822 protein-coding genes, 15 pseudogenes, 5 riboswitches and 3 other annotated features (2 of these 845 only partly in view) are annotated in these 922,746 nt (G+C 30.8%); of the genes and pseudogenes, 626 read left to right on the top strand and 211 right to left on the bottom strand.

Annotated features, from left to right (window positions below):
• Both A7L45_RS06485 and A7L45_RS06490 read right to left on the bottom strand, forming a co-directional pair.
• Positions 1 to 1,149, bottom strand: partial view of a DUF445 domain-containing protein gene (locus A7L45_RS06485; protein ID WP_071612020.1) — the 5' portion only. 225 nt of this gene lie to the left of the window's left edge; the window shows 1,149 of its 1,374 coding nt (coding positions 1–1,149); it begins with the start codon at positions 1,147 to 1,149; its stop codon lies beyond the left edge, outside the window.
• Entirely contained in the window at positions 1,146 to 2,345 is a 1,200-nt protein-coding gene (locus A7L45_RS06490) for a DUF445 domain-containing protein (protein ID WP_071612021.1), read from the bottom strand. The genes A7L45_RS06485 and A7L45_RS06490 overlap by 4 nt, the downstream gene beginning before the upstream one ends.
• A gap of 255 nt (positions 2,346 to 2,600) precedes the next feature.
• On the opposite strand from A7L45_RS06490, the gene A7L45_RS06495 reads away from it, so the two are divergent.
• On the top strand, positions 2,601 to 4,835 hold the full coding sequence (locus tag A7L45_RS06495) for an SPFH domain-containing protein (protein WP_071612022.1): 2,235 nt from the start codon (positions 2,601 to 2,603) through the stop codon (positions 4,833 to 4,835).
• Positions 4,836 to 5,280: 445 nt separating this feature from the next.
• Here A7L45_RS06495 and A7L45_RS06500 read toward each other — a convergent pair whose 3' ends face one another.
• Positions 5,281 to 5,706 carry a hypothetical protein gene (locus A7L45_RS06500; protein ID WP_071612023.1) on the bottom strand — a complete coding sequence of 142 codons (426 nt, stop codon included), beginning with the start codon at positions 5,704 to 5,706 and terminating at the stop codon, positions 5,281 to 5,283.
• A gap of 348 nt (positions 5,707 to 6,054) precedes the next feature.
• Here A7L45_RS06500 and clcA point away from each other — a divergent pair, with 348 nt between their 5' ends.
• The 6 genes from clcA to A7L45_RS06530 all read left to right on the top strand — a co-directional run bounded on the left by clcA (position 6,055) and on the right by A7L45_RS06530 (position 13,978).
• On the top strand, positions 6,055 to 7,641 hold the full coding sequence (gene clcA, locus A7L45_RS06505) for a H(+)/Cl(-) exchange transporter ClcA (RefSeq protein ID WP_071612024.1): 1,587 nt from the start codon (positions 6,055 to 6,057) through the stop codon (positions 7,639 to 7,641).
• Positions 7,642 to 7,659: 18 nt separating this feature from the next.
• Positions 7,660 to 8,283 carry a GGDEF domain-containing protein gene (locus tag A7L45_RS06510; protein ID WP_224616739.1) on the top strand — a complete coding sequence of 208 codons (624 nt, stop codon included), beginning with the start codon at positions 7,660 to 7,662 and terminating at the stop codon, positions 8,281 to 8,283.
• Between the two features lie 53 nt (positions 8,284 to 8,336).
• Positions 8,337 to 8,394: a sequence feature (sodium ion sensor (DUF1646 type); this cis-regulatory element may regulate processes involved in with the transportation of sodium ions), on the top strand.
• Positions 8,395 to 8,558: 164 nt separating this feature from the next.
• Positions 8,559 to 9,752, top strand: coding sequence for a Na+/H+ antiporter NhaA (gene nhaA / locus A7L45_RS06515; protein ID WP_071612026.1), 1,194 nt, complete (start codon positions 8,559 to 8,561; stop codon positions 9,750 to 9,752).
• Positions 9,753 to 9,938: 186 nt separating this feature from the next.
• The gene (locus A7L45_RS06520) at positions 9,939 to 10,418 is read left to right on the top strand and encodes an NADH-quinone oxidoreductase subunit NuoE family protein (RefSeq protein WP_373687541.1); all 480 of its coding nucleotides are present in this window, start codon (positions 9,939 to 9,941) and stop codon (positions 10,416 to 10,418) included.
• A 1-nt stretch (position 10,419) separates the two neighbouring features.
• Positions 10,420 to 12,294, top strand: a complete 1,875-nt coding sequence (nuoF, locus tag A7L45_RS06525; RefSeq protein WP_071612028.1) for an NADH-quinone oxidoreductase subunit NuoF — start codon at positions 10,420 to 10,422, stop codon at positions 12,292 to 12,294.
• Positions 12,295 to 12,298: 4 nt separating this feature from the next.
• A complete protein-coding gene (locus A7L45_RS06530; protein ID WP_071614888.1) occupies positions 12,299 to 13,978 on the top strand; it encodes a [FeFe] hydrogenase, group A in 1,680 nt (559 codons plus the stop codon).
• Positions 13,979 to 14,070: 92 nt separating this feature from the next.
• On the opposite strand, the gene A7L45_RS06535 is transcribed toward A7L45_RS06530, so the two are convergent.
• Complete coding sequence (locus tag A7L45_RS06535) at positions 14,071 to 14,649, bottom strand: NUDIX hydrolase (protein WP_071612029.1); 579 nt, start codon at positions 14,647 to 14,649, stop codon at positions 14,071 to 14,073.
• Between the two features lie 258 nt (positions 14,650 to 14,907).
• Between A7L45_RS06535 and A7L45_RS06540 the strand changes: the two genes are divergently transcribed.
• Positions 14,908 to 15,300, top strand: a complete 393-nt coding sequence (locus A7L45_RS06540; protein WP_071612030.1) for a hypothetical protein — start codon at positions 14,908 to 14,910, stop codon at positions 15,298 to 15,300.
• A 142-nt stretch (positions 15,301 to 15,442) separates the two neighbouring features.
• Here A7L45_RS06540 and A7L45_RS06545 read toward each other — a convergent pair whose 3' ends face one another.
• Positions 15,443 to 15,775, bottom strand: coding sequence for a helix-turn-helix domain-containing protein (locus tag A7L45_RS06545; protein ID WP_071612031.1), 333 nt, complete (start codon positions 15,773 to 15,775; stop codon positions 15,443 to 15,445).
• A gap of 262 nt (positions 15,776 to 16,037) precedes the next feature.
• On the opposite strand from A7L45_RS06545, the gene A7L45_RS06550 reads away from it, so the two are divergent.
• From A7L45_RS06550 to A7L45_RS06560, 3 genes are all read left to right on the top strand, one after another.
• Entirely contained in the window at positions 16,038 to 16,955 is a 918-nt protein-coding gene (locus tag A7L45_RS06550; protein WP_071612032.1) for a VgrG-related protein, read from the top strand.
• A gap of 216 nt (positions 16,956 to 17,171) precedes the next feature.
• Positions 17,172 to 20,324 carry an insulinase family protein gene (locus A7L45_RS06555; protein ID WP_169829571.1) on the top strand — a complete coding sequence of 1,051 codons (3,153 nt, stop codon included), beginning with the start codon at positions 17,172 to 17,174 and terminating at the stop codon, positions 20,322 to 20,324.
• Between the two features lie 92 nt (positions 20,325 to 20,416).
• On the top strand, positions 20,417 to 23,668 hold the full coding sequence (locus A7L45_RS06560; RefSeq protein ID WP_071612033.1) for a DEAD/DEAH box helicase: 3,252 nt from the start codon (positions 20,417 to 20,419) through the stop codon (positions 23,666 to 23,668).
• 128 nt (positions 23,669 to 23,796) lie between these two features.
• Here A7L45_RS06560 and A7L45_RS06565 read toward each other — a convergent pair whose 3' ends face one another.
• On the bottom strand, positions 23,797 to 24,492 hold the full coding sequence (locus A7L45_RS06565; RefSeq protein WP_071612034.1) for a tetratricopeptide repeat protein: 696 nt from the start codon (positions 24,490 to 24,492) through the stop codon (positions 23,797 to 23,799).
• Positions 24,493 to 24,699: 207 nt separating this feature from the next.
• Here A7L45_RS06565 and A7L45_RS06570 point away from each other — a divergent pair, with 207 nt between their 5' ends.
• A complete protein-coding gene (locus A7L45_RS06570) occupies positions 24,700 to 25,806 on the top strand; it encodes a DEAD/DEAH box helicase (RefSeq protein WP_071612035.1) in 1,107 nt (368 codons plus the stop codon).
• 66 nt (positions 25,807 to 25,872) lie between these two features.
• Here A7L45_RS06570 and A7L45_RS06575 read toward each other — a convergent pair whose 3' ends face one another.
• Positions 25,873 to 27,117, bottom strand: a complete 1,245-nt coding sequence (locus tag A7L45_RS06575) for an HlyC/CorC family transporter (protein WP_071612036.1) — start codon at positions 27,115 to 27,117, stop codon at positions 25,873 to 25,875.
• Positions 27,118 to 27,457: 340 nt separating this feature from the next.
• Between A7L45_RS06575 and A7L45_RS06580 the strand changes: the two genes are divergently transcribed.
• From A7L45_RS06580 to A7L45_RS06640, 13 genes are all read left to right on the top strand, one after another.
• Positions 27,458 to 28,363, top strand: coding sequence for a DUF2156 domain-containing protein (locus A7L45_RS06580; protein WP_253198717.1), 906 nt, complete (start codon positions 27,458 to 27,460; stop codon positions 28,361 to 28,363).
• Positions 28,364 to 28,494: 131 nt separating this feature from the next.
• Positions 28,495 to 29,022 (top strand): GNAT family N-acetyltransferase, encoded by a 528-nt coding sequence (locus A7L45_RS06585; RefSeq protein ID WP_071612038.1) that lies wholly within the window; start codon positions 28,495 to 28,497, stop codon positions 29,020 to 29,022.
• Positions 29,023 to 29,460: 438 nt separating this feature from the next.
• Positions 29,461 to 30,462 (top strand): LacI family DNA-binding transcriptional regulator, encoded by a 1,002-nt coding sequence (locus A7L45_RS06590; RefSeq protein WP_071612039.1) that lies wholly within the window; start codon positions 29,461 to 29,463, stop codon positions 30,460 to 30,462.
• A 239-nt stretch (positions 30,463 to 30,701) separates the two neighbouring features.
• Positions 30,702 to 31,994, top strand: a complete 1,293-nt coding sequence (locus A7L45_RS06595; RefSeq protein WP_071612040.1) for an ABC transporter substrate-binding protein — start codon at positions 30,702 to 30,704, stop codon at positions 31,992 to 31,994.
• 35 nt (positions 31,995 to 32,029) lie between these two features.
• Positions 32,030 to 32,926, top strand: a complete 897-nt coding sequence (locus tag A7L45_RS06600) for a carbohydrate ABC transporter permease (RefSeq protein ID WP_236900472.1) — start codon at positions 32,030 to 32,032, stop codon at positions 32,924 to 32,926.
• A gap of 1 nt (position 32,927) precedes the next feature.
• Positions 32,928 to 33,782 (top strand): carbohydrate ABC transporter permease, encoded by an 855-nt coding sequence (locus A7L45_RS06605; RefSeq protein WP_071612041.1) that lies wholly within the window; start codon positions 32,928 to 32,930, stop codon positions 33,780 to 33,782.
• 38 nt (positions 33,783 to 33,820) lie between these two features.
• A complete protein-coding gene (locus A7L45_RS06610) occupies positions 33,821 to 35,014 on the top strand; it encodes an AGE family epimerase/isomerase (RefSeq protein ID WP_071612042.1) in 1,194 nt (397 codons plus the stop codon).
• Entirely contained in the window at positions 34,995 to 36,170 is a 1,176-nt protein-coding gene (locus tag A7L45_RS06615; protein WP_071612043.1) for a glycoside hydrolase family 130 protein, read from the top strand. The genes A7L45_RS06610 and A7L45_RS06615 overlap by 20 nt, the downstream gene beginning before the upstream one ends.
• Positions 36,163 to 37,182 (top strand): glycoside hydrolase family 130 protein, encoded by a 1,020-nt coding sequence (locus tag A7L45_RS06620; protein WP_071612044.1) that lies wholly within the window; start codon positions 36,163 to 36,165, stop codon positions 37,180 to 37,182. Before A7L45_RS06615 ends, A7L45_RS06620 begins: the two co-directional genes overlap by 8 nt.
• 136 nt (positions 37,183 to 37,318) lie before the next feature.
• Positions 37,319 to 37,972, top strand: coding sequence for an SGNH/GDSL hydrolase family protein (locus A7L45_RS06625; RefSeq protein WP_071612045.1), 654 nt, complete (start codon positions 37,319 to 37,321; stop codon positions 37,970 to 37,972).
• Positions 37,969 to 38,403 (top strand): hypothetical protein, encoded by a 435-nt coding sequence (locus A7L45_RS06630; RefSeq protein ID WP_151553338.1) that lies wholly within the window; start codon positions 37,969 to 37,971, stop codon positions 38,401 to 38,403. Before A7L45_RS06625 ends, A7L45_RS06630 begins: the two co-directional genes overlap by 4 nt.
• A gap of 13 nt (positions 38,404 to 38,416) precedes the next feature.
• The gene (locus tag A7L45_RS06635) at positions 38,417 to 39,454 is read left to right on the top strand and encodes an SGNH/GDSL hydrolase family protein (RefSeq protein ID WP_071612047.1); all 1,038 of its coding nucleotides are present in this window, start codon (positions 38,417 to 38,419) and stop codon (positions 39,452 to 39,454) included.
• Between the two features lie 82 nt (positions 39,455 to 39,536).
• Complete coding sequence (locus A7L45_RS06640; protein WP_071612048.1) at positions 39,537 to 40,877, top strand: GH1 family beta-glucosidase; 1,341 nt, start codon at positions 39,537 to 39,539, stop codon at positions 40,875 to 40,877.
• A 50-nt stretch (positions 40,878 to 40,927) separates the two neighbouring features.
• Here the strand turns inward: A7L45_RS06640 and A7L45_RS23120 are convergent, their stop codons facing one another.
• On the bottom strand, positions 40,928 to 41,092 hold the full coding sequence (locus A7L45_RS23120) for a hypothetical protein (RefSeq protein WP_153882445.1): 165 nt from the start codon (positions 41,090 to 41,092) through the stop codon (positions 40,928 to 40,930).
• A 253-nt stretch (positions 41,093 to 41,345) separates the two neighbouring features.
• Between A7L45_RS23120 and A7L45_RS06645 the strand changes: the two genes are divergently transcribed.
• Positions 41,346 to 41,762 carry a mannose/fructose/sorbose PTS transporter subunit IIA gene (locus tag A7L45_RS06645; RefSeq protein ID WP_071612049.1) on the top strand — a complete coding sequence of 139 codons (417 nt, stop codon included), beginning with the start codon at positions 41,346 to 41,348 and terminating at the stop codon, positions 41,760 to 41,762.
• 135 nt (positions 41,763 to 41,897) lie between these two features.
• Entirely contained in the window at positions 41,898 to 43,340 is a 1,443-nt protein-coding gene (locus A7L45_RS06650) for an MDR family MFS transporter (protein ID WP_071612050.1), read from the top strand.
• A 63-nt stretch (positions 43,341 to 43,403) separates the two neighbouring features.
• Here A7L45_RS06650 and A7L45_RS06655 read toward each other — a convergent pair whose 3' ends face one another.
• The gene (locus tag A7L45_RS06655; protein ID WP_071612051.1) at positions 43,404 to 44,498 is read right to left on the bottom strand and encodes an AI-2E family transporter; all 1,095 of its coding nucleotides are present in this window, start codon (positions 44,496 to 44,498) and stop codon (positions 43,404 to 43,406) included.
• 521 nt (positions 44,499 to 45,019) lie between these two features.
• Here A7L45_RS06655 and A7L45_RS06660 point away from each other — a divergent pair.
• Together A7L45_RS06660 and A7L45_RS06665 are read left to right on the top strand one after the other, a co-directional pair.
• Positions 45,020 to 45,637, top strand: coding sequence for a 50S ribosomal protein L25 (locus A7L45_RS06660; protein WP_071612052.1), 618 nt, complete (start codon positions 45,020 to 45,022; stop codon positions 45,635 to 45,637).
• A 123-nt stretch (positions 45,638 to 45,760) separates the two neighbouring features.
• Positions 45,761 to 46,048 carry a hypothetical protein gene (locus tag A7L45_RS06665; RefSeq protein ID WP_071612053.1) on the top strand — a complete coding sequence of 96 codons (288 nt, stop codon included), beginning with the start codon at positions 45,761 to 45,763 and terminating at the stop codon, positions 46,046 to 46,048.
• A gap of 99 nt (positions 46,049 to 46,147) precedes the next feature.
• On the opposite strand, the gene A7L45_RS06670 is transcribed toward A7L45_RS06665, so the two are convergent.
• Positions 46,148 to 46,579 (bottom strand): hypothetical protein, encoded by a 432-nt coding sequence (locus tag A7L45_RS06670; RefSeq protein WP_224616737.1) that lies wholly within the window; start codon positions 46,577 to 46,579, stop codon positions 46,148 to 46,150.
• A gap of 402 nt (positions 46,580 to 46,981) precedes the next feature.
• Here A7L45_RS06670 and glpK point away from each other — a divergent pair, with 402 nt between their 5' ends.
• From glpK to A7L45_RS06705, 7 genes are all read left to right on the top strand, one after another.
• Positions 46,982 to 48,472, top strand: a complete 1,491-nt coding sequence (gene glpK / locus A7L45_RS06675; protein ID WP_071612054.1) for a glycerol kinase GlpK — start codon at positions 46,982 to 46,984, stop codon at positions 48,470 to 48,472.
• Between the two features lie 61 nt (positions 48,473 to 48,533).
• Positions 48,534 to 48,644, top strand: a riboswitch (TPP riboswitch).
• A 118-nt stretch (positions 48,645 to 48,762) separates the two neighbouring features.
• Positions 48,763 to 49,239 (top strand): energy coupling factor transporter S component ThiW, encoded by a 477-nt coding sequence (gene thiW, locus A7L45_RS06680; RefSeq protein ID WP_071612055.1) that lies wholly within the window; start codon positions 48,763 to 48,765, stop codon positions 49,237 to 49,239.
• Positions 49,240 to 49,284: 45 nt separating this feature from the next.
• The gene (gene thiD, locus A7L45_RS06685) at positions 49,285 to 50,109 is read left to right on the top strand and encodes a bifunctional hydroxymethylpyrimidine kinase/phosphomethylpyrimidine kinase (protein ID WP_071612056.1); all 825 of its coding nucleotides are present in this window, start codon (positions 49,285 to 49,287) and stop codon (positions 50,107 to 50,109) included.
• Positions 50,102 to 51,316, top strand: coding sequence for a putative hydroxymethylpyrimidine transporter CytX (gene cytX / locus A7L45_RS06690; protein WP_071612057.1), 1,215 nt, complete (start codon positions 50,102 to 50,104; stop codon positions 51,314 to 51,316). Before thiD ends, cytX begins: the two co-directional genes overlap by 8 nt.
• Entirely contained in the window at positions 51,295 to 52,131 is an 837-nt protein-coding gene (thiM, locus tag A7L45_RS06695; RefSeq protein WP_071612058.1) for a hydroxyethylthiazole kinase, read from the top strand. Before cytX ends, thiM begins: the two co-directional genes overlap by 22 nt.
• Complete coding sequence (gene thiE / locus A7L45_RS06700; protein WP_071612059.1) at positions 52,121 to 52,744, top strand: thiamine phosphate synthase; 624 nt, start codon at positions 52,121 to 52,123, stop codon at positions 52,742 to 52,744. The genes thiM and thiE overlap by 11 nt, the downstream gene beginning before the upstream one ends.
• Positions 52,745 to 52,975: 231 nt before the next feature.
• A complete protein-coding gene (locus tag A7L45_RS06705) occupies positions 52,976 to 54,199 on the top strand; it encodes a 6-phosphofructokinase (protein WP_071612060.1) in 1,224 nt (407 codons plus the stop codon).
• Positions 54,200 to 54,211: 12 nt separating this feature from the next.
• On the opposite strand, the gene A7L45_RS06710 is transcribed toward A7L45_RS06705, so the two are convergent.
• Complete coding sequence (locus A7L45_RS06710; RefSeq protein ID WP_071612061.1) at positions 54,212 to 55,426, bottom strand: alanyl-tRNA editing protein; 1,215 nt, start codon at positions 55,424 to 55,426, stop codon at positions 54,212 to 54,214.
• A 270-nt stretch (positions 55,427 to 55,696) separates the two neighbouring features.
• Here A7L45_RS06710 and A7L45_RS06715 point away from each other — a divergent pair, with 270 nt between their 5' ends.
• The 26 genes from A7L45_RS06715 (at position 55,697) to A7L45_RS06840 (ending at position 85,711) form a co-directional block, all read left to right on the top strand.
• Entirely contained in the window at positions 55,697 to 56,671 is a 975-nt protein-coding gene (locus A7L45_RS06715) for a CPBP family intramembrane glutamic endopeptidase (protein WP_071612062.1), read from the top strand.
• A 21-nt stretch (positions 56,672 to 56,692) separates the two neighbouring features.
• Positions 56,693 to 57,685 (top strand): adenosine deaminase, encoded by a 993-nt coding sequence (add, locus tag A7L45_RS06720; RefSeq protein ID WP_071612063.1) that lies wholly within the window; start codon positions 56,693 to 56,695, stop codon positions 57,683 to 57,685.
• A gap of 151 nt (positions 57,686 to 57,836) precedes the next feature.
• A complete protein-coding gene (locus A7L45_RS06725; protein ID WP_152751281.1) occupies positions 57,837 to 58,412 on the top strand; it encodes a rhomboid family intramembrane serine protease in 576 nt (191 codons plus the stop codon).
• A 272-nt stretch (positions 58,413 to 58,684) separates the two neighbouring features.
• On the top strand, positions 58,685 to 60,091 hold the full coding sequence (uxaC, locus tag A7L45_RS06730; RefSeq protein WP_071612064.1) for a glucuronate isomerase: 1,407 nt from the start codon (positions 58,685 to 58,687) through the stop codon (positions 60,089 to 60,091).
• A gap of 197 nt (positions 60,092 to 60,288) precedes the next feature.
• On the top strand, positions 60,289 to 61,290 hold the full coding sequence (locus A7L45_RS06735) for a LacI family DNA-binding transcriptional regulator (protein ID WP_071612065.1): 1,002 nt from the start codon (positions 60,289 to 60,291) through the stop codon (positions 61,288 to 61,290).
• 96 nt (positions 61,291 to 61,386) lie between these two features.
• The gene (locus A7L45_RS06740; RefSeq protein WP_071612066.1) at positions 61,387 to 63,003 is read left to right on the top strand and encodes a mannitol dehydrogenase family protein; all 1,617 of its coding nucleotides are present in this window, start codon (positions 61,387 to 61,389) and stop codon (positions 63,001 to 63,003) included.
• A gap of 89 nt (positions 63,004 to 63,092) precedes the next feature.
• Complete coding sequence (locus A7L45_RS06745) at positions 63,093 to 63,737, top strand: bifunctional 4-hydroxy-2-oxoglutarate aldolase/2-dehydro-3-deoxy-phosphogluconate aldolase (RefSeq protein WP_071612067.1); 645 nt, start codon at positions 63,093 to 63,095, stop codon at positions 63,735 to 63,737.
• A 107-nt stretch (positions 63,738 to 63,844) separates the two neighbouring features.
• Positions 63,845 to 64,867 carry a sugar kinase gene (locus A7L45_RS06750; RefSeq protein WP_071612068.1) on the top strand — a complete coding sequence of 341 codons (1,023 nt, stop codon included), beginning with the start codon at positions 63,845 to 63,847 and terminating at the stop codon, positions 64,865 to 64,867.
• Positions 64,868 to 64,869: 2 nt separating this feature from the next.
• Positions 64,870 to 65,817 (top strand): sugar kinase, encoded by a 948-nt coding sequence (locus A7L45_RS06755; protein WP_071612069.1) that lies wholly within the window; start codon positions 64,870 to 64,872, stop codon positions 65,815 to 65,817.
• A 12-nt stretch (positions 65,818 to 65,829) separates the two neighbouring features.
• Positions 65,830 to 67,278, top strand: a complete 1,449-nt coding sequence (locus A7L45_RS06760) for a tagaturonate reductase (protein WP_071612070.1) — start codon at positions 65,830 to 65,832, stop codon at positions 67,276 to 67,278.
• 118 nt (positions 67,279 to 67,396) lie between these two features.
• Positions 67,397 to 68,884: a UxaA family hydrolase gene (locus A7L45_RS06765; protein ID WP_071612071.1), complete on the top strand. Its 1,488-nt coding sequence runs from the start codon at positions 67,397 to 67,399 to the stop codon at positions 68,882 to 68,884.
• A 118-nt stretch (positions 68,885 to 69,002) separates the two neighbouring features.
• Complete coding sequence (locus tag A7L45_RS06770) at positions 69,003 to 69,452, top strand: NanQ anomerase/TabA/YiaL family protein (RefSeq protein WP_071612072.1); 450 nt, start codon at positions 69,003 to 69,005, stop codon at positions 69,450 to 69,452.
• A 459-nt stretch (positions 69,453 to 69,911) separates the two neighbouring features.
• A complete protein-coding gene (locus A7L45_RS06775) occupies positions 69,912 to 71,252 on the top strand; it encodes a glycoside-pentoside-hexuronide (GPH):cation symporter (protein ID WP_071612073.1) in 1,341 nt (446 codons plus the stop codon).
• 81 nt (positions 71,253 to 71,333) lie between these two features.
• Entirely contained in the window at positions 71,334 to 71,759 is a 426-nt protein-coding gene (locus tag A7L45_RS06780; protein ID WP_071612074.1) for an HIT family protein, read from the top strand.
• 159 nt (positions 71,760 to 71,918) lie between these two features.
• Positions 71,919 to 72,905, top strand: coding sequence for a LacI family DNA-binding transcriptional regulator (locus A7L45_RS06785; protein WP_071612075.1), 987 nt, complete (start codon positions 71,919 to 71,921; stop codon positions 72,903 to 72,905).
• 65 nt (positions 72,906 to 72,970) lie between these two features.
• Positions 72,971 to 73,801: a 5-dehydro-4-deoxy-D-glucuronate isomerase gene (gene kduI, locus A7L45_RS06790; RefSeq protein ID WP_071612076.1), complete on the top strand. Its 831-nt coding sequence runs from the start codon at positions 72,971 to 72,973 to the stop codon at positions 73,799 to 73,801.
• A gap of 449 nt (positions 73,802 to 74,250) precedes the next feature.
• Positions 74,251 to 75,243 (top strand): NADH:flavin oxidoreductase, encoded by a 993-nt coding sequence (locus A7L45_RS06795; RefSeq protein WP_071612077.1) that lies wholly within the window; start codon positions 74,251 to 74,253, stop codon positions 75,241 to 75,243.
• A 171-nt stretch (positions 75,244 to 75,414) separates the two neighbouring features.
• Positions 75,415 to 75,711: a hypothetical protein gene (locus A7L45_RS06800; protein WP_166520649.1), complete on the top strand. Its 297-nt coding sequence runs from the start codon at positions 75,415 to 75,417 to the stop codon at positions 75,709 to 75,711.
• 218 nt (positions 75,712 to 75,929) lie between these two features.
• Entirely contained in the window at positions 75,930 to 78,542 is a 2,613-nt protein-coding gene (gene clpB / locus A7L45_RS06805) for an ATP-dependent chaperone ClpB (RefSeq protein ID WP_071612079.1), read from the top strand.
• A 312-nt stretch (positions 78,543 to 78,854) separates the two neighbouring features.
• Complete coding sequence (gene bioD, locus A7L45_RS06810) at positions 78,855 to 79,580, top strand: dethiobiotin synthase (protein WP_071612080.1); 726 nt, start codon at positions 78,855 to 78,857, stop codon at positions 79,578 to 79,580.
• Positions 79,581 to 79,601: 21 nt separating this feature from the next.
• Positions 79,602 to 80,960 (top strand): adenosylmethionine--8-amino-7-oxononanoate transaminase, encoded by a 1,359-nt coding sequence (bioA, locus tag A7L45_RS06815; RefSeq protein ID WP_071612081.1) that lies wholly within the window; start codon positions 79,602 to 79,604, stop codon positions 80,958 to 80,960.
• A gap of 184 nt (positions 80,961 to 81,144) precedes the next feature.
• Positions 81,145 to 81,972 (top strand): Cof-type HAD-IIB family hydrolase, encoded by an 828-nt coding sequence (locus A7L45_RS06820; RefSeq protein ID WP_071612082.1) that lies wholly within the window; start codon positions 81,145 to 81,147, stop codon positions 81,970 to 81,972.
• A 165-nt stretch (positions 81,973 to 82,137) separates the two neighbouring features.
• Positions 82,138 to 83,556 carry an NADP-dependent phosphogluconate dehydrogenase gene (gndA, locus tag A7L45_RS06825; protein ID WP_071612083.1) on the top strand — a complete coding sequence of 473 codons (1,419 nt, stop codon included), beginning with the start codon at positions 82,138 to 82,140 and terminating at the stop codon, positions 83,554 to 83,556.
• Positions 83,557 to 83,767: 211 nt separating this feature from the next.
• On the top strand, positions 83,768 to 84,094 hold the full coding sequence (locus A7L45_RS06830; protein WP_071614893.1) for a GntR family transcriptional regulator: 327 nt from the start codon (positions 83,768 to 83,770) through the stop codon (positions 84,092 to 84,094).
• 1 nt (position 84,095) lies between these two features.
• Complete coding sequence (locus A7L45_RS06835; protein ID WP_071612084.1) at positions 84,096 to 84,971, top strand: ATP-binding cassette domain-containing protein; 876 nt, start codon at positions 84,096 to 84,098, stop codon at positions 84,969 to 84,971.
• On the top strand, positions 84,971 to 85,711 hold the full coding sequence (locus A7L45_RS06840; RefSeq protein WP_071612085.1) for a hypothetical protein: 741 nt from the start codon (positions 84,971 to 84,973) through the stop codon (positions 85,709 to 85,711). The genes A7L45_RS06835 and A7L45_RS06840 overlap by 1 nt, the downstream gene beginning before the upstream one ends.
• A gap of 49 nt (positions 85,712 to 85,760) precedes the next feature.
• On the opposite strand, the gene A7L45_RS06845 is transcribed toward A7L45_RS06840, so the two are convergent.
• Together A7L45_RS06845 and A7L45_RS06850 are read right to left on the bottom strand one after the other, a co-directional pair.
• Positions 85,761 to 86,531 (bottom strand): ABC transporter permease, encoded by a 771-nt coding sequence (locus A7L45_RS06845; RefSeq protein ID WP_071612086.1) that lies wholly within the window; start codon positions 86,529 to 86,531, stop codon positions 85,761 to 85,763.
• Positions 86,532 to 86,533: 2 nt separating this feature from the next.
• A complete protein-coding gene (locus tag A7L45_RS06850; protein ID WP_071612087.1) occupies positions 86,534 to 87,163 on the bottom strand; it encodes an ABC transporter ATP-binding protein in 630 nt (209 codons plus the stop codon).
• A gap of 250 nt (positions 87,164 to 87,413) precedes the next feature.
• Between A7L45_RS06850 and A7L45_RS06855 the strand changes: the two genes are divergently transcribed.
• The 10 genes and pseudogenes from A7L45_RS06855 to A7L45_RS06895 all read left to right on the top strand — a co-directional run bounded on the left by A7L45_RS06855 (position 87,414) and on the right by A7L45_RS06895 (position 93,824).
• Positions 87,414 to 88,520 (top strand): alanine racemase, encoded by a 1,107-nt coding sequence (locus tag A7L45_RS06855; protein WP_071612088.1) that lies wholly within the window; start codon positions 87,414 to 87,416, stop codon positions 88,518 to 88,520.
• 89 nt (positions 88,521 to 88,609) lie between these two features.
• Positions 88,610 to 88,701, top strand: a riboswitch (NiCo riboswitch).
• Between the two features lie 2 nt (positions 88,702 to 88,703).
• The gene (locus A7L45_RS23720) at positions 88,704 to 88,874 is read left to right on the top strand and encodes a hypothetical protein (RefSeq protein WP_169829572.1); all 171 of its coding nucleotides are present in this window, start codon (positions 88,704 to 88,706) and stop codon (positions 88,872 to 88,874) included.
• A gap of 4 nt (positions 88,875 to 88,878) precedes the next feature.
• Entirely contained in the window at positions 88,879 to 89,247 is a 369-nt protein-coding gene (locus A7L45_RS06865) for a zinc ribbon domain-containing protein (protein ID WP_071612090.1), read from the top strand.
• 4 nt (positions 89,248 to 89,251) lie between these two features.
• Positions 89,252 to 89,971 (top strand): protein kinase family protein, encoded by a 720-nt coding sequence (locus tag A7L45_RS06870; protein WP_071612091.1) that lies wholly within the window; start codon positions 89,252 to 89,254, stop codon positions 89,969 to 89,971.
• Positions 89,972 to 90,025: 54 nt separating this feature from the next.
• Entirely contained in the window at positions 90,026 to 90,436 is a 411-nt protein-coding gene (locus A7L45_RS06875) for a hypothetical protein (RefSeq protein WP_071612092.1), read from the top strand.
• Between the two features lie 53 nt (positions 90,437 to 90,489).
• Entirely contained in the window at positions 90,490 to 91,656 is a 1,167-nt protein-coding gene (locus A7L45_RS06880; protein ID WP_071612093.1) for an AI-2E family transporter, read from the top strand.
• Between the two features lie 132 nt (positions 91,657 to 91,788).
• Positions 91,789 to 92,541 (top strand): NYN domain-containing protein, encoded by a 753-nt coding sequence (locus A7L45_RS06885; RefSeq protein ID WP_071612094.1) that lies wholly within the window; start codon positions 91,789 to 91,791, stop codon positions 92,539 to 92,541.
• 173 nt (positions 92,542 to 92,714) lie between these two features.
• On the top strand, positions 92,715 to 93,491 hold the full coding sequence (gene ygiD, locus A7L45_RS06890) for a 4,5-DOPA-extradiol-dioxygenase (RefSeq protein WP_071612095.1): 777 nt from the start codon (positions 92,715 to 92,717) through the stop codon (positions 93,489 to 93,491).
• A gap of 68 nt (positions 93,492 to 93,559) precedes the next feature.
• A pseudogene (locus A7L45_RS24200) lies at positions 93,560 to 93,667 on the top strand (transporter); the annotation flags it as partial.
• Positions 93,654 to 93,824: a cation transporter dimerization domain-containing protein gene (locus A7L45_RS06895; RefSeq protein WP_084647373.1), complete on the top strand. Its 171-nt coding sequence runs from the start codon at positions 93,654 to 93,656 to the stop codon at positions 93,822 to 93,824. The pseudogene A7L45_RS24200 and the gene A7L45_RS06895, both read left to right, overlap by 14 nt.
• 32 nt (positions 93,825 to 93,856) lie before the next feature.
• On the opposite strand, the gene A7L45_RS06900 is transcribed toward A7L45_RS06895, so the two are convergent.
• Complete coding sequence (locus A7L45_RS06900; protein ID WP_071612096.1) at positions 93,857 to 94,501, bottom strand: helix-turn-helix transcriptional regulator; 645 nt, start codon at positions 94,499 to 94,501, stop codon at positions 93,857 to 93,859.
• Between the two features lie 149 nt (positions 94,502 to 94,650).
• On the opposite strand from A7L45_RS06900, the gene A7L45_RS06905 reads away from it, so the two are divergent.
• The 13 genes from A7L45_RS06905 (at position 94,651) to A7L45_RS06965 (ending at position 108,553) form a co-directional block, all read left to right on the top strand.
• Complete coding sequence (locus A7L45_RS06905; RefSeq protein WP_071612097.1) at positions 94,651 to 95,277, top strand: HD-GYP domain-containing protein; 627 nt, start codon at positions 94,651 to 94,653, stop codon at positions 95,275 to 95,277.
• 69 nt (positions 95,278 to 95,346) lie between these two features.
• Positions 95,347 to 95,778 (top strand): flavodoxin, encoded by a 432-nt coding sequence (locus A7L45_RS06910; protein WP_071612098.1) that lies wholly within the window; start codon positions 95,347 to 95,349, stop codon positions 95,776 to 95,778.
• Between the two features lie 34 nt (positions 95,779 to 95,812).
• Positions 95,813 to 96,424, top strand: a complete 612-nt coding sequence (locus tag A7L45_RS06915; protein ID WP_071612099.1) for a DUF3793 family protein — start codon at positions 95,813 to 95,815, stop codon at positions 96,422 to 96,424.
• A gap of 395 nt (positions 96,425 to 96,819) precedes the next feature.
• The gene (locus tag A7L45_RS06920; protein ID WP_071612100.1) at positions 96,820 to 98,133 is read left to right on the top strand and encodes an aspartate kinase; all 1,314 of its coding nucleotides are present in this window, start codon (positions 96,820 to 96,822) and stop codon (positions 98,131 to 98,133) included.
• 40 nt (positions 98,134 to 98,173) lie between these two features.
• Complete coding sequence (locus tag A7L45_RS06925) at positions 98,174 to 99,463, top strand: homoserine dehydrogenase (protein ID WP_071612101.1); 1,290 nt, start codon at positions 98,174 to 98,176, stop codon at positions 99,461 to 99,463.
• 70 nt (positions 99,464 to 99,533) lie between these two features.
• Entirely contained in the window at positions 99,534 to 100,700 is a 1,167-nt protein-coding gene (locus A7L45_RS06930) for a M20 family metallopeptidase (protein WP_071612102.1), read from the top strand.
• A 206-nt stretch (positions 100,701 to 100,906) separates the two neighbouring features.
• Positions 100,907 to 103,702 carry a sigma-54-dependent transcriptional regulator gene (locus A7L45_RS06935; RefSeq protein ID WP_071612103.1) on the top strand — a complete coding sequence of 932 codons (2,796 nt, stop codon included), beginning with the start codon at positions 100,907 to 100,909 and terminating at the stop codon, positions 103,700 to 103,702.
• Between the two features lie 244 nt (positions 103,703 to 103,946).
• Entirely contained in the window at positions 103,947 to 104,420 is a 474-nt protein-coding gene (locus tag A7L45_RS06940; protein ID WP_071612104.1) for a mannose/fructose/sorbose PTS transporter subunit IIB, read from the top strand.
• Positions 104,421 to 104,549: 129 nt separating this feature from the next.
• Entirely contained in the window at positions 104,550 to 105,527 is a 978-nt protein-coding gene (locus tag A7L45_RS06945) for a mannose/fructose/sorbose PTS transporter subunit IIA (protein WP_071612105.1), read from the top strand.
• A gap of 45 nt (positions 105,528 to 105,572) precedes the next feature.
• Positions 105,573 to 106,379 carry a PTS mannose/fructose/sorbose transporter subunit IIC gene (locus A7L45_RS06950; RefSeq protein ID WP_071612106.1) on the top strand — a complete coding sequence of 269 codons (807 nt, stop codon included), beginning with the start codon at positions 105,573 to 105,575 and terminating at the stop codon, positions 106,377 to 106,379.
• A 19-nt stretch (positions 106,380 to 106,398) separates the two neighbouring features.
• On the top strand, positions 106,399 to 107,310 hold the full coding sequence (locus A7L45_RS06955; RefSeq protein ID WP_071612107.1) for a PTS system mannose/fructose/sorbose family transporter subunit IID: 912 nt from the start codon (positions 106,399 to 106,401) through the stop codon (positions 107,308 to 107,310).
• Between the two features lie 182 nt (positions 107,311 to 107,492).
• Complete coding sequence (locus A7L45_RS06960; protein ID WP_071612108.1) at positions 107,493 to 107,867, top strand: DUF956 family protein; 375 nt, start codon at positions 107,493 to 107,495, stop codon at positions 107,865 to 107,867.
• Between the two features lie 206 nt (positions 107,868 to 108,073).
• A complete protein-coding gene (locus A7L45_RS06965; protein ID WP_071612109.1) occupies positions 108,074 to 108,553 on the top strand; it encodes a hypothetical protein in 480 nt (159 codons plus the stop codon).
• 171 nt (positions 108,554 to 108,724) lie between these two features.
• Here A7L45_RS06965 and A7L45_RS06970 read toward each other — a convergent pair whose 3' ends face one another.
• The gene (locus A7L45_RS06970) at positions 108,725 to 111,106 is read right to left on the bottom strand and encodes a homocysteine S-methyltransferase family protein (RefSeq protein WP_071612110.1); all 2,382 of its coding nucleotides are present in this window, start codon (positions 111,104 to 111,106) and stop codon (positions 108,725 to 108,727) included.
• Positions 111,087 to 111,749, bottom strand: a complete 663-nt coding sequence (locus tag A7L45_RS06975) for a vitamin B12 dependent-methionine synthase activation domain-containing protein (protein ID WP_071612111.1) — start codon at positions 111,747 to 111,749, stop codon at positions 111,087 to 111,089. The genes A7L45_RS06970 and A7L45_RS06975 overlap by 20 nt, the downstream gene beginning before the upstream one ends.
• A 146-nt stretch (positions 111,750 to 111,895) precedes the next feature.
• Positions 111,896 to 112,002, top strand: a riboswitch (SAM riboswitch).
• 142 nt (positions 112,003 to 112,144) lie between these two features.
• On the opposite strand from A7L45_RS06975, the gene A7L45_RS06980 reads away from it, so the two are divergent.
• From A7L45_RS06980 to A7L45_RS06990, 3 genes are all read left to right on the top strand, one after another.
• Positions 112,145 to 113,362, top strand: a complete 1,218-nt coding sequence (locus A7L45_RS06980) for a cofactor-independent phosphoglycerate mutase (RefSeq protein ID WP_071612112.1) — start codon at positions 112,145 to 112,147, stop codon at positions 113,360 to 113,362.
• Between the two features lie 40 nt (positions 113,363 to 113,402).
• Complete coding sequence (thrC, locus tag A7L45_RS06985; RefSeq protein ID WP_071612113.1) at positions 113,403 to 114,893, top strand: threonine synthase; 1,491 nt, start codon at positions 113,403 to 113,405, stop codon at positions 114,891 to 114,893.
• An 84-nt stretch (positions 114,894 to 114,977) separates the two neighbouring features.
• Positions 114,978 to 116,267, top strand: coding sequence for a homoserine dehydrogenase (locus tag A7L45_RS06990; protein ID WP_071612114.1), 1,290 nt, complete (start codon positions 114,978 to 114,980; stop codon positions 116,265 to 116,267).
• 72 nt (positions 116,268 to 116,339) lie between these two features.
• Here A7L45_RS06990 and A7L45_RS06995 read toward each other — a convergent pair whose 3' ends face one another.
• From A7L45_RS06995 to A7L45_RS07020, 6 genes are all read right to left on the bottom strand, one after another.
• Complete coding sequence (locus tag A7L45_RS06995; protein WP_084647374.1) at positions 116,340 to 117,368, bottom strand: glycosyltransferase family 2 protein; 1,029 nt, start codon at positions 117,366 to 117,368, stop codon at positions 116,340 to 116,342.
• A gap of 223 nt (positions 117,369 to 117,591) precedes the next feature.
• Positions 117,592 to 118,698 (bottom strand): hypothetical protein, encoded by a 1,107-nt coding sequence (locus A7L45_RS24205; RefSeq protein ID WP_338132997.1) that lies wholly within the window; start codon positions 118,696 to 118,698, stop codon positions 117,592 to 117,594.
• Between the two features lie 206 nt (positions 118,699 to 118,904).
• On the bottom strand, positions 118,905 to 119,990 hold the full coding sequence (locus A7L45_RS07005) for a tetratricopeptide repeat-containing glycosyltransferase (protein WP_071612115.1): 1,086 nt from the start codon (positions 119,988 to 119,990) through the stop codon (positions 118,905 to 118,907).
• Between the two features lie 320 nt (positions 119,991 to 120,310).
• The gene (locus tag A7L45_RS07010; protein WP_071614895.1) at positions 120,311 to 122,404 is read right to left on the bottom strand and encodes a glycosyltransferase family 39 protein; all 2,094 of its coding nucleotides are present in this window, start codon (positions 122,402 to 122,404) and stop codon (positions 120,311 to 120,313) included.
• Between the two features lie 249 nt (positions 122,405 to 122,653).
• Positions 122,654 to 124,048: a HAMP domain-containing sensor histidine kinase gene (locus A7L45_RS07015; protein ID WP_372445161.1), complete on the bottom strand. Its 1,395-nt coding sequence runs from the start codon at positions 124,046 to 124,048 to the stop codon at positions 122,654 to 122,656.
• Entirely contained in the window at positions 124,042 to 124,737 is a 696-nt protein-coding gene (locus A7L45_RS07020; RefSeq protein WP_372445159.1) for a response regulator transcription factor, read from the bottom strand. Before A7L45_RS07020 ends, A7L45_RS07015 begins: the two co-directional genes overlap by 7 nt.
• 357 nt (positions 124,738 to 125,094) lie before the next feature.
• Between A7L45_RS07020 and A7L45_RS07025 the strand changes: the two genes are divergently transcribed.
• Both A7L45_RS07025 and A7L45_RS07030 read left to right on the top strand, forming a co-directional pair.
• Positions 125,095 to 126,423, top strand: a complete 1,329-nt coding sequence (locus tag A7L45_RS07025; protein WP_071612118.1) for an MATE family efflux transporter — start codon at positions 125,095 to 125,097, stop codon at positions 126,421 to 126,423.
• 60 nt (positions 126,424 to 126,483) lie between these two features.
• The gene (locus A7L45_RS07030) at positions 126,484 to 127,089 is read left to right on the top strand and encodes a DedA family protein (protein WP_071612119.1); all 606 of its coding nucleotides are present in this window, start codon (positions 126,484 to 126,486) and stop codon (positions 127,087 to 127,089) included.
• 77 nt (positions 127,090 to 127,166) lie between these two features.
• Here the strand turns inward: A7L45_RS07030 and A7L45_RS07035 are convergent, their stop codons facing one another.
• On the bottom strand, positions 127,167 to 127,898 hold the full coding sequence (locus A7L45_RS07035; protein WP_071612120.1) for a bactofilin family protein: 732 nt from the start codon (positions 127,896 to 127,898) through the stop codon (positions 127,167 to 127,169).
• Positions 127,899 to 127,931: 33 nt separating this feature from the next.
• Positions 127,932 to 128,552, bottom strand: a complete 621-nt coding sequence (locus A7L45_RS07040) for a YhbD family protein (protein WP_071612121.1) — start codon at positions 128,550 to 128,552, stop codon at positions 127,932 to 127,934.
• Positions 128,553 to 128,759: 207 nt separating this feature from the next.
• Here A7L45_RS07040 and A7L45_RS07045 point away from each other — a divergent pair, with 207 nt between their 5' ends.
• Positions 128,760 to 130,019, top strand: coding sequence for a dicarboxylate/amino acid:cation symporter (locus A7L45_RS07045; RefSeq protein ID WP_071612122.1), 1,260 nt, complete (start codon positions 128,760 to 128,762; stop codon positions 130,017 to 130,019).
• Positions 130,020 to 130,123: 104 nt separating this feature from the next.
• Here the strand turns inward: A7L45_RS07045 and A7L45_RS07050 are convergent, their stop codons facing one another.
• Positions 130,124 to 130,681, bottom strand: coding sequence for a helix-turn-helix domain-containing protein (locus tag A7L45_RS07050; protein WP_071612123.1), 558 nt, complete (start codon positions 130,679 to 130,681; stop codon positions 130,124 to 130,126).
• A 232-nt stretch (positions 130,682 to 130,913) separates the two neighbouring features.
• Between A7L45_RS07050 and A7L45_RS07055 the strand changes: the two genes are divergently transcribed.
• From A7L45_RS07055 to A7L45_RS07080, 6 genes are all read left to right on the top strand, one after another.
• Complete coding sequence (locus tag A7L45_RS07055) at positions 130,914 to 131,318, top strand: ferritin family protein (protein WP_071612124.1); 405 nt, start codon at positions 130,914 to 130,916, stop codon at positions 131,316 to 131,318.
• 212 nt (positions 131,319 to 131,530) lie between these two features.
• Positions 131,531 to 132,151: a DNA-3-methyladenine glycosylase gene (locus A7L45_RS07060; protein WP_071612125.1), complete on the top strand. Its 621-nt coding sequence runs from the start codon at positions 131,531 to 131,533 to the stop codon at positions 132,149 to 132,151.
• 32 nt (positions 132,152 to 132,183) lie between these two features.
• Entirely contained in the window at positions 132,184 to 132,492 is a 309-nt protein-coding gene (locus A7L45_RS07065) for a hypothetical protein (RefSeq protein ID WP_071612126.1), read from the top strand.
• A gap of 360 nt (positions 132,493 to 132,852) precedes the next feature.
• Positions 132,853 to 133,311 carry a PH domain-containing protein gene (locus tag A7L45_RS07070; protein ID WP_071612127.1) on the top strand — a complete coding sequence of 153 codons (459 nt, stop codon included), beginning with the start codon at positions 132,853 to 132,855 and terminating at the stop codon, positions 133,309 to 133,311.
• A complete protein-coding gene (locus tag A7L45_RS07075) occupies positions 133,308 to 134,738 on the top strand; it encodes a PH domain-containing protein (RefSeq protein ID WP_071612128.1) in 1,431 nt (476 codons plus the stop codon). Before A7L45_RS07070 ends, A7L45_RS07075 begins: the two co-directional genes overlap by 4 nt.
• Before the next feature lie 163 nt (positions 134,739 to 134,901).
• Positions 134,902 to 136,296, top strand: coding sequence for a L,D-transpeptidase family protein (locus A7L45_RS07080; protein WP_071614896.1), 1,395 nt, complete (start codon positions 134,902 to 134,904; stop codon positions 136,294 to 136,296).
• Between the two features lie 222 nt (positions 136,297 to 136,518).
• Here the strand turns inward: A7L45_RS07080 and A7L45_RS07085 are convergent, their stop codons facing one another.
• The gene (locus tag A7L45_RS07085) at positions 136,519 to 136,983 is read right to left on the bottom strand and encodes a hypothetical protein (RefSeq protein ID WP_071612129.1); all 465 of its coding nucleotides are present in this window, start codon (positions 136,981 to 136,983) and stop codon (positions 136,519 to 136,521) included.
• Between the two features lie 183 nt (positions 136,984 to 137,166).
• Here A7L45_RS07085 and A7L45_RS07090 point away from each other — a divergent pair, with 183 nt between their 5' ends.
• The 4 genes from A7L45_RS07090 to A7L45_RS07105 all read left to right on the top strand — a co-directional run bounded on the left by A7L45_RS07090 (position 137,167) and on the right by A7L45_RS07105 (position 140,890).
• The gene (locus A7L45_RS07090; RefSeq protein ID WP_071612130.1) at positions 137,167 to 137,973 is read left to right on the top strand and encodes a CsxC family protein; all 807 of its coding nucleotides are present in this window, start codon (positions 137,167 to 137,169) and stop codon (positions 137,971 to 137,973) included.
• 174 nt (positions 137,974 to 138,147) lie between these two features.
• Positions 138,148 to 138,927 (top strand): CsxC family protein, encoded by a 780-nt coding sequence (locus tag A7L45_RS07095; RefSeq protein ID WP_071612131.1) that lies wholly within the window; start codon positions 138,148 to 138,150, stop codon positions 138,925 to 138,927.
• Between the two features lie 105 nt (positions 138,928 to 139,032).
• Positions 139,033 to 140,394 (top strand): DUF7852 domain-containing protein, encoded by a 1,362-nt coding sequence (locus tag A7L45_RS07100; protein WP_071612132.1) that lies wholly within the window; start codon positions 139,033 to 139,035, stop codon positions 140,392 to 140,394.
• Between the two features lie 232 nt (positions 140,395 to 140,626).
• Positions 140,627 to 140,890, top strand: coding sequence for a hypothetical protein (locus tag A7L45_RS07105; RefSeq protein ID WP_071612133.1), 264 nt, complete (start codon positions 140,627 to 140,629; stop codon positions 140,888 to 140,890).
• 114 nt (positions 140,891 to 141,004) lie between these two features.
• On the opposite strand, the gene A7L45_RS07110 is transcribed toward A7L45_RS07105, so the two are convergent.
• Genes A7L45_RS07110 through A7L45_RS07120 form a run of 3 tightly spaced genes read right to left on the bottom strand, consistent with a single transcriptional unit; the run spans position 141,005 to position 143,430 of the window.
• Complete coding sequence (locus tag A7L45_RS07110) at positions 141,005 to 142,018, bottom strand: ABC transporter permease (protein ID WP_071612134.1); 1,014 nt, start codon at positions 142,016 to 142,018, stop codon at positions 141,005 to 141,007.
• Entirely contained in the window at positions 142,015 to 142,755 is a 741-nt protein-coding gene (locus A7L45_RS07115) for an ABC transporter ATP-binding protein (RefSeq protein ID WP_071612135.1), read from the bottom strand. Before A7L45_RS07115 ends, A7L45_RS07110 begins: the two co-directional genes overlap by 4 nt.
• Positions 142,756 to 143,430, bottom strand: a complete 675-nt coding sequence (locus A7L45_RS07120; RefSeq protein ID WP_224616729.1) for a TetR/AcrR family transcriptional regulator — start codon at positions 143,428 to 143,430, stop codon at positions 142,756 to 142,758. It lies immediately after the preceding gene.
• A gap of 362 nt (positions 143,431 to 143,792) precedes the next feature.
• Here A7L45_RS07120 and A7L45_RS07125 point away from each other — a divergent pair, with 362 nt between their 5' ends.
• Positions 143,793 to 146,255, top strand: coding sequence for a sodium-translocating pyrophosphatase (locus A7L45_RS07125; RefSeq protein ID WP_071612137.1), 2,463 nt, complete (start codon positions 143,793 to 143,795; stop codon positions 146,253 to 146,255).
• A gap of 85 nt (positions 146,256 to 146,340) precedes the next feature.
• Here the strand turns inward: A7L45_RS07125 and A7L45_RS07130 are convergent, their stop codons facing one another.
• The 3 genes from A7L45_RS07130 to A7L45_RS07140 all read right to left on the bottom strand — a co-directional run bounded on the left by A7L45_RS07130 (position 146,341) and on the right by A7L45_RS07140 (position 149,750).
• Positions 146,341 to 147,792 carry a HAMP domain-containing sensor histidine kinase gene (locus A7L45_RS07130; protein WP_071612138.1) on the bottom strand — a complete coding sequence of 484 codons (1,452 nt, stop codon included), beginning with the start codon at positions 147,790 to 147,792 and terminating at the stop codon, positions 146,341 to 146,343.
• Complete coding sequence (locus A7L45_RS07135) at positions 147,789 to 148,496, bottom strand: response regulator transcription factor (RefSeq protein ID WP_071612139.1); 708 nt, start codon at positions 148,494 to 148,496, stop codon at positions 147,789 to 147,791. Before A7L45_RS07135 ends, A7L45_RS07130 begins: the two co-directional genes overlap by 4 nt.
• Positions 148,497 to 148,634: 138 nt before the next feature.
• Complete coding sequence (locus tag A7L45_RS07140) at positions 148,635 to 149,750, bottom strand: LolA family protein (RefSeq protein ID WP_151553335.1); 1,116 nt, start codon at positions 149,748 to 149,750, stop codon at positions 148,635 to 148,637.
• Positions 149,751 to 150,158: 408 nt separating this feature from the next.
• Here A7L45_RS07140 and A7L45_RS07145 point away from each other — a divergent pair, with 408 nt between their 5' ends.
• The 6 genes from A7L45_RS07145 (at position 150,159) to A7L45_RS07170 (ending at position 156,289) form a co-directional block, all read left to right on the top strand.
• The gene (locus tag A7L45_RS07145; protein WP_071612140.1) at positions 150,159 to 150,839 is read left to right on the top strand and encodes a response regulator transcription factor; all 681 of its coding nucleotides are present in this window, start codon (positions 150,159 to 150,161) and stop codon (positions 150,837 to 150,839) included.
• 1 nt (position 150,840) lies between these two features.
• Entirely contained in the window at positions 150,841 to 152,253 is a 1,413-nt protein-coding gene (locus A7L45_RS07150) for a sensor histidine kinase (protein WP_071612141.1), read from the top strand.
• 36 nt (positions 152,254 to 152,289) lie between these two features.
• Complete coding sequence (locus tag A7L45_RS07155) at positions 152,290 to 153,150, top strand: DUF3919 family protein (protein ID WP_084647376.1); 861 nt, start codon at positions 152,290 to 152,292, stop codon at positions 153,148 to 153,150.
• A 26-nt stretch (positions 153,151 to 153,176) separates the two neighbouring features.
• A complete protein-coding gene (locus A7L45_RS07160) occupies positions 153,177 to 154,211 on the top strand; it encodes an ABC transporter substrate-binding protein (protein WP_071612142.1) in 1,035 nt (344 codons plus the stop codon).
• Positions 154,212 to 154,272: 61 nt separating this feature from the next.
• A complete protein-coding gene (gene pgtP, locus A7L45_RS07165) occupies positions 154,273 to 155,622 on the top strand; it encodes an MFS transporter (protein ID WP_071612143.1) in 1,350 nt (449 codons plus the stop codon).
• Between the two features lie 181 nt (positions 155,623 to 155,803).
• A complete protein-coding gene (locus tag A7L45_RS07170; protein ID WP_071612144.1) occupies positions 155,804 to 156,289 on the top strand; it encodes a hypothetical protein in 486 nt (161 codons plus the stop codon).
• 47 nt (positions 156,290 to 156,336) lie between these two features.
• Here A7L45_RS07170 and A7L45_RS07175 read toward each other — a convergent pair whose 3' ends face one another.
• Complete coding sequence (locus tag A7L45_RS07175) at positions 156,337 to 156,912, bottom strand: C40 family peptidase (protein ID WP_071612145.1); 576 nt, start codon at positions 156,910 to 156,912, stop codon at positions 156,337 to 156,339.
• Positions 156,913 to 157,194: 282 nt separating this feature from the next.
• On the opposite strand from A7L45_RS07175, the gene A7L45_RS07180 reads away from it, so the two are divergent.
• Positions 157,195 to 158,655, top strand: a complete 1,461-nt coding sequence (locus A7L45_RS07180) for a sensor histidine kinase (RefSeq protein WP_071612146.1) — start codon at positions 157,195 to 157,197, stop codon at positions 158,653 to 158,655.
• 62 nt (positions 158,656 to 158,717) lie between these two features.
• Here the strand turns inward: A7L45_RS07180 and A7L45_RS07185 are convergent, their stop codons facing one another.
• Positions 158,718 to 161,453, bottom strand: coding sequence for a peptidoglycan D,D-transpeptidase FtsI family protein (locus A7L45_RS07185; protein ID WP_071612147.1), 2,736 nt, complete (start codon positions 161,451 to 161,453; stop codon positions 158,718 to 158,720).
• Positions 161,454 to 161,810: 357 nt separating this feature from the next.
• Here A7L45_RS07185 and pknB point away from each other — a divergent pair, with 357 nt between their 5' ends.
• The 8 genes from pknB to A7L45_RS07225 all read left to right on the top strand — a co-directional run bounded on the left by pknB (position 161,811) and on the right by A7L45_RS07225 (position 170,737).
• The gene (gene pknB, locus A7L45_RS07190) at positions 161,811 to 163,307 is read left to right on the top strand and encodes a Stk1 family PASTA domain-containing Ser/Thr kinase (protein ID WP_071612148.1); all 1,497 of its coding nucleotides are present in this window, start codon (positions 161,811 to 161,813) and stop codon (positions 163,305 to 163,307) included.
• 256 nt (positions 163,308 to 163,563) lie between these two features.
• Positions 163,564 to 164,256: a YjbE family putative metal transport protein gene (locus tag A7L45_RS07195; protein ID WP_071612149.1), complete on the top strand. Its 693-nt coding sequence runs from the start codon at positions 163,564 to 163,566 to the stop codon at positions 164,254 to 164,256.
• Between the two features lie 114 nt (positions 164,257 to 164,370).
• Positions 164,371 to 164,748: an HIT family protein gene (locus tag A7L45_RS07200; protein WP_071612150.1), complete on the top strand. Its 378-nt coding sequence runs from the start codon at positions 164,371 to 164,373 to the stop codon at positions 164,746 to 164,748.
• A 224-nt stretch (positions 164,749 to 164,972) separates the two neighbouring features.
• Positions 164,973 to 166,040 (top strand): mannonate dehydratase, encoded by a 1,068-nt coding sequence (uxuA, locus tag A7L45_RS07205; RefSeq protein ID WP_071612151.1) that lies wholly within the window; start codon positions 164,973 to 164,975, stop codon positions 166,038 to 166,040.
• Between the two features lie 226 nt (positions 166,041 to 166,266).
• A complete protein-coding gene (locus tag A7L45_RS07210) occupies positions 166,267 to 166,941 on the top strand; it encodes a response regulator transcription factor (protein WP_071612152.1) in 675 nt (224 codons plus the stop codon).
• Positions 166,938 to 167,963, top strand: coding sequence for a sensor histidine kinase (locus A7L45_RS07215; RefSeq protein WP_071612153.1), 1,026 nt, complete (start codon positions 166,938 to 166,940; stop codon positions 167,961 to 167,963). Before A7L45_RS07210 ends, A7L45_RS07215 begins: the two co-directional genes overlap by 4 nt.
• Positions 167,964 to 168,056: 93 nt before the next feature.
• Complete coding sequence (locus A7L45_RS07220) at positions 168,057 to 168,851, top strand: ABC transporter ATP-binding protein (protein WP_071612154.1); 795 nt, start codon at positions 168,057 to 168,059, stop codon at positions 168,849 to 168,851.
• On the top strand, positions 168,848 to 170,737 hold the full coding sequence (locus A7L45_RS07225) for an FtsX-like permease family protein (protein WP_071612155.1): 1,890 nt from the start codon (positions 168,848 to 168,850) through the stop codon (positions 170,735 to 170,737). Before A7L45_RS07220 ends, A7L45_RS07225 begins: the two co-directional genes overlap by 4 nt.
• Before the next feature lie 136 nt (positions 170,738 to 170,873).
• Here the strand turns inward: A7L45_RS07225 and A7L45_RS07230 are convergent, their stop codons facing one another.
• Genes A7L45_RS07230 through A7L45_RS07240 form a run of 3 tightly spaced genes read right to left on the bottom strand, consistent with a single transcriptional unit; the run spans position 170,874 to position 173,087 of the window.
• A complete protein-coding gene (locus A7L45_RS07230; RefSeq protein ID WP_071612156.1) occupies positions 170,874 to 171,599 on the bottom strand; it encodes an ABC transporter permease in 726 nt (241 codons plus the stop codon).
• Between the two features lie 4 nt (positions 171,600 to 171,603).
• Positions 171,604 to 172,359 (bottom strand): ABC transporter permease, encoded by a 756-nt coding sequence (locus A7L45_RS07235; protein ID WP_071612157.1) that lies wholly within the window; start codon positions 172,357 to 172,359, stop codon positions 171,604 to 171,606.
• Positions 172,360 to 172,361: 2 nt separating this feature from the next.
• Positions 172,362 to 173,087: an ABC transporter ATP-binding protein gene (locus tag A7L45_RS07240; protein ID WP_071612158.1), complete on the bottom strand. Its 726-nt coding sequence runs from the start codon at positions 173,085 to 173,087 to the stop codon at positions 172,362 to 172,364.
• Positions 173,088 to 173,238: 151 nt separating this feature from the next.
• Between A7L45_RS07240 and A7L45_RS07245 the strand changes: the two genes are divergently transcribed.
• Both A7L45_RS07245 and A7L45_RS07250 read left to right on the top strand, forming a co-directional pair.
• Entirely contained in the window at positions 173,239 to 173,943 is a 705-nt protein-coding gene (locus A7L45_RS07245) for a response regulator (RefSeq protein WP_071612159.1), read from the top strand.
• A 16-nt stretch (positions 173,944 to 173,959) separates the two neighbouring features.
• Positions 173,960 to 175,369: a sensor histidine kinase gene (locus A7L45_RS07250; protein WP_071612160.1), complete on the top strand. Its 1,410-nt coding sequence runs from the start codon at positions 173,960 to 173,962 to the stop codon at positions 175,367 to 175,369.
• Here the strand turns inward: A7L45_RS07250 and A7L45_RS07255 are convergent.
• On the bottom strand, positions 175,347 to 175,898 hold the full coding sequence (locus A7L45_RS07255; RefSeq protein WP_071612161.1) for a TetR/AcrR family transcriptional regulator: 552 nt from the start codon (positions 175,896 to 175,898) through the stop codon (positions 175,347 to 175,349). The two genes, A7L45_RS07250 and A7L45_RS07255, sit on opposite strands and share 23 nt — an antisense overlap.
• Positions 175,899 to 175,908: 10 nt before the next feature.
• Positions 175,909 to 177,105, bottom strand: a complete 1,197-nt coding sequence (locus tag A7L45_RS07260; RefSeq protein WP_071612162.1) for an MFS transporter — start codon at positions 177,103 to 177,105, stop codon at positions 175,909 to 175,911.
• 271 nt (positions 177,106 to 177,376) lie between these two features.
• Here A7L45_RS07260 and A7L45_RS07265 point away from each other — a divergent pair, with 271 nt between their 5' ends.
• From A7L45_RS07265 to A7L45_RS07275, 3 genes are all read left to right on the top strand, one after another.
• Positions 177,377 to 177,562, top strand: a complete 186-nt coding sequence (locus A7L45_RS07265; protein ID WP_071612163.1) for a hypothetical protein — start codon at positions 177,377 to 177,379, stop codon at positions 177,560 to 177,562.
• A gap of 235 nt (positions 177,563 to 177,797) precedes the next feature.
• Entirely contained in the window at positions 177,798 to 178,112 is a 315-nt protein-coding gene (locus A7L45_RS07270) for a hypothetical protein (protein ID WP_071612164.1), read from the top strand.
• Positions 178,113 to 178,292: 180 nt separating this feature from the next.
• Entirely contained in the window at positions 178,293 to 178,760 is a 468-nt protein-coding gene (locus A7L45_RS07275) for a hypothetical protein (protein ID WP_071612165.1), read from the top strand.
• A gap of 54 nt (positions 178,761 to 178,814) precedes the next feature.
• On the opposite strand, the gene A7L45_RS07280 is transcribed toward A7L45_RS07275, so the two are convergent.
• A complete protein-coding gene (locus A7L45_RS07280; protein WP_071612166.1) occupies positions 178,815 to 179,642 on the bottom strand; it encodes a hypothetical protein in 828 nt (275 codons plus the stop codon).
• Positions 179,643 to 180,008: 366 nt separating this feature from the next.
• On the opposite strand from A7L45_RS07280, the gene A7L45_RS07285 reads away from it, so the two are divergent.
• From A7L45_RS07285 to A7L45_RS23135, 9 genes are all read left to right on the top strand, one after another.
• Positions 180,009 to 180,635 carry a class I SAM-dependent methyltransferase gene (locus tag A7L45_RS07285; RefSeq protein WP_071612167.1) on the top strand — a complete coding sequence of 209 codons (627 nt, stop codon included), beginning with the start codon at positions 180,009 to 180,011 and terminating at the stop codon, positions 180,633 to 180,635.
• A gap of 191 nt (positions 180,636 to 180,826) precedes the next feature.
• Positions 180,827 to 181,054, top strand: coding sequence for a helix-turn-helix transcriptional regulator (locus A7L45_RS07290; RefSeq protein ID WP_071612168.1), 228 nt, complete (start codon positions 180,827 to 180,829; stop codon positions 181,052 to 181,054).
• Positions 181,035 to 181,739 carry a DUF3169 family protein gene (locus A7L45_RS07295; protein WP_071612169.1) on the top strand — a complete coding sequence of 235 codons (705 nt, stop codon included), beginning with the start codon at positions 181,035 to 181,037 and terminating at the stop codon, positions 181,737 to 181,739. The genes A7L45_RS07290 and A7L45_RS07295 overlap by 20 nt, the downstream gene beginning before the upstream one ends.
• Before the next feature lie 127 nt (positions 181,740 to 181,866).
• On the top strand, positions 181,867 to 182,313 hold the full coding sequence (locus tag A7L45_RS07300) for a MarR family winged helix-turn-helix transcriptional regulator (protein ID WP_071612170.1): 447 nt from the start codon (positions 181,867 to 181,869) through the stop codon (positions 182,311 to 182,313).
• A 20-nt stretch (positions 182,314 to 182,333) separates the two neighbouring features.
• The gene (locus A7L45_RS07305; RefSeq protein ID WP_071612171.1) at positions 182,334 to 183,131 is read left to right on the top strand and encodes a nitroreductase family protein; all 798 of its coding nucleotides are present in this window, start codon (positions 182,334 to 182,336) and stop codon (positions 183,129 to 183,131) included.
• 300 nt (positions 183,132 to 183,431) lie between these two features.
• Positions 183,432 to 183,584, top strand: coding sequence for a hypothetical protein (locus A7L45_RS23130; RefSeq protein WP_153882446.1), 153 nt, complete (start codon positions 183,432 to 183,434; stop codon positions 183,582 to 183,584).
• Between the two features lie 122 nt (positions 183,585 to 183,706).
• Complete coding sequence (locus tag A7L45_RS07310; RefSeq protein WP_309245252.1) at positions 183,707 to 185,650, top strand: sigma-54-dependent Fis family transcriptional regulator; 1,944 nt, start codon at positions 183,707 to 183,709, stop codon at positions 185,648 to 185,650.
• Positions 185,651 to 185,884: 234 nt separating this feature from the next.
• Positions 185,885 to 188,506: a bifunctional acetaldehyde-CoA/alcohol dehydrogenase gene (gene adhE / locus A7L45_RS07315; RefSeq protein ID WP_071612172.1), complete on the top strand. Its 2,622-nt coding sequence runs from the start codon at positions 185,885 to 185,887 to the stop codon at positions 188,504 to 188,506.
• Positions 188,507 to 188,600: 94 nt separating this feature from the next.
• Positions 188,601 to 188,759, top strand: a complete 159-nt coding sequence (locus tag A7L45_RS23135) for a hypothetical protein (RefSeq protein WP_153882447.1) — start codon at positions 188,601 to 188,603, stop codon at positions 188,757 to 188,759.
• A gap of 387 nt (positions 188,760 to 189,146) precedes the next feature.
• Here A7L45_RS23135 and A7L45_RS07320 read toward each other — a convergent pair whose 3' ends face one another.
• The gene (locus tag A7L45_RS07320; protein WP_071612173.1) at positions 189,147 to 191,156 is read right to left on the bottom strand and encodes a methyl-accepting chemotaxis protein; all 2,010 of its coding nucleotides are present in this window, start codon (positions 191,154 to 191,156) and stop codon (positions 189,147 to 189,149) included.
• Between the two features lie 160 nt (positions 191,157 to 191,316).
• Entirely contained in the window at positions 191,317 to 192,564 is a 1,248-nt protein-coding gene (locus A7L45_RS07325; protein WP_224616725.1) for an HD-GYP domain-containing protein, read from the bottom strand.
• A gap of 350 nt (positions 192,565 to 192,914) precedes the next feature.
• Between A7L45_RS07325 and A7L45_RS07330 the strand changes: the two genes are divergently transcribed.
• Positions 192,915 to 193,583, top strand: a complete 669-nt coding sequence (locus tag A7L45_RS07330) for a FadR/GntR family transcriptional regulator (RefSeq protein WP_071612175.1) — start codon at positions 192,915 to 192,917, stop codon at positions 193,581 to 193,583.
• 116 nt (positions 193,584 to 193,699) lie between these two features.
• Here the strand turns inward: A7L45_RS07330 and A7L45_RS07335 are convergent, their stop codons facing one another.
• Entirely contained in the window at positions 193,700 to 194,638 is a 939-nt protein-coding gene (locus A7L45_RS07335) for a cobalamin-dependent protein (protein ID WP_071612176.1), read from the bottom strand.
• 230 nt (positions 194,639 to 194,868) lie between these two features.
• Between A7L45_RS07335 and A7L45_RS07340 the strand changes: the two genes are divergently transcribed.
• The 9 genes from A7L45_RS07340 to A7L45_RS07380 all read left to right on the top strand — a co-directional run bounded on the left by A7L45_RS07340 (position 194,869) and on the right by A7L45_RS07380 (position 205,542).
• A complete protein-coding gene (locus A7L45_RS07340) occupies positions 194,869 to 196,641 on the top strand; it encodes a methyl-accepting chemotaxis protein (protein WP_084647379.1) in 1,773 nt (590 codons plus the stop codon).
• 311 nt (positions 196,642 to 196,952) lie between these two features.
• Positions 196,953 to 198,671, top strand: coding sequence for a dihydroxy-acid dehydratase (ilvD, locus tag A7L45_RS07345; RefSeq protein WP_071612177.1), 1,719 nt, complete (start codon positions 196,953 to 196,955; stop codon positions 198,669 to 198,671).
• 45 nt (positions 198,672 to 198,716) lie between these two features.
• Positions 198,717 to 199,664, top strand: a complete 948-nt coding sequence (locus A7L45_RS07350) for a sugar kinase (RefSeq protein ID WP_071612178.1) — start codon at positions 198,717 to 198,719, stop codon at positions 199,662 to 199,664.
• Positions 199,665 to 199,715: 51 nt separating this feature from the next.
• Positions 199,716 to 201,035: a gluconate transporter gene (gene gntT, locus A7L45_RS07355; RefSeq protein WP_071612179.1), complete on the top strand. Its 1,320-nt coding sequence runs from the start codon at positions 199,716 to 199,718 to the stop codon at positions 201,033 to 201,035.
• 226 nt (positions 201,036 to 201,261) lie between these two features.
• Positions 201,262 to 201,720 carry an AraC family transcriptional regulator gene (locus A7L45_RS07360; RefSeq protein WP_071612180.1) on the top strand — a complete coding sequence of 153 codons (459 nt, stop codon included), beginning with the start codon at positions 201,262 to 201,264 and terminating at the stop codon, positions 201,718 to 201,720.
• A gap of 529 nt (positions 201,721 to 202,249) precedes the next feature.
• On the top strand, positions 202,250 to 203,224 hold the full coding sequence (locus A7L45_RS07365; protein ID WP_071612181.1) for a LytTR family transcriptional regulator DNA-binding domain-containing protein: 975 nt from the start codon (positions 202,250 to 202,252) through the stop codon (positions 203,222 to 203,224).
• Between the two features lie 68 nt (positions 203,225 to 203,292).
• Entirely contained in the window at positions 203,293 to 204,036 is a 744-nt protein-coding gene (locus A7L45_RS07370) for an ABC transporter permease (protein ID WP_071612182.1), read from the top strand.
• Positions 204,033 to 204,992, top strand: coding sequence for an alpha/beta fold hydrolase (locus tag A7L45_RS07375; protein ID WP_071612183.1), 960 nt, complete (start codon positions 204,033 to 204,035; stop codon positions 204,990 to 204,992). The genes A7L45_RS07370 and A7L45_RS07375 overlap by 4 nt, the downstream gene beginning before the upstream one ends.
• A 142-nt stretch (positions 204,993 to 205,134) precedes the next feature.
• Positions 205,135 to 205,542 carry a GNAT family N-acetyltransferase gene (locus tag A7L45_RS07380; protein ID WP_071612184.1) on the top strand — a complete coding sequence of 136 codons (408 nt, stop codon included), beginning with the start codon at positions 205,135 to 205,137 and terminating at the stop codon, positions 205,540 to 205,542.
• A gap of 91 nt (positions 205,543 to 205,633) precedes the next feature.
• Here the strand turns inward: A7L45_RS07380 and A7L45_RS07385 are convergent, their stop codons facing one another.
• Positions 205,634 to 206,482, bottom strand: a complete 849-nt coding sequence (locus A7L45_RS07385; RefSeq protein WP_071612185.1) for a C1 family peptidase — start codon at positions 206,480 to 206,482, stop codon at positions 205,634 to 205,636.
• A 525-nt stretch (positions 206,483 to 207,007) separates the two neighbouring features.
• Here A7L45_RS07385 and A7L45_RS07390 point away from each other — a divergent pair.
• The 5 genes from A7L45_RS07390 to A7L45_RS07405 all read left to right on the top strand — a co-directional run bounded on the left by A7L45_RS07390 (position 207,008) and on the right by A7L45_RS07405 (position 211,253).
• Positions 207,008 to 207,289, top strand: coding sequence for a ribosomal protein L7/L12 (locus A7L45_RS07390; RefSeq protein ID WP_071612186.1), 282 nt, complete (start codon positions 207,008 to 207,010; stop codon positions 207,287 to 207,289).
• Between the two features lie 70 nt (positions 207,290 to 207,359).
• Positions 207,360 to 207,671 carry a hypothetical protein gene (locus A7L45_RS07395; RefSeq protein WP_071612187.1) on the top strand — a complete coding sequence of 104 codons (312 nt, stop codon included), beginning with the start codon at positions 207,360 to 207,362 and terminating at the stop codon, positions 207,669 to 207,671.
• A 127-nt stretch (positions 207,672 to 207,798) separates the two neighbouring features.
• A complete protein-coding gene (locus tag A7L45_RS07400; protein WP_071612188.1) occupies positions 207,799 to 208,221 on the top strand; it encodes a VOC family protein in 423 nt (140 codons plus the stop codon).
• A 357-nt stretch (positions 208,222 to 208,578) separates the two neighbouring features.
• Complete coding sequence (locus A7L45_RS23465) at positions 208,579 to 208,725, top strand: hypothetical protein (protein WP_207647763.1); 147 nt, start codon at positions 208,579 to 208,581, stop codon at positions 208,723 to 208,725.
• Between the two features lie 197 nt (positions 208,726 to 208,922).
• The gene (locus A7L45_RS07405; protein WP_084647380.1) at positions 208,923 to 211,253 is read left to right on the top strand and encodes an endo-1,4-beta-xylanase; all 2,331 of its coding nucleotides are present in this window, start codon (positions 208,923 to 208,925) and stop codon (positions 211,251 to 211,253) included.
• Between the two features lie 84 nt (positions 211,254 to 211,337).
• Here A7L45_RS07405 and A7L45_RS07410 read toward each other — a convergent pair whose 3' ends face one another.
• The 6 genes from A7L45_RS07410 to pfkB all read right to left on the bottom strand — a co-directional run bounded on the left by A7L45_RS07410 (position 211,338) and on the right by pfkB (position 217,118).
• Complete coding sequence (locus A7L45_RS07410) at positions 211,338 to 211,466, bottom strand: aspartyl-phosphate phosphatase Spo0E family protein (protein ID WP_084647381.1); 129 nt, start codon at positions 211,464 to 211,466, stop codon at positions 211,338 to 211,340.
• Positions 211,467 to 211,652: 186 nt separating this feature from the next.
• Positions 211,653 to 212,465 carry an alpha/beta fold hydrolase gene (locus tag A7L45_RS07415; protein WP_071612190.1) on the bottom strand — a complete coding sequence of 271 codons (813 nt, stop codon included), beginning with the start codon at positions 212,463 to 212,465 and terminating at the stop codon, positions 211,653 to 211,655.
• An 80-nt stretch (positions 212,466 to 212,545) separates the two neighbouring features.
• Positions 212,546 to 213,403 carry a cation diffusion facilitator family transporter gene (locus tag A7L45_RS07420; protein WP_071612191.1) on the bottom strand — a complete coding sequence of 286 codons (858 nt, stop codon included), beginning with the start codon at positions 213,401 to 213,403 and terminating at the stop codon, positions 212,546 to 212,548.
• 48 nt (positions 213,404 to 213,451) lie between these two features.
• Entirely contained in the window at positions 213,452 to 214,018 is a 567-nt protein-coding gene (locus A7L45_RS07425) for a hypothetical protein (RefSeq protein ID WP_071612192.1), read from the bottom strand.
• 249 nt (positions 214,019 to 214,267) lie between these two features.
• The gene (locus A7L45_RS07430; RefSeq protein WP_071612193.1) at positions 214,268 to 216,136 is read right to left on the bottom strand and encodes a PTS fructose transporter subunit IIABC; all 1,869 of its coding nucleotides are present in this window, start codon (positions 216,134 to 216,136) and stop codon (positions 214,268 to 214,270) included.
• Between the two features lie 67 nt (positions 216,137 to 216,203).
• A complete protein-coding gene (pfkB, locus tag A7L45_RS07435) occupies positions 216,204 to 217,118 on the bottom strand; it encodes a 1-phosphofructokinase (protein WP_071612194.1) in 915 nt (304 codons plus the stop codon).
• A gap of 445 nt (positions 217,119 to 217,563) precedes the next feature.
• Between pfkB and A7L45_RS07440 the strand changes: the two genes are divergently transcribed.
• Positions 217,564 to 218,592, top strand: coding sequence for a C40 family peptidase (locus A7L45_RS07440; protein ID WP_071612195.1), 1,029 nt, complete (start codon positions 217,564 to 217,566; stop codon positions 218,590 to 218,592).
• An 87-nt stretch (positions 218,593 to 218,679) separates the two neighbouring features.
• Complete coding sequence (locus A7L45_RS07445) at positions 218,680 to 220,038, top strand: MATE family efflux transporter (protein WP_084647382.1); 1,359 nt, start codon at positions 218,680 to 218,682, stop codon at positions 220,036 to 220,038.
• A 310-nt stretch (positions 220,039 to 220,348) separates the two neighbouring features.
• Here the strand turns inward: A7L45_RS07445 and A7L45_RS07450 are convergent.
• Positions 220,349 to 220,867: pseudogene (locus tag A7L45_RS07450) on the bottom strand (transposase); the annotation flags it as partial.
• A gap of 447 nt (positions 220,868 to 221,314) precedes the next feature.
• Between A7L45_RS07450 and A7L45_RS07460 the strand changes: the two are divergent.
• The 3 genes from A7L45_RS07460 to A7L45_RS07470 all read left to right on the top strand — a co-directional run bounded on the left by A7L45_RS07460 (position 221,315) and on the right by A7L45_RS07470 (position 226,139).
• Positions 221,315 to 223,027 (top strand): methyl-accepting chemotaxis protein, encoded by a 1,713-nt coding sequence (locus A7L45_RS07460; RefSeq protein WP_071612196.1) that lies wholly within the window; start codon positions 221,315 to 221,317, stop codon positions 223,025 to 223,027.
• 170 nt (positions 223,028 to 223,197) lie between these two features.
• Entirely contained in the window at positions 223,198 to 223,896 is a 699-nt protein-coding gene (locus A7L45_RS07465) for an ABC transporter ATP-binding protein (RefSeq protein WP_071612197.1), read from the top strand.
• The gene (locus tag A7L45_RS07470) at positions 223,896 to 226,139 is read left to right on the top strand and encodes an ABC transporter permease (protein ID WP_071612198.1); all 2,244 of its coding nucleotides are present in this window, start codon (positions 223,896 to 223,898) and stop codon (positions 226,137 to 226,139) included. Before A7L45_RS07465 ends, A7L45_RS07470 begins: the two co-directional genes overlap by 1 nt.
• A gap of 18 nt (positions 226,140 to 226,157) precedes the next feature.
• Here the strand turns inward: A7L45_RS07470 and A7L45_RS07475 are convergent, their stop codons facing one another.
• The 3 genes from A7L45_RS07475 to A7L45_RS07485 are packed head-to-tail and all read right to left on the bottom strand — an operon-like array spanning position 226,158 to position 228,461.
• On the bottom strand, positions 226,158 to 226,604 hold the full coding sequence (locus A7L45_RS07475) for a hypothetical protein (RefSeq protein WP_071612199.1): 447 nt from the start codon (positions 226,602 to 226,604) through the stop codon (positions 226,158 to 226,160).
• 22 nt (positions 226,605 to 226,626) lie between these two features.
• Complete coding sequence (locus A7L45_RS07480; RefSeq protein WP_071612200.1) at positions 226,627 to 227,283, bottom strand: response regulator transcription factor; 657 nt, start codon at positions 227,281 to 227,283, stop codon at positions 226,627 to 226,629.
• A 41-nt stretch (positions 227,284 to 227,324) separates the two neighbouring features.
• On the bottom strand, positions 227,325 to 228,461 hold the full coding sequence (locus tag A7L45_RS07485) for a sensor histidine kinase (RefSeq protein WP_071612201.1): 1,137 nt from the start codon (positions 228,459 to 228,461) through the stop codon (positions 227,325 to 227,327).
• A gap of 163 nt (positions 228,462 to 228,624) precedes the next feature.
• Here A7L45_RS07485 and A7L45_RS07490 point away from each other — a divergent pair, with 163 nt between their 5' ends.
• From A7L45_RS07490 to A7L45_RS07505, 4 genes are read left to right on the top strand one after another with little or no spacing between them, the layout of a single operon-like run.
• Positions 228,625 to 229,557, top strand: a complete 933-nt coding sequence (locus tag A7L45_RS07490) for an ABC transporter ATP-binding protein (RefSeq protein WP_071612202.1) — start codon at positions 228,625 to 228,627, stop codon at positions 229,555 to 229,557.
• A 19-nt stretch (positions 229,558 to 229,576) separates the two neighbouring features.
• Positions 229,577 to 230,818: an ABC transporter permease gene (locus tag A7L45_RS07495; protein ID WP_071612203.1), complete on the top strand. Its 1,242-nt coding sequence runs from the start codon at positions 229,577 to 229,579 to the stop codon at positions 230,816 to 230,818.
• A 20-nt stretch (positions 230,819 to 230,838) separates the two neighbouring features.
• On the top strand, positions 230,839 to 232,023 hold the full coding sequence (locus A7L45_RS07500; RefSeq protein WP_071612204.1) for an ABC transporter permease: 1,185 nt from the start codon (positions 230,839 to 230,841) through the stop codon (positions 232,021 to 232,023).
• 20 nt (positions 232,024 to 232,043) lie between these two features.
• Entirely contained in the window at positions 232,044 to 232,229 is a 186-nt protein-coding gene (locus A7L45_RS07505; protein ID WP_071612205.1) for a hypothetical protein, read from the top strand.
• Between the two features lie 207 nt (positions 232,230 to 232,436).
• Here A7L45_RS07505 and A7L45_RS07510 read toward each other — a convergent pair whose 3' ends face one another.
• Positions 232,437 to 233,114: an epoxyqueuosine reductase gene (locus tag A7L45_RS07510; protein ID WP_071612206.1), complete on the bottom strand. Its 678-nt coding sequence runs from the start codon at positions 233,112 to 233,114 to the stop codon at positions 232,437 to 232,439.
• A gap of 517 nt (positions 233,115 to 233,631) precedes the next feature.
• Here A7L45_RS07510 and A7L45_RS07515 point away from each other — a divergent pair.
• Positions 233,632 to 234,414, top strand: coding sequence for an EFR1 family ferrodoxin (locus tag A7L45_RS07515; RefSeq protein WP_071612207.1), 783 nt, complete (start codon positions 233,632 to 233,634; stop codon positions 234,412 to 234,414).
• A gap of 117 nt (positions 234,415 to 234,531) precedes the next feature.
• Here A7L45_RS07515 and A7L45_RS07520 read toward each other — a convergent pair whose 3' ends face one another.
• On the bottom strand, positions 234,532 to 235,737 hold the full coding sequence (locus A7L45_RS07520; RefSeq protein WP_071612208.1) for an alpha/beta hydrolase family protein: 1,206 nt from the start codon (positions 235,735 to 235,737) through the stop codon (positions 234,532 to 234,534).
• A gap of 278 nt (positions 235,738 to 236,015) precedes the next feature.
• On the opposite strand from A7L45_RS07520, the gene A7L45_RS07525 reads away from it, so the two are divergent.
• Positions 236,016 to 236,603 carry a TetR/AcrR family transcriptional regulator gene (locus A7L45_RS07525; protein ID WP_224616724.1) on the top strand — a complete coding sequence of 196 codons (588 nt, stop codon included), beginning with the start codon at positions 236,016 to 236,018 and terminating at the stop codon, positions 236,601 to 236,603.
• A gap of 130 nt (positions 236,604 to 236,733) precedes the next feature.
• On the opposite strand, the gene A7L45_RS07530 is transcribed toward A7L45_RS07525, so the two are convergent.
• Complete coding sequence (locus A7L45_RS07530) at positions 236,734 to 237,009, bottom strand: CD3324 family protein (RefSeq protein ID WP_071612209.1); 276 nt, start codon at positions 237,007 to 237,009, stop codon at positions 236,734 to 236,736.
• Positions 237,010 to 237,412: 403 nt separating this feature from the next.
• Between A7L45_RS07530 and A7L45_RS07535 the strand changes: the two genes are divergently transcribed.
• Both A7L45_RS07535 and A7L45_RS07540 read left to right on the top strand, forming a co-directional pair.
• Positions 237,413 to 240,142: a peptidoglycan D,D-transpeptidase FtsI family protein gene (locus A7L45_RS07535; protein WP_151553331.1), complete on the top strand. Its 2,730-nt coding sequence runs from the start codon at positions 237,413 to 237,415 to the stop codon at positions 240,140 to 240,142.
• Between the two features lie 231 nt (positions 240,143 to 240,373).
• Positions 240,374 to 240,925 (top strand): hypothetical protein, encoded by a 552-nt coding sequence (locus tag A7L45_RS07540; protein ID WP_071612211.1) that lies wholly within the window; start codon positions 240,374 to 240,376, stop codon positions 240,923 to 240,925.
• A 107-nt stretch (positions 240,926 to 241,032) separates the two neighbouring features.
• Here A7L45_RS07540 and A7L45_RS07545 read toward each other — a convergent pair whose 3' ends face one another.
• The gene (locus A7L45_RS07545) at positions 241,033 to 242,769 is read right to left on the bottom strand and encodes a methyl-accepting chemotaxis protein (RefSeq protein ID WP_071612212.1); all 1,737 of its coding nucleotides are present in this window, start codon (positions 242,767 to 242,769) and stop codon (positions 241,033 to 241,035) included.
• Between the two features lie 401 nt (positions 242,770 to 243,170).
• On the opposite strand from A7L45_RS07545, the gene A7L45_RS07550 reads away from it, so the two are divergent.
• The 5 genes from A7L45_RS07550 (at position 243,171) to A7L45_RS07570 (ending at position 248,424) form a co-directional block, all read left to right on the top strand.
• Complete coding sequence (locus A7L45_RS07550) at positions 243,171 to 243,599, top strand: hypothetical protein (RefSeq protein WP_071612213.1); 429 nt, start codon at positions 243,171 to 243,173, stop codon at positions 243,597 to 243,599.
• Between the two features lie 112 nt (positions 243,600 to 243,711).
• Positions 243,712 to 244,692: an ABC transporter ATP-binding protein gene (locus A7L45_RS07555; RefSeq protein WP_071612214.1), complete on the top strand. Its 981-nt coding sequence runs from the start codon at positions 243,712 to 243,714 to the stop codon at positions 244,690 to 244,692.
• Positions 244,689 to 246,203, top strand: coding sequence for an ABC transporter permease/substrate-binding protein (locus tag A7L45_RS07560; RefSeq protein WP_071612215.1), 1,515 nt, complete (start codon positions 244,689 to 244,691; stop codon positions 246,201 to 246,203). The genes A7L45_RS07555 and A7L45_RS07560 overlap by 4 nt, the downstream gene beginning before the upstream one ends.
• Before the next feature lie 83 nt (positions 246,204 to 246,286).
• The gene (locus tag A7L45_RS07565; RefSeq protein ID WP_071612216.1) at positions 246,287 to 247,231 is read left to right on the top strand and encodes a flavodoxin domain-containing protein; all 945 of its coding nucleotides are present in this window, start codon (positions 246,287 to 246,289) and stop codon (positions 247,229 to 247,231) included.
• Positions 247,232 to 247,350: 119 nt separating this feature from the next.
• Positions 247,351 to 248,424 (top strand): 4Fe-4S binding protein, encoded by a 1,074-nt coding sequence (locus A7L45_RS07570; protein WP_071612217.1) that lies wholly within the window; start codon positions 247,351 to 247,353, stop codon positions 248,422 to 248,424.
• Between the two features lie 126 nt (positions 248,425 to 248,550).
• On the opposite strand, the gene A7L45_RS23140 is transcribed toward A7L45_RS07570, so the two are convergent.
• The 6 genes from A7L45_RS23140 to A7L45_RS07595 all read right to left on the bottom strand — a co-directional run bounded on the left by A7L45_RS23140 (position 248,551) and on the right by A7L45_RS07595 (position 251,899).
• Positions 248,551 to 249,126: a hypothetical protein gene (locus A7L45_RS23140; protein ID WP_071612218.1), complete on the bottom strand. Its 576-nt coding sequence runs from the start codon at positions 249,124 to 249,126 to the stop codon at positions 248,551 to 248,553.
• 263 nt (positions 249,127 to 249,389) lie between these two features.
• On the bottom strand, positions 249,390 to 249,530 hold the full coding sequence (locus A7L45_RS23145; RefSeq protein ID WP_169829574.1) for a hypothetical protein: 141 nt from the start codon (positions 249,528 to 249,530) through the stop codon (positions 249,390 to 249,392).
• Positions 249,531 to 249,553: 23 nt separating this feature from the next.
• Positions 249,554 to 250,021: an HTH domain-containing protein gene (locus A7L45_RS07580; RefSeq protein WP_372445155.1), complete on the bottom strand. Its 468-nt coding sequence runs from the start codon at positions 250,019 to 250,021 to the stop codon at positions 249,554 to 249,556.
• A 64-nt stretch (positions 250,022 to 250,085) separates the two neighbouring features.
• On the bottom strand, positions 250,086 to 250,640 hold the full coding sequence (locus A7L45_RS07585) for a hypothetical protein (protein ID WP_071612219.1): 555 nt from the start codon (positions 250,638 to 250,640) through the stop codon (positions 250,086 to 250,088).
• A gap of 120 nt (positions 250,641 to 250,760) precedes the next feature.
• Complete coding sequence (locus A7L45_RS07590; RefSeq protein WP_071612220.1) at positions 250,761 to 251,129, bottom strand: hypothetical protein; 369 nt, start codon at positions 251,127 to 251,129, stop codon at positions 250,761 to 250,763.
• Between the two features lie 203 nt (positions 251,130 to 251,332).
• The gene (locus A7L45_RS07595; protein WP_151553330.1) at positions 251,333 to 251,899 is read right to left on the bottom strand and encodes a DUF4256 domain-containing protein; all 567 of its coding nucleotides are present in this window, start codon (positions 251,897 to 251,899) and stop codon (positions 251,333 to 251,335) included.
• 422 nt (positions 251,900 to 252,321) lie between these two features.
• Here A7L45_RS07595 and A7L45_RS07600 point away from each other — a divergent pair, with 422 nt between their 5' ends.
• Positions 252,322 to 252,507 carry an LITAF-like zinc ribbon domain-containing protein gene (locus A7L45_RS07600; RefSeq protein WP_084647386.1) on the top strand — a complete coding sequence of 62 codons (186 nt, stop codon included), beginning with the start codon at positions 252,322 to 252,324 and terminating at the stop codon, positions 252,505 to 252,507.
• On the top strand, positions 252,507 to 252,887 hold the full coding sequence (locus tag A7L45_RS07605) for a DUF2085 domain-containing protein (protein WP_071612222.1): 381 nt from the start codon (positions 252,507 to 252,509) through the stop codon (positions 252,885 to 252,887). The genes A7L45_RS07600 and A7L45_RS07605 overlap by 1 nt, the downstream gene beginning before the upstream one ends.
• A 130-nt stretch (positions 252,888 to 253,017) precedes the next feature.
• Here A7L45_RS07605 and A7L45_RS23730 read toward each other — a convergent pair.
• Positions 253,018 to 253,203: pseudogene (locus A7L45_RS23730) on the bottom strand (alpha/beta hydrolase); the annotation flags it as partial.
• Positions 253,204 to 253,489: 286 nt separating this feature from the next.
• On the opposite strand from A7L45_RS23730, the gene A7L45_RS23475 reads away from it, so the two are divergent.
• Together A7L45_RS23475 and A7L45_RS07620 are read left to right on the top strand one after the other, a co-directional pair.
• Positions 253,490 to 253,777: a glycine zipper domain-containing protein gene (locus A7L45_RS23475; RefSeq protein WP_071612223.1), complete on the top strand. Its 288-nt coding sequence runs from the start codon at positions 253,490 to 253,492 to the stop codon at positions 253,775 to 253,777.
• A 330-nt stretch (positions 253,778 to 254,107) separates the two neighbouring features.
• Positions 254,108 to 254,449 carry a hypothetical protein gene (locus A7L45_RS07620; protein ID WP_071612224.1) on the top strand — a complete coding sequence of 114 codons (342 nt, stop codon included), beginning with the start codon at positions 254,108 to 254,110 and terminating at the stop codon, positions 254,447 to 254,449.
• 137 nt (positions 254,450 to 254,586) lie between these two features.
• On the opposite strand, the gene A7L45_RS07625 is transcribed toward A7L45_RS07620, so the two are convergent.
• The 3 genes from A7L45_RS07625 to A7L45_RS07635 all read right to left on the bottom strand — a co-directional run bounded on the left by A7L45_RS07625 (position 254,587) and on the right by A7L45_RS07635 (position 256,587).
• Entirely contained in the window at positions 254,587 to 254,775 is a 189-nt protein-coding gene (locus A7L45_RS07625; RefSeq protein WP_071612225.1) for a hypothetical protein, read from the bottom strand.
• A 299-nt stretch (positions 254,776 to 255,074) separates the two neighbouring features.
• A complete protein-coding gene (locus tag A7L45_RS07630) occupies positions 255,075 to 255,791 on the bottom strand; it encodes a flavodoxin family protein (protein ID WP_071612226.1) in 717 nt (238 codons plus the stop codon).
• Positions 255,792 to 256,068: 277 nt separating this feature from the next.
• Positions 256,069 to 256,587 (bottom strand): hypothetical protein, encoded by a 519-nt coding sequence (locus A7L45_RS07635; RefSeq protein WP_071612227.1) that lies wholly within the window; start codon positions 256,585 to 256,587, stop codon positions 256,069 to 256,071.
• A gap of 191 nt (positions 256,588 to 256,778) precedes the next feature.
• Here A7L45_RS07635 and A7L45_RS07640 point away from each other — a divergent pair, with 191 nt between their 5' ends.
• From A7L45_RS07640 to A7L45_RS07650, 3 genes are all read left to right on the top strand, one after another.
• The gene (locus A7L45_RS07640; RefSeq protein ID WP_071612228.1) at positions 256,779 to 257,444 is read left to right on the top strand and encodes a response regulator transcription factor; all 666 of its coding nucleotides are present in this window, start codon (positions 256,779 to 256,781) and stop codon (positions 257,442 to 257,444) included.
• A 12-nt stretch (positions 257,445 to 257,456) separates the two neighbouring features.
• On the top strand, positions 257,457 to 258,830 hold the full coding sequence (locus A7L45_RS07645) for a HAMP domain-containing sensor histidine kinase (protein WP_071612229.1): 1,374 nt from the start codon (positions 257,457 to 257,459) through the stop codon (positions 258,828 to 258,830).
• A 106-nt stretch (positions 258,831 to 258,936) separates the two neighbouring features.
• Positions 258,937 to 259,404: a hypothetical protein gene (locus A7L45_RS07650; RefSeq protein WP_071612230.1), complete on the top strand. Its 468-nt coding sequence runs from the start codon at positions 258,937 to 258,939 to the stop codon at positions 259,402 to 259,404.
• 205 nt (positions 259,405 to 259,609) lie between these two features.
• Here A7L45_RS07650 and A7L45_RS07655 read toward each other — a convergent pair whose 3' ends face one another.
• The 8 genes from A7L45_RS07655 to A7L45_RS07675 form a co-directional block, all read right to left on the bottom strand.
• On the bottom strand, positions 259,610 to 260,446 hold the full coding sequence (locus tag A7L45_RS07655) for a methyl-accepting chemotaxis protein (protein ID WP_071612231.1): 837 nt from the start codon (positions 260,444 to 260,446) through the stop codon (positions 259,610 to 259,612).
• Positions 260,447 to 260,618: 172 nt separating this feature from the next.
• Complete coding sequence (locus tag A7L45_RS07660) at positions 260,619 to 260,897, bottom strand: hypothetical protein (RefSeq protein ID WP_071612232.1); 279 nt, start codon at positions 260,895 to 260,897, stop codon at positions 260,619 to 260,621.
• A 404-nt stretch (positions 260,898 to 261,301) separates the two neighbouring features.
• A complete protein-coding gene (locus A7L45_RS22515) occupies positions 261,302 to 261,613 on the bottom strand; it encodes an EFR1 family ferrodoxin (RefSeq protein WP_084647387.1) in 312 nt (103 codons plus the stop codon).
• Positions 261,610 to 261,834, bottom strand: a complete 225-nt coding sequence (locus A7L45_RS22520; protein ID WP_084647388.1) for a hypothetical protein — start codon at positions 261,832 to 261,834, stop codon at positions 261,610 to 261,612. Before A7L45_RS22520 ends, A7L45_RS22515 begins: the two co-directional genes overlap by 4 nt.
• Positions 261,798 to 262,091: a flavodoxin family protein gene (locus tag A7L45_RS22525; RefSeq protein WP_084647389.1), complete on the bottom strand. Its 294-nt coding sequence runs from the start codon at positions 262,089 to 262,091 to the stop codon at positions 261,798 to 261,800. The genes A7L45_RS22520 and A7L45_RS22525 overlap by 37 nt, the downstream gene beginning before the upstream one ends.
• Positions 262,092 to 262,128: 37 nt before the next feature.
• Positions 262,129 to 262,647 carry a methyltransferase family protein gene (locus tag A7L45_RS07670; RefSeq protein ID WP_071612233.1) on the bottom strand — a complete coding sequence of 173 codons (519 nt, stop codon included), beginning with the start codon at positions 262,645 to 262,647 and terminating at the stop codon, positions 262,129 to 262,131.
• A gap of 167 nt (positions 262,648 to 262,814) precedes the next feature.
• Positions 262,815 to 262,958: a hypothetical protein gene (locus A7L45_RS23150; RefSeq protein ID WP_169829576.1), complete on the bottom strand. Its 144-nt coding sequence runs from the start codon at positions 262,956 to 262,958 to the stop codon at positions 262,815 to 262,817.
• Between the two features lie 2 nt (positions 262,959 to 262,960).
• Positions 262,961 to 263,182 carry a helix-turn-helix transcriptional regulator gene (locus tag A7L45_RS07675; RefSeq protein ID WP_439711244.1) on the bottom strand — a complete coding sequence of 74 codons (222 nt, stop codon included), beginning with the start codon at positions 263,180 to 263,182 and terminating at the stop codon, positions 262,961 to 262,963.
• A gap of 190 nt (positions 263,183 to 263,372) precedes the next feature.
• Here A7L45_RS07675 and A7L45_RS07680 point away from each other — a divergent pair, with 190 nt between their 5' ends.
• The 4 genes from A7L45_RS07680 to A7L45_RS07695 all read left to right on the top strand — a co-directional run bounded on the left by A7L45_RS07680 (position 263,373) and on the right by A7L45_RS07695 (position 267,833).
• Positions 263,373 to 264,152 carry an ABC transporter ATP-binding protein gene (locus tag A7L45_RS07680; protein WP_071612234.1) on the top strand — a complete coding sequence of 260 codons (780 nt, stop codon included), beginning with the start codon at positions 263,373 to 263,375 and terminating at the stop codon, positions 264,150 to 264,152.
• Entirely contained in the window at positions 264,127 to 266,070 is a 1,944-nt protein-coding gene (locus A7L45_RS07685; RefSeq protein WP_071612235.1) for an FtsX-like permease family protein, read from the top strand. The genes A7L45_RS07680 and A7L45_RS07685 overlap by 26 nt, the downstream gene beginning before the upstream one ends.
• 78 nt (positions 266,071 to 266,148) lie before the next feature.
• Positions 266,149 to 266,820 carry a response regulator transcription factor gene (locus A7L45_RS07690; RefSeq protein ID WP_071612236.1) on the top strand — a complete coding sequence of 224 codons (672 nt, stop codon included), beginning with the start codon at positions 266,149 to 266,151 and terminating at the stop codon, positions 266,818 to 266,820.
• Entirely contained in the window at positions 266,817 to 267,833 is a 1,017-nt protein-coding gene (locus A7L45_RS07695) for a sensor histidine kinase (RefSeq protein ID WP_071612237.1), read from the top strand. Before A7L45_RS07690 ends, A7L45_RS07695 begins: the two co-directional genes overlap by 4 nt.
• 188 nt (positions 267,834 to 268,021) lie before the next feature.
• Here the strand turns inward: A7L45_RS07695 and A7L45_RS07700 are convergent, their stop codons facing one another.
• Positions 268,022 to 268,468 (bottom strand): DUF6773 family protein, encoded by a 447-nt coding sequence (locus A7L45_RS07700; protein ID WP_071612238.1) that lies wholly within the window; start codon positions 268,466 to 268,468, stop codon positions 268,022 to 268,024.
• A complete protein-coding gene (locus tag A7L45_RS07705; RefSeq protein ID WP_071612239.1) occupies positions 268,461 to 268,670 on the bottom strand; it encodes a helix-turn-helix transcriptional regulator in 210 nt (69 codons plus the stop codon). The genes A7L45_RS07700 and A7L45_RS07705 overlap by 8 nt, the downstream gene beginning before the upstream one ends.
• A gap of 139 nt (positions 268,671 to 268,809) precedes the next feature.
• Here A7L45_RS07705 and A7L45_RS07710 point away from each other — a divergent pair, with 139 nt between their 5' ends.
• Complete coding sequence (locus A7L45_RS07710) at positions 268,810 to 269,697, top strand: hypothetical protein (protein ID WP_071612240.1); 888 nt, start codon at positions 268,810 to 268,812, stop codon at positions 269,695 to 269,697.
• 264 nt (positions 269,698 to 269,961) lie between these two features.
• Here the strand turns inward: A7L45_RS07710 and A7L45_RS07715 are convergent, their stop codons facing one another.
• Complete coding sequence (locus tag A7L45_RS07715) at positions 269,962 to 270,978, bottom strand: sugar phosphate isomerase/epimerase family protein (protein ID WP_084647577.1); 1,017 nt, start codon at positions 270,976 to 270,978, stop codon at positions 269,962 to 269,964.
• Positions 270,979 to 271,139: 161 nt separating this feature from the next.
• Between A7L45_RS07715 and A7L45_RS07720 the strand changes: the two genes are divergently transcribed.
• On the top strand, positions 271,140 to 271,703 hold the full coding sequence (locus tag A7L45_RS07720) for a TetR/AcrR family transcriptional regulator (RefSeq protein WP_071612241.1): 564 nt from the start codon (positions 271,140 to 271,142) through the stop codon (positions 271,701 to 271,703).
• Positions 271,704 to 272,322: 619 nt separating this feature from the next.
• Positions 272,323 to 272,802 (top strand): phospholipase D-like domain-containing protein, encoded by a 480-nt coding sequence (locus tag A7L45_RS07725; RefSeq protein ID WP_071612242.1) that lies wholly within the window; start codon positions 272,323 to 272,325, stop codon positions 272,800 to 272,802.
• Positions 272,803 to 272,996: 194 nt separating this feature from the next.
• Here A7L45_RS07725 and A7L45_RS07730 read toward each other — a convergent pair whose 3' ends face one another.
• Positions 272,997 to 273,329 (bottom strand): hypothetical protein, encoded by a 333-nt coding sequence (locus A7L45_RS07730; protein ID WP_151553327.1) that lies wholly within the window; start codon positions 273,327 to 273,329, stop codon positions 272,997 to 272,999.
• A gap of 78 nt (positions 273,330 to 273,407) precedes the next feature.
• Positions 273,408 to 273,728 carry a DUF3784 domain-containing protein gene (locus tag A7L45_RS07735; RefSeq protein WP_071612244.1) on the bottom strand — a complete coding sequence of 107 codons (321 nt, stop codon included), beginning with the start codon at positions 273,726 to 273,728 and terminating at the stop codon, positions 273,408 to 273,410.
• 461 nt (positions 273,729 to 274,189) lie between these two features.
• Between A7L45_RS07735 and A7L45_RS07740 the strand changes: the two genes are divergently transcribed.
• The 5 genes from A7L45_RS07740 (at position 274,190) to A7L45_RS07760 (ending at position 278,884) form a co-directional block, all read left to right on the top strand.
• Positions 274,190 to 274,381: a hypothetical protein gene (locus tag A7L45_RS07740; RefSeq protein WP_071612245.1), complete on the top strand. Its 192-nt coding sequence runs from the start codon at positions 274,190 to 274,192 to the stop codon at positions 274,379 to 274,381.
• A 518-nt stretch (positions 274,382 to 274,899) separates the two neighbouring features.
• Positions 274,900 to 276,246, top strand: coding sequence for an FIST signal transduction protein (locus tag A7L45_RS07745; protein WP_071614907.1), 1,347 nt, complete (start codon positions 274,900 to 274,902; stop codon positions 276,244 to 276,246).
• Positions 276,247 to 276,287: 41 nt separating this feature from the next.
• Positions 276,288 to 277,730 (top strand): PAS domain-containing sensor histidine kinase, encoded by a 1,443-nt coding sequence (locus A7L45_RS07750; RefSeq protein ID WP_084647390.1) that lies wholly within the window; start codon positions 276,288 to 276,290, stop codon positions 277,728 to 277,730.
• 187 nt (positions 277,731 to 277,917) lie between these two features.
• A complete protein-coding gene (locus tag A7L45_RS07755) occupies positions 277,918 to 278,502 on the top strand; it encodes a nitroreductase family protein (protein ID WP_071612246.1) in 585 nt (194 codons plus the stop codon).
• 112 nt (positions 278,503 to 278,614) lie between these two features.
• On the top strand, positions 278,615 to 278,884 hold the full coding sequence (locus A7L45_RS07760; protein ID WP_071612247.1) for a DEAD/DEAH box helicase family protein: 270 nt from the start codon (positions 278,615 to 278,617) through the stop codon (positions 278,882 to 278,884).
• Positions 278,885 to 279,165: 281 nt separating this feature from the next.
• Here the strand turns inward: A7L45_RS07760 and A7L45_RS07765 are convergent, their stop codons facing one another.
• Positions 279,166 to 279,519, bottom strand: a complete 354-nt coding sequence (locus A7L45_RS07765) for a hypothetical protein (RefSeq protein ID WP_071612248.1) — start codon at positions 279,517 to 279,519, stop codon at positions 279,166 to 279,168.
• A 620-nt stretch (positions 279,520 to 280,139) separates the two neighbouring features.
• On the opposite strand from A7L45_RS07765, the gene A7L45_RS07770 reads away from it, so the two are divergent.
• Both A7L45_RS07770 and A7L45_RS07775 read left to right on the top strand, forming a co-directional pair.
• On the top strand, positions 280,140 to 280,652 hold the full coding sequence (locus tag A7L45_RS07770; protein WP_071612249.1) for a flavin reductase family protein: 513 nt from the start codon (positions 280,140 to 280,142) through the stop codon (positions 280,650 to 280,652).
• Between the two features lie 39 nt (positions 280,653 to 280,691).
• On the top strand, positions 280,692 to 281,195 hold the full coding sequence (locus A7L45_RS07775; protein WP_071612250.1) for a nitroreductase family protein: 504 nt from the start codon (positions 280,692 to 280,694) through the stop codon (positions 281,193 to 281,195).
• 372 nt (positions 281,196 to 281,567) lie between these two features.
• Here the strand turns inward: A7L45_RS07775 and A7L45_RS07780 are convergent, their stop codons facing one another.
• From A7L45_RS07780 to A7L45_RS07790, 3 genes are all read right to left on the bottom strand, one after another.
• A complete protein-coding gene (locus A7L45_RS07780; protein ID WP_071612251.1) occupies positions 281,568 to 282,248 on the bottom strand; it encodes a fructose-6-phosphate aldolase in 681 nt (226 codons plus the stop codon).
• A gap of 131 nt (positions 282,249 to 282,379) precedes the next feature.
• A complete protein-coding gene (locus A7L45_RS07785) occupies positions 282,380 to 283,204 on the bottom strand; it encodes a [formate-C-acetyltransferase]-activating enzyme (RefSeq protein WP_071612252.1) in 825 nt (274 codons plus the stop codon).
• An 11-nt stretch (positions 283,205 to 283,215) separates the two neighbouring features.
• Positions 283,216 to 285,516: a formate C-acetyltransferase gene (locus A7L45_RS07790; RefSeq protein WP_071612253.1), complete on the bottom strand. Its 2,301-nt coding sequence runs from the start codon at positions 285,514 to 285,516 to the stop codon at positions 283,216 to 283,218.
• Between the two features lie 195 nt (positions 285,517 to 285,711).
• On the opposite strand from A7L45_RS07790, the gene A7L45_RS07795 reads away from it, so the two are divergent.
• The 4 genes from A7L45_RS07795 (at position 285,712) to A7L45_RS07810 (ending at position 291,080) form a co-directional block, all read left to right on the top strand.
• Positions 285,712 to 286,473, top strand: coding sequence for a DeoR/GlpR family DNA-binding transcription regulator (locus A7L45_RS07795; RefSeq protein ID WP_071612254.1), 762 nt, complete (start codon positions 285,712 to 285,714; stop codon positions 286,471 to 286,473).
• Between the two features lie 265 nt (positions 286,474 to 286,738).
• Entirely contained in the window at positions 286,739 to 287,095 is a 357-nt protein-coding gene (locus A7L45_RS07800) for a phospholipase D-like domain-containing protein (protein WP_071612255.1), read from the top strand.
• 171 nt (positions 287,096 to 287,266) lie between these two features.
• The gene (locus A7L45_RS07805) at positions 287,267 to 288,313 is read left to right on the top strand and encodes a PDDEXK nuclease domain-containing protein (RefSeq protein WP_071612256.1); all 1,047 of its coding nucleotides are present in this window, start codon (positions 287,267 to 287,269) and stop codon (positions 288,311 to 288,313) included.
• Positions 288,314 to 288,581: 268 nt separating this feature from the next.
• Complete coding sequence (locus A7L45_RS07810) at positions 288,582 to 291,080, top strand: DEAD/DEAH box helicase family protein (protein WP_071612257.1); 2,499 nt, start codon at positions 288,582 to 288,584, stop codon at positions 291,078 to 291,080.
• 47 nt (positions 291,081 to 291,127) lie between these two features.
• On the opposite strand, the gene A7L45_RS07815 is transcribed toward A7L45_RS07810, so the two are convergent.
• Positions 291,128 to 291,439: a nucleoside triphosphate pyrophosphohydrolase gene (locus A7L45_RS07815; RefSeq protein ID WP_071612258.1), complete on the bottom strand. Its 312-nt coding sequence runs from the start codon at positions 291,437 to 291,439 to the stop codon at positions 291,128 to 291,130.
• A 422-nt stretch (positions 291,440 to 291,861) separates the two neighbouring features.
• Between A7L45_RS07815 and A7L45_RS07820 the strand changes: the two genes are divergently transcribed.
• The 11 genes from A7L45_RS07820 to tnpB all read left to right on the top strand — a co-directional run bounded on the left by A7L45_RS07820 (position 291,862) and on the right by tnpB (position 307,429).
• On the top strand, positions 291,862 to 292,998 hold the full coding sequence (locus A7L45_RS07820; protein ID WP_071612259.1) for a hypothetical protein: 1,137 nt from the start codon (positions 291,862 to 291,864) through the stop codon (positions 292,996 to 292,998).
• The gene (locus tag A7L45_RS07825; protein ID WP_071612260.1) at positions 292,995 to 293,489 is read left to right on the top strand and encodes a three component ABC system middle component; all 495 of its coding nucleotides are present in this window, start codon (positions 292,995 to 292,997) and stop codon (positions 293,487 to 293,489) included. Before A7L45_RS07820 ends, A7L45_RS07825 begins: the two co-directional genes overlap by 4 nt.
• A gap of 283 nt (positions 293,490 to 293,772) precedes the next feature.
• A complete protein-coding gene (locus tag A7L45_RS07830; protein ID WP_084647391.1) occupies positions 293,773 to 295,449 on the top strand; it encodes a DUF3732 domain-containing protein in 1,677 nt (558 codons plus the stop codon).
• Between the two features lie 241 nt (positions 295,450 to 295,690).
• The gene (locus A7L45_RS07835; protein ID WP_071612262.1) at positions 295,691 to 299,224 is read left to right on the top strand and encodes a hypothetical protein; all 3,534 of its coding nucleotides are present in this window, start codon (positions 295,691 to 295,693) and stop codon (positions 299,222 to 299,224) included.
• A 7-nt stretch (positions 299,225 to 299,231) separates the two neighbouring features.
• Positions 299,232 to 302,072 (top strand): amidohydrolase family protein, encoded by a 2,841-nt coding sequence (locus tag A7L45_RS07840; RefSeq protein WP_236900473.1) that lies wholly within the window; start codon positions 299,232 to 299,234, stop codon positions 302,070 to 302,072.
• Between the two features lie 892 nt (positions 302,073 to 302,964).
• The gene (locus tag A7L45_RS07845; protein WP_071612264.1) at positions 302,965 to 303,189 is read left to right on the top strand and encodes a hypothetical protein; all 225 of its coding nucleotides are present in this window, start codon (positions 302,965 to 302,967) and stop codon (positions 303,187 to 303,189) included.
• Between the two features lie 45 nt (positions 303,190 to 303,234).
• Positions 303,235 to 303,408 (top strand): hypothetical protein, encoded by a 174-nt coding sequence (locus A7L45_RS23155; RefSeq protein WP_169829577.1) that lies wholly within the window; start codon positions 303,235 to 303,237, stop codon positions 303,406 to 303,408.
• A gap of 551 nt (positions 303,409 to 303,959) precedes the next feature.
• Positions 303,960 to 304,877, top strand: coding sequence for a toll/interleukin-1 receptor domain-containing protein (locus A7L45_RS07850; RefSeq protein ID WP_071612265.1), 918 nt, complete (start codon positions 303,960 to 303,962; stop codon positions 304,875 to 304,877).
• A gap of 140 nt (positions 304,878 to 305,017) precedes the next feature.
• The gene (locus A7L45_RS07855) at positions 305,018 to 306,076 is read left to right on the top strand and encodes a zinc ribbon-containing protein (protein WP_071612266.1); all 1,059 of its coding nucleotides are present in this window, start codon (positions 305,018 to 305,020) and stop codon (positions 306,074 to 306,076) included.
• Between the two features lie 649 nt (positions 306,077 to 306,725).
• Positions 306,726 to 306,935 (top strand): IS66 family insertion sequence element accessory protein TnpA, encoded by a 210-nt coding sequence (tnpA, locus tag A7L45_RS23740; RefSeq protein ID WP_224616721.1) that lies wholly within the window; start codon positions 306,726 to 306,728, stop codon positions 306,933 to 306,935.
• Between the two features lie 122 nt (positions 306,936 to 307,057).
• The gene (tnpB, locus tag A7L45_RS07865; RefSeq protein ID WP_071612267.1) at positions 307,058 to 307,429 is read left to right on the top strand and encodes an IS66 family insertion sequence element accessory protein TnpB; all 372 of its coding nucleotides are present in this window, start codon (positions 307,058 to 307,060) and stop codon (positions 307,427 to 307,429) included.
• A 235-nt stretch (positions 307,430 to 307,664) separates the two neighbouring features.
• Here tnpB and A7L45_RS24260 read toward each other — a convergent pair.
• Positions 307,665 to 309,226, bottom strand: a protein-coding gene (locus A7L45_RS24260) for an IS3 family transposase (protein WP_396022434.1) whose coding sequence is annotated in 2 segments (ribosomal slippage) — positions 307,665 to 308,569 and positions 308,569 to 309,226 — 1,563 coding nt in all. Because the reading frame shifts where the segments join, the coding sequence is not laid out codon by codon here.
• A gap of 67 nt (positions 309,227 to 309,293) precedes the next feature.
• Here A7L45_RS24260 and A7L45_RS07880 point away from each other — a divergent pair.
• Positions 309,294 to 310,133, top strand: a pseudogene (locus A7L45_RS07880) (IS66 family transposase); the annotation flags it as partial.
• A gap of 89 nt (positions 310,134 to 310,222) precedes the next feature.
• Here the strand turns inward: A7L45_RS07880 and A7L45_RS07885 are convergent.
• The 4 genes from A7L45_RS07885 to A7L45_RS24265 form a co-directional block, all read right to left on the bottom strand.
• Positions 310,223 to 311,203, bottom strand: a complete 981-nt coding sequence (locus A7L45_RS07885; protein ID WP_071612269.1) for a tyrosine-type recombinase/integrase — start codon at positions 311,201 to 311,203, stop codon at positions 310,223 to 310,225.
• Positions 311,200 to 311,385: a site-specific integrase gene (locus A7L45_RS23480; protein WP_170288009.1), complete on the bottom strand. Its 186-nt coding sequence runs from the start codon at positions 311,383 to 311,385 to the stop codon at positions 311,200 to 311,202. The genes A7L45_RS07885 and A7L45_RS23480 overlap by 4 nt, the downstream gene beginning before the upstream one ends.
• A gap of 72 nt (positions 311,386 to 311,457) precedes the next feature.
• Positions 311,458 to 311,835 (bottom strand): tyrosine-type recombinase/integrase, encoded by a 378-nt coding sequence (locus A7L45_RS07890; RefSeq protein WP_169829579.1) that lies wholly within the window; start codon positions 311,833 to 311,835, stop codon positions 311,458 to 311,460.
• Between the two features lie 5 nt (positions 311,836 to 311,840).
• Positions 311,841 to 312,122 carry a tyrosine-type recombinase/integrase gene (locus A7L45_RS24265; RefSeq protein WP_420912639.1) on the bottom strand — a complete coding sequence of 94 codons (282 nt, stop codon included), beginning with the start codon at positions 312,120 to 312,122 and terminating at the stop codon, positions 311,841 to 311,843.
• Here A7L45_RS24265 and A7L45_RS07900 point away from each other — a divergent pair.
• The 13 genes from A7L45_RS07900 (at position 312,014) to A7L45_RS07960 (ending at position 332,639) form a co-directional block, all read left to right on the top strand.
• Positions 312,014 to 313,063 carry a recombinase family protein gene (locus A7L45_RS07900; protein ID WP_071612271.1) on the top strand — a complete coding sequence of 350 codons (1,050 nt, stop codon included), beginning with the start codon at positions 312,014 to 312,016 and terminating at the stop codon, positions 313,061 to 313,063. The genes A7L45_RS24265 and A7L45_RS07900 overlap by 109 nt on opposite strands.
• A gap of 579 nt (positions 313,064 to 313,642) precedes the next feature.
• Positions 313,643 to 315,145, top strand: coding sequence for an MBL fold metallo-hydrolase (locus A7L45_RS07905; protein ID WP_224616718.1), 1,503 nt, complete (start codon positions 313,643 to 313,645; stop codon positions 315,143 to 315,145).
• Positions 315,146 to 315,247: 102 nt separating this feature from the next.
• A complete protein-coding gene (locus A7L45_RS07910) occupies positions 315,248 to 316,657 on the top strand; it encodes a hypothetical protein (protein WP_071612272.1) in 1,410 nt (469 codons plus the stop codon).
• 1,176 nt (positions 316,658 to 317,833) lie between these two features.
• Positions 317,834 to 318,043, top strand: coding sequence for a hypothetical protein (locus A7L45_RS23485; protein WP_207647764.1), 210 nt, complete (start codon positions 317,834 to 317,836; stop codon positions 318,041 to 318,043).
• A 67-nt stretch (positions 318,044 to 318,110) separates the two neighbouring features.
• Positions 318,111 to 319,643, top strand: a complete 1,533-nt coding sequence (locus A7L45_RS07920; RefSeq protein ID WP_071612273.1) for a type I restriction-modification system subunit M — start codon at positions 318,111 to 318,113, stop codon at positions 319,641 to 319,643.
• A complete protein-coding gene (locus tag A7L45_RS07925) occupies positions 319,633 to 320,904 on the top strand; it encodes a restriction endonuclease subunit S (protein ID WP_071612274.1) in 1,272 nt (423 codons plus the stop codon). The genes A7L45_RS07920 and A7L45_RS07925 overlap by 11 nt, the downstream gene beginning before the upstream one ends.
• A gap of 26 nt (positions 320,905 to 320,930) precedes the next feature.
• Complete coding sequence (locus A7L45_RS07930) at positions 320,931 to 324,149, top strand: type I restriction endonuclease subunit R (protein ID WP_151553323.1); 3,219 nt, start codon at positions 320,931 to 320,933, stop codon at positions 324,147 to 324,149.
• On the top strand, positions 324,142 to 325,191 hold the full coding sequence (locus A7L45_RS07935; protein WP_071612275.1) for a hypothetical protein: 1,050 nt from the start codon (positions 324,142 to 324,144) through the stop codon (positions 325,189 to 325,191). The genes A7L45_RS07930 and A7L45_RS07935 overlap by 8 nt, the downstream gene beginning before the upstream one ends.
• A gap of 402 nt (positions 325,192 to 325,593) precedes the next feature.
• The gene (locus tag A7L45_RS07940) at positions 325,594 to 326,976 is read left to right on the top strand and encodes an HRDC domain-containing protein (protein WP_071612276.1); all 1,383 of its coding nucleotides are present in this window, start codon (positions 325,594 to 325,596) and stop codon (positions 326,974 to 326,976) included.
• A 383-nt stretch (positions 326,977 to 327,359) separates the two neighbouring features.
• Positions 327,360 to 328,703 carry a C40 family peptidase gene (locus tag A7L45_RS07945; RefSeq protein WP_071612277.1) on the top strand — a complete coding sequence of 448 codons (1,344 nt, stop codon included), beginning with the start codon at positions 327,360 to 327,362 and terminating at the stop codon, positions 328,701 to 328,703.
• 521 nt (positions 328,704 to 329,224) lie between these two features.
• A complete protein-coding gene (gene murQ, locus A7L45_RS07950) occupies positions 329,225 to 330,130 on the top strand; it encodes an N-acetylmuramic acid 6-phosphate etherase (protein WP_071612278.1) in 906 nt (301 codons plus the stop codon).
• A 12-nt stretch (positions 330,131 to 330,142) separates the two neighbouring features.
• Entirely contained in the window at positions 330,143 to 331,504 is a 1,362-nt protein-coding gene (locus tag A7L45_RS07955) for a PTS transporter subunit EIIC (protein ID WP_071612279.1), read from the top strand.
• Between the two features lie 55 nt (positions 331,505 to 331,559).
• Positions 331,560 to 332,639 carry a DUF871 domain-containing protein gene (locus tag A7L45_RS07960; protein WP_071612280.1) on the top strand — a complete coding sequence of 360 codons (1,080 nt, stop codon included), beginning with the start codon at positions 331,560 to 331,562 and terminating at the stop codon, positions 332,637 to 332,639.
• Between the two features lie 109 nt (positions 332,640 to 332,748).
• Here A7L45_RS07960 and A7L45_RS07965 read toward each other — a convergent pair whose 3' ends face one another.
• Both A7L45_RS07965 and A7L45_RS07970 read right to left on the bottom strand, forming a co-directional pair.
• A complete protein-coding gene (locus A7L45_RS07965; RefSeq protein WP_071612281.1) occupies positions 332,749 to 333,174 on the bottom strand; it encodes a DUF2935 domain-containing protein in 426 nt (141 codons plus the stop codon).
• A gap of 249 nt (positions 333,175 to 333,423) precedes the next feature.
• Complete coding sequence (locus A7L45_RS07970; protein WP_071612282.1) at positions 333,424 to 333,822, bottom strand: hypothetical protein; 399 nt, start codon at positions 333,820 to 333,822, stop codon at positions 333,424 to 333,426.
• A gap of 260 nt (positions 333,823 to 334,082) precedes the next feature.
• Between A7L45_RS07970 and iadA the strand changes: the two genes are divergently transcribed.
• From iadA to A7L45_RS07985, 3 genes are all read left to right on the top strand, one after another.
• Positions 334,083 to 335,258 (top strand): beta-aspartyl-peptidase, encoded by a 1,176-nt coding sequence (iadA, locus tag A7L45_RS07975; RefSeq protein WP_071612283.1) that lies wholly within the window; start codon positions 334,083 to 334,085, stop codon positions 335,256 to 335,258.
• A 262-nt stretch (positions 335,259 to 335,520) separates the two neighbouring features.
• Positions 335,521 to 336,888, top strand: a complete 1,368-nt coding sequence (locus A7L45_RS24165) for a tetratricopeptide repeat protein (protein WP_071612284.1) — start codon at positions 335,521 to 335,523, stop codon at positions 336,886 to 336,888.
• 223 nt (positions 336,889 to 337,111) lie between these two features.
• On the top strand, positions 337,112 to 337,303 hold the full coding sequence (locus A7L45_RS07985) for a hypothetical protein (RefSeq protein WP_071612285.1): 192 nt from the start codon (positions 337,112 to 337,114) through the stop codon (positions 337,301 to 337,303).
• 52 nt (positions 337,304 to 337,355) lie between these two features.
• On the opposite strand, the gene A7L45_RS07990 is transcribed toward A7L45_RS07985, so the two are convergent.
• The gene (locus A7L45_RS07990; protein WP_071612286.1) at positions 337,356 to 338,012 is read right to left on the bottom strand and encodes a hypothetical protein; all 657 of its coding nucleotides are present in this window, start codon (positions 338,010 to 338,012) and stop codon (positions 337,356 to 337,358) included.
• A gap of 199 nt (positions 338,013 to 338,211) precedes the next feature.
• Here A7L45_RS07990 and A7L45_RS07995 point away from each other — a divergent pair, with 199 nt between their 5' ends.
• The 5 genes from A7L45_RS07995 (at position 338,212) to A7L45_RS08015 (ending at position 340,757) form a co-directional block, all read left to right on the top strand.
• Positions 338,212 to 338,460: a hypothetical protein gene (locus tag A7L45_RS07995; protein ID WP_071612287.1), complete on the top strand. Its 249-nt coding sequence runs from the start codon at positions 338,212 to 338,214 to the stop codon at positions 338,458 to 338,460.
• A 50-nt stretch (positions 338,461 to 338,510) separates the two neighbouring features.
• Entirely contained in the window at positions 338,511 to 339,560 is a 1,050-nt protein-coding gene (locus A7L45_RS08000; RefSeq protein WP_071612288.1) for a DnaD domain-containing protein, read from the top strand.
• 56 nt (positions 339,561 to 339,616) lie between these two features.
• Positions 339,617 to 340,150 (top strand): sigma-70 family RNA polymerase sigma factor, encoded by a 534-nt coding sequence (locus A7L45_RS08005; protein ID WP_071612289.1) that lies wholly within the window; start codon positions 339,617 to 339,619, stop codon positions 340,148 to 340,150.
• A gap of 82 nt (positions 340,151 to 340,232) precedes the next feature.
• Positions 340,233 to 340,460, top strand: coding sequence for a DUF1659 domain-containing protein (locus A7L45_RS08010; RefSeq protein ID WP_071612290.1), 228 nt, complete (start codon positions 340,233 to 340,235; stop codon positions 340,458 to 340,460).
• A gap of 63 nt (positions 340,461 to 340,523) precedes the next feature.
• The gene (locus A7L45_RS08015; RefSeq protein ID WP_071612291.1) at positions 340,524 to 340,757 is read left to right on the top strand and encodes a DUF2922 domain-containing protein; all 234 of its coding nucleotides are present in this window, start codon (positions 340,524 to 340,526) and stop codon (positions 340,755 to 340,757) included.
• Between the two features lie 149 nt (positions 340,758 to 340,906).
• On the opposite strand, the gene A7L45_RS24210 is transcribed toward A7L45_RS08015, so the two are convergent.
• The 3 genes from A7L45_RS24210 to A7L45_RS08025 form a co-directional block, all read right to left on the bottom strand.
• Positions 340,907 to 341,116 (bottom strand): hypothetical protein, encoded by a 210-nt coding sequence (locus A7L45_RS24210; RefSeq protein ID WP_308167632.1) that lies wholly within the window; start codon positions 341,114 to 341,116, stop codon positions 340,907 to 340,909.
• 101 nt (positions 341,117 to 341,217) lie between these two features.
• Positions 341,218 to 341,871 carry an Rpn family recombination-promoting nuclease/putative transposase gene (locus A7L45_RS08020; protein ID WP_308167631.1) on the bottom strand — a complete coding sequence of 218 codons (654 nt, stop codon included), beginning with the start codon at positions 341,869 to 341,871 and terminating at the stop codon, positions 341,218 to 341,220.
• Between the two features lie 198 nt (positions 341,872 to 342,069).
• A complete protein-coding gene (locus A7L45_RS08025) occupies positions 342,070 to 342,432 on the bottom strand; it encodes a DUF2651 family protein (RefSeq protein ID WP_071612292.1) in 363 nt (120 codons plus the stop codon).
• 209 nt (positions 342,433 to 342,641) lie between these two features.
• Here A7L45_RS08025 and A7L45_RS08030 point away from each other — a divergent pair, with 209 nt between their 5' ends.
• From A7L45_RS08030 to A7L45_RS08075, 11 genes are all read left to right on the top strand, one after another.
• A complete protein-coding gene (locus tag A7L45_RS08030) occupies positions 342,642 to 342,935 on the top strand; it encodes a helix-turn-helix transcriptional regulator (protein WP_071612293.1) in 294 nt (97 codons plus the stop codon).
• Positions 342,936 to 343,111: 176 nt separating this feature from the next.
• Positions 343,112 to 343,687 (top strand): GGDEF domain-containing protein, encoded by a 576-nt coding sequence (locus A7L45_RS08035; RefSeq protein WP_071612294.1) that lies wholly within the window; start codon positions 343,112 to 343,114, stop codon positions 343,685 to 343,687.
• Positions 343,688 to 343,926: 239 nt separating this feature from the next.
• Complete coding sequence (locus tag A7L45_RS08040; protein ID WP_071612295.1) at positions 343,927 to 344,556, top strand: EcsC family protein; 630 nt, start codon at positions 343,927 to 343,929, stop codon at positions 344,554 to 344,556.
• Between the two features lie 158 nt (positions 344,557 to 344,714).
• A complete protein-coding gene (locus A7L45_RS08045; protein ID WP_071612296.1) occupies positions 344,715 to 345,086 on the top strand; it encodes a DUF2085 domain-containing protein in 372 nt (123 codons plus the stop codon).
• Positions 345,087 to 345,889: 803 nt separating this feature from the next.
• Positions 345,890 to 346,036 carry a hypothetical protein gene (locus A7L45_RS23160; RefSeq protein WP_169829580.1) on the top strand — a complete coding sequence of 49 codons (147 nt, stop codon included), beginning with the start codon at positions 345,890 to 345,892 and terminating at the stop codon, positions 346,034 to 346,036.
• Positions 345,991 to 346,248 carry a hypothetical protein gene (locus A7L45_RS08050; protein ID WP_071612297.1) on the top strand — a complete coding sequence of 86 codons (258 nt, stop codon included), beginning with the start codon at positions 345,991 to 345,993 and terminating at the stop codon, positions 346,246 to 346,248. The genes A7L45_RS23160 and A7L45_RS08050 overlap by 46 nt, the downstream gene beginning before the upstream one ends.
• A 68-nt stretch (positions 346,249 to 346,316) precedes the next feature.
• Positions 346,317 to 348,200, top strand: a complete 1,884-nt coding sequence (locus tag A7L45_RS08055; RefSeq protein WP_071612298.1) for a dynamin family protein — start codon at positions 346,317 to 346,319, stop codon at positions 348,198 to 348,200.
• A 38-nt stretch (positions 348,201 to 348,238) separates the two neighbouring features.
• The gene (locus A7L45_RS08060; RefSeq protein WP_071612299.1) at positions 348,239 to 350,041 is read left to right on the top strand and encodes a dynamin family protein; all 1,803 of its coding nucleotides are present in this window, start codon (positions 348,239 to 348,241) and stop codon (positions 350,039 to 350,041) included.
• A 1-nt stretch (position 350,042) separates the two neighbouring features.
• Positions 350,043 to 350,453, top strand: coding sequence for a hypothetical protein (locus A7L45_RS08065; protein ID WP_071612300.1), 411 nt, complete (start codon positions 350,043 to 350,045; stop codon positions 350,451 to 350,453).
• A 143-nt stretch (positions 350,454 to 350,596) separates the two neighbouring features.
• Positions 350,597 to 354,976 carry a dynamin family protein gene (locus A7L45_RS08070; RefSeq protein ID WP_071612301.1) on the top strand — a complete coding sequence of 1,460 codons (4,380 nt, stop codon included), beginning with the start codon at positions 350,597 to 350,599 and terminating at the stop codon, positions 354,974 to 354,976.
• Positions 354,977 to 355,026: 50 nt separating this feature from the next.
• The gene (locus A7L45_RS08075; protein ID WP_071612302.1) at positions 355,027 to 355,455 is read left to right on the top strand and encodes a zinc ribbon domain-containing protein; all 429 of its coding nucleotides are present in this window, start codon (positions 355,027 to 355,029) and stop codon (positions 355,453 to 355,455) included.
• A gap of 138 nt (positions 355,456 to 355,593) precedes the next feature.
• Here the strand turns inward: A7L45_RS08075 and A7L45_RS08080 are convergent, their stop codons facing one another.
• The 3 genes from A7L45_RS08080 to citC form a co-directional block, all read right to left on the bottom strand.
• Positions 355,594 to 355,800, bottom strand: a complete 207-nt coding sequence (locus A7L45_RS08080) for a hypothetical protein (protein ID WP_071612303.1) — start codon at positions 355,798 to 355,800, stop codon at positions 355,594 to 355,596.
• Between the two features lie 149 nt (positions 355,801 to 355,949).
• The gene (gene citX, locus A7L45_RS08085) at positions 355,950 to 356,462 is read right to left on the bottom strand and encodes a citrate lyase holo-[acyl-carrier protein] synthase (RefSeq protein WP_071612304.1); all 513 of its coding nucleotides are present in this window, start codon (positions 356,460 to 356,462) and stop codon (positions 355,950 to 355,952) included.
• 7 nt (positions 356,463 to 356,469) lie between these two features.
• Positions 356,470 to 357,513, bottom strand: a complete 1,044-nt coding sequence (citC, locus tag A7L45_RS08090; RefSeq protein ID WP_071612305.1) for a [citrate (pro-3S)-lyase] ligase — start codon at positions 357,511 to 357,513, stop codon at positions 356,470 to 356,472.
• A 277-nt stretch (positions 357,514 to 357,790) separates the two neighbouring features.
• Between citC and A7L45_RS08095 the strand changes: the two genes are divergently transcribed.
• From A7L45_RS08095 to A7L45_RS08135, 9 genes are read left to right on the top strand one after another with little or no spacing between them, the layout of a single operon-like run.
• Positions 357,791 to 358,759, top strand: a complete 969-nt coding sequence (locus tag A7L45_RS08095) for a GntR family transcriptional regulator (protein ID WP_071612306.1) — start codon at positions 357,791 to 357,793, stop codon at positions 358,757 to 358,759.
• Between the two features lie 33 nt (positions 358,760 to 358,792).
• Positions 358,793 to 359,224 (top strand): methylaspartate mutase subunit S, encoded by a 432-nt coding sequence (gene glmS, locus A7L45_RS08100; RefSeq protein WP_071612307.1) that lies wholly within the window; start codon positions 358,793 to 358,795, stop codon positions 359,222 to 359,224.
• Positions 359,225 to 360,619 (top strand): methylaspartate mutase accessory protein GlmL, encoded by a 1,395-nt coding sequence (gene glmL / locus A7L45_RS08105; protein ID WP_071612308.1) that lies wholly within the window; start codon positions 359,225 to 359,227, stop codon positions 360,617 to 360,619.
• Between the two features lie 17 nt (positions 360,620 to 360,636).
• Complete coding sequence (locus A7L45_RS08110; protein WP_071612309.1) at positions 360,637 to 362,094, top strand: methylaspartate mutase subunit E; 1,458 nt, start codon at positions 360,637 to 360,639, stop codon at positions 362,092 to 362,094.
• Positions 362,095 to 362,138: 44 nt separating this feature from the next.
• A complete protein-coding gene (locus A7L45_RS08115; protein ID WP_071612310.1) occupies positions 362,139 to 363,395 on the top strand; it encodes a methylaspartate ammonia-lyase in 1,257 nt (418 codons plus the stop codon).
• A 25-nt stretch (positions 363,396 to 363,420) separates the two neighbouring features.
• A complete protein-coding gene (citD, locus tag A7L45_RS08120) occupies positions 363,421 to 363,684 on the top strand; it encodes a citrate lyase acyl carrier protein (protein WP_071612311.1) in 264 nt (87 codons plus the stop codon).
• A 12-nt stretch (positions 363,685 to 363,696) separates the two neighbouring features.
• Positions 363,697 to 364,569, top strand: coding sequence for an HpcH/HpaI aldolase/citrate lyase family protein (locus A7L45_RS08125; protein ID WP_071612312.1), 873 nt, complete (start codon positions 363,697 to 363,699; stop codon positions 364,567 to 364,569).
• A gap of 50 nt (positions 364,570 to 364,619) precedes the next feature.
• Positions 364,620 to 366,158: a citrate lyase subunit alpha gene (gene citF / locus A7L45_RS08130; protein WP_071612313.1), complete on the top strand. Its 1,539-nt coding sequence runs from the start codon at positions 364,620 to 364,622 to the stop codon at positions 366,156 to 366,158.
• A 42-nt stretch (positions 366,159 to 366,200) separates the two neighbouring features.
• Positions 366,201 to 367,484, top strand: coding sequence for a cation:dicarboxylate symporter family transporter (locus tag A7L45_RS08135; protein ID WP_071612314.1), 1,284 nt, complete (start codon positions 366,201 to 366,203; stop codon positions 367,482 to 367,484).
• Positions 367,485 to 367,602: 118 nt separating this feature from the next.
• Here A7L45_RS08135 and A7L45_RS08140 read toward each other — a convergent pair whose 3' ends face one another.
• Positions 367,603 to 370,581: an ATP-binding protein gene (locus A7L45_RS08140; RefSeq protein WP_071612315.1), complete on the bottom strand. Its 2,979-nt coding sequence runs from the start codon at positions 370,579 to 370,581 to the stop codon at positions 367,603 to 367,605.
• 365 nt (positions 370,582 to 370,946) lie between these two features.
• On the opposite strand from A7L45_RS08140, the gene hutH reads away from it, so the two are divergent.
• From hutH to hepT, 12 genes are all read left to right on the top strand, one after another.
• Complete coding sequence (gene hutH / locus A7L45_RS08145; RefSeq protein WP_071612316.1) at positions 370,947 to 372,476, top strand: histidine ammonia-lyase; 1,530 nt, start codon at positions 370,947 to 370,949, stop codon at positions 372,474 to 372,476.
• Between the two features lie 100 nt (positions 372,477 to 372,576).
• A complete protein-coding gene (locus A7L45_RS08150; protein WP_071612317.1) occupies positions 372,577 to 374,082 on the top strand; it encodes an amino acid permease in 1,506 nt (501 codons plus the stop codon).
• 91 nt (positions 374,083 to 374,173) lie between these two features.
• Entirely contained in the window at positions 374,174 to 374,806 is a 633-nt protein-coding gene (locus A7L45_RS08155; RefSeq protein ID WP_071612318.1) for a HutD/Ves family protein, read from the top strand.
• A gap of 95 nt (positions 374,807 to 374,901) precedes the next feature.
• Positions 374,902 to 376,929: a urocanate hydratase gene (locus A7L45_RS08160; RefSeq protein ID WP_071612319.1), complete on the top strand. Its 2,028-nt coding sequence runs from the start codon at positions 374,902 to 374,904 to the stop codon at positions 376,927 to 376,929.
• A gap of 22 nt (positions 376,930 to 376,951) precedes the next feature.
• Entirely contained in the window at positions 376,952 to 378,205 is a 1,254-nt protein-coding gene (hutI, locus tag A7L45_RS08165; RefSeq protein WP_071612320.1) for an imidazolonepropionase, read from the top strand.
• Positions 378,206 to 378,235: 30 nt separating this feature from the next.
• Positions 378,236 to 379,132, top strand: coding sequence for a glutamate formimidoyltransferase (gene ftcD, locus A7L45_RS08170; protein ID WP_071612321.1), 897 nt, complete (start codon positions 378,236 to 378,238; stop codon positions 379,130 to 379,132).
• Positions 379,133 to 379,202: 70 nt separating this feature from the next.
• Positions 379,203 to 379,823 (top strand): cyclodeaminase/cyclohydrolase family protein, encoded by a 621-nt coding sequence (locus A7L45_RS08175; RefSeq protein WP_071612322.1) that lies wholly within the window; start codon positions 379,203 to 379,205, stop codon positions 379,821 to 379,823.
• 134 nt (positions 379,824 to 379,957) lie between these two features.
• Positions 379,958 to 380,980 (top strand): formimidoylglutamase, encoded by a 1,023-nt coding sequence (gene hutG, locus A7L45_RS08180; RefSeq protein WP_071612323.1) that lies wholly within the window; start codon positions 379,958 to 379,960, stop codon positions 380,978 to 380,980.
• A 220-nt stretch (positions 380,981 to 381,200) separates the two neighbouring features.
• Positions 381,201 to 381,950 carry an MBL fold metallo-hydrolase gene (locus A7L45_RS08185; RefSeq protein ID WP_071612324.1) on the top strand — a complete coding sequence of 250 codons (750 nt, stop codon included), beginning with the start codon at positions 381,201 to 381,203 and terminating at the stop codon, positions 381,948 to 381,950.
• A 48-nt stretch (positions 381,951 to 381,998) separates the two neighbouring features.
• Positions 381,999 to 383,162, top strand: a complete 1,164-nt coding sequence (locus A7L45_RS08190) for an iron-containing alcohol dehydrogenase (protein WP_071612325.1) — start codon at positions 381,999 to 382,001, stop codon at positions 383,160 to 383,162.
• A 326-nt stretch (positions 383,163 to 383,488) separates the two neighbouring features.
• Positions 383,489 to 383,905, top strand: coding sequence for a type VII toxin-antitoxin system MntA family adenylyltransferase antitoxin (mntA, locus tag A7L45_RS08195; RefSeq protein ID WP_420912637.1), 417 nt, complete (start codon positions 383,489 to 383,491; stop codon positions 383,903 to 383,905).
• Positions 383,898 to 384,305: a type VII toxin-antitoxin system HepT family RNase toxin gene (gene hepT, locus A7L45_RS08200; RefSeq protein ID WP_071612327.1), complete on the top strand. Its 408-nt coding sequence runs from the start codon at positions 383,898 to 383,900 to the stop codon at positions 384,303 to 384,305. Before mntA ends, hepT begins: the two co-directional genes overlap by 8 nt.
• 155 nt (positions 384,306 to 384,460) lie before the next feature.
• On the opposite strand, the gene A7L45_RS08205 is transcribed toward hepT, so the two are convergent.
• Positions 384,461 to 384,958, bottom strand: a complete 498-nt coding sequence (locus A7L45_RS08205) for a cupin domain-containing protein (RefSeq protein WP_071612328.1) — start codon at positions 384,956 to 384,958, stop codon at positions 384,461 to 384,463.
• A gap of 438 nt (positions 384,959 to 385,396) precedes the next feature.
• On the opposite strand from A7L45_RS08205, the gene A7L45_RS08210 reads away from it, so the two are divergent.
• The 4 genes from A7L45_RS08210 to A7L45_RS08225 all read left to right on the top strand — a co-directional run bounded on the left by A7L45_RS08210 (position 385,397) and on the right by A7L45_RS08225 (position 390,759).
• Positions 385,397 to 386,197, top strand: a complete 801-nt coding sequence (locus tag A7L45_RS08210; protein ID WP_071612329.1) for a serine hydrolase — start codon at positions 385,397 to 385,399, stop codon at positions 386,195 to 386,197.
• A complete protein-coding gene (locus A7L45_RS08215; RefSeq protein ID WP_071612330.1) occupies positions 386,178 to 387,266 on the top strand; it encodes a dipeptide epimerase in 1,089 nt (362 codons plus the stop codon). The genes A7L45_RS08210 and A7L45_RS08215 overlap by 20 nt, the downstream gene beginning before the upstream one ends.
• A 144-nt stretch (positions 387,267 to 387,410) precedes the next feature.
• Positions 387,411 to 387,695: a hypothetical protein gene (locus A7L45_RS08220; protein ID WP_071612331.1), complete on the top strand. Its 285-nt coding sequence runs from the start codon at positions 387,411 to 387,413 to the stop codon at positions 387,693 to 387,695.
• A 334-nt stretch (positions 387,696 to 388,029) separates the two neighbouring features.
• Positions 388,030 to 390,759 (top strand): AAA domain-containing protein, encoded by a 2,730-nt coding sequence (locus A7L45_RS08225; protein ID WP_071612332.1) that lies wholly within the window; start codon positions 388,030 to 388,032, stop codon positions 390,757 to 390,759.
• Positions 390,760 to 390,852: 93 nt separating this feature from the next.
• Here A7L45_RS08225 and A7L45_RS08230 read toward each other — a convergent pair whose 3' ends face one another.
• Both A7L45_RS08230 and A7L45_RS08235 read right to left on the bottom strand, forming a co-directional pair.
• Positions 390,853 to 391,239, bottom strand: a complete 387-nt coding sequence (locus A7L45_RS08230) for a thioesterase family protein (protein ID WP_071612333.1) — start codon at positions 391,237 to 391,239, stop codon at positions 390,853 to 390,855.
• Between the two features lie 239 nt (positions 391,240 to 391,478).
• On the bottom strand, positions 391,479 to 392,024 hold the full coding sequence (locus A7L45_RS08235) for a glutathione peroxidase (protein ID WP_071612334.1): 546 nt from the start codon (positions 392,022 to 392,024) through the stop codon (positions 391,479 to 391,481).
• Positions 392,025 to 392,740: 716 nt separating this feature from the next.
• Between A7L45_RS08235 and A7L45_RS08240 the strand changes: the two genes are divergently transcribed.
• The 6 genes from A7L45_RS08240 to A7L45_RS08265 all read left to right on the top strand — a co-directional run bounded on the left by A7L45_RS08240 (position 392,741) and on the right by A7L45_RS08265 (position 395,372).
• Positions 392,741 to 393,058, top strand: coding sequence for a hypothetical protein (locus A7L45_RS08240; protein WP_151553319.1), 318 nt, complete (start codon positions 392,741 to 392,743; stop codon positions 393,056 to 393,058).
• A gap of 168 nt (positions 393,059 to 393,226) precedes the next feature.
• A complete protein-coding gene (locus tag A7L45_RS08245) occupies positions 393,227 to 393,568 on the top strand; it encodes a hypothetical protein (RefSeq protein WP_071612336.1) in 342 nt (113 codons plus the stop codon).
• A gap of 5 nt (positions 393,569 to 393,573) precedes the next feature.
• Entirely contained in the window at positions 393,574 to 393,996 is a 423-nt protein-coding gene (locus A7L45_RS08250; protein WP_071612337.1) for a CPBP family intramembrane glutamic endopeptidase, read from the top strand.
• A 50-nt stretch (positions 393,997 to 394,046) separates the two neighbouring features.
• Positions 394,047 to 394,262, top strand: a complete 216-nt coding sequence (locus A7L45_RS08255) for a hypothetical protein (RefSeq protein WP_071612338.1) — start codon at positions 394,047 to 394,049, stop codon at positions 394,260 to 394,262.
• A gap of 262 nt (positions 394,263 to 394,524) precedes the next feature.
• Positions 394,525 to 394,959 (top strand): stage III sporulation protein AH, encoded by a 435-nt coding sequence (locus A7L45_RS08260; protein ID WP_071612339.1) that lies wholly within the window; start codon positions 394,525 to 394,527, stop codon positions 394,957 to 394,959.
• A gap of 68 nt (positions 394,960 to 395,027) precedes the next feature.
• Positions 395,028 to 395,372 carry a DUF6054 family protein gene (locus A7L45_RS08265; protein WP_071612340.1) on the top strand — a complete coding sequence of 115 codons (345 nt, stop codon included), beginning with the start codon at positions 395,028 to 395,030 and terminating at the stop codon, positions 395,370 to 395,372.
• A gap of 116 nt (positions 395,373 to 395,488) precedes the next feature.
• Here the strand turns inward: A7L45_RS08265 and A7L45_RS08270 are convergent, their stop codons facing one another.
• Both A7L45_RS08270 and A7L45_RS08275 read right to left on the bottom strand, forming a co-directional pair.
• Positions 395,489 to 396,112 (bottom strand): hypothetical protein, encoded by a 624-nt coding sequence (locus A7L45_RS08270; protein ID WP_071612341.1) that lies wholly within the window; start codon positions 396,110 to 396,112, stop codon positions 395,489 to 395,491.
• On the bottom strand, positions 396,112 to 396,336 hold the full coding sequence (locus tag A7L45_RS08275) for a helix-turn-helix transcriptional regulator (protein WP_071612342.1): 225 nt from the start codon (positions 396,334 to 396,336) through the stop codon (positions 396,112 to 396,114). Before A7L45_RS08275 ends, A7L45_RS08270 begins: the two co-directional genes overlap by 1 nt.
• 273 nt (positions 396,337 to 396,609) lie before the next feature.
• Between A7L45_RS08275 and A7L45_RS08280 the strand changes: the two genes are divergently transcribed.
• From A7L45_RS08280 to A7L45_RS08320, 12 genes and pseudogenes are all read left to right on the top strand, one after another.
• Complete coding sequence (locus A7L45_RS08280; RefSeq protein ID WP_071612343.1) at positions 396,610 to 396,999, top strand: hypothetical protein; 390 nt, start codon at positions 396,610 to 396,612, stop codon at positions 396,997 to 396,999.
• A gap of 51 nt (positions 397,000 to 397,050) precedes the next feature.
• Positions 397,051 to 397,455 (top strand): VOC family protein, encoded by a 405-nt coding sequence (locus A7L45_RS08285; RefSeq protein ID WP_071612344.1) that lies wholly within the window; start codon positions 397,051 to 397,053, stop codon positions 397,453 to 397,455.
• Positions 397,456 to 397,836: 381 nt separating this feature from the next.
• Positions 397,837 to 398,706 carry a methionyl aminopeptidase gene (locus A7L45_RS08290; RefSeq protein ID WP_071612345.1) on the top strand — a complete coding sequence of 290 codons (870 nt, stop codon included), beginning with the start codon at positions 397,837 to 397,839 and terminating at the stop codon, positions 398,704 to 398,706.
• A 194-nt stretch (positions 398,707 to 398,900) separates the two neighbouring features.
• Positions 398,901 to 399,872 (top strand): MerR family transcriptional regulator, encoded by a 972-nt coding sequence (locus A7L45_RS08295; protein ID WP_071612346.1) that lies wholly within the window; start codon positions 398,901 to 398,903, stop codon positions 399,870 to 399,872.
• Positions 399,873 to 400,119: 247 nt separating this feature from the next.
• A complete protein-coding gene (locus tag A7L45_RS08300) occupies positions 400,120 to 400,611 on the top strand; it encodes a GNAT family N-acetyltransferase (protein ID WP_084647398.1) in 492 nt (163 codons plus the stop codon).
• A 161-nt stretch (positions 400,612 to 400,772) separates the two neighbouring features.
• The gene (locus A7L45_RS23165) at positions 400,773 to 400,946 is read left to right on the top strand and encodes a hypothetical protein (protein WP_169829582.1); all 174 of its coding nucleotides are present in this window, start codon (positions 400,773 to 400,775) and stop codon (positions 400,944 to 400,946) included.
• Positions 400,947 to 401,008: 62 nt separating this feature from the next.
• Entirely contained in the window at positions 401,009 to 401,530 is a 522-nt protein-coding gene (locus tag A7L45_RS08305) for a GNAT family N-acetyltransferase (protein ID WP_071612347.1), read from the top strand.
• 139 nt (positions 401,531 to 401,669) lie between these two features.
• Complete coding sequence (locus A7L45_RS24270) at positions 401,670 to 401,786, top strand: hypothetical protein (RefSeq protein ID WP_373687525.1); 117 nt, start codon at positions 401,670 to 401,672, stop codon at positions 401,784 to 401,786.
• A gap of 157 nt (positions 401,787 to 401,943) precedes the next feature.
• Entirely contained in the window at positions 401,944 to 402,897 is a 954-nt protein-coding gene (gene fmt / locus A7L45_RS08315; RefSeq protein ID WP_071612348.1) for a methionyl-tRNA formyltransferase, read from the top strand.
• Between the two features lie 2 nt (positions 402,898 to 402,899).
• Positions 402,900 to 403,046 (top strand): hypothetical protein, encoded by a 147-nt coding sequence (locus tag A7L45_RS23490; RefSeq protein ID WP_170288008.1) that lies wholly within the window; start codon positions 402,900 to 402,902, stop codon positions 403,044 to 403,046.
• Positions 403,047 to 403,164: 118 nt separating this feature from the next.
• Positions 403,165 to 403,269: pseudogene (locus A7L45_RS22805) on the top strand (methionine aminopeptidase); the annotation flags it as partial.
• Positions 403,270 to 403,292: 23 nt separating this feature from the next.
• On the top strand, positions 403,293 to 403,976 hold the full coding sequence (locus A7L45_RS08320) for a hypothetical protein (RefSeq protein WP_151553318.1): 684 nt from the start codon (positions 403,293 to 403,295) through the stop codon (positions 403,974 to 403,976).
• A 143-nt stretch (positions 403,977 to 404,119) separates the two neighbouring features.
• Here the strand turns inward: A7L45_RS08320 and A7L45_RS08325 are convergent.
• A pseudogene (locus A7L45_RS08325) lies at positions 404,120 to 405,076 on the bottom strand (methyl-accepting chemotaxis protein).
• Between the two features lie 174 nt (positions 405,077 to 405,250).
• On the bottom strand, positions 405,251 to 405,799 hold the full coding sequence (locus tag A7L45_RS08330; RefSeq protein ID WP_071612350.1) for a DUF6144 family protein: 549 nt from the start codon (positions 405,797 to 405,799) through the stop codon (positions 405,251 to 405,253).
• Between the two features lie 636 nt (positions 405,800 to 406,435).
• Here A7L45_RS08330 and A7L45_RS08335 point away from each other — a divergent pair.
• From A7L45_RS08335 to A7L45_RS08350, 5 genes are all read left to right on the top strand, one after another.
• Positions 406,436 to 406,840 (top strand): SRPBCC family protein, encoded by a 405-nt coding sequence (locus tag A7L45_RS08335; protein WP_071612351.1) that lies wholly within the window; start codon positions 406,436 to 406,438, stop codon positions 406,838 to 406,840.
• A 61-nt stretch (positions 406,841 to 406,901) separates the two neighbouring features.
• On the top strand, positions 406,902 to 407,672 hold the full coding sequence (locus tag A7L45_RS08340; protein WP_071612352.1) for a GNAT family N-acetyltransferase: 771 nt from the start codon (positions 406,902 to 406,904) through the stop codon (positions 407,670 to 407,672).
• A 186-nt stretch (positions 407,673 to 407,858) separates the two neighbouring features.
• Positions 407,859 to 408,035 carry a hypothetical protein gene (locus A7L45_RS23495; RefSeq protein WP_207647765.1) on the top strand — a complete coding sequence of 59 codons (177 nt, stop codon included), beginning with the start codon at positions 407,859 to 407,861 and terminating at the stop codon, positions 408,033 to 408,035.
• A complete protein-coding gene (locus A7L45_RS08345; RefSeq protein ID WP_071612353.1) occupies positions 408,026 to 408,814 on the top strand; it encodes a hypothetical protein in 789 nt (262 codons plus the stop codon). Before A7L45_RS23495 ends, A7L45_RS08345 begins: the two co-directional genes overlap by 10 nt.
• Before the next feature lie 200 nt (positions 408,815 to 409,014).
• Positions 409,015 to 409,305, top strand: coding sequence for a hypothetical protein (locus A7L45_RS08350; protein WP_071612354.1), 291 nt, complete (start codon positions 409,015 to 409,017; stop codon positions 409,303 to 409,305).
• A gap of 280 nt (positions 409,306 to 409,585) precedes the next feature.
• Here the strand turns inward: A7L45_RS08350 and A7L45_RS08355 are convergent, their stop codons facing one another.
• The 8 genes from A7L45_RS08355 to A7L45_RS08390 form a co-directional block, all read right to left on the bottom strand.
• Complete coding sequence (locus A7L45_RS08355; RefSeq protein WP_071612355.1) at positions 409,586 to 410,257, bottom strand: NAD(P)H-dependent oxidoreductase; 672 nt, start codon at positions 410,255 to 410,257, stop codon at positions 409,586 to 409,588.
• 18 nt (positions 410,258 to 410,275) lie between these two features.
• Positions 410,276 to 410,812 carry an NAD(P)H-dependent oxidoreductase gene (locus A7L45_RS08360; RefSeq protein WP_071612356.1) on the bottom strand — a complete coding sequence of 179 codons (537 nt, stop codon included), beginning with the start codon at positions 410,810 to 410,812 and terminating at the stop codon, positions 410,276 to 410,278.
• Positions 410,813 to 410,997: 185 nt separating this feature from the next.
• A complete protein-coding gene (locus A7L45_RS08365; RefSeq protein WP_071612357.1) occupies positions 410,998 to 411,516 on the bottom strand; it encodes a PadR family transcriptional regulator in 519 nt (172 codons plus the stop codon).
• A gap of 307 nt (positions 411,517 to 411,823) precedes the next feature.
• Positions 411,824 to 412,630 (bottom strand): hypothetical protein, encoded by an 807-nt coding sequence (locus A7L45_RS08370; protein ID WP_071612358.1) that lies wholly within the window; start codon positions 412,628 to 412,630, stop codon positions 411,824 to 411,826.
• Between the two features lie 239 nt (positions 412,631 to 412,869).
• Entirely contained in the window at positions 412,870 to 413,679 is an 810-nt protein-coding gene (locus A7L45_RS08375; RefSeq protein ID WP_071612359.1) for a hypothetical protein, read from the bottom strand.
• 20 nt (positions 413,680 to 413,699) lie between these two features.
• Positions 413,700 to 414,512 (bottom strand): hypothetical protein, encoded by an 813-nt coding sequence (locus A7L45_RS08380; protein ID WP_071612360.1) that lies wholly within the window; start codon positions 414,510 to 414,512, stop codon positions 413,700 to 413,702.
• Between the two features lie 8 nt (positions 414,513 to 414,520).
• Positions 414,521 to 415,321 (bottom strand): hypothetical protein, encoded by an 801-nt coding sequence (locus A7L45_RS08385; protein ID WP_170288006.1) that lies wholly within the window; start codon positions 415,319 to 415,321, stop codon positions 414,521 to 414,523.
• A 29-nt stretch (positions 415,322 to 415,350) separates the two neighbouring features.
• The gene (locus tag A7L45_RS08390) at positions 415,351 to 416,031 is read right to left on the bottom strand and encodes an ABC transporter ATP-binding protein (RefSeq protein ID WP_224616997.1); all 681 of its coding nucleotides are present in this window, start codon (positions 416,029 to 416,031) and stop codon (positions 415,351 to 415,353) included.
• A 421-nt stretch (positions 416,032 to 416,452) separates the two neighbouring features.
• On the opposite strand from A7L45_RS08390, the gene A7L45_RS08395 reads away from it, so the two are divergent.
• Positions 416,453 to 416,914, top strand: a complete 462-nt coding sequence (locus tag A7L45_RS08395) for a hypothetical protein (RefSeq protein ID WP_071612363.1) — start codon at positions 416,453 to 416,455, stop codon at positions 416,912 to 416,914.
• A 123-nt stretch (positions 416,915 to 417,037) separates the two neighbouring features.
• Here the strand turns inward: A7L45_RS08395 and A7L45_RS08400 are convergent, their stop codons facing one another.
• A complete protein-coding gene (locus tag A7L45_RS08400; protein ID WP_071612364.1) occupies positions 417,038 to 417,250 on the bottom strand; it encodes a nitroreductase family protein in 213 nt (70 codons plus the stop codon).
• A gap of 107 nt (positions 417,251 to 417,357) precedes the next feature.
• Between A7L45_RS08400 and A7L45_RS08405 the strand changes: the two genes are divergently transcribed.
• The 5 genes from A7L45_RS08405 (at position 417,358) to A7L45_RS08425 (ending at position 421,803) form a co-directional block, all read left to right on the top strand.
• Positions 417,358 to 418,542 carry a tetratricopeptide repeat protein gene (locus tag A7L45_RS08405; protein WP_071612365.1) on the top strand — a complete coding sequence of 395 codons (1,185 nt, stop codon included), beginning with the start codon at positions 417,358 to 417,360 and terminating at the stop codon, positions 418,540 to 418,542.
• A 24-nt stretch (positions 418,543 to 418,566) separates the two neighbouring features.
• Entirely contained in the window at positions 418,567 to 419,250 is a 684-nt protein-coding gene (locus tag A7L45_RS08410) for a response regulator transcription factor (RefSeq protein ID WP_071612366.1), read from the top strand.
• A 10-nt stretch (positions 419,251 to 419,260) separates the two neighbouring features.
• Complete coding sequence (locus A7L45_RS08415) at positions 419,261 to 420,646, top strand: HAMP domain-containing sensor histidine kinase (protein ID WP_169829583.1); 1,386 nt, start codon at positions 419,261 to 419,263, stop codon at positions 420,644 to 420,646.
• 148 nt (positions 420,647 to 420,794) lie between these two features.
• Positions 420,795 to 421,457 carry a hypothetical protein gene (locus tag A7L45_RS08420; RefSeq protein ID WP_071612367.1) on the top strand — a complete coding sequence of 221 codons (663 nt, stop codon included), beginning with the start codon at positions 420,795 to 420,797 and terminating at the stop codon, positions 421,455 to 421,457.
• Between the two features lie 109 nt (positions 421,458 to 421,566).
• On the top strand, positions 421,567 to 421,803 hold the full coding sequence (locus A7L45_RS08425; protein ID WP_071612368.1) for a hypothetical protein: 237 nt from the start codon (positions 421,567 to 421,569) through the stop codon (positions 421,801 to 421,803).
• A 78-nt stretch (positions 421,804 to 421,881) separates the two neighbouring features.
• Here A7L45_RS08425 and A7L45_RS08430 read toward each other — a convergent pair whose 3' ends face one another.
• The 3 genes from A7L45_RS08430 to A7L45_RS08440 form a co-directional block, all read right to left on the bottom strand.
• Entirely contained in the window at positions 421,882 to 422,502 is a 621-nt protein-coding gene (locus A7L45_RS08430; RefSeq protein WP_071614914.1) for a DUF2238 domain-containing protein, read from the bottom strand.
• Positions 422,503 to 422,631: 129 nt separating this feature from the next.
• The gene (locus A7L45_RS08435) at positions 422,632 to 423,390 is read right to left on the bottom strand and encodes an alpha/beta hydrolase (protein ID WP_071612369.1); all 759 of its coding nucleotides are present in this window, start codon (positions 423,388 to 423,390) and stop codon (positions 422,632 to 422,634) included.
• A gap of 26 nt (positions 423,391 to 423,416) precedes the next feature.
• Positions 423,417 to 423,998 carry a TetR/AcrR family transcriptional regulator gene (locus A7L45_RS08440; protein WP_071612370.1) on the bottom strand — a complete coding sequence of 194 codons (582 nt, stop codon included), beginning with the start codon at positions 423,996 to 423,998 and terminating at the stop codon, positions 423,417 to 423,419.
• A 323-nt stretch (positions 423,999 to 424,321) separates the two neighbouring features.
• On the opposite strand from A7L45_RS08440, the gene A7L45_RS08445 reads away from it, so the two are divergent.
• Positions 424,322 to 424,918, top strand: coding sequence for a hypothetical protein (locus A7L45_RS08445; RefSeq protein ID WP_071612371.1), 597 nt, complete (start codon positions 424,322 to 424,324; stop codon positions 424,916 to 424,918).
• An 83-nt stretch (positions 424,919 to 425,001) separates the two neighbouring features.
• Here the strand turns inward: A7L45_RS08445 and A7L45_RS08450 are convergent, their stop codons facing one another.
• Positions 425,002 to 425,583, bottom strand: a complete 582-nt coding sequence (locus tag A7L45_RS08450) for a transcription elongation factor GreAB (protein WP_236900474.1) — start codon at positions 425,581 to 425,583, stop codon at positions 425,002 to 425,004.
• A 240-nt stretch (positions 425,584 to 425,823) separates the two neighbouring features.
• On the opposite strand from A7L45_RS08450, the gene A7L45_RS08455 reads away from it, so the two are divergent.
• Positions 425,824 to 426,411 (top strand): sugar O-acetyltransferase, encoded by a 588-nt coding sequence (locus A7L45_RS08455; RefSeq protein WP_071612373.1) that lies wholly within the window; start codon positions 425,824 to 425,826, stop codon positions 426,409 to 426,411.
• A 304-nt stretch (positions 426,412 to 426,715) separates the two neighbouring features.
• On the opposite strand, the gene A7L45_RS08460 is transcribed toward A7L45_RS08455, so the two are convergent.
• Positions 426,716 to 427,354 carry an oxygen-binding di-iron domain-containing protein gene (locus A7L45_RS08460; protein ID WP_071612374.1) on the bottom strand — a complete coding sequence of 213 codons (639 nt, stop codon included), beginning with the start codon at positions 427,352 to 427,354 and terminating at the stop codon, positions 426,716 to 426,718.
• A 96-nt stretch (positions 427,355 to 427,450) separates the two neighbouring features.
• Positions 427,451 to 427,762: a cupin domain-containing protein gene (locus tag A7L45_RS08465; RefSeq protein ID WP_071612375.1), complete on the bottom strand. Its 312-nt coding sequence runs from the start codon at positions 427,760 to 427,762 to the stop codon at positions 427,451 to 427,453.
• Positions 427,763 to 427,901: 139 nt separating this feature from the next.
• Here A7L45_RS08465 and A7L45_RS08470 point away from each other — a divergent pair, with 139 nt between their 5' ends.
• The gene (locus tag A7L45_RS08470; protein WP_071612376.1) at positions 427,902 to 428,237 is read left to right on the top strand and encodes a winged helix-turn-helix transcriptional regulator; all 336 of its coding nucleotides are present in this window, start codon (positions 427,902 to 427,904) and stop codon (positions 428,235 to 428,237) included.
• A gap of 355 nt (positions 428,238 to 428,592) precedes the next feature.
• Here the strand turns inward: A7L45_RS08470 and A7L45_RS08475 are convergent, their stop codons facing one another.
• The 6 genes from A7L45_RS08475 to A7L45_RS08500 all read right to left on the bottom strand — a co-directional run bounded on the left by A7L45_RS08475 (position 428,593) and on the right by A7L45_RS08500 (position 435,802).
• Positions 428,593 to 429,225, bottom strand: coding sequence for a redox-sensing transcriptional repressor Rex (locus A7L45_RS08475; protein WP_071612377.1), 633 nt, complete (start codon positions 429,223 to 429,225; stop codon positions 428,593 to 428,595).
• A gap of 102 nt (positions 429,226 to 429,327) precedes the next feature.
• A complete protein-coding gene (adhE, locus tag A7L45_RS08480; RefSeq protein ID WP_071612378.1) occupies positions 429,328 to 431,916 on the bottom strand; it encodes a bifunctional acetaldehyde-CoA/alcohol dehydrogenase in 2,589 nt (862 codons plus the stop codon).
• 501 nt (positions 431,917 to 432,417) lie between these two features.
• Positions 432,418 to 433,119: an ABC transporter permease gene (locus tag A7L45_RS08485; protein WP_071612379.1), complete on the bottom strand. Its 702-nt coding sequence runs from the start codon at positions 433,117 to 433,119 to the stop codon at positions 432,418 to 432,420.
• A complete protein-coding gene (locus tag A7L45_RS08490; RefSeq protein WP_071612380.1) occupies positions 433,112 to 434,035 on the bottom strand; it encodes an ABC transporter ATP-binding protein in 924 nt (307 codons plus the stop codon). Before A7L45_RS08490 ends, A7L45_RS08485 begins: the two co-directional genes overlap by 8 nt.
• A 133-nt stretch (positions 434,036 to 434,168) precedes the next feature.
• Entirely contained in the window at positions 434,169 to 435,104 is a 936-nt protein-coding gene (locus A7L45_RS08495; protein WP_071612381.1) for a sensor histidine kinase, read from the bottom strand.
• Positions 435,101 to 435,802, bottom strand: coding sequence for a response regulator transcription factor (locus A7L45_RS08500; protein ID WP_071612382.1), 702 nt, complete (start codon positions 435,800 to 435,802; stop codon positions 435,101 to 435,103). Before A7L45_RS08500 ends, A7L45_RS08495 begins: the two co-directional genes overlap by 4 nt.
• A 269-nt stretch (positions 435,803 to 436,071) precedes the next feature.
• Between A7L45_RS08500 and A7L45_RS23170 the strand changes: the two genes are divergently transcribed.
• Both A7L45_RS23170 and A7L45_RS08505 read left to right on the top strand, forming a co-directional pair.
• Positions 436,072 to 436,224 (top strand): hypothetical protein, encoded by a 153-nt coding sequence (locus A7L45_RS23170; RefSeq protein ID WP_153882455.1) that lies wholly within the window; start codon positions 436,072 to 436,074, stop codon positions 436,222 to 436,224.
• A complete protein-coding gene (locus A7L45_RS08505) occupies positions 436,221 to 437,543 on the top strand; it encodes a S41 family peptidase (protein ID WP_071612383.1) in 1,323 nt (440 codons plus the stop codon). Before A7L45_RS23170 ends, A7L45_RS08505 begins: the two co-directional genes overlap by 4 nt.
• 162 nt (positions 437,544 to 437,705) lie before the next feature.
• Here A7L45_RS08505 and A7L45_RS08510 read toward each other — a convergent pair whose 3' ends face one another.
• Positions 437,706 to 438,254: a PadR family transcriptional regulator gene (locus A7L45_RS08510; RefSeq protein ID WP_071612384.1), complete on the bottom strand. Its 549-nt coding sequence runs from the start codon at positions 438,252 to 438,254 to the stop codon at positions 437,706 to 437,708.
• Positions 438,255 to 438,440: 186 nt separating this feature from the next.
• Here A7L45_RS08510 and A7L45_RS08515 point away from each other — a divergent pair, with 186 nt between their 5' ends.
• From A7L45_RS08515 to A7L45_RS08575, 13 genes are all read left to right on the top strand, one after another.
• Positions 438,441 to 439,712 carry an L-lactate MFS transporter gene (locus A7L45_RS08515; RefSeq protein WP_071612385.1) on the top strand — a complete coding sequence of 424 codons (1,272 nt, stop codon included), beginning with the start codon at positions 438,441 to 438,443 and terminating at the stop codon, positions 439,710 to 439,712.
• Positions 439,713 to 439,773: 61 nt separating this feature from the next.
• The gene (locus A7L45_RS08520) at positions 439,774 to 441,726 is read left to right on the top strand and encodes an oxidoreductase (protein ID WP_071612386.1); all 1,953 of its coding nucleotides are present in this window, start codon (positions 439,774 to 439,776) and stop codon (positions 441,724 to 441,726) included.
• 303 nt (positions 441,727 to 442,029) lie between these two features.
• The gene (locus A7L45_RS08525) at positions 442,030 to 443,724 is read left to right on the top strand and encodes an N-acetylmuramoyl-L-alanine amidase (RefSeq protein ID WP_071612387.1); all 1,695 of its coding nucleotides are present in this window, start codon (positions 442,030 to 442,032) and stop codon (positions 443,722 to 443,724) included.
• Between the two features lie 219 nt (positions 443,725 to 443,943).
• The gene (locus A7L45_RS08530; protein ID WP_170288005.1) at positions 443,944 to 446,076 is read left to right on the top strand and encodes a DEAD/DEAH box helicase; all 2,133 of its coding nucleotides are present in this window, start codon (positions 443,944 to 443,946) and stop codon (positions 446,074 to 446,076) included.
• Positions 446,057 to 448,270, top strand: coding sequence for an ATP-dependent helicase (locus A7L45_RS08535; protein WP_084647401.1), 2,214 nt, complete (start codon positions 446,057 to 446,059; stop codon positions 448,268 to 448,270). The genes A7L45_RS08530 and A7L45_RS08535 overlap by 20 nt, the downstream gene beginning before the upstream one ends.
• A complete protein-coding gene (locus tag A7L45_RS08540; RefSeq protein WP_071612389.1) occupies positions 448,271 to 449,011 on the top strand; it encodes a PD-(D/E)XK nuclease family protein in 741 nt (246 codons plus the stop codon).
• Between the two features lie 171 nt (positions 449,012 to 449,182).
• Positions 449,183 to 451,138 carry an SEC-C metal-binding domain-containing protein gene (locus tag A7L45_RS08545; RefSeq protein ID WP_071612390.1) on the top strand — a complete coding sequence of 652 codons (1,956 nt, stop codon included), beginning with the start codon at positions 449,183 to 449,185 and terminating at the stop codon, positions 451,136 to 451,138.
• Between the two features lie 392 nt (positions 451,139 to 451,530).
• Positions 451,531 to 452,241 (top strand): ABC transporter ATP-binding protein, encoded by a 711-nt coding sequence (locus A7L45_RS08550; protein WP_071612391.1) that lies wholly within the window; start codon positions 451,531 to 451,533, stop codon positions 452,239 to 452,241.
• Positions 452,234 to 453,841 carry a hypothetical protein gene (locus A7L45_RS08555; RefSeq protein ID WP_071612392.1) on the top strand — a complete coding sequence of 536 codons (1,608 nt, stop codon included), beginning with the start codon at positions 452,234 to 452,236 and terminating at the stop codon, positions 453,839 to 453,841. The genes A7L45_RS08550 and A7L45_RS08555 overlap by 8 nt, the downstream gene beginning before the upstream one ends.
• Before the next feature lie 656 nt (positions 453,842 to 454,497).
• Positions 454,498 to 455,643: a sugar ABC transporter substrate-binding protein gene (locus tag A7L45_RS08560; protein ID WP_071612393.1), complete on the top strand. Its 1,146-nt coding sequence runs from the start codon at positions 454,498 to 454,500 to the stop codon at positions 455,641 to 455,643.
• A gap of 107 nt (positions 455,644 to 455,750) precedes the next feature.
• Entirely contained in the window at positions 455,751 to 456,719 is a 969-nt protein-coding gene (locus tag A7L45_RS08565; protein WP_084647402.1) for an ABC transporter permease, read from the top strand.
• An 11-nt stretch (positions 456,720 to 456,730) separates the two neighbouring features.
• On the top strand, positions 456,731 to 458,227 hold the full coding sequence (locus tag A7L45_RS08570) for a sugar ABC transporter ATP-binding protein (protein ID WP_071612394.1): 1,497 nt from the start codon (positions 456,731 to 456,733) through the stop codon (positions 458,225 to 458,227).
• A 12-nt stretch (positions 458,228 to 458,239) separates the two neighbouring features.
• On the top strand, positions 458,240 to 459,232 hold the full coding sequence (locus A7L45_RS08575; protein ID WP_308167620.1) for an ABC transporter permease: 993 nt from the start codon (positions 458,240 to 458,242) through the stop codon (positions 459,230 to 459,232).
• A gap of 98 nt (positions 459,233 to 459,330) precedes the next feature.
• Here A7L45_RS08575 and asnB read toward each other — a convergent pair whose 3' ends face one another.
• The 4 genes from asnB to A7L45_RS08595 form a co-directional block, all read right to left on the bottom strand.
• Complete coding sequence (gene asnB, locus A7L45_RS08580) at positions 459,331 to 460,920, bottom strand: asparagine synthase B (protein ID WP_071612395.1); 1,590 nt, start codon at positions 460,918 to 460,920, stop codon at positions 459,331 to 459,333.
• A gap of 134 nt (positions 460,921 to 461,054) precedes the next feature.
• Positions 461,055 to 461,309 (bottom strand) — a binding site (T-box leader).
• Between the two features lie 115 nt (positions 461,310 to 461,424).
• Positions 461,425 to 462,267 carry a carbohydrate ABC transporter permease gene (locus A7L45_RS08585; RefSeq protein ID WP_071612396.1) on the bottom strand — a complete coding sequence of 281 codons (843 nt, stop codon included), beginning with the start codon at positions 462,265 to 462,267 and terminating at the stop codon, positions 461,425 to 461,427.
• A 3-nt stretch (positions 462,268 to 462,270) separates the two neighbouring features.
• Positions 462,271 to 463,137 carry a carbohydrate ABC transporter permease gene (locus A7L45_RS08590; RefSeq protein ID WP_071612397.1) on the bottom strand — a complete coding sequence of 289 codons (867 nt, stop codon included), beginning with the start codon at positions 463,135 to 463,137 and terminating at the stop codon, positions 462,271 to 462,273.
• Positions 463,138 to 463,249: 112 nt separating this feature from the next.
• Positions 463,250 to 464,563, bottom strand: coding sequence for an ABC transporter substrate-binding protein (locus A7L45_RS08595; RefSeq protein WP_071612398.1), 1,314 nt, complete (start codon positions 464,561 to 464,563; stop codon positions 463,250 to 463,252).
• 337 nt (positions 464,564 to 464,900) lie between these two features.
• Here A7L45_RS08595 and A7L45_RS08600 point away from each other — a divergent pair, with 337 nt between their 5' ends.
• The gene (locus A7L45_RS08600; protein WP_071612399.1) at positions 464,901 to 466,100 is read left to right on the top strand and encodes a MerR family transcriptional regulator; all 1,200 of its coding nucleotides are present in this window, start codon (positions 464,901 to 464,903) and stop codon (positions 466,098 to 466,100) included.
• A gap of 193 nt (positions 466,101 to 466,293) precedes the next feature.
• Here the strand turns inward: A7L45_RS08600 and A7L45_RS08605 are convergent, their stop codons facing one another.
• Entirely contained in the window at positions 466,294 to 467,085 is a 792-nt protein-coding gene (locus A7L45_RS08605; protein WP_071612400.1) for a flavodoxin family protein, read from the bottom strand.
• Between the two features lie 190 nt (positions 467,086 to 467,275).
• Between A7L45_RS08605 and A7L45_RS08610 the strand changes: the two genes are divergently transcribed.
• From A7L45_RS08610 to A7L45_RS08700, 17 genes are all read left to right on the top strand, one after another.
• Positions 467,276 to 467,950, top strand: a complete 675-nt coding sequence (locus tag A7L45_RS08610; protein ID WP_071612401.1) for a response regulator transcription factor — start codon at positions 467,276 to 467,278, stop codon at positions 467,948 to 467,950.
• A 146-nt stretch (positions 467,951 to 468,096) separates the two neighbouring features.
• Entirely contained in the window at positions 468,097 to 468,966 is an 870-nt protein-coding gene (locus A7L45_RS08615) for a sensor histidine kinase (RefSeq protein WP_224616993.1), read from the top strand.
• A 109-nt stretch (positions 468,967 to 469,075) separates the two neighbouring features.
• Positions 469,076 to 469,849, top strand: coding sequence for an ABC transporter ATP-binding protein (locus tag A7L45_RS08620; RefSeq protein WP_071612403.1), 774 nt, complete (start codon positions 469,076 to 469,078; stop codon positions 469,847 to 469,849).
• Positions 469,836 to 471,737, top strand: coding sequence for an FtsX-like permease family protein (locus tag A7L45_RS08625; RefSeq protein WP_071612404.1), 1,902 nt, complete (start codon positions 469,836 to 469,838; stop codon positions 471,735 to 471,737). The genes A7L45_RS08620 and A7L45_RS08625 overlap by 14 nt, the downstream gene beginning before the upstream one ends.
• A 196-nt stretch (positions 471,738 to 471,933) precedes the next feature.
• Positions 471,934 to 472,917, top strand: a complete 984-nt coding sequence (locus tag A7L45_RS08630; protein ID WP_151553316.1) for an aromatic acid exporter family protein — start codon at positions 471,934 to 471,936, stop codon at positions 472,915 to 472,917.
• Between the two features lie 361 nt (positions 472,918 to 473,278).
• A complete protein-coding gene (locus A7L45_RS22535; protein ID WP_084647403.1) occupies positions 473,279 to 475,483 on the top strand; it encodes an SGNH/GDSL hydrolase family protein in 2,205 nt (734 codons plus the stop codon).
• Between the two features lie 18 nt (positions 475,484 to 475,501).
• Positions 475,502 to 478,624 carry a rhamnogalacturonan lyase family protein gene (locus A7L45_RS24170; protein WP_071612405.1) on the top strand — a complete coding sequence of 1,041 codons (3,123 nt, stop codon included), beginning with the start codon at positions 475,502 to 475,504 and terminating at the stop codon, positions 478,622 to 478,624.
• Positions 478,625 to 478,784: 160 nt separating this feature from the next.
• Entirely contained in the window at positions 478,785 to 481,145 is a 2,361-nt protein-coding gene (locus A7L45_RS08655; RefSeq protein WP_071612406.1) for an AraC family transcriptional regulator, read from the top strand.
• 229 nt (positions 481,146 to 481,374) lie between these two features.
• Entirely contained in the window at positions 481,375 to 482,349 is a 975-nt protein-coding gene (locus A7L45_RS08660) for an ABC transporter permease (RefSeq protein WP_071612407.1), read from the top strand.
• A gap of 16 nt (positions 482,350 to 482,365) precedes the next feature.
• Positions 482,366 to 483,244 carry a carbohydrate ABC transporter permease gene (locus tag A7L45_RS08665; protein ID WP_071612408.1) on the top strand — a complete coding sequence of 293 codons (879 nt, stop codon included), beginning with the start codon at positions 482,366 to 482,368 and terminating at the stop codon, positions 483,242 to 483,244.
• Between the two features lie 72 nt (positions 483,245 to 483,316).
• Entirely contained in the window at positions 483,317 to 484,927 is a 1,611-nt protein-coding gene (locus A7L45_RS08670) for an extracellular solute-binding protein (protein ID WP_071612409.1), read from the top strand.
• A gap of 111 nt (positions 484,928 to 485,038) precedes the next feature.
• A complete protein-coding gene (locus A7L45_RS08675; protein ID WP_071612410.1) occupies positions 485,039 to 486,061 on the top strand; it encodes a glycoside hydrolase family 88/105 protein in 1,023 nt (340 codons plus the stop codon).
• An 18-nt stretch (positions 486,062 to 486,079) separates the two neighbouring features.
• On the top strand, positions 486,080 to 488,269 hold the full coding sequence (gnpA, locus tag A7L45_RS08680; protein WP_071612411.1) for a 1,3-beta-galactosyl-N-acetylhexosamine phosphorylase: 2,190 nt from the start codon (positions 486,080 to 486,082) through the stop codon (positions 488,267 to 488,269).
• A gap of 53 nt (positions 488,270 to 488,322) precedes the next feature.
• Positions 488,323 to 489,942 carry a rhamnogalacturonan acetylesterase gene (locus A7L45_RS08685; RefSeq protein WP_071612412.1) on the top strand — a complete coding sequence of 540 codons (1,620 nt, stop codon included), beginning with the start codon at positions 488,323 to 488,325 and terminating at the stop codon, positions 489,940 to 489,942.
• A 345-nt stretch (positions 489,943 to 490,287) separates the two neighbouring features.
• The gene (locus A7L45_RS08690; protein ID WP_071612413.1) at positions 490,288 to 491,073 is read left to right on the top strand and encodes a transporter substrate-binding domain-containing protein; all 786 of its coding nucleotides are present in this window, start codon (positions 490,288 to 490,290) and stop codon (positions 491,071 to 491,073) included.
• 94 nt (positions 491,074 to 491,167) lie between these two features.
• A complete protein-coding gene (locus A7L45_RS08695; RefSeq protein ID WP_071612414.1) occupies positions 491,168 to 491,818 on the top strand; it encodes an amino acid ABC transporter permease in 651 nt (216 codons plus the stop codon).
• Positions 491,815 to 492,537, top strand: a complete 723-nt coding sequence (locus A7L45_RS08700) for an amino acid ABC transporter ATP-binding protein (protein ID WP_071612415.1) — start codon at positions 491,815 to 491,817, stop codon at positions 492,535 to 492,537. The genes A7L45_RS08695 and A7L45_RS08700 overlap by 4 nt, the downstream gene beginning before the upstream one ends.
• Positions 492,538 to 492,696: 159 nt before the next feature.
• Here A7L45_RS08700 and A7L45_RS22540 read toward each other — a convergent pair whose 3' ends face one another.
• From A7L45_RS22540 to A7L45_RS08735, 8 genes are all read right to left on the bottom strand, one after another.
• Positions 492,697 to 493,527: an HAD-IIA family hydrolase gene (locus tag A7L45_RS22540; protein ID WP_084647405.1), complete on the bottom strand. Its 831-nt coding sequence runs from the start codon at positions 493,525 to 493,527 to the stop codon at positions 492,697 to 492,699.
• A gap of 45 nt (positions 493,528 to 493,572) precedes the next feature.
• On the bottom strand, positions 493,573 to 494,931 hold the full coding sequence (locus tag A7L45_RS22545) for a sn-glycerol-1-phosphate dehydrogenase (RefSeq protein ID WP_084647406.1): 1,359 nt from the start codon (positions 494,929 to 494,931) through the stop codon (positions 493,573 to 493,575).
• 40 nt (positions 494,932 to 494,971) lie between these two features.
• Complete coding sequence (locus A7L45_RS08710) at positions 494,972 to 496,018, bottom strand: glycerol-3-phosphate dehydrogenase (protein ID WP_071612416.1); 1,047 nt, start codon at positions 496,016 to 496,018, stop codon at positions 494,972 to 494,974.
• Positions 496,019 to 496,119: 101 nt separating this feature from the next.
• Complete coding sequence (locus A7L45_RS08715) at positions 496,120 to 497,400, bottom strand: PTS galactitol transporter subunit IIC (protein ID WP_071612417.1); 1,281 nt, start codon at positions 497,398 to 497,400, stop codon at positions 496,120 to 496,122.
• A 45-nt stretch (positions 497,401 to 497,445) separates the two neighbouring features.
• Positions 497,446 to 497,733, bottom strand: a complete 288-nt coding sequence (locus tag A7L45_RS08720) for a PTS sugar transporter subunit IIB (protein WP_071612418.1) — start codon at positions 497,731 to 497,733, stop codon at positions 497,446 to 497,448.
• Between the two features lie 29 nt (positions 497,734 to 497,762).
• Entirely contained in the window at positions 497,763 to 498,239 is a 477-nt protein-coding gene (locus A7L45_RS08725) for a PTS sugar transporter subunit IIA (protein ID WP_071612419.1), read from the bottom strand.
• A gap of 178 nt (positions 498,240 to 498,417) precedes the next feature.
• Positions 498,418 to 501,360, bottom strand: a complete 2,943-nt coding sequence (locus A7L45_RS08730) for a sigma 54-interacting transcriptional regulator (RefSeq protein ID WP_071612420.1) — start codon at positions 501,358 to 501,360, stop codon at positions 498,418 to 498,420.
• An 89-nt stretch (positions 501,361 to 501,449) separates the two neighbouring features.
• Positions 501,450 to 502,256, bottom strand: coding sequence for a helix-turn-helix domain-containing protein (locus A7L45_RS08735; RefSeq protein WP_071614920.1), 807 nt, complete (start codon positions 502,254 to 502,256; stop codon positions 501,450 to 501,452).
• Positions 502,257 to 502,700: 444 nt separating this feature from the next.
• Between A7L45_RS08735 and A7L45_RS08740 the strand changes: the two genes are divergently transcribed.
• The 3 genes from A7L45_RS08740 (at position 502,701) to A7L45_RS08750 (ending at position 506,261) form a co-directional block, all read left to right on the top strand.
• Positions 502,701 to 503,348 (top strand): glycoside hydrolase family 11 protein, encoded by a 648-nt coding sequence (locus A7L45_RS08740; protein ID WP_071612421.1) that lies wholly within the window; start codon positions 502,701 to 502,703, stop codon positions 503,346 to 503,348.
• A gap of 98 nt (positions 503,349 to 503,446) precedes the next feature.
• Entirely contained in the window at positions 503,447 to 504,979 is a 1,533-nt protein-coding gene (locus tag A7L45_RS08745; RefSeq protein WP_071612422.1) for a glycoside hydrolase family 43 protein, read from the top strand.
• Between the two features lie 223 nt (positions 504,980 to 505,202).
• Positions 505,203 to 506,261, top strand: coding sequence for an alpha/beta hydrolase (locus A7L45_RS08750; protein ID WP_224616991.1), 1,059 nt, complete (start codon positions 505,203 to 505,205; stop codon positions 506,259 to 506,261).
• Positions 506,262 to 506,273: 12 nt separating this feature from the next.
• Here the strand turns inward: A7L45_RS08750 and A7L45_RS08755 are convergent, their stop codons facing one another.
• Complete coding sequence (locus tag A7L45_RS08755) at positions 506,274 to 507,077, bottom strand: helix-turn-helix transcriptional regulator (protein WP_071612424.1); 804 nt, start codon at positions 507,075 to 507,077, stop codon at positions 506,274 to 506,276.
• A 162-nt stretch (positions 507,078 to 507,239) separates the two neighbouring features.
• Between A7L45_RS08755 and A7L45_RS08760 the strand changes: the two genes are divergently transcribed.
• Positions 507,240 to 509,054 carry a family 43 glycosylhydrolase gene (locus A7L45_RS08760; RefSeq protein WP_071612425.1) on the top strand — a complete coding sequence of 605 codons (1,815 nt, stop codon included), beginning with the start codon at positions 507,240 to 507,242 and terminating at the stop codon, positions 509,052 to 509,054.
• Between the two features lie 101 nt (positions 509,055 to 509,155).
• On the opposite strand, the gene A7L45_RS08765 is transcribed toward A7L45_RS08760, so the two are convergent.
• The gene (locus tag A7L45_RS08765) at positions 509,156 to 511,405 is read right to left on the bottom strand and encodes a beta-L-arabinofuranosidase domain-containing protein (RefSeq protein ID WP_224616989.1); all 2,250 of its coding nucleotides are present in this window, start codon (positions 511,403 to 511,405) and stop codon (positions 509,156 to 509,158) included.
• A 111-nt stretch (positions 511,406 to 511,516) separates the two neighbouring features.
• Between A7L45_RS08765 and A7L45_RS08770 the strand changes: the two genes are divergently transcribed.
• The 17 genes from A7L45_RS08770 to A7L45_RS08855 all read left to right on the top strand — a co-directional run bounded on the left by A7L45_RS08770 (position 511,517) and on the right by A7L45_RS08855 (position 538,084).
• Positions 511,517 to 512,371, top strand: coding sequence for an AraC family transcriptional regulator (locus A7L45_RS08770; protein ID WP_071612426.1), 855 nt, complete (start codon positions 511,517 to 511,519; stop codon positions 512,369 to 512,371).
• 179 nt (positions 512,372 to 512,550) lie between these two features.
• Positions 512,551 to 514,293: an SGNH/GDSL hydrolase family protein gene (locus tag A7L45_RS08780; protein WP_224616987.1), complete on the top strand. Its 1,743-nt coding sequence runs from the start codon at positions 512,551 to 512,553 to the stop codon at positions 514,291 to 514,293.
• 64 nt (positions 514,294 to 514,357) lie between these two features.
• Positions 514,358 to 517,273, top strand: coding sequence for a glycosyl hydrolase 115 family protein (locus A7L45_RS08785; RefSeq protein ID WP_236900475.1), 2,916 nt, complete (start codon positions 514,358 to 514,360; stop codon positions 517,271 to 517,273).
• Complete coding sequence (locus tag A7L45_RS08790) at positions 517,270 to 518,805, top strand: glycoside hydrolase family 43 protein (RefSeq protein ID WP_071612429.1); 1,536 nt, start codon at positions 517,270 to 517,272, stop codon at positions 518,803 to 518,805. The genes A7L45_RS08785 and A7L45_RS08790 overlap by 4 nt, the downstream gene beginning before the upstream one ends.
• A gap of 20 nt (positions 518,806 to 518,825) precedes the next feature.
• Positions 518,826 to 520,334: a GH39 family glycosyl hydrolase gene (locus A7L45_RS08795; RefSeq protein ID WP_071612430.1), complete on the top strand. Its 1,509-nt coding sequence runs from the start codon at positions 518,826 to 518,828 to the stop codon at positions 520,332 to 520,334.
• A 110-nt stretch (positions 520,335 to 520,444) separates the two neighbouring features.
• Positions 520,445 to 521,608, top strand: coding sequence for a glycoside hydrolase family 27 protein (locus tag A7L45_RS08800; RefSeq protein ID WP_071612431.1), 1,164 nt, complete (start codon positions 520,445 to 520,447; stop codon positions 521,606 to 521,608).
• A complete protein-coding gene (locus A7L45_RS08805) occupies positions 521,609 to 521,812 on the top strand; it encodes a hypothetical protein (protein WP_071612432.1) in 204 nt (67 codons plus the stop codon).
• A gap of 193 nt (positions 521,813 to 522,005) precedes the next feature.
• Complete coding sequence (locus A7L45_RS08810) at positions 522,006 to 523,577, top strand: response regulator transcription factor (protein WP_071612433.1); 1,572 nt, start codon at positions 522,006 to 522,008, stop codon at positions 523,575 to 523,577.
• A gap of 41 nt (positions 523,578 to 523,618) precedes the next feature.
• On the top strand, positions 523,619 to 525,436 hold the full coding sequence (locus A7L45_RS08815) for a sensor histidine kinase (RefSeq protein ID WP_071614923.1): 1,818 nt from the start codon (positions 523,619 to 523,621) through the stop codon (positions 525,434 to 525,436).
• 46 nt (positions 525,437 to 525,482) lie between these two features.
• A complete protein-coding gene (locus A7L45_RS08820; RefSeq protein ID WP_071612434.1) occupies positions 525,483 to 527,093 on the top strand; it encodes a response regulator in 1,611 nt (536 codons plus the stop codon).
• 146 nt (positions 527,094 to 527,239) lie between these two features.
• Entirely contained in the window at positions 527,240 to 528,928 is a 1,689-nt protein-coding gene (locus A7L45_RS08825; protein ID WP_071612435.1) for a type 2 periplasmic-binding domain-containing protein, read from the top strand.
• Between the two features lie 182 nt (positions 528,929 to 529,110).
• Positions 529,111 to 530,010: an ABC transporter permease gene (locus A7L45_RS08830; protein ID WP_369700396.1), complete on the top strand. Its 900-nt coding sequence runs from the start codon at positions 529,111 to 529,113 to the stop codon at positions 530,008 to 530,010.
• Positions 530,011 to 530,023: 13 nt separating this feature from the next.
• On the top strand, positions 530,024 to 530,932 hold the full coding sequence (locus A7L45_RS08835; RefSeq protein WP_071612437.1) for a carbohydrate ABC transporter permease: 909 nt from the start codon (positions 530,024 to 530,026) through the stop codon (positions 530,930 to 530,932).
• An 85-nt stretch (positions 530,933 to 531,017) separates the two neighbouring features.
• The gene (locus A7L45_RS08840) at positions 531,018 to 532,583 is read left to right on the top strand and encodes a glycoside hydrolase family 43 protein (protein ID WP_071612438.1); all 1,566 of its coding nucleotides are present in this window, start codon (positions 531,018 to 531,020) and stop codon (positions 532,581 to 532,583) included.
• Positions 532,576 to 533,751 (top strand): family 8 glycosyl hydrolase, encoded by a 1,176-nt coding sequence (locus A7L45_RS08845; RefSeq protein ID WP_207647766.1) that lies wholly within the window; start codon positions 532,576 to 532,578, stop codon positions 533,749 to 533,751. Before A7L45_RS08840 ends, A7L45_RS08845 begins: the two co-directional genes overlap by 8 nt.
• Before the next feature lie 69 nt (positions 533,752 to 533,820).
• Complete coding sequence (locus tag A7L45_RS08850; protein ID WP_071612440.1) at positions 533,821 to 535,857, top strand: alpha-glucuronidase family glycosyl hydrolase; 2,037 nt, start codon at positions 533,821 to 533,823, stop codon at positions 535,855 to 535,857.
• A gap of 52 nt (positions 535,858 to 535,909) precedes the next feature.
• Positions 535,910 to 538,084: a glycoside hydrolase family 3 C-terminal domain-containing protein gene (locus A7L45_RS08855; protein ID WP_071612441.1), complete on the top strand. Its 2,175-nt coding sequence runs from the start codon at positions 535,910 to 535,912 to the stop codon at positions 538,082 to 538,084.
• A 20-nt stretch (positions 538,085 to 538,104) separates the two neighbouring features.
• Here A7L45_RS08855 and A7L45_RS08860 read toward each other — a convergent pair whose 3' ends face one another.
• On the bottom strand, positions 538,105 to 539,136 hold the full coding sequence (locus A7L45_RS08860; RefSeq protein WP_071612442.1) for a sensor histidine kinase: 1,032 nt from the start codon (positions 539,134 to 539,136) through the stop codon (positions 538,105 to 538,107).
• The gene (locus tag A7L45_RS08865) at positions 539,133 to 539,807 is read right to left on the bottom strand and encodes a response regulator transcription factor (RefSeq protein ID WP_071612443.1); all 675 of its coding nucleotides are present in this window, start codon (positions 539,805 to 539,807) and stop codon (positions 539,133 to 539,135) included. Before A7L45_RS08865 ends, A7L45_RS08860 begins: the two co-directional genes overlap by 4 nt.
• A gap of 146 nt (positions 539,808 to 539,953) precedes the next feature.
• On the opposite strand from A7L45_RS08865, the gene A7L45_RS08870 reads away from it, so the two are divergent.
• The 5 genes from A7L45_RS08870 to A7L45_RS08890 all read left to right on the top strand — a co-directional run bounded on the left by A7L45_RS08870 (position 539,954) and on the right by A7L45_RS08890 (position 544,976).
• Positions 539,954 to 541,189, top strand: a complete 1,236-nt coding sequence (locus tag A7L45_RS08870; RefSeq protein ID WP_071612444.1) for an ABC transporter ATP-binding protein/permease — start codon at positions 539,954 to 539,956, stop codon at positions 541,187 to 541,189.
• 70 nt (positions 541,190 to 541,259) lie between these two features.
• Entirely contained in the window at positions 541,260 to 543,011 is a 1,752-nt protein-coding gene (dnaK, locus tag A7L45_RS08875) for a molecular chaperone DnaK (protein ID WP_071612445.1), read from the top strand.
• 40 nt (positions 543,012 to 543,051) lie between these two features.
• Positions 543,052 to 543,870: a DUF5685 family protein gene (locus A7L45_RS08880; protein WP_071612446.1), complete on the top strand. Its 819-nt coding sequence runs from the start codon at positions 543,052 to 543,054 to the stop codon at positions 543,868 to 543,870.
• The gene (locus A7L45_RS24055) at positions 543,870 to 544,535 is read left to right on the top strand and encodes a DnaJ domain-containing protein (RefSeq protein WP_071612447.1); all 666 of its coding nucleotides are present in this window, start codon (positions 543,870 to 543,872) and stop codon (positions 544,533 to 544,535) included. The genes A7L45_RS08880 and A7L45_RS24055 overlap by 1 nt, the downstream gene beginning before the upstream one ends.
• Positions 544,536 to 544,565: 30 nt before the next feature.
• Entirely contained in the window at positions 544,566 to 544,976 is a 411-nt protein-coding gene (locus A7L45_RS08890) for a BRcat domain-containing protein (RefSeq protein ID WP_071612448.1), read from the top strand.
• 179 nt (positions 544,977 to 545,155) lie between these two features.
• Here A7L45_RS08890 and A7L45_RS08895 read toward each other — a convergent pair whose 3' ends face one another.
• The 3 genes from A7L45_RS08895 to A7L45_RS08905 form a co-directional block, all read right to left on the bottom strand.
• On the bottom strand, positions 545,156 to 546,532 hold the full coding sequence (locus tag A7L45_RS08895) for an amino acid permease (RefSeq protein WP_071612449.1): 1,377 nt from the start codon (positions 546,530 to 546,532) through the stop codon (positions 545,156 to 545,158).
• A gap of 321 nt (positions 546,533 to 546,853) precedes the next feature.
• Positions 546,854 to 547,504, bottom strand: a complete 651-nt coding sequence (locus A7L45_RS08900; protein WP_071612450.1) for a cell wall hydrolase — start codon at positions 547,502 to 547,504, stop codon at positions 546,854 to 546,856.
• Positions 547,502 to 547,630, bottom strand: a riboswitch (cyclic di-AMP (ydaO/yuaA leader). (Overlaps the previous gene by 3 nt.)
• A 456-nt stretch (positions 547,631 to 548,086) precedes the next feature.
• Positions 548,087 to 548,926: a polysaccharide deacetylase family protein gene (locus A7L45_RS08905; RefSeq protein ID WP_216101669.1), complete on the bottom strand. Its 840-nt coding sequence runs from the start codon at positions 548,924 to 548,926 to the stop codon at positions 548,087 to 548,089.
• A 352-nt stretch (positions 548,927 to 549,278) separates the two neighbouring features.
• Here A7L45_RS08905 and A7L45_RS08910 point away from each other — a divergent pair, with 352 nt between their 5' ends.
• The 6 genes from A7L45_RS08910 to A7L45_RS08935 all read left to right on the top strand — a co-directional run bounded on the left by A7L45_RS08910 (position 549,279) and on the right by A7L45_RS08935 (position 559,917).
• The gene (locus A7L45_RS08910) at positions 549,279 to 550,811 is read left to right on the top strand and encodes a hypothetical protein (protein WP_084647410.1); all 1,533 of its coding nucleotides are present in this window, start codon (positions 549,279 to 549,281) and stop codon (positions 550,809 to 550,811) included.
• 1 nt (position 550,812) lies between these two features.
• Positions 550,813 to 551,523, top strand: a complete 711-nt coding sequence (locus tag A7L45_RS08915; protein WP_071612451.1) for a DUF6063 family protein — start codon at positions 550,813 to 550,815, stop codon at positions 551,521 to 551,523.
• Positions 551,523 to 555,938: a coiled-coil domain-containing protein gene (locus A7L45_RS08920; RefSeq protein ID WP_071612452.1), complete on the top strand. Its 4,416-nt coding sequence runs from the start codon at positions 551,523 to 551,525 to the stop codon at positions 555,936 to 555,938. The genes A7L45_RS08915 and A7L45_RS08920 overlap by 1 nt, the downstream gene beginning before the upstream one ends.
• A gap of 170 nt (positions 555,939 to 556,108) precedes the next feature.
• Positions 556,109 to 558,091, top strand: a complete 1,983-nt coding sequence (tkt, locus tag A7L45_RS08925) for a transketolase (RefSeq protein WP_071612453.1) — start codon at positions 556,109 to 556,111, stop codon at positions 558,089 to 558,091.
• A gap of 291 nt (positions 558,092 to 558,382) precedes the next feature.
• On the top strand, positions 558,383 to 559,639 hold the full coding sequence (locus A7L45_RS08930; protein ID WP_071612454.1) for a DNA polymerase Y family protein: 1,257 nt from the start codon (positions 558,383 to 558,385) through the stop codon (positions 559,637 to 559,639).
• A gap of 14 nt (positions 559,640 to 559,653) precedes the next feature.
• A complete protein-coding gene (locus tag A7L45_RS08935; protein WP_071612455.1) occupies positions 559,654 to 559,917 on the top strand; it encodes a hypothetical protein in 264 nt (87 codons plus the stop codon).
• Positions 559,918 to 560,046: 129 nt separating this feature from the next.
• Here the strand turns inward: A7L45_RS08935 and A7L45_RS08940 are convergent, their stop codons facing one another.
• Both A7L45_RS08940 and A7L45_RS08945 read right to left on the bottom strand, forming a co-directional pair.
• Positions 560,047 to 561,444, bottom strand: a complete 1,398-nt coding sequence (locus A7L45_RS08940) for a sensor histidine kinase (RefSeq protein ID WP_071612456.1) — start codon at positions 561,442 to 561,444, stop codon at positions 560,047 to 560,049.
• A 688-nt stretch (positions 561,445 to 562,132) separates the two neighbouring features.
• Positions 562,133 to 563,935: a peptidoglycan D,D-transpeptidase FtsI family protein gene (locus A7L45_RS08945; RefSeq protein WP_084647411.1), complete on the bottom strand. Its 1,803-nt coding sequence runs from the start codon at positions 563,933 to 563,935 to the stop codon at positions 562,133 to 562,135.
• Positions 563,936 to 564,188: 253 nt separating this feature from the next.
• Between A7L45_RS08945 and A7L45_RS08950 the strand changes: the two genes are divergently transcribed.
• From A7L45_RS08950 to A7L45_RS08960, 3 genes are all read left to right on the top strand, one after another.
• Positions 564,189 to 564,656, top strand: a complete 468-nt coding sequence (locus A7L45_RS08950; protein WP_071612458.1) for an S-ribosylhomocysteine lyase — start codon at positions 564,189 to 564,191, stop codon at positions 564,654 to 564,656.
• 148 nt (positions 564,657 to 564,804) lie between these two features.
• Complete coding sequence (locus A7L45_RS08955; protein ID WP_071612459.1) at positions 564,805 to 565,878, top strand: putative NPN-dependent ornithine cyclodeaminase; 1,074 nt, start codon at positions 564,805 to 564,807, stop codon at positions 565,876 to 565,878.
• Positions 565,879 to 565,924: 46 nt separating this feature from the next.
• The gene (locus A7L45_RS08960) at positions 565,925 to 567,010 is read left to right on the top strand and encodes a putative NPN-dependent ornithine cyclodeaminase (RefSeq protein ID WP_071612460.1); all 1,086 of its coding nucleotides are present in this window, start codon (positions 565,925 to 565,927) and stop codon (positions 567,008 to 567,010) included.
• A gap of 87 nt (positions 567,011 to 567,097) precedes the next feature.
• On the opposite strand, the gene A7L45_RS08965 is transcribed toward A7L45_RS08960, so the two are convergent.
• Both A7L45_RS08965 and A7L45_RS08970 read right to left on the bottom strand, forming a co-directional pair.
• Positions 567,098 to 567,529 (bottom strand): Rrf2 family transcriptional regulator, encoded by a 432-nt coding sequence (locus tag A7L45_RS08965; RefSeq protein WP_071612461.1) that lies wholly within the window; start codon positions 567,527 to 567,529, stop codon positions 567,098 to 567,100.
• 67 nt (positions 567,530 to 567,596) lie between these two features.
• The gene (locus A7L45_RS08970; protein WP_071612462.1) at positions 567,597 to 568,223 is read right to left on the bottom strand and encodes a DsbA family protein; all 627 of its coding nucleotides are present in this window, start codon (positions 568,221 to 568,223) and stop codon (positions 567,597 to 567,599) included.
• A 505-nt stretch (positions 568,224 to 568,728) separates the two neighbouring features.
• Between A7L45_RS08970 and A7L45_RS23175 the strand changes: the two genes are divergently transcribed.
• Complete coding sequence (locus tag A7L45_RS23175; protein WP_169829584.1) at positions 568,729 to 568,896, top strand: hypothetical protein; 168 nt, start codon at positions 568,729 to 568,731, stop codon at positions 568,894 to 568,896.
• A 241-nt stretch (positions 568,897 to 569,137) separates the two neighbouring features.
• On the opposite strand, the gene A7L45_RS08975 is transcribed toward A7L45_RS23175, so the two are convergent.
• Entirely contained in the window at positions 569,138 to 569,311 is a 174-nt protein-coding gene (locus tag A7L45_RS08975) for an aspartyl-phosphate phosphatase Spo0E family protein (protein WP_084647413.1), read from the bottom strand.
• Positions 569,312 to 569,595: 284 nt separating this feature from the next.
• Here A7L45_RS08975 and A7L45_RS08980 point away from each other — a divergent pair, with 284 nt between their 5' ends.
• Positions 569,596 to 571,332: a pectate lyase family protein gene (locus tag A7L45_RS08980; protein ID WP_071612463.1), complete on the top strand. Its 1,737-nt coding sequence runs from the start codon at positions 569,596 to 569,598 to the stop codon at positions 571,330 to 571,332.
• A gap of 76 nt (positions 571,333 to 571,408) precedes the next feature.
• On the opposite strand, the gene A7L45_RS23505 is transcribed toward A7L45_RS08980, so the two are convergent.
• Positions 571,409 to 571,570 (bottom strand): hypothetical protein, encoded by a 162-nt coding sequence (locus A7L45_RS23505; RefSeq protein ID WP_207647767.1) that lies wholly within the window; start codon positions 571,568 to 571,570, stop codon positions 571,409 to 571,411.
• Between the two features lie 37 nt (positions 571,571 to 571,607).
• Between A7L45_RS23505 and A7L45_RS23180 the strand changes: the two genes are divergently transcribed.
• The 18 genes from A7L45_RS23180 to A7L45_RS09065 all read left to right on the top strand — a co-directional run bounded on the left by A7L45_RS23180 (position 571,608) and on the right by A7L45_RS09065 (position 592,057).
• Positions 571,608 to 571,763, top strand: coding sequence for a hypothetical protein (locus tag A7L45_RS23180; RefSeq protein ID WP_169829586.1), 156 nt, complete (start codon positions 571,608 to 571,610; stop codon positions 571,761 to 571,763).
• A 358-nt stretch (positions 571,764 to 572,121) separates the two neighbouring features.
• Complete coding sequence (locus A7L45_RS08985; RefSeq protein ID WP_071612464.1) at positions 572,122 to 573,720, top strand: MBL fold metallo-hydrolase RNA specificity domain-containing protein; 1,599 nt, start codon at positions 572,122 to 572,124, stop codon at positions 573,718 to 573,720.
• Positions 573,721 to 574,200: 480 nt separating this feature from the next.
• The gene (gene ltrA, locus A7L45_RS08990) at positions 574,201 to 575,067 is read left to right on the top strand and encodes a group II intron reverse transcriptase/maturase (RefSeq protein ID WP_084647414.1); all 867 of its coding nucleotides are present in this window, start codon (positions 574,201 to 574,203) and stop codon (positions 575,065 to 575,067) included.
• A gap of 507 nt (positions 575,068 to 575,574) precedes the next feature.
• Entirely contained in the window at positions 575,575 to 576,819 is a 1,245-nt protein-coding gene (gene ltrA / locus A7L45_RS08995; RefSeq protein ID WP_071612465.1) for a group II intron reverse transcriptase/maturase, read from the top strand.
• A 118-nt stretch (positions 576,820 to 576,937) separates the two neighbouring features.
• On the top strand, positions 576,938 to 577,483 hold the full coding sequence (locus A7L45_RS09000; RefSeq protein WP_084647582.1) for a group II intron maturase-specific domain-containing protein: 546 nt from the start codon (positions 576,938 to 576,940) through the stop codon (positions 577,481 to 577,483).
• Positions 577,484 to 577,688: 205 nt separating this feature from the next.
• Positions 577,689 to 579,494 (top strand): oligoendopeptidase F, encoded by a 1,806-nt coding sequence (gene pepF / locus A7L45_RS09005; RefSeq protein ID WP_071612467.1) that lies wholly within the window; start codon positions 577,689 to 577,691, stop codon positions 579,492 to 579,494.
• An 85-nt stretch (positions 579,495 to 579,579) separates the two neighbouring features.
• Complete coding sequence (yaaA, locus tag A7L45_RS09010) at positions 579,580 to 580,344, top strand: peroxide stress protein YaaA (protein WP_071612468.1); 765 nt, start codon at positions 579,580 to 579,582, stop codon at positions 580,342 to 580,344.
• A 171-nt stretch (positions 580,345 to 580,515) separates the two neighbouring features.
• Entirely contained in the window at positions 580,516 to 581,430 is a 915-nt protein-coding gene (locus A7L45_RS09015) for an ABC transporter ATP-binding protein (RefSeq protein ID WP_071614926.1), read from the top strand.
• A 7-nt stretch (positions 581,431 to 581,437) separates the two neighbouring features.
• Complete coding sequence (locus tag A7L45_RS09020; protein ID WP_071612469.1) at positions 581,438 to 582,274, top strand: ABC transporter permease; 837 nt, start codon at positions 581,438 to 581,440, stop codon at positions 582,272 to 582,274.
• A 231-nt stretch (positions 582,275 to 582,505) separates the two neighbouring features.
• A complete protein-coding gene (locus A7L45_RS09025) occupies positions 582,506 to 583,066 on the top strand; it encodes a beta-class carbonic anhydrase (RefSeq protein WP_071612470.1) in 561 nt (186 codons plus the stop codon).
• Positions 583,067 to 583,095: 29 nt separating this feature from the next.
• On the top strand, positions 583,096 to 584,031 hold the full coding sequence (locus A7L45_RS09030; RefSeq protein ID WP_071612471.1) for a sugar-binding transcriptional regulator: 936 nt from the start codon (positions 583,096 to 583,098) through the stop codon (positions 584,029 to 584,031).
• Positions 584,032 to 584,126: 95 nt separating this feature from the next.
• The gene (locus A7L45_RS09035) at positions 584,127 to 584,525 is read left to right on the top strand and encodes a cytidine deaminase (protein ID WP_071612472.1); all 399 of its coding nucleotides are present in this window, start codon (positions 584,127 to 584,129) and stop codon (positions 584,523 to 584,525) included.
• A 280-nt stretch (positions 584,526 to 584,805) separates the two neighbouring features.
• Positions 584,806 to 585,447 (top strand): deoxyribose-phosphate aldolase, encoded by a 642-nt coding sequence (gene deoC, locus A7L45_RS09040; protein ID WP_071612473.1) that lies wholly within the window; start codon positions 584,806 to 584,808, stop codon positions 585,445 to 585,447.
• 111 nt (positions 585,448 to 585,558) lie between these two features.
• On the top strand, positions 585,559 to 586,734 hold the full coding sequence (locus A7L45_RS09045) for a NupC/NupG family nucleoside CNT transporter (protein ID WP_071612474.1): 1,176 nt from the start codon (positions 585,559 to 585,561) through the stop codon (positions 586,732 to 586,734).
• Between the two features lie 23 nt (positions 586,735 to 586,757).
• On the top strand, positions 586,758 to 587,939 hold the full coding sequence (gene deoB, locus A7L45_RS09050) for a phosphopentomutase (protein WP_071612475.1): 1,182 nt from the start codon (positions 586,758 to 586,760) through the stop codon (positions 587,937 to 587,939).
• Positions 587,940 to 587,955: 16 nt separating this feature from the next.
• Complete coding sequence (locus A7L45_RS09055; protein WP_071612476.1) at positions 587,956 to 589,257, top strand: pyrimidine-nucleoside phosphorylase; 1,302 nt, start codon at positions 587,956 to 587,958, stop codon at positions 589,255 to 589,257.
• A complete protein-coding gene (locus A7L45_RS09060; RefSeq protein ID WP_224616983.1) occupies positions 589,257 to 589,760 on the top strand; it encodes a DUF1097 domain-containing protein in 504 nt (167 codons plus the stop codon). Before A7L45_RS09055 ends, A7L45_RS09060 begins: the two co-directional genes overlap by 1 nt.
• 302 nt (positions 589,761 to 590,062) lie before the next feature.
• Positions 590,063 to 592,057, top strand: coding sequence for a methyl-accepting chemotaxis protein (locus A7L45_RS09065; RefSeq protein ID WP_151553659.1), 1,995 nt, complete (start codon positions 590,063 to 590,065; stop codon positions 592,055 to 592,057).
• A 111-nt stretch (positions 592,058 to 592,168) separates the two neighbouring features.
• On the opposite strand, the gene A7L45_RS09070 is transcribed toward A7L45_RS09065, so the two are convergent.
• On the bottom strand, positions 592,169 to 592,963 hold the full coding sequence (locus A7L45_RS09070; protein ID WP_071612478.1) for a lantibiotic ABC transporter permease: 795 nt from the start codon (positions 592,961 to 592,963) through the stop codon (positions 592,169 to 592,171).
• A gap of 294 nt (positions 592,964 to 593,257) precedes the next feature.
• On the opposite strand from A7L45_RS09070, the gene A7L45_RS09075 reads away from it, so the two are divergent.
• Entirely contained in the window at positions 593,258 to 593,995 is a 738-nt protein-coding gene (locus A7L45_RS09075; RefSeq protein WP_084647415.1) for an alpha/beta fold hydrolase, read from the top strand.
• 108 nt (positions 593,996 to 594,103) lie between these two features.
• Here the strand turns inward: A7L45_RS09075 and brnQ are convergent, their stop codons facing one another.
• The gene (gene brnQ, locus A7L45_RS09080; protein ID WP_071612479.1) at positions 594,104 to 595,417 is read right to left on the bottom strand and encodes a branched-chain amino acid transport system II carrier protein; all 1,314 of its coding nucleotides are present in this window, start codon (positions 595,415 to 595,417) and stop codon (positions 594,104 to 594,106) included.
• Positions 595,418 to 595,680: 263 nt separating this feature from the next.
• Between brnQ and A7L45_RS09085 the strand changes: the two genes are divergently transcribed.
• From A7L45_RS09085 to A7L45_RS09095, 3 genes are all read left to right on the top strand, one after another.
• Positions 595,681 to 596,841: a hypothetical protein gene (locus tag A7L45_RS09085; protein ID WP_071612480.1), complete on the top strand. Its 1,161-nt coding sequence runs from the start codon at positions 595,681 to 595,683 to the stop codon at positions 596,839 to 596,841.
• 251 nt (positions 596,842 to 597,092) lie between these two features.
• Positions 597,093 to 597,968, top strand: coding sequence for a response regulator (locus A7L45_RS09090; RefSeq protein ID WP_071612481.1), 876 nt, complete (start codon positions 597,093 to 597,095; stop codon positions 597,966 to 597,968).
• Positions 597,950 to 598,417, top strand: a complete 468-nt coding sequence (locus A7L45_RS09095; RefSeq protein WP_071612482.1) for a chemotaxis protein CheX — start codon at positions 597,950 to 597,952, stop codon at positions 598,415 to 598,417. The genes A7L45_RS09090 and A7L45_RS09095 overlap by 19 nt, the downstream gene beginning before the upstream one ends.
• Positions 598,418 to 598,504: 87 nt before the next feature.
• Here A7L45_RS09095 and A7L45_RS09100 read toward each other — a convergent pair whose 3' ends face one another.
• Positions 598,505 to 599,611: a DUF362 domain-containing protein gene (locus A7L45_RS09100; protein ID WP_071612483.1), complete on the bottom strand. Its 1,107-nt coding sequence runs from the start codon at positions 599,609 to 599,611 to the stop codon at positions 598,505 to 598,507.
• Positions 599,612 to 599,796: 185 nt separating this feature from the next.
• Entirely contained in the window at positions 599,797 to 599,994 is a 198-nt protein-coding gene (locus A7L45_RS09105) for a small, acid-soluble spore protein, alpha/beta type (protein ID WP_071612484.1), read from the bottom strand.
• 179 nt (positions 599,995 to 600,173) lie between these two features.
• Here A7L45_RS09105 and A7L45_RS09110 point away from each other — a divergent pair, with 179 nt between their 5' ends.
• From A7L45_RS09110 to A7L45_RS09130, 5 genes are all read left to right on the top strand, one after another.
• The gene (locus A7L45_RS09110; protein ID WP_071612485.1) at positions 600,174 to 600,815 is read left to right on the top strand and encodes a hypothetical protein; all 642 of its coding nucleotides are present in this window, start codon (positions 600,174 to 600,176) and stop codon (positions 600,813 to 600,815) included.
• A 150-nt stretch (positions 600,816 to 600,965) separates the two neighbouring features.
• A complete protein-coding gene (locus A7L45_RS09115; RefSeq protein WP_071612486.1) occupies positions 600,966 to 602,036 on the top strand; it encodes a BMP family ABC transporter substrate-binding protein in 1,071 nt (356 codons plus the stop codon).
• Positions 602,037 to 602,147: 111 nt separating this feature from the next.
• Positions 602,148 to 603,683, top strand: coding sequence for an ABC transporter ATP-binding protein (locus A7L45_RS09120; RefSeq protein WP_071612487.1), 1,536 nt, complete (start codon positions 602,148 to 602,150; stop codon positions 603,681 to 603,683).
• Complete coding sequence (locus A7L45_RS09125) at positions 603,673 to 604,803, top strand: ABC transporter permease (protein WP_071612488.1); 1,131 nt, start codon at positions 603,673 to 603,675, stop codon at positions 604,801 to 604,803. Before A7L45_RS09120 ends, A7L45_RS09125 begins: the two co-directional genes overlap by 11 nt.
• Entirely contained in the window at positions 604,793 to 605,725 is a 933-nt protein-coding gene (locus tag A7L45_RS09130; protein WP_071612489.1) for an ABC transporter permease, read from the top strand. Before A7L45_RS09125 ends, A7L45_RS09130 begins: the two co-directional genes overlap by 11 nt.
• A gap of 163 nt (positions 605,726 to 605,888) precedes the next feature.
• Here the strand turns inward: A7L45_RS09130 and A7L45_RS09135 are convergent, their stop codons facing one another.
• Positions 605,889 to 606,908: a LacI family DNA-binding transcriptional regulator gene (locus tag A7L45_RS09135; protein ID WP_071612490.1), complete on the bottom strand. Its 1,020-nt coding sequence runs from the start codon at positions 606,906 to 606,908 to the stop codon at positions 605,889 to 605,891.
• A gap of 323 nt (positions 606,909 to 607,231) precedes the next feature.
• On the opposite strand from A7L45_RS09135, the gene A7L45_RS09140 reads away from it, so the two are divergent.
• The 3 genes from A7L45_RS09140 to A7L45_RS09150 all read left to right on the top strand — a co-directional run bounded on the left by A7L45_RS09140 (position 607,232) and on the right by A7L45_RS09150 (position 614,072).
• Positions 607,232 to 609,727 carry a glycoside hydrolase family 31 protein gene (locus A7L45_RS09140; protein WP_071612491.1) on the top strand — a complete coding sequence of 832 codons (2,496 nt, stop codon included), beginning with the start codon at positions 607,232 to 607,234 and terminating at the stop codon, positions 609,725 to 609,727.
• Positions 609,728 to 609,877: 150 nt separating this feature from the next.
• The gene (locus tag A7L45_RS09145) at positions 609,878 to 612,385 is read left to right on the top strand and encodes a glycoside hydrolase family 31 protein (RefSeq protein ID WP_071612492.1); all 2,508 of its coding nucleotides are present in this window, start codon (positions 609,878 to 609,880) and stop codon (positions 612,383 to 612,385) included.
• 181 nt (positions 612,386 to 612,566) lie between these two features.
• The gene (locus A7L45_RS09150; protein ID WP_071612493.1) at positions 612,567 to 614,072 is read left to right on the top strand and encodes an MFS transporter; all 1,506 of its coding nucleotides are present in this window, start codon (positions 612,567 to 612,569) and stop codon (positions 614,070 to 614,072) included.
• A 106-nt stretch (positions 614,073 to 614,178) separates the two neighbouring features.
• On the opposite strand, the gene A7L45_RS09155 is transcribed toward A7L45_RS09150, so the two are convergent.
• Complete coding sequence (locus tag A7L45_RS09155) at positions 614,179 to 615,180, bottom strand: YhdH/YhfP family quinone oxidoreductase (protein WP_071612494.1); 1,002 nt, start codon at positions 615,178 to 615,180, stop codon at positions 614,179 to 614,181.
• 177 nt (positions 615,181 to 615,357) lie between these two features.
• Between A7L45_RS09155 and A7L45_RS09160 the strand changes: the two genes are divergently transcribed.
• On the top strand, positions 615,358 to 615,786 hold the full coding sequence (locus tag A7L45_RS09160; RefSeq protein ID WP_071612495.1) for a MarR family winged helix-turn-helix transcriptional regulator: 429 nt from the start codon (positions 615,358 to 615,360) through the stop codon (positions 615,784 to 615,786).
• 71 nt (positions 615,787 to 615,857) lie between these two features.
• Here A7L45_RS09160 and ulaG read toward each other — a convergent pair whose 3' ends face one another.
• Genes ulaG through A7L45_RS09185 form a run of 5 tightly spaced genes read right to left on the bottom strand, consistent with a single transcriptional unit; the run spans position 615,858 to position 620,322 of the window.
• Complete coding sequence (gene ulaG / locus A7L45_RS09165) at positions 615,858 to 616,922, bottom strand: L-ascorbate 6-phosphate lactonase (RefSeq protein WP_071612496.1); 1,065 nt, start codon at positions 616,920 to 616,922, stop codon at positions 615,858 to 615,860.
• Positions 616,923 to 616,948: 26 nt separating this feature from the next.
• Positions 616,949 to 617,242, bottom strand: coding sequence for a PTS sugar transporter subunit IIB (locus A7L45_RS09170; RefSeq protein WP_071612497.1), 294 nt, complete (start codon positions 617,240 to 617,242; stop codon positions 616,949 to 616,951).
• 27 nt (positions 617,243 to 617,269) lie between these two features.
• Positions 617,270 to 618,736 carry a PTS ascorbate transporter subunit IIC gene (locus A7L45_RS09175; protein ID WP_224616981.1) on the bottom strand — a complete coding sequence of 489 codons (1,467 nt, stop codon included), beginning with the start codon at positions 618,734 to 618,736 and terminating at the stop codon, positions 617,270 to 617,272.
• Between the two features lie 23 nt (positions 618,737 to 618,759).
• A complete protein-coding gene (locus A7L45_RS09180; protein ID WP_084647583.1) occupies positions 618,760 to 619,308 on the bottom strand; it encodes a PTS sugar transporter subunit IIA in 549 nt (182 codons plus the stop codon).
• A gap of 30 nt (positions 619,309 to 619,338) precedes the next feature.
• The gene (locus A7L45_RS09185; RefSeq protein WP_071612498.1) at positions 619,339 to 620,322 is read right to left on the bottom strand and encodes a sugar-binding transcriptional regulator; all 984 of its coding nucleotides are present in this window, start codon (positions 620,320 to 620,322) and stop codon (positions 619,339 to 619,341) included.
• Between the two features lie 320 nt (positions 620,323 to 620,642).
• Between A7L45_RS09185 and A7L45_RS09190 the strand changes: the two genes are divergently transcribed.
• From A7L45_RS09190 to A7L45_RS09285, 20 genes are all read left to right on the top strand, one after another.
• Positions 620,643 to 621,521 carry an L-ribulose-5-phosphate 3-epimerase gene (locus A7L45_RS09190; protein WP_071612499.1) on the top strand — a complete coding sequence of 293 codons (879 nt, stop codon included), beginning with the start codon at positions 620,643 to 620,645 and terminating at the stop codon, positions 621,519 to 621,521.
• A complete protein-coding gene (gene araD, locus A7L45_RS09195; RefSeq protein WP_071612500.1) occupies positions 621,505 to 622,194 on the top strand; it encodes an L-ribulose-5-phosphate 4-epimerase in 690 nt (229 codons plus the stop codon). The genes A7L45_RS09190 and araD overlap by 17 nt, the downstream gene beginning before the upstream one ends.
• A 28-nt stretch (positions 622,195 to 622,222) precedes the next feature.
• Positions 622,223 to 623,272, top strand: coding sequence for a hypothetical protein (locus A7L45_RS09200; protein ID WP_071614930.1), 1,050 nt, complete (start codon positions 622,223 to 622,225; stop codon positions 623,270 to 623,272).
• 40 nt (positions 623,273 to 623,312) lie between these two features.
• Entirely contained in the window at positions 623,313 to 624,944 is a 1,632-nt protein-coding gene (locus A7L45_RS09205) for a bifunctional metallophosphatase/5'-nucleotidase (RefSeq protein ID WP_224616977.1), read from the top strand.
• Between the two features lie 130 nt (positions 624,945 to 625,074).
• A complete protein-coding gene (locus A7L45_RS09210) occupies positions 625,075 to 625,935 on the top strand; it encodes a hypothetical protein (protein ID WP_071612501.1) in 861 nt (286 codons plus the stop codon).
• A 474-nt stretch (positions 625,936 to 626,409) separates the two neighbouring features.
• Positions 626,410 to 627,630 carry a ComEC/Rec2 family competence protein gene (locus A7L45_RS09215; RefSeq protein WP_071612502.1) on the top strand — a complete coding sequence of 407 codons (1,221 nt, stop codon included), beginning with the start codon at positions 626,410 to 626,412 and terminating at the stop codon, positions 627,628 to 627,630.
• On the top strand, positions 627,631 to 627,843 hold the full coding sequence (locus A7L45_RS09220) for a DUF3006 domain-containing protein (protein ID WP_071612503.1): 213 nt from the start codon (positions 627,631 to 627,633) through the stop codon (positions 627,841 to 627,843). It begins immediately after the preceding gene.
• Between the two features lie 403 nt (positions 627,844 to 628,246).
• Positions 628,247 to 629,092 (top strand): class II fructose-bisphosphate aldolase, encoded by an 846-nt coding sequence (locus A7L45_RS09225; RefSeq protein WP_071612504.1) that lies wholly within the window; start codon positions 628,247 to 628,249, stop codon positions 629,090 to 629,092.
• Between the two features lie 11 nt (positions 629,093 to 629,103).
• A complete protein-coding gene (iolC, locus tag A7L45_RS09230) occupies positions 629,104 to 630,120 on the top strand; it encodes a 5-dehydro-2-deoxygluconokinase (protein WP_071612505.1) in 1,017 nt (338 codons plus the stop codon).
• Between the two features lie 25 nt (positions 630,121 to 630,145).
• Positions 630,146 to 630,934, top strand: coding sequence for a 5-deoxy-glucuronate isomerase (locus tag A7L45_RS09235; protein WP_071612506.1), 789 nt, complete (start codon positions 630,146 to 630,148; stop codon positions 630,932 to 630,934).
• 35 nt (positions 630,935 to 630,969) lie between these two features.
• Positions 630,970 to 632,904, top strand: coding sequence for a 3D-(3,5/4)-trihydroxycyclohexane-1,2-dione acylhydrolase (decyclizing) (gene iolD / locus A7L45_RS09240; protein ID WP_071612507.1), 1,935 nt, complete (start codon positions 630,970 to 630,972; stop codon positions 632,902 to 632,904).
• Between the two features lie 19 nt (positions 632,905 to 632,923).
• Entirely contained in the window at positions 632,924 to 633,937 is a 1,014-nt protein-coding gene (iolG, locus tag A7L45_RS09245; RefSeq protein WP_071614932.1) for an inositol 2-dehydrogenase, read from the top strand.
• 18 nt (positions 633,938 to 633,955) lie between these two features.
• A complete protein-coding gene (gene iolE / locus A7L45_RS09250; protein WP_071612508.1) occupies positions 633,956 to 634,852 on the top strand; it encodes a myo-inosose-2 dehydratase in 897 nt (298 codons plus the stop codon).
• Between the two features lie 280 nt (positions 634,853 to 635,132).
• Entirely contained in the window at positions 635,133 to 635,888 is a 756-nt protein-coding gene (locus A7L45_RS09255) for a DeoR/GlpR family DNA-binding transcription regulator (protein ID WP_071612509.1), read from the top strand.
• Between the two features lie 586 nt (positions 635,889 to 636,474).
• Complete coding sequence (locus A7L45_RS09260; protein WP_071612510.1) at positions 636,475 to 637,893, top strand: sugar porter family MFS transporter; 1,419 nt, start codon at positions 636,475 to 636,477, stop codon at positions 637,891 to 637,893.
• 249 nt (positions 637,894 to 638,142) lie between these two features.
• Entirely contained in the window at positions 638,143 to 638,634 is a 492-nt protein-coding gene (locus A7L45_RS09265; RefSeq protein ID WP_071612511.1) for a PTS sugar transporter subunit IIA, read from the top strand.
• A gap of 415 nt (positions 638,635 to 639,049) precedes the next feature.
• Positions 639,050 to 640,198, top strand: coding sequence for an iron-containing alcohol dehydrogenase (locus A7L45_RS09270; RefSeq protein WP_071612512.1), 1,149 nt, complete (start codon positions 639,050 to 639,052; stop codon positions 640,196 to 640,198).
• A gap of 89 nt (positions 640,199 to 640,287) precedes the next feature.
• The gene (locus A7L45_RS09275; protein ID WP_071612513.1) at positions 640,288 to 641,427 is read left to right on the top strand and encodes an acyl-CoA dehydrogenase family protein; all 1,140 of its coding nucleotides are present in this window, start codon (positions 640,288 to 640,290) and stop codon (positions 641,425 to 641,427) included.
• A 47-nt stretch (positions 641,428 to 641,474) separates the two neighbouring features.
• Positions 641,475 to 642,251 (top strand): enoyl-CoA hydratase-related protein, encoded by a 777-nt coding sequence (locus A7L45_RS09280; RefSeq protein ID WP_071612514.1) that lies wholly within the window; start codon positions 641,475 to 641,477, stop codon positions 642,249 to 642,251.
• 45 nt (positions 642,252 to 642,296) lie between these two features.
• A complete protein-coding gene (locus A7L45_RS09285) occupies positions 642,297 to 643,877 on the top strand; it encodes an acyl CoA:acetate/3-ketoacid CoA transferase (RefSeq protein WP_071612515.1) in 1,581 nt (526 codons plus the stop codon).
• 47 nt (positions 643,878 to 643,924) lie between these two features.
• Here the strand turns inward: A7L45_RS09285 and A7L45_RS09290 are convergent, their stop codons facing one another.
• Positions 643,925 to 644,575, bottom strand: a complete 651-nt coding sequence (locus tag A7L45_RS09290) for a hypothetical protein (protein ID WP_071612516.1) — start codon at positions 644,573 to 644,575, stop codon at positions 643,925 to 643,927.
• A gap of 270 nt (positions 644,576 to 644,845) precedes the next feature.
• On the opposite strand from A7L45_RS09290, the gene A7L45_RS09295 reads away from it, so the two are divergent.
• The 9 genes from A7L45_RS09295 (at position 644,846) to A7L45_RS09330 (ending at position 653,560) form a co-directional block, all read left to right on the top strand.
• Positions 644,846 to 645,655: an undecaprenyl-diphosphate phosphatase gene (locus A7L45_RS09295; RefSeq protein WP_071612517.1), complete on the top strand. Its 810-nt coding sequence runs from the start codon at positions 644,846 to 644,848 to the stop codon at positions 645,653 to 645,655.
• A 193-nt stretch (positions 645,656 to 645,848) separates the two neighbouring features.
• On the top strand, positions 645,849 to 646,850 hold the full coding sequence (locus A7L45_RS09300) for a phosphodiester glycosidase family protein (protein ID WP_071612518.1): 1,002 nt from the start codon (positions 645,849 to 645,851) through the stop codon (positions 646,848 to 646,850).
• A 17-nt stretch (positions 646,851 to 646,867) separates the two neighbouring features.
• On the top strand, positions 646,868 to 647,884 hold the full coding sequence (locus A7L45_RS09305; RefSeq protein ID WP_071612519.1) for a hypothetical protein: 1,017 nt from the start codon (positions 646,868 to 646,870) through the stop codon (positions 647,882 to 647,884).
• 118 nt (positions 647,885 to 648,002) lie between these two features.
• Entirely contained in the window at positions 648,003 to 649,106 is a 1,104-nt protein-coding gene (locus A7L45_RS09310) for a serine hydrolase domain-containing protein (RefSeq protein WP_071612520.1), read from the top strand.
• 31 nt (positions 649,107 to 649,137) lie between these two features.
• On the top strand, positions 649,138 to 649,671 hold the full coding sequence (locus A7L45_RS09315) for a DUF4352 domain-containing protein (protein ID WP_071612521.1): 534 nt from the start codon (positions 649,138 to 649,140) through the stop codon (positions 649,669 to 649,671).
• A gap of 90 nt (positions 649,672 to 649,761) precedes the next feature.
• Positions 649,762 to 649,911, top strand: coding sequence for a hypothetical protein (locus A7L45_RS23185; RefSeq protein ID WP_169829587.1), 150 nt, complete (start codon positions 649,762 to 649,764; stop codon positions 649,909 to 649,911).
• The gene (gene dltD / locus A7L45_RS09320) at positions 649,908 to 651,119 is read left to right on the top strand and encodes a D-alanyl-lipoteichoic acid biosynthesis protein DltD (protein WP_084647417.1); all 1,212 of its coding nucleotides are present in this window, start codon (positions 649,908 to 649,910) and stop codon (positions 651,117 to 651,119) included. Before A7L45_RS23185 ends, dltD (A7L45_RS09320) begins: the two co-directional genes overlap by 4 nt.
• Before the next feature lie 247 nt (positions 651,120 to 651,366).
• The gene (locus A7L45_RS09325; protein ID WP_084647418.1) at positions 651,367 to 652,341 is read left to right on the top strand and encodes a leucine-rich repeat domain-containing protein; all 975 of its coding nucleotides are present in this window, start codon (positions 651,367 to 651,369) and stop codon (positions 652,339 to 652,341) included.
• A gap of 361 nt (positions 652,342 to 652,702) precedes the next feature.
• On the top strand, positions 652,703 to 653,560 hold the full coding sequence (locus tag A7L45_RS09330; protein WP_071612524.1) for a polysaccharide deacetylase family protein: 858 nt from the start codon (positions 652,703 to 652,705) through the stop codon (positions 653,558 to 653,560).
• A gap of 208 nt (positions 653,561 to 653,768) precedes the next feature.
• Here A7L45_RS09330 and dltD (A7L45_RS09335) read toward each other — a convergent pair whose 3' ends face one another.
• From dltD (A7L45_RS09335) to dltA, 4 genes are read right to left on the bottom strand one after another with little or no spacing between them, the layout of a single operon-like run.
• Positions 653,769 to 654,968: a D-alanyl-lipoteichoic acid biosynthesis protein DltD gene (dltD, locus tag A7L45_RS09335; RefSeq protein WP_071612525.1), complete on the bottom strand. Its 1,200-nt coding sequence runs from the start codon at positions 654,966 to 654,968 to the stop codon at positions 653,769 to 653,771.
• Positions 654,965 to 655,207, bottom strand: a complete 243-nt coding sequence (gene dltC / locus A7L45_RS09340; protein ID WP_071612526.1) for a D-alanine--poly(phosphoribitol) ligase subunit DltC — start codon at positions 655,205 to 655,207, stop codon at positions 654,965 to 654,967. Before dltC ends, dltD (A7L45_RS09335) begins: the two co-directional genes overlap by 4 nt.
• A gap of 14 nt (positions 655,208 to 655,221) precedes the next feature.
• Positions 655,222 to 656,367, bottom strand: a complete 1,146-nt coding sequence (gene dltB / locus A7L45_RS09345; RefSeq protein ID WP_071612527.1) for a D-alanyl-lipoteichoic acid biosynthesis protein DltB — start codon at positions 656,365 to 656,367, stop codon at positions 655,222 to 655,224.
• Positions 656,368 to 657,843: a D-alanine--poly(phosphoribitol) ligase subunit DltA gene (gene dltA, locus A7L45_RS09350; protein ID WP_071612528.1), complete on the bottom strand. Its 1,476-nt coding sequence runs from the start codon at positions 657,841 to 657,843 to the stop codon at positions 656,368 to 656,370. It abuts the gene before it with no gap.
• 371 nt (positions 657,844 to 658,214) lie between these two features.
• Between dltA and A7L45_RS09355 the strand changes: the two genes are divergently transcribed.
• Positions 658,215 to 658,721 (top strand): hypothetical protein, encoded by a 507-nt coding sequence (locus A7L45_RS09355; RefSeq protein WP_071612529.1) that lies wholly within the window; start codon positions 658,215 to 658,217, stop codon positions 658,719 to 658,721.
• Positions 658,722 to 658,833: 112 nt separating this feature from the next.
• Here A7L45_RS09355 and A7L45_RS09360 read toward each other — a convergent pair whose 3' ends face one another.
• The 3 genes from A7L45_RS09360 to A7L45_RS09370 form a co-directional block, all read right to left on the bottom strand.
• On the bottom strand, positions 658,834 to 660,135 hold the full coding sequence (locus tag A7L45_RS09360) for a cytidylate kinase family protein (RefSeq protein WP_071612530.1): 1,302 nt from the start codon (positions 660,133 to 660,135) through the stop codon (positions 658,834 to 658,836).
• 41 nt (positions 660,136 to 660,176) lie between these two features.
• Positions 660,177 to 660,593: a MarR family winged helix-turn-helix transcriptional regulator gene (locus tag A7L45_RS09365; protein ID WP_071612531.1), complete on the bottom strand. Its 417-nt coding sequence runs from the start codon at positions 660,591 to 660,593 to the stop codon at positions 660,177 to 660,179.
• A 241-nt stretch (positions 660,594 to 660,834) separates the two neighbouring features.
• Positions 660,835 to 662,823, bottom strand: a complete 1,989-nt coding sequence (locus A7L45_RS09370; RefSeq protein WP_071612532.1) for a methyl-accepting chemotaxis protein — start codon at positions 662,821 to 662,823, stop codon at positions 660,835 to 660,837.
• 375 nt (positions 662,824 to 663,198) lie between these two features.
• Here A7L45_RS09370 and A7L45_RS09375 point away from each other — a divergent pair, with 375 nt between their 5' ends.
• Positions 663,199 to 663,927: an ABC transporter ATP-binding protein gene (locus A7L45_RS09375; protein ID WP_071612533.1), complete on the top strand. Its 729-nt coding sequence runs from the start codon at positions 663,199 to 663,201 to the stop codon at positions 663,925 to 663,927.
• Positions 663,920 to 665,104 (top strand): ABC transporter permease, encoded by a 1,185-nt coding sequence (locus A7L45_RS09380; RefSeq protein ID WP_071612534.1) that lies wholly within the window; start codon positions 663,920 to 663,922, stop codon positions 665,102 to 665,104. Before A7L45_RS09375 ends, A7L45_RS09380 begins: the two co-directional genes overlap by 8 nt.
• Before the next feature lie 29 nt (positions 665,105 to 665,133).
• On the opposite strand, the gene putP is transcribed toward A7L45_RS09380, so the two are convergent.
• The 3 genes from putP to A7L45_RS09395 all read right to left on the bottom strand — a co-directional run bounded on the left by putP (position 665,134) and on the right by A7L45_RS09395 (position 668,366).
• The gene (gene putP / locus A7L45_RS09385; RefSeq protein ID WP_071612535.1) at positions 665,134 to 666,618 is read right to left on the bottom strand and encodes a sodium/proline symporter PutP; all 1,485 of its coding nucleotides are present in this window, start codon (positions 666,616 to 666,618) and stop codon (positions 665,134 to 665,136) included.
• A gap of 157 nt (positions 666,619 to 666,775) precedes the next feature.
• Complete coding sequence (locus A7L45_RS09390) at positions 666,776 to 667,402, bottom strand: ankyrin repeat domain-containing protein (RefSeq protein WP_071612536.1); 627 nt, start codon at positions 667,400 to 667,402, stop codon at positions 666,776 to 666,778.
• Between the two features lie 103 nt (positions 667,403 to 667,505).
• Positions 667,506 to 668,366 (bottom strand): AraC family transcriptional regulator, encoded by an 861-nt coding sequence (locus A7L45_RS09395; RefSeq protein ID WP_207647768.1) that lies wholly within the window; start codon positions 668,364 to 668,366, stop codon positions 667,506 to 667,508.
• 197 nt (positions 668,367 to 668,563) lie between these two features.
• Between A7L45_RS09395 and A7L45_RS09400 the strand changes: the two genes are divergently transcribed.
• From A7L45_RS09400 to A7L45_RS09410, 3 genes are all read left to right on the top strand, one after another.
• On the top strand, positions 668,564 to 670,309 hold the full coding sequence (locus A7L45_RS09400) for an ABC transporter ATP-binding protein (RefSeq protein ID WP_084647419.1): 1,746 nt from the start codon (positions 668,564 to 668,566) through the stop codon (positions 670,307 to 670,309).
• A gap of 1 nt (position 670,310) precedes the next feature.
• Positions 670,311 to 672,095 (top strand): ABC transporter ATP-binding protein, encoded by a 1,785-nt coding sequence (locus tag A7L45_RS09405; RefSeq protein WP_071612538.1) that lies wholly within the window; start codon positions 670,311 to 670,313, stop codon positions 672,093 to 672,095.
• Between the two features lie 375 nt (positions 672,096 to 672,470).
• Complete coding sequence (locus tag A7L45_RS09410; RefSeq protein ID WP_071612539.1) at positions 672,471 to 673,460, top strand: 3-oxoacyl-[acyl-carrier-protein] synthase III C-terminal domain-containing protein; 990 nt, start codon at positions 672,471 to 672,473, stop codon at positions 673,458 to 673,460.
• Positions 673,461 to 673,489: 29 nt separating this feature from the next.
• Here A7L45_RS09410 and A7L45_RS09415 read toward each other — a convergent pair whose 3' ends face one another.
• Together A7L45_RS09415 and A7L45_RS09420 are read right to left on the bottom strand one after the other, a co-directional pair.
• The gene (locus A7L45_RS09415; protein WP_071612540.1) at positions 673,490 to 673,858 is read right to left on the bottom strand and encodes a thioredoxin domain-containing protein; all 369 of its coding nucleotides are present in this window, start codon (positions 673,856 to 673,858) and stop codon (positions 673,490 to 673,492) included.
• Positions 673,859 to 673,973: 115 nt separating this feature from the next.
• A complete protein-coding gene (locus tag A7L45_RS09420) occupies positions 673,974 to 674,786 on the bottom strand; it encodes a flagellin N-terminal helical domain-containing protein (RefSeq protein WP_071612541.1) in 813 nt (270 codons plus the stop codon).
• Positions 674,787 to 675,230: 444 nt separating this feature from the next.
• On the opposite strand from A7L45_RS09420, the gene A7L45_RS09425 reads away from it, so the two are divergent.
• The 22 genes from A7L45_RS09425 (at position 675,231) to A7L45_RS09540 (ending at position 703,407) form a co-directional block, all read left to right on the top strand.
• Positions 675,231 to 675,668, top strand: a complete 438-nt coding sequence (locus A7L45_RS09425; RefSeq protein WP_071612542.1) for a hypothetical protein — start codon at positions 675,231 to 675,233, stop codon at positions 675,666 to 675,668.
• Between the two features lie 24 nt (positions 675,669 to 675,692).
• Complete coding sequence (locus A7L45_RS09430; RefSeq protein WP_071612543.1) at positions 675,693 to 676,325, top strand: DUF1292 domain-containing protein; 633 nt, start codon at positions 675,693 to 675,695, stop codon at positions 676,323 to 676,325.
• 47 nt (positions 676,326 to 676,372) lie between these two features.
• Positions 676,373 to 677,032, top strand: a complete 660-nt coding sequence (locus tag A7L45_RS09435) for a PspA/IM30 family protein (protein ID WP_071612544.1) — start codon at positions 676,373 to 676,375, stop codon at positions 677,030 to 677,032.
• Between the two features lie 223 nt (positions 677,033 to 677,255).
• The gene (locus A7L45_RS09440; RefSeq protein ID WP_071612545.1) at positions 677,256 to 677,762 is read left to right on the top strand and encodes a nitroreductase family protein; all 507 of its coding nucleotides are present in this window, start codon (positions 677,256 to 677,258) and stop codon (positions 677,760 to 677,762) included.
• A 1,127-nt stretch (positions 677,763 to 678,889) separates the two neighbouring features.
• Positions 678,890 to 681,916 (top strand): beta-galactosidase, LacZ type, encoded by a 3,027-nt coding sequence (lacZ, locus tag A7L45_RS09445; protein WP_071612546.1) that lies wholly within the window; start codon positions 678,890 to 678,892, stop codon positions 681,914 to 681,916.
• A gap of 245 nt (positions 681,917 to 682,161) precedes the next feature.
• Positions 682,162 to 682,947 (top strand): ABC transporter ATP-binding protein, encoded by a 786-nt coding sequence (locus A7L45_RS09450; RefSeq protein ID WP_373687527.1) that lies wholly within the window; start codon positions 682,162 to 682,164, stop codon positions 682,945 to 682,947.
• A 2-nt stretch (positions 682,948 to 682,949) separates the two neighbouring features.
• Positions 682,950 to 684,611 carry a hypothetical protein gene (locus A7L45_RS09455; protein WP_071612548.1) on the top strand — a complete coding sequence of 554 codons (1,662 nt, stop codon included), beginning with the start codon at positions 682,950 to 682,952 and terminating at the stop codon, positions 684,609 to 684,611.
• Between the two features lie 121 nt (positions 684,612 to 684,732).
• Complete coding sequence (locus A7L45_RS09460) at positions 684,733 to 685,371, top strand: ATP-dependent Clp protease proteolytic subunit (protein WP_071612549.1); 639 nt, start codon at positions 684,733 to 684,735, stop codon at positions 685,369 to 685,371.
• 128 nt (positions 685,372 to 685,499) lie between these two features.
• Entirely contained in the window at positions 685,500 to 685,886 is a 387-nt protein-coding gene (gloA2, locus tag A7L45_RS09465; protein WP_071614934.1) for an SMU1112c/YaeR family gloxylase I-like metalloprotein, read from the top strand.
• Positions 685,887 to 686,175: 289 nt separating this feature from the next.
• Positions 686,176 to 686,901 (top strand): LytR/AlgR family response regulator transcription factor, encoded by a 726-nt coding sequence (locus tag A7L45_RS09470; protein ID WP_071612550.1) that lies wholly within the window; start codon positions 686,176 to 686,178, stop codon positions 686,899 to 686,901.
• A gap of 34 nt (positions 686,902 to 686,935) precedes the next feature.
• The gene (locus A7L45_RS09475) at positions 686,936 to 688,246 is read left to right on the top strand and encodes a sensor histidine kinase (protein ID WP_084647420.1); all 1,311 of its coding nucleotides are present in this window, start codon (positions 686,936 to 686,938) and stop codon (positions 688,244 to 688,246) included.
• A 631-nt stretch (positions 688,247 to 688,877) separates the two neighbouring features.
• Positions 688,878 to 689,231: a response regulator gene (locus A7L45_RS09480; RefSeq protein ID WP_071612551.1), complete on the top strand. Its 354-nt coding sequence runs from the start codon at positions 688,878 to 688,880 to the stop codon at positions 689,229 to 689,231.
• Between the two features lie 63 nt (positions 689,232 to 689,294).
• Positions 689,295 to 691,670, top strand: coding sequence for a methyl-accepting chemotaxis protein (locus A7L45_RS09495; RefSeq protein ID WP_076605248.1), 2,376 nt, complete (start codon positions 689,295 to 689,297; stop codon positions 691,668 to 691,670).
• A 46-nt stretch (positions 691,671 to 691,716) separates the two neighbouring features.
• Positions 691,717 to 693,825, top strand: coding sequence for a chemotaxis protein CheA (locus A7L45_RS09500; RefSeq protein WP_071612552.1), 2,109 nt, complete (start codon positions 691,717 to 691,719; stop codon positions 693,823 to 693,825).
• 23 nt (positions 693,826 to 693,848) lie between these two features.
• The gene (locus A7L45_RS09505; RefSeq protein WP_071612553.1) at positions 693,849 to 694,343 is read left to right on the top strand and encodes a chemotaxis protein CheW; all 495 of its coding nucleotides are present in this window, start codon (positions 693,849 to 693,851) and stop codon (positions 694,341 to 694,343) included.
• Positions 694,344 to 694,357: 14 nt separating this feature from the next.
• Entirely contained in the window at positions 694,358 to 696,580 is a 2,223-nt protein-coding gene (locus A7L45_RS09510; protein ID WP_071612554.1) for a methyl-accepting chemotaxis protein, read from the top strand.
• Positions 696,581 to 696,650: 70 nt separating this feature from the next.
• Entirely contained in the window at positions 696,651 to 697,463 is an 813-nt protein-coding gene (locus tag A7L45_RS09515; protein WP_071612555.1) for a CheR family methyltransferase, read from the top strand.
• 6 nt (positions 697,464 to 697,469) lie between these two features.
• Complete coding sequence (locus A7L45_RS09520; RefSeq protein WP_071612556.1) at positions 697,470 to 698,507, top strand: protein-glutamate methylesterase/protein-glutamine glutaminase; 1,038 nt, start codon at positions 697,470 to 697,472, stop codon at positions 698,505 to 698,507.
• A 109-nt stretch (positions 698,508 to 698,616) separates the two neighbouring features.
• Positions 698,617 to 698,852, top strand: a binding site (T-box leader).
• A gap of 62 nt (positions 698,853 to 698,914) precedes the next feature.
• A complete protein-coding gene (ilvB, locus tag A7L45_RS09525) occupies positions 698,915 to 700,525 on the top strand; it encodes a biosynthetic-type acetolactate synthase large subunit (protein WP_071612557.1) in 1,611 nt (536 codons plus the stop codon).
• Positions 700,526 to 700,540: 15 nt separating this feature from the next.
• Entirely contained in the window at positions 700,541 to 701,029 is a 489-nt protein-coding gene (gene ilvN / locus A7L45_RS09530; RefSeq protein WP_071612558.1) for an acetolactate synthase small subunit, read from the top strand.
• A gap of 58 nt (positions 701,030 to 701,087) precedes the next feature.
• Positions 701,088 to 702,437, top strand: a complete 1,350-nt coding sequence (locus tag A7L45_RS09535) for a citrate/2-methylcitrate synthase (RefSeq protein ID WP_071612559.1) — start codon at positions 701,088 to 701,090, stop codon at positions 702,435 to 702,437.
• 145 nt (positions 702,438 to 702,582) lie between these two features.
• Positions 702,583 to 703,407, top strand: a complete 825-nt coding sequence (locus tag A7L45_RS09540) for a metallophosphoesterase (protein WP_071612560.1) — start codon at positions 702,583 to 702,585, stop codon at positions 703,405 to 703,407.
• A gap of 117 nt (positions 703,408 to 703,524) precedes the next feature.
• Here A7L45_RS09540 and A7L45_RS09545 read toward each other — a convergent pair whose 3' ends face one another.
• Positions 703,525 to 704,010, bottom strand: a complete 486-nt coding sequence (locus A7L45_RS09545; RefSeq protein ID WP_071612561.1) for a ferritin family protein — start codon at positions 704,008 to 704,010, stop codon at positions 703,525 to 703,527.
• 498 nt (positions 704,011 to 704,508) lie between these two features.
• Between A7L45_RS09545 and speE the strand changes: the two genes are divergently transcribed.
• Together speE and A7L45_RS09555 are read left to right on the top strand one after the other, a co-directional pair.
• Positions 704,509 to 705,381, top strand: coding sequence for a polyamine aminopropyltransferase (gene speE / locus A7L45_RS09550; RefSeq protein ID WP_071612562.1), 873 nt, complete (start codon positions 704,509 to 704,511; stop codon positions 705,379 to 705,381).
• Between the two features lie 66 nt (positions 705,382 to 705,447).
• Complete coding sequence (locus A7L45_RS09555) at positions 705,448 to 706,839, top strand: amino acid permease (protein WP_071612563.1); 1,392 nt, start codon at positions 705,448 to 705,450, stop codon at positions 706,837 to 706,839.
• A 53-nt stretch (positions 706,840 to 706,892) separates the two neighbouring features.
• Here the strand turns inward: A7L45_RS09555 and A7L45_RS09560 are convergent, their stop codons facing one another.
• Complete coding sequence (locus A7L45_RS09560) at positions 706,893 to 707,795, bottom strand: 3'-5' exoribonuclease YhaM family protein (RefSeq protein ID WP_071612564.1); 903 nt, start codon at positions 707,793 to 707,795, stop codon at positions 706,893 to 706,895.
• Positions 707,796 to 708,019: 224 nt separating this feature from the next.
• On the opposite strand from A7L45_RS09560, the gene A7L45_RS09565 reads away from it, so the two are divergent.
• From A7L45_RS09565 to nifJ, 5 genes are all read left to right on the top strand, one after another.
• Positions 708,020 to 709,684, top strand: a complete 1,665-nt coding sequence (locus A7L45_RS09565; RefSeq protein WP_071612565.1) for a ribonuclease J — start codon at positions 708,020 to 708,022, stop codon at positions 709,682 to 709,684.
• A 149-nt stretch (positions 709,685 to 709,833) separates the two neighbouring features.
• Positions 709,834 to 710,025, top strand: a complete 192-nt coding sequence (locus A7L45_RS09570; RefSeq protein WP_071612566.1) for a hypothetical protein — start codon at positions 709,834 to 709,836, stop codon at positions 710,023 to 710,025.
• 215 nt (positions 710,026 to 710,240) lie between these two features.
• Entirely contained in the window at positions 710,241 to 711,128 is an 888-nt protein-coding gene (gene thrB / locus A7L45_RS09575; protein ID WP_071612567.1) for a homoserine kinase, read from the top strand.
• Between the two features lie 112 nt (positions 711,129 to 711,240).
• Positions 711,241 to 712,344: a LegC family aminotransferase gene (locus A7L45_RS09580; RefSeq protein WP_071612568.1), complete on the top strand. Its 1,104-nt coding sequence runs from the start codon at positions 711,241 to 711,243 to the stop codon at positions 712,342 to 712,344.
• Between the two features lie 335 nt (positions 712,345 to 712,679).
• Positions 712,680 to 716,204, top strand: coding sequence for a pyruvate:ferredoxin (flavodoxin) oxidoreductase (nifJ, locus tag A7L45_RS09585; RefSeq protein WP_071612569.1), 3,525 nt, complete (start codon positions 712,680 to 712,682; stop codon positions 716,202 to 716,204).
• Positions 716,205 to 716,300: 96 nt separating this feature from the next.
• Here the strand turns inward: nifJ and A7L45_RS09590 are convergent, their stop codons facing one another.
• The gene (locus tag A7L45_RS09590) at positions 716,301 to 717,581 is read right to left on the bottom strand and encodes a cation:dicarboxylate symporter family transporter (protein WP_071612570.1); all 1,281 of its coding nucleotides are present in this window, start codon (positions 717,579 to 717,581) and stop codon (positions 716,301 to 716,303) included.
• Positions 717,582 to 718,337: 756 nt separating this feature from the next.
• On the opposite strand from A7L45_RS09590, the gene A7L45_RS09595 reads away from it, so the two are divergent.
• Complete coding sequence (locus A7L45_RS09595) at positions 718,338 to 719,285, top strand: sensor histidine kinase (RefSeq protein ID WP_071612571.1); 948 nt, start codon at positions 718,338 to 718,340, stop codon at positions 719,283 to 719,285.
• A 56-nt stretch (positions 719,286 to 719,341) separates the two neighbouring features.
• Here A7L45_RS09595 and A7L45_RS09600 read toward each other — a convergent pair whose 3' ends face one another.
• Complete coding sequence (locus A7L45_RS09600; RefSeq protein ID WP_071612572.1) at positions 719,342 to 720,643, bottom strand: pyrimidine-nucleoside phosphorylase; 1,302 nt, start codon at positions 720,641 to 720,643, stop codon at positions 719,342 to 719,344.
• Between the two features lie 51 nt (positions 720,644 to 720,694).
• A complete protein-coding gene (locus A7L45_RS09605; protein WP_071612573.1) occupies positions 720,695 to 721,876 on the bottom strand; it encodes a NupC/NupG family nucleoside CNT transporter in 1,182 nt (393 codons plus the stop codon).
• A 252-nt stretch (positions 721,877 to 722,128) separates the two neighbouring features.
• Between A7L45_RS09605 and A7L45_RS09610 the strand changes: the two genes are divergently transcribed.
• From A7L45_RS09610 to A7L45_RS09835, 45 genes are all read left to right on the top strand, one after another.
• Positions 722,129 to 724,567, top strand: coding sequence for a glycoside hydrolase family 94 protein (locus A7L45_RS09610; RefSeq protein ID WP_071612574.1), 2,439 nt, complete (start codon positions 722,129 to 722,131; stop codon positions 724,565 to 724,567).
• Positions 724,568 to 724,960: 393 nt separating this feature from the next.
• Positions 724,961 to 725,998 (top strand): LacI family DNA-binding transcriptional regulator, encoded by a 1,038-nt coding sequence (locus A7L45_RS09615; protein ID WP_071612575.1) that lies wholly within the window; start codon positions 724,961 to 724,963, stop codon positions 725,996 to 725,998.
• A gap of 132 nt (positions 725,999 to 726,130) precedes the next feature.
• Positions 726,131 to 727,489: an ABC transporter substrate-binding protein gene (locus tag A7L45_RS09620; protein WP_071612576.1), complete on the top strand. Its 1,359-nt coding sequence runs from the start codon at positions 726,131 to 726,133 to the stop codon at positions 727,487 to 727,489.
• Positions 727,490 to 727,576: 87 nt separating this feature from the next.
• A complete protein-coding gene (locus A7L45_RS09625) occupies positions 727,577 to 728,476 on the top strand; it encodes a carbohydrate ABC transporter permease (protein WP_071612577.1) in 900 nt (299 codons plus the stop codon).
• Positions 728,477 to 728,486: 10 nt separating this feature from the next.
• Entirely contained in the window at positions 728,487 to 729,347 is an 861-nt protein-coding gene (locus tag A7L45_RS09630) for a carbohydrate ABC transporter permease (RefSeq protein ID WP_071612578.1), read from the top strand.
• 303 nt (positions 729,348 to 729,650) lie between these two features.
• Positions 729,651 to 730,697: an FAD:protein FMN transferase gene (locus A7L45_RS09635; RefSeq protein ID WP_071612579.1), complete on the top strand. Its 1,047-nt coding sequence runs from the start codon at positions 729,651 to 729,653 to the stop codon at positions 730,695 to 730,697.
• Positions 730,698 to 730,710: 13 nt separating this feature from the next.
• Entirely contained in the window at positions 730,711 to 731,934 is a 1,224-nt protein-coding gene (locus tag A7L45_RS09640; RefSeq protein WP_071614937.1) for a 4Fe-4S binding protein, read from the top strand.
• A 251-nt stretch (positions 731,935 to 732,185) separates the two neighbouring features.
• On the top strand, positions 732,186 to 734,354 hold the full coding sequence (locus A7L45_RS09645) for a transcriptional regulator (RefSeq protein ID WP_071612580.1): 2,169 nt from the start codon (positions 732,186 to 732,188) through the stop codon (positions 734,352 to 734,354).
• A gap of 109 nt (positions 734,355 to 734,463) precedes the next feature.
• Positions 734,464 to 734,889 carry a membrane-associated protease 1 gene (locus tag A7L45_RS09650; RefSeq protein ID WP_071612581.1) on the top strand — a complete coding sequence of 142 codons (426 nt, stop codon included), beginning with the start codon at positions 734,464 to 734,466 and terminating at the stop codon, positions 734,887 to 734,889.
• 140 nt (positions 734,890 to 735,029) lie between these two features.
• Complete coding sequence (locus tag A7L45_RS09655; protein WP_071612582.1) at positions 735,030 to 735,455, top strand: membrane-associated protease 1; 426 nt, start codon at positions 735,030 to 735,032, stop codon at positions 735,453 to 735,455.
• Positions 735,456 to 735,576: 121 nt separating this feature from the next.
• Complete coding sequence (locus A7L45_RS09660) at positions 735,577 to 736,011, top strand: J domain-containing protein (protein ID WP_071612583.1); 435 nt, start codon at positions 735,577 to 735,579, stop codon at positions 736,009 to 736,011.
• A 20-nt stretch (positions 736,012 to 736,031) separates the two neighbouring features.
• On the top strand, positions 736,032 to 736,604 hold the full coding sequence (locus A7L45_RS09665; RefSeq protein WP_084647421.1) for an FHA domain-containing protein: 573 nt from the start codon (positions 736,032 to 736,034) through the stop codon (positions 736,602 to 736,604).
• Positions 736,605 to 736,618: 14 nt separating this feature from the next.
• Complete coding sequence (locus tag A7L45_RS09670) at positions 736,619 to 737,122, top strand: FHA domain-containing protein (RefSeq protein ID WP_071612584.1); 504 nt, start codon at positions 736,619 to 736,621, stop codon at positions 737,120 to 737,122.
• Between the two features lie 12 nt (positions 737,123 to 737,134).
• Positions 737,135 to 737,980 carry a PP2C family protein-serine/threonine phosphatase gene (locus tag A7L45_RS09675; protein ID WP_071612585.1) on the top strand — a complete coding sequence of 282 codons (846 nt, stop codon included), beginning with the start codon at positions 737,135 to 737,137 and terminating at the stop codon, positions 737,978 to 737,980.
• Between the two features lie 20 nt (positions 737,981 to 738,000).
• Positions 738,001 to 739,785: a PP2C family protein-serine/threonine phosphatase gene (locus tag A7L45_RS09680; protein ID WP_071612586.1), complete on the top strand. Its 1,785-nt coding sequence runs from the start codon at positions 738,001 to 738,003 to the stop codon at positions 739,783 to 739,785.
• 9 nt (positions 739,786 to 739,794) lie between these two features.
• Positions 739,795 to 741,069, top strand: coding sequence for a normocyte-binding protein (locus tag A7L45_RS09685; protein WP_071612587.1), 1,275 nt, complete (start codon positions 739,795 to 739,797; stop codon positions 741,067 to 741,069).
• Entirely contained in the window at positions 741,066 to 741,761 is a 696-nt protein-coding gene (locus tag A7L45_RS09690) for a hypothetical protein (RefSeq protein ID WP_071612588.1), read from the top strand. The genes A7L45_RS09685 and A7L45_RS09690 overlap by 4 nt, the downstream gene beginning before the upstream one ends.
• A 21-nt stretch (positions 741,762 to 741,782) precedes the next feature.
• Positions 741,783 to 744,359 (top strand): Hsp70 family protein, encoded by a 2,577-nt coding sequence (locus A7L45_RS09695; RefSeq protein WP_071612589.1) that lies wholly within the window; start codon positions 741,783 to 741,785, stop codon positions 744,357 to 744,359.
• 18 nt (positions 744,360 to 744,377) lie between these two features.
• On the top strand, positions 744,378 to 745,160 hold the full coding sequence (locus A7L45_RS09700) for a hypothetical protein (protein WP_071612590.1): 783 nt from the start codon (positions 744,378 to 744,380) through the stop codon (positions 745,158 to 745,160).
• Positions 745,161 to 745,203: 43 nt separating this feature from the next.
• Complete coding sequence (locus A7L45_RS09705; protein WP_071612591.1) at positions 745,204 to 746,643, top strand: hypothetical protein; 1,440 nt, start codon at positions 745,204 to 745,206, stop codon at positions 746,641 to 746,643.
• A gap of 48 nt (positions 746,644 to 746,691) precedes the next feature.
• A complete protein-coding gene (locus A7L45_RS09710; RefSeq protein ID WP_071612592.1) occupies positions 746,692 to 747,318 on the top strand; it encodes a hypothetical protein in 627 nt (208 codons plus the stop codon).
• Positions 747,319 to 747,330: 12 nt separating this feature from the next.
• Positions 747,331 to 748,770, top strand: coding sequence for a phage baseplate assembly protein V (locus A7L45_RS09715; RefSeq protein ID WP_071612593.1), 1,440 nt, complete (start codon positions 747,331 to 747,333; stop codon positions 748,768 to 748,770).
• A gap of 46 nt (positions 748,771 to 748,816) precedes the next feature.
• A complete protein-coding gene (locus tag A7L45_RS09720) occupies positions 748,817 to 749,920 on the top strand; it encodes a pentapeptide repeat-containing protein (protein ID WP_071612594.1) in 1,104 nt (367 codons plus the stop codon).
• On the top strand, positions 749,917 to 750,435 hold the full coding sequence (locus A7L45_RS09725) for a hypothetical protein (RefSeq protein WP_071612595.1): 519 nt from the start codon (positions 749,917 to 749,919) through the stop codon (positions 750,433 to 750,435). The genes A7L45_RS09720 and A7L45_RS09725 overlap by 4 nt, the downstream gene beginning before the upstream one ends.
• Positions 750,436 to 751,191 (top strand): DUF4280 domain-containing protein, encoded by a 756-nt coding sequence (locus A7L45_RS09730; RefSeq protein WP_071612596.1) that lies wholly within the window; start codon positions 750,436 to 750,438, stop codon positions 751,189 to 751,191. It abuts the gene before it with no gap.
• Between the two features lie 17 nt (positions 751,192 to 751,208).
• Positions 751,209 to 758,576, top strand: a complete 7,368-nt coding sequence (locus tag A7L45_RS09735) for an RHS repeat-associated core domain-containing protein (protein WP_071612597.1) — start codon at positions 751,209 to 751,211, stop codon at positions 758,574 to 758,576.
• Between the two features lie 45 nt (positions 758,577 to 758,621).
• Positions 758,622 to 759,098 (top strand): DUF6985 domain-containing protein, encoded by a 477-nt coding sequence (locus A7L45_RS09740; protein WP_071612598.1) that lies wholly within the window; start codon positions 758,622 to 758,624, stop codon positions 759,096 to 759,098.
• Positions 759,099 to 759,257: 159 nt separating this feature from the next.
• Positions 759,258 to 759,680 carry a hypothetical protein gene (locus tag A7L45_RS09745; protein WP_071612599.1) on the top strand — a complete coding sequence of 141 codons (423 nt, stop codon included), beginning with the start codon at positions 759,258 to 759,260 and terminating at the stop codon, positions 759,678 to 759,680.
• A 143-nt stretch (positions 759,681 to 759,823) separates the two neighbouring features.
• Positions 759,824 to 760,453 carry a hypothetical protein gene (locus A7L45_RS09750; protein ID WP_071612600.1) on the top strand — a complete coding sequence of 210 codons (630 nt, stop codon included), beginning with the start codon at positions 759,824 to 759,826 and terminating at the stop codon, positions 760,451 to 760,453.
• A 407-nt stretch (positions 760,454 to 760,860) separates the two neighbouring features.
• Positions 760,861 to 761,070 (top strand): RHS repeat domain-containing protein, encoded by a 210-nt coding sequence (locus A7L45_RS24345; RefSeq protein ID WP_236900483.1) that lies wholly within the window; start codon positions 760,861 to 760,863, stop codon positions 761,068 to 761,070.
• Positions 761,057 to 763,153: an RHS repeat domain-containing protein gene (locus tag A7L45_RS09765; protein ID WP_071612601.1), complete on the top strand. Its 2,097-nt coding sequence runs from the start codon at positions 761,057 to 761,059 to the stop codon at positions 763,151 to 763,153. Before A7L45_RS24345 ends, A7L45_RS09765 begins: the two co-directional genes overlap by 14 nt.
• Positions 763,154 to 763,423: 270 nt before the next feature.
• Positions 763,424 to 763,936: an RHS repeat domain-containing protein gene (locus A7L45_RS09770; RefSeq protein WP_071612602.1), complete on the top strand. Its 513-nt coding sequence runs from the start codon at positions 763,424 to 763,426 to the stop codon at positions 763,934 to 763,936.
• Positions 763,937 to 764,029: 93 nt separating this feature from the next.
• Complete coding sequence (locus tag A7L45_RS23770; protein WP_479415228.1) at positions 764,030 to 764,761, top strand: RHS repeat-associated core domain-containing protein; 732 nt, start codon at positions 764,030 to 764,032, stop codon at positions 764,759 to 764,761.
• Positions 764,762 to 764,781: 20 nt separating this feature from the next.
• Positions 764,782 to 765,075 carry a tetratricopeptide repeat protein gene (locus tag A7L45_RS09780; protein ID WP_071612603.1) on the top strand — a complete coding sequence of 98 codons (294 nt, stop codon included), beginning with the start codon at positions 764,782 to 764,784 and terminating at the stop codon, positions 765,073 to 765,075.
• A gap of 42 nt (positions 765,076 to 765,117) precedes the next feature.
• Positions 765,118 to 766,257 carry a tetratricopeptide repeat protein gene (locus A7L45_RS09785; protein ID WP_071612604.1) on the top strand — a complete coding sequence of 380 codons (1,140 nt, stop codon included), beginning with the start codon at positions 765,118 to 765,120 and terminating at the stop codon, positions 766,255 to 766,257.
• A gap of 371 nt (positions 766,258 to 766,628) precedes the next feature.
• A complete protein-coding gene (locus tag A7L45_RS22440; protein ID WP_076605249.1) occupies positions 766,629 to 768,293 on the top strand; it encodes an RHS repeat domain-containing protein in 1,665 nt (554 codons plus the stop codon).
• A 6-nt stretch (positions 768,294 to 768,299) separates the two neighbouring features.
• Complete coding sequence (locus A7L45_RS23775; protein ID WP_076605250.1) at positions 768,300 to 768,995, top strand: RHS repeat-associated core domain-containing protein; 696 nt, start codon at positions 768,300 to 768,302, stop codon at positions 768,993 to 768,995.
• Positions 768,996 to 768,999: 4 nt separating this feature from the next.
• Positions 769,000 to 769,494: a hypothetical protein gene (locus tag A7L45_RS09800; RefSeq protein WP_071612605.1), complete on the top strand. Its 495-nt coding sequence runs from the start codon at positions 769,000 to 769,002 to the stop codon at positions 769,492 to 769,494.
• 167 nt (positions 769,495 to 769,661) lie between these two features.
• Positions 769,662 to 769,787: a hypothetical protein gene (locus A7L45_RS24060; protein WP_257786568.1), complete on the top strand. Its 126-nt coding sequence runs from the start codon at positions 769,662 to 769,664 to the stop codon at positions 769,785 to 769,787.
• Positions 769,788 to 769,861: 74 nt separating this feature from the next.
• On the top strand, positions 769,862 to 770,038 hold the full coding sequence (locus tag A7L45_RS23510; RefSeq protein ID WP_084647422.1) for a hypothetical protein: 177 nt from the start codon (positions 769,862 to 769,864) through the stop codon (positions 770,036 to 770,038).
• Positions 770,039 to 770,042: 4 nt separating this feature from the next.
• Positions 770,043 to 771,008 (top strand): RHS repeat-associated core domain-containing protein, encoded by a 966-nt coding sequence (locus tag A7L45_RS22555; RefSeq protein ID WP_472844457.1) that lies wholly within the window; start codon positions 770,043 to 770,045, stop codon positions 771,006 to 771,008.
• Positions 771,009 to 771,023: 15 nt separating this feature from the next.
• Positions 771,024 to 771,386, top strand: a complete 363-nt coding sequence (locus A7L45_RS09815) for a DUF7716 domain-containing protein (protein ID WP_071612606.1) — start codon at positions 771,024 to 771,026, stop codon at positions 771,384 to 771,386.
• Between the two features lie 475 nt (positions 771,387 to 771,861).
• Complete coding sequence (locus A7L45_RS23780; RefSeq protein ID WP_224616975.1) at positions 771,862 to 772,017, top strand: hypothetical protein; 156 nt, start codon at positions 771,862 to 771,864, stop codon at positions 772,015 to 772,017.
• 203 nt (positions 772,018 to 772,220) lie between these two features.
• The gene (locus A7L45_RS22565) at positions 772,221 to 772,550 is read left to right on the top strand and encodes an HNH/ENDO VII family nuclease (protein ID WP_071612607.1); all 330 of its coding nucleotides are present in this window, start codon (positions 772,221 to 772,223) and stop codon (positions 772,548 to 772,550) included.
• A gap of 19 nt (positions 772,551 to 772,569) precedes the next feature.
• The gene (locus A7L45_RS09835; protein WP_071612608.1) at positions 772,570 to 773,001 is read left to right on the top strand and encodes an SMI1/KNR4 family protein; all 432 of its coding nucleotides are present in this window, start codon (positions 772,570 to 772,572) and stop codon (positions 772,999 to 773,001) included.
• Positions 773,002 to 773,033: 32 nt separating this feature from the next.
• Here the strand turns inward: A7L45_RS09835 and A7L45_RS09840 are convergent, their stop codons facing one another.
• On the bottom strand, positions 773,034 to 773,945 hold the full coding sequence (locus A7L45_RS09840; protein WP_071612609.1) for an IS3 family transposase: 912 nt from the start codon (positions 773,943 to 773,945) through the stop codon (positions 773,034 to 773,036).
• Positions 773,942 to 774,112 (bottom strand): hypothetical protein, encoded by a 171-nt coding sequence (locus A7L45_RS23790; protein ID WP_236900476.1) that lies wholly within the window; start codon positions 774,110 to 774,112, stop codon positions 773,942 to 773,944. Before A7L45_RS23790 ends, A7L45_RS09840 begins: the two co-directional genes overlap by 4 nt.
• Before the next feature lie 189 nt (positions 774,113 to 774,301).
• Between A7L45_RS23790 and A7L45_RS09850 the strand changes: the two genes are divergently transcribed.
• The 21 genes and pseudogenes from A7L45_RS09850 to A7L45_RS09950 all read left to right on the top strand — a co-directional run bounded on the left by A7L45_RS09850 (position 774,302) and on the right by A7L45_RS09950 (position 789,299).
• Positions 774,302 to 774,622 (top strand): RHS repeat domain-containing protein, encoded by a 321-nt coding sequence (locus A7L45_RS09850; RefSeq protein WP_071612611.1) that lies wholly within the window; start codon positions 774,302 to 774,304, stop codon positions 774,620 to 774,622.
• Between the two features lie 165 nt (positions 774,623 to 774,787).
• Positions 774,788 to 775,564 (top strand): RHS repeat-associated core domain-containing protein, encoded by a 777-nt coding sequence (locus A7L45_RS22570; protein WP_084647425.1) that lies wholly within the window; start codon positions 774,788 to 774,790, stop codon positions 775,562 to 775,564.
• Between the two features lie 14 nt (positions 775,565 to 775,578).
• Positions 775,579 to 776,001 carry an Imm44 family immunity protein gene (locus A7L45_RS09865; RefSeq protein WP_071612612.1) on the top strand — a complete coding sequence of 141 codons (423 nt, stop codon included), beginning with the start codon at positions 775,579 to 775,581 and terminating at the stop codon, positions 775,999 to 776,001.
• Positions 776,002 to 776,542: 541 nt separating this feature from the next.
• Complete coding sequence (locus A7L45_RS23795; RefSeq protein ID WP_224616973.1) at positions 776,543 to 776,671, top strand: RHS repeat protein; 129 nt, start codon at positions 776,543 to 776,545, stop codon at positions 776,669 to 776,671.
• Between the two features lie 343 nt (positions 776,672 to 777,014).
• Positions 777,015 to 777,152, top strand: coding sequence for a hypothetical protein (locus A7L45_RS23805; RefSeq protein WP_224616971.1), 138 nt, complete (start codon positions 777,015 to 777,017; stop codon positions 777,150 to 777,152).
• Positions 777,153 to 777,603: 451 nt separating this feature from the next.
• Positions 777,604 to 779,955 carry an RHS repeat-associated core domain-containing protein gene (locus A7L45_RS23815; protein ID WP_071612613.1) on the top strand — a complete coding sequence of 784 codons (2,352 nt, stop codon included), beginning with the start codon at positions 777,604 to 777,606 and terminating at the stop codon, positions 779,953 to 779,955.
• A gap of 41 nt (positions 779,956 to 779,996) precedes the next feature.
• Positions 779,997 to 780,470, top strand: a complete 474-nt coding sequence (locus tag A7L45_RS09890; RefSeq protein ID WP_071612614.1) for a DUF6985 domain-containing protein — start codon at positions 779,997 to 779,999, stop codon at positions 780,468 to 780,470.
• Between the two features lie 114 nt (positions 780,471 to 780,584).
• Positions 780,585 to 780,719, top strand: a complete 135-nt coding sequence (locus A7L45_RS24065) for a hypothetical protein (protein ID WP_257786569.1) — start codon at positions 780,585 to 780,587, stop codon at positions 780,717 to 780,719.
• Positions 780,720 to 780,742: 23 nt separating this feature from the next.
• Positions 780,743 to 782,341, top strand: a pseudogene (locus tag A7L45_RS23820) (RHS repeat-associated core domain-containing protein); the annotation flags it as partial.
• Positions 782,342 to 782,363: 22 nt separating this feature from the next.
• Positions 782,364 to 782,717 carry a hypothetical protein gene (locus A7L45_RS09900; RefSeq protein ID WP_071612615.1) on the top strand — a complete coding sequence of 118 codons (354 nt, stop codon included), beginning with the start codon at positions 782,364 to 782,366 and terminating at the stop codon, positions 782,715 to 782,717.
• A 546-nt stretch (positions 782,718 to 783,263) separates the two neighbouring features.
• Positions 783,264 to 783,764 (top strand): annotated as a pseudogene (locus tag A7L45_RS24350) (RHS repeat-associated core domain-containing protein); the annotation flags it as partial.
• Between the two features lie 210 nt (positions 783,765 to 783,974).
• Positions 783,975 to 784,211, top strand: a complete 237-nt coding sequence (locus A7L45_RS24355) for a DNA/RNA non-specific endonuclease (RefSeq protein WP_472844456.1) — start codon at positions 783,975 to 783,977, stop codon at positions 784,209 to 784,211.
• Between the two features lie 97 nt (positions 784,212 to 784,308).
• Positions 784,309 to 784,896 carry a hypothetical protein gene (locus A7L45_RS09915; protein ID WP_071612616.1) on the top strand — a complete coding sequence of 196 codons (588 nt, stop codon included), beginning with the start codon at positions 784,309 to 784,311 and terminating at the stop codon, positions 784,894 to 784,896.
• Positions 784,897 to 785,489: 593 nt separating this feature from the next.
• Positions 785,490 to 786,263: an RHS repeat-associated core domain-containing protein gene (locus A7L45_RS09920; RefSeq protein WP_071612617.1), complete on the top strand. Its 774-nt coding sequence runs from the start codon at positions 785,490 to 785,492 to the stop codon at positions 786,261 to 786,263.
• 43 nt (positions 786,264 to 786,306) lie between these two features.
• Positions 786,307 to 786,462, top strand: a complete 156-nt coding sequence (locus tag A7L45_RS23830) for a hypothetical protein (protein ID WP_224616967.1) — start codon at positions 786,307 to 786,309, stop codon at positions 786,460 to 786,462.
• 18 nt (positions 786,463 to 786,480) lie between these two features.
• Positions 786,481 to 786,774 (top strand): hypothetical protein, encoded by a 294-nt coding sequence (locus tag A7L45_RS09930; RefSeq protein WP_071612619.1) that lies wholly within the window; start codon positions 786,481 to 786,483, stop codon positions 786,772 to 786,774.
• A 71-nt stretch (positions 786,775 to 786,845) separates the two neighbouring features.
• A complete protein-coding gene (locus A7L45_RS09935) occupies positions 786,846 to 787,328 on the top strand; it encodes a hypothetical protein (RefSeq protein WP_071612620.1) in 483 nt (160 codons plus the stop codon).
• 512 nt (positions 787,329 to 787,840) lie between these two features.
• Positions 787,841 to 787,954 (top strand): annotated as a pseudogene (locus A7L45_RS23835) (RHS repeat-associated core domain-containing protein); the annotation flags it as partial.
• A gap of 36 nt (positions 787,955 to 787,990) precedes the next feature.
• Positions 787,991 to 788,152 (top strand): hypothetical protein, encoded by a 162-nt coding sequence (locus tag A7L45_RS23840; protein WP_236900477.1) that lies wholly within the window; start codon positions 787,991 to 787,993, stop codon positions 788,150 to 788,152.
• A 205-nt stretch (positions 788,153 to 788,357) separates the two neighbouring features.
• A complete protein-coding gene (locus A7L45_RS09945) occupies positions 788,358 to 788,711 on the top strand; it encodes a hypothetical protein (protein ID WP_071612621.1) in 354 nt (117 codons plus the stop codon).
• Between the two features lie 387 nt (positions 788,712 to 789,098).
• Positions 789,099 to 789,299: pseudogene (locus A7L45_RS09950) on the top strand (YvrJ family protein).
• A 289-nt stretch (positions 789,300 to 789,588) separates the two neighbouring features.
• Here the strand turns inward: A7L45_RS09950 and A7L45_RS09955 are convergent.
• Positions 789,589 to 790,743 carry a hypothetical protein gene (locus A7L45_RS09955; protein ID WP_071612622.1) on the bottom strand — a complete coding sequence of 385 codons (1,155 nt, stop codon included), beginning with the start codon at positions 790,741 to 790,743 and terminating at the stop codon, positions 789,589 to 789,591.
• Positions 790,744 to 791,558: 815 nt separating this feature from the next.
• Here A7L45_RS09955 and A7L45_RS09960 point away from each other — a divergent pair.
• The 21 genes from A7L45_RS09960 to A7L45_RS10060 all read left to right on the top strand — a co-directional run bounded on the left by A7L45_RS09960 (position 791,559) and on the right by A7L45_RS10060 (position 809,492).
• Positions 791,559 to 792,200 carry a hypothetical protein gene (locus A7L45_RS09960; protein WP_071612623.1) on the top strand — a complete coding sequence of 214 codons (642 nt, stop codon included), beginning with the start codon at positions 791,559 to 791,561 and terminating at the stop codon, positions 792,198 to 792,200.
• A 119-nt stretch (positions 792,201 to 792,319) separates the two neighbouring features.
• The gene (locus A7L45_RS09965; RefSeq protein ID WP_071612624.1) at positions 792,320 to 792,904 is read left to right on the top strand and encodes a hypothetical protein; all 585 of its coding nucleotides are present in this window, start codon (positions 792,320 to 792,322) and stop codon (positions 792,902 to 792,904) included.
• 248 nt (positions 792,905 to 793,152) lie between these two features.
• A complete protein-coding gene (locus A7L45_RS09970) occupies positions 793,153 to 793,386 on the top strand; it encodes a hypothetical protein (protein WP_071612625.1) in 234 nt (77 codons plus the stop codon).
• A gap of 1,157 nt (positions 793,387 to 794,543) precedes the next feature.
• A complete protein-coding gene (locus A7L45_RS09975) occupies positions 794,544 to 795,116 on the top strand; it encodes a DUF5104 domain-containing protein (RefSeq protein ID WP_071612626.1) in 573 nt (190 codons plus the stop codon).
• 202 nt (positions 795,117 to 795,318) lie between these two features.
• Complete coding sequence (locus A7L45_RS09980; protein WP_071612627.1) at positions 795,319 to 795,882, top strand: DUF5104 domain-containing protein; 564 nt, start codon at positions 795,319 to 795,321, stop codon at positions 795,880 to 795,882.
• Positions 795,883 to 796,104: 222 nt separating this feature from the next.
• Entirely contained in the window at positions 796,105 to 796,668 is a 564-nt protein-coding gene (locus A7L45_RS09985) for a DUF5104 domain-containing protein (protein WP_071612628.1), read from the top strand.
• Positions 796,669 to 796,891: 223 nt separating this feature from the next.
• Positions 796,892 to 797,446, top strand: coding sequence for a DUF5104 domain-containing protein (locus tag A7L45_RS09990; protein ID WP_071612629.1), 555 nt, complete (start codon positions 796,892 to 796,894; stop codon positions 797,444 to 797,446).
• A gap of 269 nt (positions 797,447 to 797,715) precedes the next feature.
• On the top strand, positions 797,716 to 798,480 hold the full coding sequence (locus tag A7L45_RS09995; RefSeq protein WP_071612630.1) for a hypothetical protein: 765 nt from the start codon (positions 797,716 to 797,718) through the stop codon (positions 798,478 to 798,480).
• Between the two features lie 277 nt (positions 798,481 to 798,757).
• Complete coding sequence (locus A7L45_RS10000; RefSeq protein ID WP_071612631.1) at positions 798,758 to 799,279, top strand: hypothetical protein; 522 nt, start codon at positions 798,758 to 798,760, stop codon at positions 799,277 to 799,279.
• Positions 799,276 to 800,454, top strand: a complete 1,179-nt coding sequence (locus tag A7L45_RS10005) for a phage tail protein (protein WP_071612632.1) — start codon at positions 799,276 to 799,278, stop codon at positions 800,452 to 800,454. Before A7L45_RS10000 ends, A7L45_RS10005 begins: the two co-directional genes overlap by 4 nt.
• 45 nt (positions 800,455 to 800,499) lie before the next feature.
• On the top strand, positions 800,500 to 801,099 hold the full coding sequence (locus A7L45_RS10010; protein WP_071612633.1) for a hypothetical protein: 600 nt from the start codon (positions 800,500 to 800,502) through the stop codon (positions 801,097 to 801,099).
• 13 nt (positions 801,100 to 801,112) lie between these two features.
• Positions 801,113 to 801,643, top strand: coding sequence for a hypothetical protein (locus A7L45_RS10015; protein WP_071612634.1), 531 nt, complete (start codon positions 801,113 to 801,115; stop codon positions 801,641 to 801,643).
• 18 nt (positions 801,644 to 801,661) lie between these two features.
• Complete coding sequence (locus A7L45_RS10020; protein WP_071612635.1) at positions 801,662 to 802,054, top strand: DUF4280 domain-containing protein; 393 nt, start codon at positions 801,662 to 801,664, stop codon at positions 802,052 to 802,054.
• Between the two features lie 57 nt (positions 802,055 to 802,111).
• A complete protein-coding gene (locus A7L45_RS24215) occupies positions 802,112 to 804,586 on the top strand; it encodes a hypothetical protein (protein ID WP_071612636.1) in 2,475 nt (824 codons plus the stop codon).
• Between the two features lie 20 nt (positions 804,587 to 804,606).
• The gene (locus A7L45_RS10030) at positions 804,607 to 804,885 is read left to right on the top strand and encodes an HNH/ENDO VII family nuclease (protein WP_071612637.1); all 279 of its coding nucleotides are present in this window, start codon (positions 804,607 to 804,609) and stop codon (positions 804,883 to 804,885) included.
• A gap of 28 nt (positions 804,886 to 804,913) precedes the next feature.
• A complete protein-coding gene (locus A7L45_RS10035) occupies positions 804,914 to 805,354 on the top strand; it encodes an SMI1/KNR4 family protein (RefSeq protein WP_071612638.1) in 441 nt (146 codons plus the stop codon).
• A 287-nt stretch (positions 805,355 to 805,641) separates the two neighbouring features.
• Positions 805,642 to 806,826, top strand: coding sequence for a suppressor of fused domain protein (locus tag A7L45_RS10040; protein WP_071612639.1), 1,185 nt, complete (start codon positions 805,642 to 805,644; stop codon positions 806,824 to 806,826).
• A gap of 433 nt (positions 806,827 to 807,259) precedes the next feature.
• The gene (locus A7L45_RS22840; protein ID WP_187350239.1) at positions 807,260 to 807,514 is read left to right on the top strand and encodes a hypothetical protein; all 255 of its coding nucleotides are present in this window, start codon (positions 807,260 to 807,262) and stop codon (positions 807,512 to 807,514) included.
• 143 nt (positions 807,515 to 807,657) lie between these two features.
• Positions 807,658 to 808,359: a hypothetical protein gene (locus A7L45_RS10050; protein ID WP_071612641.1), complete on the top strand. Its 702-nt coding sequence runs from the start codon at positions 807,658 to 807,660 to the stop codon at positions 808,357 to 808,359.
• 398 nt (positions 808,360 to 808,757) lie between these two features.
• The gene (locus tag A7L45_RS10055; protein ID WP_071612642.1) at positions 808,758 to 808,949 is read left to right on the top strand and encodes a PAAR-like protein; all 192 of its coding nucleotides are present in this window, start codon (positions 808,758 to 808,760) and stop codon (positions 808,947 to 808,949) included.
• Positions 808,950 to 809,267: 318 nt separating this feature from the next.
• Entirely contained in the window at positions 809,268 to 809,492 is a 225-nt protein-coding gene (locus tag A7L45_RS10060) for an alpha/beta-type small acid-soluble spore protein (RefSeq protein ID WP_071612643.1), read from the top strand.
• Positions 809,493 to 809,548: 56 nt separating this feature from the next.
• Here A7L45_RS10060 and A7L45_RS10065 read toward each other — a convergent pair whose 3' ends face one another.
• Positions 809,549 to 810,505: an asparagine synthetase A gene (locus A7L45_RS10065; RefSeq protein ID WP_071612644.1), complete on the bottom strand. Its 957-nt coding sequence runs from the start codon at positions 810,503 to 810,505 to the stop codon at positions 809,549 to 809,551.
• A 267-nt stretch (positions 810,506 to 810,772) separates the two neighbouring features.
• On the opposite strand from A7L45_RS10065, the gene A7L45_RS10070 reads away from it, so the two are divergent.
• Both A7L45_RS10070 and A7L45_RS10075 read left to right on the top strand, forming a co-directional pair.
• The gene (locus A7L45_RS10070) at positions 810,773 to 811,237 is read left to right on the top strand and encodes an Lrp/AsnC ligand binding domain-containing protein (RefSeq protein WP_071612645.1); all 465 of its coding nucleotides are present in this window, start codon (positions 810,773 to 810,775) and stop codon (positions 811,235 to 811,237) included.
• A 113-nt stretch (positions 811,238 to 811,350) separates the two neighbouring features.
• Positions 811,351 to 811,737: a thioesterase family protein gene (locus A7L45_RS10075; RefSeq protein WP_071612646.1), complete on the top strand. Its 387-nt coding sequence runs from the start codon at positions 811,351 to 811,353 to the stop codon at positions 811,735 to 811,737.
• Positions 811,738 to 811,917: 180 nt separating this feature from the next.
• On the opposite strand, the gene A7L45_RS10080 is transcribed toward A7L45_RS10075, so the two are convergent.
• Complete coding sequence (locus A7L45_RS10080) at positions 811,918 to 813,018, bottom strand: DNA alkylation repair protein (RefSeq protein WP_071612647.1); 1,101 nt, start codon at positions 813,016 to 813,018, stop codon at positions 811,918 to 811,920.
• A 156-nt stretch (positions 813,019 to 813,174) separates the two neighbouring features.
• Here A7L45_RS10080 and A7L45_RS10085 point away from each other — a divergent pair, with 156 nt between their 5' ends.
• From A7L45_RS10085 to A7L45_RS10110, 6 genes are read left to right on the top strand one after another with little or no spacing between them, the layout of a single operon-like run.
• A complete protein-coding gene (locus tag A7L45_RS10085) occupies positions 813,175 to 813,381 on the top strand; it encodes a DUF1657 domain-containing protein (RefSeq protein ID WP_071612648.1) in 207 nt (68 codons plus the stop codon).
• A gap of 13 nt (positions 813,382 to 813,394) precedes the next feature.
• Positions 813,395 to 814,255, top strand: coding sequence for a DUF421 domain-containing protein (locus A7L45_RS10090; protein ID WP_071612649.1), 861 nt, complete (start codon positions 813,395 to 813,397; stop codon positions 814,253 to 814,255).
• An 11-nt stretch (positions 814,256 to 814,266) separates the two neighbouring features.
• Entirely contained in the window at positions 814,267 to 814,746 is a 480-nt protein-coding gene (spoVAC, locus tag A7L45_RS10095) for a stage V sporulation protein AC (protein ID WP_071612650.1), read from the top strand.
• Positions 814,747 to 815,748 carry a stage V sporulation protein AD gene (spoVAD, locus tag A7L45_RS10100; RefSeq protein WP_071612651.1) on the top strand — a complete coding sequence of 334 codons (1,002 nt, stop codon included), beginning with the start codon at positions 814,747 to 814,749 and terminating at the stop codon, positions 815,746 to 815,748.
• Between the two features lie 22 nt (positions 815,749 to 815,770).
• Positions 815,771 to 816,124 carry a stage V sporulation protein AE gene (gene spoVAE, locus A7L45_RS10105; protein WP_071612652.1) on the top strand — a complete coding sequence of 118 codons (354 nt, stop codon included), beginning with the start codon at positions 815,771 to 815,773 and terminating at the stop codon, positions 816,122 to 816,124.
• A 45-nt stretch (positions 816,125 to 816,169) separates the two neighbouring features.
• A complete protein-coding gene (locus A7L45_RS10110) occupies positions 816,170 to 816,367 on the top strand; it encodes a DUF1657 domain-containing protein (RefSeq protein ID WP_071612653.1) in 198 nt (65 codons plus the stop codon).
• Between the two features lie 90 nt (positions 816,368 to 816,457).
• On the opposite strand, the pseudogene A7L45_RS10115 reads toward A7L45_RS10110, so the two are convergent.
• Positions 816,458 to 818,849, bottom strand: a pseudogene (locus A7L45_RS10115) (GxGYxYP domain-containing protein).
• A gap of 187 nt (positions 818,850 to 819,036) precedes the next feature.
• Here A7L45_RS10115 and A7L45_RS10120 point away from each other — a divergent pair.
• On the top strand, positions 819,037 to 819,507 hold the full coding sequence (locus A7L45_RS10120) for a methylated-DNA--[protein]-cysteine S-methyltransferase (RefSeq protein WP_071614939.1): 471 nt from the start codon (positions 819,037 to 819,039) through the stop codon (positions 819,505 to 819,507).
• 202 nt (positions 819,508 to 819,709) lie between these two features.
• Positions 819,710 to 820,405, top strand: a complete 696-nt coding sequence (locus tag A7L45_RS10125; protein ID WP_071612654.1) for a hypothetical protein — start codon at positions 819,710 to 819,712, stop codon at positions 820,403 to 820,405.
• Between the two features lie 89 nt (positions 820,406 to 820,494).
• On the opposite strand, the gene greA is transcribed toward A7L45_RS10125, so the two are convergent.
• Entirely contained in the window at positions 820,495 to 820,962 is a 468-nt protein-coding gene (gene greA / locus A7L45_RS10130) for a transcription elongation factor GreA (RefSeq protein ID WP_071612655.1), read from the bottom strand.
• A gap of 255 nt (positions 820,963 to 821,217) precedes the next feature.
• Between greA and A7L45_RS10135 the strand changes: the two are divergent.
• The 4 genes and pseudogenes from A7L45_RS10135 to A7L45_RS10150 all read left to right on the top strand — a co-directional run.
• A pseudogene (locus A7L45_RS10135) lies at positions 821,218 to 821,760 on the top strand (glutathione peroxidase); the annotation flags it as partial.
• A gap of 446 nt (positions 821,761 to 822,206) precedes the next feature.
• On the top strand, positions 822,207 to 823,367 hold the full coding sequence (locus A7L45_RS10140; protein ID WP_071612656.1) for a CDP-glycerol glycerophosphotransferase family protein: 1,161 nt from the start codon (positions 822,207 to 822,209) through the stop codon (positions 823,365 to 823,367).
• Positions 823,368 to 823,396: 29 nt separating this feature from the next.
• Positions 823,397 to 823,801 carry a glycerol-3-phosphate cytidylyltransferase gene (tagD, locus tag A7L45_RS10145; RefSeq protein WP_071612657.1) on the top strand — a complete coding sequence of 135 codons (405 nt, stop codon included), beginning with the start codon at positions 823,397 to 823,399 and terminating at the stop codon, positions 823,799 to 823,801.
• A 61-nt stretch (positions 823,802 to 823,862) separates the two neighbouring features.
• The gene (locus A7L45_RS10150) at positions 823,863 to 824,849 is read left to right on the top strand and encodes a glycosyltransferase family 2 protein (RefSeq protein ID WP_236900478.1); all 987 of its coding nucleotides are present in this window, start codon (positions 823,863 to 823,865) and stop codon (positions 824,847 to 824,849) included.
• 88 nt (positions 824,850 to 824,937) lie between these two features.
• Here A7L45_RS10150 and A7L45_RS10155 read toward each other — a convergent pair whose 3' ends face one another.
• Entirely contained in the window at positions 824,938 to 826,056 is a 1,119-nt protein-coding gene (locus A7L45_RS10155) for an NADH-dependent flavin oxidoreductase (protein ID WP_071612659.1), read from the bottom strand.
• Positions 826,057 to 826,387: 331 nt separating this feature from the next.
• Here A7L45_RS10155 and A7L45_RS10160 point away from each other — a divergent pair, with 331 nt between their 5' ends.
• From A7L45_RS10160 to A7L45_RS10210, 11 genes are all read left to right on the top strand, one after another.
• Complete coding sequence (locus A7L45_RS10160) at positions 826,388 to 827,743, top strand: MATE family efflux transporter (protein WP_071612660.1); 1,356 nt, start codon at positions 826,388 to 826,390, stop codon at positions 827,741 to 827,743.
• A 114-nt stretch (positions 827,744 to 827,857) separates the two neighbouring features.
• Complete coding sequence (locus A7L45_RS10165) at positions 827,858 to 828,421, top strand: TetR/AcrR family transcriptional regulator (RefSeq protein WP_071612661.1); 564 nt, start codon at positions 827,858 to 827,860, stop codon at positions 828,419 to 828,421.
• Between the two features lie 49 nt (positions 828,422 to 828,470).
• Positions 828,471 to 830,858 (top strand): endopeptidase La, encoded by a 2,388-nt coding sequence (gene lon, locus A7L45_RS10170; protein ID WP_071612662.1) that lies wholly within the window; start codon positions 828,471 to 828,473, stop codon positions 830,856 to 830,858.
• A gap of 454 nt (positions 830,859 to 831,312) precedes the next feature.
• Positions 831,313 to 832,179: a group II intron reverse transcriptase/maturase gene (ltrA, locus tag A7L45_RS10175; RefSeq protein ID WP_084647430.1), complete on the top strand. Its 867-nt coding sequence runs from the start codon at positions 831,313 to 831,315 to the stop codon at positions 832,177 to 832,179.
• A 507-nt stretch (positions 832,180 to 832,686) separates the two neighbouring features.
• A complete protein-coding gene (ltrA, locus tag A7L45_RS10180; RefSeq protein ID WP_071612465.1) occupies positions 832,687 to 833,931 on the top strand; it encodes a group II intron reverse transcriptase/maturase in 1,245 nt (414 codons plus the stop codon).
• Between the two features lie 118 nt (positions 833,932 to 834,049).
• A complete protein-coding gene (locus A7L45_RS10185; RefSeq protein WP_084647586.1) occupies positions 834,050 to 834,595 on the top strand; it encodes a group II intron maturase-specific domain-containing protein in 546 nt (181 codons plus the stop codon).
• Between the two features lie 257 nt (positions 834,596 to 834,852).
• Positions 834,853 to 834,945, top strand: a riboswitch (glycine riboswitch).
• Between the two features lie 63 nt (positions 834,946 to 835,008).
• Entirely contained in the window at positions 835,009 to 835,278 is a 270-nt protein-coding gene (locus tag A7L45_RS10190; protein WP_071612664.1) for an ACT domain-containing protein, read from the top strand.
• A 28-nt stretch (positions 835,279 to 835,306) separates the two neighbouring features.
• Entirely contained in the window at positions 835,307 to 836,644 is a 1,338-nt protein-coding gene (locus tag A7L45_RS10195; RefSeq protein ID WP_071614940.1) for a PFL family protein, read from the top strand.
• 189 nt (positions 836,645 to 836,833) lie between these two features.
• Positions 836,834 to 838,303: a spore germination protein gene (locus A7L45_RS10200; RefSeq protein WP_071612665.1), complete on the top strand. Its 1,470-nt coding sequence runs from the start codon at positions 836,834 to 836,836 to the stop codon at positions 838,301 to 838,303.
• Positions 838,304 to 838,305: 2 nt separating this feature from the next.
• Entirely contained in the window at positions 838,306 to 839,394 is a 1,089-nt protein-coding gene (locus A7L45_RS10205; RefSeq protein WP_071612666.1) for a GerAB/ArcD/ProY family transporter, read from the top strand.
• Entirely contained in the window at positions 839,387 to 840,520 is a 1,134-nt protein-coding gene (locus A7L45_RS10210) for a Ger(x)C family spore germination protein (RefSeq protein WP_071612667.1), read from the top strand. The genes A7L45_RS10205 and A7L45_RS10210 overlap by 8 nt, the downstream gene beginning before the upstream one ends.
• Before the next feature lie 89 nt (positions 840,521 to 840,609).
• On the opposite strand, the gene A7L45_RS10215 is transcribed toward A7L45_RS10210, so the two are convergent.
• Positions 840,610 to 840,936: a hypothetical protein gene (locus A7L45_RS10215; protein ID WP_071612668.1), complete on the bottom strand. Its 327-nt coding sequence runs from the start codon at positions 840,934 to 840,936 to the stop codon at positions 840,610 to 840,612.
• Positions 840,937 to 841,135: 199 nt separating this feature from the next.
• Here A7L45_RS10215 and A7L45_RS10220 point away from each other — a divergent pair, with 199 nt between their 5' ends.
• The 16 genes from A7L45_RS10220 to A7L45_RS10290 all read left to right on the top strand — a co-directional run bounded on the left by A7L45_RS10220 (position 841,136) and on the right by A7L45_RS10290 (position 853,385).
• The gene (locus A7L45_RS10220) at positions 841,136 to 841,648 is read left to right on the top strand and encodes an RNA polymerase sigma factor (RefSeq protein ID WP_071612669.1); all 513 of its coding nucleotides are present in this window, start codon (positions 841,136 to 841,138) and stop codon (positions 841,646 to 841,648) included.
• The gene (locus A7L45_RS10225) at positions 841,645 to 842,094 is read left to right on the top strand and encodes a hypothetical protein (protein WP_151553960.1); all 450 of its coding nucleotides are present in this window, start codon (positions 841,645 to 841,647) and stop codon (positions 842,092 to 842,094) included. The genes A7L45_RS10220 and A7L45_RS10225 overlap by 4 nt, the downstream gene beginning before the upstream one ends.
• On the top strand, positions 842,075 to 842,599 hold the full coding sequence (locus A7L45_RS10230; protein WP_071612671.1) for a hypothetical protein: 525 nt from the start codon (positions 842,075 to 842,077) through the stop codon (positions 842,597 to 842,599). The genes A7L45_RS10225 and A7L45_RS10230 overlap by 20 nt, the downstream gene beginning before the upstream one ends.
• Positions 842,592 to 842,897, top strand: a complete 306-nt coding sequence (locus tag A7L45_RS10235) for a LiaI-LiaF-like domain-containing protein (protein ID WP_071612672.1) — start codon at positions 842,592 to 842,594, stop codon at positions 842,895 to 842,897. Before A7L45_RS10230 ends, A7L45_RS10235 begins: the two co-directional genes overlap by 8 nt.
• Positions 842,898 to 843,046: 149 nt before the next feature.
• The gene (locus tag A7L45_RS10240) at positions 843,047 to 843,772 is read left to right on the top strand and encodes a spore coat protein (protein WP_071612673.1); all 726 of its coding nucleotides are present in this window, start codon (positions 843,047 to 843,049) and stop codon (positions 843,770 to 843,772) included.
• A gap of 34 nt (positions 843,773 to 843,806) precedes the next feature.
• Complete coding sequence (locus A7L45_RS10245; RefSeq protein WP_071612674.1) at positions 843,807 to 844,313, top strand: amidase domain-containing protein; 507 nt, start codon at positions 843,807 to 843,809, stop codon at positions 844,311 to 844,313.
• A 127-nt stretch (positions 844,314 to 844,440) separates the two neighbouring features.
• Positions 844,441 to 844,809, top strand: coding sequence for a response regulator (locus A7L45_RS10250; protein WP_084647431.1), 369 nt, complete (start codon positions 844,441 to 844,443; stop codon positions 844,807 to 844,809).
• Between the two features lie 16 nt (positions 844,810 to 844,825).
• Entirely contained in the window at positions 844,826 to 845,698 is an 873-nt protein-coding gene (locus A7L45_RS10255) for a hypothetical protein (protein WP_071612675.1), read from the top strand.
• Between the two features lie 155 nt (positions 845,699 to 845,853).
• The gene (locus tag A7L45_RS23195; protein ID WP_153882461.1) at positions 845,854 to 846,000 is read left to right on the top strand and encodes a hypothetical protein; all 147 of its coding nucleotides are present in this window, start codon (positions 845,854 to 845,856) and stop codon (positions 845,998 to 846,000) included.
• A 104-nt stretch (positions 846,001 to 846,104) separates the two neighbouring features.
• Positions 846,105 to 846,653, top strand: a complete 549-nt coding sequence (locus A7L45_RS10260) for a ParB N-terminal domain-containing protein (RefSeq protein WP_071612676.1) — start codon at positions 846,105 to 846,107, stop codon at positions 846,651 to 846,653.
• A gap of 404 nt (positions 846,654 to 847,057) precedes the next feature.
• A complete protein-coding gene (locus A7L45_RS10265) occupies positions 847,058 to 848,203 on the top strand; it encodes an ABC transporter substrate-binding protein (RefSeq protein ID WP_071612677.1) in 1,146 nt (381 codons plus the stop codon).
• A gap of 98 nt (positions 848,204 to 848,301) precedes the next feature.
• On the top strand, positions 848,302 to 849,180 hold the full coding sequence (locus tag A7L45_RS10270; RefSeq protein WP_071612678.1) for a branched-chain amino acid ABC transporter permease: 879 nt from the start codon (positions 848,302 to 848,304) through the stop codon (positions 849,178 to 849,180).
• Positions 849,181 to 849,189: 9 nt separating this feature from the next.
• Entirely contained in the window at positions 849,190 to 850,155 is a 966-nt protein-coding gene (locus A7L45_RS10275; RefSeq protein WP_071612679.1) for a branched-chain amino acid ABC transporter permease, read from the top strand.
• Positions 850,133 to 850,906, top strand: coding sequence for an ABC transporter ATP-binding protein (locus A7L45_RS10280; RefSeq protein ID WP_071612680.1), 774 nt, complete (start codon positions 850,133 to 850,135; stop codon positions 850,904 to 850,906). Before A7L45_RS10275 ends, A7L45_RS10280 begins: the two co-directional genes overlap by 23 nt.
• Complete coding sequence (locus tag A7L45_RS10285) at positions 850,899 to 851,603, top strand: ABC transporter ATP-binding protein (protein ID WP_071612681.1); 705 nt, start codon at positions 850,899 to 850,901, stop codon at positions 851,601 to 851,603. Before A7L45_RS10280 ends, A7L45_RS10285 begins: the two co-directional genes overlap by 8 nt.
• 210 nt (positions 851,604 to 851,813) lie before the next feature.
• Complete coding sequence (locus A7L45_RS10290) at positions 851,814 to 853,385, top strand: TFIIB-type zinc finger domain-containing protein (RefSeq protein WP_071612682.1); 1,572 nt, start codon at positions 851,814 to 851,816, stop codon at positions 853,383 to 853,385.
• Between the two features lie 69 nt (positions 853,386 to 853,454).
• Here A7L45_RS10290 and msrB read toward each other — a convergent pair whose 3' ends face one another.
• Complete coding sequence (gene msrB, locus A7L45_RS10295) at positions 853,455 to 853,910, bottom strand: peptide-methionine (R)-S-oxide reductase MsrB (protein WP_071612683.1); 456 nt, start codon at positions 853,908 to 853,910, stop codon at positions 853,455 to 853,457.
• A 339-nt stretch (positions 853,911 to 854,249) separates the two neighbouring features.
• Here msrB and A7L45_RS10300 point away from each other — a divergent pair, with 339 nt between their 5' ends.
• Complete coding sequence (locus A7L45_RS10300; protein ID WP_071612684.1) at positions 854,250 to 855,416, top strand: amidohydrolase; 1,167 nt, start codon at positions 854,250 to 854,252, stop codon at positions 855,414 to 855,416.
• Between the two features lie 98 nt (positions 855,417 to 855,514).
• Here A7L45_RS10300 and A7L45_RS24275 read toward each other — a convergent pair.
• The 5 genes and pseudogenes from A7L45_RS24275 to gdhA form a co-directional block, all read right to left on the bottom strand.
• Positions 855,515 to 855,643, bottom strand: a pseudogene (locus A7L45_RS24275) (methionine biosynthesis PLP-dependent protein); the annotation flags it as partial.
• Positions 855,644 to 855,648: 5 nt separating this feature from the next.
• Positions 855,649 to 856,392, bottom strand: coding sequence for an amino acid ABC transporter ATP-binding protein (locus tag A7L45_RS10310; RefSeq protein ID WP_071612685.1), 744 nt, complete (start codon positions 856,390 to 856,392; stop codon positions 855,649 to 855,651).
• Positions 856,393 to 856,405: 13 nt separating this feature from the next.
• The gene (locus A7L45_RS10315; RefSeq protein WP_071612686.1) at positions 856,406 to 857,089 is read right to left on the bottom strand and encodes an amino acid ABC transporter permease; all 684 of its coding nucleotides are present in this window, start codon (positions 857,087 to 857,089) and stop codon (positions 856,406 to 856,408) included.
• Positions 857,090 to 857,101: 12 nt separating this feature from the next.
• On the bottom strand, positions 857,102 to 857,893 hold the full coding sequence (locus tag A7L45_RS10320) for an amino acid ABC transporter substrate-binding protein (protein WP_071612687.1): 792 nt from the start codon (positions 857,891 to 857,893) through the stop codon (positions 857,102 to 857,104).
• Between the two features lie 198 nt (positions 857,894 to 858,091).
• Entirely contained in the window at positions 858,092 to 859,429 is a 1,338-nt protein-coding gene (gdhA, locus tag A7L45_RS10325) for an NADP-specific glutamate dehydrogenase (protein ID WP_071612688.1), read from the bottom strand.
• A gap of 673 nt (positions 859,430 to 860,102) precedes the next feature.
• On the opposite strand from gdhA, the gene A7L45_RS10330 reads away from it, so the two are divergent.
• The 11 genes and pseudogenes from A7L45_RS10330 to A7L45_RS10390 all read left to right on the top strand — a co-directional run bounded on the left by A7L45_RS10330 (position 860,103) and on the right by A7L45_RS10390 (position 870,259).
• Positions 860,103 to 861,338: an ammonium transporter gene (locus A7L45_RS10330; protein WP_071612689.1), complete on the top strand. Its 1,236-nt coding sequence runs from the start codon at positions 860,103 to 860,105 to the stop codon at positions 861,336 to 861,338.
• A 22-nt stretch (positions 861,339 to 861,360) separates the two neighbouring features.
• Positions 861,361 to 861,723: a P-II family nitrogen regulator gene (locus A7L45_RS10335; protein ID WP_071612690.1), complete on the top strand. Its 363-nt coding sequence runs from the start codon at positions 861,361 to 861,363 to the stop codon at positions 861,721 to 861,723.
• Positions 861,724 to 861,785: 62 nt separating this feature from the next.
• Positions 861,786 to 862,314 (top strand): annotated as a pseudogene (locus A7L45_RS10345) (hypothetical protein); the annotation flags it as partial.
• 32 nt (positions 862,315 to 862,346) lie between these two features.
• Positions 862,347 to 862,709 (top strand): P-II family nitrogen regulator, encoded by a 363-nt coding sequence (locus A7L45_RS10350; RefSeq protein WP_071612693.1) that lies wholly within the window; start codon positions 862,347 to 862,349, stop codon positions 862,707 to 862,709.
• A 35-nt stretch (positions 862,710 to 862,744) separates the two neighbouring features.
• Complete coding sequence (locus A7L45_RS10355) at positions 862,745 to 863,647, top strand: fumarylacetoacetate hydrolase family protein (protein ID WP_071612694.1); 903 nt, start codon at positions 862,745 to 862,747, stop codon at positions 863,645 to 863,647.
• Positions 863,648 to 864,362: 715 nt separating this feature from the next.
• The gene (locus tag A7L45_RS10365) at positions 864,363 to 865,040 is read left to right on the top strand and encodes an amino acid ABC transporter permease (RefSeq protein ID WP_071612696.1); all 678 of its coding nucleotides are present in this window, start codon (positions 864,363 to 864,365) and stop codon (positions 865,038 to 865,040) included.
• Positions 865,009 to 865,686: an amino acid ABC transporter permease gene (locus tag A7L45_RS10370; protein ID WP_071612697.1), complete on the top strand. Its 678-nt coding sequence runs from the start codon at positions 865,009 to 865,011 to the stop codon at positions 865,684 to 865,686. The genes A7L45_RS10365 and A7L45_RS10370 overlap by 32 nt, the downstream gene beginning before the upstream one ends.
• An 11-nt stretch (positions 865,687 to 865,697) precedes the next feature.
• A complete protein-coding gene (locus A7L45_RS10375; protein WP_071612698.1) occupies positions 865,698 to 866,444 on the top strand; it encodes an amino acid ABC transporter ATP-binding protein in 747 nt (248 codons plus the stop codon).
• A gap of 39 nt (positions 866,445 to 866,483) precedes the next feature.
• A complete protein-coding gene (locus A7L45_RS10380) occupies positions 866,484 to 867,353 on the top strand; it encodes a cysteine ABC transporter substrate-binding protein (protein ID WP_071612699.1) in 870 nt (289 codons plus the stop codon).
• Between the two features lie 102 nt (positions 867,354 to 867,455).
• A pseudogene (locus A7L45_RS10385) lies at positions 867,456 to 867,791 on the top strand (pyridoxal-phosphate dependent enzyme); the annotation flags it as partial.
• A 434-nt stretch (positions 867,792 to 868,225) separates the two neighbouring features.
• Complete coding sequence (locus A7L45_RS10390; protein WP_071612701.1) at positions 868,226 to 870,259, top strand: alpha-amylase family glycosyl hydrolase; 2,034 nt, start codon at positions 868,226 to 868,228, stop codon at positions 870,257 to 870,259.
• Positions 870,260 to 870,481: 222 nt separating this feature from the next.
• Here the strand turns inward: A7L45_RS10390 and A7L45_RS10395 are convergent, their stop codons facing one another.
• The 3 genes from A7L45_RS10395 to A7L45_RS10405 form a co-directional block, all read right to left on the bottom strand.
• Positions 870,482 to 871,915, bottom strand: a complete 1,434-nt coding sequence (locus A7L45_RS10395) for a glutamate synthase subunit beta (RefSeq protein WP_071612702.1) — start codon at positions 871,913 to 871,915, stop codon at positions 870,482 to 870,484.
• Between the two features lie 90 nt (positions 871,916 to 872,005).
• Positions 872,006 to 876,526: a glutamate synthase large subunit gene (gene gltB / locus A7L45_RS10400; RefSeq protein ID WP_071612703.1), complete on the bottom strand. Its 4,521-nt coding sequence runs from the start codon at positions 876,524 to 876,526 to the stop codon at positions 872,006 to 872,008.
• Between the two features lie 259 nt (positions 876,527 to 876,785).
• Positions 876,786 to 877,502 carry an SGNH/GDSL hydrolase family protein gene (locus A7L45_RS10405; protein WP_071612704.1) on the bottom strand — a complete coding sequence of 239 codons (717 nt, stop codon included), beginning with the start codon at positions 877,500 to 877,502 and terminating at the stop codon, positions 876,786 to 876,788.
• A 524-nt stretch (positions 877,503 to 878,026) separates the two neighbouring features.
• Between A7L45_RS10405 and A7L45_RS10410 the strand changes: the two genes are divergently transcribed.
• From A7L45_RS10410 to A7L45_RS10470, 13 genes are all read left to right on the top strand, one after another.
• Positions 878,027 to 879,070: an aliphatic sulfonate ABC transporter substrate-binding protein gene (locus A7L45_RS10410; RefSeq protein WP_071612705.1), complete on the top strand. Its 1,044-nt coding sequence runs from the start codon at positions 878,027 to 878,029 to the stop codon at positions 879,068 to 879,070.
• A gap of 14 nt (positions 879,071 to 879,084) precedes the next feature.
• Positions 879,085 to 879,924: an ABC transporter ATP-binding protein gene (locus A7L45_RS10415; RefSeq protein ID WP_071612706.1), complete on the top strand. Its 840-nt coding sequence runs from the start codon at positions 879,085 to 879,087 to the stop codon at positions 879,922 to 879,924.
• Entirely contained in the window at positions 879,854 to 880,630 is a 777-nt protein-coding gene (locus tag A7L45_RS10420) for an ABC transporter permease (protein ID WP_151553966.1), read from the top strand. The genes A7L45_RS10415 and A7L45_RS10420 overlap by 71 nt, the downstream gene beginning before the upstream one ends.
• Positions 880,631 to 880,658: 28 nt before the next feature.
• Positions 880,659 to 881,255 (top strand): adenylyl-sulfate kinase, encoded by a 597-nt coding sequence (gene cysC / locus A7L45_RS10425; protein ID WP_071612708.1) that lies wholly within the window; start codon positions 880,659 to 880,661, stop codon positions 881,253 to 881,255.
• A 47-nt stretch (positions 881,256 to 881,302) separates the two neighbouring features.
• Positions 881,303 to 882,982, top strand: coding sequence for an adenylyl-sulfate reductase subunit alpha (locus A7L45_RS10430; protein ID WP_071612709.1), 1,680 nt, complete (start codon positions 881,303 to 881,305; stop codon positions 882,980 to 882,982).
• The gene (locus A7L45_RS10435) at positions 882,972 to 883,286 is read left to right on the top strand and encodes a 4Fe-4S dicluster domain-containing protein (RefSeq protein WP_071612710.1); all 315 of its coding nucleotides are present in this window, start codon (positions 882,972 to 882,974) and stop codon (positions 883,284 to 883,286) included. Before A7L45_RS10430 ends, A7L45_RS10435 begins: the two co-directional genes overlap by 11 nt.
• Positions 883,287 to 883,298: 12 nt before the next feature.
• On the top strand, positions 883,299 to 884,099 hold the full coding sequence (gene cysD / locus A7L45_RS10440) for a sulfate adenylyltransferase subunit CysD (protein ID WP_071612711.1): 801 nt from the start codon (positions 883,299 to 883,301) through the stop codon (positions 884,097 to 884,099).
• An 18-nt stretch (positions 884,100 to 884,117) separates the two neighbouring features.
• On the top strand, positions 884,118 to 885,827 hold the full coding sequence (locus A7L45_RS10445; RefSeq protein ID WP_071612712.1) for a sulfate adenylyltransferase subunit 1: 1,710 nt from the start codon (positions 884,118 to 884,120) through the stop codon (positions 885,825 to 885,827).
• A gap of 118 nt (positions 885,828 to 885,945) precedes the next feature.
• The gene (locus A7L45_RS10450) at positions 885,946 to 887,646 is read left to right on the top strand and encodes an ABC-ATPase domain-containing protein (RefSeq protein WP_071612713.1); all 1,701 of its coding nucleotides are present in this window, start codon (positions 885,946 to 885,948) and stop codon (positions 887,644 to 887,646) included.
• A gap of 58 nt (positions 887,647 to 887,704) precedes the next feature.
• The gene (locus A7L45_RS10455; RefSeq protein ID WP_071612714.1) at positions 887,705 to 888,733 is read left to right on the top strand and encodes a threonine aldolase family protein; all 1,029 of its coding nucleotides are present in this window, start codon (positions 887,705 to 887,707) and stop codon (positions 888,731 to 888,733) included.
• A 170-nt stretch (positions 888,734 to 888,903) separates the two neighbouring features.
• Entirely contained in the window at positions 888,904 to 892,332 is a 3,429-nt protein-coding gene (locus tag A7L45_RS10460) for a pyruvate carboxylase (RefSeq protein WP_151553963.1), read from the top strand.
• A 460-nt stretch (positions 892,333 to 892,792) separates the two neighbouring features.
• Positions 892,793 to 894,214 carry a glycoside-pentoside-hexuronide (GPH):cation symporter gene (locus A7L45_RS10465; protein ID WP_224616962.1) on the top strand — a complete coding sequence of 474 codons (1,422 nt, stop codon included), beginning with the start codon at positions 892,793 to 892,795 and terminating at the stop codon, positions 894,212 to 894,214.
• Positions 894,215 to 894,377: 163 nt separating this feature from the next.
• Complete coding sequence (locus tag A7L45_RS10470) at positions 894,378 to 895,394, top strand: LacI family DNA-binding transcriptional regulator (RefSeq protein WP_071612716.1); 1,017 nt, start codon at positions 894,378 to 894,380, stop codon at positions 895,392 to 895,394.
• A gap of 123 nt (positions 895,395 to 895,517) precedes the next feature.
• Here A7L45_RS10470 and ppx read toward each other — a convergent pair whose 3' ends face one another.
• Positions 895,518 to 897,020, bottom strand: a complete 1,503-nt coding sequence (gene ppx / locus A7L45_RS10475) for an exopolyphosphatase (RefSeq protein ID WP_071612717.1) — start codon at positions 897,018 to 897,020, stop codon at positions 895,518 to 895,520.
• A 226-nt stretch (positions 897,021 to 897,246) separates the two neighbouring features.
• Between ppx and A7L45_RS10480 the strand changes: the two genes are divergently transcribed.
• Positions 897,247 to 898,788, top strand: a complete 1,542-nt coding sequence (locus A7L45_RS10480; protein WP_071612718.1) for a Ppx/GppA phosphatase family protein — start codon at positions 897,247 to 897,249, stop codon at positions 898,786 to 898,788.
• 14 nt (positions 898,789 to 898,802) lie between these two features.
• Positions 898,803 to 900,935 (top strand): RNA degradosome polyphosphate kinase, encoded by a 2,133-nt coding sequence (locus A7L45_RS10485; protein WP_071612719.1) that lies wholly within the window; start codon positions 898,803 to 898,805, stop codon positions 900,933 to 900,935.
• A 48-nt stretch (positions 900,936 to 900,983) separates the two neighbouring features.
• On the opposite strand, the gene A7L45_RS10490 is transcribed toward A7L45_RS10485, so the two are convergent.
• Positions 900,984 to 901,184 carry a DUF1450 domain-containing protein gene (locus A7L45_RS10490; protein ID WP_071612720.1) on the bottom strand — a complete coding sequence of 67 codons (201 nt, stop codon included), beginning with the start codon at positions 901,182 to 901,184 and terminating at the stop codon, positions 900,984 to 900,986.
• A gap of 230 nt (positions 901,185 to 901,414) precedes the next feature.
• On the opposite strand from A7L45_RS10490, the gene A7L45_RS10495 reads away from it, so the two are divergent.
• From A7L45_RS10495 to larE, 5 genes are all read left to right on the top strand, one after another.
• Positions 901,415 to 902,656, top strand: coding sequence for an EAL domain-containing protein (locus A7L45_RS10495; protein WP_169829589.1), 1,242 nt, complete (start codon positions 901,415 to 901,417; stop codon positions 902,654 to 902,656).
• Between the two features lie 193 nt (positions 902,657 to 902,849).
• A complete protein-coding gene (locus A7L45_RS23200; RefSeq protein WP_162523150.1) occupies positions 902,850 to 902,990 on the top strand; it encodes a hypothetical protein in 141 nt (46 codons plus the stop codon).
• A gap of 60 nt (positions 902,991 to 903,050) precedes the next feature.
• On the top strand, positions 903,051 to 903,308 hold the full coding sequence (locus A7L45_RS10500; RefSeq protein ID WP_071612721.1) for a hypothetical protein: 258 nt from the start codon (positions 903,051 to 903,053) through the stop codon (positions 903,306 to 903,308).
• 129 nt (positions 903,309 to 903,437) lie between these two features.
• Positions 903,438 to 904,595, top strand: a complete 1,158-nt coding sequence (locus A7L45_RS10505; protein ID WP_071612722.1) for an SNIPE associated domain-containing protein — start codon at positions 903,438 to 903,440, stop codon at positions 904,593 to 904,595.
• 214 nt (positions 904,596 to 904,809) lie between these two features.
• Positions 904,810 to 905,649 carry an ATP-dependent sacrificial sulfur transferase LarE gene (gene larE, locus A7L45_RS10510; protein ID WP_071612723.1) on the top strand — a complete coding sequence of 280 codons (840 nt, stop codon included), beginning with the start codon at positions 904,810 to 904,812 and terminating at the stop codon, positions 905,647 to 905,649.
• 70 nt (positions 905,650 to 905,719) lie between these two features.
• Here the strand turns inward: larE and A7L45_RS10515 are convergent, their stop codons facing one another.
• Positions 905,720 to 907,018 carry a lactate racemase domain-containing protein gene (locus A7L45_RS10515; protein ID WP_071612724.1) on the bottom strand — a complete coding sequence of 433 codons (1,299 nt, stop codon included), beginning with the start codon at positions 907,016 to 907,018 and terminating at the stop codon, positions 905,720 to 905,722.
• Between the two features lie 263 nt (positions 907,019 to 907,281).
• Between A7L45_RS10515 and A7L45_RS10520 the strand changes: the two genes are divergently transcribed.
• From A7L45_RS10520 to A7L45_RS10550, 7 genes are all read left to right on the top strand, one after another.
• Positions 907,282 to 908,454 carry a pyridoxal phosphate-dependent aminotransferase gene (locus A7L45_RS10520; protein WP_071612725.1) on the top strand — a complete coding sequence of 391 codons (1,173 nt, stop codon included), beginning with the start codon at positions 907,282 to 907,284 and terminating at the stop codon, positions 908,452 to 908,454.
• 265 nt (positions 908,455 to 908,719) lie between these two features.
• On the top strand, positions 908,720 to 909,805 hold the full coding sequence (locus A7L45_RS10525) for a Gfo/Idh/MocA family protein (RefSeq protein ID WP_071612726.1): 1,086 nt from the start codon (positions 908,720 to 908,722) through the stop codon (positions 909,803 to 909,805).
• Between the two features lie 22 nt (positions 909,806 to 909,827).
• Entirely contained in the window at positions 909,828 to 910,571 is a 744-nt protein-coding gene (locus A7L45_RS10530; RefSeq protein ID WP_071612727.1) for a sugar phosphate isomerase/epimerase family protein, read from the top strand.
• A gap of 25 nt (positions 910,572 to 910,596) precedes the next feature.
• Positions 910,597 to 911,520, top strand: a complete 924-nt coding sequence (locus A7L45_RS10535) for a sugar phosphate isomerase/epimerase family protein (protein ID WP_071612728.1) — start codon at positions 910,597 to 910,599, stop codon at positions 911,518 to 911,520.
• Between the two features lie 21 nt (positions 911,521 to 911,541).
• Complete coding sequence (locus A7L45_RS10540; protein WP_071612729.1) at positions 911,542 to 912,576, top strand: Gfo/Idh/MocA family protein; 1,035 nt, start codon at positions 911,542 to 911,544, stop codon at positions 912,574 to 912,576.
• Positions 912,577 to 912,627: 51 nt separating this feature from the next.
• On the top strand, positions 912,628 to 913,497 hold the full coding sequence (locus tag A7L45_RS10545) for an AraC family transcriptional regulator (protein WP_071612730.1): 870 nt from the start codon (positions 912,628 to 912,630) through the stop codon (positions 913,495 to 913,497).
• Positions 913,498 to 913,623: 126 nt separating this feature from the next.
• On the top strand, positions 913,624 to 914,556 hold the full coding sequence (locus A7L45_RS10550; protein WP_071612731.1) for an AEC family transporter: 933 nt from the start codon (positions 913,624 to 913,626) through the stop codon (positions 914,554 to 914,556).
• A 17-nt stretch (positions 914,557 to 914,573) separates the two neighbouring features.
• On the opposite strand, the gene A7L45_RS10555 is transcribed toward A7L45_RS10550, so the two are convergent.
• The 4 genes from A7L45_RS10555 to A7L45_RS10570 form a co-directional block, all read right to left on the bottom strand.
• Positions 914,574 to 915,425 carry a polysaccharide deacetylase family protein gene (locus A7L45_RS10555; protein ID WP_084647433.1) on the bottom strand — a complete coding sequence of 284 codons (852 nt, stop codon included), beginning with the start codon at positions 915,423 to 915,425 and terminating at the stop codon, positions 914,574 to 914,576.
• A 140-nt stretch (positions 915,426 to 915,565) separates the two neighbouring features.
• Positions 915,566 to 917,020 carry a hypothetical protein gene (locus tag A7L45_RS10560; RefSeq protein WP_071612733.1) on the bottom strand — a complete coding sequence of 485 codons (1,455 nt, stop codon included), beginning with the start codon at positions 917,018 to 917,020 and terminating at the stop codon, positions 915,566 to 915,568.
• An 11-nt stretch (positions 917,021 to 917,031) separates the two neighbouring features.
• Positions 917,032 to 918,519: an MBOAT family O-acyltransferase gene (locus A7L45_RS10565; protein ID WP_071612734.1), complete on the bottom strand. Its 1,488-nt coding sequence runs from the start codon at positions 918,517 to 918,519 to the stop codon at positions 917,032 to 917,034.
• Positions 918,520 to 918,686: 167 nt separating this feature from the next.
• Positions 918,687 to 919,163: a DsrE/DsrF/DrsH-like family protein gene (locus A7L45_RS10570; protein WP_071612735.1), complete on the bottom strand. Its 477-nt coding sequence runs from the start codon at positions 919,161 to 919,163 to the stop codon at positions 918,687 to 918,689.
• Between the two features lie 157 nt (positions 919,164 to 919,320).
• Between A7L45_RS10570 and A7L45_RS10575 the strand changes: the two genes are divergently transcribed.
• Positions 919,321 to 919,653: a hypothetical protein gene (locus tag A7L45_RS10575; protein WP_071612736.1), complete on the top strand. Its 333-nt coding sequence runs from the start codon at positions 919,321 to 919,323 to the stop codon at positions 919,651 to 919,653.
• Positions 919,654 to 919,719: 66 nt separating this feature from the next.
• Here A7L45_RS10575 and A7L45_RS10580 read toward each other — a convergent pair whose 3' ends face one another.
• Entirely contained in the window at positions 919,720 to 920,547 is an 828-nt protein-coding gene (locus tag A7L45_RS10580; RefSeq protein WP_071612737.1) for an AraC family transcriptional regulator, read from the bottom strand.
• A gap of 346 nt (positions 920,548 to 920,893) precedes the next feature.
• On the opposite strand from A7L45_RS10580, the gene A7L45_RS10585 reads away from it, so the two are divergent.
• Complete coding sequence (locus A7L45_RS10585; protein ID WP_071612738.1) at positions 920,894 to 922,177, top strand: ABC transporter substrate-binding protein; 1,284 nt, start codon at positions 920,894 to 920,896, stop codon at positions 922,175 to 922,177.
• Between the two features lie 94 nt (positions 922,178 to 922,271).
• Positions 922,272 to 922,746, top strand: the 5' portion of a protein-coding gene (locus A7L45_RS10590; RefSeq protein WP_071614943.1) for a carbohydrate ABC transporter permease. 458 nt of this gene lie beyond the right edge of the window; 475 of the gene's 933 nt are visible here — the first part of the coding sequence; the start codon lies at positions 922,272 to 922,274; its stop codon lies beyond the right edge, outside the window.

Here is a 922,746-nt window from a genome sequence, read left to right on the forward strand (position 1 = left end):
TATTGATTTTTTAATAAAATCATCCATAGTTTTTTTATTATTACTGTCATTTTTTATATTGTTAAAGCTTTTCTGTAATTCAGTTCTTATCCATGAAATTATAGATATAACATCTTGTTTCGCTAACAAACCTTTTTCGAATTTATCAGAGTCATTTAGATAATTATTGTTTAAATAAACTTGTTTTTCAGAAATAATCGCTATAACATTTTGTATAATTATATTTAAATAACCCTTTAGTGAGATTTCTTTAATTATTCTTATCTTCCATTCATTTATGCCAAGTTTAACATAGTCGTCTGTATTCGCTTTTTCAAGTAATTGTTTTATTTGCTCAATTATTTCTAATCTTAATACATCATCTTCATCTTTTAAATTTATAAGAAGGTTATTAGCTTGTTTAAGAATTGATCTTGTTATATCGGAAGTATTTATTGCATTAACGGATTCTAAAATACCTATGATTTTTTTCATAAAAACATTGTTAGATTCTTTTTTTAATATTTCATTGGCAAAGACATTTAAAATCTCAATTGCTTCTTCACGATTTATATATTCAATTACATTGTCTAATATTATGTTAAATATTTCTTTGAATTCGTCACTTTGTACTCCAAATGTGATAGCTTTATCTATATAAACCGATATTTCTATGGGTTCAATTTTTTGTTTTAGATTGCTTTCTAAAGATAAAGCCAATTTTAGGCTATCTATATTGACTAGTTTTTCTATGAAAAAGTCTATTAGTTTTTCATATAATTGACTTTTTATTTTTATATTTTTATCAATAAATTCAATTAATCTATCAGCTATATTAATTTCTTCTATTTTATTTTTTAATATTTTTTCACTTAACAATTCATTTTGAACCATGTTAGCTACGGCATTTACTATAATTATTCTATTCTTAGATATTATAGCGGTATGAGACGCGATTATAGGTATCTTTCCTACTAAAAATGGTTCCTTAAATAACGCAGTTATAGCAAACCAATCAGCAATAGCACCAACAAGTGCTGCTTCAATTATAAAACTTAACATTTCCAAATATTCAGTACTTCCAAAATTTATTTTAACAAGATTAATTATTATAACTAATGATATTAGTAAGGCAACTGATAAATCTGCTATTTTTTTATTTTTCATCATATATAAACTCCTATACTGTACTTGATAATATATATTATGATACCAACTACTCCACCCACAAGGGAACCGTTAATTCGTATAAGCTGTAAGTCATTCCCGGCATTTGATTCTATTAGTTCAATTAGCATAGTATCTGAGTATTTGCTAAGATTCTCTTTTACTATTTTTCCAACGTTTTTATGTTTAGCATCTATAAATTTATATATTAGGTCTTTTAAAAATAAGTCAACTCTTTTTTGTGTATCAAGATTATCATCTAAATCATTTATCCAATTATCTATGATAAAAAAAGGCTTATTGTATAAATCCTCATTGTTAAGAATTTTATTACCTGCATTTTCAAAAATCAAATTAATGTATTCATTAACTTTGATGGTTTTTAAAAAATCAAGTTTCCAATTTTCAATTTTCAACTTGTAATCACTATTATTTTTAAAATCATCTAACTTATCATAAATCCATTTATCAAAGAGTAATCTATTATCATTATCAGGTTTCTTCATATCATCTAGGAAATTTTTGATCTTTTCTTGAATACCAATTGCTAAATTATTATTTCCTTTAAATCTATCAACAAATTTTTTTCGCTTACTCTCACCCTCATATGAAGCGCGTGCATCAATTATGAAATTAATAAGTATATCTTTAAAATCATCCCTTTGAGAATACAGTATTAATTCATCTAGGATAAAATCATAAAATTTATCCTTATACTCAGTTTTAAAAGAAACTTCTATAATTGAACTAATTAATTTATGTAAATCAGTCCTTTTAAAAAAATTTAGAATTAATTCCGAAGTGATTTTAAAAAGCTCATTTTTATTTATTTTTTTAACATTATCTTTTATCATTATTTTAAAAATATTTTTTATGTTTCCAATCTCATCATTATTCTTTACTAATTCAATAACTAGTCTTGAAGTGTCATATTTATTAAGTAATTTTTTTAATATATTCTTAGATAGTAATTCTTCACTTACCATATTTGATAGACCATCGAAAATCTTTTGTTTATTTTTAGGGATAGTTTTTTTTAGTAGTTTGTTAATACCCCACCAATCAGCAAATCCACCAATCATAGAAGCACAACTTCCACTAGACACAAGGCCTCCTATAAAATTATTATGAAATGGATAACTAATTATATAAATGCTAGAAGCTAAAATTAAAATTAATGCTGCTTTATAACGATTCACTTTGAGACCTACTTTCTTTACATTATTTATTTTTAAAATAATTAATTACATTCATATTAGAGCTATTATTAAATGTTAATCCATATAATTTAGCATACCACCATTAATAGAAAAGGACAATTCCTTGTTAACAAGAACTTTAGGATGTTATGCTTTTAATATTTTTTGAATACTATTTTAAAAATACCAACATATAGTACAATAGTATGTTAATATCAGTTATAGAATAAAATATAAATTATAAGGGGGGAAATTATGATTCCGTACACATTATTAATTATAGCAGGTATAGTAATAGTAGTACTAATTTTAATTATTTATGGAATAGGGGCTACAAGCATAGGATCAGATGAAGTAGGTATTGTCGAGAAATGGTGGAGTTCAGGTGGTTCAGTGCCAGCTGATGGCCTTATAGCACTTAAAGGAGAAGCAGGTTACCAACCAGAAGTACTAAGGGCTGGTATTCATTTCAAAACACCTTTCAAGTATAAGGTTAAAAAGGTTAGGCTTGTAACTATACCACAAGGACAAATAGCTTATGTATTTTCAAGGTCTGGAGAAAGTTTAGGAGAGGGCCAAACTTTAGGTAAAGTTATACCAGAAAGCAAGTCATTCCAAGACGTTGTAGGATTTTTAAATAATGGTGGACAAAAAGGACCACAAAGGCAAATTCTTCGTGAGGGTACTTATGCATTTAACTTAGCACAATTTATTATAATTACTAAGGATAAAGTACATTCAATATTTACTTCAAAAGCTGAAACAGCTCAAATAGAGACAATGAGAAGTGACTTAGCTAAGGATAGTGGGTTTAATCCTGTAATTATATCAAGTTCAAAAGTTTCTGAGTCATATACCCAGCAGGATGATGGTAGTGAAATAGAAAATAGCGTTAATAAAAACACAGCTAAAAGGTCAACTAGCCGTGATACTATAGGTATTGTAACTATTAATGAGGGTCCAACACCTGATAATGGAGCAATTATAGCACCTATTGTTGGTGATGGTATAAATAATGAGTTCTATCACAACAATTTTCAAGAACCAGAGAAATTTTTAGCTGCAGATGGTAGAAAAGGTAAACAAATGCAAGTACTTACTGATGGAGTTTATTTCATTAATAGAATGTTTGCAACTGTTGATATAGTACCTAAAAGCATAATAGATATTGGATATGTAGGGGTAGTGGTAAGCTACTTTGGTGATAAAGGTGAAGATGTTTCTGGAAAAGGGTATTCTCATGGAGAACTTGTAGAACAAGGTAAAAAAGGTATTTGGAGAGATTCTATGATGCCAGGAAAGTATGCATTTAATACTTATGCTGGTAAAGTGGTTCCAGTTCCTACTACCAATGTAATACTTAAGTGGATTAGTGGTCAAACTGGTGTGCATAAATTAGATGATAATTTAAAAGAAATCAGTTTGATAACAAAGGATGCTTTCGAGCCTAATTTACCACTAACCGTAGTATTTAACATTGATTATAGAAAAGCATCATCAGTTATACAAAGGTTTGGGGATATAAAAATGCTTATAGAGCAATCTCTCGATCCAATGGTAGCTGGGTATTTTAAAAACATTGGGCAAACTAAAACTCTTATAGAACTTGTTCAAGATAGAAGTCAAATTCAACAACAAGCAGCAGACGAAATGACAGGTAAATTTAAATTATATGATTTAGAACTACAAGAAGTATTAATTGGAACACCAGCTGCTTCTTCTAGCGATACAAGAATTGAAAAAATTCTTGCACAGTTAAGAGATAGACAAGTAGCTATGGAAGAAATTAAGACAAATGAGGCTAAACAAAAATCTGCTGAAAAGCAAAGAGAACTAAACGAGGCAGAGGCAAAAGCAATGGCGCAGTCAGCTCTTACACAATCAAGTATTGATATAGAAGTTGCTGATAATAAGGGTAAATCTGAATTAAGACTTGCAGAACAGTTAGCATTTAAAACTCAGAAACTTGCAGAAGCCGACAAATACAAGAGAACTCAAGAAGCGGATGCTGAAAGGTATACAAGGGAAGCACAAGCAGCAGCAGGGGCGAAGACTATTGAACTAACAGCTGAGGCTAATGCGAAGCAGGTAGAACTTCAAGCAAAAGCAGAATCATTTAAGCTTGAAACAGTTGGAAAGGCAACAGCATTAAATATTAAAGCAGTTGCAGATGCGACTGCTGAGCAAGAAACAAAGGTAGGAATTGCAAAGGGAGCTGCAGCTAAGGCTTTAGTTGAGGCATATGGCGGCCCTGATTTACAAGTTAGGCAAAGTGTTATGATAGCATTTGCAGAGGCGTTAAAAATAAGTAAGTCACCATTAGTGCCACAAACTATAATAATGGGTGGAGCTGATGGAAAAACACCTAACGCAATGGAAGGTATAATGAGTATGGTACTTGCAAATATGGCAAGTGAAAAAGGTTCTATAATACCCAAAAGTATTGAGAACATTGATGGTAAAGAGATAATCAAAACACAAAGTAAATAGTATACAAACAAAATCCAGTAGAATAATATAAATTATTTTACTGGATTTTCTATTAAGAAATTTTTTCTTCTTCTTTTTTATCTCTTTTAGCTTTTCTTTCATTAATTCTATACCAGGCGTTTGCATTTTTGATTCCCAATTTTTTAGGATCTTTTACTAAATAGGTTAACGTCCTCAATAAGAGCACTAATTACATTTATAATACATTTCATAAAAAACATAATACCTATAACAATACAAAATCTGAAATATTGCAATTAAGGTTAATCCGATTATGCAGAAAAAAGTAAAAGTTATTTTAAAAAATGGAAATTAATTTGAAAAGTAATAAGATTAGTGTTATCTTTCTAAATGATATTCATTCATAGAAATGAATAAATATTTGGGCATGCTTTCAATAATGATTAAAGATTATTACATCATAATAATGTGTATAATAAATGAATTAGAGCTTTATATATGACTTTGTTAAATAGTTGTATTGGGTTCTATTTGTTTTAGTATGATCATCAGATTCTTCATTAATATTGTGTTGATTAAATTCAATTAAAAATTTGTAAAACTTACGTAAAGCTACTTTTTTATATGTTATGGTGTTTTTTTTATACATTTTTATATAATGCAAATAAAAGTTATATTGACTAAAACTTTCTTTACTTAATATGGAAAATATGTGCGTATTTTTTGAAAAATACCAATTAATATATTGTTCCACATCTTTAATATATGCATCAATTGTAAATTTTCTTTTGTATTTTTCTCTTAAAAAGCACTTAAAGTAATAAATAATTATACGACAATCAGATTTGCTTTGAAAGGAGTTTTTCTCAATTGCATTTAAAACCTCAGTAACATTATACTTAACAAACATTGAATGTTCTTCTCCTCTCTTTTTATATTTGTTCTGTCTTATTTTTTTTATTAAAATGGTGACTAGAACATAATAAAATGGCGATTTCGACACAAAGGCGTATATTAATGGCTAGTAGCACTGCATTTCCATTTAATTGCAAACTGGATTGGTACTACAATTACCATAACATATATATATAACAACGCATATATACAATGACATATATATATAACAACACATATATACAATAACACATATATGATGTTATATGTTATTATATATATAGTGTCATAATTTAATCAAACACTTTATAGAGTCTGAAGATATAAATAATAATTGGTTTTATCTAGCAATGGAGGCAGAGAAATGGAATCAAAAAACAAACACAATACCTATAATTCCTTGTTCAACTGGCGTAGTCTTAGATTAAAGCTCGTGGTTGAAGGAATAGGGGTAGGTATTATTACAGGTTTATTAATTGTACTGTATCGTTATACACTTGAAAAAGCAGGATTTTTTGTAAATTATGTTTATAAAACTATATCTATAAACCCAGTACTTATTTTACCATGGATTTGTGTTTTAATACTTATAGGATATATTGTAGGACTAATGGTTAAACATGAGCCCATGATTACTGGAAGTGGAATCCCTCAAGTGGAAGGAGTTTTACTTAGAAAGCTTGATATGACCTGGTGGAGAGTTATAATTGGTAAATTTTTTGGAGGAGTTCTTTCAATAGGATCAGGTCTTTCTTTAGGCAGGGAAGGCCCATCGGTTCAATTAGGGGCAGCCGTTGGTCAAGGGTTTAGTAAGGTCTTTAAAAGAATAAAGATTGAAGAAAAATATCTCATGACAAGTGGAGCTAGTGCAGGACTGTCAGCTGCATTTAATGCACCACTCGCTGGTGCATTATTTGCCTTAGAAGAGGTTCATAAAAATTTTTCGCCTTTAATTTTACTGTCTGCATTATCTGCGGCATTATCAGCTGATTTTGTAGCAAGCAGCTTTTTGGGATTAAAACCAATTTTCGTAATTAAAAATTTATCTATATTGCCACTTAAATTTTATTTTTATTTGATTATACTAGGTATTATTGTTGGGGTTTTAGGGGTTTTATTTAATAAAATTCTTTTGAAAACTCAAGATTTATATGTAACTCAAACATGGCTCCCAAAAGAAATGAGAATGGTAGTACCATTATTAATTTCAGTCATAATTGGAATTCTATTACCACAAGCATTAGGAGGGGGTCACGAACTAATAACTTCATTATTTACAGGAAACCCATCTTTAACAATTTTAGTAATTCTAGTTTTTGTAAAATTCTTATTCACTATGCTAAGTTTTGGGTCGGGTGCGCCAGGAGGAATATTTCTTCCACTTCTTGCTATTGGAGCTTTAATAGGAAATGTTTATGGGATAACACTTGTACATTTTGCACATTTTAATAGTATGTATATTAATAACTTTATAATACTTGCAATGGCAGGATATTTCACAGCTGTAGTTAGAGCGCCTATAACTGGAATTATTCTACTTACTGAAATGACAGGTTCTTTTAGTCAATTACTTTCTTTATCTGTTGTATCTATTGTTGCATATATTGTGGCGGATATTTTGGCATCAAAACCTATTTATGAATCGTTACTAGAAAAATTTCTACATAATCAAGGAGAAAAGATATCCTTCGGTAATAAGAGAAACAAGGCTATACTAGAGTTTGTTGTTTGTATGGGATCAGATTTAGATGGAAAACAAATTAGAGATGTCATATGGCCATCTCATTGCTTGTTAGTAACAGTTAAGCGGGGAGAACATGAGATAATACCAAAAGGATCTACCGTTATTTTTCCAGGCGATTATTTGATTGTACTTACCAATGAGGATAGAGTCGCCAAAATGAATGATGCGCTTACAATAATGACAGCAAGTTGTGAGGTATTAAAATAAGGATTTTAAGGAGAATTTATGATGGATAAAACACTAATTTCTATAGATGAAATAACATCAAGAGTTAAAGATTTAATTAAAAATAATGAAGGACCTTTTAGTGTAGTTACATGCGATATTGATAATCTAAATAATATTAATAAAATTCATGGGGATGATATAGGCGATGAAGTAATTAATAAAGTTATTTCTATATTTAGTAATAATTTATCTGATACAGATTTAATAAATAGAAGTGGTGATGAATTTACTTTGTTACTTGTAAAAAAAGGCGCAGAGAGAAGTTTTATGGACTTAGAAGAAATAAGAAGATATTTATCAGATAATACCTTCGATTTAAAAAGTTTAACTAAAACAGAAAACATTAATATTACTCTAAGCTTTGGAGTTGCTAGTTATCCACGTGATTCTAAAAATGTTATAGATCTTCTTAGAGTTGCGGATAGCGGTCTTTTTAGAGCTAAAAAAGAGGGGAGAAATAGAATTTGTCTATCAGAGGCAGAAAGTATGGTACTGAAATCAAGTTATTTTACTAAAACTCAACTTGATAGGTTATCAGAACTTTCTAAGGCAAATGATAAAACCGAAGCATTTCTTTTAAGGGAAGCATTGGATGGTTTATTTAAAAAATATAACAAATAAATTAATGGACATAATTTGAATATTGAGTTAACATGTAATATATAGTTGTTATCGGTTGGACAAACTAGTCTAAGTTTGATTCCAAGAAATTTGTTTCTGGGGTGGGAAACTCTTATTTGAGTTTCCCGCTTTTTGTTTTTTGATTTTTATAACACAATATGAAACAAGCTACAATATAAAGACATTAAATTAATAGGTGGTTGAAAAAGTTAGGTGGGAATATTAATTTGTATTTTGACCTAAAATAAGAAATATAAATGGAGAGGAATGATAATATGAATTTAAAAAAAAATAACAAGATTACTAGTCCAATTATAAGCTTTTTTAAAAATGAATCTGCCAGTGGTATAATTCTGATGGTCTTTGCTGTAATTGCATTAATAGTGGCTAATTCTGGAATTGCCTCTAGCTATGATAAGTTTCTCCATAGTTACATAACTATCGGATACAAAGATTTTTCATTATCAATGTCCATTCTACATTGGATAAATGATGGATTAATGGCTATATTTTTCTTTGTAGTTGGTATGGAAATAAAAAGGGAGCTAGTTGTAGGAGAACTTAAGTCTATAAATAAAACTATATTGCCTGTGGGCGCGGCTATTGGTGGAATGATAATCCCAGCTATTATCTATTCAATATTTAATTATAATCAGCCTACTAGTTTAGGCTGGGGAATTCCTATGGCAACTGATATTGCTTTTGCACTTGGAGTACTTTCTTTAGTAGGAAGCAAGCGAGCACCGAAGGGAATAATTACTTTTCTTACAGCACTCGCAATAGTTGATGATTTAGGTGCTATTATTGTAATTGCTATTTTCTACACTAACCAAATTTCACTCACTGCACTTTTGGTGTCTTTAGTAGGGATAATAACACTTATATTAATGAATAAATTTAAGGTTAAGTATGTATCGCTTTTTATATTTTTAGGTATTATATTATGGACAAGTCTCTTAAAATCAGGTATACATTCTACTATTGCTGGTGTATTACTTGCTATGACTATACCAGTTAAGAAAGATAAATTAGAATTTAAAAGTTCTATGTTATATAAGCTTGAGCATATGATAACGCCTTGGTCTAGTTTTGTAATTATGCCTATATTTGCATTAGCAAACGCAGGTGTGGTTTTTAGTTTTAACAGTTTCTCAAAAATTTTAGTAGAACCAGTTGGACTTGGAATTATTTTTGGACTATTTTTGGGGAAACAAATAGGAATATTTGGAGCATCATATTTATTAATACATTTTAAAATTGCTAAGCTCCCATCGAAGGTAACTTTAAAACATATATATGGTGCAAGTTTACTTGGTGGTATTGGATTTACAATGTCATTATTTGTATCCTCATTATCTTTTCCAGGAGGAGAGCTATTATCTATGGCTAAAATAAGTGTAATATCTGCCTCTATGATATCAGCAATTGCGGGTATTTTAGTTTTTAAATCTATAAAAATTCATAATTGAAAAATTAGTATGTATTTTATCACACTTCAACCTAATAGGCTGAGGTGTTTTTAATTAGGTGACTTGTCATTATATTCTAACATAGGATATAATGTACAAAAAAATAATAATTATGATTGTTGTAATATTGCGAAAATTATTATAAAATGTAGTTGAGATAAAATAATAATGTGCCTAGGGGGAAGAATGATGAGTTCACAAATTGATTTTAGTAAATTAGATAATATACTCCAAAATCACGAAAATAAACCTAGTAATATTATTGCAATATTACAAGACACGCAGGAAATATATAGGTATTTACCTAAAGAGGTATTTGCATATTTTTCAGAAAAGCTTGGAATGAGTATGGCCAAAATATATGGTGTGGCAACTTTTTATGATAACTTCTCTTTAGAACCAAAAGGTACGTATGTTATAAAAATATGTGATGGCACAGCATGTCATGTAAGAAAGTCTGTTCCTATTTTAGACAAAATGCGAGCAGAGCTAGGATTGTCAGAAAAGAAGACTACAACGGATAATTTGAGGTTTACAGTGGAAACGGTTTCTTGCCTTGGCGCCTGTGGGCTTGCACCTGCTATAACTATTAATGATAAAGTACATGGTGCTATGACTCCACAAAAAGCAATGGAACTTTTAAACGCACTTAAGGAGGAAGAATAATATGCTTCTTAGTAGAAATGATTTAATTAGTATCAGAAATGAATATGCTGATAGTTTTAATAGGCAACATAAAAAGATCCTTATATGCGCAGGTACTGGTTGTATTGCAGGTGGTGCACTTGAAATTTATGATGAATTTGTAAAGATTATGAAGGGTAAAGGGATAGATTGTGAGTTAGGTCTCCAAAAGGAACCACATGATGATTCAGTTGGAATTAAAAAGAGTGGATGTCATGGATTTTGCGAAATGGGACCGCTTGTAAGGATTGAGCCATGGGGGTATTTATATATAAAAGTAAAACGAGAGGATTGCGCCGAAATACTCGAAAAAACTATTCTTAATAATGAGTGTGTTGAGAGGCTTGCATACACTAAAAACGGGAAAATATATAAAAAGCAAGAGGAAATTCCTTTTTATAAGAGTCAAACAAGACTAGCACTTGAACATTGTGGACATATTGATGCAACTTCTATAGAAGAATATATTGCTATAGGAGGATATGCAGCACTTGAGAAAGCTTTATTTGATATGGATGAAGAAAGTATCATTAAAGAAATAGAGGAATCTAATTTAAGAGGACGTGGAGGCGGCGGATTTCCTACAGGCCGTAAGTGGTCACAGGTAAAAAAACAGAAAACCGATATAAAGTATATTGTATGTAATGGTGATGAAGGCGATCCGGGTGCATTTATGGATAGAAGTCTTATGGAGGGAGATCCACATAGAGTACTTGAAGGAATGATGATTGCGGCTATCGCGTGTGGGTCTCATGAAGGATATATTTATGTGCGAGCTGAGTATCCTCTTGCTGTAAATAGACTTAAAAATGCTATTATTCAAGCAAGAAGTTACGGTGTTTTAGGCGATAATATTCTCGGTACAAGCTTTAGCTTTAATATTAAAATAAACAAAGGGGCAGGCGCTTTCGTTTGTGGGGAGGGTAGTGCACTTACGGCTTCGATTGAAGGAAAAAGAGGCATGCCAAGGGTAAAACCTCCAAGGACAGTTGAGCAAGGACTTTTTGCTAAACCAACAGTACTTAATAATGTAGAAACATTCGCTAATGTTCCTTTAATTATTAATAAAGGTGCGAAATGGTATAAATCTATAGGGCCTGAAAATAGTCCTGGTACTAAGGCGTTTGCTTTAACTGGAAATATAGAAAACACGGGGCTTATTGAGGTTCCGATGGGGTCAACATTAAGAGAAATAATATTTGGAATAGGTGGAGGAATTAAGGGTGGCAAGAAATTTAAGGCTGTCCAGATAGGTGGTCCATCAGGGGGATGCCTTATAACATCAGATCTTGATTTAAGACTTGATTTTGATTCATTAAAAAAAGTGGGAGCAATGATAGGCTCAGGTGGACTTGTGGTTATGGATGAGGATACATGCATGGTTGAGGTTGCAAAATTTTTTATGACATTCACTCAAAATGAATCTTGTGGAAAATGTATTCCTTGTCGTGAGGGGACTAAAAGAATGCTTGAAATTCTCCAGGGAATTACTTCAGGCAAGGGCAAACCATCAGATATTGACATGTTACTCGAACTTGCAGATACCATATCACAAACAGCATTATGTGGGCTTGGAAAAACAGCTGCATTACCAGTTGTTAGTACTATTAAAAATTTCAGATCTGAGTATGAAACACACATAAATCAAAAGAAATGTCCATCAAAAACTTGCGTTGGGCTTAAGACTATATTTATTGATAAAGAACTTTGCAGGGGTTGTTCGAAGTGCTCAAGGATTTGCCCAGTTAATGCAATTTCAGGCAAAATAAAGTCAATCTATACAATTGACAAAGATAAGTGCATTAAGTGTGGTGCCTGTGTTGAAGCTTGCACATTTAAAGCTATAAAGGAGGATTAAGATGATGACTGGTCAATTTATGCTTATAGATGATATTCCTGTAGAGATAAATGGAGAAAAAAACATTCTTGAGTTAGTTAGGAAAGCAGGTATTGATTTGCCCACCTTATGTTATTATTCAGAGCTTTCAGTGTATGGTGCCTGTCGTATGTGCATGGTAGAAAACAAATGGGGAGGAATGGAAGCTGCCTGCTCTACTCCTCCAAAGGCTAATATGGAGATTTATACAAATACCCCGAAGCTTCGTAAATATAAAAAAATGATACTTGAATTGCTATTAGCGGCGCATTGTAGAGATTGTACTACATGTGAGAAAAGTGGTCAGTGCAAATTGCAAGAACTTGCTAAACAGTTTGGGATAACAAAAGTAAGATTCAGTAACACTTCAGTTAAGAGTAAAATAGATGACTCTTCAGTATGTATAGTGCGCGATAAAAGTAAGTGTATTTTATGTGGTGATTGTGTACGTATGTGTGAGGAAGTGCAAAATGTTGGAGCTATTGATTTTGTTAATAGAGGTTCAAAAATGACTGTAGGCACTGCCTTTGATGTACCGCTTGCCCAGACTAATTGCGTTGGGTGCGGACAGTGCGCAGCAGTGTGTCCTACTGGCGCAATTATTGTGAAAAATGATACTCAGAGGCTTTGGAAAGATATTAGTGATATAGAAACATTAGTCGTGGTTCAGATTGCCCCTGCAGTACGTGCAGGAATTAGCGAGGAGTTAGGTATAAAAAATGATGTAAATGTTATGGGTAAAATTGTAAGCAGTCTTAGGAAAATGGGTGTTGATGAAGTTTTTGATACATCGACCGGAGCTGATCTTACAGTACTTGAGGAGACAAAAGAATTCCTTTCAAGAATTGAAAAGAATGAAAAATTACCATTATTTACATCGTGTTGTCCTGCTTGGGTAAATTATGTTGAAAATAATTATCCTAGTTTAATTAAAAACATTTCTACATGTCGTTCACCTATGCAGATGTTTGCATCTGTAATTAAAGAGCAGTATAAGGAATCTAATAAGAAAATTGTACATGTAGCAATAATGCCTTGCACAGCAAAAAAATTTGAATCACAAAGAGATGAATTTATAGAGAATGGGGTTAATAGTGTAGATTATGTAATAACTACGCAAGAGCTTATTAAAATGATAAAAGAGTCAGGTATTGTTTTTTCTGAGGTATTGCCTGAAGCAGTTGATATGCCATTTGGTGTCAGTAGTGGAGCCGGCGTTATATTTGGAGTAACAGGTGGGGTAACTGAGGCTGTTATACGCCGTGTAATAGAGGATAAATCACCTTCTGCATTACGTGATCTTGCTTTCGCTAGAGTAAGGGGGATGGAGGGAGTTAAAGAAACAAGTATTACAGTTGGTGGACGTTTAATAAATGTAGCTGTTGTAAGTGGACTTAAAAATGCTGATGAACTTGTGAAAAAAATACAGGCAGGCGAGGCTCAATATGATTTTGTTGAAGTTATGGCGTGTCCGGGCGGATGTATTGGTGGTGCAGGACAACCATTTGTAAAATCAAAGGGAAAATTAAAACGTGGTGCTTTGTTATATGAAGCAGACAGAATGAATGTTATAAGGCGATCAGAGGAAAATCCTTTGATGGATACATTGTATAAAGGTTTGTTAAAAGATAAGGTTCACAAGTTATTACATGTAGAATATAAATAAAAAATAAATCCATCAGAATAAATAATGGTCTGGTGGATTTGTTTTATTATAAACACCTCATGAGAAAAGAATAAATTGTACTTTAGATCCAACTAAGCGATAAAGTTTTGTATTGAAAGAAAAGCCTTAATGTCTATTTTTTTATCAGAATCAATTAAAACTTTAGCTTCTGCCTTGGATAAAAGTATAACCTCAATATCTTCATCAGGTTCTAGATAATCTTTTGATATTTTACCTTGGCAAGTACAATACACTAGTGCAGCGGATTCATCTGTCATACCAGTTGAAATGTAAGCCTGTGATTTTGTTTTAGAATAATCAATTTGGATCAAATCAAGTCCAGTTTCTTCCTTTAGTTCTCGAGCAACAGTAGTTTTAAAATCCTCACCAGGATCAATAAGCCCAGCAGGAATTTCATAAACATAATCATTAAGAGGGACCCTAAATTGTTTTATAATTACTAACTTATTTTCAACAGTGTGGGTCGCTATTATTATTACGGCGTCTATAGCGCATTCTGCTTTATTAAAATATATATTTTTTAATGTATCTATGTTTTTTCTAGAAGCTATTGACCAATTTTTGCATTCCCCGTTTTTGTTAATATATTGGGCATCGTAGAGTTTTAAATATTGTGTATCTGCTAGTGTTGTAATATTTTTCATACTCATTATTTCATATCCTATCATATTTTATTTTATTAATGTTAAGTTCTTATTCATATCTATACATAAATTAATAGTAGCACTTTAAAATGGAAATAACAATGGAACATAAATGTGAAATGATGCTATAAAAGTGAAATTGTTTAATTAATGGTTTTAATAATTAATAGAAAATAAAATTAGGATTTGTTATAATATTTACGGAAAATAAAATTATAATGAATAATATAAAAGTATATATAAAAGTTATGGAGGTAAAATAATATGTTTTATTTTGTTGGAGATGTGGAAGAAAATGTAATGAATGTAAATAACATTTACGAGGTACCATTTTTAGAAGAAGCTATATATAATATGTCATTAGATAAAATGATTAATGAATATGAAAACATAAAAAAGTGGTTCATGATTAATAAGATGGCTAATAATTTTAAAAGAAAGGGTGTTGCGGGGGAAGAGTTGGAGTTTTTTCTTATAGATAATATTCCTTACGCGGAGTTAGATTATACTCATGACGTTCTAAATAATAGAATCAAACAGAAAATGGGGTTACAATTTGAAGAATATGAGCACTTTTTAAAATTAAAATTAAGTGGGACATGCTCTAGAATTTTGTTCAATATTAAGGTGGAAAGTATTTTAAAAGAATGGAGTTAGATTAGAAAATTTATATTTTTAATTAATATAAATTGTTGAATATTATTACATATGAAAAAAGATAAAAAAAATATACTAATATCCTACGTATGTAGTTAGTATATTTTTTTTTATGTTATGAAACATAGGTAATTAATACCATTCACCTTGCCAAATGTGGTATTAATAATTTTATAAGGCTTTCAATTACTTTGATTTCTTTTTCTGAACATTTATCAATTAATGAATGTAACTCATCGTTATTAGTATTAACATTTAACTGTTCAAAAATTAAGTAATCTATCGAAACATGTAAACATTCAGTAATGTTTATTAATGTGTTAATGCTCATTCGTCTTTCGCCTCTTTCAATTTGCCCTAGAAAGTATGGTGAAAGATTTAAGAGCTCCGATAATTTTTCCCTTGTCATATCAAACTTTTCTCGTTCAATCCTTATTCTAGTTCCAACTTTTACATAATTGATTTCATTTTGCACATTATTCACCCTTCATAATTCTACAAATTACTTAACAATTTAACATTACATGAAAAACTTCAATATATAAATAAGCACATTGCCTACAAATTATGTTTTATGTTATTCTTAATAAGAAATTAATAAATAATACTTTCATTTATAATAATATGTGTAAAAAAAATATTATTATTCTAAAATATTTAATTGCAAGAATAAAGTTTAATTTAAAGTATACGATAATAAGCATATATACAAAATTTATTTAAAATGGGTGATAGTCATGGCATTATCTTCAGATATTATTTTTAATAACATGTTGAACCAATATAAATTACAAACAAAAGCAAATAATATAGGTTCGCATACAAGCACAAGTAGTGTTAATAAGGAAATAGAAAATCAGAAAATCATGTTTCAAACAATGCTTATTCAAATGATGGATAATTCCGGAACCTCAATGATGACACAACTAATGTCTAGTGCTATATCAAATCAAAATTCCTATAGCATAAATGATTCATTAAATTCATGGAGTGATTTTAATGCTAAAATGAGAGATGCCACAAAATCATTATCAAATGATAATAATTCTGATGGATTGGGGCTTACATCGGCTAAATATGAATCTAATCTTAATCCAGCAGCAATAAGCAATACATTAGGCGATTATGGTGGAAAATCTTATGGAGCATGGCAATTTTCGTCGAAGACAGGTTCTTTAGATTCATTTATAAGTTCACTAAAAATAAAGGATAAAGAAATTTATTCAAGGTTAACAGAGGCCAAAGCTAAAGATGGTAATGAATTTGGGAAAAACTTTGATCAAACGTGGACAAGTATTGCATTATGTAATAAAGATAAATTTTTAAAATTACAGCAAAACAGTATAAAAGGAAATTATTACGATGTAGCAGCAGCAGAATTAAAGCAAAAGTATGGTTTTGATATAAGCAAGAAAAGTTATGCTTTAAAAGAAAGTCTACTATCTACAGTGGTTCAACACGGAGTTACAGGTACTTTATCAGTGTTCTCAAAACTTAATTTGAAAAATAGTGATAAGAGTATTATAAATGATTTATATAATGAACGCCAAAAGGTTGATGTTTATTTTAGAGATAGTTCACAGGCTGTAAAGCAAAGCGTATACAATAGATTTACAAGAGAAAAGCAGGATATGCTTAATATATTAAATGCATAATTTATTTACGTTTTGAGTGAGTAAAAATATAATGAAATCTAGTAGATGTTAAGGTCTGCTGGATTTTTTTTATAAAAATATTGAGAAAAAACCTAACAATATCAATAATATAGTATATATACCAATTATTGTCTTGAATATAAAAATATAAATAAAACATACTATTTATAACATTAAAATTGTTTTATGAAGATTTTATATTTGAGGGGGAACAAAATGAAGAAATTTACCAAAAGAACAGCTATATTGCTTGCAACAGCATTATTTACTAATATATTCAGTAATGTCGCACTAAGTGCGCAAGTCATACCAGGTATGCAAGTCGCACTAAGTGCGCAAGTCATGCCAGGTGTACAAACCACATTAGGAAAACAAATTGTACAAGATACGCAAGGGTCACAGTTAAAAATCAGTAACACTGAACCTAAAATTAGTAAAAATACAGAAATCGAAGTTGGTGATAATATATCAGGGTTTACTCTTGAATCTAAAAAATGGATTTCAGATATACAGTCTACCTCTATGATATTTAAGCATAATAAAAGTGGAGCCAAATTAGTTTATTTACAAAATGATGATGAAAATAAGGTGTTCTCCATAAGCTTTAGAACACCAGTTAATGATAACACTGGCGTTAATCACATTATTGAACATTCGGTTTTATGTGGTTCAAAGGATTATCCCGTTAAAGATCCATTTTTAATTATGACTAAGCAATCACTAAGCACATTTTTAAATGCTTTTACAGGTCCAGATTTTACAATGTATCCAGTAGCTAGTAAGAATGATAAAGATTTTAATAATTTAATGAGTGTATATCTAGATGCAGTGTTTTGTCCTAATATAATTAAGGATCCCAAAATACTTAAACAAGAAGGCTGGCATTATGAGGTTAATAGTAAGACTGGTGAGCTAAATTATAATGGAATTGTATATAATGAGATGAAAGGTAGTTATTCTTCACCTCAGGTATTATTATCTAATACTATTAATCAATCGCTTTTTAATGATAATTCATACAAATTTGAATCAGGTGGCAATCCTGATAATATACCTGATTTAACTTATGAAAAATTTATAAAGACTTATCAAAAATATTATGTTCCATCAAATAGCTCTATATATTTATATGGAAAATTAGATATTTATAATTCATTAAAATTTATGAATGATAAGTATCTTAGTAAAGCAAAAAAGGTAAATGTAGATAGTAAAATTAAATTAGAAAATAAATATATGAAAAAAGTTGAAAAAACAGCGCTATATCCAGTAGCGAAGACAGCAAGTACGTCAAATATGACTTATTTATCAGCTAACTATTTGATTGATAAAATTCCGAGTGCGCAGGATGTATTAGGATTTCAAATACTGCAAGAAATACTTTTAAATACTAAATCATCCTCTCTAAGGAAAACACTGCACGATAACGGCATTGGAGCAAATGTTTATGCAAGTTTTAATCCATCAACACTGCAACCAACTTTTAGCATAATTGCAACTAATGCAAATGAATCACAAAAGCATCAATTTAAAAATCTAGTGGACGATGCATTAAAGCAAGTTGTGAAAGATGGATTTGATAAAGAAACTGTAAATTCGGTATTAAGTGCTTTAGAATTAAGTTTGCGAACTCAAAACTCAGATGCAAATAGAGGAATGAATTACATGCTAACCGCTTTGAACTCCTGGAATTATGATATTAATCCAACAGAGTATTTGGAAATTACACCTTCTCTAAAAAAAATAAAATCACAATTAAATGATAAGTATTTTGAAAAACTAGTACAAAAATATTTATTAGATAATGAACATAATTCATTGGTTGTGTTAAAGCCATCAAGTGGATTAAATGAGATCAAAGAAGAAGTGTTAAAGAAGAAGTTAGCTGTTTACAAAAAATCACTATCACAAACTCAATTGACATCAATTAAAAAAGATACAGAGGAGTTAAAAAAGTGGCAGGGGACAGTGGACACAAAAGAAAAATTATCAAAACTACCAACGCTGACCCGCAAAGATATAAAACTAAAAGAAGAAGAAATTCCAACAATAGAAAAAATAGAGCAAGGAACAAAAGTATTAAGCCATCCAATATTTACTAATGGCATATCTTATTATAATTTATATTTTGATAGCTCAAATGTGCCTCAAAATAAGGTGTTATATTTAAAATTACTAGCTAGCATTTTAGGAAATGTTAATACGCAAAAATACAATCCTATGCAGATATCAAATAAAATGATGAAGTATACTGGTGGAATGGTGTTTAATTCAACAGCATTTAGGAGTAATGCGAGTAGTGATGAATATGCGCCCAAAATTAGTATTTGTGCAAGCTCACTTAATAGTACATTGCCAGAAGCTTTGGATCTTTTAAGTGAAATAATGAATCATAGTGTGTTTAATGATAAGCCCCGTATGAAGGCTTTAATTAAAACGTTGAGAGTAAATTATGAGTCGATGTTTGTTAATCAAGGAAACACTCTGGCAATAAATCGTACATTGTCTTATTTATCTAATAGTGGTAAATATAAAGATTTGAATAGTATTCCATATTATGATTTTATTTGTGATTTAGATGATAACTATGAATCACGGTTTGATGAAATGGTAACAAATTTAAGTGATGTTAGTAATATTGTATTTAATAAGAAAGGATTAGTTGTAAGTTACACAGGAGACGAGAAAAATTATGAAAAATTCATTTATAATTTTAATAAATTTAAAGAAACAATTAATGATAAGAAATTTACTAAGCAAATCTACAAATTTGATTTTTCAAATAAAAATGAAGCCTTTGTAATTCCATCTCAGGTTCAATATGTGGTTAAGGCTGGAAATTTTACAAAGTCAGGGTATACCTATAATGGACATATGAAGGTTCTTGAAAATATTTTAAATAGTGATTATTTATGGAAGGAACTTAGAGTAAAAGGTGGTGCTTATGGTGGCTCCATTAATTTTACGAAAGATGAGATATTATTTTATTCTTATCGTGACCCAAACTTAAAGGAGACATTAGATACCTTTGAGGGAGTAGTAAAATTTTTAAAAGAATTTAGTGCAGATGATAAGGAAATGACTAATTATATAATAGGAACTATAGGAAATATGGATTATTTGAAAGGCCCTTATGTTAAAGGCATATTAGGTGATAATATGTATTTCTCAGGAACTACTCAAAAGGACATTCAAAAAATACGCGACGAGGTTTTAGCAACTAAAGCCAGCGATATAAGAGAATTAGCTGGTCTTCTAGATGTAGTAATAAAACAGAATTTACATTGCGTTGTAGGAAGTGAAACTAAAATAAATAATAACAAAAACTTATTTGATAAAATCATAGTTCCTATTAAAAAACCTAAGTAGTCCTTTAGAAAAGAACATAGAATGAAGATTTTATGTTCTTTTCGAATTTATGGTATAATTAGAGGATTATAAAATTTATTTAGGGAGAAAATATGTTGAATGAAGATATGATATTACAAATATTCAATGAAGGAACAAGTGGTAAAAATGGAGCTAAAGGGCAAAGGGTCCTTAGCAATGATTTAGTTTCATCGATAGATATTACAAATGAAGATAAACTAATATGTATCGATGGTAATGTGATTTCAGAGAAACTTTTTAATGAATACCACACAAAAATCGAAATGGATGCAGGCAGAAGAAGTATATTTTCTACTTTCTGTAGCTGTGCTGATTTTGAAAATAATGAGTTTAAAAAAGAAAATTATTGTTGTAAACATTTAGTTGCAACATTCTATAAAGCATTAGATGATTTAGCAAGGAACCCTCTTTTAAGAGAAGATGATGTAGAGAAACCAAGTATATATAAGAGTAAAAGCAATATATTATCTATGCTTTTAGGGGATGAAAAACAAAAGGATGAGACTAAAATAGAAGTCTATATAAATAAAAATCAGTGGACCAGCGACCTTACAGCGGAATTTAAGATAGGGTTAAGTTCTATGACTTCAAATAATCTTTATGTTTTAAAGGACATTAACCATTTTATATTAGCATGTTATAATAATATTCCTATAAGTTATAGTAAAAATTTCACATTTAATGTTAAAAATCAAAAATTAAGTACTAAGGATAAAAGGCTTATTGATTTTATTGAAATGTTAAAAACTATAGAGGGAGAACAAAGAAGTGCACGTAGAAGTGAAGAAAGATATGTAGATGGAAAAAACATAAAAATACCTCAGTACTTAACAAGAGAATTTTTTGAAGTTATAACTAAGCATAGGGTTTATCTAAATGATGGCTTTTTTTATAGACCTATTGATACAGAAATTTTATATGAATCTCCACCATTAGATTTTGATTTGAAATTAATTAAAGACACTTATGTACTAAAGTCATCAAGTGGAATGCCAGTTCCTTTAGGATCCAAGAATGATGTCTTTTTGTATGGAAGCATTATATATCTTCCAGATTATGAATTTTGTTATAAAATAAATCCATATCTACAAATTTTTAATGAGGCAAAGGTTGTAACTATGGAGAGTGCTCAGGAAGAGACTATATTAAGACGGTTAATTCCAAATCTAAATTCTTTATCACCGAGCGTTGTTTTATCGAAGGCTATTAAAGATAAAATTATAATGGCCAAATGTGAAATTAGTTTCTATTTTGATCAGGTAGGAAAAGATATTACCCTAACATTAAGGGTTAAGTATGGAACATTTGAGTTTAATATTTTTGAGGATTGTGATGAAAAGATAATATATAGGGATTCTAAAAAAGAGACTCAGGTTATAACTGTTTTAAAGAACTTGGGATTTGAGGAAATAAAGAACAAATTTTATTTCTTAAAAGGAGAAGACTATATATTCAAATTTTTTAAGAGCGATATAGGTGTACTTCAAGAAATGGGGGAAGTATATTATTCTCAAAATTTTAAGGGTATAAAATCATTAGGGACCAAAGCAATAAGTGGAAATATTAAAAGTGGAAAATATAATTACTTCGAAATGGATTTTAAAATAGGCGATATAGAGCCAAAAGAAACTACTAATATATTACGTGCATTTAGAAATAACATCAAATATTATAAGCTTAAAAATGGTGAGTATCTTGATTTGGAGGAGTTAGAACTTAATAAATTCTTAAAGCTATTAGATGTTATTACGCCACCTAACAGCTTTGACAACCATATTGAAATATCAAAAGGCAAAGGTGTTTTTTTAGATAGTTATTTAGAAGATAATAATATTAGGTATATAAAAGGCAAAAAAGAGCTAGAAGAAGTACATGATAAACTTAAGAATATTGAAAAACTAAATTTCAAAGAGCCAGATGATTTAAAAGGTACATTAAGAAAATATCAAAAGATTGGGTACAATTGGTTTAAAACATTAGATTATTTAGGATTTGGTGGAATACTCGGAGATGAAATGGGTCTTGGTAAAACTATCCAAGCGATTGCTTTTATATTATCAAATAAGGGAAGTAAGAGTTTAATTGTAGCACCAACTTCGCTTATATATAATTGGATTAGTGAGTTTGAAAAGTTTGCGCCTACATTAAAGGTGGCTGCAATTAGTGGACCTAAGGATGAGAGAGTCGAGATAATTAAAAATATAGAGAAATTTGATGTTATTATAACCACATATAATTTATTAAAAAGAGATTTAGAAAACTACGCGACATTAAAGTTCGATTATTGCATAATAGATGAAGCACAAAATATTAAAAATCCACATTCTCAAAATGCGATAGCAATTAAGGAAATAGTAGCAAAGACAAAATTTGCACTGTCGGGTACGCCAATAGAAAATTCAGTTATGGATTTATGGTCTATATTTGATTTTATAATGCCAGGATACTTATACGATGAAAAAATGTTTAGTGTAAGATATCATAAGAAACTTAAGGCAAATCCAGAGGTGCTAGAGGACTTAAATAGGCTTATAAAACCTTTTATTTTAAGAAGGCGAAAGAAAGATGTTTTGAAGGAATTACCTGATAAAATAGAAAAGACATTAATGGTTAATTTAGAGCATCAGCAGAAAAAAGTCTATAAGACCTATGCAAATCATGCAATGGAGCTTATTAAAAACAAGGTAAAAAACGATGAGTTTAAAAATAGTAAAATAGAGATACTCTCTTATATTACAAAGTTAAGACAATTATGTTTAGACCCAGCTGTATTATTAAATGATTATAGTGGGGGTAGCGCAAAAATAGAAGCTCTTGTAGAACATCTTCATAAGTGTGTAGATGAGCAGCATAAAGTACTTGTTTTTTCTCAATTCACATCTGTGCTTAAGAATATACAAAAGAGGCTTAGGGTGGAGGGAATTACTTTTAGCTATTTGGATGGTTCTATTCCGTCTAAAAAGAGGATGGATTTGGTAGAAACTTTTAATGATGGAGAAGATCTCGTATTCTTAATAAGTTTAAAGGCTGGAGGAACGGGACTAAATTTAACTTCAGCAGATGTAGTAATCCATTTTGATCCTTGGTGGAACCCAGCTGTGGAAGAACAAGCTACTGATAGAGCTCATAGAATAGGACAAAAAAATGTGGTGAGTGTTATAAAAATTATAGCCAAAGGGACAATTGAGGAAAAAATTCTGTTACTTCAAGAAGAAAAGAAAAAACTCATATCAGAGCTTATGGGAGAGGAAATGGCTAGCGGTGAAGGGTTCGCAACGCTAAGTGATGATGAAATATATGGCTTATTTGAGATGAAGGAATGATTTTAAATGTATTGTATAATGGTAAATACGTATAATGCTCACAATAGACTGAGATGAGATTATGGTTGTAAACAATGATGTAAAAGAATCAAACAAATTGCTCCTGCTTATTAAGTAGGAGCAATTTGTTATGTAATCTCTAAATACATATTTTTCAATACGGTATAATGACATTTATACCATTCATTTTTAGGTTCTATTTCATATGCTTTTTCTGCAAATAATAAAGCACTTACGCTATTTTCCATAACTACGCACACTTCAGAAGCTCCAAAATAGGCAATGCTCTTAGTATTGTCAAGGTAGATGGCTCTATTATAGAGTTTAAGGGCCTCTTCTTTATTTGATAGTGAGAGTAGCACGCTAGCTTTACCACATAGAGCGTCGTAAAAATCAGGGCTTAATTTAAGGCAAATATTAAAGCAATCTAATGCTTCTTTTAATCTATTGAGAATAGCTAAGAACTCTCCTTTTTTTAAATAGATGAGAGCATTTTGATTATCGCCTTCAAGAAGTTCTTCACAATAGTAAACGCATTTATCAAAGTCTCCTGTTAAATCACTTATATCAATTAATTTCCAGTAAGCGTTTGGGTCACTTGGAACTAATTTAAGATATTCTTTTATACATTTTTCAGCCTCATCAGCTTCATATAGTTCTAGGAAAGCGTCAGCTTTAACAAAATACGCTAGAGAATATTTATTATCTAGTAAAATTGCCTTATTATAATTTCTAAATGCCTTTTCAATCTCTCCATCGTTAAAAAGACCTTTGCCTTTTTCTATATATTGTTTAACTAAAGCTTCATCACTTATTAGTTTCATTAAAATGCTCCTCTCAATTGTAATATCACATTATAATTATTGACACAAAATAAAACAGTATACATAAACATTGTTCATCTATTAATAAAATACTTTTTATTATAATTAATGTCTGTTATAATTAAATGGTTTGTATAAATAGGTTTATACAAATAAAATGTATAAAAAAACAATAAAAATAATTTTGAAATAGAAAGGTAAATAAAAATGATAAAGTTTAAAAAATTAGGGATTAATGATGATATTTTAAGTGCGATAAAAATTCAAGGAATAACTGAGCCAACTCCTATTCAAGAGAAGAGTATTCAATTAATAAAGGATGGCAAGGATGTTATAGCAGAGGCACAAACAGGAACGGGAAAGACACTTGCATTTTTGCTGCCAATGTTTGATAATATGTCAGCGGATATTGATACAATACAAGGATTAATAGTTACACCTACAAGAGAACTTGCTATTCAGATAACTGAGGAAGCGAAGAAAATTGCCGGAGCTAAAAATTTAAATATTTTAGCAGCTTATGGTGGTAAAGATATTGGTGCGCAACTCAAAAAACTAAAGGGAAATATCCATCTTGTCATTGCAACACCAGGAAGGTTACTCGATCACCTTAGACGTGGTACTGTGAATCTTGATAAACTTAGGACAGTAGTGTTAGATGAAGCAGATCAGATGCTTCTTATGGGGTTTAAAAATGATATTGAGAACATTTTAATGGAGACACCTAAAAATAGGCAGACTTTATGTTTCTCAGCAACTATGAGCTCAGATGTTAAAAAAATGGCATATAAGTATATGAATGATCCTATAGAAGTAATTATTAAAAAAGAAGAGGCGACGCTTAAGAACATTAAGCAATTTTTAATAGAGACTACAGACAGAAAAAAACAAGAAGATTTATGTAAGGTAATTGACGCGGATAATCCTTTTATGGCTATCATATTCTGTAGAACGAAAAGAAGAGTTGATGATCTTGAGGTAGCTCTTTATAAAAAGGGGTATAATTGCAAGAAGCTTCATTCTGATATAACACAAGCAAAGAGAGAAAAAATAATGAGAGACTTTAAAAAATGCGATATACAATATTTGATTGCCACAGATGTTGCTGCTAGAGGCCTTGATATAAATGGAGTAGATCATGTGTATAATTACGATATGCCAGAAACTGCTGAGAGTTATATTCACCGTATTGGTAGAACTGGTAGAGCTGGCGAGGATGGATATACATATTTATTTTCAGCACCAAAGGACAAATTTCTTTTAGATGCAATAGAAAGAAAATTAAAAAGTCCAATTCCTAGAAAAATATTGTAGTATGTAATTAAATGACCTAATAGAACACCTAAAGCTAATTTTAATAATTAACTTTAGGTGTTCTATTTAAGTTATAATTTTTAGTTTTACTATACGATTTTTACTTGTATCTTGCACAATAAATTTTGTATCATTATAATTTATTGTTTCACCTGTTTTTGGAAGCCGTCCAAGTAATCCTGTAACAAAACCTCCTATAGAGTCGAAATCATCTGATTCAATCCTTAATCCTATCATTTCATTAACCATACTTATTTTAGTATCTCCAGCTACAATAAACTCATCTTCTTTAATAACTACTATTTTGTCGGTATCATCGTCATATTCATCATCTATATCTCCAACAATTTCTTCTACCAAATCTTCAAATGTAACAAGTCCAGCAGTACCACCATATTCATCGAGTATAATTGATATAGGAATTCGTTTTAAACGCATGTCTGCAAATAAATCAGCAGTACTTTTGAATTCATAGGTAAAGTAGGGTGTGCGCATATGTTTCTCTATTTTAAATTCTTCTTTCCCATCTTCAAAGAAAATCAAATCCTTAATATATAAAACTCCAATAACATTATCAACAGTATCTTCATATATAGGAAGTCTTGAGAATTGTTCTTTTCTGAAAACATTTATAAGTTCCCCATAAGTTGAGTTAGAGCTCGCAACAATCATATCAGTTCGTGGAGTCATAACATCTTTTGCTTGTGAATCTCTAAAGTCGAATACGTTATAAATCATTTGTTTTTCTTCGCCTTCAAGCATGCCTTCTTCATGACTTACGCTAACCATAGTTTTTAACTCTTCTTCGGTAATAAAGGGCCTACTTTTGTTAACCTCGCCACCGAGTATTTTGATTATTGTATTTGTTATATAAATTAAGACTGTAATAAGTGGATTTAAAATGAAAGTAATTAGACTTAACGGCTTAGCAATTTTTAAAGCAACTTTTTCAGAGTTTTGTGCAGCTAATGACTTTGGTGTTATTTCTGCAAAAATCAATACAAGAATTGTCATTACAATAGTTGCAATGGCTACTCCAGAGTCTTTGAAATGTGTAATTGCCAGCGAGGTTGCTAGTGAAGAAGCTCCAATATTTGCTATGTTATTTCCTACTAGAATACCGCCTAAAAGTTTACTTGGGTTTTCAAGTAATTTATTAACTATGTTAGCACCTTTGATTTTCGATTCTACCATATTTCTTAACCTTATTTTACTTAAGGTCATTAATGCAGTTTCAGAAGCAGAAAAAAAGGCTGAAGATAATAATAAAATTATTAAACATATAATTTGCCATGTACCATCGGGGACCATAATATATTTCACTCTCCTTAAGAATTAGCATAAAAAAATTACATCATAAACTAAAGAAAATAAAAAAAGGTTATGTTTTCTATGTATCAATATGCTATCATATCATTATACTATATATCAGTATACTATATATTAATGTAAACATAAAAGGAATGGCAAATTATGGTTTGATAAGTAGTTAATATATATAAATATAGATTACAAACATAAGGTATGCTTTTGGAAACTAAAGTTCTTAAAAGTATCTACTTGCAAAAAATGAGTTTACGGTCTAAAATGATATAAGAATAAACTAAGATGACAACATTTATGGTTTACACTAAGTGGAAAGGTTGAGATTATGATTTTTAAAAGACTTACGATTGAAGATAAGGAAATATTTGAAAAATATATTTATCCATATAAATTTTTGAGCTGTGAATATTCTTTTACAACTTTATATATATGGAGAGAGGCTTGCGATATTTGTTTTACTGTTTATAAAGATGCTTTAATAATAAAAAAAATGGATTTTGAGGGAAGATACTATTTTATGCAACCTTTGGGATATAACAAAGAAAATCTTAAAGAGTTAATAGATGTGCTAATGGATTATAAAAAAGAAAATAACATGGAATTTGTATTTAAAGATCTTGATGAAAGTTTTATGGAAGAGATAAAAGATATATATGGGGATGTACGGGGTATCTGTATTAAAGAGGATAGAGATAACTTTGATTATTTGTATGAAGCAGAAAAACTTACAAAACTTTCTGGTAAGAAACTTCACGGAAAAAAAAATCATTATAATTCGTTTATAAAAAATTATAATTATGAAGTTAAAGATATTGAAGAGACGCAGGTAATAAAAGATGTTGTCATGGCTGCGGAAAAATGGTATGAGGCGAATAACAATGATCGTATGCTTAATTTTGAACTTCAAGGAATAAAGGATATTCTAGAAAATATCGAAATTGTAAACACAAAGGGTATAGCTGTTTATGTAGATGAGAAAATTGTAGCTTTTAGTTTAGGAGAAAAATTGAATGATGATCTAGCTGTAATTCACATAGAAAAAGCAGATACTAGTTATAGTGGTGTGTACAGCTTTATTAACAAGGCATTTGTTGATAGAAGTTTTAGTGATGTAAAAATAATAAATAGAGAACAGGATCTTGGAATTGAAGGTCTTAGAAAATCTAAATTATCATATCATCCATTTAAATTAGAAAAAAAATATATTTTTAGTTCTAGTAATATTTTATAGATTTAAAGAGAGTACTTTAATAATTGATTTTTAAAATAGACTAGCGCTTAGCTAGTCTATTTTTTTGAATAAGTCTTATGTTTATAATTAAAATAAAGTGAAGGCAAGGTGAAATAGTGAAGAATTTGTTGATGGGGAAAAAAGTGAATCTTACGTCTATAAACGAAGAAGACATGCTAGAAATTCAAAAATGGCACAATGATGTATCATTCATGCGTAATTATGATGTAGTAAGTGCAACTCCTAAAAATTTTGAAGATGTACTCGAGACAATTAATGATGTAAGAAGGAGTAATACAGCTTATATTTTTGCTGTTAAAATACTTGAAATGCAAAAAATCATTGGAGTTACAGGATTTGAAAATATATCTTGGAATAATGGTACTGCTTTAATATACATAGGACTTGGTGAAAGTGGAAATAGGGGGCAAGGGTATGGAAAAGAAGCGCTTAAATTAACTATAGAGTTTGGATTTGAGGAATTAAATTTTCATCGAATATATCTTACGGTGCTTGAATATAATGAAGCTGCAATAAAACTATATGAGAAATTAGGATTTAAAAGAGAAGGTGTTTATAGGGAGTTTATTCACAGAGATGGTAGACGATATGATATGTATTTATATGGACTACTAAGACCTGAGTGGGAAGAGTCATAAAAATAAGAGCAGATATAAAAACACAGTTGAGGAAATAGAAATCTACTGTGTTTTTGTATTTAAAGTTTTTTATAATTTGAATTGTTTAGTTTTTGATTCTAGTTTATTTACTGGTGGATAAAATATTAAGTAAAGTAATTGATTAAATATTTTAAATTTCATATGTATTTAATCAAATAAAGCCTGAATAAGACCTAAAATCACTATACAGTTTCATTAACGAGTTTTTAAAATGTTTACAAAAAAAACAATAAGATAGATGCTTTATTTATTACAAAAACTTTGTAAAGTAATATTTATCAAAAACTATTGATTTGTTAAGTTAAAAACGTATATAATAGTATGTGTTATGAATTATAATTATTTGGATACATAATTTGATTAAATATAATATTTTTTAAGTATAAACATAATTATTGTAGAAGGAGCGAAGACACTATGGCGAAAAAAGTTACAATGCAGGATGTTGCAAATAAAGTTGGAGTTTCAAAGGTCACAGTATCTAAGGCGTTAAGAGGAAATAGGGATATTAGTGAAAGTATGAAGGAGAAAATAAGGCACGCAGCAGTAGAAACTGGGTATGTTTTTAATTCAAAGGGTAATTTGACAATGAATGATGATCCAAAGTGTATAGGAATTATTTCAGCAGAAAGATATTATGGACAAGAAGATTATTTTTACATAGATTTATATAGATTATTATCAAGCTATTTGGAAAAGATACATTATACTTGTATGTTTCATATATTGACTTTTAATAATGAAAAAAATGGAATAATACCTATTATGGTAGAGGACAAAACCGTTGACGGTGTAATTATACTTGGACAACTTTCAAAGGAATATGTTAAAAAAATCGTGAAGCAAAATATTCCGTTAGTGTTTTTAGATTTTTATTATGATAAAGTTGACGTAGATAGTATTAATACTGATAATTTTTTTGGAACTTATGAAATTACCAATATGCTAATTGAAAAAGGGCATACCAAAATAGCATTTGTAGGCAATTTAAATCTAACTAGTAGCATTCAAGATAGATTTTTAGGATATTATAAATCTATCTTGGAGTATAGGTTACAGTTTAAAGATAGTTGGATTATTAATGATAGAACTGATGATAGTATGTGGCTTGATATTATTCTGCCTGATGATATGCCAACAGCTTTCGTATGCAATTGTGATAAAACTGCATTGATATTGATACAAAAGCTTGAAAAATGTGGATATAAAATACCGGAGGATTATTCTGTAGTGGGATTTGATGATTCGATACATGCTATGCAATCAAATCCAACTATCTCAACGGTGAGAGTTGATTTAGATGAGATGGCTAGAGTTGCTATAAAAATGATTTCAAAAAAAATAAATGATGTAAAAACTCAATATGGAAGAGTTATGATTAAAGGTAATCTTATAATTAGAGATTCTACAAAAAAATAAAGCATATATAAGTTTTTGACTCAAACTAAAAGTTTGGGCTTTTTTTTTGGAAAAAACTTTTATCGTTAAGTTACAAGAAAATTATAAAAGAACCAGGTGAGGCCTTAAATCAAGGGGCTGATGTAAATATCATAAATTTAAAACTTATAAAAATTTTAGTTGACATTGTGTAAACGTTGACTTAAAATATAATTGTAACGCAACAATAACGTTACTTAATATACTTAAGGGGGATGAATATGAAAAAGGTAATTAGTTCAGTTTTGCTAGCAATGATGTCAATTGCTGTATTAGCAGGTTGCGGTAAGCAAGCAGCTACAACTTCAGCTAAAAAAGATGTAATTTTGACCGTATTAACCAACAGAACAGACATTGTAAGCACAGATTTGAAAAAATTTGGTGATGAGTATAAGACCAAAACAGGGGTAACTATTAAATGGGAAGGTATCACAGACTATGACGGAGATGTAAAGGTTCGTTTGAATTCAAAAAAATATGGGGATGTACTTTTAATACCAAATGGAATTGCAAATACAGAGTTATCACAGTTTTTTGAGCCACTTGGTAAAAATACAGATGCTAAATTAAAAGGTTACAATTATACTGATGATAAAGCAGTTAAAAATTCAGATGGAACATATACTACTTATGGATTAAGTTATGGAATGGGCGCTAGTGGAGTAGTTTACAATAAAGCGGCGTTTAAAAAAGCAGGTATAGTAAAATTCCCAACAACTGTAACTGAATTATATGCTGCAGCTGCAAAGCTTAAGAGAGCAGGAATTATTCCATTAGCAACTAATTTTAAAGATAAATGGCCACTGCAAGAATGGGATAATTTGGCGATTCCTATGTCTGGTAATGGAAGTTATTATAATACTATATATAAAGAAACAGCACCATTTTCAGCAGACAAGCCAAATGGTAAATCACTTAACATGCTTTACAAGTTTGTATTCAGTGGATGGGTAGAACCCGATCTTACTACTACAAATTGGGAACAGTCTAAAACTGATCTTGGACAAGGCAAAATTGGTATGATGTTCCTTGGTACATGGGCAATACCACAAATACAAACAGCTGCAGCAAATAAAGGTGATATTGGATTCTCAGCAATACCTCTTGACGATTCAGGAAAACTTAGTGCAATTACATCACCAGATTGGCGTTTAGCAGTTAGTAAAGCAAGTGAAAATAAAACTGAAGCAGCCGATTTCTTATTTGCATTTGTAAATTCTACTTATGCTAATGATAATGGATTTATCCCAATACAAAAGGGTAAAGAATCTACTAATCCAATCATAAAAGAATTTACTACATCAACTAAACTTTTATATATAGCTCCAGGACCAAATGGAGACGAGAGTGATAAGAAAGATAAAATTGCTAATAAAGCAGCTATAGATTTTTATGGCGGTCTTTATGTTCAAAAGGTTGCTATAGAAGCTAAAAAGAGCAAGGCTGATTTTGACAAAACGATTACAGAGTTAAACACTAATTGGGCTAATGCAAAGAAAACGCTTAAATATTAAATATGGGGAGGGATTTCCCTCCCTATTTTTAAAATATGAATAAAGGGTGTGGGGAGATGTTTGGAAAGCTCAGTTATAAAAAACAGGAGAAGGTTGTAGTATTTCTTTTCTTATTTATTCCGTTACTTTTTTTAATTATATTTACATTTTTGCCTGCTATAAATATGATTTATTACAGTTTTATAGATTGGAATGGATATAGTGTTAATAAAACATGGGTTGGTTTTGCTAATTATATAGAAATATTTAAAAATCCTAATTATTTTCTAGCTTTAAAAAATAGTATCTACTATTTTTTCGGTGGTTTCATTCAATTATTTATTGCATTTTATTTTGCTGTTATAATAAATGGAAAATTAAAAGGAAAAAGTATATACAAAGCTATATTGTTTTTCCCTTATCTACTTAATGGGGTAGCAATTTCTTTGATATTTATTTTCTTTCTTAGACCAGATGGAACATTAGATACGATATTAAACATGCTAGGGATGGGACAATTTATACATCTGTGGCTTGGAAATGAAAAAATTATAAACTATTCATTATCAACAGTTTCTATATGGAGATATGTTGGCTTTAATTTCATAATATTCTTAGGTGCTATACAATCTATATCTGGAGAAGTAATGGAAGCTGCAGATTTAGATGGAGCTACTGAATGGCAAAAGGTGAAATATATAGTACTTCCAAGTGTTAAAAAAATTATAGAACTGAATTTAATCCTAGCTGTATCTGGAGCAATAAGTGTATTTGAGATTCCATATATAATGACGGGTGGAGCAAATGGAAGTAACACTTTTGTCATTCAAACAGTAAACACTGCTTTTAAATTTCAGCAGGTAGGACTTGGATCTGCAATGGCTGTGATTGTTCTTATAATTGTAGCAATAGCAACAATTTTTGAAAAAGTATTTTTTAAGGAGGCAGATTAATATGCAAAAAGAAAACTATAAATCTAAAAAATATAGTCATGTTATATTGACTATAATCAAGTATTTTTCTTTAATATTGGCAGTTATTGTTGTTGTAGCACCAGTACTTGTAATATTATTTGCCGCTTTTAAAACGCGTACTGAGTTCAATGTTTCAGGGAAATTAGATTTACCTAATAGTTTCTTGTATTTTGATAATTTTAAAACTGCTTTTACGGATGGCGGAATGATTACAGGGCTTAAAAACACTGTTATTATTATGGCAATTTCATTAGTGGGCACAATTATTTTTGGAGCAATGGTTGCTTATGTATTAGATAGATTTGAGTTTTTTGGTAAAAAATTAGTTTTTGGAGCATATCTTATGGCAATGCTTATACCGATGGTAACAACTCAAGTTGCAACTTTTAAAATAGTGAATTTTTTAGGACTATTTGGTACAATTTGGGCTCCAATAGCACTTTATCTTGGAGCAGATGTAATGAGTTTGTATATTATGCTTCTTTTTATGGAGTCAATACATGTAAGTCTTGATGAATCGGCGAAACTTGAAGGAGCTTCTTATCCCTATATATTTTTTAGAATTATACTTCCAAATTTAAAGCCTGCGATTGCTACAGTTGCGATTATTCGTGGAGTTACAATATATAATGATTTCTATATTCCATTTCTTTATATGCCGGACCAGAAGCTTCAAACTTTATCAACTTCACTTTATAAGTTTATTGGACCTTATGGGGGACAGTGGAATGTAATATGTGCGGGTGTCATTCTAATTATTATTCCGACTCTTGTTGCATTTTTAACATTACAAAAATATATATACAATGGTTTTGTAAATGGTTCAGTTAAGTAGGTATAAAACTAAAAAAACTTTAGATGGGAGATATTTTTATGTTAGATTTATTGAAAGAAGTTAAAAAAGAATTGGATGAACGTATTTTTCCGTTCTGGAGTAATTTAGCCGATTATGAAAATGGTGGTTTCTATGGATATGTGGGCTATGAAGGCATAATTAATAAAAATTCAGAAAAAGGAGTTATTTTAAATACAAGGATTTTATGGTTTTTTTCTGCAATATATTGTTTGCAAAAGAAACCAGAGGCGTTAAGGCTTGCAAATCATGCATATGAATTTATGGAAACAAAGCTTTTTGATGATGAATATGAAGGTTTATATTGGATGGTAGATTTTAAAGGAGTGCCAACAGATAATAGAAAACATATATACAATCAGGCATTTGGAATATATGGGCTATGCCAGTATTATAAGGCAACTGGGAAAGAAGAAGTCCTTAATAAAGCAAAAAAATTATTCGCGTTAATAGAAAATAAATGTGAAAATTCAAATGGTTATTTAGAAGAATTTGATAGGTTATGGAATGAAAAAGAAAATGAGATGCTTAGTGAAAATAATGTAATATCTGATAGAACAATGAACACACATTTGCACATATTAGAAGCTTATACGCTTCTTTACGAAGTATCAAAAGATAATAATGTGGCTAAAAGGTTATATTATATTTTGGATTTAATAAAAAATAAAATATATTCGCCTAAAAAACATAGTTTAAAGGTATTTTTTGACAAAGATTGGAGTGAAACGGTTGACATACAATCTTATGGGCACGATATTGAAGGCAGTTGGTTAATCGATAGAGCGGCAGAGATATTAGAGGATAAGAAACTAATAGAAAGTACACATGAGTACACATTGGAAATTGCTGAAAATATTTACAAAAATGCATATTCTACCTTAGGCGTAATTAACGAGACGGTAGATGGAATTACAGATGCTGGGAGAGTGTGGTGGGTTCAAGCTGAGACAATCGTTGGGTTTTATAATGCTTACGAAAAGACAAAGGATATAAAGTATTTAAATGCAGCAAATGATCTTTGTAAATATATTAAGAAATTTGTTGTTGATAAAAAAGAAAATAGTGAATGGTATTGGAAACTTGCAAAGGATAATAGTCCTATTATTAATATGCCTATTGTTGAACCGTGGAAATGTCCATATCATAATGGAAGAATGTGTATAGAAATTATTGAAAGGATGTGGAAGAGCCATGAAGAAGAAATATCTTAGAGAACTTGAGAAATATAATAAACTCATTAGCAGAGTAAATGTAGTATCCGATGAGTACAATGGGATTTACAAAAGGTATTGTTACCCTGTATTAACTAGAAAACATGTACCACTTAGTTGGAGATATGACTTAAATGAAGAGTCCAACCCAAATTTTATTGAGACTCTAGGAATTGATGCCGTATTTAACCCAGGTGCAATAGAATTAAGTGGTAAATTTTATTTAGTAACAAGAATGGAAGGTAGTGACCGTAAATCATTTTTTGCAATAGCAAGGAGTGATAACGGTATAGATAATTTTAAATTTATAAATTACCCTGTAGTAATTCCAGATACAAACCCATATGAAACAAATTTATACGATATGAGACTCACTAAACATGAAGATGGTTTCATTTATGGTATATTTTGTTCGGAAAGAAAAGATCCAAGTGTAGAAAAAGGTGATCTTTCTTCCGCAATTGCAGAGGCTGGAATAGTTAGAACAAAAGATTTAAAAACTTGGGAAAGAATGCCCAATCTTAAAACGACCTCACCTCAGCAGAGAAATGTGGTTTTGCATCCTGAATTTGTAAATGGTAAATACCTATTATACACTCGTCCTATGGATGGATTTATAGATACCGGAAGTGAAAGTGGAATATGTTTTGGTTATAGTGATACCATGGAAAATGCCATAATTAAAAAAGAAACGGTACTAAGTCCGAGAAAGTATCATACCATTACAGAATCAAAAAATGGAGCTGGTTGTGTTCCAATAAAAACTAAGAAAGGTTGGATTCACATTGCTCATGGAGTGAGGAATACGGCTGTAGGGCTTAGATATGTTATTTATTTATTTGTAACAGATTTACTTAATCCTGAAAAAGTAATTGCAGCTCCAGGTGGATATTTAATTGCACCTTTTGGTGAAGAACGCGTTGGAGATGTATCTAATGTAGTATTTACAAATGGAGTTATCGCAAGAAGAAATGGTGATGTGTTTATATATTATGCATCTTGTGATACGAGGATTCATGTGGCAACAACTACTGTTGACCTGTTACTAGAATATGCGTATGCAACTCCATCAGATCCTTTGCGTTCTTATGATTGTGTACAGCAACGTATTGAACTTATTAAAAGAAACATAGAAGGAGGAGTAGAAAATGAGTAAAGTTAAAATTGTTGGAGAGGTTATCAAAAACATGCCATGGCAGGATAAACCAGCACTTTATGATGGGGTTGTATGGAGACACGAGGGGAACCCTATTATAGCTTGGAATCCAACCCCAAAGACTGCTCGTGTTTATAATAGTTCAGTAGTACCATATGGTGATGGTTTTATAGGGATATTTAGAGCAGACCATAAGCATGGTAAACCACAATTGCATATAGGTCGTAGTTTAGATGGCTTAAAATGGGATATTGAAAATGAAGAAATTCATTGGAAGGATGAGTTAGGCATTTTATATGAGCCATCATATTCTTATGATCCAAGACTTGTGAAAATAGAGGATACTTATTATATTATATGGTGCTCAGATTTTGCAGGTGCATCGCTTGCAATAGGAAAAACAAAAGATTTTAAAAATTTTACTAGACTTGAAAATCCATTCATCCCATTCAATAGAAATGGTGTGCTATTTCCAAGGAAGATAAATGATAAGTTTATGTTACTTAGTAGACCAAGTGACAGTGGACATACACCATTTGGAGATATCTTCATAAGTGAAAGTCCAGATCTAGTTCATTGGGGAAGACATAGAAGAGTTATGTCGAAGGGTGGAGCTGGATGGTGGCAAGCAACTAAGATAGGAGCTGGAGCTGTACCAATAGAGACTACAGAAGGATGGCTATTATTTTATCATGGTGTTTCAGGAACCTGCAACGGGTTTGTTTACAGTTTTGGAGCTGTAATACTTGATATAAATAATCCTTCTAAGGTTCTGTATAGAACAAGGGACTATATTCTTACACCTGAGAAAGAATATGAAACCACAGGTTTTGTTCCAAATGTTGCCTTTCCTTGTGCTACATTGCATGATGCAGAAACTGGAAGAATTGCTATATACTATGGAGCGGCGGATACTTATCTCGCAGTTGCATATTGTGATGTTGATGAGCTTGTACAATATATAAAAGCTAATTCTGAATTAGCACCTGGGGATGCAGAGGAATATAGATAGTTTTGTTACAATATAATAATTTATTACAAATCCTTAAATCGCATTAACTTGAGATTTAGGGATTTTTTTAAAAAATATGAAGGAACAATATTATGGAATACTATAAGTAAAATTTTATTAAAAAGGGATGTTTATAATGGAATTAGAAGTATTTAAGTATCGTAGGGATCTTAAAAGAACCATTGAAGCTATTAAGAGAGAAAAATTGACTATAGGATTTATAGGCGGATCAATAACCGATTCAAGAGGTAGAAATAGATGGCCGGAACCTGTAACAGCATGGTTTGTGGATAAGTTTCCAAATGTTAAAATAATTATTGAGAATGCAGCAATCGGTGGTACAGGAAGTGAACTAGGCGTATTTAGAGTGAAAAGAGATATAATAGAAAGAAATTGTGACCTCATTTTTGTTGAGTTTGCTGTAAATGATAATGATTTGCCTAAAGAGAAAACTATGAGAACTAGGGAAGGACTTTTAAGAAAACTATTGGCATCGGGGAAGAGTGATTTAGTTTTAACATACACATTTTGTATGGAGATGTATGAAGAAATGATAAATAGCAAGGTCCCATCGACAATCAATGAATTTGAAATTTTAGCAAATCATTATGATATAAGTTCTGTATGGATGGGACTTTATGCACTAGATGAAGTAATGCGAGGGCTTATACGAATGGAGGAATGGGTTCCAGATGGACTTCACCCAGACCTTCGTGGGAGTTATTCATATGGACAAAGTATAATTAAATTTTTAGAAAAAAATTGGTTACTAAAGCTAAAATTAGTATGAGTAATTTAGAATATATAATCCCCAGGTCTTACAATGAAAATAACTGGGAAAAGTCTTATTTGCTTCCGCTTTCAAAGGTGAAGCTAAAAGGTCCTTGGACAATTAGAAGATGTACAACAATTCAATGGATGGACCAAATTCTTGACACTTCTGTTAGTGGGGCAGAATTATTATTTTTATTTAATGGAAGAGGTCTTGTACTTGGGTTTGATTTTGGCAAAAAATCAGCGGATTTTGAGTACCTTTTAGATGATGGAGAATGGGTAAAAATAAGGTGGGATTGCCCTGACTGGTGTGGAAATTATGGATGGTATAGAGTCCTCTATATAGGAGATGATTTTGATAATATAGAACATAAATTTGAGCTTAAAGTTATAAATAGTAGTCGTGGAACTAATTTTAGATTAGCTATGATTGGAGTAGTATTATAATTAGGGGGAGAAAATGAGTGAGTTTATAACATATGAATCAAAATGTAGTGATAAGGCGGGAGTTAGGTATATAGGAAGATTTGATTTTAGTGACGCAAGGGGACCTAAATTTGCATGGCCTGCAAGTACCATTTATGCAAAGTTTTATGGAAGCAGTGTTTCTACAAAAATTAGATCACTTGGTGATAATTATTTTATTATAATTATAGATGGAGAAGTTGTTATTAATTCTTTGAAATTAAGTGAAGGGGAAGAAAAAATATTTTTACTTGCATCAGAACTGATTTTAGGTGAACACGAAGTAAGTATTATAGTGCGTACGGAGTTTTATCTGGGAACTGCTCAATTTTTAGGATTTGATTTTGATAAAGGTAAGATACTGACACCGGCTACCCCTTTAAATCGAAGAATAGAAATTGTTGGAGACTCTATAAGCTGTGGATTTGGGAATGAAGCAGAGAATAGAGAAATAGAATACAGCCCTAAATATGATAACTCATATTTATCTTATGGATCTATAGCCGCAAGGGACCTTGAGGCAGAATATATAATTGTTGCACGTTCAGGATTTGGACTAATTAGAAGTTATGATGGAAATAAATTAAACGTGCTTCCGGAAATTTACCCGCGTATTCTTCCGGATAAAGATGATACATGGCAGTTTGAAAGCTTTATACCTCAAGTTGTAGTAATAAATCTTGGAACTAATGATTTTAGCTCAGGATTTATTCCAAATAGAGAAGAGTTTACTGTGGCGTATATTAAATTAGTAAACAAAGTTCACAAAAATTACAAGGAGGCAAAAATAATTTGCGCTATAGGCCCTATAATAGATGGAAATGCACTTACGGTAACAAGAGATTATATAAAAAATGATGTTGTTAATAAGCTAAATAAAGATAATGAAATTAATAATAAATGGTTATATTTTCTTGAATTTGATCATCAGGTAGAAAGTGATGGTTACGGTATTAATGGTCACCCTAGCTTAAAGACGCATGAGAAAATGGGTAGATCTCTAGCAGATTTTATTCGTAAAATTTTAAAATAGTAAAGCTATTTATTAAATTATAATTGTGATACTATGTTAAAATAATACAGGAATGTGATATATTTAATTAGGGGGTATTGAGATGAATAAATTCGAAGATGATTTTATACTTGGAACGGCTACGGCAGCATACCAAATAGAGGGAGGAGTTAATGAAGGTGGAAGAATGCCATCGATTTGGGATACCTTTTCAAAGAAAGAAGAGAATGTTTTTATGGGTCATACTGGAGATATAGCTTGTGACCATTACCATAGGGTTAAGGAAGATGTGAAGATTTTAGATAATATAGGAGTAGATTCATATAGATTTTCTATTTCGTGGTCTAGAATATTTCCGTGTAAGGATGAGTTTAACCCAGAGGGGGTAAAATTTTATAAAAATTTAATAAATGAATTAAAAGATAAAAAGATTGCTCCGGCAATTACATTATATCATTGGGATTTACCACAATGGGCTCAGGATTTAGGGGGTTGGGAAAATAGGGATTGCATATATTGGTTTGAGGATTATTGCACAAGAATATTTGAGGAATTTGGACAGGATGTTTCTATGTGGATAACACATAATGAACCCTTTTGTGCATCTATACTTGGAAACTATTTAGGAATGCATGCACCGGGAAATAAAGATTTAAAAAAGGCATTAATAGTTGCGCATCATTTATTACTATCTCATGGCATTGTAGTAAGGGCATTTAAAAAGTTTAAATTTGAAAATAGTAAAATAGGAATAACTTTGAATTTATCACCAACATATGCAGTATCAATGAAGAAGGAAGATGTAATAGCTGCAAAAATTAGTGATGGATACAATAATAGATGGTTTTTAGATCCATTACTTAAGGGTCATTATCCAGAAGACATGGTTGATTTATATGAGAAAGAGGTTGGAGTACTAGATTTCATTCTAGAGGGAGATTTAAATATTATATCTACTGATATGGATTTTTTAGGAATAAATTATTACACTAGAAGTATAGTGGAATATGATGGACATTCGCAGTTGAAATTTCGAGGAGTAGATGGTGAAAAAGAAAAAACTGCGATGGGATGGGAGAATAGCCCAGAGTCAATGCATGATCTACTTACAAGAATTAAGCAAGAATATACAAAACTGCCACTTTACATTACTGAAAATGGAGCTGCCTATGATGATGTAGTAACAGGAGATAATAAGATTCACGATATAGATAGAATAAATTTTATTAAAGTACATCTTAAAGTGATTCAAGAATTTATTAAGGAAGGCGGAAATCTAAAGGGTTATTATTTATGGTCTTTCATGGATAATTTTGAATGGTCATATGGATATTCAAAACGTTTTGGAATGGTGTATGTAAATTATAATACTCAGGAAAGAATCATGAAAGATAGTGCAATTTGGTATAAAAAAATTATTAAGGCCCGTAGTTTAGAAGTTTAGTCCATAATAATTAAGACAAGCAACCATGCCTATCTTAATTATTATAAAAATTATTTTCTCTTTTTTATTTCTTCCTCAGGAATATTGCTATTAATATTGACCATGTTAGGTATAATAGGTATGTTTATCAAACTACTATTTATAGGAAAATTTGAAAAATTACTACCATTTAATTGATTGTTCAACTTTTTTTTGTTTTTATTATTTTTACTCATAATTACCCACCTTCCAAATGAAAAAGCTATATTTAACATACGTTACATTTAGTTTACCCACTTTAGTGCAAAATATAAATGATAATACATTAACTGGTGAATTTTATTATTTGCATTTAATACAAATACATCATTGAATAGTGTATTAATAAAAGAGTATTATAATAAGTAGTGATTTGTCTTAAGATATGGATTTTAATATATAAATATATAAAAGAGAAAGTATAAAGTACTTGAATTGGAGGGCTAATTGATGATAGCTATAATACTCGCAACACATGGTAAGGTTTCCGAAGAAATATTAAAATTAACAGAATCGATTTTAGGAAAGCAAAGGAACGTTGCTACAATAACTTACTTGCCAGGAGAAGGCGCAGATGACTTGATGAAAAAATATGAGGATGTTATAAAGTCTTTGCGGTGTCAAGCAGGTGTTCTTTTTATGGTAGATTTGTTTGGTGGTAGCCCTTTCAATGCAGCTAGTAGGATAGCAGCAAAGGGAAAAAACATGGATATTATAACCGGAGCAAATATTCCTATGTTACTGGGGGTATTTTCAGCTAGAGAAGATTCGACTGTAGATGAACTTGCTGCAATAGCGATAAGTACTGGTCAGCTCGGAATAAAATCGTTAAAAGAAACTTTGAAAAATAGCAAAGAGAATGAATAATTCAAAATTTTATATAAGGTGTTTAAATTTGGGTACAAGTATTCATGTTTTGATGGTAAAATGGTATTTGTCTTCTATTATTATTTAGATCAAATATTGAGGATAATTATCATATTAAGGGAAGTGACATAAGGAATGAAATCAAAAAACAGAGGTATAGTAATTGCATTAATGGTGGCGATGTTTCTTGCAGCTGTAGAGGGTACAGTTGTAACTACGGCAATACCCACTATAGTAAAAGATTTAAATGGGTTTGAACTTATAAGCTGGGTTTTTTCTGCTTATTTATTGACATCTGCAATTTCTACACCGATATATGGAAAATTATCAGATTTATATGGAAGGAAAAATGTTCTATCAATTGGAATTGCAATTTTTATAGTCGGAAGCTGTCTTTGTGGAATATCACAAAGTATGTATCAGCTTATAGCGTCTCGTGGCATTCAAGGACTAGGAGCAGGAGCGATATTTACCATTACATATACTATAGTTGGTGATATTTTCACTGCTAAAGAAAGTACAAGGATTCAAGGAGGGATAAGTACAGTATGGGGAATAGCAAGTTTAGCTGGACCTTTTTTAGGAGGTTTTTTGATAGAAAATATTTCTTGGAACTGGATTTTTTTTATAAACTTACCTTTTGGGATAATATCTATAGTACTTTTGCAAAAGAATTTAATTGAAACTGTTGAAAGGAAGAAACACAAAATAGATTATGTAGGTACATTATTATTTTCATTCGCAATCATAACTTTTTTACTAGGAAGTTTATCTGGTGGTAAAATGAAAACAGTAATATCAATAGCTGTTACAATTGTGTTGTTAGTTTTATTCTATTATGTGGAAAAAAAGGCGGAAGAACCTATTATACCTTTTGATATTTTTACAAAGACTAGTAATATAGTAAATGCTATAAGTTTTTTAGCATCAGGTATTTTAATTGGCGCTGAGGTTTATATGCCTTTATATATGCAAAATGTTTTGGGATTTGGACCTACAATCTCTGGAATATCTATGGCGCCGATGTCTATATCGTGGCTCTTATCATCATTCGTTTTGAGCAAAGCTATTCCTAAGTATGGTAAGAAAATAGTGGTTGGGACAGCTAATCTTATTTTGCTTATTAGTTGTGTGTTTTTAGCTACTTTAAGTATTGAATCTCCATTACAATTAGTTGTAGTTTATGGTTTTATCATGGGATTTGGTTTTGGAGGAGCATTTACTACATTAACAATAGTGGTGCAAGAGTCTGTAGGATATAATAAAAGAGGGGCAGCGACAGCAGTGAATTCGCTAGTGCGAACATTAGGACAAACTATTGCAGTAAGCGTTTTTGGAACCATATTAAATATGTATATAGTTAAATATTTTAATAATCTAGGAATAAGTGGTATAAAGCCAAGCAATTTATATTCTAGTTCAATTTCGAGTAACAGTCTAAGTATACTTCAAGTAAAGTTATCTTTAAATTCAGGGCTTCATGAGGTATTTGTAGCAATGATCATAATCGCGATAGTGTCACTTGCACTTTCTTTTATGTTTGATGCAAAATCAAAAAAAAATTTATGTAAGGTATAAGATAACTAATAAGACACTTGCGAGGTGATTTACTTTGCAAGTGTCTTATTATACTTAGTGTATTTATTTGTTTTTAACTTGTTTATCCATGAAATTTTCTAGTAGAGTCTTAATTAATGCAATAGCTGGAACACCAAGTAACATTCCTATAATTCCGAATAACCCTCCGCCAAGAACTATTCCAAGGATTATAAGTAGAGGACTAAGACCGACCTTATCGCCAATGATTTTTGGTTGGATGAACCATCCATCAATGTTGCTAAGGGTTACAATAAAGAGCATTATTTCTATAGATTTAACTGGATTAAAGAATAGTGTTATTATAACAGCAGGAGCCATTCCTATAATGTTTCCAAAGTATGGAATCATATTTGTTATTCCAATTACTAAGCTAAAAGGCAAGGCATAAGGTATACCTAATATAATAAATCCAATAAATGATATAATTGCAAAAATAATAGAGTCAATTGTTTTACCAACGAAATACTTTTTAAATATAGTATTAACTATTTTTAAAAAATCAATTATGGTAATAGCGATATGTTCACTTGAAATAGAGTAAATAAATTTTTGAAGATATAAAATAATAGATTCTTTATCCATTAGAAAATAAACAGATATTACTATACCAGACACTAATTTCATAAATAAAGAACTTAAACCCACTAGGTTATCAAGAATAAGTTGTAAACCTGGGGCAAAATATTTTGATATATCGTTATTAAAAGTATTAAGGTACTTATTCAAGTAAGATGTTATATCAAATTTGTTTAATAACTGATTTTGAGATATAAAAAGAGTAGACCATTTATATGATTTATCTGCAAATTTAGGGATATTATTAAATAAATCTACGGCACTGCTAATAATATTTGGGGCAAGTAAAGTTGTTATTAAAATTATAATGCCTACTAATAATGTATAAATTATTCCTATACTATAGAGTCTTTTTATCTTCACTTTTTTCTCAAGGTACACCATAAGTGGATTTAGTAAATAAGCTATAACGAACCCCCAGATAAAGTAGCTCATTAATGAAAAAATTTTATGAAGTATTGAACCTACATTTTCAATGTTATTTACTATTCTGTAAAGAAGAAAAGTAATTATAATTATGGGGACAAACTCTATATAAGGTATTTTTTTATATTTAATCACTGTAATTCCTCCAATCAATATTTATATATACAAGTATAACAGTAAATAATGAACATATGGATGTATTGTGTATTTTAACAATTAAAGCTAGGAAGTTAACTTATTTAATTATACCCATTTTAAATTGATTTATTAAGAAAATTAGTTTATAATGACACTTAAAAAGATGTTAGAGGGACTGACAACTTCTGTTGCTAATATATGATATAATGTGCTATAATATAATTATGTTTTAATTACTAATGTTACCTTTTGGGTAGTGATGCTGGTTTTTTTTATTTATTTGTATAAATGATATGTACAATATAGAAATTCAACAAATGTATTTACGAAGGCAGCAGAGTATTTATGTTGTCTTTTAATGTTTACAATTACATATATTAAATTTTTAGGTACTGTTAATTAAAAAAATCACGTCATTTTAAAGTTTAACACAAATACTATTGGAAATTATTATTGGTAACATATGTATATAAAATAATAAACAGAAAGGCTTTATAAGCCAAGAGGAGCGAATTATTATGGAACAGGTTATTTTGAATGCACTTGAAAGAACTACAAGCAATAAAAAATTTAATGAAGATGGTTTTATAGCAGGAGTAATGTATGGAGATGGTTCTACAGATGCAACTTCTGTAAAATTTGAATTAGTACCATTAAGAAAAATTCTTGTAAAACATGGTTCTAATGCAAAAGTTGTAGTTAAATACGGAGAAGAAGAAAAAACTGGATTTATAAAAGAAATTCAAAGACATCCAGTAACTGCTAAAATCACACACATAGACGTTCAACTTGTATCTAAAGATCATGAAATTAAATTACAACTACCTATTTCTTATAAGGGTGAAGAGAATTTAAGTTCACAACGTCTTCAATTACAAGTTCAAAAATCAGAAATAGATGTGTTTGGTAAGATGGCTATAATGCCAGATTCACTAAGTGTTGATGTATCACAAATGGCACTTGGAGATTCAATTACAATAAAGAATTTTGATTTAAATAAAGAAATAAGAGTTACTGATAAAGAAGATGAAGTTTACGCATCTATAACACAAATGAAGGAAGAGGTTGAAGAAGTAGTTGAAGAAGTAGTTGCAACTCCTGAAGCAGCAGCTGCTGAACCAGAAGTTAAGGCATAATAAAATAGAAATTATTTAAATATAAAAGGGTGAACCAAAAAAGGTTCATCCTTTTATATTATTGTGGATAAATTTAGAAAAAACAAAAAAAATTTAAGAGAACTGATATGAGGAGGTAAAAGAATGGCAAATATATTGAGATATTCAAAAAAACAATTAGATAGAACACTGAAAGAATTTGGAAAAAAAGAAAATGTAGGATCCAATGACACAGGCGAGTGGATAAGATTAATTAATGATTTTATATATGAATTTGAACTTAAATCTGAGGTTAATGAAGGAGATAAACTTTCAATAACAACTAATAAAGAAGAACAAATTGTTATTGAAAAAATGATGTATGCATTAGAAGGTTCAAAAACTTCTTTGACTTACATCTTCGATGGTAATATTACTTACATAGAAGAATAAAACCTGTTGAAAAAGGTAAGGGAAGCCAAAATAAATTTGACTCCCCTAAAAGTGATGAATATTAAACATACTTCAATAAATAATAAAGAAAACGCTTTATTATTTACTAGTTCCTTTATTCGAAGCTGATTGAGCGTTTAATTTTTTTGTTTCTTCTAAAACAGAATCACTAGTACTACTAGACATATTAGATGCGTCTGACATGTTAGACATACCTGCCATACTTGAGCTTGAAGCACCGCTAGTGCCTTTATTTGAAGCTGATTGAGCATTTAGTTTTTTTGTTTCTTCTAAAACAGAATCACTAGTACTACTAGACATATTAGATACGTCTGACATGTTAGACATACCTGACATACTAGAACTTGAAGCACCGCTAGTGCCTTTATTTGAAGCTGATTGATTATTTAATTGTATTGTCTCTTGTAAATTAGCATCACTAGTACTGTTAGTCATACCAGCACTTGAACCTCCGTTTGTAGCTGATTGTTTATTTAATTTTTTAGTCTCTTCTAAACTATATTTATCCATAAAAATCTCCTTTCAAATATAAAAATTACACTGTACATATTCAGTGCATTATATATATTACCCACTTTTTTATAAAATATAGTAGAAATTATTTACAAAAATCATGGATGTTTTTTCTTATTATGAATAAAAAACACATTAGTTTAATAAAATTTAGTACATTAGTATTATGCAATGCTATAAATATCGAAAAAAGGTAAAAAAACAAAGAAAAATTGTGAAAATTATAACTAATATTGCAAAAGCTATAATAATAAGTTATACTTTAATTAATGATATATGATATTTGGCAGAGATAATGAGCCGCGTTATTATAAGGTATTATGCTTTATTTTGGCGCTTTTTTTGTGTATTAATTTGTAAACGATTCAATAAAACTAATAAAAAAGGAGTTTTGCTAACATGGCTAAATATATAATGGCACTTGATCAAGGAACAACAAGTTCAAGATGTATTCTATTCAATGAAAAGGGGCTTATTGTAACATCGGCTCAAAAGGAATTTACTCAGATATTCCCAAAAGCAGCTTGGGTAGAACATGATCCAATGGAAATATGGTCAACTCAAATTAGTGTTGCAACTGAGGCAATGGCTAAAGTTAATGCGAGTGCCGCAGACATTGCAGCAATAGGTATTACAAATCAAAGAGAAACTACTGTAGTTTGGGATAAGAGGACAGGAGTTCCAGTATATAATGCGATTGTATGGCAATGTAGAAGGACAGCGCAGTATTGTGATGAATTAACGGAAAAGGGCTTTGATAAAGTAGTTAGAGCTAAAACTGGATTAATTTTGGATGCATATTTTTCTGGAACAAAAATTAAATGGATATTAGACAATGTGGAAGGTGCTAGAGCAAAAGCCGAAGCTGGTAATTTATTATTTGGTAACATAGATACATGGTTAATTTGGAATTTAACCGGAGGAAAAACATATGTAACAGATTATTCTAATGCATCAAGAACAATGCTATTTAACATTCATGAATTAAAGTGGGATGACGAATTACTCGAAACATTAAACATACCAAAATCAATGCTTCCAGAGGTTAAACCATCTAGTTATGTTTATGGACATACGGATAGTTCGTTGTTTGGTGGTGAAATTCCTATAGCTGGAGCTGCTGGCGACCAACAAGCAGCACTGTTTGGACAAACTTGTTATAATTCAGGAACAGCAAAAAATACATATGGAACTGGATGCTTTATGCTTATGAATACTGGAGATAAAGCAATTGAATCTAAGCAGGGACTACTTACAACTATTGCTTGGGGAATAGATGGAAAAGTAGAGTATGCACTTGAAGGCAGTGTATTTATAGCAGGAGCAGCTATACAATGGTTAAGAGATGAACTTCAAATGATTGATAATGCTTCTGATTGCGAAGAATATGCAATGTCTGTAGAGGATACAAATGGAGTATATGTAGTCCCAGCTTTTGTAGGCCTTGGTGCACCATACTGGGATCCTTATGCAAGAGGAACAATTGTAGGACTTACAAGGGGATCAAAAAAGGCGCATTTAATAAGAGCAACTCTTGAAGCACTTGCATACCAAACCCATGATGTTTTAAAAGCTATGCAACAAGATTCTGGAATTAGACTCACTGAACTTAAAGTTGATGGAGGAGCTTGTAATAATAATTTCTTGATGCAGTTTCAATCAGATATTTTAAACGTTCAAGTGGATAGACCAGAAGTTACTGAAACTACAGCACTTGGTGCAGCTTATCTTGCTGGGCTTGCAGTAGGATATTGGAAAAGCAAGGAAGAAGTTGCAAAGCATTGGGCGATTTCAAGAAGTTTCAAACCTAGTATGACAGAGGAACATAGGAAAGAATTACTTCATGGATGGCATATAGCTGTTAAGAGATCGGGGATAAGACTTGAATAGAAATTTAATTGTTAATAATAATTTCTTATGTTATTATTAGATGTATGAAATAAAAAAGAATAAAATAGCACAGGGGAGTTGGATATGCCAACTGAGAACAAGAATCGAAATTCTTTGACCCTATGACCTGAACTGGATAATGCCAGCGTAGGAAGTTGTTTATTGGTGTATTATATATGAATTATTATATATCACGTTAATTTAACACAAATCCTTTGGATTTGTGTTTTTTTAGTTATGCAGCGACCCGGGAGATTATTTAATTATATAAGAGAAGGAAGTGGCAATGCATGAAGACTAAAAAGTTAACTATTTCATCACTTTTAATAGCTATTGGCGTAATAGCTGGCAATATCATATTTATACCGGTAGGAGTAGCAAAATGCTTTCCGGTGCAGGCTACGATTAATGTTATATCAGCTGTATTATTAGGCCCTGGATATGGCGTAGCCATAGCCTTTTGTATATCTTTACTAAGAAATGTTTTAGGAACAGGTTCACTTTTAGCATTCCCTGGAAGTATGATCGGAGTACTTTTAGCTGGAATATTATATAGAAAAACTAAAATGAATCTACTCGCAGTAGTCGGAGAGATATTTGGAACAGGAATCATTGGGGGAATATTAGCATTTCCTATTGCAAATATTATAATGGGCAAAAAAGTGGGTGCATTATTCTTTGTAGCACCATTTTTAATAAGTACTATTGGAGGAAGCCTAATTGCATTTTTCATTCTTAGAGTACCTAGATTTAAAAAAACTTGTTAATTTAAGTAAAGAAGTTAAAAAAGGATAAAATAGGAGGAAAATAATATGAAAAAAGTTTTAACTATAGCAGGCTCTGACAGCTGTGGAGGTGCAGGAGTTCAGGCAGATATAAAAAGTTTAAGTGCAAACGGCGTATATGCAATGAGTGTCATTACAGCCATAACGGCGCAGAATACTATGGGCGTTTTTGAAGTTCGGGATCTAGATGCAGAAATCATTAAGGCACAAATTGATGCTATTTTTACAGATATAATTTTAGACGCAGTTAAAATTGGTATGGTGTCTAAAATTTCTACAATTGATGCGATAAGTGAAAAATTAGAATTATATAAACCTAAAAACATAGTACTTGATCCTGTAATGATATCAAAAAGCGGTTATTCACTGTTAAAGCCAGAGTCAAAATCAGCTTTAATTAAAAAACTTATACCACTCGCATCACTTATTACACCTAATGTACCAGAAGCTGAAGAAATACTTCGTGAAGTCAATTTAGAGTTTCCAGATATAGAAACTATAGAAGATATGGAAAAAGCAGCTAAGGAAATGTATAAGATGGGATGCAAAAATATACTTCTAAAAGGTGGGCATATGAAGGGTAAAGCGGTAGATGTATTTTATGATGGAGAGGAAATTACGCGTTTTACGTCTGAGAGGATAAATACAAAAAATACTCATGGCACGGGATGCACTTTGTCATCTGCTATTGCTGCAAATTTGGCATTGGGTTTTAGTATGAAGGAATCAATAAAAAAATCAAAACAATATATAACAACTGCTATAGAACACTCTTTGGATATTGGGCATGGAGTTGGACCAACAAACCATTTCTATGAATTATATAAAAAAGCGGGGATGGCAAATGATTAAGGATAAAGAAAAATTAGGCTTTTGGACGTTTGTATTTTTGTGGTTTGGGGCTGCAGTATCTATTGCTGAAATAATGACAGGTGGATTAATTGCACCTTTAGGATTTAAAGTTGGAATAATAGTAATACTTCTAGGTCACTTGATTGGAACAGGAATATTAATACTCGGTGGAATCATTGGATCTCGTGAAAAAGTGCCAGCAATGACTTCAACTAATATTTCTTTTGGGGTATATAGTACATATTTGTTTTCAATTTTAAATATACTTCAGCTAATAGGTTGGACTGCAATTATGATTAAGGTAGCCGCGAGGTCTGTAAACTTAATATCACAAAGCCTATGGGACGTAAATAATGTTTTAGTATATATAATTCTTATAGGTGTATTAACAATATTGTGGCTCTATTTTGGAAATGCAGGCATGAAAAAATTGAATATTACAGCGGTATCATTACTCTTTATACTTACATTGGTGCTTGGATCAATAATATTTAAAGATAAAACACTTCTAACAAAAGCAGCGACCGGTGGAATTTCATTTGGAGGAGCATTAGAACTTAGTATAGTTATGCCTCTTTCATGGCTACCTTTAATTGCAGATTATACTAGATTTGCAAGGAGTGAAAAGGGAGGGGCCTATGGAAGTTTTATAGGTTATTTTATTGGAAGTTCATGGATGTTTATTATAGGTCTTGGGGCTGCTATTGTTTCAAATAATTCAGATCCTTCGGTTATGATGCTTGCAGCTAATTTAGGAATAGCGGCTCTTGGAATAGTAGTGTTATCCACAGTAACTACTACATTTTTAGATGTGTACTCGGCAGGAGTTTCATTTCTAAACATAGTGCCAAAACTTGGTGAAAAAAAGATTGGTATCATTATGACGGTTATTGGGACAATTATAGCAATTATAATTCCTATGGAAAACTATGAAAATTTTTTATACGCTATAGGGTCAGTATTTGCACCATTATTTGCGGTTTTAATTACAGATTATTTTATAATAAAGAAAAACACAAAAGTAAAATCTGATGTACTTATAAATTGGGGAGCAATTTTTGTGTGGATTATAGGAATAATGCTTTATTATTGGTTTATAAAACTTGATTTTGTACTAGGAGCTACAATGCCTGATATGGTTATTACAGGATTTATATATTTAATAAGTTGGAGGATGATGTCAAAATGGAAATTAACAATAAAATAATTAAATTATTAGATGATTTAAGAGAAAGGACTCCTTTAGTTCACCAGATAACGAATTATGTTACTGTTAATGATTGTGCTAATATTACACTAGCTATTGGTGGTTCTCCTGTTATGGCAGATGATATTAATGAAGTCCTCGAGATGGTATCACTTTCATCTTCACTTGTTATAAATATAGGAACGCTAAATAGTAGAAGTGTAGAGTCTATGATAAAGGCAGGAAAAAGGGCAAATGAGTTAAAGATCCCTGTCATCCTAGATCCTGTTGGAGCAGGGGCAACATCTTATAGAACAGAAGTATGTAAAAGGATTATAAGCGAGGTCAGATTAGCAGTAATAAGAGGGAATTTGTCTGAAATAAAAACAATATACGGTATTGATACTATTACAAGAGGGGTGGATGCTTCTGAGAGCTTTGATGTAAGCGGTGACGAATTTACAAAAACGAAAGAAATGGCAAGGAAATTTGCTGTTAAATTTGTAACAGTTGTAGCTATAACAGGCGAGGTAGACATTATAACAGATGGTAAAATTCTTTACACCACATCAAATGGTCATAAAATGATGTCTAGGGTTACAGGCACTGGGTGTATGTGCACTGCAGTCATTGGTTGTTATTTAGGGGCAGGAGAAAACAATTTAATAGCTGCCCTTGCAGGAGTCGTTTCAATGGGAATAGCAGGTGAAACAGCATATGAAAGGTTAGATAAAAAGATCGAAGGTTCAGGAACTTTTAGGATGAAAATGATTGATGTTATGTACAATTTATGCGAGGTAGAAATAAATAAAAGGAGCAAGATAAATGAAGAATAAAATAAATTACAATCTTTATCTTCTTACAGATAGAGAAATGCTTGTGGATACAGATATATATACTGCAGTGGAAGAGTCAATAAAAGGTGGAGCTACATTAGTTCAACTTAGAGAAAAGGACATAAGCACTTTAGAATTTTATAATATTGCATCAAGGATTAAAAAAGTTACTGACAAATATAATGTACCACTGATTATAAATGATAGAATAGATATTGCTTTAGCTATAGATGCTGCAGGTGTTCATTTAGGTCAAAGCGATATGCCAGCAAGCATTGCGCGAAGTATAATAGGAAATAATAAGATAATTGGAATTTCTACATCAACAGTTGAGGAAGCGAGAGAGGCAGAAAAAGAAGGCGCAGATTATGTTGGCGTTGGTGCAATGTTTCCTACAACTACTAAAGAGGATGCAAGTGCTGTTTCTGTGCACTGCTTAAAAGAAATAAAAGACAATATCTCTATTCCTGTAGTTGCTATTGGTGGAATTACACATAAGAATGTTGATTTATTAAAGGAGGCAAATATTGATGGAGTAGCTGTAATTTCAGATATTCTTGCGAAAAAATGTATAAAAGAAGCAACAGAGAAAATAGTAGTAGCAATGAAATAAAGATAAAGAAAATTAAATAAAGGATCAAAATATATGAAGCCTAATATGATAAATAATCTATTAGGCTTTTATATTGCATTTATATATATGATTAATGTAATAAAATACAAATGTACTATAATATATATATTGTAACAAGTACAATATATTGTTATTTAAAATAAAATACCAATATATTGTAGAATAATTTTAAGAGAGTACTGGCATAAAACTATAAGGGGAGGCAAAAATATGATAATTGAAGGTAAAGTTTTAATTGCACAAGGTGGTGGACCAACAGCTGTTATTAATCAATCTCTAGTTGGTGCAGTTTTAGAAGCAAGAAAATTTGCGCAGGTAACAAAAGTCTATGGTGCTATAAATGGAGTAAATGGGATAGTTAATGAAAATTTTCATGATCTTAGCCGTGAGACAACTCATAATTTAGAGCAGGTTGCAATGACTCCATCATCTGCACTTTTATCTACAAGAGATAAACCAGATGAGGAATATTGTAAGGAAATATTTAAGGTACTTAAAGCTCATGAAATAAGATATTTTTTTTATATTGGAGGAAATGATTCATCAGATGCAGTTAGGATAGTAAATCAGCAAGCTATAATTTCAAATTATGAACTTCGAGCAATTCATATACCAAAAACTATAGACAATGATCTCATGATTAATGACCATACTCCTGGATATGGATCTGCAGCTAAATATATTACCAATGCATTTATTGGAGCTAATCTTGATAATAGAGCGTTACCAGGAATTTATATAGGGGTAGTAATGGGACGTCATGCAGGTTTTTTGACGGCCGCCGCAGCCCTTGCTAAAAAGTACGAAGATGACGGACCGCATTTAATATATGTACCTGAAAGAGTTTTTAAGATAGAACAATTTTTAAATGATGTAAAAAATGTTTATGATAAATATGGAAGATGTGTAATTGCTGTTTCAGAAGGTATTCAGGATGAAAAAGGAGTACCAATAATCGCAAATCTCATGGAAAGAGTAGAAAAAGATGATCATGGAAATATACAACTTTCTGGAACAGGGGCATTAGGTGACCTTTTAGGTAAGTACATTAGGAATAATTTAAATATTAAAAGAGTTAGATCAGATACATTCGGATATCCTCAAAGGTGTTTTATGGGATGTGTCTCAGATGTAGATAGAAACGAGGCTCGAGAAGTAGGAGAAAAAGCTGCACAGTATGCACTTTGGGATAATGTTGGTGGTTCAATTACTATTCATAGAACAGGACATTACTCTGTAGATTATAGACTTACTCCACTAGAACTAGTAGCAGGTAAGACAAAGGTAATGCCTGATAAATTTATTAATAGTGCATGTAATAATGTTACTGAAGCATTTATAAATTATGCTAGGCCATTATTAGGGTCAGAAATGCATTATGCACACAGACTTCGCGCATCTAAAGTACCAAAAATTTTAAATAAAAAAGATTAAGGTAGATAATAATTAATAATGGGAGTGAAGTATACTTTCTTTAATTTTACTTAAGGCGTAATCAAGCGTGGAATCTAAATTATTATTATTTTTTCCACCACCTTGTGCAGAAAATTCACTTCCACCACCCTTACCATCTATAAGAGTTATTGCATCCTTTAAAAGAGAATCCATTCTTATAATTTTCAAGTCTTTTGAACACATGAATAAGAGGTTTGCTTTATCTTGAAGTTTTATCCCAAATAAAACTATAACTTTGGGCGAGGTTACTAATTTTGTCGCTAACATGGTAGCATATTTGAGGTCCATTTTATCATAAATAAATTTAAGCACCCTAACACCAGCTATTTTTTCAGCTTCTTTTAACATGTTTTCAACTTCATATGTAGCAACTGTTGCACTTAGTGCTCTGACCTTCGTAAGCGACTTATTAAGCTCACCTGTAAGAGTCTCAACTTTAGATATAATCGTGTCATTGCTGCAGGATAAGAGTTTAGACATTTTTTCAATAGCTTCAAATTTAAAAATATAATCAGAAACTGCTCTTTTTCCACATATAAATTCAATTCTTATCCCGGTTTTATATTTTTCAAAATTTATAACTTTAATTAATTGAACCTCAATGGTGGAATTTGGATATATGCCTAGACATGGAAAAACATCAATATCACCAATTTTCACAATTCTAATTTTTTCACCGGATTTTACTGGGAGTTTTTTTAGTGATAATTTTTTTAGTTCTGAGTTTATTAAATATAGAACTTCTACTTTAATATTTTCAAGAACTATACCGTTAGCCAGTTTCTCACAATCTTTAATTTCTTGGGCGCAAATACCTTTATCAAGATCAATAGTTGAAGAAGTTAAGCCAAGTTTAAAACCAATAGTAGGTAGATTAAATAAATTAGAAATACATGCGGAGAGTATATGTTGGCCTAAATGTTGCTGCATATAATCATATCGCAAACCAAAGTTTATAGTACATTTAACCTTATGAATTTTCAAAGGTTTCACTTCTAATACATGATATATTTTATTGTTTTCTTCGTATACACAGGTGACTAAAGATCCATTTATATGTCCTGTATCACTTGGCTGGCCAGTACTTTTGGGGTAGAAATACGTTTCATTTAATTCAACATGATATTTGTTTTCTTTTTTTATTATATCTATTATTTCAGTTGTGAATTCTGTTTTATATTGATCTTCATAGTATAACTTTTCCAAACTTAAACATCTCCTTTTGACAGTTATATAGTACTTTAATCTATATTGTAACATAAAAAAAATATGGTATACAAAATAATAATTAGGTTATCTAAATTTGAGAGAACATTTTTGGAGTACTTAGATATTAGATTACATTTTAAAATGGATAGAAATTTTTGTTAGTTATAATTTGATTATTATTGGTGATTGGCATATCATATATATTGGAGTAATAAAATTAGATAAGGGAATCAATATTAAGAAAATTATAGAGCTGAGGAGAATCTTATGAAAAACAAAAAAATATTATTAGCTAATAGCTTATTATTATTGGCATTATTGTTATTTATCATAGTGCCATTTTGGGCGATTAAAATATTTAAATTAGTTCGTCCTATAAGCGAAAATGTTTCATTACTTCTTTCAGGTAGTGCTAGTGTTATAGTTCTTGGCGGAATTGCTTTATTATACTGTATAATTACTAAAAGAAAGTTTAAAAATGTAATGGTAATAAAGAAAATATCTATAAAACAAGCTTATCTAACTATGTTTGTAGCGTTTGGTACTTACATTTTTGCTATGGGTATTAATGCTATAACAATTAAGTTATTTCCATTTGCAATAAAAGATGGTACACAGATATCGAATCTATTAGGTGGTAGTACAATGTTACTGGGATTATTAGTTGTAGTTTTAGTTCCAGCATTTTTCGAGGAAATATTCTTTCGAGGGATTTTTTTAGATGCTTATGATGGGGTAAATAAAAAAATAAAATATTTTATAATAACATCGATATTCGCAGCTTTTCATGGAAATGTAATGCAAATTATGTACGTTATGTTTTTAGGATTTATTTTACTAATGGTTAGGGAGTATACAGGATCGATAGTCGGCAGTATGACACTTCATGCAGCGAATAACGCAATATCATTTATTTTAAGTAAGGTACTAATGAATTATATGAGAAGTGGGATTGAAGGTAGCGCTTTAAAATCAGCACAGGAAGCTAATGTTACCTTAGTGGCAGTATTGATTCAAGCCACAGTAGCATTTTTAATTGGGGGAGCAATAATATATACAAACCTAAGAAAACTTAAAGAGTATAAGGATACTGAAAGTAGGGCTAAAAGAGTAGGGCAAGAAGAAAATAATGAATATTTAAAATATGTGGTAAAAGATGAGAAAAATTTAAATTTAACAAAATATATACCACTAGCCATATACTTTGTTTCTATGGTTGTGATTGTTGTAAATAAATATTAGATGATTAAGAAAGGGGATAATATGAAATATAAAGATTTACCAAAAATTGATTTGCATTGTCATTTAGATGGCAGTGTTAGGCCGGAAACAATAATTGACATAGCAAGAAGCGAGGATATAAAAATTCCGTGTTATGATGTTTATAATATCACAAAAGAATTGACTGCTCCAGAGGAATGCAAGTCCCTGGATGAATATTTAAAAAGATTTGTAATTCCTAATTTAGTAATGCAATCAAAAGAAAGTTTGAGAAGAATTACATTTGAACTTCTTGAGGATTGTGCTAAAGAAAACATAAAATATATCGAAGTTAGGTTTGCGCCACTACTTCATGTAAACAAGGGATTAACTATAAGTGATGTAATAGAAAGTGTAATATCTGGAATTAAAGACGCAGAAGAGAGATATGATATAAAGGGAAATGTAATACTTTGTTGCATGAGATTCATGTCTGCAGATAAAGCAGTTGAAGTTGTGGAGGCGGGAGCAAAGTATATATCCAAAGGTGTAGTTGCTATAGATTTGTGTGGAGCTGAAGATTATGAATTTTGCAAAAAATTCATAGAGCCTGTAGCACTAGCTAGAAAATATGGATATAGAATAACTATTCATGCAGGTGAAACAGGAATAGGTAAAAATGTGCTCGAGGCAGTGGAGCTCTTGGGAGCAGAAAGAATTGGACATGGAGTATTTATTAAAGATTGTATTGAGGCTTACAATATTGTAAAAGATAAAAAAATAACTCTTGAAATGTGCTTAACAAGTAATATTCAAACTAAGGCTGTTGATGAAGTATGTAACCACCCAATTTATAATTTTTATAATGATGGAATAAAAGTAACAGTAAACACTGACAATAGGACTGTATCAAACACAAACATGACTAAGGAATGTCAAGTTTTATTTACTGAATTTAACATTACTTTTAATGATTATAAACAGATATACCTTAATAGTGTAAATGCAGCTTTTGTTGACTTAGAAACAAAGGAAGTCTTAAGAAGTTATATTTAACGACATTTCAGAAGGGAAATCTCACATTTCTATAAGTTGAAATTAATTACCTTATCAGAAATAAAATTTAAGTTGGAATATAAATATCCTTCTGAAGTCGTTAATGCATCTCCGAAGGAGAGGATTTAGGTATGAAAAATGGAGGATAAAAATGTTTGCGAAACTAAAGAAAATACAGTATAATTCGCCAGTTATATTAACTTTTACGGGATTAGCACTTATAAGCTATTTATTAAGTTATTTAACAAATGGAATGCTTAATAAAGTGATATTTTCAAATTACAGAACTTCTTTTTTGGACCCAATGCAATATATAAGATTATTTTCTTATATATTGGGTCATGCTAATTGGGATCACTTTTCTGGTAATTTTATAATAATCTTAATAATAGGACCAATGCTCGAAGAAAAGTATGGTTCAAAAGTTTTGGTGCAGTTAATACTCGTAACAGCCCTAGTTACAGGTTTAATAAATACAATTTTCTCAAATGATGCACTACTAGGGGCGAGCGGTATTGTTTATATGTTTATTATTTTAAGTTCATTTACAAATGCACAGAAGGGCAAAATTCCATTAACTTTAATTATTGTGTTTTTTGTATTCATTGGTAGAGAGATTTTTGCAGGAACTTTTTCTCAGGATAATATATCTCAATTTGCACATATTATAGGTGGAATATGTGGAGCGCTATTTGCATTTAAAATTGATCATAAAAAACATGTATAAAAATAAAGGGAATAATTTAATTTATTAGATATTATCTATAATTATAGATAATATCTAATAATGTTTCGTGGAAAGAATTTAAATGGGACAGATAAAGGTACAAAGCATACTTAAAAACAGCTAAAAACTAAACCACAATAAAGAGTTATTAAAAAAAAGATAACGATTTCACTATTGCATTATGAAAAAAATTAGATTATAATAAAGTCAGAAAGTTAGTTATTGTTAACGTGAACAAAAAATAAAATTTAATTAGGGAAAAGGTGAAGTATATGAAAAAATTTATGGATGAAAACTTTTTATTATCTAATGACACAGCGATAAGTTTGTATAATGATTATGCAAAAGATATGCCTATTATTGATTACCATTGTCATCTAAGTCCAAAAGAAATATATGATAACAAAAGATTTAAAAATATAACTGAAGCTTGGCTATACGGAGATCATTATAAATGGAGAGCTATGAGAAGTAATGGTATAGATGAAAAATACATTACTGGAAATGGTAGCGATCTTGAAAAATTTATGGCGTGGGCTCAGACATTACCAATGGCTATAGGTAATCCTCTTTACCATTGGACACACTTAGAACTTCAAAGATATTTTGGAATACATGAAGTTCTAAACGAAAAGACAGCTCCAGCTATTTGGGAAAAGGTAAATATATTACTTAATGGAGAAGGATTTGGTGCAAGAGATTTGATCCAAAAGTCAAATGTTAAAGCAATATGCACAACTGATGATCCAATAGATTCACTAGAGTATCATATAAAACTTAAAGAGGATAAGGAATTTACTGTAAAGGTTTTACCAGCATTTAGGCCTGATAAGGGACTTCAAATAAATAAAGATGCGTTCCTTCCATGGGTTAAAAAACTTGAAGAAGTATCTAAAATAAATATTGAAAGCTATGGTGAGTTCTTAAAAGCTCTAGAATCAAGAGTGAGATTTTTTAATGAAGTTGGATGTAAAATATCAGATCATGCAATGGATAGCATAACATATATGGAAGCTTCAAAAGAAGAAGTATCTAATATATTTTCGAAGATACTAAAGGGAGAGACTGCAAGTCCTGATGAAGAAAGTAAATACAGAACATTTACTCTACAATTTTTAGGTAAATTATATTCGCAGCTTAAATGGACAATGCAGCTTCATCTTGCAGCGCAAAGAAATAATAATACAAAAATGCTTAAACAGCTAGGACCAGATACTGGATTTGATTCTATAAACGATGAGCAAGTTGCTTATCCTTTATCAAGATTATTAGATTCATTAGAAAGCAGTAACTCGCTTCCAAAAACAATACTATACACTTTAAATCCTAAAGACAATTATGTTTTAAGTACGATGCTTGGTAATTTCCAAGGAACTGAAGTTCCAGGAAAAATACAATTTGGCGCAGCTTGGTGGTTCTTAGATAATAAAGAGGGCATGATAGAACAAATGAAGGTGCTTGCTAATACTGGATTATTAAGCCGTTTCGTAGGAATGTTAACTGATTCAAGAAGTTTCTTATCTTATACAAGACATGAATACTTTAGAAGAATATTATGCAATTTAATTGGTGAATGGGTTGAAAATGGAGAATTCCCAGATGATAAAGAACTTTTAGGAAATATTGTTCAAGGAATATGTTATAACAATGCAAAACAATATTTTGGAATAGATTGTTAATTCAAATAAAAGATTGTTCTTTGTTAGCTATTTTTTAAATAAAAAAGACTACAGGGATATATGACATAAGGTTAGTGCAACTTATATACAGTGAATATGGGAAGCGTTATAAGCAATTGAGTGAATAATAAATGTTGAGTTAAATCGTTTCCTATATTCTTTTTTATAAGTATATATAGGGCATAGGGGTGTTAATAATGGAAGTTACAATAAAAGACATAGCTAAAATTGCTAATGTTTCACATACTACTGTTTCAAGAGCGTTAAATAACAGTCCTTTTATAAGTGATCTGACTAAGGCTAAAATAATGACAATAGCAAAAGAACTTAATTATGTACCTAATTATAGTGCTAAAAGTTTGGTTTTAAATAGATCATATAACATAGGACTTATTTTTACAACCATTAGTGAAGCAACTTCATCAAGGTTCTTTTATGAAACTATAAGTGGTGTTAATAGTGCTATAAAGGGAAGTTATAATCTAGTCGTTAGAGGAATTGATGATTATAGAGATTTTACTTCGGTTAATAGCAAAAGATTTGACGGTATAATACTTATGAGTCAAAGTAATAGTGATAATTCTTTTATATACTATTTAATGGAGAAAAAAATACCATTGGTAGTGCTTAATAGGTATATAGATGAAAGCTCTATAGTGAATATATTATCATCAGACAAAAAGGGTGTATATGAAGCTGTAAATTATCTAATACAAAATGGGCATAAAGATATAGCTATAATTGAAGGTAAAAAGGGATTTAATTCTACTACAGAAAGAAAAAATGGATTTTTAGATGCATTAATTAAAAATAAAATACAAATAAATAGCAAATATATAGTTGAAGGAAATTATACTATTGGAAGTGGATATGACGCTATGAAAAAGTTACTTTCTTTAAGTGAAATTCCAACAGCGGTATTTTGCTCAAATGATGAAATGGCAATTGGGGCAATGAAGGCAACGGTCGAAGCAGGACTTAATGTACCAAATGATATTTCAATTATGGGGTTTGATGGAATGCAGCTAGGTGATTATTTAACACCAGCGTTAACTACTGTTAGAAGACCTATTATTGAAATAAGTAAGATAGGCGCAGAAAAGCTTTTATCTATTATAGAAAATAATACTGATGATGGTGAAAAAATATACATTAGTACAGAACTAATTAAAAGGGACTCTGTTGCTAAATTAACATAATAGCATTTAAGATAAAATCGAATTTAATATATGTTGTTAGTTATCATAAACAAATATTACTTTAAAATGACTTAGTAGATATGAGGAGGTAAGAAATTGAAACTTGATCAAAATGGATTAAAGAATTTTGAATTTTGGGAAGAGCATGCTTTTGAATTACCTAAGTACGACATAGGTAAGATGATAAAACATACTAAAGAAAAGCCTGAATGGTTACATTTTGGAGCAGGAAATATATTTCGTGCTTTCCCGGCTGTGATTTGTCAAGAATTATTGAATAAAGGTATATTAAATACCGGCATAATAGTTGCTGAAGGATATGATTATGAAATAATTGAAAAAAGTTATAAAAAATTCGAGAATCTAAGCATTTTAGTAACTTTAAAAGCTGATGGAACACTAGAAAAAAAAGTAATTGGAAGCATTGCAGAATCGTTATGTGTAGATAGAAATAATTTAAATGACTTTAATAGATTAAAAGAAATATTTAGAGCTAAAACCTTAAAAATGGTTTCATTTACAATTACAGAAAAAGGATATAGCTTAAAAAATGGTAATGGAGAATTTTTAAAAGATGTTGATAACGATTTTAAAAATGAACCTACAAAAGCTACGAGTTATATTGGAAAGCTTACAGCATTATGTTACGAAAGGTTTAAAAATGGAAGGTTGCCATTGACATTAGCAAGCATGGATAATTGTTCGCATAATGGTACAAAACTTGAAAATGCTATAACTACATTTGCAAAATATTGGACAGAAAATGAGATGGTAGAAGCTGAATTTTTAACTTATGTAACACAAAATTTATCTTATCCTTGGAGCATGATAGATAAAATAACCCCAAGACCTGCAGAATCAGTTATAAAAATGTTAAGTGAGATTGGGATCGAGGATACAGAAGTAATTATGACTTCGAAAAATACATATATTGCGCCATTTGTTAATGCGGAGCAACCACAGTATTTAGTTATCGAAGATAATTTTAAAAATGGTCGTCTTCCACTTGATAAAGCCGGTGTTATCTATGCAGATAAAGAAACTGTTGATAAAGTAGAAAAAATGAAAGTTTGTACTTGTTTAAATCCTCTTCATACGGCGCTTGCTATTTATGGATGTTTATTATCTTATAATAAAATATCAGATGAGATGAAAGATAATGAACTTGTAACATTAATAGAGAATATAGGATACGTAGAAGGGTTGCCAGTTGTTGTGGACCCAGGTATTATGTCTCCTAAAGACTTTATAGATGAGGTGATGAAGGTACGGCTTCCAAATCCATTTATGCCAGATACGCCACAAAGAATTGTTTGTGATACTTCACAAAAATTAGGTGTACGGTTTGGTGAGACAATTAAGGCTTATATTAATAATACTGATTTAGATGTTAAAAATCTAACATTTATACCACTTGCTATAGCAGGATGGTGTCGTTATCTAATGGCTATAGATGACGCAGGCAATAGTTTTGAATTAAGTCCTGACCCTATGCTAAAATCATTAACAAATATAATAAAAAACATTAAAATGAGTGAAACTAAAAATGTTCATGAGTATTTACCATTAATTTTATGTAATGAATCAATTTTTGGTGTCAATTTGTATGAAGTAGGACTAGGAGCAAGAATTGAAGATTACTTTAAAGAATTAATTAATGGCGAAGGTGCTGTTCGCCTTACATTAAAAAAATATTGTAACTCTAAAATCTAGAATATTGGAATTTTTAATAAAAATTGCTCTAGGTATGTTATAATATGGTGAGATATTATATTCAAAATATAAAATAAGAGGTGTAAATTATGGAAAGAATAAAAATAGTACAAAAATTAACAGAATATGGAATAGTGGCAGTTATTAGAGCAAACTCTAAAGAAGAAGGCGTAAAAATTGTAGATGCTGTTACAAAAGGCGGAATTAATGCAATTGAAGTTACAATGACAGTACCAGGTGCAATAGACGTAATTAAAGAATTAACTGAAATATATAAAGATAATGCAGAAGTACTTATTGGAGCAGGAACAGTACTAGATCCTGAAACTGCAAGAGCATGTATTTTAGCTGGAGCAAAATATATAGTAAGTCCAAGCTTAAATCCAGAAACTATAAAATTGTGTAATAGATATAGAGTTGCTGTTATGCCAGGAATTATGACAGTAAAAGAAGCTATCGAAGCACTAGAACTTGGAGTTGAAATAGTAAAAGTATTCCCAGGAAATGTTTTTGGACCACAAATAATAAGTTCTCTAAAGGGACCATTACCACAAGCTAACTTTATGCCAACAGGTGGAGTATCACTTGATAATGTTAAAGATTGGATAAAAGCAGGAGCGGTAGCAGTAGGAACTGGTGGAGATTTAACTCGTGGGGCTAAAACAGGAGATTATAAATTAGTAACTGAAACTGCTGTTAAATTTGTTGAAGCAGTTAAAAAAGCAAGAGCGTAGAAATCATTAGGTTACATATGAATAAAGAAAATATAGATAGTAAATAAATATGATATTAACTACATGGCATACCTAGGGTATGCCATGAATTTATAGGAGGCAATAATATGGGAAAATTTATAACATTCGGTGAAATAATGCTTAGACTTGCACCAGCTGGTTTTGAAAGATTTGCACAAGCAAAAGAATTTGGAGCAGTTTATGGTGGTGGAGAAGCAAATGTTGCTGTTTCACTTGCAAACTATGGTAAGGACGCATACTTTGTAACAAAACTACCAAAACATGAAATAGGTCAAGCAGCAGTAAATGAACTTAGAAAATATGGCGTAAATTCTAGTATGATTGTACGAGGTGGAGATAGAGTAGGCATTTATTATTGTGAAAAAGGAGCATCTCAAAGACCTTCTAAAGTAATTTACGATAGAGCTTATTCAGCTATTGCAGAAGCAAAAAGAGAAGATTTTAATTGGAAAGAAATATTTAATAATGCAGAATGGTTCCATTTTACAGGAATAACACCTGCTTTATCTGATGAATGTGCAGCTATAACACTAGATGCAGTAAAAGCAGCAAAAGAAGCTGGAGTTATGGTAAGTTGTGATTTGAATTTTAGAAAAAAACTTTGGAGCAGTGAAAAAGCTGGTAAAGTAATGGGAGAAATAGTTAAGTACTGTGATGTAGTTATAGCAAATGAAGAAGATGCAGAAAAAGTCTTTGGAATTAGTGCAGAAGGAACAGATATAACTGGTGGAACAATAAACGGTGAAGGTTATAAAGAAGTTGCAAGAAAACTTACAGATAGATTTAACTTAAAGTATGTTGCAATTACTCTTCGTGAAAGTTTTTCGGCTTCAGATAATGGTTGGTCTGCAATGTTATATAACGGAAAAGATTTTTATAGTTCAAAGAAATATAGAATGCATATAGTGGACAGAGTTGGTGGTGGAGATTCATTTGGTGCTGGTCTTATATATGGTTTAACATCAGGTTTAACAAATCAAGATGCTCTTGAATATGCAGTTGCGGCTTCTTGCCTTAAGCACACTGTAGAAGGAGATTTCAATCTTGTATCAAAAGATGAAGTAGAAACACTTATGAACGGTGATGCTTCTGGAAGGGTGCAAAGATAAATATGGATGTAATTACTTTTGGAGAGTCTATGGTCTTATTTGGTCCAGATTCTTCGGGGCCATTAAGATATGTTCAGAATTTCAATAAATCTATAGCAGGTGCTGAGTCCAATGTTGCAATAGCACTTGCAAAACTTGGACATCAGGTTGGTTGGTTTTCAAAACTTGGAGACGATGAATTCGGAAGGTACATTCAAACTACAATAAGAGGCGAAGGCGTAGATGTGTCCAAAGTAATTTTTGAGCCTGGTAAAAATACAGGCATATTATTTAAGGAAAGATTTATGCATTCTAATCCTAATGTATATTATTATAGAAAAGGGTCGGCAGCGAGTACATTGAGGCCTGAGGAATTAGATGCAGCATATATTAAAAACACAAAAATACTTCATATTACGGGTATAACACCTGCACTTTCAGAGAGTTGCAAAAAAACTTTATTTAAGGCTATAGAAATTGCAAAAAGTAATAATGTTTTGGTGTCTTTTGACCCTAATATTAGACTTAAATTATGGAACAAGGAAGAGGCAGTCCCAGTTTTACTTGAAATTGCAAAACACTCAGATATAATCTTCCCAGGTATTGATGAAGGAGAAATGCTCCTTGGGCTTACAAAACCTGAAGATATTGCACTAGCTTTTATGAAGATGGGATGTAAAATTGTAGCTGTAAAACTTGGAAAAGAAGGGTGCTATGTAACCGATTCAGTAAATAAACTATACGTAAATTCATATATATGTGAAAACCCACAGGATACTGTTGGAGCTGGGGATGGTTTTTCTGCAGGTTTTCTTTCAGGTATGTTAAATAAATTAGATTTAAGAGCATGCGCAGAATATGCAAACGGAGTTGGAGCCATGGCGGTCCTCGTAAAGGGAGATATGGAAGGTTATCCAAATAATGAACAACTTATGGCATTTATTGGAAAGACTAAAACAATCGAAAGATAGGGAGGAATAAGAATGAATTTAAATAAAGAGACATATAAGGAATATAAACAGTATCCTGAAAGAGTGCTTCAATTTGGAGAAGGAAATTTTTTAAGAGCTTTTGTTGATTGGCAAATTGATAAAATGAATAAAGAGGCAGGATTTAATGGTAGTGTAGTAGTAGTTCAACCTATTGAAAATGGTTTGGTAGATAAATTAAACGATCAAGATGGTTTATATACTTTATACTTACAAGGCATGAACGACGGTAAAGCAATTGCAGAGCATTCAGTAATTAATAGCATAAGCCGTGGTATAAATCCTTATACACAGCATGATGAATATATGAAGATTGCTGAAAATAAAGATTTAAGATTTGTATTTTCAAATACAACAGAAGCAGGAATCGCATATGATGAAAAGGATAAGCTAGAAGATATTCCTCAAAAAAGTTTCCCCGGAAAATTAACAGCACTTTTATATAATAGATTTAAATTTTTTAACGGACAAAAGGATAAGGGATTAATAATGATTCCTTGTGAACTAATTGATAGAAACGGTGATAAACTTAAAGAAATAATTCTTAAGTATGCTAAACTTTGGAATTTAGAAGGAGAGTTTGCTCTTTGGATAAATGAAGCTAATACTTTTTGTTCAACACTTGTTGATAGAATAGTTCCAGGTTACCCAAGAGATACTATAAAAGAGATAACAGAGGAACTTGGATACGTGGATAATTTAGTTGTTGTTGGAGAGCATTTTCACCTTTTCATTATAGAAGGACCAAAATGGATTGAAAATGAGTTTCCAGCAAGCAAAGCGGGACTTAATGTTATGTTCGTTAAAGCTATGGCCCCATATAGAACAAGAAAGGTAAGAATACTCAATGGATCACATACATCACTCGTACCAGTATCATATCTTTATGGTTTAAATACAGTTGCAGAATCTGTTGACCATGAAGTAATTGGTAAATTTATTCGCGATACAATTTATGAAGAAATAATTTCTACATTAGATCTTCCTAAGGAAGAGTTGTCATATTATGCAAAAGTTGTTCTTGAAAGATTTATGAATCCTTTTGTTAAACATTATTTAATGAGTATCTCTTTAAATTCAATGTCTAAATATGAAACAAGAGATTTACCTTCATTATTACAATTTGTAAAAGTAAAGAATGAATTACCAAAAAGATTAGTATTTTCTTTAGCTGCGCTTATGGAATTTTATAAAGGCAAAAGAGGAGAAGAAATAATCAAACTATCTGATGATGTTGATGTTTTAGAACTTTATAAAACTCAGTGGGATAAATGTGATGGAAGTGAAGTAGCGTTAAGAAAGCTTGTAACTACAATACTTGCATACAAGAAAGTTTGGAAAATGGACTTAAATGAAGTTAAGGGCTTAACAGAAGCAGTAACACATAATTTATTAAACATTGAAAAAATTGGAATTAAAGAAGCTATTAAAGAAGTTCTTTAAAGACATTAAAAAAATAAAATCCCCTACTTTAATTAGTGGGGGATAAATACTATCTCCATCTAAAGTCGTTAATATTACAGCTGCGAAGATGATATCTTATGAAAGTGAGGAAATGCTTATGAAAAATGTAATACAGATAAATGAAAATGATAATATAGTAGTTGTGCTAAAAGATTTATCAAAGGGTGAAGTTATATCCATAAGTAATAAAGAAGTAACATTAAAAGAAGACGTTAAGAGAGGACATAAGATAGCTACCCAGGATATTAGTTTGGGTGGAAATATTATAAAATATGGATTTCCTATAGGGCATTCAATTGTTGATGTTTTTAAGGGCGAATGGGTTCATACTCATAATATAAAAACAAACTTGGATGGAATAAAGGAATATACCTTTAACCAAAAGCTTATAGAAAATAGTTATAAAAATAGAAATTTGACTTTTAATGGCTATAAAAGAGAAAATGGGAATGTAGGCATTAGAAATGAGCTTTGGATAGTTCCGACTGTTGGTTGCGTAAATGGTATAGCTGATAGAATTATTGATAGATTTAAAGAAATGGTAGGTAATTTATCTATAGATAACGTTTTAGTATTAAAACATAATTATGGTTGCTCACAACTTGGTGAGGATCATATAAGTACAAGGACAATACTTGGTGATGCAGTTAAACATCCCAATAATGGTGGAGTTTTAGTATTAGGACTTGGATGCGAAAATAATACTATGGTAGATTTTAAAAAATCTTTGGGTAAGTTTAATGAAAAAAGAGTAAAGTTTTTGATTTCTCAAGAAGTTTCTGATGAAATACAAGAAGGCGCCAATATGCTTGTAGAACTTTATGAAAATATGAGGACCGATAAGCGTGAAGTCTGTAGTTTATCTGAACTTAAAATAGGTTTAAAATGTGGAGGGTCTGATGGATTTTCAGGTATAACTGGTAACCCCCTTGTAGGGAAATTTTCTGATTTTCTTGTAGCTCAAGGTGGAACCACAGTTCTTACAGAAGTGCCTGAAATGTTTGGAGCGGAAACTCTTCTAATGGCTAGATCAAAAAATGAAGAGGTATTTAATAAAACTGTTCATTTAATTAATGATTTTAAAGAATATTTTATGAAGTATGATCAACCGGTATATGAGAATCCTTCACCAGGAAATAAAGCGGGGGGAATAACTACTCTTGAAGATAAATCTTTAGGTTGTACACAAAAAGCAGGTACTGCTACTGTGGTAGATGTTCTTAAATATGGTGAGACATTAAAAGAAAAAGGACTTAATCTATTAAGTGCTCCAGGTAATGACTTAGTGGCCGCTTCTGCCCTAGCATCAGCTGGTTGTCAAATGGTCCTTTTCACAACAGGTAGAGGAACTCCATTTGGAAGTTTTGTACCTACAATGAAGATTTCAACAAATACTCAAATATTTGAATTAAAACCTCATTGGATTGATTTCAATGCTGGAAGTCTAACTCAAAATATGACTTTAGATGATTTGAATGAAGAATTTATAGTATATATAATTAAAGTAGCTAGTGGAGAACTTGTAAATAATGAAAAGAATAATTTTAGAGAACTCGCTATTTTTAAGAGTGGAGTTACATTATAAGTCTCCATAATTACCGTTATTGTCGCCTGATATTATGATGATAATAACGGGATTAGTTTTTTGTTATTAATGTTATTAGATATAAGTAATTAAAAAAATAAATTTGGAGGAGTAATAAATGATAATTAATAAATTAAGTAATGCGGAGCAATATTATGGTATATCACAAAGAATTGAAGCGGGATTAAAATATCTTAAAAATACAGATTTAGAAAAGCTTGAGATAGGTAAATATGAAATTGATGGAAAAAATATTATTGCGGTAGTTTCTGAATATGAAACAAAAGACATTGAGAAGGGCAAATGGGAAGCACACAAAAAACATATTGATATACAATTCGTAGTTTCAGGAAAAGAAAAAATAGGATATGCTTATATTAATGAAATGAAAGAAAGTAGTGAATATGATGAAGAAAAAGATGTTGTTTTCCTTAAAGGTGAAGGAGATATGTTATTGGTAAATGAAGGTACATTCGCTATATTTGCACCAGAAGATGTCCATATGCCAACAATTAATGCTGGAAATAGAAATCATGTAAAAAAAGTAGTTGTAAAAATTTTAGTGTAGATTTTAATTAAATATTGCAAATATCAAGATAAGAACTATGATATTTGTAATATTTACTAAATGGAATCTAGAATATTAAGTTTGATTGTTAAAAAAACTACAATTTGAAAATAATTATGTTAACGATAACAATTTGTATTGATTTTTAAAAAGAATAAGGTTATAATTAAAAATAAGTAATTGTTAACGTTAACAAAAAGTGCGTTTAATCTTGAAAAAGGAGGTAAAACATACAAATTATCGTAAATCAGTCAAACTTATATCATTAAACTAATATTGTAATAAATATAAAAAAATGGTTTAAGTGTGTGCTTATGTAAAAAGATGTTAACGTGTGCAAAAGTAATTTAAGAATAACCTTTATTGTTATATTTCGTGAATACAAATCATAACTAAAGAAACAATAATTGAAATGAACTTTTCAAAGAATACAATTTTAATTAACAGAAGGAGCATAAAATGAAAAAATTAACTTTTAAAGAAAAAATTTCATATGGATTTGGTGACATGGGAAATGGATTTATGTTTGACATGGGGCAATTGTATCTACTTAAGTTTTTTACAGATATTGCAGGAATTCCAGCAGCTGTTGCAGGAGGCATCTTTTTATTCACAAAATTATTTGATGCAATAGTTGATCCACTAGCTGGAACTTTTATTGATTCAAGAAAAGGAAAACCTGGCGCAGGAAAGTATAGACAAATTATGCTTTTAGCCAGTATAATACTTGCAATTATATCAGTATTTGTATTTTTAGCGCCTGATTTTTCACTTAAAGGTAAAATAATATACGCATATGGATCATATATGGCTTGGGGCGTTGCATACTCATTTACAAATATTCCTTATGGAACACTTGCGGCTACTATGACCCAAGATCCTCAAGAAAGAACATCGCTTGCATCTTTTAGGCAATTAGGTAGTACTATGGCTTTGCTAATATCAACTGTAGTTGTAGTACCTCTTGTTGCAAAATTTAACAATCCAAACTTAGGATGGCCAGTTGCCATTGGTATTATGGCACTGTTTGGCATAGGTTCATTTTATGTAACATTTAGAAACTGTAGAGAAAATATACCAGTAGCTAAAGTAGAAACTCAAAAAATAGATTTTAAAGATATAGTAAAAACAATATTTACAAATAGACCATTACTTGTACTAATTTTAATGACAATATTCTCAATTTCAGCATTTAACCTTAGATCAGCAATGTTATTATATTTTTGCCAGTATAATCTTGGTAACAAGGGATTAATGGCTTATGTAGGATTTGTTGCTATAGGTTGTTCATTACTAGGTGTTGTGGCTATGCCCATATTATCAAAGAGATTTGGTAAGAAAAATACAGTTATAATCGGGTTTGCAATAAGTATTATTGCTGATTTATTAAACTTTATTATTCCACTACATTTAGTTACATTTATAATACTTCAAAGTATTGCATATTTCGGACTAAGTATTCCTAATGGAATGACTTGGGCATTAGTTTCTGATGCTATTGATTATGGTGAATGGAAAACTGGAGAAAAAAGAGGAGCTATAACTTATTCCGTATTTAATTTTTCAAGAAAAATAGCTCAGTCAGTAGCTGGATTCGCCGCTGGAATTGGTTTATCATTAACAGGATATATACCAAAGGTAGCACAAACGGCAGGTGCATTATTTGGTATAAAGGGATTACTTCTATTGTATCCAGCTTTTGCTCTTGGAATTGCAATACTTGTAATCAGTACATTATATAATTTAACAGATAAAAAATATCTTGAAATAGCAAGTGACCTTAGAAAAAGAAACTCATAAAACAAATAGATGAAAACTATTACAAAGTATGGATTTAATGTTACAATTATATTAAGATGTTTAAAAAAGGGGAGATTTAATATGAACTTTGATAATGATTGTTTTTATTGTGTTAAGGACGCGCGACTTACAAATTTAATGATTGAGGTATGTAAGCTTGATGCTTCAACATTATATTTATTTAAAGAACAGACTTATAAGGGCAGATGTGTTGTAGCATATAATGGTCATAAAAGTGAACTTTTCAATTTAACTGACGAGGAACGCTCAAAATTCATGGGTGATGTGTCAAGAGTAGCGGGAGCTTTAAACAAGGCATTTTCACCTGATAAAATTAACTATGGCGCTTATGCTGATACCATGACGCATCTTCATTTCCATATAGTTCCTAAATATAAAGGTGGACCTTCTTTTGGAGGAACATTTGAAATGTCACCGAGTGACAAAGTGCTTCTTAAAGATGAAGAGTATAATTTATTAATAAGTAAAATCAAAGAAAATTTATAGATTACAGTATATAAATAGAAAACTTTATTTAGAAAAAACAGGCCCTTTGGGGCCTGTTTTTTTGAGCTTAAATATTGTAATACATATTAACTAATGGTATAGTGTACATAAGCCGTTAACGTTAACGGGAAATAATGATTTAATGGTTAGGAGGAAAATATGGTAGGCATAAAGGATATAGCAATAGAATGTAATGTTTCTGCAACTACTGTATCCAGGGCATTAAATAATAGCAAAGAGATATCTAAAAAAACAAGGGAGCTTATACTAAAGACTTGTGAAGAAAAGGGATACATACCTAATTCAGCGGCTAGAAGTCTTATTCTAAATAAGACTAATATGATTGGTCTTTTAATACCAGATATAACTAATCAATATTATGCATATGTGAGTAAAGGGGTTAGTTCGTATTTAGAAAAAATAGGTTATGGACTTGTGCTCTGTAATAGTGATAGGAATAAAGATAATGAAAATAGGTATATTGATTTTTTAGCACAGAAAAGAGTTGATGGGATAATACTTATTCCTGTAAAGCCTAAAGCAAGTGATTATAAAAAAATTATAGCAAATGTTCCTCTAGTAATGGCAGACAATTATGTAAAGGATTTAGAAGTAAGTTATGTGGGTAATGATAATTATGTTGGTGCTAGAAAGATAGTTTCTCATATGTTAAGGCAAGGGTATAGAAAGATTGGAGTAATACTTGGTGATGAATCATCTACTGCAAGCAATGAGAGATTAAAGGGCTATAAAGATATATTAACTGAGAACAATATAGAAATTAGTAATGATATTTTATTAAACAGTAGTGCAAATTTTGAAGATGGGTTTAAACTAGCGCAGATCCTTATAAATAAAAAGGTGGATGCTATTTTTACTATAAATGATTCTGTAGCAATGGGAGTTATGAAGTATGCTCACATGAATAATATTTTAATACCAAAAGACATTGGTATCGCAGGGTATGACGATATTGAGCAAGCGTCAATGTTAACGGTTCCGCTAACAACAGTTCATCAAAAAAAGTTTGAACTTGGCCAAATAGCAGCAAAAATATTAATCGAAGAAATTAATAATCATAAGACTCTAAAACAAACAATTATATTAAAGCCAGAGCTTGTTATAAGAAAATCGTGTAATGAATAAACTAGAAATAATTAAATTGGTAGTCTAAGTAATAAAACATAAAATTAATATTAGGAGGAATTGTAATGGAAATTAGATATGCAAGTCATGATGAAGATGCAAAAAGCTATGATACTACACAATTAAGGAAACATTTTTTAATCGAGGATTTATTTGTGCCGGGTGAAATAAAGATGGTTTATAGCCATATAGATAGAATAATAGTAGCTGGTATAGTGCCAACAAATAAGGCTCTTGTTTTAGAAGGAAGTAAAGCTTTAGGTTGTGATTATTTTCTTCAAAGACGTGAACTTGGAGTAATTAATATCGGGGGAGCTGGAACAGTAACTTTAGATGGTGAAAAACATGAACTAGGAGGTAGAGATGGACTTTATGTTGGACTAGGAATTAAAGAAATTAGTTTTACAAGTGTCGACGCTAAAAATCCAGCTAAATTTTATATGAATAGTGCCACAGCACATAAAAACTATCCTACAGTAGAAATTAGTTTAGAAAAGGCTAATAAAGTCCAAGCTGGTAGTGATGAAGAATGTAATAAAAGAGTAATAAACCAATATGTTCATCCAGCAGTTTGCAAAAGCTGTCAATTAGTTATGGGAATGACAATACTTAATCCAGGTAGTGTATGGAATACAATGCCTTGTCATACTCATGATAGACGTATGGAAGTATATTTATATTTCGATATGGATGCAGATAATGTTGTGTTCCATCTCATGGGGACTCCACAAGAGACTAGACATATTGTTATGAAAAATGAACAAGCAGTTATATCACCAAGCTGGTCTATACATTCAGGTGTTGGAACAAAAAATTATACTTTTATTTGGGGTATGGTTGGAGAAAACCAGGAATTTACAGATATGGATGCGGTTTTAACTAAAGATATAAAATAAAAAATTTATTGATTGAAATTCAACCTTACATTGAAAAAGATGAGAACAGCAGCATTTATTTAAGAAATTTAAATAACATGTATGATATTTATGATATTTATGATATTTATAAGACTGAGTCCTATCATTTAATGGTAAAGTTATAAATTTAGAAAGATTGGATCCAAGAAGTTATGATAAATAAACTGAAATAAAGACTTTGTTTACTATGTTTAGTTAAGTAGTTTTATAGATAGAATATAAATTAAAACTAAATCCCTATAATTACTTAGGTTTAAGTAATTATAGGGATTATATGTTTTTGAAGTATGGCCATAATAATTTATAAAAATGTGAATAAATTAGTAACTTTATAAGATCGCATAGAATTTAAGAAGGATAAGGATTATAGTAAAATAATATAGATTAATAAAAAATACAAAAATAATAAACTATAGGGAGGTTATAAAATGTCATATTTGCTCAAGTCTTTAGAAAATTGTAAGTTAACATTAAACAATAGATTGGTTATGCCACCAATGGCTACGTCGAAATCAGACCAGAATGGAAAGGTAAGTAAAGATATATTAGATTATTATGATGAAAAATCTAGAGGTGGATATATATCCCTTATTATTATTGAACATAGTTTTATAACACTCGCAGGAAAGGCTAGTGAAAGACAACTTTCTATTGCAGAGGATACTACAATTGAAAGGTTAAAAGAATTATCTAACATTATTCATAAAAATGGATCTAAAACAGTAATGCAAATTAATCATGCTGGAAGTTCAACAAATAAAGAAATTACAGGGCTTAATCCAGTAGGTCCATCAGCTATTATAAATCCAAATTCAAGTATTGTACCAGATGAACTTTCAATAAATGAAATTAAAAATATAATCTTAGAATTTAAAAATGCTGCAAGGCGTGTTAAGGAATCTGGATTTGATGGTGTAGAAATTCATTCTGCACATGGATATCTTCTAAACCAATTTTTCTCTCCTTTAACTAACAAGAGAAATGACGAATATGGTGGAGGGTTATTAGGTCGAATTAAAATTCATTTAGATATTATTAAAGCAGTACGCGATGTTGTTGGGGATGATTTCCCAATTCTTCTAAGACTCGGTGCTAGCGATAATATTGAGGGTGGTATTACAATCGAAGATAGCAAAATTGCTGCGGTAGCTTTTGAGAAGGCAGGTGTAGATATTCTTGATATTTCTGGAGGCTTTTGTAGATTTATTATTCCAGGTAATACTAGTCAAGGGTATTTTTCACCGTTATCGGAATCTATAAAGGAAGTTGTATCTATTCCAGTTCTACTTACTGGGGGAATTACAAAGGTAGAAGCTGCCGAAAATCTTTTGTCTTCTGAAAAAGCTGATCTTATTGGTGTAGCTAGGGCTATATATAAGGATTCTAAGTGGGCCCAAAAGGCGATAGAAAGCTTTAAATAGAAATTTTAAAACAAACAAATTAGTCTCTCGTGTATAAATAACGGTTATTTAAGCTAAATTATGGTATAATATAAGGTGAATAGAAATAGTGCATGTATGGATAAAATAAACGAGAAACTTTTATTTGTATGTTTCCTGGATGCTTAAGAAGGAAGGAAATTAAAGATGATAATGCTTCAGAAAATATATAAACTTTGTGAATGTTTTGAAAAACAAGATAGAAAAACAGGTATTATGAAATTAATAAATAAGGGCTATAGTGAGAGTACCTCAATTAAATATTATAATATATGGAGAAGGCATTATATGGATTCGAATAGTAAAGATCTTATGGTTTCAGGCATTTACATAGAAACTCGCAGAGAAAGAAAACTTCTAGAAGAGTGTACATTCTTGGAACGTCAAAGATATCTTGAAGCACTAAGTAAAGAGCAACTTATTAAGATAACACAAGCAGTTCTTAAATAATATAAAAGAATATCTATGAAATATTAAAACTATAACAGATAATTCTTAAAATAGACTAAGATATGGTCACTATAGTAACTTGAAGCATCTACCCAGGAGATGATAACATCGACCCAGGAGATGATTAGGTTACTATGGTGATTAATTTATACCTTAAAATATACTGAAAAAATTCCATAATATGGTAATAATTTAATAGAAAAGGGAGGATTATATACATGGATGTAGAGAAATTAACAGTAAAGGTTCAACAATCATTAAATGGGGCTCAATCAATAGCTGTAAAAAATAACCATCAACAGGTAGATACAATTCATTTATTTGCAGCACTCATAGCTCAAGAGGATGGACTCATTCCTAATATATTTAGTAAAATGGGAGTGGATATAACTAGTTTAAATAATGAGATTAAAAATGAACTTGGCAGAATGCCAAAAGTTACAGGGAGTGGTGCTGATAGTGGCTCTGTATACGCTACAAGAAGACTTGATGAGGTTTTTGTACGCGCTGAAGATGAAGCTAAAAAATTTAAAGATACATTTATAAGTGTTGAGCATGTGATGCTTGGACTTATGGATGTAAAAACTAAAGAGATAGTAGATATATTAAAAAAATTCAATATAACTAAAGATGCTTTTTTAAGTGTGCTCTCTAGCGTTCGTGGAAATCAAAGAGTAGATAATGTTGATCCAGAAGGTACTTATGAGGCATTAGTGAAATATGGATCAAATCTTGTGGAGCAAGCTAAAAAGCATAAATTAGATCCAGTAATCGGACGTGATGAGGAAATTAGGAGGGTTATAAGAATACTTTCTAGAAGAACTAAAAATAATCCAGTGCTTATAGGAGAACCAGGGGTTGGTAAAACTGCTATAGTTGAGGGACTTGCTCAAAGAATTGTAAAGGGAGATGTACCAGAAGGTCTTAAGAATAAGATAATATTTTCTTTAGACATGGGGGCTCTTATTGCTGGTGCTAAATTTAAAGGTGAATTTGAAGAAAGACTCAAAGCAGTTCTTAAAGAAGTAGAAACTAGTGAAGGAAAAATAATTTTATTTATAGATGAAATTCATAACATTGTTGGGGCAGGTAAATCAGAGGGATCTATGGATGCTGGAAATATGATAAAACCATTACTTGCAAGAGGAAGTCTTCATTGTATTGGAGCTACTACTTTTGATGAATACAGAAAGTATCTAGAAAAAGATAAGGCTCTAGAGAGAAGATTTCAACCAGTAACAATAGAGGAACCTACAGTTGAAGATTCTGTATCGATACTTAGAGGTCTTAAAGAGAAATTTGAAATATACCACGGCATAAGGATTCATGATTCTGCGATTGTTGCAGCAGCAAGACTATCAGATAGATATATAACAGCAAGATTTCTACCAGATAAGGCAATTGATCTTATAGATGAAGCTTGTGCAATGATAAGAACTGATATTGATAGTATGCCAACTGAAATGGATATGATTAAACGTAAGCTATTTCAATTAGAGATTGAGAAAAAGGCATTATCTAAAGAAAAGGATGATGCATCAAAGAAAAGACTTATAACACTTGAGAAAGAGTTAAGTAATTTAAAAGATAAAGACAATGAAATGACAGCAAAATATGAAAAAGAAAAATCTAAGATAGTTGAAATTAGAAATTTAAAAGCGGAGCTCGATGTTTCCAGAGGTGATATAGAAAAATCTGAAAGAGAGTATGATTTAAATAAGGTAGCAGAACTTAAATATGGAGTAATTCCAAAGTTAGAAGCCCAGATAAAAGAGAAAGAAGCAGACATTCATCAAAATAATGAAACTGCTATGCTTAAAGAAGAGGTAACAGAAAAGGAAATATCACAAATAGTATCAAAGTGGACGGGTATACCTGTAACAAATCTTGAAGAAGGTGAACGAGAAAAACTCCTAAGACTTGAAGATGATTTAACAAAGAGAGTAATTGGCCAAAAGGAAGCTGTAACTGCTGTTTCAAATGCAGTAATAAGGGCAAGAGCTGGTATGAAAGATCCGAAAAGACCTATTGGTTCATTCATATTTCTTGGACCTACTGGTGTCGGGAAAACTCAGCTTGCTAAAACACTAGCCGAAATTCTATTTGAAAGTAGTGATAATATAATAAGAATAGATATGTCAGAGTATATGGAGAAATATTCTGTGTCAAGACTCATAGGAGCTCCACCAGGTTATGTGGGTTACGAGGAGGGTGGGCAGCTTACTGAGGCTGTTAGGCGTAAACCTTATAGCGTAGTATTGTTTGATGAAATAGAAAAAGCTCACGAAGATGTGTTTAATATATTTCTTCAGATATTAGACGATGGACGATTAACCGATAATCAGGGCAAAATAATTAATTTTAAAAACTGTATAATAATCATGACTTCAAATATTGGAAGCAACTATCTCTTAGAAAACAAGGAAAGTGGCGGAATTGAGAAAGGTATTCGTGATAGGGTTATGAACGAGCTCAAGTCCAAGTTTAAACCAGAATTTCTAAATAGGTTGGATGACATTATATTGTTTAAACCTTTAGAAACGAGGGAAATAGAAGGAATAGTTGATATATTCCTTGCAGATATTCAAAATAGGCTTAAGGATAAGAATATAACTATGAAAGTAACTACAGCTGCTAAAAAGCTTATGGCAGATGAAGGGTACGATCCAGTATATGGAGCACGACCACTAAAGAGATATATTGAAAATGTTTTGGAAACTTCTATTTCGAAGAAGATTATTAGGGGAGACATAAATGATGGTTCTGTCATTGGTGTAGATGCTAAAGAAGATCAAATTGTTATAGAAAAAATAAGTAACTCAATAAAATAATATTTTGATTACTACGTAAGTAGAAATTAGATAGAAAGCCTCAATCTTTAGAAAACATTAAAAATGAAGATTGAGGCATTTTTTATACTTAAAATAGCTCTCAATTGTAAACTAAAACAATTAATTTAGTTTACAATTGAGAGCTATTGCTTTATTATATAGTATATACCAATTGTATTGAGGAATATATCTATACATTAGTTATAATTTATATCTCGGAAAAAATAATTACAAGAGAGGGGTATTGTATGAGAGTATTTGTTAAGAGTATGGAGAAAAAGGTAAACGAGTTAAATTTGGAGGTTATAAAAAATGTCTAAGGGAGTATTTATAGTTGGAACAGATACTGATGTGGGAAAAACTATTGTAACTGCTGGAATTATGCATGTTCTGCGAAGTAATGGATATAATGCTACTTATTTTAAGGCAGCACTTAGTGGGGCTATTGAAGAAGGCAATGAACTTATTCCTGGTGATACTAAGATTGCTTGTGATGTGAGTAATTTGGAAGAAGTTTATGAAAATATAACGCCTTATGTTTATAAGAATGCAGTATCCCCTCATCTTGCAGCTAAAATTGAGAATAAGCCTATTCAAATAGACTTAATAAGACAAAAATACAATTATTTAAAGGATAAATATGATTATGTTATTGCAGAAGGTAGTGGAGGAATAGTATGTCCATTGATAGATGATGAAAGAGGAATATATACTCTTGAAAATCTTATAAAGGATTTAAATATGAGTGTTGTTATTGTGGCAAGAGCTGGTGTGGGAACAATTAACCATACGGTAATTACAGTAGAATATATAAAATCATTAGGGATTAAAATCAAAGGGATTATAATAAATAATTATATAGATAATCTTCTCTGTAATGACAATATTCAAATGATAGAAAAGCTTACTAAAGTGCCTGTTATAGGCAAGCTTAAACATATTGTAAACCTAAATGAGAACATGATACGAGCTATAAGAATTAATGCAGAAAAGGCTTTTAGTATTAAGACTTTAGAAGGATGTATGGATCAATTATAAAGTGAAGGGTGAGGTAAATAAATGAATAGTTATGTAGAAAAGGATTTGAAATATATATGGCATCCATGTTCACAAATGAAGGATTATGAGGAGCTTAATCCAATAGTTATTGAAAAAGGCGAAGGGGTTTGGCTTTATGATATTGATGGAAAAAGATATTTAGATTGTATATCATCTTGGTGGACGAACACTCTGGGACATAGCAATAAGAGAATTAACGAGGCTATAAAAAAGCAGATAGATAACATTGAACATGTCATATTTGCAAATTTCTCAAACAAGCCGGCTATAGAACTTGCGGAAAAGCTTGTTGATATAACGCCAGAAAGACTTAAAAAAGTGTTCTTTTCTGATAATGGATCCTCAGCGGTAGAAATAGCTTTAAAGATGAGTTTTCACTATAACATGCAAAAGGGAAATACTAAAAAGAAAAGGTTCGTAGCACTAAGCGATGCATATCATGGAGAGACATTAGGTGCGTTGTCTGTTTGTGATATTGATGAGTTTAACGAAGTATACAAGCCTCTACTTTTAGATACATTTAGAGTTCAAGGACCAGATTGTTATAGGTGTAAATACGGTTTTAATAGGGAGAGTTGTAATGCAGAGTGTTTTGAGGAGATGGAAAAGTGCTTAACTCAAAATCATATGGATATAAGTGCAGTAATAGTTGAACCTATGGTTCAAGGTGCTGCGGGTATGAAGATTTATTCACCAATTTATTTAAAGAAGCTCCGATATTTTTGTGATATATATGATATACACATTATTGCAGATGAAATTGCAATGGGCTTTGGTAGAACTGGAAAAATGTTTGCCTGTAACCATGCGGATATAAGTCCAGACTTTATGTGTCTCTCAAAAGGGATTTCGGCTGGATATATGCCTATGTCGGTAGTTATGACTACAGAAGATATTTATGATTGTTTTTATGGAGATTATAAAGAACGGAAAACATTTATACATAGTCATACTTATTCAGGAAATGCTATGGGGTGTGCAATAGCACTCGAGAGCTTAAAGATATTTGAGGAAGACAATATTATAAAAAAGAACGTAGAAAAAGGTGAGCTTATAAAAAAACTTACGCTAGAAAAGGCAGAAAGTTTAAAGCATGTAGGTGAGGTAAGAAGTATAGGGATGATAACAGCTATTGAAATAGTAAAAAACAGGGATACGAAAGAAAGTTATCCATTTGAAATGAGAGTAGGATATGAGATTTACAAGATTGCTCTTAAAAAGGGGTTAGTACTAAGACCAATAGGAAATGTACTTTATTTTATTCCGCCGTATATTATAAATAATAATGAGATAGAATTTATGGTGAATACTTGCGTTGAAAGTATAGAAGAATATTATAAGAAAGAGTGTAAGGAGTAAAAGGAGATGTAGTGAGTGAATATATTTATTTTTTGATTTCTTTGAAATATTACAGGAAAATCTGTGGAATTTATGAATATTAAAAAGTTAATGTTGAAATTAAACCTATAAAGGTAGATAATTAGATATAATATGATTTTTTATATCATTTAAATATTAGCAAGTACTAAAGGAGAAAGTATATATGATTAAATACAAATGGTGTGTATGCGATATGGATGGAACATTATTAAATTCAGATAATGTTATTTCAAAGGATAATGAAGTAGCACTAAAAAAACTCCAGAAGATGGGGGTAGAAGTAATTATTGCATCTGGAAGACTGGATCTTATGGTAAAGACATATATAAAGCAGTTAAATTTAAAAGGACCTGTCATATCTTGTAATGGTGGACTAGTTAGGAATATTGAAACAGGCGAAGTTTTATATTCGAAGGTAATGGATAAAACTGCTGTAAAAGAGGTTACAACTTACTGTAATAAAAATGAAATAGAGTTTATTATATACACTGCTGATTTGGTGTATTCTACTAAAAACAATTTGGTAGTCAAAAGATATGCGGACCGTAATAAAATTTTATTACAAGATGAACAGATACCTATAAAATATGTAGATGATAAAGTGATGGCAAATATTAATGATATAGAGGCTTTTAAAGTTTTGTTAGTTTGTGAAAAACATGAGGACATTATATTACTACAAAAGCATTTTTCAAAATATGATAATCTTACAGTAGTAAGTTCTGCAACAGGGCTTTTAGATATTATGGCATCAGATATCTCTAAGGGTAAAGCTTTAGAAATATTGTCGAAAAAATTAAATGTAAACTTAGATGAAATTATGGTTTTTGGAGATAACTACAATGATATAGAAATGTTTAAATGTGCAGGAATGCCTATAGCTATGGAAAATGCAGTAGAGGATGTAAAACTTGCGGCAAAATACATAACTAAATCTAATAATGACTCTGGAATAGCTTATGCCATAAACAATTACATATTAAAAGAATAAATTAAGATAATAATACGGACTAAAACAAACGCATTGTACTTAAAAGGTATGGTGTGTTTTTGTTTATAGTTTATTATATGGTATATTATATTATAATAGAAGTTGAATGTCATATGGCATATACTATGATTTGAGCAGAGATTTTTTTAAAAGGAGGAGTTTTAAATGAAAAAACAACAATTTGGAGTTTTAGGTATAGCTGTCATGGGCAAAAACCTGGCATTAAATGTTGAGAGCAGAGGAATATCTGTTTGTGTATATTCAAGAAATAGAAATACCATAGATGAATTTTTAATAGAGGCAAAAGGGAAAAATATAAAGGGTGCATATTCTATTGAGGAATTCGTAAATTCTTTAGAAACTCCAAGAAAAATATTAATTATGATTAAAGCAGGATTACCTGTTGATGAAACTATAGATAAATTAATACCTTATATATCAAAGGGTGATATATTAATTGATGGCGGTAATTCGTATTTTATGGATACAATACGTAGGAGCAAAAAACTTGAAGAGTTAGGGTTTAAGTTTATAGGAACTGGAGTTTCAGGTGGAGAAGAAGGAGCTTTAAAAGGACCAGCAATTATGCCTGGGGGAGAACAGGATGCTTATAAAATAGTTGAACCTATATTCACGGCTATATCTGCAAAGGTAGATGGAGAGGCTTGCTGCACTTATATTGGAACAAATGGGGCAGGACATTATGTGAAAATGGTTCACAATGGTATAGAATATGGGGATATGCAACTTATTTGTGAGGCTTATGCACTCCTAAAAGGGGTAGTGGGGCTAACAAACGATGAAATTCATGACGTTTTTGAGCAGTGGAACAAAGGAGAACTTAATAGCTATCTAATAGAAATAACTAGTGAAATATTTTCACAAAAGGATAATGAGACTGGGGAGTATATTGTTGATATTATTCTTGATAAGGCAGGGCAGAAGGGAACAGGCAAATGGACTAGTCAAAGTGCTTTGGACCTTGCAGTTCCTATACCTTCAATCACAGAGGCAGTTTTTGCACGCTGTATGTCATCATTAAAGGATGAAAGAATTTATGCAAGTAGTCTTTTAAAAGGACCAGATGTTAAATTTAAAGGGGATAAAAAAGATTTTATAGAAGCTGTAAGAAGGGCCCTTTATACAAGCAAAATATGTTCATATGCGCAAGGATTTGCACTTATGAGGGTTGCATCAAAAGAGTATAATTGGGATCTTAAATATGGGAAAATAGCTAAAATATTTAGAGGGGGTTGTATAATTCGTGCACAATTCCTTAACAAGATAAATGAAGCATATGAAAATGATGAAAATCTTAATAACTTAATGTTAGATTCATATTTTAATAATATCATTAATAGTTATCAAAAAGACTTACGATATGTAATATCAACAGCAGTAAATTTGGGAGTACCAGTACCATCATTTTCAAGTGCCTTAACATACTATGACAGTTATAGAAGTGCAAATCTTCCAGCAAACTTGCTTCAGGCGCAGAGAGATTATTTTGGAGCTCATACATTTGAAAGAGTAGATAAGGAAGGAACGTTTCATCATGAATGGGTAAGCAAAACAAAGAAATAGTAAATTTATAAAATGAATAAACATATTAATAGATAAGTTGTTCTAGAAAAAGATAAAGGCTAGTTTGAATATTAAACTGCTTTTTATCTTTTTTTATTTTTACATCTATTGACAATGAAGTTAATTGGTTATATAGTTAATTATATAAGTAACTAACAAATTAAGTGATGGAGGTGTTAATTTGAATTTTAATAATGATGTGCCTATATATATGCAGATTGCTGAAACTATTGAGGATAACATTCTTAAAGGTATTTTCCAGGAAGAAACTGCTATTCCATCTACAACAGAAATATCTGTTAAGTATAAAATAAATCCCGCTACTGTAGCTAAAGGATTTAATTTACTTGTAGATGAGGGGATTATATATAAAAAGAGGGGTGTAGGTATGTTTGTTGTAACTGGCAGCAAAGAAAAATTAATGGAGAAGAGAAAAGAAGATTTTTATGAAAATTATATAGTATCTTTAATTGAAGAAGCAAAGAAATTAAATATTTCAAGTAGTGATATTATTAAAATGATCGAAGGGGGGATTTAATGTGGGTACAATAAAGCTTTTAAATGTAAGTAAAAGATATGGGGATACTTTTGCATTAGATAATATATCATTAACTATAGAAGAAAACAAAATATATGGATTACTCGGAAGAAATGGAGCTGGAAAGACAACTCTTTTAAATATTATAAATAACAGGATTTTTGCAGATAAGGGTGTTATTTCTATAGATGGTAAAACTTTATCACATGATAAAAATGCTTTAGGTAATACATATTTTATGACAGAACAAAATCTATATCCACAAGCTATGAAAGTAAAAGAGCTATTTAAGTGGAGTAAAGAATTTTATCCAAACTTTGATATGACATATGCATTAGAACTTTCTAAAAAGTTTGAATTAAATATAAATAAAAGGATTAGGGAATTATCAACTGGGTACGCTTCTATTTGCAAAATTATAAATACAATGGCATCAGGCGCAGAAATCTTAATGTTCGATGAGCCAGTTCTGGGATTAGATGCTAATCACAGAGAACTGTTTTATAAAGAACTTATGGAAGGTTATATAGAGAAGCCTAAAACTATTATATTATCTACTCATATTATAGAAGAAGTATCACATTTATTAGAAAGGATAGTTATTATTAAGGATTGGAAAATAATTAATGATGAAAATGTTGAAGAATTACTAACTAAATGCTATAGCGTATCTGGATTAAATAAGAATATAGATGAGTATATTAAAGATAAAAATTGTTTAAGTGTAGATAAAATGGCATCTTATAAGTCAGCAGTTATAATGGGGAATAATGATGGGATAGAAAAGGAAGAAATAAAAAAATTAGGTCTAGAAGTTTCAAAGGTTGAACTCCAAAAACTATTTATAGATTTGACGAATAAGGGGGAAATAAAATAATGAATAGCTTTAAACTTGCTAAATACAATATTAAAAGTAGTCTTAAATCAATAATAATTTTTTACTGTATTTTCATAGCTGTACTATTTACAACTATAAATAGTACAGGAATCAGTATTAGTGGAATTGAATTTTCATCCATGATATTTCTATTTGTTATGGGGTTAAACTTGTTTAAAGAAAATTTTTATTTTAGTCAAGCTAACAATATACCTAGAACAGATTATTTTAAATCTTTAGTTATAACTATTCTACCAATAGCTTTAGGTATGTCTATAATAGATGTGATATTAAATATAATATATAATATATTTTTGGGTGGCCCAACAATTTATGATATGGCTTATGGTAACTTTCCACATGGGTATAATTATGAAAGTATACCAGTATGGATACAAAATAATAGCATAGGAACATTAGTTGGAACAGATACATTCCTATTTGCTCTTTATATCCTTGCATTTGCAATAGGATTATTAATTACTATGATATTTTATAAGTGTAACAAAACAATGAAAATCCTAATATTTTTAAGCCCTATAGCTATTGAAGCTATAGGGGGAAGTGTTATATACAATTTTCCAGAGTTTGGAGAGAAATCAGGGATTTTTATTGACAATATATTGGGGATAAGTACAAAAAACTCATATATTTGTGTTATAACATTTATATTTTTATTCATAATAACAATGTGTTTTGTTTATATAATTATTAGAAGAGTTGTGGTTAAAAAAGCTTAAAACAATAAAAGCTGTGAAATTAAGTTTCGCAGCTTATACTATATAAGGTTTATATAAATTGTTTTTTAGAATTATACAAAGACCTATAACCTAAGTTTAATGATAGAAAAACGGTTGTACAGACAGAACAACAAATTGCAATCATAATGGCTATTTGGTACATAATTGCTGTAGTAGGTAATGTACCAGAGAGCATTTGTCCAGTCATCATTCCGGGTAAAAAGATTATACCCATTCCAAGCATTGAGTTTATTGTAGGAATTAATGCTGTTTCGAAAGCATTATTAGCAAATGGCTTCAATATATTTTTTGGTTCCACACCTAAATTTAGCAAAGTATTAATTTTATTCTTTTCTTTGCTTATATCATCCATGAAGGTTTTTATCGCAATATTTACTCCAGTCATAGCGTTACCAATAATCATACCAGCGAGTGGTATAGTGTATTGGGGGTTAAATATGGATTTACCAACAACTACTGTGACAAAGAAGAGTAAAACAAAAAGTCCAGAAAATGCTAAAGAAACCCCAATTGCAATTTTAAAATTATTGTTTAAGTCTTCTCTACTTTTAATTACTCGATGTATAGAAAATATTATCATAATTATTAAAAAAACTACAGTAAATAAGGGATTGGGATTACTAAAGACATATTGAAGTATGTAACCAACAATTATAAGTTGAATCGTCATTCTTAAACTCGCGACTAAAAGAAGTTTTGTTTGAGTAACTTTTGATTTTTTCATAATTAAAAGTACTATAATTAATAGTAGATAAATAAGTAGAAAGTTGGAAATACTTAGTTTTACAATGCCTTCCATATTTACATCTCCTTAATTATTTCAATTTTATTTTCGCAAAATTCTTCAACAATAGTTTTATTGTGGCTTACAATTACAATTTCAATATTTTTAGTCTTGCAGAAATCAATTATATTTTTCATTACCCTATGCCCAGTTATTTCATCTAAAGCTGATGTTGGCTCATCTAGCAATATAACTTTTGGACATAATGATAAAAAAATTGATATATAAACTCGTTGACGTTCTCCACCTGAAAGGGTATAGGCTGGTTGGTTAAGAGAAACATTTACGCAACAGAGCCGAGTTATGTAATCTATGTAATCACTGCTTGGCATAGTTTTTTGTCTTAATGAATAAAAAGTTTTGAAATTGTCTATTATGCTCTCGTTAAAAAGAAAAGGTTCTTGAGAAACTAGGCTTACTTCGCGGCGTAAATTAATGGGTTCATATGTGTCAATTGAAAGCCCTTTATATAATAATTCACCAGAATCTCCATTAATAGATTGGTTTAATAACTTTAAAAATGTACTTTTGCCAGAGCCGCTATCCCCAACAATAAAGTTAATTTTGCCTTTTTTTATTTTTATATTATTGTAAGTTAGATTGGTATTGTATATAAGGTTACTGGCCTCAAATAATAGTTCATTCATTATAATTCCTTCTTTATTGGTGTTTATTTTTTTCATTTAAGTCTATTATAACATTTAATGAATAGCTTATAAATTAATACACAATAGTCTCGGTTTTTTAAATCTTATAGTAACAATTGATTAAATTAAATATATAGTGAAATTTGACCATTAAAATGCAATAAAAGGTTAATTTTATAAGATTATTTAAAAAAAATTTATTATGGGTTATACTATTAAGTAAAGAAAAATATTTTAAGGGAGAACAGGTATGAATAAAAAAGCTTATTCAGATATTACATATCCAATACTTGAAATAAACCTAAAAAAAGTATATGAAAATGTGGAAAGCATTGTAGAGTTATGTAACAATCAAGGCATAAGTGTTGCTGGAGTGGTTAAGGGGTTTAATGCAATACCTGAGGTATCTATGCAATTTGTAAATGCAGGGTGTACATATATAGCAAGTTCAAGAATGGATCAAATAATTAAATTAAAGGAATATGGGTTAAATAAACCCTTTATGATGCTTAGAATTCCAATGTTTAGTGAAATAAAAAAACTAGTTGAATTTGCACAGGTTAGTTTAAATTCTGAAATGGAAACACTTAATATGATCCAAAAGGAATGTGAATTGCAAGGGAAAAAGCATAAGGTAATTTTAATGATTGACCTTGGCGATTTAAGAGAAGGTGTATATGACCAAGATGAAATTATTAACTTAGCAATGCACGTAGAAAACCATCTTAAAAATGTTGAATTGTATGGGATTGGAACAAACCTAGGGTGTTATGGAGCTATAGTTCCAACAATTGAAAATTTAGGAAGGCTCTGCAGTATTGCTGAAATAATTGAAAGTAAAATAAAAAGAAGACTTGATATAATTTCTGGAGGTGCTACAAGTTCGCTACCGTTAATAATAGATGGTAAAATGCCTAAGAGGATAAATAATTTAAGAGTAGGAGAAGGAATACTAGTGGCAGAGGATTTAGAAAAATTCTGGGGATATGATATGAAGCATATGCATAAGGATACCTTTGTACTAAAGGCACAGATTGTTGAAATAAAAGATAAACCTACACATCCTATTGGAGAAGTATTTATTGATGCTTTTGGGAGTAAACCAACTTATGAGGATAATGGTATAAGGAAAAGAGCCCTGCTTGCAGTGGGAAAACAGGATTTTGGATTACATGATAAGCTAATTCCACAAAAACAAGGTGTTAAAATTATAGGAAGCAGTTCTGATCACTTAATTGTAGACATTGAAGATTGTGATATAGAACCTAAATTAGGGGATATACTTGGCTTTTTAATGTATTACCCACCAATGATGTATTTAACTGAAAATCCTAGCATCCCAAAGGTTTTTATATAAAAACCTTTGGGATAGCAAATGATATATATTGACACGAAAAAATATATATGGTAATCTTAAAAAAATCTCTTTGCACTGCATACAAATCTACAGTACAAACTGAGCAGGCGATGAACTTTAAAAAAGTTCGTGGGGCTGGGCCTAAAAGGCAACAGGATGGTTATATACCTGTGGGACAGTTTATTGTTCTACGGTTTTTTTATACCCATTTCTAGAACATATCTGAAGATTGAAAGGCAAAAGAGTTACAAGCGATTCAGAATATCAAAGGAAGATAATGATAATTTTTCAACTATTGTGGGTACAATAAAAGATGGTAGACAAATTTATGATAATATAAGAAAAGGGGTATGAAAATATGAGTTCTTCATCAAGTTCATCTAACGGCAATCGTTATAGAAGAGGAAATAATGGAAGTAATCACTATCAGAAAAAAGGGTTTTTAGGAAACTTATTTAACATGAGTGGTTCGAGAAGTAGATCTAACCGCAACTATAATAACAATAATAATTATGAAAATAATAATTTACCTATTAATAATCAACCTATGGGAAATCAAAATGGTATAATTTGTAGGAAGTGTAATGCTCAAATACCAACGGGTTCAAAATTTTGTTTAGAATGTGGAGAAAAGGTTAATAATGTATTATTTTGCAAGGACTGCGGGGAGAAACTACCTTCAAATGCTAAGTTTTGCCTTAAATGTGGAAAAGGAATAAACGAGTAGAAACATGTGGCCACTTAGTCGCAAAAAATATTTTGGGAAACAGGTTGGGAAATATATCATTGAAAAACCAATTGGTGAAGGAAGATATGGAGTGTGTTTTCTCGCAAAAACAGATATTTACGATAAGGTCGTTATTAAAAAATTTAAAAAGAGCATTTTTAAAAGAAAGCTAGATAGTAATGTGTATGAAGCGGTTATATTATCAAAACTTAGCGATAATGGAATCCCAGAGTTTTTAGGAGTTATAAATCAAAAAGGCTTTTATGCATTTGTTTTGGAATTTAAAAATGGATTCACTGTAGAGGATCTTCTTTTTAAATATAAGTACAAATTTACTAATAAAGAATTTTTTGATATAGGGTTTAAATTGATTAAGCTTATAACATATATTCATGGAAATGGTGTAGTTCATAGGGATATAAGAATACCAAATGTTTTGATAGATAAAGGAGAAATATATCTTATTGACTTTGGCTTGGCAAGATGGGCAGATAACAATAAATATCCCTATGATTTAGATTTTTCTTATTTAGGTGAGTTTTTACTATATTTACTTTACTCTTCATTTGAAACAAAAGAAAAGCATAAAAAATTACCTTGGTATAAGGAATTAAATCTGACAAATAAACAAAAGTTGTTTTTAAAAAAATTATTAGGACTTGAGAAAGTCTATAAAAATATTGAGGATATTAAAATGGATTTTTCAAATGTGTTTGGAGTTTAAACTATTATTAAACAAATGTTAATATTTATGAGATTTACAAGGGGGAATTATATTATGCAAACAAGAGTGCTATTTGGATTTTTAGGTTGGGTAACAGTTATATGTTTTGGTATAGCAATTTCAAATTATTTCGTGAAGTTTATTAACAAAAAATATATTAGTAAACTTGGAAAAGAAAAAAAGCCAATGGTAGATTTATATAGAAAGTTAATGAAAATAGTTATTAAATATCATAAGATAGCAGGTACAATAGCAATATTTACTGTACTTACTCATTTTATCATTGCTTTTTCTGCAGGTCGTATTAGTATAACTGGAATAGTTGCAGCATCGTTTATGGTCATCATATTCTTGTTAGGTGTATATGGTGCTTTTATAAATAAAAATCGAAAAGGTATGTGGCTTAAAGTTCACCGCACTATGGCATTTGTATTATTATTAGCTATAGTTATTCATATTATATAAATATTACTCAAATAACATAACTTTAAAAAATAATTACTGAGGAGAATATAAATTTGAAAGACAAGTTAGATAAAAAGTATCTTGAATGCGTATTATATGTTGTGCTAGGGGCAACCCTAATATTTATAAGTTATAATGTAGTATTTAATTTCAAAGTATTATTTACAACTACCATTGGTATAATAAATGCTATAGCTTCAATTATATCGCCACTTATTGTTGGTTGCATAATTGCTTATCTACTATATCCGTTATCAAAGATTATAAATACTTTTTTAGTTAAGTCACTAAAACTCAAATATAAGCCACATTTGATAAGTATTCTGCTAACATATTTAGTAGTGATTTTATTAATTGTTATACTTATTTATAGTATGTATGCAATGATTGGTGGACAAATTAGTAGCAATCAAACCTTATCGGTTATGTTTGCAACTATAACTGATTATATAAAACGATATAATGAATTTTTTGATTATATTAACAGGAAAATTACGCAGAGTGGTCTTTCTCTTGATCTAAAAGGTTATTTATCTCAAGCTATAACGCAAGTATATTCCTATTTATCGGTCTCTATAAATAGCATTATTATGCTATTTGCAGGTATAGGCAATATTCTTGTGAATAGTTTTATTGGCTTATTCATTTCCTTTTATTTGTTAAAGGACCATGATTTTTTTAAGAAACTTTATATAAATTCTGTGGGACTTATAATGAGAGAAAGAAGGTTTAACAGCCTTAATAAAACTATATTTGAAATTAATGATATTATATCTAGCTTTATAAGAGGGCAATTGCTTGATGGGTTAATAGTTGGCTTAATTAGCAGTATTGGACTATCAGTTATAGGACTTGATTTTGCTTTTCTTATAGGGTTAACAGCAGGTATTGCCAATATTATACCTTATGTTGGTCCACTAATTGGTTGTATTCCAGCAATTATTATTGGTCTTCTTAGTCCAAATCCAATTATGGCTGTTTGGGCAGTTCTTCTACTGCTTGCAGTTCAGCAACTTGATAGTGCTGTTATATCACCAAAAGTTGTAGGAGACAGTATGGGACTTCATCCAATATTCGTAATTATGGCAATAACCATAGGGGGTTCAATAGCAGGTATAATGGGAATGCTTTTATCTGTACCTATTGCTGGTATAATAAAATTATTTATAATGAAGATTATAACAAGGCATTCAGAGGTTAAAAACATGGAAGGTAAGTAGATACAAGATACATATGTGTATTTTAGAAACAAAGAAGGAATATTTAGAATCTTGTAGAATCTTATATTATAATGCACTAATTAATAGAGTTGCACTATAATAAGTTAAAGAGATTAATGTAAAGGAGAAAAAATGGAGAAAGATAAGAAAATTGCAGTTTTGATTGATGCTGATAATGTGTCTGATAAATATATAAAGTATATCATTGATGAAATCTCGAATCATGGTACACCCACGTATAAAAGAATTTATGGAGATTGGACTAAACCTCAACTAGCTTCATGGAAAAATGTATTGCTTAATTATTCTATAAGCCCAATACAACAATATAGCTATACTACAGGTAAAAATTCAACGGATGCAGCACTTATAATAGATGCTATGGACATACTCTATTCAAATAATGTTGATGGATTTTGTATAGTATCTAGTGATAGTGATTTTACTAAATTGGCAGCTAGGCTTCGGGAAGCTGGTATGTATGTTATTGGTATGGGAGAAAAGAAGACTCCTACGCCGTTCATCTCTGCTTGCGAGAAGTTTAAGTATCTTGAAGTATTAGCATCGATGGCACCAAAACATACTGAGGTACCTATTACTAAGGGAACACAAGCTCAAGAAGATTTAAAGGGTGGTATGATAAGCTCTATTAAGTTAGTAGAAGCTATTAAAACCATTATAACTGAGATTTCAGATGAAGATGGTTGGGCATTCTTAGGGGAATTAGGTAGTACTCTTAATAAAAGGTATCCAGACTTTGATACTAGAAATTATGGGTATACAAAACTTACACCGTTTGTTGCATCTCTAAATATTTTTGAGATTAGGTCAACGAAAACTAGTAATCCAAGTATAAGTCTTAAATACATCAGAAATAAAGAGTAATATTTTTATATAATTGAATTGTTAAGAGGGAGTAGTTATAACAATAAAGTCAACATACTGGTGTATATAACACCTGGCTTTATGACCTTAAAGGTAACGAGACTTTTAACATAATTCTATTGAATTATGTTAAGGGTCTCGTTTTTTATTATACAAATAGGGGGTAATTTATAATGAACAAAAAAATGCCAGTATTATTTATTGGTCACGGTAGTCCTATGAATGCAGTATTAAATAATGAATATACAGAGGCTATACGTCAATTAACTCAAAATATACCTAGGCCTGAAGCTATTTTAGTAATCTCGGCCCATTGGGAGACTGAGGGTACATTTATTACATCATCAGATGAACCTGAGCAAATTTATGATTTTTATGGTTTTCCAGATGAACTGTATAATATTAAATATAATCCTACTGGATCTAAAAAATATGCACAGATTGTAGCTGAGGAACTTAAGGATTCTCATGTAATACTAACAGAAAAATGGGGATTGGACCATGGTGCTTGGGCTGTACTATCGCATTTGTATCCTAAGGCTGATATACCAGTGTTTCAAATGAGTCTGAATAAATTAGGGGATGAACAGTATCATTATGATCTTGGTAGAAAACTTTCGAAACTTCGTGAAAAAGGAATTTTAATTATAGGAAGTGGAGATATTGTGCATAATTTAGGAATAATGGACTATGATATGGATGCAACTCCATTTGAATGGGCGACTGAATTTGATAATTATATTTGTGATGCTATTTTAAATAGAAAGCATGATAAAATTATAAATTATCAAAAAATAGGGAAAAGTGCCAAGTTATCTGTACCTACAAAGGAACACTATTTACCATTACTCTATATAGCTGGAATACAGGATGAAGAAGATGAAGTTAATTTTATATATAAGGGTATACAACATAGTTCTATGTCTATGACAAGTATAAAAATAGGATGAAAATAAGGAAAAAAAATAGACAATAATATCATTTTGTGAAATAGTATATAAATCTAGGAGTGTAAAACATGGAAGAAAAATATAATAATTTAAAAATTGCAGAAAGAGGCGCTCGTATAAGTATTCTTGCTTATATAGTACTCTCTGCATTAAAGCTAGGAATTGGATATTTTTCTTGATATAATAGTTGTAGTTAGCGCAGACTTAAGTGTAGTTGAAGGCCGCAATATCACGGAAGAAATTGAAGGTAAATTGGGAAGTGAGCTTAATATTACTGAAGCAGTGGTCCATGTAGAACCTGAAATTAAATCAGATCAAAATGGTGTAGAATGAAATCCGCACCATTTTTTTAATTGAGAGGATAATTAATGTTTCCTTTTTCTAAATCCATTAGGAGAGACACCCAGATATTTTTTGAAAGTGGTGCAAAAGTGACTTTGACTATTAAATCCGGATTTAAAAGAAATCATTTCTAGTGGATAAGAAGTGTTGTCTAAGAAATCTTTTGCTGCATTAGTTCTACATATATTTATGTACTCGCAAAATTTGAATCCAGTACTCTCTTTAAAAAGATAACACAAATAGTTGCTACTGATATGAACATGGTTTGCAACTTTTTCTAGAGTTATCTTTTTTTCAATATTTGAGTGAATGTAGCTCAAAGCATGTTCTATGATTTTATTCTCAGATATTGGTTTACTCTTATGCAAAATTTCAATGTAGCTTTTAATTATTTGTTCTCCTACGGAAATTAAGTCATCTTTCATATGATGAGTATCCATAAGCTTAAGATTTTGATAACATAAATCCTCCAGGTTTATTGAAGGGTTATTGCAAAAATAGGTGTATATAAAGATATTAATTGAATAGAGTAATTTTTTTAATTCATTTGTGTTATTGGATGAAGATAAAAAAACAGTTATCTTGTTTGTGTATATGTTAATTGAAGTTTCTAAGTTGTTATTTCCGATGTTTAAAGCAAGATCTGTGTGATTGAGTAAATTTTTCATAACATCTCCTTAATATTTTTAAAAAACATAGTAATAATGTTAAATAAATCTAATATAAAACTATTATAATATAAATAAGAACGATAATCAATATCAATACAGAACAATGTAAAATGAATTTTAGAAAAATGCGACTTAGGAGATATGAAATGCTTGGAAAATTATTATCTTTTTTTAGAAATAAAGAAGTATATCATGACATAATTGAAAGCTTAGTCGCAGCTCTTGAAGCCAAAGATGCTTATACGAGTGGTCATTCACAAAGAGTTTCAGATATGGCATATAAACTTTCAAAAGGTCTAGGAATAAGAGGGGTTGAACTTCAAAACATAGATATATCAGCTCACCTGCATGATATAGGGAAGATAGGAGTTCCAGATAAAATTTTAAATAAGAATGGAAAATTATTGCCTCATGAGTGGGAATATATAAAAATGCATCCTAAAATAGGTTTTGATATTTTAAACAAATCAAAGGGATTAAAGTCTATAAGCGAAAATGTTCTCTATCATCATGAGAGATGGGACGGTAAAGGATACCCAAAAGGACTATCTGGAATTGATATACCGCTCGGGTCAAGAGTAATTGCAGTATGTGATTCTATTGATGCTATGACATCTGTAAGACCTTATAGACAGGCTATGGGGTTTGAAGAGTGTATTAAAGAAATTACTATTAATTCGGGATTAATGTTTGATCCTGTGATAGTCCAATATATTGAAGAAAATATAGATACAGTAAGAAGATTTTTAAAGCCTAAAAACACTATATTCTAGACAGTGTTTATATAGATGAGCAATAGTTATATGGATGTACATAAAATTATATATGAGGAGGAAAAGAATATGAAAAATGTAGTAGTTATTTATTGGAGTGGAACAGGAAATACAGAGGCTATGGCTGAGGGTATCGTGGATGGTGTAAAAAAAGTTGAAGATGTTAATGTTAAATTAATTAATGTATTTGATGCAAAAGTGGAGGATGTAATAAATGCAGATGCTGTGGCTTTGGGATGCCCATCTATGGGATCAGAGCAACTTGAGGAAGGAGAAATGGAACCATTTATCGAATCAATTGCGAGTATCGTAACAGGTAAAAGTACAATACTATTTGGTTCTTACGGATGGGGTAGTGGAGAATGGATGGATAGTTGGCAAGAAAGAATGGAAGGGTATGGTGCAAAGCTTATAGCAGATGGACTTATAATTAATAATGATGCTGATAAAGAAGGCATTGAAAAGTGCAGGGAAATCGGTGAACTTTTAGCAAAAGGGTAAGAAAAATTTAAAATAAAATTAATGGAGGATGTTTATGGGATTAGAAGAGTTAAAAGGATTACTCTCTATTGTAAATGAGTATGATGATTTGGAGTATTTATTTTCAGTAATAATACGAAATGCAGCACCAACTATAACAAAACATAAGACATCCTCTTTAATTAATTTTAGTAATAGTAATAGAAACTTAAACAACATATGGGAAAAATATAAAAATGAAGTGAAAGAAAAACTAGATATTGATTACTTTGAATTAAAAAAGGATACAACAAATACATTTGTATTATTTTATAATAAAGAAAAAATGGAGGCAAGTATAAAAGATAATAAAAGCATGTTATTTCTAAAAAGGTTTGGATACACGGAAAACATGAATATAAAACAGTGTTTAATATTATTAGGGAAAAGATTCCAAAAAATATGTCCTCATGAGATTGGAATATTTTTGGGATATCCGCTTGAGGATGTAGTATCTTTTGTTGACTGTCCAAATGAGAAGTGCAAGATGGTTGGTTATTGGAAGGTATATCATGATATTGAAAAAGCTGAAATTATCTTTAATAAATATAATGAGATAAAAGCTACTATTATAAAATTAATGATAAAAGGTATGAAACCAACTGAATTACTAAAACAAGCACAATAAATTGGTGAATATGGTATCCAGTAAATATATATAATGTTATAATCGAATAAATGAAAAAGCTGTGAAGTGTTACTTCGCAGCTTTTTCTGTTAAAGTAAAGGGTGATTTAGCCTTAAATTATTAATAAACATCAGTTTTTTAAATAATAATTTGAAATTAAAATCGAACAAACCAATAAAAACAGAATATTTCGCCAAAAGACATAAAAATCATGTGACATTTTAGAAAAAACGAGTATAATTAATTCAATACTAATTTACGATGTTAATATAGTTATAAAATAAGTTCAAGTATATTATATGCTGATGAACTTTTTTATAAAAGGTAATATAGGGTTGCCTTCTATAAGTTGTAATTCATGACTTTTTAAATTAAGACAGTAGGGGGTAAAAATTATGCAAGTTAAAGTTTCAAAATTTGGTGGGAGTTCATTATGTGATAGCGGACAATTTCAAAAAGTAAAAGACATTGTTTTATCAGATGATATGAGGTGTTATATTGTACCTTCAGCTCCAGGTAAGAGAAGTAAAAGTGATTATAAAATTACAGATCTTTTGTATTTGTGTCACGAGCATGTTGAAAAATCATTGCCATTTGATGAATTATTCAAATTAATTGAAGAAAGATATATTAGTTTGTGTAGTGAATTAAAGCTTTCCATTAATATGTTAGAATATTTAAAGATCCTTAAGAAAAAAATAATTGATGGTGCTTCAGAAGACTATGTTGCAAGCAGGGGAGAATATCTAAATGCATTAATGCTTGCTGAGTATTTGGGGTATGAATTTGTTGATGCCGCTGAGCTTATTGTTTTTACAAAAGATGGACGATTAGATGAAAAAGCAACATACGCTGCTATAGAAATTAGACTATCAAAAGTTAAGAAAGCGGTAATTCCGGGATTTTATGGCGCGTCTGGTGATGGAAAGATAAGAACCTTTTCAAGAGGCGGTTCTGACATTACTGGGGCAATAATTGCTAAGGGGGTAGGGGCAGTAGTTTATGAAAATTGGACTGATGTGTCAGGTTTCTTAATGGCGGATCCAAGTATTGTTAATAACCCTAAACCTATTAAAGAGGTAACATATAAAGAACTTAGGGAACTATCTTATATGGGTGCACATGTTTTTCATGAAGAAGCAGTTTTCCCTGTTAAGAATGAGGGGATTCCAATAAATATAAAAAATACTAATAAGCCAGAAGAAAAGGGAACCTTTATTTTAAATGATAAAATAGAAGTAAAATCCGGTAATATTACAGGTATAGCAGGAAAAAAAGATTTTACAGTAATTGCTATAGAAAAGACGCTTATGGATAAAGATATAGGTTATTGTAGAAGGGTTCTTACAGTTCTTGAAAGTAATTGTGTAGCATTTGAGCATATGCCATCAGGGATAGATTCCATTTCACTAGTAATTGATGATTCTGAACTGGAAAACAAAACTGATAAAATATTAGAAGAAATTGAAAAACAGTGTAATCCAGATTCAATAATAGTACATCCTAATATGGCATTGATAGCAGTTGTTGGAGAGGGAATGATAAAGACCAGGGGGGTATCTGCCAGAGTATTTAGTTCATTAGAAAAAGATAATATAAATATTAGAATGATAAACCAAGGGTCCAGTGAGATGAGCATAATTGTTGGCGTAGAAAACGAAGATTTTGAAAGTGCAATAAGGGCAGTGTATAAGGCATTCGAAAATTAAAGCATTGGATGAGGAAGTTATATTTAAGGAGGAAATTAATATGGAAAAGGTAAAAATAGCAATTTTAGGTTTTGGAAATGTTGGAACAGGTGTGTGGAAGATACTACAAGAAAATCGGAAAGAAATAATGAAACGATCAAATTATGATATAGAGGTAGCTAAAATACTAGTAAGTGACATAAATAAGAAGAGAGAAATTGAATTGCCTAAGGGAGTATTAACAAATAATATTGATGATATTATTAATGATGATAGTATAAAAATTGTAGTTGAACTTATTGGTGGACGTGGCCAGGCTAAGGAATATATGATAAGAGCTATGAAAGCTAAAAAACATATTGTAACTGCAAATAAATTAGTTGTTGCAAATTGGGGCGAAGAGTTATTTAAAATAGCAGAAGAAGAAAATGTTCTGTTTTATTATGAGGCAAGTGTGGCTGGTGGAATACCAATAATACGAGAAATTAATGAGAGCCTTACAGCTAATAGAATTGAGCAGATAATTGGAATTATAAATGGAACAACTAATTATATATTAAGTAAAATGACAAACGACGGAATTAGTTTTGATGAGGCATTAAAAGAGGCTCAAGATAAGGGATATGCTGAGGCTGATCCAACATCTGATGTTGATGGTTTTGACGCTGTATATAAGCTTGCTATAATGGCTTCGCTAGCATTTGGAACTAAGGTTGATCATGATTGTATTTATAGGGAAGGTATAAGGAATATAAGCGCTGTGGATATAGAATATGCGCAAAAGTTCGGTTATACAATAAAACTTTTAGCAATAGCAAAGGAAGAAAATAATAAGTTAGAGCTTAGAGTTCATCCAACATTAATACCATCAAACCACCCAATGGCAAATGTAAATGATGTATTTAATGCGATCTTAATAAAAGGAAATGCAGTTGGAGAATTAATGTTGTACGGAAAAGGAGCAGGAGATTTGCCAACTGGTAGTGCAGTTGTAGGTGATATAATATCTATACTTCGAAATAACGTAAAACCTTCTGACTTAAAGGCTATTAGTGGCGAGGAAGATTTTAAAGAAGTTAAAAACTCGGATGAAAACGAATCAGAATTTTATATAAGGCTTAATGTTAAAGATAGGGCCGGAGTTTTAGGAGATACAGCGAAAATATTTGGGAAAAATAATGTTAGCATCACATCTCTTACTCAAGATGTAGTTCATAAAGAGTATGTATTATTAGCATTTATTACACATAAAAGTTCAGAAAGAAATATAAGAGAGTCACTTAAGAAAATAAAAGAACTAGAAAATGTTAATGAAATAGAAAGCATAATAAGAATAGAATCATTTAATTAATATAATAAGATGAACAATACAAAACAACTAACTATTTGTTAGTTGTTTTTGTAAAAAGGAGTATAAATAAATGAAAGATCAAATTATTAAGCAAGTTAATAGTATAAAAGAAAAACTATGGGAAATAAATGATTTCATTTATTATAATCCAGAACTAGGAAATGAAGAATTTAATGCTGTTTACAAATTAACATCTTTATTATCTGAATATTCGTTTAAAATCGAAGTTGGAATAGCAAATAGAAAAACTGCATTTAAAGCAGTATATGACAGTAATAAAAAAGGTCCAACTATTGCCTTTTTATGTGAGTATGATGCACTGCCAGAAATAGGGCATGGGTGTGGTCACGATATGATTGGCGTAATTGGTATTGGTGCGGCGATAGGTTTAAGTAAGGTATTAGAGGAAGTAGGTGGTAAAATAGAGGTTTATGGAACTCCTGCTGAGGAAACAAATGGTGCGAAAAGTGACATGGCAAAGCAAGGGGTATTTGACAATGTTGATGTTGCTATGATAATACATCCATATGGTAAAACATGTAAAAGTGGTCCGTCACTTGCAATGGAGGCACTACAGTTTGAATTTACTGGGAGGTCTAGTCATGCATCAAGTTCGCCTGAAGAAGGAATTAATGCTTTGGATGCCGTTATATTAATGTTTAATGGCGTAAATGCTATAAGGCAACATGTAACATCTGATGTACGGATCCATGGGATTATAAGTGAAGGGGGCATTGCTGCAAACATAGTACCAGGTAGAGCAGTTGCAAAATTTTATGTAAGGGCTCTTAAGAAAAGTTACTTAAGGGAAGTAATTCAAAAGGTGAAAAATATTGCGAGTGGAGCAGCACTTATGACTGGGGCAACTCTTGAAATTAGTTTATATGAATCGCCATTTGATGATATGAACACAAATGAAAACCTGTCTGATACATTTAATGATAATTTGAGAAGTCTTGGTATAACAGATATTAACCCACCAGAGAATATTGGATCTTTAGATATGGGGAATGTAAGCTATATTGTGCCGTCAATTCATCCGCTACTTGGAATAGGTAATCCAAACTTAATTTTACATACAAAGGAAATGGCTAAAGCGACAATAACAAATCAGGCACATAATGCTTTAATTATAGGGGCGACAGCGCTAGCTCTAACAGGATATGATGTTATTACGAATAGAGATTTGCTTTCAAAGATAAAAGAAGAGTTTATTCAGAGTACAACCAAGCTATAAAGAAATTTATACTTAATAATTTAAATTGACACTTTTTAGCATTGAAATTAAAATATTGATGCTAAGAAGCTTTTTTTTACACTTAAAACTTGAATATGTATTTCAATACAGTTTATAATAAAGAAAGTGTATTAAATGTATTAAGTGTATTAATCTTATTAATCTTATTAATCTTATTAATCTTATTAATCTTTGGGGGTGGTAATTTGAAGAGAAGCGAAAAAGTCTATGAGTATATTGCTGGAAAAACAGAAAAGTTTAATCGTGAAAACTTAGAGGAAAAAATCGGTTTTAGCGCAACTGAAATATCTCAGAGTTTAGATATTTTAAGAAATAACGTAAGTATGGAACTAAATGAATTGCTTAGGCGAGATAGAATAATAAAAATAAAATCTAGACCTGTGTTATACGTTGATAATGCTTGTTTAGAAAGAATATTGAATAAAAAGTTGCCAGTTGGGCCATTAGAAGTAAAAAATTTAAATGAATTATTCCTTAAAAAAAATGAAACTAGTAAGGAAGAATGTCCTTTTGATAAACTTATTGGAGCAAAAACTAGTCTTAAAAATCAAATTGAACAGGCAAAAGCTGCAATACTTTATCCTCCAAATGGTTTGCACACATTAATTGTTGGTCAAACAGGAGTTGGCAAAACCTTGTTTGCAAATATGATGTACAAACAAGCAAAGTATTCGAAAAAATTGGATGAAAAATCACCGTTTATAGTATTTAATTGTGCTGATTATTATAATAATCCTCAACTTTTAATATCACATCTGTTTGGACATATTAAAGGAGCATACACCGGTGCTGATAGCGAAAAGGCTGGGATTGTTGAAAAAGCAGATACAGGTATATTATTTCTAGATGAAATACACAGATTACCACCAGAAGGGCAGGAAATGTTGTTTTATTTTATGGATACAGGTATGTTTAATAGATTAGGTGAGACAGAGAGAAACAGAAAATCCTGCGTTTTAATAATTGGAGCAACTACGGAGGATCCCAATTCATCACTACTAAAGACATTTGTAAGAAGAATACCAATAATTATAACTATTCCTAACTTTGATAAAAGGACAGCAAGTGATAAAGTTGATTTTATCAAATTTTTATTAGCCAATGAGGCACATAGAGTAAACAAAGTAATAAAAATTGAAGACGAAGCAGTAAAGGCGATTATTGGAAGCACATCTTATGGAAATATTGGTCAGATGAAATCAAATATTCAACTTATTTGCGCTAAGGGTTTTTTAAATAGTATCAATAATAAGGATTTTATAGAAATAGATTTTAAATCGCTGCCTTCAGATATTAAAAGTGGATTATTTTATCTAAGCGGCAAACGTAAAGAAATGGAAGAAATATCTGGATATTTAGATTCCAAGCTAATAGTTACTCCAGAAGGTCACAGTGTATTAATTGAAAAAGATCCTTATGATCCACCTTTTAATTTATACAAGATAATAGAAGATAAGGCAGCAATACTTAAAAAAGGAGGTGCAGATGAGGAATATATAAACAATTTTATTACAACTGATATTAATGTGCACATTAAATCCTTTTATAACAAGGTTAAAAGTGATGAGGATGGTAGAAGTAAAATATTAAAAATAGTAGATGAAGACATTCTTGAATTTTCGGAAGAAATAATGGATATGATTGAGAAAAAGCTTGATAAAACACTAACTGATAGATTTTTATATGCATTAAGTCTACATTTAAGTTCATTTTTAAACAGATTAAGTAATCATCAAAATCTTAAGTACAAAAATATAGAGGGCATAATAGATGATAAACGTACAGAATTTAATATTGCAGTAGACGTAAAGGGAATGGTCGAAAAAAAATATAATGTGGTTGTTCCAAAGATTGAAGTAATATATCTTACATTGTTAATCAGTTCTATTACGGAAGAACAAACAAATCAGCATGTGGCAATAATTGTAGCAGCACATGGAAGCAGCACAGCAAGTAGTATGGTTAACGTGGCAAGGCAGCTTCTAGGGGAGGCTGTAATCGAAGCAATAGATATGCCACTCGAAGTTAGTCCTACTAAAACGTTAGATGAAGTTATTGAAAAGGTTAGGGAAATAGATATGGGTAAGGGTGTCCTATTACTTGTGGATATGGGTTCACTTGTTAACTTTGAGTCTATAATAATGGAAAAAACAGATATAAAGGTTAAGACACTAGATATGGTTACTACCTCATTAGTATTAGAAGCCATAAGGAAAGCAACTATTTTAGATATGAACTTAGATGCCTTATATAATTCTCTAAAGCAATTTAGAGGATATTCAAAGATTGAGGAAGAAGAAAAAGGTATTAATAAAGACGATGCAAATAAGAAAAGGGCAATAATAACAATATGCGCAACTGGCGAGGGGACTGCAGTAAAGCTAAAAGAACTTGTGGAGAACATTGTTAGAAGTACAGATGAAAAAGAAATTGAAATTTTTCCGATAAGCATAAAAGACATAGAAAAGGAAATAATAAAAATAAAAAACAACCATACTATTATAGCTTCTGTTGGCATAATAAATCCTAAAATAGAAGCGACCTTTATCTCTCTTGAAGAGCTAATTAGCGGTAACGGTGAAAACATTTTAATGAGTATAATACAGAAAAAAAACTTTAAAATTGAAAAAGGCCATGAAAATACAGTAGTTAAGGATTTATGCGAAGACAGTTTAAATCAATTTTTAACTTATTTAAATCCTTCTAAAATAATAAGTCTATTGTATCAATTTGTAAATCTTTTAGAAGAAAACACAAAAGTAAGCTTTAACAATGCAACCAAAATAAGAATAATGGTGCATGTAGGTTGTGCACTAGAGAGAATGGTAATAAAGGACGGGTTAAAGTATAAGAGAGAAAAAGTTAAGCTAAATGAACACTTGATAGAGATTATTACAGAGGCGACTAAAGTATTTAGAGATGCAATAAACATAAGTTTAACTGAAGATGAAATATTATTTTTAGTAGAAATGATAGAATAGAAGATAATATACTGATACACTTCTCTTTTGATACACTTTTTTATAGGCGAAAAACTAAAGTTAGTATTGAAATTAAAAAAGAAGTGTATTAATATAAAAAAAATAAAAAAAATTTGAAATAAAAAATGGCTATTTTAAAAGAGTTAACACAAATATAATAAATAATACACTATTTTGGCACAACAGTTGCTATATGAATAGTAAGACAACTTAGGTGAAAGTGTTGATAAGGAGATGATTTATAATGAATATAGTGCTTGCAAGAATTGATGACAGATTAATACATGGTCAAGTAGCAACAATTTGGTCGAAAGCCACAAAATGTCAAAGAATAATTGTATGTAATGATGATGTAACGATGGACTCAATCAGAAAGACACTTTTGGAACAAGTTGCACCTCCAGGAATTAAATCAAGTGTTGTAGGAATTGATGAAGCAATAAGAGCTTATAATATTCCCAAATACAAAAATGATAGAGTGCTATTTTTATTCACTAATCCAACTGATGTTGTAAGAATGGTTGAAGGCGGAGTAGCCATAAAGAGTGTAAATATTGGTGGTATGTCATTTCAAGCAGGAAAGAAACAAATAACTAGTGTAGTATCAGTAGATGAAACTGATATTAAAGCTTTCAAAGAATTAAATGAAAGAGGCATTGAATTAGAAATAAGAAAAATTTCTTCAGATTCAAAAGTAGATTTAATGTCAAAACTATAAGATTTAATGGGTTTTAGTTGTAATCGTTACGATTGCTTGTAATGAACTACAATAATTTTGGTTACAGGTTTTTTTAAAAACTTTTATATAAATTTTACTGTAACAAATAAAAAATAGGAGGTATAAAAGATGGTAGGAATAATTCTTGCTAGTCACGGAGAATTTGCTAAAGGCATCTTGCAATCTGGTTCGATGATTTTCGGAGAACAAGAAAACGTGCAAGCAGTTACGTTGATGCCTAGTGAAGGACCTGATGATCTTAAAGCAAAAATGAAAGACGCAATCGCATCCTTTGACAACCAAGATGAGGTTTTAATACTAGTTGATCTTTGGGGCGGTACACCATTCAACCAAGCGAATAGTCTATTTGAAGAACACAAAGACAAATGGGCGATCGTAGCTGGTATGAATCTACCGATGGTGATTGAAGCTTATTCTTCACGTTCTTCAATGGAATCTGCACAGGAAATTGCAGCTTTTATCTTAAAGTCAGCTAAAGAAGGCATTAAAGTTAAGCCTGAAGAATTAGAACCAGCAGATAATGGTAAATCTTCGCAAGCAAACGCAGGAGTTTCTAATGCAGGTGCACCTGGATCATTCGAATATGTTTTAGCTCGTATTGACTCTCGTTTACTTCATGGACAAATAGCCACTGCTTGGTCAAAAGATGTTCTACCTACACGAATTATTGTAGTATCAGATGCAGTAGCCAAAGATGAACTTCGTAGTAAATTGATAACGCAAGCTGCTCCTCCAGGTGTTAAAGCTCATGTTGTTCCAGTTAGTCAAATGATTAAACTTGCAAAAAATGATAAACAATTTGGCGGACAACGTGCATTGCTTCTTTTTGAAAATCCACAAGATGTACTTCGTGCAGTAGAAGGTGGAGTACCACTTAAGACAATCAATATTGGCTCTATGGCTCATGCTATAGGTAAAGTTCAACCAAACAAAGTACTTGCTTTTAATCAAGATGATATTGATACCTTCAAGAAGCTTAAACAAGCTGGACTTACTTTTGATGTTCGTAAAGTTCCAAATGATTCAAAGGGAAATATGGACGAAATTCTTAGAAAAGCACAAGCAGAATTAAATAAACTGAAATAATTTAACTATTTAACTATTTTAAATGAAAAAGGGGGATTAATAATCATGGATATAAATATAATCCAAATGATATTAGTCGTTATCGTGGCATTTCTAGCTGGTATGGAAGGTGTCTTGGATGCATTTGATTTCCATCAACCAGTAATTGCATGTACGTTAATCGGCTTAGTTACAGGTAACTTATTACCATGCCTAATTTTAGGTGGTAGTCTTCAAATGATTGCTTTAGGTTGGGCAAACATAGGTGCTGCCGTAGCACCAGATGCAGCACTTGCATCTGTTGCATCCGCAATTATTTTAGTTCTTGGTGGACAAGGCGTAGCAGGAGTTCCAGCAGCTATCGCTATTGCGGTTCCACTAGCAGTTGCAGGTCTATTATTAACAATTCTTTGTCGTACAATTGCTACAGCGTTTGCACATTTTATGGATGCTGCTGCTAAAGAAGGAAATATCGGAAAAGTTGAAATGTGGCATATAATTGCTATTTGCATGCAGGGTTTACGTAATGCAATCCCAGCAGCCTTGATTTTAGCAGTTGGTGCTGGTCCGATTAAGACAGCACTTGAACTTATGCCTACATGGCTCACAGGTGGACTCGCAATCGGTGGTGGAATGGTCGTAGCTGTTGGTTATGCAATGGTAATCAACATGATGGCTACAAAAGAAGTATGGCCATTCTTTGCAATTGGTTTTGTACTTGCAACTATTTCACAAATTACACTTATCGGACTAGGAGCAATCGGTGTATGTGTGGCTCTTATTTACTTAAAGCTTACTAAACAAGGTGGCTCAGGTAATGGTGGAAGCTCAAATACTGGTGATCCATTAGGCGATATTATTGACACTTACTAAGAAAGGGGGGAATACTAAAATGGTAAATAAATTAAAATTAACAAAAAAAGATCGTATTTCTGTTTGGTGGCATTCAACTTTCATTCAAGGTTCTTGGAACTACGAAAGAATGCAAAACGGTGGCTGGGCATATGCATTAATACCCGCAATCAAAAAATTATATAAGACTAAAGAAGATCGTGCAGCTGCACTAAAACGTCACTTGGAGTTCTTTAACACTCATCCATATGTGGCTTCACCAATCATTGGTGTAACATTAGCATTAGAAGAAGACCGTGCAAATGGTTTACCAATTGATGACATAACTATTCAAGGTGTTAAAATTGGTATGATGGGACCTTTAGCTGGTATTGGTGATCCGGTGTTCTGGTTTACTGTTAGACCGATTTTAGGGGCATTAGCTGGTTCTCTTGCTATGGCTGGTAACATACTTGGACCAATTATCTTTTTCGTAGTTTGGAATGCCATCCGTATGTCATTTACATGGTATACACAAGAGTTTGGTTACAAAGCAGGTTCTAAAATTACTGATGATGTATCAGGTAATTTACTACAAGATGTTACAAAAGGAGCATCCATACTTGGTATGTTCATTTTGGGATCATTAGTTAACAGATGGGTAACTGTTGTATTTACACCTATAGTATCAACAGTTAAGTTAGCTAATGGTGCTTTCATTGATTGGAGCAAAATACCTGCTGGAGCAGAAGGTATTAAACAAGCTCTTTTGCAACAAAAAGGCGGTTTGTCATTAACTCCTGATAAGGTTACTACACTACAAAATAACTTGGATTCTTTGATTCCTGGACTTGCAGGATTAGGATTGACATTACTTTGTATGTGGTTGCTTAAGAAGAAAGTATCTCCAATTACAATTATTTTTGGACTGTTCGCAGTGGGTATTGTTTTCCACTTAATCGGTTTAATGTAATTTTTTTACTCAACCTGGGCTTTTGGCCTGGGTTTTTTTATTACTAAAACTATTTTGATGGTTGTGATTTGTAGTACTTGATTATTTCATCTTAAGAATGTATATTATATATTATAGTCAAGAGGTAAAAAGATTAATTAATAGAAACAAATGTGTGCATAAATAGAAAAGAGGTAGATCGTATGATTCAATCACTCAATACAAAGGTGGATCTAGTAATTGAGGCAACATGGCTTACAGGCTCTACAGATTATGGGAAAATTATGATCGGCGACAAAGGGTTTGAGTTTTATAGTTCTCGTGATTCTCGCAAAAATGTTCAAATTCCTTGGGAAGAAGTTGATAAGGTCATTGCGTCCGTAATGCTAAAGGGAAAGTGGATTCCACGATATGCGATTAAAAATAAGAAAAATGTTAACTATATTTTTTCTTCTAAAGATCCCAAAAGAGTGCTTCGTGCTATTCGAAAATATGTTGACCCAAATAATATGGTTAATTCGTTAAGTTTTTTTGATGTTGTAAAGCGAGCGGTTAAATCGAGATTCAAGAAGAGTTGATAAACTAAAGTATAACATGTTAATTAACACCATAATTAGCATGTTATTTTTTATTGGTAATGCTATATTTATCTTCATAAGATTATGTGCTATTTGATATGATAATCGATATACTATAGTAATAATCTGTATTTAAAAATATAGAAAATATGTTATAATTTTAGTGGTGTTAGTGATGAAAAATGGATTTTTTGGAGGGGATATGAATGGATACTATAATAAAAATAACCCTTATTATGGATATTATTGCTTTTTTAATGATGTCCAGAGAATTATATACAGTAAGCCAACATGGAAAACTTATTATAAACACAAACAAAAATAGAATTTGGGCTACCATTTGGTCTATCCTTTGGGCTGTGATGATTATCTCATGGTGCATATTAGGGTATCTTCATTATATGGATAACACTTATGATAATATTTTAATGGACATATTTTGGATTGAAATCTCAATTTATAATATAATAAGGGGTTCACATAGTTCAGAAATAAGAGAAAACGGGATATATGGCTCTGGAAACTTTTATAAATGGTCTAAAGTTAAAAGTTATAGTTGGATATTACCAACTACTATTCAATTTAAAGTCAGTACATTTTTCAAAACCAATTACAGTTTTGAGTTTACTATAAAAGAAGAATTAAAATCAAAAGTAAATGAAACAGTACAAAAGCACGTTATTTAAAGCTGAATTACGATGGATAATCCCATGAACTTTATCCAGAGCGACTTGAAATAAGAAGAGTAGAAACATTGAAATTTTATATTAGCAAAAGATTAGAATTTATTAATGAAATTTCACGTTTCAAACTCTTATTTCAAGTTACGTCAGATAAAGGTCATAGGGGTAGCACCATCATTCACATTCGAATAATTTTCTGGCAAATTTCACAGTTTGTGTTGCGTCTTTTGCATAATAATCTGCGCCAATCATTTTAGCATACTCTTCATTTAAAACTGCGCCTCCAACAAGAACAGTGCAATCAAGGTTATTGTCACGAAGCGCCTTTATTGTTTCACCCATGCTTCTAACAGTGGTGGTCATAAGTGCACTTAAACCAACTAATTTAATATTACCATTACGTACTGCGTCTACAACAACATCCTCGTGTACATCTTTTCCAAGATCTATTACATCAAATCCATAATTTTCGAGTAGAATTTTAACTATATTTTTACCAATATCGTGAATGTCTCCACGGACAGTTGCAAGAACGATTGTACCTTTACTAATTTTTTTCTCAGTACTTGCCATCATTCTTTCTTTAATTATCTGGAAAGATTTTTTTACTGTATCTGCAGATTGTAACAATTGGGGAAGAAATATTTCTCCACTTTCATATTTTTGGCCTACAATATCAAGTGAGGGGATTAAATAGTTATTTACAACTTCCATTTCAGTCATAGTTTTTAGGAGCTCTTTTGTTATTTTTGAAGCTTCTTCCTTCATACCATCAATAATGATGCTCTTTAAATCTTTATTTGTAGTAATTTCTTTACTTGTCTGTTTTCCCTCATAGGTTGAGTAAATATCTATATATTTTTTTGATGCTATGTCATTATTCCATAAAACATTAAATGCATTAATCGTGGACATCATATCCTCAGATAGAGGATTGAGTATTGGAGCATCAAGTCCAGCAGTTAAGGCAGCAGCAAGGAAGGTTCTATTTAATATTCCCCTACGAGGTAAACCAAAGGATACATTACTTACACCAAGAGTAGTTTTAACGCCTAGTGTGTTTTTAACAAGCTGCACGGCTCTAATAGTTTCTTTAACCTCGCTTTGTTGAGCAGAGGCAGTTAAAACAAGACAATCTATAATAATATCTGATTTATCTATTCCGTATTCGGCTGCTCTTTTAACAATTTTTTGAGCTACCTTAAGTCTACCTTCAGCTGTAGAGGGAATTCCATCCTCATCAATGGTAAGTCCAATTACACATGCACCATATTTTTTAACTATTGGAAATACTGATTCCATTGTTTCATCTTTACCATTAACAGAATTTATTAGTGGTTTCCCGTTATAGATTCTAACTGCTGCTTCAATTACATCAGGCCGTACACTATCAATTTGAAGTGGAAGATTAACAATGCTTTGTAGCTCTTTAATAGTTTCAACCATAACTGCGAGCTCGTCAATTTCCGGAAGTCCTACATTAACATCTAGTATATCTGCTCCTGCATCTCTTTGATTTATGCCTTCTTGTAGTATATAGTCCAAATTATTATTTTTTAATGCTTCTTTAAGCTTTTTTTTGCCTGTAGGATTTATTCGCTCGCCAATAACTCTTATATCTTCTCCAAGTACTACTGTTAAGGAAGGCGAACTAACAGCTGTAAATTTTTTAACATCATGTTTTACAGGTTTCAAATCTTTTAACATATCAGATATATCTTTTATGTGCTGACTTGTGGTTCCACAGCAACCACCTAATATTGTAACACCCATCTCTGCCATGATTTTTGCGTACTGTGCAAACTCATGTGCGTTAACATCATAAAATGCTTCTCCGTTTTTAAGTTTAGGAAGACCAGCATTAGGTTGAACTATAACTGGTATACTTGAGTACTTAAGTATTTCTGTAATTATTGGAAGCATTTCATTTGGTCCGAGAGAGCAATTTACGCCAAGTGCATCTACTCCAAGGCTTTGAATTACATTAACCATAGTTATTGGGTCCGTACCAGTTAATGTTCTTCCATTATCCTGATAAGACATTGTACATATAACTGGCAGACTACTATTTTCCTTTGCTGCAAGAATGGCGGCTTTGGCCTCATAAATATCTGACATTGTCTCGATTATTATTATATCTGCACCTTCTCTTGCACCAATTATAATTTGCTCAGCAAAAGTATCATAGGCATCATTAAATGATAATGTTCCAAGTGGCTCCATCAATTGACCTATGGGCCCAATATCAAGTGCAACAAGTTTATCTTTAGCAGCACTTCTTGCTATCCTTACAGCACTTCCAACAATATCTTCCACACTGTATAATGTATTTTTAAGTTTATATCTATTTGCACCAAAAGTATTGGTGGTTATGACATCACTACCTACACCTAGGTATTCTAAATGTATTTTTTCTATGATTTCTGGGTGCAATACATTATAACTTTCGGGTAATTCACCCCTTTTAATTCCATATTTTTGGAGCATTGTTCCCATAGCACCATCAAATAATAAAAAATCATTAAAATTTATTTTTTTATTCACAACATCCACCATCCTTTCTGAATTCACAACCTACATTTTTACAACTTGCGCATCCAGTACGCTTTTTTAAATTTTTAGTCTTACTAAGGCCTATAAGTGCGGTTACAGATTTCCTTGGAAGCATTATACTATTTTCAGTAATAGATAGTCCTATTTTTTTATATGCATCCAATACATTTAGTATTTCGACTCCATTATCAATAGCGAAGTCTCCATAACCTGGACTATATCTAGTTGTAATATATAGGTCTTCTTTTAATGAATTTTTCATGATTTCATCTTGGAGATCATCACAAACATACTCTATTGCTGTGCTTGCGCAGGCATCCATAATTACACCCTTTGTTATATCAAATCTTGAGTAGTAGGCTAGTCTGCTATCCACAGCCGTTCCGAGAGTCGCAGCCATAACGACGCACTTGTCAGAGTTTATTAGAAGATCTTTTATATCATTATCTTTTAAAACTAAAGTGCTACCTAATAGAAAAAGAAAACCATTTTTTCTTTCAATATCAAAAATTTCATATACTGAACTAGCTTCGCTTATATCAATTATTTCTCTTGTGCATTCATCAATTAAATTTGTCATATTTTTATCTATCTTTTGGTTTTTATATCCCAAATATCTTAAAACTTCATTTTTATCGATTTCCATAGTAGCCTCCACTTAGTTTTATACTAGAATAAGGTATAAATACGATAATTGCAAATATTATATTTATTAATAACATTAAATAGGCCTAGGTTTGCATTGACATTTATATCTGTATGAGTTACAATAAAAAAAATAATTTAATAAATTTCTTATTTAGAGAGGTGGAGGGACTGGCCCTATGAAACCCGACAACCGACATTTTTTTGATGTAATGGTGTCAATTCCTGCAGAACATAGTTCTGAATAATAAGAAATCAGTTTTTTATGTATAGTAATACAGAAAACTGCTTTCTTACTTGAAGGCAGTTTTTTTAATAGGATTAAAATAAAAAAAATTATTAGAAAATTTGAATAATTAAAAAGATTTATACAATAAGCAATAAAGGAGTGTTAATATGAAGTATATCGTAGTACTCGGTGATGGAATGGCAGATTATCCAGTTAAGGAACTAGATAATAAAACACCTCTTCAATATGCAAAGACGCCTGCTATGGACTATATGGCAAAGCATGGTTTGCAAGGCTTAGTTAAAACCGTTCCAAATGGTATGCCAGCAGGAAGCGATACAGCAAATATGACTGTTTTTGGATATGATACAGCTGTGTATTATAGTGGTCGTTCACCTTTCGAGGCAGCAAGTATGGGAATCACAATGTTAGATACAGACGTTACATTTAGATGCAATTTGGTAACAGTGTCGGAAGGCGGGCCATATGAGGAAAAGATTATGCTTGATCATAGTTCGGATGAAATTACAACGGACGAGGCAAGGGTATTAATAAAAGATTTAAGTGAGTATTTAGAGACTGAGTCTATTAAGTTTTATCCAGGGATTAGTTATAGGCATTTAATAATATGGGACAAGGGGCCTTATTCATGGACACTTACACCACCTCACGATATACTAGGTCAAAAGGTAAAAGACTATATGCCGAAAGGGATAGGTAGCGAGATATTCGATTCAATGACAAAGAAAAGCAATAAATTTTTATCAAATCACGATATAAATAAAAAGAGAGTTGCAAGAGGGCTTAAACCAGCCAATTCAATATGGATTTGGGGAGAAGGAAAAAAACCACTCTTATCTAGCTTTTATAAAAAATATAATTTAAAAGGTTCTGTAATTTCAGCAGTTGATTTAGTAAAAGGAATTGGTATGTGTGCAGGAATGGATGTTATTGAGGTAGAAGGTGCCACTGGAAATATTCATACTAACTTTAAGGGGAAAGCAAAAGCAGCTCTTGAAGAATTGAAAAAGGGAAATGATTTTGTTTATGTTCATATTGAGGCTCCTGATGAATGTGGACATAGGTGTGAAATAGAAAATAAATATAAAGCTATAGAGTTTATAGATAACCAGATAGTACAGGTTATTAAAGATGAGATGGAGAAATTAGGTGAAGATTATAAAATGATAATACTTCCAGATCATCCAACACCTCTATCTCTTAGGACACATACAAGTGATCCTGTGCCATTTTTAATATACCAAAGCAATGATGAAAAAGAAAGTGGAAGTGACACTTATAATGAATTTACGGCGAAAGAGACAGGTTTGTATTTTCCAGAAGGATATAAGTTAATGGATTATTTTATAAAAGGCGGAAAATAAGAGAAATTAATATAAAAGATGAAATAGGAGGAATAATATTATGAAGCAAATATATTATAAGAGTACTCGTGGAAATGAAAAACTAGTGAAATCAGCAGAAGCTATTGCAAGAGGTCTTAGCGAAGATGGTGGTCTTTTTGTACCAACATCAATACCAAAACTTAATATAAGCCTTGAAGAATTGAGGGAAATGGATTATAAAAAATTAGCATTTACTATAATGAAGGAATTTTTAACTGATTATGATGAAAAAGATTTATTAGAGTCTATAGAAAAGGCATATGATGAAAAATTTGATACACCAGTTATTGCACCACTAGTAAAACATGGAGAAAATTATTTTCTAGAATTATATCATGGACCAACTTTAGCATTTAAAGATATGGCTTTATCAATATTACCTTATTTATTAAAAAATGCAGTAAAGAAATTAAACATAAATAAAGAAATGGTTATTCTTACTGCAACATCTGGGGATACAGGTAAAGCTGCACTTGAGGGTTTTGCAAATGTAGATGGTACAAAAATAATAGTATTTTTCCCACAAGAGGGTGTAAGCGAAATTCAAAAAAGGCAGATGCTAACGCAATCAGGGGATAATACCTCTGTCATAGGAATTGAGGGGAATTTTGACGACGCTCAAAATGGCGTTAAGAAGATGCTTACAGATGATAGTCTAATTAAGAGATTAGATGATAATAATAAAATGTTTTCATCAGCTAATTCAATAAATATAGGAAGGTTAATACCTCAGGTTGTCTATTATTTTTATGCATATACTCAGCTTTGTAACAAGGGTGAAATAAAAGCAGGCGAAGAGATAAATTTCTGTGTTCCTACTGGAAATTTTGGTAACATATTAGCAGGATATTATGCAAAGAAAATGGGACTTCCAATTAAAAAACTAATTTGTGCTTCAAATGAGAATAAAGTTTTATTTGATTTTATAAATACTGGTACATACGATAGGGTGCGTGATTTTGTAATTACAATGTCTCCTTCAATGGATATATTAATTTCAAGTAACCTTGAAAGACTTTTATATGCTATTAGTGGAGAAAATACATCAAAGATAAAAGATCTTATGGACAAGCTTAAAAAAGATGGTAAATATGAGATTGATGATAATATGAAAGGAGAGTTAAAGGACTTCTACGGGGGTTATGCAAGCGAAGAAGATACTGCAAAAGCAATAACTGCGGTTTATAAAACTACTAATTACGTAATTGATACTCATACTGCAGTCTCTTATGCGGTTTATAAGAAATATTTAGTAGAAACGAAGGATACTACAAAGACAGTTATCGTGTCTACAGCAAGTCCATATAAGTTTACGCCTGATGTTATGAAATCAATAGATTCAAAATACATTGGTTTAAATGATTTTAAATTAATTAAAGAACTTAGTAAATTAACAAAAGAGGATATTCCAGTGGGTATAAAGGATTTAGAAACAAGACCTATACTTCATAAAACTGTTTGCGAAAAAAATGAAATGCAAATACAAATTGAAAAGATTCTTAATATTTAAGGAGAGATTTTCAATATTATAATAAATCAAAAAGTGCAATGATTAATGGTACTTATATAATGGTTTAGGAAAGGAGAGTTCAACATGGAAAAGGTCAAAATAGCAATTTTAGGTTTTGGTAATGTAGGTACGGGTGTGTGGAAAATATTGCTGGAGAATAAAAAAGAAATAATGAAACGTTCAAATTATGAAATAGAGGTAACCAAAATACTTGTAAAAGATATAAATAAAAAGAGAGATATTGCAGTAGCTCCTGGAATATTAACAAATAATATTGATGATATTATTAACGATGAGAGTATAAAGATAGTTGTTGAACTTATTGGTGGATGTAGCGAGGCTAAGGACTATATGATACGTGCAATGAAATCCAAAAAACATATTGTAACTGCTAATAAATTAGCAATTGCAAACTGGAGCAAGGAATTATTTAAAATAGCAGACACCGAAAATGTATTATTTTATTATGAGGCAAGTGTAGCTGGTGGAATTCCAATAATACGTGAAATTAATGAGAGCCTCACAGCAAATAGGATTGAGCAGATAGTAGGAATTATAAATGGAACAACTAATTATATATTAAGCAAAATGACTTTAGATGGAAGTAGTTTCGATGAAGCATTAAAAGAGGCTCAAGATAAGGGCTATGCGGAAGCTGATCCAACTTCTGATGTTGATGGTTATGATGCTGTATATAAGCTTGCCATAATGTCTTCACTAGCCTTTGGAACAGAAGTGGATCATGATTGTATTTATAGAGAAGGAATAAGAAATATAAGTGCTGTAGATATAGAGTACGCTAAAAAATTCGGATATACTATAAAACTTTTAGCAATAGCAAAGGAGATAAATAACAAGTTAGAGCTAAGAGTACATCCAACCCTAATTCCGTCAACTCATCCTATGGCAAATGTAAATGATGTTTATAACTCAATAATGATAAAAGGTAATGCAGTTGGAGAGTTAATGCTATACGGAAAAGGAGCAGGTGATCTGCCAACAGGAAGTGCAGTTGTAGGGGATATAATATCAATACTTCGAAATAATATAAAGCCAGTTGATCTAACAGAGACATCATGCACGGTTGAATTTAAAGAAGTGAAGAAAGCTCGTGAAAATGAATCTGAATTTTATATCAGACTCGATTTTAAGGATAAGGAAGGTGTTTTAGGAGATACAGCAAATATATTTGGAGAAAATAATGTTAGCATTGTATCAATTACTCAAGATGTAGAGCGTGGTGATCATTCCTCGCTTGCATTTATTACACATAAAAGTGAAGAAAAGAACATAAGAAATTCACTTAATAAAATAATACAATTAGATAGCGTAAATAATGTGGAAAGTATAATAAGGATAGAATCATTTAATTAATATTAAATTAACAAAGTCCTCCTGTAAATGAAATATCATTTACAGGAGGACTTTTTGTAATATGAGGTTTATCTAATTACCTATTGATTCGCCTTTTGAAGTGATTTTTAAATCGTATATTTCAGGTGATCTATTTCCTTTAAAAGTTACACTATTTTTAAGTTCATTATAGCTTACAGTGTTTGCTACTATATATAAAGGCCTATTTTTACTCTCCTCAGAAATTCTTGCAATATATTGTCCCATAATAGCCATAAAGCAAAACATTAGGCCAAACATCATTAAGCTAATTGAAAGAATTAATCCTAAGTTTAATATAGCGTTTTCATTAATCATCGAGGTTACAATAGTATCAATTAATAAAATAGTACCTATTAATCCAGTAAATGCTCCAAAGTAGCCAGCAAATATTAATGGTTTATAAGAAAAGGAAGTTATTCCATCAAAAGCTAATGTAAACATTTTTTTAAGAGAATATTTTGTTTCACCAGCAAATCTTTCTTTACGTACAAATTCTACAAAGGTTTGTTTATATCCAATCCAACTAACTAAACCTCTTATATATCTGTTCTTTTCTGGCATTGAGTTTAGAGCATCGCATACTTTTCTGTCGATAAGTCTAAAATCTCCAGTATCAACTGGAATATCTATACTCGTCATGCTTTTAAGTAATCTGTAGTAAGCAGTAGATGTAAATTTTTTAAAAAATGTTTCGCCAACTCTTTTGACTCTTTTGCCATATACTACATCGTAACCTTCCTTCCACTTTGATATCATGTCGATTATAGATTCAGGAGGATCTTGAAGATCGGCATCTATTACAATAACAGCATCACCTATTGCTTGATTCATTCCAGCAGTTATGGCAGCTTGATGTCCAAAATTTCTTGAAAAATTTATAAGCTTTATATTCTTATCTGCCCTGCATATATTTTCTGTTTTATTTCTTGTTGCATCGCGACTTCCATCATTAACAAATAAAATTTCATATTTTCCTTTAGTACTATCCATAACAGATTTTAATCTTTTGTAACTCTCTTCTATAACTATTTCTTCATTATACAAAGGTACTATTACTGAATAAATAATTCCATTACTCATTACTATCATTCCCTTCAAATCAATTTGTTTTAATCAATTTCCAACGTTCTCTATAATTAAAAGTATAAGGAGAAATTGTAGCATCAGTATCAAATCAATATGTGAACTTTATGTGATAATTCATATAAGTATTGTTTATTCTTAAATAAAAAGGCTGCCTATGATAGGCAGCCAATTAAGCTAATGAGATAATTTGATGTTTGTTAAAACCAACTTAACATTGTTAAACAATTCTGAAAATAGATACGGTTCCAATAGGTCCAACTAGACCTACCAATACTATACTAATAGGACCATCTGAGTTGTTAACAAATCTGAAAGTCTCTCCTGCTGTTGCTGCATAAACCCTATTAGAGCCAGTTATTAATGGATTTGTTGCTGTAACAGATATACCGGCAACAATACCACGTAGGGAGGATACTAAATCAACTTCTATAGAGACTGTTCCAGGATTTGGAGTAACAGCGATTTTCCAGTCGATTACATATACACCTGTTGTATTAACTGTAAATACACCTGTTGCTGAATTATAACTTAAATCAGGTCCAACAATAGCTACACTATCGTAAATAATAGTGCCTCCAACTGGAATCGATAATCTATTTGTTGTGATGACGCCATTTGCATAGGAATTAAAACTTGGACCAGTAGCTCCAGTTGAACCAGTTGAACCAGTAGCGCCGGTTGCACCAGTAGCACCAGTAGCACCAGTAGCACCAGTAGCACCAGTAGCACCAGTAGCACCAGTAGCACCAGTAGCACCAGTAGCACCAGTAGCACCAGTAGCGCCGGTAGCACCAGTAGGACCAGTAGGACCAGTAGGACCAGTAGGACCAGTAGGACCAGTAGGACCAGTAGGACCAGTAGGGCCGGTTGGGCCAGTAGCACCAGTAGGACCGGTTGGGCCAGTGGGACCAGTAGGGCCGGTTGGGCCAGTAGCACCAGTAGGGCCGGTTGGGCCAGTAGGACCAGTAGCACCGGTAGGGCCGGTTGGGCCAGTAGGACCAGTAGCACCAGTAGGACCGGTTGGGCCAGTAGGACCAGTAGCACCAGTAGGACCAGTTCGTCCAGTAGGACCAGTTTCACCAGTAGGACCAGTAGGACCAGTAGGGCCAGTTCGTCCAGTAGGGCCAGTAGGTCCAGTTGGGCCAGTAGGTCCAGTTGGTCCAACTATACATTTCACACAATCGGGATGGCAAGGATCGCAAGGGTCGCAACATTTGTGTTTGTCACAGCCATCGTGTTTGTCACAGCAATTGTGTTTGTCATCAGAATGTTTTTTTTCTTTAATAAAATAGTCATAAGTTTCATCTTCTTTATTTTTACTCAATATATACACCTTCCTTATTATTAATACTCTATTTATTTAAAATTCTTGTAATTTCTTTTATTTAGAATGCTTGTACTTTTTATTTAAAGCTTGTACTTTCTTTATATAGTATGCAGATATCTTGTTTTGTGTTAAACATATATATTAAAAAATATAGATTAGATTATAATCTATATTTTTATATAATATAAGTGAAATAAATATATTTATAAACTTTCTAAATATATTTTATGATTGTTTAATAACCTTTCATCATTAGGCGCAAGCTTAATCGCAAGCTCTGAGAATTCTATTGCCTTATCTATCATATTTAAATTATAGCATCCTAAAGCTGCCAAATCATAAGGAGTATAGTCCCAAGCATTTGCATCGTTAGCAAAGGTAAATGATTTTTCCTTGATTTTTAATGCCTCAGTTGCATAATAATAAACACTAGACCAATCCGCCTCTCTGTAAGCTAGTAAAGACAGGTCTATATATGGCTCCCTCGATAAAATAGATTCACTTATTGCTTTGTGAAACCACTTTTTACCATTTAAAAATTCTCCCTTTTCACAATATGATTTTCCAATAAATCTCATGGAAGAGGATCTTTCATCTTCCCAATTTGATGTTGGTAGTGCTAAATACTTTTTTAAGGTTGAAATACAATCGTCCCAACTACTTTCAAACATATATTCGCGGCCAAGATAATATAGGTTTCTACTACTGTTAGGGTTTTCTTCCATAGCCAATTTTAATAATGGAAGATTTAAACTTCTGTTTTTCGATCTATCTGGATAATGATTGTACACCAGGCCTTTAATATAGACTTCTTTTTCCTCTTTATCACCTATATATTCTAAAATTTCATGTGTTGGATATATCCATTTATATCCGTGTCTTGCATGAATTCTTGACCAGGTATATTGTACGGCTGGTGAGCCATCTGCATTAAAGCTCCAATTATACAGATATGAACCTCTTGTGGTTTCTTTTTTCCATGAATTTTCTAGACAATCTCTCCAACCATCCTCTATAACATCATCAAGATCAGAGGATACACAAATATCTATATCGCCAGGAATAAATTTTAAACATTCATTTCTTGAGTAATCAAATCGAAATGGAGTAGCAATAAGCGAATAAACAATAGCACCTCTTTCTTTTAGCTTGTTAATTGTATTATCGGTAGAACCTGTATCTACAACTACAACAATGTCAGCACTTTCAACATGATCCATCCAACGATCAACAAATTTCTCCTCGTTTTTACAGATTGCATATACACAAATTTTATATTTATTACTCATGTAAAAACCTCCAATTAAACAATTAGTTATAATACATTCCATTATATGATTATAAATAATTAGCGGTGACATAGCATTGCTCATAATACATTACACTTATTCTCAAAACTAAAAAACAACCAACAAATTGTTGATTGTTTTTTAGTTACTTTGATCATTAAGTAAATGAATTCTAAATGAGTAAAGCAAATCGATTATAACTATAAAATACATTGATGTACCCTCATCTTTCTTGCTCCTTTAAATTTTTTAGTAAAAGTAGATTCTATATATTTTCATACAGAATCTGCTTTTTAAAATAAGGCTAATTATAATTAATATTATTTTGTAGTATCAGCACCTTTTAAATCATATAATGCTTCAGATGTTTGACGTCCAAATTTTTGAGGCATTGAATTCGATGTTTTTGTAGTAGTTGTTACTGCAGCTTTGCTAGTTGTTGTTTTAGTAGTTGTGGTATCTTTCCATTTACTCTCTGGAACTAGTGTGCCAGCCTTTTTAGCCCATGTCATAATATCGCTAGTTGAGCCACCACCGCCACCTTGGCCTCCAATCATTACATATCTAACTCCTCCACTTTTAACTAGTGCTTTAAACTGAGCAAGTGTTATTGCTTTATCAGTTCCAAAGAAGCCCCAAGTCATTACAGATTCGCCAGTTTTAATTATTATATCTGATGCAACACCGCTAGCTGATGAAGTTACAAGGATATATTTTTCAGTTGTTTTATTAGCTAGTAAGAATTTTGTTAACTTATCATTACTAGAATCACTTAAAGAACCCATACCTGTATTTTCACTTTTACTGCTAGAAATTAAACTTAGTCCAGCAGCTGGGAATGTTCCTGATTCAGCTCCAAATAAAGTAGTTGCAGACCAAACAGTAGGGGTTATTAGTAGCCCTATTAAAGCAGTGCCAACTAATATCTTCGAAAGCTTCAAATTATTATTTTTCTTTAACTTAAGAATAATAAGCATTATTGAAGATGCAAAACATAAAATAGATAAAGCTATCATTAAAATCTTAGTAATACTAGAAGTACTGTAGAAGTAAGATAAAACAAATAACTGAAGTGCTCCATCTACAATAAGTGTTACTGGTAAGATCCAAGATTTCCATCCGCATTCTGCAAGCAGTTCCCACATAGAAACAATTCCGATTCCTGCGAGCGCCGCAATTGGTGCAGCAAGCATAGTTAAGTAATAAGGATGAAATAAACCTGTTGTGAAACTGAAATATATAAATTCAGGGATTAACCACATTGACCATAATAGTAAATCTAATTTTCTCTTGTTATTAAAAGCAGGCTTGAATTTTTCTTTTAATATTGCTGCGAGGAATCCAAGTACTGCAATAGGGAATAACCATATTATTTGATCAGACATACCAGTAGTAACAAACAATCTTGTAACGCTTGATACTGCGCTACCACCCATACTGCTGTTACCACCACCAGATTTTCCACCTGTTGGCATTTTACCACCACTTGGCATTCCACTAGGTCTAGTTCCTGTAGGGGGAGTACCACCTTGAGCGTTTGTATTACTAGCTGTAGGGCTTGTCTTGCTTCCTTGGGTTATTTTAACTTGAGTTTTAGCTCTACCGCCACCCATGGTAGTACTGCTTCCAATTCCAAGTCGTTCAAGTCCATTATGCCCAATTATAAGTTCTAGTTCTGAGTTATTTGTACTACTTCCAACATAAGGCCTATTTGCAGCAGGTATTAAATCTACTACTATTGCCCATGAGAATGAAACAACAAGTAATACAAGGGTTCCACATATAAGATGAATTATTCTCTTTTTAAGAGAAATTGCACTTGATAGGAGGTAAACTAAGTATATAGCTGGTACAACCATATAAGCTTGAAGCATTTTTATGTTAAAACCAACACCTACAATAGCTAAACTTATTAGAAGATATTTAAATTTTCCTTTCTCGGCAGCTATAGAAATAAACCAACATGCGATTAGAAGAGTTAAAACTAGTAAGTTATCGCAAGTATTATTTCTACTTACGGCAACAAATATTGGGGTTGTTGCAAGAAATAATGCTGAGAGAAGACCAGCCGCACGTCCGAAAGATCTCTTAACAATTTTGTATATTACAAAAACTGAGATTACTCCTGCAATAGCCTGTGGAAGAAGAATACTCCAGCCACTATATCCAAAGATTTTAGCAGATATTGCTTGAAGCCAAAAACCTAGAGGCGGTTTATCAATGGTCACAAAGCTCGCTGGGTCAAAAGATACGAAAAAGAAATTTTTCAAACTCATAGTCATACTTTTTACACCAGAGGCATAATATAGATTTGAATATCCCTCTATGCTTAGATTAGCAAAATTTAAGATTGCGGATAATATTAATATTAATGACAGTAAAATATTTTCTTTAGTAAGTTTTATTTTTTTCATTTTAATTTGCTCCTTTTTAGAATGGTTTGACCATAAAATAGGCCTTTCCATAATTAGTTTTAGTGTATACTTTTATCCCCCCATTTTATTTCAAATACAGATATATTATTTCTAAGTGGACTACTTGCTTCTCTATAAATAAGATTATAATCATAAATTGTAGTAGTAGTATCAAATAATTATGTGAGCTTTATGTGATTATAAATTACATAAGAAAAAGCAATCAACATGTCTGCTGATTGCTTTTATTTACAGAGGATATTTAATTGAAAAACTAACACCGACATCTCTATTTGTGACTTCTATCTCTCCATTATAATAATTTATAATTTTTTTGCAAATGGCAAGACCAAGTCCAAATTTGCCAGTCTTATCTTTGTAGAAATTGTCAAAAATGTGAGACAGATGTTCTTCAGGGATATTGGGGCCATCGTTATAGATCTCAACTACTGCAAAAATACCTTCCTTTTTTAGTGTTACACATATTTTTTCCTTAGCGTATCTAAGGCTATTATCTAATATGTTTTCAATAGAAACTTGAACTTTATCTGCATTCCCAGTAATAATTGCTTCTTCAATGTTTAAATCCCATTGTATATTACTATTAACTACTTCAAATCTATTTGTAATATGGTAAAGCAAGCGTTGCATATTAATTTCAATATTTTCAAAGTTGTTTTCTAAAACATAATCAAGAGTATTCAAATATAACATTTGTTTAACTTTCTTTTCGAGCCTTAGAGCTTCATCTCTTATTATCTGTGCATTTTGCTCCACTGATTCCACATATACACCATCAATTATTGCCTCAGCATGACTCATAATTACCATAATTGGTGTTTTTAAATCGTGAGATATGCTTTGTAGAAACAGTTTCTCTTCTTCATCCCCACGTTTTAATTCTTTTCGCATCATATTCATAGAGTTTGCGAGTCTTCCAATTTCGTCCTCATTTTTAACATTGATAGGCTCTTCCCAATCTTTATGGGATATTCTAATAGTATAATTTTCAAGCTCTTTAAGTGGTTTTGAAATATAGGTTGCAACCAGTTTAGCACAAAGAAAACCAATAGCTATAAATAAGACCCCTATTCCAAGCATCGTGTAAAGCAAGACACTATCTTGTTTTTCGGGCACATAACTTATCAAATATGATCTTCCAGAGGTCCCATATTTAATTGAACTTATAAAGAAAATAAATTTAGTATTATTGTATGATTCTTTAACTTTTTTTTCATAAAGGGTGCCTGGTGTAATGTAACCTGCCATCCACATTTTAATGTTCTTCTCATTAAGTCTAAAGGGTGACTTAACGTTACCCGGAGAACCTGGTGGTGCTCCGTGGGCTTTATTTACATTTATAATTTCAGCTTTATTATTTTTATCTACAGTTACAATATAATAATCGTTATCCTTAAGAGTTTTTATTCCGTCATATCTATTAGGTTGGGTAAAATTATTAGTTTTCAATAAATAAGCATGAGATACTTTTAAATCTTGAGTTATACCTTTTTCAGTTATAGTTCTAAAGGCAACAAGGTAAAAGATTGAAATACTAAAAATTATTATAAGTATTATTGCTGTAAAGGTTGTCCATATTCTCATGGTTAATGATTTAAATTTATAATTAAATTTTTTCATGATTTGTAAACTAATTTATAGCCATATCCATACACGGTCTCTATTGTGAATTTATCTATTTTTTTTCTAAGGCGCCTTATAACGTCATCAACAACTCTATCTGAGCCAAAGTAATCATCGCCCCATACATTATCTAATATCTGTTCTCTAGACACCAAATTATTTTTATTTTCAATAAAATAATAAAGTAGCTCAAATTCTTTTTTAGTTAAAACAATCTCGTCGCTCCCTATAAAAACAGTTCTTTGTTTCTTGCTAATACAATATCCTGCCATGTTTAAGTCATCACTTATTGATGTAACATCTGCCTTATTTGTGCCAGAAATTCTCTCTAAAAGTTTATTAGTTCTAATAATAAGTTCTCTAGGTAAAAATGGTTTTGACAAATAATCATCGCTACCAAGCTCAAGGCCAACCACACGATCAAGTTCCTCATTTCTTGCAGACATAAAAATAACAGGAGTATTTTTATTAAAGGCCTTAATAGCTTTAATAATTTCATAGCCATCAATATCTGGAAGCATTATATCTAATATCCAAAGATCGGGCATATCTTTAATTCTTGCTATTGCAGGATTACCAGTAGAAAAAGTAGTTACTTCGTACCCTTCACGTTCCAAGTATTTTTCAAGTAAAAGATTTAAATTTATTTCATCTTCAACAAGATATATTATTTTTGACAAGTGTATCATCCCCCGATTTAATAGGTGCTAAGACCTATAATTTACAAAACAACTAAATAAACACCATATAATACCTTATATTTTATATTCTATCATACAATTCTCAAAACATTTCTGATTATTTATGTAAAGATTATGTGTTTTATGAAATAATAAACTGAATTTTGATTGCTAGACAAGTGTATAAATACAAGTTTGTTTTGTGATTAGACATATTAATATGTAGAGTTACAGAGTATAATGGAGATTATTACTCCTGAGTGAATGTTGTACTTTTCTCAAAGAAAATCTGAGATAGCCACAAAAAAAGACTCTTCTAAAATTATTTAATTTAATTTACTTTAAAAGATTGGATGTGTTTTTAAATTGATTACAGATATGACGAAAGGAAATATACCAAAACATTTAGTTGGATTTGCAATACCTTTAATACTTGGAAACCTTTTTCAACTTAGTTATAATGCAGCAGACTCTATTATAGTGGGGCGGTATGTTGGCACAAATGCATTAGCGGCAGTCGGTACGGCTAATCCTATTATGAACATTGCAATGTTTTTTATTATAGGGATTTGTATGGGTGCTTCTGTATTAATGAGTGAATATTTTGGACAAGGTGATAAGAAAAAGCTTAAACGTGAAATATCTACAACGTTTATAGCTGGTTTTATTTTTACAGTAATTATTATAATTGGTTGTATTATTTTGACTAGGCCAATTCTCTTAATGATAAATACTCCAATTGAAATATTAGGGGATGCAACAAGTTACTTAAGAATAATATTTTGTGGATTAGTATTTACCTTTTTATATAATGTTTATGCTGCAACTCTTCGTAGTATGGGAGATTCAAAAACACCATTATTATTTTTAATAATATCTTCAGTCTTAAATGTAGTTATGGATATTATTTTTGTAGTGTATTTGCATATGGGGGTTAATGGAGCAGCAATAGCGACGGTTACTGCAGAAGTGATTGCGAGTGTTCTTTGTATTTCATATGCTTATAGAAAATTCCCAATACTTAGATTTTCAAGAAAAGAGCTTATTATAGATAGAGCTTTACTTAAAATTACAATTAACTATAGTTGGGTTACAGCTATGCAACAGACATGCCTTTATGTTGGGAAAGTATTTGTTCAAGGAGCAGTTAATCCTCTAGGCGTAGAATCTATTGCTACCTTTAATGCAGTAAACCGTGTAGATGATTTTGCTTTTGCACCAGAACAAAGCATTAGTAACGGAATGACTACCTTTCTCGCTCAGAATAGAGGAGCTAAAAAAAATGAACGTATAAAGCAAGGCTTTTGGTATGGAATGAAGATTGAGTCTTTATATTGGCTTTTGCTTCTAGTGGTAATATACTTTGGAGCGCCACATATAATGAATTTATTTGTTCCAGAGAAGAATTCGAAGGTAGTAGAACTAGGAGTAACGTATCTTGAAATGATGGCATTTTTCTATTTGCTTCCAAGTTGGACAAACGGAATACAAGGATATTTCAGGGGTATGGGTGATTTAAAAGTTACATTAAGGTCAACATTTATACAAATGGTTGGAAGAGTATCATTTACATATTTATTGGCTCCTAAATATGGTATTGTAGGGGTTGCCCTAGCCTGCCTTGCTGGATGGATTATTATGCTGGCATATGAAGTTCCGCTTTGCATTAAACACAGGAAAAACTATAGATTCTAAAATAATTACTATCAAAAGATTTATATTTGTAACAAGTTTTTGAATTTACGGGAGGTAAATATGGTAGAAAGTTTAATTAACATGGTAATTTTAGTTATGGGTAAATTGGGGTATTTAGGTGTTTTTGTATTTATGGCTCTTGAAAGCGCATGCATTCCAATACCTAGTGAGGCAATACTTCCTTTTGGTGGTTATTTAAGCTATATAGGAAGATTGAGCATAATCCCAACAATAATTATAGGAACGCTTGGAGGGACATTTGGTTCAATCTTAGCTTATTATTTAGGAAAATTAGGTGGAAGGCCTTTAGTTGAGAAATATGCATCTTTTTTACATTTATCAAAATCAAGTTTAGATAAAAGTGATGCATACTTTAAAAAATATGGTGAGAAAATTGTATTTTATTCAAGGTTACTTCCTATAGTAAGAACTTTTATTTCACTCCCCGCAGGGATAAGTAATATGGACTTTAAAAAGTTCACAGTGTATACCTTTTTTGGTTCATTAATTTGGAGTACTTTACTTGGGTTTACTGGCTATTACATGGGTGCGAACTGGATTATAATTAGGCCGTGGTTTCATTATGCAGATATTGTTGTGGTAGTCGTAATAGTAGGACTTATAGGATACAAATTAATGACAATAAAAAAAGTGAAAAAATTGTAAAATAATATTATGACTTAAAACATTTCCATATAAGTACCGAACGCAAGCGACTTATATAAAAATGTTTTAAGTTATTTTTATATCTTCTTTTGATCTTTAACTATAGAGGAGTCTGAAATGTTAATCTCATCTTTATACTCTATGAGACCAATATTACAACCTGTACCTATTGTAATATTATTTCCTCTTACTATATTAACATTTGTGTTTTGAAGATAGATATCATCTCCTTCTATTAGATCTGTAGTTAATTCAGCTTTGGTATTGAAAATTTTGTCAATTGCTTTTCTAAATATAGAGTTGTTCATAGGATTAACTCTTATGTCAATATGCTCGCCCCCAATTTCTTTAACAAAACAGTTACCACCCAGTCTAATAGTTATTTGTCCCGCATTTAATAATTCTTGTATTTTAAAACCACCATTAGCATTAAAACATTCTGCTTCACAATTTTTTCCTATAATTACTGAGCCTGATATATTAACCTCTTGTGCGTATAGGTTTCCGTCTATATGAGTTGACCCGCTTATGCTTACGTTCTCACTTTTAAGATTACCTATGACATGAGTTGATCCACTTATCTTAATGTCTTTTACTTCTACATTACCTTCAACTTTTGAAGAACCACTAATTTTTATAGTTTCTGCTTTTAGGTTACCTATAACTTTTGAGGAACCACTACTTTTAAAGTAAACACAGTCTAAATCACCAGTGATTTTCCCAGATCCGCTTATAAATACATCATTATATTTTCCTCCACCTGAGATTCCTGATCCTGACATTTTTAAATTATTATTCATATTTTCCATGTTAAATCCCTCCTTAAATTTATTAATGAATTGTTACATCTTAATTTTAAGTTCTTCAATGCACGATGAAATATTAAGTCCTAATATTATTTTTGAATACTTGTCTATATAAAATTCATTTGGCTTTGTTATTAAAAAACATAACGTGATTCCAAATTTGCGTATAAAAATCACCTCGCAATTTTTCCCATCCAACAATGTATAATTCTCTTCTAAAGTCTCTAACATAAGTTTACTTTCATCTATTGATACATTCCCTGATAATAAGCTTTTTTCTAATAATAAAATATATAAGATTTTTTGAAAAGAAAATATTTTTATCTCTCCATAGATATTTTTATATGTTGTTAATGTTTGCCTTGTAACAATGTTCTTGGTTAATAAATCATCTTCACTTAAAAATACATCTGCTAATTGTGGTGAAAACATTTGTGCCAGGTCATCTAATGATATGCCATCCTTCATATTTAAAATCTTTTCTATCCTGTCTAATATTTTTAACCTTGGAAAGTAGGTTTCTTGACCAGTATAGCTGGATTTTTTTATAAACCATTCTTCAGGTATAAGGTTCTTTCTTTTCCATCTATATAACTGTCCATAGGAAACATTAGTGACCTCGAGTAATTCTTTTTTTGTTATTAAATCCTCGTCCATATTTGATCTCCTTTTGTAATTATATATAATACTATTTTTTCTAATATATGCAGTGTAACATAACATTGTTACGTTGTAAATAGAAAACTAAATTTAAATTCCCCACAATTATTTATTTAATAGTAACCCTATTTTATAAATTTTAATGTAAAATAGATATGAAATCCATTATAATATAGACTAAAATTTAATATGAGGGAGTTACAGATGAAGAAGTTATTCAAAAACTATAAATCAACAATTATTCTTTTAGGGTCAGTTATACTTGGAGGGATTATAGGGATCGTAATGGGCCCAAAATCTTCTGTATTAGAACCTTTTGGAAAATTATTTATAAATCTAATGTTTATGATTTTGGTCCCATTAGTATTTTTTAGTGTTTCCTCTGCTATGGCAAATATTAGTGGAATGAAAAGACTAGGTAAAATTATGGGAAGTATAGTGTTAGTATTTTTATCTACAGCACTTATTGCGGCGATTATTGGAACCATAGCTACCCTTATTATGAAGCCAACGAGTGGTCTTCATATAGATATGTTTAAAAGTTTAATGAAGAGTGCTGTGGGAACTCAAACTATTGAAAAAGTTTCATTTTTAGATCAACTTGTGAATACATTTACTGTTTCAGATTTTGTTGATTTACTCTCAAGAAAGAATATGTTACAACTTGTTGTATTTTCAATTATTTTTGGAATTTCAGTTTCTCTTTCTGGAGAAAAAGCAAAATCGCTTGCGAGGTTACTTGAGGCCGGTTCGATTACAATGATGAACGTTGTTAAAATCATAATGTATTATGCACCTATTGGTTTAGGGTGTTATTTTGCTTCGATGGTAGGCCAACTTGGCGGTCAAATTCTAAATGGATATTTAAAAATATTTGTATTATATTTAATCATTTCTGTAATTTATTATTTTGGATTTTTTAGTCTGTATGCTTTTGTTGCAGCTGGTAAAAATGGTGTAAGAATATTTTGGGAAAATGCTGTTACACCTTCAGTCACAGCGTTAGCAACTTGCTCTAGTGCGGCTTGTATACCAGCTAACTTAGAAACTGTAAAAAAAATTGGTGTGCCGTATGATATTGCAGAGACTGTAATTCCACTTGGTGCAAACATGCATAAGGATGGGTCTGTATTTGGTGGGGTTATGAAAATTACACTTTTAATGGGCTTATTTGGTAAGGATATGACTAGTGTTAGCTCAATACTTGGTATTATAGGTGTTTCACTTCTAGTAGGGGCGGTTATGGGTGCTATTCCTAGTGGTGGAATGATTGGTGAAATGTTAATATTAAGTGTATATGGTTTGCCACCAGAGGTTCTTCCAATTATTGCAGTTGTTAGTGTAATTATAGATGCACCAGCAACGCTACTTAATTCTACAGGAAACACGGTATGTTCTATGCTTGTTACTAGACTAGTAGAAGGTAAGAACTGGTTGAAACATAATAAAAAAATTGCTAGTTAAACGAGTATATAAATAAGATATTGAATTATTATATAATTCATATAAATATGAAAATGGAGCCTCGCGTGAGATAAATTCCACAGCGGAGCTCTCTTTTTTAATTATTAATCAATTTTACAAATTGGTAATAGCGTTGGAGGAGTTAGCGCTATAATAATTTTAGCTGGGGTATCATCAACATTTTGACAAAGATGAGGGTAGGTACTATCTAGGTGAATACTATCTCCTACTTCTAGGGTGGATGAGAAATCACCTTGTGTTATTTTAACTTTCCCTATTAGCACAGTAATAAATTCTTCGCCATCATGGGTATGAGTGCTATTACCTGCTTGATAACCGGAAGGAAGATTAACCATTAATACTTGTAATTGACGACCAAAAGCTGCTGATAATACCTCTACTTCGGGGCCCTGTGCTAACTTTATTTTTGGCCTAAAATCTTTCCTTACTAGCTCCGGTTTAAACAATTGATCTTCTACAAAATTTTTTATTGGAATGTTAAGTGCAAAAGAAATTTTTTTAAGACTTTCTAATGAAAGTGAAACTTTATCATTTTCAACTTGGCTGATGAATCCACAGGATAATCCAGTTTCCTTAGCTAATTTGGAAATGTTCATATTTATTTGTTGCCTGTAATTTCTAATTTTATTTCCGATAGACATTATATAACACTCCTTAAATAGTTTAGTGATACAAAATATTATTTATTATTACTAAAAAATGTTGACACAGATAAAAACATTTGGTAATATTAAATAAATGTTAGTAGTACTAATATATTATTATCTACAGCAAAATGCAAGCTAAAATAATGTAGATTTAATATAAACAAGTTTAGTAAGGTAAAAATAATTACATTAATCAAATGAAATTATTAAATCAGGAGGTTATTATATGAGTATTTATGGAGTAACAAAAGGCACAAAATTTGAAGAACAAGTAGATAAAAATGGAAAGGGTGAAGAACAAGGCGCAGGAATGTATGCAGGTTTAGCATTCCTTGCTAAGGAAAGAGGTCTTGATGAATTATCAGAAGTCCTTCTAAAAATAGCAGTAGACGAAATGCGCCATGCAGGTATATATGCAGTTCTTAATGGTCACACCAACCAAGATATTTTTGAATTTTTAAAAAAGATTGCACCAGCTGAAAGTAATGCTTTTGTAAAATTAAACCAGTTTGCAAGTCAGGTACGGGAAATCGGACTTGAAGATGCTGCAAAACAAATAGAATCAATTGCAATGGATGAACGCCATCATGGAGAGTTACTTGTAAAGCTAGTTGATAAAGAGTCTAAATAACAATTATATTATAATAAACATAGGCATACTAAAACCATAAGATTTATGTTATGGAAGTGGTATGTCTATTATTTTACCAATTATTAAGTAGAAGATAGATGCTTGCCAGCTTTATATACTTTCTAATATATGAGATAATAGACTTAAAGCATGAAAGTTATCACTAGGATAGTAAAGGTTATGGTAGATATATTTATTAGGAGGGGTTTGTTATAAAACTTACTAGAGAATTTTATGCTAGAGAGACTTTGCAGGTTGCGAGAGAACTACTGGGAAAAATACTTGTGCATGAAATTAATGGAGCAAAACTTATGGGAAAGATAGTTGAAACAGAAGCGTATATTGGGTCAATTGATAAGGCTTGCCATGCTTATGGAGGAAAACATACACCTAGAGTTGAAACTTTATACGGCATGCCTGGCATAGCATATGTATATTTTATTTATGGAATGTACCATTGCTTTAATGTAATAACAAAGGAAGAAGGGTTTCCAGAAGGGGTTTTAATAAGAGCTATTGAGCCAATAGGTGACCTTGATGAAATGGCAAAATTAAGATTTAAGAAAGATTATAATGAATTAACAAAAGTTCAAATTAAAAATTTAACCACAGGTCCATCTAAGTTATGCATAGCTATGAATATAAATAAAGAAAATAACCAGCAAGATTTGTGTACAAGTGAATTATATATTGAAGAGTCAATGGATAAAGAAAAAATACAAATTATAGAAGATAAGAGAATTGGTATTAATTATGCAGAGGAAGCAGTAGACTTTTTATGGAGATTTTATATAAAAGACAATATTTGTGTATCTGTTAAACATAGAGTTTGACAGTATAATAAGACTGAAGGGAAGTAATGAAAATGAGCTTTTTATTTAATGATAAAGAAAAAAATGGAGTAGAAGAAATTAAGTTTGGGAAAAAACTTAATAAAAATAGAGTAATTACAAGGGCAGTGACCTTAAAAATATTAGATACAGCAATTATATACAATGACGAGGAAGATTATTATGATACATTAGCTACGTGCGCTAATGAGAATAATATAATAGAGACAATTAGTATAGAAGGGTTTGAAATACATGAAAATGTTATAGAACTTAAAGGTGCATATATTGACTATGAACAAGATTCAGATATAAACTCTACTGGAACAATATATTATTTATAATTTGATGTGAAATTATATTTAAAAAACAGTATGAATTAAGGGAAGCCATTATTATATGGCTTCCCTTATAGGTTCTATTATTATCAACGTAAGTTATATATATTAAAGCAAAGGGGGCTCTGCTTTAACTTCTATTCTATATTTAAATAATAATACATATTTGTGTCAGTTTGGTGGCAAATATGTGGAATATTTATTAAGTCTTATATAATTAATGTTAAATGTGATTAGTAAATTTAAGGTTAACACGAGGATGAATTTTTGCGTTATTATTTTTGGTTTATATTGCCACTAATATAACTAAATATAGTACAATAGACACTAGAGAATGAATAAGCAAATAATTTTATGGAGGTTATTATGAAAAAAATTTCACCATTTTCAAAAAAAATGTGGACAATTGATGGATTAGTTATTACAAGTGTATTTTTAATAATTGCAGTGGCTTTAAGCATATTTTTAGGGTTTGATTCAGTATGGAAGTATATATTAATATTAAGTGTATATGTAATAGCAATTGTAATATTTATAAATTCACTATTTATGCCAAAATATAAGTATGAAAAATTTAGTTATGATATGGATGAAGAAAAGATTATCTTGAAATATGGCGTATTAACAGAAATAAATGTAATTATTCCAATGAGTAGAGTTCAGTATGTAGATACAGAGCAAGGAATAATATTAAAAAAATATAAGCTAATAAATTTAACTGTACACACTGCTGGTGGAGCTTATAAAATCCCATATTTAGAAAGCGATATAGGAAATGAACTTCAGTTAAGTATTACAAAAACTGTTCAGGAGAGAAGTATATGAGAGAACTAAAACACCAACATAAATTTATAATATTTTCTGAACTTTTTCAATTTATAAAAAACAGCATAGTTCCACTTGTCATATTTTTAGTATCCTTAGGTTCTAAAATTCCTAAAAAGTATGGCGGAGATTACACAGAAGTTATAGTGATAATTGCTTTTTTTGTTATAGTTAGCGCTTTAGCTATATTTAAATGGAAGAGAAATGTATATAACGTTCAGGATGAGGGCATGTACATGAAATACGGTATTTTTGAAATTCATGAGAGAACCGTTCCTTTTTCACAAGTACATACTGCAGATATATCGTCATCATTAATTCAGCGTGTTTTTAATGTCTGCAAGCTTGAGATAGATACTGCGGGGGGAGATAAAAAGTCTGAAATATCTATTTTCTCATCTAAGCAGGAAGCACTAAGAATTAAAAGTATTATATTTAAGGTTAAAGAAAATGAAAATCAAGATGAAATTGTAGAAGAAAAAAACATAAAAAAGCTCACTTCTTCTTTAAAAGATTTATTTGTTATGGCGACATTCTCTACCCGTATTTTAGCCGGATTTTTTATAATTTTTGCATTTTATTCTAAGATAGATGATATGTTGCCAAAGGAATTTAAGAAAAGAGCTCAAGGGTATACTGATAATGTAATGAAGGGAGTTAATGGTGTTAATATAATTAAATATGTAGTAATATTAATTTTTATTATTTTGTTTATTTCCTGGGTTATATCTATTGGTTTAACTATAATAAAATATTATAAATTTACAGTTATACGCGAAGACGATAATATTAAATTATCATATGGGTTATTTAATAAGAAGGAAGTAACTATTCCGGTGAAACGAATTCAAAGTTTAATAATAGTTGAGGGAATTATTAAAAAGTCATTAGGGTACTTTTCATTAAATGTTGAAACCATAGGTTATGGAAAGGATAAGGGTGAGAGTACAATGATTTGTCCTATTGCTAAAAGAACAGTGCTTGATAAGTTTTTTGTGGATATTTTACCTGAAATGAATATAAGTTATGAACTAGAGAAGTCTCCTAGAAAAGCTTTAAAGGGATTTCTTTTATTTAGATTAGTACCTGAGTTTATAGTAATGTCTTTAGTAGCATATTTTGCACCTTATGGGTACTATATATTTTTATTAATTCCTATATTGGTAATCTTATACTATACAAGATTTATCGATAATGGACTGTATTGTAGTGATAAGTTTATTGTTATGAGATATAGAAAACTTGCAAGAGAAACTATCATAATGCAAAAGAAGTCTGTACAGTCGATGGAAAAAATACAAAATATATTCCAAAAGAAAAAAGCCGTTGCAAAATGTAAAGTAACAATAGCAGGGGATGTAGTGGGTAATTCGTATACTGTTGGATATATGAATGAAGATTTTATAAAAGATCATGGTAGATTTTGAAATTAAATTAATATAAGGTAAAAAATGTATATAAAATGACAAGTATTTTATAAAAATACTTTTCGGGTACATATTTTTACCTTTCATGTCATAATTGTATACATATAAGTTGAAAAGAATTATAATATAGTGAAATGCTTATTAAAGGAGGTGCATCATGGCAATGCAAACAACAGTACACAAAAAACATAAAAAATATAGGAAAACTATTAAAGTAGGTATAGTAACTTTACCTATTTTAATAGTTATATATTTGGGCGTATCAATGTATTTTAGCAATCATTTTTATTATGGCTTTGCAATTAATGGCATTGATGCTTCATGTAAAACTGTAGAGGAAGTTGATACAGAAATGTTAACGAAATCCAAAACATATACATTGGATTTGAAAGAACGAAATGGTGTGAAAGAACAGATTAACGCTAATGAGATTGGCTTAAAATATGATGTAAAGGATAAAATTCAAGCTTTAAAAGAAAGTCAGAATTCATTTACGTGGATTTTTTCGTTTTTTAGTCCCAAAACTTCTGAAATGAATGGCATAGTTAAATATGACGATAAACTATTAAAAGAATGTTTTGATAAGCTTGCAGTTTCTGATAGCAAGAAAATAATTGAGCCTAAAGATGCTAGCTTTAAATATTCGGATAAGGGTTATGTTATTGTAAAGGAAGTTAAAGGAAATAAAGTAAATGACAAGCAGTTGTATGCAAATTTAGTAAGTGCAATTGTTAAGGGAGAAACAACAGTAGATTTGGAGGCGAAAAATTATTACATCAATCCCAAATATACATCAACATCTCAAAAGGTTAAAAATGCTAAAATTTTACTTAATAAGTATACAACTTCGAAGATTACGTATACCTTTGCTGGAGGAGAAGAAGTTTTAGACGGTTCTACAATACATAACTTTCTTGGAGTTGACAAAAACCTCGAAATCACATTTGATAAAGATAAAATGAACAATTATGTAAATAAAGTTGATAATAACTATAATACATATGGCAAGCAAAGAGATTTCGCTACGTCTCTCAAGACAACGGTAAAGGTAAGTGGAGGCGATTATGGTTGGTTGGTTAATCGTTCAGGGGAGGTCAATGATCTAATTTTAGCTATAAAAGGTGGACAAACTATAAAAAAAGAGCCACATTACACACAAACGGCTGCATCTCATGATATTAATGACATCGGCAGTACTTATGTTGAAATTAATTTGAAAAAACAGCATTTATGGTTTTATAAAAATGGCTCTCTTGTTGTACAAGGAGATGTTGTTACTGGTGGTGTTAGCGATCATCATGAAACACCTAAAGGAGTTTATGCATTAAAATATAAGGAGAAAAATGCAACATTAAAGGGTGAGGGTTATAGTCAGCCTGTCGATGTTTTTATGCCATTTAATGGTGGAATTGGAATACACGATTTAGCTTCTAGACATTCATTTGGCGGAAGTGTATATTTGACAAATGGTTCTCATGGTTGTATAAATTGTCCACCTATTTTAGCAAAAACGATATATAACAATATTGATGCTAATACTCCAGTTATATGTTACTAGAATTAATTAACAAAATGGATTAGATTCTTAAAAATAAAGGTACAGAGTTGTAATAAACTCTGTACCTTTATTTTTTTTCTTTACATACAGGCAACAGCAATCATTTACTGATGGAGTAGTTTTACAAAATGAGTATGATTGCCATTGATATCATATATTCGTAGGCCTGAATTTTTAACAAAATAATATAATTAATCAAAAAAGTCAGTTTTGGATTTAAATTTATAAGCATGACCAATTTGAATAAGTATAGGGGGACTGGATATTACAAGGGTTTTCATCTAACTCAGACAATTCCTTTTTATCATCATGTTTCTTTTCACAATCGTACTTATCTTTATCTATAGGTTTATTATCATGTTTCCTTTCACAAATGCAATTATCTTTATCCGTAGGTTTATTATCAGATTTCTTTTCACAATCGTAATTATCTTTATCAGTAGGTTTATCATCATGTTTCTTTTCACAAATGCAATTATCTTTATCCGTAGGTTTATTATCATGTTTCTTTTTACAATCGTAATTATCTTTATCCGTGGGTTTATTATCAGGTTTCTTTTCACAATCGTAATTATCTTTGTCAGTAGGTTTATCATCATTTTTCATTTCATAATTACACTGGTCTTCACAATCATTTTTATCTTCACACCACTCTTCAGGATGGTAATTTATTTTAATATTAGGCATAACATCACGCTCCTTAGATTTATTTAATATATAATACGTAACTTAATAAAAAATGATACTAACATGTTCTTGATTAAATTTCATAATCAAAGTATTACAATAAGTAAATATACGGTAACGATTGCTTTGCTTATAACATATTATGTAAAAGGTCTTAAGACCCGAAAAAAGGAGGATTTACTTATGGAAAAGAATCAAACTACGCACCCTTGCGATAATTGCGGTGAAATTATTAGTTCCAAAACATTACCTTTAAGTAGTGGAGTTACAATTATACCAAGTGGTATTAGTGGACCTCTAGTCGCTAAAATCCCTGTAATAATAGGCGAAACAGAGATTCAAATAGATATTGAGGCTGAGTTTAATTTGAACGAACCATTTTATGAAATTAAAAGAATAAAGAAAAATGTATATTTAACTCAATGTAAATTACTACCTAGATCTGGAGTAGTTGCTGCAGATGGCACTCTCATTTCCGGAAAATTATTTATAAGTGGATTTGTAAGAAAAAATATAGAATATGCAACAGCTGACTGCATAGGGGATAAAGTTGTAAGTGGTAGAATAGCACACACAACAATTGATGTCCCATTTACAGCTGTTACAGAACTTGAATATTCAGTGCCACCAGTAATTAGTGTTCGTGGAGTTCAAACTGAGATAGATTTATTAAGTAGTTGTGGGTGTAATGACTGCACGGGAACTATTATGGGGAAATCAGGATGTGAACAATATTTTGAAGATAGTATAACTTTTACTGAAACCCCATACTGTGAGTTAGTAGGAGTAAGAATTATTGAAGACGATATAAATGCAGATCCTATAAAATGTCATCCAGATTCAAAAGTACAACTTTACAATAAGATAATAGAAAAAATGGTATTATATGTTAAAATTAAAGTATTACAAGTGCAACAGGTAAATATTCCACTTACTCATACAGTTAAACCAGATTGCACTACAACTCAGTATTCCGATTACGAAAAGTAAATATATAAACATTTAGGTATAGCCGTGCATCTAAAGAAGATATTATTCTTTGAATGCACGGTTATTTATTATAGCAGATATATTATATATTTAATGATATTTAAGTAACGCTTATTCTATTTTCTACATAGTATGTAGAAGGTCATAAGACCTCAATAAAAGGAGGAATTACCTTTGGAAAAAAATCAAGTTGTATACCCTTGCGATAATTGTGGTAAAATTATTACTTCACAAACATTACCTTTAAGTAGTGGAACTACTATTACACCAGTTGGTATAAGAGGCCCTCTAGTAGCTAAAATACCTGTAGTACTCGGCGAAAGAGAGATTCAAATAGATGTTGAAGCTGTGTTTAAATTAAACGAGCCATTTTTTGAAATTAAAAGAATAAAGAAAAATGTATATTTAACTCAATGTAAATTGCTACCTAGATCTGGCGTAATTGCTGCAGATGGAACTCTAGTATCCGGAAAATTATTTATAGGTGGATTCGTAAGAAAAAATATAGAATACGCTACCGCTGACTGTGTAGAAAAAGAAATTGTAAGTGGTAGAATCGCTCATACAACAATAGATGTACCATTTACAGCTGTAACAGAAGTTGTATATACAGTACCACCAGTAGTTAAGGTTCGCGGAGTCCAAAAAGAAATAGATTTATTAAGTAGTTGTGGATGTAATGACTGTACGGGCACAATTATGGGGAAATCAGGATGTGAACAATATCTTGAAGATAATATAACTTTTACTGAAAGCCCATACTGTGAATTAGAAGGAATAAGGATTTTTGAAGACGATATTAATACAGATCCTTTATACCATAAAACTAATTCAAAAGTACAACTTTATAATAAAGTAGTAGAAAAAATGGTTGTATATATTAGAGTCAAAGTATTACAATTACAGCAGGTAAATATTCCGGTTGTTCACCGTTGCGATGATGACGACGAGTAAAGAGCCCTTATAAACACTTAATAATAACCGTTTTTCTAAAAAAATATTATTCTTTAGAAAGACGGTTATTTAAATATAATCAATATAATAAAGGAGCATTCTTCAATGAAATCAGACAATAACAATGACAAATTGGGAATGATAAAGTTGCTTATTATTTTGAACATGTTACAACAACCCAATTGTATTATAAATTTTAATAAAACATCAAAGAAAAACTCAAGAAATATTAAACATAAAAATAAAAAATTAGATAATTTAATTGTAAAAAAAAATGCGAAAGATAAAATTAATTCAGAATTAATACTACCTATAGAGCAAGTAATCGTTGAAGAGGATTCAGAATTAATACTACCTATAGAGCAAGTAATTATTGAGGAGGATTTAGAATTAATACTACCTATAGAGCAAGTAATTATTGAAGAGGATTTAGAATTAATACTACCTATACAAGAAGTAACTATTAAAGAGGATTCGAAATTTATAACTCCTATTTGTGATAGATTAAGTAATGAAAAAATCTTTATTATTTCAAAACTAATACAACGATTATATTATAGTGAATTGAGAAATAAAACATTGCAAAACTGTTTAATAGATATTAAGCGTGAAAATAATGTTGCAGCAAATAAGTCAAGTTTGATTAGAAATTCAAAAGATAAATTGGAGACAACATACATACTTCCATCGCAAGAAGTAATTATTAAAGATGATAATGAATGTATAAAGAAAAAAGACGATAGTGATATCACTATCAATGATGTTTATAAAATTCATGAGAATATAAATAATGATTACTGTGAAACTTTAATATCAACACTACCAATCATAATAGCCCAAAAAAATATAGATATTCCTATTGAATCAACATTTAGATTGGAAAATGCTGCATTAGATATAAAAAATATGAAGAAGGACGTATATTTAACTAGTAGTAAGTTACTACCTATGTTTGAAAAAGATGATATTTTTCCATCATTGAATGGAAAACTTTTTTTAGAGGGTTTTGTTAGAAATAAAATAGACTTTTCTATAGCAAAAGGTGTTTATGATAACATAATTAATCTAGATACTGAATGCGTTATAATTTATATCCCATTTAAATGTACCACTTTAATCAACTGTAGGGTTCGCCCAGTTTTCTCAAAAGGAAAGGGTCTAGATTATATACCCATTTATATATCATCAGATTGTTTAAATATCAATAATGATTTTAATGAATATTTAAACGAAAAAAATGCTCAATGTAGTGAGTATATTAATTGCGATATTACACCTATAAATTGTAATATAGAAAGGGTAAAAATTTATGAAACATATACACTGGTTGATAGAAAACCTTTTATTAAAAAATTTCCTTTTGAAATGAATTTTAATACTATTAAAGAGAATATAATATTAAATCTTTCATTAACATTGATTCAAAAACAAGATATATCAATTAATCATAGTAAGAATTCTAGGTGATAACATATAAAATGACAAGGAAACATAGACAAATAAGCAAAAATGTGTTATATTTGTACAATGCAATATAACTTTGTCGATTTTTAAAATAATTAGTAAATAAACTAACAAGTAGATATTTTGGTGATATTTATACAAAATTTAATTTTGAAAATCGGATATTAGTAATATAAATAATAGATAAGTTGTAGTTGTATTATTATGAATCAAATTAAAAGGGGACCTATTAATTATGGAAAATAACAACAGTCAAGTTCAAAATGGCGATATTAATAATCAACCAATGACATTTAAGGACTGGATACTTACTGATTTATTGCTACTAATACCTATAGCAAATTTAGTGTTAATGTTCGTTTGGGCATTTGGTAAAGATGTAAATAAAAGCAAAAAAGCGTTCTTTCAAGCACAGCTAATTATGTGTGCAATAGGATTGGTAATATATATTATATTTTTTGCTACTATAATAGCTTCTATAATGAATAGAGGTTATTAAATAGCAATTCTAACTGTTATAATAATAGGACTATGATTACTTTAAATAAATAATAGTAAGCCCACATCTTATGGTAAGGTGTGGGTTATTTTATGCTTATGATAAATTATGAATTTATGCCTTCCTATACTTTTTAAGAGCTATGGTGTTTAATATAAGAAATAGTAATGCATAGCCTATAAGAATTAGTACATCATATCTAACGTCTATTAGACTCTTTCCCCTTAGCATAACATCCTTTAATGCTTCTGCACCATAAGTCATAGGGAATACTTTTGATAATATCTTTGCCCAGACCGGTGAGTTTCTCAAATCAAATATACCACTAAACATAATTTGTGGAACTATTACTATAGGGATAAATTGAAATAATTGAAATTCATTACGTGCAAAGGCAGATAAGAGAGTTCCAAGTGCTAAAGATCCTGAGGCAAGTACCAAATTTATTACAAGCACTGCCCAAAAGCTACCTACCATGGGCACGTTAAGGCCATATACACTAAAAATCTGAAGTATTATAGTCTGAATGGCTACAAAGGATCCAAACCCTAGGAAATATCCTAAAACTATCTCCCACCTTTTTAGGGGAGTGGCAAGAATTCTATCAAGTGTTCCGCTTATTCTTTCTCTCAAAAATGCAACACCTGCTATTAAAAATACGAAAAAGAAGATAAAGAAACCCATAAGGATTGGAGCCATGGAATCAAAGGCTCCCATATCCATAGAACCATGTAAAAAACTAATTTCAGGCTTTTGAGTAGTACTATTTAAAGAAAGCTTGTTTAGCGTGTTAATAACAAGGCTGGTTATAGATGGGTCAGCGCCATCTAGTGTAACCTTTGGTTTATTGCCAATAAAAACAATATAGGCATCTGTACTTTTATCATTCAAATTTTTCAATGCGAGTTCTTCGTTAGAAACTTTATTAACATTGGCAAAGGTTTGTAGTTTTTCTACATAAATAGGTGGTGCTGAAATAAGATCAATATTTGGGGTTGTGGTTGCGGAGCTGAGAATAGCACTTAAAAGATACATTACAAAAACTGGAGCAACAAACATTAGAGCGATAGATCTTTTGTCACCGCGAAGTTGTTTTATTAATCTTTTAGCAATCGATAATACTCTCATAGGTGATTCACCGTCCCTTCTTTTCCATAATAGAGAAATGCGCCTTCAACCGTGCTTTCTCCAGATTTTTCTTTTAATTCATCAGGGGTGCCAATTGCAATTAGCCCACCGTTTCTAATTAGAGCAAGCCTATCACAATGTTCAGCTTCATCCATAACATGGGTAGTTATAATTATTGTCACTTCTTCTTTTCTTAAGCGCTCAAATTCATTCCAAAATTGGAGCCTAAGAACTGGATCAATTCCTACGGTAGGTTCATCAAGAATAAGTAGTTCTGGTTTGTGAACTAAGGCTATAGCAAGGGATAATCTTCTTTTCATTCCACCAGAAAAATTCTTAACTAGTTTTTTACATTCATCACGAAGAAGAACCAATTCTAAAACCTCAATTGCTCTTTGTTTTGCAAATTTGCCCTTGAGGCCATATAAGGATGCAAAAAATAATATATTATCAAGAGCGGTTAAGTCTTCATATAGTGCGTCACTCTGAGCCATATATCCAATTCTTGAAACTACAGCTAGTGATGGCATTTTAGTATCAAGTACGCATACAGAGCCATTTGTAGGTTCACTCATTCCAACAATAGATTTTATCAAAGTTGTTTTACCAGAACCAGATGGTCCAAGGAGGCCAAGTATCTCTCCTTTCTTTACATCCAAATTAATATTTTCGAGTACAACAAATTTTCCGAATTGTTGCCTATAATTTTCTATTTTAATAATATTTTCATTATTCATTTATTCCTCGCTCCTTTTTACTCCTATTCCATTTATTAAAATATCCACTATTTTTTCTATATCTTTTTCATCTCCATCAGTCGTAAATACCTCTGGAAATAAATTACTTAATATAGAATAACCTGCAAGCAAACTAATTAAGCTCCTTGTCATAAGCCTGGGTTCAATTTCTCTTAAATTTCCTTTTTCTATATTGCTTTTAAAAAAGTTATCAACTATAGGCATAAGTTTCGGTGCAATTTCCTTTTGAAGGGGTTCTAATAATTCTGGATGGTAAAACGATTCAATCATAACAGTTTTTACCAGAGGTCCATTTCTCTTAATCAAAGCCATTCTATCCATCATTATATTTTTCAATACTACATTTATGGACTCATTTTTTTTATTATCCATAATTTTTTCCATGGATTTAAACATAAGAGGCCTAAAAAATTTTACTATTAGGGGCATTAGTAAACCAACTAATAAATCTTTTTTAGTTTTAAAATATCTAAAAATTGTCCCCTCAGATATGTTTGCCTCTTTTGCGATATCACTAGTTCGACCTCCCTCGAAGCCCTTTTCAGAAAAAATCTTTGTTGCAGCATCTAAAATATCCCATTGCCTTTTTGATATTTCATCTTCCGGTAGGGTTTCATCAAACAAGTAACTATATAATTTTTTATCATCTGTCACTAATACCAACTCCTTATAAGTTATCATTCTAAAAACAATGAATGAGTGACTACTCACTTTTTATTATAACGCTAAAATGCACTTTGTCAATTTAAAAATAATTCTTTACTTTATTTTACATTTATGACATAATATAAATTGGGAATTGTTTTTATTTGTATTTATTAGAATATAATTAAACTTACAAAAGGAGGATAATTATTCAAAAAAAGTTAAAAAAAGTTGAGTATTATTATTCAAAGTGGTAGTATGTACTTGTATTATCCTAAATTCTTCATTAAATTATATTAGTTTCTGAATGTAACTTATTCAATCTGGAACTTAGGTACCACTTAATTTATAATTTTAGGGAGGTAGTGTTTATGAATACTAACAAAACTGACAAAATTGTAAAGGTTTCAATTCTAAGTAGTGTAATTTTAGCTTCATTATCACCGGTTATTGCATATGCAGATGAATCGAATTTGAAGATTCCAGAGTTATCATCTAGTCAAAATGGAACACTTATGATGGGACTCGTAATTTGTCTTTTGGGTATGGCATTTGGTTTTTATCAATTTTTAAGGGTAAAGAAAATTAGAGCACATAAATCAATGCTTGATGTTTCCGCTATTATATTTGAAACATGCAAAACTTACTTAATTCAGCAAGGTAAATTTATTGCAATCTTATTTCTTCTTATAGGTAGTATTATTGCATTTTACTTTGGTTACTTGCAAGGAACTAGCTTTGGTGGCGTATTATTAGTGCTTGGCTGGACTATTGTTGGTATACTCGGGTCTTATGGTGTTGCTTGGTATGGCATAAGGATGAATACGTTTGCAAATAGTAGAATGGCATTTGCTTCATTAAAGGGTAAACCTTTAAACCTTGTAAATATTCCTCTTGATGCAGGTATGAGCATTGGAGTACTTTTAATTTGTGTCGAACTCTTTATGATGCTTGTAATATTAATTTTTGTTCCACGTAGCCTTGCAGGTGCAAGCTTTATCGGATTTGCAATTGGTGAGTCATTGGGAGCAAGTGCATTACGTATTGCCGGTGGTATTTTTACAAAAATTGCCGACATTGGATCAGATCTTATGAAAATTGCTTTCAAGATTAAGGAAGATGACCCTAGAAATCCAGGAGTTATTGCAGATTGTACTGGAGATAATGCAGGAGATAGTGTTGGCCCTACTGCTGATGGATTTGAGACTTATGGAGTAACAGGAGTTGCTTTAATCTCATTTATTGTTCTTGCGGTTGGTATGGCATTTCCAGAGGCTGATAGATTAATACTTCAGTCTACACTTCTTACATGGATTTTTACAATGCGTATATTGATGGTTGTTACGTCAATTGCAGCATTTTATATAAATAGAGCTTATAGTGATATGAAATACAGTAATACAGATGATCTTGATTTTGAACAACCTCTAACAAATCTTATTTGGATTTCATCAATACTATCAATAATTGTTATTTTTGTAGTTAGTTACTTAATTCTTGGACCTGGTACTCAGGTTGCATTAACCGCAAATTCTAATAGTATTTGGTATGTACTAGCTATAATTATTAGTTGTGGTACTTTGGGAGGAGCACTTATTCCTGAGGTTACTAAAATATTTACTAGTGGTAAATCAAAACATGTACAAGAAGTTGTTACAGCATCAAGAGAAGGCGGAGCTTCATTAAACATTCTTTCAGGACTTGTTGCTGGTAACTTCAGTGCATTCTGGCAGGGGATGGTATTTGTACTATTAATGTTTGTAGCATATATTGCAAGTACACTCGGCTTAAAAGATATAATGATATACCCTTCAGTTTTTGCGTTTGGTTTAGTTGCTTTTGGATTACTAAGTATGGGTCCAGTTACTATTGCAGTAGATAGTTATGGCCCAGTAACTGATAACGCACAATCAATTTATGAACTATCACTTATTGAAACTATTCCTAATATTTCGAAAGAAATAGAAAGAGATTTTGGTTTCAAACCAGATTTTGAAAAAGCAAAATATTACCTTGAAGCTAATGATGGTGCAGGAAATACATTCAAAGCAACTGCAAAACCTGTACTTATTGGTACAGCTGTTGTTGGAGCCACTACAATGATTTTTTCGCTTATTCTAGTTATTCAAGATGTATTAAAGGTTAAACCTGAAACTATCCTTAATGTACTTAACCCCTACACTTTATTTGGATTTATGTGTGGTGGTGCGATAATCTATTGGTTTACAGGGGCATCTACTCAGGCAGTTTCTACAGGTGCCTATAGGGCGGTAGAATTTATCAAGAAAAATATAGAATTGGATGAGGATGCAGATCAAAGGGCATCTACAGAAAAATCTAAGGAAGTTGTTAAAATTTGTACTCAATATGCACAGAAGGGAATGTTTAATATATTTGTTGCGATATTCTCATTTGCACTAGCATTTGCATTTTTCTCAGCTCCTAGAGGTAATAACACTGAGCCAGTAGCATTCTTTGTTGCTTACCTTATATCTATAGCAGTTTTTGGTTTATATCAGGCTATATTTATGGCAAATGCAGGTGGATGTTGGGATAATGCTAAAAAGGTTGTTGAAGTTGATTTAGATGAGAAAGGTACTCCGCTTCATGATGCTTGTGTTATTGGTGACACAGTTGGAGACCCTTTCAAAGATACTTCATCAGTAGCATTAAATCCGATAATCAAATTTACGACATTATTTGGAATGCTTGCTATGGAAATTGCTATATCAGAAAGATTCAGAGCTGTAGCTCCATACATTGGAGCAATATTCTTTATAATCGCGATTATATTTGTATGGCGTTCATTCTATGGAATGAGAATTAAAAATTAATGTTAGTTTAAATTTACAAAGGACCAGATTTTATTTTGAATCTGGTCCTTTGTATTTTATGTTGTTTGCTATTCTACGTTATTTATTAGATTGATTTTTGTGGAATCCAGCAAGCAAAAACTGTACTATTATCCTCTGAAAATATTCTTACTTCACCTTTATGCTTCTTTATTACTAAATTAACAATACTAAGGCCTAGGCCCACACCATTACTTGTCTTTTTACTCCTAGAGTCATCACACTGGTAAAAAGGCAAAAATACTTTATCCTTATCCTCTTTTGGAATGATTACTCCATCATTTTTAATTAAAAGTACAAAGCCCTCACTTTTTATAAGATTTAGTTCCTCGATATCCTTACGTCCAAGCCTCTCTGCAAGTTTCGCATCTCTAATTGAAAAAGCACCCATGTAGATATTCCCGCTTTTAGGAGTGTATCTTAGAGCATTTGACATCAAATTGTCTACTACTCTTGTCATTTGGTTTACATCTACCTTATATTTACCCTGAAGGCTTATTTCACATATAAGCTTAATTTCATTCTTTTCGCAATCTTCATCATAGCCTGAGAAGAGCATTTCAAAGAGTTCATAACCATCAACTTCTACAAAATTCATTTTATAATCTGTTGTTAGTAGGTTATACATAAGGAGGTCATCTATCATTTTTTGCATATAAACACTTTTATTTAATATAACTAAAGCTTTATTTTTAATTTTTTTAATATCAGAACCTTTTTCATTAATAATAGCTTCTGAGTAAGCTCTTACAGATGTTAACGGAGTTTTAAGGTCATGTGATATTGCAGAAATCATATATTCTTTTGTTTTTTGATCTGCTTCTATAGTTTTTCTTTTTTCTTCTATGTCTTTTTCCATGATATTAAAATTAGTAATAATTTCGCCTATTTCATCCTTATTTTCGTACTTAACTGTATTTCCATATCCGGTGGCAAAATTATGCATTCCTTCTACTAATAGTTTTATTGGCTTATTAAATTTTCTGTTAAGTAGCAATATAACAGATGTATAGATTATAATAAGTACGAATATAAAACATATTATTGCAATTATTGTTTTATTGTTTACATCCTTAACAAAAATATTTCTTGCAATAGTAATCTTATAAAATCCTATTAATGTACTATCCTTAAATACTGGTTTTTTTAAAGTATAGGCCTTATACCCAGTAACTACCTTGTATAAATCAGAATACAATTCTTGTGTTTGAGTATATAGCATGCTGCTTTCATTAGAAGGATATATTTTTTCTCCTACATCTGTATATAATTCTATAAGTACTAAATTTTTATCTTTATTTATTACAAAGCTCTTATCTTTTAAGGAATTTGTATTATATAATTCAGGACTTTGTATTTTATCTTCATAGACTTTAAATTTGCTCATAATGAGTAAATAATCTTTTAAATCATTATTTTTATTATAATCTACGAGAACGTTAAACAATAAGACCGCTGTTATTATTGGAGCTAACATTATAATTAAATGAGATAAGCTAAGCCATTTTTTAAGTTTCATATATTTAGCTCTCCTATAAATTTATAACCTGTCCCCCATACTGTCTGAATAAAAGTAGGCTTTTTTATATTATCATTTATCTTCTCTCTAAGAGATTTAATATGAACGGTAACAGTGTTATTACCATTCACATCAACATTATTCCATATATGATGATAAAGATCTCCTTTTGAGAATATCTTATTGGGGTTTTGAGCCATCAGAGCCAAAATGTCGAATTCTTTTGAAGTTAAGGATAGTTCATAGCCGTTGAGTAATACTCTATTTTCTTCTAGGATTATTGTTAGCCCGTCTTTAAATTGGAGTATTTTATCTAGCTGAATATAATTTTCTTTTTTTCTGCCTCTTCTTAAATGCGCTTCAATTCTAGCGGATATTTCCATAAGGCTAAAGGGCTTTGTCATATAGTCATCCGCCCCTGATCTTAGCCCTTTTACTTTATCTAACTCTGTTTGTTTTGCACTAACAATTATTATTGGTACTTCTTCATTTAACCATCTTATATTTTTACATAATGTAAATCCGTCCATCTCTGGAAGCATAACATCGACCATAACTAGCTGAAACTCTTCCTTTTTAAAATCCTCTAGGCCTTCTTTACCGGTTGATGCCCAAAATACTTCATAACTTTCCTTTGTCAAATGTTCTTTCATTATACTAGCAATCGCTTCGTCGTCCTCAACTATTAATATTTTTTCCTTCATGTACTATTCCTCCATAAAATGCTTATATGCACAATATTATACCATGATATACTTATTTTAAGACTGTATAAATTTTTTGTTGAAATTCATTAATAAAAAAACATTACATGTGCAAATCCTGCACATGTAATGTTTTTTCTAATTTGTAACTGCTAAAGCTTCCACTAACTTTTTAGCATCTTCCATAGTAACTTTTGGGTTTCCAACAAGTATACTATAATTAAGATCATTCTCACTCCATGAAATGCACTTAATATCTTTCATTTCTGATCCTTTTTTACCTCTAATAGTTATTTTATCTTCACCTGGAATTTTTAAGTTTTCATCAACACTATCAATTACTTTAGTACCATTTATTACTGTAGTTAATGTAAAAGCTAGAGCCCCATCTTTTTCGTAAATCTGGTTTATTTCTTTGTGTTTGCTTTTTTCAATATTTAAATACTTAACCTCTTTTAACTTGTAGGTTGAATTTTCTTTTAAAGTTAATAAAGGTTTTCCTGTTATTTTAGCAGCTTTTTTTAAATCTATAGTAGTTTCATTATTTTTTGCAGCATCATCCATATTTTCAACTTTAACATCTGAGGGAAGCTTTTGGACAAATATGCTATCATCAATTTTAGGTGAAAAATTTAGTTTTGAATACTCCACAATAGATTTGTTATTTCCACTATCAGAAGAAAGTTTAACTAAAAACCAATTGGATTTTTCTATCCAATACTCTTGATCTCCTATAATACTGTTCTTTTCTTTTGCCACTGCTGAAATATGATAGGTTTTAAAGTTTCCCACAGTTTCTTCACCTTTAAAGGTTAACTGATGGGTCTTACTTATATGTCCCAATTGATTAATTAACTGATCCTTATAGTTTGTATTTGAAGCTAGAGCTAACTCAGATCCTATTTTCATACTAAAAGCTTTTTTATCTTTAGCTGTATAGGATATAAGTTTGTCCCCATCGTTTGTGGTTACAACTTTTCCAGAAGTTTTATCTTCTGTTTCTATACGTGTCTTTATTTTACCACTGGAGTTATCAGTCCATTGTTTAAATAACATACTTTCTTTTAACTTCTGATTTTCGTAGCTATCCATTTTAAATTCTGCATAATAAGACTTTGATTTTTCATTTGCTTTCATTACATTTGTTATTACCTCTTCGGGTATTATTACATCCCCTTTAGTACTGCAACCTGTAAATAAAGAGGCTACAACAGATAATCCAATTAATGTAGTAATAATTTTTTTCTTAATCATAATAATTCTCCCCCTGTTTTTATCAGTAAATTAACTTCATATATCTATTAGCCATGTGCACAAATCCTGGTAGATACTGATGTATTGTTCTTCTTACAATTATTATTATATATGATTATTATATCTTATTATGAAACTTAATAAATTCTTTATAATTAAAAATTAGGTCTTGCACAATAGAGTGAAAAATCAATATTTTATACGAGGTGTATCATTGAATATAGTGGTATACTTTATTTATAAGGTACGGTATAATAATATTTTTTAAATAGTCATCTTCTTAAATGCCTAAATTTCAACTCACCAAAATATTTACAAATATTTAAAATACAACTGAAAAATGCATTAAATATAGAGATTTTGTAATACATTATCAAGAGTATTATATATAAGAAGGAGCTGTTTAAAATGAAAATTTTACTTATAGATGACGAAGAAAGCATTCTAAATTTAGTCCGTATGAATCTAGTACTAGAAGGTTTTGATGTAATAACTAGTTCTACTGGTAATAATGGAATCATGGCTTTTCAAGATGAAAATCCAGACCTAGTGTTACTTGATTTAATGCTACCTGATTTAGATGGTTATGAAGTTATGAAGAAAATACAACAGATTAATAGGGAAATTCCCATTATTCTTCTTACTGCAAAAGGTCAACTTAATGATAAACTGCTAGGGTTACAGTTAGGGGCGGATGATTATATTACAAAACCCTTTGATAGTAGGGAAATTATACTGCGAATACGTGCAATTTCAAGGCGGATAAATCAATCGAAGCGCCATAATGAAAATTCTGAAAACGAAATAGAAAAAGGTTTCATCAAGTTACTGAAAGCTGAAAGAAAGATTTTTATAGATTCCATTGAAGTACAATTTACTTTTCGAGAATTTGAAACTTTAAATCTTTTAATGCAAAATATTAATAAGGTTTTTTCTAGAACCGAGTTACTAAAAAAACTTTGGGGTTATGATTATGAGGGAAACACAAGGGCTGTTGATATTCATATAGAACGAATTCGTAAAAAACTTAAAAATCATGGAAATGCTATTCAAACTATTTATGGTGCTGGATATAGATTAGAGGTATGAAATGAAAATTGGTATAAAAAATAAAATTGTGATTATGAATATAGCAGTCTTACTTCCGGTTTTACTTATCGTTTGCTTCATTACCATTGGTAATCTTTATGGAAATATAATAAAAAGTACTATTACAATGCTAAAACAAGAGAGTTACAACAGCCAATTAAATATAATTACATATTTAGATAACGAAAAAAACATAGGCTTGCCAGAACTTCTTAAGAATATGAGCCCTTTTATAGCTAAAAATTTGTCCGATCATTATAAATTCAGAATTCAATTATACAACAAGGATGGACTAGTAGGGGATTCCGAAGAGTACCCTATAATTTTAGAGAATAAAGATGTTGATTATGCACTTTCAGGAACTAAATCCTATATTATGAAAAAAATTGAAAACAAGCAATATATTTTATTTTCTAGCCCGCTTTATTTCGAAGGAGAAACTATTGGTTGCTTTCGGTATATTTATCCCCTAGATAAAGAAATAGGTTTAGTTGAAAATACAAGTGTAACCATGCTTTTGGTAGGCATACTAGCGCTGTTTCTTTCTATTTTTTTAAGTAATGCATTTTCTGGAAAAATTGTTAGTCCTATTGTATCTTTAAAAATAGCCTCCCAAAAGGTTGCAAATGGAGATTTTACAAATACTATAGAAATTGATACCACGGATGAAATCAAGGATTTAGCAGACTCCTTTAATCTTATGTCTACCAATATAAGCAAATCTATTTTAAAATTAAAAGATGAAAAAGCAAATCAAAAAAGATTTTTAGATAACGTTACTCATGAATTAAAAACCCCCATAACCTCAATCATTGGATATGCAGATTTACTTCCTAGAGTAAAGACAGAAAAGGATAAAACACAATGTCTCGATTATATTCAAAAGGGTGGACATCGTCTGCTTTGCCTTGTAGAAGAATTGTTAAATCTCTCTAAATTAAATAAGGAAGATTTTCAAATGGAAGTTGCGCAAACGAATCTTAAATGTATAATAGAGGAAAGTTTGTTGATTTTAAGACCGAGATTAGAGAAATACAATATTTTTATAGAGTCACTTTTATTTGATCATTCCATTTGGATAGATAAACAAAAAACGGAACAAGTATTTTTAAATATATTTGACAATGCAATTAAATATAGTGATTGTACTTCCATTGTTATAAAAATGTTATCAAGGCATGGATATCTAATTGTTTCTATAGCAGACAACGGTGGAGGTATACCAAAGGAACATCTGAAAAAGGTTTTTGAACCTTTTTATACTGCAAATAAAAGACTACAAAATCAATATGGCGGTATGGGTCTTGGACTTGCAATTTGCAAGGAAATTATGAAAAAGCAACAAGGGGATATTTCCATAAGTAGTGACAAGGGAACAAAGGTGGAATTGCTTTTTAAATTGTTACAAAATTGATTCAATTCTGATGCAATCCTGAAAACGTTTTTTGCTATGATAAGGAGGAGGAGAAAAATAAGTATTTTAAAGAAACATAAAAAATTATTTATTGTTTATTTTGTTTTTATGCTATTGCTCGGAATCATAATATTTTGGCAATATGAAAAAAATTATGATCATGTAGTACTTATTCAAGATAGAGAACAAGTTTTAAAAGCTATAAGTACATCCACACCTGTAAAGTTAGAAGTTTATAGTAACAGTTGGGGTAAAATCATTATTTCTGAGAGTAATGTTATTCGAAGTATATGGAATATTATAGACGAAATGTCTAAGAGTAGTCCTTTGCAAGAAAGTCAAAATACATATACGAATGATGAAATAAGTGGCACTATTTTTTATCTGAATGGTAAAAAAACTACTTTTACTTTAGGAAGTTACTTGAAAATCGGTGCTATTATTTATGGAAATGCTAAAGACAAGCCTTATGTAGATCAGCTTAAAAATTATTTGGATGAAATTTTATGTTCTGCGCAAAATCTAAGCAATCTTATTAATGAACGAAATAAGGTTACTGTAGTAGATATTAATAATAATATACAAAAATGTGGTCGTGATGATAAGACATTTATTCGTAATAAAATACTAAAATGTTCTAAGATTAAGGATAATGCTTCCCTAGAAAAAGCAATCAATACAAAGGGAAAAGTGCTATACCACATAAAAACCTATTTAGAAAAAGAAAGTAATTCTATTCCAAATACAAGAGATACATTCTATGCAATTATAAATATTGACGTATATGAAAATGGGTATATTGTTATTCAAGATTTTAGTAATGATGTAGTAAATGCAATTTATATGAAAGGAAATTTAGTAGAGGTATGCAAAAACATCAGTAAAACTGGTATTTAATTTTTAAATATTCTGGAGGTACCTTAATGAAAGCTTACAAATTTACTATGTTTATTTTTCTCTTGATTTGCTCAATATCGTTAACTGCATGCAATAAAAACAGGAGTGATTATCCTAGCCTGCAAGGAAAAAAACTTTTGGTTTACGTAGCCTTTCATGAAGACGAGGCTAAACCATTACTAGAAGGTTTTAAACAAAAAACTGGTTGTGAGTATTCCCTTTTGAGGTTTCCTACAGGGGAAGCTTTAGCCCGGGCAATTGAGGAAAAAGCAGCTCCTAAGGCAGATGTTTTTTTAGGTGGAACCGTAGATGCCCATGAGTATATGAAAAAAGAAGGCATAATTGAAAAATATATTTCTACAAATGCCAGTTCTATTCCTGAAAGATATAAAGATGAAGATGGGTATTGGACAGGACTTTATATAGAAGCCTTATCTATTGGTATCAATAAAGAAAGATGGGACGCCGAGTTTAAATCAAAGGGAATAAAGCTGCCGGAAAGTTTTCAAGATCTGTTAAATCCCGCTTTTAAAGGTGAAATTATTATTCCTAACCCAAAAACCTCAGGCACAGGATACACTTTTGTTTCTTACCTTGTACAATCAATGGGAAAGGAAAAAGCCTTAGAATATCTAGGTAAGCTCAACCATAATGTAGCTCAAGTTACTACAAATGGTCTTACTCCAGCAGAAAAGGTAGGTATTGGTGAATATTTAATTGCTGTTAATTTTATAAATCAACAGCTTATCGTTAAAAAATCTGGATTTAATATACAATATAAGATTCCTAAAGATGTAGGATGGACACTTTGCGCAGTCTCTAAGATTAAAAATGGTCCGGATTCTAAGGCTGCAAATGCTTTTATAGATTATTGCTTAACGGCGCAAGCCGGTAATGCTCTGAAAAATTTTTCTATGGCTATGTCTACAAGAGAAGATGTGTCATTGCCAGAGGGAGGACAAAATTTAAGTAATCTTATAGGTAGTGATAAATACGATTTTAAAAAAGCGGGCATTGATAAAGAAGAAATGTTAGATGCCCTTGAAAGGATTAAACCGTAAATTTATATATAGATTAATATATTTAAATTAAAAAATATAAAATGAAAGGTCGATGAAATGAATGGAGAATTTATTTAATTTTTTAAAACCCGCTCCAGCTATTGAAAGATTGCCAAAAGAAAAAATTGATCCAGTTTACAAAAAGTTTCGGTTACAAGTATTTATAAGTATTTATATTGGTTATATGGGTTATTACTTTGTTAGGAGTAATTTTTCACTAGCTAAGATGTACTTAATTCATGAAGGATTTACAAAAACACAACTTGGATTTGTTGCCTCTGCGCTAGGACTTGCTTATGGTATTAGTAAATTTGTTATGGGTAACGTATCAGATAGATCCAATGCAAGGTACTTTCTAGGCATCGGTTTAATTTTGTCTGGTATTACAAATCTATTTTTACCACTTACAACAAGTCTTACAGTAATGTTTATGTTAATGCTTATAAATGGATGGGTTCAAGGTATGGGTTGGCCACCATGTGGAAGGATCATGACTCATTGGTTCTCAGATAAAGAGCGTGGCGTTAAAATGTCGATTTGGAATACCGCACATAATGTGGGTGGTGGATTTATAGCTGTTATTGCGCTTCTTGGTGTTCAAATATTTGGAAATTGGAAAGGGATTTTTTATTTACCAGCTATTATTGCAATTGTAATTGGAACACTTTATATGATTTTTGCAAAAGATACACCTCAATCTGTAGGTCTTCCTCCTATTGAAGAATATAAAAATGATTACCCCGCTGTAAAAGTAAAAGACAGAGAAAAGGAAATGACTGCAAAGGAAATACTGTTTAAATATGTATTCAATAATAAATATTTATGGTATATCGCTCTAGCAAACGGATTTGTATATATGGTGAGGTATGGCATTATTAATTGGGCTCCATTATACTTACAAGAAGTAAAAGGTTTTAATGTTAAAGAGTCGGCAATTGCATTTTCTTTATTTGAATATGCTGCAATTCCGGGTACTATACTTATAGGATGGATTAGTGATAAAATATTCCATGGTCGTCGTGCACCAGTAGGTGTAGCTTGTATGGTAGGTGTTACGGCTGGTGTGTTCATATATTGGCAATCTTCAAGTGTTTTAGCAATAAACATTACTTTAGCTTGCATAGGTGCCTTAATATATGGACCTGTTATGCTTATTGGAGTAAGTGCCTTAGATCTAGTGCCTAAAAAGGCTGCTGGAACTGCTGCTGGATTTACAGGACTCTTCGGTTATCTTATTGGGCAAGTTTCAGCTGAAATTGTAATGGGAATAGTTGTAGATAAATACAAATGGGATGGAGGATTCATGCTTCTTATGGTTTCTGCAGTACTTGCTATTGTATTTCTTTCCCTTACTTGGAATGTACATGATAGGTCAAAACCGGATTCTGAAGAGATTAAATATGTAAACTAAATAGATATTAAGCATAGAAAATTTTTTTATAGGCCTCCTATGGTATAGGGGGCTTATATTTGTGCACAGGGGCATGGCAATTTGCAATAAAAAGTATTTATTTCATTAATTATATGTAATAATGTCAATAGTTAACGCAAATTTAAAAAATATTATAATAAGTATTAAGGAGGCAATGTTAATGGTTACATATATAGGGGTATTGTTTTTATTTACATCTATGGGGTTAGGTATACCTGCTATTTTTATTTATGCTTTTACTGTAGATATAATTAATTGGTTTTCTAATAGAAAAACAAGGACTTCTAAGCCAAAACGCAAAATATTTAAAAATAAACAAAAATCAAAGTTAAAATTAACTGATAAGATTTTTGGATTACTTATTCTAATAGCAATATGTATATTACCAATATGGAGTTTACGTATGGTTACGCCTTATTGGTTAGATGTACCTAGTATAATCACAAAAGACTACAGTGTAGATGAGGGTGCTGTAACTGTTTATGCTGCAAAACCTACAAGTAGGAAAACTTGGGGTTACGATTCTATAACTGTAAATGGAAATGATTATCCAATAGTAGATGATAGTAAGGTTAAGACGGGTATGAATGTAAAGATAAAATATTTACCCCATACTAAATTAATAATGAAATTGTGGTATGAATAACAAAGTAATGATTGCTTAGCTAATGAAGAATCCATTTGATATAGTACTTATTTTAATATCCTCTTACCTATAACAAATTTTTCTTTGTAATATCCCGTTAATTCAGAGATTTTTATAACGTCACCGGATTTTGGAGAATGTATAAACTTATTGCTGCCAATATATATTCCAACGTGAGATACTTGGTATGGTAGATCTGGATTTGTTCTAAAAAAGACCAAATCTCCATTCTTAAGATCATTTATATTAATAGAAATACCTTCATTTACTTGTTCCATAGTAGTTCTAGGTAAATTTATACCAAAATGTTTATAGGTATATGCTACAAAACCAGAACAATCAAATCCACCACTCATATATTTTCCAAAAGCATCAGATATTGCAGGTGTAGTGCCACCCCATAAGTAATGCATTCCTAGAAAAGTATCAGAATAGGCTTTTAAATCATTCCCAGTTATTGATGAACTGTATTGTTGCCCGTTTGTTATATATTTAGCTTTATTTAAGGGAGTTTTAAAATTTGAGAAAATAGTAAAAATCATATATATTAGAGATAAAAATATAAGCATTAAAGTTAAAAACCAGGGGTTTATTGAATTTTGTTTATAATAAGTTTTTCTCATATAAGCTCCCATCGTTTATTATTTTAAATTATCATATAGTAACTTATTGTAGCATTTCTAATAATATACTAAATATTTAGAAAAATTAGTATGAAAATAAATTTGATTTTATTTTAACAAAAATACACCAATATGTAAGACATTGTGGTATATTGATTAGGAAGAATTAAGTTTTATGTAATAATATGTATAAAAATAAGGCGTTTTATGATAACTATACTAAAATAAACTGATTTTCGATTTGATTGTAGTACAAGCTTTTCAGAAGAGAGGATAATTGTTATGAATAAGACAGATTATAGGAGTAAAAAGGTTATGTTGCTGGGATGTTTTTCAGCAGCTTGTTTATCATTAATTATAATCTTATTTAGTACATACAGTATGAATAAAGTACGTATAGAATCTGATTTTATTTCACAAAGAATACTTCCAAGTAAAATATTTACATTGGAGATTTTGACATCATTAATTAATCAAGAAACAGGAATCAGAGCCTATATTATTTCAGAAAATAAAGTTTTTTTAGAACCGTATTATTCAGAAAGCATAGGAATTCAAAAATATTATAATTCTCTAAATAAATTAAAAGAGGTAGGACTAAACAATGACACTATTAACCGAATTGATAAGCAAAGACAATATATTCAAAGGTTTTTTTATCAGCAAATTTTATTAGTAGAGTCTGGGGAGTCAGATCAGGCAAAATTAAACTTAACTAAGGGTAAAAAGTTAGTAGATGAATTTAGGGTAACTGATAATATTTTACTTAACGATATTAACTCACAGATAAATAGTTCCAGTAACAAAGTTATAAAAACTCAAAGGATCCATAAATATTTACTGGCTTTTTTAGGTGTTATACTTATTGCATGTAATTGTATATTTATTAATTGTATTTGGAATTGTATGCATAAACAAATTAAGAAAAAAGATGAAGTAAATGAAGACTTACAAAAGGTACTAACTAGTCAAGAGGAGTATATTACAAGTATATCTCATGAACTTAAAACACCGCTAAATGTTATATTGTCTGCGGCTCAATTGTTGGATATGTATAGTGACAGTGGGTTACTATATGAAAATAAAAAGTCAACGATCAAACATATAGACTCCATAAAGCAAAATGCATATAGATTGTCTAAATTCATCAATAACATTATTGATTTATCTAGAATTGAATCTGGAATCTTTAAGTTAAATTTATCTAATAACAATATAGTGGAAATTGTAGAAGATATGGTAATAGCGGTTACTGAGTTTACAAAAAGTCGAGGACTAAATATTATTTTTGATACAGATGTAGAAGAAAAGATTATTGCTTGTGATCCAGAAAAGGTAGATAAAGTAGTATTAAATATTATATCAAATGCGATAAAATTTTCAAGCGATGGTGGTCAAATATTTGTAAATATTAAAAATGACATTGAATTTGTTGAAATATCTGTGGAAGATAATGGAATTGGAATTGACACAAAATATTTCAATTCAATATTTAATAAATATAGCCAGATAGATAAATCATTATCAAGAAATGCCGAAGGTACAGGTGTTGGATTAACTTTAGTTAAGTCGATTGTAGAATTAGCTGGTGGTAGTATAAATGTTGAAAGTGAACTTGGTATAGGAAGTAAGTTTACGGTTAGATTTCCTTCAAAACAAGTACTTAATGAAAAAATTCAATCTAATAATGCAATGAGAAATGAAAAGCAAAATGTTAAAGTAGAATTTTCAGATGTTTATTAATAAAATATGTGTTTTTAATAAATATAATTCGGCAAAAATAAAGAGAGCCAATTAGGCTCTCTTTATTTAATTCGTTTTAATTTTATGTCATAATGATTTTGATACTCTTTCATTCGAGGATCGTTTTTAAAATAACTCTCATACATACCTCTAGCAACTTTTGCAGCATCAGCACCGTAACCACCATCAAAAATAACTACAGATATTGCGATTTTAGGATTGTCAGCAGGTGCATAACCTACATACCAAGCATAATCGCCTCTACCAATTTTATTTTGTATACTAGATTCAGTAAACTGTGCTGTACCTGTTTTACCACCTGTAGGTATAGGAAAATCACCAAGTGCTGCATATGCTGTACCATCAGTGCCGCCACCTGCACCTGTAACGCCATTCATGCCTTGCATAACTAGGGATCTAGTTTCAGCACTCATATTAGCTTTATCTATTACAACAGGTTTCGTTTGAGATATTAATTTTCCATTAGAATCTTTTATATTATCAACTAAATGAACCTTATATCTTGTTCCACCATTGGCAAGGGTTGCTATATAATTTGCCATCTGAAGAGGTGTGAAATTGTCCATACCTTGACCAATTGATGCAATAAACATATTGTATGGCAAACTCAAAGAACCGTGACCTGTTTGCACTGACTGATAGTATACTTCAGTTACGACTGTATTTATATTAACATCAGTAAATTTTTGTTTTTTGTACGTAGGATCGGCAGCAATTAATTGCTTAAATAAACCCACATAATTTTTTTTAGAGAAAGTTCCATTTTTTACAGAATCCCTTATATAATTTTTAATTTGTGTTTTAATTTCTGAAAGTTTTTTCCCATCAGAAACAATATTAGTATCTTCATCTCTATCGTATAAATCGATTGGTGGGAATTTTGATCCATCTGAGGATGAAACTCCATTAGTTAAATCTTGTTCAATACTTAAAAGATATTGTGATGCTGATAAGTTTTTTTGTGACACAGTATTATATACTTGCCCAAAATTCTCACTTATTTCTATTCCGGTACCAGGACTCGTTGAATTAGGATTAGCACCTAGGCCAAACATCCATGCATATTTAGCTAAGACATCATCACCAAATTTTTCTCTTAATTTCTGGCCTACATTCATAAAAAATGGGTTACTAGATTTTCTTATGGCACTAACTACATTTACAATGCCATTTCGACCATCTGTTGTAAAGGGATTCCAATTTGGACCTCCTATTTTATCTTCACCACCCATATCATAGCCGCCTTCATCATCGTAAGTTGAATCAGCATTTATAACTCCAGCTTCGAGACCAGCAATTGCAGTCATTGGTTTAAATGTGGAACCAGAAGGAATAAGTGACATAGTTGCATAGTTATATAAGTACTTTGGATAATAATCAAATTTATCCTTTCTAAGGGTTGTATTTCCTTTTATACTTTTGTCTATTGGAAACATATAATCAGTTAAAGATGATATCCCATCAGCTTTTGCCATCTTTTCATAATCTGGATTAAAATATTTTTGTGATTGAGCTTCAGTTAAACCTTGCGTTGTAGAAAAATCATTTGGATTATAACCCGGAAGACTTACAAGGGCTAGTAATCCACCAGTATTAATGTCTATGGCAACAGCTGCTGCTCTTGTAGCATTTGATACATCTAGGTCGCCACCTGAAGTTCCTGCAGCTTGTAATGTCTTCATTTGAGTGCTTAATGCATTTTCTGTGGCATATTGCATATTTGCATCTAATGTAAGTTGAACATTTTTACCTGGAACTGCTTTTTTATTATGAGCAGTATTTTTGATTATTGCTACAGAATCATCATTTATATCTTTTTCTCCGTTAACGCCTTTAAGGTTACCCTCCATTGCAGCTTCAATTCCAGAAGTTCCAACATAATCTACACTTGTGTCATAACCCTTTTCTGCGTACTTTGATTTATCAGCAGAGTTTATTTTGCTTATATATCCTAGAACTGATGAAGCAAGTTGGCCGTAAGGATATTCCCTCATAGGCTGATTTTCTACTTTAAAACCTTGTAGGTCTGAGAGGCTTTGCTCGAATATAAGCGATGTATTCAGTTTCATATTAGTTGCTACATTAATTGATTTATAATCAGAAAAAAAGTTCATGCTGATACCGTCTTCTATAATTAAATATCTTCTTATTACATCTGGAGTTGCATTTATATTCAAACTTGCAAGTCCACTTTTTACCTTATATTTATCAAGGAGTTTGTTATAAATTTGTTCTGGAGTTAGTTTTAAAAGCTCATTATTAAGAGCAGTTTTTTCAGAGGGATTTAACTCTTCTTCTTTTTTACCCTCAAATTTTGCCTTTAATATAGTTAATTGAAGGTTTCTATCCTTTAAAAATCTTAAAAGCAGGGTTTGATTTCCCTTAGCATCATTTGAAGGGAATTCAAATCTGTACGGATTAATCTTTAATGCAAAATTGTCTGTCTGAACTTCTTTATTATCATCTAAAATTTTAAATACTTTTTGTAATGTTGTAAATAGTTGTTTGTTATCCTTAGTTGTATCAGTTGTACTTGTATACGTAAGGTTATAACCTAGTGTTTCAGTCGCAAGTTTTATTCCATTTTTGTCTGTTATGAGGCCTCTTGGTGCAGCTACTGTTACAAGCTTTGCAGAATTAATAGTTTCAGCCTGCGCCTTGTAATAATCACCTTTTAATACTTGTAAATAATATAACTTTGCACCTAGTGCTAGAAATATTGCTAGCATAATTATAGAAAGAATATTATACCTATTAAATTTCTTCTTTTTTTTCATTTCATCACCATTTTAAACTTTCATTTTTTTTTACACAATAAAATTATTAGTATCTGTCAGCATTCTCAAAAAACAATCTAAATGGTGACTTTGTGAAGCATCGTAATTCATACACATTTTAAATATACGTCTAGATATAAGCTTTGTCAATTACATTAATGAGTTAATTACATCCTAAATTATCGGACGTTAGATTTTTCATATGATTAGATAAATTATACCACTAAAATTCATATATCTTATACCTATCATACATGATTCGACAAAATAAATCCATAATTACATTCTGTCTCATTCATTTTTCATAAGTTATGATATAATATATAGGGTAATATTCTTCGTAGGGGGAAAAAACATATGATAGGGACATTTCTTTTAAATAGATATGAGTTATTAGAGAACATCGGCGAGGGGGGCATGGGAACTGTTTATAAAGCAAAGTGTCATGTGCTAAATAGATTTGTCGCTGTAAAGATATTAAAATCAGAGTTAAGCAATGATGATGAGTTTGTTTCAAGGTTTAAAATGGAAGCTACCTCAATTGCGAAATTATCACATCCAAACATAGTGAATGTTCATGACGTTTGCTCTGAAAATGATGTTAATTTTATAGTTATGGAATATGTTGATGGAAAAACATTAAAGCAAATAATAAAGGAAAATGGAAGAATTACATCCAAGGAGACTTTAGATATAGTTTTTCAGGTAGCAAAAGCTCTCCAGTGTGCACATACGAGCGGTATAATTCATCGCGATATAAAGCCGGATAATATAATGATAACCAAGGAGGAAATGGTTAAGGTTATGGATTTTGGAATAGCTAAAGTTGCAGATGCAAGAACTGTAACCAATTCTAATAAGGTAATGGGAACGGCACATTATTTTTCTCCAGAGCAAGCAAAAGGAAATTTTGTTGACTGCAGATCAGACATATATTCATTAGGCATTGTAATGTATGAAATGGTGACAGGGAAAGTACCTTATGATGCAGAAAGTGCTATCACAATAGCTATGTTGCATATCCAGGGGGTGATTATTGCTCCAAAAGATGTTATTATCAATATACCGGAAAATATAAACCAAGTAATTTTAAGGGCCATGCAAAAGGAAACTATTGAAAGGTACCAAACTGCGAATGAAATGGCAGAGATTATAGGTGCTATTAAAGAAAATCCTAATTATAAAGTTATAGTAAATAGTGAAATAGATGGTGCTACAAAAATTATGGACACAGTAGTAGCTTCCAATATAAGAGATGATTTAACAACAGTTATGAGTAAGGAAGAAATTTTTGATAAAACAGTTTTTGGAAAACCATTAGCTGAGGAAACAATACTAAAAAAAGAAAGTGAAGTAATACCTATAAAGAAGAAGATTAGTAGGAATAAAAAGGTTATTATAATTATAATGTCAATTATTTTGATTGTTAGTATTGTCGCTTTAGGAAAATCTTTAGCTAATGGTAATGTGATTGAGGATAAGGCGACTATTAATACGAAAGCTACAGTTGTGAAAACTATTGTTCCAAAAGTACAAGTATTTGAAAAGAAATTTGTACCCTCACTTATTGGGAAAACTCAAGATAGTGCAAGACAAGTAGCCGTTAGCAATGGTTTTTTGCTGGGTGATATAACAAGTAATTATAGTGATAGTATTGATAAGGGGTTAGTTATTAGTCAGTCGCCGGTGGTAAATACAGCTTATGAAAAAGGTGGTAAAATAAGTATAGTTTTAAGCCTAGGTAAAGACAAAGTTCAAGCTACACCGCCACAAACAAAGGTGGTAAAAGACATGAAAAAAATTGAACAGATACATGGAAAGAGCCCTAAGGGGAAACATTCTAAAAACAAATAGAACCTTATTAGTGATATGTTTGCGTTAAAATGAATAAACTTAATAAGTAAATATAATAAGAAGGCATATAGTTATGGTAGTGATATGAATGGCATATACCTAAAATCATTGTAATATAGCTAGATATAAGGTATATTATAGAAAGAGTGTAAAGTTTAGAAGTGATTTAGAAAACATAAAAAATAGTTATTAAAGTTTGTGTTAAGTGATGAATTTTAATGCCAAGTGAAAGAAGGAGATACAAACGGAGACTTTAATGGTTTTTATAATAGGAGTACTGCAAATTACAATACTTGATTTAACATTATCAGGTGATAATATAGGTGTTATAGCACTTGCAACAAAAAATCTATCACCTAAATTTGCGAAAAAAGCTAGTTTTATAGGAATAGCAGGAGCTATAGGATTAAGAGTGTTATTTGCCTGTGTCATTACTCAAATAATGGCTATACAGTGGTTGCCGATTAAATTAGTTGGTGGACTTGTTTTAGTAAAAATAACATGGGACTTTATTAAGCCTCAGACTAAAGAAGTAGAGTGTGATGTAAAAAAAGCAGATAAATTTTGGGGAGCTGTAGCGGTAATTATTATTGCCGATATTAGTATGAGTCTTGATAATGTAATAGCAATAGCAAGTACAGCAGATGGCAATGTTTTATTAATTGTTATCGGTATTTTGATAAACATACCAATAATTTTTTACGGAAGTCGATTTGTTGCAAACTTAATGAAAGATCACCCTATTGTTATATTCCTAGGTGGTGCAATACTCGCTCACACTTCATTTAAAATGATACTTGAGGATAATATAACAATAAAATATTTAGGCCTTTCAAATACAGTTTCAGTGATAATTCCATGGGTTTTTGCCATTGGTATATTGTTGTATGGATACTTAGTAATAAAAAGAGCGGAAAAAGAAAAAACAGCTTTTGGACATAATACATAAGAACCAATATTAAAAAAACTGTACTTAATAGTACAGTTTTTTTGTTATAGAATTAAACTGTCATGGAAAATAGAACCTAAAATGATAACATAATATTAAAAGGAGACGATAACGATGTCGGAATGTATATTTTGCAATATCAATGAATCAGAAATAATAGTAGAAAATAGGTATGCAGTTGCAATACTTGATCATTTCCCAGTAAATAATGGTCATTGTTTAATAATAACAAAAAGGCATTTTGCTAACTTTTTTGAGGCAACAGAGGAAGAAATTAAAGCAATATACAAATTACTGCATGAGGTAAAAGAGATGTTTGATATTCAATATGAACCAGCTGGATATAATATAGGTATTAATGTAGGAACATACGCGGGGCAAACTATAAACCATTTGCATGTGCACTTGATTCCTAGATACATAGGTGATGTGGATGATCCAAGAGGTGGAGTAAGAAATTTAAAGGAGTCGTTGGTTGAGTATGATGGATAGAAATTAATATTATTTCTAAATCTTGACTACTCCTTATTGTTATGCTAGTATACAAGTATACTGATTCGAAATTTTTATATCATTAGAAATATTTACTACCTATAGGTGATTTATTTATCAAATATAGGTTAGTATTGATTATGTGAAAACGTAAACATATAAGTATAAGTATAAGTAGTGTAAAAAAAATTTACACTACCGTAAAGAAAGAGGGGAATATTAATATGAAAATGACACTAAGATGGTTTGGAAGTAAATATGACAGTGTAACTTTAAAACAAATAAGACAAATTCCTGGTTGCGTAGGTGTTATAACAACACTATATGACACTAAGCCTGGAGAAATTTGGAGTACAGAGGCAATTAAAGAAATGAAAAGGGAAGTAGAAGCTGCAGGCCTTGAGGTTAGTGGTATTGAAAGTGTAAATATTCATGATGATATTAAGATTGGACTTCCAACAAGAGATTTGTATATAGCAAACTATATTAAGACTCTTGAAAACTTAGCAAATGAGGGTATAGATTTAGTTTGTTACAATTTTATGCCTGTATTTGACTGGACGAGATCTAATCTTGCAAAGATGAGAGCAGATGGTTCCACAGTTCTTTCTTATGATCAGGAGCTTATTGATAAAATAGATCCAACTAAAATGTTTGAACAAATAGATTCTAATTCTAATGGATTCATAATGCCTGGGTGGGAACCAGAAAGGCTTGCAAGAGTAAAAGAATTATTTGAACTCTACAAAGATGTAAATGAAGAAAAATTATTTGAAAACCTTGTGTACTTTCTTAAGAAAATTATGCCAACTTGTGAGAAGCTAGGAATGAAGATGGCTATTCATCAAGATGACCCAGCATGGTCTGTATATGGACTACCAAGAGTTATAAACAATAAGAAAAACATTCAAAGGATGTTAGATGCAGTTCCAGTTATGAATAATGGACTAACATTGTGTACAGGTTCTTTAGGATCTAACCCTGATAATGACATTCCTGATATGATTAGAAGTTTCAAAGGAAGAATTCATTTTGCTCACTTAAGAAATATTAAACACCTTGCACCAGGTAAGTTTGATGAAGCAGCACATTTATCATCTGATGGATCATTAGATATGTTTGAAATTATGAAAGCACTTTATGATATTGGTATGGAAGGGCCTATAAGGCCAGATCATGGAAGAATGATTTGGGATGAAGTTGCAATGCCTGGGTACGGATTGTATGACAGAGCACTAGGAGCAACATACTTAAATGGATTATGGGAAGCAATAGATAAATCATCTAAGTAATGAATAAGCAAAGAGTAGCATCTTAATTAATTAGGATGTTACTCTTTTATAATTACATAATTATTATGATATTACTATAAGTCACACACTTTAAAACACAGCAAATCATGGTATATAATGGTATAATTAACTAAAGATTGATGCATAATTGTAGATTAAACGCAAATTATTCATAATTTGAGAGGTGAATGTTTCAGATTTAAAAGTGGAATTAGGAGAGTGAATTATGTATAAGATAATGACAATTGAGGATGATAAATCATTGTGCATTAACATGAATGAAAGTCTTATAAAATGGGGCTTTATGACCTCTATTATAGATGATTTTGAGGACATAACTGCAGAGTTTGCTAGCATGAAGCCTGATTTAGTGATTATGGATGTAAACTTACCTTATTTTGATGGATTTTACTGGTGTGGAAAAATTAGAGAAATATCAAAAGTTCCTATAATATTTGTTTCTTCAAGGGACACTAATATGGATATTATTATGGCAATGAATACAGGCGGCGATGATTATATAACCAAGCCATTTTCTATGGATATTTTAATTGCTAAGATAAATGCTTTGCTTAGACGAACTTATTCTTATGGTGAGCAACCCTCTGATTTAGTAGAATGTGATGGAGTAATACTCAATTTAGTGGATAACACGATTCAGTATAAAGAAGAGAAAATTGACCTTACCAAAAATGAATTTAAAGTAATGCTTCTACTTATGAAAAATAGGGGTAAGACCATATCTAGAGAGAGGATAATGAGGGGGATATGGGATGATGATAATTTTATTAATGATAACACTCTCACAGTAAATATTAACAGGCTTCGCATGAAAGTTAGCGATATGGGACTAAAGGATTATATAGTTACAAAGAAAGGGTATGGGTACATGATTTTATGAATATAATCGCATACATTAAAAATTCAAGCTTAAAAATATTATATTTCATATGTATCTTCTTCACCATAAATCTAATCCTTTTAAGTAGTAGTCCTATAGATGCACAGTTTAACGATATTATATATATGGATTTTCTACTGCTTTTTATATCATTAATATTTGTATTTATTGATTATAGAAGATGGAAATATAGTTACAAAGGTATTTACGAGGCTATACGCATGGAAAAAATCGTAGATGATAGCCTGCCTCATAATAGTTACTATTTCGAAGCTCAGCTTATAAAAGACGTCGTTAGGTTTAAAAATGACGAATCAGACAAGAAAGTTAACGACATAAAATCAGCCTTTGAGGAAATGAATGATTACATAATAAAGTGGGTTCATGAAATAAAAATACCTATTTCGGTATGTGAGCTTATAACTGGCAAAATAGATGACACAGATGTGGCAGAACAGCTTATTGTTGAATACACCCGAATAAATTTTTTTATTAATCAGGTGCTTTATACAAGTAGAGCATCTAGCTACTCAGAGGACTTACAAATAAATGAAATTAGTATTGAAAATATGATAAAAAAAGTTGTTAAAAGAAATGCTACTCTTTTCATATCAAGAAATATAAATTTAGAACTAGGTAATATACATTATGATGTTTTGTCCGATGAAAAATGGCTTTCTTATATTCTTGACCAACTTATCAATAATGCATGCAAATATGTGACTAGGGGCGGTAAAATAAACATTTATGCTAAAGAAGATTTTAAATCTATTAATCTCTATGTTAAAGATAATGGTATTGGAGTTCAAGAAAAAGACATAAATAGAATATTTGATAGAGGTTTTACAGGAGAAAATGGGAGAGCGTTATCAAAATCTACAGGTATGGGTTTATACTTATCTAAAAAGATGGCTCATAAATTAAATCATGATATATATGTTAAATCTGAGGAGGGAAATGGTACGGAGTTCGCTATATGTTTTTATAAATTATCAGATTACTCCAAGGTTACAAAAATGTAATATTAAATAACAAATGTAACTTAAATTCGATGGTTGGCCATGTGGTTAATAGGTAGAATAAAGGTAAGCTTTTATTTTATGAGGAGGGTTTTTATGAGTTACGTTATTGAAACTAAAGATTTAAAGAAAATTTATGGTTTAAAAGGTATGGGCTTGGCTGTTTTAGATGGAGTTAATTTGAAAGTGGAAAAGGGTGAATTCCTTGGAATAATGGGACCTTCTGGTGCAGGAAAAACAACTCTTTTAAATATTATATCAACCATTGATGAACCTACTAGCGGAAGTTATTTTTTTGAAGGAAAAGATATGAAGAAAATTAAGGGAAAGGAACTAGCTAATTTCAGAAAAAACAAGATTAGCTTTATATTTCAGGATTTTAATTTATTAGATACAATGTCTGCCCAAGATAATATAGCTCTTCCTCTTGCCCTTAGCAAGGTAAATCATACTGAAATAATAAAAAGGGTAAATGAAGTAGCGGGCTTTTTAGGATTAAAAGATCATCTTGACAAATATCCGTATCAACTCTCAGGAGGCCAAAAGCAGAGAACAGCTGCCGCAAGAGCTCTTATAACTTCGCCCTCAGTTATCTTTGCGGACGAGCCAACAGGTGCATTAGATTCAAGATCATCAGCAGAACTTCTGCAGTGTCTTACTCAGCTAAATGAGGAAACTAAAACTACTATAATAATGGTGACTCATGATGCTTTTGCTGCAAGTTATTGCAGACGAATAATGTTTATAAAAGATGGAAAGATTCATGCAAAACTCGACAAAAATGGAGGCAGAAAAGAGTTTTTCCAAAGAATTATGGACATGGGTGCATCAATGAATGGTGCAATAGATTATTACGCACAAAAGGAAGAAAATAGAGGTGACTCTAAATGAATTCCTTCAGCATAGCTTTCGATAATTTCAAAAGGAATATAAAAGTTTACAGCCTTTATATAATGTCTATGATATTTTCTGTGATTGTTTTTTATAATTTTGTAGCACTAAAATATAATCCGGATTTTCAAAAGGCTAATGAAACTAGTTCCTATATTAAAAGCACCTCAATTGCGGTTTCTTATTTACTCCTATTATTTATTATATTTTTCATTTGGTTTTCTAGTTCCTTTTTCTTAAAGCAAAGAAAAAGGGAAATTGGTATTTATGCTTTTATGGGAGTATCAAATAGTCAAATAGCGCTTATTTACTCCATAGAGCTTATTTTTATGGGAATAACTGCAACAGCTGTTGGACTAATACTGGGAGTTGTATTCTGCAAACTCTTTCTAATGATGCTAGCTAAAGTTGCAATACTTAATATGAAAATAGGTTTTTTCATATCTATTAAAGCAATAATTCAAACTACATTAGCATTTTTTATAATTTTCTTTGTAAATTCAGTTTTAGGTTATATAAATATAGTCAGAAGTAAGTTGATAGACTTGATTAATGCATCCAAAAGAGAAGAAAGACTTCCCAAAGTTAATTATGTAAAGGGATTGTTATCTCTAATATGTATATCTGTAGGATATTACTTTGCATTGCATGCCCGTGGTGAGAAATTTGAAGCAAATTTTCTTATTGCTATTATATTTGTAATACTCGGTACCTACTGGTTTTTTGGATCTGTCTACTCCATAATAATGAAATTTATAATAAACCGGAAGAAAATATTGTACAATGGAGTAAATATAGTAAGCATGTCCAACATTGCCTTTAGAATAAAAAATAATTATAGAACTCTAGCAGCAGTTGCCATATTAGCTACAATTACTTTAACCTCTTATGGAACTGTAGCCTCTCTTAGGTATTTTGTTCAAATAAGAGATGCTATACAAAAACCTTATGAAATTTCTTATATGTCATCAGATGATAAAGTAAAGCAGCAGGTAAGAGACAAGTTAGCATCATCAAAAAAAGATATAATCCTTGAAGAGAGTACAGAAGTCATTATTATAAAACCTCATATTTATGCAGAAATGAATTTACAACTTGGGGAATATGTGGCTTTAAAATATTCGGATTTTATAAAAATTAGTTCTGATCTAAAAGTAAAAGATTTAAAGAATTTTAAAAAAGAAAAATTACCTAAAGGCGAAATTTTATATGTATCACCACCTAGCGTTGTAATGAGTCTTTATGATTATAAAAATGTAAAAGCGAATATTAATAATAAAGATTACACTATAAAAAATACACTTAAAACTCCAATTTTGGGGAGTAGTATACCCCTTTGTCTAATATTAAATGATGAAGACTATGATTTGCTTAAGCCCACTTCCAAAATATATGAATTTAATGGTATAAAAATAAATAACACAGACAATATAAAATTACTAGAAAAGGAGTTAATTACAATTAAACCTATTAAGAATTCTTTACATGTAAATGTCAGTAAAGATAAGTCTTCTTACAGTGTTTTTGGGATAGTTTATTTCCTTGGAGCTTTTCTCTCACTTGTTTTCATAATTGCTACAGGAAGCATTATTTATTTTAAACTTATATCGGAAGCTTACTTAGATAAGGATAAATATGTTTTATTAAAGAGGCTTGGAATGACGAATAAGGAGATTTTTAGAGCTACTACAAGGCAAATAGGAATATCATATCTACTGCCTTTAGTTGTAGGTATAATTCATAGCTGCGTAGCAATGTCTGTTTTAAGCAAACTGATTGATTATAACATACTAACGCCAGCTATAAGCAGTATAATTACTTTTATTGTAGTATATGTAGGCTATTTTATTGCTACTACAAGGAAGTATATGAAGATAGTTATGTAAATTATAAGCAGCCACAAGGTAAGTATATCCATTCTTTTTTATTGGATTGAAATATACTGTCTTATGGCTGTTCATTTTACGTGTAAATCGTTGCTTTATCCTTACTCAATATTTACAAAAAATGTTATGATTAAAATTAGTTGGAAGTTTCCTTCTTTCTAAATATTTTTAACTCGATAAATAATACAATAAAACAAACCAGTGGTACCAATATTAAAATTGAATTACTAAATTGGACTAGAACATTCTCTACACCAAAGAAAAATCCCTTATAGATATAACAAGCGGGTATAAATAAAGATGCCTTTGTGCCCTGTACTAAAAATGATAAAAAAGTGAACATTACTCCAAATCCAACAGGTAATATAAAATTTTTGAAGGTCATACTCAAAAGATGTTGAATACAGATCAAAGGGAATGTACATATTAGCCCTATAATTGGGCCTGTAAATACATAGGATTTTATAGGCTCATTGGGTATAAGTAAGGGTTTAAATACAGTGATTATAATAATGTAACAAACAACATTTAACAAAACTATAATTGAGGTTGTAATTATTTTACCAATAAACAACTTATTTAAATCTATTGGTGTTGTTTTTAAACAAATTATACTGTTATTTTTATATTCTATTCTCCACGAAAGAGATACTATTAAGCAGATAACTAAGGGCAATAGCAACCCACCGTACAAAATAGAACTTTGATTATAAAGAGCATCCCACATATTATCTACTTTTACTTTTCCAGTATAGACATTAATCAATCCAATTGCGACCATAACTAGCGGCATCATAAATGCAATGATTAATGCTTTTAAACTTCTGATTTTTAGCAACTCATTTTTAATAATCTTTAACATTAGTTTATACCTCCTTTATATCTTGATGCTTAAAATATGCTATTCCAATAGCTGTAAATAAAAGCATATAGATAATAGACCATAATATATCTTGATTTAGAAGATTTGGATCTGAAAAAGGTGTATTATGCATAAAGTGTAAATATGGATTGAATTTTATTATAGAAGGATTTCTTAAAAAAAGAAAAGATCCACATATAGCTACTACGTTAACAGTAATTAAAAGCCCTATATCTTTTATAATGCTAAATAAAAATATCTGTACACTTATAAACCCTAAAGAAGTTAGTATTTGTAATAGTACATATCGAGTCATTAGCTCTATATCCAGATTATTAGAAAGATTGTATATTTTCGCAAGGGCCACTAGTAAAAATGCTTCAACCACAATTACTAAAACAGTAAATAATAATACCATTATCCATTTAGCTAAATAGTAGTTTACTCTTTTTAATGGACTTACAAATAAATGAGTTAAACAATTATTCTTTAGATCAATGTAAAATATGGATATACTAATTAGTATGATAAATAACAGAAGTAGTAATGGCCATATTAATGCCAGATGATTTTCTATTATTAAAGCATAAAATCCATCATTAATAACTTTACTATATTTGGATAATACATAGCTTTTTCTGAAATATAAGTCCATATTAAGCATTAAACAAGAAATTACTATAGGTGCTAATAGCACATATATAATGAAACTATTTTTATATTTCATTAATTCTACCTTTATAGTTTTAGTTAAATTCATAATTACATATCTCCTGTCAAATTTATAAATATTTCTTCAAGATTAAGACACGATTTATGCTCACTTTTTAATTTAGATAATGATCCCTCATATAGAAGTTTGCCTTTGTTTATAATGCCAACATCATCTACTATAAGTTCCATTTCACTTAAAATATGTGAGCTAATAAATATGGTTTTATTATGATCTTTTGCAAGAGATATTAATAGATTCCTTATTTCTCTTATGCCCATTGGGTCTAATCCATTAGTTGGCTCATCTAAAATCAGAAAATCGGGATCGCCTATTAACGCCTGGGCTATTCCCAATCTTTGTTTCATGCCTAATGAAAAGTTATTTATTTTTTTATTCTTAGCTTCGGATAAATTTAGTAACTTTAGCACTTCAACTATTTTATTTGAATTTACTCCTTTAAGTTCTGCCCATATTTTCAAATTGTCATATGCGGATAAATGACCATAGTACGACGGAGATTCAACTATAGCGCCTATTCTTTTTAAAATTTTTATTCTGTTTTCTTGAATGTCATCGCCAAATAACTTTACAGTTCCACTTGTTGCTTTTATTAATCCAAGTATCATTCTTATTGTTGTAGATTTACCAGCTCCATTAGGACCTAAAAATCCGTAGATGGTCCCCTCTTTTACATTTAAGTTAATATTGTCTACCACCTTAATATTTTTATATTTTTTACTTAAGTTATCGATCTTTAAAACATATTTATCCATGAAAATTCCTCCCTTACAATTTGTTATAATATAACTATATAATACGCACCTTATCTCTAGTTAATTTAAACCTTAACTAAACCTTAAATATATTCTTGGGTTGATTTTAGAATTTTAAGAAGGTGTATTATATATAGGTGGGGGTGATACTTTGGACATAACTAATAATAAAATTCTTATAATTGATGACGAGGATGCATTATTAATTTTACTTACTGCAGTATTAAGGAAAGAAGGCTTTACTAATGTAAAATCAATAAATGATAGTGTGAATTCAATCCATTTGTGTAGAACATATAAACCTGATTTAATACTTTTAGATATAATGATGCCTAATTTAGATGGGTTTTCTGTTTTAAAAGAAATACGTAAATTTTGTATGTGCCCAATAATATTTTTATCAGCTAAATCAGAAGAAATAGATAAACTATTGGGACTTGGGATCGGTGGCGATGATTATGTAACTAAACCTTTTTCTCCTAAGGAAGTTGCCTTTAGAATTAAAGCGCACTTAAGAAGAATTGAACTTACTAAGCAATCATTTATGAAAGAAGATTATATCTTTGAGACTAAGGATTTCAAAGTTGATTTGAAAAAAGGCGAGATAGAAAAAGATGGTGAAATTTATTTATTAAGAGCAAAGGAGCTTAAATTACTAAAGTTCCTAATTCAAAATTCAAATATAATATTATCAAAAGAACAAATAGTTCAAGGGGTTTGGGAGGATACATTTACGGGTTATGACAATACAATTATGGTACATATAAGAAAGTTAAGAGAAAAGTTAGAGATATTGCCATCTAACCCTAAATATATAATTACAGTAAAAGGCGTAGGTTACAAATTTATTTTATAGAGAGGTATTGAATTAAATGAAACATGAAAAACCACAATTAACGAAGATATCCAATATTTTTATTAAAAGTTTATTAATACTACTTATTATACTTTTTATTTTTAATATGTTTTTAATTGCCAGCTTATTTAATCACGCTCGCTTTGAGTCAAATCCTTTAGGCTCTGCTGAAATATTGAACCAGTATATTGAATTAAATGGTTCTGTACCAGTTTTAAATGATAAAGGAAAGAAGATTGCCTCTAAAAATAATTTGTGGATTCAAATAGTAGACAATAATTTAAAAGAAATCTATGAATTTAATAAACCGGTAGATGTGATTACTAAATATACACCTATAGATTTTGTTCATGCGTATAAATATGATATTAAAAGCAGCACGGTTTTTATATGTGAAAAAAAATTTACTAAATCTAAGTACTCATATTTTATTGGATTTCCTACTAATGTAGTGGCCAAATATAATATTGAATATAACCCAACTAAAGTTAAAAGCTTTTTAACCAAAAATATAGTATATCTAATAGCTGCCAATATCGTAATTATTATTTGTTTTTCATATTTCTATTTTGCTAAAAAAATAGGTAATCCTTTACAAAATATCATTGATAATATAGATACTCTTGTAAAAGGAAATTATAGTACTGTCTTAAAAGAAAAAGGATTATATAAAAATATTTTTAGAAATCTAAACACTTTATCTGTTACGTTACTCGAAAACATAAAGGAAAAGGAATTATTAGATAAGTTAAGAGAAGATTGGATTTCTTCTATAGGACATGACATGAAAACTCCTTTATCTTCTATTAAAGGATTTTCAGAAATATTAATGGATAAAGACTATTCATTTTCTAAAAAAGAGGTAAAAGAATATACAACTATAATTTATGAAAAATCTTTATACATGGAATCTCTTATAAATGATTTGAATTTTAGTTATAAATTAAAAAATGATTGCATAGTACTAAAATTAGAAAAAACTAATATTGTTGAGTTTACGCAAAATATTATTAATGAATTGTTATTAAGCCCTGAGTTTATATCTAGACAAATAAATTTTAATAGTACGAGTCCTTATATATTATTAAATATTGATAATCACCTGATTAAAAGAGCCCTTTTCAATTTCATTATAAATTTTCTTACATATAATGATAGTAGTGTTAGAGTATCAGTAGATATAATAGGAAGTAATAATCTTATAAAGGTTGTTATTAAAGACAATGGAAAAGGAATACAGAAAGAAGATATTCCTTATATATTTCAAAGGTACTATAGGGGAACTAATACAACTACTAATTCTAAAGGTTCAGGATTAGGAATGGCTATTGCGAGTGACATAATTAAGCTTCACAATGGTTATAGCAATATCGAAAGCGAAATATCCGTGGGCACTACTCTAACTATATCTTTAAAATACCATTAAGTAATATTGTAATCGTCTCATTCATTGCATCTTTAATTGTCATATTATTTTTGCTTAAAAATTTGTAATCTAGAAATGTGTTACTAACACTCTCTAAGATGGAACTGATAAGATTTAGATTAATATCATTCCTTAAAACTCCGGATTCCATAGACTCTTTTAGTGTTGTTTCTATAAGTTTCAATTTGAAATCCTTTAGATCTTGGAGTTTATCCCATTCATCATAATAAAACTTATGTGCTTCATCTAGTATATTAATGGGAAGTTTATATTTATGATAAGAAAAAATTATTGAATTCAATTTATCTTCTAAAGAACCACCTTTTTTTATGGCCTCAATAGTGTAATTTTTATCACTTTCTATTATTTCTTTAAAATATTCAAATATAATATCATCTTTACTTTTAAAATGTTTATATATAGTTTTTTTACTCATTTTAAGTTCTGAAGCAATTTCATCCATAGTAAATTTTTTTAACCCATATGTCTGTATCTTTTGGGCAGCAATTTTCATTATTATTTCTTTCATTTTATCCTCACTATCCTAAATTTATTTTCTTAAAAGAGCCTCGATTAGTTTTTTTAACAGTAAATAGACCCATTATACATACCGCTATTATTAAAAATAGAGCAATGTTTTTGTAATTACTCCATAAGAGACCGGTGATAACCGAACCTACAAAAGATCCAATATATTGAAAACTATTTATTATTCCATTTGCCGCGCCTCTATAGCTATTTTCTGCAATATCATTAGCTGCAGAAGGTATTACCGTAGCTAGTAAAATATATCCTGTCATAAATAATATACTTCCTATCAATATAAAGTAAAATGATTGATTCTTAAAATAAAAACATATACCTATGGCACTTAAAATGAAGGCCAGCATAATTAAGTTTGAACTGGAGCCTTTTTCAACATATATAATAGATTTCTTCATAAATATTATAGCGATAATTACTGCAGGCATAAAAATTTTCCACATGCCACTAGTACCAGTGATTTTTTCAAGATATATGGGGACTATATAAAATACTGATACCATTATATAATTATTTAAAAATCCTGCTAAATTAAGTGCTAGAAATTTTTTATTTTTCAATAAAACTTTTATTCCTTCTCCTATCTTAATTTGATTTTCTGGTATTGCACAAGAACTTTCATCATGAGTGTCTTTTAAGAAAAACAATATGATAAACCATACTAAGGAAATTAAGAGCGCACATACTAGAAACATTTGCCTTACTGATATATAGTTATTAATCAAAGGCCCTAAAGCAAAGGCTGATGCTGCAAAAAAACCAACAATCATTCCTAAAATACTTAAAGCTCGAGGTCTTTTTTTATTATCAACACTACAAATAAGCCATGAATATCCAGAGGCAAGTATAGCTCCACTTCCCTGCAAAGCTCTAGCGAAAATAAGCATATATATACTTTTAGCAAAAAAGGCAATAACCAGACCTATTATTACCTGCAAAAGTCCTATTAAAATAACACGTTTATTTCCAATTTTATCACTCCATATGCCAAAAGGGATTTGGAAGATAGCTTGTGTTAGTCCGAAAATACCAAGGGCTACCCCAGCCAAAGTAGCATTACTGTAGCTTAAAGTTCTACTGTAGGTTGAAATAAAGGGCATAACTATGGTCATTGCCATTTGTCTAATTCCTAAAGCTAAACTTATCGTAATTAGAAATAATAATTCATTTCGAGTAAATATTTTATTATTCATACTAACACATCGCCTTTCAAATTGGAAACTATAAAAACTAAAATAGTTTCCTGATTGAAAGTATAGTTCAAATTTATAATATTGTCAATAAAGACTAATTATGGATAACACTGCTGTTGAGTTATTTACATTAGCTAAATATATCAAGAAAAATATAACTAAATTTCAAAATTATATAAAAATGTGTAAACGTTTAGAGGTTTTCGCATATATTTATAGAATAGTATCATCAGCCTATTCTTTTAAATAACTTAATAAGGAGATAATGTAAATGGGAAATCATATAAAAGTAGACAAAACGATAGCGGATACATTAAAGAAATTAGAGTTAAGCGTAAGTGAATATGAGCATTATGATGGAAAAATAAATAAGGAACCTGTAGAAAATAAAACAGGGATTGCCGTATATGATTATAGAGATATATTAAAAACTATGGAAAACAATTTAAAACAATAATAAAAAAATGAAATATAAAATACATTAGAAAATTGTTTTAAAGCTTCCACTTATAAAAGTTGGAAGCTTAAATTTTATACATGTACTTGTTTTATACTACTAGTAGTCTATCGTCATAAGATATCTCTCCAATAATATATTGGTAACATAATCAATCATTGATTAATAGTATATAATAGTTGTTAATTTTACTAGAGGTTAGAAAATATAATTGAAAGTAGGAGGGGTAGCGGGTATGAGTTTATTTGAGGACATAGGGAATAATGTTGTAGAAGATATTGAGTTTGTGGAAATCACAGACGAAGATAGAAATATTATAAGAAAAGCAAGGTTTATAATATTAGATACAGCAATTATATATAACGAGGAAGAGGACTTTTATTATACATTGGCTACATGCATTAATGAAAATAAAGAAATAGAAACTATAAGTATAGAGAGCTTTGGTATACAGGAAAATGTACTAGAGTTTAAGGGTGCATATATTGATTATGAGGAATATGAGCAAAATTCAAAAATAAATTACACTGGAAGAATATATTGTTTGTAATCCACTATATTTTTTTGCCGTTTTTTAGGTATGATGCTTAAATAGGTACAATATTATACATTTGATAATATTGTTTTTTATGGTAAACTTTAAGTAAGTGAAAAATAGATAGGAAATTTAAGGATATAAATTGTTGCAACTTGCCATGTGGGTGGCACTTTTTTATAAGGAGATTAAACCATGAAAACCAAAGCAATTGTTTTAAAACAAATATCGTTGCTCCTCGTGGCGTTAATTGGAGCTATTTTTATAAATGGTTGCGATTTAACAACAAAGCAACAAGTGAAAAGCGTTATTAGCAATATTAAAGAATCACCTGAAGTTATAGCTGTAAGAAAAACTCCTATTGAAAAGGGCGTAATACTAGGTGATCTTATTGATACTGGTATAACAGATACGGTTTGGGAAATATATGATCCAGCTGAAAATGGTAATAAATATGTCACCATTAGTGGAAATGTTCTTTATAATAAGAAACTTGTGGTAGTGAAAATTCAATATCAAATGTATGATGATGGGAAAATTAAATTTAAGGCCATGACTTATAATGATATTCCACAAGATGCTGCTAACACTGCTGCTAACACTGCTGCTATGTTTAGTTATCTTAAAAAAGAATATGAAGCCAAAGGCAAAATTGCAAAATAGTTTATAATGATACAGATGCCACTTGCCATGTGGGTGGCACCTAAAGGTTTCTTTTTATTTAGTATAAATACTTTGTTCATTATTATTAAGTGCAGTGTACCCCACAGTTATTGTGTTATTTGCATTCATTAAAATGTATATACTAGGAGTATCACTATTACCATATAAAATGGAGCCATAATTACCTTGTTCACCTGACATACTTGATGAATACCAATAAATTTTGTTTTTAACTTTATAAGTGATTTGCACGCCTGCGATATTTATAGTATTTTTATTATTGTTTTTGTCGATCCAAGTCCCACTTAAATTTGCTAAAACATTTGAATATGGACCATTGGTTTTCGAGAAGTTTAGAATATCTCCTTTTGATATATGATTTGTTCCATTTAGGTATTTAATAAGAGCTTTATCATCGTTAAGCCAAACTACTTCATATCCCTTATTTGCAAATGGCTTATACCCATTTGTTACCTTTATCTTATCATCTAACCTCATAAATATTTTATGTGCTGGTATATATATTATGCTAAACTCGGGCTCATCCTTTGTCTCCCTTATTATGAATGAATTTTGTGCATGGGTAAAATTAGATTGAAATTGTATGTTACTTATACTTTTATAAATCCCAAAGGTGTTCATTGTTATCAAAAGCAGTAAAATACCGAGATATGTCCATCTAACTTTTTCATTTTTAAAATATACTAATAATGCTAATGCTAGTATAATGTAATTCAAGATATTGTACATATAATCATGCACTAGGTATAATCCCTTACTTTTAATTGCATACTCAAAAAATGATCTTAGCAATATTAAAACAATTATAATAAATATTATTATAATTTGGTGCTTTCTTAACTTTTCTAAAATACTTTTCATATTTTCATCTCTTTTCGTAAATTATATAACCATACTATAAAAAACCTATTTGTGATTATATGTTACATTATACACTTACCGTAAATTTATACCAATGAAAAAGATTCAGATACCCCTACCATGTGGGTGGCACCTAAGATTGTCTATGTTAAACAGTTAAGAAATAGACAAATAATAACAAAAAAAAGTATTGTTTTTATCAAGTAATTATATTAAGCTTATGTGATTTATATTAAAAATTGTAATGTTAACAAAAATAGATTATAATATATTAACATACAATTGATTATCATTATCAGTATAAGTTTAAAGTTAATGGATGCCACGTGGGTGGCACCAAAAGAAAATTAAGAAAGGTGGAAAATTATGAGTGAAATTGCAAAAAGATTAAATCAATGTAGAAAGCCAACTGGTGATATAGGAAAAGCAATAGCAAAAGACATGAATATAGCACATTTTGAACTAACTAATTGGGGATTTGAGAAAATAAATATTAAAAAAAATGATGTTATATTAGATATAGGTTGCGGTGGAGGTAGAACAGTAAATAGAATGGCTTCAATAGCAACAGATGGCAAAACATTTGGTATAGATTATTCAACCGATTGTGTAAAATGGTCAAAAGATTATAATGAAAAATTTATAAAAGATGGTAGCGTAGAAATTCTTCATGCAAGTGTAGAAAAAATTCCATTTGAAAATAATAAATTTGATGTTATAACCGCAGTAGAAACTATTTACTTCTGGCCTAATCTTATTGAAAATTTTAAAGAGGTAAAAAGAGTTTTAAAAACATCAGGTAAACTTATTATAATATGTGAAATGTATTCTAGTGAAAGATTTAAAGAAAGAAATGATGAATTCGTTGCAATATCTGATATGGAAATACATACGCCTGAAGAATTGAGACTAATATTAGAAAAAGCAGGGTACAATAATATAAAAATAGATTTAATGGAAGATAGAAATTGGTTATGCTGTGTATGTGAATAGTAGAGTCATTAATTAGGATATTAGAAAAGCGGGTGTGATAATTCACATCCGTTTTTCTATTGAATTATAACTTAAAGTATAATGACAATTATAATTATAAATATGACAAATATTATTATAATAATGACAACTATAATTGACAAAACTTCAGAAATAGATTATAGTAATAATATAAGGAAGGAGGATTCGTTATGGAATTAAGAAACAGAGTAAAAGAGCTAAGGGCAAGATATAACCTTAGCCAAGGAGACCTTGGAAAACTAGCAGATGCGTCAAGACAAACCATAAGTCTTATAGAAAGAGGAGATTATTCCCCATCTATATTGCTGGTTTTAAAAATAGCAAAAATACTAAAAGTTAGTGTTGAAGATATATTTTATTTAGAGGGGGTAGATGAAAATGAAGATAAAAAGGTATAAAAAGTTTATAATAGTAATGTTAATATCCGGGCTTATAGGTGGAATGTTAGGTGGATTTTCTGAAAAAATATCAAAATTAGACTTGTCTTTTGGTGGAAATATGAGTAATTTAATTTCCAAAGTTTTATTTGTAATAAGTATAATCATTATAATATATTTAATAATAAATACAATTTATATAAAATCAAACTATATGAAAGTGGACTTAGACAATGTACCTAAAGTCATTAGTAGAAAGGTATCTAATGTTATTCTACTTTCTACTGTACTATCAATAATAGGTTTAATAGGGTATGCAGTAGTTATAAATAAGAGTTTTGATAAGGGTTCATTCTATTTAATTATAGTTCCTACAATTATTCTAATTATAGCGGCGTTTGTACTAATGACCACTATGAAATATTCTAATTATTTAAATCCAAATAGAAAAATGTATTTATATGAAAATGAAGCAGAAAAGAAACACTTTGATAAGTTAGACGATGGAGAGAAATGGGTGATTTATAATTGTAGTTATACAACATTTAATAAAATGCAAAAGGTATATGCTGCTATTCTTGTACTAATTATGGTGTTATCAATGTTTATAAATGTTCCAATTGTAGCATGTATAATGATTGGATCAATATGGATAATCCAGAATTTAATATACTCGTTTGAAGCAAGAAAATATGAAAAGATGTAGCTGAAAAATGGAAGTTTTCTAGTAAAATAGGACGCAACTTGCCACGTGTGTGGCACCAATAAACTTGACATAAATTCAACTTCACTATATTATATGTATATACATATATAGTACTGGAGTTGAATTTATGTGTAGCCTAATTTCATATGATAACAAATATTCGAAAAGTTGTACTTGTGGGAACTTAAGAAAAACCACTCGTACAATAACTCAATTTTATGACAAAATGCTTCAACCAACTGGACTTCGGAGTACTCAATGTTTGTTACTTATGGATATTTATTACAATCAAAATATTTCTGTTACGAATCTTAGTAATATTTTACTAATGGACCAAAGTACTGTAACAAGAAATGTTGAGTTACTTAGAAAGAATGGTTATATTGACATTAAGAAAGAAGAGCAGGACTCTAGAAAAAAGTGCATAACTATAACTGATAAGGGATTAAAAACTCTTGATTTGTCTGTACCAATATTTGCGAGCGCACAAAGCACAATTGAAGATGGTATTGGTAAAGAAAGAATAAAAGAGTTATTAAAAACATTAAAGGATATTGAAAAATTAGTGAAATAAATTTAGAGGGGATGAGCAAAATGGATCTTATAACTGTAAATGAAGAAAAATGTATTAAATGCGGACAATGTATTAAGGAATGCCCATCATTTGTTTTGAAAATGGGAGAAAAGGGCCCAGAAGAAGTAGCAAATACTAGTTGTATTGCCTGTGGACATTGTGTTGCTGTATGCCCAACTGAAGCTATAGATAATAAAAAAACACCACTTAAAGAGCAAATTGATTCAAAAGATTTTCCTAAATTAAATGCAGAGCAAGCTGAGCATTTTCTAAGGGCGCGTCGTTCTATAAGAAGTTACAAAGACAAATCTGTATCAAGAGAAGAATTAACAAAATTAGTTGATATTGCAAGGCTCGCTCCGACTGGAAGCAATAGTCAAGGTATATCATTTGTTGTAGTTGAGGACAGAAAAGTAGTTGAAAAAGCTGTCGAACTTACTATTCGAATGATAGAAAAATCTCCATTAAAAGATGGATTAAAAGGATTAATTAGGTTGTACAGGGAAGACGGAGTTGATGGAATTTTGCGTGGTGCTCCAAACTTAATTATGACTACTGCTGACAAAGGGTTTTCAAACGCTAGGGCTAATTCTATTTCTTCTTTGACTTATCTAGAATTATTTGCTCCTTCACTAGGAATTGGAACTTGTTGGGCAGGTTATTTTGAATACTGTGCAGGCATTAAGGGCTCACCGATGCTTAAATTGTTTAATATACCAGAAGGAAAAACGATAACAGCTGCTGTTATGGTTGGATATCCTAAGTATACATATAAGAAGTTAGTGGATAGAAATCCATTAGAGGTAACTTATATCTAATATTATAAAAATCGAGTAGCCAGTCTAATATAGCTGTCTACTCGATTTTTTTATTTTCTTTAAAAAATTTTGCAATAAAGTAGACTAAAAATAATTAAATATTTGACAAAAATGTATAAAAAATATATGATTGTCTATAATTTATGCTAATAAAAAAATAGTTTTTTAAAAAGATTGACATAATAGTTATAATATAGTTATATTATAAGATAAAGATTTACATAAATTTAAATATTATGAATATTAACAAATGATTTAGTCTAGTATAAGATACTGCCATTATATAAAAGGTGAGGTTAAATGTATATGAAAAAATTAAAAATAATAGTTGCAATAGATAAAAGTGAATTAATTAAAAGTAATAAAAGGATAATTGCTTGTGGTAAGAACTTCGGAAATGTTTTGGGTTCATCATTTGGTATTAAAAGCGTTGGCGTAAGAATAGGTAAATAATTAATATATCTTCAATATCTTCAATATCTTCAATAAATCAAAAAGTTTTGTTAACTTGTCGATAATCACAGTATATAGCTTTAAAAAGTAATATACTTGTACTATGCGAGGGGGTATTAAAATTGGAGATTGAAATCGGGAAAGAAATTTTAACACCAGAAGTTTTAAAAAATCAATTAGATGTAATTAAAAGATCCCATGCGCGATCAGTAGAGTATGGCATTGAAAAAGGAACAATATTTCCTCGAAAAATGCTAAAACTAGAAGGACGAAAAGATAATATTAGTAAAAATAGAAAGCTTTTAAATGCAGCTTCTAGGTTTATGGTAACCTTATATGAATTTCTAAAGGGATCAGGTTTCTTTATAGTTTTACTTGATAATGAATGTCGCATTCTAAAAATAATAGGCGATGAAGATGTAGTAGAGGAAGCATTAAGTTTAAATATGGTAGTTGGCGCTTATATGTCAGAAAGTAGTATAGGAACAACTGCAATGGGTATTGCTATAAAGGAACAAAATCCTATTCAAATTTCTGAAAAAGAACATTTTATTGCAGCATATCAAAGATGGACTTGCTCTGCAGCACCAATTCATGATGTAGATGGAACTATAATTGGATTACTTAATTTAACTGGTGGTAGGGAAAAAGTTCAAAAACATACCTTGGGCCTTATAGTTTCGGCTGTGAAATGCATTGAAAATCAAATAAATGTTGAATATATAAATAATAGACTGCTAGAAACTTATCGATATATGAATACAGTAGTGGATTCTATTTATTTGGGCATTTATGTTATAAATAAAGAGGGGATTTTAAAAACCATTAATAAAGAAGCTTGTAGTATTTTACGTATTAAAGAAGAAGATATAATTGGTAAAAAAGTAGATACTATCCTGCCAGATTGGATAAATATATTTGAAAAGATTATAAAAGGAAATGTTTATAATAATATAGAGGTAACTCTAAGCAATGAAACTACAAAAACTAGATACAATGTATCTGCAAATCCAATAGAAATTGATAACGAAGTTAAAGGCTTGGTTGTTGTGTTTACTGCAATAAAAAAGGTAATTAAATCTGTGAATAAATATAGTAGTGGTAGAGCAATTTACAATTTTGAGGATATTGTTGGTGATAGCCTAGAAATTAAAAAAGTAATAGAATATGCAAAAATAATAAGTTCTTCCCCATCTACTGTTCTTATTCAAGGTGAAAGCGGAACTGGGAAAGAACTTTTGGCTCAATCTATACATAATTACGGAGATAGAAGCAATAAAACATTTATAGCTATTAATTGCGGAGCTATCTCTAAAAATCTTATAGAAAGTGAATTATTTGGTTATGAGGAGGGTTCTTTTACAGGAGCTAGAAGGGGAGGCTGTGCAGGTAAGTTTGAACTTTCAAGTGGTGGAACGCTTTTCTTAGATGAGATAGGTGAGATGCCGCTTGATATGCAAGTTAATCTTTTAAGGGTTCTGCAAGAAGGTTATATAACTAGAGTCGGAGGAGATAAAATAATTCCTGTGGATGTAAGAATTATAGCTGCAACATATAAGGATTTAAAAAAAGAAGTTGAAAAAGGAAGATTTAGAGAGGACTTATACTATAGGTTAAGCGTTATTCCAATAAAAATCCCATCACTTATAGAAAGAAAAGGAGATTTACCGATTCTTATTGATCATCTTTTGAAGATAAAAGCCAATAAATTAAACAAGAAACTTACAATTATGAGCGCAGGTATATATGAAAAAATGTTAAATTATAATTGGCCAGGAAACATAAGGGAATTAGAAAATTGCATTGAAAATATAGTGAATTTGAATGGTGAAAGTACAATGGTTTTTGGTGATGATGAAAAAAACAAATCTATAAATAATGACTGTTTAAATAAAGTATTAAGTTTAGAAAATAAAAAGATTTATACCTTAGCAGAACTCGAAAAGAATGAAATAATAAAAGCAATGGATCAAAATGAGTGTAATATGACCAAAACAGCAAAAGATTTAGGAATAACTAGAGCAACTTTGTATTCTAAAATAAAAAGGTACAATATAACTAGATGAAGTCCAAATAACATAACCATACTAAATAATGGAGTGTATTAAAATTATACAATGTTTAAAATTCATACACTAAAATAAGGGGAATAGTATAAAGAATATACAACACCACCTAAGTAAATTTGATTATGCCAATGAAAACGTTATATATAAATAGTTGGCATGATTTTTGCTCTATATAAGTTTATAGTTGAGTAAAATATTTAAAGCAACTAAATTTACGAATGAGGTGGTCTTATGAAAGTGGTAAATAATGAAGTTCCGGAGAAGACAACTACCCAAAGGGTTACAAATGCGCAGGAATTAGATATAAGAATGGCTCAGGTTAGAGCAGCGCAAAAGGAGTATTCAACTTTCACACAAGAACAGGTAGACCAAATATTTAAAGCCGCATCTATGGCAGCAAATGACCAAAGAATTCCACTAGCCAAAATAGCTGTTGAAGAAACAGGAATGGGACTTGTAGAAGATAAAGTTATAAAAAATCATTTTGCTTCTGAATATATATATAATTGTTATAAAGATTCACAAACTGTTGGAGTTTTCGAAAATGATGAAGCCGGTGGTATATCTAAAATTTATGAACCAATTGGAGTACTAGCTGCAGTTGTACCAACTACAAATCCAACATCTACAGGAATATTCAAAGCCCTTATAGCTTTAAAAACCAGAAATGGAATCGTTTTCTCTCCGCATCCAGGAGCTAAAAAATGTACCATTGCAGCAATTAAAGTAGTTAGGGATGCAGCAGTAGCAGCAGGTGCACCAAAAGATATAATTGCATGGGTAGACGAGCCTTCCATAGAACTTTCAGGGCTTGTTATGAAATCAGCAGATTTAATACTTGCAACGGGTGGGCCAGGAATGGTTCAAGCTGCTTATTCATCAGGAAAACCAGCTGTTGGCGTTGGCTCAGGAAATACACCAGCAATTATTGATGACACAGCTGATATTAAAATGGCTGTAAGTTCAATTTTACTTTCTAAGAATTTTGATTATGGAACAATATGCGCGTCTGAGCAGACTGTAATCGTTATGGAGAGTATTTATGATGAAGTTAGAAAAGAATTTATTAAAAGAGGAGCTTATTTTCTTACACCAGATGAAACAGAAAAAATAAGAAAAGTAATATTAGTTGATGGTAGATTAAATCCGAAGCAGGTAGGTAGATCGGCTTCAACAATAGCTTTCCTTGGAGGAATTAAACTTCCTGAAGAAACAAAAGTTCTTATAGGTGAAATTGAATCCGTAGAACTTGAAGAAGAATTTTCACATGAAAAATTATCTACGGTACTTGGTATGTATAAGGTTAAAACTTTTGAGGAAGCACTAGCTAAAGCGGAAAGACTTGTTGTACTTGGAGGCTATGGTCACAGCAGCGTATTATGGACTCATAGAACTAAGTCTAAAGATAGAATAGCCAAGTTTAGTTCACTTATGAGAACAGGAAGAATTATGATTAACATGCCATCCTCTCAAGGTGGAATAGGTGATATATTCAACTTTAAGACTACTCCTTCATTAACACTTGGTTGTGGATCATGGGGTGGGAATTCTGTTTCAGAAAATGTTGGAATTAAACAGCTATTGAATATTAAGAATTTAGCGCAGAGGAGAGAAAATATGCTTTGGTTTAAAGTTCCATCAAGAGTTTATTTTAAATATGGTTGCATTGAGAAAGCGATTCAAGAATTAAAGGTATTAGGCAAAAAGAAAGTATTTATAGTGACTGATCAGATTCTTGTTGATCTTGGAATTGTGCATAGAGCCACAAAAGTTTTAACAGAACTTGGAATAGAGTTTAAGGTGTTCTCAGATGTGTTACCAGATCCAACCCTTGCTACAGCAAGAGCAGGTGTTGAACAATTAAATGGATTTAAACCAGATACAATTATGTCAATTGGTGGAGGATCACCAATTGATGCAGCTAAAATCATGTGGGTATTATATGAACACCCAGAAGTCAAATTTGAAGATTTAGCTATGAGATTTATGGACATTAGAAAAAGAGTTTATACATTCCCTGTACTGGGCTCAAAATGTTATATGGTTGCAGTGCCAACTACAGCAGGTACTGGATCAGAAGTCACTCCATTTGCAGTAATTACTGATGAAAAAACAGGAGCTAAATATCCTTTAGCTGATTATGAATTACTTCCCAATATGGCTATAATAGATGCAGAGCTTATGACGAATATGCCAAGAGGATTAACTGCAGCTTCAGGTATAGATGCTTTAACTCATGGGTTAGAATCTTATGTATCAGTTATGGCTTCACCATTTAGTGATGGATTAGCACTAGAAGCTATAAAAGAAATATTTAAGAATTTACCACTTGCATATAATGAAGGTCAAACAAACATAAAAGCAAGAGAAGGAATGGCTCATGCTTCAGCAATGGCTGGTATGGCGTTTGGTAATGCATTTCTAGGAGTTTGTCATTCAATGGCACATAAATTAGGATCAAAACATCATGTACCACATGGCGTCGCTAATGCATTATTAATTAATGAAGTTATAAAATATAATGCTGTAGATAACCCAAGAAAACAAGGTACTTTCCCACAATATGAATATCCGAATGCTAAGAGAAAATATGCAATGGTTTCAGAAGCGCTAAACTTAGGCGGAAGCACGGATGACGAAAAGGTAGACTTACTAATTAAAGCTATTCAAGTATTAAAAGATCAAGTTAACATTCCTAAATCAATAAGTGCAGCAGGGGTTAAAAAGGAAGATTTTTATGCAACACTCGATGAAATGTGTGAACTAGCGTTTGATGATCAGTGTACAGGTGCTAATCCAAGATACCCATTAATTAAAGAAATTAAGGCAATGTATATTAAAGTGTTTGAATAAAATATTAATCAATAAAAGAAAAATTTAAAGTAGATATTTAAGAGTTATATCATATGAAAAGATAACATTGTACCTGAGAGGATGGCGTATATGAATGAATGTTTATATAGAAAATATGTCAAATGAGCAAATGAAAGACAAATTCATGGAAGTCAAAATTGAAAACCTTATAAGGCTTGATGCTGAAAAACAACTTGAAAAACAACTTAAAAGGATCAAAACAATGCCGAAAGTTGCAGAAGTTCCATTATAGGAGCTTAAAATATATATAATACTATATCATAGCAGCTAATTTATAGGTATAACTATAAATTGGCTGCTTAATTAATATTTTCTCTTAATAATTATTTTTGCTGCCACTCGTTTATCCGGTGGTGTTTTTGGGTTTATATCCATCCAATACAGCCTTAGAGTTATTTATTAGGGTATTTAAAAAAAATAAAGGAAGAACGTCTACTCTTAATCTCCGCTACAATAAAAACAACTAAAGGTATTATAACTTCATGTTATGTTCAAAAATACAGTGAAGAATTAATAAGTCTAAATCCTTAAATAATATCTTCAAGGATTTAGACTTATTATGTTGAAAAATTTATTCTAATTATAACAACAATTTTATGTTGGATTTAATTACACAAGTTTATAACTTAAATTGTGAGATTTCTAATTCTAAGACATCCACGAGAGTTTTCATATTTTCTGCAGTATTACTAAATTCATTCATGGTTGCTGTTATTTCTTCTGTTGTTGCGGAAACTTCCTCTGTACTTGCACAAGACTCTTCACTTACCGCAGCAATGCTTTGCATTTTATCAACTATGTCATCCTTTTGAATGTTAGTTTCTGCTATAGAAGAAGAAATTTCATCTGCTCCGACTTTAAGATTGCTTATAGACTCGGAAATCTTATTAAATATTGATTTAGTTTCTATTACTGCATTTGTCTGATTCTCTACTACATCTTTAGAAGCTTCCATTGTCAAAACTGCTTGTACTGATTTTTCTTTAACCTTTAAAATCAATTCTTGAATTTGCTTTGTGGAAGCTGCAGACTGCTCTGCTAGTTTTCTTATTTCATCTGCGACCACTGAGAAACCTTTGCCAGCTTCTCCTGCCCTAGCTGCTTCTATAGCAGCATTTAAAGCTAAAAGATTAGTTTGTGATGCAATACTATTTATAGTTTCAGTTATAGCTCCAATATTTTCACTTACTGTATTCATTTCCTCAATAACAACTGTAACCTTTTGAGCTGAGGCATTTGCTTCTTCGGTTTTCTCTATAAGTATATTCACCACATTTAAGCCGTTTTCACTTAAGTCGTTAGTCTTTTTAGATACCGTATCTATCTTAATAGCTAATGTTTTTATATTGTCAATACTATTACCTAGTTTTCGAACAGAGTCTGCACCAGTGGCAATATCTTGAGCTTGATCTGAGCTACCATTTGCAACTTGATCAATAGTTAAGGATACTTCCTCTACTGCCACTGCAGTTTCACTAGACATCTTATTTATTTCTTCAGATGATGTTGAAATAGTATCAGCCGTATCTTTAACCTTCTTAATAAGATTAGATATATTAGTAATCATAATATTAAAATGGTTTCCTAATTCACCAAATTCATCTTTAGATTTTATATCTACATGTACTGATAAATCACCCTCAGAAGCCTTGCTAAATATATGCTCCAATTTATCAAGCTTTGCGGTTATGGACTTACTTAATATTATGGACACAAATATGGCTATTATACCTAATATTAGGATAATTAGAAGGGTAATATTTTTTAAAACATTTGTATCATTTAATAATTCAGTCGTAGGCATATACGCTATAATTTTCCAGCCTGTTAATGCATTAGTTGTATAAACGCAATAATTATTTATTCCTTTGTAAATAAGGTTTTCTACACCTTCTTTATTTACTTTAACATTATTCCAATAAGATAACGACTTTACTTCATTCCCTCCGAGTAAAGTTTTATCAGGATTAGCAATCATTACTCCTTGTGTGCTTATCACAGAGGCATACCCATTATTACCTATTTTAATTGAAGATAGGCTATTTGCCATAGAGGTTAGATTAATATCTGTAGAAACTACACCTATTACTTGTCCGTTTTGTTCTACGGCTTTTGCAATTGAAAACATCATTAGTCCATTACTAGCACCTCTATAAGGTTCTGTGAAAATTACTTTCCCTTTATTTGCTACCGCTTCGGTATACCATGGCCTAGTGGTTGGGTCATACCCTTTAGAAAGTTTATGAAAAGGATATTCCAGCATATTTTTATTAGAACTTGCAAAATACACATTAATTAAGTCTTTTCTACTGTCCTTAACAGATTGTAATGCCCCTAAAGCATAAGGTTTAAATTCAGGGTGTTGTTGCAATGATTTTAAATCAATATTGGCGGCTAACATATCCACATACCCCTGTATGCCAACTAAATAGTTAGTAATTCCTCTGTTAACTTCTACCAATGTTTGCGCAGAAGTTAATTTAACTTTAGATTCTAAAATAGCGTGAGATTTATTGTAAGTAATTATTCCGAGTAAACTTATGGGTGCTAAACATAGAATGACGAGTACTACTAATAATCTAACCTTTAAACTTCTTAAGTTAATCCGTTTTCTTTTAATATTCTTCATATGTGTCCTCCTCTTTTGTTATTCGACATTTTTTCCTTTTTAAAAGTATATTTTACCACTAATAGTTTCCAATATTCAAGATTTATTTGTTTTAATTTTGAAAAATATCCAGTAGTGCTAAAATAAACAATTTTCTATAATATATGTATAATAAAATGATTTATATATTGCGTTTATTCTCATGGATTATTGATGAAAACCGTGTTTCATAAAAATTTAATGCTTTTGATTGTTTTATTTTTACTTGTGTATTTATAACATCATAGTTATCGAATAGTAATTCAACAATACGTTTATCCAATAAATATTTATTTGCTTGCTTTTTTATAACTGTATAAATTTCATTTTTATCCATACCTTTTCTATAAGGTCTATCTTCGGATATGGCTGTAAATATATCTGCAACAGCCATTATTCTAGAACCGGTACCAATTTCTTCACTAGTAAGATGAAATGGGTATCCACTACCATCTAATTTTTCATGATGATAAGCTGCCCACTCAGCTATTCGTTGCAAACCACCAATAGAATTTAACGTTCTAAATGTATGATAAGTATGACACCTTATAATTGCAAATTCATCAACTGTTAATTTGCCTGGCTTCTCAAGAATACTGTTTGGTATTATTAATTTACCTATATCATGAAAATTCCCTGCTATCCTCATTGACTTTACATCTAATTCTGCAAGTCCAAACAATTCAGATAATTTTACTGCACATTCTGATACACCAGATGTATGAGTAGCCGTAAATCTAGATTTAAAATCTATTAGATCACGATATAAATTTGATATTAATGATATATCTTCTAGTTCTATTTGCATGGTTTTAAACTGCCCGTTGATTAATAACAATGAATATAAATTAGGAGAAGTTAAATCTAACCAAAATTCCTCTCTTTTAGATAAATCAAGAAAATAAGTTACTATGTTCTTATGTATAACTGTACCTGATAATTTTTTTATTGTTGTTACTATATCGTTAACCTGGTGTAAGATATATTTATTCCTATTTATTAATCTCTCAACATAATCAGATAACAAAATGATTTGAGAAGAAAAAATTACTGGGTTTTCTATATCATCATCCCAATCATTCCAATTCCTATGATGGTTTCTTACTATCTTTGAAATTTTTCTTAACCATGGTATTTGTTCTAATAATAATTCCCCTCTTATAGTATGAATATTTTCATCTATTTCCTTAAAATTATGAATAGCTATTTTTTCTTCTACAGATACTGCACCAATATCATGTAATAATGCAGCAGTAAAAATATTTTCTGTAATTTCGGATCCTAAATTGGCTGTTTTTGATAACTCAAGTGCAATAAATGCTGTTCTATGTTGATGTTGGGCAACCAAGGGATTTGCTAAATCGGCTACTTCTGATAAAGATAATAGCAAATTACCTAAGTTTACGGCTAATTGACTCTTAATAAAATCATCTCCTTGATTTTGAAACTATTATAGTATCGTTGTCTCATTATTTATCATAAATTCATTAGTGTTCCAATTAATATTACAAGAAAAGCAGAATTTGGTCAATTGGTTATATCTTAAAATACTGCAAGAGTTTAGTGATGATTTGGAGGCAATAAGTGTATCTATCAAAGAAGTAGATTCTATTATTACAATGAATTAGTGTTTATATAGATAACACATGATATAATACTATTAATGTAAAATAAAATAATAATGCATTTATTATTAGATATTGATAAATTCAAATTAATGATATATAGGAGAATTAAGAGATGAAGGATACAAGAACTAGTGATAGAGTTTTTAATGTAATACAAGAAAAAATTATTAGTGGAGAATATAAACCAGGAATGAAAATTATGTCGGAACTTAAACTTGCTGAGGAGTTGCAAGTAAGTAGAGTATCTGTTAGAGAAGCTATAGAAAAAATGTCAGCAGTTAATATTGTCAGTAAAAGGAGAGGTGGAGGTACCTTTGTTAATGATTTAAAGCCATCTGTTTATTTAAATAGTTTAATACCTATGATTACCCTAGGGCAGGACAATTACAATGACATATTAGAGTTTAGATTAATCATAGAGTCAGAAGCATCAGGGCTTTGCGCCCAGAGATGTAGCGATGATTTAGTAAATGAAATAGAGGAATGTTATAACAATATGATAAAGTATCAAGATGATTTTGAAAAATTTACTGAAGAAGATTTAAATTTTCATATGAAAATTGTGGAAGGAAGCAATAGTCCCTTGATTATAAAAGTAAACGAAATATTGAAGAATCTTTTAAGGGCCCATCAAAAGCTATTGTACAATAACTTAGGACCTTCTGGAGGGCTTAGTGAGCATAAACTCATATTAGAGGCTATAAAAAATAGAGATTCGCAGCTTGCAAAGTTATTTGCAAAAAGACATATAGAACGAACAATAAGAGACATAAAAAAATAGATATTAATAAAAAATGTTAATATAATATTTGCCCTATAGAATAGACGATTTAAAATTGTCGATTCTATAGGGCATTTTTATGTTTAATAGACAGATGGGGCTGCAACGATTTGAGGTTATTCTAAAACATTATTTATCATAAATTCATTAGCAATTTTAACAGCCTCATCCGCATTAGAAGAATATCCATCGGCTCCAACAGACTTCCACAAGTTTTTATCCCTATTGAATAGTCGCCCACCTACTATTATTTTAATATCGCTAAAATCTTTTAAATTCCTTATAGCTGTAATTAAACATTGCACTGACTCAAGATAATTAGGCATTGTACAGGATATTGCAACTATATTAGCTTTACGGTCTTTTATAGCCTTTATCACACTCTGCGATGGAACGTCACAGCCAAGAAAATAAGTATTCCACCCATCAATTTCAAAAAAATCTGTAACCATACGTATGCCAATATTATGTGAATCACCAGATGTACTTAAAGATATAAGGGAATGACCATTTTTCTCAGAGGTATGAAAATAAGGGAAAAGCTGTGACATTATAAATTGTGTAGAGCACGAAAAATAATGTTCTTGATAAATATCTATAATATTCATATCCCATTGCTGTCCAATTTCTATAAGAGATCTTTCAAATACGTCGTTATATATTTTTTTTATATCAATCATATCATTAGTAACTGCATTTAAAATCATCTCACTTGCTTTTTGCGATTTACCATTAATTAAAGCCTTAAAATATGAGTTTTTTAATAGAAGCATTTCAGGTTCTATGAAACACTTGGATAATTGTATTGAATCTCTCAGTATAAGATCTTCATTGTAGTTCTTTATTTCTGATCTTCCAAGTAAGTAATCGAGAGAAACATTAAAAAAGTCTGCTATTTTTTGCAGTGTTTCCTCATCAGGAAAGCGCTTGCCCTGTTCATAATTCGCTATAGTTGTTTGAGCTAAACCAAGCATTTCAGCTAAAGATCTTTGAAGCAAATTACTTTCTATACGAAGTTTTTTTAGTCTATTATAAAAGTGTTTAACGTTACTCACCTACCATTCACTTATATATTAACATAAAATACTGTAAAATTGAATTATTAAAATAATTTGTAACTTTAGGAGAATTATGTTTACAAAACCACAAAATGAGTAGTACAATACTGATACAACACTATTTGAAATAAAATTCATTGCAATATTATGAAGAATTGTTGATTTTATTGAAGTTTAAATAAATTTAAATCTAGAATAAGGCGATAAATCTAAAAAGGGGGGAATGTATGTATAAAAGAATTTTGAAAAATATATTAGGGAAAAAGAAGGGAAGTGTTATTATCAAATTTTTTGTGAATCTAGAGGTAAAGAAAAAGCTTATATTAGTATTTTCAGTGATTTGTATATTTATAGTTTTAATAGGAGCAAAGGGGATAATAAGTTCATCAAAGATAAATGAGGGTTCTAAGTCTATATATAGTAACAATTTAACAGCTATTAATGATTTGCAAGAAATTAAAGGAAATATCAATGAAATGAGAGGGAATATGCTTACAATTATTTTTGAAAGAGATATGTTGAAATTAGATGGGCAAGTAAGGAATATAAATAATATATTCAATATAAACATAAAAGTGCAAAAGGAATATGAAAGTATACCTTCAGCATCAATAGAAGAGGGTAAAACTTATGATGACTTTAAAAATGAGTTAGCAAAATATAGGGAAGGAAAGGTTGAGATAATAGAACTTGCAAAATCTAATAACTATGGAATGGCGGTTAAGATTTTTAATTCTACAATGGCACAAACAAGAATTACTATGTTTGAAAAATTACAGAAATGTATAGAAATAAATCAGAGATCAGCTGCGCAAGCAAATTTAGATAATATAGCTCAGTTTAATAAGGTTAGATACACAATAGTAAGTTATACAGCGATTGCATTTTTTATTATAATTCTTATGGGGTATATATTAAGTAAAAATATAATGAATCCATTAAATAAGATAAAGGAGTTAGCAGATAGGCTATCTTCTTACGATTTCTCAACACCAATTAATATTACAAGGAAAGATGAATTTGGACAAACAGTTGTAGCTTTAAATACTGCACAAGAAAATGTAACTACTTTGATAAAAGTAGTTATGGGGAATGCACAGGATTTAAGCGCATCATCAGAAGAACTCTCAGCTACGGTTCAAGAATTGTCTTCAAAATCTATAATTATAGATGAAGCAGTAGAAACTATCGCTGCGGGTATGCAAGAGACTAGTGCTTCCTCAGAGGAAATAAGTGCATCAGTTGAAGAAGTAGATTCTAGTATTAATATATTATCCTCAAAGGCTATGGAGGGAAGTAACAATTCATATCAATTTAAAAAAAGAGCTACTAAAGTTGAGGATAATAGTCAAAAGGCAATTAATGAAACTCAAAAACTATATGCAGAAAAACAAAAAAATATGGAGAAAGCAATTGAAGGTGGAAAAGTAGTAGATAGCATAAAAGTTATGGCAGATACTATCGGAAATATAGCTTCGCAAACCAATCTTCTTGCATTAAATGCTGCAATAGAAGCAGCAAGAGCAGGGGAACAAGGTAAAGGATTTGCAGTGGTAGCAGATGAGGTAAGAAAACTTGCAGAGCAGTCAGCACAAGCTGTAATAAATATTCAAGATACTATTGTTGAGGTTCAAGGAGCATTCAAAAGTAGTATTGATACAGGGTGTGATTTATTAGAATTTATAAACACACATGTTAATGAACAATTTAGTGCATATGCAGAAACAGGAAAGCAGTATTATAATGATTCAGATTTTGTAAGTAAAATGTCTGAGGAAATAGCAGCTATGTCTGAAGAAATTACAGCAACGGTTGGGCAAGTAAGTCAAGCAGTTCAAAATATGGCTGAGTCTTCACAAAGTTCAAGTGAAGAAGTAAGTAGAATAAAAGAGGGTATGAATGAGACGTCGCAGGCTATAGGGCAAGTGGCATTAACAGCACAAGGGCAAGCAGAACTTGCTCAAAAATTAAATGAAATAGTTCAACAATTTAAGATTTAAATAAAAAATAGATATTAATAAAAATCATTGTTAATATAATATTTGTCCTATAGAATAGACAATTTAAAATTGCCTATTCTATAGGGCATTTTTATTTTTAATAAAATTATAAGCACATAAATATAATTATTTAATATAAAAAAAGTCTTGACATAAAACCGTTTACTGATTAATATATAGACATAAGTTGTAGGACAACTATAAACGTATAAATCGAAAAAAGTTAAATAATTTTTATATATAGCAGTTAAAGGGTTACAATTGAAAATTTGTGTCATACAACTACAAAATATAATATGAGGTGATTATAAATGTTAAAGAGTCAAAAATTAAGAGAAATAGCTCCAGAAATAGATTCATTAAGATTAGGTTCAGGTTGGTCAGTGGATGAACTTTCTAAACCACAAATTATTGTAGAAAGTAGTTATGGTCAAAGTCATCCAGGAAGTGCGCATTTAGATATATTAGTTGAGGAAGTTTGTAGTGGAATTAATAACAAAGGTGGAAAACCGGCTAAATATTTTGTAACAGATATATGCGATGGAGAATCACAAGGACATGATGGAATAAACTATTCTCTTCCTTCTAGAGAAATTATGACAGATATGATAGAGATACATGTACAAGCAACACCTTTTGATGCAGGAGTATTTATTACAAGTTGTGATAAGGCAGTGCCAGCACATCTTATGGCTATTGCAAGACTCGATATGCCATCAATTTTGGTACCAGGTGGGATTATGAATGCCGGTCCTGATATGCTTACCTTAGAACAAATAGGAACATATAGTGCACAATATGAAAGAGGAGAGATAACAGAAGAAAAATTTACATATTACAAACATAATGCGTGTCCAAGTTGTGGTGCTTGTTCATTTATGGGTACCGCATCAACAATGCAAGTAATGTCAGAAGCATTAGGAATAGCAATGCCAGGAACTGCATTAGTGCCAGTTACATTAGAGCAATTAAAAATTAATGCAAAGGTTGCAGGTGAACATGTTCTTAAGCTAATAGACATGAACATAAAACCATCTGAAATAATGACTAAAGAAGCTTTTGAAAATGCTATCATGGTGCATGCAGCAATAGCAGGTTCAAGTAATGCATTAATTCATATTCCAGCTATCGCACATGAACTTGGAATTGAAATTAACCCTGAATTATTTGATGAAATTCATAAAAAAATTCCATTCATATTAAATATAAGACCAAGTGGCTTTTATCCTGGATCATATTTTTGGTATGCAGGTGGCGTTCCAGCAATAATGGAAGAAATAAAGGAATTCCTACATTTAGATGTGATTACTGTAACTGGAAAAACTTTAGGTGAGAATTTAGAGGACTTAAAAAGCAATGGTTATTATGAGAATTGTAATAAATACTTAGAAGCAATAGGTGTAAGCAAAGAAGATATTATAAAAACTAAAGAAAATCCAATTCAAGCTCAGGGAGCAATTGCAATACTCAAAGGAAATTTAGCACCAGGTGGCGCAGTAGTAAAACATTCAGCAATATCTAAAAAGCTAATGAAAGTTACTTTAAAAGCTAGAGTTTTTAATTGTGAGGAAGATGCTATAAAAGCGGTATTAACAAAAGAGATTAAGCCTGGAGATGCAGTGTTTATAAGATATGAAGGCCCAAGAGGATCTGGAATGCCAGAAATGTTTTATACAACAGAAGCCATCGCATCCGATCCCCAGTTAGTTGAATCTATAGCTTTAATTACTGATGGTAGATTTTCAGGAGCAACTAGAGGACCAGCTATTGGTCATGTTTCACCCGAGGCAAGTGAAGGTGGACCTATCGCACTAGTCGAGGAAAATGATCTTATAAGGATTGATATAGTTGCTCGTCAGCTTAGCATTATAGGAGTAAAAGGACAAGAAAAAACTGAAAGCGAAATTCAAGAAATCTTAGAAATAAGGAAAAAGAGTTGGGTAAGGCCAGCAAGAAAATATACAAAAGGAATACTCGGTATATACACTAAATGTGCAGTAGCTGCAATGAAGGGTGGATATATGGAATAGATTTATATTGATACCATATGTCATGAATATATAGGAGGCTGTATTATGGATGTAGTTACTTTTGGAGAATCTATGGTTTTATTTGGCCCGGATTCCTCCGGCCCATTAAGATACGTTCAAAACTTTAATAAATCAATTGCAGGCGCAGAATCGAATGTTTCCATAGCGCTTGCAAAATTAGGACATAAAGTTGGTTGGTTCTCGAAACTTGGAGATGACGAATTTGGAAGGTACATACAGTCCACAATTCGAGGTGAAGGTGTAGATGTATCAAGAGTTATTTTTGAGCCTGGAAAAAATACAGGCATATTATTTAAAGAAAGGTTTATGCATTCTAATCCAAATGTTTATTACTATAGGAAAGGTTCAGCAGCTAGTGATTTGAAGGCAGAGGAATTAGATGAGTCGTATATTAAAGATGCAAAGATACTTCACATTACTGGAATTACACCTGCACTTTCTGAAAGTTGCAGAAAAACATTATTCAAAGCAATAGAAGTCGCAAAAGCAAATAAGGTACTAGTTTCTTTTGATCCTAATATTAGACTTAAATTATGGACAAAAGAAGAGGCAATACCAGTTATGCTTGAAATTGCTAAACTATCAGATATAATTTTTCCCGGTATAGATGAGGGAGAAATGCTACTTGGATTTACAAAGCCTAATGATATTGCAGATAGCTTTATAAAGATGGGGTGTAGTGTTGTAGCGGTTAAACTTGGAGAAGAAGGTTGTTACATAGCAGATAAAGACAGAGGTTTATATGTAAATGCATATAAACTGGAAAATCCTCAAGATACAGTAGGCGCAGGAGATGGGTTTGCTGCGGGGTTCCTTTCTGGAATGTTAAAGAAATTAGATCTTAAAGAATGTGGAGAATATGCAAATGGAGTTGGCGCTATGGCAGTCCTTGTAAAAGGTGATATGGAAGGGTATCCAAATTACGAACAACTAATGGCATTTATCGGGGAAAAGAAAACGATTTCGAGATAGGAATAAGTTTATAAATTTTGGTCACTACAAAAATAAGAGGGGGATTTTATTATGCCGTTGTTAATTGTTGTTTTCGGAGTTGCATTATTATTAGTTCTTATGATAGCTTTTAAATTAAATGGTTTCTTGTCATTAATTATTGTAGCATTATCAGTAGGTATTATGGAAGGTATGCCACTTCCAAGTGTTGTTCTTTCAATAACGAAGGGCGTTGGTGGAACACTCGGTTCTCTAGCACTAGTACTTGGTTTTGGTGCTATGCTTGGCAAGCTTATGGCAGATAGTGGTGGAGCTCAAAGAATAGCTCTTACACTAATTGATAAGTTTGGGAAAAAACATATACAATTAGCAGTTATATTAACTGGGTTTATTGTTGGAATTGCTTTATTTTATGAAATAGGGTTTGTACTTTTACTCCCACTTGTGTTTTCAATAGCAGCAGCTGCTGATATTCCACTTTTATACATAGGAGTTCCAATGGCCGCAGCATTATCTGCGACTCATGGATTTTTGCCACCACATCCGGGACCTACAGCTATAGCTGCTATTTATAAAGCTGATTTAGGCAAAACCTTAATTTATGGTATTGTGTGTGCTGTGCCAGCAGTAATTTTTGCGGGTCCTGTACTTACAAAATTCTTAAAACATATGGAACATGATATACCAAAAGGTTTATATAATCCTAAGACGTTTACAGATAAAGAAATGCCTAGTTTTGGCATAAGTGTGTTTACAGCTTTAGTGCCAGTAATACTTATGGCAGCAAGAGCTATTGCTACTATTAATTTACCAAAAACTTCACCTATTTTAAATTACACTAATTTTTTAGGGGATCCGGTAATAGCACTTCTTATAGCAGTACTCTTAGCTATATTCACTTTTGGATTAAATAATGGTAAAAAGATGCCAGAGGTTATGAAAACTGTAACCGAATCAATAGCTGCAATATCTATGATTTTATTAATAATAGGTGGCGGTGGAGCATTTAAACAGGTCTTAGTAGATAGCGGAGTTGCAGATTATGTTGCTCAAATCATGAAAGGATCAACCATTTCACCATTAGTACTTGCATGGTCAATAGCAGCAATACTTAGAATAGCACTAGGATCTGCAACTGTAGCTGGACTTACAGCAGCAGGTATTGTTGGACCATTAGTTGTAGCAACAGGTGCTAGTCCTGAACTTATGGTACTCGCAACTGGAGCAGGAAGTTTAATATTCTCACATGTTAATGATCCTGGATTTTGGATGTTTAAAGAATATTTCAATTTATCAATACCAGAAACGTTGAAATCCTGGTCAGTACTTGAAACCATAATATCTGTGGTCGGTTTAGTTATGGTTTTATTATTAAGTATGGTAGTGCATTAGAATTTAATTAAGTAAATAACATCAACATCTAATAACTTATTGAAACCAATGACTTGTAGGTAGTTAAATTTGAGTTAAAATGCTGTTAAATTTAATTAAATTTAACAATAAAATGAAATCTATTAACTATACCCTTTTGAAATATTTGATAATATTGTTTTTTATGGTAAACTTTAATTTGGGTGTCACATTTTTAAATTATTTAGATAAAAGGGGGAGTAAAATTATGGCATATAAATTAAACAAAATAACAATAAGAACAGATAATTCAAAAGAAGGAATAAATAATATTGGTGATATTTGGAATGATATTACAAGTGGAAAACTACCTATTATTTTTGATAGTGAACATATATTTCAACAGGGTATTTCTCCAATTTCAAAATATAGTAATTATTCCAGTGATGAAAATGGAGATTATGATCTAACTATAATGGCTGTAACAGCGGACTTTTTTCAAAAAATGGATGATAAAGTAAGTAAAGGCTCTTATAAAAAATACGATGAAAAAGATGAAAACGGAGAAATAGGTGTTTGTACGAGAAAAGCATGGGAAAAGGTATGGTCTGAGCAAAAATCGGGCGATATACACAGAACCTTTACAGCAGATTTTGAGAGCACTGTTCCAGGTGAATATACGAAAGATGGCAAAGTGCATTGCTATTTATATGTTGCAATTCAGTAGTTATTTTAAATAGTAACTCAGTAAATGATCGCTTTATTATGGCGAGAATTTAATGAGAATTTAATTAAGTAAATAAGATCAATATCTAACAATTTACTCAAATCACTGACTTGTAGCTAATTAAATTTAAGTTAGAAATGATTCTAAATCTAATTAAATTTAATTAAATTTAACAATAAAATAAAATTTCTTGAATATACGCTTTTGAAATAATTGATCATTCCCCAGTAAATAATGGTCATTAGTTTTATATAAAATTGATTACAAAAGAACAAATGAAAAAGTTATGAATTTCTCATAGCTTTTTTATTTTCATTAAATCATCACTGCGATGCTGAAATATTAATTACTATTGATATTATATGGTTATTATGATAGAAAAAATATTGTGAAGCCAAGAGAGGAATTGTAAGGAATAGAAAAGGTGATTTCTATTGCTCATGAAAAAGGATTATCTAAATAAAATAGAGAAATAATTAGCCCGAAACTATGCTATAATTGTTATCAAAAAGGTTGAAGGATGATTTATATGCTTAAAATTAAAGGTTTGTATAAAGAGAAAAAGAATAATATTTTGAAAGGCATAGATATTAATATAGATAAAGGAAACTCTGTAAGTATAGAATGTAGCAATGAGATAAGTGATTTGTTGGTAAATTTGATATTAGGAAAAGAAATACCAGGAAAAGGTGAGATTTTTATAGATGGTATTAAAAATTCAGAGTATATTAAAAAAAACATGGCTAGCATAGGAGTTGTGCTCAGAGAAGATGCTCTTTATGAAAATATGACGATAGAGAGTTATATGAAGTTTTTTGCTGATATTTTTGGAAACAAGGTTAATTATAAAGAAATATTGATGGGTCTGGCACTTTTGGACATTGCCAATACTAAAATTAGTAAGTTAAGTTATTCACAAAAAAGACGTGTAAGCTTTGCTAGAGAAAGATTAAAGCAGCCTAAATTGTTAATATTTCAGGAGCCAATTCTTAATATGGACCTGGATGGAGCCATATCAATAATTGAAAACATAGATGATTTATGTTCTAGTGGAACTGCTGTGTTAATCACTTCCGTGCTTTTTAAAGATACGATAATGATCGGCCAAAAAGCGTATCGGTTAGATGCAGGTGGATTGGTATCATTAAGTAATAACAGAGAAGAGTATGGCTGCCAGAAAGAGGAAGTGCATAAGGGGGTGGATGGCATCCCTATAGAAAAATTGGTCAGTACAAACGAAGTATATAAAATTGAGAAGATACCGGTTAAGATTGATGATAAAATTCTGCTGTTTGATCCGATAGAGATTGATTATATTGAGAGTGACAAGGGAATTAGCAATATATATATTAGTGGAGAAAAGTTTCCTTGTACTATTTCTCTTACTGATTTGGAAGAAAGATTAAAATACTTTGGATTTTTCAGATGTCATAGATCGTATATAGTAAATTTACAAAGAGTACGAGAAATAATTACTTGGACAAGGAATAGTTACAGTCATTAATTTGTAAAAGCGCAGAAAGGAGCAAACACTAGAAAGCATATTTTAAATCTAACAGGGAGAGAATTATAATGGAATTTACAAGAAGAATTAATGTATTGTTTAAAAAGGAAATAAAGAGTTTAGTAAAAAATTGGAATATTTTATTAATGTGCTTATTGCCGGTTCTATTTAGTTTTATATACACTAATGTATTTCGTGGCGGAGTAACAAGTGATGGCATTGGTAAATACGAAATACTATATATGTGCTTAGGTATGAATATTGTACTTATAGCTGGATTTATGATAGCTATGTTGATTGCGGAAGAAAAAGAAAAAAACACACTTAGAACCCTTATGCTTTCAGGAGTGTCACCTTTAGAATTTTTAATAGGAAAAGTTGTTATAACATTTGTGGTATCAGAAATTCTAAATATACTTATATTTTATATAGTTGGAATGGATTCTGTGTACTTAGGAGAATTTATATTGTTAACGTCTTTAGTTGCAATTAGCATGATAGAAATTGGGGCGGTAGTAGGCATTATTGTTACTAACCAAATGTCAGCAGGAACAGTCGGTATGCCTATATTTATGTTTTTTTTAATGGTGCCATTATTTTCGAGCTTCAGTAAAAAGATAGAACTAATAGCAAGGTTTTTGCCTAATTATAATATGAACCTAATGTTTCAAAAGATGTTTAGTGGGGGAGAGCTTGGAGCGGGAGAAGCCAAGAATATAGCAGTAATCTTAATCTGGATAATAATTTCTGGAGTTACATTTGTATGTACTTATAATAAAGTTGGATTAGATAAATGGAGGAACATTAGATGAGAAAGGCACTAAGAATAACAAGAAAAGTATTACTATGGATTATTGGTATTATTGTTGGATTAGTAATTATATCAGCAGTAACGCATAATGTCTTGAAATCAATTGAAAAAAACAAATATAAAAGTGGCCAAACAATAAATGTGGACGGTAAAAATATGCAAGCTTATGTGACTGGCTCAGGAAAAAAAACAATAGTGTTACTAAGCGGTTTAGGAACTGCATCACCAATTACGGATTTTATGCCTTTGGCAGAAAGATTAAGCTCAGATTATAAAGTCGTAATCCTTGAATGTTTTGGATACGGTTTTAGTGACACTACAAAAGAGGAACGTTCTAATGCAAACATTGTAAAGGAAATAAGGACGGCACTTAAAGAATTGAAAATTAATGGACCATATATATTAATGCCACACTCTATATCGGGCATATATTCGATGTACTATGCAATAAATTACCCGAAAGAAGTGGAGGCAATTATTGGAATTGACGAGTCTACACCGAATCAAACAAAAATCAATAAAGATGCTAATATGTCGCCTTATTTGACCTTACTTAACACGTTTGGAATTGTAAGGGATACTACATACCTTTTGTCAAGTGTTGATGATGGTATGAACAAAAACAATTATTATTCTGCGAAGCAAGTTAAAATAAAAAAAATGGCAACAACTTGGAATAGCGCAAATGTCTCTGTGATAAATGAATTTAATATGGTAAATACAAATACAAAAGAACTATATGACGTGAGATATCCAAAAAAATTACCTGTTTTATCCTTCTTATCAAAAGAGTCCGTAGACAGTAATAAAGAGTGGTTGCCACTTCATGAAGACGTAATTTCAAACTCGGATATTCAAAAGAATCAAGTTCTTAGTGGGAAGCATTATTTATATTGGACAAACGCAGATAAAATCGCCAAAATATCGAAAGAGTTTATTTCTACATACGTAAAATAACGTATTCATCAAATACACTAATATTAGAGCAGGATATGATATTAACATGGAATATAATGGTGCAATTAAGTCGAAAATTGTTGTGTGATAGTATTTTAGCGTGCAATAAAGTTTATTTATATAATCGGAGGTTTCAATAGACATGGATATAACATACAGCGCTCCATCAGCGATAGAATATATTTCTTTGAGATTAAAAACTGGAATGGGAACGAAAGATTTATCAAAAACAGAGATTGCATTGAAACATTCATTGTTTATTGTTTCTTTATGGGATAATGATAAGTTAATTGGTTTTGGAAGAATTGTTGGTGATCAAGGGATAACTTATGTTGTTTCTGATATTATGGTAGATCCTAATTATCAACGCAAAGGTTTAGGGAAAGTGATTATGAGAGAAATAGATTCCTATTTAAACAAAAACACAGATGAAAATGCATATGTATGTTTGATTGCCAATAAACCAGCAGATAAGCTATACTATCAATTTGATTTTGAGTATGTAGATCCGAAGTCCTGCGGCATGAAAAGAAAGCAGATTAAAGAGTAAGATTAGCATCAACTATTTATCAAAAAAACAAAGTGAAAGTAACACAATACTAATTGAGTTACTTTCACTTTGTTGCTATACTAACAATAATTTACAAAGCATCAGTCATTGTATATGCTTCTATATTTTGACTCTTTATTAAATCATAACTAATCCATCCATAACCATTAATTCCCCAATCTGTACCCCATGAATTTATTATTTTAACTGCTCTTTTAGTGTCATCATAGCCAATTACACATAATGCATGACCACCTCTACTTGTACCATAAACTTGATCATAAATTGGATTGCTAGCATTCAATTTATCAAAATCTGGATATACTGATATACCGATAACTACAGGGTTACCATTTGCAAGTTGTGCCTTTATTGCACTATAATTACCATCTGGAAGCTCACTCCAGCTTTCTGCTTTATATTTTGCTGCATTAGCTTTTTGTTTAGCTGTAGGTGTAGTTTTCCATGCATATTCGCTTCCATCATAAGGCATATCAGCTAATGTAGTGCAGCCTTGTGTCTGTAAAATGTTAAATGCATCGGAAAAATTAGCCCCACCACCATCTGCTGAATTATCTGCATGTATTTGACTATATATATATGCTGGACTGAATATATTAGAAATTGTATTTAAAGACCATTTCCACTCTTGACCCTCCTGATAAGTCTTATCTGCATAACCGGTTGCCCATGAAACGCAGCTTCCTAAACTTCCTTGATTATCTACTTTAGGAAATTGACTTGTTAGGTCAACTTTTGTAGGTAATTGTATTTTACTATCTGAATCCTCTAACATTTTAATTCCTGGTATTTTTTCATGTAAGTGATTTAACCCTGTTGGATGCAAAATAGCTGCATATGAATTTTGAGTTTGAATTAAAGATCCTAAAACTACAAGTGAACATGCTAAGATTTTGATACTAATTTTGTTGAATTTCATTTTTATACCCCCAATTTGTTTTTTTTTAGGACTTCCATATCAATACTGATGATTAACCTCTATACTACTTAGACAATAGTAACTACTTTATACTCCCACCCCCATTCAATATACAAAGTTTATATGCCTATAAAACATTTAAACTTTCATGGAATAAAAGTAATTATATACCAAATTTTAACAGTTGTATATATAAATATATAATAAAAATTATACTTACTTATTAATAACACATCATCCTAATATAATACAGTTGCAAAAGGAAATTGAGACTATATTATATAGAAAAATAGCTGCTTAAGACAGAAAATGTACGTTTCACGCAGTTTGGATTGTTTTTTTTGTTAAAACTAGTACACTTTCAATAAAGGGGTATGGGTACAGAACTTCTAGATTGGTTAAATTAAGTTTTGAATTTGCTCATGGAGCTGGAGGTAAAAGCTTTAGAATTCAATAAAATCGCATTAAACTAGAAATACAATTATAAAGATATTCCCTTAAATAAATACAAGTAGGAGATGAATCATGAATTATACAGTTGGTTTTGGCCTTATGGCCATAGGATTACTTTTAGGCATAAGTGCTAGTATTAGTCAGATACGAAATGATATTAAACGTATAAATACAAATGTAAATAGAATTGCTAAACAAGTTGTAGTGCCTGATACAGTAACGGATGAATTGAAGGGTCTTCTTTTAGAAGGTGAAAGAATTAAAGCAATCAAAAAATATAGAGAGGTTACTGGATTCGGATTAGTTGAAGCTAAAGAATATGTCGATTCACTAAAGGAAACGGAATTAAAATAGGTACATAAATACTTTTTTTATATTGTGTTGGAATAGTTAAATATTATTAAATAGAAAGGACTGAAATAATATGAACTTTATTGCAGACTTATTAAGTGTTGTGGTATCCACAGTTTTATCGACTATTATTTTTAGCGTAATATTAGATGCTTTAAATAAAAGTGTGTTAAAATTATTTGTGCCTTTACAGAATTCAATAAATAATGTAAAGGAAAAAGGGTTATTAAAAGTTGTTATATTTGTTATTGGTATTCTTATATGCGTTACAATTAAAGATTTTTTAAAATTAAATTACATAGGCCTTGGAATACTAATGGTTTTTTTTAGCAGTTTGACTGATATTATGTTTAGTACAAGAATGAAAAAAAATCATAATTCATAATGCTATATTTAAAAGATAAATACCATTTAAGTTTTTGGACATATCTTATTATGACAGTACGAGCATTGACTATAGTAAAATAAAAATAATATTATTTTTATTTTGTAAAGAAAGTGAGGTAGATAAAATGATACAATCTGTTGTACACATTGCGTTAGTAGTTAAAGACTATGATGAAGCCATTGAATTTTACACAAAGAAACTTCATTTTACATTAATAGAAGATACATACCAACCAGAACAAGATAAACGTTGGGTGGTAGTGTCTCCACCAAGTTCATCAGGAACCACAATATTACTTGCAAGAGCTTCCAAACCAGAACAACTATCGTTTATTGGAAATCAGGCAGGAGGACGAGTTTTCCTATTTCTTGGAACAGATGATCTTTGGAGAGACTATAATGAAATGATAGCAAAAGGTATAGAATTCGTTAGAGAACCTAAAGAACAATCATATGGTACAGTTGCAGTATTCAAAGATTTATACGGAAACTTATGGGATTTGGTTCAGTTTAAAGAAAACCATCCAATTGCTAAAAGAGTAAAATAAGTACAATTGAGTAGTAAAGCAAATGAGTGGGATGAGAAACCATTTAAAGAGACTATAACACTATTTATGTACATGGTAGGGTGATACTTACTACGATGGGTTAAGTGCCACAATGATGCTGAACTTTAGCTTTATGAAAACTAAAGGCACGTATATAGGGGGCAGTGATTTGATAAGCAGGAGTGTTTTAATTAGAGTATGTATATATATTGCAATGACATTTATTATGATTTTTTTTAGAACCAAAGGCTAGTAATGTTTTACTTGGTATTTTATATTTGTTATTTTACAGTGTAGCAACATTGGTGTTAGTTAGTTGGAGAACATTTAATTGTATATGGGTATGTGATGAATGTAATGAACGATTCAAAATTTCATTGTGGGATAGTATCAAAAGTTTTTCTGTTTTTAGTCTCAAAAACAAATTATATCATAGAAAAATATATTGCCATAAATGTAATAAAAAAATGTGGTGTAGGTGTATTTTTCAAGAGTAAATATTAAAATTACAATATTGATTTATGTTGTCGAAAGTAACCTCATAACTAAATAACCCTAGTTCATGTTATATATTTTTCAAATAATCTTTCACAATTATTTGAAAAATCTAAAATACCTCTTGAATTTCATAATATTTACAGTTATCATTATTAATGGGTATAATTGTAAATATTAAAAATTCAAATTAAAGAGGGGAAGAAATGATGAAAGTAAAAAGTAAATTTTTAAAATCTTTTAGTTTTACAATGTCATTACTTATGGCTACGGGAATAGGAGGAATAGGTGTACCAACAGCTTTTGCGGATCCAATGCAATATCCTAATATGGTTTCTAATCGTAATTTTGAAAACGATGCCATTGTCGGCTTAGCGGAAAACAAAACAACAGCGAATACACCAACAGTTCAATTAAACATTCAAAATAATATACCAAATCTTTCAGAAGTATTCAAAGATTATTTTCCAATAGGAACGGTTGTGTATCCAGCTAGTATACTAGGTAGTAATAGTCAAACTGACCAGCTTATAAAAAAGCATTTTAATACTATTGTAGCTGGGAATGACATGAAGCCAGATGCACTTCAGCCAACAGAAGGAAAATTTACTTATACTAAAGCAGATAAAATTGTAGATTATGCAATAGAAAACAAAATGGCTATGAGAGGGCATACATTGGTTTGGCATAGTCAAATACCAGATTGGTTTTTTCAGGATCCAAAGGATTCGACTAAACTTTGCTCAAAAGATTTACTGCTTAAAAGGTTGGAAACACATATAAACACGGTGTTAACCCATTTTAAAGACAAGTACGGAGCAAATAATCCTATAAAGTGCTGGGATGTAGTTAATGAAGTTATTGATAATTCTGGTACTTATAGAGATTCGAAATGGTATCAAATAGCAGGCGCTGATTATATTGAAAAAGCATTTGAGATTGCGCACAAAGCTGACCCAACAATGAAGCTATATATAAATGATTATGGTATAGAAGGAAATACTGCAAAAACTCAAAAGATGTATGATATAGTAAAAGACCTAAAAGCTAAAGGTGTTCCAGTTGATGGCATCGGTATGCAAATGCATATTAATACCAATACCTCGGTAGACTCTATAAAGGCTTCTATAGAGAAGTTTGCATCTCTAGGAGTTGACATTCAAGTAACAGAGCTTGATTTAGAAATTTTAGGAACCATAAATCAAGAGGGCTACTTAAAGCAAGCAAAATTATATAAACAGGTGTTTGACTTATTAAAGAGTAAAAAGAATAACATTAGTACTGTTATGATCTGGGGTATAACGGATGCAGATTCATGGCGTTCAGATTATCAACCATTGTTATTTGATAGTAAGTTTCAAGCTAAACCTGCTTACTGGGCAATAGTGGATCCAAGTAAAGTAAAGCCTAGTAGACAATCTTTATCAAGTGCTAAAGGAACTCCATTAATCGGGCCTAATATTGATAAATTATGGATTATGGGACAGACAGATCATGCTAACACATTTTATAAAGGCATGGATGGAGCTACCGCAAATGTTAAAACTTTATGGGATGAAAACAACCTGTACATATATGCACAGGTCACAGATGCAACTCCAAAAGCGAAAGATAGTATAGAGATTTTTGTGGATAAAAATGATGGTAAAACTACAAATTGTAATACCGGTTATAAACACTACAAAATGAGTCGTAATAACTCTGAAAGCTCGAGCATAACACATTATGTTCAAAATGGTGCTAATGGATACACTGTGCAAGCAATTATCCCTTTAAGTGATATAAATCCTAAGATTGGAAGTACAATAGGCTACGATATTAGGGTTAATGATGATAAAGGAAAAGGAAGTATAGATTCAATAGCAGAACTTAACGACTATTCTAACAGTCAAGATATAAGTACTGCATATTATGGCAATTTGACTTTGAATAAACCATCACAAGCAGTTAGTACTGTATATGGTACACCTATAATAGACGGTAAAATAGATGATATTTGGAATAAAACTAATGTAATAAACACTAATAAGTGGGTAAATGGAACTTCAGGTGCAACGGCAAAAGTTAGAACTATGTGGGATAATAATAATCTTTATGTACTTTCCGAAGTTACTGATGATGTTTTGAATAAATCTAGTGCTAATGCGTATGAACAAGATTCAGTAGAAATTTTCTTAGATCAAAATGATCATAAGACATCATCTTATGAAAAGGATGATTCTCAAATGAGGGTTAACTTTGATAATGAGCAAAGTTTTGGAGGTGCAAAACCTGATGGTTTTAAATCTGCAACAAGTAGAACTCAAGCAGGCTATATAGTAGAAGAAGTGATACCACTTACTGCTATTAAACCAGCAGACGGTTCAACACTTGGCTTTGATGTTCAAGTAAACAATGCCGATTCTAAGGGAAAAAGAATTAGTGTAGCAGCTTGGTGTGATGATTCGGGCAGTTCATTCGAGAATACATCAAAATTTGGTAACATCATGCTTAAGGATACAAGGACTATAACCAAATTATCTGCTATTGCAAAGTAAGCTCCGTATTGGCAAATATTCCAGTGAATGTTCATGAGCTTGGGGGCGGTGCATCTTCAAGTAAAAAAGGCAGCAATGCCTTTTTTATTTGTTTTCAAAATGATAATGAGAAACAATAAGCTTGTCCAATTCTTGACTGACGAGTATTGTACTTTCATTTAAAGGTCCTTTTTCATTTATAAGTTTTATTAGTTCATCCCTTAATTCTTCCATAATATACCTCTTTCTTAAAAATAAGTTTTTTTAAACGACATTTACCATGATATTACAACTTTCACACTTTAGCAATATAAAACATAAAAGTTGTAATATTGAGAAAATTCAAAAAACAAAATGAAAGTAACACAATAGCAATTGAGCTACTTTCATTTTGAGATTATTTAACATTGCAAACACGGTTTATTCTTCTATGAATTTAACCAACTCTTTGTTGAATTTGTCACGTTCATCATAGAACGTAGCATGACCACTATATTTAAAAGGTATAAGTTTTGAATTTTTAATACATTGGTTTTGTAATTCACCAAGCTTAAAAGGAACAACTTTGTCATGTATACCATGAACAATTAAAGTAGGAACATTTATTTTTCCTAAATCAGAAGATAAATCTTCCCTTATCCAAGTTTTAGCAATAGCTGCAGTTGCCCATCCTGCTGCTTGTAGTCCCAATTGAAAGAACCAATCGGAGAAGGCACATGTTATATGCTGAAAGAAAAAAATATCGCCGAAATCTCGTAGCATCTTAGGACGATCATTATATGTTCCCTGGATTATATTATCAATGACTGCTTTTGGTGCCCCATAAGGATTAGTTGGAGTTTGTATAAGATAAGGAGCAGCTGCGTCGATAAGAACTAGTTTAGATACCCCATATTCGCAGTGCCTAGCCATGTATCTAATAGCAATCGATCCTCCTGTGGAGTGTCCTGCAAGTGTGAAATTATTTAATTTAAGTGCAGCTACTATCATTCTAACATCATCTGATAATCGATTGTAGTCATAACCTGTGAACGGTTTATCTGATTCACCAAACCCTCTCGTGTCTATACCTATACATCTGTATCCCATTTGGGGAAGCAAATCAAATTGATATTCAAACAAGTTATGACTTCCAGGCCAACCATGGAGAAATAAGATTGTCTCCTTGCCTTCTGGGTTAAGATCCTCTACATAAATCTTTACGTCGTTTTCTACTTTAATATAATACCCCAAGTAAATACCTCCATTAATAATTCATTCATTATCAAGGTATTCTTTTAGACGTAGTTATGTGATTTTATTTGATCTTTTTTTTATGAGTTTTCTGGTTCTATATGAATCAATACATAGGATCCTCCAGGAAAAATGTCTTTTATTTCTTCTTCAACTTTATCAGAGAGGTTATGGGCATCAACTAGTGAGGTATTTTCAACAACATGCACATTTACATTAATTTCTCGTGTAGGACCACTTTTCCTTGTTTTTAAACTATGATATTTAGTAATTTCTAGATGAGAGTCAAGTATGTTTAATATCTTTAAAATATCGTCATCTGGAAGCTTAGAGTCCACTAAATCATTTAAAGATTTTTTGATTAAGTCTACAGAAGTCTTAATTATTAGGAGTGCAACAAATATAGCAGTAAGTGGATCAATAATTGGTATATTCGTTATTTTTAATAATACAAGCCCAAGAAATACTCCAATAGAAGTGTATACATCTGTTAGAAGATGCATGCCATCAGCCTCTAGGGCAATAGAATCCGTTTTTTTTGCTGTTTTTAATAAAATCATTGAAATAAAAAAGTTAACTACAGCAGCGAGTAGCATTACTAATATGCCTGCACCTACATTCTCTACAGTTCCGCCTTCAAAAATCCTTTTTATGGCTTGATAGATAATGAGTGCGGCAGCAAGTAAAATTAATATAGCCTCAACGAAACCAGACACATTTTCATACTTGCCATGTCCAAAGGGATGACCATCGTCCTCAGCTTTTGATGCTACCTTAATGGAGAAAAAAGCAATAAGGCTTGCTAAAAGATCTATAGAAGAATGGATTGCTTCAGAAATAACACTAACGGAGCCCATTAATACTCCAACTACTATTTTAAAAAATATTAACGCAGTATTAGAAACTATAGATAATGCTGCGGTTTTTTGTTTATCCATTTTTATTCAGTCCTTTCAAAATAATTTCAATGATAATGAAGAATGATATTATTCAATAGGAATATCTGTATCTATATCTTTTTCTTCGATTGTAATGGGTAAAGTTGGTGTTGAGCTTTCTAAGTAATCATCATTTTCATAAATGTCATCTGCAGTATTAATTTCACTTTTTTTGTTTATAAATTCTGAATTATTTTTAAAAGTTACTCGTTGAATAAAAAACATAAATTTTGATTTTTTATTTTCTGAATTGTTAATTAAATCTAAATTATTTGGTATTACTCTATTTTCATTCTTAATATTTATTGGGTTGATTTTAGATGTTTTAATTATATTTTCATTAGAATATGGTCGCTGTAAGAGTTTTAAAATGACGAGAAATTTTGCCATAGTTAATTTATCGCAGATTGGAATTACAGATTCTGTACTTATCTTATCCTTTGAACTTTTTTCTGTAGATAAGTTATTTGGGTATCTATTTTCTTGTTTGATATTTGCTGAGTTTTTTTTAGATGTTTTATTAATATTAATAAAACAAGATGGTTGTTGTAACATGTTAAAAATAAAAAAATTCTTTATAAGCCTTAATTTGTCACGGTTATCGTCTGTTTTCATTCATAAATGCTCCTTTAATATAAAGTTTGGTATAAGAAATAAAATAGAGTAGACTAGCATAATTATTAGTTACTTTATTTCAGGTACTTAGACCTTATATATGATATGTTGAAAATAAAGGAGTGTTACATTATGTATACTTAATATATAAAGATAGGCCCCCTAATCATCATATTTTAATATTAACTACTTGAGTTAATATTATCCATGATGCTTAGGGGGCCTATTAGTCATTAACTTTTAACTATTTTAAATATCTTTTGGTTTTTTTAAAATTCCTAGTATTAAGCAGGTAACGAAAGCTCCTATCAAAATCGATAGTAAATAAAGTAATGGACTTCCTTTAACTAAAGCAACTACAAATATACCGCCATGTGGAACTGGCATTCCTATATTAAAAAATAATGAAAGTCCACCAGCTACGGCTGATCCTATTGCAGCTGCGGGAATTACTCTTACTGGATCTGCTGCTGCAAAAGGTATGGCTCCTTCTGTTACAAAACAAGCACCCATTATATAACAACTAAGACCAGTCTCTCTTTCCTGCTTTGTAAATCTATTTTTAAAGAATGAAGTAGCAAGTGCAATCCCTAGGGGTGCAGACATACCACCAGCCATTACAGCTGCATGTGGATAATAATTTCCTGAACTTATCATAGCAATCCCAAATGCAAACGCAGCCTTGTTTATTGGTCCACCCATATCAATTGCCATCATTCCACCTAATATAATACCTAGTAGAACTTTGTTACCTGTGCCCATTCCACCTAACCAATGTTGAAGAAAAAGGTTAATTTGAAGAACTGGTCCATCTACACAAATGTACATTATAGCACCGGTAATAAAAATGCCTAGAAGTGGATATATAAGCACTGGTTTTATACTCTCAAGAGCTTCTGGCAATTTTGAAAAAGTCTTCTTAAGAAGTAGTACTACATAACCACCAAGAAATCCTGCAATAATTCCACCAAGAAATCCTGCATTACTTTGATATGCTAAAAAACCACCTACCATTGCAGGAGCAAAACCTGGTCTGTCTGCAATACTCATACCTATAAAACCAGCAAGTACTGGTACCATAAGTGCAAAAGCATTCTTGCCTCCAACTACTGAAAGAAGGTTAGACAAATATAACAAGTTTGGATTTGAACTCTTTTCGAATATAAATGATAAAGCTATTAATATTCCTCCACCAACAATGAAAGGAAGCATATTTGAAATACCGCTCATAAGATGTTTATAAATTCCTGTTTTTTCACTTCCAGTAGAAGCTTTATTACCACCAGCATTATTATAAACAGGCGCTTCACCATTTAATGCCTGATTTATAAGTTCTTCTGGTTTTTTTATTCCTTGAACCACCGGAACTATAACTACTTTTTTGCCGTTAAACCTTGCCATTTCAACTTGTTTATCAGCAGCTACGATTATGCCTGAAGCTCTTTCTATTTCATCATCGGTTAATCTATTTTTAACTCCTGTAGCACCGTTGGTTTCAACTTTTATGTCTACTCCCATTTCTTTAGCCTTATTTTTCAAGGCGTCAGCTGCCATATAAGTATGTGCTATACCTGTAGGACATGCTGTTACTGCGAGTACTAAACCTTTTAAGCCGGTTACCTCTACTATTTCTTCTTCCTGGGCACTCTCTTCTTCTAATTTTTCAGCCTCTTGACTATCGATTAAACTTAAAACTTCTTCAGGTGTTTTAACAATGAAAAGTTTCTTTTTAAAATCTTCATTCATAAGAAGAGTAGATAACCTTGAAAGTGTTTCCAAATGTGTATTATTAGCACCCTCAGTTGCTGCAATCATAAAAAATATGTTTGCAGGAGCATCATCTAAGGAATCAAAATCAATTCCAGCTGTAGAACGTCCAAAAGCTAAGGCTGGAGTTTTTACAGCCGCAACTTTTGCATGAGGGATAGCTATACCCTCACCAATTCCAGTTGAGAAGTCTGCTTCTCTTTTTAAGATTGCTTTTTTATATTCTTCCTTATCATTTAACATTCCCGCACTATCAAGTTTATTTACTAATTCATCAATTACATCTGCCTTACTATTAGATTTTAGATCTAGAATAATAGTATTTTTCTTTAAAAGTTCTGTTATTTTCATATTTTTCCTCCTGTGATAAATACAAGCTTAGTTAGTTTATATGAACAGGTCAATTAATAACTAGATATTAATCTAATTTATTTACAATTACCTGCGCTAAATAATGCTCAATATCTTCTTTTTTACATAAATCTTTTGAAAATGCTGTGGCACTTCCAGATGTAGCTCCCCATCTAAATGCTTCAATTAGATCTTTCGACTGTGAATACTTAGCTAAAAATCCTGCAATAACTGAATCTCCTGCACCAACTGAATTCTGTACTTTTCCTTTTGCTGGTGTTGCATGATAAACTCCACTTTCACAAATTAGAAGAGCGCCTCTTTCAGCCATAGATATAATTACATTCTGTGCTCCCATAACAATAAGTTTCTTTGCATATTTAATAATTTCATCTGTATCTGTAAGTTCTTTATTAAATATTTCACCTAGTTCATGATTATTAGGTTTTATTAAAAATGGCTTATTCTGAAGCGTTGCAACCAAAGCATCACCTGTAGTATCAACTACAACTTTTACATTATTAGAAGCACACTTTTTTTGAAGTCTGGCATATATGTCCCTTGGAACAGACTTCTGAACATTTCCTGATAACACTAGATAATCATTTGAAGTTAAACCTTCTACTATTGTAAATAGCTTATTTAAGTCTTCGTCTTTTATAACTGGACCGGCTCCATTGATTTCCGTCTCTTCTTTCGAGTTGAGTTTAACGTTTATTCTTGTATCACCACTTATCTCAATAAAGTCAGTTTCAACACCTTGAGACTCCAATGAATCAATTATAAATTTTCCAGTAAAACCTCCAACAAAACCCAAAGCCTTAGTTTTTATTCCAAAATTATTTAAAACTCTTGATACATTTATCCCTTTTCCGCCAGCAAATTTTTCTTCACTGTCAACTCTATTAATTGATCCTGCTTTAAAATCATCTACGGTTATAACATAATCTATAGCCGGATTAAAAGTTACTGTGTATATCATCTTTTAGTCACTACCTTTTGTATTTATTTTTAACGTCTATATATACATGATAATATAAAATCAGTTCTTAAACAACATATATGTTCATATTCGATCATGTTTTATTTACGTTTCAATAGAAAACGATCACATACGGTCATATTTTTTACGATTTATTAGATTTTAACCATATTTTAACAAAAATTGAAATTTATTTTTTTCATAACATCACCAAGTTTTTCTAGATCTTTTAGAACTATAATTATTAATGCAATTCTTGAATGAAGGTGTAAAAAGAAAAAACTGATAGCGAAAAGGTAAAGATTAATATTTTTAGAAAATTTAATACATTAATATGATATAATTTACATATATATAAAATTTGTTATAAATACTTTAAAGTTATATAATTAATAAATCATTTTGTAGGAATTAGGAAGAGAAAATTACATATAGGGGGAGAGAAATGAACAAGAAAATAGGGGTAGCCATAATGGCGCTTGTTGTAACTATGAGCGTTGGGTTTACTAGCGTATACGCAGATCCTGCGTCAGATAAGATAAAGGTTCAGCAGATTCAAACTAAAAAAAATGATCTTGTAATTAAAGTAGAGATTACAGACAATCAAATTGAAGCAATTATAGCTAAAATGAAAATTAATGAAAATAATATAGCAAAAATACAAAAGGATATAAAACAAGACCAAATGAATATTTTAGATATTGAGGGTAATATCAAAGCAGAACAGATACTTTTTAATAAAAGAATGCGAGCAATGTATATGGGTGGGTCATCAAGCTTTATAGAAGTTATCCTAGCTTCAAAGGGGATAAATGATTTTATATCCAGAGTAGAAAATGTAAAAATGATATCAAAATTTGATCAAAATGTTATTGGTGATTTAAAAACAAATGAGGCTGAAATTAATTTAAAAAAGGTAGCACTAGATACGAAAAGTACAAAGTTACTATCTTTAAGAGTTGACAATAAAAAGAAATTAGCTACTTTAACAAAACAAAAAACAGATCAAATTATATTGGTAGCACAATTAAATGCTGAGGAAAATCAATATGGTGCACAAATGGTAACAGACCAAGCTGGTATAGCAAAAGAAGTAGCTCTAGAGAAAAAAACAAATGAGGCTATATTTTCTTCTAATCCAGTTTTAGCATATGCTTCAGATTTTCTTGGTATTCCTTATGTATGGGGGGGAACAAGTCCTAAAGGCTTCGACTGTTCAGGTTTTACACAATATGTATTTGGACATTTTGGAGTGAACTTACCAAGGGTTTCAGAGGATCAACAAAATGTAGGAACACTTGTATCTAGAGCTGATCTTAGGCCTGGAGATTTGGTATTTTTCGGAACTCCTGCTCATCATGTAGGAATATATATTGGGAATGGTAACATGATAAATGCACCTCATACAGGGGCTGTAATTAGAGTTCAAACACTTAATAGCGATTTTACTTATGGACGTAGAGTTACTCCGTAAAAGAGAGTGGCAAGGTAAGTACTATAAGATCCTATATGCATAATTAAAGGATGGAATTAAACAGAATATTAACGGAGGGCAATCTTTATGATACGAGACTTAACAAAGGGCAGTCCAGCTAAAATTATTTTAGTTTTCACACTGCCGTTACTTATAGGTAATATTTTTCAGCAATTTTATAGCTTAGCAGATACTCTGATTGTGGGACGTACAATGGGAATTAATGCTCTAGCAACAGTAGGCTGTACAGGGAGCATTATGTTTCTTATACTTGGTTTTTCACAAGGATTAACTGCTGGATTTTCCATAATCACAGCTACCTGTTTTGGAGCTGGAGATAAACAGGGGGTAAGACATAGTTATGTAGCAAGTATTGTGCTAAGTTTATTAATCACAATGGTGCTTACAATTGTAAGCGTAATATTTGCACGACCAATTTTAGAGATAATGCATACACCACCAGAAATAATAGAAGGTGCTTATAATTTTATAATTATAATTTTCTGGGGCATTATAGTGTCAATGTTATTTAACTTGTTTTCTAATGTTATGAGAGCTTTGGGAGACAGCCGAACACCCCTAATATTTTTAGTTATTGCTAGTGTTTTAAATATAATTTTAGATTTCGTATTTATTTTAAGCTTCAATATGGGGGTTGCAGGAGCTGCCTGGGCAACTACAATATCTCAAGGAATTTCTGCTATATTATGCTTTAGCCATATCATGAGAAATATGCCTATTTTAAAACTACACAGGAGTGATTGGCATTTAACAAAAAAAATCATATGGGAGCATTTAAGAATGGGTCTTCCTATGGCATTTCAGGCTTCTATTATAGCAATTGGTGCAATTACTGTTCAATTTGCACTAAATAATTTAGGCGAACTATCCGTAGCGGCATACACTGCAGCACAAAAAATTGATACACTAGCAATTCAACCTATGATGTCATTTGGTATTACAATGGCCACATTTGTAGCCCAAAATTATGGCGCAGGTAAAATAGACAGAATCCGTATTGGTATAAAGCAATGTAGTATCATATCAGTAGGTTTTAGTATTATTGTTGGTCTGTTCAATATTTTAGCTGGTCGTTTTATGATATTACTTTTTGTAGGGGATAATCAACCCAAAGTAGTATCTCTTGCACAAACCTATTTAAACATAAATGGAGCAATGTACTTTGTGTTAGCGCTACTTTTTATTTACAGATATAGTCTTCAAGGATTAGGACAGAGTCTTGCTCCTACTTTAGCGGGAGTTATGGAACTAATTATGCGAATCTTTGCTGCTATTATTTTATCAAAATACTTAGGTTTTACAGGTGTCTCCATGGCAAGTCCTCTTGCATGGATTGGTTCTTGTATACCTTTAGCAATAGCTTACTATATAACTCATAAAAAATTGTATGGATTAAATAAGCCCATTTGTATAACCGAAGGATAATTTTATCTGGGATTACTGTCCATCCGATGGAGTCCCAAAACTCTTCTAAGTCAAAGGTGCTACTTTCGGTAAATATAAAACCTGTATTAATTATTATTTCAACTTCCATCTAACTCACCTCAGATTAGTCAATTTTATTTCTAATTGTGACTGTTGTCTTGTGAACTACCACCACTTATAGAAGTGGATGGCTTCTTGGTCAATACTACTACTGTAGCAAGTTCGTCTCTTCCGGAGCCGTGTGCGTCTCTTGCAGAGACGTATCCAAGCTATCAAGGTCATTCCAACTTCTCTAACAATATATCTTTTATTATATTGCTAGTTTTAGTAAATTTTTGCTCGCATTTATATCTCTATCCATTATCATCCCACATACTGGGCATATATAAGTTCTACAAGATAAGTCTTTAGTTTGACTTGATTGATTACCACAATCAGAACATAACTGACTACTTGCATAGGTTGATGGTGCTACTTTTATTTTAGCTTTTTTTCTATTATTGCTACCTTTTTGTTTTCTTGATAAATCCTTTTGAAGTTTAGTTAACCTTTTAGCTGATTTCTTTAGGTATTTAGGATTATGAAAAAACTCACCATTGCTTGTTATTGCAAACTCTTTAATTCCCAGATCTACCCCTATCTTACTATCTGTTTTAGGCAATTGAATATTTTCAGCGTCAACTAAAATAGATATATAATATTTTCCACTTGGAACTTATGATATAGTGCAAGATTTAATTAACACATTGAATTCTCTATGCTGCTTTATTTTTATCATAGACTTTAATTTAGGGACTTTGATATGCTTATTTTCAATATACACAGTGCCATTTATGTCCTCTAAAAATGGAGTCACTTTTTTGCAAGTACCTAACCCATCAGCTGTTATATGTATATCAATGGAGCGTCGGTCTTCTTTATTTGGATGCCTTTTAATAAAGTTTTTTCTTTCAAGTATATCAATTATTCTAGTTAAAGTAGACTGATCTTTACTCGAAACTTCAGCTAAATTTTTTTACTCTCACTATATAAAGCAATGAAGTGTTAGTTTAAATCAATTAGCTCCAAAGTATTATCCTCATGTAACGGCTATAATGAACACACTTCAGACTTGCTTTTACAAAATTGCAACTGTTTTACATAATAGTAAAAAACATATGGGTTAAGAATATAATTTAACACTCGATAGAATAAAGGGGAATAAAATTATATTACAACACAGTGCTATATAATCATGTAAAATTAAATATAAAAAAGTTAGCAGGGGGAATTAAAAATGTTAAAGAAAATGAAAATATCGCAAAAACTATTTGCAACTAGTATAATAAGTGCTGTATTTCTACTTAGTGTTGGTGTCCTTGGTCTTAGGAGCATGAGCACTATTAATAATAATGGTAATTTTATTTACGAAAATAGTTTAATTAGGCTAGAAAAGATATATACGGTCCAAGGTAACAGCTACAAAGAAAAGATAGATTTAGAACATGTGCTAAATGTTAAGTTTAAAGATGAAATGGCTCATATGAAAGAGGACATGAGTAAAATATTAATTGAGAATACTAAACTCTTTACTGAGTACGAGAAGATACCTTTTGATAATGACAAGGAGAAGCAAAACTATAACAAATTGAAAGCTTCATTACCAGCATACTATGAGTCATTAAATAAGGTAGTAAGGTTAGCTGAAAGTGGTAACTACGCAGAAGCTACAAGAGTTTACAAAAATGAGTATGGTTTACTTAGAACACCTTTAAAAGATGGTTTATCAACAATAATAAAAGAGAATACAACCTCAGCCGAAAATAAATGGAATATAAATAAGTCTGTATTTAGTAATTCCTTTAGATTGTTAAATGTGATAATGATAGTAGGGGTAATAATAAGTTTCGCATTAGGTATAATTTTGGCGATATGGCTTGTAAAGAGAATACATGTTGTTGTGAAGTTTGCTGATAATCTAAAAGATGGAGATTTAACACAACAAATGAAGATTACTGAAGGTGATGAATTAGGGAAAATGTCTACTTCTTTAAACGAAGCTGGAGAAAATATAAAAATGTTAATTACACAAATAATGACGGATGCCTCGAGTATCAGTGCTACTAGTGAGGAACTATCCGCAACTACAGAAGAGATATCATCGAAGATGGAAATTGTTAAGGAATCAATAATGCAGATTTCAAGTGGGTCACAGCAACTAAGTACTACTACAGAAGAAGTAAATGCGACAGCAGAAAATATTTCACAAAATGCATTACAAGTAGCAAAAAAGGCAAGCGATGGGACTAAGTCGGCAAAGGAAATAGATAAAAGAGCTACTGAAATTAAAGTAAATGCAAATGAAAGTTATAAAATAGCTAATGAGGTATATGATATTAAGCAGCAAAACATAATTAAAGCAATAGAGGAAGGTAATGTTGTCCAAGAGGTAAAGAGAATGGCAGAGGCAATAGGAGATATTGCGGCTCAAACTAATCTTCTTGCTTTAAATGCAGCTATAGAAGCGGCTAGGGCTGGGGAACAAGGTAAAGGATTTGCAGTTGTAGCTGACGAAGTTAGAACGCTTGCAGAGCAATCAACCGAAACTGTTAAAAACATCCAAGAAGTAACAGAGCGGGTAGAAAAGGCTTTTCAAAACCTTTCGGGCAATGCAAATGAGGTACTTGAATATATTGAAACTCAAGTTAAACCAGATTATGAAATGTTAATAAATGTTGGTAAGCAGTATGGAGAAGATGCTTCTTTCTATAATGGATTATCTAAAGATATTATGACTTCAATGGATGATGTAACAGAAACCATTTCAGAAGTTAAAAATGCAATTGAAAACGTATCTTCAATTGCGCAGGAATCGTCAGCTAGTTCGCAGGAAATACTAGGGAGTATAAGTGAAACTAATTCAGCAATTCACGAGGTTGCTCAGGCTGCTCAGAGCCAAGCTGAACTTGCTGAAAAACTTAATGAAATGATTCAAAAATTTAAAATATAATCTAGATTGTACATAATATATTTTGTCTCAAAATAGAGAGTAATTTCTATTTTGAGGCAATTTTTTTGATTGGGGTTATTTTAGCAGCAATACTAAACAATTAGGGTATAATATATTTAGTGAGGCTCGGAATAATTATTTGTTTATAAAGAATACAAGGAGGCAAATATATGTTTATTAAAGTAGAAAATTTAAAAAAGAGTTATACGACTGGAGAGATAAGAACTGAGGTGTTAAAGGGTGTAGGAATGGTTCTGGATACTGGAGAGATTGGTGTAATACTCGGGCCATCTGGTTCTGGTAAATCAACTTTACTTAATATCATAGGTGGAATAGATAGATGTGATTCTGGCCTAGTAAAGGTGGAGAATACAGTAGTTACGGAGCTCTCGGATAATAAACTTACAGACTACAGACGGGATAAGATAGGCTTTATATTTCAATTTTATAATCTTATACCTAACCTAACAGTAGGCGAAAATATTGAAGTAGTTTCAAACATTAGTAGGTCTCCACTTGAAATTGATGAGGTACTAAGTTCAGTTGGAATGCTGGATAAGAAGTATAGATTTCCAAAGGAATTGAGTGGTGGAGAGCAGCAGAGAGTCTCAATAGCAAGAGCGGTAGTTAAAAATCCTAAGCTTTTATTATGTGACGAGCCTACAGGAGCCCTAGACTTTATAACTTCAAGAGAAATATTAAAACTTTTGCAAAAAATTAATAAGGACTTTGGAACAACCATACTTATGATAACTCATAATACAGCTATAAGTGCAATGGCGAATAGGGTTTACAAAGTACGTGGCGGGGAAATCGTAGAGTGCCAAATCAATGAAACTACAATGCCTGCAGAAAGGATTGAGTGGTAATGGTTATTAATAAAAAAATAAAGAGAACCATGATGGAGAATAAGTCACAATATTTTGGATCCTTAGCACTCATTATTATAAGTTGTCTTTTATTTACCATGTTTAAATTACTCTCAGGGAACCTAACAAATATAACTTCAACTTTTGGGAAAAATTACAAACAAGAAGATTCAAGCTTTATGGCGGATAAGAAACTAAGTAATATATCAGAAATAGAATCAAAATTCAACATGAAAATGGAAGAGGGTAACACCTTTGATTATCCGGTTACTAAGGACAAAGTAATAAGAATATTTTCAGAGAATTCAAAGGTAAATATACCTGCAATAATAAAGGGTAAAGCCTTAAGTGGCAATGATATTCTCATTGACCCAGCCTATGCAAAAGCAAATAAGTTAGAAGTCGGAGATAGCTTTAAAGTTTATGATAAGAGTTTTAAGATAGCTGGTTTTATGTCGCTTCCGAGTTATATATATCCACTTAAAGAAGCCAGTGACATATTAACTGATCCTAATAACTTTGGAATTGCAGTAATGTCAAAAGTAGATTTAAGTGTTATGAAAAAAGGAAATGTTTTTTACTCGATTAGGTTTAATGGGGATAGAAGAGATATAGAAAAAAGAACAACTGCGTTTAAAGATTATTTGAATAATGAAGATATTACAATTATTAGCTGGATGGATGCTTGGGCAAATTCAAGAATAACCTTTGTAACAACAAAGATAAGTGGTATTAATCAGATAAGTTCTTCTATGCCTGTGGCTATACTTTTACTTACATGCATATTAACGGGAATTGTTATGTGGAGAATGATTAAGAGAGAAGCTGTAATCATTGGAACTCTTTATGCCTTTGGTTACAAGAAAAAGCAAATTCAAAATCACTATTTAAGATATCCCATAATAATTGCTTTAACTGGAGGAATAATTGGGACTATACTTGGTATCCTTGCTTTAAAGCCTATGATAAATGTTATGGTATCGTATTTTAATATGCCGGTTGGTACTGTAAACTTTGATATAAAGTATTTGCTTACAAGTATACTTATGCCTGTTGTTTTTCTAAGCGCTGCAGGATATCTTGTGGTTAACAAATCTCTTAAGAGTTCTCCACTAGAACTTATGCGCGGTGGGAAAGAGAATAATAAGGTTGGATTTATAGAGAAAAATTTAAAGCTAGATAAACTAAGATTTTCTACCAAGTTTAAGGTAAGAGAGCAGCTTAGAAGTATACCAAGGAGTGTATTTCTATTGCTTGGAGTTTCACTTGCAACTGTATTACTACTCTTTGGATTCGCAGCAAAGAGTTCCTTAGAGAGTTTAATGAAGGATGGTTTTGATGCATCCTTTAAATATAATTATAGCTATGTTTTTAATTCTATTAAGAAGGGTAATCCAACGGGTGGCGAGGCTTTTTCGGAGTCGCCATTCACACTAAAGTCAGATAGTAAAATCAATATAGTAGCATATGGAGTAAGTCCAAGTTCAAAATATGTTGTCTTTAAAGATAAATCAGGTAAAATATTAAGTACAGATAAAAGTATTATTACTAGTTCACTTGCAGACAAACTTAAGGTGAATCCTGGTGATACTATTAAAGTTATTAATACACTTGATTCTAAGTTGTACAGCATTACTGTGGATAGCATTGCTAAGTCTTATGTTGGAAACTACATTTATATCCCAATGCCAAAGTTTAATAAAATGATGAGTTATCCATCTGGTAGTTATATGGGACTATGGAGTAATTCAAAACTTAATATCCCTGAAAACCAATTATTAACTACTGTAACTAAAGCTGATATAAAAAATGCATTTAATGCAATGACAGCGCCAATCCAAACAATGGTAGGTACTATGGCCTTTATGTCCTTTCTTATTGGACTCATAGTCATATATGTTGTAACTTCAATGATTATAGACGAGAATAAGGAAAACATATCTCTTATGAAAGTTTTAGGGTATAGGAAGAAAGAAGTATATTCAATGATTTTGAATAGTTCAGCTGTTTTAGTAATACTAGGTTATATTTTAGGAGTACCAATCCTTCTAGCATTATTAGGGGCAATGTTTAAATCTTTAACTAAGGAGATGAGCCTATCACTTCCAGTAACAATAAGTTATAGTTATCTTATTATTGGGTTTGTGATTATTTATATTACTTATGAATTATCAAAGGCTTTAAGTAAGAAAAAGCTTAACAAGATTTCTATGACAGAGGTTTTAAAGTCTAGATTAGAGTAATAAACAAGTTGGGGTGTTCTATTTACTACCGTCTATTTTTTTATAAAAACTCGTAATAATTGAATATCCAAGTATTAATGGGAATACCCATATAAAGCTTTGATTACTAGTTAATAAAATACCAATAGGATATGCTAATATATTTCGTACTAATTGATTACTACTATAGTATATGAAAACAGCAAGTGAAAAATACAATGAGGGAAGCCCAAGTAATAAGAATTTAGGGACATTCATTATCCATGTTCCTTCTTTTTTTATTTCATGGATTAAATGTTCTAAACCCAGGAGCAAACCTATTGCTCCATAAAAAATAATCATTAAAATATTTTGAAGATAAGGATGAGTATTATAGGTTTCCTGTGCATTTCTATTAATACCATCAAGAAGGTGCTGCCCACTAAATACAATAAAAAGTATTATTAGGATTATAAAAAAATACTTTAACCAAGATTTATCTTTCATAACATCCCTCCATATTTTAAAGTTAAAATACTTTCTGCAAATAAATCACAAGCTCCGTTCTGTTATTTACCTGCAGTTTTTCTAGTATTTTAGACACATAATTTTTCACAGTGCCTTCAGTAACAAATAAAGCTTCACTTATAGATTTGTTGCTTTTCCCATCAATTATATGTTTTGCCACGTCGAATTCACGGGGAGTTAATATTTGTAGCAATTTCTCTTTTTCATCATTTTTCTTTTGGGCAGAATTTTCAATGGGTCTAGAGTTTAAAGCTTTAACAACTTTTTCAGTGATTTTGGGATTTAAAAAGATACTTCCTTCTAAAGCAGCTTTAATAGAATTTATTATTTCTTTTGAACCGGAATCTTTAAGAATGTACCCGTCAGCGCCATATTTTAGTCCCTGAAAAATATAATCGTCTTCGTCGAATGTAGTTAATATAATAACCTTTATGTTTGGGTGATTTTCTTTAACAAATTTTGTTGCCTCTATGCCATCCATAATGGGCATCCTTATGTCCATTAATATTACTTGTGGAGAAAGTTTTTTTAGTAGCTCAATTAATTGTTTGCCATTATAAGCTTCACCTATACAATTTATTTCCTCGTTCAAACTTAAAATTCTTTTTAAGCCTTCCCGTACAATTTCTTGATCATCTACAATAACTAAATCAATCATCAATTTCACTTCCTATCTATAATTTAAAATACTTTTTATATCTACAATATATTTTCAGGGATTTTGCCTTCTATTGTAAAGCCAACTAGATCCTCAGACTTAAAGATGATTTCACCATTAAGCAAATGCACTCTTTCTTCCATACCCATAATACCATTAGAACGTATTATTTTTTTGCAACCTACACCATTATTTTCTATTTTGAAAATGATGCTATTTGATGATTTACTAATATGAATACTAAAGGATGTAGCATTGCCATGTTTTATCCCGTTAGTAATTGCTTCTCTTAAAGTTTTATAAATACAAGTTTTAATCCCACTACTTACCTTCTCTACGTTTTCATCAAAATCTAAATTAAACTCATATTTGTCTGTTTGTTTAAATTTAAGAAAAATTTGATTAATATCCTTTCTTAGGCTAAGGGTACTATTTTCTTTAAGTACACTAACTGCTCCCCTTAAACTTTTCATGCACTCTTTAGAAAGAGAATAACAGTCTTGCATAGCTATTTTAGCCTTTTCTGGGTTTATAGTAGCAATATTTTCTGCATATTCTAAATTCATACTTAAGGCTACAAGTGAATGACCCATGGAATCGTGAAGCTCTTGGGCAATTCTAGTCCTTTCTTTTGTAATAGTAAGGTCCTCTATTTTTTTTGAATATTGTATTAATGTTAAATTAGTTTTCTCAAGCTCCTCATTAAGCTTTTCTTTTTTAACTTTTTCTATAATTATATTTTTAATTAAAAAACAAACTATAAGGTTTATAGCATAATTCCGCAATATGATTTCAAAATTATAAAACAATATGTTTGAATATAATATTGCACTTAAAAAAACAAAGCTAACAAAATTAATAATAAACAAGCTTTTATAAATTTTTTTGATAGGTATAATCAGTTCTACGGTCAAAAGAGAACTGTATGTTATAGTATCAGTTTTAGTTTTATAGGCAAGGTAACATATTATTAGATTGCTTAAAATATAAGAAATATATTTTACAAACTCATTAGAATTTATTCTAACATAATCATTTATAGCTAAAAAAACAATTAAGAATATAGTAATTATTTGAAATTGACTTTGTAGTGTACTGTTAAAAAGCGTTATGATAACAATAATTTGTAAAATTTTCAAGGCTAGAAATCTATTTTTTCCAGATAAAAGAAAATCCATAATGCATACCTTCAATCATATTTTTCTTTATTATATCATAGTTCCGTATATCCGTAGATAAACTCATGACTAAAGTACTATACCATATGATTACTTTAGTAGATATTCAAAAGACCTTATAAAAAGTACAATATGAGCATAGTAAGAAATAGGGGGCAAAGAAATGCTTGAATTAATAAATTTAACAAAAAAATATGGTGAATTTACAGCAATTGATAATATTTCTTTTAAAGTAGAACAAGGTGAAATATTTGGGCTTTTGGGACCAAATGGAGCAGGGAAATCCACTATTGTTTCTATGATAAGTACGGTTAGTCCACCTACAAGAGGTGACATAAGAGTTGATAACAAATCATTAAGAGAAAAACCTATGGAAATAAAAAAGATAATGGGAATAGTACCTCAGGATATAGCTTTATACGAAGCCTTGAGTGCAAAAGATAATCTAGAGTTCTTTGGATGTTTATATGGCTTAAAAGGAAAAAAACTAAAAGACAGAACGTCTGAGGTGCTAGATATTATAGAACTAAAAGATAAGAAAGACCAAGCAGTTTCGGAATTTTCAGGAGGAATGAAGAGAAGAGTTAATATTGGTATTGCATTAATGAACAACCCAAAGCTTTTAATATTAGATGAACCAACAGTTGGAATAGATCCACAGTCTAGAAATCATATTCTTGAAACAATAAAAAGATTAAATAAAGAGAGAGGCATGACAGTAATTTATACTAGTCATTATATGGAAGAGGTTGAGTATCTTTGCAAAAGAGTTGCTATTGTAGATCATGGAAAGCTAATAGCGCTAGGAACTAAAGAGGAGCTAAAGGAAAAGCTTAAAGTAAAAGATACGTTAACAATTACTTACAGCAAAGCGGATAAGGATTCTTTAGAAAAAGTTAAAAATATTGCTGGAACAGAAGAAGTTAGAATTAACAAAAATGAAATAGCTATGTTAGTAAATCCAAATGAAAAAAATATTATAGATATTGTTGAGGATATAAGAAATCTCGGAATAAAATTAACTGGTTTCAAATACGACGAAGTAAACTTAGAAAGTATTTTTCTTAAGGTAACAGGAAAATCTTTAAGAGAATAATAAGGAAGGTGACAAATCCATGAATAAACTAGTCTATTTGTTTTTACTAGACACTAAGCTGTTATTAAAATCTAAGGTATTTTATTTTAAATTGGTATTATTTCCAATTGTACTTGTGTTAATAATTGGATCGCTTAATAGTAGTCAAGTTACACTAAAAGCATTTAATGTAGGATATTACAGCGATGATTCATCATTTCAAAGTTTAAACCTTTCCAATATTTTAAGGGATGATGTATTAAAAAGTAAGGATGTAAAGGGAGTAATAAATTTAAAATCGGTGAAAAGTTATGCGGAAGGTAAAAAATTAGTAAGTAATGGAACTTACGTAGCTTTAGTTTATGTGCCAAAAGATTTTACTAAAAACTATATAAATAATTCTAAGATAAACATTTCTGTTATAGGAGATAACAACAAATTAGATGATGTTTCAATAGTGAAAACCATTTTAAATAGTTTTGATAAAAATATTTCTATAAAGAGAGTTGAGCAAAATGAGGTTATAGAGGATATGGCTTTAAATAAATCAAAGGTAAGGGCAGTAGATGTAAATAAGTTGATTAGTAATATACAAAATACAAGTGCTAATTCTTCTGAAATCTCAAAGATAGCTACAAGAAAGAATGCAAAACCTATAGATGTGATGCAATATATGCTTATTGGAATGGTAGTAATGTTCTCCATTCTAACAGCCTTTGAATTAGCACATAGCATAGTTAATGATAAGTTAAATAACACCATGAATAGGATAAAATCCACACCTACAGCAAATTTCCAATATGTGTTTGGTAAAGTAATTGGAGTTGTATTTGCAATAATGGTTCAGATGATCACAGTAATTACAATAGGTGGAATTGTTTTTAGAGAGAGCTTCGGAAATATATTTTACATTTTATTAGTAACAGCAGTTTATGCTTTAACTATTGGAATGATTGTATTTTGTGCGGGGATAACAGCAAAAAATCATATGGAAATTTCAACTTTTGCTACACCAATTTTGTGGGGATTCAGTTTCCTTGGTGGAAGCCTTATAAATAAAAGTAATTTTCCAAATAACCTCCAAATGATCCAGAAGATAATACCAAACGGAAAAGCAATAAACTGCTATTTAGCAATTTGTGAAGGTAAGGGAATAGGAGATATTTATATGGATCTTGTAGAGCTTTTAGCAATAGCTGCAGTGTTTTTGATAATGGCTTTAATACTACTTAATAAAGGGAAAAATAATCTTTTAGTAAAAGATAATACATCTAAAGGATAATTTTGAAAGGAGAGAAAACTATGCAGATATTAATTATGATAAAAAACCAACTAAAACTTCTTTTTAATAATAGAATGTCAATTTTCATTATGATTGCAGCACCGATATTACTTACTTGGTTATTTTCAATTTCAATTAGTAATAGTAGTAAAACAAATGTATATTTAGCGGATAATGATAAGAGTAAAGCATCTAAGCAGTTAATAGCTATGATAGAAAAGCACGAAGATTTAAGTGTAACTATACTAGCGGAAAAGGATATAAAAAATAAAATTGATAATGGTGATATTAATAATGGCGCAGTAATAGATGCGGGATTTGAAAGAAGCTTAAAAAATGGCAAAGCATTAAACGATGTTAAACTTATTGAAAATTATGATAATCCTGATGGACAAAATCTTTCTATCACTATTTTATCTGAAGAAAATGCTTTACAAAAGATTACTATAGATTCAAAAAATATTTCGAATGTTCTTAAGGTTAATAATGATGAAATATCAAAAAAACTTATTAACAAAGTAAACAGTGATAATAGTATATCAAGCTTTTATAAAGAGATAAACACAAGTCAAAAAACAGAAGATAAGACTACTGAAAGATTAATTGGGTTTTTAGTAATGTTTATATGGTTTGTTGTAGTTCAAGGTTTTAGAACTTTAATAGAAGAAAGAGAAAATAACACTTTTAATAGAATAAAAGGGATGCCAACAAGTTACTTGAAATATTTGATAAGCAAAATCATAGCTACTTATATACTAGGGCTTACAGTTATAGCAGCAATACTTTTAGTGGGGAAATATGCTTTAAAGGCAAGTATAGTTAATAATATTTTTCCAGAGGCATCTATATTTGCAATATACCTGTTTGCTGTGGTTGGAATAATAATGATATTTGTTCCTTTTGTAAAAAAACATCAGACATTTACTATATTGGGGTCAGTACTAATGGTAATAACCGGTATGCTTGGAGGAAGCTTTTTTTCTATGGATGAACTAACAGCCCCAAAACCACTTCAAATTATATCAAGATGCATGCCTGAAAATTGGGGGATAAAGGCACTAAAAGATGTGATTTTTAACAATTCACCTCTAAGTTTAGAAATAAATAGTATAGTAATATTACTTTCTATTGGCATATTAGGGCTATTAGTATCAACAATATTAACAAATATTAATATGAAAGCTGAAAAAAGCTTTTTAAAATAACAAAAACAGGAGTGATTACTATGAATCTAAAATTGATAATGTTGATAGCAGCAGTGATTTTAGGAATAATATTAAATGTGTTTATAGGAAAAATAGCAGTGTTTCTATTTAAAAAGGATGGTACTTTATCAAGATTACCTATAAGGGTTGTTGGAATAATGCTAATCATTAATGGTATACCAGCAATATTTGATATTTTGAAATAATTTATCTTTGAGAGCAATAAGTTATAGAAAAACACAAATATATTAAACAACAGATATTAAAGACTGCATTTTAGGATGATTATGTAACTCAATTGGAATTGTATTATATTCAGAATATCAATACACACTTAATAAAGTAAACTCATATCTAATATAATGATATGGGTTTACTTGTAACGACATATTCGAAGGTGGTGAATTAATTAATCAACCTTTCCTACACTCATTTTGTTTATCAATATTATTGTCTATATACTTTTGCGTCCATGGACAATTTACTAAACATTTTAAGCAGCCATTACAGTGGTAAACATTAACTATAGAATCTCTATTCATACCTGGTTCCCATGTAGAACCATGGATAGCACCCGTAGGACATATATCCTTACATACAGTACATTCTCCACATTTAGGCATTATTATTGACCGATTTTCAATAGGTAACGGTGCATTTGTCAAAATGGTACACATACACAACGCACTTCCGTATTGTTTGGTAACTAACAAATTACTTTTCCCAATCCAGCCTAATCCAGCCAATATGGCAATCTTTTTATGTGGAAGTGGAGTGGTTTTCGTAGTTTCATCATAAAATCCATTTAGTAGATTTTTTTCTGATTGTGCAAAGGCTTTGTATCCTTTTGTAATAATGAAATCAGCCGTCCAGTCTGCAAGTTCATTAACAAGGTGTTCTTTTCCCCCGAACTCAGAATGGTCTGCTATGTTTCCTTTTGATAGACGAAAAATATAACCTTCGCTTAGAACTATTCCTATCAAAATAGCAACGCTGTAACCTCTATTTTCTTTTACCGAGAGCATTGATATATCAACTGTCTTGATAAAATTAACACCACGACGATTTAAGGCAGAAATTAACTCACTCATTATATGCTCCTCCTAAATATAAAGTGATGATAGATACTGTATATCCCAGGTTAACTTTTGCATGGAATTCCTCCTTCCTATTAGAAATTAATAGGAAAGATAACAGGTGGATTGTTACAAACTTTTTTCATCATAAGTCCTCCTAATTTAATATATTTTCTACTAAAATTGTACCATTAGAGAATATAAAGCTAAACCTTAAAGACAGTTAATAAAAAAAAATGAGCCAATACAATAAGAAAACGGATAGAGGTCCCTGGTCCCCATTCCTTTTTATTGCTTAGTTAATTAGTAGTTTATAGGATGAAAACATATTTGTCGAGAAAATGCGAATAATTATTCGATTTACTATTGACATTATGTACAGCGCTCTTTATAATATGAAATGCGAATGATCATTCACAATTTATATTAAAAGGGAAATGATAATAATGATGTATTTAGTTTTTAAAAATTACCACTTTAAAAATTATCGTAAAGTGGAAATGTCAAATTATTAATGGGGGGAATTTTTATTATGAAAAATACTATCTTTTATTTCACTGGAACAGGAAATTCATTAAAAGTAGCTCAAGACTTAGCTATAAAATTAGGTGATTCAACTATTGTTTCGATTACTAGTTTTTTGAAAAAAAATGGAGAAATTCTAATTTCATCTGAGAGAATTGGAATTGTTTATCCAGTATATATGTGGGGGATTCCTAAAATAGTATCTAAATTTATAAAGGTAATTTCACATAAGAATAAAGATAAGTTCTTTTTTGCAGTAGCAACTAATGGAGGAAAAGTAGCTGGTTCCTTATTAGTATTGTCTAATAAACTATCATCAAGGGGATTTAAGCTTTCGTTAGGTTTTTCACTGAAACTGCCTTCAAATTTTACACCTAAACATAGTGCAGATTCTATTAAAGATCAGAAGTCTTTATTTATAGTTGCAGAAAAAAAATTAAGTGAAATTGCTTTATTAATAAAAAATAATGAGATTGCTAAAATAGAACGAGGTACATTTAAGGAGTGTATTCTAAAGACAAGTATTTTTTATAGAATTATTTCACCATTTATTCCTAAACTGGATAAGATTTTTGTGGTTGATAAAAATTGTATTTCATGTGGGCTATGTGAAAAAATATGCCCAGTTCAAAATGTTATATTGAAAAATGGCAAACCTATCTGGACACATAATTGTGAAATGTGCTTTAGGTGTTTAAGCTATTGTCCAAAAGATGCGATACAATTTGGCAAAGGTACTATAGGAAAAAAACGATATAAAAACCCCTTTATTAAAGTTAATGACTTTTAAGATAACATTTTATGACTTATAAGGAAAGGCTACTAAGTGGATTCTATATCCATAATTTAGCCTTTCCTTAATTTGTAGTTAAGGAAATTAACCTAGCTTGTAGAATGACTAATTATCTTAGATGTTTTTAAGAATTGTTTCAATCCAACTAAAAATACGCTCATTTCCAATCAGTTTAGCTCCAACCTGGCAGTGAAATTCAGCTCCTTCTTCAGAGGTAAACATCATGTAGTCTTTTTTACATAGAAGGTTTTCATACAAAGGTTTTGCTTGTCCTCCAAGTAATCCATCATTTTCGGCATCGAGAACCAGCGTAGGGCACTTGATTTTTTCTGCTATTCCTTTTAGATAGAATTTATCACCCTTTAAAACCAATTCAGCTGGATTGTCAGCTCCAAATACATACATTCCATGTGAAATAGCCCATCTCGATTTTGAATTAGTCTTCATTTCATCATACAAAGATTTATTAAGTTTATCAGGATTAGAATGTGCAAAGTTTACAAGTTCTTCTCTTGTGGTATCTGTACCATGTACATAACCTCCTAAAAAATCATATACTCCTCCATTTGCAATGCAGGCTGCAATACGGTGTTCAAAAGCAGCAGCTCTTGGAGCAAGATAACCGCCTAGGCTTTCTCCCCATAAAACAATTTTATCTGGGTCTGTTTCTGACCTTGAAATCAAATAGTCTACAACGGGGATAACTACTTTCTCATAATCGTGTCTGAAAAATAAGTTCTGTTTTCTAGCAACCTCACCCTGTCCTGGTCCCTCAATAGTTAAACAATTCATTCCATGTTCCAGTGCTGTCATGGCTAATCCATAGAATTCTTCCTTTGTACCATCAAAACCAGTCATAGCAATTAATACAGGTTTTGGCTCATTTGAATTTTCTAATCTGTAATAGTGACCTGGAAGTGTTGTACCCTCATATTGAATTTCTACTCTTTCAATAAATGGAGTATTAAGCTTCATAACATACGAAAAACATTCAAGACTTAACTCATATAGTTCATTTATTTTAGAATCATTTGGATTTTCGTGCATATAGAATTCAGCTGTTCTGTAATAGTTAGAGGCTCTAAGATAGGCTTTTTTAGCGCTAACCATATGCTCTTTTAAGTAGCAGTCATCAGCAATTTTATGAAGCCTTTGTGCTGTATTGCTCCATTCATCACACCAGTTTTTATAATCTCCTTCTTTTATTCTTTCAGCAGTAGAAATAACTTCTCCGATGTCAGAAGCTCCAAAAGTTGATTCTCCAAGTAATCTTATTAGTTGAAATGCAAATTGGTCGTCATTAAAAATTAAATTTTTCATTTTCTTTCTCCTTTATAGTCAAAAGTCGAATAACTATTCGCTTTATTGATTATAGTCTTGCATTAAATCATTGTCAATAAAAAACGAACAATCATTCACTTTCTATTGACAAAAAAAATTTATACTATAAAATGATAACTATACTAAACTAATTATTTGATTAATACTTGTTATTGAAAAGGAATCGCTAATTAATAATTAAATAACTTAACACAATAAACAGTACTAGTACGAAAGGAATGAAAATATTTGTGGAAAACAGGAGAAATTCTAGAAATTTGAAACAAACCAGAGCTTTTAATACAAAAGAAAAAATATCAGAGACCGCTTATAAGCTCTTCTGCGAAAAGGGGTATTACAAAACTACTTCTATTCAAATTGCAAAAACTGCTGGTGTTTCAATAGGTTGTTTTTATTCTTATTTTAAGAATAAGGATGTAGTATTTTTGGAAATATTAGATTTATATAATAGGGACTTTTTACAAGTAACTAATCAAATATCAGACATGTTAGAGCAGTATAAAAAAGATAAAAAAGGGTGGCTATTTTCTATCATAAATAAGTTGATAGATATTCACGAAGCCTCAAAAGATCTTAATAAAGAACTTAGTACGCTCTACAATTCAAATTCCACAGTAGCTTCTGTACTTGATGAGCAACATAATAAAATAAAACGATTTATTATTGATTTTTTGAAAAAGTACAAAAGCGATGTTAAAGTAGATGACATAGATGCAGCAGCTATTATTGCATATGATATTATTGATTCGATTGTAAATAGAATTGTTTTTGATAAAAAAGATATAGAGCCTGATAGAATATTGCAAGCTGGAATTGAAGCATTAAATAAGTATTTATTTGAATAATAGCATGAATTAATTTAATATATTTTCTACTAAAATTGTACCATTTGAGAATATAAAGCTAAACCTTAAAGACAGTTAATAAAAAAAATGTGCCAATACAGTAAAAAAGCTGCATTGGCTCATTTTATAGTTAATCAATATTTTTTTGCTGCCTTATTATCCTTTGTATACTTTTCAAGGATAAAAAATATTTTTTAGATAAATCTTGGGAACTATGACCCGCAAAATAGTCTTCATAAATCTGTGTATTGCGTGTATATAATTCTTGGCGGATAGATGTCCCCGCTCCCCATTCCTTTTTATTGCTTGATTTTCTTGGAATATAAATAAATTCACCATCTACATATTCCTGCACCTTTTCAATCAAATCATTAGGTAGTATATAAATTACTTTGTTATAGCTCATTTTTGCCCTCCTAAAGGTTTTGTTTCTATTAGGAATAGCAAAGGCTATAGTTTTAATTGCTTGTTGCAATAGCCTTTGCTATGCAACAATAACGATTGGATTAAGCATATACTTCAAACCTCCTTTTACATGATCTTGCAAATTATAATATCATACTTATATTACCACAAATTCCAACACTAGCTATTTAATAAATAGAAAATTACACTAAGTTTAACTTTGAAGCTTTTTATGTAAAAGGCATTATAATCTTTTTATGCTAAAAAATTGCTGTTTCATGCCACATTTATTGTAATTAATTCAAATTTAATGTAAGCTAGGAGTATAAGAACAAATTACTTAATAATAGGTTTGTTGTTAATTAATTAATTTGTAAATAAAAAGTATAGTGAGGAAGAACGAAATGGGAAAAAAGAAGGAATTTAATAGGTATAATATTCTTTATATAATTATGCTAGCTATATTTTTAGCAATAGGTGCAAAGTTATATTATTTACAAATTTTCAAAGGAGATTATTACAAAGCGGAGGCTGAAACTGTTAATTCTGCAAAGCTTGTAACAGTAGCGGCACCAAGAGGACTCATAACAGATAAAAACGGAATAAAACTTGCGACTGAAGTACCGGGTTATAACCTTACATATACAAGTACAACTGATAAAAGTAAGGATAACAAACAACTATTTACAACACTACAAAAAGTATTTAAAATTTTAGATGATAATAAAGAAGTTCAGACAGACAGTTTTGAATTAAAGATTAATCCATACAGATTTGAATTTACTTCAAGAGACGCTAAAGTAAAACAAGCCATGTTGTTAATGTTTTTAAAAAATAGGCACTTCCAAGATAATATATTAAAAGTAAATTTTAAAAACAGAAAAGAAGGAGAATTAAGCAACTCTGAGAAAACTATGCTTAATAATGAGCTTTTAAAATTAACCCCAGAACAAATATATAATAGACTTCTTGCTGATTATAAGGTAAAAGATGGAATCGAAAGTTTGAATATAAAAGCAACTCCAGATGTAATAAGAAGATACTTAATTGTAAAAGACAGCATCAAAATGAACTTTTATTCTGCTAATAAATCAATTAATGTAGCAACTAATATAAAGAAAGATACTTCACTTATATTTGAGCAAAGTCTCTCAGAATTGCAAGGTTTTAAAGTGGAAAATCAGCCTATGAGGGAATACCCTTATGACCAACTTGCATCATCAGTACTAGGATATATTAGCAAAATAAACCCTGCTGATAAAGCGAAGTACGAAGCAAAGGATTATGACACAACTGTAGATTATGTTGGAACTGCTGGAATTGAAGCCGTAATGGAGAGTAGTCTTAAAGGGACTAATGGAGAAAAAGATACAAATGATGATTCTGTAGCAATAATTAAAAATACCGCTCATACTAAAAAAGCGGTTCCCGGAAAAAATCTTCAACTTACATTAGATGCAAATTTGCAATATGCTACAGAAACCTCTTTAAATAGTGTAATGAAGAGATTACAAATTCAAGGAATATCTGGTTCTGATAGTATGGATGTATCAAATGCTACAAGAGGTGCAGCTGTTGTCCTAGATATTAATAATGGTGGAGTACTATCACTTGTAAGTCTACCAGGTTATAATCCAAATGATTTTTCTACAACGCAAGGCTTAACTGAGGCTCAATCACAAAAATATTTTAATCCAGATTATGAAAAAATGGCAAACGCTGATGGGATAAAAGATTTAACCGATTATATGTTTCCAATAGACAAAAGTATAAAGGGAAATACAACCATTAGAATGGATAAATTTGATTATTATCCAAAGTACCTATATAACTATGCAACTATGTCACTTATTCCTTCTGGTTCCACATTTAAACCAATGACTGCAATTGCTGGGCTTGAAACTGGAGTTATAGATGCTAATTCCACCTATGATGATAGAGGTGGATATGATATGACGGGCAAAGGTGGAAGTGAAGGTAGTAAATATTGGAACTCTTTCTCATCAGATGGTACACTCGGTGTCGTAGATGTAGTAAGTGCAATAAGCAGATCCAGTAACCCATTTTTTATGAATGTAGGTCAGAAATTAAGAGAAAAATTTGGTGATGATGTTTTAGCTAAATATGCATGGATGTTTGGCCTAGGAGCTAATCCTGCATCAACGAGTCCTGGTACTGGAATAGAATTAAATGAAAATTTTGGACAGGTATATAATACAACATCTATGAAAAGTTTGTCAGCATCACAAGCTATTTATACTATTGAGGAAGATTTAACTAATGGATTAGGGGGCACATTTCCTCAGATAGATTTATATGATAGGGATGGAGATAATCTTATTGTTTATGATGGAAAAAAACTTTCAGAGATAAAAGTTCAAATTAAAAATTATATAAAGGACTCTGTAAAAAATGGAACTTTTTCAAAGAATAATTATAATGGATTATTCAAACAATTAATTGCTACAGATCCTAAGTATAAAGGAAAGAACTTCACTGATTCTAATTTACAATCGATTATAAATGATATTAGCAAACGAGCAGTTCAGGAAGGTCATGGGTCTTTGAGTTTACCGCACAATATATTTAATGCATCTATTGGACAAGGTATGGATAGTTTCACTCCTCTTCAGATGGCAAATTATATAGCAACCATTGCCAATGGTGGGACAAGATATAAAGTTCATTTAGTTGATAACATAAAAGATTCCAATGGAAAATTAATATCTAAAACGAAACCTGTTATAATGGATAAAGCTTCTATGAGTGCCGAAACTAGAGATCTAGTTATGCAAGGCATGAATAATGCTACAAGTGCAGAGGGTGGAGCAGACGGTACAGCGAAAAAAGCACTTGAAGGTTTTCCTATACCTACAGGTGGTAAAACAGGTACAGCTCAATTTACAAAACCTGAAGTACAAAGTGAAATTGGTAGAGGTGATTATGCGTGGTATGTTGGTTATGCACCTGCTGACAATCCTAAAATCGCAATATCTGTGGTTATTTTTGATGGTGGTTACGGTGCTGATGCTGCAAAAGTCGCTAGAGGTATATATGAGGGTTATTTTAAAAATGATCCTCGAATGAAACAGTATCAAAATCAGTATGACATAAAATTAAAAAAGATTAATTAAATATAGTAACTCCCACATCATTAGATATGGGGGTTACTTGCTATTAATTATGTTAAAAGTGCTAAGTATTCGTGAGCATGCCGTACTTTTTTACAAGTTATTCACCATAATCGTTTATATTAGTATCTGATAACTATTGAAGGTATAGACTATAAAATTAACTTTAAAAACATTTACAGAGAAAAGAATAAAAGAGTTTTTGAGGCATATAAATAGTTTGAGGTGATAATCATGGGGGATTTATACGTTGAAGCATTCGATCCTAAAAGAAAAAAGTATTATTTTAATAACTGTCACGAAAATTTCTGTTATAAAACTAGGCATGGTATCTGCTCATTAGATTTAACAGAAGGTGAAATAAAGTCGATTCCAATTGAAGTACATCCAATGAAAGATAATGTTAATTATTGCAGAGATATTTATAAGTCTATAATAAAAAATAGACAACAATATCCTGTATATATTAGTAGCAATAAGTGCGATCACTATACAGTTAAGGATGGTCAGTATAGGACATGCATTGCAAGCAAAAAAGGACTAAAATTAAGGGCACAGGTATCTCAAAATGATAAGATTTGTAGTGTGTGTTATAGGGAGAATAGTATTAAAAACTCAATAAATGATATAGAAAATAGGGGAAAGAAAAATACTTTTAGAAAAACTATATTTCATAAAATATTAAAAAAAGAGCTTCAAAGTAATTTTAAGTATAGCCTAGATAAATGGAAAAAGGATTTGAGTGATTATGAATTAGAGAAAGAAAGAGACTTTAGAGAATTCTAAGAATAATAATTATAAGAAACTTTTTATATGAAAAATATAATAGTAAAAGGGTTTTCAGATACAATTAAAAACCACCTGAAGCTCAAATGGTTTTTAATTGTTATTTATTAAACCTTATACTTATCTAAAAAGTGTTTAAGTTTATCTGAAGATTTTGTAAGATTACTAATGGATAGAGCTATTTCTTGGATAGAAGAAACTTGATCTTCTGTTGAAGCTGCGACTTCTTCACTTGCAGCAGCATTTTGCTCGATAACATTAGAAATGTTATTTATTGCTTTTTCAAGAGAAATTGAATTCTTATCAATAATCTGAGTTTTATTTGAAACCTCTATAATTTTAGTACTTACCTTGGAAGTTGAGTCTTTTATTTTCCAAAAAATATTTTCTGTGTTTTTTATAGATTCAGTTTGTTCCTCCATAGATAAATGAAATTTTTCCATTTTTGAAACAGTTTCATTTATTCCATTTTGAATTGCTTTAATTAATTCTTGGATTTTACTAGTTGAGCTGCTAGATGACTCAGCCAATTTTTTTATTTCATCAGCCACAACAGCAAAACCTTTACCTGATTCGCCAGCTCTTGCAGCTTCTATGGAAGCATTTAAGGCTAACAAATTTGTCTGAGAAGAAATACCATTAATAATTTCAACAAATTCTACTATTTTAGCTGATTCTAATGAAAGATTTAATATTGATGATGAAACCTCTTGAGTTGTTGTTTTGCTATCTAGCATTTTACTATTTTGAAATTTAATACTTGAAATACCTTGTGTAACTATTTTATCTGTTTCTGTAGCTAAGTCTTTCATATAAGTAGTAGCTTCAGTGACCTTATTTAAATCGCTAGTTACACTAACTACCATATCGTTACTTTGTTGAGCTAATGCAGACTGTTTAGTTGCACCATTCGCAACGTCCAAAATTGTTTCTGATATTTGTTGTGAAGTTTTAGCGGTTTCATCGGAATTTTTAAGAATATCATTTGATGAAGAAGCAACTAAGTAGCTCATATTTTTTGTTTCTAAAATTAAAGTTTTAATATTAATTATAAACTTGTTAAATCGGACAGTTAGAATTCCTAATTCGTCATTAGAAAAAACAGTTCCCTGGATGGTAAGATCTCCATCTTCTGCTTTCTGCATAAGAACTTGAAATTGTTTTATAAACTTCTCTATGTTTTTATAAGTCCGTAATGTCATTAGTGTAAGTAAAACAATTAGACAAATGCTAATAATACTAATTATAAATAAATATAATTCTAATTGTTTACTATTGTTTTTAGATGCCAAATTGATAGTCGCTATCTGGGTAGTTGATTTATCCATTATTGTTTTAACTAAAGTATCCATATCATTAGTTGGAGGTTTATCCATTCCATTAACTAATGTATCAACAATTTTGTAGCTTTCTTTATTTGTTTTGTCATAGCTTTTCAATGCTGTAGTATAGTTAATTTGAAGTTGGTCAAGTTCGGTTGAAACCTTATCAACTAGAGGCGTATCTATTCCTAGTGAACCCATTGATGCCTTTAATCTCGCTAATCCTAATAATACCTCACTGTTATAGCTCGTAAATTGAGCAAGGTACGTATCATATTTAGATTGATCGGAACCTCTTAATAATAAATCCTTCCATGCTTGTATTTGTTTTTTATATGTTACTTGAATATTTCTAGAGTTATCAACTAAAGCAATATATTTATTTACTGTAGCTACATCATTTCTACCCTGACTCGCTGTACTATTTAATGAATTAAAAGTAAAAGCTCCCATCCCGATTATAAATATTAACATAAAAATTATTAAAAGTAATAAATTACCTTTAATGCCGCTGTTCTTCATAACTTCACCCCTATTATTATACTTTTTCTTTTGTTGTTAATATCTTTTCATTACGATCCATTATTGCATATAATAATCCTCCTTAGGTTTCTTTTTCTAATTCACCAATCCGTTTAAAAAGGGTATGCCTTACTTATTTACAATTTCGTTATAAAATATATATTTTATCATACCATAATTGCCATAAATTGAGTATACTTATATCTAAGTAACCTTTAACGTTATATAGGTTAACTTATAAAAATTTATTTTGGGAATATCAAAAAATTCAAAAAAAGTTCACACATTTTTTTATATTTTTTGATATTATATAATAATTAACTATATTTTTGAATAATACTAAAGAGAGCTACACAAAGTATAATTTACCTTACAATAATTTATCATTTAGGAGGCTGAGAATGAAAAAAAATCAAAAGAGAGTCAGTGTATTTAAACTAGTCCATACTTGTATTAAAGAAAATGAGGAGTTATATATTAAATCGGAATTACCAGAAAAAGATTTAGTGAAGTTAATAAAAGTATTGCAAACTAAAGCTGTCAGTATTGAAAAGACTTTTGATTTATGCCCAAGTGAAATGATGAATATATTACTTCAGTATGATGGTATTAGAGCATTTCCAAACGATAAAGATTTACAAGAATTGTATAACAAGAATGAGGAATATTTTAACTTTATAAAAATAGATTTATATAGTGTATGGAAAAATGGTATTGTTATAGATGATAAAGATTTGGTTGATATCAAATATATTAATCCAAATGCTTTACAAATGATAAATGATTATATTAAAAATGAACCTAAAATTCTTAGCAAACAAACAAGTTAGTTTATATTATTAAAAAGAGTTTAATAAGGGTAGTTATGAGGTTTACTATTAAATTGGTGCTTCATAACTATTTTTTTGATGGTTTTAATAGAATAATAAAGGAGTAAACTATATGATTAAATTTGATAATGTATCAAAGATTTACCCTAGTGGTAATGTAGCAGTTAATTCTTTAAGTCTTGAAATTAAAAAAGGAGAATTTTTTGTGATTATAGGACCAAGTGGATGTGGAAAAACTACAACACTTAAAATGATAAACCGGTTGATAAATTTAAGTGATGGTACAATTTATATAAATGAAAAGAAGATAAGTGAATATAATATTCATGAATTACGATGGGGCATAGGGTATGTACTTCAACAAATTGGACTCTTTCCTCACATGACAATTGAAGAAAATATAGCTATTGTACCAGAACTTAAAAAGTGGGATAAACGTAAGATTAAGGATAGAATCACAACTCTTTTGGAAAGCGTTGGTCTTAAGCCTGATAAATATCGTCATAGAAAGCCAAGTGAACTTTCTGGTGGGGAGCAGCAAAGAATAGGAGTAATTCGGGCACTAGCAGCTGATCCAGCTATTCTTTTGATGGATGAACCTTTTAGTGCATTAGACCCAATTAGTCGTAAAAAATTGCAACAAGATATTGTTAACCTACAAAAGAAGATTAAAAAAACTATTGTTTTTGTAACTCATGATATGCAAGAAGCATTAGCTCTTGGTGATAGGATTTGTGTAATGAAAGATGGCGAAATTGTTCAGTGTGATACACCAACAAATATTTTGAAAAACCCTAAAAATGATTTTGTTAAGAACTTTTTTAAGTCGGGTAATGTTTATAACACTTCTATATTTAGTAAGCCTTATCAAGTAAAGGATATGCTAGATGCTGGATTTTGTGACTCTTACAAATCAGGCGATGTTAATTTAAGTATTATTGATACTGAATCTATAGAGAACTTACTTAAGCGATTGGAAAATGAGAAAGACGTCCCAGTAAATCATTTGGGAGAAATTATTGGAACTATAAATCATGAGCACTTAATTAAATTTATCTCTCAAAAACTTGAAAAGGGTGGTGAAATCTCATGAATACACTAATTTCAACACTAATGCAGCGTAGGCAGCAATTAGGTACGGCACTTCTTGAACATATGCAGATTTCGTTTATAGCTATATTTATCGCTGTAATTATTGCAGTCCCACTTGGTATATATATAACAAGACATAAGCACCTAGCAGGACCGTTACTACAGATAGCGTCTATTTTTCAGACAATACCATCTCTTGCTATTCTTGGAATACTTATTCCACTTGTAGGAATTGGACAAGTACCAGCTGTTATAGCCCTAGTTATATATGCTATTTTGCCTATACTTAGAAATACATATACCGGAATAAAAGAGATTGATCCTATATTAATTGAGGCAGCAGAAGGTATGGGGATGAATAGACGTAAGCAACTTTTTAAGGTTCAATTACCACTTGCAATGCCTGTTATTATGGCGGGGGTAAGGACATCAATGGTACTCGTTATTGGAACGGCAACACTTGCAGCTTTAATTGGCGCTGGTGGACTTGGAGAGCTGATTCTTCTTGGAATTGATCGTAATGACAATAACTTGATCCTAGTTGGAGCAATTGCAGCAGCACTTCTTGCAATTATTTTTGATGTTTTACTGAGCTTTTTAGAAAGAGTTTCTTTGAAAAAATCAATGATAGCTATAGCGTTAGGTAGTATTATTATTGCATCCATTGTTATTGCTCCATATTTTTTTGCACAAAAGAAAGAAATTACTATTGCAGGTAAACTTGGTTCAGAGCCTGAAATACTAATTAATATGTACAAACTAATGATTGAAGATGAAACAAATCTTACTGTAAAGTTAAAACCTGGAATGGGTAAAACTAGCTTCCTTTTTAATGCTCTTAAATCAGGAGATATTGATATATATCCAGAATTTACAGGTACAGCACTTGAAACATTTGTAAAAGAGAAAGCAAAAAGCCATATTCCAAATCAGGTATACGCGCAGGCACGTATTGGAATGGATAAAAAATTTAGTATGGAACTTCTAGAACCTATGAAGTACAATAATACTTATGCTATTGCAGTACCAGCTAGCTTTGCAAAAGAACACAACATTAATAATATATCAGATTTAAAAAATGTGCAGGATAAAATTAAAGCAGGATTTACACTTGAGTTTACTGACAGGGAAGATGGGTATAAAGGTATTAAGAAGACTTATGGAGTGAATTTTGATAATATAAAAACTATGGAACCTAAACTGCGTTATACCGCCATAAAAGCTGGTGATATTAACTTGGTGGATGCTTATTCTACAGATAGTGAACTTTCACAATATAATATGAAAGTATTAAAAGATGATAAACAATTTTTCCCGCCATATCAAGGTGCACCACTTATGCTTAAGAAAACACTCCAGATTTATCCAGAGCTTAGTAAGCCATTGAATAAATTAGCGGGCAAGATTACAGAGAATGAAATGAGTAATATGAATTATGAGGTTAATGTAAAAGGTGAATCAGCCTTAGAAGTTGCAAAAGAGTACCTTAAAAAAGAAGGCTTATTAAAATAGCATATTATAACTAGCGTATAATATAATAAAGATAGATGTAAAAACAAATATCTAGGAAATAAGCAAGTTAATGGAGGGTAATTATGTTAAATACATTAATAATTTATGAAGGTAGGTATGGTACTTCAAAAAAGACAGCAGAGATTGTAGCTTATATACTTGGTAATACTAAATTATGTACTGTAGAAAAAGCTCCAAAAAACTTAGAATATTATCAAAATATTATTTTTGTTTTTGGATTTTATGCTTATGATACTGCAAAAATGATTAAATCTTATGTGGATGTACTTAAAGAGCAGATTAGTATTAAAAAAATAGGTATTATAGGTGTAGGAATATCTAATTTTGATTTTCCAAAACAATTAATGGATTTTGCAACATTATTAAAACGAACTGAAGATATTTCTGAGTTTGTAGAAGGGGAATTACGCCTTAACAAGCTCTCACAAGAAGATTATAATTCAATTAAAATGTTTAGTGAAAAATTAGGTATGCCAGTTAAAGAGTGTGGAAATTTTAAAACAGAAAATGTAATAGCGGTGGCTGAAAAATTTATGAAAATCATGAAAACACCTAGTTTAAAAATGCCTAATAATTTACTTGCGAAAGAAATCGAAAAGTTTATAATAAATCATAATACTTGTGCATTAGCAACAGGAATAGGCACATTCGTAAGATGTACACCAATAGAGTATCAATATTATAAGGGTAACTTTTATATAATTACAGAGGGCGGAATGAAATTCAAAGGAATTCTTCAAAATAAAACTGTATCTATGAGTATAGCTGATAACTATAAAAGCATGAAAGATTTAAAAGGGTTACAGATATCAGGGTTAGCTATAATAGTACCCTCATTTAGTGAAGAATATTTTGAAGTATTTAAATCAAAAGGGATTGAATTAAGTGCATTAGAAAAATTACCTATAGAGTTATATCTAATTAAGGTTATACCACAAAAATTTGAGTTCCTAAATGCCGACTTTAAGAAAAATAACTTTAACTCTAAACAAGTGCTTACATGTTAAAGTATGCTACCCTTTGATGTAATAACACGTACAATGCAACCTTTAGAAAAAAAGGATATGGGATACAAAAAAATAATGCTTAAGTTAATTTCATTGATATTTAAGGGGGTTAAAAATTGATGAAATCTAATAAAAATATTGAATTTAGAATTCTAAAGGCTATTCTCTGGATATATATAATCTTATGTATTTTAATAGCTGGATTAAATTATGGATATGCAAGTAGAGCCACACCCAAAGTAGCATCATTTATAACGTGGCTCTGGCAATTTTATGAAAACTGGGTAAAAACTTTATTCATAATTATTGGTAGTTTCCTTACAATTAGAATTATTGGAACTTCTAAAAGGTCAGTAATGAGAAAAAGAAACCTAATTGGATTTATAGTTTCTGCACTAATCGTACATATTACTGTTCCTATACTCCTTAATAACAAAGAATTATATTTCTTTGCCATGCCATTGCCGTGGACAACGATACCATTACAGCTACTATTTCCAAAATCGTCTTTTTATCTTAGTAGCTATCCAATTTGGGGAGAAGCTGGTATATCAGCTGCGCTTATATTTTATGTCTGTGTCAGCAGTGTTGTTTTAGTAGGAACCTTATTATTTGGCAGGAGATTGCAATGTTCAACCCTATGTTTGTTTAATGGGTTTGCTTCGGAAGTATTTGATCCGGTAATTCCTCTAATTGGGAAAAATAAAAAAATAAATCCAATAGTAATTAAAATTTTTTCAGTTTTAAGATGGTTGTTTCTATTGATTTCAGTGTTTTTTACTGTTTGGTGGATTTTGTTATTATTAGGAACACCAATATCAGGAAATTTCCAGATGATTAGTAAAATTGAAAATTATAAGTATCTCACTACGGAACTGATGATAGCAATGTTTTTTTGGGTGGCTTTTATTGGTAGAGGTTATTGTTATTATTGTCCATTAGGAACAGTCTTATCTTTCCTTGGAAAAATAGCTGGTCAACGAATTATTACAAGTAAGTCAAAATGTATACAATGTGGCCAATGCAATTTAGCATGCCCAATGTCGATTGATATTAAGGCCAATGCTCAAAGCGGTGATGATGTAATAAATATTCGTTGTGTTGGCTGTGGGCACTGTGTAGATGCTTGCCCAGTTAAAACATTGGGTTATTCAACCAGATTTTCAAATTGGATATTAAATAAGATAAAATAAGAAATTTCTTATTTTATGTTGTCAAAATTAAAAAAAGAGTAATATGTAAATTATATTACTCTTTTTTGGTACAATATACGTATTTGTTTACTTTGTGGATATAGATCATTACATTAAGCAGTATCTTTATTTACTAATTTGTATATTCTCCAAGTTTGTTTGAATTTTTTGCTGTATTGTATCAGCCTGCACTTGAGTAATTACTTTACTTTTAACTAATGAGTTTAATCCATTAATTACATTAGTGTTATTTGTTGTCTCAGTTTGGTTTGTTGAATTTGTTGTGCCTGTTCCTGTTACTGTTCCTGTTCCTGTTGTATCTTTTGTACCTGGTGTCCTTGTTGATTCTGTTGTACCTGTGGATCCTGTTGCTCCTGGTGTTCCCGTTGTTCCTGTATTAGGTGTTGCTACATTACTATTATTTGTGACTGAACCTTGTGACATATTCTTTGTTATTGCTGAAAGTACCTTTTTCGATTGGGTATTTGTTATTGTTTTTGCAGTAACTAGTTCCTTAAGAGTATTAGAATAAAGTTTTTTCATTGATGCTGTTGACATAGATTGGTTAGATTTATTAATTTGGTTGCTTCTATTAGTATTATTCATTGGCGCTTTAGTAGAGTTACTCATATTACAGCCAGTAAATAGTAAAATAGTCATACTAACACTAATTAATGTTAAAGAAATTTTTGTATTTTTCATTTTTATCCATCCTCCATGTAAATTTTTTTATTACTTAATTATGATTAGGATAAATGTATGGAAATATACTTTAAATGAAAAAATAAAGCTCAAAGGTAAATCTAATTGATATTGGGGTTGCTTGTGACGAAATAGAATAAAATTGTGTCATAAATAATAAATAGAGATAATTACTACAAATAATAAAAATGAAATTACTATTAAATAATATATTACAAGTTCATCATAAAATATATATTCATAATGTATAAGAAACGCTTTGATTATAGAGCTGGTATATCTTTGGCGTTTACATCAAATTTAATACAATTATGATTATATCCTGCTTTAGTAACGATATTAAGGATAGCGGCCTCATTATTAATATCTTTTAATCTTATATCAACTGTATCTGTTTGCTCCATAAAGCCTACCCATAGTATAAGAATTAATTAGGTAATCTTTTAAATAAATAATGCAAAAATAGAACTGCTACTGATAACTTATATTTTTTCTCAATGGAAATGGACTTTGTATCATCCATAAAATTTTGAACATCCTCTAACTCAAGTTTTGCATATATCGCTAAAGTTTCGTATTTGATTTCAAACTCACTTATTAATACATCGATTACTCCTTTAATTCTATCGTCTTCATTTATCATCAATATCCCATCAGATAGCATATAAATCATGTTTGATAAATATGCAGGCTCGGGAATATTTGAATTATTTTTTCCATCCATAAAATCTTTTAACCATACATAATCTATTCCAGTTATTTTACTCAAAGATTTTAATTCGATTTTAAAATTTTTAATCATATTTTGTATGTCTCCCCTAATAATACAATCAGTCTGATTTATATTTTTACTTACACTTTGTCTTACAATATCTATATCCATATCCATATCCATATATATTCACCTTTACTTCCATAAAATTTTAAATGTTTTTCAATATTTGATTGTATATATTCAGCTATAGAGCTGGTATATCTTTGGTGTTTACATCAAATTTAATACAATTACGATTATATCCTGCTTTAGTAACGATATTAAGGATAGCTGCCTCATTATTAATATCTTTTAATCGTATATCAACTGTATCTGTTTGCTCCGTAGTACCAATCGCGGTTATTTTATATTCTGTCATATAATCCTCTAATAATACATGTATATTATGAAGAGAGTTAAGTGAAGTTTTTTGAAGAGAAAAAATGACACTATCATTATTAACAATTGATTTATAAGTTTCTAAATTCTTATTTGAGACTAAATTGACATGTAACAATCCTTTACTGTCTAGGTAGCTGCCAGCATAATCATCAGGAAATGACTTATTAGTTGGTGATATTTTAAAGCTAGCAGTCAATTTTTTGGAAGAACTTATACTCTTATCATATACAGTTTGAGATTGGATATGAGGGGATACCTTAGGTAACTCGGAACTTTTTGAAGGTTTAGAGCTACAGCTAGAAAAACTTAAAATTAATACTGAACTAACCAAAGTAACTAACAATATTCTTTTTATCATTAAGTTGAAATCCTCCCTTCATTATTCTTATTTCCTAATATTGATATACACTTAAAACAAGCACCACAATATCATTAGATATAGGGGTACTTGTCTTGAACTTTTATTCTGTTCATAACTTTAATTTATTGCATATTTTTTTGTTTTAGTTCTGATAATCATGCCAATTATAAGTCCAATTAATGCAGGAAAAAAAGCAAAAAATAAACTTAGTATTTCAAATGTGCTAAATACTGCAAATGGAATTATTATGCCGAGCAGACCAACAAATACAGGATAACACCAAAATAAATAACCTTTTTTTATACTAATGATAAGGGAAACAATTAGAGTTGTTAAAGGCATTACAATGTAAAAATTAAGCATACAATAACCCATTTCATCACCCTTAGACAGAAATACTCCAAAAATATAAATTGCCCCAAAAATCAAGGCAGAAATTCCATAACATATTATTGAGATTTTTTTCGATGAATTAATATTGTTCATGGTTACACCTCCTTAAAACAAAATATAATGTTACATCAACATTAAATATAATTTTGATATAACATTATATATTGGATTATACCATAATTACCATAAATTTATCACATTTACAATTTCTTTATAATGGATTGTTGAGGTTTTATAAAAGCTTCGTCTACGTAACATGCAACAAGGAACACCTAACTTCGTTGTTTGTTCAAAATTTAGATCCTGATGGAGCAACGAACCCCCCTGCCTCCATAGTAAGATTCCACACCATTATGATAAACGAAGACATTGCCATAGCGGAAATCAGCAAATATGGCACCACCGAGTTTTCTAATCTCAGAAGGTGTTTTCAACCAGCTCGATGTTTTCGTATCGAAATTTCCAAGTTTCTGCAGATCTCGATATTGGGTTTCCGTTAAAAGCTCGATGCCCATGGTAGCCGCCATACCAATAGCGCTATTTTCCGGTTTATGTTCTTTCCTTGACTCCAGTGCTTCACGGTCGTAACAAATATGTCTACGGCCTTTAGGACTTTCCGCTGAGCAATCATAAAAAATGTATTTGCCCGTCTTATTATCATGACCAACAACATCTGGTTCACCGCCAGTTAATTCCATTTCGTTGAGTGACCACAGTTTTTCAGTATTAGCCTCCAGCTTCGCTTCTAATTTAGCCCATTCAATAGATTTATGGCGGTTCATATTTTTCTCAAAACGGGATTTCAATGCTCTGAGTAGTTCTTCACGTTGTTCTGGTGACAACTCCCTTTTTTTATATTCCAAAATGAAACCTCCTCGTAATTAAGTTTTTATATTATTTATTATCTCTCTAAAATACTATAATACAACATATAAAATATTATATCTCAGAGGTTTCTTATCATCAATAATCGTTATATGTTAACAATTACCTTTATATATAAAAAATTAGGATAGAGATTTAGCTATATGACCCTATACCAACCTGCATTATATGTAAGGGGGTTCAGCTAAAACATGATAAGGAGGTGAAGAAAAATATAGATGTTCATCGTTCATCTTATCTTATCCGTTGGCGTTTATTCCAAAAGATATAAGTAATTGCATAGGCAGCCTCATTGACAAATTATTAGGAAAAAAATTGAATTGATTTGAGAATTATAAAGGTTTTTTTTACTAGATGTAGAATAGTTTATACAAGATGCAATTTTAAGGGGGAACTTGTCGTGGCGTGTCCTAATTGTGGGAGTGAAAATATTCAAGTAGTATCTCAATCAAAGGGTTTTGGGGCAGGGAGAGGATGCTGTGGATTCATAATCTTTGGGTGGGTAGGTTTATTATGCGGACTTTGCGGTATGGGAAAAAGCAAAATAAAAAGAGTTTGTACTAATTGTGGACATGTATTGAATTGATGAAATTCATTGATTATCCAAATTATATTAAAAAGACATGGCTATTTCTTTACAAGCTAGGAGCTGCAGGTGGATGTCATCAGATGCCTGAAAGAAGTTTTCGCTTTTTTGATATGCAATTTCCAGTATGCGCAAGGTGTACTGGTATTTATTTGGGCCAAATTATTGCAATACCATTCTTTTTAACAAATACAGTTTTAAAATTATATATTTGTTTTTTATTTTTGGTTATTATGTTATGTGATTGGTTAATTCAATTTTTTAAAATTAAGGAATCCACAAATTTCAGAAGATTTATTACTGGTAATATTGCTGGTATAGGACTTATGGGCTTATATTTTAATATATTTAAATTTTTATTGGCATTGATACGTTTATAGGATTTTTGCTCTGCTTCGCCAGGGCGTTGAAAATGAAATGATAGAAAAGGGATATGCTGGTATGAAGACTGTCATTCAGTATAAAAAACCAATTGGTGGTGATACTGCCATTTTACTTTTAAAGGTAAGATACTTCTTTACAGAGTAAGGACGAATTCAATCTCATACCGTTTTTAATTCTTGGACATACAATTATCATAGGCTTAATATCACCATTTTTTATGATTTGATCAGCTTTAGTGTTTATGCCCATTTCAAACATTATATTTTCGTCGCCACTTCTTCCATGTAGAAAATATAATACAGGCAGAGGAGTTGAACGTAACTATTGAAATTGAAAATACGAATAGTGCTCTTTGAAAATTGAATAATACGGTATTGAAAAATCGAAATATACCACGTTTTACAAATAAAAGATAATTATACATATAAAAACATGTTATAATTACTATTAGTTAAGACGACATCGTACAATAATGTACATCAAAGATAATTTATATAATAGGGGTATATTATGAGAAAATATGAATATAAATTTGAAAAAATAGATATGTAGTAAAATATGCAGTAACCTAAATAAGGTTGGAGAAAGTTGGTCAAATATGGATAATAATAACAATTCTAAAGATGATAAAAATCAAAACAACCAAAATTCTTATCTTGGTGCTGGAATTGGAATCGGATTACCACTTGGAGCTGGATTAGGGGTGTTATTTAATAATATAGCTATTGGAGCTGGATTGGGTATGCTTATTGGAATAGTTACTGGTGAACTAATGGACAAAAATACAAAGGGTGTAAAAAGAGACTTAATTAAGGTAGGTGTAGTGTGTACTATAGGTGTGATTCTTATATTATTGACACCTAAAGTTATTGGTTATTTATTCTAAATTAGCGGTTATTATATAAACATATCATTTATTTTTTATTGGCATGTTTATATATACTACTTGATATAAAAATATTGCATATTTCTAAATCTATTGATGGATTTATTGTCCTTATATTTGCTATTTGTGCTTATATATATAGACGTATTAGAAGAAAATCATTAGGTTAATAGCTAAATAGTGCTATACTGATTTTTTGCATTGAGCAATATAGGTGGACAAATCTACTTATATTTTTTTTAGTTTACGCTGCAACACTATTATGAGGGTAGAATAATATTATAAATTAATTATACAATATATATTATTATAAAAGAAGGGGGATTTATCATGGATACTTTGGATTTTATGTTTTTGATTTTCTTATTATTAGTCCTTTTCTTGTTATGTTTAATTGGAACTAGTTACTATCTTAATATATTCAAATGTATTAATGGTCTTAAAATTAAGCAGATTAATAAGAAATACACCATAGTTAATGAAAGAGAATGTTTAAAATTTTATGGAAAAAAACTTTTTATACTAGGATTTATAGACCTTATATATTGCTTAATAATTATTTTCTTTAACAATTTATTTAATATCGGCACGTGGGTTAGTATAGTGAGTATGGTTATTGTAAGTCGTTTATTTGATGATTCGTATAACGATTTTTTAAATAAAAATAATTAATATCTTTGAGATTAAATAGAATGTTACCTGTACTCTCAATTTTAATAGTTTTTTCAAGTAGAAAAAGTTAGTTATCATTTCTTGGTTGTTATCTAATTAGTAACAATATATATTTATCCTGCGAAATATTCTTATATTTATACAAAGTGATATATTTTTAATATTATAAAAATTGTAACTACGAAGTAACCACTGTTACATAACATATGTTGTACTTTTATTTTCTTGTTTTCTTTATAAAATCTTAATCCAATAAATAATTGTTGAGAACCTGTACATATTAACATAAGTGGTATTAATATTTTAAAATCTACAAAATCTAACAAACCAACTATATCCTCTTATTTTCCACTTTTTAGTCTCCCTTATTGATAAATATTTCTGCATCATTTTTTACCAATCCGTCATAAAATATAAAGATTGTGAATAAAACCATTAGATTTATCAATCTAAAATATTATTCAATTTTTCACTCTTTTGATTTCAATAATCATACATTACCTCCAACATAATTATTAAAATAAGTTCGTACCTGATTACAACTATTCATCTATAGCACAATTACGATTGTTGTAGCATTAAAGAATAAAACGACTTATTTGCAAACAGGATTTTGATCCAAATATTACCAAGGTGTTTTTCCTTGTAACCAACCTTTTTCTCTCCAATATTCTTTATCTTTATGACCATCCGAATAGCTACTCATAAGACTTCTAAATATCCTAAACAATATTTTTGTTTTTAACGGGATATAAACTTTTTTATTTTTCATTGAGTTATAAAAACCATATGATTTCTCGACCAAACGCTTCTCATATTTACTTTGTTTTTTGAGTGGCATTTCATTCCAATTTTTTGCCCGTAGAGTTAAACCACATTTATATACCTTTGGAATTCCCCAGTATCTTAAGCTTCTTTCTATTGGCTTTATCACATATTTTGTGCCTATACCAGCCGTTGTAGATATTACAAGAGCAGTCTTAGAAAACATTTTTTGTAATGGTCTATGACTCATAAAAATACACCCGAAATGATCAAGAAAAACTTTAACTTGTCCGCTTTCAGCTAACGAATAAACAGGGGAAGCTATAATGATACCATCGGAAAGTTTCATTGCTTCCAAAATAGGATGAGTATATTTAATATGAGGGCAACTTTCACCTCCAAAACTTCCTTTGTCAAAACATTGAAAACACCCACAACAAAATAACGGTAAGTCTTTTGGTAAATAAAAATTAAAAAAATCATTATTTTCAAGAGAATTCAACTTTGTTTTTACTATTTCTATGGTTCTTTCTGTATTACCACTCCTTTGGCTTCCATGTATTACGCATATTTTCACATTATTCACTTCCTCACCAAATATAATAATAGCCTTTAATTCGTATTAAAATACAGTTCCGACTAACAATATATATAATCATACCATAATTACCATAAATTTAGAACTATTACAATTTTTTTATAATAAGAAATAGTCTCAATCTGAATCTTACTCAATTGGTACTTGGATTACAATCGCTTTAATTTTTATAAAATAACAGTACAAAAGATAAAAAGTCTAGCGTAATTGCTAGGCTTTTTATGGCTGATTAATCTAGAACTGAGTTTAATTTCTATTATTTGCTTAATGAACTTATTAATGTATCTAAATCAGAACTTAATTTTTGTAATATTGGTGTTTCACTTGTTTGTAGTGAAGCTATATTATTAAGGTCGCTTACTAAAGCCGCATAATTTTTGTTGGTTACATCAGTTTTAGCGATTTTTTTATCAGCAACTAATTTTACAGTAATACCTTTTAATGAAGTTTTGTCAGCTTTGATAACAGCTCGCTCAGCTTTTAAAGCGTCCTTTTTAGCTTTTAAAGTTTTGTTAGTCTTATCTTGGGCTATTAATGTTTTAACTTGAACAAGTTTCCCTTTTATAGCAGCTTTAATTGTCTGATTAGTTTTATTGTTAGTCTTAATAGTTTGTTTTTCTAATTTTATTTGACTTGCATAAGGGACTCTAGCAGGATCTTTTTGAGTTGTAGCTGCTGCCTTAGTATCTGATTTAGTTGTTAATGTTTGAGCACTTACACCAAGTGGTATTAACATTGATAGGGCTAATGCGCCTAATATGTGTTTTTTTATCATAATATTTATTCCTCCAATATTTAATATATTTGTTTATAAGATTAATTATATACTCAAAATATGGTATAACAGTTAAATGATTATGTGAAATTGTGTGAATCATACACATATTATACGTGATTAGTATTTAAAAGGTTTTATTTGGTATACTTGTAGAAGGTAATTGATTAAAAGGAGATGTTTATAAAGCTATGAGTTATAAAATATATCTGGTAGAGGACGAAGAAAACTTAAACGATATATTGAAATCTTATCTTCAAAATGAGGGCTTACAGGTTACCACTTTTCTAAATGGACAATCCGCAAGAAATGCCATAGATAACGACGTTGACTTATGGGTGCTAGATATTACGCTTCCTGATATAGATGGATTTCAGCTACTAAAAGAAATAAAGGAAAAAAATAAAGATGTTCCTGTCATATTTATATCCGCAAGAGATCAAGATATTGATAGAATTATTGGCCTTGAAATGGGCAGTGATGATTATCTCGCAAAGCCATTTATGCCAAGAGAACTTGTTATAAGAGTACAAAAATTGTTAAATAGAGTTTATAACAATGATAAGGTTAAGCAAGTTTTAATTATTGAAGGTTATACTATTGATATAGATAGGAGATTAGTAAAGTTTAATGATGAAGTAGTATCTATGACCTCAGGGGAATTCGATCTGTTACTACTTTTAATAAATAAGAAAGGTGGAGCAGTCACAAGGGCGCAGATAATTAACGACCTATGGGGAGATAACTATTTTGGAAGTGACAGAGTAGTTGATGATTTGGTCAGGAGACTTAGAAAGAAAATTCCTGAATTAAAGGTAGAGACCATATATGGACATGGATACAGGTTATCCTGTTAGAAAGGACTTATTATGAAGAAGCTAAAGAATCGCCCCTTGGCTACACAAATATGGATTATATTCACATTAGTAATTATAATTGTGTTTGTTTTATTATCAGTATATTTTTCATTAACAATAAGATCGTTCTTTACCAATGAGATATATATAACTATTGAAGCGTCTCAAGAGAAATTAATCCAAAAGAGTACAGGTAGATATGACCTTAATGAAGAGGAGAATACGGCTACAGTAAGTAATGACATCCGTGCTGTAAAACACATGAGATTAAATTATAATAAATCTGAAACAAATATAGTGAAAATACAAAAAATTATACCAGATAATATTGAAGCGGAGTATTTCCTTAAGAAATTAAAAAAACAAGTGAAGAGCCAAACTAACACCACTCAAAGATATGCTCAAAGCACAAGTTCTGGCAGAATACTATATGTAATGAGAGCAACTGGGATCAATAAAAAAGGGAATTTCGAAATATCCTATATGTGGGATACATACAGAAATTCTTTGTATACGAGTTTAATAGGTAGGCTATTTTCTGTAATGATTATTGCATTAATCATATGTCTTATAGGCGCAAAATATATGGCTCAAAAGCTGGTGTTACCTCTAAGGGAATTGCAAGGCAGGGTAAAAAAAATAGGTATAAGACAGTGGCATGAAAGTATTGACATAGACAGAAATGATGAAATTGGGGAACTCTCGAAATCCATTGAGGAGATGAGAAAAGAACTCGTTAAGCAGGATGAATATGAACAGACGATGCTACAGAAGACGTCCCACGATTTAAAGACACCTTTAATGGTAATAAGGAGCTATGCGCATGCCGTAGAAGACGGAATTTACCCAAAGGGAGATTTGAAAAGTACAATGAAAGTTATTGATTATGAAACCCAAAAAATGCAAAAGAGGGTAAATGGTCTACTTTATTTAACCAAAATCAAGTATATGTCCAAGTATAAGAATGAATTTAAAAAAACAAACATCAAGGATTTAGCCGAAGGAATTATTGAAAGCTTTTTTTATAACAAGAAAGGTATTAAATTTGAGATTGAAATTGAAGATATTAGGGTAATCGGCGACGAAGAGCAATGGACTGTTGTTTTTGAAAATATAATAGAAAATGGATTAAGATATGCAAAAACCCTAATTAGGATAAATATATATGAAGACGATAAACAGCAGTACATTTCTATATATAATGATGGTGAAAAAATTCCTGATGATAGGCTTGAAAATATATTTTGGGCTTTTAACAAGGGCAATGAAGGCAATTTTGGTTTGGGTCTGGATATTGTAAAAAGAATAGTAAGTATGTACAATGGCAGTATAAAGGCTCAGAATGAAGATAGTGGTGTGTCTTTTATAGTGATCATTATGAAATAAAAATATGTTTACCTTCCTTTTAATTGGAAATTATGTTATAAATAACATATAAAAGAAATATTATATTATATAAAATCTTTTAAATTACAATAAAAGGGAGACGTATATGTTTGATAAAGTAAAAAAAACCAGTAAAAAAAATATAATATTAAGTATAGGAATTATACTATGCCTATGTATTGTAAGTTCCTATGGTTACACCAAATTTACACCTCGATGGTTTTCAAGTACAGATACGTATGCAGTAGTAAAGGAAGGATTTTTGACAAGGCAAGGATATACCAATGAATTGTCTAAACATATGTCACCGCAAGTTTTTAAAAGGATAAATATATATCAATATGGAGACTTAAATAGAAAAAAACCTTATAAAATAGATTTCACTTTAAAGGAAGATTCAAGAAGATATAAAAATGGTGTAGTCTATGTCAAAATGATTTATTCACTTAAAATAATGGATTTGCAAAATATACAAATAGGTCCAAAGAGTGGTTCACATGGTATTACAAATACATTTACTGTTAAAAATAAAAATGGTGTATGGTATATTATAGATAATTGGGAAGATTTATAAAATTAAAATACTATAGTTATCATAGATTGGATATAAGAAATTAAACTATGGTTTAAGTATATTTTTATGATACCATTTATCCACAAAATTCATCTCCTTATCATCAATCTAAAGCAAAATGTTTTTATATTAATCGATAGTAAGTAACCCATGAGAATAATATCTCATGGATTAATGATATCTTACTTCTTTGTGCTCCTAAAAATTAAATTTTTCCAGATATATTTTCCATCAATTGAGCTGTTGAATTTAATTCCTCGAGGGATGCGGCTATTTCTTGAAGTGTTGCTACTTGACCCTCAAATATACTAGTAGATTTACTTATTTTTTCATTTATGTTTTTTATAGAAGCACCAATGTTCTTCAATACATCATCTACCTTTTTAACTGATTCACTTGTTGATGTTGACAATTTTCTAATCTCTGTTGCGACTACTTTAAATCCTCTTCCGGCTTCCCCAGCTCTTGCAGCTTCAATTGCAGCATTTAACCCTAACATATTTGTTTTAGATGATATTGTTTGAATAAATTTAAGAATTTCATCTGTATTCTTTGAGTTATCATTAGCCTCTTGGACTTTTGAAGATATATCATCATTCATGGTAACTACATTCTGTACTCCTGCTGAAAGATCATTAATAGCAATTGATATTTGACTAAGTGCTGAGGATAAAGTTTGAGAAATATTTATTAATTCATTTGTTTTTATTAAACTTTTACCCATAACAACGCATCCATCAACTTTATTATGTTCATTATGAATAGGAATTGCATATGATCTAAATGGAATACCATATACCTCTTTTGGCACATTTTTAATAAGTATTTTATCATTTTTCATAGCCAGAAGAATTGCTCCCCCTTCAGGAACTTTATCACCTTCCCCTGATCTCAAATTCAAGTTTGAATTATACTGTACTTTTAAAAATGTTTCTGTATCTGTTATGGCAAAAGATACATCATCGTCAAAAAAACATGGCAAATAAGTTAACACATTAATAAACGAATTTAATAGTTCATTATCACAAATCGTTTTTTGCATTTGCATTTCGCTCCTTTTCTTTATATAACTAGCATATATTTTATTCGGTCAATAGGTAATTATACTATAATTACCATGATTTTCATATGGCGAATAAAAATATGAGCTGCTATATAGATGCTAAAAGATGAAAAACATTTTATATATTCAACTTTTTCTAAATCAAATATATCTATTTGCTATGAATACGAGCCTCTGATTCTTTACTCCATTTTACACCATAAATTTTTTCAAAGAAGGTTGGTCTATATAATATACGTTCTAAAAAGAAATAAGGGATGTAGTATGAAATAACATACATTATAAAACCAAGCCCTTCAATAGAAAAACCTACACCTTCTATTATTTCTCCACCAAAGAAAAACCAAATCATGTATACAATTACACCAATGATTCTCCATTTTTTTAATTCTTTCTTATCAATTATGATAAATTCATCAAAATTACTCATCTTTTGTACCCCCTCTGTAATTAAATATTATTTTAAATAAATTAAACAATAATATAAGTAGTTTAACACATCATTGTGTCGGAATAAAAGAATGTTACGTCGTAATAAATTGCTTCTGAACAAATTTATTTGATTAAAATTTTTTTTGTATAAGAGAATTAAAAACAAGTAACCAGAAGCAAAAACAATTAATAAATGCTACTTAATACAAATAATTGATATTGGTATGTAACATTTCGTCCATCACTTATTCCTAGATATTAACAATTAAAAACTTCTGAAATCAACCAACGTTAATGCTTAACGTTGTAAATTCACATAATGATGGTGGTACCCCATTAATCTAATCGGTTGTTCAATTTATAACATTTAGTATTAAAAACCATTTTAGATATGGAGAGTTATTATTTCTTAGCCTGATTTAAAATATCTGAAATATTGACATTAGGGTGATGATATCTTTTACGAGTTGGTGTTTTCTTTCCATATTGAATAGCTTCTTGAGGACACCACTGCAAACAAGCCAAGCACTGTTCACATTTACTATTCCATATTTGATTTCCACTATTCATATCAATATTGCAAACAGGACAAATCTTTTGGCATATACCACATTTATTACATTTTTCATCAATCCAAAAATTCTTATCCATTTTAGCAATATTCTTAGATGAATGGTTGTAAATTAAATTTGAAAATAATAAGTTTACAATCATGTTGTTATTTTCTTTTTTACCCTGCTTGTTAGTTTAATATATTCAGCAATGATTTTAACTTTTTTATCCCAATTATCAAACAATTCCTTTTGCTTTTCTTCGGGAAATGAACCATATTTCGGCACATAATTACCAGGCATATTTACGGTGAATCCTGCCGAAAGCTTTCCTTTACAACTTTCTATTACTTTTTCAAGTATGTTGATTGCAACACCAGGCATACCACCATGTGTCGCAATTGCATAAACGTATTTATCATTAATATCTTAAAATTTTTAATGAATCTTTCAATAATGAGAGGTATCCCCCACATATAAACTGGAAATATTATTACTACAACTTTGGCATCAGTTTTAATAATATCATGCCCTATTACATAAGGAATGGAAATAAGAACGCCCTCTATTTCTTTTGCAATATCTTTAGCTACTGTCAACGAATTTCCAGTACCTGCAAAACAATATACATTTGGTTTCATTCCAATACTCCTCTCTTTTAATAATATAGGAATCTATCTAAATATAACGTTTCACTTTATTCATATATTTTATATACAGTTCTCCAAATTCCTTAATACACCATCTTTCTTCTGAAAGAATAATCCAATGCGCTGATATTTGAAAACATATTAATAGCACAAGTAGTATCCATGATTGAGTTAGAAATACACACCCTAAGAAATAAATAAAATATGCAATGTACATAGGGTTTCGGGATACTCGATATAACCCATTTAAATTTATTCCGCTCATTTTAGGCTTAGCATAATTTATTATAGATATCCCATATAAAATAATTCCTAAACTATAGGTTATTAGACCTATGTAAAACCACTGAGAGTCTACCCTGATTTTAAGTAATAACAAATATAGTAAAATAAGGGTAGTTGAAATTTGATAAACCCAATATGCTACTTTTTCTCTTCCAATTACTGGAGCAAATAAACCTGCACGTTTAAGTGCTTCTTTATTTACTATACTTAAAAGCCCATACCTAATAAGTATAATTGGCACTACTGTCAAAACTGCATTCATTTTATCCCACCTTCTATATCTTTAATTTATAACTACTTCCAACCATTACATGTGGTCATTCGATTATACCTCATATTAATTTAACCTTTTTATATTTATTAATTGTGACGTAATAGTCTACGATTACGTAGTTAAAAAAGGTTATTTAACAAGCCTTTTTTCTGTGTTTAAGAATAAAGTCCATAATAAATGTTCCAATCAAAGCGAAAAATACATAGCCTAACGGAATAACCAAACAATATTTTTCTTGTCATATTCCATATAATCCATAAACATATGCCTACTTCACTTATAATTTTTATATCATTCACACTTAATCATCCTCCTCAATAAATTCAAAGACATCATCAATTTTCTTGTCAAAATAGTTAGCAATTTTAAAAGTTAATTTTAAAGATGGATTAAATGTTCCTCTTTCTATTTCAAGGATGGTTCCTCTCGAAACACCAATTGCTTCAGCTAATTCCTCTTGGGTTATTTCTTTTTCAGCTCTTAAAACTTTAATTTTAGTTTTAAACATTTTTGTCTTAGCCAAATATTAATGCACCTCCTTGTTAATCTATCCGATATAATTATACTCATATTAACACCTTTTCTTATCTTAACATAACAAAAATGTAATGTTAATGAAATATACTTCGATGGTCGTTGCAAATATTATTGTATATAATAATATTATCAAATGTCGTTAAAACAATTAATTTAAAATAAAGGGGGAATTATGAATGAAAAATATATTAAGTGTAGAAAAAATTGAAAAGTATTATGGAAATAAAGATAATGTCACAAAGGCTATAGACAGTATCGGTTTTAAAGTAGATGAAGGTGAGTTTGTTGGGATAATGGGACCTTCAGGAAGTGGTAAAACGACATTGCTTAATTGTATATCAACTATTGATAATGTCACTACAGGGAAAATAATAATAAATAATAGTGATATTACTAGGTTGAAATCAAAGGCATTAGATAAGTTTAGACAAAATGAGTTAGGTTTTATATTTCAAGATTTTAACCTACTAGACACTCTTACTTCTTATGAAAATATAGCCTTAGCATTAACAATAAAAGGGGAGAAAAGTTCAGAAATAGATGGGAAAATAAAATCAGTAGCAAAATATTTAGACATTGAACCAGAACTAAATAAATATCCTTATCAAATGTCAGGTGGACAAAAACAAAGAGTTGCTTCTGCAAGAGCAATAGTAACAGATCCATCCTTAGTACTTGCTGATGAACCAACAGGGGCTCTTGATTCTAAAACAGCTAGATTATTACTTGAAAAATTAGAAAGTCTAAACAAAGATTTAAAGACCACGATACTTATGGTTACCCATGATGCTTTTACAGCAAGCTATGCTCATAGAATTCTTTTTATTAAAGATGGAAAAATCTTTAGTGAGGTAGTAAGGGGTAAGGATACTAGAAAAGAATTCTTTAATAAAATTATAGAGGTTATAACTCTACTTGGAGGTGATGATAATGTATTCCAAAATAGCTGTAGGTAATGTAAAGAAGAGTTTTAAGGACTATGCTATATATTTTTTAACACTAACTTTAGCAGTTTGTATATTTTATAGTTTCAACTCAATTGGGTCACAAAAGGCACTTATACAAATGAAATCTGTATCTAAATTAATGAAAGTTATGTCTTATGTGTCAGTATTTATATCTATAATATTAGGTAGTTTAATATTATATGCAAATAATTTCTTGATAAAAAAACGTAAAAAAGAATTAGGAATATACATGACACTCGGTATGGGAAAAAGAAAAATATCTTTAATATTAGTAATGGAGACTTTTCTAGTTGGAGTTATATCTTTAATTAGTGGACTTATACTAGGAATTGGAGCATCACAAGGATTAGCCACCTTTGCATTAAAGTTATTTGATGTACCGATTAATGAATATAATTTTACAGTTTCAACAGGTTCAATAGGTAAAACTGTATTATACTTTGGAATAATGTTTTTACTTGTTATGATATTTAATGTATTTGTTATATCTAAATACAAGATAATCGATTTATTAACAGCAGGTAAAAAAAATCAAGATGTTAAATTCAAAAATTCTACTATATATTTAATAGCATTTATTTTATGCGTAGGATCACTTGGGTTTGCATATAAATCAATACTAAAAGTAGGTTTCAATGTACTAGACCCTATGGTCTTAATATCAATAGCTTTTGGAATATTAGGTACAGTGTTATTTTTCTTTAGCTTATCTGGACTTATATTATATGTAGTAAAGAAAAATAAAAAGGTTTATTTTAAAGGGTTAAATATATTTGTAATAAAACAGATAAATAGTAAAGTTAATACAAACTTCATATCAATGTCTTTAATTTGCTTAATGTTATTCTTCACAATAGTAAGTTTATCTATGGGAATAGGATTTAAAACAGTTATGGATGCAGGAATTAAAAATGCAACGCCCTTTGATGCCAGCATATCAGTAAGAAAAAATGATGGAGGCTACAATATAGAAGATGTTCTAAAGAAAATTAATTTTAAAATAAGTAAAAATGAAAAATCCGTAGTTCATAATGAATATCTTATAGGTATGAACGCTAGTGATTTTTTAACAACAGGAGATTTTAAAACGGACAAGGTAGTTTTTGTTAAACTATCTGATTATAATAAAATTTTAAAATTTAAGAATGAAAAAGAAGTAAATTTAACTAGGGATGAAGTTTTAATTTTATCCAATACTGATAAGTTTATGAAACCAATAAATGAAAAAATAAAAAAGAGTAATAAAATTAACATTAAAGGTAAAGAATACCTAATAAAAAACACTGAAGTTATAGAAGAAAATCTTCAAACTTCTTATTTTGTAAGTAGTTTTTTTACAATAGTTATAAATGATGAGTTTTTATCAGGTTACAAAATTAGTAACTCAGTACTTAATGTAAATTATTTAAATAAAAATAGAGAAAAATATAATAAAAAATATCAAATACGTCAGGATTATGGTAAAGGTGGTACGATAATCGGTATCTCAAAGGATGGGGCTCATTCAGAAAAAATGGTAACAACAAATCTATTAATATTTATCGTAATATATTTAGGTATTGTATTTTTAATAACTAGCATGGCAGTACTTGCTCTTCAACAATTATCAGAAGCTAGTGACAGTGTAGAAAGATATAAAGCTTTAAGGAGACTTGGTGCAAACGAAAAAATGATAAATAAAACAATTTTTGTTCAAACATTGATATATTTTAGTCTTCCAGTTAGTCTTGCATTAATTCATTCAGTGGTTGGAATTAAGGTAACTAGCAATTTAATAAATAGCTTACAAGAAACAAATATTAACTTTTCAGCATTAGTAGCAGCTTTAATATTTATTGTAATTTATGCAGGATACTTCTATACAACATATGTAGGATATAAAAATATTGTTAGGAATAACTTATAAAGAGCTCTATTTTATAAAACTTAGAATATGTTATGATATTAGGGTACAGAATAAAATAAGTAGGGTGGGATAGTCCATATGAAAAAAATTATTATTATTGAAGATGATGAAGTTATAAGAGAAGAATTACAAAATTTTTTAAAAAGATATGGATATGAAGTAAAAGCTCCTATGAATTTTAATAATATAATACAATATGTTGAAGATGAGAATGCAGAACTTATATTATTAGATATTAATCTTCCAGTGTTTGATGGTTATTATATATGTAGAGAAATACGAAAAACTTCAAGGGTTCCAATTATAATAGTTACAAGTAGAGATAGTGATTTAGATGAATTAATGAGTATGAATTTAGGCGCAGATGATTTTATAACAAAGCCTTATAATATAGAAATATTATTAGCAAGGATAACTAATATTTTAAGAAGAATAGGTGAAAGTTCAAAAACTAATAATATATTAAGTTATAAAGATTTTAATTTAAATCTTTCAAATGCAACTGTTATTTATAAGGATAAGTGCCTAGAATTAACGAAAAATGAGGTTAAGATACTCTCTTACTTAATAAACAATAAGGGGAATATAGTAAAACGAGATTCGCTTATGGAATATCTATGGAAATCAGATTATTTTGTAGATGATAGTACCTTAACTGTTAATATTAATAGATTAAGAAAAAAACTTGAAGAGATAGGCATAGAAAATACAATAGAAACAAGAAGAGGGCTCGGGTATATAATGTCATGAGTATAGGTGAATTTATTAAAGAAAAAATGGTGGTAATAATATCTAACATGCTGCTATTTATCATATTAGCAGCTATAATGATGATTATTATTAAAGTTAATTTCATTATAATTTTATTTATTTTTTTTATTTGGTTTTTGCCATTAATTTCTTATATGGCTTTAGAGTTTATAAAATTTAAAAATTATTATGATGAAATTAATAACCTATTAGAAAATTTAGATAAGAAATATCTACTTCCAGTGGTAATAAAGGAAGCAAACTTTATACAGGCGAAAAAGTTAAATTCTATACTTAAAGAGATAAGCCGCGATATGCACGAAAATGTAAAATATTATAAGGATATACAGGTAGAATATAGAGAATACATAGAGACCTGGGTACATGAAATTAAAACACCAATAGCGTCTACAAAGCTAATAATTGAAAATAATCGAGATGAAGTAACTAATAAAATAGACTTCCAGATGGATAGAATTGAAGGGTTTGTAGAACAGGTGCTTTATTATTCTCGAAGTGATGATGTTAGTAAAGACTATATTATAAAACAAATTAATCTTGATAATGTAGTAAGGAATGTAGTTAAAAGAAATTATAGAGATTTTATTCATAAGAAAATAAAATTAGATATAAAAGATATAAATGAAATTGTATATAGTGATAAGAAATGGATTGAATTTATTATTAATCAGATAATAGGAAACTCTATAAAGTACTCAAGTAGTAAAGAGCCAATGATAAGTATATATTCAATTAAGAAAGCTAATTCAGTAATGTTAACCATAGAGGATAATGGTGTAGGTATAATAGATAAAGATATAAATAGGGTATTTGAAAAAGGATTTACTGGTGAAAACGGAAGAAAGTTTAGTAAAAGTACAGGAATGGGATTGTATTTATGTGAAAAACTATGTTCAAAACTGGGTTTAAAAATTACTATTGATTCCGAGGCTAATAAAGGAACTAAAGTTACATTAATATTTCCTTTGTCTAGTATGGTAAATTTGGTATAATTATATATTATTAGTTGGTATTGTAAGATATAACGGATTAAAGAAGGGACGTTTATGAAAAAAATAATTGGAATTGATACAATTGAAAGAGTAAATATTAATGGAATTAATCAATGTATTTCAATCGTTATTGGTTTGTTAAATGGGTCAGTCTAAATATCTAAGTACTTTAAGACGAACTTAGATATTTAATCCTCACCACCATCACTTTTATGTCTAGATATATTACCGAAAGCTATAATAGCTAAAAAAACCAAGATACATAAGGTGATTACTATAATTGCTGTCCAAATGTTTGAAAAAATCGGAGCACTCACTTTGAAAAAGAAGGTTATGATAATTCCTAAAATCAGCATAAAAACAGATGCGATAATCATCCCTATTGTATAATTAGAAGTTTTATTTTCACTACTAACACCAATATATGATCCTGCCCATATTGTCTTAACAAGATAATATCCCATGCAAATAGTAATAATTACCAGAACATTAATAGGGTAAGACAGCCATCTAATTCCAAAACCATGAAGTCCGATATCTATAAAAAGTAGATAGAACATTGCCATAAAACAGTTATTCCCGATTTTGTTTCTTTTTTGGATTTGCATTTCATCAAGCTTATCATTTTTATTCATTATTATCATCCTCCCCAAAAATTTGGTCCAATGTTTTGCCAAGTACTTTGCATATATCTCTACACAACTGGATTGATGGATTATAACCACCATTTTCTATTGCATTTATCGTTTGTCTCGTCACTCCAACGGCTTCTGCTACTTCTTTTTGTGACATATCTTTACCAGCCCTCGTGGACTTAAATCTTAAATTTTTACTCACATCATCCACCTCTTAACAAAGAGTATTAAAGTATAAACATAACAAGATGATAAGTAGTGTTAAGATATTATAATTAAATGACTACAGAAAGTACATACATAAAATATAAAAAGCAGTAGTACGATAGGAGTGTGAAAAAGTGCTAAACAAAATAATTGGAGCTTTAATCTTTATTATTTTTTTAATGGCAGCAGTTTTTATTTATTTTTCTTATAGTATCCAAAGTGATAATAAAAATTCAACGAATTCTCCAGTCTCTGTAGCAGTAGCTGAACCAGCAGAAAATGTTATTACAAGCGGAACAAGTAAAGAACCTATTGTAATAACGCTAGAGAACTTTTATTGGGATGGCACCCGGTATATTGGTTCATTTAAAGTCACTAATAACACAGATTATATAATTCGTCAATTTACAATTAATGTAGATTACATGTATAGATATAAGGGGATGGAGGATGGTGGAGGGAGTACATATGCATTTTGTGCTGGGCTAGTACAACCTAAGAAAACTGATCACCTAACTGCATTTTTTCCAAAAGAAAGCAAGGTCGAAGATGTTGGAAGTCGTAAATTAACAAGTATGGGTACAACAGATTTTATTGTAAATAATAATGGGGTAGACCAACATATGGATCTAGATGAACTAAAAAAAATGGTAAATAGTAACGTTAATAATCAAGGTAATAAAATTAATAAAAAAAAGGTTACAGAAGAAGCTGCTAAAGCACAGCCACCCCAAAATAACAAAATAGATAATCAAAGTATTAAAATTACACAAGAGGAAGCAATAAGATTACTTAATAAAAGGCCCAAAGGCAATGGTATTATAAAAATTACTTACGAGATATTTTCACAAGACGAAACAACTATGAAACTACCGCCAAATGAAAAATATTTTATATTTTTACCGACTTTTCATGAAAGTGATGGACAACCATCAAATGGTGATACCTTATATTGTGTTGATAAGTATAATGGTAAAATGTATACATATTCTTCTACTGGTGAATTAAAAATTATTAAATAAGGTGAGTAATACTCGGTTGTTGAATTAATACTATCTTACTATGTAGTTATTACGGTAACAGTAGATAATTGCTTGTAAATGATTTAAAGTCGGTGGCGAAAAGTGGTGTACATATAAGAATATTAACAGGGAATTATCTTAATATCACTTAACCTGAAGTGAGAGAAATCTGAATTTGTGGTTGAAAATATAAAAAGAGTTCATATGTCGTCTATGTGAACTCTTTCAATTTAATCATCATTTTCTGAAAATGGTTCGATATCATTATCTTCCTGTATTTCGATTTTTTTTGTCACCAAAATTCTCCTGCATATATTTTGCACTAACCTGGAGACTCTTAATTGGATCATTATCTACCCAATTTTTATGAGTTTCTAATATAACCCCTTCTACTCCGTTTTTTATAGCAATTCCTGAGAGTGTATCCAGATCCATATTTCCATGTCCTAATTCAGTAGCATTTTCTTCTAGTATTGGTGTCATATAAGGACCTGATTTGGTACAACCGCGGTCATTTATATGCCATAATTTCATTCGACTACCAAGTTTTTTCATTAAAGCTGGAACATTAGCACCGCCATCGGTCATCCAGTAACTATCAAATTCGAAATTGACATATGCAGGATCTGTTTCCTCAATTAAAACGTCGTAAGCTGTTTTTTCAGAGGTTACCTTTTGCAGTTCACAATTATGATTATGATACAAAAGACGTATTCCTTTTTTTGAAAGAGCTTTTCCAGCCTGATCCAGGTGTTTGGCAAGTTTTTCCACGTCATCTAAACTACTATAATCAAATTTGTACATACCAGTAATAACTACAGTATTTGTCCCAAAATTTTTCGCTTCATCGGCTATCGCTTTTGGATCATTCTCAATGCTCCCTAGATCACTGTGTAAGCTTATGACCTTTAGTCCACTTTCTTTAATCAAATTTGGCCAATCAAGCTTGCCACCATTGCCAATAGGCATCCCTGAGAACTTTGTCATTAGTTTTACAAGCATAGAAGACCTGTGAATCATAAAATCATTTAATTCGATAGATTCATAACCTGCGTTATTGATATCAAGTAATGTATGTAAAGCATTATTATAATTACTACACATTGTTCCTATCATAATCTGTTGAACTGCAGTCGTAATATGTTCAGAATTATTTTTATCATTGCTTCTTACAACATCGTTTTGTTTTGCGTTTTGCTCCGTTTTGTGTGATTTCACAATTTTATTAATTCGGACATTTTCTTTGATTTCATAACCAGCAATAAGTATTATCACGAACATAATGCACACAATGATTACTGTTAATATTTTTTTTATATTTTTTTTCATTTTCACATCTCCTTTTCATTGATTTATTTCATGACTACGTTATAATAATATCAACATCTGTATATTTTGCAACCGACAGATGTTTTGAAAATGTCGAATATAATGGAGGATCTATGTTAGAAAAAAATAATGGCAACCAGAGGGTTATGTTAACAAAACGCTTGATTCGTGAGGCTTTATTAAAAATATTAAAGACACGTAATATTAATAAAATATCCATACGGGAATTATGCCAAGTTGCAGGAATTAATCGTACTACATTCTATAATCACTATGGAAGTCAATATGATGTATTAAATGAAATTGCTGAGACGTACATACAAAACACTTCATTTACCGTTATAAATGATATTGCGGCAGGCAAAAATATCGATGAATGTCTGACTCGGGTTCTACAATACATGAAAGACAACCTTGAATTTGCAAAACTTGTATTAGATTTAGATAATTATGACCTAATCACCCACATCACAATCTCACTACCGCAGTTTGATCATATGGTCATTAAACACTTACCAGAAAATCTTGATTTGGAGGAAAAGAAGGCGATTGCTTCGTATGTTCAGTATGGAGCAGTAAGACTTATTAAAGAATGGATTCTCTCAGATTGCTTGAAGTCACCGGAAAAAGAAGCAAAATTAATTTTATATATTGCTGGAAGAGTAATTGGTAATTGATAATCGCACATATGTTTTTTTATTTATTCGATATGATAAAATGATTTCAACAGAAACTCGAGAAAAAGCAGTGTGTTATACGACTGGATTGTATAGAGGGAAATACCATCCCTCATAATAGGGGGATTAGGCATTATTTGGATTCCATCATTTTTTAATTTACCAAAGATTTTCGATGCATTAGAAACCATAATTTCAACCTCCTCTTTTTAAATCATCTCCTGGGTCGCTGTAACAGATTTGAAGAAGATGCATTAACGACTTCAGAAGGAGATTTAGAATTATACTTAAGTTTTCTATTTGTTATAGTATGTAACTTTCTTATATAATTAGGAGACTTTCTTTCTGAAATGTCGTTAAAATTAATTACTATATTCTTCAATCTTTCCAAAAACTCCATGGCATTTATACCTTGGTCCAATAGAAATATGGCTGCGGCAATGTTTTTAAACTCATATAAATATTATAGAATTTGCTTAAATAAACTGTTGTTAAAATTCAGATTAGAATAGTGTAAAATCTTATAAGAACCTAATAAGATTTTAATTAAGTAAATAATATTAATTGCTAATAACTGACTGAAATCACTGAAGTGTAGGAAGTTAAATTTAAGTTAAAAATGCGAAGAAATCTAATTAAATTTAAAAGATTTCATTCCATCTTAAATTATGATTCAAACTGCTCCACAGGGGACAAGGATTATTTATTACCTAAATTAGCATCCTCATTAAAAAATGCAAAGACTCTAGATATGGCGGTAGGATTTTTAATGGAATCAGGAGTGAAATTACTTATAAATGATTTAAAACTGGTGTCGCAAAGTGGTGTACGGATAAGGATATTAACAGGGAATCATCTTAATATCACTCAACCTCAAGCTTTATATTTAGTAAAGGAAGCACTAGGGGATAAGGTGGATTTAAGGTTTTATAATATTAAGAATAAATCCTTTCACCCTAAGTCATACATATTTGAATACGAAGAGGATGGAGATGTTTTTATAGGATATTCTAATATGTCCAATTCTGCATTAACTAGTGGTATTGAATGGAATTATAGAATAAATCATCTCCTTCAGAGCTGCAGAATAAGAACTTAGAGGATTTTAGACATTTTAAGGATGTTTTTGAAGACTTATTTTTAAATCATTCTATAATTATTGACGATGATGAGCTTAGGCGTTATTCATAATTATGGAAAAGGACAAAATTCTTAATGTTTTTATTTTAGGTTACATACAAAATAACAAATGAAACAGCTATTAATTACCTCATAGCTGTTTCACTTGTTTTCTTATAAGTATTTTTTTATATCCTCAACTGTTTCTAAATCAAATATATCTGTTGCTATTTTATCAATAACACCCTCCGGTAAAGATCTAATCTTATCTGTATAATAATCAGAAAGACCATTGAATGTATTATCCACTAACTCATTCATATTATATATTTCATTGCTATTAGTTGTATTTTTAATCCAGCCTTTTAATAATAATTTTTCCTCAGAAGTGAGGTCATTAAAATTAATTACTATATTTTTCAATCTTTCCAAAAACTCCATGGCATTTATATCTTGGTCTAATAGAAATATGGCTGCGGCAATGTTTTTAAATTCATGTTCACTCACCTAAGTATATCAAATTTTGGACTGAAATAATATATATTATAATTTAGGTACTTGACATAGCAACATAGCGAATGGTCATTACACTCCACCGTTATATTTTTTCTGTGCCTTAAATATCATAACTAAGCCCCAAACAAAGAATATCCCAAAGCATATCCAACCATACGATGCCTTTGATACGAAATCAATAATAACCCATAGTATCATTCCTATTCCAATGAGAATACACGATTTACCCACTTTTTCTGTATAAGATTTTTTGTCTTTTTCAGCAACTATTGTATAATGATAATCATGTATTAGCGTTATCTGTTCTTTTTTCCAAATACGCCATCCTATAGAAATAAAATACAATCCTACAGGTAATAATATAATCATCATAACTATTAATTCAGACATATAATCATCCCCTTAGTCCAATATAAATAATTTGAAATTCTTAGTTAAATACAGTTATTCATCTATCGTAATTTTAAGTAGATGAAAAATATTTTACTATTGTGTTTGTATTTAATTATACAACATAGCAATGTAATTATTCGAATATTTAACAAAATTAAATATAAATAGCTTCCCTAATTTTAAAATCCTTTAATTTTGTATCAGAATGAGATGTGTGTGACTGAACTAATAAAGGAATCTACAAATTTCAGAAGATTTGTTACTGGTAATATTGCGGGTATAGGACTTATGGGTTTATATTTCACTAATATATTAAAGAAAGATCTGAAAAATTAGATTAATAAATATAATGACGAAATCCTCCATAGATATTGATATGTAGGATTTATGTTATAATAACGGAGATTATATGAATAAATGTCTAGTGATTTCTCAATATAGAGAGGACGGTTGATTTTATGAAAGAAAGAAATAAGTACTTGAAATATGCAGCTATCTTATTAATGGGTATTGCAATATTATTGCCAGCATTTAATGTATCATTTATTAAACAAGGAAATTATATAGATAAAGCATTCTTTTTTACGGCTTTATTAGGATATATTATTTTAATAATTGCAATAGTTTCAGGATACATAAAAAACGCTTGAAAAAATAAAATATAGGTAATTAATATTACTAAAATTACAATTAAGGGAACCTTACATGGTTCCTTTAAAAATTTCAACTTATCATAATCGACGTAACGATAGTATAAGGCTCATTTCAAAACCTAAATTAATTATATCGTACCAAAACACCTATGTTTAATAGTTGATTTTGGTAGTTATATCCATTCCACATTTAAAGAAGTGGGCTTTCTTCATAAAATTGTAAATAATAATACTCATAAGACCAAGTATTAAAACTGGATTTTTTAGTGGTAGAAATAATGATAGTGATAAATATAATAGTAGAAAAGCCTTAGGTTTCTGTACCAGTAGGGATCACTTTGTATACAAGAGTAAATTTTTTATGAAAATTAAGTAAATTATAGGGAATATATGCTATAATAATATATATTTTAGTAAAAAAGTCTAATATTAGTAAGATGTGGCTTTTGAATGATGTTGGTAAATTTAATTCTAAAGCTTAACTATGCGAATATAAAGAAAGGGAATGATTATTGGTGGCTGGTAAAATAAGAGAAATGATAAATCAGATTATTCAAGAACGTTCTAAAGGCAATCCTGCTATTAGAGAAATGACTATATCTAAATTAATTCTGAAAGGACTTAATCCTAACAAATTTGATAGTCACTCAGCTGATGATCCGGAAATTGTCCGAAAACTTCTTAAAATCGCTAAACAATTGAATGTAAGAAAGATGGAAGATAACGATATGAATATAAAATCCGTGTTTTCAACAAAACCTTTAGAAAAAGAGATTGTATTGGATATTAGAAGTCAGTTAAATAATTGTAATGCAAAGATATTAATATTCTTCACTTCTTCTAATTTTGACCAAGACAAGTTAAGTAATCTGCTGCAAGAAGCTTTTGTGGATTGCATAGTAGTTGGATGTTCTACTGCTGGTGAAATAGTAAGTGGTGAGTTGTTGAAAAATTCTGTTGTAGCAATGGCTATTAATTCAAATATTATTTCTGATGCAAAAGTGGAAGTAATTGAACATATGAAAGAAAATCTAAGCTTAGAAGCGGCATTTACTTCCTTTGAGAAATACTTTAATGAGAGTTTATATACAATGGATGCAACAAAATTTGTTGGTATTGTTTTAATTGATGGTGTAAGTAGGAAAGAAGAAAAAATCATGGATTTAATCGGTAATAGAACTAACGTTTTTTTTGTTGGTGGGTCTGCAGGGGATGATTTTAAATATTTTGAAACGCATGTTTGTGCAAATGGAAAGGCATATGCTGATTCAGCAGTTCTTATAATGTTGAAAATAAACGACAATGCTGAATTCAGTATTATTAAAACACAAAGTTTCAAAGCTTTGGATCATACATTTACTGCAAATAATGTTAATGAAGAAACTAGAGAAGTCATCGAATTTAATAATAAGCCTGCTATCTTGGAATATGCAGAGGCAGTAGGGGCAGCTTCAATTGAAGATGCTACAAAATACTTTAAGACCAATCCAGTTGGTTTATTAGTTGGAGATAATGATATGTTCATAAGAAGTCCCCAACAAATAAAGGGAACCAGTATGTTATTTTATTGCAATATACTTAAAGGTATGGAAGTCAGATTGATGCAGTGTACAAATATAGTTGAAGATACAAGGAACGCTATTGAAAATAAAATAAAAGAATTTGGAAGAATAGATGGTCTCATAAATTTTAATTGTGTAGAGCGGACACTTGAATTGGAGAGAAACGATCTTGAAAAGCAGTATGGTGAAATATTTAGTGATATTCCGACCATAGGTTTCTCCACTTATGGTGAAGAATTTATTGGACATATAAATCAGACAGCTACTATGCTTGTTTTCAAATTAAAAGCAAATATATAACTTGATTTCTATTAAAATATTTTGAAATGGAGCCATAAATAATGGATAATTTAAGTGAAAATGAATGTGAATATAAAAAAGCTCTTAATGAAATGAAGAAATCTAATGAAGAATTGATAAAAGTGAATAGTGATTTGGAAAACAAGGTTCTAGAGCAAGCACAACAGCTAGAAGAGATAACTGCTGACCTAAAGGAATTCAATGTTATGCTAGAAGAGGAAATTACTGAGCGCACAAAAACTGAAGAAGCCGCAAAGGAAAGAGAAAGACAATTTCGGTATACTATAGAGGAAGCTCCATTACCTATAATGTTATATAATGAGGATGGAGAAATAAAAAAAATAAATAGAACATGGACTGGTATTACAGGATATACAATTAAAGATACTCCAACAATAGCTGAATTTGCAAGAATATCAGATGTATTTATAGATGGGTTAGAGGGTACTACTGTAAGCAGACTGTCTAATATGGGAAAAAAACAAAATGATGGCGAATACTCTATAAGAACAAGGAATGGAAGTATTCTAATTTGGGATGTTTATTCAGCAAATACTAGGCAATTGCAGGATGGGCGCAAATTGTTAATGATAGTAGCTATAGATATAACTGAAAGAAAACATATGGAAGAATTACAAAAAAATATTGATGATGAAAGAGAAAGGCTATATGAGATTAAGGAGTATGATAGAATTAAAACAGAATTTTTTTCGAATATTTCTCATGAGTTAAGGACTCCGATTAATGTTATTTTTTCGGCACTACAGGTACATGAACTTAAACTAAAAGACTATGTATGCCCAAATGCATCCACAGATATATACAAATACACAAAGATAATGAAACAAAATTGCTTTCGTATTTTAAGACTAATTAATAATTTAATTGATATAACAAAAATAGATTCAGGCTATTTAGATATAAATAAAATTAATACTAACATAATCAGTCTCGTAGAAGATGTAAGTGTTTCTGTAGTTGATTATATAGGAAATAAAGGATTATCATTAACATTTGATACAGAGATAGAGGAAAAAAATATTGCATGTGATCCAGAAAAAATTGAGAGAATTATTTTAAATCTATTATCAAATGCAGTAAAATTTACTCCTTATGGTGGCAATGTTATGGTTAATATAGAGGACGGTATTGAAAATATTTGCATAAGGGTAAAAGATACCGGAAGAGGTATTCCAGCAGAGAAACTAAATTCCATATTTGATCGTTTTGTGCAAGTTGACAAATCTCTTTCAAGAGATCATGAGGGAAGTGGAATAGGGCTTTCGCTTGTGAAATGCCTAGTAGAACTACATGGTGGAACAATATCGGTGAAAAGTAAGGAGGGATATGGTACTGAATTTATTATATATATTCCATGTAAATTAGTAGGTGATGAGGGTCCAGAGGATATTTCATATTGTGGCATTAAAAGTGATAGTTGTGTTGAAAAAACTAGTATAGAATTCTCAGATATATATAACTGAGAACGGAGATGGATATAGAAAAGCTAACCTGTAAAAACTTTTACAGGTTAGCTTTTTATAAAGAAATTAAAATATCTAAAAAACTTTTGTTCTCTTTAGAAATCATCGTTTGAAGCTAATTTGCGGTATAATAGTAATATATTGATTTATAGTTATATACTTTTGGTTTTATGATAGGAGAAAAATTATGATAAATAATGAAGTGATCGACTGTATCCGTTCGCGGAGAAGTACACGTAAATTCAAGGAGAAACAGATTAAAGAAGAAGAGCTAAAAGCCCTATTGGAGGCCGCTACATGGGCGCCAAGTGGAGGCAATAATCAAAGCTGGCTGTTTACTGCAATCCAGAACAAAGAAACTCTTTTACGGATCAACGAATTGCTAAGGCAAGGATTTAAACGTTGGGTTCCTGATGACGATTATCCAGGTAAGCTGGGTGTCAAAGCTGTAGCAGAAAAAAAAGATTGCCATTTTTTCTATCATGCACCTACACTTATTATTGCTTCTAATAAGCCTAATTATGAAAATGCTATGGCAGACTGTTCACTTGCATTAGAAAACCTTTTTTTAGCGGCGAATTCTATAGGATTGGGGACTTGCTATATTAATCAGTTACACTGGCTACGAAATGATGCCGAATTTCGTGAATTTCTTTTTGAATTAGGAATTCCCAAAGAGCATACTATCTGCTCTTCAGCTGTGGTTGGATATATTGATAAACCATCAATTGCACTCTCACGAAAGGAAGGTACTATTAATATTATAAAATAGAAGTCTTAGGTCATGAGAAGGTTAAATGCTTCAGCCTAGGGGTGCACAAGTTGAAGCACTATATTAACAACTAAGGAAATGTAGAGAAGAAGTCTTACATAAAGGATTAGTTGTGGCAGAAGCGGGCATAGGTAAAACTTATCTGGCGGCTTTTGATTCGCTGGATTTTAATAGAAATCTATTTGTAGCTCATAAAGAAGAAATATTAAATCAAGCAGAGTTATCTTTTAAAAATATTAGGTCCAATATTAAAACTGGATTTTTTAGTGGTGAAAATAAGGATAGTAATTGCGAGATATTATTTGCTACAGTACAAACATTGGGTCAAAAACAGTACCTATGCGATAAGTATTTTAAAAAGGATGCGTTTGATTATAATTAATAGTTCTTGTTTTATTATTGAGTATACTTCATTGCATTCTGTGAGAATGGAAAATGTTCTTATATCAATAGGACATAGGCAATAAATCAAAAAAAGTTGCTCGCGTTATATTGACGTGAGCAACTTTTTCTCATGTTATATTGATTAGACCATAAAATAATATAAGTAAAGAAATTAATTAACATATAACAATTTACAATTAATTAAAACGCATATTATACATTCAGAATATCAATATACACTTAAAGTAATTAACACCATTGAAATCCCAGGGATTCCTATTATTCAACTTTTCTAAGGTTTTTAGATATTTCTATAATTCTACTATCATTATACGACACTTTCATACTTATACTATTTACATCTATTTGAAGTCTGTCAATTTTGTCATCAATAATCGTTATATGTTCAGAATTACCTTTATATCCATCCAAAAGAGCATCACTGGTAGGGATAAGTTTTCCGTCTATCTTTACACCTAATTTTTTAACGTCATTCTCAATTGCATCAAGCCTTTTGGTGTTTTCTTTAATCTCAGTTTTTATATCATTAACCTCAGTTTTTATATCTTTAAACCCCTCTTGCATTTCTGAATACATTTTGGTCATAAATTCAAACATTTTATCATCACTCATATTAGCACCTCGCTTTTATATTATATCATTCTAAATTGCAATTGAATATCTTTTTTTAGATCAGTTATTTTCTATTAACTAATCCATATTATATATTTTATTGTTATTAGTTGTATTTTTAATCCAGCCTTTTAATAATAATTTTTCCTCAGAAGTTAGGTTGTTAAATCATCTCCTGGGTCGCTGTAACAGATTTGAAGAAGATGCATTAACGACTTCAGAAGGAAATTTAGAATTATACTTAAGCTTTCTATTTGTTATAGTATTTGAATATATTCTCGTTAAAATGTAGATTAAAATCTTATAAAAACCTAATAAGATTTTAATTAAGTAAATAATATTGATAGCTAATAACTGACTGAAATCACTGAAGTATAGGGAGTTAAATTTAAGTTAAAAGTGCTATGAAATCTAATTAAATTTAAATAGTTTTATTCCATCTTAGTGAGAAAGGGGTGTCTTTAAATCAACAAGTTACTATGATACTATGTAGATAGTGCTTAAACATCATATAGATAACACAATAACTATGGGATATACTGCACTTGAAAATAATAAACAGAGTGTTTATATAGATAGTTCACACTAATTTACATTTTGAAAGGGGATATATTTAAAATATGAATAAATTTAAAGAAATTAAACCTGAAGAATTTAATAAAAGTCCGTTTCAAATTATAGGTAAAGATTGGATGCTCATTACAGCAGAGAAAGATAATAAGGTAAATACTATGACTGCTGCTTGGGGTGGTTTTGGTTTTATTTTTAATAAAAATGTAGTTTATATTGTAATAAGACCGGAACGTTATACTAAACAATTTGTAGATAATTCCGATACATTTTCTCTAACATTCTTTGATGAAAATTTTAAAAAACAATTAAGTTATCTTGGAACTGTTTCTGGTAGGGATGAGGATAAGATTTCTAAAACTAATTTAACAATTAAACATTCAGATAATACACCTTACTTTGAAGAAGCAAATACTGCAATTATATGCAGGAAGTTGTATGTACAAGATATGAATCGTGAATCCTTTATAGCAAATGAAGTGGATATAGAAAAAATGTATCCTGATAAAAATTTCCATACATTATACATCGCAGAAGTAGAAAAAATCCTTATTAGAGAATAACAATATAAATACTTAAAAAAATATCAAGGAGGATTATAAATGGAATTTTTAGATTTAGTTGAAAAAAGATATAGCGTTAGAGAGTACAAAGATGAGGTCGTAGAGGACGAAAAACTTAAAAAAATACTTAAAGCGGCATTACTTGCCCCAACAGCACATAACAAACAAGCCTTCAAAATAGTTGTAATTAATACTAAAGAACACCAGGAAGAATTAAAAAAGATATATCCTAGCCCCTATTTTATTCAAGCTCCAATTATACTTGGTATTTTCTCAATTCCAGGAGAAAGTTGGGTAAGAAAAGATGGTAAAAATTATGCTGATGTAGACGCAGCGATTGTAATGGATCATATTGTAATGGAAGCCACAGCTTTGGGACTTGGAACATGTTGGATTGCCAACTTTAATTCAATTGCAGCTAGTGAAATTATTGGGCTTGGTGAGGGATATGAACCAATTGTATTTACACCTATCGGTTATGCTGAGCCAAAAGATCTAAAAAAGATTAGAAAGACTTTAGAAGAAATAGTTGTTTACTTATAAGTCTGGCTAAGTGGACATAAGGTAAAAATATCAACTGATGCAGGTGGAAACTCTTTTGTTACAATTTATAATTGAATTTCATTTTGTAAATAGCAACTACTTTTATACTATTAGCAATGTAAATTCCATATAAAAATAAATATAGGATTCTTAGTTCTATTTATGCGTCCAACATAAGTGTAATCTAAAACAAAATATATCGAAGATATATTACGGGAACAGTGTTAAATTTTAAGTGCTATTAGTTTTATTGTAAGGAATATTGGATATAGAAAAGCTAACCTGTAAAAACTTTTACAGGTTAGCTTTTTATAAAGAAATTATTTTACAGTGTTTTTTCTAAATAACGATGTATTCCCTCTTAAACTTTAGCTATTTTACGTCTATTGTTGTTTTTCCTATGCCATATACACTTTCCCAATCATTTACGAATTGATTAACACTCCAATCAGTAAGAGGATGTGCAAGCATTGCATCTAATATCTCTGGATTTACAGTTACAGAGTGACCACCTACAAGAGCCACATTATGTACTTGTTGAACGTTTTTAAAAGAAGCAGCTAAAACTTTAGCATCTATATCATATTGATCAAATAATTGAACGATTTGAGCCACAACAGAAACTCCATCACCACTAATATTATCTATTCTATTAACATAAGGAGCAACAAAGGAAGCTCCAGCCACTGCTGCAATAAGAGCTTGCTGGGCTGTGAAAATTGCTGTAGCAGTTGTTTTTATACCCTTTTGTTTAAGTATTTTTATTGCTTTTATTCCTTCTGGTATAACAGGAATCTTAACATAAAGATTTCCACCAATTACACTATTTAAATACTCAGCTTCTTGGACCATTTTTTCAGCAGTTAGGCTAACCGCTTGCACATGAAGCATTGACTCAGCACCTATAATTTTTCTTATACCTTTTAAAATAACTAAAAAATTTTTGTTTTCTTTAGAAATAATTGTTGGATTAGTAGTAACTCCCGCCATAGGGTAGAAATTGTAAGCCTTTTCTATAGCCTCTAAATTTGCAGTATCTATTATATATAACATATACATTTCTCCTTTATTTTATAATTTGATTTTATAATTTGATTTAAGCATTTTACGATTCCATCTTTTGACTCTGAAAACTTTAGTCCATAACTTTTAATTTTATTAGTACATAGTCTATATCTCTATAATTACAAACCACCAACTACCACATTAAGATCATTATTTCTCATTTCATTTGCTATCTTTTCTATTGATTCGGGGGTAGGAATGTCTATATTATTAAGTTTATAATCTAAATTTAACAATTTATATTTATTACTTCCATACTGATGAAAAGGTAAAAGGTGAATTTCAGTAAGATTTAAACTTTTAACAAAGGCAATTATCTCTTTTATATTTTCATCATCTGCTGTATACCCTGGTATTAGAGGCACTCTAGGTATAATTTTTTTATGCATTTTCACCAAGGTTTTAATATTATTCTTTATTAGATTTATATCTGACCCCAGTATTAGTTTAGCTTTCTCTTTATTCATTATTTTAAGATCAAATAAGATTAAATCTAAATAGGTTGCTAGTTCAATGAGATTTTGGGTACTACCCTGTCCACTAGTTTCAATTGCAGTATTTATACCTAGACTTTTCAGCTGCTTAAGTAACTCTATTGCAAAGGCGCTTTGAGATAAAACTTCACCACCTGAAAGGGTTACCCCTCCTTTAGAAGTACGGTAGAAAATCATATCCTTCTGAACCTCTGTAACAACTTCCTCTACGGTCATATATTTACCAAATTGAGTAATTGCACCTGTTGGGCATTCATCTACATCGAAGCTACAGTGCTGGCAGTGGATGCATTTACTTTCCATTTTCACTGTTTGAGGCTGGAAGCTTATAGATTCAGGGTTACTACACCAAGGGCATTTAAGAGGACATCCCTTAAAAAATACAATTGTTCTAATTCCTGAGCCATCATGCAAGGAATATCTTTGAATATTTAGTATTAATGCTTTCATCTAATCACTTCCTATAAATTATGCTGGGTTCTTCTTATGATATCATCTTGAATTTCACGGCTTAGTTCTATAAAGAAAGCACTATAACCCGCTACTCGTATAACAAGGCCCTTATAATCATTTGGACTTGCCTGAGCGCTTTTCAAAGTTTCAACGGAAACCACGTTAAATTGTATATGCTGTATTTTTAGCTTCATAAAGGCATATAGAAAATCACATAATTTATGGATACCTTCCTCGCCCTCTAGAGTTTTAGGACTAAACTTAACATTTAATAGACTTCCATTTGTTGTTAAGTAGTTATCTAACTTGCTTACGCTTTTTAGTACTGCAGTAGGCCCAAGCACATCTCGACCAACCATAGGGGATAATCCGCCATCTGCAAGCTGTTCTCCGGATTTACGTCCATCAGGAGTAGCACCTACAGATTTTCCAAGGGGAATATGAGCTGATACTGTGTAAGAGCCAGGTACAAAGGTTCCACCTCTAGGCGTTATATGTTGCTCTACAGTTTTTGAGTAGTATCTAAGAATATCAGAACTAAGATTATCTACTTCATCATTATCATTTCCGAATTTATCATATTTATTAATCAAGCGAACCCTAAGTTTTTCATGCTCTACGCCTTGAAAATTACTATCTAAAGCATCTACTAGATCCTTTAAAGAAATTCTTTTCTCTTCGAATACAATCTTTTTTAGAGCATAAAGAGAATCGCTCAAATTTGCTATACCAATACATTGTACACCGGAAAAATTGTATTTTGCGCCACCATAGGTTACATCTTTTCCAGTCGCTAAGCAATTATCAATAAAACATGAAAGTAAGGGAATAGGTGCAAATTCTTTATGGGAAGTATCTACTATATTTGAGCCTTCTACCATAAGCTTCACATATTTATTGATATTTGTTTTTATATTTTGAATTATTTCATCGAAGGTAATATTTTCATCGTTTTTATTTTCTCTTAAGGAAATCTCCATTATCTTTAGTAAGTTAAAAAGTGCTATATCATGTAGGCCGTAAGTTTTTCCAGGAAGTGAAAGTTCAACACAACCAACCACAGAATAATCCCTTGAATCCTCTAAACTAACACCTCTGTTTAAAAATCCTGGAACTATTACTTCATCGTTAAATATTTGAGGTATTCCTGTACCAAGTCTTATTGTTTCAGCAGTTTTCTTTAAAAAAGCTAGCTCTATAAGTTCATTTACACGTACACCCAAATTTGGTTGGGGAAGTCGGATATCTTGATAGGTATCTAGGGCAAGATAAGATAAACTATTAACTGCAGAGCGTCCGCTTTGTGTAAGTCCTCCAAGGGTTATAGTATAACCAGTTGGGAAACCAGCAAAGTAGGTAGCACTATTACTACTTCTAATTAAAACTACATCATTAGTTTTAATCCATAAACAGGTTAAAGTTTCTCTTAGAATTTCCTTAGTTATTCCATTCTTAAGGTCATTTTCATAAAAATGGTACATATATTTATCAAAACCACCAAGAGACAAGGAACTAGCATTTGATTCATATTGTAGAATCACAGATAAAAACCATAATAGTTGACAAGCCTCATAAAAGTTTTCAGGTTTTTCTGAAGAAATTTTTGTTGAAATTCTGGCAATTTCTAAAAGTTCAGCTTGTCTTATCTTGTTAGGTTCTCCATCAGCACTTAGTTTTGCTAGAGCCGCATATCTTAAAATATGTGTTTGAGAAGCTTTTAGTGTAATTATCGAAGCTTGATAGAAGTCGTTACCTGGGTGTTCTTTAGATAGTAATAATGTTTCATTTACTATCTGACCTAAACCACTGTTTAATAATTTCTCAAAATTAGGAATTATATGTCCTTGACCTTTATCAGTTTGATTGAGTTTAAAAATATCTAAATCGGAAGGAACCCGAACTTCAGGAGTAAGTCTTTTGTTTATATAGTCTTTTAAGGATTTACCTACCCAATAAGGATAAAGAACTTCTCTATAAATCTTCTTATCATCATCTGATATAAAAAAGGGGTCTTGCGGTCTACTTTCTAATGTATCAAGTTCATCATTAATCCAGTAGGGATCCATTTCAGGAGAAATGATCCCACTCCTAGGTTTTGTTGTTCTATTACCAACTATAAGTTCTTCTTCTCTTATAGATATTTGAACATTGCCCAGTATGTGGGCGGTTGCTTTTGCCCGCCTAATAAGTGAACTTTGGCCTTCTGTTTCTTTATAGCTTTCTGTATATAGCAGGGCCCTTTCAAGAGATACTTCTCTTTTATTTTCAAAAAGTTGGTTTTTAAGTTTTTGAATTCTATCACTAGTCAAAGCATACCTCCATTTTTATTTTTAAAATTGTTGTTTATTGTTTTGTCTTAAAAGGATTATTATTTGTTATTGTTGTGTATTGTTTGTTCTTATTGTATAATTAAATTAAGAAAAATTCAATACTTAATTTAAAATTTAAAAAAATATTTAAGGCATAATATATGTGTACATTCTAAAGGGTAAGGTGGAGAGGATATGTTTGTGGAGGAAAGAGTAGAAAAGATTATTAAACTATTAAATGAAAATCAAAAGGTAGTTGTAAAGGAACTAAGCAAAAAGTTCAATGTAACAGAGGATTGCATAAGAAAAGATTTAAAAGCCTTAGAAAAACAAGGAATAATTAAAAGAACTTATGGAGGCGGAGTATTAAGTAGGAAGTCTGCTCCACATAATGATATTTTAATTAGGAAGAATATTAATTTAGAGGAAAAATTAAAAATTGCAGAAAAGGCTTTTGAACTTATACAGCCAAGTGAAACGATTTTTTTGGATATATCATCCACAAATATGCTAATTGCTGAGAAAATTGCAAAAGGCAATAAAAAACTATTAGTTATAACTAATATGATTGATATTTTTAGAACTTTTTCAAAATGTGATCATGTAGAAGTAATAGGGACTGGCGGAGTGTTTGACAAAGAATTAAATGGATTTGTAGGATCAACAGCTATTGAGAATATATCTAGGCACAAAGTAAATCGAGCCTTTATAGGTAGCTGTGGAGTGAATATGTTTGACAAAAGTATTACAACTTTTGATGTGGAAGATGGTAATACAAAAAAAGCTATTATTTGCTCAGGAAAAAAAGTTTATCTAGTTATGGAAAGTAAGAAATTTTATTATGATGGGACATATAAATTTGCAGATATATATGATATAGATGCAATTATTGTAGATGAAAAGCCAGATGAGAAAATTTGTAGAGAACTAGAAAAAATAAACGTAGACTTAATTTAAATTAGACAAAAAAGCCATTAGAGAAGGTGTAATAGTATTTATTGCGCCTTCTTCAGGAGTTTGTGGAAAAATCAAAAATTTGCATAGTGAGATTAAAAGAACCTATTATTAAGGTAGAAACTCACCTAAACAGTAAAAAATAAAATTGATTTTAAAAATATAAAAGTGGCAATGGTTGAGTTACAAATTAGTAAACACGCCCTTAGTGGTATATGGTTAAACAACTATTAAGTATAAGGGGATTAGAAAGAGGGATGCGTGAAGTATGATGGATAAAGTTGATATTGTTACTAAAGATATAATAACTAGTGATTCCATCCAATTTAAAGAGGCCACGCTAGATTATGATTCAAACTGCTCTACAGGAGATATGGATTATTTATTACCTAAATTAGCGGCCTCATTAAGAAAAGCAAAGACTATAGATATGGCGGTAGGATTTTTAATGGAATCAGGAGTGAAATTGCTTATAAATGATTTAAAGCAGGTGGCGCAAAGTGGTGTACGTATAAGAATATTAACAGGAAATTATCTTAATATAACTCAACCTCAAGCTTTATTTTTAGTAAAGGAAGCACTAGGGGATAATGATATGATTAAAAGACTTAGACAGAAAGCATAAAAGAATTCGGTGTTAAAATGGAACAGGACCATGTCGGCTTGCCTGTTTTATAAAGAAGAGTATAATTCTAAGTAAATGTGCAATAAAACAAAAAAAATAATATATAGAACTATTTAGTCAGGTGATTAACAATCTGATTTGTATTGATATCTAAATTAAGGAAGTGGTACTATGAGTAACCTTATTAATACTGAAAATTTAAAGCTTTTATATAAAGAAATAAGTAAGGCAATTGGTGATAGTAAAAAAAATGTAGTTATGGCGGTAAATTCTGAAATGGTAATTTTATATTGGAATATAGGTAAAATTATTAAAACAGAAATATTGCAAAGTGCAAAAGCTGAGTATGGTAAATCAGTAATTAGCGATTTAAGCAAAGAGTTAACTAAAGATTATGGCAAAGGATATAGTCAAAGAAATTTATTTAATATGGTAAGATTCTTTGAAGTTTTTTCTAATCAACAAACTTTGCAGACACTGTCTGCAAAATTGTCATGGTCTCATTTTGTGAAATTGTTCTATATAGAAGATGCTCTAAAAAGAGAATTCTATATAACTATGTGTAATAATGAACATTGGAGTGTAAGAACATTAACGGATAGAATAAACTCTATGCTATACGAAAGAACCGCAATATCTAAAAAGCCAGAACTAACAATTGTAAATGATTTAAAACAACTAAGTGAGGAAAATAAGATGACAACAGATTTGTTTTTCCGAGATCCTTATGTATTAGATTTTTTAGAGTTACATGATACATATTCTGAAAAAGATATTGAAAATGCAATACTTACTGAGCTCGAAAAATTTATTTTAGAAATGGGAAGAGATTTTGCATTTCTAGGTAGACAAGTAAGAATAACTATAGGCAATAAGGATTATTTTATTGATTTGTTGTTTTACCATAGGAAATTGAGACGACTGGTGTTAATAGAATTAAAATTAGGAGAATTTTTACCGGAACATAAGGGTCAGGTAGAATTATATCTAAGGTGGCTTCAAAAAAATGAGATGAATGAGGGAGAAAACTCACCAGTGGCTATAATTCTATGTGCAAGTAAAAGTGATGAAGAAATAGAATTACTTGAAGTTGATAAAAGTGGAATACATGTTGCACAATATTTAACACAGCTACCGCCTAAAGAATTATTTCAAGAAAAATTACATAAGGCTATAGAAAGAGCCAAAGAAAAATTTGAGGCAAATACGTTAGAATAATTAAACTCAGGACGATGCTTTCATTAAAAGCAAAGTTTAGAATATATAGAATGAATTTTTGCAAAGGCACTTACAAAAATGTAGGTGTTTTTTGTACCTAATTGCTAAAGCACGTGCAATAGTAGTTTGTATAGAAAATGATTATATGATTTTTGATAAGTAAGTAAATATATACTATAATAAGTATATATTAGTAAATACGCCATTAGTGGCATATGGTAAAACAACTATTAAGTAGAAAGGCATTTGAAGGAGGCATTAGTGTGGTATGTTGGATAAAGTTGATATTGTTACTAAAGATATAATAACTAGTGATTCCATCCAATTTAAAGGGGCCATGCTAGATTATGATTCAAACTGCTCTACAGGAGATAAAGATTATTTATTGCCGAAATTAGCGGCCTCATTAAGAAAAGCAAAGACTATAGATATGGCGGTAGGATTTTTAATGGAATCAGGAGTGAAATTACTTATAAATGATTTAAAGCTGGTGGCGCAAAGTGGTGTACGTATAAGAATATTAACAGGAAATTATCTTAATATCACTCAACCTCAAGCTTTATATTTAGTAAAGGAAGCACTAGGGGATAAGGTAGATTTAAGGTTTTATAATATTAAGAATAAATCCTTTCACCCTAAGTCATACATATTTGAATATGAAGGGGATGGAGATGTTTTTATAGGATCTTCTAATATGTCTAATTCTGCATTAACTAGTGGTATTGAATGGAATTATAGAATAAATAAGAATAAGAACTTAGAGGATTTTACATATTTTAAGAATGTTTTTGAAGACTTATTTTTAAATCATTCGATAATTATTGACGATGCTGAGCTGAGGCGTTATTCATCAGTATGGAAAAGGCCTAAAATCTTTAATACTTTAGAAGAAGTAGAAGATAACAAAGAGGAATATGGTTTAGTAATTCCACTGTATGAACCTAGGGGCGCACAAATTGAAGCACTGTATGAACTAAGGAAATGTAGAGAAGACGGTTTAGATAAAGGATTAGTTGTGGCTGCAACGGGCATAGGTAAAACTTATCTTGCTGCTTTTGATTCGCTTGATTTTAATACAATTCTATTTGTAGCTCATAGAGAAGAAATATTAAACCAAGCAGAGGTATCTTTTAAAAACATTAGGCCTAACATTAAGACTGGATTTTTTAACGGTGGAAATAAGGATAGTAATAAAGAGGTATTGTTTGCTACAGTACAAACTCTGGGGCAAAAACAGTACCTATGTGATGAGTATTTTAAAAAGGATGCGTTTGATTATATTATAATAGATGAATTTCACCATGCAGCAGCAGGTAATTATTCAAATATATTAGAATATTTCACGCCAAAGTTTCTTCTAGGACTTACTGCAACTCCAGAGAGATTGGATAATAAAGATGTATTTGCTCTTTGTGATTATAATATTGTATATGAAGTAAGATTAAAAGGAGCTATAGACAAGGGATGGCTTGTTCCTTTTAGATACTATGGAGTTTTTGATGAGACTGATTATACAAAGATATCTTTTAAAAATGGTAAGTATGATGAAACAGAACTTGAAAAAGCCTTAATGATTAATAAACGTTCAAATTTAATCTTAAAACATTATGAAAAATATAATAGTAAAAGAGCTTTAGGTTTCTGCAGTAGTAGAAGGCACGCCTTATACATGAGTAAATATTTTAATGAAAATGGGATTAAAGCCTGTGCTGTAATTAGTGGTGAGCAAAATGAGTTTTCTATGGAAAGACGTGTTGCAGTGGATAAACTTAAAACAGGGAAATTAAATATTATATTCTCTGTAGATATGTTTAATGAAGGATTAGATATTCCTCAAATTGATATAATTTTACTATTAAGGCCAACGGAATCCCCTACTATTTTTCTGCAACAATTAGGACGTGGGTTAAGAAAATATAAGGACAAGAAGTATGTGAACGTATTAGATTTTATAGGCAATTATAAAAAAGCTAACTTAATTCCATTTTTTCTAAGTGGAAATTTGAAGGATACTGCAGGGAAAGCGAAACTTGGTAGATTACCTAAAGAAGAAGAATATCCCGATGATTGTATAGTAGATTTTGATTTTCAAGTAATTGATATATTCAAGAAGATGATGATAGAGCAAAAGAATATATTTGATCTAGTGGTGGAGGATTTTAATAGAATAAAAGAAGATTTGAAAACTAGACCAAGCAGATTTCAAATGTATACATACATGGATGATGATCTTTACAATGTAATAAGATCCAGAGGAGAATTAAATATATTTAATGATTATTTAGGTTTTCTAAATAAGATCAATGAAGTTTCAGAAGGAGAAAAAATGCTTTTAAATACTAAAGCTTATGGATTTCTAAATACTATTGAGAAAACGACCATGACTAAGACTTATAAGATGCCATTACTCTTAGCATTCTATAATGATGGTAATATTGATTTGAAGATAGATGAAGAAACGATTTTTAAAAGCTTTAGAGAATTCTATGATAAACCTTCAAATTCAGTGGATCTTTTGCGACATAAATCAACTAAAGAATATAAAGATTTTGAGAAGAAGGATTATTTAAGAATAGCAGAAAATCCAATAAAAGCATTTTTAAATTCTGCAGAGGATTTCTTTTATAGAGATGAATCATATTTTTGTTTGAATGATGAGTTAGGACAATTTATTAAGAATCCTGAATTTATAACTCATTTTAAAGATATTATTGATTATAGAACTAGAAGATTTTATAAGGAAAGGCTTGAGAAGTTAGAAAAATAAATACAAAAACAAAGCCCTTTATAGAGAAAAACTATGAAGGGCTTTGTCTATTCATAAACTTTTTCAAGAACTATGCCTTTTTCAAAGCTGCCTCTTTCTTCTTTCTTTTCATTTTTTTTGTTAATTAGATCTTCTTCGGAATATCCAAGAGCATTTGCAAGACCAAATAAAACTTCCATAACATCAGCAAGTTCTTCTAGATTTTTAGCTTCTAGGTATTCAGATACTTCCTCATTTAGTTTACGTTCAAGTAAGGGCAAAACTTCTTCCTTTTTAGCATAGTGAACATCAAAGTTCTTACCTGCGGCTTTTATGATTTCAGGGATTTTGTCGCGTACTAGTTTGTTGTAAGTTTTCATGTGGGGCCTCCTTGGGTTATGATATGGGTTTATTATAACATGAGAGGGGCATAAGGATAGTGTAGAAATTACAATTATGTTTACGGCATACACATCAGATGGATGGAGGTAATCGAAATAGTGGATGAAAATAATAGAAGCATTATAGGTAAAACAAGGTTTAAATGATAAAATCTGTAGTATAATGAAAGTGGATTAGCATGAAATAAGGACGGGAACTACAATTATTGCTTTTAAAGGTAAAATATTAAATTAATGGTTTTATAGGATTGTAATAATGTCTATAATAATTAGTTCTAAAAATGTAAGTTAATGAGATTTGGTTTTTAATTACTGTAGTGTAGTGACCAGTTTCTAATTTGTAATACTTTATATTCAAAAATATTATAATAAATATTCCATATTAAATTTGAGGTGAGTTTATGGCAACAAATGATAATACTCTAAAAACGATAGGGTTCATATATCAAACTTATATTGGACTAATAAAGTGTCTAGAAATGAAAGAAAATGATAAAGTAATTATAGAAAATTTAGGTGACGTAACTTTAATTTCAGCTAAAGGTAATTCTGTTCAAATAGAAGTTAAACATCATCTAGAACCTATAGGTATTTCTGATCGTAGTGATGAGATTTGGAACACTGTTTGGAATTGGTATAATAATTTTAATGAATATAAAAAAGTAGATGAATTTATTTTATTCACTACAGGTAGTTTATCTAGTACATCTGTATTTCAAGATTGGGAAATAAAAAATATAAGCCAAAAATATAATACGTTCAAAAGTATTGGAATAGAAATAAGAGATAAAGAGGACGGTTTCCGAAAATCATATGATAAGATATTTAACAATGAACATGAAATTAATAAATTGAAAAGTGTTTTAAATAGATTTAAGATTCTTTCAAAGCAGCAAACAATAAAAACTATTGTTTGCAAGTATGAGTCGACTACATTTAAGTTTCTTGCAGAAAAAAGTAAAATGGAACAATTTGTTTCTTTTCTAATAGGAATATTATTGACGATTCCTATTAAGTCTGAATGTTGGGCAATTTCCTATGAAGAGTTCGATGCCATTTTTAAAGAATATTCTAAGAGATTTGCTGTAGAAAGCAATATGCCTATTCCTACTGAATTTGAAAATTATGAAGTAACTCATGGTGAAAGTGATAATATAAAGTGTAAAAGATTTGTTGAAGAAATTAACATTATTAATTTAAAAGATGAAGTTGCCGATGCAATTAACGATTATTGTAGGACATACAAGACTATAATAGGTTATTTTGATTCTAATATAGTTAAAGTAAAAGATTTAAGGGATTATAAAGTAGATTTAACTAAAATACTAAATTCTAAAAGAAAAAGTTACAAACTAAAATGCCAAAATGATGATAATCTTTTACTGCTAAAGTCTCAAGAGATGTATTTTGACTCCATAGCATTGGACGCTAAAAATTTTAATGGAGTTAGTAATAATAGGAGTTTTTTTCAGAATGGAGTTATGCATATTATTGTGGATGAGGGGGATTTAACTTGGTACGTAGGTGAGAAAAAATGAGTATAACACATATTGAAACACTAGTTTATAATCCTATTTTTCTAAGTAAAGTTATTCAAAGTTTTATGACTGGATATGGAAAGGATGTTGATATAAAAACTATTTTTTATGTTTTACCTATTGTTATGTATAAGGATTCTAGAGAGATACTAAATAGTGCAAGGTCTAATAGTACACTTTATTCCACATTTAGTAAGGATAATGACTTTGATAATTATGGACTTAAGTTAAATACTAAGTTTTGCTTAAATCAGATAACAGGTATATTTGATGATTATATAGAAATTACTAAGCAATCTATTATAGTTTTATCGAATCAACATAAGATTCTTTTCAATGGGAAGGTAAGTCTATTAGAAAAATTTGAATTTAAGAAATCGCCTAATTTAATTCGTGAATATTTTAAAGCTGCATATTATTTGGGAATAATTTTAAATAAAATAGAGGTAATAGAATTCGAGGATTTTTTGGAAATCAAATTGGAAGTGTAGGTGAAATATTATAGAAAGTTATATAGAATCAATAATTTTATTAAATGAAGAAAATGATAAAAAGTATGTTGACTTCAAAGAGGGAATTAACATAATTACTGGTGAATCCAAAACAGGTAAAAGTGCATTAGTAGAAATCATTGACTACTGTCTATGCAGTTCTCGATGTACAATTCCAAAAGGAAAGATTACTGATTTTGCTACACTATTCTCACTAATTATTGTTATTAAGTCTAATAGATATATAATTGCAAGAAAGAGTATTTTTATTGAAAGAAAAAAGATGTATTTTTCTCATATAGCTGACAGTGTTACACATGAGTCAATAAATAAATTTTTCTTTGATGAAGAAATATTTTGTGATTTTAAAACAGTACAAAAACAAATTGAAAAAGTCCTGGGGCTAAATGTTACTAATTTTAAAGAAGATGCTGATGAAACAAAAGAAAAAGCTTCTTTGAGGCATATGACATCATATATGTTTCAACACCAAAATTTAATGGCTAGCAAATTTGCACTTTTTTATAGATTTGATGATTATCAAAAGAAAAAGGATGTCATTCAACAGTTTCCAATTTTTGCAGGAATGGTTGGGCAGGAATATTACTCCACACTTATGTTACTCTCTGGATATAAAAAAGAATTGAAAAAAAATTTAGCTAATAAGATAAGCAATGAAAAAATTAAAGAAGATATGCGAAGTAATTTATTGAGTAAATTTAAAGATTATTATGCACTAATTGGACAAGCACTAAATAACGATCTAACCTTAGAACAATTAATACAATTAGCAAATGAGTTGCCAACAATTAATGATGATACTTATGCATCTGATCAAATAGTAATCAGATATAACCAATTAAAACAAGAAGTTGAAGAATTAAATGATAAAAAAGTTATATTAGAAAGTAGAATTTCTAAATTAGGATTAGCAGAAAAAAATAGCAAAGGTTACATATCATCATTAGAAATTTTGCATCAAAAATCAGATTTGTCCATGGATAATGTTAATAATTATATTTGTCCATTATGTAATGGAGAATGTAACGATATAAATAAAATATCGAAAAAAGTTCAAGAAGCAACATCATGGATATCTAATGAAATGAGTCTAATTGGACTGAGTACTAATCATTTTTCCGAAGAAAAAAGAAAGCTGATAGAACAAAAGGAGGAAATTACTAAGGAGATTAAAAAATTGTGGGCTAAGATTAAAACTATTGAAAGAGAATATTTATCTAATAACAATACATTTGGATTAGAAAATAAATTAACTTATAGTAAAATTGAAATCCGTATATATATTGAAACAATTAATAAAGGGCTTTTTTATTCAATTGATGAAGAAATTATTGAAATTCAAGAGAAAATTGATAGCTGCAATAAAATATTAGGTGAGTTTAATCTAGAAATGCTAAAAGAATCAGCAAAAAGAAGCATAGATAATAATATGAATCGTTTAAAAGAACAACTAGACTTTGAAGAGGAATTTAAAAAGTATAAGCTTTCTTTCAATTTAGATCAATTTGAGCTTGCTTTATTCGGTAAATATGAAGGTGAAAAAGTTACTTTAAGCGAAATGGGAAGTGGAGCAAATTGGGTATCGTGTCATATTGCACTTTTTCTTAGTCTTCTTCGTTATTTTGCAGCACAAGGAAATATATCACCTATGCCATTAATAATGTTTTTTGATCAACCAAGCCAAGTATATTTTCCTCAGGTTTCTTCAATTGACAATAAGAAAGCTAGCATTGAGTCTGAAAAAGATAAGCATGCTGTAACAAAAATGTATAAAGTTATGTTTGATGAAATTGAAGAAATTTATAAAGATACAGGAATTAAACCTCAATTGATAGTAGTAGATCACGTTAATTCAGCAACAATGCAAGGGGAAATTGAAAAGGCTAATTTTGTGAAATACACTAGAAGGGTTTGGAGAGGCAATGAAGCTTTAATCTAGTTTATGGCAAAGTAACAACAAAAATCTGATAATAAGGTGAGATGGTATTAATCAGTAGTGAAAACAGCTATTATTATTATTATTAATACTGATAAAACTAAGATAGCAAGTGACAATAAAGTAAGACAATTTATATCAATGAATTCAAAGGTGTACAGAGTGAGACTTTATATTAACTGAAAGATGTAGAATAGAAAATAGAATGATATTTAGAATATAGACATATGAAGGGCGGATTTATATGGAGAATAATAAAGTTAAAATCGGTGCTAGGATACTGAGTGATGCTTCACTCGAAAAATTATTACCTACAAATAAAAAAATTACGGAACAGATTGAGGTAATAAGAGAGGTAGCGAGGGTACATAATAAAGCAAAAACTAACGAAAAGAAAGATGGGCAATTAGATAGGGAATTTGAAAGACATTTTAATAATATTTTTTCTATACTTGGAGGTAGAGGATCAGGTAAGACCTCTGTTCTTCTTACAATGAAATATAAAATAACAGAAAATAATTCTGATAAGGACATTATTTTGCCATTGATTGTACCAGAAATAATGGGACAAACAAGTGATGTGCTAGGATGGATTTTAGGCTCTATTGGAGATGCGATAGATGAAATTGAAAAAAATTTTTATGATAAAAGCATATATCTAAAAGAAAAAGAATTTAAAGGTTATTTTGAAAGCTGTAGAAAAAAACAAGATAATCCTTTAAGAGAAAAATATAATGAATTATTAAAACAGTACGGGTATACAAAACCAGATTACAGAACGATTTTAATTAAGCAGTTTGTAGGGTTGAATGAGTATATTGAAAATGCAAGAAATATGATGGATTCAGATCAGAAGTTGGTAGTGAAATTTGAAGAGCTATTAGAAGAAATTTTCAAGATAAAGAAAAAAGATAATGAGTCAAAGCATGGTATGGATAACCAACCACTCTTGTTTGTATTTTTTGACGATGTAGATTTAAGTACAGATCGGTGTGCAGAGGTTCTAAGTGTTGCATTAAGATATCTTTCTAATTCTAATGTGGTAGTTTTTGTTGCTGGAAACTATATGACTTTTTCAGAGGTTTTGACAATTGATGCTTTGAAAAAGGATGGGATATTGTATGATGACATGATGAAGAGTAGCTTTTTTACAGGTGAATTTGATTCTAATAAAACAGCGTTAGAAATTAGAACAGAGTTAACTCAAGATTACTTAAAAAAAGTTATGCCTCCTGCCTTTAGGTACTATATACCACTAATAGATGATAAGGCAAAAGCTGAATTTGTATATTCCACAGAAGAGGATACAAGTAAAAAGGGCGATAATTATAGTCAAAATAAAGAAAATTATGAAAATTTTTGTGAGTTAATATCAATGAACTTTATTCCAAAAGGGGAAAATAATTTTTTAATGCATAAAGATAGTGTAATATATTCTTATTTTAAAATTTTTGATAATACGCAAAGAGGGATGATGAATATATATTATTTTCTTCATTCAATGTTTAAAGAATCACAAGTTAATAGTGGAAATTATAAGGAAAAAGAGTTCTGTCTTCAATTAGATAGGTTTTTAAATACAATTATGCAGTCTTCTTCAATATTGAGTAAATATGAAAACAATATAAGAAAGATAATTAGCATTAAGGAATCATGTGAAGCCACATATATAGATTATGAATATCTTAAGTATTTATTGGAATCTAGGACTATTAATGAAAGTAGTCATTATAATATTGCTAAAAAAATAGAAGAAGATAATCAAGTATTTGTGGAAGAGATGTTAACTATATGTATATTAGCCTGCTTTGTGGAAAATATTATTGTGTTGCAAGAAAAAAGATTTCAGAGTAAAAGTAAGAGAACTTTACATGGTGAGGATATGTTTATTATGATACTAGAAAAAATTAATAGTAAATTTGCTATTTGTCCTAAGCTGAATGATTTTTCAGAAAATTTATATTTGTATACATTATTATCTAATTCTATCACGAATCGAAATATGAGCAAGATTGAAGATACAGGAAAGAAAAATTATTTTTTAAGTATGTATTTTAGAAAATTAATTGATTTAGATGAAATAGAAAATAGGAATAAGTACCTATGTTTATTTGAAAAAGCATTTAAGCAAGATAAAAAATGGGTGGAAGATAAAATTGATATAATATTAAATCATGGAAAAGAAGAAATTTTAATAATAAAAGAATCTTTTGAACGAAATTATAAAGAAATCATAAATATGATTCCATACGAAGCGGTTGTGAAGGGAATTAAAAACAGTGCTTTGGAAGAATTTAATTTAGTGAAAAACACAGAAAATATTAAAAAATATTTAGAAAATCAATTAAATGAAAAATTTATAGAGGGAAAAATAAGTAATAATGAAATTATAGAACTAAAAAATAAGTTTGAGGATCTTTACCTAGAATTTCACCAACATCTGCGTTTAAATAAAGATATTGAATATAAAGAAAAAATCATCAAAGATTTTAAAGAACAAAATAATGATGAATACTTAAATAATGTTATCCGATGTAACTTACCAATGATAGAAGAGGCAAGGGAACAGACTCTCGAAAGAATTGAAGAGTTAAAAGTAGAAATTGCAAGACCTAGAAGAAAGAAAATGTGGGAAAATGCATTAAAAAGAGGTCAAATTCAGTATGTATCATTTGAAGGGAATAAAATGGGAGGAAACGATAAGAAAGATAATCTTTGCACGTTTACTGTCAACAATGTAGAAATAATTAAAAAATATAAATTATTTCTAGATACTTTGAAAATATATGGAAGTTTAGTAAAAGTAAAAGAGCTTACACCAACAATTACAAGCTTTACAAAGGTATATTTTAAAGAAGTTGAGGAATTGAAAATTCTAGAAGAGTATCTTATTGATGAAATTGAAGCAATTATTGAATTATATAATAAAATACTGAAATATGGAGAAACGAAAACGGAGTTAGACGCATTGTTAGTTAAGCGGGGGAATATGGATATAGGAGTAAAAGAGGAAAATATAAAAAAATCTGATACATATATGAATCATAAAACAGAATTAGAAATAGATAAGTGGGAGAACAGCAAAGAATTTTATAATTATGCGATTAAAAAACTAAGTGTAATAATTTATAAAAATGAAAAGAAAAATATTATTGGTGAGAAACTCGATATAGCTGAGGTGAAAATATTACCTTTAATTGAAGAGTTTTATCAAGGCAAAATAAATGAGATGCGTATTTTATTTGATTCATTTAAGAATAAAGTTGTTAAAAAATCTGATGTATTTCAATCGCTATATTATATATTACAGCAAACGATAGATAGTGATATTAATGAGAATATTAGTGCAATTTTAGATAACAATCTAGTTACGGTTGATTTGAAAATATTGGAAGACATTATTGAGAAATTAATTATTGAAAATGAAGAGATTGCTGAAATAAAAGAAAGAAAATCTAGACAGCCTTTACAAGTAGTTAGATACAATGTTATAGAGATTATGAAAAATATTAAAATAATTCAATCAGTTCCAAGAGTTTTTATTAGTGAGGATATATATGAAAAGCTTCAATTGGAAATAGCTCAGGAAAAAATCAGCGATATTTTTATAAACTATATTAGAGTAGATGGGTTACTTGAAATAATAAGAAGAGAAGATGATTTTTATGAGGAGTTTAAAGAAATTCGAATGGAGCTGTTTAAAACTAAAGACAATGGGTTTAAAAGTTTTTTAAATATAAAAACAAGAGGTCAGGAACAGGTACAATTATATGTTTAGACATAAAATGGATTTAACTTTGAAAGTATGTATCTTACCTTTTACAGAATATGAGTTTTATAGGGTGGATCATATTGAAAAATTATCTAAAAAAATAGTAATTAAAGAGTATAGAGAATATTTTAATGACAGCCTTTTAAAATGTATGTATAATATAATACATAAAAAGCAAAGGGTAGAAAATCTAGATGAAATAATTTTGTTATTTGATAAGTTTTATCCTAAAGTAGAATTGAATAATAGTCATAACAATATAACAGAATACTATTTAAATTTACTTTCTAAGATTACAAAGTCATTTATATCCCACAGAAATGGGAGAATTGCATTAAAGTATTGGGAGAGTTCAGGAGAAGAAGATTTTATAGGACCCTACAAAGGAATTAATAAAATTGCGCTTTGGAACTCATTAAATAGAATATTTACGACTGATTTGTTGGTCGTAAAATATCTCCTCGACAATGGAATGAAAGATGAGGTTTATCTAAATGGATACTATTCTAGTATCATGATTGAGGATTTACAGCTTGAGCAAGTTTTAAAAAAGGGTGTCGCAGAGACCCATATACATAAGGGAGCGGCTATTAATTTTTATATAAGTTGGCAATACCTTATGACATTAACAAATAAAACTTATAAAAGTTATAAAGAGGAATTATTTATTGATGAGGTTATTGGTAAAAGCTACGGCTTGGAATATTATGTAATATCGATGGCGATTGTAAGAGTAATCATGACTACTTTCATTATAGATAATGAAAGTAGTCATGATTATGAATTCTTAAATTATCTTAAATCATATCATGAAGACGACTCTAAACTGAAATTTTTAATGTATATGATGTATAAGTTTAATAGCGTAGAGTCAGAAATGGCTGATAGCAATCAAGGTAAAAGTCATACAAAGAAAAGTATTCAAGATAGAGCTATATTTGAATTGGTAAGAGACATAGAACAGGGAAAAGAAATTATTAAGGAAAAATACAGATTTTTTGATTTATGGGATAGGTTGAAAGAGAAGCTAGGAATAAAGCAAGGAGAAGATTTAGAAAAAAATATCATTGAAAAGGATATTTTAAATCAGTTACTTGGTGTAAGGACAGTGAATACAGCTACAGAAAATATATTTTTATTTAAGAGCATGAGATATATTGAAGAAAATGACCAAGATTGTTTTTTTAGTAAAATATTTTGGCAGTATATAAGAATAAAAAACGAAGTGTTTCAATTAAAGGTACAGGGTAATTTAGTTAGAGGGCTGATAAATTTTCAGAGCTATTATAAACGGTCATCAACAAAAAATATTAAAGGATATACTGATAAAGAATATTGGAAATTAATAATGAAAAATCAAATGCAAAATTTGCATTTAAAGAAACTTGAACTTAGAGCTTCGCCAGGTGGAGGTGGGAGTAAAGAAGAAATTACAGGTTCAATTAAAAAAACTATTACAAATTTTTTTCAGGCATACTTGGATATCATAGAGGAAGATTATGTTTTAACAGAAGATACTAAAAGTGGGGAAAAAATTTACAAAGAAGTCCCAATAGTAGGCTTGGTATTTCATATGCTTAAAGTACCAGATGAAAATGGACATGAAAAGTGTTGGATAAGATATGGCGGTAAAGAAGCTACGGAACTTTATTTTAGAGATTTGCAGGATCAATATAGACGACAAGTTCAAGCAATAAATGAAATACGTGAAAAATTTGTAGGATTGTCAGAATATATTTTAGGAATTGATGCAGCAAGCATAGAAAATAATACAGAACCATGGGTATTTGCACCTATTTATGATGAGGCAAGAGATAGTAAAACACATAAAATGATATATAGTAATTCAAGTAGATTACCTAGAATAAAGAATCTTGGATTTACTTTTCATGTAGGAGAAGACTTCAGACATTTGGTGACAGGCATAAGAAGAGTAGATGAAGTAGTTGAGCACTTCAAATTTCATGCAGGTGACAGAATTGGACACGGTATTGCATTGGGTTTGGATGTAGATAAATGGGTTCTAAACAACAAAATAGTAATACTACCTAGAGGGGAATATCTAGAGAATCTCTTATGGATATGGGGATTATATAAGGATGGTAAGTATTCGACATGTTTTGATATGGGGTATCTACAGCAGGAAATAATGAAATTTGCTGAAAAGATATATATTCAAATGGAAGGCATTAATACATATGCTCTTTGGAAAGCATATAGAAATAAATTTAAGGTATTTAAGGTTTTACAAAGATTTTTGGATTGTTATGATGATAAGTGGAGTAAACAGGAATGTCATAACCATTTATTTTGTAGTGTAGTTCAAAATACTGAAACGAGAATATGGAATGAAGAGAAGCTTACACACGCACAACATTGCAAATGTTATATAGAAAGAATGTTAGAACCCGTACAGATAGAAATTAAGTTGCAAGATTTAGAAATGATGAAGCATGTACAAAAAATAGTTGCTAGTAAAGTAAGTAGAGAAGGTATTATTGTCGAAACAAATCCTTCTTCTAATGTTGCTATTGGAGAAATTGAAAGTATATTTCATCATTATATACATAATCTAAATCATGTAGGGATGAATAAAGATGAAAATCCTGAGAATTCAGTCATGATTAGTATAAATTCTGATGACCCTTCTGTATTTAATACGAATGTAAGCAATGAGTTTGCCTATGTTTTTTATTCCTTACAAGAAAAAGGATACTCTAGGGAGGTTGCTCTCTTATGGATTGATAAAGTTAGAAAATATGGTATGGAATCAAGTTTTATAGATGATAGAGGATTAAGAACAGAGGAGCGAATTGAAGAAATCAAGGGAATTATTAATAAATTAAAGAACTAGCATTTTAAGGTAAAGGATTTATGTGGTAATTTTCAAACATCAGAGGAAATCCAGATACTATTATATTATTTTACTTGAAATAATAGACGTAGTAGAATATAAAGAATACTTTAAAAAAAGAGTTTACTGGCGATGAAGTATGCAACAGATTTAGATAAGGAGCTAAATACCGAACATAACCTTCTAATTTACTATACAAACTCTGGATGTAACAATAATTGTAAGTTAAAAGAATAATCTTTTCTGATAAAAAATGCCAAACTACAGGTATAGACAATTGGTAAAATTACCATACACATTATGAATGAAAATGAACTGAATAAGGATGAATAAGTTTTGATGCACTAGAAAAAGCAGTTTATAAATAAATTAGATGAACTTGAAGATGTAACAGTTATTAATACAAGTAAAAAAATACTATTATAAGTGGTTTACAAAAAAAAGGGGATGACGAGCAAGACGAGATTAATAGTCAATAGTGTAAGTATATAAATATACCTTCGAAAGATTAACTTTATTAAAATTAATTTTGGAAGCACAAATGAAATTATATAAATATTACCTAAAAGAATAGCTTAGATACAGTAATAAAGCTTTACTTGAGATATTAAAAGAAAAACTAGAAATAGGTTATGATTATATTGTTCAATATGAAAAAGAGAATGATAAGAAACCTACAACAATATCAGAGGAATATCAGGAATACATAGATTTTTATAAGTGTGATAAAATAAATACTTTTATACTTGATCTAATTCCAAAATCAAATAGTAAACCTGAAAATGAGGAATTAGAGGATGAAGAAAGTATAGAAGATGAAATAGATAATGGATTTAATTCGATAAATAATATTAATGCAGAAGTTACATACATTCATAACTATATAACAATCATGGAATTTTATTATACAAAAGATCTAATTACTTATTTTCACATGAGTTTAAAAACTAAACCATTTGTTATTCTCTCAGGGATTTCAGACACTGGAAAGAGTAAAATAGTAGAGCTATTTGCACAGGTAGTTGGCGCTAATAGAGATAACAAAAGATTTCAGCTAATTCCTGTTAGAACAGATTGTTCAGATGTAATAGATTTACTAGGCTACAGAAATATTTAAAATAATTTTGTTCCAGGTATTATTATTGAGGCCGCATACGAGGACATGAAGAATATAGATAAACCTTATTTCACATGTCTTGATGAAATGAACTTGGCAAAGGTGGAGTATTATTTCAGCGATGTTTTATCATCCATGGAAACAAGAAATATTAAAGATGATGAAATTATCACTCAAAGATTATTAAGTAGAGCTCAGTTTGGAAAAGAAATACGGTGATGTTTATATTCCACAGAACCTATATATAATTAGAACTGTAAATATGGACGAGACTACATTCCCTTTTAGTAAAAAAATACTAAATAGAGCAAATACTATAGAATTTAATAAGGTGGATTAAGAATACAGCTTTGAGGAACAAGTGAAAGTAACACAATTACCATTAATTATAGCATATTTAATTATTCCTGCATTCAATATGTCTGGACTTTATTAATATACTATAATAAGTAAAAAAAGGGTGGGATTTTCTGAGTAATCCAGATACAGCAGCAGGAATATACAAATGTAATACTAAAGGTTGTACAAATTAGGTTGTGCATGTCAGAAAAACTTTTGGACATTGGTTAAAAAAATTAAGAAAATGTGAAAAATAAAGCAATAAATCAAAGATATGTGAAATTAATCATAACTTTTAGTTATTTTTTGACCTATAATAAAATATAAGGTGCTTAATAAGAACATATAAAACTTTCTTGTTTTTTATGTCCAATACAAATTATAATTTGTGTAGATTTAATAAATAATAAATTATTAGGAGAATGCAGAATATGAGTAACTTAGATTTCAGAAAAAAAAGGGCTATAGAAAACTTGCTTGGAATGGGTTCTGGGTACGTGCTTACTTTAAGCAAGGATGAAGTAAAAGAATGTATAGCTGATGTTAGCGATGTTGATTTAAATACTACCGCATATTATGAATTGTCTTCTGCAAAGATAGTTCGTAAATTTTGTAATGAACAAGATGATTATGTAGTTGCAGAATTACTACAGATTTTTTTAGATGTATATAAAGAAGACTCTAAAGAGGATGATAATTGCAAAAAAGTTCAATCTATAGTAAATGGTTTAAAAAATAAAAATAAACTAGAAAAAATTTCATATATAGCTCTTGAAAAAGAGGAAAACAATTTGAATGACACTAGTGTAATATTAAGTAAAGATAACCTGTACTCACCATCTAAGAATGTGAGTAAAATTTTTATAAGTCATTCTTCATCGGATGCTCCTTTTGGTAGCGCAATTGTTAAATTATTAAGAAATTTGGGACTAAAAAAAGTTCAAATAGTGTTTACCAGTGAAGTTAAATATGGTATACCACTGGATTTGAATATTTTTGACTATTTAAAGAAACAAATCACAGATGGGGTATATATCCTCTATTTGTTGTCGGATAATTATTATGAAAGTATTGCTTGTTTAAATGAGATGGGTGCAGCGTGGGTTGTTCAAAATCAATATACAATTGTAGCCGTACCAGGTTTTCAATTTAGTAATCCCAAATTATCTAAAGGAGCAATAGACCCAAAACAAATAGGGTTTATTTTGGATGACCAGTTTCGTATTTTAGAGTTTCGAGATAATATTTTAGCACAATTTGGTTTAAAAGTTGATGAAATGGATTGGATTGATTATTTAAAAGAATATAATACAACAATAAGTAATTTACATATAAATGAATTGATTTAGATAATTCATAAAACTGGTGAAGAGCTCAGAAAAGGTACTTATATTTGTACTACATATGAACAAAAAGTTTTGTTAGATTATACTACTGATGTATAATAAATTATTAGTAGATTTAATAAATATGAAGGAGAAATTATTTTATGTTAAGTATTGAATATGACGGATATGTTAAACTGTTAAATGGATTAATAACATCTATAGATTCTATTGAGTATAATGATAAAATAAAGATAGATGAAATTGTTAGAAAGCTACAAATGTATATTAAAAGATGCTTCGGGTTTTCAAGTACATATATAATTGATGTTATAAGAATTGATTTTTCTAGACTGGGTCAATTAGATGCTTGGGAAAATGGTTGTGGGAGCCTCAAAAACCTAATAAATGTTATCATAGAGGATTTAGAATTATATAATACTATATCAGTAACAGGAAAAAAATCGAAAGATAAGGAGGCATTAGTAGGCAATGTTAATTCAATGCCACAAATTAAAAATGTGAGTAAGATTTTTATAAGTCATTCTTCAGTAGATGCACATTTTGGCAGGGCAATTGTTAAATTACTAAGAGGCCTAGGATTAAAAAGGAATCAAATAGTGTTTACCAGTGATCCACAGTATGGTATACCACTGAATACAAATATTTTTGACTATTTAAAAAAACAAATCAAAGATGGTGTCTATATTCTATATTTATTGTCAGACAATTATTATGAAAGTGTTGCTTGTTTAAACGAGATGGGTGCAGCATGGGTTGCTCAAAGCCAATGTACAATTATGGCTGTACCCGATTTCGAATATAGTAATCCTAAATTTTCTAAAGGCGTAATAGACCCAAAACAAATGGGAGTTGTTTTGGATGATGAATTTCGAATTGTAGAGCTTAAAAATAATATTTTAGTTCAGTTTGGTTTGAAAGTTGATGAAATGGATTGGATGGATATATATATAGAATATATTAAAACAATAAAAGCTTTGTGTAATGTTAGCAAGTTCTCGAATAATATGGATAGACCTATAAGTCAGATAATTTATAAAACTGGTGAAAAACCCGGAAAAGGTACTTATAATTGTACTAAATGTGGACAAGCAATTTTTTTAGAGGATACTACTGATAATTTACCACCATGTCCTAAGTGTAGGTCTACTCAATATAGGGTTAACATAAATATAAAAATAAACAGTGATTTATACTTGTAGTAAATGAATAATCGAGTAGGCGCTTAATAATTAATTTGTTTAGCGACCTCACACCACTTATTCCCACTTTATTATTATCCCGACTTCTTAACAAAACTACAGTTGAAATGTATTATTATGAGTAAAAATTCGGGATAGCATTTTTTAGAAAGGAAGGTGATTTCCAGTTACATTACTATGGGGTCTGGACAGACACCTAAAATAAGGGAGTGAAGCGGTAGCTTGGCAAAATGAGACATTCGATATGAATTTAGAGTAGAAGAATTTGGGTTGAAAAGCTCCAAGATGTATACCTGATTACATTGTTAAAGTGGAACGTAGTGATTGGATTATGCTTATTAGGTGATATAAATAAAAAACATCACTCAATATTATAAGGTAAACTAATGTTTTAAGATGACTCAAATCGATGAAGGTTAATTTTATATATGATAACTGTAAGTACATACTATAAAGCAAATGGTGGAATTGAAGGAAGTAAGAGGTTCTAAATTTAACCGAATTTCAAACAAGCATGGAGAAGGCGCATATCAAGCCTTCTTTTTTTATTTATTAAATTTATACAAGTAAGCGATGGAACAAACACCGTAATGTAAATTAACCTCCCATTTGATATACTTTTATAAAGTAGTCGATGGGAGGTTTTATTTTGAGATCCACAGCTGAAGATCAGCTTCTCTGGGAGCAAATAATTAATGAAAGAACTAAAAGCGGAATGTCAGTTTCAAAATGGTGTAAATACAATGAAATTAGTAAAGGTAAATATCATTATTGGAATCATAAAATAAGTAAAAAGCAAAATCCGAATAACGAAATGACATTTGCTGAAATCACTCCAATCATTTCAAATGCCGATTAGGCAATACTAGCTTCAGATAAGTTGGATGATTTTCAGATATTTTTCAAGAGTATACAGGTAACAATTCCAAGCAATTTCAATCAGACTCCTTTAGCAGGACTAATGAAAGTCCTGAATGAACTATGATAAAGCATATAGCCGATGAGGCTGAACATATCTATATTGCGCTTGGTGCAACAGATTCCCGTAAACAACACAATGGACTTTCTGCATTGGTTTCATTGAAATTCAAACTTGATCCTTACTCCTGTAAAAGTGTTTTCTTATTTTGTAATAAACGACATAATTCACTCAGGGCATTACGCTGGGATCGAAATGGCTTTATTCTAGTTACAAAATTTCTTTCTGATGATATGAAATTTCAGTGGCCAAAAAATCAAGGGGAAATAAGAGATATAACAAAACGTCAAATGGAATGGCTTTTGGAGGGGCTACAAATTGATCAAAAAAAGGTACATAGAGAAAACATTAATACTGAAAATATGAGCTTTTAATATCAGCCTAAAGCTAGTGAAATAGGCGTTCTTCTGGTATAATATAAGTAGTAGATTAACCAGAAGGGAGCCTTTAAAATGCAGTTTTTAAATGAAAAAGATCAATGTATTAGACAACTCGAAAATGAAAATAGAACGCTGCAGGAAAAGGTGGATTTACTGGAACGTAATGTTGAAGTTCTCACTCAAGTGAACTGCTCCCTGTCAAGTAGACAGTCGAAATAATAAAAATTACTCAGACGGCTAACGCCCTAAATTCCAGAGGACTAAGGCTGTTTAACTTTTTCTGTAATCTTTTAGTATTGTAGAAAGTAAGGTATTTATCAATTGCATTAGAGAGTTCATCATATGAACTATATTTGTGTAAGTAGTACTCTTCACACTTAAGAATGCCCCAAAAGCCTTCCATAGGACCGTTGTCGATACATTTTCCAACTCGTGACATACTTTGTGTCATTCCTGCAGCATCCAGTTTTTCCTTAAATTCATTGGAGGTATATTGGTAACCTCGATCACTATGAATCATTGGGCTTTCGCCAGGAGAGGCATTTAGGACTATATCTAAATTTTTAAACACAAGGCGGTTATTGTTAGAATGTCCAAATACATATCCTACAATAGAGTTGTCATATAGATCCAATATGGCACTTAGATAGGCTTTACTGGAATTACCGTACTTGAATTCAGTAACATCTGTAAGCCACTTTTGATTTAATTTATCAGCGGTGAATTTTCGATTCAAAATGTTCTCTGTAACTTGCTGTGGATTAGATTTGACGTAACGTTTCTTTTTTCTACGGATAACAGCTTGTAACCCTGAGAGCCTCATAAGTCTATAAATACGTTTATAGTTATAATTTTTCTTTAGCTTCCTATTCAAGTTCATGGTTATTCTTCTATAACCGTAAATTCCATTTACTTTATTATAAATCTTAATAATTTCTTTCATCAATATCTTATTTTCAGACTCTAAAACAGATCCTTCATGCGTTAACCACTTATAGTATGAAGACCGTGGAATCATTGCTAATTTACATAACAAAGAGATAGAAAATTTTTCTTTTTTATGAAGTTGTGAAATTATAATATACTTGTCCAATTGCCTTGTATGCCTTAAGTATGACTCCTTTCGAGTTCCTCCAATTTTTTTAGAAAAGCATTTTCCGCCCTCAATCTCTCATTTTCTACTTTTAATTTCTTCATTGAAAGTTTTGCTCTATCCTCAAGAGTTAGTTCCTCTTCAGGCTTTTTTCTGCCTCGCCTATCCTTTAATGCATTTTCACTACCGCCTTCATATTTCTTAACCCACTGATATACTTGCTCGTAGGATACGTTATAAGCATCAGCAGTTTGCTTATAGTCGTTATTTTGAGCAATACAATAATATACAATTTCAATTCTTTCTTTCAAAGAAGTAACTCTTCCATTTGTCATAGATTGGCTCATTCCCTTCGGTGTTGCCTTTATTTCTCTATGATCATTATACTTCTTTGTCCATCTTTGAAGTACCGATATGTTCGATATTTTATATTTATTTACAACTTCTCTCTGTGAAAATTCTCCTGATAAGTAGTCTTTTACAGCCAGTTTCTTTAGCTCCTTTGAATATCTTTTGAATGATTCCGATTCTTTTAATCTATCTATTCCATATTTACTATAGTTGTATCTCCAATTATATAAAGTTACTCTATTAATCTTATATTTTTTAGCAATCTCCTTCATTGTTCCAATTCCATTATCATACTCATTTAAAATTACATACTTTTCTTCTGTTGTATATTTAGTTCTTCTAGACATAAAAATACTCCCCTTTCTAGTAACAGATTTTTATTATTTAATCTGTCTACTTTATTGGGAGCATATCAAAGCGGTGTTACATGCAGCAAAACAGCGGTTTGAAGCATCAAGTGAGAAAACACCTCCGATATATGGGCAATGTTTCCTTTTTGGTGAACTAATTGATGGAATTTTTGATGAAACTGAAAATAAAGTTATAAATATTAAAGAACATAAGAGACCTATAAGGACAAAAGGTGACAGAGAAAAATTGATTAAAGCACTGCCACATGAGGTAATTGAATGTATACTTAATTCCGAAGAATCTATGTGTGGAATCTGCGGCAGTGAGCTTGATATAATTGAAAAGAAAAAAGTAAGATCTGAAATGGAATATATTCCAGCAAAACTAATAATGAAGGACTACGTCCAATATGTATATAAATGTGTTGATTGTGGAAAAAATGATACTAATCCATATGATTCAATAATTTGCGCACCTGTACCAGCAACTGTGCTAATGCACTCTTTCGCGTCGCCTTCATGTGTGGCATGGGTAATGTATAAAAAGTATATGATGTCAGTACCGCTGTATCGCCAGGAAAAAGACTTTAAAAGAATGGGCGTTGAGCTTAAGAGGGACATGACTGCAAACTGGGTAATACGCAGCTCTGAATATTGGCTGAATCCTATATATGAGAAGATGCACGAGCAATTGCTAAAATGCAGTGTTATCATGAGTGATGAAACAAGCTGGCAGGTAAATCACGAGGATGGAAAAAAGGCATCAAGCAAATCTTACATTTGGATACATAGAAGTGGCAACTGTGAAGGTCCTCCCATAATTTTATATAAATATACTAGTAGCCGTTCAGGTGATCATGCAAAGAAGTTCCTTGAAGGTTTTCGTAGTTATCACGTAAGTGATTATGCCGACATTTTATATTTTGCACTGGAACAATAGTTCTTGCAACACCTCCAGTACATAAATATAATAAATGTCGGCATTTCTTCAAGTTAATCCATAAAGCTTCTTAATAATTTCCTCGTCATCTTGATATTTAAATATCTCATTTGTAAATTAGAGTTATTAGAATTAATCAACGATGTTTCAAGTTGAGAATGTCCAAGCCATTGACTTACAAGGGGTAGTGGCATTCCTGCTTGATACAGATGCATTGCTCTAACCTGGCGAAAAAGATGTGGATGCAAATGTGGAATCTGTGGATTTTTAGCTTTAGCTAAATTTTCATATACATTCAGGAATCTTGCTACATTATCTGCTGACATTTGAAAATAAATACCACATCTTGTTATATAGAATAGAAATTTTTTATTGTCTTTTTCCTGATGAAATATGGATGAGTACCTTTTAAACATAGCAATTACTTCTTTAGAAATAGGTATTACTATAAACTTTCTTCCTTTTCCAACAATATTTATACAGCCAGTTTCACCTTGAATCTGTACATCGCCAAACTTTAAATCTAACATTTCTTGATTGCGACAACCACTGTCGTAAAGAAGTGCTATATAAAACTGATCTCTTACACCTGATATTTTTAAAATATTAGGGAGTTCTAAAATAAGCTTTACATCATCTACGGAAAGCATACCACTTATAAATCTCTCAGGAACTGGTGTTTTCTCTATTTGTTGAATCTTTGCATAAGTTTCATATGCTATTATATTTTCACCAATAAGATATTTACAGAATGCTCGTATGCTTATTAGTCGTAGATTTCTTGTTGTATAACTATTTATCCTATCGGATTTTAACCAATCTAAAAATTCAAGTATATTATTCACATTAAAGTCTTCTGTTCTTAACTCATAAAGGGCGATACTTTTTTTGCATTTTAAAAAGAGAATAAAAAGGTTTAAAGTATCTCTATAAGAATTAACTGTATTAGGACTTTTTGCTCTTATTTTAGGAAGGTATAGTGTAAGAAAAGATTTAATTTTTTTAAATAACTCTGGGTCCTTAATTTTCTTCATAAAACAACCTCCGGATAGATACAAGAAAATCTTTCCCAGTCAACGCCGGAACTTTTTGCTAACCTTTCTGGTAAAAAATGTATGTAATGCAATGCCGAGGTGAATTTTGTATGCCCCATATATGCACTAAGATATGAAACCATAGCCATAACATCTTTGCCTTCATTAATCCAACGCATCATTGTTCTTGTAGCATAATTGTTACGAAAATAGTATGGCCTAGGATTACCGTGTTTTACAAGGCCGCTGTTGCGTCAGCAAATCCGAAACTGGTTTCTCATCCAATATGTTGGGAAGCTACTTCCATCAGACTTTTCGAAGAAATATGTTCTTGGTTTCTTAAAAGAATCATATCTGCAACAAAGACTTATCAGGTCCTTAGACATTAGAATCCTTCTGTCTTTTTTTCTCTTTGACTGCCTTATATAGATTTCTCCTGTTTGCAAATTTACATCCTCAAATAGAAGTTTAAGGGGCTCTGATGGACGCATTCCACAGCAATACATCATCCTAAATAGAACTGGAACAATAAATTCTCTTTCAGGCGATTTGAAATGTGGATGTAGCGTATCAAAAGCTTCAAATAGCTTCTGTAATTCGGCATCTGTAAAAATGTATGGTGTATAGTGCACCCCTTTTACAGAATACTCTTCACCAGGAACAAAAGTATCTTTTCCAATGGCAGCCTGATACTTTGTGAATTTTCTAATTTGTGAAATAGCGTAATTATGAGTCGTATTTGTTTTGAAATGTTTTTGTTTAAGCAATGCCCAAGCATTTGCGCAATGGTTGTAATCGGTACTCCTTCTTTTGCCATCCAGCTTCCAAAGCTTCTTCTTAAACTATGAAAAGGAAGCTGAGCTAGTAAGGAGAATCTATAACGAATATCTCCAAGGTAAGAGTTATCAAAAAATAGCAGATGGACTTGTAAGGGATGGAATACCAATTATTACAGGAAATAATAAGTGGTGGGATTCTACGATTACTGGAATGCTAACAAATGAAAAATATTGTGGGACTATTCTACAGCAAAAAACTGTAACTATATATTATTTATCACATAAAGGAGTTAAAAATAATGGGATAGATGCTCAATATAGAATAGAAGATAATCATGAAGCTATAATTTCAAAAGAAGTATTTGAAAGGGTTCAAAATGAAAAGGAACGCAGGGCTTTAATGGTGGGAAATCTTGTAGGGGATAGAAAGAAATACTCTAGTAAATATCCTTTTAGTAGTAAGATAATTTGTGGAGACTGCGGAAGTATATTTAGAAGAAGAACTTGGAACAGTACAAATTCTTCAAAGAAAATAGTATGGCAATGTAAAACTTATATACAGAAAGGTAAGGATGTTTGTACTGCAAAGTCTGTTGACGAAAAAATATTAGAAAAAGCTTTTATAGATGTATTCAATAGACTTAAAGTTGATAATGAAGGATTTATTGGAACGCTAAGTAAAAATATAGAGAAGGAACTATCTCAAAGAGCCGAGAATACTGATTTAATTATAATTGAAAATGAGATTGAAGCTTCTAAAGAAGAATTAAAGGGGCTTGTAAAACTTCAAATTAAAGGGCAAATGGATGAAGAAGTTTATAATGAAGAATATGTAAGACTTTCAGGTGAACTTGAAAAGTTAAGACAGGAGAAGGGTAAGTCCGAAAAAGGTAATTTGAGTATTGAGCAATATAAGCAGAGAGTAATTGAAATCATAAAAGTTATAAATGAGCAGGAAGGCTTACTCTCAGAATTTGATGAAAATATATTTAATGCGTTGGTTGAGAAGATAGAAATTCTTCAGCCAACGCATTTTGTTTTTGTGTTGAAGAATGGGATGAGGGTGGAAGAAAAAATATAAAGTATCTGTAAGGGGCAACGAACTTCATACAGAGTTTGATGTTGGATTGTCTGTAGCCTTAACAAATAAGGTAATTATAAAATCACCTAAGCATTTTAATTTTGTATTTGAGAGTGGTATTGAGATGTAGGTGGAGATATAGTACTTTAAAAAGCTTAATATATAAAAATATAATAAATAATATGCTGCTTTATCAAAAAAAGATTACTGAAGAAAGATAGCTGACTTTAAGATTGTTATACAAAAGATATATAACACACATCTCGTACCCTCAATTGCGAAATCTTGATTCTATAAGAAGTTAAAGGCACATTGAAATTTTAAATAATTTTACACTAGCATGTAATTTCAACGGTTTCAGGTCAAGGGTGCGAAACGTGGGATATAAAATGTTGAAGTCTTGATTATAGTCCGTATATGTAGAAACTTGGAATCAAATGAAGTATAATAATGGTAAAGTAATTAATTTGTAAGTAGAATTTTTATACCTAAGATTCTTAATATTATAGGTGAGAGACATAGAGCTAAGACATAAACAGCATAGGAATGTGAAAGTTTGTTATAAAAGGGGGATATTTAGTGGGGAATTATATAATGGAAAAAATACAGCCGTTTGCTGACGACAACAGAAGAATATTTGCCAAGCTTTATATTGACAGTAGTTGGTTTGAAGAATTATCATTACATTTACCCAATGATTTGTTATTTGAAGCATTTCAATCAGGTATAGATATGATTATGGAATCAGGTGAACTTGAATACTTAATTGATTTAGTTGAAGATATTATTTCAGATATACCATTTTTCCCTTTTGAGTTAAACTTTTCGCTGATAAATGAAGGTGTGGTTGAATTAGATAGTATTTTCAGTGAATCTAATGAAAAAAATAAAAATAATACTTATAAACCTTATTTTTATGAGTTCTCTGGTTATTGCGAATCTTGGAGTGATTTAAAAAAATTACTTTTATATTATAGAAAAAGTGATTATGGATATTTTACATGTTTTTTAGACTTCTCAGAAGAATCTAATTATGATAATATGATAGCTGTTGTTGATGGTAATGTTCTATTTAGTGCTAGTCCCATTGAAGAAAAATCAGGGAAATTAGTGGTTGTACATAATTCTTCTAAGATTGATCCTAAGTTTATGCCTATACTTGATGATAGCATTTATAAATGTGTAACTAACCCTGTTAATGAATCTAGAAAAAATATTCTTAAGGATGCAATAGATAGTTTGAAAATGTCATTTGAACCTAAAAATGCAATAATCTATAATGTAGGACAAGGAAACAATGTTTCCATAGAATTGAAGGGGGAAAAACATGTATTTTTTGATATTGGATTAACAAAGTCTGGATTAGAACGAAATCAATCTGAAACGAAAGCAGCTATTAAGGAATTTAATAAAATAAATCCAGAGATTGTTATATTATCACATTGGGATATGGATCATATATTAGGAGTAGCTTATGCTAACAATAGTATTTATGATGCTGTGTGGATAGTTCCTGATCTATGGGGATTAATGAAATATACATATAAAAGAAAAGGCGTTTTAAAATTCAAATATGTTTCTGATTCAGCAAAACGACTATTAAAATATTTGGATTTCAAAAATGCTGGAAAATTATTTATTATTGATGAAAGTTGGACAAATAGCTGTATATATAGTAGTAAAAATGAAAATATGTGTATATGGACTGGGAGCAGACAAAATGCTAACGGGATAAATGGAGCAAAAGAACCTTATAATATTAACGAAGCTAATAATTTCGGATTAATTATGACTTTTAGAAATAAGAAGAAACTTCTTCTGTCAGGAGATTGTGAATACAGTATTATGCCTAGTGATATTTGGGAAGAAGAATATGAGTATTTATTAGCCTCTCATCATTGTTCTAAGATGAGCAAAATACCTCTAGCTAAAGCAGCATCTAATAAAAAAGCAATTTTGTCATATGGAGTGGCAAATAATTATGGACATCCTAATAAGCAACATATACGAGAGTTGTCTAATATTGGTTATGAAATTAACACAACATTAGGTCATAGACATATCCGATGTAATTTAAAATAGTTATGTAATTTCTTTATATTTTTTGTTGTGAATTAGTATAAAGAAGGTGTAATACTCAGTTAGAATCTTATTTATGATAGTTAAAAACTAAGGGGTGATAAAGTGATTCGTAAAAAGATAAGTAATGATTTTAAAAGCAATAATGTTATCCAAGATATAGATGTAATAAAAGGCTATTTTGAAAAAAAGAATGCAATTTGTAGTGTAAATGATGATTTGACTTATCAATATTTATATACCGACAAGCTTAGAGACAAGGAAATATCTATATCATGTAGTTTTAGTATGAAAGAAATACAAGCACAGATTGAGCTTACTGTTGATGTTAATGAAGAGGATTCTATTTACGAAGTAGATGGGCTATTAGATAGAATATTTGCAGATATAATGAAAATATTATTTGGGGGAGAGAATAGATATGTTATTAGAGTTTATGGTAGATATTATCTTAATAAACCTCTTGATTTAAACGATACATTTAAGTGGAAAAATAACATAAATTTGATTTCTTATACTGTTCAAAATAGGGATTCAGTATATAACGTAGATGATGTAACTGTATGCCCTAAAGAACAGGTTTTATATTGTGATATTGAAGTTAATTCATATAATTTGTCAGCTGCACGATCTATGGCGTATAATTTGTTTTTAGAATTTATATCTTTACTATCTGTATTATTAGATTTGGGAATTGAACCATACACAACAAAAGAAAACATCTTATTATTGGATGAAAAAACAGATTATAATAAGTATAATTTCTCAGGAACTATTGGAAGCAATGGGATTGATGATACTGAATTAAACCTATTAGTTTTTGATAATATGAATGGCTTAATAGCAATTAATGAAAAGGGAGAAATGGTTCTAAATAATTATTTAAATATAAGTGCGAATAATGTTGTTATCACTCAGACATCATATAATGAAGTATTAGAAAGAATTTTTAAAGATAGAGAATTTAAAAAGCAAAAAAAACAATACAAACGTGAATCTATAAGTAATGAAATAATTTTTTATAATTCATCCCCAGAAATTGTTTCCGAACACTGTAGCTTTTTTAGAAAAGTGGTTATTTTTGAAAAAGAACATGATAAACAATATAATTACTTCTACAATGCGTGTAAACTTTATAATTATGCCCACTGTGGAGGTGCAAATAATCCCACAGCTATGATATCGTATTTTATCGCGTCTATCGAAGCGTTATCAAAATCAGAAAACACAGAGAGCTACCTTAAAGAAGTTAATAGTGATATGGATAAGTTCACTAGGTTTTGCAAAAAATATTCTTTAACAAGTGATTTTGATGACAAATTTATAAAATACATATATGGGAAAATTAGATCTGGACATTTTCATTCTGGGGAATCTCATTTTTTTGAATATGATTGTAATTTTAATCTATGTTTTGATAATGACTTTTTTAAAATGAGAGATATATTTTTAAGGGCAAGGAATGAGTTAAGAAAAGTTATTATTAATTGGATAAGATTAAATATATTACAATGATATGATTAAACCACAATAAGCAGGAATCTGTTTCCAGTACACAATATATAGTGCTTATATTCTTTGTTAAACAACTATATATTATGTGTTTTTGATGAGTTTCTAAAATTTGCATAGTTTCTTTCTAAAATATACTTCTGCAAAGGCTCCATGAGGTTCTTGTGGTATCATTTTTATCTACTCAAGGTACCATGGGAAATGTGAGAATTGATGTAACTCAATATAGCAGATGGCTTGTCTCAACCCACGGAGTGTACAAAACGAATATAACTGAATAACGTGGTAATTTATATTTCTTTTAAGCAATCAAGGCACGTTGAGTGCGTTTCGAGGATAGAGAGTAAATAGGCTGGTACCAAAGGGTTTAGAGTTTTGGTAGAAATTGAAGTGTGTTTTATGTTCCCTCAGGCGAGAGTTTGGGGGGATTTTCAATTTAGGGGGTCATCCTAGGGATTAGAATTTGATGGTGTTTTGCGTTAAAGTATAGGTATTGCAAGATTGTATAGGAAAGTGGAGAAAACGCCCCCTCAAAATTTGGAAATAGGTTATTTTGATTTGTAGAAAAATAGAGTATGAGTAGTATAATTGTGATTGTGTTGGTTTATACTGGTGCAATTAATTAGTTAATATAATTGTAATCTTATTAAAGTGTCAGGCAATTTAGTAAGGAATATTTTCAAAGTGTGTTGGCATAGAACAGATAAGTATTATTGATATATAAAGTTCAATCTTGATATAAAATATTGTAATTTCTTATTGTAAGAAAACACCAAAACGCTAATTGACTAAGACAATTTTATGAGTTAGAATAATACAATTGACTAAGACAATAAATAGGAACTCTAAAGGGTAGTGATGGAATTGGTAGGTTTAGAATACATTCTTGAACTTTATAATATGCAACATATAGAATTGGTTCAGAGGTTATAAATAAAAAAACAAAACATAAATATGTGGATGAAAGGAAAACGAAATATTCCTAAAAAATATTTACCTGTTCTTGAAGAAATATTTAATGTTGGTGCCTAAAGAATTTGATGAAATAGAAAAAGTAAAAATACAGAAAAAAATTAAATAGAGACTTACACCTACCATCAAAATTCATAAAAATATTTTAAACAATGGAGCTCGAAACTTTAAAGAAGGACCAGTTTATGATAAGAAGAAATAAATATAATGGAAAGAACCATTGTAAAAGCTGGACTTACTCAAAGATTCAAAGATTATTTACAATTGGTTGATAAACATGATTTTATAGGCAGTTATAGAATTATTGTTGAACTTCTTGAACAAGCAGTAGCAGAAATAATGCTACACAAAATACTTCAAGGTTTAGTACACTATTTAAATGTTTTACGTGGAGATATTACAATAGAGGAAGGCTAAGGAGGGTTTGAGTCAGCACTTTTTGAAGTGCTAGATGATCATAATTATTAAGAAGGAGAGCGGTAAAATGGAAAGTACAGCAAATATTGGATTTGAAGAAATGCTGTGGAAAGCAGCAGATAAACTAAGAGGGAGTATGGATGCAGCTGAATATAAGCATGTGGTACTAGGATTAATATTCCTTAGGTATATATCAGATAAATTTGAAACAAAATATAATGACCTCGTTGCTGAGGGAGAAGGTTTTGAAGAAGAACTGGATGAATATTTGGCTGAAAATATCTTTTGGGTGCCCAAAGAAGCCAGATGGATCTTTATAAAAAACAAAGCTAAAGATACTAAAATTGGTCAAATAATTGATGACGCCATGATATTAATAGAAAAAGAAAATAAAACTCTTAAAAATGTATTAGAAAAGAGATATGCAAGACCAGAGATTGATAAAAGAAGACTTGGCGAACTAATTGATGAGATTTCAAAAATTCAAATGCATAATAATAATAATAATAATAAAGAAACTGATTTGATTGGACGTGTATACGAATATTTCTTAGGAAAATTTGCAGATGCTGAAGGAAAAGGTGGCGGCGAGTTTTATACTCCTACATCAGTAGTTAAAACACTTGTAGGCATGATAGAACCTTTTAGAGGTCGTGTATATGACCCTTGTTGTGGTTCTGGTGGTATGTTTGTTCAAAGTGAAAAGTTTGTTGAAGAAAATCAAGGCAAGTTAACAGATATTGCTATTTATGGACAAGAACTCAATGCAACTACATGGAAACTTTGTAAAATGAATTTAGCTATTCGTGGACTTGAATGTAATATAGGTGCAAGTCATGATGATACATTCCACAATGACCTACATAAAAACCTGAAAGCAGATTATATTTTAGCAAATCCACCGTTTAATATAAGCGATTGGGGTGGTGAACAATTAACTGATGATGTGCGATGGGCTTATGGTATTCCCCCAGCTGGAAACGCTAACTATGCGTGGCTTCAACATATAATTTATCACTTATCACCAAATGGTGTAGCTGGGATTGTCCTTGCAAACGGTTCATTAAGTTCGAACACTTCAAACGAAGGTGAAATTAGAAAGAATTTGCTTGAAGCCGATTTAGTAGATTGTATAGTAACTATGCCAGATAAGCTGTTCTATTCTACAGGAATTCCAGTATCATTATGGATTTTAAATAGAAATAAAAAAGGTGATAAAAAACGCAGAAACCGTGGAAGTGAAATTTTGTTTATAGATGCAAGGCAACTTGGAGAAATGATCGATAGAAGACATAGAGAGTTATCTAATGAAGATATAAATAAAGTCTCAGAGATATACCATAATTGGAGAAATATTGACGGAAATTATGAAGATGTAAAAGGCTTATGTAATTCAGCGAAATTAGATAAGGTAAAAGAATATGAATATGTCTTAATTCCTGGAAGGTATGTTGGGATAGAAGAAGTTGAAGATGATGGAATTCCATTTGAGGATAAGATGGAAAATATGACTGTAGAACTGGCTGAATTATTTGCAAAGTCAGGGCATTTAGAAGAAGAGATTAGAAAGAATCTAGGGGGTCTTGGATATGAGTTTTAGCCAATTTAAAAAAGAAAGGTTATGTAATATAAGTGAGGTAATTACTAGAGGAGTAACCCCTTCATATACTGAAGAAGAAGGAGTAATTGTAATTAATCAAAAATGCATCAGAGATAATAGAGTTGATTTAAGTCTAGGAAGGTTAACTGATGTAAAAAAGAAAAAAATTCCGGATCATAAATATCTAAATAGATATGATATTTTAATAAATTCCACTGGAGTTGGGACACTTGGTAGAGTAGCTCAAATTAAGGAAATAAATCAGCCTATAACTGTTGATTCTCATGTTACTATAGTTCGTCCAAATAATATTGTTGATCCTAGATTTCTGGGGTACAATTTATTTATGCAACAGTCAAATATTGAGAGATTAGCAGAAGGTTCAACTGGACAAACTGAATTATCTAGAGTTAGGCTTGGAGAAATAATTGAGGTAGTACTGCCTCCACTTAATGAACAAAAAGCCATTGTACACATACTCTCAACCCTAGATAAAAAAGTTGAAGTTAACAATCAAATTAATAAAACGCTTGAAGTTATGGCACAGGGCATCTTCAAACAATGGTTTGTAGATTTCGAATTCCCTAACGAGAATGGAGAGCCTTATAAATCTAGCGGTGGTGAAATGGTTGCAAGTGAACTTGGGATGATTCCTAAGGCATGGGAAGTTAAATCACTTGAAGAATCGTGTGATGAGATAGTAAGAGGGTTTACTTCGAAGTATATTGAAAAAGGAAAGATCAAAAATTTAAATCAAAAAGTAAATAAAGGAGAATTTTTAGAAAAACAATACTTTAAATATTTAAGGGAAGATATCGAAATACCTGAAAATAAATATGCAAGGAAATATGATATTTTATTAAATTCATTGGGGCAAGGAACTTTAGGCAGGATACATTTTTATGTTGAAGGTGAACAGAATATCGTTGTGGACCAACACATAACTATTATAAGACCTAATAACGAAATTGCAAAAGATTCATATGTATATCAATTGCTTATAACCTCTGCTTATAAAGGTATAGTTGATAATCTTATTACAGGATTCACAGGCATGTTGATGCTTAATATTTCTAAAGTGAGAGAATTAAAAATGGCCTTACCACAATTAGACTTGCAGGAAAATTACAATATAATAGTAAAATCCTTGTATGATGAAAAAGCTCTTTTTTTGAAAGAAAATGAAATATTAAAAAATATTAGAGATGCTCTTCTCTCTAGACTTATGTCAGGTGAGACAAGAATAATGATAGATAATTAATGGTTACAAAAAAGGGGGATATGCCATTGAGATTATTACAAACATTCACAGAGGATCTACTTGAAGAAGCTGCCATAGAGATTTTAAGCGAACTTGGATATGAGCATAAATTTGGGCCAGATATTGACCATGATGGAGAGTCGTTAGAACGTAATGACTATAAAGATGTTATTCTTGAAAATAGGGTAAGAGAAGCACTTTATAGAATTAATAAAGACATTCCAATAGAGGCTCTTGAAGATGCATTTAGACAATTGATTACTTTTAATAGTCCTTCTTTAGTTGAAAATAATCACTATTTGCATAGATTACTTACAGAGGGAATAGAAGTTTCTTTTAAAGAGAAAGAACTTATTAGAACCAAGAGAGTTTTTATTATAGATTTTGAAGATAAAAGTAATAATAATTTTTTAGTGGTGAACCAATTGGCCATAGAAGGTAATGAAAATAGAAGACCTGACATTATTTTGTTTATCAACGGGTTACCACTTGTTATAGTTGAATTAAAATCATCATCAGATGAAAATGTTGGAATAGAGAGTGCTTATAATCAGATACAAACTTATAAAAAAGATATTGAAAGTTTATTTAATTACAATGCTTTTTGTATCATTTCGGATGGTATCAATGCTAAAGCAGGAACACTTACATCTAATCTTGAGCGTTATATGAATTGGAGAAGTGAAGATGGGGTGAATATTGCACCTTTAACAATGCCTCAGTATGAAACTCTATTTAGAGGAATTCTAGTAAAGACAAGAATATTAGATATTGTTTTTAACTTCATTCTTTTTCAAGAATCTAAATCGGATGATTATAATAAAAAAGGTGAAAAAATAGGAGATAAGAAAACAGTCATTAAAATTTTCGCAGCTTACCAGCAATATTTTGCTGTTGAAAAAGCCGTACAAAAAACCAAATTAGCAATTGCTGAAAAAGGAGACCGGAAAATAGGGGTTATTTGGCACACTCAAGGTTCAGGTAAAAGCTTTTCAATGGTATTTTATACGGCAAGGCTTGTAAAAGAATTGAATAATCCGACTATAATTGTCATTACTGATAGAAATGATTTAGATGATCAGCTCTATACAACTTTTGTTAAATCAAAAGAAATACTTCGACAAGAACCAAAACAAGCTAATATTAGAAAACTTACAGTAGAACAAAAGTTAGCCCAGACAAAGGATAATTCAAAAGAAGTTAATGGGCTTTATGATCTTTTAAATGAGAGAGAATCTGGGGGCATTATTTTTACAACTATTCAAAAGTTTAAGCCAAAAGCAGGCGAAATGCCAGTTTTGACGGCTAGAAAAAATGTGATTATTATCGCTGATGAAGCCCATAGAAGTCAGTATGGATTAGATGCTAAAACGGATATGAAAACAGGTGATATAAAATTTGGTTATGCAAAGTATATGAGGGATGCTCTACCTAATGCATCTTATATTGGATTTACGGGTATACCTATTGAATTCGAGGACAAGTCCACACCAGCAGTATTTGGGGATTACATAGATATATATGATATGACAAGAGCTGTTGAAGATAAGGCGACGGTTAAGATATATTATGAAAATAGGATCATTAAACTTGAGGCAGATGAAGATATTTTAAAAGAGATAGATGATGAATTTGAAGAAATTACTGAAGGACAAGAAGAGTTTGATAAGGAGAAAAATAAAGCGAAATGGTCTTGTATTGAAGCTATTGTGGGATCCCCAAATCGTATAAAAAAATTAGCAGAAGATCTTGTGAATCATTATGAAACTAAGGCAGAGGTTATGGATGGTAAGGCTATGGTTGTTTGTATGAGTAGAAAGATTTGTGTGGATTTATATGATGCAATTACGGCCATAAGACCTGATTGGCATAGTGAGGATCTGGATAAAGGAAAAATAAAAGTTGTTATGACAGGTAGTGCAGCTGATAAAGAGAAAATTCAAAAGCACGTAGCTGGCAAACAAAGAAGAGATACCCTAGCTAATCGTATGAAAGATAATAATGATGAATTAAAAATTGTTATTGTGCGTGATATGTGGCTTACTGGTTTTGACGTACCATCAATGCATACCATGTATATTGATAAGCCTATGAAAGGACACAACTTAATGCAGGCTATAGCAAGAGTTAATCGTGTTTTTAAAGATAAAGAAGGCGGTGTAGTAGTTGACTACATCGGTATATTAGAGAGTTTAAAAAGAGCACTTAATGAATATACAGATAGCGATAAGAAAGGTACTGGTATAGATACATCAGCAGCAATTGCTATTATGCTTGAAAAACTTGAAGTATTAAGAGGAATGTTTCATGGGTTAGATTACTCAGATTATATGGGGAAATCCCAAGTAAAACGTATTAGAGCTATTACGGCTGGAATGGATTTTGTATTATCTAAAAATGAAAAAGAACAAAAGGATTTCAAACAATTTGCAACAGAGTTAGGGAAAGCGCATGGATTATGTGCTGCTTCTGAAGACGGCAAAGCTATTGCGCTTGAAGTCAGCTATTTTAAGTCAGTGAAAGCAAGTTTGGTTAAATTAGATATAAAAGGGGAGACCCCTTTTTCTAGAACAAAAATAGAACAAAGAATTAATCAAATGTTAGAAAGAACGATTATTTCAGAAGAAGTTATCGATGTATTTGAAGCAATGGGAATGACAAGACCGGATATATCTATTTTATCAGAAGAATTTTTAGAAGAGGTTAAATCACTAAAAACGAAAAATCTTGCCCTTGAAATGCTTAAGAAACTTCTTGAAGGTGAGATTAAGACTATGGAAAGAAGCAATTTAGTTAAATCTGAACTATTTTCGGAAAAATTAAAAAGGGCACTGAATAAATATAGAAATCAGGCAATTACAAATGCAGAAGTAATTGAAGAACTCATTCGTATGGCTAAAGAAATAAAAGTAATGCATCAAGAAGAAAAAAAACTTGGATTAAATAAAGAGGAGATAGCGTTTTATTACGCATTATCTAAAGAAGAAATAGTAAGAGAACTAATGGATGATGATACACTTAAAAAAATAGCTCAACAACTTACAGATGCAATTAGAAGAAATATTACAATAGATTTTAATGTAAGAACACAGTCACAAGCCACTATGCGAACAATAATTAGAAGACTTCTTAAAAAATATGATTATCCACCAGAACAAGCAAAAGAAGCTCTTAAGGTTGTTATGAAGCAAGTAGAATTAATGTGTAGTAGCGAAGCGCAGTTAGTTGGTGATAACAATGAGTGAAAATGCAAATTTGAGTTATGATGATTTAGAACCATTTAATGCATATGTTGATGAGGAAGGTTTAATAGACATACAAGGAATTAAATTCAAGCCAAGTCAAATATTATATACGATGGATGAGATAGCATATAAAGGAGCTTATGAGGAATATAAAAGTACTATGTTTCAAGAAAATGTTAGTACTATTTATTCAGAGTTTCCTTCTCATATTGCTGTAAGTTTTAGGAAACTTTACAATGGAAATAATATAGCTGCAAGAGAGCGGTTGGATTTTATAATTGACTGTTCAGAATCAATTATAAATTTCTTGTTCTTTTTAATTATTAGTGAGTTAAGATCTAGAAGAGTCAACATCAATGGTTTACAATATAGAAATACAGATGATATTCAAAATCCTGATTATAAAAAAATTAAATCAAAGGATTTTTTTACAGATACATTTAAACTTAAAATAAGAATACTTCAATCACTAATTGAAAGCAGCTATCTAGAAAATAATAACTGCCATTCAAAGCAGTTAAATTCCAATGTTTTAGACGCGCTAATTGAACTAAACCAAGTAAGAAATGATGTAAGTCATTCAGGGACAATGTCTAGTGAGCAGTATGAGACAAAGTTTCAATTTGCATATGATTTATTGAATACAATACTACCAGATTTAATGTTTTTAAAGGATTGTAAAATACTTAAGTTCATTAAATATGAAAATGATAACGTGCTTTGTACTGCTTATGAAGGTGATTCTTCCGTTCAAAAAACTACGGCTTTTAAATTGGATAATCACAATTTAACTAACGTTTTACGATTTGGGAATGATATACTATTTGTGAGATGGGATGATTTATTTATTAAATTAACACCTTACTTACATTTCAAAACTGAATATGAAGGACATGATTCTATAATTTGTACTTTTAAAAGATTATCTGGAGGTAATTTTATTTTTGAACATTCAAAAACTAAATCAGAAATAAAATTTGATGAATTAAAAGGGACTTTTGATATAGAAAGAAATGATGTTACTAGTATTATTAATGCATAGTGATTACAAAACAATGAATTTATAATTATTGTTTTAATAGAGAGGATAGATGGGTATGGCAGATATAAAATTTGAAATTAAACAAACTGTAGGGGTTATATCAGAATCTGCAACTTGGGTTTGCTGTATTGCAATCAGTATTTCCTTCTATAGGGGGAAGTTCAATAATTGAAAATATATATTCCACAAATACCACAGTATTCTGAAAAAAAAGATAGATACTCGTTGAGCTAAAAGATTGTGCTTGGTGGGTATTTTTACTTTTTTCTACAAATTTGAAGGATAATAGTAGGTTCTTGTAGAAATATGATTATATGATATTTTAGATGTATTAATTTAATAGTGTCTCTAGTATTTATAATAAAAAGGTTAAAGAATTGACAAAAGTATGAGGGGGGTAACATGGGATTTCTTTCGGATTTATTCAATATTGAAAGCTCACAATTTAAAACAATTTCAAAGCCAACAGCTATTAAAGAGTTTTCAACGGAAAATGGTAATTTAAAAGTATTAAATGAATTGTTATTAAGATTAAATAGTAATAACAAAAGACAATTAGTAAATAAAGAGATAATTGCAATTAAGATGGGGTTGAAAGGTGAAAGCACCGTCGATTTCGAACTTAGAAATTGTACATTTCCTTTTTTGTATTTACATGATATAAGAATTGAATATGATGATTTAGTTGTTCAAATTGATTACTTGGTAATAACAAAAAAGTATATTTGTGTAATGGAAACAAAGCAGCTTCTTGGTGATGTAAATATAAATAAAGATGGAGAATTTATTAGAGCATACAAAAGTAAGAGCGGTTATGAAAATAAAACTGGTATGTATAGCCCAATTGAGCAGAACAAGAAGCATGTTAATTTAATTAAAAAAATTCTTAAGGATGTTTTTGATGCTGATAAGGTACCAGTAAAATCAATTGTTGTAATGGCCAATCCAGCAGCAATTATAAGGAAAACGTATGCCTCAAAAGAAATACAAAATCAAATAATTAGAGCCGAGAAATTATCTGATTATTTTTTGACCCTAAATAATGACTTACCTTATACTGTTTTAAAAGAAGCGACTGCATTTAAAATTGCTAATTATTTAAAAGAAAAGCACACACCTATAAATATTGATTATCAAGGTAAGTTTGGCTTATTAGAAAAAGATTTTATTGCAGAGTCCAACTCAACTAAAGAAAATATTAAGAAAGAGCTAAAAATCTTGGATAGCAAAGTTAGGCTGCCAGAAGAATTAATAGTTCAGAAAATAGATATTGTTCCTGAATTAAGTGAAAGTGATAAACAGATGACAGAAGATTTAAAAGTATATAGGAATCAAAAGGCTAAAGAAGAGGGTTATAAGGGCTTTCAATATCATTGTGTATTTTCTGCAAGTACAATAGGTAATATAGTAGAAATCAAACCACAAACTATTGAGCAGTTGTTTCAAGTTAGAGGGTTAGCTCAGTTGAAGATTAATAAATATGGTAATGATATTTTAAAGATTACAAGAAAAAAAATTGATAATGACCCACATTTAATTAAAGAAATGAAAAGTGCCCCAATTATTGAAAATAAGGAAGATGAATTAAGAAATAAATTAAAACAATTCAGATCTGAAATTTCAGCGAAAGAAAGTATAAGACCTTATCTTGTATTTAGTAATCAACAAATGGAAGAAGTATTGAATGCTAAACCTATAACCAAAGATCAACTTTCTCATGTAAGTGGGTTTGGTGAAATAAAAGTTGAAAAATATGCTGATGGAATTGTTAATATATTTAAATAGAAGTTTCTACTTTGCCACAGTTATTGTAGGTTCCTTAAAAAATAAAGAGCAACTTGAAATAAATCTAAAATATCTAGGTCAATGAATGAAACAAGTGCGGTATCTAGAACTGTAGGGTTACTTCCTAGTATAGTAGGAATTGAAATGAATATTAATTTTTACTGAATTAAGATAATTAAACTAGTGGGATAAAATAAGTGCTATAGAAGTTAAGAAAAAGGTTATGCCTTATTGAATTTAATAGTTCAGTAAGGCCTTTAAAATCACTTGAAAGTTATGCATATATATAAAGTTATTGGAAAATTTGACGATATAGAAAGTAATAGCAAAATGAATATAGGTATGCACAAACATATATTTAAAATGAATTTTGGAGGCAAATAATGAAAAAAAGATTAGCGTTAGCAACAATTTTATTGACTCTAGCAAGTTCTCATAGTGTATTTGCTGATAGTGGTGTAATAAATGCAAGTTCATTAAACTTGAGACAGAAACCATCACTTTCATCCTCAATTTTATCTTTTATCCCCATAAATACGAAGATAAGCACTTTGGGTAAAAGTGGTAATTTTTATAAAGTAACCTATAAAGGGAAAACTGGCTATGTAGATAGCTCATATGTAAAACTAGTACAAGCTACTAAGGTGGTACCAATTAAAGTAGCTAGTACAACCCAAATAGGGGTAGGCAGTACTAAAGTATGGTATTTAAACGTACGTAAAACAGCGACTACAGGGAATAATATTATTGGTTCAATTAATCCAAGCAATAATATAAGTTTATATGGAACTCAAAATGGTTATTATAAAATTAAATATAATAACACATGGGGATACATTGCCAAATCATACGTAAGTACGTCTGCAACTTCAGCAGTGGTTAAAATACCGGTGGCATCTAGTACATTAGCTAGTACAACCAAAACTGGGGTAGGCAGTACAAAAGTATGGTATTTAAATGTACGTAAAACAGCAGCTACAGGGAATAATATTATTGGTTCAATTAATCCAACTAATAATATAAGTTTATATGGAACCCAAAATGGTTATTATAAAATTAAATATAATAACACGTGGGGATACATTGCCAAATCATACGTAACTACGTCTGCAACTCCAGCAGTTGTTACAATACCGGTGGTATCTAGTACAACCAAAACAGGGGTAGGCAGTACTAAGGTATGGTGCTTAAATGTACGTAAAACACCAGCTACAGGGAATAATATTATTGGTATGATTAATCCAACAAATAATATAAATTTATATGGAACTCAAAATGGTTATTATAAAATCAAATATAATAACACCTGGGGATACATTGACAAATCATACGTAATTACTTCAAAAGTTACAACACCAGTAGTAAGTACAGCTTCTCAAAAAAAATCTATCATAGCAAATGCAAATAAATTAATTGGAATACCTTATATATGGGGTGGTACAACAACTAGTGGTTTTGATTGTTCAGGGCTTGTACAGTATATTTATAAGAGTATCGGTGTTAATTTACCTAGAACAACTTATCAGCAAGTAGGAGAAGGTAGTGCTGTTAGCATAAATAATCTCGAAGTAGGAGACTTAGTTTTTTTTATAGGTAATGCGCATGTAGGAATATATGTTGGAAATAACAAATTTATAGAATCTCAAAAAAGTGGTACACTTGTACATATAGAAAACCTAAGTGGTTATTGGAGAACGTCGTTTGTAACAGGAAGAAGAATATTTTAAAAATTAAGATAAAATAGATAAAACAGTAACGCAAAAGCCTATATAGCCTTATTTTTGAGGATTTTAGTTTTAAATGTTATTATATATGGTAATATAATAAATATATATAACTATAAAAAAACAAATTGATAGGGATGGGATTGAAATTTATACTAAAGTTAGTAGTAGATAATTTTAAATTATTTTTAATTAAACTTTTTGCCAACTAGGGCAACATAACGGAAAACTGACAATAAAAAAATAGTAAAAGGGATTTCCAAACTAAACTGGGGATCCCTTAAAACATATATTCATAAATACATAACAAGTAAAATAGTAGAACTATTTGCACAAGAGAGCAAAAAGAATGTTCGAATAAGAGAAATACACAAATTATATTGTGTATTTTTCTTGTTTTTTGCTGTTGATTATTCTTAATAATGGAATAAAATAAAATATTTTACAAAATAACTTGAAGCTTAATTCCAAAAATGTTAATATAAGGTTATAAAAGGGAAATGTCGATAAATATAGGAGATAATATGGATAATTTAAAATTAAAAAAACTAATCACAGAAAGTAGAAATGAAAATACCATGAACATAGATACGGTTTCAACTTTAGAAATGGTGAAAATAATAAATAATGAAGATAAAAAGGTAGCAGGGGCTGTGGAAAAGGAACTTCCTAAAATAGCAATAGCCATAGATAGCATAGCCCAAAGAATGCATAAAGGTGGGAGGTTAATTTACATAGGGGCAGGAACGTCAGGAAGACTTGGTATTTTAGATGCATCGGAATGTCCACCTACCTTTGGGATACCAGAAGAACTGGTACAAGGGATTATAGCCGGAGGAAAGGAAGCAATCTTTAGAGCAATAGAAGGAGCTGAAGATTCTAAGCAGTTCGCAGAATCAGATTTAAAAAGTAAAGGACTAACCCAGAATGATACCGTAGTAGGAATTGCAGCATCAGGCAGAACGCCATATGTAATAGGGGGACTTGAGTATGCAAATGAAATAGGAGCATTAACCATTTCAGTTACTTGTAATGCTAATTCGCCAGTTTCTGCGGTAGCAAAAATATCAATAGCACCAGTAGTTGGAGCAGAAGTTGTAACAGGTTCCACAAGACTTAAGTCAGGAACGGCTCAAAAGCTGGTATTAAACATGTTATCAACAGGAGCTATGATAAAGCTAGGCAAAGTATATGGTAATCTTATGGTAGATGTAAAATCAACTAATGAAAAATTAACACAGAGGGCTAAATTGATAGTATGCGAGGCAACAGGCATAGATATTGAAGAAGCAACGGAAGTATTAAGCATAACGGATTTTGATGTAAAGCTTGCAATATTTATGATATTATCAAAACTTAATAAAGAACAGGCAAAAATCAGATTAGATTTAAATAAAGGATATATAGCAAAAGCGTTAAAAAATAATTAGGGGGAAATTATTATGACAAATAGAGATATAGCTAAAAATTTAGTTGACTTAGTTGGGGGCAAAAGTAATATAATATCTGTTATAAATTGTATGACACGTTGTAGGCTTAAACTTAAAGATTCTTTAAAGGCAAGAATAGGAGAAATAAAAAAATCAGAAGGAGTTCTTGGGATAGTTGAGACTGATGGGGAGTTACAAGTTATTTATGGTCCGGGTAAGGTAAATAAGATAACTGAGGAAGTAAAGAAAATAATTGAAAAAAGTGTACTTTTAGGTGAAGATGCAGTAGCTGAAACTAAGGGGAGATTAAAACAAAAGAATAATACTAAATTTAAGAATATGCTTAAGAGATTGGGAAGTATTTTTATTCCATTGATACCGTTATTTGTAGCATGCGGACTGATTCTTGCGGTGAATAATATAGCAGGGGTTTATTTTGGAGTTGAATATAAAACTACAACTGCAGCTAAAATAATAGGACTTATAGGTAATGGTGTATTCTCAATATTATCAATTTTAGTTGGTGTAAATACAGCTAAGGAATTTGGTTCACAAATGCCAATGATGGGCGGAGTGTTAGGTGGTATTCTATCATCAGCAGAACTTGCAAAGATAACTCTTTTTGGCAAAGCATTAACCCCAGGACGTGGAGGAATTATTTCAGTAATAATAGTAGTAGTTTTAGCTTGTTTTATTGAAAGGACTTGTAGAAAATTTGTACCAGATGTATTAGATTTATTCGTTACACCACTTCTTACACTAACGATTTCAGTTTTAGCGGCATTATGCATACTTCAACCAATTGGAGGGTTTATTTCTTATAGTATAGGAATAGTTGTAGCAAAAACAATAGCGTCAAATAATATGGTTGTTTCAGTTATTTCGGGAGGGATATCAGGAGCGTTATTCTTACCACTAGTTATGACAGGAATGCATCAAGCATTAACTCCAATACATGCAGATTTAATAGCTAATGTAGGATTTACAGTATTACTTCCAGTACTCGCAACAGCTGGAATGTCGCAGGTAGGGGCTACTATAGCAGTATTAAGAAAAACAAAGAATGAGAGACTTAAGAAAGTAGCTAGGAATGGATTAGTACCAGGATTTTTAGGAATAGGGGAACCATTAATATATGGGGTAACATTACCACTTGGAAAGCCATTTCTTGGAGCTTGCCTTGGAGCAGGAGCAGGCGGAGCGGTTATGGCAATGTTTAAGGTTGGAGCCGTTGCAATAGGCGTATCGGGACTCCCACTCGCATTATTAATTGCAAATGGGAAGATTGGATTATTCTTAATAGGTGTAGTGGTATCGTATATAGGTGGATATTTCTTTACTAGTATATTGGGTTTTGAAGATCCGGTGGATTAATAATTTAGAAGAGACCTTCATGGGTCTCTTTTGATAATTTTAAGGAGAGGTTTTTATGAGTTACGGTATTTCAATTTATTTTGGGCTAGATAATACAAATCAGGAGAATATAAGATTACTAAAGGAGGCTCATAAGCTTAAATTCATTAGAATATTTACCTCATTTCAGATACCGGAGGCAGATTATAGTATTTTAAAGACTGAGGCACAAGAGTTTTTCAAGTTAGCTAAAGAATATGATATGGATATAATAAGTGATATATCTCCTAATACTTTTAAACTTTTAGATTTGCATGATATGGATTTGAGTGGACTTAGCGATATGGGGGTTAAGACTATAAGAATAGATTTTGGGTATAGTGAAGAAGAAATATCTAAGATGACTAATAACCCTTATGGAATTAAAATTCAGTTAAATGCATCAACAGTAACTGAAGAATTTTTCGAAAAATTAGATATATATTTACCTAACTATAAAAATGTTGATGCACTGCATAATTTTTATCCTAGAGTGGGGACAGGTATTTCAGAAGAATGTATGAAAGAGAAAAATGCTATATTAAGTAAAAGGAGAATTATGGTTTCAGCTTTTGTACAATCTAATAATAAAAGGAGAGGTCCGCTATTTGATGGATTACCAACACTCGAGGATCATAGAGGACTCCAGGTACGGGAAGCTGCAAATCATCTGTTTGCCCTTGGAAATCAATCTGTATTTATAGGAGATTCACTTCCTAGTAAGGCGGAGTTAGAAGATTTATCTGGATTAAGCTCTGATGTAGTAGAGCTTTTTATTGAATTAAAAGAAAAAGATAATATAACTTTAAGATTATTAAGTGAAACTTATACCCAAAGGCAAGATGAGGCTCGGGATGTCATAAGAGCTAGCGAAAGCAGATTACTTCTTAATGAAGACAAAATAAAGCCATTAAATACAATTGATAAAAAGTATGGAGATATTACTATAGATAACTATAATTACAAAAGATATATGGGTGAATTACAAATATTAAAAGTGGATCAAAAAGGCGATTATAGGACAAATGTCGTAGCATCTGTTTTAAAAAAGAATATTTATCTATTAAAATATATAAAGGGTGGAAAAAAATTTCACTTTAATATAATAAATAACTAAAATTTAATAGGATAGAATAAAGTAAATTTGCTGTAGAATTTTATTAGTAGTATAAGGGATTTCTAGAAATAGAAATCCCTTAAAACATATCTAGATTACGGCTTATTTATCATATTTGTTGTTTTAAATCTGTAAATAATTCAAACATAAAATTCTGCTCATTAATAATATGCTTAACTAATTCTTGCCAAGCATCATTTTCCTTTCCAAAAGCCAGCAATTGAGGATAAAAGGATAGAGCATGAGTATCATGAAGTAAAAATTCATCTATAACTTTTTTAACAGCTAAAATATGAGTGTTATACAACTTAGGATTACTTACTACAACTTTCTTTAAATATATTATGTTATTATATAGTCCTAAAAACATTTTGTGAATATCATCGAGCTGATCCTCTGCAACTTTAGGTAGATTTATTTTAGAAAGGTTAGCTACGTTCTTAAGAAAATTTGGATGATCACTTGAAATATGACTCCACAATTGGAGTTCATTAAAAACACAAGAGAACTGATTAATATGAGTATGGCAATACATGACTTCCCTCCTGATAAATAGTATACAATATATAATATGTATATTATTTATAATGGTGCACCTTAATTTGTCTTTAATGAATTATTTTAAATTTGTATCATTACTATATAGTATAAGAGCGGCTTTATCCCTTTGATATCTAGGGTTAAAGCCGCTTTAGTAGTTTCTATTATCTCTACTGTATACCTTATAGGGACCAGTGCAAGCACAAACACCTTCTTTCTAAGAGTCTTTAAATAGAAGCCTTTTTTATATAAAAAATAAAGGTAAGAATGGGAAAAATGAATACTGATTCTGGTTATAATAAGGGTTATAATTTTGATGTTGATAACCTTGATTAAACCCTTCATTAAAACCCTGTTGATAAGCGTTCATATGATTATAGTCATTACCTTCATTATATGGATTAAAGTTGTATGCATCTCTTTCCATAGTTTGATCAGGCACTTGTTCTGGTTGATTTTGCTGATGAGGAATTTGCGGGTCATATGTTACTGGAGTGTAGATTTCATTCATCATTGGATAATCCCATTTTGGCTCTAATTGAGATTGGTTGGGTTGAGTTTGATCTTCATTAGACATTTGAAGCTGGTCTGGCATATCTTGATTTTCCATATTCTTATCGTATTTCATTTCTCTATAAAACATTGGAAACCTCCATTAATTTTACTATCCTAATATAATATGTACTATTTAAAGATGGGTTACAGTAAGAGGTTAAACTGATTTAATTAGTGTTTTATAATTTATTTATCAGTATAAGTTACTCAGCTATGAGAACGAAAAGATTCATAAAAAAAACAAAAAAGGGAAATAATAATATTTAGTATGGTAGAAATGTTATAATTGTTACTTTTTATTACATTTATAATATCCGATTTTATACATAAAACTGGAGGAGAGAGTTTATGATTATAATAATTAAAAACGGTGAGGTTTATGCACCTGAATACATAGGAAAAATGGATATAGTTATTGCTGGAGGTAAAATTGAAGCTATTGCTAAGAGTGTGTCCGTACCACAAGATTTTGCGAAGGTAAGAGTAATTGATGCAGAAGGTAAACTAGTATTTCCAGGTTTTATTGATGCCCATGTGCATATTACAGGAGGTGGAGGTGAAGGCGGTTTTAAGACTAGAACTCCTGAAATTCAACTTTCTGATATTATAGCTGGTGGAATTACAACCGTGGTAGGTTGCTTAGGCACTGATGGGGTATGTAGAGATATGAATGGACTTCTTGCTAAGGCAAGAGCATTAGACGAGGAAGGCATTAGCACCTATATTTACTCAGGATCCTATCAAATACCTGTAAATACAATTACTAATAGTTGTAGATCTGACATTATGCTTATAGATAAGATTATCGGAGTAGGGGAGATAGCTATTTCAGACCACAGGTCATCACAACCGACTTATGAGGATTTTATTAAGGTAGTAGCAGAGGCTAGATTAGGTGGGCTGCTCTCAGGTAAAGCCGGAATTGTGAATGTACATCTTGGGTATGGAGAACGAAGGTTACAATATTTAGTAAAAATGGTCAAGGAAACTGAAATACCAATTAAACAGGTTATACCAACTCATATTAATAGAAGTATTAATTTGTTTGATGCAGGAATAGAATTTGCCAAATTGGGTGGAATTATTGATATGACTACTAGCTCTGATCCAGACCATCTAGAGGAAGATGAAGTTAAGGCAAGCAGAGCTCTTAAGATGGCATTAGAAAGAGGAATACCAGTAGAACAAATTCAGTTTACTTCTGATGGGCAAGGAAGTATGCCTATTTTTAATAAAAAGAGAGAACTTATAGGACTCGGAATTGGATCTACTAAGTCTTTGTATATAGAGGTTAGAGATGCAGTTCTAAAGGACGGTGTAGACCTTGAAGTTGCACTAAAAGTAATTACTTCAAATGTAGCAACTAATTTAAAACTATATAATAAAGGAGTTGTGCAGGAAGGTAGGGATGCTGACCTTGTATTAGTTAACAAAAATGACCTAAGTATAGAAACTGTATTTGCTAAAGGGGTAGAATTGGTGTCTAAGGGACAGGTATTAGTTAAAGGAACATTTGAAAAATAGATTAAGGAATAAAAATGATGGTACATTGTTTTGAATAGTTTCTAAATCAAACATAGTTATAACCTTCTTTTATTTTCTATATTTTCACATAGAGTATAACATATTTTGATAGGCTTAAATATTATTAATTATGTTTGTTATGTAATTATGGTATACTTGGTAAGATATTTTAGATGAGTATGAAATGCTAAAATAGAAAATGTGGATAACTTTAGATAGATATTTAAAATATACTAAAGAATAGAGAGAAAAGGTGATATAAATGAAAGATTATTATGAAATATTAGAACTAACCGCGCTGGCTTCAAACGAAGATATAAAAAAGGCTTACTTTAAGAGCGTGAGAAAATATCCGCCGGATAGATTTGAAGTAGAATTTATGAATATTAGAAAAGCTTATGAAATTTTAAGTAATGAAAAAACTAGAAAGCAGTATGATTCAATAAATAATTTAGATTCTGATGTGAAAGAAAATTATAGCTTAGCAAGAACCTATATGGAAGAAGAAGAATTAAACAAAGCAATTAAAATTCTTCAAAAGATGCAGAAAGAAGATTCGAAATCTCTAATAGTAAAAGTATTGCTAGCAGAAGTCTATTTAAAAAATAGTAACAGTGGTAAAGCTTTGACAGTATATGAAGAATTAACTTTGGAGGAACCGGAAAACTCAGCATTTGCAGGATATCTAGCTAATGCTTATTTAAACAGAGGTTGGCATAAAAAGGCTATTTTAGCCTACAATAAGGCAATAGAACTTGATAGTGACAATATTTCCTTGTGGCTTGGCTTAAGTGAAGCTTATGTAGAAAGTAATGAATATTTTAATGCTAGAAATGTTTTAGAAAAGGCCTTAGAGGTAGTCACTGATATAAAGGATAACACAACAATATATCTGGAGCTAATAACTATTGATATGAACTTTGAAATGTTTTCCTCAATACATAAACCTATAGATAAGTTGGCAGAGCTTGCAATAAATAATGATGAAATAAAAGAGAATATAACCTCAACATTATCTGAACTAGCATCTTATTTAATGCAAATGGAAAAAATGGAAGATGCTAAAAAGATAATAGAGAAGGCAGCAAAGATTTTACCAGAAGATGAAGATGTATTACGGATTAAAAATGAAATTGAAAACTATATGATATATATAGATGATTTTCATAAACTGGAAGCAAATAAAAAAATAAACCATGAGGTTGTGTCTCTTATTTCTTTCAATGTACTTCCAAATAATGAATTAGGAATGCACGATGAAGAAGAAAAAGAAGCAATGAATTATTTTCAGGAGTATACCGTATTATATAATTATGATATCTATAAATCTTCTATTAAAAAACTAGAAAAGGATTATCCTCATTTATACGCTTTGAAGGTAGAGTTCTTTAATAAGTTAACAAATAACATTGAAAGAAAAAAGATGCAAGTGGAGTATAAAAAACACTTGGGTAATTATAAACATATAATAAACAAATTTTTTGATGAAGATGATAATGAAGAAAACGAAGAGAGCTTGAAAGATTATGAGCCACAGGAACCTATAGTACGAGAGGAATCTAAAGTTGGTAGAAATGATCTTTGTCCTTGTGGAAGTGGTAAGAAATATAAGAAATGCTGTGGGAAATAATGACTTTTATCAGAGTATAGATAAAGTAACCAAGGCTTAGTGATAGCAAGGTATAGGAACTATTGAAGTATATATTTTTATATATTTCAGTAGCTTTTTTGTCGTTAAGTCTAAGTTTATTAAAAGAGATAAGGCAAGCTCTTACGTGGAATATACACAAAACAATTACGAGGGGTTCATTGATGGGTTAAAGGAGCAAATTGTCACATCACATAATAACTTAATGGGAAAAAGGGTAGTTGTATCTTTTGATAATGTGTATTTATCTAAAATAACTAAAGATAGACAAGGAAATTATGATGCTGAACTCCATAAGATAATATGCAGAAATAAAACTAATAGGGAAATATCGGTGAATGATATAGAGGATATAGTCATTATAGATGAGTGGCATAGTTTAGTTTCAGGATTTTAAGATGATAAAATAGAGAATTGCGAGATGATTCTAGATAAGAAGCTATGACTAGTTAATACTGGCATAGCTTTTTCTCCTTCGATATGTTTCCATTGTTTAAATCTATTAGCATTATATAAAGATTTGCTCTTAAAGATTTAGGTGGTTTACTAAAGAAAAGGTCAAATTCATTTTCACTCCCAACAGCTACAGATATTTTCGTATCTGGTGTAAGATCAATACAAGCTATTTGGCCATAAATATTATAAATTGTTTGAGAGGTAACATGAGGTTTGATTTGAATATACCAGTTAGAATACTCCCAGTTAGTAATTTCAAGCATTAAATTGGCAGGTCCATTAATGGTTTTATTTAAACTCCATTCAAAATCACGGGTATATAAATCGGATAGAATAACCTTGAAAAAATTCTTTTCTTTTTCTACAGTTTGGGTCTGTTTTTTTTCTGTAGAGATCCCTTCTGTTTTAGCATCTATGTGTCCAGCGGCTAGCATTAAATCATTATATGTAACTCCGTTGCATGCACCACTAGCAAATTTACTAATTGTATCCGGCGACGGAGGTGATTTTACTAACTTTCGAAGTAATCTTGAGATATGAGCTGCACTTATATTTATTGTATTTGCATATTGGTTAATTGAGCGATCACCTTTAGCTTTTTCTAATAATATAGCAAATGTAACTAGATCAAAATTGCTGTAGTCAGTCATTTAATCACCTCCTTCGTTAAATATTATATCATTTTTCATTGTTTATAGTCAATATAAAATGGAAAATAATATAATTATTGTAAAAATAGTATTGTAAATATATGCTGCCCGTGATATATTAATTACAGATAATGTAATTAATTGTAAACAATGAAATTAAATATAAAAAATACAATTAAATTAGGAGGGGAAGATTTATATGGGATTAAATAAATTTGCATTAAAAAATTTAATGGATGAACGATTTAATAGTAGTTATACAAAGCTTTCTAGGGCTATAGGAGTAGATGTAGCACATGTGTATAGAGTTCTTGCTAAGAATAATACTCCAGGGATTAAGTTTTTTAATGGGATAATTAAGTGGTGTACAGATAATCAGTTAGATTATAGAGAATATATTTTTTTACCTAAACCATTAACTGTAGTTAATAAAATAGCGAAAGTGTAGTAAACAAAAACAGACAAAAATCAATTTTAAAAATCATAGGGGGAATAATAATGGCTAAATATAGACAGATTTATACGGAATTTTGGAGTGATAGTTTTGTACTTGAACTAGTTCCAGAAGAAAAGTTTTTTTATTTATATCTTCTAACAAATACAAAATCAACACAGAGCGGAATATTCGAAATATCTCCCAAATTCATTTCAATAGAAACGGGATATGACAAAGTGATTGTGGCTGAGATGCTTAAAAAGTTTTGTGATTATAAAAAAATTCTATACGACGAAACTACAAATGAAATTATGATATTAAATTGGATAAAATATAATGTTCCAGATAATAAAAATGCAGTTGTTGGCATCCAACGACAATTGTTGAAAATCAAGAATAAAGCATTTCTTGAAATATTATATGAAATATGTAAAGTTGCGTCTTTAGATGTAGATAACATTTTCAAAGATATTATTGTAAACGTTACGCCAACTGATAAAAACAATCTAAGCCCTATGCATTTAGATTCTTCAGAGGAACAAAGTAATAACATAATTATTAAGCCCCTTAGTATCCCCCTGGAAGGGGCTACCAAGCATGTGCCAAGTAATAGAATAAAGAATAAAGAAGAAGGAGTAATAAATAAAGAACAAAGAATAATAAATAAAGAAGAAGTAGAAGAAGTAGAGGCGACAACTAAAGAATCGTTAGTAACTAACTCAGAAAATCCTGCTGCTACGGCGGTTGGTATAAAAAGTATAATTAAAATATTCGAAGAAAATATACATGCTATCACACCACTAGTGTATGAAAAAATAATGAGTTTTACAAAATACGTAAGTGATGAAGTCATAATTATGGCTATAACAGAGGCCGTTAATTATAATGCAAAAAACATCAAATATATCTCGAGTGTTATCAATAGCTGGATAAGCGAAGGCATAAAAACTGCTAAGGAGGTTGTTACCTATCAGAAACAATGGAATAGGAATAACAGTAGTAGCAGCATTAATAGTGGATCGCACTCTGCGAAAAGTGGTAGCTTTTGTGACTACGAACAGAGAACATATGATTTTGATCTTTTAGAAAAACAATTACTTGGGATAGATTAATAAATTATTATATTTAATAAACGTTAAATAAAAAATTAGAAGGTGGTGCTTTAATTATGGAAAAGCTAGTTGAAAAGGCTAAAAACGGTGACAACGGAGCTACAGAACTTATAATTGGAAAGTTTAAATACCTTATATTCAAAGAATCATCAAAATATCATATTCCAGGCTATACTAATGAAGACCTAATTCAACACGGGTATTTGTCAGTAATAAAAGCTATAGCCCTATATAAACTAGGCAGCAATAGCTTTAACGGGTATTGCATTAATGCTATAAAAATGAACTTTAAAGCACTTTTAAAAGGAGAAATAAAACATTTCCGTGAAGTCCCAAATAGTAATATGGTAGATTTTGATGCAGAGGAGCATTATGAATTTACCTTAGAGGATGAAGTGATAGCCTATAATGAGGTTGAAAAATTATATGTTGCTCTTAATACCCTTGAACCTTTTGAACGTTATATATTAGAGCGATTTTATATTATGGGACACTCTCTTACAGAGATAGCTTGCACCACTGATAAAAGTTATTATAAGTATTCAAGGATTAAGAAAAAAGCTCTAGAAAAATTAAAGGCAATTATGTAGATATATATTTTTAAAAAACCGCACAAATAAAACAAACATCATATATATTAAGTGAAAACAAAATAAAAAGGAGTGATTAAACATGGCAGTTATATCAACAAAGGTATCAAGTGTTTTAAAACTTACAATGAAAACAGGTATAGACATCAATGGCAAAGATGAATTTGCAACAAAAAGCCTAGGTAATGTAAAAGTTAATGCAGTTGATGCGGATATTTTCGCAGTAGGACAAGCTATATCTAAGATCAAAACTTATCCATTGGTTGGGATCGATAGACAAGATCAGTATAGCCTAGTTACAGAAAAGTAAGTTTAAATAAGAAGCTTAAAATCTAAAAACCAAAATTAAACAATTTGAAGGAGGAAAAATTATATGAATAAATTAGTTATGAGATTTTTAACTACTATTGAGGGTAAGTATTTTACGTTAAGTGTGGATGATATTAAAGCTGATGATAAGGGACCTACTATAACAGAAGCTGAGGTAAATGCCCTTATGGATTTAGTTATCGCCAAAAACATCTTTTTATCAACTAGTGGTGACTTAACTGGCAAGAAAGATGCTAAAATAGTTACTACTGACACAAATACTATTAAAGTTGCTTAAATAACAGTAATGTAATTCCAAAATCCACTAAAAATCCGGTAAATCATAAAAACATTATGATTACCGGATTTTTTTGTCTTTCCATGTCTTATGATTTTTAACTCTTAATACGCATCTGATGTTCCATCTTCGCCTTGCTATTAAATAAGCTAATTAACTACTTCTTTCTTAATATTTTCTACTTCTTCTATTGTTAAATCAGTACTCTCTACAATTATATCGATAGATACACCTTTTCGTAAAAGCTTCTTAGCTATTTCTATAGCTTTTTTAATTTCACCTTCTTCCCTACCTTCTTCTCTGCCTTCTTCCCTACCTTCTTCCTTGTAGTGCAATCTTCTAATCTCGTCTATACTCAATTTAAATGCACCTCCATTTTCTTTTTTATATTCTTCATATTGCTTTTCTATCGCTGGATCTTTAATTAAAAATAAATATTCTAAAAAATCTACTAATGCTTTTATTTGGTCAATATTCTTAACTTATCGTAACCCTTTAATTCTTCTGCTAATTTTATCTTTGCCTTTATTATATCTTCATCGCGGGCACCTGTTTCTAGTAAACGTTTTGCCATTTTAAAAACTAATTTCAATGGATTGTTGTTATTAATTTTTTCAAGCTTTATTTTTTCTACATCAATAGTTCTAAAGTTATATATTAGTATTTCATTTTTTATCTCCGGTAATTTATAAACATATCGTTTATCTTTTCCTTGCTCACCTTTATAAGTATATATTGCTGCAGCAACTATTTCTGATTCATCGTTATTTTTATATCTAAATTTATCCCATATTCTATAAAAATATCTGAACATTCTTTCTCCAAAAACTTTATAACCACTACTATAACTTTGTACTTCTACATGTATAAATAAGATCTTACTTCCTTTATCTTTTAATCTTACCTTTATTATTTTGTCAGATATTACCTTTTCACTACTATCCTTGTCAAATATATCTTTCTGTATTTCTAGTAGTTCCTTATCTAAGGATTCTGTTCCTAATTCCCAAGATATTTTATCAAATATCTCCGGAAAAAGTAATTCTACTACTTCAACTTCGAATGCCTCTAAAATAGACTTGCACGCTGCATCAAAATCATGTTTCTTTATCAAGATTTATTCACTTCCTTGCAATTCTGTATGTCGTTAATTAATTTTATTATATCACATTAAATTTTCCTTTACACTACTTTTGAAGCAGTAAAATATTGTCGTGAAACTACATTTTTCACAACAAAAAAACTACCAAAAGTATATCTCTATAAATTTCAGTATTAAGGGAAGTCAAAGCTTCCCTTATTTAAATAAATATTATGTAATAATTTTTTTTCTGCGTTTAAGAATGAAATCCGCAATAAATGTCCCAATCAATCCAATAAGCGTATAAATAAAACAATATGGTAAGCAAGAGGAATTAAAATATGCCAATGCGGTTAAAGTTGGAATTAAATAACATACAAAGATGATACTTAAAACAATTACCTTTTTCTTAATTAGTAATTGCAGGACTATTGAGGCTATTAATGTAAATACTGGATACCCTAATATATACATCCCAAGTAAAGTCATTTCTAAATCACTACTACCTTTTACCATTATGAAGACTATAAGTAAACCTGAAAATAAAATAATAAATATTCCTAATATGATATTAATAATTTTTTTATTTTTCATAATACTTCCCCTTATTTAAGTTTATTAGGGCACAGTATTTAACTATTATGTCCTTATTAAATTATATAGTAAAACAATATAATCATTCAAGTATTTACACAATTATACATGAATGTGGTCATATGTGTGCAAAAGGAATTACAAAAGTCAAAAGTAAATTATTTTAAAATATTTTAGAGGAAGATGGAAAGAGAGGTATTAAGTTTAATGTGTATGACTATCTTAAAAGGACCTGGTATATGTATGGTGGAGATGAAACAAGAGTAAAGGTTAAATTTGATAAACGCTGCTATAAGGTAGTAAATGAAAAGAGTTTAATTGAGGGAAGTCTAATTGATGAAAATGAAGATTATTTTGTTTATGAGTTTGTTTGTAATGGTACATATGGAATAAAGCTATGGATTATGGGTTTTGGTGCAGATGCAGAAGTTATAGAACCAGTGGAGTTTAGAGAAGAAATTATAGATAGTATAAGGAAAATGAATAAGGTTTATAGTATATAGGCGAGGGTAAAAATAATGAAGGGTCACATCATTTGATGTGGCTCTTTTTTGCTCGCTTTTAGGAGAATTGAGAGAATAAAAGTTTATTTTTAATAAATAGGGGGGAAGGGTAATTTTAATAGTTGGCTAATTATATAATTATATTATTAGATAACCAATATGGGGGGCGAAAGATTATGAACTACAAAGAACTTGGGAAAGAAAGGCTTATTGAAATAATAGAGGAAAAAGAAAAGCTTATCGAAGAATTTAAAAGTTTAAAAATTAAATTGCAATATAATGCATGCATGGATGATGTCACTGGAGTATTAAACAGAATAGCTGGTTTGGAGATTTTAGAGAAAACTATTTTGGAGTCAGCGCGGCAAGAAGAAAACTTTATAATATGTTTTGCTGATATTGATGATTTTAAAAAAGTAAATGATGTTGTGGGGCACATCGAAGGGGATAAAATCTTAGAAGAAGTTGGTAGTATTCTTAGAGCAAATATTAGAAAAACTGATACTGTTTTTAGGATAGGGGGTGACGAGTTCATAATTATTTTTCCCGATACAACATTACAGGTGGCAAAGACCATATGTTCAAGAGTATGCATGGATATTTATGAACTTAAGGAAATGTATAATAGTAATTATAAGATAGGTCTAAGCTGTGGGTTGTCTCAATATAACTTTAACAGCAAAATATCAGCTAGTGAGTTAATAAGAATGGCAGATGAGGGGATGTATGCTAATAAGAGAGGGAAGAGATAATAAAAAGGCATATATGAAACTAAAGGATTCATATGTTAATCAAAAGATGTATGAGAAAAAAATATAAAATGTTATAAACTTGTATAATTATAAAAGAAATTTAAAAATAATGTTTAAAAACTAAAGATATTATATAAAAGGACGATAAAAAAGAAGACTAATGTTTTAACAAAAGTTAAAAATTAAAAGTGATTTTAAGATTAATTGTAAAACATATGACAACTAGGGGGGGATATAAAATGAGTGAATTAGTAAAAACCAATAAAATGATGAATGTATTGGATTGGGCTTATGATAAGGCATTAAATGGGTTGCCGGGAACATCATCAGCAGTGGAGTTAGCAGATTCATATTTAGCTAAAAATGGTGGTGATGTAGTAAAGGCATGTGATAACCTAATAAGCTGGCAAGTAGGAAAGTGTGCAACATCAGGGTTTATAACAGGATTAGGGGGAATAATAACCTTGCCAATTGCAGTGCCAGCTAACGTATCTAGTGTAATATACGTTCAAATGAGGATGATAGCATCAATAGCTTACATATGTGGATATAATATAAATGACGATACAGTAAAGAGCTTAGTATATATGTGTTTAACTGGTAATGCCGCTGTAGAGATTGGAAAAGATGTTGGGATAAAAATAGGTGCTAAACTGTCACAATCAGCTATAAAAAAAATATCTTTTGAGACAATAAAGAAAATTAATCAAGCAGTAGGATTTAGACTTATAACAAAGGCTGGACAAAGCGGGTTAGTAAATTTAAGCAAAGCGATTCCCTTTATTGGAGGTATTATAGGGGGGGGAGTTGATTTAGCTTCAACTAGGGTTATAGGAAAAATATCCAAGGAAGTTTTTTCAAATAATTAAGAATTTCATTCATCACTTGCATACAAAACCAAATATCAGTACAAACTAGATAACTTTAAAACTTTCTCTAATTTGTTCTTGTCAAATCAATGTTATTATACTATTAAATAGTATAATAACTTATTTCATGTAATTTTAACTAGGAGATGAAGGGACTTGTGTTTAGTAAACTAGATGTTAATACGCTTTGGAAAAGTTGGGGTAAAAAACCATATTGTAACAAAAAATCAGAACGAGCCCCCCATATTAATGATTTTTGTTTTCCAATATGTTGGAGATGCTTTTCCTTAAGTCTAGGACTTATTATTACATATTTAACTTTAGGTATTATAGAATATATGACTACTATACAATATTCTATCGTATTTTTAATTATATCTTTGATAGGTTGTACTCCTACCATAATAGATGGAGCACTCCAAAATTATTGTGGGATAAAAAGCACTAATTTTAGAAGATGCATTACAGGTTTAGTCAGTGGTGTTTCATTAGCATTTGTAGTCCGTGTATTGCTTGATTTAAATAATTAAAGGAGGAATATAGATGGGAGTATTAGTTGTGATTTTTCTTATTGCGGGTATTTATTTTTTTTGTTCAAAAGCGAAGAGTTAGTTTTCTAACAATATAACATATTAGTTTACACACAAAGAGTGTAAAAACCACTGTTAAAGGTGAAGATGCAGACTTACACATCTATAATAAAGTTTAGCTTAAATAACTCTGAACTTGTAAACATGTGAAAACCCACGACATTATTTTATCGTGGGTTTTCATTGATAGCTTGAGGAGGGGCGAACCTATGTCCGAAAGCCATAACCCCTAGACATCAAGGACTCAGCAATAAATAGAAAAATAATTTTAGTAATCATATGATACTTACGATCTTTTTCGTATTTTCTAAAAATCTGCTTTTAATAAATCATTCAACCTCTTCGATGCTGTGTTTTTTACTTCTTACACAAATATGAGCTATATCGTCACAAGTAATCAAAGTAATTTTAGATACTTCTTTAATCTATCTATTTTAATGTTAGGTACTATGGATAAAATTTTTAATAAAGATGGACTAAAATGCCAAGAATATATTGTAAAATCTAGCATAATAAAGATATGCTAGATTTTTATTTGTATTTAAATTAAAAGTGGAAGTGTTAATTTAAGTGTAAATAAGAAAAAATACCATAAAGTATATATTATCAGATAGTTCGACAAAATATTACATGAATATTTTGTTATAATGTCTATGATTGAGTGGAAAAAAATAATAACCATTAATAAAATTTCCTTTAAATAAAGGGTATTAGGCTTACAACATCAAGGGGGCTATAAAGAAGTGAACAGTTTTGGAAGTATGACAGTAGAGGCGTGTATGAAAAATTATATACAAGAAAACAAATTGAAAGATGATGATGTAATTAAGGGAGTTAGAGAAAAGTGGTTTTCACTCCTGAGGGTGATAAAACTTATGATATTAAATTAAAGGTAGATACAATCTTTAAATGGAAAGATAAAAGAGTAGGTGCAATATCTTTGTTAAAATTAAATAAATCAGAGATCAAACACTTAAGAGCATTATTACAAGATAATTTGAAGATATATAATGAAGTACTTATGGATGAAGAAAATGACATTGTGCCTAACAAGAAGTTAATAGAACTTAAAAATATAATTGACAGAATTAGTAAATTGTAGAGATAAAGGTGAAATGGATTAAAAATAATATATTTATATTTTAGCCACACAGAGAGGACGAGAATAACATGGCAGGTTTTGACTTATCAATTTTTGAAAATAAAAGACTACATTTAGAAAGTAAGTTAAGCAAGATATCCGAAATAGCTTTGAGCTTAGGGATAGATAAGACAGTACTGGCTATACAAAAGTCAATTACTGAACTCAATGATGATACATTTAAAATAGTAGTAGTAGGAGAGTTTTCTAGGGGTAAATCTACATTTATAAATGCGCTGCTTGGCAAGAAAATTTTACCAGCATCAACTAAGCCAACAACAACAATTCTAAATAAAATTTATTTTAGTGAGTCTCCTAAATATAGAATGGTATTTAGAGATAAAAAGGAGAATTATAGAGATATTACTGAGGAAGAATTTAAAAAAATTATTGCACCTAAAGAACCTATTATAGGTGATGAACAATCAGAATATGATTATCAAAATAATCTTCGAAAAATAAGTGATATTGCTTTTGCTGAAATAGGGTATCCAACTAAAATATGTAAAGGTGGAGTTGAAATTGTGGATACTCCAGGGACAAATGACTTGGATGCAGCAAGAGAAGAAATCACATACAAGTTTATACCAGAATCTGATGTTGCTATTGTGCTTTTATCAGCATGCCAAATATTAACTGAATCAGAAATGAGCTTCATTAAAGATAGAATTATAAAATCAGATATCCAAAAAATATACTATGTTATTAATTTTAAAGATAGGATGCAAGAGAAAGCAAATGAAACTAAGGTGCTTGAATATGCAAGAAAACATTTAGAGTCTGTTAGTTCTAATCCTAGAATTTTTATGGTATCTGCTAAGGGTGCCTTAAATTATAGAAGAGCGCATAATAATGAAGATGTAAAAGGGGTTATTCCTAATACTATTGAATCAACTGGGTTCATTGAACTTGAAGAAAATATATCTGAATTTTTAACAAACGAGCGTGGATCTGTAAAATTATCTAAGTTTATAGAAAGAGGTATTAGGATAAGTACTGAGTTAAAAAACAGTTCAATAGCTATTTCCTTAGGAACCTTAAACATAGGACTCGATGAATTGGAACAAAAGATTAAGAAGTTGAGACCTGAAGTGCAAAGAGTAAAAACTATTTGTAATGATTCTATTAGTGGACTTAGAAGTATACTTATGAGTTCTGGACTAGAAACTCAAGGTGAGTTACGAAAAGGACTTGAGAGAATAGCAAATTCGGCTGGAAGTACTGTGCGAAATTATCAAGGGACGCTTAGCAACGAGGAGATAGCAAAAGCCATTGAAAATGTGGTTGCACCAATGCAGACGGAAATACAGTCCAGAATAAGCAAGAAACAGCAAGATTTAATAAGTGATGAAGTTGAAAGGGTTAACAGAAAACTAGGATATGAATGGGAGGCTATTAACAACTCAATTATTGATGAATTAACTTTCCAGTCAGTTGATAAATCCCTGGATTTAGAGAATTTGCAGAGTGTAGATGAAGATATGAGTTACATAAAAAGTGGGGCAGGTGCATTAGGGATAGTTGCATTTGTTGGCGCTATACATTTAGCAGTATTTGCTCTTCCAGTAGCTTTCTTTGGTGGTAAATATATATTCTCATATTTCCAAAATAAGAAGAGGGAAAGAATACTTGAAAAAGCAAGGGAACAGGTTGATAGTAGATATCGTGATATTATCCCCGAACTTATAAAATCATTTGATGAGCAGTGGAAGAATTCTTTAAGTACCGTAATTAATAACCTTAAAACTGAATTAGACAGAAAGTATGTTGGAATTGAGCAGCAATTAAATTCTATTTTAAATGATAGAAGTAGTGAAAAAATGAAAGTTGATGAAATAAGGAAAGATTTACTTAAGCAGGATAAATTATTAGGGGATATAATAAATGATTTAAATGGATTACTGGCTGGCTAGCTAATATAAACAGTAAGATGGTGAAAGGAATTTAAATAATGAAAACATTCGATGAATTAAAGGAAGAAATGGAATTAAGCATCAAGGAACTAATAAATGAAATACTGATTCATATTCCTGAAAGTATGCAAAAAAAATATTCTGAAGATTTACTTGAGGATTTGCAGAATGAATTTTATACTGTTGTGGTATTAGGTGAGTTTAAAAGAGGAAAATCGACATTTGTAAACTCGCTATTAGGTGAGAACTTGTTGCCAGTTGATGTTACGCCTACAACTGCTACAATAAACGCTATGCTTTGGAATGAAGAAAGACAAATGTCTGTTTATAATATGGATGGTACAGTGGAGAAATTAGAACTTAACAACCAATATCTAAAAAAATATGTTGCGGGTACAGACTTTGATCCTAATACAATTCAGTATATAAAAGTAGGTATGCCTTCAGAAATTTTAAAAAACAATGTGGTTTTAGTAGATACACCAGGTGTTGATGATTTGAATCAGCAGAGAGTAGATGTTACATATAAATTTATTCCAAGAGCTGATGCAGTGCTATTTTTACTTGATGCTACAAGTCCTGTAAGGAGAACTGAAAAAGAATTTATTGAAGATAACCTTCTAAGCAAGGGGATTGATAAAATAATGTTTATTGCTAATTTCATAGACCAGATAGATGAGGACGAACTCGAAGAGGTAGTTGATGATATATCAGACAGACTTAAAAATGCATTAGGAGGTAGAGAGGTACAATTATTTGGAATATCTGCAAGGAATGCATTAGAGGCAAGGATTAATGGAGATGAATTACTTCTTGAACAATCAGGTATTTTACTGGTAGAAGATGCTATGACTAAACTAATTGATTCTGGAGCACAAACTGAAGAAAAAATTAGTCGTTATAAAAAGAGATTTATTATGATATTAAATGCAAGTGAGCGTGAATTAGAGTCTTTAATTCTAATAGAAAGTGCTAGTGTAGATGAACTTCAATCTGGACTTGAAAACATATCAAAAATGATAAAAGAAGAAGAAAGACGAAAAGAAGCCTTGGGCGAATATGTAAGAAGACAGGAATATGAAATGATTGCAATAGTAAGAAAGTCTGTAAATCATTTTGGAGAAAATCTTAGAAATGATATTTTGGAAAAGGTTGAAGAGTTTAAGGGCGTTGATTTTAAGGAGTTTATAGAAAAATATTTACCTAGGATGATAAAAAGAGGTGTTAATGGATGGATTGAACAAAATATGGGTGGAATAAGTAAGATGCTTCAGATGCTTGAAAGAGAACTTGCACTTGGACTTTCAAAACATTTTAATGCATCATTTACTAAATTTAATCTTGATATAGGTTTTGTTGAGGTAGATAAAACAAAATTATATTCGTTTCAAATTAAAGCTGAAGATATATCACGTACGCCTATAACAGCTGGAGTAATCGCAGCATCTCTTGGGACAGTTGGGGCTCTAATGGTAGGTTCTGTTTTACTGCCTTTTGTTGGAATGGCTGGATATCCGTTTATATCAAAAAAAATGATGCAGGGTAAACTTGCTGCTGCTAAGGTTAAACTTCTGCCAGAGCTTAATATTGCTTTAGATACTGTAGTAGAAAATTTTTCTTCTGGTCTGGATGATTTAGTTTTAAGTAAAACAAAAGAAATTAAGAATGCCTGTAGTGAAACCTACGATAAATTAATAAATTCTAAACTGTTAGTTATTCAAAGAGAAATTAAAGAAAAACAAAATTTAAGTTTTAATTCAAAAGGGCGAATTGACACTTTTAATAAATCAATAGACAATATTAACAAATTAAGAAAAATTATTAATGAAGGCGGTATGTAATATGAGTGGTATGTTTAATGTATTCGATAATGTTTTTGGAGGTCACGATGTAACCTCGAATGGACAACAAATATCTCATTCAGAAGATAATATTTTTGGTGGAGAGGATACATATTCTGGTGGTCATCAGGTAGAACATACGGAGAGTAATGTTCAAGGTGGACAAGACATGTATTCTGATGGACATAATATTGGACATACAGAGTCTAATTTATTTGGTGGTCACGATATGTATGACCATGGAAGTAATATTGGTCATACAGAGAGCAACATATTCGGAGGAGAAGACCTATATGTAGATGGTCATATGGCAGCTCAAACTCAGCAACTTGGAAATGGAGCTTCTATTTTAAGCTCTGCAGATCCACTTGCACACGTAAACTCCTATGAAATGCCATCGCTAAATTTATAGGGGAAGATCACATGAAAATAATTATAATGTTAGTAGTTATTTCAGCAGAGGGAGATCCAGAAGGTAAGGAAATCTCATCATACTATTACTACAAAAGATAGACAAGTTAGTTACAAAATTTAGTAATGTTAGGAGCTTTGCTAATGAAAGCAAATGATGAATCTAATAATTTAGTTTCTTATAAGAATAAACAAATAGTAAAACAAGTAAAAAAAAGTTCGTGGCATATGATCGAATCACCTAATAATATTATGAGCTTTTTTTTAGGAAGAGTAGCTAAAGAAATACAAATGTTTCAAGAACTTAATAAAAATGCTCGAGATATTAATGAGCTTTCAAAAGATTCAGCAGTACCATTTACAGTAGTTATAATGGGAGAGTTTAAAACAGGAAAATCCACTTTTATTAATGCACTGTTAGGTGAAGACTGTTTGAAGTCTGATGTTACGCCTGCAACGGCTGTAGTAACAAGGTTAGTATATAGCGAGAAGAAAACATTGAAAGCTTATTCTGATAACGAACAGTATAAGGAATATTCTATTAAAATGTTAGAGCGGTTATCATCGGAGAGTGATCCTGAAGGAAAAAAACTTCGTGCTAACATCCATCATTTGGACGTTGGTCTTCCAAATCCTATTCTTAAAGATCTAATAATCGTAGATACTCCTGGATTAAATGCAAATCCTATTCATACCGAGGCAACAAAGCAATTTGTAAATCGTGCTGATTTAGTTCTTTGGGTTTTTTCCTATGCAAAGGCTGGTTCTAGAACTGAATTATCTGAGATAAAGAATTTAGGTGAAAAATTGCGTCCTATGGGCATAGTTAATAGGATTGATGAAATTGATCCAGAAGAAGAGGATATTGATGAAATATTGGAAGATTTAAAAAAAAGGATGGGAGCGGATGTAAGCTATATTGTTGGTATTTCTGCATTTGAAGCAAGAGAGGCACAAAAGAGTAATGATCCTGTAAGATTAAAAAATAGTAAATGGGAAGAGTTTGATAAAATTTTTAAAAATGAGCTAATTGGGAATTGTGAATTCAAAAAATATAAAAGCAATCTTCTAAAGCTAAAGGACTGTTTAAAGGAGTTATATGCATCCATTATATCTAAGGAAGATGAATACAAGAAGCTTTTCGATAATTATAACACTATAAATAATGAAATAGAAAACCTTAAGAAAAGGCAGGAATATTTCAATGAATATATGCAAAACTGGAGTCCAGAGCAAAATGTTAGTTTGATTGGATTGACTGTCAGACTTTTTAATTTGCCAGGAGAAATAGAAAACGCTACACAGATAAATTTAATAAAAAAAAGCATAGAGAAAGCAGATGTTGTGTTAATAGAGGAAGCTAAAGAAATTTATAACTTAGAAAAAAAATTAGATGTAGATATAAAAAACAACATAAAAGAAAGTAACACGACGATAATAGAGTCACAAATTGACAGTATAAAAAGCAGAAATAGTTCATTGAAAACACGTATAAGCAAGAATGAAAAAGAAATAATACAATTTTTAAAAAACGGTCGTGAGGCCATAAATAAAAACATTAAAAGTATTTCTGATATTTTATGTGATTTAGAAAAAGAGAAGAGTGAAGTAATTTTATTGAGGAAAAAAACTAATTGGATTGTAGAATATGGAGACATTTTAAAGAATAATATAATTGCAGAAATTAATCAAGGTCTTATATATGTATATAATAATATTGAATTAGATGGGACAACTATGCCTGATACTATCGGTATAAATGGACTAATGAATAAAATTGATTTTTTATTAGTAGCAATTTCAAATAAATTGGGCGATGATATTGATATAATCAAAACCAATGAATTTATATTAAATGATAGTACAGTGCCCCTAAATGTATATTGTAATGGTGCAAAAACAAATTGTGAAGTAAGTAAAGAAAAATATTTTACTCGAACAAATATATTTGAAAATAATTTTAATAATAACGAAAGTAAAAAAACATATACATTTAAAAATGGTAATAGATGCAAAATAACTTGGAAAGATAGCAAAATGGTTGGTGATATACAATGCATTTTCAATGATGGTAATACCTATAATGCTACATTGGAAAATAATAACTTAATAGGTTCAGGGTTATATTTATTTGAAAATGATTATAGCTATTCTGGTTCTTTTATAAATTTTGAGTTTAATGGAAGAGGTACTCTTGATTATAAAGATGGAGATATATATGTTGGTGAATTTTTAAATGATAAGCTCCATGGTGCTGGAACTTATACATTTGCAGATGATTCTGAGTATAAGGGAGATTTTAAAAACAATCTGATTAATGGTCAAGGAATTTTTACTAATATAAACGGAGACAAGTATGAAGGAAAATTTAATGGCATAGAAGATTGTGTAGGTAAAATATACTATACTAATGGAGAATGTTATAACGGCGATATTAAATTTTTAATAAAACATGGGAAAGGTGAGTTAAGGTACGAATCTGGAGAAACATATCAAGGAGAATTTCAAAACGATAAAGTTCATGGTCATGGAACATATTACTTTAATAATGGTACTAAATTTATAGGGGAATTTATTGACACTATTAGAATTGGAATTTTACACCTCAATAATGGTAATAAAATAATTTCTAAATGGAATGGAAATGTGGCGGAAACACAAGCAACTATTCAGTACCCTAGTGGTGATCAATTTAAAGGCCAAGTTACATTAGATAAAAGAAATGGACAGGGTGTCTTTATTAGATGCAATGGAGATAAATATGAAGGGCTTTGGAAAGATGATATTTTACTTGGAAGTACTAAATATATATTGAATAATGGGGATACATATATCGGAGAACTTAAAAATAATAGTGTTGTTGGTAATGGTACTCTTACGTTTAGTAATGGAGATAAATACAATGGAAATATATCTAATGGAATAGCTAAAGGAAAGGGTCAGTTAATTACAAAAGTAGGAAAAGTATATAATGGAGATTTTGTTAATGGAAGCATTAATGGTTTAGGAGTTGAAATAAGTCCTCAAGAGTATAAATATAATGGAAATTTTAAAGATGGTAAAAAATTTGGACAAGGACATCTAATATATGAAAATAAAAGAGAGTATATTGGCAACTTTGACAATAATGCTATAAATATTTATCAAGGAATATTTATTTTTGTATTTGAAAATGGTAATATATTTGAAGGTGAATATTTAACAGAAAAGCAGATTGTTATGGGAACATATAAGTTTACAAATGATAATGCATATCGTGGAAATTTGATTGGAAATAAAGTTGTAGGATATGGTACATATAAATTTGAAAATGGTGAAGTTTATAGTGGGGATTTTGAAGACGGTTTATTTAGTGGAAATGGTGAACTTCTTAAAATTAACGGAGATAAATATATAGGACAATTTAAAAACAATAAAAAGAATGGTAAAATTAATTTGATACGTAATAACGGAGATAAAATAAATGCTATATGGAAGGAAGACATATTAGTAGGTAATGTTGTGATAGATTACATTAATGGAGATCAATATCAGGGGCCGTTGATTGATCTAAAAAAACAAGGCTTGGGGTCATATTCTCTAAGTAATGGGGATAAGTATTATGGTGATTTTAACAATGATTTAATGAATGGTGATGGAACTTTAACTAAAGTAAATGGGGATATATATATAGGTAAATTTTTTAATGATAAACTTGCTGGGAAAGTAAAAATTAATTATTGTACTGGTAATAATTATATCGGTGAATATAATCAAGGTAAGAGTGGCAAAGGTATCTATAATATACTTAACATGGGTGAATATGAAGGGATATGGATTAATGACAGAACGTGTAAAAATGCTGTATATAGATTTTTAAATGGCAATATTTTTTATGGAGATATATTTGATAATAAGATGTATGAATTCGGTAAACTGGTTTATAATAATGGAACGCAGTACCAAGGTGAATTTAAAGAAAATATGTATAATGGGGTAGGAAAATTATACTTTTTAAGTAAGGATATTTATGAAGGTGAATTTTACAATAATAAGATGCATGGGCAAGGAAATTACACATATAACAATGGAGAAAAGTGTATAGGATTGTTTGAAAATGATAGTTTCATAAAAGGAATATATAATTTTATAAATGGCAATCAGTATTCAGGAGAATTGCTAAAAAGTAAGATGAACGGAGTAGGAACTTTAAAATATGTAGATGGTGCTGTTTATGTAGGTCAATTTAAGGATGGACTTCAAAATGGACAAGGTAATTTTAAAAATGCCAAAGGTAATGAATTCAATGGCGAGTTTAAAAATGGAAAATTGAACGGAAAAGTCACAGTTTATTATATAAACGGAGATAATTATGATGGCACATTTAGATATGGTAAAAAACATGGATTAGGAATTTATAAATATTCTAATGGTGATTTATATCAGTGTGAATTTTTAGAAGGTGTTCTTGCTAATAAAATAAAAATACTAGAGAAAGTAATGACTAAGAAGGTAGGTTTATTCGATTTTAAAAAATGGTTCTAACATATAAAAGTATAGCTACATATGTTTACTAAAAAATGGGGGAGATTTATATGGCTTTTAAAGATAGTTTTTCAAAAATAACCAAATCTTTAAGTGATGGTGCTTCTAATGTTGTACAAAAATCAAATGATTTAATAGAAATATCCAAGCTAAATGCTGAAATTGATATTATAGAAAAAAAGAAAGAAATTATTTATTTGGGGATAGGTAAGTTAGTGTATAACAGTTACATAACTAAAGTGGAATTAAAAGAAGAGATTAAAAATAAATGTGATGATTTAATTGAATATGATGAAGAAATAAAAAAAATTAGAGAGCAAATATTTAATGTGAAGAAAATTAAAAAGTGTTCTAATTGTGGAATTAAGATAGATATTGACACTAGTTTTTGTCCTAATTGTGGAAATAAGCAGGAATTGGTAAAAAGTAATAATTCTGCTGAATTTAGTGATTCTATTGAGGATGATGATACATTATAAGGTAAATAATTGGATTTACTCAATTATTTAATTAAATATTATTAAATAAAATTTAGCGTTGTGTGATAAGGGATGTGCCTAATAAGACACATCCCTTATAGCATATCTAGATTTAGTAATAGTTTACAATATAACTAACTAGAAGTTTTCAGTATATTCTTCTGGTAAAAGTGTTAATTTATATCCTTCTGATTGGCGATCTACGCAAGATAACATGTAAATACTAACAATGTTTTTTCCATATATGAATATTTTTGCTGTATCGCCCTTAGATATTGACAGGTTTAATCCACTTCCATGGTGATAATTAAAATCTTTTTTGCATGCTACAATTGAATCTACCATAGGCTAATGCTCCTTTTTTGTTTAGTGTAGTACATATAAGTTAATACCAAAATTTAATATACTTTTTTACATCCAAAGGTGTTCTTGCTATAGTACTGACCATCATGTACATCTTAAATTTATTATACCATAAATTGTAAAATTATTGTTTATATAGTTGCAAATTTTTTCGTATATTCTGAAAATCTGCTTTTAATAAATCCTTCAACATCTTCTATGCTGTGTTTTTGACTTCTTACACAAATATGAGCTATATCGTCACAAATATAGCATTTTCTCATTTCTAACCCAAAATTTCTTCTACTAATACTTCTACCATTTTCATCATATACATCTAGGTCTACACATCTTCCTAAAATGTGGTTATCCTCTAAATTAAGTGTAGTTAATTTGATATCTCTTGCTCCATTATTAATACACATGATTACAATTAAGCCTTCTGCAGTTGTAATGATTTTTTTAAAGATAATAGAATTAGAAAACAGTTCACAGATTATTTTGTACATAATCCTAGTTATTTCATGTGAATAATAATTGTTTTTATTAATTCCTGGATAATTAACTCTAATAACCAGTAGTGGGATTTTATATTGCTTCACTAGTTCTTCTTGATATTTAATTCGTATTTCTCTTGCGAGCATTATATCTTCTGCTGTATACATATCATAGTTAATGTGGAGAATCGCTGATTCTTATTTTCTCCACTATCTCCTTTCCTACTAGAGTATTTAAAAATTTCCATGTGGAAATTGGTACTATATGTTCAATATGGTTTATTTGGTCTTCCTTAATTAACTTCCTGACATTTGAAGCACTGATAATGGCGCCCATAATAGCTTTCCTTTTTATTTCTACAACTTTGGTTCCATAGGTGGGTAGTATTTGTTTTAATGCTTCATTATAAGCGTTTGTAACTTTACAATAAGGTTCTTCTCCTATAAATCTTTTAGTTATATTTAGAGCTTTACAAAAATATCTTCCGAAAATTGATGCATCTAATGTAGTATATGCCTTTAGTATTACATCTTCTTTTCTTAAAAAATAGGATGGGAACGTAGCCTGTGAAATAATATATTCTCCACCTTTAATCACCCGCACATTATTTAAATGGGAAACACCTTCTTTAACCATAGAATATCTATAGATAAATGGAAAAGAGGATTTATCTTCTTCAACTATAAATACTAGCACTTCTGCGCTTTGCCGTGCGGCCTCTTCTATTAAATACATATGTCCCAAGGTGAAGGGATTACAATTCATAACTATTGCTGACCTTTGAATATTTGAAGTTATATTGTATTCTTTTTTTATGTTTTCTAAATATTCTTCTATATAATATATTCCACTTTCAAGCAGGGCTACATTCTCTATCTTATGTACAAGCTTGTATCCAAGGGATATAAATATATCAGTATTTTTTACCTTAGTGAATATAAAACTATGATAAATACCTTCCTTAAAAAGTTTATCCGTTAGTGCTTCTAGCAATATAGTGCATACCCCTTCTCCTCTTAAATCATTTGAAATTGCAAAACATTTGAACACGTTTTTTGACTTAGAGCAAGTGGCTTTAATATCTTCATTTTGTCTAATAACTATAGTATAATCGACGTTGTCATCAAGTAGTAGGTCAAATGTTTGTAAAAAATCTTTAACTTCTTTTAACTTATATTCATCCTTTAAATTAATTATTTCAACATTATAACCATACATGAAAAGCCCCCTTATGAAAGTTTTACCATATCTATACAAATAGTTTATTCTTTATCCTAAATTATGTAAAGAAAAATCACTGGAAATTAATTTTTACTTAAATGGAAAAAATAGTATAAAACTAAGGATAAGCTAGGTAATCATGCCTAATTGAGCTAAAGGAATAAAAATAACATTAATGCCTATAAAACAACAATTGAATTGGATTAGTCCATATGGTAATATAAGTAAGAAGTGGAGTAGTCCAATAATAAAACACGGATTAGGAGAGATTTTTATGGACATTGAAATAATTAAAAATAATGGAGTACTACTTCATATCCAAGTTAAAATGCAAATTATGGATGCGATTAAAAAAGGAACCCTAAGGGTTGGAACAAAATTACCTACAGAGAGAGAATTGTCCCAACAGTTAAATGTAAGTAGAAACACTGTAAGTGCTGCGTATAAAGCATTGGAGCAAGATGGAGTTTTGAAATCATATCAAGGAAAAGGAACGTTTGTAGTTGAAGAAGCTACATGCTGGGAGAGCCTAGATGTGAAAAAAAAGATTATAAAATTTATTGACTTAGGACTAGAGGAAGCTTTAGAAATAGGAATGGAACCGGAAGTGTTTTTAGATTTAGTAATACAAAGGGTAGTTGAGAAAAAACAGTTAATGGAGAAAGTAGTAGCAATATACGTAGAGTGCAATATAGAACAAGCTAAAATGTTTAGTGAGCAACTTAGTAACAATAGTAATATGAATGTAATGCATATGACCATAAGTGAATTAGAAAAGATGGACAATGGTACGAAGGATAAGATTGGAAAGGCTGAGTTTATAATAACCACATTCAATCACGTTAATGAAGTTACAAGTTTAACTGTTGGCCTTAATAAAGAAATTCTAGGAGTTGCTATAAAACCTAATTTAGAACCAATAGTTAAGATTGCTAGATATGGCGAGCATACAAAGTTTGCATTTGTATGTATATCTGAACAATTTATGTTTAAAGTGAAAAGTGCGTTAGAAAAAGCGGGATTATCTGAAATTGATATAGAATACTCAAATACCACTGATTATAATGAACTTAAGGATATAATTCAAAAATCAGATGTGATGATAGTATCACCTGGAAGATTTACGGATGTAAATAATATTAATTCTAGTAATAAGGAGATAATACAATTTTTATATAGTTTAGATGAGGGATCAGTAAAAGCACTTAAGTCGAGGATTATTGAGATAGAGTTTAAAAAATAATGTTTTAAAAAATTATTTAGGAGGTTTTTTAAAATGACTAAAAAGACTTTAGTTCTAGGAGTAATAGGATCAGATTGTCACGCAGTTGGCAATAAAATTTTAGATTATGCTTTAACGGAAGCTGGATTTAATGTTATAAATATAGGGGTACTTTCTCCACAAGAGGATTTTATTAATGCAGCTGTTGAAACTAATGCAGATGCTATAATAGTATCCTCGCTTTACGGACAAGGAGAAATCGATTGCAGAGGTATAAGAGAAAAATGTGATGAAGCAGGTTTGAAGGGTATATTGCTTCTTGTAGGTGGGAATATAGTTGTAGGAAAACAAAATTGGCAACAAGTAACCAAGAGATTTCGTGCAATGGGATTTGATAGGATATATCCACCAGGTACTAGCATTGAGACAACAATACATGATTTAAGAGAGGATTTAGGAATTACGACATTATTAGGAGTGATATAAGTGGATGCTTATTTACTCATAGATTTTGGAAGTACCTATACAAAACTAACTGTTGTAGATCTCGAAAAGGAAGAGGTAATTGCTACAGCTAAAGATATAACCACAATAGAGGAGAATATAATGATAGGCTTTGAAAAAGCCTATTTAAAAATAGAAGAAAAGTTAATTGGAAAAAATGTAAATTTCATTAAAAAATTAGCATGTTCCTCAGCGGCAGGAGGACTTAAAATGGTAGCTATTGGGCTCGTGCCAGAGTTAACTGCAGAGGCTGCCAAAAGAGCTGCACTTGGAGCTGGAGCAAGAGTATTAAAAGTATATAGCTATGAATTAACTTTAGATGAAATAAATGAAATTAAAAATTCAAATTTAGATATAATACTTCTTGCAGGTGGAACTAATGGTGGCAACAAAGAGTGCATTATACACAATGCAAAAATGTTAGCTGAAAATGGAGTTAGATTACCAATAGTTGTAGCTGGAAATAAGGTAACAAGCGATGAGATAAGACAAATATTTACTAAAGCTAAAATGTATTTTACAATTACGCAAAATGTAATGCCATCGCTAAATAAACTAAATGTAGAGCCAGCAAGAGAAGAAATTAGAAAAGTATTTATGGAAAAAATAATTGACGCTAAGGGGCTCGGAAATGCAGAAGAATTGATAAAAGGTATATTAATGCCAACGCCAGCAGCTGTGCTAAAGGCTGCAAGGATACTTAGTGATGGCAGTGATGAGGAAAGTGGGTTAGGGGATTTAATAGTAATTGATATTGGTGGCGCAACAACAGATATACATTCTATATCAGAGGGGGAACCTACGAAGGGTGGAGTTACCACAAGGGGCCTTGAGGAACCTTTTGCTAAGAGAACGGTTGAAGGCGATCTTGGAATGAGATATTCTGCAATTTCACTAAGAGAGGCAGCTGGTAGCAGGAAGATGAGAAAGTATCTTTGTGACCCTGAGAGAAAAATTGATATTGATGCAAATTGCAAATATAGAGTAGAACACATAAAGATGGTTCCGACTACTAAGGAGGAAATACATTTTGATGAGGCTATGGCTAAAGTTGCAACAGAGTTATCAATGGAGAGACATGTAGGTACTATTGAAAGCACACACACACCAATGGGAGCCATGTATACTCAAATAGGTAAAGATCTTATGGAAGTGAAATATATGATAGGGACAGGTGGAGTGTTAATACACAGTGAGAATCCGAAAGATATTTTAAAAGCAGGAGCTTTTAATGAAGAAAATCCAATGTATTTAAAACCACGTAAAGCAATCTATTTGATTGATAAAACTTATATATTATCTGCAATGGGCCTATTATCCGAATATTATCCGGATAAAGCAGTTAGAATTATGAAAAAATATTTAGTAAAAGTATAAGCAGGGGGGTAATATCATTGGAAATAAGAAATAAGAAGTGGACAACCGATGAGTTCTTTGAGGTTAGAAAAGAAGTATTAGAGCAATGGCCAACAGGTAAAGAGGTAGATTTAAAAGAAGCTGTAGAATACAATAAGAAAATTCCAGATCACAAAAATTTTGCAAAAAAGCTAAGGAAGGCTAAAGAAGCAGGTATAACACTTGCACAGCCAAGAGCAGGTGTTGCATTAATTGATAAGCATATTGAATTATTAAGATATTTAGAAATTGAGGGTGGAGCAGATTTATTACCAACAACAATAGATAGTTATACAAGACTTAATAGATATGATGAATGTGAGATTGGAATAAAAGAGAGTATAAAGGCAGGACGATCACTATTAAATGGATTCCCAGCAGTTAATCATGGAGTTAAGGGATGCAGACAAGTTTTTGAATCAATAAATGTTCCATTAGAATCAAGACATGGAACTCCAGATGCAAGATTATTAGCTGAAATAACACATGCATCGGGTTGGACTTCAAATGAAGGTGGATGCATATCGTACAATATTCCATATGCCAAAAATGCACCTTTAACAAAGTCAATTTTGGACTGGCAATATTGTGATAGACTTGTTGGATTTTATGAAGAACAAGGAATACCAATAAATAGAGAGCCTTTTGGACCCTTAACAGGAACACTAGTTCCTCCTAGTACATCAAATGCAGTTGCAATAATCGAAGCTTTACTTGCTGCTGAGCAAGGAGTTAAAAACATTACAGTTGGATATGGTCAGTGCGGAAATTTAATACAAGATATAGCAGCTATAAGAGCCTTAGAGCAGCAATGCGATGAATACTTAAAGGCTAATGGCTATAAAGATGTATATTTAACAACAGTGTTACATGAGTGGATGGGTGGATTCCCAGAAGATGAAGCAAAAGCTTTTGGAGTTATATCTACAGGGGCAGGAACTGCAGCACTTGCGGGAGCAACAAAAGTAATAGTTAAAACTCCACATGAAGCTGTAGGTATTCCTACTAAAGAAGCTAATGGTGAGGGTATAAGGACTACGAAGATGACTTTAAACTTATTGCGTGGCCAAAAGATGCATATGTCCCAAGATTTAAAAACAGAGATGGAAATAATAAAAGCTGAAACAAAGTGTATGTTAGATAAGGTATATGAAATTGGAAAAGGTGACTTAGCTATAGGTGTAGTTAAGGGATTTGAAATGGGAGTTATTGATATACCATTTGCACCAAGTAAATATAATGCTGGTAAAATGATGCCTGCAAGAGACAACGATGGATCAATAAGATATCTAAATTTTGGGAATCTTCCATTTTCAAAGGAATTAATAGATTTAAATATGAAAAAACTTGAAGAGAGAGCAAAATTTGAAAAGAGAAAAGTGAGCTTTCAAATGACTATAGATGATGTATTCGCAGTAGGAAATGGAGAACTTATAGGAAGACCAGCAAAAGTATAGGAATAATTTGTTATTTAAAAATTTTATAAGGAGAGGTGTATGTTATGAAAATTATTGATGTGGTATGTTCAACAGGAAGAACAGGATTTTATTTTGATGACCAAAGATCTATAAAAAGTGGTGCAGAACATGATGGCTTTTCATATGTAGGTGAAGCAGTAACAGAAGGATTTAAATCTATTAGGCAAGCAGGAGAGTCAATATCAGTAATGATTATACTTGAAGATGGCCAGGTGGCTTATGGAGATTGTGCAGCAGTACAATATTCTGGTGCTGGTGGAAGGGATCCATTATTCCTCTCAAAAGATTTTATACCAATTATTGAAAAAGAAATAACACCGAAATTAATAGGTAGAGAATTAGAAAGCTTTAAAATGCTCGCAGAAGAGTTTGATCACATGTTAGTAAATGGTAAAAGACTTCATACAGCAATAAGGTACGGGATAACTCAGGCTATTCTTGATGCTGTTGCAAAATCTAAAAAGGTAACAATGGCAGAAATCGTACGTGAGGAATACAATACTGGCGTAGAAATCAAGAGAATTCCCATTTTTACACAATCAGGCGATGATAGATATAATAGTGTAGATAAAATGATAATAAAGGGTGCAGATGTAATGCCTCATGCATTAATAAACAACGTAAAAGAGAAATTAGGACTTAAGGGCGAAAAATTATTAGCTTATGTTGAGTGGTTAAGTAATAGAGTGCTAAGTTTAAGAACTGATGAGAATTATAATCCAATATTCCACATTGACGTATATGGAACAATAGGAATTGCGTTTAATAATGATATAAAAGCTATGGCAGATTATATATCAACACTTGAAGAAGCTGCAAAACCATTCCATTTAAGAATCGAAGGACCAATGGATGTTGAGCACAGAGAAAGACAAGTTGAATCATTAGCAGATTTAACGGCAGAACTTGATAATAGAAAAATTAATGTAGAATTAGTTGCAGATGAATGGTGTAACACATATGAAGACGTAGTATTATTTGCGGATAAGAAAGCAGGTCATATGCTTCAAATAAAAACACCGGATTTAGGTGGAGTTAACAATATAATCGAATCAATACTATACTGCAAAAAACAGGGTCGTGGAGCATACTGTGGTGGAACATGTAATGAGACTAATAGATCTGCAGAAGTATGCACAAACATAGCTATTGCTTGTGGAGCAGACCAATGTTTAGCAAAACCAGGAATGGGTGTAGATGAAGGGTACATGATAGTTAATAACGAAATGAATAGGGTTGTAGCTTTAGTTAATAGAAAAAATAAGGTAACTTATAAATAATTTAATTTTTGCGTGAGGTGATGCCATGAAAATTAATAAACCATCCAAAGCGGGAACAATGGAATCTAATGATATATATATTATGCTTATGCCAAATCATAAGGGTGGCATTGAAATAAAGCTTCAAAGTATTGTTATGAAACAATTTGGGGATGAAATAAAAAGAGTAATACTAGAGACACTTAATGAAATTGGAGTAGAAGATGTTATAGTAACTGCTCTAGATAAGGGTGCATTAAACTATACAATAAAGGCTAGAATTGAAACTGCTACAAAAAGAGCTCAGTAAGAGGTGATTTATATGAAAAAATTCAGAAGAACTATGCTTTTTATGCCAGGAAATAATTCAGGGATGCTTCAGAATGCAGGAATTCTAGGTGCTGATTCAATTATATTAGATTTAGAGGATGCTGTTAGTTTAACAGAAAAAGATAGTGCTAGAATTTTGGTTAAAGAAGCAATAAAGAATGTAGATTACAATAATGTGGAAGTAGTAGTAAGGGTAAATCCATTTACTACTGAATATGCACAAAAGGATATTGATGTAATTGCAAGAGTTAAACCGGATGCATTAATGATACCAAAAGCTACAGAAGAAGAGCTTGAGGCTATAGATGAAATACTTACAAAAATAGAAACAAATGAGGGTTTTGAAAATGGAAGTATAAAGTTAATTCCTATTGTGGAAACTGCCTATGGAGTTGAAAATGTATATAATATAATAAAATCTTCCAAAAGGGTAGTAGCTGTTTTACTTGGAGGAGAGGACTTAACCTCAGATTTAGGTATAAAAAGAACTAAAGAAGGAGAAGAAATCTTCTATGCAAGAAATCGAGTAGCAATTGCTTGTAAGGCTATGAAGATAGATTCTATTGATACCCCATTTACAGATACAAACGATTTTGAGGGACTAGTAAAAGACACAGTTAGAGCTAAAAGCTTGGGACTCACAGGTAAAGCTGCAATAAATCCAAGACAAATTGATCTTATTCATTCTGTATTTGCTCCAACAAAAGAAGAAATAAAACACGCCAAAAGAGTCCTCACGGCTATGATAGAAGCAGAACAAGATGGTAAAGGAGTATTTTCCTTAGATGGGAAAATGGTAGATGCACCAGTTATAAATAGAGCTAAAAACACAGTAGAATTAGCAAAGCTTTTAGGTGTTATGTAAAAGCATAGGTAAAATCTATTTTAGTGGATTAGCTAATTGAGGTGATAATAATGAAAAATATATTAGGCAGAGAGATACCAGAATATATAGAAGGCTATGGAAAAGTAATCCCATTTGAAGGTGCATTTAAAAATGCAGGCACCAAACTTAAGAAAGAAGTAAAACTAAACTCTGTAATGCCAGATAATGAAAAGGTATTACCTGACATGGATAGTGTTTTTGATAAGGTTTCGCTTAAGGATGGGATGACTATTTCATTCCATCATCATTTAAGAAATGGCGATAATGTATTGAATTTAGTGGTGGATGCAATTGCTAAAAGAGGAATAAAAAACATTACTTTAGCTGCAAGCGCTCTGTTCCCCAATAATTTTCCTTTAATTGAGCATATAAAAAACGGCGTAATTACTAAAATAGTGACTAATTATATGTCAGGTCCAATAGCAGAAGAAATTTCAAGGGGAATATTAAAAACACCAGTTATAATGCACACCCATGGTGGACGTGCTAGAGCAATAGAAAGTGGAGATTTACATATAGATGTGGCTTTCATTGCAGCACCAACAGCGGATAACTATGGAAACATCAATGGATTATATGGGGAATCTGCCTGCGGAGCCTTAGGATATGCAGTAGCAGATGCCCAGTGTGCAGATATGGTTGTAGCAGTTACTGATAATTTAGTTCCATACCCAGCTTGCCCAATAGAAATAAGTCAAATATATGTAGACTATATTGTAAAAGTAGATTCCATCGGTGATCCAGACGGAATAGTATCAGGTACTACGAAAATCACTAAGGATCCAGTGGGACTTAAAATAGCTAAAATGGCGAGTGAGGTTATGGTGGCGAGCGGGCTTGTTAAAAATGAAATGTCATTTCAAACAGGGGCAGGTGGTATTTCTTTAGCTGTAGCTGCGGAGCTAAGAAAATATATGAAGGAGAATGCTATAGTTGGAAGTTTTGCATCAGGTGGAATAACTGGATACCTTGTAGATATGTTTGAAGAAGGGTTATTTAGATCTTTATTTGATGTACAGTGTTTTGATATGCAAGCAATTAAGTCTTATGTAAGTACTTATAAACATCAAAGAATGTCTGCATCCATGTACGCAAATTCAGATAACAAAGGTGCAGTTGTAAACAAACTAGATATAGTTATATTAGGTGCTACGGAAATAGACACAAATTTTAATGTTAATGTAACCACGGGCTCCGATGGAACTATCATGGGTGGTTCTGGAGGCCATAGTGATACAGCAGCAGGGGCTAAACTCACAATAATTGTAACACAATTAACTAAGGCAAGGCTTCCAATTATAAAGGATAATATAACTACGATAACTACTCCCGGAGAGAGTATTGATGTTATTGTAACAGAAAGAGGAATAGCAGTTAATCCAAAACGGACAGACATAATAGAGAAATTAAAGAATACTAACCTTCCTATAAGGAAAATTGGTGAGTTAAAAGATATAGCTGAGAAAATAACAGGTAAACCGGAGGCAATTGAATTTTCAGATGAAATAGTTGCAGTTATAGAATATAGAGATGGTTCTGTAATTGATGTGGTTCGAAAGCCACTATAGAAGGTAATTCAAAAACCAATTTAGCAAGAGGGGGCAATGTTTATGAAGAAAATAAAATTGACATTAGCTGTGCAAATTGTTATCGGTCTGATTTTAGGAGTTATAGTAGGAGCTATATTTTATGGTAATCCAACATTAGTAGTTGTACTTAAACCAATGGGGGATGTCTTTTTAAGGTTAATTAAAATGATAGTTGTACCAATTGTCTTCTGCTCATTAGTTGTAGGTGTAGCAGGTGTGGGAGATGGAAAGGAAGTTGGAAAAATTGGTATTAAAACAATTGTATATTTTGAAGTTATTACTACAATTGCAATTTTTCTCGGTTTAATAATAGGTAATGTAGTTCATCCAGGAACCGGCATAGATATGCATTCACTTGTGAAGACAAGTATTTCGAGTTATGCAGGGAGTGCAGCAACGGCTAAGACTCATGGGTTGATAGATACCATTGTAAATATTGTGCCAACTAATATTATGGAGTCATTAGGCAAAGGGGATATGCTTCCAATCATTTTCTTTTCAGTTATGTTTGGTTTAGGAATTGGGGCAGTTGGAGAAAAAGGCAAACCAGTTCTCCACTTCTTTGAAGGGGCAGCTCAATCAATGTTCTGGGTAACCAATCAAATAATGAAGGTGGCACCAATCGGTGTATTTGGATTAATAGGTATAACAGTCTCAAAATTTGGTCTTTCTGCGTTAATTCCACTTGGCAAATTAGCTATAACAGTTTATGGTGCTATGATATTGTTTGTAATCGTTGTCTTAGGGTTAGTAGCTAAAATGGTGCATATAAATATATTTTCTTTTATAAAACTTTTAAAGGATGAACTAATTTTGGCATTTAGTACTGCTAGTTCTGAAACAGTTTTACCAAGAATCATGCAAAAAATGGAGAAGTTTGGTTGTCCAAAGGCAATAGCATCCTTTGTTATACCAACAGGATATTCTTTTAATCTAGATGGATCCACTTTATATGAAGCAATAGCAGCACTTTTTATTGCTCAATTATATGGAATACACTTACCACTGCTTACGCAAATTAATTTGGTGATTGTATTAGCAATCACTTCAAAAGGAATAGCAGGGGTTCCTGGAGTATCATTTGTAGTGCTTATGGCAACATTAGGATCTGTTGGTATTCCAGTAGAAGGGTTAGCATTTATAGCAGGTATAGATCGTATATTAGATATGGCAAGAACAGCAGTAAATGTAGTTGGTAATTCACTTGCTTGTGTGGTTGTATCTAAATGGGAACATCAATATAATGCTAAAAAAGGAAAGGAATATGTAGAAAAATTGAAAGAAGTAGCAGTAAGTAGTTTATAATATTTAGTGGCTGGGCTATTTAACATTAGAATCAAGTAACCCCATATCTAAGGATATGGGGTTACTTGATTCTAATGTTTGGGACTAATCTTGGGCATTAGAATAATAGATTCTACCCTTAAAGAATATTATCTTTATTCATTAAGGTGTTTAGCAAATCTATTTCATAGTTGTCCTTTGAGGAAGTCAAAAATTTAATGCTATTTTCACAATAGAATTGTAAAGTTTCATGCAAGTATATATTAAAAATTTTATTTAAATTATCATTATTTTTCATTTCATTTTTAATTTGAGCTTTTACCATATATACGATTCCAATTTCATGAGGATTTTTTAGCAATCTTGAATGTAAATCTGAATTTTTTAGATATTCTAAAGCACTTTCATAATTTCCTTCATCAATTATTATTTTAGACATAAAGGATTCTACAATAGACTTTTCCCACATTAAATCGAATTGTTTATATATATCCATAGCCCTTTGAAAATACATTTTTGCCTTAGAATACGCTCCCATATTAAAACATGTTTCACCAGCATTTATACTAAAAATAGAAAGACTGGTAAGTATATTTTTTTCTTCACATATTTTTATTGCTTTTTTAAAAAATTCTAAAGCTTCCTGAAATTTCATGTTTTGTCTTCTTATATCTCCTATATAGTTATAAGCGGCGGCTATACTTAAAGCATATTTATCAGCTAAACTTTTAGTTACATTAAAAACATTTATAGATTCATTAAAGAGTTTCTCTGCTTCGTTATATTTTCCCTGCATTTTTTTATATAGTGCTTTAAATCGTAAAAATACACCTATTTCCATATGATAATTACAATCTGCTGCTTTATCTAAACCCATATTTACATACTTTATCATTCCATCAATATTATTGGTCTGTATACAATAATATATCATCTGCTTATATCCTTCTATAGAGTAATCTGAATCATCAATTTCATTAGCTTTTTCTATCATTTCACTTATGAACTTAACACCTTTTTCATAATCTCCTTCACGTATAAGATATCTTCCTTTTTCTATTTTCTTTATGCTTTTAATTGTTTTGCTATTAGTAAAATATAAGTTATTATAAAAATTAACATCTTTAGAATATAGAACTGGATAAAGTTCATGGCTAAAATTCAAATATACATTTAAACTTTTTATACTATATTTCAATGTTAATATATTATTATTTGCATTTGAAAAATGATAAACAAGTTTATTGTAAATGGTTACATCTTGCTTGCTATTTGTTAAACTTTTTTCTATAATATATCCTATCTTATTATGAAGAATTCTTCTTCTCGCCAGGGACAGATTAATATAAATGAATTCTCTTAACTTCTGATGCGTAAACATAAAACTTAGTACATTATTGGTAGTAACTTCTTTTAATATGAATTTGTTTTCAAGTTCTTCTATTGAATCAATTATTTTAAGTTCGTCTTCTCCTGTAAGTTCATGTAAAATGTATAAAGGAATTTCATCAAAAAATAAAGATGAGATTCGTAAAATAGTTTTACATTCTTCTGAAATATCTAAAAACCTACTTTTCATTATATCTTTCATTTTAGAAGACATAATATTTATATCACTATTAAACTTTATAGTATTAATATATTCTGTTAAAAAAAATGCATTTCCTTCAGTTTCATTGTATATTTTATTTAATATCTCTTTATTAAAGTTGTTTTTGGGAAGAACAATTTTAATAAAATTTTCTACTTCAACATTATTAAATCTTAACAAATCAAGCCTTAAAATTTTATTATGATTATTTGCTGAGACTAGGAATTTATCTATTTCAATATTGTATTCATTTCTATAGGTCATGAAACACAAAATATTAGTATTACAATGTAAAATCATACTGCTTAAAATCCTTAAACTACCATTATCAATCCACTGTATATCTTCAAAAATAAGTATTACTTTTTTTGTTTCTGCTATTTTAGTAAGTATATTAGTTATTATATTACTAATTAATTCATATTTTAACGTGTATTCATTATCTGAAATTTTAATGCTTTGTTCTATATTGCTTAATTTATTAAAACCTGAAAAACAATTTTCAATAATATTTTCCCATAAACTTGGAATTTTTATTTTTTTACATTTCATAATTTGAGATAGTTTAGATAATATAACAGTCCATGGCTTTAAAATGCAATCTTTTTCAAATTGAAAACAATAAGTTTCTAAAACATAAGTTGTATCCACATCTACTATTTCTATAAATTTATCTTTAAGTCGTGTTTTACCTATACCGGCTTCACCTACCAAAAGCACGGATTTTAAACATCCATTTTTCTTGAAATCATTGTAAGTATTTTGTAATATTCTCAATTCATTATATCTGCCATAGAAAAATTCATCAGTGTTTTTATTAATTCCCCTTGTATTCATAATATCTACTATTTCATTAACTACGTTTAATATTTTATCGTTAGGAGAAATGGATAGTTCGTCTTTAAATAATATCTTAATTTTATTGTATGCTTCAATTGCTATGGTATATTTGCCTTGTTTTTTATAACTTTCAAGTAAATATACATAAGCATTTTCATTAAATTCATCTATTTTTATTAATAACTTTGAATATTTTTCAACAATATTATAATTATTATTTTGGAATTCCTTTTCTATTTTTTTATTTAATCTATCTCTATATATACATTGCAAATTTTCACGCATTTCTAATATCCAAATTTCAAAATTTTCCGCATTTTTAGGGCAAAATCCTTGTAGAAATTCTCCTTTAAAAACATCTATTTCATTTTCATCGCTCATAAACTTATATATATCCACATCTATTTCTATATTTGGATTGAGCATAATTATTGATTTTTGAGGGGACACCAATACCGAAACATTAGAGCATTTATTTATTTTATAGATAGCATTTCTTAGATTCTTTTTGGCATAACCTTCTTCTTGATTAGCCCAAAAAAGTTCTGAAATATGTTCTCTGTTATCTTGCTTATTTAGTAGTAAATAACAAAATAGACCTTGAGCTTTACTGTAAGGGAAAAATATTTCCTCCTTATTGACAGTTAAGTTGAAATTACCAAACATTTTACAATATATATAATCCATCAAATCACTCCCATATAATTCCACGAACTTTCTTATACAAAGTATACTACAATTTGAATGAAATCCAAAATATAATTCCGAATTAATAGATGTAATATAGACGTAATGGTAAAATGTTATAGAAATGGAAGAACGGAAAGGGAGAATATGATTAGGTCAAGGATATAAATGCATTTAAATGTGAAAAACTTTAATGAGCTACTAAGGTGCAGTATATATTTTCAGATTTAAGTATATTTTGTTAAAAATTTATAATAGACACTTATTTGACGCTTTGATGTTAAAATTAAACATAAGTATTTATAAAAACAAAACAAAATGAAGATAACGTTTACACAATCTATAAATTTTAGGGGGTAAGAGAAATGAAAGAAATATTTTTGACAGGGAATGATTTAACTTTAGAGGAAATGGTAAGTATAGCTAGAAGAGGTTGTAAGGTTTCAATAAAAGAAAGTGCTCTAGAAAGAGTTAAAAAATCAAGAGCGATAATTGATGATATAGTTAAAAATGAAAAGGCTGTTTATGGTGTAACTACAGGTTTTGGCGAATTTTGTAATGTGAGTATTTCTAAAGAAGATTGTAGAATGCTTCAAAGAAATTTGATCTGTTCACATGCTTGTGGATATGGTACTAAATTCTCAAATGACGTTGTACGAGCTATAATGCTTTTAAGAGCTAATGCACTATCAAAAGGATTTTCAGGAATAAGACCAAATACTTTACAAACACTGGTTGAAATGATTAATAAAGGAGTTTATCCAATAATTCCTGAAAAAGGATCTTTGGGGGCATCAGGAGATTTAGCTCCACTTGCACATATGGTTTTACCTATGATTGGCGAAGGGGAAGCAGAGTATAAAGGAGAAATATTACCAGGCAGCATTGCTATGGAAAGAGCAGGAATTACCATAATAGAACTTGATGCAAAAGAAGGATTAGCACTTATAAATGGCACTCAAGTTTTAACTGCAACAGGAGCTTTAGCTACTTATGATGCCATAAAGTTATTAAAAGTTAGTGATATAGCGGCAGCTTTGTCAATGGAAGCTTTAAGAGGGATTACAGATGCTTTTGATCCAAGGATTCATGTACTAAGACCACATCCAGGACAACTAGCAACAGCAAGAAATATATTAAAACTAGTTGAAGGCAGTACTTATGTAACAAGACAAGGCGAAATAAGAGTGCAGGATGCTTACTCATTAAGATGTATACCACAAATTCATGGTGCAAGCAAGGATGCCATAAATTATGTAAAAGCTCAAGTTGAAATGGAAATAAATTCAGTTACAGATAATCCTATAGTAACAGAAGAAGGGGATGTAATTTCAGGAGGTAATTTTCACGGAGAACCTATGGCGTTAAGTTTTGACTTCTTAGGAATTGGATCAGCTGAAATCGCTAGCGTATCTGAAAGAAGATTAGAAAGATTAATCAACCCTCAATTGAATGATTTGCCAGCGTTCTTAGCTAAACATGGTGGATTAAACTCAGGATTTATGATTACCCAATATGCAGCAGCAGCTTTAGTATCTGAAAATAAAATACTAGCTCATCCTGCATCAGTAGACTCAATACCTTCATCAGCTAATCAAGAAGACTTAGTTAGTATGGGAACAATAGCAGCAAGAAAGGCTAGAGACATAGTTGATAATGCAACTAGAGTAGTTTCAACAGAAATATTAGCTGCATGTCAAGCTATAGATTTCAGAAAAGGTGCTGGATTTAAACTTGGCATGGCAACCCAAGAAGCTTACAATTTAGTTAGGAAATCTGTAGACTTTATTGAGTACGATATAGTTATGTATAAAGATTTAGATAGAGTTACTGAACTTGTTAAGAGCGGAAAATTATTAGAAGCAGTAGAAAAAATAGTTGAAATAGAATATTAATATAACATAAAGTAGAAAAGTGGGTGTCACAGAATAGAAATTATTTTCTGTCTTGGAGATTACAAATAACTTTGTGTAAACAAAATAAAGGGAGGCTTTTATGAGTAATAATGTAGTAGAGGATACAAGTGAAAGTGGGTTAAAACGATCTCTAAAACCAAGACATATGAACATGATTGCTATAGGGGGTGCAATCGGAACAGGTCTATTCTTTACTTGTGGTAACGCCGTTAGTTCTTCAGGGCCTGGTGGTGCAATTGTAGCATACGGTATCATGGGTATTCTTGTGTTTTTCTTAATGACATCACTGGGAGAAATGGCAACATTGATACCAAGTGCTGGTTCATTTGAAACCTACGCATCAAGATTTATCGATCCGGCGCTGGGATTTGCATTAGGCTGGAACTATTGGTTTAACTGGGCTATCACCGTAGCGGCAGAATTGGTTGCAGCTGGACTTGTTATTAAATTTTGGTTACCTAGTACTCAAACAACATTTTGGAGTATAGGATTCTTGATTATTTTAGTAAGTTTAAATCTCATGTCTGCAAGAGCATATGGTGAAGGTGAATTTTGGTTTGCAAGTATTAAGGTAGTAACAATTATTGTATTTCTTATTGTTGGTGTACTTATTATATTTGGAATCATGGGAGGCCATTCAATAGGTTTTAGTAATTGGGTGATAAATGATGGCAAAGGTCATGCTGCACCATTTGTTGGAGGTGGAGTAGCAATATTATCAGGCTTTTTAGTAGCAGGATTTTCTTTCGCAGGTACAGAGGTGGTCGGTCTTGCAGCTGGTGAATCAGAAAACCCAGAAAAGGATGTACCAAAAGCAATAAATACAGTTTTTTGGAGAATACTTATATTCTACATTGGTGCAATTGCTGTTATTAGTTTTATTATTCCTTTTACTGATCACAATCTATTGAAAAATAGTGTATCAGATGTAGCATTTAGCCCATTTACTATGGTATTCCAAAGATCTGGTATCGCAGCTGCTGCTTCCATAATGAATGCAGTTATATTAACTTCTGTTCTTTCCTGTGGTAACTCAGGACTTTATGCAGGATCTCGCATGATATACGCTATGGCTAAAGAAGGAAAAGCTCCAAAATGCTTTGGAAAATTAAATAAGAGAGGTGTTCCAACAAATGCACTTATTCTTACCGCAGCTGTTGCATCAACAGCTTTCCTTGCATCGCTTGTTGGTGATGGTAAGATATACTATATACTTTACAACTTATCTGGAATCACAATTTTTATAGCATGGTTGGGAATAGCAGTTTGTCACTACAGATTCAGAAAAGCTTATGTTGCTCAAGGTAGAAAAATTGAAGACTTAAAATATAAAGCAGTGCTTTATCCATTTGGTCCTATATTTGCACTGATACTTTGTGTTGTTGTTTTATTTGGTGCTAATATATGGGTTTTCAAAGCTGCAACTTTCAGCTGGTTTGACTTTATAACTAACTATGGAATTATTCTTGTAGTTATAGGTTTTTACCTTGGATACAAGAAAGTAAACAAAACAAAGATAGTCCCTCTCATGGAATGTGATTTTGAGCTTAGAGACTGCGAGAAATCAAATAATAAGAAATTGTAATAAACAAATAAACTAATTCCTTAAGATATTACATGAAAATGTAACACTTCTTAAGGAATTTTATCTTAAGAAGTAGCAGGAGGATTTATAAATGCCTTACAATATTGAAATAATTAAAAAAGAGCAATATAAAACAAGTAAATGGTCTGGGGGTACAACAACTGAGCTTTGTATTTATCCTAGGGATTCACTATATGTTGATCGTAATTTTAAATGGAGGCTAAGTTCTGCAAAGGTTGAAGTAGAAGAATCTATATTTACATCTTTACCAGGAATAGCTAGGATCATTATGATTATTGAAGGAGAAATACTTCTTAAACATAAAGGACATTATAATGCTGTGCTAAAAAGATTTGAACAGGATAATTTTAGTGGAGAGTGGACAACAACAAGTTTTGGTAAGGTAATAGATTTTAATTTAATGATGGCACAAGATTATAATGGAAAATTAGAATCAATTTTTTTTAATAAAGGTGAGACTAAAGATATAATATTATACAGCAATGTGAATGCTTCTTTAAAGTGTTCTCAAATAACAGAAGCTTTTTATGTAGTGAAAGGTGATGTGAAAATAGTTACAGGAACAAAGAAACCAATAAATCTTAATAAAGGTGATTTAGCATTAGTAACTACAATAGAGAAAGAAAATAATTCGGAACTTAAAATTTATAGTAGTCAGGAAGAAGCGAGTATTATAAGAGCTTCAATATTCCTAACTACTTAAATTATTTTAGATGATAAACTTAAAAAATAGATGTTTTAATGACGATTCTTTACTAAAATGTAAGTAAAATAAAATATAGAAAGGAAGGATAATAAATGATTAGCAACATGAATATTAAAGAGGCTATGACAATTTCTTTAGATGATTATTTGCCTAATATGCCTGAATTTGTTAGGGGTATAAGAAGAGCTCCAGATAGAGGCTTCCATCTTTCAAAATCTCAGACAGAAATATCACTTAAGAATGCACTTCGTTATATTCCAGAGAAATATCATGAAGTGCTTATACCAGAATTTATGAATGAGCTTACTACAAGAGGCAGAATATATGGATACAGATTTCGGCCCGAAGGAAGAATATATGGAAAATCAATAGATGAATATGAAGGGAAATGTGCAGAAGGTAAAGCTTTTCAGGTTATGATTGATAATAATCTTGATTCCGATGTGGCGTTATATCCTTATGAGCTTGTTACTTACGGTGAAACAGGAAGTGTATGCCAAAATTGGATGCAATATAGACTTATAAAGAAATATCTAGAAATAATGACTCAAGATCAAACTTTGGTTTTAGAATCAGGACATCCTCTTGGACTTTTCAAATCAAAACCTGATGCACCAAGAGTAATAATTACAAATTCACTGATGATAGGCATGTTTGATAATCAAAAGGATTGGGAAATAGCAGAGGAAATGGGTGTTGCAAATTATGGACAAATGACTGCAGGTGGATGGATGTATATAGGACCTCAGGGCATAGTTCATGGTACTTACAATACTTTATTAAATGCAGGCAGAATGAAGCTTGGTATTCCCAATGATGGTGACTTAAGAGGGCATATATTTGTAACATCAGGTTTGGGTGGTATGAGTGGTGCTCAGCCAAAAGCAATTGAAATAGCAAATAGTGTGGGGATTGTAGCTGAGGTTGATGAATCAAGAATTCAAACAAGACTTAATCAAGGATGGGTTATGAGGCAATCATCAGATCTTGATGAGGTATTTGAAATTGCCGAGGAGTATTTGAAAAAGAAAGAGCCAATGTCAATTGGATATCATGGAAATATAGTTGATTTGCTAGAGTATATAGTGAAAAACAACAAAAGTATTGACTTGTTATCTGACCAAACATCCTGTCATGCGGCTTATGAAGGTGGTTATTGTCCTAAGGGAGTAACATTTGAGGAAAGAACAGAGCTTCTTGCTAAGGATAGGGACACCTTTTGTAAATTAGTTGATAAGAGTTTAAGACGTCACTTTGAACTTATAAAAACATTGGTTGAAAGAGGAACATATTTCTTTGATTATGGTAACTCATTTATGAAAGCAATTTATGATGCTGGGGTTAAGGAAATATCAAAAAATGGAGTAGATGAAAAGGATGGCTTTATATTTCCATCTTACGTAGAGGATATAATGGGACCTCAGCTATTCGATTATGGATATGGACCATTTAGATGGGTATGTTTAAGTGGAAAGAATGAAGACTTAATTAAAACAGACCATGCTGCAATGAGCTGTATAGATCCAAATAGAAGATATCAGGATAGAGATAACTATAATTGGATAAGGGATGCAGAAAAAAATAATCTTGTGGTTGGTACCAAAGCAAGAATACTTTATCAGGATGCTACAGGAAGAGTAAATATAGCTCTTAAGTTCAATGAAATGGTAAGAAAAGGAGAGATAGGAATTGTTATGATGGGTAGAGATCATCATGATGTAAGTGGTACTGATTCACCATTTAGAGAAACTTCTAATATAAAAGATGGAAGTAACGTTATGGCAGATATGGCTGTGCAATGTTTTGCAGGAAATGCAGCAAGGGGTATGAGTCTTGTAGCACTTCATAACGGAGGTGGTGTTGGAATTGGGAAATCTATAAATGGAGGATTTGGTCTTGTACTTGACGGAAGTTATAGAGTAGATGAGATAATTAAATCTGCGCTTTCCTGGGATGTTATGAGTGGAGTTGCAAGACGTTCTTGGGCAAGAAATGAGCATTCAATAGAAACAGCCATAGAATTTAATAATACACATAGGGGAACAGACCATGTTACTATTCCATATTTAACAAATGAAAAACTTGTAGCGGATACTGTTAGTAAGCATTTTGATAAGTAATATATTTGAGAGGGATGTATTTATGATAAAAAAAGATTTACTTATAATAAATGCCGCAGAGCTTGTTACTTGTAGCGGGTTCAAAGCAAAATACGGTGAGGAAATGAAAAACATTCATACCATTAAAAATGGGGCCGTTGTTATTGAAGGTGGCATAATTAAAGCTGTTAATACTACAGAAGAAATATTGAAAACTTATAATGAAGAAGATTTTGAAGTTATAGACGCATCTAATAAATGTGTGCTTCCAGGATTTGTAGACTCTCACACTCATTTTATATTTGGTGGCTACAGGGCAGACGAATTTGCTTGGAGACTCAGGGGAGATAGCTATATGGATATAATGGAGAGAGGCGGTGGAATACAAAACACAGTAAAAGCAACAAGGGATGCTTCATTTGAGGAACTTTATAATGTTGGGTTTGAAAGGCTTAATGACATGATTAAGCTTGGAGTAACAACTGTTGAAGGTAAAAGTGGCTATGGTCTTGATTTAGATACGGAAATAAAGCAGCTTAAGGTTATGAAGAAACTTAATGAAGAACATGTTATGGACCTCGCAATTACATTTTTAGGTGCTCATTCAATTCCACCTGAATACAAAGGGAAAAATAATGAGTACATTGACTTTATTATAGATAATGTTCTCCCTGTTGTTAAAGATGAGAATCTCGCAGAGTTTTGTGATGTTTTTTGTGAAGACAAGGTTTTTTCTGTAGAGGAATCACGAAAACTTCTTTTAAAAGCAAAAGAAATGGGTTTTAAACTTAAACTTCATGCAGATGAAATTGTCACTCTTGGAGGTTCAGAGCTTGCAGCAGAGGTGGGGGCAATATCTGCTGATCATTTATTACATGCTTCAGACGAGGGAATAAAGGCAATGGCTGCGAAAAAAGTAATTTCGACTCTCCTTCCATGTACTGCATTTTGCTTAAAAGAGCCATATGCAAGAGCAAGGGAGATGATTGATAGTGGATGCGGCGTAGCACTGGCATCAGACTTTAATCCAGGGAGTTGTTTTACATATTCAATCCCTTTGGTATTCGCAGTGGCAGCTATATATATGAAGATGAGTATGGAAGAGGCTATAACGGCGCTTACAATAAATGGTGCTGCCGCAGTCGGTAGAGCAGATTCCATTGGAAGCATAGACCCTGGTAAGAAGGGTGACATTGTTATTTTGAAATATCCTTCTTATAATTTTATACCATATAATACGGGTATAAACATTGTGGAGAAAGTAATTAAAGATGGGAATGTAGTTGTTAATATATAATTAATCCTAAATAGCAAAGGAGATAATAATATGGCAAAATTAGTAGAATGTGTTCCAAATTTTAGTGAAGGTATAAATAAGAAAATAATTGAAAGTATAGTTGATGAAGTGAGAAATGCAGAAAATGTAAAATTACTTGATTACTCTTCTGATAAAGACCATAACAGGACAGTTGTTACATTTGTTGCTGCACCTGAAGACGCTAAAAAGGCGGCTTTTCAGCTAATTAAAAGAGCATCAGAGCTTATAGATATGAGGACTCAAAAAGGTGCTCATCCAAGAATGGGAGCAACAGATGTTGTTCCATTTATTCCAATTCAAGATGTTACCACAGAGGAATGTGTCTTGATGGCTAAAGAGCTTGCAAAGAAGGTTGGAGAAGAATTAAATATACCTGTTTATCTTTATGAAGATGCAGCTACTTGCAAATCACGAACAAATCTTGCTAATATTAGAAAAGGTCAATATGAAGGATTCTTTGAAAAAATAAAACTTCCAGAATGGAAACCTGATTTTGGACCATGTGAAATGAATGAAAAAAGTGGGTGCACTGTTATAGGTGCTAGATTTCCACTTGTAGCATACAATGTGAACTTAGGTACAGATAATATGGAAATTGCAACTGCTATTGCTAAAAAGGTAAGATTTATAGGAGGCGGGCTTAGATTTGTAAAGGCCATGGGCGTTAAACTTAGCGAAAGAAATATAGTTCAAATTTCTATGAATCTTGTAAATTATGAAAAGACTGCTGTATACAGAGCACATGAAATGGTTAAAATGGAAGCTCAGCGTTATGGAGTAGCCGTTGTTGGTAGTGAAGTTATTGGATTGGTTCCTATGAAAGCATTAATAGACTGTGCTGAATATTATCTTCAAATAGAAAACTTTGATATAAGTCAAATACTTGAAAAGAAACTTTCAGAATAAGGAATTAACAGGATTATTTTAGGCGCCTATTCATATTATGTCTAAAATATAGAGGGAGGAGAACATTATTATGTTATTAGTTGATAAAAGTGTTAGAGAATTCATTGATCAAACTTCTCAAAATTGTCCTGTCCCAGGAGGGGGAAGTATTGCGGCACTATCAGGTGCATCTGCGGCAGCTCTTGTTTCAATGGTTGCAAGTTTAACCATTGGCAAAAAGGGTTATGACGATAGTGAAGTTATGATGAAAGAAGTTTATGAACAAGCAAATAAATATAAAGAAAAGTTTATAGAATATATTGATGCAGATTCAGAATCTTTTCATGGTGTAATGGATGCCTTCAAATTACCAAAAAACAATGATGAAGAAAAAGCTACAAGAAAAGAAATTATCCAAAATGCATTAAAGTATGCATCAGAGACCCCATACAAAATAGCAGAAAGTGCATATAGACTTATGGAATATTCAGAAATAGCAGTAGAACATGGAAATAAAAATGCAGTAACAGATGCTGCTGTGTCAGCTATGATGGCAAGAAGTGCAGTTCTATCAGCTCTTTACAATGTGAAAATAAATTTAGCCTCAATAAATGATAGTGAGTTTGTAGCTACATTTGAAAAAAAAGTATCAGCTCTTGAAACAAATGTAGTTGAGCGAGAAAAACGCATACTTAGTAAAGTAGTTATATAATAGGGCTACAACCCAAGGTAAATCATCATTTGCCTTGGGTTGTTTTTTAATATGTTTAGCAGATTGAACATTATATTCAAAATATAATGATGATAGCTATGTATTTTTATAAATAATTTGGGAGGCTAATTATTATGTTTGATAAAAATTATAAAATAACAAATGAAGGGGTTTGGCAGGGACGAACTGATAGTGAAAGCAATTATGATGCTTTTAGATGGCATCAATGTGTAAAGATAATAGATTTAAAGAGAGATGATTTAATTCTCTATACAGGAAAACTAGGATTCGCTTTTATTGGTTTTTGTTGTGATGAAGGCGTAAGGCGTAATGGAGGTAGGACAGGAGCAGCTAATGGTCCCAAAAGCATAAGAAAAGAATTATCCAATTTGCCATGTGATTTTTCAAAGGAAGTAAAACTTTTTGATGTAGGAGATATATGCTGTGAGGACTGTACTCTTGAAGAAAGTCAAGATCTATTATCGAAAGCAATCAAAAAGGTTTTGAGCTTAAATCTTTTCCCTATTGTTTTGGGTGGTGGTCACGAAGTCGCTTTTGGAAATTATATGGGTACATTAGATTACTTATCACAAAGGAGCAAAAAGCCCAATATCGGGATAATAAATTTTGATGCCCACTTTGATTTGAGACCTTGTACACAAGTAACCAGCTCCGGAACAATGTTTAGACAAATTGCAGATATTTGTATAAAGAGAGAACTTGAATATTCTTATCTATGTATTGGAGTTCAAAAACACAGTAACACTATAGACCTTTTTAAAACAGCTGATACACTTGGAGTTAAATATATGCTTGCAAAGGATATTATAGATAATGACAATTGGAAGCTGATGGAAGATATAGATGACTTTATAAAATTAAAAGATTATCTATATGTAACTATATGCTCCGATGTATTTTCTACAGCTTTTGCACCAGGAGTAAGTTCATCACAGCCACTTGGGTTAGATCCGGAACGTGTATTAAAGTTTCTTAAATACATTTTAAGGTCAAATAAGGTAGTAAGTTTTGATATAGCTGAGGTATCACCAAGATTTGATCAAGATGATGTTACAGCGAATTTGGCCGCTGTATTAATTTTTTCTGTTGTCAATACCATTTGTGGAATAAATAGGTTGTCGGCTTCTTCTTATTGATAGTGGGGGATATTTAAGTTAAAGCTATTGACATTAAGATTGAAAGAATGTATATTGTAAATAAGAAGTTAATTGTATGAAATTGAATTTTGCACAATTAATGTAAAATATGATAGAATAGTAATTGCTTTATTAACATATTTATTAATAGTAGGTGTTAATACTGAAATAATTACATTAAAGAGTTACTAATTATTAGATATTAAAAGGAGAGAGTAAAATGAAAATTATAGCTTTAAAATTTTATAAAAATGGCGAGATGAGGGAGGCGTTTGCACTAGGCGGCTCTATGAAGAAGGAAGATGTTGACCAAAATAAAGTATACCCAGCTAGTTTACAGAATTATTTAATAGATACAGGAAAAGAACTTATTTTAGTAGATACAGGACTTCCAGTTGAAACAGCACCTTTTGAACGAACTCCAAATCAAATGTTATACATGGGAGATAAAATTGCTGATTTTGCAGCCGCTCTAAAAAATGTTGGATATAAACCTTCTGATATTGATAAAGTTGTAATTACTCATAAACATCCTGATCATTCTGGAGAGCTGAGATTATTTAATGACTCTAAAATTTATATATCCGAAACTGAAGCAAATGATATGAAATTGGATTCAAAGAATATAATTAAAGTTAATTTTAAGGATGGTAAATATAAAAACTTTGACAGTAGTCAGATAATAGCTGATGGGATTATAATGTTACCTGCCCCTGGTCATACTAATGGAAATTCCATAGTTGTTGTAGAAGATAATGCATTGTATTACATGATTCATGGGGATATAACATACACAGATGAGGCCTTAAGAAGAAATGAACTCTCGGTTGTATTCGAGGATAAAGACTTAGCCGCTAAAAGTTTATCAAAGGTTAGAGAATTTATTAAGCAAAATGATACAGTTTATTTATCAACTCATACTCCTGAAGGTGTCAATTCTTTGGAGAAAAAATTGGTTATGAAATTATAATAAGTTAATTATAAATAAATCTAATTTTAAAATAAAGGGGATTAAAAAATGTTAAATTTTAATTATTCAATACAGACAGAAATATTTTTTGGAAAAAATAAAATAAATAAACTTGCAGAAAACGTAAAGAAGTATGGCTCAAAAGTTTTGCTAGTTTACGGTGGTGGTAGCATAAAGAAAAGCGGATTATATGGTAAAATCACAGATATATTTAACAAAAATGAAATAAAATTCTTTGAGTTATCAGGTGTAGAGCCTAACCCAAGAATATCAAGTGTAAAAAAAGGGATTGAAATATGCAGAGAAAATAAAGTAGACCTTATACTTGCGGTAGGTGGAGGAAGTGTAATTGACTGCTCAAAGGTAATAGCAGCTGGCTATTATTATGATGGTGATGCATGGGACATTGTACTTGATCCAAGAAAAATAAGTAAAGTTCTCCCAATTGCAACTATATTAACATTAGCGGCGACTGGTTCTGAAATGGATGCAGGAGCAGTAATTACAAATCTAGAAACTAGTGAAAAATTAGGCACTGGTAATAAAGATATGGCACCTAAGTTTTCAATATTAGACCCTACCTATACATTTTCAGTGCCTGCAAATCAAACAGCAGCAGGTACAGCTGATATCATGAGCCATATTTTTGAAGTGTACTTTAGTAATACAAATGAAGCTTTTATGCAAAATAGAATGGCAGAAGCACTTCTTAAAACTTGTATAAAATATGGAGAAATAGCAATGTCTGACCCTACAAATTATGAAGCAAGATCTAATTTAATGTGGACATCAAGTCTTGCTATAAATGGTTTATTAAGTTATGGAAAAGAAACAGAGTGGAGTGTTCATGGAATGGAGCATGAGTTAAGTGCATTTTATGATATTACTCATGGAGTTGGGCTTGCAATTTTAACACCACATTGGATGGAGTACGCGCTAAATGATAATACAGTAAACAAGTTTGTTGAATATGGAGTTAATGTTTGGGGACTTGATGCTAGTTGTGACAAATATGAAATAGCTCATAATGCTATTAAAAAAACAAGAGAGCACTTTGCATCATTAGGAATACCTTCCACATTAAGAGAAGTTGGAATTAAGGAAGAAAAACTAGAAGAAATGGCAAAACAAGCTACTGTACGTGGAAAACTTGGAAGCTTCAAACCTTTAGATGCACAGGATGTACTAAATATATATAAAGCTGCTTTTTAGAAAACATTTTCAATAAGGGTAATTTTACGAAATTTAATTAATAACAAATAAGTATAATCAAAGAACTCGCTGTAAAGCGGGTTCTTTGATTTGTAGCAAAGTCACGTTGTAAAAGGATTGCGATCAATTTGCTTTGCTAATGGAAACAAGAAATATAAAAGATGACGAAATTATCACTCAAAGATTGTTAAGCAGAGCTGAATTTGGATATTTATAAAATAGAAATTAACTATAATAGCGGAAAGAACCACTCTTAGATTAACATACACATCATAGTATATTCATTGAAAATTTGATATAATGTTACTATAATTATTATAAAGGATGTGAAAGTTTTGGAACTAAAGGATACAGATATTGATATTATAAAAGAATTTTTAATTGAAAAAATAAAACCATTTCTTATATATATATTTGGGTCATATGCAAAAGGGACCTCACACTCAAATAGTGATATTGATATAGCATTTTTAAGTGATGGAGCTTTTAGTGAATATGAAATATTTATGAATGCACAAGAATTAGCATGTTTGCTTAATAGAGAAATTGATCTTGTAGACTTAAAAAAGTCATCTACAGTATTTAAAGCTCAAGTAGTTGGGACAGGAAAAACAATTTTTTGTAATAATGATACGAGAAGAATGTATTTTGAAATGTATACATTCAAAGAATATGCCTTATTAAATGAAGAACGAGCAGTTATATTAGAGAATATAAAGAAGAGAGGAAATATATATGGGTAATGATGTGATTTATAATAAGGTTGAAATTATTGAGAGATGTTTAATAAGAATTAATGAAGTATATGATAACAATACTGATAACCTAAAGGATTATACGAAACAAGATTCTATAATATTAAATATTCAAAGAGTCTGTGAAGCGTGTATAGATTTAGCAATGCACATTGTTTCTGAAAAAAAGTTAGGCATACCACAGAATAGTAGAGATGCTTTTGAGGTTTTGTGTAGTAATGGTTTAATTAACAGTAACTTAATGAATAAGTTAAAAGCTATGGTTGGATTTAGAAACATAGCAGTACATAACTATCAAGCTATTAATTTGAAAATTGTGCAAGAGATTATAGAAAAACATTTAAGTGATGTTAGCGAGTTTTCTAAGATTATTATGAAGAAAATATAAAAGGTATTTAGTTACGACAATGTATAAAAGAATATAGAATTGTAACCAGAAAATTCAGTGGATCAAAGTAATAATGTAATTGTTATGACTGATGAATTTGTTGTAAACACAATTATTAGGCCCCCCGATATCCCATTAGGTAGGGCCAGCAATATCTATTTTGTAAGCTTAATTATTATCTCTTTATGTTGTGGGTACTTATTTAATAGACCTGCTCTTTCAAATATTTCAAAGTCTTTAAAGTCAAATCCAGGGGATACCATACAGCCAACAAGAGAGTAACCTGAGCTATTCATAGCAGAACCAAAGATATAATTCTTAGGTACTAGAAATTGGGGAACCTCTCCATTTTTTGCATTAAGACCTAGTTGTCTAGTAATAAGTTCTCCATTTGGACTTATCATATATATTGAAAGCGGAGAACCTGCATGATAGTACCACATTTCATCTGATTTTAATCTATGAAAACTTGAAATTTCTCCATCTCTTAATAAAAAATAAATGCTAGTCCAAAGTATTCTTTCACCCTCAAATTTTGTTCTTAATTCATTTGAACTAATGTTTTCACATGAGTCAAAGCTACTTTTGTAAAAACCACCTTCAGGATGAGGTTCCATATTTAATGAGTTAATAAAGTATTGTGATGAGTACATAATTTATCTCCTTTATAAAAATATATTGTATATAGATTATATTGCTACTTCATACAGCAAAATAAATAATCATAACTACATATTCAGTTTATCATTTTAGCAAAGAAATTAATAGGGAGATTCGAATCCTTATAAATGAAATGGGGAAATAGTTACTGAGCTTTGTTTAAACTCTAAGGAAGAATATAAGTATGGATACTATAAAGTGGCTCGGGAAAAGACCTCAATTGTTAATCTACACAAAATAATTAATAATTGAAGATTAATTTGGGATTAAGTCGCAATTTAAGGTACAATATAGAGTATAAATATAATCAAGAACACTATTGGTATTGAAAAAGATACTCATATAATAACGAATGTTATTGGAAAGAGCGGGTTCGAAGTATACTTGCAATTTATAGGAACATTCTATAAGGATATAGGTGGTGATTAAAAATGCTCAAAAATATTCTTCTAAATTATTTAAGTGATGCTAAATTGAAATATTCAATTTACATTAAGGAACTAAATCAGGGCAAGATTTGTGAAATAAATCAATTTAAAATAGTACCCTCAGCTTCCATAATAAAACTTTTTATCATGGGGTCAACTTTAGAAAAAGTATCCACTGGGACCTTATCTTTAAAAGATAGGATAACTATAAATAAAAAAGAAAAAGTTCCATTTAGTATCTTAACTCTTCTTGACGATGATAATTCATATACTATAAATGATTTAATTTTATTAATGATTATACAAAGTGACAATACAGCAACTAACAAACTCATTGATATCATAGGTTTCGGTTCTATTAATGCTTTCATAAAAAAGCATAATTTTAACAGCTCTACGCTGCAAAGAAAGATGATGGACAATGAATCTAGACTTAAGGGCATTGACAATTTATGCAATATTTCTGATTGCGCTCTATTCCTAGAACTTATCTATAATGGTAAACTAATTAATGAAGAATATAGTAAACTCATGGTAAGTATATTAACTCACCAGTTAGACGATTCAATGATGAAGATTAATTTACCTACTAATATTACTATAGCCCATAAAACTGGAGATTTAGACTTTTCAAAACATGATGTTGGTATTGTATATACATCTAAAACCGATTATATTTTTTCTATGTTTACCTGGGAAGCTATCAGTGATAATTACGCAAAAAACTTAATAGGCAATATTTCTCAAATAACTTATGATTATTTTATGAATGGAGGAGAATATTTTGAAAATCACCGATATTGAAATAGGATATATTTCTGTGCCTTTAAAAACACCCTTTAAAACTGCAATAAGAACAGTAACTTCTGTAGAAGATATTATAGTTATGATTAAAACAGATTCAATTAGCGTTGGCTATGGCGAGGCTCCACCTACTGGTGTAATAACTGGCGACACTAGAGGCGCTATCGCGTCTGCTATTAATGATCATATTAAAAAAGCAATTATAGGTATGGACATAGAAAATTTTGAAGAAATCATGATCAAGTTAAACAAGTGTATTGTTAAAAATACTAGTGCCAAAGCCGCTATAGATATGGCTCTTTATGATCTTTATGGACAATTATATAAAGCACCCTTATATAAGTTACTTGGCGGTTATAGAAATGAACTTATAACTGATATAACTATAAGTGTAAATGACCAAGAGGTGATGGCTAAAGATAGTCTCCACGCAATTGGACTTGGCTATAAAACACTAAAAATAAAAGTAGGTACCGATTCGGCCACAGATATAAAAAGGTTAAAAGCTATAAGAGACATTGTTGGTCCAAACGTGAATATCAGAATTGATGCAAATCAAGGCTGGAAACCTAAAGAAGCCGTTTTGACACTTAGAAAAATGGAGGATGCTGGACTAGATATTGAATTTGTTGAACAACCCGTTAAGGCCCATGATATAGAAGGTTTAAAGTTTGTTACTGATAATATTTCTATACCAGTTATGGCCGATGAGAGTGTTTTTTCTCCTATGGATGCTCTTAAAATCATGCAGATTCGTGCGGCTGATCTCATCAATATAAAGCTTATGAAGACCGGTGGAATTTACAATGCATTAAAGATATGTTCAATAGCCCAGGTTTATGGAGTTGAATGTATGATGGGCTGCATGTTAGAAGCAAAAATCAGTGTTACAGCAGCTGCACATCTTGCAGCAGCCAAAAGCATTATTACAAAAATAGATTTAGATGGTCCAATACTCTGTAGCACTGATCCCATAATAGGCGGTTCGATTTTTAATGAAAGCCTAATAAAGTTTTCAAATGCACCTGGCCTTGGGATTAGTGGAATATTGGGGATTAATTGTTCATAAAAACCCCTGGGGTAGTGAATGATGCAGCCATTATTACAGTATGAAAAGTATAATTAATTATTATAAAGGATGTGAAGTTTTGGAACTAAAGGATACAGATATTGATATTATAAAAGAATTTTTAATTAGTAGGGGGTGAGTGTTATGGATGCTATAATGGAATTTATATTTGACATGCTAATTAAGTTATTAACAGGTAAAAAACCAAAACGTAAGTTAATAGAGAGTATAAATAGTACTAAAGGATATAATAAAGATAATCATTTTGATAAAACAGTAAATAGGTATAGCAAACATTCAATATCAACTGAAAGTAAGAATAGAGAAACAAAAGTAATCACGGAGACATTAGGATTTGATACTAAAAGTGGAATGGTTGGGTATACTGAAAATGGTTCAGGAAGGTTAATAATATTAAATAATAAATAGAAATTGAGTGGGGGAACATTGAAGTATTCATCATGCATAAAATAAGAACTCTTGTAAGAAACGGGTATTCATTTTAAAAGATGGATGCCCTATTTTTATAGAATGTCTCTTGAATAACTGATTCAATTATATCACAGAGTATTTATTCTATAATGTGGAAATAGTTACTGAACTTTGTGTAAAATATAAGGAAGAGTATAGCTGAATTCACGACTGTGTTATAATAAGTTTATCTAAGGTGGATGTATCTAACAAGTGTTTAAAATAATGGGATTGATATTTTAATTCTATACAGCCTGAAAATACGAAAAAGAGAAAGAGGAGAACAATAATATTGAATATTGAAGAAAATCTCATCCTTATAAAGGGTGAGGATAAGACAGAGAAGGTTATTACTTGTGTAAATAATAATGGTAAGTGTTTAGTTACATTTGATAATAATAAAACATATACATATAGCAGTAATAATGTTAAGTGGTTTAGAAATCCTATTGAGATTAATGCAGAAACTACAATAATATATGAAAACAATGGACCTATATCAGGTGTTGTTAAAATATTTAAGTTTGAAGAGCACATTAGAGTATGCTTTAAATCTGGATACAAAAAGCTTTTTAATATATCGGATATATTAATGGAAAAAACTAGTCTAAATAATAAAATTTCAAATAATTATTTTGAGTATTTAAAGAAACTAGCAGCAAATGTTAGTATTACATTAGATGATGAAAGTAGTTTTTTGAGTAAGCAGTATAATAAAATAAAAATTATTAGTCCTAGAAGTGTTTTATCATCCTATTTAAAAGTACAAGCTCTTAAAAAAAGAAAAATCACCAATGAAATAATATTTCCGTTTGGATTTAATATTAGTCAAAAAAGTGCAACTGAAAAGGCTTTAAGTAATCAAATAAGTGTTATTGAGGGCCCTCCTGGAACTGGTAAAACTCAAACAATATTAAATATTATAGCGAATGCTATTATTAATAATGAAACTGTTGCAGTTGTTTCTAACAATAATTCAGCCACTGCAAATGTACTAGAAAAACTCCAAAAATATGATGTAGGTTTTATATCAGCATATTTAGGGAATAAAGAGAATAAAGATGAATTTTTTGAAAGTCAAAAGGATTCATATCCTGATATGAAAGAGTGGAAAATAGAAAATGAGAAGTTAGAAATATTGAAAAGTAGTTTAATGACTTCCAAGCAAAGACTGGATGATATGCTCCATGAACAAAATAAATTAGCTACATTAAAAGAAGAGTTTTCTGAGTTAGACCTTGAGGTAGAGTATTTCAACAAATATTATGATGAAAATAAATATAGGATACAACCTTATAGGTCTATCTACAAGCTAGATTCAAATGATGTAATGTCGATACTCGCAAAGTATGAAATCATTTTAGGAAAGTATGGATTATTTAAATTAAGACATAAAATTATAAATATAATTCGGTATGGTATCATAAGCTTTAAATTTTATAAAAACTCTAATGAAGCTATAGTGGATTATTTAAAAAAAGTCTATTATGAATTAAAATCGAGTGAACTAAGTAGAACTATCGATTTATTATCAAATAAACTAGAAAAGAATAATTTTGAAGATCTAATGCGTCAATACAGTGAAGACTCTATGCAGGTTCTTAAATCTAATTTGGCTAGAAAGTTTACATCAAAAGGTAATAGAACTATATTTACAAAAGATATTTTATGGAAAAACATTGAGGGTTTTCTAAAGGAATATCCAGTAATACTTAGTACTACACATTCTCTAAGAAGCTGTGTAAGTGAAAACTATTTGTTTGATTACGTTATTGTTGATGAAGCTTCTCAGGTTGATATAGTAACTGGTTCACTAGCTTTATCTTGTGCAAAAAATGTTGTTATTGTTGGAGATTTAAAACAATTACCTAATGTTGTGACAGATGAAGTTAAAAATAAAAGCGATATAATTTTTAAACAATATAACTTAAATGAAGCCTTCAATTATGCTCAAAATAGTTTATTATCCTCAATAACAAAATTATATAGTGATGTTCCAAAGACTTTACTTCGAGAACACTATAGATGTCATCCTAAAATAATAGGATTCTGTAACAAGAAATTTTATAACAATGAATTAATTATATTAACGAATGAGAGTGTTGGGGATAAGCCACTTGTAGTATATAAAACATCTAAGGGAAATCATGCAAGAGGAAATTTTAATCAAAGACAAATAGATGTAATACTTGATGAAGTAATTCCAAAATTAAATTTAGAGAAATCTTCTAAAGAGATTGGTGTTATTTCACCATATAGATTGCAAGTAGATGAACTAAAGAAGCTAATTAAAACTGATAATATTGAAGTGGATACAGTACATAAATATCAAGGTAGAGAAAAAGATACTATTATTTTGACTACTGTTGCAAATCAGATAAATGATTTTATAGATGATCCTAATCTTATAAATGTTGCAGTATCAAGGGCAGAAAGTAAATTGATTCTTATAGTTTCTGATAGTGATATAGCAAGTGATAATACTAATATAGGTGATTTAATTAAATATATACAATATAATAATTTTGAAATTATTAATAGCAATATATCTTCAGTATTTGATTTTCTTTATAGCAATTATTCTAAAAAATTATTAGAAATATTAAATAAGAACAAGAGGGTTTCTGAATTTGCATCAGAAAATTTAATGAATATGGTAATTGAAAAAGTATTATGTCAGGAGAAGTTTAAATTCCTTGATGTAGTATTACACCAACCACTTAAAATGTTAATTAAGGATACATCTAAGCTAACAGAGATAGAACACAAATTTGTTAAAAACATTTTAACGCATACAGATTTTATTATCTTTAATAAGTTAGATAAAATGCCAGTGCTAGTGGTGGAAGTGGATGGTTATGCGTTTCATGCTAATAATAAAGTACAATTAGAACGCGATAAAATGAAGGATGAGATACTAACCAAATATAATATACCTATTTTGAGAATAAGTACAAATGGAAGTGGCGAAGAGTTAAAATTAAGTAACAAACTTTCTGAGGTGTTAAAAATCAAATTTTGAGGTAAAAGCCGATGACACCGTGAAAATCATAGTTAAGGAAATACAATTTAAAGGAAAGGACATTATTTACACGGTAACTGTTTCAATTCATTATTAATCTTTACTTAAAAAATTTCCTAAGTTAATTATATGTTGTTCATATATTCCAAAGCCTATTTTACATTTTTCATTGAAAGCTTCTACAGTATAACTAAGCTTTCTGCCTTCAATAGCTACCAATGTCGCTTTTACGGTAACTTTCGTGTTAATAGAAGTTGGATTTATATGTTCAACATTAATTTTGGTTCCAACGGATCTATAATTCTGAGGCATATTATCCACTACTATATGATTAGCTGTATCTTCTATAAATCTAATCATGCTAGGGGTAGAAAGTGTAGTGACACCTTTATTTCCAATAAAGTCTGCTGTATCTTCTGATTTCACTATATATTCATTAACTAATGTTTCTCCAATCTTAAAAAGAGCATTAAAGTCCATTTGATAATCATCCTTTCATTTGTGTTATTAAGTTATTATATAAAAATCCATAAATTATTATAACATATCTTTCATGAACGAAAAATTAGCTAAGTAGTTTTAAACCAATGTGGTAAAATTTCTTTAAAACATATAAATCGAGTCATGTGATAAATAGACGAAGCAAAGAAAGAAATCAACAATATAGTGGATCCCTTTCATGCCAGCATCCAACTGTCACTCTTAATCATTCGGTTTATTTAAAGTAAATTTTGAATTTGTGTTTCAATACTCATTGGTTCAATAGGAGATTCAAATCTTCCTACAACATTTCCTTGTCTATCTATTAAGAATTTAGTAAAATTCCATTTGATTGAATCATCTAATAAATATTCAGGAAAATTTTCTTTTAGAACTGAAGAGATCATTTTGCCGCTTGGATCATTCATGTCAAATCCTTCAAATGCTAATTGGCTAGTTAAATATTTAAATAAAGGATGGATGTTATTACCTCTAACCTGAACCTTTTCTGATAGTGGGAAAGTTACTCCAAAATTTATTTCACAAAACTGTTTTACCTCTTGATTGTTTGCAGGTTCTTGCTTAGCAAATTCATTAGATGGAAAACCAAGTATTTCAAAGCCTTCAGCATTATGTTTCTCATAGAGTTTTTGTAGATCTTTGTATTGTGGGGTAAAACCGCATTTACTTGCAGTATTTACAATTAATAACACCTTGCCTTTAAATTGATTAAGTGTTTCATCCTCGCCATCAATAGTTTTAAACTTAAAGTCATAAATTGTCATAATATAAAATCCTCCTTTATATGCTTATCTAATTAATATGGTTGCTATCTCGGTTGAACTTATTCAATTACATAAAATTAAATTGAATGAAATCTATTTCTATTTAAAGATATCATTTTAGTTACATAATGTCAAGTATCAGTCTTAATAATAGGTAATATCCTCAAAGTGAAATTAACACAACTAAAGTAAGTAACCCCATATCATCGTTAGATATGGGGTTACTTACGATGAAATATTCAAAAAGTAAGAATTATTTCTTTTTAAGTAAATCATAAATCTTCTTAATATATATATTAATGCTAACTAAAGATACTGTAATAACTCCAAGAAAAAAACTTTGCCAATCATATTCATTCATTATCTTCCTCCTACCCATATAATTCTACAAATCCGTTTAAAAACATATATAATCATACCATTATTTACATAAATTAAATATAGATACATTTTAATCTACATAGATTTCTGTATATCTACAAAGATATTCCGTTTGTGCAATAAAACTTACGTTTAACGTCATTCGGATTATCATATAAGTTTATATATGATAACATAAAATACATAGTTTGGTGACATGAAATAATGCCAACAAAAGGTATAGTTTTTATGTTACTAGCCTCTGAAATTTGTCTATGTCAGGGAGCTGGAATTACGGACTTAATTATATAAATAAAGGGATTAGTTGTTTAAAACAGACTTTACATGATTCTAAAATGATAATAAAAGGAGATGGAAATGAAAATGTGGAACTTATAAGCTCAATGTTTAAATTTTTAGTACCATTTTTAATGGTTTTCTTTTCTGTTCAAATTATTCTATATGTTGTTGATGATAAATTTAATATATTTACCCCACTTCAGAAATTCATTAAGAAAAGTAGTAAAGAAAATTTGATACGTATATTTGTTTTTATTATATCACTTGGTTTATTCCTACTTATCGGTAATTATATTACTCCTAATGATTTCGAGTTTGGAATTTTAGCTGGTGGTTACTACGGAATAGTATTCACAATATTACCAAGACATTAAAAAATAACATATGATATAGATTGATAACATGATGCATTGTTTTGTTACGATTATATAAGTTGCGAGGCGGATATGAATATGTGGCATATAGTATTTAGTACATAAGTATATGATATCAAAAAATATTATTTTTATAGTTTATGAAAATTAGTGTGGGGGTATCAATATATGGACAACTTGTTTGAAAAAATAAAGGTAAAAAAAGTTTTATTGTTTAATATACTTGCAATTATATTAACTTTTTTATTATTACAAATACCAGTTATAAACAATATATATTTAAAAGATAAGTACGTAGCTGAAATTATGCTAAGTATTATATTGTTAGTTTTTGTTGGTCTAATGGTATTCAGAGGTAACAACACAATGAAAACAGATTTAGTTAGTTGCATTAAAAGAATAAGTTATAAAAAAATAGCCAGATTATACATATTAAATATAGGTCTTTACATTGGAGTAGGTCTTATTTTATTAGTAGGTACACATGCAACCGCTAAAGTCCAACTTTAATCTATTTGATATCTGGTGTAACAACAGCACCAATAATTGAAGAATTGTTTTTTAGAGGGTTATTGTTGAATAAATTGAAGTTTAAGACAGGTATCAGATTTGCAATCTTAATATCTGCGACAATATTTGCAATACTTCACTTTGATTTAAATTTTATAGGTAGGTTTTTTATGGGTGTGTTAAGTGCATTATTATATATAGAAACCAAGAATATTGTAAACTGTATTATTTTTCATATGTTATGTAATTTTAGCATTTTCCTATTTGTTGTTCTATCGCAATATGTTCATATACCTATGTCCAATTCAGATGGTACACCACAACCTTTAATAATAGTTGTATTTTATTCATCTATAGTCATATCTATTGTAATGAACATTAAATATATAAAAAATAATTTACCAAGGAAAAGAAGTATATCATTATAATTAATAACAAAGATTCAAATATAATATAGTTGAAATGGAGGTAAATATTAATGATTATAAATTGTTTAAATTGTAATATAGAAATGAAAGAGGCGGGTATCAATGTTGGTGCAAATCCTTTTGTACTTCAAAAGGGAATAAACGGAGTAAAAAAAATATTTTCTGAGGGGTCAAGACTAAGAGCATTTGTGTGTACTAAATGTGGGAGGGTTGAATTTATAGCAGAGAAGCCAGAAATTTTTAAAGATGATGTTTCAGTAAAGTAATAATTATGCTAAAAAACAACACATTTATATTGGTGAAATCCATATAGATTTAGACTGCTATTACAATGTTAATTTTGTTAATTGTCATGTTATTACCTCAAAAGAGAACCCGTTGAAGTGGTGGAGATTGATGTAGAGTAATAGATATATTCGTCTAACCTTACTTAAGACATTCTTTAATCTTCACAAATATACTTCATTTTAGAATTCATGGTATAATTAAACAAATATTTTATGACGAAGTTACAAGGTAGGGGAATGTATGTTTATAGAAACTAATCCAAAAGAAAAAATTTATAGAGATTTAATAGATTTAGCTTTCGAAGTTTGTAATGAATTTGTATTAGTGTTAAGGAGTGATATGGATATAAATACTAATATTAATCACGTTTTAGAAAAATTACAACCTTCTTTAAAAGAAGTAAAAGAGCAATTTGAATGGCCAGGTACAATATACCGTGGCGATAAACCAGCATTAGTATATTATTATAGTACTGATAATTATGCTAAAGAAATATTAAAGCAAGTATCAAATTCACTATATGATTGGGTTCAGCCAGACTTACCAGAGGATTTGTCTTTTATGAAAAATAATGAGCCGTGGCTAATTAACACTTCACATGAATACGAAAGATATATATTAACAGAGGATAGAGAAGAAATTGATAAGATTGCAAAAATCGCAGATCCTAAATAATAAACATTCAATAGATATTTTATAACACAATCGTATAAAAAAAGAACTAATCTTAGGGAGGATTTAGCATGGCAAAGTATGAAAAGACTATTAGTGGTCAATTTGAGGAAGTACTTCATCAGTTGGAAAACGATATTGGTAGCAGTGGCATAACTATGAATTTAGTGGATGAAAGCGACTACACTTATGGAGACACCAATATAGCGGTTAGGGTATATGATAAATATTTTATGAGGAACGGCAATAGAGCAAGTTTAAGCCTTACTGTGGTAGGTAAGGGGAGTAACATTTTTATTTCTGCAATCGGTGCTGGTGGAGGAAAAGGTATTATTTTTAACTTCAGTCTCGGTGCTGAAGATGACATGGTGGCGGTAGTAGAAAGAAGTGTAGAAGGAATGAATAACTCTTATTGAGTTATTCATTTGCAACTTTCTTAAGCATGAGTTGTAACTGTAACCTATATTGTAACAGGCAACCATCTAATTGATGTATTTGGAATATATTAATATTATTTAACTATTCTAATGAACTAATTAAGACGTCTATAAATAATATATGTTATTCCTAATAACATGAATATTACATATATTACTGTGAGAACATTAGATATTTTCTTTAACTCTTTTTTCTCTTTTTTATAATCATCTCGACTAAGTATTTTGTTCCTATTAGGAAAAAAAGGTACGGCTAATGGTAGAATAAGAAAATTTATTAATAATATTAACACATCATATCTAATAATTCCTGTAGGGTTAGCAAACAATTTGAATTCAAATAACATACTAATTGTAGTTAATACACTTATAATTATTGACAGTGTAGTTAAGAATTCTCCGATTTTTTTATTTTCTTTGAAAGAAACGCTAAATCCCTTTAATTCAAGATAATATAATAATAATGTTAAAAGACTTAAACCCTCTATACCAAAGAAAATCACATTAATACTAATAACACCACTACCGGAAACTAGTTTATAAAGAGAATATCCCATTAAAGTCAATATTGTTATTATAACGGAAACTCTGATTGCTTTATTCATTGCGTATTGATGTAATTCATCATCGTCTACAGTTAATGTCATAAAAAAACAAGCTATTATAAAAGTGGCAAACACAACATGTGCAGACAAAAATATATTCCCTAAATTATTCATTATTTATCCTCCTCAACGATCTCAAAAACTTCATTAATGCTTTTATTAAAGTAATTTGCTATAGAAAAAGTCAGTTTTAGAGAGGGATTAAAAGTTCCACGTTCTATTTCTAAAATAGTACTTCTATTTACTCCTAAATCTATAGCCAAGTCTTCTTGTGTTAAATTTCTTTCAGCTCTAAGAACTTTTATCTTTGTATTAAATAACTTTTTTCTTTTTACCATAATACGCCTCCTTATAAATTTATTATATTATCAATGTTGTATATAGTCAACAAAAAGTTGATTATAATTATTATAATAGTATATATAGTTATCAATTAAAGGTCTTAGCCTATTAAATTTGCTATGAGAATAAGGGCCTTAATTGTTGGACTATTAGTTATTTACGAAATAATCAAAAGTAATTTATTATAAATATGGTATGATTAGTTGGTAATGCATAAAAATACATAATAAAATTTCTTATGTATTATTGAAATCAGAAGGGGTGTGGGAATGAACTATTTTTATGGAACTGTATTTATAGAAATGATTGTTGGAATTTTTTATATTTATAAGATAGGAACGGTTATAAAATTATTTCAAAAGGAGAGAAAAAAGATTTATCTAGTATTGATAATTATATTAGTTCCGCTAGGCGGTTGGCTTTTTTATAATGTTACGTTACCTAAAATTAAGGATATAAAGTATGCTTTGAATGGAAAGTTGTTAGTATACGAGGGGACAGCACAAAAAACGTATATGGCTGGATCTAATTCATTTATTTTAGATGGTAAAGAATATCAATATAATCCTTGGAAATTTAAACCTATAGAAAAAAGCAGATATAAGCTTTATTATTTACCTACTAGTAAATTTGTTGTGAAATATGAAAAAGAACAATAAATTTAGCGACTAGTTACTTGTATTAATATTTCATTATTTGAGGAGGATTTTATGAGCATAAAAATGGTGCACCATGTCTGTATTCAAACAGAAAAATATGAGGAATCATTTCAATTTTACACTAAGGTTTTAGAATTTAAATTAGTTACAGAAACAGCAGATTTCCATAAAAGAGCTTTTAATACATGGTTAAGACTGGGAACATTTATGATTGAATTACAGACGGGTAAAAATGGCGATAAATTAAAGAAGTGGAGTTCATTAGACCAAGGAATAGTTCATATGTGTTTTTTAGTGGATAATGTTCAAGAAGAGTTTGATAGGATAAAAAAATTAGGCTATACCAATTTTAAGATTAAAAATGGAGAAGAAATATATAAAGTTGAGGGCGGATATTTATTTAAAATTAAGGCACCTGAAGGTACTGAAATTGAAATAAGAGATACACAGATATAAAAATCTAAATTGGTATGGGGAGTTTTTATTATTTGATTTCAGTTTTTAGTAATAAATAAGATAGATTAAAGATAAGCCACCTAATGTCGCTAATTGGTAGTGGTTCTAAAGAAACTGCGTTAGTTAATAAGCGTATCCCAACTCGAAACAAAATTCAAATGCAACTTATAGTTGGCAAAAATGTTATGCTTAATTGGTAGTAATATGATTGTCTTATCAGTAAACTTATTTAGGGGTGGTTTAAAATGACTTTCCTGCAACAAGTGCATTAAGTGTTTTTTTCATGGCGGAATTATTAAATAATAGATTAACTGGATGTTATTTTTAGTTAAATCATCACCTTCGGTGCTGCAATCTTAATATAGAGAGGAAGAATGTATAATGAATTTATGTAGAAATGATAAATGCTGGTGTGGAAGTGGAATAAAATATAAGAATTGCCATTTGAATTTTGATAAAAAGTTAAAAACCTTGAAGAATCAAGGCTGCATAGTTCCAACAAGAAATCTTATTAAAAATAAAGATCAAATTGAAGGAATCAGAAAAAGTGCTAAAATTAATAATGGTCTTTTAGATTTAATTAGTGAAAATATTAAAGAAGGAATGACTACAGAAGAAATTAATAGACTAGCTCATGAATATACAATATATCATGGTGGAATTCCGGCAACTCTTAATTATGATGGATTTCCCAAAAGTATTTGTACATCAATTAATGATGAAGTGTGTCATGGAATACCAAGCGAAGATATAGTACTAAAAAATGGTGATATTATAAATGTTGATGCAACTACTATACTTAATGAATATTATTCAGATGCGTCAAGAATGTTTATGATTGGACAAGTAAGTGATGAAGCTAGAAAGATAGTAGAAACAGCTAAGGAATGTTTGTATAAAGGAATAGAAGCAGTGAAACCTTGGAGTTTTTTAGGTGACATAGGCGCAGCGGTACAAGAATATGCAGAAAGTAATGGATACTCAGTAGTTAGGGATTTTGGAGGGCATGGGGTTGGACTAGATATTCATGAGGAGCCATTTGTTTTTCATTTTGGAACTAAAGGAACAGATATGATTTTGGCGCCGGGAATGGTATTTACGATTGAACCAATGATAAATGGCGGTAGCCATGAAATATTTATAGATGAGGATAATGGATGGACAGCATTTACTGCGGATGGATCACTTTCAGCACAATGGGAGCATACAATTCTTGTAACCGAAGACGGAATGGAAATAATATCGAAATAACAATGATTCTTTAAAATAGTATAAAATTTTTTAATGTTTTGTTGTAAATAAAGATTATATCAAAAGTCCAATTCATGAATTATGTAAAAGATAACTTTCATTTATAATGCAAAAAGCCTTGACTTGTACCCTACGGACACCGTTATACTAAATTTAAAGGTTAGCTAACTTTTAAGTTTACGGAGGTGCTATTAATGAATATTAAAGTTGTATCGGAAAAAACCGGATTGACCAAAAGAGCAATAAAATATTATGAAAGTGAGGGATTAATTAGTCCCTTAAAAAATAATGATAATAACTATAGGGAATATACAGATAATGATATTGTAAAACTTAATTTGATTGGTGCACTAAGAATTATAGACATACCAATATGTGAAATAAAGAGGTTAGTATCGGGGGATAAAGGGCTACAGGACATTATGAATGATACTCTAGTAAAAGTTACTGAAACTATAAACAATTTAGAAAAAACTAAACTTATTCTTAGCAATCTTATTAATAAAGAGACCAAGGATTACTATAGTGTTGGTGAACAAGTCATAAGACTAAAAGAAACTTTAGAGCTTTCCTTAGCTGAAAAAAAGGAGTTTGTGTCAAACGCATTGATTAGAATTTTTCCTGGCAATTTCGGTGAGATTTTTGTGAGTAGCTTTAAACCTTTTTTAAACATTACTATAGACAATAATGAAAAGAAAGAAGCATGGTTAAGGCTTGTAGAGGTTTTGGATAACTTGGATGAATTAGATGATAATGATGAATTAGCTAAAGGTATAAGCAGTATAGGCAATGATAAAATTCAATTTTTAAATGAAAAGCGTCAAAATGATATGATAAATCTTTTAAGTGGAGATATGGCAACAAGAGAAGAATATAAACAAAATATTATTTCAATGATAAAATTAATAAATGAAACTGGAGAAGACGAAAAGAATTTTACCGAAGCTTTAATTAAATCTTATGATATGCTTAATAGTATTGGAGTACCTGGAAAAACTTTTTATTTATATTTAGAAATATTAAATGAGGATTACAAACGATATACAGAAATCGATAAGGAAATATATATAGAAGCAATTGATGAAATCAAAAATGAATTAAGTGAGAAGATTAAAGATAAATTAGGGTTAAGTCTGGGAGAGTTTTTTGAAAATCTGAAAAAGTAAACAAGTAAACATAATAATTAATCTATAGTCTATTATTAAGATGATTACAATTAACCCATATCGATTATTAGGATATGGGTTTTTAACATATTGATGCTCTGAATGTAACATAATTAAGTTATATTCAAATTGAATCTAGGTGGCATTCTTTAATCTTCATAAATATACTTCATTTTAGAATTTATGGTATAATTAAACAAATATTTCGTGGTTAAGGTTAAATACATTAATTCTAGGGGGTAACTATATGATAAATAACTTTAAAGTATTGAGGGGAGATGTTGAAACTGCTATTAGTATAATGAAAGAGGTAACAAAATGGGGTCGTTCAGTTGGATTAAATGTTTGGAAAGACGAGCATCTTACAAGAGAAAAGTTATTGGTGGGTATCAATGAAGATGCCTTCTATATAGGAAAAGTTTCAGCTGATAATGCTTGTTGTATGATATTACAATGGGATGATGTTCTGTTTTGGCCCAAGGCAAAGGAGAACGAAGCAGGATATATACATAAGTTATGTGTTAGAAGAGAATATTCAGGAATAGGACTATCGCAAAAAATGGTGGAATTTGCTATAGCAGAATGTAGAAAAAGAAATATTGGTTATTTAAGATTAGATACAGGGTTTAATAAGAAAAAGTTATGCAATCTATACGAAAGTTTAGGTTTTAAATTTGTTGAAAAAATCCTATTAGATAATAGAGGTGAATTTGCTCTGTTTGAGATGAAAATACAATAGTTTGAAAAGGCAATGAAAAAGGTATATTTAGTGAGTATTTTTCTTTGGAATATTCATAGATTGAGTCACAATGGTATAGTACTGTGAATTCGTATATAAAGTAAATGCATAGAAGGATGGTGAAATATTGTAAACATTTTTTTATTGCTGACCATACTTAAGTGGTAAAAGACATTATAAACTATTTAAATTCTAATAAAATCCAAGGAAATGCATATGATGAAAAAGTTACAGATAAAGGTGGCTCAGTTATTAGTATTCAGTCTGCGGTGCGAGATAAAGTTACTAAATTTCCGGACGGTTCAACTGATAGAGTGAAACTCTATATTTTATGACGGATTGGTAATCAAGTGGGTAATAGAGAACACTCAATTAAAGATTAGAAGGGGATAAAATAATGGATGTGAAAATAAGAAAAGCAACTTTGAAAGATGTAAATGTGATTAGTAATATATATGCTTTAAGTTGGAAGTATGCCTATAAAGGTATTGTGCCACAAAAATATTTAGATGTATTGAAATGTAATTTTTGGGTATCGTCTTTTCGAAATTGGATAAATAATAATATATTAACGGCACAACTTATCAGTGAAAATGAAACACCAGTAGGCTGTGTTGCTTACGGTAAAGCAAGAGATGTTAACTTTGCTAATTGGGGAGAAATAGTTTCTATTTATTTACTTCCAGACCATTTCAGAAAAGGTTACGGGCAAAAATTATTACAGACAGCTATAATTGATATGAAACTAAATGGATATGAAAATTGTTACTTATGGGTGTTAAAAGAAAATATTAAAGCAAGGGATTTTTATGAATTTAATGGGTTTATTTGTAATAATGATGAATGTACTTGTGAAATTATGAAGAGACAATTAGTTGATGTGCGATATATTTTAACATTAAATAATCATACGAACTAATCATACCAAATTAGCATGATTAGTTCATAGCTTTCTTATACCGCGTCATAATGGTATAGAACTGTGAATCCGTATATAAAGTAAATACTTAGAAGTATGGTGAAATATCGAACGTAACTGTCTCATGTAAATAAACTATATTCGTCACGTTAGTAACTTTGCTAAATTTTACAATAGTTCACTAGAGCTTTTAAGAGAAAAAGAAATACGTGAATATCTACATTATTATATCATGGAAAAAAAATTAAGTGTATAAGAGTATCTTTTTAAGCTCACAGGAATAGACATAAATATTTGTTCTTGCTGCGGTAAGGGCAAAATACGCTTATTTTTAGAGAATAATAGGTATTTTATTGTGTAACTAATGAATAACTACAAAATATATTTTGTAGTATCAAAGGGAGGTATCAATAATGAAAATAGTTTTTATGGGAACTCCTGATTTTGCAGTTCCCTCATTGAAGAAAATGATAGAGAAATATAATGTAAGTGCGATTGTAACACAACCTGATAAGCCAAGTGGAAGAGGGAAAAAGGTAGCAATTTCACCAATCAAAGAGGTCGGACTATCGAATCAAATTCCAATTTTTCAGCCCGAAAAAATAAAAACAGATTCTGTAATTATTGATAAATTAAAAGAATTAAAACCTGATTTTATTATTGTTGTAGCATATGGTCAAATCATAACTAAGCATATACTTGACATACCAAGACTCGGATGTATTTGTCTACATGCATCTCTCCTCCCAATGTATAGGGGGTCAGCACCAATAAATTGGAGTTTAATAAATGGGGAAATAACAACTGGAAATACAACTATACTAATGGATACTGGTATAGATACGGGTGATATGCTTATGAGAAGTGAGGTTGACATATCTGAATCTATGACAGCAGGAGAATTGTACAACTTATTAAAAATAAACGGTGCTGAACTGTTAGATGAAACAATAAATGGAATTATCACAGGAAAAATTTGTGGGGTAAAACAACAGAGTGATGGAAGTTCTTATGTACAGATGTTAAACAAGCAAATGGCAAAGATTAATTGGAATGACAGTAGTATTAACATACATAATTTAATAAGAGGATTGAGTTATTGGCCATATAAAAATATAAACTCATGGCCAACTGCTCATACTTATTATAAAGATATTCCAATTAAAATATTCAAATCCAAGTCATTAGAGGCAAATATTATTAAACCACCTGGTTATATCATAGATGCAAATAATGAGGGAATTACAGTCGCCACCAATAACGGTATTCTGATTATAGAAATATTACAGTTTCCAGGGGGGAAACCTCTTGAGGTAAAAGAATTTTTAAAAGGAAATAAAATAGAAAAGGGCATTGTATTATCATAATTTTGAATAGTCTATATAGGACTACATTAGATGCAACTGCATGTGTTTACAAGACATCAATAGGAGCAATAAATAAAGGATATAAAGCAATAGTTTTGGAGGATGCACTAGTAACCTCTAATATGGGGAGAATGCCAAAAATATTATAGGGATATAGTAACAAAGGAATATTATTAACTACAGTTCAAAATTTTATGTCATAATTGTAAAATGTAATTGTACGGCAATAAGTCGCTAATTGGTAGTGTTTCTAAAGAAACTGCGTTAATATTTATAGATGAGAATAATGGATGGACAGCATTTACTACCGATAGATCACTTTCAGCACAATGGGAGCATACAATTCTTGTAACCCAAGACGGAATGGAATAATATCGATGAATAGAGGGAAAGGTATGGGAAAGAGTTTTATAAAAGAAAACTTAAATGGCAGTGAACTCAATGAGTTATTATTATTTGTTGGTAGGAAAAGCAATAAACTGTCTTTATCAAGGAGCCATTTGGGTAAACTTACACAAGAAGAATTTAATCAAATGCAGTTGGAAGATAAATCATTAATTCTTGCAGAACATAAACAAAGCTGGCTCGACTACAGTGAAAACATTAATGGGTATAGAGACCTAATAGATGATTGCTGTAACAAAGAAATGGATGCGGAAAAATATTTAAATCATCATTTTGAAGAAGAACTAGCGTATTTTACTTCATTAGGATATGAAGCGTTCCAATTAGAAGGTGAGGAATTCCAAGATGAAAAATATGAGAATTTTAATGCAAGGACAGCAGATTTTTTATACACTAAGTTTACACGAGTGACTCCTGTATCTAGAGGACCCGTGTTTGAAATGTGTTATTTTATACTAGGTGATATTTTTAGAAACTTAATGTCAAATATGAGTAAGTTATTTGTATATCCCCATCAAATTGAAGGTACTGAATTTGATGACTTAGCCTTCTATAAAGAAGAAAAAACAATATTAGCAATTTGTGCTCATGAACATTTTGCATATATGAATTTAGAAGATGACGAATATGAAGAATTGAAAAAATTAAACATTTTACATGGAGTAAAAGAATAACAAACTTCTACGATATGTAAAAGAAAATTTATATTTTTAGTTCTATTCAAGTATGTCAATAAAGTAAACCAATATCTAGTGATATGTGTTTACTTTATTGACTTTTGCATTTTCAATCTTAATAAAAAAACACTATTTTCTTATTATATATCCTGTGCTATTTTATTTAATTCTTCTGACATAGATGTTAGTTCTTCAACACTTGCTGTAATTTATTCACTAGCTGCGGCTTGTTCCTGACTTGAAGCCAATGAACTTTCACTTCTTTCACTTGCTTCATTAACTTTTAATTTTATACTATCAGTTAACTTTTTGATTTTAGGAACTGTACTCTTAGATTGTTCAGATAATTTTCTTATTTCTTGTGCAACTACGCCAAACCCTCTGCCGGCATCTCCAGCTCTTGCTGCTTCTATAGCTGCATTTAGACCAAGCATTTTTGTTTCATCTGCAATTTCTTTAATAAATGAAGATACTTCATTTATTTCTTCCGACAGAATAATTATATCTTTAATCTCATTATGTAGTTCAATTTCATTGGTATGTATGTTAGCTGCTGATGCTGCCAATTCCTCAATAGCTGATGCCATTCCGGTAAGACCATTTTCAAGATTTTCTGACATGTTACGTAGATTTGACGCATTTTCTTTAGGTGTAATTATTGCGAAACATCCTACAACTTCGTTTGAATTATCTGCATCAAACATTGGATAACTTGCTCCAAGGGTAGGTATTCCATATACTGAAGCATCTAGTTCCTTTATAATAGCTTTTTTTAATTTTATCGTTTTTAATGAAAGAGACTCTTCTAGAAGAATGTTATCAACTTGTAAGGAAGCTATGTCAAATTTTTTAGAAGATTGCTTACTTACTATTTTTTGTAAATCCGTTATAATCATAGTAGATCCTTCTGGAAACATCTCAGCTACAATTGGTGCAAAATCGGAGAATGCACTAGCTACAGGATGTAATCTCGGAAATATCATAGAAAAAACTCCAACAACCTCACCAGTATCATTCATCAAAGGAGTTGCAACAGTTTTTAATCTTGTACCATAAATAGAACGTGGGATATTAGCCGTTATCGTTTTTTTTATCATTCGCAATACAAGGGTTTAAAAATTATGTTAATAGAAATAAAGTAATGGAGAAAAAGATAGATATTATTTTAAATAAATTAGAAAATAAAAAAGACAATTAATATTTAAAGTTACATAATTTTTTTCTGTTTCATCGCAAGTAACCCCATATCACATTAGACATGGGGCATTCGCCTATTTCCAAATAGAATCACGAGGAATGATTTTCATAAGACATATATCGTCACCCATTTTTATACTTTTTAATAATTCTACATCGACTTCACAGGCAAAAGCTTTTTCGAAAAGAACTTTACTGTACCCTACAGTGCATTGACACCATGTATCCGTATTTAAGTTATTCACATCGGCAAGCATCGGACAAGGGCAAAACGGAAATTGTAGATAGAGTTCCCCCTTTGTGTAAGATAGTCCAGCTGCATTTGCTTTATCTTGGTTTGCAAATTCTTCTAAATTAGACGATAATGCAACCAGTTCTTGAACTAACGCTAATTTTTCATCCATCCCATATCCACATTGACAGTTCATTCTAATCTGCTTAACGGTAGACCTATCAAAGTTGATTTCTAGTCTGTTCATGGTGGATTTCACCCATGTCGTATTATCTTCTGATGAAGATAGTTCGTGTTCTCCATATACAATTTTTGTTGCCATTTTATCGTCACTCGCATTTTTTACGGCACCAAAAATTACTTGCTCTTGTATTTTTCTAATATCATACATATTAAAACCTCATTTTCTAAATTTTTTGTGAGCTGTGGTTAAGGTATGCTGTCTTTTTACCACACTTCTTACAATATTTAATTGCAGGTGCTGGGGATAGATACTGTATATCTCAGGTTAACTTTTGCATGAAAATTTATCTTTTCTATTAGTAATTAATAGGAAAGATAACGGGTGGATTGTCACAAAAATTTTTCATTATAAGTCCTCCTATTATAGTATTTTTTCTACTTAAAGTGTACCAGCTGAGAATACAAAGCTAAACCTTAAAGACAGTTAATAAAAAATAATGAGCCAGTACAGTAACAAAACTGCATTGGCTCATCTCGAAAATTAAGCACTACTTTTTGTTCCCTAATTATCCTTTGTATACTTTTTAAGGACAAAAATATTTTTCAGATAAATCTTTTTAATTATGACCCGCCAAATAGTCTTCATAAATATGTGTATTTCGTTTATATAATTCTTGTCGGGTAGAGGTTTTGGCTCCCCATTAAAAAGAATTGTAAATATACATAATTTATGGTAATTATGTTATGATTGAATATATATTATTAGTCGAAATTGTAATCAGCTGCGAACTAATGGTTATCATAAAATCTTACCGATAAATAATAATTTGAAAGGCGGGATAGAATGGCAATCGCAAATGCAAAAGTAACTTTAAAGGAAGATATAAAAACGGTTTGGAAAATAGTAACTTCTCTTGAGAATTATGCATGGAGAAGTGATTTGAGAGAAATTCAGGTTTTAGAAGCAGGAAAAAAATTTATAGAATATACAAAAGAAGGATATGCTACAACTTTCACAATAACTACGTTTGAACCTATGAAACGGTATGAGTTTGATATGGATAATAACAACATGTGTGGGCATTGGACGGGATTATTTTCAAAGACAGATAATAAGACAGAGATAAATTTTACGGAAAATATAACTCCAAAGAAGTGGATAATGAAACCTTTTGTAGGAATATATTTAAAGAAACAGCAGGCTGCTTATATTTTAGATTTAAGAAAAGCAATTGATGAAAAACAATGACTTGTGATGAAATTATTTTGGAATTGAAGTCCATAAGTTCTGAGAAATAGAAAGGAGATTTATGTGTAAAATTAACGATTTCGCACTTATTATTGAAAAGAACCTAATCAATTTATGTATTAAAGCTGCAAATATATCGTGTGGAGAAGTTGTAAAACAAGATTACTATTCATGGGCTAAGAATTCATATCTGGAAGGGTATAATAAAGTTTTTGATATGAATATTCCATTAGCTGATATTAAAGAAGTAATCATGCTATTACGTAAAAATATAGAACTTGAAATAGCTCCAAAACACTTATTAATAAATTCATATACCCAAGCAATAATTTTGGAAGATTATTTAAAGAGTCTCAATTTTAATATGTTTTATCAACAGTCTGGGATGGCTATTGACTTAGCTTCATTCAAATTTGAAAACAATGACAACATAGGTGAAATTAGAACTATAAAAAGTGCTAGTGAGCTTGAAAAGTGGATATTAATAACTGAAGAAGCATTCAAAAAGAAAAGAAATTCGCATATGTATAAAATGTTTCTAAGCGAAAATGATATTAGATTCTACGGATGTTATTACAAAGATAAAATTGTGGCTACTCTAATGCTTTATATTAAAGATGCAATTGCAGGGATTCATTTAGTCGGTACAGCTAATGAATTTAGGGGGAAAGGGTTTGGAACGTTGATTACAATGACGGCGTTAAGAGATGCTAAGGACTTGGGTTGTAAGTATAGTGTTTTACAAGCCTCGGATATGGGCAAAAGTGTATATAAGAGTATTGGATTTAAGGAATATTGTAAGATAAGACACTGGGAGTATAATAGGTTGTAAATTCATATGGATACATTTGGAGTATCTAAAAGAAGGGGGAGTTTTATGAACATTTATTTCATAAGACATTGTCAAAAATAAAGCTTTTTTATTTGTAGAGGAGAAAATTAAAACAATGAATTATTTTACTAAAGAATAGTATGTATTGTGCAAAAAAACCAAAGAAATCATATGGTTAAGTTGAATATGAATCATATGGAACTTAAAAAGTCATCAATAGAATTTTTAAGATATATTCCAATAGCTAAAATTATTTATATAAATGGTGATATTGATTATTTAAGGTCAATTAAAAATAAAATCAGGTTAATTACTAAAGACTCAATTAGTGTAAGTTATTCAGCAAATTGCTGTTGGAGATAGCTATAGAGTTTCTCATTCTAAAATTAATTGGTTATTACTTATTAGGTAGTTTTAGGTTTAACTTTAACAAAATTGCATTACCAGTTGGATTTATTGCTTATTTGGTGTTTTTTAGACCGAAGATTAATAAACCTGTTAAAAAAGCATTAGCATCTTTAGGCTTGTTTGTATTTATTTGTGGGTTATTAATTCCTGTTATTCAAAAATCTTATTTTGAAAGACAAAGAGTAGTAAATGCCTCTAGTAATAATATATTTACAATTAATTTAAAGAGAGATCATAATGCAATAAAGCATAAGCTAGGTATTAATGAATCTACAAAGATAGAAGATTTTGTTGCCAGCTTTGAGAAATCAGGAGCAATAAAGGAATTAAGATATGAGTTCCTAACTAATGATAATAAAGGTATTGTTTTATATAATGTAAACTTTTCATCTGATAAAAATCAGTATATTATAAATACAACTAAAGTTAGTGAATGGGTACAGTATGATAGATTAATCACTGAGGAACAATTCTTTTACGCTCTGAAATATTTAGATTTAAAGAAAGTAAAACCCAAGGTGGAATATCCATACTATTCTATTAGATGCAGTGGGGATTGCACAAGTTCAAGTTGGAACGCACAAGATTCTAATAACTTTTTAATTACGGATAAGGGTATTAATAAGCTTAATAACAAAGACTTGCCTGTTAACGGATATACTTTTTGGATTTATGGTAACACAACTTCCTATGGTGATAGTTACAAATCATATATTCTTCCTATTCCTAAGTAATATATAACATCATATAATTAAAAATATCATTACTCTAAGTTAAAATGATGATTATAATTGTATCTTTCTTTATAATTATGCTTGGTACTAATATTATCCATAATTATGATATCAATGAGTTCAATATATATACTTGGGGGTAATTAGTACTTAGTTATATTATATTCTTACATAAATCTTGTGTAATTAGGCGGAACTCAATGGAATTAAAATATGATGAAACAATTTACATTATTTCAGGAACGTGCGGGGTTGGAAAATCTTCTGTAGCACATAAATTAGCCCGAAAGTACGTATTGAGTGCCCATATAAATGCGGACAAATTATATCACATGGTTGTAGGTGGACAGATTGCGCCTTGGAAGGACGATGGTATTTACATAAAACTTTTGTGGATTAAAATAAATAGTATAGTTGAAAATTTCATTATAAATGGTTTTGTAACTGTTATAGATATAACAATAAATCGACAAATGAAAAGTGAGGGGTAATATGAAAAACACAAAAACATGTTCCAAATGTAATTCAAAGAATATTATAAGAATACCGGGTAAATTTGGAGGATTTGGCTCGGGTAACAATATTTCGTGGGGAATTTCAGGCTATGAATGCAGATCGTTTTGATGTTGAAGAATATTATAAGTGTAATTGAGTTGATTTCTTTTATTAGTTTATAGTAGGAGCAACTAAATCATTTATAATTATGTAGTTGGAAAGGGTTAACAGTTCTAATATTTCAAAAATTGTTAACCTTCATACTTAATGAAACATTTAAGTCAGGTAAGGCTTTTTATACAAGTCATTCTTAGATAACCCATTTTTCTTTGCAGTATTTATCCAATTTGATTTTCCGATTTTCCTAAATAAACATATTGGAAAGTTTGGTGATGCATATTTATTTTCAACAAGTGTCTCAATGTTGTTTTCAATATCCTTATTAATTTCGTAAAGTGAAGAGTATACTTTTGAGCATAGCCTTTGCATGAACTTTATGTCTTTTGTTGCGCCTACTATCTCTCCCATACCTATTGAAGCAGCGAATCTCCAATTTAAATTCAATCTAACACAAAAGTTTTTTAACACTCGAATAGCTTCATCATTTATTGTAGGTTCGGGAAACCCGCAATTTATAATGGCGTATACTCGTACATTTTTAGGTGATTTATTATTGTTTTTGAAGTACATATAATAATCTTCTAAAAATCTCATTAATACACCAGGTAGAGAAAAAACATATAGAGGGAAGGCAAAAACGATGACATCTGCATGGGACATTGTTTTAAAATCCTCTTCAATTTTGCCAGAATGAATACTTGAGGTAACATGAATATAAAATTTATTATAATTGTTTTCATTCATATCTTCATCCAGTCTGTTAAGAAAAAGGAGTGAATTTGATCCTTTTCCTTTGGGACTTCCATTAATAAAACAAATATTTTTCATAATAATAAACCTCTCCTTCTACAATATCTGATTTATAATATTTTCATTATCTTTATCTGAAACGGATAGTAAAACTTTATCAAAGCTTTTAGTATACTTACCACTGGTTAAAGTAATAAATGTGTCTTTTTCTTCTTTTGTTAAGTCATCACTATAGCCTATCAATACTTGCTTTGGGTATTTCTCATATCTTTTAGGATGAGCTGTGGTACCATTCTTTTTTTCAAAGAAAGGTAAAACAGTTGGGATAAATCTATCTATGACATTTTTTATATTAGAGCTATATTGTCCAAAAACTACTGGAGTAAGATAAATAGCTAAATCTGAATTAACATATGCTTTATTAATGTTATTTAATGAATCATCAATAACACATTCTCCAGGAGTTTTTATCCAGCATCCAAAACACCCTATGCAGTTTTTTACGTTATCTCTATTAATTTCAAACAATTTTATTTTAATATTTTTTTGTAAAAATAGGTTCATCAATGATCTCTGTAAAGCTTCACTATTTTCAGTTTTAAGATCACTATCACAAATAAGTATAGCTTTCATTGTTAAAATCAACTCCTTTTATTATTTTATCCTATAGGATATAACATTAGTTACATCAATAGTTGTAACCGGTCTTTATATGTTTACTATGATAATAAAATATATAGGGGGTGCCACCACATAGCCATCAAGCTACACAATACCTAATAACGGTTAGTTCTCCTTAAATGATGTACTTTTCTATATTAGAGTTCTTTATTTAAATTATTAATATTATTTTTGTACCAATTTATAATATAATCATAAAGATCTAATCCAAAATTCAGAGTACAAAGTTCAAAGTTATTAGCATGATTAGTTAGCATTTTCCTAACTTGTAATAAATTGATTTTTAATTTAGTTAAATCCTCTATGTAATTGCCTATTGAACTAATAATCTCTTCATTGGACAGGTTATCGAAGAAAAAAATTTTAGATAAAGCGCTTGCAGCACTAGTTTTGGAGGTCTCTATTGGAGCTCTAAGCCATGTCATAAATTCTTCTTTTCCTTGTTCTGCTATGTAATATACTTTTTTTAATTTTCCATTTTCTACGATTTCGTCAAAACATATTAATTTTTTTTGTTCTAATCTTTTTAAAGAAGGATAAATGCTACCAAAGCTAGCATCCATAAAATTTGAGGTACTGATGCTCATCTTCTGCTTTATATCGTAACCTGTCATGTTCTCCGTCATAAGAAAACCAAGTATTATAAATTTAGTCATTTAAGTTAGCTCCTTTTATACATTACACATAATATCATGATGATATATATCGTAACGATATATAATCTTATAATGATATTGTACATATTTATACTTGTTTTGTAAATGTTTTTTTTATTTCAATATAATTACAAGGATAAGACACATCTTCTTATATTACAATACTTTCAGTAAACTAGTCCAAAACAAAAAATACCCCTTCCATCAGGGGTAACAATTATTACGGTGTTTCTGATTAAATTTATCAACATTCACCTACACAAACCTTTCGCATAATTTGTTGTACCAGTATAATGTTACCATAAAGTTACAAACTTAATCTAAATTTTCTAAGGAATAGTTTATATGTTCCAAAACATAATACTATCCAAAGTACAATCCAATATAGAAAAACTTTTATGAAAGTATAATTTCTACCAAATATACAAGGTCCAAGCATTTGAATCGGACTAATACGATAATAAATACTATTTCCATCGCCTATAAACATAAGTAATTGTCCAATAAATAGATATACAATCCAAGGGATACTTTGAGCTGCAAATACATTCTTAAATATATTTGATGTTATAAGACATGAAACAGCTATAACCATGGAAATAACACTAAAAAATATCATTATAATAAATATATAAACAAATGGATTGCTTACATATAGATTTAAAGAAATGTTGGGTAATTGGTCACCTATTTGTGGTTTCGGTGGCAAAGAATATGTACTTGTAAAAATACTGTACAAAAATGCAACTAATTGAAATACTAAAGTAACTATAAATGCTACAAAAGATACAGCTATAGTTTTATATTTAATAAATTCTTTATGAGTTATTCTTGAAAGTGAAAATTGAAAAAAAACTGTTTTGTAATCTAAAAATAATGAATCACCAAATATAAATATAATTACTAAAGGAAAAATCAAAGGCATGTAACTATGCATAGGAAAGCATAAAGTTTTAAGATAATTAATAAAAAAATTATTTTGATCTATAGTAGTGTACCCTATGTTATAAATAATTGATATATGAATAAAAGCCGCCATGAAAACTATAAAAGCTAATAATGTCTGCCATCTACAAATTCTCCTAAATTCTATTTTAACAAATCGTTTAACCATATTATATACTCCTTAATTTTCTAATTTTTTGAAATTTTATAATCACTATGTGCTACAAATATAAGTGAAATAGCTATGTTTATTAAAGAATACTTTTCAACAGACTTTTTATGACTCTATCTGTAGTATAGATTTTATATAGTCTGAGGTAATGGAGTCTACTGAAAACTTTTCATCAATATACCTTACAATGTTTTCAAACATATATTGTAGAGTAATAAACATCTAACACCATAAAGTTACAAACTTAATCTAAATTTTCGCAAAAATAGTTTATATGTTCCAAAACATAATACTATCCAAAGTACAATCCAATATAGAAAAACTTTTATAAAAGTATAATATTGATCAAATATACAAGGTCCAAGCATCTGAATAGGACTAATACGATAATAAATACTATTTCCATCGCCTATAAACATAAGTAATTGTCCAATAAATAGATATACAATCCAAGGGATACTTTGAGCAGCAAATACATTCTTAAATATATTTGCTGTTATAAGACACGAAACAGCTATAACCATAGAAATAACACTAAAAAATACCATTATAATAAATATATAAACAAATGGATTACTTACATATAAACCTATGGAAACGTTAGGTAATGCTTCACCTATGTAAACTGGTTTTATATGCAAGTAATATGGACTTGTAAAAATACTGTACAAAAATGCAGCTAGTTGAAATACTAAAGTAACTATAAACGCTACAAAAGATACAGCTATAGTTTTATATTTAATAAATTCTTTATGAGTTATTCTTGAAAGTGAAAATTGAAAAAAACCTGTTTTGTAATCTAAAAATAACGAGTCACCAAATATGAATATAATTACTAAAGGGAAAATTAAAGGCATGAAACTATGCATAGGAAAGCATAAAGCTTTAAGATAATTAATAAAAAAATTATTTTGACCTATAGTAGAGTACCCTGCGTTATCAATAATTGATATATGAATAAAAGCCGCCATGAAAACTATAAAAGCTAATAATGTCTGCCATCTACAAATTCTCCTAAATTCTATTTTAACAAATCGTTTAACCATATTATATACTCCTTAATTTTCTAATTTTTTGAAACTGTATAATCACTATGTGTTACAAATATAAGCGAAATAGCTATGTTTATTAAAAATAATGCAATATTCATTTCAATATTTTTGAGGTATGATTCAATATTTGTAGCTATATCTATTGTTGATGGATAATTTATTGGTGATAATACTCTAGGGATTATTCCCTGCATGTATAATACTCCAAGCATTATACATAGGATTAATATTACTACATAACTATTTGCATACTTATTGAAAATTAAGTTTATTGTTTGAAATAATGTTGTTATAGCAATAAATCCTGTGAGTAAAACACAAAAAATGATAAACTCCATTTTATGAGGATTAATGCTTGAAGCAAAAATTTTAGGATAATATAAATAAGTATATGTACTCCATTTATTAAAAGCTGGAAAAGCTATGTGTGATAAAATTTTAGTTATAACCATTAACAGTATAGTGAAAATAAAAGTTATTAATATTAAAGATAATACTTTAGCAGTCCACCATCTTAATTTTGAGCCAGCTCTTGTCAGTAAAAACACATCGAAACCACCAATTATACTTGTGCTAGATTGAACTAACAAAAGTAAAATACCAATTAACAATATCCATTGAAATAGATTTGGCAGATAAAAAATTTTATCAATTCCTCCGCATACTTTTAAAATCCCATCTGTGCTTGTAGCATCCACTTTCCCTATGTTTTTAGCATCTATTAGTATATATATTTGTAGGAATATATTTAGGAATAACAGTACTAATATATAAGCATTCCTTTTTTTATAACATGAATATAGTTCGTTTACAATTAATCGTTTCATTAATTATCCTAACCTTTCCTAGATAAATTCATAGTTCTAATCCTAAAACAACCTATAGTAAAAAGTAATAATAAGATTACACCTGAAAATTTCATCGAATAAATTACCGTAAAACTTTGAATTGTCAAATCTGGCTTACCTGAAGATAAAGCCCTATAATGCACGAAAGGATAATGCCCAGATAATATTCCTTGAGTAATAGGTGAGAAAAATCTCTTAGATTGATCATCAAAAACAGCAATAACTCCTTGCATCACAAGTAAACCTACTCCTATAAAACTATAGAATGAATTATTAAATATCAAAGATATTATTAATATGAAAAGTCCTAATGTACTTAATGTTATAATAAATAATCCATATTGAATCCCTAAAGTAGTAATCATGTTATTTCCTGATTTAATTGAGTATGTTACTACATCATAGTAGTTTTTTTCATTAAACGGTAATTTGTATATGAATGAAATAATAATTATATTAACTATACAACATAAAAACAACAAATTTGATGTTATAAATACAATTGCAACTTTTGATATAAAGTATGTTATCCTATTAGATATTCTGGATAAGAAAAACTCTATGTAGCCACTTTCACAATCTCTTGTGAATATATCACCAATTAAATAACAGTAAATTATGGGGATAACTAAAATCATCACTAATGGGTATGAAAAGTAAATAAATAGATAGTCCCAAAAAACTAATGGCGCTCCTTTAGGCAGACAGCCTCCTGGAGCAATATATTTTAAGAGTATGCTTAAAACAAACAACATAACAAAAGTATAAATCCATTTTTTATAATTCAAAGAAAAATAGTGTTTAATCATGCACGTAATCATTTCACACCATCATTATTATCTAAATCTCTTAATATAGTTAAACTACCACCATCGATTTTATATATGCTATCACACAATTCATCAATTTCCTCTTTTCTATGTGATACAATAATAAAACTTGAGCCTTTACTTTTCATATTATTAACAATGTTTGAAAATATTTCTACCCCATTTGAATCTAATCCATTAGTAGGCTCATCAAAAAGTACAAGTACTGGGTTTTCCATTATAGCTTGTGCAATTCCTAATCTTTGCCTCATACCTAAAGAGTATTTTCCAACAGACTTTTTATTGTTATTATCTAACCCAACTAGCTTAATAACTGATCTTATATCATCATCATTAATAACATTACGAATAGACGCCAACATATGTAAATTTGTATAACCAGTAAAATGCGGCAAAAATATAGGGGTTTCAATCAGAGCCCCTACATTTGTTGGTAGTCCCCCTAAAAGTCCTGGTAAAACTTTGTTCCCATCAACAATAACTTCGCCTTCATTAGGATAGATAAGCCCCATTATTATTCTTAGTAATGTTGTTTTTCCACAGCCATTAGTTCCGATGATTCCAACTACTTCCCCTTTATTTATACTCAAATTAATATTTTTTAATATTTCTATTCCTTTAAATTTTTTAGAAACTCCCGTTAAAGATAATATTTTTTTATTTTCCAATATTCTCATCCTCTTTTCTATATAATTTATTTTTTTAACTGGAACCGTAACACATTAGATATTGAATAGTATTTGTTTCTGATTTTATTATATAGTTTGTTGTCCCAATTTTTTCATTAGGTTACAATTATACGCCCATGGAGTTGCGGATCCCGATTATGAGAAGGGTTGTCCATTTATCTATATTAGATTAACCAAAGGTACAATAAAATACAATAGAAAAAACATGAATGATCATTTTGTGGACATGAAAAGTCAATTCAATCCTAAATATGGTAAAATAATTCTTAATTTATGGTAATTGTGCTATAGTTAAATATATAGTGTTAGTAAGAAATTGGAGGAAAAATTGAAATGAATGTAATTGTAGAAAATCATGAAGTTTACAAAGAAGGGTTTGGAATAAAAAAGGGGTGTATATATGTTTAATAAAGTGAAGCAATATATTAAAAAAAATATAATACTAAGTATAGGAATTATACTATGCCTAGGCATTATGAGTACTTATGCATACACTAAGATTATGCCTGGATGGTTTTCACAGTCAGATACTTATAATGTAGTAAAGGAAACATTTCTAACTAATAAGGGGTATTCTAATGAGTTATCAAAACATGTATCACCACAAGTATTTAAAAGAACAAATATATATAGTGGTTATGGTGACTTAAACACTAAAAAAACTTACAAAGTAGATTTTACTTTAAAAGAAAAATCACAAACTAAATTTAAAAATACAGTTTATGTTAAAATGAACTATTCAGTGAAGATAATGGATTTACAGGGAAATATTTTAGGAGGTTCAGAGCATGTACCAATTACATTTACTATTAAGTATATAAAAGGTGAATGGTACATTACAGAAAAAGAAGAATCTGCATAAACAGGAATATCTGAGTGGGAGAGAAATGCCTAAAATGTATAAATAATACTAATACATTTTATGGCTTTTTTTAGCTTTACGCAAGGGGATACTTTTACAAAGGATATTTATTTTTTTATGATTTCATGTAACTACTATATTAAAGTAGACTGTTTTATTTATATCATAACGCTTGCAATGTAATTGACTTGGAACAGAATCAGAGCTTGCATAACCTACTGGAAGAAGTGCTACTGGAATAATATAATCTGGCAAAGCAAATGGTTCTCTGATAGTATCATTAAAATTTCCTACAAAAGTACTACCTAAGCCTAATTCGGCGACTTCAAGCATCATGTGAGTTTTATTTCTATGTAACTATTTAATTACAAATAAGGGGTACAATAAAAATATAGGTAGGAAAAAACAATTGTTCAAGATATATATATAAAGGGGTGTTTGTTATGAATAAAAGGTCTATATTAATGGTTACTTTAGTAATGTCTTTAATGTTTATGGGAGGTTGTACTGTATCAAGTCCGGTTGAATTAATACAACCGCCTAAACTTTTAGATTCACAGCTTAAAAAGGATGATATAAGCTCAATAGCAAAACAGTTATTACCAGACAAATCAAAGCTAGTGGCTATATCAAAGATATCTACTGGAAATCCTGTTATTAGTGTGGATGTTGATAATGATAAAAAAGATGAGATCATAGCATTCTTTGATCTCCCAGAATCTTTTGAAAAGGGATTTGTAGTAATTAAAGAAAAAAATGGTAAATGGAATAAAATATATGAGTATAAAAGTGAAGGAAGTAAAATAGTAAATAGTGAATTTCTAGTTATTAATGGTAAAAAAGCTTTATTATTTGGAAATCTAATCTCAACTCATGCAGGAGTTGCATATAACTTATTTACATTTGATAATGATAATATTAGAAAAGTTAATTTAGGGACGTGGAATAAGATGGAGGTATTGAAGACATCCTTAGAAACTGATAAAAAGGAATTTGTATTTGCAGGATGGAAATTATATGCTCCAGATAATACCTATGTAATCGACCTAATTAGATTTGATGGCGAAAAAGTTACCTATGCTAAAGATTTATATAAAGAATACTTCAAAAACGTAGTTAAATATTATAAAGGTATAATAAAAGAAAATAGCCTAGATGTATCACAGTGGTACTTTTTAGCCGATTCACAAGTGAAAGCAAATATGTATAATGATGCTCTTATATCTATACAGAAAGGTATTGATGTTAATAATGATAAAAATAAAACATTTGACGCATTTTCGGATACAGAGTTTTATTTATTAAAGGCACAATCTTTAAATGGACTTAAAAAATATGATGAATCAAAGACTGTTTCAGAGGAGTCAGCGGTAAAACAGATCAATAAACTAGGAAAAAACACGAAGGTTAAAGATGATAAAAATGATTTTAATTATATGAATGATGAAAAAGTTTTAGCTGATATTTATTTAGAAACTGCAAAGTCATATTATAACCTAAAACAAGTTGATAAAGGTATGCAATATTATCAGAAATACTTGGAAATAATTAAAACCCTTGAGAAGAAGGGTTATTTTAAAGATAGCATTGTAAACGACAATGTAGAGCAACTACAGAAAATAAAATAATTGTTGGGGCATGGTGGTAGATTAATGAATGAAAAGGTTCTTGTTGTTGAAGATGAAAAACACATTAGAGATTTTATAACTTTAAATTTATCATTAAGTAAGTTTAAAGTTATGGAAGCATCTTCAGGTGAAGATGGGTTAATTAAATATGAAGCTGAAAAACCTGATGTAGTAATTCTTGATATAATGTTACCTAATATTGATGGTTATGAGGTATGTAAAAGGTTAAGAGAAAAGGGTTATGATTGCTGTATAATAATGCTAACGGCAAAAGGACAAGATATGGATAAAATAACAGGGCTTGATATTGGTGCGGATGATTACATGGTTAAGCCATTTAATCCTATGGAACTTATTTCGAGGATAAATGCTAATTTAAGAAAAATAAAAAGAAATGACATTAATCTGGATATTCTTATATACGACCAATTAAAACTTGATAAAATATCAAAAAAAATTTATAGAAATGAATTGGAGATAGAATTCACTTTCAGAGAGTTTTGTCTTATAGAGGTATTGATGGGAAATATAAATAAAGCACTTTCAAGGGAAAAGCTCCTAGATTTAGCTTGGGGAGAGGATTTCTTTGGTGAAATAAAGACTGTTGATGTTCATGTAAGGAGAATAAGAGAAAAAATAGAAGATAATCCATCGAAGCCTGTTTATATAAAAACGGTTTGGGGAGTGGGGTATAGGTTTGGGAAATGAGAGGATGCGTGTGAGGAGTATTAAGACAAGGCTTACAGTAAGTTACTTAATACTTATAATTTTGATTGTACTTATATTTGAGGGCATTCTTATGATTAGTGTAAAAAAGTATTATAATAATACCATTGAAAATACATTAAAAAATCAAGCGGAGATATCAAGTGATTTTTACAAGAAGTACCTTGCTGATACAAATATTTTAAAGGCATCTAATGACATAATAGATAATTTTTCTTATTTAACAAACTCACAGATCCAGATTGTAAATACAAATGGAATAGTAATTAACGATAATAAGGGCGTATCATCTGGAATAAGAATACAATCACCAGATATTGATGAAGCACTAAATGGAGATATATCAATTTTTAAAGGCACATATAAAGAAAGTATAATGGTAGTTTCAAAAAGTTTAATATCAAATGGTAGAACGGTTGGAGTTATACGGCTTATAACATCAATGGCAAAGGTAAATAAACTTCTTACAAGAATATACTTTGTACTCGCATTAATAGGAGTTATTGTTATTTTAGCCACAGCAAAACTAAGCATAATTATGTCTAAAACGATTATAGAACCATTAAAAACTGTAACAAATGCAGCTAATGAAATGGCTAAAGGAAAATTTTCAATAAGAGTAGATAAAAAATATAATGACGAAGTAGGTATAATGGCTGATACCTTAAACTATCTGTCTGAGGAAATATTAAAAAATGAAAAATTGAAAAATGAATTCATATCATCAATATCGCATGAACTTAGAACACCATTAACATCTATAAAAGGCTGGGCATTAACATTAAAAAGAAAAGAATTTACAGATGAGGTTAAAAAAACGGAAGCACTTAATATTATAGTTGAGGAAAGCGAAAGATTATCATTGATGGTAGAAGATCTTTTAGACTTGTCAAGATTTCAAGCTGGCAGAATTACTCTTCACATAGATAAAATTGATATAAGCCAAATTTTAAAAAATATAATTATGGAGTTTCAGCCAAGAGCACAGAAAAGTGGAATTACGTTAATTTACAATGCTGAAGAAACTGTATTTATTGATGGTGACAAAAACAGACTGAAACAAGTTTTTATTAATATATTAGATAATGCTTTAAAGTTTTCAAGTAGAGGGGGAGCAGTTTATATAGGTCAGGTTGAGAAAAAGGAAAGTCTAACAATAACCATAAGTGATAAAGGCATAGGTATAAGCGAAGAAGATTTAAAAAGCATTACCAAAAAGTTTTACAAAGGAAACTCTAAAAAATCAGGAAGTGGGTTGGGACTTGCAATATCAAATGAAATAATAAACTTGCATAAAGGAGATCTAGTGGTTAGTAGTGATTATGGAAATGGAACTAAAGTAGAAGTAAAGTTGCCACGAAATAGGCAGAACAGATAATCTGATTTTGTATAAGCAAAATAAAAGGTGCTTTTATTAGCACTAATTAAGGTAAATCAGTTGTGAAATATTACAATAAAGTTTACAGATTTAGTTTCACATTGACATATATATATATAAAATGTATCCTATGTAGAGAAGGCTTTTTATGATTAAAAAAGGAACGCTATTTATAATAATTTCAATTATAAGTGTTAGCATGTATGGATGTTCGAATAAACAGGCAACAGCTGATAAGCAAGCAACGGTTGAGAAACAGGCAACGGCTGAGAAACAAGCACCAGCTGAGAAACAGGCACCAACTGAGAAACAAGTAATAGCTGAGAAACAGGCAACAACTGAGAAGCAATCAACAACTGAGAAACAATCACCAACTAAGAAACAAGTAACAACTAGCCCAAACAATAAAACAACAGCTTCAAAAGAATCTAAAAACAAAACAGTAGTTAAGGAAGGTTTTTATGGTGAGTGGATAATTAAGAGTAATCCAGTAGGTTCGTCTGTAACTGCTTATAGTAGTGAGGATGTAAAAAATATAGTTGGGAAAAAAATTACTTATTCAAAGGCAAAAGCTAGTTATGGAACTAATATATGTACAAGTCCAGTTTATAAAAAAACGAGTATTTCTAAATCAAATTTCGAAGGCGGTTATCGTGTTAATTTTAGCAGATTAAATATTGCAAATTTTCCTCTTAAGTATGTTGTTGTAGATGGCTTAAGTGGTATAGGCAATCAGTTTTATGTAAAAGATGCTAATACACTTCTATTATTTAGTGGTGGATATTTTTTTGAACTAGACAGATTAAATTAGATTGATTAAATATTGTTATACTAAGGGTATTTATATTTGGGACTTTATCACTAAATGATAAAGCTCTTATTTTTTGATCAAGGTAAGTTATGTGAAAGGAGGAATAGCAGTGAATCATATTATTAGCATGATATTATTTGTATTATTCGGCATCCTTATACTTATAGAATATTTCAAAGACAAGAAAACATATAGATTAATAACAATAATCCCCATACTATTCGCAATCTTTTTTCAGCAACAATCATCAAATAGTATTAGTAATCCATTATTAAACATTTTAATAGGAATATTAACTTTCATTGGATTTTTTATTTTTTACTTAATCTTAAAAGATAAAAAATAAGAAGTAAAGGGTTATAATGGTAACTTTAATTGGATTTTTTTTCATAGTACTAATCATAGTCTTTTCAATGTCAGCCTATCACTTTATTTTTTTCAAGAAATTATCATGTAGATTGCTCATCGATATTAATGATATTATTGATCCACAAAGTGCTAAAAACATATCCCATTGTGTATCCCAAACATCACCTTGTGTGCCTAGAAATGCATCAGCCGCACTACCAGTTGCCTCAGCTACCCCCCATTCTATCAATTCATATGAGGCACTAATTGAAAGACAAATACTTATAATAATGAAAGATAGTAATTTACTACGCTTTAATGTGGACTGCCTTAATAATATCTCTCTGACAAGTATGGCAGGTATAAAGCCCTGTGCAAAATGTCCCAATCGATCATAATAATTCCTAGAAAGATGAAACGTGTCCCTTATCCAATTAAAAATTGGCATTTTTTCATATGTATAGTGCCCACCGATAATTAAAATAATCATGTGTACTAATATCAAAAAATAGGTTAAATTGGTTAATCGAAATCGACTATACGTAAAAATAATAACCACTAACCCGATTATGGCTGGGAGAACTTCTAAAAACCATATAAACAAATCCTTTGGGTTTATAACCGACCAAATCAGTGCGGCAGAAAATATTAATAATAATGTAGCATGGAATGTTTCAATTTTATTATAACCAAGCATATTTTTCACTATAGTCCTCTCTTTCTCTTTTACCAATCTGATGTAACTTTTAAGAAGATTATACCACTAGCTATTATTTTTACAAACCTATAACGTCACAAAATATCTTCAAGTTATTTACCTCACTCTTTAGTGGTTAAAAAATTCTTCTGCTTTCTCCACCCATTCTTCTGGATGGTAATCACTTATTTCTGAATGATAATATCCTTTCAATTCAACTATTTTACACTTTTCCATATAAGACTGGAATAATTTTGATGATTGTTTAATACATTTCATTTCCTTACTTCCATACCAGTAAATGGTATCTGCCTGACTGTCTTTTAAGCTTTCTTTCAATTTGTATTGATAATAGGTATCTAAAATCTGAATTAGATTTTCAATTTTCATAGATGTAGTATCTCTCAAATACAACTCTGCGATCTCTTTAGGGTATTGCATGCGTTTAGGAAGTCTCTTTAGTGCCCATTTACCAAATGATTTGGAAAACATCCATTTGCCACATAGTTTAACTACAAAAATACTAAATTTCGAAAGAAATGGCTGAGGAATACAAAGTCCACTTTCTACAATCGCTTTTTTTGCAATATCCCGTCTTCTTGATAGAAGTTCTATTGTAATCTGACCACCAAGAGATACTCCGCTGACTGCAAAAAGTTTACCATCGCAGTTTTTGTCAATATACTCAATTAACTGGTCTACAATTTTTTCTGTAGAAATATAAGGAACATTTCCTTCTTCACCATGTCCATCAATCACTGGTAATATTACATGATATTTATTTTGCAATAATCTAGCTTCTCGTAAATAAAGCCAATAGGATCTACCTGCACCATGAATTAGCATTATGTGTGGTGAACTTTTATCTCCATATTCATAAAATTTCATAATTTTGCTTCCTTTCTTGATTTATTTTAAAATATTTCATCCAACATATTTTCTATCATTCTATGAACGATTTTCTCAATACCTGTTTCGACTAAAATATCCTTATTTTCTACTACGAGATTCATAACCTGAATCCAGTTAAGAATCGCATCCAGATCATACTTATCTTTTTTTTCATTTACATAGCGTAAATTTTTCTCCATTTGCATTTTTGCATCTGATATTTTATTCAAACAATCACTGGGAAGTCTAGTAAGGAATGTCTGTATATCCTCTCTTTTCAGGAAGCGATACACATTATCTTCATCCTTCAAAATCATACCAGAGTATAATTTTCTCAAATCTTCCCGATCTAGATACCCCTTTATTTGAATAATTTCTTCCACCTTCTGATTGATTCTTTCTTGATAAGCATTAGCTAGCCCATATACCAGCATCTCCTTCGAATCAAAAAAATTGTAGAATGTGCCTTGTGCAATTCCTACTTTCTTCGTAATTTGTTCGATGCTCATTTTTCTCATTCCATATTGCTTTATTAGTTCCAAACCCATATCCATAATTTGTTCTCTTATTTCTTGGCGCTTTTCTTGTGAGTATATTTTTGGCATCTTCTCATCTCCTTTTAAAATGAATATTTTATTCGTTTATTCATTTATTTAATATTATACACCTTATTTATCTTTTTACCAGTTTTTGTGGATTAAAAGATAGTTTAATCCACTATATAGATTTCAAATTATAACTTTTACATTTTGGATTAATCCTTGTTTAAATATAAATTTGTTTATGATTTCATAAAATCTGTTTGTGTCGGAAAATGTATGTTTCATGTGTTTTATATTGTTTCTTTTTATAAAAGTAATATACTTTGCAGTGTAAGCATCAAAATCTTTAGCTTGTACTGACGGGAGAATTGGAGGATGTAATAATTATGATGAATAGTAAGATTGAAATTAGTAAACAGTCAACTAAAAATATAGAAGAGTTTTTGGATGTAATTATGCTTAAAATTGAACTACCATTAGATGAAAAAGTGGATTTAAAGGAGAAAAATAAGGCGAAGTTGATAACTATCATACAAGAACTTGTTTCCAATGGTCATAAAGAAAAAGAGGCTTTTAAAATTGCTATCGATAGATTTGCTGAATTTAACGATTTACACAGTGAGACAGTTAATTTTAATAAAGAAAGTAAAACTTTTAAAAACTTTAAGAACATTTCATTATTAGCATATATATTACTGTTTGGATCATTGCGAAGTATATTTATAGTTAAACAATCTGTTCGTTTTTATATAATAGTTTCTTTAATAGGCGGAATTCTATTGGTAATAAAAAACAATGCTATTACTATTGAAAAATATAAAAATTTAATAAGAATTTTTGATGGTTCTATAATATTATTAATAATATTGTTTTATCAGAATGGTACATTTTCACTTCTAATAAAAGATTTATTAACCTTACTAACAATTATATTGTATATATCTTGGTATTTTAAATTACTATTTAATAGAAAGCTAATTTAATTTATCAACTTTCTATTTTATTGTTATTTTAATTATTAGATAATAAAAAAACAAATAAATTTGTAATTACATACTAAATTAAGTTACTTTGACGTTGCGTTCTTTAAAATCGTTTCAAAAATTCGGGAGTACACATCTTTAATATTCGCTTGATTTTCAATATCATTGTATAAACCGTATCCCCAGGTATTCAATTTAGCCCCAGTATACAAAATGCCTGTTGCATATGTTTGGTCAGTAACCGTAGGTGCATTGTCGTAAGTGAGGTCTTCCATTACGAATGGAACGTAACTTTTTTCAGTTTGAATAAAAAAGAACGGTATTTTAGATTTTTTGTAAATAGAGGCATATTTCCCTTGTGAGGCTTCTGATAAGTTATTTTTAGTAATGAAGATTGTATCATATTGTGAACTAAAGAGGTTCTTTTCTAAATCAGAAAATTTTATTTTGACGAAAGTGACTTGTTTTTCACGTACGTTAGGTGGCTCACCAATAACTCCAATGTTTAACGTCCTCCCATTATACGGATTCGTTTTTTCTGATTGTGGCTGTGGTTGTGACTTACTACAGGCTGTAAAAGCACCGAATATTGTAATTACACTAAGTATTGTAACTAATAAAGAATAGCGTCGTATTCTTTTCATATTTAAAAGTACCCCCTTCATATAATTTACTTATTAATGATAGATTTAAATTTTTTCTGATATTAGTTTGTGTAAATTTATAATTGTATCTTCATTCAATTATATAATATAGCAATATAATTATTCGAGTATTTAACATAATTACATATAAATTGATTCCGTGATTTTAAATTTTTACTCGTTGTAAAAATGCTTTATATTAAAAATTATGGTATTATATAGTATATTAAATAAATAGTGAAATTTGAAAGGAATGAGATAATGAATTTTAAAGAAATTATGAAACAAAATAAAGGATATTGTTCAAAGCACACAGATATGCCGTCAGAATTACAACAAAAGGCGAAAGAATTATGTTGGAAATATAATCAGACTGGACCATCTGAGGGAGAAAAAAGAAGTTGTATTTTAAAAGAATTATTTGGAACTTATCATCCGCTAACATTTATTGAACCATCATTTCGTTGTGATTATGGTTTCAATATACATACCCATGGACTTACTGTGATTAACTATAATTGTGTGATACTGGATACATCGCCAGTCCATATTGGTGCAAATTCATTTATAGCTCCTGGGGTTTGTTTAGCGTGTTCAGGACATGCTGTTCTTCCAATACAAAGAGCAGAAGGAATTGGAACTTCAAAACCGATTACAATAGAAGATGATGTATGGATTGGTGCCAATGTTACTGTATGTGGTGGAGTTACTATCGGAAAAGGTAGCATTATTGGAGCGGGAAGTGTGGTAAATAAAGATATTCCAGCAGGGGTAATTGCAGTAGGTAATCCTTGCAGAGTATTGCGAGAGATTACAAAAGAAGACGTAATTAACTTATCCGCTGAGTAAGACAAATTCCACTTTGTGGAATTAATGTAACATAACGTGTTACTCTTTACTTTGAATGTATTATAAAAGTTAAGTAAAATAATATAGCATATAACGCAGACAATTTAAATTGTCTACTTTATAGGCTATTGTGTTGTTTTCACATTATTTTCTTGTTAAATAAAAGTATTCTGGGATACCTTTAAAATAATAGAAGGAACTTTTAGTTCACATTACCATACTATAATATAAAAATTAGAAAGTGGTGATAAGAGGGTATTTATGCCCATATGGCCTATTAAATAACCAATTTTGATTGAATTTTTTATTGGAACTTAAGACATTGACCGTGACCTACAGCTGCAAACTTTGGATTTAATTCAGATAAAGTCTGCTGGACCTTTGCTCTTTGTTCTGTGCTTGGTATCTGCTCCAATGTGATATTGTCTACTTCTTTCTGCCAGTTTCCATTTATTACTTCACCATTAAATTTACCCATACCGAATATTAAATCACTGCTGAAGAATATTCCACGATTGTTCTCCATAAGAAGAATACCTTCCCATAGATGCATTTCTGATGGGTAACTAAAAAATTCAAGTTCATAGTCACTGCTAATCAATTTTTCACCAGGCTTTTTAATTATTACTTCATCTGCGATCCCAAATCCAATTAGCTGTCTTGCTGTGATTTCTGAACAAATTGTCTTTGCTTCTGGAAAAGTCTTTAACAGCAAAGATAATCCACCGCATTCGTCTGATTCAAAATGTGAAACAAAAATATATTTTAATTTTTTGTCGACTAGAATTTCTTTCAATTGTGGTATTAGATTTTCTGTTTGTTGTATGCTACCAGTATGAACTAAAACTGGTTCATCTGTTAACAAAAGATATTGATGAAATGAAAGGTTAATAGGCGAAATATAACTGTTGAATTGGTATAAATCATTATAAATAATAGGCATAGTATTATCTCCTTTTATGTATTTAAATTAGCATATCCTGAATAAGTTAAAAAGCTCTGCTAGTTATTTTAATCTTTTATTCTAATACTCATAATATTACATTTTTACAATAGTGTTTTTTACTTGTAAAATAACTAATTTATTGTGTCCATTGTTTGTAAATCCATGGCTTTCTCCATTTGGGGATAAGATTACATCATTCGCTTTAATTGAAATGTCTTCTCCATTTACAGTTATTATCCCTTCGCCAGTAACTACATAGAATATTTCATCTAAATTTGTATGCTTATGAGGGGTCATTGTTTCATCTGGCTCGTAGAATAAAATACCTGAATCCATTGTACCTTCTGTGAATAATGATTTCCTCATAGTTTTTTCTGTAATAGCATTAACGTTTAATATCTTCATAAATAAATTTCCTCCTATGTTTTCTTAAGTCATAGCTTTATACTATAATAGTTACTAACTCTTTACAAGAAGGCACTATTATGTAATAGACTAACTAGACTGTAAGTATTAAATTTATATGTGATAGGAGGGAACAAAAATGGCCTGTGGTAAATTATGTCCAATTGAAGAAACTGTTAATCTTATTAGCCACAAGTGGAAGGTTCTTATTTTAAGAAACTTAAATGACGGTGGAACACAAAGATTCACTGAACTTGCTAATGGAATTAATGGGATAAGTGAAAAGATGTTAACACAACAACTTCGACAAATGGAAACTGATGATTTGATTATTAGAAATGTATACCCTGAGGTTCCACCTAAAGTTGAGTATTCTCTATCAGAACTGGGAGCTAGTTTAAAGCCGGTTTTAGATTCTATGAATATCTGGGGCTTGAGCTATATAAAAGCTAATAAACACATTTATAAAGAGTAGAGTAAAATACGTATACTTTTGACAATGGGAAAAAGGATGGTTTAACATATGGTTAAGAAAACAGTTATAATATGCGACCAATGTATAGAATGTCCTTTATGCAGCAAAATGAGGTTACTAAAGAATTACTGAGTTACTTTACTCACAAGTAACCCCATATCTAATGATATGGGGTTTAATATATTTAAATTATGGTAATTATGGTATAATTATATACAATATGGACTACAAGGCAGCACTCAAAATCGTTTTGTTTCTTGTTTTAAATGGAAGAAATGCTGTTTCTATTAGTAAGCTATTAATAAATAGTAGTAATACAATACAAATTTAAAAAGGCTACGCTATCAGAGGGTTTTTAAATACTGGCATTCATTAAACAACTAAGTGTTAACAAGCTATCGGTTAAATTGACATTTTCTAAAATTATGTCTTTTGGTACCTTTAAATCCACAGGTGTAATATTACATATACATTTAACTCCGTTTTCTACCATAATGTCAGTAACCTTTTGTGCATAATTCTTTGATACACAAACTACCCCGATGTCTGTTGGTATTGTCTTTAAGAAACTTACTAATTTGTTTATGTGTAATACTTTGATATTTTGAATTGTTAATCCTATAAGTTCTGGATTAACATCAAAAATACCAACTAATTTTAAATTTAATTGTTTATATCTAGTATAATTAACAGTAGCTTTTCCAATATTATTTGCTCCTATTATTATCATATTGTGTTTTTTAAAAAGTCCCAATATACCATTAATTTCAATTAGTAATTCTTTAACATTATACCCTATTCTCTGTGTCCCGAAATCTCCAAAATAATTTAGGTCTCGTCTTATTTGACTAGAGGTAAACCCAATTATCTCACCAAATTTTCTTGAGGATATTGTAACAACATTATTAAGAACGAGTTTATTTAAATAGGTATGGTATTTAGTCATTCGCCTAATAACCAGCATTGGTATATTTTTTTGATTTTCCACAATGTTAACTCTCCTTTGCTACAATAATAATTTAAATTTAAGAGATTTTAGTGTTTTATTAGAAAGAAGCATCTTAATTAAACAAGCTAAACGGTAAAATATTTACTTAATTTTATTAAATGAATTTATTAATATCTGTTTTATCTCACTTATCATTGGATATCTAGGATTAGCGCTAGTACATTGATCATCAAACGCTTTCTCTGACATATCATCCAATGTTAAATAGAAATCTTTTTCTTTAACTCCTGTATCTTTTATAGTCAATGGAATATTTAATTCTTTTTTAAGATCAGTAATTGATTTTATTAATAAACCTACTTTTTCATCATCTGTATTTCCACCAAGATTTAAATAATTAGAAATAGCAGCATATCTTTCTTTTGAATCTGGGTATTTATTTTGTGGGAATGAAGTTTGTCTTACTGGAATATCTACTGCATTAAATTTAATTACTTCCTCAATCAATACAGCAATAGCAATACCATGAGGCATATGGTGTTGTGCTCCTAATTTGTGTGCCATTGAATGACATATTCCTAAAAATGCATTTCCAAATGCCATGCCTGCTATTGTTGATGCATGTGCCATTTTCTCTCTAGCAACTATATTGGTAGTTCCTTCGCTATATGCTGCTGGTAAATATTCAAATATCATTTTTATAGCTTGAAGAGCTAATCCATCTGTATAATCCGTAGCCATGACAGATACGTAGGCTTCAATAGCATGACTTAATGCATCTATTCCGGTAGCTGCAGTTAGACCTTTCGGCATATTCATCATAAATTCTGCATCTACAATTGCCATATTAGGTGTTAATTCATAATCCGAAAGTGGATATTTCATTCCTGTTTTCTCATCTGTTATAACTGCAAAGGGTGTTACTTCTGAACCAGTACCTGCAGTTGTTGGTATGGCTACTAATATAGCTTTAATTCCAAGCTTTGGAAAATGGTGTATTCTTTTTCTTATATCCATGAATTTCATTGCTAGCTCATCAAATTTTTCTTCTGGATGCTCATATAACACTTGCATGATTTTGGCTGCATCCATAGCTGATCCTCCACCGATTGTTATTATGGTATCGGGCTCAAATTCAAGCATTTCTTTGGCACCTTGATAAGCGCATTCAAGTGTAGGATCAGACTTAACATCTGAAAACACCTTGAAACTTATATCGATTTTTTCAAGTACTTTTGTTATTTTATCTGCATAACCTAATTCACAAAGCATTTTATCAGTTACAATAAATGCTCTCTTCTTGCCCATATCCTTTAATTCCTTAAGTGCAGATTCTAAGCATCCATATTTGAAGTATATTTTTTCTGGAACTTTAAACCAAAGCATATTTTCCCTTCTCTCTGCTACTGTTTTTATATTTAACAAATGTTTAGGTCCTACATTTTCTGACACTGAATTTCCTCCCCAAAATCCACAGCCTAGGGTAAATGAAGGTGCTATTTTAAAATTAAATAAATCACCACTAGCTCCCTGAGCTGAAGGCATATTTATAAAAGTTCTTACAGTTTTCATTTTAGAACTGAATTTTTCTACTTTCTCTTTTTCCCTCAAAGAATCTACATACAATGAAGATGTATGTCCCATACCACCTAATTCAATGAGTCTTTCTGCTTTTTCTAAAGCTTCATCAAAACTTTTTACTTTATACATAGCTAATACTGTTGATAGTTTTTCACGTGAAAATAGTTCATCTAGTTCAACTGATTTAACTTCGCCTATAAGAACTTTTGTCCATTCCGGTACATTAACATCTGCTAACTTGGCTATGTTACACGCAGACTTTCCAACTATATTTGGATTAATCTTATCATTTTTAAACATAATATTTTTGACCTTATCTATTTCATCCTGAGTTAACATGTAAGCTCCTCTTTTAATAAGTTCATTTTTAACTTTAGTGTATATTGAATCTAACACTATTATAGATTGTTCTGAAGCACATATTGTACCATTATCATATGTTTTGGATAGTATTATTGAACTTACAGCCATTTTTATATCTGCACTTTCATCAATTATAGCTGGTGTATTTCCTGGTCCAACACCAATAGCTGGTTTTCCTGATGAATAAGCCGATTTAACCATACCTGGGCCTCCTGTAGCAAGTACCACATCAGCTTCACTCATAAGTATTTTTGAAAGCTCGATAGATGGGTTGTCTATCCAATCTATTATTCCCTCAGGGGCTCCGGCCTTAACTGCAGCATCCAAAAGTAATTTCGCTGTTGCTATTGTTGATTTTTTTGATCTTGGATGAGGAGAAAAAATTATTCCATTTCTCGTTTTCAAAGAGATTAATGACTTGAAAATCACTGTAGATGTTGGGTTCGTAGTTGGCACTATAGCTGCTATAACACCAATTGGTTCTGCAATTTTTGTTATACCATAAGTTTCATCTCTTTCGATAACACCACATGTTTTTTCATCTTTATATTTATTGTAGATATATTCTGCTGCAAAATGATTCTTAATTACCTTATCTTCTACTAATCCCATACCACTTTCTTCCACTGCCATTTTAGCAAGGGATATTCTAGCATCTAAGGCTGCCATTGCTACTTTTTTAAAAATTTCATCTACTTGAGCCTGGGTATAAGTTGAAAATTTTACTTGAGCTTCTTTTACACTTTTTAGTTTCTTATTTAATTCTTCTACGTTGGTTAATTTCATATATAAACACTCCTTTTTAAATTTATATTATTTCAAATCGGATTATATTGATAATAAATTAACACATGTGTGTATTGAATTTAAAAATAAAATAATATTATATAACAATTATATAAAAATATTAGTAATTAAACTTTAATTACTTAGTAGTAATGGTAATGTTAGGAATTATAACTTATTTAAGTTCTAGGTTATTATAGATCAGCACAATATGTTTGTCAAATGTTTAACAATGAATTTATATGATAGTTACGTTTACATCTATATTTATTTTACTTAAATTAGAGGTTAGTTGAAAATACTAAGTAAAGTAATATAGCCTATAAAGCAGGCAATTTACATTGTCTACTTTATAGGCTATTGTATTATTCGGTTTATATTTAATTAAAGGGCTCTAATTAAAAAACAAATTACTTGTTAATTACTATATATTTATAATAACAAGTAATTGTGATATTAGTGTCCAATATTTATGTGAAAAATATGTGAATTTAAGCACTTCTAAGGAGTGGTCACATCTACTTTTTCTATATCTTTTATGGATAAATAAGCTACAAAAACGCCTATAATAGCAAGAATGATAGGAACTATGATTATAGAACTTAATGTATCGCCATTAGATCCACTATTTAATAAACTCACAACTATTATTGAAGTTATTATTGTGGCAGATCCTGATTTGTTTCTCATACCTATATATAGTGGAATTAAACTTACAAAGGAAAATGTTGCCGAATACACAAAAATATTAATTAAATTTTTCACTAAAATATCTTGAGTTAAAGGAATTTGAATAAAATTTGCAAATATATTTAGAAGATATATACTGAATATCAAGAATATATTTGATAAAATCATAGTTGTAAAAGCAAATATAACCACAATAGCTAACTTTGCTGCCATAATCTTTTTTCTTTTTATTGGATAGCTAAACATAATATTTATTGTTTTGCATTTGTATTCACCAATTATTAATTTAGAAATAAGAGCCGCTGCAAAAATTGAGAAAGTAGCTCTTACTATAGTACCTGTATATAGAAAAACATCACTATAATTTCTGAACATATTTTCCTTAGTGTTAAATTTTAAAGAATATACACCTAGAAGCAAAACGGCTAGTATAATTAAATTTATAATCATAACTGTTTTTACATTTTTATTAAGTTTAAATTTCTTGATTTCTAATTTAATTAATTTAAGCATTTATATTACCTCCATTTAAAAGCTTTAAGAAATAATCTTCTAAAGAACTTTTTTTCTTATTTATAGATTCAATTTCAATACCTTTTAAAATTAATGCTTTTGAAATATCTTTTTGAGCTAACTTCAAGTCATATATTCTTATAAATGTATTGTCTACAATCTTAAAGTTAGAAATTTTTAAATCATTTTCTAAAATATAAGAAGCTTTTATAAAGTCTTTAGTATTAATTTCTACATACTCTGTATGATCTGTTCTGATGCTTTCCATTGAGACCTCTTTTATTAATATGCCATTAGTTATTATCCCTATAGTATCTGCTATTTGTTCAATTTCGCTCAAAATATGACTAGATATTAAAATGGTAATACCATATTCTTTGCTTAACATTTTTAATAAATTTCTAATCTGTTTGATACCTATTGGATCAAGCCCATTAATAGGCTCATCTAATATTAAAAACTCCGGTTTTGTTATAATTGCCCTTGCAATTCCTAGTCTTTGTTTCATTCCTAGAGAAAAATTCTTAACTGGCTTATCATCTATACCACTTAAATTTACTAGTTCTAATGCCCTATTGATAGCACTTTTATCGTAATATCCCATATATTCACAATGGAGCTCTAGATTCTCTCTACCAGTGAGTTTATCGTAAAACACAGGATACTCAATGATGCTTCCTATCCGTTTCAAAATTTCATAAGCTTTAAAATTTAGTTTCTCACCAAAAATTTCAATTTCCCCAATGCTTGGTTTAACAAGATTTATAATCATCTTCATAATTGTAGTCTTACCAGCTCCATTGGGCCCTAAAAACCCGTATATTTCTCCTTTTTTGATATTCATATTTACATTAGTTACAACCTCATTGTCTATAAATTTTTTCGATAAATTTATAGTTCTTAATATATAATCCATGGTTCATCCCCCTTTTTTTATCTACTATAGTTCTATTGTATGGTATAGACTTATCTTTTTTATTAACCAATTCTTACAAAAATCTTAAGTTGAAAAGCAAAATACTTTTTATTTTGCATCTTATTAATATAAACTAATAAGTTATTCTCTTTAATTGAAAAATAAAGCTAGTTTTTTCATAAGGTTTGCTTTCTAGTGATATCTTCCCACCTAATTTCTCAACAAGCCTTTTGGTTATTGTAAGTCCTAATCCACTTCCTTGATATAATTTATTTCTTGAATCTTCAAGGGTGTACATCCTTTCAAATACCCTGTCAACATTAATTTCTTCAATTCCTTTACCTTTGTCGCAAATTTCTACATAAGAACAGTTATCATCATAAGTTAATTTCAATCCTAAGTATTTACCATCACTCCCATATTTAATTGCATTAGAAATTAAATTGTTCATTATTCTATGAATGGCATCTAAATTACCAAGTACATAAATGTTGGTACTAGGAATATCTATACTTACTTCATAACCTTTTGAAGTCAAATTTTCATAAAATTCTAGTATGCTTTTTCTGCAAATTTCGTTTATATTGACCCTTGATATAGTTATATCCTTATCACCTGATTCAAGCTTAGCCAAATCAAAGAACTCATTGATAAGATCAATTACTTCAAGAGCTTTGGTATAAACATTAGAAAGCAATAGGTCCCTTTCATCCTTACTAATATTGTTGTCTAATTTTATTGTCTCGATATATCCTAATACTACTGTGAGTGGAGTTTTTAAATCATGAGAAATGTTTGATAACATTTTGCTTATAGATATTTCCTTTTTTCTATAGTCAGCCAATATTTTTTGATTAAAATCTAAAAGATTATTAATCTCTACAAGTATTTTTTTAAGCTCTTTATCCTCAGTTTCAACTAGGAGCTTTTCATTAGTATTCTCATTTATAATTTTGTTTAACTTGTTTTGAATATATTTTAAAGTATTATTTCTCTTCTTTTCAACATTAGTCTTAAAAAGTATTATACAAATTAGAATAAAGATAATTATTATTAATAAAGTAATCACTCATTAACCTCCAACTTGTAACCAATACCCCATAAAGTCTTTATGTATTGTGGATTTGAAGGGTTATCCTCTATCTTTTCTCTTAGTCTTCGCATATGGACATTAATTACATTCTCATCTCCACAGTAATTATCTTTCCAAACAAAGCTGTAAATTTGAGCCTTAGTAAATACTCTATTTGGATTCTGGATAAACAATTTTAAAATATCAAATTCCTTAGAAGTTAGCGAAATAACCTGGTTATTTTTAACAACAGAAAAATTTTTTATATTTATAGTAAGTTTTCCAACTTTAAATATCAGTGATTCATCTTTCTTGTCACTATTAGAATATTTTGTGGATCTTCTTATAGCGGCTTTAATTCTTGCAGAGAATTCTATCATAGAAAAGGGCTTAGAAATATAATCATCCGCTCCTAACCCGAGTCCCACTGCTTTATCTACATCACTATCCTTGGCAGACATAATTAATATTGGTACTGAACTTTTTTCTCGAATTATCTTCATAGTTTCTATACCGTTTAATTTAGGCATCATTAAATCAAGAACAATTAAATCAAAAACATGACTTAGATATTTAACAATCGCTTCTTCACCATCAAAGGCTGTTGTTACGATAAACCCATCCTTTATCAAGTAATTCTTAACCATTTCGCTAATGGCAATATCATCTTCAACAATCAAAATTTTATTATTCATAATCATTAAGCCTCTTTTCATAGATATTTAAATTTTTGTACTAATGCAATAATTATACTATTTTACTGTAGATTAAACATAACAAATAAGCAAGCGATAAATAGTAATAGAAAGACATAAAAGTGGATATAGCATACATAGGTTAGAAGAAATTTATTATAAACGTTATATGTATTACTAGTAAAATATGACGAGTTTGTGGTAGAATAACCAGTATATTACAATATAAATATAGACCGTGAACGAGAATATTATGTTAATTAATACAAATGGATATAACTATTATAAAAGCAATGAAAGGTAATACGATTGGCTCTGGTTGTTATTATGATGGAATAGCTTTTAAGCAAAGATCAGTAGCTGCCTCAAGTGAAATTATTACTTGTGAAATGCCTAGAGTGGTGAAAAGGAGAAGAGTATGAGAAAAAAAAAGCTTAAGGTTCTTGGAAGAATATTAGGGTGTGTAATTGCTTTGCTAGGTGTGGTATTAATATACGTATATAATAGTTATCCTATATGTACATATGTCCCTAAACCCTATAATTCTGCTGGAAATGTGGTATTGGATAAAAAGATGACTAATTTAGAGGTGAAAATGGATGTGGAAAAGATGATAGATATAATGGAAAACACACATCCCATTTTTTTAGAAAAACAAACCGAAAGATATAAAGAAGCAAAAGAAAAATTTTTAAAAGAGACAAATAAAAGTATGGTCGTAGGTGAATTCCAACGTGCTGTTAGTAGATATTTAGTATCAATAGAAGATGGGCATACACAACTTTATTGGAAAGAGGATCAGTACTTAAATATTAACTGGAGATATTTAAATGGTAATTTGGTTATGTTTTCAGATGATGGTAAACAAATAGATAAAGTAGTAACGAAAATTAATGGAGTACAAATAAATAAGGTTATGGATACAATTAAGGATCTTTTTCCGGCTGAAAATTATGTAGCTGAAAATATTAATAATGCAAAGTATTCAAAGGGAAAGATGGTATTAACGTACTCGGGTGTTGATTGCTCAAAAGATATATTATTAACGGAAAAAGGTAAGGATGGAGAAGAAAATGTTAAAGTAGAATTTAACAAAGTGAAAGATAATGATACAGATTATGAAATTTCAAGCAGAAAAATTGATGGTAAAACAATATATGTAAAGCTAGGCGTTTGTGAAGTTAATAAAGATTTAAATAATGTTGTAGAAGATTTAAGTCAAGCTGTTAGTAATGGTATAAAAAATGTAATAATAGATGTTAGAAACAACCCAGGTGGAAATTCAAAGGCATGTGATATGTTATTAGATTCACTTAAAATGAAGCCTGGACGTTATGGATCTATAATAAGATTTTCTTCATTAGCACAAGAAAGGCATGGTTTTCTAAGGAAAAGCGGATATGTATCTTTTAAGAGCAGTAATGATGTGGTGAAAAACAAAGATATAAAATTATATGTTATTACAAATGAAAAAACTTTTAGCTCAGCTCAAATGTTAGCTACATGGGTTAAGGATGGAAAACTAGGTACTATAGTTGGACAACCAAGCAGTAATATGCCATCTTCATTTGGAGATGTATTAGGATTTCAATTAGATAATTCAAAATTACAAGGGCAAATTTCATTCAAGAAATGGATAAGACCAGATAAAACAAAAGAGGCTGAAAGAGTATTAGAACCAGATATTTATGTGGATTATTCAGAAGACGCATTAAGTATGATTTTGGATAAAATCAAATAAAGGGAAAAAAGATAAGATTCATATTATAAATGTTTTTTTAATTAGTGGTTTTATCATATTTCGTAACAAGTAACCCTACATAATTTAATGTGGGGTCACTTGTATTAATAATGTGAATGTAACAAGTGAGTTACATTCACATTGATGCTATTGCTTATTTCCTTATATTTCATTACCGTTTTTACAATAATTAATACAATTTTCCAACCATTTAATAGTAGACTCTTCTCGTATAATAGCTCCGTCTAGAACAAGATAATCTCCAAAAACATCACTATTAAGAGGTGGAACGCTATCATAAGGTTCCTTTTGCTCGTATAAAAAGGTAAGCCTTTCATTATGCTTAAGTAATTGATGTTCCAATAAATCGATTCTAGTGTTTACATCTAAATTACTTGAAAAATACATTCTAAGCCTAAAAATATTTTTGGGGGTTTGTTCCATAGGGACATCCTTTTTCAACCATTTTAAAAATTCGTTTTTACCTTTTTCTGTGATATCATAAATTTTTTTTTCTAATACGTCCCCACTAATTTCAATATCATAAACTATAAGTTTTTCTTCGACTAATTTTTTTAATTCAGGATATATCTGACTGAGTTTTGCACTCCAAAACTCAGCTAATTGAAAATTAAATTCTTTTCCTATGTCATAACCAGTTATAGGTTTTCTATTTATTAATCCTAAAATTGCATATTTAAGGGTCCTCATTAATACACCTCTTCCTTTTACCTATTTATTATAACATGGTTTTTGTAAATTACAATTTAAGTTGATTAGTACGATTATATAACATGATACATATAAACATTTATATATATTATATTATATAACTACGTTGACACGTTAGGCGTATTGTGATAATATTAACAAAACGAGATAAGGGGGGAGAATACTATGGAATTGACAAAAAAAAGATGGGGTATTTTGATTGCAAGTTGTTTTATTAATTTATGCATTGGTTCAATGTATGCTTGGAGTGTATTTGCAGGTCCTATGGCAAAATACTTGAGCCAACTTACTGGTACCACTTTAACTGCTGGCGCTCTTGCAATCGTATTCACAGTTACAAATTCAGTAGGACCTATTACCATGATTACAGGCGGAAGAATTAATGACACCTTTGGACCTAAAAAAGTTATCTTTGTTGGTGGCTTGCTTTTTGGTGGAGGTATGATATTATCGGGTTTCGCCACCGGATTAGGCTTTTTAGTATTTGCGTATGGTATTGTAACTGGTCTTGGGATTGGAATGGTTTATGGATGTACAATCAGTAATTCAATTAAACTTTTTCCAGACAAGCGTGGATTTGTTGGAGGCATTACAACTGCATGTTATGGTTTTAGTGCAGTAATAGTACCACCAGTCGCAAATATATTAATCAGTAATTTAGGAGTAACAGCAGCCTTTAAGATAATAGGTGCTACATTCCTAATTATTGTATGTGTTTGCTCATTCTTTATTGATAAATGTCCAGCAGGATTTATTCCTGAAGGATGGACACCACCAGCTTCTCAAGGAAATAAGTTAAATCAAAATAGTAAAGATTGGAAGGGAATGCTTAAAAGTCCTATTTTCTATCCAATGGCTTTGATATTGTTATGTGGTGCATTCTATGGGTTAATGTGTTCGGCTCTAGCTTCTCCTATAGCACAAGGCATGATTGGAATGTCAGTTGCTGCTGCAACTACTGTAGTTTCTATTTTAGCATTATTTAGTACAGGTGGTCGTGTTATTGCAGGTTATGCCTCTGATAAAATTGGTAGAATCAATACACTTACTGTTGCTTTTGTTCTTGCTATAATTGGACTTATATGTATGTATTTTTCAGGACAAGGAGATGTTACAAGATTTTATATAGGTATTATAATTGTTGGAGTATCCTTTGGCGCATTCATGGCTGTTTTCCCGGGGCTTACTGCAGATCAATTTGGTACTAAGCACAATAGTGTTAATTATGGAATAATGTTTATTGGTTTTGCAATATCAGGTTATTTTGGACCAACAGTAATGAAAAATGTATATGCTGCGGATCATAGTTATCGAAGAGCATTTTTAATAGCTGCTGTTCTCTGTGTTATAGGTTTTGTAATAACTTTTGTTTATCGTTATGTATATAAAAAGTTAACTGCAATTAATATTAGTGATAGTATGACGTTGAAAAATTAATAATTTAACAAATATATGCTTGTTAAAAAATAATAATTAATGAATAAAGGAGAATAAAAGTATGCAAAGAAAGTATCCAAACCTATGTAAACCAATCAAAATTGGAAATGTTAATTTCAGAAACAGAATGTTTTCAGCTCCAATGGGAGGAACAGATATAACAGCTGATTGCACTATTGGACCTGCTTCAACAGCTTTTTATGAATTAAGAGCTAAGGGGGGCGCGGCATCGGTTACTGTCAGTGAATGTGTGGTTCATCCAGAAACAGAAGGTTCCCATATGTTTCATTTAGATTTGGAAACAGTAGGTTCACTTGCAAGCTTTACTTATACTGCAGATGCTATTCGCCGTCATGGTGCAATTGCTAGTGTAGAATTATCTCATTCAGGACAATATGCTGGAACTTATTTAACTGACAAGAATAAAAAACAAGGACTATCTCAATGGGGACCAAGTGCTGCGATTCGTCCGGATGGTCTTCCAGTAAAAGAACTTACTCAAGAATTAATTGATGACATAGTAGCAGCTTATGGAAATACTGCTGGACTCGCTAAAAGAGCAGGTTTTGAAATGGTTATGATTCATGGTGGACATGGATGGTTAATTAATCAATTCTTGTCTCCTTATTTTAATAAGAGAACAGACAAATACGGCGGCTGTCTAGAAAACAGAGTACGTTTTGCACAGGAGGTTATTGATAGTGTCCGAAAGGCAGTTGGGGTAGGTTTCCCAATCGAGTTTAGAATGAGCGGTTCTGAATTATTTGAGGGCGGTTATGATTTAAATGACGGCGTTGAAATCGCTAAATTAATAGAATCAAAAATAGATTTGCTTCATGTATCAGCAGGAACTTACCAAAGAGGATTTGGAATAACGCATCCTTCTATGTTTTTACCACATGGATCTAATGTTTACCTTGCAGCAGAAATTAAAAAGCATGTAAGTGTTCCCGTTGCAACGATTGGTGGTTTAAATGACCCAGAAATGATGGAAGAAATCATAGCTAGTGGTAAGGCAGATGTTGTTGAAATGGCTCGTGCACTTTTAGCTGACCATGAACTTCCGAAAAAAATTGTGACAAATAAAGATAAGGATATTGTAAAATGTTTAAGATGCTTTACATGTATGGCAGAACGTGCTATGACATCTACAAGGCGTTGCACTGTTAATCCATTAATTGGACGTGAACTAGGTGGATCAGAAGTTATTCCTTCTCCTCATCCAGGTAAAGTTCTAGTAGCAGGTGGTGGACCGGGTGGACTTGAAGCTGCTATCACTGCTGCAAAACGTGGGCATAAGGTAATTCTTTGTGAGAAATCTGACGAGTTAGGTGGAATACTTAAGGGAGAACAAGCAATCCCATTTAAGTACGAAATGTATGAGTTAGGTGTAACTCTTGGAAAATTAGCAAAGGATGCTGGCGTTGAAATTCGATTGAATACAACTGTTACAAAAGAATATGTTAATAAAGAAAATGTTGATGCATTAATTATAGCAGTTGGTTCAGAACCACTTGTACCGCCAATACCAGGTTTACATGGTGATAATGTAGTTGTTGTTAATGACTATTATTTAGAGAAGGACAAGGTTAAGAGTGAAGTGGTAGTTCTTGGAGGAGGTCTTGCTGGATGTGAAGCAGCAATACATCTTGCACAAGAAGGTAAGACTGTACATCTAGTAGAAATGAGAGCAGAACTTGCTCCAGATGCAAATATTAGGCATCGTCCTATTTTACTTGGGGAAATAGAAAAAAATAATAAGATTTATGTTCATATGGAATATAAGGGATTAAGTGTAACACGAGAAGGTGTTGTCTGTGCTGATGTAGCTTGCGTGGAACATCTAGTTCCAGGTACTACAATAATTTGTGCACTTGGACAGAGAGCAAGAAGAGATGTGGCAGAAGACTTAATTGACTGTGCACCTTTTGTTAGAGAAATTGGTGATTGTGTAAAAGCATCTACCATAACAACTGCAATATATCAAGGATATCATGCTGCCCTTGATATATAGGTATGAGGTCTAATTCATGAATAAGTAACATTTTAAGTAATGCAAAAATAAACCCTCAGACTGGATTTCTCTTAAGAAGGAAAATCCAGTCTGAGGGTTTTTAGTGTCATGAAATGCTAAAAATGCCAGATCAATTCAATTATTTGTAAAAGCCGAATTACTTCATATGGAAGTCATTAAAAAAATAAAAGTATTGAGATGAAAATAAATGTATAGTATAATTAATTTGGAAATAGAACAATAATTTACATACTTATTTAAAATTATACAAATGGTCAAATATTAAAACACAGGAGATGTAACATGAAAAAGATTTTTAAAGCATTTATAATTATGATTTTAGCTTTCGTTGTGTGTATACCTATGCAAACAATGGTACAAGCTAGTACATTTACCAGTATGAGTTCTAAAAAAGATGTGGTAGCTACTAAGCCATGGGCAGTGAGTTTTAATAAGGCTTTAAGCCTTACAACGGTAAATACCACGAATATTAAGGTGGTTGATGAGAATAATAATAACATAGATATTACAGTTGTCCTAACTAATAACAATAAAACTGTAGTAGCTCAACCTGTTAAAAATTATGAAGCTGGAAAGACTTACACGTTGATAGTAACAGACAATGTTAAGTCTAGCGACGGAAAAGTTCTTCCGAGTGAAGTAAGAATGGATTTTACAACCAAAAGTTTACCTACTAAACCAAGTGAGTTTACGGTATGTATTGACCCAGCTCAATACTATAGTACAACAACTAGTAACAGTGGTGTCAAAGCTAAGGATATAAATCTAAGTACAGCATTAAAACTAGGTACAATATTAAAAGCAAGAGGATTTAATGTAGTATATACAAGAGATAGCGATGCAGTATCTTGGACTCAAAGTGGTGAGGATGATGCAAAAGCACTAATTGCTAAAAATGCTAATGCTGATGTGTTTTTAAGTATAAACATGAATTCGTATACTCCAGATTCTGCTGCGAATGGGATTGAAACATATTACACAACTGACAAAAGTGCGAATAAGTTACTCGCGTCTTCGCTGCAAGCTGAACTAATAACAGCAACAAAAGCTAAGGATAGGGGAATACAAGTAGTAGATAGTACAAGTAATTTTGCAGTATTAAATAAGACAAGCTGTCCTGCGATAGTTGCAGAGTTAGGATTTATAACTAATCCATCTGAGGAAATATTATTAGAAAGTCAGCAGTATCAAAATAATGCTACAAAGGCAATCGCTAATGGGTTAATGAGTTATGCTGGATTTGCAAATACTGATACTACTTACGATAATACTTCAACAGTAAGTTCAGCTGCAGATATACTTGTTAATGTACGCGCAGGTGATAAATATACTCTCCCTGAAACTACAAATGTTACTATGAGTAATAATACTAAGAAAACACTTGGAGTAACATGGCCTAATAATGTATTCAATATAGTTGATGCAGGTACTTACAGCTATTATGGAACTATAAACGGGACTAGTATAAAAGTAAAAGCTATAATTACTGTAGGAGCTGCAACTACACCAATTATAATAACTACACCAACTACAGAATTGCAATCTACGGTAATCGGAGAAAAGTTATTTATATATTTGACTCCATCAGCCAACATTGTTAGTACACTAAAGGCAGCAGTAAAATTGCATGATGGAGTAACAATAAACAATTGTGTTTATTTTTCAAGCGAGGCAATGAGAAGAATAAGTGTACCAGTACCTATAGGGGTATGTAACACACATCAATATTTAAATTATTTAAATAATAATAAATGGTCAAAAACAAAAGATATTAAAAAGCTTGCACCTGGAAGCCTTTGCTTTACAACAAATGATGGTACCGGATATCCTACACATACTTTTGTATTTATGGGATGGGTTAATGACGGAGATTACACTATTGCATATGTTGCAGATAATCAAGGACAGGCTGTACACACACGAAGTATGTTAGCAAAGGGTGATACAGATGCTTTCGCTTTCTTTATGTCCAAATAAATATAAAGATCGCCATGACTCTTGTGACTTTAGTCATTAGCAAATTTACTTCATTTATAAAGAGCATTTAATACATTTATGAATCACCTTTATATACATACATATATAGGTGGTTCATTTTTTATATAGTAAATGCTAAAGAATATGAATTACATCATTTTTTATTGTATAATTAAGGCAAAGTAGAAAAGCTAAATATAAGTTAGCTATTTTGATAAAATGATTATAAATAAAAATCATAAAAATAATGGAACGTATGGAGTTGATATTATGAACTATACACAGGCCCAAGATAAATTGAATGAAGATAAGTTTAGTCACAAATGTATCTTAGTTAAAGGGGATTCGGCAAGTGGCAAAACAACTCTTGCAACTAATAAATACAAGCATCTGATAAAAAATGAAAACATTAAAAGTTCAAATATATTATGTTTATTTATGAATAAATATCAAAATATAACATGGACCAAAGAGATGGTTTTTAATACCGCTGGTGAGATTAGAAAAAGCTCTTATTATGGATTTATTAGGAGGGAACTATCGCTTTATTGGCCTTATGTAGTAGAGAATTGCACGGAAATAAAAATTAATATATTAAAGCCTGAGTTTGCATCTTTTGATGCTACCAATTATGCTATGAAAGCCTTAGTAGAACATTTTAGAAAAGCTAAGGGATATTTTCAAGATATAACATCAACTTCTTCAAAAATAGCATCAGATTTAATTTCTAACATTAATAATGCTGCATTATCATTAGTGCCTTTTGATGAAATAGGAACTAGACTTTATAATTCATTAGAGGTAAATGATTTCTTAATTAAAGAAACATATAATCAATTAGACGAAGTAACTATGTATTATATTTCAAAATTATTACGTAATGGTGTTGTAGATTATGGACTATCATTTTATTTATATAATAATTATTTACTTCATGATCCAAGATATAATAGTATAAATAATATAAAATATCTTATAGTAGATGATATAGATGAATCATCGCCTGCAGAGCAAGAATTGATATTTAAGATCATTAATAATGTGGACAGAGCGTATTTATTTTATAATCCTAAAGGTGGTTTGTGTAGTTATTATGGAGCCAATACTGATTATTTGAAGAGTAAATTAACTATTGGACATCACGAGATTATTTTAGATGATCATTTTTGCTGTGATGATGATTTTATTAATCTTTCTAGAATAATAGATAACAGGTCTCACAATCTCTTTATGGAGGATAAAATAAATGAAAATGTCCCAACCTTTATAGATATGACATCAGAGTTAAGATCGGAAATGGTCCAAAAGATAATGTTAAAAGTTGAAGAACTCTTAAATAAGGGACTTAAACCAAGGGATATAGCAATAATATGTCCTTTTAATGATTTCATTATTTCCTATGAGCTTTTGAAAAAAGCTAAGGAATTAAATATATCGGTTATGGAGACTTCTAAAAAGGATAGGTTTATAGACAATGAATATTTACACCCTTTAATAGTACTCGCGGTATTGTGTAATGATTATAAAAGTATCTTTTTAACAAACGAAGATTATAAAAACTTTTTCTCATTTATGCTAAGGCTAGATGTTATTCGAGGCTCTTTGCTATATCCTTTTGTAACTGAAAGTGGCCTTCAAGATATTAGTCTCGATATTGAAGAGAGAGTAGGTAGCGAGGCAGTAGGTAAATATAATGAATTAAAAGAGTGGATAGAAAATTATAAAATTAATTTAATAGATCACAAGGGTTCCCTTGGCGAGTTTTTCAGAAAAGCATTTTCAGAGGTTCTTGTAAGGTTACCAAAAGTTAAAGAACATATAGAGGACTATATAAGTTTATATGAAAGCTGCGAAGGTTTTATAAATACTTTAGATAAATTAGAATTTAAAGGTAAATCTTCAGAGGAGAGGTTTATAGAATTTATTAGGGGACAGGGAAGTGGATTTTACTCCATGAATGAGATTCAGGAAATGTTATTACAAGATAATAGTATAGTTTTAACATCTCCTTATACTTATTTGACCTCTAATTTAAGCAGTAAAGTTCAGATATGGACGGATATTAACAGTAATATGTGGGCTCCTAGAAATGCCCATGAATTATCAAATTCTTATGTATTAAAGAGTAATCGAAATAGTGATGACATGTATACCGAAAGGGAAGAAAATAATAATGTTTATGGAATTCTAATGTCTGTGGTTAATTGTTTATTAAGAAAATGTAGAGGTGAATTATACATATATGGTAGTGAATATTCTCTAAGTGGGTTCCAGCAAGAAAGTAAAATTGCAGATATTCTTATAGAAATATTGAGTGAAAGAGGTGAAACCATTGATAAAGGAGATAAATGATGAAGTTAAAAAAATAGTTTATAGGGATGATCAATTGCCTATAATGTTGTATCGAGGAGGAACTATGGCAGTACCAGCAGTTCCAGGTGCGGGAAAGACTTTCATAATATGTAATCTAGTATGTGAAATTATAAAGGATAAGGTCCATAAACCTGGTAAAATACTTATAGTAACTTTTATGAATAGTGCAGTTAACAATTTTAAACATAGAATCTCTATGGTGTTACAAAATAAGGGTATAAATGCAACGAATGATTATGAAGTCATGACTATCCACAGTTTAGCACTGAAAATTTTAAAAGATCGACCAGATGTAATGGGGGTTAATGAGGAATTTAAAATATTGGATGATGTTAATAAAAGTTTATATTTAAATAATTGTATATCAATGTGGCGAAGAAAAGGCGGAGAGGCAGTATTTAAGAGTATGATATCTGATAAATCCTTAAATAAATACACAGGGAAACAAGATAAGTGGTGGAATGATTTTTTTACAACAGTTGATACGACTATTGGTGAACTTAAGATAAATGACATTTCTCCTGAAAAATTAAAGGAAGATATAAAATCATTAGATCAAAATAATATCTTAGTGCATATATCTGAAATTTATGATACTTACAGTAAAATTTTAAAAAGTGAGGGGTATATAGATTACAATGATTTGCTAATTCTTGCGTATAAACTTTTAAAAACTGATGACACAGTTAGGGAAAAGGTGCAAAAAAAATATACCTTTGTCTTTGAGGATGAATGCCAAGACTCTAATTTAATTCAAGGAAAAATACTAAGTTTAATTTCAGAGAAAAGTGGTAATTTAGTAAGAGTTGGGGATGTTAATCAAAGTATAACAGGAACATTTACAGCGTCTGACCCTGAATATTTTAGGGAGTTTTGTGGCAAGGCAAATAATGCATTCAAAATGTTTATGGCGGGGCGTAGTACAAATCATATAATTGATTTAGCAAATGAACTAGTTGAGTTTACAAACAATAAGCATGGAGAAGAAAATTGTAGAAATGCATTAGTAAATCAAAGAATTAAAAATTTGGATGATAAGCTTGAAACCAGCCAAGATAACTATGGTATAAGCACTATGATTTGTAATTCAAGAGAAGAAGAAACTAAAAAGGCAGTTCGCGTGGCTATAAAATTTAAAGAAAAATTTCCTGGGAAAACATGCGCAATATTAGTTCCTTTTAATAATCAAGTTAGAGAAATAGCAGATATTCTTAGATTTTATAATATCGAATGTGATGAGTTATCAAATAAATCAGATAAAAAAATTAAAGTTACGAGGACACTAGGATATATACTGCAATTTATTTCAAGACCACAAGATAGTGTTTTATTTAAAGATTTAATTAAGAATGTTTTCTGCGAGGAACAAAATGAAGAAAGTGAAAAATTATTCCATTTTATTTGTGGTTATGATGTTGAAAAGCTGATGTACCCAAGTCGCGGCAAAATAAATGAACTGGACATTCCAGGAGAAATATTAAACTCTAAGGTGTATAAACAATTTATAAGTTCCATGGATTTAATTAAAACAATCTTTGAATATCCTCAGACACATTTTGATAGATTAATTTTATATATTAGCGATGTTCTAAATTTTACGCTTGAAAACAGAGCAATGGCAGAGGCAGTTGCGTCTTATGTTAGATTTGCGTCTATTGATAATAGTGAATTTTCTTTAGGCTATGTAGCAGAGCAATTGCTAGATGAAAAGAATGGTATACTCGATCATATCTCAGGTATAATATACGACTTAGAGGGGTATGAACCATCCCCTGATAGAGTAACAATATCAACTTGTCATAAAGCTAAAGGGCTAGAATGGGATTGTGTATTAATATTAAATATTACATCTTATCAATATCCTTATATGACAAATGATAAATTTAAAGACTATTATTATTTAAAGGATGAATTTAAAAACCCGACAGTTCTCTGCAAAGCCCAAATCGCCAAAATTCTAGGTAATAATATTTGTGAAGATCCATTAAAAGAAGCTAAAATACAAATAATAAATGAAAAAATAAGGCTTTTATATGTAGGGATAACAAGGGCTAAGGAATATTTAATTTTAATGGCAACCCGATCTAATGAAGGTAAATGGAATGAAGACAAACCATCAAAGTATTTTTATGTTCTTCAAGATTACATAAATAGCCAAAGGGGTGTTTTATAAATGTTAGACATTAGAAAATTGAATCATGTCTATTATAGTCAAAATCTTTTAAATACTTTCCATAAATGTCCTCTTAAATTTAAAATAAAATATTTAGATAATATTAGATGGAAAAAAGATTCAATAGATGATGAGGATTATTATAAGAATATGAACATGGGACTGGATTTTCATCTCATAGCCCAAAGATATTTTTCAAATATTCCTTTGGTTATAAATGAGAGTAATACTGAATTACTCCACTTTACAAAGTCGCTTCAAGAAAAATTCACTATTATAGATGAAAATATATATTTGCCAGAGTATGAAATTAAAATGAGAAAAGATAATATTAGGATTCAAGCAAAGTATGATTTAATAATTATTAAGCCAAATAATAAAATAGAAATATGGGACTGGAAGACAGAAAACAGAAAACTTGATTATAGTGAAGTAAGCAAAAGAATGCAAGCTATTGTTTATATGTATATAGTAGGAGAAAGGTCATTAGAAATATTTGATAGAGAGATACCATTTGAAAATATAAGTATGAGTTTTTGGCAACCTCAGTTTAAAGAGAATGTCATCACTATTAATTATTCAAAGAGTAAGCATAAAATATATGAAGAAAAAATTATAGAGATAATACGTCGGCTTACTAATTATGATTTTACTTTAGATTTCAATATTGAATTGTATAGAAAGAAATGCAGGTATTGTGAATTCGCAGGGGATACCCAGGTATGTGATGCTTTTATTTAGTGCTTCATAAATGTGGATGAGTAAGTATGAAATATTAAAATAGAGTCAAATATATTGTTAAGTGGATTAAAGAAACTTTGTAACATTTTATAATATAAAGATTTTAGTGTATTATCTTATAATATATATAATATTATTATTAAATTTAAGAAAAAGAAATGGAGATACGATTTGAAAGGTAAATGTTATTACTGCAACGAGAAATTATCAGAAAGAACCGTTAAAAAACATGTTAAAGGCTGTAAAGTTAGGAAAGAAAAGATAGGAAAGTCTATCGCGAGTTCTAAAAAAACTAAGGGTCAATATATTTTGTCTATACTTCCACAGTATGGATCAAAAGAATATAGTTTGTATATAGCTATAGATATAGATTTAACTTTAAAGAATCTGGATAGTTTTTTAAGAGATATTTGGTTAGAATGTTGTGGACACTTAAGTAGTTTTATTATTGATGACATAAACTATGACTCTTCAATAGAGGATGAATTTGAACTTTTTCCTCAAACCGAAACAATGGATTTTAAATTAAGACAGGTAATTTCTGTAGGTGATAAATTTAAATATGACTATGATTTTGGTTCTACGACTGCATTAAAACTTGAAGTTATAGATGAGTATGTGGTAGGGGAGAATTATAGTCAAATAGAAATATTATCTAGAAATGATGAAATACAAAATTTTTGTGCAAATTGTAATCAAAAGGCAAAGTATTTTGATTATGAAGAAGAAAAGTATTATTGTGGGGATTGTATAGATGAAGACGGTGATATGGTAGATGAATTTGAATATACCAATTCTCCTAGAGATGGAGTTTGTGGATATGTAGGAGACAGAGATACAGAAAAGCAGTACTTGCCAGGAAATAAATTTAAGATTAAGAAAACTAAAACAAAAGGTCGAAAGGATATAGTCCCATTTATAGAGAATGATGAATTGGAAATAGATGATTTTAAAGGGGACTTTGCATCTTTTTTAGATATTGCAATGGATGATATGAATTCAGAAGTTGGGTATAAAGCAAAAAAATTATTAAATAGATTAAAAAGAGGGCAGTTTACACATGATTTAAGAAAATTATTAGAATGTGAGATAAAAGATGAATTATTAAAAACAACATCTATGCTAAATATTACGAGGGTATCTAAGTTTAATAAAGGCCAACTAATAGAAAAACTTTTAGAGGTATATGAAGAGAAGATAACAAAGGCACTATATTTAATTGATAGTGAAAGATATGAATTTTTAAAAAGGATAATGGAAAATCAGGGACATATATCTTTTGAAGATGATAAGTTCACATCAAATCCAGAATATTTTTTAGAATGTGGATTTGTTTTTGCAACGATGAGAGAAGACGGTATATATTTAATAATGCCAAATGAAACAATAAATGCTATAAAATCCATAGATAATGTAGAGTATAGAAAAATATTAGCTAAAAACACAGAAATAATAAAGTTGATGTGTGGAATGACCTATAACTATGGGGTACTATTTATGGGTGATTTTATAAAGATGCTTAATAATTATATTGACTATTCTTTAGATGAAACTGATATTTACGCAGTAGTTGTAAGTGGTGCAGATTATTGTGATGGGTATATGCTGCAAGGGAATATAGCTAGTAGTATAATGGTTCCTCTAGAAGAAGCTATAAATATTATTAATACAAGAGATAATATTTCAAGCGATAGGGATTTCTGTATTATAAAAAAGGCTGAGCTACTTGAAGCTGCTAGTGAGGAATATTTAATTGAAAATAAAATAGGTATGAGATTAAAAAAATATTTGGAGAATAATTGGGAAATAGAAGAAACACAAATTGAAATGATTATAATTAATTTATATGATGATATTCAAGAAAATGAAAGAGAAGAGGTATTAGATAACATTATAGGCGCATTGGGAGATATAAGTGAAAATGATCTTCAAAAACTTTTAGTAGAAATAAATAGTTTTATAAATAACACTAGACTTTGGAGACTAAAAGGATATACTTTTAATGAATTAAATTCAGAAGATAATAATAATTCTACTCCGAAGATAGGAAGAAATGATCTTTGTATTTGTGGAAGCGGTAAAAAATATAAAAAATGTTGTGGATCTAAGGTTATTCAGTTATTTTAATAATCTTTCACTATGGCAAGGATGTATTTGTTAGAAAAGGTCTAGGTAATCTAAGGGTTACTTAAGCATATGTAGACGTTTTTAGAGTTAGAGGATAAGTATTTATCTTCTAGCTCTATTTTTCTAAGTTAATATATTATGGGTGGACACTTTAATTTCCAGTATTAACAATTCATCTTAATTAGTGATAATTATAAAGAATTTATTAAGTTTAATAAAAAGGTAGAATATCCATATATAATATAAATTGGAATAACAATAATATTGAAATGTCATCTAAGCATTACGCGGATCTAAAGTAGATATTAAAATCGATTAAAGGAATTAGAGTAGGTGAGACGGAATATAGTTAAGTATGAAGTGAAAAGTAATTGATGAGGAGGGGAAATAAAATGAAATTATTAATTGAAAATTTAGAAAAAAGTTATGGAGAGAAACAGGTGCTTAAAAAGGCATCCTTTACTTTTGAAAAAGGGAAGATATATGGACTATTAGGACGAAATGGAGCAGGAAAAACAACTCTTTTTAATTGCATTAGTGGGGAAACTAAATATGAAAGTGGTAGTGTTAGTATTATCTGTGAGGGACAAGCAGCAAAGGAGATAGATTATAGAAAGGTAGGGTATGTTTTTTCAGATCCCGTGATACCAGAGTTTTTAACTGGATATGAATTTTTAAAATTTTATATTGATATTAATAAGGACAAAATTGAAAATTTGCTTACAATAGATGAATATTTCGATATTATAAAGATTAAGAATGAAGACAGATATCGGTTGATGAAGGGATATTCACATGGAATGAAAAACAAAATGCAGATGGTTTGTCTATTAATAACTCAACCACCCGTAATTTTACTAGATGAACCTTTGACTTCTTTTGATGTAGTGGTGGCCCTGGAAATTAAGAATTTATTAAAAAAAATGAAAAGTGAGCATATTATTATTTTTTCTACTCATATTCTTCAATTAGCTACAGATTTATGCGATGAAATATTAGTTCTAAATAATTGCATTTTAGAAGAAGTGGATAGTGAGATTCTAAAAAGTGCTGAATTTGAAGAGAAGATTATGGAGATTTTGAAGGAGGGGGGGAATGATTAGTACATTTATTAATAGTTTTAAGGTATCTTTTGCAGAGCAAGCTAATACTTTTATTTATTTTCTTAAAAGGATACCTCTTCTGGGAAAAAAAATTCCTGATAATTTATATGAAAAAACTCACGCTAAACTAATTATAGGGGTAATACGTGAAATTTTAGGAGTATTCGGAGGATTCATTGGGAAAACCATATATTTAGGTATAATGATTATTTTGCCTTCCTATTTAATCACGAAAGATATAACAAAGATGCAACCTATTTTCATACATATACTTTTCTTTTTAAGTTTAGTTTTAGGACCAATTATAAAAAGTATAATTTTTGATGAAGACAATAAAGATGCATTTAACATGATAACCTTAATGAAGGCTGATGCGAGAGAATACTATTTGTCAAAGATAGTATATAGAAATATAACAGATTTTATATACTTTGTAATTCCAGTAATCATTATAGGCTTAATAATAGGATTTTCGCCACTAAAAGCTATAGTGCTAGTTGCGGAAATAACAGCTTTGAAATTAATTGGCGAAGGTTTACAGCTCAATATATATGATAAGAAAGAAGTTTTGATTAAAAAGAAAGCAATATTTATATCCGTAGTAGTAATTGGCGGGCTTTTTCTTGCTTATGCATTACCATGTTTTGGACATGCAATTAATTTTAGTCCAATATTATTTAATGTTTATGTTGTAATTATTCTATTAGGACTAGGAGTAGTATCATTTATATACCTATGGAAATATATAAAATATACGCTAATTGCAAAAGCTTTATTAACTAAGGATAAATTATTTAATGTAGAAGCTATTAGAAAGGGCGCTACTTTTTCAACAGTAAAATTGGATGAAAAGAGAATGAGCAAGGAAGAATTAAATACAAAAAAATATGACAAAAAGAAAGGATATGAATATTTAAATTCATTATTTTTTCTTCGTTTTAGAAGAATAATGGTTAAACCTATAAAGCAAAGAGTTGTATTCATATGTATTATATTTTTAATTGGATTGTATTTGGTATTTTTTATGCCAAATAAAAGGACAATGCTAGTGACTGAAATTAAAAAAAGTATCCCAATATTAATATTTATAATGTACACCATGTCAACGGGGGAAAGAATTTGTAAGGCCATGTTTTATAATTGTGATGTTAGTTTATTAAGATATGGTTATTACCGAGAGGGTAGTGTGATTTTATCTAATTTTACATCTAGGCTTAAGAGGGTAGTTAGCCTTAATCTGATACCTGCTTTAACTTTATGTGCTGCTATAGTTTGTATTATAGTGGCCAGTGGATACAGTTACGAGCTTATTAGCATGATGCCATTATTTTTGTGTATACTCTGTTTAGCTTGTTTCTTCTCTATACATCATTTGTTTATGTATTACGTGTTGCAGCCTTATACAGCAGAGTTAACGGTAAAAAGTCCGTTATTTAAATTCGTAAATATGGTTATGTATCTTGCTTGCTATGCATGTCTTCAAATTCATACCCCTCCATATTATTTTACTGCAGGTATTATTATAACAACTCTTGTATATATGGGGATTGCATTGGTTTTAACCTATAGAGTGGCTCCAAGAACTTTTAAGTTAAAATAGAGATTCCTATTTCTTCTTCACACTAGTTTAAGACATAAGTTATCACAAAAAATATTGGAATGGTGTTGCATCAGTTAAATCATCTCCTGGGTCGCTGAAATATTAACAACTTTGGAAGCCGATTTAGACTGCCACCAAAGCAATTTTTTTAGGCTAGACAACTGCCACTTATAGAAGTTGGAAGACTTGAAGCTTCCAAAATGTTGTTAAAACTAGAAAGGAGCTATCTCATAATAAAATTTTGAGATAGCTCCTTTCTAGGATATTTATATAAATTATAAAAATTACATATGATAAAAAAATATTTTATTTATAATGTGGTATATAATGGGAACTATAGCAATAAATTATATGAATTAGTACGTATATATTTAATATTTATATTGACAGTTATTGTAATAAATACTATTATTACTCTTATTAAGAGTGATTATTTAAAGGGGGCGACCAAAATAATAATTAAATACATGTCGGAGTTGATTTTGGAACAGTAATAGGGATGGCTATTAATTTAAAAGATGGGAAGTTGTTACTTCTTCATGTAAAGCATTACAAAATACATTATAATCGATTGTATTCCAAGATAATTTGTACAAGTTTATTAAAAAAATGAGTTATGCCTCAATTCAAAATATTTTTAAAAGGAGAAAATGGGTATGAAAAAGAATAAGTTTTTACTAATAATCCTTGCTTTGGCAACAACTATGTCATTTACGGCCTGTGGCAATTCTACTTCAAAAGAATCAGCAAGCACTAAGCAAATCAAAATTGGAGTATCTATTTGGAGTTCTACAGATGTGCTAGGTAGTCAAAGCAAAAAAATGCTTGATGCCGCAGGTAAAGCACTCAATGTTAAACTGGTATATGTTGATCAGGGTCATGAGTCTGCAGCTGTTACCGACAGTATTAATACCTTGGCTGCTGCCGGTTGCGATGGTATCATCATCTGCAACTCTGCTGATTCTGAGATGACCTCCGCTATCAACACATGTAATGCAGCTCATATCTATTTGGCCCAGTTCTACCGCACCATCAATAAAATCGCTAGTCCCCAAGTATATTCTTTGGCTAAGACGGCTCCATATTATATCGGAGCAGTACATGAGGATGAAGTCACTAATGGCTATAATCTTGCTAACATGTTAATCAAAAAGGGTGATCGGCATATTGACTTAGAGGGCTGGGTTGCGGGAGATGCAACTTTTATTAGTAGATGGCAGGGCTATAAAAAGGCTGTTGCCGAGTGGAACTCAGCTCACGCTAGCGACAAGGTAATTATGTCCGCTCCACAGTACGCTGGTACTACAGCCGAGCAAGGAGCCGCCGTTGCCAATTCCTTTATGAACTCCGATTCTAAAATGGACGCTTTAATTGTTGCCGGAGGTGGCGGTGACCCATTGGTTGGTTCCGTAGGCGCTATAAAGAGTGCTGGTAAGACAGGTAAGATTGATGTTGTCTCTACCGACTTCCTACCTGATCTTGGTACACAGCTTACTACAGGAGGCATGACTGGTGAGTCTGGCGGTCACTACGCCGATCCTTTGTATGCTTTTATGATGGTCTACAACGCAGCTAAGGGTAACTATAAGAAACCCGCCAACAGCTTCGATGAGATTGTGAATCCATATATTTATGTTGCCTCAGCAGCAGAATATAATGCCTATGCCAAATACTTCGTAACTGAGCTTCCATATAACGAAAAAGAGCTTAAGGCTATGGCGAATGATACCTTACCTAAGCTTAAACAACAAGCAGCTGCTATATCAGTAAAAGATGTTCAGACACGTCACAGTGTCAAATAATACTGCATCATTTTGGCAATATTTTAACTACACGTATTGAGTATAGACAAAATAATATTTCAGGGCCAGCGATATGTCACTGGTCCTGTTAAAAAGAGGGTGATCAAATGAGTTCAAGAGAAATGACGCAAAAGTTAAAATCAAATAAGTTTATCAGCAATTATTTTGGCACTATTTTGTTGCTGTTACTTGTTTTACTTTTCTGGTCTATTTTTAAAATCCTAGCACCTAACAATTTCGGCTCGCCAGCGAAGATGTTATCCTACCTTCAGTCCAGCATTATTTACGCGGTTGGCGGATGCGGTTTATATTTTATTGTTGTCATGGGTCTGTTTGACTTTAGCATTGGCGCAAACATTGTTTTTTCAGCCGTCTTGGGCTGCTTATTTGCTCAGAAATTTGGTTATGCGGGGCTTATTATCGCACCTATTATCTGTGGAACGCTTATTGGATTGCTTAACGGCATCGTCTATATTAAACTCCATATACCCTCTATAATCGTAACAGTTGGTCTGGCATTGATTTACGAAAGTCTGAGTGTTTTTGCAACTCAGGGTCAGGAACAGATACTGAAATCGTCAAATACTGCTTTTGGTTCGTATCCTAACAACGTTATCCTGGCTTTGTGCGCATTTTTTATTGCCGCGCTGATTATCAAATACACAAAGATTGGTACATACACAAACGCAATCGGAGGCAATGAATATGTGGCCAAGAACATGGGTGTCGACGTAAACAAATATAAGGTTATTGCATTTTTGTTATGTGGCTTCTTTGTCGGCATCATGAGTATTCTAACGATCAGCTATGGTTCATCCATGACTGCTGCGACCAATATGTCATCTATGGGTAGAAACTTTACGCCTCTGATGGGAACATTTTTCGCCCTAGCGTTCAAAAAATATGGTAGACCAATTACTGCTATTGTAATTGGTGAATTTATTATTTCGTTGATCTTTAACGGATTTGTTGCGATAGGTGCTCCAAGTACCATTCAAAATGTAGTAACTGGTGCTGCACTTCTTCTCATCGTAATGTTAACGACAAATCATGCTAAAGACATTGTTGTAAAGTGAGGTGAATGAAAATGAAAGAAGAAATTTTAAAAGCAGAAAACATTGACAAATCGTTCGGCGTTACTCATGCGGTCAATAATATTACATTATCTTTCGCAAAGGGTGAGATCCATGGACTTATCGGTGAGAATGGCTCAGGTAAATCGACTTTTACGTCGATGCTTACAGGCATATGTTCAATCGACAGTGGTAAATTCATTCTCGAAGACAAGGAACTTAAGGTAAAAAATCAGGTTGAGGCTAACCATAAAGGTGTCTCAATCATTGTTCAGGAGACGGGTACCCTTCCAGGTCTAACTGTAACTGAAAACATTTTTCTTGGAAATGAAGATAGATTTATAAAATTTGGCATTAAGAACACAGTTGCTATGGACCGTGAAGCTCAAGCATTACTTAATAAATATGGTTTTAACCGTATCAAAGCTACTATGCTGATTGATAACTACAACTTTGAGACTCGAAAGCTTGTTGAAATCGTCAAAGCAACTTATTTTGATCCTAAAGTAGTTGTTTTCGATGAAACTACTACTTCACTCGGCCATGAAGGACGTACTGATCTTTACAAGCAGATGAATCGCATCAAGGACGAGGGGCACACTGTCATCTTTATTTCCCACGATCTTGCGGAGGTAATCGAGCATACAGATGTCATTTCCGTGTTACGTGACGGCGAATTGATCGAGACTGTAAAGAGTAGTGATGTAAGCGAAGATGACCTTAAACGGCTGATGGTTGGTAGAATACTTGACGGCCGTTATTACCGTACGGATTACGGCGAAGCTGTTTCCGATGAAGTTGTTTTATCCGTGAAGAATGTTACTGTACCTAAACAACTTAAAAATATAAACTTCGAGCTCCATAAGGGAGAGATACTTGGAATAGGTGGACTCAGCGAATGTGGTATGCACGAAGTAGGTAAGGCTGTTTTCGGTGCTTCTTACGACCGGTCAGGAGATGTAACGATGGCAGACGGAACTCATATCAATTCCATCACAGCCGCAATAAAACATAGTATCGCCTATGCCTCTAAGGATAGAGACAACGAATCTCTCGTTGTTAATGATACTATTTGCGATAACATATGCTTGCCATCCATGGATGACCTTAAAGTAAAGCATATCTTACTAAGTAAAACGCTCAGTCAATTTGCCAATAAGTATGCAAAAATTATCAGTATAAAAATGGTAGACGTCAACCAGTTCGTCTCAGATCTATCGGGCGGCAACAAACAGAAGGTAGTTTTAGCAAGGTGGATTGGCAAGAATTCTGATGTTATCGTGCTTGATAGCCCAACCCGTGGCATTGACGTCAAGGTTAAAGCTGATATCTACGCTCTTATGAGTGAAATGAAAAAGCAAGGCAAATCTATCATATTAATATCTGAAGAGATTCTAGAATTGCTTGGGATGAGCGACCGAGTTCTTGTCATGAGGAACGGTGCAATCAGCGGTGAATTCATGAGGGATACGGCACTTACTGAAGAACACTTAATAACGAAGATGATTTAGGGGGTGAAAAATGTGATAGAATTAAAAAATTCTGAATTAAAAAATAAAGAGAAAAAGAACTTTCATTTTATATTTAGTGAATTTATGAATAAGCCTTTAACTCGTACGGTGCTACCATTGGTTGGACTCCTAGTTCTAACTGTCCTATTTACAATTTTAACAGACGGCAGGCTCATTCAACCTTTCAACATCGAACTCTTGCTCAGCCAGACATACATGCTCATGATTGCTTCAACTGGTGTGTTCCTAATTATGACAATGGGTTGCTTAGACTTTTCCCAGGGCTCAATGCTTGCCATCGCATCCATTGTGGTTTGCTATTTGTCCAAGTATAATCTGTTTTTGGCAATCATAGGTGGCATCGCTACAGGCGCAGCAATCGGTGCAATCAACGGTTTTTTTCTCGTGAAACGAAAAATAATGTCCTTCATCGTCACCATATGCACAATGTTCCTGTTCCGTGGCTTTTGTGCCTATCTGACGACGAATTCACCTGTTTATGCCGTGAACAACATTTCTACGTACCACACGATGACCGTAGAATTGACACTAACAATCGTTATCTTGCTACTTGTGTTCCTACTCTTCCATTTCACAAAGCTGGGTAGTAACCTTAAGGCAATCGGCGCAGGCGAGACGGGATCCAGATTTGCAGGGATAAAAGTTGGTAAGACCAAGTGGCTGATTTATATCGCCGCTGGAGCAATTACCGGATTTGCTGCGTTCATCAACGTAATAAATGTTGGTTCGGTAACTTCCACCAGCGGCAATATGATGGAAACGCAAATTTTGATTGCGCTTGTTCTGGGAGGTTTGCCTATCTCCGGCGGTGCAAAGGTACGTTTCATTAACCTTATTGTGGGTGTTCTGACATACAAGATTCTCTCTGTTGGTCTTGTCATGATTGGGCTTACTACTTCGATGCAACAGCTGATTGAAGGTATTGTCTTCCTGATTGTCGTGGCACTCTTCAGCGACAGAAAGTCCATTCAGGTAATCAAGTAACGGAACAAATTGTGATTAATTTGTTTTGCTAAACAGAAATACCCTTATATCATATTTGTGATATAAGGGTATTTTTAATACTATTTTTAGATTTTTGATTATTTTCCACTGGCACCATAATTTGATAACATTCTGGCACTAGGATCGTTTACGTTACAGCCTTCCCATTCTTTGTTTGGCATCCAAAAGTCTACTATCATTTCTGATTGTAATGGATAATATTTTTCAAACAATTCTCTGTATAACAATGATTCTTTTGTGAATGGTTTAGAATTATATTTATATTTGTTAGATAGTTTTTCAAATTCTTCATCAGTATAGCAATCCTTGGCATATTCTTTTAAATAGTCTACCATAGAATGACCTACAGCATCGCTAAATGCTGCTTTTTCACGATATAAAATATTATCTGGTAGATAATCACCCTCAAACGAATGTCTCAAAAGGTATTTACCCATGTTGTATTTGTTTAATTTCTTTTCAGGGTCTATTGACATAACATACTTTACAAAATCTAAATCCCCAAATGGTACCCTTGCTTCTAGAGAATTTGAGCTGATGCAACGGTCTGCACGAAGTACATCGTACATATGAAGCTCCCTTATTCTCTTTTGGGATTCCTTTTGAAATTCCTCTGCATTTGGAGCAAAATCAGTATATTTATATCCAAATAACTCATCAGAAATTTCACCGGTTAAAAGTACTCTGACATCAGAAATCTCGTGTATTTTCTTGCAAATCAAATACATTCCCATACTTGCTCTTATAGTTGTAATATCGTAGGTTCCAAGGAGTTTAATAACCTGTTCAAGTGATCCAAGAACTTCTTCTTTTGTCATATATATAGTGGTGTGATCACTATGAATGTAATCTGCAACTTCCTTAGCATATTTAAGGTCAATTGCATCTTCAGTCATACCTATGGCAAAGGTTTTAATTGGTTTACCAGGATACATTTTTTGAGCAATTGAACATACAAGGGAGCTGTCCAGGCCTCCACTTAACAAGAAACCTACAGGAGCATCAGCATCCATACGTTTTTCTATGGCAGTTACAAATTTATCATGAATTTTGCTGCAGATAACTTCTACGTCATCATTGCAATAAGCACCCTTAGTTTCTGCGATATCGCAGTAGCATGTAAATTTACCATCAGCATAATAATGGCCTGGCGGAAATGACATGATTTTGTACGTAAGACCAATTAAATTTTTGGCTTCACTTGCAAAGATGATTTTACCTGATTCGGAATAACCATAAAAGAGAGGACGGATTCCAATTGGATCTCTTGCTGCAATGAAAGTGTCCTTTTTTCCATCGTATATGATAATTGCGAACTCTGCATCTAATTTTGAAAACATATCTATCCCATATTCATAATACATTGGAAGTAATATTTCGCAATCACTATTAGAAATAAATTTATGTCCTTTTTCTATTAGGTCTTTCTTAATTTCACGGAAACCGAAAATTTCACCGTTACAGATGGATGCATCTGTATTTCTTGTGTATGGCTGCATTCCGCTAAAACTTAAATCCATAATAGAAAGTCTTTGAAACCCTAAAATACCAGACGGTAAAGTAAGAATCTCTGTCATATCTGGCCCTCTAGATTCGGTTCTTTGCAGAGCCTCTGCAAATTTATCATGTTTCATATCTGTTCCTGTATAACACATAATTGTACACATATTAATTTCCTCCTTTTAGTCAGAACATGGGGTAATTAAACCCGCTCGCTCCGCTCACAAATTACCCGTTAAAGTCCATTTAGGACTTTAACCTCCTTAATTTTAAATACAAAAAAAAGCCCTCATCCTATAAAAAATAGGACGAAAGACTTATACTTCCGCGGTACCACCTAAATTAGCTTAAAAAGCTCACTTTAATCAGTACGGAATTAATATAAATTCGATACTGTCCAAGATGTAACGGTTTGGCTCCGTCCAATACTACTCTTAATAAATTTCGTTTGGAAGCTCCGGGATGTTCTTCACCATTTGATTAGTATCAGTCGCTCACCACCACTGATTCGCTTTGACTATTTCATAATAACTACTCTTCCCATCAAGGCTTTTATATTGATTATATGAATTTTGTTTTTGAATTCCTTTCATTTTACTTCGTATTTTATAATTCGTCAATAGTTTTATGAAATATTTCTTTAAATGAAATTCATTTTTTGAAATATTATATTATCCTTTTAAAGATCCACTAAGCATACATTGTATAAAATTCTTCTGAAAAAAGAGAAATAATACAAGTACTGGAACTAATGCCATAACAGCTCCAACCATAATAGCACCATAATCTACTATATTTCCACCAGCCCGCATTAATGCTAAAACTAGCGGGATAGTAAAAGAATCTTTAGTATTTAGAACAATCAATGGCCATAAATAATTACCCCATTGTTGAACAAATGATAAAATAGCTAAAGAAGTAAATGCTGGTTTCATAGTTGGTACGACAATCTGAAAAAACATCCTGAAATCATTAGCTCCGTCGATTCTTGCGGATTCAATAAGTTCATCCGGGAACGCCATAAGGTTCTGACGCATTAAGAATACTCCGAAGATACTAGCAAGCGCCGGCAAAATAACCGCTGATGGACTGCTAATTAAATTCATTGCTGAAAGTTGCATAAAAAGTGGTACTAATGTAACTTGCTGCGGTATGAACATGGAGCATACACAAATAAAGAAAAGAACGTCTCTTCCTTTAAATTTATATTTAGAAAATGCAAAGGCAGCCATTGAATCAATTATACAGACTAAAATCGTATATACCGTGGCAATAAAAATACTATTAAACAAATTTCTCCAAATATTAGAGAATGCCATAAGGTTGATGTAATTTTTAATAGAGTTCGTTCCTATAACAAATGATTTAGAACTCTGGAAAATTTGTGTGTTTGTATGAGATGATGCTATGATAGTCCATACAAATGGAAAGAAGCATACTATAGCAACAATTGTTAATATAACATAAACAAGTCCTGACCCTTTTACTCTTTTAGATTTTTTTATTTCAGCCATAACTTAATCTCCTTTCGTCACTTTCATCTGAATAAAGGTTAAAATAGCAATCATAACCGCAAGAATATATGCCCCAGCAGATGAAACCCCATAGTTAAATGAAACAAATCCTGTATTGTATAAATATTGAACAATTGTTAAAGTTCCATCAACAGGCCCGCCTCTAGTAATTAAGTTTGTCTCTGTGAATAATTGAAGTACCCCGTTTACTGATAAAACTACTGAAAACAGTAACACTGGTTTTACCCCTGGTAATGTTATCGAAAAAAACTGTTTTATTTTAGTAGCTCCATCGATAGAGGCTGCCTCATATAAATCAGCAGCTATATTTTGTAGTCCACTTAAGATGATAATGGCGTTATAACCTGTCCATCTCCAGGTTAATGCAGTAATAATTACAATCTTTGATAACCATGCTACATTCATCCATTCAACGGATGATCCACCTAGCATACTAATTAAACTATTAATTAAACCATCTTTACTATTACTAAAGAAGAGTAAAAATACAATAGAATAACTTACGGTATCTATAAGTACGGGCATAAATACAAACATTCTAAAAAAACCTTTGAATTTCAAGTGCTTGCTATTTAAAAAATTTGCTATTACAAGTGCAAGCATAGTTTGAATCGGAACTTGAATAATCAAAATTGTAAATGTATTTTTAATTGCCTTTAGAAAAGTAGGATCCGTTAAAACAAATTTAAAGTTAGATAATCCAACAGGAACGAATTCTCCACCTCTGTATTTTGTAAAACTAATCGCAAGTGAATAAATGATTGGATATACCATAAAAGTTAAAAATATAATTAGAAATGGCGCTAAGAACATCCATGGTATTATCTTTCTTTTGGTGTTTTCTTTCAAAAGACTCACCTTCCTTTCTTATTATGGAAGTCTTAAAAATAAAAGCTTCATACCTATGTTATGGTACAAAGCTTTCATTACATATTAATGAAAGTTTTATGGCTTATTAAAGCTATTTAGCATCTATTGTATTCTGGGCAGCTTTTGTTGCTGCATCTAAAGCAGTTTTAGGATCCATTTTGTTAGCTAATATATTACCAGCAGCAGTTTTTAAACCAGCTGAAACATCTGTAAAGTAAGGACCCCAAGTAGTTGCTTTAGCACCAGTTAATTTCGAGAAAATAGTACCAACTGATACTCCACCATAATATTCATTTTTAGATTTAAAAAATTCTGTTTTATATGCAGGTTTGTAGGAAGGAAACTCACCAAATTTCATGTTTATATCATTACCTTCGTTAGTTTTCATTGCATATGATAAGAACTCTTTTGCCAAAGGTAAATTTACAGTTTTAGCAGAAACAGCTAGTATAGAACCTCCAGCATTAGCATAAGAGTTTCCTCCTTCTTCAAAAGCAGGCATTTTAATAATACCCCATTTACCAGAAGTAGTTGCACATGAATTTTTCATTGTTCCCATGAACCAAGCTGGATAAGCGAATGCTACTAATTTATTATCATTAATTGATTTAATCCTATCATCCCATGCATTGGGAATATCCATAGCAACTTTTGCATTCACCATTTTATTAATTAAATTTGAGGCTTTAATCATTTGCTCAGATGCTAAGTTTACTTTACCATCCTTGTCATAATATTGTCCTCCTAATTGATTTAGATAAATCATAAATTCATCTTGACAAGTAGAACCATTAAAATTATATGCTTCTAAATAATAATTACCTTTTGTTTTTATTTTTTTTCCTGCCTCAATATATTTATCCCAAGTTGTTAATGTGGAAACATCAATTCCGGCAGCTTTAAATACATCAGTTCTATAGTACAGGGCAACTGGCCCGATATCCCAGGGAATCGAATAGTATTTACCGTCCTTTGCTTTACATGTTTCTAATGCAAAATCTACCCAATTTGCAGCATCAGTGTTAACAATATCACTTATATCAGCAAATGACTTTAATCCATAATTGTTATAAAATGCAGGTATATCACGATTTTGAGTTTGGAAAATATCAGGTACACCACTACCTGAAGCAAGTGTAGGTTTAAGTTTTGAATAATCACTATCTGCATAATCAATAATAACCTTGCCGCTGCCTTTATGTGTTACGTTGAAAGCTTTTGCAATCGTTGTCAAATTATCCGCTGCATTGTTCCATGATGCGATGTGTATGTCTTTACCTGTGCTTTTAGTACTTTCCTGCGTTGTAGTAGAAACTGTTGATTTACTATCTTTTTTACCACATGCAGACAGACTAGTAAGCATAATTCCAGTTATTAGAAGACAAAATATTTTTTTTATTCTCATCGTTTACAGCCCTCTTTCTTTTTACTTTTTATCTTAACAGAAATAAATTATTAACATTATATACCACACTAATAGTATATTAATAGACTGCCTTAATATGTTAAATCATATAATTATATTTTTCACTTAGGCTCTTACATCTTATTATATGGAGTGAATTAAATTATTTTGTCTAACTAAATTAGATGTTCATAAAAAAATTATAAAAAAGTGTTGACCCTAACACAGTGTCATAGTGTAATATAAAAATAGAGCTTAAGTATATTGACAAAAACTCATAGCCGGCGGAGTGTCTGGCAGTATTGATAGCTTTAAAATCAAAGTTGGAGGTGCAGCAATGAAAACAATAAAACAAGTTTCGGATTTGACAGGAATAAGTGTGCGCATGCTACATTACTACGATAAAATAGGATTGTTAAAACCAAGTAATTTCACAGACTCAGGTTACAGACTTTATGACGATGAAGCTCTTGAAACCTTGCAACAAATTTTATTTTTTAAGGAACTTGATATACCTTTGAAAGAAGTTAAAGAAATCATGGCTAGTGCCCACTTTGATAAAATGCAATCACTAAAAAGTCATGAAAAGTTGCTTATTTTAAAACGTAACAGATTAAATGGTTTAATAGAGCTTGTAAATAAAACATTAAGAGGAGAAAACACAATGAGTTTTAAAGAATTTGATATGAGTGAATATTATAATGCACTAGAGGGTTTTAAAACTAAGCACAAAGATATTATAATTAAAAGTTGGGGTAATATAGATAAATATGATGAATTTATTGAAACATGTAAATCTAAAGAAACTGAAATTGCTAAAATGGCTATAAAAGAATATGGAAGTATAAAAAAATATGTTGAATCTATGAAGAAAAATTTTAATAGTGATGCAATGACTAAAGCAGACCAAATTGATGATTTTAAAAAAGATTGTCTTTATGATAGACATCCTAAATTAAAAGAGCTATATAAAAAACTTACAGAAGGCTTAAGTAAAAATCCTTCTTCAGTTGAAATTCAAGATATTGCGGGTGAAATAACGGGTATAGCTAAAAGAGATTATGAAGTTTTTAAAAATGAACTTGGAGATTATTATTGGAACATTATGGTGAAACTTTTGTTGGAATTTCCTAAGGGCTTAGAAAAAAACTATGATGGAAGGGGCATGTCATGGATAGAATCAATGGATAAAAAATATGGAGAGGGTTCGTCTAAATTTATGGGAAAAGCTTTAAAAATTTATTTGGGAGATTATGAGCCTAAAATAGAAACACTATATAAAAAACTTGGATCTGACTTAAGTAAAGACACTACTTCAAAAGAGATTCAACAAATTGTTTCTGAAATAGTAAATGAGAACCGAAAAATGAATGAATATTTAAAATTTGATGAGGGAGAAAATCATTGGGGTTATACAGCAGAACTTTATTTGTCAAATCCTATGTATATAAAAGTAATGGACAAGAAATATGGTGGAAGTGGTGCATCTAAATTTATTGGGGAAGCTTTAAAATTTTATGCTGAAAATAATAAGTAATGGATAAAAGTATTATTTATTCTCAATTAGATACCAATATATGAAGTTAAGTATTTATTATATATATTAAATTTGAATGAGGGTATAGAGCATGAAAAATGACGTGAATTTTGGTTTCACGTCATTTTATTTTTCTCTTAATCATTCTGGGTACTGGAAAGAATACATCCATTTACCCCAGGGGTAACGGTTATTATTTCTTGTAAGTTACTTTTGTCTTTTTAGCTATTTTCTTCGAAATGGAATATATGATATTCCCCAAAACATGTTTGTATAATGGAAGGGGTATTTCCGTTGCATAGGAAACATCAACTAGTCCAGTCTTTTTCCAATACTCATTGTCATAAAATTCACCCTCAGTTCCAGAATGGCTCATCCCACGAAAAATATTATAAACTAACAAACTCACAAATGTTGGAGAATATAATTTTCCACAAGAGACATTCATATAGAATTTTTTAGCAATTGTTTTGACCTTTTTAACTACTTTTGGGGAAGGATTATATCCTCCGTAGCTATTAGATATAACTGGAAGTTCATATCCATGATTAAATCCCCAGCACATAAAAGTTTCTCGTAAGTATTTTGTGCATTTTTTAGCGCCACTCCCACCTGCAGTTGATATTGCTAACATTTTATTTTTGAAAAATTTTGGTCTATGAGTGTTAAAAGCTAAATGATCTATAAAATTCTTCATCAATGCAGTCACATGATTGGCATAGCAAGGGCTCGCAATAATTGTGGCATCATTTTCTTCGATTTTATCAATAAATTTTTGTACTTCCAAGTGATGAGGACAACTTTTATTTCCTCTAATTAAACATGAACTACATCCGATACAAAAGGGGAGATTTATTTCTGCCAAATGTATCTCGTCAAACACTATTTTATTATGTGAAATTTCTTGCATATGTTTTTTTATTATTTCCACAAGTGTCCATGTGTTTCCTTTATGTGCACTACCATTAACAATTAGTATCTTCAATTAGCATTACCTCCAATACATCCATTTACCCCAGGGGTAACAGTTATATCCAATTAAAGATTATTATAGTATAATTAGTATGAAATGTACATTATATCTGAAGTATTAATTACAAATGCAACTGTTACTTGTAGCCAAGTAAGAACTGCAGCAGTCATGATATTTTGCAAAACTACTTAGGGGGGATGTTATGTATAAAATATTAGTAATTGAAGATGAAGAGAAAATCAGGGATATAATAAAAAAATCCCTTGGCAAGTGGGGGTTTGAGGCTTATGCAGTTGATAACTTCAATAATGTATTTGAAGAATTCGCTAGGATAAATCCGGGACTTGTCCTTATGGATGTAAATCTGCCTGCTTTTGATGGCTTTTATTGGTGTAATAAGATTAGAAGCATTTCTAAGGTGCCAGTTATATTTTTATCTTCTAGAAGTACAAATATGGATGTTATTATGGCTGTGAATATGGGCGCGGATGATTACATTACAAAACCTTTTTCAATGGATATACTTATGGCAAAAATAAATGCAATTTTACGTAGAACCTATTCTTATGGAGATACAAGTATGGATACCATTGATTATAAAGGAGTTGTGATATCACTAAAAGATAACATGTTATATTTCAATGAAAAATCAATTGAACTAACTAAAAATGAATTTAAAATACTATACATATTAATGGAAAAACATGAGAACATAGTGAGTAGAGAGGATATAATGCAAGAACTTTGGCAGGATGAAAATTTCATCGATGACAATACACTAACAGTTAATATAAATAGACTCCGAAAAAAGCTAAAGGAAATTGGTCTTATAGATTTTATTAAGACTATTATAAATCAAGGATATGTTATTAAATGAGGTTTACTAAATATTTAAAGGAAAACCTTAGGCTCTTAGTATTTTATTTTATTCTCATGGGTTTTATTTTATTAACTATATGTTTTGACAGACAAAACCGAGTACTTACTTCTAATGTTCTTTATATTATATTCGTTTCTTTTTTTATGTTAATAATTTATATCAGTATAGATTATTATGTACAATTCCAACATATTAAAAAGCTTTTATTTGTAAAAGATTCAGAGGATAAAACTCCTATTTTACCTAGTCCGATGGATTATAGAGATGAAATATATGCTCAGATAATTCAGATGATTTATGAAGATTTCATGAAAATGGCAAGGGTCACGGAAACAGATTTCAAAGAAAATGCAGAGTTTATGACTGCTTGGGTTCATGAAATTAAAACGCCAATTACCACCTCAAAGTTACTGCTTGAGAGTGAGGAGAAAGGCTGCGATTCATTAAAGGAAGAAATTGAAAAGATTGATGATTATGTTGAAAAGGTGCTTTGCTATTCTAGAAGTAATAGTTTTTCACAGGATTATATTCTTTCAGAAGTAAGTATTAATAAATTAATTAAAGAAAGCATTAAAAAACATTCAATTATATTTATAAAAAAACACATTAAATTAATAAATAAAGTCCCTGAAACACTTATTATAGATACTGATAAAAAATGGTTGCTTTTCATAATTGATCAGCTCCTATCAAATTCATTAAAATATACAAGTAATGGTGGAAGTATAATATTTAAACATACTGAAGCCGAAAAAGAAGTTTTATTAATAGTAGAGGATACTGGAATAGGTATTAAAAGTGAAGATATAAATAGATTGTTTAAAAAGTCATTTACAGGGTTTAATGGAAGAAACGAAAACTTGAAAGCTAGTGGAATGGGTTTGTACCTTTCACAAAAGATTGCTAAAAAACTTGGTCATTATATTACCCTGGAGTCAGAATATGGTAAAGGTACCAAAGTAATTATTCATTTTTTGAAATGGGATAATTATTATGATGTTACAAAAATGTAAGTTGAAAGAGCAAAATGTAAGCCGAAGCAATGGCGGTATATTTTGCTTTTTTGTATACTAAGAGTGTAAAACATATTCAAAATAAATTAATATTACGGGGGTCTTTATAATGACAGAAGTGTTAAAAATAGAAAATCTAAGAAAAGTTTACGGATCAAAATTTGGAGGTGTAAAATATACAGCACTTGATAATATAAATTTGAAAGTAGAAAATGGTGAATTTGTAGCAATAATGGGACCATCTGGTTCAGGAAAAACAACTTTTTTAAATGTAATATCAACTATTGATAAACCAACTTCAGGAAGTGTTTTAATAAGCGGTGATGACATAACCAAGCTAAAGGAGCCAAATTTGTCTAAGTTTAGAAGGGAAAAACTAGGGTTTATTTTTCAAGACTTTAATTTACTTGATACTATGACGCTAAAGGAAAATATTGTACTTCCCTTGGCTTTATCGAAAACTCCTTATAAGACTATAAAGACAAAGTTACAAGAAATAAGTATTAAGCTTGGAATTAATGATATATTAAACAAATATCCTTATGAGGTATCGGGCGGACAAAAGCAAAGAGCAGCTGCTGCAAGGGCAATGATTACGCAACCTTCTATGGTACTTGCTGATGAACCTACAGGAGCTCTAGATTCTAAAGCTTCCAAAGAATTACTAGGCTGCCTCGAAAATTTAAATGATAAAAATAAAGCTACAATTATTATGGTTACTCATGATGCCTTTGCAGCATCTTATTGTAAGCGAATTATATTTATTAAAGATGGTAAACTATTTAATGAAATTTATAAAGGGGATAAATCAAGGAAGGATTTCTATCAGAATATATTAAAGATTCTTTCAGTCATAGGAGGAGATACAGATGACCTTAATTAGTATGGCTGTAAACAATATAAAGAAAAATTTTAAAAATTACTGGACATTTTTTCTAAGCTCTAGTTTCAGCGTTTTTGTATTATATCTTTTTATGTCTATTGTATATAATGAAGATGTAAAAGCCAAACTAGGAAACATGAAAAGCATTATGATTGTATTTATCATAGCAGCATATATGATTGCAGCTTTCTCAGCATTTTTTATATGGTATTCTAATTCTTTCCTTATAAAGTCAAGGAAAAAAGAATTCGCAACTTATATGTTACTAGGCATGTCTAAAAAGCAGGTAGTAAAATTAAATATTATAGAAAATCTTATAACTATAGCCTTTGCCTTTTGCAGCGGAATTATTTTAGGATTGATTTTCAATAAATTTTTTATAATGCTATTATATGTAATGATAAGAGTTACAGGTGATGTGTCTTTTCAGATTAGTTTGGAAGCTTTAAAATTTTGTTCGATAGTATTTGGAGCTATGTTTATAATAATTAGTATTCACGGTTCTAAGCTTATATACAGGGATAACCTTATAGATCTTTTTAATTCATCAAAAAAAGCTGAAAAAGGTTTAAAAGTATCCCATTTAACCATGATAATTAGCATTCTTTCTATAGTTTTCTTAGGCTATGGATATTATATTGCTATTAGAAATCTTGCTGCTAATATTTTGCTAACTCCCATAGTAGTATTGTTAGTTGTTATCGGAACTATATTATTTTTTACAAGCTTTACTTCTTTAATTATTTATATTAGTAAAAAGAATGAAAAAAGTCTCTTTAAAGGAACAAAACTTATATATATTTCACAGCTTTACTATAGATATAAAGGTAATGTAGGTACCCTAAGTGTAATAGCAATTACTACTAGTGTAGCACTTTGCGCATCGATTTTCTGCTTTGGTTTTTTTAATAAAGTTGAAGAAAATTCAAGAAATATGAGACCATTTTCTATAGAATATGCAAATGGTACTAATAATACAGATAAAATATTTGAGAATACTATTAAAAATCACAAAGAAATTTCAGTTGTATATAAAGACAATATGGAATTTTTCAAGGTAAAAACTAAAGATTTCTTGCTTGGCAATCATGAATTTTTAGTTCTAAACGAGAGTAAATTTAATGAAATTAATAGTCATGAAAAATCGGACATGAAAATAAATTTAAAAAATGATATGGATTGTAATTTCGTTCAAGTAGCCAATTTTGTTTCAGATAAAAGTGTAATTGGTAAAGAGGTTAAATTATCTGGCGGAGGTAGTGACTATAATCTAAAAATAACCGATACTTATAAGAAAAGCTTTATGGCAATTGATGACTCTAAACCAACTTTAATTGTTAAGGATAGTGTCTACTCTCAAATTAAAAGTACAATTTCTAAAGAGAATACCTATAAAGTAACGGGATATATGCTTAATAATGATTTCCTTTCAGAAAATTTTATTAAGGATTTAAAAATTGTAATACCGCAAGAAACTAAACTTTTAACCTTCTATGAAAATTTTATGGATGGCATAAAAATGATGGGCATATTGGCCTTTATTGGATTATTCATTGGTTTGATATTTGTTACAGCTACAGGAGGTATTATATATTTTAAAATGTGTATGGAAGCTTCGGAGGATAAAAACAAATTCATAATTCTTAAAAATATAGGGGCTAGCAAAGCTGAAATAACAAAAGCTATCTCAAAGGAACTCATGATTTTATTTGGAATACCCTTCGTTGTGGCAACTATAAATACTTTTGCTGCTTCAATTCCAATTGGAAAAATGGTTGCAGTTAATATTACTAAAGAGTTTATTATTATAATTTTGGTTTATGCAGTGCTTTATAGTATATATTATTTAATAACTTTAAAAGCCTATATTAAAATTGTAAGTAACTAGAAGTTAACTTAAATTCGAATCTTACAAAATGCAAAATTATAAAGCATATATCATTCCTAATAGTGGAGTGATATATGCTTTTTAATTTTATGAGAAGAAGTAAAAATCAATTAAATAGAATTTCAGTGATATAATAAGACTATAATCGCTAGACTACAAGGACTAAGAGTGAAGTGGAAAGGAGAAAAATTAAGGAATGATGAAAAACTTTCAAATAAAAACTGTACAATCAAAAACATTTAAGATAGCATTATCTGCCACTATAGCAATTACTCTATCAAATTATATAGGATTAGAATTTGGAGTAACTTCAGGTATAATTGCGATATTAAGCATTCAAGATACTAAGAAAGAGGCACTATTAGTTGCAGGTAAAAGAATAATATCATCCACTGTGGCTATACTCTTATCTTTTACGTTATATGCACTACTTGGAAATAATCCTATGATATTTGGACTGTTTTTACTTATATTTATACCGTTAACCAATATTTCAAAAACCACCGAGGGGATGGTTATTGGTGCAGTATTATCAACACATCTTTTAATAAGTACAAATATTAATATTTTGTGGATTATAAATGAAGCAAAGTTAACTATAATAGGCATTGGTGTTGCAATGATATTTAATTTATATACTGCTTCTTTAGAGGAAGATTTTGAAAAAAATAAGGCGAAGATAGAAGAACAATATAGATTGATTTTATCAGATATGTCTGCTAGCTTAGTCACCCAAGCGGTGCCGATTTATGAACAAAATGTACTTTTAACAGTTGAAAAACTAATTGTAAACACTAAATTAATGGCACAAAGAATAAATAATAATAATTTGTTTAAAAGCAAGGATTATTATGGAAGTTATATCGATATGAGAATGCTACAATTAGATGCTATAAAAAGAATGAAAAGGCATTTTTCCAGAGTTTATATGACCTATGAACAAACTACAATATTGGCAGAGTTCACAAATGATGTTGCAGTAAATATTCATGAAGACAATGATTGTATTGGACTTATTAATAAGCTAGAACTACTTAGAAAAAATTATGGGGCCATGGAACTACCAAAGGACAGAAATGAATTCGAAGCTAGAGCATTATTATTTCAATTTTTAAATGATTTAGGAGATTTTTTAATTATTAAAAAGGAATTTAAAGAGCTTTTTAGAAATATATATTGATACATAGATGTAAATAGTAGATTGAATAACAACTATAAATATAAGGTACAAAACACGCAAAAACTTCTAGTTATTACTACGATCTCAGAGGTCGTAATATAGATTGGAAGTTTTTGTTTTATTACAGGCAAAATAGTGAACTGGAATGTTGATATACAAAGAGTTTTAGCAATTGTAATGTATAATTGTGACAAAAATGATAGCTTTAATCAAAAGTAAACATTTACAAAATTGGCGAATAGTATGTATAATTCAGAGAGGATACGAAAAGACAAATTGTATACAACACTTACGTAAGTGATTTCATATAATATCAAAGATCTATTTATTATCAAAATCTTAATAAAGGGATGTGAAGAAAATGATTCAATCAAGAGGTAGATCTAAAAAATTATTTTCAATAATTATTATTGTAATTTTTATTGCAACAAGTTTATTTGTTAGTCCCCAGAAAGTATATGCCTCAAGCAATATTGCTATGGGTAAAACATCGACATCTGATAGTGAACTTTTAGGGCATGGTGCATCAAATGGTAATGATGGCAAGCAGTCAACATATTGGAGTGCTGCGGATACAAGTGACAATCATTACTGGACGGTGGATTTGGGAGGACTTTATGAGCTTAAAGAAACTGAAGTGAAGTGGCAAAAAAATACTGTTTACAAGTATAGAGTGGAAACGTCTACAGACAATCTGCATTGGACTTTAAGGATAGATAAAAGCAATAATACCAGTACTATCCAAAAACAAAAGGATATTTTTAATGGCCTTGCAAGGTATGTGAAAATTATTATTTTAGATGTTCCATCTAATGATTATGCAAGCATTTGTGATTTTAAAGTATCAGGCAGTGCATTCAAAAATAATTCACCCACTATGGTTTATATTGCTGGGGATTCAACTGCGCAGACCTATGGTACAAGCTTTGCGCCACAAACAGGATGGGGGCAATGTATTGAAAAATATTTTAGTAGAGAGGTGATGTTTGATAACAGAGCTATAGGTGAAAGAAGCTCAAAATCATTTATTCTTGAGGGCAGGCTGGATGCTATTTTAAGCGTAATTAGGCCAAAAGATTACCTATTTATCCAATTTGGTCATAATGATGCGTCGTATATTCCCGCTCGTCATACAGATCCATATACTACTTATAAGGATTATCTTAAACAATATATTACAAAATCCCGTGATATGGGAGCGATTCCTATATTGATTACGCCTGTAGCAAGGCTTAATTACAAAAATGGAGTATTTGTAAATGATTTTCCGGATTATGTGATTGCAATGAAGCAGGTAGCAATTGAAACAAACACACCAATAATTGATATGATGAACACTTGCATCGATTATTATACCTCAGTTGGATATGACACTGTATTTCCTAATTATTTAGTATCATCCAATGGAACAGATTATACTCATTTTACGCAAGCTGGAGCAAATATGATTGCAAGTATGACTACGCAAAAAATTAAAGCGCTTAATATACCAATTTCAAAATATGTTAAAAATTTGAATCCAAATGAAAAACAAATAAATTACAAGTTTGATTTTGGAAGCGTGGCAGAGCCAGGTTATACAAATGTCAGTGCATCACTAGAATACAATCCATCTGTGGGTTATGGTTTTAATACTCCGGTAAATATGAAAAATGTTACAGCAGCTGGTAGCGGGGCAGGAAGTGATGCAGTTCAGTTCCTAACTTTTGGCACAAAAAGTTCAAATACATTTAATGTAGATCTACCAAATGGACTTTATGAGGTTGCGGTGACGTTAGGGGATACCTCAAGAACAAGTGTAGCAGCAGAGGGTGTTTATCAAGTAATGAATATGACAGGTAACGGTGCTACTGATAAATTTCAGATTCCTATTACAGATGGTCAGTTAAATATACTTGTGACGGAAGGTAAGGCAGGCAAAGCATTTACGTTAAGTGCACTTGAAATTAGAAAGATATCAGATAAGTCAAAAACAGATAAGACTATATACATTAGTGGAGATTCTACCGTATGTAACTATTATCCAATTGGTACTAGTTTGCAGTGTGGTTGGGGGCAGATGTTGCCACAATTCCTAAGTAATAAGGAATATCAAATTAGAGATATGGCTACAGGTGGACAGTTTGCAAGAGGATTTCGCGATGATGGACAATTTGAATCTATAATGAAATATATAAAAAAAGGAGACTGCTTTATATTAGAATTTGGTATTAATGATTCAAAATATGAGACAGAAGCGGAATTTAAAGAAATTATGCGTGATATGATTAAACAGGTGAAAGATAAAGGTGCAAAGGTAGTACTCGTAACTTCACAAGGAAAGGCAACTGATTTTGATTTAAATAATGTACACTCTGCTGTAGACAAATGGTATAGACATTCAACAGTCGCTTTGGCTGATGAGGAAAAAGTTCCATTAATAGATCTTAATGTTTTAAGCTCGAAGTATTATACAGCAATAGGTCAAGAAGCTACAGCTAAGCTTTTTATGAGTGATAGTTTACATCCTAATCGCGCAGGAGCTATAAAACTTGCTAGTATTGTAGCATCGGAGCTTAAAAAATAAAACACTAGGGGGCAATAAATGTTTAGAAAAAAAATTAATTCAATTAGCTTTTTAATTTTATTTTTCTTCATTTTCAGTATTTTTCCAATGGAAAGTGTGCATGCGGCTAGTTCACTTTCAGTTCCAGAGGCGTTAACTGTAGTTCCAGCAGTGCCATCAAAAGTTATAGTAGACAAAGCGGGTTGGTCTGTAGTCCAATTAACAAGTAGCTCTACTAGTTTGGCAATAGGATGTAATGTATATAGATCTGATGCTAAAGATGGTACTTATGCATTATTAGGAAAGGCTACAAAGGCCAATAATGATTACCATTATAAAGATACAAATTTAACTGCACATAAGGACTATTTTTATAAGTTCGCTGCATTTAATTATATTGGAGAATCACAAAAAACAGCAGCAGTTAAAGTAACTACAAAGAAGGTTATTCATAAACCATCTACTCCAATAGGACTCAAATTAAATTCTATGGTAGCAAGTAATGGAATATATAAAGTGAGAATTGACTGGACATACACTTATGGTGCTACTAGTTACAATGTGTATAGATCTACTAGTGAACGTGGTACTTTCACTAAGATAGGTACCTCAACTAATGGATTATATATAGATAGTAATGTAGGCGCTGCAAATGCAATGTATTATTATAAAGTGTCAGCTGTGAATATTAGTGGCGAATCAACATTATCAGAGGTTATAGCTGCAAAGCTTACAGCTACATTTAGAGCGGTTCCAACAGGACTTTCAGTTAATAGTCAGGCAGCTATTAATTTAAATTGGGCAACAGTAACTGGTTCAACTGGTTACAATGTTTACAGAGCGGCAAAGGTGGATTATGCTTACCGTAAAATAGGAACTTCTACAAATGTAACTTATAAGGATACAAAAGCAGCTGTAGGGGTTGAGTATCTTTATAAAGTATCTTCAATAGATGAAAATGGAGAGTCATTAAAATCTACTGAAGTTACAGGAAAATTAGCAGATAGCAGTGTAACTATTTTAACTGAAGCAGTAAAAGACTTAGAGTATAAATATGAAAGCAAGGATAAGTTAAAACTTACATGGGATGCTTTAAAGAATGCAACATCTTATAATATATACAAATCATTATACAAAGATATGAAATATACCTATGTTGGCAGTACAAATAAAGATAAGTATGTTGATGAAAAAAGTGTAGACAGCGCAACTTATTATTATAAGGTGGTAGCAGTAAATGCGGGAGGAGAATCTTCTAAGGTTAATCCATTAACTGTAGGGGCTAAGGTTGTCTTAAAACGTCAAATGGAAAACATTGATCGCGGAATAAATGCGGTAAAAGCAGCTAATGGAGTCCTAGTTAGTTGGCGTTTACTTGGCACAGAAGCACAAAATTTAGAATTTGATGTATATAGAGATAATGTTAAAATAAATAGTAAACCCATAAAATCAAGCACAAATTATTTAGATGCAAAAGGAACTACAACTTCAAAATATTATGTTCGTACTATAGGTGGAAAATCAAAAGAATCACAATCGGAAACGGTAACTGCCTGGGAAAATAACTATAAGGAGCTCCCAATTAGAAAACCAGCAGCAGGGATTAATAAAGCGGGTGAAATCTATGATTATACAGCAAATGATGCTAGTGTTGCTGATTTAGACGGCGATGGCAAGTATGAAATAGTTCTAAATTGGGCACCAACTAATGCTAAGGATAATTCGCAGGCAGGATATACTGGTAACACTTATATTGATGCTTACAAATTAGATGGAACTTTTATGTGGAGGATAGACTTAGGGAAAAATATAAGATCAGGGGCTCATTACACTGACATAATGGTCTATGACTTTGATGGGGATGGTAAAGCTGAACTTACTACTCGGACAGCAGATGGTACAATAGATGGAGAAGGTAATATAATTGGTGATGAAGATAAAGATTATAGTAATGCAAAGGGTTATATATTAGATGGACCAGAATATCACACGATGTTTGAGGGCGCAACAGGCAAGGCTTTAGATACCCAGGCATATGAACCCCAAAGAGGAGCTTTTGCTACTGATATTAATGAATGGGGCGATACCTATGGAAATCGTGGAGATCGTTTTATAGCAAGTGTAGCCTACTTAGATGGAAAAACACCAAGTGTAGTAATGCAACGTGGTTATTATACTAGAATGGCAATAGTTGCTTATGGTTTTAAGAATGGAAAATTTGTTAAGCAATGGACTTTCGATAGTCAGTTTGATGAAGTAGATCCAAATGGTCTTAAGTACACGGAGTATAGAGGTCAAGGAAATCACAATGTTAGTGTCGGTGACGTTGACGCAGATGGTATGGATGAGATTATTACAGGAGCTGCTGTTATAAATCAAGATGGTAAGGCTCTTTATACTACAAAACTTGGACATGGTGACGCTATGCATTTTGGTGATTTAGATCCTACTAATCCAGGACTTGAGATATATCAAGTTCAAGAAGAAAAAGGCTCACCTTATGGAATGGATATAAGAGATGCTGGGACTGGAAAAATTCTCTTCGGCGTTAAATCAGGAATTGATACAGGAAGAGGACTTTCGGCAGATATTGATCCAAATTATATAGGTGAAGAAATTTGGGCAGTAGATGGCGCATGGAATAGCAGTACAGGTGGACTTTATACTGTTAAGGGAGAAAAAATATCTGAGGGGATACCATCATCAAACTTTGCTATATGGTGGGATGGAGATTTACAAAGAGAATTACTTGATCATAATTGGAATGGATATGGTGGCCCTGCAAGTCCAGGAACTATTAGTAAATGGGATTATGTTAATAAAAAATCTGTAAACATATTAACTGCGACGGGTACTAATTCTAATAATGGAACAAAAGGTAATCCTTGTTTGCAGGCGGATTTGTTTGGTGATTGGAGAGAAGAAGTAATTTGGAGAACGGAGGATAGTAGTGCTTTAAGAATTTATGCTACTAGTGATGTAACGGAAACTAAATTACCTACTTTAATGCATGATCCTATTTATAGACTTGGAGTTGCGTTTCAAAATACAGGTTACAATCAACCACCACATACAAGTTATTATTTAGGAAGTGGAATGACAACTCCACCACAACCGAATATAACAATGGCACGTGGAGGCACGGAAGTTAAAATAAAATAACCTATTAAATAGCGTATTGATTAATAAAAAAATCAGTATGCTATTTTAATTTTGTGTAAGAGGATTTATGGAGTAGTATGCAGGAATTTGGGCTAGTAATAATATGGGTTTAAGTGGTATAATTAGTACGTTATGTAAGTTACGTTTTAGGGGGATATTTATGAAAAAAATATCAGTAAATAGATTTCCAATGATTGTGAAGTTTTTTTTTGCATTTACTCTTTTTTTAGTGATTCCGTTAATTATTACAGGAATTATTTTCAATTATACCATGATTAGTTACTCGGAAAATGAAATTGGTAGTACAGCTGAAATTAATTTGAAAACGGTTAACAACATAAGTGTTTTATTTAGTACCAGCATATTAAAAGACGTAGCGAGAATATCACAAAGCGATGTACTTAATAATTTAAGTACTGTAAAAAATTATAATAGCATTAAATCGGATGCTAATAATGTAGTAAAAGTAACTCAGGTTTATACATTATTAAATGAGATTCTAGCATCAAATTATAGAATAACTACAATTTATGTTTATATTGATGGAGCGGATTATATTATCACGTCTAATCGCGGAACTGTGGAGATGAGCAAATTTAACGATGTCCAATGGATTAAACCCTATAAGGAAGCTAGGTCTATAAATTTGGAACCACATTGGATAGGAAATAGAATAATTTCAGATAGAAATCCTAAAACTGATGTATTACAAAATGAAAATTCTAATACGGCCCCTGTTATATCCTATGTATATCCTTTGGCACCTATAAACTCTAAAGTGGATGGAGCAATAGTTGTTAACATGTATGAAGATGAGCTCAGTAAATTAATAAATAATAGGGACCTTTCAGGAGATGGTTATATTTATATAACAGATACTAAAGGAAATATAATTTCACATAAAAATAAGTCCTTAGTAAGAACTAATATTTCTAGCACAAAGTATGTTAAAAATATATTAAGTTTTGATAAAGTAAGTGGGTATATGATTGATAATGTGGATAATGAAAAAAAAGTTATTACATATTATAAGTCACAATTTAATGATTGGATTTATGTAGGAATTTATCCTCTTGCAAACCTTATGGAAAAGGCAAATAAGTTATCAACCAAAATCATTTTAATTATTATTTTTATTATAGTTTTAGGCCTAGGATTTTGTTATATAGTTGCAAAAAGACTTTATAACCCTCTTAATAAGTTAGTTCAAGACGTTAAAGCAAGAAATAAATGGACTGATTTAAAAGAAGATGAAATGAAACTTCTTTCTAATGCTTTTAGCGCCATGGCAAGAGAAGAGGATACAATGTATGGGATATTAGAGAATAATAAGAAAGACTTAAAACAGGGGTATATTTTAGATTTACTTAAAGGAAACTTACAGAAATATATTAACTCTGAAAATCAAGTTGAATATGATTTTTTCTATGAAAATTTTATTTGTGCAATAATTGCAATCGATAGATTTGATGAATTTTTGGCGAAATATCCACAGGAGCAACAATACTATTTGAAAATGTTAATTATTAATGTGTGTGAAGGAGTAATCAACAAAACTTATGCAAATGCAAGTGTGTTATTTGATGTTAGTAAAATTGCAGTAATTATTAATATGGAGGTTTTTAGCAAAGATGGAACCTATAAAATAGTAGAAGAATTATTTAAAGAAGTGCAAGGTGAAATATTAAAAGTAATGGACAATACGATTTCGGTTGGAATAGGGGAATGTCATAGTGAAAAAACAGGAATAACATTATCATATTTTGAGGCTAACGAAGCGATAAAACGTAAAATTTTATACGGTTATGGAAGTGTGATTAAATGGAAATCCTCTTTAAGGAAGGACTACAAATATTTTTATCCGTATAATATTGAAAAACATATTTTTAACTACTTAAATGCAGGATCTATGGTGGATATCGATAAGGAAGTTAAAACTATGATTGAAGAAATAAAAGCTATGGAAGAGATATCCTATGATAATATTACACAAATTTTTAATCAGCTTGTAGGTAGTACAATAAAATATCTTGTAGATGATAATACTAATATAAGTTATATTTATGGAAGCGGCTATAATATTTATCAGAAATTATCTTCAAAGGAGACACTAGAGGATATAGGGTTGTTACTACAAGATTTTTATTCTCGTATAATTTTATATAAAAAGAAATCTACAAATGAGAGTCTAGAATATATGGATATAATAGAAGGATATATTAAGAGTAATTATCATAAGGATATAGATTTTGAAGGTATGGCTAGATATATTGGTATAAGCTACTCTTATATAAGAAAGATATTCAAAGAAAATACAGGAAAAACAATTATAGAATATACCAATAGATTAAGGATAAATGAAGCCAAAATACATTTAAGGGATACAGATAAAAGTTTGCCAGAAATAGCTTCATGTATAGGATATAACAATGATCAAAGCCTGTCTAGATTTTTCAAAAAGTATGAGGGTATAACTCCAGGAGAGTATAGAACATTAAATATCAAGAACTGTGCTAAATAATAGAAGCTACTATCAGTATAACTTTTGATGGTAGCTTTTATTATTGTCTTTTATTTATTTTATTTTAATGTAAATTAGTAAATTTAAATAAGGAAAGTCTTCAAAATAAAGGCTTTGAGGATGTTATCAAAAATAAAGCCTATTGGCAAAAATGATTATATACAAGTATTGTAAAAGTGGATAAGATATAGATGTAAACGATTTATATTCTTAAAAGGGAGTGAACCTCATGGGAAACACCAGTACACCTACACCTAGTAACTTTGGTATTTTAGATGTTTCTAAAATCACTAAGAAAAAGAAAAAAGGAATTTTATACTATGTTAAAAAAGATTTCTTTTTATATTTGCTATTATTCATACCTGTTACATATTTTGTAATTTTTAAATATGTGCCAATGTATCAAATAATAGTAGCGTTTAAGGATTACGATGTAATCAATGGAATAAATGGTAGCAGATGGATCGGATTGGATGCATTTAAAGAAGTTTTTAAAATGGCGGATTTCTATAAGGTTTTAAGAAATACATTATCGCTTAATGTATTGGATTTAATTTTAGGTTTTCCAGCACCTATAATCCTTGCTATATTATTAAATGAAATAAGGATAAAGTGGTTTAAGAAGGTATCTCAGACTATACTTTATTTACCACATTTTCTTTCTTGGGTTATTATAGGTGGTATGGCTTATCAGCTACTATCTCCTACAGGCATGGTTAATATATTAACTAAATCATTAGGGGCAACGGCAGTACCTTTTCTTATTGAAAAATGGCATTGGTTAGGAACCTATTGTGTAATTGGGGTATGGCAAGGGGTAGGTTGGGGAACGATAATCTACTTGGCATCAATAACGAGTGTTAACTCAGAATTGTATGAAGCAGCTATGATTGATGGAGCTGGTAGATTAAAAAAAATATGGTATATAACTCTACCTGCGATTAAGCCAACCATAATTATGATGCTTATCTTAGCTGTTGGAAATGTAATGAAAATAGGTTTTGATCGTCCATTTGTATTAGGTAATCCTTTGGTAATGGATTTTTCAGATGTTATAAGTACCTTTGTTTATAGGGTTGGACTTCAATCCGTTAGATATAATATAGCAGCGGCCGTAGGTTTATTCCAATCAGTTATAGGATTAGTTCTAATACTATTTGTAGATAGGTTGGCTAAAAAATTCGGTGAACAAGGGATTATGTAAGAAAGGAGTTGAAAATATGAATACAAAGTTATTAGATAAAATTTTAGATATAATAGTATTTTTGTTTATAAGTATTGTAGTTTTACTATGCCTAGTGCCATTAATTCATGTTGCAGCAGTATCATTTAGTAGCTCTCAGGCTGTTGTAGCGCAAAAAGTTACGCTTTTGCCAGTAGATTTTACTATGGAGTCATACAAGCAAATTTTCAATGATAAATCAATGATTACATCACTTTTCTTTACCATAAAAATGACGGTGATATATACTGTATTAAGTATGGTACTCACCATATGTGCAGCATATCCATTGACAAAAAGCTCTTTGAAGGGCAGAGATTTTTTCTTTTTATTAATTATAATCACAATGTATTTTTCAGGTGGTATAATACCAGATTATATTCTTGTTAAGGATTTAAGTTTGTTAAATAGCATGTGGGGGCTTATTCTCCCAGGAGCAATAAGTGTATTTAATCTCATAATACTTAAAACCTTTTTTCAGAACTCAATACCTAATAGTCTTGAGGAATCAGCAAAGCTAGATGGATGTACAGAGATAGGCATACTTTTTAAGATTGTACTTCCACTTTCAATGCCAATAATTGCAACCTTAAGCTTATTTTATGCTGTGGGTAGATGGAATGGATTTCAAGATGCACTTTTCTATATAACAAAGCCAGAATTATACCCACTTCAATTAAAGCTTTATCAATTAGTAAGTGCTACTTCTTCAAATGGAGCCCTTGCGGCAGAGGGAGTTGGAGCAGCGGTGCAACTAGCACCAGATGTTTTAAAAGCTTCTGTAGTAATGTTTGCAACAGTTCCTATATTACTAATATATCCGTGGCTTCAAAGGTACTTTGTATCAGGTGTAATGATTGGTGCTGTAAAAGAATGATAGTTTACTGCTAAAATAATATGCAGTCTCTATATAGTTTCAAATTTTAGATTATAAGGGGGAGAATTAAAAATGAACAAAAAACTTCTGAAAATCGTCAGTGTGGCTATGCTAACGACTGTTATTGTAAGTAGCCTTGCGGGGTGTGGCTCATCAAAAGAATCAGCAGATTCAACAAGTGATTCTTCAGTTGCCGTGGATGCACCTTATAAAAAGCAAGTGGAAATTAAAATTCCAATATATGATAGAGGTATCCAAGGTCAAGCGGCTGTAGATAACAATCATTGGACTAAATACGTTAATGATACCTTTGGGAAGAAATATAACGTAAAAGTTACTTATGTTACAATCCCAAGGACTACGGATGTAGACAAGTTTAATATGCTTCTTGCATCCGGTGATGCTCCAGATATAATTTTTAGTTATGACTATACAACGGCGTCAAGTTTTTACACAAGGGGTGCTTTCCAAGAAGTAACTAAAGCTGAACTTGATAAATATGCACCAAATCTCGAAAAAACACTTGGAGCAGATGTTTTGAAATATGGAGTGTTTGATGGTAAGCAAATGTTAATACCAGCTAAAAGGCCACTTGTAGGTGGCATATCTAGTGTTATAAGACAAGATTGGCTAGATAAATTGGGTATGAAAGTTCCTACAAATAGAGATGAGTACTATGCAGTTCTTAAAGCATTTAAAGAAAAAGATCCTGGTAAAGTAGGATCTAATAATGTTATACCACAGGGATTATCGAGTATGTCTGCTGCTGGTTCTGGAAATATAAATTATGCATTTAGACCAGCTAATGTTTCGGCTGAAGAATTTGCAATGTATTCTGATGTAGTTATTCCATCGTTATCATGGAAGCCAACAGAGGATACATTAAAATGGGACAATAAACTTTTTAATGAAGGGCTTATAAGTCCTGAGTTTGTACTAGATAAAGATGGTACAAAATTGCAAGCAGATATAAGTAATGGTAAGGTTGGAGTATTTCTTATGCCTTTAAAAACTCCTCCAGTTTTACAAACACTTGTAAAAAATGTACCTACAGCAAAATTTACTGTACTTCCTGCAAGTGCACTTTTACCAGCTGGTCAAGCACCACAAGGTTTCGCATACGCACCATATGGTATGCTTAGTGGTATAAATAAAAAGTGTGAGCATCCTGATGCAGTCCTAAAATACATGGATTGGATGAGTAAAAGCGAAAATTTATTTGTACTTCAAAATGGTGTGGCAGGTAAAAACTATAATTTAAAGGGTGGACTTCCAGTAGAAGTAGCTAATTATGCTGGAGAGGATAAACTTAATTTTAGCTCTAACAAGGATATGTGGGCTCTTGTTACTGAACAAAAGGAATTTGGTAGTTTAGATAAAAATTTAAAGATGGATGCAATTGCTAAAGGAGCACCTGGCTTTGAAAAATTGTATATCGATGGTTATAAAGAAACATTAATAGGTGCGAAATCAAACTTTATGTTTAATAAACCTGTAACTTCTTTAACAAAAAATTCAAAAACACTTGGAAGTAAGTGGGAAGAAGCTTCTGCCAAAATAGTTATGGGTAAAGTAAGTGAATTCGATGCTTTATATGCAAAATATAGTAAAGATTATTTAACAAGTGGATACCAAGAAATTATTAATGAAAGAAAATCAATATACGAAGGGATGAAAAAGTAAAATAATAAAAATATAGACCTGTGATAAAGTAATTTGTTACAGGGCTATATTTATAATATAGTGTAATTCAAAAAATTCACAAGGGATATATGAAGAAAGGAAGTAATTTTAATGAAGAGATTAGAATATGATGAAGAAAAAATAAAAGAACTTATAGACAAGGTTGTAAAAAGAACCATGAGAATGGACTTTACTTGGGATTGGCCTTGTGGAGTTGCCTTTTATGGTATATGTAAGGCTTGGGAGGTCACTAAAAATCAAGAATATATCGATTATCTTGTCAAATGGGTAGATGAATATATTGAAATAGGACTGCCTGAATTTACGGTTAATGTAGTTGCTATGGGACACACTTTAATAACTTTGTTTGAGGCTACAGGGGATCAGAAATATATGGATTTGGCTATAGAAAAGGCTGAATATTTAAGAAAGGATGCAACTAGGTTTGGGGAAGGGGTTTTTCAACATACAGTTTCGCCAGGCAATGATTTTCCAGAGCAAGCCTGGGCAGATACTTTGTTTATGGCAGCATATTTTCTTCTTAGAATGGGTAAAAAGTTAGATAATAAAGAATATGTTGAGGATGCCTTAAATCAATACTATTGGCATGAAGAATTTTTACAAGATAATAAAACTGATCTATTTTTTCATGGATGGGATAATATTAACCAAAGCCATATGTCAGGAATTCATTGGGCACGTGCAAATGCTTGGGCAGCATATACTATGGCAGAAGCAACCACACTTATAAATTATTTGTATCCGGCTTTTATGGGCATAAGTGGTTCGTTAAGAGATCAACTAAGTGCTTTAGTTAGGTTACAGTCAGAAGAAGGTTTATGGAACACAATATTAGATGATGAAAGTTCATATTTAGAAACTTCAGCTTCTGCTGGAATTGCTGCAAGTCTTGTAATTGTTGGGCATCCTCTTCAAAGAAAGTATGTTCAAAAGGCGTTAGAGGGAATAATGTATAATATTTCAGAAGATGGATCAGTTATGAATGTTTCTGCAGGTACTGCAGTAATGATAGATACACAGGGTTATAAGAAAGTTCCTAAAAAGAGGGTTCAAGGCTGGGGACAGGGGTTAACTTTGGCTTTTCTTGCAGCAATCTTGAAGTATGAACAATAATCTAGAGGGCGTGATAGTATGAGTGAAAAAATATTAAATAATGGTGGATTTACATTGCCAGGAGAAGCTGGTTTTGAAGATTTAACTTTGAAGCTGGCAGAAAAATGGGGAGCAGATGTAATTAGGGATAGTGATGGAACTCAATTATCAGATAAAATAATAACTTCGGGTTATGATATTTATTCCACCATTTGTTTAGTTCGCGGTTCCAATGAGTGGGCTAAATTAAATATGGATAAACTTCAACAATGTTATCTAAGGAGTTATCCACTAATTGCTAAGGGTGATACGGTTAAGATAGATATTTTACAAGGTTTTTTTAAAGAACAATTTTTGATAAATATTAAAGATAACCCAAAAGAGTTTTGGCAAGTTTTTGATAGAACTACTGGATTGGAAATAGAAATTTCTAATTGGGAGTTAGACATAAACACGGGAACAGTTTTGGTGAGAAACACAAAAAAATGGCATAAATACACGGTCAATTTTCTTGTGTATAGAATTTGGGAAGAAATATCCGCATACAACCATATAACAAATAGTTGGGGGAATAGGGAGCATGAATTACCTATAGAGCCTATGTACAAAGAGACTCAAGATCATATTCTTAAATATTTAGATCAATGGCTTATAGATCATAAGCATACAAAAGTAGTACGATTCACATCTATGTTTTATAATTTTTGGTGGCTATGGGGCAGTGATCCTAATTTGAAGTTTATCGTAAATGATTGGGGCGCCTATGATTTCACAGTAAATCCTTTATCTATGAAACTCTTTGAAAAAGAAAAAGGTTATAAAATGACTTCAGAGGATTTTGTAAATAAAGGTTTATACAATAACTCATATTTACCACCTTCTGAAAAATATAGAGATTGGATGGATTTTATAAATAAATTCGTGATTGAGTTTGGTAAAAAGTGTATTGATTTAGTTCATAAACATGGAAAAAAAGCCTATGTATTTTATAATGACCATTGGATAGGAATGGAACCTACCTTAGATAGTTTTAAAGAGTTTGGCTTCGATGGAATAATTGATGGCGTGTTTAGTGGATTTGAAACAAGAAAAGTTTCAGGAACTAAAGGTGTTGAAATAAGAGAATTAAGACTTCACCCCTATTTCTTTCCAACAGGAGTAAATGGAGTTGGAACTTTTATAGAAGGAGGAGACCCATCGCTAGAATGTAAAACTTATTGGTTAGATATAAGGAGAGCTCTGCTTCGTGATTGCGTAGATAGAATTGGTTTTGGTGGATACCTGCATTTAGTTGATGATCATCCTGCATTTGTTGATTATGTTCAAGAATTAGCAGAAGAGTTTAGGGAAATTAGGGAATTGCATAAAGAGGGCAAACCTTATTCTTCTAAATTTAAGGTAGCTATTTTATCTGCTTGGGGAAATATGCGGGCGTGGGGTTGTCGTGGTCACTTTAATCATGGAAATTATTATAATGAAATTATGGAATCTATCTCAGGATTGCCTGTAGAAGTAGAGTTTATTAGCTTTAAAGATATTATTGATAAAGGTATTTCCGGTGATATTAAAGTAATAATTAATGCTGGACAACTTGATGATGCTTGGAGTGGTGGTTGGAACTGGAGTAATGAGAAAGTTATTGAAATCCTTACAGAGTGGGTTTCAAAGGGAGGTGGTCTTATTGGTGTTGGAGAACCTTCTGCGGTAAAATATAGTGGTCAATACTTTCAAATGTGCCATGTATTTGGTGTGGAGAGAGAAGTCGGTTTAACGGTATGTTTTGATAAATATGTATATAAAAAGGTTGAAGAAACTCACTTTATTCTTAAGGATATTCAGGGAAAATTAGATTTTGGGAAAGAAATTGATAATATATATGTAATAGACAAAAATATACAGGTTATTGAAGATAAAAATCAATCAATTCAAATAGCTACAAATACTTTTGGAAAAGGTAGGAGTGTATATTTCTCTGGGCATAAGTATACCCCTGAAAATATAAGAATATTATTAAGAGCAATATACTGGGCAGCTGATGAAGAGGAAAAAATTGGATTCTGGATTTGTAGCAACGTAAATACAGAATGTGCTTACTATCCTAAAATCAATAAATTAGCAGTTATTAATATTACGGGTAAAGCTGAAGAAACCACAGTGTATGATTGTAAGGGGAATGAAATTGCGGTTTCTTTAAAACCGTATGGAATAAAAATAATAGATTTAGGATAATAACTAGGCGTCTTTAAAGAGACGCCTAAATGTTAAAAGAGGAGTGAAAAACCGTGTTTTTTAAAAAGTTTATATTCGGCGCAGCTTCAGAATTTGAAGGCTTTATAAATATATTTAAGGATACCTTATATGCTGAGGAAACTGGTTATGGTTTTGTTACTGAAAAGCTAAAAGAAAAAAATGAATTGCTTCAGATTCCAGAGATCGGAAGTGCCTTTGACATTGATCCTGAGTTAACTAGGCAAAATATTACTAATATTATTATGGAGCAAAATGGACAACTAAATGACTTAATTAGCGGCTTTTGTTCTAGCGATAAGCCTGATGTACCACTATGCTTTAAAGTGAAAGTTCCTCATAGTGGAAATTATAATATAAAATTAGTTATGGGAAATAATAATTCAGATATGATTATATCAGTCTTTTCTCAAAGAAGAAGATGTGTTTTTAAAAATGTAATAGTTAAAGCTGGAGAACTTCTAGAACATAATTTTACGGCTAATGTTTGTGACATAATACCAAGAGGAAAAACTGAAATTTATCGGGATGATAGTATTGATATCACTATAATTGGCCAGAATGCATGCATGAATTTAGTAACTCTTGAGGAAGCTCCTCAGACACCAACAATCTATGTTGCAGGAGATTCCACTTTAACGGATCAAGGGACAATTTATCCCTATAATCCTTTAACTAGTTATTGTGGGTGGGCCCAAATTTTACCCCTTTTTTTGAGTCAAGGTATTGCTGTATCAAATCATTCTCATTCAGGGCTTACTACAGAAAGCTTTAGACGGGAAGGCCACTTAAGTATTGTAGAGAATAATATAAAACCAAAGGATTTATTTATTATGCAATTTGGCCATAATGATCAAAAGGACAAAACTTTGGATGCTTTTGGTGGATATGCTAATAATTTAAGACGATATATAGATGAGGTAAGAGAAAAAGGTGCTTGCCCAGTTATTGTAACTCCAGTTAGTAGAAATATTTGGAATGGTATAGATTGTGGGTTTAATGATATGTTTAAAGATTATGCTGATGCCTGCATTTTAGTTGCAAAGGAAAAAGGAGTGCCGTTAATAGACTTACATGAAAGAAGCGTTGACTTTATTTTAAAGCATGGTCAAAAAAACTCTTCTAAATACTTTGTTCCTAAGGATTATACACATAACAATGATTTTGGAGCTTTTGAAATGGCTAAATTAGTAGTTGAAGAGATTAAAAAAGTTAATATAAAACCTTTAGTTAAATACTTAATTGATATACCAGAAGATAAAATACAAATAGAACAATTGAAAAGTTGGGTAGAGCCTAGCGATAAAGAGATTAAAGCTGATGTTAAGCAGTGGACAAAGGCAAATAGTTGGGCAGAGGAAATTGATGTTAACAACTATATTGATATATTTATAGCGAAGAAAAATAGTTCTAAGGTTGAACTTTTAGATATGATACTTAAAGATTTAAAATATCCACCTACCAATGTTTATAATGATATATTTGAAGATGTATTTGGAGATGAGTGGTACGCAGGAATAGTTCAAGCTGCTTGTAATTATGGCCTAATTACTAATGAAAATAAAAACTTAGGTCCTAAAGAACAAATTTCCATTGAAGAAGTTAAGGTTATAGCCAAAAGAGCATATAAACTAAAAACTAGAACGTGTGTATAATAAAATATAGAGATAAGCTAACACTTATTCATATTTATTAGATAACAGAAAATATAAAAAGAAAGGGATATATCTCATTTGATATATCTTTTTCTTTTTTGTTTTTTTATATACTTACAGTTAAGAAACAAAGTATATTTATATTATTTTATGAAAGCGATAGAATTTAGATTTAGTAATAATATGAATAATGAAGAATTTATCATAATAAATTGCATAAAACACTATGATATAGCAAAAAAATTTAAAAAAGTGAATAAATAGCTATTGCATCTTGCAATATTTTTTAGTATTATAAATACTATGAATTATATTTATGTAAAGCAAATATAAAGGGGGAAAAAAATGAAGAAAATGATATTAAAAGTATTGATTATAGCGACAGTTACAATGGGGCTCGCTGGGTGCGGGAGTACTAGTACATCTCAAAATAAGGATTCGAATAAAAAGTTTACTAAAACATATGTTATTTCAACTGATGCAACATATGCTCCTTTCGAGTATGAAAAGGATAGTAAGTACATCGGGATAGATATTGATTTGTTAGCTTCTATTGCAAAATTAGAAGGGTTTAAATATGAATTAAAAGCTATGGATTTTAAGGGAATAATTCCAGCTCTCCAAGCAAATCAGGTTGATGGTGCAATCGCAGGCATGGGAATTACAGATGTGCGAAAAAAAGTTTTAGATATGTCAGAGGGCTACTTTGAATCGGGACTTTCAGCAGTTGGGAAAAAGGGGAATGATAAAATAAAATCTGAAGCGGATTTCAAAGGTAAGATTTTTGCTGTTAAAAAAGGAACACTTGGAGCAACATATGCTGAAGGTAATAAAGATAAATTAGGAGCAACAGTTAAGTATTTTAATGATACAGCTTCTATGATGCAGGAAGTTAAGAATGGTAATGCAGATGTTACTTTTGAAGATTACCCTGTAATTGCATATATGATTTCAGTTGATCCAAATTCAGGTTTAAAAATTATTGGTAATAAGTTAACAACACAAAATTATGCCTTCGCAGTTAAAAAAGGAAGCAATACAGAATTAATAACTGCTTTTAATGATGGATTAAAAAAATTAAAAGCGAATGGCGAATATGACAAAATAGTACAAAAATACATTAAAAAATAAAGTGAATTTGTATACTTCAAAGGGAGTACAAATCTCCTTTTGAAGTTATTATAACAATGTATGATGATTCAATACCACAAAGGAGGTAAAACAAATGGACATATTAACATTATTTAAACAAAGTCTACCTGCACTTTTATCGGGATTTTATGTGACATTGCAAATAACAATAATATCATTAGTAATAGCAACTATTCTTGGCTTAAGTTTTGGAATGCTCGCAATAAGCAGAAATAAAGTACTAAAATTTGTGGCTACTGCCTATGTTGATATATTTAGAGGAACGCCACTTATAGTACAGGCCTTCTTTATTTATTTTGGTCTTCCAGCTGGTCTTGATATAAAGATACCAGCCTTTGTTGCAGGAGTACTTTGTATCAGTTTAAATGCTGGTGCCTATATGGTAGAAATTTTTAGAGCGGGAATTATGGCTGTAGATAAAGGTCAAATGGAGGCAGCTAGAAGTTTAGGATTACCTTATGGGAAAACTATGAAACTAGTCATATTGCCACAGGCCGTAAGGAATATGATCCCAGCAATTATTAATCAGTTTATTATTTCTTTAAAGGATACTTCTCTTTTATCTGTAATTGGAATTAGAGAACTTACCCAGAGTGGTGAAATAATTATCGCAGCTAATTTTCGTTCTCTTGAAACGTGGAGTTTCGTTGCAATATTTTACTTTGTTGTAATTATGGCACTAACCTATGCAGCTAGGTCTGTGGAAAGGAGACTTAAAATATGATTCAAGTTAAAGGGCTAAAAAAAGTATATAATGATTTAGAGGTTTTAAAAGGTATAGATTTTAATATAAGAAAAGGTGAGGTTGTTTGCTTAATAGGACCTTCAGGATCTGGCAAAAGTACAGTGCTTAGATGTCTTAATAGACTTGAAGAAATAGATGGAGGAACCGTTTTAGTTGATGGTGAAGATGTTGCTCATAATAAATTGGATGTAAATATTCTTAGACAAAAATTAGGAATGGTATTTCAATCTTTTAATTTATTTCCTCACCTTACAGTAATTCAAAATATTACTTTAGCACCAATTAATTTAAAAAAATCATCTAAGCCCGAAGCAATAAAAAGGGCATTGGAGCTCCTAGAAAAAGTAGGTTTAAGTGAAAAGGCTGATGTTTATCCAGATAAACTCTCAGGAGGACAAAAGCAAAGGGTCGCTATAGCTCGCGCACTAGCTATGGGACCGGAAATAATGTTATTTGATGAGCCTACATCTGCGCTTGATCCTGAGATGGTTGGAGAAGTGCTTCAGGTTATGAAGGACCTAGCAATTGAAGGTATGACTATGATTGTAGTAACTCATGAAATGGGATTCGCAAGAGAGGTAGCTAATAGAGTATTGTTCATGTCAGATGGATATTTAGTCGAAGAAGGAAAGCCGGAAGATATTTTCGATAATCCTAAAAATGTAAGAACTAAAGAGTTTTTAAGTAAGGTACTATAATTAAAAAGCTGATTTTAGTATATTTAAATATAGGTACAGAATATAAACAGGTCATATACTCTAATCTACAGAGCATATGACCTGTTTATAACTTAAATTAAATATGGTACTTGACTCATGATATAATTGAATTTGTCTAATATCATAACCAAATCATTTTCAACTATAAATTTCTTCTAATACGTTTTTTACAGCACCTAATGAATCAAAAATAAGTGAAGGTTGTATTTCAGATTTAAGTAAATCTTCTAGTTTTGCTTCACCCGATAAAACAAGGATAGTTACAGAAGCATTATCTTTACCAATAGCTATATCTGTATAAAGTCTATCTCCTACAAATGCGATTTCTTCTTCGTGAAATCCAGTATCTTTAAGAACATATTTTAGTGTATGATGGGTCGGTTTACCAAAGTATTCTGGAACCACCCCAGTAGATGCTGTAATCATAGAACATATTGATCCACAGTCGGGTATAAACCCATCTTCAGTTGGACAATTAAAATCAGGATTTACACCTAAAAAGAGAGCTCCGTTTCTTATGAATTCACAAGCCTTTGATACATTTTCATATACGAGTGAGGTATCAAAACCTACGACAACAACATCTGCGTCTTCGGTAACTACATTAATGTTTGCAGCCCTAAAATCTTCTTTTAAATAATCAGTACCTAAAACAAATACTTTTTTTTCTGGAATATTTTCTTTTATATAATTAATAATTACATTATTAGAAATAAGCATTTTATCATCACTCAAATTATAGCCCATTTTTTTAATTCTCTTTATATAAACTTGTGCATTTTTAGAGGAGTTATTTGTAAAAAATTTAAATTTGATATTGTTTTTTTCTAGTTCCTCCAAAAAATTGATAGAACCTTCGAGTATTTTATCCCCTAAATAAACAGTTCCATCAAGATCAAGAATAAAACATTTTACTCTTTTTAAAACATCTTTTGAACTCTCTTTTGAATCAATAGTTCTACCTAACATGTCTTAGTATCTCCTTTCAAATATAATGTTAAAGTAGTCTCTAACTTATTTATAATAAATATTTGTTATATAATCTGAAGCTTCGTCAAGTTTGCCAACATCTTCAAGAAGTTGCATAATACCATATCTATTACGCATATCTTTAGCAGCAATAAAACTTTTTCTGAAAAGTTCTTTACTAAGTCCTAATTCTTTAGGATCCCAAACTGCACCTGCTTTTTTCAAAGTCTTAATTATTTCCGTAGGTTCTGGTACGCAAGACTCACATACTTTCTTTATATCATCCCAATTGGATCTTATTTTTTCCATACTAGTTTTTCTTTCTTCTTCATTAAAATTAATACTACCTTGCTTAAATTCAATAATGTTTGGTGCACTTATAGTAAATACATCCATTATATTTTGTTTCCAGGTGTTTTTATCAAGATGTACATAGTCACCTTTTTTAAAAATTTCATCAATATCTAAATCCTTTGCAAATTTAAATGCATAAGCTACAACTCCTACACCTACACCTACTGTATTACCATGGAGCCATTTTGTATTATCACCATTATTCATAAACATCATTTCATAACAATGTGATAAATAGTGCTCTCCACCAGATGCGGGTCTTGATGCTCCTACCATTCCAATAGCAATCCCGGATAAAATCAATGCCTCAGTTATGTTTTGTACAGTGCTTGCATCTCTACTTGTTACACCAGCTGCAGCTTCTTCACACTTTTTTAAAGTACTAAGGACTAATTTTTCAACTTCAGGGCAAAAGTATTCTTTGTTTATAATCTTTGCAACATGCCAATCTGCAAGAGCAGTATATTTACCTAAGATATCTCCGAGGCCAGCTTGAAGCATAAGCATAGGGGCCTCTTTCATAATATCAATGTCACAAACAATTGCCAGTGGGTATACTCCATCATAAGTAACTTTTACACCATCACATATTAGTGGAGATACTACCGAGGCATAACCATCCATTGATGGTGCTGTTCCCACTATGACATAGGGAATACCAAGCTTGCATCCCAAAAACCTTGAAATATCATTGATTGTCCCAGATCCTACTGCAATAACAAGGTCTGTTTCTACTGGTATTTCGAGAACTAATCTTCCAAGAGTTAATTCATTTGGATGTAAATGTTTCTCATTAAATATATATTTACTAACTTTAAATTTTTCCTTTAATAATTCTTCTACTTTTTTTCCTGCGACTTCATAAGTATGAGTGTCTTCTATAATAAACACTTGCATGCCTTCATAATTTTTGATTACAGTTGGTAAATTATTTATAACACCACTTCCAACTTTTATAGTTTCTATCCCTACACTATGGTTCTTACCACATGAACACATGTAATTAAGACCAGTCATCTCTTCTATACTTAGAGTTACTAAATTTTCCATATATTTCTCCTCCTTGAAATTAATTTGATTATTTATTTTTTTATATTTTCTCAGTCTCGAAAGCCTTCCATGGAATATCAACTGCAGCCGCACCAGAATTTATTATATTATCAACATGCATTAATAGTGGGAAATCACTAAGTTTCACAATTCCTCTTTTAGCAAGTACGCGGACACCACGTGCAGTGCGAGTAGCAATAACTATTGATTCAAGGGTGACCCCTTTTAATTGCTTAATAGATTCTTCAATTGAGAGCCCTTGTCCAAGTAGAGTTCCGACTTTACGGGTACGTCCGCCAAATACGGTTACATAAAGGTCACCAGCAGATAAAATAATATTTTCTTCACCACCACCAACTATCTCAAGTAGATGTTTCATTTCCTTTACGCTTTGCCCGAAAAGCCCAGCTTGTGAATTATAATGCTCGTGGCCTAAACCGTCTGCTCCAATAGTGAGTCCAATAGCTAGCGATACACCAAGTGCATAAGCGTTTTTGAGGGCTACTGCACATTCAACGCCTACAACATCTGTAGATAGGCTGATATGGTAGTATGGAGATTCAAACAAACTTTTAAGCGTTCTAAGGATATCTATGTCATAACCACAAAATGTAACAACTGAATTATCTTTGTCAGCTAGTTCATAACTAGTACATGGACCACCTATAGCATTAATAGAAAGTTTCTTATTCAAAATAAGCTTGCTTTGAAAGTATTGTGGATAAGTAATCATACTGCCGTCTTCTAGATCAATCATTCCTTTTGTTATTGAAAGAAGGGGAATGTTTTCAGGGATTATAGGCAATATATTGTCTGAAAACCAGTCAACACCAAAACTACTAACTCCACAAATTACAACGTCTGCACCATCTAGTGCCTTATTTACATCTTCAATTTGATAGTATTCAATACCTGTACTGGGTAATTGACGTTTTAATAAAGTATGAAAACCTGTAGTTTTTGCTGTTTCAATAACATCTCTATCTAGTGGTGTACCAACTACTCTTACTTTATTACCATTTTGCGTTGCAGGAAAAGACAAAGCACATGCCATCTGTCCAGCCCCAACAATTGTTATAATTTTCATAATATTACCTCCCGATTATTTAATAATGAACTTAATTTTTTTATATTTAAATGCTAAAGAGTGCTGCTTAGCACTCTTTAATTTTAGAAAATCTTATCTAATTAGAATATAAATCCACCTGTAAATACTTGGAATACTTTGACTATTATCCAATTTAAGAAATTACCTCCTAAATCTAAACTTGAAATCATAGTAGTTCCTTTTGGCATTGCGAACTGAGCCATTTTAGCAATCTCAGTATGGAAACCAGCAATATTTGTTGCCATTAGCAAAGCAAGAGCCATTACTATGGTACCAGCTAGGACTGAATGAATAATATTACCCTTTGTGGAACCAACTATAAATGCAACATAGAAACATATAGTAGTTAAATCTCCAAAAGGTAGAACATTATTTCCTGGTAATATAACAGCCAAGAATAATGTAATAGGAACTAATACAAGTGCAGTTGCTATTACAGCAGGATGTCCAACCGCAACAGCTGCATCAAGTCCTATTGTTAACTTTCTATCCTTACCAAAGTTTGTTTTCTGTAGAAATTCCCTAACTCCTTCTGAGATTGGAATTAAACCTTCCATTAATATTTTAACCATACGAGGCATTAAGAACATAACACCTGCCATAATTATTCCCAATTGTACACATTTACCGATATCATATCCAGCTAGAAATCCAATAATTGCACCAAGAACTAAACCCATCATCATTGGTTCGCCAAATACACCAAACCTCTTTTGGATAGATTCTGGATCTGCCTTCAAATTTTTTATTCCAGGAATAATTCCTACTACTTTCGCTATTGGAATACCTATAAGACCACATGCTGCAGCTGAGCCTGTTGGTAGTGATACTCCTTCAAGTTCGAAAAAATTTTCAACCATAGGTGATGTCCAATCAGCAATTTTAAGAACTGCAATTTCATATATAATTGCGGCGAGAATTGCAAGACCCCAATTTCCGTTAGTTAATACAAGCACTGTGGCACCTGCTGCTGTAAAATGCCAGTAATTCCATATATCTATATCAACTACATTAGTAAATTTCATAAATAATAATATAACGTTTACAAGCATTGCAATTGGTATCATAATCGCAGCTATTGGAGAAGCCCAACTAATTGCAGCCGCTGCTGGCCAACCAACATCCAGAACGCTTAGATGTAATCCATATCTTGTTACCATCATATGTGTAGCCTCACCTAAATTACTGGTAAGCAGTCCAATTACTAAATTTATTCCTACAAAACCAATTCCGATTATAACACCAGATCTGAACGATTTCTTAAATCCTAATTTAAAACAACAACCCATAATTGTAATTGTAAGTGGTAATATTACAGTTGGTCCCAGATTTATAATGTATTGAACGACCTTTAATAACATGTATTTTCCCCCTTTATTTTTGAATATTATAACTTACACTATGGTTTATCCTTTTAATGCATCAATAATTGCTTGATCAATTTTTTGTGGATTTATATTAGTTAAATAGTTTATTGCCTTAATTACAGGGATTGTATATGTTCTTGAAGCAATTGTTGTTGTAACTAGTAGATCTGCATCAGCCTCGTAACCTGGAACCTCAGATATCTTACATTGAATTACTCTTGCGTTAAGATTGTTAGCTGCTATTAAATCCTCCACCTTTTTACAAACAACTGTTGAAGTTGCTATTCCTGTACCGCATGCTACCAATATTAGTTTTTGACTATTCATTTTTATTTCCTCCCTTAAATTAATTTAATTTAATTTGTTATACAATTGAATTTCGTTAATATATCATACAATTCGATACTATCTGTTGCTTCGCTCAAACTCTTCAAAACATCTTCATTTTGAATTAAAAACATTAATTGCTGAAGCATACTTATCTGACTGTGAGGTTCTTTTAGAATCATACAAAATACAACGTTTACATTAACCTCGCCATCTCCATCCATATTGGTGAATGTTACTGGGTTCTTTAATGTTGCAATTGCTATTGCAGGTTTAAGTACATGAATTGCATCAGTATGTGGTATTGCAACATTGTATTTCCCTAGGGTTAAACCTGTAGGAAATTTACTTTCCCTTGCAACTAGACCATCATAAAAGGAATCCTTTACATAGTTAGCCTTTAATAACATTTTGGACAAAGCGTAAAAAATATCGTCCGTTGTTTCTGCTTCGAGATTGTTTATTATTAAATCCTTGCTTAAATATTCAGTAATACTTTTTGTCATTACACTTCCTCCTTTTGGGTATAACTTTTAATCTATTTTATTTTGTACTTACTCTTTATACATAATTACTATAGCAATTATCGTGCCATAAGCATGTTGAAAAGGTAATAGTTTATTTAAAAAAAAGATAAAAGCTTGTTTAGCTTTTACCTTTTAATAGATTTTTTATATTAACATTTTATAGTTCTAAAAGTAAATTGGCAATCTCTTTAGCCGAATGTGCTCTATCTATTTTCTCGATTATCTCACCTTTAGAGAGTAAATCAAATAATTTCAAAATTATCTCTTGATCATTTTCTTTGAGTGCTATCATAATTATTAGATCTGTTTCACTATCATTCTCCCAAGTTATGAAATGTTTGAGTTTAAAAATAGCTAATGAAGATTTTTTCACGTTTTCTGGTAACCCGTGAGGTATTGCCACGTTACCTACGATTATTGTTCCTCCCATCATTTCTCTTTTATATATGCTCATAACATAATCTTCATTAACATTACCTCTTACTTTTAGAAGGTTACTCATTTCATCAATTACATCAGCTTTTGAAAATAGGTCATCTCTAATTTGTATTAGTTCTTCATCTATTACAGATAATAATGGACTTACTACCTTTATTCCCATTAAATTTCTTAATACTATTTTAGCATCATCTTTTAAAATATCCTGAAATGAAATGAATGGAATATCTAAAATTTCAGGATTAATAGTTCCGACTATTGCAATTACATTATGATCTTCAGTAATCTTCTTGATTTTATCTTGTGCGCTATCTCTATTCATAATTCCAATTGGAATTATATTTATATTTTCACTTTGGCAATCCATTATATCTTCAAGATATTTTTTTATTTTAAGTGCTGTGCCGACCCCTGTTATGCATACCGTAATTATAGTTTTTAAATACTTTTTAACTCCCTTTACCTGCCTAACATAGGACTTATCTCCGTCTATTGCATCAGCTATTTCATCAAGATCACTTGTTATAAGTGCTCGCCTAACTGCTTCAAGTACCATTACTGTATCTACTCTAGCAATTATCCTTGTAGGTATTCCTGTCTGTTTAGTAATGATCTCACCAAAAGTTACGAGAGATCCCATATCTACGAGTAGCAAACATCCTTTACCTTCATTTACTTTTTTTACTGTTTCTATAGTTTTTTTAAGTAGTATTTGAGGACTTTCATCAAGTGACATTTCGATTCCTATAGCCAGGTTTGTACCTAATAATTTGTTTGATACATCTACCATTCCGCAAGCTACATGACCGTGACTTAGTACAATAATACTAACTCTACTTATTTTTTGATCTATAGCAGAAAAAGTTTTTAAATACATAGCGATAAAACCAATTTCATCTTCAGGTAGTTTTATATCTAAACTATTATTTATCTCTTTAGTAAGTATTTTAGCAACTCTGTATTCATTATGATATTCATTTTTAATATACTCTAATTGAGAATTCATAATTGTTTTTCCTTGTTTTAAACGATCATAAGTAGAATTTAGATGTACTGCCATACAATAATAAAAATTTTCTTTCAAATTATCTATATAACTTTTAGCTATGTTAGTTACATTTTCAACAACCATCAGTATTTTTCCATCAACTATATTTTTTAGTTCTTCTTTAGAGAAAAAAGCATTTGATTCTATATTTTTAGCAAATCTATTTAAATCAAATTTCATTTTATTCCATATAATTTTATTTATTTCATATTTTTTTAGCCCTTGTTTTTCAAGATGGTAATATTTCTTTTGTATATTGGTATATATTTCATCAGGGAATATATACCTATCATCTTTTAGTTTAGGTGTACTTATATTTCCAGGATTAACAACTAAATCATCATTACATATGTCATCTGTTATTGTATTTCTACTTGCAACACTTAATATTCCTAGGGGCACATGATCAGGTAAATCTGTTATTTCAATAACAACGGCTAAATTATTGCCTAGCGAATTCAAAAATCCCTTTGCACATGCTACTTGTATATCACTTCTTAATTGACCTATATTACCTGGGCAATCATATAATAGTAATGACCTGATAACATAAAACTTAATAGTAATTTCTTTTCCAACCCGCTCTGCTTCATGAGAAAAGAAATTTTCAATTAATATATATCTTTCAGTAATTGGCCTATCATTAATCGATGGGAGATTGATGATCATTGGTATTCTTCTTCGAAAAGTTAATAGTAAAGAGGATTCTGGATTCTCAGTCGTTGCCGCAGTTATCATAACATTTGCAGTTCTACTATTTTCTGTCTCACCTAGCCTCCTATATTTACCTTTGTCTAGCAAATGAAATAAAATTTCTTGTCCTTCATTAGGTAATCTATGTACTTCATCTAGAAATAATATACCACCATTAGCCTTTTCTACTATACCAATCTTATCAGTATTTGCACCAGTAAACGCACCTTTTACATATCCAAATAATTGAGATAGAAGTAACTGGGGATTTTCTGCATAATCTGCACAATTGAATACTATGAAAGGTGCATTGTTATTAAAATTAGAGGAATTAATTGCAAATTTATACATAGCTTCGGCAAAAAAACTTTTTCCGACCCCAGAAGGGCCAAGTATTAGAGTATGGAGTCCATGTGGTGGATATAAAATTGCAGCTTCTGCTTGCCTTACTTGATTTCTCAGCGATCCGTGATATCCTATAATTTCTCTTAAATTATTTTTTTTATTTATTTTATATAAATCTTTTCCATCATCTACTTTATTAGTGGTTACATTTTCAACAATCTCTACATTAACATTTTCAACAACATTTTTAGCATTATCTACATTGACTTTTGAAACATTTAAATCAAATTGTTTTCTTATTTGAGTGACAGAGTACCTGGAAATGTCATATCCGATATCTAAAAGCTTTTTACTTAACATATTATCTGATATTAGTTTTTCATTAGTAATAATTTTTTTAATATCATTATGTAAAATTTCATCTCGCCTTTGGTTTGAAGTAAGTATATTATGTTCTTTTCTAAACTGAGTTATATATGCTCTAGTAGTGTTTACTTTCTTTGCAATATCTTTATCAGTTAAGGGTTTCTTTTTATTTTCATTTTCAATTAGTTTAAGTATCATATTTTCAATCACAATTTATACCTCCCATAAACCACTTATATCTATTATATTAATTGTATTCGATTTCTGATATCGTTTCAATATTAAAAAAATTACCAATTTTATGAATTTACCAATTCTATATACTGGGATGGGCTAATACCCTCACGTTTCTTAAAAGCTTTACTAAAGTAAAAAATATCATTGAAACCAACTAATTTTGAGGTTTCAGAAATAGTCAAACCATCCTTAAGCAGAGATTTAGATTTAGTAATTCTTATATTTATTAGGTACTCGATTGTTGATGCACCTATGACCTTGTTAAAAATATTTCCTAAGTAAGAAGGACTTATCTGAGAATAATCTGCAAGTTGCTGAAGAGTAATATTTTCCATATAATTTTCTGCCATGTAGTTAATAATTTTATCTACCCTTTTTAAGTTAGAGTAATTGTATTGGTTGCCATCTTTATATTCCAAAAGGAGTATAAGTATTTCAGAAAATACTGACCTTTCATTGACTCTATTTATATCCTTATTCGATAAAAAGAAACGATTTAGTCGTGAAAATAAATCAAGTAATCTGGAAAAAAGAAATTGATCATCAATCTTCTGAAAAAACGAAAAAGGAAGAGTAGAATCTACAAATTGCCACTGATTATCTTGGTAAATGGGACAGGTATATAAAAAGTCAATTCCGAAACATTTCATAGGATCTTCTGAAAAAGTATGAGCTTTTCTAATATCACCCGGCTTATAAAAAAGTAAATAACCATTTGAGGCTTGTATAGTAGTGTTATTGCATGTGAATTCAGCTTTGCCATCATAAATCAACATTAAATTATAAAAACTCATATGGTCATCAAGCTTCCATGATAAACTGGTAGGTCTATCAACAACATATAGAATTTTAGGGAAAATTTCATACATATGCTTTAATTGATTCAATCTAATCAACCGCCCTTTCAGTTAAATAACAATCATATTTTATAAAAATATTTAAAACAATAAGTCGTAGTTATATATTACCAAAATAGTTATATAATCCATAGTTAATAATATCATTAAATGATATTATAAAGGTGCTTGAACAGTGTAAAATATATTTTATAAGCTGCTGGTAAGAAAGAATATTAAGTTCTGCTCTAATGGTTTGTGCCCCGGACTAATTTCTTTAATATAATACCATATTTTAGTGAAATATGGTATTGTGTTAAGGAAAAGCAAACGTTTACAAAAACTATCTATAATTGACTAAATATATCAAAGGGAGTCAAAGTAGGAGGTGGGAGTCATATGTTTACGGAGTATGACACAGGATAAGGTATGCATTTCAAAGAGAAACAACTAATAAAAAAATTTAGGAGGTATAGTATGGGTAAGTTTAATAAGAAAGTCCTTATGGGATTTTTAGTAATTTCAATGAGTTTTACCAGCTTTTTTTCATTAACCGCAAATGCAGCAGCGACAGACTACTGGCAAAATTATACCGATAGTGGTGGGACAGTAAATGCTATCAATGGATCTGGTGGAAATTATAGTGTTTCATGGAAAAATAGCGGCAATTTTGTTGTTGGTAAAGGCTGGACTAAAGGATCAGCATCTAGAGTGATAAATTACAATGCCGGCACATTTTCGCCGTCCGGAAATGCATATTTGACTCTCTATGGGTGGACGAGAGACTCACTCATAGAATATTATGTTGTTGATAACTGGGGCACTTATAGACCAACTGGAACATATAAGGGCACCGTGAGCAGTGATGGAGGTAAATATGATATATATACGACTACTCGAACCAATGCACCTTCCATTGAGGGCCCTGACCCTCGAACTTTCACACAGTTCTGGAGTGTACGACAGTCAAAGAGGGAGATAGGGAGAAACAATACTATCACTTTTAGCAACCACGTTAATGCATGGAAGAGTAAAGGAATGAATCTGGGAAGTATTTGGTCTTATCAGGTGTTGGCAACAGAGGGATATCAAAGTAGCGGGAGTTCTAACGTAACGGTATATTAGCAATGGATGGATAGCGAGTAGTAGGCGTCATACAAATTATATGATTAGTCTGGCGATGTTTACAAAAAACAAATAAGAAATTTGGAGGTGGAACATAAATGGGCAAGAAAAAATTTTTCTATATAATATTTTTTGCATTATTGATGCTATGTGTACCAAGGATGTCTGTGTATGCTGCTAATAATGCGCTTGCAAAAATCCCAGGGAACTCAAATCCTCTTATGGACCATAAATTGGGAGCGGATCCCTATGCGTTGGTCTATAACGGAAGAGTTTACATTTATATGTCAAGTGATGAGTATGAATATAATAGTGATGGAAGTATTAAAAAGAATACATTTAGTAGCCTAAATAAAATAAAAGTTATATCTTCTGCTGATATGGTTAACTGGACCGATCATGGTTCAATTCCGGTAGCCGGAAGCAATAATGTAAATAATGGCAAAGGCATTGCAAAATGGGCATCACTCTCATGGGCGCCCGCAGCTACACATAAAGTTATAAACGGTAAGGAAAAATTCTTCCTTTATTTTGCAAATGGTGCATCGGGTATTGGTGTGTTAACGTCAGATACTCCAATTGGACCATGGACGGATCCGATTGGGAAAGCTCTGGTAACAAGCAATACATCTGGAATCGCCGGAGTTTCATGGCTTTTTGACCCAGCAGTATTGGTGGATGATGATGGCACTGGTTATCTATATTGTGGTGGAGGTATACCGGACGACAAAAATCAAACGTCAATTGCAAATCCTAAAACAGCTAGAGTTATAAAATTAGGAGCTGATATGATTAGCACTGTTGGAAGTGCATCCACAATTGATGCTCCTTTCATGTTTGAAGACTCGGGAATTCATAAGTATAACGGTAAATATTACTACTCATATTGTATTAATTTCCATGGTACTCAACCGGCAGATAAGCCATCAGGTGATATTGGATACATGATAAGTAATAGTCCTATGGGACCTTTTACTTATGCAGGGCATTTCCTCAAAAATCCATATGCGTTTTTCGGAGTTGGGGGAAATAATCATCATTCAGTTTTTAAGTTTAATAATCAGTGGTATGTAGTGTACCATGCCCAAACTGTCAGCAAGGCTAAAATAGGAAGTGGAGAAGGATACCGTTCTCCACATATCAATAAGATTGAGTATGATACTAATGGTAGAATTAAAGAGGTACTTGGAGATATGAAAGGCATATCTCAGATTGCAAATCTTAATCCATACAATAGAACTGAGGCTGAAACTATCGGGTGGAATTCAGGTATTTTAACTGAGCCATGTAAGGCAATAGGTGGACCAACAAGTAACCAGGATGTAACTAGTATAAACAATGGAGACTGGATTGCTGTAGGAAACGCTGACTTTGGTGCCAAAGGGGCCAAGGCGTTTAAAGCAAATGTATCATCCACTGTTGGAGGCAAAATAGAAATACATCTTGACAGTGCAACTGGTACTCTTATTGGAACTGTAAACGTAAGTTCTACAGGTGGAGAACAAAATTGGAAGACGTTAGAAACTAATGTAAGCAATGCAACTGGTGTCCACCGTGTTTTCTTTGTGTTTACCGGAACAAGCAAAGGTAATTTGTTTAATATTGATTACTGGCAATTTAGTTACAAATAAAAAACAATTAATTAGTAGAACTGGATACAAGGTGGTATTCAGTTCTTTATTATATTATTAAGCACAGCAAGCATTAATTTATAATATTAGGATATATCAAATTTGTATTAGTAAACATCATTGCCTTACTAAAGTTAATATCCTATAATTTTGGATAAAGAAGTAATATGACATGGAATATATTATGTAAGAAAGGATGGAATAAACTATGAAAAATATTGATGTGACGTCTGTACCTGATGAATATAAAAGGGCAGTTGAAAAGAGGCTGCAGGGTACTATTACTGAGGTTTCATACAGTGTAAGAAACTATATTAACTCATCACGACAGCTTGTGGTATATCAGAATACTTGCGATGAAGAAGCGGGTAGAGAAACTGTTCAAGGAAATGCAATAATAAAAAAATGCAATGTTTATTTACCAGCAGGTTATGATAAAAATGATAAAGCTACCAAGTACAATGTGTTGTATCTACTCCATGGAGTTGGCGGGGATCGTTATGAATGGTTATACGGCAGTGGCAATGGTGACGGAAATTTTATCATATGCAATATATTTGATAATCTTATTGCAAAGGGATATATTGAACCTTTGGTAATAGTATTTCCAGACGGAAGAAGTTCATATGATTGGACGGACAGTTCATTTAATGCTGAAGGAACAAACATGTTGGGTTTCTATTATTTCGACTATGAGCTAAGATATGATCTGATTCCATTCATTGAATCTCAATATAATACCTATGCTAATATAAAAGATATATCTTCCCAAAGCATTATATATAATAGATTACATAGATCTATCGCAGGCTTGTCTATGGGCGGGATGCAAGCTCTAAATCTGATTATCGGCGGTTATCGATGTGATTCTACAGTTTATACTGGAACAAGAAATGGCTGGAGTAACGGGCTTGATGCTACTGTTCTAGCACCAGGTATGGGAGATTTGTTTGCTTATGTGGGTGCCTTTTCAAATGCACCCACATCCAGTGATGGAAAGGTATTAGGTGCGAGTATTGCATCATCATGGGTTCATAAGCTCTCTTTACTTTATATTACTTGTGGCGATGCTGATGGAATAGCAAGTAAAGATGGTTATGCAAAAGCCATTGTTGGACTAACTGAAACTGCTGGAGACAATCTTGAAAATTATTACCAGGTGATTATAAAGGATGGTGTTCATGATTTTAACGTATGGAACAACGGTGCATATAATTTTGTTAGGCTATGTTTTAGAAAAATGGAAGGAGTCAATAAATATGTTAAGATTATTGAAAGCTAAAAATGGTATGATCTAGTGTTCATTATTGGACGCCACCAGTGGAGTGGATGAATGGACAGCTTTCATTCTAAATGTTCCTGGTGTATTTCCTGTTAGTTGTTTGAACTGACGGCAGAAGTGTTCAACATTATTGTATCCGCAGAAAGTTGATATCTCAGCAATTGAATTGGCACCATGTATCAAGTATTCTTTGGACATATGGATACGGCTGCCTATTACGTCATCCATGCAGGAGATATAAAAGGTATTTTTATAGAGTGTTTGTAGATAGCCTGGGCTTATGTGAAGATAGTCAGCCATAATAGGTACAGTCCAATGATTGCCTGGGTTATTGTGAATTTTAACACGCAGATTTAGAAGTTCGTAATATAGTGGGGAAACATTATCGCTGTCATAAGATTCTAAAAGTTTATTAAACAGGGTTCTTAAGAGATAGTCTATGGATGATTCTTTATAGTTTTTATTAGAAAAATTTTCGATAGAAAGTAGATGAAATAGCTGATGGCAATACTCAGGATCATCCAATGAAAATGGAACTCCAAATGGAAGGGTAGTTGCAGTAATATAGGATTCTGTGGAGTCGAAACGTATCCAGTCATTTATGTATTTGTCAGCACAGGCACGATAATATATTTTTTGGTGTGGGCGAAATAATACCGCACTGTGAGCAGGATATTCTTTTATTTCACTATTAACCAAGAAAAGTGCGGGAGTCTTAGTGTGCACAAGAAGCCAGCAATCATGTCCCTCTGGTATGTCAAAAACAAAGCTGTCTGGATGGACAGCATCACATCCTATAAAATAAATGTTTGTCATAGTTAATCTCCTAATCTTAGAATATATCAATTTGATATTAGTATATATCATTGGCTTTAGGGCGTCAATATTTTATAATTTTATTTATAAAGAGGTTAAATTGTAAATGTAGATAGTTTATTGATTATTTGTAAATATCAATATGAAGGAGGGAGATATGTAATGATACCACAAGTGAAAAAAAGTTCAAATTATGTACTTTGCTATACCAGGATGCCACAGGAGGATATAATATATTCAAAAAAGCTAGCTTACAGCATGCATCTTGCATACAGTGAAGATGGAAAGTATTTTAGAGATTTAAATCATAATTCCGGAATTTTGTTTGCAAAGGCAACTAACAATGAAAATGGGACGCTCAATGCGAAGTGTCTGAAAAGCCCATATGTTTTCTATATGACAGAGGGAATTTTTGGTGTGCTTGCTGTACGTATAGAGGCTGATGGTGGAAATGATCAGCAGAGCAAAGGGAAAGTTCTCTTATTTACATCTTTAGATCTTTTACAGTATAAGGAAGTCGGGTTAATTGATCTTAAGGGGGATGTTTATGTAAACGATGTGTTCTGTAAGTATGATGAAGATAAGGAAGCTTATGTTATCAGTTGGAGTGACGATCAGGGGAACTACTATAAAAACTATATTGCTGATATTACGAGCTTAACCTGTGCATCGGTTATGGAAAAGACTGAACCTTTTGTTGTAGAAACAGTGCACGCAGGTATAGAGGGAGTAGTACCAAGGAATGTTATTAGTGTATCACAGGAAGTGGCACACCGACTTGTATGTAAACTTACAGTTCCAATAAATATTAAAATTGAAGTTCTAAAAAGTGTAGTTGTGATGTCAGAAGAAGAGTTGAAAACTGTGAAAGCCACTGCTATTTACAGTGATGGGACAACAGATTCAAAGCTGGTAGATTGGGATACGTCAGGGATAGAATGGAACAAGCCGGGAAGATACATTGCAACAGGTACTGTTCACCAAGATCATTATGTATTTCCAATTGCCATCAATAGGGCAGATCCATGTATTGCTAAATGGAATGGAAAGTACTATTTTATTGCAACAAATGATGCTGACAACAATCACACCTTATACATGAGGGAGGCAGATACCATCCCGGGCCTTGTAAAGGCTGAGGAATTATTGATACTTGATTCTAGTACTTATGATGGTATTGGTGGATTGCTTTGGGCACCGGAATTTCATATCGTCGAAGGTAATTTATATATATTTCATGCAGCAACATCTGGAGAATTCTTATATGAAGAGTCCCACGTGATGAAATTGAGAGAAGGTGGAAAACCAATGTGTAGGCAAGACTGGTCAAGACCTCAGCGTGTTGTAAAGAAAGATGGTACAAATTTATGTGAAGCAGGAGAGACGATCTCTCTTGATATGACAAACTTTGAGATAAATGGAGAGTATTATGTTGCTTGGTCTCAGCGTCAGTTCATGCCCGTAGATCTAGGCGCATGGGTTTATATTGCAAAAGTTGACATAAAGGAGCCGTGGAAACTTACTACTGATCCAGTTCTCCTTACTAAACCAGATTATGGCTGGGCAAATAACCATACATTTGTTGATGAAGGACCATTTGCATTAATAAGGAATGGAAAGTTATTTCTAACTTTTTCCAGTGCAGCGGTAGATGCAACTTATGTTGTGGGACTACTAACTGCTGATATTGATGCAAATTTATTAAATCCTGAAAGTTGGACGAAAACAAATTATCCACTTTTAACATCCCGAAGTATGCCAGGTGAATATGGACCAGGTCATAATGCGTATGTAATAGATGATAATGGAACTGTCTGGAACACTTATCATGCAAGACCTGGGGTTGAAGGGCCAAGATCATCAGGTATACGACGTGTTCATTTTGATATTGATGGGTATCCGGTATTGGATTTATCAGAGTATAAAGATTTAGATAAGAGATTAGCTAAGGTAACCATTGATGTTATTGTAAATTGAATTTTGAAATGATGATAAATATAGACTCTGTTTTAATGAATGATTACTAATTTAATATCATTTGATTTTATATTAATCAAATGATATTAAAAAAGCTTATATTATATGTTTTTAGTTGTTCTAATAAGATCTACAATCCTTCCTGTAATATCCTGAGCCCCAGCCTTAAATTTTACGGTTACAGTATTATTGTTACCATATATTTCTTTAGGAATTAAATAAGTCTTTTCGGTTAGTTCATAGGAAGTTTTATTACCTATAACCTCATGAGAAATTTGAGAATCATTAATGTATACATCAAAGCTTTTTCTACAGTCCATAGGCAAATATCTAAATTGTAGGTAAGTATTTTCATCATGGCTTACTTTCATCTCATAACTAAACCAGCCGTTGTTTTTTGCAAATCTATAGTGAAATCCATCACGGTCTCCAGCTTCAGTGTCTTGACTCAATACATGATGTGAAAGTTCATATTGATCATTACCTATTTGAATACTGTCAATTTCTGCTGCTTTAACCTTTTCAGATTGTTGTTTTTCTAAAATATATTTTTTCAGTTCTTTTGAATTTTCTTCGACTAATATCCAATAGATACCATATCTCTGGGTATGTTGTAGATAGTGTGGAGTGAATATTAACCTAGTATCTTCATCAGTACCCTTTAATCTAAACTCCATTTTACCTTGGGTTTTTATTAAGTTTTCAGTGATATGATTTTTAAAGGAATCCATACATTCTGATTTAATAATAATGTAATCTTTTATTTCCACATGTTTACTTGGGATGCTTACATTGACTCCTGTAGTTGATTCCTCTAATTTTTCTGTACCTAAGGCTGCACTTAAAACTAATGGTCCATAGGTAAAAGCAATGGCATTTGAGTTATCAGGTAGGGATGAAAAACTGACCTCTATTTTAAAGTCTATTTCGATTGTATCATTATTTTTCCAGATTCTATTAATAAGTGCATACCCTTTTTCTTCTTCAAAGAGAGTGAGCTCATTGTTAATTTTTATACTTGCACCTTTTGACCAACTTGGAATTCGAAAACAAAGAGTTAACTCAATATTATTTTTAGCATTAATTTTGAAATATGCACTGTCAGTATTAGGTATATCCGTATCTTGAAGAAGCATAATCTGTTTTTCAGTCCAATTTAATGAGGAGGAAAGATACATATTTACAAACAGTTTATTACCTTCATAAAAATAAAGGCTATCGTTTAACTTTGAGAAGTTCTCCATCCCTGTTCCTGTACAGCACCAAAAGTGTTCAAAAGGCTTACTATAAACTTTAAAATAACCTGTAGCCATTGGTTGAAAGTACATAGTCATTCCAGTATCAGGATTTTGAGAGGATAATATGGCATTTATAAAAGTATTCTCATAAAAATCAGAATATTTTTTATCACCTGTAATTTGAAATAGACCTCTTGATAATTTTAACATGTTGTAGGTATTGCAAGTTTCACAGTTAGTTGCCGTTCTCTCTGCGTCTAAGATTTTTGGTTGTCCAAAATGTTCCCATTCACTGTTTCCACCTGTTACGTAGCTATGGTCAGTTACTACAATATCCCAAAACTGCTTGCAAGCATCTAGATAAAATTGTTCACTTTCACCATATATAAAATATCTATTTAATGCACCTAAGAATTTAGGAATAGTTGTATTGGCATGTCTATTATTTAAAATATCTTTGCCATCATGAATTTGTGTAAACAGTGATAATTCATCAAACTTATGTGCTGCGTAGCGATGCTTTTCATCCTTTGTTATTTTAAAAAGTTCATACATACAGTCGTTCATGCCACCATATTCAACAGATAAAACCTTGGCCTGAATTTCTGGTGTCCATTTGTAGGTTCTATTATAAACCCAATAACCTAGTCTTGAAACAATTTTAAATGCTATTTCCATTTTCGTGAGTTCGTACACAGTATTTAACCCTGTTATGATTTTATGCATAGTATACCAAGGGACCCACACAGGTTTAGCATTTTCTACCTTATTAAAAAACTCCTCTGGAAAGGCTGAAAGATAACCATTATCTAATTGACAAAGGGATAGCTCGTCTAAGATATATTGTATCCTTCCATAAATTGTGATATCATTTGTAGTAGCATAAACTTGAGCTAAAGCTGACAAATAGTGACCTAAGGTATGACCACGAATCTCTGAGTTTTCCCATCCTGGATAGCTTTTGGCTTTTGGAGTAAGATCTTTTGTTATGCGAAAGAAAGATAGTAATTTGTCACTATTAAAGGATTTCAGGTACTCAATTTCTTTCACGAATGCATTTGTTAAATAAGGATTAGTAAGTTGCACCTGAGACATTGAAAAAGATTTAATCATTATAAAGTCTCCTTTTTTATAAATGTTTTTGTTCAGGTTATGATTATTAGTATAATAGTTAATTTATAAAAATAAAATAGTTTAAATACAGAATAGGTGGTAAAAAGTCATATGAAGTATTATGAATTTTCACTTGTAAAACCTCTTAAATATAATTTAACAGGTAAGTTTCAAGCACCATCACCAGAGTGGTTACACTTTACTCGATATATGCAGGACTATGAATTGATTATAGTTACAGAGGGAGTAGCATATCTACAAGTTGAACATCAATTGTATTCTATTGGAAAAGGGGAATTTCTCATTTTTCCGCCTTCGGCAAAACAAGCAGGATATAAAAAAAGTAGTTGTTCATTTTATTGGCTACATTTTGCTTATGAAAATCCTGTAAGCATTATTTTGTTAGAAGAATTTCCTTTCGAATTACCAGAAGATAAAATATATATACCAACCCATGGAAAAGTTGAAAATCTTGAAAAAATCATTGTAATTATGAAGCATCTGCAGGATAGTGTACGCAGTTATCATAACAGTATTCAAAATAACTATGTGTGTACAACTATACTTTGCGAAATTTCCAGTCAGTTTTTGGCAAAGAAAAATCAGGAGAATTCATCATTAAAAAGAAAACAGTTTTTTAATGATATACAAGACTATATTAAATGGAATCGGACTAATGCTATAAAGGTATCTGAAATTGCAGAGCATTTTGGATATAATAAAAGATATATATCATCTTTATTCAGTACTATCGCTAATGTATCTCTGAAGCAGTATATAATGCAAGAAAAAATAGAATTGGCAAAGTATTTGCTTTGTGATACTAATGATAATGTTAGTGAGATAGCTTATCAGCTTGGGTATAATGATAGTCATAACTTTATGAAGGGGTTTAAGAAATTGGTTGGGCTTACACCTACTCAATATAGAAATGCTTATGCAACAAGGCTGTTATTCTATGAATAGAAAAAATAACTTAAGAATGGGGGGGGATATCTTTAGTTTACTAAAGTGTTATATATTCGTTTACGGTTTACAATATATTTATACAAGTTGCAAAAGGATGCAACGTCTATTTATAAGCATTTTACATGAAATCGTTATCAGTAGAAAAATAAAATTGGATAAAGGAGAGGTTTATAAAAATGGAAGAGGAAATCATGATAAATCAAGAGGATAATAGTAAAGAGGGTCCGAAAGCTCCAAAAGATCCAGTTAAAAGGCGTAGTAGTATTTTCTTTATGTTTGAGTCAACTATTGAAGCAACTTGTAGTAGTGAAGGTAAACCTTCACAGGATATTTATTTAGAAGGACGAATAAAAGAGAATGTAAAGTTTACAGGTGGAGTTACAGATGAGAAAATATTAAAATTGCTAGAAAATTGCAGTGGATTTCATAAATTGGTCCATAGTATTGGGGTATCAGTAAAGGGAATAAATAATGCTCCTTTAAATATCGATTTTGTGCTAAAAAATTTGGGTAAGGGTAAAAAATATGAGACTGGAACTTTGCTTAGAGTTCCATGCCGCACGGATGGATCAGAGCTCATTTTAAAACTTAAAGATTACACGTGGTCTCCAGAGGATGATATTCTTTCGAAATTTGCTTTTGAATTTGAGAATGTAGGTGAACTGGCAATTGCCACTGTGAAGTTCTATCTACATTCTGGATATGAAGTGCCAGAGGTAGCTATGGAACCACCTGTTTCTTTTGGTTCAGATGAATATAAAGCAATGATTGCAAAGTCATTATTAAATAAAGGTAATAATAAGAGACTTAAAACTGCCATAGAAAAAGCACAAAGAGGCGAAGATGTTACTATTGCATATATTGGAGGCTCGATTACCCAGGGTGCAGCAGCCAAACCTATAAATACAAATTGTTATCCATATAAAGCTTATTTAAAGTTTAAAGATATGTTTGGAAAAGATGGAGGGGAAAATATACATTACGTGAAAGCTGGCGTTGGTGGTACACCATCAGAACTAGGTATTATACGTTATGGACGGGATATTTTAAAGGATGGAGAAGTGGAGCCGGATATTGTAATAGTTGAATTTGCAGTAAATGATGAAGGAGACGAAACAAAGGGAATTTGTTATGAGAGTTTATGTTTAAAAATTCTATCGTCAAAGAATAAACCAGCAGTAATTTTGTTGTTTGCAGTATTTATGAATGACTGGAATTTACAAGATAGGCTTTCACCCGTTGGAAAACATTATAATTTACCAATGGTAAGCATAAAGGATGCAGTAGTAGAGCAGTTCAGCCTTAGAAAGTCAGAAGGAAATATCATATCTAAAAGACAGTTTTTTTACGATATCTTTCATCCAACAAATGACGGCCATAGGGTAATGGTAGATTGCTTAGAGCACCTTTTCTTAGAAACTAAAAAAGCTGTTAAGGATAGAGATGATATTATAATAGATAAACCACCAGTAATTGGGGACAGATTTAAAAATATTCATCTAATTGATAAAGAAAATTATAGAAATGTGGCAACCATAACTGAGGGAAGTTTTACGCAGACAGATACTGATTTGCAAATGGTAGAAATGGATGATAATCCTTTTTTATCACCGGAATTTCCATTTAACTGGATGCATACAAATTCATCAGGAAATGAGAGCTTCAGGATGATTATAAAATGTAGCAGTCTCATCCTTGTTTTTAAGGATTCAGGAAGTAATACCTTTGGCAAAGCAGATATTTTTGTGGATGGTAAGCGAGTAAAAACAGCAGATCCACATGAAAACAATTGGACTCATTGTAATCCAGTAATTTTATTTCAAAGTGAAGATTGCAAGAAGCATACTGTAGATATAAAAATGGTCTCAGATAATGAAGATAAGTGTTTTACCATATTAGGATTTGGGTATACATTATAATCCAAACTTTCCTGCGATTTTTTTATATAAAAATAGGAATCCCGATAACACCAAAGGAGGATTAATGAAAATGTTACAAGATAATCAAAGATGCGATAGTGTAGCACAGGTATTGTCACAAGGCGAAGCAACTGTGAGCCTTGTGACAGAATTAGAAGCTATCATGATATATGTTGATTCGAAAGGTAAGGATTATGGCGGTTTAAGATTAGTGGCATTGTCTTTTGCCGATGATATTAATATGGTTACAGGGATAACCCCACTTATTTCAACGGATATAAAGCAGCTAAATGGGACAGTAGTGATTGCCGGGTCTATTGGAAATAATGATTTAATTGATTCATTAGTTAAAGAAGGCATAATAGATATATCTTATATAAAAAACAAGCGTGAATGTTATAAAATAATTGTTGTTAGAAATCCAGTCGCAGGGATAGATAAGGCTATCGTAGTTGTAGGAAGTGATAAGAGGGGAGCAATTTATGGTATTTATCATATTTCAGAATTAATTGGAGTAAGTCCGTGGGTTTACTTTGGAGATGTTGCACCAATAAGGCAATCGGAACTAATTATTCCAGAATATAAGTTAAACATAACTTCCAAGGAACCATCTGTAAAATATAGAGGATTTTTCTTGAATGATGAGTGGCCATCCCTAGGCAAATGGGTAACTGGAACCTTTGGAGACTTTAATGAAGAATTCTACGATAAAGTATTTCAACTACTTTTAAGATTAAAAGGAAATTTTTTGTGGCCAGCCATGTGGAGTGCAGTTTTTAGTGAAAATGGTAAAAGTAGTGCAATAGCTAATGCAAAACTTGCTGATGCATATGGTATTGTTATGGGCACCTCACATCATGAACCAATGTTTCGTGCAGGCGAAGAATGGAGAAAAATTAACCAGCAATATGGGACAAACAGTGCATGGGATTTTTCTAGTAATGCGCAGGCTATAACCAAGTTTTGGGAAGATGGATTATTGCGTAATAAGGATTTTGAAAGCTTGATTACCTTAGGAATGAGAGGAGAACAAGATTCTGAATTAGTGGGATCTGAGGAGGAAAATATCCAGCTGCTAAAGAGTATTATTAGAGCGCAAAAAAGTTTATTAAAGAAACATGGGCTTGCGGATGCACCTCAGGTTCTTACAATATATAAAGAAGTAGAAAAATATTGGTACGGGTCAGATAAGGTTGAGGGATTAAGAGAGTGGGATGTACTAGATGATGTAACAATTATGCTGGCAGATGATAATTTTGGAAATCTTCGTACACTACCTACTGATAAAGAACGAAATCGTAGGTATGGCTTTGGAATGTATTATCATTTTGATTATCACGGCGGACCTTGTTCTTATGAATGGGTAAATTCAACACCACTTGAAAAAGTATGGGAACAAATGTCTATGGCCTTTGATTATGGAGTGCATAATATATGGGTTGTCAATGTTGGAGATCTAAAACCACAGGAATTGCCAATATCATATTTTTTGGATTTGGCATATGATTTTGATACTTTTGGAACTGACGCAATAATTAAGACCACAGAATATACAAAGCAGTGGGTAAGGAGGCAATTCGGAAAGGTTTTAGAAGAAGATATAACAGATGGAATTGCAAATGTATTGTCAGACTATACGAGGATGAATGGAAAACGAAAACCTGAGATTACTCTTGATTCAACGTACAGTTGTATAAATTATAATGAAGCACAAAGGGTACTCACAAAAGCAATTAATATGGAGAAAACTTCTAAAAAATATTATAAATGTATTCCTGAGGCATACAAGGATGTATATTATCAGCTGGTACATTATCCGGCAGTAGCATCGGCAAATGTGGTGAAAATGCAGATATTCGCAGGGTTTAATAAGCTATATTATGACCGCAATAGTGTCCTTGCAAATTACTATGCTAAATTGGTAAAGGAGTGTATAGAGACCGATAACAATATGCAAAGTTACTATAATAACAGTATGTCTGATGGAAAATGGAATGGAATGATGAGTTCTCCACATATAGGGTATACAAAATGGAGTTCTGATGGCTGGGCATATCCACAAGTGAACTATATTAACCCAAAAGATGATTCATGTATGATTGTAGTTGTAGAAGGAACTGAAAATGAAGGTCTTTCTTTAGCTGCAAGTCTTCTAGAATTTACAAATCTGGGTAAGGAGAGTTATTTTATTAACATAAGCAATGGCTCAGGAAAATCATTCCATTACAAAGTTGAAGCAAGTGAGGATTGGATAAAAGTGGATAATATGGAGGGAAGTATTAATATTGGAAAGACGATAAGAGTTTGCGTGAATTGGAGTAAGGTGTCAAAGACCACAAGTGGTGTAATCAAAATTTTTGGCGGGGAAAAAACAGTAAAAGTGAATGTTAAAGCAGAAGTTATAGATACTTATGGTTTACCTAATATGACATTTATTGAGGCGCATAATGTGGTGTCTATTGAAGCGGAGCATACAGTCAAAAATATAGCAAGATCGAATGTGCAGTGGAAAATAGTTAAAAACTATGGACGTTCTTTATCCTGCCTAAAAATGTTTCCAACAACTGTGTCCTTTGAAAAGACGGAAGATGCACCATATTTGGAATATATAATAAATGTAAATGAAGATTCAAAGTATATATTGACAACCTACGTTGCACCCACCAATAATCTTTACGTAAGTAGCAGATTAAGATATGGTGTATCTTTTGATGGAGAAGCGTCAATTATAGCAGATGCTCTACCTGTAAATTTTGTAGCTGGTACTAACGGTAATAAAGCATGGGAGGAAGCAGTCATGGAAAATATCCATACAATGACTACTACTCATAAATTAGAAAAGGGAATACATACCCTCAGATTTTATGGCCTAGATGCTGGGATTATATTGCAAAAGCTAGTTTTATCCAAAGAAAAGCTCCTAAACTCTTTTTTTGGACCAGAAGAGAGCTTCTATATAAGAAAGGAAGATTCAAAATGAAAAATAATCCAATTATTTGGTCAGATTACCCTGATATTGATGTAATAAGGGTAGAGGATACTTACTATATGGTAAGCACTACAATGCATTTTATGCCTGGGTGTGTAATATTGCGTTCTTATGACCTTATTCATTGGGAGGTGGCAACACATGTATATGAAGGTTTGGAGGATACACCAGCCCAAAAGCTCCAAGGCGAAGAACACATTTATGGCAAGGGAATGTGGGCAGCATCCCTTCGTTATCATAATGAGAAATTTTATATTTGTTTCGTATCAAATGATACACATAAAACTTATTTATTTACTGCTTCTGATATTAATGGTCCATGGAAAAAACAAATTATTGAAGGGTTTTATCATGACAACTCGCTTCTGTTTGATGAGGATGGAAGAATTTACATTATTTATGGCAATACCGAGATTTATATTACAGAATTAAACAGTGATCTAACAGGTCCGAGGCTTGGTGGACTTAATCGGATTATAGTGAAAGATATGCAGCCTCATCACCTTGGTTATGAGGGTTCTCACATCTATAAAATTAATGGTAAATATTATGTATTTTCTATACATATGCTAAAATCAAAAGGTCGTAGAACAGAGGCTTGCTTTGTAGCAGATTCTCTGGAAGGGGAATTTACAGGAGGAGAGGTTTTTGATGACGATATGGGATATCACAATTCTGGTGTTGCACAAGGTGGTATTGTGAATACTCCAGATGGAAAATGGTATTCAATATTATTTCAGGATCATGGTGCAGTTGGACGTATACCTGTTATTATACCTTTACACTTAGAAAATGATTTTCCTGTATTTGATAAAAAGGCTCCTGAATATATTGAGGTGACCAGTACAAGGCCAGGTTATGAATACAAGATGTTAGTTGGCGATGATGATTTTATTTATAAGCTTGATCAAAAGGGGAAGGTTCATCTAAAGGATTTCTGGCAGTGGAATCACATTCCGACAGAGGCTCTATGGTCAGTAACGGAAAAACCTGGTACATACCGTATTCATTCAGGAAAAACTTGTCCAAATTTATTTTATGCAGTTAATACTTTGACCCAGCGTACAATGGGGCCTGACTGCGAAGCAGTTGTTACTTTAGATGGCAGTGAACTTAAAGATGGCGACTATGCAGGTTTATGTTTTTTAATTAGTTCCTATGGCTTTATAGCACTTACAAAAGAAAATGGTCAAAGTTATTTGGTAATGTGTGCTAGAGTTGTTGATGATAAATCCATCTTTGGAAACCTGATAGATAACCAGCCTGCAGTGGAGTATGCAAGGATTCCAGTAAAAGGAGACAAGGTTACATTGAAGGCCTATGGAAATTTTGTGGATAATATTGATGAGTGCCAGTTTTATTATAAGGAGGGTGATAGGTGGAATAAACTTGGGATTACACACTCAATGGTATATAAGTTGGACATGTTCGTCGGATGCCGTTTTGGATTGTTCATGTATTCTACAAAAAAAATTAGCGGTGCTGCTGGATTTTCACAGTTTAGGTATAATACTTTAAAGTAAATATTAAGGAGGTTTTTTATATGACAAAAAACATTAAGGTACCTGTTTCAGGTAAACCTTTTAAAAATAATGCCACATTTTGTGTTGGTACTGGAAGAATGGGGCTAGCTCTTCAAAAAGAGTATACTGACCATTTAAAAATGATCCAGGATTCCATACATTTTTCTTATATTCGTGGTCATGGATTGTTTAGTGATGACATGGGTATATATCGTGAGCATACCATGGATGGAGTAACTAGTGTTTTTTACAATTTTACTTATCTTGATCGTGTTATGGACTATTATTTAGAGAATGGCATACGTCCATTCTTGGAACTGGGATTTATGCCAGAAAAGCTAAAGAATGGTGAACAAACCATATTCTACTGGAAAGGAAATGTAACACCTCCATCTTCTTATGAAAAATGGGCAGAGCTCATAACAGAAACCTTAAATCATCTTATTGAAAGGTATGGAAGAGAAGAAGTTATAAATTGGCCTGTGGAGGTGTGGAATGAACCTAATATTGGTTTCTGGGCTGGAAGTATGGAGGAATACTTTAAATTGTATGAATATTCAGCAGCTGCGGTAAAGAAAGCAGACCATAGAATTCAGGTGGGAGGTCCTTCAATCTGTGGCATTGATACTGAGCACTGGCTTAGGTCATTTTTTGAATATTGTATAAAAAATAAACTTCCATTGGATTTTATCACTCGTCATTGCTATACTGCCCGGGAGACAACTAAACGTGGAGATTATGTATACCATGTTATGAACGAGCCTACTATAATGATTGAGGAGCTTAAGGAAACACGTAAAATCATGTCTGATTATCCCAGTGTAACAAACATTCCTCTACATATAACGGAGTTTAACAGCTCATATGTTCCTGTATGTCCGGTACATGATACGGATTTTAATGCGGCATTTATCGCTCGTATACTTAGTGAAGCAGGAGAGTATGCAGACTCGTATTCATATTGGACATTTAGCGATGTATTTGAGGAAGATGATGTTCCCATGTCGGTTTTCCATGGGGGTTTCGGTATGATTGCTCTAAATTCTATAAAGAAACCAACATTCTATGCATTTGAGTTTTTTTCCAAAGCCGGCAAAGAATTAATTTACCGTGATGAACATTTGATTGTTACCAAAAATGATGATAAGTATGTAATTATTGGTTGGAACTGGCATGATATGAGAGATCATAAGCAAGCGCCTGACGAAAATTATGTCCTTTCATTGCCTTCAATAGGAAAACAGGTTTTACTAGTTAAAAAAGATGTAGGAGGGGCTCAGGGTAACCCAATGCAAACGTGGAGCAATATGGGTAAGCCACGCAGCATTGATAAGAAGCAGCTGAAGATACTTCAGGCGGCTTCGCAGCCACTTCAGAGCGATGCAAAGCTACTTGAACAAAATGGAACTTACGAAGTAGAACTTACAATCTCGTGTAATCACCTGTGTATGATAGAAATAACTCCTGTTAATGATAAGACAGATAGCTACCTTGGTTTTGATCCAGAAGAGTTTTATGGTCTTAAATAATGGTGATAACTTTCTTAATTCATAAAATAGGAAGGTGACTGCTAGCCGTAAGTACAAGTTCAGTTATTATAAATATAAAGAATGAATTAAATTTTGAAAGGATGATAAATATGGAAAAAACACAAATTGGTGCGATACCTCCTATGGGGTGGAATTCATGGAATACATTTACTTGGGACATAAATGAACAACTTATTCGTGATGTAGCGGATAGGTTTATTTCAGAGGGATACAAAGATGCAGGATACGAGTATATTGTTATAGATGACTGCTGGAGTCTAAAGCAAAGAGATGATAAAGGAACACTTGTAGCTGACCCAGTAAAATTTCCAAGTGGAATGAAAGCACTTGCTGATTATGTTCATGGGAAGGGTTTGAAGTTTGGAATGTATTCCTGTGTAGGAACACATACGTGTGCAGGGTATCCTGGAAGTTTTGAACACGAATTTCAGGATGCAGAATTGCTTGCAAAATGGGGTGTGGACTATTTAAAGTATGATTACTGTTTTAAGCCTAGACAAATGTCAGGGGAGCTACTATATAAGAGGATGAGTCTTGCACTTAAAAACTGTGGGCGCGACATTTTATTTTCTGCCTGCAATTGGGGGGAAGATAATGTATATCAGTGGATTCGTGAATCAGGTGCTCATATGTATAGGTCTACAGGTGATATACAGGATAATTGGGATTCTATAAAAAACTTAGCTACATCTCAGCTTAATAAAGAATGTTATACAGGTTCATATTGTCATAACGATATGGATATGTTGGTTGTCGGGATGTATGGTGGAAGTAATAGTGACTGGATTGGCAGCAAGATTGGTGGTTGTAGTGATAATGAGTATAAAACACATTTTTCTTTATGGAGTATTATGGGGTCACCGCTCATGATTGGATGTGATTTCAGAAATGCTAACCAGATAACAAAGGATATTTTGATGAATCGTGACATTATTGCAATTAATCAGGATATAGAATGTCGTGGAGCTTACCGAATTAAACCGGAACCACAGTGGTTTAATTCAGATGATGTATTTATGTCAGTAAAAGTATTAACTAATGGAGATATTGCTATAGGTTTTTTTAATCTAAGTGACACTCAAAGAGAATTATCATTACAGTTTTGGGACATAGGGATTCCTTATGCCTCGGGAATTTCGTTATCCATGTATGACTGCTGGCAGCACAAAGAAATAGGCGTCTTTAGAGAAAGATTTGCTCCTGTAGTACCGGCACATGATTGTGTGATAGTACGTGCAAAACTGGTGAAATAAGTGGTAAATAATAAAACGTGCCGAGAATGCGGAACAGCTTTAAAAGGTGATGATATAGCCATATATCTTAAATTGGTTACAAGAAATGCTGAAGACTTTTTATGTATAGATTGTCTTGGTGTGAAATTAGAATGCGGACGTGGACCGATTGAGGAACGGATAAAATATTTTAGAGAATCAGGGAATTGTACTTTGTTCCGTTAGTTATGAAGACCTAAACTAATATCAAGCTTATTACCCTTTGATGAAATTTTATAATTTCATCAAAGGGTAATAAGTTTTTTTGTCGAATATATTAAGTACTAACTCTTTTACTTAAAATTTTACATTTTAGGGTAATCTTAATAAGTTTTAATATAAAATAATACCTAATTTGTATATGGGAGGGATATATTTAATGTTTAAAGTTTTATTAGCAGACGATGAACCCGCTGTAATACAGCTTTTAGAAAACCTAGTTGAATGGGAAACCTTAGGATATACTATATGTGGTACGGCATCAAATGGTGAAGATGCTTTAGAAATTCTAAAACAAAGTAATCCACATTTGGCTATTATAGATATACACATGCCAAGGATTAACGGGCTGCAGCTTTTACATCAGGCTTCTGAAATATTGTATTTAAGGACAAAATTTATTATTTTGAGTGCTTATAACGATTTTGAGTATGCTAAAACTGCCATGCGTTATGGTGTTAACGATTACATATTAAAGCCTATAGATGATGATGAATTGATTCCAGCTTTAAAAAAAGTAAGGAATCAAATTGATAATGAGATTGGTACTCTAGAATCAAAAGCAAATAAAATGAAATTTGTTGCAAGTAACTATATTAATAGAATCATAAAAGACGAGATCAGTGAAGAATTTATAGAAAGATGCAAACGCATACTAAGACTCGATGATAATAGTTCATTTAGATGTGCACTAGTGGAAATAAACCAGTTTGAAAAATGGATGAATGATCTTTCAAATATTGAGATTCAAAAGAAAAGGTTGTCGGTAAGAAAGGTAATTGAAGATGGGGTAGAAAGTAATCATGTGACCAATATATTCGATGATGATATTCATAGATTTGGAATAATCATTTCACATGACATGGTTATGCGGGAAGAACAATATCTTGAGAATTTGAAAATGGAAGTATGGAAAAACTGCCATTGCTCTGTTTCTGTGTCATTAAGTGAAGAAGCAAAGGGTACAGGTAATATAGGAAAACTATACAGGCAATCATTGATAGCACTTCAATACAGGCTTTTTCAGATGGATGGAGGGGTACTTTATTATGAGCGGTTTAAGAATACTCCATTGAATTATAATTTTTATGAATCCAATCCGGAAGAGTTGTTAGAAGATATAAAGTGTAATAACATTTCCGGAATCAATGATAAACTAAATAAGGTTTTTGGTGAATTTTATAAAAAAAAGTGTGCTCCTGAGGTTATTGAGAGTTATATAAAAAATATTGAATTTGAGATGGTAAAACATATACAAGATCATAATGGAAATGTAGATGAACTTATCACCAAATTGAAAAGCATAAGTACAAGCATTGGAAAAACACCTGTTGATTCATTAAGAGACGATTTTTATAAATTATTATTAGATACATCTGATTATTATAAGAGTATTAGCAGCAGAAGTTCGAAAGATATCATTGTTGAAATAAAAGATTTTGTACATCAAAATTATCAGAAGGATTTAAAACTTCAGCAGGTTGCTAAAACTTATTTTGTTAATCCTGTATATATTGGGCAGGTTTTCACTAAAACAGTTGGAATGCATTTTAATGAGTATCTGCACAGCATCCGAATAGCAGAAGCTAAAAAGCTGATTAGGAGGACAGATATGAAAATATCAGGGATTGCTTCAATGGTAGGATATAGTGACTCTGAGTATTTTGCAAATAAATTTAAGGCAATTACTGGTTATTTACCATCCTATTACAGGAAAAATAGTATGATGTAAATCCATAAATAAGAAAATGTGAAAGGGTGATTAATTTGCCTGTGAAAAAGGGATTGTTCAATTTTATTAATGATATAAATTTAAATTCTAAGTTCTTAATGATATATATATTTTGTGTACTTGTGCCTATACTGACAGTTAATTTGATTTTCTGGAACAGGATATCAAATGATATAAAGGAAAGAGAAACGGAAAATTACAATATATCTATTAACAGGGCAAAAACTGATGTTTTTGCCATATTGGAAGGCAGTGTTTATGTAAGTAATTCTGTATCATCTGATAAAGATTTGTATGTGACAATGGAAAAGTCTTTTAAAGGTGACAGTGAATATTATGAAGCTTATTATGATTTGCTGAGGGACAGGATAAACAGGTGTTTACCTGTTTATAATAATATTTTACAGGTAATCATGTATACCTCCAATGATACCATAGTTAGTGGTGGAAGTTATTATTCTATTAATCAGCAGACTCGGAATGCTTTGTGGTACAAGGACGTCCGTAGATCTGGTGATAAAGTCACTTTATATACATATCGAGATAGAACCGATTATGGTAGCGGTAACTATGTTCAATATTTAAGCGTTTTACGGAGGCTGAATGATTTTGAGGGCAGCGGTGACAAGTATGAACATGTTCTCAAAATAGATATTGATATGAATAGATTATACAATATATTTGATAGAGAAAAAGATTATTTGGATTTATTTTTAGTGGACCCCAAGGGGCGCATCGTTTGTTCCAGCGGGCACAAGTATGAAGGGGATTTATCAAAAGGCTACACTAAGTTCAAGGATATTTGCGGCAGCGAAAAGACAATTAACTTTCTTAATTCCCAATTGGGCACTGCTGGATATTTAAATGGATGGAATATAATAGGCATACCAAACCGCAACCATATTCTTAATGAATCACATCGGTCAAATATCTCTATTGCCTGCATTACTGCTTTTGTCATACTGATGTCTACATTTCTTATTTTAATTATTGTAAGATCGTATAACTATAGGCTAAAAAAGCTCTCAAAACACATGAAGGGAGTGAAAAATCAGAATTTTGAATTGATCCAAATACCAGAAGGAAAGGATGAGATAGGAGAACTAATACTCAGCTTTAATATAATGACATCTAAAATAAATACATTGGTAAATGATGTCTATAAGCTTCAGATTAAGGAAAAGGATTTGGAAATTCAAAGAGTTCATGCAGAATTGAAATTTCTCCAAAGTCAGGTAGATCCTCATTTTCTTTTTAATACTCTAAATGCTGTAATGGCTATTTGTGTTAAAAATAAGTATACAGACCTAATAGATGTTATAAAGTACCTCTCAAAGATTTTCAGAAGGCTCATAAGCTGGAAGGAGGATCTAGTTACGGTGAGGGAGGAAATTTCCTTTACTGAGATGTATCTTAAGATAGAAAAATTTCGTTTCTTAGAGAAGTTTGATTATAAAATCGAGTTAGATGAAAAAGCCCTTGACTTTAAGATACCTAAGATGAGTATACAAACCCTTATTGAGAATGCATGTAAGCACGGAATTCAGAGTATTGTTGGTGTAGGAATTGTGAAAATAAAGGTAAGCCAAACGGGAGAGTTTCTATTTATTGATGTTGAAGATAATGGGTCGGGTATAGAGGATGATAAACTCCAAGAAATTATTGAGAGCCTAAGTTCAGAAGATGATTTTTGTGAAAATGTGGGTATCAGGAATGTGTACAAACGCCTTCATTTATATTATGGAGATGAGGTTGAATTCAATATAAAAAGTGAGATGAATAAAGGCACCATAGTACATTATGGGATCAATAAGAATGCGATAAATATAAATAAATACCCTGAGGAAAAAACCGACTAAGGACAATATGAATCCGTACTATGGATATACGAAGGGTGGAGATTTAGTGTATAAAGTATTGTTTGTGGATGATGAATCAATGGCTTTGGAACTTCTAAAATATATATTGAATTGGGAAGAATTGGGATTCTCAGTCTGCGCAGCATGTTGGAATGGTAAGGAAGCTGTTGACGCTATTGATAAATACGAACCCGACGTTATAATTACGGATATTAAAATGCCGGTTATGGATGGACTGGATTTGATTGAATACGCTAGGGAACATGGAAAAGAAAATATTAAATTTATTGTCGTCAGTGGGTATGGAGAATTTGAATATGCGAAAAAGGCCATGAAGTATGGAGTAAGATTCTATCTTCAAAAACCTATTCTGCAAGAAGAAATATTTGAAATAATCATAGAGGTGAAGCAACAACTGGATCAGATACAAAGAGAGAATGAAGGTATACAAATTGATCAGAAAGCCTTGCTCAATGGTGCTTTGATCCATCTCATTCAGGGGCATGATAGTAAGGAAACTTTTGAATATCTTAAATCAGTTTGGGATGAAGATACGCTCAAGATGGTCTGGAATTGTATTGTTATAGAACTCGAATCCACAGGTCAGCTAGATATGCAGGGCGAATTCAAAAATATAAGGCTCGAGGTAAGAGAAACTATTGACAAGGTTGTGAAAGGTGATTTTACATATTTTACACTTGAGCAGAGTTTAAACACATTCATTATTTTGGTAAGTTTAAAGAATGAGAATCCCCATGAGAGTATAATTAATTGTTTGGCCCAAAATATATATCAAAGTCTTGACTTTGCTTTCTCACCTGAATTTACCATTGGTGTTGGTGAAAATGTTGTGGGGATAAAGTCGATAAAACATTCGTACATTACAGCGGTAGAGTCACTTGGTCACAGGTTTTACAGGGGGCTTAATTGTTTGATTTTTTATACTGAAATAAAGGAGAAGACATTCAATTTTGAGTTCAATGAAATTTTTATGTCAAGCAAAGTTTTTGAAGCAGTGGAGGAGGTTAATAGTAATAAAATAAAAAATATTATTGATACAACTTTCGAATATTTTAAAATCCACAGGATTCATCCGGATATAGTGATAATGTTTACTTCAAATATGATATGTAAGATAAACAATTTGATATATGAATCTGACCATAAGGCAAAGTGCTTTATAGATAACCATACAATACCTGAGCTTAAAGAGCATGAAAGAACCATTGATGAGTTAAAGAAGTTTTTTGAAGGCTTCTGTATAGGTTATTGTGAGTATTTTATAAAAATACGTAACAAAAATTCTGAAAGTAATGTTGTTAAAATTGAAGTTTTTATCAAAGAAAATTATAAAAGAAATATTACAATACGTGAACTTTCGGAGAAATTTTATATGCACCCTACATATATGGGGCAGCTTTTTACTAGAAAATTTGGAATGACTTTTAATGAATATATACATGGACTGCGAATAGAGGAAGGTAAACGGCTTATGAGGACCACCAATTTGAAAAATCATGAAATTGCTGAAGTCTTGGGCTACAGTAATTACTCCAGTTTCCTTAAGCAATTCCAAAAACACACTGGAATAAAACCAACGGAATTCAGGAATAGTAAGCTAAACTTAAAAATTGATCATGGAAATACCCTTGTATAAGGGAATTTCCAAAAAATAACTTAAAAATGGGGGGGGTACATCTTTAGTTTGTTAAATTGTTATGTATTCGTTTACGGATTATAATATATTTATACAATATTTAAATGATCTTGTTATTTTATAAAAGCATAAGGGGGACAAAAAACATGAAAAAGAAAAAAGTATTTCTTTGGTGTATGATGGCTATGCTCACATTATCGACAGTTCCATTGAGTGGATGTGGATCGGGTACTGCCAGCACTAGCAGCAATAAGGAAAGTAGTGGTACCAACCTTGTAAATGTCAAAAATCCAATTACTATTACTGCTTTTGTTGGCGATTCTGCAACAATTGTTCCTACTCCTGACAACAAAATTTTCAAGAAAATCAAGGATGAACTGGGAATAACATTCAAAACTGAAATTCTGGCAGGTGACATTAATCAGAAACTAGGTGTTATGATTGCCGGCGGTGATTTGCCTGATTTGGTATCTTATAGTCCTAAATTCCAGGATGCGGGTGACCTTATACCTCTTGAGAGTAAGATACAAAAAAGTGCACCTGATATTTACAAGCATCTTGTATCTGGAAATGCATGGGGGATGATAAAGGATGCACATGATGGACATAGTTATTACATGCCAAATTACGGCGTTATTGCTACGGAAAGTACCGGTGCCGCTTATAACGGTCCCGCATTTTGGATTCAAAAAGATGTGCTTAAAGAGGCTAATTATCCAAAGATAACTACACTAGATCAATATTTTGACCTTATACAAGCTTATGTTAAAAAACATCCAACTATTGATGGAAAAGCAACCATCGGGTATGAATCATTAGCTACAAATCAGCAATCCTTCGTATTGGAAAATGCTCCAGCACAACTATCAGGTCATCCAAATGATGGTATGGTTAATGTAGATAAGGGTGTTGCATCACTTTATACAGATAAGGATATCTCTAAGACATATTATAAAAAATTAAATGATATGTATAATATAGGAATAATGGACAGAGAAGCTATCACTCAGACTAAGGATCAGTATCTCCAAAAGGTAGCAAGTGGACGTGTAGTAGGTATGTATGACCAGCACTGGGACTTTTTAAGTGGAGAAGCCACTCTTACAAAGGAGAAGAAAGATGGTCAGACATATACTCCACTTGCCCTTACTTATGAGGGAGTTAAACCTCATTATAAAGACGTTACCATTCCAAATCTTCTTAATGGTTTTTCAATTACAAAGAATTGTAAGGAGCCTGATAGGGTACTTGCGGCTCTTAATATGTTAATGACTGAAAAATGGATGAAAATTCTTAACTGGGGTATAGAAGGTGAGGATTATTCTATAGATCCTGCAACTAAACAGCCAGTTTGGACAGGCCAACAGAAGACTAATCAAAGCGATAATGCTTGGAAGGCTAAAAACAGAGCAGATGCTATCTATGCTAGTTTGCCTAAGATAGAAGGTAAATATAGTGATGGAAATGCAACAGCGTTAGGTGATAATCCAGTACAATATGCAAAGGGCGTGAGTGCTTACGATAAAACGTTCCTTAAAGCATACAAAGTAAACAGTCCATTTGAATTGATGGGAGTAGCACCTAAAAATGAGATATACTACCCATGTTGGAATATTAATATTCCAGCTAATTCACCAGCTTCGCTTGCAAACACTGCAATAAATAATTCACAACTTAAGTGGCTTCCAAGAGTTGTATCTTCTGCGGGTAGTGATTTTGAAAAACAATGGAGTTCTTATAAAGAAGAAATAAATAGAGATAATCCGAAAGCTTATCTTGATGCAATTAACGAGGGCATACAGTATAGAATTAAGAATTGGACTGTAAAAAAATAATATGAATTAAATAATTAACAGAATAATGAATGAGATATATTTCATTATTCTGTTAATACATAATAAAAAATTATTTATGTATTGGAGGAGAACATATGGCTGAAATACGGGAAAATATCAATAAAAGTGGAAAAATCTTAAAAGTTAAAAAAATTAAAAAAAATAAAAAAATAACTTGGAAGATGATTAAAAGTCAAAAGGAACTTATGTTTATGTCTGTGCCTTTCCTAGTATATATAGCAGTATTTGCTTATGCACCTATTTGGGGATGGCTCATGGCTTTCCAAAATTACAAACCAGGGGTGGACTTTTTTCATCAGACATGGGTAGGACTTGCTCAGTTTAAAAGTCTTTTTTCCTATATGGGATTTATTCAAGTACTTAGAAATACGGTGGCAATGAGCTTAATAAACCTTGTACTAGGTATGGCCTGTCCTATAATTTTGGCATTGCTTCTTAATGAAATAAAAAGTACGTTCTTTAAGCGTACGGTGCAGACAATATCTTATCTTCCACATTTCTTGTCTTGGATTATTGCTACAGGAATAATTGCAGATGTTTTATCTACAGACCCTGCAGTTGGGATTATAAACAATTTGCTTATGCAGCTTCACTTTATAAGTAAACCAATTTTATTTTTAGGTATACCTAAAATGTTCTGGGGAATTGTTGGAGTATCAACAGTTTGGAAAGAAGTCGGATGGGGTACGATAATTTACCTATCAGCTATATCTTCGATAGATCCCGCTTTGTATGAAGCTGCCGAAATAGATGGTGCTGGCCGTTTCCAGAAAATGCGTCATATAACACTTACGGGTATAAAAGCTACCATTATTATATTGCTTATTATGAATATTGGACATATTCTGGATGCTGGTTTTGAAATACAGTATTTCTTGGGGAATGGTTTGGTTTCGGATTATTCTAAGACCATTGATATATTTGTTCTAGACTATGGTATTAATCAATTCAATTATTCCCTTGCCACTGCGGCTGGTATTTTCAAAAGTGCTGTAAGCATTACAATGCTTCTTCTCGCCAATTTTATTTCTGGTAAAGTTAGTGATGAAAAACTTATTTAGGAGGGAATATATTATGAATTATAAAAGTACAAAAGCAGGAGACAAAGTGTTCAATACATTTAATGCAATATTTATGATAGTGATTGTTGTTGTGACTTTGTATCCTTTTCTAAATATTTTAGCAATATCTTTTAATAATGCCTCAGATACCCTAAAGGGAGGCATTTATATTTGGCCTAGGGAATGGACACTGTTTAATTTCCGTTCAATTTTTGCCACAGGCTTTTTATATCATGCGTTTTTTATATCTGTGTTAAGGACAGTTATATCAACAGTACTTAATTTATTTTTTACTACCATGCTTGCTTATACATTAAGCAGAAAAGAGTATTTCCTTAGGAAGTTTATTACAACGGTGTTTGTTCTTACCATGTATTTTAGTGCAGGATTGATACCTTCATATTTCCTCATTAAAAATCTTGGGCTTATGAATCACTTCATAGTATACATTTTGCCTTCTATGATAGGTGCTTTTAACCTTATTGTTATAAGGACTTATATAAAATCACTTCCTGATAGTATGATAGAAGCTGCAAAAATCGATGGTGCAGGAGAATTTAGCATATTTATTAAGATAGTATTTCCTCTTTGCAAACCTGTTTTGGCAGTTGTAGGACTCTTTGTAGCGGTAGGTGCATGGAATACCTGGTTTGATACATTCATATATGCTTCATCAAATCAAAACTTGAGTACACTTCAATATGAATTGATGAAACTCTTGTCAACATCTATGCAAACAGCAACTAGTGCTGTAGCTCAATTTGGTGGCAAAGGGGCTCTTAGCGGATCAACCGATTCAGTAACACCACAATCCATAAGAGCAGCAAGTACAGTTGTTGCGGCTTTACCTATACTTATGATTTATCCGTTCCTTCAGAAGTATTTTGTAGTAGGGCTTAATGTAGGCAGTGTAAAGGAATAATTGATATAAGTCATGGGGAAATTCTAAATATATAGGATTTTCCCATGATTTGTTACGCACGAGTTTTGAAAGGAGAGAGAAAATAATGAAGACTTTTATAAACCCAATACTACCAGGTTTTTATCCGGATCCATCCATTTGCAGAGTAAAGGAGGACTACTATTTAGTTACTTCATCCTTTGCTTATTACCCAGGCGTGCCTATTTTTCATAGTAGGGATCTTGTTAATTGGAAACAGATAGGCCATGTTCTTGATAGGCCTTCACAGCTTCCGCTAGATGGATTAGGACAATCTAGGGGAATTTTCGCACCTACAATTAGATATAACGATGGCGTTTTTTATATGATAACAACAAATATGGATGGTGGTGGTAATTTTATAGTTACTGCAACAGACCCATGCGGTCCATGGACAAATCCATATTATCTAGATGCACAAGGAATGGATCCGTCACTTTTATTTGATGATGATGGAAAAGTATATTATACGGGAACTAGACCAACAGAGGAAGGACCAAAGTACGATGGAAACTGGGAAATATGGCTTCAAGAACTTGATTTACAAAGCATGAAATTAATTGGTAAGCCTTTAGGATTATGGAGAGGAGCATTAAGAGAAGCTATTTGGCCTGAAGGACCTCATATTTACAAAATAAATGGAGAGTATTATCTTATGATTTCGGAGGGAGGTACAGGACCACAACATGCAGTCTCAGTAGCGCGCAGTAATACCATTTGTGGACCATACGTTGGTAACCCTGGCAATCCTATACTAACCCATAGGCATTTAGGAAAAAAATATCCTATTGTGAATGTTGGACATTGTGATCTTGTTGAAACACAAAATGGTGAATGGTGGGCAGTAGCATTGGCATCACGCATTTATGGTGGATATTATCGTAATTTAGGAAGAGAAACTTACTTAGTTCCAGTTATTTGGGAAGATGGGTGGCCAGTAATGAGTGCAGGGACTGGAAAAGTAGAATTGACCTATAATATGCCTAATTTACCAGAGAACAAGGTGATCGTACCCTCAGTTTGTGACGATTTTGATGAGGATACACTAAATTTCAGATGGAACTTTATACGTACACCAAGGGAAGAATTTTTTAGTCTAAGTGAGCGCAAAGGATATTTGAGATTAAATCTTAGACCGGAGAGGATAACACAGAGAGTAAACCCAAGCTTTGTAGGAAGAAGGCAACAGCATATTAAATTTTCAGCTAGTACTTTAATGGAATTTACTCCATTAAGTGAAAATGAAGTAGCTGGAATAGTATTATTACAGAGTAACGATTTTAACTTTAGTTTTATATACACTAAAAATGGTGATGAAACAGTAATTAGGTTAATCAAATGCACAGGTGGGGATGAGAAGATCATTGTAGAGAAAGCAGTGCGAGGCACTACTTTGTATTTAAAAGTAGAGGCAGATGGTCAGGATTATAGTTTCTACTATGGAGAAAGTTTAGAAAAGTGTATAGTTTTAATAGAAAATGTAGATGGAAGAATCTTAAGTACCGATGTTGCGGGAGGGTTTGTTGGAACAGAAATTGGTCTATATGCAAGCTCTAATGGTATAAAAAGTGATAATAAGGCTTATTTCGATTGGTTTAAGTATTACGGAGAGGATGGTTTTAACAATGATTAAGAGTGCAGAAAATAGAAAAGGAGCCTTTTATACTGGTGAATATAGAAATGTTTTTAAAGAATTCGGGTACTCCCAGGAAAAAATTAAAGATAAAATTGAGGATACTTGGAACAAACTTTTTTATGGAGATGAAGATACAAAAATTTATTATCCTGTAGGAGAAAAAGAGGGGTATATATTAGATACTGGTAACGTTGATGTAAGATCTGAAGGTATGTCCTATGGAATGATGATTTGTGTACAAATGAATAAAAAACAAGAATTTGATCGTCTTTGGACATGGGCTAAAAGATATATGCAACATGATAGTGGGGAATATAAAAGTTACTTTGCTTGGTCTTTAAATACTGACGGAACTAGAAAAGCTCAGGGTCCTGCGCCTGATGGTGAAGAGTTTTTTGCTATGGCTCTGTTTTTTGCTTCAAATCGCTTTGGAGATGGTCCTGTGCCTTATGACTACAGTGTGCAGGCAAGAGAGATTCTTAAAGAATGTGTCCACAAAGGGGAAAAAGGAATTGGAAATTCTATGTGGGATGCTAAAAATAGGTTGATAAAGTTTGTTCCAGAGGTCGCATTTTCTGATCCTTCTTATCACCTACCACATTTTTACGAATTATTTGCTCTTTGGGCTGATTCAAATGATAGACAGTTTTGGATAGATGCTGCATCTGCAAGTAGAGAATACCTAAAGATAGCATGCCATCCTATAACAGGCCTGGCACCGGAGTATGCTCATTATGATGGAACCCCTTATATAGGAGAGGGGCATGAATTGTTTTATAGTGACTCATATCGTGTAGCAGGAAATATTGCCCTTGATTATGAATGGTTTAGAGGAGACTCATGGGAAATAGAAGAAGCTGATAAAATTCAGAGATTCTTTACTCATGATAAATTTAAAAATGATTACAGACAATATACCATAGATGGAATAGGGCTTGAGAAGAAATCTTTGCATCCTGTAGGACTAGTAGCTACAAACGCTATGGCATCTCTTGCAGCCAGTGGAGATAATGCAAGATCTTGTGTGGATGAATTTTGGAATATACCTCTTCGTACAGGGGTAAGAAGGTATTATGATAATTGTTTATACATTTTTAGTTTACTCGCTTTAAGTGGGAATTATAAAATATGGGAAAATAAGAGAGGAGCAAGCTCAACAAAATAATTAGACATACAAGCCTAAGGGTAACTTTAGGTTTGTATGTTTATATAAATCATAGAGAAGGAGATTTTTATGGAATATATAAATAAGGAATCAAGTAGTTTATATAATTGTTGGCTTAATTACGATAAAGAAGTTACATTATCAGATGAAATAAAAGAAATACTAAAAACAATCCAATTAAATGAAGAAGGTATTATTATTAACACAGCTGTAAAAGAGCTTAGCAGAGCCATAAAAAAGCTTATAGGAAAAACACCCGAAATTATAAAGGATACAATGTTATCACATATTTATTTAGGAAAACTTAAAGATAAAACCATAAAATTAGTGCCAGGAGGTTTTTCTATAAAAAAAAGCACCCTAAATCAAAAAAATATAATAGAAATTTTAGGGAAGGATGAAAATGGAATATTAAACGGTGTATTCAGTTTTATTAGGGCTATTTATACAGGCAGTAATATAAATGAGATCAATATTGTGGATAATCCCCGAAATATGGTAAGAATGATAAATCATTGGGATAATATGAGTGGAGATATAGAAAGGGGTTATGCAGGGGAGTCTATATTTTTTAAGGACAACCATATTGTAGAGAACAAATCTAGAATAAGGGATTATGCAAGACTTATGGCTTCTGTTGCAATAAATGGGATTGTTATAAATAATGTTAATGTGCATAAGCAGGAGACAAAACTTATTACGGATGAATTATTACCAGAAGTTAAAAAAATAGCAGATATATTTAGAGCGTATGGAATAAAACTTTATCTAAGTGTGAATTTTGCTTCGCCCATGGAAATTGGTGGCTTTTTAACTGCAGATCCTCTTGATTTCAATGTAAGGACGTGGTGGAAGAAAACAGCCGAGAACATATATAGTTATATTCCCGATTTTGGTGGATTTCTAGTTAAAGCAGATTCAGAATCTAGACCTGGCCCATTTACATATGGTCGTAATCATGCAGAGGGTGCAAATATGTTGGCAGAAGCATTAAGACTTTTTGGAGGAATAGTTATATGGAGATGTTTTGTTTACAACTGTAAGCTTGATTGGAGAGACAGAAGCACTGACAGAGCTAAAGCGGCATTTGATAATTTTAAACCTTTAGATGGGAAATTTGATGAAAATGTAGTGCTTCAAGTTAAAAATGGGCCTGTGGATTTTCAAATAAGGGAACCTATTTCACCTCTTTTTGGAGCTCTTAAACAAACAAATGAGTTTATGGAGTTCCAGATTGCTCAAGAATACACAGGGCAACAGAAACATCTTTGCTATCTTGTACCAATGTGGAAGGAAGCTCTTGATTTTGATACTTTTGCAAATGGTAAAGATTCAAATGTAAGTAAAATAGTTGATGGAAGTTTGTTTAAAACAAAATACGGTGGGGTAGCTGCGGTATCAAACATTGGAGGGAGTGAATGTTGGACAGGACATCCTTTAGCGCAAGCAAATCTTTATGGTTATGGGAGACTTATATGGAATACATTTTTAAGCTCAGATGAAATTGCTAGAGAATGGGTAAAACTAACATTTGGTGCTGAAAAAGATGTTGAACAAATCATAGTAGATATATTACTGGAATCTAGAGAAGTTTACGAAAAATACACTTGCCCACTGGGTGTCGGTTGGATGGTTAATCCAAATCACCATTATGGTCCAAGCGTTGAAGGGTATGAATACTCACCTTGGGGCACCTATAATTATGCCGATTACAAAAGCATTGGGGTAGATAGAACTGTTGCTACTGGAACAGGGTATATAGGTGAATATGAACCAACAGTCGCTGACAAATTCGAAAACCTAGCAACTTGCCCAGAGGAGCTACTTTTATTTTTCCATAATGTTTTATATTCATATAAACTTAAAACAGGAAAAACTGTTATTCAGCATATATATGATACCCATTTTGAAGGGGTAGAGAAAGTTGATGAGTTCATAAATAAGTGGGAGACACTCCAAAACAAAATAGATAGTAAAATATTTGATTTAGTAATGGAAAAGTTTCAAATCCAAAAGAAAGATTCAAGAGAATGGCGAGATGTTGTAAACACTTATTTTTATAGAAAAACAGGAATAGATGACTTATATAAAAGAAAAATATACTAAACATTAGTGGATCTAATAATATTTAAATTAAAAAAGGGAGAGGATGATTTTTATGAAAGTTATACCAAAATATAAAAATGAAAATCTAAGTTTTGAGCAGCGTGCTAAGGACCTTGTATCTAAAATGACACTTTTTGAAAAGGTAAGTCAAATGACTTATAATTCAGCTGCAATAGATAGACTTTGCATACCTTCATACAATTGGTGGAATGAAGCACTACATGGCGTTGCTAGAGCTGGGGTTGCTACAATGTTTCCACAGGCTATTGGCATGGCAGCTACTTTTGATGAAGAGTTAATATATCAGGTTGCCTGCGTTATATCAACTGAAGGAAGGGCTAAATACAACGAATCACAAAGGAAAAATGATCATGATATTTACAAAGGGTTAACTTTCTGGGCTCCCAATATTAATATTTTTAGAGATCCTAGATGGGGACGCGGGCATGAGACATATGGTGAAGATCCTTACTTAACAGGTAGATTAGGTGTGGCATTTATAAAAGGTTTGCAAGGAAATGATAAAAGATATATGAAGTCAGCTGCTTGTGCAAAACATTTCGCAGTGCATAGTGGCCCCGAGGCAAAAAGACATAGTTTTAATGCAGTAGTGTCGAAAAAAGATCTTAGGGAAACATATCTCCCTGCTTTTAAGGAAGCTGTAAAAGAGGCTAATGTTGAAGCTGTTATGGGTGCATATAATAGGACTAATGGAGAACCATGTTGTGGAAGCAAAACACTTCTAAATGATATTCTTAGGGATGAATGGGGGTTTAAGGGACATGTAACATCTGATTGTTGGGCTATAAAAGATTTTCATGAAGGCCATGGGATTACAAGCAATGCTGTAGAGTCGGTGGCTCTTGCAGTGAATAACGGTTGTGATTTAAATTGTGGAAATATGTATTTAAACCTTTACCTTGCTTATAAAGAAGGAATGGTAACTGAAGAAACTATTGATAAGTCAGTCATTAGACTAATGAACACAAGAATGAAACTTGGTATGTTCGATGATCCAACAAATGTTCCGTTTGCAAAGATTCCTTATGAGAAGAATGATAGTAAGGAGCATCTAGAACTAGCTCTAGATGTATCTCGCAGGACAATGGTTTTATTAAAAAATGAGGATAATATGCTACCATTAAATAAAAATAAAATAAAATCTATAGCTGTAATTGGTCCAAATGCAAACAGTAGAGATGCGTTAATAGGCAACTATTATGGTACATCATCAAAATATGTCACAGTGCTAGAGGGATTTCAACAAGTTGTAAATCCAGATACCAGAGTTTATTACGCACAGGGTTGCCATCTCTTCAAAGATAAGGTTGAAAATCTTGCAATGCCTGAGGATAGAATAGTAGAAGCAGTTTCTGCTGCACAGAGATCAGATGTAGTAGTTATGTGTTTAGGGCTTGATGCCAATATAGAAGGTGAAGAAGGTGATGATTCAAATGCTCAGGCAGGTGGAGATAAAATGGATTTGAACCTTCCTGGATTACAGCAAAAACTATTAGAAGAGGTATATAAAACAGGTAAACCTATTATTCTTGTACTTTTATCAGGAAGTGCTCTTGCAATTAATTGGGCGGACGAGCACATACCTGCAATTGTTCAGGCTTGGTATCCAAGTGCACAGGGAGGTAATGCTATAGCTTCATTAATTTTTGGAGAATATAGTCCATCAGGAAAGTTGCCTGTGACCTTTTACAAATCTACGCAGGAACTCCCAGATTTTGAGGATTATGCTATGAAGAATAGAACTTATAGATATATGGAAAACGAAGCACTTTATCCCTTTGGATATGGCCTTAGTTATAGCAAGTTTGAATATAGTAACCTTAGGATTAGTAAGACAGAAATTGAAGTTAATGAAACCGTTAACCTTAGTGTAACAGTGAAAAATATTGGGAAATATGAAAGTGATGAAACAGTACAGTTGTATCTTAAGGATGTAGAAGCTTCTGTAGTTGTACCAAAATATCAACTTAAGGGAATAAAGAAGGTAAGTTTAAAGCCAAGTGAAGAAAAAGAAGTTAGTTTTGAGTTAACACCAAGGCAAATGGCACTTATAGACGATGAAGGTAAATGTATACTTGAACCTGGTTTATTTGAGGTATTCGTAGGTGGGAGCCAGCCAGATAAACGAAGCAAGGAACTCACTGGTGATTGTATGCAAAAGAGTGTCTTTAATGTCAAAGGGGAGAGTATAGTATTAGAATATTAAATATATAAGGTTTGTGTAAATCAAACTTTGGGTAGCTTTACAATGAATGTTGTACCTTGATTGATTTTACTTTCAACTGCTATTTCACCACGGACAAGCTCTACAATTCGTTTAACGATTGAAAGGCCAAGCCCATTACCTGGCGATGTGTGTGATCTATCGCCTTGATAAAATTTATCGAAAATATGCTTCAATGTATTATCATCCATGCCATTACCATCATTGCTTATTTTAAACGCAATATCATCAAGGGTTTCATGGCACTCGATTGTTATATTGCCATTATCCTTGGAGTTTTTTATTGCGTTTTCAATGAGATTTATCCAAAGATGTGAGAGCATCTCAATATTTCCAAAAATTTTAATAGCCTCTAAATTAAGGTTGATTTCTATATTCTTCCTGCTCCATTGATTTTCAAGAAGTATGATGCAATTTCTAATTTGTTCATCCAGTTCATATTCTGTTTGATCCGTAATAATTCGTTGATTTTCAAATTTGGTAAGGATCAGAATATTTGCAGACATATTAGTTAGCCTTTCAGATTCATTTATAATAATATCAGTGTATTCCTTTCGCTTTAAGGCTTCAAGATTATCATTTTGCAGTTGCTTTGCAAATCCACGAATTGAAACAATTGGTGTCTTAAATTCATGAGAAAAATTATTAATAAAATCATTACGAAACATTTCTATACTGCCTAGCTCTTCTGTCATATGATTAAAATTTCTAAGTAAATCCGCTATTTCTGATCTAGAGCTGAGTTCTTTTACACGAACGCTAAAATCTCCCGTAGATACTATTTTAGTTGCCTTAATCAGTTGATTAAGAGGTTTTAATATGTTTTCGCTTGCTACAGCTGAAATTGAAGTTCCTATAACTATGCTAACAAACAATGCAATTAACTGAGAAATAATTGGTGCAAGTACAGGAATTGAAAAAATACCAGCTGAATACAAAAAAAGAAAACATAACCATGTTAATAATCCTGCAGATATCATAATACAAAATACAAGAAATACCATTGTGATTTTTAGAGATTTTATTCTATTCATGCTTTTGTCACCGCCTTGTAACCAAGCCCGCGAACTGTAATAATTTCAAAATCAGGATTACATTTAAATCGGTCACGCAAACGATTTATGTGAACATCTACCGTGCGTTCATCCGTACCAGAGTTCATATCCCATATTTCATCCATCAAACTTCGCCTGGTAAAAATTTTATTTTGATAGGCCAACAATTTGTATAATAACATGAATTCTTTATTGGGTAATTCTGTAGTATTATCATTTTGAAAAACGGTAAGCGCATCATAATTCAAAATAGTTTTTCCAACTGTAAGTTTATGTTCATTTACGATTTTAGAGCGACGAAGTAGTGCTATAATTCGAAGAATCATCTCCTCCTCGTCAATAGGCTTAACCATATAATCATCTGTTCCTACAATAAAACCTTCCTTTTTATCAGCATGCGTTTCTTTAGCTGTTACCATTAATATTGGTAGAGTGTTGTTACAGCTACGTAGAGTTTGGGTTAATTCATAACCATTCATACGTGGCATCATAATATCGAGAACAATCAAATCAATATGATGATTATCCATTTTATCAAGCGCGTCTATGCCGTCACTAGCAAGAATAACTTCATAACCATTTTGAAGCAATACCTCTTCCATTAATTTTCTTGTATTTTTATCATCCTCTACAACCAAGATTTGAAACATTTGAAAGCCCCCTTCTTATCCTTACATTATGATAGTTTATCAATTTATTGTAAATAGGTTTTTTTGGATTTTTGATTCAGTTTACATTCAGTTAATATTAGTAATATATAATGAAAAGTATAATATAGAAGAAAGGAGTCTATTGAATGCTGATTCTTAAAAATATTGTAAAAGAATACACAGCAGGAAATACAAGGATAAAAGCCTTAAAAGGTATAAATATTGACTTCAGAGAAAATGAATTAGTATCTATATTGGGACCGCCAAATTGTGGGAAAACAACTATGTTGAACATTATTTGCGGTCTTGATATATATACAAGTGGTAATTTATCTATAAATGGAAAATCCACAAAGGAATTTTCAAATGGAGAATGGGACGCCTTTCGCAATAATTCTATTGGTTTGATGCTCCAAAGCTATAAGCTGATTTCACATGAGACTGTACTTGCAAATGTCGAGCTTACTTTGAAACTTTCGGGTGAAGCGAAGTTTGAGCGCAGGGAAAGGGCAATTACAGTTCTAAAAAAAGTTGGTATTTGTAACAAGTTTAATAAAAAGCCAAATAAAATGTCCTATGGTGAGATTAAGCGTGTTACAATTGCAAGGGCCCTTGTAAACAATCCAGATGTTTTGATTGCAGATGAGCCAACGGAAACGCTTGACTTAGAAACAAGTATAAAAATCATGGAAATCTTAAAAGAAATTTCAACGGATAAACTGGTTATCATGGTTACCGATGACTTGGAGATTGCACAGAAGTATTCAACAAGAATTATAAAACTTTTTGACGGTAATGTAATTTATGATTCTAATCCCTATCATGTGGTTGTAGAAAAGCCGACAAGAAATAAAAAAGGTAAAAAGACTTCTATGACTTTATTAACCGCTTTGTCCCTAAGTCTTAACAGTTTGATAAGCAAAAAAGGAAAGACTTTCATAACTTCATTTATTGCAAGCAGTGGTATTATAGGAATTGCACTTATTTTGTTGCTTTCAAGCGGTGCTACGACTTTCAGTATGAAAATTAGGTGTAAATTTATTGTATTTGCATTAATTTCACTTGTGGTATCTTTAATTAGTATTAGTACTAGCATATATATTTCTGTTTTGGGGAGGACTAAGGAGATAGGTGTATTACGTAGCATTGGTGTTTCGAGGAAAGATATTTTTCTTGTTTTTAATGCCGAAACACTTATTATTGGTTTTGTTTCCGATGTAATAGGTTTTTGCATTATATATGGTTTAGGGATTTTCAAATTGCCTGCGACTTCCTGGATGGTGATTGTTATAATCAGTATGGTAGTTCACCTTATGGCAGGCTTTATTCCTTCAATAATTGCAGCAAAGAAAGATTACTTTCTTGAGTTAAAAAATAGCTAATTAATATAAAAATTATCGAGACCATAGGTATTTGAACGAAAATATTTTATAATATAAAGGAGAGGAAATTATGTCTAAAGTAATAGGTATTGATTTAGGTACAACAAATTCTTGTGTGGCTGTAATGGAAGGGGGGGAGGCTGTCATAATCCCTAATGCAGAGGGTGGTCGCACAACTCCATCCATAATTGCATTTTCTAAAACGGGTGAACGTTTAATAGGTGAGCCTGCAAAACATCAGATAGTTACCAATCATGAGCGTACAATAAGTTCCATAAAGCGTGAAATGGGAAGTGACTACAGGGCTAATATTGATGGTAAGAAGTATTCACCACAAGAACTTTCTGCAATGATACTTCAAAAACTTAAAACTGATGCAGAAAGCTATCTGGGCGAAACTGTAAGTGATGCTGTAATTACAGTACCTGCATATTTCACAGATGCACAAAGGCAAGCAACTAAAGATGCAGGTAAAATTGCTGGATTAAATGTACAACGAATCATTAACGAGCCAACAGCTGCCGCAGTTGCTTATGGTGTAGATAAAGAAACACCTCAAAAAGTCATTGTGTACGATTTCGGAGGAGGCACATTTGATGTGTCTATTCTTGATATCAATAATGGAGTTATTGAAGTACTTGCTACTGCAGGAAATAATCGTTTAGGCGGTGATGATTTTGATAGCTGCGTGGTTGATTATCTTGCAGATGAATTTAAAAAGGAAAACCATTTTAATATTAAGAAAGACCCTACTGCTATGCAACGTGTAAAGGAAGCGGCAGAAATAGCAAAAGTTGAACTGAGCGGTATGACATCAACTGAGGTAAATCTTCCCTTTATCACTTCAAATAAGTCAGGTCCAGTACATATGAATATTACATTAACAAGGGCAAAATTTGATGAACTTACAATGAAACTTGTGGAGGCCACAATGGATCCGATGCATCAAGCAATGCGTGATTCTGGGCTCAGTATATCAGAAATCAGCAAGGTTTTACTTGTGGGAGGGTCTAGTCGTATTCCAGCAGTGCAAGCGAGCGTTAAAAAGTTTATAGGCAAAGAACCGTTTAAAGGTATTAATCCTGATGAATGTGTTGCTATGGGTGCTGCATTTCAAGGTGGAGTCCTTGTAGGTGTTGTAAAAGGCTTATTACTTTTGGATGTAACACCACTTTCTTTAGGGATCGAAACTATGGGAGGAGTTTTTTCAAGAATTATTGATCGTAACACAACTCTTCCAATAAAAAGGAGCCAAGTTTTCACTACAAGCGGTAATTTTCAAACATCTGTTGAAATTCATGTTTTGCAGGGCGAACGTGAAATGGCATCTCATAATAAAACATTAGGTAAATTTAAACTAAAAGGTATTCGCCGTGCATTAAGAGGAGTGCCACAAATTGAGGTATCATTTAGTATTGATGCAAATGGTATTGTAAATGTATCTGCAAAAGATTTGGGAACTGGCAAAGAACAAAATATTAATATTACTGCTACTTCAAACCTTAGTCAGTCTGAAATTGATCAAGCTATTCTTGATGCAAAGCAGTTTTCTAGCGAGGATGCAAAAAATAAAGAAGAAGCCACAATAAAAGATCAGGCGGAACAGTTAATTTATAAGGCATCAGTAGTTATGAAAAAGCTTGATAAAAATGATAGCTTAGTGATAAAAGAATCTGTTAAAAACACCAAGAAAGCATTGAAGAGCAAAGATAAAACTCAAATGGTTGAAGCTGTAAATGAGTTATCCAAAGTGTTAGAAGAAATGGATCAGAAAGGTCCACATGATGATATTTCAGATACCACAAGTAATAATGAAAAATAAAAGTTGTAGGTGAAGTATATAAATAAGGCGGGTGAAGAGTATGTTTGGTTATGTAGTGGTGAATGAGGATAAGTTAACAATTGAAGAAAAACAACAATATAGAGCATTTTATTGCGGATTATGTAAGACACTAGGAACACGTCACGGAATAACAAGCCGTTTCACACTTACTTATGACATGACTTTTCTTGTTTTGTTTCTTTCAGCACTTTATAAGACTGATACACAAATGCAAACTGAGAGATGCATCATCCATCCTTTGAAGCCACATGAATATTGCCATAATGAAATAATAGGGTATGGTGCTGACATGAATGTTGTACTTGCCTATTACAAGTTTCTTGACGATTGGACAGATGATAAAAATATACTCTCACTAAGTGCGGCAAAACTGTTTGAACGTCAATATAAGCGTATTGAAAGGCAATATCCAAATCAATGCAAGGTAATTTGCAAGTGTCTTTGCGAGCTTTATGAATTAGAAAAATCAGGAGAGCTTAACCCTGATGTTCCTGCAAAATGTTTTGGGGAACTAATGGGCGAAATTTTCGTTTTAAGGGAAGATGAATATGCGGATAAATTACGAACATTTGGAACATCACTTGGCAAATTTATTTATATAATGGATGGTTGTATGGATTTAAAGTCTGATATAAAAAATGAGCGATATAATCCGATGATGATGTCATCATCTGAAGAATTTTATGATATTTTAAATCTGCTTATGGCTGACTGTATTGAAAATTATAAAAGGTTACCAATTGATCAAAATAAGGGATTAATTGAAAATATTCTATATTCAGGTGTCTGGTCAAAGTATGAAGCAGAAAAAAACAAGACAAAAGGGGTGCACAAATAATGATATCAGATCCTTACGAAGTGCTTGGAGTTTCTTCAAATGATTCAAAAGAAGAAATTACTAAAGCTTATCGCAAACTAGCGAAAAAATACCATCCAGACTTGAATCAAGGAGATGCTGATGCCACAAGAAAAATGAGTGAGATTAACGCTGCTTACGAACAGATAAAAAGAGGGAAAACTACCCAAAACAGTAGCGGCGGAGATTACAGTGAGCAAAGTTCATACGGTAATAGGAACAGTTCTTATGGAGGAGAAGATCCATTTAGAGACTTCAACCCTTTTGAAGGATTTGGTTCTTTCAGTGGTGGTCAAAGGCAAAAACATGAATATTCCGAATTTGATTCGGTTGATAGCTATTTGAATGCAGGATACTTTAACGAAGCACTTAATGTTCTGGAGGCTATCACAACTAGGAATGCAAAGTGGTATTATTACAGCGCAATTGTAAATTCCGGTTTAGGCAACACAATTACAACACTAAATCACGCAAAAACAGCAGTGCAAATGGAACCAAACAATCTTGAATATCAAAGATTATTAAATCAAATACAAAATGGTGGTCGTGCGTATCAGCAGCAGAGTCAGGACTTTGGCATGCCAACAATAAGTTTAAATAGGATATGCTTAGGTCTTTGTTTAGCGAAACTGTTCTGTGGGTGCTGATGACGAAAATATTAATAAGGAGTGAATAGAATGGGAAATTTTAAAAACAAGTTAGCACAATTTATGTATGGAAGATATGGTACAGATCAATTGTACCTTGCTTTGATTGCTCTATATTTTGTTTTGATAGTTGCGAATGCTTTTATCAATTCTACTATTATAAGAGGAATTATGTTTGCTATTTTAATTTGGATTGTTTTTAGAGCATTGTCTCGAAATGTTTACAAAAGAAACATGGAAAATGAAAAATTTATGAAATTTTTTAAACCTATTAAATCAAAAGGGGCTTTTGAGATTCGAAGAATTAAAGAGATTAAAACACATCGTTTTCGCAAATGTCCACATTGCAAGAAGATGCTTCGTTTGAAACGATTGAGGGGAAAACATACAGTAAAATGTCCCAGTTGCAATAAGGAGTTTGAACTGCGAATTTTAGGGTAGATAAATTTAAGTTTAGTTACATATGATTAAGAAACTTATGGAAATGGGAATGAATGAAGTGTCCATTATTAAAATTAAAAATGTTTTAAAATAATAAAAGATCGGTACCAATAGTGTAGTTTAAAAAGAAGGTTCTGTTAGATTAGATTGGAACAAATAAAATGTTGCACAAAGGCATTTTATTTGTTTGCAGTCTTTTTTTTAATCATATAAGCAATATACAATATTATAACCCAAACTGGACACAAGTATAATGCATATACAAAATCAGGTAAGAAAGCCATAAGTATTACAATCATAGCCATAAATGCTATGGAAATATAATTTGAATAAGGAAAGAACGGAAGCTTAAATTCAAGCTTTTCAACTTCGACTGGACCAATTTTATTTCTAAATTTAATTTGAGTAATCATAATCATTGTCCAGTTGAGTATTCCTGCGATAGTTGCAATTGATATTAAATATAGAAATACCTTACCTGGTATTAGAAAATTTAATATAACTGCTATTGCTGTAAATAATGAGGAAACAAGTATTCCAACATAGGGAGTACCTCTTTTACTGACTTTTGCAAGTATTTTTGGGGCATTTCCTTGAAGTGCGAGACTGTAAAGCATACGACCATTACTGTATAGGCCACTGTTATAAGCTGAAAGTGCAGCCGTTAAAACTACAAAATTTAAGATTGTAGCAGCACCTGCTATACCCATTTTAGAAAAAATTAAAACGAATGGGCTGCCTTGTGTACCTACCATGTTCCAAGGGTAAAGACACATCAAAATTAATAGTGCACCTACATAGAATATAAGTATTCTATATACAACCTGATTTATTGCCTTAGGTATAGTTATCGATGGATTATCAGCCTCTCCAGCAGTGATGCCTATTAGTTCAACTCCACCAAAAGAAAATACAACAACTACTAGTGAAGTGAGAACACCCCAGATTCCATTTGGCATGAAACCGCCATGTGTCCAAAGATTACTGATGCCTGTAGCTATTCCATGATTTCCTATTCCAAATAACACAATAAATATACCAAAACCAATCATTAAAATGATTGCTACAACTTTAATAATTGTAAACCAGAATTCAATTTCACCATAAGCTTTAACACTAGCAATATTAATTAATGTAATTACTAATAAAAAGATAGCACTTGATATCCATATTGGTATGTTTGGGAACCAATAATTAACATAAATACCGACTACTGATAATTCTGCCATGCTGACAACTATATAATTAAACCAATAGTTCCAGCCTGAAAAGAATCCTGGGAATTCCCCCCAATATTCATTCGCATAATAACTAAATGAACCAGATACAGGATTATGAACAGACATTTCTCCCAGGCCACGCATAATCAAGTAAATGATAATCCCACCAATAACATAAGCAAATGAAATTGCTGGTCCAGCCATTTTAATAGTAGTCCCAGACCCGTAGAAAAGTCCTGTTCCGATAGCACCTCCAAGTGCAATCATTTGGATATGTCGATTTTTTAAATTTCTATGTAGTTTGCTTCGATTTAACTCTTTATTTGTGGTACTCATAACATATGTCCTCCTCAATAAATAAAGTTTATTTGGAAATACGCGTCCATTTATATATCTAAAATTCAGAGGAATCATTTTTTATTATAATTCAAAAATAACTTTAGCCTCCGAAAAAAGTGTTTCCTAATGTCATAAACTATTTTACCACATATGGAGACGGTATATGGATATAGGTTTTATTATTATATATATATAAATGCTCCCTTTAAAGTAAACAGATTTTTATTGTTTAATCTGTTTACTTTAAAGGGAGCATATTACTGTCCACTCTAGGGGGTAGATTATGATTTAGTATAAAAAGAATTTTTATTTTATAGACTACATAAATATCATATTACCAATTTTTATGGAACCTGATTTTTTAACGCCATTATTAAAAAACAATGCATTTTTTATTGGATTAGTTCCATTAATTGCAGCAAGTGCAGCTTTAACATCGCTTGCAGGTGCAGGTCTTTTAATGTTGCCATTTTGTACACAGGTAAATTGATAAGAACCGTTATATTTTTGATTAATTACAGCACTAATCGAATTGGGGAATTCGCTGCTCTTAACTCTATTCATAACTACTGCACCCACAGCAACTTGAGCAATATATGATTCTCCTCCTGCTTCTGCAGTTATTAATCTAGCTAGTAAGTTCAAATCGCTTGCTGTGTATTTTTTTGTGCTTGGTGCTGCAGCCTTTAAACTAGGTACAGTTTTTTTTACAGTAACGCTAGTTGTCCCTGAAACCTTGAGAACTTGTCCAGGAAAAATAGAATCATTCCATTTGTTATTATCTTTCCTTAGCGTAGTTAATGATTCCTTATATTTTTGTGCTATTTTAGATAAAGTATCTCCACTTTTCACAGTATAATTTCTAGTTGTCAAGGTAGCTGCAAATATATTTTGTGATGAAATTATTGAAATACCAATTGTTAATGCTGATGCTAAAAAAATTGATTTGTGTTTTTTAAATTTAATCATTATTCCTCCTAATGCCTTCCAGGTTAGTTGACGGGTTAGGGTAGAGGTACCCCACTTTGTGAATTAAGTTTCACCCCAAAATTAAATCCCCGGTACTTCTTTTAGAAGATTCGGCTACTCTGATATAATAATACAGCTCGTAAAAAATGTCAATTTGGGTTATTTAAAGATTTACACCGGATTTATGTAGAAAAAGTAAATAATATGTTTTCTCCTATCCTTACCACAAGGGGGATTAAGTACTATTTGAAACCGTTATCATACACTATAAAACTTAAATATATGGGTAATCATTCAATAATTGTTAACATATTAAAAAGGAGCTAAAAATATTCTCCGATTGCTAACCTGCGGCTATTATTTTAATTTTTTTAATTTCGTAATACCTTTCTAATTGTTAGTAGTTATGGATTGAAGCTTATTTTAATTATTTGTAATATCTTCTTATCAGTTAAATATTGTATTTTAACATTTAGTATTAACTAAATGTTAAGTGTGAACTTTTTGTAAAACTGAAATTACTAACGGAAATAGAGCCCATGGATAAATATTATCCATGGGCTCTATCTTTTATAGTATCATTTAATTAAGTGTTTTAAATGAATATTTTTGAGATTTTAAATATTCAATAACTTGTGGTAATGCTTGGGCAGTTGTTGACTTTGTAAAGAAATCATGCATTAAAATGACTACATGGTCTTTTCCCTCAGTATTCTTTTTTAGGTTACTTAGTAATTTAGATACTGGAATATTTTGTCCCTCTGCATCACCAGTTAAATCATTCCAATCAACATAATTGTATCCAGCACTATTAAGTGATTCTCTAAAAGGTTCTAGTTTGCCACCAAATGACCCACCTGGAAATCTCACTAATTTAGTACTGAAATTACTACCAAGGATTGATTTCAATATAGTATCACATTTGTTAATATCACTCATAAAAGTGTTAGTGTTAGAGTAAAGATACTTATAATTATGTGAATATGAATGGTTACCAATGGAGTGTCCATCTGCTAATTCTTTCTTTACCAAATCAGGATATTTTATTGCCATATTACCCACTATAAAAAAAGTTGCCTTTATATTATATTTATCTAAAGTCTTTAAAATCAAAGGAGTATTGTTGGCAGAAGGTCCATCATCAAAAGAAAGATAGGCTATTTTATGTCCATCTGACTTATAAATATGTTTATAAAAATCTGCAGTTGGTGATTTTAACTTTGGTTTTAAAGTCACTTTTTTTGGTGTTGCTACACTTTTTTTTAAGCTGTTTTCTGCATTAGTAGGAGAGACTTTCTTTACTTTACTATTGCTATTAATATAAAATATTAAACATGACAGAACAACTATAACTGATATTATTAAACCAAATCTTATTCTTTTTCTTATTCTTCTTTTTTTTCTTTTTTCAAGATTTATCACAATTTATCACCAATCATTTCATTATTTGAATTTTAACAAGCTTTATATACATAATGCATTATAAAAAACCATAATACAAGTAAAACTTCCTAAAATGTCATTTTTATGTCATAAACGGAAGTTATCCACATCCAAAAGATTATTTACTAGTAGATTTTTATTTGATTCCAAAATCATATATTGTCTTTAGGGGTCACTTAAAACATATATATAATTATTAATGAAAAAAATAACCATATGATTTATAATATAAGTAGATTATATACGATCTAAGAAAGGAAGAACCTTATGTTTGAGGAAATATATGGGAGTGTAGTTATATTAATAGATATAAATCAGGAGTGGATAGATTTTGAATAATGAATTTGATTTTATGGATGAGATAATAAGTGAACATAATGAAAGAATGCAAAACCTAAAAAAGTATTATCCTTTTTTTAAGATTAGGGAGATATCTTTAGACCTATTTCAGGAAGGTAAATATAATTTTATTGATATGGGGTACATAGTAGTAGCATCGTTAAGATTATTTATAGAAGAAAATAATTTTAATGATACAGGGGTTTCTTTTGAAAAGTTTTCTAGGTTTACTACAGAAATTCTAAAACGAGATTATAATTTGTACCTAGATGAAAAAGAGAATAGTTTACTTGTAAATTATATTTTTGAGAAAATTATAAATGATGGAAAACCTTTTTCGTATAATTATTTTGACCCTGCTCAAAAGAAGCAGATGTCATCTAGGATTAAACTAATTGAATCCAAAATATTAGATAATACAATACGTTATTATATAACATCTGAGGCCATTGAGTTTTACCTTGATACAAAGGAAATAAAGGACGAGAGCAAAATAAGTATTCAACAGATACTGCTCTCTAAAATGATTGAGTCTAAGAATTTTAAAGGTGGTATTGAAGTTGTAAAACGTATTAATAATGAAGTTAGTAAATTAATGCAAAGAAAGAATGAAATCTTGAATATTTTGAGTTACAACGTTGCTGAGGGGATAAAAGAGGCAGATGAACTTTTTAATAATAGTATGAAGTGGTTTGATGAAGAACAAGGTCTATTTGATAAGAATAGGAAACTAATAGAAATTGCTCTTGAGAGAATGGAGGAAAATGAAAGCCACAATACTGAGGATTTCTTAAAAAATAGGGAGTATATTTATAATCTAGAAACTGAGATTAAACGAGCTATTTCAAAGCATAGTGCACTTTTAAATTCTTCTACTGACCTTAAGATAAAATCGGACGAAATTATTAAAAAGGTAACATTAAATAAACTTAGGATGTCTTTTGATTTTAAAACCGTTTATCAAAGGACTCTCCTTTTGGATAATGCTTCACTTTTAGCTTATCTTATGAATCCGCTTTTAAAGATAAAGTTTAGTAAGACTTTTAATTTGAAAAATACAGATGAGCTTTTAACCTACAGACCCAATAATGAGGAAGATATAGAAGAGGTTACAACTTATAAAGAAACAGAATATAAATCACTTGACGATATAGAGGAAGAAAGAATAGCTTCTAATTTCATAATATTTATGAATTTATTAATGAAATTCATTTTGGAGAAAGGTCAATTTTCTTTAAGAGAATTTAATTTGTATTTAGCAGGTAAATTTAAAGGAGATATCTTAAAAAATGGAGATTATTATTCATTTATACTGCATATTGCTCAAAAAAATTATTATGATTTATCTAAGCTTGACGTCGACGAAAAAACTATCTTTGATAAAATAATAATTAATATATTAACGCCTGAAAATCGTTATGAGTTTATAGGTCTTAAATTTAGAGTAATACCAATGCCTGAGGATGTAATAGAAATATCATCTTTGTTTAAAATTACCAATATAAAATTTGAAAGGGTGAAGTAAATTGGATAACTGGAATATGGAGAAAGCCCTTGAGCTGTTTGCAAAGCTTATTACTGGCGAGAATGTAAGCAGCAGCGAAAATACAGACTTATACGAGGAATATAATTCAAACATGGAAATGTATAATATATTTGCTAGCATGATTGAAAAGCTAAATTTAACTTTATACCAATACAAGGGTGCTTTATTTATTACGGCTGGAGAAAAGAATAAGGTGTTTGGTTATACTAATGAAGAATTAAGGAAGATGTTAGGGCTTAAGGTTAATAAAGAATTATATATGTGTTATTTTATTATTTATAATATTATTACGCTGTTTTATAAAGATTCATCAAGTTACACACTTCAAGAATATATAAAAAGTGAGGATGTTCTGCGGAGCGTTGATGGATCACTTTCAAGTATTATTAGTAAAATGGATGTAATAGTGAAAAATGAACTTGAGGAGAATAGTTTTAGTGCCATAGCTCTTTTGTGGGATGAACTCCCTTTAACTCACTCAACTGATTTATCCGTAAACGCTAGAGCCTATAAAAGTTCGAAGCTAGGGTATATAAAAATTGTTTTTAATTTTCTAAAAGAGCAGAACCTTTTTATTGAGGTAGAGGAACGGTATTATGCAAGCGTTAGATTTAAGGCGCTTATAGAAAATTACTTTGAAGACTTCAGAGGTAGGCTTTACGCGATAATGTCAGAAGGAGGACTTAATTAATGCCGCAAATAAACAGGATAAGAATAAACAATGTTAAATATAATAATGGTACTCAAACATATGATGATTTTAAAATGGAGCTTTCTTGTAGCAATACTTTGTATGACCTCGCAAATGGTGGAGGTAAAAGCCTTTTAATGTTATTGCTTATGCAAAATCTTATACCCAACTGTCATTTAGATGACAAGCAACCTATAGAAAAGCTATTTAGGGGTAAAGATTCTAGTAATGTTATTCATTCACTAATTGAATGGCGATTAGATGATGGAGATAAATCAGGATATAAGTATATGACCACAGGTTTTTGTGCTAGGAAAGGTACAGAGAACCCTGGAAATATTGAAAATAAAAAAGACACAACATCTTTTGATTATTTTAATTACTGTATATTTTATAATACTTATAATGAAAATGATATAAATAATTTGTCACTTCAAGATAATAAAGAAAGAATAACCTATGGTGGATTAAAAAAACAATTAAGGACGCTCCAAAGTGATAATTCTTTTGTTGTGGTTTCGGGTATCTTTGAAGATAGAAAGGGAGAATATCAAAGGTTTATTAGTGAGCATGGTTTATATGAAAGTGAATGGGAAATTATTAGGGGGATAAATAAGACTGAGGGTCATGTGAGAGGTTACTTTGAAGAAAATTATAGGACATCAAGAAAGATTGTTGAGGACTTACTTATAGAAAAGATTATTCAAAAAGCTTTTATGGCTAAAACGAATAAGGTAAATGATGAAGAAGAAATGGCAAAAACCCTTTTTGATATCAAGGATAAAATCATAGAGTTATCTAAAAAGAAAAAAGAAATCTCAAATTACGATAGGCAGGCGAGTGTTGTTAACGACTTTATTATTAGGACAAAAACACTTATTAATGTATATGACGAAAAGGATAAAATTGAAGATGCTATTGTAAAAACTTACAATACACTGGAAAGCAAAAAGAAAAGCAAATATGAAGAACTTAATTTAATAGAGGGAGAGACAAATAACATTAATGAAGAAGATAAGAAAACAGAAAAAAACATTCAAACTATAAAGCTACAAATTATGAAAAATGAGCTAAATATAACTCAAGGTGAACTTAAAAATTCACAAGATAAATTTGAAAATGTTAAGCTTAAAGTTGACAATGTTTATGATGAAATTAATCTTAGACAAGTTAAAAATTATTTCGTAGATTTTCTAGAGAATAAATATAAACATTCTGAAATAAAAGAGGTAATTAATAATATATTTAAAGCCAATGAAAACTTAACATCAGATTTAAATATATTAGCCTATAATAAAAAAATTAGAGATGAGATTAAACTTAAGGAGTTAAATAATAAGTTAACTGAATCCTTAAGTAAGGTTTATGACTTTTCAAGTAAGGTAAAAGAGTTTGCAAGGTTAGAAAGGGATATTGATAATAAAATAGCTGTCTCTGAAAGCAACATATTACAATCAAAAGAAAGACTTAACTCACTAAAAGAAAAGGTTAAAGTTCTTAGAAATCAGCTGAACATTATGATTATAGGGGATATAGATGGTGATATCAAAAAAATAGATCTGGATAGATCAGAAGCCTTTTTAAAAATAAAAGATAATAAATATGTATTTGATTCTTTAATGTTAAAAAATAGTAACTACAAAATTGATATTGCCAAAAATGAAGAAAAAACAACTTCAATTCAAGGCAAAATAGTAGAATATGATGATTTAACTCATAAGTATGACATAGATAAAATTAAGGTCAATAAATTATTAGAAGTTTATGGGGTACGGGATGTTTTATCTTTAAGTAATAGTCTAGAAATTAAATATAACGAGCTGCTTAGAGCAATACTTGCACAGGAACAAGTATTACAACAATCATTAGATTATTATGCTCAGTTAGATGAGGATAAGCCAATGCCAACAACTAAAGAAATATTAAAAGTAAAAAGATATATTAATAGGAACTATAATGAGGACGGAATACTAGGCATAGAATATCTTAAAGACCTATCAATAGAGGAAAAAGAAACCCTTTTAAGTAAGATACCTTTTCTTCCATACTCTATTATTGTAACTTATAATTTTAATAAACTTATTAAGGACGAAAAGTTCAGAGATTGTGATTTTGGTAACTATGCTATTCCGATTATTAGCTTAGAGACTATTAAAGATGATTTTGACTTTAATATTAATGGTTTGGATTTCGCCTTAAAAGATAGGTCCAAATTTATAAATTCAGAGAAAATAAAAGAGGAAAAAGATAAAATAGGGGGAGAAATATCAGAGATAAGAAGTAACCTGGACCTTCTTAAAAGAAATGAAGAAACCTTAAAAATAGATAATACATATATTAAAGAGTTCAAGTTTTCTTATGATAATAAAATAGATATGATTAAAGCGGATCGCACTAAATTAAATTCTGAAAAAATTTCATTAGAAAATGAAAGGATAGTTTGTAGTAAAGCTGTAGATGGACTTGAATTTAAGATGAAAAACATTAATTTAGAAAATATAGATTTAGAGAATAAGTTAATTGTTCTAGATAGGGATTTAAAGAATATTAGTGAATTAAAGATTGATTTAGATAATTTAGATTTGGAAGAAAATAAATTTCAGAGATTTGTAGAAAGTTTAAATTCTTTAAACTTGAAGCATATGGAAATTAAAAAACAAATGATAACAGAGGAAAGTAAGCAAAAAAATGAACTTGAGGTAAATAGTCACTTAAAGGGAGAAATAGATGAAGTAAATGATGAATGGACTAAAATGTATAAAACATATTATAATAACGATAAATATGAAGAATTAAACATAACTGATGATGAAATAGATGCGAAATTTAGAGGAAGCAAAAAAGCATTAGAAGAAAAAAATTCAGATATAAGGGACAAAGATCAACTCCTACAAAATTATCAAAGTAATATGGATAAAGATAGGAGTGAAATTGATAATAGAGAATATTCTATAGATAAGCTTTATGAACTTAAAGATAGAAATGAGATTTCAGTAACAAAGCAGGAAGAATTAAAAGAATTAAAAGAAGAACATAAAATATTAAAAGAAAAGCAGGAAGTGGTTAATAAAGATGTTCAAAAGTATACATTAGCCAGGAGTAATATTTGTGGAAAAATTGAACTACTAGAAGATAGTTTTTCAAAGGATTTTGGTCAATATGTAGCTATTGAAATTGAAGCCTTTAAATTTCAACAATTTGAAGAAGAAAATACTCGCAAAAGAGAAAAACTTGCTTTGAAAAAAGCAGAACTTTTAATATTGCAAATTAAGATTAATAAAGTTATTGAGAAGTTAAAAGCTATTATAGTTAATATTGAAGTAGTTCTAAGATCTAGTAATATTTCTAAAGACAAAACAAATGACATGCTAGAAGAAACTTTAGATATAAAAAGTTATTATGAAGGTTTAGAAAAAGACTTTGATAAAGTTTGCATTAAAGAAAAAAACGGTAAATCAAGCTTTGAAAGTAATAAAGAAAAAAATATAAAAACTCTTAAAGAAATGGGAGCTTTTGATCTAGCCGAAGAATTTTTAAGGAGCATTAATGCTCCTGTCTTAACTATTGAGTGCAAAGCGCTTATAGAAAATTTAGAAAGTATTAAAGAACTTATATTTCTTCAACAGGGAAAAATAGAAAATGATATTAAAGATATGGAGCAAATAAAAGATAATTTTCAAAATCAATGCCTCCAACGTTGCAGAGATGTGAAAACAGAGCTTGATAGATTGCCACGTTTATCAAGATTAAATTTAAATAATGAGATAATACAAATGGTTAGTCTTCAGCTACCCTATGTTAAAGAAGAGCAGCAAAAATTCCATATGTCTTTGTATATAGAAGAGATAATAAGAAATGTTGATAATATGGATGATAATTTAGATAAGATAAAATATATTAAAAATCAATTAGCACTTAAAAGGCTTTTTTCTGTTATTGTAACAGACATGAATAAAATAGTTTTAAAACTTTACAAAAGAGAACAGATATCAGAACAAAGTAAAATATTGGAATATGAGCAGGCGGTTGGCAGTACAGGTCAGTCACAAGGAATATATATTCAATTTTTAATATCCATCATTAATTACATTAAAAATATAAATTCCTTTAATGTTGATAATAATAAATTAAGAAAAATTATATTTATAGATAATCCCTTTGGAGCAGCTAAAGACATATATATTTGGGAACCTATATTTGAGTTTCTAAAAACAAATAATGTACAGCTCATTGTGCCAGCCCGTGGTGCTACTCCTGCTATATCTGGAAGGTTTGATGTGAATTATATACTTGGTCAAAAACTTATTGGTAATAAGCAGCAGACGGTAGTAATGCAGGTAAGAAGTCAAGTCTGCGTGGATCAGGTTGAATTTAAGAAAATAGAACATGAGCAGTTGGGATTTGAATTATCATAATAAATAAAAATAACATAGAGTCCAATTTTTTAATAATTCTAAAAAAAATGAAAAAGTTTACAAAAAAATATTGCAGAAAGTGAAAATAAGATGTAGAATGAACTTATTAAAACGAGTTTAAAAAGTATAAACATAACTATTCATAATTTAAATATAGGAAGGTGCACATAATGAATGTAGATAATTTAGCTATTAATACTATAAGAGTACTTTCAGCAGAAGCGGTGCAAAAAGCAAATTCTGGTCATCCGGGGTTACCACTTGGATGTGCAACCATGGCTTATACTCTATGGGCAAAGCAAATGAAACATAATCCTAAAAATTCAAAATGGGAAGATAGAGATAGATTTGTACTATCAGCTGGTCATGGGTCTATGCTTCTATACTCACTTTTAAACGTATTTGGATATGATTTAAGTGTTGAAGATATAAAAAATTTCAGACAGTTTGGAAGTAAAACACCAGGACATCCAGAATATAAACATACAGACGGAGTTGAAACAACTACAGGACCACTTGGACAAGGCATTTGTAATGCAGTAGGTATGGCTATTTCTGAAAGCTATCTTGCAGAAAAATTTAACAAACAAAATTTTAAGGTTATAGATCATTATACATATACTATAGCTGGAGATGGTTGTTTAATGGAAGGAATTTCAAGTGAGGCATCTTCCCTTGCAGGAACACTAGGGCTTGGAAAACTTATAATGATGTATGATTCCAATAATATATCGATTGAAGGAAGTACTGATATTGCTTTTAGAGAAGATGTTGCTAAAAGGTATGAGGCATATGGTTGGCAGGTTATAAAAGTAGCCGATGGAAACAACATAGAAGAAATAAATACTGCTATAATTGCTGCTAAAAAGGAAGATAAAAAGCCAACAATTATAATAGTCAAGAATATAATAGGCTATGGTTGCCTTGCTAAGCAAGGAAAAGCTTGTGCACATGGGGAACCACTTGGAGTAGAAAATATCATTGCATTAAAGGAAAACATAGGATGGAATTATGAACCTTTTACTGTTCCAGAAGAAGTTAAAAAACAAATGGAAAGCTTTAATAAAAAAGCAGCATCTAAAGAAGTAACCTGGAACAAGTTATTTGAAGATTACAAAATAGCTTACCCAGAACTTGCAAAAGAATGGAAACTTTGGTTTAGTGGTAAAATAGCCACTGATTTATTAGAGGATGAAAGTTTTTGGAGTTTCGATAAACCAATGGCAACAAGACAAGCATCCGGAGTTCTTATTAACAGGTTAGCAAAGCTTGTACCAAATATAATTGGAGGCTCAGCAGATCTTGCTCCTTCAAACAAAACATATATGAAAGATAGAGGAGATTTCTCAGCCGAGGATAGATCTGGAGCAAACATGCATTTTGGAGTAAGAGAACATGCAATGGCTGCTATCGCTAATGGAATATATCTTCATGGTGGTTTAAAAGTATTTGTATCTACATTCTTTGTATTTAGTGATTACATGAAGGGTGCAATGAGACTTAGTGCAATAATGAAATTACCAATAACTTATGTACTTACTCACGATAGTATTGGTGTTGGTGAAGATGGACCAACTCATGAACCTATTGAACAATTAGCTGCTTTAAGAGCTATGCCCAATATGGTAGTGTTTAGACCAGCTGATTCTAAGGAAACAGCTGCAGGTTGGTACCTAGCAATAGCAAAATCAGAAGGACCAGTGTCCCTTGTATTAACAAGACAAACTTTGCCATTATATAATGGCTCAAGTAAGGAAGCACTTAATGGTGGATATATTCTCAAGGATTCTGTAAAAGAAACACCCGATGTAATATTAATTGCTTCTGGCTCAGAGGTTGAACTAATATTTAAGGCATCAGATGAATTAAAGAAAAAGGGAATAGATGCGAGGGTAGTAAGTATGCCTTCTTTCGAGTTGTTTGATAGACAAAGTAAAGAATATAAGGAAAAGATATTGCCTAGCAATGTAAGAGCAAGAGTTGCAGTAGAAGCAGCATCTTCATTTGGTTGGCACAAATATGTGGGACTTGACGGAGCCGTAATTTCAATTGATCACTTTGGTGCATCAGGTAAAGCAGAAATTTTATTTGAAGAGTTTGGATTTACAGTTAATAATGTGGTTGACACTGTATTGAGATTGAAAAATAAATAATATTAAAAAAGGATATATTACACAATATTGAGGTATAAGTAAATAATAAAATTGATTTAAGCGGCTAAAGTCCTAAATTGTAGGGGACTAAGGCCGCTTAATCTTTTTTGTGATTTTTGGTATTGTATAAGATGATATATTCATCAATTGTATTATAAAGATTAAAAAATACAAAAATTTCTATAAAAGGTATATAAATTAACTTCTAAAAAGCAAACAAATAGTATATAATAGTATTACGAACGTATGTTCTGAAATTAAAAAGTGAAGATTAAAGAAAGGAAGAGGGTTATGAGTAGATTGATATTTCATATAGATGCTAATAGCGCTTATTTATCATGGGAAGCTGCTTATAGACTTCAGCGAGGTGAGTTATTAGATCTAAGATTAGTTCCTTCTGTAATAGGTGGGGATGAAGAAAGCAGGCACGGTATTGTTTTAACAAAATCAATTCCAGCTAAAAAATACGATATTCACACGGGAGAAACTTTATATAGTGCTAGGGCGAAGTGTCCTAGTATTGTAATAGTGCCACCAAGATATTGGTTGTATATGAAGTGTAGTGCAGCTATGCATCAAATATTTGAGCAGTATACTCCAAAGATTCAGCGGTTTAGTATAGATGAAAGTTTTCTTGATTTTTCTAACATGGAAGGTTTGTATCCAGATTATATGAAGCTCGCTGAAATTATAAAGGATCGGGTAAGTAAGGAACTTGGGTTCACAGTAAATATAGGGATATCAAATAATAAACTGCTCGCAAAAGTAGCCTCAGATTTCAAGAAACCAAATAGAATACACACTTTATTTCCCAGGGAAATTAAAAGTAAAATGTGGCCATTACCAGTTGAAGATCTATTTATGGTGGGCAGAGCAACGACACCTAAATTGCATGGTTTAAACATTAATACTATTGGAGAATTAGCAAATTATGATTTAAAAATCTTAAAGAATAAATTCAAGAGTCATGGCTTAGTTATTTGGAATTATGCTAATGGCAACGAATTTTCCGAGGTTAGAAAGAGCAATTACATCGAAATGAAGGGAATAGGAAATTCTACTACAACTCCATTTGATGTTTACGATAAAGAAACAGCTCATATAGTATTGTTATCATTATGTGAAACTGTATCTATGCGTTTAAGAGATTCGAAGAATTGTTGCACTGTGGTAAGTATAAGTGTTAGAGGAAGTGATATGATATTTTATTCTCGCCAGAAAAAATTGGTGGTAGCAACTGATTCTACTCGTAAAATACATGAAATAGTTTGTTATCTATTTGATAATGTTTGGAAAGGTAATCCAATAAGGCGTCTGGGAGTACATATAACAGACTTTTGTGGTAATGATTTTTATCAGAGTTCTTTACTTGATACTTTTAATTATGAGAAAGATAGCAATCTTAATAAAACAATTGATGAAATTAGACTAAAATATGGTTCTAAAGCTATCAGTAGATCTTGTTTTCTTCATTCAGGGTTAAATAATATGTGTGGCGGAATGGCAGAGGGGGAGGAAGAATACCCATTAATGAGCGCAATGCTTTAAAGGAGATTAAATAAATGAAAGTTTTAGCATTACCTATAGAAATGATTTCTTATACAGATAACAAAGGAAACATAAAACCTGTAAGGTTTAGAATGCAAATAAATGATGAACCTATGCAAGTTATAAAAATAGATAAAGTTATAGTAAAGGATACGCAGAGATTTGCAGGTAATATTATGACTGTTTATAAATGCCAAAGTTTGATTGATAATTCTATGAAGTTATTTGAGATTAAATATGAGCTTGCAACATGTAGGTGGATATTGTATAAAATTTAAAGTGAAAATTATATAATAAAAGTATCTTGTAAAAAGATACTGCAAAGAATGATGAAGATAAAAACAGTAGGTAATGCTACCGCTTTTATCTTAACTCTCATTTCTTCTAGTAAAAATTTTTAAAAACAACTAAGAAAATATATCTGAAAATTCAATTTTAATTTTCTCTATAGGATCATTTATATTATAATTTTTATTTCTGTGAGACATCTGAGATTCTATGAGCTTAATAGGTAATTTGATACTAAATTCACTTCCAACACCCATTTCACTTTTAACACTTATATCTCCTCCATGCATTTCTACCAATGATTTTACTAATGATAATCCTATCCCATTGCCTTCCACAGTCCCTCTAAGGGAATCATCAACCTGGATATATGTGTTGAAAATTTTATTTAACATGTTCTGAGGTATTCCAATTCCTGTATCCTTTATTTTTATAAGTATATAGTTTTCATTATCGTAAATATTTACATTTATTATACCGTCAGCTTCAGTAAATTTAATTGCGTTTGATAATATATTCAGCATTATTCTTTCCAATTTACCTGAATCAAAAGATGTTATTTTTTCTTCTATATCCGTATCAAACACTATACTTATTTTCTTCGCTTTTGCATAAGTAACTACAGATAGGGTGATGTCTTCAATAGTTTTTACAATATTTCCATTTGCCAATTCTAATTTAAAAAAACCAAGTTCAATCTTATTCATATCTATAAGATTATTAATAAGCCTTATCAATCTATAACAATTTTGTTTCATTACTTTTGAATATTTAGAAAACATTTCATAATCAGGAACCACGGACTTGGTATCATATTTACTTTCTAGTAATTGTAATGCACTGAAAATAATATTAAGTGGCGTTTTTAATTCATGCGACATAGAAGAAAACATTTCTGATTGATCCATATTGCATTTCCTAGATTCCTCTAACAATCTGTTTTGATCTAAAATACTACTTTCCATTTTTTTAGCATCTAATTTTAGATTTAATTTTTCATAGCCCATTTGTGAAATTGAATTGGCAATAATAAATACAGTTTCTACAGCCAATTTTAATTTTTGCTCTTCTATAACATTAATTTCGCTAAGTGCCTCTAAAAATCTATTTTCACTAGTAGTTGGTTCTTTTATTATATTTTTAAAATCTGAAGCTGATGGTTTCTTTATTAAAAATTGCCCACCCAATATAGTTCCTATATGCTCTCCATTTACTAAAATTGGAGCCGCAAAATCTATCAAACCAGCATGACACCTGCAGATGTATGGTTTAGCTGATTTTGCAGCACCTTCTCCACATTTTCGATGAGATGCTGAACATTTATTATTCCCCAATACCGAATTTTGAATAAAATTTGTGCAAAAATTTGTAAACCTACTAGGTTTTGTAACAGGATTACCATTTATATCTACAATAACACTTGCAATATCCATATTTTTTGAAAAGTTATCTTGAAGCTTCTGGAGTAATTCAACATCTAAAATATCTGTGATTTTTAATCGTGCTTTATTTATCATTTTCCCCCTCCTAAAACTTTTCGTATATAATCATAAATTATTTTTTGTTTTGCATAATATTCATTATTTCCTATATATTATAACATAATTGTTAATGAAATAACAAAATTGTAAATTAAACACTTATAAACCTTTTTACGAGATTAAAGTGTTGTTACAAAAGATGTATTAATTTCTATAAAAAATACACTTAGTGGAATAGATGATGCAACGTAGTAATAGTATACTGTGAAAGAATTTCTAAATAACTAATATAACATTCGTTTACACCAACACAAGTAAACCCATATCATTAGATGTGGGTTTACTATATTTAGATTGTATTAATCTGAGCTATAATATAAAACAAATTTTGCATAAATAAACACATAATTGTATGAATTTTAATTTTATAACTGTAATATAGAATTTATGGATATATTAATCAACTATGTGAATGAATTCATTAATATTTAGCCTAGATAATGAGAAGGCTAATAATGGTAATGAAAGGATAGTTTACATATCGTGGATAATTGCGGCAATTGATTTAATGTTTATTTATTGGGCTATTGAAGATAAAAGCAGCAGTGAATTGTCTTTTATGTTGGGAGCACTTGTGAATGCTACCAAAGAGGCTGGAAAGGTTGGATGCATGTTAATGAGGCTATTGACAAATATTACAATACTAATAAAAAATAATGTAATATTACTTTTTATTAGTAGCATTTTTGTTAACTGCACTATTAACACTATCTGGAGATATACCCATTATTGTAAACAACTCAGAAAATATCTTTTTTGAAGCTGGTACTGCTGTCTGGGCTGCATAATAGTTATCTGAGTTTGGTTCCTCTATAGTAACTATTAAGCTTACTTTTGGATTACTCGCAGGAGCCATGCCTGCAAATGATGATATGTATTTACCGGAGATATAGCCACCGCTGACGCTATCAACTTTATTAGCAGTTCCTGTCTTCCCACCTATATGATAACCGTCCATATAGGTTCCAGCGGCAGTTCCTTTTTTAACGACACTTTCCAAATATGTTCTTAATAAAGCTGATTTATCGCTGCTCATTATAGTTCTTTTGTTAAAATTACTATATTGATTATCCACAACTGTTTTACCGTTTATATTATGAGATATTTCTTTCATAACATGTGGTGTTATCAATGTACCTCCATTAGCAACTGCATTAAATGCCGCCATATACTGTATTTGGGTAACTGCAACGCCTTGTCCATATGACATCGTAGCAAGATCAAGTGGTGTAATACTTTTTAGATCTTTTATTAACCCAGTGCCTTCTCCAGGCAAGTCTATATTAGTTTTTTTACCAATTCCAGCGTCTTTTGCAAACTTATAAAGATTCTCTTTTCCAATCATTTGTCCAAGAGTTATAAACCCAACATTGTCGGAGTTTTTTAATATATCTGAAAAAGTTTCAACACCATACTTTTCTTTATTATCGTTGTACAATGTTTTATTGCCAATCTTAATACTACCATTGTTTGTAAAAAGATATTTATCAGTCACAGAATTATATTGGAGTCCAGCAGCGGCCATTATAACCTTGAAGATTGATCCTGGCTCAAATACATCGCTTACAGCTGTATTCCTCCATGTAGTCTCTGCTTGACTACTTGTATTACCCTTTGCATAAGGATCATTCAAATTATAGCCAGGCGAATTTGCCATTGCCAAAATCTCACCATTATTGGGATTCATAATTGTTATACTTACAGATTTCGCACCATTTTTTTCTAAAGTTTCCTTAGCGACTCTTTCAGCTAACTCTTGAATTTGTTCATTTATAGTTAAAGTCAAATTTTTCCCGTTTATAGGATTAACCGTCACAGCCTCGGTATAAGGCAATTCATTGCTATTTTTGTCCAGCTGAACCACTTTTACACCAGGGGTACCTGCTAAATAATTGTTATAGCTCAGCTCTACCCCATTAACACCAGAACCATTTAAATTAATATGCCCTAATACCTGAGAGAGAAAAGTATCATTTGGATATATTCTTTTAACATCACTTGAAATTATAATTCCTTTGTATTTCAAATTATTAAGAGAATCTATCACCTTTTGCTCAACCTGTCTTTTAAGCGATACGAATTGAAGTAATTTGCCTTCACTATTCTGGGTATTTAATATTTTTTCAACATCACTGTTTTTAACATTAAGAATCTTTGCCAATTTTTCAGCGGCTTGTCTTTCGGGTATTTTATTATCAACTAAATGCTTATTTAATACAGTTAAATCAGCATCTACCCTATAGACATTAATGCTTTGTGCCAATTGCAGTCCATTTCTGTCTAGAATTTCTCCTCTATAAGGAGCTATTGTTATACTTTTAGTTTGCTGCTGTACTGCTAGCATTTTGTAATTAGAGCCATGAATGCTCATTACATAAAATAATCTGCCTAATAAAGCACTAAATAATAAAGAAAATACTATAACTATACTAAAAATCCTTTTACATCGAGGCTTTCTTCTTTTCAATTTGTTCACCAACCTGCCTTGTATTTTAGTTTAAAAATATACATATTAAATCATTTTTTATTAATATATACTATATTATACTACATTACACACAAAAATAACTACATATTTTATTAGGGTAAAACAGTGATTTTTACTTATTAAAATTATTTAAGGTAAATATTTAATATCTGATATGTTATAATAAGGTATAGCATATTGAAGAGAGATAGATGGCTTTGAATTGTATAATGAAAATTAGGAGGAGATAATAATGGAAGTAATATCAAGTTTTCAAGTTAATCATATTAAATTATTAAGAGGATTTTATGAATCAAGGATAGATGGAGATATCATTACTTATGATCTTAGGATGAAAGAACCTAATAGGGAACAAGTTATGTCAACAGGTGCTTGTCATACTATTGAACATATAGGTGCCACATATTTAAGAAATCAAGATATAGCTAAAGATGTTATTTACTTTGGACCTATGGGTTGTAGAACAGGTTTCTATATGATCATGAGGAATATAGATAAGACAAAGGGTATTGAAGTAGTAAAAGATATGATGAAATTTGTAATAGCTTTTGAAGGAGAGATACCGGGAGCACAACCAGACCAGTGTGGTAATTATTCAGATATGGATCTAATAGGAGCAAAGAAAGATGTACAAGAATATCTTGATACTCTTCTTAATGCAACTTCTTTAAATGTAACTTATCCAGAAATAAAATCTTAACGTTACTTATGTATTTAGACAGTGCTAAAAATTTAATAGAATATCTAAATAAGAAAGATATACAAATTATATTGTGTATCTTTTTTATATTTTATAATGTAGTATATCCATTATCTTAAATACATTACAATAAAGGGGGAAATCTTATATGGGTTTTCAATTACCAAAGTTCGTACCGCCAGATTTTTCGCATAATGTTTTTGAGAACGCGCCAGATGTTAAAGTAGGAGAAGTTAAGAAAGATGGAGTTGCACCTATTGGCTTTTTAATAACTTCTATATTTCCTGAATATTTTAAAATTAAAGGACAATGGGTGCTGCCAACTCAAACATCTATAGAATGCACTGCAGTTGTTCGTGATAACAACACCGTAGAAATTGTGGAATTTAGAAATCTTAAAACTCACGACAAGGTTGTTTTAGGGAAAGTTAAAGATGGAAGCGAAGGTGTATATAAGCATACTAGTGGATTTGATAATTTACAAAGTATTGGAACCGGGAGATCTGTTGAATCTTCATTTTCAAGGGATTATAAAGAATTATATGAATTACTAGAATATGAAAAACAAAATAATGGATATATAGTTTGGGTTCTAGGTCCAGCTGTAGTTTTTGATTATGATACTAGAGCCGCTTTATCTGTACTTTGCTCCAATGGGTATGTTGATTCTCTTATGGCTGGGAATGCCATGGCAACTCATGATCTAGAGGGAGGATTACTAGGGACAGCCCTTGGTCAAAATATATATACTCAAGAATCTGCTCCAATGGGTCATTATAATCATTTAGATCTAATAAATGAGGCTAGACGCGCAGGCTCGATAGAAGCATTACTTGATGAAGGAAATATAAAAGATGGATTTATGAAAACTGCGATGGAGAAGAAAATACCTATAGTCCTTGCTGGGTCTATAAGGGATGACGGGCCGCTTCCACCGGTTTATCATGATGTATCTTGCGGACTTGATGCTATGAAAGAAGAAACCGATAAAGCAACAGTAATAATTTGTCTTGCTACTGTTCTTCATTCAGTTGCAACTGCAAATTTGACTTCATCTTATAGAGTTTGCGATGGAAAAGTAAGACCAATATATTTTTACTGCGTAGACATTTCTGAATATGCAGTTAATCAGGTATCAGTTGCCCGAGAATACATAGGTATTAAAACGATAGTTACTAATGTTCAAGATTTTGTAGTGAAAGTTCAAAAAAACTTATGTTAATATTGCACTAAAATACATTATCATATCAGTTAGGGGGAGAATTTAAATGACTTTTGAGTTGCCAAAGTTTACACCACCAGATTTCGGACATGAATTTTTTATTAAATCTCCGAACTGCAAAATCGAAAAAGTAATAAAAAAAGGGGTTGCCCATAGTGGGTATCATGCATTATCAATATATCCTGAGTATTTTAAAATAGAAGGTAATTGGGTACTTGCGAGTGGAAGCCGTATGGATAGCGTTGCAATTGTTACTCCAAGTGGTGGCATAGATATTGTAGAATTTAGAAATTTAAAAATTGGAGATAATGTTGTCGTAGGAAGATCTGAAGATGGAAGTGAAGGTATATATATGTATACTAATGGTTTTATTACTCAGAAGGGAGAGGCTGATACCTTTGCATTTAGAACCGGGAGATCAAGAGAAACAGCCTTTTCTAAAGATTACGATGAATTATATAAGATTATGCAATATGAAAAGGACCAATCAGGAAAAATAGTTTGGGTCTTAGGACCCTCAATTGCATTAGATTATGAATCAAGAGCTGCTTTTACCTCAATTGTTGAAAATGGTTATGCTCAAGCTGTTTTATCTGGAAATAACTTTGCTACCTATGATTTAGAAAAGGCAATGTTCAAAACAGTTTCAGGTCAGGAAACATTTGAGTCACGCGAAACTGCTCATTATAACTATATTGCAACTATAAATGAAGCTAGAAGAATAGGAACGCTTAAAGGATTGATAAATTCAGGGTTAGTTAAAGACGGTATATTAAAAGCTTGCCAGGAAAATGATGTTCCTGTAGTACTTGCCAGTAGTATAAGAGATAGATATACATTGCCAGATGTTTATGATAATGTGTATGAGTCTCAAGATGCTATGAGAAAGCACACTAGAAATGCAACTATGCTCATATGTTTATCATCAGTACTCCACACGATAGCAGCAGGAAATATGACTCCATCATACACTGTAAAAAATGGGGTTGTTAGACCAGTATATATATATTCTATTGATATACAAGAGTTCTCTGTTAACAAATTATCTGACAGAGGAACATTAGAAGTTAAAACATTGGTTACAAATGTCCAAGATTTTATAACAAATGTAGCGGAAGGATTAATAAAATAATATTTACAATTATATTTGCTTAAATGATGGGTATTAGAAGTATATATTTTTATATAAAAAGGAAGCTTTTGTAAGCTTCCTTTTTCATTATTTATTGATTTTCTCATTAAAATCCGAAACCACATCAAGCATGGTAACATTTTTTAGAACATTTTCCATTGATTCTTGCGCATTAAACAAGGTTACTTCAATAACAGATTGGATGTTTGCACCTATGGGACAATTTATATTTGGATTTTGATGAACTTGAAATAAACCACCAGTGTCCACTACATCTACCGCTTTGTATACTTCTAATAAATTTATATCTTCAATATGCTTAGTAAGATATGAACCTCCTGTTCCACGTTTCATATCAACAAGTCCTGCACTTTTAAGCATTCCAAGTATTCTTCTAATTACCACTGCGTTAGTATTCACACTGCCTGCAATCATATCTGAAGTTGGCAATGGATTTGGATAAATTGATAGAAGAGATAGTATGTGGACTGCTACAGTGAATCGACTACTTATTTTCATAACCAAACTCCTTTTTAGCAAAATTTAGCTTTTAAATGTTATTACATAAAGTTATTTCTTCAATAATTTATTCCCTTAATAGAATTTTATCAAGTTCTTCAAAACTGCTATAGCCTTGAGCGATGATTGTTCTTTTGTTTCCTTTTTCAAGAATAACTGTTGGAAAACTCTGTACCCCTAATTTTTGACCTTTTCTAAAGCATTCAAAAGTTTCTTCACTCAATTCTTGTGAAAGAAATATTTCTTCAAAGTCTCCTTTAGAAATACCAAAACTTTCGGCGATTTTAGTATAAACAGTAATATCATTCATATCTTGACCGTTTACGAAAAATGCTTCTTGCATTTTTTTTAGGAAATCAAAGGACATATCTCTATTTAATTTTTGAAAGAGAACCATTGCCTTTGCACCTGGCAAGCTATCTAGAACTCTATTACCGCCACCTAATACATTTTTATTAAAGGCTTTACCGAAGTGAACACTAGTTAAGGCCTCCACTCTAATGTTGTTAGTTTTTATATATTCACCTAAAGAAGTATCCATTTCTTTTACTTCATCACCGACCCACATACCTCCAGGTATTATTTCAAAGTCATATTTATCCTTATGTTTTTCATGGATTTTAGTAATAACATCACTAAAACCATAACACCATCCACACATTGTATCCATAACATAATATATTTTGTTTTTCATATATATAATCCTCCAATTTCTAATTTTAATTACTAAGTTATAAATTAATGATGTAATCACAATGATTACAATTACTGTTGTACTCATTGTAGTTACAACTGCAAAGAATGTCAATAATTTTTTTTATTCTTAATACAGTTTTATTTATAGGAGTCTATTATAAAACTTTATTTAATATAATATTTATAGATTTTTTGATAAGTTCTATGATAAGAAGCCTTCTGAAATTACATTACCCAGTAGTCTTTTTAAAACTCCAGAGAATACAATAATTAATTATTTCAGTCTTTTAAGGGAAGCAGCGAACTCAATAGAAGGGAAGGGAGCAGGCTGTGGAACACCTGGCAATGCTCAAATACCCTATCCAGTAGCATACAATTTTTTATCATCTAAATATAGAGATAAGTTAAATTATACTGAGTACCTTAAATCTTTTGAAAATATTATTCATATAAATCTAATAAAACTAAAAAAGGTTCCTGAATTAAATGAAAATTTAGATGAAATGAAATACTTTGCTGAGATTGAAACTATTAAAGGGACAGATGGTAGTGATTATAAGTTTATATTTTTTCAATTAACTAATGATACTGATATAGAGATAGCACAATATAAAAAGGATGAAAAGGGGAATTGGAATTTAATAAAGAGTGATCCTGGAAAATGTTTATAGAAAAATAGTTATACATAAAATATATTTTCTAAAGTAACCCCATATCATTGATCACAACAATAACTAATAAAATGCGAATGCTTTTTCTCATATCAGCACATGACCCCCTGTTTCCTTCTTTATATAAATTCAAATTTACAATAATATTGTACCCATTATTATCAGCTATTATAATACCCTTATTTGCTAAATAATAAAATACAGTTTTAATTGTGGAAGAGGGCCGTTAGATTGACTATTTTTAATATTCATTTGTATAATATTCTAATATATAATTATCTAATATTTGGCTTAATTTTAATACTGATGTATGACTTAGCCCTTTTAGTATGATAAGGTTTTCTAATTCTTCTCTTAAATTTTCTATAGTAAGCATGATATTACTCATTAACATCATTAACATCATTCCCTTCATAACTTATAATAACTTTTTATCAACTAATAGATTAATAATGATTGGACTAAAACAGAAATTTATTCTTATTTATAAATACGTTAGAGAAGTTAAATTTAAGGGGGGAAAACGGTAAAAAAACTAATAATATTTTAATTAACGTAAACGTAGAATTTAATAATTGACAGTTATTTACTTAATGTGTAATATATTTAATATAAATATATATTCTAATCAAATGTATATTAAAAAAATGTAAACGCTTTCAAGTTAACGTGAACAAAATAATAAGAGGGGGTAATCAAATGGTAAAAAAACCATTAACAAGTGATCAAGTAAAAAAAATTTCAAAACAACTAATGTTAGCTGTATTAGCATCATCTATGGTGATGACAACATGTTTAAGTGCCAGCGCTTCAACATATAATTTAAGTTCTGTATCATTAGAAAACACACAAAGTGTGGGAAATACAGTATCAATATTAGAAAGTAATGGGTGGTTGGAGTCAGCAAATGTTGAGTGGACTGAGGCTAAAGGTGCAACTGGGTATAATGTTTATTGTAAATTAGCAAGTGCTTCAGATTCTGAATATAAACAATTAGATAATCAATTAATTAGAAAATATTCATCATATTTTAGAGCAGATGTCTTAGGTCTTTCACAAGGCGATTATGTGATGAAAATAGTGCCTACTATAAATAATAAAGAAGCTAGTTTAGAACAAGTAATTACAAAAACTATTAAAGTAAAAGCAAATACAAGAGAAGGGTTTGCGTTTGCTTCTGGATCACCTATGGGTACAGGCTCAGGTGGATATAAAGATGATGGTACAGTAGCAAGTAATGCTCAAATTGTGTATATTACATCAAGTAATGTAAATAAAGTAACAGCAAATGTTATAACAAATATTAAGGGAACCGCAACACTGTGTACAGGCATTACTGATATTTTAGCAAAACGTCAAAAGGGTTATGATAAACGCCCACTTATTATTCGTATGGTAGGCGAAATTAAAGCTGATGATATTACTGGTCTTAATAGTACTGGATATTTACAATTAAAAGGGTGTTACAATGTAACATTCGAGGGCGTAGGGGAAGATGCTACCGCTTATGGATGGGGAGTTCTTATTAGAGATTCTCACAATGTAGAACTTAGAAATATGGGTGTCATGTTATTTCCAGATGATGGAATTTCACTTGATACAGGAAATGAAAACATTTGGGTCCATAATAATGATATTTTTTATGGGGCAGCTGGAAGTGATGCTGACCAAGTAAAGGGTGATGGCTCTTGTGATGTAAAAAAATCAACTTATGTTACAGTTGCATACAATCATTTTTATGATTCTGGTAAATGTTCACTTTGTGGTATGAGTGACACGGAAAATTTCTATGTAACTTATCATCATAATTGGTTCGATCACTCAGATTCAAGGCAACCACGTATTAGAGTTGGGACAATTCACATTTATAATAACTATTTTGATGGAAATTCAAAATATGGAGTTGGTGTTACAAAAGGCGCGTCAGCTTTTGTAGAAGATAACTATTTCAGAAATTGTAAATATCCAATGCTATCATCTCTACAAGGTTCTGATATTTCTGGTGGCAGTGTAGGGACTTTCTCAGGTGAAGAAGGAGGTATGATTAAGGCATATAATAATAAAGTAGAGGGAGCTACAAAACTTGTTTATTCTAAGGATGATGCAACTCAATTTGATGCATATTTAGCATCGGCAAGAAATGAACAAGTTCCAAGCACATATAAATCTGTAAGTGGAGGAAATACGTATAATAATTTTGATACAAGTTCATTAATGTATAAATATGTACCAGATGCACCACAAAATGTAGAAAGTAACGTCACTACTTATGCAGGAAGAGTAGATGGTGGAGATTTTAAGTGGAATTTCACAGATGCTGATGATGTAAAATCTGAAGTAAATACTGAATTAATGAGTAAAATTAAGAATTATAAATCTGAGTTAGTATCTGTTGGAGGAAATTCAGTAGGTGAAACAAGGTACTGGACAAAATAAGTAAAATAGAAAACTTATAAATAGTAGAGTTATTTACAGTAATAATTACAAAAAAGTATGGTAAATTAATAATTTATCATACTTTTTTGTTTTTAATTAATTTTGTTTTAATAAAAAAACTAAGTACCTCTGTTACTAAAGCTAAAACAGTTCCAACTATAATTATAAATAGATAACCTATAATACTGGTTAAGTCACCCCAACCAGGTGAAGTATTGACCATCACAATATAAAACATATAAATGATAGCTACTATGGTACAAAGGGTATAAATTATGAAGAAAATCCATTTACCTAAAAAACCACCTATGCATGGAATTAAACCAGAGACTACAGATATTATAAGCAAACCTAGTATTGGCCTAACTAATAGTTCACTTGCAAGCATGACTCTGGTTGTAAGTAAACTCAAAAATACTATTATTGTATAAAAAACAAAAATTATAATCCACTGCTTTGTTCCTTTTTTGTGTAAAATAACTACCCCTCCTTTAATTACAAAATAGGTTGTATATTATTTGCCATAACATGCATGCATACATATACTATAACATCAAACATTAAGGAGGGAGAATAATAAAAAATTTAGAAAATTAATTATAATATCTAGATTATATTAACGAAGACAAGCTAGGTATATTATTAGATATCTGTTATAATAGAAGCAAATATCTGAATATTTGAAAAAATTGGACGAAATTCAGCGTAATCATTAACTAATGAAAAACAAATTTAAGAATTTTACCAGAGCATAAAGTAACTATTCACATGATGAAGAGGAGGATTATTATGAAAATTCAATTCTATGGAGCAGCAAAAACTGTTACAGGTTCATGTCATATTTTACACATAAACGGAAAGACGGTTTTGCTTGATTGTGGTTTATATCAGGGCAAAGGTGAAAAAGTATTTGCAAATGAGACATTTGATTTTAATCCTAAAGAGGTAGATTATGTGATTTTATCACATGCCCATATAGATCATAGTGGAAGGATACCTCTACTTTATAAAATGGGATTTAAAGGAGAGATTTTATCAACGCAGGCGACAATGGATTTATGCAGTATTATGCTGCCTGATAGCGGGCACATTCATGAATCTGAGGTTGATTGGAAAAATAGAAAAAGAAAGCGTCAGGGATTAAAAACTTTAGAACCATTATATACATTTAAATTGGCAGAACTTTCTCTTTCACTTTTTAGAGCATTTCCCTACGATGAAATGATAGATGTTTTTGATGGGTTAAAAATAAGATTTAGAGATGCAGGCCATCTTTTGGGTTCAGCGATTGTTGAATTATATATGACTGAAAAGGATCAAGAAGAAGTAAAACTTGTATACAGTGGTGATTTAGGTAATTTAAATAAGTCAATTATAAAAGATCCAACCATTATTAATCATACTGATTACTTGATAATAGAGACCACATACGGCAACAGAGTTCATCCTGAGATTAAGGAAGATTTAAAGGCGTTATTAAAAATAATTAAGGAGACCTTTGCAAGAGGGGGGAATGTTATTATACCTTCATTTGCAGTAGGTAGGACTCAGGAAATATTATATGAATTAAATAAATATGTAGAAAATGAAGATTTGTTGGATATTAAAGTTTATATTGATAGTCCTTTAGCCATTCAAGCAACAAAGGTATTTGAGAGCCATAATGAGGATTATGACAATGAAGCAAAAGAACTTGTAATGAAGGGGGAGTATCCTTTTAGGTTTGATGGTTTGAGATTCTCAGTTTCTGCAAATGATTCAATGGAAATAAATAAAATTCAAAGCAATGTAATAGTTATCTCCGCAAGTGGCATGTGTGATGCAGGTAGAATAAAACATCATCTTAAATATAATTTGTGGAGAGAAGAATCATCAATTGTTTTTGTAGGGTATCAAGCAGAAGGAACCTTAGGACGGAATATAGTAGGTGGGGCAAAAACAGTTAAGATATTTGGAGAACAAATTGCTGTTAAAGCTCATATTTATAACTTAGAGGGATTATCAGGACACGCTGATAGAAATGGATTATTCAACTGGATAGAAGGGTTTATGGACAAACCAAAGGAAATTCTGCTTGTTCATGGAGATAAAGAAGCTCAGGATAGCTTTAAACAGTTATTGGATTCTAAGGGTTACAGCGCAAGAATTGTTGAAAGTGGAGAGGAATTTTATATAAACGAAAAAGCTAATAAAGTTAGCAAAATTGAAAAAACTTATGGAACTGATAAAGCTTATAAAACTTATAAAGCTGATGAAAATTTAAGAAAAAAATTGATAAAAGATATTAAAGCAATAAATAATATCGAAGGGCTAAAAAAGGTAGATTTACTTGATATTATAAAAGATATTATTTATGATGAAAAGGAATCTGACAATATTTTAAAATGAAAAATCATACTATAAAAAAGTAGTAAATATAAGGGGAGAAGCGACTTAATAGGGTCGCTTTTTAAGTGTGCCCGGCATGGGCGTTTACTCGTCGGTGAAAGTCCGATACGGGGGCTGATAGTGCCAACCGTTAGCTTAAGACAAGGGTGTCCACCGTGAGGTGGAATCTAAAGGAAGTCGGCGGCAAAACTCTGGTCTGACGAACAGAAACTACATATAAGGCATATGCTTGTGGGTAAGTTTGCTTAACAAAACGAAGCCCTAACTATCCGAAACAGGCGGTGTAAATGTAGCAGATATTTGGAGGGAAAGTAGACGTTCTTACCCGGGGAGATCTGATAGGTAAGTTATGGATATGAATTTAGAGATAACAAACCATACAGTGATGTATGTCTGAACTATCAGAAGTCAGCAGATGTCATAGTACCATGCTAAACGCGTTAGCGTGGGAAGGACGGAACAATAGGAGGTTTTGAAATTTTGAAAGATACGAAGAAATATGATAAAAGCAGACAACTTCATAAAGAAGGCTCTCTACGAGAGAATAGAGTGGAACTCAAAGGTAACGTAGAAGTGCATAGTATTTCTTCTATATCAGAAGAAGGAAGAAACGGTGTAAATAGATACGGTAATGATTTGCTCGAGCAAATATTATCGAGAGATAATATGAATAAAGCATATAAAAGAGTAAAGGCCAATAAAGGAAGTCATGGTATTGATGGTTTGACAGTAGATGAACTTTTACATCACCTGAAAGAGCATGGACAAGAACTAAGGCAATTATTACTGGAAAATAGATATAGACCTCAAGCAGTAAGAAGGGTAGAAATACCCAAACCTGATGGGGGAATTAGACTACTTGGAATACCTACTGTAGTAGATAGAGTTGTTCAACAAGCGATTTCACAAGTTCTAATCCCAATATATGAAAAGAAATTTTCAGATAATAGTTATGGTTTTAGGCCTTTAAGAAGTGCAAAGCAAGCTGTTGAAAAATGCAGGGGATATATCAATGCTGGACATACATGGACAGTAAATATAGACCTTTCAAAATACTTTGATACGATAAATCATGATAAATTAATTAGGATACTATCGGAAGATATTAAAGATAGTAGAGTAATTTCTCTGATACGAAAGTATCTACAAAGTGGAGTTATGATAAATGGGGTATTTATGAATACTGGAGAAGGAGCACCTCAAGGTGGACCCTTGTCCCCATTATTAAGTAACATAATGTTAAATGAACTTGATGTAGAACTAACAAAGCGAGGACTAAACTTTTGTAGATATGCTGATGATGGTGTGCCACGAAAGCGTGGTAAGCAACTCGTAAGAGTTGCTTAATATTGCTGTGCTATACAGATGATGGAGGAAGGCCCTCCGAAATCGCCATGCAGGTGGAGATTTCAAACTACCTTAAGGTGCTATAATCAAAAGTTATGGTATTGAGCGTTAAGGAAAAGGCAGAGTTAAATCTGTCAAGTATGTACTAAAGAGATGAACGAGCATGTGAACCACTTACGGAAATGTCGAAAGCGTAGAGATTTCATCAGAACCAGAGGGTAGTCGTTAATCTGGGATAAGTCTAGAGGAAACCTGTTTACTGTCTAGGCGGTGGACGGCATAGAGGTGGCATGAATTTAGTACAGGCATTTGTACGGAACGTGGGAACCTACGGCTTGATGTTAAGAGAGTATTTCAAGCAGAAGAACTGTGAGAAAAGAGTATCAATGCAAGCATAGGGGCAGATTGAGTCGTAGTAGTGAAGAAATTTCTGTAATGGAAGTGGAGCGAAGGACTTCGAGTTATTCAGTTTCAGAAATAGGTCAACTTTGAAAGGAGGAGGAGCTTATGATGGAAACAAAGCCGTTTAATATTTCTAAAAGAGCTGTAGTTACAGCTTACGAAAAGGTTAAAGCAAACAAGGGAACATATGGAGTTGATGGACAGTCAATTGAAGATTTTGAGAAGAATTTGAAAAATAATCTATATAAAATCTGGAATAGGATGTCGTCAGGAAGTTATTTTCCTCAACCTGTAAAAGCAGTTGCAATTCCGAAGAAAAGTGGAGGAACTAGATTACTAGGGATACCAACTGTTGAAGATAGAATTGCACAAATGCTAGTTAAACTATACTTTGAACCAGAAGTAGAGCCCATGTTTTATGAAGATTCCTACGGATATAGACCTAATAAATCTGCAATACAAGCAATTGATGTTACAAGAAAAAGGTGTTGGAGGAAGGATTGGGTCCTTGAATTTGATATAAAGGGACTATTTGATAATATCAAACATGACATTTTAATTAAAATGGTAAAGAAACACACAAATGAAGAATGGATTATTCTATATATTCAAAGGTGGTTAACTGCACCATTTCAAATGGAAAATAGAGAACTAGTGCCAAGAATTTCAGGAACTCCGCAAGGGGGTGTCATAAGTCCAGTACTTGCGAATCTGTTTTTACATTATGTGTTTGATGATTTTATAACAAAAGAATTCAAAACAATTCCGTGGGCTAGATACGCAGATGATGGAGTAGCACACTGTGTATCCCTAAAACAGGCTAAATATCTACAAAAACGGTTGCAAGAAAGGTTCGAAGAATACGGATTGCAACTGAACCTTGATAAAACAAAGATTGTATACTGTAAAGATGATGATAGAAACGGAGATTATCCAAATATATCATTTGATTTTCTAGGGTATACATTTAAGCCTAGAGGCGCAAAAAGTAAATATGGAAAGTATTTTACAAGTTTCTTACCAGCGATAGCAGATAATGCAAAGAAAAGAATTAGGAAAGAGGTAAGAAGTTGGAGGGTACAGTTGAAGGTAGATAAAGACTTGTGGGATATATCAAGTATGTTTAATAAAAAGATACAGGGGTGGATTAATTATTATACACATTTCTATAAAACGGAAATGTATGCAGTATTAAGATATATCAATAATGCTTTAGTAAAATGGGTTCGAAGAAAGTATAAGAAACGAAAACACAGACGAAGAGCAGAATATTGGTTAGGGAGTATTGCAAAAAGAGATAGAAATTTGTTTGCACATTGGAAAATGGGAATATTACCAACAGCCGAATGATGGGAGCCGTATGAGCTGAGAGGTTCACGTACGGTTCTGAGAGAAACTAAGGGTGAAGTTCCCTTGGTTTACTTACTCAAATATATATGTTAAAAGTGAGAAATCAGCAAATAGAGTAATGAATAGTATCTCAAGATTTATTGAGGAAAAGTTAAAGCTTAAAGTGAATAAAGAAAAGAGTACAGTAGATAGACCTTGGAAACTTAAATTTTTAGGATTTTCGTTTTACCGAACAAAAGGTGAATATAGAATGAGAGTTCCTCAAAAACCTATAGATAAATTCAGAGCAAAGCTAAAGGAATTAACTTCAAGAAGTAATGCGATGAGCATGGAATATAGATTTAGAAAACTCAAGCAGGTAATAGTAGGATGGGTAAACTATTTTGCTATTGCAGATATTAAAACTATTCTTAAAACACTTGATGAATGGTTAAGACGAAGGATTAGAATGTGTTTTTGGAAACAGTGGAAGAAAATTAAAACAAAGCATGAAAACCTTATTAAATTAGGTTTAACAAGCAATAAAGCTTGGCAGTATGCAAACACAAGAAAAAGCTATTGGAGAACATCCAACAGCCCAATATTAGCCAAAACAATAACTAATAAATACCTTAAAAAGATAGGTTTAGCCTCCATGTCTGAAATATATTTATTAAAACATTAATTTCTATTGAACCGCCGTGTACCGAACGGTACGCACGGTGGTGTGAGAGGACGCTAAATAAACTAATTATTTAGCTCCTACTCGATTGTGGGGAATAATTAAGGAATTATACACCTATGATATAATCATTAGTTGAATAAATGTGTTATTATTTTAATATATTACTTAAATAATGGGGCAATTTACTAAATAAAGAGGATTTAAAATGAAAACAGCATTAAAAGAAAGAAAGGATGTAGATAAGTCACTTACTTGGGATTTATCTTCACTATACTTAGCGGAGAAGCAATATGATTTAGCGTTGCAAGGGTTAGAGGAACTTACTCTAGCAATAGAAAGAAATTATAAACATAAACTGAATAACGCTAGTATTATAAATGATTGTTTGGATAAAATGAGGGTTGTTATGGAAAGTGAGGATCTTGTAGAGAATTATGCAAGTCTTAAAGTTTCTACAGATCAATCAAACGAGGAAAATCAAGCTAGATATATGAAGTCTATTAACATATTAGCTGATTTAGAAAACAGACTAAGTTTTGTAGAAAGTGAAATTAATGAAGTAGATGATAAAATAATAGATCAAGCAATTGAAGAATCAAAAGAAAATAGAAATTATTTAAGCAAGATAAAAAGATTTAAAAAACATTCATTACACCCAGAAGTTGAAATGGTGTTATCTGCTTTATCAGGGACATTAGATTCTGCTTATTCCACATATGATACAACTAAACTAAGTGATATGGATTTTAAAAATTTTATTGTAGATGGCACTGAATATCCTCTTAGCTTTGTATTGTTTGAGGATGAATGGGAGTATGAGACTGATACTAAAATTAGAAGAGCGGCTTTTAAAGCATTTTCTTCAAAACTAGGAGAATATAAAAATACAGTAGCAGCGCTTTATCAAACTCATGTTCAAAAAGAAAAAACATTAGCTACTCTTAGAGGATTTGATTCTGTTATAGATAGTTTATTATTTCCTCAACAGGTAGAGAGAGAATTATATGATAGACAAATAGATATAATTATGGAAAAGTTAGCACCGCATATGAGGAAATATGCAAAATCGTTACAAAAAATTCATAAAATTGATGAAATGACATTTGCAGATTTAAAGCTTGAGGTGGACCCAAGCTATGAGCCAACAATATCTGTGGAGGAATCAAAGAAATATGTTGAGGGAGCATTATCAGTATTAGGTGAAGATTATGTAGAAATGGTAAAGAAAGCTTATGATGAAAAATGGATTGACTTTGCTAAAAACAAAGGAAAATCAACAGGTGGATTTTGTGCTACTCCTTATGGTAGTCATCCTCTAATTTTACTATCTTGGTCTGAGAAAATGAAAGAAGTATTTGTACTTGCTCATGAATTAGGTCATGCAGGTCATTTCACGTTAATTAATAAAAATCAAAATATTTTTAATGCGCAGCCCTCATTATATTTTATTGAAGCGCCATCCACTATGAATGAAATGCTTATGTCAAATTATCTTATGAAAACAAATGAGGAACCTAGATTTAAGAGATGGGTTTTATCTTCTATGATTAGCCGTACTTACTACCATAACTTTGTAACCCATTTATTAGAGGCAGCGTATCAAAGAGAAGTTTATAAAATAATAGATGCAGGTGGAAGTGTGCAAGCCACAAATCTTAATGAAATAAAAAAAGGAGTTCTTAAAAAATTCTGGGGAGACTGCGTGAAAATTGTGGATGGCGCAGAGCTTACCTGGATGAGACAGCCACATTATTATATGGGACTTTATCCATATACATATAGTGCTGGACTTACTATAGCTACGCAGGTAAGTAACAGAATTTTAAAAGAGGGGCAGCCAGCTGTAGATGACTGGAGAAAAGTATTAAAAGCAGGAGGAACTAAATCTCCCATAGAACTTGCTAAAATGGCAGGAGTAGATATAACAACTGACAAACCTCTATTAGATACTATAGAATATATAGGAAATATAATTGATGAAATAATAAAACTTACACAAGATATGGAGTGATAGAAGAAGAAATTTTAAAGGCGACCTACCAGGGTCGCTTTTCAAGGTTAAACCTATGATATAATAATCTGGGGGTGAGGTATGAATGATTACAATATTATCGCCAGCGAAAACTTTGAGAATGGATAAAGCAGTTAATACTAGTTTATGTACTAATCCTATATTTATTAGGGAAGCAAGTAGCTTAATTAAGGAACTTATAAAATATTCCCCGGAAGACTTGGAAGGATTAATGAAAGTAAATAGTAAACTTGCAGAGCAAAATTTTATGAGACATATTACCTGGGAAAAAGAACATAATTTATCAAATGGTAAACAAGCATTACTTGCTTATGATGGAGCGGTATTTAAAGGATTAAATGCAGACGATTTAAATGAGCGGCAGTTAGCATTTGCTAATGAACATTTAATAATATTATCTGGTTTATATGGTGCACTTAGACCACTTGACTTAATACAACCTTACAGGTTAGAGATGGGAACTAAGCTTAAAAACAAAAGAGGTAATAACTTATATGATTTTTGGGGAAATAAGATTACTACATATATTAAAAAAGAATTATTGATAAAAAATGATAACACACTTATAAATTTAGCTTCAAAGGAGTATTCCTCAATTATAGATATGAGCAAAATAAATGCAAAGGTTATAACACCTGTGTTTAAGGATTATAAAAATGGAACGCATAAGGGTATAACTATTTACACAAAACGGGCAAGAGGACTTATGAGCCGGTTTATTATTGAAAATCATATTAGTTTGCCAAGTGATTTGAAAAAATTTAATGAAGAGGGATATAGGTATAATGAATATCTATCTTCAAATGTGGAATTCATATTTACAAGATAAATGTACTCATTATAGTAAAGTAACAATCTATCATCAAGTGTAGTAAAAGTTTTGTCAATGTATGGGACTAAAGATGGGTTTGTTGGGAAGGATAATATTTATGCTTATTCAAGGGAGAAAAAAATAACTAAGGATATTATTACAATAATAACAGTTGATAGGGGTGATACCATGAAAAACATAATAGAAGTTAAGAATTTCGTAAAGAAGTATGATAAATTTACAGCAGTAGACAATGTATCATTTGAGGTAGAGGAAGGAAGTATATTTGCATTTTTAGGCCCAAATGGAGCAGGTAAAAGCACAACTATTAATACACTTTGTACCATATTCGATAAGACATCTGGAACCTTAACCATTGATGGAAAAGATGTTTCGCATGAAAAGGATGCGGTTAGAGGTGTTATTGGGGTAGTTTTTCAGGAATCAACATTGGATAATAAAATGACAGTTCTTGAAAATTTACTTATGCATTGTCATTTTTATGCTATTCCCAAAAGTGAAGTTACAGAGCGTATCCAATTTGTTTTAAAGCTAGTGGATTTATTGGATTGGAAAAAAGCAATGGTAAGTAGTTTGTCTGGTGGGATGAAACGGCGTGTGGAAATAGCAAGATCGCTGCTGCACTACCCAAAAGTATTATTCTTAGATGAGCCAACTACAGGTCTTGACCCTCAAACGAGGGCTCATATGTGGGAATATATTGTAAAGCTTCAAAAGGAAAAGAATATTACCATCTTTTTAACAACACATTATATGGAGGAAGCTGAGATTTGTAGCAAAGTTGCAATTATGGATGGTGGTAAAATCGTTGCAATGGACACACCATATCGTTTAAAACAGCAATATACAAAAGATATGGCAAATATTTCGACTAAGAATGAGCAAGGTCTAGAGGAAGTATTAGATAATGCAGGGTTTAAATACATGAAAAAAATCAATCATTATTCAATTGAAGTTGATAGTATACCAAAACTTTTGGATATACTAAGTGAGCAGAAAGATCAGATAACAGATTTGGAAGTTAAAAAAGGTACATTAAATGATGTATTTTTAGAAATTACCGGAAAAGATATAAGAAAGTGAGGAATTTATGGATATTATAGTAGCTTTATGGTTTAGAAATATTAAAATTTTTACTCGTAATCGTGTTCAGCTTGTTTTTACAATTATTATGCCATTCTTCTTTTTATATGTGTTTAGTGCTATATTTAAAAATGATAGTATTCAAAATCCAGTAAACTACATGCTAGCAGGTATTGTGATAACCACGGTCTTCCAAACGTCACTTACCATCGCCACTAGTACAATTGAAGATATTGTTTCAGGATTTATGAAGGAAGTGTTAGTAAGTCCAGTTAAACGAATTCAGATTGCCGCAGGTCAGCTATTATCAGCAGCCACAATAGCAACTATGCAGGGAATTATTATTCTATTCATTGGTTATTTTATAGGACTTAAATTCACATCAATTATAACACCGTTTGCGGTAATTGGCGTGATGATTGTGGTTGGACTTGTGTTTTCCGGATTAGGATTGTTTTTAGCGACGTTGGTTAAGGATTCGCAAACATTCCAAATCGTGGTGACTGCAATTACAATGCCGCTCACGTTTCTTTGTGGTGCATATATTCCGCTTTCATTGTTACCAAAAGTATTGCAATATGTTGCATATTTCAATCCAATGACATATACAACAGCGTTTTTTAGAACTATTATATTGGAAAAGACGAATTTAACAACTCAGCAATTGATAGCAGAGCAGCTTGCTTTTAAAATAGGTGATTTTGTAATTACACCAATTATCAGCATGGTGATTGTACTGATTTTTGGATTGATATTTTTATTATTATCAACTTTTGTTTTCTCAAGGGTGGATTTTTCGAAAATTAATCGCTCAAAAAGTAAAGAGGCTGATATATTTAGTTAGTAGTAATATACCTACATTGGTGTCTGTTGTAAGGGATACGTTTGTATGAATCAAGCCTTATAGTATGATAAAAGACTAGCTAGGTATATCATAATATATCTGTTATAATAGGAATAAATATTTGAATATTTCGAAGAATTAGACGAAATTCAAATCAAACTTTTATTATTTAAAATAAAAAATGATACTATAAAAAAGTAGAAATAAGATTTTGTTAAGGATGTGGGTTAAATGAGTAAATTAGAAAAAATAATTGAGTATAATGAAAATTTTGTAAAAAATAAAGATTATGAGAAATATATAACAACTAAAATTCCGAAAAAGAAAATGGTTATATTAACCTGCATGGATACTAGATTAACAGAATTATTACCAAAGGCTATGAATATAAAAAATGGTGATGCAAAAATTATAAAGGATGCGGGAGCAACCGTTATGCATCAGTTTGGTGGTGTAATGAGAAGTATATTAGTTGCAGTATATGAATTTAAAGCGGAAGATATTTTTGTAGTAGGGCATCATGGTTGTGGAATGAGTAATTTAGATACAACAGAAGTTGTTAATAAAATGATGGATATGGGAATAAAAAAAGAAACATTGTTAACATTATACAATGCAGGGATTGATGTTAAGCGTTGGCTTCATGGATTTGAATCAGTTGAAGGCTCTATAAAAGAAAGTGTAAGTAGGATAAAAAGTCATCCCCTACTTCCAGAAAACATAAAGGTACATGGACTTATTATGAATCCAGAAACAGGAGAAATAGAAGTTGTGATAAATGGTGATCAATAGGTACAAAACAAGAATAGGATGTGAAATTTGTGGATAGTGAAAAGCAACAATTAAGTGTTGAAGTGGCAAGATTATATTATCAGTCAGATTATAGCCAACAACAGATTGCGCTGCAACTTGGAATATCAAGACCGACTATATCTAGACTTCTTCAATATGCCAAAATAAAAGGTTATGTAAAAATTAGTATTATTGATCCATTTGATGATTTAGATAAATTAGCCTATGAATTAAAAGAAAAATATGAATTAAATGATGTTCATGTTGTTTTCTCACCTAGGGATGATTATGTTTCTAGCAGAGAATATATTAGTAAAGAAGCAGCAGAATATTTACAAGGAACCATAAAGAATGGAGATATTATTGGGGTAAGTTGGGGAACAACAATGTATGAGGTTGCAAAAAGACTTATGCCACAAAGTGTTAAAGGCATAGAAGTAGTTCAGCTAAAAGGTGGAATTAGTCATTCAGATGTAAATACATACGCCTCAGAAACAATTGCTCTTTTTGCTGAAGCGTTTAAGACAGTTCCAAGATACTTACCTCTTCCTGTAATTTTTGATAATGCCATCGTGAAACAAATGGTAGAAGAGGATCGTCATATAAAAAGTACTATGGAAATGGGGATTCAAGCTAATGTAGCTATCTTTACCGTTGGTACTGTTCGTGATGGGGCTTTACTTTTTCGTTTAGGTTATTTAAATGAAAAAGAGAAAAAGATTTTAATGGAAAAGAGTGTAGGAGATATTTGTTCACGTTTTTTTGATGAGAATGGTGAAATATGTGATGAACAAATTAACAATCGTACCATAGGGATATCTATAGATGAGCTTAAACAAAAGGAGAAATCTATTTTAGTTGCAGGTGGTAAACTGAAATTGAAAGCTATAAAAGGAGCATTAAAAGCTAAAAGTGCCAATATACTAATTACAGATCAATATACTGCAAAGAGACTTTTAGAATAATATTTGAACATAATTTCATGTATAGCTTTACAAAGTTTCAAAAAAGCCTTATTATAAAATTATAATAAGGCTTAAAAAGGAGGGTTATAATTAATATGGAATATGAAAAATTAGTTTCACAGGCTTTACAGGCAAGAAAAAATGCATATGCTCCTTATTCTAATTTTAAAGTTGGTGCAGCTGTACTAACTAATGACGGAAAGATATTTACAGGGTGTAATATTGAAAATGCATCATATGGTGCTACTAATTGTGCGGAAAGAACAGCTATATTTAAAGCCGTTTCTGAAGGTTATACAACTATTAAAGCAATTGCTATAGTAGGAGTACAAAATGACTATACTTATCCTTGTGGTATTTGTAGACAAGTAATAGCTGAATTTGCAACAGACGATACTAAAATAATTTTAGGTAAAAATGATACTGAATATTTAGTTAAAACATTAGATGAAATATTACCAGGAGCTTTTACTAAGAAAGATTTAGGCAAGTAAGAAAATATTCTGTTGGCGTATAACACAAATAATCAAACTTAAAAGCATATTTATATAATTGTTTTACTTTAAACAATTATATAAAATATGCTTTTTGTTTTCAAAATTTATTTGTACGATTTAATAACTATTTTATCCTTAATATAGAATTTTAAAATAGTCAAAATCTAATTATAAAATATCTTGAAAAATATAGTGAACAAAATTTCAAATTAGTCTTTACAAATGTTCAAATAAGATTTATTATAAAAGTATAATAAAGAAAAAAAGGAGATTTACAATGAATATTGCTACAATTATTGATCATACTGAACTTAAACCAGATGCAACTAAGGAACAAATATTACAATTAATAAAAGAGGCAAAAACAAACAAATTTGCATCCGTTTGTGTAAATCCAAAATGGACTAAAGAGGCAAGTCTAGGATTAAAAGATAGTGGAGTAAGTGTATGTGTTGTTATAGGATTTCCACTTGGTGCAAACACAACTGAAACAAAAGCATTTGAAGCAAGTGACGCAATTAAAAATGGAGCAACAGAAGTCGATATGGTTATTAGCGTTGGTGAACTGAAGGATAAAAACTATACATACGTTGAGGACGATATTAAGGCTGTTGTTGAAGCAGCAAAAGGAAAAGCACTTGTAAAAGTTATTATTGAAACTTGTCTTTTAACAAAAGATGAAAAAATAAAAGCTTGTGAGCTCGCTAAAAAAGCAGGAGCGGATTTTGTAAAAACATCAACAGGATTTTCAAAAGGTGGAGCAACGGTGGAAGATGTTAAATTAATGCGTGAAACAGTAGGGACAGAAATGGGTGTAAAAGCTTCAGGTGGTATTCATACCAAAGAAGAGGCTACACAAATGATTAATGCTGGTGCAAATCGTATTGGAACAAGCTCAGGTATTTCTATTATTTCATAAAAAATGAAAAGGAAATTAACAATAATAACATTACTTATTGTTAATTTCTAAAATAATTTGCCTTTTGTGTAAACGTTATATAAATTATGTAAATATTTAGGGGGAATCAAAATGAAATATATTATTGGAATTATAGGTTTAATTGTTGTCTTAGGCCTTGCATGGATTACTAGTGCTGATAAAAAAAAGGTAAAATACCGACCTATCGTTGTAATGGTTATTTTACAATTCATACTTGGATTTATATTGCTAAATACTGGTGTTGGTAATTTTTTAGTAGGTGGAGTAGCAAGTGGGTTCAGTTTATTGCTTAAATGTGCTGCTGAAGGCGTAAATTTTGTATTTGGTGGATTAGTAAATGATAACCAATTTACATTTTTTATAGGTGTTCTTTTGCCAATAGTATTTATTTCTGCTCTAATTGGAATTCTACAGTACTGGAAGGTATTACCGTTTGTAATTAAATATATCGGATTAGGTTTAAGCAAAATTAATGGTATGGGTAAGCTCGAATCATATAATGGAGTAGCTGCTGCTATTCTTGGTCAATCAGAAGTGTTTATATCAGTTAAAAAAGAACTAGATCTATTACCAGAGCATCGTCTTTATACCCTTTGTGCGTCAGCTATGTCAACAGTGTCTATGTCAATAGTTGGTTCTTATATGGTTCTTTTAAAACCTAGATATGTTGTAACAGCACTTATTTTAAACTTATTTGGTGGATTTATCATATGTTCAATTATAAATCCATATACAGTAACAGCAGAGGAAGATATATTAGTAGTTAAAGAAGAAAAAAAGCAATCTTTCTTTGAAATGCTTGGTGAATATATTATGGATGGATTCAAAGTAGCCATCATAGTTGGAGCAATGCTTATTGGATTCGTAGCCATAATTGCTATGATTAATATGGCCTTCAAAGGTGTTTTTGGTATTTCTTTTCAAAATATATTGGGATATGTATTTTCACCATTTGCTATTTTAATGGGGGTGCCTTTTAAGGAGGCAGTACCTGCTGCAAGCATAATGGCAACAAAATTAGTATCAAATGAATTTGTTGCAATGACTAGTTTAGCAAGTATACATTTAACCGCAAGAACAACGGCTATTGTTTCTGTATTTTTAGTTTCTTTTGCAAACTTTTCATCCATTGGAATTATTGCAGGGGCAGTAAAAGGACTTAATGAAAAACAAGGTAATGTCGTTGCTAGATTTGGTTTAAAACTATTATTTGGTGCAACATTAGTTAGTGTATTAACAGCAACTGTTGTTGGTTTAATTATATAAGACAAAAGAAAGAAGGGGTTAAAATGGAAAAATTTAAAAGGATTCATATTATAGTGATGGATTCAGTCGGTATTGGTGAATCACCAGATTCAAAGGATTTTGATGATTTCAATGTTAATACATTAGCTCATATTGCGCAGAAGAAAAATGGACTTAATTTGCCCAATATGGAAGCCTTGGGATTATCAAACATTTATGAAATAAAAGGCGTAGAAAAAGCAATTCATCCAAAAGCTTATTATACAAAAATGCAAGAAGCCTCTTGTGGGAAAGATACAATGACAGGTCACTGGGAAATGATGGGATTATTTATCGATAAACCGTTTCGTGTTTTTCTAGATGGTTTTCCAAAGGAATTAATTGAAAAAATTGAGACTTTTTCTGGTAGAAAAATTATAGGAAATAGACCTGCTAGTGGAACAGAAATCATAAAAGAACTTGGTGAAAGGCAGCTTAAAACAGGAGAGTTAATAGTATATACATCGGGAGATTCTGTGCTACAAATTGCTGCAAATGAAGAAATTATACCCTTAGATGAATTATATAAAATTTGCGATTATTGTCGCAAAATAACACTAGATAATCCATATAAGTTAGGAAGGATTATTGCTAGGCCATTTGTTGGTAAAACTGCAGATACTTTTAAGAGAACTTCTAATCGTCATGATTATGCGTTAAAACCTTTTGATAAAACAGTAATGAATTATTTGAAAGATGATAATCTAGACTCTATTGCAATTGGAAAAATTTCAGATATATTTCTTGGAGAAGGAGTTACAAAAGCAATTAGAACTACATCTAACATGGATGGTATGGATAAATTAATAACATTATTAGATGAGGAATTTCATGGCATTAGTTTCCTTAATCTAGTGGATTTTGATGCAGTTTATGGACATCGTCGTGATCCAACAGGTTATGGTGATGCATTAGAAGCTTTTGATAAAAGGTTACCAGAAGTCTTCGAAAAATTACAAGAGGATGACTTATTATTAATTACAGCAGATCATGGAAATGATCCAACTTATCGAGGAACAGATCATACAAGGGAATATGTCCCACTACTTGCTTATTCAAAACGGTTCAAGGAAGGTAAAGATTTAGGAGTACGCAAAACATTTGCTGATATAGGGGCAACTGTTGCTTATAATTTTAATGTTAAGATTCCAAAATATGGCGAAAGCTTTTTAGAAAAATTAAAATAAAAGGGTGGTAATAAAAATGAGAATGGTAGATGTAATTTCAAAAAAACGTGATGGTAAAGAATTAACAACAAAAGAAATCAATTTTTTTATAGAAGGTTATACTAAAGGAGACATCCCTGATTACCAAGCAAGTTCGCTTGCAATGGCTATTTATTTTCAAGACATGAATGATCGTGAGAGAGCAGATTTGACTATGGCTATGGTTAATTCTGGCGAAACTATTGATTTATCAAAAATCGAAGGTATAAAAGTAGATAAACACTCAACAGGTGGTGTAGGCGATACAACAACGCTAGTACTCGCACCGCTAGTTGCTGCTTTGGATATACCAGTTGCTAAAATGTCTGGACGAGGACTTGGACATACTGGCGGAACAATTGATAAATTAGAATCTATTAGTGGTTTCCATGTAGAAATTACAAATGATAAATTTATTGAATTAGTTAACCGTGACAAAGTTGCTGTTATTGGTCAAACAGGTAACTTAACTCCTGCAGACAAGAAATTATACGCACTTCGTGACGTAACTGGGACTGTTAACTCAATTCCATTAATAGCTAGTTCTATTATGAGTAAAAAAATTGCATCAGGAGCTAATGCAATAGTTCTAGATGTTAAAACAGGCGCAGGGGCTTTCATGAAAACGGATAAAGATGCAGAAAATTTAGCTCATGCAATGGTTCAAATTGGTAATAATGTAGGAAGAAATACCATGGCAATAATATCCGACATGTCACAACCTTTAGGATTTGCAATTGGTAATGCACTTGAGGTAAAAGAAGCCATTGATACATTAAAAGGAGAAGGTCCTGAAGATCTTACAGAACTTGTCCTAACACTTGGAAGTCAGATGGTAGTGCTTGCTAAAAAAGCAAAAACATTAGAAGAAGCAAGAAAAATGCTTCTTGAAGTAATAAAAAATGGTAAAGCAATAGACAAATTTAAAGTATTTGTTAAAAATCAAGGTGGAGATGAATCAGTTGTAGATAACCCAGAAAAATTACCACAAGCTAAATATAAAATTGATGTCCCTGCTTTAACTAGTGGTTTTATATCTAATATGGTAGCTGATGAGATTGGTATTGCAGCAATGTTACTTGGTGCAGGAAGAGCAACAAAAGAGGATAAAATTGATTTAGCAGTAGGCCTTATGCTACGCAAAAAAGTTGGCGACAAGGTAGAAAAGGGTGAACCTATCTTAACTATATATTCAAATCGTGAAAATGTAGAAGATGTAAAAGCAAAAATATATGAAAATATCTCTATTAGTGATCATGCAACTAAGCCAACATTAATCCATGAAATTATTACTAAGTAGTGGGTGGAAAGGGAAAGTGTATAGATGCTTTAAATTCTAGCGCTATAAGTATTGGGTTACTATCCGGGGTCTGGATCATACTAAGTACTAAACTTGGACTTATGGCCTGGGTTGGTTTTATGGGATGTACTAGTTATTATGCTGCTGGAAACCGGTTTGTAAAAGGCTGGAAGAAATCAGTGATATGTAATATATCTGGAATTATTTGGGCGATGATTGCTATTCAGTTTTCAAATATGATTCCTATACCAGAACCAGTAGCTGTTATGACTACCATTATTTCATTTTTTATAATTGCGCAAGCTAAAATTCCATTTTTAGCATTTATTCCTGGAACTTTTGTAGGGTGTGCTTCAACTTTTGGGATGAATGGAAATTGGAAAGCTACAACAATAGCCTTATTAATGGGATCAGTCTTAGGAATACTTTCAGATGTTGGTGGAGTTTTAATTAAAAAACTAACTGAGAGAAAATCGGATAAGACAATATCACAAGTTTCATAAAAAAAATTATTGAGAGAGTTAAAAATAAAGTTGACACCATATGAATGATGTTAACTTTATTTTTATTTAAAAACTTAATAATTTTTCGGTTAGGTTGGCTTTAGATATCCTAAATTTAACAAAGATATATAAAGTAATTAATTTATCAAACGATATATTAATTGGAGGAGAACGAATTTATAGTAATACATATAAGATTAAAATTAAAATATGACAAATCTAGACATTAACAATATAACAATTAGTAGTAAAAATTATATTGATTGGAGTGGATAAACTTGATTAAAAAATTCTCTTTCAAAATGAAATTATTATTTACCATTTTACCAGCAGTAATAATTGGAATGTTAGTTTTAAGTTACACGGCATTTTATCAGTTTAAGAAAACTATGGAAAGCGAAATTATTAGCAGCAGGGTAGAAACAACGAACGGCCTGTCAGAAAATATAAATTCTTGGTTAAATGGAAAGCTTCTTGAAGTAAGAAGTTCTGCAAATACACCTACAGCCAAATTAATTAATTCAAATTTAGGCGCTGTTGATAAATTTAATTCAGAGAGAATTAAGTATTTAGAAAAAAATTATCCTGGTGAATATGATAATGCAGCTGCTACATTATTTAACAATGATGGAAAGTCTAGGGCGCAATATTCTAATGGGAAACTTGTAAATGGTGATGTGTCTGAAAAACCATGGTATAAAGGTTTAATGAGTGGTGCGCCATATCTTATATCAAATCCAGTAGTGTCAAAAGGGACTGGTAAAACTTTAGTAGTAGTGGGAGTTCCAATAAAAGATCCAGCTGACAAAACTATAGGAACAATTATATCAGGAGTTAATCTTTCTTACATTCAGGATAAAGTTAAAGATTTTAAATTTGGAGAAAAAGGTTATAGTTTATTAATTGGAAAAGATGGAACAATTCTTGTAGATCCAGACAAGGAATTAGTAATGAAAAAGAAAATATCAGATATAGCGGATGCAAACATGCAAGCGTTAGGTAAGGATATGCTTCAACAAAAATCTGGTATATTCAGATTTAGTAACAATAATGGGAAATACATAGTATTTTATAATAAAGTTCCTTTAGCTGGTTGGAGTGTAGCTAGTGTAGTAGATGAAAGTGAACTTTTTGCTCCGGCTCAAAGGATGATGATAACTTTACTTTTAATTACATTATTAATTGTGGTTATACTTGCTTTTATAATTGTGTTAATTGCGAAACGAATAACATCACCTTTAACTAAATTATCTGAGTTCTCTGAGCAAATTGCTTTAGGGAATCTTAGTAATAAATTAACTATTAATCAAAATGATGAAATTGGGAAAGTGGCAAATAGCTTGAATGGTACTGTAGCTAGCTTGAAAGATATGATAACCTCAATAGGTGACTCAGCTAGTGAAGTTGGCTTACTGTCAAATAATTTGTCATTAACAACAAAAGAATCTGCACGTGGAACGGAGGAAGTTTCTCAAACTATGCAAGAAATAGCTAGTGGAGCTATTAAGCAGGCTGAAAATGCTGGTAAAGCAACAAGGATAACAAGCGAGTTAGTAAAAGATATAAATGAGGTTCTAGAACAGTGCAGATATATGACAAATGTTGTAGAAAAATCTATGAAAGTAAGTAATTCTGGTGCACAAGGTATCAAAGATGCAGTAGAGAGTATGGAAACTATAGCTAAAACGAATAGCTATAATGTTGAAAGAACACATGATTTATTAGAACAATCAAAAGAAATTGGTCAAATAGTAGATGTAATAAGTGATATAGCTGAACAGACTAATTTGTTGGCACTTAACGCAGCAATAGAGGCTGCAAGAGCTGGAGAGCATGGAAAAGGGTTTGCTGTAGTCGCAGATGAAGTGAAAAAACTTGCCGAGCAGTCAGGTGAGGCTTCAAAGCGTATAGTAGAACTTATAAATGGAGTTCAGAACCAAGTTGAAACCATAGCTGTGACAATGGATAAAGGTACAAATGAAGTAGTGAGTGGTGTTCAAGTTGCAATTCAAGCTGGTAAAAATTTCGATGAGATAGAAAAAGTTTTCGGTGAACTAGCTTCTACAGTACGTAATATGTCACAATCTACAAGTAATATGTCTAAGAAATCAGATATTACAGTTGAAGCTATAGATAGCTTTGCGGCTATATCAGAAGAAAATTCTGCTGCTACAGAACAGGTTACAGCATCAACTGAAGAGCAGACAGCTAGTATGTATAAAATAGGGGAAACAGCCAATAAATTGGATGACTTGGTTGAGAGACTTAAGGAAACGGTTAATAAATTTAAATTATAAGATGCTAGGAAAATTAGGTGAGTTTTTAGTACCATATATAGTAGGATGGTTTATTCAAAAATATAACACAAAGGGATTCCCAAATTATAATGGGAATCCCTTAAAACATATCTAAATTAAATTATATTTTTTTCTTTTCTTTGAAACATATAATAAGCATATGAAGATAATAACTAATGAAATGATTAATGTGGTGATAATTCCATAATATTCTCCTGCAAAACCACTCGAAGAAACATGTTTGATGAGTATCCCCAAATAAGCCCAAAATATAACTATACCATAAGGGATATCCTTATTTTTTAGCGTTGTAGCCATGCCAATAACAAGACCAACTAATAAAATAATTATTGTCCAGATTTGCTCAGATAAGCCCCAACCATTCCAGCCTAAACTAACAAGCAGTGTGGTAGCATTAGCTATTGTTGCTACAGTAATCCAACCAAAATAAACGCTAAAAGGAAGTTTTACAAATAATTTTTCCTTTGAGGTTAGTTCTATGGAGTTTATTTTATCATTGATTTTAATTAAGCAAACCAGTATTACTATCATTAAAATCATGGAAAGTGGAATAACTTTATACTGCCAGCTAAATATCCATGTTGCATTGGTTAGTGAAGATATAATAAAATAACCATCAATAAGTTTAACTATAGCGTTAGTATCACTTCCTTTAAAAAGCCCCAGTTGATAAATTACAAATCCAGCAAGTAATATGTATATTATTCCCCATATTGCAAATGTAACGCCAGCAGGTGCAAATAGATTAGGATAAGAATCAGAAACTCCACCAGTTGTTATTCCATTAATCGGTAAAATGTTGGCTAATGCATTAACAGTAACCATGAGAACAAAACTAAGCACAGTAAAAATTTTTAGAATTTTTACGCCTCTTTCCTTAGACATTATTAAATCACTCTCCAATCTTATTATTTATAATGATACTCTTATCTTACTAAACTTTCTCATTAAATACACCATAAATATAATTTATTGCTCTATATCTAAATAGAGGTGGTTACATCTGCACACTTCGTTTTAAGGTATCATATATTAATTATTTAAAGCCTTTAAAAAAGGCTTTAATGGCAATGTATTTTAGAGAAAAACGGTAAGCGGAAATGTAACAGTAAATAAGAAGTATGGTATTATAATAAATGGACAAAAAACAAAAAATAGTTCAGTGGGGAGCGATATAATTTGAAAATTTTTATCAAGAAAAAATGGAAATATTCTCTACTGCTTATTCCAATAATAATCATAATAATTATAGGATATACAAGCGATTATTATAGGGAAATGCCGGAAGCTAAAATTATGCTTCGGTCAAATGATAAGGTTGAATATACTGGTTCACCTTGGATTGAATATACTGCTAAAAACAAAATAGTTACGAAAGGATTAATTATATATCCTGGCGGAAAAGTTGCACCTGAGGCTTATGCACCTTTAGCTGAGAAAGTAGCGGAGTCTGGTTTTAAAGTTGTAATTGTACCAATGCCAATGAATCTTGCTGTACTTTCTCCTAATAAGGCAGAAAAAGTAATAGGAAAATATCCGCAAATTAAGCAGTGGTATATAGCTGGGCATTCCCTTGGAGGGGTTATGGCATCACAATTTGCATATAAAAACCAAGATAAAATTAATGGATTAATACTCTTAGCGGCATATCCTCAGAAAAGTAACAATCTATCATCAAGTGTAGTAAAAGTTTTGTCAATGTATGGGACTAAAGATGGGTTTGTTGGAAAGGATAAGATTGATGAATCTAGAAAACTATTGCCTAAAAGCACAAAATTGATTCCTATTAAAGGAGGTAATCATTCTCAAAATGGTTGGTATGGATTCCAAAAGGGGGACAATGCAGCCACAATAACGAGAGATGAGCAGCAAAATATTATAGATAAAGCTATAGTTGAATTTATTGGTGAAAATTAGAGTGTGCTTAACTTAGTTTGATGTTAGAGTTAGAAAAAATAGAGTTATTGGATAAACGTTTATCCAATAACTCTATTTTTTCTAAATATTAATACTTTACAGTGTATATTATGATTCCAATACTGAGTTAGTATCATCTTCGTCTATAGCATCTTGTTTTGATTTTATTGACAGGTTGGAGATTACAAAAGCTAGTAAAGTAGGTATAAGCCATGAAAATCCTGCACTAGCTAGAGGGATAAATTTAATGAATCCAATGCTACCAGCATATGTAGCATTTATGGTATCTAAAATACTTATAATTAGTGTTGTGTATATAGTTATAGCAACGACTTTATTATTTTTAACTTTATCACCAAGCAATGTAATAACTATTAGAACAATTACAATCGGGTATAAAATTTGTAAAACAGGACCTGCAAATGTAACTATACTATCAACGTCGTTTGTAGCTATTAATCCACTTACTACAGCCATAATAATAGCAGCGGTTTTGTAAGATAATTTGTTTTTTGAAAGATTAGCAAAGAATTCCGCTCCACTTGCAAGTAATCCTATAGCAGTTGTTAAGCATGCAAGTGCAACACATAAACTAAGAACAACTGAACCAATATTTCCAAGGTCTAACTTAACAAGTTCGGTAACTAGAGTGGTTCTCGCTATATTTTTTGGAAACAAAGTACTTGACTGCGTACCAAGATACATAAGTCCACCATATACAAAAGCTAAACCAGTTACGGCGACTATTGCCGATTTTATTGTCATCTTCATTATATCTTTTGCATTTTTATAACCTTTTGCTTTAACAGATGAAATAATTATGCCTGCAAATATAACAGAAGCCATAACATCCATTGTTTGATAGCCTTCTATTAAAGCTTTTGAAAATCCATTTTTGTAAGATGTATTTACAATCGGTCCAATAGGATCTATTATTCCTTTAAATATAATTATAGCGAGCATTAATAAAAGTGCTGGTGTAAGTATTTTACCAACGTTATCAATTATTGAAGAAGGTTTAAGTACAAATGCAAGCGTTACTAAAAAATACAATATAACTATTATGTTTTGTGATACTGATGGAAATAAAGGATGTATTCCAAGTTCAAAAGTTGTTGCAGCTGTTCTTGGAATTGCAAGTAACGGTCCAATAACAAGAATTAAAGCTACACTTGTTATTACAGCAAATTTTTTGCCTACTCTATTTGCCATCTTTTCGTAAGTACCATTAATCTTAGCACAAGCGATTATTCCAATTAGCGGAAGGCCAACTCCTGTAATGAGGAAGCCTGTAATAGATGTAAAATAAGCACTTCCTGCTGCTTTTCCGAGGAATGGTGGAAAAATTAGGTTCCCAGCACCAAAAAACATTGCAAATAGCGCAAAACCTATAATTAGAGAATGTTTTGTTGAACTTTTCATTTATATGTACCTCCTGATGAATATGTTATGTAAAAAACATGTATTTATTAGTGTATTGATGGGGGAGAGTGGGGGTTATTAACTAAAAAGGTGGCTTTTTTATGCATCTTAAATTTTACATATATGTATTATACCATAAATAATATTGGTATGTGCATTATTAAATTTGACACAAGTATCTATCTGCTTTATAATTTAATGAAGATTAAAAATATAATTATTTAATTGAAAAAAATGGTAAAAATAAAGGAGCGAAAAATTAATTGATAAGTATTATTAAAACGGCAATTCTAACTATATTAATATCATTTGCATCAGGATTATTGCTTGATTATTATAAGAACTTAGGACCTAGAATATTATGTAATATACGAAAAGGCAAACCTACGGATACAACTACAGAGACAGGTGGCGAAGAAAATTGTGGATATGTTATTACGGTTAAGAATCCATCAAATAGGACAATTCATGAGTTAACTATAAATATAGGCTCACAAACTAAGTTAAGGAGTACAGATGCCAAAATAACAAGAGGTTTAAAATTTGATTCATCAATAAATGATAACATTTTAGAAGTTTATATCCCCTTTATAAGTAAGGGTGATGAGTTTTCAGTTACAGTTTATTTAGAAAATCAACATAATAAGCCTGTTATTGTAATTAAATCACCAGAAAACTTTAAGGAAATATATTCTGGGGAACAAAATGGAATTTTAGCGTTATTGCTAAATATACCCATGAATATAAAACACCTAATATTAAAGGAAACGAAAAAATCTGAAGAAGTACAATCAGAAGAAGTCCATTCTGTTGATAAAGATGATTTTACAACAGTTATGAGTAAGGTAACAGGTGAGGAACAAACAATAAATAAAAGTAATAGAGAAGTATTCCCTGAAAATAAGAAGCTTAGCAAGAGTAAAAAGAAAATAATTATTGCAGCAATAGTTTTAGTTATGGTTGCTGGGGTTTCTGGGAAAGTTTATTCTAAAATGACTGCTGGAAATACACCAACTCCAACTGTAAAAACTGTTGTTCCTCAAAAGTCAACAGTTGAAAAAGAGTCATCAAGAGAATCAACTGGAAATAAAAGTACAAAAAAATCGGTAGATAAAACAAATGAAACTACAAATACCCAAAAATCCGTAGACAAAACAACTGAAACTAAAGGTACAAAAGCAGCTACAGAAAAATCAACTGGAACTGAAGGTACAAAAAAAGAAACGACACCTAAGGCTGGATCAAAAGAAGGTACAACAGTAACTACACCAGCAGCTGGATCAAAAGATGGAACCGCCGGAACACCAACATCTGGATCGACAGATGGAAAAACTGAAACTACACCGAATCCAGGATCAACAACGGAGACTACACCTGCATCAGGTACAACAGGTGGAACAACAGGTGGCACAACGGGTAATTAAATTATCAGTAATATTGGGCTCTCTTTACAGTGGATAGATTAAAAAATTTGTCCACTATAAAGAGAGCTTTTGTTATGTGAAGAGTCAATAATTTATAAATTAGATACCACTAAAAAAAATAGGTATATAGAAAATTTTAATATGTTCGATAACTATAATATACAGAGTGATCATTGTAATCATAAAAAGATAATTGAAACAAAATATAATGATTATAGTATTAGAAATAGTTTAAAGGGGTAGATGTAATTATGAAGGATGTAAAAGTTTTAATTGTCGATGACTCACCTTTCCAAATAGCATTATTAACGGATGTTCTCACTGAAAGTGGATTTGATGTAGTTGGTGAGGCAAAATCTTTAGAAGAGGTTATTGAGGAAGTTACAAGAGTTAGACCAGATCTAGTAACAATGGATATGACTCTTCCAGGGACAGATGGATTTGAATGCACAAGAGCCATCCACAAAATTGATAAGGATATTAAAGTTATAATTGTTAGTTCGATGATGGATGATGAACTTGTAAGAAAAGCCAAAAAAACTCATGTGTGTGGATATATTCAGAAACCTGTTGATTCAGAGGAATTATCATTATTAATAAATAGGGTTATGGCAGATGAAGAATTATATTTAGAGCTTGAGAAATTATATTCAGATGTATTTAAAGAGGCTTTATTAAATATTTTCAATAAGCTTACAAAGACGGTGCCAGAAATTACAGATGAAAGTAATGATAATATTGCTATACATAGTGAAGGCATATCAATAGTTATGGGGATTACAGGTAAATATTCAGGTAGACTAATTTTGGATATGGCATATGAAACAGCGAAGAGCCTTGCAACAATGTTATTAAAAAGAGATCCTAAGAGTAGTGAAGAGTTGCTTAATATTATGTCAGAAATAGCTAATATGTTTGCAGGAAATGCATGTTCAATGATAAATAAGAAAAACAAATTGTTTGGTCTAAGAGTTGCACCACCAACAATATTTCATGGTGAGTCAATAAATATATCAAAGGCAGAACTAGAGAATACCTTCTCTGCTATTGTAAAATCTCAGTTTGGAAATTTGACTATAAATATAGGTTTTAATAGAGGTGAAGGGGAATGGATGTCAATCATATAAATCCAGTTTTAGAATCATTCAACATAATACTACCACAATTAGGGTTAAATGATATTAAAAAAAATGGAATTAGTGTAAAAGGTAAATATATAAAAAGCAAAGGCGTAGTGATTATTATTGGAATAATTGGAGATGTTAAAGGTAATATCATTTATGGTATGAGTGTTGACACTGCAAAAAAAATTGCTTCAATAATGATGATGGGAGCGCCTGTAGATAACTTTGATGAGTTGCCACAAAGTGCAATCTCAGAACTTGTTAATATGTTAACGGCAAATGTTGCAATGAATTTTTCAAAGGATAATATAAATATAGATATCTCTACACCAACCTTGATTGAGGGTGATTTTACGGCAAGTAGTAATGCTGATAAAGTTCTCTGCGTTGAGATGAGCGTAGATGGAATGATTATTGAAGTTAATATTTCTTTAGAAAAGAATACAATATAGAGGTATATATTTTAAATGGTAAAAATAATAATCAAAAGAGAGCGAATTATATTAGATTCGCTCTCTTTTGATTTATTGTTATATAATTTAAATTGTAATCAATTCATATTCATTACTGCCTAAATTTAATTTTACAGCATGGTCAATTGCCACTTTCCAATTAGTTTCAGGGCTGAGGTTAGTGAAATGGTCATGATTTTTTTCATCAGCTTTATCTAGGATACTTCCGGGTATAATAGGTTGTACATTTACAGCATCCGCGCATGCAACATCTAGTGCAACAGGATCAAAGGAAGCAAACATACCTACATCTGGAACAATTGGCACATCGTTCTCTCCATGACAGTCACAGAAAGGTGATACATCAATGACTAGACTTATATGGAAGCTTGGGCGACCATTTAGAACTGCACATGAGTATTCGGCAATTTTTTTATTCAAAATATCATTTGACTCATCTGATGCAGGAAGAACAGCATCCATAGGACAGACACCAATACATCGACCGCAGCCAACACACTTATCGTGATTAATAGTAGCCTTTTTTTGAGTTACTGTAATAGCATTGTGGGCACAGTTTTTAGCACATTGACCACAGCCTATACAGTCATCATGTGAGATATATGGCTTTCCACTACTATGCATCTCCATCTTACCTGCACGAGATCCACAACCCATACCTACATTTTTAAGAGTACCACCAATACCAGCTGCTTCATGTCCCTTGAAATGAGTTAAAGTAATAAATATATCTGCATCCATGATAGCATGACCAATTTTTGCCTCTTTCACATATTCGCCACCTACAACAGGAACTAAAACTTCGTCGGTACCTTTTAATCCATCTCCAATTATAATGTGACAGCCTGTAGAGAATGGAGAAAAACCATTAACATAAGCAGAGTCAAGATGGTCAAGTGCATTTTTTCTACCACCAACATATAAAGTATTGCAATCAGTAAGAAATGGGTTTCCACCTAATTCCTTTACAATATCTACTATTGTTTTAGCGTAATTTGGGCGTAGGTAAGCTAGATTGCCAGGTTCTCCAAAATGAATCTTAATAGCAGTAAATTTTTTATTAAAATCAATTTGGCCAATCCCAGCAGTTTTAATTAGACGGGTCAATTTTTGTTGCAAATTTTCTTTAAGTGTCGCATGCATATCGGTAAAATATACTTTCGATTTTTCCATGTTTAATAACCTCCAAGGTTTATATCCTTTTATTCTTAAATAAGAATAGCTTTAGTATTTTAATTTATTTGTTTTTACTAGTATGCTTACTTATTAACCTTCATTATATATGATATTACAAAAAAAGAAAACATGCACCTTTATGATATATAGTATACAAAAGGTGCATGTTAATATTGAAATGATTATTTTTGATTTTTTTTGTCTAATCTGGATTCGATATCTGAAACAGCCTCTTTATTAAAAGTATCACCAAGTGCTCCACCAACGCTCCCACAGGTTTTTGAGCTGTAGTTGCTCCAGTCACCATCCTCAGGTGTTTTTATTCCCATAAGTCTAGCTTGCTGAGTTTTATTTTTTGCCCTATTTATTATTTCATCCATAAAAACACCATCCTATTTTTATTATATTTTAGTGTTTGAATTTTGTTTATAAATTATGTAAGTAGGATAAATCATATTTATAATTTTTAAATATTAATTTCAGTTATTGGATATAATTAAAAGTTATAGGGTAGAAGACAATATAATTAACTAATACAAACTTGGGGGTTGATTAAGCAATGTCAGATATGTGGATGTGTGTAGGTAATATACGAGGGGCTACAGAAGGAAAGTTATTTTTAAGTTATGGAGAAGTTTTTACAGTGATAAATAAAATCAGATTAACTAGCATAGATAAAGATATAAAACTATTTGTAAGTAATGATGAAATAAATATATTCTTTAAGCATATAGAGACTAGTTACCCAGTATACGGGGTTTGGATAACAAAAGGTTATAACAACTGTTTAAGAAAACTATTTAACTTAAGGCCTAAAAAGAAATTAAGTTATAGTAGAGTGGATTTAGATATTTTTGATAAGGTTACTCTTCATAGAATTTACATAGAACTATTATTATATTTCTACAAAGTAAAATCAGATGAACTCCTTATACAATTTTCTACAATAATAAAATATCAATTAGAGTCTTTAAAGATGATTTATAAAAACAAAGATTTAGTTAATTTTGATGAAGAGTTTGAGCAGACAAAAGTACAGTTTAGAAAAATATATGAATTTTGTAATTCAATAGAACTTAAAACTAAGCAAATTGAATTAGAATATAGGAGGAAAGTAATTAAAGAACAATTGGAAAAAAGAAAAGAAATAAATAAATTAAATATATTGATGTTAGACGAAATTAATAGAATGAAAGATTAATTAAATATTTAGGATAATTTAGATTTATTTTAAAGTTGACTGTACAAAAAAGCAATAATAGTTATATAATTGTAATAGTTAAAGAAAGGAGATAATACTTTATAGTTCTAAATTTGTCAGATTGAAATATATTATTAGAGGGGGATATTTATGAAATGTAAAAAATTAGTTAGTTTAGTTATGTCCATGTCAGTTATTACTATGGTATTTGCGGGGTGTTCAAGCTCAGACAAATCTGCTGCCAAACCAGCTACAACTACAAAAGTAGCATTTAAAGATGGAATGGTTACAGATACAGGAGGCGTTAATGATCAATCTTTTAATCAAGGATCATGGAAGGGACTTCAGTCATTTGCTAAAAACAATCCAGGTGCTCAGGTTAAGTATTTAGAATCAGTGCAGAGCTCGAATTATCCGTCTAATTTGAACCAGTTTGCTAGCAATAAGTATGATCTTGTGTGGGGAATTGGATATTTAATGGAGGATGCAGTAAAAGCTTCTGCAAAAGCGTATCCTAATGTAAAATTTGCAGTTATTGATGATGAAATGACACCACATCAGAGCAATGTTACTGGTGTTATATTTAAAGCACAAGAATCATCTTTTCTTGTTGGATATATTGCAGCACTTAAGACTAAAACTAACAAAGTTGGATTTATTGGTGGAATTACGGGAAATGTAATTGATCAATTTGATTATGGTTTTAGAGCTGGTGTTGCATATGGTGCAAAAGAGCTTAAAAAAACTGTTACTGTTAATGTACAATATGCAAATTCGTTTAGTGATTCAGCTCTCGGCAAGGCAATTTCTCAAAATATGTATTCAAAAGGCGCAGATATTATATTTACCGCAGCAGGAAATGTTGGACAGGGTATGGTCGCTGAGGCAAAGAGTGAAAATAAACTTTGTATAGGCGTTGATATGGATCAAGCATATCTTGCACCAAACAATATGCTTACTTCATCATTAAAAAATGTTAGTAACGTGACGGAAGCAGTTTCAAAGCAAGTTAAAGATGGAGTAAATGTTGGGGGAAAGACACTTAGTTATGGTCTTAAGGATAACGGTGTCGGAGTTCCATATACAGCACAAGCTATAAAAATGTGTGGACAGGATGTTCTTGACAAAACAAAGAAAGTTTCTGCAGATATTGTGAATGGTAAGATTGTTCCTCCTTACAATAAAGTTACCTTTGCTACTTATAGTAGTACATTAAAATAATTATTAAATAGTAACCTAAAAAGAATGAATAGATTTAATTAAACACACTAAATTGTGAAAACTCATGATTTAGTGTATTTAATATAAGATATAAAAAAAGGAGAATAAACCATGGAAGATCAACAATATGCTGTGGAAATGAAGTCTATTTATAAATATTTTGATGATTTTTGTGCGCTTTCCTCAATAGATCTTAAGATTACTAAAGGAAGTATACATGCACTTTTGGGTGAAAATGGGGCTGGCAAGACAACTCTTATGAATATCCTTTATGGACTTTATACACCTGATAGTGGACAAATACTTATAAGTGGCGAGAGTGTGGAAATGAAAAATCCAAATGTTGCAATAGAACATAAAATTGGAATGGTCCACCAGCATTTTAAGCTTGTGGGAAAGTTTACAGTAATTGAGAACATTATTCTTGGGAAAGAAGTAGTTAAGGCCGGCTGCATTTTGGATATTGCGAAAGCTCGCAAGGAAGTTAAAAAATTATCTGAAATATATGGACTTGATGTTGATCCCGATGCGAAAATAGAGGATATATCTGTGGGAATGCAGCAAAGGGTTGAGATTTTAAAAGCGCTATATAGAGGTGTAGAAATTCTTATTCTTGATGAGCCTACTGCGGTTTTAACACCTCAGGAAATAGAAGAGCTTATTAAGATCATGAATAATCTTACCGAGGATGGTAAAACAATAATTATTATAACTCATAAACTAAAGGAAATTAAGAAATCCTCACAGTATTGTACGATCATTCGCCGTGGGAAATATATAGATACGGTTGATGTAAAAAATACTACTGAGCAGGAGCTCGCTTCCATGATGGTGGGAAGAGAAGTTAACTTAAAAGTTAATAAGACAAAAGCTAAGCCTGAGGATGTTGTATTTACAATAGATAATCTTATTGTTGAGGATAGTAGAAAAATAGAAAGAGTAAAAAATTTCTCTCTTGAAGTTAGAAAAGGAGAAATAGTTGGTATTGCTGGGATTGATGGTAATGGCCAAAAGGAGCTTGTTGAAGCAATAACTTGTCTTAAAAAAGTGAAATCGGGGAAAATTTCTATAGATGGAGTAGAATTACAAAACACAACGCCACATAATGTCATTGAACATGGAATTTGTACCATACATGAAGATAGACAAAAGAGGGGGCTCATTCTTGATTTCACTGTGAAGTATAACTTTATAACTGAAAAGTATAATAAGTCTAGATTCTCAAAGCACTTTATTTTAAATAATAAAGCAATAAATAAATTCACTAAGGATTCTATCAAGAAGTATGATATTAGACCAGAAGATTGTGCATCAAAACCTGTGAGTGCATTGTCTGGTGGTAATCAGCAAAAGGTAGTAATTGCAAGGGAACTTTCTAATGACCCATTGCTTCTTATTGCATTTCAACCAACAAGGGGACTTGATGTAGGAGCTATAGAGTTTGTACATAGTACGCTTGTGAAACATCGTGATAGTGGGCATTCGATTTTGCTTATTTCATTTGAACTTGATGAAATTATAAATGTTGCTGACAGAATTTGTGTTTTATATGATGGACAGATAGTAGCCGAGTTTTTACAAGGTGAAGTCGACGAAAAGCTGATTGGTCTTCTAATGGCAGGAGGGGAAAAGAAAAATGAAATATAAAATCGCTCAATTGCTAAATAAGGCGGTCACCAAAATAATTCTTGCTATAATACTTGGTTTTATAGTGGGAGCCATTGTACTCGCCTTTGCTGGTTATAATCCATTTGATTGTTATTCTATGATGGTTACGAGTATTTTCTCAAGTCCACTCAATATAGTTCAGGTTGTGATTTTGACAATGCCCAATATTCTAACCGGTCTTAGTGTTGCTTTTGCATTTAAGACAGGACTTTTCAATATCGGAGCTGAGGGTCAATACCTTGTGGGAGCAATGGCAGCTGTTATAATTGGCAGCAAACTCAATTTGCCACCAGGTATAAATATAATCGTAATAATGATTGTCGCTATTCTTGCTGCTGGGTTGTATGGAGCCTTTGCTGGACTGCTTAAAGCAAAGTTTGGTATTCATGAAGTTATAACAACAATTATGTTAAACTGGATAGCCTTATACTTTAATAACTATCTAATATCAGTACCAGGAATCGGAATAAAAAATACACAATATTCTGTTGCTATTAATCACAATGCCTGGACAAATTTACTTGTTAATTGGAAAGAAACACCACATGGTCAGGCTTTTTTAGCAAGTCATCAAACACTATCTACAATATTACTTGCAACCGATATAAATTATGGAATTATTATAGCTATAGCTGTTGCCATACTTATATGGTTCGTATTGTATAAAACAACATTTGGATACCAGGTTAGAGCTGTAGGACTTAACAAAGATGCAGCTGAATTTGCTGGAATTGGCGTTAAGAAAAATATTATTATGACTATGTTTATTGCTGGTGGGCTTGCAGGACTTGCAGGTGCTCTCCAAATGGCAGGTTCTCTTCCTCATGCACTAGTAACTCTCGCAGCTTCACCAGGATATGGATTTAATGGCATAACTGTGGCACTTATGGCTAATAGTTCACCTGTGGGATGTATATTTACCGCACTTCTTTTATCAGGGCTTCAGTTTGGTGGAAGCACAATACAGATGAACCTTGGTGCACCGTCAGAGGTAGTTAATATAATGATTGGTGTTATTGTGTTCTTTGTTGCAGTAGCTTCTATGTTTACTATGATATCCGAAAAGATGAAGAAGAGGAGGGTGAAAAATGGGCACTAGTATATTACTAGCATTAAGTATTACGCTTATGTATTCTGCACCGTTAATGTTCGCTGGTCTTGGAGGGGTAATATCCGAGAATGCTGGTGTAGTAAATATCGGTATTGAGGGAATGATGACAATTGGAGCATTTGCAGGGGCGACGGTGGGTTATTTCACGGCGAGTCCATGGCTTGGTTTTTTGGCTGGAGGACTAGCAGGAGGACTGCTTGCTTTAATACATGCGGTTGCTTGTATTTCCTTTAGGGCAGATCAAACTATATCAGGTGTTGCTATTAACTTCCTTGGACCAGGAATTGCACTATTTCTTGGAAGAAAATTATTTGAAGGAAGTACAATGACAAAACCAGTTCCGAATCTAATGCCAACTTTATTTGGTGACTATGCAACGAACTCATCAAACTTATTTTTAAAAACATTAAATGTGAGACTTACTATACCTATAGTTTTCATTCTTGTTTTTATTATGTGGTTTGTGTTATATAAGACAAGTTTTGGACTTCGAATTAGATCAGTAGGTGAAAATCCAGCTGCTGCAGATACTCTTGGAATAAATGTAAATAAAGTAAAGTACCTGTCTGTATTTACATCGGGAATTCTTTCTGGATTTGGAGGAGCTGCAATGACTTTGGCTGTGGTTAACTGTTTTACACAATCTACTATATCGGGGCAAGGTTTTATAGCTCTTGCCGCAGTTATTTTTGGAAAATGGAAACCACAGGGTACAATGGCTGCATGTCTTCTCTTTGGATTTGCTCAGGCTTTGGTTGTAATTCTTGGTGGAAGTACATCGATAATCCAGATTCCACCATCAATCCTATCAATGCTACCTTATGTTTTAACCTTGATTATATTAGTCGTTTTTGTTGGGAACTCCACAGCTCCTAAGGCTGATGGTATACCTTATTATAAGGGTAAATAATCACGAAACATATCTATACAAGTTAATTAGACCCTCTGGTATTTTATTACTGGAGGGATTAATAGACATTTAATGTTTAAAACTGAATTTGTAAAAAGAAATTATAGATAAATAGAGCTTGCGGATAATAATCTGCTAGCTCTATTTTTTTTATTCATATATTCTAAATATCATTAGGAAGAGTAGATTCCCTTATTATTAATTGATATTCTGAGTAAGTTTTTTTGTTTATCGGATATTTTTCGTGTAATATGTCAATGAATAGGTGGCCGGATTTTTGTCCGAGTTCAAACAGATTTTGGTCTATTGTACTTAAAGAGGGCGTAGTAAGCGAAGAAACTTCAATATTACTAAAACCCATAATAGATACTTGCTCAGGTATTTTTACACCATATCTTAATAATTCCCTTAAAGCACCAATAGCGATAGTATCAGAAGAACATATAACAATATAGGGATATGGTAAATTTCTTTCAAAGAGCTCCTTTGCAGCAGCTTTCCCTCCAGAATAACTATGACTACAATTAATAATATTATCATTTGAAAAATCTAAATTGTGTTTTTCAAAAAAAAATTTGAATGCATTTATTTTTACAGTTGTAGTTTTCCAAGTGGGGTCTCCCAGGATATATGTATTAAGATTATTTCCAGGCTTAAAATAGGATAGAGTATCATAGACAGCCTTACCTTCATCAACTAAGATTGAGAACATCTTTTGCCCTCCCTTTATAAAGCTATTAACTAAAACAATTGGGTGAGTGGTGCTTAAATTTATTAGGAAACTAGCATTATTATCGTTAGAGGGTCTGCTTCCTACTATAATAAAACCATCCACAAATTTTTCAACAAGCATTTCTATTTCTTTTTTTTCAGTATCTGCATTATTTGCTGTAGAGCATAGTATAAGTTTATAACCATTTTTTTGACAGGCAACTTCAATACCTTTAACAACCTCTGCAAAAAAAGGATTTACTATATCTGCAATTATTACACCGATAGTTTTCATACTAATATTATTCATTCCTCTGGCGTATGCATTTGGAATATATCCTTTATCTTTTATTATTTCTAGAATTCTTTGTTTGGTGTCCTCTTTAACTGAACCATTTTTATTTATAACACGAGATACAGTAGCCACTGATACTCCGGCATCCCTTGCTAAGTCATACATAGTGTAACTCATAAAGCACATCCTTTAATAATATAAAAACGTAAATTGTTACTTTTTTTATATTATATATCAATCATGATTAGAATGAAAGTATAACAAAAATGTAACTGGTTACATTTTTATTTAAAATAGTATTTACAATGTTTAATTTATAGGCTATTATATGTGTAAAGGTTTAAATGATTAAAACGCTAGGCTTATATGTGTCAAAGTAATTTAATAGTTGTGGTTTTTATAAGTTAAGTACAAGTATGAAGTGAAATGTAACTGGTTACATAAAATACAATGAATAAATAAAAAAATACTAATTATTAATTAGATAGGGGTGAGTTTTTATGAATGTGAGTAATAAAATAGAAAAGGTTGATAACAAAGGTGAGTATATTGATATTGTTACTGACGGAGGAAAATTCAGAATTATGTTTTTGAAAAGTGATATAGTTCGTATAAGATGTACCTTTGATAAGGAGTTTCCAAAAGAGGCATCTTATGCATTAGTTATGACAGCATGGGAAGATAAAATGGATTCTGTAATGTCCGAAGAAAGAAAAAGAATAAAACCTTATATAGCAAAATTTGAGGAATTTAATGAATATGTTTGTTTAAAAACAGATTTGCTAAAGATTAATATAAATAAGGAACCTTTTGCAATTGAAATATTTAACAATGAAAGTAAGCTGTTACATTCGGATTTAAAAGAAAAGTCTTATTTAAAAGATGAGAATGGAAGGTTAAGTCATTACTCCTGTATAAATGACAATGATTCTTTTTATGGCTTTGGTGAAAAGACAGGATATATAAACAAATCTAAAAGACGAATGAGAATGAATAATGTGGATACTTTGGGCTATGATTCACAGCGGTCAGACCCACTTTATAAACATATACCTTTCTATATAAAACTTAATAAAACAAATAAAATTGCATGTGGATTATTTTATAACAATTCATATTCATCTATTTTTGATATGGGTTGTGAAAGAAGTGGGTACTGGGATAAATATAGTTATTTTTCTACTGAAGGTGGCGAGTTAGATTTATTTTTCATGTATGGACCAGATATTAAAGATGTAGTACGTAATTATACAGATTTAACCGGGAAAACTGCATTACCTCCATTGTATTCCTTAGGATATTTTGGCTCAACTATGTTTTATACGGAGTTACAAAATGATTGTGACAAAGCGATTTTGGACTTTATTGATAAAACAAAGAAAGAGGATATTCCCTGTGATGGATTTTTTCTATCCTCAGGTTATACCACAGGAGAAGATGGAAAAAGGCATGTATTTAACTGGAATAATAATCGCTTTCCTTGTCCTGAAAAATTTGTAAATAAGATGAAGGAAAGAGGTGCAGATATTTCTCCGAATATTAAACCTGGCATGCTTATAACTAATCCCTTATATGAGGAGTTTAAATCTGCAAAGGCTTATATAATGGATGAAAATGGGAAAGAACCTCATGAAGACAGATTTTGGGGCGGAAAAGCTTCCTTTCTTGATTTTACTAACCCAAAAGCTAGAGAATTATGGAAAAAGCACCTCAAACAATCATTTATAGATAAAGGTATTGTCTGTATTTGGAATGATAATAATGAGTATGAAATAAACAATTCTAAAGCTTTATGTGAATTTGAGGGTGAGAAAATTACAATAAACGCTATAAGACCATTAATGCCTAATTTAATGGCAATGGCTGCAAAGCAAGCGCTTAAGGAAAGCTGTCCGGATGTAAGACCTTATATTACAAATAGAGCTGGTTTTGCTGGGATCCAAAGATATGCTCAAACATGGGCTGGTGACAATAGTACAAGCTGGCATAGTTTGAAATTTAACATCCCGGTAATACTCGGAATGGGTTTATCAGGAGTGGCAAATCAAGGTTGTGACATTGGTGGATTTTATGGTCCAGCTCCAGAACCAGAATTATATGTTAGGTGGGTTCAACATGGAATATTTCAACCAAGGTTCTCAATACATTCATGTAATACAGATAATACAGTAACAGAACCTTGGATGTATCCTTCTTACACAAAATATATAAGGGATGCAATAAAACTCAGATATAATTTAGCACCTTATTTATACTCTTTACTATTTGAAGCTTCTACAGAGGGGTCACCAATAATGAGGCCATTGTTTTATGAATTTCAAGAAGATACAAATACTTATGATGAGAGCTTTGACTTTATGTATGGTAAATCAATGTTAGTCGCAAGTATTTATGATAAGGGAGCAACTACAAGAAAGATTTATTTGCCGAAAGGGTGCATGTGGTACGATTGGTACACTAAAAAAATGTATGAAGGTGGGCAAACAATAGAAATTGAAACTTCTATTGATAAAATACCATTATTCTTTAGAAGTGGCTCTATAATACCACTTTCAGAAGATATAATGAATTTGCATTTGCAAAATATTGATAGTTTAAATATATTAGTAGAACCTTGGCAAGATTGTGAATTCACATTATATGAAGATGATGGTACCTCTAATAAATATCTTAAGGGTGAATATTTGAAAACTTGCATCAAAGTAAAAAGTGATGAACATGGAGATGTAGAAGTTGATTTTAATAAAGAAGGATCCTACGTTACAAAGGTTGAAAACTTAAATTTAAGTGTAATATGTAGAGAACTAGCCCCAGTTAATATAGCTGTAGATAACAAAAATATTATATTTTACTTAGATAGAGGAAGCTTTGAAAGCAGTCAAGAGGGTTGGTATTTTGATAATGAACAAAAAACAGTAAAAATAAAGTATAACAACCATTTAGGTAATTACAAGGTAAGCATTAGTTATGCTGTAAAAGATCTAATTTCAATATAAGAAAGATGAGATCAGTGTTACTGAAAAACAATTAGTATATCGTATATTATGAAAATTAATATTTAAGCAAAATACTATGTATAATTGTATATTACAAATTGCAGACTAATTTATTTTTATATAAAAGAAAAAGTGATAGGAGGATTTAATATGTTATTAAAACAGTTTTTATCTATAGAAAAAGTTGAGAATGGCTACTATGTGAAAGGGGATACGGCAGATATTAAGATGATTTTTATGACGAATGATATTATACGAGTCCGAGTATCATTTGATAAAAAGTGGCAGGAAGAATCTTATACACTAGTTATGACAGCTTGGAAAGATCGTTTAGATTACATGTTTCCAGAAGAGCGTAAACAAATAAAGGCGTTGGATATTCCTTTTGAAGAGACAGAAAAAGAAATTACATTTTATACAAAAACGTTGAAATTTGTAATGTTTAAATCTCCACTACATTTTTGTATATATAAATTAAATGGAGTGAAGCTATATAGTGATGTTCCAGAGAGAGCTTTTGAGTGTGATCATCTAGGACGAATTTCCCATTATAATGAGATAGACTTCAAAAATGATCATTTTTATGGGTTCGGTGAAAAAACAGGATATTTAGATAAAATTGGCAAAAGGATGCGTATGACACCTAAGGATGCAATTGGCCATGATCCAGAATTTGGGGATCCTTTATATAAGCATATCCCATTTTATCTAAAGTTAAACAATAGTAACCGTCATACTCTAGGATTATTTTATCATAATTCCTATGATTCCGTATTTGATATGGGGAATGAAATTAGTGGTTATTGGCATCGATATAGTTACTATCAGGCTGATGGAGGAGATATTGATTTATTTTTTATTAATGGACCATCAGTTGAACAAGTTTTAGACAATTATACAAAGTTAACAGGAAAGCAGGCAATGCCTCCAAAACAAAGCTTAGGGTATACAGCTTCTACTATGTATTATGCTGAACTTGAGAAAGATTGTGACAAGGAAATATATGAAGTCATTCAGAAATATTTTGATGAAGAGATGTATATAGATAACTTTAAGTTGGCATCTGGTTATTCTTCTGGAGAAAAAGACAATCTAAGATATACCTTTAATTGGAATAGAAAGCGATTTCCTAATCCTAAGGATTTTTTTCGGAAAATGAATGAACTAGGTATTAATGTGATACCTAATTTAAAACCAGGTATTTTACCTAATCATCCTTACAAAGACGAATTTGAAAAAAATGATGTATTTGTTAAAAGTCCAGATGGAAAAGAAGATTATGTTGGTCGTTGGTGGGGAGGTGCTGGAAGATTTATAGATTTTACTAATCCTTCCGGCAGAGAAATATGGAAAAACTTGCTTAAAGAAACTATTTTAAGTAAAGGAGCTACAACTGTGTGGAATGACAATTGTGAATATGATGGTGTAGAAGATCGTAATGCTATATGTGATTTCGATGGAAAAAAAGGCACAATGGCTCAGCTAAAAATTATACATTCAAATTTGATGGCTTACGTTGGAACACAAGCTATTTCTGAACTTTATCCAAATCGTCGTCCATATATTATCAACCGCGCTGGATTTGCAGGAATTCAGAGATATGCACAAACATGGGCAGGAGATAACTTGACGGATTGGCGTACATTAAAATTTAATATAGCAACTATTGTTGGAATGGGATTGTCTGGAGTGGCAAATACAGGTTGTGACATAGGAGGTTTTGCTGGAGGTGCTCCAGAGGGAGAACTCTTGCTGCGATGGATACAAAATGGTATATTCCAGCCAAGATTTTGTATTAATTCAGCCAACAATGATAATACTGTTACTCAACCATTTATGTATGAAGAAAATAATGAATTTGTGCGTAATGCATATAGCCAGCGATATAGGATGTTACCATACCTGTATTCTTTGATGTACGAAGCTCATATTACTGGTAAACCACTAATGCGTCCACTGTTTATGGAGTTCCAGGATGATATTAATTGCTATGATGATCAATATATGACTTTTATGTTTGGACCATCAGTCCTAGTAGCAAATGTGTTGGAAAAGGGAGCGGAATCAAGAAAGATTTATTTACCAGAAGGTTGTACTTGGTATGATATGAATCAAAATATGGCTGAATATAAAGGAGGACAAGTAGTAGAAATTCCGGTTACACTTAACAGTATTCCTATGTTCCTAAGAGGTAATGGGATTTTTATAACAAATGAAGATGTAAAACATATTGCTACTGATAAAATGAAGAGTTTAGATATTTTAATTGGTGGAGAATCAGAAGGAAGTTTCCATTTTTATGATGATGATGGTATAACTAATGATTTTAAACAAGGTGTATATGAATATACAGAAATTAATGTAAATGGTGAGGCACGCAAACTAATTTCTTTTAAAACAACAGGAAGATATGAAAGTGGGATATCTAATCTTAAAATTAAATTAATAAATAAAGAGAAAGGTGCATATTGGGTTTCGGTGGAAAATGAAAGAATACCACGTTTTCTTAATAAGAGGTCATGGGAAAAAACAGAACAAGGATGGTATTATGAGTTGTCAGACAAGACAGTTTTAGTAAAATGCAAGAAACCAACAAAAAAGGAATTTGATATTATAGTTTCTTGTGAAAAATTTGATTTAATTGGTATGGCAGATTAGGGGTTTTATTATAAAAATAATCTAGCTACTAATTTTAGTAGCTAGATATATTAAATATAAGAAAGAGGAGTTAAATATGAAAACGTTTATAGACAAAGGCAGCTTTGAATAAAATAACATTTTGGTATTTAGGTAAATTGTTAATTATTTAAATAAATTAAATTGAAGAGAGGTAATTAAAATGTTAAAAAAATCTAAAAAGATTACAATAGGTGTGGGTCTTGGTTATGGATTAGTTGATGCTATGGGTGGAGGTGCTTTTACAATTATTAGTGCTTTTTTACTCTTCTTCTATATAACTTTTGCCGGATTATCGCCACTACAAGCAGCTTCTATTATTGCTATTGCTCGTATTGTGGATGCGATTGTTAGTTTAAGCATAGGTAGTATAACAGATAATTTTTATAAAACAAAATTAGGACAAAAGTTTGGACGTCGTCGTTTCTTTTTATTGATTGGGGTACCTTTAATGGCAGTTTATGCAACGTTATGGGTAACAGGTATGGGATACTTATATTATCTAATCTCTTATTTATTGTTTGAAATGATTGCTGCTATGATATTAATTCCATATGAAACATTGCCATCTGAAATGACAAAAGATTTCAATGAAAGAACTATACTTTCTACAGGGAGAATGTTTATTTCTGCTACAAGTACATTTTTCGCTACTTTTATTCCAGGACAATTGATTAAATATTTTGGTCAAAACAATTCATACGCATATTTTTTTAATGGATGTATATTTGCTATAGTATATGCTGTTTGTATATTTATAACATATAAGGTTACTTGGGAAAGAGAACCTTCACCTGAAATGGAAAAAGAATTATTAATTAAAACACGTGAACATAAAAGTTTTAAGCAGCACCTCGAAACTGTTGTTCATATATTTAATGATTACATATCTACATTTAAAATCAGGAGTTTTAGAAAACATTTAGCTATTTATATATTATCATTTACTGCTAAAGATGTATTTAATGCAACCTTCATATTTTTCTGTGTTTATGATTTAAAAGTTACAGCTACTCTCGCTGCTAATTTGCTTTCACTAAGTATTATCGGTATACCGGTGACTATCCTTGCAGGATTTTTGATGCTTAAGGTAGGCCCTTCTAATTTATTTAAGATAGCTTACTCTACAATGATTGTATGTTTACTCGGGTATTATGGTGTATATTTAATTAATCCAGTATCTAAAGTTGCTATTTTATTTATAATTTCCATTGTATATCAAATAGGCGTATGTGTATTAATATTCACTCCATGGAATGTATTCCCTTTCATTCCAGACGTAGATGAAATGGTTTTTAGAAAAAGACGAGAAGGACTTTTTGCAGCAGTTATGACTTTCACTAGAAAGAGTAGTGTAGCAATAGCTACACTTATCGTTGGACTTATATTGGAGTATGGAGGATTTGTTAAAGGTAAAACAACACAAACACCTCAAGTAATGCATGTAATTGCATATACCATGGTTATTGGATCTATTGTGTTACTTGTAATGGCGCTACTCATAACTTTTACTTTTAAATTAAATAAACAAACACATATCATATTAACAAAAGAAATTGAACGATTGAAAAATAATGGTTCAAAACTTGATGTTGATCCGAAAACAAAAGAAGTTGTTGAAGACCTTACTGGATATAAGTATGAAGATGTTTGGAAAGAAATAAGTTAGTAACATAAAATTGAATTTATGGTTTTTATAATAAATGAGAGGATAATAATAGTAGGGACACTTATAACATTCTAAAGTGTCCCTACTATTATTATCCCTGAAATTCTTATAAATCAAGATTTACTATAGTTCTACCTACTAGTTTTCCTTTAAGAATCATTTGAATTTTTGAATCTAAATTAGTTAGGCTTTCTTTCTGAACGTTTAAAGTTAAATTATCGGGTTTCCATTCATTTGAAAGCAAATTCCATAGCTTTAATCTTAAGTCCATAGGACATTGAACAGAATCTACCCCAAAGAGAGATATACCTCTAAGTATAAATGGGTATACAGTAGTTAAAAGTTCCGGAGAAGCAACATTTCCACAACAAGTTACACTTCCACCATATTTAGTGGATTTAAGTGCTGTTGCCAGAATAGTTCCACCGACGGTATCTATTACTCCAGCCCACCTCCCTTTTAGAAGAGTTCTTCCTGACTTATCATCTATTTCTCCTCTGAGAATTATATCTTTTGCTCCTATTCCTAATAACATATTTTTTGCCTCAGGTTTGCCTGTAGCGGCAATAACGCTGTATCCAAGTTTAGAGAGTATACTTACTGCACTGCTTCCTACTCCACCAGTTGCACCAGTTACTAATATATCTCCATTAGATGGAGTAATACCTGATGCTATTAGTTTATATACAGATAAAGCAGCTGTGAAACCTGCGGTTCCATATATCATACTTTCTATCAGCGAAAGATTTTCAGGTAACTTAACTACCCAGTCAGCAGGAACTCTGATATACTGGCCGTAACCTCCAGGGATGTTCATGCCTAAATCGTATCCTGTAACTATTACAGAATCTCCAACCTTAAAATTTTCATTTATACTTTCAACCACAATTCCTGCAGCATCTATTCCTGGTGTATGAGGATATTTTTTTGTTACTCCTTTATTGCCAGTTGCCGAAAGAGCATCTTTATAATTTATTGATGAATACTTTACATTAATTAAGATATCTCCCTCAGGAAGACTAGAAATATCTTTATCTACAATTTCGCTTGAGTAGGTATTATTCTCATGTTCACTTACTACCATGGCTTTAAATTTTCTCGTTGTCATAAATTTAAACTCTCCTCTCTAAAAATAATAGTTTGACATAAAACTAATTATATATATAAAATAGTTTTATGTCAAACTATTTTACAAGTCAGTTTATATTGACTTATACTTTAACATAAGATTATAATATACATAATTATTAAGTTATATACATAAGTCTAAAGTTGAGGTTTTTATATGAATGATAAATATATAATACATTTTATAAGCAGAACTAGAAAAAAAATGATAAGTTTTATCGAAAAGAAATTACTTGAAAATGGACTAAATGGATTGATTCCGTCTCATGGGAATATTCTCACTGCTCTATACGAGAATAATGGAAAGTTAACAATGAAGAAAATTGCTGAAATAACTAGAAAAGATAAATCAACCATAACACCATTGATAAATAAGCTATTGGAGTATGGATATATAACAAAGGAAAAAGATGAAACAGATAAAAGAGTTACTTATATAATAATTACTAGTAGAGGTAATCAGATAAAAGACAAGTATAAGGCTATTTCTAATGAAGTGAATATTACTGCATATAAAGATTTTTCACAAGAAGAAAAAGTAATATTTTTAAAATTATTAAAGAAAATGAATAATAATTTTAATTAAAAATAAATCTGACACCATATGAATAATGATGTCAGATTTATTTTTATTCCATTGAGATGTAATTTCTCATTTTAAAGGAAACATTTAAATGGTAAATCTATGTCTCCATCAAAACAGTCATCAAAACCACGAGGATAATGGTATTCGCGTTTATCTTTATCTGCAGGATAAATGAATTTTCCTCCTACTTGCCAGATGTATGGAAGGAATTTATATTGCAATCTGTCCTTTTTCATTTCAAATAGTACATTAATTTCCTCGGTGTCTGCTTGGAAGTTTGACCATATATCATGATGAAATGGAATTACAACTTTAGTATTTAAAGCTTCACCCATTCTAAGTATGTCTGATGCAGTCATTTTGTCGGTTATGCCTCTAGGATTTTCTCCGAAAGAACCTAGTGCTACATCTATTTGATAATCGTTTCCGTGTTTAGCATAATAGTTAGAGTAATGTGAATCACCACTGTGATAAATAGTTCCACCTGGTGTTTTTATAATATAATTTACTGCACGTTCATCTATGTTGCCAGGCATTTTACCTGCTAGAGTAACTTCTTTTGGAACTGTAATTAATGCAGTACGGTCAAATGATTCAAGAGCAATAAGCTCTGTATCTTTAATTTTAACAACATCTCCAGGTTTTACTACAATACAACGATTTGCAGGTACGCCCCAGCTAATCCAGAGGTCAACACAAGTTTGAGGTCCTATAAAAGGTACAGATGAATCACAATTTTTTATAACTGCAGTTGCTACATTTATATCAATGTGATCATTATGATCATGTGTTGATATTACAGCATCAATTTGTTTAATAGCAAATGGATCTAAAACAAAAGGAGCTACTCTAAGGTTTGGTTGCAATTTTTTACATCCAGACATTCTTGCCATCTGATGTTCTGGTTTTATTAAAGGATTTTTCATCGTTTTTTTACCTGTGCCACACCATAAATCAATACAAAGGTTTGCATTGCCTTCTGATTTTACCCAAAGGCCTGTACAACCAAGCCACCACATTGCAAAGCTACCAGGCTTAACTACTTCTCTTTCAATTTCTTCATTAAGCCAAGTTCCCCATTGGGGGAAAGTGCTTAGTATCCAGGATTCTCTTGTTATATCATCTATTTTACTCATATTATTCACCATTCCTTTTATAATTATTATTTTACTTCGTCTAGATTTAAAGCTTCTCTGATTTTACTTTCTATTTCTACTTCCGATAAAAGATTTCTAAGTCCTATAATTTTTGTTTTAGAACGGGCATTTGTAAAATTTGATACTAAGGACTCGGAGACAAAAACCATGTCAAAAGAAGATATAACGGATTTTGCCTCACCAACACTAAGGTGATCAACATCTACGTCAATTTTTAGTTTTTTGAAAACCTTAATAATCTTCATTTTAATCATTTGGCTTGATCCCATTCCATTTCCACAAGCTGCTAATACTTTCATTTTAATATCTCCTTTTTTAATATGAGTTTAACAATCAATGTCTACATGTGTAAAATAATTTGATTTATTTTTACGATATTGTATTTGAGGAATAACGAGCATTGCTACAATTAGAGCAAATACACCAAATATTTTAAATGTATTTGCAAAAACACCGAATGCAGGCCAAATGGTAGCCCAATCAATGTTACCATGCCATCCGCCAGTAAGAGGGTTTTGAACTCCTGCACCAAAGAACCATATTGCAAAAGCACCACCTAGTACCTGAAGCATGCCACAGCAAATTGGTATTATTGTAGCGGCACGGACACCACCGCGTTTATTAGCAAATACTGCTAAAGTTGCATTATCAAAGAATACTGGTACGAAACCTGTGATAATCATAACCGGGGAATGAAATATGAGTAACCCTGCGATTGCTATGAACTGACCAAGTGCTCCAAAAACAAAACCATATACAACGGCGTTCTTTGCACCAAATCCATAAGTAGCGGCGCAATCAACAGCAGGAGTTAATCCTGGTATAAATTTATCAGATATACCTTGGAAAGCTGTTGTAAGTTCTGCAACAAACATTCTAACACCACTCATAAGTATAAATAGGTAAACTGAAAATGTTAAAGAGCGATTTATAATATAAGCTGCGAAGGATAATGTTGCTGGAAAGTTACCAGAAGCAACTTTGCCGATTGGGTTTTCTAGTCCTCTCATGTACGGTTCACCAAGAATCAACATAATGATACCAAAGAAAACTAACATTAAAGTACCAGCGGTCACAACGTTATCATTAAATATTGAAAGAAACTTAGGTAATTTTATGTTATCTAGGTTTTTATCTTTATTACCTAGTTTGCCAGCAATTTTATCTGTTAACCAAACTGCTCCCATTTGCTGATGACCAATAGCAAAACCAGCATTGTCTGTAAGGTTGTTACATGCTTCAACTGTTAAGTTTGAGAATACAGCTTGATATGTACCAACGAGCAAACCTACTATAATAGCTCCAGTTGCATTAGCGTAATCAGGTAATGCAAAGAATACAATAAAAGTTGCTGTTGTTGCCTGCTGAAGCATGATATGACCTGTAAGGAAAAGAGTCCTTATTTTTGTTATTTTACCAAAGGCAACTAATAGTAAGTTCCATAAGAATGCGAACATAAGTGCAATCATAACCATTGAGGCTAATGAACCTAAGCTTTTATTTGCAGCAGCTAGTCCAAAATATGGATCAATAACTGCGGCATTCATGTGAAAACGATCATTTAAACCTGCAAGAATAGGTCTGAATGTAGTAACAAGACCACCAGCACCTATATTCCAAATCATTATGCCAATGATACATTTCATTGTTCCTGCAAAAGTTTCGTGTATTGGTCTTCTTAGAAATAAATAACAAATTAATACAATTAAACTAATGAAATATTCTGGTTTTGTAAGAATGTTGTCTGAAAACACTTTAAAGAATCCACTATTCGCAATACTATTAATATCCACTAATTTGACCCCCTAATTAAATACTATTCTATATGAGATTTGTTTAATTCTCTTGCTAATGCTTCTGGGTCTGTACAATTACGTATAAAGTCCATATTTTCTTCTTCTGAGAGATAATCGCTTAATTTTGAAAGTAAACCAAGATGATCAGTATCATTTACAGCAGCGAGTGTTATAACGATGTCTACAGGATCATTTTCGCAATTAAAATGCACTGGCTTTGATAAGGAAAGCAAACTGATACCGGTTTTTAAAACGGTTACATCTGGCCTCGAATGAGATAATGCAAGTCCTGGTATTATTACAATGTATGGACCATATTCTTCAACAGTTTTAATTGTTAAGTCAATATATCCTTCAGTAATGTAATTTGAGTTAACGAGTAGTTGACCTGAAAGTCTCATAGCTTCTACCCAATCTTTAGCTGTAGCATTTAAATTAATGTTTTCTGAAAGAATGATGTTTTCATTAAGAATAATATTATTGTTAATTTTAATCACTTCCTTTATAAAATTAAGTTTTGATATTCTGTATACTTTTATGATAGCGATATTATTATACAATGTCAACATATGTGTAACAATTGCACATATGTGCAAAGGCTACAATTGAACTTCATCATCCAATTCTAAAATTTTTAACGCTGCGGTATCATCTATTATAAGTGTTTTTATATATTTACCTCTTATTGCGCCTAATATAGCTTTAGATTTTTCTTTTGATCCTGCAACGCAAATGACATCTGGTGCGTTATAAAAATCTATTAAATCAATTCCTATAATAGTGTTGTTTAACTCAGACTCAATTTGTTTACCATTTATATCATAGTAACGCCCGCCAATGTGTCCAACAGCTCCACTTGATTGAAGTGAATATTGAGTATAGCTGTCTATATATTTGCTCCAGGCCGTATTAGAAATAGTTGAATCTATAGACCCTACGCTTGTTAATATAACTGTGGCTCTCTTAGCAAGAGACAAAGTATCTGATATATAAGGGTCACGTATAAGTTTATCTTTCATATCTTTATCCTCCACAAAAAGGGGAGCTAATAAGTAATGATATTTTCCTCCGTAAATCTTCGCGAATTGTTTTACTAGATCTATTCCATCTATTTCTGGATTATCTTTTAAAGCAGCTCCCATTATTTGTACTACTGTGAGGGGAATGTTTTTGTTAGACTTAAGACTTTGAACAGTATTGTATATAGTGTTTCCCCAAGATATACCAAGTATAGTATTCTTATTTATTTTAGCATCTATATAGTAAGCTGCAATTTCACCAAGTTTAATCAGAGTTAATTCATATGAAGATCCCTTTGTATTAATAATTCTTACATGTTTTAGTTTGAATCTCTTTATAAATTCATTCTCAATGTCCATTAATCTTTCCCAAGGTTCTTTTATAATTATTTCTACTATTTTTTTATCCCTTGCCTCTTTTAATAATCTTGAAATTTTAGAACGCGAAGTGAACAAACGTTCAGAGATTTGTGATTGAGTCATATCATGTTCATAATAAAGACTTGCTACACTAGCTAAAAGACTGTTTTTTTCATTTTCATTCATATTATCAAAGTCATTCATAATTAAAACTCCTTTTTAATCAATATTTTAGGTAAAAGTTATATGCCAAGGGCAGTTAATTAGTAATAATTCAGTTGCTCAGTAGAAAAATAAAAATTTTAGAGCAAGTAATACTATAAGGTATTGAACAAATGATATTTATAGTGAACATATACTTATAATATAATTATAATATTATAATGAAAAAAATGCAATAAACTATATATAGTAAGGCTTACGAATTAAACTGCGCATATGTGCAATGTATGGCAATATGTTGACTGAGGAAAAACTAGATGATATATTTAAATAAAAGTTTAGTCAAAGGGGTGTGAAGGAATATGTATGATTTAAATAGAGTTCCTATTGGTATTTATGAAAAAGCTTTGCCTTCTAGTTTTTCCTGGGAAGAAAAGTTAACATCAGCAAAAAAAGCTGGTTTCGACTATTTGGAAATTTCAATTGATGAAACAGATGAAAGGTTAGCCAGACTTGAATGGTCAAAGGAAGAAAGAGAAAAATTAAAGAAGCTTATTAGTGCTACTGGGGTTATGATTCCAAGTATGTGCTTAAGTGGTCATAGAAGATTCCCCTTTGGAAGTAAAGATGGAAATACTCGTAGTAAAGCCTTGGATATTATGAAAAAGGCAATTGAACTATCCGCGGATCTAGGGATACGGACAATTCAATTAGCTGCCTATGATGTATATTATGAGGAAGAGGATGAGATTACAAAAGCTTTTTTTATAGAGGGAATGGAAAAATCCATAGCAATGGCAAGTAAAGCAGGCGTAATGCTTGCACTTGAAATAATGGATACCAAATTTATAAGTACTATATTAAGAGCAATGCCATATATAACTAAATTTAATTCCCCTTGGTTTAAGATATATCCAGATTTAGGTAATTTGAGTGCTTGGGGTAGCGATGTTGAGGCAGAACTAGAACTTGGACTTCCACATACTGTTGCAATTCACGTAAAAGAAACAAAGCCAGGAGTATTTAAAGAGGTTCCTTTTGGTGAGGGGATTGTAAAATTTGCTGCACTTTTTAAAAAATTAAAAGAATTAAATTATCAAGGACCCTTTCTAATAGAAATGTGGGCTGATAATAGCAAGATTACTACCAAAGAAGATGCTGTGCGTGATATTTATAACGCAAGAATATTTGTTAAAGAAAAAATGATCGAAGGTGGGATGGTAAATGCTAAAAGAGCTTAAAGAAAAAGTGTTAGAAGCTAATTTACAGCTTCCTAAAAAGGGATTAGTAACATTTACTTGGGGAAATGTAAGTGCAATTGATAGAGAAAAAGGATTAATTGTAATAAAACCAAGTGGAGTTTCCTACGAAAAAATGAAAATTGATGATATGGTAGTAATTGATCTAGATGGCAAAATAGTGGAGGGTAAATTAAATCCTTCCTCAGATACTGATACACATATATTACTTTATAAAGAATTTAAAGGAATTGGAGGTATAGTGCATACTCATTCAAGTTGGGCAACGAGCTGGGCACAGGCCGGGATGTCAATACCTTGTTTTGGAACAACGCAAGCAGATTATTTTTATGGAAGTATTCCATGTACTAGAAAAATGTCGAAAGAAGAGATTAAGGGAAGATATGAATATGAAACTGGTAAGGTAATTGTGGAGACATTTAAAGGAATTAATCCGGAATTTGTACCAGGTGTATTAGTAAATAATCATGGTCCTTTTGCTTGGGGAAAAGATGCAATGGAATCGGTTCATAATGCTGTTGTAATGGAAGAGGTTGCAAAAATGGCTTATAGAAGTATTCAATTAAATGAGGAGCTAGGATCTATAGACAATAATCTTCTAGGCAAGCATTTTTTAAGAAAACATGGTGTAAATGCTTATTATGGTCAAAAATAAAATAAATATATTAGATGAGGTGGCAAATATGAAAATTAATAAAAAGGTCATTGCAAATTTAACAAAATGTTATTCAGTAGCTCCCTTAAAATATAAGGGTACAAACTGTTTTTTAGTAGCAGCTGAAAAAGTTGATCGTTGTATACTTTTTGATTTAGAAGGAAATGAAATTGAAACAGTATGGAATGAACCTGGTGGTGTTATGAGTATGGTTCAGGTACCAGGAACTAATGGACAGTTTTTGGCAACGCATAAGTTTTATTCACCGAATGATTCAAAACAAGCGAAAATTGTAATAGTAACACCTGGCACGGACGGGCGATGGAGTGTTAAAACTTTAGTAAACCTTCCTCATGTACACAGATTCGACTTAATCAAGCGAAACGGTAATATATACCTAATAGCATGTACTTTAAAATCAGGTCATGAATATAAAGATGACTGGTCAAGCCCTGGAAAGGTATATGCAGCTAAGCTTCCTAATGATTTAAGCAAATTTAATGAGGAGTTTCAGCTTGAGCTAAAGGTAATAAAGGATGGTATGCTAAAGAATCACGGATATTATAAAGTGATGGAAGATGGAGTAGAGACAGCTGTAATTTCATCTGAAATTGGAGTTTTTCAGTTTGTACCTCCAGAGGTAGAAGGGGTGGAATGGGAAATTAAGCAACTAATAAATACTCCTTCAAGTGATGCTGTTCTAGTGGATATTGACAATGATGGGGAAATGGAATTGGCTGTACTTGCACCTTTTCATGGAGAAACTGTGCGAATATATAAGAAGATAGAAGGAACTTACAAAGAAATGTATGCACATCATGAGCCTGTAGAATTTACTCATGCCCTTTATGGAGGGGATTTATGTGGAAAACCTTCTATTGTAGTTGGACATAGACAAGGCGAAAAATCCCTATTTGCACTTACGTATAATATTGAAAAAGGAAAGATAGAATGCGAAAATATTGATACAGGGTGTGGACCTGCTAATGTATATCATTATGTAAAAGATCATAAAGATATTATTATAGCTACAAACCGTGAAATTGATGAAGTGGCTATGTACACGATTGAACCTTAGAGAGGAGGAAATCAAATTTATTATCATATAGACTTGTTTTATGATAAAATTAGTTATTAGAATTATTTATCTTTTGATTGGAGAGTTTAATATGTGTATTAATGAAAATTTTAGACTAACAATATTAGAAACTAGTGATGTTCATGGAACAGTCTTACCTATAAATTATTCGGACAACTCCTATGCAAACTGTGGCCTCGCAGCCTTATCCACTATAATTGAAAGGGAAAGAGAAATAAATCAGGCTACCTTACTTATAGATAATGGGGATATGGTTCAAGGTACAGCGCTTACATATTTTCATGCTAAAATTAATAATAGTAGGCCAAATCCAATGATTGAGGTCATGAACCTTATGGGATACGATGCTGCTGTAATTGGCAATCATGAATTTAATTATGGAAGGGCTTATTTGGATAATGCTATAAAAACTTCAAAATTTCCATGGTTATGTGCTAATATTACAAATAAAATTACAGGGGAAAGTTTTATTAATAAACCTTACATTGTTAAAACTTTTAATAATGGTTTAAGGGTAGGTATTTTAGGGGTAACAACTAAGTATATTCCTAACTGGGAAAGTGAAGGTACAATTAAGGACTTAGATTTTAAAGATGTAGTAGAGAGCGCAAGCTATTGGCTCCATATAATGAAAGATAAAGAAGCTACGGACATAAATATAGTATCCTATCATGGCGGGTTTGAAAGAGATTTAGAAACGGGGGAACCTTCTGAAAAACTCACAGGAGAAAATCAAGGTTATGAGTTATGTACTAAAGTGAGTAATATAGATGTGCTTCTAACTGGCCACCAACATAGAGTTATAGAAAATTTATTGGTAAATGGTGTTTTAGTTGTGCAACCAGGTTACAATGGTAATTGCATTGGCAAAGTAACTATGGACTTAGTCAAAATATCTGGCAAATGGTCGGTGCGAAGTAAAGTGTCTAAAGTTATTGATGCAAATGCCTTAGATGTTGATAAGACAATTTTGAATGTTACATGCCCAATAGAAACAGAAACGCAAGCTTGGCTTGATATTCCGATTGGACATGTAGAAGGGGACATGCTTATAAAAGACCCATTAAAGGTAAGGCTTAAAGATAATGCTTTTGTTGAGTTTATAAATAATGTTCAGATGGATGCAGCAAAGGTTGATATATCAAACACAGCTATCTTTGATAATAAATGTAAGGGTTTTAATTATAAGATTACGATGAGAGATATAATATCAAATTACAAATATCCGAATACATTAAAGGTAATTAGGATAAAAGGTTCTGATATAAAAGCGGCTCTCGAGAGAACTGCAGAATATTTTAGTTTAGTTGATGGTGAGGTAAGGTTAGCAAAGAATGGTAATAATATTAAACTTCAACATTATAATTATGATATGTGGGAAGGCATAGATTATGTTATAGATATTACAAAACCTATAAACTTTAGAATTACGAAAATTAATTATAAAAACGCTCCTATTAATATGGAAGGGGAATATTCTGTAGTAATGAATAATTACAGAGCAGGTGGCGGTGGTAATTATTTATTGTTTAGGGGTAAACCAGTCCTTAAAGATATACAGGTAGATATGGCTGAACTGATTGCAAATTATATACTAAAGAGAAAAACAATTAAAGCAACCGTTAATGATAATTGGAAAGTTATATACTAATTAAAATTAAAGAAAAAGTAACAAAAACTAAAATAGTTTTTGTTGCTTTTTTTTTATTAAATTAAGAAATAAACGAATAGTATAGAATATTAAACATATTATTAATAGAGCAAAAAGGAGAACTATAATAATGAGTGAGATTGAGTATAAGAAGGTTGTTTCTAAAGATTGTCCAACAATACTAGGCCAAAAGCATTTATTAAATATAAACGATGAATATCTATTATCAAACGGTGGAGTTTTGATAGATAATGGAGGAAATTTGATTTGGAATACTAAGTGGGAACATTATTTTTCAAGAGCTATATATATAAAAGAAAAACAAATGATTTTGACCAATAGAACTCTTGATTTTGGTATAGAGGGGGAGTATAACTGTGGAATAGCTTGCATTGACATGAAAACAGGGGATTATATATGGAAACATTTCTATGACAAATATGAATCTAAGTTTAATTTAAGAAAAAAAGAACCGGACATTAACATGATTAGAAGTATAAAAAAGGTATGTGCTGATGAAAATTGCGTATATGCTGATGATTTTAAAGTTAATTTGGATGATGGGTCTTATTCATATATAGGAGAAAGAAGAATAAAAAAAAATAAAACACCAAATGAAATTTATGCGGAGTTTGTAAAATCATTTAAAGAAAAGATCCATAATAATGCTGAATATAAATTAAATTTTAATATCAAAGAAAATATTATTAAGATCAATAATCAAAAATTATTTAAAGAAGGATACTGTTTTAATAAATGTGATTTTATTATGGAAACAGATCAAAGTATACATTTTTTTGGTACACCAGCAAAGAGAAATCACCAAAATGCAATATTATTTAAATACTCAAAAAAACTAAAAAAAATGGTGGAAGAAATTGATCTACCATTTAGGAATGCACCTTTTGAAGCCTATGACTTTTTTGGAAAGGGTATGCTGATTTTTGTAAGAGACGATATATATTTGTTGAAAGACTTTTTCTTAGAGTAGAGTATAGATTATTAATATAAAGAAGAAAAGTTGTGCTCAGTTAATAAGGGCATAACTTTTCTTCTTTTGTTATTTTACCACTGTTTAAATCTATAAGCATTACGTAAAGATATAGAAAATTTAAAAGCAAAATACTGCATTTGGGGGGGACCCAATGCAGTATTTTTTATACATATAACAATAAAGTTGGTATATTTAAATTATTGACTATTTTACAAATCTTATTCATTTTATTTGTAAGATTTTTATATAACTTTTGGAGTAGTATTTGGTTGTTTTATTATTTATACAAAAATTGAAGGATATTTGCATATATTTGTTGAATAATGACAGTGTAATGATTTAATTGTAGGTAGAGCATTTTAAACGCGATATAAAAATGTATTAGCAGTTATGTAATTGCTCGAATATAATTATATATATGATTATGTTATTTTAGAACAAAAGTAAAAAATATATTACAAGGGGATTAAAATGAGAAATATTAAAAAATATCTGACTTCTATTTTGGGGGTAATACTTATTTTCAGCTTGACTGGTTGCTCAAGTGTACCTGAAAATGTTACAAAAACAACTTTATCAAGTAAAGTATCGTCAAAGCAGAATACAACTGAGAAACAGCTTCAATCTACTAAAAATATAAGCTTAGCTAACAAAAAGGAAGCTAATGGTAAATTAAGGATTTCATATATAGATGTAGGACAAGCTGATAGTATTTTGATAGAGCAAGGAACAAGCTCAATGCTAATAGACGCAGGAAATAATGAAGACTCAAGTACTGTTAAAAATTATATAACAAAGCAAGGTATTACGAAACTTGATTATATTGTAGGGACTCATCCACACGAGGACCACATTGGAGGACTTGACTATGTAATAAATAGTTTTCAAATAGGTAAAATTTATATGCCAAAGGCTACATCAAATACTAAGACTTTTTTAGATGTGGTAAGTGCTATTAAAGCTAAGGGAATGAAAGTAATTGCACCTACAGTGGGGGAAACTTTTAAAGTAGGGGGTGCAACAGCTACAATTTTAGCACCCAACAGTACTGGCTATGAAGATTTAAATAATTTTTCAATTGTAATAAGATTAACCTTTGGAAATAATAGCTTTATTTTTGACGGGGATGCAGAGGGAGCATCTGAGAATGAAATGTTATCCAAAGGTATTGACATAAGTGCTGATGTGCTTAAGGTTGGACATCATGGTTCTAGCTCATCAACTACTCAGGCATTCTTAGATAAAGTAAATCCTAAATATGCGATTATTTCAGCAGGCAAAGACAATAGTTATGGCCATCCTCACAAATCTACAATGGATAAATTGAAAGCGAAAGGTGTTAAAGTTTATAGGACTGATGAAAGTGGAACAATAGTCGCGACATCTGATGGTAAAAATATAACCTTTAATACTAAACCAGGTAGTTATGCTTTTCTTGGGTCAGGCTCAAGTTCTTCTAGTAAAAGTTTTTCAAGTAGCGGAAACTCGACAGTTAAAAAAGTTGCGATAAAATTGCCTAAATCATCAAATAATAGTAAAATTGTATATTATACTCCATCAGGGAAATCATATCATTATGATAAAAATTGTAGAACACTCGCAAGAAGTAAGACTATATTAAGTGGAACGCTAGGTGAAGAATTAATTTCTTCTCATAATGATCCTTGTAATATATGTGCAGGAGGTAATTAAGTGAATGTAATAATCGATAGATTTGAAGGGAATTATGCTGTTTGTGAAAAAGAAGACAGGACTATGATAGATATTAAAAAATCTAAAATTCCTAGTATAGCTAAAGAGGGGGATGTACTAAGTATTGATAATGATGTGATTATTATTGATATAGAGAAAACTAAAAAGAGGCTTAACGAAATTCAAAAATTAACAAAAGGGTTATGGGAATAGTTAATTTAAATATATGAAAGCTGGTGAATTAATTCACCAGCTTTTATATGTTTAAGAGGTATATTGCCCTTCTACTTTTACCACTGTGAACACGCATTTTTAGCTTTAAATTCTAAGTTTGATTATAAGATACTCAATGTTTCAATAAATAAGCAAAAAAATAGCCAATTAGCATTGACAAGTGTTGGTTAAGTCGTGTACAATATAATCAATAGGTAACAATGAAATAACAACATAGGAGGTTGAAAAATGAGCAACTTGATTTTAAAACCAATACATATAAATAATATGGATAAATTTGTAGGGGCGATGATAACGAATACATAAAAGCGATTGTTTGGCAAAATCGAATTTAAAGAGAATTGTTATAAATATATGAATCATTATGAAAGAGGTGGAATAAATGTCATTAGTAGGTATGAAAGATTTATTGAGTAAAGCAGAAAAAGGAAAATATGCAGTTGGATCTTTTAGTATAGCAAATATGGAGATGATAATGGGAGCTATAAAAGCTGGTGAAGAATTAAAATCACCGATGATACTTCAAATAGCGGAAGTAAGATTAAATCATACACCGTTATGTTTAATAGGACCGATGATGATTGCAGCAGCAAAAAATGCAAAAGTTCCAGTATCTGTACACTTAGACCATGGAATTACAATAGAAAGAATAAAGGAAGCTCTTGAGATTGGATTTACTTCAGTTATGATAGATGGTTCAAAACATACACTTAAAGAAAATATGAAGTTAACAAAAGAAGTTATTTCTGAGGCAATAAAATATAATGCAGACGTAGAAGCTGAAATAGGACGTGTTGGCGGTAGTGAAGATGGCTCAGAAAATTTATCAGCATTATGTACTGGGGTAAATGAAGCAAAGGAGTTTTATGTGCAAACTAGTGTTGATGCATTAGCAGTAGCAATAGGGAATGCTCATGGAGTATACTTAGAAAAACCAGAATTGAATTTTGATGTATTAGATAAAATAAATAAAAGTGTAGGGGTTCCATTAGTACTCCACGGGGGAACAGGTATAAGCGAGGATGATTTTAGAAAATGTATAAGTCTTGGAATTAGAAAAATAAATATAGCAACTGCAACATTTGCGTCAGTTGAAGAAAATGTTAGAAGGTTATATGAACAATCTGAAAAGGTTGATTACTTTGAATTGCATCAGGCAGAAATAGAAGGGGCATATCTTAATGTAAAGAGACATATGTTGATATTTGGAAGTCAAAATAAAGCTTAGGAGGCAAAATGATGGGTTACATTAAATTTGATAATAGTAGGAAATTCGATATTGTTCCAATAGGTAGAGCTGCAATTGATTTTAATCCTATTGATATAAATATGCCACTTTCAGAAAGTACAACTTTTAAAAAATATTTAGGTGGGTCACCAGCGAACACTGCTGTAGGACTTGCAAGATTAGGTAAAAAGGTAGGGTTTATTGGCAAAGTTTCAGATGATAGATTTGGTGAATTTATTATTAACTATTTTAAAAATGAAGGAATAGATACGTCGCAGGTTGCCATTGCTAAAAATGGAGAATCTTTAGGGCTTACCTTCACGGAAATACTAAGTCCAACACAAAGTAGCATATTAATGTATAGAACCGGTGTTGCAGATTTAGCTCTCGAAGCCTGCGAAATAAGCGAAGAATACATTAAAAATTCTAAGGCTATTATAATATCTGGGACTGCTCTAGCGCAGAGCCCTTCAAGAGAAGCTACTTTGAAAGCATTAGAGTATGCAAAGAAAAATAATACAGTAGTTATATTCGATATTGATTATAGAGAATATACATGGCTTAATAAGGACGAAATTGCAATTTACTATGCTATTGTTGCGAAGGCTAGTGACGTTATAATAGGTTCAAGCGAAGAATTTGAATTAACTCAAGGAATAATTGGACAAGATAAATGTGATCAGGAAATTGCTAATAGATGGTTCGGTTATGGGAATAAAATTGTTGTTATAAAACATGGGAAAGATGGATCAACTGCTTATACATCAGATAAAAAAAGCTATAATATAAAGCCTTTCCCAGTTAAACTTCTTAAATCTTTTGGTGGTGGAGATGCTTATGGTTCTGCATTTGTTTATGGATTACTTGAAGGCTGGGATATTATTGATTGCTTAGAGTTTGGTAGCGCTTCAGCTGCAATGCTTGTTGCAAGTCACAGTTGCTCAGATGCAATGCCAAAAGCTAAAGAGATTAAAGAATTTATAAGAAAGAGTAAAGAAGAACATGGAGAAATGGTTGCACGAGTTTAAAAAAGATTTATAAGGAGGTATTAACATGGTTCATAGTTTAGGTGGCATAAAGTATGGCGGAAACTACTTGTGTGAAATTGATGGTAAGAACAAAGATATGTTAATGGATATAGTAGTCGTGAAATTCAGAAAGGGAGAAACAAAAGAATATTATGAAAATGATAAAGAAATGGCATTACTTCTCCTAACAGGAAAGATAAAAATAAGTTGGAAAGAAAACGAAAAAATAATGAAGAGAGATTCTGTATTTGATGAGGATCCATGGTGTCTTCACGTATCAAAAAATATAAAGGTTGAATTAACTGCAGAGGATGAAAGTGAAATACTTATTCAATCTACAGACAATAAAGAAGAATTTGAACCTAAATTTTATGCGCCTGAAGATTGCCAAAGTGATATCTTTGGAGAAGGTACATGGAATGGTACTGCAAGGCGGGTAGTTAGAACTGTATTTGATTATAAGAATGCACCTTATTCTAATATGGTCATGGGTGAAGTTATAACTTATCCTGGTAAATGGTCAAGCTATCCACCACATTATCATCCACAACCAGAGGTATATTTCTATAAATTTAACAAACCTCAAGGTCTAGGTTTATGTTTAATTGGTGACGAGGCTTATAAAATAACTGATGAAAGTTTTGCTACAATACCAGGAGGTCTTGTTCATCCACAAACATCAGCACCAGGATATGCAATGTATTATTGCTGGATGATTAGACATTTAGAAAACAATCCATGGACAGACAGGATAGACGTACCAGAGCATAAATGGCTTTGGGAAAAAGATGTTAAAGTTTGGCCTGATAAATAATATAAATGACAAATTAAGATATTAGGAGGTTTGAAATGGGTACAATTAGACTAACTACAGCGCAAGCATTAATCAAATTTTTAAATAACCAGTTTGTGAGTTTTGATGGTAAAGAAGAAAGATTTGTTGAAGGGATTTTCACAATATTTGGGCATGGAAATGTACTAGGTCTTGGGCAAGCATTAGAGCAAGATCCAGGTGATTTAATAGTTCGTCAAGGAAGAAATGAACAAGGTATGGTTCAAGCAGCTGTAGCTTTTGCAAAGCAAAAAAGAAGAAAACAAATATACGCGTGCACATCATCTGTAGGACCTGGTGCTGCTAATATGATAACTGCTGCAGCAACAGCAACAGCAAATAATATACCTGTACTATTATTGCCAGGTGATACATTTGCTACAAGGCAGCCAGATCCTGTACTTCAGCAAGTTGAACAAGAACACAATGCTTCAATTAGTACAAATGATGCTTTTAAACCTGTAACTAAATATTGGGATAGAGTGAGCAGACCGGAACAATTGATGTCAGCTATGATAAATGCAATGAGAGTATTAACAGATGAGGGAGATACTGGCGCAGTATGTATCGCACTGCCACAGGATGTTCAAGCAGAAGCTTATGATTATCCAGAATATTTTTTTAATAAGAAAGTTCATAGAATTGAAAGAAGAAAAGGTACAGATGCAGAACTAGAAGATGCTATAAGCCTAATAATTAGAAAGAAAAAACCATTAATTATTTGTGGTGGAGGAGCTAAATATTCAGAGTCCGGTGAAGAACTAAAGAAATTTGCGCAGGAATTTAACATACCTATTGCTGAAACGCAGGCAGGAAAAAGTACAGTAGAATCAACTTATTATCTAAATTTAGGTGGAGTCGGAGTTACAGGCAATCTTGCTGCAAATCTTATAGCTAAAGACGCTGACTTAATAATAGGACTTGGAACAAGATTTACAGATTTTACAACGGGTTCTAAAGGATTATTTAAAAATGATGAAGTTGAGTTCTTAACAATAAACACATCTAGATATAATGCAAATAAAATGGATGCTACTAAAGTTGTTGGAGATGTATTGGTTAATTTAAAAGAACTTATATATAAGCTTATTGAAAAAGGATATAAGAGCAAATATAATAAAGAAATTTCTGATGCGAAAAATAAATGGGAAAAAGAAATTGATAGATTATATAGTATAAAATATGGTAAAGATGATTTCAAACCAGAAATAGCAAGTCAAAATGAAGCAAGTTTAAAAGAATTTTATGAACTTTGCGGAGAAGCTCTTCCACAAACTACAGCTATAGGTGAAATTAACAAGTTCCTTGAAAAAGATTATGTTGTAGTTGGTGCTTCAGGCAGTTTACCAGGAGATCTACAAAGGTTATGGGTTTCAAAAGATAAATATAGCTACCATATGGAATATGGTTTTTCATGCATGGGATATGAAATATCAGGGGCTCTTGGAGTGAAGCTTGCAGAACCTAATAAAGAGGTATATGCAATGGTTGGGGATGGAAGTTACTTAATGCTTCATTCGGAACTTGTAACCTCTATCCAAGAAAACAAGAAGATAAATGTATTGTTATTTGATAATAGCGGATTTGGTTGTATTAACAATCTAGAAATGGGAAATGGAATGGGTAGTTTTGGAACCGAATTCAGATATAGAAATGAAGAAAGTGGTAAGCTTGATGGTGGACTAATTTCAATAGATTTTGCAAAATGTGCACAGGGGTATGGAGTAAAAAGCTATACAGTTAAAACAATAGAAGAACTTAAAGCAGCACTAGTAGATGCAAAAAAACAAACTAGATCTACTTTAATAGATATAAAAACACTTCCAAAAACAATGACAGATGGTTATGATTCTTGGTGGCATGTAGGTGTTGCTGAGGTTTCAAATAAAGAATCAATAAAAAATGCTTATATTGACAATAAAGATAATCTTACAAATGCAAGAAAATACTAAAACTAGGGGAGATGCTATTATGTTAAAAGTTGGAATTATTGGTGCAGGAAGAATTGGAAAGGTACATGGAGAAAGTATATCAAAATATGTGAAAAATGCTGAAATAAAGTCAATTGCAGATGCATACCTAAACGATGATACAAGAGAATGGGCGAAAAGTAAAGGAATACATGAAATATATACTGACTATAAAAAAATACTAGAAGATCCAGAAATTGATGCAGTATTAATTTGCTCTTCAACAGATACACATTCTCCAATCTCAATAGAGGCAATAAGAGCAGGAAAACATGTTTTTTGTGAAAAACCAATTGATCATGATTTATCAAGAATAAAGGAAGTTATTAATGAATTAGGCAAATCCAAGGTTAAATATCAAGTAGGCTTTAATAGGAGATTTGACCATAATTTTATGTCAGTTAAGAATGCGGTTGTTGCCGGAAAAATTGGAGAACCTCGTATTTTGAAAATAACTTCAAGAGATCCTGAAGCACCTTCAATTGATTATGTAAAAGTTTCTGGTGGCATGTTTTTAGATATGACAATTCATGATTTTGATATGGTAAGATATCTTTTAGACAGTGAGGTTGAAGAGGTATATGCAGCTGGTGGGGTATTAATTGATAAGGCTATAGGTGAGGCTGGAGATATTGATACAGCAATTATAACATTAAAGATGAAAAATGGAACTTTAGCAGTTATTGATAACTCAAGGCAATCAGCTTATGGATATGATCAAAGGGCAGAAGTATTTGGATCATTAGGTCAAGTTGCAGTAGCAAATGACAGCACTTCAACAGCGGTAATATCAAATGGAGCTGGTGTTACAGGAGAAAAACCTCTATTCTTCTTCCTAGAAAGATATATGCGGGCTTATGCACTAGAAGTTACAGAATTTATTGATGCAATTGTAAATAATACGCCTACGCCTGTAAATGCAGAAGATGGTCTACAAGCTGTATTAATTGGTGTAGCTGCTACGAAATCATTATATGAGAACAGACCGGTTAAAATATCTGAAATTAAATTTTAATTTAAAGGGGTGTTAATTATGTTAGATAGTAAAAAAGTTAAATTAGGTATTGCTCCAATTGCATGGACAAATGACGATATGCCAGATTTAGGAAAGGAAAACACTTTTGATCAGTGCTTGAGTGAAGCTGCATTAGCAGGCTTTAAAGGAACTGAAGTAGGAAACAAATATCCAAAGGATGTTAACGTATTAAAAAAGGCTTTAGAACTTAGAGGACTTGAAATTGCAAGTGCTTGGTTTAGTTCATTTTTAACCACGAAACCCTATGAAGAAACTGAAACTGAATTTGTTAAGCATAGAGATTTTCTACATGATTTGGGAGCTAAGGTAATCGTTGTAGCTGAGCAAGGACATAGTGTACAAGGCCAATTAGAAACAGCTGTATTTGATGGGAAATACTATTTTAATGAGGAAGAATGGAAACTGTTTGGAAATGGATTAAACAAGCTAGGAAAGTTAGCTAATGATAAGGGAATGAAACTTGTTTATCATCATCATATGGGAACAGGAGTACAAACGACAGAAGAAATAGACAAACTTATGAGCATTACTGATGAAAATTTAGTTTACTTATTGTTTGATTCAGGTCATTTGGTATATTCAGGCGAAGATCATATAGCAATCCTTAAAAAGTATATAAATAGAATTAAGCATGTTCATTTAAAGGATGTTAGAGCAGAGATAGTCAAAAAAGTTAAAGATGAAAAGTTAAGTTTCCTAAATGGAGTTAGATTAGGAGCTTTTACAGTGCCAGGTGATGGAAGCATAAATTTTGAAACAATATTTAAGATCTTAGCAGAAAACAATTATGAGGGCTGGTTACTAGTGGAAGCAGAACAGGATCCAGCAAAGGCAAATCCATTTGAATACGCAGTTAAAGCTAGAAAATATATTAAGGAGAAATGTGGGATATAATCTTATTATAAAAACATTTCTAATTTAGATAATTACGAAAAGTTTAATTATTATGTTATTTTATTAGTAGAGTTATCTAAAATAGATAACTTTACTTTTTTAGCAATTATATAATTAAATGTTCTATTGACGTATGTTGGTTAAGTTGTGTATAATTATAATTAAATGTGACAATAACTTACCAATAAATAATAGACAACGCTGGGCTCGTTTCTATTAAACTATGTAATTAAAGTGGGTAATATTTTAATACAAAAACATGAAGAAAGGATATCTTATAATGAAAACTAATAGGATAAAAGAAATCGAGGAATATATACTAAGCAATGAGTCAGTTAGTTTAGACTCATTATGTGATGTATTTAAAATTTCCAAAAACACAATCAGGCGAGATATAAATGAAATTGAAAAAAAGGGTAGCATAAAAAAAGTATATGGTGGAGTAACGGCTGTTGTTAAAGATTTAATACCATTCGAAGAGAGAAACATTAAAAACAACTATAAAAAAATAGCAATAGCTAAGGCTGCATGTGAATTTGTAAAGGATGGAGATGTTATATTCATTGATTCTGGTACAACAACACTTAATATGGTAGACTTCTTAAAAAATAGAAACGATATAACTATATTGACTAATAATTTGAATGTTATAGTAAGTGCGCTCCCTTATCCAAATTTAAATGTTATTTGTACGGGAGGTAGTCTAATAAGAAAAACAAATTCTTTTGAGGTCATTAATACCTTATCTATATTTAAAGATTATAATATAAGCAAAACATTTATGGCAGCCACAGGCATTTCTATAGCTAATGGAGCTACCAATTCTTCACCATTAGAATATAAGCTTAAAAAAGTGATAGTAGAAAAGAGCAATGAGTTATACTTACTAGTAGATTCTACTAAATTTGATGTTTCAGCACTTATGACATATTGTGAATTAAGCGAAATAAATCATCTTGTAACAGATAAAAAACCTCCTGAAAAATATATGGAATTCTTTGAAAAAAATAAGATTGATGTTATTATATCGGAATAATGGTTAAAGAAGAGCAATTAGATATTATAAATTGTTCTTTTTTCTTTTTGATGTTTTTTTATAAAGTACCTTATGGTTAGATTTAAGACCATGGTCAGCACAAAATGCAGCAGGCATCACTTACACCAAGTCTTCAATAGTGTTTGATATAGAGCGTCTCAATGCATCTTCTAGGAGCTTTTGGAACGACCCAGAAGATAACTTAATATAAAAAACAATAAATGCTCAATACATAATCAATACATGATATATATATAATTGTTATTGACTTTTTGACCTTAATATAAGTATAATATAATCATAACATAACAAACAGATAACAAAAATGAAACTAAACAATACTTTTAGGGGGTAATGTAATGAATAGTTATTTTATAAAAACAATGGAAACATTTACGATTAGTAATAATAGTTAACACATTACGTGTAAACGATTTATGTAAACGATTTATAATATTATCAAAAGTAAACATAGTGAGACTTTGCAATAAAAGTAATTTTGAATAAAGTTTCACAGCTAAAAATTAGGAGAACCGATGTTTTAGGGATTTTACTAGCTACTAATTATATAATAGGAGGAATTATTATGGAATTTGAACAAGATCCTAAGAAAAAAAAATATTTTAGAAGAATAGCTACTGTATCAACTTTTGGTGGACTTTTATTTGGTTATGATACGGGGGTAATTAATGGGTCACTGTCTTACATGACAAGAAAGGATCAATTAAATTTAAGCACTATGACGGAAGGACTTGTTACAAGTGGATTATTATTTGGTGCCGCTATAGGTGCAGTAGTTGGAGGCCGGTTATCTGATAAATACGGTAGAAAAGCAATAATTAAGCTTCTTGCTATAGTTTTTGTATTTGCAACACTAGGCTGCTCAATTTCACCTACTGCTTCAATTTTAATTGCTTGCAGATTTATATTAGGGCTAGCTGTAGGAGGGGCATCAGTTATTGTACCAACATTTTTAGCAGAAATATCTCCTACAGAAGTAAGGGGCAGTATTGTTACTCGAAATGAAGTTATGATTGTAATTGGACAATTATTAGCGTATATATTGAATGCAATTTTAGGAAATGTTTTCAATACTCCTAGTATTTGGAGATATATGATAGTTATTGCTACTATACCAGCACTTATTTTATGGGTTGGAATGTTTACAGTTCCTGAAACCCCAAGATGGTTAGCTGCTAACGGAAAAATATCCGAAGCATTGGAAGTTCTAAGGAAAATTCGTACTCAACACCAAGCAGATGATGAAATTAAACAAATATCAGATATTATTGAAGCTGATAAACATTTAGAACGTGCTACTTTTAAAGATTTAAATATTCCATGGATCCGACACCTTGTATTAATTGGAATTGGACTAGCCATTACACAACAAATTCCAGGAATTAATATAATGATGTATTATGGAACATCGATTTTAGAGAAAGCCGGTTTTGGAACTCAAGTAGCATTAGTTGCTAATATAGGAAATGGATTAATGTCTGTTATTGCAGCACTTGTTTATATGAAGTTCTTTTCAAATAAATTTGGGCGAAGATTTTTATTATTAGTAGGACTTACTGGAACGACTTTAACAATGCTTGCGATGACTATTCTTACAAATACTTTAGCAGGCTCACCTGTGCTTCCATATGCTGTACTTACTTTAACTATAGTTTTCTTGGCTTTCTTCCAAGGATGTCTTGGGCCAATAGTCTGGTTATTACTAGCCGAAATTTTTCCACTAAGAATAAGAGGACTAGGAATGGGTATTTCAGTATTCTTTCTATGGATTACTAACTTTTTCATTGGTCTTCTCTTCCCAACAATGTTAAGCAAACTTGGGTTATCTGGTTCATTTGCAGTGTTTGTAGTATTAGGTGTTATTGGATGGACATTTGTATATAATTGTGTGCCAGAAACACTTGGTAAATCTCTAGAAGATTTAGAAAAACATTTTAAAAGTTACAAATCAAAAACGCAAAAATCAGAAATAAACGTAAATTGATAAATGACTTGTTGAAATTGACATATGTTGCCTAAGTTATGTATAATGGAATCAACAGATAACAATAAGATAACAATGAAAGAGCCAACCGATGAGCAGTTTGTTTCCAAGATAGAAATATTTAAATTCTTGATAACAATTTAATTAGTAAATATTATGTAGCAATTAATTAATAATTAATTAATAATTAATAATTAATAATTAATAATTAATAATTAATTGTTAACTTACAGAAAGGTGATGAAAATAATGTTTAAGTTTATCAAAAAAGATAAAGAAGAAAAGAGTATAATTTTAAAATCTCCAATTGTGGGAAGGTGTTTTGATATGTCGGAAATGCCTGATGAAATGTTTTCAAAAAAATTATTAGGCGATGGAGTAGGATTTGAATCAACTGATGGAATATTATATGCACCAGTTGATGGTGAAATCCTTCAAGTATTCCCTACAAAACATGCTTTGATTTTAAGGACTGAAGAGGGAATAGAAATATTACTTCATATAGGAATTGATACATTACAGATGAAAGGTGAGGGCTTCGAAGCTTTTACTGAAAAGGGAAAACAAGTTAAAGTAGGAGATAAATTATTAACTTTTGATAATGAATTAATAAAAGCAAAAGTTAAATCTAATTTGAGTGTATTAATCGTTACGAATAATAATTTAATTGAATCTATTGATATTAAATTAGGTACTGTAGATAAAGATAATGAAATACTGAAAATAAGATTAAAGAAATAGGGAACTTGCCAACGTGATTTTGTATCACATTATTAAAGACGCTCGGACATATATGTAAAAGTAGTATGGATACAATTTATAAATTTTTTAAGCCCTATGTAAAGGTAGATCTTTGCGTAGGGTTATTTGTCTTAACGACATTTTAGAAGGAAGGTCTCTCACTTCTATAAGGAGGAGTATAAATTTCCTTCTGAAGTCGTTAATATTGCAGCGACCCAGGAGATGATTTAATATTTAAAATATGCTATATCATAATTGTATAAGTAAAAACACCAACATAACCTGAAATCAACTAAAATATACTCATATTTTAAAAAAATGATTTAACATGCGATTACTATTGACATGTGTTGATCATGTTATGTATAATGTAACCAACACATGAGAATAAAACAACGATATAGGAGGTTCGATGATGAGTAATTTATTTTTAACACCACGATATATAATTACTGGAAAGGGAGCGCTTAGCCAAGCTAGTGAAAATGTTAAGCAGCTAGGAAAGAAGGCTTTGATTGTAACAGATAATATGATGGTTAAACTTGGAAGTCTTAAAAAAGTAACGGATATGTTAGATAGTATCCATATTGAATATGCGGTTTATAGTGAAGTTAATAGTGAGCCCACAGATACTATGGTGAATGGTGGAATATTAGCTTATAAACAAGAAAATTGTGATTTTTTAATTGGATTAGGTGGCGGAAGTCCTATAGATACAATGAAAGCTGTAGGAGCCATGATAACGAATACAGGGGATATCAATGAATATTTAGGAAAAATAATTCCGAATGCAACCCCTCCTTTAGTTGCATTACCTACAACAGCAGGAACGGGTTCAGAAGCAACTCAATTCACCATAATATCAGACACAAAGAGAGACATAAAAATGTTGTTAAAAGGACCTAATCTAATGCCGACTTTAGCAATAATAGATCCGATTTTTACAACGACAGCTCCACCTAATGTAACAGCAGCAACAGGACTAGATGCATTAACACATGCAATTGAAGCATATACATCGAAGAAATCGCAGCCTATGTCAGATACATTTGCGCTTTCGGCAGTTAAAAGGATAAACAAATATTTACTAAAAGCTTATAAAAATGGAAATGATGTTGAAGCTAGAACAGAAATGTCAATAGCCGCACTTGAGGCTGGGATTGCCTTTAATAATGCATCAGTGACAATAGTTCACGGTATGAGTAGACCAATAGGTGCACTTTATCATGTACCTCATGGATTATCTAATGCTATGCTACTTGAAGATTGTTTGAACTTTGCTTTACCTGGAACGCCAGAAAGATTTTGTGATTTAGCTAAGGCTATAGGTATCTATAAAAAAGGTGATAGCGATATAGAGGCGGGAGAAGCATTTATAAAAGAAGTTGGAAAGTTATGCAAAAACTTAAATATTCAAACCCTTGAGGAGTTTGGTGTTGATAAGGAAAAATTCTTTGATAATTTAGATAAAATGGCAATTGATGCAATAGATAGTGGTAGTCCAGGAAATACAAGAAGAGAGCCTAACAAGGAAGACATAATAAATATTTATAAATTATTATAGAAGATGTAAAATAGATACAATTAGTAGGCATGATTAATATATAAGAGATCAGTATAAAAATGAACAACCAAATTTAGGAGGTCGTCAATATGGATTTTAATTTATCAAAAGAACAAGAATTAGTTGTTAACAAAGCAAGAGAGTTTTCAGAAAAGGTGCTTAAACCTATAACAATTGATAATGATGAGACTAGGGAATTCCCTATAGATGCATACAAAAAGTTGGGCTCAATGGGGATGCTTGGCTTACCGTATTCAAAAGAATATGGCGGTTCAGGCGGAGATTATTTATCATATGTTTTAGCTGTAGAAGAAGTTTCAAAAATACATGCATCACTTGGCATTGCATATTCTGTAAGTGTATCTCTTTGTGCAGGAGGAATATTTAGTAGTGCTTCAGAGGAACTAAAGAAAAAATATCTTCCAGATATATTGTCAGGAAAGAAACTTGGTTCGTTTGGATTAACTGAGCCAAATGCTGGCTCTGATGCTTCAGGTGCTCAAACTATAGCATTGAAAGATGGAGATCATTATATATTAAATGGTTCTAAATGTTTTATTACTAATGGGCCTCTATCAGACACATTTTTAGTATTTGCTTTTACAGATAAGGATTTAGGAACAAAAGGATTATCAGCATTTATTGTTGAGAAAGATTTCCCAGGATTTTCAATAGGAAAAATTGAAAATACATGTGGAATAAGATCAGCTCAGGTTTCAGAACTTATTTTTAAGGACTGTATAGTTCCAGTTGAAAACTTAGTAGGACTAGAGGGAAAAGGTTTTGGAATAGCAATGAAAACTCTTGATGGTGGAAGAATAGGAGTTGCAGCGCAAGGACTTGGAATTGCAGAAGGAGCATTTGAGATAGCAAAAGAGTACTTGAAAGAAAGAAAACAATTTGGAAAACCATTATATAAAAATCAGTATTTAGCATTTAAAATGGCTGAATTAGACCTAGAAATTGAACAAGCTAAATATATATTATATAAAGCAGCTCTTGATAAACAAGATGGAAAAAATTATTCGATATCAGCAGCTAAGGCAAAACTTGCGTGTACTGATGTAGCTATGCATGTAACTACAGAGGCAGTTCAAATGCTTGGTGGAAATGGATATATGAAAGAGTACAATGTTGAGCGAATGATGAGAGATGCGAAGATTACACAAATATATGAAGGAACAAATGAAATACAAAAAATGATTATTAGCGGTAGCATTTTTAGATAATTGAAATAACATAACGTCTAAAAACATTAAAAATAGGGGGAATAGAAATGAATAATATTATTTTTGAAGAGGGAAAAGGTATTGCAAAGATTATTATTAATAGACCTAAGGCTCTTAATGCTTTAAACAGTGAGACTATAAAAGAGTTAGGAACAGTTATAAATGAAATATCAGAAAGAGAGGATATAAAAGTTGTAATAATTACTGGCGCAGGCGAAAAGTCTTTTGTAGCAGGTGCTGACATAACTGAAATGAAAGATTTAACTGCAATACAAGCTAAAGAACTCTCACGCAAAGCACAAAATGTATTTTCAGAAATTGAAAATATGCCTCAGGTAGTTATTGCCGCAGTTAATGGTTATGCTCTTGGTGGTGGATGTGAACTTTCTATGTGCTGTGATATAAGACTTGTTTCATCTAAGGCAAGGTTTGGTCAACCAGAAGTTGGCTTAGGAATAATTCCAGGATTTGCTGGAACTCAAAGACTCCCTAGATTGATTGGAAAAGGAAGAGCTAAGGAACTTATATTTACCACAGATATGATAGATGCACAGGAAGCATATCGTATAGGTCTTGCAAACAAGGTGTATAATCCGGAAGAATTATTACCTAAGACATATGAAATGGCTGAAAAGATAATGAGCAAAGCTATGTATGCAGTAGGTTTAGCAAAAGCTTCAATTAATAATGGTCTTAATATGGATACTGAATCGTCATATAACTATGAAAATAGCTTATGGACAATATGTTTTGCAACTGAAGATCAAAAGGAAGGTATGCAAGCATTTATTGAAAAAAGAAAAGCAATTCTAAAAGGATGTTAATCTATGTTAATAAATTTATAATATTGTAAAAGGGGATGCAATTGTATGAAAATATTAAAAGCTAGAGAAGCTGCTGAATTAGTAAAAGATGGCGATTGTATTGTAACTGATGGGTTTGTTTGCAGTTGTTGCCCTGAAACTCTTACTATAGCTTTAGAAAAACGTTTTTTAGAAACAGGTAAGCCTATAAATTTAAATCTTATGTATGCTGCGGCTCAAGGTAATCAAAAAGGAAAGGGTGCGGATCATTTTGCACACGAGGGAATGATTAAAAGAGTTGTGGGTGGTCATTATAACATGTCACCAGCTCTTGGAAAACTAGCTGTAGAAAACAAAATAGAGGCCTATAATCTTCCACAAGGAACTCTTGCTCAATTGATGAGAGATATTGCTGGTAAAAGAGTTGGCACAATAACTCATGTAGGATTAAACACATTTGTTGATCCTAGAATTGAAGGTGGAAAATTAAATGACATTACAACAGAAGATATTGTAAAGGTAATTGAAATCGAAGGTGAAGAGAAGTTACTATATAAATCATTTCCAATTAACATCTGTTTTCTAAGAGGCACATATGCTGATGGAAATGGAAATATCACTCTAGAAAGAGAAGTAGCTACTCTTGAATCAACATCTATTGCTCAAGCAACAAAAAACTGTGGCGGAATAGTTGTAGTTCAAGTTGAAAAAGTAGTAGCTAATGGCAGCCTTGATCCAAGGCTTGTAAAAATTCCTGGAATATATGTAAATTATGTTGTTGTCTCGTCTCCTGAGGAACATGAGCAATGCTTTGGAGTTGAATACAATCCAGCTTGCACAGGCGAAATAAAAGCATCGATGGATTCAATTGAAAATACACCATTAGATGGTAGAAAAATAATAGCAAGAAGAGCTGCGTTTGAGCTTGAGGCTAATAGCGTTGTAAATTTAGGAATTGGAATACCTGAGGTAATATCAGCAGTTGCGAGTGAAGAGGGTATTTGCGATTATATGACACTTACAGTAGAAGCAGGAGCAGTTGGTGGAGTACCTCTAGGTGGTTCAGCTTTTGGTGCATCAGTAAATCCACAAGCAATTCTAGACCAAGCCTACCAATTTGATTTCTATGATGGCGGTGGAGTCGACTTAGCATTTTTAGGACTCGCTCAAGTTGATAAAGAAGGAAACTTAAATGTAAGTAAGTTTGGTACACGTATTGCAGGATGTGGTGGATTTATCAACATAACCCAAAATGCAAAAAAAGTTATGTTTTGTGGAACATTTACGACTCAGGGACTTAAAGAAGAAGTAAAAGATGGAAAGCTTGTTATAAAACAAGAAGGTAAGATGGTTAAATTTATTGAGAAAGTTCAGCAAATTACTTTTAGTGGGAAATATGCACGAAAAGTAAATCAGCCAGTAATGTATATTACAGAGAGAGCGGTGTTTGAACTTAAAAAGGATGGGCTTTATCTTACTGAAATAGCACCAGGTATTGATTTGCAAAATGATGTTTTAGATTTAATGGATTTTAAACCTAAAATGGATGGAACACCGAAACTTATGGATGAACGTATTTTCTATGATAGACCAATGGGCTTAAAGGATATTACTTCTCAATTAAAAGAAGTACATATAGGCAAGTAATTTAAATATATGAAAGCTGGTGAATTAATTCACCAGCTTATATATATTTAAGGTGTGTATTGCCCTTCTATTTTTACAACTATATCATTTTGAGTATAGATATAACATAACATATGTTCATTCATACTATTAGTGACACGTTTGAAAGTAGAGTAAGTAGTAGGTTGGTTACTAATATCATTGTTAAGTGGATTTATCAAAAATCCAAGAACGTTTAGTGCGGCAGTACTCGCTATAACATAGTTTTTTATAGTTTTGTTGTTATTAAAAATATAGTAATCATCATATACGTAATATTTTCCATCTTCATATAGGGCATTTCCATCATTTTTAGCTGCTTCAATAGCATCATTTCCTATTAGAAAATTTACATCATCAAAGCTCAAATATCTCTTGCCATTTTTGTCATATACATTAGAGATATAACCAATCTGCTTTGATTTTATTATTGCTTTATTATTAACTATAGAATGCGCTTTCGTTTCTTTTAATGGTACTTTTTTAGAAAGAGAAAATGTTCCTTTTTGATATACTAATTCTTTTAAATTAACAGAGCTCTGCTTAATGTTTTGATGAAAATTGTCAACTAGTACCATGTTTTTAAAATAACCTGAGGTTAATACTAAAATAACAACGCAAGTTACAATAGCTAGTATTATTGAAATTTTTACTTTGGGTCTATTTAAATTAGAACTCATAAAATATTCACCCCCTTTTATAATCAAATGACTAACATCATTATTATTGTATTCGTAAAGATATTACTTTTATAACAAAAGTAACTGTTATACTAAATCATCTCCTGAGGAGCCACAATATTAACTGCATTTTAATCTATTCTTAATGTTGCCGATATAATATATATAATATGGAAAGGGGATAAATATCTTAATGTTTTTAATATTTTAATTAAAGGAGAAAACATTTCGAAATTCTAAAAAACGTTTATACGAGGGTGAGTGAAATTTATGATATTAATATTTAAATCAATAATAATGGGCATAGTTGAAGGTATAACGGAGTTCTTACCGATTTCTTCAACTGGTCATATGATCATAGTAGGTCATTTTATCAATTTTACAGGTGCGTTTGCTACTTTATTTGAAATTGTTATTCAACTTGGAGCAATTCTTGCAATTGTAGTGCTTTATCGGGCTAAGTTATGGGATTCTTTGAAAAATCTAAAACCAGGTCAATCAGGATTTAAGCTTTTGACTAATGTTATTGTAGCATTTATGCCGTCAGCAGTATTGGGACTTATATTACATAAGAAAATTGAAGCAGTTTTGTTTGGACCAGTTCCTGTACTTGCCGCATTAATAGTTGGTGGTATTTTAATGATATTGGTTGAAAATAAATATAGAAAAAGAGATATAATAGGAAGTGTTGATAGCATAGTCCTTCCGCAAGCTATACTTATAGGATGTTTTCAGTGCCTTGCCCTATGGCCAGGTATGTCAAGATCAGCATCAACGATAATGGGAGCATGGATTGTTGGGCTTAACAGCGTCGCTGCAGCAGAGTTTTCATTTTTCCTTGCAATACCTACAATGATTGGAGCAACAGCTCTAACTTTATTTAAAGCTAAAATTGCACTTACTTTAATAGAAGTAATATCTTTAATAATAGGCTTCGTTGTATCTTTTATAGTAGCTATTGTAGTTGTAAATAAATTTATAACTTTCCTAAAGAATAAGCGTATGAGAGTATTTGCTGTGTATAGAATATGCCTTGGTGTGTTTTTATTGGTACTTGTATTTATAAATGTTTTAAAATAAGTTGTTGACATTGAATCTCTTCACTTTTGTGGGGAGATTTTTTACTATTATAAATATAAACTTGTTATTGTAAATTGAGTGAAGATATGTCACAATAGTGTAATGTTATATGTGCTTATATTATTTTATTATTTAGTGGTAACACTTAATTTTAAGTTTTATATGAAATATTTTGAAAACATAGGAGGCAAAGATGGGAGCTAAGAATATATCACAGCGAAAACGAAAAAAAAATTATAAACTTAGAAATTTTATATTTTATTTGGTTTTTATATTAGTATTTACAGGAGTTAGTGCTCCATTAATTATATTTCATGGTCCTTTTACTAATGTAAAAAAAACGATTGTAGATGCAGCAATGACTACACTTAGTCATCAATGGATTGCAAAGCTATTTTTATCTGATGCAGAAATTCAGAAAATTCGTAATGAAGATACAGTTCAAGTTATGCAGCAGGGTAATAATATCAAGTTTAGCAATAGCCATGACAATAGTATTGAAAGATATAATATTTCAAGTGGAATAAAGTTCAAAGGATATTTACTTATTATTAAAGATCCGACTAGAGTTAAAGTTGGCTACAGTAACAAACTTGGAACCCAGGGAGAGTTAACAAGCCAGATAGCCCAGGATAATGGTTCTATAGCAGCTGTTAATGCAGGAGGCTTTTCTGATTCTTCCTCAAAGAATACGAAATGGACTGGCACGGGAGGAAAACCGACGGGTATTATTATGAGTAATGGTATTGTTAAAAATGATGATACAGAAAACAAAAAAGTTGATATTACGGCTATTACAAAAGATGGAAAACTTATTATTGGACTTCACAGTTTGAATGAGTTAAAGACACTTGGTGTAACCGAAGCGGTCTCATTTGGGCCAGCCCTTGTAGTTGATAATCAGGGAATGATAAAATCTGGAGATGGTGGTCAGGGAATTGCACCGAGGACAGCAATTGGTCAGCGCGCGGATGGTGCTATATTATTGCTCGTTATTGACGGAAGAACAACTAAAAGTTTAGGTGCATCACTTAAAGATGTACAAAACGTAATGCTTGAATATGGAGCATCTAACGCCTCTAATTTAGATGGTGGCTCATCAACCACAATGTATAATAATGGTAGTGTCATTAATAATCCTTGCAATGCACTTGGCGAAAGAGCCGTTCCATCAGCTATTATTGTTAATCCTTAACAGATAGGAGAGTAACTATGAAAAAAGTATTTAAAAAAATGATAATATTAATAATCATTTCATTAATCGTACAAAGTGGGGGACTTTTCTATTTGAATAATTACTTTTTAACTTCAAATTCTGCTTTGAAATCTCAAAAGGTAGGAGACTCAGCGGAAAGTAAGAAAACGTCTGTTTCAACCTTCAAAGTACCAAGTGACGCCACCACTATAAATGTTTCTTATGATGCAGGATATATTTCATATTATTTGAATAATCAGCTATATGTTGTTAATACTATAACAAGTAAGAGCGTTAATGTATCCTCTTCTAATGGAGTTAAAATATCATTTTGTAAATGGCTTCCGGATAGAAACAGAATGCTAGTTGTAGAAACTCAAAATAGAAACCTTTCATTGTCATATTATGATGCTACTAAATCACAAAAGGATAAGGTATCTGATATTTTAATGGTTAGTTCAGGTTCAGTTGTAAAAGATATTGAAGCATCAACTTTAACAATGGTATTTTATATAAAGGTGAAAAATGGTTATAAGAATTATTCTATATATTGGCTAAATATAATGAAATCAAGAAAAAAAATTGTTACTAAATCTCAATATGTAGGAAATATTGGAGTGATACCTCATGAAGATAAGATGGTGTACGAAAATTTAACCAATAACAAGGTTTATGCAACTGGGCCAGACCATGCCTTGAACTTTAGTGGATCTACAAAATCATGTTTACTCGCAATAGATAATAATGATCAGGTTTATGTTGGAAATGTTGATAGGAGTAATAAAATCGATAAGATATATTATGGTAAATTGGGTGGTGAATGGAAGTCACTTCCATTAAGTACAGCAGTAAGTAAAGATAACTTGTTTGTCACTGGTAGTGGTAAGGTTTATAAAAATGATAAGATTAAATCTGTGGTAACAGAAATCCAAACAAATAAAGAAACAACATATAAAGGTACATTCCTTCAATCATATAGTTCTGGAGTTGCATCATTAAGTGATGGGAATTTAGTTAAAACACCTTTCAATTAAACTAAGAGTATATTATTTTAAGTTAAATAATGGAATATTCCAATATATAATTGAAATATGTAAATAGGTGATTGATGATTAAGAATTTTTCCTGTTAATAATTTGGAGGAATATAGTTATGGTAAAGAAAATTATACTAAAAGCAGTAGTTTTACTATTTATATTTATGATATTATTAATAGGATGTGTAAGTGATACAAGTCCGCTAATGAAGAGTGGGAAAATAAGGAATAGTGATATTAAAGCTAAAATGTCTAAATATATAGATGATTATTCTCCAAAAGATAAATTTAGCGGTACGGTTATTGTTGCGAAGGATAATAAGATTATATTAGATAAAGGGTATGGAATGGCAGATTATAATAATGAAATTATGAATAAATCAAAAACAGTTTTTGATATTGCATCCATAACAAAACAATTTACGGCTACAGCAATTTTAATGTTACAAGAAAAGAACCTTTTAAGTATCCAAGACACAGTTGATAAATATATTCCTAACTATCCAGAGGGAAAAAAAATAAAAATATATAATCTTCTCAGTCAAACCTCAGGAATTATTGATTATAGTCAACCTTCGGAAAAAGCAAAACTTACCTATACACCATTGGAAATTATTGAACTTTTTAAAAATGAACCACGCAAGTTTGAAACTGGAACAAAGTATGAGTACAGTAGTTCAAATTATATATTACTTGGATATATAATAGAAAAGGTGTCAGGTATGAAATATGAACAGTATTTAGAAAAGAATATATTTAAACCTTTAAAATTAAATAATACCGGATTTTTAAGCAATAAAATGAGTATAAAGAATAAAGCAATAGGGTATGCTCTGTCTGGAAATCCAGGCAAATATATACCAGCATCGAATGAAGAAAACTCAACATTATACTCTGCTGGAGGCATTTATTCAACGGTTAATGATTTATATACATGGGAAAATGAATTATTTGAAGGGAAATTAATTAGTAAAGAGTCATTAGATGAAATGCTTACACCATTATTAAACACTTATGGATATGGATATGGATTGATTATTAGTAAAAATGCTATGGAAGATAAAATGGTTTGGCATAATGGAACTCTATCAGGCTATTCATCATATATAGGGAAAAACATTAATAAAGACTATGTATTCATTATACTTAGCAATAAAGGTTCATATAATGTTGTACAAATGGTTTCAGGATTAACAGATATCCTAGAAGTGGAAAAATAACTTAAAATAAGTAAATTTAAAGGAGATATTAATGAACAAGAATAATTGTATAATAATTTCCAGCGTAGTAGCTATAGTTGTAATTGCTGGAGGGTTTACTATGGATAATATAATAGGATCAAACAGAATTAAAAAGAGCGAGAGCACACACGTAGCGAGCGTATTAGTACCAACTGCTAAAGACTTTTACAAGGTGGGGGATACAGTAAAAATTAATGATATATCTCTGAAAATTGATAAAATACATACAGCAAATGGAAATAAAGCAAATAGGCCAGATGCAGGATTAGAATATCTAATTGTGACCATAACAGTTAAAAATGAAAGTAACAGGAATAGAAGCTATGGTGATGATTTTCAGATGCAAGATGATAAAGGGAAAATTAGTGATCCCATAGTAACAATGATGGCTAATAACCACATATTTAAGGGTGGTAATCTAGCGCCTAAAGGTGAGTTTACAGGAACTCTGACGTTTCTAACAGTAAAGGATGCTAAAGGTTTGAGTTTAAATTACAATTGGGATACATTGAGACACAAGATAGTTCGTTTTAAATTAAACTAAGAGCAAAAATAATATATTTAAAATTTTTTCGGTTCGTGGTATTACATATATATTTTAAGGATATTTATTCAAATTTAAGGGGGGATTTATATGAATGAATTAATTTATAGTATACTCGAAGAAACAATAGAAAATAATTTTAATCTTAAACTTGATCCTATGGTTATGGGAAGAAAACAAATAGAAACTCCTAACATAATTATTGAATTCGTTCAAATTCTCTCTAAATGTGAAATATGATGAGGAAGCTCAGAGTTTTTGTTTGCTGTATTTTTATTGTCACTATTATAAGTGGTGGCCTATTATTTTGTACTCAAAGTTATTATGAAGGTCTTATTTCAAAAAAATATTATGATGAGTTTGGAGAAAATTTAACAGTACAAAAATTTAAAAGTCCGATACTTCAAAGCATGGGAGCAAGGCAAAACGATAATCTTTTAATGTTTGGGTCCTCTGAATTTGTTCACACCATCGGATACTATACTCAACCCATTAAATTTTTCAATGGCAAAAAAGATGGTTTTCAAATAAATCTTATTGGAAAAGGAGGTTATACCTGCTTAATACATGTTGCTAATTTTGGAGCATTAGGCACTGAACTTAAGGATCAAAAGGTGGTTTTTGTAGTGTCTCCACAATGGTTTTTAAAGGGAGGGGTTAGTGGAAAGGATATTGAAGCTAATTCTTCTGAACTACAGATATATGGATTTTTGTTTAATAGGAAAATAAGCTTAGCTACAAAACAAAAGTTTTCTAAAAGAATAATGTCAATTCATTACTCGAAAACCAATAAAAACTTTGATATTATTAGGAGATATTGCTCTCTTTATAGTAATAAGGACTTAATGAGTACATCTAAGAGGTACTTATTGACACCCTACTACTGGATAAGATATGAATTGTTAGTTTTGCAAGATGACATATCTAGCAATAAATATCTTAAGTCTAATTCTAAACTTACAAAATATATTAAGCCTTTGCGTACAAATATTAATTGGAATGACGAGTTAAAAAAAGCTTCGAGCATTGCTAAATCAAAGTCTAATAATAATAAATTTGGAATGGATAACATTGCGTATAACAATTCATTTAAAAAAAACCTTCAAAAAACAAAGGGATCTATGAAGAATGACTCTTATAAGGTATCACCAGAATATGAGGATTTTAAATTGCTGTTAGATGTTTGCACGGAAGAAGGAATTAAACCATTATTTTTAAATATTCCTGTAAATGGAAAGTGGTATGACTATGCTGGATTTAATAAAAGTGATAGACTGGCTTATTATAAGAAGATAGATAATATGGTTAGTTCTTATGGTTTTGAAGTTGCTGATTTTTCAAACTATGAAAATGAAGAACATTTTTTAATGGATGATTCTCATATAGGATGGAAGGGGTGGATTCATGTTAACGAAGCAATTGATAAATATTATAACAAAAATAATTAGTGTAAAATAAATTGCAGGATTTAATAATATATGAAAGGTTAGATTATTTTTTGAACCAATATAACATCCATATCTTTAAGAAGATATGGATGTTATATTTTTTTTCTGAATTTATGTGAGACTTCCATTGTGAAATTTATTAAAATTGAAAATAAAAAAAGGAATATAATGGAATACATAGAATTGGTATATTATGTAATTGAATTAACGGTGAATATAAAATTCAAAACATTAAAAATAAATTTCAATGATTAAAAAAGTTTCAAATTCAATAAATTATTTAGAAGGAGCTAATTATATGAATTGTAAGCAGTGTGGAGAGATATTATCTGAAGATGGTAAAGTATGTCCTAGTTGTGGTACTAACGAAGACATAAAAAATTTACAAACGTTAAATGATGATTCAGAAGACAAAATCAATAATTCTAAAAATTACATCTTAATCTTTAAAAAAATTATTTTTAATAAAATAACAATTGCTGTTTTAATTTTCTTGATAATAAGTTCAGTAGTTGTTAAAGGTAAACTCAAAGTTTTAAATAATGATAATATAGAAAGTAAACCAGTACAACAAAACAATTTGATCGGTACAAATCATAATAGGAATTTGGACAAGGCAGCTAGAGATAAAGATGTTATTATATTCCCTGATAAAAATTTGGAAAAGGTAGTTAGAGGTGCTATTAAGAAATACGATGGAGACATTTTAAAAGGTGATGTCGTTAAGATAAAAGAGTTAAAGGCTTCTAACACAAACATAAGTAACCTTTCAGGTATTCAAAATTTAACCGAATTAACTTTGTTATATTTATATAATAATAAAATAGAAAATATAGATGATTTAAAGGGACTTACTAAGTTAAATGTTTTAGATTTATATAATAATAAAATCGAAAACATTAATGCTTTAAAAAAGCTCACTAATTTAACAACATTATATTTATGGAATAATAAAATCGACAATATAGATAGTTTAAATGGGCTTACTAGGTTGACTGTATTAGACTTATGGGGTAATAAAATCAACAATATTGATGCCTTAAAGAGACTTACCAATTTAACTGTATTGGATTTATCTGATAATAAAATAAATAATATAAATAGTTTAAAGGGGTTTACTAAATTAAATGCGCTATATCTAGGAACTAATCCAATTACAGATTATTCAATAACAAGTTCTTATTATAGCGATCTAGAAGATAAGGATTTTATATTACAATAAAAAATTTAAATATTCAAAAGATATATTAAAATATCCTCCGCTTGATAACTACTTTTCGATAATAATTATTGAAAAGTAGTTATTTTTACGTTCTTAAAATAATGATATAACATTGTATAAAAATTTATAATTTGTATTAATATAAGAATTTATTGATTAATTTATATTATTTGTAAAAATCTTGACAATATTAGTAGTTGAGTATTATTATTAAGTAATGGTAAAATTAATGTTTAAAAACCAAACCTACAATACATTCTGAAATAATATAACGATAAAGGTCTAGGTATTTAACGTATCAAATAATTTGAAAGGAGAGTCATTTAGAATTTAAATTATAATATGAATGGTGTGATAAATTATGATGAAACTTAAAAGTAAGAGAAAAATAGTAATTATTAAAAAGGAAAGATTTATTTTAGTAATATCAGTATTTATTATACTTTTGTGTTTAATATTTTATATTGGTAGTAAAGTAACTTCTAAGAAACAGGTAGTTAATAATGTTAACACAACAAAAGTTACACTACCACAACCGCGAACTGATGTAAATATGAATGCAAGAGAAGTTAAATCTATTAATAAAGAATTAAATTCGGATTCTTCAAGTACAAATGTTTATAATTCAGATGGACATAAAATAGCCTATCTAACTTTTGATGATGGGCCTTGTGATAAGACTACCCCAGGAATTTTAAAAGTTTTAGATAGTTATAATATAAAGGCAACCTTTTTTATAGTTGGTAGTTATGCAATAAAGTATCCTGATTTAGTAAAAAAAGAAGCAATGGATGGTCAAGCTATTGGAAACCATACGTATTCGCATAATTATAATTATCTTTACTCTAATACTAACACATTTTTAAGTGATGTTAATAAATGTGAGACCACATTAAAATCAATACTTGGTAGTGATTTTAATAGTAAGTTAGTAAGATTTCCAGGTGGGTCAGTTGGTAAGAAGTTGGAACCTTTTATAGTGGCACTTAAAAGTGATGGATACCATTATATTGATTGGAACGACTTAACGGGGGATGCAGAGGGTCAAAACATACCAGTAGATATGTTATTAGCTAATCTTAAAAAGAACACTGAGGGAAAGGGACATGTGGTTATTTTAATGCATGATCTTTCAACAAAGGCAACAACTGTACAAGCACTACCAAAAGTTATTGATTATTTAAAATCTAAGGGATATTCATTTAAAACGCTTAGTTAAATTATCTCCTGGGTCGCATTGTCTTCCCGATTTTTGGGCATAATAAATCCCTCAATCATAGGTTTAGTATCCTACAATTGGGGGATTTTTGTAATATTTTATTTAAAATTGATTATATATATAAGTGATTTTCACATCTGACTGAAATAAAAACAAATAACTGCAACCTAATATGACAGTGGTATAAATAATTATCATAAAAATCATATTAGTTTTTATCTTTGTTATAATATTTATCAATAGCTTCATTAACATATACCCAACCTTTCCAGCCTATGTGTGCACTATCCATTAGAAAGTAATTTTCATTTTCATATTTTGAAAAATCAGCAACTTCAAATCCATAAGAACTAACCATATTATTTATCTTTTTATAATAAGCTAACCTATCATTTTTATTATATCCAACATAGTCATACCACTTGCCATTTACAGGAATATTTAAAAATAATGGTTTAATTCCTTCTTCCTTGCAAACGTCCAACAGCAATTTGAAATCCTCATATTCTGGAGAGCTTATACATAAAGTGTTATTAGTAGATATCTTTGTTGTTTCAGGGTTCTTTTTAAATGAATGATCATATACCCTATTGTCAATACCAAACTTATTATTAGTAGACCTTGACTTAGCAATTTTTGAAGCTTTTTCTAATTCTGTGTTCCAGTTAGTAATTGTATGTGGTGGTTCTAAACCATTTACAAGTTTAGGGTCGGACTTAAGATATTTATTGCTATTTATTTCATCTTTTAAAACTAATAATTCATATCTTAGCCAGTAATAGGGGGTCATTAAGTACCTTTTAGAGGTACTTAATAAGTCCTTATTGCTATAAAGGGAACAGTATTCTCGCATAAGAGCAAAGTGCTTATTGACCTTTTTACCAGAAATCAACACTATTCTTTTAGAAAAATCTTGTTTTGTAGTTAAACTGATATTCTTATTAAACAAAAATCCATATACCTGTAGTTCAGATGAATTGGCCTCAAAAGTATTTTCATCAATACCTTTTTTTACAAACCATTGTGGGGAAAGTACGAAAACTACCTTTTGTCCCTTAAGTTCATTGCCTAGTGCTCCAAAATCAGCAGCATGTACTAAGGATTTATACCCTGCTCTTCCTATAAGATTAATTTGAAAACCATCTTTTTTACCATTAAAAAATTTAATGGGTTGAGTATAATATCCAATAGTGTGTTCAAGTTCAGAAGAGCCGAACATCAAAAGATTATCATGCTGCCTTGCCCCCATGCTTTGAAGTATTGGACTTTTAAATTTATGCTCAGTTAAATTCTCTCCAAACTTGTTATAATATTTTTTTGAAATAAGACCTTCGTAATGGCTTTGATAAATAAATAAAAAACCAAAACAGATAATAATAGAACAAATAAAAGTTATCACCTTTTTCATTCTATTTTACTATTAGAGAGAGCTTTAAGGTATTCAATTAGTTTATTTGGTGTCTCTATATCATTTCTTCCAACAATAGCAGGATCAAGTTTAATGTTAAAGTTATCCTCTATAGCTACAATAAGTTCAATTATTCCTAATGAATCTAATCTCCCGCTGTCAAATAAGTTCTCATTACTCTCTTCACGTAAATCCTCGCCAGTAATTTCTTCTAGTATATTATAAATTGTATCTTCCATATAAATGCCTCCTTTTATTTAAATAAAAATCCTGAAAATATTAAAAAGCTAAAACATACTAAATTAAAAGTTAAAAAAGTTGAAGCAATTTTAAAATAAACTTTTTTCTTGTGTTTTTTGTAGAATGATTTTCTCTGAAAATAATCTGTAACTATAATTAAAACACCATGAAAGGCACCGTAAACAATATAATTAAGTTGAATTCCATGCCATAGCCCCATGGTTATCATGTTTATCATGAAACCAATATAGGAGGCTGTATATCTACTCTTGAACCACTTTTTCTTAATGGCAGTCATTACGAATCTATTATAAATAAAATCTCTAAACCAAAAAGATAAGCTCATGTGCCACCTGTTCCAAAATTCTTTTATATCTTTACTTATAAATGGAAGATTAAAGTTATCAGGTGTTTTTATTCCCATTATGTAACTTACACCTATTGCGATTAAACTGTAACCGGCAAAATCAAAAAACAGATAAAAACTATAAGAATACATATATGTAATCGTATTTAATAATGTGTGCGGTCTTAATAAGATTACGTTAATAAAATGCGTTTGTATATAAAATCCTATCAGAAATTTATATCCTACTCCTTGTAAAATCTTAAATATTCCATCGCCTAAATATTCAACATATTGTCTGGAGGTTATAACCTTGTTGCTTTCCTCCGTAAATCTAATTGAACGGTCAATAGGACCAGAACTTAAGGTTGGAAAAAACAATATAAAATAGGCTAAATCAAACACATTTATTTTAGTAATATACCCGTCATAAATTTGTATTAATATCTGAATAATTTTAAAAGTCAAATAAGAAATTCCTAAAAATCCAAGTTCTTCGTGTATAAATATATTGCCCAGTTTGGAGTATAGTAATGGTGATAGACCTATTACTATCATTATCCAAAGTAACCATCTTTGTTTAAACTTTTTTACAATAAAGCTGTAAAATATAATTAATAAAAATTCCATTATAAAAAATAAAATTAAGTATTCAGCTTGTTGTTTTGACTTACCAAAAATCAAGTAAATCATAAGTAAGCTTGCGGGTAGCCCGTACCACTTTATCCTTTTGCCAAGTAAACCAACAATAATCGCCGGGATTAAGGCCAAGATCATTAAATAGAAATATAAAAAATCTCCATAAGGAGTCATCTAAAATTCCTCCATTATCTTTTTTCTGTCTATTTTGCCATTAGCGTTCATTGGTAAAACTTTTATTACCTTTACTTTACGCGGTATCATATACGAAGGTAATAAGTCCCTTAAGAATTTTTTAACTGTTAGAATTATGTTTCCTTCAAATTTATCATTTAATACTACTGCTGTTACTAAATATTTAATTGTGCCTTTTTCTTTAATAGGTACTACAACTGCATTTTTTATAAAAGGAAGTTTTCTTATATTATTTTCAATATCTTCAATTTCCACTCTATAACCATGAAGTTTAATTTGATTATCTATTCGACCCTCATAATATAATAGACCATTAACAGTATAACCCATATCTCCTGTTCTGTATCCTCTTTTTTTTACACCAGAAATTTCTCTTTTAAAGAAGAATTTTTCTGTTAATGTAGGGTCAGCAAAGTAACCTACACTTACACTATCGCCTAATATTAATATTTCATTTGTATTTTCTTCTATGATTATTTCACAGTCTTTTTTCACATATCCAACTGGAAGAGTTTCTTTACTTAAAAGCATTTCTTTTTTTATTTCAACTGCAGTTACTGCAACGGTTGCCTCTGTTGGACCATAAAAATTTATTATCTTAATTGTAGGGAATCTTTCAAATAATTTTTTTACGCATTCCTTGGAAAGAGTTTCTCCACAAAATAACATTTGGTTCAATTTAGGCAATAATTTTTCATTAAACTGTTCACTTTGTAAAGACATTTCTGCGAAAGATGGAGTAGAGACCCAGGTTGTAATCCCGGAAGATTTAAAATTTACAAAAAGTTCAGGTAAATTAGCTATCATATCTTTATCAATACTATATAGTATTGAACCAGAAACCAATGATAAGTAAGTGTCCATTACAGATAAATCAAAAGAAAAAGGCGCTTGATTCATGAATATTTTATCATTCTCATTGATTAGAGTTATACTCCAATCAATGAAACTTTGAATGCAATTTTTTGTTATCTGAACTCCCTTTGGTTTGCCAGTGCTTCCTGAAGTATAGATTATGTAATAAATATCTTCACCCTTAAGCCTATAACTTATATTGGGTATTTTATTTTCATATTGCAATAGCCTTTTTTCTAAATCAATCTTATTTAGTACTATATTTGCAGGAAGATCAGATAAGTCATCTGATGTATTTATAATTAATTTAGCACCAGAAATAATTAAAATATCCTTAAGTCTTGTAAGTGGAGTCGAGATATCTAATGGAATATATGGATGTCCACTTTTAGCGCAAGCTAAAAAGCTTATAAGCATTAAATGATCCTTATGTCCATAAACTATTATAGGCGTTTTGTCTTTGCCGAATAAATTTATGAGATTTACAGCAAGTGAATCCGATTTTGTTTTAAGTTCGCTATAAGTTAAATTACTATTTTTATAAATATGAGCTACTTTATTAGTAGTACAATAATTTTCGATTGTATTAATAAAATCCATACGTCTTGTCCCCCTATACTTTAAAATCCATTTTATCATTTTGTTACATAACATAATAATTACATAATGATTACACATTAATCATACAAATCATAAAAATTACCCAAATTACACATGTTTTTTGACAATTATTAGCATAAAAGTAATCCATTAAATATGTCCTATGTCATTATAAGGCATATTTACAATAAAGGTGTGAATAAATTGTAAATATTATTTTAGAAAACGTTATATCAAGAAATTTAGTCCTATATTGTGTATTTTCAATAATAGAATAAACCCTGAGTCACAACATTATAGTAATAATTATAACAAATATGTTATAATTAGAATATAGATAAATAAAAAAATTATATGAGGGGGAATCATTAATGAAAGAAATGAATAAAACTGAATTGAAAAAATTGGATGGCAACGTGTCAGAATTTAAAAATAAATTAGAAAAATTTCACTTAGATATAAATTCTGAAAGCCCAATGCAGATTATATTAAAGGGAAATCTTTATATAGAATATGCGTTGAGAGAAAGACTGAAGAAGCACCTTAAGAATCCAGATATTTTAGACTGTGATAAGTTGACATTTGATCAATTGGCAAAATCAGTATTTTCATTAGGGTTGCTTCCAATTGATATATTTAAAACAGTTATGAAAGTAAATTATATAAGAAATTTATATTCTATTAATCTTAAGTATAATTTTAATGAAGAAGAGTATAGAAAACTTGAAAATACATTTTCACCTGATTTTAAGGAAATGTATTTAGTATTTTTGGGAACACACGAATATCCAGTAAGCACGTTAATAAAATTACAGACTGCTATATTTACAATATGGCAATTAATTTTAAATAGATATAATGTGCTAGAAAATATGTAATTCCATAAGGTAGTTCAGGATTAAAATAATAAGGTTATATTCCTAAATCATATTTTTAGGAATATAACCTTATTTTTTTATTGCATTTTGTATTTCTTTTATTAAATATCTATTATTTATTAGCTTCTTTTCCTTTAATGGCTTCTTCAATTAATTCAGTAGTTTTATCTAGTCCAAAAACCGCACTATTAACCGTCAAATCATAGTTCTTAATACGTCCCCATTTACGTTCCGCATAGATTTGATAATAGGTTTCTCTTGCCCTATCAGTTTTGTGTAGCGTTTCTTCGACATTTTCCTCTGATATTCCATATTCATATTGAATACGCTTCATTCTATTTGCTTTATCTGCATGAATAAATACATGGAAGCTCCCTTTGAAATCAGCTAAAATGGAATCGGAACAATGTTCCATAATTACACAAGATTCGGTATTTGCAAGTTTCATAATAGCTCTCTTTTCTGATTCATAGATAGCATTTAGAGGATCTTTCTCCTTTTTAGAAAAGGCGTATCCTTGAGATAATAACTGATTTAACAACAAATTTGGAACAAATTGATCATTTTCTGCAATGAATTTTTCAGAAAGACCTGTTTCTTCGGCAGCTGTTTTTAATAATTGCGTGTCGTAGAAAGAAATACCTAAATCAGCTGCTATTTTTTTACCAATATCTCGCCCTCCACTACCATATTCACGACTAATTGTCACTACTAGTGGATGAATTTCTTGAGCAGTTGTTAAAACTTGACTCGTATTCACAGTTATCGAGTTACCTTTAAATACAGCATCCATAAAACTTAAACGCTTGTTAATTAAACGAACAAGGGTTCCAACTAATAAAGCAGCTAAAACTGTTCCTTCTCTTATTCCATTTAGTCGATGAAAAAGAATAAAAGAAAAAAGAAAACCACAAATTACAAGTGTAACATCGAAAGCTACTTTTAATTTTCCAAATTCCTTCTTCGTAACTATTGAGATGGCGCTAACTACCCCTTCACCAGCCATCATGACAACATCGGCAGTTACTTCCATACTGACTCCAAGAGCAAGAATTAAACAACTAAGTACAAATAGTCCTACTTGAGCAGGATAACTGGTCACATTTACCCATGATAACAATCCCATAGTAAAATCGGTAAAATAGGCAAATAAAAAAGCTACCACAACTTGAAGTAGCTGGATTGACTTAAATTGTTTTCTTAATAATAAAATTTGAAAAATAATAAATAATAAATTCATTAAGAAAGTAAATTGCCCAATGGTCATAGGCAATCCCAAACTCAACACGTATGGCACACATGAAATCGGAGACGTTCCTAAATTTGACCTGGTGGATAACACAACACCCACCGCCATCATGAATAACCCTAAAATAAAAAATAAATAACGTTTCACTATCTCACGAATTGACATTTTAAAGTTCACTCTCCTTCACTTTTTTTATTGTTTTGTTTCTAATCAGATAAATTATCAAACATCTTTGTTAGTAGACGAAGCGTTCCTTCTTGCTGCTCAACTGTAAAACCTTCAAAGGCTTTCTTTCTCACTTCTTCAAAAATTTTTAAAACTTGTTTGGTTACTATTTCTCCTTCATTTGTTAAAGAAACATGTAAAGAACGTCGATTACCATTTAGCTGTTTTCGTTCAATCAGATGAGCCTTCTCCATTCTGGCTAATAAATTAGTGACCGTTGCTGGCTCTATTTCACAAGCTTTGGCAATTTCCTTTTGCTCGCAGCCATTGTGATATTCTAGAAATTCCAAAATTTTTGGTTGACCTGGGGACAATCCTAAGGTACTTGTTTGTAACAAAATTTTTTTGTTACAAAGTGTGTGACAAAGCCGTAAAATGTAATGCAGCTCTTTGTTCATGTTTAGTCCCTCCTTTTGATTAGAGATATAATAATTAGAAAGCTAACTGTTATATTATATATCTAAATAAAAAGTGAGTCAATCTTCAAGAGCAAAAGTGCCTACGTCTCGCTTTTTAATGAAGAAGAGTATATAAAAGTTAAAATAAAAGGTAAAGACCAGAGGAAATGATAAATCACTACCTCTGGTCTTTACCTTTTAGATATAAATTATGATATGTTTTCTTAGATGTTTTATTATATTAGACTTTAAATTTGTCAACTGCGTTTTCTAGTTTATTCACCAATTGTTTCAAATCTTCTGCATGAGATTCTGCCTTATTTATTGCTAATAATTGTTCAGCAGTAACAGCTGAAACTTCTTCTGTAGCTGCGCAAGTTTCTTCGGCAGCTGCAGAGATATTAGTTATATTAGCAACTATAGCTTCTTTTTTATTTGTCATATTCTCACTAAATTTACTTATCTCATTCATCTTATCCATTAACGCTTTAAAAGATTCAGATATATCTTTAAATTGTTCTCCGGTTTGATATACAGCCTCATTTTGCTCTTCAACTATGATTTGAGTATTTTCCATAACTGTTACAGCAAATTTTGCGTTGGTTTGAACTTCGGTTATCAAGGTTCCAATCTGATGAGTGGCGCCAGAAGATTGTTCCGCCAATTTACGAACTTCATCAGCTACAACTGCAAAGCCTCTACCACTTTCTCCGGCTCTTGCAGCCTCTATAGCAGCATTTAGTGCTAGTAAGTTAGTCTGTTTAGCTATATTATCTATTGTTTCTATTATTACACCTATCTTCTGGGAGCTTTCATCAACTCTCTGAATTACTTCACTTACATCTTTGTTAGCCTTATTATTCTCATTATTTTTATCTGAAAGTAATTTAACTACCGACCTACCTTTTGTAGTGATTTCAACAGTGTGGTTAGAAATGTCCTTCATTTCACTAGCAGCTACAGAAACATGTTCAATATCTTGAGTTATACTAGAAATTTCACTTACACTGCTTTCAGTATCTTTAGCTTGCTCCGTAGCGGTTATAGCTATGTCTTCAATAGCTTTGGCAACTTCCTCTGAAGCAAGTGCAGTCTGCTTAGTTATGTCAGTAAGGGAGTTAGATGAATCTAATAGAGTTCCAGAAGAATTTTTTATTTCTCTAACTAAATCACCAATACTACCTATCATATAATTAAACTTATTAGAAATTTGACCGAACTCGTCTTTCCTTTCTAAAATATTTCCTTGTAATGTAGACTTAGCTAGATGACCTTCTGACGCAAGCGAAATTTTCTCCGTTATGTTTTTAAGTGGAGTTGTAATATAAATGGAAAGGAAATTCGCTATAATTAAAGATAACAATAATGCACCTGCAATAATAACCAGCATAATCATTATAATCAAATTTAATTCATTAAAGGCCTCACTGGAATTTACTTCAACTATTACACCCCAATTAATCTTATCAATAAATTTATAGGTAGATAGTTTAGCAACATCGTTACTTGCGTATTCGATTTGACCAGTTTGTTTTTTTATAACTTTAGCTACAGGGCTAAGCTTTGTTAAATCCGTAAGTTGGTCGGCCAGTTTCTTATTACTATGGCCAATTGCTTTTCCAGATCCATCAACTAAATAAACTTGTCCTGATTTTCCATAACTTTCTTTTGTTACTAAATCACTAAAAACATCTAGTGAAAGGTTAGCAGCTAATACACCTACAACTTTTCCGTTTTTCAAAATAGGAGTAAAACATATTATTATTGGTTTCTTTGTAGTACCAGATATCAATACATTAGAAAAACCAGATTCACCCTTCATTCCCATTTTATAATAATCTCTATTAGATCTATCTGCTAGATTATTCTTTCCCATAGAACTATAAAACATCATACCTTTTGGATCTAATGCTGTAAAATCTAAAATCATTGGGAATTGCGTTCTAAATGTTTTACAGATACTATCAAGTTTGTTGAAATCCATAGATTGGACTTCATCTGTAGCGACTAGACCAGTCATCAAACTTTGAATATCATTTAGTGTTAATTTTATTTCTTTTTCAACAGCATTTGCCTTGTCCATTTGTTGAGTATAAGCACTTTTCTTCATAATACTTGAATTTTTTACTCCAATAATTAAAGTAGATATAATAAGTGGTATTATAATAATAATTACGATAATAATTGAGATTTTAAATTTAAAGCCCCTTATAGTTTTGATTTTAATCACTCCCCTTATAATTTTATAAATTTACAAAACTGTATATATATATTCGACATAATATTGTCAAATCCTTTTAAATTTTACATTTAAATATGCTTTAAATAAACAAGTATAAAAAAGAAACACAAAAGCTTATTCTCACATTATTTTATATAATTTTTTAATTATTCCGTTTATGATAAAAAAGATACGTTTAAGGATATTATGGTTGTATTGTATCTTTTTATTGGTTAAAGTTAATATATATGAGTTGTTGCTAAACAGGCATGCCTTACAAGAAATACACGTGCTATTATAAAATCATAGGACTAAGATTCCTAATATGAAAATAAATGAAGAACAAAAGTATATTAACAATATTTTACAGGAGGGGGAATTAAATTGTTAGAGGTAAAAAATCTTACTAAAAAGTTTAAAAATTTTACTGCGGTGGAAGGAGTTTCGTTTGTTGTTAATGGGGGAGAAATATTAGGTCTTATCGGAGAAAATGGAGCTGGAAAAACAACTATAATGAGAATGCTTGCAACTATGCTTAAGGTAACAGAGGGTGAAGGAAAGATTGCAGGGCATGATTTAGTGAAGGAGCCTGAAAGCATTAGAGGAGAAATTGGAATTTTATTTGGTGGAGAAGTTGGTCTATATGACAGGCTTACAGCAAGAGAGAATATAATGTATTTTGCCCAATTGAATGGGATGAGCGAAGGCGATGCCAAGAAAAGCATAGAAGAACTTAAACGAGAACTTGAAATGAGTGAATTTATAGATAAAAGGGTAGGTAAATTCTCAAGAGGTATGAAACAAAAGGTAGCGATTGCAAGAAGTATTGTTCATAAGCCTTCCGTTATGTTATTTGATGAACCAAGTACTGGCCTTGATGTTTCTGCCACAAGACTTATTCAAGATTTTATATTTAAATGTAAGTCAGAAGGCAAGGCTATAGTTTTTTCAAGTCATAGCATGACAGAGATTGAAAAGCTTTGTGATAGAGTTGTAATAATACATAAGGGAAAAGTTGTGGAACATGGAACAATAAGCGATCTTAAGGCTAAATATAATAATGAAGATATGGAAGATGTTTTTGTTAATCTTATTGGAGGTAATCATGAATAAATTAGTTAGTGTAATATTACTAAAAGAACTTAAGGATATGCTAAGAGATAAAAAGACAATAATAGTTAGTTTACTTATTCCTCTTTTGTTAATGCCAATACTTAGTTTTATTATGGGAAAGACTATGAATAGTGCTAAGGATGATGTTAATCAAAATACCAAGATTGTAATGGTGGATAAGGGCAGTAGTAGCCTTGGTAAAATATTAAAAAAAGATAAGTCTATAAAATTTATAAGTGGCACTGATGGACAAGGAGCAGTAAAGGATGGAAAGGCACTATTGTCCATCGAAATACCAAAGGATTTTGAAGCATTTATTTCAAAAGGTAATAATTCTGGTATAAAGATCTTTTACGATAATACAAGTCAAAAATCATCGATTGCACTCAGCAAGGTAACTGTTATAATAGATGAGTTAAGCAAGGAGATAGTAGGAAATAGATTAACAAAAAGGAATATTGATATAAAGATATTAACACCTATAACAGTTGCTAAAACAAGTTTTCAAAAGGAAGAAAATGCAGAAGGTCAGATAATATTAGGAATGCTTATTCCTATATTTGTGCTACTTTACAGTGCTACAGGTACTATTGCAGCAGCCACAGACCTAGGGGCGGGTGAGAAGGAACGTGGAACACTTGAACCACTTTTAACAACAAAAGCTGGAAGGCATTATATATTAACAGGAAAACTTTATGCAATAACAATAATGGGCTTTATAGTATCAGTATGTTCTATGATTGGTATTCTAGTTTCCATGAAAATTCCTGGTGGGATGTTCGGAAATGGAAGTACAGCAATTGCTCTAGGGTACAAAGCAATTGCCTTAATTGGAGTAATATCAATAATAACAACAATGTTTTTTGGTGCACTTGAACTAGCGGTAAGTGTATATGCTCGTTCTTTCAAGGAAGCCCAAACTTATTTGACACCATTTTCAATTGTTCCTATATTCGCTGCTTATGGAACTATGTATATGGATGCAAAAAACATACCTTTTCTTTATTTCAACATACCACTACTTAGTGTAAGCTCAGTGGTTAAGGAACTTACAAGTGGAATTTACAATTATGGTCATATAGGAATAACAATAGGATGGTCCATAGTGTATACTATAGTAGCTATTATTTTAGCAAGACATATGTTTAATAAGGAAAGTGTAATATTTAGATCTTAGAATTCAAAAATAGATATAACGAAAGCACCCTAGGGTGCCTTTGTTATATCTATTAAGTTTTTTTCCATAGTTTTAAATTCACAGATTACTGATTCATCAGGCTTCTTTGTTAAAAGGCTTCCAATGATAACAGCTATAAGAGAGAGACTAAAGCCTGGAATCATTTCATACAAATGAGTTGATAGTCCAGTAAGAATCCATATAATAACGGTTAAACCACCTACAATCATACCTGATAATGCACCCCACTTAGTCATTCTTTTCCAGTAAAGACTAAGGAGAAGCATTGGTCCAAAAGCAGAACCAAATCCAGCCCATGCTTGCCCTACTATATTAAGAATAGTTTTGTTTGGAACATATGCAAATATTACTGCAAAGGCTGCAATTATAAGTACTGATATTCTTCCAACAAACATTTGAGTCTTCTCTGTTGCTTCTTTATTAAGAAACGTAAGATAAAAATCCTTTGTTATAGAGCTTGAACAAACCAAAAGTTGAGAAGAAATAGTACTCATAATGGCGGCAAGTACTGCTGAGAGTATTATCCCAGTAACAAAGGGGTGGAATAGTACATCACCAAGGCGAAGAAAAACCATTTCGGGATCTTTTAAGGGTTGGCTTATAGATGTAAAATATACAAGCCCTATAAGTCCACTCGCCATAGATCCTATAAGTCCAATGGCCATCCAGCCTATACCTATTCTTCTTGCTGATTTAAGCTCTTTTGCAGATTTAATAGCCATAAAACGAACTATAATATGAGGTTGACCAAAGTAACCAAGGCCCCAGGCTAAAAATCCTATTATTGTAGATAAACTTGTTCCGCGAAGTATATCAAATAATGCAGGATCAATATGTTTTACCTTATTAGCAAAAGTACCAGGATCTATTCCTAGATTTGTATAGGCTACAATAGGCACGATAACTAGTACAATAAACATAAGACTGCCTTGAAAAAAATCTGTTAAAGTTACGGCTAAAAAACCTCCAAAATATGTATATATTACAACTATAGATAGTGTTACTACTACACCAGAAGTATATGTGAATCCAAATAAGTCCCTAAATAATTTTCCGCCAGCTACAATGCCTGAGGAAACGTATAATGTAAAGAACACAAGTATTATTATGCCTGATACAATTCTTAACATTTTAGAGTTATCTTTGAATCTATTTTCAAGATAATCTGGGACAGTTAAGGAATCGCTAGCAACTTCAGTATAGATTCTAAATCTTGGAGCAAGCAAGCGATAATTTAAATAGGCTCCTATAGTTAATCCGACACTAAGCCAAATACTTGAAATGCCTGTAGCATATACAGCTCCAGGTAGTCCCATAAGCATCCATCCACTCATATCACTGGCACCTGCAGATAAGGCTGTAACCATGGGCCCTAAACTTCTTCCTCCAATCATATAATCAGAAATATTCTTGGTCTTTCTGTAGGAATAATATCCTATTACAAGTAAGATGAGTAAGTATAAAACAATTGCTAAAAGCGAGTAAAATTTCATTCAGAATCTCCTTTATTCTAATTTAGGTTTTATAATGTGCATAAAATGTAGAAATATATATAAATATATTATCATATTTATGGAAAAATTGGAACAATAATAGTAAAATGTAATCATAAAATCACCTGTAAATTTTACAGATGATTTTATGATTACATTATTTACTTCTATTATATTTTATTAAAATATCAGAAATTTTCTTATTTTCACAAAGATCTAAGGGAGTGTAGCCTGTGGAATTTGTTGAATTTATGTCAAAGCCTAAATTTATTAGTGACTTTAAAAATTCTTCGAAATGGTCATCAAAACAGTTGATATAATCATCGTGAAGAAGAGTGTTTTTGTATTTATCCCGTATATTTATATCTGCTCCATATTTTACAAGTAAATTCAGAAGCTCCACAGAATAATTAAAGCTACAGTAAAATAAAGGGGTTTTACCAGATATGTTGATTGCATTAACTTTAGCACCTTTTTTAAGTATCATAGTTATTACATCTATATGAGGTTTTATCCTTGCACAAAGTTTATGAAGAGGGGTTTCTAAGAGATCACTATTATGAGCGTTAATATCTGCACCGTTATCTATTATAAGTTCAATTGTTTTAAAATAATTATTTTGGCAATTATCAATAGCATAATAAAGTATGTTTTCAAGTTTAAGATCAGGATTTAAATCTTTAGATTTATTTAAATAATCCCTTATTGCATCTACGTTGCCCTCATCTATAAATCTATAAACTGATTTAGGTTTTGCCGCAAATAAACCTTCGAATATTTTCATGTTGCACCTCCTGTTAATTTTATAGCTAATATTATTTTAACATAGCAAGGCTTAAATGAAAATTAATATAATTAGAACTACACTTTTGCCATAAAAGTCCTAATTATATTAATTTGATAAATTGATTATCATCTGTTTTATGTTTTAATTTTGATGGAGGATAGCCATAATATTTTTTAAAAAGTTTGCTAAAGTGATACATGTCAGGATAACCCACAGATAAAGCTATTTTTTTTATAGATTGGTCTCCAATTTCAAGGGAGTGTTTTGCTTTTGAAAGTCTTAGTTTTATTAGATAATTTATTGGTGAAGTACCTGTACTTTCTTTAAAAAGCTTAGAAATATAAGCGGGACTAAGGTACATGTTTTGTGAGATTACTTCTAAAGAAAGACTATGCATAAAATTTTCGTTTATAAATTCTAAAACTGTATTTACTATGGCAGTGTTATCATAGTTTTCAAGATTTAATATTCCTTTTTGTTTTAAAGTCGAACTTTCAAAAGTTGCGTTAAAAAGAATGGAAAGAAGTTTAATACCCAGACTTTTTAGAGATAACTGTAGGGCTGGTTGGTTTTTACTTTGCTCTGAAATAACGTCTGAACAGAGTTTTAGAAGTTCATTTTCATATTTAGATACATTAATAATAGGTGATACATGGTTTTCTAGAAAATGATCTGGCAAAAGTCCTTTTATGTGAAGGTTTTCATAACCTACGTGAAATTCATGAATTTCGCTACCGCTGGGAAGAACTTTTCCGTGATATGCATGAGGATTGAAAACAAGCAGGTCACCCTTTTTGACAATGTGTGGAACACCACTAATATTGTATGTACATGTGCCTGCTAAAACATATATTATGGATAGAAAATCATGGCAATGATAGGCAACATCACTTTTATCATTGAATTTTTTTGTAAAAGTATATAACATTTTCGGGTTGAAATCATCTAAATCAATTTTCAAATTGCACATAATCTACCTCTGTAAAATTATTCTATATTTTAAGTATATTATAAGTCATTATAAGTAAATAATCAAAGCATAATTAAATCTTTATTCTATAAAATAAGAATTGACATTAAATTAGTATAGATAGTACATTTTATTATATGAGCATATACATGATAATAGTATAGAGAAAAAAATATGGGGTGGTAATTATGGCTTTTAGATGGGTGTGGAAGTATGCAAAAAAATACAATATTAAAATAATAATAGGTTTTATACTAGTTATTATATGTTCTGCTATGAATATGGTGGCACCATATTTATCTGGAACAATTGTAGATAGGGTTATTATGGGAAAAGAAAGTAATATATTAATTCCGTTATTAGGAGTTATTACAGCAGTAATATTGCTTAGGTCTATATTAAGATATATTTTTTTGATCCTACTCGAAAATATGTCTCAAGATTCTATATTTGATATTAGAAATGATATTTATAGTAATCTGCAGAAACTTGATTTTGATTTTTTTGATAAAACTAGTACAGGCGATATAATGAATAAAATGACTGGTGATATAGATGCAGTGAGACATTTTCTTGCATGGGTAGGCTATAACGTTTTAGAGAATTCATTTATATTTTTGTTTGGGATAGCAATTATGTTTTCAATTAATTATAAACTTACATTGATTTTACTTATGTTTACACCTCCAATAGCTTATTTTGCAAGAAAGCTAGCAATAGATGTAAAACCAACTTTTTTTAATGTAAGGCAGCAGTTCTCAAAACTTAACTCAGTAGCACAAGAGAACATAAGTGGTAATAGAGTAGTAAAAGCTTTTGCTAAGGAAGAATTTGAAATTGGAAAATTTGGAAAAGAAAATGATGAATTTAGAAAAAGAAATATTGATTCTGCAAAAGTCTGGAGAAAATACCTTCCTATTATAGATTCATTATCTATAAGTCTTAATATAGTAATTATTCTTATAGGTGGAATTATGGTAATTAACCAAAGCATAACCATAGGAAATTTGGTTACTTTTAATGCTATGATATTTACAATAAATAATCCAATGAGAATGGCAGGTTGGTTAATTAATGATATTCAAAGGTTTTCAGCGTCCGGTGAGAAAATAATCGAGCTTATGAATACTAAACCTAAAATTAAAAACTCGGAAAATCAAGTGGAGGAAGATAGAATAAAAGGTAATATAGAGTTTAAAAATGTAAACTTTAATTATGGGGATGAAGAAGTACTGGAGAATATAAATTTGAAAGTAAGCCCTGGGCAAACCATTGCAATAATAGGACATACGGGTTCTGGTAAGTCTACTTTCGTAAGTTTGTTATGTAGATTCTATGAATGCACAAAAGGAGAAATATTAATTGATGGTTATGATATAAAAGATTTTAATTTAAGGCGGTTACGCAAAAATATAGCGGTAGCTATGCAAGATATATTTCTTTTTTCAGATACTATCGAAGGAAATATAGCCTATGGGTTGCCTACAGCATCAATGGATGAAGTTAGATGGGCAGCTGGAATTGCTGGCGCTGATGATTTCATAAACAAGATGGAGGAAGGATATGATACGATTGTTGGTGAGAGAGGAGTGGGACTTTCTGGGGGGCAAAAGCAAAGGATTTCACTTGCGAGAGCTCTACTAAAAAATCCATCCATAATAATACTTGATGATACTACCTCTAGCCTTGATATACAAACAGAAAATAATATAAGACATTCACTGGACAAATATTTTAAGGATAAGACTACATTTATTATTGCACATAGGATATCTTCGGTAAAAAATGCAGATATGATATTAGTACTCAATAATGGAAGAATTGTAGAAAGAGGAACTCATAGTGAATTGCTCGTAAAGAAGGGTGAATATTATAATGTGTATATTAACCAATTTGGTAATTTTGATGATGCAAAGGGGAAGGAGGTAGGTTGAAATGGCTAGGAATAAGTATGATGTAGATGAAAAATTAGAATCAGAATTTAATATGGGACACGTTAAAAGACTTATGAGATATGTTATACCTTATAAGAAAAAAATGGTTATAACTATAGTAATTATGCTAATAGCATCAGTTGCAAATCTAATTGGGCCATACCTTATTAAGGTAGCACTGGATAGTAAGATACCAAGTAAAGATGTAACGGGGCTTATAATACTTAGTTTAATATATTTAGTTACAGTAATTATTAATGGAGTTTGTTTAAACATAAAAATAAAGTCTATGACAGATATAGGACAAAGCGTAATTTTAAACATAAGAAAAGATTTATTTGAGCACCTACAAAAACTTCCATTTAGTTATTATGATAGCAGACCGCATGGTAAGATATTAGTAAGGGTAGTTAATTATGTAAATTCATTAAGCGACCTTTTATCAAATGGTATCATTAATTTAATTACAGATAGTTTTAGTTTGATTGTAATTATTGTATTTATGTTTTTAATAGATGTTAGACTTACACTGATTGGTCTTGTGGGACTTCCAATACTCGTAGGAGCTGCTTTTACTATTAAGTCACTTCAAAGAAAAGCATTTCAGATTTTAAGTAGTAAATCATCAAACGTAAATGCGTATATTCATGAAAGTATATGTGGTATGAAGGTTACTCAATCTTTTTCTAGAGAAAAAGAAAATTTAAAAATATTTAATGAACTTAGTGATAATTATAGGAAGGCTTGGATGCACGCTATAAAAATTCAATTCTTAATGGGCCCTTTTGTAGATAACATTGGAAATTTAGTTGTGGTTGCAGTTTACATTATGGGAGTGGCATGGATTGCAAATGGGTCGATAACAATAGGTGTACTTATTGCTTTCATAGCATATATAGGTAGGTTCTGGGGACCAATAAATAATATTGCAAACACATATAATGCTATTATAAATAACATGGCTTATTTGGAAAGAATATTTGAAACTATGGATGAGGAACCTAATGTTAAAGATTTACAAGATGCATATGAAATGCCTGAAATAAAAGGCTTGGTAGAATTTAAAAATGTTAATTTTTGTTATGAAGATGGACAAAGAATATTAAATGATGTAAATTTCAAAGCAAATAAAGGTGAGTCGATAGCACTAGTAGGTCCTACGGGGGCAGGTAAAACCACTATAATTAATCTTATAAGCAGATTTTATGATCTCGAGAGTGGAGAGGTGCTTATAGATGGAGTAAATGTTCGGGATGTATTACTTAATTCATTAAGAAAACAGATGGGTATTATGCTTCAGGATTCGTTTATATTCGCAGGTACTATAATGGATAATATAAGATATGGCAAGCTTGATGCAACGGATAAAGAGGTTGTTGCTGCTGCAAAAGTAGTTAGAGCTCATGAATTTATAACTACATTAAGTGAAGGATACAATACCCAGGTAAATGAAAGAGGGTCAAGACTATCAGCCGGTCAAAGACAGTTAATATCTTTTGCAAGAGCTTTACTTGCAGACCCAAGAATTTTAATTTTAGATGAAGCAACTTCAAGCATAGATACAGAGACAGAAATGTTACTTCAAAAAGGTCTTGAAGAACTTTTAAAAGGAAGAACTTCATTTATAATAGCTCACAGACTTTCTACTATAAAAAATTCAGATAGAATAATGTATATTGATCATGGAAGTATTGTTGAATCGGGGAGTCATGATGAACTTATGAAATATAAAGGTGAATATTATGACCTTTATATGAGTCAATATAGGATGCTTGAAGCTATATAGAAAGGTTAAAAATTAAAATAAACATAGATTTAAACATTATAAATATAGAGAGCAAAGTAAACTTATTTAATAGGAAAGTAAAATGGGATTGAAGTTAACTTCAATTCCATTTTACTTTGTATAATACAGTTTAATGACGTATAGGAAAAGTGGTACTATTAAATTTAAATTATCATCTTTAATGTTTACATTTTAATATATTATAAGTAAATATGATATAAAATTCAATTTTATAGTAAATTTTATAGCACTTTAGCCGATAGTAGAAAGTGGGCAAAGATATAACTTTGAAAAAGCAAAGAAATATTGCAAGTTAATTATTTTTAATATCAAAACAAAAGATATATTTAGTTACACCAAGGAGGAATTACATAAATGGAAAATGTAAGAATTTTAAAGGTAGAAATTTATCATCCTGATAATGAGGTATTTAATAGTTTTTATCTGAAGCATTTTAAATCTCAAGGAAAAGACATTGAAGGTTTGTTAAGAGCTTTTGGGCGAGATAAGAGATATATAATCGATGATGATAATGAGAATACTGTTACTATGGGCATAAAAGTAGCTAATAAAGTATTGAAAAGTGCAGGCCTAGAGGGAAAGGATATTGATATGGTTATGTTTTCATCTCAATTTCCTGAATATACATTTCCAAGTCAATCGCTAATAGTACATAATGCAATAAATGGGAAAGAAGATTGTATGTGTATGGATACAAATACAAATTGTGCAGGAATGCTTGTTACTGTTGAGCAGACTATAAGAGCTATGATGGGCAATCCTCATGTAAAAAGAGCTTTAGTGATAGGGTCTGATTATACTTCGATACATTGTAGGGACGACGATGAACTAACTTACCCTAATTTTGCAGATGGGGCTGCCGCTATTATTTTAGAAAAGACAGAAGAGGGCGGGTTTATAGATAGTATGTGCAAAAGTAATGGTGCTACATGGGAGTCAGTTAAATATCCAGCTTGTGGTATGTCAAAAGTATATAAAGAAGAATTATCAGTTAGAGATAGAAGATTACAATGGACACCTTTTGAGGGTTTATTTATAATTGACAAGGCCGTAACTTCAATTCATGCCTTACTAAATAGGAATAGTCTAAAAATAGAAGAAATAAACAGCTATTGCTTTTCTCAATATTCAAAAGCATTTTCAAACCTTGGTTCAGAAAAATTAGGGGTAGATATAAACAAGTTTATTTATATAGGTGATGAATATGGATATACAGGAACAAGCAGTCCATTTATATCATTTTATGAGGGAGTTAAAACTGGTAGAATAAAAAGAGGAGACATTGTTTGCCTTTGGACAGTTGCAATTAATTGGACTATTTGTACTATGCTTATAAGATATTAAAAGAACGTGGGATTCCCACGTTCTTTTTATTATTTTACGGTAGCAGTTGAAAGCCCAGCTTCCTTACAGAGCCTTTGAAGTTGCATTTTTAGTACTATATTTTTTGTACAATCAAATATAATAGTCTTAAAACCCTCTTTTTTATACATTTCTAAACAACCTTTTAACATATTGGTCATATCGACACCTGATTTAGTATCTTTTCCTGAAACTTTTAGTTCTTTGCAATCAAATTGGAGTTCATATTCTTTTGCATTAACAGGTTTAAGAATTATTGTGTAATCGTGTACAAAGCCATCAGCATCGGAAGGACCGAATGAACCAAAAGCCTTTGCAAATAGTATTTGTTTTGTTTTGTCTAATTTCAATTCATATTTCTTATCGTTATCTGTTGTCATATAAAACACATCCTTATTATATATTTATAAACTTAAGTTAGTAATCATTTACTCTAATATAATAATATTCTATTTTAGTACAATTTTCAACAAAAAAATACTTTTTATACTAAACTTATTTCAATAGTTGTAATACATTTTGGGCTTGTTGATTAGATTGTGATAACATAGCTTGGGCAACTTGATATAGAATACTATTTTTTGAGTATTCCATCATTTCCTTTGCAATATCTACGTCTCTTATTCTAGATTCCGCAGACTGTAGATTTTCAGCAGTAATATCATTTATTGAGATTACGTGTTCTAATCTATTTGTAAATGCACCTAATGTTCCCCTAAAAGAAGAAGTCTTTTCAATTGCTTTCTGTACAGTCTTTATTGCATTAGAAGCATTTTCTAGGGTTGATATATTAGCATCATCTAAATTTAATGCAGTTCCAGTCATAGATTCTAGCTTTATAGTCATTGATCCATTTGAGTTAGCACCTATTTGGAGTATAAGTTCATTATCATCTTTACTCAATAAAGGTATAGTATTAAATTCAGTTTGATTTGCACTTCTTGTAATTTCTTCTTTTAATTGCACAAACTCTTTATTTAATTGAAGTCTATCATCATCAGAGTTTGTACCTGTAGCTGCTTGGACAGCTAATTCATTCATTCTTTGAAGCATAGAATGCGTTTCATTTAGGGCTCCGTCAGCTGTCTGAAGTAATGAAATACTATCCTCAGCATTTCTAGAGGCTTGCTCTAATCCTCTAATTTGACCTCTCATCTTTTCGGAAATAGCAAGACCGGCGGGATCATCTGCTGCTCTATTTATTCTTAGACCTGAAGATAATCTTTCCATAGACCTGCCCATTTTATTTTGAAGAATAGACATTTGTCTACAGGCAAACATTGCGCCAATGTTATGAGTAATTATCATAATTAACTCCTCCCTAAAATTTTAGACTCCTTTTATTACAGGTTTGTATTGGTAAACAGTTATATTACAAATAAAGGTTTAATTAAAAAGAAAAATATTTATGTAAGAATTATGTATTGGTTTTATTATACAATTTTTATAGCGAATTGGATACAGTATTATGGTTGTATTTTATAATATTTATTAATATTTTAGACTTAATTAATATTATATATGGCAAAGTAATAAATGCAGTTAATTTAGCTTAGCTTGCCTATTAATAATACTCTATTCATGTTATCATATACTTATAGATGTGGGCAATTATGGTTTAGATTGATTTTATTTATAAAATAAAAAAGTCGAAAATCTGTAAAGTCTCTAAGGAATATTAGTAAGTTTTATTTATAAAATATAAATATGTTAGTGATTAAGAATTTTCGCTAAATGGGGGATGAGATAAGCTTGAAGAAGTTATCAAAGATATTATCAATACTACTGATGGTGGCATTACTTGTAACAATTAATTTTGATGTATATGCTAAATCAAGGTCCGGTGGATTTAAATCAAGTGGTAGTCATAGTAGTTCAAGTAGTAAAAGTTCGAGTAGTAGCAGTAGTGGAGGATTTAAATCAAGTAATAATTATACAAAACCTTCAACTGCAACAACGGATAAAACATCAACATCGACTGATAAATCGACAAGTAACAGTAATAGTTCAACTCAAACACCAATTGTAGGTAGTAATAATAATTATAGTAACAACAATCATAGAAGTTTTATACCAATGATGTTTTTTGGAAATTCATTTGGTAGTTCGATATTTAGGTATGCAGGTTTAATTATTATTTTATTAATAATGTTCTATGTGTATAGATTTATTAAAAGAAAACGTAAATAAAAGGTAAGGGTGGGTTAAAAAATAATGGGTAATGAAAAAGAATATTTAAGTAAAATGAATGATACTTATGTAAAAGCTCATGGTGATTTATTTTTAAAGATATATTCTAATGAGTTTCGTGATGATACATTAAAGAATAAAGTTAAAGCCTTAAAATTCGAGAAAATATCTTTGGAGTTTATTGATATAATAGACAAATCTATTAAAGCGTCTAATAAGTTAATGCATTTTGTTGTAGATGATACTAAAGAGGTTAGTGATTATTACAAGAAGTATAGAGGTCAATTAGATCAAGTTCAAAATTGTTCTAAGTGTGAATGTATAGATTGTGCATATGAATGTAACTTTAGTTCTTGTGGTAATTGTTTATCAGGATGCAGAGTTAAGACCTGTGATAAAAAAGAAAATTGCATAATAGAAAGTACTAAGACACTTGAATTATACGATGATAATAAAGAAAGAAATGTTGAATTTGAGATATTAGCAATAGTAGAAAGCAAATCTTATGATAAAAAGTATATACTGTTGCAAGAAAAGGAAAATGAGGATAATAAACAAATGTATATTATGACTGATGGACTATCAGATACTGAGTATATAAATATAGAGAATGAGGAAGAACTGGAAAATATAGCTGGACTATTCATGGAGAGCTAGTATACAATGTATATAATCATTAAAGATAATAAGGAGGAATATAAACAATGGGAATATTTGATAGATTAGGAAATAGCCTAAAAGCAGGAGTTAACAAGATAATTGATGCAAATGAGGATACAGCAGCGCTTATAGACCAAGCCATAAGAGATAAAGATGCATCTTTAAATGAGGCAAAATCTAAATCAGCTGTAGTTTTTGGAAATGTAAAAAGACTTGAAAGAGAAATGAATTCAGCTAAAGAAGATATGACCAATTGGGAATCTAAAATAAAACTAGCTATAGAAAAAGGTAATGATGAATTAGCTAGTAAAGCAATTGCTAAACAAAAAGAATGTGAAGCTACTAGTGTTTCATTATCAAAATCTTATAATTCAGCTAAAATTACTGCAGATAGCTTGAAGAAAAGTTTGGTAGATTTAGAAGATGACTTAAAAGATTTAAGAGGCAAGAGAGATGGCTTAATAGCTAGACTTAAAACAGCAGAGGCTGCACAGGAAGTTAATGCAATTACAGCTAATATTAAAACAAAAGGTAATAGTATTGATTTAGATAGATTAGAACGTAAGATAGAGGAAAAAGAATGTTTAGCAGAAGGGTTAGGAGAACTCAAAGTTGATTCTTTAGAGGATGAATTTGAGGCACTCGAAAAAACATCTGTAAGTGATGATTTAGCGGCTTATAAAGCTAAATATGCTAAACAATAATTAACAGTAAACAAAGGCATGCCAATATTTCTTATAGAAATATTGGCATGCTTTTTTTATTTTTTTTACTTTATTAGGTACATTAGTATCATTATAGGTACTATGTAATAAAAAAGTGCGTACTTGTAATTAAGATACAATGAAGTAAAATAGTAACATAGAGAAAATGATAATCAATATAATGAATTATCGAAATAATCTTAATTAATATGGAGGTAACAAAATGGAAGCAATATTTAATAGAAGAAGCATAAGGAAATATGAGGATAGACCAATTGAAAAGGAAAAAATAGAAAAACTTTTAAGGGCTGCGATGCAGGCACCATCAGCAGCAAATCAACAACCTTGGGAATTCTTGGTTATTGAAGATAAAGAAATATTAAAAAAATTATCAGAAGTGAGTCCCTACTCAAAGATGGTTAGGACTTCAGCTGTAACATTTGTTCTTTTAGCTAGAAAAGATGGGTTATTAGCACCAGGTTGTGTACCCCAAGATATGGGAGCAGCATCAGAAAATCTTCTTTTACAAGCAGTAGAACTAGGACTTGGAGCAGTTTGGCTTGGGGTAGCATCTATTGATGAAAGAATGAGTTATATAAAGGATTTGTTTAACTTACCTGATAATATAGAAGCATTCGCATTAATTCCAGTAGGATATCCAGATGGTCAGCAAAATAAGTTTGTAGATAGATTTGATAAGGCAAGAGTTCATTATGAAAGTTATAAATAAATAAGAAAACAAATAAACCTTTGACTAATTAATTAGTCAGAGGTTTATTTATTATATTTTTTTTATTAAGTTACGATCATACAATTTAGAAAATATTGTTTTAATAATAGCGTAAGTAGGGATTTCTTAATATGTTATTTTTAAACATAGCTATCCACTTCCTTCTTCAAACTACATATAATATAGTTTGAGCATATAAGATATGAAGTTATTCAATTTTCACTTCTCTGTTGGTATTGCATAAAATAAGCATACTAAGCCTCCTATGACAATTAATAAACCTAAAATTGAGGACAGCTTCATAATTTTCACCTCTTTTTATTTAATGACATTTCAGAAGGAAAGTCTTCCATTTCTATAAGTGGGAGCTACATATCTTAACAAATAGAAAACTTCAGTGGCAGTGTAAATCTCCTTCTGAAGTCGTTAATATTGCAGCTCCGCAGGAGATGATTTAATCTTATCTACCTAATTGTTAGCATATATTTTGTTGATATAAAAAACATCCTAATTGATAATAATAGAGTGGCATATGAAGAGTTACATAGTAGTTAAAAGTATTTTAATGCCAACGAGCGCTAGAACTGGAGTTGTAACACACAGAGAAATTAAGATAGCTTGAAGCCATGATATTTCGGGACTGTTTTTGTATTTAGATTCCATGATAAATTGACCCCATTTCTTCATTAAATACTATATTTTATAACAATTTTATAATGATATAATTTAATTTACTATATATACCATTTGACATACAGAATACCACAAAATTAATTCCATTGCAATATATTTGGAAGGAAGTTCACTTTATTAAGTTGTTTTAAGGTATTAAAACCTAGAAAATAAAGAATTATTATTAACCCCTAATTTGTGTTTTTGACGTTCAACTATTATCTTTGTATACATTTACAGCAGTATGGTATATAGTACTAATTGAATCAACTATAATATTACTATATAAATTAATAGCGCTAATACAACTTAAATATAGCCACTTTTGCTGGATATAATTTTGAAATGTATAGGAATAAGGTTCGTGATAGAGTTTTTAACATTTCATTGCAGGAATACTAGGTTCTGTTAAAGAATAATATATTATAATAAAATATAAAGTGGGAGATGAAATTATGGATTTTAAAATACCAAGTTTAGAGTGGCTTTCTGATACATCAGTTTTTGCTGTTAACAGAATTGAGGCTCACTCAGATCATAAATATTATTTGACAAAAGAAGAAGAATCAAGTGGAAAAATGGATTTGCGTCAAAGTTTGAATGGAAATTGGAAGTTTAGTTTTGCAGTAAATCCAAGCTCTAGAATTAAAGATTTTTATAAACCTGAATTTGATTGCCATTGTTTTAAGGATATAGAAGTTCCTGCACATATACAACTTCAAGGTTATGATAAACCTCAATATATAAATACCATGTACCCTTGGGATGGGCATAGCGAGTTATTACCACCTGAGGTATCTAAAGAATATAATCCTGTGGGAAGTTACGTAAAGTATTTTGATATTGATGAAAATATTAAAGGAGGACCTGTATATATTTCTTTTCAAGGAGTGGAAAACGCTTTTTATCTTTGGTTAAATGGTGAATTTATAGGGTATAGTGAGGACAGTTTTACCCCGGCAGAGTTTGATTTAACTAAGCTTATTAAAGATGGAGAAAACAAGCTGGCTGTAGAGGTATATAAGAGATCAACTGGAAGCTGGCTAGAAGATCAGGATTTTTGGCGTTTTTCGGGAATATTTAGGGATGTGTATTTATATTCTGTTCCAGAAACTCATATTCAAGATTTATTTGTGAAAACGAACCTAGATAAGTCTTATAAAAATGCAGTATTAAATCTAGATTTAAAAATAAAGGGAGAAATTAATTCTACCATAGATTTAGAGCTTATGGATAAAGATGGAATAGTGGTAGTAAAAGATATAGGAACATCTTTAGCAAAGATCATATCATTAGATTTAAATGTTAATGACGTAGAACTTTGGAGTGCTGAAAATCCATATCTTTATACCTTATTTGCTATAATTCGAGGACTTGATGGAGAAGTAGTTGAAGTAGTCAGCCAAAAGGTTGGATTTAGAAGTTTTGAAATGATAAATAAGATTATGACCATAAATGGCAAACGTATAGTGTTTAAGGGCATAAATCGTCATGAATTTAACTGTAGAAAAGGTAGAGCTATTACTAAAGAAGATATGTTATGGGATATATTATTCTTAAAGCAAAATAATATAAATGCTGTGAGAACTTCTCATTATCCTAATCAAACACATTGGTATGAGCTTTGTGATGAATATGGCATATATTTAATAGATGAAACTAATTTAGAAACTCATGGATCTTGGCAAAAGATGGGTAAAATAAAACCTGATTGGGTTATTCCTGGCAGTAAAAAACAGTGGTTAGATATTGTACTTGATAGAGCAACGTCCATGCTTGAAAGGGATAAGAATCATCCGTCCATTTTAATATGGTCTTGTGGAAATGAATCCTTTGGTGGAGAAAATATATATAAGATGTCAAAGTATTTTAGAGAAAAAGATCCTTCAAGATTAGTTCATTATGAAGGTATATTTTGGGATAGGAGCTTTAATAAAACTAGTGATATGGAAAGCAGAATGTATGCTAAGGTTTTTGAAATTGAAGAGTATTTAAATAATGATCCAGAAAAACCATATATAAGCTGCGAGTACATGCATGCCATGGGAAATTCCTGTGGAGCACTGCATAAATATGTGGAGCTTGAAAGCAAATATCAGCTTTACCAAGGTGGGTTTATTTGGGATTATATCGATCAGTTCTTAATTAAAAAGGATAAGTTTAATCAGGAAGTTATGGCTTATGGAGGAGATTTTGATGATAGACCAACGGATTACAACTTCTGTGGAGATGGCATAGTTTATGCAGATAGAAAACCATCTCCAAAGGTTAGCGAGGTAAAAAAACTTTATCAAAATATAAAATTGATTACTGACAAAGATGGAGTTTTAGTTAAAAATGAAAATTTATTTATAGATACTTCAGATTACATTTTAGAGTACTGCTTAGAGTTTAATGGAAAAGAAATTTACAAAGACTTTATAACAGTTATTGTTAAGCCTTGTGAAGAAAAATATGTAAGGTTTAAACTCCCTGAGGTGAAAATTTTTGGAGAATATGCTTTGAATGTATCATTTAAGCTTAAAAATAGTAATATTTGGGCAGAGGCTTTGCATGTGGTAGCATTTGATCAGTATGTATTTAATGTAGAGGGAACTATTGATGCTAAAAAATTAACTAAGATTCAAGTTGTCCATGGAGATGTAAATATTGGAGTTAAAAATGATGATTTTAGTGTCTTATTTTCAAAACAAGAAGGTGGAATGGTATCTCTTAGATATGATGGCATAGAAATGATAACTAGGGCGCCAATGCCTATTTATTGGAGAGCTATGACGGATAATGATAAGGGAACTAATCATGGATTTAGGTGTGGACAATGGCTTCAAGCAAGTATGTTCCAAAGTTGCATTGATGTAAAGGTAATTGAAGATGATTATAGCATTACTGTAGAATATACATATGCACTTCTAGCAGGAATACAGGCTGAAGTTAAGATAGCCTATACTGTATATTCTAATGGTGAAATTAAAGTAAGTTGCGATTATAAAGGTGTTAAAGGAATGCCTGAGCTCCCTATATTTGGAATGGCATTTAAATTATCCTCGGATTATGATAATTTCAAGTGGTATGGCAAGGGACCAGAAGAAAATTATGTGGATAGACTTCATGGAGCAACACTTGGAATTTTCGAAAAATTAGTGGAAGAAAATATTTCTGGGTATATTGTACCTCAGGAAAGTGGAAACCATACTGGGGTTAGATGGGCTAAGATAAAAGATAAAAATGGATTTGGTATTGAGTTTGAAGGGAGCAAGGTACCATTTGAATTAGGAGTATCTCCATATACAGCATTCGAGCTTCAAAATGCATATCATCACAATGAACTACCAAAAGTTAACTATACAGTAGTTACAATTGCAGCAAAGCAAATGGGAGTTGGTGGTGATGATAGCTGGGGAGCACCAGTTCACAAAGAATATCTTATAGATTCCTCAAAGGATATTCACTTTGAATTTACAATGAGAAAATGTTTAGAATAGTGAATGTGAATAATAAAATTTAATTGATTCATAAAACCTCCTATACTGTTAGGCTTTGACACTTAACATTATATAGGAGGCTTTTAATTTTTTATAGTATAACAATAAAATTTTTCCGAATATAATAATTTGACTATAATTGTAAAAAAATTCCCATATTATAAAAAGTTCTTGTATTTAATTTACAAAATTATGTAGTATAATAAAGAACATAAACATATAAAACATTTTAAGGGGTGGGAATGATGGAAAGCTCAGAAAGCATAATATCAATAAAGAATTTACAAATGAGTTACGGTAACAAGTTAGTGCTTAATGGTATAAATTTGGAGATTCCTCGCGGCCAGATTATAGGATATATAGGGACTAATGGTGCTGGTAAAAGCACCACTATAAAAATAATGTTAGGTATATTAGAAGGATACTCTGGAACGGTTGAAATACTCGGACAAGATATTAGTAATGGAAGTATAGAATATAAAAAGAAAATAGGTTATGTACCAGAGCTTGCTGATATATATGAAAATTTAACTGCTTATGAGTATATAAGCTTTTTAGGCGGAATATATGGTCTAGAAGAGAAAAAACTTATAGAGAGATCAGAAAAGCTAATGGGACTATTTGCAATGGACAATGTTATAAATTCTAGAATATCCTCATATTCAAAAGGTATGAAGCAAAAACTACTTATAATATGTAGTTTAATTCATAACCCTGATATATTATTTTTTGATGAACCGTTAAGTGGACTGGATGCTAATAGTGTTATGGTGTTTAAAGAGGTTATGAAAACTCTTGCAAAGGGAGGGAAAACAATATTTTATTCATCGCATATAATGGATGTTGTAGAAAAGGTAAGTGATAGAATAATACTATTAAATGCTGGACTAATAGTTGCTGATGGTAGTTTTGAGGAACTAAATAATAATCAAATGGAGGGTTCACTTGAGGAGATATTTAATCAGTTAACAGGGTTTAATGAGCATACAGCGATTGCTGAAGAATTTGTTTCTTTGGTTGAAGAGGTGTAGGTATGAAAAATTTCACGGTTCTTAAGATATTAGATAAATTTCAATTTATATATGTAAAATTAGGAGTTAACTATGAAGTTATGAGAATGATTCTAAAGGTGAAATTAACAATGGATGGCAGGCGGGTAAGCAATGTCATGGGGAAAAATAAAAAGAGTGACGAGAGCCTTGGTAAAAATAATTATTTGAGTTTGCTTATGTTTAATACTTTTATAAGTGTTTTTATTGGTCTAATAATGAATAGTGATATGCCTGCTATGAAAGCTACAAATATTGTAATAGGTATAAATTTATTTATGATGATTTCACTTATGATATCTGACTTTTCAGCAGTTTTATTAGATGTAACCGAGAAAAGTATATTATTACCGAAACCTATTGATAATAAAACCTTTAATGCAGCAAAAACCACTCATATATGTATATATTTAGCGGGCCTTTCACTGTCATTAAATTTAATACCCCTTGTTATTGGTACAATAAAATATGGAGCTTTATTTTTCGTAATATTTTTTATAGAAAATATTCTTTCGGTTTTAATAGTTATAACTTTAACATCTTTATTATATACCATAGTTTTAAAGTTTTTTGATGGAGAAAAGCTAAAGGATATAATAAACTATTTCCAAATATTACTAGCTTTTGTATTTGCATTTGGATATCAATTAGTTTCTAGAGTTTTTAATGTTTCTAATATGAATAGTGAATATATACCTAAGCTCTGGCATGTGATATTACCATCCATGTGGTTTGCAGCGCCATTTGGAATATTGATAGATGGTAATAAGCAACCTATATTAATGTACTTACTAGTACTTGCTGTAGTGGGGCCAATTGTTTTAATTGTGCTTTATTTTAAAAAGGTAATACCATATTTTGAAAAGAACCTTCAAAAATTAAATGCTAAAGGAGGAACTGTAAGCAGAAGGAGTGAAAATAGAAAAGAATTTATAGCAGGACTTGTATGCAAGGATAATATTGAAAAGAGTATGTTTAAATTCACTCAAAATATGATAGCTACAGAACGAAGCCTTAAGCTGAAGGTATATCCAACCCTTGCGATGGCAGTGTTTATGCCAGTTCTATTTGTATTTATGGATAGAAATGATAAATCACTTCTGGATAATATTCAAAATGGTTTTGGTGGAAAGATTCATTTATTAATATATATAAGTATATTCTTATTATGTTTTTGTACAGCATTTATAAATAATAGTGATAGTTTTAAGGGAGCTTTTATATACAAGGTATTACCAATAGAAAATCCTGGGGTAATATTAAAAGGAGCAGTAAAAGGAACTATATTTAAACTTATAATACCACTCTATTTATTGGATTCTATAGTTTTCTTAATACTTAAAGGCCCATCGATAATTATAGACTTAGTTGTAATGTTTTTAGTTCTTTTAATATTATCATTAGTGTATTTTAAATTATCAAATAAGGCAATGCCGTTTAGCGTAAAATTTGCAACAACAGATAGTGGAAAACTTATAATGCCATCGATAGTAACTAGCTTGATACTTGGCATATTTGCTGGAATTCATATAGCTATTAGAAATAATATAATATTTATATGTGTTTATGGGATAGTGCTTTTAATAGCTAATGTAATTCTCTGGAAAACTAGTTTTAATGTAAATTGGAAGGATATAGAAATGTAATATCGTAAGAGGTGACTAATAAAAATAAAATATATTTATATGAGGTTGAATGTGGAAAAGAATATCCGCATACATATAATATAATATATGATTTAATAATATGAAGGAAGCAGGGTGAATTATGAGCGCAAATAAAAGCTGGGATATATTTTTTGATGATGAGGTTAAGGAATTAACAAAAATGAATCTACCAGACCCAGAAACCTTAGATTATTATGAGCGGACTAGAAATAGAGAAATTTTTTGGAACTTTGATATTGATGATAGTTTGGTTGATTTTTCATTAATGATTATAAAGTGGAATAAACAAGATAAAGGTAAATCTCCTGAGGAGAGAACTCCAATTAAGATCTTTATAAATTCTAATGGGGGTGAATTACCTGCGGTGCTCAATTTTATAAATGTTATACAACTTTCTAAAACGCCAGTGTATACAATAGGACTCGGAAAAACTTACAGTTCGGGTGGATTAATGTTACTTGCTGGTTCAAAAGGCCACAGATATGTGTTTCAGGATACAACAGCACTAATTCATTCTGGTAGTACAGGGGCTATGGGTAATACGGATAAAGTTTTAGATAATTTCGAATTTACTCAAAGACAAGAAAAAAGAGTTAAAGATTTTATTGTCGCAAACACAAATATTACAGATAAGCTCTATACAAAAAATTATAGAAAGGATTGGTGGTTAATGTCTGATGAAATTATTACACTCGGACTTGCGGATAAAATTGTAGCTGATTTGGAAGAGATATTTTAGCTCTATTATATTAAAAATATATAACTAGGTGATGCTCAACTATGGGGTATCGCATAGTTATAAGTATAATAGGACAAGCTATTATTAAATGTACAACCATAAGTATTAGAAAAACAGGAGGTTTAATAATGAAGTTAAATAAAATTCATCATATAGCAATTATTTGTTCGAATTATGAAAGGTCTAAAAAATTCTATGTTAATATTTTAGGATTAGATATAATTAAAGAGGTATACAGAAAGGATAGAGAGTCATATAAACTTGACTTAGGTGTTTCTGGAAATTATCAAATAGAATTATTCTCTTTTAAGCAATCACCTAAAAGGCCTAGTTACCCTGAAGCAAGAGGATTAAGGCATCTTGCTTTTGAGGTGGACAATATAGATGAGGGTATAAAAGAACTAAATGATAAAAATGTTCTTACTGAAGATATTAGAATTGATGAAATTACGGGAAAAAGATTTACTTTTTTTAGTGATCCAGATGATTTACCTATAGAATTATATGAAAAATAGAAATAAAATATTAAAATAACTCTTTAGACTAGAATTACAAAAAAAAGATCCCTAAAAATAAAAATTTAGGGATCTTTTTATTAAATGATTAATAATAAGTTATGAAACATATTAATTCTATCTATTAAATAAGGGCATTTTAATTGGTAATGTGACAATATATATCTAATTTAGTAAAAGTTTATGATATAATAGGATTGTTATAAAATAAGACTATGGTGAGTATTAAGTGTTAAATTTCAACTTGTCACTTGCCACATGGGTGGCACCATGATTAAAGGGGATACCAATGAATGTATTAATAGTAGAGGATGATATGCTGCAGAGAAAAAGTTTGAAAAAGATGATACAGCAAATAGATAAAGGTATAAATATATATGAATCTGCTGATAAAGATGAGGCTTTAGAAATTACAAACATCTATAGTATAGATGTTTTTTATGTGGATATATGTTTAAATAGTTCATCTGGAGTAGATTTCGCTATAGAAGTTAGGAAGATACCAAAATATGAGTTTAGTTTTATTATTTTCTTAACAACTCATGTTGAATATTTAACTAAGGCATTTAAAGAAGTACATTGTTATGATTACATTCTAAAACCATATGATATGGAAGATGTAGTGAACATGACAAAACACTTTAAATCTCATATTGAAAAAACAAATAATAAGTCCGAAGCAAAAAGATATGTAATAATTGAAGTCAAAAGTGGTGTAAATGTTAAAATATATGTTGATGAAACAATTTTTATAGAGGTATATCTTCGTAAATGTATGATACATACAGTAAATGGTGTTTTTAAAGTTAATAACTTACCGCTTAGTAAAATTCTTAAGATTATAAATTGTAAAAATATAGTTCAGTGTCATAAATCTTTTGCGGTGAACGTTAACTATATAAAAAAAATAGAGAATGTAGATAGTAAATTGAGTGAAATTTATTTCGAGAATTATGATGAAAATGCTCCTTTAGGTTATAAATTCAAAAATGCAATAATGGAACAATTTCAGTAATTAAATTGAATTTGTTATAAAAGGGGAGTGTGTGATGATAATAGTGCTACAATATGCCTTAGTTAGTTTTATTGAATTGTTTATCTTTATGTTATTATGGTCAAAATTTTGTCTTAAGGATGAAAATAATTGGTTGAAAAATATATTTGTAATACTAATAGAAATAATTATACTAATCATAATAAACAAAACAAATGTTTATGTGGATTTTCTTATTCGATGCACGAGTATGATTATTTTTATTAAAATTATTTATAAGAGATCTTTTATAAGGACAATAGTGGAATTTATAGTATTATCGTGTGTAAATATGATTTTGCAAATAATTCTAATTAGTTGTGCACATTTAGTTGGATTTTCGTATTCTGGTAAATATGCAATGAGAATTGTTTTTCTTTTTATAGAATTAATTTGTACCATTATTATAACAAGATGCAACTTTAGTAAAATAGCAAAGAAAGTTATCAAATTGGACTCTAAGATACTATATTATTTTGTAATTAATTTAGGGTTATATATTATATTGTCTAAATTCATATGGGAATATAATAAAAACATAATATTAGATAATCTCTTAGTATATATATTTATTATAATATCAATGATATCGTTAAATATATTTCTATATTATTATATTATTAAAATAAGCGAGGATAAAAAGGTTTTGGAAGTTCAAAACATGTACAAGCCTATATTACTTGATATAGTAGAAGAGACAAGGCGGAGACAACATGATTTTAAAAATTATTTAAACACTATAAATGCAATAGTAGAAGTAAGTAGTGAAAAAGAGGTTAAAAATGAATTAAGAAAGTATATTATGTCACTTAAATATTCAAATGATATTATAGAAAACATCATATATATAGAAAATATTATAATTAAGGCTATAATATACAACAAACTCTGTGAGGCAGATAGATTAAATGTAAAATTCTTATTTAATGTGGCTAATAATTCATTGGATAATAGTTTAAATGATTATGAAATTTCAGATATACTAAATAATTTGCTTGATAATGCTTTTCAAGCTGTTAAAAATGCTACGAAGGATAAGATTGTTATATTAAATATATGTGAAGAAGGAAATGATAATATTGTGGAGGTTAAGAATAGTGGAAGAACAATAAAACCAGACAATATAGAAAATATATTTAAAAGAGGATTTTCAACTAAAAAAGGTGATAATAGAGGATATGGTCTTTTCAATATTAAAGAAATAGCTAAAAAAAGGGGTAGTGATATTCAATTATCATTTGAAGATGGTTATACTGTTTTTAAAATGTCATTTAATCAAATATCTAAAAGGAATAAAAACTCGAAGAGAAGTAAAATAAGCCTTTGATTTCAAGTTGCCACTTGCCATGTGGGTGGCACAGTTTTTTCTGTTTTTCTGTTAAATACTTTAAGAAAAATGATTGAATTAAAGATGAAATGATAAGTATAGATAGTATAAAAGATAATAATGAGAAGTGAAATAAGTAGAAAAATTAAACCTGCACCTATAGCTAATATACTTTTTAAAGTGTTTAGTCTGTAGGTGCCATTTTAATTAATTTGCTTATTTTTTTATTGCAAATTTCAGCACCGAAGGTAATGATTTAAGAAAAGGTGCTATATATATTAACAATTGTAACCATTTTTAAGTATTTATATGAATTATAATACAAAATATATTTAACCGTAAATTATGAATAATTGTAATAAATTATAAAAAAAATTATAATTTTCAATATATTTTATTGAATAAGTGAATATGATGATGATAAACCATTAAAAGAGGTTGTAAACAAATGATGAATTATAAAAGAATTTCGGTTCGAATATATGTTGAAATATGTAATTATCACTATATAATAAGAGTAATAGTAGTTAGTTGTAACTAATATGTAAGTATTTTTTGTAGAAATATATACAATGAAAAGGAAAGAACGAATGTTAAAAGTATAACTAATATTTAGTGGGGGATGGAGTTTATGAAGAGAGTTTTAATTACAGATGATGCAACATTTATGAGGATGTCATTGAAAAGTATGCTTGAAAAGTGTGGATTTGAAATAGTTGGAGAGGCTGAAAACGGATTAGTAGCGATAGAAAAATATAAGATTCTTAAACCGGATATCATAACCCTTGATATTACAATGCCAATAATGGATGGACTTGCCGCATTAAAGAATATAAAGGCAGTTGATAAAAATGCTAAAGTTATTATGATTTCTGCTATGGGACAAGAGTCGATTGTTAGAGAAGCTATAATTTCAGGTGCAATGGGTTTTGTAATAAAACCGTTTACTCAGGAAACAATAACAAAAGCTTTTAGTAAATTCTAATAGAATTATCAACATTTAAAAGTGAAAAATTTCACAAACTGGATAATTAAGGGGGAACAAATTATGAAATGGTTTTATAATATGAAACTTAGTAAAAAGTTAACGCTTGGATTTATTATAGTTGCAGTACTTGCAGGGGTAATAGGTATTGTTGGCATCTTTAGCCTTGTGGCAACACAAAAAAAATCGGAAAATATCATAACTAACTATGGAAATTCACAAGGTGAATTAGGGTTTATAGCTGAGGCATTTCAAAAAACTAGAACAGTCGCAAGGGATCTTATAATAGAAACTAAAGATACTAATTATAAAAAATATCAAGATCAAATAGTTGCAAACGATGAAACAATAGTGAAATATATGGCAGAGCTTAAAAAAACGGTGCAATTGCCAGAAGAACTTTTAGGTTATAATAAATTAGAAAAATCAATAAGTGATTATAACACTTCTCGGGATAAGGTTATAACATTAGCTATTAATAATAAGAATGCACAAGCTTATATATTATTAAAGAGTGAAGCTGGATCACTCGGGGAAATAGCATCAAAAAATATTGATGACAATATAGAGCAAAATTTAACAATTGGAAGTCAACTAACTAAGGATGCACAAAATTCATCAAATCGAATAATAGTAATACTTATTATTATTGTAGTATTGTCAGTAATCGCTTCGCTATTACTTGGGTATTTTATATCAAGGATAATAGGAAATTCAATTAAAAAGCTACTGGTAGCAGCTGATAATATTTCAGAAGGTAATTTAAATGTTGAGGTAGATATAAATACTAAGGATGAAGTTGGGGATTTAGCAAGATCATTTAGTAAAATCATTGTAGCTATAAAATCACTTACAAGTGATGTAAATATGCTAGCAGATGCAGCAGTATTAGGTAATCTAGATACAAGGGCAGACATATCTAAACACAGTGGAGATTACAGAAAAGTAGTAGAAGGAGTAAATAGTACTCTTGATACAATTACTGAGCCAATTAATGAATCTAGAATAGTATTAGCAAAGATGGCATTAAATGACCATACTATGAGTATGACGGGCTCTTATAAAGGTGCTATGAAGGACTTTGCAGAAGATATTAATTCTGTTCATGCTAGAATTTCAGCTGTAGTAAAATTGTTAGTGGAAATATCTGTGGGCGATATAAAAGGGCTTGAAGGACTTAGAAGTGTTGGTAAAAGGTCTGAGAATGATGAATTAATGCCTTCAATGATAGTAATGATGTCAACAATTCAAGATCTTGTAGCAGAAGCAAGCATGATAGCAGATTGCGCATCAAGAGGTGATCTTGAGACAAGAGGGGATATTTCAAAATTTAAGGGTGGATATCGCGAAGTTATAGATGGATTTAATAAGGCACTGGATGCTATGGAAGATCCAATTAATGAATCAGCAGATGTATTAAAGAAAATGGCAAATGGAGACTTAACTATTAGTATGACTGGTAATTATCAAGGTAGTTATTTAGTCATAAAGGATTCTCTCAACCATACTTTAGAGGCTTTTAATGAACTATTAGGAAGTATTACTGACGCATCAGATGAAGTCTTATCAGGGTCTAATCAAGTATCTGATGGTAGTCAGGCATTATCACAGGGAACTACAGAGCAAGCAAGCTCCATAGAAGAATTAACGGCTTCGATAACACAGGTAGCAGCTCAGACTAAACAAAATGCAGTTAATGCTAGTCAAGCAAATGAACTAGCACTTAATGCTAAAGAAGGAGCAGTACTTGGAAATTCTCATATGAAAGAGCTGCTTAAATCTATGGGGGATATAAACGAGTCATCCTCTAATATTTCAAAAATAATTAAAGTTATTGATGATATTGCTTTTCAAACTAATATGTTAGCATTAAACGCTGCAGTTGAAGCAGCAAGAGCAGGACAACATGGTAAAGGGTTTGCGGTTGTTGCCGAGGAAGTAAGAAATCTTGCAGCAAGAAGTACTAATGCAGCTAAGGAAACTGCAGACTTAATTGAAGGGTCTATTAAGAAAGTGGAGGATGGAACAAAAATTGCTAATGATACTGCAGAATCTCTTGATGAAATAGTTGTAGGTGTATCTAAGGCGGCTACTTTAGTTGGGGAAATAGCAGCGGCTTCAAATGAGCAAGCAACTGCGATATATCAGATAAATAAGGGCATAGAGCAAGTTTCAGATGTTGTTCAAACTAATTCGGCAACTGCAGAAGAAAGCGCCGCATCTAGTGAGGAATTATCAAGCCAAGCTTCATTACTTAAGAGCATGGTAGGGAAATTCAACTTAAAAAGAGGCACGACTTCACATTATAATGAGGTATCTTTAGGATCACGAAAGAATCAAACTCGGTTTAAAAACAAATCATTTGATTATGAGGAGGTTGCAGCAACTAAAAACAAACCTAAAATATCATTGAGTAATGAGGAGTTTGGAAAATATTAATTTAAAGAGTTATACAATAATCTAAACAAATGATGAGGTGACGTTTATGTCAAATGATGAAACAACTAGAGAACCAATGCTTGAAATATATCTTTTTGAAGCTACTCAACTGATGGAGCAGCTTGAAGAGATTAGTATTAAATGTGAAAAAAATAAAAGTATTGATACAGAACATATAAATGAAATCTTTAGAATAATGCATACCATAAAGAGTTCATCAGCTATGATGATGTTTAATAATATATCTGTTTTAGCACATTCAATGGAGGATTTATTTTATTTTATTAGGGAAAATAAAGCAGTAAATATAGATTTTGAAAGCTTGTTTGATTTGGTGCTTTTAGGTATTGATTTTATAAAAGGTGAGGTCTTAAAGATTGATAATGATGAGGCTGCTGATGGACCCAGTGAAGAATTGGTGCTAAAAAGTTCAAATCTTCTAACTGTTATGAAAGAAGCTAATAGCGTTACTTTAGAAGAGGTATTACCACAGCCAAAGGAAGATACTAAATTTTATATAGGTACTTATGCAAATCAGGATTTAGAGGCTAAACAGAAATACACTGTAAGAATTTTTTATGAAGATGGTTGTGAAATGGAAAATGTACGCGCATATACTGTAATTCATAATCTTAAGGATATAGTATCAGAAATGTACTACATTCCTGAAGATATAATAGAGAGTAATGAAAGTGTAGAAGCTATCCGTAAAAATGGTTTTTTAATAGGATTTGCTACTTCTATAGAGCAGGAGAAAATTGCAGAAAAACTAAATGAAATTATTTTCTTAAGAGATTTGGAACTTCTTCAAGTGGAAGAATATCCAGAAGAAATTAAAAAGGTAAAAGCGAAAAGCATAATTCAACTTGAAGGGCCTTTAGAGAATATAGAGCTTTTGAGCGATAAAGAATTTATTCAAGAAGAATCTATTCAAATAGAACAAGTAGAAAAAGTGGATACAAATAAAGAAGTTGAGCATGTTGCTAAAGTATCAAAACAGCAAAGTATAATAAGTGTAAATATTTCTAAATTGGATATGCTTTTAGATTTAGTTGGTGAAATTGTTATATCAGAAGCAATGGTTACAAAAAATCCTGATTTAGAGGGCCTTTCCCTAGATAGTTTTAATAAAGCGTCTAGGCAACTTAGAAAACTTACTAATGAATTACAAGATGTTGTAATGTCAATACGAATGGTACCAGTCTCTATGACTTTTCACAAAATGAATAGAATAGTAAGAGATATGAGTAAAAAATTAAATAAAGATGTTGAACTTGAAATTATAGGTGAGGAGACAGAGGTTGATAAAAACATAATAGATCATATATCAGATCCATTAATGCATCTAGTTCGGAATTCATTAGATCATGGCATAGAAGATAAAGCGGAAAGAATAGCCTCTGGAAAACCTTCTATTGGGAAAATAACATTAGAGGCGAAAAATGCTGGCGGTGATGTATTTATAATTGTTAGTGATGACGGACGTGGTCTTGACAAAAGTAAAATATATGAAAAGGCTAAACTTCAAGGATTAGTTACAAGACCTGAGGATGAATTAACGGATAAAGAAATTTTCTCGAATATTTTATTACCTGGATTCTCTACTAATGAAAGTGTTACAGAATACTCAGGGCGTGGAGTTGGTATGGATGTTGTCAAAAAAAATATTGATAGTATTGGCGGATCCATTTCAATTGAAAGTGTGATGGGACGTAAAAGCATAATATCAATTAAAATCCCTTTAACACTCGCAATAATCGATGGACTTGAGGTAGCAGTTGGAAATTCCAAATATACAATACCTATTACATCTATCAAAGAGTCATTTAAGCCAAAAGAGAATGAAGTAATTGCAGATAGTGATGGAAATGAAATGATAATGATAAGAGGAGAAGCATACCCCATATATAGACTTCATAGAATATTCGACATAAATACAAAAGTAACATCATCAATCAATGGGATAATGGTCCTAATTGAAGATAATACAAAATCGGCTTGTTTGTTTGTGGATTCATTAATTGGAGAACAGCAGGTAGTAGTTAAGGCACTACCCACTTATATTAAGAAAGCTAAAGGAATTGCGGGATGTACAATCTTGGGCGATGGTAATATAAGCCTTATTATAGATGTAAATGGAATTTTAGATAGATAAAATAAAAAAAGGTGGTTAAAAAAATGGCAGAAATTTTAGAAGAAATTATGGAAACAGCTGAGGATACTCAAAAAGGAAAATTTTTAACATTTTCTGTTGGTAAAGAGTCTTACGGTATTGAAATTAAGTTTGTAACAGAAATAATTGGTATACAGGAAATAACAGAGGTACCTGAATTACCTGATTATGTAAAAGGAATTATAAATCTTCGTGGAAAGATTATACCAGTTATTGATGTAAGACTTAGATTTAGAAAAGAGCCCAAAGATTATAATGATAGGACATGCATAGTTGTAATTAATATTAAGGAAACTGTTGTTGGACTTATTGTGGATAATGTCGCTGAGGTAATTAATATAGATGATAGTGATATTGTTCCACCACCACAAATGAAAACAGGTTTTCATAATCGATATGTTAGAGGAATAGGGAAAGTAGGAAATGAAGTTAAGCTTCTGCTCGATTGTGATAAGTTACTTAATGATGAAGAATTAGACAAAATTATTGAAACTGTATAATAGGGGGAATAATAATGAAGTTATTTAACAATTTTAAAATAGGCACAAAAATATTATGTGGGTTTTTTATGGTGGCAATTATCGCTATAATAATTGGAATAACAGGTATTATTAATTTAAATACTATATCGAACAAGGATACTGAAATGTATGAAAAAATGACAGTTCCCATGAGTAATCTTTACAATATGAATCATGTTTTTCAAAATACTAGGTCAAATTTGAGAGATATGATTATGTCGTCTAATGAAAAAGATATGCTGGAGTTTGAGAGACAAATAAACGACAATAATGCAAGTTTCACTAAAGAATCTAATGAATTTAAAACAAGTACCATAACTGCAGAGGGTAAAGAACTTATAAAAAATACTGATGATTCTGTACTCGCTTATGAGAAAGTAGCAGCTGATGTGATATTACTTGCAAAACAAAACAAAGATGCTGAGGCAATAGTTTTGATGAATAGTGCAGGTGTAAAAGCAAATGATTTGCTTGCACAAAATATGAAAAAAATGTCAGAAGCGAAGGTTGCTCTTGCAAAAACAGCTTCTGATTCAAATACAGCTACTGCAAACAGTTCAATAAGGTTAATGCTAATACTTATAATACTTGGAGCGACACTTGCTATTGGGTTAGGAGTAATAATAGCAAGAACTATTACTAAACCAATAAAGAAGTTAGTTGATTATGCGAATAGAATTGCAATTGGTGATGTTGATATAGAGATCACTGAATCATCAAAGGATGAGACAGGGACCTTAATGGCTTCGTTTAAGAAAATGGTTGAGAATATACGCGAAAATGCAGCAAGTGCAGAGAGTATATCTAAAGGAGATTTTAATGTAGAGATAAGTCCTAAATCTGATAAAGATGTACTTGCAAAAAGCTTAATTCTAGTTGTTTCTGCGGTTAACAATCTTGAAAAAGAAACAAATATGTTAACAAAGTCATGTGTTGAGGGAAAATTATCTACAAGAGGAGATGCTCAGAACTTTAACGGAGGATATAAAAACATAGTCGAAGGTATAAATAATATATTAGATGCCGTTATAGAACCTATTAAAGAAGCATCATCAGTGCTTCAGGAAATGGCAAATGGTAACTTAAAGGTAAGTATGAAGGGTGATTACAAAGGGGATCATGCGGATATCAAAAATGCATTAAATGACACTATAAATTCTTTATCATCTTATGTAACTGAAATTTCACAGGTTTTAGATGAAATGTCTAATTCTAATCTTAAGTTATCAATAAACAATGAATATAAAGGTGATTTTGCACAAATTAAGGATGCATTAAACCTTATAGTTCAATCTTTTAATGAAGTATTTACGGAAATAAATAATGCTGCAGACCAAGTATCAGCAGGATCAAACCAAGTTTCAGATGGAAGCCAGGCATTGTCTCAGGGAACAACAGAGCAAGCAAGTTCTATAGAAGAATTAACTGCATCTATAACGCAGGTAGCGGCTCAGACTAAGCAAAATGCAGTAAGTGCTAGCCAAGCAAACGAACTTGCACTTAATGCTAAGGATGGAGCTGTGCTTGGGAATTCTCATATGAAAGAAATGCTTAAATCTATGGAGGATATAAATGAGTCATCTTCTAATATATCCAAAATAATTAAGGTTATTGATGATATTGCATTCCAAACTAATATGTTAGCGTTAAACGCTGCAGTGGAAGCTGCAAGAGCAGGGCAACATGGGAAAGGGTTTGCGGTAGTTGCGGAGGAAGTAAGAAATCTTGCAGCAAGAAGCACTAATGCAGCTAAGCAAACTGCAGATTTAATTGAAGGGTCTATTAAGAAAGTTGAGTTTGGAACTAAAATTGCAAATAACACTGCGGAATCTCTTAATGAGATAGTGATAGGGGTATCAAAAGCTGCAACTCTAGTTGGAGAGATTGCAGCAGCTTCAAATGAACAGGCAACTGCAATATACCAAATCAATAAGGGCATAGAACAAGTTTCAGATGTTGTTCAAACAAATTCGGCAACTGCAGAGCAAAGTGCAGCAGCTAGCGAAGAACTTTCAAGTCAGGCATCTATGCTTAAAAATATGGTAGGGAAGTTTAGGTTAAAAAGAAGTGATTTGACATCTTATAGTGAAGTAGCTTTAAAATCTCAGAAAAATATAAATTCTTCTAAAAACAAATCGCTAGCACATTCTGAGGTAGCAGCAACTAAAGATAAACCTAGAATATCTCTTAGCAACAGTGATTTTGGTAAATACTAAAAATATATTAAGGCCATGGTTTGTAGTTCTAATATAGACCATGGTTTTTAATAAAAATAAAGGTGATATTATGATAAAGTTAAAGGAAAGTGAATTTAAAGAACTTACAGGTTATATGAAAGCAAATTATGGAATCAATCTTACAGAAAAAAAACTTCTTATAGAGGGTCGCCTTAGCAATATGATTATAGAAAAAGGGTTCACTAATTTTTCGGATTACCTACAATTCGTTTTTAATGATCCCTCAGGAAATGAAATTAATCAACTTATAAACAAGTTAACTACCAATCATACTTATTTTATGAGAGAAGTCGAGCATTTTAATTATTTTAGGGATACTGTTATGCATTACTTAGAGTCAACTTGTAGAAATAAAGATTTAAGAATATGGAGTGCAGGATGTTCTAGTGGGGAGGAGCCATATACCCTAGCCATGATAATTGCAGATTATTTTGGGAATCAAAAGCCTATGTGGAATACTAAAGTACTGGCTACGGATATTTCCCAAAAGGTACTAGAAGTAGCACAAATGGGTCTTTATTCAAAGGATGCTGTAGATACAATACCTAAATATTGGAGACTTAAATATTTTAGTAAAGTTGATGATGAAAATTATCAGATTGGACAGGAAATAAAAAATGAAGTAATATATAGAAATTTTAATTTGATGACTGAAATTTTTCCGTTTAAAAAAAAGTTTCATGTTATATTTTGTAGAAATGTAATGATATATTTTGAGCCAAAAACAAAGATGGAATTAATAAAGAAATTTTATGATATGACTGAAATAGGTGGTTATCTTTTTTTAGGCCATTCTGAATCCGTAAATAAAAATGAAACTAATTATAAATATATCATGCCAGCTGTTTATAGGAAAGGATAGGTAAGAATGAGTATATTAAAAAAAATAAGGGTGTTAGTTGTCGATGATTCACTACTTTTTAGAGAAACGATAGCTAGAGGAATAGGTGCAGATAGGAGTATAGAAGTAGTTGGAACTGCAGGGGATGCATTCGAAGCAAGGGATAAAATAATAGAGCTTGAGCCGGATGTTATGACTTTAGATGTAGAGATGCCAAAGATGAATGGTATTGAATTTTTGAAAAGGCTTATACCTCAATATCCTATACCAGTTGTGGTAGTAAGTGCCGTAAGTGATAATGTTTTTGATGCTTTGAATGCTGGTGCAGTAGATTTTGTTACAAAGATTAACTCAATAAATGGTAGTAGTAAGGAAGTTTTTATAAATGAGTTAATTATAAAAATAAAAATCGCTTCAATGGCTAAGGTAGGAAATATCAAAAAAGACATTATAAATAAGAGGCATACTGATAAAATAAGATCAAGAAGCAGTGATACAATAATTGCTATTGGCGCATCTACAGGTGGAACACAAGCTATTCTTGAAGTAGTTAAGGGATTCCCTATAGATATGCCTGGTATTTTAATAACACAGCATATGCCTCCTGTATTTACAAAAATGTATGCTGATAGGTTAAATAATCTTTGCCTAATGGATGTTAAGGAAGCTGAAACTGGTGATATCGTTCTTCCAGGGAAAATTCTTATTGCACCAGGAGATAGACATATGGAATTAATGCGTCGTGGAAATAATTATTACGTGGAATGTTCTACTGGTGATAAGGTGAATGGACATTGCCCATCAGTAGATGTATTATTTAATTCAGTTGCAGAGAAAGCAGGAAGTGCAGCCATTGGAGTTATTCTAACGGGAATGGGCTATGATGGGGCAAAAGGTCTTATGAAAATGAAGCAAAGAGGGGCTTATACTATAGGTCAAGATGAAAAGTCAAGTGTTGTCTACGGAATGCCAAAGGTAGCTTTTGACATTGGCGGTGTTATTAAACAATCATCTTTAAAAAATATACCTCAGTTAATTTATTCAATTATAGAAAATGGAAGGTAATAGAAAATCGATGATTGTTTACATAAACTTTAAAATATTTAAAAAAATATTGACAAAAAAAAGGTCATAAAGTATACTATTCTAAAACATGGAAATAAATTTGAATATTGTGAAAACTGTGATAGGGAAAGTAGACATTCTTCATATTCTTAGAGAGTGGGGACGGTGTAAACCCATAAATGGTTAATGTTGAAACTCACCCTTGAGTTGTAAGCTGAAATTATATGGTTTATATATTATATATAAATCATATAGGTAAGCCGTGCCGGTATATATTAATTATACACCGTTATAAAACGAAGATAAAAAAATGGGTGGTACCGCGATAGACTTTTCGCCCCAATGGGATGAGGTCTTTTTTTTATACTCAAATTTCTAATTTATATAAAATTAAAGGGGGTACAAAAATGAAAGCTGCCGAGGCAATAATTCAATGTTTACAAGAAGAAAAGGTGAAAATAGTGTTTGGTTATCCGGGGGTTCCAGTTGCTCCTTTATATGAAGCATTAAGGAAGTCAGATATACAGCATATATTGGTAAGACATGAACAGGCGTCAGGACATAGTGCTAGTGGGTATGCTAGGGCAACAAGGTCTATAGGAGTATGTATTGCAACTTCAGGACCTGGTGCTATTAATCTTATAACGGGCATTGCAACTGCCTATGCAGACTCTATACCAATGATTGCAATAACTGGGCAAGTTAGAACAGACCTAATTGGAAAAGATGTTTTTCAAGAAGCGGATATAATTGGAGCAACAGACTCTTTCACAAAACATAGTTATTTAGTTAAGGATGCAAAAGATATACCAAGAATTATGAAAGAGGCGTTTTATATAGCAAAAACTGGGAGACCAGGTCCAGTACTTGTTGATATACCACTAGATATACAAAATACGGAAATAGAATTCGAATATCCAAGTGAAATTAGTATAAGAGGCTACAAACCTACTGTTAATGGGAATAAAAGGCAAATTAAAAAAGCATTAGAAAAGATTAAAAATAGCCGTAAGCCTCTTATTTGTGTGGGAGGGGGAGTTATGTCCGCCAAGGCTGAACAGGAGTTAATAAAATTCATAGAAAAATCTAAGATTCCCATGGTACACACATTAATGGGTAAGGATGGAATTCCATCAAAATATCCTTACAATGTTGGACTAATTGGTTCACATGGTTTTAAATATGCAAATAAAGCAGTATCTGAGGCCGATGTTCTAATTCTTGTTGGTACAAGAGTTGCAGATAGAGCAACAGGTGGATCTAAGAGCTTTGGAAAAATGGCAGATATTATCCATATTGATGTTGATCCAGCAGAGATAGGTAAAAATCTTAGTGCTCTTATTCCTGTAGTTGGAGATTGTAAAAAAATATTGCAAGAACTTACTGATGGAGTAATGCAAATCGATACAAAAATGTGGAGGGATCAAATAACAACATGGGAAAAAGAATGTGTTACAATTAGGGAAAGTGGCGCAAAAGTAAATCCGCAATATGCTTTAGAGCTTTTATCACAAATGATAGAAGAAGATGCTTTGATTACTGCAGACGTGGGGCAAAATCAAATTTGGACCTCACATTATCTTGATATGGTTGGTAACAGAAGATTTTTAACTAGTGGGGGACTTGGAACAATGGGGTATTCGATTCCGGCCTCAGTTGGCTGTAAGTTTGCGTTTCCAAAGAGACGTGTTGTTGCGGTAATGGGAGATGGAAGTTTTCAAATGAGTATGTCTGAACTTGGAACTATAAAACAAAATCATTTGAATATAATATTCTTATTATTTAACAATTCAAATCTTGGTATGGTTCGTGAGTATCAAAGCAATGTATACAAAAATACTTACGGTGTGAGTTTATGTGAAAATCCTGATTTTGTGAAACTTGTAGAATCTTATGGCCTTTGTGGAAAAAGAGTTAACTCTAATTCAGAATTAAAAGGAGTTCTTGAAGAAGCGATGGCAAGTAATAAAGCTTTTTTGATAGAATGTATTGTAAGCGAAGATGAGAGTACATTATAGAAGGGAGTGTAAATTATGAATAAATACATTTTATCTATTTTAGTTGAAAATCATTCAGGGGTTTTAAGCAAAATGGCCGGGTTATTCACACGTAGAGGTTATAATATTGATAGTTTAACTGTTAGTATTACGGATGATCCTACTATTTCGCGCATGACAATTGTAGTAAGTGGGGATGAACAAATCACTGAACAGATTGTAAAACAATTGAATAAACTTATAGATGTAATAAAAATATTAGAGTTAAGTCCTGAAAAATCCGTCTCTAGAGAAGTGGCACTTATAAAAGTTGCACTTGATCAAAGTACTAGATCTTTTATTATAGAAACGGTAAATATATTCAAATGTAATATTGTAGAGATGAGTGCAAAGAGTATTATAATTGAGATAACTGGAAATGAAGAAAAGGTATCCTCATTCATTGAGTTAATGCGGCCTTATGGAATTAAGGAAGTTGTCCGTACAGGACTTGCAGTGTTGCAAAGACAATCAGAAACAGATTAGTAATAATTAATAAAAGTATAGTAGAAAGTTTAGTAACTACTTTGTGGGAGGTGATATTTTGGATAATAAAAAATTGATTCAGTTTAAAAAAACAATTCCTAAAAAATTAAGCAGTTTTATAGATCCAGAGTTATTTGTTAAATTTGAAGTTAAGCGAGGGCTTAGAGATATTGATGGTCGTGGAGTACTTGTAGGTTTAACGGAGATTAGTCAAGTGAATTCCTCTATAGTTAAGAATAATAAGACAATCCCAACTCCTGGTGTTTTAAAATATAGAGGCATAAATATTGAAAGTTTAGTGGATGGATTTTTGAAAGACAGTCGTTTGGGATTTGAAGAGACTTGTTATTTATTACTTTTTAGTGATCTTCCGAGTAAAGGAGAACTTAAAAATTTTACAGATTTGCTTTCTAAATATCGAAATCTTCCTGATGATTTTGTGCGAGATATGATACTGAAAATGCCGAGTAAAAATATAATGAACTCACTAGCAAGAAGTATATTAGCACTTTATAGTATAGACGATAAAGCAGAAGATACTTCACCAAGTAATGTTTTGGAGCAGTGCATGAGGCTTATTGCGTGTTTCCCACTTATGGTGGTTTATGGTTATCAGGCGTTATCACATTATCATAACAATAATAATTTAATTATTCGTAGCCCACTTGATGATTTAAGCACGGCTGAGAATATTTTGTACATGCTTCGTGATGATAGTAAATACACAAAACTTGAAGCTACAATACTTGACCTTGCATTAGTTCTTCACGCAGAGCATGGCGGTGGTAATAACTCCACATTTGTTACACATGTAATAACATCATCTGGCTCTGATACGTATTCAGTAATAGCGGCTGCACTAGGTTCTTTAAAGGGGCCAAGACATGGTGGTGCGAATATAAAAGTTGTTCAAATGTTTGAAGATATGAAAGAAAAAGTAAGCGATTGGAAAGATGACGCAGAGATTGAAAAATATCTATTAAAGATATTAACTAAAGAGGCCTTTGACAAATCAGGACTAATTTATGGAATGGGTCATGCTGTTTATTCTATATCTGATCCAAGGGCTGTTATTTTTAAGAAATACGTTGGAAGACTTGCAAAGGCAAAAGGTTTAGAGGATGAATATAACCTTTACGCAAGGGTAGAAGAACTAGCTCCTATTGTAATTGCAAGTGTTCGAAAGATTTATAAAGGTGTAAGTGCTAACGTAGATTTTTATTCAGGATTTGTATACAGAATGCTTGGTATACCAGATGAAATGTTCACCCCTATCTTCGCTGTAGCAAGAATAGCTGGATGGAGTGCTCATAGGCTTGAGGAAATAATAAACAATGGTAAAATTATTAGACCGGCATATAAATGTGTTGCGGGAAGTAGTAATTATGTCCCATTAAACGATAGATAATAATACTTCTTAACTATCTACAATAAAAAGAAGGACAACCAAACTGTCATAGTGGCAGAGGAGTTATCCTTCTTTTATTGAGTAAGACTAATAGTACACAATATTTTAATGTGACTGGAATATAAAATTCTAAGGGAGAAAATTTATGTCTAATGTATTTAATATTTTAATAGGATTATTTGTTTTTTTTATATTGTGGGCTTTAATTGAAGCTCAAGTTTATAGAGTTCGAAGAATTAAAATTAAAAATAGTAAGATACCAAAAGGATTTAACAATTTTAAAATAATTTTTATATCGGATATGCACTATGGAAGAGGCTTTAGCAGCAAAAGATTAATAAATATAGTTAATAAAATCAATAAAATAGAGCCAGATATTATAATAATAGGAGGTGATTATTTAGATGTTTCAGTGAAAAGTAAAAGTGATGTAAGTAAGTATTTAGATAAGGAGCTACAAGTATTAAAAAAATTAAAAGCTAAGTTAGGAATTTTTACTGTCCTCGGAAATCATGACTATTTTAAGGGGAAAGATCATTTAGTGAAGAAACTTAATTCCAATTCATTTAAGATACTTAAAAATGGGAAAGAATTGATAAGTATGGGAGGCGATACTATAGAACTAATAGGAGTGGATGATTTACTTGAAGGAAATCCAGAAGCTAATTTATTAAAAGAAACGAGCGATAATTTTACTATTGCTATATCGTATAACCCAGATTTTTTCAGTGATTATAAAAATGTTATCAATTATGATTTGGGTTTTGCAGGGCATACTCATGGAGGGCAAGTAACAATTTTTGGATTATATGCGCCGTATACATCTTCTAAATATGGTCAAATGTATTGCAAGAAGATAATTCATGAGGAAAATAGAGATATATTATTAACTAATGGCATAGGTAATGGAATGTTACCTATAAGATTTTTTGCTATTCCAGAAATCGTAGAAATTAATTTAGAAGTCTAGGATATTAGAAAGTGTGTAAAAAAAACTATAGTATAAACATTTTTTTTAATGATTATACTATAGGTAACAGTTTGAATATTTATATTCATTAATAAAATTAAACATGTATTTCTTTGACTATGCTACTATTTCTTTAAGTAATTTTGAAAAGTATGCTGCATGTGATTTTTCTTCTTCAAGTATAGTGGATAATATTCCTGTAACATCATTTTGAGATACTTTCTCGTACATTTGTGTATAAATACTTATTGTAAGTTGTTCTGTTTTAAGTGAATAAGTAAGTGCTGCTTTTAAATCTTTGAAAGCATCCTTTGGTTGCTCTTTTTTATCAAAGACTTGATTTTCAATTAAATTTTTCAAGTATTTTGTTACTTCGATATCAAATAGATAGGTAGAATCCATTTCTTTACCAGTACTTAAATCATTAAAAAGTTTTGTAAACCTTTCTTTATGGATAAATTCTTGACCGGCAGCAGCCAATAAAAATTCTTTAGTTTTTCCTTTAGTATAATTAGCTCCATTGATGTAAAAATCATAACCTTCTTCTTCCATTAATATGGCAATTTTCAACATTTCAAGACCGCTAAAAGTAGTATTTGTCATAATATCGCTCCCTTTCTATTTTGATTAATAGTATATTGAACATAAAGTTTTTAGGTTAATATTAACTTTCATCTAATATTAACTTTCTTATAATAAATATTCAAGACTATTTTGTAAATTTATTTTTAATTTATTATTTTAGGTTAAAATAAAATGACAGTTATATTTGTACATTTTTCTTATGTATTTTTATAGGCATATATAATTTATAAAAATCAGCCGCCGTAAGGATTAAAGGTGGCCAATAATAGTTAATTATATTAATTATAATAAAAACCCCCTCATACAGATTTTACTTTATTATTAATATAGTATTATTAGTGCAGTAGTGTGTTACTATAAGTGAAATTTAATTAAATGCAAGTTGAACTCTTTAATTTTTATGATATACTTGAAGCTGTAACTTTACGCGGCTCAAAAGAAAGAAGTAAAGGGTCTGAGTTGAATTTATTAATAAACTAAAAAGATAGTTATACTTATTATAATGGAGGAATTATTATGAAAACGAATGAATTGCCAAAGTATTTTAAAAATATTGATGACGAACTGTGGTTTGAAGAAGTTGAAGTTGAAAAAAAAGATTTGAAAATTAGTTATAAGGTCAATAAATGTTTTTCTTATGCAAAATCCCCTTATCAAGAGGTAGCATTAATTGATACCAATGCATTTGGTCCTTGCCTTGTGCTTGATGGTGTAATGCAGACTACATCTGCTGATGGATTTATATATAATGAAATGATTACACATATTCCAGTACTTACTCATAAAAACCCAAAAAATGTTTTGGTAATTGGTGGAGGCGACTGTGGAGCGGTAAGAGAACTAGCAAAGTATGAGGAGCTTGAGACAATTGATATGGTGGAGCTTGATGAATTGGTAACAGAGGAATGCATAAAATTTCTTCCAGAAATAAGTGGAGGTCCAAGTTTCGATAAAAGAATCAATTTTAAGTTCGGAGATGGAGTTGAATATGTGAAGGAGACTGATATTAAATATGATATAGTAATGGTTGACTCACCAGATCCTGAGGGCCCTGCTAAAGATTTGTTTGGAGAAGAATTTTATAAAAATGTAAAAAGAACATTAAAAACTGATGGAGTAATGGTATGTCAAAGTGAATCTCCAATGATTCATCGTAACATAATAGAGAATACAAGAAAAATATTAAAAAACAATTTTAAAATAGTAAAAACATATATTGCTTTTGTTCCAACTTATCCAGGTGGTATATGGAGTTTTACAATGGCATCAGATGTTTATGATCCTAGTGATATGGACGTAAATAGATTACCACTAGAAACTCGTTATTTAACAAAAAAAATTGTAAAATCTTGTTTTGATCTTCCCAATTTCATAAGTGATCTTAAATAAATCACTTAACATGTTATTGCATTAACTATATAGAGGGTAAAAACAACAATATGAAGGTGGGCATAAATGAATATTTTTAAGAAGAAATCTTTTGAGCAGATGCAGGACGGAATACAAAAGTCTGGTTTAAAGAAAGACCTTACAGCAAAAGATATAGCAGCTTTAGGTATAGGGGCTGTTATTGGAGTAGGAATATTTGTTGCAACAGGCGCAGGAGCACATATTGCAGGGCCAGCAGTTATTATATCGTTTGTGTTAGCAGGAATTGTTGCTTGCTTATGTGGACTCTGTTATTGTGAACTTGCAACTATGTTTCCAGTAGCTGGTAGTACATATTCCTATGCTTATATAGCATTTGGAGAAATAGTTGCTATGTTAATAGGGTGGTGTTTAACCGCCGAATATTTAGTTGCTTGTAGTGCTGTGGCATCAGGGTGGTCTGGGGCGTTCGTCGGTCTTTTAAAGACAGCAAGCATTAATCTGCCTAGTATTATTACATCATCACCAAGTAATGGTGGAATAGTAGATCTACCTGCAATACTAATAGTATTATGTTTAACTGTACTTTTGTGTTTTGGTATGGAGGAAAGTTCTAAAATAAATAATATAATTGTAAGTATAAAAATAGGTATAATACTTATTTTTGTAATAGTCGGAGTAGGACATATTAATGTTGCAAACTATAAACCATTTGCACCATTTGGGTTTAAGGGAGTTTTTGCAGCAACAGCATCAATATTCTTTTCTTACCTTGGATTCGATGCAATTGCAACTAGTGCTGAAGAAGCTAAAGATCCAAAGAAAGGCGTAGCTATCGGGCTTATATCATGTTTAGCTATAGTTAGTATATTGTATATTGCCGTTGCATTTGTACTTACTGGAATTGTTCCATATAATTCTATAGATTTACAGAATGCACTTCCTGCTGCACTGGCAACAATAGGAATAAACTGGGGTTCTATTTTAGTTGGAGTAGGTTGTATAGTTGGAATGATATCTACAATTTTAGTTGTGCTTTATGGACAGGTAAGAATATTTATGGTAATGTCTAGAGATGGATTATTACCAAAGTTATTTTCAAAAATCCATAAAAAGTATAAAACACCATACATAGCAACAATTATTACAGGTGTCATTGCTGCAATAATAGCAGGATTTTTACCATTAGATATTATTGTCCAATTTTTGAGTATTGGAACTCTTTTAGGATTTATAGTTGTAGCCTTAAGTGTGATAGTACTTAGAAAAAAGATGCCAGATTTCAATAGAACTTTTATGTGTCCACTTGTACCAGTAACACCAATACTTGCTATAATTTGTTGTTTGGTTTTATTAAGTAGACTTGGAATTAAAACATGGATAGGATTTATAGTTTGGTTAATAATTGGAATTATTACATACATAGTATATGGTAGAAAACATAGTGTTATTCAAAATGAAAATAGTTCAATACAGTAAAATATGATGAATAAATAAGCTTACCATTTAAAATAAATGGTAAGCTTATTTTATTATAAGTATAATTTAGTATCAATTCGTCTATCGTAGTCTGACCAATTACCGGGTTCTGTTTTATCCTTCATTTGAGAAATTTTATTCATAGTAGCATCTGTGGAATCAGCAAAATTAACTATAAATGATTCTTCCATTTTCATTCCTCTTGGAGAACCAAATTCAGGCTTTCCGTGATGCTGAACTAAACATCCCTTTATCCTAGTAATAAAATCTTCAGAATAAAGTGATTCATTCTCTCGAATAGCTCTATCTAATAACTCTACTCCAATAACAATATGACCTTCCATTTCTCCTCTAAGGGTATATTTAAAAGGACCATCATAATATAATTCATAAATCTTCCCAATATCATGAAGTTTTGCTGCAAGTACCGCTATCTCAGTTCGTTTACATTCATATCTTTCACAAAGTGTAGCAGTTAAATACATAACATTTAATGTATGTTCTGCAAGACCACCTATATAATTATGATGCATAGATACTCCGCCTATTCCTCTTTGAAATTTATCTAAGAATAGTTTATCCTTAAAGAAATAGTCATTTAAGGCTTTACCCTCATTTGAAATAATGTACTTATTTGTAAGAGTGTCCATTTCATTCATAATATCTTCAATAGGTCTCTTTACAGTTGGTAGATAATCTGATAAATTATAATCTAAAATAAATTTATATTTTTTAACATCTAAGTTTTTATCTTTAAATCCTTCAACTTCTAGGACGCTTCCTTCTGTAATATCACCATTTTTGCTAGGTATATTAGCTTTTACTTCTCCACTCTTATCTACCAATATGCAGACAAATTTAGAAGCATCTTTGAACATTATTTTCATTACCATTAATGAAATTTTTATATTAGTTCCACTTTTTATATCGTTTAAAAAATTCTCTTTTGTAATCATATGATCCTCCAAATTAAATTTATTTTTTTAATAAAGTAAGTGTTAAAATCTATTTGCGCTTATTACTGTACCATATTTAATTCTATCTGACTAATTTTAATTAAGTAATTATAATCTTTATAGAGAGATTACGATAATAACTATAGGAAAAAGGTATTAATTTCATAATTCATGGCAAAATAAAGGGAAAAAATATTATTAATATAAATAAAGGAGAGGATTTAATGGAAACCCAGAAAAGTTTAAAGGTTATTCCTTTAGGTGGACTTGGAGAAATAGGGAAGAATATAACGGCTATTGAATACGAGGAAGAAATCATTGTTATAGACTGTGGTGTGTCATTCCCGGATGAGGAAATGTATGGTGTAGATTTAGTAATTCCAGATATAACTTATTTGAAAAATAATGCGAAAAAGGTAAAAGGAGTTTTCCTAACTCATGGTCATGAAGATCATATAGGTTCAGTGCCATTCATACTAAAACAATTGAATGTACCTATTTATGGTACTAAGCTAACATTAGGATTAATTGAAAATAAATTAAGGGAACACAATATGTTGCAATATTGTGAGCTTCATATTGTAAATGCAGGGGAAACAATAGAATTACTAAATTTTAAAATTGAATTTATAAGAGTTACTCATAGCATAGCTGATTCTTGTGCTATTGTTATCCATTCACCAATAGGTGTTATATTACATACTGGTGATTTTAAAATTGATTATACCCCAATTGATGGACTCGTAATGGATTTAGAACGTATCTCAAATCTAGGTAAAGATGGCGTTCTGCTTCTTATGGCTGATAGCACAAATGTTGAGCGCGAAGGGCACTCAATTTCTGAAAAAACTATTGGAAAGACTCTAACTAGAATATTTTCTAGTGCAGAGGGTAGGGTTATTGTAGCCACATTTGCTTCAAATATTCATAGAATTCAGCAAATTGTAGATGCCTGCGTGAGATATAATAGAAAAATTGTTTTTATTGGAAGGAGTATGGACAATATATCACAAGTAGCTATGGATCTCGGATATCTTCATATACCAGAAGATTACATTATTGATGTAGATGAAATGCATAATTACGAAAATAAAGATATTACAATAATAACTACGGGAAGTCAGGGAGAACCTATGGCAGGACTTGCTAGGATGGCTTTTGCTACTCATAGAAAAATAACCATAGAACCTGATGACTTATTTATTATTTCAGCATCTCCAATTCCAGGCAATGAAAAACTTATTTCTAGGGTGATAAATGAGTTATTCAAAAGAGGGGCAGAGGTGATTTATGAGGATTTAGAAGAAGTACATGTATCTGGGCATGCATATCAAGAAGAATTGAAATTAATTCATGCATTAGTTCATCCTAAATATTTTATGCCAGTCCATGGTGAATTTAGACATTTAAGAAAACATGCTAATTTAGCACAAAAATTAGGTATGAAAGGTAAAGATATATTTATTATGGAGACAGGGCAAGTTTTAGAACTTACAAAGGATGAGGCGAAGATTACAGGGAGAGTACATACTGGATCCGTATTTGTTGATGGACTTGGAGTGGGGGATGTTGGAAGCATAGTACTTAGAGATAGGAAACACTTAGCAGAAGATGGCATGCTCACAGTAGTGGTAACCTTAGAGAGAGAATCTTATAGTATTATTGCAGGGCCTGATATAATCACTCGGGGATTTGTATATGCAAAGGAGTCGGATGTTTTGATTAATGAAGTGAAAGAGATTGTTAGGACTGAACTTAATAAGTGCTTAGAGAATAAAGTTATTGAATGGAATGTATTAAAATTTAACATGAAAAAATCTGTAGAGCGATATTTATATGAAAAAACAAATCGTAGGCCAATTATTCTTCCAATTATCATGGAGATATAAGTATAAAATTACTTAATACATATTAATATTATCTAAAGTGATTTCATTTTAGTAAGTATAGTAAGGTTTTAAATAGTTAAAACTAGCTAAGTGAAAATATTAGAGTTTGTTTATTACTATTTATTAACATGAAAATAAGGAGGATTTTAATGAATAAATTTCAAAGAAAAATTGAAGATGTAATGGAATCAATAGAAGAATCAAATTTATATAAGTGTCAAACAAGAAGAGATTTAAAAAAAGTTGCAAAAGCATTAGTAGAGACAAATGGAACTGTACCTGATTTTTCAAAGTATAATTTAGATACAAAACATTGGAAGAGTGCTGAAAAATATATTTAAATACTCTAATTAAGAGCCACTATAAAATTTATAGTGGCTCTTAAATTAAAATTAATACTTCTTGTTTAGAATAAATGGTCAAACTATGTAAATATACTTGAAATTTTAGTCAAAAAAGTATAAAATGAATGAAATAATAATAAATACTGTCGGATTAGGGGGCAACTATATGAATTTTTTTTATGTAAGAGGTAAAGAAACAGTTGTAAATAGTTATGTTTGAAATTAAAGTACCTGCCACAAGTGCAAATATGGGGCCAGGACTTGATACTCTCGGGGTTGCGTTTAAACTTTATAATAGATTTATAGTAGAAGAGATAGAATCTGGGCTTGAAATTTTTGGGTGTAATAAGGAATTTGCAAACAATAACAATTTAGTCTATGATTCAATGTTAAAAACCTTTAAAAAACTACAAAAGGATCCCAAAGGTGTTAGATTAACTTTTAAAACGGAAATACCTGTTAGTGGAGGGCTTGGAAGTAGTGCTACATGTATATTGGCAGGGGTTACAGCTGCTAATAGGTTATGTGGAGATATTTTAACAAAACAAGAGGTCTTAAATTATGCTTGCGAAATTGAAGGACATCCGGATAATATTACTCCTGCAATGATTGGTGGCATGACTGTTTCAATTATGAATGAGGGAGCTAACCATTACAATAAAATTCCAATTAATGGGAGCATAAAATTTTGTGCACTAATCCCTAAGCTACAGTTATCAACTAAGTCTTCAAGAGCAGTACTACCAGAAACAATACCTTTTAAAGATGCTGTGTATAATGTAGGTATGGTTTCGATGCTTATTGTATCACTTGTTAATGGTGATTATGAAGGTGTAAAGCTTGCTTGCAAAGATAAACTTCATCAGCCATATAGAATGGGGTTAATAAGAAATTACTCGCAAATTTCAAGTTTTGTTAAAGAAAGTGAAGCTTTAGGCGTATTTCTTAGTGGTGCTGGACCAACAATTATGGTAATGCTTAAAAAAGATGATAGTAATACTGAAGGAAAACTAAAAGAATTTTTAAAGGGCTTATCCGGAAGTTGGGAAACTCTAAATTTAGAAATTGATGAGGATGGTTTAAATATAGAAAATATTTAAATAATAATTTTATTACATATAATTCACTTGCAACTTACGTTACGTAATGATGTATATTTACCTTATACAATTTATAATTTATAGAATGTACAAAAAGTAGGAGGTTTTTATAATGATACCTTTATGTATACCAGAAATTAGAGGCAATGAGTTAAAATACGTTAAAGACTGTATAGATACTAATTGGGTATCTTCAGTAGGAAGTTATGTTAATTTATTTGAAGAAAAATTTAGTGAATATGTAGGTAGTAAAAGTGCTGTAGTTACTATGAATGGTACGGCTGCTCTTCAACTTGCATTGTTAACCCTTGGAATAGGAGGTGGAGACGAGGTTATAGTTCCATCGCTTACATTTATATCTCCAGTTAATACAATAAAATATGTAGGTGCAGAGCCTGTATTTGTAGATGTATGCCGTGACACATTTGTTATGGATGCTTCTAAAATAGAAGAGTTAATAACATCTAAAACAAAAGCTATAATGCCAGTGCATATTTATGGTCATCCCGTAGATATGGTTAAAGTAATGCAAATAGCGAAAAAGCATAATTTATTTGTTATAGAAGATGCAACAGAATCGCTAGGTTCTACTTGTAATGGTAAAATGGCAGGAACAATAGGTGACATAGGTTGTTTTAGTTTTAATGGTAATAAGCTTATAACTACTGGGGCAGGTGGAATGCTTGTAACTAACAATTTAGAGCACGGCAAGCGGGCAAAATTTTTGTCTACTCAAGCAAAAGTAGTTACTGAAAATAAAGCATTTTATCATTCAGAAATAGGATATAATATGAGAATGCCAAATCTTTTAGCTGCATTTGGAGTAGCTCAACTTGAGAATGTTAAAGACTATTTAAAAACTAAAAGAGAAAACGCATTGTATTATAACCAGCTTCTAGGTGAAATTAAAGGAATTACATTGCCAGCTGAAAGAGAAAATGTAGAAAACTGTTACTGGTTATATTCAATCCTAGTTGAAGATGAATATGGTATAACTCGTGATGAACTTATACAAAAATTAAATGCAGGTAAAATAGAGGCGAGACCTTTCTTTATGCCTATCCATGATATGCCGCCATATAAGGGGAGTAGACATGGTGATTTAACTGTTACAAATGAACTTTACGCACGAGGAATAAATCTTCCAAGTTCTGTAGGGCTTACAAAAGAAGAGATTAGCAAGGTATGTGAAACAATAAAAAATAGTGTAGATTAAATTAGGGTTTAGAAAATAAGAGGCAACAACGTTATGGATAATAAATTCATGGTGTTGTTGCTTTCTTTATGTATGGTTTAATTTAAAATGAGGATTTCATACCTGGAACTTTTGTTATTTTAAAATTGAGAATCAAAATAATGTGTTTATTGTGATCTTCTTTATAATAAAATTTTCTGTAAACCGTTTATTGACTTAATTAAGTCAAGGTGTAATAATAAAAGTAACGTTTACAATAGTTAGGGTATCATAAGTAAACATCATAATAAAATATTGTAGTTTGTTAAAGGCTATATAAAATAACCATATATAAATATACCAAGGGGGAATTATATATGACAAAAGTTATGAAAACTATGGATGGAAATGAAGCTTGTGCTTATGTATCATATGCTTTTACAGAGGTAGCAACAATTTATCCAATAACACCATCTTCACCAATGGCTGAGCATGTAGATGAATGGTCGGCTTATGGAAAGAAAAACATTTTTGGACAAACGGTAAAACTCGTAGAGATGGAATCAGAAGCAGGGGCTATAGGTGCAGTTCATGGGTCTCTTGAAGCAGGAGCTTTAACTACATCTTATACGGCATCACAAGGGTTGCTTTTAATGGTTCCTACAATGTATAGAATTGCAGGACAATTAAAGCCCGGAGTATTACATGTAAGTGCCCGTACAGTAGGCACTCATGCACTTTCAATTTTTGGGGATCATTCAGACGTAATGTCTTGCCGCCAAACAGGTTTTGCAATGATGTCTACAGCAAGTGTACAAGAAGTTATGGATTTATCTGGTGTTGCACATTTAAGTGCAATTAAAGGACGTGTACCATTTTTACACTTCTTTGATGGTTTTAGAACTTCTCATGAAATTCAAAAAATTGAGTGCCTTGAATATGATGATTTAGCTAAACTTATAGATCAAGATGCCCTTATGGCATTTAGGAAAAATTCGTTGAATCCTGAAAGACCTGTTCAACGTAGCACAGTACAAAATCCTGATATCTTCTTCCAGGCACGTGAGGCAAGTAATAGGTTTTATGATGCTATTCCTGGTATTGTAGAAAATTATATGAATGATATTAATAAGATTACAAATAGAAATTATAAATTATTTAATTACTATGGTGCAAATGATGCTGACCGAGTAATTATCGCTATGGGTTCTGTATGTGGAGCAATAGAGGAAACAATAGATTATCTAAATGCAAATGGTCAAAAAGTCGGTCTTGTTAAAGTGCATCTATTCAGACCATTTTCAGTGGAGCATTTGTTAAAGGCAATTCCGCAAACAGTTAAAAACATTGCTGTTTTAGATAGAACTAAAGAGCCAGGGTCAGCAGGCGAACCACTATTTGAAGATGTGTGTACTGCTTACGTAAACAAAGAAGTTCGTCCAAAAATTTATGGAGGACGTTATGGATTATCATCTAAAGATACAACACCTGCTCAAATAGTTGCGGTATACGAAAATCTTAAACAAAGTACACCTAAAGATCACTTTACTGTTGGAATTAATGATGATGTAACACATCATTCAATCCTTGTTGGTGAAGAGATTAATGTGTTATCAAAAGGAACAATTAGTTGCAAATTTTGGGGACTTGGTTCTGATGGTACAGTAGGAGCAAACAAAAACTCAATAAAGATTATTGGCGATCATACGGATATGTTTGTTCAAGCTTATTTCGTTTTTGATACAAAAAAATCTGGTGGTGTAACACAATCGCACTTGCGTTTTGGAAAAGAGCCTATACGATCAAGTTATCTTGTAAAAGGAGCAGATTTTATTGCATGTCATAATTCTTCATATTTAGAGAAGTATGATATAATTTCTGATTTAAAATATGGAAAGACATTTTTATTAAATTGTGCCTGGAAGGGTGAAGAATTAGAAAAATATCTTCCAAGTAAAGTAAAACAATATATTGCTAAAAATAACATAGAGTTTTATACAATTGATGCTTCGCACATTGCTAAAGAGCTTGGTTTAGGTGGACGTTCCAATACTGTGCTTCAAGCTGCTTTCTTTAAATTAGCAAACATTATACCAATAGATGAGGCAGTAGAGTATATGAAGAAATCTATATACAAAAGTTATAGTAAAAAAGGTGATATTATTGTTAATATGAACTATGGGGCAGTAGACAAAGGCATTGAAGGTTTAGTAAAAGTAGAAGTTCCAAGTGTCTGGGTTAATGAGGTCGAGGAAGCTTCAGCAGAAGCTACAGATGTTCCTGATTTTATTAAAAATATTCTTATACCTGTTAATGCTCAAAAGGGAGATAGTATTCCAGTAAGTGCTTTTATAGGAATGGAGGATGGTACGGCACCACTAGGTACATCAGCCTTCGAGAAAAGAGGCATAGCTTCGCAGGTTCCATCATGGAATGTAGATAATTGTATTCAGTGTAATCAATGTTCATTTGTGTGCCCACATGCTGCAATAAGACCATTTTTGGCAAGTGCTCATGAAGTAGAAAATGCACCAAATGGATTTAAATTAAAGGGAGCCATGGGAAAAGGCCTTGAGGATTATCAATATAGAATACAAGTTGACACATTAGATTGTACAGGTTGTGGAATTTGTTCTAATGTTTGTCCTGCTAAAGAAAAAGCTCTTACAATGGAACCTATCGAGACTCAGCAAAAGGAGATGAATAACTGGTATTATGCATTATCATTATCTAAGAAAGAGAACTGTGGTGACATTGCTACCGTAAAAGGAAGTCAGTTTATGCAGCCACTACTTGAGTTTTCTGGGGCTTGTGCAGGATGCGGCGAAACCCCTTATGCTAAGGTAATTACACAATTATATGGAGATAGGATGTATCTTGCTAGTGCAACAGGGTGTTGTCAGGCTTGGGGTGCGGCATCACCATGCGTGCCATATACAACAAATTCAGAAGGTCACGGACCAGCTTGGTCGAACTCATTATTTGAAAACAATGCGGAATTTAGTCTTGGTATGTGCTTAGCAGTGAACCAACAAAGGGAGTTATTAAAGTCAAAAGTAGAGAAAATTATTAATTTAACAAATGATTCAAATGTGAAGTTATTACTTAAAAATTGGATCCACAATTATAGTAATGGGAAAACATCAAAAATTATAAGTAAGAAGGTAATTGAGGTATTGGAAAAAGCAAACTTAAGTAAAGAACTTAGGGAATTAGCAAATGAAATACTTAGCAGTAAAGAACACCTTGCTAAAAAATCAATGTGGATGTATGGAGGAGATGGTTGGGCATATGATATTGGATTTGGTGGTCTAGATCATGTTCTATCAATGGGGGAGGATGTAAATATAATTGTATTTGATACAGAAGTTTATTCAAATACTGGTGGTCAATCATCGAAAGCAACCCCAATAGGTGCTGTTGCTCAATTTGCAGCATCTGGTAAAAAGTTTAATAAAAAAGATTTAGGTATGATGGCAATGAGTTACGGTAATGTTTACGTAGCACAAGTAGCTATGGGAGGAAGTCAAAGTCAATTTCTTAAAGCAGTTGTAGAGGCTGAGGGTTATTATGGTTCATCACTTATTATTGCTTATGCACCATGTATAAGTCATGGGTTAAAAGGCGGTATGAGTACTACTGCGGCAAATACCAAACGTGCTGTTGAAGTAGGATATTGGCACCTTTATAGGTGCAATCCAGATCTTGAGAAGGAAGGAAAGAATCCATTTATTTTAGATTCAAAGGAGCCAACAGGTAGTTTCCGAGAGTTTTTACTTGGTGAAGTTCGTTATTCATCGTTGCTAAGAACTTTCCCAGAGGATGCTGAGGAGTTATTCGCAGCTGCAGAAAAAGCATCAAACAAAAGGTACCAAAATTATAGAAGACTTGCCAGTAACTAATGTATTTAAGTCCTAATGTGAACAATATATGAATAACAAAAATAAACCTTACTCATTTTTTATGAGCAAGGTTTATTTTTGTTATTCTAAATTATATTAACTATTAACCGCGATTTCATTAATTTCTTTTATATAGTCACTCGCTTTTATAGGGTTAAATTGGCCCTCCCATTTGGATATAACAACGCAAGCAAGTGAATTGCCAACTACATTGACTGCAGTTCTTGCCATATCTAAAATACGATCTATACCGGCTATGAATGCTAGTCCCTCTATTGGAATTCCCACAGAACCTAATGTAGCTAGTAGTACTACAAAAGATACCCCTGGAACACCTGCTATGCCTTTTGAAGTAACCATTAATACAACCATTAGATTGATCTGAGTAAGTAGCGGTAAATGAATACCATATAGCTGAGCAATGAAAAGTGCTGCTATTGCTTGGTATAAAGTTGATCCATCTAAATTAAAAGAATACCCTGTTGGTATAACAAAAGATGCTATTGCTTTTGGGCAACCGAATTTTTCCATCTTCTCCATAAGTTTAGGTAAAACTGCTTCAGAACTTGCAGTACTATACGCAAGGATTAATTCATCTTTTAAAAGTTTTATGAAGGCAAATATATTTATCTTAACTGCTTTAGCTACCAGTCCTAATACAACAATTACAAAAAATATCATTGCACCATAAGTTGTTATAGCCAATTTGCCAAGTGGAATTAAAGCAGCAAGACCAAATTTTGAAACTGTTATGCCAATTAGAGCAAACACACCAAATGGTGCAGTCTTCATTATTTGATTAGTTACCCAGAACATTGCTTGTGCAACCCCTTCAAAAAAGCGAAGGACTGGTTTTCCTTTTTCTCCAATTGCGCCGATTCCTAAACCAAACATAATTGAAAAGAATATAATTGATAACATATCTCCATTACCTAAGGATGCAAAAATATTTGTTGGGACAATATTTACAAAGGTATCAGCGAAACTATGATGTTGAACAGTTGATGCAGTATCTACATAACTTGAAATACTGGTTTTTACAAGTGAATGCATATCTATGCCGGTTCCTGGATGAACTATGTTTCCTATTAATAAACCAAGACAAATTGCAACAGTAGTGATAACTTCAAAATAAAGAAGTGTTTTACCACCAAGTTTTCCAACTTTCTTTATATCGCCTACACCAGCTATACCTACAACTAACGATGAGAAAACAATTGGTACTACTATCATTTTAATTAATCTTAAAAAGATATCACCAATTGGCTTAAGAACAGTTGTTACTGTTGGATTACCATAAAAAATTGCGCCTACAATAACACCTGAAATAAGACCAACAAGAATTTGTACAGCTAATGTAAATTTAATCTTCTTCATGAACATTTCCACCTCTTCTTTAACAAATATAGTTTTAAAGCTTTGTCGTTTTGCCTTAGTGTATATTGTATATTATAAAGATGTATTATGTCTATACAATTAATATTTATTTTGGTGTTTTGGGTTTTGCTCCCCAGCATTTGTCACAATTTAGGCAACAATGAGAGGCAAAGTTATTACAATGCCCATTATTAATTTGATTAGGTAAGCCTGTAACTTTTTTTGACTTTTTCATCCACTTGAACATATTTTTTATTTCATTTTTTCCTTGTTTATCTAAAAGTATATTAGAGTCTATGATATACCACCCCTTAATATTTTTTAATTTAAGTACTATGCTATACAGTATAACCCTTTTACTTATAAGATGCAGTAACAATTGATACAGAGGCTAATAAAGGAATTTGTAGAAAAATAAAGTAATGAGTAGTATATAATCATGTTGAAAAATAAATCTTAGCAATTAGATCACTCATAAGAAATGGATTCATTATAATGACTTAGGTCGAAGACAACTTGTTAATAAAAAATAGTTGGTGTTTTGTTTTTAATAAACAGAGTGGTATCATAATTTATTATTATGTCAAATTATAGCGAAATAAAAATATACCAAAACATAAAACAATATGGTAGTATATTAAAGGGATTACAAAATATTGAAATAATATATAGGAAAAGTCTTTTAAGTATAAGATACTTTATTATTATATATTTGTTGCAATAGATAATTTCAAGTAAACTGAAGGGTGATGCCATATGGATGATAATTTTGATGAACAGATAAGAGAACTGTTGAAAATGAGCATTAAAGAAAGTGAAGAAAAAGCAGAATTGTCAGCTAAGTTAATAAGAGCTAATAAAGAACTTGTAATTCAAAACGAAGAGAAAAGTAAACTGTCAGCGGAATTAAATATTGCTAGTAAGGCGCAGGGTGAATTCCTTGTTAATATATCTCATGAACTTAAAACACCGTTGAATGTTATTTTTTCAATAGCTCAATTATTTGATGTATATTGTAAAGATGGGTCTCTTGACGATAATAAAAAATCAATTATAGAATATATAGAATCAATTAAGCAAAATTCATATAGATTATCTAAAATTATTAATAATATAGTTGATTTATCAAAGATTGAAGCAGGATTCTTTAAATTAAACCTAGCAAATAATAATATAGTAACAGTGGTAGAAGAAACAGTGATTGCTGCAACTACTTTGATTGAAGGTAAAGGTTTAAATATTACCTTTGATACAGATATAGAAGAAAAAAATATTGCTTGTGATGCAGAAAGAATAAAACGAATAGTATTAAATTTAATATCAAATTCTATAAAATTTACAGAAAGCGGTAATGAGATATTTGTAAAAGTTATTGATAAAAATGAATTTGTTGAAATATCAATTAAAGACAATGGTATTGGCATTGAAGAGAAATATTTAGATGTGATATTTGATAGATTTAAACAGGTAGATAAATCTTTATCTAGAAATGCAGAAGGTACAGGTGTTGGTTTGAGTTTAGTAAAATCGATTGTAGAATTGCATGGTGGTAATATATATGCGCAGAGTAAATTTGGGGAAGGTAGCACATTTACAATAAGACTCCCTGCAGGCAAGGTACTTGATGAAAATATAATATATAGTAATGTTGCGAAAAATGGAAATGAAATTATACGAGTGGAGTTTTCAGACCTCTATTCGTAAATCATATTATTGATTAAAGGCAGTTAAGATATAATTCTTAACTGCCTGGTATGGGGCTACTTTGTAATAATTTCATGGATTAATGTTGGCTTAGTTGCATGATCACTAATAGAGATATTTTCATATATTTTCTTCTTTACATCTTCTACATTTTCACGATTTGAATATATAGTTAAGATAGGTTCACCCTTTTCTACCTTGTCACCTACTTTTTTGCGTAGCATAAGGCCTACTGCTAAATCAATTTTATCTTCTTTTGTTGCTCTACCTGCACCAAGTAACATTGCTGCAATTCCAATCTCATCAGCTACCATATTAGATACAAAACCGCTAGTTAAAGCAGGGACATCAATTTTATATTTAGCTTGTGGTAATTTTTCTGGATTATCCACAATCGATTCATCTCCACCTTGATTTTTAATAAATACTTTAAATTTGTCTAATGCTTTACCATTTTTTATTACTTCAAGAAGCAATTTTCTTGCTTCCTCTAATGTTTTTGCTTTTTTAGCAAGCACTACCATCTGACTTCCAAGTGTTAGGACAAGTTCAGTAAGATCTTCAGGACCTTCTCCTTTTAATGTATCAATGGCTTCTTTTACCTCAAGTGCATTACCAATTGCAAATCCTAAAGGTTGTGACATGTCAGAGATTATCGCCATGGTATTTCTTCCTACATTATTACCAATTTGCACCATTGCATGAGCTAAATTTTCTGCATCTTTATCCGTTTTCATGAAAGCCCCTGCGCCTGTTTTAACATCTAGAACTATTGCATTAGCTCCTGATGCAATTTTTTTACTCATAATAGAACTAGCTATTAGTGGAATCGAGTTCACAGTTCCAGTTACGTCACGAAGTGCGTATAATTTCTTGTCTGCAGGAGTTAAGTTACCTGTTTGACCAATAACAGCAACTTTGTCACGGTTAACTAATTCAATAAATTTATCATTTGTAATTTCTACATGGAAACCACTAATAGATTCTAATTTATCAATAGTTCCGCCAGTATGTCCAAGTCCTCGTCCAGACATTTTAGCAACAGGTATATCCAAAGCAGCAACTAGTGGTGCGAGTACTAGCGTTGTTGTATCGCCTACGCCACCCGTTGAGTGTTTATCTACTTTTATACCTTCAATTTTTGATAAATCAATAGTTTCTCCGGAATTAACCATAGCCATAGTCAAATCTGCTCTCTCCCGATCATTCATGTCTTGAAAATAAATAGCCATTGCAAGGGAACTTGCTTGGTAATCAGGAATAGTTCCATTAGTATAACCGTCAATAAAAAAATTAATTTCTTTTGTTGTTAATTCTTTACCATCACGTTTTTTTGAAATCACATCTACCATTCTCATTTTTATTACCAACCTTTTATTTTGATTTTATAATATTATTATATGGTTATATTATACAATTAAACCAACAATAGTTGCTGTTAATACACTAACTAATGTTGCACCAAATAGCAGTTTTAGACCAAATCGAGCAACAACATTCCCTTGTTTTTCATTAAGCCCTTTTACTGCTCCAGAAATAATCCCAATGGATGAAAAATTAGCAAAAGAAACTAAAAATACAGAAACAATAGCGGTTGTACGCGTTGTTAAATGTATAGTACTAGTTGCCAAACTAGTCATTGCAACAAATTCATTTGATACTAATTTCGTTGCCATTATACTTGCGGCAGGTATTGCTTCCTTAAAGGGTACACCCATTAAAATCGCAAATGGTGAGAACACATAGCCAAGTAAATTTTGAAAAGAAATACCGAAAATACCTTTAAAAATCATATTAATCATAGCAATTATGGCCACAAATCCAATAAGCATTGCTCCAACTATGATAGCTACTTTGAAACCATCCATAATGTATTCACCGAGCATTTCAAAAAATGATTGCTTTTTTTCTTCTTGTACTATTAATATATCTTCCTCTGGGGTTACTGTATATGGATTTATAATTGAAGATATAATAAATCCACCAAATAAGTTTAAAACAAGTGCAGTTACAACATATCTAGGTTTAATAAGAACCATATAAGAGCCAACTATCGACATAGATACCGTAGACATTGCTGATGCACAAAGTGTATAAAGTCTATGCTCCGGTAATAGGCCAAGTTCTTTTTTTACAGAAATAAATACCTCTGATTGACCAAGAATAGCAGCGGCTACTCCGTTGTAAGATTCTAGTTTGCCCATACCGTTAATTTTACTTAATCCTAGGCCTATATATTTAATTATAAAAGGAAGTATTTTAAAGTGTTGTAAAATTCCGATTAAAGCAGAAATAAATACTATTGGTAAAAGCACACCTATAAAAAATGTAAATTGATTTGCGTTAACTAACCCACCAAATACAAAATTAACGCCCTCAGCTGCACATTTAAGTAATAGTTGAAAACCATTTGCTATTCCACCTACTAGAAAATTACCAACACCAGTATTTAGCAATATAAATCCAAGTATGAATTGTAAAATAACCATTATAACGATAGGTCGGTATTTTACCTTTTTTTTATCAGTACTAGTAATCCATGCAAGTCCTAAGACAACAATTAATCCGAGAATTCCAATAATATATTTCATTTTAAACCTCCTCTTATGCCTTATCAATAATAAAGCTTATTTGCACATTTGTAAAGTTGTGGGTGAAATTATGCAGGAGATATACAATATATTCTGTATTTCTTATTAATTTAAGAAGCTGTAAAAAAACTCATAAACGCGTGTTAATAGAATATAATGTAAGAATTAGAGGTAATTGACGCTTATATGATTATTGATATATTTAAATATTTTATATAAAATAGAATTGAACAAATATAGGGGGGATGAACAATGAAATTTGGTTATTTCGATGATATAAAAAAAGAGTATGTTATTACTACACCTAAGACTCCGTATCCATGGATTAATTATCTTGGAACAGATGATTTTTTCTCTCTAATTTCAAATACTAGTGGTGGCTACTGCTTTTATAAGGATGCGAGGCTTCGAAGGTTAACTAGATATAGATATAATAGTGCACCAGTTGATAGTGGGGGGAGATACTATTATATAAACGATGGTGGCGACGTTTGGACACCAGGATATATGCCTGTGAAAACTGAATTAGATTCCTATGAATGTAGACATGGACTTGGTTACACTAAAATAAAAAGTGCAAGAAATGGTATTGAAGTAGAGCAATTAATGTTTGTCCCTTTAAAGTATCATGGCGAAGTTAACCAACTTAAAATAAAAAATACATCAAATGATATTAAGGAAATTAAGATTTTTTCATTTATTGAGTTCTGCTTATGGAATGCTTATGACGATATGACTAACTTCCAGAGAAATTTTAGTACTGGTGAAGTTGAGATAGATAATTCTGTAATTTATCATAAAACCGAATATAGAGAAAGACGTAATCATTATTCATTTTACTCGGTTAATACTGATATAGATGGGTTTGATAGTGACAGAGAGTCGTTTCTAGGATTATATAATGGATTTGATTCACCACAAACGGTTATGAACGGTAAATCTAATAATTCTGTAGCGAGTGGATGGTCACCTGTAGCATCACATAGTAAAACATTGAGACTTAAACCTGGAGAAGAAACAAGTTTGATATTTATAATTGGATATGTAGAAAATGAGGAAGAAAACAAGTGGGAAAGCCCTGGTGTTATTAATAAGACTATTGCTAAGGATATGATAGCGAGGTTTAGTACAGATATTCAAGTAGAAGAGGGATTAGAAGCTTTAAGTAAATATTGGCTTAATTTATTATCAAAATATAGTATAAAAACGGATGATGATAAGCTAGACCGCATGGTTAATATATGGAATCCTTATCAATGCATGGTAACGTTTAATATGTCTAGAAGTGCATCATATTTTGAATCTGGAATTGGAAGAGGGATGGGATTTAGAGATTCTAATCAGGATTTACTTGGATTTGTGCATCAGATTCCAGGTAGGGCGAGGGAAAGAATACTGGATATAGCCGCAACACAATTTGAGGATGGTGGAGCTTATCACCAATATCAACCATTAACTAAAAAGGGTAACTTTGAAGTCGGTGGAGGATTTAATGATGATCCATTATGGTTAATATTAGGTACTGCAGCCTATATAAAAGAAACAGGAGATTTTAGTATACTAAATGAACTTGTGGCTTTCAATTGTGATGATAACATAAAAGATACACTTATGGAACATTTAAAACGTTCTTTCTATCATGTTGTAAATAATCTTGGACCTAATGGACTTCCTTTAATTGGAAGGGCTGACTGGAATGATTGTTTGAATTTAAATTGTTTTTCCACAGAACCAGATGAATCGTTTCAAACATTTGGAGATCCAGATGGAAGGGTTGCTGAATCTGTTCTAATAGCTGGAATGTTTGTATTTATAGGACCAGAATATGTAGAATTATGCAAAAGATTTGACCTGATTTTAGAAGCTACAATAGCGCAGAATCATATTGATAAAATGAGAAAAACAGTTATAGAAAAAGGCTTTGACGGAGAATGGTTTTTAAGGGCATACGATGCTTTTGGAAATAAGGTAGGTAGCAAGGATAACGATGAGGGGCAGATATATATCGAATCACAAGGGTTCTGCGTAATGGCGGGCATTGGGGTAGAAGAAGGTTTAGCTTTAAAAGCATTAGATTCTGTGAAGGAAAAACTAGATACTAAGTATGGCATAATGCTCTTGAACCCAGCTTACAGCAAATATGATGTAAACATTGGTGAAATTACATCTTATCCAGCGGGATATAAAGAAAATGGTGGGATATTTTGTCATAACAACCCATGGATAATGATTGCTGAAACAGTTTTAGGTAGAGGGGATAGGGCATATGATGTATATAAAAGGATAGCTCCAGCCTTTGTTGAGGAAATAAGTGAGATTCATAGAACTGAACCTTATGTTTATTCGCAAATGGTAGCAGGAAAAGATGCAATGCGATATGGAGAAGCTAAAAATTCTTGGCTTACAGGAACTGCTGCATGGAACTATTTTGCAATTACTCAATTTATTCTAGGGGTGAAGCCAGAGTATGATGGGCTTCGTGTAAATCCTTGCATTCCAAAAGAGTGGAGTAGTTTTGAGATTGAGAGAACATACAGAGGAGATATATATAATATTAAAATTAATAATAATAAGCATATTTGTAAAGGTGTTAAATTAATTACGGTGGATGGAAAAGCTATACAAGGAAATATATTACCTGTATTTGGTGATGGATGCGCACATAAAATAGAAATAGAGATGGGAAATTAACCATTTAAGGAGGAGTTCACTCCTAATTCTTTTGAAATAGAAGGGCTAAGCGCTAGTTATCTAAGTAGTAAAATACAACTGGAACAAAAATTTTAGAAATAAATATAAGTGTAGATGTATTAAATACTGCGTTAACTGATTCTAAAACAGGTAAAATGGATATATATTATATAGGTACCAATTAATAGCATAATGTAAATATCAGATAATGTTAAATTCTAAAAAATGTAAACGATTCTGCAAGAGAATGAGCAATTCGGATGTAAATGGAGTAAATTATGTTAAAACATGGTTATCTGAGGAAATCTAGACATATTACAATTTGAAAAGCATGAAAAATTAGAGTATTATTGCATTATAAACACGCGTTTAAATTCTAAAAAGAGGTGCGGAATGAATAGTATAGATATTGCAAAAATAGCAGGAGTTTCAAGAAGCACCGTTTCAAGGGTAATTAACAATTATGATAATGTTCCAGACGAAACTAGAAAAAAGATTCAGCAGATAATAAAGGAAAATAATTATGTACCACATGCATCTGCTAGAATGCTTGCTGGGGTTAAAAACAGAGTAATTGGTCTTTTTATAATTGATATGAAGACGGATACTAATGGTAAGCAAGTTACTAGTAGTTCTTACTTTACACCATTTACCGGATCGGTTATCGAAAATGCAAGCAAAATGGGTTATAACGTACTTGTTTCTATAGTAAGTAAACAAAAGGATTATAAAAAAGTGAAAGAAATTTTCTATAATAAGACGGTGTCTGGTGGAATATTTATAGGAGAAAAAAATGGAGAGCCAGAAATAAAAGAAATTATAAATTCTGGTTGTAGGGTTGCATTATTAGATCAAGCAGTGAAATCAGATGAAGAGGTTTATAATAAATGTATAATTGTAAATGCTGATAACTACTACGGTGCATACAAAGCTACTAATTATTTAATTGGACTTGGACATTCGAGTATTGCACATATAGTAGGAATATCTGAAAATTTATCAGGTATAGAAAGATTTAATGCTTATAAAAACGCATTAACAGATGCTGGGATTGCTGTAAAAAGTAATTTAATTGTTAAAGGCGATTTTACAATCAATGGAGGATATAATGCTACAAAAAAACTTCTACAAAAGGAAATACCTACTGCAATATTTTGTGGAAATGATATGATGGCAATAGGAGCTATGCAGGCTATTGAAGAAGCGAATCTAAATGTTCCAGAAGATATATCTATAGTAGGATTTGATGACATAGAGGTTGCAAGATATATAAATCCAACGCTTACAACTGTAAGGATGAAGCTTCTTGAAATGGCATCAATTGCAACAAATACTCTAATAACATCAATCGAGAGTAATTCAAATTTTTCAGCAAATTATACGTTACCTATTGACTTGATTGAAAGAAATTCGTGTAAGGCTCTAAAATAAACTAGTTTACATGCAGCGACCCATGAGATGATTAATCCAAATTAAACACGAGTTTATTAGAATTTGGTTGATATTATAATATTCTTTTTATGAATGTTATTTATTAATAGAAGATTTAATGGGGGGACAATAATGAAAAAAAATTATTTGAAGAAATTTGCATTGTTAACTTTATCAACAATAATGGCTACTTCAATGTTAGCTGGTTGTGGATCGAGTACAGCTACAAAAACAGATTCAGGCTCAAAAGCAGCAACTACAGGGGCTGATAAATCACCAGCTGACTACACGGGAACTATAAAGATATGGTCATGGAATACTGAGCTTAAAGATTTGGGTATTATAGCTAAGTTTAACAAAGTTTATCCAAACCTTAAAGTTCAACTTGTTTCAATACCAAATGATAATAGTGCATATGTAACTAAAATATCTTCTACAATGAGTGCTGGAGTTGGTGGACCGGATGTTTTTTTAGCAGAATCTGCTTATGTGAAAAAATTTACAAACTTAGACTTTTATGAGGACTTGACAAAGGCGCCTTATAATGCAGAGGCACTTACAAGTAAAATGGTACCATATACTGTAGAGCTAGGACGTAATGAAGGAGACAAGTCAATTAGAGCTTTAACTTGGCAGGCAACACCTGGTGGATTCTTCTATAAGAGAAGTATAGCTAAACAGTATCTTGGAACAGATGACCCTGCTGCTATTCAAAAAATGATGACAACAACAGAGGACTTTATCAAATTAGGTGAGACTCTTAAAACGAAGAGTAATGGATCAGTTAAGTTATTAGCTGGATATAATGAATTAGTAAATGTGGCTATTGGTAGTCGTACGCAAGGGTGGGTAAAAGATGGTAAGTTAGTTATTGATACTAAAATGATGGATTATATCGATCAAGCAACTAAAATTAGAAATGAAGGTTTAGATGCTAAATTTACTCAATGGACACCAGCCTGGACTGGATCTATGTCAGATAAAACAACATTTGGGTATATGCTTCCGACTTGGGGACTTCCTTTTACTTTAGGAATAAATGCTCCAAAAGAAACAGGCAATTATGCATTCGTAAAAGCTCCAACACCATATTATTGGGGTGGAACTTGGCTTGGAGTATCTAGTAAGAGTACACAAAAAGATAATGCTTGGCAGTTTGTTAAGTATATAACTACAAATAAAGATTTTATGGAAGCACAGGCAAAAGATAAAGGTGACTTCATGAATAACGTAGATGTTCAAGCTAAATTATCAAGTACAGATGCAGGAAACAATTCATATTTAAAAGGTGAAAACGTTTATAAAGTATACACAGAACTTGTTAAAGGCATTGATGGTAAATTGTTTACACAATATGATGATACAATTAATAATGCTTGGAATAAACAAATAGACTTATTAATAATAGGTAAAACAGCTTCAAAAGAGGATTTTCTTAAAAAATTTAAAGCTGATGTAGTAAATGCATATCCGGATATTAAAGTAGATTAGTTAGATGACATGTAAAAGTAAATAGTAATTAGCCTTATTAACTGTTTTTTAGTAAATAAGGCTAATTTAAAAATAGGGGGTGTCACTTTGGTTAAAGGTAAAATAAATAGAGAAAAGTATGGATTATTATTTATCGCTCCATTTTTTATAACATTTCTTATTTTTCAATTGTATCCTATGATTTATTCTTTATATGTTAGTTTTATTAAATGGGATGGTATGTCAAAAAACATTAAATTTGTAGGTCTTGCAAATTACTCAAGATTATTTGCAGATCCTGTTTTTTTAAAGAGCATAGCTAATACCTGGATTATGTGGCTATGTGGGGGAATTCCTCAATTAATTTTAGCGTTAATTTTAGCCGTAGCATTAAACGAAGCAAGATTAAAAGGAAAAGATATTTTTAGAGCGGTATATTTCTTTCCCAATCTAGTTACTGCAACATCAATTGGCATATTATTTGCATTTTTATTTGATTGGCAGGCAGGGTCAGTAAATAAAATATTGATGAATATTCATTTAATAAAGGAACCAATAAACTTTCTTATGAGTGAAAATTACTCTAGAGGCATAGTGTCACTTACTTCCTTCTGGATGTGGTTTGGATATAGTATGATAATATTTATGGCTGGAATTAAGAATATTCCTGAAGAACTTTATGAAGCTGCAACTGTTGATGGAGCATCTAAAACACAAAGATTTTGGTCAATAACAATTCCTTTATTAAGGCCAACGATATTATTTTCGTTCATAACATCATTAATTGGAGGAATGCAATCTTTTGATATACCATACGCATTATCAAAAGGCTCAGGAGACCCTAATAATGCAACTATGTCAATGGTTATGTATCTTTATAGAACTGCATTTGTAAACAATAACTATGGATACGGCGCTGCTGTGGGGTATGCATTATTTATAATAATACTTGTATTTGCAATAATATCATTTAAGTTTATAAATAGAAATGCTGATGATTATGAATAAGGGGGTAGGGATGGAACATAATAATGTGTTAAAAAACGATAATAAAGAAATAGGCAAAATCATTAGTAAAACAGTTTTGTATATAGCGCTTATAGCGCTAGCCATATTATGTTTTTTACCATTTTTTATAATGATAATTAATGCTACTCATACTAATGGTGAAATTGCTACAACATTGTCTTTAACACCAGGCACTTCATTAATGGCAAATTATCATAGATTACTAGAAAGTCAACCTATATGGAACGGTCTAGTAAATAGTGTAGTTATAGCAATTGCAGTTACAGCAGTAAGTGGTTATTTTAGTGCATTAACTGCCTATGGCTTTTCAAAATTTAGATTTAAAGGGAATAAAATTCTTTTTTGGGTACTACTTGGAACAATGATGATACCTACACAATTAGGGATGATAGGCTTATTTCAATTGGTAAAAAAGCTTGGTCTACTTGATTCATATTTGCCTTTAATAATACCAGCTATAGCAACTCCAGCATCGGTATTTTTTATTAAAGGATATACAGATGGTGCAATAAGCAGGTCACTTATAGAAGCTGCTAGAATAGATGGGTGCAGCGAGTTTAAAATATTTAATAGGATAGTATTACCTTTAATATTTCCAAGTGTTGCTACAATGTCTATATTTACATTTATTCAAACTTGGAATAACTTCTTAATACCTCTTATATTGTTATTTGATCCTACTAAGTTTACACTTCCAATAATGGTAATGCTCGCTAGAGGAACATATCAGACAGAATATGGTGCAGTTTTCGCAGGTGTTGCGATTTCTATTGTACCTATAATGATAGCATTTATTTTCTTATCAAAGAAAATAGTAGGAGGACTAACGGTAGGTGGAGTAAAAGGATAATGATCTTATTAAAGATGGAAACTAAAAAATGAGCTACTGAAATATATTTATATATTTCAGTAGCTTTTTTTTCGTAAAAAGCTTTAGAGAAAATCAAAAATAACACAAAAATAACATAATCATTTGATGGTTGATACATAATTATTTGTTATTATAAATATATAGTAAATAATTAAATTTATTTCCTAATTTGGAAGGGAACTTTAATCAAATTTTAATCTAAATTTAACATTCATGATATATTATGGATATCGTAAGGTTAATTAAGTTTGAAATTAAGATATTATAAGGAGGGCTAATAGGATGCTTATTATCGACAACATCTTAATTATAATAATATCGTTAATATTTATTATTCTAATTATAATATTTACAACTAGAAATAATAAAAAATCTTATATTGTTAGAGAATTTTATTCACTTGGTACCTCTAACCAGTTAAAGGCATATGGGAAGAAAGCATCAAAAGCTATTGAAGAATCTATTATAAAGGTTTGTGAGATAGATAATAAGATGTCGGTATTCAAAAATGATAGTGAAATTTCAAAAATAAATAAAAATGCTGGAAACAAGCCGCAAATAGTTAGCAATGATACTTATTATGTTATTCAAAAGGCGATAAAGTATTGCACGCTATCTGAAGGAGCTTTTGATATTACAATAAGACCTATAGTTTCATTATGGGGTATTGGAAAAGAAGGGCAACAGGTCCCGAGTAGTAATGAAATTAAGGAGAAGCTTAAAATTGTAAACTATAAGGATATAGTATTAGATAAAGATGATAGATCTATTTTTTTAAAAAATAAGAAACAAGAAATTGATGTTGGAGGTATTGCTAAAGGATTTGCTGCAGACGAAGTTAAAAATGTAATGATTAAAAATGGCATTAAGAGTGCGCTTATAAATCTTGGGGGAAACATATTAACTCTTGGCACAAAAATCGATGGAACCCCATGGAGTGTTGGTATTCAAGATCCATTTAAAACTCGTGGCGAATTCGCTTTAACAATTAGTGTTATTAATAAATCAGTAGTTACTTCAGGAAATTATGAAAGATATTTTGAAGTGGAGGGTAAAAGATTTCACCATATAATAAATCCAAGTACGGGATATCCATCGGAAAGTGATATTGTGGGTGCTACGATAATATCTGATAACTCTATTGATGGTGATGGACTATCTACAGGTGTGTATATTATGGGTGTGGAGAAGTCTATTAAGTTGATAGAAGAGATAGAGGGCGTAGATGCCATATTAATAACTAAAAGTAAGGAGATTTATGTTACGTCAGGCATGGAAGGAAAATTTACAATAACGGGTCAGGAGTTTGTATATAAAAATAGGATTTAAAAGGGGATATAAAATGGTAAAAAAGATAAAGAAAATACAAATATTTAGACATATAATACAATTGATTATGTTTGTTTTATCACCGGGTTTATTTATATTAGCTTTTTCAGAACTAAAAAGCATTTATACTATGATTATTAAAGGGAATTTTAATTTCATAACAGCTTTTCCTAGTTTAATTGAGTTCACAACAGTTATAATTGTAACTATTTTCCTTGGTAGATTCTTTTGTGGCTGGGTTTGTGCATTTGGAAGCTATAATGATTTCATTTATTTATTATCAAAAAAAGTATTTAAGATTAATTTTAAGGTAAACGAAGACGTGGATAAAATTTTAAAATACGTGAAATATGTAGTTCTATTATTACTTGTAGTTGTTGTTTGGACTATGGGAAGTAAAGTTCTTGATACAACTAGTCCTTGGGATGCTTTTGCGCAAATAACAAATTTTCCTCAGGTATTATTTAATTACACTATTGGAGTGGCACTTTTACTTTTAATAACAATAGGTGCTCTTTTTGTAGAAAGGTTTTTCTGTAGATATTTATGTCCTTTAGGAGCTGTTTTTAATATATTATCAAGAATAGGAATACTTAAAATTAAAAAGCCTACTGATAAATGCGGAAAGTGTAGATTGTGCACAAATAATTGTTCAATGGGATTATCACTTTACAAAGCTCAGAGTGTATGTGGTGGAGATTGTATTAACTGTTTTAAATGCATCGAAGCATGTCCAAGAAGTAATACTAAGATAAATGTTCTTGGCGAAAATGTAAACCCGCAGCTTGCAAGTAGTGTAGCAATAGCAGCAATGGTAGGACTTTATGCTGCTAATAATTTAGGAGCAGCTACATTAAAAAATAGTGGATTGGCTACAGTGAGTAATACTACAACAACTACTGATTCAAGTTCAAGAACAGCTAGTACTGAGGATACAAATACAAAGACAGCAACTACTTCAAATACTTATAAAGATGGGACTTATACAGGATCGGGTAGTGGGTTTCATGGTGGTACAACGCAGATGTCAGTTACAATAAAAAACAATAAAATAACTAAAGTTGAAACAGTATCAAATGGAGATACTCCTGATTTTTATGCAAGAGCAGAAAGTACGATAATTTCTCAAATAATATCGACCCAATCAACAACGGTAGATACAGTGTCTGGTGCTACTTATAGTAGTGAAGGTATTATTAGCGCAACACAGGAGGCTTTAAGTAAGGCTAAAGCATAGGATAAGAATATGGCAAAATCAAAATTGGTATATCGTAAATAAAATAGAAAAGTTAAAGGCTCTAGCAAAATTGCTAGAGCCTTTAATTATTAGCATATAGAAAAGAATTGGTCACCTTTTTATTAACTTATCTGGGAAATATCAATATAAAATTTGACAAAAGAAATGTAATATGTAAAAATAAAGTATAGAATTGCCAATAATGATGAAGTCATACAAATATTCAATAGATAAAACAAAGGAGCGAGAATATGGAAGTTGTGCAACAAACCAATCGAACCATGTTATTTGAAGAAATAAATCCACAGAAATTAGATATAATTACTGTAATAGGTGACACAAAAGGTTTAAATAGTTTAAATGACGATAAAATAAAAGAAATAAATGAATGTTTTTTAGTGAAAAGTTTTGACGAGTTCTTAGACAAGTTTTCACCTGTAATATATTCGTTTTACAATGCTAGTAATCAGAAAGTTATGTATACTCTCAAAAAACCTGAAAATCTTTCTAAAGAGTATATTACTGAGATTCCAATAAACCAATCAAATGATTTTTTGAAGATGCTTTTTACTTTAATTGATGCAAAAAGTGCTCAAGGAATTGCTAATGTTGATTTCAAATTTGAAAACTTATTAGATATGATATCTCCTAAAAAAGTAATGGATGATATAAAGCAATCAAGAAAAGAAATACAGTATATTTATAGTAAATATGAGGGGTTAGAAGAGGGTGACCCAAGTAAATTAGATTTAGCGGACAAGCTTAATTATATGTTTGAAGAAGCAAGTTGTAATTATAACAATATCATGGCTATGTTACCACTGGCTATTGAAGATATAAAGACTAGACTGCTCCTTGGTGAAGAAGATAATAAAACTGATAATTCTAAGTTTATAATAGGTGCTTTAAGTATGGGCGAAAATGGAGAATTAAAGGTTTTAGAAGCACCTAAAAACGAAGAAACGGCACTTGTTACTTTAGATGACAATGCTAATATAGGACTTATAAAGGCCTTTGAGGAAGATTATGACGTTGTAAATGATACAAAGACAGGTTATGTAAAGGATCTAGTTATAAGAACATTTTGTCCACTAGTATCAACTATGGAAAGCAGGGTGAACTTAGAATTAGAGGTAACAAACTATAACACATATTTGGAGTTCTACAAAAATGCTAAGGATGATTTTGTAAAAACAGTTAAGCCATTAGTTGAAAAGCTAGTAGGTGTGAAGATGTTTTTTAATCAATATAAAACAAAAAATAAAGGTATGCAACCAACTTTATTAGTTAGTAATACAACTGTAAATAGATTGGTAAATTCCAAGAATATATCAAGACTTATTACATACTTAAATACAGTAAATGATAAAAATGATTTCACTAATACTATTTGGTTTGGAATTGCTCCATCCATAGAACTAGAAAGCCATAGTAAGAGCAAAGTTAAAAGGCAAAGATTCAAAGGGAATGAGCAAGTCGAAAAATCAGATACAACTTCAATGGAAGATTTAGCATTACTTTTATCTACTATTAGAAATTATAGGATACAAACATTCTTTAGCTTTCAAACTGGTGAGGATACTACATTTAACCACGTAGCTACTGAGGGTATAGATAGATTTATGGATAAATGTGCACCTTTGATGCGCAATGATTTTAGCGAGTTCGCAGTACCTTGCGTACCTAACTTTACAATTATACCTAAGGATAAGTCTGGAGTTATTATTGATAAAAAGATGCTTATTACAGATGGTGGAACGGCTCAATTATCAAAGGAAAAGGAAGACATTTTAAAACTTTGGATAGAAGGGGTATATATAGGGAGTTCTTATATTGCTGCTGGAATTGTAGCATCATACCAATGTCCAGAATTTTTACGCGAATCGTACAAAAATGTTTCTTATGAATATCCAGGCATTAGGTTTGATATAGAAGCAGCAGACAATTCCTTAAGAGTTACAACAACTCTAGCCAAAGAGATATCAGGTTTCACAAATGAAATAAAAAATTCCATAAACAGAAAGAACTTTGGATTTATTTTTTCTTCTGAAAATGCTCAAGTAAATGGGAAAGATGTAAAACACATTACCGTATATAAAGCAAGAAGTTTACTAGCAAATGGAAATGATTTTGAATCAATTTACAAGACAACAGTAACAACTTATATCGAAAGAATGTTAAGGTTTCATACTAATGATTTTAAAGAAGATAACATTGTTAAGTTCTTTAGTAATAATCCTAGTAGCATAAAAAGCAAATGGGTTACAAATAAGGGATATATAAATTCTATTATTCAAGAAGGCGATGACATTAGCTTTTTAATAGATGAAAAAAGTGGTACTTGCAATATTAATATAGTATTCAACGGCAATGTTAAAAACCTAGAGGTTGAGATAACAAGAAATGCAATAATTGAATAAGATATTGTTGCATTAAATATTTAATTAAGAATTTTATGTGGTAGTTTGAAATGGCAGTATTACTGCTATTTCTGAATTATAAATATTACGAAAAACAGGGGGAAAAAAAATGGGATTTAAATTAAAAGTTGAAGGTGCTGAAACAATTGAATTAGGCATCGAAAACATACTAACAGTCGAATTCAACACAGATACTCCAGATGATTCTAATGCACGTTCTACGGACCTTGGAACATCACTATCAATCAAAGGGAAAATATTAACACCAGTTGATGGAGAGGCAGCTGACAGTACTATTAAGTTAGCAAAATGGTCGCTTGTTCCATCCGAAAAAGCAGATTGTTATAGAAAAGTAACAGTGGATGTTATTTCTGCATCACAAGTGGTAAGACAAATTAATTTGCCAAATGCTTTTGTTGTAAGTTATGCAGAAAACTATGGTGATGAAGAAGGCGTAGGAACATTTATCCTAGAACTAAAACAGAAAAAAGATAAGACAACAATGGTGAAATTCCAAGGTGGATTCGGAGAGTAATAACTGATTGAAAGGTGAATAATTATGTATGAACTTATTAAGTATGGCTCAGTAGTAGTAAGCTTTTTTAGTATTATTTATTTGATTGTATATTCAATAAAGAATAAAAAAGTAAAATCATAAAAGGGAGTGTGTAAATTATGGGTTTTAAAGTAGTAATTGAAGGCGCAGAAAAGATAGAACTCGGAGTTGAAAGTGTAAAAAAAATAGTTTTAAAAACGGATACTCCAAAAGATTCAAATGCACGTTCAAAAGATGTAGGAAGCACTATGGTGATTAGTGGTAAAATATTAACTGCATTAGATGGAGAAGGATTTGATAGTACAAGACAAATGGGAGTTTGGTCATTAGTACCAGCAGAAAAAGCAGATTGTTATAGAAAAATTACTGTTGATGTACTCTCAGCAGATCAAATTATAAGAAAAATATTTTTCCCAAATGCCTTTGTAGTAGATTATAAAGAACATTACGGAGATACAGAAGGTGTAGGAACATTTGAACTTGTTATAAAGCAGAAAAAGGACAAGCTAGATAAGATAACATTAGCTGGGGGCTTTAGCGCTTAAAACACAAAAAACTATTAACTTATACATGCTGTAATGGTCAGATTAACACGACCATTGCACCTGTATAAGTTAAATTTTAATAAAGACTTCTCTATGAGATTTTAATAAGGTGAGGAAATACATGAAGAATTTTTATGAAATATTACAGGTTTCACCTAAGGCAACTAAGGATGAAATTAAAAAGGTATATAGAGGTTTGGTTAAGAAGTACCATCCAGATACTAATATTAATGATAATACCTTAGGTGCAAAGTTCCAAGAAATTAATGAAGCTTATAGCATTTTAAGTGATGAAAAGTTAAAAAAGCAGTATGATGAAAAATTGTATAACATTAAACAGAATACTAGTAAACAAAATAAGAATACTGAAAGTAAAGGCAACAAAAAAGATAATAGAAATGTAGACAATAATATGGAGAATATTCATAATAAATTCGAAGAATTTTTTGGGTTTAGTGCTAATACTGATAATGTAAAAAAAGACTTTCTTCATGAGAAAGAAAAAAATCCTATTGATACAAGCCAATTATTCAACAACTTTTTCAAAAATAAATAGAAGTAACGGAGTGAATTACTTTGAATAATTTAAATTTAAATAATAAAAAAGAGAATAAAATGTTGTTAGCAAGTATGGGGATAATAAATTTATCTATAGGTGTAATTCTTTCGCTAGTTTGTGTTTTACTTTTTATAACAATAAAGTCAATGTTGATAAAAAGTATTCTTGCTACTGTAGGAGTAGTAATTGCACTTATAGGTTTTATAAGGTTATTTCAAAAACATTATAAAAAAGATTTAACAAATGTATATTCAATTAATGAAATAGCGTTAGTGAATGAAGAAAATGAAATTATTAAAAGATGGGAAACTTCAAAAAAAACAGGAATAATTATAGGTAGAAATACTAATCAAAAGAGAGTAGATATTGATTTGAGTGAATCGATATATTCAAATTTCATTGAAGAAGAACATGCAGTAATAAATTTTGCAGGAGGAGTATGGTATTTAGAAGATATATATTCTGATAGTGGCGTAAGCATAAAAAGGATAGAAGATGGCAAGTTATATAGATTAGTAAATAATAGTCCCTGCAAGGTAAGAAAAGGGGATATATTATTTATTGGGAAAACAAAGCTTTTACTCAGATGAAATGGGGGATATAAATGGGCCTTACAAGATGTAAAAATGGACATATGTTTAGTGAAAGACGATATGGAACAGTATGCCCATATTGCAATATAGAAACCGCATCAAAAGCAAATAATGAGTCTAAATTGGCAGAAAAATTTGATGTTGAAACTGATCTTTTATATCAGGAAATTGAACCACTTTGTGGGTGGCTTGTATGCATTGAAGGAGCAAGAGTTGGAAAAGATTATAAGATAAAAACTGGAAAGAACTTTATTGGAAGAGCAGATGATATGGACATACAGATATTGGGCGATAACAATGTATGTAGAAGGAATCATGCAATAGTTGTATATGATCCAAAGAAAAAAAACTATGTGTTATTACCAGGAGAATCTTCCGGAATAGCATATCTCAACGGAGAAGCAATTTATATACCAGTTCAATTATCAGGGTATGATGTTATCGAGCTTGGTAAAAGTAAATTTATTTTTGTTCCCTTCTGTGGAGATAACTTTGAGTGGGAAGATAATGGTTAGAGGTAGCTTATCATGATAGAATTTGCTGAAAAAAATTATTATATGGTTGTTCTTATTTTATTAATTATAATATTAGTTCTAGTAGGCCTAAAAAATATACTTATAAAAATAATAGATAAATCTTATATAAAAATAGAAAGCGCAGCAACAATTGGGAACGAAGAAATTTATGAGGATCATATGGAAACTATATGTTCGCCACAGGGAACTCTAGCTGTTTTAGCAGATGGGCTAGGCAAAAATGAAGCAGGTAGGATATCAAGTATAACTACCATAAACACATTCAGAAGACTATTTTTGCAGCAGTGGAATGGAGAAAAAACAGAATATTTTTTTAACAGAGCATTTAATGAAGCAAATAGTGAAATTTTAAGAAGAGTAGATAACAATCAAGGTGGAGCTAGTGTAGTAAGTGCAATAATAGTAAACAATTTACTTCATTATGGACTTGTAGGAAACGCAATGGTAGCAGTCTATAGAAAAGGTGAGTTATTTAAATTAAGTGAGGGACATACTGTTAATGTACTTGCAAAAAATGAATTTTATAAAGGTAAACTTACAAAAGAGAAAGCATTGTTAGGATTAAAAGAAAAAGGGCTATTAAATTATCTTGGACAAGATGATTTTAAGGATATTGAAATGTTAGAAAAACCAGTAGTACTTAAAAAAAAGGATATTATAATTCTTATGAATAAAGGAGTATATAATTCATTAACTTGGATTCAAATAGAAGAAATCTTAAAAAATAATAAAAAATTAAAAAACATGGCAAATGGGATAATACAGGTTGTTAAGAGTAAAGAAAAAATCAATAAGGAAAACGGCAGTATTATACTAATGAAATATATATATAATTAATTAGTTTAGGGCGTGAAAATATGAGAAAATTAAATTCAGACTTTAAAACAAATTTTATATCAGAAGCAGGTACACTATTACAAAATAAAGATTATTTCGCTTTTGTAGAATTAGACAATTATGCATGTTATGTTATAGCAGACGGTATAGATGATGACTTAGAGTTAGAAAGTGCAAAAATAGCAGTTGAAAGTATTATAAGAAATTTTACTGAAAAACCTACAATTAGAAGAAGAGATATAACCAATTTTTTTAAGCAGGCAAATGATGAACTGATTAGTCAAAGCAATAATGTGAGACTGAAAGCTTCTGTTACAGTTGTGATTACAGATTATACGAAGGTTGTTTACGGCGTTGCCGGTAATTCAAGATTTTATTTGTATAGAGATGGGGTTATAAGATATAAAAGCGAAGATCAATCTTTAACTCAAATGCTCACAGCGAAAGAAGATATACCTCTAGATAAAATAGCAAAACATAATGAAAGAAATAATTTATATTGTTATTTGGGCCAAGAAAAATTATATTCACCATACATATCTAAAAAAATTAAATTAATTAATGGTGATATTATATCGCTATCAACAAGAGGTATTTGGGAAAATATTGACGAGCAAGAATTGGTGGATGCGGCTTCAGAGTCAAAAGATCCAAAAGAATTAGCTGATAATGTTGAAGATATGCTGTTGTCAAAGCAACTTGAACATATTGAAAACTATACAATATCATTAACATTTGTTGATAAAGTATTTATAAATCCTAAAGACAAGAAAAGGCTTAAAAAAATTCTTATGGTGGCGATCCCAATTATTATAATTTTAATAGTAATAGGTGTAATGTTAGGAATAAGTAGAAATAAAAAAATAGATAGTATAAGCGAAATGAACGCGCACAAGAGTAGTGGGATACAATACACCACTTATGGGAATATAAAAAAAGCAAATGAAGAATACAAAGCTGCTTTTGATATAGCAAATAAATATAAACTTAAGCCGGAGAAAGATACTTTGGATAAATATTGTAAACTTACAGAGACAATTATGGATGCTGATGATAAGTTAAAGTCAAGCAAATATGATGAGGCATTAGATAAATATATGATTGCTTTAGGACAATCGCATGATATAGATAACAGTGGAACAAAATATATTTTGGAGAAGATAGGAATAGCAAGAAATTCAATTAAAGTAACAGATTTTCTAACTTTAGGTGATAAAAACGCAGATCTTGGAAATATTAAAGACGCAGAAAGTTATTATAAACAGGCGAAGGATTTAGCTATAGATAATGACATGAAAGATGAGAAGAAAGAAGCAATGGATAAGTTAGATAAACTTTATGCTAAAAAAGCTGTAGTACAAGATAAAGCCGCAGTAGCACAGGCAGCAACGCAAAAGAAAGATGATGATCAAAAGAAAGATGATGCAACTACTGAAACTAAGGCTATAGAAAATATTAAAAATGGTGATTTAAGCTACAGCACTGGCGATTATGTAAGTGCCAAAATGTACTATGTTATGGCAAAAGAAATGTATGATCAAATTAAGGGAGTAAGTTATTCCAAAGAATTAGCACAGAAAATATATCTTATGGATCAAAAGATAACTGAGCTCGCAACGCAGAGAGCTAAAGCAGATAAATATGTAAAAGATGGAGATCAAAAGTATATAAGTGGGGATTTGAGTGCTGCGAAGGTACTATACATCTTAGCTAAGAACATATATGACAAAGAAGGGATAGAAGCAGAGGCTAAGAGTGTACAAGCAAAAATAACTATAATAGACACTGCCAAAACTTCAAAGTAAGGTGAAAAAATGAATGATAAAATATACCAAAAACTAAATAGTATTGATAATTTAAACGATAGGTTATTGTTAAAGAAGGTTTTAAATGGTGTGTTCATTTCACTAGAGGAATATTCTAAGTCAAGATATGATGACTTAGAAAAGAGAGTATTTAGTGAGATAGAGTGTTCCAAGGGAAACTATAATGTCTATAGTAACATACAAAAAAGGCAAGAAATAGATCCGACAAATCAATTTCTATGCCCCATTTTACCTGAAGATATGGAAGAAAAAGTATATGATCCAAAAATTATTTTAAAGTATCTAACCAAAAACAAAGAAGTGTTGATGTTTAAGGTATTTCTAGAATGTGATTACTTAATATATAGAGATATTATTCGGGAAGAAAAAATATTTAAAGGAACTATCGAAACTGAAGAAAGAAGTTATGAAGCAAATTTCACTTTGAAAAAGAACACAGAGTATTTAGCGAAAGTAACTCAGTTGTATAAAAACTTTATTGATAATAATGTACCTTGGTCAACATTGAATATACCATATATTTCAAAAATAGCTGATGTAGTTTTATTAAGTTGCGAAGAGGAAATTAAGGAACCTATAAATAAGATATATGTAGATTTTGGGGAATATACTAAATTCGTTATATACGATATGATTCCACTTTGGAATGTGAAAAAGCTGTTATTGAAAAGTACGGGGTTTCCAATGCCGTGTGAAGATACTATTAATTATGAACATGTTATCTCTTTAGAAAAATATGGAGCGCAGCATGGATACTTGGTTCAAAATAGTATGTGTCAAATGAGGTATGGGATTCATACTAGAGACTCTCTAATAATATCTTCAGCGGATGCAGAATCTAAGATTTGGAATGTATGTCAAGTAATTTCGCCATGTAGTGCAAGGATGGAAAAATATAATTATGATATAATGTCAAACGCTAGGAATTCAAGCTTTATAAATAGTTTCGCTGCCAAAAATTCCAGTAATATAAAAACAAAAGCGGAGTTAATTAGAATTATTAATTCTTTTGAAGTATCCAACCATTTAGAATTTCATTATTTAAAATTAGTGAATAAATCAATAAAAATGGATGCTGAAACCTATGATATGAATTATTTTATAATTGATGAAATACGCGAGGATAACATTAAAAAAGTATTAAAACTATATTTTAAGGCAAAAGACAAAAATTACTATTTAACGCGGGATATTCTAAGTTTCTTAGTGTCGGAAGTTCAACTGCTATACCCAGAATACAAATGTATGGGAATATTAATATGAATTATATTTGGGATATACTCTTAAAAGCTGATAAACAAAATATATTAAGGGAAAATATAAAGTTTGTACCGGCAAAAGTATATAGTCCCTATATGGAAATTGCCTTTGAAGACCTTAATGCAAATTCACTTCCTAGTGATAATACTATTGAAATAAATGCATATTATAGATTTCAACACATTTTTGGTGAGTTGCTTGATGTTAATTTTGATGAAAGCAAAGAGTTAATAGAAACATTTTTTGATATAGTAATACACTTTTTGGCTGAAATAGATCTCATGCAAGGATTATGTAAAAATGAGTATTACAAAAAAATTATCATGAAAGATATACGTAATGGTTCTTTTGGTTATGAATTATCTGAGAATATAAATGAATTTAATAAAAAAGAAATAGATTATTTATTGAGTGGGCTAATTACTTTATATGTTACTGGAGAATCATTACATTTATTTAATAAGATAATACGAAAAACATTTACAAATAATATAGTATACATAAGTAATGATCATAATAAAAAGCTGCTAATTTATTTAGCAAAATCAAAAACACAAAAATTAAAAAGAAAAATAGATGTAATAATAAATCTATTTCTACCTATAAACATGGATGTTACTATATATTGGGATAAACATTTTGGTATTGTTGGCATTGATAAAACTATGAAATTAGATGGAATAGTAATAAATTAATCTAAAGTTAAGGATGATGATATGAGTACACTTTCATATAAGTTGCATAAAGACAATTCAAGGGGTCAATTTCAAAATAATAAATATAAAGAAAAAGAGCTTAGACTTATGACCACATTTCAATTAAGAGAGATATGTTATAAAGAAAAGTTGGTAAAAAGCATTATTAATCCTTTAGATAAGGACGAGCTAATAAGGCTTATTATGAGGTATAGAGGTATAGAAGAGAGCCTTTTTATTAGAAAATATGATAAAGATGGTATGCAAAGAGTGCAAGATTTTTTAAAAAGAGCACAAAAGCTTATATTAGATGAGAAAAACGTACAATGCCCAGCTAAAATCACTATTTATGACTCTCTAAATACTGAGGTTTTTGATGATTATAGAGTGAATTGCAATAACAAATTGGATGAGTCAAATATGATTTTAGTAGATAACAAGTTCGAGGTATGTACTATTTTTAATCTTGTAGCAGTTAGGGAAGAAAACGAAAAAAAATACTATATTGTGAAAGATGGAGAGATTCCTGGTATGGAGTCAAAAAACAAGCATTACAGTCTTTTATATTTCGAAAAAGCTGAGTCCGAACTACTCTATAATATTTATTATGGAATTGAAGAACTTAACCCAAAACATGTTAAGTTTTATTCTATGTCTATATTACAATTTGAAATTCAGAAAATGAAGGATACAGATATACCACTTGCTATAGATTTTGGTACATCTAGCACAACAGCGGGCACCTATATAGATAATGAAGCAAGTTTCGTTAAAGTCATAGATGTTGCTAAGGAAAATTTGCAAGTTACCTTTTTAATTCCAAGTATAGTAGGAATTAAAGCTATAGAGGATCATAACATTGAATATATCTTTGGATATGATGCTGTGAAAACATCTAAGATAAGCTATATAGATGATGGACTTAGCATATTTTATGATATTAAAAGATGGGTAAATGACTTTGAAAAAATGGAAAAAGTCATAGATATCCATGGCAAATGGGCATTTGTTAAGAGAAAAGATATTATAAAAGCGTACTTAGAATATGTTATAAATCTAGCAAAACAACAATACAAATATAATTTTAAAAATATTCATATATCATCACCCGCAAAGCAAAAGTACAAGTTTTACATGTTATTTAAAGAGATATTACAAGATTATGTAGTAGAAAATGAAGACACCTTAGAAGAAGGTGCAGCAGTATTATTTAATACAATATCAGAGCTTATTGAAAGTAAAAAGTACATTGATGGTGAAAAATATAAGGCTCTTATTATAGATTGTGGAGGGGGAACTACAGATTTAACATCTTGTAACTTCACAATATATAACAATCGAGTGTCCTATCAGATAGATATAGAAACTGCTTATGAAAATGGTGATACAGATTTTGGTGGAAACAATTTGACCTTTAGAATAATGCAATTTATAAAAATACTAATGGCGAGAGAACTTATGAAAGATAATGGAGATATTAGAAACGTTATTTTAGAAGAATTTGATGTAGATGTTTTTAGATTTGTTGATGAGAATGGAGTATTAAAAATATATGAAAAACTCAGCCAGGAGTATGAAAATGTGGAGTCAATAATACCCACAAAATTCAAAGAATATGAAGATAAAAGCCGTGAGGATTATTATAAGGTAAAAAGCAATTACTATTTTCTTTTTGATCTTGCTGAGCGCGTTAAAAAAGAATTTTTTAATAATCCAAGCCTCCTAAAAGTACTTCTAACATCGCAGCAAAAGCATAATATAGAAGGAACGGTTATTGGATTTGATAAATGGAAATTATCATATATGAACAGCGGTTTATTAGAAACTGTAAAGGAACCACCAGAAATTGAGCTAAACATATATGAGGTTACGGTACTCTTAAAGGCAGATATATATAATATAATAAAAAAGTTTTTAGGAAAATTATATGATGAGGATAGATTATTTGATTATTCGATAATAAAATTAACGGGACAATCATGCAAGGTTGAAATCTTTAAAGAAGCATTAAAAGAATTCATACCTGGAAAAATAATTCAATTTAAAAGAAATAAAAAAGATGGGAAAGAAAATTATGATTTAAAACTTTCATGTCTCAGAGGATCACTTAAATATCTGCAGGCAAAAAAATATGGATATGCAAATATTATGCTTTCCAGTAAAATGCCTACATTGCCTTATGTCATAAGTGCATTCACTCACACTGGAGAAGAAAAAATATTAATTCACAGTGTAGATAGAAATAGGGCAAAGGGGACTATATCACGGTTTATGGAAAGAATAATCCTTAAACTATACCTTAAAGACACAAATGATTGTACAAGGTATGAATATAGTTATGAGGTGAACCCTGAAGACTTTGAGCGCATTGTTCCTGAGGAAGTAGTTAAAATGTACCCTGATGTAATTACGCAGCAAGATACAGACAACATCGTAAATGATGAAGTGAAATTCTTCGTATGGGCAAGAGAAGAAGAGTGGGGCTTTTCTGTACTGTCTGTGTTAAGAAAAGATGAAGGGCTACTTATGGGAAAAGAAGCGTTTTTCTCCTTTGAAAATGATGAATGGGAGACAAATTTCTTCGATGGTCTAAAATAAAGGTGAGGAGGGGATAACTTGTTTTTCAATACATATCCTTTATTTAACAAAGGTAGAATATTAAAAATAGAAATGTTAGAGCAGTTAAGAGATCTTCCAAGGGAGTTTATGGATATACGACTTGCACAGTATTCTAGTGGGATACTGTCTGGATGTAGCATAAAAGCAAACAAGGATTATATTATTGTGGACAAGGGGATAGTTAAGCATAATGATATGATCTACATGCTAAAGGAAGAGTGTATTATTCCATATTACCGTACAAATAATACAGTAATATTAAAAATTAAGTTTTCAGATGAGACAAGGGATAAGGATTTTATTAAGTGGGAAGCTCAAATATATATAGATGACAATTTAGATAATCAGTGCGATGAAATTGAATTATGCAGATTTAACGCAAAAACAGGAGCTATTCTTAGAACTGATTATGTCAGTTTTAAAGATATGTCAACGCAGTATGACACTATAAATATTATAAATAGTCCATTTGCAGCATATGAGAAAAGCAGTCTATCACCAATTATTTTAAGATATTTTGCAAAAAAAGCTTTTCAATATAATCTAACCAATGCCTTAGATATATGTTTTTGTATGCAATGTATGCAATCACAACAGGTAGTAGATCGGGACTTGTTATTAAATTATATAGCAAGCCGTCTAAAGCTAGAATTAAGGGATTATTCAAATGAGCAGATTTATGAGAATTTATTGATAATACTAGATGAAATAGAGGGCGGGAGAAAAAACGCTAGTAATAAAGGTAGGATGGGTTATAAAAAAATAGTAGTTGATGTATAAATAAATTAAAGAATTAATAACTTTATAAGAATGGAGGGGTATTATGGCTACTAATGTCATTGCTTATGATAATTTAGAAATAAGTGCATTTGAACTTAAGTATCTAAAGGAATTAAAAATAACTAATTCTATTAATAATCATTCAAAGTTAGAGTTAGTTGGACTATTACCAGAAGATAAAGGAGAGACTTATATATATTCTACAGAAGAAAATACTCCTATAGAAGTGCATTACAAAGATGATAAAGGAAATAAAAACTCTATATTTAACGGAATTATTTCAAGTGTAAAGGTAAAGGCCAATAAGGATGTATATTATTTGTATGTTGAAGCTTATAGTTTCACATATTTAATGGATGTAGTTAAGAAAAGCTGTTCTTTTCAAGATGTAAATATGACTTCTCATAAGCTTGTAAAAAGTGTTATAGGTTTATATAGCAATGCAGATGTAGTAATGAATATCCCAAATGTTCCTATTGGAGAATTTATACTTCAATATAAGGAAACAGATTGGGAATTTATTAGAAGAATTATATCAAAATACAATCAAGGATTGTTCTCAGAAATACAGACTCCCAATATAAAGTTATTTTGTGGTGTTCCAGAAAATTTAGAACAGCAGGATTTAGAAATAAATAGTTATAATGTATACAAAGAAATTGATACCTATGAAGAAATGAAAAAAAATTATCTGTTAGATGCAAACGAAACAGATTATATAATATATGAAGTTCAAAGTCATAAAATATTAAAACTAGGCAGTAGTATTAACTTTAAGAATTCATCATTTTATGTGAGCTCTGTGTGTAATGAATTAAAGCAAGGTATTTTATGTAATAAATACAAACTTCAAAATAAACGTGGATTGAGACAAAATAGATTATTTAATCAAGAAGTTATTGGTATTTCATTGGATGGACAAATAATTGGGGTTAAAAGAGATAGGGTACAGGTAAGTCTTAAAATAGATGAGGGCCGGGATTCTGGGAATGCTTATTGGTTTCCATACTCTACAATAGCAGGATCACCAGATGGTGGAGGATGGTATTGTATGCCTGAAATAAGTGAGAAAATAAGAGTGAATTGTCCAACTAAAGATGAAAAACGTGCATTTGTAATTAATGCGATAGCTACACATAGTGCGGATAAACCAGATGAAAATGATAGAATGTCAAATCCTGATAATAAATCTTTGAAGACTGATTCAGGGCAAGAGGTTAAATTTACTCCAAATGGGGTACTGATCGAATGTAATGGAGGACAAGCTAGAGTTAATTTAAATAATGATGGAACAATTGACGTTATAGGACAAAAAAATATTAACTTAGCATGTGCTAAAGGTCTATCTTTGAGAGCAGAAAATCAGCTCTCTATTAGTGCAGTAAATGGTATTGATATTCTATGTGAATCAGGAAGTAACATGATAATGACAGAAGGCGATGAAATTTTATTGAATGGAACTAGAGTTCACAATAATGGATAAGAAATATATAATATGAGGTCAAAAGGTATAAAAGGAGTGCAATTTTAAATGAGTAATATAGATGAGAAAATAGCAAAACTAAGGTTAGAACAAAGAATGCAAAATGAAAGAGAAGAGCATGAAAAAGTAGCACAAGGTACAAAACAGGATACTGAGGAAAGCATTAATGAGATTACCCTTGAAGACGTAATAACGCAAATAGAGACTGGGAAAGTAACTCTAGAAGGAGAAACATTCAATTTTAAAAGAGCGCTATTTCTAAAAGGTAAAATAAACATTCCTATGCCTGTAGAATGGTTTGTTGAGCAAGTTAACACTCAAGAAGGAGTTACATTAGTAAATGAATCTTATGGTGTGAGTTTTACTGGAAGTTATATTAGTAAAGGGGCAGAAAAAAAAACCTTTGCTCAATTTAAAAAAGGAATGGAAAAAGGATTTAAAGATATGGAGCTTTATTTAGAATGGCTAGAAGAGGGTGAATGTGGAGAAGGAACTTCTAAAATATCTTATGGAACTTACAAGACGCCAACAGGTAAAGGTGAGCTTTATAATTTGATTTTTTATAGAGAAAAGAAAGGATCGGTATTAGTTGGCAATTACAATTGTTTTTATAAAGATATTAATATCTGGGAGCTTCTTATAAAAGCTAGTATAAAGTTGATGAAAGTTAATTAGGAGGGGGAGGAAATGGGAGATGATAAGGTGGAAGTAATTGTTTATGAAAACCTTAGGGTTAATGGATACAATATAGAATCAATTAAGAACCTTAAGATAACAACAACTATTAATGATCATGCAACTTTAGAGTTGACTGGAGTTTTAAAAAATGAGGAAAAAGATAAAGATATTAATTTAACTACTGAAAACAAAACTATTGAAGTCTATTGTACTGGAGATAAAGATTTAACTTTATTTTATGGCGTGGTGACTAATATAAAAATAAACGTAGATAATGAAGTTTACAGTATTAATTTGCAAGCAAAGAGTATGTCTTATCTAATGGATATAAAAATAGAATCTAGATCATTTCAAGATGTAGGTATGACAACACAGATGTTAATAAATCAAATAATGGGTGACTATGCGTCGGCAAAGTATATTGTAAATATACCAAATGAACCAATGAAAGAATTATTAATTCAATATGAAGAAACAGACTGGCAGTTTATAAAGAGAATAGCTTCCAAGTATAATCAAGGAATATTGCCCACAAAAGATTACAAAGGCATTCAATATTATATAGGTGCTCAAGAACAAAAAAAAGAGTTAAAGACACAAAATATAAGTTATGAAGTTTTTAAGGAAATAATAGATTATCAATATATGTTACAAAATCACCTCCAAGATGCAAAGGAAATAGATTATATATCTTATAAAATACAAAATCATGAAATATTGAATTTGGGAGATAACATACAATTACAAAATCAAAGTTTTTATGTATATGAAGGTATTTATGAAATGAAGGATGGTATCTTAGAAAATACCTATAAACTAAGAATAAAAAATGGAATAAGACAAAAGAAATTATATAACACAAAAATAATAGGAACTTCCATTGAGGGGAAGATTATTGGCGTTCAAAACGACCTAGTAAAAGTACATTTGGAGATAGATAAATCTCAAGACGAAGGAAAAGCTTATTGGTTTAAATATTCCACAATGTCTGCCTCAAAGGATGGAAGTGGATGGTATTGTATGCCTGAAAAAGGCGATAGTGTAAAAGTGTATTTCCCAACAAAAGATGAAGATGAGGCCTTTGTCATTAGTTCGGTAAGTGGATATGAGGTTGGCCCAAGTGGTGGGGAAGATAGAATGGGGAATCCAGATGATAAATATTTAAGAACAGCGCAGGATAAGGAAGTAAAACTCACACCAGAAGGCATTTTTATCTCATGTAATAGTGGACAGGCAGAAATGAGCCTTAAAAGTGACGGAACATTGAGTGTTGTGAGTCAAAACAATTTAAATGTACAAGCGAGTGAGAATATAAAAATTGAAGCTAAGAAAAGTTTTTTAATAAGTGCAAAAGAATCAATCACCATTGCTTGTGACAAAAATGGGGGACTAGATTTTGATAAAGAAGGTCAAATACGCGAAAAAGGTACAAAAGTAAATAATAATTAAACTTCGCAGGAGATGATTTAATCTTATGATATTAGGAGGGGTTAAGGTGAATAGAGAAGAATCTATAAAGGATTTTAAAGAACACTTTGTTAAAGGATTAATGGAGGAGTACAAGACTGAATTTCAAGAAAATTTAGACAATAATCAAGAAAAATTACGAGGACTTCTAATAGAAGGCATGATAGATATAAATGACAAGGCAAAAAAATACCAAGGGAAAAATGAGAATTATAAATTAGCGGTACTACAATTCGAACTCCTCAGGATTAATATATTAAATGAAAGCTATAAAATATTGATCCATGGATACAGTAGTTTGTGGTACCTTGATAAGAACTCCATCTATAAAGAAATTGATTTGAAATTTTTATTCGAACCATTTATAAAATTTAAGGGAAAATTAATTCAAGCGAAAAATATTTATATGGGAAAGGTAAATTTCTATGATATTCAAGAAATAATCTTCGAGCTAGTAGTAGAGTGTTACAACAGCATGTCAGAACTTGCAAGAATATGGTTATGGAACTTAGATGAGGAAGTATGGGTAAAAAACGGGTCATTTTCAGATATGTACACAGTAAAATGGAGTGAATATCAAGGCCAAAGTGAAACAATATTTGCTATGGATAATAGAGAGAAGATAATGAAAGACCTTTTAGAATTAAAGAAAGTATCTGAGGAAAAATTGCCATTAGTTTATTCTGTATGGAGCAACAGCAATTTAGAAAATGGTGATTTAACAAAACAAAACATGTTATTTATAAATTTCAAGGCAAGTAAATTAAATAACATAGACTTTTCAGAAAGTAACATAACTACAGCTCAATTTAAGGATACCAATATAAAAAAGTGTGAATTTAAAAGGTCAAAATTAATAGGAACATCTTTTGAGTATGCAAAGATCGAGGGTTGTAATTTTGAAAATGCAGATCTTAGAGCAGTAGATTTTAGAAAGTCAATTTTAAAAGATATAACCTTTAAAAATGTAGACCTTAGAGGTTCAGACTTTACTGGAGCAATCTTTAATAATGTATCTTTTGAAGATGCCAGTGTAGAAGAGGTGGTTTTTAGTGAACAGGATGTGCCATTTTTATATTTAACTCCGGAGCAACTTCAAACTATATATATAACTGGAGGAATAGAAGAATGAAGTACTATATTTTAAAACAAGATAGAAATCTTGAAAATGCAATTAAATTAGTAGACTTTAATAATAGTCAAAAGATGATGTTACTAAAAGATAATGAAAATGATTTTAAAGATATTACAAACATGCCTGTGAGTGGAAAAGAATTTAGTGTTTATCCAGAATTTTTACAAGCGCCGGTATTACTTGTTTCAGATGAACTTCATGAAATCTTTAAATGGTATGAAAATACAATAATATATAAAACAGTAGTATTTACCAATATGCAACTAAAAACTCAGAAGATTTATAAGTTAGTGTTATCAGATTTGTTAGAGGTGTTAAGTGAGAAGACAACCTATCTTAAGAATGGTGATATAGACAAAATAGTATTAGATAGTAATAAAATAGGAGTTTATAATATATTTTCAATAAAAGCAGGGTTAGGAGATTATTTTATAGTTTCATTAGATGTAGTAGAAAGTATATTAAAAAGAGATTTTACTGGCATTAAGTTTGAAGAAGTGGAGGTGATATAAGTGGCAAGTGAAAATGAAGAAAAATATGGAACAGTTTTAGGAACAGCTAAATATGAAGCAGAAAAAAGCGTAACAGATACTGTTGAAACGGTAAAGGGTATGGGTACCTTAGCAAGCAATTTAGGGGGGTACCTAAAGAGAGATGTTGGAAATGCATGGGATTCTCTTAATAAATCACCAGAAGAAAAGGCAGCAATAAAGGAAAAAAAGGATGCAGAGGATGCGAAAGTATCAGCTGAAGCAAAAGCTGCAGTTGATGCAGAAGCAGCTAGAATAAAAAAACTTCAAGATAGTTATATTACACATACAGCAGTTATTCTTTGTAGTTATGCAGCACGTGAGAGTTATCTTGTTGTTCCTACAAGTCATGGAGAACTTATTCATGGAATTCCGCAGTTAAATGTAGGGGATAGTAAACCTAACATTAATGTGCGAAGTTTTGGAGTGTGTATGAGCCCAAAGAACCCCAGTGTACAAGCAGCTGCTAAAAAGATAGTAGCCGACATAAAAGATAAACCAAAAACTTTTACGGAGAAGGTTATGGATTTCTTTTCCAAACCTCCAAAAGTGGAAATAGGTAAAGATTTAGTGGAAATGTGTGCAGGTGTATGCAAGGCTCAAATATTTACAGATTGGATTGACGGTAAAAAAGATGTCCTTATTGACGGTAAACCAGCATTACTTGGAAGATGTAAGCTCCAATGTGGTTATGGTGGAAAAATTAAATTTTATACAAGTGGACAAAGAGAAGAGTAAAAGGAAGGAGGAATTATATGATACTTACATATAAGGAACTTAAAATAGATATACCTTATGATGCGGTGCAGGTGGAGAATATAGAGGTCAAACAGGCTATTAATGATCATGGCTATTTAAAATTAAATTTATTAATAGAAGAAGGTAAAATCTCCGAATATATAAATAAAAATATCACAGATGAAAAAGTAATTGTAGAAATAGATTCACAAAATATGAAAAAAACATTGTTTATAGGGAAAATAAGTGAAGTTCATATGAGTTATGAAAGTAATCTTCACATAATGGAGATTAGATGCATTTCTTATACTAATGATTTTGACATTAAGAAAAACAGTAGAACTTTTTGTAATTTAGGTATGACTTACAAAGATGTGATAGCAAAAGTTTTAGAAAGTTACCCAGGAGCAAGCTTTAAAGATGAAGTTACACAAGGAGCTTTAATAGAAGATTTTCTACTACAATATGAAGAAACAGATTGGCAATTTTTAAAACGTCTTGCATCTCATTTTAATGCTGTTTTGATTTCAGAGTGTACAATAGATTATGGAAGATTCTATTTTGGACTACCAATGATTAATAAAAGTGAAAAAATAATTTTAGAAGAATATGAAGTTACAAAAGATATTGATACTTATAATAAACGAGATGCATTAGGTCTTAAGGAAAATTTCCTACAAGAATATATAGCTTGGGATATTATAAGCGATAAAGACTTTGAGTTAGGTGAACAAGTAGTATTAAATAATGTTGCATGTAAAGTAGCCCAAATTCATACGGAAGTTTCTAAAGAAGAAATAAAAAATATTTACACAATGGTACTTGAAAGAGGAATTAGAACTGTTTATAAAACTAACCATAAAATATTTGGAATGAGCATACCAGCTATTATAAAAGAAGTTAAAGGAAATAATGTTAAGGTACATTTCACAATAGACCCTGTATACGAGGAGTTTTCAAATCAGAAATATTTCACTTATGCTATTGAGAGTAGTAGCTGGTATTGCATGCCCGAAAAAGAGAGTGAAGTCCATATATATTTTCCAACAAATGATGAAAAGGAAGCAATTGCAATCCATGCAGTAAGAAGTAATGGGGAAAATGCACAATATGCTAGCAAAATACAAGACCCAGATATTAAATCATTTTCAAATCCAAGTGGAAGTGAAATGAAGCTAACCCCAAGTGATATGAATTTTAAAGCAGATGATAGTGGGAGCGTAGCTTTGAATTTAGCACAGTCAGGAGATGTATCTCTTACTGGTAAAAATATAAATTTTACAGCAACAGAAAATTTAGAACTAGGAATGAGAAATGGAGATGGAGATACACCTGCTCTTAGACCTGAAACTATTCAAATTTCGGCTAAAAGCAAAATAGAGATGTCAAAGGGGGGGACTCTGGGGCTTCAAATAACTGATCAAACTTTTTTGCAAGGGCCTAAAATCATATGTGAAGGAAGCATTAAAGACGTAGTGCCATTACCAGAGGGTATAGCGAATAGAGATAAAGGTGATGCAGAGTTAATAAATAAAATTAATGCACAAGCTAAATATGCAACAGAGCAAAAGATTCAAGAAGCTAAAAGTAAGATGGGATTTGGATTAGTTGCAGCAGTAATCGGAGTGGTAGCAATAGCTGTAGCAGCGGTAGTTATAGTAGGAACAGGGGGATTAGCACTTGGTCCTATAGTAGCATTAGTAGGTGGAGCTACAGCAGTGCTTGCAGGTGTATCCGAAATGGCGCAAGGCAGCACAAGTTATAGTAAAGCCCAGAGCGGAGACTTCTCAGATACCGGGAACTTTTTGCTGGATACAGTTTGTAGAGGGAATAAAACCCTATATAACATAGTGAAATATGGATCAGTTATGGTAGCGGCAATATCAATTGCTGTTTTAACAGGGGGAGCAGGGTCTTTTCTAGTGAAAAAGCTTGCAGTTGATATGGGTGGCGATGTGGCTATTAATGCAATAATGGACTATGCACAAGATGGTGTACTTAATAACAGCTTAACTAGTTATGCAGATTCAGCTATAATGTCTGGAGGATTATCTTGCGTAAATATGGGTATGATGAATAAACTTGAAAAATTCGAAATTGGATGTAAGAATTTAGGCAGAATTAGAAATGTGTCAGATGTGGCATTCAATGCAGCGGGAGAGATAGCTACAACAGGAGATGCAAATATAACAGGCATCATTTTGAAAAAATACATTGGTAATAAACTATGTTTCTCTGATCCAGTTGATGGAGCTACAGGAAGTTTATATATACCAGCAACAGACATTGTACTTCCAGATATCCACGAAGAGTTTAAAATTGAAAGAAAATATGAATCTGTAAACACTAGAACTGGGTCCCTTGGAATGGGATGGACAACAAACTTTGAAAGTTATCTGTATTTAGAGAATGAGCTTGTAAATGTACTTTGCACAGATGGCCATGTTGAAACCTTTACTGAAGTAGATGGAATCTTTATTAATGATAAAGGTGGAGCAACTGTCTATACATTAAAATGTCATGATGATTCATGGATCTTCAAGTCCTATGCAGACAAAAAAACTTACAAATATAATAATTTAGGGAACCTTATAAGTATAACTGACAAACATGAAAATGAACTTTCTATAACCTATATAGGAGAAAATATAGATACACTTACCACTTTTTCAAACTATAAACTTTTCTTCACTTATAAAGAAGGAAAAGTTATTCAAATTAAAGATGAACTAAACAGAATAGTTCAATATAAGTATGAAGGACAATATTTAACAGAAGTAGTTCACGTTGATCGTGGAATAACAAGGTATACTTATAATGAAAATGGATTTATAAACAGCATTACAGATCAAAATGGACAAACTTACACTAAAAACTTCTTTGATATTAGAGGAAGAGTGACAAAGCAAGACTTTCCAAATGGAGATACTTGTAATATAACCTATGATGATGCAGAAAGGGAAGTAACATTTTATTACCTACAAAGTCAAAGGACAGAAAAAACAAGGTTTAATAAAGATGGACTTATAACGCATTTGTTTTATGAAGATGGAACCACAGAGGAATATAATTATGACGATTATCAAAACAAAATCTATACAAAAGATAGGAATGGCTTTGAAACTTATAAGGAATATAATGCTTTTGGAAGTCTATTAAAAGAGACATTGCCAAATGGATTAAGTACAGAATATGTTTATGATGAAGAGCAGAACTTAATAAAGCAGGCAGATAACAATGGAAAAGAGAATATTTACGTTCATGATAATGAAGGTAATTTAATAGAAGAGAAAACAAAGATTTCAGTTGGGCAGTGGAAAATTGAGGGGTACACTTATGATTCATATGGAAGAATATTAACTAAAACAGATGGAAATAAAAACACTTCAAAATATGAATATGATCTAGAAAGCGAAGATCAAGACAAACAAGGAAAAGATCCAGTAATAGTTACTACAAATAGTAATTATGTATACAGATACGAATATGATGAAGTGGGCCGCAATACCTCAATTGAAACAGATTATGGAACTATAGAATTTGGGTATAATAATTTAAATTATGTATCAGAAATTAAAGATGGCAATGGAAATAAAACAACAAAATCTTATGATAAGATGGGTAACTTAATAAGGGTTGAGACGCCAAATGGTGGGAATTATAGCTATAAATATGACCATATGGATAGGCTGTTAGCTATAAAAGATCCAATGGGATCAATTGAGAAAAATATAAGAGACAGCGAAGGAAACATAATAAAAGAGGTAAATCCAAATTACTTTGATGAGGATTTACAAAATGGTTTAGGCATAGAGTATGTCTATGACAAAGATAATAGAAAAATAAAAACACTATACCCAGATGGTGGAGTAGAAAGATTTGTTTTAGACCCTAGTGGAAATGTTATAAAACACATAGGTCCAGAATACTACAATGCAAAAATAGATGATGGACTGGGGTATAGCTATATCTATGATTCAATGAATAGACTAGCTTCTATAATAAATGAAGAAGGAATCCTGGATAAAACCTTTGAATATGACCTTCATGGGAATATAATTAAGGAAATAGATAACGAAGGAAACTCTACTTTATTTAAATATGACTTACTTTGCAATCTAATTGAAAAAAGGGTGGCAGTTGAAAAAGAAAAATATAATTTAACCTGCTATTACTATGATGAAAATAGCAACAAAATCTTAGAAAAACATGGAACAGACCTAGTTAATAAAGAGGAATATTGTAATTACTATCACGAAATCTATTTTGAATATGATAAAGAAAATAGACTTATCGAAGTTAAAGATAAACATGGTGCAAAAGCAAGATACAAATATGACTCATTAAATAATAAAATTTATGAAAGCTTTAAAATAAATGATACTACAGAAAAAATAGTTCATTATAACTATGATAAAGCAGGAAATTTAGTTGAAAAGAAAGAAGAGATAGATGGTAAGTTTATTTCACCAGAAAATAAGGATAAAAATATCTGGGCAATCACAAAATATGAATATGATAAAAATGGCAATACCACTAAAATAATAACTCCAAAAGGCTTTGAAATTGGAAGAGTATATGATGTTATCGATAGGGTTATAGAGCAATACGAAAAAGATGACTTAAATAATATCTTTAGAAGCCATGTATATAAATATGATAAAGCCAGCAATATCATAGCTTTAAGTGAATATAGTGGGAAAGATGCAAGACTTATAAACAAAAAATACTCAAGTGAAAATGACTATAACATAAAAGCTCTTGATAGATACGAAAAAGTTAAAGAAAATAAAAAGTTATTAAAAGACTTAAAGTTTGAAGAAGATAAAAAAAGTAAAACTTATACCTATGATTCTCAAGATAGACTTACTCACTTTAAAAATATTTCAGGAAATACCACAAGATTAATTTATGATAAAAATGATAGAATAATAAAACAAATACTACCAGAACAATATGATGAAATTACAGACGATGGGTTAGGTACAACCTATGTTTACAACCTAAAAGGTCAAGTAATCCAGGTAAAAAACGCCCTTGGAGAAACAGTAACGAGAAATACTTATGATCCAAAGGGAAATATGGAAACCTCAATTGATGGTGAAAACAATAAGGTTGAGTATACCTACACCTTACTTGGTCAAATTAAGGATATAGTAACTCCAAACTCCAGAAAAGAAAATAAAAAAGCTCAAAGTTATAAATACGACGCTAGGGGAAACATAACTGGAATCACTGAGGGGAATGGAAACCAAACAAGCTACATGTTAGATGATTGGGGAAGAATAACTCAAATAGTAATTCCAGAAGGTGGAACTGAAAAATACACCTACGATTATGCAGGGAATATTATAACAACAACTGATGCAAATGGTGGAACAATAACTTATAGTTACAATAGTTTAGGTCAAGTATCAGAGATAAAAGATCAAGAAGGAAATAGTGAATTTTTCTATTATGATGAGGAAGGTAATTTAAGTAAGCAACAGGACAGAAACGAAAACATAGTGGATAGAATTTACAATATTGATAAAAATATAGTTTCTGTAAAAGCTTATAAAAACCATAAAAAAACAATAGAAGAAATATCAAAAGAGCAAAAAATCTTAAACATTATAGATCAAAGATTTAACTATAATGAAGATGGAACACTAAAAAATGCATACACAGGAAATATGTTATACGAATATAGCTTTAATGATGAAGGTATGCTGGAAAGCAAAAGTGCATCAGGAAAAACACTTTTAAATTATGCTTATGATAAGAATAATAACATTAAAACTATAAAAGATATCACAGGTAAAAGTAGCATTTACAGTTATGATGCGGCAAATAGGGTCAAAGAAATAAAAGATAACAATGAAAACACCGTAGTAGATTATGCTTACTTTAAAAATGATAATATAAAAAGCATAAACTATGGAAATGGTTTAAAGACAAAGTATAGCTATGATGGTGATGGCAATGTTGAGAGCTTAGTTACAGTAACTTCAACAGGTGAGGTATTAGTAGATTATAACTATGCTTATGACCTAAATGGAAATAGAATAGAAAAAGTAAGTAGTAAACATAAAAACCACTACACTTATGACAGCATGAATAGATTAAAGGATTCTAGCTATGATGGGAGACAAGAGAGCTTTACCTACGATAAAGTAGGGAATAGACTAACAAAAACAACAAATGATATTACAGATAATTATATTTATAATGTAAAGAACCAGCTAAAGGAATTACATCAAGATTCTTGCACAAATCACTTTACTTATGATAAACAAGGCAATACAATAAAGGAAGAAAGTAACCTAGGTGTAAACACCTTCGAGTACAATACATTAAACCAGCAGGTTAAAGCTATAACTAAGGAAGGAAACACTTTAATTAGTAGATATGATACTGAAGGTCTAAGAGGTGAGATTGAAGAAAATGAAAAGTTAACAAGATTTATTTTCCATAAGGAAAATGTTTTAGTTGAAACTGATAAGGATTATAATTGTATTTCTAGATTTATTAGAGGGTATGAGGTTGTAGCTGCTGATATTGCTAATGGAGATTTAGGGAGTAATAGATATTATTATACTCAGGACGAGCAAGGTAGTACAGTTTTTATTACAGACAAGGAGCAACAAATAAAAAATGAGTATTGTTATGATGCTTTTGGTAATCTTTTAGAAAGCACCGAAGATGTTCATAATAGGATAACTTATACTGGGCAGCAGTTTGATGGGATTACACAACAATACTACTTGAGGGCTAGGTTCTATAATCCTGTTATTGGAAGGTTTACTCAGGAGGATGTTTATAGAGGTGATGGGTTAAATCTTTATAGTTATTGTGGAAATAATCCGGTGGGGTATTTTGATCCTAGTGGATATGCGAAATGTCCAACAGGGAGTAATAAAGAAACTAATTTTGATGAATACTCATATAATAAGAAGTATAATCAAACATCTAAAGATGGAGATAGAGGTCAGTGGACCGGTGAACGTGCTGAATCTAAGTATATTCCAAGTTCTGAAAAGATAAAAAAAGAGCTTGAGAAATATGGGCTTAATGGTATACAATATAGAAATGGAGAGGTTGATTTTACTGATGTTTCATGGGCAAATGTAAATATTAATGGGATGAGCGGAGGAATAGGTAAAAATAATGATGCTAGGAGATATAATTTTAAAGCTGCTTATAAAGAATTATCAGCTAAGACAGGAATACTACCATATGATTTAGAAACTTTAGTAAAGAAGAATAAACTTACATGGCATGAATGTAATGATATGAAAACTATGCAATTAGTTCCGACAAGTTTAAATTCTTACTTTGGTCATAGTGGTGGAATTGGAGAAATTAATATGATATTTGACTTATTGGAAGGGAAAATAGAATAGTTATTAAGAATATTAATATTAAGTATATAGAAAGAGGGTTATGAAATGAAAAAAATAGTAGATTCAGTATTTGGAGAATTGAAGTATGAACTTGGATGGAGAAAAATATATAACATAAATATATTTGGATGTAACAATGATGTTATTTTAATAGTAGATGGTGAAGAAAATAGAGAAATTATGGAAGAACAAAGGGAGATTTTTTTGGAATTTGATAAAAACAAGAAAAAATTTTTAAATATAGCAGAAGAAAATTTATTTAAGTATTATGTAAACAATCTGGATGAAATAAGAGATTATATTGATAAGAGTGAGTGGGATGATTTAGCACCACAAATTACAAATAGAAATCAACTTAGCAGAATCCTTACACCATGTGAAGTTATTATTCCGAATTTTATGGAAGAAGGAAGTGTCGTATTTGCCATAGCATTTAACAACACGTGGCAAGAAGAGCATACTCTTGTTATTAAATTTGAAAATGATTCTATAGAAATTGGTTCAGAAGATATTATACTTTAGTAACGATTATTAATATATAATAAAAGAGGGGAAAAAGAAAGTTTTAGTATTCAATGTTACATGGTAATGAAGAAATTTGTTTTATGGTTAAGTTTGAAAGCAATACTATAGAAATTGGTGCACAGAGTATAATATTATATTAATTGAAATGGAGTAATTATGAAAATTATAGATGTTAAAAAAAATCCTAATATCATATATGGTAGTATAGCATATATATTAGATACGATAGGGTTAGAAAAATGTGAGAGAACAGAAATAATCAATATTGAAAGCAAGGGGGCATTATGTAAAATATATACAGCAGGTACATTAGTAAACTTTATTAAAAAAAATAAAAAATTCAAAGTCGTGGCATATTCAAGAAAAAATTGGATATATTGTTTATCAGTTTATTATAACGAAGAGTATCATTTAGCATATTTAAAGAAAGTAAAATGTAAAGAATGTGGAAGATACGAGGATGTTTTATATCCACCTATGACTATAGGTCCAGTTGAAGAAGTAAATTTTGGTTTTGGAGAAATAAAGTGCCTAGAATGTGGAAAGAAATTAGATAAACATTGTATTAGAATTGAATAATTAAATATATTTTATAATTGGAGTTAATATTTTTAAAGATATTAACTCTTATTTTTTGGTTTTATATCGATTGTACGATTGAAAATGGTGAATTTAATGTAGCTTTTGTAAAAATTCTTTAATTAATAACCTGACAAAAACACATGTTCTATAAAAACATATTCAGATTAGGTATAGAAAAATCCATTAAATTAAATAGAGGTAAAGATGATGCAAAAATAATAGATCAGATTAATGCACAAGCTAAGGCTCAAACTGAACAAAAAATTCAAGAAGCTAAAAGTAAGATGGGATTTGGATTAGTTGCAGCAGCAACAGTAGTAACAGGAGGAGCAGCACTTGTTGCTGCTGCAATAATAGGTAAAATTACAGCAGTGGGCGTAGGTGCGTCTGAAATGGCGGAAGGTAGCTCGAATTACAGCAAAGCCCAGAGCGGGGAGTTTTCAAAGTCTCATAACTTCATGCGTGATACAGTTTGTGGACGTAATAAAACCTTGTATAACATAGTAAAATATGGCTCGGTTATGGTATCGGCAATATCAATTGCTGTTTTAACAGGGGGAGCAGGGTCTGTGCTAGTGAAAAAGCTCGCAGTTGATATGGGTGGTGACGCTGCAATTAATGCAATAATGGACTATGCACAAGATGGGGTACTTAATAACAGCTTAACTAGTTATTTAGATTCAGCTATAACCTCTGGAGGGTTATCTTGCGTAAGTATGGGAGCCATGAGTAAATTTAAGAAGTTAGAAAAAGCATCAAAACTTAGTTAGGAAGAGTAACAAAACAAGACTTTCCAAACGGGGATACTTGTAATATAACCTATGATGATGCAGAAAGAGAAGTAACATTTTATTACCTACAAAGTCAAAGGACAGAAAAAACAAGGTTTAATAAAGATGGACTTATAACGCATTTATTTTATAAAGATGGAACCACAGAGGAATATAATTATGACGATTATCAAAACAAAATCTATACAAAAGATAGGAATGGCTTTGAAACTTATAAGGAATATAATGCTTTTTGAAGTCTATTAAAAGAGATATTGCCAAATGGATTAAGTACAGAATATGTTTATGACGAAGAGTAGAACTTAATAAAGCAGGCAGATAACAATGGAAAAGAGAATATTTACGTTCATGATAATGAAGGTAATTTAATAGAAGAGAAAACAAAGATTTCGGTTGGGCAGTGGAAAATTGAGGGGTACACTTATGACTCATATGGAAGAATATTAACTAAAACTGATGGAAATAAAACAACAAAATCTTATGATAAGATGGGTAACTTAATAAGGGTGGAAACGCCAAATGGTGGGAATTATAGCTATAAATATGACCATATGGATAGGCTGTTAGACATAAAAAAATCCAATGGGATTCATTGAGAAAAATATAAGAGACAGCGAAGGAAACATAATAAAAGAGGTAAATCCAAATTACTTTGATGAGGATTTACAAAATGGTTTAGGCATAGAATATGTCTATGACAAAGATAACAGAAAAATAAAAACACTATATCCAGATGGCGGAGTAGAAAGATTTGTTTTAGACCCTAGTGGAAATGTTATAAAACACATAAGTCCAGAATACTACAATGCAGAAATCGATGATGGACTAGGGTATAGCTATATCTATGATTCAATGAATAGATTAGCTTCTATAATAAATGAAGAAAAAATTATAGACAAAACTTTTGAATATGACCTTCATGGGAATATAATTAAGGAAATAGATAGTGAAGGAAACGCTACTTTATTTAAATATGACTTACTTTGCAATCTAATTGAAAAGAGAGTTCCAGTAGAAAAACTTACAACAGAAGAATTAGAAGATAATCAAGCAATATCACTTGAAAAGAATGCTATAAGTAGTAAGCAACAAGAATTAAAATATAACGTAACTTGTTACCAGTATGATGGAAATAGCAATAAAACATTAGAAAAACATGGAACAGACCTAGTTAATAAAGAAGAGTATTGCAATTACTATCATGAAATCTATTTTGAATATGATAAAGAAAATAGGCTTATCGAAGTTAAAGATAAACATGGGGCAAAAGCAAGATACAAATATGATTCAATAAACAATAAAACCTACGAAAGCTTTAAAATAAATGATACTACAGAAAAAATAGTTCATTATATTTATGATAAGGCAGGAAATTTAGTTGAAAAGAAAGAAGAAATAGATGGTAAGTTTATTTCACCAGAAAGTAAGGACAAAAATATCTGGGCAATCACAAAATATGAATATGATAAAAATGGCAATACTACTAAAATAATAACGCCAAAAGGCTTTGAAATTGGAAGAGTATATGATGTTATAGATAGAGTTATTGAGCAATATGAAAAAGATGAAATAAATAATATCTTTAGAAGCCATGTATATAAATATGATAAAGCCAGCAATATCATAGCTTTAAGTGAATATAGTGGGAAAGATGCAAGACTTATAAACAAAAAATATTCAAGTAAAAATGACTATAACATAAAAGCTCTTGGCAGATATGAAAAAGCTAAGGAAAATAAGAAGTTATTAAAAGACTTAAAGTTTGAGGAAGATAAAAAGAGTAAAACTTATACCTATGATTCTCAAAATAGACTTACTCACTTTAAGAATGTTTCAGGAAATACAACAAGATTAATTTATGATAAAAATGATAGAATAATAAAGCAAATACTACCAGAACAATATGATGAAATTACAGACGATGGGTTAGGTACAACCTATGTTTACAACCTAAAAGGTCAAGTAATCCAGGTTAAAAATGCCCTTGGAGAAACAATAACGAGAAATACTTATGATCCAAAAGGAAATATGGAAACCTCAATTGATGGTGAAAACAACAAGGTTGAGTATACCTACACCTTACTTGGTCAAATTAAGGATATAGTAACTCCAAACTCTAGAAAAGAGGATAAAAAAGCTCAAAGTTATAAGTACGATGCCAGAGGAAACATAACTGGAATTACAGATGGTAATGGAAATGACACAAGCTATACCCTAGATGATTGGGGAAGAATAACTCAAATATTAACTCCAGAAGGTGGAGCTGAAAAGTATACCTATGACTATGCAGGTAATATTGTTACAACAACTGATGCAAATGGTGGAACAATAACTTACAGTTACAATAGTTTAGGACAAGTATCTGAGATAAAGGATCAAGAGGGAAATAGTGAATTTTTCTATTATGATGAAGAAGGAAATTTAAGTAAGCAACAGGACAGAAACGAAAACATAGTGGATAGAATTTACAATATTGATAAAAATATAGTTTCTGTAAAAGCTTATAAAAACCATAAAAAAACAATAGAAGAAATTTCAAAAGATAAAAAGATCTTAAACATTATAGATCAAAGATATAACTATAATGAAGATGGAACACTAAAAAATGCATACACAGGAAACATGTTATATGAGTATAGTTTTAATGATGAAGGAATGCTAGAAAGCAAAAGTGCATAAGGAAGAACACTTTTAAATTATGGCTATGATAAGAATAATAATATTAAGATAATAAAAGATATCACGGGTAAAAGTAGTATTTACAGTTACGATGATGCAAATAGAGTTAAAGAAATAAAAGATAACAACGAAAACACCGTAGTAAATTATGATTACTTTAAAAATGATGATATAAAAAACATAAACTATGGAAATGGTTTAAAGTCGAATTATGGCTATGATGGTGATGGAAATGTTGAGAGTTTAGTTACAGTAACTTCAACTGGTGAAGTGTTAGTAGATTATAACTATGCTTATGACTTAAATGGAAATAGAATAGAAAAAGTAAGCTCTAAGCATAAAAATAACTACATCTATGACAGCATGAATAGATTAAAAGATTCAAGCTATGATGGAAGACAAGATAGCTTCACCTATGATAAAGTAGGGAATAGACACACAAAGACAACAAATGATATAACAGATAAATATGTTTATAATATAAAGAACCAATTAAAAGAATTACATCAAGATTCTGGCACAAATTTCTTTACTTATGATAAGCAAGGCAATACAATAAAAGAAGAAAGTAACTTAGGTGCGAACACCTTCGAGTACAATAATTTAAACCAACAAGTTAAAGCTATAACTAAGGAAGGAAATACTTTAGTTAGTAGATATGATAGTGAAGGTTTAAGATGTGAGATTGAAGAAAATGAAAAGTTAACTAAGTTTATTTTCCATAAGGAAAACGTATTAGTTGAAACAGATAAGGACTTTAATGCAATTTCTAGATTCACTTGAGGTTATGAAGTAGTTACTGCTGATATTGCTGAAGGAGATTTAGGGAGTAATAGATATTATTATACTCAGGATGAACAAGGTAGTACAGTCTATATTACAGATAAAGAGCAACGTATAAAAAATGAGTATTGTTATGATGCTTTTGGTAATGTATTAGATAGCAGAGAAGATGTTCATAATAGGATAACTTATACAGGACAGCAATTTGATGGGATTATAGGGCAATACTACTTGAGAGCTAGATTCTATAACCCTATTATTGGAAGATTTACTCAGGAGGATGTTTATAGAGGCGATGGGTTAAATCTTTATGCTTATTGTGGGAGTAATCCGGTGGGGTATTTTGATCCTAGTGGTTATGATAGAAAGAAACGTACACCCAAAAACAATGTAGTATCTGTAGAAATACGACCAGATGGCAGCAAAGTTTATACTTTAAAATATAGACCTAAATATAATAAAGATCCTAACGAAACTTTCGATATTACTTTTGATAAAGACGAGACACCGTTATTTAGTAAGCACCCTGAACATTTATATAATAATGGAGGGGATGGAAGTAAAATAGTATTACCTAATGGGTTTAATGGCAGGGATAAAGATAAGCGAGATGCAAAAAAAATATATAATGAAAAGTATGGGAAAGAGATACCCTCTAAATATGAACTTGAACATTCAAATGATTTAGAAACATTGTATGTTGTTAAGGAAGAGGTACATGGAAGTGTGGGTCATACTGGAGGTAATGCTAAAGCACAGGACCTTAAGAAAGAACAACAAAATAATGTAACACAATGTAAAAATAAAGGCAGAGGGCATAAATAAAACAGAAATGAGGATCTAGAGTGAAGATAAGTGAAGAAGTTGAAAAGTATACAAAACTAATATTAAGTGATAAAGATAATATAGAGAATTATAAAAATAGAGCTAAGTTATATATTAGTATTAGAAGATATATGGACGCTTTAAAGGATTATAATGAAATTATAAGGATCTGTAATAAAGATTCAGAGTTATTTTATGAAAGAGCAAATATATACTTAATGATGGCAGAAAGCAATTTAAATAAGCAAGGTGAAATGTGGAGAAACAAAGACCGATATAACAATGCACTTATAGATTATAATACTGTAATTTAATTAGAACCAAGAAATAAGAAATATTATGTAGCGAGGGCAAATTTGTTAACAGACATTTTTGAAGAAGATTTAGAAGCTTTAAATGATTATCTTTTAGCATTTGAACTTGATCCTAATGATGATAAAGTATGCTCATTAATAGGTAATATGTATTCTCTATTAAATGATGATGAAAATTCAATAAAGTATTATAAGATAGCATTAAAATTAAACTCACAAAATTATGAAGTCTGGTATTCTTTAGGATCAGCTTATGATGTTAATGATAAAGTTGCAGAAGCTATCGAATGCTATACAACTGTTATTAATGGGGGCAAACACCAAAATCATGTTTATTATGATAGAGGTAGTTGTTATTATAGAAATAAAATGTATGAAAAAGCATTAATGGATTTAGAAATGTTTATACAACTGGGGGAACCTGAAAATGAACGGACTTACTTTCTTAGAGGAAATATTTACGAATGTTTAGGAAACTTTGAAGAAGCATTAAAAGAATATAAAAAAGTTTCATCTATAAATAGGGAAGATTATATATTAGATAGAATAGTGCAGTTATATCGTAAATTTAAGGATGTAAATCTTTTAAAAGATGAAATTAACGGAATAATAGATGTGAATAAAATTAATTCATTATCAAAACCAGATAAAGAGCTAGTGGATAAACAAGAGAGTGATATTAAAGTTGAAGAAAATAGAGATAATTTAAATAAAAAAATAATAGTATACGGAAATATAACAATAAAAGAAGAAGAGAAATCTATTTCTATTAAGGATTTAAATGATTTTGAAAAGTATATAGGAAACATATTACCAGAAGAGTATAGAAGATTTATACTTCAATGTAATGGGGGTAAGCTTAATCCCTATAAATTTATAACAAAAGATAAATTTATAAAATCATGTGCTATGAATATATTACCATTATCTAATAATAAAATGCCTAATATAAAAGAGAAATATGAAGTTTTTAATAAAGGGGATTTAATTCCCAAAAATCTTTTAGCAATTGTGATGGATCCAACTGAATCACCAATTTGTATTTGTCTTAAAGGAAAAAACATAGGTAAAATTTATTATTGGAATAGTGCATTTGAAAAAGATTTTGTAAAACCATCATATAAAAATATGCATTTAGTAGCAGACAATTTTGATGAATTTATAAGCGGGTTGTATGTATGAAAAGTATAGTTTCAAAGTCTTAATTTTTAAAAAATAAAATAAATTCCAAAGTGGATATATGTTTATAGTAACAAAGAGTACAAATTATTAGATTAATTAAAACAAGATAAATAAGAAACTACCCTCTATAGTAATAAAATTTCTATAGAGGGTAGTTTGTTTAGGTAAATAGAATTACACATTAGCCTAGAATACTACAATGCAGAAACAGACAATGGGCTAGGATATAGTTATAAGCAGAGCAATATGATGAAACCAAAGACGATGGCTTAGGTACAACCTATGTTTACAACCTAAAAGGTCAAGTAATCCAGGTTAAAAATGCCCTTGGAGAAACAGTAACGAGAAATACTTATGATCCAAAAGGAAATATGGAAACCTCGATAGATGGTGAAAACAATAAGGTTGAGTATACTTACACCTTGCTTGGTCAAATTAAGGATATAGTTACTCCAAACTCCAGAAAAGAAAACAAAAAAGCTCAAAGTTATAAATACGATGCTAGAGGGAACATAACTGGAATCACTGAGGGTAACGGAAACCAAACAAGCTACATGTTAGATGATTGGGGAAGAATAACTCAAATAGTAACTCCAGAAGGTGGAGCTGAAAAATACACCTATGACTATGCAGGAAATATTATAACAACAACAGACGCAAATGGTGGAACAATAACTTATAGTTACAATAGTTTAGGCCAAGTATCTGAAATAAAAGATCAAGAAGGAAATAGTGAATTTTTCTATTATGATGAAGAAGGAAACCTAAGTAAGCAGCTAGACAGAAACGAAAATATAGTAGATAGAAGTTATAATATTGATAAAAATATAGTTTCTGTAAAAGCTTATAAAAACCATAAAAAGACAATTGAAGAAATCTCAAAAGAGCAAAAAATCTTAAACATTATAGATCAAAGATATAACTATAATGAAGATGGAACACTAAAAAATGCATACACAGGAAACATGTTATATGAGTATAGTTTTAATGATGAAGGAATGCTGGAAAGCAAAAGTGCATCAGGAAGAACACTTTTAAGTTATTACTATGATAAGAATAATAATATTAAAACTATAAAGGATATCTCAGGTAAAAGTAGTATTTATAATTATGATGATGCAAATAGAGTTAAAGAAATAAAAGATAACAACGAAAACACAGTAGTAGATTATGTTTACTTTAAAAATGACAATATAAAAAGCATAAACTATGGAAATGGTTTAAAGTCAAATTATAGCTATGATGGTGATGGCAATGTTGAGAGCTTAGTTACAGTAACTTCAACAGGTGAAGTGTTAGTTGATTACAATTATGCTTATGACCTAAATGGAAATAGAATAGAAAAAGTGAGCAGTAAACATAAAAACCACTACACCTATGACAGCATGAATAGATTAAAGGATTCAAGCTATGATGGAAGACAAGAAAGCTTTACCTACGATAAGGTAGGCAACAGATTAAGCAAAACAACAAATGATATTACAGATAATTATATTTATAATGTAAAGAACCAACTAAAGGAATTACGCCAAGATTCTGGCACAAATCACTTTACTTATGATAAACAAGGCAATACAATAAAAGAAGAAAGTAACATAGGTGTAAACACCTTCGAGTACAATACCTTAAACCAACAGGTTAAAGCTATAACTAAGGATGGAAATACCTTAGTAAGTAGATATGATACTGAAGGCTTAAGATGTGAGATTGAAGAAAATGAAAAGTTAACAAGATTTATATTCCATAAGGAAAATGTATTAGTTGAAACAGATAAGGATTATAATTCGGTTTCAAGATTTACTAGAGGGCATGAAGTTGTTGCTGCTGATATTGCTAATGGAAATTTAGCGTCAGATGAAAATAGATATTATTATACTCATGATGAGCAAGGTAGCACCGTTTTTATTACAGACAAGGAGCAACAAATAAAAAATGAGTATTGTTATGATGCTTTTGGAAATGTTTTAGAAAGCACTGAGGATATTCGTAATAGGATAACTTATACAGGGCAGCAGTTTGATGGAATAACGAATTAATACTATTTGAGGGCTAGATTTTATAACCCTGTTATTGGGAGATTTACTCAGGAGGATGTTTATAGAGGTGATGGGCTAAATCTTTATGGGTATTGTGGGAGTAATCCGGTGGGGTATTGTGATCCTAGTGGGTACAAATGTGCTAGCAAACAAAGTGCATTTGGAAAGGTAGCTGATGAAGATTTAAAACGATACAATGACCATTGGGATAATGTTGCAGCAGCCGAAGGAATGTTACCAGATTATAATAGAGCAATTAAAAAATATGATGTATTTGGCGATTACTATGAAGCAAAATTAAAATATGAGAAAACATTTAAATGGGGAACTGACATAAAGGAAATGGATATAGATTATTTTAATAATAAAGCCGAAAAGTTAAAAGAATTAAGTGATAATAATCAATTAAGTAAAACAAAATCTAAACGTAATCAAAGTATTACAAGATCTTATAAAGAATATATGAAAGAAGATTCAGTACAAAAGTACAAAGATAATCCTACAGAATTAAAGAAGGCAATTAAAAGGGTTAATAAGATGGATCCTGATCATATTTGGGAGTTGCAATTAGGAGGACCCGATGAATGGAAAAATCTTAAAATGGCTGAAATGTATACAAATAGAAAAATAGGAATAAATATAAGTGCTCAGTTGAGAAATGTGGCTGAAAATGGAAGAATAAAAATAGTTATTGAAAGGTGATAATATGAATAAAATAATATTAACAAAGATTGAAAGAATAGAAGAAATTTTGAAAAAAAACATTTCGTATATGGCATTAGCTTTAATAGAGAAAAGAGAGTCTACTAAATCTAGAGAAAGTTTTGAGGAATTAGATAGTATAGAAGATTTTTTATGGTTAAAAAGTCAATACCAATATATGAACATTGCAGATATCTTATTCTGGTTTGATGATGATGAATTTAAAGATCACCAAAATGATATTATTATGTATGAAGTAAAAAATCCGGCTCAATATATTTGTATAGGAGAAGTAGCGCCTTATCCTATATTACTTAACAAAAAAAATGGCTATGTATATTGTGTAACTAGTGAATTAGGAGAAGAATGCGAGATAAAAGAATATAATAAATTCGAGAATTTTATTAATGAATATGTAGTGGGAGAAAAATATTTAGAGATTGGAAGCAGCCAAAAATGGTATAAATTTATGAAGGAAAATGAAATAATAGAAGAATAAATAATTTTTAATTTTTATGCTTTGTGTATGTCAATTATCATATAATTCAAACTTATTGGAAAGATATTAATTAGTAAAACAACTTGGTTCCAATTTCTTCTATTTAATCGGGTTTCAAGCCAGTAATTGTAAATTTAAAAAATACAAAATCTCATCATAAGTAAATTATGATGGGATTTGTCTATAAGGCGAAAGCAAAAGCGGTAGCAGGGTGGGTAGTGGAAAAATATAGAGTGCAAGGTGAAAACTCTATATTACGAAGGAACCCTACACCAATAGGTGTAATAGCATAGAGAAAATAAAATATAGTGATTAACCTAAAGGCAAAGTAAGCAGTAAACATAAAAATCACTATACCTATGACAGCATGAATAGATTAAAAGATTCAAGATATGATGGGAGGCAAGAAAGCTTTACCTATGATAAAGCAGGGAACAGATTAAGTAAAACAACAAATGATATAACAGATAAATATGTTTATAATGTAAAGAACCAGCTTAGGTGCAAACACCTTCGAGTACAATACATTAAACCAACAGGTTAAGGCTATCACTAAGGAAGGAAACACTTTAGTTAGTAGATATGATACTGAAGGTCTAAGATGTGAGATTGAAGAGAACGAAAAGTTAACGAGATTTATTTTCCATAAGGAAAATATTTTAGTTGAAACAGATAAAGATTATAATTGTATTTCTAGATTTACTAGAGGGCATGAAGTTGTTGCTGTTGATATGGCTGATGGAGATTTAGTGGGTAATAGATATTATTACACTCAAGATGAACAAGGTAGCACAGCCCATATTACAGACAAAGAGCAACAAATAAAAAATGAGTATTGTTATGATGCTTTTGGTAATGTTTTAGAAAGTACTGAAGATGTTCATAATAGGATAACTTATACAGGGCAGCAGTTTGATGGAATAACGAATCAATACTATTTGAGAGCTAGATTTTATAACCCTGTTATTGGAAGATTTACGCAGGATGATGTTTATAGGGGTGATGGGTTAAATCTTTATAGTTATTGTGGAAATAATCCTGTGGGGTATTGTGATCCTAGTGGGTATAAGTCAAAATGTGGAAGTAAGATACAGGCTATAAATGATACTGAGGTGGCGGATAATCCTAGAAGTGCAGTGCAGTATAATACATTCCACCAATTTGAGTTAGATAATAATTTTTATTATGCAAGTGATTCAGTTCAATTTAGACAAGCTAATAAATCAGTTGTAGAAAGACTAAATAGCGATACTGTGTTCAGAAAAGATATGTTTAGAAGAAATCCAGAATTAAAAACATGGTTGGATAATAATCCTAATTTATCTAACAGCCCAACAGAGCTTACATGGCATCATTCTGAAGAAACTGGATTTTTGAAATTAGTTGATAGAACTGACCATAGTACTAATTCCAGTATATATCATCCAACTGGAAATGGAGGAAGAGATATGTGGGGAGGAGGTAAGCTAGGGAGAATAGGAAAATTGGATAAGTTTGGAAAAATTAAAAAGTAAGAAAGGTGAAGAGAAATGTTAACAAAGAATAAAGAATACAAATTTTATCAAATAATTAATGAATTAAGAAATATATATTTGCAAGATGGATCTAAAAAACTGTATCAAGACAATAATTGGTGTGTATATTCACAATTGGATAATGTTGAGTTAAAATCAAATTGTTATATAGATGAGTACCCTGAAATTGATGATACAAGTTTTGAAGAAAAATCACCAAGTTTTATTGAGGAAAGAGAGTTGCAACTTATTTTTAGAGATGAATTATTACAAGATGTAATAGTATCCACATTGAGTAGAAAAGAAAATGCATCAAATGAAGAGTTGCTTGAATCAATTCATTATTACGATGATAATGACACTTTTTTGGAATTGTAGAAGTGAATTGATTATAACAATATAGTATTAAGTAATCATCTTCATTCATAATGAGTATTTAATTATATATATAATTAAATAAGTTATAAGAAATAATACTGCATAATTATCATAATGTAGAGAGGTATAACAACAATTGCATATATATATCATGATAACAATAAGTGCTAATGCTGAAAAAGGCATTAGCCTTTTTCTATTAGCAAACACAGACTTCCAGTTTATGTTAGGAAATCTGAGGTGCTAGCAAAAACTGTAAGCTTTTGCTTTCTATAAAGAAGGAAAAGTTATTCAAATTAAAGATGAACTAAACAGAACAGTTCAATATAAGTATGAAGGACAATATTTAACAGAAGTAGTTCACGTTGATCGTGGAATAACAAGATATACCTATAATGAAGACGGATTTATAAACAGCATTACAGATCAAAATGGACAAACTTATACTAAAAACTTCTTTGATATAAGAGGAAGAGTGACAAAGCAAGATTCCCCAAATGGAGATACTTGTAATATAACCTATGATGATGCAGAAAGGGAAGTAACATTTTATTACCTACAAAGTCAAAGGACAGAAAAAACAAGGTTGGGAGATTTACTCAGGAGGATGTTTATAGAGGCGATGGGTTAAATCTTTATGGGTATTGCGGAGGGAATCCTGTTGTTTACTATGATCCTAGTGGGTATGCGAAAAGGGAATGTCCACCATCGAAAACTCAGGCTATAAATGATACGAAGAGCATAGAAGAACCCAGTAATAATCGAAAGATTTTTTCAGAAGAAAAAAAACAATGGACTGTAAATAGACCTAAAGGTACGAAACAAACCTATGAAGTGTATCAATGTAATGATATTGAGTGGGAGCATATTCGTACTGACGGGAAAAGTGGATTTATAGGAAAAACTAATTCACAAGCAGCTGCCAGTGGGTTAGAACCACAATTATCTGATGGAAATTTTGCAACTTTGCATCATACAGGACAAGATTCAAGAGGAGCTTTAGCTGAGGCAAGTACCAGATATCATGGTGTTGGTAAGTATGGACAAGACATATTACACAGCCAATATGGGAAAAATAAACCTAACCCTAAATTCCCGATTGACAGGAAAAAATTTAGTGTTGATACTCGTGAATATTGGAAATTTCGTGTGGAAAATAAATAGATAGAGGTGGAATAATATAATGGAAAATATAAAAGAATTAAGAAAAAGATATATAAAGTTATACCCTGATGATGGGATTAATAAAGTGGATTTAGATAAAATAGAGGTTAATCTTGGAATAGAGTTACCTAAAGATTTTTGTGAAATAGCGTTATTTTATGGTGGAGAATTACTTAGTGGAATCGATACTTTTTCATTTTCGTGTGATAGAGCTAATACAAATATTATTGCTGAGACAATTAGAATTAGGTCTGCTATAGGGCTACCATCTAGATTTATAGTGTTGGGAGAACCTCCAGAAAGCCTTATTGTTATGGATACAGAGAACACGCCTTCTATTATTTGGTGTGATGCTATGGATGTTTCAAGGTTAGATGATAATTCCTTTATTTCAAAAACGGATAAATGGAATACGTATTTTGGTGCTATGTCAATAAAAAGTACAAATTAAAATGAGAAAGTTATTGTTGCAACTTTCTTAAATTAACTTGCGTTTAATATACTAAGGTTGGTTGCTTTTTCATATGCTATTTCAAACTCAACAGGTGACATATAGTTGCAATGGCTATGAATTCTTACTGTATTGTAAAATGCTTCGATGTATTCAAATATAAGAGCATACGCACAAATGTAATTTTTAATTTTAAACCGGTTTATCCATTCACGTTTGATAATTGCATGGAAAGATTCAATACATGCATTATCCCATGGGAAGGCTTTTTTTGAATAACTAGTAGTCATGTTGGTAGTTACCTTTTTATATTCACTAGAGACATACTGGCTGCCTCTGTCACTGTGTATAATGATTGGGTTAATCATTTCCCTGTTATCCTTGGCTTTATTAATTGTATCAATAACACAGGATACCTGAAGAGTCTCTGTGAGCGTCCAAGCTATAATCTTTCTAGAATACAAATCCATAATGCTAGTAAGATATACAAAACCTGCATTCGTCCAAATATATGTGATATCTGTGCACCAAACTGTATTTGGAGCAAGTGGATTAAATTGCTCATTAAGTATGTTTTCAAGTTTGCTGCTGAAATCAGAATTTTTTGTAGTAATAGTATATGGTTTTATATACTGGGCTTTTATTCCGAGTTCTCTCATATATTTTCCAACAGTACGTTCTGATATTTTTTCACCATATTTTTGTATTTCTTTTGTAATTTTAGGAGCACCATAATTTTGGTACGATTTATCATAGATTCTCTGGATTTCTCCCTTTACAGATTGCATTCTCTTTTGCTGATTTGTAGGAAGACGATGCATCCATGAGTTATATCCCGATCGTGAAACGCCTAATATATTAAGCACTTTGCTGACAGAAACCCGGCGTTTTCCCTTGAGGTCTTCACATTCGTTTTGTACTTCAAGAAAAATTGCTTCTGTCAATTTCCCAGAATGCTTATTGCTTTTTTTAGTATATCAAGTGCATCTTTTGTATCACGAAGTTCACGTTTTAATAGTGAAATCTCCTTTTGTTCATCGCTGCCGTAATTACCAGATCCACGGACTTGAATTCCATTTTTTTCATTGGCCTCTTTCAACCATTTTGACAAGGTACTACCTCCTATGCCAAGGTTTTTGGAACAGCCTGTTAATGCGAGATCCTTGTGATCTATATAATATTTGACAGCATCTTCTTTAAATTGTTTATCGTGTTGTTTTCTCATGATTAAGTCCCTCCATCTATTATTTTCATTGTAATACTTATCAGGAACTTTCTCAATTTCTATTGTACTATTTTTATGCTATCACCATATGCTTATGATTTAAATGGTAATAGAATAGAAAAAGTAAGCAGCAAACATAAAAACAACTACACCTATGACAGCATGAATAGATTAAAAGATTCAAGCTATGATGGAAGACAAGAAAGCTTCACCTATGATAAAGTAGGGAATAGATTAACAAAAACAACAAATGGTATAACTGATAAATATGTTTATAATGTAAAGAATCAGCTAAAGGAATTACACCAAGATTCCAGCACAAATCTCTTTACTTATGATAAGCAAGGCAATACAATAAAAGAAGAAAGTAACCTAGGGGCAAAAACCTTCGAGTAAAATAACCTAAACCAACAAGTTAAAGCTATAACTAAGGAAGGAAATACATTAGTAAGTAGATATGATACTGAAGGTTTAAGATGTGAGATTGAAGAGAATGAAAAACTAACTAAGTTTATTTTCCATAAGGAAAATGTTTTAGTTGAAACTGATAAGGATTATAATTTGGTTTCTAGATTTACTAGAGGTTATGAAGTAGTTACTGCGGATATTACAAGTAATACAGAAGAAAATAGGTATTACTATACTCATGACGAGCAGGGAAGTACTGTTTTTGTTACTAATAATGAGCAAGAAATTAGAAATGAATATTGTTATGATGCTTTTGGTAATGTTTTAGAAAGCACCGAAGATGTTCATAATAGAATTACTTATACAGGTCAGCAGTTTGATGGAATTACTCAACAATACTACTTGAGAGCAAGATTCTATAATCCTGTTATTGGTAGATTTACTCAGGAGGATGTTTATAGAGGTGATGGGTTAAATCTTTATAGTTATTGTGGGAGTAATCCGGTGGGGTATTGTGATCCTAGTGGGTACATGAAGTGTGACTCTAAGTCAAGTGCATGGAATGATTTTCAAAAAGAACATAAAGGTGAACCTACTTCAACTAAATGTAGGGCAGATGTATATAATAAAGAAAATCCTAAAGTAACTAAATCTAGTAGTGATAAAGTACATGGAAATTCGCATCAAACTACAAAACCTGCTGTAGGATATACTATAAGAGACGTTGAAACAGATGAAATTCTTAAATATGGAGAAACTACAAGAGGAACAAAGCGATATACTCAAGGCTTTTATCAGGAGAATAATGCATATATGAATATTGAAGAGACCGGAAGTAAAAAGAAAATGCATGAATGGCAAAATAAAGAAATATTAAAATACAAAGAGAAATACATTAAAAGACCACCGTTAAACAAAAGTGATTATTAATTGGAGGAGAAGAGATGAATATTTATATTACAGGAGAGCTAGACAAACAAAATTCAAAAGAATTTTTAGCAATAAGAAAGGAAATAATTAATAAAATAGAGGCGCTAAAAAATAATTATTATGGAATAGCTATAGAAAAAATATCAATTATTTCTATATTAGCAAATTTAACTCCGGAACTCGAACAAGCTGGATTTTTTAAAGAAAGAAAACTAATTAAGAAAAAACAAAAGAGTGCTGATATTAGATTACGTATTGATTTTAATAAATTTAACAACTCAGATTCTTCTTTAAAAAGATTGCTGGTTATAAAAAATATAATTGAGTCAATAAGAGTAGTTGGAAGTAGAGTAAAAGAAGAATTTAATGCTCAAAAATTAGAAGAGGATATTTTAATAGCTTTAGACGTTAAGATTGATGATATTAATATGATTTAGATATAAAGTCATAAATTTTTATTTTTCATTCGTGGGGCCTAAGAACACTGTATTCAGATTGTAGTAGCAAACGCAAACGTCCAGCTTATGTTAGAAAATCCGAGATTATAAACAGCAAGTTAAGGGAAGAGATTAATATTATCCTATTATTTATAGATATACTTAAAAAATAATTATCGAAAATAGAGTGGATTTGACTGTAAATTAGGTCTTAATCCACTCTTTGTTTTAGAGTTAAATATTATATTCTTAGTGAAAATATAATATTTTCGATAGGTTTCGTGGAGAAAGTATAAGAGACAGCGAAGGAAACATAATAAAAGAGGTAAATCCAAATTACTTTGATGAGGATTTACAAAATGGGTTAGGTATAGAATATGTCTATGACAAAGATAATAGAAAAATAAAAACACTATATCCAGATGGTGGAGTAGAAAGATTTGTTTTAGACCCTAATGGAAATGTCATAAAACACATAAGTCCAGAATACTACAATGCAAAAACAGATGATGGACTGGGGTATAGCTATATCTATGATTCAATGAATAGATTAGCTTCTATAATAAATGAAGATGGAATTATAGATAAAACCTTTGAATATGACCTTCATGGGAATATAATTAAGGAAATAGATAGTGAAGGAAACTCTACTTTATTTAAATATGATTAGATTAGTAATCTAATTGAAAAAAGAGTTCCAGTTGAAAAAGAAAAATATAACGTAATTTGCTACCAGTATGATGAAAATAGTAACAAAATCTTAGAAAGACATGGAACAGACTTAGTTAATAAAGAAGAATATTGCGATTACTACCATGAAATCTACTTTGAATATGATAAAGAAAATAGACTTATCGAAGTTAAAGATAAACATGGTGCAAAAGCGAGATACAAATATGACTCATTAAATAATAAAACCTACGAAAGCTTTAAAATAAATGATACTACAGAAAAAATAGTTCATTATAACTATGATAAAGCAGGAAATTTAATAGAAAAGAAAGAAGAAATAGATGGTAAGTTTATTTCACCAGAAAATAAGGATAAAAATATCTGGGCAATCACTAAATATGAATATGATAAAAATGGCAATACCACTAAAATTACAACTCCAAAAGGCTTTGAAATTGGAAGAGTATATGATGTTATAGATAGGGTTATTGAGCAATATGAAAAAGATGAGATAAATAACATATTTAGAAGCCATGTATATAAATATGATAAAGCCAGCAATATCATAGCTTTAAGTAAATCATAGCTTTAAGTAAATATAGTGGGAAAGATGCAAGACTTATAAATAAAAAATATTCAAGTGAAAATGACTATAACATAAAAGCTCTTGACAGATATGAAAAGGCTAAGGAAAATAAAAAGTTATTTGAAGAATTACAGTTTGAAGAAGATAAAAAGAGTGAAGGGTACACTTATGATTCTCAAGATAGACTTACTAACTTTAAGAATATCGCAGGAAATACCACAAGATTAATTTATGATAAAAATGATAGAATAATAAAACAAATACTACCACAGCAATATGATGAAACCACAGATGATGGGTTAGGTACAACCTATGTTTACAACCTAAAAGGTCAAGTAATCCAGGTGAAAAATGCCCTTGGAGAAACAGTAACTAAAAACACTTATGATCCAAAGGGAAATATGGAAACCTCAATTGATGGTGAAAACAACAAGGTTGAGTATACCTACACCTTACTTGGTCAAATTAAGGATATAGTTACTCCAAACTCCAGAAAAGAAAATAAAAAAGCTCAAAGTTATAAATACGATGCTAGAGGAAACATAACTGGAATCACTGAGGGCAACGGGAACCAAACAAGCTATGACTTAGATGTTTGGGGAAGAATAACTCAAATAGTAACTCCAGAAGGTGGGACTGAAAAGTACACCTACGATTATGCAGGGAATATTATAACAACCACAGATGCAAATGGTGGAACAATAACTTATAGTTATAATAGTTTAGGACAAGTATCAGAGATAAAAGATCAAGAAGGAAATAGTGAATATTTCTATTATGATGAAGAAGGAAATTTAAGTAAGCAGTTAAACAGAAATGAAAACATTGTAGATAGAAGTTATAATATTGATAAAAACATAGTTTCTGTAAAAGCTTATAAAAAGACAATAGAAGAAATTTCAAAAGAGCAAAAAATCTTAAACATTATAGATCAAAGATATAATTATAATGAAGATGGAACACTAAAAAATGCATACACAGGAAACATGTTGTATGAGTATAACTTTAATGCTGAAGGAATGCTGGAAAGCAAAAGTGCATCAGGAAAAACACTTTTAAATTATGATTATGATAAAAATAATAATATTAAAACTATAAAAGATATTACAGGTAAAAGTAGTATTTATAGATATGATGATGCAAATAGAGTAAAAGAAATAAAGGATAATAGTGAAAACACCGTAGTAAATTATGATTACTTTAAAAATGATAATATAAAAAGCATAAACTATGGAAATGGATTAAAGACGGATTATAGCTATGATGGTGATGGCAATGTTGAGAGCTTAGTTACAGTAATTTCAACAGGTGAAGTAATAGTTGATTACAATTATGCTTATGACCTAAATGGAAATAGAATAGAAAAAGTGAGCAGTAAACATAAAAACCACTACACCTATGACAGCATGAATAGATTAAAAGATTCAAGCTATGATGGAAGACAAGAAAGCTTTACCTACGATAAGGTAGGCAACAGATTAAGCAAAACAACAAATGATATAACAGATAAATATGTTTATAATGTAAAAAACCAACTAAAAGAACTTAATCAAAATTCTGGCACAAATCTCTTTACTTATGATAAACAAGGCAATACAATAAAGGAAGAAAGTAACCTAGGTGTAAACACCTTCGAGTACAACAACTTAAACCAACAAGTTAAAGCTATAACTAAGGAAGGAAACACTTTAGTTAGTAGATATGATACTGAAGGTTTAAGATGTGAGATTGAAGAGAATGAGAAGTTAACTAAGTTTATATTCCATAAGGAAAATGTATTAGTTGAAACAGATAAGGACTATAATTTAATTTCTAGATTCACTAGAGGTTATGAAGTTGTTGCGGCTGATATTTCTGATGGAGATTTAGCGTCAGAGGGAAACAGATATTATTATACTCATGATGAGCAAGGTAGTACAGTTTTTATTACTGATAATGAGCAACAAATAAAAAATGAGTATTGTTATGATGCTTTTGGTAATGTTTTAGAAAGTACTGAAGATGTTGATAATCGGATAACTTATACAGGTCAACAGTTTGATGGAATAACGGATCAATACTATTTGAGGGCTAGATTTTATAATTCTGTTATTGGGAGATTCACTCAGGAGGATGTTTATAGGGGCGATGGGTTAAATCTTTATAGTTATTGTGGGAGTAATCCTGTGGGATATTTTGATCCTAGTGGATATACAAAATGTCCAATAGGGAGTAATAAAGAAACTAATTTTGATGAGTATCAATATAAAAAGAAACATGATCAAACACCTAAAAAAGGCGAGAGAGGCGTTTGGTCGGGTGAGAGGGGAGAATCAAAATACATTCCTAATGACAAAGAAATTCAAAGAGAACTTGCGAAATATGACTTAGATGGAATTAGTTATAAAAATTCAGAAGCAGATTTTAGTGATGTTGCGTTGGAGGAAGTTAAAATTAATGGTATGAGTGGAGAATCTAGTTTAAAGGATGCTAGAAAGTATAATTTTAAAGCTGCTGATCAGGAGTTATCACAAAAAAGTGGAGTTTCTATTAAAGAACTGGGAAAACTTAGAAAAAAACACGGACTTACATGGCATGAATGTAATGATATGAAAACAATGCAATTAGTTCCAAGCAAGATTAATAAATATTTTGGACATACTGGAGGTATAGGAGAAATAAATATGTTGTTTGATCTTTTGGAAGGAAAAATATGAAGAAAATAATAACGATATTATTTTGAAAGAAGGAGAGAATATTGAAAAAAATAATTGATTCAGTTTTTGGAGAGCTAGAAGTTTATGATTTAGGATGGAGAAAAGGATATAGTATAAATATATTTGGAGAACATTATGATGTTCTTTTGACTGTAGATGGTGAAGATAGAATAATGGAAGAACAGAAAAAAAGTTATCAAATTTTCGAAAAAAGTAAAAATAAGTATTTAAGTACAGTAGAGGGGGATTTATTTAAATATTATCTGGAAAATATTAAGGAAATAAGAAAAAATATTGAGGCTGAAAATTATAATATTGAAGCCCCAGTTATTGAAAATAAAGATCAATTTAAAAAATTGATTAAACCACGTGAGATAATTATACCGGAATATATTGATGAGGATACTACCACATTTGCTATAACATTTGATTGTACCTGGGTAGGAGATCATACTCTTGTTATAAGATTTGATAATGATGATATTGAGATAGGGACAGAAGAAATAATATTTTAAAATAAAAATTGTTTGCACATATACTATTATTCTGGAATAAAAATAAAATTTAGAAAATTGAAAATCAATTAAATTACAACTGTAAATATTATAAAATCCCATCATAAGTAAAATATGATGGGATTTGTCTATAAGGCGAAAGCAAAAGCGGTAGCAGGGTGGGTAGTGGAAAAATATAGAGTGCAAGGTGAAAACTCTATATTACGAAGGAAACCTACACCGATAGGTGTAATAGCATGGAGAAAATAAAATATAGTGATTAACCTAAAGGCAAAGTAAGCAGTAAACATAAAAACCACTACACATATGACAGCATGAATAGATTAAAGGATTCTAGCTATGATGGGAGACAAGAAAGCTTTACTTATGATAAAGTAGGGAATAGATTAAGCAAAACAACAAATGATATAACAGATAAATATGTTTATAATGTAAAAAATCAATTAAAAGAATCACACCAGAAGTCTGGGACAAATCACTTTACTTATGATAAACAAGGCAATACAATAAAAGAAGAAAGTAACTTAGGTGCAAACACCTTTGAGTACAATAATCTAAACCAACAAGTTAAAGCTATAACTAAGGAAGGAAATACATTAGTAAGTAGATATGATACTGAAGGTCTAAGAAGTGAAATTGAAGAGAATGAAAAGTTAACTAAGTTTATCTTTCATAAGGAAAATATATTAGTTGAAACTGATAAGGATTATAATCCAGTTTCTAGATTTACTAGAGGATATGAGGTTGTTGCTGCTGATATTGCTGAAGGAGATTTAGGGAGTAATAGATATTATTACACTCAGGATGAACAAGGCAATACAGCCCATATTACAGACAAAGAGCAACAAATAGCTATAACTAAGGAAGGAAACACTTTAGTTAGTAGATATGATACTGAAGGTCTAAGATGTGAGATTGAAGAGAATGAAAAACTAACTAAGTTTATTTTTCATAAGGAAAATATATTAGTTGAAACAGATAAGGATTATAATTGTATTTCTAGATTTACTAGAGGCTATGAGGTTGTTTCAGCTGACATTGCTAATGGAGAGTTAGGAAGTAATAGATATTATTACACTCAAGATGAACAAGGCAGTACAGTCTATATTACAGATAAAGAGCAACAAATAAAAAATGAATATTGTTATGATGCTTTTGGTAATGTTTTAGAAAGTACTGAGGATATTCATAATAGGATAACTTATACTGGGCAGCAGTTTGATGGGATAACGAATCAATACTACTTAAGAGCAAGGTTCTATAATTCTGTTATTGGGAGATTCACTCAGGAGGATGTTTATAGGGGTGATGGGTTAAATCTTTATAGTTATTGTGGGAATAATCCGGTTGCTTATTATGATCCTAGTGGGTATTCGAAAAGGGAATGTCCACCATCAAAAACTCAGGCTATAAATGAGAACAATGGGATAGAAGAAACTGGCGTAATCAAAAATTGGAAGGGAGAAACAGTAAAGATACCTGAAGGGCATAGAATGAGCCCTAGAGACCCTAGTATTTCAGCAGAACCAATATATAAAGAAGGGCCTTTTACAAGTGCACAAAGAGAAGCTTTCTTAAAAGGCGAATCAGGTGGTACAAAATTAGCACCACATCATAGACACCAACTGCCTGTAAGAGATGGCGGAGTTATTGATGAATTACCTGGTCCAGGTCATCCAGAAGGCAATATACATACAAAGGGTTCACCAAGTAGACATCCAGGGAAATCAATATTTAACGCTGAGCCTAAAGGTAATATATTAAGACAATCAGAAATTGATACCCATTGGAAATCTAAAGGAGGCAGAGTAATAGAAAAGGAACCTGATAAATGGTATGACCCAGGTCCGGAATATAATCTAGAAGATTGAAATATATTTAAGGAGATTGAAAATGAGAAGATTGAAAATTCAAGAATTAATGCAAATTAATGGAATGGATTATGTTATAATCAGTTATCTAAAGGATGATAAAATTGAAAAGATTGGAGAAATAAATAAACTTATGAACCAAGATTTGCCAGAGCAATTATTTGGCGATTTAGAAATAATTAAAAATTTAAATAATTCATTGGAAAATCAAGATATGCCAGTAACCTGGAAACAGGGTAAAGTAAAATGTCTTGTCTGCAAACCTACATCAGATATTATTGTTGGTTTATTTTATAATGAGTATAGGGCACTTTTTGATTCCATTGATTTTGGCAAAGAAATAAATACAAAGATTTTAAATATTTATGCTAAATGATATAGGTATAGATATAATTAAGAAATGCTAACATAAGGTTTATTACCATATAAATATATCAACAAGAAATATTCACTAAGTTCCAATTTGTTGAAGCATCTTGGAGAAAGAGTTAAGAACGAACCATATATTTTTTTCAAGTATCATATGAGTGTAAAAAATATTAAATCCCATCATAAGTAAATTATGATGGGATTTTGCATACCAAGCGATAGCAAAAGCGGTAGCGGTTTGGGGAGTGTAAAAATATAGAGTACAAGGTGAAAGTTATATAATATAAAGGGGACCCTACACGATAAGTGTAATAGAATAGATAAAATATAGGTATTACCTAAAGACAAAGTAAGCAATAAACATAAAAACCACTACACCTATGACAGCAGGAATAGATTAAAAGATTCTAGCTATGATGGAAGACAAGAAACCTTTGCCTATGATAAAACAGGGAATAGATTAAGTATAACAACAAATGATATAACATATAAATATGGTTAAAATGTAAAGAACCAGCTAAAGGAACTACATAGAGATTCTGGAACAAATTTCTTTGCTTATGATAAACAAGGCAATACAATAAAGGAAGAAAGTAACCTAGGTGAAAACACATTTGAGTACAATAATCTAAACCAACAAGTTAAAGCTATAACTAAGGAAGGAAACATTTTAGTTAGTAGATATGATACTGAAGGTTTAAGATGTGAGATTGAAGAGAATGAAAAACTAACTAAGTTTATTTTCCATAAGGAAAATGTTTTAGTTGAAACTGATAAGGACTTTAATTGTATTTCTAGATTTACAAGAGGGTATGAGGTTGTTGCTACGGATATTGCAAGTAATACAGAAGAAAATAGGTATTACTATACTCATGACGAGCAGGGAAGTACTGGTTTTATTACTGATAAAGAGCAGCACATAAAAAATGAATATTGTTATGATGCTTTTGGAAATGTACTAGATAGTAGGGAAGAGGTTCATAATAGGATAACTTATACAGGTCAACAGTTTGATGGTATAACTCAGCAGTATTATTTGAGAGCTAGATTTTATAATCCTGTTATTTATTATGATCCTAGTGGTTATGCTAAAAATACATGTATTACTAAAGCCAGATCATTTGAGGAAAGGGTAGCTAAAAGTAGTGGGCTTAAGTATAGATCTAGAGTTGGTAGTAATGGGGAACTTAGATCAGCATTTGCAAAAATAGAATCAAAACATATAGGAAAAGGAACTAATACCAATAAATCAGCGAGAACTTTAATGCAGAAACTTGGACTTGCTACTGATGATGCAGGCCATGCAATTGGTAAAAACCTCGGAGGACCAGTAGGAGCGAGATCAAAAAATTTATTTCAACAAAATTTAAATATTAATAGAGGAAATTTTGCTCAATTTGAAAAAATGATAGCCAAGGAAGTTTTAAAAGGTAAAGAGGTATTTATTAGAGTAGTTCCAAGATCAATGAAAGGAGCAACAAGACCTTATGAGGTTCTTTAGCAAGTTAGAATTAATGGAAAGACTATAAGTAAAGTATTTGAAAACCCTTTATAAGACAATAAGTTTATTAAATTTTGAATTAAGAAGGAGGAAAATAATGGAGCAATGTTATGTATTAAAAATTAATGAGGAAAAAAATATACAAGAAAATTCAGATTTATGTTTTATAGGAGGCTATCCTAGAATTCCAATTAGTGCAACAATCCCAAAATGTAAATTATGCAATAAAGAACAAACATTTATGTTTCAAGTAGCATTTCCTGAAAATCATGTTTGGTATGGTTTATCTATGGCTATATTTGCCTGTACATCTTGTGCTAAGGAAGGATACTTTATACCTGAGATGTTAAATGTACATCTTAAGGGAGCTAATATACCATTAGGGTTTTTAGATAAGTATCAAAAAAATTTTAAGAGTATGATTTTTGAAACTTCAGAAGCTAGAGTGCAAACTGATTATTGTGAAAAAGTTAAGTTTAAAAAGTGGGACTTAATAAAGGCAACTAATAATAAAATAAATAAAAATAAGATAGGTGGAATACCAAAATGGGTATTAGATGATGAAACCCCATCTACATACAATTATGAAAATTCTATGTTCTTTATAATGCAAATTTTCGAAGAATTTGAATTTGAAAAATCACCTAAAGCACCACCACAGATTGAGCTTAGTTTAACAGGATAATTTGAACCATCAGAAGACAATTTTTACAAACTCTTTATTGGAAATGCAATATATTTTTTTGGAACCCTAGATAGAAAAGATCCAAAGGTTTATATATTAACTCAAGTATAAAATCTCCGAAAGGTATATGATAATTTTCATCAGGCTTTAGGGGGCTTTTATTAATGACTTTATGATTAGAATCTTAGGAATGTGAGTATTTTAAGAGTAAACTGAGGTTATTTCAAGAAGGTAACAGGTTAACAAAAACAACAATTAATATTAGTAAGAATAAACTGTTTCCAGTTTATTCTATGGGGTCAGGGCTCAAGCTAATAATTGTAAATTATAAAAATTTCTAATCCCATCATAAGTAAATTATGATGGATTTTTATCTGTAGTGCGAAAGCAAAAGCGGTAGCAGGTTGAGAAGTGGAACAATATAGAGTGTAAGGTGAAAAACTGTATATTAGAAAGAAAACCCTACACCGATAGGTGATAGTAACAGTAACTTCAACAGGTGAGGTATTAGTAGATTATAGTTATGCTTATGATTTTAAATGTAAATAGAAAAAGTAAGCTCTAAGCATAAAAATCACTACACCTATGACAGCATGAATAGAGTAAAAGACTCTAGCTATGATGGAAGACAAGAGAGCTTCACCTATGATAAAGTAGGGAATAGACTAACAAAAACAACAAATGATATAACTGACAAGTATGTTTATAATGTAAAAAACCAGCTAAAGGAATTACACCAAGATTCTGGCACAAATCACTTTACTTATGATAAACAAGGCAATACAATAAAAGAAGATAGTAACCTAGGTGCTAACACCTTTGAGTACAATACTCTAAACCAACAAGTAAAAGCTATAACTAAGGAAGGAAATACTTTAGTTAGTAGATACGATAGTGAAGGCTTAAGATGTGAGATTGAAGAAAATGAAAAGTTAACTAAGTTTATTTTCCATAAGGAAAATGTATTAGTTGAAACTGATAAGGACTTTAATGCAATTTCTAGATTCACTAGAGGGTATGAGGTTGTTGCTGCTGATATTTCAGGGGAAGATCTAGAAACAAATAGATATTATTATACTCATTACGAGCAAGGTAGTACAGTCTATATTACAGATAAAGAGCAACAAATAAAAAATGAATATTGTTATGATGCTTTTGGTAATGTATTAGATAGTAAAGAGGAAGTTCACAATAGAATAACTTATACTGGACAGCAATTTGATGGTATAACAAATCAATACTACTTGAGAGCAAGGTTCTATAATCCTATTATTGGAAGATTTACGCAGGAGGATGTTTATAGAGGTGATGGGTTAAATCTTTATAGTTATTGTGGGAGTAATCCTGTAGGGTATTGTGATCCTTAGTGGGTATGCTAATTGTAAGAGTAAAACGAGTGCTTTAGGAGAAATGTCTAAAGAAGATGCAAAGTTGTATAATGCATACTGGGATAATGTTGCTGCAACAAAAGGCAACATAAATGGATATAATAAAGCTATAAAGAAAAGTGATGAATTAGGAGATTATCATGAAGTAAAGTTAAAATATGAAAAAGGGGTTAAATGAGGAGATAAGATAAAGGATATGGATATAAATGATTTTAATTATAAAGCTAACATATTAGAAGAGCTAGGTAATAATAATCAATCATATAAAACAGCATCAAATAGGAATCCTAATATAACACGGACATATAAGAAATATATTAGGGAAGATATTATTAACAAATATAGAGATGATCCAACTAAGGTAAAAGAAGAATTGAAAAAGTTAAAAAGTATGGATCCTGATCACATTCGGGAATTGCAACTTGGAGGTCTTGATGAATTTGGCAATTTGAAAATGATAGATGAATTTACAAATAGAAGAATAGATTAAAATTTAGGTGTACAAATGAGAGCTGTTTCAGAAGGTGGAAGAATAAAAATAATAATTGAAAGGTGATGGAAATGAAAAATACTATTCAGGAAAAGTTAGATAAGATAGAGAAGATTTTGGAATCAGATATTTCACTTTTAGCATTATTTTCTTTAGAAAAAAAAGAGGAAAATGATGACATAATTAATGAGGTTAGTAAAATCAATAAAGAGTTAGCTATTATTTACCAATATAGTGATATAAGATTTGGTGAAATTGAATTTTGGACAGAAGAAGACTTGTTTAATGAAAAACAATTTAATAAGTTATTTTATGGTGTTCCACAACCTGAAGATTGGATTTGTATTGGAGAAGTGCAACCATACCCACTATTATTCAATAAAAAAACGGGAATTGTTAATTGTGTAATTAGTGAACCGGGGTTAGAATGTGAAATTAAGGAATACGTAAAATTAGAACAATTTATTGATGAGTTTGTACTTGGTAAAAGATATTTTGAATTGGGAATAGATGATGAATGGTACGAGTTTATGGAAAAGAATGAAATAATATAGCCGCTTTAATTTATCAAAAAGATAAAAAACAAGTATAAATTATTTTTAGCTTATGGTGTGGGTTTAGGGTTAAAATCAATAGTACCGCAAGAGTATTTTAGAGTACTACTATTTTGTAAACAACAAAAATAAAAATAACAATATTAATAGATCCCATCATAAAAAATTATTGGGATTTTGAATACCAATGAAAAGCAAAGAAAGAGGAAAGTAACCTAGGTGCAAACACATTTGAGTATAATACCTTAAACCAGCAGTTTAAAGCTATAACTAAGGAAAATATTTTAGTTGAAACTGATAAGGATTATAATTCAGTTTCTAGATTTGTTAGAGGGTATGAAGTTGTTGCTACGGATATTACAAGTAATACAGAAGAAAATAGGTATTACTACACCCAATATGAGCAGGGTAGCACAGCTCATATTACAGATAGCAATCAAAGTGTTAGAAATGAATATTGTTATGATGCTTTTGGAACTGTATTAGAGAGTAATGAGGAAGTTCATAATAGAATTACTTATACTGGTCAGCAGTTTGATGGAATTACTCAGCAATATTATTTAAGAGCTAGATTCTATAATCATGTAGTTGGTAGGTTTACTCAGGAGGATGTTTATAGAGGTGATGGGTTAAATTTTTATGCTTATTGTGGGAATAATCCTGTGGGATATTTTGATCCTAGTGGTTATATGGATTGTAAAAGTAAAACTAGTGCTATTAATAAAGGGGCTGAGAAAACTGAAATAACAAAAAACTGGAAGGGAGAAATAGTAAAGATACCTGACGGTCACATAATGAATCCTAGAGATCCTAAATTTTCATAGCCACTAATTATTGAACCAGGGCCTTTTACTAATACTCAAAAAGGACAATCTTTAATTCTGAAGTTGATGGTAATAAATTAAGACAATCAGAAATTAAAGATTATTGGAAAAGTAAAGGAGCAAGGTTAATTCAAGTTGAAGATGGTAATTAGTATGATCCAGGGCAGTAATTAGGATGAAATATATATCCAGGAGGAGCTAAAATATGAATAAAAGTAAAATAAATAATATTTTATTAAAATACAATATTATTTATTCTTTAACTATAAACTTAAAAGATAAATATGTTGAAGAAATTGGGGATAGTAGTAAGTTAGAATATGATGGATTACTAAAAACTCATTTTAATGATATGGAAACTATAATTAAGTTGAATGGTTTTTTAGAAGGACAACAATTACCTAAACTGTTTAAGCAAGGGAAGGTTATTTGTATAATCTGTAAACCCAAAAATAATATTATAGTCGGATTGTTTTATCATGAGGATAAAGATTTTACACACTACTATAAGAAAGCTAAAGAATTAAATGAAGAAATTGTATCAGTTTGGGAACAATAAGCTTAAACAAGGTCTTCACAGTCCGCATTAACAAGATGTTAGGTGACTTCTAAAGTTTGTAAAGTGGTAATTCTAGATTATAGCTATGACGGTGATGTTGAAAGTTTAGTCACAGTAACTTCAATAGGTGAGGTTTTAATAGACTATAACAATGCAAAGACTAGCATGAGGAGAAATTCTTGTGTTAGTCTTTATTTCATGCAATTCAAATGGTAAATAAAGTATTCAATAATATGAAACTAAAAGCTCAAAGAATATATAGGCTAGTTTTTCCAGAATTTTCAAAAGTGTTTCTTGATAAGATGTTCTAAATAATTATTTTTCCTTAAGCATTAAACATGAAATAATCTGCTTCTGAACATATAACCAATGTAGGAAGTGGTAATCATGGAAGTTAACGAATTAATCAATCTAATAGTCAATAATGGCTTTCCTGTAGCTGTTGCTGCTTATTTGCTAATACGCGTATAGAAACAAATAAACTGCCTATCAAGATCAATTAATAAACTCAATGCCATAATATCAACTAAGCTTGGAGTTGTTATAGATAATGATCAATCTAATGATGATTCTTACAAAGTGGCATGAGAAAAGGCAATAAACATTTTTATAATGTTTATTGCCTTCTTTAACTCATTCTTTATAACAATCTATAAGTTTTTTTTATAAAAATATCTTTGCTAAGCACATTGGATATACCTCTACTGTCAGCTAATTGAATTCCTATATTATTTACTTTATAAAACATTTTCGACATTTTATATTTACAAAATCATAAAAAATATCATAGATATTCTGTAGCCTATAAATGTTGCTATAAGCATTAAAAATATCTATAATATTATAGTTATATAATTCAATCATCTATAAATTAAATTTATTGAGTTATAGTTTCATGCATAGATTTTGTGATTTGTGACATAATGTCTTTAAACTTTGAAATTGCTGAATCTGTTATAGTTCCATTTTTATCATAAGGAGTTATTTTACAATTAGTAATGTATTGAGAGTCTTTATTCATGTAACACATAGTAAATAATAATGAGTTTTCTTTATTTTCATATCCATATACATGTGCATCATTATCTGTTTTATTCAAAATATAAAAATTATAGTTAGTTTTACCAATAGCTAAAGTATTAGAATATTCTTTTATACTATTATCAATATTTTTAGATGAATAAGATATTGAATTAGGATCATTAGGAACATCTACAATATATTTAACATTATCTACTGTACAAATTGCTATTTTATGTTCTTGGTTTTGTTGTACTATATAAGCTGGAATTTGATAAGAAATAACGTGCTTTTTGCCATCAAAAGTAGGTATTTCTTTTGAATAAGTTTTCAATGTACTTGTATCAGACATATTAGCTTGTGACCATTTGTATCGAATATCTGTAATGATACTTGTATTTCTATCAATTGTAACAGTATATTCATTTCCAGTCGCTGAACACATAACAGGTAACTTTACAGAATCCTCATAATAACAATATTTCATACTCTTATCGTTACTATTTGAATTATCTTCTGATGGTTGTCCCCATTTTCCAGTTAAATTATCTAATTTACTTCCAACATAAATTCCACCAGTATAAAATATATCTTTTCCTTGTGTGTTAGAGATATATTCTACATCTACATTTTTTAAAGAGTCTTTCTTATCTGAATTGTTTTTTAAGGATAATTGAAATTTTGTAGTACCAATAGACATATCACACATTTGTGTTGAATTTGCATCCATTATATAGTCTTCTGAAAGCTCTTTTGATGATAGCACTGCACCTGCATTAGTAAAATCAGTATATTTTGCTGGTAAGGTAACAACTTTGTTACCAACTTGAACTATCTTATTATGTAGTTTAGCATTTGTTATTTCGTCAGTCGCAGTAATTTCTTCTTTCTTTTGAACTGAATCAGATTTTGAATCAACCTTTTTCGTATTATTACATCCAAGCATTGTCATAGCAAAAATACTTAATATAATAATAGCAATATAATTTTTAATTTTTTTACATTTTTTCATAATATCCCCCTATTTCTTAAATAATCACTTTACTATTATATCTGATAACTTGTCTAAACTGCAAATTTATATATAAAAACCCATTTAAATAATTTTATGTGAAGAAATAGGAGCGTATGGTGTCAATATTTTCAATAAAAAACTCCTCCTAACTATGTTTAAAATCCTGCTATTTTATAATCATGCTTCTACTTTTCTTTCATCCAACCCAAATGCAAAATCTATTATTATATACCATTTATATCCATACATTTAAAATTTAGGTCATATATTTTTAATTCGAACAATCTAAAAAAAGAAGCACACAGACATGGAGGAGTAGAGAGATTTTTCGTAGACTCGAATGGAAATGTTATAAAACACATAAGCCCAGAATACTATAATGAAGAAATCGATGATGGACTAGGATATAGTGTGCTATGTCAAGACTTGTTGGAATAATTCTATAATAAATTGCCTGCCACTTTATAGTGTTATGTTAACAAGCTTTCTAGAATAAAACACCTTGCAAATTAGGTGTCTTAAGTTATAAAAATACAATTGGAAAAGAAGTAAATCACGGTGAAAAACAAAACTAAAGGCTAACATGAGGAGAAATTCTTATGTTAGTCTTTTGTTTTACCAATTTAAGCTATCATGTCTCAGAGGGTCTCTGAAATATCAGCATGTAACAAAATCATTTGGTGGAATTAAGAAACTGAATGCTAAAGGTTATATAATTACATTATATACTAAAAAAGATTAAAAGAAGAAAATTGACTAAAATTTATATATAATGTATAATTATGATGAAAATATAAAATTTGGGGGGGACAATGTTAAAAAAAATAGGAAGAAAAATTTTAGCTGTTTTAATCATTATTATTATTACAATACTCTTTAATAAATGTTCTAATTCACACAAACCAAGGAGTAGACTGAATGAAATTAAACCACTTTCAGTAACTGTTGAAGGTGTAGAATTTAAAGTGGGACAATCAAAATTAGGAGCCATCCTTGATGGTGGATTATTAATATCATCTAATACCAGTTTAGAAAAGGATACCAATGGACTGCAACTTGAAAAAATGACATATTATCTCGCAGTTATTAATAAAGATGGATATAATTTAGGTCAGGTTAATTTTGTAAATAACACTGAACAAAGTATTGGCTACAGAGATTGTATTATTAGTGAATATGAAATGAATTTTGAAAAGGCAGAGGCAGGAATCAAAAAAAATAAATACGATAATATTTTAATTGATGGAGTTAATTTTAAGGGCAAGACTATAAATGATGTAAAAAATATTATGTCAAAGAAAACTGAAGATGTTGATGAAATTCTTCAACCAGATGGAAGTATAGGAATTTTGAGTTATGAAATTGAGAATATAAGTGTGAGTATTTCATTCGATTATACAACAAAAATAGTAAGTAAGGTTAATATATACGTACCTAATACTTATTTTGAATAATATTATTAGCAAGAAGAAACTGATTTCAGTTTCTTCTTGTGTTAGTCCTTATTTTTTAAATTATGGTATTGGTTGAAATTTACTAAAATTATATATGTAACATAAAGGGGGAGAACGATGTGTCACAAGTAGGATTTATAATTATATTCTTCAGTTTTATTATTAGTGTTATTATTATATCATTATTAATAGGAAAGAAAAGGAATAAAGGTGCAGTTAAGGTGGAGGATGCAAATATACAAGGACAAATTAATGAACTTATGAAAAGGGTAGTTTCTGATAGTACAGGATATAAATCAGTACCTATCATGACAATGCAAAGCAATTCAAGCATGATAAGAGAGAGTATATTAAATAAGTTACTTTCAAGGGCAATAAATAATAGTGTTTTCAATTATACACAAAGTGAAAAACTTATTTTGATCTACGGAAATATGAAAATGTTTTTTGTGCCAGCTTATGGAGATGATTATACCAAAGAGATAAAAGCCAATTTAACAAGAATCACACAAGTAGGAGTAGGAGATCTAAGAAAGGTTAAAGTTAATACATCTGGATCCTCAATTAAATTAGTATATAGGCATAGAAAAAAAATCTTATTTTGTACATTAAAACAGTTTTATTTTCCAGGAGCATCATCCATATCAGAAAGGGAAGAATTTGCTGATTTTATACGTTCTTTTAAGAATTCAGTAAGTAACTAGTAATGACATCTAATATGATAAGGAGATTTTAGTTTTTCTATGCGCTTCAGATTAGATTATAATAATACTTACATTAAAGATTTGTTAGGTTTTAACGATAAATAATAATCTGAAAATGAGGGCGTGTTAAATAAGGTGTATATTAAATATTCTTATAAATGTTATAAGGAAGCAAAATCGCTACAGTTGTTTCAGCAATAGGAGGTTTTTTTAATGCAATTGGGAAGATAGTAATTGTAGTTCTACTGATGCAATTACTTAAGGGAGTATTAGACTCAACTAAGGTTGAAAAGTCTAATTTGTATGAAGCTATCATTTTTACTATTATAGGTATTGTTGTTATGTTTGTCATGGAATTTTTATGTAATTCAATTGCGAAAAAGATAGCATTTAAGGAATTTCTTCGAAGGTTAAAATTAACCTGCGAAGAAGTAAAAGGTTTAGTTGATAAAAAACCAAAATTAAAAGGATGGTTTATGTAAAATCACATAAATTATAGAGAAATACATAAAAATGATATTTCATATGCTAGTATTAATAATATTGAAACAGAGAAGCCAGACGTAAAAAGAGATAAAAAAAAGAAATTATTAATATATTATATTATTTTATCATTATTATTGTAGGTACGGGTGTTGTTATTGTTGCCAATAGTATATGCAATAGTAAATATGATTTTAAATATTCCTTGGTTCATATTATTTAGGCGATGATAAAAATGAAGAATAAATGAATAATATGCTCTCTTGGAGCCTTCGATGTGTTGAAATTGAGCCACTGTTATGCTGAAATTTGATTATAGTAAACTAATAGCATAATTTTTAATAATGCAGTGAAAAGATGAAATGAATCAGCTGAAATTAAAGTAAGCTGGTTCATTTTTTTTAGTATAAGAATTTACATAATATAATCGATAAAATGGTATAAATAAACATAACAAAAGAATATTCTTAAACAGTTATGGGGTGAATATTGCAGTGATAGAATTTTAGATAACCCAGTAACAATAATAAAGGTTAATTTTTCTAATAAAAAAAGTATTTTCTATAATTTTATGCAACGAAAATCAGAGCATGAATAGTTATGATAAAAATTGTAGAGGAATTCAAGATATGTTGTTAATTATTATACAGAGTAATTACTTCATTTCTTTGTTCCTGATAATAGGAATGTAGAACTTTTAGCATGAAAGGTGACAATATTCCCCTGATTTAGCAAAGTTATTATGGTAGAATATCCTTAGTAAGCAAAATTTGCCCACATAAGCAATTATATTTTGTAATTTGGGTGAACCAATGGTCTAAAAAAGTAAAAAAAAATCAAAAATAAGAATTTGAACAAAATCATTTTATTCTAATGATTTAGTAAGGACAGAAGATAAGGAAGGAAACACAATTGTTGATTAGAAGCCACAATACAAAAATTGGTGGTGCACTGGATTCAATCCTGAGTATCAGAATGCAAAAGCAGCAAATCTTACTGTAAACGGAAGTATAGATTTTTCGGGTCATCCTGATTTATGGAAGGCTTTTTACAAAAGATATCAACATCAAAAAACATGGGAATTTGACGCCGAAAACCATATTGCTAGGTGTGAATGGTAAGGTGTTGAAAGCATCTAATTAAAAAGGAGGAAATTATGAATATTAAGAGATTAATATTATGTATAATCATTATTACAACTTCTTTAGGGCTAATAGCGTGTAGCTCTCTCAAGTCTAAGATAGTAAAGGGCGGAGAGTCTGCGCTAAATGTCAAAAGTGATAAGGAAATTGCGAATACACGTTTTCAAAAGATAATAGAATGTTTAGAAAAAAACGACAAAAAAGGGTTGAAAAAAATGTTCTCTCCTAAGGCATTGAAAGAAGCGAAGGATATTGATGGTGGCATTGATTATATAAAGGGTTTTTATAAAGGCAAAATCAAATCAAAAGATGTCGCGCTTGCAGTTTCGGACCATAAAGATAATGGGGAAAAGACAAGTGAATTGCAAGCTTACTACACAGTTACAACGGATAAAGATACATACACAGTGTTTTTTATTGACCAGACAGTTGACATTAAAAATCCTGATAATGTTGGGCTTAACATGCTGCAAATAATTAAGGCGTCAGATGATGATAAGGAGTTTGACTGGGGTGGAGACAAGACAAAGTGTGCAGGTATATATCGCCCAGCTACTGTAAAAAAGCAAGCTAAGGAATCTGTGTAAAATCTTATTTGAGTCTAAGTTGGTGCCAATGTAGACTTAAAAGCAGGTGTTTAAGAATTTAGATTTTTAAAGGGGAAAGTATGGCCATTTTGTGGATCTAAACTACATCTAGGAAAGTAGGTATAATGGTAAATAAAGATATATTTGCAAGCACTGTAAGAGAGAGTTTTATTAAAAAGATCTAATTTTAAAGGAGGAAATTATGAATATTAAGAAATTAATATTATTTATAACCATTATTACACTTTCTTTAGGTCTAATAGCGTGTAGTTCAGTAAAGTCCAAACTAATGAAGGCCAGAGAGTCTGCGCTAAATGGCGAGATCAGCAATGATAATAAAATTGGGAATGCACGTATTAAAAAGATAATAGAATGTTTGGAAAGTAATGATAAGAAAGGGCTGAAAAAAATGTTCTCCCCTAAGGCATTGAAAGAAGCGAAGGATATTGATGGTGGTATTGATTATGTAATGGCCTTTTATAAAGGCAAGATGAAATCAAGGGATAAGGGCTCAATACCAACTGATGATTCAGTAGAGGATGGTGAAAGGAAAAGTGAACTGGATTGTGAGTATGTAGTTACAACGGATAAAGATACGTATAATGTATTTTTTATTGACCAGACAGTTGACACTAAAAATCCTGATAATGTCGGGATTTACATGTTGCAAATAATTAAGGAGTCAGATAGAGATAAGGAGTTTGATGGAGGTACAGGCAAGTCAAGATGTGCTGGTATTTATCGCTCAGCTACTGTAAAAAAGTAAGCTAAGGCATCTGTGTAAAACCTTATTTGAGTCTAAATTGGTGCCAGGTGTAGACTTAAAAGCAGGTGTTTAAGAATTTAGATTTTTAAAGGGGAAAGTATGGCCATTTTGTGGATCTGAAACTACATCTAGGAAAGTAGGTATAATGGTAAATAAAGATATATTTGCAAGCACTGTAAGAGAGAGTTTTATTAAAAAGATCTAATTTTAAAGGAGGAAATTATGAATATTAAGAGATTAATATTATTTATAACCATTATTACACTTTCTTTAGGGCTAACAGCGTGCGGTTCTGTCAAGATTAATCTAATGAAGGCCAGAGAGTCTGCGCTAAATGATGAGATCAGCAATGATAATAAAATTGGTAATGCACATATTAAAAAGATAATAGAATGTTTGGAAAGTAATGATAAGAAAGGGCTGAGAAAAATGTTCTCCCCTAAGGCATTGAAAGAAGCGAAGGATATTGATGGTGGTATTGATTATATAATGGAGTTTTATAAAGGCAAGATGAAATCAAGAGATGAGGGTACAATACCAACTAAGGATCATAATGAGGATGGTGAAAGAAAAAGTGAACTGGATTGTAAGTATACAGTTACAACGGATAAAGATACGTATATAGTGTTTTTTAAAGACCAGACAGTTGACACTAAAAATCCTGATAATGTCGGAATTTCCATGCTGCAGATAATTAAGGAGTCAGATAGAAAAAAATATTTTGACTGGGGTGAAGGAAAGTCAAAATGTGCAGGTATTTATCGCCCAGCTACTGTAAAAAATTAAGCTAAGGCATCTGTGTAAAATCTTATTTAATTTTAAATTGGTACCAGTTGTAAACTAAAAAGCAGGTGGTTAAGAATTCACATTTTTAAAGGGGAAGCTATGGCCATTTTGTGAATCTGAAACTACATCTAGGAAAGTAGGTATAGTGGTAAACAAAGATATATCTCCAAGCGCTGTATAAAAGAGTTCTTAGTAAAAAAATCCAATTTAAAAGGAGAAAATCATGAATATTAAGAGATTAATATTATTAATAACCATTATTACACTTTCGTTAGGGCTAATAGCGTGTAACTCTATCAAGTCTAAGATAGTAAAGGCAGGAGCGTCTGCACTAAATGTCAAAAGTGATAGGGAAATTGCTAATACACGGTTTCAGAACATAATAGAATGTTTGGAGAACAATAACAAGGAAGGACTGAAAAAAATGTTCTCCCCTAAGGCATTGAAAGAAGCTAAGGACATTGATGGTGGTATTGATTATATAAGGAGTTTTTATAAAGGCAAAATCAAATCAAAAGATGTCGCGCTTGCAGTTTCGGAAAATAAAGATAATGGGGAAATGACAAGTGATTTGAAAGCTTTCTATACAGTTACAACGGATAAAGATACATATATAGTGTTTTTTAAAGACCAGACAGTTGACACTAAAGATCCTAATAATGTAGGGCTTTCCATGCTGCAGATAATTAAGAAGTCAGATAGAGAAAAAGAGTTTGACTGGGGTGGAGACAAGACAAAGTGTGCAGGTATTTATCGCCCAGCTACTGCAAAAAAGTAAGCTAAGGCATCTGTGTAAAATCTTATTTGATTTTAAAGTGGTACAAGTTGTAGACTTCACTAATTAAGAAATTTATAAAAGTAAGAAATCATTTTATAAATGACTTAAATACGCTAAGTATATGGTTAATGATGTAATAATAACATATTTTGTAGCAAATGATTTTGTAAGCTATGGAAGAGTGTTTATTTTTAGTCTTCACAATAAACTTTATCTATTTCTTGCTAAACTATTTACAGTCTCTAATTTAAATATGATGGGAGTTTTTTATGAGTATTATTTTATTTATTATATCTTTTATATTAACCGTTATTTTAATTTCACTTATAGTTTTAGATAAAAAGGCAAAATTTAATATTAATTCCCCTATTACTGTTTATCCTTTTCTAACATTATTTCCTATTTTCTTATTGGCAATACCGGTATTGTTTATTGTATCGGTCTTTTTATTTGTATCAAAAGATTTTTTATCAATTATTTTTTTAATTGCAATAATAGTACAAATATTAATTTTATCCTTATACATACTCTTTAAAATTAATATAATTACTAGCAAAAACCTAAAAGGTATTGGTGATGCAGGGATAAAGCAATTAAGACTAACATTCTCTAAGAAATTACTTAGCTATTCTATTTATTCAGCAATATTATATTCTATTTGCATAATACTTCTTATTATTAAGTGCTATTCACAAATGCCTGAGGGTTTAAACCTTATAACAGTTATCTATACTATGATATTAACTATAATTATTGCATTTCTTATACCTTACTTCTCTATACCAGTACTTGCTCTTACAATTGCAGTAGGGATTATTTCTGTAGTAATTGTTATTATTATGTGTTTAGTAGTTATATTATCATTAAATGGAACTATTCGAACGATATTCTTATTACCTAAAGTTAAAGAAAAATGGATTTTTTATATTCTAATTATGTTAGTACCCTTAGCTAATGTAGTGTATATGTTTTATCTTCGTAAACTCATAAACAAAGAATTAGTATATGAAAATAATGTCGCAAGTTCGATTTAGACTAATTTTATTAGATGGAGGATAATCGAAATACAGCTATCAAAAGAAGCTTCTAATGATACTTGCTATGAAAGGATGGGAGAAATGGAACTTTTTAAAAAGGATTACAAATGAGTAAAATTAAGGAATATTTTATAATATAATAAAGGCCATAATATGTTTTATTTTGGCGAACTAGTTATAAATTAGAATATATGAGTGCCTATAAACTTTATATGTACCTAAAAACATTTATGAAATAGGCAAAGTTTATAAGAATAGGAGGAATGTAGAAAATATGGATAAAAGAATTGACGAGAAAATTTTAGATTTTATAAATGAATCAGAAAAAAAACAAGCAAAAAAAGATATTTGTAGTGGACCTATAAAAATTGGAAATAGATATTACGAATTTGAAGAAAAAGAATTTTTTGATGAAAAATTAAAAATATATATTCCAAAGGATTTTGAAGATATGCCACTTGATGTAAGAAAATTTAAATATCCATCGGAAAGCCGTCCAGAAATAATAAAGAGTAATGAAGAAGGAAGTATAGCTATAACACTCAACATTATTGATAGTCCATTAGATGAAGAACGTGTTGAAGAACTTAAAGATGGAATGAAGATGATTATAAAGAAAAGCAATCCATCTAATGTATTTTATGAAGATGGGGTTTTAGAAGTTGAGTCTAAGAACATAGGATTTTTTGAATTTAAGAGCTCAGTAATAGATGATTTCTTATATAATTTAATGTTCTTTTTGGAATTTAAGGAAAAGACTTTAATGGGAACTTTCAGTTGTCCCTATAAAAAATGAATATTCAAGTTAATGCAAATAAAGATGTAAGAACCTTAGAAATAGAGGCGTTAAGCAGAACTTTTTTGATGGATATCAAGAAAAAAACTAGAACATTTCAAGATAAAAATTCTAGTTATGGAGAAATTTTTAATATTGTGAACGGTGAATATACTAACATCAACATATTAGACAGTATTACGAATGGGACTAAAATAGATAAGTTAATAGTTCAATATAAAGAAACAGATTGGGAATTTATAAAAAGGTTATCTTCACATTTTAATGTGCCAGTAGTATCAGAATGTCAATTAAAAGATATAAAGTATTCAATAGGAAATTTAGGATGTTACACAACATATGAAGTTGATAAATACAATTATTCGATAAAAAAAGCATTACAAGAATATAGGCTTAAGTCAGAAAACGGAATTGATGGCTTAAATGACATTAATTTAATAAGTTATGAGGTAATAACGTATAAAGTAATGTATTTATACAATTTAGTAAACTTTAAAGGTAAAAGTTTATATATATACAGTTCAGAAATGGAACTTTTAGATGGTATGATTTCTAACAAATATATATTAAGGGATAATAAGGGTATAAAAGTACGTAGAGCTTACAATAACAAGGTAGTAGGAATTTCTCTTAAAGGAAATGTTTTAGATACAAAAAATGACACGGTTAAAATTAATTTAGAAATAGATGGAAATCAAGATATAGGTAAAGCAAGATGGTTTTCATATTCAACGGTTTATTCATCACCAGATGGTACAGGCTGGTACTGTATGCCAGAGGTTGGAGATGTAATAAGACTATATTTTCCAGACAATGAAGAAAAGAATGCATATGCAATAAGCTCAGCAAATCTTAAATCAAGTAATAGTGAGAAGCGTAGTGATCCAGCAGTGAAAAGTATAGGAACAAAGTACGGAAAACAAGTGGTAATGAAACCAGGTGCTGTAGAAATTATAGGAAATGGAAATTTACTGATGAGATTAACAGATGATGGTGGAATAGAAATTAATAGTGATAAAAAAATAGTTTTGGATGCTAAAGAAGATATAGAATTAACTGGTGGTGGCAAGATATCGATTCAAGGTGGTAATGGGGTAGATTTAACTCAAGGTGGAGCAAAAATTAACATACAAGATAATGTAACTATGAGTGGTGGAAAGATTAAGATTGAATAATTGTTTTTATATGTACATGTCAAATGAGGAGGTGTAAAAGCAATCGTGATAATACAAGAAAATAAAGAGGAACTCTTAGCAGAATTTTATGAAAAGTATGTAGTTAATAGATGGATTAATGATTTCCTTAAAATTGATGAAATATATAAAAGTGATAATGATGTTATAGATGGAAACTTAGTTTCAGCATTTAGTGAAGTATGTAAGCAGGCTCTAGATCTTCAACAGAAACAATTAAAAGGGGAAATAAGGTATATATATTTTTCTCTTCTTAGAACTAGTCTTCTTGAAAATAAAGGAGAATATAGAATTGATCTATATGATGAAAATTGGGTTTTAGATAAGCAGGAATGTTTTATTAATATAGATCTAAATTTTATTTTCACTTCAATTTTTAAGTATATGGAAGAACTCAAGGAAAAGAAAAAAGAGTGTGGAAGAAGTATAACTGATATGGATATAGAAAATATGATGCTGGAGGAAACAGATAAATATCATGTTTTAGCAGTTGAATTTTTAAAAGGACTTATAGAAAAATTTATAGGAACACCTTCTTATGAAAAGATGAAGAAAGCAGAAGATATCAGGATATTTGTTGGAGAGTATATGGATGAGACAGAGATGATATATCCAGAAGAAAAATAAAAAAGGAGAATGTATGGATTATTTTTTATTAAAACAAGATGAAAGATATACAAATACGCCAAGAATTATAGATGTATTTAAGAAAATTAACATGAAATATATTAATCTTCTAAATGCTCATAAAATTGAAGACATGATAATATTTAATGTAGAAGCTTGTAATTATTGCGAATTCTTAGATGTTTTAGATAGCCAATTATTTTTGATATCAGATGAGCTTAAAAAAATTATTGAAAAATATGATAGGGATATTTTGTTTATTAGTTTACCACTTATTGATGGATTACATGATAGACAAGAAAATTATTATTTACCTATATTTGAAGAAATAGAAGCCTTAAGTGGTAAAACAGAACTAGGTTTAGATAAAAAAATAATTAAAAACATAATCCTAAGTAAAAAAAAGATTCAAGGTAAGAAAATATTTAGAATAAAAGAAAGTACAAAACCATTAATAGTTGTAAGACTTGATGTTGCAGAAAGTCTTTTAAGACGTGATTTTAAGGGAATAAAACTTGAGAGATTACAGGTGGAAGAGAGTTAAAAGAGGGGGTGTATGTATATGAGCGATAATTATTATATAGTAAGAGGCGCAAAAATGAGATGTGACAAAGGTACCCATGCAAGAAAAATAAATCTACCTGAAAGTCATGGAGCATATGCAACAGAAAAACCTATGATGAATAAAAGTGATAATGTGGTAAATAAAAACATTAGTTACTTTGGAATTTGCAGCGAATGCAAGGAAGGCGAAGATATTTATTTAATTGGTGAAGATGGAAAGCAACTTCCACCAGGGAAAAAGTGTCTTGTGAAAGTATCAGGCGATTGGATGAAGGTAAAAGAGGATACATTGGTTGATGGAAAACCAGCACTTACAGCAGAATCTGTGCTTATATGTTCTTTACATCAAGGAAAAATAAAATTCGTGACAACCGGCCAAGAGCAAGAGTAGTTAAAATAGAAAAAGCAGAGAAAATAGTAAAGAAGTAGTAATGAAAGGGGAAAGTAAATGGGGGCAGTTCATACATTAAGGGTTAAATCACCTTATCAATTGCTAAATATAGAGAATATAAAAATTGAAAACAAACCTAATGAACATGGATATTTATATTTAAAATGTTTGATAGATGACTCAATAAATTTTCAGTCTACTATAAATGCTTCCACTGATGATAAAATATGTGTTTATGAAGAATTAGAAGATGAAAATTCTAATAATAAAAGCAAGATAATATTTAATGGAATAGTACAAAATATTAGGACAAGCAATATAAACGGAAATTATTACTTAGAAATACAAGCACTTACATCAAGTTTTGAATTGGATGTAAAAGAAAAAAGCAGATCATTTCAAGATGTGAATATGACGTATGATAAACTTATAGGAATAATTATAAAGGATTATCCAGGCTATAGCTATGAACAATGTATAGGCGAAGGGGAGAAGATAGGAAAACCTTTATTTCAATATAAAGAAACAGACTGGAGTTTTTTAAAGAGAATATCAAGTGAGTTAAAATCAGAACTATCTTGTGATATAATAGAAACACTTAATATGTTTTATTTTGGGAGGCCAAGTAAAACAAGTTATAAATTAGAAGATACTAGTGATTATAAAGCTTGCAAGGATTTAAAACAATATCATGAATCAGGTGGAAGCGAAGCTGGGCATGATACTGACTATTTCTATTATGAAATAGAAACAAGAGAAAAGTATGAAGTAGGGGCTAATATCAGCTTTAAAAATAAGGACTTTTATGTAAATCAATATAAAGCTCGTGCTTTAAGTGATGAAGTTATTTACAAATACCGTTTATGTAGAAAAAACGGAGTATGGCAAACTAAAGTTACAAATTCACTTATTGGTGGGGCATCTATTGAGGGGAAAGTTCTTGAAGTTAAGGGTGAAAAGATAAAACTTCATTTAAATATAGACAAAAGCCAAAATAAAGACAAAGCCTCCTGGTTACCGTATGCACCACCAACAGGAAATGTAATGTACTCAATGCCCATAGTTGGAACAAGCGCAAGTTTGTATTTCCCAAGTGAAACTAGCGAAGAGCCAATTGTTACAGGATGTGTAAGAAAAAATGGAAGCAGTTGTGCTAAAACAGCAGATACAACTAAAAGGTATTTTGGCACAGAACACGGTAGTGAAATAGAAATGGTGCCAGGTGCTTTGAATATAAAAGGTGGAAGCAAAGTGCCACTTAGTATAAGTTTTGATGATGCGGTTGGAGTAACAATTAAAAGTCATAAAAAACTAAGTTTAAATGCAGCTGGTGGAATAACAATGAAAACACCACAAAGCGTTAAACTTAAGGCGCAGAGTCAAATACTTGTAGCAAAATCAGGAACTAAAAGTGGATTTTCAATGGAAACTGATCTGCACTTCTTATCCAATAATGTAATAAAAAACGGAAGTGATAGGGAAGCTTTTGCTGCATTTGATGATGAACCCACGATAGGTAAAAAACCAGAACCTAAGCCGGTTAAAAAGGCAGTTGTAGCAAAACCACCTGAGAAAGAAAATAAGGGTTTTAGTTGGGGTAAGCTATTTAAAGCAGCAGTTGCGGTAGTGGCAGTGGTAGCGGTAGTCGCTCTAGTAGTTGTATCGGTGGCTACATTCGGTGCAGGAGCTGTAATTGGAGCTGCGCTAATAGGAGCCGCTCTTGGAGCAGCATGTAATGTTGGCGGAACAATAGCCTCGGATATTAAAAACAATAAAATGAGTAGCCCACTTGATTATTTAATAAGTGCGGCAAAAGGAGCTCTTGTAGGTGCACTATGTGGTGCAATGTTTGGACCGGCTATGGCAGGAACATCTTTATTTGCAGCAGAAACTACAGGCCAGTTAGCTCTAAATTTTGTTAAAACATTGTTCATAGGTGGAGCAGAAAACTCTACATATTATGCACTTAATGAACTTGCTAATTTTCGTATGCCTAATTTAGGAGAACAGTTAAATCAATTTAAAAATGGAGTTTTATTTACTGGACTATTTACGGGAGGAGCTAAAGCTCTAGAGACTGCAGTATCGTGGATTAAAAAAGGTGCAAGTAAAGTCATGGATAACATTGAAAAAAATGTTAATAAGTTTGGAAAATATATAGATGATTTAGTACCAGCAAAAGCGGTTACACCAGATGGGCAAATTGTTTATGTTAAAAATGATCCAATGAAATCAGGTGGGGGCGGAAAGAAAGTTGAACTAAATAAGCAACAGAAGGATTATAATAAAGCTGTTGAAGAGAGTAAGAATGGTAATAAAACGGTAGGAAAAGTTAAAAAGTATACTCCTGCTGAATTCAAAGGAACAGTAAAGGTTGGCGGCGAAGTAAAAGATGTAAGTAGAAGAGTATATCAGAGTAATGAAATTGATTGGTCGATTAAAGGAGATGATGGGTTAACTAATTTGGAACGGGCTAATTTGGAGGTTCACCGATTGATGCTAATGGAAATCCATTTGAATTACACCACTTAGCACAAATTGAATCAGGTCCAATGGTAGAATTACCATATAGTAAACATCAAGAAGAATACTATGATATTCTGCATGGGTTATTAGAAAATCCGAAGTATCCAAAGTTAACAAAATTAAATGACTTGAGTCCTTTGAGAAACAAATCTTTAGAAGAAATAAAAGAAATAAGAAAAATAAGAAGTAATTTAAAAAGAGTAAGTTTTAGAAGCGATGAGGTTTTAAATAAGCAATATAATAATTTCAGGATAGCTTATTGGAAAAAGAGAGCAAATCTGATAGAAAGTAGTTTGGGAAAATAATGCATAATATTATTATTGGAGGTTTAACATGGAGGAAAAAAATGAAATAATTAGAATTATTGAAAAGAAAAAGCAATATTGTAATTCTACGGGAGGAGTTGATATTAATAGGATTTTACAAATTGAAACCCTTTTAAAGGTTACTATTCCTGAAAGTTACAAATGGTTTCTTCAAAATTATGGTCATATATTAATTATGGGTATTGAAATTTATGGGGTGTCTAAAGGAGAAATTCCATCTTGTGTAAAAGCTACTGAAAGATACAGGAAGATTGGGTTACCATCACAATTTGTTGTAATAGAGAGTAGTGATGAATGGGTATATTGTTTGGACACATCTGACATTAAAACCGGTGAATGTACAATAGTAGATTGGGATAGAAGAGATGGGGTTGGTTCACAAGAATATGAAAATTTTTATGAGTTCTTTTATGAAAGACTTAAAGATGCTTGCGAGAATTGGGATTAAATTTGAATAGAAATAGAAGAGAAAAGATAGTATGATATGTCAACAATTTTTGTGACAAATTTAATTGAAACCAAAGACTAACATGAGGAGAAATTCTTGTGTTAGTCTTTTAAATATCAATGTGGTAGATAAAACAAAAGTAGGAAGCCGGTGCTAACATTAGATTTCAAAATAAGGAAGTTTATGTAAATTAGTATAAATGAACAGATTTTAGTTTAAAGATTTATAATGAATAACATGACTAATTACGAAAGGAACATTTCCACCAAGATAAGAAAGGAGTTAGTATGAGCGATTTAAGTTGGATTCAGGTTAAGCGAGATATTTTTGATGCAATTTCGAAAGGAGATTTAGAGACATTAATTAATATGGTAGAAAGATATCCTAAAGTAATAACTGCATATAATGTAAGTTCCTATTCACTTTTGCATGTAGCAGCGGAACAAAATAACAAAGATATTCTGGAATTTTTATATAGAAAGGGACTTGATGTAAATATCACTAGAAAGAATGATGGAGGTTGTGTTACTCCTATACATGGTGCAGTTAACAAAAACCTAATTGAAAATGTTATATGGTTACTTAATCACGGTGCAAATGTGGATACTGGACTTAGAATACATGCGACACCTTTAATCGGAGCTGCTTTCAACGGGTCTGAAGAAATGGTTAAAGTGTTACTAAAAGCAGGAGCAACTATTGATGCATTTTACTACGTAGGAGAAGGTAAAACAAAAACGAAGATAAACGCGATTGTTGCTGCTGAGATGGAGGGACACAGTGAGCTTGCTAGATATCTCCGTGAGCATGATGCAATTGAGGATACTCTAGATGAAGATACTGAAAGTATAATTGAAAGTCAGCATGATGAGATTCTGTGTCATTTAGAAAAGTATTTTGGAAAAGTTACTAACACGTTGTCAGAAATTGTTCCTGGGAGTAAAGTTGCTGTTAGCGTAAACATAATACCTAATTCAAGTGATAATAAATTCATAACAATTGCGACTACAGGTATGAGCGATTGTCCAATGGATGATTCAGTAGAAGCATTTGAAGAAAATTTTGCTGAATTAATAATAAAGTTACCAATAAGCTGGCCAATAAGTAAAAATGATATGAACGATATGAATAATTACTGGCCGTTAGGGTGGATAAGGAAAACAGCGCATATCCCTCATTTGTATAATGGGTGGATTGGAAAAGATATTATCTTTCCCAATGGAGATCCTGCACAGCCATTTGCATCAAATACAAAATTATCATGCATCATGGTATGTAAACCTAAAGAAAGTGGTCTTGATAGTTTTGTGAGCACCAAAGGTAATATAATTAATTTCTATACCATAATACCTATTTATGAGGAAGAAAGAAATATTGCTTTAGAAAAGGGCTGTGAGTATCTAATAAGGAAATTAAGTAAAAGAGGCATCGTAGATGTTTTAGATGCTACAAGAGAGAATGTTGGTTTGTAAGAAATGGTAAATGGAAACTGTTCGCTAAATTTCTAATTTGTGTAAATATACTAAATTATTTAAAAAGTGAATAAAGTGGTTAGAAAGGCAAAAATATTACATTTGATGCGGATTTAGTAGATATGAAACCAGAGTGAAAGTTGAAAAATTGCATAGCGTATTACGGTGTGTTACGTCAAGCATTATAGTGTTCTACGTTAATATTTATTGTAGAAGAATCAGAAGAAATACCTTACAAACTAGGTATCTTAGGTTAAGAAGGTTTAATTGGAAAAAGGAAACTAAAGGCTAATGTAAGGAGAAATCTTTGTGTTAGCCTTTTAAATATTAAATTACTAGGTAAAGGCAAGATAATATTTAATGGAATAGTGCAAAATATTAGGACAAGCAATATTATTACTTAGAAATACAAGCACTTACATCAAGTTTTGAATTGGATGTAAAAGAAAAAAGCAGATCATTTCAAGATGCGAATATGACGTATGATGAACTTATAGGAATAATTATAAAGGATTATCCAGGCTATAGCTATGTTCAATGTATAGGAGAAGGGAAGAAGATAGGAAAGCCTTTATTCCAATACAAAGAAACAGACTGGAGTTTTTTTAAGAGAGTATCAAGTGAGTTAAAATTAGAACTATCTTGTGATACAATAGAAACACTTAATATGTTTTATTTGGTTTTTTAAGGTTCCTGATATCAAACCGTGTGAGCGATAAATTGATACCTAAGTTATAAAATGTTGACAATTGCTTCTATATAATGTAACATTATCAAATGTACATTATCAAATGTACATTATCAAATGTACATTATATAGGGGGAGATTACTTGAAATTATTAAAAAAGGCACTTTCAGTATCAACAATTTTTATTTTATTAGCTCTAATACTTGTGGGGTGTTCCGCAAAACAAAAGGCAGTTATTGCTGAAAAGGCAGTTAGTGCTGAAAAAAACACATTAGAGTTTGGTTCTTTTGCAGGAACTAAGTATACACAACCAACCTTTGGGATGTCACTAAATATTCCAGAAAAGTGGAGTGTAATGGATGACAAAACACGAGATTCATTATACAATGCAGGTATTAAAGCCATTGCTAAAGATGATGCAGCTAAAAAAACATTGGATTTATCAAAAGAAAAATCTGTGTTTATGTTTTTGGTTTCACAAAAACATTATTCCGCAAATGTGCCTTCAGGATCAAACATTATATTTCAGACAGAAAATCTTGGATTAGCAGGAAATGTAGTAGTAAAAACAGGTAAAGAATATCTTGAAATTACTAAAACTAATATGAGTAAATTAACTAATATGAAATATACTTTTGAGGATACAAAGGCTGAAAAAATCGCAGGTAAAGATTTTTATACTTTAAAAGCAGCAATCACTTTAAAGAACGGTGCTAAAATTAATCAAACATATTATTGCTATATTGATAAAGGATATGCATTGACTTTTATTAATACATACTCTGGAGATAAACAAGCAGATGCTGACCTTGATACTATAATGAAATCAATGAAATTTAATTAAATTTTGGTGATAAGAATAACTAGAATAAACATTTAATAAAAACACCTACCTATGGCAATAATACCAAAGGTAGGTGTTTTTATCTTGCCCTTATTTACATTTTGTGTAAACACTTCCGATTAATCTTCAGATTTCTGACTTTATAAAATTCTTCAAATGCTCGTTTGGATATACTAATATTATTTACTTATTATCTGATGTTTTATATACTTGCCTTTCATAAGCAAAGGTCCAGGCTGCCTTCGTTAAATCTATAAATTCTTTTAGGTGCTTACTTACCACAATAATTAGAGGGTATAAAAGAAGAGAGCCTTATAATTTTTATAGAAAGTGCAATTGGAAGAGATTAAAAAGTGTATATATATGAGCGATAATTATTATATAGTAAGAGTCGCAAAATGAGATGTGACAAAGGTAAGCATGCAAGAAAAATAAATCTACCTGAAGGTCATGTAGCATATGCAACAGAAAAATCTATGATGAATAAAAGTGATAATGTGGTAAATAAAAATATTAGTTATTTTGGAATTTGCAGCGAATGCAAAGAAGGTGAAGATGAAAAGCAACTTCCAGCAGTAAAAAATAAATAATAATTTTAAATTTAGCTCTCTTTATGCGAAATTCTCCCACCTCTTAGGTGGTGAGATGAATAGCATATCATTGTAAATGATTCAATACCAATTTGCAATTATTGCATTTGTATAATTAGCAATTAATTGCTTATAATAATATTATAGGTTTTCAAACTACCGTAGGTATTACGGAAAGGGTTTTCCTTCTAAAGTGATGAGTAGTTCACATCAATGAATAAAAAGTCAGTTTTATAAAATACTAAATATAGTTATATAGGGTAGAAATCGAAATCATTTTTGGTTATCTATAACATAAAATTATAGGGAGGTAGTAAAATGTCTAGAAGAGTATTAGTACCAGAAGCAATGGGAAAACTAGAAAAGTTTAAGATGGAAGTAGCAAATGATATGGGACTAGATAATATTCAAAATCATAATGCAGATATGGGAGATGTGCCTAGTAATATTGTAAATAAAATAAAAAATTCAGGTAATGTTGGTGGGGAAATGGTGAGGCGAATGGTTGAAGCAGCAGAAAAAAATATGGTTGATAAAATATAAAAAAAAAGATGGCTAATTAAAGTAGCCATCATCTTTCATTTTCTTAGTAGCAATAATTAGAATATATATTGTTCACCAGGTTTTCTGCAGAATAATGTAACATCACTAATCTCAGGTTGCTGAGTAATAAATCTTGTTATTCTTTCTACTCCAAATCCAGCTCCGGCAGTCTTAAATATTTCTCCTTGTTTTGCAAGCTCAATGTAATATCTAAATGCATTCTCATCAGTTGCAAGTTCTCTCATTCTTAAAAGTATTCTATCTAGTTTAAATTCTCTTTCTCCTCCACTTAAACCTTCACCAAATCCTAGTGGCCAAATAAGGTCGTAATTTCTATAAGTGCCTAAGTTATCTAAATCTTCAGCATCATAGAATTCTCTTTTATGGTTTGTTAAGAAGAAAGGTTCTGTAGCAGCTTTTGATGCCTCTGCTTCGAAATCATCGCCATATTTTGCTTGCATCTCATCTGTTGTATATTTTTTAAATGGTCCAGTTATATTTAAATGATCTGTACCTACACCAAGTCTTGTTAACTCTGGAATACAGTTCTCTTTTACAAATTTAAATATAGCAGTTATGATTTCTTCTATGAATTTAAGTATATCTTCCATAGTTTTTTCTTTAAATTCAAAGTCTACTTGAGTAAATTCAAATAAATGTCTAGAATCACCTCTAGTTGCCATTTCGAGTCTTATGTTTGGAGATACGATATAAAGACTATCAATATCTGCGTTTAACATGGTCATTTGTTTGTGGAATATCATTGATTTCATAACATTGAAAGTTTGATTGTTATAACTTATTTCACATTCCTCAACGCTATGGTTTAAAGTATCTGTAATTGGAGACATCATAAGAGGTAATATTCTAGTTATTCTTCTCTTATACATAAATTCATCTACAGCTTTTAAAACTGACTGTTGAACGAATAATATATCTTTTATTTTTTTATTTTTAATTTTAGCCACCGCTACATCCAATAATTTCTTTTCTGCTTTTATTAATTCTGTCATTGTAATTCCCCCTGATAAATATTTATTTTTGTTTGATCCATTGATAATATAATAATACTTTTGATAACTTATTGCAATATATTTAATGAATATTTAATATATTTATAAAATTGATAATTTATAAGTTAATTTAGTATTAAAATGTTAAAGAAACAAATTTATTTGCTGTTTTTTTTGCTAATTTGTTAATTGATTTGATATAATGGTATAAAGTATATAATATTGTTGATTTTAGGTACATATAATAATTTATTAGGAGCTGATGGTATGGATTTAAATGTTCCGGGTTTAGATGAATTAGACTATCAAATATTAGAAATCTTAATTAAAGACTCTAGAATACCTTATCTTGAAATCGCGAGGAATTGTCATGTAAGTGGTGGTACAATTCATGTTAGAATGAATAAAATGCAAGAAATGGGATTAATTAAAGGCGCAAGACTTATATTAGATACAAGCAAACTTGGATATGACGTATGTTGTTTTATTGGAATTTATCTTAACAAGGCATCTTCATATCCAGATGTATTAGAACAATTGAAAGAAATAAAAGAAATAGTTGAGCTACATTACACAACGGGTGCATATTCTATTTTTGTTAAAGTAATGTGCAAGAGCATTTCTAACTTACAGGACTTACTTATGAATAGGCTTCAGGTAATCTCAGGAGTACAAAGTACAGATACATTTATAACCTTGTCTCAACCTATAGATAGAAATATATCTTTTTGATATATTTTTAACAATAAGCATGTCAAATCACTTGATACACTTTCATAATGATGTTATATTAGTATAATAAGGTACTTGTTATTTATAAATAATAAAAGAGTGGAGTGATAAAAATGGAATTTAATTTTAATGAAGGACTGAAATCTGTTATAGAGCAGATGGTAGGAAAAAGTGATACAGCGAATTCTTATGGATCAGGGGATTTAGATGTTTACGCAACTCCTGCTATGACAGCTCTTATGGAGAATGCAGCAAAAAATGGTATTAAAAAGGAATTGCCTGTTGGATACACAACAGTTGGTATAGAAATTAGTGTTAAGCACATAAAGCCAACGCCTGTTGGAGTTAAGGTTAGGGCTGAGGCGATACTTGAAAAGGCAGAAGGTAAAAAATTAACGTTTAAAGTAGAAGCATTTGATGACATGGGTAAGATAGGTGAAGGAACTCATATAAGGTATGTGGTAAAAGCAGAAGAATTTATTAAAAAAATAGTACGTTAAATTATTCTATCTATTAAACAATGATGTAAATTAAAGAATTATATATTTTAAAGTAATTGCGGGTAATTTGTGGTAACGTAAAAAGCACTCTTCTAACTAAATTGTTAGTGAGAGTGCTTTTGTAAATTTTTGAATACATATATGTAAGTTGAGTTAATAATAAATATAAGAAGAATATGACTAAAGAATCAAATCCATAACTGAAGAGGCTACTTCCGAGCCATTAATCAGGATCACTATTTTGTGTTCTCCTGGGTAATGTTTTCTTGTAGTGAGTTCTACCCATTTGTGTATTTTGGTTCCAGTAAGACATTGGCCTCCAGTCACTATTTTATCAGACAAAAGAAATAATTTACAGGATGTTTTTCCTCTTGCTCGTACAAAATAAATCCCATATTCAATTCGTATATGGATAGGGTCACCTTCACGAATGCAAAGTTCATAATTGATTTTACAACTTTCACCAATTTTTAGATTAGGTGGATCTATAGACAAAGTAGCACTTGTGCTAATAGGTCTATCTATAGATTCGCCATATCCAAATAACTTCATTATTTCTGGATTTGCTTTGCGAATTAATGTTCTAGAGCCATGTCTTAGTATCCAGTCAGTATACTTATTTATTCCTTTTAAACGTCTTACTGTTTCCACAATTACAGAAGGATTATCTTTTGAAATGTCATTTAAATTGTTAGCAACACTCTTACGTACATAAATAGATGGGTCTTCTACTAGTTGATTAAGTATAGATAATACCATCGTGGGATCATTCTTAAACATAGTAAGTGCCATTCCCCAGGGTAGACGCGGTCGACAGCCTTCACTTGCGAGCCTTCTTACATGTTCATTATTGTCTTTTGACCATTCTAGCATTTTAACTATCATCCGCTCTGGATCAGACATAATAAACGGTCTTACTGCAAATTCACAGGAGGACCTAATGGTAAATCGTTTTAGAGCTAACATAGAAAGCTCCCAATTATCATCTGATAAACCATACACGCAAACAAAGTTTGGAAAAAACAGGTATGGAAATCCAACGCAGTACTCATCAATTTTAAATAGTATTTCTAGCGCTTCTTCATATTTTTTTGGCAAAAAGACCCCAAGTGTTTTAGTAATTCGATCCATCCTCTCCATTAGTTTTAGTTCATCCCAAGTATCATCTATTATAGTAGCTATAAATCCTTTAATATCAAAAGAAGTATAGACATTATATATTTGCTCACCAAATTGCTGTAGGAACTCCTTGTTATACATATTTTTTAAAGCTTCTGCCATATCTTAATCCTCCTTTTTAACTATATATCATTATTATAACAATCATAACTTGATAACTGTGAGTTTTATTAATATTTTTAAATATAAAATGAATTAAATTTAGGCATATTAGGCAAACTATTTTATATGAGGATTAATAAAGAGAGGAAGGTTCATATGACTGTTGGTTCTAAAGTAAAACAAACAGTAGCTTCTCTAAGAGGATGTGAAGCTACTTTAAGATTATATTCATTACAGGAACGAGATAAAGAAGCTAGGCTCATTTATACTGAAGCATTTGAAGAAATAAGTAAAATAAAAGCATGTTTAGAAAAAAGAGTAAGCTCTATAGAGTTTGAAGAGCCACAATACAAAGGTAATTGAGTGAGGTGAAATAATGAATAGTTGGCTTATAATATTATTCAACTCAATAATATTATTTTTTTTAACGTTAGTTGTTACAAGATTTATGAAAAAAAGAAACTTATCTAAAGTTACTCCATTCGAGTTTATTTCGTATGTAGTTATTGCTCTTATAGTTACTTTAATTTCATTAGACATCATTGCAAACATCTATTTTGGACTAACGGCACTAGCTGTTTGGTCACTGCTGCCTATTATTTTAGATTACGCCTCCATGAAAAGCAAATGGATTTACAACATGATAAATGGTAAGGAAAGAGTATTAATTAAGGATGGCAAGGTTATGGAAGATAACTTAGCTAAAGAAAGAATGACTGGGCAGGAGTTTCTACAAGAATTACGTTCAAAAAAATCTTTTAATTTAGCGGATGTTGAGTTTGCTGTTATGGAAACAACAGGAGATATAAATGTTAGTTTAAAAGCTGATAAAAGGCCTGTTACCTCATATGATTTAGGAATAAAAGTTGCATCAAGGTCGGAGCCGCAGACAGTTATATTAGATGGAAATATATTAAATGAAGGTCTTACCAATAGTGGACTTAATAGAAATTGGCTTAAAACTGAACTAGAAAATAAGGGAGTAGTACTTGATAATGTCTTTATCGGTGAGGTAGATTCCTCAGGCGACTTATATTTAGATCTTTTTGATGATGTTATACAAGTTCCGAAATCGCAGAATAAAGAGATGTTATATGCTAGTATTCAAAAGAGCCAGGCAGATCTTATGACTTTTGCATTAGAGACTAAAAATGAATCAGCAAAATCTATGTATTTAAGAAACGCTGGAGAATTAGATAAAGTCATGAAAAAATTAGAACCATATTTATTACGTTAGAAGGTGAAATAATGTCCAATATGAAAAAGAAAAAATTAACCCCAACAGAGCAAAAGTATGATGAGCTTGTAAAAAAAATAGAGCCCAAAAGACCTATTTTAAAAAATTGTGTTAAAGCTTTTTTTGTAGGCGGTATTATATGCTCTATTGGCCAAGGGTTGCAGTCCATTTTTATAACATATTTTAATTTTAATGAAAAAACATCAGTTGGTCCGACTTTAGTAGTTTTAATTTTTGTTGCTGCTTTACTTACTGGACTAGGAATTTACGACCATCTCGGACAATGGGCTGGAGCTGGGTCTGCTGTTCCAATTACAGGATTCGCCAATTCAATAGCTTCTGCTTCAATTGAACATAGAAGTGAAGGATTTGTACTTGGTGTAGCTGGAAATATGTTTAGACTTGCTGGAGCAATCATTGTTTTCGGAGTTTTTTCTGCTTTTATTGTAGCTACAATAAAAATCACAATAAAATGGTTGGGGGCGATGTAGTTGCTAAAAGGACATCAATCATGGATATTTAATTCTAAACCTATAATATTAGGCTCTGCAGCAGTTGGGGGACCATTTGAGGGTAATGGTGCACTAGCCAGCGACTTTGATATAATTCATGAGGATTTATGGGTTGGACAGGATAGCTTTGAAAAAGCGGAAAAGGTTATGTTAGAACATGCTTGTGCAAGAGCAATAGAAAAATCAAATATAAAAAAAGAGGATATAAATTTTTTTATAAGCGGAGATTTAATGAATCAGATAACATCTAGCAGTTTTGCGGCTAGGACTTTAGGGATGCCATATTTAGGAATTTTTGGTGCGTGTTCTAGTTCAATGGAAGGATTAGCATTAGCTGCTCAATTAATAGATAGTAAGTCAGCTAAATATGTTATGGCATCTGCAAGTAGCCATAATGCAACTGCAGAAAAACAATATAGATATCCTACAGAGTATGGTGGTCAAAGACCTCCTACTGCTCAATGGACAGTAACTGGGGCTGGAGCTGCAGTACTGTGTGGCGAAGGAGTTGGTCCTAGAGTAACTTCGGCTACCATGGGAAGAGTAATAGATATGGGGATATCAGACCCATATAACATGGGAGCTGCTATGGCACCGGCTGCAGTAGATACTATAGAGGCGCATTTTAGAGATTTAAATATTGATGATTCATATTATGATTTAATTGCCACTGGAGATTTAGGCAAGGTAGGACACGAAATTGCTATCAGTTTATTAAAAGATCATGGTATAGAAATGATGCCTAATATATTTACCGACTGTGGGCTTTTAATATATAAAAAAGATCAGCCAGTTTTTTCGGGTGGTAGTGGTTGTGGGTGCTCAGCTACTGTAACATATGGGCATTTTCTTAATCGTATGCGTAAAGGGGAATTAAAGAGGATATTGATTGTTGCAACTGGTGCATTAATGTCTCCGATATCCTATCAACAAAAGGAAAGCATACCTTGTATTGCTCATGCAGTTTCCATAGAAATGTAAAAAAAGAGGTGTGAGTTTATTTATGGAAAAATTTATTTTAGCATTTATAGTAGGCGGTCTAATTTGTGTTATTGGCCAACTTATAATGGATATTTTAAAGATTACACCTGCACATACTACATGTACGTTAGTTGTGATAGGAACAATTTTAGGCGGGCTTGGACTATATGATCCTTTGGTTAAAATTGCAGGAGCAGGTGCATTTGTACCAATAAGTAGTTTTGGAAATACACTTGTAGCAGGAGCTCTAATAGATGCAGAGCAAACAGGATTTATAGGAGTATTTACTGGCGTTTTTAAAGCGGCTAGTTCTGGAATATCTGCTGCAATAATCTTTGGCTTTATTGGTGCAATAATATTTAAGCCAAAGGGGTAATCATCTCTACAAGAGCTATTATATATATTTAAGGGAGGTGAAAACATGACTGTAGGAACACAAATGCAACAAGCAATTGCTGGAATACAAAGCGCTTCAGCTACAATGAAGACTTTTTCTCTAGAAACAGAGGATGAGAAAGCGAAAAATGATTTTGAACAAATAGCAGTACAACTTGATTCTGCTATGGATATTTTAAAAGGAAGACAAAAATATATTCAGAATCAAGAACCTCAATATTAATATTAGTTTTTACATATATAGTAAAAATTTTTATGAGATATAAAGTTACAGTGATTACAACAAATTAAGATGAGTCAAAAGGCTAGAACATTATGTTCTGGCCTTTTGATGTTTATTTTTAACATTATTCATTACCAATTTCATAAATGTTTCAGGGGTTACTATTGCAACTTTAGGATTTTCTTTTAATTTATTTACTACTGTTTCAATATTGCTAAGGTCTTTGCTCCAAGCATGAACATAAACAAAAGTGTAACTATTAGAATTATTAATATCCACTTTACCAGAATCAATTCGATGATTAATATTTTTAATAAGTTCCTCTTCACTTTCAATATTATCCCACAGTAAATCTCTACAGGAAACTATGGGTTTATTATTTGACCAAATAATCTCCCCGTGGTAGTTGTCGTGTTTATGATAGTCAAGATAAAATAATCCGTGTATATTAGGTTTTATAGTAAACTTATCCCAAAGATCGTTATTGTGAAAAGAAGAGTCATCAATGATTGATACATATTTCTCATCTACTTTTTCCATATAATCATTTAATCTATTAATATATATAGTTAGTGATTTCTTATCAAATTTACTTGGGTACATGTAGCCGTTACCAGATGGTGGTACTATAAAATAGTCATTGGTAGATCCATGAGATGCACTTTCATAATATAGTTTAAATACAGTCGGTGCAAGATAATATAAGGAGGGGCTTAATGACCATCCCAAATTGAATTTCCCTTTATAAGGGGAACCATACCATTTATGAGAACCATAATTAGTTCCAAGATCCCACTGCTGATTATCTCCATCGGACATAATAAATGTTACATGATGAACATTTTCTTTAATAGGTACGGTAACTAACGATTTTTGATCCATAGGTAATGAAGGAAATGAACTTAATACAGTTAAATTATAAGACCAATCTGCAGCAACCATACTAACACCATATTTTGAAGCTGTACTTACATTAATAAATTCATCAGGGCCCCAACCGAGGCAAGTGGAGTCTTTATCTAGGGCCGAAAATATTTTATCTCGTAGGGTTGTGACATCAATTTTATCTTCATAAAAAATTAGAGATTTGCTCATTATGCCATAGTCTCTTAATGCACAAGATTTATCTGGTGATAACTGAATTACTATGGAATGATTTAGACCAGAGTTCCATAAATTATCAAAGGCCCAGCTCTCAGTAGTATTTCTACAGTCACCTATAATCTTTGTAATTCCATAGATTCGTGTTTTGTCTTGGATAACTTCATCAATCGCAATGCAATTATTTAAGGAGGCAAGTGAACAAGCGTTATTTATTGAAGGATCTTTTAGTGTTTTATTATTGTAAAGAACATATCCATTAATATAATCTTTAAATACGTCTAATAAGCGCCACGGATTTAAGACATTTTCGTATGGAATTCCATATTCTTCTTTTAAATTATCAAGCCATGTTTGATAATCTGGTTGTGAGGAACTAAGCGTATATATTTGAATAGATGATTGTTTATTAACAAGTCCTTGAAGGGTAGCTATCATTGTCCTTTCAGCTGGCGTCATTGCATTTTGAGATATAACATATAAGTAAGTTGGAGTTATAGGATTTTTTATATAATTATTAGTATCTAGATTTTTTCTGAATTCACTCCATTTAATAAAACTCATTACTATTTTCCCTACAGTATTTATAAAAATTATTTAAGAAGTTAATTCTTTCATTATTATTAAAAGACTTGATATGACTCTCATCAAAATTAGCTAATAGTAATTGTCGTTCTATGATGTCTTCAGCTGTAACTTTGGCTGAATTTTTGATCATATCATACATAATCATGAAGGTAGTGGTCCTACCTATACCTTGTTTACAGTGAAAATGAAACCAACTGTTTTTAGGCTGTGCTAGTACAAGCGCTACAAAGTAATCAACCATATCATCTTTAGGTATCTTACCATCGGTAACTGTAATGCGGTTATAGGATAATGATTTAGAATTAACAAGATATTGTTCATCTTCAACTTTTGTTGGAATTATAGTTATATTTTTATGATTATAAAATGTAATAGGGACATTTAGTTTTATATTACTTAGTTTGTTGTATTCATCAAGTAATACTTGATTTTTAGTTAGTCCTATATTAGCATCATTTTTTGCATTAGCCCAGCTAATAGGTAACCCATTAATAAATCCGTGTGATTCTTGTCTTAGGTCAATGATGGTAATTGGTAATGATGTGTTTATACTATTTATTGCAATAGGTAAATTATCCTTTGAAAATTGTTGACTTCCAGAAATGTTCAATGTGTTTAATCCACTAAGATTTAAATTCTTATTGTTTTGAGTATTTAATAAAGTAGATGACTTACGAAAATTTTTTGGTATGTTATAGTAATTTTGTGAATCTAAAACAAGGTTTATGCTATCGTTTGGCTGCGTATATCTATTGAACGGAATCATATTATAAAAATAGGGGCACTGGTACATATATATCCTCCATAAAAATAGTCTTCAATATATATTATGTATATATATCCGCTTTGTTCCTAAGTACAGTTTATATGTATAATTAAAGTAGTTGGATATATAAAATATTAAAATGATATTTAGGCAGACAGTTATGAAGGAATATAGTAATATATATTATAAAGAAAATAAAAGTGGAGGTGGTAATATTAATAACATATTTTATTATGAAACAATAATTGGGAAAATAGGAATTGTTGAGAATGGTATAGCTATAACTCAGATGAATTTTGCTCGAAAAATGCCTGAAGGTATAAATATTAATGAGACTGTTTTGATAAAAAAAGCAAATATGCAACTTCAAGAATATTTTTCTGGAAAAAGAAAAACATTTGATTTACCGCTTGCTCCTAGTGGGACAGAATTTCAGCAAAAAGTATGGAGTTCACTGCTAGAAATCCCTTATGGAAAAACTAACAGTTATAAGGATATAGCAAAAAATGTTGGTAATATAAATGCAGCTCGTGCAGTAGGAATGGCAAATAGTAAAAATCCGATTTTTATATTAATCCCTTGTCATCGTGTTATTGGTGCTAATGGTAAATTGGTTGGTTATGCTGGTGGGTTGAGTGTGAAAGAAAAACTTTTAGAAATAGAAAAACAAAATGAAAATAACTAGTTTAAGGTATATATTCCCTAGGGTAAAAAGAAAATGTTTATAGGAATTTTATTGCATTAATAGTAACTTATTGACTTTGGAAAGACAACAGAATAATGTATACTGAATACATCAGTGACAGTTAGGAGGGTAATATATTATTCAGGTAAAAAATTAAAGCATAGAATTGTTACTAAAGATGAATATATTAGGAGGAAAACTAATGAAAAGGTCAATAAAAGTCATTATAAGTTTTTCAGTTATAGGACTACTTATTGTAATAGGGGTTATATATAAAACACTTTCACCGTCGCTGTCAACAGAGAATGCCAAATCTACAATAGGGACGCCGGAGCAGGTAGCAGACCAGAGAATTTTAGATGCTAAAATAATAGCAGATAAGAAAATAGTAGATGCAAAAAAAATAGCAGATAAAAAATTATCAGATGCAAAGGCAATTGAGGACCAAAAAATATCAAATACTAAGTCACAAAGTGAGTTACCTAAAGAAGTTGAATATAAAAAGTATCTTAATGCGAAGTTTTTATGTTCAATTAAGTATCCTAGTGAACTAAAAGTAGTTAAAGATACTGCTAACGGGAATATGCTTAAATCCGATGATGAAAGTATATCACTTCAGGTTTATGGAACTAACAATATATCACACGATACAGTTGATTCAATATACAACAAAGCTATAAAAAATAACAATATGTATTATAAAGTTAAATCTGGTAATTGGTTTGTAATATCTTATATTGAGGGTGACAAAATAGTATACCAAAAGAAAGTAGTTGGAAAAGGCTCAATTGATACTTTTATTTTTAAATTTCCAACTAATCAAAAGAATAAGTATACTGAAGTTGTAGAAATGATTGAAAAAAGTTTTAAAGCTTCGTCAACTGACAAAGCTCATTAGTAATATGAAAAAATTTAAGTAGTGATTACTCTCTGCTTAAATTTTTACTTTAATTTATAAAAAGATTTAATTAATCTTAATATTGTTTACTATTCGTAAATCTTCTCTATACTTACTTCATAATTACCTTCAGGGGCTAAAACTGTGCATTTCTCTCCAAGTGCTTTTTTATAGATTGCAATTCCAAGTGGTGATTCAATACTTATATTCATAAGGTCTGGATTGGTCTCTACTGTGGATACCAAGCGTACTTTTACAATATCATCTGTATCAAGAAATTTAATGTCAGCTTGCCCACCAAGACCTAAGTGTTCATCGCTGCTCTCGTCATCTACTACTGTAGAGTTTCGAAGTAACTCTTGCACTGCAATTATTCTATCATTATTAGTTGCTTCCTCATCTTTAGCTGCATCATATTCTGCATTTTCACTTAGATCGCCATGCCCTTTTGCTTCTTTAATTGCTGCCGTTATTTCTCTTCTTTTTTCTCCGGTTCGTAGGGTTAATTCTTCTTCTAATTTTATTACCCCACTAGGTGTTAATATTGTACTTTTCATATTTTTTCACTCCTAACAAATTTTCCATTTATAATGGTATTAGATATACATAAAGAATTATTATATCACATTTTTAGCTAATATAATAAATTCCATATCTAAGTTAATGAATATTTAAATATTTTTATACTTATAATACTATAAATAAAGGCTAAACTTTATTGTAATTTATTTTTTTTGTGCTATAATAGATTTATAGATAATAATAGTTATTAAGAAACATTAATTTTTATATAAAAAATGGAGGGATAATAAATGTCAATTTATGATTTTAATGCAATTACAATAGACGGGGAAGAGGTTTCTCTAAATCAATATAAGGGAAAGGTACTTATTATAGTTAATACAGCAAGCAAGTGTGGATTTACTCCACAATACAAGGGGTTAGAGAAGCTTTATGAGCAGTACAAGGACAAGGGCTTTGAAATATTGGGTTTTCCAAGTAATCAATTTGCAGCTCAGGAACCTGGTGAAAGTAGTGAAATAAAAAATTTCTGTGAAATTAATTATGGAGTGAGTTTCCCGTTGTTTGAGAAAACTGATGTAAGGGGAAAGAATGCTCATCCGATTTTTGAATACCTTACAGAAAAAGCAATATTCAAGGGATTTGACTTGAATCAGCCTAATGAAAAAAAATTTAATGATATGCTTGAGAAAAAATTCCCAGAATTACTAATAGGAAATTCAATAAAATGGAATTTCACAAAGTTCCTTATTGGTAGAGATGGTAATGTAGAATATAGATTTGAACCAACAACTACACCAGAAGATATATCAACAGACATTGAAAAATTGCTTGGAACATCAACTGGAAGCGATGTAACTAATAAAGAAATTTATACTGGCGAAGATGATGAAGAAGTACCAAATTGTGAAGGAGGACCTTGTAACTTCGTATATGATGATAAAAATTAAAATTAGTAAGGAATAGATATATACTTATGGTTAAGTTGCTTATTTTGACTTATTCATAAAACTATAATAATAGAATAGGCAAAATTATAATATAAACAAATATAAAAATAATTTTAAAGAAATGAATGGAGAAGTAAATTGCAATTTACTTCTCTAATCATTTCTTTATTTTTTTGTATAGTTTTTTTAATGAGACAATATTAGTCGACAATAAACGACAAAAAACGATTAGTGTGTTAATATAAGGATAGACTTCGAATGTTAGAAATATAGTATAGTTACCGATAATACTATATAAAACAATAAATATTTAAAAAAGGAATGGTTTTTTGATAAATATATGTATTTTAAAAATATGTTCATTATTAAATAAGATGTTAAAAAAGAAAAGAAATAAGATTTGTTTAGTTAGTTTTCCAGATTTCTCTGATAACTGTATGGGTGTATTCAATTATATAATTAAAGAAAATTTGACTCAATATGAAATTGTGTGGTTAGTAAATGACTTATTTATTCCAGATAAAATTAGTGAATTACAACTTTCATTTAAGGTTAAGGTTGTAAAAAAGAATTCTCTTTTGGGGTTATTTAATTATATGACTTCGAAGTATATATTTTATACTCATACACCTTTTAATGGGATAGAAAATCTTAAAAAGCAAATTGTAATTAATTTATGGCATGGTATGCCACTTAAAAACATAGGATATCTAGACAATAAAGATGAGAAGAATATTCCTCATTTTACATATACTATAGCTACATCTTATGAATTTCAAAATGTCATATCCAAGGTTTTTGGGGTAAGTAAGAGTAAAGTATTAATTACTGGATTACCTAGAAATGATGAAATAAATAAATTCAAAAATATATTAGCTAAATTAAAGATAAATGGGGAAATTTATAATAAGAAAATATTATGGATGCCGACATTTAGAAAATCAGTTATGGCAGAAGTACGAAATGATGGTAAACACAAAAATAGAAAATTACCGTTATTATCTAATGAAGAATTAGAAGAGTTTAATAAATATTTAAGGGATAATAATGATTTACTTGTAATTAAATTACATCCTATGGATTATCTTAAAAAAGAGGACTTTAGTAAATTAAGTAATATAAAGATAGTTACAAATTGTGATTTTAAAAATATAGGTGAGCAACTATATTCATTATTTCAAGAATTCGATGCTTTTATTACCGATTATTCATCAGTCTATTTTGATTTTATGTTGCTTAATAAACCTATTGGCTTTGTAATGGACGATTTAAAAGAATATAGTAGTAGCCGAGGGTTTGTTTTTGAAGATATTTATGATTGGATTCCAGGACCAATTATTAAAGATGTCTCTGAGTTAAAAACTTACATAAAAAATGTAAACAATGATATAGACGATTTTAAAGATATTAGAGAAAAAGTTAATGATAAAACTAATAGCTATTCAAACTTTAACAATACTAAAAGGCTATTTAATGAATTAGGTTTATAGAATGATATCTTTAAGGGAGGACAAAACTAATGAAAAAAGTAATTACATATGGGACTTTTGATTTGTTACATTATGGTCATATAAATATATTAAAAAAAGCTAGAGAACTGGGGGATTATCTTATAGTAGCATTGTCAACTAATGAATTTAACGCTTTAAAGGGTAAAGAGTGCTATTTCTCGTATGATCAAAGAAAGAAGCTTATTGAAGCTATACGTTATGTGGATTTGGTTATACCTGAAGATAGTTGGGAACAGAAAGTTCATGATGTTAAGGAATTTAATGTTGACGTGTTTACTATTGGGAACGATTGGTCTGGAAAATTTGATTTTTTAAAAGAATATTGTGATGTAGTATATCTATCAAGAACCCCAAAAATATCAACCACTAAAATAAAAAAAGATTTAGGATTGGATGAAGAAAGTGTATCTTAATAGGATCGTTAGTATAATAGTTCCTGTATATAATTCAGAAAAATATATAGAGAAATGTATTATGAGCATTTTAAATCAAACATATAAATATATAGAATTAATTCTTATTAATGATGGGTCAATTGATAACAGTGGACAGTTGTGTGATACCTTTGCAAAACTGGATAATCGTATTAAAGTAGAACATATGAAAAATTTAGGAGTATCATCTGCTAGAAATAAAGGTATAAAAGCAGCTACAGGAAAATTTATTCAATTTGTTGATTCTGATGATTATATTGAACCTAATATGATTGAAACTTTAATTAATGAAATAAATAGAAACATCGATTTGGTATTTTGTGGATATACAAGAGTTTCTAAGGGTAAAAATGGTGAAATAAATATTAAGGCGATCAGTTTAAACAAGCAAGTTAATATGACAAAAAAAACATTCTTGAATGAATTTGGTATTCTTTTTAAACATTATTATATTAACTATCTCTGGAATAAGTTATATGTTGTTGATATTATAAAAAAATATAATCTTGAATTTGATAGTTTAATAAATTGGGGGGAGGATCTTATGTTCAATCTCCAATATTTAGAACATTGTGGTAACATCACTATAATTGATAAACAACTCTATAATTATGTAAATTATAATGATAATTCTATTACATCTACATTTAATAAAGAATTATATAATAATCAAAATAACATGTACAAATCAGTAAGGAAATTTTTAATTAAAAATAATGTATATACAGATACTAACAAAGATATAGTAGAATTGAAATTCACAGATAGCATTATAATGAGTTTAAACAATTTGTTTTATAAAGATTCAGACTGCGATAAATTAGAAATTAAGAAGCAAATATCACGAATTATTGAAGACGACATTTTAGGTCAGGATTTAAAGTATTTTAACATCGGAGGTTTTCAAAAAAAAATAGTCGGTAAGCTGATAAAGAATAAATTTTTGCATCTTATTATTTATTTTTATAAAACTAAAGAGTATATTAGGCGCAGAAAGAATTTTTTATATAAGATTTTTAAAAAGTAAGTAATCAAAATTAAAAGTGCCAGATATATTTTATATCTGGCACTTTTGTTAAATAAGATGTGTTAAGTATTTAATAGTGATAAAGTACTTATTTTGACATTGGGAACCAACCAGGTGTATTTATAATTGTATTCCAAAGTGGCTCCGGAATATCTAAAGATTTTCTTTGAGTTTTATTTAAAGTAGTACGTATTTTTGAAAAATCACCAGTTTGAACCTTACTCACCCAGTCGGGCTCCATGATTAGTTCTCTACCAAGAGATATAAATGTGGCACCACTGTTTAATGCCTTTATAGCATCTTCAGGTGTGTGGATAGAGCCAACACCAATAAAAGGGACTCTGTCATGTATTTTATCAAGCATACTGCAAATAATAGGATTAGTACTGGAGGCATTACGTATTGAACTTTGCCAAAAATCAGATATAGAGCTGTGCAAATAACTTAATCCTTGATTTGATAAAACGTCTATAAATGAAAGAGTGTCGTCTAAAGTTATACCAGGATTTTCTAGCTCCTCTGGTGAAAACCTGTAGCCCACTATGAAATTCTTTATGCCATCTTCTTTTATTACTTTCTTAACCTGCGCAATAACAGCTAGTGGGAAATTCATTCTTTTTTCTAGGTTCCCACCCCACATATCGTCTCTTCGGTTTGAATGAGGAGAAAAAAATTGTTGTAATAAATATGTGTTGGCTCCATGAATTTCTACACCATCAAAACCAGCCGCTATTGCAAGTTTTGTTGTTTCACCAAAAGCATTAATAGTATCTTGAATTTCTGCCTCTGTCATTTCGCGTGGAGTCATAGCACCTTCTCTTTCAGCCGCTATGGCACTTGCACTAATAGTTTGACCACCAGGTATTTCGGCAGGAATTGCCATTCTACCACCATGAAATATTTGAAGAATTGCTAAGGCACCTTCTCCTTTTATGGTTTGTGATAATTTTTTTAAACTTGGTAAAAAACTATTGTTGTAGGCAGCAAATTGTCCAGGGAATCCCTTACCTGATTTTTGTACATTGGTTGCGGCAGTGATTACTATGCCTACACCTTTTGATCTTGCTTTATAATAACTTAATTCTGCAACAGATACTGTTCCATCAGGATTTGCAGAAAAAGTAGTCATAGGTGCCATAACTATAGAGTTTTTTACATTTATAGTTGAATCTAAAGTTCTTTGTTTAAGTAAATTTTCAATTTTCAATTTAATCGCTCCTCTTTAAAATATATTATAATTAAGATGTTTTAAAAAACTAGTTATATTTAATACTATGTTTAAATTATAAATTTTATATTTATTTCTTATATATTATAATACTATAGTTGCATAAGAATGTAAATGATAATAACTATTACAAAATATTTATTACAAAGTAATTATTAGAAGTTTGAATTTATAAATTAGATTGGATGGATTTATATTTATACGACAGTTTAAATCATAAAACGTATGATATAATATATAGCTGATGTTATAATGAAAAATAAGTTAGGATGTTACAAGATTATATTATTTTTAATTTGGAGGAAATTTTATGAATGGGAAATTAGGATCGGAAAGTATAAGCAAATTACTTTTTAAGTTTTCGGTGCCAGCTATAACGGGAATGGTAGTGAATGCTTTATATAATATTGTGGATCGAATATATATTGGACATATTAAAGGGGTGGGATCATACGCATTATCCGGACTTGCTATAACATTTCCAATATCAGTCATTATAATGGCATTTGGAATGCTTATTGGTATAGGTGCTTGTTCAGTGATATCAATAAGACTTGGAGAAAAAAACGTTAAGGCAGCAGATAACATTTTGGGGAATGCTGTGATGCTTTTAACAATAATATCAGTAGCACTCGGAATTTTTGGAGTTTTATTTTTGAATAAAATTTTAATGTTGTTTGGTGCAGATCAAAATAATCTGCCTTATGCAAAAGCATATATACAAATCATACTTATGGGATCTGTTTTTCAAAATATAGGATTTGGTATTAATAATATAATTAGAGCAGAGGGAAATCCCAAAATGGCAATGCTTACAATGATGTTTGGCGCAATTATTAATATTATATTAGATCCAATATTTATATTTGTATTTAAAATGGGAATTCAAGGTGCTGCAATAGCAACTGTATTTTCTCAAGTTTTTAATACTTTATTAGTGCTTAGATATTTTACAGCAAAAAACAGTGGAAGCATACTTAAATTAAAGAAAATTAACTTAAAGCTCAATAAATATATTGTAAATGATATTTTTGCTATTGGTGTAGCACCGTTCTCTATGCAAATAGCTTCAAGCCTTGTAGCTATTTTATATAATAAAGGTCTTTATACTTATGGAGGGAATCTTGCAATTGCTGCAATGGGGATATTAAATAGTATATCAATGCTAATTTTTATGCCCATAGTTGGTATTAGTCAAGGTATACAGCCTATAATAGGATATAATTATGGGGCTAAATTGTATGATAGAGTTTTTAAAATTTTAAAACTCGCCATAATTTTTGGAACTTGTATTGCTGTAATTGGGTTTATTGTTGTGCAACTATTTGCAAATCAACTTATAACAATATTTGTAGGTAATAATCCTGAATTAATAAAATTAGGTGCACATGGACTTAGGATTGATTTAATGGTTTTACCTATTTTAGGATTTCAAATTTTAGGTGCAAGTTATTTTCAAGCCATAAATGAGGCAAAAACATCGATGGTTTTAAGTGTTTTAAGACAAGTCATAGTGTTAATACCTATTATACTTATACTCCCATTATTTCTTAAATTGGATGGATTATGGTTTTCACAACCTTGCGCTGATTTGATTGCAACATCACTTACTGCATTTTTTCTTGTTAGGAGTATTAAAAAATTAAGGAGCAGTTCTGTATTGTAAAAATATTCTTGACAGTAGACATAGAACATTTAAAAAATACTGTCAGGAATAATAAAATGCTACTTGACAATAAATGAATGATCGTTTATTATAGAGATTAGTAGAGGTGTTTAGATGAGAAGAAAAGATGATGAAAAAGAGAAAAGTATAAAGGAAGCAGTTGTTAAACTAATACTTGAATTAGGTTTTCATGGTACTTCTATTTCAAAAATTGCAAAAGAAGCAGGGGTTTCCCCAGCTACTGTTTATATTTATTACGAGAATAAAGAAATTATGTTTCAAGATATATATTATGAATATTCTGAAGAAATATTTGATTATTTGCTTAGTATGGTTTATAAGAATATGGATGGACATGAACTTATTGAAATACTGGTCAGAGGATATTATACTTACATCAAAGAGAATGGAGAGATATTTCATTTTGTAGATCAATTTTCCAGTTGTCCAGCTTTAGCTTGCCATTGCTTAGATAGAAAAGGCGTGAAAAATCTTAATAATTTGTTTGAGGAAATGAAGCAGCAAAGAGTGCTTAAGGATATCCAAAATGATAATTTGATAGCAATACTTTTTTTTCCAATAAAGTCTATTGCGAGTAACCAATGTATTGGAGAAGTTGAAAGGGATGATTTACTAAAAGAGTTGATTACAATAATACAGGATGCTTTGTTAGCTTAATTAAATGAACATTCACTTATGAATATTTTTGAAAGGAAGGATGAATATAATGATGAGTTTAGATAAAAAAAATAAAGAGGGAATGGTAATTCCTGTAGCAGATATAGTTTTATTACCAGGAATGGAGTATACTTTAAAGCTAACTAAAATTAGTGAAGAAGAACTTAAAAATTTAGACGATGATGAGCAATTTAGTATCGCTTTACCTTTAAAACAAAATTTTAACCAGAACCAATTAAAAGAAGAAGATTTCCATAGAGTTGGCGTTTCATTTCATGTAAATGAAGTTGAGAAAACAGAAAAAGGATATCAAGTGAAAATTAAAACTTTAGATAGGGTTGAAATTAATGAACTTATTATTGAAAGTGGTTTTATACGTGTAGAATTTGAAGTAATACCAGATACTATTGATCTTAATGAAAAAGGTCAAGAAGAAATGATTGAATGCATTAAGAAGGTTACTCGTGAGGTTAGTGAAAGATTTAAGGGATCAGACCAGTTTATGAAGATGATAGAAGATCAAAAGGAGCTAAATGCACTAATGGCTCATCTTACTCAATTTATGCCACTAACAAACGAAGAAAAGTATGAGTTAATTAAAATTAAATCTTTAAAAGATAGAAGCCTTAAGTTTATGGATTACATCTTAAAACAAAAGGAAGCTCTCAAGTTGCAACTTGAGATGGCAGAAAAATTCACTCAGAAAGCTAATAAAGGATATAGAGAATCAGTATTAAGAGATCAATTAAAGGCGATTCAAACAGAATTAGATGAAGGAAAAAGTGAGAGTGCGAAGAAAGATAAAACTTATATAGATAAAATTGAAGAGGCTCAAATGCCAGCTGAAATAAAAATTGCTGCTTTAGATGAACTTGAAAAGCTAGAAAGACAAAGTGAGAATAGTGCTGAATATAATATTGTACGTAATTATTTAGATTTATTAGTTAAACTTCCTTGGAAAAAGTCTGAACCAAAAGTTATTAATTTAGGAGAAGCAAGGAGAATACTAGATGAGCAGCATTATGGATTAGATAAGGTTAAGGATAGAATTTTGCAACATTTAGCGGTTATGCAGCTTAAAAAAGATAAAAAAGGTTCTATTTTATTATTAGTTGGACCTCCAGGTACTGGTAAAACTAGTTTAGGTAAAAGTATTGCACAGGCACTAGATAGGAAATATATAAGATTAAGTTTAGGTGGCATACGTGATGAAGCAGAAATAAGAGGACATAGAAGAACTTACATTGGTGCAATGCCAGGAAGAATTATTCAAAGCATAAAGAAAGCAGGAGAAATAAATCCAGTTATAGTTTTAGATGAAGTGGATAAGCTAATGACTGGCTATAATGGAGATCCAGCCAGTGCATTACTTGAGGTATTAGATCCAGAGCAAAATAACAGCTTTACAGATCATTATTTAGATTTACCTTATGATTTGTCTGAAGTATTTTTTATAGCAACAGCTAATTCCATTGGTGACATTCCAAGGCCATTACTTGATAGAATGGAGATAATCCAGATATCTAGTTATACTATGAATGAAAAATTCCATATTGGGAAAAACCATTTAATACCTGAAATACTTGAAGAACATGGGTTAAATAAAGAACAGTTAGTTATTGAAGATGGAGCTTTGCAAAAGATAATTAGTGAATATACCATGGAAGCTGGTGTTCGTGGACTGAAAAAACAACTAGCTACTCTTGCAAGAATTACTTCAGAAAAAATTGTATCACATAAAGGAGAGTTACCATTTACTGTTACTGAAAGTGAGTTAGACGATTTACTTGGTAGAAAAGTTTCAAGTCATGATAAGGCTCAAAAGGATAATCCCCCAGGCGTAGTTACAGGCCTTGCATGGACATCTGTAGGTGGAGAAATACTTTTCATTGAAGCTACGGACATGTTAGGAAGTGGACAAGTTATATTAACAGGACAACTAGGAGATGTTATGAAGGAGTCTGCAAGGATATCTTTAAGTTTACTTAAATCAAGGTTACCAATGAATTCTATAAACTTTAAGGAAAGAGATCTTCATATTCATGTTCCATCAGGATCTGTTCCTAAAGATGGTCCATCAGCTGGAATTACATTGTTCACTGCACTTGCATCTCTTGTTACAGGAATAAAGGTGGATCCAAAACTTGCAATGACAGGAGAAATAACTTTAAGAGGAGCAGTACTACCAATTGGTGGACTTAAGGAAAAGTTAATTGGAGCTCAAAGGGCAGGTATAACAAAAATATTAATTCCTAAGGAGAATTTAGTTGACCTAAAGGATGTGCCTGAAGAAGTTAGAAGTTTGTTAACTATTAAAACGGTAGAAACAGTAGAGGATGTTCTTCGTGAAACACTAGGAATATCGCTACCTAGAATAGAACATGTATTTAATCCAAGTATTTCGTCGGAAATAAAGATTAAAGAAAATCAAATATAAGATATGATTAAAAGGTGCCTTCAGAGGCATCTTTTTTAAGTGTGCCCGGCATGGGCGTTTACTCGTCGGTGAAAGTCCGATACGGGGGCTGATAGTGCCAACCGTTAGCTTAAGACAAGGGTGTCCACCGTGAGGTGGAATCTAAAGGAAGTCGGCGGCAAAACTCTGGTCTGACGAACAGAAACTACATATAAGGCATATGCTTGTGGGTAAGTTTGCTTAACAAAACGAAGCCCTAACTATCCGAAACAGGCGGTGTAAATGTAGCAGATATTTGGAGGGAAAGTAGACGTTCTTACCCGGGGAGATCTGATAGGTAAGTTATGGATATGAATTTAGAGATAACAAACCATACAGTGATGTATGTCTGAACTATCAGAAGTCAGCAGATGTCATAGTACCATGCTAAACGCGTTAGCGTGGGAAGGACGGAACAATAGGAGGTTTTGAAATTTTGAAAGATACGAAGAAATATGATAAAAGCAGACAACTTCATAAAGAAGGCTCTCTACGAGAGAATAGAGTGGAACTCAAAGGTAACGTAGAAGTGCATAGTATTTCTTCTATATCAGAAGAAGGAAGAAACGGTGTAAATAGATACGGTAATGATTTGCTCGAGCAAATATTATCGAGAAATAATATGAATAAAGCATATAAAAGAGTAAAGGCCAATAAAGGAAGTCATGGTATTGATGGTTTGACAGTAGATGAACTTTTACATCACCTGAAAGAGCATGGACAAGAACTAAGGCAATTATTACTGGAAAATAGATATAGACCTCAAGCAGTAAGAAGGGTAGAAATACCCAAACCTGATGGGGGAATTAGACTACTTGGAATACCTACTGTAGTAGATAGAGTTGTTCAACAAGCGATTTCACAAGTTCTAATCCCAATATATGAAAAGAAATTTTCAGATAATAGTTATGGTTTTAGGCCTTTAAGAAGTGCAAAGCAAGCTGTTGAAAAATGCAGGGGATATATCAATGCTGGACATACATGGACAGTAAATATAGACCTTTCAAAATACTTTGATACGATAAATCATGATAAATTAATTAGGATACTATCGGAAGATATTAAAGATAGTAGAGTAATTTCTCTGATACGAAAGTATCTACAAAGTGGAGTTATGATAAATGGGGTATTTATGAATACTGGAGAAGGAGCACCTCAAGGTGGACCCTTGTCCCCATTATTAAGTAACATAATGTTAAATGAACTTGATGTAGAACTAACAAAGCGAGGACTAAACTTTTGTAGATATGCTGATGATGGTGTGCCACGAAAGCGTGGTAAGCAACTCGTAAGAGTTGCTTAATATTGCTGTGCTATACAGATGATGGAGGAAGGCCCTCCGAAATCGCCATGCAGGTGGAGATTTCAAACTACCTTAAGGTGCTATAATCAAAAGTTATGGTATTGAGCGTTAAGGAAAAGGCAGAGTTAAATCTGTCAAGTATGTACTAAAGAGATGAACGAGCATGTGAACCACTTACGGAAATGTCGAAAGCGTAGAGATTTCATCAGAACCAGAGGGTAGTCGTTAATCTGGGATAAGTCTAGAGGAAACCTGTTTACTGTCTAGGCGGTGGACGGCATAGAGGTGGCATGAATTTAGTACAGGCATTTGTACGGAACGTGGGAACCTACGGCTTGATGTTAAGAGAGTATTTCAAGCAGAAGAACTGTGAGAAAAGAGTATCAATGCAAGCATAGGGGCAGATTGAGTCGTAGTAGTGAAGAAATTTCTGTAATGGAAGTGGAGCGAAGGACTTCGAGTTATTCAGTTTCAGAAATAGGTCAACTTTGAAAGGAGGAGGAGCTTATGATGGAAACAAAGCCGTTTAATATTTCTAAAAGAGCTGTAGTTACAGCTTACGAAAAGGTTAAAGCAAACAAGGGAACATATGGAGTTGATGGACAGTCAATTGAAGATTTTGAGAAGAATTTGAAAAATAATCTATATAAAATCTGGAATAGGATGTCGTCAGGAAGTTATTTTCCTCAACCTGTAAAAGCAGTTGCAATTCCGAAGAAAAGTGGAGGAACTAGATTACTAGGGATACCAACTGTTGAAGATAGAATTGCACAAATGCTAGTTAAACTATACTTTGAACCAGAAGTAGAGCCCATGTTTTATGAAGATTCCTACGGATATAGACCTAATAAATCTGCAATACAAGCAATTGATGTTACAAGAAAAAGGTGTTGGAGGAAGGATTGGGTCCTTGAATTTGATATAAAGGGACTATTTGATAATATCAAACATGACATTTTAATTAAAATGGTAAAGAAACACACAAATGAAGAATGGATTATTCTATATATTCAAAGGTGGTTAACTGCACCATTTCAAATGGAAAATAGAGAACTAGTGCCAAGAATTTCAGGAACTCCGCAAGGGGGTGTCATAAGTCCAGTACTTGCGAATCTGTTTTTACATTATGTGTTTGATGATTTTATAACAAAAGAATTCAAAACAATTCCGTGGGCTAGATACGCAGATGATGGAGTAGCACACTGTGTATCCCTAAAACAGGCTAAATATCTACAAAAACGGTTGCAAGAAAGGTTCGAAGAATACGGATTGCAACTGAACCTTGATAAAACAAAGATTGTATACTGTAAAGATGATGATAGAAACGGAGATTATCCAAATATATCATTTGATTTTCTAGGGTATACATTTAAGCCTAGAGGCGCAAAAAGTAAATATGGAAAGTATTTTACAAGTTTCTTACCAGCGATAGCAGATAATGCAAAGAAAAGAATTAGGAAAGAGGTAAGAAGTTGGAGGGTACAGTTGAAGGTAGATAAAGACTTGTGGGATATATCAAGTATGTTTAATAAAAAGATACAGGGGTGGATTAATTATTATACACATTTCTATAAAACGGAAATGTATGCAGTATTAAGATATATCAATAATGCTTTAGTAAAATGGGTTCGAAGAAAGTATAAGAAACGAAAACACAGACGAAGAGCAGAATATTGGTTAGGGAGTATTGCAAAAAGAGATAGAAATTTGTTTGCACATTGGAAAATGGGAATATTACCAACAGCCGAATGATGGGAGCCGTATGAGCTGAGAGGTTCACGTACGGTTCTGAGAGAAACTAAGGGTGAAGTTCCCTTGGTTTACTTACTCAAATATATATGTTAAAAGTGAGAAATCAGCAAATAGAGTAATGAATAGTATCTCAAGATTTATTGAGGAAAAGTTAAAGCTTAAAGTGAATAAAGAAAAGAGTACAGTAGATAGACCTTGGAAACTTAAATTTTTAGGATTTTCGTTTTACCGAACAAAAGGTGAATATAGAATGAGAGTTCCTCAAAAACCTATAGATAAATTCAGAGCAAAGCTAAAGGAATTAACTTCAAGAAGTAATGCGATGAGCATGGAATATAGATTTAGAAAACTCAAGCAGGTAATAGTAGGATGGGTAAACTATTTTGCTATTGCAGATATTAAAACTATTCTTAAAACACTTGATGAATGGTTAAGACGAAGGATTAGAATGTGTTTTTGGAAACAGTGGAAGAAAATTAAAACAAAGCATGAAAACCTTATTAAATTAGGTTTAACAAGCAATAAAGCTTGGCAGTATGCAAACACAAGAAAAAGCTATTGGAGAACATCCAACAGCCCAATATTAGCCAAAACAATAACTAATAAATACCTTAAAAAGATAGGTTTAGTCTCCATGTCTGAAATATATTTATTAAAACATTAATTTCTATTGAACCGCCGTGTACCGAACGGTACGCACGGTGGTGTGAGAGGACGCTAAATAAACTAATTATTTAGCTCCTACTCGATTGTCCTAAATAAAGAAATTAATATAATATGTTGATATTAGTTAATAAAACTGTTATTATAACAATAATAACTTACAACTAAATAGTTCGGATGATTATAGCAGAAGAGTATAGGATATCTATACACCCAAAAAGTAAATCTTTTAGGTACCGCACGGATATGACTGTTATAGGACGAGCCCTTGGAGAGACTCGAATTGAGCACCGAAGGAGCAAGCTTGTGAAAACTAGTGAAACTCTCAGGTAAAAGGACAGGGGATAATATTGATTTCAAGGGTCGAGTATTATCTATTCGGCTTTTTTTTGTGATTAAAAAAGGAGGAAAAGAATGAAGGCTGTATTAACTGTAATTGGGAAAGATAGAGTAGGTATCATTGCAAATGTATCCAATTTATTATTTGAAAAAAATGCTAATATTTTAGACATTAGTCAAACTATTATGCAAGAATTTTTTACTATGGTAATGCTTGTGGATTTAGCTAATATTAATATTTCTTCAAAGGAACTAGCCGAATTATTAATTACGATGGGTAAAGAGTTAAAAGTTTCAATAAAAATGCAACATGAGGACGTATTTAATTCAATGCATCTTGTATAGGAGGTAGAAAGTGAATATTAATCAAATAATGGAAACAGTAAAAATGTTAGAGGATGAAAAGTTAGATATTAGAACACTTACAATGGGAATATCTTTACTCGACTGTTGTGATTCTGATGGTAAAAGGGCTAGAGCTAGAATTTACGAAAAGATTATGAGACTTGCTGGAAACTTAGTTAAGGTAGGAGATGATTTGGCTCTTGAATATGGAGTGCCAATAATAAACAAAAGAATCTCAGTTACTCCGATTTCTTTGATTGCAGGAGCGTCTAAGGATGAGAATTATGTAGAGTACGCAATAATGCTTGATAAGATTGCAAATGAACTAGGAGTAAACTTTATTGGAGGGTTTTCTGCATTGATTCATAAGGGATATACTACTGGTGATCATAGATTAATATCTTCTATACCAGAAGCTATGAGAGTTACAGAGAGAGTATGCTCATCTGTGAGTGTTGCAAGTTCTAAGGTTGGAATTAATATGGATGGAGTTCGTGAAATGGGTCAAGTTATTAAGGAAGCTGCAAGGCTTACTGCCGATCGTGATGGGCTTGGTTGCGCGAAAATTGTAGTCTTTGCTAATGCAGTAGAGGATAACCCTTTTATGGCAGGAGCTTTCCACGGAGTTGGAGAACCTGAGTGTACCTTAAATGTAGGAATAAGTGGTCCTGGCACAGTAAAAGTTGCCCTTGAAAAAGTAAGGGGTGCTGACTTTGGCGTTGTAGCTGAGGTAATAAAGAAAACTGCATTTAAGATAACAAGAATGGGTCAATTAGTTGGAATGGAAGCTGCAAAGAGGCTCGATGTACCTTTTGGGATAGTAGATTTATCATTGGCACCAACACCTGCAATAGGTGATAGTGTTGCTAGAATACTTGAGGAAATGGGACTTGAAGTATGTGGAACTCATGGAACAACTTGTGCGCTGGCAATGCTTAATGATGCAGTTAAAAAGGGCGGAATAATGGCTTCTGGATCTGTTGGTGGTCTTAGTGGAGCATTTATACCAGTAAGTGAGGATGAGGGTATGATTGAGGCTGTAGAAAAGGGAGCTTTAAACATTGAGAAACTCGAAGCTATGACTTGTGTTTGCTCAGTAGGCCTTGATATGATTGCCATTCCAGGAGATACTTCTGCAGAAACAATATCAGCAATTATTGCAGATGAGTGTGCAATTGGAATGATTAATAATAAAACTACTGCAACAAGGTTAATACCAGCCCCAGGTAAGAAAGTTGGGGACTCAGTAGAATTTGGTGGACTTCTTGGACGTGCTCCAGTTATGAAGGTAAGTGAATTCTCAAGTAACGATTTTATAAATCGTGGTGGAAGAATTCCTGCACCTATACATAGCTTTAAGAATTAGAAAGCTAATACATTTTAGTTGGAAAACAGAAATTTGATCTGACTTGAATAAAAACTAAAGGTTGGCTATATCAAAATAATTGTTTGAATTATTTTGATATAGCCCTTTTTATTATGTTCTTAAAGTGTCGTAAATACAATTTCCGTATAATATTATATATATTGCAAATGATAATAATGGTGATGTGAAATGGTCGACGATAAAAATATAAATATAAATTTATATAAGGATTATGAAAAAAATTTTTCAATAATTGATGATATATTAAAAAATTCCCCTGACATTATAAGACGAAAAGTTATTTTGAATTCAGGTAAAAAGGGTTGTTTCTTTTTTGTTCAAGGTTTATGTGATATTGATCTTTTCCAAAGAGATTTTATGACACCCTTATTAAAATTAGAAAAATTAGACTTAGACGATATAAAATATCTTCCGAGTAAAATATTCGTAGCAGGATTAACATTTCCTTTAGTAATTGATAGTTTAATAAAAGACATATTAGCTGGAAATGCAGTGTTTATATGTGACGGATTGAGTGTAGGAATCTCATGTACACTAAAAAAATATGAAAAAAGAAGTATACAAGAGCCAGAAGGGGAAAAAAGTATAAGAGGAGACCATGATGGCTTTATTGAAGATATGGCGACAAATATTGCTACCATTAGACGGAAACTAAAAACTCCTAATCTTAAATTCAAGGATTTTACTGTAGGCAATGTCTCACATCAAACTGTTTCTGTTGCGTACCTTGAGAATATTGCAAATACTAACTTACTACAAATTATTTCTGATAAAATTAATAATATTGATACAGACAGCCTTATAGCAATTGGTTATTTAGAGCAAATTATAGCGGATCACCCAAATTCCATTTTTCCTCAATACCTTGCTACAGAAAGGCCAGATAAGGCTATAGCGGGATTGTTGGAGGGGAAATATGTAATAATGCTTCAAGAGACATCGTTTGTAATGATAGCTCCTGTAACTTTTCATGCATTTACACAGGCACCTGAAGATTATACAACCCATTGGTTAGGCGCAACTTATCTGAGGTTATTAAGGACAATTGCAACATTAATAGCGTTATTTCTTCCGGGCATTTATATTGCATTACTAAGTTACCATTATTATATGATACCGTTACCATTACTAGTATCACTTGCAGAGTCAAGAACAAAGGTACCATTTCCTCCTGTTATTGAAGCGTTTTTGATAGAATTTATGATAGAGATGGTGAGAGAAGCCTCCATTAGACTTCCATCGTTTATAACTGCATCTATTAGTATAGTTGGAGGACTTGTAATAGGGCAGACAGCTATCCAGGCTGGAGTTGCAAGTGATCTTATGGTAATAATAATTGCTGCTTCTGCCATTGCAGGATTTACTATGCCTACTTATGATTTGGGAATTTCAATTAGACTCTGTAAATATATAACTATGATTACATCATCAATATTTGGTATTTTGGGAGTAGTAGTTCCCATAGTAACCTTACTTGCTCACTTATTAGTTCTAGATTCTCTTGGTGAACCATATTTTCAACCTATAGCACCTTTTAAGTTTGGTGATTTAAAAGACACCTATATAAGGGCACCAATTAGATATTTAAAGAAAAGGCCAGATGTTGCGAAACCCAAGAATAAGGAAAGAGGTAAATAAAAATGGATAGTAGAGAAAATCAAATTTCCTCTGGTCAATTAATGGGATTTATTGTATCAATCCAAATAGGTATAGGAGCTCTTACCATGCCATCTGAATTAGCTAAAGCTTGCGGACATGATGGTTGGATTTCAATACTTATATATAGTTTAATAATAACAACGGTAATTTCACTAATTATAAGGCTTATGTGCAGGTATAACAATAAATCTATATACGAAATAGATAAGTTATTATATGGAAAAAACATTGGTAATCTGTTAAATTTACTTATAGTTTTATATTTATGGTACTGCACCTGCATAAGTTTAAGAAGTTATACAAATGCAATACATATTCACCTTTTAAGGTCAACTCCTACACTAGTGCTATGTATTTTCACTATAATACCTACCTACTACTTAGCATGGTACGGAATAAAATATGTATCCAGATTTTCACTTATGATATATCTTTCCATAAGTTTTTGCTTCCTTTTGTTTTTTCTTGTATTTAAAGAATTGAGGTTTAGTTTTTTAATGCCTTTAGGCCAATGCGGTATAGAAGGTATAAAAGCTAGCTTTAGTCCATGTATTTTTGCTTTTCTGGGTTATGAAGTAATTTCAGTTATATACCCAGAAATTACAAATAAAAAAAAGGCTATGAAATATGCAATATTTGCAAATATTATTACCACTATATTTTGTATACTTCTTCTTATAGTTACTACATCTTTCTTTGGAGAAGAAATGCTTAAAAAAAGTTTGTATCCAACAATTACATTAGCTAGATCGTATAGAGCCCCTATAATAGAGAGAATGGATATACTATTTTTAGCTATGTGGCTACCGGTAATAGCTATGACAACTAGAGGATACTTTTGTATAACCTATTATAGTATAAATAAACTGCTAAATCTAAAGAAAAAAGGTATATATTTATTTATGTTTACAGCGATAACAATATTATTAAGCATTGTGCCCAAAAGTATTTCACAGATTAGCAATTACAGTAATGTTATGTTAATATCTGGAACCACATTTTCAATATTTTTAGTTATATGTTACTTATTTTCTTTCATACGAAAAAAGGGAGTGAAATCACATGTATAAAAGGTTAAGAAAAATATTTGCATTAATATTTGTTATACCATTTGTACTTTGTGGTTGCTGGGATCAAGTGTTAGTAGAAAAAACTGGGTTTATGACAGCAGTAGGTGTAGAATCAGCTTCTGCAGGGAATTTAAAACTTACCTATGCCATGCCAGTAATTGATGCAAGTGTTACTACTGCTAAATCAGAATTATTTGATATTGAAGCAAATTTGACAAGGATAGCTAGGGATAATGTAAATAGAAGGTCAGGAAAGCAAATGATGGCAGGTAAAATCCAGCTAATTTTATTTTCTAAAGAATTTGCTAGTCAAGGTCGTATATATGATCTTAATTCAATATTTGAAAGGGATCCTTCTGATGCAATTCTTGCTTGGGTAGTAGTTGTTGATGGGAGCGCTAGAAGTTTAATGCATCAATCAGTAGAGAATTTTACAGATAAACCAAGAAGCTCTATATATATAAATGAATTACTTGAGCGTGCAGTTAGTACCGCCAGCACTAGTGAAACAAGGATATATAAGTATGATTTAATAAATGTAGCCCCAGGTATTGATAATATAACTCCACTAATAAAGATTAATGAAAAGTCTATTGAAGTTAAAGGTTCCGCCCTATTTTCGAGGGGGAAAATGGTTGGAACTATAAATGCAGAGGAAAATGGACTGTTAATGTCAATGATGAAGACTTTAAAGCATAAAAAATTCACCTATAATGCCAGTTTACCACCAGAGGCTGAAGCAAACTATAGCGAAAAACAAAGCGCAGCTATTCAACTCTTTCAAAATAGTAAGAAAATAAAAATATCAATAAAGAATAATAAACCTGTAGTAGATATTTATTTAGACTTTTCTGGTAATGCAGATGAGTATAAGTGGGATAATCTAAATGATGAAAAGCAGGTTAAAAAATTTGATAATTTTGTTCAGGAGCAAATTCAAGAAGATTGTCAAAAATTAATTGAGTATATGCAAAAAATAGGGAGTGATACTATTGGTATAGGCGATATGGTAAGAGCCAAATATAATGGTTACTTCAAAATGGTAGATTGGCATACAGCATATAAATCTGCCCAAATAACAACACATGTTAAATTCCATTTAATTGAATATGGTGATATACAGTAAAGCATGCATATAAATTAATAGTTATTTAATGAGTATCTAAATATATAAGTTTGTTGCAATGATCATACTCAATTTATTCTCTTTAGTTTTTATTCTTTTCTACAACAATTTTTATGAACCCAATTTTTGTAAACCTCTTGAAATCCCAAGTTTGTATAACAAATTGTGTCTCCTGGGGAAATTGGGTTATTACATACCATACAAGTAGAACTATAATCTGATGTTTTTGTAATCCCAAGCCATAGGGGCTCATTAAGTTTAATTAACTCTGTTTTGAGGTCATCCGCTGTAAATTCTTTGCTTATTAGCTCACGTAAATAAGCGGAGAAATTATTTTCTCCATGTGTTAATTTGGATTTTTTTAACGCAAGGCTATATACATGATCTGGTAGAGTAATTGATACTTTCTTACTCATTATGTTTAACTCCTATAGTATTAATATCTACTAATATAGTATGAATATTAATGAAATTTGTGCATATTTTATATGCATTAATGCTAATTTTATGGACAAGGCATTTTGAAATTAATAATAAAAATAATATATATTATTTTATATTTGAAGTGTTTTTTATTTTCTAATCGTTATATTATTGTAGGGACAAAAGGGGGGGATGATGGTTATTCAAGAGGAAGAATTTTCAAACTATATAAAACAATATGAACGTTTAATCATCACTATTTGTCTATCGTTTACTAAGAGTTACTTTGATGCAGAAGATTTGGCACAACAAACATTTTTGTCTGCATATACGAATTATAGTAAATTTGATGGAGTTAATTTTAAGGCCTGGATTACAAGAATTGCTATAAATAAATGTAAAGACTTTCTTAAGAGTCCTGCAAGAGTAATTTATAGCTTGTCTAATGAAGATTTTGAATCTTTGAAAGATAAGGGGGGTACTCCAGAGGATATGCTTTTAGAAAGATGTAGTAAGAAAAAAATACACAATTTATGTGAAAGATTAAAAGAGCCTTATAGAGCTGTTGCAGTAAATTATTTTTGTGAAGCTATTAAACTCTCAGATATGGCAAAAGATACGGGGATAAGTTTAAAAACATTACAAACCCATCTTTATAGATCAAAAAAACTTCTTAAAAATTTATGGAAGGAGGAGTTTATGTGAGTTGTACATTATTCAATGAAAATGGACATATAACTAAGATATTGATACAAAGGTTTAAAGAGGGTTCCCTAAGTGATAATGAACTAGTTTTAATGTCAGAGCATATATGTTTGTGTGATACCTGCGCAGATGTTTTAGCAGATGCTTTTAGTAATAATGAACTTGCGGATGCTCCTTTAGGATTTGAGCAAGAGGTGATAGGCAAAATAAAAAAGAAAAAAGAAAGTAATACTCAGTTTATATTTTACTCTCTTAGAGTAATAACTGCAGCAAGTATAGCATTAATATTTGTTTTTTCAAATTCATTAAATTTTATAGCTAATAAACCATTGGATGTAAATCCTATAAGTTTAAGCTCAATAAACACAATTAGTGCAAGTCTTAACAGTTTTTCTAAAAAAATAATTAATATGGAGGTATTTGACAATGAAAAAGGAAAAAAATAAATTTTTAACTTTTGGCTTTTCACTTTTGCCTGGGGCTGGCCACATGTATATGGGATTTATGAAGATGGGATTATCACTAATGACAATGTTTTTCTTCATAATATTTCTTTCGAGTTTTCTTTCTATAGGATCAATTCTCTTCGTTGCACCGCTGATATGGTTTTATTCGTTTTTTGATTGCTTAAACAAAAGGTATGCAACTGATGAAGAATTTTTACTTTTAGAGGATAACTACTTATTTTCTCTTGATGAACTGGTAAAAGTAGATAAAGATATATTAAAAAAACATGCATTGTTTTCAGGAATATTATTAGTACTTCTTGGTGGATACTTAATATTTAACAATATTATTAACAGCTTAGCTGGATATATTCCTGGAGATGTATATAATGTTATCAGTGATGTAACAAGGATGGCTCCTCAGATAATAATAGGTGTAGTAATAGTTGTTATAGGTGCAAAGCTTATTATAGGCAAGAAAAAGGAGTGTGATATAAATGATTAAGGGACGCCGAGTTGGGACTTTTACTACTGGAATAGTTTTAGTTATGTTTGGGGTAATGTTTTTGCTCAGATTAATATATCCAAGTATTAATTATTTAAGACTAGCATCACTGTGGCCAGTAATTTTAGTTCTTCTTGGAGTAGAAATTATTGTAGGATATTTAATAAACAAGGATGAGATAATGAAATATGATTTTGCTGCAATAATGCTGATAATAATCTTGGCTGCTTTTTCAATGGGTATGGGATGTATGGAATATATAATTACTCATATTCAGCAGTTGAGAACTATATTGTAAGTTTTATATTATGAAAAATTAGCTATAGGATAAACATTTTTTAATATGTTTATTCTATAGCTAATAGTTTTTTATTAATAAATAATTGTAAATTTTCAAAGAAAGTATCATAAGATACTATATAAAGCTTATAAAACAAAGGAGCCGTTATGTATAATAATTATTCTAGAGATAATATAATAAAACCAACAATTGTAGCTTATGCAAGTGGAGATGTAAATGGGGATAGAATACCTGATAATGTGTATTTAACTGGTATAAAAACATATGGCAGTCAATTCATTGAAAAAATAACACTTGAAATACAAAATGGCATGACAGGTGAGTTTACTAATATAACATTCAGTGATAATAATGGATACGACCCTAAAATACTTTTGGGAGATTTTACAGGTAACCATGTAGATGATATTTTGATAGGTATTAATTCAGGCGGTAGTGGTGGGATAATGTATTATTATATTTATTCTTTTATTAATAACAAAGTTCAAGTATTGTTAGACTTTAATGAATATAACGATTTATACAAATATGATGTTATATATAAAGATAATTATAAGGTTGAAGTTATTAGTAAAACAAATAAACAAAAATACATTATTGATATCTCTAATAGGGGAATTGATTATTTAAGTGAAATATATTATGCAAACGGAAAACTAAAGGTCCCAATCAACGGGTTTGTAAATCCCATAAGTGGATTATATCCTGTAGATTTTGATTCAAATGGAGTGTATGAGCTATTGGCATATCAAAAAATTGCTGGTAGATATAATGCAGATGCTTTAGGTTATGTCTTAAATACTTTAAAATGGGAAATTAGTAAGTTTGATTTGTATAATCAGAATATAGCTATTTTTGGAGCACAAATATAGCTGTATTTTGATATAAATTTTAAGGAGTAATAGTATGACAAGCAAATATGATAGAAAACTAGCAACAAGTTATGCGATGAAGTACGCTCTTGAGCCAAACAAAAGGTATAAGTTTTATGAATTTGTTAATGGAAATGGGGGGGATTGTACTAATTTTGTCTCTCAGTGTTTAATGGCAGGGGGAGCAAGAATGGATTACAATAATGTTAGACCTTGGTGGTATGATGGTAGAGGTAAATCTTCAATTTGTTGGGCTGTTGCTAATTCGCTGTTCTGGTATTTGAAAACGAATCAAAAACTAAATAGAAATGTTATTAAGGGTTTAGAGGTAGAGGACTTAAGTAAACTTGAAATTGGAGATGTAGTATTTTACGAAAACTATAATAATTCTATTTTTCATTCGGCAATAATAACATCATTTATAGACGAGTATGGAATTCATGAACCTCGTATATCTCAACATTCATATAATCAGATTAATGAAACATATGTAAAAGATTATGAATATAAAAAAGCACATTTTCTTAAAATTACTTTTTGAAAATCATATGTTTATTTACTGTTTTTAATAAAATATACAGTAAAAAAAAGGTTTTTTTGGAAAAACGACGAAAGTAAATAGAGAAATAGAAATTTAGTGTATTGTTATTATATTAGGAGGGGTTAAAGTGATAGAAAATTTGCTGAAAATATTGGTTTGTGATGATTCTATGCTAATTAGAAAAAAATTGAAAGAGTTATTAAAAAGTTGTGGTTGTAATAATATTTTAGAAGCATCTAATGGGCAAGAGGCCGTAGATAGTTACAAAGAGAATAATCCAGATTTAGTATTTATGGATATTATTATGCCTTTTAAAAATGGAATTGAGGCTGTTAAAGAAATAATAGAATTTGATAATGAAGCAAAGGTAGTAATGGCATCTTCAGCTGGAACAAAAGAACATGTAAAAGTCGCGATAAAGGCAGGAGCATTCGAATTTGTTCAAAAGCCTTGGGAAAAGGAACAAATTAATAAAATTCTTCTTAATCTAAAATAAGTAAGGAGGTCATGCAATGTTTAGTCAGTATTTTGGCCAATATTTATTAAATGAAAAATATTTAACTTTTCAGCAATTAAAGATGGCAGTAGAATATCAACAATCAGTACGATTAAAACTAGGGGTTTTAGCAGTAAATGCAGGATATATGAATGCGGATCAAGCAAGTAAGGTACATTCAATGCAAACAAAACTTGATAGACGGTTTGGGGAAATAGCTGTTGATATGGAATATTTAAAAGAAGAACAAGTAGAGGAGTTGCTTTCATCTCAAAGATTTGGACATCTTCTACTTGCGCAAGCACTAATTGACAAAAATTACATTTCACTAGAAAAGTTTGAAGAGGCAATTTATGAGTATAAGAAAAAATACAATATTTCGGAAGCTCAGTTTGATAAATTGCAAAGAGATGATGTAGATGAGATTATAGATATTTATGTAAATTTAGAAAATGATAAATATGGTACAGAAATTAAAAATTACATAGCTTTATTTATGAGGAATGTAATTCGTTTTATTGATTCTGAGGTTTATACTAATGAAATTATGAAAGTTAAAGAATTCAAAACAGAATGCTGCATGAGTCAAAGAATAAAAAACTCAATTAATTTTTTAACTTATATTAATGCAAAGGAAGATGTTTTTGCATTATTTGCATCTAGATATGCAGAGGAAGAATTATTAACTGTAGATGAAATGGCTAAAGACTCTGTGGGTGAATTTTTGAATTTAAACAATGGGTTATATCTTGTAGGAATGTCTAATATAGGTATAGAACTTGACATGGAACCTCAAACAGAGTTTTTTGAAAAAACAATATATTCAACATACGTGATCCAAATAGTATTGCCTTTTGGCACAATGGAACTTATTATATCTCATTTGTAGAATATGTTTAGTATAAATTATATGCTTTTATGTATTTATAGTTATAAAGGTTAATATAAAAAGATAATATTAAAATTGTAATTTTATCTGTAAAATGATACAATGAATCCATAAGCAAAGAAAAAATATTATTAAATGATAAAGGGGTGAGGTCTGTGTTAGCTTGTATTAAAATTTCTCAAACTAAAGAACTGAAAATATCATCTAACATAGTCATAGATAAACTCACTTGCGCTAAAATTAATATGGGATTAAAATATAATTTAGTTAGAAAACACCTAGAAGCGGTATGCGCTTTCTAGGTGTTTTATTTTTAGAATTTTGGATATGTGAAATTCTTAAGAGATAATTAAGTATTATGTTGTATTTTTATAAAAAATAAAGTAATTAAAAGGAGAATTTATTTATGAATAAGAGTGAAATTATAATTAAGGGCCTACCTGTAAAAACAAATAGGCTAGAGAGTGGGGATGTTAATTTACTATTTAAAATAGGAACTTATGATAATATGGAATCTGTTTATAGAGTAGTTGTAAAAAAAGATTATTGGAGAGATGCGGTAGTAGGGATGGAAGATGTAAATTATTTTGTTATTAAAGGAGAACTTAAAGCATGTGTAAACCGTACAGGTACACCTTTTATTTCAGTAGAAGCAACATCAATAAAAATATTTCACTTGTTAAAAGATGAAAATGGACAAATAGACTTAAATTATGAAATGCCAACTGGAACTGATGAAATAATGGATATAACAAAGTTAGTAAATGAAAATGAAGGTATGTCTTTAAAAAGATCAAAAAACAAGGCATTAAATTACATGAAAAATAATAATAAGTTTAATAAACCAATTGTTGTAAAAAAAGGAAGTCTTGTTATTGTATCAGGACATGATCAATACGCAGCAGCACAGGAACTTGGAATAAATAATGTCCCAGTTTCATATTCAGATAGCTAGCAAGTGGGAACTTTGTTCCCACTTGTTTTTTCGTGAAGGGTATATTATAAATAAATCATTAACCTTTATAACATAATAATATAAGATAAAAGATAGCTGCAGAAATTGCAGCTATCTTTTTATAAATGTTTTTACAATTATGAATCACAAAATATAAATCATGCAATTATTTAAAAAATGAATGAATTGAAATATTTATTTTTAAATCAATCAAAAAAGTATTGATAAGCATTAAAATATATGATATTATTAATAAAAATTACGAATTATGAATAATTTAAAAAATATTAATTCATAAAATGCAATCATGTGATAATTGTTTTATAAAGTATTGGTACACGATTATTTGGAAATGTGTAAGTAGTATTTATCAGAAAATAAATATGAAATCGGGGGGTTATTAAATGTTTAAAAAGAAAATGTCGTTATTACTATCTATGTCAATGGCTATAGGATTACTTGCAGGATGCGGTGCAAAAAGTGCATCAACTACAGGAGAGATAAAAATTGGAGTTGTATTACCACTTACTGGTTCAGTTTCATCTTTTGGAAAATCAGGACAAAATGGTATAAAATTGTTAGAAGATCAAGTGAACAAAGCTGGCGGAATTAATGGACGTAAGATTAAGTTTATTTATGAAGATGATGAAGGTAAACCAGATACTGCAACAACCGTTGGTACAAAGCTTATTAGTAGTGATAATGTTGTAGCAATAGTTGGACCATTAACTAGCGGATCGGCTATAGCCCTTGGACCAATAGCTACTCAAAGTAAAGTACCAATGATAACAGGATCAGGAACAAACCCAGATGTTACTAAAAAAGGTGGAGAATATGTTTTTAGGTCATGCTTTATAGATCCTTTCCAAGGCAGTGTTTTAGCAAAATTTGCTTCAGGAGATTTAAAGGCAAAGACAGCGGCTATTCTTTATGATAATGGTAATGATTACTCTAAAGGATTGGCTGAGTTCTTTGAAAAAGGGTTTGTTGCAGCAGGCGGAAAAATAGTTGCGAAAGAAACTTATGCTACAGGAGACAAAGATTTTAAGGCACAGCTTACAAAAATGCAACCAACAAAACCAGATGTAGTATTACTTCCTGATTACTATGGAACAGTTGGTAATATTGCAAAACAAGCAAGGGCTATTGGGATAAATGTTCCATTACTAGGTGGAGATGGTTGGGATTCAGCTGAATTATTTAAGGTTGGTGGAACTGCAGTTAATGGATGTTATTTATCTGATCATTACTCAGCTGATGATACAGCACCTATAGTTGTCGCATTCCAAAAGGAATATAAAGCAAAATACAATTTGAATGCAGATGCTATGGCAGTTCTAAATTACGACGCTGCAAAGATAATGGTAGAAGCTATAAGAACTGCTGGTAAAACGGATGGACCAAGTATTAAAGCGTCACTCGCAAAAACTAGTCTTGAAGTAGTATCTGGTAAAGTATCTTTTGATGCAAATAGAGATGCAATTAAAGGAGCCGTAATTTTAAAGGTTGATGGTGGTAAGTTCAATTTTGTTAAAAAGCTTGTTCCTTAATAAGAAAACAAAAATAAAGTTAGCAGATATACTTCATTAATAAATTGTAGTATGTCTGTATTTTAAAATATAAATTATGAGAAATGGAGGAAAAATAAATGGAATTTTTACAGCAGATTATTAATGGCTTATCATTAGGTTTTGTGTATGCATTAATTGCAATTGGTTATACAATGGTATATGGAATAATCGGACTTATAAATTTTGCGCATGGTGATGTTTTTATGGTTGGAGGATATTTTGGATTTTTCGCTGCAACTATGCTACATTTAAGTTTTATACCTACATTATTAATAGCAATGGGTGGAGCGGCATTAACAGGTGTGGTTGTTGAAAAAATAGCATACAAACCTTTAAGAAATTCACCGAAATTATCTATATTAATAACAGCTATTGCAATGTCAGTACTACTTGAGAATTTAGTAAGACTTAAGATGACTACTGATCCACAAACATATCCAGAGACTCTTTTGCCGTCAAAGGTAATACATTTCCTTGGCTTAAGCATTGATAATCGTCAACTTATAATTATAGGAATGTCAATTTTGCTTGTAGTAATACTTCAATTTATAGTTTTCAAAACTAAAACTGGTAAAGCAATGAGAGCGACTTCTTTTGATAAGGATGCGGCGGCACTTATGGGTATTAATGTGGATTCTGTTATATCTATAACATTTGCAATTGGTTCAGCGCTCGCAGGAGCTGCAGGTGTACTATTTGGAATTTTGTATTCGAGTATAGATCCATACATGGGTATAATGCCGGGGCTAAAAGCTTTCGTTGCAGCAGTTCTCGGTGGAATTGGTATAATCCCAGGTGCTCTATGGGGTGGACTAATAATGGGACTAGTTGAAACGTTTAGTAAAGTATATATATCATCTAGTTACTCAGATGCGATTGCATTTTCAATCCTTATTATTATTTTAATTGTTAAGCCTTCTGGACTTCTTGGTAAGAAAACCAGAGAGAAAGTGTAGGTGATAAAAATGAAAAAAGAATTTAGAAATACTATTATTTTACTTGTTATTGGAGTCATCTTGTTTTTTATTTTATCATTTCTAATGGATACTGAAATGTTAAATAGATATTATGGAAGAATAGTAATATTAATTTGTATAAATGTTATTCTTGCAGTAAGTTTAAATCTTATTATAGGAATTACAGGACAGTTAACGCTAGGACATGCAGGGTTTATGTCTATTGGGGCATACGCAGCAGCAATGGCTACAATTCAATTAAATATGCCGTTTCCTATAGCGCTTCTTCTTGGTGGTGTAGTTGCTGGGTTAATTGGATATCTTATTGGTCTTCCTACTTTAAGTTTAAAAGGAGATTATCTTGCTATAACTACTTTAGGTTTTGGAGAAATAATAAGAGTTGTTATAACAAATATGGATAAGCTTGGAGGCGGGCGTGGACTTTCGGGAATACCACCTAAAACTACTTTTGCTTGGGTATTTTTTATAATGGTCTTTACCATTTTTATAATTTACAATATAGCACGTTCTTCGCAAGGTAGGGCTATGATGTCAGTTCGCGAAGATGAAATAGCCGCAGAAGCTATGGGGATTAATACTACAAAGTATAAGATTATGGCTTTTGTTATCGGGTCCTTCTTCGCAGGTATTGCAGGTGGATTATTTTCACATTATCTAATGTATATTAAGCCAGAACAATTTGGTTTCTTAAAATCAGTAGATTTAGTTACTTACGTAGTTATGGGTGGAATGGGAAGTTTAACCGGTAGTGTATTATCAACAGGTATACTAACAGTTCTTCCAGAAGGGCTAAGATTCCTAAACGATTATAGGATGATTATTTATCCACTAGCACTTATAATTATTATGAGATTTAGACCTCAAGGTCTAATGGGTACAAAAGAATTATCTATGAAAATATTTGATAAATTTTCAAAAGGAAGTGATAAAGATGCAGCTTTTAAAGGTAAATGATCTTACAATTAAGTTTGGTGGGCTAACAGCTGTTTCTGATTTCGCACTTAACCTTTCAGAGCATGATCTTGTAGGTTTGATTGGACCTAATGGAGCTGGAAAGACTACAATTTTTAATATGTTGACAGGTGTTTATGCCCCAACATCTGGAACTATAGAATTTAATGGAGAATTTATACAAGGCATAAAACCTTATGATATTACTAAAAAAAGAATTGCTAGAACATTTCAAAATATAAGATTATTTAAAGATTTAACAGTTCTTGATAATGTGAAGATATCATTTAATTATAATGTTAAATATAATTTATTTCATTCAATATTAAGGCTTCCAAAGTTTAAAAAGGAAGAAGCTGAAATTGAAGAGAAAGCACTTGAGATTCTTAAGGTGTTTAAGCTTGATGGTAAAAGAAATGAGCTTGCATGTAATCTTCCCTATGGAGAGCAACGAAGACTTGAAATAGCAAGAGCTCTTGCAGCTGAACCTAAATTATTGTTGCTCGATGAACCGGCAGCTGGTATGAATCCACAAGAAACTCATGAACTGATGGGGCTCATAAATTGGGTAAGAGATGAATTTAAAATAGCTATATTACTAATTGAGCATGATATGAAACTGGTTATGGGAGTATGTGAGCGAATAATAGTTGTAGATTACGGTAAGGTAATAGCGCAGGGGACGCCTGATGAAATAAAGAATAACCCTAAGGTAATTGAGGCATACCTTGGAGAGGAGGTAACTGATGCTTAAAATTGATGGGTTAAATGTAAATTATGGCGCAATACATGCATTACATGATATTAGCATACACGTGAAGAAAGGCGAAATAGTTACACTTATAGGTGCTAATGGAGCTGGAAAAACTTCAATATTAAGAGCTATTTCAGGACTTATTCCTATAAAGTCAGGAAGTGTTTTATTTGAAGGCAAACCAATTCATACCACTGCTGCTTATAAACTTTCAAAGCTAGGTATTGCACATGTACCTGAGGGAAGAAGAATATTTGCAAATATGTCAGTTATGGAAAATCTTGAACTTGGAGCTTATATTAGAAAAGATAAAAGAGATATAGCAAAAGATTATGAGATGGTTTTTGACAAGTTTCCAAGGCTTAAAGAAAGAATAAAGCAAATGGCTGGAACATTAAGTGGTGGAGAACAGCAAATGCTAGCTATGGGAAGAGCCCTTATGGTAAGACCAAGAATATTGCTGTTAGATGAACCATCTATGGGACTTGCACCACTTGTAGTAAGAAATATATTCTCTATAATAGAAGAAATAAATAAGTCAGGAACTACAGTTTTACTTGTAGAACAAAATGCTCATATGGCACTATCGATTGCACATAAAGCATATGTTTTAGAAACCGGGAAAATAGTTTTAGAAGGTAGCGCGAAAGAATTATTAACTAATGATTCTGTAAGAAGTGCATATCTTGGCGAGTAAGATTCTTTATACTAAGATGTTGATACTATGGTTATTCACTCACTCCTATTTTGGAGTGAGTTTTTGTTTGCCTAAGAATAAAAAGATGTTAAGAATATGTTTGAATATAGGAAGCATTCAAGTTATAATGTAATATGTAAACAAGCTATATTATATTAAAGATGACATTTTGTTTGTTTTTAGACTTATATTAATATTTGGAGGTAACAAATGCGTTGCGACAGCTGTAATAATGAATTTAGTAATATTAATGGATTAAAATTTTGTCCATATTGTGGAGAGCAAATAGATGGAAAAATAGAAATGCAAGGTGAAAAGATTCTTAATAATAAGGATGGAGAAAATAAAGCTAAACCAACATTAAATGAGAAGAAAGAGCAAGATACCTCAGCAATGCCTGTAATATCAGATAAGGATATAAGAAAGTATAAAAGAGATAAAATTTTTGCTTGGGTTAAGAAAACATTTATACATAAGAAAGTAATTATACCTATGATAGCAATTATTTCTGTAATTATAGTATCAGTATTTGCATACTCATTTTTTATTGTTAGACCTATTGATGATGCCAGAATAAAGGCAGACCTGATAGGATCAGTTGTAACACTTCCCAAGGGTACAGTAATAAAAATAAATAAAGATAACATGAAAAGTTTCATTATAAGCAATCGGAATACGCAGAAGAGTAAAGATGAGATGAAAGTAGCATTAACTCTAAATAATGATGCTCTTGAGGCAAAGGTTTTGGTATCAGTAGTTTATCTTAAAGAAGGCAAAAATGAATGGAAAACTAATGGCAAACCAGTAACTCTTAATATTACTTCAGTGAAACCAGTGGTGGGAATAAATGACAAAATATTTTTAGCCAAATTAAAAGGATTAAAAATGACTATTGGGAATACACAGGAAGCATTAAATGGACAAAATGTTAAAAAGCTTGGTATAACATTAAGGACACCAGATTTTCAAAATGGAAAAGAAGAAATTTTAGTGGAAACCACTATAGATAGTGGACTTCTTAGGGCCACGGGGAAAATAAAGTGTAGTCTTGTTTTTGAGGATGAAACATGGAGTGTTAATTCTATAGATGCAAATAGTTCTGATGATTTTAAGTTAACACTATCACCAAATTTTTCAGATGAAAAAGCTATTCAAATTATAAAAAAGCAAGGTCTTGCGGAAACGGTATCCTATTCTGATATTTTCGGAGGCAAAGGATTTACTGTAAAGGATGGGTATACTAAGAACATTAATATATCTGGAAAAATGTTTAATGAAAAGAAAGGAACACTAAATCTTATTGCTAAGAGGGAAAATATAGCAGGTGAAATAAAGTCAGTATTATCGACTAATTATACTTTCTCGATATCTTTAAGCGATATAGCTTTATTAAATGGGTCAGAAACTACAGTTGATAGTGCAGTGATAAGCAATATTCCGGAGTCGTTAATTATACCCTCTATTACTAATGGTGAAATTGAAGGAAGTAATCTACTTTTCTGGTGGTCTAATAATCACAAGGTAACAGGGGAAGAAGCGAAGACTTTTAAAACTGATAAGACATTATCTACAAAGGGTTTAAAAAATATAAAATATGTTTATGGAAATATTACGTATAAAGATGATAAAAATAATAAAAGTAAAGATAGGAGCGTTTCTATTGTAGCAGTTTATTTTTTAGTTTATGATGATTCTAGTGGATACAATTGGAAATTAAATAAACTAATTAGTGAAGACTCACCTAATTACAAAACATATATTAATTTAAAAGATGGTTTATAATAACAAAATTAGCCTAAAGCAAATGCTTTAGGCTAATTTTACTTGTACGCCCATCATGGGCGAAATCATTCATTTCTTAAATATTTTCAAATAATCTTCATAACCGGCATCTTTGAGTTTGTGAACTGGTATAAATTTTAATGATGCACTATTTATGCAATATCTTAATCCACCTTCAGCACGAGGACCATCATTGAAAACATGACCTAGATGGCTGTCAGCATAAGAACTTCTTACTTCTGTCCTCATCATTCCAAGGGTCATATCTTTCTTTTCTTTAACATTCTTATTATCAACAGGTTTAGTAAAACTAGGCCATCCACAGCCTGAGTCAAATTTATCAAGAGATGTAAATAATGCTTCGCCACTATTAACATCTACATATATTCCTTCTTCTTTGTTGTTCCAAAATTCATTGTCAAAAGATCTTTCAGTTGCATTTTCCTGAGTTACTTCAAACTGAATTTGTGTTAGTTCTTTTTTTAACTGTTCTTTATTTTTTTTAGTGTATGTTTTTTTATCCATAACAAGAGCCTCCTTAAAATATATATATCTAAATAATTATATATATATATAAAGCTTAACCATTTTACAGAATTTAAGCAAGTTTTACATAGTAATAATGTTCGTATCACTTGAATCATCTAAATTTACGGATTTAGGGAGATTATAGTAAGAACTAATGGTAGGTTAAAATATGTGACTCCTATTAAATGTATATAACTAATAAATAGTTATGTACATTTGGGGGGTTTATTTTATAGAGTATGATACATATACTTTTTTAAAAAAAAGCAAAGAAAGTTCTATTAGTAGTATATAATGATAATACAGATTTTAAAAAAAATTAAGGGGTATAATATTATGGGAAATGAAAAATTATCAGAGAATATCAATAATTTAGAGAAAAAACTTATAGAGGTACGTCATAACTTCCATAAACATCCAGAGTTATCTAATGAAGAATTTGAAACAACTAAAACATTACGTAAGTTACTAAATGAGGCTCAAATTCGTATACTTAAATTACCACTAAAAACAGGACTAGTTGCAGAAATAACAGGAGATAGGGAAGGACCAATTATAGCCATTCGTGGAGATATTGACGCACTACCTATTATTGAGGAGACGGAGTTAGAATATAAATCACAAGTTAGTGGTAAAATGCATGCATGTGGTCATGATTTTCATGCAAGTGTTATTTTAGGTGCAGCTTATTTATTAAAGCAACAAGAATCAACACTAGAAGGAACAGTAAGGATTATATTTCAGCCAGCTGAAGAGCTAGGACACGGTGCGGAAGATGTATTAGCAAGCGGAGCATTATCTAATGTAGCTGCAATTTTTGGACTCCATAGCGCACCAGAGTTAGAATTGGGAAGCTTTGGAACAAAGGTGGGAGCCATGACTGCAGCCGTAGATCGTTTTGAAATTGAAATTGAGGGCATTGGTACTCATGCGTCATCTCCAGAAAAGGGAATAGATCCAATTATTGTTGCAGCTCATATAATTACATCGCTCCAGACGATTGTTAGTCGAAGTGTTAGCACCTTTGATCAAGTACTTATTAGTGTTACTCATATTGAAAGTGGTAACACATGGAATGTAATTCCAAATAAGGCTTATATTGAAGGAACAGTGAGAACTGTTAATGCTAATATGCGTGAGTTTGTTCCAAGCAAAATGAGACAAATAATTAAAGGTGTGGCTGACTCATTTGGAGCAACTGCTGAGCTTAAATGGTATAGTGGACCACCAGCAACAAATAACACGAAAGATTGGACAGAGGTTGCATTAGAAGTTGCACAAAAGCAAGGATATGTTATTAGAAAACTTCCGGATACACTAATTGGTGAAGATTTTGCTTTTTACCAAGAGAAAATACCTGGTGCATTTGTAAAAATTGGTACAGGTGTGTCATACTCACTTCATCATCCTAAATTTAAGGTAGATGATGCTGCACTTTTACCAGCTGCCAATTATTTTTCGGAACTTGCTAAGCGCGCTTTGGTAATACTTAAAGAAAAATAATTTAACAAATATATCAACAAAAAACACATTCCTATGTTTTATAGGAATGTGTTTTTGCTATTATAAAATTATAATTCTAATGCTCTTTTTAAATCGTCTACTATATCAGAAACGATTTTTGTGTTTGAGTTGTGTCTGCCCATCCTTAAAGCTAAAGTTTTAATAACTCGTATTAATAAGAAGGAATCAAATGATAATAAAACTCCAGCTGTTGAATTTTGTATAAATTATATTAATTAAAATCTAAACTTAAAAATTGTTTTATTCGTTCGTTACTTGTGTTAGTTAATAATTCCTCTGGAGTTCCATTATCAAGGATAATGCCGTTATCCATAAATATTATATTGTCGCCTACATCTCTTGCAAAATTCATATTATGAGTAACGACTACCATGGTCATACCTTCAAGAGATAAACCCTTCATAACTTTAAGCACCTCGGCTGCAAGCTCAGGATCTAGTGCAGAAGTTGGTTCGTCAAATAACAACACTGATGGCTCGATTGCCATAGCACGTGCTATAGCAACTCTTTGTTGTTGCCCACCTGAGAGTTCATGAGGGTAACTATCAGCCTTATCTAAAAGTCCAACTTTATCTAGAAGGTTAAGTGCTTTATCATGTGCAGCTTTTTTAGGCTGCTTAAGCACAGTAGTGAGTCCCTCCATGATGTTTGCAATTACAGTCATGTGAGGAAATAAATGAAAACCTTGAAATACCATTCCTGTATTGCGTCTGAGTTTTAATATTTCTTTATCGGTTGGTTCTTTATTTTCGCCAAATATCAATTCGTTATCCCCAATGCTTATGGTTCCTTTATTAGGAACTTCTAATAAATTAAGGCACCTAAGAAGTGTGGTTTTACCTGAACCAGAAGGGCCTATTACAATTGTTGTTTCTCCCTTTTTTATTTTTAAATCTATACCTTTTAATATCTCATTATTGCCAAAACTTTTGTGTAAATCTTTTATACTAATCATGAAATTCCTCCAATTACCTAGCTACATATCTTTCAAGTTTTTTCTCTATTCTTTGCTGAATTATAGTTAATATTGTACAAAACATCAGATAAATAAAAGCTACCTCACAATACAATACAAGTGGCTCATATGTTGTTGCTGTTATTTGTTGTGCAATTTGGAACATTTCAGCTAAAGTAATAGCAGCTGCAAGTGATGTATCTTTAATGAGACTTATAAAGGAGTTTGACAGTGGAGGTACAGATACTCTAGCTGCCTGTGGCAAAATTATACGAAGGAGCGATTGAGTATGAGTCATACCAATTGAACTTGCAGCTTCCCATTGACCCTTAGGTATTGATAAAATGGAAGCTCTAATTACTTCTGAATTATAAGCCCCCACGTTTAATGTAAAACCTATAATTGCTGCAGGGAGTGGTCCTATTGTTATACCGGCTGCTGGTAATCCATAAAATAATATAAATAATTGTACGAGAAGAGGAGTTCCTCTTATTATCCAAACATATAAACTTGATATTATGTTTAGTAATTTATATTTTGATATACGAGCAAGAGCCGTTACCATAGCTAAAATTGAACCAAGCAAGAAGGAAATCACAGCTACTGGAATTGTAAACTTCACACCTGCTACTAATAAAGGAAAAAAAGAATCTTTAACTATGCCGAGTATTCTTAGTGTATCTGCGTCTAAATTCATTTTATCACCCTTTTATTTTGATACATCGCTGCCAAAATATTTATTTGAAATTTTTGAGTAAGTGCCATCTGATTTCATGTCAGCTAATGCTTTATTAACTGCGGTTACTAATTCTTTATTTCCTTTATTGAACATAAATCCGCTAGGTTGTGCATTTCCTTTTTGATCAACAATTTTTATAGCAAGGTTTGGTTTTTGTTTTTTTAGATCAAGGTAAGATAAACTGTCATTAACTGTTGCATCTACTCTTTTAGAAACTAAAAGATCGATTGACTGGTTAAAGCCATCAACTGCTTGGAGAACCGCGCCATTAGCTTTTGCAATTTTGCCTAAGTCACTAGTTAATGATTGAGCAGATTTCTTGCCCTTTAAATCAGCGAATTTTTTTATAGTATTATCGGAACTATTTACTATTAGAACAGCTTTCGAAACTATATACGAGGTTGAGAAATCGTATTTTAGTTTTCTATCTGAATTGATTCCAACTTCATTCGCTATCATGTCAAATCTCTTTGCACCTAACCCGGCAAGCATACCGTCCCACTTTGTTTCTACAAATTCGGGTTTAACTCCAAGACGTTTGGATACTTCCGTTGCAATTTCAACATCAAATCCAGTCAATTTTCCTGATTTATCATGGAAAGTATATGGTGCATAAGTACCCTCAGTACCAATTTGTATTTTTCCTTCATTCTTTATTGTTTCTAACAAATTTTTTGAAGTAGTAGTTTTACTGGTACCGCATCCTACAAGACCTACTGATGCTACTAATAAAGTGGTAATTAATATAGATAATTTTTTCATTTATTTCCCCCTTGAAGTAATCCTACTGTTTTAGTAAGGTATTGAATTAATAATACCATAATTAATCCGTTGTTGTCAATATACGTTCGAAATTAAAAAAGTGGCTTAAAAAAACAACTAAAATAAAGGGTGACCAGTTGCCATCCCTTATTTTAGTTCATTCTGTGAAACTATTTTTTAAAGGGATAATAGCAAATATTAATATGCTATTCCCTCAGAATACATAGCATCAGCTACTTTAATGAATCCTGCTATATTAGCACCGGCAAGTAAATTACCTTCAAATCCATATTCTTTTGCAGCACTACTTGCTTTAATATAAATATCTGACATTATAGCCTTTAATTTATTATCAACTTCTTCAAATGTCCATGAGTATCTTATGCTGTTTTGTGACATCTCAAGTGCTGAGGTAGCAACACCGCCTGCATTAACTGCTTTAGCAGGTCCGAAAAGGATCTTGCTTTTTAAGAATACACTAATTGCTTCTGAAGTGGAAGGCATATTTGCTCCTTCTCCAACTGCTATACATCCATTCGCTACAAGAGTTTTTGCAGATGATTCATTTATTTCATTCTGAGTAGCACAAGGAAGTGCGATATCACACTTTATTTTCCAAATTCCTGAGCAACCTTCATGATATTCTGCAGTAGGATGGTATTTAACATATTCACTTATTCTTTCTCTATTAACTTCTTTAATTTTTTTAACTGTATCTAGTTTAATTCCAGTAGGATCATATATGTATCCATTTGAATCACTTAATGCAACTACATTTGCTCCTAGCTGTATAGCTTTTTCAGCTCCGTATATTGCAACATTACCTGAACCAGAAATTACAACTGTTTTATTTTTAAAGGAATTTTTTGTAGCTTTAAGCATTTCTTCAACAAAGTAACACATGCCATATCCGGTGGCTTCTGTACGAGCAAGACTTCCACCATAAGATAGTCCCTTACCAGTTAATACACCTGTAAATTCATTTCTAAGCCTTTTATATTGACCATACATAAAACCAATTTCTCTGCCGCCAACACCAATATCACCAGCAGGAACGTCTGTATCAGCTCCAATATGTTTTGAAAGCTCAGTCATAAAACTCTGACAAAATCTCATTATTTCTCTATCAGATTTTCCCTTAGGATCAAAATCACTTCCACCCTTGCCACCACCAATTGGTAGACCAGTTAAGGAGTTTTTAAAAGTTTGTTCAAATCCAAGAAACTTAATAATGCTAAGGTTAACTGAAGGGTGAAGCCTTAAACCACCTTTGTAAGGTCCAATAGCACTATTGAATTGGACACGAAAACCTCTGTTTACATTTACTGCTCCCTTATCATCTATCCAGGAAACTCTAAATATAATTTGTCTTTCAGGCTCTACAATTCTATCAAATATACCAGCTTCCATCCATTCAGGGTGAGCTGCAGCAACTGGCTCTAGTGATTCTAGTATTTCTTTTACAGCCTGTTGAAATTCTGGTTCGTTTGGGTTTTTCTTAATAACTTGTTGAGTTAAACTTGATAATAAACTCATTTTATGCCTCCTCAAATATAATAAAAAAATATATGTTGAATTTTAAAATTAATATTTATCAATATGTACAATTTTATAAAAATTGCATTTATCTATTATATATCCTACCATTTATAGAACGGTTTTTCAACTTTTTAAAAGCTAGTTTTGCTAATGATGAGCAGTGGTAAGGACTTGGGGTGATATGCTACACCATAACAAATTAGTCAAGAGTGGTTTTTATTAAATAAATTTTGCAAATAAACTGAAACCTATTAATCTAATATAACTAACAAGGTTGTGATAATTTATTTGAGGAGGTTGGTTTTATATGTTAAATAAAGCATAAATCCATATTGAAGTTTATGTACAAGTGGATATATGATTATTCCAGAAGGAATTCCGTATAAAATGAATTAATTTCAATAATGACATGCAAAAACGAAGCTTTTTAAATTAAATTAAATATATAAATGTGAATGTTTACATTCGAATTTATATGTTGTTTTTGCGTTAATACGCCTAGAAATGACATATTTTTAATGAAAAAATAGAATTAACAGAATATTAAAATACTTGACTTATGTTTCAAAAGTTAGTAAAATGATTTCTAACGGTAAGCAAAAATTCATTGTGACTACAATACGAATTTTTAAAAGCTAGGAATAATAATATTTAATTAGGGGGAATTTTTATGAACGCAATAAATACGACAGATACGTCATTTATGATTTTTGCAACGGTATTAGTAATGTTAATGACACCGGGCCTTGCTTTATTTTATGGTGGAATGGTGAGAAGGAAAAATGTACTTAGTACTACAGTACACAGTTATACAGCAATGGTAATTGTATCACTTCAATGGGTTTTAATTGGTTATACTTTATGTTTCGGAAAAGATTTTGCTGGTTTTGTTGGTAATTTTCAGTTTCTTGGATTGCATGGTGTAGGCTTTCTTCCAAATGCAGACTATGCAACTACGATACCACAATCAGTATTTATGTTATTTCAGTTAATGTTTGCAATAATTACACCGGCTTTAATTTCAGGAGCAATTGCTGGAAGAATGAAATTTCTTGCATTTGCAGTATTCATCTTAGTATGGACAACATTAGTTTATGATCCAATTGCACACTGGGTATGGGGTGCAGGTGGATGGCTTAGAAATTTAGGAGCGCTAGATTTTGCAGGTGGAAATGTAGTTCATATAAGTTCAGGTATATCTGCACTTGTTGTAGCACTTGTAATAGGAAAGAGAAAAAAATTTAAATCAATTACTCCACACAATCTTCCTATGACACTTCTTGGAGCAGGGATTTTGTGGTTTGGATGGTTTGGATTTAATGCAGGAAGCGCACTCGCAGTAAATGGTGTAGCACTTAATGCATTTATTACAACTAATACATCTGCTGCGGCGTCTGCATTAGCTTGGTGTACATGTGAGTTAATTATTAGAAAGAAAGTTACATCGCTTGGACTCGCAAGCGGTATAGTTGTAGGACTTGTAGCAATAACACCTGGTGCAGGTTTTGTAAGTCCGATGTCTTCCATATTGATAGGTGGAATAGGCGGCATAATATGTTACTTTAGCGTAACTGTAGTTAAACAAAAATTTGGATATGATGATGCATTAGATGCTTTTGGTTGTCATGGAATTGGAGGAATTTGGGGAGGAATAGCTACTGGTATTTTTGCTTCAAAGGCTATAAATTCTGCCGGTGCAAATGGGTTGATTCATGGTAATATTAAATTGCTTGGAATTCAAATAATAGCAATTGTAGCAACGATTGCATACTCAGCAATAATGACATTTATAATATTGAAGGTATTAGGTGTATTTATGAGCTTAAGAGTAACAGCAGATGAAGAAAATGATGGATTAGATATTTCTCAACATGGTGAGGAAGCTTATGGTGGGATAGATATTTAATAAATAAAGAGGGGGTACTATTATGGAAGAAAAATTTTCAAAAATAGATATTATTACATCTTCAAGCAAATTTGAGGAATTGAAGGAAGCATTAAACGCAATTGGCATAAGCGGTATGACTGTGTCAAATGTTCTAGGATGTGGAATCCAAAAGGGTCACAAAGAATTTTATCGAGGACTTGCTTTAGATATTAATCTTTTACCAAAATTGAAAGTAGAAATAATAGTGTGTGATATTCCTGTGGACTTGGTTGTGGAAACAGCACAAAAAGTACTGCACACAGGGAAAATGGGTGATGGAAAAATATTTGTTTATGATGTGAAAAACATTATAAGAATCAGTAATGGTGCTGAAGGACGAGATGCCCTTCGGTATAATAAATAATTACATCTATAATTAAAGACTAGCAGACCAACTTAATTGCATTAAGTTGGTCTGCTTTTTAGTTGTTTCAGCTTAGGTTTGCAATAATTACTCCTAATATAATTTTAGGAGCAATTGCTGAGAGAATGAAATTTTTCGTTTTTACAGTATTCATTTTACTATGGTCAATAATGGTTTACGATCCAATTGCACACTGGGTATGGGGTGCTGGTGGATGGCTTAAAAATCTAGGAGTATTAGATTTTGCAGGGGGATATGTTGTTGAAAGTAAGTTCGGGTATTTCAGCACTCGTTGCAGCACTAGTAATAGGCGGAATTGGAGGCATTTGGGGAGGACTAGCTACTGGTATTTTTGCTTCAAAAGCTATAAATTCTGCTGGCGCAAATGGATTAATATATGGTAATATTAATTTAGTAGGAATTCAACTGATTGCAATTGTAGCGATTATTGCATACTCAGCAATAATGACATTTATAATATTAAAAGTTATAAGTATATTTATGAGTTTAAGAGTAACAAGTGAAGAAGAAATGGAAGGACTAGATGTTTCACTACATGGAGAAGAAGCTTACGGTGGAATAGATATTTAATGAAACAAGTTAAAGTAAAAGGGGGTACCGATATGGAAGAAAAATTTTCAAAGATAGATATTATTACATCATCGAGTAAATTTGATGAATTGAAAGACGCTTTAAACGAAATTGGTATTAGTGGAATGACTGTATCTAACGTTTTAGGATGTGGTATGCAAAAGGGTCATAAAGAATTTTATCGTGGGCTTGCATTAGACATTAATCTTCTACCTAAAATAAAAGTAGAAGTAATAGTTTGCGATATTCCTGTAGAATTAGTTGTAGAAACTGCAAAGAAGGTACTTCATACAGGGAAAATGGGTGATGGAAAAATATTTGTTTATGATGTTAAAAATATTATAAGAATCAGCAATGGGGCTGAAGGTCGAGATGCCCTAAGGTATAATAAATAATTTAATATTGCAACTCTGCAGGAGATGACTTAATTATGAAATTTGTTACGTATATTAACAAAAGTAAGGAAAGCGTAGGAATTATTATTGGACAAAAGGTTATATATATCAATGAAATATACAATTCATTAGGTAAAGCTAGTGTTAGTTCTATGACTGAACTAATAGAAAGTTTTGAAGGAAATACAGTTGAGAAAATTAAAAATGCTATTAGTAGTAACAATTTTAATTATGTATCATTAAATTCAATTAAATTACTTGCGCCAATACCAAATCCCAAAAGAAATATATTTTGCCTTGGCAAAAATTATGTAGATCATGTAAAAGAAATTAAAAAAACCAAAATATCAGGTACTGGTATTCCAGAATACCCTATATATTTTACTAAAGTAGCATCACCTGCAATTGGAAGTGGTGATTTTATTAAATTTTCTTCAAAAGTTACAACTCAAGTAGATTATGAAGTAGAACTCGCAGTAGTAATTGGAAAAGAAGGAACTGATATTAAACCAGAGAATGTACAAGAATACATTTTTGGCTACACTATAGTTAATGATGTTTCAGCTAGAGATTTGCAAGGAAAGCACACTCAGTGGTTTAAAGGGAAAAGTTTAGACACATTTTGCCCTATGGGACCATGTTTAGTTCATAAAAGTGAAATTAAATTCCCAGTAGAGCTAAATATAACATGTTGCGTTAATGATGAATTAAGGCAAAACTCCAACACAAGAAATTTAATTTTTGATATACCATATATTATTAGTGATTTGTCAAAAGGGCTTACTTTAAAGCCCGGTGATATAATTAGTACAGGCACTCCAAGTGGTGTTGGTCTAGGATTTGATCCACCTAAGGTTTTGAAAAATGAAGATATCGTAGAATGTTATATTGAGAATATAGGCAAATTAGTTAATAAAGTAATCGTTATTAATGGATAGACAAAAAAATTAAAAATATTAAGTTAAAGGCATACTTTTGTTTAAAAAGTATGCCTTTAACTGAGTGTATTAAACATATTACCTGTATTATTTTATTTCAGCTAGGCCGTTTTCTTTTAAAACTTTATTTAGCTGGTCCGGGTCCTATATATCCAATATAAATAGCTCCTGCAAAAAGTGCCTCTACTTCTGCTGGCCCTGCATTAAATAGTTTCCAATACTTGATCCTATAGCCTTTTGAAAAGTACCTTGGTCGCGGCCTACAAGCGGTTGTGCGTGGGTTATGTTTGGAAAATATCCAACTCTAACATTAACAGCCTCACCTTTTGGTTCTTTTGATGAGCAGCCTGAAAATGTCCCAATAATTGATATACCTAGTAATAATGCGATTGAAAATTTGAAAACTTTTGAATTTTTTATTTGGTCCCCATTATTTAATTATTTCATAATCCCAGTATTGAAGTATGTTTAATATGATATGTAATAATTAATATATTAGTTCCTAGGGAAGAACAGGTAATTGATAATATAATAGAATTTATAGAAAAACAACTTTAATTAAGCTATTGACAAATTTATCAAATGTTAATATAATATAAAGTATTCCTACATGAATTGTAGGAATACTTTTAAAGATAAACATATTAAGAAATATGAATTTTATGTAAATAACAAAAAATATTTAAGTCAAATGCTATAAGAAGGTGATATGTAGATGAGTATTGATTGGGAATTTGTAATTAGCAGTTTGCCTTTATATGAAAAGGCTGCATGGATTACTTTAAAGTTAGCTTTTGGAGGGATACTTATATCAGTAGTTATTGGTCTTTTGTGTTGTGCAATACTATACTTCAAAGTTAAGGGTATGGAGATTATTGTTAAGGCATATATAGAACTATCAAGGAATACTCCACTACTGGTGCAGATATTTTTTCTGTATTATGGTCTTCCAAAGTTAGGTTTAAAGATGAGTGCGAATACTTGTGCAATAATTGGATTAGCATTTTTAGGGGGGAGTTACATGGCTGAGGCTTTTAGGGGTGGAATAGAAGCTGTGAGTAAGTCACAGATAGAATCTGGCCTTAGCATAGCACTTTCCAAGTTTCAGTTAGCTAGATATGTGATAATTCCACAGGCATTTTCTGTGAGCTTACCTTCTCTTGGTGCAAATTGTATATTTTTATTAAAGGAGACATCTGTACTGGGAGCTATATCCATCTTGGATGTTATGAATGTAACGAAGGATTTAATAGGAATGTATTATAAAACTTTTGAATCTTTAGCAATGCTTGTGGTGGTTTATATTATTTTGATTTTGCCATTATCAATTTTATTATCTTGGCTAGAGAGGAAGGTGCGTTATGCAGAGTTTGGGAATCAGAGCAATCTTTGAAGGGAAAAACTTTGAGCGTTTGTTCGAAGGCTTATTTGTAACAGTTGAAATTGCTTTAATTTCAATAATTATAGCCTCTATTTTAGGTATAATTATTGGACTTAGTAGAACAACAAAATTTAAACCCATACTTATTATTAATCGCATTTATCTTGAATTATTTAGAGTAATACCTACACTTGTTTGGTTATTTATTTTCTATTTTGGAGTTGCTACAGCATTAAACGTAGATATTAGTGGCATTACAATCGCAATTATTGTTTTTAGTCTCTGGGGTGCGGCAGAAATGGGGGATATTGTACGTGGAGCATTGCAATCATTACCAAAACATCAGATTGAATCAGGAAAAGCTTTAGGATTAAGCTATTATAAACTTTATAGGTATGTTCTTATACCACAAGCCATAAGGAGAATGTTACCTGGTACTATTAATCTAGCTACAAGAATGGTTAAGACTACCTCACTTGTAGTTTTGATAGGGGTTATAGATGTAGTTAAGGTGGGACAACAGATTATAGAAAGTTCTCGTTTTAAATTCCCGACTGCTTCTTTTGGAGTTTATGGGTTTATATTTATATTGTACTTTCTAGTATGTTATCCATTATCTTATATATCAAAAAAGTTAGAAACTAAATGGAAAGATTAGGGGTGAAAATTATGGATAAGGACAATACTGTCTTGCTTCAAATACAGGATATTCATAAAAAATTTGATGATAAAGACGTATTAAAGGGTGTTACCCTCAGTCTACATAAGGGGGAAGTCCTAGTTGTTTTAGGACCATCAGGCTGTGGTAAAAGCACGCTACTAAGGTGCCTTAATGGTCTTGAGAAAATTCAAAGTGGTGATATAAAATTTAAAGATAAAAGTCTTATTAAAAAGGATATGAATTGGGAAGATATACGTTTAAAAATAGGAATGGTATTTCAAAATTATGAATTATTTCCACATATGACAGTTATAGAAAATATACTTCTTGGTCCTTTAAAAGTTCAGAAAAGGGATAAAGCAGAAGCACTAACACAGGCAGAACAACTTTTGTCTAGAGTTGGGTTGTTAGATAGAAAGGACTCATACCCGCGTCAGCTTTCAGGAGGTCAAAAGCAAAGAATAGCTATTGTAAGGGCCTTATGCATGAATCCAGAAATAATTCTCTTTGATGAGGTTACAGCCTCGCTTGACCCTGAAGTAGTAAGAGAAGTTTTAGATGTTATATTGGGACTTGCAAAGCAAGGTATGACTATGGTTATTGTAACTCATGAAATGGGGTTTGCCCGCTTAGTTGCTGATCGAATAGTATTTATGGATGATGGAATTATATGTGAAACTTCAGAGCCACAGGAATTTTTTGAAAGTCCAAAGACTGAACGTGCACAGCACTTTCTAAATATATTACAATATTAATTATTAATGATCAAATATTAATTAAGGGGACGATTAATTATGGGAAATGTTAAAAGAATTATTTTGGCTTTAGCTGTTACAACAATAGTAGTGGGGGGACTTGTGGGTTGCGGAAGTAATTCATCAAAGAAAAGCGGATCAACTGTTACAAATGATAGTTCTATTGCAGCAATCAAAAAACGTGGGACTATAAAAATTGGAGTATTTAGTGATAAGGCTCCATTTGGTTATGTGGATTCAAATGGAAAAAATCAAGGGTTTGATGTAGTTATTGCTAAAAGATTTGCAAAGGATCTTCTAGGCGATGAAACTAAAGTTCAATTTGTTTTGGTTGACGCAGCGAGTAGAGTAGCTTATCTTGAATCTAAAAAGGTTGATATAATAATGGCTAATTTTACAGTTACAGATGAAAGAAAACAAAAGGTTGATTTTGCAAATCCTTATATGAAGGTATCTCTTGGAATAGTAGCTCCTAACAGTGCTAAGATTACATCAATTGATCAGTTAAAAGGTAAAAAAGTTATAATAGCAAAAGGAACAACAGCAGAAACGTATCTTACAAAAACCTACCCTGATATACAATTACTTAAATTCGAACAATACTCGGAAATATTCCAGGCACTTAAAGATAAGCGTGGAGATGCTATTGTAAGTGATAATACAGAAGTTATTGCATGGGCTAAGGATAACCCAAAATTTAACGTTGGCGTACCATCACTTGGAGCAGAAGATACAATTGCTCCTGCAGTTGCTAAAGGAAATAATGAACTTAAAGATTGGATTAACACTGAACTTGTAACTATTGGCAAGGAGAAATTTGTACACAAAGCTTATGAATCAACATTAACACCTGTGTATGGAGCAAATTATGAAGAAAATATCGTAATTGAAGGTGGAAAGTTAAAGTAAGGATTAAAAGAAGGGGTGAATATTTTCGCAAAACTTGAGGGTGAGAACCCAGGTGGTAGCGTAAAAGATAGAGTTGGAGTTTACATGATTAAGGATGCAGAAGCAGGAAGTGGTGGAACATTTAGTGGTGTTATTAAATATTTAAAGGAAAAGAATGAAAATATAAAAGGTATATTAGTAGATACTTATGAATCAACCATAGGTGGTGGAGAGGAACATTGTTATGATATAGAAGGGATAGGAAATAATTTTGTTCCAACCACTATGGATTTGAACCTAGTTGAAAGTGTTATTAAAATTACTGATGATGAGGCTAAAGATAAGGTAAAGCTAATTGCTGTTCGTGAAGGATTATTTGTAGGCAGTTCTTCTGGAGCTGCGATAGCAGCTGCACTAAAACTCGCAGAAAATATATTTAAAAATATGAAGCAAAGCTAACACCTTTGCTTCATATTTTTTTTGAGGAAATATCATAAAGTTATTATAAATAACTTTATTTGGGCTGAAAGAATCCAGAATTAGTTTACATATCAAGGATTATGTAAACTAACTCTGAAATGTAAACCTATTTTAAATTAATGAATAATACTAACAAAATCAAGAAATAGCAAAATAAATATATTAAAAAACAAGTAAAGTATAGATAATATTAATATGTTCTAGTAATACTAATGATGAAAAAGATAAAATGTGAGTTTTTTACAGTTCGTTAAGGCTTTCTGTTGGAATAGAAGATATTGAAGATATACTCTTTTTAAGTTTTCTCATTTATTTTTAAAAAAACAAAGGATTTTGCAATATTTATTCGAATTTAATATATCAGTGATAATATAATTTATTTATAACAAATTATGAATGGGAAGTGATTTTTTATGGAAGATAATAAAAATGAACATATTAAAATAATAGATATTGATCCATACCTTAAACCATATGAAAGCGATATTAACCTTAGAATGAATTCTTATTCATCTTCTAAGAAAAGATTACTAGGTTGTAATCAAGACTTTAAATCTTTTGCAAATGGAGAATTATATTATGGCTTTCATTTAATGAAAAATGGTTGGATTTATAGAGAATGGGCCCCTAAAGCTGATGCTCTTTATTTAATTGGCGATTTTAATTATTGGGATCCTCATACACATCCATTGCAAAAAACAGAAAATGGAAATTGGGAAATTTTCTTACCAGGAGTACAATCTCTTAAACATATGTCACGTGTTAAGGTAAGAGTAGTAGCAAAGGGAAAATCAAGAGATAGAATTCCTCTTTATATTAAAAGAACAGTTCAGGATCATGATACTCATGATTTTGCAGGTCAAATTTGGCAGCCAGAGCATGCATTTATCTGGCAGGATAGTGACTTTCATATTGAAAGTACAAACCCATTATTTATATATGAAACTCATGTAGGTATGGCACAGGAAAAAGAGGGCATTGGTACTTTCAATGAATTTACAGAAAATATACTTCCAAGAATAAAGGCTGATGGTTATAATACATTGCAACTTATGGCAATTATGCAACATCCTTATTATGCATCTTTTGGTTATCAAGTATCCAATTTTTATGCTGTTTCCTCTTGGTTTGGTACACCAGATGATTTAAAAAAATTAATTAATACTGCTCACCAAATGGGAATTGCAGTGTTACTTGATTTAGTACATTCTCATTCAATTAAAAATATAGCTGAGGGTATTAATGAGTTTGACGGAACTGATTATCAATTCTTTCATACTGGTGTTAAAGGAAATCATCCAGCTTGGGGCACAAAGCTATTTAATTACGGAAAACCAGAGGTTATTCATTTTCTTTTATCAAATATTAAGTTTTGGCTAGAAGAATACCATTTTGATGGTTATCGATTTGATGGTGTGTCATCTATGTTATACCATCACCAAGGATTAGGAGTAGCATTTACAGATTACAGTAAATACTTTAGCATGGAGACGGATATAGAGGCAATTACATACCTTCAATTTGCAAATGATTTAATTAGGGAAGTTAATCCTACAGCGGTAACAATAGCTGAGGATATGAGTGGAATGCCAGGAATGTGTATACCGGTAAGCTTTGGTGGTCTGGGTTTTGATTATCGCTTATCTATGGGGGTACCTGATCTTTGGGTAAAAACGCTAAAAGAGTTACCTGATGAAAAATGGAGCATGAATCAATTATGGTATGAATTAACTAGTAGAAGGCCTATGGAGAAAAATATAGGGTATTCTGAATCACATGATCAGGCCCTTGTAGGTGATAAAACATTAATGTTTAGGCTGGCCGGTAAGGAAATGTATTCTCATATGCTTAAAGATGATGATAGCTTAATAATAAATCGTGCAATAGAAATTGATAAGCTTATTAAATTTATTACTATAACTTTAGGTGGAGAGGGTTATTTGAATTTTATGGGGAATGAATTTGGTCATCCTGAATGGATTGATTTTCCAAGAGAAGGTAACAATTGGAGTTATAAATATGCAAGAAGACAATGGAGTCTTATGGAAAACAAGGATCTCAAGTATGAGTACTTATCAAATTTTGATAGAGAAATGATAAACTTTATAAAATATAACAATGTTTTAGGTGCTAGTGACGTGCAAAATCTTTGGACTGATGAAAAATTTAAATTGCTTGCTTTAAAAAAGGGTGGATTCGTATTTCTATTTAACTTTAATCCGTCTTGCTCTTTTCCAAAATATGAGCTTCCAACTTCTGAGAATGGTGATTACAAGGTTGTTTTTAATAGTGATGAAGTTATGTTTGGCGGACAAAGCAGAATAGATATGAATTATATTTATCACACCAAAGTATTAAGGCATAAGGATAATAAGACAGGGGTTATAATAAACACACCAAGTAGAACTGTTCTAGTTTTAAAGAAAATAGACAATAATACACATTAATCATCTCCTTCGGAGCTGAAAATTAACGACTTCAGAATATTTATATTACCGCTGAAGTTTTGTTATTGATAGGGTAGTTAACTACCACGTATAGAAGTGGAAGCCTTTCCTTCTGAAATGTCGTTAAATATTAAAATAAATTATAAAAGGGGACGGAAGTCTAAAAAATCTCGTTAATCACGAGGATATTTTAGACTTCCGTCCCTAAGTTTTACCGTTTTTTTATCCTCTTAATGAGGTTTCTCCCATTAAGTATTCATCAATATTTTTAGTAACTAAACGACCCTCATATATTGCCCAAACAACTAGTGATTGACCTTTTTTCATGTCACCAGCAGCAAAAACGCCTTTAGTTTTGGTCATATAATTTTCATCTACAACTACATTACCACGATTGTCAAAGTCTAAATCCAAATCGGTAAGTAATCCTTCGTGTTGAGGATGAAGGAAACCCATAGCCAAAATAACTAAGTCAACTTTGAGCTCAAATTCTGAGCCAGGTATTTCAACCATTTGCATTCCTTTTTCAGTATGTGTCCATTCCACTCTAGTAGCATGGAGAGTATTAACAAAGCCATCTTCGCCAGTTAATTTTCTTGTTGTAACATTCCAATCACGATTACAACCTTCTTCATGTGAAGTTGTAGTTTTTAATGTTCTAGGATATGTTGGCCATGGCATTGAATCATCACGGTTGGTCGGAGGTTTTGGCATAATCTCATACTGATATACGCTCTTAGCTCCTTGCCTAATAGCTGTTCCGATGCAATCAGAACCTGTATCACCACCACCTAGAACTAGTACTACTTTGTCTTTAGCATTTATTTCGGTAGTTTCTATTTCTTTGCCTGAAACTCTTCTATTTTGTTGTTTTAGATAATCCATAGCAAAGTGTACACCGTTAAGATTACGTCCTTCAACTTTCAAATCACGAGGTATTGTACTTCCACCGGTTAAAGCTACAGCATCAAACTGCGCTAAAAGATCTTTTGCACTATAATCTACGCCAACATTTATGTTAGTTTTAAAGTTAACGCCTTCTTCTTTCATAAAATTAACACGTCTTTCAACTATACTTTTATCTAATTTAAAGTCTGGTATACCATACCTTAAAAGTCCGCCTATTTCATCGTCCCTCTCAAATACAGTTACATCATGTCCCACAGAATTAAGCTCAGCAGCAGCTGCAAGACCTGATGGACCTGAACCAATTACAGCAACCTTTTTACCCGTTCTTACTCTAGGTTCTTGTGGGTTTGTCCATCCTTCTTCAAATGCTTTTTCTATAATATTTAATTCTATTTCCTTTATTGCAATGGGATCTCTATTAACACCTAATGTACATGAACCTTCACAAGGGGCAGGGCAAATCCTGCCCGTGAATTCTGGAAAGTTATTTGTAAGAGTTAATCTGTCATATGCTTTTTCCCATTTCTCTTTATATACCATGTCATTCCAATCTGGAATTAAGTTCCCAAGTGGGCAGCCCCAGTTACAAAAAGGGACACCACACTCCATGCACCTTGCACCTTGCTGACGTAATTTATCAACTGGAAATTTTATGAATAATTCTTTAGAGTCCTTAACTCTATCTTTAACAGGGCGTTTTTTTGCAGTTTCTCTTTTGAATTCTCTGAAACCTTGCAATTTTCCCAAATTTAACACCTCCAAAATTGAAAAGTATAAACTGTTCTCAAAAATTTAAGAGAACAGTCTTATATTTTCTTATTGCATTTTCTCTCTATTCTATTTTCCTTCTAATATTGCTTTGTAAGCAGTTGGTATTACTCTTTTGAATTTTGATTTATATTCATTCCAATTGTTTAAAATCTTATTTGCTTTGTTACTGTTAGTAGCCTCAAAATGTTCTTTTATTATTGAATAAAGCTGATCTAAATCTGATTTTGAGGTTATTGATTCTACTTCAATCATTTCCATATTACATTTTGATTTAAAAGTTTCATTCTCATCTATAACATATGCTATACCACCGCTCATTCCGGCTCCAAAGTTTCTACCAGTTCTTCCTATAATAACTACAATTCCGCCAGTCATGTATTCACAACCGTGGTCTCCAATTCCTTCAGCTACAGCCTGGGCTCCTGAATTTCTTACTGCAAAACGTTCACCTACGAGTCCATTTATAAACAATTTACCAGAAGTTGCTCCATAAAGAATTGTATTACCAGCAATAAAGTTTTCATCTTGAACAAAGGTACAATTTTCTGGTGTTTTTACAATAATCTTAGCACCAGATAATCCCTTGCCAACATAATCATTTGCATCTCCTACTAATTTTAATGTTAATCCATTAGCACCAAATGCTCCAAAACTTTGACCTGCAGCTCCTACAAAATTTAATGTTATTGTGTCATCTGGAAGACCAGTAGCGCCATATTTCATAGCGATTCTTCCGCTTAACATTGCACCAACAGAACGATTAACATTTTCAATTTCTAAGTTAAATGTACTTTTCATTCCATTTTCTAAAGATTCTTTTGCCATTTCAATAAGTTTATAATCTAAAGAATTGTCTAAACCATGATTCTGAGCAATAACGCAGTAACGTTTAATTCTCTTTGGCATATCTGGTTTATATAAAATATTTGATAAATCTAGATTTTTTGCTTTCCAATGAGTGATTGCTTTTTTAGGACTAATCTTATCTACTCTACCTACCATTTCATTCATAGTTCTAAAACCAAGTTTTGCCATATGCTCCCTTATTTCCATTGCAATAAAGGTAAAGAAGTTTACAACATATTCAGGTTTGCCTTTGAAATTCTTACGAAGTTCTGGATCTTGAGTAGCTATACCCATATCGCAAGTATTTAAATGACAATTTCTTAGCATAGTACAACCTAGAACTACAAGAGCTGTAGTTGCAAATCCAAATTCTTCAGCTCCAAGAAGTGCAGCGATAACAACATCACGGCCTGTTTTAAGTTGACCATCAGTTTGAACTGTTACTCTGCTTCTTAAATTATTTAGGAGAAGTACCTGCTGAGTCTCAGCAAGTCCAAGCTCCCAAGGAAGTCCTGCATACTTAATAGATGATAGTGGGGAAGCTCCTGTTCCACCATCATGACCACTTATTACTATGGCATCAGAATGTGCTTTAACAACTCCGGCAGCTATTGTTCCAACTCCTAATTCTGAAACTAATTTCGTACTTATTCGTGCATGAGGATTTACACTCTTTAAATCATAAATAAGCTGAGCTAAATCTTCAATCGAGTATATATCATGATGAGGTGGTGGTGATATTAAATCAATTCCAGGCGTTGAATGCCTAAGTCTTGCTATATTAACATCTACTTTTTTACCCGGTAGTTGCCCACCTTCTCCAGGTTTCGCACCTTGAGCTATCTTAATTTGTAATTCATCGGCATTAACAAGGTATTCAGTTGTAACTCCAAATCTAGCAGAAGCTATTTGTTTAATTGCACTTCGCCTTAAATCTCCATTCTGATCAACCTTGAACCTTTCAGGATCTTCTCCACCTTCACCAGTATTACTTTTTCCACCAAGTCTATTCATAGCTATAGCCATAGTTTCATGAGCTTCTTTACTGATAGATCCAAATGACATTGCACCTGAGCAGAAACGTTTAACTATTTCACTTATTGGTTCAACTTGCTCTATTGGAATTTCATTTCCATAATTAAGTTCGAATAATCCCCTAATTGTACATAAATGTTTGTCTTGATCATTTATGATTTTTGAGTATTCTTTATATAAGTTGTAATCGTTAGTCCTTGCAGCTACTTGAAGTTTATAAATTGTATCAGGGTTAAATAGGTGATATTCTCCATCTTTTCTCCAAGAATATAATCCACCAACATCAAGTTCTGCTATAGGTTTTCTTAACTTATTAAATGCATTTTTATGTCTAATTAATACTTCCTTTGCCACAGTTTCTATACCAATTCCACCAATTCTAGATGGTGTTCCTCCAAAATATTTTTGTAGAAAGTCAGAATTTAAACCAACAGCATCAAAAATTTGTGCCCCGTGATAACTTTGAATAGTTGATATTCCCATCTTTGATAATATTTTTAGAAGACCTTGTGATACTGCATGTATATAGTTTTCATGAGCTTTTTCTATAGAAATATTTTCTATATCACCTTCATTTATAATATTATCAATTGATTTAAATGCAAGGTATGGATTAACACCAGTTGCACCATAACCAATTAATAAGGCCATATGCATTGTCTCTCTTGCTTCTCCTGTTTCAACTATTATAGAAACGAAAGTTCTGGTTTTTTCGCGTATTAAATGCTGTTGAACAGCAGATAACGCAAGCAAACTTGGGATTGCAGCATCATAGGAGTCTACTAATCTGTCACTAAGAACGATAATATTATATCCTTCTTTAATTCTTGTAGAGGCTCTTTCACAAATTTTATCAAGTGCCATTTTGAAACCTTCAACCCCAGTGTCTGCCTTAAAAGTTATAGGGATTGTTGTAGTTTTAAAAGCATTATCTTTTAAATTCTTAATTTTAGCCATTTCTAAATTTGTTAAAAGGGGTCTGCTTATTTCAATAAATGGATTATCATTAGAATCCTGATTTAAAACATTATATTGAGAGCCCACATAGTTCATTAAAGACATTACCATTTTTTCTCTAATTGAATCAATTGGAGGATTGGTAACTTGTGCAAAAAGTTGCTTAAAATAAGCAAATAAAAGCTGTGGTTTATTAGATAAAACAGCAAGCGGAGTATCATTTCCCATAGAACCAATTGGCTCTTTACCGTTTTTCGCCATAGGAGATAAGATAAGTTTTAAATCCTCTAGAGTATAACCAAAGGCTTGCTGTTTTTCCTTTAAAATATCTTTATCAATTATAACTTCATCAACTACACCATCAAAATCTTCTAGATATAGTTTGTTTTTTAAAACCATCTCGCCATAAGGCTTATTTGTACAAACTGTTTTCTTAACTTCGTCGTCTGTAATTATTCGTCCTTCGTTTGTATCAATTAGGAACATCTTTCCTGGTTGAAGTTTGCCCTTTTTTTTGATATCTTCTGGTTTAAATTTAAGAACACCAGCTTCAGACGCAAGAACAGCAAAACCATCCTTTGTTATTACATATCTTGCAGGTCTAAGTCCATTTCTATCCAGCGTTGCACCTATTCTAATTCCATCCGTAAATGCAACGACAGCTGGGCCATCCCATGGTTCAATAAGCGATCCATGATATTCATAAAATGATCTCTTATAATCTTCCATATCATCATTAGTAGTCCAAACTTCAGGAATCAACATCATCAAACTATGAGTTAGAGATCTTCCATCCATTTTTAATAATTCCAACATATTATCTAAGGAAGCTGAATCGCTACCATTAGGACTAATTATTGGGAATAACTTCTTAAGATTTTCTCCGTACACATTAGATTTTATTATTCCTTCCCTAGCATTCATCCAGTTTCTATTTCCACGAATAGTATTTATTTCACCATTATGAGCCAAATATCTAAAAGGTTGCGCTAAATCCCAAGTTGGAAAGGTGTTTGTACTATATCTTTGATGAACAAGGCAAAGAGCACTTTTAAAATTTATGTCTTGCAAATCAATGTAAAAGCCTTTTATTTGTTCAGCAAGTAAAAGTCCCTTGTAAACAATTGTTCTGCTAGAAAGACTACAGATATAGAAATATTCTGTGCTTCTATTAACCAATTTAATTACTTCGCTTTCAGCTCTTTTTCTTATAATATAAAGTCTTCTTTCAAATTCTTCTTGTAGTTCATCTTCTGAAAGTGATTCATCCTTAAAGGTCGACCCTATAAATATCTGTCTTATAATAGGTTCGGTTCCTTTTGCTGTGTCACCAATGTTTCTACTATCTATAGGAACAGATCTCCAGCCGATTATTTTTTGTCCTTCTTCTTCTGCAATTCTCTCGAATATACCTTCACATTGAAATCTCAATGCCGGTTCTTTTGGTAAAAAAATCATTCCTACAGCGTATTTTCCGACTCTAGGTAATTCGAGTCCTAAATTGTCACAGCTAATTCTAAAAAATTCATCAGGAATTTGAACAAGTATTCCTGCGCCATCGCCAGTTTTAGGGTCTGCCCCTACTGCACCTCTATGGGTTAAATTCACGAGAACCTTTAGCCCTTTTTTTATAATATCGTTGGTTTTTTCACCTCTGACATTTACTACAAAGCCAACGCCACAATTATCTTTTTCATTAGCAGGATCATATAATCCCTGCTTTTCAGGATAACCAATGCTAGTATTCACAATATTACCCCCTTTTATTTATAAAACGAATTATATAAATTGTACCACGATTCTATAATTTTGCAAGTTCAATTTTAAAACGAGTCAAAAATAACAATTTACAGACTATTCCTAAGGAATTTACCAACATAAATGAATATTATAATTTAACAATAAAGGCAACAGTCATCGAAACTAAATTTCAATGACTGTTGCCAAGTAAAAGTATTGTGCAGTTATATATAATTTTTCATAAGTTCATATCAGTAAATTTGTTTTTTTAACTTTCTAATAAAAAATTATAATTTTCTTTTAGAAAGTTTAATATAACAGTTGCTATTAATGATTGGCCCTCGATGTTTGGATGTATACCATCTTTACATAAAAATTGAGTGTAATCATTATGTTTTAAAAACTCTGAGCGAATATCAATAAGTACAGTATCAGTTTCATTAGCTACTTGAGTAATCATTTTGCTATAAGAATTATGCCAAGTAAAAAGTCTATCCTTTGTTCCGAGCCAATGTAAAATATTTTTCTCCGAAGTTGAATCTTCTTTTGAAATCCAGTTAAAATATTTTAAAGGATCAAGTGGGGGCAAAGTAAGAAGTACCGGCATTATGTGATTATTTTTTAACGTATCAATCATTGAAAGTAATGTTTCACGAAAAGTATATATATCAGTGTTTGGTTTATACTCCATTTCAGGATTTTTGGCGATTTCATCCCATTTATAATCGCAATCATTACCACCAAATTCTACTAAAACTATATCAGGTGATTTTTTAATCACATCATTATACATTTTAAGTGCACCACGAATAATTGTATTACCAAATTTACCTGCATTATACACAGGTCCTTTTATTTTATTATCTATAATACTTGTAAAATTTTCCTTTAAAGTTGCATATTTAGATTTTTTATCATCATAAATAATCCCTTTTGTAATAGAATCTCCATATGCTACTATAATGTAACTATCTTTAACTTCCATAATACACCTCCATAAAACTAAATTATATAAATTAAATTACTTATTCTATATTAATATTGTACCATAGGAATACAAACATTTCAATACATAGTTATTAAAACTACGTAAAACATTGAAAATTTTATTCAGTTACCTATTTAATATATTATTCCCATTATTATTTGGTATATTCTATACTAAATAATAAACTTATATAAGTGATCTAATTCTTTCATTATAATCGTTTTATTAGAAAATGTTTATTGTAAATATTTTCAATAGATAAAAAAGTATGGAAAAATATAGAGGATAATAATAGCAATAATTGTGTTGACAATTCATTAAACTAATGTTAACATACACCTAACCTATAGGATAAGTATGGTTAGTCATTATAAATACTTTAAAAGTATAATTAAATACTTCTGACAAAATAGTTAAAAGTTAAAAAGTTCTAGAGTATAAAGATATTTAAGACATGTATTATATAATATATAAGTAGTATTGAAGATTTCAATAAAACTAATTTTAGTAGGAGGCCCACGTTGAAAAATTCAAAGGGATTTAAAGTTTCGGGGGTAATAGTGGCAGGCTTTTTAATTATCGCTGGATTATCAGGATGTTCATCAAAAAAAGTGGTAAATGAAAATGTTGATGTTAGAGTTGGATATTTCCCAAATATAACCCATTCTCAAGCTCTTGTAGGACGAGAGCAAGGCAGTTTTCAAAAGGCTATAGGAACGAAAAATAAAATAGTGTGGAAATTATTTAATGCAGGACCTGCAGAAGTAGAAGCATTATTTGCAAAAGCTATTGATATTGCATATATTGGACCTGGTCCTGCTATTAATGGATATTCAAAATCAAAAGGGGATATTCAAATCGTAGCAGGTGCAACGGATGCTGGGGCAATATTTGTATCTAAAAAGGGAATGGTTATTAAGAATTTGAAAGATTTGAGTGGTAAAAAAATTGCAGTCCCACAGTTTGGAAATACGCAAGATTTAACACTTAGAAACATATTGTCTGAAAATGGACTTAAGGATAAAACAAAGGGTGGAACGGTTGAGGTAAGGCAAGCATCAAATGCTGATATTTTATCATTACTAAAAAAGGGTGACATAGATGCAGCATTAGTGCCTGAACCTTGGGGATCAAGGCTTATTAAAGAGGCAGGAGCAAATATTATCTTGGATTATAAAGAATTATTCAGACAAGGGAAATATACGACCGCTGTAGTAGTTGTAAGAACTGAATTTTTAAAGCAGCATCCATTAATTGTTGAAAATTTTATAAAAGCACATGTAGATGTTACTACTTATATTAATAATAATCCTGGTAGAGCTAAGATAATAGTTAATAAACAAATTACAGAGCTCACAAAAAAAGGAATAGAAAAAGATGTTTTAGATGTTGCCTTTAAAAGATTAACAATTACAAATAATCCGGAAAAGGATTCCGTTTTAGATTTTGTTAAATTTTCACTTAAGGAAGGGTTTTTAAGATTAAATCCAGACACAAAGAATTTGTTTAACCTTACAATTTTAAATAAGGTTTTAAAAGAAAAAGGTCAAGTTCAAATCAAATAAAAGAGGTGACACGTTTGAGTCTTATAGTTAAGGATGTTAGTAAGGAGTTTATTTCAAAGCATAAGAAAACAAGTACACTTGAAAATTTTAATTTAGAAATTACAAAGGGTGACTTTGTATGCATATTAGGGCCATCTGGTTGTGGAAAATCAACTTTACTAAATATTTTAGCAGGACTTGAAAAGGCAACCAAAGGTGTTGTTCTACTTAATGGTAATGAAATAACAGGGCCGGGGCCTGATAGGACAGTAATGTTTCAAGAAGCAGCATTATTTCCATGGCTTAAGGTAATAGATAATGTTGAGTTTGGAATGAAGATGGCTGGAATACCAAAGGAAGATAGATATAAGAAGGCTATCCATTATTTAAAAATGGTACATTTATCAAAATTTCAAGATTCTTATGTTTATGAGTTATCAGGTGGAATGAAGCAAAGGGTAGCTCTTGCCCGTGCACTATCGCTTGATTCTGAAATACTGCTAATGGATGAACCTTTTGCAGCTCTTGACAGTCAGACTAAAATGATGCTGCAACAAGAGCTACAACGAATTTGGGTAAATACAAAAAAAACAATTATTTTTATTACCCATAATGCAGAAGAAGCAGTTTATTTGGCTAATAGAGTTGTTGTTATGGCAGCTAATCCTGGTAGAATAAAGCAAGAATTTAAGATAGAACTTGCAAGGCCAAGAGAAATGGAAAGTTGTGATATAGCTTATTATACATCTAAGATAATGAAAGCATTAAAAGAGGAGGTGGAGAAGGTTGCAAAAGCAGAATACGATGGTGATTGGAATATTGAAGAAAATACTGTTCTATATACTCCTGATAGTGATATGGGAGGGGATTTATAAACTAGGTGTTGATGTTTTAAAAATTTGGAAACCTTATATTTTTCCATCACCTTTTGACGTTATTGGTACTTTGATTTCACTTATAAAAGATAACACAATAGGAATAGCTATTGTTGCAAGTTTAAGGAGAATTGTAGTTGGATATTTTATATCAGTAATAATAGGAGTTACTCTAGGACTTACAATTGCTAAATTTAAATATTTAGATGAAAATTTAGGACCATTAATTTTAGGACTTCAAACTTTACCTAGTATTTGTTGGTTACCTTTTGCTATTCTTTGGTTTGGACTTAGTGAGATTTCAATAATTTTTGTAATTGCAATTGGCTCAACGTTTGCTGTGGCAATATCAGTTAAATATGCAATACAAAATGTAAATCCATTATATATAAGGGCTGCAAAAACAATGGGTGCAAGGGGTAGTAAAGTTTATACCCATGTAATTTTGCCAGCAGCACTTCCAGATATAGTTAGCGGACTTAAGCAGGGCTGGTCATTTGCATGGAGGGCTTTGATGGCAGGAGAAATGTTATCTTCAACAAAAGGGCTTGGCCAAGTGCTTATGGTAGGCCGTGATTTAGCCGACATTAGCCAAGTTGTAGCTGTAATGATAGTAATAATAATTCTTGGGTTAGTGGTGGATAAGCTTGTTTTTTCAAGACTTGAGAAAAATATGAGATATAAATGGGGCCTCGATAGGGCTTAGTTTTTAAAATTAATGGAGGTGAATATAAATGAGCATAGAAAACCTTACTTGGCATGATACGTTTGTAACTCGGAAGTTGCGAGAAAATCTATTATCACAAAAATCTAAGCTATTATGGTTTACTGGGTTATCAGGTTCTGGAAAGTCAACAGTAGCAAATGCTTTAGATTTAAGATTAAATGAAATGGGCAAAGCAACCTATCTATTAGATGGAGATAATATTCGCCTAGGTATAAACTCAGATCTTGGATTCTCAAAGCAAGATAGAAATGAAAATATACGCCGAATTAGTGAAATAGGAAAATTGTTTGTAGATTCAGGATTAATAACCATTGCTTGCTTCATATCTCCATTAAAAGCAAATCGTGAGATGGCACGTTCAACACTTGGCGATGATTTTATTGAAATATTTGTTGATTGCCCTCTCTCGGAATGTGAAAGGAGAGATCCTAAAAACTTATATAAGAAGGCAAGACTTGGCGAAATTAAAGAATTTACAGGTATATCTTCCCCATATGAAAATCCTGAAAATCCTGAAATTGTTGTAAACACAAAAGAGAAAACAGTAGATCAATGTGTAGATCAAATATTGGACTACTTGAAGTTAGTATCTAAAATAGAATAGTGTATTTATAGTTATTTATTTTAAAATGTCTTGGCTAGGAGGATATAATGAGGCTTGAAACAAAAATACTAGAAACAGATGTGTTAATAGTTGGTGGAGGTACCGCTGGATGTTATGCAGCATTAACCTTAAGTAAAAAGGAAGATATTAATATTGTTGTAGCAGATAAGGCTAATATTAAAAGAAGCGGATGTTTAGCGGCAGGTGTTAATGCAATAAATGCCTACATTAATGGGGGATATACCCCAGAAGACTTTGTAGACTATGTTAAAAAAGAAGCAGAGGGTATAATAAGAGAAGATTTAGTATATTCAATAGCTAAGAATTTAAATAAGGTTACAAAATATATGGAGAGTATAGGCCTTACTATTTTAAAGGACTTGGATGGTAAATATGTAACTCGTGGAAAAAGAAGTATTAAAATTAATGGTGAAAACATAAAACCCCTTCTTGCAAATGAGGTTAACTTAAAAGCAAACATAGTGGTTTTAAATAGAGTAAATATAATTGACTATATTATTAAGGATAATATAGTCATTGGGGCTTATGGTTTTCATATAGAAAAAAATATTTTTTACGTAATATATTCAAAAGCTGTTATTTGCACTACCGGCGGAGCATCTGGTCTTTATAAACCTAATAATCCTGGCTTTTCTAAACATAAAATGTGGTATTCACCCTTTAATACTGGGGCAGGTTATGCTATGGGAATTAGAGCAGGAGCTGAAATGACTTCTTTTGAAATGAGATTTATTGCTCTAAGATGTAAGGATACCATAGCTCCTACAGGCACGGTGGCTCAGGGGATTGGTGCAAAGCAAGTTAATGCTAGTGGAGAAGAATATGTAAAAAAATATGGCAAACCTTTAACTACAACACGATTGTTTGCAACTGTAGAGGAAAATAGGAAAGGCTTAGGCCCTTGTTATTTAAAAACAAAAGGCATTTCGGGTGAAGCCCAGGAAGAACTTTACAAGGCATATCTTAATATGGCACCTGCTCAGACTTTAAAGTGGATTGAAGATGGAGTTGGACCAAGTCTACAAAATCTTGAGATAGAAGGTACGGAGCCTTATATAGTCGGTGGACATGCGGCTAGTGGATATTGGGTAGATGCTAAGCGTGCTACAACAATTTCTGGCTTATATGCAGCTGGTGATGTCGCTGGGGGAAGTCCTAAAAAATATGTGACTGGTTGTTTTGTAGAAGGTGAAATTGCAGCTTGTGCTGCAATTGAGTTTATAAAAAACAAGAAAAACAAGCTAATTAATGATAAAGAAATTTCTGCTAAAGTAAAATTATTAGAAACTTTTCTTGAAGAGAACGATAGCTTATTTTCTATAAATGGTATTGAAGAGGCAATGCAAAAGGTAATGGATGAATATGCAGGGGGTATATCTAAGAATTATGTTTTTAATTCTTCTAAGTTACAAATTGCTAGCAAAAAAATAGAAGAACTTTTAGTTCTTTCAAATAATTTAAGTGCTAAAGATATGAGAGAACTACTTCAAATATACGAAGTTATTGATAGGCTATACGTCTGCAAAGTTTTAATAGTTCATCTTCTAGCAAGGAAAGAAACACGCTGGAAATGTTATGGTGAAAATGCAGACTTCAAGGAAAAAGACGAAAACTTGCTTAAGTATGTAAATACTATATATAAGGAAGGCACGGTTAAAGTTGTCTTTAGAAACTTAGTAAAGCGAGATGAAGTTTATGAGCATTAAAATAGATTTACAAAAATGTGTGAGTTGTGGTAAATGCCGTACGATTTGTCCGGGAAATCTTATTTTTAAAAACGATGAATCGAAAGCTTTTATAAAATACCCCGATGAGTGTTGGGGGTGTACTGCCTGTCTTAAAGAATGTCCAGTCCAGGCTATAAATTATTATCTTGGCTCTGATATTGGTGGCAAAGGAACTTTTTTAAATACCAAAAAAGAAAAAAATCTTCTTCATTGGCACATATATAAGCCAAATAAGGTCGAGATAATTATTACAACAAATGTAGCGGAAGCTAATAAATATTAGGGAGGTTAAATTATGGATCATTTAGATGAATTAGAAGCAGAAAGTATTTTCATATTAAGAGAATCTTATAAAAAACTAGGTAAACTTGGAATGTTATGGTCAATTGGTAAGGATTCAACAGTATTATTGTGGTTATCAAAAAAGGCTTTTTTCGGACACTCTCCTTTTCCGTTTATTCATGTAGACACAAAGCATAAAATTCCTGCGATGATTGAATACAGAGATAAAATTGCTAAAGAGTTTAATATCGACCTTATAGTGCATACAAATCAGGAAGCAATCGACGCAGGTATGGGACCAGATAAAGGAAGACTCGTTTGTTGCAAAGCACTAAAAACAGATGGCCTTCAGCAAGTGGTTACAAAATATGAATTTGATGGATTAATTCTTGGAATTAGAAGTGATGAGGAAGGTTCTAGGTCAAAGGAAAGAGTATTTAGTGAAAGAAATAAGGATTCAGAGTGGGATTACACTAATCAAGCACCAGAACTTTGGGATCAATTTAAAACTGATTTCCCAAAAGGAAATCATATAAGGGTTCATCCAATACTTCATTGGAATGAAATAGATATATGGACTTATATACAGAGAGAAAATATACCACTTATAGATTTATATTTTGCAAAGAACGGCGAAAGATACAGAAGCCTTGGATGTGCTGAGTGTACAGGTAAGATAAAGTCAAATGCGGTGACGATTGATCAAATAATTGAGGAATTAAAACATACTACAACGGGAGAAAGAGCAGGTAGAGCTCAAGATCAAGAAGATTCATATGCTATGCAAAAGCTTCGTAAAGATGGTTACATGTAAGGGAGGGGTTTATTACTAATGGGAAATACAAGAGAACAATTAAGAATAGTTGCAGTAGGACACGTAGATCACGGTAAGTCTACGGTAATTGGAAGGTTATTGTATGATACAAAATCACTACCAGAAGGTGCAATTGAAAAAGTTAAAAGAATTGCTAAAGAAACAGGTAAACCTTTTGAATATGCGTATCTATTAGATGCTTTTGAAGAAGAACAAAAACAAGGAATTACAATAGATACAACTTCACTTCAATTTCATACAGATAAACGGGATTACGTAATTATAGATGCACCAGGACATATAGAATTTCTTAAAAATATGATTACAGGTGCAGCTAGTGCTGAAGCTGCACTACTTATAATAGACGCTAAAGAAGGAATACAAGAACAATCTAAAAGACATGGTTATATATTATCACTACTTGGTATAAAGCAGGTGTGTGTTGTAGTTAATAAAATGGATCTTATAGATTACAGCCAGGAAAAATTTAATGTTATAAAAGATGAAATGAATGCTTTTCTAAAAAAATTAAATGTACATCCAATGAGCTACATCCCTATTTCAGCATTTTATGGTGAAAATTTAACTTCAAAATCAGAAAAATTATCTTGGTACAAAGGAGAAACCGTTCTTGAAGCATTGGATTTATTTACTCAGGAAGAAGGATTAGACGCAAAACCACTAAGATTCCCAATTCAAGATGTATATAAATTTGATAATAGGAGAATAATTGCAGGTAGAATAGAAGCAGGTACGCTTAAGGTTGGTGATGAAATTCTTATTTCTCCATCAAACAGGACTACAAAAGTAAAAAGTATAGAAGCCTTTGTAGAAAAAGATAGGGTAAGTACAGTAAGTGCAGGAATGTCAGTGGGAATTACTTTTGAAGATGAGTTTTTCAATAAAAGGGGAGAAATAATTTCACACATTGATAATGCTCCTGTTATTGCTGATCTTTTTACTACTAATATATTTTGGATGGGAAAAAATAGTTTAGTAAAAGGCAGAAAATATAAGATAAAACTTGTAACTCAAGAAGTAGAATGTGAAATTGTAGCTTTTAATAAAGTTATAGATGCAAGTACTATAGGAACTTATGAAGATGCAACTGAGGCGAAAACTAATGATGTAGCTGAAGTTACTATAAGGACAAAGGAAAAAATATGTTTTGATAAATTTGCAGATAACCAAAATACAGGTAGATTTGTAATAGTAGATGGTTATGATGTAAGTGGTGGTGGAATTATTTCAGGGGTAGCAGAATCTACTAGTGTCATAGAAACTACCTTTAGTAAAGATAAATTTAAACTTACTATTAACTGTTTTGATGAATACTATTTTGATATTAAAGCACTAGCAATTAAAAAAGAATTGATAAAGGCTACACAATATAAAATTGGAGATAATGTGCCTTTCCTTGGATCAAGTTATGAATACACAAAAGATTTTGATATAATTGCATTAAATGCTGGTCTTGTTTCTAAAATAAGAAATGGTAAGTTAATAGATGTTATACCAGTAGAAAATTACTCATATGAACTTATAGTTATTATAAATGAAAAAGGATTTGGTATTAAACTAACATCACAAAATGATTTCGTATCATATAAAAATGAATACAAAAAAGTTATGAATGAGAAGTTTGCAAACAAATGGTTAGAATTTACTAAATATAGAACAATAAGATTTAGTGATAGTGTAGATGAAACATTAGAATATTCAATTTAGAGTAAATATGAGATTTAATTAAATGAAAAATCTAAAGAGCCAATCGGGATAGGTAGCAGTCTCCGTGATTGGTTCTTTTGTTATAAAACATGGGATATGTTAAATAAAGGAGAGTTATATGAAAAGTTCGCAAGTTTTGAAAATGGAAATAGATAAAATTGATGGGAAAAGCTATAGATTGTATAAAAACTTAGAGGGAGAGTATGATTTTGGAAGTTTTGTGCTTTGTATAGACCATGTTCAAGGTGATCCTTTTGCATCACCATCAAGAATTAGAGTAATAGTGGATCAGAATATTTCTAAATTTCCAAAAGAAATTTTTGATAATAAAATTAAAAATATTGCAGTAGCAGATTTTTTAACAAGAGAATTTTATTATAATATAAATAAGTGTTCTGAAAAAGTTTTTGGGTCTGGGAAAAGTGGATTAATAGCAATAAGTAAATGTCCACAGGAAATATTAGATAGAACTTCAATAATTATAGATGAGGATAAAATAGAAGCTAGATTTTATGTTGGATTTCCAGCAAGAGGGAGAAGTGTACTAGCCAGAGAACTTGAGAAAATTTTGTATAATGTTATACCAAACATTGTTGAAAAGACTTTAATATATAAAAACATAGATAGTGAAAAATTAACAAGTAGAGTAACCCTTGTAGAAGATCAAGAATATATAAGAAGGTCACTCAAAAGTCTCGGGCTAGTTGCATTTGTGGCTAATGGATCGATATTACCTAGAGAAAGTGGAGTGTCTACAAAGGCACTAAAAGGTGGTATAGCATTTGCATCACCAAAAGCCCTAGAAGTAGAATTTAATACAAAGAGTCATGGTAAAATTCGTGGCATGGGAATTAAAGCTGGTATAACACTTATAGTAGGTGGAGGATATCATGGTAAATCCACATTATTAAAAGCTTTAGAACATGGAGTTTATAATCATATTGAAGGTGATGGTAGGGAACTTGTTATAACAGATGAGTCAGCCTTAAAGGTAAGGGCAGAAGATAGCAGATGTATAACTAAAACGAATATATCTCTATTTATTAGTAAACTACCTAACGGTAAAGATACAATAGAATTTTCTACAGAAAACGCAAGTGGAAGTACATCAGAGGCGGCAAGTATCATAGAGGGAATAGAAAGTGGAGCAAAGGTACTATTATTAGATGAGGATACTTCAGCCACCAATTTTATGATGAGAGATGATTTAATGCAAAAATTAGTTTCAAAGGAAAAGGAACCAATTACACCATTTATAGAAATAGTAAGACCTTTACATAAGCAAAATGGTATTTCAACAATAATGGTAGTAGGAAGTTCAGGAGAGTTTTTCGATGTAGCAGACAGCGTAATTCAATTGGACAATTATGAAGCAAAGGATGTTACAAAAGAGGCTAAAAAGTTAAGTCGTGGTAATATAATGCAAAGAATTATTGATAGAGATTTAAAAACGAATATTGGGTTTAATAGAGTAGTCAAGGCCGGAACTATAACACAAGGGGATAAAGGTATTAAGATGAAAACAATTGGGTTAAGTGTTTTAAGTATAAATCGCGATGATATAGATTTAAGGGCTGTGGAACAAATAGTTGACAGTGAGCAAGTAAATGCTATTGGAAGTATTATGAAATGGGCGGAAGTAAGTCTTATGAATAAGGGTTTAAATTTTGGTGACATGATTGATAATATAATTTGCCAAATAGATAGAAATGGGTTAATATCCATGGATAGATTAAAAGGTGGAAGCGGTAGTTTAGCAATGCCTAGAAAGCAAGAAATAATGGCGACCTATAATAGATATAGAAAGCTAAAAATATAAAAAGTTATAACAAAGACTTAAAGTTAAAATAACCAATGATGTAGAGAGGGGAAAATAAATGTATAGTTTTAAAAATGATTATAGTGAAGGCGCTCATCCAAATATACTCAAAGCATTAATGAAATCAAATATGGAGCAAACAGAGGGATATGGAGAAGATAAATACTCAATAGGTGCAATTAAATTATTAAAGGATAAAATAAAGTGTAATGATATTGATATCCATATGTTTTGTGGTGGAACTCAAACAAATCTTACATCTATTTCTGCATTTTTAAGACCACATGAGGCTGTTATATCAGCGAGCACTGGACATGTGTTAGTTCATGAAACTGGAGCAATAGAGGCAACTGGCCATAAAGTTATTTCTGTAAAAGTAGATGATGGAAAACTTAAACCTATTCATATAAAGATGGCTATAGATGAGCATACAGACGAACATATGGTAAAGCCTAAAATAGTTTATATATCAAATCCAACAGAAATAGGTACTATATATAAGAAACAGGAGTTAAAGGATTTATATGATTTCTGCACTAAAAATAATATAATTTTATATGTTGATGGAGCAAGGCTAGGGTCTGCATTATGCTCAAAAGAAAATGACATTAAGATTTCAGATTTGCCAAGGCTTACTGATGTTTTTTATATAGGTGGAACTAAAAACGGTGCATTAATGGGTGAGGCCCTTGTTATTTGCAAAGAGGGTCTTAAAGAGGATTTTAGATATCATATTAAGCAAAAGGGTGGATTACTTGCAAAAGGCAGGTTAATAGGTATACAGTTTTTTGAGCTATTTAAAAATGATCTTTATTTTGATTTAGCGAGACATGCTAATTTTATGGCGGAAACATTAAAATTAGGAATTAAAGAGTGTGGATATAAATTTTTAATAAATTCATCAACAAATCAAATATTCCCAATATTGCATAATAAAACAATTGAAAAACTTCAAGAAAATTATTTGTTTTTTGTATGGCAAAAAATTGATGAGGATAATTCTGCAGTGCGATTAGTAACATCTTGGGCAACTAAAGATGAGCATGTTAAGTCATTTATAGATGATTTAAAACTAATTAGCAAATAAGAAAATAGATGATAAATTCAACTTAACTAGCATAGATTATTGTAGGATACTATTAGTTTATTGCAATATTAGACTTATTTTATTGCATTTTAGGTGGAAATCATGTATTCTAGTTAATAATGATTAATGAATAATTAAATGAACAAAAGGCTATATAGGGGGTAATGAAAGTGAGAAAGTTTAAAAGAGTACTAGTAGCAAATAGAGGTGAAATTGCAATAAGAATTTTTAGAGCTTGTAATGAGCTTGGGATTCGTACGGTTGCAATTTACTCTAATGAGGATAAATATTCTCTATTCAAAACTAAGGCAGATGAGGCATATCTAATTGGGAAAAATAGAAGTCCAGTTGAAGCATATTTAAACATCGAGGAAATAATAAGTATTGCGCTTAAAAAAGGTGTAGATGCTATTCATCCAGGGTATGGTTTTTTATCAGAGAATCCTGAATTTGCAATAAAATGTGCTAAAGCAGGTATTGAATTTATAGGACCAACTGCGGAAATGATGGATAGTCTTGGAGATAAAATTAAATCTAAGATTGTTGCAAATGCGGTAGGAGTGCCAACTATACCTGGAGATAAAAAAGAAGTTGATACAGTTTATGAGGCAAAGGAACTTGCAGAAAAATGTGGATACCCTGTTATGCTAAAAGCAGTCGCTGGTGGTGGTGGACGAGGCATGAGAATTGTACGCGATGCAAGCGAATTAGAATCTTCTTATATTAGTGCTAAAAGTGAAGCAAAAAAGGCTTTTGGTATAGACCATCTTTATGTAGAAAAATATCTTGAAAAATCTAAACATATAGAAGTGCAGGTTCTTGGAGATAAGTTTGGAAATATTGTTCATTTGCATGAGAGAGATTGTTCTATCCAAAGAAGGCATCAAAAGGTTGTAGAATATACTCCTGCATTTTCAATATCACAGGAAAAAAGAGATGAAATTTGTAATGATGCATTAAAAATTGCTAAATCAGTAAATTATAGAAGTGCCGGCACATTGGAGTTCTTAGTAGATACTAAGGGGAATCATTATTTTATAGAAATGAATCCTAGAGTTCAAGTTGAACACACCGTTACAGAAATGGTAACTGGTATTGACATAGTTCAAAGTCAGATACTTATAGCAGAAGATTATGCTTTAAATTCACCTGAAATAGGAATTAAATCACAAGATGATGTAAAGGTTAATGGGTTTTCTATTCAGTGTCGTATAACAACAGAGGATCCTTCTAATAATTTTGCGCCAGACACAGGGAAAATAGAAGAATATAGAACTGGTTCTGGTTTTGGAATAAGACTTGATGGAGGTAATGGATTCGCTGGGGCGATAATTAGTCCTTATTATGACAGTTTACTTGTAAAAAACATATCATGGTCTAGAACTTTTAAAGATGCCATAAAGAAGTCTATAAGAGCTGTAGAGGAAACTAGAATTACAGGAGTAAAGACTAATATAGGTTTTTTAATTAATGTATTGAATCATCCTACTTTCCTTAAGGGCGAATGCAATACAAATTTTATTGAAGAAAATCCTGAACTTATATCTATTACACCTCAGGCAGATGAAGAAAGTAGAGTACTTAAATTTATTGGTGAAAAGATGGTTAATGAAAACAATGGTATTAAAAAACTTTATGATGTACCAGTAGTTCCAAAAATAATAATGCCAAATGAACTTAGTGGAACAAAACAAATATTAGATCTTCAGGGGACAGAAGGACTTTTAAAATGGATTAAAGGACAAAACAAATTACTATTAACTGATACAACAATGAGAGATGCTCAACAATCATTAATGGCAACTAGAGTGAGAACAAAGGACATGTTAAAGATAGCAACTGCTACCTCTGTTTATGGAACTGATTTGTTTTCTCTTGAAATGTGGGGAGGAGCTACTTTCGATGTAGCATATAGATATTTGAATGAATCTCCTTGGGAGAGATTAACACAACTTAGAAAAAAAATTCCTAATGTACTTTTTCAGATGCTTATACGTGGAGCGAATGCAGTAGGTTATAAGAATTATCCTGATAATATAGTTCGTGAATTTATTAAAGAATCAGCGAGTAGTGGTGTTGATGTATTTAGAATATTTGATTCACTAAATTGGCTTAAAGGAATGGAAACTTCAATAGATGAGGTTCTTAAAAGTGGTAAGGTTGCAGAGGCTTGTATTTGTTATACAGGCGATATATTAAATGATAAAAAAAATAAATATAATTTAGATTATTATATAAAGCTTGCAAAGGAAATTGAAAAAACAGGAGCTCATATATTAGGCATAAAAGATATGTCAGCACTTCTTAAACCTCATGCTGCATTTAAGCTGATTAATGCCTTAAAGCAAGAGGTAGGAATGCCTATACATCTTCATACTCATGATACTACAGGAAATGGTGTTGCCACAGTTTTAATGGCGGCTCAAGCAGGTGTTGATATTGTAGATACTGCATTTAACAGTATGTCAGGTCTTACTAGTCAGCCAGCTTTAAACTCAGTTGTTGCAGCACTTAAAAATACTGACAGAGATACTGGAATAGATCTTAAAGGAATTCAGGGGATTTCAGATTATTGGGATGCTGTAAGACCAGTTTATGACCAATTTAAATCAGATTTGAATTCTGGTTCAGCTGAAATTTATAGATATGAAATCCCAGGAGGTCAATACTCTAATCTTAAACCACAGGTAGAGAGTTTCGGTCTTGGACATAAATTTAATGAAATTAAAGAAACATATAAAGTTGTAAATGATATGGTAGGTGATATTGTAAAGGTAACTCCATCCTCTAAGATGGTTGGAGATTTTGCAATATTTATGGTGCAAAATGACCTTACACCAGAAAATATATATGAAAAAGCAATTAAAATGTCCTTCCCAGATTCTGTTGTATCCTACTTTAAAGGAATGATGGGTCAACCAATGGGAGGATTTCCAGAGAAACTTCAGAAACTAGTTTTAAAGGGTGAAGAGCCAATTACAGGTAGACCAGGTGAATTATTGCCAGATGAAGATTTTGATATGGTGGAGAAACACTTAATAGAAAAATTTAATATAACTCCAACTAAAAAAGATATATTAAGTTATTCATTATATCCAGATGTATTTGATAACTATATTAAATATATTCAGGAGTATGGAGATTTAAGCAGAATTGGAAGCGATATTTTCTTTCACGGACTATATGAGGGTGAAACCTGTGAGGCTGAAATTGCAGATGGAAAAACTCACATGATAAAGTTACTTCATATTAGTAAATTAGATTTAGAAGGAAATAAAGTTCTTGTGTTTGAGGTTGATGGAAATAGACGTGAAATAAAAATCAAAGACAAAAACAACAAGGATGTGTTAAACTACCAAATGTCACAAATGGCAGATCCGTCAAATCCTTTAGAGGTTGGATCTCCAATACCAGGAACCGTTATATCTATCCTTGTAGCAGAGGGAGATACAGTAACCGAAAATCAACAATTAATGGTAGTTGAGGCTATGAAAATGGAGACTAGGGTAATTGCCTCAAAGGCAGGTGTAGTTGAGTTAATAAATGTTAAAGAAGGACAACAGGTAAAGGCTGGCGAACTTTTAATAAATTTAAAATAGAATAGAGTGGATAGGAAAAGATAGTAAAACTTTGAAATAAGGTTTTACTATCTTTTTTATATTTTTACGATTATATGTCCAAACAAAATGAACAACTAAAGAATATGTAATTATATTCTGAAGTATTAAGGATATGATTGTAAAATAAAATAGTATTGTGTAAACGACTAATATATGCTAATATATAAAAAGAAAGAAAAGGTTTTCCTAAATGGAATTATTTGATTTTACATAATTCTTTATAGCTAAACAAGCGTACTTGTAAAAGTACGTATTAAATTTAGGAATATAGAAAAGGTTTTCCTATAAAAATTTTAAGGTGATATTGTGGACATGTTGCTTAAATAATTGGTATTTTAGTAGGGGATATACCTTATGGACTATTTCTGTAAAGTAAAAGAATGTATAAATAAAACAAAGATAGCATTAACACTATCCAATATACAAGGAGGAAATAAAAATGAAACAAGTGAATCAAATGAAACAAAGATTTGCATTTGCAGCAGGTGCATTCGGCCATGATATTTTTTATCAAGCATTATCAACATATTTCATGATTTTTGTTACAAAAGCAATGTTTGCAGGAGCTCCAAAGGAAACTCAGATGAAAATGATAGGGTTAGTTACCTCATTAGTTGTAGGTATCAGACTAGTTGAAATTATCTTTGACCCAATTATTGGTAGCGTTATAGACAACACTAAAACTAAATGGGGGAAATTCCGTCCATGGCTTTGTATTGGTGGAACAATCAGTGCAATTTGCTTAGCAATGCTATTTACTAACTTTTTTGGACTAGCAACAAGTAACCAAACTTTATTTACAATTTTGTTTATTATTGTTTTCATCATATTAGACTGTGCTTTTTCATTTAAAGATATTGCATTTTGGTCAATAATCCCAGCACTTAGTGATGATTCGGCAGAACGTGGAAAATTAGCAACATTCGGACGTTTCGCTTCATCATTAGGGGCAAATGGAACAACACTAGTAGTAATTCCTATAGTTTCATTCTTTACCTTAGTAGTTACTGGTCACTCTGGTCAAGGAGCTAGCGGATGGTTCGCTTTTGGTTTAATAGCTGCAATAATCTATGGTGTTACAAGTTGGATTGTAGCTCTTGGCACAAAAGAACAAGAAAGTGTTTTACGTAAGCAACACGGTAAAACTTCACTTAAAGATGTATTTACTGCACTTACTAAAAACGACCAATTAATGTGGTTGGCACTAGCATATCTTTTATTTGCTATAGGGTATGTAGCTACAACAGCCGTATTAATGCTTTACTTCCAATATGTAATTGGAAATATATCAGCTTTTTCAATTGTAGGTATTGTAGCTGCAATTTGTGGCATTATATCTGTTCCACTTTACCCAATTATCACTAAATTTATTTCAAGAAAATATGTTTACATAATTGGTATTTTATCAATGTTAATTGGATATTTGATACTTTCCGTAGTATCAACGAGTTCAATGGCAGTTATTATTATAGGTCTAGTATTCTTCTATTTTCCGTATCAATTAATTTTTCTAGCAGTGCTTATGACAATAAGTGACTCAGTTGAATACGGACAATGGAAAAATGGAGTTCGTAATGAAGCAGTAACTTTATCCCTTCGTCCATTATTAGATAAACTCGCAGGTGCTTTATCTAATGGTATTGTAGGTTTCATATCAGTAACGTGTGGTATGATTGGAGATGCACAAGCAAGTGATATAAGCTCTCGAAGTATTGTAACATTTAAAATGTGGGCTTTCTATTTACCAGCAGCATTAATGATTATCTCTGGTGTTATCTTTTTATTCAAAATTAAATTAACAGAAAAGAAACATGCTGAAATAGTTAAAGAATTAGAAGCATCATTATCAAAAGTAAACTAATTTAATTCAATAATTAAAGCATTATTAATGCTATAAAGCTGCCTCAACACAAAATTGGGGTAGCTTTATCTTTACAAATTTTAATTTGAATAGTAATATTTCCATATACGAGTAATTAGTTAACTTAATATATGTAAATTTTCTTGCTTTATGGGAGGGCAAAATGAAAGCTAATATAAGAGATGTCGCAAGAGAAGCTAATGTGTCTATGAGTACTGTATCAAGAGTTATGAATAAAAATTATCCTGTTAAAGAAGAAACTAAAATTAGAGTTGAAAAAGCTGTAGAAAAATTGAATTTTAGTCCTAACACATTGGCAAGATCATTAATTTGTCAAAATACTAAAACAATAGGAATTTTAGTTCCAAGCATAGACAATTTATTCTTTCCAACTGTAATTAAAGCTATTGAATATGAACTTAGAATAAATGGTTATTCAATTTACCTTTGTGATACAGCTGATAACGCTTCAGAAGAAATAAAATATATAAGATCACTTACGGGAAGACAAGTAGATGGCATTATAGTAATTGACCCCAAAACAGAAAATATGAGAAGTGGGTTTTATGAAATGGTAGGAAAAGATATACCACTTGTATCAATCAATGGATATAATAAGGACATAGATTGTAACTTTGTACTTAATGATGAAGCAAATGGTGCAAGGCAAGCAATGGAGTATCTTTTAAAACTTGGACATGAAAATATAATATTTGTACGAGGAAAAGAGAGTTACTCATATGATATAAAAGAAAACGTTTATATTAAATTTATGGAAGAAAATAAATTAACTGTTCAAAAGAAAATTATAGATGTTGGTGAAGGCAATAGTTACGATACTGTTGATGGTACAATGAATATAATGAGAAAAGAACTAGCAAACTTAAAGGCACCTATTGCTGTATTTTCCTGTAATGATTTAATGGCACTTGGAGTTTTAAATGCTTGTAAAAAAATGAATCTCGATGTACCTAATGAAGTTTCGATAATTGGATTTGATAATATTTGTATTTCGAGTATTGTTGAACCAAAACTTACAACGGTAGATCAAAATATGTATTTACTGGGGGAAAATGCTGCAAAAATGCTTTTAGAATTAATAGATAATAACAATCAAAAGGTTAACAGAATTAAACTAAGCACAAAACTAATCATAAGAGATAGTTGCAGTAATATTTAGATTTAAATATTAAGATTTAAATATTTAGATTTAAATAATAGTTAATCATAAGGTTCTAAATTTAATTAATATGAAAAGGCATCTACGAATAAATAGGTGCCTTTTATAAGCATGTAGTCTATATTATTTTATTATTAATTTCTTATTATATGTTTTTTCAAATGATGAACAGCATTGCATTGCTGCACTTATTTCAAGCAGTGGGTCAGCTTTTGCGTCAACGGTTATAGTTACAGTATCTAATCTAATGTCGCAACTAATAAATTGGATATTCCCATTTAAGCAACTATCCAGGCTCTCGCTAATATGTAATAGCACGCTTAATTTATCTATTATCTCTAAATCTTGTTTAGTTATTAAATTTTGGTACAATTTCAAGTCAATTTTAAATTCATTTTTTCTATGAAGTGCTGCTACGTATGATGCCATTAGTTGCTCTTTATGAGTAAGTCCATTAATTTTAGAGTTTGCAATCATATAGGAAGAATGTTTATGATGATCAAAATAACTTATCACAATCCCTATATCGTGAAGCATTGCTGCAGTTTTTAGAATTTTATAAGGGTTTATTTTTATGTCGATAATTGCATCAAGTTCATTGTATAGGGTTTTAGTTAACATCCATACGTGACTCGGATGTTTAATGTCAATTTTGTAATTAAGTAAGTGATTATTAAGAGAGAAATCAAGGACATCATCTAAAGGTATTTTACTATTAAAGATATATTCATATAAAACACCATCGCGAAGACCACTTCCGCTAACATGGAGTTCTTTTATATCGAGGTATTCAATTAAGGAAACTAATGATGCAGCAGCACCAACAAAAATATCGGCTCTTTCTTTTGAAAGCCCCTTAAGCTTTTTTCTTTGATAAGAATCTTTAACTTTAACCTGATCATAGATAGCTATAACTTCATTTGTAGGAATTATATAATTATGAAGATTATCTATAGGATAATTAGTTTTTCTCTTATGTAATTTACCTATATTTCGTATAGTACCACCAATCCCAATTATGGGTATGTCGTTAACTTCTTTTAGCCAAGGAATATCATTATAAATGGAAGTGAAAAATGTCTTAATTTCAGCTTCGCTTTCCTCATTCATGACTTTTTGAAGTGAAAACTTTTCTGTGAGATTTATGGCACCAAAGGGTAAACTTATAGAAGCTTTTAATTTTCTGTTTTTGACTAAAATTAATTCTGAACTACTTCCACCAATATCCATTATTAGCGCATCAGAAAAATCCATACTGTTGATAGCTCCAAAATAATCATAATAAGCTTCTTCAATACCAGTTAAAACGCGAATATCAATAGAAAGTTCCAATTTAACACGGTTTAAAAATTCAATTTGATTGGTGGCTTTACGGACAGCTTCTGTAGCAACAGCTAAAATTTCACTTATATCTTGAATAAAACACAACCGTTTAAAGAAAGCTAAAGTAGATATAGCATTATCAATTCTAGAGGGATTTAATTCTCCATCTATGGTTATATCTTTGCCAAGGCGAACACTCCTTTTAATTTCATCTACTATTCTAAAGGAATTATCTTTGTTTATTTGAACAATTACTAGACGTATAGAATTTGATCCTATATCAATTATGGCTATTTTTTTCATTTTGACTATTCCCCTTTTAAATTCATTTTTTATACAACTTATGTCTATAATAATTAATAGTTATAATATTTGCAAGTGTTAATAAATATGCCCCTTATAAATAAATATTTTTTTATGGTTAAAGTTAGGTTAAAGTTTCGTTAAATATAATATACATTATTGTATAATAACAAACATTATAGTAGTATCAATATATATGAATTTTTTTATACAAAGGAGATTTTTTATGGGTACAGCACAAGCATGGAAGATAATTGCGGCTATTGATTTGGGTGCTAACTATCTAAAAATGACAATTGGAGAAATAAATAAGCAAGGGGAAATTATAATTTTAGAGGAGGTAGTAAAACCTACAAAAATAGGAAAAGATACATTTTCTAAAGCTAGAATTTCTGTTAAGACAATTCATGAGACTTGTGATGATTTAAATGGGTTTGTTAGACTTATGAAGGATTATAAAATTAAGTTTTACAAAGCAGTAGCAACTAGTGGCATGAGAGAAGCTGAAAACAAACAATATGTCTTAGAACAAATACGACTTAGAACAGGGTTAAATGTTGAATCAATAAACGTAGCAGAAGAACAATTTTATATGTTAAAAGCAGTTAGAAACCATGTAAACTCAATAGATATTAAAAAATCAGAACAATACCTAATTGTTAATATTACTTCTGGCGCAGTGGAGACATCGATTTATGAAGATGGTAGATTAAAATTTACAGAGCATGTTAAAATTGGCTCTTTAAAAATAAGAGAGGCTTTATCTGATTTAGAAACAAAGACAATTGAATTTTCAGAGACTATGCAACAGTATATAGAAAGTAAAATATATACACTTAAGCCTCAAATTAAAAAGTTTGAAATTAATCATTTTTTAGGACTAGGAGGAGAGTTAAATACACTCTGTGGAATTATAAGAAAAAAGAGTGGAGCTAATAAGAAAGATTATTACATTAAAAAGGAAGCATTATTATCACTTACAAAGGAAATTAGTAACATGGATAATTTCCAAATTAAAACCACCTTTGGACTCTCTAATAAGACTGCAGAACTTTTGCTACCATCTATACTTATTTTTTATTGCTTTCTTAAGATGACTAAAGCAGAGGGAATTCAAATTCCTAAATTATCACTAAGGCAAGGAATTTTATATGATTTATCTGATGAAATACTAAATATTCCACGAAAAGAAGAATTAATACACGATATCATAAGTTCCGTTTGGTATATAGGAGAAAAATATCAAATTGATAAAGAGCATGCGACTTTTGTTGAAAAATTATCGCTTGAAATTTTTGATCACACAAAAAACTTACATAAGTTAGGAGAACGAGAACGCCTTTATCTCCAGGTTGCAGCAATACTTCATGATGTGGGTGGTTTTATAAGTGCAAATAATCATAATTTCCATTCTTATAATATAATAAGAGCTCAGAGTATTGTTGGGTTTTCCGATATTGCTATTGAGATTATTGCAAGTTCAGCAAGGTACCACTCAGAAGAAATTCCTATAATGGCGCATAATAATTATAGAGTTTTAAGTGATGTTGATAAAATGATTGTATCCACATTAGCGGCAATATTAAAATTATCAGAAGCTTTAGATATATCACATATGCAAAAAATAAAAGAAATCAAACTACTAGAAACAAGGGATAATATGTTTTTTAACTTGAGGTCTAAGGGTGATATTATTTTAGAGGAATGGAATTTCTCAAAGTATGTAGATTTTTTTGAAGAAGTAATTGGTGTTAAACCAATAATATAAAGAGGGGATAAAATATGATTGATTATTCATTACCTAAGTATTTTATAAGTCGCGAACTAAGTTGGATTCAGTTTAATGAACGGGTTCTTGAAGAAGCACAGGATACAACAAATCCATTGTTTGAAAGGTTAAAGTTTGCAGCTATCGTAAGTTCAAATTTAGATGAATTTTTTATGGTTAGAGTTGGCTCACTATCGGATCAAATTACAGCTGAATTTGATAAAAAAGAACCATCAGGACTTACGCCGACAGAGCAAATGGAGCAAATAGGAATATTAGTACATAAACTTGTTTCTAGTTTATCTAATTGTTATAATCGGTCCTTAAAAAAAGGCCTTGAAAAAGAAAAAATAAAATTTCTGAAATTTAATGATTTAAGTAAAGAACAGATTAATTATGTTGAAAACTATTATACGAAAAACATTTTTCCAGTACTAACACCTATGCTCGTTAATCAAAGCAGTCCTTTTCCGTTGATATCAAATAAAAGTTTGAATATTGCAATTCTTCTTAAAAATGATAAGGGGGAAAATATTTTTGCAACAATAAAGGCACCTTCTGTTTTTGACAGATTTGTAAAAATTCCAGATGAAGGTGGTTTAGCTTTTATATTTTTAGAAGATATTATTAAAATGAACTTAAAGTCTCTTTTTAATGGACATGAAATTATAGATGCAAGCTGTTATCGTATTACAAGAAATGCCGATATGGCACTAGACGAAGAAGGTGCGGAAGATTTACTTGAGGCAATTGAAGCATCTTTAAAGCAACGAAGATGGGGCAAAGCTGTGCGTCTTGAAATAGAGAAGGGTATGAATAATAAATTGCTTGAAATTCTTGAGCGGGAGCTTGAAATTTCGAAAGATCAGGAGTATATAATAAACGGACAAATAGATTTAACTTTTTTAATGAAAATTGGAAGGATTAAGGGTTATGAGAAACTAGAATATAAACCTATAAAACCGCAGTTATCAAAACAGTTTTTAAAATATAACAACATATTTGAAGCTATAACAGAGAAAGATATTTTATTACATCATCCATATGAATCCTTTGGACCGATTGTTGAGTTAGTAAGGCAAGCAGCTGTTGATTCTGATGTTCTTGCTATAAAACATACATTATATCGTGTAAGCGGCAATTCACCTATTATAGAAGCCTTAGTAAAGGCTGCTGAAATGGGTAAACAAGTTACTGTACTTGTTGAACTTAAGGCAAGATTTGATGAAAGTAATAACATAGTTTGGGCAAAGCAATTAGAACAATCAGGATGTCATGTAATTTATGGGCTTGTGGGACTTAAAACACATTGTAAGATATTGCTAGTAGTAAGGCGTGAAGAAGATGGCATTAAGCGTTATGTTCATATGGGTACGGGAAACTACAACGATGTCACTGCAAAGCTTTATACAGATTTGGGTCTGTTTACATCGAATCCTTATTTTGGGGCAGATGCATCTGCTCTATTTAATATGTTATCTGGGAATTCTAGACCAACAGCTTTACATAAATTTAGTCTTGCTCCATTACAGTTAAGAGATAGATTTTTACAAATGATAATTGAGGAAACGGAGAATGCGAGGAAGGGTAAGAAAGCCAGAATTATTATAAAAGTTAACTCATTAGTTGATATTGAGATTATTAAAGCTCTATTTAAGGCATCAACAGCAGGAGTGAAAATAGATTTAATAGTACGTGGTATTTGTTGCCTTAAACCTGGAATACCAGGTGTAAGTGAAAACATTACTGTGAGAAGTATTGTTGGTAGATTTTTAGAACATAGTCGTATTTTCTATTTTTATAACGATGGACAGGAAGGAATTTACTTATCAAGTGCAGATTGGATGACTAGAAATTTAGACCGAAGAGTAGAACTTTTATTTCCAATTGAAGATCAACAGGCAAGGGACAGAATAAAAGAAATTTTATACATATCTTTATCAGATACAATAAAAGCTAGAATTTTGACTAAAGATGGAATCTATACGAGAATTGATAGAAGAGGTAAAGAACAAATTAATAGTCAGGAAGAATTTTATAATTTTGTACTAAATAAAGATGATAAAATTAAAGAAAAAATGCATAGTATGAAGGAATATTGGAAAGAAAATGGGTTTGTACCAAGGGTATCAGATAAAATTGAATGATTTATAAAATAGTAATAGCGGATAGATTATTAAATCTATCCGCCATTACTATTTGTCTAGCTTTAATTTTTTAACAAGTTTTTCTACGCTATCAGCAGATATAAATTCACCATGGTTTTTAGCAATTGGATGTTTATGGCATAGACCACATTTGTTTAAACATTTTTTGTGTTCAAATTCTATATTATTATCTTTCAAGGCTTTACTAAGTTCCTTGTAGCTTTCATTTGATTTACATATTTTAATCATTATATATCACACCCTTATATTTGTTTTTATTATTAACCAAGATAAAATCAGTTCATATTAATACATTACCTTGTATTTGTCATTTGCGCAAGGCGTTAGCGTGTGTTTATAAAAAATACATTTCAATTCTTAATTGAGCATTTTTAACGTAAACATAAAAAAACTTAACTTAATATTAACACTATTATGATAATATACTATATATGGTATATTTTAAGGGGGAATTCTATATGTCAGATGAGCTTCGAGAAATTATTTTTAATAATAGATTACGATCTGTTTTTCAGCCAATTATCTCAATGCAAACAGGAGAGGTTATAGGATATGAAGCTCTAACAAGGGGGCCCAAGGATAGTAAGTATATAAATCCTGAAATACTTTTTGAATCGGCTAAAACACATGACCTTCTTTGGGACTTAGAAATTACATGTAGAAAAAATGCGATAAAGACATTTAGTACCCATAATTCTGATAAATTTTTGTTTGTAAATATAGACCCTGCTGTTTTAAAAGATGATCATTTTATTAAAGGTTTTACTAAGGAACTATTAGCAAAATATAATATTAGTCCAACCTCACTTATATTTGAAATTACTGAAAAAACCTCAATTGATTGTTATGAAAACTTTAGTGAAGTGATAGATTATTATAAGAATCAGGGATATAAGATAGCTATTGATGATGTAGGAACAGGCTATTCTGGACTTACAACTATTGCAAAAACAAGACCAAACTATATTAAAATGGATATGAGTTTAATAACAAATGTGACTAGGGACAATTTTAAAAAAGCAATAATTAAATCCTTTGTTGATTTCGCAAATTCCACAAATACTAAAATTATTGCTGAAGGAATAGAAGATGTGAATGATCTTTATACTCTTATCGAAATAGGTGTACACTATGGTCAAGGATTTTTAATAAATAGACCAGCTGATAATTTAATGGAACCACCTGAGATAATAAAAAAAAGGATTGTTGATAAAAATATTAATATGAGGAAACATAGTTTTAGTCCAAGTTCTAATGTAAAAATAGGAGAAATTGCAAAGGAAGTGTGCCCGGTTTTATCTACAACGACATGTAGCGAAGTAGACAAGCTTTTTAAGAGTAATCACAGTATAAGAGGTATTTCAATAGTTAATAACAGCTATTCAATAATTGGAGTATTAATGAATTCTGATTTTTTTTCAAAGGTTGGAACTCAATATGGATGGTCAATATATATGAAAAGACCTATCCACTTAATTATGGATTCAAACCCACTTATTATTGATTATGATACCACCTTAGACATAGTATCAAAAATTGTTATATCAAGAGAAGAGGATAAACTATATGATTATATAATTGTTAAAAAAAATGATAAATATTTTGGTGTGGTTACTGTAATTTCATTACTTGAAAAAACAATGGAGTTCGAATTAAATGTAGCAAAATATTCCAACCCATTAACAGACACGTCTCTATAAAGATAGTTTTTTAGGCCATATAGGTGGGGATGATTTTGTTGCAATAATTTCAGGTCATAATGCATACAATCTTTGTGAAGATATAATAAATGAATTTGATACTAACATAATAAATTTCTACAATGAGTATGATAGAGAAAATAAATACATACAATCTGTTAATAGGAACAACATTAATGGAAATTATCCGTTAATGAGTATATCTATTGCCATTGTAATCAATAAAAATAAGTCTTATACAAGTATATTCGAATTGACTGAAGAAGCAGCTAGAATCAAGAAAAAATGCAAATTAAAATCAAAGGAATTAATGAAAAGTTGTTATATAGTATAAGTACTAAATGGGTTAGGGTAATTAAATAAGATCTAAATAATATAGAGAGGAAGTTGTATTATGATAATTAATTTTGAAAGCAAAGAGGGTATTGAAGAAAAAAATGTTATTAAAGAAATTGATATATTTAATAAACTTATGATTAATACTATTAAGGCTAATGAGCGTGAATTTGAATTTAAGGGTCATAACTATATAGTTTATTCTGATGGTATTTGTGTACAAACATTAATAAATGAAAGGGTTTTGTATCGCATTTTTGTTGACGAATATAAAAATAATAGTTTTATAAATGACAAGGTAGTAAATTTTATTTAAATTAGTTATTAATATAAGCACTTTTTTGAATTTATTGAATAATTACTGCGTTTTTAAAAATATGACTACATTTTTAGTGAAATTTTTGTGGTATAATGTAGACTATTGAAGAAATAGGGAGGGTTATCAATGGCAATACTTACATCCATTAAAGACGCTTTAAGTGCGAAACAATATAAAGCTGAGATTGAAAAATTAATCGAGGAAAATAAAAATTTAAAATATATAAAATTAACTCCAACTCAAATGGGAATGAGTCGGATTTTATCTAAAACAAAAGAACTCGAAGCAGAGCTTGAAGAATATGATAAGCTAATTTTAACAAAAACAAAAGCTATAGAGGAACTTAATATAGAATATGGTAATCAAGCTACCTATCAAACAAGAGAATTTGAAGAGAAATCTAATGAATACGATCATAAAATCGAATTAAAAGATAAGGAACTTGAGGATAAATCAATTGAAAATGATAATATAATTGAAAGTAAAAAGAAAGAATATGATGATTTAATTGATTTAAAAGCTAAAGAACTTGAAGATAAGTCAGCAGAATATGATAATTTAATAAACGGCAAGAAGGAAGAATATGACAATCTAATACAAATAAAAGGTAAAGAGCTTGAGGATAAATCAACAGAATATGATGAATTTATTGAAAGAAAGAGCAAAGAGTACGAGGATACTTTCAAACAAAAGGCTATTGAACTTGAGCAGAAGTCTAGTGAATATGAGGATTTAATAGAGACTAAGACAAAATCTATTGAGGAGCTTAATTTAGAATATAATAATACAAAAACTTCTGTAGATGATTTAAATTCCCAAATAATAACTTTAGATGATGATGTATCGATGCAAGGTTTCGGTATTTATAAATCTGAATATAATTTAATGAATTCAGTGAAATGCTCTACTATGCTTGCAGAGATAAGGGAAAAGCAAGTGGATATGATTAAATCTAAAGAAGCCATAGAATTTAAGCAATGGATTATTAATGGAAATATAAATGAAAATAATCAATTAGCAGGAGATATGACTGATGATATGATCAAACTAGTTGTTAGAATTTTTAATGATGAGTGTGATTCTATAATTAACAAGGTGAAATTCAGTAATATTGAAGCAATAGAAAACAGAATAAAAAAATTCTTTGAAGATTTAAACAAACTTGGGAATATAACACAAGTCAAAATATCGCCTAAATATTTTAATACTAAAATGGAAGAACTTTACCTTTCTTATGAATATAAATTAAAGGATCAAGAAGAAAAAGAAAGCAAAACTACATAATAATATAATAAGTTTATGGCTGTTGATGAGGAAATCAATGGTCATTTTTATGGTCATAAATAGGCTATTTTTCCAATTATGCCTATTTAAAAATAAAATAATATTATTTTTAAGTATATTATTATGTTCAAAAGTTAAATGTTATGTTACATTAAATATGATAAAGATTTTTATTATAAATAGTAATAGTTTTTTTACGACAAGGAGGAAAAATATGGAATTAGAAATGAAGTTTCAAAAACTGAAGGATAATATTCAAGGATTGAAAAGTGTAGCAATAGCATATTCAGGAGGTGTTGATAGCACTTTTCTATTAAAGGTAGCAGCAGATGTTTTAGGTAATAAAGTTATTGCAATTACTGCGAAATCAACAACATATCCAGAAAGAGAATTTAAGGAAGCTGTTAAATATATTGAGGACATTGGAGCAAAACACATAGTTATAATCTCAGAGGAATTAGAAATCGAAGGGTTTGCTAAAAATCCTATTGATAGATGTTATTTTTGTAAAAAAGAACTTTTTTCAAAAGTTAGAAAAGTTGCTGATGATAATAATATTAACGCAGTTTTGGATGGTTCTAATGCTGATGACGTTTCAGATTATAGACCAGGAATGAAGGCAGCAAATGAATTAAGAGTTATTAGCCCATTAAAGGATGCTTTCCTTACAAAAGATAATATAAGAGAATTATCAAAAAGGCTAGGATTACCAACTTGGAACAAACCAGCTTTTGCATGCTTATCATCAAGATTCCCATATGGTAACGAGATAACAGTTGAGAAATTAAGCATGGTTGAAAGAGCAGAACAATTTTTACTCGATTTAGGATTTAGGCAGATAAGAGTAAGACATCATGGAGATATAGCAAGAGTAGAAGTTAATGCCGAAGAAAGAAATAAATTTTTCAGTACAGAAATGATGGATAAGGTTGCAAATGAATTAAAAAGCATTGGGTTTAAATATGTTACCCTTGATTTGTTAGGATATAGAACTGGAAGTATGAATGAAGTACTTAGCGACAAAGAAAAGAATTCAGTAGAAGCCCTTGATTAAATCAAGAGCTTTTTTACTTATTTTATCTTTGGTTGAAAATAATTAATATTGCAGCTCTGCAGGAGATGATTTAATAAATAGGTAGAAGTTTTGGTAAAGTGTTTGCTCCATGTGGCATTATAAAAGTTTTTAAATTTTTGCCCTTTTCTGTATAGGTTAAGATTAAGGCCTCATCTATTGTTTTAACTATTTTTATCCCAGTATTTTTAAAGAATTTAGGGTCTAAATTTGAAACTAGTATAAGATTAAAATTATGTGCTGTTTCACAAGCAAGGCATCCCACATGTTTTGATATTGTATAACGCTCTCTTAATGATTTTTCTCGATCAAGTAAGCTATCATAGTTAGAAAGGATTGCCCTAACATCATCATCACCACCAAGTCCTTCACTACACTGCGTTAATGCAATTATAGTCCCTCCAATTTTTGCGGCTTCTCTTGAATTCATGAGAAGTTTTGAAGATTGATAAAAATTAATGTCTTTAGGATAACCACCAGCGGTAGCTATTACTAAATCAGCTTTTTCTTTTATATATGCACAGTCAGACTCATCAACATATTTTCTTCCTTGTGCATGTGCCTTAATGCAATCACCTGCAACTGCCGCAGATATATTTCCATGACTGTCTATGATTACATTGAACATAAAACTTGGTTTTACAAAGCCACATGCTTCTTCCATATCTAAATGTACAGGATTATTTATTACATTTCCACATCTGATTTCGCCTCTAGTTCCTTCTCCTAAACTTTCATTAAGTGAAAGACCGTGATTTGCCATTATTGTTTCATATGATGCAATTCCAGGTAAAATTGATTTTTTTCCACCAGACCATCCTACTAGAAAATGATAAACTATTCCCCCAGCAACTATAATATGGTTACATTCCATGGCCTTTTTATTAATGGATACTGGTGTACCAAAGCTAGTTTTACCTAGATAAACCAAATTATCTTTATCCCTACAATCATGATCAATTATATTATATTTACCGTAAAGGGTGTCCCCTAATAATTGTTTGTATTCATTTTCGGTTTGTTTTCTATGGGAACCAGTAGCGCTAATAAATAATATATCTTCATCAACTATGCCAGCTTTTGTAAGTTCAGCTACAATGAAGGGAAGATATAGGGATGATTTTTGCCACGCCCTAGTAATATCTGGTATAACAATACAAATTTTTTCACCTGTATGTACTATTTCACTAAGTTTAGAACTTGATATAGGGTTTTGTAAAGCTTCTATTATTACTTCTTCTTCAGTTCTAGAACTTGTTGAAGGGATATTATCAAGTACTCCAATAACATCTTTTTCGTTAATTGAAAACTTAACAGTACCTCTTCCTTGCTTTAATTCAAACTCTTTCATAATTAGTTCCTCCCATATTTTCTGTTTCTATACATTAAACATGAAATTTTTAATTATGTCAATGAAGGTGTAAGTTAAATTCTATTTGAGTAAAATCATTGACAATTATTTTTATGAGTAATATACTAAAAACTAACAACTTTAATTATGTAATTATTCTGATTATTAATATAATCATAGTTGTTTCACATTTAGGAGAGTTTCTTTTCATACTTGAAAATATAAAATAAATATAAATAAATTGAACTATAAGGACGTGTTATATGCCAAAGTTAAGTGACAGAACAGCTTTTTTTACTGAATCTATAATTAGAAGAATGACAAGAATTTCAAATGAATATAATGCAGTAAATCTTTCGCAAGGGTTTCCTGATTTTGAGCCACCTAAGGATCTTTTAAATTCTTTAAGTAAGGTTGTAAGCAAAGGACCTCATCAGTATGCTGTTACTTGGGGTGCGCAGAATTTTAGAGAAGCCTTAGCTAAAAAACAGTCAAGATTTATGGGGATAAATATTGACCCAAATAACGAAATTGTTGTAACTTGTGGGAGTACGGAAGCAATGATGGTAGCGATGATGAGCGTTTGTAATCCAGGTGATAAGGTTATAGTTTTTTCTCCCTTTTATGAGAATTATACTGCAGATGCTATTTTGTCAGGAGCGGAACCTATATTTGTTTCGCTAAGGCCACCTAGTTTCAAGTTTAATATTTTAGAATTAGAAGCAGCTTTTAAACAAAATCCTAAAGCTCTAATACTCTGTAATCCATCAAACCCAACTGGAAAAGTATTTACATACGATGAGCTTAAAATCATAGCTGACTTAGCAGAAAAGTATGATGTCTTTGTAATTACAGACGAAGTGTACGAACATATAATCTATGCTCCATATAGGCATACATATTTTGCATCACTTCCAAATATGTTTGAAAGGACAATTTCTTGTAGCTCTCTATCGAAAACATATTCAATTACTGGATGGAGATTAGGTTACATTATAGCACCTAAATCGATTGTTGATGTTGCAAAAAAAGTCCATGATTTTCTTACAGTTGGTGCAGCAGCACCACTTCAAGAGGCAGCCGTTACAGCATTAAACTTTGATGATGTTTATTATAATGGACTGCAAAAGGTATATACGCAGAAGAGAAATACATTTTTAAAAGGCATTGATGACATAGGCTTAACATATACAACTCCACAAGGGGCTTATTATATAATGGTTGACGTATCAGAATTTGGAGTGAAAAATGATATAAAATTTTGTGAGTGGTTAGCACAAGCGGTAGGGGTTGCAGCAGTTCCAGGATCAAGCTTTTTTAGAGAAGATGTACATCATTTAATTAGACTTCATTTTGCTAAGAAAAAAGCCACTTTAGATGAGGCTCTTAATCGGCTCTCTTCGCTAAAGGATAAGGCGAAAGGAATGCAGTTATAGTACAAAAGTAGAAATAGTTTTAATTATAATAAAAGATTTTTTGATTTCAAAATATAGTAAGAAGGTTATGGTCTAAAATTTATCAAGAGGACCTTAGCTTTCTATTTTTTTATGTAAAGTAAAGCTATCAAAAGCAATATATGAGAAGTATTCAGCAATTCATGGGGAGTAATTCAAGTAAAAATGTTATAAAATAGTAAATGTAAACGATAATAATTAAAAAACTAAATTTAATATATATTTTAAAGAGGAAGGGTGAGATTGTATGGATAAGAAATTAAGAGTTGGAATAATTGGATGTGGTGGTATAGCTAATGGAAAACATATGCCAAGCTTAGCTAAGATAGCAGAAATAGAAATGGTCGCTTTTTGTGATATTATAATCGAGAAAGCAGAGATTGCTGCAAAAGAATACGGAAGCATGGGAGCAAATGTTTGTACAGATTATAAAGAGCTTCTAAAAGATGATACTATTGATGTTGTTCATGTTTGTACACCAAATAGATCACATAGCTCTATAACAGTTGATGTGTTGGAAGCCGGAAAACATGTTATGTGTGAAAAGCCAATGGCAAAGACTTCTGCGCAAGCAAGAGAAATGTTAGATGCCGCAAAGAGAACAGGTAAAAAGCTTACTATTGGTTATCAAAATAGATTTAGAGCGGATTCTATATATCTTAAAACAACCTGTGAAAATGGTAGTCTTGGAGATATATATTTTGCAAAGGCACATGCTATTAGAAGAAGAGCAGTTCCAACTTGGGGAGTATTTTTAAATGAATTTGAGCAAGGTGGAGGACCATTAATAGACATTGGAACACATGCTTTAGATTTAACGCTTTGGATGCTTGATAATTATAAGCCTAAGTATGTTGTGGGAAATATATATCATAAACTTAGTAAAAAAGAAAATGCTGCTAATGCATGGGGGCCCTGGGATCCAAGCAAATTTACAGTAGAGGATTCTGCATTTGGGTTTATTACTATGGAGAATGGTGCTACTATAATTATTGAATCAAGTTGGGCATTAAATAGCTTAGAAATTGGAGAAGCTCAGACAAGTCTATGTGGAACTGAAGGCGGGGCTGATATGAAGGATGGTCTTAAAATAAATGGAGAAAATTTAGGCAGATTATATGAAACTAAAGTTGATTTTGGATCAAATGGAGTTGCATTTAATGAAGGGGTTTCTGAAGATCCAGCAGATGTTGAAGCCAGATCATGGATTGATTGTATATTAAATGACACTGAGCCAATAGTAAAACCTGAACAAGCGTTAGTTGTTACAGAAATTTTAGAAGCAATATATGAGTCATCAAAAACAGGAGAGCCAGTTTATTTTAATAAATAATAAATAAAGGTTGGTGTAAATTATGAGTTTACCAATAGCACTTCAATTATATAGTATTAAAGATGAAACAGAAAAAAATTTTTCTCGTGCATTAAAGAAAGTAGCTCAAATAGGGTATAGCGGGGTAGAATTTGCTGGATATGGTGGATTATCAAGTTCAAAACTTAAGGCATTACTTGAAGATTTAGGTCTTAAAGTTTGTGGAAGTCATGTAAGTTTAGATGAATTAACAAATAACATTGATAAAGTTATAGAATATAGCTTAGAAATTGGTAATCCTTATCTAATATGTCCTTATGCTACATATAAAAATAGAGAGGATTATGAGAAGATGGCAGAAACACTTAATGTTTTATCCATAAAGTGCAGTGAAAAGGGAATACTTCTAGGTTATCATAATCATGGACATGAATTTCAAAAGTTTAACGGAGAATATGGATTAGATATTATATATAAAGAAAGTAATGCTAAACTAGTAAAAGCGGAAATAGATACTTATTGGGTAAAATATGCAGGGCTCGACCCAGTTGAATATATAAAAAAACATGCAGGTCGCTGTGATCTTATTCATATAAAAGATATGGAACTAATAGATGGAGAAAAACGTTCAACTGAAGTTGGAAATGGAATTATGGATATTAAATCTATAATAATGGAATCTGAAAAACAAGGGGCTAAATGGCTTATTCTTGAACAGGAATTTTTTAATAAACCAACTCTCGAAAGTGTAGAAATAGGATTTAATAATTTAAAAAAATTAATATAAAAAAATGAACAGGATGGTGTTTAATATGTATATAGGATTATTAACTGGTTGCCTTGGTGGTATGCCACTAAAGGAAAAGGCAAAGTGGGCAAGTGAACATGGGTTTAAAGCCTTAGAACTTTCTTGTTGGCCAAGGACTAATAGCCGTGATTACTCAGGAAGTGAGATAGATGTAGCTAATTTCACAAAGAGTGAAGCGGAAGAAATAAAATTATATTTCAAAGAATATGGGCTTACAATATCTTCAATTGCTTATTATGATAATAATTTAGATAGAGATCCAAAAAAAAGAAAATCCATAAACAATCATTTTAAAAAATGTGTTGATGCAGCTATGTTATTAGGCGTTTCATCTGTTGGAACATTTGTTGGAAAAAACATAGATAAATCGTTAGAGGAAAATTTTGATGAGTTTGAGGTGGTTTTTAAAGAGTTGGTTAAATATGCGGAAGATAAGGGCATAAAGGTAGTAATTGAAAATTGTCAAATGAAGGGATGGCAAGAAAAAGGAGTACCAGGAACTATTTCATTTACACCAGAACTATGGAGAGAAATGTTTAGAAGGGTACCAAATAAGAACTTTGGATTAAATTATGATCCCTCCCATTTACATGCAATGCTGATTGACTATATAACTCCAGTAAAGGAATTTAAGAATCGAATATTCCATGTACATGCAAAGGATGCTGAAGTGTTTGAAGATAAATTAAAAACTTATGGAGTATTTGATAAACAATTAAATGTTTGTAATGAAGACTTTGGATATTGGAGATACAGAATGCCTGGATTAGGAGACATTAATTGGGGAAAGTTAATTAATGAACTAAAAGAAATTGGATATGACGGCGTAGTAAGTATAGAACATGAGGACCCTCTTTATGAAGGTAGTGAAGGAAAGGTTAAAGAAGGACTACAACTGGGAATAGATTATCTTGAAAAATTAATATAGTATTATTTAGGAGATGTTGATATGAAAATATTAAAAGTAGCTATTATTGGATGTGGGAATATATTTCCTATGCATGCTCAATCTATAAAAGATGTTGAAAATGCAGAAATTGTTGCAGTTTGCGATATTAAAGAGGATAGGGCAAAGGAAAAAGCTGATCAATACAATTGTAATTATTATATTGACTATAAGGATATGCTTTCAAAGAAAGATATTGATGTAGTGCATATATGTCTTCCACATTTCCTTCATGCACAGGTGGCAATTTATGCTTCTAAACTTGGAAAACATATATTAACTGAAAAACCTATGTCTATAAAACTCTCAGATGCAGAGGCTATGGTTAAAACTGCTAAAGAAAATAATGTTACACTTGGAGTTATATTTCAAAATAGATATAATCCTGGCTCGAGACTTATAAAAGAAACATTGGAATCAGGAGAACTTGGTGAGATACTAGGAGGAAAACTTGAAGTCACATGGAAACGAACAGATGAATACTATGGCAATAGTGACTGGAAAGGAACATGGGACATGGAAGGTGGAGGAGTCATAATAGATCAAGCTATTCACACTATGGACCTTATGAGATGGTTTGTGGGTAGTGACATCGATTATATAGATGCAAATATAAGCAATAGAGCGCATAAAATTATTCAGGTTGAGGATTCTGCAGAAGGGGTTATTAAATACAAAAACGGAGTAGTAACTGCGTTTCATGCCATTAATTATTATACTTATGATGCACCTGTAAAACTTGAGATTCATTGTGAAAAAGGTATGGTTAATATGGTGGGAGATAGATCTGATATAAAATTTATCGATGGTAGAGAGTTAATTGCAGATAATAACCCGAATGATACTTTTGATTATGGAAATGGAGCAAAGGGATACTGGGGAACAAGTCATACAAAACAGATAAAAAATTATTACGCATCTATTAGTGCTGGGTTACAACCTGATATAACAGGTGATGATGCAATAAAAACTCAAAAAATGATATGTGCAATATATGAATCTGGTAGAAAAAGAGTTAGAATTAGTTGTAATAAATAAATTCTTAAAGCATAGAAATCTTGGAATATTTAATAAACGTAGGAGGGAATTATGCGGGGTAGTTTTGAAAAAACAGTACTCGAACCGGATTTTCCATTTAGATTATTTTTAAATGATGGCTTTGAAAGCACACCTCATCACTGGCATGAAGATATTGAAATCATTTATCTTGTAGAAGGCAGTGTGAAAGTAGGCGTAGGTAATGATTTATATCACCTTAAAAGGAGAGATATTTTAATAATAGGTCCTGGTGAGGTGCATTTCTTTTTAAAAGAAATGCAAACCAGCAATAGGGCAGTAATCCAGTTTAGAATGTCTATTTATGATGCGTTTCTTTCTGGATCAAAGGATATTAGAACTATAAGACCAATGTTTACTCATTCTAAATATCTTACCCCCAGCACTGAAGTTCATATCCTCATGGAAAAACAAATTCAGCAACTTATTAATGAAAATACTGCTGCGAAAGAAGGTTATAAGCTTATTATGAAAGCTAGACTTTACGACTTGGCTGGTATATTAATTAGATACATGCCTAAATGTGAGTATTCAGCTGAAGCTGAAAGTCGTCAAATAGAGAAACTTCAAAAGCTAGATAAGGTGTTTCAATATGTAGATAAATACTATCAAACAAATATTAACTTAGAGGAAATTTCAAAGGTTGCTGGATTCAGTCTATATTATTTCACAAGATTTTTCAAGGAAAACACAGGCGTTACATTTGTTGATTATTTAAATAATTTTAGAATAACTAAAGCAGAATGGCATCTTATGGAGGAAAATGACTCCATTACAGAAGTTGCATATAAGTCAGGTTTCAATAGCATTAAAACTTTTAATCGAGTATTTAAAAAGTTAAAAGGTTGCGCCCCAATGCAATATAGGAAAGGTATTAAATCATCTCCTTGGTCGCTGCAATAGTTATTTGCACCTTAAAAATTTATTAACAATTGGTAATATAATAAAAAATGCACTTGAATTTATTGTAAGCAATTATCAATTATGGTAAACTTAATTAAGTTAATATAAATTTGGGGGAGAGTTTACATGTTTTTTGCAGCAGATCAAAGTGTATTAAGTATAATGATAATGATTATAATAGGATATTTTTTAGCATATAAAAAATTGATTGATGAAAAGGCAATTAGTTTGATAACTACTATTGTTATAAACATTTCACTACCAATGATGATGCTTAATACAATTGTAAGTAATTTTACGAAAAAGATGCTTATAGATGACTCAAGAGGTTTAATAGTCCCTTTTCTAACAATAGGTTGTTGTTTTATTATTGCAAAGTTGTTTTCAAAAATTGTAAAAGTGAAAAATAACAGACGTGGACTATTTGTATCTATGTTCTTTAATTCAAACACTATATTTATGGGACTTCCAGTCAATTTGGCGTTATTTGGAGAAAAAAGTGTGCCTTATGTGCTACTATATTATATTGCAAATACCACATTTTTTTGGACTTTAGGTGTATATGAAATAACTAAAGATGGAAATAAGAAAACTTTAAACTTTTTTTCAATGGAAATTATAAAAAAAATATTGTCGCCACCTTTAATTGGTTTTATAGTTGGAATACTTCTAGTTTTATTAAATATTAAATTGCCATTATTTATTATGGATACAAGCAAAAGCTTAGGGAGTATTACAACACCATTATCCATGTTTTTTATTGGTGCATCCATATATTTAGTAGATTTAAAGTCAGTAAAATTTACTTTAGATATAGTGTGGGTATTAATCGGAAGATTTGTAATATCTCCAATACTTGTAATCCTAATAGCACCAGTATTTCATATACCGCATCTTATGGAGTCAGTTTTTGTTATACAGGCTGCTATGCCAGTTATGGCAAATTCAGCTATAATTGCTAGGGCTTATAATTCTGATTATGATTTTGCCTCATTAATGATAGCAATTTCAACGGTAGGTACTCTTATTGTTATACCAATTTTAATGGCTTTATTATAGCATATAATTAATTCAATTTAGGAAGTTAATTTTACTTTGAATTCTTCAAGACTAAAGTTTGAATTAACAAAAATTCTACCTAATGAATAAATGTTGTCGCTTTTATCAATTAATCCAAATTCAGTTGAAAAGGCTAATTTATAACCTGATTGTTTTGCAGCTTTTATAGTGTTAGGTGTGTATCCTCCATAAGGATATGCTATGTAATCTATTTTCTTATTTAATATTTTTTCTAATTTGATTTTTGAGGTTTTCATAGTATTTAAATTATCTACATAAGATATTTGATCTAAGTGTTCATGAGACGAGGTATGACTTTCTATTCTTATATTATTTGAATCCATTAATTTTATTTCGGCGGAAGTTAAATAATCTTTTTCATGATCAATAGTATTAGTAATTACAAATATAGTAGCTTTTAGTTTGAATTTTTTTAAAATAGGATATGCATTAGTATAGTTGTCTTTGTAGCCATCATCAAAAGTTATAACTATGGGTTTACTAGGTAAATCTTTACCTGTTTTCATATAGCTATAAAGCTCATCTAATGTTAATGTTGTATAATTATTATCTTTTAGGTATTTCATTTGATTTCTGAATTTTTCTTTAGGGACCCTTAGTATATTTTCTTTTTCATAACTAATAGAATGATACATTAAGATTGGTATTTTTTTATTTTCTAAAGAATCAACAGATTTATGTATAAAAACAGTTTTTACACTAGTTGCTTTAAGTGTTTTTGTTGTATTAATTGTAGTTGTACTATTTTTTTCTTTATGTATAACTAAACTAGAATACTTATAGAGTAGACCTGTAAAGCCTATTAATATAGCAATTGTAATAATTAAAAGTCCTTTATGTAATCTCATAATACCCCCATTTTATATTTGTTTTTAATATAAGTATGGTAGAAATAATAGAATAATATACGCTTATTTCAAAATAAAAAGGAAAACCTAAGAAACGTGGTTTTCCTTTTTATTTATATGACAAGTACAAAATTCATTAGTTATCTTTTAATAACACTCGTGGAATCTAAATAGATAGTATCTATAATTTTTTTTAGTGATTTATCATATACCATAATATTTAATCCAGCGTGTTTATTTAGATTTTCAACCCCATTTAAAACTATACTTGGTATTTTTTCATCAACGCTTTGTGTGGTGATTTTGAAATTAGTCCCTTTATTTAAAGAAAAATCCTTAGATAGTTTAGCACTACTAAGTGTTTCTGATTGTATTTTATTATCATTAATAATCGCAAGGTAATTAGAACCAACACTATTTTTCGTAAAAGTTTTTAATCCTAATAATGTTAATGAATTTTTTAAAATTTCATTTTTTGAAATGTCCTCATTTGTGCTAGCAACTATAATATAATTTTTATTTTTTATTAATGGAATATAGTTTTTAATATTTGTTTCATTAGTAATATCTATAGCCTTTTCAGAGCGAGAATAAAGAACATAATCAGAATTCCATTCCTTATAGGTTTCATCATTACGATGATCTGTTAATTTATAATTTGTTTTTAAATATTTGCCTAAGTTTAATGTAACTTTATTAGAACCAAAAATATTTAAGTGACCAATGTTTCCCATATCCTTTTTAAAATCGAATCCTAGTTCGGTTGTAAGTTTATTATAATTAATAAATGGAATATTATTTGCTTTTGAAATTTCTGCCACCTTATTAAACATCTTAGCAGGCTCAGCCGTCCAAACTTTTGACCCGGATGTTTGGCTGTAATCATGTGGTGCATTTGTGAAAATCAATTTGAAATTTTCTTTTTTAGATAAAGTTATAATTTTCTTCAAATATTCTTCTGTTTTAGGTGGAAGATCTACGGTTTCTGTAGTTAAAAAATTTGAATCATTTTCTTTACCATACACATCGTGACTAGCATTAAATCCTTTTGTATAATAAGTCTCATCCGTATCAAAGTTAAAATCTGTATCCGTTAGTTCTTTCCAACGATCATGATATTTGAAAATCGGGAAAAAATAATTGAGCCACTGATCCATTGGTGTGGTGTTAAGAATAGCTTGCACTTTATTTACAGAAAACCTAACGTTATCTAAAGCAGTTCTTATATAACCCTCATCACCAAATTTATCAGTTGAACCTAAATAATATAAATCTACTACTACAATTGGATCCTTATGTTTTTTCAAAACTTCTTTTAATAAATAGTAGGTTACATCTATTGGTTGGCCTCCAGTAGAATAGTCAAAGCTAGTTATTCCAAACTGTTTCCATAATATGTTAGGATTTATTAAAGCATCCATATGGCTTGAACCTAATAATACAACATCAAATGAATCTCCTGTATTACTATATAAACCTTGTGTGAGTTTAGCGCGATGATTTGTTTTTATAATAAAAATGGAATTAAGGGTTATAATAAAGAGCAATAATATAATTACAAAACTAATTCCTTTTAAAAATGACTTCTTAAACATGAAAAATCCTCCTAGAATTGAGAATAGATAAACTGCTGCATGCTATATCCAGGACCATACAACCCAAAGATTAGAATGACTACAGCGGCACCTACATATATTGCCCATCTAAACATTATGTTTTGTTTTGCTAAACTAGTTCGTAAATCTTTTGTTCTCCGTAATATATCTACTGTTAGAACTAAAATTATACCAACAAGTGCAATAAAAAAATCTTTTGAATCTAATCCCAGTTCAAAAATAGAACCATTAATAAGTACCCAAGGATTAAAATAAAAAATATTTTTAATTATTGTTATAGCAGTTGATAATGAACTAGCTTTAAAAAATATCCAAGCAAAATTCACAAGCATAAAGGTTATAAATACTTGAAAAAATTTGAAACTAAATACGTCTGTTTTAATTTTAAAAGTTTTTACTATCTTTTTTCGCAAGGGTTTAGTAAAATTCGCAACTATCTGATAAAGTCCGTGAAGTCCACCCCAAATAATAAAATTAAAGGTAGCCCCATGCCATAAACCACTTACTATGAAGACAATCATAATATTATAATTAGCCCTAAAATTGCCACGTCTATTTCCGCCTAGTGGAAAATACAAATAGTCTTTAAACCAACTAGTGAGTGATATGTGCCAACGGCTCCAAAATTCTTTTATTGATCTTGACAAATAAGGTTGGTGAAAATTATTAGTCACCTTAAAGCCTAAGACCTCCACAGCTCCTCTTGCTATATCTGAATACGACATAAAATCACAATAAATTTGAAAACTGAAAAACAATGTAGCTGTAAAAGTTGTAAAACCTTTATAGTGATTAGGGTTATTGTATACAGTATTAACAAGTACTGCTAATCTATCTGATACTACTATTTTTATGAAGACACCCCATAACATTAGTAATAGACCGTTTTTAACTCTATCATAATTAAAATTATGCTTCTCATCAAATTGATGTAACATGTTTTTAGACTTCTCAATAGGACCTGCAACTACTTGAGGGAAGAATGATACAAACAGAGCATATTTTCCTATGTTTTTCTCAGCTAGAACATCATTTCTATAAACATCTACAGTATAGCTAAGGGCTTGAAGGGTATAGAATGATATTCCCAGTGGCAGTAAATAGTCAAAAGATGGTGCATGATTTGAGATGCTAAATGCATGTAATAAATGTGATAAACTCTCATTAAAAAAATTGTAATATTTGAACAAAAATAAGATACCCAAATTACTAGAAAAACTTGCAAAAACCCATAATTTTTTAAATTGAATAGATTTTCTTTCATTGCTTATCTTATTTGCTTTTTCAATTAGTAAACCACTTAAATATGTGATGATAGTCGATGTAGCTATTAATATTGCATATTTAGGATTTAAGACCATATAAAAGAAATAACTGCATATTAGCAGCCAAACCCATCGAAGTTTATGCGGGATTACATAATATAAAACAGAAACAATCATAAAAAACATTAAAAATTTTATTGAAGTAAATTGCATCATATACCTTCTTTCCATTATCAAACGACAATTATAGACATAAATCTACAAATTATATCTAATAAATGTATTATAACAGATTATGTATTCTAACTACAAGTGTATTATAATAACAAATAATAAAAAGAATTATAAATAAAAAAAGTGCGGAAATATTTTGCACTTTTTTATATAAATAATTGTATATCGGACTCAATAGCATCCTTTAAATAATCTTTTGCTTCAATAACTTCAAGTTCAGGAATAAGTTCTTCTTTTTTCAATCCCATAACTTCCATTGATAATTTACATCCATAGAACTTAACACCTTTTTTTACGGCACCTTCTAAAAATTTTGAAAGAGTTGGTGTGCCATCTTCTTTCATCATAACCTCAAGCATTTTTTTTCCGAAACCACTGAAGTTCATATTAGATAGTGGTAATTCTTCTGGACCTTTTGGAGTCATTGCACCCATAAGTTTTTCTAATGAAGACTTACCACCGTTTATAATTTTATCAGGGTCCCTTAACAAAAGTAGACCCCAGAAAGCAAAAAACATAGATACTTCCATTCCTAATTCCTTAGCTGAGTTTGCCAATATTAATCCAGCTAAAGCTTTGTCATATTCTCCACTAAACATTATTAGACTTAGCTTTTTATCCATTATATCACCTCATTTTTATGTAGCTTGTGTATATGTCACCTTATTTATTCAGAATAAGTTAAATAAAGACATTTAGTTTAAAAAGGATTTTTTTTTAATATTGGGAAACAATATAATAAATGTTTAAGAAATATTAATTATATTTAGGAGGCTTATTATGAATTATTTAAGCAAATTATCAAAGAATATTAAATATAAACAAAAAAAGCAAAAAGTGAATTTAGTAAAAGGTCTTGCAGTCCTCTCAATTATAGGTATTACAATAGGTGGGGTCGCTAAAAAATTATTGGATCGAAGTCATTTAGAAGAGAAAAAGAATATTCCTATTCCTACGCCTAATAATAGTGATGAAGATATAAATATTAAGCGCGATGAGATTAAACATACATTGGAAGAATTTGGGGATGAAGTTGTAGGGGATGTAGGAGTTGCAATGGAGAAAGCACTTGATGGCTTAGAATATAAGAAAGATAATGAGATTAAAAAGTAGTATATTAAAATCATCTCCTTGGTCGCTGCAACAGCGACAAAGGAGATGATTTTGATTAGAACATGTTTAGTGATGGTTACTTCTATAATATGAAGGGCACTGGCCTATTATTTTTTTAAATTGTTTTGAAAAAACAAATTGATCGGAGTATCCTACAGAAGTTGCTACTTCAGCTATTGATAAATCATGGTTTGTTAAAAAGTGACATGCGTTTTCCATTCGTGTTTTTATAATGTATTCAATAGGTGTTTGTCCCAAAGCGTTTTTAAAAATAGTACATAAATATTTACGACTTATACCAATGTAGTCGGCTAAACTGTTTACACTAATGTTACCATAAAAATTCACTTCAATGTAATCTACGGCGCTTATTACATATCGTTCTATGTTTGACTCATAAATGCTAATTGTATTTGATTTTGGGGCTATTTCAATTAATTTAGAAAGAAATAAATATAAATAAGACAATCTGGATAAGTCAGTTTCTAAAGACAATTTAGTGAAGCTAGCCATTTTTTGAATCGAATCTTTAAAAAAATTGTCAGTATCATAATGAAATATTGGATTGTCATAGCTAAGACCTGCACTATGTATGATTTTTGGTGCTTTTACACCATTAAAACCAACCCAAAGATAATGCCAAGGATCATCTATATCTGCTTCATAATAGGCAATATGATCTGGACAAATAACAAATGCATCTCCAGCTTCTAAAGCATATAACTTTTTACCACATCTAAAAGTACCTTTTCCACTAAGTATAAAGTGTATAATAAAATGATTTCTAGCTACAGGTCCAAAAAAGTATCCACTCGAACATACTTCTTCTCCACAATCATAAAAGTTTAAATCGGTGTTAGTAAAATTATCACTTTCAACACACCATACTTCCATTGCATCACATCCTTTTAGTTTACTTGTGGACATTATAACATATTTTGAAGACATGTAATCATTTACTTAAAAATGTTTAGAGTTCATAATAAAGATACAATCAACAGAAGGATACACAATTAATCCTTATATTTTCAGTGATTAACAAGTTTAATAATAATAAACTGTTTTTATTAAACTTAAAAAATACGTATGGTTAATTATGCTCAAAATGCCATTTATGCTAGTACGAAGTTAGAATATACATAGTTTACTTTAGCTGAATTTTTAAAGAGATTATAACAGTGATCTTTTTATAAATGAAACCTTTTGGTTTCAATATATATAATTCGAGGGGGATAAAAAAATGAAAAAAAGTTTACACAAAATTATTGCAGTTGCACTTACTTCTATGGTTATGATGTCCACTTTAGCGGGCTGTGGTAGTTCTAAGACTACAACTGATACAAGTGGTAAACCTGTAACTCTTACTTATGCGATTTGGGATAAAAATCAACAACCGGGTATGCAAGCTATTGCAGATTCTTTTCACAAGTTAAATCCAAATATAACAGTAAAAGTGGAAGTTACACCTTGGGATAGTTATTGGACAAAAATGGATGCAGGTGCTACGAGTGGAACACTTCCAGATGTATTCTGGATGCATTCAAATAATTTCACAAAGTATGCTACTGGCGGTGTATTGATGGATTTAACTGATACTATAAAAAATAGTAAAGACGTAAAAATGAGTAATTTTCCTAAGGATCTTGTAAGTTTATATACATTAAAAGACAAAGTTTATGCTATGCCTAAGGATTACGATACAATAGCATTATGGTACAACAAGACTATGTTTGATAAAAAGGGTATTGCTTATCCAGATGGAACTTGGGATTGGAATAAGTATTTAGAAGTTGCTAAAAAATTAACTGATTCTTCAAAAGGAGTATTCGGTTGTATTGCTCCTTCAGATGATCAACAAGGTTATTATAACTATGTTTACCAAAATAAAGGATATATACTTTCACCAGACAATAAAAAATCAGGTTTTAGTTTAGCAGCAACAAAAGAAGCTATACAGTGGGATGTTGATCTAAGCCAAAAACATAAGGTTTCTCCAACGCAACAACAATTTGCAGATACTAGCTTTGCTACATATTTTGAATCAGGAAAAGCTGCAATGGGACTATTTGGATCATGGATGGTAAGTGAATTTAAGGCAAATGATTATGTGTCAAAAAATTGTAATGTAGCTGTTATTCCTCATGGAAAAACAAAGGCAACCATAATTAATGGTTTAGCAAATGTTGTTTCAGCAAAAACTAAACATTCAGTAGAAGCTTTGAAATTTGAAGACTTCTTAGGAACAAAAGCAGCTAATACTATTCAATCAGAAAAAGGTGCTGCAATTCCAGCATATGCAGGAACTGCGCAACCATTTATCGACAATACTAAACAATTTAACTTAAAAGTATATCCAGAAATGTTAAGCTATTCTGTTTTATTCCCGAATTCAGCAACGAAAGCAAAATGGTATGAAATTCAAAATAACACAATGATGAAGGTATATACTGGTCAACTTACAGTAGAGCAAGGCTGCAGTATAATTGATAAACAAATGAATGCTCTTTTAGCCACTGAAAAATAATTAATTGATGACAGTTAATCATTATAGTTAACTGTCATCATAATTAACTAAATTTAATTATGATTTTATATAAGGAGGGGAAGTTTTGAAAGCGATGATTAAACAAAAGAACACATCAAAAAGTTTACATAAAAAAGTAAAAACCAGCAAGAAAGATTTACATGATTATTATTGGGCTTATCTTATGATAGCACCTACTATAATAGGACTTATTATACTAAATATATGGCCGTTAATTCAAACTATTTATTTAAGTTTTAATAAAACTAGTGATTTTGGTCTTAATCAGTGGGTTGGGTTAGATAATTATAAACAGATGTTTTCAGACCCTGCTGTATGGCAAGCAACTTTGAATACACTAAAATATACTGTAATTTCAGTTCCTATAGGCGTTATTCTTTCTTTAGGTATTGCAGTACTACTTAATTCTAAGGTGAAAGGTAAAACTATATATCGTACAATCTATTTTCTACCTATGGTTTCAGCACCAGCAGCTATAGCTATGGTTTGGAGATGGCTTTATAGTTCTGATTTCGGTTTGTTTAACTACTTGCTTTCTTTCGTTGGTG

It is taken from the genome of Clostridium estertheticum subsp. estertheticum, assembly GCF_001877035.1.
In the GTDB taxonomy this organism is placed as follows: Bacteria; Bacillota; Clostridia; order Clostridiales; family Clostridiaceae; genus Clostridium_AD; species Clostridium_AD estertheticum.

Excerpts from the sequence above, each read along its gene's own strand:
- A7L45_RS09555 (WP_071612563.1), top strand. The coding sequence starts at position 705,448 with ATGAATATTTTTAAGAAGAAATCTTTTGAGCAGATGCAGGACGGAATA.
- A7L45_RS10005 (WP_071612632.1), top strand. The coding sequence starts at position 799,276 with ATGAATATTCAAGTTAATGCAAATAAAGATGTAAGAACCTTAGAAATA.
- A7L45_RS07650 (WP_071612230.1), top strand. The coding sequence starts at position 258,937 with ATGTTTGATAAAGTAAAAAAAACCAGTAAAAAAAATATAATATTAAGT.
- bioA (WP_071612081.1), top strand. The coding sequence starts at position 79,602 with ATGAATAGTTATGTAGAAAAGGATTTGAAATATATATGGCATCCATGT.
- bioD (WP_071612080.1), top strand. The coding sequence starts at position 78,855 with ATGTCTAAGGGAGTATTTATAGTTGGAACAGATACTGATGTGGGAAAA.
- A7L45_RS10525 (WP_071612726.1), top strand. The coding sequence starts at position 908,720 with ATGGATAAGAAATTAAGAGTTGGAATAATTGGATGTGGTGGTATAGCT.
- A7L45_RS08505 (WP_071612383.1), top strand. The coding sequence starts at position 436,221 with ATGAGAAAAAAAAAGCTTAAGGTTCTTGGAAGAATATTAGGGTGTGTA.
- A7L45_RS08485 (WP_071612379.1), bottom strand. The coding sequence starts at position 433,119 with ATGCTTAAATTAATTAAATTAGAAATCAAGAAATTTAAACTTAATAAA.
- A7L45_RS07270 (WP_071612164.1), top strand. The coding sequence starts at position 177,798 with ATGAGTTTATTTGAGGACATAGGGAATAATGTTGTAGAAGATATTGAG.
- A7L45_RS08720 (WP_071612418.1), bottom strand. The coding sequence starts at position 497,733 with ATGAATAGTCAAAAACTAATATTGGTAGCATGCGGTACAGGAATAGCA.
- A7L45_RS10070 (WP_071612645.1), top strand. The coding sequence starts at position 810,773 with ATGGATTTAAATGTTCCGGGTTTAGATGAATTAGACTATCAAATATTA.
- A7L45_RS08965 (WP_071612461.1), bottom strand. The coding sequence starts at position 567,529 with ATGAAAATAAGTAGTCGATTCACTGTAGCAGTCCACATACTATCTCTT.
- A7L45_RS06570 (WP_071612035.1), top strand. The coding sequence starts at position 24,700 with ATGATAAAGTTTAAAAAATTAGGGATTAATGATGATATTTTAAGTGCG.
- A7L45_RS08290 (WP_071612345.1), top strand. The coding sequence starts at position 397,837 with ATGAATTTATGTAGAAATGATAAATGCTGGTGTGGAAGTGGAATAAAA.
- A7L45_RS07680 (WP_071612234.1), top strand. The coding sequence starts at position 263,373 with ATGAAAAATATATTAAGTGTAGAAAAAATTGAAAAGTATTATGGAAAT.
- A7L45_RS08070 (WP_071612301.1), top strand. The coding sequence starts at position 350,597 with ATGAAAGCAAATGATGAATCTAATAATTTAGTTTCTTATAAGAATAAA.
- A7L45_RS08465 (WP_071612375.1), bottom strand. The coding sequence starts at position 427,762 with ATGAAGATATTAAACGTTAATGCTATTACAGAAAAAACTATGAGGAAA.
- A7L45_RS08565 (WP_084647402.1), top strand. The coding sequence starts at position 455,751 with ATGAGTTCAAGAGAAATGACGCAAAAGTTAAAATCAAATAAGTTTATC.
- A7L45_RS07815 (WP_071612258.1), bottom strand. The coding sequence starts at position 291,439 with ATGAAAACTTACAACAAACTAGTACGCGACAAAATCCCTGAAATCATA.
- A7L45_RS07985 (WP_071612285.1), top strand. The coding sequence starts at position 337,112 with ATGGGAAAAAGGGTAGTTGTATCTTTTGATAATGTGTATTTATCTAAA.
- A7L45_RS09640 (WP_071614937.1), top strand. The coding sequence starts at position 730,711 with ATGGTAAAAAAGATAAAGAAAATACAAATATTTAGACATATAATACAA.
- A7L45_RS07535 (WP_151553331.1), top strand. The coding sequence starts at position 237,413 with ATGGGAAAAAAGAAGGAATTTAATAGGTATAATATTCTTTATATAATT.
- A7L45_RS08560 (WP_071612393.1), top strand. The coding sequence starts at position 454,498 with ATGAAAAAGAATAAGTTTTTACTAATAATCCTTGCTTTGGCAACAACT.
- A7L45_RS23505 (WP_207647767.1), bottom strand. The coding sequence starts at position 571,570 with ATGTTTTATATTGTGATGGTCAATACTTCACCTGGTTGGGGTGACTTA.
- A7L45_RS08895 (WP_071612449.1), bottom strand. The coding sequence starts at position 546,532 with ATGAGTACCACAAATAAAGAGTTAAATCGAAGCAAACTACATAGAAAT.
- A7L45_RS07825 (WP_071612260.1), top strand. The coding sequence starts at position 292,995 with ATGAGTATAACACATATTGAAACACTAGTTTATAATCCTATTTTTCTA.
- A7L45_RS07720 (WP_071612241.1), top strand. The coding sequence starts at position 271,140 with ATGTTAGAAAAAAATAATGGCAACCAGAGGGTTATGTTAACAAAACGC.
- A7L45_RS07330 (WP_071612175.1), top strand. The coding sequence starts at position 192,915 with ATGAAGGATACAAGAACTAGTGATAGAGTTTTTAATGTAATACAAGAA.
- A7L45_RS09675 (WP_071612585.1), top strand. The coding sequence starts at position 737,135 with ATGATAGAATTTGCTGAAAAAAATTATTATATGGTTGTTCTTATTTTA.
- A7L45_RS08975 (WP_084647413.1), bottom strand. The coding sequence starts at position 569,311 with ATGAAGGGAATGATGTTAATGATGTTAATGAGTAATATCATGCTTACT.
- A7L45_RS06795 (WP_071612077.1), top strand. The coding sequence starts at position 74,251 with ATGTCATATTTGCTCAAGTCTTTAGAAAATTGTAAGTTAACATTAAAC.
- A7L45_RS08850 (WP_071612440.1), top strand. The coding sequence starts at position 533,821 with ATGGAATATATAAATAAGGAATCAAGTAGTTTATATAATTGTTGGCTT.
- A7L45_RS06620 (WP_071612044.1), top strand. The coding sequence starts at position 36,163 with ATGAGTAAAGTTAAAATTGTTGGAGAGGTTATCAAAAACATGCCATGG.
- A7L45_RS08380 (WP_071612360.1), bottom strand. The coding sequence starts at position 414,512 with ATGAAACGATTAATTGTAAACGAACTATATTCATGTTATAAAAAAAGG.
- A7L45_RS07055 (WP_071612124.1), top strand. The coding sequence starts at position 130,914 with ATGAGTATTTATGGAGTAACAAAAGGCACAAAATTTGAAGAACAAGTA.
- A7L45_RS06875 (WP_071612092.1), top strand. The coding sequence starts at position 90,026 with ATGCAAACAAGAGTGCTATTTGGATTTTTAGGTTGGGTAACAGTTATA.
- A7L45_RS07655 (WP_071612231.1), bottom strand. The coding sequence starts at position 260,446 with ATGCAAAAAACGATTTGTGATAATGAACTATTAAATTCGTTTATTAAT.
- A7L45_RS09355 (WP_071612529.1), top strand. The coding sequence starts at position 658,215 with ATGAAAGAAATGAATAAAACTGAATTGAAAAAATTGGATGGCAACGTG.
- A7L45_RS06630 (WP_151553338.1), top strand. The coding sequence starts at position 37,969 with ATGAGTAATTTAGAATATATAATCCCCAGGTCTTACAATGAAAATAAC.
- A7L45_RS09170 (WP_071612497.1), bottom strand. The coding sequence starts at position 617,242 with ATGAAAGTATTAGCAGCTTGTGGAAATGGAATGGGATCAAGCCAAATG.
- A7L45_RS10455 (WP_071612714.1), top strand. The coding sequence starts at position 887,705 with ATGTATAGTTTTAAAAATGATTATAGTGAAGGCGCTCATCCAAATATA.
- A7L45_RS07970 (WP_071612282.1), bottom strand. The coding sequence starts at position 333,822 with ATGTTTTATAGAGAAATGAAATACGATAAGAATATGGAAAATCAAGAT.
- thiE (WP_071612059.1), top strand. The coding sequence starts at position 52,121 with ATGAAGAATAAAATAAATTACAATCTTTATCTTCTTACAGATAGAGAA.
- A7L45_RS07505 (WP_071612205.1), top strand. The coding sequence starts at position 232,044 with ATGAATCTAAAATTGATAATGTTGATAGCAGCAGTGATTTTAGGAATA.
- A7L45_RS09935 (WP_071612620.1), top strand. The coding sequence starts at position 786,846 with ATGAAAAATACTATTCAGGAAAAGTTAGATAAGATAGAGAAGATTTTG.
- A7L45_RS07405 (WP_084647380.1), top strand. The coding sequence starts at position 208,923 with ATGATGAAAGTAAAAAGTAAATTTTTAAAATCTTTTAGTTTTACAATG.
- A7L45_RS08115 (WP_071612310.1), top strand. The coding sequence starts at position 362,139 with ATGAAAATTATTGATGTGGTATGTTCAACAGGAAGAACAGGATTTTAT.
- A7L45_RS09580 (WP_071612568.1), top strand. The coding sequence starts at position 711,241 with ATGATACCTTTATGTATACCAGAAATTAGAGGCAATGAGTTAAAATAC.
- A7L45_RS10220 (WP_071612669.1), top strand. The coding sequence starts at position 841,136 with ATGATGGTTATTCAAGAGGAAGAATTTTCAAACTATATAAAACAATAT.
- A7L45_RS10495 (WP_169829589.1), top strand. The coding sequence starts at position 901,415 with ATGTCAGATGAGCTTCGAGAAATTATTTTTAATAATAGATTACGATCT.
- A7L45_RS23170 (WP_153882455.1), top strand. The coding sequence starts at position 436,072 with ATGGATATAACTATTATAAAAGCAATGAAAGGTAATACGATTGGCTCT.
- A7L45_RS08890 (WP_071612448.1), top strand. The coding sequence starts at position 544,566 with ATGGGAAATTTTAAAAACAAGTTAGCACAATTTATGTATGGAAGATAT.
- A7L45_RS07485 (WP_071612201.1), bottom strand. The coding sequence starts at position 228,461 with ATGGATTTTCTTTTATCTGGAAAAAATAGATTTCTAGCCTTGAAAATT.
- A7L45_RS08710 (WP_071612416.1), bottom strand. The coding sequence starts at position 496,018 with ATGAAAATTATAACAATTGTTGGGGCTGGACAGATGGCATGTGCTTTG.
- A7L45_RS09315 (WP_071612521.1), top strand. The coding sequence starts at position 649,138 with ATGAACAAGAATAATTGTATAATAATTTCCAGCGTAGTAGCTATAGTT.
- A7L45_RS06625 (WP_071612045.1), top strand. The coding sequence starts at position 37,319 with ATGGAATTAGAAGTATTTAAGTATCGTAGGGATCTTAAAAGAACCATT.
- A7L45_RS07940 (WP_071612276.1), top strand. The coding sequence starts at position 325,594 with ATGGGATTTCTTTCGGATTTATTCAATATTGAAAGCTCACAATTTAAA.
- A7L45_RS09515 (WP_071612555.1), top strand. The coding sequence starts at position 696,651 with ATGATAAAGTTAAAGGAAAGTGAATTTAAAGAACTTACAGGTTATATG.
- A7L45_RS09605 (WP_071612573.1), bottom strand. The coding sequence starts at position 721,876 with ATGAAATATATTATTGGAATTCTCGGATTAATTGTTGTCTTAGGACTT.
- A7L45_RS09295 (WP_071612517.1), top strand. The coding sequence starts at position 644,846 with ATGATATTAATATTTAAATCAATAATAATGGGCATAGTTGAAGGTATA.
- A7L45_RS06965 (WP_071612109.1), top strand. The coding sequence starts at position 108,074 with ATGGATACTATAATAAAAATAACCCTTATTATGGATATTATTGCTTTT.
- A7L45_RS08785 (WP_236900475.1), top strand. The coding sequence starts at position 514,358 with ATGAAAATGTTACAAGATAATCAAAGATGCGATAGTGTAGCACAGGTA.
- A7L45_RS08040 (WP_071612295.1), top strand. The coding sequence starts at position 343,927 with ATGAGTGAATTAGTAAAAACCAATAAAATGATGAATGTATTGGATTGG.
- A7L45_RS09725 (WP_071612595.1), top strand. The coding sequence starts at position 749,917 with ATGAAGTACTATATTTTAAAACAAGATAGAAATCTTGAAAATGCAATT.
- A7L45_RS10190 (WP_071612664.1), top strand. The coding sequence starts at position 835,009 with ATGAAGGCTGTATTAACTGTAATTGGGAAAGATAGAGTAGGTATCATT.
- A7L45_RS06650 (WP_071612050.1), top strand. The coding sequence starts at position 41,898 with ATGAAATCAAAAAACAGAGGTATAGTAATTGCATTAATGGTGGCGATG.
- A7L45_RS10365 (WP_071612696.1), top strand. The coding sequence starts at position 864,363 with ATGAGTATTGATTGGGAATTTGTAATTAGCAGTTTGCCTTTATATGAA.
- A7L45_RS07785 (WP_071612252.1), bottom strand. The coding sequence starts at position 283,204 with ATGAAAGCATTAATACTAAATATTCAAAGATATTCCTTGCATGATGGC.
- A7L45_RS24055 (WP_071612447.1), top strand. The coding sequence starts at position 543,870 with ATGATATCAGATCCTTACGAAGTGCTTGGAGTTTCTTCAAATGATTCA.
- lacZ (WP_071612546.1), top strand. The coding sequence starts at position 678,890 with ATGGATTTTAAAATACCAAGTTTAGAGTGGCTTTCTGATACATCAGTT.
- A7L45_RS06830 (WP_071614893.1), top strand. The coding sequence starts at position 83,768 with ATGCAGATTGCTGAAACTATTGAGGATAACATTCTTAAAGGTATTTTC.
- A7L45_RS09305 (WP_071612519.1), top strand. The coding sequence starts at position 646,868 with ATGAAAAAAGTATTTAAAAAAATGATAATATTAATAATCATTTCATTA.
- A7L45_RS10515 (WP_071612724.1), bottom strand. The coding sequence starts at position 907,018 with ATGAAAGAGTTTGAATTAAAGCAAGGAAGAGGTACTGTTAAGTTTTCA.
- A7L45_RS06520 (WP_373687541.1), top strand. The coding sequence starts at position 9,939 with ATGATGAGTTCACAAATTGATTTTAGTAAATTAGATAATATACTCCAA.
- A7L45_RS09505 (WP_071612553.1), top strand. The coding sequence starts at position 693,849 with ATGGCAGAAATTTTAGAAGAAATTATGGAAACAGCTGAGGATACTCAA.
- A7L45_RS07390 (WP_071612186.1), top strand. The coding sequence starts at position 207,008 with ATGAATTATACAGTTGGTTTTGGCCTTATGGCCATAGGATTACTTTTA.
- A7L45_RS06670 (WP_224616737.1), bottom strand. The coding sequence starts at position 46,579 with ATGGATAAATATAGTTTAGAAGAGACTAAAAAATTAAATAAACAATCA.
- A7L45_RS07085 (WP_071612129.1), bottom strand. The coding sequence starts at position 136,983 with ATGCCTAATATTAAAATAAATTACCATCCTGAAGAGTGGTGTGAAGAT.
- A7L45_RS09400 (WP_084647419.1), top strand. The coding sequence starts at position 668,564 with ATGGCTTTTAGATGGGTGTGGAAGTATGCAAAAAAATACAATATTAAA.
- A7L45_RS07395 (WP_071612187.1), top strand. The coding sequence starts at position 207,360 with ATGAACTTTATTGCAGACTTATTAAGTGTTGTGGTATCCACAGTTTTA.
- A7L45_RS07780 (WP_071612251.1), bottom strand. The coding sequence starts at position 282,248 with ATGTTATATATAATAGATACTGCAAATTTAGAGGCTATAGAAAAGGCT.
- iolD (WP_071612507.1), top strand. The coding sequence starts at position 630,970 with ATGGGTACAATTAGACTAACTACAGCGCAAGCATTAATCAAATTTTTA.
- A7L45_RS07830 (WP_084647391.1), top strand. The coding sequence starts at position 293,773 with ATGTATTTTTCTCATATAGCTGACAGTGTTACACATGAGTCAATAAAT.
- A7L45_RS10285 (WP_071612681.1), top strand. The coding sequence starts at position 850,899 with ATGCTTAAAATTGATGGGTTAAATGTAAATTATGGCGCAATACATGCA.
- A7L45_RS08865 (WP_071612443.1), bottom strand. The coding sequence starts at position 539,807 with ATGTTTCAAATCTTGGTTGTAGAGGATGATAAAAATACAAGAAAATTA.
- A7L45_RS08920 (WP_071612452.1), top strand. The coding sequence starts at position 551,523 with ATGCCGCAAATAAACAGGATAAGAATAAACAATGTTAAATATAATAAT.
- A7L45_RS07140 (WP_151553335.1), bottom strand. The coding sequence starts at position 149,750 with ATGATTAAGAAAAAAATTATTACTACATTAATTGGATTATCTGTTGTA.
- A7L45_RS08515 (WP_071612385.1), top strand. The coding sequence starts at position 438,441 with ATGGAATTGACAAAAAAAAGATGGGGTATTTTGATTGCAAGTTGTTTT.
- A7L45_RS07375 (WP_071612183.1), top strand. The coding sequence starts at position 204,033 with ATGAGAAAGGCACTAAGAATAACAAGAAAAGTATTACTATGGATTATT.
- A7L45_RS08510 (WP_071612384.1), bottom strand. The coding sequence starts at position 438,254 with ATGAGGACCCTTAAATATGCAATTTTAGGATTAATAAATAGAAAACCT.
- A7L45_RS06745 (WP_071612067.1), top strand. The coding sequence starts at position 63,093 with ATGGAAAGAATAAAAATAGTACAAAAATTAACAGAATATGGAATAGTG.
- A7L45_RS06615 (WP_071612043.1), top strand. The coding sequence starts at position 34,995 with ATGAAGAAGAAATATCTTAGAGAACTTGAGAAATATAATAAACTCATT.
- A7L45_RS08700 (WP_071612415.1), top strand. The coding sequence starts at position 491,815 with ATGATTCAAGTTAAAGGGCTAAAAAAAGTATATAATGATTTAGAGGTT.
- A7L45_RS07280 (WP_071612166.1), bottom strand. The coding sequence starts at position 179,642 with ATGAAAAGTATTTTAGAAAAGTTAAGAAAGCACCAAATTATAATAATA.
- A7L45_RS10090 (WP_071612649.1), top strand. The coding sequence starts at position 813,395 with ATGAATAGTTGGCTTATAATATTATTCAACTCAATAATATTATTTTTT.
- A7L45_RS07400 (WP_071612188.1), top strand. The coding sequence starts at position 207,799 with ATGATACAATCTGTTGTACACATTGCGTTAGTAGTTAAAGACTATGAT.
- A7L45_RS08690 (WP_071612413.1), top strand. The coding sequence starts at position 490,288 with ATGAAGAAAATGATATTAAAAGTATTGATTATAGCGACAGTTACAATG.
- A7L45_RS09415 (WP_071612540.1), bottom strand. The coding sequence starts at position 673,858 with ATGACAACAGATAACGATAAGAAATATGAATTGAAATTAGACAAAACA.
- A7L45_RS08340 (WP_071612352.1), top strand. The coding sequence starts at position 406,902 with ATGTGTAAAATTAACGATTTCGCACTTATTATTGAAAAGAACCTAATC.
- A7L45_RS09000 (WP_084647582.1), top strand. The coding sequence starts at position 576,938 with ATGAATAGTATCTCAAGATTTATTGAGGAAAAGTTAAAGCTTAAAGTG.
- A7L45_RS08275 (WP_071612342.1), bottom strand. The coding sequence starts at position 396,336 with ATGGTAAAAAGAAAAAAGTTATTTAATACAAAGATAAAAGTTCTTAGA.
- A7L45_RS07755 (WP_071612246.1), top strand. The coding sequence starts at position 277,918 with ATGATAAATAATGAAGTGATCGACTGTATCCGTTCGCGGAGAAGTACA.
- A7L45_RS10230 (WP_071612671.1), top strand. The coding sequence starts at position 842,075 with ATGAAAAAGGAAAAAAATAAATTTTTAACTTTTGGCTTTTCACTTTTG.
- A7L45_RS07620 (WP_071612224.1), top strand. The coding sequence starts at position 254,108 with ATGGATACTTTGGATTTTATGTTTTTGATTTTCTTATTATTAGTCCTT.
- A7L45_RS07235 (WP_071612157.1), bottom strand. The coding sequence starts at position 172,359 with ATGAATTTAACTAAAACTATAAAGGTAGAATTAATGAAATATAAAAAT.
- A7L45_RS09180 (WP_084647583.1), bottom strand. The coding sequence starts at position 619,308 with ATGTTGACATTGTATAATAATATCGCTATCATAAAAGTATACAGAATA.
- A7L45_RS10350 (WP_071612693.1), top strand. The coding sequence starts at position 862,347 with ATGGAAGAAAAATTTTCAAAGATAGATATTATTACATCATCGAGTAAA.
- A7L45_RS10235 (WP_071612672.1), top strand. The coding sequence starts at position 842,592 with ATGATTAAGGGACGCCGAGTTGGGACTTTTACTACTGGAATAGTTTTA.
- citF (WP_071612313.1), top strand. The coding sequence starts at position 364,620 with ATGAAAAATATATTAGGCAGAGAGATACCAGAATATATAGAAGGCTAT.
- A7L45_RS06785 (WP_071612075.1), top strand. The coding sequence starts at position 71,919 with ATGGTAGGCATAAAGGATATAGCAATAGAATGTAATGTTTCTGCAACT.
- hutI (WP_071612320.1), top strand. The coding sequence starts at position 376,952 with ATGATAAAAAAAGATTTACTTATAATAAATGCCGCAGAGCTTGTTACT.
- A7L45_RS08985 (WP_071612464.1), top strand. The coding sequence starts at position 572,122 with ATGAAAATTCAATTCTATGGAGCAGCAAAAACTGTTACAGGTTCATGT.
- A7L45_RS07070 (WP_071612127.1), top strand. The coding sequence starts at position 132,853 with ATGAAAAAAATTTCACCATTTTCAAAAAAAATGTGGACAATTGATGGA.
- A7L45_RS06850 (WP_071612087.1), bottom strand. The coding sequence starts at position 87,163 with ATGAATGAACTATTATTTGAGGCCAGTAACCTTATATACAATACCAAT.
- A7L45_RS08190 (WP_071612325.1), top strand. The coding sequence starts at position 381,999 with ATGTTAAATTTTAATTATTCAATACAGACAGAAATATTTTTTGGAAAA.
- A7L45_RS08555 (WP_071612392.1), top strand. The coding sequence starts at position 452,234 with ATGATTAGTACATTTATTAATAGTTTTAAGGTATCTTTTGCAGAGCAA.
- A7L45_RS08530 (WP_170288005.1), top strand. The coding sequence starts at position 443,944 with ATGATTATAAATAAAAATCATAAAAATAATGGAACGTATGGAGTTGAT.
- larE (WP_071612723.1), top strand. The coding sequence starts at position 904,810 with ATGGAATTAGAAATGAAGTTTCAAAAACTGAAGGATAATATTCAAGGA.
- A7L45_RS23510 (WP_084647422.1), top strand. The coding sequence starts at position 769,862 with ATGAATAGATTAAAAGATTCAAGATATGATGGGAGGCAAGAAAGCTTT.
- A7L45_RS08300 (WP_084647398.1), top strand. The coding sequence starts at position 400,120 with ATGATAAATAACTTTAAAGTATTGAGGGGAGATGTTGAAACTGCTATT.
- A7L45_RS08420 (WP_071612367.1), top strand. The coding sequence starts at position 420,795 with ATGATTAAAAAAGGAACGCTATTTATAATAATTTCAATTATAAGTGTT.
- A7L45_RS22515 (WP_084647387.1), bottom strand. The coding sequence starts at position 261,613 with ATGATTGTAAACTTATTATTTTCAAATTTAATTTACAACCATTCATCT.
- A7L45_RS07800 (WP_071612255.1), top strand. The coding sequence starts at position 286,739 with ATGATGGATAAAGTTGATATTGTTACTAAAGATATAATAACTAGTGAT.
- A7L45_RS07635 (WP_071612227.1), bottom strand. The coding sequence starts at position 256,587 with ATGATAAAAAAACACATATTAGGCGCATTAGCCCTATCAATGTTAATA.
- A7L45_RS07555 (WP_071612214.1), top strand. The coding sequence starts at position 243,712 with ATGATTAAATTTGATAATGTATCAAAGATTTACCCTAGTGGTAATGTA.
- ltrA (WP_071612465.1), top strand. The coding sequence starts at position 832,687 with ATGATGGAAACAAAGCCGTTTAATATTTCTAAAAGAGCTGTAGTTACA.
- cytX (WP_071612057.1), top strand. The coding sequence starts at position 50,102 with ATGATTAAGGATAAAGAAAAATTAGGCTTTTGGACGTTTGTATTTTTG.
- A7L45_RS09740 (WP_071612598.1), top strand. The coding sequence starts at position 758,622 with ATGAAAAAAATAGTAGATTCAGTATTTGGAGAATTGAAGTATGAACTT.
- A7L45_RS07350 (WP_071612178.1), top strand. The coding sequence starts at position 198,717 with ATGGATGTAGTTACTTTTGGAGAATCTATGGTTTTATTTGGCCCGGAT.
- A7L45_RS10535 (WP_071612728.1), top strand. The coding sequence starts at position 910,597 with ATGTATATAGGATTATTAACTGGTTGCCTTGGTGGTATGCCACTAAAG.
- A7L45_RS10215 (WP_071612668.1), bottom strand. The coding sequence starts at position 840,936 with ATGAGTAAGAAAGTATCAATTACTCTACCAGATCATGTATATAGCCTT.
- A7L45_RS09145 (WP_071612492.1), top strand. The coding sequence starts at position 609,878 with ATGTTATTAAAACAGTTTTTATCTATAGAAAAAGTTGAGAATGGCTAC.
- A7L45_RS07510 (WP_071612206.1), bottom strand. The coding sequence starts at position 233,114 with ATGAGTGAGTTAATTTCTGCCTTAAATCGTCGTGGTGTTAATTTTATC.
- A7L45_RS06660 (WP_071612052.1), top strand. The coding sequence starts at position 45,020 with ATGGAACAGGTTATTTTGAATGCACTTGAAAGAACTACAAGCAATAAA.
- A7L45_RS23175 (WP_169829584.1), top strand. The coding sequence starts at position 568,729 with ATGAAATACTTTGCTGAGATTGAAACTATTAAAGGGACAGATGGTAGT.
- A7L45_RS08140 (WP_071612315.1), bottom strand. The coding sequence starts at position 370,581 with ATGGATTATATATATTGTAAAATGTTTGGTAATTTCAACTTAACTGTC.
- A7L45_RS22440 (WP_076605249.1), top strand. The coding sequence starts at position 766,629 with ATGGAAACCTCGATAGATGGTGAAAACAATAAGGTTGAGTATACTTAC.
- cysD (WP_071612711.1), top strand. The coding sequence starts at position 883,299 with ATGGATCATTTAGATGAATTAGAAGCAGAAAGTATTTTCATATTAAGA.
- uxaC (WP_071612064.1), top strand. The coding sequence starts at position 58,685 with ATGAAAAAATTTATGGATGAAAACTTTTTATTATCTAATGACACAGCG.
- A7L45_RS07740 (WP_071612245.1), top strand. The coding sequence starts at position 274,190 with ATGAAAGAAAGAAATAAGTACTTGAAATATGCAGCTATCTTATTAATG.
- A7L45_RS07470 (WP_071612198.1), top strand. The coding sequence starts at position 223,896 with ATGGTTATTAATAAAAAAATAAAGAGAACCATGATGGAGAATAAGTCA.
- A7L45_RS09310 (WP_071612520.1), top strand. The coding sequence starts at position 648,003 with ATGGTAAAGAAAATTATACTAAAAGCAGTAGTTTTACTATTTATATTT.
- A7L45_RS07030 (WP_071612119.1), top strand. The coding sequence starts at position 126,484 with ATGGTAGAAAGTTTAATTAACATGGTAATTTTAGTTATGGGTAAATTG.
- A7L45_RS07570 (WP_071612217.1), top strand. The coding sequence starts at position 247,351 with ATGAAATCTAATAAAAATATTGAATTTAGAATTCTAAAGGCTATTCTC.
- A7L45_RS10505 (WP_071612722.1), top strand. The coding sequence starts at position 903,438 with ATGGCAATACTTACATCCATTAAAGACGCTTTAAGTGCGAAACAATAT.
- A7L45_RS08405 (WP_071612365.1), top strand. The coding sequence starts at position 417,358 with ATGAATAAAAGGTCTATATTAATGGTTACTTTAGTAATGTCTTTAATG.
- A7L45_RS07670 (WP_071612233.1), bottom strand. The coding sequence starts at position 262,647 with ATGAATGCAGTTTTGACAGTAGTGCCAATTATACTTATTAGGTATGGG.
- A7L45_RS09655 (WP_071612582.1), top strand. The coding sequence starts at position 735,030 with ATGGGTTTTAAAGTAGTAATTGAAGGCGCAGAAAAGATAGAACTCGGA.
- A7L45_RS10020 (WP_071612635.1), top strand. The coding sequence starts at position 801,662 with ATGAGCGATAATTATTATATAGTAAGAGGCGCAAAAATGAGATGTGAC.
- A7L45_RS07340 (WP_084647379.1), top strand. The coding sequence starts at position 194,869 with ATGTATAAAAGAATTTTGAAAAATATATTAGGGAAAAAGAAGGGAAGT.
- A7L45_RS06820 (WP_071612082.1), top strand. The coding sequence starts at position 81,145 with ATGATTAAATACAAATGGTGTGTATGCGATATGGATGGAACATTATTA.
- A7L45_RS24060 (WP_257786568.1), top strand. The coding sequence starts at position 769,662 with ATGATGGGATTTGTCTATAAGGCGAAAGCAAAAGCGGTAGCAGGGTGG.
- A7L45_RS07100 (WP_071612132.1), top strand. The coding sequence starts at position 139,033 with ATGAAATCAGACAATAACAATGACAAATTGGGAATGATAAAGTTGCTT.
- A7L45_RS06585 (WP_071612038.1), top strand. The coding sequence starts at position 28,495 with ATGGGGAAAAAAGTGAATCTTACGTCTATAAACGAAGAAGACATGCTA.
- A7L45_RS10290 (WP_071612682.1), top strand. The coding sequence starts at position 851,814 with ATGCGTTGCGACAGCTGTAATAATGAATTTAGTAATATTAATGGATTA.
- A7L45_RS06580 (WP_253198717.1), top strand. The coding sequence starts at position 27,458 with ATGATTTTTAAAAGACTTACGATTGAAGATAAGGAAATATTTGAAAAA.
- A7L45_RS07320 (WP_071612173.1), bottom strand. The coding sequence starts at position 191,156 with ATGAAGAATATTAAAAGAAAACGGATTAACTTAAGAAGTTTAAAGGTT.
- A7L45_RS10445 (WP_071612712.1), top strand. The coding sequence starts at position 884,118 with ATGGGAAATACAAGAGAACAATTAAGAATAGTTGCAGTAGGACACGTA.
- A7L45_RS08755 (WP_071612424.1), bottom strand. The coding sequence starts at position 507,077 with ATGACAAACATTTATTTTATAGGATGTGATGCTGTCCATCCAGACAGC.
- pepF (WP_071612467.1), top strand. The coding sequence starts at position 577,689 with ATGAAAACAGCATTAAAAGAAAGAAAGGATGTAGATAAGTCACTTACT.
- A7L45_RS10205 (WP_071612666.1), top strand. The coding sequence starts at position 838,306 with ATGGATAGTAGAGAAAATCAAATTTCCTCTGGTCAATTAATGGGATTT.
- A7L45_RS07370 (WP_071612182.1), top strand. The coding sequence starts at position 203,293 with ATGGAATTTACAAGAAGAATTAATGTATTGTTTAAAAAGGAAATAAAG.
- A7L45_RS07420 (WP_071612191.1), bottom strand. The coding sequence starts at position 213,403 with ATGGATAAACAAAAAACCGCAGCATTATCTATAGTTTCTAATACTGCG.
- A7L45_RS08355 (WP_071612355.1), bottom strand. The coding sequence starts at position 410,257 with ATGAAAAATATTTGTTTTATTAATGGAAGTCCCAAAGGAAAAGGATCA.
- A7L45_RS07460 (WP_071612196.1), top strand. The coding sequence starts at position 221,315 with ATGTTAAAGAAAATGAAAATATCGCAAAAACTATTTGCAACTAGTATA.
- speE (WP_071612562.1), top strand. The coding sequence starts at position 704,509 with ATGAAAACGAATGAATTGCCAAAGTATTTTAAAAATATTGATGACGAA.
- A7L45_RS09090 (WP_071612481.1), top strand. The coding sequence starts at position 597,093 with ATGAAGGATGTAAAAGTTTTAATTGTCGATGACTCACCTTTCCAAATA.
- brnQ (WP_071612479.1), bottom strand. The coding sequence starts at position 595,417 with ATGAAAAGTTCAACAAAACATTCTCTAATTATAGGTTTTGCGCTATTT.
- A7L45_RS08780 (WP_224616987.1), top strand. The coding sequence starts at position 512,551 with ATGGAAGAGGAAATCATGATAAATCAAGAGGATAATAGTAAAGAGGGT.
- adhE (WP_071612378.1), bottom strand. The coding sequence starts at position 431,916 with ATGAAATTAACCAACGTAGAAGAATTAAATAAGAAACTAAAAAGTGTA.
- A7L45_RS06980 (WP_071612112.1), top strand. The coding sequence starts at position 112,145 with ATGAAGTATATCGTAGTACTCGGTGATGGAATGGCAGATTATCCAGTT.
- A7L45_RS06900 (WP_071612096.1), bottom strand. The coding sequence starts at position 94,501 with ATGAAAAATTTACTCAATCACACAGATCTTGCTTTAAACATCGGAAAT.
- tkt (WP_071612453.1), top strand. The coding sequence starts at position 556,109 with ATGAATGTAGATAATTTAGCTATTAATACTATAAGAGTACTTTCAGCA.
- A7L45_RS23130 (WP_153882446.1), top strand. The coding sequence starts at position 183,432 with ATGTATATGAAAAAATTAAAAATAATAGTTGCAATAGATAAAAGTGAA.
- A7L45_RS09260 (WP_071612510.1), top strand. The coding sequence starts at position 636,475 with ATGGAATTTGAACAAGATCCTAAGAAAAAAAAATATTTTAGAAGAATA.
- A7L45_RS09360 (WP_071612530.1), bottom strand. The coding sequence starts at position 660,135 with ATGTCAATTCGTGAGATAGTGAAACGTTATTTATTTTTTATTTTAGGG.
- A7L45_RS09480 (WP_071612551.1), top strand. The coding sequence starts at position 688,878 with ATGAAGAGAGTTTTAATTACAGATGATGCAACATTTATGAGGATGTCA.
- A7L45_RS07885 (WP_071612269.1), bottom strand. The coding sequence starts at position 311,203 with ATGAAGAAAATTAAGGACCCAGAGTTATTTAAAAAAATTAAATCTTTT.
- A7L45_RS08715 (WP_071612417.1), bottom strand. The coding sequence starts at position 497,400 with ATGTTATTAAAGGTCGTTCAATACATTATAAATCTGGGACCAACTGTA.
- A7L45_RS06950 (WP_071612106.1), top strand. The coding sequence starts at position 105,573 with ATGGATATAAATATAATCCAAATGATATTAGTCGTTATCGTGGCATTT.
- putP (WP_071612535.1), bottom strand. The coding sequence starts at position 666,618 with ATGAAATTTTACTCGCTTTTAGCAATTGTTTTATACTTACTCATCTTA.
- A7L45_RS07440 (WP_071612195.1), top strand. The coding sequence starts at position 217,564 with ATGAACAAGAAAATAGGGGTAGCCATAATGGCGCTTGTTGTAACTATG.
- A7L45_RS07080 (WP_071614896.1), top strand. The coding sequence starts at position 134,902 with ATGCAAACAACAGTACACAAAAAACATAAAAAATATAGGAAAACTATT.
- A7L45_RS08370 (WP_071612358.1), bottom strand. The coding sequence starts at position 412,630 with ATGGTTAAACGATTTGTTAAAATAGAATTTAGGAGAATTTGTAGATGG.
- A7L45_RS08065 (WP_071612300.1), top strand. The coding sequence starts at position 350,043 with ATGAGTGGTATGTTTAATGTATTCGATAATGTTTTTGGAGGTCACGAT.
- A7L45_RS09015 (WP_071614926.1), top strand. The coding sequence starts at position 580,516 with ATGAAAAACATAATAGAAGTTAAGAATTTCGTAAAGAAGTATGATAAA.
- A7L45_RS08955 (WP_071612459.1), top strand. The coding sequence starts at position 564,805 with ATGGGTTTTCAATTACCAAAGTTCGTACCGCCAGATTTTTCGCATAAT.
- A7L45_RS23830 (WP_224616967.1), top strand. The coding sequence starts at position 786,307 with ATGTCTAAAGAAGATGCAAAGTTGTATAATGCATACTGGGATAATGTT.
- A7L45_RS06775 (WP_071612073.1), top strand. The coding sequence starts at position 69,912 with ATGAAAAAATTAACTTTTAAAGAAAAAATTTCATATGGATTTGGTGAC.
- A7L45_RS08235 (WP_071612334.1), bottom strand. The coding sequence starts at position 392,024 with ATGACAATTTATGACTTTAAGTTTAAAACTATTGATGGCGAGGATGAA.
- A7L45_RS09745 (WP_071612599.1), top strand. The coding sequence starts at position 759,258 with ATGAAAATTATAGATGTTAAAAAAAATCCTAATATCATATATGGTAGT.
- A7L45_RS06780 (WP_071612074.1), top strand. The coding sequence starts at position 71,334 with ATGAACTTTGATAATGATTGTTTTTATTGTGTTAAGGACGCGCGACTT.
- A7L45_RS07020 (WP_372445159.1), bottom strand. The coding sequence starts at position 124,737 with ATGATACACTTGTCAAAAATAATATATCTTGTTGAAGATGAAATAAAT.
- pfkB (WP_071612194.1), bottom strand. The coding sequence starts at position 217,118 with ATGATATACACAGTAACTTTTAATCCGGCTATAGATTATGTTATAACC.
- A7L45_RS08835 (WP_071612437.1), top strand. The coding sequence starts at position 530,024 with ATGAATTATAAAAGTACAAAAGCAGGAGACAAAGTGTTCAATACATTT.
- A7L45_RS06975 (WP_071612111.1), bottom strand. The coding sequence starts at position 111,749 with ATGGAAATCGATAAAAATGAAGTTTTAAGATATTTGGGATATAAAAAC.
- A7L45_RS08595 (WP_071612398.1), bottom strand. The coding sequence starts at position 464,563 with ATGAGAATAAAAAAAATATTTTGTCTTCTAATAACTGGAATTATGCTT.
- A7L45_RS06940 (WP_071612104.1), top strand. The coding sequence starts at position 103,947 with ATGAATATAGTGCTTGCAAGAATTGATGACAGATTAATACATGGTCAA.
- A7L45_RS07845 (WP_071612264.1), top strand. The coding sequence starts at position 302,965 with ATGGAATTTTATTATACAAAAGATCTAATTACTTATTTTCACATGAGT.
- A7L45_RS06760 (WP_071612070.1), top strand. The coding sequence starts at position 65,830 with ATGAATTTAAATAAAGAGACATATAAGGAATATAAACAGTATCCTGAA.
- A7L45_RS24165 (WP_071612284.1), top strand. The coding sequence starts at position 335,521 with ATGAAAGATTATTATGAAATATTAGAACTAACCGCGCTGGCTTCAAAC.
- A7L45_RS09510 (WP_071612554.1), top strand. The coding sequence starts at position 694,358 with ATGAAGTTATTTAACAATTTTAAAATAGGCACAAAAATATTATGTGGG.
- A7L45_RS23180 (WP_169829586.1), top strand. The coding sequence starts at position 571,608 with ATGAAGAAAATCCATTTACCTAAAAAACCACCTATGCATGGAATTAAA.
- A7L45_RS06990 (WP_071612114.1), top strand. The coding sequence starts at position 114,978 with ATGGAAAAGGTCAAAATAGCAATTTTAGGTTTTGGTAATGTAGGTACG.
- A7L45_RS06960 (WP_071612108.1), top strand. The coding sequence starts at position 107,493 with ATGATTCAATCACTCAATACAAAGGTGGATCTAGTAATTGAGGCAACA.
- A7L45_RS06560 (WP_071612033.1), top strand. The coding sequence starts at position 20,417 with ATGTTGAATGAAGATATGATATTACAAATATTCAATGAAGGAACAAGT.
- uxuA (WP_071612151.1), top strand. The coding sequence starts at position 164,973 with ATGAAAATGACACTAAGATGGTTTGGAAGTAAATATGACAGTGTAACT.
- A7L45_RS09685 (WP_071612587.1), top strand. The coding sequence starts at position 739,795 with ATGAATGATAAAATATACCAAAAACTAAATAGTATTGATAATTTAAAC.
- A7L45_RS07360 (WP_071612180.1), top strand. The coding sequence starts at position 201,262 with ATGGCATATAAATTAAACAAAATAACAATAAGAACAGATAATTCAAAA.
- A7L45_RS09560 (WP_071612564.1), bottom strand. The coding sequence starts at position 707,795 with ATGATTACAAAAGAGAATTTTTTAAACGATATAAAAAGTGGAACTAAT.
- A7L45_RS07480 (WP_071612200.1), bottom strand. The coding sequence starts at position 227,283 with ATGATTGATTTAGTTATTGTAGATGATCAAGAAATTGTACGGGAAGGC.
- citD (WP_071612311.1), top strand. The coding sequence starts at position 363,421 with ATGAAAATTAATAAACCATCCAAAGCGGGAACAATGGAATCTAATGAT.
- A7L45_RS09475 (WP_084647420.1), top strand. The coding sequence starts at position 686,936 with ATGATAATAGTGCTACAATATGCCTTAGTTAGTTTTATTGAATTGTTT.
- A7L45_RS08880 (WP_071612446.1), top strand. The coding sequence starts at position 543,052 with ATGTTTGGTTATGTAGTGGTGAATGAGGATAAGTTAACAATTGAAGAA.
- A7L45_RS09900 (WP_071612615.1), top strand. The coding sequence starts at position 782,364 with ATGAGAAGATTGAAAATTCAAGAATTAATGCAAATTAATGGAATGGAT.
- spoVAC (WP_071612650.1), top strand. The coding sequence starts at position 814,267 with ATGTCCAATATGAAAAAGAAAAAATTAACCCCAACAGAGCAAAAGTAT.
- A7L45_RS08570 (WP_071612394.1), top strand. The coding sequence starts at position 456,731 with ATGAAAGAAGAAATTTTAAAAGCAGAAAACATTGACAAATCGTTCGGC.
- A7L45_RS10085 (WP_071612648.1), top strand. The coding sequence starts at position 813,175 with ATGACTGTTGGTTCTAAAGTAAAACAAACAGTAGCTTCTCTAAGAGGA.
- A7L45_RS07380 (WP_071612184.1), top strand. The coding sequence starts at position 205,135 with ATGGATATAACATACAGCGCTCCATCAGCGATAGAATATATTTCTTTG.
- A7L45_RS10335 (WP_071612690.1), top strand. The coding sequence starts at position 861,361 with ATGGAAGAAAAATTTTCAAAAATAGATATTATTACATCTTCAAGCAAA.
- A7L45_RS06855 (WP_071612088.1), top strand. The coding sequence starts at position 87,414 with ATGAATAAAAAAGCTTATTCAGATATTACATATCCAATACTTGAAATA.
- A7L45_RS09955 (WP_071612622.1), bottom strand. The coding sequence starts at position 790,743 with ATGAAAAAATGTAAAAAAATTAAAAATTATATTGCTATTATTATATTA.
- A7L45_RS07700 (WP_071612238.1), bottom strand. The coding sequence starts at position 268,468 with ATGAATAAAAATGATAAGCTTGATGAAATGCAAATCCAAAAAAGAAAC.
- A7L45_RS07115 (WP_071612135.1), bottom strand. The coding sequence starts at position 142,755 with ATGAATAATGAAAATATTATTAAAATAGAAAATTATAGGCAACAATTC.
- A7L45_RS10015 (WP_071612634.1), top strand. The coding sequence starts at position 801,113 with ATGGATTATTTTTTATTAAAACAAGATGAAAGATATACAAATACGCCA.
- A7L45_RS10420 (WP_151553966.1), top strand. The coding sequence starts at position 879,854 with ATGGTGATTGGAATATTGAAGAAAATACTGTTCTATATACTCCTGATA.
- A7L45_RS07795 (WP_071612254.1), top strand. The coding sequence starts at position 285,712 with ATGTTTGTGGAGGAAAGAGTAGAAAAGATTATTAAACTATTAAATGAA.
- A7L45_RS09065 (WP_151553659.1), top strand. The coding sequence starts at position 590,063 with ATGAAATTATTATTTACCATTTTACCAGCAGTAATAATTGGAATGTTA.
- A7L45_RS08265 (WP_071612340.1), top strand. The coding sequence starts at position 395,028 with ATGGCAAAGTATGAAAAGACTATTAGTGGTCAATTTGAGGAAGTACTT.
- nifJ (WP_071612569.1), top strand. The coding sequence starts at position 712,680 with ATGACAAAAGTTATGAAAACTATGGATGGAAATGAAGCTTGTGCTTAT.
- A7L45_RS08830 (WP_369700396.1), top strand. The coding sequence starts at position 529,111 with ATGATTAAAAGTCAAAAGGAACTTATGTTTATGTCTGTGCCTTTCCTA.
- A7L45_RS09850 (WP_071612611.1), top strand. The coding sequence starts at position 774,302 with ATGCTATCACCATATGCTTATGATTTAAATGGTAATAGAATAGAAAAA.
- ulaG (WP_071612496.1), bottom strand. The coding sequence starts at position 616,922 with ATGAGTAAAATAGATGATATAACAAGAGAATCCTGGATACTAAGCACT.
- A7L45_RS06705 (WP_071612060.1), top strand. The coding sequence starts at position 52,976 with ATGATAATTGAAGGTAAAGTTTTAATTGCACAAGGTGGTGGACCAACA.
- A7L45_RS23185 (WP_169829587.1), top strand. The coding sequence starts at position 649,762 with ATGAATGAATTAATTTATAGTATACTCGAAGAAACAATAGAAAATAAT.
- A7L45_RS07135 (WP_071612139.1), bottom strand. The coding sequence starts at position 148,496 with ATGAAGGAAAAAATATTAATAGTTGAGGACGACGAAGCGATTGCTAGT.
- A7L45_RS10390 (WP_071612701.1), top strand. The coding sequence starts at position 868,226 with ATGGAAGATAATAAAAATGAACATATTAAAATAATAGATATTGATCCA.
- A7L45_RS06510 (WP_224616739.1), top strand. The coding sequence starts at position 7,660 with ATGATGGATAAAACACTAATTTCTATAGATGAAATAACATCAAGAGTT.
- A7L45_RS08435 (WP_071612369.1), bottom strand. The coding sequence starts at position 423,390 with ATGAAATTTTATGAATATGGAGATAAAAGTTCACCACACATAATGCTA.
- nuoF (WP_071612028.1), top strand. The coding sequence starts at position 10,420 with ATGCTTCTTAGTAGAAATGATTTAATTAGTATCAGAAATGAATATGCT.
- A7L45_RS07490 (WP_071612202.1), top strand. The coding sequence starts at position 228,625 with ATGCTTGAATTAATAAATTTAACAAAAAAATATGGTGAATTTACAGCA.
- hutH (WP_071612316.1), top strand. The coding sequence starts at position 370,947 with ATGAAAGAAATATTTTTGACAGGGAATGATTTAACTTTAGAGGAAATG.
- A7L45_RS08725 (WP_071612419.1), bottom strand. The coding sequence starts at position 498,239 with ATGACAAAAAGTATTACTGAATATTTAAGCAAGGATTTAATAATAAAC.
- lon (WP_071612662.1), top strand. The coding sequence starts at position 828,471 with ATGATGAGTTTAGATAAAAAAAATAAAGAGGGAATGGTAATTCCTGTA.
- A7L45_RS09405 (WP_071612538.1), top strand. The coding sequence starts at position 670,311 with ATGGCTAGGAATAAGTATGATGTAGATGAAAAATTAGAATCAGAATTT.
- A7L45_RS07105 (WP_071612133.1), top strand. The coding sequence starts at position 140,627 with ATGGAAAATAACAACAGTCAAGTTCAAAATGGCGATATTAATAATCAA.
- A7L45_RS10055 (WP_071612642.1), top strand. The coding sequence starts at position 808,758 with ATGAGATGTGACAAAGGTAAGCATGCAAGAAAAATAAATCTACCTGAA.
- citC (WP_071612305.1), bottom strand. The coding sequence starts at position 357,513 with ATGTATGGTTATAATGTTGAAATAATTAATTTAAAGGATGAATATAAG.
- A7L45_RS08490 (WP_071612380.1), bottom strand. The coding sequence starts at position 434,035 with ATGGATTATATATTAAGAACTATAAATTTATCGAAAAAATTTATAGAC.
- A7L45_RS07960 (WP_071612280.1), top strand. The coding sequence starts at position 331,560 with ATGAGTTACGGTATTTCAATTTATTTTGGGCTAGATAATACAAATCAG.
- asnB (WP_071612395.1), bottom strand. The coding sequence starts at position 460,920 with ATGTGTACAATTATGTGTTATACAGGAACAGATATGAAACATGATAAA.
- A7L45_RS07300 (WP_071612170.1), top strand. The coding sequence starts at position 181,867 with ATGTGTAGCCTAATTTCATATGATAACAAATATTCGAAAAGTTGTACT.
- A7L45_RS08810 (WP_071612433.1), top strand. The coding sequence starts at position 522,006 with ATGTTTAAAGTTTTATTAGCAGACGATGAACCCGCTGTAATACAGCTT.
- A7L45_RS09470 (WP_071612550.1), top strand. The coding sequence starts at position 686,176 with ATGAATGTATTAATAGTAGAGGATGATATGCTGCAGAGAAAAAGTTTG.
- dltD (WP_071612525.1), bottom strand. The coding sequence starts at position 654,968 with ATGAAAAAGGTGATAACTTTTATTTGTTCTATTATTATCTGTTTTGGT.
- A7L45_RS07855 (WP_071612266.1), top strand. The coding sequence starts at position 305,018 with ATGTTAAGTATTGAATATGACGGATATGTTAAACTGTTAAATGGATTA.
- thrB (WP_071612567.1), top strand. The coding sequence starts at position 710,241 with ATGTTTGAAATTAAAGTACCTGCCACAAGTGCAAATATGGGGCCAGGA.
- A7L45_RS10110 (WP_071612653.1), top strand. The coding sequence starts at position 816,170 with ATGACTGTAGGAACACAAATGCAACAAGCAATTGCTGGAATACAAAGC.
- thiD (WP_071612056.1), top strand. The coding sequence starts at position 49,285 with ATGAAAAAAGTTTTAACTATAGCAGGCTCTGACAGCTGTGGAGGTGCA.
- A7L45_RS09520 (WP_071612556.1), top strand. The coding sequence starts at position 697,470 with ATGAGTATATTAAAAAAAATAAGGGTGTTAGTTGTCGATGATTCACTA.
- A7L45_RS08770 (WP_071612426.1), top strand. The coding sequence starts at position 511,517 with ATGAAGTATTATGAATTTTCACTTGTAAAACCTCTTAAATATAATTTA.
- A7L45_RS23155 (WP_169829577.1), top strand. The coding sequence starts at position 303,235 with ATGAAGAATATAGATAAACCTTATTTCACATGTCTTGATGAAATGAAC.
- A7L45_RS22545 (WP_084647406.1), bottom strand. The coding sequence starts at position 494,931 with ATGGAAAATTTAGTAACTCTAAGTATAGAAGAGATGACTGGTCTTAAT.
- A7L45_RS08055 (WP_071612298.1), top strand. The coding sequence starts at position 346,317 with ATGGCAGGTTTTGACTTATCAATTTTTGAAAATAAAAGACTACATTTA.
- A7L45_RS06665 (WP_071612053.1), top strand. The coding sequence starts at position 45,761 with ATGGCAAATATATTGAGATATTCAAAAAAACAATTAGATAGAACACTG.
- A7L45_RS09205 (WP_224616977.1), top strand. The coding sequence starts at position 623,313 with ATGATAAAATTAGTTATTAGAATTATTTATCTTTTGATTGGAGAGTTT.
- A7L45_RS07645 (WP_071612229.1), top strand. The coding sequence starts at position 257,457 with ATGAAGAAGCTAAAGAATCGCCCCTTGGCTACACAAATATGGATTATA.
- A7L45_RS08360 (WP_071612356.1), bottom strand. The coding sequence starts at position 410,812 with ATGAAAGCTATACTTATTTGTGATAGTGATCTTAAAACTGAAAATAGT.
- A7L45_RS07660 (WP_071612232.1), bottom strand. The coding sequence starts at position 260,897 with ATGAGTAATTTTGATGAATTTATCATAATTGATAAGAAAGAATTAAAA.
- A7L45_RS07690 (WP_071612236.1), top strand. The coding sequence starts at position 266,149 with ATGAAAAAAATTATTATTATTGAAGATGATGAAGTTATAAGAGAAGAA.
- A7L45_RS09215 (WP_071612502.1), top strand. The coding sequence starts at position 626,410 with ATGAGAAATATTAAAAAATATCTGACTTCTATTTTGGGGGTAATACTT.
- A7L45_RS09055 (WP_071612476.1), top strand. The coding sequence starts at position 587,956 with ATGAGAATGGTAGATGTAATTTCAAAAAAACGTGATGGTAAAGAATTA.
- A7L45_RS06550 (WP_071612032.1), top strand. The coding sequence starts at position 16,038 with ATGGCATTATCTTCAGATATTATTTTTAATAACATGTTGAACCAATAT.
- A7L45_RS07750 (WP_084647390.1), top strand. The coding sequence starts at position 276,288 with ATGGATAATTTAAGTGAAAATGAATGTGAATATAAAAAAGCTCTTAAT.
- A7L45_RS07495 (WP_071612203.1), top strand. The coding sequence starts at position 229,577 with ATGAATAAACTAGTCTATTTGTTTTTACTAGACACTAAGCTGTTATTA.
- A7L45_RS08230 (WP_071612333.1), bottom strand. The coding sequence starts at position 391,239 with ATGGACTTTAATGCTCTTTTTAAGATTGGAGAAACATTAGTTAATGAA.
- pgtP (WP_071612143.1), top strand. The coding sequence starts at position 154,273 with ATGGAGAATTTATTTAATTTTTTAAAACCCGCTCCAGCTATTGAAAGA.
- A7L45_RS08005 (WP_071612289.1), top strand. The coding sequence starts at position 339,617 with ATGGAAAAGCTAGTTGAAAAGGCTAAAAACGGTGACAACGGAGCTACA.
- A7L45_RS06610 (WP_071612042.1), top strand. The coding sequence starts at position 33,821 with ATGTTAGATTTATTGAAAGAAGTTAAAAAAGAATTGGATGAACGTATT.
- hutG (WP_071612323.1), top strand. The coding sequence starts at position 379,958 with ATGTTTGATAAAAATTATAAAATAACAAATGAAGGGGTTTGGCAGGGA.
- A7L45_RS08305 (WP_071612347.1), top strand. The coding sequence starts at position 401,009 with ATGGATGTGAAAATAAGAAAAGCAACTTTGAAAGATGTAAATGTGATT.
- A7L45_RS08950 (WP_071612458.1), top strand. The coding sequence starts at position 564,189 with ATGGAAGTAATATCAAGTTTTCAAGTTAATCATATTAAATTATTAAGA.
- A7L45_RS06635 (WP_071612047.1), top strand. The coding sequence starts at position 38,417 with ATGAGTGAGTTTATAACATATGAATCAAAATGTAGTGATAAGGCGGGA.
- A7L45_RS07715 (WP_084647577.1), bottom strand. The coding sequence starts at position 270,978 with ATGTTCGTGATAATACTTATTGCTGGTTATGAAATCAAAGAAAATGTC.
- A7L45_RS10500 (WP_071612721.1), top strand. The coding sequence starts at position 903,051 with ATGATAATTAATTTTGAAAGCAAAGAGGGTATTGAAGAAAAAAATGTT.
- A7L45_RS09990 (WP_071612629.1), top strand. The coding sequence starts at position 796,892 with ATGAATATTAAGAGATTAATATTATTAATAACCATTATTACACTTTCG.
- A7L45_RS08160 (WP_071612319.1), top strand. The coding sequence starts at position 374,902 with ATGATTAGCAACATGAATATTAAAGAGGCTATGACAATTTCTTTAGAT.
- A7L45_RS07045 (WP_071612122.1), top strand. The coding sequence starts at position 128,760 with ATGAAGAAGTTATTCAAAAACTATAAATCAACAATTATTCTTTTAGGG.
- A7L45_RS09815 (WP_071612606.1), top strand. The coding sequence starts at position 771,024 with ATGTTAACAAAGAATAAAGAATACAAATTTTATCAAATAATTAATGAA.
- A7L45_RS09915 (WP_071612616.1), top strand. The coding sequence starts at position 784,309 with ATGGAGCAATGTTATGTATTAAAAATTAATGAGGAAAAAAATATACAA.
- A7L45_RS07945 (WP_071612277.1), top strand. The coding sequence starts at position 327,360 with ATGAAAAAAAGATTAGCGTTAGCAACAATTTTATTGACTCTAGCAAGT.
- A7L45_RS08970 (WP_071612462.1), bottom strand. The coding sequence starts at position 568,223 with ATGAAAAACAAAATATATTATGTTATGGATACAATGTGTGGATGGTGT.
- A7L45_RS07175 (WP_071612145.1), bottom strand. The coding sequence starts at position 156,912 with ATGAGAAAAACTTATTATAAACAAAATTCAATAAACCCCTGGTTTTTA.
- A7L45_RS08430 (WP_071614914.1), bottom strand. The coding sequence starts at position 422,502 with ATGCTTGGTTATAATAAAATTGAAACATTCCATGCTACATTATTATTA.
- A7L45_RS06970 (WP_071612110.1), bottom strand. The coding sequence starts at position 111,106 with ATGGTGGATGTTGTGAATAAAAAAATAAATTTTAATGATTTTTTATTA.
- A7L45_RS22540 (WP_084647405.1), bottom strand. The coding sequence starts at position 493,527 with ATGTTAGGTAGAACTATTGATTCAAAAGAGAGTTCAAAAGATGTTTTA.
- A7L45_RS09660 (WP_071612583.1), top strand. The coding sequence starts at position 735,577 with ATGAAGAATTTTTATGAAATATTACAGGTTTCACCTAAGGCAACTAAG.
- A7L45_RS07295 (WP_071612169.1), top strand. The coding sequence starts at position 181,035 with ATGAAGATAAAAAGGTATAAAAAGTTTATAATAGTAATGTTAATATCC.
- deoC (WP_071612473.1), top strand. The coding sequence starts at position 584,806 with ATGAATATTGCTACAATTATTGATCATACTGAACTTAAACCAGATGCA.
- glmS (WP_071612307.1), top strand. The coding sequence starts at position 358,793 with ATGACTAAAAAGACTTTAGTTCTAGGAGTAATAGGATCAGATTGTCAC.
- A7L45_RS06715 (WP_071612062.1), top strand. The coding sequence starts at position 55,697 with ATGAAAAACAAAAAAATATTATTAGCTAATAGCTTATTATTATTGGCA.
- A7L45_RS08375 (WP_071612359.1), bottom strand. The coding sequence starts at position 413,679 with ATGGTTAAACGATTTGTTAAAATAGAATTTAGGAGAATTTGTAGATGG.
- A7L45_RS06590 (WP_071612039.1), top strand. The coding sequence starts at position 29,461 with ATGGCGAAAAAAGTTACAATGCAGGATGTTGCAAATAAAGTTGGAGTT.
- A7L45_RS08185 (WP_071612324.1), top strand. The coding sequence starts at position 381,201 with ATGAAAATTATAGCTTTAAAATTTTATAAAAATGGCGAGATGAGGGAG.
- A7L45_RS23145 (WP_169829574.1), bottom strand. The coding sequence starts at position 249,530 with ATGGAGCAAACAGATACAGTTGATATAAGATTAAAAGATATTAATAAT.
- A7L45_RS07540 (WP_071612211.1), top strand. The coding sequence starts at position 240,374 with ATGGGGGATTTATACGTTGAAGCATTCGATCCTAAAAGAAAAAAGTAT.
- A7L45_RS08615 (WP_224616993.1), top strand. The coding sequence starts at position 468,097 with ATGTTAATAATTTATATCAGTATAGATTATTATGTACAATTCCAACAT.
- A7L45_RS10310 (WP_071612685.1), bottom strand. The coding sequence starts at position 856,392 with ATGATTAGTATAAAAGATTTACACAAAAGTTTTGGCAATAATGAGATA.
- A7L45_RS09835 (WP_071612608.1), top strand. The coding sequence starts at position 772,570 with ATGGAAAATATAAAAGAATTAAGAAAAAGATATATAAAGTTATACCCT.
- A7L45_RS07965 (WP_071612281.1), bottom strand. The coding sequence starts at position 333,174 with ATGTATTGCCATACTCATATTAATCAGTTCTCTTGTGTTTTTAATGAA.
- A7L45_RS06725 (WP_152751281.1), top strand. The coding sequence starts at position 57,837 with ATGTTTGCGAAACTAAAGAAAATACAGTATAATTCGCCAGTTATATTA.
- A7L45_RS10275 (WP_071612679.1), top strand. The coding sequence starts at position 849,190 with ATGAAAAAAGAATTTAGAAATACTATTATTTTACTTGTTATTGGAGTC.
- A7L45_RS10480 (WP_071612718.1), top strand. The coding sequence starts at position 897,247 with ATGGGTACAGCACAAGCATGGAAGATAATTGCGGCTATTGATTTGGGT.
- A7L45_RS09120 (WP_071612487.1), top strand. The coding sequence starts at position 602,148 with ATGGAAGATCAACAATATGCTGTGGAAATGAAGTCTATTTATAAATAT.
- A7L45_RS08155 (WP_071612318.1), top strand. The coding sequence starts at position 374,174 with ATGCCTTACAATATTGAAATAATTAAAAAAGAGCAATATAAAACAAGT.
- A7L45_RS08255 (WP_071612338.1), top strand. The coding sequence starts at position 394,047 with ATGATTATAAATTGTTTAAATTGTAATATAGAAATGAAAGAGGCGGGT.
- gnpA (WP_071612411.1), top strand. The coding sequence starts at position 486,080 with ATGAGTGAAAAAATATTAAATAATGGTGGATTTACATTGCCAGGAGAA.
- gdhA (WP_071612688.1), bottom strand. The coding sequence starts at position 859,429 with ATGAGTTTATTATCAAGTTTAACTCAACAAGTTATTAAGAAAAACCCA.
- A7L45_RS08280 (WP_071612343.1), top strand. The coding sequence starts at position 396,610 with ATGAACTATTTTTATGGAACTGTATTTATAGAAATGATTGTTGGAATT.
- ppx (WP_071612717.1), bottom strand. The coding sequence starts at position 897,020 with ATGAAAAAAATAGCCATAATTGATATAGGATCAAATTCTATACGTCTA.
- A7L45_RS07075 (WP_071612128.1), top strand. The coding sequence starts at position 133,308 with ATGAGAGAACTAAAACACCAACATAAATTTATAATATTTTCTGAACTT.
- A7L45_RS10260 (WP_071612676.1), top strand. The coding sequence starts at position 846,105 with ATGAATAAGAGTGAAATTATAATTAAGGGCCTACCTGTAAAAACAAAT.
- A7L45_RS07465 (WP_071612197.1), top strand. The coding sequence starts at position 223,198 with ATGTTTATTAAAGTAGAAAATTTAAAAAAGAGTTATACGACTGGAGAG.
- A7L45_RS09365 (WP_071612531.1), bottom strand. The coding sequence starts at position 660,593 with ATGAACAAAGAGCTGCATTACATTTTACGGCTTTGTCACACACTTTGT.
- A7L45_RS07565 (WP_071612216.1), top strand. The coding sequence starts at position 246,287 with ATGTTAAATACATTAATAATTTATGAAGGTAGGTATGGTACTTCAAAA.
- A7L45_RS07425 (WP_071612192.1), bottom strand. The coding sequence starts at position 214,018 with ATGAAAACAGACGATAACCGTGACAAATTAAGGCTTATAAAGAATTTT.
- A7L45_RS06845 (WP_071612086.1), bottom strand. The coding sequence starts at position 86,531 with ATGGAAGGCATTGTAAAACTAAGTATTTCCAACTTTCTACTTATTTAT.
- A7L45_RS08630 (WP_151553316.1), top strand. The coding sequence starts at position 471,934 with ATGATGAAAAACTTTCAAATAAAAACTGTACAATCAAAAACATTTAAG.
- A7L45_RS09970 (WP_071612625.1), top strand. The coding sequence starts at position 793,153 with ATGCAATTACTTAAGGGAGTATTAGACTCAACTAAGGTTGAAAAGTCT.
- pknB (WP_071612148.1), top strand. The coding sequence starts at position 161,811 with ATGATAGGGACATTTCTTTTAAATAGATATGAGTTATTAGAGAACATC.
- A7L45_RS09460 (WP_071612549.1), top strand. The coding sequence starts at position 684,733 with ATGAGCGCAAATAAAAGCTGGGATATATTTTTTGATGATGAGGTTAAG.
- A7L45_RS10320 (WP_071612687.1), bottom strand. The coding sequence starts at position 857,893 with ATGAAAAAATTATCTATATTAATTACCACTTTATTAGTAGCATCAGTA.
- A7L45_RS08740 (WP_071612421.1), top strand. The coding sequence starts at position 502,701 with ATGGGTAAGTTTAATAAGAAAGTCCTTATGGGATTTTTAGTAATTTCA.
- gntT (WP_071612179.1), top strand. The coding sequence starts at position 199,716 with ATGCCGTTGTTAATTGTTGTTTTCGGAGTTGCATTATTATTAGTTCTT.
- A7L45_RS06595 (WP_071612040.1), top strand. The coding sequence starts at position 30,702 with ATGAAAAAGGTAATTAGTTCAGTTTTGCTAGCAATGATGTCAATTGCT.
- A7L45_RS07220 (WP_071612154.1), top strand. The coding sequence starts at position 168,057 with ATGAGTTACGTTATTGAAACTAAAGATTTAAAGAAAATTTATGGTTTA.
- A7L45_RS06930 (WP_071612102.1), top strand. The coding sequence starts at position 99,534 with ATGAAAGATCAAATTATTAAGCAAGTTAATAGTATAAAAGAAAAACTA.
- A7L45_RS08540 (WP_071612389.1), top strand. The coding sequence starts at position 448,271 with ATGTTAGACATTAGAAAATTGAATCATGTCTATTATAGTCAAAATCTT.
- A7L45_RS09160 (WP_071612495.1), top strand. The coding sequence starts at position 615,358 with ATGAATGATAAATATATAATACATTTTATAAGCAGAACTAGAAAAAAA.
- A7L45_RS09930 (WP_071612619.1), top strand. The coding sequence starts at position 786,481 with ATGGATATAAATGATTTTAATTATAAAGCTAACATATTAGAAGAGCTA.
- A7L45_RS07005 (WP_071612115.1), bottom strand. The coding sequence starts at position 119,990 with ATGAGTAATAAATATAAAATTTGTGTATATGCAATCTGTAAAAACGAG.
- A7L45_RS09670 (WP_071612584.1), top strand. The coding sequence starts at position 736,619 with ATGGGCCTTACAAGATGTAAAAATGGACATATGTTTAGTGAAAGACGA.
- A7L45_RS06540 (WP_071612030.1), top strand. The coding sequence starts at position 14,908 with ATGTTTTATTTTGTTGGAGATGTGGAAGAAAATGTAATGAATGTAAAT.
- A7L45_RS10465 (WP_224616962.1), top strand. The coding sequence starts at position 892,793 with ATGAAACAAGTGAATCAAATGAAACAAAGATTTGCATTTGCAGCAGGT.
- tagD (WP_071612657.1), top strand. The coding sequence starts at position 823,397 with ATGAAAAAAGTAATTACATATGGGACTTTTGATTTGTTACATTATGGT.
- A7L45_RS10330 (WP_071612689.1), top strand. The coding sequence starts at position 860,103 with ATGAACGCAATAAATACGACAGATACGTCATTTATGATTTTTGCAACG.
- A7L45_RS24170 (WP_071612405.1), top strand. The coding sequence starts at position 475,502 with ATGTTTAGAAAAAAAATTAATTCAATTAGCTTTTTAATTTTATTTTTC.
- A7L45_RS09500 (WP_071612552.1), top strand. The coding sequence starts at position 691,717 with ATGTCAAATGATGAAACAACTAGAGAACCAATGCTTGAAATATATCTT.
- A7L45_RS06945 (WP_071612105.1), top strand. The coding sequence starts at position 104,550 with ATGGTAGGAATAATTCTTGCTAGTCACGGAGAATTTGCTAAAGGCATC.
- A7L45_RS09635 (WP_071612579.1), top strand. The coding sequence starts at position 729,651 with ATGCTTATTATCGACAACATCTTAATTATAATAATATCGTTAATATTT.
- A7L45_RS08795 (WP_071612430.1), top strand. The coding sequence starts at position 518,826 with ATGACAAAAAACATTAAGGTACCTGTTTCAGGTAAACCTTTTAAAAAT.
- A7L45_RS07735 (WP_071612244.1), bottom strand. The coding sequence starts at position 273,728 with ATGTCTGAATTAATAGTTATGATGATTATATTATTACCTGTAGGATTG.
- A7L45_RS09800 (WP_071612605.1), top strand. The coding sequence starts at position 769,000 with ATGAATAAAATAATATTAACAAAGATTGAAAGAATAGAAGAAATTTTG.
- A7L45_RS10435 (WP_071612710.1), top strand. The coding sequence starts at position 882,972 with ATGAGCATTAAAATAGATTTACAAAAATGTGTGAGTTGTGGTAAATGC.
- A7L45_RS09450 (WP_373687527.1), top strand. The coding sequence starts at position 682,162 with ATGGAAAGCTCAGAAAGCATAATATCAATAAAGAATTTACAAATGAGT.
- A7L45_RS06910 (WP_071612098.1), top strand. The coding sequence starts at position 95,347 with ATGAAAAATGTAGTAGTTATTTATTGGAGTGGAACAGGAAATACAGAG.
- A7L45_RS07500 (WP_071612204.1), top strand. The coding sequence starts at position 230,839 with ATGCAGATATTAATTATGATAAAAAACCAACTAAAACTTCTTTTTAAT.
- A7L45_RS10065 (WP_071612644.1), bottom strand. The coding sequence starts at position 810,505 with ATGACAGAATTAATAAAAGCAGAAAAGAAATTATTGGATGTAGCGGTG.
- A7L45_RS10160 (WP_071612660.1), top strand. The coding sequence starts at position 826,388 with ATGAATGGGAAATTAGGATCGGAAAGTATAAGCAAATTACTTTTTAAG.
- A7L45_RS08175 (WP_071612322.1), top strand. The coding sequence starts at position 379,203 with ATGTTATTAGTTGATAAAAGTGTTAGAGAATTCATTGATCAAACTTCT.
- A7L45_RS08365 (WP_071612357.1), bottom strand. The coding sequence starts at position 411,516 with ATGACTAAATTTATAATACTTGGTTTTCTTATGACGGAGAACATGACA.
- clcA (WP_071612024.1), top strand. The coding sequence starts at position 6,055 with ATGGAATCAAAAAACAAACACAATACCTATAATTCCTTGTTCAACTGG.
- A7L45_RS07695 (WP_071612237.1), top strand. The coding sequence starts at position 266,817 with ATGAGTATAGGTGAATTTATTAAAGAAAAAATGGTGGTAATAATATCT.
- A7L45_RS23495 (WP_207647765.1), top strand. The coding sequence starts at position 407,859 with ATGAATCATATGGAACTTAAAAAGTCATCAATAGAATTTTTAAGATAT.
- A7L45_RS07200 (WP_071612150.1), top strand. The coding sequence starts at position 164,371 with ATGTCGGAATGTATATTTTGCAATATCAATGAATCAGAAATAATAGTA.
- iolE (WP_071612508.1), top strand. The coding sequence starts at position 633,956 with ATGTTAGATAGTAAAAAAGTTAAATTAGGTATTGCTCCAATTGCATGG.
- A7L45_RS06555 (WP_169829571.1), top strand. The coding sequence starts at position 17,172 with ATGAAGAAATTTACCAAAAGAACAGCTATATTGCTTGCAACAGCATTA.
- A7L45_RS22535 (WP_084647403.1), top strand. The coding sequence starts at position 473,279 with ATGATTCAATCAAGAGGTAGATCTAAAAAATTATTTTCAATAATTATT.
- A7L45_RS08735 (WP_071614920.1), bottom strand. The coding sequence starts at position 502,256 with ATGTATGAAATTTTCCCTAAAATTCTATATGTTGTTGATAGACCTACC.
- ftcD (WP_071612321.1), top strand. The coding sequence starts at position 378,236 with ATGGCAAAATTAGTAGAATGTGTTCCAAATTTTAGTGAAGGTATAAAT.
- A7L45_RS07155 (WP_084647376.1), top strand. The coding sequence starts at position 152,290 with ATGATAAGGAGGAGGAGAAAAATAAGTATTTTAAAGAAACATAAAAAA.
- A7L45_RS07255 (WP_071612161.1), bottom strand. The coding sequence starts at position 175,898 with ATGAAAGAAATAATAATGAAAATTGCTGCCCAAAAGATACAGACATAT.
- A7L45_RS09615 (WP_071612575.1), top strand. The coding sequence starts at position 724,961 with ATGAATAGTATAGATATTGCAAAAATAGCAGGAGTTTCAAGAAGCACC.
- A7L45_RS07110 (WP_071612134.1), bottom strand. The coding sequence starts at position 142,018 with ATGAGAGTATTATCGATTGCTAAAAGATTAATAAAACAACTTCGCGGT.
- A7L45_RS10195 (WP_071614940.1), top strand. The coding sequence starts at position 835,307 with ATGGAAACAGTAAAAATGTTAGAGGATGAAAAGTTAGATATTAGAACA.
- A7L45_RS09285 (WP_071612515.1), top strand. The coding sequence starts at position 642,297 with ATGAAAATATTAAAAGCTAGAGAAGCTGCTGAATTAGTAAAAGATGGC.
- A7L45_RS09035 (WP_071612472.1), top strand. The coding sequence starts at position 584,127 with ATGGAATATGAAAAATTAGTTTCACAGGCTTTACAGGCAAGAAAAAAT.
- iolC (WP_071612505.1), top strand. The coding sequence starts at position 629,104 with ATGGGTTACATTAAATTTGATAATAGTAGGAAATTCGATATTGTTCCA.
- A7L45_RS08840 (WP_071612438.1), top strand. The coding sequence starts at position 531,018 with ATGAAGACTTTTATAAACCCAATACTACCAGGTTTTTATCCGGATCCA.
- A7L45_RS06995 (WP_084647374.1), bottom strand. The coding sequence starts at position 117,368 with ATGAGTAATGGAATTATTTATTCAGTAATAGTACCTTTGTATAATGAA.
- A7L45_RS08450 (WP_236900474.1), bottom strand. The coding sequence starts at position 425,583 with ATGAAGGGGGTACTTTTAAATATGAAAAGAATACGACGCTATTCTTTA.
- A7L45_RS24355 (WP_472844456.1), top strand. The coding sequence starts at position 783,975 with ATGCAGAAACTTGGACTTGCTACTGATGATGCAGGCCATGCAATTGGT.
- A7L45_RS06915 (WP_071612099.1), top strand. The coding sequence starts at position 95,813 with ATGGGATTAGAAGAGTTAAAAGGATTACTCTCTATTGTAAATGAGTAT.
- A7L45_RS10315 (WP_071612686.1), bottom strand. The coding sequence starts at position 857,089 with ATGAATTTAGACGCAGATACACTAAGAATACTCGGCATAGTTAAAGAT.
- A7L45_RS10405 (WP_071612704.1), bottom strand. The coding sequence starts at position 877,502 with ATGGAAGTTAAAGATAGTTACATTATAGTAGCATATGGAGATTCTATT.
- A7L45_RS07725 (WP_071612242.1), top strand. The coding sequence starts at position 272,323 with ATGCGAAGAAATCTAATTAAATTTAAAAGATTTCATTCCATCTTAAAT.
- A7L45_RS07305 (WP_071612171.1), top strand. The coding sequence starts at position 182,334 with ATGGATCTTATAACTGTAAATGAAGAAAAATGTATTAAATGCGGACAA.
- A7L45_RS08500 (WP_071612382.1), bottom strand. The coding sequence starts at position 435,802 with ATGAATAATAAAATTTTGATTGTTGAAGATGATATTGCCATTAGCGAA.
- A7L45_RS09440 (WP_071612545.1), top strand. The coding sequence starts at position 677,256 with ATGGAAGCAATATTTAATAGAAGAAGCATAAGGAAATATGAGGATAGA.
- A7L45_RS09235 (WP_071612506.1), top strand. The coding sequence starts at position 630,146 with ATGGTTCATAGTTTAGGTGGCATAAAGTATGGCGGAAACTACTTGTGT.
- A7L45_RS07590 (WP_071612220.1), bottom strand. The coding sequence starts at position 251,129 with ATGAACAATATTAATTCATCGAAAAAAATCTCAATAATATGTTATGGA.
- A7L45_RS09645 (WP_071612580.1), top strand. The coding sequence starts at position 732,186 with ATGGAAGTTGTGCAACAAACCAATCGAACCATGTTATTTGAAGAAATA.
- A7L45_RS10585 (WP_071612738.1), top strand. The coding sequence starts at position 920,894 with ATGAAAAAAAGTTTACACAAAATTATTGCAGTTGCACTTACTTCTATG.
- A7L45_RS09270 (WP_071612512.1), top strand. The coding sequence starts at position 639,050 with ATGAGTAATTTATTTTTAACACCACGATATATAATTACTGGAAAGGGA.
- A7L45_RS09410 (WP_071612539.1), top strand. The coding sequence starts at position 672,471 with ATGGAAAATGTAAGAATTTTAAAGGTAGAAATTTATCATCCTGATAAT.
- A7L45_RS09630 (WP_071612578.1), top strand. The coding sequence starts at position 728,487 with ATGGAACATAATAATGTGTTAAAAAACGATAATAAAGAAATAGGCAAA.
- A7L45_RS07035 (WP_071612120.1), bottom strand. The coding sequence starts at position 127,898 with ATGGAAAATATGAATAATAATTTAAAAATGTCAGGATCAGGAATCTCA.
- A7L45_RS10375 (WP_071612698.1), top strand. The coding sequence starts at position 865,698 with ATGGATAAGGACAATACTGTCTTGCTTCAAATACAGGATATTCATAAA.
- A7L45_RS09765 (WP_071612601.1), top strand. The coding sequence starts at position 761,057 with ATGGGATTCATTGAGAAAAATATAAGAGACAGCGAAGGAAACATAATA.
- A7L45_RS09540 (WP_071612560.1), top strand. The coding sequence starts at position 702,583 with ATGTCTAATGTATTTAATATTTTAATAGGATTATTTGTTTTTTTTATA.
- A7L45_RS10240 (WP_071612673.1), top strand. The coding sequence starts at position 843,047 with ATGTATAATAATTATTCTAGAGATAATATAATAAAACCAACAATTGTA.
- A7L45_RS06530 (WP_071614888.1), top strand. The coding sequence starts at position 12,299 with ATGACTGGTCAATTTATGCTTATAGATGATATTCCTGTAGAGATAAAT.
- A7L45_RS06870 (WP_071612091.1), top strand. The coding sequence starts at position 89,252 with ATGTGGCCACTTAGTCGCAAAAAATATTTTGGGAAACAGGTTGGGAAA.
- A7L45_RS22520 (WP_084647388.1), bottom strand. The coding sequence starts at position 261,834 with ATGCCTGGTGTTGCAATCAACATACTTGAAAAAGTAATAGAAAGTTGT.
- glpK (WP_071612054.1), top strand. The coding sequence starts at position 46,982 with ATGGCTAAATATATAATGGCACTTGATCAAGGAACAACAAGTTCAAGA.
- A7L45_RS07580 (WP_372445155.1), bottom strand. The coding sequence starts at position 250,021 with ATGGATATGGATATGGATATAGATATTGTAAGACAAAGTGTAAGTAAA.
- A7L45_RS23795 (WP_224616973.1), top strand. The coding sequence starts at position 776,543 with ATGAATAGATTAGCTTCTATAATAAATGAAGATGGAATTATAGATAAA.
- A7L45_RS07770 (WP_071612249.1), top strand. The coding sequence starts at position 280,140 with ATGAATAAATTTAAAGAAATTAAACCTGAAGAATTTAATAAAAGTCCG.
- A7L45_RS06955 (WP_071612107.1), top strand. The coding sequence starts at position 106,399 with ATGGTAAATAAATTAAAATTAACAAAAAAAGATCGTATTTCTGTTTGG.
- A7L45_RS09435 (WP_071612544.1), top strand. The coding sequence starts at position 676,373 with ATGGGAATATTTGATAGATTAGGAAATAGCCTAAAAGCAGGAGTTAAC.
- dltC (WP_071612526.1), bottom strand. The coding sequence starts at position 655,207 with ATGGAAGATACAATTTATAATATACTAGAAGAAATTACTGGCGAGGAT.
- A7L45_RS07605 (WP_071612222.1), top strand. The coding sequence starts at position 252,507 with ATGAAATTCATTGATTATCCAAATTATATTAAAAAGACATGGCTATTT.
- A7L45_RS08660 (WP_071612407.1), top strand. The coding sequence starts at position 481,375 with ATGGGAAACACCAGTACACCTACACCTAGTAACTTTGGTATTTTAGAT.
- A7L45_RS07530 (WP_071612209.1), bottom strand. The coding sequence starts at position 237,009 with ATGAGCTATAACAAAGTAATTTATATACTACCTAATGATTTGATTGAA.
- A7L45_RS08150 (WP_071612317.1), top strand. The coding sequence starts at position 372,577 with ATGAGTAATAATGTAGTAGAGGATACAAGTGAAAGTGGGTTAAAACGA.
- A7L45_RS09985 (WP_071612628.1), top strand. The coding sequence starts at position 796,105 with ATGAATATTAAGAGATTAATATTATTTATAACCATTATTACACTTTCT.
- A7L45_RS06865 (WP_071612090.1), top strand. The coding sequence starts at position 88,879 with ATGAGTTCTTCATCAAGTTCATCTAACGGCAATCGTTATAGAAGAGGA.
- A7L45_RS07640 (WP_071612228.1), top strand. The coding sequence starts at position 256,779 with ATGAGTTATAAAATATATCTGGTAGAGGACGAAGAAAACTTAAACGAT.
- A7L45_RS24065 (WP_257786569.1), top strand. The coding sequence starts at position 780,585 with ATGATGGGATTTGTCTATAAGGCGAAAGCAAAAGCGGTAGCAGGGTGG.
- adhE (WP_071612172.1), top strand. The coding sequence starts at position 185,885 with ATGAAAGTGGTAAATAATGAAGTTCCGGAGAAGACAACTACCCAAAGG.
- A7L45_RS07040 (WP_071612121.1), bottom strand. The coding sequence starts at position 128,552 with ATGGACGAGGATTTAATAACAAAAAAAGAATTACTCGAGGTCACTAAT.
- A7L45_RS08320 (WP_151553318.1), top strand. The coding sequence starts at position 403,293 with ATGGGAAAGAGTTTTATAAAAGAAAACTTAAATGGCAGTGAACTCAAT.
- A7L45_RS08525 (WP_071612387.1), top strand. The coding sequence starts at position 442,030 with ATGAAAAAGATTTTTAAAGCATTTATAATTATGATTTTAGCTTTCGTT.
- A7L45_RS06575 (WP_071612036.1), bottom strand. The coding sequence starts at position 27,117 with ATGGTCCCCGATGGTACATGGCAAATTATATGTTTAATAATTTTATTA.
- A7L45_RS07215 (WP_071612153.1), top strand. The coding sequence starts at position 166,938 with ATGAATATAATCGCATACATTAAAAATTCAAGCTTAAAAATATTATAT.
- A7L45_RS23805 (WP_224616971.1), top strand. The coding sequence starts at position 777,015 with ATGGTAAGTTTATTTCACCAGAAAATAAGGATAAAAATATCTGGGCAA.
- A7L45_RS09150 (WP_071612493.1), top strand. The coding sequence starts at position 612,567 with ATGTTAAAAAAATCTAAAAAGATTACAATAGGTGTGGGTCTTGGTTAT.
- A7L45_RS07050 (WP_071612123.1), bottom strand. The coding sequence starts at position 130,681 with ATGTCTATCGGAAATAAAATTAGAAATTACAGGCAACAAATAAATATG.
- ilvD (WP_071612177.1), top strand. The coding sequence starts at position 196,953 with ATGTTAAAGAGTCAAAAATTAAGAGAAATAGCTCCAGAAATAGATTCA.
- A7L45_RS10450 (WP_071612713.1), top strand. The coding sequence starts at position 885,946 with ATGAAAAGTTCGCAAGTTTTGAAAATGGAAATAGATAAAATTGATGGG.
- A7L45_RS06500 (WP_071612023.1), bottom strand. The coding sequence starts at position 5,706 with ATGTTTGTTAAGTATAATGTTACTGAGGTTTTAAATGCAATTGAGAAA.
- A7L45_RS07430 (WP_071612193.1), bottom strand. The coding sequence starts at position 216,136 with ATGAAAATAACAGAACTTTTAAAGAAAAATACTATTATTCTAGATCTA.
- A7L45_RS10380 (WP_071612699.1), top strand. The coding sequence starts at position 866,484 with ATGGGAAATGTTAAAAGAATTATTTTGGCTTTAGCTGTTACAACAATA.
- A7L45_RS08520 (WP_071612386.1), top strand. The coding sequence starts at position 439,774 with ATGCAAAGAAAGTATCCAAACCTATGTAAACCAATCAAAATTGGAAAT.
- A7L45_RS09225 (WP_071612504.1), top strand. The coding sequence starts at position 628,247 with ATGTCATTAGTAGGTATGAAAGATTTATTGAGTAAAGCAGAAAAAGGA.
- A7L45_RS09545 (WP_071612561.1), bottom strand. The coding sequence starts at position 704,010 with ATGACAAATACTACTTTTAGCGGTCTTGAAATGTTGAAAATTGCCATA.
- A7L45_RS06770 (WP_071612072.1), top strand. The coding sequence starts at position 69,003 with ATGATAATTAATAAATTAAGTAATGCGGAGCAATATTATGGTATATCA.
- A7L45_RS07180 (WP_071612146.1), top strand. The coding sequence starts at position 157,195 with ATGAATAAGACAGATTATAGGAGTAAAAAGGTTATGTTGCTGGGATGT.
- A7L45_RS09025 (WP_071612470.1), top strand. The coding sequence starts at position 582,506 with ATGAGTAAATTAGAAAAAATAATTGAGTATAATGAAAATTTTGTAAAA.
- ilvN (WP_071612558.1), top strand. The coding sequence starts at position 700,541 with ATGAATAAATACATTTTATCTATTTTAGTTGAAAATCATTCAGGGGTT.
- A7L45_RS23480 (WP_170288009.1), bottom strand. The coding sequence starts at position 311,385 with ATGATGCGTTGGATTAATGAAGGCAAAGATGTTATGGCTATGGTTTCA.
- A7L45_RS06920 (WP_071612100.1), top strand. The coding sequence starts at position 96,820 with ATGCAAGTTAAAGTTTCAAAATTTGGTGGGAGTTCATTATGTGATAGC.
- A7L45_RS10280 (WP_071612680.1), top strand. The coding sequence starts at position 850,133 with ATGCAGCTTTTAAAGGTAAATGATCTTACAATTAAGTTTGGTGGGCTA.
- A7L45_RS07520 (WP_071612208.1), bottom strand. The coding sequence starts at position 235,737 with ATGAAAAATTTAATTTTTAATGACGACCAATTTGCATTTCAACTAATA.
- tnpB (WP_071612267.1), top strand. The coding sequence starts at position 307,058 with ATGATAAAGCATATAGCCGATGAGGCTGAACATATCTATATTGCGCTT.
- A7L45_RS07170 (WP_071612144.1), top strand. The coding sequence starts at position 155,804 with ATGGTTACATATATAGGGGTATTGTTTTTATTTACATCTATGGGGTTA.
- A7L45_RS08675 (WP_071612410.1), top strand. The coding sequence starts at position 485,039 with ATGAAGAGATTAGAATATGATGAAGAAAAAATAAAAGAACTTATAGAC.
- A7L45_RS08350 (WP_071612354.1), top strand. The coding sequence starts at position 409,015 with ATGGAATTAAAATATGATGAAACAATTTACATTATTTCAGGAACGTGC.
- A7L45_RS06905 (WP_071612097.1), top strand. The coding sequence starts at position 94,651 with ATGCTTGGAAAATTATTATCTTTTTTTAGAAATAAAGAAGTATATCAT.
- A7L45_RS08080 (WP_071612303.1), bottom strand. The coding sequence starts at position 355,800 with ATGGTAGATTCAATTGTAGCATGCAAAAAAGATTTTAATTATCACCAT.
- A7L45_RS09980 (WP_071612627.1), top strand. The coding sequence starts at position 795,319 with ATGAATATTAAGAAATTAATATTATTTATAACCATTATTACACTTTCT.
- A7L45_RS10430 (WP_071612709.1), top strand. The coding sequence starts at position 881,303 with ATGAGGCTTGAAACAAAAATACTAGAAACAGATGTGTTAATAGTTGGT.
- A7L45_RS09155 (WP_071612494.1), bottom strand. The coding sequence starts at position 615,180 with ATGACAACGAGAAAATTTAAAGCCATGGTAGTAAGTGAACATGAGAAT.
- A7L45_RS07805 (WP_071612256.1), top strand. The coding sequence starts at position 287,267 with ATGAGTAACCTTATTAATACTGAAAATTTAAAGCTTTTATATAAAGAA.
- A7L45_RS06645 (WP_071612049.1), top strand. The coding sequence starts at position 41,346 with ATGATAGCTATAATACTCGCAACACATGGTAAGGTTTCCGAAGAAATA.
- A7L45_RS06600 (WP_236900472.1), top strand. The coding sequence starts at position 32,030 with ATGAATAAAGGGTGTGGGGAGATGTTTGGAAAGCTCAGTTATAAAAAA.
- A7L45_RS10530 (WP_071612727.1), top strand. The coding sequence starts at position 909,828 with ATGAGTTTACCAATAGCACTTCAATTATATAGTATTAAAGATGAAACA.
- A7L45_RS09715 (WP_071612593.1), top strand. The coding sequence starts at position 747,331 with ATGGGAGATGATAAGGTGGAAGTAATTGTTTATGAAAACCTTAGGGTT.
- thiW (WP_071612055.1), top strand. The coding sequence starts at position 48,763 with ATGAAGACTAAAAAGTTAACTATTTCATCACTTTTAATAGCTATTGGC.
- A7L45_RS09255 (WP_071612509.1), top strand. The coding sequence starts at position 635,133 with ATGAAAACTAATAGGATAAAAGAAATCGAGGAATATATACTAAGCAAT.
- A7L45_RS09140 (WP_071612491.1), top strand. The coding sequence starts at position 607,232 with ATGAATGTGAGTAATAAAATAGAAAAGGTTGATAACAAAGGTGAGTAT.
- A7L45_RS09945 (WP_071612621.1), top strand. The coding sequence starts at position 788,358 with ATGAATAAAAGTAAAATAAATAATATTTTATTAAAATACAATATTATT.
- A7L45_RS09600 (WP_071612572.1), bottom strand. The coding sequence starts at position 720,643 with ATGAGAATGGTAGATGTGATTTCAAAAAAACGTGATGGTAAAGAATTA.
- A7L45_RS10545 (WP_071612730.1), top strand. The coding sequence starts at position 912,628 with ATGCGGGGTAGTTTTGAAAAAACAGTACTCGAACCGGATTTTCCATTT.
- hepT (WP_071612327.1), top strand. The coding sequence starts at position 383,898 with ATGGGTAATGATGTGATTTATAATAAGGTTGAAATTATTGAGAGATGT.
- A7L45_RS08240 (WP_151553319.1), top strand. The coding sequence starts at position 392,741 with ATGATAATAAAAGGAGATGGAAATGAAAATGTGGAACTTATAAGCTCA.
- murQ (WP_071612278.1), top strand. The coding sequence starts at position 329,225 with ATGGATAATTTAAAATTAAAAAAACTAATCACAGAAAGTAGAAATGAA.
- A7L45_RS07550 (WP_071612213.1), top strand. The coding sequence starts at position 243,171 with ATGAAAAAAAATCAAAAGAGAGTCAGTGTATTTAAACTAGTCCATACT.
- A7L45_RS09070 (WP_071612478.1), bottom strand. The coding sequence starts at position 592,963 with ATGTCTAAGGAAAGAGGCGTAAAAATTCTAAAAATTTTTACTGTGCTT.
- A7L45_RS08330 (WP_071612350.1), bottom strand. The coding sequence starts at position 405,799 with ATGTATGATATTAGAAAAATACAAGAGCAAGTAATTTTTGGTGCCGTA.
- A7L45_RS08695 (WP_071612414.1), top strand. The coding sequence starts at position 491,168 with ATGGACATATTAACATTATTTAAACAAAGTCTACCTGCACTTTTATCG.
- A7L45_RS08655 (WP_071612406.1), top strand. The coding sequence starts at position 478,785 with ATGAAAAAAATATCAGTAAATAGATTTCCAATGATTGTGAAGTTTTTT.
- A7L45_RS07990 (WP_071612286.1), bottom strand. The coding sequence starts at position 338,012 with ATGACTGACTACAGCAATTTTGATCTAGTTACATTTGCTATATTATTA.
- A7L45_RS09610 (WP_071612574.1), top strand. The coding sequence starts at position 722,129 with ATGAAATTTGGTTATTTCGATGATATAAAAAAAGAGTATGTTATTACT.
- A7L45_RS07185 (WP_071612147.1), bottom strand. The coding sequence starts at position 161,453 with ATGAAAAAAAAGAAGAAATTTAATAGGTATAATATTCTTTCTATAATT.
- A7L45_RS07775 (WP_071612250.1), top strand. The coding sequence starts at position 280,692 with ATGGAATTTTTAGATTTAGTTGAAAAAAGATATAGCGTTAGAGAGTAC.
- ilvB (WP_071612557.1), top strand. The coding sequence starts at position 698,915 with ATGAAAGCTGCCGAGGCAATAATTCAATGTTTACAAGAAGAAAAGGTG.
- A7L45_RS09710 (WP_071612592.1), top strand. The coding sequence starts at position 746,692 with ATGAGTAATATAGATGAGAAAATAGCAAAACTAAGGTTAGAACAAAGA.
- A7L45_RS07560 (WP_071612215.1), top strand. The coding sequence starts at position 244,689 with ATGAATACACTAATTTCAACACTAATGCAGCGTAGGCAGCAATTAGGT.
- A7L45_RS09620 (WP_071612576.1), top strand. The coding sequence starts at position 726,131 with ATGAAAAAAAATTATTTGAAGAAATTTGCATTGTTAACTTTATCAACA.
- A7L45_RS07065 (WP_071612126.1), top strand. The coding sequence starts at position 132,184 with ATGAGCTTTTTATTTAATGATAAAGAAAAAAATGGAGTAGAAGAAATT.
- A7L45_RS08460 (WP_071612374.1), bottom strand. The coding sequence starts at position 427,354 with ATGCCTATTATTTATAATGATTTATACCAATTCAACAGTTATATTTCG.
- A7L45_RS06800 (WP_166520649.1), top strand. The coding sequence starts at position 75,415 with ATGCTTCAGAAAATATATAAACTTTGTGAATGTTTTGAAAAACAAGAT.
- A7L45_RS08285 (WP_071612344.1), top strand. The coding sequence starts at position 397,051 with ATGAGCATAAAAATGGTGCACCATGTCTGTATTCAAACAGAAAAATAT.
- A7L45_RS09325 (WP_084647418.1), top strand. The coding sequence starts at position 651,367 with ATGATTAAAAAAGTTTCAAATTCAATAAATTATTTAGAAGGAGCTAAT.
- A7L45_RS24215 (WP_071612636.1), top strand. The coding sequence starts at position 802,112 with ATGGGGGCAGTTCATACATTAAGGGTTAAATCACCTTATCAATTGCTA.
- A7L45_RS09920 (WP_071612617.1), top strand. The coding sequence starts at position 785,490 with ATGAATAGAGTAAAAGACTCTAGCTATGATGGAAGACAAGAGAGCTTC.
- A7L45_RS09735 (WP_071612597.1), top strand. The coding sequence starts at position 751,209 with ATGATACTTACATATAAGGAACTTAAAATAGATATACCTTATGATGCG.
- A7L45_RS08060 (WP_071612299.1), top strand. The coding sequence starts at position 348,239 with ATGAAAACATTCGATGAATTAAAGGAAGAAATGGAATTAAGCATCAAG.
- A7L45_RS10040 (WP_071612639.1), top strand. The coding sequence starts at position 805,642 with ATGAGCGATTTAAGTTGGATTCAGGTTAAGCGAGATATTTTTGATGCA.
- A7L45_RS08010 (WP_071612290.1), top strand. The coding sequence starts at position 340,233 with ATGGCAGTTATATCAACAAAGGTATCAAGTGTTTTAAAACTTACAATG.
- deoB (WP_071612475.1), top strand. The coding sequence starts at position 586,758 with ATGGAAAAATTTAAAAGGATTCATATTATAGTGATGGATTCAGTCGGT.
- thiM (WP_071612058.1), top strand. The coding sequence starts at position 51,295 with ATGGAAATTAACAATAAAATAATTAAATTATTAGATGATTTAAGAGAA.
- A7L45_RS07545 (WP_071612212.1), bottom strand. The coding sequence starts at position 242,769 with ATGAAGAACAGCGGCATTAAAGGTAATTTATTACTTTTAATAATTTTT.
- A7L45_RS08095 (WP_071612306.1), top strand. The coding sequence starts at position 357,791 with ATGGACATTGAAATAATTAAAAATAATGGAGTACTACTTCATATCCAA.
- A7L45_RS08410 (WP_071612366.1), top strand. The coding sequence starts at position 418,567 with ATGAATGAAAAGGTTCTTGTTGTTGAAGATGAAAAACACATTAGAGAT.
- A7L45_RS08930 (WP_071612454.1), top strand. The coding sequence starts at position 558,383 with ATGAGTAGATTGATATTTCATATAGATGCTAATAGCGCTTATTTATCA.
- spoVAE (WP_071612652.1), top strand. The coding sequence starts at position 815,771 with ATGGAAAAATTTATTTTAGCATTTATAGTAGGCGGTCTAATTTGTGTT.
- A7L45_RS08940 (WP_071612456.1), bottom strand. The coding sequence starts at position 561,444 with ATGATAAATAAAGCACGATTAAAAATCACAGATATTTTAGATGTTGAA.
- A7L45_RS07585 (WP_071612219.1), bottom strand. The coding sequence starts at position 250,640 with ATGATAAAAAGAATATTGTTAGTTACTTTGGTTAGTTCAGTATTAATT.
- A7L45_RS10490 (WP_071612720.1), bottom strand. The coding sequence starts at position 901,184 with ATGATTAAAATATGTAAATCAAATGAAAGCTACAAGGAACTTAGTAAA.
- A7L45_RS09430 (WP_071612543.1), top strand. The coding sequence starts at position 675,693 with ATGGGTAATGAAAAAGAATATTTAAGTAAAATGAATGATACTTATGTA.
- A7L45_RS07130 (WP_071612138.1), bottom strand. The coding sequence starts at position 147,792 with ATGAAACTTAAAAAATGGCTTAGCTTATCTCATTTAATTATAATGTTA.
- A7L45_RS08790 (WP_071612429.1), top strand. The coding sequence starts at position 517,270 with ATGAAAAATAATCCAATTATTTGGTCAGATTACCCTGATATTGATGTA.
- A7L45_RS10370 (WP_071612697.1), top strand. The coding sequence starts at position 865,009 with ATGCAGAGTTTGGGAATCAGAGCAATCTTTGAAGGGAAAAACTTTGAG.
- A7L45_RS08935 (WP_071612455.1), top strand. The coding sequence starts at position 559,654 with ATGAAAGTTTTAGCATTACCTATAGAAATGATTTCTTATACAGATAAC.
- A7L45_RS23465 (WP_207647763.1), top strand. The coding sequence starts at position 208,579 with ATGAACGATTCAAAATTTCATTGTGGGATAGTATCAAAAGTTTTTCTG.
- A7L45_RS08025 (WP_071612292.1), bottom strand. The coding sequence starts at position 342,432 with ATGAAAAATAAAAAAATTATTAATATCATATTAGGAATATTTATTATT.
- A7L45_RS08400 (WP_071612364.1), bottom strand. The coding sequence starts at position 417,250 with ATGATGCTTGAAGTCGCCGAATTAGGCTTAGGTAGTACTTTTGTAGGA.
- A7L45_RS23135 (WP_153882447.1), top strand. The coding sequence starts at position 188,601 with ATGAATGTTTATATAGAAAATATGTCAAATGAGCAAATGAAAGACAAA.
- A7L45_RS10060 (WP_071612643.1), top strand. The coding sequence starts at position 809,268 with ATGTCTAGAAGAGTATTAGTACCAGAAGCAATGGGAAAACTAGAAAAG.
- A7L45_RS08860 (WP_071612442.1), bottom strand. The coding sequence starts at position 539,136 with ATGAATAGAATAAAATCTCTAAAAATCACAATGGTATTTCTTGTATTT.
- A7L45_RS09680 (WP_071612586.1), top strand. The coding sequence starts at position 738,001 with ATGAGAAAATTAAATTCAGACTTTAAAACAAATTTTATATCAGAAGCA.
- A7L45_RS07230 (WP_071612156.1), bottom strand. The coding sequence starts at position 171,599 with ATGTTAAAGATTATTAAAAATGAGTTGCTAAAAATCAGAAGTTTAAAA.
- citX (WP_071612304.1), bottom strand. The coding sequence starts at position 356,462 with ATGTATACAGCAGAAGATATAATGCTCGCAAGAGAAATACGAATTAAA.
- greA (WP_071612655.1), bottom strand. The coding sequence starts at position 820,962 with ATGAAAAGTACAATATTAACACCTAGTGGGGTAATAAAATTAGAAGAA.
- yaaA (WP_071612468.1), top strand. The coding sequence starts at position 579,580 with ATGATTACAATATTATCGCCAGCGAAAACTTTGAGAATGGATAAAGCA.
- A7L45_RS07685 (WP_071612235.1), top strand. The coding sequence starts at position 264,127 with ATGTATTCCAAAATAGCTGTAGGTAATGTAAAGAAGAGTTTTAAGGAC.
- A7L45_RS08245 (WP_071612336.1), top strand. The coding sequence starts at position 393,227 with ATGGACAACTTGTTTGAAAAAATAAAGGTAAAAAAAGTTTTATTGTTT.
- A7L45_RS09200 (WP_071614930.1), top strand. The coding sequence starts at position 622,223 with ATGAAAATTAATAAAAAGGTCATTGCAAATTTAACAAAATGTTATTCA.
- add (WP_071612063.1), top strand. The coding sequence starts at position 56,693 with ATGAAATATAAAGATTTACCAAAAATTGATTTGCATTGTCATTTAGAT.
- A7L45_RS06640 (WP_071612048.1), top strand. The coding sequence starts at position 39,537 with ATGAATAAATTCGAAGATGATTTTATACTTGGAACGGCTACGGCAGCA.
- A7L45_RS06750 (WP_071612068.1), top strand. The coding sequence starts at position 63,845 with ATGGGAAAATTTATAACATTCGGTGAAATAATGCTTAGACTTGCACCA.
- A7L45_RS10520 (WP_071612725.1), top strand. The coding sequence starts at position 907,282 with ATGCCAAAGTTAAGTGACAGAACAGCTTTTTTTACTGAATCTATAATT.
- iolG (WP_071614932.1), top strand. The coding sequence starts at position 632,924 with ATGTTAAAAGTTGGAATTATTGGTGCAGGAAGAATTGGAAAGGTACAT.
- A7L45_RS10555 (WP_084647433.1), bottom strand. The coding sequence starts at position 915,425 with ATGAGATTACATAAAGGACTTTTAATTATTACAATTGCTATATTAATA.
- A7L45_RS10560 (WP_071612733.1), bottom strand. The coding sequence starts at position 917,020 with ATGTTTAAGAAGTCATTTTTAAAAGGAATTAGTTTTGTAATTATATTA.
- A7L45_RS08600 (WP_071612399.1), top strand. The coding sequence starts at position 464,901 with ATGAAAACAATAAAACAAGTTTCGGATTTGACAGGAATAAGTGTGCGC.
- A7L45_RS07265 (WP_071612163.1), top strand. The coding sequence starts at position 177,377 with ATGGGAAATCATATAAAAGTAGACAAAACGATAGCGGATACATTAAAG.
- A7L45_RS09135 (WP_071612490.1), bottom strand. The coding sequence starts at position 606,908 with ATGAGTTACACTATGTATGACTTAGCAAGGGATGCCGGAGTATCAGTG.
- A7L45_RS06605 (WP_071612041.1), top strand. The coding sequence starts at position 32,928 with ATGCAAAAAGAAAACTATAAATCTAAAAAATATAGTCATGTTATATTG.
- A7L45_RS10270 (WP_071612678.1), top strand. The coding sequence starts at position 848,302 with ATGGAATTTTTACAGCAGATTATTAATGGCTTATCATTAGGTTTTGTG.
- A7L45_RS09750 (WP_071612600.1), top strand. The coding sequence starts at position 759,824 with ATGTTCTATAAAAACATATTCAGATTAGGTATAGAAAAATCCATTAAA.
- A7L45_RS10075 (WP_071612646.1), top strand. The coding sequence starts at position 811,351 with ATGGAATTTAATTTTAATGAAGGACTGAAATCTGTTATAGAGCAGATG.
- A7L45_RS09020 (WP_071612469.1), top strand. The coding sequence starts at position 581,438 with ATGGATATTATAGTAGCTTTATGGTTTAGAAATATTAAAATTTTTACT.
- A7L45_RS08855 (WP_071612441.1), top strand. The coding sequence starts at position 535,910 with ATGAAAGTTATACCAAAATATAAAAATGAAAATCTAAGTTTTGAGCAG.
- A7L45_RS08035 (WP_071612294.1), top strand. The coding sequence starts at position 343,112 with ATGAACTACAAAGAACTTGGGAAAGAAAGGCTTATTGAAATAATAGAG.
- A7L45_RS06765 (WP_071612071.1), top strand. The coding sequence starts at position 67,397 with ATGAAAAATGTAATACAGATAAATGAAAATGATAATATAGTAGTTGTG.
- A7L45_RS07840 (WP_236900473.1), top strand. The coding sequence starts at position 299,232 with ATGGATTTAACTTTGAAAGTATGTATCTTACCTTTTACAGAATATGAG.
- A7L45_RS08295 (WP_071612346.1), top strand. The coding sequence starts at position 398,901 with ATGAATATTAAAGTTGTATCGGAAAAAACCGGATTGACCAAAAGAGCA.
- A7L45_RS07515 (WP_071612207.1), top strand. The coding sequence starts at position 233,632 with ATGAAAAATACTATCTTTTATTTCACTGGAACAGGAAATTCATTAAAA.
- A7L45_RS09390 (WP_071612536.1), bottom strand. The coding sequence starts at position 667,402 with ATGAAAATATTCGAAGGTTTATTTGCGGCAAAACCTAAATCAGTTTAT.
- A7L45_RS07010 (WP_071614895.1), bottom strand. The coding sequence starts at position 122,404 with ATGAAAAAAATAAAACTTACTAAAGAAAATATTTTACTGTCATTAATA.
- A7L45_RS07820 (WP_071612259.1), top strand. The coding sequence starts at position 291,862 with ATGGCAACAAATGATAATACTCTAAAAACGATAGGGTTCATATATCAA.
- A7L45_RS09590 (WP_071612570.1), bottom strand. The coding sequence starts at position 717,581 with ATGAAGAAGATTAAATTTACATTAGCTGTACAAATTCTTGTTGGTCTT.
- dnaK (WP_071612445.1), top strand. The coding sequence starts at position 541,260 with ATGTCTAAAGTAATAGGTATTGATTTAGGTACAACAAATTCTTGTGTG.
- A7L45_RS09100 (WP_071612483.1), bottom strand. The coding sequence starts at position 599,611 with ATGGAAAAATCGAAAGTATATTTTACCGATATGCATGCGACACTTAAA.
- A7L45_RS10035 (WP_071612638.1), top strand. The coding sequence starts at position 804,914 with ATGGAGGAAAAAAATGAAATAATTAGAATTATTGAAAAGAAAAAGCAA.
- kduI (WP_071612076.1), top strand. The coding sequence starts at position 72,971 with ATGGAAATTAGATATGCAAGTCATGATGAAGATGCAAAAAGCTATGAT.
- A7L45_RS09330 (WP_071612524.1), top strand. The coding sequence starts at position 652,703 with ATGATGAAACTTAAAAGTAAGAGAAAAATAGTAATTATTAAAAAGGAA.
- A7L45_RS09190 (WP_071612499.1), top strand. The coding sequence starts at position 620,643 with ATGTATGATTTAAATAGAGTTCCTATTGGTATTTATGAAAAAGCTTTG.
- A7L45_RS09300 (WP_071612518.1), top strand. The coding sequence starts at position 645,849 with ATGGGAGCTAAGAATATATCACAGCGAAAACGAAAAAAAAATTATAAA.
- A7L45_RS10580 (WP_071612737.1), bottom strand. The coding sequence starts at position 920,547 with ATGGAAGTATGGTGTGTTGAAAGTGATAATTTTACTAACACCGATTTA.
- A7L45_RS08455 (WP_071612373.1), top strand. The coding sequence starts at position 425,824 with ATGAATTTTAAAGAAATTATGAAACAAAATAAAGGATATTGTTCAAAG.
- A7L45_RS23140 (WP_071612218.1), bottom strand. The coding sequence starts at position 249,126 with ATGAAAAATACAAAAATTTCTTTAACATTAATTAGTGTTAGTATGACT.
- ltrA (WP_071612465.1), top strand. The coding sequence starts at position 575,575 with ATGATGGAAACAAAGCCGTTTAATATTTCTAAAAGAGCTGTAGTTACA.
- A7L45_RS10470 (WP_071612716.1), top strand. The coding sequence starts at position 894,378 with ATGAAAGCTAATATAAGAGATGTCGCAAGAGAAGCTAATGTGTCTATG.
- A7L45_RS23200 (WP_162523150.1), top strand. The coding sequence starts at position 902,850 with ATGAGTATATCTATTGCCATTGTAATCAATAAAAATAAGTCTTATACA.
- A7L45_RS07920 (WP_071612273.1), top strand. The coding sequence starts at position 318,111 with ATGGAAAGTACAGCAAATATTGGATTTGAAGAAATGCTGTGGAAAGCA.
- A7L45_RS08260 (WP_071612339.1), top strand. The coding sequence starts at position 394,525 with ATGTTTATAGAAACTAATCCAAAAGAAAAAATTTATAGAGATTTAATA.
- gloA2 (WP_071614934.1), top strand. The coding sequence starts at position 685,500 with ATGAAGTTAAATAAAATTCATCATATAGCAATTATTTGTTCGAATTAT.
- A7L45_RS09275 (WP_071612513.1), top strand. The coding sequence starts at position 640,288 with ATGGATTTTAATTTATCAAAAGAACAAGAATTAGTTGTTAACAAAGCA.
- A7L45_RS09570 (WP_071612566.1), top strand. The coding sequence starts at position 709,834 with ATGAATAAATTTCAAAGAAAAATTGAAGATGTAATGGAATCAATAGAA.
- dltA (WP_071612528.1), bottom strand. The coding sequence starts at position 657,843 with ATGGATTTTATTAATACAATCGAAAATTATTGTACTACTAATAAAGTA.
- thrC (WP_071612113.1), top strand. The coding sequence starts at position 113,403 with ATGAAGCAAATATATTATAAGAGTACTCGTGGAAATGAAAAACTAGTG.
- A7L45_RS08620 (WP_071612403.1), top strand. The coding sequence starts at position 469,076 with ATGACAGAAGTGTTAAAAATAGAAAATCTAAGAAAAGTTTACGGATCA.
- A7L45_RS10550 (WP_071612731.1), top strand. The coding sequence starts at position 913,624 with ATGTTTTTTGCAGCAGATCAAAGTGTATTAAGTATAATGATAATGATT.
- A7L45_RS08800 (WP_071612431.1), top strand. The coding sequence starts at position 520,445 with ATGGAAAAAACACAAATTGGTGCGATACCTCCTATGGGGTGGAATTCA.
- A7L45_RS08270 (WP_071612341.1), bottom strand. The coding sequence starts at position 396,112 with ATGAATAATTTAGGGAATATATTTTTGTCTGCACATGTTGTGTTTGCC.
- A7L45_RS09095 (WP_071612482.1), top strand. The coding sequence starts at position 597,950 with ATGGATGTCAATCATATAAATCCAGTTTTAGAATCATTCAACATAATA.
- A7L45_RS09125 (WP_071612488.1), top strand. The coding sequence starts at position 603,673 with ATGAAATATAAAATCGCTCAATTGCTAAATAAGGCGGTCACCAAAATA.
- A7L45_RS08440 (WP_071612370.1), bottom strand. The coding sequence starts at position 423,998 with ATGCCAAAAATATACTCACAAGAAAAGCGCCAAGAAATAAGAGAACAA.
- msrB (WP_071612683.1), bottom strand. The coding sequence starts at position 853,910 with ATGGATAAAAAAACATACACTAAAAAAAATAAAGAACAGTTAAAAAAA.
- A7L45_RS07210 (WP_071612152.1), top strand. The coding sequence starts at position 166,267 with ATGTATAAGATAATGACAATTGAGGATGATAAATCATTGTGCATTAAC.
- A7L45_RS07240 (WP_071612158.1), bottom strand. The coding sequence starts at position 173,087 with ATGGATAAATATGTTTTAAAGATCGATAACTTAAGTAAAAAATATAAA.
- A7L45_RS10150 (WP_236900478.1), top strand. The coding sequence starts at position 823,863 with ATGAGCATTTTAAATCAAACATATAAATATATAGAATTAATTCTTATT.
- A7L45_RS07475 (WP_071612199.1), bottom strand. The coding sequence starts at position 226,604 with ATGAAAGATAAATCTTGGTTAAAGTATTTTTTTATAATCCTAATAATA.
- A7L45_RS07150 (WP_071612141.1), top strand. The coding sequence starts at position 150,841 with ATGAAAATTGGTATAAAAAATAAAATTGTGATTATGAATATAGCAGTC.
- iadA (WP_071612283.1), top strand. The coding sequence starts at position 334,083 with ATGATTATAATAATTAAAAACGGTGAGGTTTATGCACCTGAATACATA.
- A7L45_RS10575 (WP_071612736.1), top strand. The coding sequence starts at position 919,321 with ATGAATTATTTAAGCAAATTATCAAAGAATATTAAATATAAACAAAAA.
- A7L45_RS06885 (WP_071612094.1), top strand. The coding sequence starts at position 91,789 with ATGGAGAAAGATAAGAAAATTGCAGTTTTGATTGATGCTGATAATGTG.
- A7L45_RS08075 (WP_071612302.1), top strand. The coding sequence starts at position 355,027 with ATGGCTTTTAAAGATAGTTTTTCAAAAATAACCAAATCTTTAAGTGAT.
- A7L45_RS09960 (WP_071612623.1), top strand. The coding sequence starts at position 791,559 with ATGTTAAAAAAAATAGGAAGAAAAATTTTAGCTGTTTTAATCATTATT.
- A7L45_RS09420 (WP_071612541.1), bottom strand. The coding sequence starts at position 674,786 with ATGATAATTACTCATAACATTGGCGCAATGTTTGCCTGTAGACAAATG.
- A7L45_RS09045 (WP_071612474.1), top strand. The coding sequence starts at position 585,559 with ATGAAATATATTATTGGAATTATAGGTTTAATTGTTGTCTTAGGCCTT.
- A7L45_RS08825 (WP_071612435.1), top strand. The coding sequence starts at position 527,240 with ATGAAAAAGAAAAAAGTATTTCTTTGGTGTATGATGGCTATGCTCACA.
- A7L45_RS07225 (WP_071612155.1), top strand. The coding sequence starts at position 168,848 with ATGAATTCCTTCAGCATAGCTTTCGATAATTTCAAAAGGAATATAAAA.
- A7L45_RS07995 (WP_071612287.1), top strand. The coding sequence starts at position 338,212 with ATGGGATTAAATAAATTTGCATTAAAAAATTTAATGGATGAACGATTT.
- A7L45_RS06535 (WP_071612029.1), bottom strand. The coding sequence starts at position 14,649 with ATGAGTATGAAAAATATTACAACACTAGCAGATACACAATATTTAAAA.
- nhaA (WP_071612026.1), top strand. The coding sequence starts at position 8,559 with ATGAATTTAAAAAAAAATAACAAGATTACTAGTCCAATTATAAGCTTT.
- A7L45_RS08205 (WP_071612328.1), bottom strand. The coding sequence starts at position 384,958 with ATGTACTCATCACAATACTTTATTAACTCATTAAATATGGAACCTCAT.
- A7L45_RS10570 (WP_071612735.1), bottom strand. The coding sequence starts at position 919,163 with ATGGATAAAAAGCTAAGTCTAATAATGTTTAGTGGAGAATATGACAAA.
- A7L45_RS06735 (WP_071612065.1), top strand. The coding sequence starts at position 60,289 with ATGGAAGTTACAATAAAAGACATAGCTAAAATTGCTAATGTTTCACAT.
- A7L45_RS07125 (WP_071612137.1), top strand. The coding sequence starts at position 143,793 with ATGAATACTAACAAAACTGACAAAATTGTAAAGGTTTCAATTCTAAGT.
- A7L45_RS10355 (WP_071612694.1), top strand. The coding sequence starts at position 862,745 with ATGAAATTTGTTACGTATATTAACAAAAGTAAGGAAAGCGTAGGAATT.
- A7L45_RS07260 (WP_071612162.1), bottom strand. The coding sequence starts at position 177,105 with ATGAATAATAAAATATTTACTCGAAATGAATTATTATTTCTAATTACG.
- A7L45_RS10485 (WP_071612719.1), top strand. The coding sequence starts at position 898,803 with ATGATTGATTATTCATTACCTAAGTATTTTATAAGTCGCGAACTAAGT.
- A7L45_RS07445 (WP_084647382.1), top strand. The coding sequence starts at position 218,680 with ATGATACGAGACTTAACAAAGGGCAGTCCAGCTAAAATTATTTTAGTT.
- A7L45_RS07850 (WP_071612265.1), top strand. The coding sequence starts at position 303,960 with ATGAGTAACTTAGATTTCAGAAAAAAAAGGGCTATAGAAAACTTGCTT.
- A7L45_RS10210 (WP_071612667.1), top strand. The coding sequence starts at position 839,387 with ATGTATAAAAGGTTAAGAAAAATATTTGCATTAATATTTGTTATACCA.
- A7L45_RS09185 (WP_071612498.1), bottom strand. The coding sequence starts at position 620,322 with ATGAATGACTTTGATAATATGAATGAAAATGAAAAAAACAGTCTTTTA.
- A7L45_RS06565 (WP_071612034.1), bottom strand. The coding sequence starts at position 24,492 with ATGAAACTAATAAGTGATGAAGCTTTAGTTAAACAATATATAGAAAAA.
- ygiD (WP_071612095.1), top strand. The coding sequence starts at position 92,715 with ATGAACAAAAAAATGCCAGTATTATTTATTGGTCACGGTAGTCCTATG.
- A7L45_RS23475 (WP_071612223.1), top strand. The coding sequence starts at position 253,490 with ATGGATAATAATAACAATTCTAAAGATGATAAAAATCAAAACAACCAA.
- A7L45_RS09380 (WP_071612534.1), top strand. The coding sequence starts at position 663,920 with ATGAATAAATTAGTTAGTGTAATATTACTAAAAGAACTTAAGGATATG.
- A7L45_RS09865 (WP_071612612.1), top strand. The coding sequence starts at position 775,579 with ATGAATATTTATATTACAGGAGAGCTAGACAAACAAAATTCAAAAGAA.
- A7L45_RS08760 (WP_071612425.1), top strand. The coding sequence starts at position 507,240 with ATGATACCACAAGTGAAAAAAAGTTCAAATTATGTACTTTGCTATACC.
- A7L45_RS10255 (WP_071612675.1), top strand. The coding sequence starts at position 844,826 with ATGTTTAGTCAGTATTTTGGCCAATATTTATTAAATGAAAAATATTTA.
- A7L45_RS06755 (WP_071612069.1), top strand. The coding sequence starts at position 64,870 with ATGGATGTAATTACTTTTGGAGAGTCTATGGTCTTATTTGGTCCAGAT.
- A7L45_RS07275 (WP_071612165.1), top strand. The coding sequence starts at position 178,293 with ATGAAAACCAAAGCAATTGTTTTAAAACAAATATCGTTGCTCCTCGTG.
- A7L45_RS09705 (WP_071612591.1), top strand. The coding sequence starts at position 745,204 with ATGGCTACTAATGTCATTGCTTATGATAATTTAGAAATAAGTGCATTT.
- A7L45_RS08845 (WP_207647766.1), top strand. The coding sequence starts at position 532,576 with ATGATTAAGAGTGCAGAAAATAGAAAAGGAGCCTTTTATACTGGTGAA.
- A7L45_RS07195 (WP_071612149.1), top strand. The coding sequence starts at position 163,564 with ATGGTTTTTATAATAGGAGTACTGCAAATTACAATACTTGATTTAACA.
- A7L45_RS08000 (WP_071612288.1), top strand. The coding sequence starts at position 338,511 with ATGGCTAAATATAGACAGATTTATACGGAATTTTGGAGTGATAGTTTT.
- A7L45_RS09290 (WP_071612516.1), bottom strand. The coding sequence starts at position 644,575 with ATGAGTTCTAATTTAAATAGACCCAAAGTAAAAATTTCAATAATACTA.
- A7L45_RS09975 (WP_071612626.1), top strand. The coding sequence starts at position 794,544 with ATGAATATTAAGAGATTAATATTATGTATAATCATTATTACAACTTCT.
- A7L45_RS10185 (WP_084647586.1), top strand. The coding sequence starts at position 834,050 with ATGAATAGTATCTCAAGATTTATTGAGGAAAAGTTAAAGCTTAAAGTG.
- A7L45_RS09115 (WP_071612486.1), top strand. The coding sequence starts at position 600,966 with ATGAAATGTAAAAAATTAGTTAGTTTAGTTATGTCCATGTCAGTTATT.
- A7L45_RS08015 (WP_071612291.1), top strand. The coding sequence starts at position 340,524 with ATGAATAAATTAGTTATGAGATTTTTAACTACTATTGAGGGTAAGTAT.
- A7L45_RS09110 (WP_071612485.1), top strand. The coding sequence starts at position 600,174 with ATGTCAGATATGTGGATGTGTGTAGGTAATATACGAGGGGCTACAGAA.
- A7L45_RS08900 (WP_071612450.1), bottom strand. The coding sequence starts at position 547,504 with ATGATTAAATTTAAAAAACACAAATCAATTTTTTTAGCATCAGCATTA.
- A7L45_RS07290 (WP_071612168.1), top strand. The coding sequence starts at position 180,827 with ATGGAATTAAGAAACAGAGTAAAAGAGCTAAGGGCAAGATATAACCTT.
- A7L45_RS07925 (WP_071612274.1), top strand. The coding sequence starts at position 319,633 with ATGAGTTTTAGCCAATTTAAAAAAGAAAGGTTATGTAATATAAGTGAG.
- A7L45_RS10165 (WP_071612661.1), top strand. The coding sequence starts at position 827,858 with ATGAGAAGAAAAGATGATGAAAAAGAGAAAAGTATAAAGGAAGCAGTT.
- A7L45_RS08960 (WP_071612460.1), top strand. The coding sequence starts at position 565,925 with ATGACTTTTGAGTTGCCAAAGTTTACACCACCAGATTTCGGACATGAA.
- A7L45_RS09280 (WP_071612514.1), top strand. The coding sequence starts at position 641,475 with ATGAATAATATTATTTTTGAAGAGGGAAAAGGTATTGCAAAGATTATT.
- A7L45_RS08670 (WP_071612409.1), top strand. The coding sequence starts at position 483,317 with ATGAACAAAAAACTTCTGAAAATCGTCAGTGTGGCTATGCTAACGACT.
- A7L45_RS09130 (WP_071612489.1), top strand. The coding sequence starts at position 604,793 with ATGGGCACTAGTATATTACTAGCATTAAGTATTACGCTTATGTATTCT.
- A7L45_RS08585 (WP_071612396.1), bottom strand. The coding sequence starts at position 462,267 with ATGGCTGAAATAAAAAAATCTAAAAGAGTAAAAGGGTCAGGACTTGTT.
- A7L45_RS07410 (WP_084647381.1), bottom strand. The coding sequence starts at position 211,466 with ATGGAAGAATTAAGGGATGAACTAATAAAACTTATAAATGAAAAAGGA.
- A7L45_RS07810 (WP_071612257.1), top strand. The coding sequence starts at position 288,582 with ATGTTGGATAAAGTTGATATTGTTACTAAAGATATAATAACTAGTGAT.
- A7L45_RS09565 (WP_071612565.1), top strand. The coding sequence starts at position 708,020 with ATGGAAACCCAGAAAAGTTTAAAGGTTATTCCTTTAGGTGGACTTGGA.
- A7L45_RS09595 (WP_071612571.1), top strand. The coding sequence starts at position 718,338 with ATGGATGATAATTTTGATGAACAGATAAGAGAACTGTTGAAAATGAGC.
- A7L45_RS09210 (WP_071612501.1), top strand. The coding sequence starts at position 625,075 with ATGAGTGAGATTGAGTATAAGAAGGTTGTTTCTAAAGATTGTCCAACA.
- A7L45_RS09995 (WP_071612630.1), top strand. The coding sequence starts at position 797,716 with ATGAGTATTATTTTATTTATTATATCTTTTATATTAACCGTTATTTTA.
- A7L45_RS23485 (WP_207647764.1), top strand. The coding sequence starts at position 317,834 with ATGGAAAGAACCATTGTAAAAGCTGGACTTACTCAAAGATTCAAAGAT.
- A7L45_RS08870 (WP_071612444.1), top strand. The coding sequence starts at position 539,954 with ATGCTGATTCTTAAAAATATTGTAAAAGAATACACAGCAGGAAATACA.
- A7L45_RS10565 (WP_071612734.1), bottom strand. The coding sequence starts at position 918,519 with ATGCAATTTACTTCAATAAAATTTTTAATGTTTTTTATGATTGTTTCT.
- A7L45_RS06925 (WP_071612101.1), top strand. The coding sequence starts at position 98,174 with ATGGAAAAGGTAAAAATAGCAATTTTAGGTTTTGGAAATGTTGGAACA.
- A7L45_RS10080 (WP_071612647.1), bottom strand. The coding sequence starts at position 813,018 with ATGGCAGAAGCTTTAAAAAATATGTATAACAAGGAGTTCCTACAGCAA.
- A7L45_RS09650 (WP_071612581.1), top strand. The coding sequence starts at position 734,464 with ATGGGATTTAAATTAAAAGTTGAAGGTGCTGAAACAATTGAATTAGGC.
- A7L45_RS07835 (WP_071612262.1), top strand. The coding sequence starts at position 295,691 with ATGGAGAATAATAAAGTTAAAATCGGTGCTAGGATACTGAGTGATGCT.
- A7L45_RS08980 (WP_071612463.1), top strand. The coding sequence starts at position 569,596 with ATGGTAAAAAAACCATTAACAAGTGATCAAGTAAAAAAAATTTCAAAA.
- cysC (WP_071612708.1), top strand. The coding sequence starts at position 880,659 with ATGAGCATAGAAAACCTTACTTGGCATGATACGTTTGTAACTCGGAAG.
- A7L45_RS08220 (WP_071612331.1), top strand. The coding sequence starts at position 387,411 with ATGGATGCTATAATGGAATTTATATTTGACATGCTAATTAAGTTATTA.
- A7L45_RS06495 (WP_071612022.1), top strand. The coding sequence starts at position 2,601 with ATGATTCCGTACACATTATTAATTATAGCAGGTATAGTAATAGTAGTA.
- A7L45_RS08470 (WP_071612376.1), top strand. The coding sequence starts at position 427,902 with ATGGCCTGTGGTAAATTATGTCCAATTGAAGAAACTGTTAATCTTATT.
- fmt (WP_071612348.1), top strand. The coding sequence starts at position 401,944 with ATGAAAATAGTTTTTATGGGAACTCCTGATTTTGCAGTTCCCTCATTG.
- A7L45_RS07160 (WP_071612142.1), top strand. The coding sequence starts at position 153,177 with ATGAAAGCTTACAAATTTACTATGTTTATTTTTCTCTTGATTTGCTCA.
- dltD (WP_084647417.1), top strand. The coding sequence starts at position 649,908 with ATGATGAGGAAGCTCAGAGTTTTTGTTTGCTGTATTTTTATTGTCACT.
- A7L45_RS09455 (WP_071612548.1), top strand. The coding sequence starts at position 682,950 with ATGAAAAATTTCACGGTTCTTAAGATATTAGATAAATTTCAATTTATA.
- A7L45_RS22525 (WP_084647389.1), bottom strand. The coding sequence starts at position 262,091 with ATGAAACCAAATGTATATTGTTTTGCAGGTACTGGAAATTCGTTGACA.
- A7L45_RS08665 (WP_071612408.1), top strand. The coding sequence starts at position 482,366 with ATGAATACAAAGTTATTAGATAAAATTTTAGATATAATAGTATTTTTG.
- A7L45_RS08395 (WP_071612363.1), top strand. The coding sequence starts at position 416,453 with ATGTTTAATAAAGTGAAGCAATATATTAAAAAAAATATAATACTAAGT.
- A7L45_RS07090 (WP_071612130.1), top strand. The coding sequence starts at position 137,167 with ATGGAAAAGAATCAAACTACGCACCCTTGCGATAATTGCGGTGAAATT.
- A7L45_RS07385 (WP_071612185.1), bottom strand. The coding sequence starts at position 206,482 with ATGAAATTCAACAAAATTAGTATCAAAATCTTAGCATGTTCACTTGTA.
- A7L45_RS07765 (WP_071612248.1), bottom strand. The coding sequence starts at position 279,519 with ATGAGTGATGATAAAATGTTTGAATTTATGACCAAAATGTATTCAGAA.
- A7L45_RS06840 (WP_071612085.1), top strand. The coding sequence starts at position 84,971 with ATGAATAGCTTTAAACTTGCTAAATACAATATTAAAAGTAGTCTTAAA.
- A7L45_RS07935 (WP_071612275.1), top strand. The coding sequence starts at position 324,142 with ATGAGTGAAAATGCAAATTTGAGTTATGATGATTTAGAACCATTTAAT.
- A7L45_RS07250 (WP_071612160.1), top strand. The coding sequence starts at position 173,960 with ATGAAACATGAAAAACCACAATTAACGAAGATATCCAATATTTTTATT.
- A7L45_RS10300 (WP_071612684.1), top strand. The coding sequence starts at position 854,250 with ATGGGAAATGAAAAATTATCAGAGAATATCAATAATTTAGAGAAAAAA.
- A7L45_RS10265 (WP_071612677.1), top strand. The coding sequence starts at position 847,058 with ATGTTTAAAAAGAAAATGTCGTTATTACTATCTATGTCAATGGCTATA.
- A7L45_RS09495 (WP_076605248.1), top strand. The coding sequence starts at position 689,295 with ATGAAATGGTTTTATAATATGAAACTTAGTAAAAAGTTAACGCTTGGA.
- A7L45_RS08765 (WP_224616989.1), bottom strand. The coding sequence starts at position 511,405 with ATGATTAAATCTTTTTCAATGTCTCAGGTGCAACTTACTAATCCTTAT.
- A7L45_RS10200 (WP_071612665.1), top strand. The coding sequence starts at position 836,834 with ATGGTCGACGATAAAAATATAAATATAAATTTATATAAGGATTATGAA.
- A7L45_RS08550 (WP_071612391.1), top strand. The coding sequence starts at position 451,531 with ATGAAATTATTAATTGAAAATTTAGAAAAAAGTTATGGAGAGAAACAG.
- A7L45_RS08125 (WP_071612312.1), top strand. The coding sequence starts at position 363,697 with ATGAAAAAATTCAGAAGAACTATGCTTTTTATGCCAGGAAATAATTCA.
- A7L45_RS08625 (WP_071612404.1), top strand. The coding sequence starts at position 469,836 with ATGACCTTAATTAGTATGGCTGTAAACAATATAAAGAAAAATTTTAAA.
- araD (WP_071612500.1), top strand. The coding sequence starts at position 621,505 with ATGCTAAAAGAGCTTAAAGAAAAAGTGTTAGAAGCTAATTTACAGCTT.
- A7L45_RS08210 (WP_071612329.1), top strand. The coding sequence starts at position 385,397 with ATGCTCAAAAATATTCTTCTAAATTATTTAAGTGATGCTAAATTGAAA.
- A7L45_RS09690 (WP_071612588.1), top strand. The coding sequence starts at position 741,066 with ATGAATTATATTTGGGATATACTCTTAAAAGCTGATAAACAAAATATA.
- A7L45_RS10000 (WP_071612631.1), top strand. The coding sequence starts at position 798,758 with ATGGATAAAAGAATTGACGAGAAAATTTTAGATTTTATAAATGAATCA.
- A7L45_RS09105 (WP_071612484.1), bottom strand. The coding sequence starts at position 599,994 with ATGGATGAAATAATAAATAGGGCAAAAAATAAAACTCAGCAAGCTAGA.
- A7L45_RS07285 (WP_071612167.1), top strand. The coding sequence starts at position 180,009 with ATGAGTGAAATTGCAAAAAGATTAAATCAATGTAGAAAGCCAACTGGT.
- A7L45_RS10245 (WP_071612674.1), top strand. The coding sequence starts at position 843,807 with ATGACAAGCAAATATGATAGAAAACTAGCAACAAGTTATGCGATGAAG.
- A7L45_RS09695 (WP_071612589.1), top strand. The coding sequence starts at position 741,783 with ATGAGTACACTTTCATATAAGTTGCATAAAGACAATTCAAGGGGTCAA.
- A7L45_RS08135 (WP_071612314.1), top strand. The coding sequence starts at position 366,201 with ATGAAGAAAATAAAATTGACATTAGCTGTGCAAATTGTTATCGGTCTG.
- A7L45_RS08610 (WP_071612401.1), top strand. The coding sequence starts at position 467,276 with ATGTATAAAATATTAGTAATTGAAGATGAAGAGAAAATCAGGGATATA.
- dltB (WP_071612527.1), bottom strand. The coding sequence starts at position 656,367 with ATGACTCCTTATGGAGATTTTTTATATTTCTATTTAATGATCTTGGCC.
- A7L45_RS10125 (WP_071612654.1), top strand. The coding sequence starts at position 819,710 with ATGAAAAGGTCAATAAAAGTCATTATAAGTTTTTCAGTTATAGGACTA.
- A7L45_RS09265 (WP_071612511.1), top strand. The coding sequence starts at position 638,143 with ATGTTTAAGTTTATCAAAAAAGATAAAGAAGAAAAGAGTATAATTTTA.
- A7L45_RS07145 (WP_071612140.1), top strand. The coding sequence starts at position 150,159 with ATGAAAATTTTACTTATAGATGACGAAGAAAGCATTCTAAATTTAGTC.
- A7L45_RS10540 (WP_071612729.1), top strand. The coding sequence starts at position 911,542 with ATGAAAATATTAAAAGTAGCTATTATTGGATGTGGGAATATATTTCCT.
- A7L45_RS08745 (WP_071612422.1), top strand. The coding sequence starts at position 503,447 with ATGGGCAAGAAAAAATTTTTCTATATAATATTTTTTGCATTATTGATG.
- A7L45_RS08445 (WP_071612371.1), top strand. The coding sequence starts at position 424,322 with ATGATGAATAGTAAGATTGAAATTAGTAAACAGTCAACTAAAAATATA.
- clpB (WP_071612079.1), top strand. The coding sequence starts at position 75,930 with ATGGATGTAGAGAAATTAACAGTAAAGGTTCAACAATCATTAAATGGG.
- A7L45_RS08335 (WP_071612351.1), top strand. The coding sequence starts at position 406,436 with ATGGCAATCGCAAATGCAAAAGTAACTTTAAAGGAAGATATAAAAACG.
- A7L45_RS07365 (WP_071612181.1), top strand. The coding sequence starts at position 202,250 with ATGCTTAAAATTAAAGGTTTGTATAAAGAGAAAAAGAATAATATTTTG.
- A7L45_RS23120 (WP_153882445.1), bottom strand. The coding sequence starts at position 41,092 with ATGAGTAAAAATAATAAAAACAAAAAAAAGTTGAACAATCAATTAAAT.
- A7L45_RS07955 (WP_071612279.1), top strand. The coding sequence starts at position 330,143 with ATGACAAATAGAGATATAGCTAAAAATTTAGTTGACTTAGTTGGGGGC.
- gndA (WP_071612083.1), top strand. The coding sequence starts at position 82,138 with ATGAAAAAACAACAATTTGGAGTTTTAGGTATAGCTGTCATGGGCAAA.
- A7L45_RS10030 (WP_071612637.1), top strand. The coding sequence starts at position 804,607 with ATGGTAGAATTACCATATAGTAAACATCAAGAAGAATACTATGATATT.